819 protein-coding genes, 13 tRNA genes, 3 rRNA genes, 1 other RNA gene, 29 pseudogenes and 1 riboswitch (1 of these 866 only partly in view) are annotated in these 922746 nt (G+C 56.3%); of the genes and pseudogenes, 460 read left to right on the top strand and 405 right to left on the bottom strand.

Going from position 1 to position 922746, the window contains the following annotated elements; all coding sequences use genetic code 11:
- Positions 1 to 37 precede the first annotated feature (37 nt).
- The 5 genes from RHM65_RS08250 to RHM65_RS08270 form a co-directional block, all read right to left on the bottom strand.
- Positions 38 to 499, bottom strand: a complete 462-nt coding sequence (locus RHM65_RS08250; protein WP_322166436.1) for an Lrp/AsnC family transcriptional regulator — start codon at positions 497 to 499, stop codon at positions 38 to 40.
- Positions 500 to 545: 46 nt separating this feature from the next.
- A complete protein-coding gene (locus RHM65_RS08255) occupies positions 546 to 1313 on the bottom strand; it encodes a class II aldolase/adducin family protein (RefSeq protein WP_322166434.1) in 768 nt (255 codons plus the stop codon).
- Positions 1314 to 1664: 351 nt separating this feature from the next.
- On the bottom strand, positions 1665 to 2312 hold the full coding sequence (locus RHM65_RS08260) for a glutathione S-transferase family protein (protein ID WP_322166433.1): 648 nt from the start codon (positions 2310 to 2312) through the stop codon (positions 1665 to 1667).
- Between the two features lie 36 nt (positions 2313 to 2348).
- Positions 2349 to 3104, bottom strand: a complete 756-nt coding sequence (locus RHM65_RS08265) for an anti-sigma factor family protein (protein ID WP_322184690.1) — start codon at positions 3102 to 3104, stop codon at positions 2349 to 2351.
- Positions 3097 to 3609 carry a sigma-70 family RNA polymerase sigma factor gene (locus tag RHM65_RS08270; RefSeq protein ID WP_322166431.1) on the bottom strand — a complete coding sequence of 171 codons (513 nt, stop codon included), beginning with the start codon at positions 3607 to 3609 and terminating at the stop codon, positions 3097 to 3099. The genes RHM65_RS08265 and RHM65_RS08270 overlap by 8 nt, the downstream gene beginning before the upstream one ends.
- A 157-nt stretch (positions 3610 to 3766) precedes the next feature.
- On the opposite strand from RHM65_RS08270, the gene RHM65_RS08275 reads away from it, so the two are divergent.
- Both RHM65_RS08275 and RHM65_RS08280 read left to right on the top strand, forming a co-directional pair.
- On the top strand, positions 3767 to 4732 hold the full coding sequence (locus tag RHM65_RS08275) for a metallophosphoesterase family protein (RefSeq protein WP_322184692.1): 966 nt from the start codon (positions 3767 to 3769) through the stop codon (positions 4730 to 4732).
- 11 nt (positions 4733 to 4743) lie between these two features.
- On the top strand, positions 4744 to 5055 hold the full coding sequence (locus RHM65_RS08280; protein WP_322184694.1) for a cupredoxin family copper-binding protein: 312 nt from the start codon (positions 4744 to 4746) through the stop codon (positions 5053 to 5055).
- Positions 5056 to 5070: 15 nt separating this feature from the next.
- Here the strand turns inward: RHM65_RS08280 and RHM65_RS08285 are convergent, their stop codons facing one another.
- The 5 genes and pseudogenes from RHM65_RS08285 to RHM65_RS08305 form a co-directional block, all read right to left on the bottom strand.
- The gene (locus tag RHM65_RS08285; RefSeq protein WP_322184697.1) at positions 5071 to 6783 is read right to left on the bottom strand and encodes a GGDEF domain-containing phosphodiesterase; all 1713 of its coding nucleotides are present in this window, start codon (positions 6781 to 6783) and stop codon (positions 5071 to 5073) included.
- Positions 6784 to 7848: 1065 nt separating this feature from the next.
- A pseudogene (locus RHM65_RS08290) lies at positions 7849 to 9192 on the bottom strand (outer membrane beta-barrel protein); the annotation flags it as partial.
- Positions 9193 to 9259: 67 nt separating this feature from the next.
- Positions 9260 to 10879 (bottom strand): bifunctional 3-(3-hydroxy-phenyl)propionate/3-hydroxycinnamic acid hydroxylase, encoded by a 1620-nt coding sequence (locus RHM65_RS08295; protein ID WP_322184699.1) that lies wholly within the window; start codon positions 10877 to 10879, stop codon positions 9260 to 9262.
- A gap of 113 nt (positions 10880 to 10992) precedes the next feature.
- Positions 10993 to 11913 carry a VOC family protein gene (locus RHM65_RS08300; protein WP_322184701.1) on the bottom strand — a complete coding sequence of 307 codons (921 nt, stop codon included), beginning with the start codon at positions 11911 to 11913 and terminating at the stop codon, positions 10993 to 10995.
- Between the two features lie 80 nt (positions 11914 to 11993).
- Positions 11994 to 12827, bottom strand: coding sequence for a fumarylacetoacetate hydrolase family protein (locus RHM65_RS08305; protein ID WP_322166418.1), 834 nt, complete (start codon positions 12825 to 12827; stop codon positions 11994 to 11996).
- Between the two features lie 179 nt (positions 12828 to 13006).
- Between RHM65_RS08305 and RHM65_RS08310 the strand changes: the two genes are divergently transcribed.
- Positions 13007 to 13708 (top strand): GntR family transcriptional regulator, encoded by a 702-nt coding sequence (locus RHM65_RS08310; protein WP_322166417.1) that lies wholly within the window; start codon positions 13007 to 13009, stop codon positions 13706 to 13708.
- A gap of 411 nt (positions 13709 to 14119) precedes the next feature.
- Here RHM65_RS08310 and RHM65_RS08315 read toward each other — a convergent pair.
- The 5 genes from RHM65_RS08315 to rpsU form a co-directional block, all read right to left on the bottom strand.
- Positions 14120 to 14196, bottom strand: a tRNA-Ile gene (locus tag RHM65_RS08315).
- Between the two features lie 15 nt (positions 14197 to 14211).
- A complete protein-coding gene (locus RHM65_RS08320; RefSeq protein WP_322166399.1) occupies positions 14212 to 17955 on the bottom strand; it encodes an EAL domain-containing protein in 3744 nt (1247 codons plus the stop codon).
- Between the two features lie 133 nt (positions 17956 to 18088).
- The gene (rpoD, locus tag RHM65_RS08325; RefSeq protein ID WP_322166398.1) at positions 18089 to 19939 is read right to left on the bottom strand and encodes an RNA polymerase sigma factor RpoD; all 1851 of its coding nucleotides are present in this window, start codon (positions 19937 to 19939) and stop codon (positions 18089 to 18091) included.
- Positions 19940 to 20006: 67 nt separating this feature from the next.
- The gene (gene dnaG / locus RHM65_RS08330) at positions 20007 to 21953 is read right to left on the bottom strand and encodes a DNA primase (protein ID WP_322166397.1); all 1947 of its coding nucleotides are present in this window, start codon (positions 21951 to 21953) and stop codon (positions 20007 to 20009) included.
- 375 nt (positions 21954 to 22328) lie between these two features.
- Complete coding sequence (gene rpsU, locus RHM65_RS08335) at positions 22329 to 22544, bottom strand: 30S ribosomal protein S21 (protein WP_002551877.1); 216 nt, start codon at positions 22542 to 22544, stop codon at positions 22329 to 22331.
- A 196-nt stretch (positions 22545 to 22740) separates the two neighbouring features.
- Here rpsU and tsaD point away from each other — a divergent pair, with 196 nt between their 5' ends.
- On the top strand, positions 22741 to 23766 hold the full coding sequence (tsaD, locus tag RHM65_RS08340; protein WP_322166396.1) for a tRNA (adenosine(37)-N6)-threonylcarbamoyltransferase complex transferase subunit TsaD: 1026 nt from the start codon (positions 22741 to 22743) through the stop codon (positions 23764 to 23766).
- 34 nt (positions 23767 to 23800) lie between these two features.
- On the opposite strand, the gene plsY is transcribed toward tsaD, so the two are convergent.
- The gene (gene plsY / locus RHM65_RS08345) at positions 23801 to 24370 is read right to left on the bottom strand and encodes a glycerol-3-phosphate 1-O-acyltransferase PlsY (RefSeq protein WP_322166395.1); all 570 of its coding nucleotides are present in this window, start codon (positions 24368 to 24370) and stop codon (positions 23801 to 23803) included.
- Positions 24371 to 24444: 74 nt separating this feature from the next.
- On the opposite strand from plsY, the gene folB reads away from it, so the two are divergent.
- A complete protein-coding gene (gene folB / locus RHM65_RS08350) occupies positions 24445 to 24798 on the top strand; it encodes a dihydroneopterin aldolase (RefSeq protein ID WP_322166394.1) in 354 nt (117 codons plus the stop codon).
- On the top strand, positions 24789 to 25295 hold the full coding sequence (gene folK, locus RHM65_RS08355; RefSeq protein ID WP_322184703.1) for a 2-amino-4-hydroxy-6-hydroxymethyldihydropteridine diphosphokinase: 507 nt from the start codon (positions 24789 to 24791) through the stop codon (positions 25293 to 25295). The genes folB and folK overlap by 10 nt, the downstream gene beginning before the upstream one ends.
- An 89-nt stretch (positions 25296 to 25384) precedes the next feature.
- Here the strand turns inward: folK and RHM65_RS08360 are convergent, their stop codons facing one another.
- The 12 genes and pseudogenes from RHM65_RS08360 to RHM65_RS25300 form a co-directional block, all read right to left on the bottom strand.
- Positions 25385 to 26614: a multifunctional CCA addition/repair protein gene (locus tag RHM65_RS08360; protein WP_322184705.1), complete on the bottom strand. Its 1230-nt coding sequence runs from the start codon at positions 26612 to 26614 to the stop codon at positions 25385 to 25387.
- Positions 26615 to 26730: 116 nt separating this feature from the next.
- On the bottom strand, positions 26731 to 28293 hold the full coding sequence (locus RHM65_RS08365; protein ID WP_322166391.1) for a SpoVR family protein: 1563 nt from the start codon (positions 28291 to 28293) through the stop codon (positions 26731 to 26733).
- Positions 28290 to 29561, bottom strand: coding sequence for a YeaH/YhbH family protein (locus RHM65_RS08370; RefSeq protein WP_322166390.1), 1272 nt, complete (start codon positions 29559 to 29561; stop codon positions 28290 to 28292). The genes RHM65_RS08365 and RHM65_RS08370 overlap by 4 nt, the downstream gene beginning before the upstream one ends.
- A 139-nt stretch (positions 29562 to 29700) precedes the next feature.
- Positions 29701 to 31623, bottom strand: a complete 1923-nt coding sequence (locus RHM65_RS08375; RefSeq protein ID WP_322171194.1) for a PrkA family serine protein kinase — start codon at positions 31621 to 31623, stop codon at positions 29701 to 29703.
- A 279-nt stretch (positions 31624 to 31902) separates the two neighbouring features.
- Positions 31903 to 32232 (bottom strand): thiosulfate sulfurtransferase GlpE, encoded by a 330-nt coding sequence (glpE, locus tag RHM65_RS08380; RefSeq protein ID WP_322166389.1) that lies wholly within the window; start codon positions 32230 to 32232, stop codon positions 31903 to 31905.
- Positions 32233 to 32268: 36 nt separating this feature from the next.
- Positions 32269 to 33150 (bottom strand): symmetrical bis(5'-nucleosyl)-tetraphosphatase, encoded by an 882-nt coding sequence (locus tag RHM65_RS08385; protein ID WP_322184707.1) that lies wholly within the window; start codon positions 33148 to 33150, stop codon positions 32269 to 32271.
- Complete coding sequence (gene apaG / locus RHM65_RS08390; RefSeq protein ID WP_322166387.1) at positions 33150 to 33530, bottom strand: Co2+/Mg2+ efflux protein ApaG; 381 nt, start codon at positions 33528 to 33530, stop codon at positions 33150 to 33152. Before apaG ends, RHM65_RS08385 begins: the two co-directional genes overlap by 1 nt.
- Positions 33531 to 33675: 145 nt before the next feature.
- Positions 33676 to 34482: a 16S rRNA (adenine(1518)-N(6)/adenine(1519)-N(6))-dimethyltransferase RsmA gene (gene rsmA / locus RHM65_RS08395; protein WP_322166386.1), complete on the bottom strand. Its 807-nt coding sequence runs from the start codon at positions 34480 to 34482 to the stop codon at positions 33676 to 33678.
- Positions 34482 to 35468: a 4-hydroxythreonine-4-phosphate dehydrogenase PdxA gene (gene pdxA / locus RHM65_RS08400; RefSeq protein ID WP_322166385.1), complete on the bottom strand. Its 987-nt coding sequence runs from the start codon at positions 35466 to 35468 to the stop codon at positions 34482 to 34484. Before pdxA ends, rsmA begins: the two co-directional genes overlap by 1 nt.
- Positions 35465 to 36805, bottom strand: coding sequence for a peptidylprolyl isomerase (locus RHM65_RS08405; RefSeq protein ID WP_322166384.1), 1341 nt, complete (start codon positions 36803 to 36805; stop codon positions 35465 to 35467). Before RHM65_RS08405 ends, pdxA begins: the two co-directional genes overlap by 4 nt.
- Positions 36786 to 39332: pseudogene (locus RHM65_RS08410) on the bottom strand (LPS-assembly protein LptD); the annotation flags it as partial. The pseudogene RHM65_RS08410 and the gene RHM65_RS08405, both read right to left, overlap by 20 nt.
- A gap of 71 nt (positions 39333 to 39403) precedes the next feature.
- A pseudogene (locus RHM65_RS25300) lies at positions 39404 to 39599 on the bottom strand (hypothetical protein); the annotation flags it as partial.
- Positions 39600 to 39729: 130 nt separating this feature from the next.
- Between RHM65_RS25300 and RHM65_RS08415 the strand changes: the two are divergent.
- Genes RHM65_RS08415 through RHM65_RS08425 form a run of 3 tightly spaced genes read left to right on the top strand, consistent with a single transcriptional unit; the run spans position 39730 to position 42211 of the window.
- Positions 39730 to 40755 carry an aminoglycoside phosphotransferase family protein gene (locus RHM65_RS08415; protein WP_322166382.1) on the top strand — a complete coding sequence of 342 codons (1026 nt, stop codon included), beginning with the start codon at positions 39730 to 39732 and terminating at the stop codon, positions 40753 to 40755.
- 19 nt (positions 40756 to 40774) lie between these two features.
- Positions 40775 to 41443, top strand: a complete 669-nt coding sequence (gene murU, locus RHM65_RS08420; protein WP_322166381.1) for an N-acetylmuramate alpha-1-phosphate uridylyltransferase MurU — start codon at positions 40775 to 40777, stop codon at positions 41441 to 41443.
- On the top strand, positions 41444 to 42211 hold the full coding sequence (locus RHM65_RS08425) for a TerB family tellurite resistance protein (protein WP_322166380.1): 768 nt from the start codon (positions 41444 to 41446) through the stop codon (positions 42209 to 42211). It abuts the gene before it with no gap.
- Positions 42212 to 42522: 311 nt separating this feature from the next.
- Here the strand turns inward: RHM65_RS08425 and RHM65_RS08430 are convergent, their stop codons facing one another.
- Positions 42523 to 43500: an alpha/beta hydrolase family protein gene (locus tag RHM65_RS08430; protein WP_322166379.1), complete on the bottom strand. Its 978-nt coding sequence runs from the start codon at positions 43498 to 43500 to the stop codon at positions 42523 to 42525.
- 167 nt (positions 43501 to 43667) lie between these two features.
- Between RHM65_RS08430 and RHM65_RS08435 the strand changes: the two genes are divergently transcribed.
- The 9 genes from RHM65_RS08435 (at position 43668) to RHM65_RS08475 (ending at position 55678) form a co-directional block, all read left to right on the top strand.
- On the top strand, positions 43668 to 46076 hold the full coding sequence (locus RHM65_RS08435) for a PAS domain S-box protein (RefSeq protein ID WP_416194824.1): 2409 nt from the start codon (positions 43668 to 43670) through the stop codon (positions 46074 to 46076).
- Positions 46073 to 46702 (top strand): response regulator transcription factor, encoded by a 630-nt coding sequence (locus RHM65_RS08440; RefSeq protein WP_322166377.1) that lies wholly within the window; start codon positions 46073 to 46075, stop codon positions 46700 to 46702. Before RHM65_RS08435 ends, RHM65_RS08440 begins: the two co-directional genes overlap by 4 nt.
- 260 nt (positions 46703 to 46962) lie before the next feature.
- A complete protein-coding gene (locus RHM65_RS08445) occupies positions 46963 to 48087 on the top strand; it encodes an ABC transporter ATP-binding protein (RefSeq protein ID WP_322166376.1) in 1125 nt (374 codons plus the stop codon).
- Positions 48088 to 48151: 64 nt separating this feature from the next.
- Complete coding sequence (locus RHM65_RS08450; protein WP_322166375.1) at positions 48152 to 49198, top strand: ABC transporter substrate-binding protein; 1047 nt, start codon at positions 48152 to 48154, stop codon at positions 49196 to 49198.
- A gap of 89 nt (positions 49199 to 49287) precedes the next feature.
- Entirely contained in the window at positions 49288 to 50535 is a 1248-nt protein-coding gene (locus tag RHM65_RS08455; protein WP_322166374.1) for an ABC transporter permease, read from the top strand.
- An 11-nt stretch (positions 50536 to 50546) separates the two neighbouring features.
- On the top strand, positions 50547 to 51371 hold the full coding sequence (locus RHM65_RS08460) for an ABC transporter permease (protein ID WP_322166373.1): 825 nt from the start codon (positions 50547 to 50549) through the stop codon (positions 51369 to 51371).
- A gap of 99 nt (positions 51372 to 51470) precedes the next feature.
- Complete coding sequence (locus tag RHM65_RS08465) at positions 51471 to 52844, top strand: sigma-54 interaction domain-containing protein (RefSeq protein ID WP_322184709.1); 1374 nt, start codon at positions 51471 to 51473, stop codon at positions 52842 to 52844.
- A gap of 170 nt (positions 52845 to 53014) precedes the next feature.
- Positions 53015 to 54163 carry an iron-containing alcohol dehydrogenase gene (locus tag RHM65_RS08470; RefSeq protein WP_322166370.1) on the top strand — a complete coding sequence of 383 codons (1149 nt, stop codon included), beginning with the start codon at positions 53015 to 53017 and terminating at the stop codon, positions 54161 to 54163.
- A gap of 84 nt (positions 54164 to 54247) precedes the next feature.
- Positions 54248 to 55678, top strand: coding sequence for a hypothetical protein (locus tag RHM65_RS08475; protein ID WP_322166369.1), 1431 nt, complete (start codon positions 54248 to 54250; stop codon positions 55676 to 55678).
- Positions 55679 to 55842: 164 nt separating this feature from the next.
- Here RHM65_RS08475 and RHM65_RS08480 read toward each other — a convergent pair whose 3' ends face one another.
- From RHM65_RS08480 to RHM65_RS08500, 5 genes and pseudogenes are all read right to left on the bottom strand, one after another.
- A complete protein-coding gene (locus RHM65_RS08480; RefSeq protein WP_322165339.1) occupies positions 55843 to 56835 on the bottom strand; it encodes an IS5 family transposase in 993 nt (330 codons plus the stop codon).
- A gap of 226 nt (positions 56836 to 57061) precedes the next feature.
- Entirely contained in the window at positions 57062 to 58045 is a 984-nt protein-coding gene (locus RHM65_RS08485; protein ID WP_322184712.1) for a hypothetical protein, read from the bottom strand.
- A gap of 10 nt (positions 58046 to 58055) precedes the next feature.
- Positions 58056 to 59048 (bottom strand): annotated as a pseudogene (locus RHM65_RS08490) (IS5 family transposase).
- A gap of 142 nt (positions 59049 to 59190) precedes the next feature.
- On the bottom strand, positions 59191 to 61479 hold the full coding sequence (locus RHM65_RS08495) for a hypothetical protein (protein WP_322184714.1): 2289 nt from the start codon (positions 61477 to 61479) through the stop codon (positions 59191 to 59193).
- The gene (locus tag RHM65_RS08500; protein WP_322184716.1) at positions 61404 to 61952 is read right to left on the bottom strand and encodes a hypothetical protein; all 549 of its coding nucleotides are present in this window, start codon (positions 61950 to 61952) and stop codon (positions 61404 to 61406) included. The genes RHM65_RS08495 and RHM65_RS08500 overlap by 76 nt, the downstream gene beginning before the upstream one ends.
- A 313-nt stretch (positions 61953 to 62265) precedes the next feature.
- Between RHM65_RS08500 and rpe the strand changes: the two genes are divergently transcribed.
- The 3 genes from rpe (at position 62266) to trpE (ending at position 65299) form a co-directional block, all read left to right on the top strand.
- Positions 62266 to 62940 (top strand): ribulose-phosphate 3-epimerase, encoded by a 675-nt coding sequence (rpe, locus tag RHM65_RS08505; RefSeq protein WP_322166366.1) that lies wholly within the window; start codon positions 62266 to 62268, stop codon positions 62938 to 62940.
- A complete protein-coding gene (locus tag RHM65_RS08510) occupies positions 62937 to 63755 on the top strand; it encodes a phosphoglycolate phosphatase (protein WP_322166364.1) in 819 nt (272 codons plus the stop codon). The genes rpe and RHM65_RS08510 overlap by 4 nt, the downstream gene beginning before the upstream one ends.
- Positions 63756 to 63823: 68 nt before the next feature.
- Positions 63824 to 65299, top strand: coding sequence for an anthranilate synthase component I (gene trpE, locus RHM65_RS08515; RefSeq protein ID WP_322166363.1), 1476 nt, complete (start codon positions 63824 to 63826; stop codon positions 65297 to 65299).
- 117 nt (positions 65300 to 65416) lie between these two features.
- Here the strand turns inward: trpE and estP are convergent, their stop codons facing one another.
- A complete protein-coding gene (estP, locus tag RHM65_RS08520) occupies positions 65417 to 67357 on the bottom strand; it encodes an esterase EstP (protein WP_322166362.1) in 1941 nt (646 codons plus the stop codon).
- Between the two features lie 407 nt (positions 67358 to 67764).
- Between estP and RHM65_RS08525 the strand changes: the two genes are divergently transcribed.
- The 4 genes from RHM65_RS08525 to RHM65_RS08540 all read left to right on the top strand — a co-directional run bounded on the left by RHM65_RS08525 (position 67765) and on the right by RHM65_RS08540 (position 71073).
- Positions 67765 to 68364: an aminodeoxychorismate/anthranilate synthase component II gene (locus tag RHM65_RS08525; protein ID WP_322166361.1), complete on the top strand. Its 600-nt coding sequence runs from the start codon at positions 67765 to 67767 to the stop codon at positions 68362 to 68364.
- A gap of 32 nt (positions 68365 to 68396) precedes the next feature.
- Positions 68397 to 69446: an anthranilate phosphoribosyltransferase gene (gene trpD, locus RHM65_RS08530; RefSeq protein WP_322185277.1), complete on the top strand. Its 1050-nt coding sequence runs from the start codon at positions 68397 to 68399 to the stop codon at positions 69444 to 69446.
- Positions 69443 to 70267 (top strand): indole-3-glycerol phosphate synthase TrpC, encoded by an 825-nt coding sequence (gene trpC / locus RHM65_RS08535; protein WP_322166360.1) that lies wholly within the window; start codon positions 69443 to 69445, stop codon positions 70265 to 70267. Before trpD ends, trpC begins: the two co-directional genes overlap by 4 nt.
- A 110-nt stretch (positions 70268 to 70377) precedes the next feature.
- On the top strand, positions 70378 to 71073 hold the full coding sequence (locus tag RHM65_RS08540) for a lipoate--protein ligase family protein (RefSeq protein WP_322166359.1): 696 nt from the start codon (positions 70378 to 70380) through the stop codon (positions 71071 to 71073).
- A 15-nt stretch (positions 71074 to 71088) separates the two neighbouring features.
- On the opposite strand, the gene crp is transcribed toward RHM65_RS08540, so the two are convergent.
- Positions 71089 to 71733: a cAMP-activated global transcriptional regulator CRP gene (crp, locus tag RHM65_RS08545; protein ID WP_322166358.1), complete on the bottom strand. Its 645-nt coding sequence runs from the start codon at positions 71731 to 71733 to the stop codon at positions 71089 to 71091.
- Between the two features lie 207 nt (positions 71734 to 71940).
- On the opposite strand from crp, the gene RHM65_RS08550 reads away from it, so the two are divergent.
- Positions 71941 to 72363, top strand: coding sequence for an OsmC family protein (locus RHM65_RS08550; RefSeq protein ID WP_322166357.1), 423 nt, complete (start codon positions 71941 to 71943; stop codon positions 72361 to 72363).
- A 239-nt stretch (positions 72364 to 72602) separates the two neighbouring features.
- Positions 72603 to 73400, top strand: a complete 798-nt coding sequence (speD, locus tag RHM65_RS08555) for an adenosylmethionine decarboxylase (RefSeq protein ID WP_322166356.1) — start codon at positions 72603 to 72605, stop codon at positions 73398 to 73400.
- A gap of 67 nt (positions 73401 to 73467) precedes the next feature.
- On the opposite strand, the gene coq7 is transcribed toward speD, so the two are convergent.
- From coq7 to hemJ, 6 genes are all read right to left on the bottom strand, one after another.
- On the bottom strand, positions 73468 to 74115 hold the full coding sequence (gene coq7, locus RHM65_RS08560) for a 2-polyprenyl-3-methyl-6-methoxy-1,4-benzoquinone monooxygenase (RefSeq protein WP_322166355.1): 648 nt from the start codon (positions 74113 to 74115) through the stop codon (positions 73468 to 73470).
- Between the two features lie 125 nt (positions 74116 to 74240).
- Entirely contained in the window at positions 74241 to 74579 is a 339-nt protein-coding gene (locus RHM65_RS08565; protein ID WP_322166354.1) for a histidine triad nucleotide-binding protein, read from the bottom strand.
- Positions 74580 to 74643: 64 nt separating this feature from the next.
- On the bottom strand, positions 74644 to 75432 hold the full coding sequence (locus RHM65_RS08570; RefSeq protein WP_322166353.1) for an SDR family oxidoreductase: 789 nt from the start codon (positions 75430 to 75432) through the stop codon (positions 74644 to 74646).
- 61 nt (positions 75433 to 75493) lie between these two features.
- On the bottom strand, positions 75494 to 76399 hold the full coding sequence (locus tag RHM65_RS08575) for a DUF805 domain-containing protein (protein WP_322166352.1): 906 nt from the start codon (positions 76397 to 76399) through the stop codon (positions 75494 to 75496).
- Between the two features lie 70 nt (positions 76400 to 76469).
- The gene (locus tag RHM65_RS08580; protein ID WP_322166351.1) at positions 76470 to 77438 is read right to left on the bottom strand and encodes a nitronate monooxygenase family protein; all 969 of its coding nucleotides are present in this window, start codon (positions 77436 to 77438) and stop codon (positions 76470 to 76472) included.
- Positions 77439 to 77465: 27 nt separating this feature from the next.
- The gene (gene hemJ, locus RHM65_RS08585) at positions 77466 to 77894 is read right to left on the bottom strand and encodes a protoporphyrinogen oxidase HemJ (protein WP_322171188.1); all 429 of its coding nucleotides are present in this window, start codon (positions 77892 to 77894) and stop codon (positions 77466 to 77468) included.
- A 137-nt stretch (positions 77895 to 78031) separates the two neighbouring features.
- Between hemJ and argC the strand changes: the two genes are divergently transcribed.
- Positions 78032 to 79066, top strand: coding sequence for an N-acetyl-gamma-glutamyl-phosphate reductase (argC, locus tag RHM65_RS08590; protein ID WP_322166350.1), 1035 nt, complete (start codon positions 78032 to 78034; stop codon positions 79064 to 79066).
- Positions 79067 to 79222: 156 nt separating this feature from the next.
- A complete protein-coding gene (gene erpA, locus RHM65_RS08595; protein WP_322166349.1) occupies positions 79223 to 79573 on the top strand; it encodes an iron-sulfur cluster insertion protein ErpA in 351 nt (116 codons plus the stop codon).
- Positions 79574 to 79643: 70 nt separating this feature from the next.
- Here the strand turns inward: erpA and RHM65_RS08600 are convergent, their stop codons facing one another.
- On the bottom strand, positions 79644 to 80747 hold the full coding sequence (locus RHM65_RS08600; RefSeq protein ID WP_322166348.1) for an anhydro-N-acetylmuramic acid kinase: 1104 nt from the start codon (positions 80745 to 80747) through the stop codon (positions 79644 to 79646).
- A gap of 3 nt (positions 80748 to 80750) precedes the next feature.
- Entirely contained in the window at positions 80751 to 82169 is a 1419-nt protein-coding gene (locus tag RHM65_RS08605) for a peptidoglycan DD-metalloendopeptidase family protein (RefSeq protein WP_322166347.1), read from the bottom strand.
- 211 nt (positions 82170 to 82380) lie between these two features.
- On the opposite strand from RHM65_RS08605, the gene tyrS reads away from it, so the two are divergent.
- From tyrS to bfr (RHM65_RS08880), 55 genes are all read left to right on the top strand, one after another.
- Positions 82381 to 83580, top strand: a complete 1200-nt coding sequence (gene tyrS / locus RHM65_RS08610) for a tyrosine--tRNA ligase (protein WP_322166346.1) — start codon at positions 82381 to 82383, stop codon at positions 83578 to 83580.
- Positions 83581 to 84080: 500 nt separating this feature from the next.
- Positions 84081 to 85619 (top strand): 16S ribosomal RNA (locus RHM65_RS08615).
- A gap of 85 nt (positions 85620 to 85704) precedes the next feature.
- Positions 85705 to 85781: transfer RNA gene (locus RHM65_RS08620), tRNA-Ile, on the top strand.
- A gap of 48 nt (positions 85782 to 85829) precedes the next feature.
- Positions 85830 to 85905, top strand: a tRNA-Ala gene (locus RHM65_RS08625).
- A gap of 267 nt (positions 85906 to 86172) precedes the next feature.
- Positions 86173 to 89063, top strand: a 23S ribosomal RNA gene (locus tag RHM65_RS08630).
- A gap of 141 nt (positions 89064 to 89204) precedes the next feature.
- Positions 89205 to 89320 (top strand): 5S ribosomal RNA (rrf, locus tag RHM65_RS08635).
- Together the 16S, 23S and 5S rRNA genes with 2 tRNA genes alongside form the textbook arrangement of a ribosomal RNA operon.
- A gap of 133 nt (positions 89321 to 89453) precedes the next feature.
- Entirely contained in the window at positions 89454 to 90413 is a 960-nt protein-coding gene (gene birA, locus RHM65_RS08640) for a bifunctional biotin--[acetyl-CoA-carboxylase] ligase/biotin operon repressor BirA (protein ID WP_322166345.1), read from the top strand.
- Complete coding sequence (locus RHM65_RS08645) at positions 90403 to 91152, top strand: pantothenate kinase (RefSeq protein ID WP_322184718.1); 750 nt, start codon at positions 90403 to 90405, stop codon at positions 91150 to 91152. The genes birA and RHM65_RS08645 overlap by 11 nt, the downstream gene beginning before the upstream one ends.
- Positions 91153 to 91159: 7 nt before the next feature.
- The gene (locus RHM65_RS08650) at positions 91160 to 91579 is read left to right on the top strand and encodes a hypothetical protein (RefSeq protein WP_322166343.1); all 420 of its coding nucleotides are present in this window, start codon (positions 91160 to 91162) and stop codon (positions 91577 to 91579) included.
- A gap of 142 nt (positions 91580 to 91721) precedes the next feature.
- Positions 91722 to 91806 (top strand) — tRNA-Tyr (locus tag RHM65_RS08655).
- 25 nt (positions 91807 to 91831) lie between these two features.
- A tRNA-Gly gene (locus RHM65_RS08660) sits at positions 91832 to 91905 on the top strand.
- Positions 91906 to 91929: 24 nt separating this feature from the next.
- Positions 91930 to 92005 (top strand) — tRNA-Thr (locus tag RHM65_RS08665).
- 317 nt (positions 92006 to 92322) lie between these two features.
- Positions 92323 to 92398, top strand: a tRNA-Trp gene (locus RHM65_RS08670).
- A 46-nt stretch (positions 92399 to 92444) separates the two neighbouring features.
- Positions 92445 to 92813: a preprotein translocase subunit SecE gene (secE, locus tag RHM65_RS08675; RefSeq protein WP_322166342.1), complete on the top strand. Its 369-nt coding sequence runs from the start codon at positions 92445 to 92447 to the stop codon at positions 92811 to 92813.
- A 9-nt stretch (positions 92814 to 92822) separates the two neighbouring features.
- The gene (gene nusG, locus RHM65_RS08680) at positions 92823 to 93356 is read left to right on the top strand and encodes a transcription termination/antitermination protein NusG (RefSeq protein WP_219062798.1); all 534 of its coding nucleotides are present in this window, start codon (positions 92823 to 92825) and stop codon (positions 93354 to 93356) included.
- Between the two features lie 118 nt (positions 93357 to 93474).
- Positions 93475 to 93906, top strand: coding sequence for a 50S ribosomal protein L11 (gene rplK, locus RHM65_RS08685; protein ID WP_065833634.1), 432 nt, complete (start codon positions 93475 to 93477; stop codon positions 93904 to 93906).
- The gene (gene rplA / locus RHM65_RS08690; RefSeq protein WP_322166341.1) at positions 93906 to 94601 is read left to right on the top strand and encodes a 50S ribosomal protein L1; all 696 of its coding nucleotides are present in this window, start codon (positions 93906 to 93908) and stop codon (positions 94599 to 94601) included. The genes rplK and rplA overlap by 1 nt, the downstream gene beginning before the upstream one ends.
- A gap of 195 nt (positions 94602 to 94796) precedes the next feature.
- Positions 94797 to 95297: a 50S ribosomal protein L10 gene (gene rplJ, locus RHM65_RS08695; RefSeq protein ID WP_322166340.1), complete on the top strand. Its 501-nt coding sequence runs from the start codon at positions 94797 to 94799 to the stop codon at positions 95295 to 95297.
- Positions 95298 to 95374: 77 nt separating this feature from the next.
- Positions 95375 to 95743: a 50S ribosomal protein L7/L12 gene (gene rplL, locus RHM65_RS08700; RefSeq protein ID WP_322166339.1), complete on the top strand. Its 369-nt coding sequence runs from the start codon at positions 95375 to 95377 to the stop codon at positions 95741 to 95743.
- Positions 95744 to 95962: 219 nt separating this feature from the next.
- Positions 95963 to 100036, top strand: coding sequence for a DNA-directed RNA polymerase subunit beta (rpoB, locus tag RHM65_RS08705; protein WP_322166338.1), 4074 nt, complete (start codon positions 95963 to 95965; stop codon positions 100034 to 100036).
- Positions 100037 to 100100: 64 nt separating this feature from the next.
- Entirely contained in the window at positions 100101 to 104300 is a 4200-nt protein-coding gene (gene rpoC / locus RHM65_RS08710) for a DNA-directed RNA polymerase subunit beta' (RefSeq protein ID WP_322166337.1), read from the top strand.
- Between the two features lie 199 nt (positions 104301 to 104499).
- A complete protein-coding gene (gene rpsL / locus RHM65_RS08715; protein ID WP_213879453.1) occupies positions 104500 to 104874 on the top strand; it encodes a 30S ribosomal protein S12 in 375 nt (124 codons plus the stop codon).
- A 122-nt stretch (positions 104875 to 104996) separates the two neighbouring features.
- Positions 104997 to 105467 (top strand): 30S ribosomal protein S7, encoded by a 471-nt coding sequence (rpsG, locus tag RHM65_RS08720; RefSeq protein ID WP_003400433.1) that lies wholly within the window; start codon positions 104997 to 104999, stop codon positions 105465 to 105467.
- Positions 105468 to 105497: 30 nt separating this feature from the next.
- Positions 105498 to 107600 (top strand): elongation factor G, encoded by a 2103-nt coding sequence (fusA, locus tag RHM65_RS08725; protein WP_322166336.1) that lies wholly within the window; start codon positions 105498 to 105500, stop codon positions 107598 to 107600.
- A 31-nt stretch (positions 107601 to 107631) separates the two neighbouring features.
- Positions 107632 to 108825 carry an elongation factor Tu gene (tuf, locus tag RHM65_RS08730; RefSeq protein ID WP_322166335.1) on the top strand — a complete coding sequence of 398 codons (1194 nt, stop codon included), beginning with the start codon at positions 107632 to 107634 and terminating at the stop codon, positions 108823 to 108825.
- Positions 108826 to 108966: 141 nt separating this feature from the next.
- Positions 108967 to 109278: a 30S ribosomal protein S10 gene (gene rpsJ, locus RHM65_RS08735; RefSeq protein WP_003186070.1), complete on the top strand. Its 312-nt coding sequence runs from the start codon at positions 108967 to 108969 to the stop codon at positions 109276 to 109278.
- Positions 109279 to 109358: 80 nt separating this feature from the next.
- Complete coding sequence (gene rplC / locus RHM65_RS08740; RefSeq protein WP_219062787.1) at positions 109359 to 109994, top strand: 50S ribosomal protein L3; 636 nt, start codon at positions 109359 to 109361, stop codon at positions 109992 to 109994.
- A gap of 12 nt (positions 109995 to 110006) precedes the next feature.
- The gene (gene rplD, locus RHM65_RS08745) at positions 110007 to 110609 is read left to right on the top strand and encodes a 50S ribosomal protein L4 (RefSeq protein ID WP_219062785.1); all 603 of its coding nucleotides are present in this window, start codon (positions 110007 to 110009) and stop codon (positions 110607 to 110609) included.
- Positions 110606 to 110905 (top strand): 50S ribosomal protein L23, encoded by a 300-nt coding sequence (gene rplW, locus RHM65_RS08750; RefSeq protein ID WP_002555488.1) that lies wholly within the window; start codon positions 110606 to 110608, stop codon positions 110903 to 110905. The genes rplD and rplW overlap by 4 nt, the downstream gene beginning before the upstream one ends.
- A 14-nt stretch (positions 110906 to 110919) precedes the next feature.
- The gene (gene rplB / locus RHM65_RS08755; RefSeq protein WP_322166334.1) at positions 110920 to 111744 is read left to right on the top strand and encodes a 50S ribosomal protein L2; all 825 of its coding nucleotides are present in this window, start codon (positions 110920 to 110922) and stop codon (positions 111742 to 111744) included.
- Between the two features lie 16 nt (positions 111745 to 111760).
- A complete protein-coding gene (gene rpsS / locus RHM65_RS08760) occupies positions 111761 to 112036 on the top strand; it encodes a 30S ribosomal protein S19 (RefSeq protein WP_002555486.1) in 276 nt (91 codons plus the stop codon).
- A gap of 13 nt (positions 112037 to 112049) precedes the next feature.
- On the top strand, positions 112050 to 112382 hold the full coding sequence (gene rplV / locus RHM65_RS08765; protein WP_002555485.1) for a 50S ribosomal protein L22: 333 nt from the start codon (positions 112050 to 112052) through the stop codon (positions 112380 to 112382).
- Between the two features lie 13 nt (positions 112383 to 112395).
- The gene (gene rpsC, locus RHM65_RS08770; RefSeq protein ID WP_003176422.1) at positions 112396 to 113082 is read left to right on the top strand and encodes a 30S ribosomal protein S3; all 687 of its coding nucleotides are present in this window, start codon (positions 112396 to 112398) and stop codon (positions 113080 to 113082) included.
- Positions 113083 to 113094: 12 nt separating this feature from the next.
- The gene (gene rplP, locus RHM65_RS08775; protein ID WP_282379294.1) at positions 113095 to 113508 is read left to right on the top strand and encodes a 50S ribosomal protein L16; all 414 of its coding nucleotides are present in this window, start codon (positions 113095 to 113097) and stop codon (positions 113506 to 113508) included.
- Positions 113508 to 113699 (top strand): 50S ribosomal protein L29, encoded by a 192-nt coding sequence (gene rpmC, locus RHM65_RS08780; RefSeq protein ID WP_322166333.1) that lies wholly within the window; start codon positions 113508 to 113510, stop codon positions 113697 to 113699. The genes rplP and rpmC overlap by 1 nt, the downstream gene beginning before the upstream one ends.
- A gap of 2 nt (positions 113700 to 113701) precedes the next feature.
- The gene (rpsQ, locus tag RHM65_RS08785; protein WP_322166331.1) at positions 113702 to 113968 is read left to right on the top strand and encodes a 30S ribosomal protein S17; all 267 of its coding nucleotides are present in this window, start codon (positions 113702 to 113704) and stop codon (positions 113966 to 113968) included.
- Between the two features lie 23 nt (positions 113969 to 113991).
- A complete protein-coding gene (rplN, locus tag RHM65_RS08790) occupies positions 113992 to 114360 on the top strand; it encodes a 50S ribosomal protein L14 (protein WP_002555479.1) in 369 nt (122 codons plus the stop codon).
- 11 nt (positions 114361 to 114371) lie between these two features.
- Positions 114372 to 114686: a 50S ribosomal protein L24 gene (gene rplX / locus RHM65_RS08795; protein ID WP_322166330.1), complete on the top strand. Its 315-nt coding sequence runs from the start codon at positions 114372 to 114374 to the stop codon at positions 114684 to 114686.
- A 20-nt stretch (positions 114687 to 114706) separates the two neighbouring features.
- A complete protein-coding gene (gene rplE, locus RHM65_RS08800) occupies positions 114707 to 115246 on the top strand; it encodes a 50S ribosomal protein L5 (RefSeq protein ID WP_322166329.1) in 540 nt (179 codons plus the stop codon).
- Positions 115247 to 115259: 13 nt separating this feature from the next.
- A complete protein-coding gene (gene rpsN / locus RHM65_RS08805; RefSeq protein WP_322166327.1) occupies positions 115260 to 115565 on the top strand; it encodes a 30S ribosomal protein S14 in 306 nt (101 codons plus the stop codon).
- Positions 115566 to 115778: 213 nt separating this feature from the next.
- A complete protein-coding gene (rpsH, locus tag RHM65_RS08810) occupies positions 115779 to 116171 on the top strand; it encodes a 30S ribosomal protein S8 (RefSeq protein ID WP_065833640.1) in 393 nt (130 codons plus the stop codon).
- A 12-nt stretch (positions 116172 to 116183) separates the two neighbouring features.
- Entirely contained in the window at positions 116184 to 116717 is a 534-nt protein-coding gene (gene rplF / locus RHM65_RS08815) for a 50S ribosomal protein L6 (protein WP_322166326.1), read from the top strand.
- A 10-nt stretch (positions 116718 to 116727) separates the two neighbouring features.
- Positions 116728 to 117078, top strand: a complete 351-nt coding sequence (gene rplR / locus RHM65_RS08820; RefSeq protein WP_322166325.1) for a 50S ribosomal protein L18 — start codon at positions 116728 to 116730, stop codon at positions 117076 to 117078.
- A gap of 3 nt (positions 117079 to 117081) precedes the next feature.
- A complete protein-coding gene (gene rpsE, locus RHM65_RS08825) occupies positions 117082 to 117582 on the top strand; it encodes a 30S ribosomal protein S5 (protein ID WP_003186035.1) in 501 nt (166 codons plus the stop codon).
- Between the two features lie 2 nt (positions 117583 to 117584).
- The gene (rpmD, locus tag RHM65_RS08830) at positions 117585 to 117761 is read left to right on the top strand and encodes a 50S ribosomal protein L30 (RefSeq protein WP_003444363.1); all 177 of its coding nucleotides are present in this window, start codon (positions 117585 to 117587) and stop codon (positions 117759 to 117761) included.
- A gap of 3 nt (positions 117762 to 117764) precedes the next feature.
- Positions 117765 to 118199: a 50S ribosomal protein L15 gene (gene rplO / locus RHM65_RS08835; protein ID WP_150642939.1), complete on the top strand. Its 435-nt coding sequence runs from the start codon at positions 117765 to 117767 to the stop codon at positions 118197 to 118199.
- Entirely contained in the window at positions 118200 to 119528 is a 1329-nt protein-coding gene (secY, locus tag RHM65_RS08840) for a preprotein translocase subunit SecY (protein WP_322166323.1), read from the top strand. It begins immediately after the preceding gene.
- A 27-nt stretch (positions 119529 to 119555) separates the two neighbouring features.
- Positions 119556 to 119672, top strand: a complete 117-nt coding sequence (rpmJ, locus tag RHM65_RS08845) for a 50S ribosomal protein L36 (RefSeq protein WP_002555468.1) — start codon at positions 119556 to 119558, stop codon at positions 119670 to 119672.
- Between the two features lie 131 nt (positions 119673 to 119803).
- Positions 119804 to 120160, top strand: a complete 357-nt coding sequence (rpsM, locus tag RHM65_RS08850) for a 30S ribosomal protein S13 (RefSeq protein ID WP_002555467.1) — start codon at positions 119804 to 119806, stop codon at positions 120158 to 120160.
- Positions 120161 to 120190: 30 nt separating this feature from the next.
- Positions 120191 to 120580, top strand: a complete 390-nt coding sequence (rpsK, locus tag RHM65_RS08855) for a 30S ribosomal protein S11 (RefSeq protein ID WP_002555466.1) — start codon at positions 120191 to 120193, stop codon at positions 120578 to 120580.
- Positions 120581 to 120598: 18 nt separating this feature from the next.
- Positions 120599 to 121219, top strand: coding sequence for a 30S ribosomal protein S4 (gene rpsD / locus RHM65_RS08860; RefSeq protein ID WP_322166322.1), 621 nt, complete (start codon positions 120599 to 120601; stop codon positions 121217 to 121219).
- Positions 121220 to 121241: 22 nt separating this feature from the next.
- Positions 121242 to 122243, top strand: coding sequence for a DNA-directed RNA polymerase subunit alpha (locus RHM65_RS08865; protein WP_322166321.1), 1002 nt, complete (start codon positions 121242 to 121244; stop codon positions 122241 to 122243).
- A 42-nt stretch (positions 122244 to 122285) separates the two neighbouring features.
- Entirely contained in the window at positions 122286 to 122672 is a 387-nt protein-coding gene (rplQ, locus tag RHM65_RS08870; protein WP_299828889.1) for a 50S ribosomal protein L17, read from the top strand.
- Positions 122673 to 122845: 173 nt separating this feature from the next.
- Positions 122846 to 124294 carry a catalase gene (locus RHM65_RS08875; protein ID WP_322166320.1) on the top strand — a complete coding sequence of 483 codons (1449 nt, stop codon included), beginning with the start codon at positions 122846 to 122848 and terminating at the stop codon, positions 124292 to 124294.
- Between the two features lie 156 nt (positions 124295 to 124450).
- Positions 124451 to 124915 carry a bacterioferritin gene (gene bfr / locus RHM65_RS08880; RefSeq protein WP_322166319.1) on the top strand — a complete coding sequence of 155 codons (465 nt, stop codon included), beginning with the start codon at positions 124451 to 124453 and terminating at the stop codon, positions 124913 to 124915.
- A gap of 67 nt (positions 124916 to 124982) precedes the next feature.
- Here bfr (RHM65_RS08880) and uvrA read toward each other — a convergent pair whose 3' ends face one another.
- Positions 124983 to 127826 carry an excinuclease ABC subunit UvrA gene (gene uvrA / locus RHM65_RS08885; RefSeq protein ID WP_322166318.1) on the bottom strand — a complete coding sequence of 948 codons (2844 nt, stop codon included), beginning with the start codon at positions 127824 to 127826 and terminating at the stop codon, positions 124983 to 124985.
- A 129-nt stretch (positions 127827 to 127955) separates the two neighbouring features.
- Here uvrA and RHM65_RS08890 point away from each other — a divergent pair, with 129 nt between their 5' ends.
- The 6 genes and pseudogenes from RHM65_RS08890 to RHM65_RS08920 all read left to right on the top strand — a co-directional run bounded on the left by RHM65_RS08890 (position 127956) and on the right by RHM65_RS08920 (position 135190).
- On the top strand, positions 127956 to 129353 hold the full coding sequence (locus tag RHM65_RS08890; RefSeq protein WP_322166317.1) for an MFS transporter: 1398 nt from the start codon (positions 127956 to 127958) through the stop codon (positions 129351 to 129353).
- 9 nt (positions 129354 to 129362) lie between these two features.
- A complete protein-coding gene (locus RHM65_RS08895) occupies positions 129363 to 129899 on the top strand; it encodes a single-stranded DNA-binding protein (RefSeq protein WP_322166316.1) in 537 nt (178 codons plus the stop codon).
- A 143-nt stretch (positions 129900 to 130042) separates the two neighbouring features.
- A complete protein-coding gene (locus RHM65_RS08900; RefSeq protein WP_322184720.1) occupies positions 130043 to 131263 on the top strand; it encodes a site-specific integrase in 1221 nt (406 codons plus the stop codon).
- Positions 131250 to 132770 (top strand): annotated as a pseudogene (locus RHM65_RS25305) (site-specific integrase). The gene RHM65_RS08900 and the pseudogene RHM65_RS25305 overlap by 14 nt, the downstream one beginning before the upstream one ends.
- A pseudogene (locus RHM65_RS08915) lies at positions 132763 to 134773 on the top strand (integrase). The pseudogenes RHM65_RS25305 and RHM65_RS08915 overlap by 8 nt, the downstream one beginning before the upstream one ends.
- Before the next feature lie 3 nt (positions 134774 to 134776).
- Entirely contained in the window at positions 134777 to 135190 is a 414-nt protein-coding gene (locus RHM65_RS08920; protein WP_322184727.1) for a hypothetical protein, read from the top strand.
- Between the two features lie 449 nt (positions 135191 to 135639).
- On the opposite strand, the gene RHM65_RS08925 is transcribed toward RHM65_RS08920, so the two are convergent.
- On the bottom strand, positions 135640 to 136383 hold the full coding sequence (locus RHM65_RS08925; protein ID WP_322184729.1) for an abortive infection family protein: 744 nt from the start codon (positions 136381 to 136383) through the stop codon (positions 135640 to 135642).
- Positions 136384 to 136630: 247 nt separating this feature from the next.
- Positions 136631 to 138757 carry a CHAT domain-containing protein gene (locus RHM65_RS08930; protein WP_322184731.1) on the bottom strand — a complete coding sequence of 709 codons (2127 nt, stop codon included), beginning with the start codon at positions 138755 to 138757 and terminating at the stop codon, positions 136631 to 136633.
- A 321-nt stretch (positions 138758 to 139078) separates the two neighbouring features.
- Between RHM65_RS08930 and RHM65_RS08935 the strand changes: the two genes are divergently transcribed.
- From RHM65_RS08935 to RHM65_RS08950, 4 genes are all read left to right on the top strand, one after another.
- Positions 139079 to 144037, top strand: coding sequence for an AAA domain-containing protein (locus RHM65_RS08935; protein WP_322184733.1), 4959 nt, complete (start codon positions 139079 to 139081; stop codon positions 144035 to 144037).
- Positions 144030 to 145586, top strand: a complete 1557-nt coding sequence (locus tag RHM65_RS08940) for a hypothetical protein (protein WP_322184735.1) — start codon at positions 144030 to 144032, stop codon at positions 145584 to 145586. The genes RHM65_RS08935 and RHM65_RS08940 overlap by 8 nt, the downstream gene beginning before the upstream one ends.
- Positions 145587 to 146353: 767 nt before the next feature.
- Positions 146354 to 150394 (top strand): Pls/PosA family non-ribosomal peptide synthetase, encoded by a 4041-nt coding sequence (locus RHM65_RS08945; protein WP_322184737.1) that lies wholly within the window; start codon positions 146354 to 146356, stop codon positions 150392 to 150394.
- Positions 150391 to 150996 carry a 4'-phosphopantetheinyl transferase family protein gene (locus tag RHM65_RS08950; RefSeq protein ID WP_322184739.1) on the top strand — a complete coding sequence of 202 codons (606 nt, stop codon included), beginning with the start codon at positions 150391 to 150393 and terminating at the stop codon, positions 150994 to 150996. The genes RHM65_RS08945 and RHM65_RS08950 overlap by 4 nt, the downstream gene beginning before the upstream one ends.
- A gap of 419 nt (positions 150997 to 151415) precedes the next feature.
- Here the strand turns inward: RHM65_RS08950 and RHM65_RS08955 are convergent, their stop codons facing one another.
- From RHM65_RS08955 to RHM65_RS08985, 7 genes are read right to left on the bottom strand one after another with little or no spacing between them, the layout of a single operon-like run.
- Positions 151416 to 152459 (bottom strand): ABC transporter substrate-binding protein, encoded by a 1044-nt coding sequence (locus tag RHM65_RS08955; RefSeq protein WP_322184741.1) that lies wholly within the window; start codon positions 152457 to 152459, stop codon positions 151416 to 151418.
- Positions 152459 to 153625, bottom strand: coding sequence for an FAD-binding oxidoreductase (locus RHM65_RS08960; RefSeq protein ID WP_322184743.1), 1167 nt, complete (start codon positions 153623 to 153625; stop codon positions 152459 to 152461). Before RHM65_RS08960 ends, RHM65_RS08955 begins: the two co-directional genes overlap by 1 nt.
- Positions 153622 to 154974 (bottom strand): FAD/NAD(P)-binding oxidoreductase, encoded by a 1353-nt coding sequence (locus tag RHM65_RS08965; RefSeq protein ID WP_322184745.1) that lies wholly within the window; start codon positions 154972 to 154974, stop codon positions 153622 to 153624. The genes RHM65_RS08960 and RHM65_RS08965 overlap by 4 nt, the downstream gene beginning before the upstream one ends.
- Complete coding sequence (locus RHM65_RS08970) at positions 154971 to 155261, bottom strand: (2Fe-2S)-binding protein (protein WP_322166310.1); 291 nt, start codon at positions 155259 to 155261, stop codon at positions 154971 to 154973. The genes RHM65_RS08965 and RHM65_RS08970 overlap by 4 nt, the downstream gene beginning before the upstream one ends.
- A 15-nt stretch (positions 155262 to 155276) precedes the next feature.
- Positions 155277 to 156071: an ABC transporter permease gene (locus RHM65_RS08975; protein WP_322166309.1), complete on the bottom strand. Its 795-nt coding sequence runs from the start codon at positions 156069 to 156071 to the stop codon at positions 155277 to 155279.
- 3 nt (positions 156072 to 156074) lie between these two features.
- A complete protein-coding gene (locus RHM65_RS08980; protein ID WP_322166308.1) occupies positions 156075 to 156947 on the bottom strand; it encodes an ABC transporter permease in 873 nt (290 codons plus the stop codon).
- Complete coding sequence (locus RHM65_RS08985) at positions 156944 to 157972, bottom strand: ABC transporter ATP-binding protein (protein ID WP_322166307.1); 1029 nt, start codon at positions 157970 to 157972, stop codon at positions 156944 to 156946. The genes RHM65_RS08980 and RHM65_RS08985 overlap by 4 nt, the downstream gene beginning before the upstream one ends.
- A 242-nt stretch (positions 157973 to 158214) precedes the next feature.
- Between RHM65_RS08985 and RHM65_RS08990 the strand changes: the two genes are divergently transcribed.
- Together RHM65_RS08990 and RHM65_RS08995 are read left to right on the top strand one after the other, a co-directional pair.
- Positions 158215 to 159051, top strand: coding sequence for an IclR family transcriptional regulator (locus RHM65_RS08990; RefSeq protein WP_322166306.1), 837 nt, complete (start codon positions 158215 to 158217; stop codon positions 159049 to 159051).
- A 259-nt stretch (positions 159052 to 159310) separates the two neighbouring features.
- On the top strand, positions 159311 to 160561 hold the full coding sequence (locus RHM65_RS08995; protein WP_322184747.1) for an aspartate aminotransferase family protein: 1251 nt from the start codon (positions 159311 to 159313) through the stop codon (positions 160559 to 160561).
- 20 nt (positions 160562 to 160581) lie between these two features.
- On the opposite strand, the gene mobA is transcribed toward RHM65_RS08995, so the two are convergent.
- The 4 genes from mobA to RHM65_RS09015 form a co-directional block, all read right to left on the bottom strand.
- On the bottom strand, positions 160582 to 161163 hold the full coding sequence (gene mobA / locus RHM65_RS09000) for a molybdenum cofactor guanylyltransferase MobA (RefSeq protein ID WP_322184749.1): 582 nt from the start codon (positions 161161 to 161163) through the stop codon (positions 160582 to 160584).
- A gap of 44 nt (positions 161164 to 161207) precedes the next feature.
- On the bottom strand, positions 161208 to 162188 hold the full coding sequence (gene moaA, locus RHM65_RS09005) for a GTP 3',8-cyclase MoaA (RefSeq protein ID WP_416195102.1): 981 nt from the start codon (positions 162186 to 162188) through the stop codon (positions 161208 to 161210).
- A gap of 197 nt (positions 162189 to 162385) precedes the next feature.
- Entirely contained in the window at positions 162386 to 162862 is a 477-nt protein-coding gene (locus RHM65_RS09010) for a nuclear transport factor 2 family protein (RefSeq protein ID WP_322166302.1), read from the bottom strand.
- A 270-nt stretch (positions 162863 to 163132) separates the two neighbouring features.
- On the bottom strand, positions 163133 to 165484 hold the full coding sequence (locus tag RHM65_RS09015; RefSeq protein WP_322166301.1) for an FdhF/YdeP family oxidoreductase: 2352 nt from the start codon (positions 165482 to 165484) through the stop codon (positions 163133 to 163135).
- A gap of 229 nt (positions 165485 to 165713) precedes the next feature.
- Between RHM65_RS09015 and RHM65_RS09020 the strand changes: the two genes are divergently transcribed.
- Positions 165714 to 167990: a mechanosensitive ion channel domain-containing protein gene (locus tag RHM65_RS09020; protein ID WP_416194734.1), complete on the top strand. Its 2277-nt coding sequence runs from the start codon at positions 165714 to 165716 to the stop codon at positions 167988 to 167990.
- Positions 167991 to 168076: 86 nt separating this feature from the next.
- Here the strand turns inward: RHM65_RS09020 and RHM65_RS09025 are convergent, their stop codons facing one another.
- Positions 168077 to 172399, bottom strand: coding sequence for a DEAD/DEAH box helicase (locus tag RHM65_RS09025; RefSeq protein ID WP_322184751.1), 4323 nt, complete (start codon positions 172397 to 172399; stop codon positions 168077 to 168079).
- A 459-nt stretch (positions 172400 to 172858) separates the two neighbouring features.
- Here RHM65_RS09025 and RHM65_RS09030 point away from each other — a divergent pair, with 459 nt between their 5' ends.
- Both RHM65_RS09030 and RHM65_RS09035 read left to right on the top strand, forming a co-directional pair.
- On the top strand, positions 172859 to 173743 hold the full coding sequence (locus tag RHM65_RS09030; RefSeq protein ID WP_322166299.1) for a sugar nucleotide-binding protein: 885 nt from the start codon (positions 172859 to 172861) through the stop codon (positions 173741 to 173743).
- Complete coding sequence (locus RHM65_RS09035; protein WP_322166298.1) at positions 173736 to 174665, top strand: NAD-dependent epimerase/dehydratase family protein; 930 nt, start codon at positions 173736 to 173738, stop codon at positions 174663 to 174665. The genes RHM65_RS09030 and RHM65_RS09035 overlap by 8 nt, the downstream gene beginning before the upstream one ends.
- An 80-nt stretch (positions 174666 to 174745) precedes the next feature.
- Here the strand turns inward: RHM65_RS09035 and RHM65_RS09040 are convergent, their stop codons facing one another.
- The 5 genes from RHM65_RS09040 to RHM65_RS09060 all read right to left on the bottom strand — a co-directional run bounded on the left by RHM65_RS09040 (position 174746) and on the right by RHM65_RS09060 (position 178841).
- Positions 174746 to 175432 (bottom strand): OmpW/AlkL family protein, encoded by a 687-nt coding sequence (locus tag RHM65_RS09040; protein WP_322166297.1) that lies wholly within the window; start codon positions 175430 to 175432, stop codon positions 174746 to 174748.
- Positions 175433 to 175685: 253 nt separating this feature from the next.
- Complete coding sequence (locus tag RHM65_RS09045) at positions 175686 to 176228, bottom strand: DUF3299 domain-containing protein (protein WP_322166296.1); 543 nt, start codon at positions 176226 to 176228, stop codon at positions 175686 to 175688.
- 11 nt (positions 176229 to 176239) lie between these two features.
- Positions 176240 to 177505 (bottom strand): ABC transporter permease, encoded by a 1266-nt coding sequence (locus tag RHM65_RS09050; protein WP_322184753.1) that lies wholly within the window; start codon positions 177503 to 177505, stop codon positions 176240 to 176242.
- A gap of 1 nt (position 177506) precedes the next feature.
- Complete coding sequence (locus tag RHM65_RS09055) at positions 177507 to 178217, bottom strand: ABC transporter ATP-binding protein (protein WP_322166294.1); 711 nt, start codon at positions 178215 to 178217, stop codon at positions 177507 to 177509.
- A 36-nt stretch (positions 178218 to 178253) separates the two neighbouring features.
- Positions 178254 to 178841 (bottom strand): DUF2796 domain-containing protein, encoded by a 588-nt coding sequence (locus tag RHM65_RS09060; RefSeq protein ID WP_322166293.1) that lies wholly within the window; start codon positions 178839 to 178841, stop codon positions 178254 to 178256.
- Positions 178842 to 179046: 205 nt separating this feature from the next.
- Here RHM65_RS09060 and RHM65_RS09065 point away from each other — a divergent pair, with 205 nt between their 5' ends.
- Complete coding sequence (locus RHM65_RS09065) at positions 179047 to 179388, top strand: hypothetical protein (RefSeq protein WP_322166292.1); 342 nt, start codon at positions 179047 to 179049, stop codon at positions 179386 to 179388.
- On the opposite strand, the gene trxA is transcribed toward RHM65_RS09065, so the two are convergent.
- Together trxA and RHM65_RS09075 are read right to left on the bottom strand one after the other, a co-directional pair.
- A complete protein-coding gene (trxA, locus tag RHM65_RS09070; RefSeq protein WP_322166291.1) occupies positions 179385 to 180257 on the bottom strand; it encodes a thioredoxin in 873 nt (290 codons plus the stop codon). The genes RHM65_RS09065 and trxA overlap by 4 nt on opposite strands.
- A gap of 195 nt (positions 180258 to 180452) precedes the next feature.
- Complete coding sequence (locus tag RHM65_RS09075) at positions 180453 to 180911, bottom strand: YbaY family lipoprotein (protein WP_322166290.1); 459 nt, start codon at positions 180909 to 180911, stop codon at positions 180453 to 180455.
- A gap of 221 nt (positions 180912 to 181132) precedes the next feature.
- On the opposite strand from RHM65_RS09075, the gene nrdR reads away from it, so the two are divergent.
- From nrdR to RHM65_RS09125, 10 genes are all read left to right on the top strand, one after another.
- Entirely contained in the window at positions 181133 to 181597 is a 465-nt protein-coding gene (gene nrdR / locus RHM65_RS09080; protein ID WP_322171182.1) for a transcriptional regulator NrdR, read from the top strand.
- The gene (ribD, locus tag RHM65_RS09085) at positions 181594 to 182724 is read left to right on the top strand and encodes a bifunctional diaminohydroxyphosphoribosylaminopyrimidine deaminase/5-amino-6-(5-phosphoribosylamino)uracil reductase RibD (protein ID WP_322166289.1); all 1131 of its coding nucleotides are present in this window, start codon (positions 181594 to 181596) and stop codon (positions 182722 to 182724) included. The genes nrdR and ribD overlap by 4 nt, the downstream gene beginning before the upstream one ends.
- 59 nt (positions 182725 to 182783) lie before the next feature.
- A complete protein-coding gene (locus tag RHM65_RS09090) occupies positions 182784 to 183452 on the top strand; it encodes a riboflavin synthase (RefSeq protein ID WP_322166288.1) in 669 nt (222 codons plus the stop codon).
- A gap of 18 nt (positions 183453 to 183470) precedes the next feature.
- Positions 183471 to 184562 (top strand): bifunctional 3,4-dihydroxy-2-butanone-4-phosphate synthase/GTP cyclohydrolase II, encoded by a 1092-nt coding sequence (gene ribBA / locus RHM65_RS09095; protein WP_322166287.1) that lies wholly within the window; start codon positions 183471 to 183473, stop codon positions 184560 to 184562.
- Positions 184563 to 184693: 131 nt separating this feature from the next.
- Complete coding sequence (gene ribE, locus RHM65_RS09100) at positions 184694 to 185170, top strand: 6,7-dimethyl-8-ribityllumazine synthase (RefSeq protein WP_322166286.1); 477 nt, start codon at positions 184694 to 184696, stop codon at positions 185168 to 185170.
- A complete protein-coding gene (nusB, locus tag RHM65_RS09105; RefSeq protein WP_322166285.1) occupies positions 185167 to 185667 on the top strand; it encodes a transcription antitermination factor NusB in 501 nt (166 codons plus the stop codon). The genes ribE and nusB overlap by 4 nt, the downstream gene beginning before the upstream one ends.
- Before the next feature lie 13 nt (positions 185668 to 185680).
- Positions 185681 to 186646 carry a thiamine-phosphate kinase gene (thiL, locus tag RHM65_RS09110; RefSeq protein ID WP_322166284.1) on the top strand — a complete coding sequence of 322 codons (966 nt, stop codon included), beginning with the start codon at positions 185681 to 185683 and terminating at the stop codon, positions 186644 to 186646.
- Complete coding sequence (locus RHM65_RS09115) at positions 186643 to 187152, top strand: phosphatidylglycerophosphatase A (RefSeq protein ID WP_322184755.1); 510 nt, start codon at positions 186643 to 186645, stop codon at positions 187150 to 187152. Before thiL ends, RHM65_RS09115 begins: the two co-directional genes overlap by 4 nt.
- Before the next feature lie 145 nt (positions 187153 to 187297).
- On the top strand, positions 187298 to 187915 hold the full coding sequence (gene ribA, locus RHM65_RS09120; RefSeq protein ID WP_322166282.1) for a GTP cyclohydrolase II: 618 nt from the start codon (positions 187298 to 187300) through the stop codon (positions 187913 to 187915).
- Positions 187912 to 188331: an MFS transporter gene (locus RHM65_RS09125; RefSeq protein ID WP_322166281.1), complete on the top strand. Its 420-nt coding sequence runs from the start codon at positions 187912 to 187914 to the stop codon at positions 188329 to 188331. The genes ribA and RHM65_RS09125 overlap by 4 nt, the downstream gene beginning before the upstream one ends.
- An 80-nt stretch (positions 188332 to 188411) precedes the next feature.
- On the opposite strand, the gene dxs is transcribed toward RHM65_RS09125, so the two are convergent.
- The 4 genes from dxs to RHM65_RS09145 all read right to left on the bottom strand — a co-directional run bounded on the left by dxs (position 188412) and on the right by RHM65_RS09145 (position 192199).
- On the bottom strand, positions 188412 to 190310 hold the full coding sequence (dxs, locus tag RHM65_RS09130) for a 1-deoxy-D-xylulose-5-phosphate synthase (RefSeq protein ID WP_322166280.1): 1899 nt from the start codon (positions 190308 to 190310) through the stop codon (positions 188412 to 188414).
- Between the two features lie 151 nt (positions 190311 to 190461).
- Complete coding sequence (locus RHM65_RS09135) at positions 190462 to 191349, bottom strand: farnesyl diphosphate synthase (protein ID WP_322184757.1); 888 nt, start codon at positions 191347 to 191349, stop codon at positions 190462 to 190464.
- Positions 191346 to 191588, bottom strand: coding sequence for an exodeoxyribonuclease VII small subunit (locus tag RHM65_RS09140; RefSeq protein ID WP_322166278.1), 243 nt, complete (start codon positions 191586 to 191588; stop codon positions 191346 to 191348). Before RHM65_RS09140 ends, RHM65_RS09135 begins: the two co-directional genes overlap by 4 nt.
- A 173-nt stretch (positions 191589 to 191761) precedes the next feature.
- On the bottom strand, positions 191762 to 192199 hold the full coding sequence (locus RHM65_RS09145) for an Lrp/AsnC family transcriptional regulator (RefSeq protein ID WP_322166277.1): 438 nt from the start codon (positions 192197 to 192199) through the stop codon (positions 191762 to 191764).
- Positions 192200 to 192330: 131 nt separating this feature from the next.
- On the opposite strand from RHM65_RS09145, the gene RHM65_RS09150 reads away from it, so the two are divergent.
- Entirely contained in the window at positions 192331 to 193230 is a 900-nt protein-coding gene (locus tag RHM65_RS09150; protein WP_322184759.1) for a DMT family transporter, read from the top strand.
- 26 nt (positions 193231 to 193256) lie between these two features.
- On the opposite strand, the gene RHM65_RS09155 is transcribed toward RHM65_RS09150, so the two are convergent.
- The 12 genes and pseudogenes from RHM65_RS09155 to RHM65_RS25310 all read right to left on the bottom strand — a co-directional run.
- Positions 193257 to 194003: a GGDEF domain-containing protein gene (locus RHM65_RS09155; RefSeq protein WP_322166275.1), complete on the bottom strand. Its 747-nt coding sequence runs from the start codon at positions 194001 to 194003 to the stop codon at positions 193257 to 193259.
- Positions 194004 to 194010: 7 nt separating this feature from the next.
- Positions 194011 to 194400 carry a DUF1987 domain-containing protein gene (locus RHM65_RS09160; protein WP_322166274.1) on the bottom strand — a complete coding sequence of 130 codons (390 nt, stop codon included), beginning with the start codon at positions 194398 to 194400 and terminating at the stop codon, positions 194011 to 194013.
- 21 nt (positions 194401 to 194421) lie between these two features.
- A complete protein-coding gene (locus tag RHM65_RS09165; RefSeq protein WP_322166273.1) occupies positions 194422 to 194988 on the bottom strand; it encodes a SiaB family protein kinase in 567 nt (188 codons plus the stop codon).
- Positions 194985 to 196151: a SpoIIE family protein phosphatase gene (locus RHM65_RS09170; protein ID WP_322185279.1), complete on the bottom strand. Its 1167-nt coding sequence runs from the start codon at positions 196149 to 196151 to the stop codon at positions 194985 to 194987. The genes RHM65_RS09165 and RHM65_RS09170 overlap by 4 nt, the downstream gene beginning before the upstream one ends.
- 359 nt (positions 196152 to 196510) lie before the next feature.
- On the bottom strand, positions 196511 to 197428 hold the full coding sequence (locus RHM65_RS09175) for a dihydrodipicolinate synthase family protein (protein ID WP_322184761.1): 918 nt from the start codon (positions 197426 to 197428) through the stop codon (positions 196511 to 196513).
- 81 nt (positions 197429 to 197509) lie between these two features.
- Positions 197510 to 198547 carry a trans-3-hydroxy-L-proline dehydratase gene (locus tag RHM65_RS09180; protein WP_322184763.1) on the bottom strand — a complete coding sequence of 346 codons (1038 nt, stop codon included), beginning with the start codon at positions 198545 to 198547 and terminating at the stop codon, positions 197510 to 197512.
- Between the two features lie 120 nt (positions 198548 to 198667).
- Entirely contained in the window at positions 198668 to 199390 is a 723-nt protein-coding gene (locus RHM65_RS09185) for an amino acid ABC transporter ATP-binding protein (RefSeq protein ID WP_322166269.1), read from the bottom strand.
- A complete protein-coding gene (locus tag RHM65_RS09190; protein WP_322166268.1) occupies positions 199383 to 200033 on the bottom strand; it encodes an amino acid ABC transporter permease in 651 nt (216 codons plus the stop codon). The genes RHM65_RS09185 and RHM65_RS09190 overlap by 8 nt, the downstream gene beginning before the upstream one ends.
- 9 nt (positions 200034 to 200042) lie before the next feature.
- A complete protein-coding gene (locus RHM65_RS09195; protein ID WP_322166267.1) occupies positions 200043 to 200708 on the bottom strand; it encodes an amino acid ABC transporter permease in 666 nt (221 codons plus the stop codon).
- Positions 200701 to 202467: an aconitase family protein gene (locus RHM65_RS09200; protein ID WP_322184765.1), complete on the bottom strand. Its 1767-nt coding sequence runs from the start codon at positions 202465 to 202467 to the stop codon at positions 200701 to 200703. The genes RHM65_RS09195 and RHM65_RS09200 overlap by 8 nt, the downstream gene beginning before the upstream one ends.
- A 61-nt stretch (positions 202468 to 202528) precedes the next feature.
- Positions 202529 to 203347: a transporter substrate-binding domain-containing protein gene (locus tag RHM65_RS09205; protein WP_322166265.1), complete on the bottom strand. Its 819-nt coding sequence runs from the start codon at positions 203345 to 203347 to the stop codon at positions 202529 to 202531.
- 364 nt (positions 203348 to 203711) lie between these two features.
- Positions 203712 to 203795, bottom strand: a pseudogene (locus tag RHM65_RS25310) (GntR family transcriptional regulator); the annotation flags it as partial.
- A gap of 221 nt (positions 203796 to 204016) precedes the next feature.
- Here RHM65_RS25310 and RHM65_RS09215 point away from each other — a divergent pair.
- The 3 genes from RHM65_RS09215 to RHM65_RS09225 are packed head-to-tail and all read left to right on the top strand — an operon-like array spanning position 204017 to position 205836.
- Positions 204017 to 204505, top strand: coding sequence for a type VI secretion system tube protein Hcp (locus RHM65_RS09215; protein ID WP_322184769.1), 489 nt, complete (start codon positions 204017 to 204019; stop codon positions 204503 to 204505).
- 9 nt (positions 204506 to 204514) lie between these two features.
- Complete coding sequence (locus RHM65_RS09220; RefSeq protein ID WP_322184771.1) at positions 204515 to 205489, top strand: hypothetical protein; 975 nt, start codon at positions 204515 to 204517, stop codon at positions 205487 to 205489.
- Positions 205489 to 205836: a hypothetical protein gene (locus RHM65_RS09225; RefSeq protein ID WP_322184773.1), complete on the top strand. Its 348-nt coding sequence runs from the start codon at positions 205489 to 205491 to the stop codon at positions 205834 to 205836. The genes RHM65_RS09220 and RHM65_RS09225 overlap by 1 nt, the downstream gene beginning before the upstream one ends.
- 555 nt (positions 205837 to 206391) lie before the next feature.
- Here RHM65_RS09225 and RHM65_RS09230 read toward each other — a convergent pair.
- From RHM65_RS09230 to RHM65_RS09255, 6 genes are all read right to left on the bottom strand, one after another.
- Complete coding sequence (locus RHM65_RS09230; protein ID WP_416194823.1) at positions 206392 to 207066, bottom strand: GntR family transcriptional regulator; 675 nt, start codon at positions 207064 to 207066, stop codon at positions 206392 to 206394.
- A gap of 61 nt (positions 207067 to 207127) precedes the next feature.
- The gene (locus RHM65_RS09235; RefSeq protein ID WP_322184775.1) at positions 207128 to 208396 is read right to left on the bottom strand and encodes an FAD/NAD(P)-binding oxidoreductase; all 1269 of its coding nucleotides are present in this window, start codon (positions 208394 to 208396) and stop codon (positions 207128 to 207130) included.
- The gene (locus tag RHM65_RS09240; protein WP_322166262.1) at positions 208393 to 208629 is read right to left on the bottom strand and encodes a (2Fe-2S)-binding protein; all 237 of its coding nucleotides are present in this window, start codon (positions 208627 to 208629) and stop codon (positions 208393 to 208395) included. The genes RHM65_RS09235 and RHM65_RS09240 overlap by 4 nt, the downstream gene beginning before the upstream one ends.
- Positions 208626 to 209747, bottom strand: coding sequence for an FAD-dependent oxidoreductase (locus RHM65_RS09245; RefSeq protein ID WP_322184777.1), 1122 nt, complete (start codon positions 209745 to 209747; stop codon positions 208626 to 208628). The genes RHM65_RS09240 and RHM65_RS09245 overlap by 4 nt, the downstream gene beginning before the upstream one ends.
- Positions 209744 to 210685, bottom strand: a complete 942-nt coding sequence (locus RHM65_RS09250; protein WP_322184779.1) for a 4-hydroxyproline epimerase — start codon at positions 210683 to 210685, stop codon at positions 209744 to 209746. Before RHM65_RS09250 ends, RHM65_RS09245 begins: the two co-directional genes overlap by 4 nt.
- A gap of 194 nt (positions 210686 to 210879) precedes the next feature.
- A complete protein-coding gene (locus RHM65_RS09255) occupies positions 210880 to 211617 on the bottom strand; it encodes an AraC family transcriptional regulator (protein WP_322166258.1) in 738 nt (245 codons plus the stop codon).
- A gap of 171 nt (positions 211618 to 211788) precedes the next feature.
- Here RHM65_RS09255 and RHM65_RS09260 point away from each other — a divergent pair, with 171 nt between their 5' ends.
- On the top strand, positions 211789 to 212790 hold the full coding sequence (locus tag RHM65_RS09260) for an Ldh family oxidoreductase (protein ID WP_322184781.1): 1002 nt from the start codon (positions 211789 to 211791) through the stop codon (positions 212788 to 212790).
- 79 nt (positions 212791 to 212869) lie between these two features.
- Here RHM65_RS09260 and RHM65_RS09265 read toward each other — a convergent pair.
- Positions 212870 to 213064 (bottom strand): annotated as a pseudogene (locus tag RHM65_RS09265) (LysR family transcriptional regulator); the annotation flags it as partial.
- Positions 213065 to 213079: 15 nt separating this feature from the next.
- Here RHM65_RS09265 and RHM65_RS09270 point away from each other — a divergent pair.
- The 5 genes and pseudogenes from RHM65_RS09270 to RHM65_RS09290 form a co-directional block, all read left to right on the top strand.
- Positions 213080 to 213289 (top strand): annotated as a pseudogene (locus RHM65_RS09270) (OprD family outer membrane porin); the annotation flags it as partial.
- A gap of 283 nt (positions 213290 to 213572) precedes the next feature.
- The gene (locus RHM65_RS09275) at positions 213573 to 214757 is read left to right on the top strand and encodes a sugar transporter (RefSeq protein WP_322184783.1); all 1185 of its coding nucleotides are present in this window, start codon (positions 213573 to 213575) and stop codon (positions 214755 to 214757) included.
- A gap of 139 nt (positions 214758 to 214896) precedes the next feature.
- Positions 214897 to 215163: a helix-turn-helix transcriptional regulator gene (locus tag RHM65_RS09280; protein ID WP_322166255.1), complete on the top strand. Its 267-nt coding sequence runs from the start codon at positions 214897 to 214899 to the stop codon at positions 215161 to 215163.
- A gap of 163 nt (positions 215164 to 215326) precedes the next feature.
- Positions 215327 to 215758, top strand: coding sequence for a DNA methylase (locus tag RHM65_RS09285; RefSeq protein WP_322184785.1), 432 nt, complete (start codon positions 215327 to 215329; stop codon positions 215756 to 215758).
- Complete coding sequence (locus RHM65_RS09290) at positions 215755 to 216522, top strand: DUF72 domain-containing protein (protein ID WP_322166253.1); 768 nt, start codon at positions 215755 to 215757, stop codon at positions 216520 to 216522. The genes RHM65_RS09285 and RHM65_RS09290 overlap by 4 nt, the downstream gene beginning before the upstream one ends.
- A 76-nt stretch (positions 216523 to 216598) precedes the next feature.
- On the opposite strand, the gene RHM65_RS09295 is transcribed toward RHM65_RS09290, so the two are convergent.
- Together RHM65_RS09295 and RHM65_RS09300 are read right to left on the bottom strand one after the other, a co-directional pair.
- Positions 216599 to 217333, bottom strand: a complete 735-nt coding sequence (locus RHM65_RS09295; protein WP_322166252.1) for a response regulator transcription factor — start codon at positions 217331 to 217333, stop codon at positions 216599 to 216601.
- Positions 217333 to 218595 carry a GAF domain-containing sensor histidine kinase gene (locus RHM65_RS09300; protein ID WP_322166251.1) on the bottom strand — a complete coding sequence of 421 codons (1263 nt, stop codon included), beginning with the start codon at positions 218593 to 218595 and terminating at the stop codon, positions 217333 to 217335. Before RHM65_RS09300 ends, RHM65_RS09295 begins: the two co-directional genes overlap by 1 nt.
- Before the next feature lie 278 nt (positions 218596 to 218873).
- Here RHM65_RS09300 and RHM65_RS09305 point away from each other — a divergent pair, with 278 nt between their 5' ends.
- From RHM65_RS09305 to RHM65_RS09325, 5 genes are read left to right on the top strand one after another with little or no spacing between them, the layout of a single operon-like run.
- On the top strand, positions 218874 to 219896 hold the full coding sequence (locus RHM65_RS09305) for a substrate-binding domain-containing protein (RefSeq protein ID WP_322166250.1): 1023 nt from the start codon (positions 218874 to 218876) through the stop codon (positions 219894 to 219896).
- 47 nt (positions 219897 to 219943) lie between these two features.
- Entirely contained in the window at positions 219944 to 221398 is a 1455-nt protein-coding gene (locus RHM65_RS09310; RefSeq protein WP_322184787.1) for a sugar ABC transporter ATP-binding protein, read from the top strand.
- Positions 221395 to 222381, top strand: coding sequence for an ABC transporter permease (locus tag RHM65_RS09315; RefSeq protein WP_322166248.1), 987 nt, complete (start codon positions 221395 to 221397; stop codon positions 222379 to 222381). Before RHM65_RS09310 ends, RHM65_RS09315 begins: the two co-directional genes overlap by 4 nt.
- Positions 222378 to 223340, top strand: a complete 963-nt coding sequence (locus tag RHM65_RS09320; RefSeq protein WP_322184790.1) for an ABC transporter permease — start codon at positions 222378 to 222380, stop codon at positions 223338 to 223340. Before RHM65_RS09315 ends, RHM65_RS09320 begins: the two co-directional genes overlap by 4 nt.
- 14 nt (positions 223341 to 223354) lie before the next feature.
- Positions 223355 to 224266 carry an SMP-30/gluconolactonase/LRE family protein gene (locus RHM65_RS09325; protein WP_322166246.1) on the top strand — a complete coding sequence of 304 codons (912 nt, stop codon included), beginning with the start codon at positions 223355 to 223357 and terminating at the stop codon, positions 224264 to 224266.
- Positions 224267 to 224336: 70 nt separating this feature from the next.
- Here RHM65_RS09325 and RHM65_RS09330 read toward each other — a convergent pair whose 3' ends face one another.
- From RHM65_RS09330 to araD1, 4 genes are all read right to left on the bottom strand, one after another.
- A complete protein-coding gene (locus tag RHM65_RS09330) occupies positions 224337 to 225917 on the bottom strand; it encodes an aldehyde dehydrogenase (NADP(+)) (RefSeq protein ID WP_322166245.1) in 1581 nt (526 codons plus the stop codon).
- Between the two features lie 112 nt (positions 225918 to 226029).
- The gene (locus RHM65_RS09335; protein WP_322184792.1) at positions 226030 to 227586 is read right to left on the bottom strand and encodes an altronate dehydratase family protein; all 1557 of its coding nucleotides are present in this window, start codon (positions 227584 to 227586) and stop codon (positions 226030 to 226032) included.
- 45 nt (positions 227587 to 227631) lie between these two features.
- Positions 227632 to 228951, bottom strand: coding sequence for an MFS transporter (locus RHM65_RS09340; protein ID WP_416195121.1), 1320 nt, complete (start codon positions 228949 to 228951; stop codon positions 227632 to 227634).
- Between the two features lie 66 nt (positions 228952 to 229017).
- Complete coding sequence (gene araD1, locus RHM65_RS09345; RefSeq protein WP_322166242.1) at positions 229018 to 230022, bottom strand: AraD1 family protein; 1005 nt, start codon at positions 230020 to 230022, stop codon at positions 229018 to 229020.
- A 152-nt stretch (positions 230023 to 230174) separates the two neighbouring features.
- Here araD1 and RHM65_RS09350 point away from each other — a divergent pair, with 152 nt between their 5' ends.
- On the top strand, positions 230175 to 231101 hold the full coding sequence (locus tag RHM65_RS09350; protein ID WP_322166241.1) for a LysR substrate-binding domain-containing protein: 927 nt from the start codon (positions 230175 to 230177) through the stop codon (positions 231099 to 231101).
- A 33-nt stretch (positions 231102 to 231134) separates the two neighbouring features.
- Here RHM65_RS09350 and RHM65_RS09355 read toward each other — a convergent pair whose 3' ends face one another.
- The 5 genes from RHM65_RS09355 to RHM65_RS09375 all read right to left on the bottom strand — a co-directional run bounded on the left by RHM65_RS09355 (position 231135) and on the right by RHM65_RS09375 (position 236351).
- The gene (locus tag RHM65_RS09355; protein WP_322184796.1) at positions 231135 to 232232 is read right to left on the bottom strand and encodes a D-alanyl-D-alanine carboxypeptidase family protein; all 1098 of its coding nucleotides are present in this window, start codon (positions 232230 to 232232) and stop codon (positions 231135 to 231137) included.
- Positions 232233 to 232404: 172 nt separating this feature from the next.
- Entirely contained in the window at positions 232405 to 233805 is a 1401-nt protein-coding gene (locus tag RHM65_RS09360) for a HAMP domain-containing sensor histidine kinase (RefSeq protein ID WP_322184798.1), read from the bottom strand.
- Positions 233783 to 234460 (bottom strand): response regulator transcription factor, encoded by a 678-nt coding sequence (locus RHM65_RS09365; RefSeq protein WP_322166237.1) that lies wholly within the window; start codon positions 234458 to 234460, stop codon positions 233783 to 233785. The genes RHM65_RS09360 and RHM65_RS09365 overlap by 23 nt, the downstream gene beginning before the upstream one ends.
- A 486-nt stretch (positions 234461 to 234946) precedes the next feature.
- Positions 234947 to 235546 (bottom strand): NADPH-dependent F420 reductase, encoded by a 600-nt coding sequence (locus RHM65_RS09370; protein WP_322166236.1) that lies wholly within the window; start codon positions 235544 to 235546, stop codon positions 234947 to 234949.
- A 70-nt stretch (positions 235547 to 235616) separates the two neighbouring features.
- A complete protein-coding gene (locus RHM65_RS09375; protein ID WP_322166235.1) occupies positions 235617 to 236351 on the bottom strand; it encodes an SDR family oxidoreductase in 735 nt (244 codons plus the stop codon).
- Positions 236352 to 236464: 113 nt separating this feature from the next.
- On the opposite strand from RHM65_RS09375, the gene RHM65_RS09380 reads away from it, so the two are divergent.
- Both RHM65_RS09380 and RHM65_RS09385 read left to right on the top strand, forming a co-directional pair.
- Positions 236465 to 236827 (top strand): helix-turn-helix domain-containing protein, encoded by a 363-nt coding sequence (locus RHM65_RS09380; RefSeq protein ID WP_322166234.1) that lies wholly within the window; start codon positions 236465 to 236467, stop codon positions 236825 to 236827.
- A gap of 107 nt (positions 236828 to 236934) precedes the next feature.
- Positions 236935 to 237474 (top strand): annotated as a pseudogene (locus tag RHM65_RS09385) (DUF1016 N-terminal domain-containing protein); the annotation flags it as partial.
- 655 nt (positions 237475 to 238129) lie between these two features.
- Here the strand turns inward: RHM65_RS09385 and RHM65_RS09390 are convergent.
- The 4 genes from RHM65_RS09390 to RHM65_RS09405 form a co-directional block, all read right to left on the bottom strand.
- Positions 238130 to 239218, bottom strand: a complete 1089-nt coding sequence (locus tag RHM65_RS09390; protein WP_322166233.1) for a macro domain-containing protein — start codon at positions 239216 to 239218, stop codon at positions 238130 to 238132.
- Positions 239215 to 239859, bottom strand: coding sequence for a DUF4433 domain-containing protein (locus tag RHM65_RS09395; protein WP_322166232.1), 645 nt, complete (start codon positions 239857 to 239859; stop codon positions 239215 to 239217). Before RHM65_RS09395 ends, RHM65_RS09390 begins: the two co-directional genes overlap by 4 nt.
- Positions 239856 to 240437 carry a DarT ssDNA thymidine ADP-ribosyltransferase family protein gene (locus tag RHM65_RS09400; RefSeq protein ID WP_322166231.1) on the bottom strand — a complete coding sequence of 194 codons (582 nt, stop codon included), beginning with the start codon at positions 240435 to 240437 and terminating at the stop codon, positions 239856 to 239858. Before RHM65_RS09400 ends, RHM65_RS09395 begins: the two co-directional genes overlap by 4 nt.
- A gap of 63 nt (positions 240438 to 240500) precedes the next feature.
- A complete protein-coding gene (locus tag RHM65_RS09405; protein WP_322185281.1) occupies positions 240501 to 240812 on the bottom strand; it encodes a restriction endonuclease in 312 nt (103 codons plus the stop codon).
- A gap of 41 nt (positions 240813 to 240853) precedes the next feature.
- Between RHM65_RS09405 and RHM65_RS09410 the strand changes: the two are divergent.
- The 3 genes and pseudogenes from RHM65_RS09410 to RHM65_RS09415 form a co-directional block, all read left to right on the top strand.
- Positions 240854 to 241099, top strand: a pseudogene (locus tag RHM65_RS09410) (nuclease); the annotation flags it as partial.
- Between the two features lie 3 nt (positions 241100 to 241102).
- Positions 241103 to 241309 (top strand): annotated as a pseudogene (locus RHM65_RS25315) (integrase); the annotation flags it as partial.
- Entirely contained in the window at positions 241306 to 241581 is a 276-nt protein-coding gene (locus RHM65_RS09415) for a hypothetical protein (protein ID WP_322166230.1), read from the top strand. The pseudogene RHM65_RS25315 and the gene RHM65_RS09415, both read left to right, overlap by 4 nt.
- Before the next feature lie 9 nt (positions 241582 to 241590).
- Here the strand turns inward: RHM65_RS09415 and RHM65_RS09420 are convergent.
- From RHM65_RS09420 to RHM65_RS09465, 10 genes and pseudogenes are all read right to left on the bottom strand, one after another.
- Positions 241591 to 242833: pseudogene (locus tag RHM65_RS09420) on the bottom strand (tyrosine-type recombinase/integrase).
- A gap of 502 nt (positions 242834 to 243335) precedes the next feature.
- Positions 243336 to 244055 (bottom strand): helix-turn-helix transcriptional regulator, encoded by a 720-nt coding sequence (locus RHM65_RS09425; protein WP_322166229.1) that lies wholly within the window; start codon positions 244053 to 244055, stop codon positions 243336 to 243338.
- Positions 244056 to 244270: 215 nt separating this feature from the next.
- A complete protein-coding gene (gene ppa / locus RHM65_RS09430; protein ID WP_219062705.1) occupies positions 244271 to 244798 on the bottom strand; it encodes an inorganic diphosphatase in 528 nt (175 codons plus the stop codon).
- Between the two features lie 121 nt (positions 244799 to 244919).
- Positions 244920 to 245732 carry a M90 family metallopeptidase gene (locus RHM65_RS09435; protein ID WP_322166228.1) on the bottom strand — a complete coding sequence of 271 codons (813 nt, stop codon included), beginning with the start codon at positions 245730 to 245732 and terminating at the stop codon, positions 244920 to 244922.
- Between the two features lie 6 nt (positions 245733 to 245738).
- Entirely contained in the window at positions 245739 to 246389 is a 651-nt protein-coding gene (locus RHM65_RS09440) for a DedA family protein (protein ID WP_322166227.1), read from the bottom strand.
- 389 nt (positions 246390 to 246778) lie between these two features.
- Positions 246779 to 247237 (bottom strand): GNAT family N-acetyltransferase, encoded by a 459-nt coding sequence (locus tag RHM65_RS09445; protein ID WP_322166226.1) that lies wholly within the window; start codon positions 247235 to 247237, stop codon positions 246779 to 246781.
- A 105-nt stretch (positions 247238 to 247342) separates the two neighbouring features.
- Positions 247343 to 248176, bottom strand: coding sequence for an ethanolamine ammonia-lyase subunit EutC (eutC, locus tag RHM65_RS09450; protein ID WP_322166225.1), 834 nt, complete (start codon positions 248174 to 248176; stop codon positions 247343 to 247345).
- A gap of 12 nt (positions 248177 to 248188) precedes the next feature.
- Positions 248189 to 249583, bottom strand: a complete 1395-nt coding sequence (locus tag RHM65_RS09455) for an ethanolamine ammonia-lyase subunit EutB (protein WP_322166224.1) — start codon at positions 249581 to 249583, stop codon at positions 248189 to 248191.
- Positions 249584 to 249678: 95 nt separating this feature from the next.
- The gene (gene eat / locus RHM65_RS09460) at positions 249679 to 251049 is read right to left on the bottom strand and encodes an ethanolamine permease (RefSeq protein ID WP_322166223.1); all 1371 of its coding nucleotides are present in this window, start codon (positions 251047 to 251049) and stop codon (positions 249679 to 249681) included.
- Between the two features lie 144 nt (positions 251050 to 251193).
- A complete protein-coding gene (locus tag RHM65_RS09465) occupies positions 251194 to 252714 on the bottom strand; it encodes an aldehyde dehydrogenase family protein (RefSeq protein ID WP_322166222.1) in 1521 nt (506 codons plus the stop codon).
- 291 nt (positions 252715 to 253005) lie between these two features.
- Here RHM65_RS09465 and RHM65_RS09470 point away from each other — a divergent pair, with 291 nt between their 5' ends.
- The 4 genes from RHM65_RS09470 to RHM65_RS09485 all read left to right on the top strand — a co-directional run bounded on the left by RHM65_RS09470 (position 253006) and on the right by RHM65_RS09485 (position 257554).
- Positions 253006 to 254910: a sigma-54-dependent Fis family transcriptional regulator gene (locus RHM65_RS09470; protein WP_322166221.1), complete on the top strand. Its 1905-nt coding sequence runs from the start codon at positions 253006 to 253008 to the stop codon at positions 254908 to 254910.
- 388 nt (positions 254911 to 255298) lie between these two features.
- Positions 255299 to 256648 (top strand): UDP-N-acetylmuramate:L-alanyl-gamma-D-glutamyl-meso-diaminopimelate ligase, encoded by a 1350-nt coding sequence (gene mpl / locus RHM65_RS09475; protein ID WP_322184801.1) that lies wholly within the window; start codon positions 255299 to 255301, stop codon positions 256646 to 256648.
- Positions 256645 to 257274, top strand: coding sequence for a flavin prenyltransferase UbiX (gene ubiX, locus RHM65_RS09480; protein WP_322166219.1), 630 nt, complete (start codon positions 256645 to 256647; stop codon positions 257272 to 257274). Before mpl ends, ubiX begins: the two co-directional genes overlap by 4 nt.
- Entirely contained in the window at positions 257267 to 257554 is a 288-nt protein-coding gene (locus RHM65_RS09485; protein ID WP_322166218.1) for a YceK/YidQ family lipoprotein, read from the top strand. Before ubiX ends, RHM65_RS09485 begins: the two co-directional genes overlap by 8 nt.
- A 102-nt stretch (positions 257555 to 257656) precedes the next feature.
- Here RHM65_RS09485 and RHM65_RS09490 read toward each other — a convergent pair whose 3' ends face one another.
- The 3 genes from RHM65_RS09490 to RHM65_RS09500 form a co-directional block, all read right to left on the bottom strand.
- Positions 257657 to 258298, bottom strand: coding sequence for an oxidoreductase (locus RHM65_RS09490; protein ID WP_322184803.1), 642 nt, complete (start codon positions 258296 to 258298; stop codon positions 257657 to 257659).
- Positions 258299 to 258325: 27 nt separating this feature from the next.
- Entirely contained in the window at positions 258326 to 260059 is a 1734-nt protein-coding gene (locus RHM65_RS09495; RefSeq protein ID WP_322166216.1) for a C13 family peptidase, read from the bottom strand.
- Between the two features lie 147 nt (positions 260060 to 260206).
- A complete protein-coding gene (locus RHM65_RS09500) occupies positions 260207 to 260662 on the bottom strand; it encodes a MaoC family dehydratase (RefSeq protein WP_322166215.1) in 456 nt (151 codons plus the stop codon).
- Between the two features lie 207 nt (positions 260663 to 260869).
- Between RHM65_RS09500 and RHM65_RS09505 the strand changes: the two genes are divergently transcribed.
- Genes RHM65_RS09505 through RHM65_RS09515 form a run of 3 tightly spaced genes read left to right on the top strand, consistent with a single transcriptional unit; the run spans position 260870 to position 262544 of the window.
- Complete coding sequence (locus tag RHM65_RS09505; RefSeq protein ID WP_322166214.1) at positions 260870 to 261232, top strand: CidA/LrgA family protein; 363 nt, start codon at positions 260870 to 260872, stop codon at positions 261230 to 261232.
- Positions 261229 to 261945 carry an LrgB family protein gene (locus tag RHM65_RS09510; RefSeq protein WP_416195030.1) on the top strand — a complete coding sequence of 239 codons (717 nt, stop codon included), beginning with the start codon at positions 261229 to 261231 and terminating at the stop codon, positions 261943 to 261945. The genes RHM65_RS09505 and RHM65_RS09510 overlap by 4 nt, the downstream gene beginning before the upstream one ends.
- A gap of 8 nt (positions 261946 to 261953) precedes the next feature.
- A complete protein-coding gene (locus RHM65_RS09515; protein WP_322166212.1) occupies positions 261954 to 262544 on the top strand; it encodes an LON peptidase substrate-binding domain-containing protein in 591 nt (196 codons plus the stop codon).
- 15 nt (positions 262545 to 262559) lie between these two features.
- Here RHM65_RS09515 and RHM65_RS09520 read toward each other — a convergent pair whose 3' ends face one another.
- Positions 262560 to 263876 carry a bifunctional DedA family/phosphatase PAP2 family protein gene (locus tag RHM65_RS09520; protein WP_322166211.1) on the bottom strand — a complete coding sequence of 439 codons (1317 nt, stop codon included), beginning with the start codon at positions 263874 to 263876 and terminating at the stop codon, positions 262560 to 262562.
- A gap of 3 nt (positions 263877 to 263879) precedes the next feature.
- Positions 263880 to 264563: a DNA-3-methyladenine glycosylase gene (locus RHM65_RS09525; RefSeq protein WP_322185286.1), complete on the bottom strand. Its 684-nt coding sequence runs from the start codon at positions 264561 to 264563 to the stop codon at positions 263880 to 263882.
- Positions 264564 to 264918: 355 nt separating this feature from the next.
- On the opposite strand from RHM65_RS09525, the gene RHM65_RS09530 reads away from it, so the two are divergent.
- From RHM65_RS09530 to lipA, 12 genes are all read left to right on the top strand, one after another.
- Positions 264919 to 266193, top strand: coding sequence for a glutamate-5-semialdehyde dehydrogenase (locus RHM65_RS09530; protein ID WP_322166210.1), 1275 nt, complete (start codon positions 264919 to 264921; stop codon positions 266191 to 266193).
- A 46-nt stretch (positions 266194 to 266239) separates the two neighbouring features.
- Positions 266240 to 266899: a nicotinate-nucleotide adenylyltransferase gene (gene nadD, locus RHM65_RS09535; protein ID WP_322171174.1), complete on the top strand. Its 660-nt coding sequence runs from the start codon at positions 266240 to 266242 to the stop codon at positions 266897 to 266899.
- 74 nt (positions 266900 to 266973) lie between these two features.
- The gene (gene rsfS, locus RHM65_RS09540) at positions 266974 to 267384 is read left to right on the top strand and encodes a ribosome silencing factor (protein ID WP_322171172.1); all 411 of its coding nucleotides are present in this window, start codon (positions 266974 to 266976) and stop codon (positions 267382 to 267384) included.
- A 9-nt stretch (positions 267385 to 267393) separates the two neighbouring features.
- Positions 267394 to 267861 carry a 23S rRNA (pseudouridine(1915)-N(3))-methyltransferase RlmH gene (gene rlmH, locus RHM65_RS09545; RefSeq protein ID WP_322166209.1) on the top strand — a complete coding sequence of 156 codons (468 nt, stop codon included), beginning with the start codon at positions 267394 to 267396 and terminating at the stop codon, positions 267859 to 267861.
- 13 nt (positions 267862 to 267874) lie between these two features.
- Positions 267875 to 269770: a penicillin-binding protein 2 gene (gene mrdA / locus RHM65_RS09550; protein WP_322166208.1), complete on the top strand. Its 1896-nt coding sequence runs from the start codon at positions 267875 to 267877 to the stop codon at positions 269768 to 269770.
- 31 nt (positions 269771 to 269801) lie between these two features.
- Positions 269802 to 270905, top strand: coding sequence for a rod shape-determining protein RodA (gene rodA / locus RHM65_RS09555; protein WP_322171169.1), 1104 nt, complete (start codon positions 269802 to 269804; stop codon positions 270903 to 270905).
- A 17-nt stretch (positions 270906 to 270922) separates the two neighbouring features.
- On the top strand, positions 270923 to 271933 hold the full coding sequence (gene mltB, locus RHM65_RS09560; protein WP_322166207.1) for a lytic murein transglycosylase B: 1011 nt from the start codon (positions 270923 to 270925) through the stop codon (positions 271931 to 271933).
- Positions 271933 to 272943: a septal ring lytic transglycosylase RlpA family protein gene (locus tag RHM65_RS09565; protein ID WP_322184805.1), complete on the top strand. Its 1011-nt coding sequence runs from the start codon at positions 271933 to 271935 to the stop codon at positions 272941 to 272943. The genes mltB and RHM65_RS09565 overlap by 1 nt, the downstream gene beginning before the upstream one ends.
- Positions 272944 to 273161: 218 nt before the next feature.
- Positions 273162 to 274322, top strand: a complete 1161-nt coding sequence (locus RHM65_RS09570; protein ID WP_322166206.1) for a D-alanyl-D-alanine carboxypeptidase family protein — start codon at positions 273162 to 273164, stop codon at positions 274320 to 274322.
- A 78-nt stretch (positions 274323 to 274400) separates the two neighbouring features.
- Positions 274401 to 274682 carry a DUF493 domain-containing protein gene (locus RHM65_RS09575; RefSeq protein WP_322166205.1) on the top strand — a complete coding sequence of 94 codons (282 nt, stop codon included), beginning with the start codon at positions 274401 to 274403 and terminating at the stop codon, positions 274680 to 274682.
- A complete protein-coding gene (gene lipB / locus RHM65_RS09580) occupies positions 274682 to 275329 on the top strand; it encodes a lipoyl(octanoyl) transferase LipB (protein ID WP_322166204.1) in 648 nt (215 codons plus the stop codon). Before RHM65_RS09575 ends, lipB begins: the two co-directional genes overlap by 1 nt.
- 1 nt (position 275330) lies before the next feature.
- Positions 275331 to 276362: a lipoyl synthase gene (gene lipA / locus RHM65_RS09585; protein ID WP_322166202.1), complete on the top strand. Its 1032-nt coding sequence runs from the start codon at positions 275331 to 275333 to the stop codon at positions 276360 to 276362.
- A gap of 137 nt (positions 276363 to 276499) precedes the next feature.
- Here lipA and RHM65_RS09590 read toward each other — a convergent pair whose 3' ends face one another.
- The 5 genes from RHM65_RS09590 to leuS all read right to left on the bottom strand — a co-directional run bounded on the left by RHM65_RS09590 (position 276500) and on the right by leuS (position 282789).
- Entirely contained in the window at positions 276500 to 277828 is a 1329-nt protein-coding gene (locus RHM65_RS09590) for a lytic murein transglycosylase (protein ID WP_322166201.1), read from the bottom strand.
- Between the two features lie 83 nt (positions 277829 to 277911).
- Positions 277912 to 278067 (bottom strand): alternative ribosome rescue factor ArfA, encoded by a 156-nt coding sequence (gene arfA, locus RHM65_RS09595; RefSeq protein ID WP_297837457.1) that lies wholly within the window; start codon positions 278065 to 278067, stop codon positions 277912 to 277914.
- Positions 278068 to 278406: 339 nt separating this feature from the next.
- Positions 278407 to 279444 (bottom strand): DNA polymerase III subunit delta, encoded by a 1038-nt coding sequence (gene holA, locus RHM65_RS09600; RefSeq protein WP_322166200.1) that lies wholly within the window; start codon positions 279442 to 279444, stop codon positions 278407 to 278409.
- 42 nt (positions 279445 to 279486) lie between these two features.
- Positions 279487 to 280092: an LPS assembly lipoprotein LptE gene (lptE, locus tag RHM65_RS09605; RefSeq protein ID WP_322166199.1), complete on the bottom strand. Its 606-nt coding sequence runs from the start codon at positions 280090 to 280092 to the stop codon at positions 279487 to 279489.
- Positions 280093 to 280182: 90 nt separating this feature from the next.
- Complete coding sequence (gene leuS, locus RHM65_RS09610) at positions 280183 to 282789, bottom strand: leucine--tRNA ligase (RefSeq protein WP_322166198.1); 2607 nt, start codon at positions 282787 to 282789, stop codon at positions 280183 to 280185.
- 250 nt (positions 282790 to 283039) lie between these two features.
- On the opposite strand from leuS, the gene RHM65_RS09615 reads away from it, so the two are divergent.
- Positions 283040 to 283408, top strand: coding sequence for a hypothetical protein (locus RHM65_RS09615; protein ID WP_322166197.1), 369 nt, complete (start codon positions 283040 to 283042; stop codon positions 283406 to 283408).
- A gap of 113 nt (positions 283409 to 283521) precedes the next feature.
- Positions 283522 to 284289 (top strand): YdcF family protein, encoded by a 768-nt coding sequence (locus RHM65_RS09620; RefSeq protein ID WP_322166196.1) that lies wholly within the window; start codon positions 283522 to 283524, stop codon positions 284287 to 284289.
- A 279-nt stretch (positions 284290 to 284568) separates the two neighbouring features.
- On the opposite strand, the gene lnt is transcribed toward RHM65_RS09620, so the two are convergent.
- The 5 genes from lnt to miaB form a co-directional block, all read right to left on the bottom strand.
- On the bottom strand, positions 284569 to 286083 hold the full coding sequence (gene lnt / locus RHM65_RS09625) for an apolipoprotein N-acyltransferase (protein WP_322166195.1): 1515 nt from the start codon (positions 286081 to 286083) through the stop codon (positions 284569 to 284571).
- Between the two features lie 17 nt (positions 286084 to 286100).
- Positions 286101 to 286943, bottom strand: coding sequence for an HlyC/CorC family transporter (locus RHM65_RS09630; RefSeq protein WP_322166194.1), 843 nt, complete (start codon positions 286941 to 286943; stop codon positions 286101 to 286103).
- Positions 286944 to 286948: 5 nt separating this feature from the next.
- On the bottom strand, positions 286949 to 287449 hold the full coding sequence (gene ybeY / locus RHM65_RS09635; protein WP_322166193.1) for an rRNA maturation RNase YbeY: 501 nt from the start codon (positions 287447 to 287449) through the stop codon (positions 286949 to 286951).
- Entirely contained in the window at positions 287442 to 288461 is a 1020-nt protein-coding gene (locus tag RHM65_RS09640) for a PhoH family protein (RefSeq protein WP_322166192.1), read from the bottom strand. The genes ybeY and RHM65_RS09640 overlap by 8 nt, the downstream gene beginning before the upstream one ends.
- A gap of 263 nt (positions 288462 to 288724) precedes the next feature.
- Positions 288725 to 290053: a tRNA (N6-isopentenyl adenosine(37)-C2)-methylthiotransferase MiaB gene (miaB, locus tag RHM65_RS09645; RefSeq protein WP_322166191.1), complete on the bottom strand. Its 1329-nt coding sequence runs from the start codon at positions 290051 to 290053 to the stop codon at positions 288725 to 288727.
- Between the two features lie 130 nt (positions 290054 to 290183).
- Here miaB and RHM65_RS09650 point away from each other — a divergent pair, with 130 nt between their 5' ends.
- Positions 290184 to 290510: a DUF1820 family protein gene (locus RHM65_RS09650; protein ID WP_322166190.1), complete on the top strand. Its 327-nt coding sequence runs from the start codon at positions 290184 to 290186 to the stop codon at positions 290508 to 290510.
- 25 nt (positions 290511 to 290535) lie between these two features.
- Here the strand turns inward: RHM65_RS09650 and RHM65_RS09655 are convergent, their stop codons facing one another.
- Both RHM65_RS09655 and hemL read right to left on the bottom strand, forming a co-directional pair.
- Positions 290536 to 291084, bottom strand: a complete 549-nt coding sequence (locus RHM65_RS09655) for a tetratricopeptide repeat protein (RefSeq protein WP_322166189.1) — start codon at positions 291082 to 291084, stop codon at positions 290536 to 290538.
- A gap of 250 nt (positions 291085 to 291334) precedes the next feature.
- Positions 291335 to 292618 (bottom strand): glutamate-1-semialdehyde 2,1-aminomutase, encoded by a 1284-nt coding sequence (gene hemL / locus RHM65_RS09660; RefSeq protein WP_322166188.1) that lies wholly within the window; start codon positions 292616 to 292618, stop codon positions 291335 to 291337.
- 181 nt (positions 292619 to 292799) lie between these two features.
- Here hemL and RHM65_RS09665 point away from each other — a divergent pair, with 181 nt between their 5' ends.
- Together RHM65_RS09665 and RHM65_RS09670 are read left to right on the top strand one after the other, a co-directional pair.
- Entirely contained in the window at positions 292800 to 294245 is a 1446-nt protein-coding gene (locus RHM65_RS09665) for an AlkA N-terminal domain-containing protein (protein WP_322184808.1), read from the top strand.
- Positions 294242 to 294769 carry a methylated-DNA--[protein]-cysteine S-methyltransferase gene (locus RHM65_RS09670; protein ID WP_322184810.1) on the top strand — a complete coding sequence of 176 codons (528 nt, stop codon included), beginning with the start codon at positions 294242 to 294244 and terminating at the stop codon, positions 294767 to 294769. The genes RHM65_RS09665 and RHM65_RS09670 overlap by 4 nt, the downstream gene beginning before the upstream one ends.
- A 6-nt stretch (positions 294770 to 294775) precedes the next feature.
- Here RHM65_RS09670 and thiE read toward each other — a convergent pair whose 3' ends face one another.
- Together thiE and RHM65_RS09680 are read right to left on the bottom strand one after the other, a co-directional pair.
- Entirely contained in the window at positions 294776 to 295402 is a 627-nt protein-coding gene (gene thiE, locus RHM65_RS09675) for a thiamine phosphate synthase (RefSeq protein WP_322166185.1), read from the bottom strand.
- Positions 295403 to 295439: 37 nt separating this feature from the next.
- Entirely contained in the window at positions 295440 to 296237 is a 798-nt protein-coding gene (locus RHM65_RS09680) for a hydroxymethylpyrimidine/phosphomethylpyrimidine kinase (protein WP_322166184.1), read from the bottom strand.
- 401 nt (positions 296238 to 296638) lie between these two features.
- Between RHM65_RS09680 and RHM65_RS09685 the strand changes: the two genes are divergently transcribed.
- The 4 genes from RHM65_RS09685 to RHM65_RS09700 all read left to right on the top strand — a co-directional run bounded on the left by RHM65_RS09685 (position 296639) and on the right by RHM65_RS09700 (position 302913).
- Positions 296639 to 298624, top strand: a complete 1986-nt coding sequence (locus RHM65_RS09685; RefSeq protein WP_416195122.1) for a sensor histidine kinase — start codon at positions 296639 to 296641, stop codon at positions 298622 to 298624.
- Positions 298625 to 298942: 318 nt separating this feature from the next.
- Entirely contained in the window at positions 298943 to 300592 is a 1650-nt protein-coding gene (locus RHM65_RS09690; protein ID WP_322184813.1) for an acyl-CoA dehydrogenase family protein, read from the top strand.
- Positions 300593 to 300745: 153 nt separating this feature from the next.
- Positions 300746 to 302209 carry an AMP nucleosidase gene (gene amn / locus RHM65_RS09695; protein WP_416194730.1) on the top strand — a complete coding sequence of 488 codons (1464 nt, stop codon included), beginning with the start codon at positions 300746 to 300748 and terminating at the stop codon, positions 302207 to 302209.
- Between the two features lie 74 nt (positions 302210 to 302283).
- Complete coding sequence (locus RHM65_RS09700) at positions 302284 to 302913, top strand: pseudouridine synthase (protein ID WP_322166181.1); 630 nt, start codon at positions 302284 to 302286, stop codon at positions 302911 to 302913.
- Positions 302914 to 303067: 154 nt separating this feature from the next.
- On the opposite strand, the gene RHM65_RS09705 is transcribed toward RHM65_RS09700, so the two are convergent.
- From RHM65_RS09705 to RHM65_RS09715, 3 genes are all read right to left on the bottom strand, one after another.
- On the bottom strand, positions 303068 to 303268 hold the full coding sequence (locus tag RHM65_RS09705) for a DUF2788 domain-containing protein (protein ID WP_322171165.1): 201 nt from the start codon (positions 303266 to 303268) through the stop codon (positions 303068 to 303070).
- 73 nt (positions 303269 to 303341) lie between these two features.
- A complete protein-coding gene (locus tag RHM65_RS09710; protein WP_322166180.1) occupies positions 303342 to 303821 on the bottom strand; it encodes an Lrp/AsnC family transcriptional regulator in 480 nt (159 codons plus the stop codon).
- A 387-nt stretch (positions 303822 to 304208) separates the two neighbouring features.
- On the bottom strand, positions 304209 to 304904 hold the full coding sequence (locus RHM65_RS09715; protein WP_416195123.1) for a hypothetical protein: 696 nt from the start codon (positions 304902 to 304904) through the stop codon (positions 304209 to 304211).
- Here RHM65_RS09715 and RHM65_RS09720 point away from each other — a divergent pair.
- Positions 304815 to 305552: a DUF6515 family protein gene (locus RHM65_RS09720; RefSeq protein ID WP_416195135.1), complete on the top strand. Its 738-nt coding sequence runs from the start codon at positions 304815 to 304817 to the stop codon at positions 305550 to 305552. The genes RHM65_RS09715 and RHM65_RS09720 overlap by 90 nt on opposite strands.
- Before the next feature lie 22 nt (positions 305553 to 305574).
- Here the strand turns inward: RHM65_RS09720 and RHM65_RS09725 are convergent, their stop codons facing one another.
- On the bottom strand, positions 305575 to 306471 hold the full coding sequence (locus RHM65_RS09725; RefSeq protein WP_322166178.1) for a cation diffusion facilitator family transporter: 897 nt from the start codon (positions 306469 to 306471) through the stop codon (positions 305575 to 305577).
- 15 nt (positions 306472 to 306486) lie between these two features.
- Positions 306487 to 306906: a polyribonucleotide nucleotidyltransferase gene (locus RHM65_RS09730; protein WP_322166177.1), complete on the bottom strand. Its 420-nt coding sequence runs from the start codon at positions 306904 to 306906 to the stop codon at positions 306487 to 306489.
- Between the two features lie 514 nt (positions 306907 to 307420).
- On the opposite strand from RHM65_RS09730, the gene hrpB reads away from it, so the two are divergent.
- Positions 307421 to 309961, top strand: a complete 2541-nt coding sequence (gene hrpB, locus RHM65_RS09735) for an ATP-dependent helicase HrpB (RefSeq protein ID WP_322184815.1) — start codon at positions 307421 to 307423, stop codon at positions 309959 to 309961.
- A 237-nt stretch (positions 309962 to 310198) separates the two neighbouring features.
- On the opposite strand, the gene RHM65_RS09740 is transcribed toward hrpB, so the two are convergent.
- Together RHM65_RS09740 and RHM65_RS09745 are read right to left on the bottom strand one after the other, a co-directional pair.
- Complete coding sequence (locus RHM65_RS09740) at positions 310199 to 311281, bottom strand: endonuclease/exonuclease/phosphatase family protein (RefSeq protein WP_322166175.1); 1083 nt, start codon at positions 311279 to 311281, stop codon at positions 310199 to 310201.
- A 90-nt stretch (positions 311282 to 311371) separates the two neighbouring features.
- Positions 311372 to 312043, bottom strand: coding sequence for a YciC family protein (locus RHM65_RS09745; protein WP_322166174.1), 672 nt, complete (start codon positions 312041 to 312043; stop codon positions 311372 to 311374).
- Positions 312044 to 312240: 197 nt separating this feature from the next.
- On the opposite strand from RHM65_RS09745, the gene RHM65_RS09750 reads away from it, so the two are divergent.
- From RHM65_RS09750 to RHM65_RS09770, 5 genes are all read left to right on the top strand, one after another.
- The gene (locus RHM65_RS09750; protein WP_322166173.1) at positions 312241 to 313071 is read left to right on the top strand and encodes a DUF2076 domain-containing protein; all 831 of its coding nucleotides are present in this window, start codon (positions 312241 to 312243) and stop codon (positions 313069 to 313071) included.
- Between the two features lie 151 nt (positions 313072 to 313222).
- A complete protein-coding gene (locus RHM65_RS09755) occupies positions 313223 to 313717 on the top strand; it encodes an NYN domain-containing protein (RefSeq protein WP_322184817.1) in 495 nt (164 codons plus the stop codon).
- 52 nt (positions 313718 to 313769) lie between these two features.
- On the top strand, positions 313770 to 314381 hold the full coding sequence (locus tag RHM65_RS09760; protein WP_322166171.1) for a 3'-5' exonuclease: 612 nt from the start codon (positions 313770 to 313772) through the stop codon (positions 314379 to 314381).
- Positions 314382 to 314592: 211 nt separating this feature from the next.
- Positions 314593 to 315537 (top strand): drug/metabolite exporter YedA, encoded by a 945-nt coding sequence (gene yedA / locus RHM65_RS09765; protein ID WP_322166170.1) that lies wholly within the window; start codon positions 314593 to 314595, stop codon positions 315535 to 315537.
- Positions 315538 to 315576: 39 nt separating this feature from the next.
- Positions 315577 to 316911: a DEAD/DEAH box helicase gene (locus RHM65_RS09770; RefSeq protein WP_322166169.1), complete on the top strand. Its 1335-nt coding sequence runs from the start codon at positions 315577 to 315579 to the stop codon at positions 316909 to 316911.
- Between the two features lie 97 nt (positions 316912 to 317008).
- On the opposite strand, the gene RHM65_RS09775 is transcribed toward RHM65_RS09770, so the two are convergent.
- Complete coding sequence (locus tag RHM65_RS09775) at positions 317009 to 318247, bottom strand: TIGR03862 family flavoprotein (RefSeq protein WP_322184819.1); 1239 nt, start codon at positions 318245 to 318247, stop codon at positions 317009 to 317011.
- Between the two features lie 361 nt (positions 318248 to 318608).
- Here RHM65_RS09775 and RHM65_RS09780 point away from each other — a divergent pair, with 361 nt between their 5' ends.
- From RHM65_RS09780 to RHM65_RS09790, 3 genes are all read left to right on the top strand, one after another.
- Positions 318609 to 319178 carry a GNAT family N-acetyltransferase gene (locus tag RHM65_RS09780; protein WP_322166167.1) on the top strand — a complete coding sequence of 190 codons (570 nt, stop codon included), beginning with the start codon at positions 318609 to 318611 and terminating at the stop codon, positions 319176 to 319178.
- A gap of 147 nt (positions 319179 to 319325) precedes the next feature.
- Positions 319326 to 320195 carry an acyl-CoA thioesterase II gene (gene tesB, locus RHM65_RS09785; protein ID WP_322166166.1) on the top strand — a complete coding sequence of 290 codons (870 nt, stop codon included), beginning with the start codon at positions 319326 to 319328 and terminating at the stop codon, positions 320193 to 320195.
- On the top strand, positions 320192 to 320785 hold the full coding sequence (locus RHM65_RS09790; RefSeq protein WP_322184821.1) for an HAD family hydrolase: 594 nt from the start codon (positions 320192 to 320194) through the stop codon (positions 320783 to 320785). Before tesB ends, RHM65_RS09790 begins: the two co-directional genes overlap by 4 nt.
- A 99-nt stretch (positions 320786 to 320884) precedes the next feature.
- Here RHM65_RS09790 and RHM65_RS09795 read toward each other — a convergent pair whose 3' ends face one another.
- The 4 genes from RHM65_RS09795 to RHM65_RS09810 all read right to left on the bottom strand — a co-directional run bounded on the left by RHM65_RS09795 (position 320885) and on the right by RHM65_RS09810 (position 325276).
- Positions 320885 to 321868 carry an alpha/beta hydrolase gene (locus tag RHM65_RS09795; protein WP_322184823.1) on the bottom strand — a complete coding sequence of 328 codons (984 nt, stop codon included), beginning with the start codon at positions 321866 to 321868 and terminating at the stop codon, positions 320885 to 320887.
- 4 nt (positions 321869 to 321872) lie between these two features.
- Complete coding sequence (locus tag RHM65_RS09800) at positions 321873 to 322766, bottom strand: neutral zinc metallopeptidase (protein ID WP_322184825.1); 894 nt, start codon at positions 322764 to 322766, stop codon at positions 321873 to 321875.
- A gap of 129 nt (positions 322767 to 322895) precedes the next feature.
- The gene (gene trmA / locus RHM65_RS09805; RefSeq protein ID WP_322166162.1) at positions 322896 to 323984 is read right to left on the bottom strand and encodes a tRNA (uridine(54)-C5)-methyltransferase TrmA; all 1089 of its coding nucleotides are present in this window, start codon (positions 323982 to 323984) and stop codon (positions 322896 to 322898) included.
- Positions 323981 to 325276: an NCS2 family permease gene (locus RHM65_RS09810; protein ID WP_322166161.1), complete on the bottom strand. Its 1296-nt coding sequence runs from the start codon at positions 325274 to 325276 to the stop codon at positions 323981 to 323983. The genes trmA and RHM65_RS09810 overlap by 4 nt, the downstream gene beginning before the upstream one ends.
- A gap of 256 nt (positions 325277 to 325532) precedes the next feature.
- Here RHM65_RS09810 and RHM65_RS09815 point away from each other — a divergent pair, with 256 nt between their 5' ends.
- The 6 genes from RHM65_RS09815 to RHM65_RS09840 all read left to right on the top strand — a co-directional run bounded on the left by RHM65_RS09815 (position 325533) and on the right by RHM65_RS09840 (position 332146).
- Entirely contained in the window at positions 325533 to 326081 is a 549-nt protein-coding gene (locus RHM65_RS09815) for a DJ-1 family glyoxalase III (RefSeq protein WP_322184827.1), read from the top strand.
- 234 nt (positions 326082 to 326315) lie between these two features.
- Positions 326316 to 326849 carry a (2Fe-2S)-binding protein gene (locus RHM65_RS09820; RefSeq protein ID WP_322184829.1) on the top strand — a complete coding sequence of 178 codons (534 nt, stop codon included), beginning with the start codon at positions 326316 to 326318 and terminating at the stop codon, positions 326847 to 326849.
- The gene (locus RHM65_RS09825) at positions 326846 to 327832 is read left to right on the top strand and encodes a xanthine dehydrogenase family protein subunit M (RefSeq protein ID WP_322166159.1); all 987 of its coding nucleotides are present in this window, start codon (positions 326846 to 326848) and stop codon (positions 327830 to 327832) included. Before RHM65_RS09820 ends, RHM65_RS09825 begins: the two co-directional genes overlap by 4 nt.
- Positions 327832 to 330036, top strand: a complete 2205-nt coding sequence (locus tag RHM65_RS09830) for a xanthine dehydrogenase family protein molybdopterin-binding subunit (protein ID WP_322184831.1) — start codon at positions 327832 to 327834, stop codon at positions 330034 to 330036. The genes RHM65_RS09825 and RHM65_RS09830 overlap by 1 nt, the downstream gene beginning before the upstream one ends.
- Before the next feature lie 176 nt (positions 330037 to 330212).
- Complete coding sequence (locus RHM65_RS09835) at positions 330213 to 331154, top strand: choline ABC transporter substrate-binding protein (protein WP_322166157.1); 942 nt, start codon at positions 330213 to 330215, stop codon at positions 331152 to 331154.
- Positions 331155 to 331216: 62 nt separating this feature from the next.
- Positions 331217 to 332146 carry an alpha/beta hydrolase gene (locus RHM65_RS09840; protein WP_322185289.1) on the top strand — a complete coding sequence of 310 codons (930 nt, stop codon included), beginning with the start codon at positions 331217 to 331219 and terminating at the stop codon, positions 332144 to 332146.
- 576 nt (positions 332147 to 332722) lie between these two features.
- On the opposite strand, the gene RHM65_RS09845 is transcribed toward RHM65_RS09840, so the two are convergent.
- Entirely contained in the window at positions 332723 to 333970 is a 1248-nt protein-coding gene (locus RHM65_RS09845) for an MFS transporter (RefSeq protein ID WP_322171160.1), read from the bottom strand.
- 331 nt (positions 333971 to 334301) lie between these two features.
- Between RHM65_RS09845 and RHM65_RS09850 the strand changes: the two genes are divergently transcribed.
- Genes RHM65_RS09850 through RHM65_RS09860 form a run of 3 tightly spaced genes read left to right on the top strand, consistent with a single transcriptional unit; the run spans position 334302 to position 336936 of the window.
- Entirely contained in the window at positions 334302 to 335744 is a 1443-nt protein-coding gene (locus RHM65_RS09850) for a cytochrome ubiquinol oxidase subunit I (RefSeq protein WP_322166156.1), read from the top strand.
- Positions 335745 to 335747: 3 nt separating this feature from the next.
- On the top strand, positions 335748 to 336755 hold the full coding sequence (gene cydB, locus RHM65_RS09855; RefSeq protein ID WP_322166155.1) for a cytochrome d ubiquinol oxidase subunit II: 1008 nt from the start codon (positions 335748 to 335750) through the stop codon (positions 336753 to 336755).
- 13 nt (positions 336756 to 336768) lie between these two features.
- Positions 336769 to 336936, top strand: coding sequence for a DUF2474 domain-containing protein (locus tag RHM65_RS09860; protein ID WP_322166154.1), 168 nt, complete (start codon positions 336769 to 336771; stop codon positions 336934 to 336936).
- Between the two features lie 168 nt (positions 336937 to 337104).
- Here the strand turns inward: RHM65_RS09860 and RHM65_RS09865 are convergent, their stop codons facing one another.
- Positions 337105 to 338229, bottom strand: a complete 1125-nt coding sequence (locus RHM65_RS09865) for a methyltransferase (RefSeq protein ID WP_322184833.1) — start codon at positions 338227 to 338229, stop codon at positions 337105 to 337107.
- Positions 338230 to 338353: 124 nt separating this feature from the next.
- Complete coding sequence (locus RHM65_RS09870; RefSeq protein WP_322184835.1) at positions 338354 to 338821, bottom strand: helix-turn-helix transcriptional regulator; 468 nt, start codon at positions 338819 to 338821, stop codon at positions 338354 to 338356.
- Positions 338822 to 339016: 195 nt separating this feature from the next.
- Between RHM65_RS09870 and RHM65_RS09875 the strand changes: the two genes are divergently transcribed.
- Positions 339017 to 339793 (top strand): ferredoxin--NADP reductase, encoded by a 777-nt coding sequence (locus RHM65_RS09875; RefSeq protein WP_322184837.1) that lies wholly within the window; start codon positions 339017 to 339019, stop codon positions 339791 to 339793.
- 53 nt (positions 339794 to 339846) lie between these two features.
- Here the strand turns inward: RHM65_RS09875 and mscL are convergent, their stop codons facing one another.
- Complete coding sequence (mscL, locus tag RHM65_RS09880; RefSeq protein WP_322166150.1) at positions 339847 to 340296, bottom strand: large-conductance mechanosensitive channel protein MscL; 450 nt, start codon at positions 340294 to 340296, stop codon at positions 339847 to 339849.
- Positions 340297 to 340490: 194 nt separating this feature from the next.
- Between mscL and radA the strand changes: the two genes are divergently transcribed.
- Positions 340491 to 341858 carry a DNA repair protein RadA gene (gene radA, locus RHM65_RS09885; RefSeq protein ID WP_322166149.1) on the top strand — a complete coding sequence of 456 codons (1368 nt, stop codon included), beginning with the start codon at positions 340491 to 340493 and terminating at the stop codon, positions 341856 to 341858.
- Between the two features lie 108 nt (positions 341859 to 341966).
- Here the strand turns inward: radA and RHM65_RS09890 are convergent, their stop codons facing one another.
- Complete coding sequence (locus RHM65_RS09890) at positions 341967 to 342335, bottom strand: PilZ domain-containing protein (protein ID WP_322184839.1); 369 nt, start codon at positions 342333 to 342335, stop codon at positions 341967 to 341969.
- A 206-nt stretch (positions 342336 to 342541) separates the two neighbouring features.
- Here RHM65_RS09890 and RHM65_RS09895 point away from each other — a divergent pair, with 206 nt between their 5' ends.
- The 3 genes from RHM65_RS09895 (at position 342542) to yjiA (ending at position 345892) form a co-directional block, all read left to right on the top strand.
- On the top strand, positions 342542 to 344647 hold the full coding sequence (locus RHM65_RS09895) for a carbon starvation CstA family protein (RefSeq protein ID WP_322184841.1): 2106 nt from the start codon (positions 342542 to 342544) through the stop codon (positions 344645 to 344647).
- Complete coding sequence (locus RHM65_RS09900; protein ID WP_322166146.1) at positions 344640 to 344837, top strand: YbdD/YjiX family protein; 198 nt, start codon at positions 344640 to 344642, stop codon at positions 344835 to 344837. The genes RHM65_RS09895 and RHM65_RS09900 overlap by 8 nt, the downstream gene beginning before the upstream one ends.
- Positions 344838 to 344911: 74 nt before the next feature.
- Positions 344912 to 345892, top strand: coding sequence for a GTPase (yjiA, locus tag RHM65_RS09905; protein ID WP_322166145.1), 981 nt, complete (start codon positions 344912 to 344914; stop codon positions 345890 to 345892).
- Between the two features lie 152 nt (positions 345893 to 346044).
- Here yjiA and glyA read toward each other — a convergent pair whose 3' ends face one another.
- Positions 346045 to 347298: a serine hydroxymethyltransferase gene (glyA, locus tag RHM65_RS09910; RefSeq protein ID WP_322184843.1), complete on the bottom strand. Its 1254-nt coding sequence runs from the start codon at positions 347296 to 347298 to the stop codon at positions 346045 to 346047.
- A gap of 211 nt (positions 347299 to 347509) precedes the next feature.
- Positions 347510 to 351379 (bottom strand): EAL domain-containing protein, encoded by a 3870-nt coding sequence (locus tag RHM65_RS09915; RefSeq protein WP_416195124.1) that lies wholly within the window; start codon positions 351377 to 351379, stop codon positions 347510 to 347512.
- Positions 351380 to 351764: 385 nt separating this feature from the next.
- Here RHM65_RS09915 and ettA point away from each other — a divergent pair, with 385 nt between their 5' ends.
- Positions 351765 to 353429 (top strand): energy-dependent translational throttle protein EttA, encoded by a 1665-nt coding sequence (ettA, locus tag RHM65_RS09920; RefSeq protein ID WP_322166143.1) that lies wholly within the window; start codon positions 351765 to 351767, stop codon positions 353427 to 353429.
- Between the two features lie 80 nt (positions 353430 to 353509).
- Here ettA and RHM65_RS09925 read toward each other — a convergent pair whose 3' ends face one another.
- The 3 genes from RHM65_RS09925 to RHM65_RS09935 form a co-directional block, all read right to left on the bottom strand.
- Positions 353510 to 354007, bottom strand: coding sequence for a GreA/GreB family elongation factor (locus RHM65_RS09925; RefSeq protein WP_322166142.1), 498 nt, complete (start codon positions 354005 to 354007; stop codon positions 353510 to 353512).
- Positions 354008 to 354524: 517 nt separating this feature from the next.
- Entirely contained in the window at positions 354525 to 356390 is a 1866-nt protein-coding gene (locus tag RHM65_RS09930; RefSeq protein ID WP_322184845.1) for a DUF4105 domain-containing protein, read from the bottom strand.
- Between the two features lie 87 nt (positions 356391 to 356477).
- Positions 356478 to 356966, bottom strand: coding sequence for a DUF3015 domain-containing protein (locus RHM65_RS09935; RefSeq protein ID WP_322166140.1), 489 nt, complete (start codon positions 356964 to 356966; stop codon positions 356478 to 356480).
- Positions 356967 to 357246: 280 nt separating this feature from the next.
- On the opposite strand from RHM65_RS09935, the gene RHM65_RS09940 reads away from it, so the two are divergent.
- Together RHM65_RS09940 and RHM65_RS09945 are read left to right on the top strand one after the other, a co-directional pair.
- Positions 357247 to 359700, top strand: a complete 2454-nt coding sequence (locus tag RHM65_RS09940; RefSeq protein ID WP_322184847.1) for a Lon protease family protein — start codon at positions 357247 to 357249, stop codon at positions 359698 to 359700.
- A gap of 168 nt (positions 359701 to 359868) precedes the next feature.
- Positions 359869 to 360198, top strand: a complete 330-nt coding sequence (locus RHM65_RS09945; protein WP_322166138.1) for a hypothetical protein — start codon at positions 359869 to 359871, stop codon at positions 360196 to 360198.
- A 19-nt stretch (positions 360199 to 360217) separates the two neighbouring features.
- Here the strand turns inward: RHM65_RS09945 and RHM65_RS09950 are convergent, their stop codons facing one another.
- Entirely contained in the window at positions 360218 to 362095 is a 1878-nt protein-coding gene (locus RHM65_RS09950; RefSeq protein WP_322184849.1) for a hypothetical protein, read from the bottom strand.
- Between the two features lie 249 nt (positions 362096 to 362344).
- Between RHM65_RS09950 and RHM65_RS09955 the strand changes: the two genes are divergently transcribed.
- Positions 362345 to 362650, top strand: coding sequence for a DUF6482 family protein (locus RHM65_RS09955; protein ID WP_322166136.1), 306 nt, complete (start codon positions 362345 to 362347; stop codon positions 362648 to 362650).
- 93 nt (positions 362651 to 362743) lie between these two features.
- Positions 362744 to 363361, top strand: a complete 618-nt coding sequence (locus tag RHM65_RS09960) for an FKBP-type peptidyl-prolyl cis-trans isomerase (protein ID WP_322166135.1) — start codon at positions 362744 to 362746, stop codon at positions 363359 to 363361.
- An 88-nt stretch (positions 363362 to 363449) separates the two neighbouring features.
- Here the strand turns inward: RHM65_RS09960 and RHM65_RS09965 are convergent, their stop codons facing one another.
- Together RHM65_RS09965 and RHM65_RS09970 are read right to left on the bottom strand one after the other, a co-directional pair.
- Positions 363450 to 363692 carry a hypothetical protein gene (locus tag RHM65_RS09965; protein WP_322166134.1) on the bottom strand — a complete coding sequence of 81 codons (243 nt, stop codon included), beginning with the start codon at positions 363690 to 363692 and terminating at the stop codon, positions 363450 to 363452.
- A 251-nt stretch (positions 363693 to 363943) separates the two neighbouring features.
- A complete protein-coding gene (locus tag RHM65_RS09970) occupies positions 363944 to 364912 on the bottom strand; it encodes a polyprenyl synthetase family protein (RefSeq protein WP_322184851.1) in 969 nt (322 codons plus the stop codon).
- A gap of 238 nt (positions 364913 to 365150) precedes the next feature.
- Between RHM65_RS09970 and rplU the strand changes: the two genes are divergently transcribed.
- From rplU to RHM65_RS09995, 5 genes are all read left to right on the top strand, one after another.
- Positions 365151 to 365462, top strand: coding sequence for a 50S ribosomal protein L21 (gene rplU / locus RHM65_RS09975; protein ID WP_322166132.1), 312 nt, complete (start codon positions 365151 to 365153; stop codon positions 365460 to 365462).
- Between the two features lie 34 nt (positions 365463 to 365496).
- Positions 365497 to 365781 carry a 50S ribosomal protein L27 gene (gene rpmA / locus RHM65_RS09980; protein WP_297836646.1) on the top strand — a complete coding sequence of 95 codons (285 nt, stop codon included), beginning with the start codon at positions 365497 to 365499 and terminating at the stop codon, positions 365779 to 365781.
- A gap of 213 nt (positions 365782 to 365994) precedes the next feature.
- Positions 365995 to 367218: an Obg family GTPase CgtA gene (gene cgtA, locus RHM65_RS09985; RefSeq protein ID WP_322166131.1), complete on the top strand. Its 1224-nt coding sequence runs from the start codon at positions 365995 to 365997 to the stop codon at positions 367216 to 367218.
- Positions 367219 to 367306: 88 nt separating this feature from the next.
- A complete protein-coding gene (gene proB / locus RHM65_RS09990; protein ID WP_322171154.1) occupies positions 367307 to 368425 on the top strand; it encodes a glutamate 5-kinase in 1119 nt (372 codons plus the stop codon).
- 28 nt (positions 368426 to 368453) lie between these two features.
- Complete coding sequence (locus tag RHM65_RS09995) at positions 368454 to 368927, top strand: CreA family protein (RefSeq protein ID WP_322166130.1); 474 nt, start codon at positions 368454 to 368456, stop codon at positions 368925 to 368927.
- Positions 368928 to 369072: 145 nt separating this feature from the next.
- Here the strand turns inward: RHM65_RS09995 and rpsT are convergent, their stop codons facing one another.
- Positions 369073 to 369351, bottom strand: coding sequence for a 30S ribosomal protein S20 (gene rpsT / locus RHM65_RS10000; RefSeq protein ID WP_322166129.1), 279 nt, complete (start codon positions 369349 to 369351; stop codon positions 369073 to 369075).
- Positions 369352 to 369600: 249 nt separating this feature from the next.
- Between rpsT and murJ the strand changes: the two genes are divergently transcribed.
- From murJ to ispH, 6 genes are all read left to right on the top strand, one after another.
- Positions 369601 to 371139 carry a murein biosynthesis integral membrane protein MurJ gene (murJ, locus tag RHM65_RS10005; RefSeq protein WP_322166128.1) on the top strand — a complete coding sequence of 513 codons (1539 nt, stop codon included), beginning with the start codon at positions 369601 to 369603 and terminating at the stop codon, positions 371137 to 371139.
- Positions 371140 to 371259: 120 nt separating this feature from the next.
- Positions 371260 to 372186 (top strand): bifunctional riboflavin kinase/FAD synthetase, encoded by a 927-nt coding sequence (gene ribF / locus RHM65_RS10010; RefSeq protein WP_322166127.1) that lies wholly within the window; start codon positions 371260 to 371262, stop codon positions 372184 to 372186.
- Positions 372187 to 372221: 35 nt separating this feature from the next.
- Positions 372222 to 375053, top strand: coding sequence for an isoleucine--tRNA ligase (ileS, locus tag RHM65_RS10015; protein ID WP_322184853.1), 2832 nt, complete (start codon positions 372222 to 372224; stop codon positions 375051 to 375053).
- Positions 375046 to 375546 (top strand): signal peptidase II, encoded by a 501-nt coding sequence (gene lspA / locus RHM65_RS10020; RefSeq protein ID WP_322166125.1) that lies wholly within the window; start codon positions 375046 to 375048, stop codon positions 375544 to 375546. Before ileS ends, lspA begins: the two co-directional genes overlap by 8 nt.
- Positions 375539 to 376006, top strand: coding sequence for a peptidylprolyl isomerase (locus tag RHM65_RS10025; protein WP_322166124.1), 468 nt, complete (start codon positions 375539 to 375541; stop codon positions 376004 to 376006). The genes lspA and RHM65_RS10025 overlap by 8 nt, the downstream gene beginning before the upstream one ends.
- Positions 376007 to 376103: 97 nt before the next feature.
- Positions 376104 to 377051, top strand: a complete 948-nt coding sequence (ispH, locus tag RHM65_RS10030) for a 4-hydroxy-3-methylbut-2-enyl diphosphate reductase (RefSeq protein ID WP_322166123.1) — start codon at positions 376104 to 376106, stop codon at positions 377049 to 377051.
- Between the two features lie 6 nt (positions 377052 to 377057).
- Here the strand turns inward: ispH and RHM65_RS10035 are convergent, their stop codons facing one another.
- The gene (locus RHM65_RS10035; RefSeq protein ID WP_322184855.1) at positions 377058 to 377552 is read right to left on the bottom strand and encodes a GspH/FimT family pseudopilin; all 495 of its coding nucleotides are present in this window, start codon (positions 377550 to 377552) and stop codon (positions 377058 to 377060) included.
- Positions 377553 to 377758: 206 nt separating this feature from the next.
- Between RHM65_RS10035 and pilV (RHM65_RS10040) the strand changes: the two genes are divergently transcribed.
- The 4 genes from pilV (RHM65_RS10040) (at position 377759) to RHM65_RS10055 (ending at position 379903) form a co-directional block, all read left to right on the top strand.
- Positions 377759 to 378220 (top strand): type IV pilus modification protein PilV, encoded by a 462-nt coding sequence (gene pilV / locus RHM65_RS10040; protein ID WP_322166121.1) that lies wholly within the window; start codon positions 377759 to 377761, stop codon positions 378218 to 378220.
- Positions 378217 to 378897, top strand: coding sequence for a pilus assembly protein PilW (locus RHM65_RS10045; RefSeq protein ID WP_322166120.1), 681 nt, complete (start codon positions 378217 to 378219; stop codon positions 378895 to 378897). The genes pilV (RHM65_RS10040) and RHM65_RS10045 overlap by 4 nt, the downstream gene beginning before the upstream one ends.
- A 65-nt stretch (positions 378898 to 378962) precedes the next feature.
- Entirely contained in the window at positions 378963 to 379487 is a 525-nt protein-coding gene (locus tag RHM65_RS10050; RefSeq protein WP_416195125.1) for a PilX N-terminal domain-containing pilus assembly protein, read from the top strand.
- Complete coding sequence (locus tag RHM65_RS10055) at positions 379484 to 379903, top strand: type IV pilin protein (protein WP_322166118.1); 420 nt, start codon at positions 379484 to 379486, stop codon at positions 379901 to 379903. Before RHM65_RS10050 ends, RHM65_RS10055 begins: the two co-directional genes overlap by 4 nt.
- 46 nt (positions 379904 to 379949) lie before the next feature.
- Here the strand turns inward: RHM65_RS10055 and RHM65_RS10060 are convergent, their stop codons facing one another.
- Genes RHM65_RS10060 through RHM65_RS10085 form a run of 6 tightly spaced genes read right to left on the bottom strand, consistent with a single transcriptional unit; the run spans position 379950 to position 387161 of the window.
- On the bottom strand, positions 379950 to 380357 hold the full coding sequence (locus RHM65_RS10060) for a type IV pilin protein (RefSeq protein WP_322166117.1): 408 nt from the start codon (positions 380355 to 380357) through the stop codon (positions 379950 to 379952).
- 9 nt (positions 380358 to 380366) lie between these two features.
- The gene (locus RHM65_RS10065; protein WP_322184859.1) at positions 380367 to 384692 is read right to left on the bottom strand and encodes a pilus assembly protein; all 4326 of its coding nucleotides are present in this window, start codon (positions 384690 to 384692) and stop codon (positions 380367 to 380369) included.
- Positions 384693 to 384716: 24 nt separating this feature from the next.
- Complete coding sequence (locus tag RHM65_RS10070; protein WP_322166115.1) at positions 384717 to 385283, bottom strand: pilus assembly PilX family protein; 567 nt, start codon at positions 385281 to 385283, stop codon at positions 384717 to 384719.
- A complete protein-coding gene (locus tag RHM65_RS10075; RefSeq protein WP_322184861.1) occupies positions 385280 to 386080 on the bottom strand; it encodes a PilW family protein in 801 nt (266 codons plus the stop codon). The genes RHM65_RS10070 and RHM65_RS10075 overlap by 4 nt, the downstream gene beginning before the upstream one ends.
- Positions 386080 to 386616 (bottom strand): type IV pilus modification protein PilV, encoded by a 537-nt coding sequence (gene pilV / locus RHM65_RS10080; RefSeq protein WP_322184863.1) that lies wholly within the window; start codon positions 386614 to 386616, stop codon positions 386080 to 386082. The genes RHM65_RS10075 and pilV (RHM65_RS10080) overlap by 1 nt, the downstream gene beginning before the upstream one ends.
- Positions 386607 to 387161 (bottom strand): GspH/FimT family pseudopilin, encoded by a 555-nt coding sequence (locus RHM65_RS10085; RefSeq protein WP_322166112.1) that lies wholly within the window; start codon positions 387159 to 387161, stop codon positions 386607 to 386609. Before RHM65_RS10085 ends, pilV (RHM65_RS10080) begins: the two co-directional genes overlap by 10 nt.
- A 258-nt stretch (positions 387162 to 387419) precedes the next feature.
- Here RHM65_RS10085 and thiO point away from each other — a divergent pair, with 258 nt between their 5' ends.
- Positions 387420 to 388526: a glycine oxidase ThiO gene (gene thiO / locus RHM65_RS10090; RefSeq protein WP_322184867.1), complete on the top strand. Its 1107-nt coding sequence runs from the start codon at positions 387420 to 387422 to the stop codon at positions 388524 to 388526.
- A 62-nt stretch (positions 388527 to 388588) separates the two neighbouring features.
- On the opposite strand, the pseudogene RHM65_RS10095 reads toward thiO, so the two are convergent.
- The 6 genes and pseudogenes from RHM65_RS10095 to RHM65_RS10120 form a co-directional block, all read right to left on the bottom strand.
- Positions 388589 to 389018, bottom strand: a pseudogene (locus tag RHM65_RS10095) (hypothetical protein).
- Positions 389011 to 389595: a transcriptional regulator gene (locus RHM65_RS10100; protein WP_416195126.1), complete on the bottom strand. Its 585-nt coding sequence runs from the start codon at positions 389593 to 389595 to the stop codon at positions 389011 to 389013. Before RHM65_RS10100 ends, RHM65_RS10095 begins: the two are co-directional and overlap by 8 nt.
- 142 nt (positions 389596 to 389737) lie before the next feature.
- Positions 389738 to 391081 carry a sigma-54 dependent transcriptional regulator gene (locus RHM65_RS10105; RefSeq protein WP_322166110.1) on the bottom strand — a complete coding sequence of 448 codons (1344 nt, stop codon included), beginning with the start codon at positions 391079 to 391081 and terminating at the stop codon, positions 389738 to 389740.
- Between the two features lie 2 nt (positions 391082 to 391083).
- Positions 391084 to 392676 carry a sensor histidine kinase gene (locus RHM65_RS10110; RefSeq protein ID WP_322166109.1) on the bottom strand — a complete coding sequence of 531 codons (1593 nt, stop codon included), beginning with the start codon at positions 392674 to 392676 and terminating at the stop codon, positions 391084 to 391086.
- Positions 392666 to 392905 (bottom strand): PP0621 family protein, encoded by a 240-nt coding sequence (locus RHM65_RS10115; protein ID WP_322166108.1) that lies wholly within the window; start codon positions 392903 to 392905, stop codon positions 392666 to 392668. The genes RHM65_RS10110 and RHM65_RS10115 overlap by 11 nt, the downstream gene beginning before the upstream one ends.
- A 116-nt stretch (positions 392906 to 393021) precedes the next feature.
- On the bottom strand, positions 393022 to 394038 hold the full coding sequence (locus RHM65_RS10120) for an outer membrane protein assembly factor BamD (protein WP_322166105.1): 1017 nt from the start codon (positions 394036 to 394038) through the stop codon (positions 393022 to 393024).
- Positions 394039 to 394189: 151 nt separating this feature from the next.
- On the opposite strand from RHM65_RS10120, the gene rluD reads away from it, so the two are divergent.
- From rluD to RHM65_RS10155, 7 genes are all read left to right on the top strand, one after another.
- On the top strand, positions 394190 to 395152 hold the full coding sequence (rluD, locus tag RHM65_RS10125) for a 23S rRNA pseudouridine(1911/1915/1917) synthase RluD (protein ID WP_322166104.1): 963 nt from the start codon (positions 394190 to 394192) through the stop codon (positions 395150 to 395152).
- 8 nt (positions 395153 to 395160) lie between these two features.
- Entirely contained in the window at positions 395161 to 395886 is a 726-nt protein-coding gene (gene pgeF, locus RHM65_RS10130; protein ID WP_322166103.1) for a peptidoglycan editing factor PgeF, read from the top strand.
- 259 nt (positions 395887 to 396145) lie between these two features.
- On the top strand, positions 396146 to 398710 hold the full coding sequence (gene clpB, locus RHM65_RS10135; RefSeq protein ID WP_322166102.1) for an ATP-dependent chaperone ClpB: 2565 nt from the start codon (positions 396146 to 396148) through the stop codon (positions 398708 to 398710).
- Positions 398711 to 398999: 289 nt separating this feature from the next.
- Positions 399000 to 399075 (top strand) — tRNA-Asn (locus RHM65_RS10140).
- 23 nt (positions 399076 to 399098) lie between these two features.
- Positions 399099 to 399175: transfer RNA gene (locus tag RHM65_RS10145), tRNA-Pro, on the top strand.
- A gap of 5 nt (positions 399176 to 399180) precedes the next feature.
- Positions 399181 to 399256: transfer RNA gene (locus RHM65_RS10150), tRNA-Lys, on the top strand.
- Positions 399257 to 399353: 97 nt separating this feature from the next.
- Positions 399354 to 399430 (top strand) — tRNA-Pro (locus RHM65_RS10155).
- A gap of 307 nt (positions 399431 to 399737) precedes the next feature.
- On the opposite strand, the gene RHM65_RS10160 is transcribed toward RHM65_RS10155, so the two are convergent.
- Genes RHM65_RS10160 through RHM65_RS10170 form a run of 3 tightly spaced genes read right to left on the bottom strand, consistent with a single transcriptional unit; the run spans position 399738 to position 401083 of the window.
- Positions 399738 to 399911 (bottom strand): DUF3094 family protein, encoded by a 174-nt coding sequence (locus RHM65_RS10160; protein ID WP_322166101.1) that lies wholly within the window; start codon positions 399909 to 399911, stop codon positions 399738 to 399740.
- 36 nt (positions 399912 to 399947) lie between these two features.
- Entirely contained in the window at positions 399948 to 400457 is a 510-nt protein-coding gene (locus RHM65_RS10165) for an MOSC domain-containing protein (protein ID WP_322166100.1), read from the bottom strand.
- Positions 400454 to 401083, bottom strand: a complete 630-nt coding sequence (locus RHM65_RS10170) for a DUF1780 domain-containing protein (protein ID WP_322166099.1) — start codon at positions 401081 to 401083, stop codon at positions 400454 to 400456. The genes RHM65_RS10165 and RHM65_RS10170 overlap by 4 nt, the downstream gene beginning before the upstream one ends.
- A gap of 199 nt (positions 401084 to 401282) precedes the next feature.
- Here RHM65_RS10170 and RHM65_RS10175 point away from each other — a divergent pair, with 199 nt between their 5' ends.
- Positions 401283 to 401981, top strand: coding sequence for an energy-coupling factor ABC transporter permease (locus RHM65_RS10175; RefSeq protein ID WP_322166098.1), 699 nt, complete (start codon positions 401283 to 401285; stop codon positions 401979 to 401981).
- A 27-nt stretch (positions 401982 to 402008) separates the two neighbouring features.
- On the opposite strand, the gene yacG is transcribed toward RHM65_RS10175, so the two are convergent.
- The 5 genes from yacG to pilB are packed head-to-tail and all read right to left on the bottom strand — an operon-like array spanning position 402009 to position 406623.
- On the bottom strand, positions 402009 to 402212 hold the full coding sequence (gene yacG / locus RHM65_RS10180; RefSeq protein WP_322166097.1) for a DNA gyrase inhibitor YacG: 204 nt from the start codon (positions 402210 to 402212) through the stop codon (positions 402009 to 402011).
- A complete protein-coding gene (coaE, locus tag RHM65_RS10185; protein WP_322184869.1) occupies positions 402209 to 402832 on the bottom strand; it encodes a dephospho-CoA kinase in 624 nt (207 codons plus the stop codon). The genes yacG and coaE overlap by 4 nt, the downstream gene beginning before the upstream one ends.
- Positions 402829 to 403701, bottom strand: coding sequence for an A24 family peptidase (locus RHM65_RS10190; RefSeq protein ID WP_322184871.1), 873 nt, complete (start codon positions 403699 to 403701; stop codon positions 402829 to 402831). Before RHM65_RS10190 ends, coaE begins: the two co-directional genes overlap by 4 nt.
- A gap of 1 nt (position 403702) precedes the next feature.
- Positions 403703 to 404920 carry a type II secretion system F family protein gene (locus RHM65_RS10195; RefSeq protein ID WP_322184873.1) on the bottom strand — a complete coding sequence of 406 codons (1218 nt, stop codon included), beginning with the start codon at positions 404918 to 404920 and terminating at the stop codon, positions 403703 to 403705.
- Between the two features lie 2 nt (positions 404921 to 404922).
- Complete coding sequence (gene pilB, locus RHM65_RS10200; protein WP_322184875.1) at positions 404923 to 406623, bottom strand: type IV-A pilus assembly ATPase PilB; 1701 nt, start codon at positions 406621 to 406623, stop codon at positions 404923 to 404925.
- 220 nt (positions 406624 to 406843) lie between these two features.
- Here pilB and RHM65_RS10205 point away from each other — a divergent pair, with 220 nt between their 5' ends.
- The gene (locus tag RHM65_RS10205; RefSeq protein ID WP_322184877.1) at positions 406844 to 407281 is read left to right on the top strand and encodes a pilin; all 438 of its coding nucleotides are present in this window, start codon (positions 406844 to 406846) and stop codon (positions 407279 to 407281) included.
- An 83-nt stretch (positions 407282 to 407364) separates the two neighbouring features.
- Positions 407365 to 407441: transfer RNA gene (locus RHM65_RS10210), tRNA-Thr, on the top strand.
- Positions 407442 to 407498: 57 nt separating this feature from the next.
- Here the strand turns inward: RHM65_RS10210 and nadC are convergent.
- A complete protein-coding gene (nadC, locus tag RHM65_RS10215) occupies positions 407499 to 408347 on the bottom strand; it encodes a carboxylating nicotinate-nucleotide diphosphorylase (RefSeq protein ID WP_322166091.1) in 849 nt (282 codons plus the stop codon).
- 330 nt (positions 408348 to 408677) lie between these two features.
- Here nadC and RHM65_RS10220 point away from each other — a divergent pair, with 330 nt between their 5' ends.
- The 4 genes from RHM65_RS10220 (at position 408678) to RHM65_RS25320 (ending at position 414834) form a co-directional block, all read left to right on the top strand.
- Entirely contained in the window at positions 408678 to 410921 is a 2244-nt protein-coding gene (locus RHM65_RS10220; protein ID WP_322184879.1) for a DUF1631 domain-containing protein, read from the top strand.
- Between the two features lie 130 nt (positions 410922 to 411051).
- Positions 411052 to 411600, top strand: a complete 549-nt coding sequence (ampD, locus tag RHM65_RS10225; RefSeq protein ID WP_322184881.1) for a 1,6-anhydro-N-acetylmuramyl-L-alanine amidase AmpD — start codon at positions 411052 to 411054, stop codon at positions 411598 to 411600.
- 15 nt (positions 411601 to 411615) lie between these two features.
- Positions 411616 to 412452, top strand: a complete 837-nt coding sequence (ampE, locus tag RHM65_RS10230; protein ID WP_322184883.1) for a regulatory signaling modulator protein AmpE — start codon at positions 411616 to 411618, stop codon at positions 412450 to 412452.
- A gap of 1677 nt (positions 412453 to 414129) precedes the next feature.
- Positions 414130 to 414834, top strand: coding sequence for a methyl-accepting chemotaxis protein (locus tag RHM65_RS25320; protein WP_416195105.1), 705 nt, complete (start codon positions 414130 to 414132; stop codon positions 414832 to 414834).
- A gap of 6 nt (positions 414835 to 414840) precedes the next feature.
- On the opposite strand, the gene RHM65_RS10240 is transcribed toward RHM65_RS25320, so the two are convergent.
- Complete coding sequence (locus tag RHM65_RS10240; RefSeq protein WP_322185295.1) at positions 414841 to 415626, bottom strand: TatD family hydrolase; 786 nt, start codon at positions 415624 to 415626, stop codon at positions 414841 to 414843.
- Complete coding sequence (gene cra, locus RHM65_RS10245; RefSeq protein ID WP_322184885.1) at positions 415623 to 416618, bottom strand: catabolite repressor/activator; 996 nt, start codon at positions 416616 to 416618, stop codon at positions 415623 to 415625. The genes RHM65_RS10240 and cra overlap by 4 nt, the downstream gene beginning before the upstream one ends.
- Positions 416619 to 416976: 358 nt before the next feature.
- Between cra and ptsP the strand changes: the two genes are divergently transcribed.
- The 4 genes from ptsP (at position 416977) to RHM65_RS10265 (ending at position 423656) form a co-directional block, all read left to right on the top strand.
- On the top strand, positions 416977 to 419898 hold the full coding sequence (ptsP, locus tag RHM65_RS10250) for a phosphoenolpyruvate--protein phosphotransferase (protein ID WP_322184887.1): 2922 nt from the start codon (positions 416977 to 416979) through the stop codon (positions 419896 to 419898).
- Complete coding sequence (pfkB, locus tag RHM65_RS10255; protein WP_322166084.1) at positions 419898 to 420839, top strand: 1-phosphofructokinase; 942 nt, start codon at positions 419898 to 419900, stop codon at positions 420837 to 420839. The genes ptsP and pfkB overlap by 1 nt, the downstream gene beginning before the upstream one ends.
- Before the next feature lie 15 nt (positions 420840 to 420854).
- Entirely contained in the window at positions 420855 to 422594 is a 1740-nt protein-coding gene (locus RHM65_RS10260) for a PTS fructose-like transporter subunit IIB (protein WP_322184889.1), read from the top strand.
- A gap of 120 nt (positions 422595 to 422714) precedes the next feature.
- A complete protein-coding gene (locus RHM65_RS10265; RefSeq protein WP_322166082.1) occupies positions 422715 to 423656 on the top strand; it encodes an AEC family transporter in 942 nt (313 codons plus the stop codon).
- 9 nt (positions 423657 to 423665) lie between these two features.
- On the opposite strand, the gene RHM65_RS10270 is transcribed toward RHM65_RS10265, so the two are convergent.
- The 5 genes from RHM65_RS10270 to gatC form a co-directional block, all read right to left on the bottom strand.
- Positions 423666 to 424712 carry a calcium/sodium antiporter gene (locus tag RHM65_RS10270; RefSeq protein ID WP_322171143.1) on the bottom strand — a complete coding sequence of 349 codons (1047 nt, stop codon included), beginning with the start codon at positions 424710 to 424712 and terminating at the stop codon, positions 423666 to 423668.
- Positions 424713 to 424757: 45 nt separating this feature from the next.
- Positions 424758 to 425129: a septal ring lytic transglycosylase RlpA family protein gene (locus RHM65_RS10275; RefSeq protein ID WP_322184891.1), complete on the bottom strand. Its 372-nt coding sequence runs from the start codon at positions 425127 to 425129 to the stop codon at positions 424758 to 424760.
- A gap of 163 nt (positions 425130 to 425292) precedes the next feature.
- Complete coding sequence (gatB, locus tag RHM65_RS10280; RefSeq protein ID WP_322184893.1) at positions 425293 to 426738, bottom strand: Asp-tRNA(Asn)/Glu-tRNA(Gln) amidotransferase subunit GatB; 1446 nt, start codon at positions 426736 to 426738, stop codon at positions 425293 to 425295.
- Between the two features lie 11 nt (positions 426739 to 426749).
- Positions 426750 to 428201, bottom strand: coding sequence for an Asp-tRNA(Asn)/Glu-tRNA(Gln) amidotransferase subunit GatA (gene gatA / locus RHM65_RS10285; RefSeq protein WP_322184894.1), 1452 nt, complete (start codon positions 428199 to 428201; stop codon positions 426750 to 426752).
- A gap of 15 nt (positions 428202 to 428216) precedes the next feature.
- Positions 428217 to 428504: an Asp-tRNA(Asn)/Glu-tRNA(Gln) amidotransferase subunit GatC gene (gatC, locus tag RHM65_RS10290; RefSeq protein WP_322166078.1), complete on the bottom strand. Its 288-nt coding sequence runs from the start codon at positions 428502 to 428504 to the stop codon at positions 428217 to 428219.
- 209 nt (positions 428505 to 428713) lie between these two features.
- Between gatC and mreB the strand changes: the two genes are divergently transcribed.
- The 8 genes from mreB (at position 428714) to tldD (ending at position 440118) form a co-directional block, all read left to right on the top strand.
- Positions 428714 to 429751 (top strand): rod shape-determining protein MreB, encoded by a 1038-nt coding sequence (gene mreB / locus RHM65_RS10295; protein WP_322166077.1) that lies wholly within the window; start codon positions 428714 to 428716, stop codon positions 429749 to 429751.
- 226 nt (positions 429752 to 429977) lie between these two features.
- The gene (mreC, locus tag RHM65_RS10300; RefSeq protein ID WP_416195127.1) at positions 429978 to 431156 is read left to right on the top strand and encodes a rod shape-determining protein MreC; all 1179 of its coding nucleotides are present in this window, start codon (positions 429978 to 429980) and stop codon (positions 431154 to 431156) included.
- Positions 431156 to 431647 carry a rod shape-determining protein MreD gene (gene mreD / locus RHM65_RS10305; RefSeq protein WP_322166076.1) on the top strand — a complete coding sequence of 164 codons (492 nt, stop codon included), beginning with the start codon at positions 431156 to 431158 and terminating at the stop codon, positions 431645 to 431647. The genes mreC and mreD overlap by 1 nt, the downstream gene beginning before the upstream one ends.
- Positions 431648 to 431753: 106 nt before the next feature.
- Positions 431754 to 432365 (top strand): Maf family protein, encoded by a 612-nt coding sequence (locus RHM65_RS10310; RefSeq protein WP_322166075.1) that lies wholly within the window; start codon positions 431754 to 431756, stop codon positions 432363 to 432365.
- Complete coding sequence (rng, locus tag RHM65_RS10315) at positions 432362 to 433819, top strand: ribonuclease G (RefSeq protein ID WP_322184896.1); 1458 nt, start codon at positions 432362 to 432364, stop codon at positions 433817 to 433819. Before RHM65_RS10310 ends, rng begins: the two co-directional genes overlap by 4 nt.
- A 144-nt stretch (positions 433820 to 433963) precedes the next feature.
- On the top strand, positions 433964 to 437779 hold the full coding sequence (locus RHM65_RS10320) for a YhdP family protein (protein WP_322184898.1): 3816 nt from the start codon (positions 433964 to 433966) through the stop codon (positions 437777 to 437779).
- A gap of 45 nt (positions 437780 to 437824) precedes the next feature.
- Positions 437825 to 438682, top strand: coding sequence for a carbon-nitrogen hydrolase family protein (locus tag RHM65_RS10325; RefSeq protein ID WP_322166072.1), 858 nt, complete (start codon positions 437825 to 437827; stop codon positions 438680 to 438682).
- Positions 438679 to 440118: a metalloprotease TldD gene (tldD, locus tag RHM65_RS10330; protein ID WP_322184900.1), complete on the top strand. Its 1440-nt coding sequence runs from the start codon at positions 438679 to 438681 to the stop codon at positions 440116 to 440118. The genes RHM65_RS10325 and tldD overlap by 4 nt, the downstream gene beginning before the upstream one ends.
- A gap of 48 nt (positions 440119 to 440166) precedes the next feature.
- On the opposite strand, the gene yjgA is transcribed toward tldD, so the two are convergent.
- A complete protein-coding gene (gene yjgA, locus RHM65_RS10335) occupies positions 440167 to 440688 on the bottom strand; it encodes a ribosome biogenesis factor YjgA (protein ID WP_322166070.1) in 522 nt (173 codons plus the stop codon).
- 107 nt (positions 440689 to 440795) lie between these two features.
- Here yjgA and pmbA point away from each other — a divergent pair, with 107 nt between their 5' ends.
- The gene (gene pmbA, locus RHM65_RS10340; RefSeq protein ID WP_322184902.1) at positions 440796 to 442142 is read left to right on the top strand and encodes a metalloprotease PmbA; all 1347 of its coding nucleotides are present in this window, start codon (positions 440796 to 440798) and stop codon (positions 442140 to 442142) included.
- A gap of 227 nt (positions 442143 to 442369) precedes the next feature.
- Here the strand turns inward: pmbA and RHM65_RS10345 are convergent, their stop codons facing one another.
- From RHM65_RS10345 to RHM65_RS10390, 10 genes are all read right to left on the bottom strand, one after another.
- On the bottom strand, positions 442370 to 442642 hold the full coding sequence (locus RHM65_RS10345; RefSeq protein ID WP_322166068.1) for an HPr family phosphocarrier protein: 273 nt from the start codon (positions 442640 to 442642) through the stop codon (positions 442370 to 442372).
- 16 nt (positions 442643 to 442658) lie between these two features.
- A complete protein-coding gene (rapZ, locus tag RHM65_RS10350; protein WP_322166067.1) occupies positions 442659 to 443516 on the bottom strand; it encodes an RNase adapter RapZ in 858 nt (285 codons plus the stop codon).
- A gap of 2 nt (positions 443517 to 443518) precedes the next feature.
- Positions 443519 to 443983: a PTS IIA-like nitrogen regulatory protein PtsN gene (gene ptsN, locus RHM65_RS10355; protein WP_322166066.1), complete on the bottom strand. Its 465-nt coding sequence runs from the start codon at positions 443981 to 443983 to the stop codon at positions 443519 to 443521.
- Positions 443984 to 443996: 13 nt separating this feature from the next.
- A complete protein-coding gene (gene hpf, locus RHM65_RS10360) occupies positions 443997 to 444305 on the bottom strand; it encodes a ribosome hibernation-promoting factor, HPF/YfiA family (RefSeq protein WP_065832888.1) in 309 nt (102 codons plus the stop codon).
- 79 nt (positions 444306 to 444384) lie between these two features.
- Positions 444385 to 445875: an RNA polymerase factor sigma-54 gene (locus RHM65_RS10365; RefSeq protein WP_322184904.1), complete on the bottom strand. Its 1491-nt coding sequence runs from the start codon at positions 445873 to 445875 to the stop codon at positions 444385 to 444387.
- Between the two features lie 186 nt (positions 445876 to 446061).
- Positions 446062 to 446787, bottom strand: a complete 726-nt coding sequence (gene lptB / locus RHM65_RS10370; RefSeq protein ID WP_322166064.1) for an LPS export ABC transporter ATP-binding protein — start codon at positions 446785 to 446787, stop codon at positions 446062 to 446064.
- Positions 446787 to 447329, bottom strand: a complete 543-nt coding sequence (gene lptA, locus RHM65_RS10375) for a lipopolysaccharide transport periplasmic protein LptA (RefSeq protein WP_322166063.1) — start codon at positions 447327 to 447329, stop codon at positions 446787 to 446789. The genes lptB and lptA overlap by 1 nt, the downstream gene beginning before the upstream one ends.
- Positions 447316 to 447888 (bottom strand): LPS export ABC transporter periplasmic protein LptC, encoded by a 573-nt coding sequence (gene lptC, locus RHM65_RS10380; RefSeq protein ID WP_322184906.1) that lies wholly within the window; start codon positions 447886 to 447888, stop codon positions 447316 to 447318. Before lptC ends, lptA begins: the two co-directional genes overlap by 14 nt.
- Positions 447889 to 447897: 9 nt before the next feature.
- A complete protein-coding gene (locus RHM65_RS10385) occupies positions 447898 to 448434 on the bottom strand; it encodes an HAD family hydrolase (RefSeq protein WP_322184908.1) in 537 nt (178 codons plus the stop codon).
- Positions 448434 to 449408: a KpsF/GutQ family sugar-phosphate isomerase gene (locus RHM65_RS10390; RefSeq protein ID WP_322184910.1), complete on the bottom strand. Its 975-nt coding sequence runs from the start codon at positions 449406 to 449408 to the stop codon at positions 448434 to 448436. Before RHM65_RS10390 ends, RHM65_RS10385 begins: the two co-directional genes overlap by 1 nt.
- Positions 449409 to 449704: 296 nt before the next feature.
- Between RHM65_RS10390 and RHM65_RS10395 the strand changes: the two genes are divergently transcribed.
- From RHM65_RS10395 to hisC, 10 genes are all read left to right on the top strand, one after another.
- Positions 449705 to 450514, top strand: a complete 810-nt coding sequence (locus RHM65_RS10395; RefSeq protein WP_322166059.1) for an ATP-binding cassette domain-containing protein — start codon at positions 449705 to 449707, stop codon at positions 450512 to 450514.
- Positions 450514 to 451311 (top strand): lipid asymmetry maintenance ABC transporter permease subunit MlaE, encoded by a 798-nt coding sequence (mlaE, locus tag RHM65_RS10400; protein ID WP_322166058.1) that lies wholly within the window; start codon positions 450514 to 450516, stop codon positions 451309 to 451311. The genes RHM65_RS10395 and mlaE overlap by 1 nt, the downstream gene beginning before the upstream one ends.
- Positions 451311 to 451778 (top strand): outer membrane lipid asymmetry maintenance protein MlaD, encoded by a 468-nt coding sequence (gene mlaD, locus RHM65_RS10405; RefSeq protein WP_322166057.1) that lies wholly within the window; start codon positions 451311 to 451313, stop codon positions 451776 to 451778. Before mlaE ends, mlaD begins: the two co-directional genes overlap by 1 nt.
- A gap of 11 nt (positions 451779 to 451789) precedes the next feature.
- Complete coding sequence (locus RHM65_RS10410; RefSeq protein ID WP_322166056.1) at positions 451790 to 452443, top strand: ABC transporter substrate-binding protein; 654 nt, start codon at positions 451790 to 451792, stop codon at positions 452441 to 452443.
- The gene (locus RHM65_RS10415) at positions 452440 to 452745 is read left to right on the top strand and encodes an STAS domain-containing protein (protein WP_322166055.1); all 306 of its coding nucleotides are present in this window, start codon (positions 452440 to 452442) and stop codon (positions 452743 to 452745) included. Before RHM65_RS10410 ends, RHM65_RS10415 begins: the two co-directional genes overlap by 4 nt.
- Positions 452746 to 452887: 142 nt before the next feature.
- A complete protein-coding gene (locus RHM65_RS10420; protein ID WP_322166054.1) occupies positions 452888 to 453127 on the top strand; it encodes a BolA family protein in 240 nt (79 codons plus the stop codon).
- 22 nt (positions 453128 to 453149) lie between these two features.
- Positions 453150 to 454415: a UDP-N-acetylglucosamine 1-carboxyvinyltransferase gene (gene murA / locus RHM65_RS10425; protein WP_322166053.1), complete on the top strand. Its 1266-nt coding sequence runs from the start codon at positions 453150 to 453152 to the stop codon at positions 454413 to 454415.
- A 91-nt stretch (positions 454416 to 454506) separates the two neighbouring features.
- Positions 454507 to 455142, top strand: coding sequence for an ATP phosphoribosyltransferase (hisG, locus tag RHM65_RS10430; RefSeq protein ID WP_322166052.1), 636 nt, complete (start codon positions 454507 to 454509; stop codon positions 455140 to 455142).
- A 125-nt stretch (positions 455143 to 455267) separates the two neighbouring features.
- Positions 455268 to 456602: a histidinol dehydrogenase gene (hisD, locus tag RHM65_RS10435; RefSeq protein ID WP_322184912.1), complete on the top strand. Its 1335-nt coding sequence runs from the start codon at positions 455268 to 455270 to the stop codon at positions 456600 to 456602.
- On the top strand, positions 456599 to 457651 hold the full coding sequence (gene hisC / locus RHM65_RS10440; RefSeq protein ID WP_322184914.1) for a histidinol-phosphate transaminase: 1053 nt from the start codon (positions 456599 to 456601) through the stop codon (positions 457649 to 457651). Before hisD ends, hisC begins: the two co-directional genes overlap by 4 nt.
- A gap of 154 nt (positions 457652 to 457805) precedes the next feature.
- Here the strand turns inward: hisC and algW are convergent, their stop codons facing one another.
- The gene (gene algW, locus RHM65_RS10445) at positions 457806 to 458966 is read right to left on the bottom strand and encodes a Do family serine endopeptidase AlgW (RefSeq protein ID WP_322184916.1); all 1161 of its coding nucleotides are present in this window, start codon (positions 458964 to 458966) and stop codon (positions 457806 to 457808) included.
- 113 nt (positions 458967 to 459079) lie between these two features.
- On the opposite strand from algW, the gene RHM65_RS10450 reads away from it, so the two are divergent.
- The 4 genes from RHM65_RS10450 to RHM65_RS10465 all read left to right on the top strand — a co-directional run bounded on the left by RHM65_RS10450 (position 459080) and on the right by RHM65_RS10465 (position 463413).
- Positions 459080 to 459838 carry a Nif3-like dinuclear metal center hexameric protein gene (locus RHM65_RS10450; RefSeq protein ID WP_322166048.1) on the top strand — a complete coding sequence of 253 codons (759 nt, stop codon included), beginning with the start codon at positions 459080 to 459082 and terminating at the stop codon, positions 459836 to 459838.
- A 132-nt stretch (positions 459839 to 459970) separates the two neighbouring features.
- Complete coding sequence (gene cysD / locus RHM65_RS10455; protein ID WP_322166047.1) at positions 459971 to 460888, top strand: sulfate adenylyltransferase subunit CysD; 918 nt, start codon at positions 459971 to 459973, stop codon at positions 460886 to 460888.
- 15 nt (positions 460889 to 460903) lie between these two features.
- Positions 460904 to 462799, top strand: coding sequence for a sulfate adenylyltransferase subunit CysN (gene cysN / locus RHM65_RS10460; protein ID WP_322166046.1), 1896 nt, complete (start codon positions 460904 to 460906; stop codon positions 462797 to 462799).
- 182 nt (positions 462800 to 462981) lie between these two features.
- Positions 462982 to 463413, top strand: a complete 432-nt coding sequence (locus tag RHM65_RS10465) for a hypothetical protein (protein ID WP_322184918.1) — start codon at positions 462982 to 462984, stop codon at positions 463411 to 463413.
- A gap of 248 nt (positions 463414 to 463661) precedes the next feature.
- On the opposite strand, the pseudogene RHM65_RS10470 reads toward RHM65_RS10465, so the two are convergent.
- A pseudogene (locus tag RHM65_RS10470) lies at positions 463662 to 463799 on the bottom strand (DUF1043 domain-containing protein); the annotation flags it as partial.
- 449 nt (positions 463800 to 464248) lie between these two features.
- On the opposite strand from RHM65_RS10470, the gene RHM65_RS10475 reads away from it, so the two are divergent.
- From RHM65_RS10475 to RHM65_RS10490, 4 genes are read left to right on the top strand one after another with little or no spacing between them, the layout of a single operon-like run.
- Complete coding sequence (locus RHM65_RS10475) at positions 464249 to 465862, top strand: phospholipase effector Tle1 domain-containing protein (RefSeq protein ID WP_322184920.1); 1614 nt, start codon at positions 464249 to 464251, stop codon at positions 465860 to 465862.
- A 2-nt stretch (positions 465863 to 465864) separates the two neighbouring features.
- Positions 465865 to 466521 (top strand): DUF2931 family protein, encoded by a 657-nt coding sequence (locus RHM65_RS10480; protein WP_416195136.1) that lies wholly within the window; start codon positions 465865 to 465867, stop codon positions 466519 to 466521.
- Positions 466522 to 466533: 12 nt separating this feature from the next.
- A complete protein-coding gene (locus tag RHM65_RS10485) occupies positions 466534 to 467190 on the top strand; it encodes a DUF2931 family protein (RefSeq protein ID WP_322185301.1) in 657 nt (218 codons plus the stop codon).
- A 50-nt stretch (positions 467191 to 467240) separates the two neighbouring features.
- Complete coding sequence (locus RHM65_RS10490) at positions 467241 to 467618, top strand: hypothetical protein (RefSeq protein ID WP_322184924.1); 378 nt, start codon at positions 467241 to 467243, stop codon at positions 467616 to 467618.
- Positions 467619 to 467723: 105 nt separating this feature from the next.
- On the opposite strand, the gene RHM65_RS10495 is transcribed toward RHM65_RS10490, so the two are convergent.
- Positions 467724 to 468158 (bottom strand): YhcB family protein, encoded by a 435-nt coding sequence (locus RHM65_RS10495; protein WP_322166043.1) that lies wholly within the window; start codon positions 468156 to 468158, stop codon positions 467724 to 467726.
- Positions 468159 to 468303: 145 nt separating this feature from the next.
- On the opposite strand from RHM65_RS10495, the gene RHM65_RS10500 reads away from it, so the two are divergent.
- The 3 genes from RHM65_RS10500 (at position 468304) to zapE (ending at position 471506) form a co-directional block, all read left to right on the top strand.
- Complete coding sequence (locus RHM65_RS10500) at positions 468304 to 468933, top strand: alpha/beta hydrolase (RefSeq protein ID WP_322166042.1); 630 nt, start codon at positions 468304 to 468306, stop codon at positions 468931 to 468933.
- Positions 468934 to 469000: 67 nt separating this feature from the next.
- Positions 469001 to 470344, top strand: a complete 1344-nt coding sequence (locus RHM65_RS10505) for a tryptophan--tRNA ligase (RefSeq protein WP_322184926.1) — start codon at positions 469001 to 469003, stop codon at positions 470342 to 470344.
- Between the two features lie 67 nt (positions 470345 to 470411).
- Positions 470412 to 471506: a cell division protein ZapE gene (zapE, locus tag RHM65_RS10510; protein WP_322166040.1), complete on the top strand. Its 1095-nt coding sequence runs from the start codon at positions 470412 to 470414 to the stop codon at positions 471504 to 471506.
- Between the two features lie 86 nt (positions 471507 to 471592).
- Here the strand turns inward: zapE and RHM65_RS10515 are convergent, their stop codons facing one another.
- The gene (locus RHM65_RS10515) at positions 471593 to 472489 is read right to left on the bottom strand and encodes a GlxA family transcriptional regulator (protein ID WP_322171125.1); all 897 of its coding nucleotides are present in this window, start codon (positions 472487 to 472489) and stop codon (positions 471593 to 471595) included.
- Positions 472490 to 472729: 240 nt separating this feature from the next.
- Between RHM65_RS10515 and RHM65_RS10520 the strand changes: the two genes are divergently transcribed.
- From RHM65_RS10520 to RHM65_RS10555, 8 genes are all read left to right on the top strand, one after another.
- Positions 472730 to 473866: an acyl-CoA dehydrogenase family protein gene (locus tag RHM65_RS10520; protein ID WP_322184928.1), complete on the top strand. Its 1137-nt coding sequence runs from the start codon at positions 472730 to 472732 to the stop codon at positions 473864 to 473866.
- Positions 473867 to 474197: 331 nt separating this feature from the next.
- The gene (gene rplM, locus RHM65_RS10525; RefSeq protein ID WP_297846182.1) at positions 474198 to 474626 is read left to right on the top strand and encodes a 50S ribosomal protein L13; all 429 of its coding nucleotides are present in this window, start codon (positions 474198 to 474200) and stop codon (positions 474624 to 474626) included.
- A 14-nt stretch (positions 474627 to 474640) separates the two neighbouring features.
- The gene (gene rpsI / locus RHM65_RS10530) at positions 474641 to 475033 is read left to right on the top strand and encodes a 30S ribosomal protein S9 (RefSeq protein WP_297846183.1); all 393 of its coding nucleotides are present in this window, start codon (positions 474641 to 474643) and stop codon (positions 475031 to 475033) included.
- A gap of 255 nt (positions 475034 to 475288) precedes the next feature.
- A complete protein-coding gene (gene petA / locus RHM65_RS10535; RefSeq protein WP_322166038.1) occupies positions 475289 to 475885 on the top strand; it encodes a ubiquinol-cytochrome c reductase iron-sulfur subunit in 597 nt (198 codons plus the stop codon).
- Positions 475882 to 477093 (top strand): cytochrome bc complex cytochrome b subunit, encoded by a 1212-nt coding sequence (locus RHM65_RS10540; protein WP_322166037.1) that lies wholly within the window; start codon positions 475882 to 475884, stop codon positions 477091 to 477093. Before petA ends, RHM65_RS10540 begins: the two co-directional genes overlap by 4 nt.
- Positions 477093 to 477872: a cytochrome c1 gene (locus RHM65_RS10545; RefSeq protein WP_322166036.1), complete on the top strand. Its 780-nt coding sequence runs from the start codon at positions 477093 to 477095 to the stop codon at positions 477870 to 477872. Before RHM65_RS10540 ends, RHM65_RS10545 begins: the two co-directional genes overlap by 1 nt.
- 177 nt (positions 477873 to 478049) lie before the next feature.
- Complete coding sequence (locus RHM65_RS10550; RefSeq protein WP_322184930.1) at positions 478050 to 478667, top strand: glutathione S-transferase N-terminal domain-containing protein; 618 nt, start codon at positions 478050 to 478052, stop codon at positions 478665 to 478667.
- Between the two features lie 17 nt (positions 478668 to 478684).
- Positions 478685 to 479098 (top strand): ClpXP protease specificity-enhancing factor, encoded by a 414-nt coding sequence (locus RHM65_RS10555; RefSeq protein ID WP_322166034.1) that lies wholly within the window; start codon positions 478685 to 478687, stop codon positions 479096 to 479098.
- Positions 479099 to 479462: 364 nt separating this feature from the next.
- Here RHM65_RS10555 and RHM65_RS10560 read toward each other — a convergent pair whose 3' ends face one another.
- From RHM65_RS10560 to RHM65_RS10575, 4 genes are all read right to left on the bottom strand, one after another.
- On the bottom strand, positions 479463 to 480041 hold the full coding sequence (locus RHM65_RS10560) for a BON domain-containing protein (protein WP_322184932.1): 579 nt from the start codon (positions 480039 to 480041) through the stop codon (positions 479463 to 479465).
- Positions 480038 to 480631, bottom strand: a complete 594-nt coding sequence (locus tag RHM65_RS10565; RefSeq protein WP_322166032.1) for a phosphoheptose isomerase — start codon at positions 480629 to 480631, stop codon at positions 480038 to 480040. Before RHM65_RS10565 ends, RHM65_RS10560 begins: the two co-directional genes overlap by 4 nt.
- Before the next feature lie 125 nt (positions 480632 to 480756).
- Positions 480757 to 481131: a YraN family protein gene (locus tag RHM65_RS10570; RefSeq protein ID WP_322166031.1), complete on the bottom strand. Its 375-nt coding sequence runs from the start codon at positions 481129 to 481131 to the stop codon at positions 480757 to 480759.
- Positions 481128 to 482939, bottom strand: coding sequence for a penicillin-binding protein activator (locus RHM65_RS10575; protein ID WP_322166030.1), 1812 nt, complete (start codon positions 482937 to 482939; stop codon positions 481128 to 481130). Before RHM65_RS10575 ends, RHM65_RS10570 begins: the two co-directional genes overlap by 4 nt.
- A 269-nt stretch (positions 482940 to 483208) precedes the next feature.
- Here RHM65_RS10575 and rsmI point away from each other — a divergent pair, with 269 nt between their 5' ends.
- The 18 genes from rsmI (at position 483209) to lpxC (ending at position 502620) form a co-directional block, all read left to right on the top strand.
- Entirely contained in the window at positions 483209 to 484081 is an 873-nt protein-coding gene (gene rsmI / locus RHM65_RS10580) for a 16S rRNA (cytidine(1402)-2'-O)-methyltransferase (protein WP_323565490.1), read from the top strand.
- Positions 484082 to 484167: 86 nt separating this feature from the next.
- Positions 484168 to 484526, top strand: an RNA gene (gene rnpB, locus RHM65_RS10585) — RNase P RNA component class A.
- Positions 484527 to 484831: 305 nt separating this feature from the next.
- Complete coding sequence (mraZ, locus tag RHM65_RS10590; RefSeq protein WP_299832072.1) at positions 484832 to 485287, top strand: division/cell wall cluster transcriptional repressor MraZ; 456 nt, start codon at positions 484832 to 484834, stop codon at positions 485285 to 485287.
- Positions 485288 to 485289: 2 nt separating this feature from the next.
- Positions 485290 to 486231, top strand: coding sequence for a 16S rRNA (cytosine(1402)-N(4))-methyltransferase RsmH (gene rsmH / locus RHM65_RS10595; protein WP_322171122.1), 942 nt, complete (start codon positions 485290 to 485292; stop codon positions 486229 to 486231).
- On the top strand, positions 486228 to 486521 hold the full coding sequence (gene ftsL, locus RHM65_RS10600) for a cell division protein FtsL (protein ID WP_322184934.1): 294 nt from the start codon (positions 486228 to 486230) through the stop codon (positions 486519 to 486521). Before rsmH ends, ftsL begins: the two co-directional genes overlap by 4 nt.
- Complete coding sequence (locus RHM65_RS10605; RefSeq protein ID WP_416195034.1) at positions 486518 to 488257, top strand: peptidoglycan D,D-transpeptidase FtsI family protein; 1740 nt, start codon at positions 486518 to 486520, stop codon at positions 488255 to 488257. Before ftsL ends, RHM65_RS10605 begins: the two co-directional genes overlap by 4 nt.
- Entirely contained in the window at positions 488257 to 489720 is a 1464-nt protein-coding gene (locus RHM65_RS10610) for a UDP-N-acetylmuramoyl-L-alanyl-D-glutamate--2,6-diaminopimelate ligase (protein WP_322166026.1), read from the top strand. The genes RHM65_RS10605 and RHM65_RS10610 overlap by 1 nt, the downstream gene beginning before the upstream one ends.
- Positions 489713 to 491080 carry a UDP-N-acetylmuramoyl-tripeptide--D-alanyl-D-alanine ligase gene (locus RHM65_RS10615; protein WP_322184936.1) on the top strand — a complete coding sequence of 456 codons (1368 nt, stop codon included), beginning with the start codon at positions 489713 to 489715 and terminating at the stop codon, positions 491078 to 491080. The genes RHM65_RS10610 and RHM65_RS10615 overlap by 8 nt, the downstream gene beginning before the upstream one ends.
- Entirely contained in the window at positions 491080 to 492162 is a 1083-nt protein-coding gene (gene mraY, locus RHM65_RS10620; protein ID WP_322166024.1) for a phospho-N-acetylmuramoyl-pentapeptide-transferase, read from the top strand. The genes RHM65_RS10615 and mraY overlap by 1 nt, the downstream gene beginning before the upstream one ends.
- A 5-nt stretch (positions 492163 to 492167) precedes the next feature.
- On the top strand, positions 492168 to 493514 hold the full coding sequence (murD, locus tag RHM65_RS10625; protein WP_322166023.1) for a UDP-N-acetylmuramoyl-L-alanine--D-glutamate ligase: 1347 nt from the start codon (positions 492168 to 492170) through the stop codon (positions 493512 to 493514).
- Positions 493514 to 494725: a putative lipid II flippase FtsW gene (gene ftsW, locus RHM65_RS10630; protein WP_322171115.1), complete on the top strand. Its 1212-nt coding sequence runs from the start codon at positions 493514 to 493516 to the stop codon at positions 494723 to 494725. The genes murD and ftsW overlap by 1 nt, the downstream gene beginning before the upstream one ends.
- A complete protein-coding gene (murG, locus tag RHM65_RS10635) occupies positions 494715 to 495785 on the top strand; it encodes an undecaprenyldiphospho-muramoylpentapeptide beta-N-acetylglucosaminyltransferase (RefSeq protein WP_322171112.1) in 1071 nt (356 codons plus the stop codon). Before ftsW ends, murG begins: the two co-directional genes overlap by 11 nt.
- Positions 495778 to 497238, top strand: coding sequence for a UDP-N-acetylmuramate--L-alanine ligase (gene murC / locus RHM65_RS10640; RefSeq protein ID WP_322166022.1), 1461 nt, complete (start codon positions 495778 to 495780; stop codon positions 497236 to 497238). Before murG ends, murC begins: the two co-directional genes overlap by 8 nt.
- Before the next feature lie 11 nt (positions 497239 to 497249).
- Positions 497250 to 498197, top strand: a complete 948-nt coding sequence (locus tag RHM65_RS10645; protein ID WP_416195106.1) for a D-alanine--D-alanine ligase — start codon at positions 497250 to 497252, stop codon at positions 498195 to 498197.
- A 4-nt stretch (positions 498198 to 498201) separates the two neighbouring features.
- Positions 498202 to 499068: a cell division protein FtsQ/DivIB gene (locus RHM65_RS10650; protein WP_322166020.1), complete on the top strand. Its 867-nt coding sequence runs from the start codon at positions 498202 to 498204 to the stop codon at positions 499066 to 499068.
- 14 nt (positions 499069 to 499082) lie between these two features.
- Positions 499083 to 500345, top strand: coding sequence for a cell division protein FtsA (ftsA, locus tag RHM65_RS10655; protein ID WP_322166019.1), 1263 nt, complete (start codon positions 499083 to 499085; stop codon positions 500343 to 500345).
- Positions 500346 to 500408: 63 nt separating this feature from the next.
- Positions 500409 to 501596, top strand: a complete 1188-nt coding sequence (ftsZ, locus tag RHM65_RS10660) for a cell division protein FtsZ (RefSeq protein WP_322166018.1) — start codon at positions 500409 to 500411, stop codon at positions 501594 to 501596.
- A 112-nt stretch (positions 501597 to 501708) separates the two neighbouring features.
- Entirely contained in the window at positions 501709 to 502620 is a 912-nt protein-coding gene (gene lpxC / locus RHM65_RS10665; protein WP_322166017.1) for a UDP-3-O-acyl-N-acetylglucosamine deacetylase, read from the top strand.
- A 168-nt stretch (positions 502621 to 502788) separates the two neighbouring features.
- On the opposite strand, the gene RHM65_RS10670 is transcribed toward lpxC, so the two are convergent.
- Positions 502789 to 503247 carry a DUF721 domain-containing protein gene (locus tag RHM65_RS10670; RefSeq protein ID WP_322166016.1) on the bottom strand — a complete coding sequence of 153 codons (459 nt, stop codon included), beginning with the start codon at positions 503245 to 503247 and terminating at the stop codon, positions 502789 to 502791.
- 308 nt (positions 503248 to 503555) lie between these two features.
- Here RHM65_RS10670 and secA point away from each other — a divergent pair, with 308 nt between their 5' ends.
- The 4 genes from secA (at position 503556) to RHM65_RS10690 (ending at position 509223) form a co-directional block, all read left to right on the top strand.
- Positions 503556 to 506312, top strand: a complete 2757-nt coding sequence (secA, locus tag RHM65_RS10675) for a preprotein translocase subunit SecA (RefSeq protein ID WP_322166015.1) — start codon at positions 503556 to 503558, stop codon at positions 506310 to 506312.
- Between the two features lie 123 nt (positions 506313 to 506435).
- Entirely contained in the window at positions 506436 to 507653 is a 1218-nt protein-coding gene (gene argJ, locus RHM65_RS10680; protein ID WP_322166014.1) for a bifunctional glutamate N-acetyltransferase/amino-acid acetyltransferase ArgJ, read from the top strand.
- Positions 507650 to 508282 (top strand): glutathione S-transferase family protein, encoded by a 633-nt coding sequence (locus RHM65_RS10685; RefSeq protein WP_322166013.1) that lies wholly within the window; start codon positions 507650 to 507652, stop codon positions 508280 to 508282. The genes argJ and RHM65_RS10685 overlap by 4 nt, the downstream gene beginning before the upstream one ends.
- Positions 508279 to 509223: a Nudix family hydrolase gene (locus tag RHM65_RS10690; protein ID WP_322184940.1), complete on the top strand. Its 945-nt coding sequence runs from the start codon at positions 508279 to 508281 to the stop codon at positions 509221 to 509223. The genes RHM65_RS10685 and RHM65_RS10690 overlap by 4 nt, the downstream gene beginning before the upstream one ends.
- Before the next feature lie 71 nt (positions 509224 to 509294).
- On the opposite strand, the gene RHM65_RS10695 is transcribed toward RHM65_RS10690, so the two are convergent.
- The 3 genes from RHM65_RS10695 to RHM65_RS10705 all read right to left on the bottom strand — a co-directional run bounded on the left by RHM65_RS10695 (position 509295) and on the right by RHM65_RS10705 (position 512986).
- A complete protein-coding gene (locus RHM65_RS10695) occupies positions 509295 to 509870 on the bottom strand; it encodes a cob(I)yrinic acid a,c-diamide adenosyltransferase (protein WP_322166011.1) in 576 nt (191 codons plus the stop codon).
- Between the two features lie 2 nt (positions 509871 to 509872).
- Complete coding sequence (locus RHM65_RS10700) at positions 509873 to 511909, bottom strand: ATP-binding protein (protein WP_322166010.1); 2037 nt, start codon at positions 511907 to 511909, stop codon at positions 509873 to 509875.
- Positions 511910 to 512068: 159 nt separating this feature from the next.
- Positions 512069 to 512986 carry a putative 2-dehydropantoate 2-reductase gene (locus RHM65_RS10705; protein ID WP_322171110.1) on the bottom strand — a complete coding sequence of 306 codons (918 nt, stop codon included), beginning with the start codon at positions 512984 to 512986 and terminating at the stop codon, positions 512069 to 512071.
- A 175-nt stretch (positions 512987 to 513161) separates the two neighbouring features.
- Here RHM65_RS10705 and RHM65_RS10710 point away from each other — a divergent pair, with 175 nt between their 5' ends.
- Positions 513162 to 513641 (top strand): YajQ family cyclic di-GMP-binding protein, encoded by a 480-nt coding sequence (locus RHM65_RS10710; protein WP_322166009.1) that lies wholly within the window; start codon positions 513162 to 513164, stop codon positions 513639 to 513641.
- Positions 513642 to 513651: 10 nt separating this feature from the next.
- Entirely contained in the window at positions 513652 to 514494 is an 843-nt protein-coding gene (locus tag RHM65_RS10715) for a mechanosensitive ion channel family protein (protein WP_322166008.1), read from the top strand.
- An 18-nt stretch (positions 514495 to 514512) separates the two neighbouring features.
- On the opposite strand, the gene RHM65_RS10720 is transcribed toward RHM65_RS10715, so the two are convergent.
- Positions 514513 to 516084 carry an AmpG family muropeptide MFS transporter gene (locus RHM65_RS10720; RefSeq protein ID WP_322184942.1) on the bottom strand — a complete coding sequence of 524 codons (1572 nt, stop codon included), beginning with the start codon at positions 516082 to 516084 and terminating at the stop codon, positions 514513 to 514515.
- A gap of 43 nt (positions 516085 to 516127) precedes the next feature.
- The gene (locus RHM65_RS10725; RefSeq protein ID WP_322184944.1) at positions 516128 to 516493 is read right to left on the bottom strand and encodes an MGMT family protein; all 366 of its coding nucleotides are present in this window, start codon (positions 516491 to 516493) and stop codon (positions 516128 to 516130) included.
- Between the two features lie 133 nt (positions 516494 to 516626).
- Between RHM65_RS10725 and RHM65_RS10730 the strand changes: the two genes are divergently transcribed.
- Positions 516627 to 517634 carry a DUF481 domain-containing protein gene (locus tag RHM65_RS10730; RefSeq protein WP_322171108.1) on the top strand — a complete coding sequence of 336 codons (1008 nt, stop codon included), beginning with the start codon at positions 516627 to 516629 and terminating at the stop codon, positions 517632 to 517634.
- Positions 517635 to 517761: 127 nt separating this feature from the next.
- On the opposite strand, the gene RHM65_RS10735 is transcribed toward RHM65_RS10730, so the two are convergent.
- Positions 517762 to 518520 carry an SDR family oxidoreductase gene (locus RHM65_RS10735; RefSeq protein WP_322166005.1) on the bottom strand — a complete coding sequence of 253 codons (759 nt, stop codon included), beginning with the start codon at positions 518518 to 518520 and terminating at the stop codon, positions 517762 to 517764.
- Between the two features lie 87 nt (positions 518521 to 518607).
- Here RHM65_RS10735 and RHM65_RS10740 point away from each other — a divergent pair, with 87 nt between their 5' ends.
- From RHM65_RS10740 to RHM65_RS10775, 8 genes are all read left to right on the top strand, one after another.
- Positions 518608 to 519339, top strand: coding sequence for a HugZ family protein (locus tag RHM65_RS10740; RefSeq protein ID WP_322166004.1), 732 nt, complete (start codon positions 518608 to 518610; stop codon positions 519337 to 519339).
- 65 nt (positions 519340 to 519404) lie between these two features.
- A complete protein-coding gene (locus RHM65_RS10745) occupies positions 519405 to 519887 on the top strand; it encodes an FxsA family protein (protein ID WP_322166003.1) in 483 nt (160 codons plus the stop codon).
- A gap of 268 nt (positions 519888 to 520155) precedes the next feature.
- Positions 520156 to 520449: a co-chaperone GroES gene (locus RHM65_RS10750; RefSeq protein ID WP_322166002.1), complete on the top strand. Its 294-nt coding sequence runs from the start codon at positions 520156 to 520158 to the stop codon at positions 520447 to 520449.
- 51 nt (positions 520450 to 520500) lie between these two features.
- Complete coding sequence (groL, locus tag RHM65_RS10755; protein WP_322166001.1) at positions 520501 to 522144, top strand: chaperonin GroEL; 1644 nt, start codon at positions 520501 to 520503, stop codon at positions 522142 to 522144.
- A gap of 167 nt (positions 522145 to 522311) precedes the next feature.
- Complete coding sequence (gene colR / locus RHM65_RS10760) at positions 522312 to 522995, top strand: two-component system response regulator ColR (RefSeq protein ID WP_299832022.1); 684 nt, start codon at positions 522312 to 522314, stop codon at positions 522993 to 522995.
- Complete coding sequence (locus RHM65_RS10765) at positions 522985 to 524298, top strand: HAMP domain-containing sensor histidine kinase (protein WP_322184946.1); 1314 nt, start codon at positions 522985 to 522987, stop codon at positions 524296 to 524298. Before colR ends, RHM65_RS10765 begins: the two co-directional genes overlap by 11 nt.
- A 207-nt stretch (positions 524299 to 524505) precedes the next feature.
- Positions 524506 to 525222: a lipopolysaccharide kinase InaA family protein gene (locus RHM65_RS10770; RefSeq protein ID WP_322165999.1), complete on the top strand. Its 717-nt coding sequence runs from the start codon at positions 524506 to 524508 to the stop codon at positions 525220 to 525222.
- A complete protein-coding gene (locus tag RHM65_RS10775) occupies positions 525222 to 525431 on the top strand; it encodes a hypothetical protein (RefSeq protein ID WP_322165998.1) in 210 nt (69 codons plus the stop codon). Before RHM65_RS10770 ends, RHM65_RS10775 begins: the two co-directional genes overlap by 1 nt.
- Before the next feature lie 112 nt (positions 525432 to 525543).
- Here RHM65_RS10775 and RHM65_RS10780 read toward each other — a convergent pair whose 3' ends face one another.
- The 6 genes from RHM65_RS10780 to RHM65_RS10805 all read right to left on the bottom strand — a co-directional run bounded on the left by RHM65_RS10780 (position 525544) and on the right by RHM65_RS10805 (position 533893).
- Positions 525544 to 526641: a DUF1513 domain-containing protein gene (locus tag RHM65_RS10780; protein ID WP_322184949.1), complete on the bottom strand. Its 1098-nt coding sequence runs from the start codon at positions 526639 to 526641 to the stop codon at positions 525544 to 525546.
- Position 526642: 1 nt separating this feature from the next.
- Complete coding sequence (locus RHM65_RS10785) at positions 526643 to 527716, bottom strand: imelysin family protein (RefSeq protein ID WP_322184951.1); 1074 nt, start codon at positions 527714 to 527716, stop codon at positions 526643 to 526645.
- Positions 527717 to 527820: 104 nt separating this feature from the next.
- Complete coding sequence (locus tag RHM65_RS10790; protein ID WP_322184953.1) at positions 527821 to 529233, bottom strand: di-heme oxidoredictase family protein; 1413 nt, start codon at positions 529231 to 529233, stop codon at positions 527821 to 527823.
- A gap of 203 nt (positions 529234 to 529436) precedes the next feature.
- Entirely contained in the window at positions 529437 to 530765 is a 1329-nt protein-coding gene (locus RHM65_RS10795; RefSeq protein ID WP_322184955.1) for an imelysin family protein, read from the bottom strand.
- Positions 530766 to 530938: 173 nt separating this feature from the next.
- Positions 530939 to 532990, bottom strand: a complete 2052-nt coding sequence (locus RHM65_RS10800) for a putative bifunctional diguanylate cyclase/phosphodiesterase (protein ID WP_322165994.1) — start codon at positions 532988 to 532990, stop codon at positions 530939 to 530941.
- Between the two features lie 306 nt (positions 532991 to 533296).
- Complete coding sequence (locus tag RHM65_RS10805) at positions 533297 to 533893, bottom strand: superoxide dismutase (RefSeq protein WP_322184957.1); 597 nt, start codon at positions 533891 to 533893, stop codon at positions 533297 to 533299.
- 244 nt (positions 533894 to 534137) lie between these two features.
- On the opposite strand from RHM65_RS10805, the gene RHM65_RS10810 reads away from it, so the two are divergent.
- Positions 534138 to 534302, top strand: a complete 165-nt coding sequence (locus RHM65_RS10810; RefSeq protein ID WP_322165992.1) for a hypothetical protein — start codon at positions 534138 to 534140, stop codon at positions 534300 to 534302.
- Between the two features lie 119 nt (positions 534303 to 534421).
- Here RHM65_RS10810 and RHM65_RS10815 read toward each other — a convergent pair whose 3' ends face one another.
- Positions 534422 to 535024: a LysE/ArgO family amino acid transporter gene (locus RHM65_RS10815; RefSeq protein ID WP_322165991.1), complete on the bottom strand. Its 603-nt coding sequence runs from the start codon at positions 535022 to 535024 to the stop codon at positions 534422 to 534424.
- 25 nt (positions 535025 to 535049) lie between these two features.
- Positions 535050 to 535448: an ACT domain-containing protein gene (locus RHM65_RS10820; RefSeq protein ID WP_322165990.1), complete on the bottom strand. Its 399-nt coding sequence runs from the start codon at positions 535446 to 535448 to the stop codon at positions 535050 to 535052.
- Between the two features lie 103 nt (positions 535449 to 535551).
- On the opposite strand from RHM65_RS10820, the gene RHM65_RS10825 reads away from it, so the two are divergent.
- The 3 genes from RHM65_RS10825 (at position 535552) to RHM65_RS10835 (ending at position 538452) form a co-directional block, all read left to right on the top strand.
- The gene (locus RHM65_RS10825) at positions 535552 to 536451 is read left to right on the top strand and encodes a LysR family transcriptional regulator ArgP (RefSeq protein WP_322184959.1); all 900 of its coding nucleotides are present in this window, start codon (positions 535552 to 535554) and stop codon (positions 536449 to 536451) included.
- 57 nt (positions 536452 to 536508) lie between these two features.
- A complete protein-coding gene (locus tag RHM65_RS10830; RefSeq protein ID WP_322184961.1) occupies positions 536509 to 537501 on the top strand; it encodes an NAD(P)-dependent oxidoreductase in 993 nt (330 codons plus the stop codon).
- 78 nt (positions 537502 to 537579) lie between these two features.
- Entirely contained in the window at positions 537580 to 538452 is an 873-nt protein-coding gene (locus RHM65_RS10835; RefSeq protein WP_322184963.1) for an ATPase, read from the top strand.
- A 61-nt stretch (positions 538453 to 538513) separates the two neighbouring features.
- On the opposite strand, the gene RHM65_RS10840 is transcribed toward RHM65_RS10835, so the two are convergent.
- Genes RHM65_RS10840 through RHM65_RS10850 form a run of 3 tightly spaced genes read right to left on the bottom strand, consistent with a single transcriptional unit; the run spans position 538514 to position 541077 of the window.
- Positions 538514 to 539563, bottom strand: coding sequence for an alkene reductase (locus tag RHM65_RS10840; RefSeq protein WP_322165986.1), 1050 nt, complete (start codon positions 539561 to 539563; stop codon positions 538514 to 538516).
- Positions 539564 to 539579: 16 nt separating this feature from the next.
- Positions 539580 to 540746 (bottom strand): MFS transporter, encoded by a 1167-nt coding sequence (locus tag RHM65_RS10845; RefSeq protein WP_322184965.1) that lies wholly within the window; start codon positions 540744 to 540746, stop codon positions 539580 to 539582.
- A 28-nt stretch (positions 540747 to 540774) separates the two neighbouring features.
- Positions 540775 to 541077: a metalloregulator ArsR/SmtB family transcription factor gene (locus tag RHM65_RS10850; protein ID WP_322165984.1), complete on the bottom strand. Its 303-nt coding sequence runs from the start codon at positions 541075 to 541077 to the stop codon at positions 540775 to 540777.
- A 160-nt stretch (positions 541078 to 541237) separates the two neighbouring features.
- Between RHM65_RS10850 and RHM65_RS10855 the strand changes: the two genes are divergently transcribed.
- The gene (locus RHM65_RS10855) at positions 541238 to 541831 is read left to right on the top strand and encodes an ACP phosphodiesterase (protein ID WP_322165983.1); all 594 of its coding nucleotides are present in this window, start codon (positions 541238 to 541240) and stop codon (positions 541829 to 541831) included.
- Here RHM65_RS10855 and RHM65_RS10860 read toward each other — a convergent pair.
- Positions 541795 to 542589: a lysophospholipid acyltransferase family protein gene (locus RHM65_RS10860; RefSeq protein ID WP_322165982.1), complete on the bottom strand. Its 795-nt coding sequence runs from the start codon at positions 542587 to 542589 to the stop codon at positions 541795 to 541797. The genes RHM65_RS10855 and RHM65_RS10860 overlap by 37 nt on opposite strands.
- A complete protein-coding gene (gene olsB / locus RHM65_RS10865; protein WP_322184967.1) occupies positions 542589 to 543344 on the bottom strand; it encodes an L-ornithine N(alpha)-acyltransferase in 756 nt (251 codons plus the stop codon). Before olsB ends, RHM65_RS10860 begins: the two co-directional genes overlap by 1 nt.
- Positions 543345 to 543595: 251 nt before the next feature.
- Here olsB and RHM65_RS10870 point away from each other — a divergent pair, with 251 nt between their 5' ends.
- The 5 genes from RHM65_RS10870 to RHM65_RS10890 all read left to right on the top strand — a co-directional run bounded on the left by RHM65_RS10870 (position 543596) and on the right by RHM65_RS10890 (position 547299).
- A complete protein-coding gene (locus RHM65_RS10870) occupies positions 543596 to 544705 on the top strand; it encodes a serine hydrolase (RefSeq protein WP_322184969.1) in 1110 nt (369 codons plus the stop codon).
- Positions 544702 to 545031 carry an amidase gene (locus tag RHM65_RS10875; protein WP_322184971.1) on the top strand — a complete coding sequence of 110 codons (330 nt, stop codon included), beginning with the start codon at positions 544702 to 544704 and terminating at the stop codon, positions 545029 to 545031. The genes RHM65_RS10870 and RHM65_RS10875 overlap by 4 nt, the downstream gene beginning before the upstream one ends.
- A gap of 109 nt (positions 545032 to 545140) precedes the next feature.
- Positions 545141 to 546298: a phosphatidylserine/phosphatidylglycerophosphate/cardiolipin synthase family protein gene (locus RHM65_RS10880; RefSeq protein WP_322165977.1), complete on the top strand. Its 1158-nt coding sequence runs from the start codon at positions 545141 to 545143 to the stop codon at positions 546296 to 546298.
- 104 nt (positions 546299 to 546402) lie between these two features.
- Positions 546403 to 546984, top strand: a complete 582-nt coding sequence (locus tag RHM65_RS10885; RefSeq protein WP_322184973.1) for a DJ-1/PfpI family protein — start codon at positions 546403 to 546405, stop codon at positions 546982 to 546984.
- A 9-nt stretch (positions 546985 to 546993) separates the two neighbouring features.
- Positions 546994 to 547299, top strand: coding sequence for a ribbon-helix-helix domain-containing protein (locus RHM65_RS10890; RefSeq protein ID WP_322165975.1), 306 nt, complete (start codon positions 546994 to 546996; stop codon positions 547297 to 547299).
- Positions 547300 to 547437: 138 nt separating this feature from the next.
- On the opposite strand, the gene RHM65_RS10895 is transcribed toward RHM65_RS10890, so the two are convergent.
- From RHM65_RS10895 to RHM65_RS10905, 3 genes are all read right to left on the bottom strand, one after another.
- Entirely contained in the window at positions 547438 to 551718 is a 4281-nt protein-coding gene (locus RHM65_RS10895; protein WP_322184976.1) for a SpvB/TcaC N-terminal domain-containing protein, read from the bottom strand.
- Positions 551715 to 556628 carry a neuraminidase-like domain-containing protein gene (locus RHM65_RS10900; RefSeq protein WP_322184978.1) on the bottom strand — a complete coding sequence of 1638 codons (4914 nt, stop codon included), beginning with the start codon at positions 556626 to 556628 and terminating at the stop codon, positions 551715 to 551717. The genes RHM65_RS10895 and RHM65_RS10900 overlap by 4 nt, the downstream gene beginning before the upstream one ends.
- A gap of 65 nt (positions 556629 to 556693) precedes the next feature.
- Positions 556694 to 560233 (bottom strand): Tc toxin subunit A, encoded by a 3540-nt coding sequence (locus RHM65_RS10905; RefSeq protein ID WP_322184980.1) that lies wholly within the window; start codon positions 560231 to 560233, stop codon positions 556694 to 556696.
- Between the two features lie 442 nt (positions 560234 to 560675).
- Here RHM65_RS10905 and RHM65_RS10910 point away from each other — a divergent pair, with 442 nt between their 5' ends.
- Entirely contained in the window at positions 560676 to 563495 is a 2820-nt protein-coding gene (locus RHM65_RS10910; RefSeq protein WP_322184982.1) for an RHS repeat-associated core domain-containing protein, read from the top strand.
- Between the two features lie 61 nt (positions 563496 to 563556).
- Here RHM65_RS10910 and RHM65_RS10915 read toward each other — a convergent pair whose 3' ends face one another.
- A complete protein-coding gene (locus tag RHM65_RS10915; protein ID WP_322165974.1) occupies positions 563557 to 565077 on the bottom strand; it encodes a fumarate hydratase in 1521 nt (506 codons plus the stop codon).
- 475 nt (positions 565078 to 565552) lie between these two features.
- Between RHM65_RS10915 and RHM65_RS10920 the strand changes: the two genes are divergently transcribed.
- Together RHM65_RS10920 and RHM65_RS10925 are read left to right on the top strand one after the other, a co-directional pair.
- Entirely contained in the window at positions 565553 to 566659 is a 1107-nt protein-coding gene (locus RHM65_RS10920) for a GGDEF domain-containing protein (RefSeq protein ID WP_322185308.1), read from the top strand.
- Complete coding sequence (locus RHM65_RS10925; RefSeq protein ID WP_322184984.1) at positions 566652 to 567590, top strand: iron-sulfur-binding ferredoxin reductase; 939 nt, start codon at positions 566652 to 566654, stop codon at positions 567588 to 567590. Before RHM65_RS10920 ends, RHM65_RS10925 begins: the two co-directional genes overlap by 8 nt.
- A gap of 140 nt (positions 567591 to 567730) precedes the next feature.
- On the opposite strand, the gene pyk is transcribed toward RHM65_RS10925, so the two are convergent.
- A complete protein-coding gene (pyk, locus tag RHM65_RS10930) occupies positions 567731 to 569182 on the bottom strand; it encodes a pyruvate kinase (RefSeq protein WP_322165972.1) in 1452 nt (483 codons plus the stop codon).
- A 157-nt stretch (positions 569183 to 569339) separates the two neighbouring features.
- On the opposite strand from pyk, the gene RHM65_RS10935 reads away from it, so the two are divergent.
- Together RHM65_RS10935 and RHM65_RS10940 are read left to right on the top strand one after the other, a co-directional pair.
- Positions 569340 to 569714 (top strand): tetratricopeptide repeat protein, encoded by a 375-nt coding sequence (locus RHM65_RS10935; RefSeq protein WP_322184986.1) that lies wholly within the window; start codon positions 569340 to 569342, stop codon positions 569712 to 569714.
- A 303-nt stretch (positions 569715 to 570017) separates the two neighbouring features.
- Positions 570018 to 570377 carry a PilZ domain-containing protein gene (locus tag RHM65_RS10940; protein WP_322165970.1) on the top strand — a complete coding sequence of 120 codons (360 nt, stop codon included), beginning with the start codon at positions 570018 to 570020 and terminating at the stop codon, positions 570375 to 570377.
- A gap of 31 nt (positions 570378 to 570408) precedes the next feature.
- Here RHM65_RS10940 and RHM65_RS10945 read toward each other — a convergent pair whose 3' ends face one another.
- Genes RHM65_RS10945 through RHM65_RS10970 form a run of 6 tightly spaced genes read right to left on the bottom strand, consistent with a single transcriptional unit; the run spans position 570409 to position 577257 of the window.
- Complete coding sequence (locus tag RHM65_RS10945) at positions 570409 to 571752, bottom strand: DUF58 domain-containing protein (RefSeq protein ID WP_322184988.1); 1344 nt, start codon at positions 571750 to 571752, stop codon at positions 570409 to 570411.
- Positions 571749 to 572774, bottom strand: coding sequence for a MoxR family ATPase (locus RHM65_RS10950; RefSeq protein WP_322184990.1), 1026 nt, complete (start codon positions 572772 to 572774; stop codon positions 571749 to 571751). Before RHM65_RS10950 ends, RHM65_RS10945 begins: the two co-directional genes overlap by 4 nt.
- Entirely contained in the window at positions 572771 to 573979 is a 1209-nt protein-coding gene (locus RHM65_RS10955) for a DUF4350 domain-containing protein (RefSeq protein ID WP_322184992.1), read from the bottom strand. Before RHM65_RS10955 ends, RHM65_RS10950 begins: the two co-directional genes overlap by 4 nt.
- Positions 573976 to 575568, bottom strand: a complete 1593-nt coding sequence (locus RHM65_RS10960) for a DUF4129 domain-containing protein (protein ID WP_322184994.1) — start codon at positions 575566 to 575568, stop codon at positions 573976 to 573978. The genes RHM65_RS10955 and RHM65_RS10960 overlap by 4 nt, the downstream gene beginning before the upstream one ends.
- The gene (locus tag RHM65_RS10965; protein WP_322165965.1) at positions 575555 to 576535 is read right to left on the bottom strand and encodes a stage II sporulation protein M; all 981 of its coding nucleotides are present in this window, start codon (positions 576533 to 576535) and stop codon (positions 575555 to 575557) included. Before RHM65_RS10965 ends, RHM65_RS10960 begins: the two co-directional genes overlap by 14 nt.
- On the bottom strand, positions 576532 to 577257 hold the full coding sequence (locus tag RHM65_RS10970; RefSeq protein WP_322165964.1) for an RDD family protein: 726 nt from the start codon (positions 577255 to 577257) through the stop codon (positions 576532 to 576534). Before RHM65_RS10970 ends, RHM65_RS10965 begins: the two co-directional genes overlap by 4 nt.
- 200 nt (positions 577258 to 577457) lie before the next feature.
- Here RHM65_RS10970 and sbcB point away from each other — a divergent pair, with 200 nt between their 5' ends.
- A complete protein-coding gene (gene sbcB / locus RHM65_RS10975) occupies positions 577458 to 578888 on the top strand; it encodes an exodeoxyribonuclease I (protein ID WP_322184996.1) in 1431 nt (476 codons plus the stop codon).
- A gap of 116 nt (positions 578889 to 579004) precedes the next feature.
- Here the strand turns inward: sbcB and mvaT are convergent, their stop codons facing one another.
- Positions 579005 to 579385, bottom strand: coding sequence for a histone-like nucleoid-structuring protein MvaT (mvaT, locus tag RHM65_RS10980; protein WP_322165962.1), 381 nt, complete (start codon positions 579383 to 579385; stop codon positions 579005 to 579007).
- Positions 579386 to 579743: 358 nt separating this feature from the next.
- Between mvaT and purU the strand changes: the two genes are divergently transcribed.
- On the top strand, positions 579744 to 580595 hold the full coding sequence (gene purU / locus RHM65_RS10985) for a formyltetrahydrofolate deformylase (protein WP_322184998.1): 852 nt from the start codon (positions 579744 to 579746) through the stop codon (positions 580593 to 580595).
- Between the two features lie 17 nt (positions 580596 to 580612).
- A complete protein-coding gene (locus RHM65_RS10990; RefSeq protein ID WP_322185000.1) occupies positions 580613 to 580792 on the top strand; it encodes a hypothetical protein in 180 nt (59 codons plus the stop codon).
- A 3-nt stretch (positions 580793 to 580795) separates the two neighbouring features.
- Here RHM65_RS10990 and RHM65_RS10995 read toward each other — a convergent pair whose 3' ends face one another.
- The 5 genes from RHM65_RS10995 to RHM65_RS11015 form a co-directional block, all read right to left on the bottom strand.
- The gene (locus RHM65_RS10995; protein ID WP_322185002.1) at positions 580796 to 581791 is read right to left on the bottom strand and encodes a lysylphosphatidylglycerol synthase transmembrane domain-containing protein; all 996 of its coding nucleotides are present in this window, start codon (positions 581789 to 581791) and stop codon (positions 580796 to 580798) included.
- Positions 581788 to 582558 (bottom strand): polysaccharide deacetylase family protein, encoded by a 771-nt coding sequence (locus RHM65_RS11000; RefSeq protein WP_322185004.1) that lies wholly within the window; start codon positions 582556 to 582558, stop codon positions 581788 to 581790. Before RHM65_RS11000 ends, RHM65_RS10995 begins: the two co-directional genes overlap by 4 nt.
- Positions 582551 to 583663 carry a glycosyltransferase family 4 protein gene (locus RHM65_RS11005; RefSeq protein WP_416195035.1) on the bottom strand — a complete coding sequence of 371 codons (1113 nt, stop codon included), beginning with the start codon at positions 583661 to 583663 and terminating at the stop codon, positions 582551 to 582553. The genes RHM65_RS11000 and RHM65_RS11005 overlap by 8 nt, the downstream gene beginning before the upstream one ends.
- Before the next feature lie 262 nt (positions 583664 to 583925).
- Positions 583926 to 585398 carry an inorganic phosphate transporter gene (locus RHM65_RS11010; RefSeq protein ID WP_322165957.1) on the bottom strand — a complete coding sequence of 491 codons (1473 nt, stop codon included), beginning with the start codon at positions 585396 to 585398 and terminating at the stop codon, positions 583926 to 583928.
- A gap of 240 nt (positions 585399 to 585638) precedes the next feature.
- Positions 585639 to 585836 carry a hypothetical protein gene (locus RHM65_RS11015; RefSeq protein ID WP_322165956.1) on the bottom strand — a complete coding sequence of 66 codons (198 nt, stop codon included), beginning with the start codon at positions 585834 to 585836 and terminating at the stop codon, positions 585639 to 585641.
- Between the two features lie 838 nt (positions 585837 to 586674).
- Here RHM65_RS11015 and pcaR point away from each other — a divergent pair.
- The 6 genes from pcaR to pcaD all read left to right on the top strand — a co-directional run bounded on the left by pcaR (position 586675) and on the right by pcaD (position 592836).
- Positions 586675 to 587517 (top strand): pca regulon transcriptional regulator PcaR, encoded by an 843-nt coding sequence (gene pcaR / locus RHM65_RS11020; RefSeq protein WP_322185006.1) that lies wholly within the window; start codon positions 586675 to 586677, stop codon positions 587515 to 587517.
- Positions 587518 to 587681: 164 nt separating this feature from the next.
- The gene (locus tag RHM65_RS11025; protein ID WP_322185008.1) at positions 587682 to 588539 is read left to right on the top strand and encodes a CoA transferase subunit A; all 858 of its coding nucleotides are present in this window, start codon (positions 587682 to 587684) and stop codon (positions 588537 to 588539) included.
- On the top strand, positions 588539 to 589318 hold the full coding sequence (locus RHM65_RS11030) for a CoA-transferase subunit beta (RefSeq protein ID WP_322185010.1): 780 nt from the start codon (positions 588539 to 588541) through the stop codon (positions 589316 to 589318). The genes RHM65_RS11025 and RHM65_RS11030 overlap by 1 nt, the downstream gene beginning before the upstream one ends.
- Entirely contained in the window at positions 589315 to 590520 is a 1206-nt protein-coding gene (gene pcaF / locus RHM65_RS11035; RefSeq protein WP_322185012.1) for a 3-oxoadipyl-CoA thiolase, read from the top strand. Before RHM65_RS11030 ends, pcaF begins: the two co-directional genes overlap by 4 nt.
- A 138-nt stretch (positions 590521 to 590658) precedes the next feature.
- On the top strand, positions 590659 to 591972 hold the full coding sequence (locus RHM65_RS11040) for an MFS family transporter (RefSeq protein ID WP_322165951.1): 1314 nt from the start codon (positions 590659 to 590661) through the stop codon (positions 591970 to 591972).
- A 75-nt stretch (positions 591973 to 592047) separates the two neighbouring features.
- On the top strand, positions 592048 to 592836 hold the full coding sequence (gene pcaD, locus RHM65_RS11045) for a 3-oxoadipate enol-lactonase (protein ID WP_322185014.1): 789 nt from the start codon (positions 592048 to 592050) through the stop codon (positions 592834 to 592836).
- 143 nt (positions 592837 to 592979) lie between these two features.
- On the opposite strand, the gene adeC is transcribed toward pcaD, so the two are convergent.
- Genes adeC through RHM65_RS11060 form a run of 3 tightly spaced genes read right to left on the bottom strand, consistent with a single transcriptional unit; the run spans position 592980 to position 598741 of the window.
- Positions 592980 to 594443, bottom strand: a complete 1464-nt coding sequence (gene adeC / locus RHM65_RS11050) for an AdeC/AdeK/OprM family multidrug efflux complex outer membrane factor (RefSeq protein ID WP_322165949.1) — start codon at positions 594441 to 594443, stop codon at positions 592980 to 592982.
- Positions 594440 to 597577, bottom strand: coding sequence for an efflux RND transporter permease subunit (locus RHM65_RS11055; RefSeq protein ID WP_322185016.1), 3138 nt, complete (start codon positions 597575 to 597577; stop codon positions 594440 to 594442). The genes adeC and RHM65_RS11055 overlap by 4 nt, the downstream gene beginning before the upstream one ends.
- A gap of 3 nt (positions 597578 to 597580) precedes the next feature.
- Entirely contained in the window at positions 597581 to 598741 is a 1161-nt protein-coding gene (locus RHM65_RS11060; protein ID WP_322165947.1) for an efflux RND transporter periplasmic adaptor subunit, read from the bottom strand.
- Positions 598742 to 598987: 246 nt separating this feature from the next.
- On the opposite strand from RHM65_RS11060, the gene RHM65_RS11065 reads away from it, so the two are divergent.
- Both RHM65_RS11065 and RHM65_RS11070 read left to right on the top strand, forming a co-directional pair.
- Positions 598988 to 599620, top strand: coding sequence for a TetR family transcriptional regulator (locus RHM65_RS11065; RefSeq protein WP_322185018.1), 633 nt, complete (start codon positions 598988 to 598990; stop codon positions 599618 to 599620).
- Between the two features lie 329 nt (positions 599621 to 599949).
- Complete coding sequence (locus RHM65_RS11070; RefSeq protein WP_416195036.1) at positions 599950 to 601080, top strand: DUF3396 domain-containing protein; 1131 nt, start codon at positions 599950 to 599952, stop codon at positions 601078 to 601080.
- Here RHM65_RS11070 and RHM65_RS11075 read toward each other — a convergent pair.
- From RHM65_RS11075 to RHM65_RS11085, 3 genes are read right to left on the bottom strand one after another with little or no spacing between them, the layout of a single operon-like run.
- Positions 601016 to 601849 carry a hypothetical protein gene (locus RHM65_RS11075; protein ID WP_322185020.1) on the bottom strand — a complete coding sequence of 278 codons (834 nt, stop codon included), beginning with the start codon at positions 601847 to 601849 and terminating at the stop codon, positions 601016 to 601018. The two genes, RHM65_RS11070 and RHM65_RS11075, sit on opposite strands and share 65 nt — an antisense overlap.
- A gap of 51 nt (positions 601850 to 601900) precedes the next feature.
- Positions 601901 to 602722: a hypothetical protein gene (locus RHM65_RS11080; RefSeq protein WP_322185022.1), complete on the bottom strand. Its 822-nt coding sequence runs from the start codon at positions 602720 to 602722 to the stop codon at positions 601901 to 601903.
- A gap of 58 nt (positions 602723 to 602780) precedes the next feature.
- Positions 602781 to 603221 (bottom strand): hypothetical protein, encoded by a 441-nt coding sequence (locus tag RHM65_RS11085; RefSeq protein ID WP_322185024.1) that lies wholly within the window; start codon positions 603219 to 603221, stop codon positions 602781 to 602783.
- 220 nt (positions 603222 to 603441) lie between these two features.
- Here RHM65_RS11085 and RHM65_RS11090 point away from each other — a divergent pair, with 220 nt between their 5' ends.
- Entirely contained in the window at positions 603442 to 604287 is an 846-nt protein-coding gene (locus RHM65_RS11090; protein WP_322185026.1) for a cache domain-containing protein, read from the top strand.
- 56 nt (positions 604288 to 604343) lie between these two features.
- Here the strand turns inward: RHM65_RS11090 and RHM65_RS11095 are convergent, their stop codons facing one another.
- From RHM65_RS11095 to RHM65_RS11105, 3 genes are all read right to left on the bottom strand, one after another.
- Positions 604344 to 605858 carry an MDR family MFS transporter gene (locus tag RHM65_RS11095; protein ID WP_322185028.1) on the bottom strand — a complete coding sequence of 505 codons (1515 nt, stop codon included), beginning with the start codon at positions 605856 to 605858 and terminating at the stop codon, positions 604344 to 604346.
- Positions 605859 to 605979: 121 nt separating this feature from the next.
- Positions 605980 to 606132: a hypothetical protein gene (locus RHM65_RS11100; RefSeq protein ID WP_322165940.1), complete on the bottom strand. Its 153-nt coding sequence runs from the start codon at positions 606130 to 606132 to the stop codon at positions 605980 to 605982.
- Between the two features lie 303 nt (positions 606133 to 606435).
- Positions 606436 to 607323 (bottom strand): LysR substrate-binding domain-containing protein, encoded by an 888-nt coding sequence (locus RHM65_RS11105; protein WP_322165939.1) that lies wholly within the window; start codon positions 607321 to 607323, stop codon positions 606436 to 606438.
- A 159-nt stretch (positions 607324 to 607482) separates the two neighbouring features.
- On the opposite strand from RHM65_RS11105, the gene RHM65_RS11110 reads away from it, so the two are divergent.
- The 6 genes from RHM65_RS11110 (at position 607483) to RHM65_RS11135 (ending at position 614846) form a co-directional block, all read left to right on the top strand.
- Complete coding sequence (locus tag RHM65_RS11110; RefSeq protein WP_322185030.1) at positions 607483 to 609123, top strand: 5-guanidino-2-oxopentanoate decarboxylase; 1641 nt, start codon at positions 607483 to 607485, stop codon at positions 609121 to 609123.
- Positions 609117 to 610559 carry an aldehyde dehydrogenase family protein gene (locus tag RHM65_RS11115; protein WP_322165936.1) on the top strand — a complete coding sequence of 481 codons (1443 nt, stop codon included), beginning with the start codon at positions 609117 to 609119 and terminating at the stop codon, positions 610557 to 610559. The genes RHM65_RS11110 and RHM65_RS11115 overlap by 7 nt, the downstream gene beginning before the upstream one ends.
- A gap of 220 nt (positions 610560 to 610779) precedes the next feature.
- Positions 610780 to 611883 (top strand): ABC transporter substrate-binding protein, encoded by a 1104-nt coding sequence (locus tag RHM65_RS11120; RefSeq protein WP_322185032.1) that lies wholly within the window; start codon positions 610780 to 610782, stop codon positions 611881 to 611883.
- 124 nt (positions 611884 to 612007) lie between these two features.
- Positions 612008 to 612916, top strand: a complete 909-nt coding sequence (locus tag RHM65_RS11125; protein WP_322165933.1) for an ABC transporter permease — start codon at positions 612008 to 612010, stop codon at positions 612914 to 612916.
- Entirely contained in the window at positions 612913 to 613770 is an 858-nt protein-coding gene (locus tag RHM65_RS11130) for an ABC transporter permease (protein ID WP_322185034.1), read from the top strand. The genes RHM65_RS11125 and RHM65_RS11130 overlap by 4 nt, the downstream gene beginning before the upstream one ends.
- A 20-nt stretch (positions 613771 to 613790) precedes the next feature.
- Complete coding sequence (locus RHM65_RS11135; RefSeq protein ID WP_322185036.1) at positions 613791 to 614846, top strand: ABC transporter ATP-binding protein; 1056 nt, start codon at positions 613791 to 613793, stop codon at positions 614844 to 614846.
- A gap of 12 nt (positions 614847 to 614858) precedes the next feature.
- Here RHM65_RS11135 and RHM65_RS11140 read toward each other — a convergent pair whose 3' ends face one another.
- A complete protein-coding gene (locus tag RHM65_RS11140) occupies positions 614859 to 615788 on the bottom strand; it encodes an AraC family transcriptional regulator (protein ID WP_322185038.1) in 930 nt (309 codons plus the stop codon).
- 340 nt (positions 615789 to 616128) lie between these two features.
- Between RHM65_RS11140 and RHM65_RS11145 the strand changes: the two genes are divergently transcribed.
- A complete protein-coding gene (locus tag RHM65_RS11145) occupies positions 616129 to 616482 on the top strand; it encodes an antibiotic biosynthesis monooxygenase family protein (protein WP_322185040.1) in 354 nt (117 codons plus the stop codon).
- A gap of 72 nt (positions 616483 to 616554) precedes the next feature.
- A complete protein-coding gene (locus RHM65_RS11150) occupies positions 616555 to 616785 on the top strand; it encodes a hypothetical protein (RefSeq protein ID WP_322165928.1) in 231 nt (76 codons plus the stop codon).
- A gap of 6 nt (positions 616786 to 616791) precedes the next feature.
- Here RHM65_RS11150 and RHM65_RS11155 read toward each other — a convergent pair whose 3' ends face one another.
- The 9 genes and pseudogenes from RHM65_RS11155 to bglX (RHM65_RS11195) all read right to left on the bottom strand — a co-directional run bounded on the left by RHM65_RS11155 (position 616792) and on the right by bglX (RHM65_RS11195) (position 626606).
- A complete protein-coding gene (locus RHM65_RS11155; RefSeq protein ID WP_322165927.1) occupies positions 616792 to 617415 on the bottom strand; it encodes a flavin reductase family protein in 624 nt (207 codons plus the stop codon).
- 144 nt (positions 617416 to 617559) lie between these two features.
- A pseudogene (locus RHM65_RS11160) lies at positions 617560 to 617784 on the bottom strand (hypothetical protein); the annotation flags it as partial.
- A 395-nt stretch (positions 617785 to 618179) separates the two neighbouring features.
- A complete protein-coding gene (locus RHM65_RS11165) occupies positions 618180 to 618419 on the bottom strand; it encodes a hypothetical protein (RefSeq protein WP_322165925.1) in 240 nt (79 codons plus the stop codon).
- A gap of 236 nt (positions 618420 to 618655) precedes the next feature.
- Positions 618656 to 618937: a hypothetical protein gene (locus RHM65_RS11170; protein ID WP_322185042.1), complete on the bottom strand. Its 282-nt coding sequence runs from the start codon at positions 618935 to 618937 to the stop codon at positions 618656 to 618658.
- A 322-nt stretch (positions 618938 to 619259) separates the two neighbouring features.
- Positions 619260 to 619382: a hypothetical protein gene (locus RHM65_RS11175; protein ID WP_322165921.1), complete on the bottom strand. Its 123-nt coding sequence runs from the start codon at positions 619380 to 619382 to the stop codon at positions 619260 to 619262.
- Positions 619383 to 619623: 241 nt separating this feature from the next.
- The gene (locus RHM65_RS11180) at positions 619624 to 620943 is read right to left on the bottom strand and encodes an MFS transporter (RefSeq protein WP_322165920.1); all 1320 of its coding nucleotides are present in this window, start codon (positions 620941 to 620943) and stop codon (positions 619624 to 619626) included.
- 178 nt (positions 620944 to 621121) lie between these two features.
- Positions 621122 to 622459, bottom strand: a complete 1338-nt coding sequence (locus RHM65_RS11185) for a sigma-54 dependent transcriptional regulator (protein WP_322185044.1) — start codon at positions 622457 to 622459, stop codon at positions 621122 to 621124.
- A 6-nt stretch (positions 622460 to 622465) separates the two neighbouring features.
- Complete coding sequence (locus RHM65_RS11190) at positions 622466 to 624229, bottom strand: ATP-binding protein (protein ID WP_416194722.1); 1764 nt, start codon at positions 624227 to 624229, stop codon at positions 622466 to 622468.
- A 91-nt stretch (positions 624230 to 624320) separates the two neighbouring features.
- Positions 624321 to 626606 carry a beta-glucosidase BglX gene (bglX, locus tag RHM65_RS11195; protein ID WP_322185046.1) on the bottom strand — a complete coding sequence of 762 codons (2286 nt, stop codon included), beginning with the start codon at positions 626604 to 626606 and terminating at the stop codon, positions 624321 to 624323.
- Positions 626607 to 626877: 271 nt separating this feature from the next.
- Here bglX (RHM65_RS11195) and RHM65_RS11200 point away from each other — a divergent pair, with 271 nt between their 5' ends.
- From RHM65_RS11200 to RHM65_RS11215, 4 genes and pseudogenes are all read left to right on the top strand, one after another.
- The gene (locus RHM65_RS11200) at positions 626878 to 627486 is read left to right on the top strand and encodes a LemA family protein (RefSeq protein ID WP_322185048.1); all 609 of its coding nucleotides are present in this window, start codon (positions 626878 to 626880) and stop codon (positions 627484 to 627486) included.
- A pseudogene (locus RHM65_RS11205) lies at positions 627486 to 628225 on the top strand (TPM domain-containing protein). The gene RHM65_RS11200 and the pseudogene RHM65_RS11205 overlap by 1 nt, the downstream one beginning before the upstream one ends.
- Before the next feature lie 52 nt (positions 628226 to 628277).
- A complete protein-coding gene (locus RHM65_RS11210) occupies positions 628278 to 628892 on the top strand; it encodes a TPM domain-containing protein (protein WP_322165916.1) in 615 nt (204 codons plus the stop codon).
- 481 nt (positions 628893 to 629373) lie between these two features.
- Positions 629374 to 630591, top strand: a complete 1218-nt coding sequence (locus RHM65_RS11215; protein ID WP_322185050.1) for an SAM-dependent methyltransferase — start codon at positions 629374 to 629376, stop codon at positions 630589 to 630591.
- A 1-nt stretch (position 630592) separates the two neighbouring features.
- Here RHM65_RS11215 and RHM65_RS11220 read toward each other — a convergent pair whose 3' ends face one another.
- Entirely contained in the window at positions 630593 to 631483 is an 891-nt protein-coding gene (locus RHM65_RS11220) for a DMT family transporter (protein ID WP_322165914.1), read from the bottom strand.
- A 127-nt stretch (positions 631484 to 631610) separates the two neighbouring features.
- Positions 631611 to 632657 carry a DUF4917 family protein gene (locus RHM65_RS11225; RefSeq protein WP_322185052.1) on the bottom strand — a complete coding sequence of 349 codons (1047 nt, stop codon included), beginning with the start codon at positions 632655 to 632657 and terminating at the stop codon, positions 631611 to 631613.
- Positions 632658 to 632834: 177 nt separating this feature from the next.
- On the opposite strand from RHM65_RS11225, the gene yiaY reads away from it, so the two are divergent.
- From yiaY to RHM65_RS11245, 4 genes are all read left to right on the top strand, one after another.
- On the top strand, positions 632835 to 633983 hold the full coding sequence (yiaY, locus tag RHM65_RS11230) for an L-threonine dehydrogenase (RefSeq protein WP_322185054.1): 1149 nt from the start codon (positions 632835 to 632837) through the stop codon (positions 633981 to 633983).
- A gap of 21 nt (positions 633984 to 634004) precedes the next feature.
- Entirely contained in the window at positions 634005 to 634343 is a 339-nt protein-coding gene (locus RHM65_RS11235; protein ID WP_322165911.1) for a DUF2025 family protein, read from the top strand.
- 392 nt (positions 634344 to 634735) lie between these two features.
- Positions 634736 to 635521 carry an outer membrane protein OmpK gene (locus RHM65_RS11240; protein ID WP_322185056.1) on the top strand — a complete coding sequence of 262 codons (786 nt, stop codon included), beginning with the start codon at positions 634736 to 634738 and terminating at the stop codon, positions 635519 to 635521.
- A gap of 59 nt (positions 635522 to 635580) precedes the next feature.
- A complete protein-coding gene (locus RHM65_RS11245; RefSeq protein WP_322185058.1) occupies positions 635581 to 636876 on the top strand; it encodes an NCS2 family permease in 1296 nt (431 codons plus the stop codon).
- Positions 636877 to 636993: 117 nt separating this feature from the next.
- Here RHM65_RS11245 and copD read toward each other — a convergent pair whose 3' ends face one another.
- From copD to RHM65_RS11275, 6 genes are all read right to left on the bottom strand, one after another.
- Positions 636994 to 637938, bottom strand: coding sequence for a copper homeostasis membrane protein CopD (gene copD / locus RHM65_RS11250; RefSeq protein ID WP_322165908.1), 945 nt, complete (start codon positions 637936 to 637938; stop codon positions 636994 to 636996).
- A gap of 3 nt (positions 637939 to 637941) precedes the next feature.
- Positions 637942 to 638325 carry a copper homeostasis periplasmic binding protein CopC gene (copC, locus tag RHM65_RS11255; RefSeq protein WP_322185060.1) on the bottom strand — a complete coding sequence of 128 codons (384 nt, stop codon included), beginning with the start codon at positions 638323 to 638325 and terminating at the stop codon, positions 637942 to 637944.
- A 451-nt stretch (positions 638326 to 638776) separates the two neighbouring features.
- Positions 638777 to 640261: a multicopper oxidase family protein gene (locus RHM65_RS11260; protein WP_322185062.1), complete on the bottom strand. Its 1485-nt coding sequence runs from the start codon at positions 640259 to 640261 to the stop codon at positions 638777 to 638779.
- An 11-nt stretch (positions 640262 to 640272) separates the two neighbouring features.
- Complete coding sequence (locus RHM65_RS11265; RefSeq protein ID WP_322165905.1) at positions 640273 to 640683, bottom strand: hypothetical protein; 411 nt, start codon at positions 640681 to 640683, stop codon at positions 640273 to 640275.
- Between the two features lie 304 nt (positions 640684 to 640987).
- Positions 640988 to 642376 (bottom strand): heavy metal sensor histidine kinase, encoded by a 1389-nt coding sequence (locus RHM65_RS11270; RefSeq protein WP_322185064.1) that lies wholly within the window; start codon positions 642374 to 642376, stop codon positions 640988 to 640990.
- Positions 642373 to 643062 (bottom strand): heavy metal response regulator transcription factor, encoded by a 690-nt coding sequence (locus RHM65_RS11275; protein WP_322165903.1) that lies wholly within the window; start codon positions 643060 to 643062, stop codon positions 642373 to 642375. The genes RHM65_RS11270 and RHM65_RS11275 overlap by 4 nt, the downstream gene beginning before the upstream one ends.
- 229 nt (positions 643063 to 643291) lie before the next feature.
- On the opposite strand from RHM65_RS11275, the pseudogene RHM65_RS11280 reads away from it, so the two are divergent.
- From RHM65_RS11280 to RHM65_RS11305, 6 genes and pseudogenes are all read left to right on the top strand, one after another.
- A pseudogene (locus RHM65_RS11280) lies at positions 643292 to 643378 on the top strand (DUF2933 domain-containing protein); the annotation flags it as partial.
- 15 nt (positions 643379 to 643393) lie between these two features.
- Positions 643394 to 645748: a heavy metal translocating P-type ATPase gene (locus RHM65_RS11285; protein ID WP_322165902.1), complete on the top strand. Its 2355-nt coding sequence runs from the start codon at positions 643394 to 643396 to the stop codon at positions 645746 to 645748.
- A gap of 466 nt (positions 645749 to 646214) precedes the next feature.
- Positions 646215 to 646418 (top strand): co-regulatory protein PtrA N-terminal domain-containing protein, encoded by a 204-nt coding sequence (locus tag RHM65_RS11290; protein WP_322165901.1) that lies wholly within the window; start codon positions 646215 to 646217, stop codon positions 646416 to 646418.
- 218 nt (positions 646419 to 646636) lie between these two features.
- Positions 646637 to 648412, top strand: coding sequence for a copper resistance system multicopper oxidase (locus tag RHM65_RS11295; RefSeq protein ID WP_322185066.1), 1776 nt, complete (start codon positions 646637 to 646639; stop codon positions 648410 to 648412).
- Positions 648413 to 648498: 86 nt separating this feature from the next.
- Positions 648499 to 649527, top strand: coding sequence for a copper resistance protein B (locus RHM65_RS11300; RefSeq protein ID WP_322185068.1), 1029 nt, complete (start codon positions 648499 to 648501; stop codon positions 649525 to 649527).
- 166 nt (positions 649528 to 649693) lie between these two features.
- Positions 649694 to 650161, top strand: a complete 468-nt coding sequence (locus RHM65_RS11305; RefSeq protein WP_322165899.1) for a DUF411 domain-containing protein — start codon at positions 649694 to 649696, stop codon at positions 650159 to 650161.
- A 322-nt stretch (positions 650162 to 650483) separates the two neighbouring features.
- Here RHM65_RS11305 and RHM65_RS11310 read toward each other — a convergent pair.
- The 13 genes from RHM65_RS11310 to RHM65_RS11370 all read right to left on the bottom strand — a co-directional run bounded on the left by RHM65_RS11310 (position 650484) and on the right by RHM65_RS11370 (position 667695).
- Positions 650484 to 650557 (bottom strand) — tRNA-Gly (locus RHM65_RS11310).
- 194 nt (positions 650558 to 650751) lie between these two features.
- Complete coding sequence (locus tag RHM65_RS11315) at positions 650752 to 651636, bottom strand: alpha/beta hydrolase (protein WP_322165898.1); 885 nt, start codon at positions 651634 to 651636, stop codon at positions 650752 to 650754.
- A 311-nt stretch (positions 651637 to 651947) separates the two neighbouring features.
- Complete coding sequence (locus RHM65_RS11320) at positions 651948 to 652640, bottom strand: pseudouridine synthase (RefSeq protein WP_322165897.1); 693 nt, start codon at positions 652638 to 652640, stop codon at positions 651948 to 651950.
- Between the two features lie 6 nt (positions 652641 to 652646).
- Positions 652647 to 652877 carry a cysteine-rich CWC family protein gene (locus tag RHM65_RS11325; protein ID WP_322185070.1) on the bottom strand — a complete coding sequence of 77 codons (231 nt, stop codon included), beginning with the start codon at positions 652875 to 652877 and terminating at the stop codon, positions 652647 to 652649.
- Positions 652867 to 654354, bottom strand: a complete 1488-nt coding sequence (locus RHM65_RS11330; protein WP_322185072.1) for a sensor domain-containing diguanylate cyclase — start codon at positions 654352 to 654354, stop codon at positions 652867 to 652869. Before RHM65_RS11330 ends, RHM65_RS11325 begins: the two co-directional genes overlap by 11 nt.
- A 76-nt stretch (positions 654355 to 654430) precedes the next feature.
- Entirely contained in the window at positions 654431 to 657781 is a 3351-nt protein-coding gene (locus RHM65_RS11335) for a dermonecrotic toxin domain-containing protein (RefSeq protein WP_322185074.1), read from the bottom strand.
- Between the two features lie 112 nt (positions 657782 to 657893).
- Positions 657894 to 659717, bottom strand: a complete 1824-nt coding sequence (gene atzF, locus RHM65_RS11340; RefSeq protein WP_322185076.1) for an allophanate hydrolase — start codon at positions 659715 to 659717, stop codon at positions 657894 to 657896.
- Positions 659718 to 659747: 30 nt separating this feature from the next.
- Positions 659748 to 663380, bottom strand: coding sequence for an urea carboxylase (gene uca / locus RHM65_RS11345; protein ID WP_322185078.1), 3633 nt, complete (start codon positions 663378 to 663380; stop codon positions 659748 to 659750).
- 254 nt (positions 663381 to 663634) lie between these two features.
- Positions 663635 to 664261 carry an urea amidolyase associated protein UAAP2 gene (locus RHM65_RS11350; RefSeq protein WP_322165891.1) on the bottom strand — a complete coding sequence of 209 codons (627 nt, stop codon included), beginning with the start codon at positions 664259 to 664261 and terminating at the stop codon, positions 663635 to 663637.
- A gap of 11 nt (positions 664262 to 664272) precedes the next feature.
- Positions 664273 to 664998 carry an urea amidolyase associated protein UAAP1 gene (locus RHM65_RS11355; protein ID WP_322165890.1) on the bottom strand — a complete coding sequence of 242 codons (726 nt, stop codon included), beginning with the start codon at positions 664996 to 664998 and terminating at the stop codon, positions 664273 to 664275.
- Between the two features lie 12 nt (positions 664999 to 665010).
- Positions 665011 to 665775 (bottom strand): ABC transporter ATP-binding protein, encoded by a 765-nt coding sequence (locus RHM65_RS11360; protein WP_322165889.1) that lies wholly within the window; start codon positions 665773 to 665775, stop codon positions 665011 to 665013.
- Positions 665772 to 666587, bottom strand: a complete 816-nt coding sequence (locus RHM65_RS11365; RefSeq protein WP_322165888.1) for an ABC transporter permease — start codon at positions 666585 to 666587, stop codon at positions 665772 to 665774. The genes RHM65_RS11360 and RHM65_RS11365 overlap by 4 nt, the downstream gene beginning before the upstream one ends.
- A 28-nt stretch (positions 666588 to 666615) precedes the next feature.
- A complete protein-coding gene (locus RHM65_RS11370) occupies positions 666616 to 667695 on the bottom strand; it encodes a putative urea ABC transporter substrate-binding protein (RefSeq protein ID WP_322165887.1) in 1080 nt (359 codons plus the stop codon).
- Between the two features lie 61 nt (positions 667696 to 667756).
- Positions 667757 to 667858: riboswitch (guanidine-I (ykkC/yxkD leader) on the bottom strand.
- 300 nt (positions 667859 to 668158) lie between these two features.
- On the opposite strand from RHM65_RS11370, the gene RHM65_RS11375 reads away from it, so the two are divergent.
- Positions 668159 to 668581, top strand: a complete 423-nt coding sequence (locus tag RHM65_RS11375; protein ID WP_322165886.1) for a hypothetical protein — start codon at positions 668159 to 668161, stop codon at positions 668579 to 668581.
- Positions 668582 to 668706: 125 nt separating this feature from the next.
- Complete coding sequence (locus tag RHM65_RS11380; protein ID WP_322165885.1) at positions 668707 to 669027, top strand: hypothetical protein; 321 nt, start codon at positions 668707 to 668709, stop codon at positions 669025 to 669027.
- Positions 669028 to 669061: 34 nt separating this feature from the next.
- On the opposite strand, the gene RHM65_RS11385 is transcribed toward RHM65_RS11380, so the two are convergent.
- Positions 669062 to 670174: an enoyl-CoA hydratase/isomerase family protein gene (locus tag RHM65_RS11385; RefSeq protein WP_322165884.1), complete on the bottom strand. Its 1113-nt coding sequence runs from the start codon at positions 670172 to 670174 to the stop codon at positions 669062 to 669064.
- A 175-nt stretch (positions 670175 to 670349) separates the two neighbouring features.
- On the opposite strand from RHM65_RS11385, the gene ung reads away from it, so the two are divergent.
- Entirely contained in the window at positions 670350 to 671039 is a 690-nt protein-coding gene (gene ung, locus RHM65_RS11390) for a uracil-DNA glycosylase (protein WP_322165883.1), read from the top strand.
- Positions 671040 to 671161: 122 nt separating this feature from the next.
- On the opposite strand, the gene RHM65_RS11395 is transcribed toward ung, so the two are convergent.
- Positions 671162 to 672154, bottom strand: a complete 993-nt coding sequence (locus tag RHM65_RS11395; RefSeq protein ID WP_416194720.1) for a Bug family tripartite tricarboxylate transporter substrate binding protein — start codon at positions 672152 to 672154, stop codon at positions 671162 to 671164.
- Positions 672155 to 672369: 215 nt separating this feature from the next.
- On the opposite strand from RHM65_RS11395, the gene RHM65_RS11400 reads away from it, so the two are divergent.
- Both RHM65_RS11400 and RHM65_RS11405 read left to right on the top strand, forming a co-directional pair.
- On the top strand, positions 672370 to 673041 hold the full coding sequence (locus RHM65_RS11400) for a response regulator (RefSeq protein ID WP_322165882.1): 672 nt from the start codon (positions 672370 to 672372) through the stop codon (positions 673039 to 673041).
- Entirely contained in the window at positions 673034 to 674434 is a 1401-nt protein-coding gene (locus RHM65_RS11405) for a sensor histidine kinase (protein WP_416195128.1), read from the top strand. Before RHM65_RS11400 ends, RHM65_RS11405 begins: the two co-directional genes overlap by 8 nt.
- Positions 674435 to 674497: 63 nt before the next feature.
- Here the strand turns inward: RHM65_RS11405 and RHM65_RS11410 are convergent, their stop codons facing one another.
- The gene (locus tag RHM65_RS11410) at positions 674498 to 675319 is read right to left on the bottom strand and encodes an HDOD domain-containing protein (RefSeq protein ID WP_322165881.1); all 822 of its coding nucleotides are present in this window, start codon (positions 675317 to 675319) and stop codon (positions 674498 to 674500) included.
- Positions 675320 to 675421: 102 nt separating this feature from the next.
- Positions 675422 to 676363 (bottom strand): folate-binding protein YgfZ, encoded by a 942-nt coding sequence (locus tag RHM65_RS11415; RefSeq protein WP_322165880.1) that lies wholly within the window; start codon positions 676361 to 676363, stop codon positions 675422 to 675424.
- 161 nt (positions 676364 to 676524) lie between these two features.
- Between RHM65_RS11415 and RHM65_RS11420 the strand changes: the two genes are divergently transcribed.
- Both RHM65_RS11420 and RHM65_RS11425 read left to right on the top strand, forming a co-directional pair.
- Positions 676525 to 676779, top strand: a complete 255-nt coding sequence (locus tag RHM65_RS11420) for a succinate dehydrogenase assembly factor 2 (RefSeq protein ID WP_322165878.1) — start codon at positions 676525 to 676527, stop codon at positions 676777 to 676779.
- A complete protein-coding gene (locus RHM65_RS11425) occupies positions 676763 to 677230 on the top strand; it encodes a protein YgfX (RefSeq protein WP_322165877.1) in 468 nt (155 codons plus the stop codon). The genes RHM65_RS11420 and RHM65_RS11425 overlap by 17 nt, the downstream gene beginning before the upstream one ends.
- Here RHM65_RS11425 and nadB read toward each other — a convergent pair.
- Complete coding sequence (gene nadB, locus RHM65_RS11430) at positions 677199 to 678815, bottom strand: L-aspartate oxidase (protein ID WP_322165876.1); 1617 nt, start codon at positions 678813 to 678815, stop codon at positions 677199 to 677201. The genes RHM65_RS11425 and nadB overlap by 32 nt on opposite strands.
- Before the next feature lie 499 nt (positions 678816 to 679314).
- Here nadB and rpoE point away from each other — a divergent pair, with 499 nt between their 5' ends.
- Positions 679315 to 679896: an RNA polymerase sigma factor RpoE gene (gene rpoE, locus RHM65_RS11435; RefSeq protein ID WP_020288878.1), complete on the top strand. Its 582-nt coding sequence runs from the start codon at positions 679315 to 679317 to the stop codon at positions 679894 to 679896.
- Between the two features lie 31 nt (positions 679897 to 679927).
- The gene (locus RHM65_RS11440; RefSeq protein ID WP_322165875.1) at positions 679928 to 680521 is read left to right on the top strand and encodes an anti sigma-E factor RseA C-terminal domain-containing protein; all 594 of its coding nucleotides are present in this window, start codon (positions 679928 to 679930) and stop codon (positions 680519 to 680521) included.
- Positions 680522 to 680654: 133 nt separating this feature from the next.
- Here the strand turns inward: RHM65_RS11440 and RHM65_RS11445 are convergent, their stop codons facing one another.
- Positions 680655 to 681647, bottom strand: a complete 993-nt coding sequence (locus RHM65_RS11445; RefSeq protein ID WP_322165339.1) for an IS5 family transposase — start codon at positions 681645 to 681647, stop codon at positions 680655 to 680657.
- An 82-nt stretch (positions 681648 to 681729) separates the two neighbouring features.
- Between RHM65_RS11445 and RHM65_RS11450 the strand changes: the two genes are divergently transcribed.
- The 9 genes from RHM65_RS11450 to pdxJ all read left to right on the top strand — a co-directional run bounded on the left by RHM65_RS11450 (position 681730) and on the right by pdxJ (position 690941).
- The gene (locus RHM65_RS11450; protein WP_322185316.1) at positions 681730 to 682698 is read left to right on the top strand and encodes a MucB/RseB C-terminal domain-containing protein; all 969 of its coding nucleotides are present in this window, start codon (positions 681730 to 681732) and stop codon (positions 682696 to 682698) included.
- A 306-nt stretch (positions 682699 to 683004) separates the two neighbouring features.
- A complete protein-coding gene (locus tag RHM65_RS11455; RefSeq protein ID WP_322165873.1) occupies positions 683005 to 684432 on the top strand; it encodes a DegQ family serine endoprotease in 1428 nt (475 codons plus the stop codon).
- 188 nt (positions 684433 to 684620) lie between these two features.
- Positions 684621 to 686420 (top strand): translation elongation factor 4, encoded by a 1800-nt coding sequence (gene lepA / locus RHM65_RS11460; RefSeq protein WP_322165872.1) that lies wholly within the window; start codon positions 684621 to 684623, stop codon positions 686418 to 686420.
- A gap of 5 nt (positions 686421 to 686425) precedes the next feature.
- On the top strand, positions 686426 to 687280 hold the full coding sequence (gene lepB / locus RHM65_RS11465) for a signal peptidase I (protein WP_322165871.1): 855 nt from the start codon (positions 686426 to 686428) through the stop codon (positions 687278 to 687280).
- Positions 687281 to 687394: 114 nt separating this feature from the next.
- Positions 687395 to 687772: a DUF4845 domain-containing protein gene (locus tag RHM65_RS11470; RefSeq protein ID WP_322165870.1), complete on the top strand. Its 378-nt coding sequence runs from the start codon at positions 687395 to 687397 to the stop codon at positions 687770 to 687772.
- Entirely contained in the window at positions 687769 to 688458 is a 690-nt protein-coding gene (gene rnc / locus RHM65_RS11475; protein WP_322165869.1) for a ribonuclease III, read from the top strand. Before RHM65_RS11470 ends, rnc begins: the two co-directional genes overlap by 4 nt.
- The gene (gene era, locus RHM65_RS11480) at positions 688451 to 689353 is read left to right on the top strand and encodes a GTPase Era (protein WP_322185080.1); all 903 of its coding nucleotides are present in this window, start codon (positions 688451 to 688453) and stop codon (positions 689351 to 689353) included. Before rnc ends, era begins: the two co-directional genes overlap by 8 nt.
- A gap of 105 nt (positions 689354 to 689458) precedes the next feature.
- Positions 689459 to 690142 carry a DNA repair protein RecO gene (recO, locus tag RHM65_RS11485; protein ID WP_322185082.1) on the top strand — a complete coding sequence of 228 codons (684 nt, stop codon included), beginning with the start codon at positions 689459 to 689461 and terminating at the stop codon, positions 690140 to 690142.
- A 52-nt stretch (positions 690143 to 690194) separates the two neighbouring features.
- Complete coding sequence (pdxJ, locus tag RHM65_RS11490) at positions 690195 to 690941, top strand: pyridoxine 5'-phosphate synthase (protein WP_322165864.1); 747 nt, start codon at positions 690195 to 690197, stop codon at positions 690939 to 690941.
- A 90-nt stretch (positions 690942 to 691031) separates the two neighbouring features.
- Here pdxJ and cmoB read toward each other — a convergent pair whose 3' ends face one another.
- From cmoB to lon, 4 genes are all read right to left on the bottom strand, one after another.
- Positions 691032 to 691991: a tRNA 5-methoxyuridine(34)/uridine 5-oxyacetic acid(34) synthase CmoB gene (gene cmoB / locus RHM65_RS11495; RefSeq protein ID WP_322165863.1), complete on the bottom strand. Its 960-nt coding sequence runs from the start codon at positions 691989 to 691991 to the stop codon at positions 691032 to 691034.
- A complete protein-coding gene (gene cmoA / locus RHM65_RS11500; protein WP_322165862.1) occupies positions 691988 to 692731 on the bottom strand; it encodes a carboxy-S-adenosyl-L-methionine synthase CmoA in 744 nt (247 codons plus the stop codon). Before cmoA ends, cmoB begins: the two co-directional genes overlap by 4 nt.
- A gap of 160 nt (positions 692732 to 692891) precedes the next feature.
- Entirely contained in the window at positions 692892 to 693284 is a 393-nt protein-coding gene (locus tag RHM65_RS11505; RefSeq protein WP_322165861.1) for a protease inhibitor I42 family protein, read from the bottom strand.
- Between the two features lie 101 nt (positions 693285 to 693385).
- Positions 693386 to 695806, bottom strand: coding sequence for an endopeptidase La (lon, locus tag RHM65_RS11510; RefSeq protein WP_322165860.1), 2421 nt, complete (start codon positions 695804 to 695806; stop codon positions 693386 to 693388).
- Between the two features lie 262 nt (positions 695807 to 696068).
- Here lon and RHM65_RS11515 point away from each other — a divergent pair, with 262 nt between their 5' ends.
- The 4 genes from RHM65_RS11515 to RHM65_RS11530 are packed head-to-tail and all read left to right on the top strand — an operon-like array spanning position 696069 to position 700385.
- On the top strand, positions 696069 to 696743 hold the full coding sequence (locus RHM65_RS11515; protein ID WP_322165859.1) for a methylamine utilization protein: 675 nt from the start codon (positions 696069 to 696071) through the stop codon (positions 696741 to 696743).
- Positions 696740 to 699097: a putative bifunctional diguanylate cyclase/phosphodiesterase gene (locus RHM65_RS11520; protein WP_322165858.1), complete on the top strand. Its 2358-nt coding sequence runs from the start codon at positions 696740 to 696742 to the stop codon at positions 699095 to 699097. Before RHM65_RS11515 ends, RHM65_RS11520 begins: the two co-directional genes overlap by 4 nt.
- A gap of 3 nt (positions 699098 to 699100) precedes the next feature.
- Positions 699101 to 699964, top strand: a complete 864-nt coding sequence (locus tag RHM65_RS11525) for a DUF3034 family protein (protein WP_322165857.1) — start codon at positions 699101 to 699103, stop codon at positions 699962 to 699964.
- 1 nt (position 699965) lies between these two features.
- Positions 699966 to 700385 carry a group 1 truncated hemoglobin gene (locus tag RHM65_RS11530; RefSeq protein ID WP_322165856.1) on the top strand — a complete coding sequence of 140 codons (420 nt, stop codon included), beginning with the start codon at positions 699966 to 699968 and terminating at the stop codon, positions 700383 to 700385.
- 259 nt (positions 700386 to 700644) lie between these two features.
- On the opposite strand, the gene RHM65_RS11535 is transcribed toward RHM65_RS11530, so the two are convergent.
- Positions 700645 to 703086: a glucose/quinate/shikimate family membrane-bound PQQ-dependent dehydrogenase gene (locus RHM65_RS11535; protein WP_322185084.1), complete on the bottom strand. Its 2442-nt coding sequence runs from the start codon at positions 703084 to 703086 to the stop codon at positions 700645 to 700647.
- A gap of 421 nt (positions 703087 to 703507) precedes the next feature.
- Between RHM65_RS11535 and RHM65_RS11540 the strand changes: the two genes are divergently transcribed.
- Both RHM65_RS11540 and RHM65_RS11545 read left to right on the top strand, forming a co-directional pair.
- Positions 703508 to 703732, top strand: coding sequence for a VF530 family protein (locus RHM65_RS11540; RefSeq protein ID WP_322165854.1), 225 nt, complete (start codon positions 703508 to 703510; stop codon positions 703730 to 703732).
- 38 nt (positions 703733 to 703770) lie between these two features.
- Positions 703771 to 704439, top strand: a complete 669-nt coding sequence (locus RHM65_RS11545) for a Pr6Pr family membrane protein (protein ID WP_322185086.1) — start codon at positions 703771 to 703773, stop codon at positions 704437 to 704439.
- 45 nt (positions 704440 to 704484) lie between these two features.
- Here RHM65_RS11545 and RHM65_RS11550 read toward each other — a convergent pair whose 3' ends face one another.
- The 3 genes from RHM65_RS11550 to RHM65_RS11560 form a co-directional block, all read right to left on the bottom strand.
- Positions 704485 to 705282, bottom strand: a complete 798-nt coding sequence (locus RHM65_RS11550) for a siderophore-interacting protein (RefSeq protein ID WP_322185088.1) — start codon at positions 705280 to 705282, stop codon at positions 704485 to 704487.
- Positions 705282 to 705866, bottom strand: coding sequence for a PadR family transcriptional regulator (locus RHM65_RS11555; protein ID WP_322165851.1), 585 nt, complete (start codon positions 705864 to 705866; stop codon positions 705282 to 705284). The genes RHM65_RS11550 and RHM65_RS11555 overlap by 1 nt, the downstream gene beginning before the upstream one ends.
- 80 nt (positions 705867 to 705946) lie before the next feature.
- The gene (locus RHM65_RS11560) at positions 705947 to 709072 is read right to left on the bottom strand and encodes a transglycosylase domain-containing protein (RefSeq protein WP_322165850.1); all 3126 of its coding nucleotides are present in this window, start codon (positions 709070 to 709072) and stop codon (positions 705947 to 705949) included.
- A 431-nt stretch (positions 709073 to 709503) separates the two neighbouring features.
- Between RHM65_RS11560 and RHM65_RS11565 the strand changes: the two genes are divergently transcribed.
- Complete coding sequence (locus tag RHM65_RS11565) at positions 709504 to 710925, top strand: amino acid permease (RefSeq protein ID WP_322165849.1); 1422 nt, start codon at positions 709504 to 709506, stop codon at positions 710923 to 710925.
- A 107-nt stretch (positions 710926 to 711032) separates the two neighbouring features.
- On the opposite strand, the pseudogene opgC reads toward RHM65_RS11565, so the two are convergent.
- Positions 711033 to 711356: pseudogene (opgC, locus tag RHM65_RS11570) on the bottom strand (OpgC domain-containing protein); the annotation flags it as partial.
- Positions 711357 to 711519: 163 nt separating this feature from the next.
- Here opgC and RHM65_RS11575 point away from each other — a divergent pair.
- The 4 genes from RHM65_RS11575 to RHM65_RS11590 are packed head-to-tail and all read left to right on the top strand — an operon-like array spanning position 711520 to position 716023.
- The gene (locus RHM65_RS11575) at positions 711520 to 711894 is read left to right on the top strand and encodes a GtrA family protein (RefSeq protein ID WP_322185090.1); all 375 of its coding nucleotides are present in this window, start codon (positions 711520 to 711522) and stop codon (positions 711892 to 711894) included.
- The gene (locus RHM65_RS11580) at positions 711891 to 712829 is read left to right on the top strand and encodes a glycosyltransferase family 2 protein (protein ID WP_322185092.1); all 939 of its coding nucleotides are present in this window, start codon (positions 711891 to 711893) and stop codon (positions 712827 to 712829) included. The genes RHM65_RS11575 and RHM65_RS11580 overlap by 4 nt, the downstream gene beginning before the upstream one ends.
- Before the next feature lie 30 nt (positions 712830 to 712859).
- Complete coding sequence (locus RHM65_RS11585) at positions 712860 to 714434, top strand: glycosyltransferase family 39 protein (RefSeq protein ID WP_322185094.1); 1575 nt, start codon at positions 712860 to 712862, stop codon at positions 714432 to 714434.
- Entirely contained in the window at positions 714434 to 716023 is a 1590-nt protein-coding gene (locus RHM65_RS11590; protein WP_322185096.1) for a glycosyltransferase family 39 protein, read from the top strand. Before RHM65_RS11585 ends, RHM65_RS11590 begins: the two co-directional genes overlap by 1 nt.
- Here RHM65_RS11590 and RHM65_RS11595 read toward each other — a convergent pair.
- Both RHM65_RS11595 and RHM65_RS11600 read right to left on the bottom strand, forming a co-directional pair.
- A complete protein-coding gene (locus RHM65_RS11595; RefSeq protein ID WP_322185098.1) occupies positions 716020 to 717630 on the bottom strand; it encodes an FMN-binding glutamate synthase family protein in 1611 nt (536 codons plus the stop codon). The two genes, RHM65_RS11590 and RHM65_RS11595, sit on opposite strands and share 4 nt — an antisense overlap.
- Positions 717631 to 717741: 111 nt before the next feature.
- Positions 717742 to 718551 (bottom strand): helix-turn-helix transcriptional regulator, encoded by an 810-nt coding sequence (locus tag RHM65_RS11600; RefSeq protein ID WP_322165843.1) that lies wholly within the window; start codon positions 718549 to 718551, stop codon positions 717742 to 717744.
- A 135-nt stretch (positions 718552 to 718686) separates the two neighbouring features.
- On the opposite strand from RHM65_RS11600, the gene RHM65_RS11605 reads away from it, so the two are divergent.
- Together RHM65_RS11605 and RHM65_RS11610 are read left to right on the top strand one after the other, a co-directional pair.
- The gene (locus RHM65_RS11605; RefSeq protein ID WP_322165842.1) at positions 718687 to 719502 is read left to right on the top strand and encodes a carbon-nitrogen hydrolase family protein; all 816 of its coding nucleotides are present in this window, start codon (positions 718687 to 718689) and stop codon (positions 719500 to 719502) included.
- A 122-nt stretch (positions 719503 to 719624) separates the two neighbouring features.
- A complete protein-coding gene (locus RHM65_RS11610; protein ID WP_322165841.1) occupies positions 719625 to 720947 on the top strand; it encodes an APC family permease in 1323 nt (440 codons plus the stop codon).
- Between the two features lie 168 nt (positions 720948 to 721115).
- Here the strand turns inward: RHM65_RS11610 and metR are convergent, their stop codons facing one another.
- Positions 721116 to 722033 (bottom strand): transcriptional regulator MetR, encoded by a 918-nt coding sequence (gene metR / locus RHM65_RS11615; protein ID WP_322185100.1) that lies wholly within the window; start codon positions 722031 to 722033, stop codon positions 721116 to 721118.
- Positions 722034 to 722138: 105 nt separating this feature from the next.
- Between metR and metE the strand changes: the two genes are divergently transcribed.
- The 3 genes from metE (at position 722139) to RHM65_RS11630 (ending at position 726320) form a co-directional block, all read left to right on the top strand.
- Positions 722139 to 724454, top strand: a complete 2316-nt coding sequence (gene metE / locus RHM65_RS11620; protein ID WP_322185318.1) for a 5-methyltetrahydropteroyltriglutamate--homocysteine S-methyltransferase — start codon at positions 722139 to 722141, stop codon at positions 724452 to 724454.
- Positions 724455 to 724599: 145 nt separating this feature from the next.
- Positions 724600 to 725592: an alpha/beta hydrolase gene (locus tag RHM65_RS11625; protein WP_322185102.1), complete on the top strand. Its 993-nt coding sequence runs from the start codon at positions 724600 to 724602 to the stop codon at positions 725590 to 725592.
- A gap of 71 nt (positions 725593 to 725663) precedes the next feature.
- Entirely contained in the window at positions 725664 to 726320 is a 657-nt protein-coding gene (locus RHM65_RS11630) for a DsbA family oxidoreductase (RefSeq protein ID WP_322165836.1), read from the top strand.
- 146 nt (positions 726321 to 726466) lie between these two features.
- On the opposite strand, the gene RHM65_RS11635 is transcribed toward RHM65_RS11630, so the two are convergent.
- From RHM65_RS11635 to RHM65_RS11655, 5 genes are all read right to left on the bottom strand, one after another.
- Positions 726467 to 727864: a sigma-54 dependent transcriptional regulator gene (locus RHM65_RS11635; RefSeq protein WP_322165835.1), complete on the bottom strand. Its 1398-nt coding sequence runs from the start codon at positions 727862 to 727864 to the stop codon at positions 726467 to 726469.
- Positions 727861 to 729612, bottom strand: a complete 1752-nt coding sequence (locus RHM65_RS11640) for a sensor histidine kinase (RefSeq protein WP_322165834.1) — start codon at positions 729610 to 729612, stop codon at positions 727861 to 727863. The genes RHM65_RS11635 and RHM65_RS11640 overlap by 4 nt, the downstream gene beginning before the upstream one ends.
- Before the next feature lie 173 nt (positions 729613 to 729785).
- Entirely contained in the window at positions 729786 to 730661 is an 876-nt protein-coding gene (locus RHM65_RS11645; RefSeq protein ID WP_322165833.1) for an alpha/beta hydrolase, read from the bottom strand.
- Positions 730658 to 732052 (bottom strand): aspartate aminotransferase family protein, encoded by a 1395-nt coding sequence (locus RHM65_RS11650; protein ID WP_322165832.1) that lies wholly within the window; start codon positions 732050 to 732052, stop codon positions 730658 to 730660. The genes RHM65_RS11645 and RHM65_RS11650 overlap by 4 nt, the downstream gene beginning before the upstream one ends.
- On the bottom strand, positions 732045 to 732743 hold the full coding sequence (locus RHM65_RS11655) for an HAD-IB family phosphatase (RefSeq protein ID WP_322165831.1): 699 nt from the start codon (positions 732741 to 732743) through the stop codon (positions 732045 to 732047). Before RHM65_RS11655 ends, RHM65_RS11650 begins: the two co-directional genes overlap by 8 nt.
- Before the next feature lie 243 nt (positions 732744 to 732986).
- Here RHM65_RS11655 and RHM65_RS11660 point away from each other — a divergent pair, with 243 nt between their 5' ends.
- Complete coding sequence (locus RHM65_RS11660) at positions 732987 to 733787, top strand: MipA/OmpV family protein (protein ID WP_322185104.1); 801 nt, start codon at positions 732987 to 732989, stop codon at positions 733785 to 733787.
- A 49-nt stretch (positions 733788 to 733836) separates the two neighbouring features.
- On the opposite strand, the gene RHM65_RS11665 is transcribed toward RHM65_RS11660, so the two are convergent.
- The 9 genes from RHM65_RS11665 to glpD all read right to left on the bottom strand — a co-directional run bounded on the left by RHM65_RS11665 (position 733837) and on the right by glpD (position 743376).
- A complete protein-coding gene (locus RHM65_RS11665) occupies positions 733837 to 734229 on the bottom strand; it encodes an EamA family transporter (protein WP_322165829.1) in 393 nt (130 codons plus the stop codon).
- Between the two features lie 7 nt (positions 734230 to 734236).
- The gene (locus tag RHM65_RS11670; protein ID WP_322165828.1) at positions 734237 to 734611 is read right to left on the bottom strand and encodes an EamA family transporter; all 375 of its coding nucleotides are present in this window, start codon (positions 734609 to 734611) and stop codon (positions 734237 to 734239) included.
- 459 nt (positions 734612 to 735070) lie between these two features.
- Positions 735071 to 736396, bottom strand: coding sequence for a sigma-54 dependent transcriptional regulator (locus RHM65_RS11675; protein ID WP_322165827.1), 1326 nt, complete (start codon positions 736394 to 736396; stop codon positions 735071 to 735073).
- Positions 736397 to 736410: 14 nt separating this feature from the next.
- Positions 736411 to 738321, bottom strand: a complete 1911-nt coding sequence (locus tag RHM65_RS11680) for a sensor histidine kinase (RefSeq protein WP_322165826.1) — start codon at positions 738319 to 738321, stop codon at positions 736411 to 736413.
- Between the two features lie 66 nt (positions 738322 to 738387).
- Complete coding sequence (locus RHM65_RS11685; RefSeq protein WP_322165825.1) at positions 738388 to 739122, bottom strand: amino acid ABC transporter ATP-binding protein; 735 nt, start codon at positions 739120 to 739122, stop codon at positions 738388 to 738390.
- Entirely contained in the window at positions 739119 to 739787 is a 669-nt protein-coding gene (locus RHM65_RS11690) for an amino acid ABC transporter permease (RefSeq protein ID WP_322185320.1), read from the bottom strand. Before RHM65_RS11690 ends, RHM65_RS11685 begins: the two co-directional genes overlap by 4 nt.
- Positions 739784 to 740530 carry an amino acid ABC transporter permease gene (locus tag RHM65_RS11695; protein WP_322165824.1) on the bottom strand — a complete coding sequence of 249 codons (747 nt, stop codon included), beginning with the start codon at positions 740528 to 740530 and terminating at the stop codon, positions 739784 to 739786. Before RHM65_RS11695 ends, RHM65_RS11690 begins: the two co-directional genes overlap by 4 nt.
- A gap of 76 nt (positions 740531 to 740606) precedes the next feature.
- Complete coding sequence (locus tag RHM65_RS11700) at positions 740607 to 741521, bottom strand: glutamate/aspartate ABC transporter substrate-binding protein (RefSeq protein WP_322165823.1); 915 nt, start codon at positions 741519 to 741521, stop codon at positions 740607 to 740609.
- A 316-nt stretch (positions 741522 to 741837) separates the two neighbouring features.
- Entirely contained in the window at positions 741838 to 743376 is a 1539-nt protein-coding gene (gene glpD / locus RHM65_RS11705) for a glycerol-3-phosphate dehydrogenase (protein WP_322165822.1), read from the bottom strand.
- 473 nt (positions 743377 to 743849) lie between these two features.
- Here glpD and RHM65_RS11710 point away from each other — a divergent pair.
- A protein-coding gene (locus RHM65_RS11710; protein WP_416194713.1) for an IS3 family transposase occupies positions 743850 to 745378 on the top strand; the annotation gives its coding sequence in 2 pieces (ribosomal slippage) (positions 743850 to 744291 and positions 744291 to 745378; 1530 coding nt in all).
- A gap of 504 nt (positions 745379 to 745882) precedes the next feature.
- On the opposite strand, the gene RHM65_RS11715 is transcribed toward RHM65_RS11710, so the two are convergent.
- From RHM65_RS11715 to RHM65_RS11725, 3 genes are all read right to left on the bottom strand, one after another.
- Positions 745883 to 746638, bottom strand: coding sequence for a DeoR/GlpR family transcriptional regulator (locus RHM65_RS11715; RefSeq protein ID WP_322165821.1), 756 nt, complete (start codon positions 746636 to 746638; stop codon positions 745883 to 745885).
- 105 nt (positions 746639 to 746743) lie between these two features.
- Positions 746744 to 748252, bottom strand: coding sequence for a glycerol kinase GlpK (gene glpK / locus RHM65_RS11720; protein WP_322185106.1), 1509 nt, complete (start codon positions 748250 to 748252; stop codon positions 746744 to 746746).
- A gap of 31 nt (positions 748253 to 748283) precedes the next feature.
- The gene (locus RHM65_RS11725; protein ID WP_322165819.1) at positions 748284 to 749153 is read right to left on the bottom strand and encodes an MIP/aquaporin family protein; all 870 of its coding nucleotides are present in this window, start codon (positions 749151 to 749153) and stop codon (positions 748284 to 748286) included.
- A 387-nt stretch (positions 749154 to 749540) separates the two neighbouring features.
- Between RHM65_RS11725 and ybaK the strand changes: the two genes are divergently transcribed.
- Together ybaK and RHM65_RS11735 are read left to right on the top strand one after the other, a co-directional pair.
- Positions 749541 to 750011: a Cys-tRNA(Pro) deacylase gene (ybaK, locus tag RHM65_RS11730; protein ID WP_322165818.1), complete on the top strand. Its 471-nt coding sequence runs from the start codon at positions 749541 to 749543 to the stop codon at positions 750009 to 750011.
- 106 nt (positions 750012 to 750117) lie between these two features.
- The gene (locus RHM65_RS11735) at positions 750118 to 750900 is read left to right on the top strand and encodes a PhzF family phenazine biosynthesis protein (protein ID WP_322165817.1); all 783 of its coding nucleotides are present in this window, start codon (positions 750118 to 750120) and stop codon (positions 750898 to 750900) included.
- A gap of 172 nt (positions 750901 to 751072) precedes the next feature.
- On the opposite strand, the gene RHM65_RS11740 is transcribed toward RHM65_RS11735, so the two are convergent.
- Both RHM65_RS11740 and argF read right to left on the bottom strand, forming a co-directional pair.
- Complete coding sequence (locus tag RHM65_RS11740) at positions 751073 to 752110, bottom strand: ABC transporter ATP-binding protein (RefSeq protein ID WP_322165816.1); 1038 nt, start codon at positions 752108 to 752110, stop codon at positions 751073 to 751075.
- A complete protein-coding gene (argF, locus tag RHM65_RS11745; RefSeq protein ID WP_322165815.1) occupies positions 752107 to 753027 on the bottom strand; it encodes an ornithine carbamoyltransferase in 921 nt (306 codons plus the stop codon). The genes RHM65_RS11740 and argF overlap by 4 nt, the downstream gene beginning before the upstream one ends.
- Positions 753028 to 753358: 331 nt before the next feature.
- Here argF and RHM65_RS11750 point away from each other — a divergent pair, with 331 nt between their 5' ends.
- The 3 genes from RHM65_RS11750 (at position 753359) to grxD (ending at position 756345) form a co-directional block, all read left to right on the top strand.
- Positions 753359 to 753649: a hypothetical protein gene (locus RHM65_RS11750; RefSeq protein ID WP_322165814.1), complete on the top strand. Its 291-nt coding sequence runs from the start codon at positions 753359 to 753361 to the stop codon at positions 753647 to 753649.
- 135 nt (positions 753650 to 753784) lie between these two features.
- Positions 753785 to 755893, top strand: coding sequence for a molybdopterin oxidoreductase family protein (locus RHM65_RS11755; RefSeq protein ID WP_322165813.1), 2109 nt, complete (start codon positions 753785 to 753787; stop codon positions 755891 to 755893).
- Positions 755894 to 756003: 110 nt separating this feature from the next.
- A complete protein-coding gene (grxD, locus tag RHM65_RS11760; RefSeq protein ID WP_322165812.1) occupies positions 756004 to 756345 on the top strand; it encodes a Grx4 family monothiol glutaredoxin in 342 nt (113 codons plus the stop codon).
- Positions 756346 to 756501: 156 nt separating this feature from the next.
- Here grxD and bfr (RHM65_RS11765) read toward each other — a convergent pair whose 3' ends face one another.
- From bfr (RHM65_RS11765) to pyrC, 4 genes are all read right to left on the bottom strand, one after another.
- Positions 756502 to 756972 carry a bacterioferritin gene (bfr, locus tag RHM65_RS11765; RefSeq protein WP_322165810.1) on the bottom strand — a complete coding sequence of 157 codons (471 nt, stop codon included), beginning with the start codon at positions 756970 to 756972 and terminating at the stop codon, positions 756502 to 756504.
- 197 nt (positions 756973 to 757169) lie between these two features.
- Positions 757170 to 757388, bottom strand: coding sequence for a bacterioferritin-associated ferredoxin (locus tag RHM65_RS11770; protein ID WP_322165809.1), 219 nt, complete (start codon positions 757386 to 757388; stop codon positions 757170 to 757172).
- Between the two features lie 183 nt (positions 757389 to 757571).
- Positions 757572 to 758252, bottom strand: a complete 681-nt coding sequence (rnt, locus tag RHM65_RS11775; RefSeq protein ID WP_322165808.1) for a ribonuclease T — start codon at positions 758250 to 758252, stop codon at positions 757572 to 757574.
- Complete coding sequence (gene pyrC, locus RHM65_RS11780; RefSeq protein ID WP_322185108.1) at positions 758249 to 759295, bottom strand: dihydroorotase; 1047 nt, start codon at positions 759293 to 759295, stop codon at positions 758249 to 758251. The genes rnt and pyrC overlap by 4 nt, the downstream gene beginning before the upstream one ends.
- 127 nt (positions 759296 to 759422) lie before the next feature.
- On the opposite strand from pyrC, the gene RHM65_RS11785 reads away from it, so the two are divergent.
- Both RHM65_RS11785 and RHM65_RS11790 read left to right on the top strand, forming a co-directional pair.
- Complete coding sequence (locus RHM65_RS11785; RefSeq protein WP_322185110.1) at positions 759423 to 760328, top strand: flagellar protein MotY; 906 nt, start codon at positions 759423 to 759425, stop codon at positions 760326 to 760328.
- A 129-nt stretch (positions 760329 to 760457) separates the two neighbouring features.
- Positions 760458 to 761675, top strand: a complete 1218-nt coding sequence (locus RHM65_RS11790; protein WP_322165804.1) for an argininosuccinate synthase — start codon at positions 760458 to 760460, stop codon at positions 761673 to 761675.
- 56 nt (positions 761676 to 761731) lie between these two features.
- Here the strand turns inward: RHM65_RS11790 and RHM65_RS11795 are convergent, their stop codons facing one another.
- Complete coding sequence (locus RHM65_RS11795; RefSeq protein WP_322165803.1) at positions 761732 to 762367, bottom strand: hypothetical protein; 636 nt, start codon at positions 762365 to 762367, stop codon at positions 761732 to 761734.
- Positions 762368 to 762469: 102 nt separating this feature from the next.
- Positions 762470 to 763024, bottom strand: coding sequence for a hypothetical protein (locus tag RHM65_RS11800; RefSeq protein ID WP_322165802.1), 555 nt, complete (start codon positions 763022 to 763024; stop codon positions 762470 to 762472).
- A 1267-nt stretch (positions 763025 to 764291) separates the two neighbouring features.
- Between RHM65_RS11800 and RHM65_RS11805 the strand changes: the two genes are divergently transcribed.
- Complete coding sequence (locus tag RHM65_RS11805; RefSeq protein ID WP_322165801.1) at positions 764292 to 764918, top strand: response regulator transcription factor; 627 nt, start codon at positions 764292 to 764294, stop codon at positions 764916 to 764918.
- Positions 764919 to 765041: 123 nt separating this feature from the next.
- Here RHM65_RS11805 and RHM65_RS11810 read toward each other — a convergent pair whose 3' ends face one another.
- From RHM65_RS11810 to metG, 8 genes are all read right to left on the bottom strand, one after another.
- Positions 765042 to 765224: a PA3496 family putative envelope integrity protein gene (locus RHM65_RS11810; protein ID WP_322165800.1), complete on the bottom strand. Its 183-nt coding sequence runs from the start codon at positions 765222 to 765224 to the stop codon at positions 765042 to 765044.
- A gap of 105 nt (positions 765225 to 765329) precedes the next feature.
- Positions 765330 to 765968: an endonuclease III gene (gene nth, locus RHM65_RS11815; protein WP_322165799.1), complete on the bottom strand. Its 639-nt coding sequence runs from the start codon at positions 765966 to 765968 to the stop codon at positions 765330 to 765332.
- Complete coding sequence (locus tag RHM65_RS11820) at positions 765965 to 766633, bottom strand: Rnf-Nqr domain containing protein (protein ID WP_322185113.1); 669 nt, start codon at positions 766631 to 766633, stop codon at positions 765965 to 765967. The genes nth and RHM65_RS11820 overlap by 4 nt, the downstream gene beginning before the upstream one ends.
- Entirely contained in the window at positions 766630 to 767253 is a 624-nt protein-coding gene (locus RHM65_RS11825; RefSeq protein ID WP_322165797.1) for an RnfABCDGE type electron transport complex subunit G, read from the bottom strand. The genes RHM65_RS11820 and RHM65_RS11825 overlap by 4 nt, the downstream gene beginning before the upstream one ends.
- Entirely contained in the window at positions 767250 to 768287 is a 1038-nt protein-coding gene (locus RHM65_RS11830; protein ID WP_322165796.1) for an RnfABCDGE type electron transport complex subunit D, read from the bottom strand. The genes RHM65_RS11825 and RHM65_RS11830 overlap by 4 nt, the downstream gene beginning before the upstream one ends.
- Entirely contained in the window at positions 768274 to 769140 is an 867-nt protein-coding gene (rsxB, locus tag RHM65_RS11835; RefSeq protein ID WP_322185115.1) for an electron transport complex subunit RsxB, read from the bottom strand. The genes RHM65_RS11830 and rsxB overlap by 14 nt, the downstream gene beginning before the upstream one ends.
- Positions 769137 to 769724 (bottom strand): electron transport complex protein RnfA, encoded by a 588-nt coding sequence (locus RHM65_RS11840; protein ID WP_322165794.1) that lies wholly within the window; start codon positions 769722 to 769724, stop codon positions 769137 to 769139. Before RHM65_RS11840 ends, rsxB begins: the two co-directional genes overlap by 4 nt.
- 123 nt (positions 769725 to 769847) lie before the next feature.
- Positions 769848 to 771890 (bottom strand): methionine--tRNA ligase, encoded by a 2043-nt coding sequence (metG, locus tag RHM65_RS11845; protein WP_322185117.1) that lies wholly within the window; start codon positions 771888 to 771890, stop codon positions 769848 to 769850.
- 188 nt (positions 771891 to 772078) lie between these two features.
- Here metG and apbC point away from each other — a divergent pair, with 188 nt between their 5' ends.
- Positions 772079 to 773173 carry an iron-sulfur cluster carrier protein ApbC gene (gene apbC / locus RHM65_RS11850; protein ID WP_322165792.1) on the top strand — a complete coding sequence of 365 codons (1095 nt, stop codon included), beginning with the start codon at positions 772079 to 772081 and terminating at the stop codon, positions 773171 to 773173.
- Positions 773174 to 773358: 185 nt separating this feature from the next.
- On the opposite strand, the gene RHM65_RS11855 is transcribed toward apbC, so the two are convergent.
- The gene (locus RHM65_RS11855; protein WP_014336857.1) at positions 773359 to 773568 is read right to left on the bottom strand and encodes a cold-shock protein; all 210 of its coding nucleotides are present in this window, start codon (positions 773566 to 773568) and stop codon (positions 773359 to 773361) included.
- Positions 773569 to 773889: 321 nt separating this feature from the next.
- On the opposite strand from RHM65_RS11855, the gene dcd reads away from it, so the two are divergent.
- Together dcd and RHM65_RS11865 are read left to right on the top strand one after the other, a co-directional pair.
- Positions 773890 to 774456, top strand: coding sequence for a dCTP deaminase (gene dcd, locus RHM65_RS11860; protein ID WP_322165791.1), 567 nt, complete (start codon positions 773890 to 773892; stop codon positions 774454 to 774456).
- 105 nt (positions 774457 to 774561) lie between these two features.
- Positions 774562 to 774768, top strand: a complete 207-nt coding sequence (locus tag RHM65_RS11865) for a hypothetical protein (protein WP_322165790.1) — start codon at positions 774562 to 774564, stop codon at positions 774766 to 774768.
- 12 nt (positions 774769 to 774780) lie between these two features.
- Here the strand turns inward: RHM65_RS11865 and pdeM are convergent, their stop codons facing one another.
- From pdeM to RHM65_RS11920, 11 genes and pseudogenes are all read right to left on the bottom strand, one after another.
- Positions 774781 to 775437: a ligase-associated DNA damage response endonuclease PdeM gene (pdeM, locus tag RHM65_RS11870; protein WP_322185120.1), complete on the bottom strand. Its 657-nt coding sequence runs from the start codon at positions 775435 to 775437 to the stop codon at positions 774781 to 774783.
- Positions 775434 to 777929, bottom strand: coding sequence for a ligase-associated DNA damage response DEXH box helicase (locus tag RHM65_RS11875; RefSeq protein ID WP_322185123.1), 2496 nt, complete (start codon positions 777927 to 777929; stop codon positions 775434 to 775436). The genes pdeM and RHM65_RS11875 overlap by 4 nt, the downstream gene beginning before the upstream one ends.
- Positions 777930 to 778103: 174 nt before the next feature.
- Complete coding sequence (locus RHM65_RS11880) at positions 778104 to 778868, bottom strand: ABC transporter ATP-binding protein (RefSeq protein ID WP_322185125.1); 765 nt, start codon at positions 778866 to 778868, stop codon at positions 778104 to 778106.
- A gap of 12 nt (positions 778869 to 778880) precedes the next feature.
- On the bottom strand, positions 778881 to 779999 hold the full coding sequence (locus RHM65_RS11885; protein ID WP_322185127.1) for a succinylglutamate desuccinylase/aspartoacylase family protein: 1119 nt from the start codon (positions 779997 to 779999) through the stop codon (positions 778881 to 778883).
- An 8-nt stretch (positions 780000 to 780007) separates the two neighbouring features.
- Positions 780008 to 780718 (bottom strand): ABC transporter permease, encoded by a 711-nt coding sequence (locus tag RHM65_RS11890; RefSeq protein WP_322185129.1) that lies wholly within the window; start codon positions 780716 to 780718, stop codon positions 780008 to 780010.
- Entirely contained in the window at positions 780715 to 781443 is a 729-nt protein-coding gene (locus RHM65_RS11895; protein WP_322165784.1) for an ABC transporter permease, read from the bottom strand. Before RHM65_RS11895 ends, RHM65_RS11890 begins: the two co-directional genes overlap by 4 nt.
- 81 nt (positions 781444 to 781524) lie before the next feature.
- Positions 781525 to 782307, bottom strand: coding sequence for a transporter substrate-binding domain-containing protein (locus RHM65_RS11900; protein WP_322165783.1), 783 nt, complete (start codon positions 782305 to 782307; stop codon positions 781525 to 781527).
- Positions 782308 to 782647: 340 nt separating this feature from the next.
- Positions 782648 to 784369 carry an ATP-dependent DNA ligase gene (locus RHM65_RS11905; RefSeq protein WP_322185131.1) on the bottom strand — a complete coding sequence of 574 codons (1722 nt, stop codon included), beginning with the start codon at positions 784367 to 784369 and terminating at the stop codon, positions 782648 to 782650.
- 37 nt (positions 784370 to 784406) lie between these two features.
- Positions 784407 to 785396, bottom strand: a pseudogene (locus tag RHM65_RS11910) (ligase-associated DNA damage response exonuclease); the annotation flags it as partial.
- Positions 785397 to 785591: 195 nt separating this feature from the next.
- The gene (locus tag RHM65_RS11915) at positions 785592 to 788069 is read right to left on the bottom strand and encodes a penicillin acylase family protein (protein WP_322185133.1); all 2478 of its coding nucleotides are present in this window, start codon (positions 788067 to 788069) and stop codon (positions 785592 to 785594) included.
- 185 nt (positions 788070 to 788254) lie between these two features.
- Positions 788255 to 788461, bottom strand: coding sequence for an SEC-C metal-binding domain-containing protein (locus RHM65_RS11920; RefSeq protein WP_322165778.1), 207 nt, complete (start codon positions 788459 to 788461; stop codon positions 788255 to 788257).
- 114 nt (positions 788462 to 788575) lie between these two features.
- Between RHM65_RS11920 and RHM65_RS11925 the strand changes: the two genes are divergently transcribed.
- Complete coding sequence (locus RHM65_RS11925; protein ID WP_322165777.1) at positions 788576 to 789112, top strand: hypothetical protein; 537 nt, start codon at positions 788576 to 788578, stop codon at positions 789110 to 789112.
- Positions 789113 to 789126: 14 nt separating this feature from the next.
- Here the strand turns inward: RHM65_RS11925 and RHM65_RS11930 are convergent, their stop codons facing one another.
- Both RHM65_RS11930 and RHM65_RS11935 read right to left on the bottom strand, forming a co-directional pair.
- A complete protein-coding gene (locus RHM65_RS11930) occupies positions 789127 to 789600 on the bottom strand; it encodes a YchJ family protein (protein ID WP_322165776.1) in 474 nt (157 codons plus the stop codon).
- A gap of 2 nt (positions 789601 to 789602) precedes the next feature.
- Positions 789603 to 790100: a DUF6231 family protein gene (locus RHM65_RS11935; RefSeq protein ID WP_322165775.1), complete on the bottom strand. Its 498-nt coding sequence runs from the start codon at positions 790098 to 790100 to the stop codon at positions 789603 to 789605.
- 168 nt (positions 790101 to 790268) lie between these two features.
- Here RHM65_RS11935 and RHM65_RS11940 point away from each other — a divergent pair, with 168 nt between their 5' ends.
- The 4 genes from RHM65_RS11940 to RHM65_RS11955 all read left to right on the top strand — a co-directional run bounded on the left by RHM65_RS11940 (position 790269) and on the right by RHM65_RS11955 (position 792998).
- The gene (locus RHM65_RS11940) at positions 790269 to 790979 is read left to right on the top strand and encodes an OmpA family protein (RefSeq protein ID WP_322165774.1); all 711 of its coding nucleotides are present in this window, start codon (positions 790269 to 790271) and stop codon (positions 790977 to 790979) included.
- 89 nt (positions 790980 to 791068) lie between these two features.
- Positions 791069 to 791788, top strand: coding sequence for an OmpA family protein (locus tag RHM65_RS11945; RefSeq protein WP_322185135.1), 720 nt, complete (start codon positions 791069 to 791071; stop codon positions 791786 to 791788).
- A 168-nt stretch (positions 791789 to 791956) separates the two neighbouring features.
- The gene (locus tag RHM65_RS11950) at positions 791957 to 792232 is read left to right on the top strand and encodes a DUF1145 domain-containing protein (RefSeq protein WP_322185137.1); all 276 of its coding nucleotides are present in this window, start codon (positions 791957 to 791959) and stop codon (positions 792230 to 792232) included.
- The gene (locus RHM65_RS11955) at positions 792225 to 792998 is read left to right on the top strand and encodes a collagen-like protein (protein WP_322185139.1); all 774 of its coding nucleotides are present in this window, start codon (positions 792225 to 792227) and stop codon (positions 792996 to 792998) included. The genes RHM65_RS11950 and RHM65_RS11955 overlap by 8 nt, the downstream gene beginning before the upstream one ends.
- A gap of 95 nt (positions 792999 to 793093) precedes the next feature.
- On the opposite strand, the gene RHM65_RS11960 is transcribed toward RHM65_RS11955, so the two are convergent.
- Positions 793094 to 793558: a CopD family protein gene (locus RHM65_RS11960; RefSeq protein WP_322165770.1), complete on the bottom strand. Its 465-nt coding sequence runs from the start codon at positions 793556 to 793558 to the stop codon at positions 793094 to 793096.
- 110 nt (positions 793559 to 793668) lie between these two features.
- Here RHM65_RS11960 and dinG point away from each other — a divergent pair, with 110 nt between their 5' ends.
- From dinG to RHM65_RS11995, 7 genes are all read left to right on the top strand, one after another.
- Complete coding sequence (dinG, locus tag RHM65_RS11965) at positions 793669 to 795813, top strand: ATP-dependent DNA helicase DinG (RefSeq protein ID WP_322185141.1); 2145 nt, start codon at positions 793669 to 793671, stop codon at positions 795811 to 795813.
- Positions 795814 to 795904: 91 nt separating this feature from the next.
- Positions 795905 to 798238, top strand: a complete 2334-nt coding sequence (locus tag RHM65_RS11970) for a beta-galactosidase (protein WP_322185143.1) — start codon at positions 795905 to 795907, stop codon at positions 798236 to 798238.
- Positions 798239 to 798333: 95 nt separating this feature from the next.
- On the top strand, positions 798334 to 799479 hold the full coding sequence (locus tag RHM65_RS11975) for a serine hydrolase domain-containing protein (protein ID WP_322185145.1): 1146 nt from the start codon (positions 798334 to 798336) through the stop codon (positions 799477 to 799479).
- Between the two features lie 118 nt (positions 799480 to 799597).
- Positions 799598 to 800704, top strand: a complete 1107-nt coding sequence (locus RHM65_RS11980) for an OmpA family protein (RefSeq protein WP_322185147.1) — start codon at positions 799598 to 799600, stop codon at positions 800702 to 800704.
- A 54-nt stretch (positions 800705 to 800758) separates the two neighbouring features.
- A complete protein-coding gene (gene pdxH / locus RHM65_RS11985) occupies positions 800759 to 801406 on the top strand; it encodes a pyridoxamine 5'-phosphate oxidase (RefSeq protein ID WP_322165765.1) in 648 nt (215 codons plus the stop codon).
- Positions 801407 to 801586: 180 nt separating this feature from the next.
- Positions 801587 to 802051, top strand: a complete 465-nt coding sequence (locus RHM65_RS11990) for a glycine zipper 2TM domain-containing protein (RefSeq protein WP_322165764.1) — start codon at positions 801587 to 801589, stop codon at positions 802049 to 802051.
- A 166-nt stretch (positions 802052 to 802217) separates the two neighbouring features.
- Positions 802218 to 803315, top strand: coding sequence for a PLP-dependent cysteine synthase family protein (locus RHM65_RS11995; protein ID WP_416195129.1), 1098 nt, complete (start codon positions 802218 to 802220; stop codon positions 803313 to 803315).
- 198 nt (positions 803316 to 803513) lie between these two features.
- Here RHM65_RS11995 and RHM65_RS12000 read toward each other — a convergent pair whose 3' ends face one another.
- The 3 genes from RHM65_RS12000 to RHM65_RS12010 form a co-directional block, all read right to left on the bottom strand.
- Entirely contained in the window at positions 803514 to 805124 is a 1611-nt protein-coding gene (locus RHM65_RS12000) for an NAD(P)/FAD-dependent oxidoreductase (protein ID WP_322165762.1), read from the bottom strand.
- Between the two features lie 114 nt (positions 805125 to 805238).
- Complete coding sequence (locus tag RHM65_RS12005) at positions 805239 to 805910, bottom strand: hypothetical protein (protein ID WP_322165761.1); 672 nt, start codon at positions 805908 to 805910, stop codon at positions 805239 to 805241.
- Positions 805911 to 805972: 62 nt separating this feature from the next.
- Positions 805973 to 806572, bottom strand: coding sequence for a short chain dehydrogenase (locus tag RHM65_RS12010; RefSeq protein ID WP_322165760.1), 600 nt, complete (start codon positions 806570 to 806572; stop codon positions 805973 to 805975).
- A 106-nt stretch (positions 806573 to 806678) separates the two neighbouring features.
- Here RHM65_RS12010 and RHM65_RS12015 point away from each other — a divergent pair, with 106 nt between their 5' ends.
- The gene (locus RHM65_RS12015; RefSeq protein ID WP_322165759.1) at positions 806679 to 807605 is read left to right on the top strand and encodes a LysR family transcriptional regulator; all 927 of its coding nucleotides are present in this window, start codon (positions 806679 to 806681) and stop codon (positions 807603 to 807605) included.
- A 379-nt stretch (positions 807606 to 807984) separates the two neighbouring features.
- Here RHM65_RS12015 and RHM65_RS12020 read toward each other — a convergent pair whose 3' ends face one another.
- The 16 genes and pseudogenes from RHM65_RS12020 to RHM65_RS12090 all read right to left on the bottom strand — a co-directional run bounded on the left by RHM65_RS12020 (position 807985) and on the right by RHM65_RS12090 (position 823619).
- Entirely contained in the window at positions 807985 to 808548 is a 564-nt protein-coding gene (locus RHM65_RS12020) for a hypothetical protein (protein ID WP_322185151.1), read from the bottom strand.
- A gap of 269 nt (positions 808549 to 808817) precedes the next feature.
- Positions 808818 to 809054, bottom strand: coding sequence for a hypothetical protein (locus tag RHM65_RS12025; RefSeq protein WP_322185153.1), 237 nt, complete (start codon positions 809052 to 809054; stop codon positions 808818 to 808820).
- Positions 809051 to 810118, bottom strand: a complete 1068-nt coding sequence (locus RHM65_RS12030; protein ID WP_322185155.1) for a hypothetical protein — start codon at positions 810116 to 810118, stop codon at positions 809051 to 809053. Before RHM65_RS12030 ends, RHM65_RS12025 begins: the two co-directional genes overlap by 4 nt.
- The gene (locus RHM65_RS12035) at positions 810115 to 810783 is read right to left on the bottom strand and encodes a hypothetical protein (RefSeq protein WP_322185157.1); all 669 of its coding nucleotides are present in this window, start codon (positions 810781 to 810783) and stop codon (positions 810115 to 810117) included. Before RHM65_RS12035 ends, RHM65_RS12030 begins: the two co-directional genes overlap by 4 nt.
- Positions 810780 to 811847: a hypothetical protein gene (locus tag RHM65_RS12040; protein WP_322185159.1), complete on the bottom strand. Its 1068-nt coding sequence runs from the start codon at positions 811845 to 811847 to the stop codon at positions 810780 to 810782. The genes RHM65_RS12035 and RHM65_RS12040 overlap by 4 nt, the downstream gene beginning before the upstream one ends.
- Positions 811844 to 812512 carry a hypothetical protein gene (locus RHM65_RS12045; RefSeq protein WP_322185161.1) on the bottom strand — a complete coding sequence of 223 codons (669 nt, stop codon included), beginning with the start codon at positions 812510 to 812512 and terminating at the stop codon, positions 811844 to 811846. Before RHM65_RS12045 ends, RHM65_RS12040 begins: the two co-directional genes overlap by 4 nt.
- Positions 812509 to 813576 carry a hypothetical protein gene (locus RHM65_RS12050; RefSeq protein ID WP_322185163.1) on the bottom strand — a complete coding sequence of 356 codons (1068 nt, stop codon included), beginning with the start codon at positions 813574 to 813576 and terminating at the stop codon, positions 812509 to 812511. Before RHM65_RS12050 ends, RHM65_RS12045 begins: the two co-directional genes overlap by 4 nt.
- Positions 813573 to 817271 (bottom strand): hypothetical protein, encoded by a 3699-nt coding sequence (locus RHM65_RS12055; RefSeq protein ID WP_322185165.1) that lies wholly within the window; start codon positions 817269 to 817271, stop codon positions 813573 to 813575. The genes RHM65_RS12050 and RHM65_RS12055 overlap by 4 nt, the downstream gene beginning before the upstream one ends.
- Position 817272: 1 nt before the next feature.
- Complete coding sequence (locus RHM65_RS12060) at positions 817273 to 817608, bottom strand: DUF4123 domain-containing protein (RefSeq protein ID WP_322185167.1); 336 nt, start codon at positions 817606 to 817608, stop codon at positions 817273 to 817275.
- An 8-nt stretch (positions 817609 to 817616) separates the two neighbouring features.
- Positions 817617 to 818021, bottom strand: a pseudogene (tssI, locus tag RHM65_RS25325) (type VI secretion system tip protein TssI/VgrG); the annotation flags it as partial.
- A pseudogene (locus RHM65_RS25330) lies at positions 818004 to 818423 on the bottom strand (contractile injection system protein, VgrG/Pvc8 family); the annotation flags it as partial. The pseudogenes RHM65_RS25330 and tssI, both read right to left, overlap by 18 nt.
- A 183-nt stretch (positions 818424 to 818606) precedes the next feature.
- Entirely contained in the window at positions 818607 to 819308 is a 702-nt protein-coding gene (locus RHM65_RS12070) for an ABC transporter ATP-binding protein (protein ID WP_322165749.1), read from the bottom strand.
- Positions 819309 to 820076 carry a high-affinity branched-chain amino acid ABC transporter ATP-binding protein LivG gene (livG, locus tag RHM65_RS12075; protein WP_322165748.1) on the bottom strand — a complete coding sequence of 256 codons (768 nt, stop codon included), beginning with the start codon at positions 820074 to 820076 and terminating at the stop codon, positions 819309 to 819311. It abuts the gene before it with no gap.
- Positions 820073 to 821341, bottom strand: coding sequence for a high-affinity branched-chain amino acid ABC transporter permease LivM (locus RHM65_RS12080; protein ID WP_322165747.1), 1269 nt, complete (start codon positions 821339 to 821341; stop codon positions 820073 to 820075). Before RHM65_RS12080 ends, livG begins: the two co-directional genes overlap by 4 nt.
- The gene (gene livH, locus RHM65_RS12085; RefSeq protein WP_322165746.1) at positions 821338 to 822267 is read right to left on the bottom strand and encodes a high-affinity branched-chain amino acid ABC transporter permease LivH; all 930 of its coding nucleotides are present in this window, start codon (positions 822265 to 822267) and stop codon (positions 821338 to 821340) included. The genes RHM65_RS12080 and livH overlap by 4 nt, the downstream gene beginning before the upstream one ends.
- 224 nt (positions 822268 to 822491) lie before the next feature.
- On the bottom strand, positions 822492 to 823619 hold the full coding sequence (locus tag RHM65_RS12090) for a branched-chain amino acid ABC transporter substrate-binding protein (RefSeq protein ID WP_322185169.1): 1128 nt from the start codon (positions 823617 to 823619) through the stop codon (positions 822492 to 822494).
- Between the two features lie 337 nt (positions 823620 to 823956).
- Here RHM65_RS12090 and RHM65_RS12095 point away from each other — a divergent pair, with 337 nt between their 5' ends.
- Positions 823957 to 824262, top strand: a complete 306-nt coding sequence (locus RHM65_RS12095) for a DUF2288 domain-containing protein (RefSeq protein ID WP_322185171.1) — start codon at positions 823957 to 823959, stop codon at positions 824260 to 824262.
- Positions 824263 to 824498: 236 nt separating this feature from the next.
- Here RHM65_RS12095 and RHM65_RS12100 read toward each other — a convergent pair.
- Positions 824499 to 824798: pseudogene (locus RHM65_RS12100) on the bottom strand (hypothetical protein); the annotation flags it as partial.
- A gap of 273 nt (positions 824799 to 825071) precedes the next feature.
- Here RHM65_RS12100 and RHM65_RS12105 point away from each other — a divergent pair.
- Positions 825072 to 826418 (top strand): MFS transporter, encoded by a 1347-nt coding sequence (locus RHM65_RS12105; protein WP_322185173.1) that lies wholly within the window; start codon positions 825072 to 825074, stop codon positions 826416 to 826418.
- Between the two features lie 121 nt (positions 826419 to 826539).
- Here RHM65_RS12105 and rapA read toward each other — a convergent pair whose 3' ends face one another.
- Positions 826540 to 829386, bottom strand: coding sequence for an RNA polymerase-associated protein RapA (rapA, locus tag RHM65_RS12110; protein ID WP_322165743.1), 2847 nt, complete (start codon positions 829384 to 829386; stop codon positions 826540 to 826542).
- A gap of 214 nt (positions 829387 to 829600) precedes the next feature.
- On the opposite strand from rapA, the gene RHM65_RS12115 reads away from it, so the two are divergent.
- The 3 genes from RHM65_RS12115 to ccoM all read left to right on the top strand — a co-directional run bounded on the left by RHM65_RS12115 (position 829601) and on the right by ccoM (position 830493).
- The gene (locus RHM65_RS12115) at positions 829601 to 829936 is read left to right on the top strand and encodes an aspartate-semialdehyde dehydrogenase (RefSeq protein WP_322165742.1); all 336 of its coding nucleotides are present in this window, start codon (positions 829601 to 829603) and stop codon (positions 829934 to 829936) included.
- 130 nt (positions 829937 to 830066) lie between these two features.
- Entirely contained in the window at positions 830067 to 830228 is a 162-nt protein-coding gene (locus tag RHM65_RS12120) for a hypothetical protein (protein ID WP_322165741.1), read from the top strand.
- A gap of 154 nt (positions 830229 to 830382) precedes the next feature.
- Positions 830383 to 830493 (top strand): cytochrome c oxidase subunit CcoM, encoded by a 111-nt coding sequence (ccoM, locus tag RHM65_RS12125; protein WP_322165740.1) that lies wholly within the window; start codon positions 830383 to 830385, stop codon positions 830491 to 830493.
- A 217-nt stretch (positions 830494 to 830710) separates the two neighbouring features.
- On the opposite strand, the gene RHM65_RS12130 is transcribed toward ccoM, so the two are convergent.
- Complete coding sequence (locus tag RHM65_RS12130; RefSeq protein ID WP_299828133.1) at positions 830711 to 831181, bottom strand: MaoC family dehydratase; 471 nt, start codon at positions 831179 to 831181, stop codon at positions 830711 to 830713.
- A 57-nt stretch (positions 831182 to 831238) separates the two neighbouring features.
- Positions 831239 to 832183: an alpha/beta hydrolase gene (locus tag RHM65_RS12135; RefSeq protein WP_322185175.1), complete on the bottom strand. Its 945-nt coding sequence runs from the start codon at positions 832181 to 832183 to the stop codon at positions 831239 to 831241.
- A gap of 201 nt (positions 832184 to 832384) precedes the next feature.
- Here RHM65_RS12135 and fadD2 point away from each other — a divergent pair, with 201 nt between their 5' ends.
- The 6 genes from fadD2 to RHM65_RS12165 all read left to right on the top strand — a co-directional run bounded on the left by fadD2 (position 832385) and on the right by RHM65_RS12165 (position 847971).
- A complete protein-coding gene (fadD2, locus tag RHM65_RS12140) occupies positions 832385 to 834073 on the top strand; it encodes a long-chain-fatty-acid--CoA ligase FadD2 (RefSeq protein WP_322185177.1) in 1689 nt (562 codons plus the stop codon).
- Positions 834074 to 834409: 336 nt separating this feature from the next.
- On the top strand, positions 834410 to 836101 hold the full coding sequence (fadD1, locus tag RHM65_RS12145; RefSeq protein WP_322185179.1) for a long-chain-fatty-acid--CoA ligase FadD1: 1692 nt from the start codon (positions 834410 to 834412) through the stop codon (positions 836099 to 836101).
- A gap of 316 nt (positions 836102 to 836417) precedes the next feature.
- Entirely contained in the window at positions 836418 to 840329 is a 3912-nt protein-coding gene (gene hrpA, locus RHM65_RS12150) for an ATP-dependent RNA helicase HrpA (protein WP_322185181.1), read from the top strand.
- Positions 840330 to 840488: 159 nt separating this feature from the next.
- Positions 840489 to 841610 (top strand): beta-ketoacyl-ACP synthase III, encoded by a 1122-nt coding sequence (locus RHM65_RS12155; protein ID WP_322165735.1) that lies wholly within the window; start codon positions 840489 to 840491, stop codon positions 841608 to 841610.
- Positions 841611 to 841950: 340 nt separating this feature from the next.
- Positions 841951 to 846735: an NEL-type E3 ubiquitin ligase domain-containing protein gene (locus tag RHM65_RS12160; protein ID WP_323565495.1), complete on the top strand. Its 4785-nt coding sequence runs from the start codon at positions 841951 to 841953 to the stop codon at positions 846733 to 846735.
- Positions 846736 to 846846: 111 nt separating this feature from the next.
- Positions 846847 to 847971, top strand: a complete 1125-nt coding sequence (locus RHM65_RS12165; RefSeq protein WP_322165733.1) for a GNAT family N-acetyltransferase — start codon at positions 846847 to 846849, stop codon at positions 847969 to 847971.
- Between the two features lie 327 nt (positions 847972 to 848298).
- Here RHM65_RS12165 and RHM65_RS12170 read toward each other — a convergent pair whose 3' ends face one another.
- From RHM65_RS12170 to RHM65_RS12185, 4 genes are all read right to left on the bottom strand, one after another.
- Complete coding sequence (locus RHM65_RS12170) at positions 848299 to 850131, bottom strand: ABC transporter ATP-binding protein (protein WP_322165732.1); 1833 nt, start codon at positions 850129 to 850131, stop codon at positions 848299 to 848301.
- Positions 850132 to 850241: 110 nt separating this feature from the next.
- Complete coding sequence (locus RHM65_RS12175) at positions 850242 to 850811, bottom strand: peptidylprolyl isomerase (RefSeq protein WP_322165731.1); 570 nt, start codon at positions 850809 to 850811, stop codon at positions 850242 to 850244.
- A 155-nt stretch (positions 850812 to 850966) separates the two neighbouring features.
- Positions 850967 to 851767, bottom strand: coding sequence for an alpha/beta hydrolase (locus RHM65_RS12180; protein ID WP_322165730.1), 801 nt, complete (start codon positions 851765 to 851767; stop codon positions 850967 to 850969).
- 14 nt (positions 851768 to 851781) lie between these two features.
- Positions 851782 to 852705 carry a LysR family transcriptional regulator gene (locus RHM65_RS12185; protein ID WP_322165728.1) on the bottom strand — a complete coding sequence of 308 codons (924 nt, stop codon included), beginning with the start codon at positions 852703 to 852705 and terminating at the stop codon, positions 851782 to 851784.
- Between the two features lie 51 nt (positions 852706 to 852756).
- Here RHM65_RS12185 and RHM65_RS12190 point away from each other — a divergent pair, with 51 nt between their 5' ends.
- The 3 genes from RHM65_RS12190 to RHM65_RS12200 all read left to right on the top strand — a co-directional run bounded on the left by RHM65_RS12190 (position 852757) and on the right by RHM65_RS12200 (position 857111).
- Positions 852757 to 853071, top strand: coding sequence for a 3-phosphoglycerate kinase (locus RHM65_RS12190; protein WP_322165727.1), 315 nt, complete (start codon positions 852757 to 852759; stop codon positions 853069 to 853071).
- 283 nt (positions 853072 to 853354) lie between these two features.
- On the top strand, positions 853355 to 855631 hold the full coding sequence (gene bglX, locus RHM65_RS12195; RefSeq protein WP_322185185.1) for a beta-glucosidase BglX: 2277 nt from the start codon (positions 853355 to 853357) through the stop codon (positions 855629 to 855631).
- A gap of 130 nt (positions 855632 to 855761) precedes the next feature.
- A complete protein-coding gene (locus RHM65_RS12200) occupies positions 855762 to 857111 on the top strand; it encodes a DEAD/DEAH box helicase (protein ID WP_322165725.1) in 1350 nt (449 codons plus the stop codon).
- 65 nt (positions 857112 to 857176) lie between these two features.
- Here RHM65_RS12200 and RHM65_RS12205 read toward each other — a convergent pair whose 3' ends face one another.
- A complete protein-coding gene (locus RHM65_RS12205) occupies positions 857177 to 857452 on the bottom strand; it encodes a hypothetical protein (protein WP_322165724.1) in 276 nt (91 codons plus the stop codon).
- Between the two features lie 179 nt (positions 857453 to 857631).
- Between RHM65_RS12205 and RHM65_RS12210 the strand changes: the two genes are divergently transcribed.
- Positions 857632 to 858024, top strand: coding sequence for a transcriptional regulator (locus tag RHM65_RS12210; protein ID WP_322165723.1), 393 nt, complete (start codon positions 857632 to 857634; stop codon positions 858022 to 858024).
- Positions 858025 to 858109: 85 nt separating this feature from the next.
- Here the strand turns inward: RHM65_RS12210 and RHM65_RS12215 are convergent, their stop codons facing one another.
- From RHM65_RS12215 to RHM65_RS12225, 3 genes are all read right to left on the bottom strand, one after another.
- Complete coding sequence (locus tag RHM65_RS12215; RefSeq protein ID WP_322165722.1) at positions 858110 to 858982, bottom strand: DUF6279 family lipoprotein; 873 nt, start codon at positions 858980 to 858982, stop codon at positions 858110 to 858112.
- A gap of 66 nt (positions 858983 to 859048) precedes the next feature.
- Positions 859049 to 859564, bottom strand: coding sequence for a hypothetical protein (locus RHM65_RS12220; protein WP_322165721.1), 516 nt, complete (start codon positions 859562 to 859564; stop codon positions 859049 to 859051).
- A gap of 113 nt (positions 859565 to 859677) precedes the next feature.
- Positions 859678 to 859857 (bottom strand): hypothetical protein, encoded by a 180-nt coding sequence (locus RHM65_RS12225; RefSeq protein WP_297833192.1) that lies wholly within the window; start codon positions 859855 to 859857, stop codon positions 859678 to 859680.
- A 353-nt stretch (positions 859858 to 860210) separates the two neighbouring features.
- On the opposite strand from RHM65_RS12225, the gene RHM65_RS12230 reads away from it, so the two are divergent.
- Complete coding sequence (locus RHM65_RS12230; RefSeq protein WP_322165720.1) at positions 860211 to 861047, top strand: S1 RNA-binding domain-containing protein; 837 nt, start codon at positions 860211 to 860213, stop codon at positions 861045 to 861047.
- Positions 861048 to 861070: 23 nt separating this feature from the next.
- Here RHM65_RS12230 and RHM65_RS12235 read toward each other — a convergent pair whose 3' ends face one another.
- Positions 861071 to 861697, bottom strand: coding sequence for a DsbA family oxidoreductase (locus tag RHM65_RS12235; RefSeq protein WP_322185187.1), 627 nt, complete (start codon positions 861695 to 861697; stop codon positions 861071 to 861073).
- 149 nt (positions 861698 to 861846) lie between these two features.
- Between RHM65_RS12235 and RHM65_RS12240 the strand changes: the two genes are divergently transcribed.
- Complete coding sequence (locus RHM65_RS12240) at positions 861847 to 862263, top strand: DUF2177 family protein (protein WP_322165717.1); 417 nt, start codon at positions 861847 to 861849, stop codon at positions 862261 to 862263.
- A 60-nt stretch (positions 862264 to 862323) separates the two neighbouring features.
- Here RHM65_RS12240 and RHM65_RS12245 read toward each other — a convergent pair whose 3' ends face one another.
- A complete protein-coding gene (locus RHM65_RS12245; protein WP_322165716.1) occupies positions 862324 to 862704 on the bottom strand; it encodes a hypothetical protein in 381 nt (126 codons plus the stop codon).
- A gap of 257 nt (positions 862705 to 862961) precedes the next feature.
- Here RHM65_RS12245 and RHM65_RS12250 point away from each other — a divergent pair, with 257 nt between their 5' ends.
- The 3 genes from RHM65_RS12250 (at position 862962) to def (ending at position 864947) form a co-directional block, all read left to right on the top strand.
- A complete protein-coding gene (locus tag RHM65_RS12250; RefSeq protein ID WP_322165714.1) occupies positions 862962 to 863153 on the top strand; it encodes a CsbD family protein in 192 nt (63 codons plus the stop codon).
- Between the two features lie 244 nt (positions 863154 to 863397).
- The gene (locus RHM65_RS12255) at positions 863398 to 864366 is read left to right on the top strand and encodes a YihY/virulence factor BrkB family protein (protein ID WP_322165713.1); all 969 of its coding nucleotides are present in this window, start codon (positions 863398 to 863400) and stop codon (positions 864364 to 864366) included.
- Positions 864367 to 864407: 41 nt separating this feature from the next.
- Positions 864408 to 864947 (top strand): peptide deformylase, encoded by a 540-nt coding sequence (def, locus tag RHM65_RS12260; protein WP_322185189.1) that lies wholly within the window; start codon positions 864408 to 864410, stop codon positions 864945 to 864947.
- On the opposite strand, the gene RHM65_RS12265 is transcribed toward def, so the two are convergent.
- Together RHM65_RS12265 and RHM65_RS12270 are read right to left on the bottom strand one after the other, a co-directional pair.
- A complete protein-coding gene (locus RHM65_RS12265) occupies positions 864948 to 865823 on the bottom strand; it encodes a methyltransferase (protein WP_322185191.1) in 876 nt (291 codons plus the stop codon).
- Positions 865824 to 865927: 104 nt separating this feature from the next.
- Positions 865928 to 866347, bottom strand: coding sequence for a GNAT family N-acetyltransferase (locus RHM65_RS12270; RefSeq protein WP_322165710.1), 420 nt, complete (start codon positions 866345 to 866347; stop codon positions 865928 to 865930).
- Positions 866348 to 866771: 424 nt separating this feature from the next.
- Between RHM65_RS12270 and RHM65_RS12275 the strand changes: the two genes are divergently transcribed.
- From RHM65_RS12275 to RHM65_RS12305, 7 genes and pseudogenes are all read left to right on the top strand, one after another.
- Positions 866772 to 866930, top strand: coding sequence for a hypothetical protein (locus tag RHM65_RS12275; RefSeq protein ID WP_322165709.1), 159 nt, complete (start codon positions 866772 to 866774; stop codon positions 866928 to 866930).
- Between the two features lie 40 nt (positions 866931 to 866970).
- Positions 866971 to 867762 (top strand): phosphate/phosphite/phosphonate ABC transporter substrate-binding protein, encoded by a 792-nt coding sequence (locus tag RHM65_RS12280; RefSeq protein WP_322165708.1) that lies wholly within the window; start codon positions 866971 to 866973, stop codon positions 867760 to 867762.
- 59 nt (positions 867763 to 867821) lie between these two features.
- Positions 867822 to 868118, top strand: a pseudogene (locus RHM65_RS12285) (sigma factor-like helix-turn-helix DNA-binding protein); the annotation flags it as partial.
- Positions 868115 to 869128, top strand: a complete 1014-nt coding sequence (locus tag RHM65_RS12290; RefSeq protein WP_322185193.1) for an ABC transporter substrate-binding protein — start codon at positions 868115 to 868117, stop codon at positions 869126 to 869128. The pseudogene RHM65_RS12285 and the gene RHM65_RS12290, both read left to right, overlap by 4 nt.
- 487 nt (positions 869129 to 869615) lie before the next feature.
- The gene (locus tag RHM65_RS12295; RefSeq protein WP_322165706.1) at positions 869616 to 870173 is read left to right on the top strand and encodes a GNAT family N-acetyltransferase; all 558 of its coding nucleotides are present in this window, start codon (positions 869616 to 869618) and stop codon (positions 870171 to 870173) included.
- Entirely contained in the window at positions 870170 to 870673 is a 504-nt protein-coding gene (locus RHM65_RS12300; protein ID WP_322165705.1) for a hypothetical protein, read from the top strand. Before RHM65_RS12295 ends, RHM65_RS12300 begins: the two co-directional genes overlap by 4 nt.
- Before the next feature lie 31 nt (positions 870674 to 870704).
- Positions 870705 to 871142 carry a nucleoside deaminase gene (locus tag RHM65_RS12305; protein WP_322165704.1) on the top strand — a complete coding sequence of 146 codons (438 nt, stop codon included), beginning with the start codon at positions 870705 to 870707 and terminating at the stop codon, positions 871140 to 871142.
- 19 nt (positions 871143 to 871161) lie between these two features.
- Here the strand turns inward: RHM65_RS12305 and RHM65_RS12310 are convergent, their stop codons facing one another.
- Positions 871162 to 871812: a methyl-accepting chemotaxis protein gene (locus RHM65_RS12310; RefSeq protein ID WP_416195130.1), complete on the bottom strand. Its 651-nt coding sequence runs from the start codon at positions 871810 to 871812 to the stop codon at positions 871162 to 871164.
- A gap of 354 nt (positions 871813 to 872166) precedes the next feature.
- Between RHM65_RS12310 and RHM65_RS12315 the strand changes: the two genes are divergently transcribed.
- On the top strand, positions 872167 to 872982 hold the full coding sequence (locus RHM65_RS12315) for an alpha/beta hydrolase (RefSeq protein WP_322185196.1): 816 nt from the start codon (positions 872167 to 872169) through the stop codon (positions 872980 to 872982).
- A complete protein-coding gene (locus tag RHM65_RS12320) occupies positions 872975 to 874150 on the top strand; it encodes a PAS domain-containing sensor histidine kinase (protein ID WP_322185198.1) in 1176 nt (391 codons plus the stop codon). The genes RHM65_RS12315 and RHM65_RS12320 overlap by 8 nt, the downstream gene beginning before the upstream one ends.
- A 7-nt stretch (positions 874151 to 874157) precedes the next feature.
- On the opposite strand, the gene RHM65_RS12325 is transcribed toward RHM65_RS12320, so the two are convergent.
- Complete coding sequence (locus tag RHM65_RS12325; RefSeq protein ID WP_322185200.1) at positions 874158 to 875105, bottom strand: GlxA family transcriptional regulator; 948 nt, start codon at positions 875103 to 875105, stop codon at positions 874158 to 874160.
- Positions 875106 to 875229: 124 nt separating this feature from the next.
- On the opposite strand from RHM65_RS12325, the gene RHM65_RS12330 reads away from it, so the two are divergent.
- Positions 875230 to 876054, top strand: coding sequence for an SDR family oxidoreductase (locus RHM65_RS12330; RefSeq protein ID WP_322185202.1), 825 nt, complete (start codon positions 875230 to 875232; stop codon positions 876052 to 876054).
- A gap of 10 nt (positions 876055 to 876064) precedes the next feature.
- On the opposite strand, the gene RHM65_RS12335 is transcribed toward RHM65_RS12330, so the two are convergent.
- Positions 876065 to 876682: a LysE family translocator gene (locus RHM65_RS12335; RefSeq protein WP_322185204.1), complete on the bottom strand. Its 618-nt coding sequence runs from the start codon at positions 876680 to 876682 to the stop codon at positions 876065 to 876067.
- A gap of 52 nt (positions 876683 to 876734) precedes the next feature.
- Positions 876735 to 877571: an AraC family transcriptional regulator gene (locus RHM65_RS12340; RefSeq protein ID WP_322185206.1), complete on the bottom strand. Its 837-nt coding sequence runs from the start codon at positions 877569 to 877571 to the stop codon at positions 876735 to 876737.
- 433 nt (positions 877572 to 878004) lie between these two features.
- Here RHM65_RS12340 and RHM65_RS12345 point away from each other — a divergent pair, with 433 nt between their 5' ends.
- Positions 878005 to 878268: a hypothetical protein gene (locus RHM65_RS12345; RefSeq protein WP_322185322.1), complete on the top strand. Its 264-nt coding sequence runs from the start codon at positions 878005 to 878007 to the stop codon at positions 878266 to 878268.
- 619 nt (positions 878269 to 878887) lie between these two features.
- Here RHM65_RS12345 and RHM65_RS12350 read toward each other — a convergent pair.
- Positions 878888 to 879523 carry a LysE family translocator gene (locus RHM65_RS12350; protein WP_322165699.1) on the bottom strand — a complete coding sequence of 212 codons (636 nt, stop codon included), beginning with the start codon at positions 879521 to 879523 and terminating at the stop codon, positions 878888 to 878890.
- Positions 879524 to 879657: 134 nt separating this feature from the next.
- On the opposite strand from RHM65_RS12350, the pseudogene RHM65_RS12355 reads away from it, so the two are divergent.
- Positions 879658 to 880542: pseudogene (locus RHM65_RS12355) on the top strand (NAD(P)-dependent oxidoreductase); the annotation flags it as partial.
- Between the two features lie 65 nt (positions 880543 to 880607).
- Here the strand turns inward: RHM65_RS12355 and RHM65_RS25335 are convergent.
- From RHM65_RS25335 to RHM65_RS12365, 3 genes are all read right to left on the bottom strand, one after another.
- Entirely contained in the window at positions 880608 to 881588 is a 981-nt protein-coding gene (locus RHM65_RS25335; RefSeq protein ID WP_416195131.1) for a methyl-accepting chemotaxis protein, read from the bottom strand.
- Positions 881589 to 881593: 5 nt separating this feature from the next.
- On the bottom strand, positions 881594 to 882775 hold the full coding sequence (locus tag RHM65_RS25340; protein ID WP_416195132.1) for a hypothetical protein: 1182 nt from the start codon (positions 882773 to 882775) through the stop codon (positions 881594 to 881596).
- 203 nt (positions 882776 to 882978) lie between these two features.
- Positions 882979 to 884193 (bottom strand): low temperature requirement protein A, encoded by a 1215-nt coding sequence (locus RHM65_RS12365; RefSeq protein ID WP_322185208.1) that lies wholly within the window; start codon positions 884191 to 884193, stop codon positions 882979 to 882981.
- Between the two features lie 197 nt (positions 884194 to 884390).
- Here RHM65_RS12365 and RHM65_RS12370 point away from each other — a divergent pair.
- From RHM65_RS12370 to RHM65_RS12420, 11 genes and pseudogenes are all read left to right on the top strand, one after another.
- Positions 884391 to 885706, top strand: a pseudogene (locus RHM65_RS12370) (MFS transporter).
- Positions 885707 to 885764: 58 nt separating this feature from the next.
- On the top strand, positions 885765 to 887018 hold the full coding sequence (locus RHM65_RS12375) for an RNA polymerase sigma factor (RefSeq protein ID WP_322185210.1): 1254 nt from the start codon (positions 885765 to 885767) through the stop codon (positions 887016 to 887018).
- A 178-nt stretch (positions 887019 to 887196) separates the two neighbouring features.
- Positions 887197 to 887556, top strand: a complete 360-nt coding sequence (locus RHM65_RS12380) for a YciI family protein (protein WP_322165694.1) — start codon at positions 887197 to 887199, stop codon at positions 887554 to 887556.
- Between the two features lie 56 nt (positions 887557 to 887612).
- Positions 887613 to 888083, top strand: coding sequence for a VOC family protein (locus tag RHM65_RS12385; RefSeq protein WP_322185212.1), 471 nt, complete (start codon positions 887613 to 887615; stop codon positions 888081 to 888083).
- A gap of 500 nt (positions 888084 to 888583) precedes the next feature.
- A pseudogene (locus RHM65_RS12390) lies at positions 888584 to 888810 on the top strand (LuxR C-terminal-related transcriptional regulator); the annotation flags it as partial.
- A gap of 156 nt (positions 888811 to 888966) precedes the next feature.
- Entirely contained in the window at positions 888967 to 889686 is a 720-nt protein-coding gene (locus tag RHM65_RS12395; RefSeq protein WP_322171073.1) for an ABC transporter ATP-binding protein, read from the top strand.
- Positions 889673 to 890881: an ABC transporter permease gene (locus tag RHM65_RS12400; RefSeq protein ID WP_322165691.1), complete on the top strand. Its 1209-nt coding sequence runs from the start codon at positions 889673 to 889675 to the stop codon at positions 890879 to 890881. The genes RHM65_RS12395 and RHM65_RS12400 overlap by 14 nt, the downstream gene beginning before the upstream one ends.
- A gap of 51 nt (positions 890882 to 890932) precedes the next feature.
- Entirely contained in the window at positions 890933 to 891640 is a 708-nt protein-coding gene (locus RHM65_RS12405) for a hypothetical protein (protein WP_322165690.1), read from the top strand.
- Positions 891641 to 891650: 10 nt separating this feature from the next.
- Positions 891651 to 893207, top strand: a complete 1557-nt coding sequence (locus RHM65_RS12410; protein WP_322165689.1) for a TolC family protein — start codon at positions 891651 to 891653, stop codon at positions 893205 to 893207.
- Positions 893200 to 894468, top strand: coding sequence for an efflux RND transporter periplasmic adaptor subunit (locus RHM65_RS12415; protein ID WP_322165688.1), 1269 nt, complete (start codon positions 893200 to 893202; stop codon positions 894466 to 894468). The genes RHM65_RS12410 and RHM65_RS12415 overlap by 8 nt, the downstream gene beginning before the upstream one ends.
- A 594-nt stretch (positions 894469 to 895062) precedes the next feature.
- Positions 895063 to 895965, top strand: coding sequence for a hypothetical protein (locus tag RHM65_RS12420; protein WP_322185214.1), 903 nt, complete (start codon positions 895063 to 895065; stop codon positions 895963 to 895965).
- On the opposite strand, the gene RHM65_RS12425 is transcribed toward RHM65_RS12420, so the two are convergent.
- Both RHM65_RS12425 and RHM65_RS12430 read right to left on the bottom strand, forming a co-directional pair.
- Positions 895962 to 897044: a diguanylate cyclase gene (locus tag RHM65_RS12425; protein WP_322185216.1), complete on the bottom strand. Its 1083-nt coding sequence runs from the start codon at positions 897042 to 897044 to the stop codon at positions 895962 to 895964. The genes RHM65_RS12420 and RHM65_RS12425 overlap by 4 nt on opposite strands.
- A gap of 159 nt (positions 897045 to 897203) precedes the next feature.
- Positions 897204 to 898409, bottom strand: a complete 1206-nt coding sequence (locus RHM65_RS12430) for an MFS transporter (protein ID WP_322185218.1) — start codon at positions 898407 to 898409, stop codon at positions 897204 to 897206.
- Between the two features lie 112 nt (positions 898410 to 898521).
- On the opposite strand from RHM65_RS12430, the gene RHM65_RS12435 reads away from it, so the two are divergent.
- From RHM65_RS12435 to RHM65_RS12445, 4 genes and pseudogenes are all read left to right on the top strand, one after another.
- Positions 898522 to 899430 (top strand): LysR family transcriptional regulator, encoded by a 909-nt coding sequence (locus tag RHM65_RS12435; protein WP_322165684.1) that lies wholly within the window; start codon positions 898522 to 898524, stop codon positions 899428 to 899430.
- A gap of 397 nt (positions 899431 to 899827) precedes the next feature.
- Positions 899828 to 900559, top strand: a pseudogene (locus tag RHM65_RS25345) (cache domain-containing protein); the annotation flags it as partial.
- Positions 900560 to 900661: 102 nt separating this feature from the next.
- A complete protein-coding gene (locus RHM65_RS25350; protein ID WP_416195137.1) occupies positions 900662 to 901417 on the top strand; it encodes a methyl-accepting chemotaxis protein in 756 nt (251 codons plus the stop codon).
- Between the two features lie 198 nt (positions 901418 to 901615).
- Complete coding sequence (locus RHM65_RS12445) at positions 901616 to 902707, top strand: hypothetical protein (RefSeq protein WP_322165682.1); 1092 nt, start codon at positions 901616 to 901618, stop codon at positions 902705 to 902707.
- Between the two features lie 229 nt (positions 902708 to 902936).
- Here the strand turns inward: RHM65_RS12445 and RHM65_RS12450 are convergent, their stop codons facing one another.
- Positions 902937 to 903845: a restriction endonuclease gene (locus RHM65_RS12450; RefSeq protein WP_322185220.1), complete on the bottom strand. Its 909-nt coding sequence runs from the start codon at positions 903843 to 903845 to the stop codon at positions 902937 to 902939.
- 325 nt (positions 903846 to 904170) lie between these two features.
- Here RHM65_RS12450 and RHM65_RS12455 point away from each other — a divergent pair, with 325 nt between their 5' ends.
- Genes RHM65_RS12455 through RHM65_RS12475 form a run of 5 tightly spaced genes read left to right on the top strand, consistent with a single transcriptional unit; the run spans position 904171 to position 907508 of the window.
- Positions 904171 to 904764: a TerD family protein gene (locus RHM65_RS12455; RefSeq protein WP_322165680.1), complete on the top strand. Its 594-nt coding sequence runs from the start codon at positions 904171 to 904173 to the stop codon at positions 904762 to 904764.
- 22 nt (positions 904765 to 904786) lie between these two features.
- Positions 904787 to 905236 (top strand): tellurite resistance TerB family protein, encoded by a 450-nt coding sequence (locus tag RHM65_RS12460; protein ID WP_322185222.1) that lies wholly within the window; start codon positions 904787 to 904789, stop codon positions 905234 to 905236.
- A gap of 25 nt (positions 905237 to 905261) precedes the next feature.
- A complete protein-coding gene (locus tag RHM65_RS12465) occupies positions 905262 to 906293 on the top strand; it encodes a TerC/Alx family metal homeostasis membrane protein (protein WP_322185224.1) in 1032 nt (343 codons plus the stop codon).
- Positions 906294 to 906318: 25 nt separating this feature from the next.
- Complete coding sequence (locus tag RHM65_RS12470) at positions 906319 to 906894, top strand: TerD family protein (RefSeq protein WP_322165676.1); 576 nt, start codon at positions 906319 to 906321, stop codon at positions 906892 to 906894.
- 35 nt (positions 906895 to 906929) lie between these two features.
- A complete protein-coding gene (locus tag RHM65_RS12475) occupies positions 906930 to 907508 on the top strand; it encodes a TerD family protein (protein WP_322165675.1) in 579 nt (192 codons plus the stop codon).
- 190 nt (positions 907509 to 907698) lie between these two features.
- Here RHM65_RS12475 and RHM65_RS12480 read toward each other — a convergent pair whose 3' ends face one another.
- Positions 907699 to 908430, bottom strand: coding sequence for an HNH endonuclease signature motif containing protein (locus RHM65_RS12480; RefSeq protein ID WP_322185226.1), 732 nt, complete (start codon positions 908428 to 908430; stop codon positions 907699 to 907701).
- A 159-nt stretch (positions 908431 to 908589) separates the two neighbouring features.
- Between RHM65_RS12480 and RHM65_RS12485 the strand changes: the two genes are divergently transcribed.
- Positions 908590 to 908880: a hypothetical protein gene (locus RHM65_RS12485; protein WP_322185228.1), complete on the top strand. Its 291-nt coding sequence runs from the start codon at positions 908590 to 908592 to the stop codon at positions 908878 to 908880.
- 237 nt (positions 908881 to 909117) lie between these two features.
- Here the strand turns inward: RHM65_RS12485 and RHM65_RS12490 are convergent, their stop codons facing one another.
- From RHM65_RS12490 to RHM65_RS12515, 6 genes and pseudogenes are all read right to left on the bottom strand, one after another.
- Positions 909118 to 910365: a ribonucleotide-diphosphate reductase subunit beta gene (locus RHM65_RS12490; RefSeq protein WP_322165666.1), complete on the bottom strand. Its 1248-nt coding sequence runs from the start codon at positions 910363 to 910365 to the stop codon at positions 909118 to 909120.
- Between the two features lie 686 nt (positions 910366 to 911051).
- A pseudogene (locus tag RHM65_RS12495) lies at positions 911052 to 911645 on the bottom strand (Fic/DOC family protein).
- A complete protein-coding gene (locus RHM65_RS12500) occupies positions 911645 to 911815 on the bottom strand; it encodes a YhfG family protein (RefSeq protein WP_322185230.1) in 171 nt (56 codons plus the stop codon). The pseudogene RHM65_RS12495 and the gene RHM65_RS12500 overlap by 1 nt, the downstream one beginning before the upstream one ends.
- 120 nt (positions 911816 to 911935) lie before the next feature.
- The gene (locus RHM65_RS12505) at positions 911936 to 912205 is read right to left on the bottom strand and encodes a hypothetical protein (RefSeq protein ID WP_322185232.1); all 270 of its coding nucleotides are present in this window, start codon (positions 912203 to 912205) and stop codon (positions 911936 to 911938) included.
- A 13-nt stretch (positions 912206 to 912218) separates the two neighbouring features.
- Positions 912219 to 912467, bottom strand: coding sequence for a hypothetical protein (locus tag RHM65_RS12510; protein WP_322185234.1), 249 nt, complete (start codon positions 912465 to 912467; stop codon positions 912219 to 912221).
- 485 nt (positions 912468 to 912952) lie between these two features.
- Entirely contained in the window at positions 912953 to 915862 is a 2910-nt protein-coding gene (locus RHM65_RS12515; RefSeq protein ID WP_322165663.1) for a ribonucleoside-diphosphate reductase subunit alpha, read from the bottom strand.
- 709 nt (positions 915863 to 916571) lie between these two features.
- Here RHM65_RS12515 and RHM65_RS12520 point away from each other — a divergent pair.
- Both RHM65_RS12520 and RHM65_RS12525 read left to right on the top strand, forming a co-directional pair.
- Positions 916572 to 917324, top strand: a complete 753-nt coding sequence (locus RHM65_RS12520) for a response regulator (RefSeq protein WP_322165662.1) — start codon at positions 916572 to 916574, stop codon at positions 917322 to 917324.
- Positions 917325 to 917328: 4 nt separating this feature from the next.
- Positions 917329 to 918942, top strand: coding sequence for an ATP-binding protein (locus tag RHM65_RS12525; RefSeq protein WP_322185236.1), 1614 nt, complete (start codon positions 917329 to 917331; stop codon positions 918940 to 918942).
- A 1-nt stretch (position 918943) separates the two neighbouring features.
- Here RHM65_RS12525 and RHM65_RS12530 read toward each other — a convergent pair whose 3' ends face one another.
- Both RHM65_RS12530 and RHM65_RS12535 read right to left on the bottom strand, forming a co-directional pair.
- Positions 918944 to 919672, bottom strand: a complete 729-nt coding sequence (locus tag RHM65_RS12530; RefSeq protein ID WP_322185238.1) for a 4'-phosphopantetheinyl transferase family protein — start codon at positions 919670 to 919672, stop codon at positions 918944 to 918946.
- 122 nt (positions 919673 to 919794) lie between these two features.
- Entirely contained in the window at positions 919795 to 920583 is a 789-nt protein-coding gene (locus RHM65_RS12535; protein ID WP_322185240.1) for a dienelactone hydrolase family protein, read from the bottom strand.
- 191 nt (positions 920584 to 920774) lie between these two features.
- Between RHM65_RS12535 and RHM65_RS12540 the strand changes: the two genes are divergently transcribed.
- From RHM65_RS12540 to RHM65_RS12550, 3 genes are all read left to right on the top strand, one after another.
- Positions 920775 to 921038 carry a hypothetical protein gene (locus RHM65_RS12540; protein ID WP_322165658.1) on the top strand — a complete coding sequence of 88 codons (264 nt, stop codon included), beginning with the start codon at positions 920775 to 920777 and terminating at the stop codon, positions 921036 to 921038.
- A gap of 125 nt (positions 921039 to 921163) precedes the next feature.
- Entirely contained in the window at positions 921164 to 921841 is a 678-nt protein-coding gene (locus tag RHM65_RS12545; RefSeq protein WP_322165657.1) for a response regulator, read from the top strand.
- A protein-coding gene (locus tag RHM65_RS12550; RefSeq protein WP_322165656.1) for an ATP-binding protein crosses the window boundary here: on the top strand, positions 921838 to 922746 show its 5' portion. The gene runs 438 nt beyond the window's last position; only the first 909 of its 1347 coding nucleotides appear in the window; its start codon is at positions 921838 to 921840; its stop codon lies off the right edge, out of view. The genes RHM65_RS12545 and RHM65_RS12550 overlap by 4 nt, the downstream gene beginning before the upstream one ends.

Genomic DNA, 922746 nt, shown 5'->3' on the forward strand with positions numbered 1-922746 from the left:
AACACGTTGGCTTCTACTGTGATTTGGCATCACAGGGTCAAACTGGCTGGCCCCGATCAATCTTGCTGCTGAGAATGATCGAGGTCGTGGTTTTTTCCACGCCATCGACGCTACCGATCAAATCCAGTAGTTGATCCAGTTGTTCAGGTGAGTCGGTGCGTAGCCACGCCACATAATCGAACTCGCCGCTCACCGCGCACAGTTGCTGAACCTGAGCGATGGCGCTTAACCGACGCAGCACTTCTTTGCCCGAACGCGGTTGCACCGTAATACCGACATAGGCCTGCAACCCACCATCGATTACTCGCTGACTCAAACGCACCCCGTAACCGGTGATGACTTTGGATTTTTCCAGGCGCGCCAGGCGTGAGGTCACAGTGGTTCGCGCTATTCCCAATTGCCGGGCCAGCATCGCGACACTCTCGCGGGCATTGATCTGTAAGGCCGCGATCAATTGGCGGTCGATTTCGTCAAGAGCGAGTGGGCGGCTATCGGGCAAGGTCATCTCCATTGGTACGGCGGGGCGAGCATGTTACCTGCAACGTTCAATTCTTATAATCAGGTGCGATCCGGTCCAACAATCTCAGTAGTGCGGCCCAGGCCAGTCGATTGGCATCCGGGTCACTTAGCTCACCTTCGGCAACGTCTTTGCCTGGCGCGTTGAACTGCTGCTCTGTGCGGCGGCAAACGTCGTGCGACGGAACGCTCAATGCACCACCGGCCTGGGCAGCGATCTGAATGTCGCAGGCTTTTTCCAAGTAGTACATGCGCAGAAAGGCCTGCGAAACGCTCTCGCCAACCGTCAGCAAACCGTGATTGCGCAGGATCATGACGGCGTTATCGCCCAGATCGGTCACCAGCCGTTGCTGTTCGCTCAGGTTTAGCGCGATGCCTTCGTACTCGTGATAGGCGACGCGACCATAAAACTCCAAGGAGATTTGATTCACAGGCAACAAACCGCACTCCTGCGCGGCCACCGCACAACCGGCTTTGGTATGCGTGTGCAGCACACAGTGAGCGTCTTCACGAGCGCAGTGAATGGCGCTGTGAATCACGAAACCGGCCGGATTCACCGGAAACGGTGAGTCTTCGACTTTAGCGCCCTGCAAATCAATTTTTACTAGGTTCGAGGCAGTGATTTCCTCGAAGAACAGGCCGTAGGGATTAATCAGAAAATGATGCTCCGGCCCTGGAATACGGACGGAAATATGCGTCGAAATCAGGTCGCTCATTCGGTAATGGGCGATCAAGCGGTAACAGGCGGCCAGTTCTTGCCTGAGTCGCCATTCTTCTTCGCGGTAAACGTTTGCCATGATGCCTCCGAAGCGGTGTTTTCGTGCGCCAGCTTGTATCAATGTGATCGGGCTTGTACACCGCTGGGCTGTCACGGAGCAAACACCGGACTTGTAGGCGCTGCCCAAGGCTGCGATATGTGCATACCATTTTGTATCTGCCGAAGACTCTGTGAGAGTTGGCTTGCCAACGAAAGCGTCAATGCAGGCGACCCAGGTTTCAGGTCGACATCAGCGGCGTGATTACGGGCCTCTTCGCAGGCAAGCCTACTCCCACAGTATCTGCGGCTGCTTGCTATCACCGTGTCAATGAAATCGCAGAGCCCTACGGGCTTCGCAGCCTTCGGCAGCGCCAACAAAATTATCGTTTATTCAGGCACTCAAACTCCAGCGAACAGACACCGTTGCGTACCAGGTCCGCAACGCTGGTAGGTCCTCTGGCAGGTCCAATTCAAGGGCCTCCACGGCGAAGTCAATGGCGACCACCGCTGTGATATCTGCTACCGAAAACTGATCCCCCGCCAAGTACGCTACCGTCTCCAGCCGTTTATTCAAATCCCGATAAAAATGGCCGAGCCGCGCCTCGTTGCGCTTAACCAGCGCTGGTATCTGCTCATACGCATGGGGACCTGCCAGCGCTCTCCCGGCCAGACCTGGCGCCCAATTGCGCACGGCCTCCATGACCGTCGCAAAACCTTCGCGCTCGGCCCATCGTTCCCACATGGCGACTAACGCCTTGTCTTTTGGGTCAACGCCCAGCAGCGGTTTATCGGGATAAACCTCTTCGAGATAGCGCCAGATCGCGGGTACTTCGCCCACGCTGGTGCCGTCTTCCAGCATCAGCGTAGGGACGACGTTGAGTGGATTGATGGTGGTGTACTCAGGCGAAAATTGAGCTTTGGCGGCAATGTCCACCGGGATCAATTCGATATCGATGGCTTTTTCGGCAAGGAATATCCGCACACGACGGGAGTTGGGAGAGCTTTGGGATTCATAGAGTTTCAGAAGCGGGTGGGGCATTTTGATTCCTTGGTAACTGCGGTGCGTGTTTGTCGACTACAGACCCGTTCGAGTGAGCTGGCTGAAGGTTTCCAGTTCGCCTTTGTCCAAATCAGACACGATGATGAAGCGCATATGATTCTGCCGCCAGGACACAATGTTATAGCCGCGTCTGGTTTGCGTATGCGGCGGCCTATCAGCTTCCGCCGTTGGTACCACGAAGGTGTTGATGATGTGCTTGTCATGCCGGTAAGTAAGCGCAGCGGCGGTTTGATGCTGGAGGTAATCCAGCCGACCGCCCAGCAGTGGAAAACCTTGGGCTGAGAAGTCGTAAACCGGTGGAGAAAAGTCGAGCTTGCCCGTGAACCACGGCTTCACCGTGTGCTTGTCAGAGGACGCGACGTCCATCAAATGTTCGCCCATCAATGAACGGACATGGCTGGACACGGCTTCATCGGTCCAGCTGTCGTCAATCGACGGCGTTGTGACATAGAGGAACAACGCTGCAGCAAAGAAAGCAGCTGACAACGCCGGAGCGATCCAGAGTCGTAGCCTGTGCCAAAAGTCATCCTGGATCATCGCCGCGGTCTCAAGACGGGACCGCAGGCTATGAGTCAGAGAAGTGGGGGCGGTGAAATAAGGAAGGTGAGTTTTCACCGCAGCGCTCAGGAGACTCAGCGCTTCGAGACGCTGCTGGCAGTCGGCGCACTGCATCAGGTGCTCGGTAAATTGCTGTTGTGTGGAAGCGTCCAGCTCGTTGTCCAGATAGCCAGTCATCCATTGGCGGCAGAGGTCGCAGTTCATTTCACTCATGGCAGCATAACTTCATGTATTCAGTTTTGAGCATCGCCCGCGCCCTTGCCAGCCTCGACATCACCGTGCCGATCGGTACATCTGTGACGTTGGCGATGTCTTTGTAGGGCATGTCTTCAAGCTCCTTCAAAATAATCACCTCCCGAAACACCGGTGACAGCGCTTCGAGTGCCCGCTGAAGAAGGGCGACATCTTGAGTGTGGATGGCGCTGAGTTCCGGGGTCTCAGAGTGGGCGAGGGCGCTGTCGTCTTCCGGGATATCGTCGCCGATGGCGATCCAGCGATGACCTGCCGAGGCTTTAAGCCAGTTAAAGCTCTCGTTGCGGACAATCGTCAGCAGCCATGCCTTGTCGTTTCCATCTTCAAAGCGATGAAGAAATTTAAAGGCTTTCAAGGCGCTTTCCTGCACGACATCGCGGGCGGCGCTTTCATTGCCGGTGAGCCACCGCGCAAGGTTATAGGCCGCATCCATATGCGGCGCTAATAACTCATCAAACCGCGTCATGTCGACTTTTTGACCCCGACTCATCTCTCTTTAAACTCCGATTCGACTCGGTTTATTCCCGCTCAGAGAAATATATTTGATCGTGGAATAAAGAGGCTCCCGCGCCCGTTATAGACCTGACAGCTTCGTCAAGCTAAGCACATCTACGGAGTCTTTTATGAAAACTGGTCCGAACGTTCAGGGTCACGACGAACGCTACACACTGGGGAGAAGAGAGCTCTTGAAATGTTCGGCGTGGGCGGGCGCGGGGGTGCTCTGGGTCATGAGCGGCGGCATCCCCCGTGCCTTTGCGCTGGATGACGCGAGCACCCAACTTAGCGGAACGTCATTGGCCAACGACTTCCATTTCGTGCAAATAAGCGACTCGCATATCGGCTTCAACAAGGAAGCCAATCCGGCGCCCCTCGACACATTGCAGCAGGCCATCGATAAGGTGATCGCGCTGCCGAAAAAACCAGCGCTTATTTTGCACACCGGTGACATCACGCACCTCTCCAAGCCCGTCGAATTCGACACCGCTGACCAAGTGTTAAAAGGCTTGCCGTCCCCGGTGCATTACGTGCCCGGCGAGCACGACACCCTCGACGAAGGTGGAGGGAAAGCCTATCTGGAGCGTTACGGTAAAGGCACTAAAGGCAACGGTTGGTATAGCTTTGATGACCATGGGGTGCACTTCATCGCGCTGATCAATGTATTCAACTTCCAAGCGGGTCATGAAGCGACGCTCGGTGCCGACCAATTGAAATGGCTGGCTGATGACCTCAACGCAGTGTCAGTCAGTACGCCTGTCGTCGTGTTCACCCACATCCCGCTCTGGACGATTTATAAGCCATGGGGTTGGGGCACCGAAGACGGCGATCAGGCCATCGCGATGCTGCGAAAATATGGCTCGGTGACGGTACTCAACGGTCATATCCATCAAGTCATCCAGAAAGTCGAAGGCAATATCACTTTTCATACTGCCCGCTCGACTGCTTACCCTCAACCGGCTCCCGGTAGCGCGCCAGCCCCAGGTCCAATGACCGTCGCTGCTGACCAACTGCGCAACTACTTGGGCGTCACCGAGGTGTCGGCCACACAAGGCGAGCATCCCTTGGCGCTCATCAACTCAACCCTAATCTAACGGTCTGCCCCATGAACCGCTACGCACCTATTCTCGCTTTAACCTGCGTGCTGACGTCAATCCCGACGTCGGCGCAGGACGTACAGATCGATATCAAAACGTTCCTGTACTCACCCAAAGACCTGACCGTGCCAGCCGGCACGACAGTCACCTGGATCAACGACGACCAGGTGCCGCACACCATTGTGGGTGTGGAAAAAGCGTTTCATTCGGCGGCATTGGATACGGGGGACCAGTACTCGTACACGTTCAAGGTAAAGGGAGTGTTTGAGTACTTCTGCACGCTGCATCCGCAGATGATTGGGAGGGTTGTGGTCGATTGATACGTGATGCAGCCGTTAGGCTTCATAAAGATCGGCTGTTAAAGAAGGCGCGACCCACTGCTCAAACCACTTCAATATTTGATCGTCTGGCATAGGGCGAGCGATGAGATAACCTTGGGCGCTGTCGCAACCCAGCCTTTCAAGTAATCGGTATTGATCCTCTGTCTCTACGCCCTCTGCCACTACTTTCATGCCCAAGCTATGAGCCAGGACAATCGCCGCAGAAACAATTTTTCGCAGGCCAGAGTCGTGATTAATGTCCTGAATGAAGGAGCGGTCAATCTTGATTTGGGTGGCGGGCAATTTGTGTAGATAGGCGAGCGAGGAATACCCAGTGCCGAAGTCGTCAATGGAAATGCTGATGGGCATACCGCTCAATTCCTTGAGCACCTCAATGGCTTTCTCAGGATTTCTCATTATTTCCGACTCGGTAATCTCAAACTCCAGGTAACAGCTGTCTACGTTGTATTTATCAAGCAGATGAATAACCTGCTTAGGAAATTCGTCATTGATCAGATTATGGCTCGACAAATTGACGGCGACGACCGTCAGCACCCCCTGCTTTTTAAAACTGTTGAATTTGATCAACGCTGTTTCTATTGCCCAAAGGCTAAACGCATGGATCAATGCTGTTCGTTCGATTAACGGAATAAAACGATCAGGGGGGACGTTACCCAACGTTGGATGTTGCCAGCGTGACAAGGCTTCAAACCCAACCAATTGGCCGGTTTTCAAATTTATTTTTGGTTGGAAGTGCAGCGTTAACTCCGCAGAGTGCAGCGCGTCCAACAGGCCGCCCATAAGAATCAAATTTTGACGCTTGTCCAGCGCCATGGCCGACGTATAGAGCGCTGACCTCATGCCCATTTCTCGGGCATATTCGCTGGCTGACTCTGCTCGATTGACGACCTCGCGTCGGTCATCGCCCGAGAGCCGGGCATAGCCTATATGTGCATCAAAATGGATGGGCAAGCCTTCATATATGATGGATCGCTCAAAGATACATTCCACGGTTCGCGTTTGTTTTGTCAGGTTTTCATCCGAACTAAAAAACAGTACAGCAAGGCAGTCCCGGTTATAGTGGTAGACGGTTGCGTGGGATTCAAACGCGTCAATAAGTTGCTCCCATAACGCCGCAATTAGTGTGTCGGCAGCCTCATAACCGAACGTGTGGCTTATATCATGTATGTTATTAATTGAGATGACCGCCAAGCCATTTTTAGTCTTTAGTTGAAGCGGGCTCTTAAAGACCTGATCAAGTGTTTCAAACAGTGCGCGACGCCCCGGTAATCCGGTGCCTGGGTCATGCCTCATTACGTAGTTTAATTTTCTGCTGTAAAACGCATAGATATGTATAGGGATGGCAACCATCATGCCAATTAGAACGTACAGCAGCGATCTAAAGGGCAGCTCGGTTACCCAAACTGCACCGTCGCTAAATTGCGAGCCAAGGGCGGTTATTAGCAATGCAGCCGGTAGAGCGCTTGGCAAGACGCCCGGCACGCCAAATAACAAGCTGGCGAGTAGCACCGGAACCATCATGAGCGACGGATAACCTAAACGGACTCCGCCTGCTAGGTAGAGATGGGTGGAGGCAGCTAGGTAGGAAAGCAAAATCACTGCCAACCCTAGGCGCCTGATGCGAGGGGATATATCGGGTATCCAGTGATTGAAAATGCTAGGCAGGCCGTATGACCCTCCCAGCGTCCTTTTCTTGATATAACCCATGTCGATAAGCTCCGGAGAGAACTGCTGCTATCGTGTGGCGTTTAAGTCAAAATATTTCAGAGGCGCTGACGATGTTATGTAATTTGTAGCGTACTGCATATGTTGTAACGGCCCCTCCGATCCACTCCTTAGATTTTTTGCTTATCAGGTGATGTTAGTTATTGGTTTTGCACTGCTTAGAAAAAATGTTTCGAACGAAATAACGTTTAGAGATCCAGCGAATTAGTTAATTCGCCATTGATAGCATAATGCCTTAAAAATGCGAGTGCAGGTCGAAGTAAAAAGAAAGCTCGATGTTTTTTTCATATTTCACGTTGTCTATTCAGTCGAATAGCGTGCTATCGGTTTTTTTGTAATAGGATATCGCGCGCTAATAATGACGGCTCCGGTTAGCGGTTTGGGCAGTCCTAATAACGGTTATTCAACATCGCTGCAGGACTCAGCAGTGATGCCTGTAAATACTCCTGGGTGACTGAGGGGTGTGTTGCGAGGCGGGCACAGAGCTTGGCGGCACCGGTTGATGGGGAGACAGACTCTCACGAACGAGTGGATCAGCGTCTTCGCTTCGCCTTTGCGCAGATTTGGGTGCTAAACGAAGTGCATGGGTATGAACGCTTGGCACTGGTTTTTAGCCGTGCCTGGTCTAGAGGTCATTCAGGTAATATCACTGCGACTCGTTCTCTGAATCACTGACGAGGAACTCGTAGTCGATCCAGCCAGAGGTGTGACACACGGGATAAAATTGGTCTTTAGCGCTTTGTCGGCGAACAGGTGAATATTGCCCAGTTCAAAACCTTGGTCGCCGAACCCGGCGACCGGAGTGTTGGTCAGCCCTGACTCGCGGTCTTTATGAGATGAGTGGTTGTTGCGTGAAAAACCAGCATCCAGCAGGCCGGATATCTTGATGCCATCGTCGCGCTCCAATGAGTCGCCGAACAGGCTGCGAAACAAGGTACCTTCTCCGAGCTCCACGGGCTCGCTCGCCAGGCAATGACCCGTTGCAAAGACGAACAGAACGTTGCCAAACGATTTAACCATGATGTTCTTCATGCGTTTTCTTTTGTTTTTAACAAGACCCGTCAGCTGCGTACTGTTGCGACCTGCGCCAAAAGGGTGATCGTTTGTATTGCCATCAAATACGTCGTAACGCACTTCCGGGCGCAACGAGACGTACTTGTTCAGGTCATAGCGCAAGCCCGTGGTGAGGGAGTTGAAATTGCCGCGAGCAGTGGATACCGGCAGCAGGATGAACCCATCAGGATCGGCAAAATGCTCGGCTCGTACCGAGTAGGAGAGATCCGTACGTTGCTGATAGGTGAGTACCGCGTTGGCTCCCCACCAATGGGCGCCATCAAAACCAGGGCCGTTAATGATGTCGATGGCTGTTGCCTTGCCGTCACCCTCCTGATGGCCATAAACGACCTCGGCGCCCATCGACCAGTTTGAGTCGAAGCGATGCCAGCCGTTGAGCGAGTGTTGTTGTTTGAACTGACCTTCTGGCGATATCAGGCGCGACGTTGGAGCCTGTACGTCGTTGGACGTGTCATTCTGTTCATCGCCGAGGATGAACTCATAGTCGAGCCAGGTTTGCATGTCTGATGTGCGCCAACGCAAGGCCCCCATCACCGACTTCTGTTTGTTGTTATCGCTCAGGTTGTTCCACCCTTGGACTACCCCTAGTTCGGCGCCGAGAATTGATGATTTGCCGTTGTACAATCGAGTGCCAAGGAGTGCGCCACTGACAGTTCCCGGCTCGCTAACGAAGGCATAGGTCTTGCTCGCAAACGGATTACGAGCAGCGCGAATGTTGGGCGGGATTTCATAGCCCATGGCCGGTCCGAATATCCCAGCCATGGCCGTGATACCAGGACCATAAGGCAGATAGGCGGTGGCAGCGATGTTGGGAATCGCGAGGAATTTTTGTTTGTCGCGCTGGGCCTTGGCAAGGTTGGTATCACCAGGCGAGTTGACATCCCAGTGCATGTCCCAGCCTGTAGTGCGAGCGAATTGGGCATTACGCCCGTAGTTCAATTCGAATGTAAATCCGAAAGATGCTTCGCTCGGCGATGGCCCTGGCAACGGTGTGATACGTGGCACCACGTTGCCCTTCAGCGGCTTGTCGATGAATAGATGCAAGCTCCCCCATTCCAGGCCCTCGTCCGCGAAACCAACGACCGGAAGATTGCTTAAGCCTTGCTGACGCTCAGCATGGGTCGAGCGATTGTTACGAGAGTAAGCAACGTCAAACAGGCCAGAAACCTCAACCCCATAATCCTTTTCCAAGGTGTCACCAAAAAGGCTTCGAAATACCGTGCCTTCACCTGTCTCAGGGATCTGGGTGGCGTGAGCGTTGAGCGTTGCAAAGGCGGCCAGAACCGCACCAAGCGTTTTCACCTTGATGTTGATCATTATCTGTCTCTTATTTTTGTTGTCAGAGTTTGGGAGGTCGGGGCATCCATGCCCCCGGAAAACGGTGTCAGGCGTGACAGGTCTTTGTGTCGTTGTTGGTACGGGTTTGCTGGCCGCTGCTTTGTAGCTGATCGCGCAGGGTGTCGATTAATTGTGGCAGCGCCGACAACGCTGCCACGCCGCCATAGCAGTAGTAGTCAGGTCGCACGATGAGGGCTTCGAGTCCGGCCTCTGCCATGAATCGCAGGTATTTTCCAGAGACGTCTCGATAGATGCCTTGGCTACTGTCCGCCGTTTGTGCAAGTCGAACGATCTTCAGATCGTAGTCGCTAATAAATCTCGACTGTTCCGAACTGAGCAGCACCAAAGGGTCAAGCTCGCCACTCACCAGCAAGTGAAAACCGCGTCCGATGACGTCGTCATAGCGGCTGACCTTCCCGCCGATCTCGATTGATCCATGCACTCCAAGCGTGCCGCGCAATGGGCCAGCCGTTGGCAGTAGTCCATCGGTCAAACCCGGGAACGGCGGCAGCGGCGCAACATTACCGCTCAGGTAGGCCGCGTCGCGCTCGGCCGCCTCGACCGGGTCTGATACGCAGACAACTTTTCCCATCGCCATGGACGCTTCTATAACGGCGCGGATCTGCGGTTTGCGCTCAAGTGTATAGCCGTCCAACAGCGTTTCATCGGCCAAGCCGCGCATCAGCAAATCGAGCCGCCAGGATAGGTTCCATGCGTCGCGGATTCCCGAGCACATACCTTGGCCCATGAACGGCGGCATCACGTGGGCCGCATCGCCAGCCAACATCACCCGACCGCTGTGCCAATTGGAGGCAATTCGCGAACGAAACTGGTAGACCGCGTGGCGCACCAAGGTTGCAGTGTCCGGCGTGACCCAGCGCGACAGCAACGACCAGACCTTGTCGGTATCTTGAAGGTCTTCAATGGCTTCGTGGGGCAGACGCATAAACTCCCAACGCCGATAACCAGGTCCGCCGGGAACCATTGTGGTGGGGCGTTCGGGGTTGCACCACTGGCCGATATCCGGAACATCCAGTGGCACACCGGGCTTGGGTTGCAGATCGACCACCAGCCAGTCTTCCTGAAAGCCCAGATCCTGCCATTCAATGCCTAGCGACTGGCGCACGAAGCTGTTGGCGCCGTCGGCGCCGATCACATAGCGCGCCCGAACACTTTGCTGTTCTTCACCGAGTAAAAACTTACCGTCTTGGCGAATAACCCGATTAAGAACCATGTCGCAGCCGTGGTTATCTTGTTTCAGCGCTGTCGCTTCCCAACCCTGATGGACTCGCACATTGCCGATGCTTTTGGCTTTGCGGTCCAGGGCAGCTTCCAACAATGGTTGATTGAACAAGTAACCGAACGGCCCGTCACTGATCGATTCGGCGGACCAATCTATCTCTACCAAGACCTTCCAATCAGCGTTGAACCACTGATAGCGTGCTGAAGGTTGAGAGATTTTTGCCAGTTCCTCGCCAAGTCCCATAGAGAGGAAGATTCGCCGAATTTCATGATCGTAAAATACTGCACGCGGGAGCGGATATAGCGCGGGCCAGCGTTCGAATACGGCGACCGTGTAGCCCATTTGGCCTAACAGGATGGCCAGCGTCTGGCCAACTGGGCCGTATCCGGCAATGGCAATATCGACTGTAGTTTGCTGATTCATGATCTGTGCCTCGTGTACTTCGCAATGATTTCCGGGCAGGGCCGGACCCGTCGCGCGAGCGGGGAGGCTAGCGCAATGCAGGAGTGTCAATTTTTTAATAAGAGCCGAGCGACTCAGGCAGGTGCCGGGGTATCCGCTTCAGTATTGAAAATGAAGTTGTCCGGCACGTCTGGCCCCCAGAGGTACAGCGAGTTTTCCGGCGGATAGTCGCCGGCAGGCCATTCAACGCCTTCGCTAATGTAATCCATGTCTGCCGAATACTCGCAGAACGAGCCCCACGGATCCTGCACGTAGTGAAAGTAGTTCGAGCCCAAGCAATGACGACCTGTGCCCCAGCCCTTGGTGTGCCCCGCCTTCGCCATTTGCGACGCGCCTGCGCCGACTTCGTCGATGCTGTCCACTTCCCATGCCGCGTGGTGCCAGCCCTTGGCACTACTCTTGGCGAACGCCACCAGATGGTGGTCACAACCGTGGGGTGCGTGACTGAAGGCGATGATGTCCATCGACTTGTCTGAGAGCTTCAAGCCCAGGGCCTGCTCGTAAAAATGCAGCGCGCCAAGCACATTGGGAGTGAACAACAGAACATGGGACAAGCGGCGAGGCCGGATTTGTACCATGGCGTCGCGGGTCGTTGCGCCGCGGCGGTTGGGCGGGGTGATAGTGTTTTGGTGATCGGACTTTTGATTTGGCATGGTTTTTTCGCCGACCTTGACCTGCAACAGGTTACCGTCAGGGTCATGGAACCAAATTCCTGGTTCGGGACGGTCTGCAAAACGTCCACCAGCGGTTTCGATCTGCTGACGTATGGCGCTGAAATCCTGCTCGTAGCAGTTGAAACTCAGATACGCGAGCGACTTGGACGCGGCGGGGAATATTTTTGCCGAGACATGGCCGTCAATTGCTTTCAATAGGAGTTGATTGGGTTCACGTTGAACATCGAGGCCGAAGCTTTTGAAGAATTGGTAGGCTTCGGCCAGTGACGGAACGTTCAACGCGTAATGATCGATTGAATGCACACCATGGGACACGCTCATGATTGCCTCCATTAAATTTTTCTTATTGTGGGGCGCAGGGCAATATCAGCCCTGAGCTGAGTTCAAATCAGTGTTAGGTATCAGACTTCATCAATGACTGGATTAACTAGTTTGCCGATGCCTTCGATCGATACCTCGACCACATCACCCGCTTTCAGGTAGACCTTCGGATTCATACCAAAACCGACCCCGGCGGGGGTGCCGCTGACAATCACGTCGCCAGCTTCGAGCGTTACTGCTTCGCTCAGCGTCGAGATGATTGTGGCGACGTCGAACAGCATGTCCGTGGTATTGGCCGACTGTACAACCTTGCCGTTGACGCGCGTTTCGAGCAACAAGCCTTTGCCCCCGGCAGGTAGCTCGTCGGCCGTTACTAGTATCGGTCCGAATGCGCCCGTGTTATCGAAATTCTTGCCAACAGTCCACTGGGGCGAAATGAATTGATAATCACGTACCGAGCCTTCGTTGAAAAGCGCATAACCGGCGACGTGATCGAGTGCGTCTTCCTTGCAGATATGACGCCCACCGCTTTTAAGCACCACAGCCATTTCACCTTCGTAGTCGAGGGTGTCGGAGATTCGCGGACGAATCAGCGGCTTGTTGTGGGCCGTAAGGCTGGAATTCCAACGAGGGAATAATGTCGGGTAGGTCGGTTGTGCGTAAGGGGACTCTTTCGTGTGGTCGGCGTAGTTCAGGCCCACGCAAACAATTTTGGTCGGACGCTGCATCAATGGCAGATACGCATCTTCAGCAATGTTGACCAATTCACCGCTGGCGTCGGCACCGTAGGTGCTCAGATCGACGCCGCGCGCTAACAACGATTCTAGAGATTCGGTTCCCAGTACGCGTACGCCGCTTGCAGTGACGACACCTAGGACAGGTTGACCTTGATTGAGGAAGCTAACGTAACGCATGAAAGATTTCTCTTATTGGTTTTAGTAAGCGTCGGTCATGAAGGGCAGCACCGACTGTGTGGTTACAAAGCTAGAGCCAAAAAAATATATCGTCAACAATAAAATATATATTTTATGGAATTTGATAAATTAACAGCCCTGTGTATTATCCGCACAGACATGTGAAGACGGAGTCGACCGTGAATTCCCCTCTAATTACCTGGCAATCGGCTGATCCCCCTGAAAAGCGCACCATGGCTTCGCAGTTGGAAGCCCGGATTCGTCAGGACATCATCAACGGCCAGTTAGCGCCAGGCAGTCGCCTGCGCCTCAAGGAGTTGGCAGAATCTTATGAGGGTGGGGTCATCCCGTTGCGTGAAGCGCTGTCGCGCCTTGCGAGCAGCGGCTTCGTCTCGGCGGCCGATCAAAAAGGTTTCAGTGTCGGCCGTATATCTGCGGCAGAAATTGCCGACATCACCGCCGCTCGACTGCACATTGAGTGCAAGACGCTGGCCGATTCGATTCGTCAGGGCGATGTGGAGTGGGAGAGCCGCGTTCTTGCGGCCCACCATCGACTGGATCGTCTGACGATGGTTGAAGGCCCGGAGCGACTGCTCAAGCCCGAATGGGAAAACGCTCACGAAGTTTTTCATCAGGCGCTGATCTCCAGTTGCAACTCGCCCACGCTGCTGCGCCTGTGCTCGTCCTTGAGAGATCAGACGGCCCGCTATCGTTTTTTGTCGATGCACTACGCCGACAGCAGCGCACGCGATGTGCCCAACGAACACCGTCAGTTGATGGACGCAGTGCTGGCCAAAGACATCGACAAGGCCTGTGAGCTGCTGTCCAGTCACTATCAGACCACAACGGATTCAGTGCTCAAGCATGCGTTACTGGGGTAGCACTGACATCTTCTCGACGCTTGCTGGATTGATGGGAGAAACGAATAAAAAATGGCTTACGTTAATTAGGCGTAAGCCATTTTTTGCGCAGCCATTGCCGTAGCAGACTCTGCATGCGCCCAGGTGCGCCATGGACTGGTGCACTACACCAAAATGAAGTCGAGTAAGAACCGGTCGGTACCGATTGCTAAAGTTCTTGAGGATTTATTGAAGGCAGCTTTGCCTTTTACATGGGGGGTGAAAAAGAAGAACCGAAAAGTGGTGAGCGCCTCGAAAATTTGGAAGTTTTTTCCGCGTGAGAATTTTCAAGTGTGGACGTTTTGTGGACGTTTTGCGTTCTTTACGGTTTTTCCGCTCAGATTCAGCGAACGCCAGAAACGACGAAGGCCACGTAAGACGTGGCCTTGAAGATGGTGGGCCCAGTAGGACTCGAACCTACGACCAAGGGATTATGAGTCCCCTGCTCTAACCAACTGAGCTATAGGCCCTCAGTAGGTCGCGGATTATAGCGATGGTTTCTCGGCTGTGCTATCCGAAAAGTCCGAAACGTTCATAAGAAGAAACCTCGCGCAGAATTCTTCGGCGCGGAGGGGCTGGCTGACGATGAAGCCTTGGATCTGCTCACATCCCTCAAGGGTCAGGAATTGTTGCTGCTCAATCGTTTCAACACCCTCAGCAATCACGGTCAGTTGCATGCTGCGGCCCAGGGCGATGATTGCGCGCACGATGGCAGCGTCGTGGGGGTCGTCGGGTAGGCCTCGGACAAATGACTGGTCGATTTTGAGGATATCCAGCGGCAGGCGTTTGAGGTAGCTGAGCGATGAATAGCCGGTGCCGAAGTCGTCGATGGCAAGTTGCACGCCGATTTTCTTTAGTTTGTGCAGCACGGCCAGGGCTTCTTCGGCTTGGCTCATGATGAAGTTTTCGGTGATTTCCAGCTGCAGGCAGCCGGGGCGTAGGTCGCATTCTTTAAGCAGCTGTTCGATGCGACGCAGGAGATTGGGTTGGCGCAATTGCGCGCCCGCCAGGTTCACCGAGAGAGGGCCAAACGGTTGGTAGGTTTTGTTCCACTCGCACAGCTGGCGGCAGGCTTGTTCAAGTACCCAGTCGCCGATTTGCATGATCGTGCCGTTTTCTTCGGCCAGCGGGATGAAGTGTTCGGGTGGGACGTCGCCGAACGTGGGGTGACGCCAGCGGATGAGCGCTTCGGCGCCGACCAAGCGTTGTGATATCAGGCTGAGTTTCGGCTGGTAGTAAAGGCTCAGTTGGTTGCGCTCAATGGCGCGTCTGAGTTCATGTTCCAGTGCAATCCGCTCGCTGGCCTGAGAGGTCAGATCACGGGTATAGCGTTCTACCCGGTTGCGGCCCTTGGCTTTGGAGCGGTACATGGCGGCGTCGGCATTTTTGATCAGCGTCGCAACGTCGGAGCCGTCCGCAGGGAACAGGCACGTGCCGATGCTTGCGCTGATGAAAAACTCATGTTCGCCCGCTTGAAACGGTGCGTTGAAGCCAGCCAAAAGCTTGTTCGCGACGGTTTCTGCGTCATTGGCATGCAGCAGGCCGGGCAACAGAATGATGAACTCATCGCCACCCAGCCGTGAGACGGTATCAACGTCGCGTAGTTGCTCTTTGAGGCGTAGGGCAATGCCTTTGAGCAACAGATCGCCCACCGGATGACCCAGGCTGTCATTGATGTGTTTGAAGCGGTCCAGATCAAGAAATAGAACGGCGCCTTGGCCAATGGCATCGTGGCTGTGGCCGAGCGCGGTTTGCAAGCGGCTTTCGAACAGGGTGCGATTGGGGAGGCCGGTGAGTGGGTCGTGATGCGCCTGATAGTCGAGGCTCGCTTGGGCGTGTTTAAGGCTGGAGATGTCCGCGAACACGGCGACGAAGTGCGTAATAACCTGCTCCGGGTTACGCACTGCGCTGATGGTCAACCAACTGGGGTAAAGCTCGCCGTCCTTACGACGATTACTGATTTCTCCCTGCCAATGCCCTTCGGCGTTGAGCTGGTACCACATGGCGGCATAAAACGCGCTGTCATGCTGGCCTGAGGCAAGCAGTCGCGGCGTCTGGCCGAGAGCTTCTTGTTCGCTGTAGCCGGTGATTTCCGAAAAGGCGCGATTGACCGCGTTGATGCGTTGCTGGGTGTCGGTGATCAATACCCCTTCAGCGGTGCTTTCAAATACGGTGGCTGCCAGTTGCAGCTTCTCCTGCATTTGCTGGCGCTCGGTGATGTCCCGAGCAATGGTCAGCATGCATTCTTCACCGCCAATCGGTAATGGTCTGGCGGAAACTTCGCACAACCTGATCTGACCATCCCTGCGACGGATATGGCTGATGAAGTCGCGCACGAAGCCATCGCGCTTGAGCAGTTTGATCATCTGATCACGCTCTTTCAAATCCACCCAGATGCCAAGGTCGATGGTCGAGTTGTCGAGGGACATCGCGCTGATATAACCGGTAAGTCGAGTAAAACCGTCGTTGACCTCAATTAATAGGCCGTCGCTCTGACGGGTGATGAGCATTCCGTCCGGGGACGAGTGAAAGGCTTTGGCGAATTTTTCCTCTGAAATTTGCAGCTGTTGCTGGGCTTCTTTAAGCGGACTGATATCGCGCACCACCACCACCAGTGCCGGCGTCGAGTCCAGATCAAAGGTTTCGGCTGAAATCAGGCCGGTGAACATACGGCCATCGACCCGCCGAAAAGGCATTTCCAGGTTGCGAATGCTGCCGCTTTGCAAGCGCGTGAGCAGGCTCGGACCAATACCGGGTATTCCCCAAATGTTCAGGTCGGTAGCGGCTCGACCAATGATCTGGTCTGCATTAAGCCCAATCTGCTCTTCAAATGCCTTGTTCGCTTCGAGCACGCAGCCGTCGGACAGCCGAGCGATTAGCAGAATGTCAGGGCATTGCGTGAATACCGAGGCGAATTTTCCTTCGGACAGGCGAAGGGCATCTTCGGTTTGCTTGGTTTCACTGATGTCGATCATCAAACCGCGCTTTACCATGGTTTGGTCGTGGTGGATCAAACTGACGATATCGCGGACCCAGATGACTTTACCGTCGGCGCGAAACACCCGGTAGTCGAGGCTATGGCCACGGCCGAGGCGGGTTTGCTGGTCGCAGAATCGCTCCGCTTGGAGTATGTCGACGGGGTGAACAATGCTTCGCCAAAAGCCGGGGTTCAGCCATTGAGCCAGTGGGTAGCCAAGCAAGGCTACCGCGTGAGGCGAAACGTAGCTGTACGTGTAATCACTGACATTGGCTTCCCACGCGATGGCTGAAAGACTCTCAATGAGGCCTCGATAATGGTATTCGCTGGTTCGCAGGTCTTGTTCAAGCGTGACCCGCCGGTCGATCTCTGTGCTCAATCGGCGATTGATGCGAATGACCACTGCCAGTACGGTAGAGAGTAACAACAGGCCGGGAAGGCCATAGAACAGAAAATCCTGCCAAAACTGGGGGTGATCAAATGAACTTCCGACCCAGCGCTCTTGGATGGCATCAACTTCCGAAGGGCTTAGCTCAGCGAACACCTTGTTCAAAATGCCGACCAATATTTGCTGGCTTTGCGGAACGGCCATAGCCAGTTGATAACGATAGGGCGTCTCGCCGCTGACATAAATGCCGTCCAGTTTGAGCTGGCGCAGGCTCCAGACGCTGGACGCCAGATCACCCACTATCGCGTCAACCTCGTCTGTGGCCAAGGCCTGCAGGGCAGAGCTGACGTTGGGGAAGGGAATCAGATTAAGTTCGGGGTGTTGTGTGCGAAGCAGTTCATGGGGAGCGCCGTTTTTAACGACGGCAATCTTCAGGTTTTGTAACTCTTTTACGTTGTGCGGGTGCATCCGGTGTTCGTGAGCGAGGATAACAATCGGGAAATCGAGGTAGGGAAGGGTAAATGACAAGTATCGCTGCCGCTCTGGCGTTGACATAACACCGGGCAATAGATCGATGTCGCCCGCTTTGGCTCTATTGAGTACCTGACTCCAATTCTCTGACGTAACGGGCTTAAACGTTATGGAAAGGCGTTTTTCAATGAGCGCTACATATTCCGACGCGAGCCCTCTGTGGTCACCTTGTGCGTCGAGAAACTCGAATGGCGGCCATGTACCGTTGACGCCCAGACGAAGTTCCTTGTGTGAGCCAAGCCAGTTTCGCTCCTCATCTGAAAGCGTCAGCGCGTTAGCCGTTACCGTCGTGCCAATCATGTAGAGAAAAATAACGGCCGACAGTCGTGACATGGCGTTCTCAATCCAGGCAGTCAGGAGTGAGACGAGTGTAGTCGGGCCCAAGCCGGTAAGAAGGCGCACGAAAAGTTAATTCTGCATGACGCAAAACCCCCGGCAAGCCGGGGGTTTGGTGTTGCCTGTCTACTTACTCGTCGAGGAACGAGCGCAGGTGCTCGCTTCGCGTCGGGTGCCGCAGCTTGCGCAGTGCCTTGGCTTCGATTTGACGGATTCGCTCACGCGTTACGTCAAACTGTTTACCAACCTCTTCCAGCGTGTGGTCAGTATTCATGTCGATGCCGAAGCGCATACGCAGTACTTTGGCTTCGCGAGCGGTAAGGCCCGAGAGCACTTCGCGCGTCGCTTCTTTGAGGCTTTCGACCGTGGCAACATCGATTGGCGACTGCATAGTCGAGTCTTCGATGAAGTCACCCAAGTGCGAATCTTCGTCATCACCAATTGGCGTTTCCATGGAGATCGGCTCTTTAGCGATCTTCAATACCTTGCGGATTTTATCCTCAGGCATTTCCATGCGTTCGCCCAGCTCTTCCGGGGTCGGTTCGCGACCCATTTCCTGCAACATCTGCCGGGAAATACGGTTGAGCTTGTTGATCGTCTCGATCATGTGCACCGGAATACGGATGGTGCGGGCCTGGTCGGCGATCGAGCGAGTGATCGCCTGACGGATCCACCAGGTGGCATAAGTCGAGAACTTGTAACCACGACGGTATTCGAACTTGTCCACCGCTTTCATCAAACCGATATTGCCTTCCTGGATCAGATCGAGGAATTGCAGGCCACGGTTTGTGTACTTCTTGGCGATTGAGATCACCAGACGCAAGTTCGCTTCAACCATCTCTTTCTTCGCGCGGCGGGCCTTGGCCTCACCGATCGACATGCGACGGTTGATGTCCTTGATCTCGGAAATCTTCAAACCTGTTTCGGTTTCGAGTGCGGTCAGCTTCTGCTGGCAGCGCTGGATATCGACTTGCAGACGGCCAATGGCTTCAGCATATTTGCTTTTGCCTTTAGCCAGTGCGTCGGTCCAGCTCTCGTCGACTTCGTTGCCCGGGAACATGCGAAGGAAATCGGCGCGAGGCATACGTGCATCACGTACGCACAGCTGCATGATCGCTCGCTCTTGAGCACGCAAGCGCTCTAGTGCACTGCGAACACGCTCGACCAAACCTTCAAACTGTTTAGGAACCAGTTTGATCGGCATGAACAGGATGGCCAACTCGATGAGTTCGGCAGTAGCCTGCTTGCTGCCACGACCATGCTTTTTCAGCGCTTTACGGGCGATTTCCATTTGATCGGAAACCGCACCGAAGCGCGCTGCTGCGATGATCGGGTCAGGGCCGCTTTCGACTTCTTCCTCTTCCTCGGTTGCTCCCTCTTCCTTTTCTTCCTCTTCGTCGTCGCCTTCTGGCTTCGCCGCTTTGGGATCTACAGGAGGTGGGACCTCGGCGGGAGCCGCGATGCCGTCGTCCGGGTCGATATAACCGCTCAGAACGTCAGAAAGGCGTCCACCTTCGGTCGTGACACGTGTGTACTCGGAAAGAATATGGTCAACCGTGCCAGGGAAGTGCGCAATTGCGCCCATCACTTCGCGGATGCCTTCTTCAATACGCTTGGCGATTTCAATTTCGCCTTCACGGGTCAGAAGCTCGACCGTACCCATTTCACGCATATACATGCGCACGGGGTCGGTGGTGCGACCAATGTCGGTCTCAACTGCCGCCAATGCTGCGGCCGCTTCTTCTGCGGCCGCCTCATCGGTGTCAGCTTGAGCCAACAGGAGTGCATCCGCATCCGGGGCACTCTCGAATACGTTGATCCCCATGTCGTTAATCATGCGGATGATGTCTTCCACTTGCTCCGGATCTGAAATATCTTCGGGCAGGTGGTCGTTGACCTCCGCGTAAGTCAGGTAACCCTGCTCACGACCTCGGGTAATCAACTCTTTGAGGCGAGACTGCTGTTGCGCTTTTCCGGACATAACACCCTATCCACTGAAGGTCTTGGCGGGCAAAAAACAAGCCGAGGATTATACCCGAGCTATGACCTCACGCGCCAGTTGAGGTCGGGTTTTGTGCAGGAACATTACGAATTAATAGATCACGTAGCTGAACTTTCTCTTCTGCGCTCAGTTCGGATTGCCGTGCTTTCCTGATCAGATGTTCCAGGCTGCGCTCGCGTTGGCGGGCGGATAAGCTAGTTATAGTGTCGAAAAACTGTTGTTCAAGGTTATCGGCCTCAATCAGCCATTCTTTCTCTGCTAATGCGCGTAACAGTCGGCCTTGTTCTGTGCCATGCCAACGCGCAATCAATTGAAGTGAACGCAGCTTCGGATTTTTCTGCAGTGCTTCCAGCAGAGCGACCAGTAATTGCGCGTAAATATGATCTTCTGCAGCAAAGTGGCTGGCATCTTCGACTTTCTCGGCCAGTTGCGGATGATGCAGAAGTGTTCTCAATGCGGTGAGTGTCGGCGGTTCTACCGTCGCTGGCGTACGAGGGCCTCGGGGTTCGAAGTCGGGTCGTTTACCCTTCTTGTCCCAAGGTTTCTTTTCCCACTTTTTCTGACCGCCGGCTTTCTTGGTCCAGTCAGGTTGAGCGTCATAAGTGCTGGCTGGCTGAAAGTCAGCGTAATCCGGTATAGCGTCGTAATCGATGTTCGGGTCATAACTGGGAGGTGCTTCTTGCGGCGCGCTCTGTACCAGTTGATGCATGGCCTCAGTGTTGAGCCCGGTAATTTCAGTCAGGCGCTGACGCATGAGCGTTTTTAAGTTTGCGCCCGGTACCTTGTCGATCAGCGGCGCGGCCAGGGTTGCCATGTGGGCTTTCCCCTCCAGCGAGCGCGGATCGGCCTCTTTGGTCAGCTGCTCGAAAAAATAGTCAGCCAGCGGTTGTGCATGCTGATTGATTCGCGCCTTGAACGCGTCTGTCCCTTCGGAGCGGACCAGCGTGTCTGGATCTTCACCTTCGGGCAGAAATAAAAAACGCGCCCGGCGTCCATCCTGCAAGCTGGGCAGTGCTGCCTCTAGCGCTCGCCAAGCGGCATTACGGCCTGCCTGGTCGCCATCAAAACAAAACAGTACGTTAGGCACGACCCGGAAAAGCTTTTTCAAGTGGTCTTCGCTGGTCGCGGTGCCAAGCGTAGCAACGGCATTGCGCAAGCCTTGTTGGGCGAGGGCGATGACGTCCATGTAGCCCTCGACGACGATTATTTCATCAAGGTTACGACTGTACTTCCGTGCTTCATAAAGGCCGTACAGCTCCTGTCCTTTATGAAATACAGGTGTTTCCGGTGAGTTCAAGTACTTGGGCTTGTCATCGCCCAATACCCGGCCGCCAAAAGCGATGACGCGTCCGCGACTGTCGCGGATGGGAAACATCACGCGGTCACGAAAGCGGTCGTAGCGTTTGCCGGTCTCGGCATTTTCGATCAGCAGGCCCGCATCAATCATGGTCTTCTGCTGAAGCGTGTCACTGCTCAAGTGTTTGTGCAGGTTGTCCCAGCCGGGTGGAGCAAAGCCAAGGCCGAAATCGCGAGCGATTTCACCGGACAGGCCGCGACCTTTCAAATAATCCACGGCGGCTTTGCGCGTCGGATGGCTTTTCAGGGCCTGACGATAAAATTCGGCGGCCGCCGTCAGCAGAGGGTAAAGCGGTGAGTCGGTCGGCTGACGAGGCTTTTGCCCTTTGACGCTCTGTTCGCGCGGCACTTCCATGCCGGCGGCTTTAGCAAGTTCTTCGACGGCCTGAGGAAAATCCAGGTTGTCGTGGTCCATCATGAAGCCCAATGCATTGCCGCCTGCGCCACAGCCAAAGCAGTAATAAAACTGTTTGTCGGGGCTGACACTGAACGATGGGGTTTTTTCTTTGTGGAACGGGCAGCAGGCGCTGTAGTTCTTCCCGGTTTTCTTCAATTGTAGACGTGAGCTGACAACATCGACAATGTCGGTGCGGTTCAGAAGGTCGTCAATGAAGCTTTGGGGAATTAGCCCTGCCATGGCGTTCTCATCATCAGACTGCCCGCCAGAAAAATCGTGGCGAAACTAAAACGTAACAACAGCGGCCATTGCGGGCCAGTGTGTTCACTAAGCTGACATTGGGAGACGCTGCCTGATTGAACTCCTTACGAAGATCAATTAGGCGTGCTCGTCATGTGCATTGGTCGTCGTCAGTGTAGACGTGATCAATACAACCTGAATCCTTGTCGGAAATCAGAGCTGACGTGTCTTGACGGGATTTGTCTGAGTCGCAGTTGGCATGCACCTGCGGCTTAGACAGCCTCTGTCAGTGAAGCATGAGGCTTGTTATGCAACTGCCGGCAGCCCGGCTTTGAAGGCCGGGCGTGGCAGAAGCTTGCGACGGTTGTCTGTAAATTAATACAGACGAACGGCGCGGCGCTGTTCGCGCTGTACTTTCTTGGCGTGACGCTTAACAGCGGCTGCTGCTTTACGCTTACGCTCAGAAGTCGGCTTCTCGTAAAATTCGCGGCTACGAACTTCAGCCAGAACACCGGCTTTTTCGCAGGAGCGCTTGAAACGACGCAGAGCTACGTCGAAGGGTTCGTTCTCTTTAACTTTGACGGCTGGCATCCAGAGCTACCTTCTTTCATTACCGGGGTCAACGTCTGGTGCAAAACTGCACTTAAGTACGTCGGTTTTTAAGGGTTGCGGATGTTAACCCCTCATTGAGAGGAATGCAAAGCCTCTGATCGAAAAGCGCTGGTCGGCGCTTGGAGCGACGCTTATTATGCGCCCCTTCAATTCAGCCTCTACAAGGCGCAAACCCATGCTAGTACTGGGATTAGAGACATCGTGCGATGAAACGGGTGTCGCACTTTACCACAGTGAAAAAGGTCTGCTGGCTGACGCATTATTTAGCCAGATTGATTTGCATCGCGCCTACGGTGGCGTTGTGCCCGAGCTGGCGTCGAGGGATCACGTCAAGCGAATGCTGCCATTAATCCGTCAGGTATTGGCTGACGCCGACTGTGTGGCGACCGATATCGATGCCATTGCCTATACGGCAGGTCCGGGTCTGGTGGGCGCTCTTTTGGTGGGCGCTTCTTGCGCTCAGGCGCTGGCGTTTGCCTGGGACATTCCCGCCTTGGGCGTGCACCACATGGAAGGACACCTGCTGGCACCCATGCTGGAAGAGCGACCGCCGGAATTTCCGTTCGTCGCGTTGTTGGTGTCGGGCGGTCATACCCAGTTGGTTCGGGTGGACGGCATTGGCCTGTACGAGCTGATGGGCGAGACGCTGGACGATGCTGCGGGTGAGGCGTTCGACAAGACCGCGAAGATGATGGGTCTGCATTACCCAGGCGGTCCGGAAATCGCGCGGCTGGCCAGTCAGGGTGTGCCGGGGCGGTTTGTATTTCCGCGGCCCATGACCGATCGGCCGGGGCTGGATTTCAGTTTCAGTGGTTTGAAAACCTCCGCCCTGAACACTTGGCAGCAACGCCAAAGCGCTGGGGACGACGGTGAGCAAACCCGTTGCGACATCTCCCTGGCCTTCCAGCATGCGGTGGTAGAGACTTTGACCATCAAGTGCAAACGAGCCCTCAAGCAGGCGGGTCTAAAGCGGCTGGTCATCGCTGGCGGCGTGAGTGCCAACAAGGCATTGCGCGTGTCGCTGGAGAAAATGCTGGGCGAGCTTCATGGCGAGGTGTTCTATGCGCGGCCTGAGTTCTGCACCGATAACGGCGCGATGATTGCGTTCGCCGGGTGCCAGCGTTTACAGGCTGGGCAAAAAGAGGATTTGAGCATCAGCGTGCAGGCGCGGTGGCCAATGGAGCAGTTGACGGGTTTGTGAGGGGGTTGGCATGAGCCCGGTTCATCCGACACATTCAGAAATGCCGTTCGCGCCCTGCAAGCAGGTCGCGTAAATTACCGCGATGGCGCCATACGATGAGCACGGTCAGGAAGCTCATTGGGAGCAGCGCTTGCGGCTCCTGCCATGCCAGTACCGGCAAGGTCAGTGGGAGCGCGATCAGCGCGGCGAGTGAGCTGGTACGGGTCAGGAACACTACCAGCAGCCAGGCGCATATCGCGAGGGCTGCGGCGGGTGGATAGAGTCCCAGCAACATGCCGACAGCTGTAGCAACGCCCTTTCCGCCGCGAAAGCGGAAGTACACCGGAAAAAGATGACCGAGTACCGCACACAGTCCTATCCATGCTTGTTCTTGCAGGTCGAGCCCTAGCAGTTTGGCAGCGAGAACCGCCAGCAAGCCTTTGCACAGGTCGCCGATGAGAGTTAAAACCGCAAGTTTTTTCCCCGCCAGGCGCAACATGTTGGTCGCGCCGGCGTTACCCGAACCACTGGCGCGGGGGTCTGGGCTGCCGGTGAGTTGGCTGAGCCAGATGGCGAAGGACAGTGAGCCAAGCAGGTAGGCGAGAATCGCCAGTAACCAAAACATGCAAACCACTCCGGGCGAGTTTGCCCTGATTCTAACGGCGCATCGCGCCCTTGTCGTGCAGCGGAGAACAGTGCTTGGACAGAGTTTTTATCGAGGGTCTGGAAGTCGATACGGTCATCGGCGCCTACGACTGGGAGCGTGGCATTCGCCAATGCCTGCGTCTCGACCTGAGCTTCGCCTGGGACAATCGGCCTGCTGCGGCAGGTGATGACCTCAGCAAGGCGCTCGACTACGCCAGCGTTTCAGCGCGAATACAGGCCTTCGCCGAGCAGGCACAATTTCAGTTGGTGGAGACGTTCGCCGAGCGTCTTACGGAGGTGCTGATGAGTGAGTTTCAAATCCCTTGGATGCACCTCAAGTTGACCAAGCCCGGCGCCGTTTCGGCAGCGTCTGGTGTGGGCGTGGAGATCGAGCGCGGATGCCGCTAACTCAGATATTCCTTGGCCTCGGTAGCAATATCGAGCGCGAAAAAAACCTGCACGCAGGGCTTGAGGCACTCGACAGTTTTTTGCAGGGCATGACCTGTTCCCCGGTGTTTGAAAGCCAGCCGGTGGGGATCAAAAGCGGTCCATTTTTCAATCTGGTGGTTACGGCGTATACCGATCTGCCGCTGATGGAATTGGACCGTCGTTTGAAATTCATCGAGGCGGACAATGGCCGTTATGCCCCTGAGCGCAAGGGCTTGCCACTGGACATCGACGTGCTGCTTTTTGGTGAGCTGGTCGGCAATTTCGATGGTTTGATTCTGCCTCGCGCGGAAATCCTCAAAAATGCATTTGTGCTATGGCCACTGTCGTTGATAGCGCCGGAGCGTTTGCACCCGGGTGTCAACAAGACGCTTGAGGCGTTGTGGCGAGAGGCGAATATCGACCAGGCATTAGCGCCTGTTTCGTTTGAGTGGCGCGGGCAGCAATTGACCCCCTGATTCGTCTGACAACACCCTGTAGGAACCAACTTGTTGGCGAATAGGCGGCGTTTTGTTTCAGATAAACCGTCTCGCCAAAACGTGGGCTTCTACAGATTTTGAGAGCTTTTGTAGGCTTTGACTGCGTTCAGGCGTTCACGCTTTAGTGCTTCACCCAGCTGCGGCCCTTCAAAACCCTGATCACGCAACGGCTGCGCAGTCACCCTTCGCGCTGCGTCAGCGGCACCGCGCAGATAGTCCGCCTGCGGATAGTCGCGCTGCTCGAACCCCAGGCGACCTCGCGCATCCATCTCGCAGGCGGCAATAAACTCCTCAAAGCGCTGTGGCCGACGGTAGATATCGAAGCTTTGCAGCAGCTCAAACAAGGTTGAAGCCTTTAGCTCAAGGGCTCGGTGACCATGGGTGTGGTACTGACCGACCAGCAGCGCCAGTTCCTGGCAATCGCGCGGCACTTTGAAGCGGGTGTTCACGGCTTTTATCAGGCGCAGCCCGGTGTGTTCGTGCGCAATATGCCGTGGCCATTCGCTCTCGGGTGTCAGCCCTTTGCCCACGTCATGCAGGAGACAAGCCCAGCGCACGCTCAACGGCTGTTGGTGAGCAGCCGACTGTTCAAGGACGCTAAGAATATGCTCGCCGGTATCGATTTCGGGGTGATGAGCGGCTGGCTGCGGTACGCCGAATAGCGCATCTACCTCAGGAAATAGCACCTCCAGTGCGCCGCATTCGCGCAATACCCGAATGAACACCTGTGGCTGATTTTCCATCAGCGCGCGGGAGATTTCTTTCCAGCTACGCTCCGCCGTCAATGCCTGCAATTCGCCCGACTCACTGAGCTGTCGCATCAGTAACAAGGTGTCGGGCGCTATGGTGAAACCGTCTGGGGCGTAACGTGCTGCGAAGCGAGCGACACGCAGTACCCGCAATGGATCTTCGGCGAATGCCGGAGAAACGTGGCGTAAAATACGGGCTTTTAGGTCTTCTTGGCCGTGGTAAGGGTCAGTTAAATTCCCTTCGCCATCTTCGGCAATCGCGTTAATGGTCAAGTCGCGACGGACTAAGTCTTCTTCAAGTGTGACCTCGGGGCTCGCATGAAAGGTGAAGCCGCCGTAGCCAACGCCGCTTTTGCGTTCAGTGCGGGCGAGGGCGTATTCCTCCCCGGTCTTGGGATGCAAGAACACTGGAAAGTCCGAGCCAACCGGGCGATACCCGCCAGCAAGCATTTCATCGGCAGTGGCCCCGATGACGACCCAGTCAATGTCGGCGACCGCTTTACCGAGAAGGCGATCCCGCACCGCGCCCCCTACTTTATAAATCTGCATAAAAAACCTCCGTAAGCGCGACAGGATAAACCTTTGAGTCGTTACTTACGGAGGCAAAAGTGAAAAGAGCGAGCTACACGCTTGAGGCTTGGCGCCTGAAGCTCGCAACTCAAGTCTTATAGGTGAACGACCGCCAAATCGAGCCGGGGATATTCACTATCGGCGTGTTCGCCTCTCGGTGGGACGTGATGGGTTTTCATGATCTGATCGCCTTGTAACGTCTCCAGGTGAATATCAAAGCCCCATAAGCGGTGCAGGTGTTTGAGCACCTCGTCAGTGGAGTCGCCCAGCGGTTTACGGTCGTGCTGCTGATGACGTAGCGTCAGCGAGCGGTCACCGCGCCGATCAATGCTGTAAATCTGTATGTTAGGTTCGCGATTTCCCAAGTTGTATTGAGCTGCCAAGGTTTCACGAATCGTCTTGTAGCCGGGTTCGTTATGAATGGCCGGAACCAGCAGGTCATCCTTCTGATCGTCGTCCATGATGCTGAACAGCTTGAGGTCGCGAATCACCTTGGGCGACAGGTACTGCAGGATAAAACTCTCGTCCTTGAAGCTGCTCATGGCGAATTTGATCGTGGCCAGCCAATCGCTGCCAGCGATGTCCGGAAACCAGTGCCGGTCTTCATCTGTGGGATGCTCGCAAATGCGTCGAATATCCCGGTACATTGCGAACCCTAGGGTGTAAGGATTGATACCGCTGTAGTAGGGGCTATCGAAGCCGGGCTGATAAACAACGCTGGTGTGCGACGTCAGGAACTCCATCATGAAACCATCGGTGACGAGGCCTTCATCGTAGAGATCATTCATTAGCGTGTAGTGCCAGAAGGTTGCCCAGCCCTCGTTCATGACCTGAGTCTGACGCTGTGGGTAAAAATACTGCGCAATTTTGCGAACGATCCGCACCACTTCACGCTGCCACGGTTCAAGCAGTGGCGCGTGTTTTTCGATGAAATAGAGGATGTTTTCCTGAGGTTCGACGGGGAAGCGAGCATTATCCTTGTCGCTATTTTTATCTGCGCTTTTCGGAATGGTGCGCCACAGATCGTTGATCTGCTTCTGCAAATGTTCCTCACGGTCTTTCTGCCGACGGCGTTCTTCCTCGGCAGAAATCGGATAGGGACGTTTGTATCGGTCAACTCCGTAGTTCATCAGTGCGTGGCAGGAATCCAGTAAATCTTCCACTGCATCAATGCCATGGCGTTCCTCGCACTGCATGATGTACTGCTTGGCGAACACCAGATAATCAATAATCGAACTGGCGTCCGTCCAGGTGCGGAACAGATAATTGCCCTTGAAGAAGCTGTTATGCCCGTAACAGGCGTGTGCCACCACCAATGCCTGCATGCAGATGGTGTTCTCTTCCATCAAGTAAGCGATGCAGGGATCGGAGTTGATCACGATCTCGTACGCCAGGCCCATTTGGCCTCGGCTGTAGGACTTCTCGGTACTGAGGAAGTGTTTGCCGTAGGACCAATGGTGATAGCCCAGCGGCATGCCGACAGACGCATAAGCGTCCATCATCTGCTCGGCAGTGATCACCTCGATCTGGTTGGGGTAAGTGTCCAGCGCATAACGTTCGGCAATGCGGCTGATTTCCCGGTCGTAGGCCTGGATCAGCTCGAACGTCCATTCTGAACCCGTGGACAGCGGTTGACGCTTCTGCTCTCTAGCGGTCATGTCACTAACCTGCGCTGGAAGAGTTCTCGGAATACCGGATAGATATCACCGGCAGATACCAGCTGTTGCTGGGCAAACGTGTCGGGGAATTCGTCGCTGATACGTTCATATTCGAACCACAGCGCCTGATGTTCGCGTGGGGTAATTTCCACGTAAGTGTAGTACTGCACGAAGGGCATGATCTGCTTGACCAAGATGTCGCGACAGATCGGTGAGTCGTCGTTCCAGTTATCGCCGTCGGAAGCCTGGGCCGCGTAAATGTTCCATTCGTTGGTGGGGTAGCGCTCGGCCATGATTTCCTGCATCAGTTTCAGTGCGCTGGAAACAATGGTGCCGCCGGTTTCTCGTGAGTAAAAAAACTCCTCTTCATCCACTTCGCGGGCGCTGGTGTGGTGGCGAATGAACACGACTTCGATTTTGTCGTAATTACGCTTGAGGAATAGGTACAACAGAATGAAAAAACGTTTAGCGATGTCCTTGGTCGCTTGAGTCATGGAGCCGGAAACATCCATTAGGCAAAACATGACGGCTTTGGAGCTGGGGCTCGGCTGTTTGACCAGCAGGTTGTATTTGAGATCGAAAGTGTCCAGATAAGGGACCCGGTGGATACGGGTTTTCAACCGTTCTATTTCAGCTTCCAAGTCGCGAATATCGCCGAAATTGTCCGGCTCTTCACGCTTCATGCGTTCCAGCTCGGTGATTGATTCACGCAATTTAGCGCGGCTGCTGCCAGAGAGTGCGATGCGCCGTGCATGGGCAGACCGCAGGGTGCGGATGATGTTGATGCGCGACGGGTTACCTTCGTTGCTGATGCCCGCCCGCACGGTTTTAAACGTGTCGGTACCGGTTAGGTTGCGCTTTACCAGGTTGGGAAGCTCAAGGTCTTCGAACATGAACTCGAGAAATTCTTCCTGGCTGATCTGGAACACGAACTCATCGGAGCCTTCGCCGGAATTGCTCGCCTTGCCAGGCCCTTTCCCGCCACCGCCACCTTGAGGCCTGGCAATGTGCTCGCCGGTGGTAAATTCTTTATTGCCGGGGTGGACAACGGTTTGTTTGCCGCCGCGACCATGATGCAGAACCGGTTCATCGATATCCCGACCGGGGATGCTGATTTGTTCGCCGTGTTCCATGTCGGTGATGGAACGGCGGCTGACGGCTTCTTCGACTGCTTTTTTAATGTGATCACGGTAACGCCGCAGGAAGCGCTGGCGGTTCACCGTGCTTTTATTCTTGCCATTGAGACGTCGGTCGATCACATAACTCATACGTGGCCCTCCGGGCAGCATTAAGTTACAAGCTTCAAGCTGCGAGCTGGAAGCTTAAAGACAAGCGGTCAACCGCAATGACCGCAAGCACGCCCGCATGCGCGTGCCTGTGGCTTGCAAGGTGTCGCTTGCCGCTGCCTTACTGCGATTTCCTGACCCGCAAATACCACTCAGACAACAGCCGTACCTGTTTGTCGGTGTAGCCACGCTCGACCATCCGAGTAACGAAATCGTTGTGCTTTTGCTGATCCTCTTTGCTGGCCTTGGCGTTGAAGCTGATGACCGGCAGCAGATCCTCCGTGTTCGAGAACATTTTCTTCTCGATGACGACCCGCAATTTTTCGTAGCTGAGCCAGGTAGGATTTTTGCCGTTGTTATTGGCGCGGGCACGCAGCACGAAGTTAACGATCTCGTTGCGGAAATCCTTCGGATTACTAATGCCAGCCGGTTTCTCGATTTTTTCCAGCTCCTCGTTCAGCGCAACTCGGTTAAGAATTTCACCGGTTTCAGGATCACGATATTCCTGATCCTGAATCCAGAAGTCTGCATAAAGCACGTAGCGGTCAAAAATGTTTTGTCCGTATTCGCTGTAGGACTCCAGGTATGCGGTCTGGATTTCCTTGCCGATGAACTCGATGTACCGCGGCGCCAAATACTCTTTGATAAAGCGCAGGTACCGCTCACGGGTCTCGGCCTGGAACTGTTCCTGCTCAATTTGTTGTTCCAGTACGTACAGCAGATGCACGGGGTTGGCCGCGATTTCGTGCGGATCGAAGTTAAAGACTTTCGACAAAATCTTGAACGCGAAGCGCGTTGACAGGCCATTCATGCCTTCATCCACGCCTGCGTTGTCGCGGTACTCCTGAATCGATTTGGCCTTCGGATCAGTGTCTTTCAGGTTTTCGCCATCGTAAACGCGCATCTTCGAATAGATGTTCGAGTTCTCAGGCTCCTTGAGACGTGACAGCGTGGTGAATTGCGCGAGCATCTTCAGGGTGTCGGGCGCGCAGTGGGCTTTGGCCAGGGAGCTGTTGAAGAGCAGCTTGTCATAAATTTTAATTTCATCACTGACCCGTACGCAGTACGGCACTTTGACGATGTAAATCCGGTCAATGAAGGCTTCGTTGTTCTTGTTATTGCGGAAACTGTGCCATTCCGATTCGTTGGAGTGGGCCAACAGGATGCCGGTGAACGGGATCGACCCGAGCCCTTCGGTGCTGTTGTAGTTACCTTCTTGGGTGGCGGTAAGCAGAGGGTGCAAGACCTTAATCGGCGCCTTGAACATTTCGACGAATTCCATCAGGCCTTGGTTAGCCCGGCAGAGTGCGCCCGAGTAGCTGTAAGCGTCGGCGTCGTTTTGTGGGAATTCTTCCAATTTGCGAATATCGACCTTACCGACCAACGCAGAAATATCCTGGTTGTTTTCATCGCCGGGTTCGGTTTTCGCTACGGCAATTTGATTCAAAATCGATGGGTACAGTTTGACCACTTTGAATTGGCTGATGTCGCCCCCGAACTCAGCCAGACGTTTGGTCGCCCACGGCGACATGATCGTACTGAGGTAGCGTCGGGGAATACCGAAATCCTCTTCGAGGATCTCGCCATCTTCGGTGGCATTGAACAAGCCCAACGGAGATTCAAATACCGGAGAACCCTTGATGGCGTAGAACGGTACTTTTTCGATCAGCTGTTTGAGTTTTTCTGCCAGCGAGGACTTACCGCCGCCCACCGGGCCGAGCAGATAGAGGATTTGTTTCTTCTCCTCCAGGCCCTGAGCAGCGTGGCGGAAGTAAGAGACGATCTGGTCAATGCACTCTTCCATGCCATGGAAGTCTTCGAACGCTGGGTAGCGACGAATCACTTTATTGGAAAAGATGCGCGACAGCCGAGAGTTGGCCGACGTATCGAGCAACTCGGGTTCACCAATGGCCAGCAGAAGACGTTCTGCCGCAGAGGCGTAGGCACTACGATCACTTTTGCAAAGCTCAAGATACTCCTGCAGCGAGAGCTCTTCTTGACGTGTTGATTCGAAGCGTTGTTGGAAGTGGCTAAAAATACTCATGACGTCACCTCGCTCGATACGTTGAGCCGGCGGCGGATCGTCAGTCGATGCTGGCATGCAGCTGAAAACTCCAGCTGCCATTTACCCCCCAGAACACCATAAAGTTACTACCGATGACCCGCGCGCCGGTGTACCGGCTCTCCCCTGATTCGGATGGCCTAGGCTAAGGATAGTTCGGAATCACAGACATCCACGAGTATTGATTGATTAGTCGGGCTAACCGTTCGTCCGTTTGCTCGCGAGCCCGCTCAGGGCGCGGGATCGGCGGGGATAAAAAAATTATTCCAACGTGCCCTGAGCGGTTTCGTCCGGGTAGGTGTTTCGCCACAATTCAAAACCGCCATCCATGCTGTAAACGTCAGAGAAACCTTGACCGACTAGGTAGGCGGCGGCGCTTTGACTAGAGTTGCCGTGATAGCAGACCACAACCAGCGGTTTATCCAGATCTGCCTTGGCGATGAAGTCGGCGATGGAATGGTTGTCCAGATGCTGCGCGCCAGGAATGTGATTGGCCGCGAAGGTTTGTTGATCGCGGACGTCGACCAGCACTGCGCCGTCTTCAAGCAGCGAGTGGGCTTGTGCAGGGGGGATACGTTTGAATTCGGTCATGGCCGGGGCTCCTGAGGACTGCGCAAGAAGTGGATTCTAACCCTTGCTAATAATGTGTAGACCAACACGCTTTGATGACACGGGATTGGCATCGGCCAGCCCTTTCGCGTCGCACTCGCAGCTATGGCGCTCTAGCGTGTCGACGTTAAGCAGCGTCATTGCGCCGCCCCAGACACACCCGGTGTCGAGGGCAAATAGACCGGGCTCGGTGCATTTACCTTCAAGTGCTGCCCAATGGCCAAAAATTATTTTCTGGCCGCGGGTCTTGCGTTCTTGGTGGCTGAACCAAGGGGCATAACCTGGAAGAGCGGTACCGACACCTTCCTTGGTTTTAAGGTCGAGGGTGCCGTCGCTGGTGCAAAAGCGCATGCGGGTGAAATAGTTGGTGATGACCCGTAGGCGAGTTATGCCTTGTAAGCTGGGCTGCCATTTAGCGGGTTCATTGCCGTACATACCATCGAGAAACGGCTCGTACAGGTTGTCATCGCGCAGAGCGGTTTCAACTTCTTGGGCATACGAGAGGGCTTTGCTCAGCGTCCATTGCGGCGCAATACCCGCGTGAACCATCGCAATTTTACGGACCGGGTCGTAATGCATCAGTTTCTGTTGGCGCAGCCATTCAAGTAACGGAGTGCGGTCCGGCGCTTCGAGCACTTCGCGCAACGTGTCATTCTTTTTTAGCCGCTCGATGTTGTGAGCGGCAGCCAGCAAATGCAGATCGTGGTTACCCAAAACGCATACCAGCGAATCGCGCATGCCGTAGAGGAAACGCAAGGTCTCCAGCGACGCCGGGCCACGGTTGACCAAATCCCCTACCAGCCAGAGGCGATCCTTGCTCGGATCAAAGGCAACGTGTTCAAGCAAACACTGCAGCGGTTCCAGACAACCTTGTAGGTCGCCGACGGCATACACCGCCATCAGTGCAGGGCGCCGGGCATGGCGAGGCGGAAGGGTGCAATTACGGCGTCGAAGCGCTTGCCGTCTTCGGCCAGCATTTGATAACTGCCCTGCATATTGCCGACTTTGGTCATCATGACGGTGCCGCTGCTGTAGGTATGGCTGTGCCCGGATTTGATCAGGGGTTGCTGACCGACTACGCCATCGCCACGAACCTCCTCGACATGACCGTCACCGTCGGTGATTACCCAATGCCGTGAAAGCAACTTGGCCGGTAACTCTCCGCTGTTGTGCACGGTGACTGTGTACGCGAACGCGAAACGATTTTGCTCGGGTTGCGACTGCTCTACGAGAAAGCGCGTAATGACGCTGACGTCGACTTGATAGCGAGGATCGGACATGCAATGGGCCCTAAAAGCAAAAGCGGAAAAAGCCGGACAATACCGGAGAAATTCAGTTTAGGGCATTCTCGGCATAAATAGCCGAGATAAAAAACCATCCTTACTAGCAATGTGCCTGTGAATGGTCTCCAAGACGCCTTGGACTCTACTCTGCGATAGGTTGATCGCTCAGTTTGTCCGCCAGGCGGACGAACGCTGCAAGGTCCAGTTGTTCAGGCCGCAGGCTGCCGTCGACGCCGGCAGCAATGATCTCGTCATTGGTAAGCAGCGCTTTGAGGGTGTTGCGCAGGGTTTTGCGGCGCTGATTGAAGGCTTCGCGGACAACGCGTTCAAGGGCACGGTGATCCTTTGCCGGGTGCGGCAAGACTTCATGAGGCACTAGGCGAACAATGGCCGAGTCGACTTTCGGCGGCGGATTGAATGCGCCGGGCCCGACGTTGAACAGGTGTTCAACTCGGCAATGGTACTGAACCATGATCGACAAGCGGCCGTAATCACCACCGCCAGGACCCGCGGCCATGCGCTGGACCACTTCCTTTTGCAACATGAAATGCATGTCGCGGATCAAACCTGCGTTTTGCAGCAGTAGAAAGATGAGAGGTGTCGAGATGTTGTACGGGAGGTTACCCACCACGCGCAGGCTACTGGGTGCTGCATTCAGGCTGGTAAAGTCGAACTTCAACGCATCGCCCTGATGCAAATGAAAGTTGGGCTTGCTGCCGAATTGATGAATCAGGATCGGGATTAAGTCCTTGTCCAGCTCAACCACGTCCAGTTGCGCCCCGCTGCTCAGCAGGCCTTCGGTCAGAGCGCCTTGGCCCGGACCAATCTCCAGTAAACGGTCTTCCGGTTTAGCACGAATGGCTCGCAGGATTTTGTCGATCACGCCAGCGTCATGCAGGAAGTTTTGTCCAAAACGCTTGCGCGCCTTGTGTTGAAATAACTCGGTCATTAATGAGTCTCGGCCATCTGATAGGCGGTTTCCAGGGCGACTTTCAGGCTGCCGGTATCGATCTTGCCACTGCCAGCCAGATCCAATGCGGTGCCATGATCCACCGACGTGCGGATGATCGGCAGGCCGAGGGTCACGTTGACGGCGGCGCCAAAACCTTTGTACTTCAGTACAGGCAAACCTTGGTCGTGGTACATCGCCAGCACTGCATCGCAGTGCTCCAGATATTTGGGGGTAAACAGAGTGTCGGCAGGTAATGGACCCCGTAAATTCAGGCCCTCGCCGCGCAGGCGCTCCAAGGTAGGTTCGATAATGTCGATTTCTTCACGGCCCAGGTGACCGCCTTCCCCTGCATGGGGGTTAAGACCGCAGACCAGAATACGCGGTTGGGCGATGCCGAACTTATTGACCAGATCGGCATGCAGGATTCGTGTGACCCGCTCGAGGCGCTCGGAGGTGATTGCGTCGGCGACATCGCGCAACGGCAGGTGGGTCGTCACCAACGCAACGCGCAAGTCACCGGTGGCGAGCATCATCACGACCTGTTCGGTGTGAGTCAGCTCGGCCAGGAACTCGGTATGGCCTGAAAAAGCGATCCCGGATTCGTTGATCACACCCTTGTGTACCGGAGCAGTAATCATCCCGGCAAAGTCGCCATTGATGCAGCCTTGTCCGGCGCGGGTCAAGGTTTGCAGCACGAACGCTGCGTTGGCCTTGTTCAGCTCTCCGGTGACAACGGTTGCATTCAGCGGGGTGTCCCATACATACAGGCTGCCAGCCGGGGCGGGCAGGTCAGGCCAGGCATCAGGCGTTACCCGCAATAAATTGACAGCCACACCCAGTTGCACGGCCCGCTCGATGAGTAGGTCGTGGCTGGTAATGGCAATCAGGGGGTGCGGCTGAGGTTGCGAGGCGAGCAACAGGCACAGGTCTGGACCTATGCCGGCCGGCTCGCCGGGTGTCAGAGCGAAGCGCTTTGCTTTCACTTTGTGACCTGGTCAGCCTGGTCGGGCTGATCAGCAGCAGGAAGCTTGATTTCAACGTAGGCTTCGTCACGAATCTGACGCAGCCAGGTTTGCAGCTCTTCATCATATTTACGGTTGCGCAGCGCTGTCTTCGCTTGCTCTTCACGCGCTTCTGTACTGCTGTCGGTAGCGCGACGGCCAAGGACTTCCAGGATGTGCCAGCCGTAAGCAGACTTGAACGGTTTGGACAACACGCCTACCGGGCTGTCGGCCATGACGGCGCGGAATTCCGGTACCAATTGGTTCGGGTCGACCCAGTTCAGGTCACCACCGTTGAGTGCCGAGCCCGGATCTTCAGAGAAGCTTTTGGCCAGCTCACCAAAGTCTTCGCCATTTTTGATGCGCTCATACAGACGCTCGGCGAGGCGATGGGTCTCGTCTTCGCTACGAATTTCGCTCGGCTTGATCAGGATGTGGCGAACATGAACTTCGTCTTTCATCTGTGCTTGACCCTGGCCACCGCGTTTTTCCATCAGTTTCAAAATAATAAAACCGCCGGGAGTGCGCGTGGGCTGAGTGATATCGCCAATCGCCATGTTGCTGAGCATGGTGTCGAAGGGTGGTGGCAGTTGAGCGCCTTTGCGCCAGCCCATATCACCGCCGTCCAAGGCGTTATCGCTTTTGGATTTGGCGATGGCCAGTTGGCTGAAGTCAGCGCCTTGTTTGAGCTGCTGGTAAATATCCTGAGCTTGACGGGCCGCAGCCTGGATGGCGTCCGAAGAGGCACTGTCCGGGGTGGCGACCAAGATGTTGGCGAGGTGATATTCCTCGGACATTTGCATCTTGCCCATGTCGGAAGCGAGGAAGTTTTTCACTTCTTGCTCTGACACTTGGATACGTTCAGCCACACGACGTTGACGTACGCGGCTAATGATCATTTCCCTACGAATCTGGTCACGAGCGTTGTTATAAGACAAGCCGTCGTGGGTCAGGGCTGCGCGGAATTGATCCACCGACATGTTGTTACGCTGGGCGATAGTGCCTACTGCCTGATTCAACTCTTCGTCGGTGATCCGAATACCGGAGCGATCGCCGATTTGCAGCTGCAGGTTCTCAACGATCAGGCGTTCCAACACTTGCGAATCCAGCACGTTCGCTGGAGGCACACCGCCGCCACGTTTGGCGATGGTTTGCTGTACTTCCTTGACACGTTCGTCCAGTTGGCTCTGCATGATCACGTCGTTATCGACGATGGCCACGACCTTGTCGAGGGACCGCACCTCGGCGTGCGCCGAGGTGCCCAGGAGTAACGCGCCCAACATCAGTGGGCGCAGACAGTTAGAAAGCTTGGTCTTCACGTTCACGATAACCTTGGATGCCTTTGTCGAGGAAGCTTTCAACTTTTTGGCCAACAACACCGCCAAGTCCTTTCAGCACGACTTGTAAGAAGATGCCGTGGTCGCCTTTTTCGTTCTGAGTGATGTCCTGGCTGAATTCGTTGTAGTCAACCCAGTAGCGGTCGATCAAACGCAGTTTCCAGCAGCAGTTGTCATATTCAAAACCACCAAAGGCTTCAAGCGTACGGCTGCGGTTGTAGTCGAACTGCCAGCGGCTGATTACGTTCCACTGCGGAGCAACCGGCCAGATGACCGAGAAGTCATGCTGCTGAATCTTGTAGTAATCCTTGATGTAACCCGGTTGCCCTGGTGTGCCGAGATCCCCACCGCCCACTTTCCACGTACCGGTGTTCTGGTCGTAGCGAATCTGGTCGTTGCGATAGCGATAGCCGATGTTAACAACCTTGTTTGGGTTGTCTTCAGGTTGGTAGTGCATCATCGCACTGCCAGAACGGGTTTTTTTGCTGTCCGGATCCCAGTTGAAATCGGATGTTGCACGCCAGTCGTGGTTGAAGCGGTAAGCGTACTCAAGGGCGTAAGGTGAACGGCCGGCTGTAGAGTCCGCGCGAGTGGCGTAATCGATGCCCGGCAATTGTACCTTGCGATCCTTGAAGTACACCGCTTCACCGATACTGAAGGTCTGGCGTTCAAAGCCGTTGTCTTCAATCCATCGGTTAGTGATACCCAGGGACAGTTTGTTCTCGTCGCCGATGCGGTCGGTACCCACGAAACGGTTGTCGCGGAACAGTGATCCGTAGTTGAACGTCGTTTCACCCGAGTCGAAAATCGGGATGTCACTCTGATCTTTGTACGGCACGTTCAGGTAGAACAGGCGAGGTTCCAGGGTCTGGCGATAGTTTTTACCAAACCATTGGGTATTTCTGTCGAAGTACAGACCACTGTCAACGCTGAAGACCGGAATGCTACGGTCAATAGAGCTATTGAACTGGCCACTCAAGTACTTAGTGTTCGCTGCTGCAGCGGCCGTTTGGCCATCGATAATCTGTTGCTGGCCTAGACCGCTTAAATTCAGATCATATTTGGTATACACGTACTTGAGCTTCGGCGTGATAAAGCCGTAAGTCCAGCTCATCGGCAGGCTCATGGACGGCGCAAGGTTCAGACGGTCGCCTTCTGCTCGAGCGAGGCCAAAAACGTTGTTATCTAGTCGAGATGTGCCGAAACCATCTTTGTCGAAATAGTCACCGTTTTGCAGGTTTCGTTCAAACCGCACGGCTTCTGTTTCATACGCAAAATCCAATCCGCTTGGGTGATAAGGCAGCGCACCATTAAAGGTAATCTGCGGCAGACGGTTATACGGCGTGATGTCGGAAACACTGGCCAGCTTGTAACCCTGCAGGTTCAAGCGAGCGGTGTAGTTATCACCACGCCAGTTCACTGCACCTTGCTGGTTGATGTAGTCGCGCTTCTCGACACCAATGACATCGCTTTGCAGATCCTGGAAGTAGTACGGATCGCTGATGTCGGTGTAATCGACGTCAGTAGTCAAGCGAGAGTTAAGACCGCTTTTCTCCTGAACATGGACCATCCAACGCGTGTCTTTGGCGTCAGTCTGCAGCTTACGATCATTGTCCTGGTCGTTGAGGAACGCGCCCCCAATCGTGCCTTCGCTCGACTTGGTGAGGTAGCGGAACTCGCCTTCGAGCATTGTGCCGCGCTTGGTCATGAAGCGCGGATACAACGTGGCATCGTAATTCGGCGCCAGGTTGAAGTAGTACGGCGTGACCAACATTGCGCCTGAATTACCACCACTTGAAACGGACGGTGGCAGGAAACCTGACTGGCGACGGCTATCGATCGGGAAGTAGATATACGGGGTGTAGAACACCGGTACGTCGTGGACCCGCAGTGTGGCGTTGGTCGCTGTACCGAAGCCGGTGGCCGGGTTCAGCGTGATGTTATTGCCCTTGATTTCCCAAGCGTTGCTGTTGGGTTCGCAGGTGGTGTAAGTACCGTCCTTGAGGCGGATGATCGCGTTCTCGGCACGCTTGGCGTACAGAGCGCTACCGCGCACGTTGGACTTGTGCATCACGTATTCGGCGTTGTCGATTTGGGCTTCACCCGTATCGAGCTGAATCTGAGCGTGGTCGCCGACTATCAAGGCACCGTTTTGACGCAAACGGACATCGCCGTTCAGTTCGCCACGGTTTTCTGCTTGATACAGGCTGGCTTCTTGGGACTGGACCTGCATGCTGCCCTGACGCAATACAACGTCACCGGCCAGCGTCGCGACCTGAGCTTCCTGCTCATAACGAGAGGCTTTGGCACCGACAAACATCGGCGCGTCGCTCATTTTCGTCTTGTCGTTCATGCCAGGACGGATCGGCTCGACGTACGCACCCGAGCAATAAGGGCCGGTTTCAGCCAATTGCGCAGGGGTCAGTTTTTCTCGAGGAACCCAATCGAGGTGGCTGTAGTCAGCACTGCGCGACTTCAAACCATAGCCTTTGGCTTCGGTAACAAGCGTGATGGGGGCTTTTTCGCCACCCGTTGAGCCGCCGTCCGGAGGGCTTTGGCCGTTCGTACTGATACCGTCCACGCTATGCACGGGGCGCGGTGGCAGCTGAACAGCGTTCACTTTCGGCGCGCAATCCCAGGTGCCCGAAGCAGAGACTGAGCAGTCATACTGTTCCGCGGCAACCACGAATTGGGTGGCTAAAGGTTGCATCGCCAGCAAACTGCCGGTTATGAGCAACGGAAATTTTTTACGAAACGCGTGGGATTTCAATGCCATCTTATTAATCCGGGCTTCCTGCGCGCCATCGGCCTCGCGGGGGGGCCGCACGCCTCTCGATGGGCTGAAAAAGATGTCGGATAATAAAGCATGACCCGCTTGACGGCTAGCGCCGTCGGAGACCCTTGTAATGCCAGATCAAGATGTACGCCTGCAACACCTGAAAGTTTGGCTCGATGAGCAGTTGCCAGCGCTGTTTACAGCTCAAGGTTGGGGCGCCGTACCCCCGGCCACGTTGACTGCGGCCAGTAGTGACGCCAGTTTTCGACGGTATTTCCGTTGGGAGGGTGCCGGACGAACTTTTATTGTCATGGATGCTCCTCCTCCCCAGGAAAACTGCAAACCGTTCGTGGATATCGCCGATTTATTAAGTAAATCAGGAATTAATGTTCCGAAAATTTATGCCGAAGACCTTAGGCGCGGCTTTCTTTTGCTCAACGACCTGGGTCGCAAGACCTATCTCGATGTGATCAATGCGCAAAATGCAGACGAATTGTTCGCCGATGCATTCGACACGTTGTTGGCCTATCAGCAGTTGCCCATGGACGCGCCGCTGCCCAGTTATGACGTTGCATTGCTGCGTCGCGAGCTTGAGTTGTTTCCTCAATGGTACGTAAAGCGTCATCTGGGAATCGAAATGGACGTGGCGCAGTTGGCGTTGTGGCAACGAGCCAGCGACTGCTTGATCGACAGTGCATTAGCGCAGCCCAAGGTATTGGTGCACCGCGACTACATGCCACGCAATTTGATGTTGAGTGAACCTAATCCCGGCGTGCTGGATTTTCAGGACGCGGTCTATGGGCCGGTCACTTACGATGTGACGTGTCTGTTCAAGGATGCATTTCTGAGTTGGCCCGAGGAGCGGGTGCAGGGGTGGCTGCTGAAGTATTGGCAGGACGCGTCGAAGGTGGGTATTCCGGTGCAAGAAACGTTTGAGGAATTTCTGCGGGCCAGCGATTTGATGGGCGTGCAGCGGCATTTGAAGGTGATCGGTATTTTTGCGCGTATTTGCCACCGTGACGGCAAACCCCGCTACCTGGCCGATGTGCCCCGTTTCTTTGCTTATATAGAAGCGGTCCTGGCACGACGACCGGAGTTGGCTGAGCTGGGAGCGCTGTTGGCAAGCCTGCGTCAACCCGTTGGAGCTGTTGTATGAAGATGAAGGTAGTGAACGCATGAAGGCGATGATTCTCGCCGCGGGCAAGGGCGAACGCCTACGCCCGCTGACCCTGCATACGCCCAAGCCGTTGGTGCGTGCCGGGGATGTGCCATTGATTGAATACCACCTGCGGGCCTTGCACGCGGCGGGTTTTACCGAGGTTGTGATAAACCATGCCTGGCTCGGCCAGCAGATCGAGGACTGCCTCGGCGACGGGGAACGGTTTGGACTGAGCATTAGCTATTCGCCAGAAGGCGAGCCGTTGGAAACCGGAGGCGGGATTTTTCGCGCCTTGCCCTTGCTCGGCGACAAGCCGTTTTTGGTCGTCAACGGCGACATCTGGACCGATTACGACTTTGTGAAGTTGCATCGTCCCATTGCCGGGTTGGCGCACTTGGTGCTCGTCGACAATCCCGCACATCACTTGTCCGGGGATTTTGCGCTGGTGGAAGGCCGAGTTGAGCCCAGTCAGACCGCTCCGAGGTTAACCTACAGTGGCATGGCCATTCTGCATCCGCAGCTCTTCGATGGTTGCGAGGCGGGGGCTTTCAAGTTGGCGCCTTTGTTGCGATCGGCCATGGCCCATGACTTGGTCTCGGGTGAGCATTTCCTCGGCCGCTGGGTTGATGTCGGAACCCATGAACGCCTTGCCGAAGTTGAGCGATTGCTTGCGGTGAGTCGCTAGATGCTGTGGCCAAGTACCGTGATCGGTGCGGGTGCCGGGTTTGCCATTGCCAGTATTCCGGGAGCGCTGCTCGGTGCGCTGCTCGGTCAGGCGTTGGACCGACGTTTGGCGCTGCACAGTTGGGCCCATTTGCGTCAGCGCCTAGGGGGCCGCGCTGTACCCCGTGATGACGAGCTGCTGTTCATTCTGCTCGGTCGTTTGGCGAAGAACGATGGTCGGGTTGTCGATGGTCACATTCAGCAGGCGCGCGAAGAAATGCGTCGAATGGACTTGAGTGAACCGGCTCAGCAGCGTGCAATTCTAGCGTTCAATCGCGGCAAAAAAGGACGTGACCGGCTACACAGCTATTTGCGCCGACTGAAAACCCAGCCGCATGCGGCCGAAGGATTATTGCGTGCGTGCTGGCGCATGGCCTGGGCCGACGGCAAGGTTTCGCGGGAGGAGCGCGAGTTGATTGTGCTGTGGGGCAAGTGGCTAGGCTGGACGGCAATAAAAGTTCAAGCACTGGCCAGCGAATACGACCCGCTGAAAAAGCCGCTCGCCGTCAGCGTTGACGCTTATCAAGAAGCGCTGCGTTTGCTGGGCGTGGAGGCGGATGCGGAGCCTGCTCAGATCAAGCATGCTTACAGACGCCTACTCAGTCGCCATCATCCCGACAAAGCTGCAGGCAATGGTGCCGATGTTGTGCAGGTAAGAGAGGCGACCGACAGAACTCAAGAGTTGCACCAGGCCTATACCTTGATTCGTGAGCGGCGGGACTTTCGGTAGGGAACACAAGCCATCGTACATACTGTGGGAGCAGGCTTGCCTGCGAAGAGGCCGGTAATCGCGCCGCTGATGTCGACCTGAAACCTGGGTCGCCCGCATTGACGCTTTCGTTGGCAAGCCTACTTGTATGTTTAGACTCGAAGGGGTGGGTGGGACAAAAGGCCAAACATCCGTTCGCAGCCTTCGGCAGCTCCTAAAAAAATCCGTGCAGCGTCAAAACGGCGGGACCGAATTTATCGGGAAGGCTTCAGTTCTGACACGGGGCAAACAGCGCGGCGTCGAATGCGTGATCCAGGGAACTGGGTGCCCAGTTATTTAGGCTCCAACCATCCCCGAACGCGGCGGAACAGTTGCTCCTGTTGTGCTGCGTTATCTCCCGGCAGTGTGGTCAGGGCTACTTGGGTATAGTTGATGTTTTTCGAGCGTTTGCTCGCCTGTAGGCGTTGCTGCGCGGCATCAAGGTTTTGCGCGAAATCCTTGTAGACGAAATCAGCGGTTTTGACTTTGAGCGTGGTCGCCAACTCGCTCAAGGGTGGCTTGGCGTTCAGAGGCTCTTGCGCTGAGACCAATATCAGTTTTTGTATCAGCGGCGAAGGCCGTTCACCCAAGAAACGGGCAGCCCAATAAGCCCCGCTGCCATGCCCGAGCAACACAATGCTGCGCGCTTTTTGCTGTTGTGCGTACGCGACGCCACTTTCGATGCGGGCGAAAATCCGCTCTGCTTCGGCCTTGGCCTGCTCATCCGCCGCCGCCGCACGGGCCACGCTCGCAGCCGCATCGGCTTCGGCAGTGTTCTCGGGTTCCGCACTTTTTGGCGCTGCGACCACTTTGGCGTCTTTAGCCGGTGCCGTAGCTACGGTCTCCTCAACCCGCGGCAAACTGCCGCTGTTTGGTGCATCTGGGAGTGTGAGGCTTAAGCTACCCCAGCCTTCATCAGGAAATCTGCGTCGCAATGGGCCGACTACTTGGGGCCAATCGGCTGACTCGTCTGCACCGGGGATGATAATCACCGCGCCCTTGGGCTGATCGATGTTGGCCGGTTTCCACAAGGCTAGAAAAGTCTCGTCACCCGCTTGTAATTGCTGCACCTCTGCTGGCGGAAGTTGCCGTTGCAGGGCTGCCGCGTCCTCCTGGCTGCGCTCAAGCAGCAGTTGACGTTCCGGCGGCGGCGCGGTTTTAGTGGCCGAATCTTTGTCGGGTGCTGGACTAGCCGCCATCACGGGCAGAGCGCACGGTAGAATCAGCGCCAAGCACAATGTAGGAAGCGATGCGCGAAAGGTGTAGGACATCGGATATTCCAGGCCAGAAACGTGCTGGCAGCCTAATGGGTTGATCAGCATTTGTCAGGCGTTTGGGCGGTACCGCAGCAAGGCAGTAATTCATGGAGCAATGGAATGACACGTTTATGATTCGATTGATGCGCGCTTGGTGGGTGGGCCGACGCTTTTTTTACGTTATGAGTCTACTCATGACGGGCCTGCCGTTTCTGGTTCATGCCGCGCCCCCGCCGGTTGGGGCCGCTGCGGTATTGAGCCCGGAGCAACGTGCCTGGCTCGATCAGCGAGGTCAGTTGCGCATTGGGCTGGTGTTGCAAGCGCCCTATGCTCAGGTGGATAAGCGACTGCAGTTATTGTCCGGTGCCAACGTCGACCTGATGAAGGCGCTTGAAAAAACCTTGCAGGTAGAATTGCTGTGGCGCAATTACCCCGATCAAGCGGCGCTGGATGCTGCGCTCGAACAAGGTGCTGTCGATCTGGCGCCCGGTTTGACTCAAACGCCTGCTGGTTTGCGGTTGTGGCTGTTTTCCGACCCTTACATGCGCGTGCCGAATCTGATCGTGGGTGAGCGCAGCGGCGGGGGCGGGGTTGATCTGGAAAAACTCGACAACCGTGATCGGGTGGCGGTACGAATGCCCAGCCTGGTAGCCGACTATCTGCGCAGCACCTACACCCATCTCAACCTGCAGGGTGTTCCGCAGGAGCGTCAAGCGTTGCAGTTGCTGCTGAGCCAACAGGCCAAATACGCCGTAGTCGACGAGGCGCAGCTAAGCCGGCTGTCAGTCGAACCGGATTTTATCGGGCTCGCGGTGGTGGGTGACATTGGCTTGCCCCAGTTGTTGCGCGTCGCGTCGCGTAAAGACTGGCCAGAGTTGGCGGGCATTGTTACGGCCGCCCTGCATGCGATCCCAGCCCGTGACCTTGAACAACTTCACTCGCGCTGGATGCAGCCTAAATACCCCCGTTTGAGCGAGTCTCCCGGCTTTTGGCAAAACCTGACGTTGCTGGTAACCGTCCTGTTCCTCGCCTGCTTTGCGATTGTCATCTGGCAGCGTCGTCAGCAACACGCGTTGGAGCACAGCCTTGGCGCCGCACGTGAAGACATCGCACGGCGTCAAGCCAGCGAAAAAGCCCTGCGCTTGACGCAGTTTTCCATCGACCAAAGCACCGTTGGCATTCTTTGGGTCAATTGGGACAGCCATGTGCGCTACGCCAATCATGCCGCCGAGGCGATGCTGGGGTATGCCGTGGGCGGAGTTGTTGATCGGCCGCTGATCGATTTCGAACCCGGTCTACACATGGACCGTTGGCTGAACCTGTGGAAGCGCGCTCGCTCCACCGAAGAAAGCCCGCAGAGCTTTGAAACCAACTGCATCTGCGCCGACGGCAGCTTTTTGCCGGTTGATGTCTCTCTCAGCTTTATGCGCTTCAGGGACGCCGAATATTTGGTCGTATTCCTCACCGATGTCACCGATCGACGACGTGCCGTGGCGGCGCTGCAGGAAAGCGAAGCTCGGTTGCAGGGCATCGCGGCTAACGTGCCGGGGCTGGTATTTCGCCTGGAACGCGCTCAAGTCGGCGGCGAACCGGAATTCGCCTACATTAGCGAGGGCAGTGAAACCCTAGTGGGTTATGCACCCGCTGCATTGCGTCACCCAAGCATGGGATTGCGCAGTTTGGTGCACCCCGATGACCGGGTCGGTTACCACGTGGTGCAAGATCGATCCTTGGACAGCGACAGCGATTGGTCCTGGCAGGGGCGGATTCTGACCCGGGAGGGTGACGAGCGTTGGGCGGAAATCAAGGCCATCGCTCGCCGCCTGGACGATGACCGGATGGTATGGGATGGCATTGTTTGGGACATTACCGACAGCAAGCTTATCGAGTTGCAGTTGGCCAGCTCCCGCGAGCAGTTGCGCGAGTTGTCGGCGCACTTGGAAAGTGTGCGCGAAGAAGAGAAGGCGAGGATTGCCCGTGAAGTGCATGACGAGCTCGGGCAGATGCTGACCGTGCTCAAGCTGGAAACCTCCATGTGCGAATTGGCCTACGCTGACCTTGATCCTGGCCTGCATGACCGACTGAACAGCATGAAGCGGCTGATATCCCAGCTGTTCCAGTTGGTGCGCGACGTGGCCACCGCATTGCGTCCGCCGATTCTCGACGCAGGCATCGCGTCAGCCATTGAGTGGCAAGCGCGACGGTTCGAAGCCCGAACCCAGATTCCTTGCCTGGTAGAGGTCCCGGACAACCTGCCGGCGCTGAGCGATGCCAAGGCCATCGGCTTGTTTCGTATTCTTCAGGAAGCGCTGACGAACGTGATGCGACATGCCGAGGCACACACGGTTGAGCTGAGCCTGACGCTGGAAGATGGCGTGTTGTGCATGACCGTCGCCGACGATGGGCGCGGTTTTGTACCTGGGCAGGGTAGGCCGACCTCGTTTGGCGTGGTGGGTATGCGAGAGCGGGTGCTGATGCTGGGCGGCACATTGCAGCTAGAGAGCGAGTCGGGTGAGGGCACAACCTTGCGCGCCTATATTCCGCTGGCCGTTGAATTATCTAAAACCGTTGGGCAGGAGCGAGAACAGTGATCCGTGTATTAGTAGCCGAAGACCATGCCATCGTCCGCGAAGGGCTCAAACAGCTGATCGGGTTGGCGAAGGACTTGGTGGTCGTGGGCGAGGCCAGCAACGGCGAACAGTTGTTGGAAGCTTTGCGCCATGTGGAATGCGAAGTGGTGCTGCTGGATATTTCAATGCCCGGCGTCAACGGCCTCGAAGCCATCCCACGGATCCGTGCGCTCAACAATCCGCCGGCGATTTTGGTGCTGTCGATGCACGATGAAGCACAGATGGCGGCGCGAGCACTGAAAGTTGGTGCTGCCGGTTATGCCACCAAAGACAGCGACCCCGCGTTGCTGCTGACGGCCATTCGCCGGGTCGCTGCCGGTGGGCGATACATCGATCCAGACCTTGCGGACCGCATGGTCTTCGAAGTCGGCCTGACCGATAACCGACCGTTGCACTCGTTATTGTCGGAGCGCGAGTTCTCAGTGTTCGAACGTCTAGCCCAAGGCGCCAACGTCAATGACATCGCCCAGCAACTGGCCCTGAGCAGCAAAACCATCAGCACCCACAAAGCGCGGTTGATGCAGAAGCTGCACATCACGTCGTTGGCTGATTTGGTGAAATATGCGCTGGAGCATAAGTTGTTGTAACTGGGGGGCATGTCTAAAAACGACCCTTAAAGGTGCTAGCGCTTTTCTGCAGGAGTTAACTTGTTTGCGAGAGGACCTGCCTGAGACAAGGCTAAACACTCGCCAACAAGTTGGCTCCTACAGGTGCCCGCGAGTAGACATGCTTATTTGCGCCATCACTGTAGGGCAATCCCTACAGCAATCTCTCTTGCTCGCCGATTTGCCGGAACTACAGCCTGATCTAGTCTTGACCCACGGCAGACAAAACAAAGGTGTGGGTAATGAGCGACGTCGATTCAAGCGCTGGGTTGAGTGATGTTCTGGTCAGCTTCCGTGGAGTACAGAAAAGCTACGACGGCGAAAACCTGATCGTCAAAGACCTCAATCTGGAAATTCGTAAAGGCGAGTTCCTCACGCTGCTCGGGCCTTCCGGGTCCGGCAAAACCACCAGCCTGATGATGTTGGCTGGTTTTGAAACGCCCACTGCGGGCGAAATCAAACTGGCGGGGCGTGCGATCAACAACGTTCCGCCACACAAACGCGACATCGGCATGGTGTTCCAGAACTACGCGCTGTTTCCACACATGACGGTTTCGGAGAACCTCGCGTTCCCGTTGTCGGTGCGTGGATTTAACAAGTCTGATCTGAGTGATCGGGTCAAGCGCGCCTTGAGCATGGTCCAACTCGACGCCTTCGCCCATCGTTACCCGGCGCAGCTTTCCGGTGGTCAACAACAGCGTGTCGCGTTGGCCCGTGCGTTGGTGTTTGAACCGCAGTTGGTGCTGATGGATGAGCCGTTGGGTGCCTTGGATAAGCAACTGCGTGAACACATGCAGATGGAAATCAAGCACCTTCACCAGCGTCTCGGCGTCACCGTGGTTTACGTGACCCACGACCAAGGCGAAGCGCTGACCATGTCGGACCGGGTGGCGGTATTCCATCAGGGTGAAATCCAGCAAATCGCACCGCCCCGCACGCTCTATGAAGAGCCGAAAAACACTTTTGTTGCTAACTTCATTGGCGAAAACAATCGGCTCAACGGCCACTTGGTCAGCCGTTCCGGTGATCGCTGCGTCGTGACCCTGGCCCGTGGCGAGAAGGTCGAAGCGTTGGCGGTCAATGTCGGCGAAATCGGTGATCCGGTGACCTTGTCGGTGCGCCCTGAGCGTGTCCGCGTGAACGGCCACAGTGAAAACTGCGTAAACCGATTCTCTGGCCGCGTCGCGGAATTCATTTATCTGGGCGACCACGTTCGTGTGCGTTTGGAAGTTGCAGGAAAAACAGACTTCTTCGTTAAGCAGCCAGTCGCGGAACTCGATCCGGGGCTGACTGTGGGCGATGTTGTGCCAATTGGATGGCAGATCGAGCACGTTCGCGCACTCGATCCTTTGCTGGAAGCGCTTTAACTGTCAGAGGCGAATGAATCGCCCCAGGTATAACCAACACTGCACACTGTGGAGAGAACAATAAATGCTTAAATCTTTGAAGTTCACCGCTATTACGCTAGGCATGATGTGCGCGGCCAATGCCATGGCGGCAGGACCGGATCTGACCGTTATTTCCTTTGGTGGTGCCAACAAGGACGCCCAGGTAAAAGCCTTCTACGCTCCGTGGGAAAAGGCCGGTAACGGCAAGATCATTGCGGGTGAATACAACGGCGAGCAGGCCAAGATCAAAACCATGGTCGACACCAAAAGTGTGTCCTGGGACTTGGTAGAAGTCGAATCGCCTGAGCTGTCGCTTGGTTGTGACGAAGGCTTGTACGAAGATATCGATCCGGCCAGCCTTCCAGGCAAGAAATCAGACTACGTGCCAGGCGCTATTCAGACCTGCGGCGTAGGCTTCTTCGTATGGTCTACCGTGTTGGCTTACAACGCTGACAAACTGACCACCGCGCCAACCAGCTGGGCCGATTTCTGGGACACCAAGAAATTCCCAGGCAAGCGTGGCCTGCGTAAGGGCGCCAAGTACACCCTTGAATTCGCTCTGATGGCAGACGGTGTTGCACCGAAAGACGTCTACAAAGTGCTGGCTGGTAAAGACGGTCAGGACCGCGCGTTCAAAAAGCTCGACGAACTCAAGCCTTCCATCCAATGGTGGGAAGCCGGCGCTCAACCGCCACAGTTCCTCAAGTCGGGTGACGTGGTCATGAGCTCGGCCTACAACGGCCGTATCGCTGCAGTGCAAAAAGAAAGCAACCTGAAAGTGGTGTGGAACGGCGGCGTCTACGATTTCGATTCATGGGCGATTCCAAAAGGCCTGGAGAAATCCCGTGCCGATGCGGCAAGAAAGTTCCTCGCTTACTCGCTTAGCCCGGAACAGCAGAAGACCTTTTCCGAAAACATTGCCTACGGCCCGGCCAACACCACCGCCGTACCGCTGTTGGACAAAGGCATTCTGAAAGATATGCCGACCACCCCGGAAAACATCAAGGACCAAGTGCAAATCAACGTCGCCTTCTGGGCTGACAACGGTGAGCAACTGGAGCAGCGTTTCACTGCGTGGGCTGCCAAGTAAGCAGTTTGCGTTGAGTTAGATCTAGGTGCGGTCCCTCCCTCGCAAGGTGGAGGGCCGCATCCATTGTTCAAAGATTTTCGGAGTTCGTTATGGCCATCGCAGTGCCCCTCACCGAAGGCGCCAGCCCCACCCTGAAACAGCGTCTGGCTCGTGCAGAACGGGTTAATCGCTGGAAGGCTCAGGCATTGATCGCGCCATTGGTGCTGTTTCTGTTGCTGGTGTTTCTGGTGCCGATTGTTGCGCTGCTGTACAAGAGCGTCGGTAACCCTGAAGTCGTCAACGCCATGCCGCACACCGTTGCCGCCGTTGCGCAATGGGACGGCAAAAGCCTGCCCTCGGAACCGGTATATAAAGCACTGAGCATCGACCTGGCGGATGCCCGCAAGAATCAAACCCTGGGCGATCTGTCCAAGCGGCTGAACATGGAACTAGCCGGCTATCGCAGCTTGCTGACCAAAACGTCCCGCGCCTTGCCGTTCGCCACCGAACCGGCATCTTATAAAGACGCGATGGAAGCGATCGATGAGCGTTGGGGTGACCCCGCGTATTGGCAAGCGATCCGTCGTAACACCAGTAGTGTTACCCCCTTTTACTTGTTGGCCGCCGTTGACCATCGCATCGATGACCTCGGTGAAGTGGCGCCCGCGACCCCTGATCAAGCGATTTACCTCGACATTTTCGCCCGCACTTTCTGGATGGGTCTGGTGATCACCATTGTCTGCCTGTTGTTGGCCTATCCCCTGGCCTACCTGCTGGCGAACATGCCATCAAGACAAAGCAACCTGCTGATGATCATGGTGCTGTTACCGTTTTGGACGTCAATTCTGGTGCGAGTCGCGGCCTGGATCGTGTTGTTGCAATCAAGCGGATTGATCAACAGCGCGTTGATGTCTATGGGCATTATCGATAAACCGCTGGAGTTGGTGTTCAACCGACTTGGGGTATACATCTCGATGGTGCACATCATGCTGCCGTTCATGATCTTGCCGATTTACAGCGTGATGAAGGGCATTTCACCCACCTACATGCGCGCCGCAATCTCCCTGGGTTGCCACCCAATGATCAGTTTCTGGCGGGTGTATTTCCCGCAGACCTACGCTGGTGTTGGCGCGGGTTGTCTGCTGGTGTTCATTTTGTCGATTGGTTACTACATCACCCCGGCACTGCTCGGTAGCCCCAACGATCAAATGGTCAGCTACTTCGTCGCCTTCTACACCAACACCAGCATTAACTGGGGCATGGCCACGGCGCTGGGCGGTTTGCTGCTAATGGCGACCGTCGTGCTTTATCTGATTTATAGCTGGCTTGTCGGCGCCAGCCGTATGCGCTTGAGCTGAGGAGAGTCAACATGCTGAGCCCTTACACGTCGCCCATCGAGCGGATCTGGTTTTACGTTCTGCGCATTCTTTGCGGGCTGGTGCTGCTGTTTCTGGTGTTGCCGGTGCTGGTGATCATTCCGCTGTCGTTCAACTCTGGAAGTTTTCTGGTCTATCCACTGCAAGGCTTTTCCATGCACTGGTATCAGGATTTCTTTACCTCGGCAGAATGGATGCGTTCGCTGAGGAATAGCATGATCGTCGCCCCGGCTGCCACGGTTCTGGCCATGGGCTTCGGCACCTTGGCCGCCATCGGTTTAACCCGTGGCAACTTCCCCGGCAAAGCGTTGGTCATGGCCCTGGTGATTTCGCCGATGGTCGTGCCGGTGGTGATTGTCGGCGTTGCTAGCTATCTGTTCTTTGCGCCGCTGGGCTTAGGCAACAGCTACATCTCGTTGATCTTGGTCCACGCCGTATTGGGTGTCCCGTTCGTGATCATTACGGTGTCGGCGACCTTGCAGGGGTTTAACCATAATCTGGTACGAGCCGCCGCGAGTCTGGGCGCCTCACCGTTGACGGCGTTCCGTCGCGTGACCTTGCCATTGATCGCGCCGGGGGTGATTTCCGGGGCATTGTTTGCGTTCGCGACCTCGTTCGATGAAGTGGTGGTCACGCTATTTCTCGCCGGTCCCGAACAAGCCACCTTGCCTCGGCAAATGTTCAGCGGCATCCGCGAAAACCTCAGCCCGACGATTGCCGCTGCTGCTACGCTGCTGATTGCGTTCTCGGTGGTGCTGTTGCTGGTGCTGGAATGGCTGCGTGGTCGCAGTGAGAAAATGAGGACGCAGGAGGTTTGAGTCGTCGTTGTATAAACGCTTCGCCTCTGTAGAAGCCAAGTTGTTGGCGAAAGGTTGAGGTAACATCCTCACCTTTCCGTCCGCGCCATGGAGCCTCAGGTGAACGTAAACGACGCCAGTTTCGAAGAGCTGCTCAATGCGTTGCACGATGGTGTCTACATCACGGACGGCGACGGCAAGACGCTGAAGGTCAATAAGGCCTACGAGCGTTTGACAGGTCTCAACAGCGCGGACTTGATTGGTCGACCGATGCAGGAGCTGGTCAAGGAAGGGGTGATTTCCCAGTCGGCCTCACTGCGCGTGTTGCAGGAAGGCAAGCCGATGTCGGTGATGCAAAGCCTGCATCAGGGCAAGAAACTGCTGGTAAGCGCCACGCCGATTCTCGCCGCAGACCAAAGCATTCGCTATGTCGTCAGTACGGTGCGGGACATGACCGAATTGCTGCGTATGAAGCACGAGCGCGAGGAGCTGCAACAGCTCAAGCAACTACGTAACAGCACCGCCAAACTTCACGCCGGTCAACGCGATAACCTGCTGCACTCGCCGCTGATGGCCGATCAAGAAGTGTCCGGCAGAGTCTTCGCCTTGGCCCGGCAAGTCGCCAACAGTTCGGTAAAGGTGTTGCTTCAAGGCGAAACCGGCGTTGGTAAAACCTTGGTCGCACACTTTATCCACAACGCCAGCGACCGCGCCAAAGAGCCGTTCTTGGCGCTGAACTGTGGGGCGTTGCCGGAAAACCTGATCGAAGCCGAACTGTTCGGTTACGCCCCCGGTGCGTTCACCGGCGCTGGTCCCAAGGGCAAGCGCGGTTTGCTGGAATTAGCCCACCACGGCACCTTGTTTCTCGATGAGATTGGCGATTTACCGCTCGCGGTGCAGGTCAAGCTGCTCAAGGTGATCGAAGAGAATCGCTTTATCCCGGTGGGCGGTCTGGAGCTCAAGGAAGTGGACGTTCGCATCATCAGCGCCACCCATCACGACCTCAAACAATTGGTGGCAGAAGGGCGCTTCCGGGCCGATTTGTATTACCGGCTCAACGTAGTGCCCATTGTGATTCCGGCGTTGCGCGAGCGCAGTGAAGAAGTTGCACCGCTGTTGCATTACTACCTGGACAGTTTTAACGCCCGTTATCAGCGGCAGGTACAATTGAGCCTCGAAGCCCTCGATGTGCTATGCGATTACGCATGGCCGGGAAATATTCGGGAGCTGATCAATATCGTCGAACGCCTGGTGGTTACCAGTCATGCCGATATCATCGAAGCACTGGACTTGCCCGAAGAAATCCTCAACCTCAATCCCCTGCACACCGATGACAGCCGCTTTCCACTGCGCAAGGTGCTGGAAAATGCCGAGCGCGCCGCCATTCGTGCCGCGCTGCAAGTACACAAGACCACGCGGCAAGCCGCTAAAGCACTGGGCGTCAGCCAGGCAACCGTGGTGCAGAAGATGAAGCGTTGGGAACGTTCTGATTAGAATTCCAATCAACGGCCCTTTTAGCGATTAGAAAGCTAATCGCTGTCGTCCTTTCTTGTGGTCTGTTATTTGCGCGAACCCCTGCCCTGTGGGGTTCTGCGGGTTTTGGCACAGCTTTCGCAATTCATCCGGCACGCCCTCGCGCAAAACAACTAATAAAGGACGAGCCGATGAGTATCTCTGCGTTCAAAATCGCCAACAAACTGATCACCGGTCCCGCTGCTATTGAGCAACTGGCCGCTGAGCTGACCCGCTTGAATATCAACAACCCACTGATCGTTACCGATGCCATCTTGGTTAAATCGGGTACTGTCGATTTGGCTCTCGCCCACCTTGGCGACCGCCGCTACGGCATTTTCGATCAGGTCAAACCCGAGCCGGAAATCTCCATCGTTGAAGACTGCACTCGCGCTTACCGCGAAGGCGGCCATGACGGCTTGATCGGCCTCGGCGGCGGCAGCGCCATTGATATCGCCAAGGGCGTCGCAGCCTTTGCCAACCACGATGGGCCGTTGACCGAGCTGTTCGGCGTCGATCAAGTCAAGCGCAAAGGCCCGCCGCTGATTGCGATTCCGACCACGGCCGGCACCGGTTCTGAAGTGACCAACGTGGCGATCTTCTCGGACAAACAAGCGCAGTTGAAAAAAGGCATCGTCAGCGATTACTTGCTGCCGGACGTCGCGTTGGTCAGCCCGATCATGACCCTGAGCTGCCCTCGTAGCGTGACGGCGGCCAGCGGTGTTGATGCGTTGGTCCACGCTATCGAATCGTATTTATCGGTCAACAGCTCGGCGATTACCGACGCGCTGGCCATTGGCGCGATCAAGCTGATCGCCAAGGCGCTGCCCAAGGCTTACGCCAACCCGACCAACCTGGCCGCCCGCGAAGACATGGCCACCGCCAGCCTGATGGCCGGCATGGCATTTGGTAATGCCGGTGTCGGCGCGGTGCATGCGCTGGCTTACCCGTTGGGCGGGCGTTTCAACATTGCCCACGGCGTCAGCAATGCCCTGTTGCTGCCGTACGTCATGGCTTGGAACAAGATGGCCTGCGTCGAACGCTTCCGCGATATCGCCGAAGCCATGGGCGTGCGGACGGCGCACCTCAGCGACAAAGACGCCGCCGATCAAGCTGTTCAGGCCATGACCGATTTGTGCATTGCCGTGGACATTCCATCTGGGATGCGCGCCTTCAATGTGCCAGAAGACGCCATTCCAGCCATGGCCGAAGAAGCCAGCAAAATCGACCGGTTGATGCGCAATAACCCTCGCAAACTCACCGCCGCCGACATCGAAAAAATCTACCGCGCCGCTTACTGAGTGATCGCCCGAATGACGCCCGAGCCCTTGGCTTCGGGCGTCTGCCGTACACCGCAACTAAAACCAATAAGACAGGTGCCGTTCATGTCCAACCTTTCCGAACCGGGTCTCGAAAGCCCGTACATTCCGCTAGGCCCGTTCAAAGTGCGTTTGCCGTTCATTCACTACAACTTCGAGATGCCGGACTACCTCCAAGGCTTGTTGATGTGCGCGGTGGACTTGGCAGCCATCCCGCTGATGACCGAACTGCTGGGCATGCCTTTTGAAGTGGCGTTGGCCGTGGTCATGCTCAATGGGCTGCTGTACCTCACTCACCATCTATTGGGTGACCCGACCGTGCCCGGCTGGATCACGCCAGCGGTGCCGTTGTTGATGGCTTATTGCGCGCATTTCCCGATGGGGCCCGAGCGTGTGCACGCATTGATTGCGTTTCAGATGATGCTCGGGGTGTTTTCCATCGCCCTAGGCGCAACAGGGATGGCGAAGAAGGTGGTGGCTTACGTGCCCTCGGCGATCAAATCCGGGATCATCATGGGCGCCGGTTTGAGCGCGGTCAGCGCGGTGTTTCAGGTCGGCGGCAAGTTCGACGTACTGCCGTGGACTATCTCGATCACCATCGGTATCGCGTTCTACCTGATCTTCTCCCAGCACTTCCAAGCGCTGAAACTGCGCAACAAACTCTGGTGGAATTTCGCCAAGCTCGGCATTTTGCCGATCATCTTGCTGGCGGTGGTCATCGCGCCGCTGTTCCATGAAGCGCCATGGCCGACCATTCAGTGGGGCTTCAGCAAACCTGACTTTATGGGGCTGTGGAATAACTACACGATCTTTGGCTTGGGTATGCCGCCGCTGTCGATGTTCATTACCGCGTTCCCGACCATGTTGGCGGTGTACATCATCGTTTTCGGCGACGTGCTCAGCGCCAAGGTGCTGCTCGACGAAGCGCAGCAGATTCGAACCGATGAAAACGTGGACTACAACCCCGACCGTGCGCACCTGATATTCGGAGCGCGTAACGCGTTGATGAGCGTATTCGGTCCAGACGTGGCCATGTGCGGGCCGAAATGGGCGGCCATGTTGGTGGTGGTGATCGAGCGTTTCAAAGGTGGGCCGAAGGCGATGAAGTCGATTTACGGCGGCGTCGGCTCCTTTCGCTGGGGGACCAATACTGGCCTGTTGTTGCTGCCGGTGGTGACACTGGTGCAACCCATTTTGGGCGTGGCGCTGGCGCTGACCTTGTTGATTCAAGGTTATGTCAGCGTGCGTCTGGGCATCCTCGAAGCCCGCAGCCAGCGTGACCTCGGGATAGCCGGGGTAATCGGCGCGGTGTTGGCAGTCAAAGGCGCCAGTTGGGCCTTCGCCATCGGCGTGGTGCTGTGCCTGCTGATTTACGGTAAAAACTTCTTCAAGGGCGAGAACGACAAGACCTTTACCAAGGATGTCGGCGCGGTTGATGCCAAGCCGGTGGTGGTGAAGCCGGTTGTGCGTGCGGTGCCTGAGACAGTGGGTGATTGAACTGCCGCCTCGCCAACAAGTGGGCTCCTACGGAAGGTCTGAAATAAGACCTTCTTTTTCTGGCAAATCGGGCGTCAAGCGCTCCGAAAGAAAGTACTTCACTGAAATTTCGAAAATATCGGCTTTTATTGATGAATAAGCCGGTTTTAAGCACTTATTAACCCTTAATTTCCATACTGCGGACGCACCTGTCCTATAGGCTCCATCAAATGTCGGCGCGCCATCCACAGATTCGACAGTGCAAACAGTGTCACCAACTGCGCCGTGTTCTTTACCAACCCGCGAAACCGCACCTTGGTGTAACCAAACTGGCGCTTGATCACCCGAAACGGGTGCTCAACCTTGGCCCGAGTTTGCGATTTGGCGTATTCAATCTTGCGCAACGCACGGCCAATGACGCTTTTTTCTCCATGTTTGCGGCGGCTGCTGGGCCTGGCGGAGATCGACCAGATCATCTCGCGCCCCTCATGTTCAAGCCGCTTTTCTACGCCGGTGTAGCCCGCGTCGCCACAGAGATGGGTCTCTTCGCCGTGCAGCAACTGATCGACTTGAGTGACGTCCGCGACATTGGCTGCCGTGCCCACCACGCTGTGCGTCAGACCCGTATCAGCGTCTACTCCGATGTGCGCTTTCATCCCGAAAAAATATTGATTACCTTTCTTGGTCTGATGCATTTCGGGGTCGCGTTTACCCTCTTTATTCTTGGTCGACGTCGGCGCATGAATGATCGTGGCATCAACAATTGTGCCCTGACGAAGCATCAAACCTCGGTCTCCCAGGTAGCCATTAATGACCTCCAGGATTCCCCCGGCAAGATGGTTTTTCTCCAGCAGGCGACGGAAGTTGAGAATCGTGGTTTCGTCGGGAATGCGTTCCAGATTCAACCCCGCGAACTGGCGCAGAATCGTGGTCTCATAAAGAGACTCTTCCATTGCTGGATCGCTATAGCCGAACCAGTTCTGCATCAGGTGCACACGCAACATGGCCATCAAGGGATACGCCGGGCGGCCCCCTTCGCCTTTTGGATAATGCGGCTCGATCAAAGCGATCAACCCCTTCCAGGGGACGACCTTGTCCATCTCGCTCAGGAAAATCTCACGGCGGGTTCGCTTACGTTTACCGGCGTACTCGGCATCGGCGAAAGAAATTTGCTTCATGGGGGGGCAACCGCTCGGCTCATGTGATGGGGGACATTTCACCAGATTTGAAAACCTTTTTCAGAGTTTCCCTACAGATAAACTTCGATCCCCTGTAGGAGCCAACTGGATATTCTTTGATGCTGCTTGCATCTTTGAGATTACAGAAGCTCGTTTTGTCGTTTTCCAATGTGGCGCTGAGCGATGTAATTTAATTTTGAATATGAAATTTCGGGACGCGTACTGATTATGGACACGCTATTCTCTGTTCGACATACGCGGGTATACGGTCACGCCTTTTATTAATTATCATTTTTCTTTGATATTTCGCATATAAAGGGCAAGCATCTTTTTTTATGCCGAGCGCCCAGTAAGAATCAGCCAAATTTAAAATTGCAACCATCCTATCGGGGAACTGAATAAGGATTTTTTCCAGTAGCATAATTGCAAGTGTCGATTGGTTGCTTTTGTAAAGGTAGTAAGCGAAGTCGTTAATCGATCCCGCGTTTGCAGTGTTTAGTATTAAAGATAGTTCATGTATTAAGTCGATAGGTATGTTTCTGGAAATGTACTGCCCTTGCACATTAATAGCTTTAAAGAGACTTCCATTTTCCCCTTCAGGCAAAGCGCGCTTAATCTTATCAAAGTCCAGTCCTATCTGTTGGGCCTGCGTGCCATACTCTACGTACTCTATCGTTACTTCGGGAGAGTTGAAGTCTGAAAATTTCACACAGCATTCAACACGCCGAACCTCAAAATTCGTAGGAAAAATATTTTTTGAGGGGTGATGATTGGTAGCATTATTCAAGTCTCTTTCACGGTAAGGCTCAACCCAGTTTGATGCCTTGTAAAGAACCCAGTCATTGAACTCTTGATGCCATCTAAAATCATACTTTGTAATATTTGAGTTATCAGTGTAAAAATCTAATAGAAGAGAAAAATCTGTCGGGAAATAGCCTGGAAAAAGGCCGCCGTTTCCAAGGTTGAACACGCCTTCCACGACTCTATCGGTTCCGCCAATCTTGATCGTGATTTTAGAGCTATCCTCAGGATCCGGCATAGGTTCTATTATATAGGTATCGCACTCACCATCACCATTTAGATCTAGGGAAGGTCTGAAATAAGACCTTCTTTTTCTGGCAAATCGGGCGTCAAGCGCTCCGAAAGAAAGTACTTCACTGAAATTTCGAAAATATCGGCTTTTATTGATGAATAAGCCGGTTTTAAGCACTTATTAACCCTTAATTTCCATACTGCGGACGCACCTGTCCTATAGGCTCCATCAAATGTCGGCGCGCCATCCACAGATTCGACAGTGCAAACAGTGTCACCAACTGCGCCGTGTTCTTTACCAACCCGCGAAACCGCACCTTGGTGTAACCAAACTGGCGCTTGATCACCCGAAACGGGTGCTCAACCTTGGCCCGAGTTTGCGATTTGGCGTATTCAATCTTGCGCAACGCACGGCCAATGACGCTTTTTTCTCCATGTTTGCGGCGGCTGCTGGGCCTGGCGGAGATCGACCAGATCATCTCGCGCCCCTCATGTTCAAGCCGCTTTTCTACGCCGGTGTAGCCCGCGTCGCCACAGAGATGGGTCTCTTCGCCGTGCAGCAACTGATCGACTTGAGTGACGTCCGCGACATTGGCTGCCGTGCCCACCACGCTGTGCGTCAGACCCGTATCAGCGTCTACTCCGATGTGCGCTTTCATCCCGAAAAAATATTGATTACCTTTCTTGGTCTAATGCATTTCGGGGTCGCGTTTACCCTCTTTATTCTTGGTCGACGTCGGCGCATGAATGATCGTGGCATCAACAATTGTGCCCTGACGAAGCATCAAACCTCGGTCTCCCAGGTAGCCATTAATGACCTCCAGGATTCCCCCGGCAAGATGGTTTTTCTCCAGCAGGCGACGGAAGTTGAGAATCGTGGTTTCGTCGGGAATGCGTTCCAGATTCAACCCCGCGAACTGGCGCAGAATCGTGGTCTCATAAAGAGACTCTTCCATTGCTGGATCGCTATAGCCGAACCAGTTCTGCATCAGGTGCACACGCAACATGGCCATCAAGGGATACGCCGGGCGGCCCCCTTCGCCTTTTGGATAATGCGGCTCGATCAAAGCGATCAACCCCTTCCAGGGGACGACCTTGTCCATCTCGCTCAGGAAAATCTCACGGCGGGTTCGCTTACGTTTACCGGCGTACTCGGCATCGGCGAAAGAAATTTGCTTCATGGGGGGCAACCGCTCGGCTCATGTGATGGGGGACATTTCACCAGATTTGAAAACCTTTTTCAGAGTTTCCCTAGTTGCTTGTCTGCACATGAGAAAGCAGGATTAGCAAAAATCAATAGTAGTGTTGCAATGTAGTTATATCTCACAAGGAAGTCTCTAATGAGATTATGCGCGCTTCCGCGTAGAGCTTCGCTTGGGGTGATTTTCTGCCTGCACCGTAGTATGTAGTAGTACTATTGCCGCGGACGGATTCATTTGAATTATATAGTTCCAAGAAACGTGTGTACCCGATAATTGCTTGTATTTTATCCTTGGTCTTGCCGTGCGCTCTGCTTAACGGATCGCTCCAAAATCCCCAAGCGAAAGAAAATTTCGCATTATTAAATGCTTCGCTATCTCTTAAGTCATAAGTTTTTCTTTTGTTAAGTCTTGTGCAGTTGCTAATGTCAAGCACTTCAATCGCTTTATTTAGATAGTTTAATCTATCGTCATAGCCATTGAATCCACCGTTAATTTTAGCGGTACAAAATATAAAATCATCTGAATCTGAAAATTTAGTTAATTTCTTATAGTAAGACCAGAACCAACCGGCAGAAAATACACAATGAGGCAACTCGGACATTTTTGTGAAGTTAGGATTGCCTAAAAAATTCTCTCCTGCATATAGTCCGTATAACCTATAATTCTCCTCCCAAGTGATTTGTAATAATCCTCGACCTATATATGGAGAGTAGGAGGGCTGCGGGGCTCCACTTGGAAGTCCTTCAGTTGTAAATCTAAGTCCGCCGCTTTCGTGGAGTATCTGCGCCAAAATATGAGCACGACTAATGCATTTGTCGAAGTTAAACTTTATAAACATTTCATTGATGGAGTCTATATACGCTTCTATCTTTTGTTTTGATGTTGATGGTGTAATTAACTGTAGCTGAGCGTCAGTGATATTATTCGTACACGAGCATTGTTTAGCGGCTGTTAACGCCCCAACAAACTCCACCGGATGAAAATAAGAAACCCGCCCATCCTCCGGCAGCCCAACTTTCTCCGCCACTTCATCCCAAAACACCAAATTATTAATCCGCTCACTCTCATGCCTTAGCCACTCAGGGTCGTGACTCAGACGGTTCCGAAACGCTTGCCAGTTGGCAGCGTCGGCGGTGGTTTGCCATTCGGTGTGGTGGTGGGTGATGAGTTTTGACCAGCGATTTCTGAACGCGGGGTTTCTCAGTGTTACCCGCAGTTCTTCAGCGCTGACGTTTCCGTCGTGATTGACGTCGGCCAAAGCGTGCAGGTGTTTATAGAAATTACACACCTTCCCCGAAATCAACGGGCTGCAGCTATTGGCACCTTGCTCAACGATCTTGAAGCCAAGCGCCTTGAAGTCGTGTTGACTGACGATCTGGGCCTTGGTTGTGCCGTCCTGTACTCCTTGTTTACTGATCAATGCTTCAAAATTACGGATCGGCGCTTTGGGGGTAGGGACCTTTTCCTGGACGTTAATCTTGTAGGCCAGGGCGCCGTCTTTGTCTTTTACGACCGGCAACTTGTTCAGGTCAAACACATGGTCTTGAAACAGAAATCTCCGGAGCTCGCTTTCGGTGTCTTGGGCCACGATGTCCGGTTGCAGTTTGGGTACGTGGAGGTATTGCTTGCCGTGTTTGAGACCGGCTTCGTTGCTGAGAAAAGCGTCGAGGTTCGGGTCGCAGGTGAAGACTTCCAAATGCACTTGGTGTTTGGATGTCTTGCCGGTTTCGGCGGGTGTTTCGTACAACCCAAGGTAGCCCACCGGGGCGCCGGCTTTGATCGGGATCGGTTTTTCGGGAACGATAATGGTGTCCAGACCGACCGGTTCGATGCGCGGGTCTTCAACCTCAATGTCATCAACGTAGGCCCAAAACGCTTGAATGAGAGGCTCGCCTCTGATGGTTGTCGGGGCAATGGTGCAGCGCGCCATAGGCCGTCTGGTGCCATCTGGTGTGTTGACCAACACGGTGTGTGCGTTATCAAAACGGAAGGGATATCCCGAAGGTAATTGTTCCCGCACGCCGTAGCTGGCGCCTGGTTCGTTATTCTCTGGGGCGCGATGCATGTCCAGCCCGTGGAACTGCCGCACGCGGGCTTCAACCATGCCCTGCCAATACACAGGTCGGGCTCGCGCAGGTGGCAGCACCTTGGCCAACAGCAACCGACAGTTATCTGGGCTGATGGGTTGCCCGTGTTGATGACTGGCAAACCAGAGTTCTGCACCGGGATTGAACGGGCCGTCGGGTGGTGCCCAGACAAGGCGGCCTTTGGCAAAGCGATAGCCTTCGGCGCCTTCTCGCTCTTCAAGAATGTCGAACACGCTGCCAGCGAGGATCACCCCGATCTTTTTACTGCCGGGTTCACCCAAGGGCACATTGCGGGCTGCGCGGTCGCCGAAACCGACTTGCACGCGGTTGGCGTAGGTCGGGCGTCATTCGGGTAGCGTTCGAAGGGCAGCAGGTGCATGTACAGGCTGTAAAAGGTCAGGCTGTTTTGCTTGCCGTGGTCGGGCCCTTCTTCGGGATTGGGCGGTGACTGATAGGTATGCCGGACCAGGCAAAACGAGGTGGAGTACTGCAGTTGCAGGACACTTGAGTTCTGCTCGAACCGGGAGTTGAGGTAGTCGGCATTCAAGCGGTAAGCGACCACTTCACCGTCGGCGATGCAGCGCACCGGTTCGTTGTGGACGCAGTGCGGGGCGCTTTCATTGCTGATATGAATACCGCCGTGCCAGAAGCCGCTTTTGCTCAATAAGTAGAACCCCGACGTTTCTTTCTCCAACAGTTGATGCAGTTGCTCGGCGTCAGCAAAGGGTTTGCCATCTGCTTTGCGGATCGGGAACTGGAAGGAGTTGCTCAGGCTGGATTTCGGGGTATTGGACATGGGCCGGTCTGCATAGTGGAGAGGCCGGGCAAGTTTCAGGTAACAAAAAATAGATATATATAGGCCGTAACCGACCAGTCGCGTAGGGCAATTCCCCCTCGCCTGTGTGTAATTGCCTAAAGACTATCGCTACAGCAAAAAGGACGAGTAAGCGGTTTCTATCGTCCGTATCACCCGCTTGCCTGTGCAGAGATTCCCAAGAGATAAACGTGTGTCGATAACGCATTCATCGGCACTTGCACTACTTCAGGGCGCTGTCGATGTGTCATGAGGTACAATGCGCGCCACCGTGATTATGCTCAAAAGGTGCGTCATGCAGCCCTTCGTTATTGCTCCTTCGATTCTCTCCGCCGACTTCGCCCGCCTGGGCCAGGAAGTGGACACTGTTTTAGCCGCTGGCGCCGATACCGTGCACTTCGATGTGATGGACAATCACTACGTGCCGAACCTGACCATCGGGCCGATGGTATGCACCGCGTTGCGCAAGTACGGCATCACCGCGCCTATCGATGTGCATCTGATGGTTAGCCCGGTTGATCGCATCATTGGCGACTTCATTGAAGCCGGCGCCACGTACATTACCTTTCACCCAGAAGCCACGCTGCACATAGACCGCTCATTGCAGTTGATTCGTGAAGGTGGCTGCAAGGCGGGGCTGGTGTTCAATCCGGCCACGCCGCTTAACCTGCTTGAGTACGTGATGGACAAGGTCGACATGATCTTGCTCATGAGCGTCAACCCAGGTTTTGGCGGGCAGAAGTTCATTCCCGGCACCCTAAATAAACTCCGTGAAGCGCGGGCGTTGATTGAGGCGTCGGGGTATGACATTCGCCTGGAAATCGATGGTGGTGTGAACGTGAATAACATTCGGGAAATCGCCGTTGCCGGTGCTGACACTTTCGTAGCCGGTTCAGCGATTTTCAATGCCCCGGATTACAAGGAAGTCATTCAGAAAATGCGTGCAGAATTGGCGTTGGCTCGTCCATGAGTGGCTTCGAGCAGCTGTTTCCCGGCCGTTTGCCCAAGTTGGTAATGTTCGACCTGGATGGAACGTTGGTCGATTCAGTGCCCGACTTGGCCGCCGCCGTCGATAGCATGCTGCTCACGTTGGGACGTTCCCCGGTCGGTATCGAATCGGTGCGAGTCTGGATCGGTAACGGCGCGCGGGTATTGGTACGCCGGGCGCTGGCCAATGATTTTGACCATTCGGCCGTCAGTGAAGCCGACACCGAGGCTGCGTTGGCGATTTTCATGGAGGTCTATGCCGGCAGTCATGCGCTGACAAGGGTTTACCCCGGCGTACGCGAGACCTTGAAGTGGATGCAGAAGCAGGGTGTTGAGATGGCCCTGATCACCAATAAGCCGGAGCGCTTCGTCGCGCCCCTGTTGGACGAGCTGAAATTGGGGCGTTTTTTCCGCTGGATCATTGGCGGTGACACCATGCCACAACAGAAGCCTGATCCGGCGGCCTTGTTTTTCGTGATGAAGATGGCCGGTGTTCCGGCTTCCCAATCGCTGTTTGTCGGCGACTCGCGCAACGATGTGCTGGCGGCGAAAGCGGCTGGCGTTGCGTGTGTAGCACTAAGTTATGGCTACAACCACGGCCGGCCTATTGAAGAAGAATTGCCGGCGTTGGTCATCGACGACCTGCGCAAGCTGCTCCCCGGTTGCTTAGATCCGGCGGCTGAGCTAACGTTGGCCGACCTCAATTGCCCCCCTAAAAGAGATTCCATCGTGGTGGTTACCTGCAAACTCTGGATGAAAGTCATCAAGGCTCTGGCCCGTTGGCGTTGGCGCGTCTGACTTGATTCTGGCCGGCTCCCCGGCGCGTTTGCACACCTGACCGTTTACCTCAAGCCACGAGGCTGATCATGATCCGCGAAGAATTCCTGCGTTTGGCTGCTGCCGGTTACAACCGTATCCCGCTTGCCTACGAAACCCTTGCCGACTTCGACACCCCGCTGTCGATCTACCTGAAACTGGCCGACCAGCCAAACTCCTACTTACTGGAGTCCGTACAAGGCGGCGAGAAGTGGGGGCGCTATTCCATCATCGGCTTGCCATGCCGTACGGTGATGCGTGTTCACGAAGAACAGATCAGCGTGACCCTGGACGGTGTTGAAATCGAACACTTGGAAAGCGAAGACCCGCTGGCCTTTGTCGAAGAGTTCAAGGCGCGCTACAACGTACCAACTATCCCCGGACTGCCGCGTTTCAACGGCGGGTTAGTGGGATATTTCGGCTACGACTGCGTGCGCTATGTCGAGAAACGCCTGGGCAAATGCCCGAACCCGGACCCATTGGGGGTACCGGATATCTTGCTGATGGTGTCCGACGCCGTGGTGGTGTTCGACAACCTGGCGGGCAAGATGCACGCGATTGTGTTGGTCGATCCGGCTGAGGCCAACGCTTACGAAAACGGTCAGGCGCGCCTTGAAGAGCTGATGGAAAAACTTCGTCAGCCGATCACGCCCCGTCGCGGGCTGGACCTGACCCGCCCGCAAGCGCCAGACCCGATCTTCCGCTCCAGTTTTACCCAAGCGGATTACGAGCGGGCAGTGGATACCATCAAGGAATACATCCTTGCCGGTGACGTGATGCAAGTGGTTCCGTCACAGCGCATGTCGATTGATTTCAAAGCGGCGCCGATTGATTTGTATCGTGCGTTACGCTGCTTCAACCCAACGCCGTACATGTACTTCTTCAACTTCGGTGACTTCCACGTGGTGGGCAGTTCGCCGGAAGTGCTGGTGCGGGTCGAAGATAATCTGATCACCGTTCGCCCGATTGCTGGCACGCGCCCGCGCGGCGCCAACGAAGAAGAAGATCTGGCGCTGGAACTGGACCTGCTGTCTGACCACAAAGAAATCGCCGAGCATCTGATGCTGATCGACTTGGGGCGTAATGACACCGGTCGGGTGTCGGAAGTCGGCTCGGTCAAGCTGACCGAGAAGATGGTCATCGAGCGTTATTCCAACGTTATGCACATCGTCTCCAACGTGACCGGGCAGCTGAAAAGTGGTCTGACGGCAATGGACGCTCTGCGCGCGATTCTGCCTGCGGGAACTTTGTCCGGTGCGTCGAAAATCCGTGCCATGGAGATCATCGACGAACTTGAGCCAGTAAAACGTGGAGTGTACGGCGGCGCCGTAGGTTATCTCGCGTGGAACGGCAATATGGACACCGCTATTGCGATCCGCACGGCAGTGATCAAAAACGGCGAACTGCACGTTCAGGCTGGGGGTGGTATCGTTGCCGACTCAGTGCCAAGGCTTGAATGGGAAGAAACCCTCAACAAACGCCGGGCGATGTTCCGCGCCGTAGCGTTGGCTGAGCAGGAGCCTTAATACCCCAATTCCCTGTGGAACCGAATTCATTCGGGAAAGCAACAACGCGGCGGGTCACACGGACCACGCCGCCTGTTTCCCGAATAAATTCGGTCCCAAAGGCTGAAATCCTCTCTGTTAAAAGTCCACACTCACCGCCAAACCAACCCCTTGCTGGGTCACGTCGTCGGCCTTGCGCCAGTTGTAATTCGCCCTCAATGACACCTCCTGAGTCAGCTTCTGGCTAATGCCAAGACTGGCGCGGTTGATGCTGCTTTCTGGTTTGTAACCGTTCAGCGTGAAGTCGATGTTTGGCAGGCTGTTGAGCGCGATGGTCACGTCCTGCTGATTATTGGCGAACTCGTGTTCATGGGCTGCTTCAGCAAACAATTGTGTCGACGACGTTACCTGAACCTTGCCTTGAAGCCCTGCACCGAGACGCCGGGAATTGCGTCGCTGATCATCGAAGGTCAGCGCTGTAGAGCGGTCGCTGTCTTCCGAATAGCCATTCACGACGACATGGGCATAGTCGGCGCTGATGAACGGCGACAAGTGCCAAGCGCTACTGACGTGGGCGAGGTCGAAACCCAAGCGAGCACTGAACGCCCACAACTTGCCATCGGTATCGCCTTTCTCTTCGCCTTCGGCTACGCCCAGTGCGAACTTACGGTTGGCGTCCTGATAGTCGAGTTTGCCGCCGGTCAGCGCTGCGTCTGCCCACAGGTGGGTGGCGTGGTATTGCAGGAACGCAGTGGCTAAATAGCTGTTGAGCGAATAGTCGGAATCTCGGGGGCCTGCTTCCAGCCGTTGCCGGTAGAAGCCTGCCGCAACCCCCGCACGCCAATCGTCGGCAAATCGATAGCTGCCACCGATGGTCAAGTTATAGCCATGACCGTTTGCACTGGCGGCGCTGTTCTGGTCGTCGAAGTTCATGCGCTCACCGCCAGCGGCAACGATGGCGCGCCATTGCCCAACGGTTTGCCAGTTACCCTCGTCGGCCAACCACTGGCTGCGCAGTTCATCTTGATGGGCATTCAACGTTCCGAGGGCCATCTCCGGCAGCAGGCTTATTTCCCACGGCGCAGACAGTAACGAATAGGCGTAATCGGCGATCAACTGCTGCCCGGCAATCGTCGGGTGCACGCTGTCGTTGAACAACAGCTTGGTGGGATCAGGTGTTGCGCTGTCTAGGCCGTGGGCCAGGTTCTCCGTACAACCATCACCGTTGAAGCAGGTGCCAACCAGGTTCTGGCTGGCATCCAGGCCGAACCGTGCAGGGTTGGCCAAGGTTTCCTGAATCAGCAGCGGAATGTTCAGCGGGATTATTTCAGCGTTGATCTGGGACAGGCGATTAACCAGTTCGGAGTTGAACGCGGCACTCAACTGAGAGCTGGGCGTTTGCGCTGGCGTGCCAAACGACGCGGGTGTCAAGCCAAGGTCAGGTAACAGCCAGACCATGATGTAACGCGCGCCCGCTTGCTGCAGGGCCTGGGCACTGTTCGCCAGTTGGTCTGCCGAAACGCCTGCGGAGGTGGCATCGACGACCAGTCCTTGAAAAAAGTCGTTGCCGCCACCGGACAGGAAATACAGCGCGTTGGGGTCGGCGCGGAAGTTGTTCGCCACCAAGTAACCGTCCTTGCTGCGCAATACCGTGCCGCCGCCGGGCTGGTCATCAGGAATCGCCACTTCAGAGGTGGAAGTGATCGAGTCATAAATCTGGTCCGTTCGATAACCCCCGACGGCATAGTTATTACCGTCCTTTAAACCGAGGAGGGCGTTGACCGGTGAGGTGGATGGCAAGAGGTCGCGGGGCGCAATACCGAGCTTCACACCGAGCAAGGTGGTCGAAACCGGTCCATAGGCCTCGCCACTGCCGTCTTGAAACGTTGGGCCGGTGCGGTTGGTGAAACGCAAACCTGAGAGATTTGGGCCGGTAAGGTCAGGGTATTGCCCTGAATCGCTCAGGCTATCGCCAAATACCAACATGGTGGAGTAGGGAGAAGGGGCTGCCAAAGCGTGAGAGCAAGCCAGGGAAAGAATACATGCGGCGAACGGCAGGGACAGCGCCTGTTTATTCATTGTTATGATCCCCTTTTGTCGTTGTTTTAGTTATACCTCTACGAAAGTAGCAAAGCTTTGGCCGCCTTGCGCCTCACGTCGTTGCTAAATGCTCAATGGCCCGTCACTACGGCGATATTGCACCCGGTGCTTGGGTAAGCTAATGTGCCCGGACGTATGAAAATGAGACCTCCTCCATTGTTAATCGTCAGTAAATTCTTGATGCGCGTTATCAAGGCTCACGCCCGTTGGCGTTGGCGCGCCTGACTGTGTCCTCCCGGCCACGCCGGACTTGTACCTATAGCCCTTCGATTGACTTGCCAAAGCACCTGCGCTGGATGGATTTCAGTGACCAGCGTGCATGCGCCGAGCCAGCGGATAACGTCCAGGGGTTGCTTTAAAAGTCAGTACTTCAAGAGGTTAATCACATGCTGCTGATGATCGATAACTACGATTCGTTTACCTATAACGTCGTGCAATACCTGGGTGAGTTGGGTGCAGAGGTCAAAGTGATCCGCAACGACGAGCTGACTATTGCCGAAATTGAAGCCTTGAACCCCGAACGCATCGTGGTTTCCCCTGGCCCCTGTACCCCAACTGAAGCGGGCGTTTCGCTGGAAGTGATCAAACACTTCGCCGGCAAGTTGCCATTGCTCGGTGTTTGTCTCGGGCATCAGGCCATTGGTCAGGCGTTTGGCGGTGACGTGGTGCGTGCTCGGCAGGTGATGCATGGCAAGACCAGTCCGGTGATCCATGAAGACCTTGGTGTGTTCGAAGGCTTGAATCATCCGTTGACGGTCACCCGTTACCACTCGCTGGTGGTCAAACGCGAGACATTGCCCGCGTGCCTTGAGTTGACGGCATGGACCGAACTCCAAGACGGCTCGGTTGATGAAATCATGGGCTTGCGCCACAAGACGCTGAATGTCGAAGGGGTGCAATTCCACCCCGAATCGATTCTGACCGAGCAGGGCCATGAGCTGTTCGCCAACTTCCTCAAACAAACCGGCGGCACTCGCCAGGTTTAAGAGGCTTCAAGGTTATGAGTAAGGTTATGGCTATGGATATCAAAGGCGCGCTGGATCGTATCGTTAACCAGCTGGATTTGAGCACGGAAGAAATGCGCGACGTCATGCGTGAAATCATGACCGGCCAATGCACTGAGGCGCAGATCGGCGCATTCATGATGGCCATGCGCATGAAGAGCGAAAGCATCGACGAGATCGTCGGCGCGGTCACCGTTATGCGTGAGTTGGCCGACAAGGTTGAACTCAAGACTCTCGACGGTGTGGTCGATGTGGTCGGCACCGGCGGCGATGGCGCCAATATTTTTAACGTCTCCACCGCCTCGGCGTTTGTGGTTGCGGCAGCGGGTTGTACGGTGGCCAAACACGGTAACCGCGCAGTATCCGGCAAAAGCGGCAGCGCTGATTTGCTCGAAGCGGCTGGCATTTATCTGAACTTGACCCCGGTGCAAGTCGCTCGCTGCATTGATAGCGTTGGCATTGGTTTCATGTTCGCTCAGTCCCACCACCGCGCGATGAAGTTCGCTGCTGGCCCACGACGCGACCTCGGTCTGCGCACCCTGTTTAATATGCTCGGCCCGCTTACGAATCCGGCTGGTGTCCGCCATCAGGTGGTTGGGGTGTTCAGCCAAGCGTTATGCCGGCCGTTGGCCGAAGTGTTGTCGCGCATGGGCAGCAAGCATGTCTTGGTCGTGCACTCTCAAGACGGTCTGGATGAATTCAGTTTGGCAGCACCGACTTTTGTCGCCGAGCTGAAGAATGGCGAGATCACCGAATATTGGGTGCAGCCGGAAGACCTGGGCATTAAAAGCCAAAGTCTGTTTGGCCTGACCGTGGAAGGCCCGGCTGCTTCGCTGGAGTTGATTCGCGATGCATTGGGTCGGCGCAAGACTGAAAACGGTCAGAAAGCCGCCGAAATGATCGTCCTCAATGCCGGCGCCGCGCTCTATGCGGCGGATCATGCCTACACGCTGAAACAAGGCGTAGAGCTGGCCCACGATGCGCTGCACACCGGGCTGGCCCGGGAAAAACTGGAAGAGTTGGGTGCCTTTACTGCGGTATTCAGACAGGAGAACGAAGGATGAGTGTGCCGACGGTTCTGGAAAAGATTCTCGCCCGAAAGGTCGAAGAAATCGCCGCGCGCAGCGCTTTGGTCAGTCTCGCTGAGCTAGAGCGCCAAGCGGCGTTGGCCGATGCGCCACGGGGTTTCGCCAATGCGCTGATCAAGCAGGCGAAGAAGAAACAACCTGCGGTCATTGCCGAAATAAAGAAAGCGTCGCCGAGCAAAGGCGTGATCCGCGAAAAGTTCTTTCCAGCGGAAATTGCCAAGAGCTATCAGGCCGGTGGCGCTACGTGCCTGTCGGTGCTGACCGACGTCGATTTCTTTCAGGGCGCCGACGTGTACTTGCAACAAGCCCGCGCGGCGTGCTCCCTGCCGGTGATTCGCAAAGACTTCATGATCGATCCGTACCAGATCATCGAAGCCCGTGCCCTGGGTGCTGACTGCGTATTGCTGATCGTTGCTGCGCTGGAAGACGCGAAGATGGCCGAACTGGCCGCCGTCGCTAAAAGCGTGGGTCTGGACGTTTTGGTCGAAGTGCATGACCTCGACGAGCTGGAGCGGGCGCTCAAGACCTTGGACACGCCGCTGGTGGGCGTTAACAACCGAAATCTGCACACGTTTGAAGTGAACCTGGAAAACACGCTGGACCTGCTGCCGCGTATTCCTCGTGATCGTTTGGTTATCACCGAGAGCGGTATCCTCAACCGTGCGGACGTCGAGCTCATGGAAATCAGCGAGGTGTATTCGTTCCTGGTGGGAGAAACGTTCATGCGTGCAGAACATCCGGGGGCTGAATTGCAGCGACTGTTTTTTCCTGAGCGTGGGCCGTTGATTAGTAATTAATTCAGAGACTGCGTGATGCCATTCGCGAATGAATTCGCTCCCACGGAAAACATGTATCTCTGTGTGCGAGTTACTCGCGAAGACGATGTGACAAGCACTAGGAAATTCGCATGAACAACCCCGTCATTCCAACCACCGTTGCCGAAGGCCTTAAAGCCGAACAAGACTTGCTCGCCTCGGTGTGTGCGGGCGAAGCCGAATTCGGTTTGCTGTTCTGGCGACCGACTGATCGCGCCTTGGTGATGCCGCGTCGAATGAGCCGCCTCGTGGGTTTCGATGCGGCTACCGAAGCCTTGGCAGACCTCGGCTGGCCGATTCTGCTGCGTGAAAGCGGTGGCGAGCCTGTCCCGCAATCCCACGCTACGGTGAACATCGCATTGGTGTACGCCCAGCCGCGCGGCGACAACGATCGAGACCGAATCGAAAACGCCTATGTGCGTTTGTGTCAGCCGATCTGCGACGAGTTGATCGCACTGGGTGGCGCGGCGTCAGTTGGGGAAGTGGAGGGCGCTTTTTGTGATGGGCGTTTTAACGTCAACCTCGACGGCCGCAAAATGGTGGGTACGGCCCAGCGTTGGCGGCAAAGCCAAGGCGGTCAACGTCCTGTCGTGCTGGCGCATGGTGCATTGCTGCTGGATAACGAACGTGAAGACATGGTCGCTGCGGTGAATGTGTTCAACCAGATTTGCGAGCAACCACAGCGCGTAAGGGCTGAAAGTCATATCGCCTTGCATGAAGCTTTCCCAGCAGCCGACGTACTGGAACAACTGGCCGGGCGCTATCAACGAATGCTCGACGAGTTTTAACGTCGATCAGGACGTTCAGCGTGTGCCAAATACCACCATGGTTTTACCTTTGACGTTTACCAGGTTCTGCTCTTGCAGCGCCTTGAGTACGCGGCCAACCATCTCCCTTGAACAGCCCACAATGCGCCCGATTTCCTGACGGGTAATCTTGATCTGCATGCCGTCGGGGTGGGTCATGGCATCTGGCTGCTTGCACAAGTCCAGCAGGCTACGAGCGACACGGCCGGTCACGTCGAGAAATGCCAGATCGCCGACTTTCCGTGTGGTGTTGCGCAGCCGCTCGGCCATTTGGCCGCCGATGGCGTACAGGATGTCGGGATCTTGCTGAGTGACTTCACGGAACTTGCTGTAACTGATTTCCGCCACTTCGCACTCGGTCTTGGTGCGCACGCCCGCACTGCGCTCAATCGCATGTCCGACCTGATCAAACAAGCCAAGCTCGCCCAGGAAGTCTCCCGCATTGAGATAAGCCACGATCATCTCCCGGCCTTCATCATCTTCGATCATGATCATTACTGAACCCTTGATGATGAAGAACAGCGAGTCAGACCGATCACCCGCGCAGATGATGTTGCTTTTGGCGGCGTAGCGACGGCGCTGACAATGGGCAAGGAGCTTGTCGAGATTCTTGATCTTGGGTGTAAGGCTTAAAGCGACCATGCATGTATCCCGAAAAAGTACTGCGCCACGAGTCATCCTTTTGGGTATCGGCCGCGCCAGTGATTTGCCGCAGCTTATCAGGACAGATCGCCGAGAATTAGGAAATTTCCTACGTCGTTATTTGGATTTGGCATTTAGCGCTAGATCCAGCGAAAGGGTGGCCCTGTGCTAAGCTGGCGACCCTTTTTTAACAGTGGAGTCTTGGTGATGAAGGCACGCATCCAATGGGCTGGCGAAGCCATGTTCCTCGGTGAATCCGGCAGCGGTCATGTGGTGGTGATGGACGGCGCGCCTGAGAGCGGCGGTCGTAACCTAGGCGCTCGGCCCATGGAAATGGTGCTGATCGGCCTGGGTGGCTGCAGCAATTTTGACGTGGTCAGCATCCTGAAGAAGTCGCGTCAGGCGATCGAAAGCTGCGAAGCTTTTCTTGAAGCCGAGCGCGCCAGCGAAGACCCAAAGGTGTTTACCAAGATTCATCTGCATTTCGTGGTCAAGGGCCGCGGTTTGAAAGAAGCCCAAGTTAAGCGGGCCATCGAGTTGTCGGCTGAGAAATATTGCTCGGCGTCGATCATGCTTGGTAACGCTGGCGTCGAGATTACTCACGACTACGAAATCATCGAACTGGGCTAAACGGACACCCAAATTTCATAAAATCGGCGCAGACTCTGGCAGACGGCTTGTTACGTCTGCATAATGCGCCCCTTTTTCAGGGTAAGGCCCGTTCCATCAGGGCTGTAGATGCGCCCGAACAGACAACCAAAATCGCCACCGCGAAGAGGTGTTAACCGTCCTACGCAGATGAGACGTTCTTATCTGACGGGCATGCTTGATTACGCGGCTCGACCGCACAAATAAAGAGAGTTTTATCGGTGAAAAGCAAACTCAAGCTCCACGGGTTCAATAACCTGACCAAGACCTTGAGCTTCAACATCTATGACATCTGCTATGCGGAAACCCCGCAGGACCAGCAGGCATACGTCGAGTACATCAATCGTGAGTACGACGCCGAACGCCTGACGCAGATTCTGACTGATGTGGTCGATATCATTGGCGCCAACATCCTCAATATCGCTCGCCAGGATTACGATCCACAAGGCGCTAGCGTGACCATTTTGATCTCCGAGCAGCCGGTGACACCTACCGACAGCCAGATCGAAGAGTCGCCGGGACCGCTGCCAAAAGAAACGATTTTGGCTCACCTCGACAAGAGCCACATCACGGTGCACACCTACCCGGAAATTCACCCGGTTGACGGCATCGCGACGTTCCGTGTCGATATCGACGTGTCGACTTGCGGGGTAATTTCACCGCTCAAAGCGCTGAACTATCTGATTCATCAATTCGACTCAGACATCGTCACCGTTGATTATCGTGTTCGCGGTTTCACCCGTGACATTGAAGGTAAGAAGCACTTCATCGATCACGAGATCAACTCGATTCAGAACTATCTTTCTGACGATACGCGTTCGGCTTATCAGCTGACGGACGTGAACGTGTACCAGGAAAATATGTTCCACACCAAGATGCTGCTCAAGAACTTCGAACTGGATAACTACTTGTTTGGGGATGCGACCAGCAACCTGTCGACTGAGCAGCGTGATCAGGTCACCGAACGGGTGAAACACGAAATGCTGGAAATTTTCTACGCTCGGAACATGCAGCCTTAAGGGCAGTCCTTCGCAGTAGATGTAAAAAGGCGCCTGTTGAGGCGCCTTTTTTATGCAGACAAAACGGTTAGACCCGATAAGTGGTTTTGGTCATGACTTTGGCAAGCACACTCATGCCGAACTTGATCGGTCGTGGGAAGCGGAATCCACCGGCCTCCAGCGCGCTTTGGGCGTGATGTTCTTCATCGTTGCGCATTTGCTCAAGAATGGCTCGGGATTTTTCGTCCTCGGCAGGCAATTGCGTCAAATGGTCATTCAGATGCTTACAGACTTGATCTTCGGTGGCGGCTACAAACCCGAGGCTGACTTTGTCACTGATCAGACCGGCCAATGCACCGATGCCAAACGACAGCCCGTAAAACACCGGGTTGAGAATGCTGGTGTGGCTGCCCAACTGGTGAATGCGTTGTTCGCACCACACCAAGTGGTCAATTTCTTCTTCTGCGGCGTGCTCCATGGCCGCACGCACTTTCGGCAACTTGGCGGTGAGCGCCTGGCCTTGGTACAGCGCCTGCGCACAGACTTCGCCGGTGTGGTTAATGCGCATCAGGCCCGCGACGTGCCGGGTGTCGGTGTCGTTCATCTTCACATCAGGCTGAACGATGGCGGGAGAAGGACGATACGGTTGAGCGCTGAAAGGCAGCAACGTACGCATTGCGGCATCGGCTTGTAACAGAAGACGGTCAACAGGCGAGTAGTGACGTTCGGTAGCCATGGGCACCTCCGGGTAAATCCACGGCAGCCAGTTTACCCGAATCGATCAGGCGCGGCTTGAGCTGGATCAGGCCGCCAGGGTCTGGGATTGTGACGCCGGCGAGCCTAAGTCATTGAAAAGCTGAATTAGCCCGGTGGCCAGTGCATCTGGCGCTGACCCAGTACGTGCATGTGAATGTGATAAACGGTCTGTCCGCCCAGCTCATTGCAATTCATCGTCACCCGGAAGCCGTCTTCGCAACCCAGCTCTTTAGCCAAGCGTTGAGCGGTGAACAAGATATGGCCTAGCAGGCCTTTATCTTCTTCGGTCACGTCGTTCAGCGTACGAATCACTTTTTTCGGAATCACCAGAAAGTGAACCGGTGCTTGTGGGGCAATATCATGAAAGGCCAGCACTTGGTCATCTTCGTAGATGATCTTCGCCGGTATCTCTCTGTTGATGATTTTGGTGAACAGAGTCTCCACAGCTATTTCTCCGTTTGAATAAGTGAGCGAGTGTAATGACGCCGACGGATCACGCACAGTGCTATTAGCGAGGGCAGTGAGCCTTGTTGAGCGCGCCGGCTATTTTTCTCGTCAGCCAGCGTGGCGTCAGGCGTGGGGTAAAGGCCAGCAGCTTGTTGCGCAAACCTGGAATAATCACTGCGCGATTTTTCGCCAGTGCGCGGACGGCATACAACGCGACCTCTTCAGGGCTCATCATCCGACTTCCATCGAAAAGCTTGCCCACCTCCATTTGTGCGGTTTGAAAAAACGCCGTACGTGTCGGACCAGGGCAGAGCACTGATATTTTTACCCCGGTGTTCTTCAGCTCCTCACGCAGTCCTTCGGAAAAGCTCAGCACGTAGGCTTTGCTCGCATGGTAACTGGTCATCCATGGACCGGGGCGAAAGGCTGCTACCGAAGCGACGTTCAGTATTTGCCCGCCGCCCTGCACGGCCATGGCGTTACCGACGCAATGGCACAGCCGGGTGAGAGCCAGAATGTTTACGTCGATCAAGTCCTGATCAACACCCCATTCTTGAGCGAGAAACGGGCCGCAGGTGCCTATCCCAGCGCAATTAACCAGCAAGTCTATCTGTCGCTCGCCGTCTTCCAGCTCCAAAAGAAACCCGGAGAGCCGCAGCGGCTCGCCCAGATCGCACGCGCGAAACAGCACTTCCACCCCGAAGCGTTGTGTCAGTTCGAGGGCGATAGTTTCCAGCTCTTCACGTCGGCGGGCGACCAAGATCAGGCTGCGACCCCGACGTGCCAGGGCTTCGGCAAGCGCCAGGCCGATACCACTGGAGGCGCCAGTAATCAGAGCGTAACGGGTCATGCAGATTCTCCAGGCAGCGCGCTCGATCCAGGCCGGTGACAGTCTTGGGCGAGTCAGCGCGTTATTTGTCTTTGTAGTCTACAGAGGGCGGTGTGCTGTCGGCGGGTTGCGCGGCATCGTTGTCATTGTCGTCGTCATAGGGCAGCGTGTTTTCGTATTCGGTGGCGGTGGTCTGCACTTCATTCTCGAACAGGCCAAGGCCACCAACAAAAAAGCCGGCTGTGCCCAGTGCGAGAATCAGCAACCAGATGCAGGCAAGAATCTTCACTGTCTTGCTGTTCGGCGGTTGTGGTGCACCGTACTCATTCGCTCCAGCGTTACCGGGGACGACCATCATCAGGATTGGAAACAGCGTACCCACGAACGGCACGATGTTGAGTAGCAATAGCCAGGCAGACCAGCCCGCGTCGTGAAGCCGCTGCGCGCCGATTTGCACACTGATGATAATAAACGCCACCACCGCGATGGTGGTTAGCAGTCCGCCGGCGATCAGCGAGCTTGTCATCAGCGCGGCGCATATCGCCGCTGCAACGCCAATCGAGACCATCAGCACAAGGGACCAGGCCAAGTAGCGCAATCGGCCGATCCGCCCTTGAACGCTGAAAACTTTCAGTTCGGAAAATCCCTCCAGGGTCGAAACAACCGGCGCCTGAGGTGGGGCATAAGGTGATGGCTCTATTTGGGGTCGGTACGATGGTGATTGATGAGTATCGTCCGACGTTGCGCTGACGGGGGATTCAACTTCGATGTGCGCTTCCACGCCCGCCTCATGCAGCGCCTCCAAGTAGCGCAGGGCCTGTTCATGGGACAGGCCGTGTTTGAGCGTGGCCGCTCGACCGCTGAATAGCTTTTCCACAATCGACGCATCACTTTTGAACAGCTCCGTCAGGTTTAACGAGGCGGTCTCTCTTTCGACACCGTTGCGTAATTGCCCGTTGAAGATGATCTTGAAGTGCGGGTCGGCCATGCTTGGCTTCCTTGTCTGGTAGTACGCCAGGTCCTTACGGTGGACGGATGGCTATTGATGGGGCAAGTGGCTAGCGCGGCCAATGCTTTGCCAGTTCGATCGACCGAGTTTGTGCGGTGCGATATTCGGCATCCAGGCGCGCAATCAGTTCATTGACGTCGGGCAGGTCGTTGATTTCACCGACCCCTTGACCCGCAGACCATACGGTTTTCCAAGCCTTCGCTTCGTCGGTTAGGGGCTTGAGTTTAGCGCCTGCACCGGTCTCGACGTTCTCTTTTAGGGCGGCAAGGTCGAAGCCGGCTCTTTCCAGGCTCTGCCGCATGAAGCTGGCAGGTACCCCGGAGACTGCGGCGGTGTGCACAATATCGGCGGCTTTTGAGGCCATCAACATTTCTTTGTAGGCATCAGGCGCATGGCTTTCGCGGGTGGCGATAAAGCGTGTGCCGAAGTAGGCAAGGTCGGCGCCGAGTAATTGGGCGGCGAGTATCTCGTGGCCGTGATTAAGGCAGCCCGCCAGCAGTACTGTTCTATCGAAGAATTGGCGAATTTCAGCGATCAATGAAAATGGGCTCCAGGTGCCCGCATGCCCGCCAGCGCCTGCCGCGACGGCGATCAAACCATCAACACCAGCGTCGGCGGCTTTTTCTGCGTGACGCCGCGTTGTTACGTCGTGAAACACCAGTCCACCGTAGCCGTGCACCGCATCGACCAACTCCTTAACGGCGCCAAGACTGGTAATGATGACGGGTACTTTGTGCTCAACGCAAATGTCCAGGTCGGCCTGCAGCCGTGGATTACTGTTGTGCACGATTAGGTTGACGGCGTAGGGCGCGGCGTTATCAAGCCCTGCCAGCTCTGCATCAATTTCCTCCAGCCACGCCTTGAAGCCGCTGCTTTCTCGTTGGTTCAGCGCAGGAAAACTTCCCACGACACCATTGCGGCAGCACGCCAAGACCAGTTGCGGATTGGAAATCAGAAACATCGGTGCGACCACGACGGGTAGGCGCAAACGATGTTCAAGCAGCGTTGGCAGTGACATAAGCAGTACCCCTTATCCAGCTGTTGATTAGAAAGGCCTGACCACCACGAGTATGACGATAGCGAGCAATATCAGGACCGGGATTTCATTGAACCAGCGGTAATACACATGGCTGCGGCCATTCTCGCCCCGGGCGAAACGTTTTACTTGGGCGCCGCACACGTGGTGATAGCCGATCAACAGCACGACCAATGTGAGCTTGGCATGCATCCAGCCTTGGCTGAAGTAACCGCTTGGGTTGAGGCTGATCAACCAGATTCCGAACACCAAGGTTGCAATCATCGCTGGCCCCATGATGCCCCGGTACAGCTTGCGCTCCATGATGCAGAAGCGCTCACGGCTGACAGCGTCTTCGCTCAAGGAGTGGTAGACGAACAATCGTGGCAGGTAAAACAGCCCTGCAAACCAGCAAACGATTGAGACGATGTGGAACGCTTTAAGCCATAGATAGAGCATATTGGGTTTTTTCCAGGATTCACGGTGGCCAAATAGTAGTGGCATGAGCGGCCTTACGTCACCTTCGCGGTTGTCGCACGCGCTCAACGCCCATATCATCGACGGCTTTCCAGTAGGTTCGTTGAAGGGGCAGATTTATGGTCAAGGTCGGAATCGTCGGCGGCACGGGTTACACCGGGGTCGAGCTGCTGCGTCTGTTGGCACAGCATCCACAAGCCGAGGTGGTGGTTATCACTTCTCGCTCTGAGGCGGGGTTGCCTGTAGCCGACCTGTACCCGAACCTGCGAGGCCATTATGACGGTTTGACCTTCAGTGTTCCGGATGTTGAAACGTTGGGCGCCTGCGATGTTGTATTTTTCTCGACACCGCACGGCGTGGCTCATGCACTGGCAGGCGAACTGCTGAAGGCCGGCACTAAGGTCATCGACCTCTCGGCGGATTTCCGTTTGCAGGATGCTGACGAATGGGCCAAGTGGTACGGGCAACCTCACGGCGCTCCTCAATTGCTTGAAGAAGCGGTATATGGGCTCCCAGAGGTCAATCGCGAGCGGATCAAAACCGCGCGTTTGATCGCAGTGCCCGGCTGCTATCCAACGGCGACCCAGTTGGGTTTTTTGCCGTTGCTTGAAGCGGGCCTGGCAGACAATTCCCGGTTGATCGCCGACTGTAAGTCTGGCGTGAGCGGTGCGGGTCGTGGTCTGAGCGTTGGGTCTCTGTACGCTGAGGCCAGTGAAAGCTTCAAGGCCTATGCGGTTAAGGGGCATCGTCATTTGCCAGAAATCACCCAAGGTCTGCGCAGGGCGGCTGGCGGTGATGTCGGTTTGACCTTCGTGCCGCACTTGACGCCAATGATTCGCGGCATTCACTCGACGCTTTATGCGACTGTGGTCGATAAGTCAGTTGATTTGCAGGCGCTGTTCGAAAAACGTTATGCCAACGAACCCTTTGTTGACGTGATGCCTGCGGGTAGCCATCCCGAAACCCGTAGCGTAAGAGGTGCCAATGTCTGCCGCATCGCCGTGCATCGTCCGCAGGGCGGCGACATCGTCGTGGTGTTATCGGTAATCGACAATCTCGTGAAGGGCGCTTCGGGCCAGGCTGTGCAAAACATGAACATCATGTTCGGGCTCGACGAGCGCCTCGGCCTGTCCCATGCGGGGATGTTGCCCTAAGGGCAGCTTCAAGCTTCAAGTGATGATGAAACCTCTTGCAGCTTGAGGCTTACAGTTCGCCGCTGCCCTCTTACAATAGTTGACCGATTTACTAGGGTAAGAGGATAATGCGCGTCATTACGCATTATTGCGGCACAGCGCCGGGAGATAATTAGCATGAGCGTCGAAACCTTCACGCCAACGGCATTAGAGTTCACACCCGGTGCAGCGCACAAGGTGAAGACTTTGGTCGATGAAGAGGGCAATGATCGCCTTAAACTGCGCGTATTCGTAACCGGTGGTGGCTGCTCAGGTTTCCAGTATGGCTTCACGTTCGATGAAGACATCGCTGATGACGACACTATTGTTGAGCGTGACGGCGTGAGCCTGGTTGTTGATCCTATGAGCTTCCAATACTTGGCAGGCGCAGAAGTGGACTATCAGGAAGGCTTGGAAGGATCCCGCTTTGTGATTAAAAACCCGAATGCTTCCACCACTTGCGGTTGCGGCTCGTCATTTTCGGTCTGATTTATCGATGGGTAGCAGGGTTTGTAATTTAAGATGCGCCGCACTGACGTGCGGCGTTTTGCTGTGTGCGTCAGGCTGGGTAAATGGCGCCGAGTACGCGCAAGCCCCGGGCACCCGTCACTGTCGGACGGTTGGCGGGTACGCCTTCTAGGCAGCAATGCGCCAGCCAGGCAAACGCCATGGCCTCGACCCAATCTGGATCCACGCCATACAGCGCGGTGCTGCTGACTTTGGTATTGGGCAACAATGCAGCAAGTCTCGCCATCAGGGTGGCGTTATGCGCGCCACCCCCGCAAATCAACAACTCGTCAGTAACGGCTTGAGCGATCTGTAGCGATTGAGTAATCGTCAATGCGGTCAGTTCGGTCAACGTTGCTTGAATGTTTTCTGGCGGGAAGCTTGGCAGTTGAAACAAGTGGTGTTGCAACCAGCTGAGGTTGAAAACCTCGCGGCCCGTACTTTTTGGACCTTGGGTTAAAAAGAAAGGGTCGCTGAGCAGCGATTGCAGCAATGCAGGTTCAACCTGTCCGCTCGCGGCCCATGCACCGTCCTGATCGTAATTCAGGCCGCGCTGCGTCTGTATCCACGCATCGATCAAGACGTTACCCGGACCACAATCGAAGCCAGCAACTGGTCTGTCAGGTTCGATCAGACTCAGGTTACTAAAGCCGCCGATGTTGAGTACGGCTCTATGGTCTTGCGGCGTGCCGAGGGGTTTATCGAACAGCGCTTCGTGAAACGCAGGGACCAGCGGTGCCCCCTGTCCGCCGGCGGCGACATCCCGGCGACGAAAGTCACTGACCACAGTGATTTCAGTCAGTTCGGCGAGCAGTGCAGGGTTACCAATCTGAATAGTGAAGCCGCGAGCGGGCTCATGTCGGATGGTCTGGCCATGACTTCCAATAGCGCGAATCTCTCCAGGAGAACGCTGCTCTTGTTCGAGTAGGGTCAGAACACCCTGGGCGGCCAAGCGTACCCATTTTTGCTCGGCGATCGCTGCGCGGGCGAGTTCGTCTGTGCTACTGGCGCACAAACTTAGAAGCTCAGCGCGCAGGTCTTCCGGCATGGGGATGTAGTGAGTTGCCAATAACGTTGGGCGGTCACCTTGCTCAATAAGAGCGATATCCAACCCATCGAGGCTGGTTCCAGACATCACACCTATATATAGCGCCATTTTTTATCTCTTGCTGGAGGCCAGCATGGTGGCCTTTTCCTGGTCCATACGCGCCATCAATGGCTGACTTTGCTGCAGGAAACGTTGTTTTTCAGCTTTAGCAATCGGATCGGCCATCGGCAGTTTCTGACCTAGCGGGTCGACGTGAACCCCGTTGACCTGAAACTCGTAATGCAAGTGTGGTCCAGTCGATAAGCCGGTGGTACCAATATAGCCAATTATCTGACCTTGCTTGACGTTAGCACCGGCCTGTATGCCTTTGGCAAATCCCTGCATATGACCGTAAAGCGTTCGGTAAGTCTCGCCATGTTGAAGGATTACCGTATTACCGTAACCGCCCTTTCGTCCGGCCAGCAAAACTTTTCCATCACCGGTCGCCTTGATTGGCGTACCACGGGGAGCGGCGTAGTCGACGCCTTGGTGCGCGCGAATCTTGTTCAAAATAGGGTGCTTGCGACCCATGGAGAACAACGAGCTAATCCGTGCGAAATCCACCGGAGTGCGGATAAATGCTTTCCGCATGCTGTTGCCTTCAGCCGTGTAGTAATTGGTGTTGCCTTGTTTATTGGTGTACCGGATCGCGGTGTAGCTTTTTCCACGGTTGGTGAATCGTGCGGAAACGATATTGCCGTTACCGACGGTCTTGCCATTTACAACTTTCTGTTCATAGATCACATCAAACTCATCACCTTGGCGAATATCTTGGGCGAAGTCGATGTCGTAGCCAAAAACGCTGGCCATGTCCATGGTCATGCTATGGGATAAGCCGGCGCGTTGAGCGGAAAGGGACAGAGAGCTGTTGATGACGCCGTGCGCATAGGCTGTGCGTACAGTGGGTTTGGTAATTTCGCGACTGAATGAATAGCCTTTATCGGTCTTGGCCAGGCTGATGCTTTCTAGGTCACTGACCTTGCTGTGCAGTTGTTCGAGCTGGCCGTCCGGGCTCAATTCAAATTGCAATATTTGGCCGCGCTTCAGTTGGCTGAATTGCTTGGCTTGTTTGTCGCTGGCCAGTACTTCATGCACCGCGCCAGCAGGGAGCCCGACCCTTTCGAAAAGCGTCGATAGAGTGTCGCCCTTGGAGACGATAACTTCTTTGTGACCTGGATTCTTGGCGACGGAGAGGCGAGTGGTTTGCGCCGCTTCAGCATTTTCTTGAGGGTCGTTGGCGCTGTTTTCTATCTGGGCGAATGGTGACGCGCTAGGTTCAGGTGTGGCTTGGAGCGGATCTTGAGCGTCTTGTTGTTCTGTCAGTTGGTCTGCAGACGTTTCGAGGTCGTGGTTTCGTGTGGTTTTTTTGGCTTCAACGTCGCTTGACGGGAAGACCAGAAGCGCCAAGCTAAGCAGTGCGGCGATACCGCTGGCAGCAAGCAGGTGGCTCTTCGGATAAAGCGGGGGCGCTTTAGGCGTTGTATTAATCATAGGTAATTTTGACTTTGAAAAGATGAATTGGAAAAGATGAATGACATGATGAAGATGAAATAACTGTATAAAATATAACCAAATCGTATCCGAAGCAACCCTGCGAATGTATCAATGCCCTATTCGTCAACCTTCGCTGGGCAAAACTTGTAATTGAACACTGATCTTGTATGGTTGGTGCCCATTTGAAATGAGCCATAACGGGGCTGTCATGAAATCGGTTGAAGAGCAGCTAGCGCTGATCAAGCGCGGTGCAGATGAACTCCTGGTCGAGTCAGAACTGGTCGAAAAGCTTAAGCGTGGTCAGCCACTGCGAATCAAGGCAGGGTTCGATCCTACGGCACCTGATCTGCACTTGGGTCATACCGTGCTTATTAATAAGCTGCGCCAGTTTCAGGAGTTGGGTCATCAGGTTATTTTCCTGATTGGTGACTTCACCGGGATGATTGGCGATCCGAGCGGCAAAAGCGCAACGCGTCCTCCGCTGACGCGGGAGCAAGTGTTGTCCAACGCTGAGACCTATAAAACCCAAGTCTTCAAAATTCTTGATCCGGCAAAGACCGAGGTGGCATTTAACTCCACCTGGATGGATCAAATGAGTTCTGCCGATTTCATCCGCCTATCTTCCCAGTACACCGTGGCGCGGATGCTTGAGCGGGATGACTTCCATAAGCGTTATTCGACTAATCAGCCCATTGCTATCCATGAGTTCATGTATCCGCTGGTGCAGGGGTATGACTCCGTAGCGTTGCGTGCCGATGTCGAGCTGGGCGGTACCGATCAGAAATTCAATCTGCTGATGGGGCGCGAGCTGCAGCGCGCCTACGGTCAAGAAGCGCAATGCATTCTGACCATGCCTTTATTGGAAGGGCTGGACGGCGTGAAGAAGATGTCCAAGTCCCTGGGTAACTATGTTGGGATCCAAGAAGCGCCGGGCATCATGTATAGCAAGCTGGTCTCCATTCCTGATGCGCTGATGTGGCGCTACTTTGAATTGTTGAGCTTCCTTTCTATGGAAGAGATCAATGGCTTTAAGGCGGACGTTGAAGCAGGCTCCAATCCTCGCGACATTAAAATCAAGCTGGCCGAAGAGATCGTTGCGCGTTTCCATGGAGAGGAGGCGGCCGCCTCTGCTCATCGCTCCGCGGGTAACCGCATGAAGGACGGAGAGCTTCCTAATGACTTGCCCGCGATCGGCATCGCCGGTTCGGAAGACATGCCCATTGCTGCTGTTCTTAATAAGGCAGGGTTAGTCAAGAACTCGGCAGTCGCGCGGGATCTTCTGGCTTCTGGCGGGGTGCGTATAGATGGTGAGGTTGTGGATCGCGGGTTCGTCTTCAAACTGGGTGCGACCCACGTTTGTCAGGCAGGGAAGAAGTCTTTCGGGCGAATTACGCTTAATTTGGAATAAGCTGCGATTAAGTCTTGACGTAACTTTTCCTGGGCCTATAATTCGCACCTCTTCCGGAGCAGATGAAACGGAAACTCCTTGGTAATCAATGAGTTAGCCAGATTTGTCAGCGAGGAAGAGGCTTCGGTCGCGGTGATCGGAAGCGGTGAAAAAAGGCAGTTGACAGCGAGTTGAAACGCTGTAGAATTCGCCTCCCGCTGACGAGAGACGCGAAGTTGATCGAAGCGCAAGTGGTTGAAGTTGCAAAGGAAACTTTGAAACGTGTTTGAAATAACCGCTTGACAGTAACTGGCGCTGCTGTAGAATGCGCGCCTCGGTTGAGACGAAAGAATCAACCCACCGCTCTTTAACAATTGAATCAAGCAATTCGTGTGGGTGCTTGTGCCGTAAGACTGAAGTCAACTGATTATCAGCAGTCACCAGTTACTCCGCGAGAAATCAAAGAATAACCAACGATTGCTGAGCTAAATTTAGGGTTTTTTAAAAACCCAAAGATGTTTGAACTGAAGAGTTTGATCATGGCTCAGATTGAACGCTGGCGGCAGGCCTAACACATGCAAGTCGAGCGGCAGCACGGGTACTTGTACCTGGTGGCGAGCGGCGGACGGGTGAGTAATACCTAGGAATCTGCCTGGTAGTGGGGGATAACGTTCGGAAACGGACGCTAATACCGCATACGTCCTACGGGAGAAAGCAGGGGACCTTCGGGCCTTGCGCTATCAGATGAGCCTAGGTCGGATTAGCTAGTTGGTGAGGTAATGGCTCACCAAGGCGACGATCCGTAACTGGTCTGAGAGGATGATCAGTCACACTGGAACTGAGACACGGTCCAGACTCCTACGGGAGGCAGCAGTGGGGAATATTGGACAATGGGCGAAAGCCTGATCCAGCCATGCCGCGTGTGTGAAGAAGGTCTTCGGATTGTAAAGCACTTTAAGTTGGGAGGAAGGGCAGTTACTTAATACGTGATTGTCTTGACGTTACCGACAGAATAAGCACCGGCTAACTCTGTGCCAGCAGCCGCGGTAATACAGAGGGTGCAAGCGTTAATCGGAATTACTGGGCGTAAAGCGCGCGTAGGTGGTTCGTTAAGTTGGATGTGAAATCCCCGGGCTCAACCTGGGAACTGCATTCAAAACTGACGGGCTAGAGTATGGTAGAGGGTGGTGGAATTTCCTGTGTAGCGGTGAAATGCGTAGATATAGGAAGGAACACCAGTGGCGAAGGCGACCACCTGGACTGATACTGACACTGAGGTGCGAAAGCGTGGGGAGCAAACAGGATTAGATACCCTGGTAGTCCACGCCGTAAACGATGTCAACTAGCCGTTGGGAGCCTTGAGCTCTTAGTGGCGCAGCTAACGCATTAAGTTGACCGCCTGGGGAGTACGGCCGCAAGGTTAAAACTCAAATGAATTGACGGGGGCCCGCACAAGCGGTGGAGCATGTGGTTTAATTCGAAGCAACGCGAAGAACCTTACCAGGCCTTGACATCCAATGAACCTGCCAGAGATGGCGGGGTGCCTTCGGGAGCATTGAGACAGGTGCTGCATGGCTGTCGTCAGCTCGTGTCGTGAGATGTTGGGTTAAGTCCCGTAACGAGCGCAACCCTTGTCCTTAGTTACCAGCACGTTAAGGTGGGCACTCTAAGGAGACTGCCGGTGACAAACCGGAGGAAGGTGGGGATGACGTCAAGTCATCATGGCCCTTACGGCCTGGGCTACACACGTGCTACAATGGTCGGTACAGAGGGTCGCCAAGCCGCGAGGTGGAGCTAATCCCAGAAAACCGATCGTAGTCCGGATCGCAGTCTGCAACTCGACTGCGTGAAGTCGGAATCGCTAGTAATCGCGAATCAGAATGTCGCGGTGAATACGTTCCCGGGCCTTGTACACACCGCCCGTCACACCATGGGAGTGGGTTGCACCAGAAGTAGCTAGTCTAACCCTCGGGAGGACGGTTACCACGGTGTGATTCATGACTGGGGTGAAGTCGTAACAAGGTAGCCGTAGGGGAACCTGCGGCTGGATCACCTCCTTAATCGAAGACTCAGCTTCTTCACAAGTTCCCACACGAATTGCTTGATTCACTGAAAAAGACGATTAGTCAGTCCGCACCCGAGATTGGGTCTGTAGCTCAGTTGGTTAGAGCGCACCCCTGATAAGGGTGAGGTCGGCAGTTCGAATCTGCCCAGACCCACCAATTTTGTGTGTTTGGTTGAGGTTGTGTAGCAAACGCCTGTAGCAATACGGGGCCATAGCTCAGCTGGGAGAGCGCCTGCCTTGCACGCAGGAGGTCAACGGTTCGATCCCGTTTGGCTCCACCACTTACGGCCGATGACGCAGCAAAGCCTAGAAATGAGCATTCCATCGCAGGGTGGTGAATGTTGATTTCTGATCTTTGATTAGAAAGTTTAATCGTTTTAATCGTTCTTTAAAAATTTGGGTATGTGATAGAAAGTTAGACCGGGCAGCGCTTTCACTGGCGGTGTCACGGGCTAAGGTAAAATTTGTGAGTTGCTCTGTCATGGAGCGAATGCGAATTTTCGGCGAATGTCGTCTTCATAGTATAACCAGATTGCTTGGGGTTATATGGTCAAGTGAAGAAGCGCATACGGTGGATGCCTTGGCAGTCAGAGGCGATGAAAGACGTGGTAGCCTGCGAAAAGCTTCGGGGAGTCGGCAAACAGACTGTGATCCGGAGATGTCTGAATGGGGGAACCCAGCTGTCATAAGACAGTTACCTTACACTGAATACATAGGTGTATGGAGCGAACCAGGGGAACTGAAACATCTAAGTACCCTGAGGAAAAGAAATCAACCGAGATTCCCTTAGTAGTGGCGAGCGAACGGGGACCAGCCCTTAAGTTGCATTGAGATTAGCGGAACACTCTGGAAAGGGTGGCCATAGTGGGTGATAGCCCTGTACGCGAAAATCCCTTTGCAATGAAATCGAGTAGGACGGGGCACGAGAAACCTTGTCTGAATATGGGGGGACCATCCTCCAAGGCTAAATACTACTGACTGACCGATAGTGAACTAGTACCGTGAGGGAAAGGCGAAAAGAACCCCGGAGAGGGGAGTGAAATAGATCCTGAAACCGTATGCGTACAAGCAGTGGGAGCCCACGTTGTTGGGTGACTGCGTACCTTTTGTATAATGGGTCAGCGACTTATTTTCAGTGGCGAGCTTAACCGAATAGGGGAGGCGTAGCGAAAGCGAGTCTTAATAGGGCGTCTAGTCGCTGGGAATAGACCCGAAACCGGGCGATCTATCCATGGGCAGGTTGAAGGTTGGGTAACACTAACTGGAGGACCGAACCGACTACCGTTGAAAAGTTAGCGGATGACCTGTGGATCGGAGTGAAAGGCTAATCAAGCTCGGAGATAGCTGGTTCTCCTCGAAAGCTATTTAGGTAGCGCCTCATGTATCACTGTAGGGGGTAGAGCACTGTTTCGGCTAGGGGATCATCCCGATTTACCAACCCGATGCAAACTCCGAATACCTACAAGTGCCGAGCATGGGAGACACACGGCGGGTGCTAACGTCCGTCGTGAAAAGGGAAACAACCCAGACCGTCAGCTAAGGTCCCAAAGTCATGGTTAAGTGGGAAACGATGTGGGAAGGCTTAGACAGCTAGGAGGTTGGCTTAGAAGCAGCCACCCTTTAAAGAAAGCGTAATAGCTCACTAGTCGAGTCGGCCTGCGCGGAAGATGTAACGGGGCTCAAACCATGCACCGAAGCTACGGGTATCACTTAGGTGATGCGGTAGAGGAGCGTTCTGTAAGCCTGTGAAGGTGAGTTGAGAAGCTTGCTGGAGGTATCAGAAGTGCGAATGCTGACATGAGTAACGATAATGGGTGTGAAAAACACCCACGCCGAAAGACCAAGGTTTCCTGCGCAACGTTAATCGACGCAGGGTTAGTCGGTCCCTAAGGCGAGGCTGAAAAGCGTAGTCGATGGAAAACAGGTTAATATTCCTGTACTTCTGGTTATTGCGATGGAGGGACGGAGAAGGCTAGGCCAGCTTGGCGTTGGTAGTCCAAGTTTAAGGTGGTAGGCTGGAATCTTAGGTAAATCCGGGATTCTAAGGCCGAGAGCTGATGACGAGTGTGCTTCGGCACATGAAGTGGTTGATGCCATGCTTCCAAGAAAAGCTTCTAAGCTTCAGGTAACCAGGAACCGTACCCCAAACCGACACAGGTGGTTGGGTAGAGAATACCAAGGCGCTTGAGAGAACTCGGGTGAAGGAACTAGGCAAAATGGCACCGTAACTTCGGGAGAAGGTGCGCCGGTGAGGGTGAAGCATTTACTGCGTAAGCCCACGCCGGTCGAAGATACCAGGCCGCTGCGACTGTTTATTAAAAACACAGCACTCTGCAAACACGAAAGTGGACGTATAGGGTGTGACGCCTGCCCGGTGCCGGAAGGTTAATTGATGGGGTTAGCTAACGCGAAGCTCTTGATCGAAGCCCCGGTAAACGGCGGCCGTAACTATAACGGTCCTAAGGTAGCGAAATTCCTTGTCGGGTAAGTTCCGACCTGCACGAATGGCGTAACGATGGCGGCGCTGTCTCCACCCGAGACTCAGTGAAATTGAAATCGCTGTGAAGATGCAGTGTATCCGCGGCTAGACGGAAAGACCCCGTGAACCTTTACTATAGCTTTGCACTGGACTTTGAATTTGCTTGTGTAGGATAGGTGGGAGGCTTTGAAGCGTGGACGCCAGTCTGCGTGGAGCCAACCTTGAAATACCACCCTGGCAACTTTGAGGTTCTAACTCAGGTCCGTTATCCGGATCGAGGACAGTGTATGGTGGGTAGTTTGACTGGGGCGGTCTCCTCCTAAAGAGTAACGGAGGAGTACGAAGGTGCGCTCAGACCGGTCGGAAATCGGTCGTAGAGTATAAAGGCAAAAGCGCGCTTGACTGCGAGACAGACACGTCGAGCAGGTACGAAAGTAGGTCTTAGTGATCCGGTGGTTCTGTATGGAAGGGCCATCGCTCAACGGATAAAAGGTACTCCGGGGATAACAGGCTGATACCGCCCAAGAGTTCATATCGACGGCGGTGTTTGGCACCTCGATGTCGGCTCATCACATCCTGGGGCTGAAGCCGGTCCCAAGGGTATGGCTGTTCGCCATTTAAAGTGGTACGCGAGCTGGGTTTAGAACGTCGTGAGACAGTTCGGTCCCTATCTGCCGTGGACGTTTGAGATTTGAGAGGGGCTGCTCCTAGTACGAGAGGACCGGAGTGGACGAACCTCTGGTGTTCCGGTTGTCACGCCAGTGGCATTGCCGGGTAGCTATGTTCGGAATAGATAACCGCTGAAAGCATCTAAGCGGGAAACTAGCCTCAAGATGAGATCTCACTGGGACCTTGAGTCCCCTGAAGGGCCGTCGAAGACTACGACGTTGATAGGTGGGGTGTGTAAGTGCTGTGAGGCATTGAGCTAACCCATACTAATTGCCCGTGAGGCTTGACCATATAACACCCAAGCAATTTGCGATGAAGCAAATTGAGGTGTGTGAAGACGACACAACCGAAAATTCGAAACCCACAGATCTATCACATCCCCATTCGCTGGCACGTGAACTCGCAGGAGGGCACGCACTGGCTACTGAATTTCTTGACGACCATAGAGCATTGGAACCACCTGATCCCATCCCGAACTCAGCAGTGAAACGATGCATCGCCGATGGTAGTGTGGGGTTTCCCCATGTGAGAGTAGGTCATCGTCAAGATTAAATTCCAGAACCCCTGATCGCTTATGCGTTCAGGGGTTTTGTTTATGCGCGAATTAAAGGCATCTTGGTTTCTATGCATTAGCTGTGTGCATAGCTATTATGCGTGCCTCAATTGTTAGGCGTTATTGGCATGCTGACGTTGTTAAAACTTCTCAAGGACGGCACCTTTCATTCGGGACAGGCCTTAGGGCTCGCGTTAGGAATTAGCCGTAGCGCCGTTTGGAAACAACTCCAGCAGCTAGAGGCTGAGCTCGGTATTGAGATTCATAAGGTGCGGGGTCGAGGGTATCGTCTTGCGACTCCAATATCACTATTGAGCCAGGATGAAATTCTAAGCTCGGGTTCTTCTCCTGGGTGGCCTGTGTACGTTTTTGACTCCATTGATTCAACCAACGCCGAGGCGATGCGTTTAATTGGTCGGGGCCAAGAGATGCCCGCTTTGGTGCTTGCCGAGCGACAAACTGCCGGCAGAGGTCGCCGTGGACGAAAATGGATAAGCCCTTTTGCTGAGAATATTTACTACAGTCTCGCTTTGAGGGTTGAGGGTGGCATGCGCCAGCTTGAAGGCTTGAGCCTGGTAGTGGGCCTGGCGGTCTTGCATGTTTTGGGTGAGATTGGAGTAAAGGATGCAGGTCTGAAATGGCCGAACGACATCCTTGTAGGCCAGCGAAAGCTGGCGGGTGTGCTATTGGAGCTAGTGGGAGACCCTGCCGATATTTGCCACGTTGTGGTTGGTGTGGGTATCAATGTAAATATGAAGGCGGCTCCTGAAGTTGACCAACTATGGACTTCCATACGTCTTGAGACCGGCGTGCTAACTGATCGAAATGAGTTAGTGGCGCACCTTAATGCCTCGCTTATGCATTATTTCAATATTCATTTGAAAGGAGGTTTCACGGCGTTGCGGGCCGAATGGGAGCAAAACCATCTTTGGCAGGGCCGTTCGGTGACGCTGTTGGCAGGCACCAACAAAATTGACGGAATAGTTTTAGGTGTTGATGCGCGCGGGGCCTTGCGGCTTCAGGTTGCGGGAGAGGAAGAGGTTTTTAGTGGTGGCGAGCTCAGTCTGAGGCTGCGGGATGATACTTGAACTCGATTGTGGAAACAGCTTCATCAAATGGCGGGTAGTTCTGCTGGATGGTGCTGGAGTAGTTGCTGGCGGGGTAGTCGATTCCGATGCTGCATTGCTGCAAGCTATTCAGGCGGTCAAAGGTTTGAGTCTGTTAGGTTGCCGGCTTGTGAGTGTTCGTACCGATGAAGAAACCGAGTATCTGATTGCGGCTTTGTCTTCCGCTTTTTCGGTAAAGATCATCAGCGCCGTTCCGACTATGCGCATGGCGGGTGTGACCAATGGCTATGAAGAATACGAGCGGTTGGGTTTAGATCGATGGCTTGCCCTGGTGGGTGCCTTTCATCTCGCGGCAGGTGCTTGTCTGGTCGTGGATTTGGGTACGGCGATAACGTCGGACTTCGTTTCACCTGATGGTCAGCACCTCGGCGGGTTTATTTGTCCCGGAGTGCCCCTAATGCGGAGTCAGCTCACAACCCATACGCGCCGCATTCGATACAGCGACGATATAGCGCATGCTGCGCTTGCGAGCTTCACCCCTGGTCGTTCAACAGCAGAGGCAGTGGAACGCGGGTGTTCGCTGATGTTGCAGGGCTTTGTGCTTACGCAATTAGATATGGCCAAAAAATATTGGGGAGAAAGGTTCTCCGTGTTTGTGACCGGTGGCGATGCGATTTTGGTTAAAGACATATTGCCCTTTGCGCGAGTAATGCCTGATTTGGTTTTCGTTGGACTGGCATTGGCTTGCCCCCTGAATTGAGGTGTCTATGCGCTGGTTATTTCTTTTATTGCTGGTGCTAAATATATTTTATTACCTCTGGCATCAGCAAGAAGCGCCTTTGCATGCCAAGGAGATAATCCCGTTTTCGCTATACAAAAGTTCTCAGCAAGACATTAAGCTTTTGAGCGAATCGGACTCTCCTGGTAAGGCAGATGAGAAATGTCTCTATCTGGGAGGCTTCACCCGTCAAGAAGATGCACGCTCAGTTGAGCAGCGTTTAACAAGTCTTGATATACAGTCGCAGCCTGTCTCTCTCGATGAGAGCTCAAGCGCCACTTATTGGCTGAAAATCTTGCCTGGCAGTCGACGTTTAATTGATGACGGTCTAATGAGCGGACTGATTCTGGATTTTAGCCAGCTAAAACAGAAAATAATGTCCTGTGAAGGCATTGCAACCGCCGGCTAGTTTGCATATGATGGCGCCCGCTCCGCAGTGTGGCATTGGTTGCGAAAGCGGTGCAGTAGAGGTCAACGGTTGTAACCTCAGGTTTTTAATGAGAAAAAGGTTGACAGAAGGGTAGTATGAGTTGAAAATGCTGCCTCGTTCAGGAGGGGTTCCCGAGCGGCCAAAGGGATCAGACTGTAAATCTGACGTCTACGACTTCGAAGGTTCGAATCCTTCCCCCTCCACCAAATTTGAGCGTAAGCAATAAGCTCTGCGGGTATAGTTTAGTGGTAGAACCTCAGCCTTCCAAGCTGATGATGCGGGTTCGATTCCCGCTACCCGCTCCAAGTTTTTTGTTTGTGCAAGTGTTTGCTCTTGTAGCTCAGTTGGTAGAGCACACCCTTGGTAAGGGTGAGGTCAGCAGTTCGAATCTGCTCAAGAGCTCCATTACTAAGGCAGATATGAAAATATCTGCCTTTGTTTTGAGCGTGATACGTTCTCTCGCTTTAATTTTTGGTTTTTGCGTTGGTGGCACGGATCTGCTGGTATAGCGTTTTTCCATGCGCGTCGAAGTGCAACCTAAAGATTTCAGAGAGTGGGGCGGTTTTTACGCCGACTCGGCCGGTTACGATAGATTGCAATTTTTGTTCGAGGGTTTGTGGCGGCGGTAATTCGTCGGCGCAAGCGCTAAGCCGGAAATTGTCGAGTAAGTGGTTGAAAAACTCTCGTTGGGTCGGCATAATGGTCGGCCTAATTTTGCTTTTAGGTCAGTAGCTCAATTGGCAGAGCGACGGTCTCCAAAACCGTAGGTTGGGGGTTCGATTCCCTCCTGACCTGCCAGATTCACTCGGTGTAATCTGGCTTTCTTTTCACAGGATCCCCGTAGATGACTCCCAAGGCTGAAGCCCAAGACTCTCGCTTTGATCTGCCTAAGTGGCTGCTTGTTGTCGCGTTGGTGGTGGTTGGCGTTGTCGGCAATCAGTACTACTCAGCGGAACCGATCCTGTACCGCGTGCTCGTATTGCTTGCTATTGCTGCTGCTGCTGCGTTTGTTGGTTTGCAGACAGCCAAAGGTAAAGCTTTCTTCGTGTTGGCAAAGGAAGCTCGTACCGAGATTCGTAAAGTCGTTTGGCCTACTCGCCAAGAAACTACGCAGACCACATTGATTGTTGTGGCTGTTGTGTTGGTTATGGCGCTGCTGTTGTGGGGTTTAGATTCCCTGCTCGGTTGGCTTGTTTCCTTGATCGTCGGCTAAGGGTGTCCCGTGGCTAAGCGTTGGTACGTAGTGCATGCTTACTCGGGTTATGAGAAGCATGTCATGCGCTCTTTGTTAGAGCGTGTGAAACTGGCTGGCATGGAAGAAGGCTTCGGCGAAATTCTGGTTCCCACTGAAGAAGTGGTTGAAATGCGTAACGGCCAGAAACGCAAAAGCGAACGCAAATTCTTTCCAGGTTATGTGCTGGTTCAAATGGACATGAATGAAGGGACTTGGCACTTAGTCAAGGACACTCCTCGTGTTATGGGCTTTATCGGCGGTACTGCTGATAAGCCGGCACCGATTACAGATAAAGAAGCAGAAGCAATTCTGCGTCGTGTCGCTGATGGTAGCGACAAGCCGAAGCCTAAAACGCTGTTCGAGCCAGGTGAAGTCGTTCGAGTCACCGATGGTCCGTTCGCCGATTTTAACGGCACGGTAGAAGAAGTTAACTACGAAAAGAGCCGGATTCAAGTGGCAGTGCTCATTTTCGGTCGCTCTACCCCGGTAGAGCTTGAGTTCAGTCAGGTCGAAAAGGCATAGCTGAACGAAAATCCCATACCCCGCAGCCCTAGGCTGTGGGGTTTTGTCGTCACTGGGATAAACGCGCAAGTAACCGGGGAGCCTTTTTAGGCGTCTGAACCCGTAATTGGAGTGCCTCATGGCCAAGAAAATCACCGCTTACATCAAGCTGCAAGTGAAAGCCGCTCAGGCTAACCCTAGCCCGCCTGTTGGTCCTGCATTGGGTCAGCACGGCGTGAACATCATGGAATTCTGCAAAGCGTTCAACGCCCGTACTCAGGGTATTGAGCCAGGCTTGCCGACTCCCGTGATCATCACTGTTTACAGTGATCGTAGCTTTACTTTCGAAACGAAAAGCACCCCGGCTTCGGTTCTGCTGAAGAAGGCTGCAGGTTTGACTAGCGGTTCCGCTCGTCCAAACACCGTTAAGGTTGGCACTGTTACTCGTGCGCAGCTGGAAGATATCGCAAAAGCAAAAAATGCGGATCTGACTGCAGCTGATATGGATGCAGCCGTGCGTACCATCGCCGGCTCTGCTCGTAGCATGGGCCTCAACGTGGAGGGTGTGTAATGGCTAAGCTAACTAAGCGCCAAAAGGCTATCGCCGGCAAAATCGAAGCGGGCAAAGCCTATAACTTCGTAGATGCTGCTGCGTTGCTGACCGAGCTGTCGACCGTCAAATTCAGCGAATCTGTAGATATCGCTGTGAACCTTGGCGTTGATCCGCGTAAATCTGATCAGGTTGTTCGTAGCGCTACTGTGCTGCCACACGGCACTGGCAAGACCGTTCGCGTTGCAGTGTTCACCCAAGGCCCAGCTGCTGAAGCCGCTTTGGCTGCCGGCGCTGATCGCGTTGGTATGGACGACCTGGCTGCTGAAATGAAAGCAGGCAACCTGAACTTCGACGTTGTTATTGCCTCCCCGGACGCGATGCGTGTTGTTGGTCAGTTGGGTCAGATCCTCGGCCCACGTGGCCTGATGCCTAACCCTAAAGTTGGTACCGTAACCCCCGACGTAGCTACTGCCGTTAAAAACGCAAAAGCTGGTCAGGTTCGTTATCGCACCGACAAAAACGGCATCATCCACACCTCAGTTGGTAAAGTCGGTTTCGACGCTACCAAGCTGAAGGAAAACGTAGAAGCGCTGATCGCTGATTTGAAGCGTATCAAGCCAGCTTCTTCGAAAGGTATTTACGTCAAGCGCGTTACCCTGAGCACCACTATGGGCCCAGGTTTGATCATCGACCAAGGGTCGTTGGACGCGTAAGACAAAATGGATGTGTTCCACTGCATCCATGAAAATTGGGGTCCCTGCCTGGCGGGGGCTATCCAAGACCGTAGGCGGCGCAAGCCTTAAACCTCAAGCCTACGCAGATGGTGCTCCCGGTTCCTTACCGAATCAGACACCAAAACGACATCCGGCTTCGGCTGGATGAAACGGTAACAAGCAGGAGTTAAACCCGTGGCAATTAAACTTGAAGACAAGAAGGCCATCGTCGCTGAAGTCAACAAGGCTGCCAAAGCTGCTCTGTCTGCTGTCGTGGCTGATGCCCGTGGTGTGACAGTTAGCGCTATGACCGGACTCCGTAAAGAGGCTCGTGAAGCAGGCGTTTACGTACGAGTAGTACGTAACACTTTGCTCAAGCGCGCAGTTGCTGACACTGAATACAGTGTTCTCAACGACGTGTTCACCGGCCCGACCTTGATCGCCTTTTCCAATGAACATCCTGGTGCTGCTGCCCGTTTGTTCAAAGAATTCGCGAAAGGTCAGGATAAGTTCGAGATCAAGGCAGCTGCGTTTGAGGGCAAGTACCTCGCGGCTAACCAGATCGACGTACTGGCAACTCTGCCGACCCGTAACGAAGCAATTTCTCAGCTGATGAGCGTGATTCAAGGCGCTACCAGCAAATTGGCTCGTACTCTGGCGGCTATTCGCGAGCAAAAAGAAGCTGCCGCAGCTTAAGGCTGAGCACTTCCTCTCGCGCTTTTTTGTTTATTTTGATGGCCGTGTAGGCCGTCCCCCAATTAGGAATTAGAGTCATGTCTATCTCTCAAGACGATATCCTCAACGCCGTAGCTGAAATGTCTGTTCTGCAGGTTGTTGAGCTGATCAAAGCTTTCGAAGAAAAATTCGGCGTTACTGCTGCTGCCGGTTCTTCTGGTCCAGCTGCTGTTGCTGCTGTTGCTGAAGAGCAAACCGAATTCAACGTGATCCTGACTGAAACTGGCGACAAAAAAGTCAACGTGATCAAGGCTGTACGTGAGTTGACAGGTCTGGGCCTGAAAGAAGCCAAAGCAGTAGTTGACGCTGGTGCTGGTTCGTTGGTTCTGGAAGCAGTATCGAAAGACGCTGCTGACAAAGCCAAAGCTGCACTGGAAGAAGCAGGCGCTAAAGTCGAGCTGAAGTAAGTATCGACTTGTGTCTCCAGCCCAAGCGTAAAGCAAAAGGCTGATGGCTGGTGGCTCTTGCCACCGGCCTTTTTCCGTTATAGATCGCTGACCTAGTTGGCCTCTATAGCGCGCAAGACCCACCCGATGCGGTGGCGCAAACCAAGGGGTTTGCACGATTTTCTGGTTGCTCCCGTCGGGAGGAGCCAAACAAGCAGGTGACCAAGCTGGGGAACGCTGATGGCTTACTCATATACTGAGAAAAAACGTATCCGCAAGGACTTTAGCAAGTTGCCGGACGTAATGGATGTGCCGTATCTATTGGCCATCCAGCTGGATTCGTATCGCGAATTCTTGCAAGCGGGAGCGACCAAAGATCAGTTCCGCGACGTCGGTCTGCATGCAGCCTTCAAATCCGTTTTCCCGATCATCAGCTACTCCGGCAATGCTGCGCTGGAGTATGTGGGTTATCGCTTGGGCGAACCGGCATTTGATGTCAAAGAGTGCGTGCTGCGCGGTGTGACTTACGCTGTGCCTTTGCGGGTCAAGGTTCGTTTGATCATTTTCGACAAAGAATCGTCGAACAAAGCGATCAAGGACATCAAAGAGCAAGAAGTCTACATGGGTGAAATCCCACTGATGACTGAAAACGGTACCTTCGTAATCAACGGTACCGAGCGCGTAATCGTTTCCCAGTTGCACCGTTCCCCGGGCGTGTTCTTCGATCACGACCGCGGCAAAACGCACAGCTCCGGTAAACTGCTCTATTCCGCGCGTATTATTCCATACCGTGGTTCGTGGTTGGACTTCGAGTTCGATCCGAAAGACTGCGTGTTTGTTCGTATCGACCGTCGTCGTAAGCTGCCTGCGTCCGTATTGTTGCGCGCACTCGGCTACACGACTGAGCAAGTGCTCGATGCGTTCTACACCACCAACATCTTCCACGTGCAGGGTGAAAACCTGAATCTGGAGCTGATTCCTCAGCGCCTTCGTGGTGAAATTGCGGTATTGGATATTCTGGATGACAAAGGCAAGGTCATTGTCGAGCAAGGCCGACGGATTACCGCTCGCCATGTTAACCAGATGGAAAAAGCCGGGATCAAAGAGCTGGAAGTGCCTCTGGACTATGTCCTGGGTCGTACTACCGCCAAGGTCATCGTGCACCCTGCGACTGGCGAAATCATCGCTGAATGCAACACTGAACTGAACACTGAGATTATTGCAAAAATCGCCAAATCTCAGGTTGTCCGTATCGAAACGTTGTACACCAACGATATCGACTGCGGACCGTTCGTCTCGGATACGCTGAAAATAGACTCCACTAGCAACCAATTGGAAGCGCTGGTCGAAATCTATCGGATGATGCGTCCTGGCGAGCCACCAACAAAAGATGCAGCCGAAACGCTATTCAACAACCTGTTCTTCAGCCCTGAGCGTTACGACCTGTCTGCGGTCGGCCGGATGAAGTTCAACCGTCGTATCGGTCGTACCGAGATCGAAGGTTCGGGCGTGTTGTGCAAAGAAGATATCGTCGCCGTCCTCAAGACTCTGGTTGATATCCGTAACGGCAAAGGTATTGTCGACGACATCGACCACTTGGGTAACCGTCGTGTTCGTTGCGTTGGCGAAATGGCTGAAAACCAGTTCCGTGTAGGTCTGGTGCGTGTAGAGCGTGCAGTTAAAGAGCGCTTGTCGATGGCGGAAAGCGAAGGCTTGATGCCGCAGGACCTGATCAACGCCAAGCCGGTTGCGGCAGCGGTGAAGGAGTTCTTCGGTTCCAGCCAGCTTTCGCAGTTCATGGACCAGAACAACCCGCTGTCAGAGATCACCCACAAGCGTCGTGTTTCAGCGCTCGGCCCCGGCGGTTTGACTCGTGAGCGTGCTGGTTTTGAAGTTCGTGACGTACACCCTACTCACTACGGTCGTGTATGCCCGATTGAAACGCCAGAAGGTCCGAACATCGGCCTGATCAACTCATTGGCGGCCTATGCGCGTACCAACAAGTATGGCTTCCTCGAAAGCCCATACCGTGTTGTTAAAGACGCGCTGGTAACTGACGAGATCGTTTTCCTGTCGGCAATTGAAGAAGCGGATCACGTTATCGCTCAAGCTTCGGCGACAATGAACGAAACCGGTCATCTGGTTGATGAATTGGTTGCGGTACGTCACCTCAACGAATTCACCGTCAAGGCGCCGGAAGACGTCACGTTGATGGACGTTTCGCCGAAGCAGGTAGTTTCGGTTGCAGCCTCGTTGATCCCGTTCCTTGAACACGATGACGCCAACCGTGCGTTGATGGGTTCGAACATGCAGCGCCAAGCAGTACCGACCCTGCGTTCCGATAAGCCGTTGGTCGGCACCGGGATGGAGCGTAACGTTGCTCGTGACTCAGGCGTTTGTGTTGTTGCTCGTCGCGGCGGCGTGATCGATTCGGTAGATGCTAGCCGTATTGTGGTTCGTGTTGCTGATGATGAAGTTGAAACCGGTGAAGCCGGCGTAGACATCTATAACCTGACCAAATACACCCGCTCCAACCAGAACACCTGCATCAACCAGCGCCCGCTGGTGAGCAAGGGTGATCGAGTTGAGCGCAGCGACATCATGGCTGACGGTCCATCCACCGATATGGGTGAGCTGGCACTTGGTCAGAACATGCGCATCGCGTTCATGGCATGGAACGGTTACAACTTCGAAGACTCCATCCTCCTTTCGGAGCGTGTAGTCCAAGAAGACCGTTTCACCACGATCCACATTCAGGAACTGACCTGTGTGGCCCGTGACACCAAGCTTGGGCCTGAGGAAATCACTGCAGACATCCCTAACGTGGGTGAAGCTGCACTGAACAAGCTTGATGAAGCCGGTATTGTCTATGTAGGTGCTGAAGTAGGCGCAGGCGACATCCTGGTTGGTAAAGTCACTCCGAAAGGCGAGACTCAGCTGACCCCGGAAGAGAAACTGTTGCGTGCAATCTTCGGCGAGAAAGCGAGCGACGTTAAGGACACTTCCCTGCGCGTACCTACCGGTACCAAGGGTACTGTTATCGACGTTCAAGTGTTTACTCGTGATGGTGTTGAGCGTGATGCTCGTGCCCTGTCGATCGAGAAGACCCAACTCGATGAAATTCGCAAAGACTTGAACGAAGAGTTCCGCATCGTTGAAGGCGCAACTTTTGAACGTCTGCGTTCCGCTTTGGTTGGCCGTAAGGCTGAAGGCGGCGCAGGTCTGAAGAAAGGTCAGGACATCACCGACGAAACACTCGACGGTCTTGAGCATGGTCAGTGGTTCAAACTGCGCATGGTTGAGGATGCTCTGAACGATCAACTCGAAAAAGCCCAAGCTTATATCGTTGATCGTCGCCGCCTTCTGGACGACAAGTTCGAAGACAAGAAGCGCAAGCTGCAGCAAGGCGATGACCTGGCACCTGGCGTTCTGAAAATCGTTAAGGTTTACTTGGCAATCCGTCGCCGCATCCAGCCGGGCGACAAGATGGCCGGTCGCCACGGTAACAAAGGTGTGGTTTCCGTAATCATGCCAGTTGAAGACATGCCGCACGATGCCAATGGCACCCCGGTAGATATCGTCCTCAACCCGCTGGGCGTACCTTCGCGTATGAACGTCGGTCAGATCCTTGAGACTCACCTTGGCCTTGCAGCTAAAGGTTTGGGCGAGAAGATCAACCGCATGCTGGAAGAGCAGCGTAAAGTTGTAGACCTGCGTAAGTTCTTGAACGAGATCTACAACGAAATCGGCGGTCGCCAAGAAAGTCTGGAAGATCTGTCCGATAAAGAAATTCTGGATCTCGCGAAGAACCTTCGTGGCGGCGTTCCAATGGCTACGCCGGTCTTCGACGGTGCCAAGGAAAGCGAAATCAAGGCCATGCTGAAACTGGCAGATATGCCAGAAAGCGGCCAGATGCAGCTGTTCGACGGTCGTACCGGTAACAAGTTTGAGCGTCCGGTCACTGTTGGCTACATGTACATGCTGAAGCTGAACCACTTGGTGGACGACAAGATGCACGCGCGTTCCACTGGTTCTTACAGCCTGGTCACCCAGCAGCCGCTGGGTGGTAAGGCTCAGTTCGGTGGTCAGCGTTTCGGGGAGATGGAAGTGTGGGCGCTGGAAGCATACGGCGCGGCTTACACTCTGCAAGAAATGCTCACAGTGAAGTCGGACGATGTGAACGGTCGGACCAAGATGTACAAAAACATCGTGGACGGCGATCACCGTATGGAGCCGGGCATGCCCGAGTCTTTCAACGTACTGATCAAAGAAATTCGTTCGCTCGGTATCGATATCGATCTGGAAACCGAATAACACGTGACGCGAATTGGGGGCAGGGCGGTATTGCCTGCTCCCTGCTCCGCCAGGAGGAAAGGCCTTGAAAGACCTATTGAATTTGCTGAAAAACCAGGGTCAAGTCGAAGAGTTCGACGCCATCCGTATCGGATTGGCATCGCCTGAGATGATCCGTTCGTGGTCGTTCGGTGAAGTTAAAAAGCCGGAAACCATCAACTACCGTACGTTCAAGCCTGAGCGTGACGGCCTGTTCTGCGCCAAGATCTTTGGCCCGGTCAAGGATTACGAGTGCTTGTGCGGTAAGTACAAGCGCTTGAAGCACCGCGGTGTAATCTGCGAGAAGTGCGGCGTTGAAGTCGCACTGGCAAAAGTTCGTCGCGAGCGTATGGCTCACATCGAACTGGCCTCGCCAGTTGCACACATCTGGTTCTTGAAATCGCTGCCGTCCCGTATCGGCTTGCTGATGGACATGACCCTGCGTGATATCGAACGCGTTCTCTATTTCGAGAGCTATGTCGTTATCGATCCAGGCATGACCACCCTTGAAAAAGGGCAGTTGCTCAACGACGAGCAGTATTTTGAAGCGCTCGAAGAGTTCGGCGATGACTTCGATGCCCGTATGGGTGCTGAAGCTGTCCGCGAACTGCTGCACGCTATCGATCTGGAGCACGAGATTGGCCGTCTGCGCGAAGAAATTCCGCAAACCAACTCCGAGACCAAAATCAAAAAGCTGTCCAAGCGCCTGAAGTTGATGGAAGCCTTCCAAGGTTCCGGCAACCTTCCTGAGTGGATGGTTCTGACCGTTCTGCCGGTTCTGCCGCCAGATCTGCGTCCTTTGGTTCCGCTTGATGGCGGTCGTTTCGCTACATCTGACCTTAACGATCTGTATCGTCGAGTAATCAACCGTAACAACCGCTTGAAGCGTCTGCTTGATCTGTCCGCTCCGGACATCATCGTGCGCAACGAAAAGCGTATGTTGCAGGAAGCGGTCGATGCACTGCTCGACAACGGTCGTCGCGGTCGCGCGATTACCGGTTCCAACAAGCGTCCTCTGAAATCCTTGGCTGACATGATCAAGGGTAAGCAGGGTCGTTTCCGTCAGAACTTGCTCGGCAAGCGTGTTGACTACTCGGGTCGTTCGGTAATTACCGTAGGCCCGACCCTGCGTCTGCACCAGTGCGGTCTGCCTAAGAAAATGGCTCTCGAGCTGTTTAAACCGTTCATTTTTGGCAAGTTGGAAATGCGTGGTCTCGCTACCACCATTAAAGCCGCCAAGAAAATGGTTGAGCGTGAATTGCCAGAAGTTTGGGACGTTCTCGCTGAAGTCATCCGCGAACACCCAGTGTTGCTCAACCGTGCACCAACTCTTCACCGTCTGGGTATCCAAGCGTTTGAACCGGTTCTGATCGAGGGTAAAGCTATCCAGCTTCACCCGTTGGTCTGCGCTGCGTACAACGCCGACTTCGACGGCGACCAGATGGCCGTCCACGTACCGTTGACGCTGGAAGCTCAGCTCGAAGCGCGTGCGCTGATGATGTCGACCAACAACATTCTGTCGCCAGCCAACGGTGAGCCAATCATCGTCCCGTCGCAGGACGTTGTATTGGGTCTGTACTACATGACTCGTGAAGCGATCAACGCCAAGGGCGAGGGTCGAGTGTTCGCGGATCTGCAGGAAGTTGACCGTGTATTCCGCGCCGGCGAAGCCGCGCTGCATGCCAAAGTCAAAGTCCGCATCCACGAAACGGTTAACGATCGTGACGGCGGAAGCGTCAAGAACACCCGTATCGTCGACACCACTGTCGGCCGCGCGCTGTTGTTCCAAGTGGTCCCGGCCGGCCTGTCGTATGACGTGGTCAACCAGCCGATGAAGAAAAAAGCGATCTCTAAACTGATCAACCAGTGCTATCGCGTGGTTGGTTTGAAAGAAACCGTAATTTTCGCTGACCAATTGATGTACACCGGTTTTGCTTATTCGACCATTTCGGGTGTCTCCATCGGCGTTAACGACTTCGTTATCCCTGATGAAAAAGCTCGCATCATCGAAGCTGCTACCGACGAAGTTAAAGAAATCGAAGCCCAGTACGCATCAGGCCTGGTAACCCAGGGCGAGAAGTACAACAAGGTAATCGACCTTTGGTCCAAAGCTAACGACGAAGTGTCGAAGGCGATGATGTCGAACCTCTCGAAAGAGCGCGTTATCGACCGTCACGGCGTCGAGGTCGACCAAGAGTCGTTCAACTCGATGTACATGATGGCTGACTCCGGCGCCCGGGGTTCGGCTGCACAGATTCGTCAGCTTGCAGGTATGCGTGGTTTGATGGCCAAGCCAGACGGCTCGATCATTGAAACGCCGATCACCGCGAACTTCCGTGAAGGTTTGAGCGTACTTCAGTACTTCATCTCCACTCACGGTGCTCGTAAGGGTTTGGCGGATACCGCGTTGAAAACCGCGAACTCCGGTTATCTGACTCGTCGTTTGGTAGACGTCGCGCAGGATCTGGTCGTTACCGAGGTTGATTGCGGTACCGAGCATGGCCTGCTGATGACGCCTCACATTGAAGGCGGTGACGTTGTTGAGCCATTGGGCGAACGCGTATTGGGTCGAGTAATCGCCCGCGACGTATTCAAGCCGGGTACCGATGACATCATCGTTCCTGCTGGCACCTTGGTTGACGAGAAATGGGTTGAGTTCATCGAGCTGAATAGCATCGATGAAGTGATCGTGCGTTCGCCGATCAGCTGCGAAACCCGTTTCGGTATCTGCGCCAAATGCTACGGCCGTGATTTGGCTCGCGGACACCAGGTCAACATTGGTGAAGCAGTCGGCGTTATTGCCGCTCAGTCCATCGGTGAGCCAGGTACGCAGCTGACCATGCGTACGTTCCACATCGGTGGTGCGGCAAGCCGGACCTCCGCTGCTGACAGCGTTCAGGTTAAGAATGGCGGTACTGTCCGTCTGCATAACCTGAAGCACGTTGAGCGGGTAGATGGTTGCCTGGTTGCGGTATCTCGTTCGGGTGAGCTTGCGATTGCTGATGACTACGGTCGTGAGCGCGAGCGTTACAAGCTGCCTTACGGTGCCGTGATATCGGTTAAAGAGGGTGATAAGGTCGACGCTGGCGCCATCGTGGCCAAGTGGGATCCGCACACTCACCCAATTGTCACCGAGATGAAAGGTACCGTGACCTACGTGGGCATGGAAGAAGGCATCACGATCAAGCGTCAGACCGACGAATTGACCGGTATGACCAACATCGAAGTTCTCGACGCCAAAGACCGTCCTGCAGCCGGTAAAGATATCCGTCCTGCCGTTAAGATGGTGGGTGTGGATGGCAAGGACCTGCTGCTACCTGGTACAGACGTACCGGCTCAGTACTTCCTGCCAGCCAACGCCTTGGTCGGTGTTGCGGATGGTGTGCAGGTTGCGATCGGTGATGTTATCGCTCGTATACCGCAAGAAACGTCGAAAACTCGCGACATTACGGGTGGTCTGCCACGCGTAGCTGACTTGTTCGAAGCGCGTCGCCCGAAAGAAGCCTCGATCTTGGCAGAAGTCAGCGGCACCATTGCATTCGGTAAGGAAACTAAAGGCAAGCGCCGTTTGGTTATTACCCCGAATGACGGTAGCGATCCGTACGAAGAGCTGATTCCTAAGTGGCGTCACCTGAACGTCTTCGAAGGCGAGCAAGTGAACCGCGGTGAAGTTATCTCCGATGGTCCAAGCGACCCGCACGATATCCTGCGGTTGTTGGGTGTGAGTGCGCTGGCCAAGTACATCGTTAATGAGATCCAGGACGTATATCGTCTGCAAGGCGTGAAAATCAACGATAAGCACATCGAGACGATTCTTCGTCAGATGTTGCGTAAAGTTGAGATCGCTGAGTCTGGCGATTCCACGTTCATCAAAGGTGATCAGATGGAGTTGACGCACGTTCTGGTAGAGAATGAGCGTCTGAGCGCGGACGAGAAATTCGTTTCCAAGTTCACCCGTGTATTGCTGGGTATTACTAAGGCATCGCTGTCCACCGAGTCGTTCATCTCTGCGGCCTCCTTCCAGGAGACAACCCGCGTGTTGACCGAAGCGGCCGTGACTGGCAAGCGCGATTACTTGCGCGGCCTGAAAGAGAACGTGGTCGTGGGTCGTTTGATTCCGGCCGGTACTGGTCTGGCTTACCACAGCGAGCGTAAGCGTCGTCGTGAAGCAGACAAGCCGACGCGTGTTAGCGCGAGTGAAGTGGAAGCAGCACTGACCGAAGCGTTGAACTCCAGCGGTAATTGAGAGTAGAGCCCTGGCATTTTCGGCCTGAAGCGGTAGAGATAATTCTGCTGTCTTTATGGTCGGAGATGTTGGGGCTTTGCCTTGACTGGGGACAGGATCCTCTTTAGACTCTTGTACCCCTAAATTTGGCGGGACTGATGTCCTGCCATCTTGCTTTTTCGTAAAGCAATAGCGTCGAAAGACAACAGTGGAGCTTAAGATGGCAACGATCAACCAGCTGGTACGTCAGCCGCGTAAGCGTATCGTCGAGAAATCCGACGTACCTGCGCTGCAGAACTGCCCGCAACGTCGTGGTGTATGCACTCGCGTGTATACCACTACGCCGAAAAAACCTAACTCGGCATTGCGTAAAGTATGTCGTGTGCGCCTGACCAACGGTTTCGAGGTTTCCTCGTACATCGGTGGCGAAGGTCACAACCTGCAAGAGCACAGTGTTGTATTGATCCGTGGCGGTCGCGTAAAAGACTTGCCAGGTGTTCGTTACCACACCGTTCGTGGCTCCCTGGATACTTCCGGTGTTAAAGGTCGTAACCAAGGTCGCTCGAAATACGGTACCAAGCGTCCGAAGAAGTAATTTGACGCTTCGTAGTAAATTGCAGATTTCTATTTTTCTGAGTCGATAAGAGTAAGGTCGGGCGCGCCTCGCAAGAGTGCAGTGGTCCCGAGCTAACCTGAAGACCGTTTGAGGGCTTATCCATGCCAAGAAGACGCGTAGCAGCCAAGCGCGATGTGCTTGACGATCCAAAATACGGCAGCCAGATTTTGGCTAAGTTCATGAACCACGTTATGGAAAGCGGCAAGAAAGCCGTTGCCGAGCGTATCGTTTATGGCGCGCTGGAAAAAGTTAAAGAGCGCAAGAACAGCGATCCCCTGGAAATCTTCGAGAAAGCTCTCGACGCCATCGCTCCGCTGGTCGAAGTGAAGTCGCGCCGTGTAGGCGGTGCTACTTACCAGGTTCCTGTTGAAGTTCGCCCGTCCCGTCGTAATGCTCTGGCAATGCGCTGGCTTGTAGACTTCGCGCGTAAGCGTGGCGAAAAGTCTATGGCTCTGCGTTTGGCTGGTGAATTGATGGACGCTGCTGAAGGTAAAGGTGCTGCAGTTAAGAAGCGTGAAGACGTGCACCGTATGGCTGAAGCCAACAAGGCTTTCTCGCACTACCGCTTCTAATTTTAGCGTCACTAATTTTGCGAGGGCTTTATGGCTCGTACTACTCCGATTAACCGCTACCGTAACATTGGTATCGTTGCTCACGTGGATGCTGGTAAAACCACCACCACTGAGCGCGTCCTTTTTTACACCGGCGTAAACCATAAAATGGGCGAGGTGCATGACGGCGCCGCGACCATGGACTGGATGGTGCAGGAGCAGGAGCGTGGTATTACTATCACCTCCGCTGCGACCACGGCCTTCTGGGCAGGCTCTGCCAAGCAGTTCGACAAGTATCGTTTTAACATCATCGATACCCCGGGCCACGTTGACTTCACAATTGAAGTTGAGCGTTCGCTTCGCGTACTCGATGGCGCGGTAGTTGTGTTCTGTGGCACCTCAGGTGTTGAGCCTCAGTCGGAAACCGTATGGCGTCAAGCCAACAAGTACGGCGTTCCACGTCTTGTTTATGTAAACAAGATGGACCGTGCTGGTGCGAACTTCCTGCGTGTGGTTGAGCAGATCAAAAAGCGTCTGGGTCACACTCCGGTGCCGATCCAGTTGGCTATCGGTGCAGAAGACAACTTCCAGGGTCAGGTTGATCTGATCAACATGGAAGCGGTTTACTGGGATGATGCTGACAAAGGTGCCGCTCCTCGTCGCGAAGCAATTCCTGCGGACATGCTTGAGCTCGCTGCTGAATGGCGCGACAACATGGTCCAGGCTGCTGCCGAAGCTTCTGAAGAGCTGATGGACAAGTACCTCAATGAGGAACAGCTGACCATCGACGAAATCAAGGCTGCTCTGCGTCAGCGTACTATCGCTGGTGAGATCGTCCTTGCTGTCTGTGGCTCTTCTTTCAAGAACAAAGGTGTTCCTTTGGTTCTTGATGCTGTCATCGACTTCCTGCCGGCTCCAGCCGACATTCCAGCCATCAAGGGTTCCGATCCTGATGATGAAGAAGTCGCGATGGAGCGTCATGCAGACGATGCCGAACCGTTCTCGGCTCTGGCTTTCAAAATTGCTACTGACCCATTCGTGGGTACTCTGACTTTCGTGCGCGTTTACTCGGGCGTGTTGAGCTCCGGTGACGGCGTGATCAACTCGGTCAAGGGCAAGAAAGAGCGTGTTGGTCGTATGGTGCAAATGCATGCGAACACCCGTGAAGAAATCAAGGAAGTGCGCGCTGGTGACATCGCGGCCTTGATTGGTATGAAGGACGTCACCACGGGTGACACCCTTTGTTCGGCTGACAAGCCGATCATTCTTGTTCGTATGGACTTCCCGGAGCCGGTTATTTCGGTCGCCGTTGAGCCGAAGACCAAGGATGACCAGGAAAAAATGGGTATCGCTCTGGGCAAGCTTGCTCAGGAAGATCCATCTTTCCGCGTCAAAACTGATGAAGAGACTGGTCAAACGATCATCTCTGGCATGGGCGAGTTGCACCTGGACATCCTGGTAGACCGGATGCGCCGTGAGTTCAACGTCGAAGCCAACATTGGTAAGCCTCAGGTTTCCTATCGTGAGAAAATCACGAAGGCCTGTGAGATCGAAGGCAAGTTCGTGCGCCAGTCTGGCGGTCGTGGTCAGTTCGGCCACTGCTGGATCCGTTTTGCACCGGCTGACGAAGGTCAGGAAGGTCTGCAATTTGTGAACGAAGTAGTAGGTGGTGTGGTTCCTAAGGAATTCATCCCGGCTATCCAGAAGGGTATCGAAGAGCAGATGAAGAACGGCGTTGTTGCCGGCTATCCGCTCATCGGCCTGAAGGCTACTGTGTTCGATGGTTCTTACCATGACGTCGACTCAAATGAGATGGCGTTCAGGGTGGCTGCTTCCATGGCGACCAAGCAATTGGCTTCCAAGGGCGGTGGCGTTCTGCTTGAGCCAGTGATGGCAGTAGAAGTTGTGACGCCTGAAGACTATATGGGTGACGTGATGGGCGACCTGAATCGTCGTCGCGGCATGATCTTGGGTATGGAAGATACGGTTTCCGGCAAAGTGATTCGCGCCGAGGTTCCGTTGGGTGAGATGTTCGGTTATGCGACCGACGTTCGCTCCATGTCTCAGGGTCGCGCAAGCTACTCTATGGAATTCAAAAAATACGATGTAGCTCCGTCGCATATCGTCGAAGCTGTCACTAAAAAACAAGGCTGATTCAGCCCCTTTAGGCTAGGAGTTAATTGTCGTGGCTAAAGAAAAATTTGTACGTGATTTACCGCACGTAAACGTTGGCACCATCGGTCACGTTGACCATGGCAAAACCACGTTGACTGCTGCTCTGACCCGTGTTTGCTCCGAGATCTTCGGTAGCGCCGTTGTTGCTTTCGATAAAATCGACAGCGCTCCGGAAGAAAAAGCTCGTGGTATCACCATCAACACCGCACACGTTGAGTACAACTCAAAGATCCGTCACTACGCTCACGTTGACTGCCCAGGTCACGCTGACTATGTGAAGAACATGATCACTGGTGCTGCGCAGATGGATGGCGCGATTCTGGTTTGTTCAGCTGCTGATGGTCCGATGCCGCAAACTCGTGAGCACATCCTGCTGTCCCGTCAGGTTGGCGTTCCGTACATCGTTGTCTTCCTGAACAAGGCTGACATGGTTGACGACGCTGAGCTGTTGGAGCTGGTTGAGATGGAAGTGCGCGATCTGCTGAGCACTTACGACTTCCCAGGTGACGACACTCCAATCATCATCGGCTCCGCGCTGATGGCATTGAATGGTCAAGATGACAACGAGATGGGCACCACTGCCGTTCGTAAACTGGTTGAGACTCTGGATACTTACATCCCAGATCCAATCCGTGTTATCGACAAGCCGTTCCTGATGCCGATCGAAGACGTATTCTCGATCTCTGGTCGCGGTACTGTTGTGACTGGTCGTATCGAGCGCGGTATCGTTAAGATTCAAGATTCGCTGGAAATTGTTGGTCTGCGTGACACTGTTGTCACCACCTGCACTGGCGTTGAAATGTTCCGTAAGCTGCTCGACGAAGGCCGTGCAGGCGAAAACTGCGGCGTTCTGTTGCGCGGTACCAAGCGTGACGACGTGGAGCGTGGCCAGGTTCTGGTTAAGCCGGGTTCGGTTAAGCCGCACACTACGTTCGAAGCTGAAGTTTACATTCTGAGCAAAGAAGAAGGCGGTCGTCATACTCCTTTCTTCAAAGGCTACCGTCCGCAGTTCTACTTCCGTACAACTGACGTGACTGGTAACTGCGAATTGCCAGAAGGCGTTGAAATGGTTATGCCTGGCGACAACATCAAAATGGTTGTTACGCTGATCAAGACCATTGCGATGGAAGATGGCCTGCGTTTCGCTATCCGTGAAGGCGGTCGTACCGTCGGCGCTGGCGTCGTAGCCAAGATCATCGCGTAATCGATGATCTGTCGAAAAAGCCCCCGCTTGCGGGGGCTTTTTTATTGGGTTGACACTTTGTGGGAGCGTCTATAGAATTGCGCCTCCTTTTAACGGGCGTATTGCGCTCGGTGGGAACAGCAGCTGGGAGTCTGAAATCCAATGCAAAATCAGCAAATCCGTATCAGGTTGAAGGCTTTTGACCATCGTCTGATCGACCAATCTACCCAGGAAATCGTGGAAACCGCGAAACGTACTGGTGCACAAGTGCGTGGTCCGATTCCACTCCCTACCCGTAAAGAGCGGTTCACTGTTCTGGTTTCTCCGCACGTCAACAAAGACGCGCGCGACCAGTATGAGATCCGTACTCACAAGCGCGTTCTGGACATCGTCCAGCCAACGGATAAAACCGTTGACGCACTTATGAAGCTTGATCTTGCGGCCGGTGTGGAAGTACAGATCAGCCTCGGCTAAGACTCGGTCTTAGTCGTGTAACGCTCTGAAATGGGCGGCCATAGCGGGTGAAAGCCCCGTACACTCATGAGGTTTACAACATGACTATTGGTGTAGTCGGTCGTAAATGCGGTATGACCCGTATTTTCACCGAAGAAGGTGTCTCCATTCCGGTTACGGTCATTGAGATCGAGCCGAATCGCGTCACCCAGTTTAAAACCGAAGAAACCGATGGCTATCGTGCAGTGCAAGTCACTGTCGGTGTGCGTCGTGCTTCGCGCGTGACTGCTGCTCAAGCAGGTCACTTCGCTAAAGCGAACGTTGCTGCTGGTCGCGGTGTTTGGGAGTTCCGTCTTGAAGAAGGCGACTACCAAGCTGGCGACGTAATCAATGCAGAAATCTTCGCCGCTGGGCAGATGGTCGATGTGACCGGTCAGTCCAAGGGTAAAGGTTTCCAGGGTACGATCAAACGCCACAATTTCCGTGGCCAAGATAATACTCACGGCAACTCCGTATCCCACCGCGTCCCAGGCTCTATCGGCCAGTGCCAGACTCCTGGTCGTGTATTCAAGGGCAAAAAGATGTCCGGTCATATGGGCGCTGAGCGCGTGACCGTGCAGTCCTTGGAAGTGGTGCGCGTGGACGCTGAACGCAATCTGTTGTTGGTCAAGGGTGCTGTTCCTGGCGCTACTGGCGGCAACCTGGTTGTACGTCCGGCAGCCAAGGCTCGCGGTTAAGGGGAAGCTGACATGCAATTAAATGTAAATGACGCTCAAGCGATCGAAGTTTCCGAACTGACATTTGGCGGCGAGTTCAACGAAACATTGGTACACCAAGCAGTCGTGGCCTACATGGCCGGCGGCCGTCAGGGTAGCAAGGCACAGAAGACCCGTTCCGACGTTTCTGGTGGCGGTAAGCGCCCTTGGCGTCAGAAAGGTACTGGCCGTGCTCGTGCCGGTACTATCCGTAGCCCAATCTGGCGTGGCGGTGGTACTACTTTCGCAGCTCGTCCACAAGACCACTCTCAGAAGCTTAACAAGAAGATGTATCGCGCAGCATTGCGCTCCATCCTTGCTGAGCTGGTTCGTACTGACCGTCTGGTCGTGGTTCAGGACTTCGTTGTTGAAGCACCGAAAACCAAGGATCTGCTGAACAAGCTGAATGGCATGGGTCTGACTGATGTTCTGATCGTGTCCGATGCTGTCGACCAGAATCTGTACCTGGCTGCTCGCAACCTGCCGCACGTAGATGTACGTGACGTTCAAGGTTCCGACCCAGTTAGTCTGATCGCATACGACAAAGTGTTGATCACTGTGTCGGCCGTGAAGAAATTCGAGGAGCTGCTGGGATGAACCAGGAACGCGTATTTAAAGTTCTACTTGGCCCGCACGTTTCCGAGAAGGCCACGGTTCTGGCTGACAAGAAAGGCCAGTTTGTTTTCAAGGTTGCAACTGACGCAACCAAGCTGGAAATCAAGAAGGCCGTCGAAAGCCTGTTCAGCGTGAAAGTAGAGCGTGTTACTACCCTGAATGTTCTGGGTAAGAGCAAGCGCACTGCTCGCGGTCTGGGCAAGCGTAATGACTGGAAGAAGGCAGTTATCTCCCTTCAACCGGGCCAAGATCTCGATTTCAGCAGCAGTGCTGAGTAAGGAAGGGGTGCATCATGGCAATCGTTAAATGCAAACCGACTTCCCCTGGCCGCCGTTTCGTGGTCAAGGTGGTCAATCAGGAGCTGCATAAAGGCGCTCCTCACGCACCGCTGCTCGAGAAGAAATCGAAGACTGGTGGTCGTAACAACAATGGCCGTATTACCACGCGTCACATCGGTGGTGGTCATAAGCAGCATTATCGTCTGGTCGATTTCCGTCGCAACGACAAAGATGGCATCAGTGCCACCGTTGAGCGAATTGAATACGATCCAAACCGTACTGCTCACATCGCACTGCTGTTGTACGCAGATGGCGAGCGCCGCTACATCATCGCCCCTAAAGGCGTTAGTGCTGGCGACCAGCTGATCGCAGGTGCTTTGGCACCGATCAAGCCGGGCAACGCTCTTCAACTGCGCAACATTCCAGTTGGTAGCACCGTACACGGCATCGAGTTGAAGCCGGGTAAAGGCGCGCAAATCGCACGTTCCGCTGGTGCTTCGGCTCAGTTGGTAGCGCGTGATGGTGTCTACGTGACCCTGCGTCTGCGCTCTGGTGAAATGCGTAAAGTATTGGCTGAATGCCGTGCAACGCTTGGCGAAGTCTCGAACTCCGAGCACAGCCTGCGTTCACTGGGTAAAGCTGGTGCCAAACGCTGGCGTGGCGTTCGCCCAACCGTTCGTGGTGTTGCCATGAACCCGGTTGACCACCCACATGGTGGTGGTGAAGGTCGTACCTCTGGTGGTCGTCATCCGGTATCGCCGTGGGGCTTCCCGACTAAGGGCGCGAAGACTCGTGGTAATAAGCGTACCGACAAAATGATCGTCCGTCGTCGCAAGTAAATAGAGGGATACGACAGTGCCACGTTCTCTGAAAAAAGGTCCTTTTATTGATCTTCACCTACTGAAGAAGATCGAAGTGGCGGCGGAAAAGAACGATCGCAAACCAGTTAAGACCTGGTCGCGCCGTTCTATGATCCTGCCACAAATGGTCGGTTTGACCATTGCTGTGCATAACGGTCGTCAACATGTCCCAGTTCTCGTGAACGAAGACATGGTCGGCCATAAACTAGGCGAGTTTGCCGGTACCCGCACATATCGTGGGCACGTGGCAGACAAGAAAGCCAAGCGTTAAGGGGTAAGGAACGATGGAAGTAGCCGCTAAGTTGTCGGGCGCTCGAATCTCCGCCCAGAAAGCCCGCTTGGTCGCCGACCAGATCCGCGGGAAGAAGGTGGGCGAAGCGCTCAACCTGTTGGCTTTCAGCAGTAAGAAAGCCGCCGAGATCCTGAAGAAAGTGCTGGAGTCGGCTGTAGCCAACGCCGAGCATAACGAAGGCGCAGACGTTGATGACCTTAAGGTCTCCACCGTTTTCGTCAACGAAGGGCGTTCGCTGAAGCGCATCATGCCGCGTGCCAAAGGCCGCGCTGATCGCATCGTCAAGCGGTCTTGCCATATCACTGTCAAGGTTGCTGACAAGTAACGGAGTCGAAGAGATGGGTCAGAAAGTACATCCCATTGGCATTCGCCTGGGAATCGTCAAGGAGCACACCTCCGTCTGGTACGCAGACGGTCGGACTTATGCGGACTATTTGTTCGCTGATCTGAAGGTGCGCGAGTATCTCCAAGACAAATTAAAAAGCGCGTCCGTAAGCCGTATCGATATCCATCGTCCGGCTCAGACAGCACGTATCACCATCCACACCGCTCGTCCTGGCATTGTGATCGGGAAGAAAGGTGAAGATGTTGAGAAACTGCGTCAGGACCTGACCAAGCAAATGGGTGTGCCTGTGCACATCAATATCGAAGAGATCCGCAAGCCGGAACTGGACGGTATGTTGGTTGCGCAGAGCGTAGCTCAGCAGCTGGAGCGCCGTGTAATGTTCCGTCGCGCTATGAAGCGCGCTGTTCAGAACGCCATGCGCATTGGTGCCAAAGGCATCAAAATCCAAGTGAGCGGTCGTCTCGGCGGTGCTGAAATCGCACGTACTGAATGGTATCGCGAGGGTCGTGTTCCATTGCACACCCTGCGTGCCGACATCGACTATGCCAACTACGAAGCTCACACCACTTATGGTGTGATCGGTGTAAAGGTTTGGATCTTTAAAGGCGAAGTAATTGGTGGTCGCCAAGAAGAGCTGAAACCACAAGCACCAGCGCCTCGTAAAAAAGCTGCTAAGTAAGGGGTACGCCAAATGTTGCAACCAAAGCGTACGAAGTTCCGCAAGCAGATGACAGGCCACAACCGTGGCTTGGCACAGCGCGGTAGCAAAGTCAGCTTCGGCGAATATGCGCTGAAGTCTGTTGCTCGTGGTCGTCTTACCGCCCGTCAGATTGAGTCAGCGCGTCGTGCACTGACCCGTCACGTTAAACGTGGCGGCAAAATCTGGATCCGTGTATTCCCGGACAAGCCCGTCACCAAAAAGCCACTCGAAGTTCGAATGGGTAAAGGTAAGGGCAACGTAGAGTACTGGGTTGCCCAGATTCAGCCAGGCAAAGTCCTGTATGAAATCGAGGGTGTTTCTGAAGAGCTGGCGCGTGAGGCTTTCGCCCTGGCTGCTGCAAAGCTGCCACTCGCCACCTCCTTTGTTAAACGGACGGTGATGTGATGAAAGCGAATGAACTTCGTGAAAAATCAGCACAGCAGCTGAACGAGCAACTGCTCGGCCTGCTGCGTGACCAGTTCAATCTGCGTATGCAGAAGGCAACTGGCCAGTTGGGGCAGTCTCATCTGCTCTCGCGAGTTAAGCGTGACATTGCTCGCGTGAAGACTGTGCTTAACCAGCAGGCAGGTAAGTGATCATGGCTGAAGCCGAAAAAACCGTCCGTACGCTGACTGGCCGTGTTGTCAGCGACAAAATGGACAAGACAATCACCGTTCTGATCGAGCGTCGCGTAAAGCACCCGATCTACGGTAAATACGTTAAGCGTTCGACGAAGCTGCACGCGCATGACGAAACTAATCAGAGCCACATCGGTGACAAAGTCACTATTCGTGAAACTCGTCCAGTTGCCAAGACTAAGTCTTGGGCGCTGGTTGAGATTCTCGAACGCGCTGTGGAAGTCTAAGGACTAGGGGTCGGAGAAATTATATGATTCAGACTCAATCCATGCTCGATGTAGCTGATAACAGCGGCGCACGCCGTGTTATGTGCATCAAGGTTCTGGGTGGCTCCCATCGTCGTTATGCTGGCATCGGTGACATCATCAAAGTAACCGTTAAGGAAGCAATTCCTCGCGGTAAAGTGAAAAAAGGCCAAGTGATGACTGCTGTTGTAGTCCGCACTCGCCATGGTGTTCGTCGCGCAGACGGCTCCATTATCCGCTTTGATGGCAACGCTGCTGTTCTGTTGAACAACAAGCAAGAGCCGATCGGCACCCGTATCTTTGGGCCAGTGACGCGCGAACTTCGGACTGAAAAGTTCATGAAGATCGTCTCTCTCGCCCCAGAAGTGCTGTAAGGAGATCCGACATGCAAAAGATTCGTCGTGACGACGAGATCATCGTGATCGCCGGCAAAGACAAAGGTAAGCGCGGTAAGGTGCTCAAGGTTCTCGTTGACGACCGTTTGGTCGTTGGTGGGATCAACCTGGTAAAGCGCCATACCAAGCCAAACCCTGCGTCGGGCGTACAAGGCGGTATCGTCGAAAAAGAAGCGCCATTGCACGCTTCTAACGTCGCCATTTTCAACGGCGCAACCAACAAGGCAGATCGCGTTGGTTTCAAAGTTGAAGAAGGCAAGAAAATTCGTGTCTTCAAGTCGACCCAAAAAGCGGTTGATGCTTGAACACTGCTAGGTAGAAGACCATGGCACGACTAAAAGAGATTTACCGGAAGGAAATCGCTCCGAAGCTCAAGGAAGAACTTGAGCTTTCGAACGTGATGGAAGTTCCGCGCGTTACAAAGATCACCTTGAACATGGGTCTGGGCGAAGCGGTCGGTGACAAAAAAGTCATCGAGCACGCTGTTGCAGACCTGGAAAAGATCACTGGTCAAAAATGCGTTGTTACTTACGCTCGGAAATCCATCGCGGGCTTTAAAGTTCGTGAAGGCTGGCCGATCGGCGTTAAAGTCACTCTGCGTCGCGATCGTATGTACGAATTCCTGGATCGTCTGCTGTCGATCTCCCTGCCTCGGGTTCGCGACTTTCGCGGCCTGAATGCCAAGTCCTTCGATGGTCGTGGTAACTACAGCATGGGCGTAAAAGAGCAGATCATTTTCCCGGAAATCGATTACGACAAGATCGATGCTCTTCGCGGTCTGGACATTACCCTGACCACCACTGCTCGGACGGATGATGAGGGTCGCGCATTGCTGCGTGCTTTCAAGTTCCCGTTCCGCAACTGATTGGAGTAGGACAATGGCCAAGATGAGCATGAAAAACCGCGAGCTGAAACGTCAGCTCACGGTTGCCAAGTACGCCAAGGCGCGTGCAGCGTTGAAAGTTATCATCGTGGATCTGAACGCAAGTCCAGAAGCACGTTGGGAAGCTCAAGTAGCTCTGCAGAAGCAGCCACGTGACGCAAGCGCTTCGCGCATGCGTAACCGCTGCCGCATCACCGGCCGTCCACACGGTGTCTATCGCAAGTTCGGCCTCGGCCGTAACAAGCTGCGTGAAGCAGCTATGCGTGGTGACGTTCCGGGTCTGGTTAAAGCCAGCTGGTAAAGCGTTAATCTCGTTTTGCGTCGGTCGATCTTGCATAAGATCGACCCGCGTGAAGCAAGAATTTGAATCAGGCCCCTTTTGGGGCTTGATTCATTTCCGGGGTGTGTCTAGAATGATCGGCTCGCCTGAGCCCGTGTGTTCATTTGCCCGGAGTTTCTCGGCGACAAGCTATAGCCGCAAGGCTTATTTTTATGTATTAGGAGCGTCTAGCCCATGAGTATGCAGGACCCGTTAGCGGACATGCTAACTCGTATCCGTAATGCCCAGATGGCTGAAAAGCCCGTCGTAAGCATGCCATCTTCCACGTTGAAGGTTGCTGTTGCCAAAGTCCTGAAGGACGAAGGTTACATTGCGGGTTATCAGATCAGCAGCGAAATCAAACCGTTGCTATCCATCGAGCTGAAGTACTTCGAAGGCCGTCCAGTCATCGAAGAAGTGAAGCGCGTTAGCCGTCCAGGCCTGCGTCAGTACAAGTCCGTCGATGATCTGCCTAAAGTTCGTGGCGGTCTCGGTGTGTCTATCGTCTCCACCAATAAAGGTGTGATGACGGATCGTGCTGCGCGCGCTGCCGGTGTCGGCGGCGAAGTTCTTTGCACAGTGTTCTAAGGGGGGATAAGCATGTCACGCGTAGCTAAGAACCCCGTAAAGTTGCCAGCAGGCGTCGAAGTTAAACTCGTCGGCCAGCAGCTTTCGGTGAAGGGTGCCAAGGGCACTCTAGATCTGAACATCCATTCGTCCGTTGAGATTGTTGAAGAAGCTGGTGAGCTGCGTTTCGCTGCTCGCAATGGCGATCAACAAACTCGCGCAATGGCCGGCACCACTCGTGCACTGGTTAACAACATGGTCCAGGGCGTAAGCCAAGGCTTCGAGCGTAAGCTCCAGCTGGTCGGTGTTGGTTATAAAGCGCAAGCAAAAGACAAAGTGCTGTCTCTGGCACTTGGCTTTTCGCACCCGGTGGAATACGACCTGCCGAACGGCATCACCGCTGAGACTCCCAACCAGACCGATATCTTCATCCGAGGTATCGACAAGCAGTTGGTTGGTCAAGTGGCCGCTGAGATCCGCGACTTCCGCCGTCCTGAGCCATACAAAGGCAAAGGTGTGCGTTACGCGGACGAAGTCGTCCGCCGTAAAGAAGCCAAGAAGAAGTAGGGCATAGCAAATGACCGTCAAAAAAGTTACCCGACTGCGTCGCGCTCGCAAAGCACGCTTGAAAATGCACGAATTAGAAGTCGTGCGTCTCTGCGTGTACCGCTCTTCGCAGCACATTTATGCCCAGGTCATTTCGGCCGACGGCAGCAAAGTCTTGGCGAGCGCCTCGACTTTGGACAAAGACCTGCGTGATGGAGCCACTGGCAACATCGACGCGGCCACTAAGGTTGGCCAGCTGGTCGCTGAGCGTGCGAAAGCCGTCGGCGTTTCACAAGTGGCTTTCGACCGTTCTGGCTTCAAGTACCACGGCCGCGTGAAAGCGCTGGCTGATGCTGCTCGTGAAGGCGGACTGGAGTTCTAAGTTATGTCAAATAACGACCAAAAGCGCGACGAAGGCTACATTGAGAAGCTGGTTCAAGTGAACCGCGTTGCTAAAACCGTAAAAGGCGGCCGTATCTTCACCTTCACCGCGTTGACCGTGGTTGGTGATGGTAAAGGGCGTGTTGGTTTCGGTCGCGGCAAGTCACGTGAAGTGCCTGCTGCGATTCAGAAAGCAATGGAAGCTGCTCGCCGTAACATGATCCAAGTAGACCTGAACGGCACTACTCTGCAGTACGCAATGAAGTCTGCCCATGGCGCTTCGAAGGTGTACATGCAGCCTGCTTCTGAAGGTACCGGCATCATCGCTGGCGGCGCTATGCGCGCAGTGTTGGAAGTTGCTGGTGTTCAGAACGTGCTCGCCAAGTGCTATGGCTCGACTAACCCGGTAAACGTGGTTCACGCTACGTTCAAAGGTTTGAAAGCTATGCAATCTCCTGAATCTATTGCTGCCAAGCGCGGCAAAAGTGTCAAGGAGATCTTCTGATCATGGCTACCGTTAAAGTAACGCTGATCAAAAGCATGACCGGACGCATCCCTAACCACAAATTGTGCATTAAGGGTTTGGGTCTGCGTCGCATCGGTCACACTGTAGAAGTGCTGGATACTCCTGAGAATCGCGGGATGATCAACAAGGCTTACTACATGCTGCGAGTCGAGGGTTAATCGATGAAACTCAATGATCTGAGTCCAGCGCCGGGTTCCCGTCGCGAAAAGCATCGTCCGGGCCGTGGTATCGGTAGTGGTTTGGGTAAGACAGGTGGCCGCGGCCACAAAGGTCAATCCTCCCGCTCCGGTGGCACTATTGCTCCGGGCTTTGAAGGCGGCCAACAGCCGTTGCATCGTCGTCTGCCGAAGTTCGGTTTCGTTTCCCTGAAGGCTATGGATCGCGCAGAAGTGCGTTTGTCCGAATTGTCTAAAGTGGAAGGCGACATCGTCACCGTGCAGTCCCTGAAGGATGCCAACGTGATTAACCAAAACGTTCAACGTGTGAAAATCATGTTGTCCGGCGAAGTTACTCGCGCTGTCACCATCAAAGGTATCGCAGCCACCAAAGGTGCGCGTGCGGCTATCGAAGCAGCTGGCGGCAAGTTCGAGGAATAAATGGCTAAGCAAGGTGCTCTCTCAGCGCTCAGCAAAGGCGGGTTATCCGAGCTCTGGGCTCGACTGCGTTTTCTTCTGTTGGCGATTATCGTCTATCGGATAGGCGCACACATCCCAGTTCCTGGTATCAATCCGGACCGGCTGGCGGACCTGTTTCGACAGAATGAGGGGACCATTCTTAGCTTGTTCAACATGTTTTCCGGCGGCGCGCTGGAGCGGATGAGTATCTTCGCGCTGGGGATCATGCCGTACATTTCGGCATCGATCATCATGCAGTTGATGACCGCCGTCAGCCCGCAGTTGGAACAGTTGAAGAAGGAAGGTGAGGCTGGTCGTCGTAAGATCAGTCAATACACCCGCTATGGCACCGTTGTCCTCGCTCTCGTGCAAGCTATCGGCATGTCCGTTGGTTTGGCGGGGCAGGGTATAGCGTTCACTGGTGGCCTCGGCTTCTATTTCGTTGCGGTGTCCACTTTTGTGGCTGGCGCAATGTTTATGATGTGGCTGGGTGAGCAGATTACTGAGCGTGGTGTTGGTAACGGTATCTCGATGTTGATTTTTTCGGGTATCGTCGCCGGTCTTCCGAGAGCGATAGGGCAGTCTTTCGAGTCTGCGCGTCAGGGTGATATCAATATTTTCGCCTTGGTTGCCATCGGTTTGCTGGCAGTAGCGATCATCGGTTTCGTGGTGTTCATTGAGCGTGGCCAGCGTCGTATTGCTGTTCACTACGCCAAGCGTCAGCAGGGTCGTAAGGTTTTTGCTGCGCAGACAAGCCACTTGCCGTTGAAAGTGAACATGGCCGGTGTAATACCGGCTATTTTCGCGAGCAGCATTTTGCTGTTCCCGGCTTCGTTGGGTGCCTGGTTTGGTCAGTCTGAAGGTATGGGCTGGCTGCAGGACATCTCGCAGTCGATCGCTCCTGGTCAGCCGTTGAATATTCTGCTGTTTAGTGCAGGGATTATTTTCTTCTGCTTCTTCTATACGGCGTTGATGTTCAATCCGAAAGACGTAGCGGAAAACCTGAAGAAGTCCGGTGCCTTTATTCCGGGTATTCGTCCAGGTGAGCAGTCGGCGCGCTACATTGATGGCGTTTTGACTCGCTTGACCATGTTCGGTGCTCTTTATATGACGGCCGTGTGTCTGCTTCCCCAGTTTCTGGTGGTGGCAGCAAACGTACCGTTCTACCTTGGCGGGACTTCGTTGCTGATCGTCGTAGTGGTTGTGATGGACTTCATGTCCCAAGTACAATCGCACCTCGTTTCGCACCAGTACGAATCCCTGATGAAGAAAGCCAACCTGAAGGGCTACGGTAGCGGCATGCTGCGCTGAAGCACCCATAAGGTTTAGGAGTTGGTCATGAAAGTTCGTGCATCGGTTAAAAAGCTGTGCCGTAACTGCAAGATTATTCGCCGCGAAGGTGTGGTTCGAGTAATTTGCAGCGCGGAACCACGTCATAAGCAGCGCCAAGGCTGAGTGTGATTTGTGCTAAAAGCCCAGCAGCTAGTGCGCTGCTGGGTTGATTATTTGTTATTACAGCGATATTATCTCGCGCCCTATTTCTTGGCTTCCGGGGCGTAGGTAGCTGTCAATTGGAGTCCCACTGAATGGCCCGTATTGCAGGCGTTAACATTCCAGATAACAAGCATACTGTTATCTCGTTGACCTACATCTATGGTGTTGGTCGCACCACTGCACAGAAGATTTGTGCAACCACTGGGGTTAACCCAGCGGTGAAGATCAAAGATCTGAGCGACGAGCAGATTGAACAGCTGCGTGGCGAAGTGGCGAAGTTCACCACTGAAGGTGACCTGCGTCGCGAAATCAACATGAAAATCAAGCGCTTGATGGATTTGGGCTGCTATCGCGGTCTGCGCCATCGTCGTGGTCTTCCAGTGCGCGGTCAGCGTACCAAGACCAACGCGCGTACTCGCAAAGGTCCGCGTAAGCCGATCCGCAAGTAATCGCACCAGCGAATCGACAGGAAACTAGTCATGGCAAAACCTGCTGCTCGTCCTCGTAAAAAAGTTAAAAAGACAGTGGTTGATGGCATCGCCCACATCCACGCGTCGTTTAACAACACAATCGTCACCATCACCGACCGTCAAGGTAATGCGCTTTCTTGGGCTACCTCCGGTGGCTCGGGTTTCCGCGGTTCACGCAAGTCCACTCCGTTCGCTGCTCAAGTAGCCGCTGAACGTGCTGGTCAAGCTGCGCTGGAATACGGCTTGAAGAACCTCGACGTTAACGTCAAGGGTCCAGGTCCAGGTCGTGAGTCTGCTGTCCGTGCTTTGAACGGCTGTGGCTATAAGATCGCCAGCATCACCGACGTGACGCCAATCCCGCACAACGGGTGCCGTCCGCCGAAGAAGCGCCGCGTGTAATCCAGGAGACTGTAAGAAATGGCTCGTTACATTGGTCCAAAATGCAAGCTTGCACGTCGTGAAGGCACCGATCTCTTCTTGAAGAGCGGCGTCCGCGCTATCGAATCCAAGTGCAACATCGAAGCAGCCCCTGGTATCCACGGCCAACGCCGCGGTCGCCAGTCCGATTACGGCACCCAACTGCGTGAAAAGCAGAAGGTCCGTCGTATTTACGGCGTTCTCGAACGTCAATTCAGTGGTTATTACAAAGAAGCAGCCGGCAAGAAAGGCGCTACTGGTGAGAACCTGCTGCAATTGCTCGAATGCCGTTTGGACAACGTTGTATACCGTATGGGCTTTGGTTCGACTCGCGCCGAATCTCGTCAGTTGGTATCGCACAAGTCGGTCAGCATTAACGGCAAAACCGTTAACGTTCCGTCGTATCAGGTTCGTCCTGGTGACGTGGTCGCTATCCGCGAGAAGGCTAAGAACCAACTGCGCATTGTCCAAGCTCTCGATCTGTGTGCCCAACGTGGCCGCGTAGAATGGGTAGAAGTAGACACTGAGAAAAAATCTGGCGTCTTCAAAAACGTTCCAGCTCGCAGTGATCTTTCCGCCGACATCAACGAAAGCCTGATTGTCGAGCTCTACTCCAAGTAAGGGCTAGAAAATAGGTGCATCCATGCAGATTTCGGTAAATGAGTTCCTGACACCCCGTCACATTGACGTGCAGGTTGTCAGTCCAACCCGCGCTAAAATCACACTCGAGCCTCTCGAGCGTGGTTTCGGCCACACCCTGGGCAATGCGCTGCGTCGCATCTTGTTGTCCTCAATGCCCGGCTGTGCAGTAGTCGAGGCCGAGATTGACGGTGTACTCCATGAGTACAGCGCCATCGAAGGTGTACAGGAAGATGTCATTGAAATCCTGTTGAACCTTAAAGGTCTCGCTATCAAGCTGCACGGTCGTGACGAAGTTACGCTGACCTTGTCGAAGAAGGGTTCGGGGGTGGTTACCGCTGCCGATATTCAGCTGGATCATGATGTCGAGATCGTTAATCCCGATCACGTAATCGCTAACCTGGCGTCTAACGGCGCCTTGAACATGAAGCTCACCGTAGCTCGTGGTCGTGGTTATGAGCCGGCCGATTCGCGTCAGAGCGATGAAGACGAAAGCCGCAGCATTGGTCGCTTGCAGGTTGACTCTTCGTTTAGCCCGGTTCGCCGTATCGCATACGTGGTGGAAAACGCCCGTGTCGAACAGCGTACTAACCTGGACAAGCTGGTTATTGATCTGGAAACCAACGGCACGTTGGATCCTGAAGAGGCTATTCGCCGCGCTGCAACCATTCTGCAACAGCAGTTGGCTGCGTTCGTCGATCTCAAAGGTGATAGCGAGCCAGTGGTTATCGAACAGGAAGACGAGATCGATCCGATCCTGCTCCGTCCGGTTGACGATCTGGAACTGACTGTACGTTCGGCCAACTGCCTTAAGGCGGAGAACATTTACTACATCGGTGACCTGATTCAGCGCACCGAAGTAGAACTGTTGAAGACTCCGAACCTGGGCAAGAAATCCTTGACCGAAATCAAGGACGTTCTGGCCTCCCGTGGTCTGTCCCTCGGCATGCGCCTCGACAACTGGCCGCCTGCAAGTCTTAAGAAGGACGACAAGGCGACTGCCTGATCGTCGTAACCACCGAACGTTGTGTTTGGTAAGGAATGAACCATGCGTCATCGTAAAAGTGGACGTCATCTGAGCCGTACTAGCTCTCACCGTAAGGCCATGTTTCAAAACATGGCGGTGTCGCTGTTCGAGCACGAGCTGATCAAAACTACACTGCCGAAAGCCAAGGAACTGCGTCGCGTTGCTGAGCCGCTGATCACCCTGGCTAAGATCGACAGTCTGGCTAACCGCCGCCTGGCATTCGACCGTACTCGTTCGAAAGCCATCGTTGGTAAGCTGTTCAACGATCTGGGCAAGCGTTATGCAACCCGTGAGGGTGGCTACTTGCGCATCCTCAAGTGCGGTTTCCGCACTGGCGACAATGCGCCTATGGCGTACGTCGAACTGGTTGATCGTCCTATCGGTGGTGTTGTAGAAGCCGCTGAATAAGACGTCAGTCTGATCAAAGAACCGGGCCTAGTGCCCGGTTTTTTGTTATCTGTGAATTATAAAATTCTATCGATCTTCACAATTTAATGAATTTGCTGGTGTAACGTTTTTGACGAATACTCCGTTTCATGCCGATTAGCCGGCAAGATATGTTCGCCAGAGGAAGACTTTGCATGAGCCAGAATAAAACGCTTACAACCGCCAGCGGCGCCCCTGTCGCCGACAACCAGAATTCTCGTTCCGCCGGCCCCCGAGGCCCGTTATTGCTTGATGACTTCCACCTGATCGAAAAGCTCGCGCACTTCAACCGTGAAAACGTCCCTGAACGCCGCGTCCATGCGAAAGGGTCAGGTGCCCACGGTACGTTTACGGTAAACCGCGACATCACTCAGTACACCAGCGCAAAACTGTTCGACACCGTTGGTAAGCAGACCCCGATTTTCATGCGCTTTTCCACAGTCGGTGGCGAACGCGGTTCAGCTGACACTGAGCGCGACCCACGTGGCTTCTCCGTAAAGTTTTATACCGAAGAGGGCAACTGGGACATTGTTGGCAACAACACGCCCGTGTTCTTCATCCGTGACCCGCTTAAATTCCCGGATTTCATCCACACCCAAAAGCGTCAGCCACAAACCAACTTGAAAAGCGGGCAAATGGTGTGGGACTTCTGGTCGCACTCACCAGAAGCGCTGCACCAAGTCACGATCCTGTTCTCGGATCGCGGCATTCCAGACGGCTATCGCTTCATGCACGGCTTCGGCAGCCACACTTACAGCCTGATCAGCGCCAACGGCGAGCGTCACTGGGTCAAATGGCACTACAAGACCAAGCAGGGCATCAAAAACCTTGCCGCGGCAGACGCTGCGCGCTTGGCAGGTACTGACCCGGATTATTCGCAGCGCGACCTGTTTTCTGCGATTGAACGAGGCGACTTCCCGAAATGGCAAGTCTGCATCCAGATCATGACCGAAACCCAGGCGGGCGCTCATCACGAAAATCCGTTTGACGTCACCAAAACCTGGTCGCAGAAAGAATATCCGCTGATTGAAGTGGGCGAGCTTGAGCTGAACCGTAACCCGGCGAACTACTTCGCTGAAGTTGAACAAGTGGCATTCGGTCCAAGCAACATGGTGCCTGGCGTTGGCTTGTCACCAGACCGCATGCTGCAAGGTCGGGTCTTTGCCTACGCCGACGCGCATCGCTATCGCATTGGTACAAACCACCAGCAGTTGCCGATCAACGCACCGAAAAGCCCGGTTCACAGCTACCAGCGTGATGGGTCAATGCGTTTTGGTGACAATGGGGGCGGTACGCCTAACTACGAGCCGAACAGCTACGCCGACGCGCCGAAACAAGCCCCGGCCTACGCTGAGCCCGCGTTGGCATTGAGCGGCGTGGCAACCCGTTACGATCATCGGGAAGACACCGATTACTTCAGCCATGCAGGCGCGCTCTTCAACTTAATGAGTGCCGAACAGAAGGCTCTGCTGATCAACAACATTGCTGGCTCTATGTCCGGCGTCACCAGCGATGTCGTTCAACGTCAGCTGCAGTATTTCTACAAAGCTGATCCAGCTTACGGCGAAGGTGTTGCCAAAGCCTTGGGTGTTCAACTCGGCTGACTCTAAGTGATAAACAGAACCGCCCTCATTTGGGCGGTTTTTCCCATCCAGTTGTCCGACTTTCGCAGAATTTTAACGTTTTAATGCGTTTTCTGAAGTGACCTTCTCCTCGGCTTGGTCCAGACTAGGGCCTTTCAAGTAGGGAGATTTAGGGCGATGCAAGGTCACCCAGTAGTAATCGATTACCTCAAGACGTTGCTGACAGGCGAACTGGCAGCGCGTGATCAATATTTTATCCATTCTCGGATGTACGAAGATTGGGGCTTCAGTAAGCTCTACGAACGTATGAGCCATGAGATGCAGGAAGAGACGGAGCACGCCGACGCGTTGATGCGCCGGATTCTGATGCTCGAAGGCACTCCGCGTATGCGTGCTGATGATGTAGACGTCGGTACCACGGTCCCTGAGATGCTCGCCAGCGATTTGCGCCTGGAATACAAGGTCCGTGCCGCGCTTTGCCAGGGCATCGCCCTGTGTGAGCTGCACAAGGACTACGTTTCCCGCGACATTCTTCGTGTTCAGTTGGCCGATACCGAAGAAGATCACACCTATTGGCTAGAGCAGCAATTGGGTCTGATCAAATCGATTGGCTTGGAAAATTACCTGCAATCGCAGTTCTGATTCCAGCACCGCAATAAAAAGCCCCTGCCGCAGCGATGCGACAGGGGCTTTTTAATGCGCTATCAAGCTAGACCGCAGTGGCTTTATCCCGAATCAGCAACGGCTTGAGGTAGTGACCGGTGTAGGACTGCTCCATCTCGGCGACTTCCTCTGGCGTGCCACAGGCGATGATTTGACCACCTTTGGAGCCGCCTTCTGGCCCAAGGTCGACAAGCCAGTCGGCCGTCTTGATCACGTCCAGGTTGTGCTCGATCACCACCACGGTGTTGCCGTGATCGCGCAAGCGGTGCAGCACATCGAGCAACTGCTGAATATCCGCGAAGTGCAGGCCGGTAGTCGGCTCATCAAGGATATACAGGGTCTTGCCGGTATCGCGCTTGGACAGCTCGCGAGACAGCTTGACCCGCTGCGCTTCACCACCGGACAGCGTGGTCGCGGATTGTCCTAGCTTGATGTAGGACAAACCCACGTCCATCAGCGTCTGAAGCTTGCGAGCCAGCGCTGGCACTGCATCGAAGAATACCCGCGCTTCCTCGATGGTCATTTCCAAGACCTCGTGGATGCTTTTGCTCTTGTATTTGATCTCCAGCGTTTCGCGGTTATAACGCTTGCTCTTGCACACGTCGCACGGCACATAGATGTCCGGCAGAAAGTGCATTTCGACCTTGATCAAGCCATCGCCCTGACACGCTTCACAGCGCCCACCCTTCACGTTGAACGAGAAGCGCCCAGGGCCATAACCCCGTGATCGCGACTCCGGCACCCCGGAAAACAATTCGCGGATAGGCGTGAACAACCCGGTGTACGTCGCCGGGTTGGAGCGCGGCGTCCGCCCGATAGGGCTCTGGTCGATGTCGACCACTTTGTCCAAATGCTGCAGACCGTCGATGCTGTCATGCACCGCCGCTTCAAGCGTGGTGGCACCGTTGAGGGCCGTGGCGCTCAAAGGAAACAGCGTGTTGTTGATCAGCGTCGACTTGCCCGAGCCGGAAACACCCGTCACGCAGGTCAGCAAGCCAATCGGGATTTCCAGATCGACATTGCGCAAGTTATTGCCGCGAGCGCCTTTGAGCGTCAGCGACAGCTTCTTGTTACGCGGCGTGCGCTTGGCCGGCACTTCTATCTTCACGCGTCCCGACAGGTATTTGCCGGTCAGCGAATCCGGGTGTGCCATAACTTCAGCGGGCGTGCCCTCGGCGACAACGTGGCCGCCGTGAATGCCGGCGCCCGGGCCGATGTCCACCACGTAGTCCGCCAGACGAATCGCGTCTTCGTCGTGCTCAACCACAATCACCGTATTACCGATATCGCGCAGGTGTTTCAGCGTGCCCAACAGGCGGTCGTTATCCCGTTGGTGCAGGCCAATGGACGGCTCATCGAGAATGTACAACACCCCCACAAGACCCGCGCCGATCTGGCTCGCTAGACGGATACGCTGCGCCTCGCCACCAGACAAGGTGTCGGCGCTACGGTCCAGAGACAAGTAGTCAAGTCCGACGTTGACCAAAAATTGCAAGCGCTCGCGAATTTCCTTGAGAATCTTGTCGGCAATTTCACCGCGTCGGCCCGTCAGTTTCAGCGTGGCGAAATATTCAGTCGCATCGCCAATTGGCAGGCTGGTCACCGCAGGCAAGGTTTTCTCGCCGACCCACACGTGACGCGCTTCGCGACGCAAACGCGTGCCACGGCAGTCAGGGCACGGCTGAGTGCTGAGAAACTTGGCCAGTTCCTCACGAACCGTTGCCGATTCAGTCTCGCGGTAACGCCGCTCAAGGTTTGGCACGATGCCCTCGAAAGGGTGCGCACGCTTAACGATGTCGCCGCGATCATTGAGATACCGGAAGTCGACGTTTTGCGTACCGCTGCCATTCAGCAAAATCTTCTGCTGGTCAGCCGGTAACTCGTTGAACGGCACTTCCAGGCTGAAGCCGTAGTGACTCGCCAGCGAACCGAGCATCTGGAAGTAATACACGTTGCGCCGGTCCCAGCCGCGAATCGCGCCCTCGGCCAACGTCAGTTCACCGTTGACCAACCGCTTGATGTCGAAAAACTGCTTCACGCCCAAACCGTCGCAAGTCGGGCACGCGCCGGCCGGGTTGTTGAAGGAGAACAGCTTGGGTTCCAGCTCGCTGATTGCATGCCCACAAATCGGACAGGCAAAGCGCGCCGAGAAAATCATTTCTTCGCCGGGCTCGTCGTCCATCGGCGCCACCCAGGCGATACCGTCAGCCAACTTCAGCGCGGTTTCAAACGATTCGGCAAGCCGCTGCTGCATGTCCTCGCGCACCTTGAAGCGGTCAACCACCACATCAATAGAGTGCTTCTTCTGCTTGTCGAGCTTGGGCAGCTCATCTAGCTCGCACAGTCGGCCATTGACTCGGGCGCGGACGAAGCCTTGAGCGCGCAACTCTTCGAAGATCGCCAAGTGCTCGCCCTTGCGTTCACGGATTACGGGCGCGAGCAGCATCAGCTTGCTGCCTTCCGGTTGCGCCAGCACCAAGTCGACCATTTGGCTGACCGTCTGCGCTTCCAGCGCAATATCGTGATCCGGGCAGCGCGGCTGACCGACCCGTGCATAAAGCAGGCGCAGGTAATCGTAAATTTCGGTAATCGTACCCACGGTCGAGCGTGGGTTGTGCGACGTGGACTTCTGTTCGATAGAAATCGCCGGCGATAGTCCTTCAATCGTATCGACGTCCGGTTTTTCCATCATCGACAGAAATTGCCGCGCGTACGCAGAAAGCGATTCGACATAGCGCCGCTGCCCTTCGGCGTACAGCGTGTCAAAGGCCAGCGACGACTTGCCAGAGCCGGAAAGCCCGGTAATAACGATCAATTTGTCGCGTGGCAGGGTTAGGTCAATGTTCTTCAAGTTGTGGGTTCGGGCCCCACGTATCACGATCTTGTCCACTGCGGCCTCGCTTGGCGGGCATAAACACGGGAGTATACGGCTCCATGCCAGTACGCGGCAAAGCGTCGCGTATGTGCTGCTAACCGATGGGACTGGTAGAATCATTGCCGGTTCACATGAGGTTTCTCCATGCACGATCCCCTTAGCGAACGCATGAGTGGCAGCGAGACCCGCGCAGCAAGCGGCCTGGCGCTGGTGTTCGCCTTCCGAATGCTTGGCATGTTTATGGTTTTACCGGTCCTCGCCACCTACGGCATGGACCTCGCGGGCGCTTCTCCAGCGCTCATCGGTTTGGCAATCGGCGCGTATGGCCTGACCCAAGCAGTGCTGCAGATACCGTTCGGGATGATTTCTGACCGAATCGGTCGGCGGCCAGTTATTTATTTAGGCTTGATTATCTTTGCCCTTGGCAGTTTGTTGGCGGCCAACGCGGACTCAATCTGGGGCGTGATCGCCGGGCGGATCCTACAAGGTGCGGGCGCGATATCGGCAGCCGTGATGGCGTTGTTATCGGACCTTACCCGTGAGCAGCATCGCACCAAGGCCATGGCCATGATCGGTATGACCATTGGCCTGTCGTTCGCGGTGGCCATGGTTGTCGGGCCGTTGTTGACGAGGGCGTTCGGCTTGTCCGGGTTATTTCTGGCCACGGGCGGCATGGCATTGTTGGGAATTCTCGTCGTCGCCTTCATGGTGCCGCATTCAACCGGACCGCTGACCCATCGGGAATCGGGCGTTGCACGAGCAGCGTTGGGCGCGACACTGCGTCATCCCGACCTGCTGCGACTGGATTTAGGTATCTTCGTGTTGCACGCGATGCTCATGTCCAGCTTCGTCGCGCTGCCCTTGGCCCTGGTCGAAAAAGCCGGTTTGCCCAAAGAACAGCACTGGTGGGTCTACCTGACCGCTTTGCTGATTTCGTTCTTCGCGATGATTCCGTTCATCATCTACGGTGAGAAAAAACGCCAGATGAAGCGCGTCCTGCTCGGCGCCGTCTGCGTGCTGTTGCTGACTGAGCTATTCTTCTGGGCGTTCGGCGATACGTTGCGGGCGTTGGTGATTGGAACGGTGGTGTTTTTCACCGCATTCAATCTGCTGGAAGCTTCGCTGCCATCGCTGATCAGTAAAGTGTCACCGGCGGGCGCCAAAGGCACGGCCATGGGGATTTATTCCACCAGCCAGTTCCTCGGTTCAGCCGCAGGAGGCATTCTTGGAGGCTGGCTTTTTCAGCACGGAGGACTCAGTATTGTGTTCCTCGGCGGTGCCGCTCTATGCGCCATCTGGCTAGCCTTTGCTGTAACTATGCGCGAGCCACCGTATGTGACGAGCCTACGCGTGCCGTTGACGCCTGAAGCACAACGCGAAGGCGGCCTGATCGCGCGTTTGATGGCCGTCCCGGGGGTAACAGATGCGGTAGTCGTCAGTGACGAAGCTGCAATCTATATCAAATTGGATACCGAATTATTGGATCGCAACTCCCTTGAGCGCTTGGTCAACGACCCGGAGCCAGCGGAATGCGAAGCCTAGGAGAACGTTATGGCCCGTGGGGTTAACAAAGTCATATTGGTCGGTACATGCGGCCAGGATCCCGAAGTTCGCTACTTGCCTAACGGTAACGCCGTGACCAACCTGAGTCTGGCGACCAGCGAACAATGGACCGACAAACAAACCGGTCAGAAAGTCGAAAAGACTGAATGGCACCGTGTTTCGATGTTCGGCAAAGTCGCTGAAATCGCTGGCGAATACCTGCGCAAAGGTTCGCAGGTCTACATCGAGGGCAAGCTGCAAACCCGCGAGTGGGAAAAAGACGGCATCAAGCGCTACACCACTGAAATCGTCGTCGACATGCAAGGCACCATGCAACTGCTGGGCGGTCGCCCACAAGGCGACGGTGCTCCACAGGGTCAAGGCGGCAACAGCAACTCTGCGCCACGCCCTCAACAGCAGCGTCCGCAGCAGTCATCGCAGCCGCAGCAATCCCAGCCACAACGCGAATCGCGTCCTGCTCCCCAGCAGCAAGCGCCGCAACCGGCTCCGGATTTTGATAGTTTTGATGACGATATTCCGTTCTGAGGAACCGTAGAGACTTCTTTGTAAAGTTTCTTCAGGAAGCCCCCGCATTGCGGGGGCTTTCTCGTTTTCGCGTTGTAAAAAATAAGTTGACCTGTTTTAACTAGGTTCATACCTTGAATTTACGTAAGTAATTCGAGGTGCGTATGCAGTTAGCAATCAGACGGTTTCAGGGGGAGTCAGGAGAACGGTTTTCAATCCTCGTCGATAACGCCGGCATGCCGCTTTATTATCCCGCGCTGTACGTGACCGCTGAGATGCGTGGGCGCTCGCTTTCCATTAACACGATCAATAACGCTCTATCAGCGCTCAAGGCCATGTGCGCTTGGCAAAATTACTACGACCTTGATCTAGAGTCGCGTTTTAAGCATAGCGAGCTGCTTTGTCGTCATGAGATCCATTCTTTGCGGGACTTCATGCAAAAGCCTCTGGAAGATATGTGTTCAAAGGACAAGCAGGTCGTGGCCCTCAAAGGCCGTCATAGAAGGGTCGCCAAGGACAATCAGTACAACCGAATCACCGTTATCGCTGGGTACGTCGGATTTCTTGCGGGCAGATTGCACCCAGTAACAGAGACCAGCGCGCAGGAAATTGATGTCATGGTGGCTCAGATCAAAGCTAATCGCCCAAAGATTAGCGATAAAACTGACGAGGACAGATCTGATTTCCATCTGGATGACTCCGTTTTGGATACGCTTGAAGAAGTTCTCAAGCCAGGTAGCGCATCCAACCCGGTTACTGAGGTGGGCCTTCAATTTCGGAACGCATTGATGTTCACAATTCTTCGTCTCACCGGAATGCGGCGTGGAGAATTGCTGAACCTCAAAACGGAAGACTTCGATTTTTCGAAAAACACGGTCAAAATTGTGCGGCGTGCAGACTCTGTTGGAGATCCGAGAACTTATCAGCCGGTCGCTAAAACGCGGGAGCGTACATTTCCTCTAATCCCTGAGCTGATGCAGCGAGTCCATGAATACATCGCCAAGTTCCGCAACAAGATTCCGGGTGCTCGTAAGCATGGATATCTTTTTGTGATTCATCGCTCAGGAAGAACTGTGGGCTGGCCACTTTCTAATTCTGGCTTCGGAAAATTTATTGCATCTCTGTCGACTTTAACCGATGAATTTTCTGGTCTGCATACCCATGCCCTTCGGCACCATTGGAACTATATTTTTTCAAGGAGCTGCGATAAAGACAGCATAACCCCTGAGCGAGAACAAAAGCTCCGCTCTTACTTGATGGGGTGGAGTGAAACGTCTGGCACTGCGTCCATTTATAACAAGCGCCATATCAAAGAAGCAGCTGGAAAGGCTGTGATGGGATTGCAAATAAAACACTTGAGGAGGTCATCTGGTGATAGTGAATAATAGTGCAGTCCTAGCCCGGTATGAGCGCACTTCGTTTTTATCAAAAGATGGCTATGAAGTGGAGGTTTACTCGAGTAAGTGGAGGCTGAGTAAAGATGTTAGAATCCACTTTGGTACTCTTCCTGCATGGCTGGATGGCGATTTAAAACGCACATTTAAGCAGGTTTTGGCCATCTATGGAGAGACCTGCTCAGCGCAGTACACGATATTACTTTACCACCGATTCAAATCTTATTTTGAGGCGACTCATAGTCTCCCACTATTCAGTCCAGAATCGATGATCTCCTACCGCTCACAAATAGCTGATACTGAGTGGGAGCTGAGCCCTATGCGTGCATTCATTCGCACATGGGTAAGTCTTGGATATCCTGGAGCCTCCGCTGATACCTTGAAAATGATGGAGGGCTGGAGGATCAAAGGGAGCGAAAAAGGCTACGCGGTACAGTCGATGTGTCCAGAAAATGGGCCGCTTACAGATATTGAGATGGAGGCTATCGTCTCAGGCGTGCTTGATTGTTATGCAATTGGAAAACTCGATTTGCGAGCAACTTGCTTCGCGATGATTTTGGCCATGACTGGCAGACGCCCAACTCAAATCGCAGCTTTGAAAATTAAAGACCTTATGTCTGTCGGGCAGCGTTATTTCATCAATTTTCCGCGTGGTAAGTAAAAGCACGAGGGGTGGCGCCAGTCGTTCTCTAAGTTTGAGGTTGTTGAAGACTTGTGGACGCTTCTTAATGAGCAGGCAGGCTATGTAAAATCAACTTTTTCTGATCTGTGCAGTTGGTCTAACCAGCAGAATCTTGTGCCCGAGTTGCCACTGTTTCCGGCAATCAAACACTACGACGTGAATAAAGACCTTGAGGCGCAACTGGCAGGAGATTTTTTGCATGCCCGGGGGAGTGAGATCGGTCACTCGATGTCGAGCGTTAAAGAAGTGATCGCCGTTACCAGTCACAGAACTGGCGCTTACACCAACATTAACCCATACCGCTTCCGCTATACCCTCGGGACCAACCTCGCGAGGGAAGGCAGAGGGGAATACATCATCGCGCAAGCGCTTGATCACTCCGACATCCAAAATGCTGGCGTCTATGTGAGGAACATTCCCGAGATCGTTGAACGCATCGATAAAGCTGTGGCGCTGCAATTGGCTCCACTTGCGCAAGCGTTCCAAGGCGTCCTTGTTGTTGATGAAACCAAGGCTCGCCGTGGTGGGGATCGTTCAAGCAGGATTTGCAGTGCAGGTGGCAACGTCGGTAGCTGCGGGAGCTATGGATTTTGTGGCGCTCTGGCCCCGGTCGCCTGTTATACCTGTTCTCATTTTCAGCCTTGGCTGGATGGACCTCATGAGGCTGTCTTAGATCAGCTAATTCTTGAGCGTGACGGCGTTTATGAAGGCACTGGTGACCTGAAGATCGCATCCGTCAATGACCGACTCATTCTTGCAGTTAGTGATGTAGTAACTCGTTGCAATGCCATGAAGAGCGATCTCGCCAATGTCTAACATCTTTCAGTTTATTCCGAAGGCCCAAGCTGCCAGCCTGCAGAACCTTGATGAGTTCATCGTCATGTGTCGGGACAGGCTTACAGTGTTTGGTGCCGATCTAGATTGGTACAGCCATGCTTGGCCAGGTGTAGGCAACGTCACAAAAAAGGGTGCTCCGTCTCGCGGCTATAGCGAAGCGCAACTTCTGGACGCAGGCATCATTCCATTCGCCAAGGCATACGTTCGTTATCAGCAAGGCCATAACCCTAACAAGCTGAAGAGTGAGTTCAAGGCCATTCGCTGCGTTGAAGCTGCTTTGCTTGAAATCAAAGGCTGTGCTGACATCACGCAGACCGATATCAGTGTCTTGGATGAAGCCGCCAAGGTAGCGTTTACTTACGGCGCAAGTTCATATCAAGCGGGCATCAGCTTGGCGAAACTCGTTGAATTCCTGAATCAAAGCCGAATCATCCCAGCACCAATTTCCTGGAAGAACCCGGTTAAAAAACCTAAGGAGATTCATCGTACTGATTCCGTCGGCAAGCAACGGCGCGAGGACAAAATGCCTCCAGAGCGAACACTTGAGGCAATGGCGGAGATGTTCAGCAACGACCTTCAGGGAGCGCGAGATCGCTTCACTACATCAATCTTTGCGCTCTGCATGTGCGCTCCATCCCGCATTAGCGAAGTACAAGACCTTCCCCTTAACTGCCTGCACCGGGAGACCGACAGCAAAGGCGTAGAGCGTCTCGGGCTCAGGTTTTACGCTGGGAAGGGATATGAATCTGATATTAAATGGCTTCCTTCCGTTCTGATGCAAACCGCTGAGGAAGCTGTTCGCCGTCTCACAGAAATGTCCGAGCCTGGGCGCAGGCTCGCGAAGTGGATTGAAAGCCATCCGGACAAGTTCTATCGCCATGAAAACTGCCCTAACATCGGTGAAGATCACCCTTTAAGTGACACCCAAGCCTGCCTTGCTCTGGGGTTAGATCCGAGTGACGTAGCGGCGGTAGCTACCGTTAGGCTGAAAGCGGGAATGAAATCCTACAAACCATTTCCGGCCTTTTATGCAGAGAACGGGTACGTCACATTGCGGTTTTTGAACGGCTTCATGCACAGCAAGCTGCCGAAGGGGTGGCCGTGGCTCAACAAAGAGCGGCACATCAAGTATTCGGAGGCGCTCTGCTGTTTCAGGCAAAACGAACTGAGGATGGACTATCCCGCACGACCGATCATTGTCTGGTCTCCGGGGAAGAGTACGTTCACCACCGACATCAACTACATCGATGGCCAAGAGCGCAGCATCTGGGAACGGAATGGCTATAAAAACCCTGATGGAACCCCTATTTCTATGGGGTCTCATCAAGTTCGGCACTACCTGAATACGCTGGCTCAGCGCGGCAGCTTAGGCCAATTGGACATTGCTAAATGGTCAGGGCGAGCCAACATCCACCAGAACGCTACCTACAACCACATGACAGCCGATGAGCACGTCGAGATGGCCAGGGAAGCGGGTATTGGTGTCGCGTTGACCAAGATCAGGGAGAACGCGCCAGTGACGTTGGCTGACCTTGACGCCACGGGGGAGGGAATTGCCCACATCACAATTTTCGGCTTCTGCGTGCATGACTATTCAATGCTTCCGTGTCAGAAGCACCGTGACTGCCTGAATTGCACTGAGCAAGTCTGCGTCAAGGGGGATGCCAACAAGCTCGAAAGACTCAAAAGTCATCGTGACAGTATCCGCCGTCAGCTTGGCAAGGCTCAGGCGGCGAACGAAGACGGTATCTACGGTGCCGACCGCTGGAGTCAGCATCAGATCAAAACCTTGGAACGGGCTGATCAACTGATCGAGATTTTGGTCGAAGGACACTCCTGACGGCACCATCATCCGTTTAAGCAATAACCAAGAGTTCAGCCCGCTTAAGCGTGCTATTGCCGCCCGGTCAACTGCGCCAAGCCTACCTGCTCCCAAAGAAGAGCCAGATATGGACGAGCTTCGTGCGTTGATGGGGATATAAGCCATGGCAAAGCATTTGAGTCTAAAAGACCTGGATCTGATTGTCAGCCTGATTGACGGCTGGGAGGGAAAGCTTACCTGGGAGGGGCTCTGCGATGCTATTGAACCGTTGATAGGGACGCGGCCGACTCGCCAAACCCTGAATTCGCACGAGAAGATCAAGAGCGCGTTCACTCACCATAAGGCTAGGATGAAGTCAGGTTTCGTTTCCACGAAACGCCCGGCGAGTTTGAGTATTGCCGAGCAGCGGATTCGGCGGCTGGAGGCAGAAAACCATCGACTTGAACGTGAAAATGCTTGCCTGATGGAACGGTTTGTTCGCTGGCAGTACAACGCTTATAAATTTAACGTTTCTGCAGAGAAGCTGGATGCGCCGCTTCCGATTGTGGATCGTGGCTCTTCGGAGGTTGGACCCTGAGCGTAATATTGCATTGAGGCTCTTTAAATCAATGACTCATTGCGGCTTGGCTAGGTAGGTTTGGTGTATGGAGGGTTGTACATGTTTATGAAGATCCCCCCGAAAGGCCCGCTGGGTGTTCTAACTATGAGCGAAACAATTTCGAGACTGACCAATCTTGAATTATCGAGGTCTTCTGGAAAGCGTCCTCGTTGTGGCTCGGTTCTTACTGAGAATGAATTGCAATCGTTACGCGCAGAAATGATCAGAGATGGCGCTTATATTTATATAAAGGAATGGTTAAGCCTTAAGCTGGGAAAGCGCTCATGAATGGGCTAGGGGTAGGTCATCGGTGAACGATAGCGCTCATGGATGAGCTAGGGTCAGCTCACCGATGCTACGTAAAGACGATAATTCGCCTATTCGAGGTCAACCGGTCGGTTGTCCACTTAATGGCCCTTGTGTCTTTTTCAGTCCGTTAGTGGTGCTTTCGCCTCCCATGTGCTCAAAAGGTATAGTGCTAGCGATCCGGCTAAATTAACCGCCAATTCCGCATGTCTTGGAGCTGGTTTGACGCCTGCCTTTCCTGTGCCATGAGAATCGCTGAGTCGATTTCGAAGAGCGCCCAGTCCTTCTACTACTGATGTGCATCCACCAAGAATCTGTTTAAAGACCTTCTCCGTGTGTTGAGAGGGAGCAAGGTTGAGCTGTTCAGCTGTTTGGCGATACAGCTTGTTAAGGTCCGGAGTCTCTTCATATTTGGCACCTGCTTCCTCTAAGATGTGCTTGCAGACAGATTCGAGAAGGGTTCGCGCCATTGTGATTGCACCTTCTGGGTCAGTCGTGCGCCTCTCCAGCGATTTCGTCCAAGCTGTCCTTACATTCTCTGAGTCGAATCTCTCAATTGCACCAGTGACCACATCGTCTGCAGGTGAAAAATTACCTTTTTCAACGTAGTCCAGCAACGGACGGAACTGGTCCCAGAGATAAGCTCTGCGTTCCGCATATGTGCCGTACTTATTCTTTATATATTGCCAAAACTGACTGAGGCTGCGGCATGTGTTGACGAACCGAGGTAGCATCGTTGCAAGCGTAGGGTCATCAAGGAGGGCGCGTCTAAGCATCAGGTACGCCGTATCGTCCTCTTTACCGCCTGTAGCCTGCGAGACCAGAATGTTTTGGAGCGATTCTGCTTCTTCTGATAGTGGATGCATGGCGATGCTCTGTTCGACGGGGCGTGATATATCGCCATACTAATGCCATGACCCCGTGGGATCCAATCACTTCGAGTCCCGGCTGAGGCTTGACGGCTTCAGCTATGGCCGGTCGCCTTAGTGTAATTAGTCGTCGCGTAAATACAATCCATAAAGAAGTTAGATAGCCTTGTGATTAGTCGTCGAAATTTGCTTGGGAAAATATTCTCAATATGAAGAGTCAGGTTTTTCTCGCTTTTTCATTTGGTTATTGAGTGGTATGTGTTTTTTTATCAGTCAATATTATTAAGGTTTCTGGTCGGCCAAGCTGGCAGTAGTTCATCGTCTCCATCATTGGATGGTTATTTTTTATTTGGTCGATAAAGTGGCTAGGGGGTAGTGATGTCAGTTTGGCTAGCTTTTCAAGAATATTTTCGTGCCAGTCCGGGTTTAGTGAGTTTATGTCCTCACTTGCCTGAATATGAATTTCATTATATTGTATATCATTAATCAGCGCTAAGTCGTCTCTGAAGTAATGGAGCATGTCTGTCGTATAGGACATTTTCAAAAACGTACTAATCATGCTTCGCCAGGAAATTGCATTAAAGTCTAGTACCTTTAAGACTGGCAGGAAACTGTCTATCCTAAACAAAATCCTTGCCATAAATATTGCGGACGGCGTCGCTTCTACTGGTAAAAATGTTCCAATAACACTAAGTGCGCCGGATCGAAGTAGCCCATTTGCTACAGATGCATGAGAGCCGCTTATTGGGCTAGTCAGGCATGCACTGAGCATAACTATAGGCGGGATTCTTGCCTTCTCATATAAGTCCCATGTATTCAACTTCTCCTCCCCAATTGCAAGCCAACTAATACCCTCAGGACCGTCATGGTCGCCATGGCAGTCAAAAATCACAATCGCACCATTGTAGCTATTCAATGCAGATATGGTTTCTTCGATTGTTTCGACGTCAATTATTTTTACGGAGAGGCCATGCTTGAAAGGGAAAGTCTCGGTTGCTACTTGAAGATAATTTTTAATTGGGTCGCTTGGTCGGAATGAGCGTATTACTAATACATTTAGTAGGGAGTCTTTGTGGATATATTTTTTCTGCCCTGCGAAGCTGAGTTGCATTAGCATATTGCCCGGTGTCGTTGGTATTTTCGATACTTCATGACTAATCATCAGCGGAAGTTTGTCGAAGTATAGCCATTCTATTGGGACATCGCTTAGTATTTTGCAAGCGCCGCTTTTCGTATTGATGTGATTGATCAGTTTTTCGTCTATGTCGCCGATTAAGCCCTCAGTTATTTTTCTAAAGGCTTGCTGAAATTTTTGGCTTGAATTAGGGTTCTCTTTTTTCGAAAGCTGTTCAATTTCCTTGAGCTGTTTAGATCTCAGATTTACACTATTAGGTAGCCGAGCTGCGGGTAAAAACTCACTGGTGGCTATGAAGGCTGCACAAAGATTCGTTATAAAAAGCTCTTTTTGTCGGGAAGCTATTATTAAACCAGCCATCGGGTCATGATATGGATTGTTTTTGTCAGCCCCTTCAACGGATATTCCAGAATATTGGCGGTTTTTGAATATTCCATTTTTTATTAGTTCTCGGTGCCACTTTAATTTTACCTTTCGTAAGATTTGATTCCAGTAAATGCTGCTCATATCTTGGTATTTTGTAAACACAGATGGTGCGTACAACACGATTTCTTGGCGGCCGTCATATGCTTGGGTATTTATGATACTGAATATTGAGTCCGCATTTTCCAGCATTGCGTCTATATAAGAGTCTGGGTCGGATGCGACCAAGGTTTCTGACTCTGTGAACTCGAAGCCCAGTGCGTGGTGTGTTAGTTCTCCAGCTACTGTGACACCGGAAGAGCGAATAGGAAAAGGAGCTTTGAGGTTGTAAGTGCTTCTAGTTTCTTTGGATGGGTGTTGACCTGTTTTGTGTAAGTGAATCGATATGTATTGATCGAGTACTTGGGATAAAGGTGTGGTTTGGTTTTGAAGGTTTATAACGTCATAGGTATCATGATCGATGAGGCTTACAATGAGTGGAGGATGTTTAAATTTTCTACAGGTTCGTATGACGGAATCTAAATCTACCGGGCGACAAAAGAAAATACAAAAGCACTCGCTATGTGTATCAGGAACGGAATCTATATGCGAGGCGCTTATGGGAGTCGCATTCTTGAAAGAAGATTCGCGCCTTGACTCAAGTAGTTGTTCATATGTATAGAAAATTTCAAATGGAGTATTTGGTGCGCAGCACAGGGCATGAAATAAGAGTATCGATTCTGCTTCTGCTAACCCAGGGTGGAACCCCTGAAAGGTAGTGAATTTTTCTTCCGTGAGGGCAGGGATTACAAAAAAATAGTGAATTTCATCCATGATGGCTCCGCTAAGCGTGTTGATCCAGCCATCAAAGCTTAGCTGGGCTAATGTCTATATGCTATTACTCGCTCATAAGGAGAACCAAACAACCAGTTCAATGTAGCTGCTGTCTATGGGCACAATGCCATCATTCAGATACCATTCGCATCAATCGGGATACAGGGACAAGCCTACGGGACTTATCTGAGTCTGAAGCTAGCACTGACAGCGTTTATTAAAAGCCAGCAGGAGCTGTGGCTGAGACGAGCTGGTTGCCAAGGAGGCACTATTCCCTAGGCGCCGCTCCATGGGCTGCAGGTCGGCAACAGGGAAGCCATTATGCAAATCGTCGTTCGGGGCAATGGGTTGCACAAGAGCGAGACAAACGCTCTGGATCAGATGCAAAAGCACCTGCGTGAGAGCTGGTTCGGTTACGCATCGGTATTGGTTGCGGATAAGCAGGGGTCGATGGAGTTCGACCTCATTGTCGTGACGCATGACCGCGTGCTCGTGGTCGAACTCAAAGAATGGCACGGCAAGCTGACCAACTATGATGGCAACTGGATCATTACCACCCCGCGTGGCGAGCAGAACAGGGGCAAAAGTGCCTATCACCGCAAGCGAGACCAGGGGTATCGTCTGGCGGCCATTCTCAAAAAAGAAATAGGACACAAGCTGTCCTACGACCCCTACGTCGAAGCGCACGTGGTGCTCTGTGGTAGCGCGACGCCTGAGCACCTGCCTGAAGGGGAGCGCAAGTATGTTCACACCCTTGAAGACTTTCTGAAGATCGCGGGCAAAGGCTATGAGAGCCTCGTTCAGCAAGTGCGAATGATCAAGTTCGACGAAATGGGCAGGCTAAGACCCAACAAAGCCCAGCCCATTTTCGACAGCTTCTTTCGGGGTAACCGTGTAGAACTTGCTGAATTCCAATATCTAGAATACACCGCTGCTCATGCCCCAGACCGCGTGCATGATCAGCATCTGTTCAGTGAGTATCCCGCCACCAACGTCGGCCCTCCTATTGGCAAGGCCATGATGCGTCGCTGGGATTTGGCAGCTTTGGGGTTGGCATTTCACGATGACGAGACTTGGCGCCGTGTGGTGACGCGAGAAGACTTTGTCTTTCGTACCGCCAGCGCTGCGAACAGCCCGCTAGAAGATTTTCTTCTCAGGCCTTTGTCCCCGATGGTTGAGGACAACATCACTAGTGACTGCGTCGAACTATTCGAGATTCGCAAGAACACCCTGCGTCTTGAGCAGCACCTGAATCTGCATGGCCACAAATGGTCGGTTGATGATCGTCTTGACCTGACCAAGGCCCTATTGGCGCCCTTTGCCGAAATGCACAGCATGGGTTTTGCACACCGGGACATCGACACGCAGAACCTTTGGTACTCTCAGGATTCGCGCATCGTCTTGGCCTCCAGTTTCCACGCAGCCTTCGTCCCTGACAAAGGCACGGTCAAGGATCTGGCCGAACGTCTAAAAAGCAACACGACTCTCCTTCCAGAAGATGTTTATGCCTCACAGGGTGATGTACTCAGCCCGTTTGCCAAAGACGTCTACCTGCTGGCCCTGGTCGCCCACAAGATTTGTTTTCACTGCGCCAAGTTTGTCCTAGAAGAAGGTATTTGCGTATGGCGCTCGGTGGCCAGTGACCCCTTCGATGGCAAACTGGACGCATTCTTCGCCAAGGCAATGGATCTAGAGCAGAAGAACCGCTTTGCCAATGCTTCTGAAATGCTCGCTGAATTTAACACCCTGGCGATCGGCAAACCGCTGCAATATGACGACACCCAGGAGGTCATGCAGGAGATTGCCAAGGGCGATTTCGTCAAGGCCGATTGGAACCCCTACATGCTGATGAGCTACTTCCCGCCAGCGCCAGGGATCGTTCCTATCGGCACTGCAGAGAAAATGGTTTATCGGTGTGTGTTCGACTCTGAAGAGGCGCTATTCAAGTTCTGGCCGAAGGCCGTGGTCGACCTGAAGAATCCTGGCACCAACCGCCGTATCCTGCGCATGAGAAAGCGCATTGAGCAGTCCCTTGAGGACGAATTGCCACTGCCAGCGCTGCTGACCCATGGCATGTTTGCAGGCGGCAACGGACTGTTTGTCGTCACGCGCTTCGAGCAGGGCACTGGCTGGCCTGAATTTGTTACGACCCTGGACAAGCTTGAGCAAAAGCTGGAGGCCGCTTCGGCACTCTGCAATCTGCTGATCAACGTGCACGGCCTAGATTTTGCGCACGGGGATCTGCACCCAGACAACATTCTGGTTCGTCCAAGCGATGAGGGTGACCCTCTTTCGCTGATGTTCATTGACGCACTCGATTTTGGCGACACCTCTGATCCCTACAATGTCGAATATGGCCCGGCAAACCCGGCCAGCACCGACAGCTTTGGTCGCGACTGCTATGCGCTCTACAAGATCGTAGGCGAGCTCCTAGGAGCTGAAGCCCCTACATCTCTGGTCGCCGAGTTAGCTTTGGCTAAAGAGCAGCCGAACGGGATTCCCGTTGCCATCGATCCACTGAATGAGACCCTCAAGGCAGAGCTCGAAGCTCTTCGAAAGCCTATCGCACCTGAATTACCTGCGCTGAAATTTGTCGCTGACGTCTTCCGGTGGCCCACAGAAGAGACATTACTTCAGGGCAGAGAGTCTGCGTATTACCTGCAGGTCGAGCGCGCTGACCGCAATCCAGAGCAGCTATACATCAGGCTGACCGCGCTGGACAGGCGTCTGGCATTCAATTTTGATCCCGTGCACCAGACGCTGTCTTCGCCTTGGCTCTCCGATGTGTCGTTCAGCGATTACATTTCGGCAGGGCACAAAGCTCAGGCTACCTTCATCCAACCCATCACCGTTCAGAAAGGTATTTCAACCAAGGCTACTGATGAGGCGTTCGTACACTTTCTGCTGAGCCAAGAGCCCGTGCAGAGCTTCCTGAAGAAACCCGAGTCGGTATCAGGTGAAGAGGAGGGCTGTGAAGACAGTGATGAGTTCGCCGATCAGAGCATCAGGCCATCGGCAATCTGGAAGGCAATGCTGGAAACCGAAGGTGACCAGCTGATGCGCGTCGAAATCGAGAATGCCGCCTTTGAAGAGAGCGCTAGTGGAGCACTACTCATTCCCTATGTGCCGCAAAATGGCCAGGATCTAGACTTCAACGAAGATGCCGGTGACATCGGCATCTTCCTGGAGGGCGAGAACCGCCCGTTTGGTGAGGTGGTGGCCGAAGAGTGCAGTTCAACACGAATGGCTGTGCGTATTTTTTCTGCCGGCATTCGCAGCGTCAAACAGAAGCTGACTCCGGGCACGGAGCTTATTTTTGAGTCCAAACTCAACAACGCCTCTCGCGAGCGCCGCAAGAAAGCCATGGAGCGCGTGCTCAACGGAGTGTCCCGAATTGCTCACCTCCCTGTCTACTTCGATCAAGCCGGGGCCCTGCAGTCCAAGGTGACTGGCAAGATCCCGGATGAAGTTGCTATCCGAGAGCGCTATGACTCGGATAAGGGGCAACTCAATCCACGCCAAGTCATAGCTTTCCAGCGGGTAATCTCCGAAGGGCCGATCGGTGTATTGCAGGGGCCGCCTGGCACGGGGAAAACCGCCTTCGTCACCAAGCTGATCCACTACCTGTTTGAAAATGAGCTGGCGGGTAACATCCTGCTGGTGGGGCAATCACATGCCTCGGTGGACACGGTCGCGCTCAAGGCTCGCGAACTGTGCTCAGAGCTCGGCACAGACATCAGCGTCATTCGCCTGGGCCACGAATCGGCCATTGACGATCAGATGCTCCAGTGCCATTCCAGTTCAATTCAGCGCCAGATCCGCTTCAAGTTTCAACGTGAGTACGAAAAGCGGATCAATGCCCTGGCTTCCCGGCTCATGCTCAGCCAAGATCTGGTCGAAGAACTGGCCAAGCTGCACCGCAGCATCAGTCCGCTTCTCGATCGTATGCGCACGTACACCAAGCAGAGGGACGATATCGCTTCCAAGCGCCAAATTAGCGAAGAAATCCGAAGCGAAAGGGTGATCGACTATGACAACAAGATCAAAAGCTGTGTCGAGTCACTGCAGCATCACATGGACAGCCGGGGCTATGAATTCACCCTGCCCTCGCCCACCGCGCCCGAGTTCTGGCGCGAGTTGTCCAACCAGGTGGCGCGCCAGCACGGTGTGACCAATCAGCTGGCCCTGCAGCGCCTGAACAACCTGATCAGCATCAGCCAGGACTGGATCGATGTTTTGGGCTCGGGAGCGGCCAACTACGACAAGTTTCTGGTCAAGACCTCCCAACTGGTGTGCGGCACCCTGGTAGGCATTGGAGCGGGAGCCTTGCACATCGAAGAGATGGAGTTCGACTGGGTCATCGTCGACGAGGCAGGCCGTGCGCAAGCTTCGGAGCTCATGATTGCCATGCAGTGCGGGCGCCGCGTTTTGCTGGTGGGTGACCACAAGCAGTTGGCCCCCATGTACGAGAAAAAACACGTGCGCGCAGTGGCCAGGAACCTGCAGATTGATGAGCGTGAAGTGGTGAAGACCGACTTCGAGCGCGCCTTTACGGTGAACAATGGCATTACCCTCGACACTCAGTACCGAATGATTGAGCCGATTGGAAACATTGTCAGCCACTGCTTCTATAACGACGAGCTGCACAGCTACCGCAAGAAAGCGGATTCGTGGTGCGATGAACTTCCGTATCCGTTCAACAAACCTGTCAGCTGGATCGACAGTGGTTCGGGAGACCGCGCGGTCAATGAGGATGAGCCCCAGAAGGGTAAATTCGTCAACAAGCATGAGGTTGCGATTTGCTTGCACTTGCTGCGTCAGCTCGCAAGACCCGAACACATGGAAAAGCTGAATGCCAAACGTACGCCGATGAACCCTCAACCCATAGGGCTGATCACCATGTACCGAGGTCAAAAGCGCTTGATCGAGGAAGAGTTGAGTCGTGCTGAGTGGGCGGCACCGCTTAGAGATGCAGTCAGAATCGATACGGTTGACTCGTACCAAGGCAGCGAAAACACGTTATTAATTCTTAGCTTGGTGAGGAACAATGACAAAGGCCTCCAAGGCTTTCTTGTTGATCAATCGCGAATCAATGTTGCCTTGTCCCGGGCCAAAGATCGCTTAGTCATCATCGGTTCCAAGAAAATGTGGAGCGGGGTGAATACACCAACTGCACTAGGGAGTGTGGTCAGTTATGTGACCGAGCAACATGCCAAGTCACCTGACGATTACGAAATCGTAGATGGCACCACTGTGATCGAGGGTCAGCGCCATGAGTGAAGAATACCAAGCTGTTGATGCCTCAGGCTTTCGCATTTGCAACACAATCTCCCTGCTTTTGCCTGCATACCAGTATCAAATAAGCTGCTCATGGACGAAGGAAGTCTCCTTGCCTGCGGTAGAGGAGTTCACGTGTCGTCTGCTGTTGGCCTTGCACGAAGTGCTGCCTGGAGAGATTCGTGAGTATTTCGGCTTGTCCAAGCGCGAATGCGAGGTATTGATCGAAACTCTCATCCGAAACAAGCTGGCCGTCTATACGAATGACGGACATTTGACGCCTTCAGCGATGCTCACAGATCGCACCAAGGGAAGCACATCGGCCAGTCCGAGTCTCACCAAGTATGAAGAGCGGATCGAGCGCCCGATTTTTGAGTTGCTGACCAAGACCATAATGCCGGCCAGTCAGAACAATCGCACTCGCTGGGGGCTGCCGCAAATTCCGGTGCCGGCGGAAAATAAAGCTTGGTCCGTTCAGGCTGTGGCAGATGCTTTCGGCGACCAGTATCGCGCTTTTCTGGATTTCTCCAAGCTGCCCGAGTCCGAAGCTCGGAAGACCAGGCTCTATAAGGTCGGTGCATGCGATCAGGCGGCTCCAGTGAACATTCAGGTGGATCTGGAGATCGGTCTGCTGCCAACCCAGGCGGGCAATGTCGAAGTCATCAAGCGCGTTGCCGAGAAAGTTGGCGGCACTCGCCAGCGCCCCTTAAGTATGGAGCTCGAAGCCAAGATTTCCGACTATCTTAATAGCCTACGGATGCCTAAGGGCGGCATGACTCTCCAAGCCTATTGTGAGGAGTTCGGGGATGAAGTGTTGACCCGTTATCTAGATGACCGAGGTCTGGATATCAACACGTGGCTGATCGATCATAAGGAACGTAGGACGGGCTACGGCAGCCAAGCCACTAGGGCTATGATCGGGCCGATTTACGAGAACAACAACCGGATTGCTTTGGGGCGGATGCTCGAAGACCTCTCTCGGGACTGGCCAGAGGGTCAGGTTCACTCGGCATTGTGGCTGTCGAGCTCTGTGCCTCTGTGGGCAGCCAACGGGACATTGATCAGCGACTTCTGCCGCAGGACCGCTGAGAAGCTCAGTGAGGCGCCTCACGTCAAAGGTCGAATTACCGCTATCGTCCCATTCGATGAAAAAAGGGAGTTCGGCCAGCTGCGCAGCACGTATCACAATCGGATTCCTAACGGAATTGCTTTCGAAGGAGCGGATCTTCAGGACCGGTTCGAGATCTTCCTGGTCCCTGGGCAGTTGGCCGTGGTGCAGTACCACTTTCAGCCCAGTGACGAGAGCGCGGCGACGGTCCCGATTGGTTACATCACCTGTGATCCGCAGCGTGTTGCCCACATTGACGGCTTCCTAAATTCCCGACTGGTCGGGAGAGGTGAGGGCCATGTGGTGTGGAGTGAGGATTCTGAGCGAGACATCGCTAATCATATGGAAAAGGATCGCCTGGAGCTAATCCAGTCCAGTGGGTCCGGACTTCCGATGTCTAGCCAAGTTAAGCTCACAATCAAGAAGCCGCCTAGAAAATTCTAGTGGGTTATAACGGGCTGCTTTAGAATTTTTACAGTTCTAGTATGTTCAGCTCAACGGGGCGTTGTGTGCACGCGGCGCCTCGGTCGAGGCGCCATACATATATGCTCCATTCAATTTTAGGCTGGTGGAGGCGGATGCTACAAACGTGACTCCAGGCCTTCAATGGAAATCGTTTGGCACTCTATGTTCTGAGGCTCGTACCGTTGGTCTGAATTTAAGCGAAGTTCAGACAAGCAGCTTGAGAAATACACTTATCGATTTTGTAAAGTTTCCTAAGCCTTGCACGGCATAAATTTACGAAAAACCTTACACTGATAAGGTTCCGGTGTAGTGATGATCCGTCCAATACCCAATAAGATATGAGCTTAAGCCCACTCAGTCGTTCGTCTTGCTGACTGTCTGGTACTCATAACCGTTCTAGAGTACCGCTCCTAAAGAACTAAACAGAGGCTCCCAGCTCAAGCAGCCGGGGGCCTTTTTTGTTAGCCCCATCTAACCCTCGATAACACCTCCATCCTGCGCATCACCCCTCAAACGCATCTAACTCTAAATAACTCCCCCGACAAACGGTCCCACCCAACGCCACCAACCCCAAAACCTTACCCCATCTTCGCAATCCCCCATCCCGCTCCCCACCCACACCAAGCGTTCAACCTCCGTACAGCTTTCCTCTGACAGACTCATTTTTGCCGAGCCCCAGCGCCTAAAGGGACAGCCTGCCGCCGCCCCCCAATACTTCCAAAAACAATAATCCGAAGGCCTCCCCCATGAATACTTCGACTTTGCTGGAGCCTGATCAGAGCGTCTGTTTATCAGACGTGCTGTATGGCGCGATTCGCCCTGAGTTATTGCGTGAGGAGGTACTTGCCGATTTGCTCGAAGCCAGTGCGCTGCGCAGTCCGGGGCAGATTGCTTTGATTTTTGGGGATCGGCAGCTCAGCTATCGCGAGTTGGATCGGCAGGCGGATCAGGTGGCGTCGGGTTTGATCAATGCGGGCGTGTTGCCGGGGCAGATTGTCGGGTTGTGGCTGCCACGCGGTATCGAATTGTTGGTGATGCAAGCGGGTATCGCTAAGGCGGGAGCGGCGTGGTTGCCGCTGGATCAGGACACGCCGGTTGACCGCTTGCACATCTGGATGGACGACGCGGGGGCGGTGGGCGTTGTGTGTTGTGAGGCGTTGGCGTCGAGCTTGTCCGGCATTGGTCTGCCGCTGTGGACTGCCGAGGCGTTGTTGAGTCCAGGGGAGGGTGCGTTGTTGCGTCGGCACGGCGCGTTGCCGGAGCATCCTGCTTATGTGATCTACACCTCGGGTTCTACCGGGAAGCCCAAAGGCATCGTGATTTCCCAGCGCAGCATTTGCCACTTTTTGCGCAGTGAAAACGCGGTGCTTGGCATCCGCGCGGCGGACCGGGTGTATCAAGGTTTCTCTGTAGCGTTTGACATGTCGTTCGAAGAAATCTGGATCGCCTATCTGGTGGGCGCGACGCTGTGGATCGGCCCCAAAGAAACCAGCGGCGACCCGGAAACCTTGCCACGCATGCTGACCGAGCAGCGCATCAGCGTGTTGCACGCCGTCCCGACTTTGCTGGCGTTGTTCAGCGAAGACGTGCCGAGCCTGCGCCTGATCAACCTCGGCGGCGAGATGTGCCCCGAGTCGTTGGTAGAGCGCTGGAGCCGGGCCGGTCGGCAGATGTTCAACACCTATGGACCCACCGAAGCGACAGTCTCGGCCAGCCTTGCGCGGCTGTCGCCTGGGCAGCCGGTCACCATCGGAACGCCATTGCCCAATTATGGTTTGTTGGTGATTGCCCCCGATGTGGTGGCCGGCCTCCCGTTAATCCTGTTGCCTCGTGGTCAGACCGGCGAGCTGTGCATCATCGGCCCCGGCTTGGCCGACGGTTACCTCGGGCGGCCGGACCTGACCGTGGAAAAATTCCTGCCCAATCCATGGGCCACGGGTTACCACGATGAGTGCCTTTACCGCACCGGTGACTTGGCGCGAATAGACGTCGACGGCCAGGTGCAGTGCCTGGGTCGGGCCGATGATCAAGTAAAAATTCGCGGTTTCCGGGTTGAGCTGGGTGAAATCGAATCCCTGCTGGCGCAGCAGCCCGGCGTCGGCACGGTGGCGGTTTTGCTGCGCAACGAAGACGGTATCGACCAACTGATTGCCTATCTGGTCGCGGACACTGTATTGCCGCCCCAAACCTTGGCCGCTCAGTTGCGTAAAACCCTGCAAGCGTCTTTACCGGCCTACATGGTACCGGGGCGGTTCGAGCTGCTGGACAGCATGCCGCGCCTGACCTCTGGGAAGATTGACCGTAAAACGCTCAAGTCCCGACCAATCAGCATTGATACCAGCAGCGCCAGTCTTGAGTCCGACGTGGCTGAGAGCGCGGCCGAGCAGTTTCTGTTTGCAGCTTTGGGAGCACTCTTCCCCAGCCAGCCAATCCGCCGCGATGCTGACTTTTTCACAGATCTGGGCGGCCACTCGTTCTTCGCCGCCCGGCTGGCCTCAGCCTTGCGCGCCGATGCACGGTTTGCCCACATCACCGTGCGCGACATTTATCATCAGCGTCGCGTCGGTGCCATCGCCGCCGTATTGGAGCAAACCCCTGAGCAAGGCCCGGCCCACGTGACGTGGACGCCGCCTTCAGCTTTTCGTCGTTGGCGCTGTGGCGCGGCTCAGGCACTGGCATTACCGGCGCTGGTCTGCCTACGAATGATCCAATGGCTGGCGCCGTTTTTTGCGTACGACTTTCTTACCAGCAATTCGGGCGACTCCGCAGCTTTCGCCACCGTCGCCTCGGTGGCGGTATTCCTAGCGGCTACCGTGTTGCAATTCGGCGTCGCGATCATTGGTAAATGGTTGATTGCGGGCCGGCTGAAACCGGGCAGTTACCCGTTGTGGGGCGTGACCTATTACCGCTGGTGGGCTGCCGACCGTCTGGTCGAGTCGGCGCCGGTGTACCTGTTGAGTGGCTCATCGCTTTACCCCCTCTGGTTGCGTGCGCTCGGTGCCAAAATCGGCAGCGAGGTCATCATTGGTTCGATGAACGTGCGGGCTCCAGAGCTGTTGGTCATCGGTAACGAGGTTAGCGTCGGCAACGGGGTCAGCTTCGAAAACGCCCGTGTTGAACGCGGAGAGTTGCACTTGGGCGCCATCACCGTGGGCGACAACGCCTGCGTCAGTTCTTATGTGGTGATGGAAGGCGGCACTGCCGTCGGCGAACTCGGCCATTTAGAGGCTCAATCAGCCCTGGCTCAGGGTTGCAAGGTACCGGCTGGCCGGGTCTGGAAAGGTTCGCCAGCACGGGATGTCGGCGCGTTCGATGCTCGATCCCAGCGACCAAGGCCTGACGTCACGCAGCAACGTCGTCTCGGGGAGACGCTGTTTTTCGTGTTTGGCATCCTCCTTGTCGCCCTGCTGTTTTTCATCCCGGTGTTTCCGACCTTTGTGCTGATCGACTGGCTTGACGTGCAGAGCGTTATGCCTTGGCTGCAAGGTGACTCCGTTGTCGTGCAACTGGCGCGCTATTTCGTCTTGGCGTTCCCGGCCAGTGCCGTACTGATTGTGCTGACTGCATTGTTATCGGCGGCCCTGCGCTGGATCGCGCTGCCGCGCCTGAAACCTGGCAGCTACCCGGTTCACAGCACGACCTACTGTGCCAAATGGTTGGTCAGTCATATTCAAGAATCGAGCTTGAACGTGTTGTCCGGCATTTACGCCACGGTTTATGCGCCGTTCTGGTTTCGTCTGCTAGGCGCCAAGGTCGGCCGCGACGCCGAGATTTCCACCGCCCAAGGGGTTATCCCGGACATGCTGACGCTGGGCGATGAAACCTTCATTGCCGACGCCGTTATGCTCGGCGACGAGCAGATCGACGGTGGCTGGATGACCATGCGCCCAACGGTGATCTCCCACCGTAGCTTCGTCGGCAATGGCAGCTACATTCCAGACGGCACCGTGTTGCCGGAGAACGTCTTGATCGGCGTTCATTCCCACGCGCCACTCAACTCACAACTGTCGGACGGCGACACGTGGCTCGGTTCGCCGCCAATCAATCTGCCGGCGCGGGAAAAGGTCATCGGCAGCTACCCCGAGTCCCTGACCTTTCGCCCATCGCCCCTGCGGCGGTTAGCACGGGGATCGATTGAAGCGGTGCGCATCGTTGTACCTCACGCGTTGGTGGTCGCGGTCGGTTACACCGTGATGCTCGATTTGATGCCGCTGGCCAAAGACGGTCGCTGGGCGGCAGTGATCGGCTACCTCGCCCTTATTGGACTGGCGTATGGCGTCGGCAATTACCTGTTTGTCGTGGCATTGAAATGGCTGCTGATGGGCCGTTATCGCAAGCGCGCCGAACCAATGTGGACCCCGTTTGTGTGGGTGTCCGAAAGCATCACCAGTGTCTACGAAAGCATGGCGGCGCCGAACTTCATGCGTTACCTGAGGGGCACGCCGTGGTTGCCTTTGGCGTTCAATCTGCTGGGCTGCAAGATTGGCCCAGGGGTGTACATGGACACTACAGACATCACCGAATTCGATTGCGTCTCCATTGGCGATGACAGCGAGTTGAACGCAGGTGTGTGCCCCCAAACCCACCTGTTCGAAGACCGAATAATGAAAATCGATCACGTGGTTATCGGCAAGCGAGTCTACATGGGGCCACGCAGCGCCGTGCTGTACAGCGCGCAAGTGGGTGACGACGCACGCCTTGGTCCGCTGACGTTGGTAATGAAAGGCGAACACATTCCGGCCACCAGCAGTTGGACCGGTTGTCCGGCGGCACCGGCCCGAGCATGATCCCTAACGCGCTCGACGCCTTAACCGTATTTCCATGGCCTGGTCCGCCGTCGCACATACGGACCGGCGTGCTATTGCTGCGCACCGCAACCCCGGTCGGCGCCAGTCGAGTCTACGCCAGGGATCACATTCGGCAGGCGTTAACCGAAACCCTCGCACTGACCCTGAATGTGCCGCAGTCGGCTATCGTGGTTATGTCGACGCCAGGACAACGGCCGCACATTGTCATTTCGGGTATCGGTGAAGTGGGTTTGTCGATCAGCCACGAAAGCACCCTGTCGCTGGCGGCGGTGAATTTACACGGCCAAGTCGGCGTAGACGTGATGCAGGTGCAGCAAACGCCAGATTGGCACGCGGTGGCGCTTGATTATCTCGGTCCGGTCGTCGCGGCGCAGTTAATGGACATTGAACCTGCGCAGCGTGAGAAGGCGTTCGCCCAAGCCTGGTGTGCCCATGAAGCGCGTCTGAAATGCCGAGGTCGGGCGTTGGATGAGTGGTCCCAAGAGAAACAACTCTCGTGCCGTACTTCAGAACTGGCGTTGCCCGAGGGATTCGTTGGCGCATTGGCCCTGTGTTCCACAAAGGCCCCCCTCGCTAAATAACGCTCCGGTTTTTCTGCCGGAGCCATCACCTCATCTATCGCCCGTTTGTCTAGCTCCAGCGCGCCCTCCACTGCGCCCGTTGCTGATTTGCCTGATCTCAACCCATCGAAATCTCCGTTTCCAGATATCTGCTCATGGCTTCGACCCGACTGCGAGTCTTGTCGGCTGTAGGCGGGGTGGTTCATATAAGCCGCGTCGCCAACAAGTTGGCTCTCAGATCCTGTGGGAGCAGGCTTGCCTGCGAAGAGGCCCATCACCCCCCTGCTGATTTCGAGCGGAAAACCTGGGTCGCCGACATTGATGCAGCAAACACAATCTGTAGGGGCCAACGTGTTGGCGGTAGGCTGAATGCGGTTTATCAGGCACACCGCTTCGCGAACACGTTCACTCCTATAGCCGATTGACTCGGCTCTCCAGACCTACCGCTCGATGGTCTTGCTCCAGCGCGCATTCCACTCTGGCCGTTGTTGATTCACCTGATCCCAATCGATCGAAATCGCTGTTTCCAGGTATTTGTTCATGGCCTCGACTCGAGCGCGGGTTTTGTCGGTGGTTGGGGTTTTTGGGTTGGAAGGGATTTGATCGCCTTCTTCCAGTGCCGGGCCTTGGGCTTCTGGGCTCAGCAGAAACGCCGCCAGTTTTTGCGCCAGTTCCGGTTGGTCGTTGTGGGCGATGGCGCATTCGGCGACGTTAAGCACCACGGCGCCTTCTTTCGGTTGCGCGTATTCCACCGGCACGCCCAGCAGTTGCAGGGTGCTGACGCCGGTCGGGGTCAGCGGAAAGATGGCCGCTTCATTGGTCTGGACCATTTCCGAGATCTTCGCCGAGCTGGCGATGTATTCCAAAACGTTAGGGCCGACGGTTTTCGGCCACGCTTTGAAGCCCGGTTCAACGTTGGCTTCGCTGCCGCCCTGAATACGGTTGAACATCAAGAAACCGTGCAGGCCGAACGTCGATGACGCCAGGGACTGGAACACCACCTTGTCCTTGAACTGCGGGTTGGCCAAGTCCATCCACGAAGTCGGCGCGCTCCAGCCTTTTTCTTTAAACATTCGCGTGTTGTAGGCGAGGCCGGTTACGCCGAGGGTCACGGCCACGGCCTGATCCTTGATCTTCGCTTTGGCCGGAATATCCGCCAGCACCGGGCTGTCCTGAAGCGTGTCGCACAAACCCATGGAAATGGCGCGGTACATGATGCCGTCGTCGAGGAATATGACGTGCATCTGTGGGTTGTCTTTGCTCGCTTGAACCTTGGCCAAAATGTCCGACGAGGTGCCAGGCACGATCACGACTTTAACGTGGTTGGCCTTCTCGAATGCGGGCAACACCTTGTCGGCGTAAACCCGTTCCATGGTGCCGCCGTTCATGCCCAGGTACAGCGTCGGATCGGCGTGGGCCGTGCCCGTCATTAGCAAGCTGGCCAAGGGTAGACAAGACAGGGCGATACGATTGATGTTCTTCATTAACGCGATCTTCCTCTAGGCAATTGAACGACGGTCCCCGCTTGCGCGGTTTGAGTGGTTTGAAAACGAGCGATTGAAAACGCTTCAATCGGCTGTGTAGCGGAACCTGAACACACCAGTTCGGCGAGGGCCTCACCCACCGCCGGGGCGATCTGGAAACCGGACCCGGCGAAACCGAAACCGTGCAGCAAACCCGCTTGGGTGGTGCTGACGCCAATCACGGGTTCGCGATCTGGCAGATAACCTTCGGTGCCGCTCCAGGTCCGAATCGCTTGGGCGTGCGCAAGAAACGGATACAGCTCGGCGGCGTTGCGCAGGATCTCAAGCACGGCGGCTTGGCCTGGACGTGCCTGCTCCGGGGTCATTGCAAACCCTTGGCCGCCGCCCAACACGCAATTGCCCCGCGCCACTTGGCGCGCATAAATCCCACCGCCTTCTACCCCGGTGCTGACGTCCATCACCATGGGCAACGGTTCGGTGACCAGCATCGCCGGGTGCCCGGTGCGCATCGGCACCGACTCGCCAAATTGGGCGGCGACGTTCCCGGCCCAGGCGCCAGCGCAATTGAGCAGCCACGGCGCGCGAACCTTGATCCCGTTGGCGCAGTGGACGTTGAATGCTTGCCCGTCATGTTCGATGTCGATGACGTTGGCCTGCTCGAACACCCGGGCGCCAGCACGTTGCGCGGCACGGGCAAAAGCGGGCGAAATCAAACGCGGGTTGGCGTGGCCATCGTCCGGGCACAACGACGCTCCTTGCGCCACGTCCCCCACCCACGGATAACGCTCGCGAAGTTCGGCGCGATCAAGCAACTGCAAGCCCAAGCCAAAACCGCGTGTGGAGTCGGCATACGATTGAAGGGCGGCCATGTCCTCGTGACTGCGGGCCAGTTTCAAATGCCCTGATTTCACGTATTCGCCGTCGGTGCCGATCAGTTCGAGCAGGTTGTCCCACATCGCGTGGGCGCGCTGGGACAAGGGCAACTGACTCAGTGGCCGACCTTGCCGGCGAACACCTCCATAGTTAACCCCGCTGGAATGCGAGCCACAAAAATCACGCTCCAGCAGCACCACCCGTTTGCCTTTGCGCGCGAGCATCAAGGCCGCCGAAGCCCCGACGATGCCGCCGCCGAGCACCACGACATCGGTTTCGATCAGCGTGCTCATGACTCAATCTCCACGCCAAACGGCAAGGGTTTGATCGGCGCCTGACCGCGCAACCGACCGATGCTGTTCAGCGCTCGGCCGCTGCGTTGGGCGACAATCTCTGCCGCCGCCGATCCGCACATCCGGCCCTGACAGCGGCCCATGCCCACCCGGCAATGGGCTTTGACCCGATTAAGTTCCCAGTGGCCGTCATCCACCACCGCACGGACTTCACCGGCTGAAACTTCTTCACAGCGGCAAACGATCAATTCGTCTGGCGCATTGGTCGCCCAGTCGGTCGGGAACGGGAACGCCGTTTCCAGCCCATGCCGGAAGTGCTCGATGGCCGCGAGTTTGTGTTCCAAAAACCGGCTGCGAGCGCTGTCGATGGCGCGTCCATTGTCTTCAAGTACGGCCAGTGCGGCCCGCTCACCGGTCATTTCCGCTCCATCGGCGCCCATGATCCCGGCGCCATCGCCGGCCAAGTACACGCCCTCAACCGAACTGCGACCTGCGCTGTCGCGGGACGGCAACCAGGCGCGGTTCAACTCACTCCAGTAGAAGTCGCAGCTCAACAAGTCGGCCAATTGGGTTTCGCTGCGCAGGGCGTGGGCGAATGCCACCGCGTCACATTCCAGCCGTTGCTGGTGTTTACCTTGGCGCCAAGTGATGGCGCCAACCCGTTGCTCGCCGTCGATACGTTCCAGGGTTGCGCCCTGATGCACCGCAATGCCGTGGGCGGTTAGCCAACTGCGGTAATACAAACCTTTGGCCAAAAGGGCGGGTTGGCAAAGCAATGCCGGTAGCGCCCGGCATTGCGCACTGATTGGGGCGCTGTCGAGTACCGCGACCACCGTGGCCCCGGCTTTGGCGTACTGATAAGCGACCAGATACAGCAGCGGCCCGCTGCCACAAAACGCCACGCGCTCACCGATGGCGCAGCCCTGATACTTCAACGCAATCTGCGCCGCGCCCAAGCTGTAGACCCCGGGCAGCGTCCAGCCCGGCACCGGCAAAATGCGGTCGGTGGCGCCGGTGGCGACGATAATCTGCGAATAATTGACTGCGCGAGCATGACCATCGCTCAAGGTGTCCAGGCGCCCGTCTTCGGCATTCCACACCAGCGTCTCGGGACGGTAGTCGATTTGGGTCGACAGATCGTCGATGGCGCGATGCACCGATTCGGCCTTCGACGCCTCAAAGCCATAAATCTGTTTAGCCGTGCGCCGAAAGTTGGCCGGTTGGCGGCGATAGACCTGACCGCCGCCGCGTGGCGATTCGTCAAGCAAACAGGCTTTAACGCCGTGGGCCAACAAAGTGTGTGCCGCCCGAATTCCGGCCGGACCCGCGCCAACAATCACCACGTTCATAGGCGGCGCCCCGGTTCACGGCTGATGATCTGTCCGGCTTCCAGCAACGTCGAGCAGGCCCGCACGCGGCGTCCATCATCCAAGCGCACCCAGCAATCCTGGCAGGCGCCCATCATGCAAAAGCCCGCGCGCGGTTCGGCGCTGAAATCACTGCCGCGCACGAACTCGCCGCAGGTCAACACGGCCGTCAGCAGGGTGTCGCCTTGCAAACCGGTGGCCGGTTGACCGTCGAGGGTGAACGCCAGCGTCGGTCGATCTTTCTCGACCAATCGTTTAAACAACGCCATGTCAGTGCATCCCTCTCAATGTTTACCGACCAAAACTCGGTCTAGGCCATAGACCCGGTCGAGCACGATCATGGCCGCTGCGGTTAACGCGATGACCAATGCCGACACTGCTGCCATCATCGGGTCAATGGATTCGGTGGCGTACACGTACATGCGCACCGGCAGGGTCTGGGTCGATGGCGAACTGACGAAAATCGACAGCGTGACCTCGTCGAAACTGTTGATGAACGCCAGCAGCCAACCCCCGGCGACACCCGGCAAAATCATCGGTAAGGTGATTTGGCGAAACAGGGTAAAGCGGCTGGCGCCCAATGATTCAGCGGCTTGTTCAGCGCTGCGGTCGATGCCGATGGCGGCGGCGATCACCAACCGCAATACGTACGGCGTGATGATCACCACGTGGGCAAGCATCAGCCAGGCGAAACTGCCGTTGACCCCCATCAGCGCGAACAGCCGCAGCATGGCCACGCCCAAGACCAAGTGCGGCATGATGATCGGCGACAGAAACAGGCTGTTCAGGAAGTCGCGGCCAGGGAATGTATAGCGGGTGATCGCTAGTGCGGCGGGCACGGCAATCAGGGTCGCCAGCGAGGCGGCCACGAACGCCAGAATCAGACTGTTGTAGAACGCATGAATGAAATCGGCGCGTTCAAACACTGCTTTGAACCAGCGCAGGGAAAACCCCGAAGTGGGCAAGCTCAGGGTGTTTTCCGGAGTGAACGCCACCAGGCACACCACCACCAGCGGCGCCATCATGAACACCACCACCAAGGCATGAAAACTTAACGACAAAGGACCGTTTTTGGACATGTCTTATTCCCCCAAGGTCTTTTTATAGCGGCGTTCGACAAACCGGTTCCACGTCAGCATCACCAGCAAATTGATCACCAGCAGCACCACCGCGATGGCCGCGCCCATGGGCCAGTTCAGTTCCGACAGGTATTGGTCGTAGACCACGGTGGCGACCATTTTCAAACGTCGTCCACCTAACAGGCCGGGAATGGCGAAGGAACTGGCAGACAACCCGAAGACGATCAGCGTCCCCGACAGCACACCGGGCATGACTTGCGGCAGCACCACCAAGCGCATGACCTTGGCCTGACTGGCGCCGAGGGACAGCGCGGCTTGTTCAGCCGAGGGGTCGAGCTTTTGCAGCGAGGTCCAGACCGGAATGATCATGAACGGCAGCATCACGTGGACCAGCGCGATGATTATCGCGAACGAGGTATAGAGCAGCTTCACCGGATGTCCGCCAAACGCCTGAATCGCCTGGTTGACCAAGCCATCGGAGCCGAGCAGCAAGCTCCAGCCAAATGCCCGCACCACCACGGAAATCAGCAGCGGGGTCAAAATCAAAATCAGGAAAATTGAGCGCCACGGTGTGCCCATGCGGCTGAGGATGTACGCCTCGGGGACGCCGATCACCACGCACAACAGCGTGACCACGGCGCTGATCCACAGCGTGCGAAAGAAGATTTCGTAATAGTACGAATCACTGAACAGGTCGATGTAATGGGCGAAGGTGAACTCGCCGTTTTTGACCCCAAGCTGGTAGTCGAACACGTTGAACGACAACACCAGCGTCAGCACCAGCGGCAGTATCAACAGGCAACTGAACAGAATAATGGCCGGCAGTGACAGCAGATAACCACGTCCGCCGTTGCGCAAAAAGGCGAGCGCATTCATGCATGCACCTCGTCGGCGGCCAGCACGCGCAATAAATCAGCTTGCCAGTCGAGTCCCACCGCCGTGCCTTCAGTCAGCGGCGCGCTGCCGTCGTTGCGGCGGACCACAGTTAGTTCGCCCAATGCAGTGTCGATGCGGTACAGCCATTGGCTGCCGAGGAAATAGCGGACTGAAATACGCCCCTGCAACCGACCGTTGCCGGCGTCGAGCAGGTCGATTTTTTCCGGGCGCAAACTGAGGGTTAGCGCGCCATGGCCAGGGGTGTGGCGTACCTGCGGGCAACCGGCGGCATCGAGGTCTCCGGCGAGCATGTTGGCTTTGCCGACGAAGCCGGAAATAAACGGCGTGCGCGGATGTTCGTAGAGTTTGTAGGGCTCGTCGATCTGGGTCACGCGGCCGGCCTGCATCACCACCACCCGGTCACTGATCGACAGCGCTTCCGCTTGATCGTGGGTCACCATCAAGGTCGTGATGCCGACTTCGCACTGGATGCGACGAATCTCAAACTGCATCTCTTCGCGCAAATTGGCGTCGAGGTTGGACAGCGGTTCGTCGAGCAACAGCACGGGCGGTTCAATCACCAATGCGCGGGCCAGGGCCACACGCTGGCGCTGGCCGCCGGACAATTCTCGCGGGTAACGCTCGGCATGCGCTGCCAATCGCACCAAGTCCAATACCGTGGTCACGCGCCGGGCCATATCGGCCGATGGCACCTTACGCATCCGCAAGCCAAAAGCGACGTTGTCGCGGACGGTCATGTGGGGAAACAGCGCGTAACTTTGAAACACAACGCCCAGCCCACGGCTGCTGGGTTTGGCGTGAGTAATGTCGCGGCCGTCCAGCACGATGCGCCCGGCCGTGGCGTCGACAAAGCCCGCGATCATTTGCAGGGTGGTGGTTTTGCCGCAGCCGGAGGGGCCGAGCAGAGAAACGAATTCGCCTTTTTCAACCGCCAGATCCGTGGCGACAACGGCGTCGATGGCGCCATAGCGTTTGCTGAGGCCTTCGAGTTGGAGAAATGCCATGTGCGCGTTCCACCTTGTTTATTGGGCGCGTCGAAACACGCTCTTTTGTAATGGGCAGATGCGAAGGGATACAGCGGGGTGCGTTGGCGCTCGTTCTAAGCCGGCTGCCAGTGTTGTTCGATTCGCCCCTGTGGACTCAGATTAGGACGAAGCCTAGGATGTGCGAAAGAGCAAATTTCACTGAAAGGATTACTTTTTTCACTTTTATTCGATGACCAAATTTATAAGAAGGAAATAAAGCCATGTCTTCCACTGAGCGGAATCATGAGCCGAAAGAAGTCGGCGTTGGCAGTGTCTCCCGGTTGTTTGCCGTATTGCGCACCCTTGGCACCGCCCCCGACGGCGGCGAGCGAGTCACCCAGTTGGCGCAGCAGGTCGGTTTGTCGCAACCGACCACCCACCGTTTGCTGCGCAACCTGATGGACGAAGGCATGGTCGAGCAGGACGAGCGCAGCAAGCGCTACCGGCTGAGCCTGGAGTTTTTCGCATTGGCGGCGCGGGCAGGCAACACCGGTAACCTTCGGGATCTGGTTCGGCCAAGCATGTTACGACTGAGTGCCTCGTTGGGGGATTCATTGTTTCTGTTGGCCCGCAGCGGCTTCGATGCCATTTGCCTGGACCGCAGCGAGGGGCCATACCCGATTCGGACCTTCACCGGCGACATCGGCGGGCGCGTGGCGTTGGGCGTGGGGCAGGGCAGCTTGGCGATTCTGGCGTTCTTGCCTGAAGAAGAGCGCGAGACCGTGATCTGCTACAACCTGCCACGGCTCAAGGACTTTCACCTGTATGACGAAGTGTTTCTGCGTTCGGAAGTGGAGAACGTTCGGCGCCTGGGGTATGCGGCGCGCAATACCGGCGCGCTGCCGGGAATGGCCGGCCTTGCCGTGCCCATTCTCAACCGCGACGGGCATGCCGTTGCGGCGCTCAGCGTTGCGACCATCACTGATCGCTTGGGGCCGGATCGACTGCCGACGGTAGTTGAGTTGCTCAAACGCGAAGCGGCGGCCATCGGCCCTAAGATCAACCCTTTCGACCCCACCCTGCGCCGGCCTTCGCAGATTTTTGGGGGAAGAAGTTAAATCGCAGGCTTCGCAATGTGCCTGAAACACCGGGTCGTTCCCTTCCCGAATAAATTCGGTCCCACCGATAAACCTGATCTCTGTAGGACCGAATTCATTCGGGAAGCTTTGCCTCTGAGTCCCCGCATTGATCGAAGTAGGCATGCACGAATTTCAGGAATAACCCCGCGATTTAATTTCGCTTGTGACCGGAGTGCATTCCTCGCTTATATAACCCCACGCATTTTTTTGACGAAGTCTTTTGTATGAGCAGCCAAGCATGAGCGAATCATCGATCAGCGGTTCGATTTCCAGGGTCCACCCCATTACCCTGGACCACGGCAAGAACGCCGAAGTCTGGGATGAAGACGGCAAACGCTACATCGACTTCGTCGGCGGGATCGGCGTTTTGAACCTTGGGCATTGCAACCCGCGTATCGTCGACGCCATTCGCGAACAAGCCACCAAACTGACCCATTACTGCTTCAACGCCGTGCCCCACAGCCCGTATAAACAATTCATGGCCCAGCTCGCAGCGTTCATTCCGGTGAGTTACCCGGTCAGCGGCATGCTTACCAACAGCGGGGCCGAGGCAGCGGAAAATGCGTTGAAAATCGTCCGTGGCTGCACCGGACGTACCGCAGTCATTGCTTTCGACGGCGCCTTTCACGGCCGAACCCTCGCCACCTTGAACCTCAATGGCAAAGTGACGCCGTACAAGCAAAAAGTCGGCGTACTGCCCGGTCCGGTCTTCCACTTGCCTTACCCGAGCAAGGATAACGGCGTCACCGTCGCCGAGGCCATGAAGGCCATGGACCGCTTGTTCAGCGTCGAAATCGACGTGGCCGACATCGCCTGCTTCATCCTCGAACCGATTCAAGGTGAAGCTGGGTTTCTCGCGATGGACATCGAGTTCGCGCAAAACCTGCGCGCGTTCTGCGATGAAAAAGGCATTTTGCTGATCATCGACGAAATCCAGTCCGGGTTCGGCCGCACCGGTGAACGCTTCGCCTTTTCGCGCTTGGGGATCGAACCGGACCTGCTTCTGCTGGGTAAAAGCATCGCGGGCGGCATGCCACTCGGCGCAGTCGTGGGCAAAAAAGCGCTCATGGATGTGCTGCCAAAAGGCGGACTGGGTGGCACCTATTCGGGTAACCCCATCGCCTGCGCCGCCGGCCTGGCCACGCTGGAACAACTGACCGACGCTAACCTGTCGGCATGGGGCGAGGCCCAGAGCCACGCCATCGCCACCCGTTACCAACACTGGATTGACAGCAAGCTCTCACCATTTCTCCGGCGATTGACCGGCGTGGGCGCAATGCGCGGAATCGAGCTGACAACCCCAGAGGGTAAACCCGCCACCGCCCAATTGGCCGCGTTACTTGAAGCCGCCCGGAACAAAGGCCTGCTACTGATGCCCAGTGGCAAAGCGCGACACATCATCCGCTTGCTGCCGCCGCTGACCACCGAACTGCATGTGCTCAACGAAGGGCTGGATATTCTTGAAGGGTGTTTGGCGCAGTTGCGTTGATCCTACAGATGCCCTGGATCTTAGGTTTTTAACAGGTCCGGGGTGTTGAAGTTGGTGAGCCTTGGATCATCGGGCGTGCATTCCATTGCCCTTAAATCCTGCCCCAACAACGCCCGTAACAGGCTGCGCTCGCCAGCCTCCCAGCGCTTGCGCAACACGGGCAACAACGCGGTCGGAATCAAGCTGAACATCGGTTGCCATTGCCCTGCCTGGCGCACCATGAGCGGTGACGCCGCAGAATCGGCGCCCGACAACAGTTGCTCAATCAATGCGCGGTCAATCCTCGGCGCATCACACGCCAGTACCAACATCCATGGGTGACGAGCAATCCCAAGCCCCGCTAAAACCCCCGCCAGCGGCCCCGGAAAATCCTGTTGTTCATCGCCCACTAGCTGGTCGGCAAACGCCGCATAACGCGCCTGATTCCGGTTGCAGGAAATAATCAGATCGGTTGTCAGCGGCCTGACAACCTCGTGCACATACGCAATCAATGGCCGTTCATTCCACAGCATCAGCCCCTTGTCTTGACCGCCCATGCGCTGACCTCGCCCACCGGCCAGTAGCAAGATCGAACACGGGTTGTGACGTGGAGAAGTGGTCATGGTGGCGCCTGGCTGTGCAGCAAAAGCGGCTCAAGACAGCGGCACTAGCCGCCTGTCATGTTCATGAACCGCACGACCTGCACATCATCGTTGATTTCGAAGTTGTGGCGGTAGGGCTTGAGGTGCATGGCGTCGATGATGGCATTTTCCAGCTTCTGCGGCTGACCGGGATGGCTGCGCAAAACGGCTTTCAGGTCCACCGAATGTTCGTTGCCCAGGCACAGCAGCAAGCGGCCTTCCACGGTCAGGCGCACCCGGTTGCAGGTCGCGCAGAAGTTGTGGCTGTGGGGCGAAATAAAGCCGACGCGTATATCCGGCGCCTCGGCCAAACGCCAGTAACGCGACGGGCCTTGGGTCGATTCTGCGGAGTCGATCAGGGTGTAGCGCTCGGCGATTAGCTCGCGTACTTGGGCGCTGGAGAAAAATGAATCGGCACGGCTGTGTTCACTGATGATGCCCAAGGGCATTTCTTCGATAAACGTGATGTCGAGTTTGCGGTCGATGGCGAAACTGACCAGATCAACGATTTCGTGCTCGTTGCGGCCCTTCATCACCACGCAGTTGAGTTTGGTATGGGTAAACCCGGCCGCGCTGGCGGCGTCGATCCCGGCAATCACCTTGCTCAGGTCGCCGGTGCGGGTCAGCTCACGAAAGCGCTCGGGGTTAAGGCTGTCGAGGCTGATGTTCAGGCGCTTGAGGCCCGCATCGAACAACGGGCCAGCCAACCGACTCAGTTGCGAACCATTAGTGGTCATGCACAGCTCACGCAATCCTGGCAGCGCGGCGATTTGCCGACACAGCTCGACCACGCCGGGACGCACCAGCGGTTCGCCCCCGGTCAGGCGAATCTTGCGGGTGCCGAGAGCGACGAAGCGTTCCGCCAACTGGAAAAGCTCTTCCAGGGTCAGGATGCGTTGGCGCGGCAAGAATTCCATGTCTTCGGCCATGCAATAGACACAGCGAAAATCGCAGCGATCAGTCACCGACATGCGCAGGTAATCGACCTTGCGCGAGTAGCTGTCCATCAGGATCCGATCTTGCAATGTCACCTCATTCGCTCTCATGGCTGGCGCGGGAACGTTATTGTGGATTTTGGCGGTTAGACAAGTTTGCCTCGCGAGCCTAAGCGGCTCACAACTATTTATCCAATCGCTATTGGTGAATGAATGATAGATACGATCTATCGGCAGCCTTCCATGCCGTCCCAACGTTGATGCATGCGTTACAGACCGAGGTCGCAAAGACCGGGGTGATCATCTGGACGGCGACCCAGCGGCCAGTGAAATTTGCGTTCGGACTCTTTAATCGGCACGTCGTTGATGCAGGCAAATCGATGGGCCATCAAACCGTTTTCAGCAAACTCCCAGTTTTCGTTGCCGTACGAGCGAAACCAATTGCCCGAGTCGTCATGCCATTCGTAGGCGTACCGCACAGCAATACGATTGTCGGTGAAGGCCCACAGTTCCTTGATCAAGCGGTAATCCAGCTCCTTGGCCCACTTGCGTGTCAGAAAGCCCTTGGCTTCCTCGCGGTTGCTGGCGAACTCCGCTCGATTGCGCCATTTAGTATCGAGGGTATACGCCAGTGAGACTTTTTCCGGGTCGCGGCCGTTCCAGCCATCTTCGGCCAAACGAACTTTCAACGTGGCGGATTCGCGGGTAAACGGAGGTAACGGTGGGCGAGTTTCGGCGTTAGGCATTAAGAAATCTCCTGTTAAAAACGCATGACGGTAAAGCGAGTTCATTCGCGAAGCGGCGTGCCTGAGACTGCGCAAGGTATTTTCGCCCACAAGACGTTCTCTACAGAGAAGCCCATCAGGCACCAACTGGCGAGCAATCAGCCTGCCATACACCGCTCTCACTTTCGATTCTATTCTTCTCGGCAGGCACACGCTGCGAAGGCTGCGAAAAACCGGCATACACAGAACAGTAGGTACTGAACATTCACTTATTGCAGCGCCTACAGAGCCTTACTGAATCTGGTCCTTATCCGGCACCGCACGTTCAAGGTCTTCAGGCCTCGGTTGGGTTTTGCGCAGAGTAATCGGAACTGATTTCGCAGCCGGCACTTTGCTGCGCTCGGCATGGTGCCAGAGCGGGACAAGTGGATTACATTCCGGGTAATAGCCTGCGGTGCAGCCTTCGGGAATGTCATAGGCGACGATCTGCATCGGACCGACTTCTCGAATCACTTCCAGCTCGACAGCGGTGGTGAGCATCACCCAATCCCCAGCGATGAACCCTAAACGCACGACGTCGTTGCGATTCATGAAGACCACATTGCGAGTGCCACTGATTCCACGGAAGCGGTCTTCGTAGCCATAAATCGTGGTGTTGAATTGATCATTGCTGCGCAGCGTCATCAGTTGCAGCACATCACGACGGTCAGGTCCGGGATTGACGTCAGTGTTTTCGTTCAGACTCTTAGGGACAATGAATTGGGCGCGCTCGCTGGGGGTTTTCCACTTCCGTTCGGCTGCCGGGAGCGGCCGGTGAAAACCGCCGGGTTCCCACATCCGGGTTTCCATGTCGTGAAATATTTCCGGGTAGACCTCACCGATGGCAGAGCGAATTTGCGCGTAGTCGCCGCGCCATGCTTCCCAATCAATACGTTCGATGCCAGACAACGTTGCCAGCGCCAACCCGGCGATGATTGCAGTTTCTGATCGAAGGTGTTCGCTGGCAGGTTCGCTATTGCCCCACCAACCGTGAATACAGCCGGTGCTGTCTTCTGTGCTGTAGGCCTGAGCCTTACCGTTTTGCCGATCAATCTCGATTCGGCCCAAACACGGCAACAGCCAGTTCTGTTCGGCCGTCACCAAATGGGTGCGATTGAGCTTGGTCGCGATTTGCACATTCAACTGCAGGTTTTGCCAGGCCGGCTCCATGCGCGAGGTATCAGGAACGGCGCGTAAGAAATTACCGCCCAGCCCGATGAAGGCATGCACGCTACCGTCGAGAATGCCTTCGCAGGCATCCACTGTGCAGAGGCCTTTTTTCTCAGGTACATGGAAACCGAACAGCGCTTCGATTTTATCCACAGGGACTTTTTTCGGATCCTCGGTGATGCCCACTGTGCGCTGGCCCTGAACGTTGGAATGCCCGCGCACCGGACAAATACCAGCGCCGGGTTTGCCAATGTTGCCGCGTAGCAACAGTAAGTTGACCAGCATCTGCACGTTTTCCACGCCGTGGCGATGCTGAGTCAACCCCATTCCATAGACGAACATCGTGCGTTCGCTGCGGGCGTACACGGTGGCTGCCGCTTCCATCGCCGAGCGCGAAAGGCCGGCGCGTGCCTCCAGGACGTTCCATTCGCAGCTACGCGCGGCGGTGGCAAACTCGTTAAACCCTTCGGTGTGCTCGGCGATAAACCCTTGATCGATGACTGCCGGTTCGCCCCTGATCAGCGCTGCCTTGTCCATCTCGAACAGCGCTTTAGCGATGCCCATCACGGCGGCAGAGTCGCCACCAATTGCCACCTGATGGTATTGGGTGCTGATGACGGTGGATTCAGGCCCGAGCATTTCAGCCGGCGATTGTGGATTGACGAAACGCTCCAGTCCACGCTCGCGCAAGGGGTTGAAGGTAATAATCGGCACGTCGCGCTTACGCGCTTCCTGCAACGGGTGAAGCATGCGCGGACTGTTGCTGCCAACGTTTTGACCGAAGAAAAAGATGCAGTCGGTTAACTCGAAATCTGCCAGCGTCACCGTGCCGACCGGCACGCCAATACTTTCCTGCAAGCCCACCGAGGTGCTTTCGTGGCACATGTTCGAACTGTCGGGCAGGTTGTTATTGCCGTAAGCCCGGGCAAACAATTGGTACATGAACGACGTTTCCAGCGAAGCGCGGCCCGAGGCATAAAACACCACGCGTTCAGGTTCCATAGCCCGAAGTTGCGTACCGATGTCGCGATAGGCCTCTTCCCACGTGGTTTCCAGGTATTTATCGCTGGCGCGGTCATAACGCAGCGGATGGGTCAGACGTCCGTGCTGTTCGAGGTCATAATCGGGCCATTGCAGCAATTCACTGACCGTGTGTCGTTGAAAAAACGCCGGGCTGGTCTTGAGTGAGGTCAGTTCCCACGCGGTGGCTTTGGCGCCGTTCTCACAAAACTCAAGGTGATGCGGTTTGCCGGGTTTGGCCCACGCACAACTGACACAGGCAAATCCTCCGGGCTTGTTTTGTTTTAACAATGCTACGGGCGCTTTGATCAGGGCTTGCTCGCGCCAGAGAATTTCCATCACTGACTTCGCTGAGCCCCAGCCCCCGGACGATGATTCGTAGGGCTTATAGCGTGCTTTCGGATGAATGAGCATCGGATGTCACCTCTGGCAGACCGTAATGCTGTTACAACTTCAGCGTTATGAAGCTACGACGAGGCGGCGCGGCAAAAGGTTCGTTGCCGCTTACGGACGGCGATAACGCCTTTTTTTACGCGCACTTGCATGACCGTGCGCAAGGCTAAACGAACTTGCGCAGCTAATATCGATCAGTTCCAAGGTGCTTCATGTTTATGGGCGAATTAACGTTGGAGGGGCCAGAGTTTTGTTGAAGTTCAAGACCATTTCGCTGCTGTGCTTTCTATTCTGCGTGGGAAATTTCAACCTGCAAGCTGCTGAACTCCCCGGGTTTGTGCTTGATGCGGTGGGGATAGCAACGCCTGCCGCCGCCGCTGACCCGGCCGCCGCCAAGGCACCGGCAGCCCCAGCGACACCCGCGTCCGCCGCGACGACTGCACCTGCGGCGCCCGCGACTACGCCCGCGGCTCCGGCGCCAGCCACACCCGCCGCGCCGGCATCGCAACCTGCTAAACCGGAGATTCTGGTTCAAGGCGGTTTGCTGGGGGCTATCAGTTCCAGCATTGATAGCGTCCAAGATAATCTCGACATGAGCAACCATCTGGTTGACGCCTGGCGCTTGCGAGCAGATCGCGCCGCTGATGAAATGGATGTTCTGGTAAATCAGCGTACCTCACGCTCGAAGGTCAGCATCGCTGGCGATTTCCTGATGCTTTCTGCGGTGTGGATCGGCGCGTTCGCGACGCTTTTGCTGTTAGGTCGTTTTATCTCCAGGCGTCTCAGTCAGCATCGCTTCCTCGCCAGGCGTTACCGTCCGCAAGCGCTGCTTCACTACCTGTTGTCGTACACATTACCGGCGGTGGTCAGCTTGCCGTTGACCTTGTACGTCAGCCATTTCCTGCAGACATCCGTCGGGCGCGCGTTGGCGCTGTGTTTCGCTTACGCCACCAGCAGCGGTATTGTTTCGACGTCAGTGATCTTGTGCGTCATCGTGATGTTCAATGCCGGGCACAAGCGCGTTGCGGTGCGCATCATTCGCCAATACAGCCCACGGCCGCTGTTCGTGATTGGCTTTCTTGCGGCGTTGAGCGATGCGCTGACCAGCCCGCAAATCTCCCGTCAGTTGGGCAGCAACATCACCAGCAGCATCGCGGTGTTCACCGGACTGTTTGCATCGGTGGTGTTCTGCATTCTGGTGATCAAATTACGGCGCCCGGTTGCTCACCTGATTCGCGATCGGTCGTTAGCGGGCCGCTTGCGACAACCCGCGTTGCAAGAGTCACTGAATATATTTTCCAGCGTGTGGTACTTGCCGATTTTGTTGATGATTCTTGTCTCGGCGATCCACCTGGTCGGCGCCGGCCAAGACAGCCAAAAGGCCTTGCGCTGCGCATTACTGACCACCGTGCTGTTGATCGCCACGGTATTTTTGAGCACGATCTTTCACCACCTTTTCAAGCCATCGGAGCCCGATGATCATAGCGGTCATGTGTATAAAACACGGCTGCTGAGCTTGCTGCATGCGGTGCTGCGAATCGTGTTGGCCGTGACGTTCATCGAAGTGCTGGCACGGATTTGGGGGTTTTCGCTGTTGGAGTTTGCCCAAGGTAATACCGTTGGCCGTGCAATCAGTGATTCGCTGAGCCGTATTGGCCTGATCTTTCTGGTCACGTGGTTGCTGTGGGTGATTTTGGATACGGCGATTCAGGAAGCCTTGAAGCCGCCGATGAACAAACGCTCATCGCATCAGCCCAGCACCCGGATAAAAACCATTCTGCCGCTGTTGCGCAACGCGATAAAAGTCATCCTGCTGGTGATTTGCGCGATCACCACCATGGCCAATCTCGGGATCAACGTCGCGCCGCTGCTGGCCGGTGCCGGTGTGGTCGGCCTGGCCATCGGTTTTGGTTCGCAGCAGTTGGTGCAAGACGTGATCACCGGGTTGTTCATCATCATCGAAGACACGATTTCCATCGGCGATTGGGTGGTGCTGGATTCCGGGCACTCCGGGACGGTTGAAAGCCTGACCATTCGCACCTTGCGGTTGCGCGACGGCAAAGGGTTTGTGCACTCGGTGCCGTTTGGTCAGATCAAGGCGGTGACCAACCAATCCCGGCAGTTTGCGTACGCGTTCTTTGCCGTTCAGTTTACTTATGACACTGACATTGATTCGGCCATGGCGTTGATTCGCGAGGCGGGCAGCTCCATCAGTGATGACCTGTTGCTCAGCAGCAATCTGCAAGGGCCGTTGGAAGTGTTCGGTTTGGACCGTATGGACCTGAACGGCATTGTGTTGACCGCGCAATTCCGCACCGTTTCGGGCGGGCAATATGGCGTGAGCCGTGCGTTCAACGAGCGGTTGAAAAAGCTTGTGGATAAAACCCCGAATGTGCATTTTGCCCAAACTTATCCACAGATGGTCATGAGCCCCCAACGTGAGCCTGGCGTTGAAGAACAACCGGCGCTCGCCAAACCTACGGTGACCAATGGCGACGGATCGGAGAGCCCGGCGCCGACCGTATAAACCGCCTTCGCAAGAGTCTGTAGGAAAAAGTGGCTCCACCACGGTTTGGTGGGAGCGAATTCATTCGCGAAGGGTGCGGTGCGGCTTCAATGCAGCAACCGATCCCTAAGCAGCGCCGCAGCTTGTGGTTCCAGCTCCAGCCAATACTGCGGTTTCCCGGCGATGATCGCGGCTGCCGGAATACCATCGCGGTACACCAGCCGGTTACCTACCAACGCCGGGACTTTTTGGCCGGGGAGCAGGGTGCCGACCAGATTCAGCGGGTCAGCGCCGCAGAGGCGGATCAAGCTGCCATCCAGCGGCCGCCGCCGAATCTCTCGCAGCAGCGGGATGGCTTCTGGCAACGCAAACTGCTCGCCCGCCAACCCGCTGATAAACCGACCGCCACGAATCTCGCCTCGCGCCTCCAGCCGGTGGAAGGTACGCAGTAATTCACGCCAGCTCGGCAACCAATCTGCCTCTCGCTCCAACACTCGCCAGAACACCACGCCGTAACGTCGCAGCAGGGTCATGGCAACATGCTCCAGGGTCTCGATCTTTGGGGTTTTACTGGCCTTCGAAACCGATGCTCGGCGCAGCAACGCCCAGCGCCCGGCATCGTCCATGCCGCCGATAAACGCGCCACGGTTGCGTCGGCTGGTGTGCGCCGAGCGCTTACTCGCCGGTGTGATCAGCGCCCGCAGCCCGGCGAAACTGTCGGCGTTTACCAGCCCGGCACCGACCAATTCCTGCAGTGCGTTTTCTAATTCGCTGCGCAGTAAATGGGCCTCGTGAACCAGTTCATCGAAAAACAGTGCGCCATGGCTGACCAACGCCGCGTGGACTTTTTGCGCGCGCAATGACAACTCCGAAGGCGATGGCTGTTCAGTCAGCTCGCTCCACAGGTTCACTTGGCGCCGGGGCAGCAACACAATGGGCGTACTGCGCAACGCCGCCGCGACGGTCTTGTTGCGCGGGGCCAAACGTGTCCAGACTGTTTTGCCCGACCGACACAGCTCATCGAGCCATATCAGTGAATAGTCCTTGAGCCGCGCCGGGAGAATATCGCTGTCCCAGGCACCGGCCGCCGCCGAATACCCTTCGAGCTGTTCCACCACCTCTGGCAGCGCGGCTTTGCCCTGACTGCGGGTGGCTGTGGACAAATGCTGCCAATCGAACAGAAACCGCATGTAATCCTGCAACGAGACCGGCTCGATTTCCCGCCGCAGACGTTTCACCGTGTAGCGATGGATGCGCGCCAACAGATGCCGCTCGCACCATTGATCATCCGCCGCTCCTGGGCTGAAGCGACCGCGCAGCACGTAGCCTTCGCTTTCCAGTAGGGCCAGTGCCTGATTCACCCGAGCGGTGGGCAATGCCAGTGGTTCGGCAATCGCTGCCAACGACAGCGGACCAAAACCGGCGAGGCGTGCGCGGAGGATTTCCACGGTGGCCTCGTCGGCGTCCCACGAATCGTCAAACCCCGGCCACGGTTGTAATGGCGGGTGCATCTCTGCCTGTGGATAAACGGCGCGCAAACACGTCAGGCGTTCGAGCGCCAACCACAGCGCGTTATCCGGACTGACTTGCAAGCGGGTAGCGCGTCCGCTGTTGGCCAGAGCTTCGAGCCACGCCAACCACTGCGGATACTCGCGAACTTCAGCGCCGCTGATGCAACACAGGGTCATCAATGCTTCGTGCATTTCATCCAAGGTGTGCGGCTGCGGCCAGGCTTCTGCGCCAACGGCGGTAATCGCGTCAGCGTCTAGTGCGCCGAGATCGTCGGTGGAGGTCGGATCAGTCCAGCGCCGATTGAGCACTGCTTGGGTGCGGCGTTCTTCCAGCGGCGCATCGTCAAGAAACGCAAACGGGCGCGCATTAAGGATTTCTGCTGCCAAGGGTGAGGGCGTGGGCAAGTCCTTACTGATCAAGCGCACATCGCCGTTTTCCATCCGCCGCAGCAGCGTCAGCCAGCCTTCGCAATCCATAGCCTCATGCAGGCAATCGTCGAGGGTTTGTTCAATCAGCGGATGGTCGGGAATGTCACGCTCGCCGACTACGTTTTCCAGGCAGGCGATCTGGTCGGGAAACACCGTGGCAATCAAGTCTTCGCTTTTCATGCGTTGCAGTTGCGGCGCCACTTTTCGCCCGCCGCTGTAACGCGGCAGGGCCAGCGCGGTACCGGCGTTCCAGCGCCAGCGCACACCGAACAGCGGTGCATCGAGCAGCGCTTGAACCAATAGGTGTTCGGCGCTGTTTGAGTTGATATAACGCCAAACGTCGTCCAGCTCGAAACTGTGGCTGGTGGACAGCGACAGCACGATGGCGTCTTCACTGGCCGCCGCTTGCAGCTCGAAATTGAACGTGCGGCAAAAGCGTTTGCGCAACGCCAAGCCCCAGGCACGGTTGATCCGGCTGCCGAACGGGGTGTGGATGATCAGTTGCGTGCCGCCCGATTCATCGAAAAAGCGCTCCATTAGCAAGGTGTCTTGGGACGGCAGCGCCCCCAGCGCCAAACGCGTGCGCGCCAAGTAATCCACCAGTTGATCGGCGCTGGCGAGGTCCAGTCCCAGGGTGCTCATCAACCAATCGATGCACGGCTGCAGATCGCCGGGGCTGGCGCCGAGCAGTGCATCAATGTCGGCTTGCAGGCGCGCCACCGCCGAAGACAATTCTGCGCTGCGCCCCGGCGCCTCCCCGAGCCAGAAGGGGATGGTCGGCGATTGACCGTGGGCATCCTCGACCCGTACGCGTCCGGTTTCCACCCGCAAAATTCGGTAGGACGTATTGCCCAGTTGGAACACGTCGCCGGCAATACTTTCCACGGCAAAATCTTCGTTCACCGTACCGATATTCAATGCCTGCGGTTCAAGGATCACGCTGTAATCGGCGTTATCCGGGATAGTGCCGCCGCTGGTGACGGCCGTCAGTTTGCTGCCACGGCGCCCGCGCAAGGTTCGCGTCAGCGCGTCGCGATGAAGATACGCGCCGCGTACACCCTGGCGGCCGTTGTAGCCCTCGGCGAGCATTCGCAACAGCGCTTGAAAGTGCCCGTCATCCAGTTCGGCGTAGGGCGATGCCTGGCGAATCATGTCCAGCAACGCCTGTTCTTGCCATTCCTCGCAACTGACCTCAGCGATGATCTGTTGCGCCAACACGTCCAGCGGCGCTTTGGGGATCAGCAGCGTGTCCAATTCACCCCGGCGCACGCAATCGAGCAGCGCAGTGCATTCGATCAAGTCGTCCCGGGAAGTGGCGAACAACCGACCTTTTGGGGTGCCGCCGACCTGATGCCCGGAGCGCCCAACTCTCTGCACAAACGCAGCGATGGAGCGCGGCGAGGCGATTTGGCAGACCAGATCGACATCACCAATATCAATCCCCAGTTCCAGCGAGGCTGTGGCAATCAGCACCTGCAACTCGCCGCGTTTGAGCCGTTGTTCAGCGTCAAGTCGTTGCTCCTTCGCCAAGCTGCCGTGGTGCGCGGCGACCACTGTTTTGGTCAGTCGCTCGCTTAAATGCCGGGCCAAGCGCTCAGCCATGCGCCGGGTGTTGACGAAAATCAGCGTGGTTCGGTGTTCTCGGGCCAGTTGCGCGAGACGGTCGTACACCAGCTCCCAGACGTCGTTGGCCATCACCGCGCTCAATGGTACCGGCGGCACTTCAATCGCCAGATCCCGTGGCCGGGCGTGACCGATGTCGACGATGGCGCAGGGGCGCTTTATCGGATCGCTGCCGACGAGAAATCGCGACACCTGTTCGATGGGTTTTTGTGTGGCGGACAGGCCGATGCGCAGCAGTTGCTTGCCATTGAGTTGGTCGCTGCAAAGCGCCTGTAGACGCTCCAGGCTCAGCGCCAGGTGGCTGCCGCGTTTGCTCGAGGCGATGGCATGGATTTCATCGACAATCACCGTTCGGGTGCTGGACAGCATGCGTCGTCCAGAGTCAGAACTCAGCAACACGTAAAGCGATTCTGGGGTGGTCACCAGAACATGCGGCGCAGTCTTGCGCATCGCGGTGCGTTCTTTTTGCGGGGTGTCGCCGGTGCGCACAGCGGTGGTGATGCGCAGCTCAGGCAAGCCCATCCGCGCCAGCTGTTCAGTGATCCCGGCTAGCGGATTTTGCAGGTTGATCTGAATGTCGTTGGACAGCGCTTTAAGCGGCGACACGTAGACCACAAACGTCTGCTCGGGCAGATGACCACCGTTCGCCAAACCTTCATGGACCAAATCGTCGATTACCGCGAGAAACGCGGTCAGGGTTTTGCCGGAGCCGGTGGGCGCCGCGATCAAGGTCGAGCGTCGCGCCTTGATCAGCGGCCATGCGTGGACCTGAGCGGGGGTGACCGCTGGGAAAGTATTGCAAAACCAAGTGCTGACCGCCGGGTGAAACTGGCTCAGAACCGGGTCGGGAAGGGTCAGAAGATTCATCAGTGTTTTATGCGGGCGAGGCCATAAAGATGCAAGCGCCTCCTGTCAAACAGCCTTCACATACCTTTTCGTATGTGCCGAAGTCACCCTGTGGCTTGCCAACGAAAGCGTCAATACAGGCGATTCAAGTTTCAGGTCGGCATCAGCGGCGTGATTATGGGGCTCTTCGCAGGCAAGCCTACTCCCACAGGATTTGCGGCTACTTGCTATCAACCGTGTCAATGAAGTCCCAGAGCCGTGCCGGCTTCGCAGCCTTCGGCAGCTCCTACAGTTCCTGAGTTTGCTGCGCGACAACACGGTGTCGAAGACCTCACTCGAACAGGTGTTATGGCCACCAAAAAAACACGCAAACCCTTATAGACCGGGCGCCTCTTGGGAGAAAGGAGTCAACGTGTTATGTTTGCAGGCGTTTTTATTAATTTTTTTTGAATCGATTCTGATACCGAGCCTGCTGACTCTATGCGAATGCGCCTTATGCTGTTGGGCGGTGGGAATGCCCTTGGGCAGGCGCTGATTCGTCTTGGTGCTGAGGAAGATGTTGGTTTCCTCGCGCCGCGCCCACCGGAAGACGGTTGGGATGCCGCGAGTCTGACGCAACTGCTTGATGACACCCGACCTGATGCCTTGATCAATCTCGCTTATTACTTCGACTGGTTTCAGGCGGAGACGGTGAGCGAAGCCCGTTTGGCTAGCCAGGAACGCTCCGTCGAGCGTCTTGCCGAACTGTGCCAGCACCACAATATTACGTTGCTGCAGCCGTCCAGCTATCGGGTGTTCGATGGTTCGCGGGCAACGGCTTATAGCGAAAAAGACGAGCCAGTGCCGCTGGGCCTGCGAGGCCAGGCGCTGTGGCGTATCGAGCAAAGCGTGCGGGCGATCTGTCCGCAGCATGTGTTGTTACGCTTCGGCTGGCTGCTCGATGACAGCAGCGACGGTGTGCTGGGCCGCTTGCTCAAACGCGCCGAGCTACCCCAAGAGTTGTTGATGGCCGATGACCGTCGCGGCAATCCGACGCCGGTGGACGATGCGGCGCGGGTGATCATTTCTGTGCTTAAACAACTGGATTGTGCAGCGCCGTTGTGGGGTACTTATCACTACGCGGGGCATGAAGCGACTACGCCACTGGCGCTGGGTCAGGCGATCCTGACCGAAGCTCGCTTGTTGCATCCGCTGGCGGTCGAAGCACCTACCGCGCAAGCCCATGCCGCTCGGGCCGACGCCGCTGACGAACCGCAACACGGTGTGCTCGCCTGTAAAAAAATCCTCCATACCTTTGGTATCAAACCCCGCGCCTGGCGTGCGGGTTTGCCAAGCCTACTGGACCGTTATTATCGCCATGCTTGATGCACCTGTTTTAATCACCGGCGGCGCCGGCTTTATTGGTTCGCATTTGGTCGATGCATTGCTTGCCAATGGCTACGCCGTGCGGGTACTGGATGACCTGTCCACCGGCAAGCGCAGCAATCTACCGATGGACAATCCACGTCTGGAATTGATCGAGGGCGATGTCGCGGATGCGGCACTGGTTGCTCGCTCTGCGTTGGGTTGTCAGGCCGTCGCGCACCTTGCTGCGGTCGCTTCGGTTCAAGCGTCGGTGGACGACCCGGTGCGCACCCATCAAAGCAACTTCGTTGGCACCTTGAATGTGTGCGAAGCCATGCGCCAGGCCGGGATCAAGCGGGTGTTGTTCGCGTCGAGCGCGGCGGTGTATGGCAACAACGGCGAAGGCGAGTCCATCGACGAAGACACGCCGAAGTCGCCATTGACCCCATATGCGTCAGACAAGCTGTCGAGCGAGTATTACCTGGACTTCTACCGTCGCCAGCATGGGCTGGAGCCGGTGATGTTTCGCTTCTTCAATATCTTTGGTCCGCGCCAAGACCCGTCATCTCCTTATTCAGGGGTGATCAGCATTTTTTGCGAGCGTGCCGAAAAAAGCCTGCCGATCGCTATCTTTGGCGATGGCGAGCAAACCCGTGATTTCGTTTACGTGGGGGATCTGGCTGCTGTGTTGGTGCAGGCGCTGGAGTTGCCGGAAGTCGAAGCGGGCGCAATCAATGTCGGGCTCAATCAAGCCACCACGCTGAACCAGTTGCTGGAAGCGTTATCCCACGTCGTTGGGACATTGCCAGAGGTGACTTACCTGCCGGCGCGCTCGGGGGATATTCGCCACTCGCGAGCCAATAATCGTCGTTTGCTTGCGCGTTTCAAGTTTCCTGAACCGACACCGTTGAGTGTTGGTCTAGCGCGGTTGTTGGGACGCTAGACAGCACTTCGCGAATGAACTCACCTCTCATAAGATCAGAGGCGACTTCATTCGCGAGGTGTTAAAGCTGGAACGCTTAGTTAGAACTTGTAGCCCAAACCAACCATGTAGACCCAAGGATCGACGTCCAGGCTGACTTTAGTCTGGCCGATGCCCAGTGCGGAAGGACCATTCACGGTGGCTTTGGTACTCATATCGATGTACCAGACCGAGGCGTTAAGCATCACTCGGTCGGTCAACATGTAATCGGCACCCAGCTGACCGGCAATCCCTACCGAATCCTTGACCTTAAGGTTGCTAAAGCCTTCGTTCTTGCGTTCGCTGGTCAAGTCGCCGCCGAAGAACGCGGTGTAGTTCAAGCCAACACCCACGTAAGGTTGAAACTTCGATGCCATATCAAGCGGGTAGTACTGCAATGACAGGGTAGGTGGCAACTGTTTGATATTACCGAGCTTGCCATCCAGCGCCGGGCTGAGGCCCTTGACACCAACGTTGTGATTGAACGGCGTTGCCGCCAACAGCTCAATGCCAAAGTGATTGGTGAGCATGTATGCCACCGCTAGCCCGAGCTGTGTGTCGCTGTCCAGCGTCGCTTTGGTGCCGGAGGCTTTCACCCCGTCAAATTTCAGATTGCCGCTGTCTTCATTTGGGGCTACCACCGCCGCACCAGCACGAACGATGATGTCGCCAGCTTCGTGAGCTTGGGCAACGAGGGAGGCGCTGAGCGCCAGCGCAAAAAGAGACGCGCCGAGCAGTGACTTGTGCATGAAGGCTCCGTTAAACATTAATTGTGGCGATGTCTAATGGTAGGGCGCCAATGCAGTAACCCTTTTGACCCAGCTCAATGAAATTGATGACGAGGGGAACTAACTGGGTGACCTTGCCGTCTCGGTTCAAAATGACGCTGTAGGAGCGAGCTTGTTCGCGAAGCGGCGTGCTTGACTCACCGCGTTAACTATCGCCAACAAGCTCCTACAGAAAATATCGGGTGATGCCATCTGCGGCACAATCGCCTTGGATTCAAGAATCCGGCAGTTCATAGGCGTAGATTTTCTCGGCGGCCATTTTGTAGCCTGCGTCGGCCAGTTCGCTGGTGGACGATTCGACTTTCATCGAGCCTTCAATCCAGTACGGTTGATACAGCTCATCAAGTTTTACCCCGACTTTGCTGGTGACATAGACGATTTGATTCGACGGCGGTGGCGGCACGTGGATGCAGGCGCCGAAGTACGGCACCAGCAGAAACTCGGTCACGCGGCCTTCTTCGGTGACTTCCAGCGGCACGATATAACCCGGCAAACGGATGTGTTGACCGTCGAGGGACTTGACCACTGGAGCAGACGGCGATTGCTGTTTCGCGGCGGGAGCAGACTCGGCTGAAAGCGCATCGGACATGCCCGACAGGTTATGAATCGGTGCGGTTTGCGGCTTGAGCTTCGGCGCGTCGGGCGGGATCATTTGTTCCCAGGTCAAGTCGCGCGGCTGCGCATCGGCGGCCCACGCGGGTGTCGCGGCCAGTAAGGGCGCAATCAGCAGCAACAGCGCGAGCAGCGGGCGCGACATGGTGGGAGTCCTCATAAACGTATCGACAAGCCGTCAGCCAATGATTGGCGATAGGCGCGCCAAGCGGGCACGGTGCCAATCAACAGAGCCGCGGCCAGAATACCGCCGAGCAATGTCCATTCATAGGCGCTGGGCAGTGACAGTGGCAGGAACAAACCGTAATTGGATTGCACAAAGCCCTGCGCCGACGCGATACCGACGTACAGCAACACCACGCCGCTGACCACGCCCGCCAAGGCCAGCGCGAAGGCTTCGAGAATCAACAAACTGGCAATATGCCAAGGCCGGGCGCCCACTGAACGGAGGATTGCCATCTCGCGACGGCGCTCGTTGAGACTGGTCAAAATCGCGGTGAGCATGCCGATCAACCCGGTTACGACCACGAACAACGAAATCATGAACAGCGCTTGTTCGGCGGTGCTCATCAGGCTCCAGAGTTCTTGCAGGGCGACGCCGGGCAGAATCGCCAGCATCGGCTCGCCCCGGAACTCATTGATGTCGCGCTGCACGGCGAAGGTCGCGATTTTGTTGTTCAGACCGAGCATGAAGGCCGTGATCGCAGTGGGCGTCAGGTCCATGTTGCGCGCTTGATCGGCACTGATTCGGCCGGCACCGTGGGCGGGAACGCCGTTATGCCAGTCGATATGAATCGCTTCCATGCCGCCGAGGCTGATGTGCAACGTGCGGTCTACGGGCGTGCCGGTACGTTTCAAAATCCCGACCACGGTGAACGGTTTGTCATCGTGTTTGACCAGGCTAACCACCGCCACGCCATGAGCCAATACCAGTTTGTCGCCCAGCTTATATTTCAGCGCATCGGCCACTTCCGCCCCCAACACCACTTCAAACGGGTCGGTGGCGAACGGTCGGCCGGTGGCCATTTCCAGGCTCTGTTGATGGCCGTACTGGTAGTGCTCGAAATAAGCTTCGTTGGTGCCCATGACCCGATAGCCACGGTGCGAATCGCCCAGGGAAATCGGGATGGCCCACTTCACATGAGGGTCGTTGGCGAAATGCTCAAAGCTGTCCCAGCGAATGTTGTTGGTAGCGTTGCCGATGCGAAACACCGAATACAACAGCAAGTTAATTGAACCGGAACGCGCCCCAACAATCAGGTCGGTGCCGCTGATGGTGCTGGCGAAACTGGCCCGTGCTTCGGTGCGTACGCGTTCGACGGCCAATAACAGGCAGACCGACAAGGCGATGGCAAACGCGGTCAAGAACGCGGTGAAACGGCGGTTAGCCAGACTGGCCATGGCTAGACGAAACAAATACATCTCAAACCTCTGCGGCGACGGCGGCGCGATTGAGTTCGGACAACGACAGATTGCGGTCGAACAGAGGCGCAAGGCTTTGGTCGTGGCTGACAAACAGCAGGCTGGCTCCGGCTTCCTGGCACTCCGCAAACAGCAGGCGAATAAACGCCTCTCGCGCATCGGCGTCCAGCGCGGAGGTCGGTTCGTCAGCAATCACCAGTTCCGGTTGACCGATCAGCGCCCGAGCGGCGGCGACCCGTTGTTGTTGGCCGATGGACAATGAATCCGCCCGCCGACTCAGCAACGCCGGGTCTTTCAGACCCAAATGCGCGAGCAGCGTCGCGGCGGCCTGATCGACACTGCCATGTCGCTGGGTCGCCCGGGCGGCGCGGAGTTTGGAGAAGTGACACGGCAACTCGACGTTTTCGCGCACCGAGAGAAACGGCAGCAGGTTGAACTGCTGAAATATATAACCGGTGTGGTCCACTCGAAAACGGTCTCGGGCACCGGCCGACAGCTGCGTCAGCTCTTGGCCCAGCAGGCGAATGCTGCCCCGATTGGGCTTTTGCACACCGCCCAACAACCCGAGCAGCGTGGTTTTTCCGCTGCCGCTGGGGCCTTTGAGAAACAGGGTTTCACCGGGCTCCAGGCGAAACGCCGGGATATCCAACAACGGCGCGTGGCCTGGCCAGCTAAAACCAAGGTCGGACAGTTCGATCAGTGCTTGGGTCATGAGGGGCGCGTTCACAGGATTATCGGAACAGGGTTATCAGAACTTCAGGGTCGGGTTATCAGGCGTTGCTTCAGTGCCCGACTGGCCACTTGGGGAGATCATTTGTACTTGAATTTTATGGGTGCCGGGGAAGGTCTTGAAGATTTGCGACAGGTCAAAACGTTTCAGCGCGGAAGGGGAGTTGCATAAAAACACGTAATGCGCGTGAATTTCGCTGTGGTGATGCTCTTCTCCCACTTCACCCTTAGCGTGCGTGTCGTTATCGTCGTCATGATCATCGTCCGCGTCAGGCTTGTCGCCAAACAATGGGCTCTGGAGTTTCTGCGTGGTGACGGCGCATTGGGCGGCCAATGGCAGGTTGAACAGCGCCTGAGATTTCAACAACAGCTCGCGAGCGCTAGCAACGGTGGTTTTGTCGGCGTCAGTGCTGGCATCGTGTTCGAAGCCGACGATATTCATCGACGGGCTGTCCAATTCGAACTCCAGCGACTTGCCGTCCAACGCAATGTCCAAGCGCGCAACACCATGCTCGTGAGCGCCGAGGCTCGCGTGCTCGACGTCAGCGGCGTGCACCATGGCCAGTGGAAGCAGAGCAAAAGGCAGGGCGAGCAGCAAGCGACGCATGAGAAACTCCAGACACAGATGGTAATAATTCGTTATGTGATCTTATAACAATTAACGCGAGCCTGACACGCGGCAATTTGTTCGGGCACCCTACATTCCTGTAAGAGCCAACTTGTTGGCGAGGCGATTGATCAAGTACACCCGATAGGGCCTTTCGCTAACAAGTCGGCTTCTACAGGGGGGCATTAACATAAAGGAGACAGACATGTTGCGAATTCGCGGAACCATCGGTGATTGGCCGGTGGACCTGACGCTTGAATTGGATGACGGCGATTGGGCCCAGCTGGGTGCGCAGTTGCAGGCAACAAAGCCGGCAAACACCGCGCCCACGCAAACGCCGGTCAGTCAGGACGACGCCATTTGGCAGATTGCCAAAGACCTGTTGCGCAATGCGCAAGAAATGAGTGGGCCGGAGTTGCTCGGTCAGCTTGAAGCCCTGACCGGCAGCACCGCAGCGGGCAAACGCTTGCTGGTGCGTTTGCGCCACAGTGCCGACGTCAAGGTAGTGAACGGCGCCGATGCGCCACTGTATAGCTGGGTCAGTTAGTAGAGCGCAGCGAATAATTTGCGGCGATAGGTGGTGACCAACGGGTGGTCGTTGCCCAGCAGGTCAAACACTTGCAGCAAGGTTTTGTGCGCAAGACCTTCGGCATAGCTGCGATTGCGGATGAACAGCTTCAATAAGCCTTCCAGAGCGGCCTCATATTGTTGGCGGGACAGCTGCTGAATCGCCAATTGATGAGCGGCCTCATCGTCCTGCGGATTTTTCGCCAGACGGGTTTTCAGGTCGGCAACGTCCGGCAAGCTTGCGGCTTCGCCCAGGAACGTCAATTGCGCTTTGGCGCCGGCCAGCGCAGCTTTGTGTTGATCGTCCTTCACCGCGTCGAGCACGGTGCCGGCTTCGACCAGTTCACCGCGTTCGGCCAGGCAGCGCGCGTACAGAATCAGCGCAGCGGCGTTAGTGTTGTCTTCGCCAAGCAAATGCTTCAACACGGCTTCAGCGTCCGCGATGCTGCCTTCGGCAAACAGCAGTTGTGCTTGCTCCAAAGGATCGGCGGCGGCAGGCGGCGGTAATTGGACGTGGGGTTCGAGAATCGTCCGGATCGCCGACTCAGGTTGCGCGCCGGAGAACCCGTCCACCGGTTGACCGTCCTTAAACAGCACTACGGTCGGCAGGCTGCGAATACCAAAGCGCGCCACGATGTCTTGCTCGGCGTCGCAATCGACCTTCGCCAGCAGCAATTGGCCCTGGTACTCATCGGCGATTTTCTTCAGCAGCGGCATCAGCACTTTGCAGGGCGCACACCATTCAGCCCAGAAATCCACCAGCACAGGCTGATGGAACGAGTTCTCGATGACCAGTTGGTCAAAGGTCGCGGTGGTTGCGTCGAAGATATACGGGGTGTCCTGGCTCATTGCTAGTCTCGAAAAAGGCGTTCAATGGCGTGACTATATCACCGCGTTTGGCCTGATTCAGATCTGCGCGTACCGAGATTCTGTGGGAGCGAATTTATTCGCGAAACGGGCCGCGCGGTCTTCCTGTAGCACCGCGGTGTGGCCTTCGCGAATAAATTGGCTCCCACCGGGTTTTCGATTGATTCGCAGCGGTGTTTACGGCGCCACAAGCAGCTGCAACGCTCCCAGCGCCTGGGTATTACCTTGTTCGATACGCAGCGACGGCAGGTGCAGGATCAATTGACCGGACTGACTCGCCCGGCCGCGTAATTCCACGCGGGCGCCGACCGGGAAGGAGTCCGGGTTGAAACGCAGCTGAAACGGCAGGGGTTGATTGGTGCCCGTCAGCGTGATGTTGGCCAATAAACGCTGTGGACGGCCCCGGTCGTCGATGATCAGCAGCGCCAGTTCAACTTGCGAGCCGGGCGGTGCGCCGAGCAATTGGCCGCTCAATTCGCGCTGGTAGATGGGTAACGGCCCCAACCCCTCCTGAACTTTAACGGGGGCGGGCTGCTGGATTGCTGCTTTGGCCGCGACGGGCTTTTTGGGCACTTCGCTGCTGCAAGCAGCCAACAGGCCGACGAGGCAGAGCAAAGCAAGGGGTCGTAACGACATGAACCACTCCAACAAAACAAAATCCGGGGGAGGCGCGACAGGGTGACGCAGTATTGCCCAGTCGGATGAATTTCACACTGCCCGCGGCGCGTCTATATACCGCAAACCTCTGCTCTTGTCTTGCCAGCAACAGGCCCTAACGCATGCCTCTTATTTTCCACGCTGGAAATAAATGAAAACTCGCCCTACCATGAGCCTCCCTTTTTTTGTTGCCTGCCACCATGCACTGTCCTTTTTGCGGTGCCAATGACACCAAGGTCATTGATTCGCGCCTCGTCGCCGAAGGCGAGCAAGTCCGTCGCCGTCGCGAATGCTTGGCCTGTGGCGAGCGTTTCACGACGTTTGAAACCGCCGAACTGGTACTCCCGCGCCTGATCAAGCAAGACGGCAGCCGTCAACCCTTCGACGACGATAAGCTTCGCGCCGGTATGCAGCGCGCGTTGGAAAAACGCCCAGTCAGTGTTGAGCTTCTTGAGGCATCGCTGGCGCGTATCAAGTACAAGCTGCGGGCAACCGGCGAGCGCGAGGTTAAATCGCTGGTGGTGGGCGAACTGGTGATGGGCGAGCTGCAAAAGCTTGATGAAGTGGCCTACATCCGCTTCGCTTCAGTGTATCGACGTTTTCAGGACCTCAATGAATTCCGGGAAGAGATCGACCGTCTTGCCCGCGAACCGGTGAAAGAATGAACTCACTTTCGACTGAACAGGGCGCTCTAGACCGCCACTACATGGCCCGCGCGTTGGAACTCGCGCGCAACGGCATTTATACCGCGCACCCAAACCCACGGGTCGGCTGCGTCATCGTCCGCGACGGGCAGGTGGTCGGCGAAGGCTGGCACATCCGCGCCGGTGAGCCGCACGCCGAGGTGTATGCGCTGCGTCAAGCGGGCGACAAGGCCAACGGCGCCACGGTTTACGTCACCCTTGAGCCGTGCAGTCACCATGGCCGTACACCGCCGTGTGCCGACGCCTTGGTCAATGCCGGTGTCGCGCGGGTTGTCGCGGCCATGCAAGACCCCAATCCGGACGTGGCCGGCAAAGGCTTGTTGCGCTTGATGACGGCGGGTATCGCCGTACAAAGCGGCGTGCTGGAAAGTGACGCGCGAGCACTGAACAAAGGCTTTTTGAAGCGCATGGAACACGGCCTGCCCTACGTGCGGGTTAAGTTGGCCATGAGCCTGGACGGTCGCACCGCCATGGCCAGCGGCGAAAGCAAATGGATAACCGGCCCCGCCGCGCGTTCTGCGGTGCAGCGCCTTCGTGCGCAATCGAGCGTGGTGTTGACCGGTGCCGACACTGTGCTGGCCGACGGCGCACGCCTGACGGTGCGTCCAGACGAATTGGGGCTTGATCCGGAACTGACCGCGTTGGCCCTCACACGTCCGCCTTTGCGCGTTCTGGTGGATGGCCGACTGCGGGTGCCGCTCGATGCGCCTTTCTTTCAGGCAGGCAATACCTTGGTGGTGACCTGCGCCGCCGCGTCTGCGCGTGAGCGTTATCTTGCCGAAGGTCACGAACTGCTGGCCTTGGCCAACAGCGCCGGGCAAGTGGATTTGCACAAAATGATGGTCGAACTGGCGGCGCGTGGGGTTAATGACGTGCTGATCGAAACTGGCCCAGGCTTGGCGGGTGCGTTTACCCGGCTCGGGCTGGTCGATGAGTTTCAGATTTTTGTCGCAGGTAAATTCCTGGGTTCCTCGGCGCGGCCGCTCCTCGATCTGCCGTTGGCGAAAATGAGCGAAGCGCTGGAACTCAAAATCATTGAAATGCGTGCTGTCGGTGATGATTGGCGAGTCATCGCCGTGCCCGCCTGACCGCCGCCTATTATTTTCGGCCACTGCGTCGCGCTGGCTTTGTTCTCCTGGAGGACCACATGTTTACCGGCATTATTGAATCGATTGGCAGTATCCGCGCGCTGACCCCAAAAGGCGGCGATGTCCGTGTTCATGTGGCCACCGGCAAACTCGACCTCAGCGACGTCAAACTCGGCGACAGCATTGCGGTAAATGGCGTCTGCCTGACTGCTGTTGAGTTACCGGGCGATGGTTTTTGGGCAGACGTGAGTCGCGAAACCCTCGATTGCACGGCCTTCGACGATCTGAAGACCGGCAGCCCGGTGAACCTGGAAAAAGCCCTGACCCCGACCACGCGTCTCGGCGGTCATTTGGTCAGCGGACACGTCGACGGTGTAGGCGAAGTGCTGTCGCGGGAGGAGAATGCCCGCGCTATCCAGTTCCGCATCCGTGCACCCCGTGAGTTGGCCAAATACATCTCGCACAAAGGCTCGATCACCGTCGACGGCACCAGCCTGACTGTGAACGCTGTGAATGGCGCAGAATTCGATCTGACTATCGTCCCGCACACCCTGGCCGAAACCATCATGGCCGAGTACAAAACGGGGCGTCGGGTCAATCTGGAAGTGGACTTGCTGGCACGTTACCTGGAGCGTTTGTTGTTGGGCGATAAGGCCGCAGAGCCGAACGCTGCAACAGGCGGCATTACCGAAAGCTTTCTGGCCGCCAATGGCTACCTAAAATCCTGAACCGATAGGGGGTGCCGTGTGGCGCTCAACAGCATTGAAGAACTGGTTGAAGATATCCGCCTGGGCAAAATGGTCATCCTCATGGATGACGAAGACCGCGAGAACGAAGGCGACCTGATCATGGCCGCCGAGTGCGTCCAGGCTGAACACATCAACTTCATGGCCAAGCACGCCCGTGGCTTGATTTGCATGCCCATGAGCCGCGAGCGCTGCGAAACGCTCAAGCTGCCGTTGATGGCGCCGCGCAACGGCTCCGGTTTCGGTACTAAGTTCACGGTGTCGATCGAAGCGGCTGAAGGCGTCACCACCGGTATCTCTGCTGCCGACCGTGCGCGCACGGTTCAGGCCGCCGCGTCCAAGGACGCCAAGGCTGAAGACATCGTTAGCCCAGGTCATATCTTCCCGTTGATGGCCCAGGCCGGCGGCACCCTAGCACGCGCCGGTCACACCGAAGCCGCCTGCGACCTGGCCCGGATGGCCGGTTTCGAGCCCAGCGGTGTGATTTGCGAAGTGATGAACGACGACGGCACCATGTCTCGTCGTCCTGAACTGGAAACCTTTGCCGCCGAACATGGCATCAAGATCGGTACCATTGCCGACCTGATTCATTACCGGATGATCCACGAGCGTACCGTTCAGCGGATCGCCGAGCAGCCGATGGACAGCGAGTTGGGCCAGTTCAACCTGGTGACCTACCGCGATTCAGTCGAAGGTGATGTGCACCTGGCGCTGACCTTGGGCAAAATTTGCGCTGAAGAGCCGACGTTGGTTCGGGTGCACAACATGGACCCGCTACGTGACCTGTTGATGGTCAAGCAGCCCGGTCGCTGGAGCCTGCGAGCCGCGATGACTGCCGTGGCCGAGGCGGGCAGCGGCGTTGTGTTACTGCTGGGCCATCCTTTGGATGGCGACGTGTTGCTGGCGCATATCCGTGACACCGCAGCGAACACGGCGGTGAAGACACCGACCACTTACAGCATCGTCGGTGCGGGTTCGCAGATCTTGCGCGACTTGGGCGTACGTAAAATGCGCTTGATGAGTTCGCCAATGAAGTTCAATGCGATATCCGGTTTCGATCTGGAAGTTGTAGAATACGTGCCCTCCGAATAACGACCGGTTGGGCAGTGGCTGAAAATCGATGATTTTCACGCGTTCTGCCCGACAGTCTGCAGTTGGTGGCCTAAAATCCCTCAAAGCACGCCGATTGGGCGAGCTTGCTCTTTAAGATGAGACACACCCTAATGACCCTGAAGACCATCGAAGGTACCTTCATCACTCCCCAAGGCCGCTACGCCTTGGTGGTTGGCCGCTTCAACAGCTTTGTCGTCGAAAGCCTGGTGAGCGGCGCTGTTGATGCATTGGTTCGCCATGGTGTGAGCGAAAGCAACATCACCATCATCCGTGCGCCGGGTGCCTTCGAAATTCCACTGGTGGTGCAAAAAGTTGCTCAGCGCAGCGAGTACGCCGCCATCATCGCGTTGGGCGCTGTTATTCGTGGCGGTACTCCGCACTTCGAATATGTCGCTGGCGAATGCGTCAAAGGCCTGTCCCAAGTTTCCATGGAGTTCGGCGTGCCGGTTTCTTTCGGCGTGTTGACAGTCGATTCCATAGAGCAAGCCATCGAACGTTCCGGCACTAAAGCCGGCAATAAAGGCGCTGAAGCCGCCCTTTGCGCTATTGAAATGGTTAGCTTGCTGGCACAGTTGGAGGCCCAATGATTTCCGACGAAAGCGACCAGTTCAACCCACGTGATGCCAAAGACCCAGAAGTCGCAAAAGGCAAAAGCGCCAAGCGTCGTGAAGCGCGTCAGCTCGCGACTCAAGCGCTGTATCAGTGGCACATGGCAGGGCATTCGCTGAACGAAATCGAAGCGCAATTTCGCGTCGATAACGATTTCAGCAACGTCGACGCCACTTACTTCCAGGAATTGCTGCACGGCGTTCCGACCAACAAGACCGAGATCGATACTGCCCTCGTGCCTTGCCTGGACATCACCATTGAAGAACTCGACCCGGTTGAGCTGGCGATTCTGCGTCTGTCGACGTACGAACTGCTCAAGCGCATCGACGTGCCGTACCGCGTTGTGATCAACGAAGGCATCGAGCTGGCGAAAGTCTATGGCTCTACCGACGGCCACAAGTTCGTCAATGGCGTGCTGGATAAACTGGCTCCGCGCGTGCGTGAAGCCGAGGTAAAGGCTCACAAGCGTTCTTGAACGCCTGATCCTCATGGACGAATTCGCCCTGATACGTAACTACTTCGCCGCTGCGCCCTGTGCGCAAGCGGGCGAGGGCGTTGCATTGGGGATCGGCGACGATTGCGCCCTGCTGACGGTGCCGCCCGGCGAACAGTTAGCAATTTCTACTGATACGTTGGTTTGCGGCGTGCATTTTCCCGAGCGCTGCGACCCGTTTCTGCTGGGCCAGCGTGCGCTTGCGGTGTCTGCCAGCGATTTGGCCGCCATGGGTGCAACCCCACTCGCCTTTACCCTTGCCCTGACCTTGCCCGACGTCGATGCCGACTGGCTGCAAGCGTTCGCCCGTGGTTTGAACCTGATGGCGCAGCAATGTTCGCTGCAACTGGTGGGGGGCGACACCACGCGCGGGCCGCTGAGTTTGACGATGACCGTGTTTGGCCGGGTGCCTACCGGTCTAGCCTTGACTCGCCGCGGCGCCCAAGTGGGTGATCTGTTGTGCGTCGGCGGTGCGTTAGGTGATGGCGCCGGTGCATTGCCGTTGGTGCTCAACCAGCGCACGGCCGAAACCTCTACCGCTGAAGCCTTGTTGGCGCGCTATTGGTCGCCACACCCGCAATTGATGTTAGGGCTGGCCCTGCGCGGCAACGCTACCGCCGCGTTGGATATCTCCGATGGGTTATTGGCTGATTGCGGGCACATTGCTGATGCGTCCGCTGTACGGCTGGTGATCGAGCGCGATGCGCTGCCGCTTTCGACGCCGCTAGTGGGGTTTCTTGGGTTGGAGGCGGCACGCGAAGTGGCGCTTAGTGGCGGCGACGATTATGTGTTGGCATTTACCCTGCCCGCGTCGAAGGTGGCCGGATTGCTTGCTGCGGGGTTGCCCGTGCATGTGATTGGCCGGGTCGAGGCAGGGCAGGGTGTTTGCCTGATCGACAGTGACGGAACAGATGTCACGCCATTGGCGCGGGGCTATCAACATTTTCAGGAGCACCCGTGACAAATCATTCTAAAAGAACACCAGGACAACGGGTGCCGCCGACGGTGTGGACCAACCCTTGGCATTTCCTGGCGTTCGGTTTCGGTTCCGGCACACTGCCCAAGGCGCCTGGCACCTGGGGTTCATTGGTCGCGTTACCGTTTATTCCGCTGTGGCAGCTGCTGCCCGATTGGGGCTATTGGTTGATGCTGGGCATCACCATGCTGTTCGGCGTGTGGCTGTGCGGCAAGGTCGCCGATGACCTTGGCGTGCATGACCATGAAGGCATTGTGTGGGACGAATTCGTCGGGATGTGGATTACCCTGTGGCTAGTGCCCGAAGGTTGGTACTGGTTGCTGGCGGGGTTTTTAATGTTCCGCTTCTTCGACATTCTTAAGCCGTGGCCGATTCGCTGGATCGATAAACACGTCCACGGCGGCGTCGGCATCATGCTCGATGACGTGCTGGCGGGGGTGTTTGCCTGGTTGGGAATGCATGCGCTGGTGTGGCTTGTTGCCTGGCTCTAACGAATGTTCTGCAACCTGGCTAACGGGGCGTTATCTATCATCTCGATATTTATAGTTGATAATTCAGCCTAAGCGCCCCTTGGAACCTGCTGTTACAATGCTGTCCTTGCGAAACTTCAGTCCCAATCATGATCAGGAGCACAAGGTGCCCGTCGTCTTCGTCGCTGCTTCCAAGCTGCCAACATCCTTTGCGCAATTCACCATGCACGGCTTTCTTGAGGAAGCCACCGGGCGCGAGCACATCGTTCTCAGTCTCGGTGACGTGGCTGATGGCGCGCCAGTACTGGGCCGTGTGCATTCCGAATGCCTGACTGGCGATGCGTTGTTCAGTCAGCGCTGCGACTGTGGCTCCCAACTCGAAGCGGCGTTGCGCGCCATCGCCTCCGAAGGCCGTGGCGTGTTGTTGTACCTGCGACAGGAAGGTCGGGGTATTGGTCTGCTGAACAAAATTCGCGCTTACGAGCTTCAAGATGGCGGTGCTGACACCGTTGAAGCGAACGAGCGCTTGGGTTTCGCCGCCGATCAGCGCGATTACGCCATCTGCTTGCCGATGCTTGAGCACATGGGTGTCAAATCCTTGCGCTTGATGACGAACAACCCACGTAAGGTCAAGGCACTGACCGACATGGGTATCACCATCGCCGAGCGCGTGCCGCTGCACACAGGGCATAACCCGCACAACAAACAGTACCTGGCGACCAAGGCTGGCAAGCTCGGTCACTTGATGGGCAACGAACATCTGACTGAGGCTGGCCGCGCGTGACTCGAAACAACGTCCGTCGTCGATTGGCCTTGGCATGGTGGTGGCAGCTGTTTTTGACCTTGGCGCCGCTGCTGGTGGTCAACGGGATTTTCGGCACCAGCGATGCGCTCGTGCCGATTCTGGCGATGCCGATGTTTGTCGCAGGGCTGGCGACAATGTTTGTCAGTTTGAAATACTTCGGCCCTTACAAGCATGCGTTGATCGCCACCGAAAAAGCCTTGGACACCCCTGAAGAACCCGCTGCCTGGATTGAATTGGCAGCACGTCGACGCATGGCTTTCTTGGCCGCGGGCCTGCCTGCGTGGATCGGCGCTCTGGCGGTATTTGTCGGGCTTGAGGCTGTGCCGTTATTTCTCTTGGCGTTCTCCAGCGTCGTGCTGTTGTACCTCTACCGCATCCCACGTCAGCTGGGTTAAAGCAGAAATCTCCGCCACTCTGTAGGAGCCAACAAGTTGGCTCTACAGAGTGCGGTTGAGCAGCGGTCCCACAGAAAACCTCAGCGCGCTATCAACTCCAAACGCTGCCTGATCGATGCTTCAATCCCGGCTTCGTCCAACCCGCATTCGGCCAGCATTTGCGCAGGCTTGCCGTGTTCGACGTAGCTGTCGGGCAAGCCCAGGTGCAGCACGGACTTGAGGATGTTTTCTCTAGCCAGGAACTCACTGAGGGCAGCACCGGCACCGCCCATGATGGCGTTCTCTTCCAGGGTCACCAACAGGTCGTGCTCAGCGGCCATTTTCCGAACCAGTGCTTCATCCAACGGCTTGACGAAGCGCATGTCGACCACGGTGGCGTCCAGGGTTTCAGCCACTTTCAGGGCTTCAGCCAATTGCACGCCAAAGACCAAGATGGCGACTTTCTGCCCGGTGCGACGAACCACGCCCTTGCCGATTTCCAATGGTTCAAGACCGCTGTCGATCAGCGCATTCGGCCCCGTGCCGCGTGGATAACGAACAGCCGCAGGACCCGCGTACAAATACCCGGTACTGAGCATTTTGCGTAATTCGTTTTCATCGCTGGGCGTCATCACCAGAATGCCGGGGATGCAGCGTAAGTAAGACAAATCGAAGCTGCCCGCATGGGTCGGGCCGTCTTCACCGACCAGACCGGCGCGGTCGATCGCAAAAAGTACATCGAGATTCTGCACTGCGACGTCGTGGATCAGTTGATCGTAGCCGCGCTGCAAGAAAGTGGAATAGATCGCTACCACCGGCTTGGCGCCTTCGCATGCCATGCCCGCTGCCAGCGTCACTGCATGCTGTTCGGCGATGGCGACGTCGAAATAGCGTTCTGGATAAAGCTCGCTGAATTCAACCAGGTCCGAGCCTTCTTTCATCGCTGGTGTAATGCCGACCAGGCGCGGGTCAGCCTCAGCCATGTCGCAAATCCATTGGCCGAACACGCCGGAATACTTCGGCCCGCTAACTTTTTTCGGCGCGGCAGCGGGGGCGTCCAAGGGTTCGAGTTTGGTAATCGCGTGATAGCCAATCGGGTCTGCTTCCGCCGGGGCGAAACCTTTGCCTTTTTTAGTCACCACGTGCAAGAACTGCGGACCTTTGAGATCACGCATGTTGCGCAAGGTTGCGATCAAGGTTGGCAGGTCGTGGCCGTCGATCGGACCAATGTAGTTCCAGCCCAGCTCTTCGAACAGCGTGCCTGGAACCAACATGCCCTTGGCGTATTCTTCGGTGCGTCGGGCAATTTCCCAGGCCCCAGGCAGGCGTGACAGCACTTTTTTGCTGCCCTCGCGCATGCTGGCGTAGGTGCGGCTGGAAAGAATCTTCGCCAGATAATTCGACAGCCCGCCAACGTTGCGCGAGATCGACATGTCGTTGTCGTTGAGGATAACCAGCATGTCAGCGTTAACCTCGGGCGCGTGGTTCAGCGCTTCGAAAGCCATGCCTGCGGTCAGTGCGCCGTCACCGATCACGGCGATGGCCTTGCGGGAGCTGTTTTGTAGGCGCGCGCCTAGGGCCATGCCCAATGCGGCGCTGATCGAGGTGCTGGAGTGACCGACGCCAAAGGTGTCGTACTCACTCTCACTGCGACGCGGAAAGGCGGCAACACCGTCTTTCTGCCGCAGGCTGCCCATTTGTAGGCGGCGACCGGTGAGAATCTTGTGCGGGTAAGCCTGATGGCCCACGTCCCAGACCAGGCGGTCGTCCGGGGTATCGAAAACATAATGCAGGGCGATGGTCAGCTCGATGACGCCCAGGCCGGCACCAAAGTGCCCGCCCGTCTGGCCTACGGTATAGAGCAACTCCAGGCGCAGTTCGTCCGCCAGGGTTTCCAGCTCGGCCTCACCCAGCCGGCGCAAGCCGTCCGGCGTATTCGCGCGGTCGAGCAGGGGCGTCGTTGGGCGCTCGCGGGGGATCTCTTTGAACGTCGTGGGCATCAGGCGAATCGATATAAGTAAAAGAGGCGGCAGTTTACCTGATGCATCGCGAGCTGCCCACGAAGCAGGGCAGAGGATGATCAGACAATGGTGGTAGACACGTAGGTTCTAGACCTGACTGATGCCAGTCAGTTCGTCGAAAGGGGCATTTTTAGCTGCGGCGATCGACGATATAGCGTGCGAGTTCGCGCAACGGCTCGGCGGCCGCGTCGAAAGGTCGCAGGGCATGCAGCGCCTGATCACGCAGCTCCAGCGCGTAGCTTTTGGCAGCGACCAGGCCCAGCAGCGCGGGGTAGGTGGGTTTGTCGCGAGCAATATCGGCACCTTGGCGCTTGCCGAGGGTGGCGGTATCGCTTTCGACGTCAAGAATGTCGTCCTGCACCTGAAACGCCAGACCGACGGCTTGTGCATAGGTCTGCAGGGCGTTGAGTTCGGAAGCTTCGGCGCGGCCACTGGCCAAAGCGCCAAGCGTAACGCTGGCTTCGATCAGTGCGCCGGTCTTGTGCCGGTGCATGAAAGCCAAGGCGGCCTGATCAAGCTTGAGGCCTACTGAACCCAGATCGATGGCTTGTCCGCCAACCATCCCAGCCGGCCCTGCGGCGTGTGCCAGAACCTGAACCATGTTAAGTCGAGTGTCGGCATCTTGCGGCGTCAGGGTCGAATCGAGCAACACGCTGAAGGCCAGGCTTTGCAGGCCATCTCCGGCAAGAATCGCGCAGGCTTCATCGAAGGCTTTGTGGGTGGTGGGCTGGCCGCGACGCAAATCGTCGTCGTCCATCGCCGGTAAATCGTCATGCACCAGCGAATACGCATGAATCAGCTCCACTGCGCACGCCGCACCATCGGCCAATGCTGAAGGCGAGCCCAGCGCTTCGCAGGCTGCATAGGCAAGCAGCGGGCGAACACGCTTGCCACCGTTCATTACGCTGTAGCGCATGGCTGCATACAGGCGGGTCAATTCTGGGCTAGGTGCCTGAAACAGGCCATCAAGGGCCGCGTTGACGCGGGCCTGAATACGGGCCTGATAGAGGGCAATCATTCCGGCAGGTCCGCATCGAACGGCTCTTCAGCCAGTTCGCCGTCGCGTTCGAGCAAGACTTGCACCTTTTGCTCGGCTTGGGCCAATGCGCCTTGGCAGTCACGGGTCAAGCGAATACCTTGCTCGAAGGCCGTCAATGAGTCTTCCAACGACAGTTCGCCGTTTTCGAGACGTTCGACCAGCGTTTGCAGATCAGCGAGGGACTGTTCGAAATCCAGTGCAGCTTTTTTGCGGGCCATGGGTGGCGATCTCGAAGGACATTAAACCGGCGCGACACTAGCAGAGCGACGGCTTTGGGGCAAATGACAGGCGGCGAAAATCGATTCGCACTGTAGGCGCCAACTGGTTGGCGAGCGGTTAATTGCTATCGGCCTGACAATACGCCTCGCCAACCAGTTGGCCCGTACAAGGGTCACGCCATGGGCGGCAGTCGTCTTTTTACCGGGGTTTTCTTGACGATGGCGGTGTTGGTCTCGGCATAGGCGTTGAGCCCGTCCAGCAGGGTGTCCAGTTGCTCCATCGAACGTACGTGCAGGCGGGCGATGAAGCAGTCGTCGCCAGTGACTTTATCGCATTCGGTAAATTCGGGGATCGCCTGGATCTGCCGTTCAACTTCCTGCAACTGTCCAGGGTGTGGGCGCACGCGGACGATGGCCTGCAATTGGTAGCCGAAGCATTTAGGGTCGATTTCAACGGTGTAGCCCTTGAGCACGCCGCGCTCTTCAAGCCTGCGCAGGCGTTCCGCAACGCTGGGGGAAGATAAGCCGCTGATCTGGGCCAGGGCTTTTAGCGAGCGTCGGGAATCTTCCATCAGTGCGCTGATCAGCAACTGGTCAATGTCGTCAGTCATATTCCCCTCGATAGGTGATTCATTAAATTTGCCTTGATAAGAAAGGCATAAATCAACTCTAGCCTTTTATAGTCGCTGGAGCTTGCGGCCGTGGGTTGGTCATACTTTAGCCCTCTCAACGGAGCCGAACCATGAACACTTCACTACGTCGCGGGTCGCTGGAAATGATCGTCGCCATGCTGATCTCGGGGACCATTGGCTGGTTCGTGCTGGTCTGCGGGCAGCCGGTATTGGATGTGGTGTTCTGGCGCTGCGTGTTCGGTGCCATCACCTTGTTACTGATCTGCGGGGTGTTGGGCTTTTTGCGCCCCGGTTTTTTAACCCGCAAAATTTTTGCCTTGGCCGTGCTCAGTGGTGTCGCCATCGTTGGCAATTGGCTCCTGCTGTTTGCCTCCTATTCCCGTGCGTCGATTGCCATTGGTACGGCGGTCTACAACGTTCAGCCGTTTATGTTGGTGGGGTTGGCGGCGATATTTCTTGGCGAAAAAATCACCGCACAAAAACTGCTATGGCTCGGCGTAGCGTTTCTCGGGATGTTGGCGATTGTGAGCGCACACGGTGACCAGAACGAAGCCAGCGGCGAATACGTGCTGGGGATCGCTTTGGCATTGGGCGCGGCCCTGCTGTATGCCTTCGCTGCACTGATTATCAAACGGTTGACCGGCACGCCACCGCATTTGATCGCGTTGATACAGGTCAGCACCGGGGCGCTGTTGCTGGGGCCATGGGCGCACTTCCACAGCGTGCCGCAGCAGTTCGCGGGTTGGTCCAGCTTGTTGACCCTTGGCGTGGTCCACACCGGTGTGATGTATGTGCTGTTGTACGGCGCGATTCAAAAATTGCCGACTGCTCTGACCGGTGCACTGTCGTTTATCTACCCGATAGCGGCGATTTTCGTCGACTGGTTTGCGTTCGGCCATCGCTTGAACGTTGTGCAGTGGCTGGGCGTTACTGCGATTTTGCTGGCCGCTGCAGGGATGCAGCAGGGTTGGGGTTTGCGCAAGGCTGTTCGGCACCCTCGGCCATCCTAGGCGCGCGCTCCCACGGGTGTCTGCTGCTAAACCGCCACTTCCACCCGATTACGCCCGTTGCGTTTCGCGTCGTAGAGCGCAGCGTCGGCGATGCCGTAGGCGGTGTCGAAGTCGGTACCGCCGGGGCTGATGCTCACGCCAAAGCTGGCGGTGATAGGCCGATTAACCGGAGCCTCGAATACATGGCTGGCGACGGCATCACGCATGGCTTCGGCTAGCCTTACGCCTTCGTCGAGGTTTTGCGTAGAAAGCAGTACGGTAAATTCTTCACCACCGACGCGGCCGATAACCCCGCGGTCAGCCACGATACGTCGCAAGCAGGTGACGATGCCTTGAATCACCGCATCGCCTGTGGGGTGGCCGAAGTCGTCGTTGACGCGTTTGAAGTAGTCGATGTCCAAGACGATCATCACCACACTGCCGTCGCGCAGTGCTTGTCCCGCCAGTTCGATCACGGCGCCACGGTTCAGCACGCCCGTCAGCGCATCATGGGTCGCCCGGTGTTCGAGCTGCTGAGCCAACGTCTTCAGTTGCAGGTTGAGCGCATTCATCTCCCGCTCGGCGCGGTCGCTGCGCCCAATCAGGCGACGGGTCTCGCGCATCAAACGTTCGAAGTGGATGATCAACTCCCCTAACGATTGGCAATACACCTGGGCATGTGCGTCGGGCGCGGCGTAGGTTGCGCGGGCGTTGTCGAGGGCGGTGTTCTCGCTTTTGAACAAGTCCGGCAGGTCATCCATCGGCATGTCCTGGGAGGCAGCTAGAGCGGGCATGATGTCCTCACTGAGTTGAAACCGCATGATCGGTGAAGTCGATGGCCTTGAAGTCGGCTTGCAACTCCTCGCCGAATTCGAGAATCGTTTCGTCTTCTTCGTCGTGATACCAATTCATTTGCACGCGGTTACCCGACTGTGCGGAGCGATCCAGGGCATCAAAGATGCTAAAAAGCATTTTCGTGCTGGAGCTGTTGAAGTAGGCCAACGCCACGTTGGCGGTAATCACCACCCCATCGCAGGTCGCCAGGTAAGCGCGCAGTTGATGGATGATCGGGGCATAAAACGCCGCCGCGTTTTCCGGGTACGACTCGCCCTTGAGCGACAACAGGTGCTGATCGAAACGAAAATCGACTTCGGGTGAAGTAGCCGTTGCAGCGATATGCAGGTTATCCATGGCTCGTGTCGCTCTTGTTATTCAGATGATGGCTTTGAGGCAAAACAAGGTGGTGTCGGGATCGTCTTCACGCGGGTAAAAGTCGAATTCCAACGGCGCGCTGGCGTCCCGTGCCATGGTCAAAAACCCCAGCCCCGCGCCTTTGCTGTCCACCGGGGTCTCGGCGCGCAGTGTTGCCTTGTAGGCTAGCTTGATTTGCTCAAGCGTCATGTCACGCAAAGGTTCCAACTTCGCGCGCAAGGCAACGACGTCGGCTGTGGCGATGGGGTTGGCACACAGCATCAAGTGACCGCCGGTGTTCGCGGTAATGCACACCGCCCCTTGCCGCAGTGCACCGTTGTCTGGGCCAGGGGGCAGCGCATCTGACGAGTAGTGAATAATGTTTTGCGACAGCTCGACGAACGACGAAAACAGCTTGCGCCGTGTCGGACCGCTGACCCCCGACACTTCCAATTGCAGCTTCACCACCTCCGCCATGGCCGCAACGATGCTGTGGGAGAAATAGCCCATGTGATAAAAAATCACGTTGCGCTGCTGGGCGAGGTCGAAAAACGCGCAGTCCAGATCGGACGAAGACAAGTCACTCATAGGTTGTCCTGAATGCGGGCACAAAATAGGGTCAGGTCGTCGCGACGGCTTTGGGTTGCCTGCCAGGTTGCGAGGGTTTGGCGTAACTGTTCGCAGATCACGCTGGCCGGTTCGCTCCGGTGTGCGAGGATCACGTCGCAGGTCTGGCGCTTGCCGAAACCGATCTTGCGCGGCCCGCCGATCTGATCGGTCAGGCCGTCGGTGGCGATAAATAAAATGCTTGCGGGCGGTACGGCGACAGTGTTTTGGGTCCATTCGTAATTGGCGTGGCTGTCAACGTAACCAACGCCCATGCGCTGACCCGCCAGCGTGTCGAACTGGTCGGCGTCGGGCCTGAGGATGTGTAAGGCAATTCGTGCCCCGGCAAACGTCAGCTCTGAACGCTGGGTGTCAAACCAGAAGAACGCAGCATCCAGACCGTCATCGGATTCCGGGGTGTCGTCGATGCCATTGACCTGTCCCAACAGGCCTTTGACGGTGCGGTTCACCGACGCTAACAGCGCGGCGGGGTTGCGTGGGCCGAGGTGTTCGAGGGCTTTGGACAGCGACGATGAAGCGATCAAGGTCATGAACGCCCCCGGCACGCCGTGGCCAGTGCAATCGGCGACCGCGCCGAACCAGCCATCGTCGTGAGTGGCGAAATGATAGAAGTCGCCGCCGACCACGTCCCGAGGCTCCCAGACCAACGCCGCGTCGCGCAGGGTCAATGCCAGGGTTTCGCGAGACGCACGGAGCATGGCGCGCTGAATCACGCTGGCGTATTCGATGCTCTGCATGATCTGGCGGTTTTTTTCCGCCTGCATCGCGGCAACCACGCCCATCAGCTGCAACCCGCTGCCCAGGCCGAGAAAGCGACCTTCGCGGGTGATGATAAAACCATCGGCCAAGGTTTTTTCGCCGAACTCCACAGTCTTGAAGGTCAGCGCTTCAATGCTCATCGCGGCATCGACAATCAGCGGTTCTTTGTCCATGAACGCGATGCAGCTTTTTTTGTCATACAGCTCGCGATGAAACGGCTTACTCATCTGCGACAGAAAAATAGTGCGGTTGATCAATCCTATCGGTTTGTCATCCTCCAGCACCGCCAAACTGGTCAGGTCGCGGTGGGAAGAAAACATCTCCATCACTTGCGAGTTGGCACCGGCTACGTCGATGGTCGGCATGTTCTGACACAAATCGCCAGCGCACCGGTGATCCCCCGGCACTTCAGGACGACGGAACGGCGAAAAAGTAGTGTCCATACCCAACCATCACGCTGAATGAGAGCTGGATAGTGGCCTTATGATGTGTACGTCGTGTGACAGTCGGTGTATGCAGCTCGATTTAACCCGTAAAGTTAACGATATTTAAAACCGTAGGAGCGCGCATGCCCGCGATCGGCTGCGCAGCAGTCGTAAATCCGGCAACTGAGCTCTTCAGTTGGAACCGGTCGCCAATTCGGACCGCTTCGCGCTCCATCGCGGACAAGCGCGCTCCTACAGTTGCCCAGTGTTTGTTTTGCGACAGGTATTGCGCCGACAGTTTACAAACCAACGTCAAGCAGCACAGGACGGTTGGCCAGTGCTTTGCTCATCAGTTTTTCAACGAACTCACGGTCAACGTCCGGGAGCGGTAGGCGCGGCGGACGGGTGAGGGAGGTGCCACGGCCCGCCAGTTCTTCGCAGAGTTTGATGCATTGCACCAGGTCTGGACGTGCATCGAGGTGCAGCAGCGGCATAAACCACTCATAGAGTGGCATGGCCTCTTTGAAGCGACCGTCGCGAGCCAGGCGGAACAAGGTTTCGCCTTCTTTCGGAAAGGCGTTGGACATCCCCGACACCCAACCGACAGCGCCCACTGCGATGCTTTCCAGCACCACGTCATCGAGGCCGGCAAACAGCACGAAGCGGTCGCCGACTTCATTGCGTACATCGATGAAACGGCGCGTGTCGCCCGAGGAGTCTTTGAAGCAGACAATGTTCTCGCAGTCCGCCAAGGAAATTAAAATGTCCGGCGTGACGTCGTTTTTGTAGATCGGCGGATTGTTGTAGACCATCACCGGCAGGTCGATGCTGGTGGCAACGCTGCGGAAGTGGGCGGCAGCTTCGTGGGGTTTGGCTGAGTAAACCAGCGCGGGCATCAGCATGATGCCGTCGGCACCGACCCGCTGAATTTCCTTGGCCAGTTTGGTGGCGTTGGCGCTGGTGAATTCCGCGATGCCAGACAGCACCGGAACGCGACCGGCAGAGGCATCTTTGGCCACTTCCACCAGTTGGATTTTTTCTTCACTGCTCAGCGAGGTGTTTTCACCCACGGTGCCGCAGATGATCAACCCGGAAACGCCGTCGCGCACCAGGTTTTGAATGACCGTATGGGTGGCTTCGAAATCGATGCTGAAGTCGCTGCGAAATTGAGTGGTGACGGCAGGGAAAACGCCGCTCCAGTTGACTGTTCTGCTCATGATGGCCTCCAATTGGCTTTATGTATTTCGTATACGTTTATGTAGGGGCAACGCTATAGGGCGTGTTTCGGTGTTTCTAGGTTAGATATTCAAATGCACGGGCCAGGTGTCCGACAGTTGATAGCCGACGGGGTACGGATCGCTTGGGTCGAGCATGTGTTGATGAGTGCCGGTGATCCAGGCGCGGCCTGACAGGCAAGGGACGATGGCCGGTTTGTCGGCGACGTGAGTGACGGAATCGATGCGGCAGTGAAATTCGGAGCCGATGATCGAGCGCCCGATAAAGCGCTCGCCCACGGCCAATTGACCTTTAGCATGCAGCACCGCCATGCGCGCCGAGCAGCCGGTGCCGCAAGGGGAACGGTCGATCTTGCCGGGACGAATCACCACCGCGTTGGCGGCGCTGGCTACACCTTCGGAGCGGGTCACCGGTGCGGCGATTTGGCAAAACGAAATGTGGTTCCAGTCCGGGTTCAAGGGATGGGTGAAGCCCAATTGCTCATTCGCGGCTTGGGTGATTTTCAAACCCATGGCAACCAGATCGGTGGCTTCATCGGCGGTCAGGGAAAAGCCCAAGCGTGCGGAATCAACGATGACAAAACTGTCGCCGCCGTAAGCAGTATCGACCTGAATTGAACCGAGTCCGGGCACTTCAAGGGTGGCGTTCAATTTGTCGGCGAAAGAAGCAACATTGCGCACCTCCACACGCTCGGCTTTTCCGTTGCGGCATTGGGCGATGACTTCGATCAGGCCGCCGGGGGCTTCCAAAATCAGTCGGGTTTGCGGTTCGGTCATCGGCAAAATGCCGGCGTCTAACAGCACAGTGGCAACGCACATCGAATTGGAGCCGGACATCGGCGGTACGTCGGCGGGCTCCATGATGATGAAGCCCATTTGCGCCAACGGGTTTTTCGCCGGCACCAGCAAATTAACGTGACGGAATACCCCTCCACGGGGTTCGTTGAGCACGAAGTTGCGCAACACGGTGTCGTTGGCGACCCAGCGCGACTGTTCCCACAACGTATCGCCCGGCGGCGGGACCACGCCGCCGACAATCACATCGCCGACTTCGCCTTCAGCGTGGCAACTGATGACATGGATGACTTTTGATGACCGCACGTTCATGTCTCCTGAAAAATGTAGAAAATCCCCCTACAAAACCGCGTCGTCCGCTTCCCGAATAAATTCGGTCAAACAGAAGTCCCTGTGGGGCGAATTCATTCGCGAAGGCGTCGGGCGCTAATGCACCGACTTAAGAAACTCAATGGTTTCGGCCCGTTGTGGATTACCAATCACTTGTTCCGGCGTTCCAATCTCATGCACCAACCCGCTGCGCAGAAACGCCACGCGGTCTGATACGTCCCGGGCGAAGCGGATTTCGTGGGTCACTAAAACCATGGTCATCCCGTCTTCGGCGAGCATGCGCATGGTGTCCAACACTTCACCCACCAACTGCGGGTCAAGCGCCGAGGTGGCTTCGTCGAACAGCATGTAATTCGGTGACATTGCCAGGGCACGGGCGATGGCCATGCGTTGTTGCTGGCCGCCCGAGAGTTTGCCGGGGAACACGTTGAGCTTGTCGGCCAAGCCCACGTGAGTCAGTTGTTTCACGGCCAGCTCTTCGGCTTCGGCAGCGCTTTTGCCCAACACTTTGCGCGGCGCCAGCATCACGTTTTCCAATACCGTCAAGTGCGGGAACGCATTGAACTGCTGGAACACGATGCCGATTTTTTGCCGCAGTTTGTTGAGGTCGGTGCTCTTGTTATGCACCTCGGTGCCGTCAACCCGAATGCTGCCGCTCTTGATCGATTCCAAGCCGTTGATGCACATCAGTAAGGTCGATTTACCGGAGCCGGAGCCACCGATGATCGACACCACTTCGCCTTTGTTCACCGTCAGACTTACGCCTTTGATCACGTCGAGCTCGCCGAAGGATTTGTATACGTTGTCGATCTCAATCATTTTCCTGCCACCTCGTTTCCAGACGGGCACCCAAGCGGGCAACCACCAGGCTCATGACGTAGTAAATAAGCCCCGCGATGCTGAGCACCAGCAGCGGCTCATCGATGCGGGTCACAATGGTTTGCGAGGCGCGAAGCAGTTCGATGATGCCGATCCACATCACCAGCGCCGTGTCTTTCATCACCGACAGCGTCAGATTCAACCAGCCGGGGAAGGACACCCGCAGCGCAATCGGCAAGACGATAAAACGCAAATCCTGCAAGTAGCTCAGACCCAGCGAACGACTGGCGCGGCGCAAGGTAAACGGAACTGCCAGCACCCCGCCGCGAACGATTTCCGTGCAGTAGGCCGTGGCATAAACCCCCAGCACCACGCAGCCCACGGTGAACGCACTCCAGTTCAGGCCAACGATGCTTTTCAGCGCATTGAACAGCACGAACTGGATCAACAACGGCACGCTGCGAAACACGTCCAGCAGCCAAGCCAGTGGCACGGTGGATCTCGGAAACAATGCCCGCAGCACGCCGCATAGCAGACCGGCCAACGTCCCGATCAGCATCGCTGCCAGGGTCAATAGAATCGTGACCCAGGCGCCTTGCATCAGGTACATGAAGTCGCTTGTGGTGAAGCTCGTCGTGAACATGCTCATTCCTTAATACCTGAACAGTCGCCAGCTCAGCAGGCGGGCGACGCCGACGATCAGCTTGGCGATCAGGTAATAAATCACCGCCGCCAGCGCAAAGAACTCGAAGGTACGGAAGGTTTTCACGTTGTAATCCTGGGTCACGCCGGTGAGGTCGTTGTTCAGCCCGACCACTACCCCCAGCGAGGTCATCAGTACCGCCCAGACCATTTGATTGGTCAGCGGGTAGAACACGATGCGCAGCAATTGCGGAACGATGACCAATCGATACGCTTGGGGCGCGCTCATGCCCAGCGAGCGGGCGGCGCGCATTTGCGTGTCGGGCACCGCCTTGAGGCCACCGCGAAAGTTCTCGGCCAGATAGCCCGCGTTGTTGAAGGTGATACCGGCCAGCAGCGCCAGCCAAGAACTGACGTGCAGGCCAAAAGAACCCAGGCCGAAATACAGCATGTAGATCTGAAATAACGAGGGCGTGTTACGGGCAATCGATACCCACAGGTCGCCCAAGCCCCGTAGCCAGCGATTGTCGCCCTGACGAATAAGCGTCAGCAGCAGGGCGATGATCACCCCGAAAATCATCGAAAGTGCGGCGGTCTGAAAGGTGACCACCGCGCCGTCGAGCATGTCCGGCAGCGCCTTGAGCGCCGCCCGCCAATGGAAGGTGTAATCAAACATGGGCAGGCACCTCCACGGTGTCATCCAGCCAGCGCGGCAGGCGACCTTTGGTTTCTCCAGCGCAGGCGGCATCGACGCAGGCCGCGAGGCTGCCGAAATGCACTAAGCGCCCCACCAGCCCCGGTGCGTAATGGGCATATTTTCCTGAGTTGGTCATTAGCGTGCGGGCCTGCACCGGCACCACCGGTTCGCCGAGCATGCACCAGCAGGTGTCGGTGACGAACTGAGCGCCGAAGCTTTCCAGCGCCGTCACGTAACCGGCCTTGATCGCCTGAGCATGAATCGCCCGACCGCAGGTGATCACCATCGCCAGGTCTGGATGCTTGGTGTGGCCGTGGCAGAGCGCGGCTAAGGTTGCGCATTCGCTCAAGGAAAAATGCGGGTTGCCCAGGGAGACCAGATCAACTTTCGCCTCTTCGGCGCTGTTCAGTTCTTTCCAACTGCCTTGCAAGTCTTCGAGGGTGATGTGCAGCGTTCGCGGGGCGGGTTGGTTGCCCAACGCGTGCTCGACGGTGGCCGCTTCCGGGGTGACGCCGACGATATGGAACATCGGCGCGCCGGAGGTGGTGGCGAACGCGGCGCCAAAAGCTTTCAGGTCGTCCAGCGTTGGCTGCCGTGTTTCAAGGCCGCAGATCACCGGAATCTCACTCCCGGCCAATAGCCCGACGTGGTAACCGAGCAGCGGATAAAACGCGTCATCCAGCTCCGCCAGCGGCGGCAGTTCAATGCACAGCGTGGCGTGTCGTTGTTGGTCCACATGGCAGCCGGTCAACGGCGCACGACCAGTGAGCGCGATGCAGATGTCCAGGTAATCGGGGTATTTCAGGGTGCGTGCGCCGAGCACACTGTTGGCGTACACCACGGCGTTGGATTCGGCCCAGACGATTTGTTCGCCAGCCTTGGGCGCGCTGTCCAGCAAGTACGGCGCGCAGGTGAAGCTGACCTTCGCGCCCATGGCCAAATACGCATCGCCCAACTGGCTGGCGGGAACACCCAGCGCCACGTCGATACCCTGTTCACGCCAACGGCGCTTGTCTACGGAGATTGAATTGAGCGTCGTCGGCACGCTGACGTTGGCGCCCCAGGCCACCAGTTGCTGAGCAAAACGCAGGCTCGCCGGGCCGGTATAGATGCAGCCGTCGATGTGCGCCTGAGTGACGTCCAGCAGTTCGGTCGCGCCTTGCAGTTCGGCGATACGCAAGATGATGTGCATCGCCACTTGGGCCGCTTTGCCGTGGGCCCCCTCGAGCAATTCTCGGTCGCGGCAATTGAGCGTGATGGTTGATGGCAAAACCGGCGTATAGACAGCTGCCGCCGGCACCTCGGGCATCAATTGCGGCTGCGAAAATCCGCTTAAAAGGCCGGCCTCGATCTGCACATAACGTACGTCACGCAGCGCGGCAAAACCTTCACGGCCGACGCACATGACCGGGATCGACCGATGAAACATTTGCTCGGCGATTAAGACGCCCAGGGTCAGGATGTCGTCAACGTGCTCAAACACCAGCGCGGCGGGGGCGTGGCCGTTGAGGATCAATTCCAGCAACACGCTGCTGCCGGTACATGAGCCGCGCCCGCTGGGAATGGCCAGCACGCGATGGGCCAGAACTTCACCCCACAGGGGATGATGGCGGTCGATGATTTCACCGCTGAACGGATCGACGCCGCCCCAAAAACTCAGGCCGACATCGGAGTAGAGCAATTCGCCTTGCGCTGATCCCGCTACCAGACTGCGGCCGCTTAAGGAGATATCAGGCATCGTGGGGTTCCTACAGGGAAAAAAAGCCCGGCGCCAAAACGACGCGCGGGCACGGCCTCAATCAGCGATAGACACCTGGAACCGTCAGGTTTACCGGATCGCCACCCACCCATTTGGCGTACAGCTCTTTATAGCGACCGTCACGCACTTGATGCTGGATGAACAGGTTGAGGTAGTTGATCAAGCCGTATTCGTCACGTTTTGCAGCCAGTGCAACATAATCGATGACATACGGCGCCGGGCCAACGATGTCCAAGTCCGGGAATTTGCCGGTTTTGATCACTGCCGCCGACACGGTGTTGGTGATTACCGTGGCATCGATGTGGCCTTGCTCAACTGCCTGGATCGTATCGTTCTGATTTTGGTACGCGCGGAAACTGCCTTTCGGGTCGTTCCAGGCCTTCACGTCTTTTTCCAGGGCAATGGCTTCGAACGTGCCGCTGGTGTTGCCGACCGGGCGGCCCTTGAGGTCCTCGTATTTGGCGATCCCTTTACCTTTGTGCGCCACCACCATCATTTGAAAGGCGAAATACGGAATCGTCATGCCAACGGTTTTCGCTCGTTCCAGGGTGTCTGACGTAGAACCGACAATCACGTCCGCACGGCCTGAAACCAAGGCCGGGATGCGGTCGGGAAACGGTGTATCAACAATCTCGGCTTTAACGCCCAAGGTCTTTGCCAGATCATTGCAATAATCGACGTCGAAACCGATGGGCGTGTTCGTCGCATCGCGAGAGCCCATTGGCGGGAAGTCCAGCGTAACCGCGCAACGTAAAGTGCCACTTTCAATGATGCTATCGAGCTTGTCGGCCTGGGCCGTGCCGATACAGCAGGCGCCAACTAGTGCAGTGAGGGCTACGGCGGTTACGTGCTTCTTCATGTGAGGGCCTCGTTATCGTGGTGTCAGTCAGATGAACTCGTTTGGTATTGAGGATTTCGTATACGTTATTTTATATGCAGAGGATGTGCCAGATTGGTGGTGACCTGAGTGCAGCGCGGGAGGGCGTGGTTCTGGGAGTTTAGCGGGGATTTAGCTGAGGTTTCGAAAGGCGGCGCGATGTTACATAACGGAGCAAAACCGGTAACGGGTGGGCTGTTTTGGGGAGAAATCGGTCAGTACTGAATCGCGTGGGTCTGAGATTCTGTGGCACCGAATTTAGTCGGGAAAGCGGTTGGTCTGGCACACCGCGTCAAACCATTCGCGAATGAATTCGCTCCCACAGAGTTATTGAATGCCACAGGATTCAAGTTTTCACCGGCCGATTCGGCAGGTGTTCATACAAAGTGCGGCAGACGCCGATGATGTGTTGCTCGATCAGCTCGGCGGCCTATTGACTATTGGTGGCGGTGCCCCGACGTGGCTGATGCACCGCATTAGAAATCTGTAGGGTTTGACTGCTAATTCTGACCGCAATGTAGGCATAAATACCTTCGCTTGTAGGCAATTTCCGAAAATCAAAAATAGCCTCAAGATGTCTACTTCGGCCAAGACTTTTTTGAATCTTCTTTTTATATTCCGTCGCCTGTCAACTCGCGAAGGAAAGCAAAAATGGCATTTGACGCATTTATCAAAATCGAAGGTATCCCTGGTGAATCGCTGGACGATAAACACAAAGACTGGATAGAAATTACCGACTACAACTTCGGTGTCCGTCAAAGCACCTCTGCCACTGCCAGCTCCTCAGGTGGCGCGTCGTCGGGGCGTGCCACATTGTCAGACTTCAGCTTTACCAAACTTCTCGATAAAGCCAGCAGCAAGCTGTTTGAAGCCAGTTGCGCGGGCAAACACATTTCCAAACTGACGTTGTCCCTCAATCGAGCAGGCGGCGACAAGCTCAAGTACTTTGAAATCGAACTTGAAGAAGTGATCATTTCAGACTTCGCACACGGCGGAGGCAGTGGTGAACCGGTGGAATACGTCCAAATTAATTACGGCCGGATAAAAACCACCTACACCGAACAAAAACGAGCAAGCGGCGGTGCCGGCGGCAACATCACCGGTGGCTGGGACCGTATTAGCAACAAGGTTCACGGCTGAGGAACGCCCATGTCAAAGCCTTACGCGTTCATCAACGAACAGATGCAGACCTACGCCACCCTCAAAGCCAAACTGGGGCTCAGCGGAAATGCCGGGGCAAAGTTCGACATGCTCAATGCCCACATCCGCAACGCGGTAGTGATGCCGGGGCACGTCATCATTGTTGGAGACGACTCAACCCAGTCTTGTACCGGGGAAGAGGCAGAAATGATGAAACTGGCGGTTCACGTGCGTCAGGGGCTGAGGAATAACGCAGCGGGTGGCGACGGCCATCTGATCAAGAATTATGATTTTCTGCAAAAGCTGCTGGGCTACACCTCCCTTGGAATCGGAGCGTCTACGGGCGCTTGGGGCAACCACCTGAAAGGGGTCGAAAACACCCTTGGCGAAATCGCAACGCTGCACAAACAACTCTTGGGCAGCAATAGTCAACGGGCCAAAAATGCCTTTATCACCCAGCGACGGGTTCTTTTCAGCAAACTTGAAACGCAACTGGAGGGTTTTGCGCGATACGGGACTGGTTTAAAGAACAAAGGCCCTATTAAGAAAATGCTGGGTATCTCCACCAAAAGTTATCTTCACACAGGGGAAATCAAGGGCTATGCGAAAACCTTGAGCGGGGTGGCCAAGGCATCGAAGTTGTTGAATGCCGGTACGCCAGTGGGCATAGCGCTTAATATTGGCTCCACGGCCTTAGAAATAATCGAGGCCTGTTCTGTGGGTCGAGAGGATGAGTGTACTGAGGCTAAGTATGTTGAGGGGGCGAAGTTGGTGGGAGGAGTCGCAACAGGTCTATTTGCAGGTTCGGTTGGAAGTGGTGTTGCCGTGCTTGCGTGCTCGGTGGTTTTTGGAATTCCAACCGGGGGGCTAGGTGCTATCGCCTGCGCCATCGTTGGTGGCGCGGTAGCCGGCTATTATGGCGGACTGGCGGGCGAAGAGCATTTTGCACCGGCGGGTAAGTTTCTATACGAGCATCGACCGTAATGAGTGATCTTTGGTCGGTATTGCCAAATATTATTGTAGTAGTGTGGTCGTTTTTAAATATTGTTTTTATGCTCTATTTAGATGTTAAAAAGCTGGATATTTTAGAAAAATATCTTGAAGGATCAAAATGGGTATTAGATGCGCAGACGGTGTTTGGTGGAGGCATCGTCGGCAGAAATCTTAGGCTGCATGTCGTATTTGGAATAATACTACTGCCTACTCCATGTTATTGGCGCGGTTTAGCGGATAGAGATGCCGGCAACAAAATACCCAAAGCATTAAGGGCAATCGTTCTTGTAGGCTATACATCGTTCCTCATGAATTTTTTGGCTGTTTTTATAGTGTAGGCGTCGGACATCTTATAGTGCTGTCTGGCAGTAAACACGGGACATGCAGGGGCCGACGGCTGCGAGCCGTACGGCTCTGGAGTTTTTGACGCAGTTGATAATAAGCAGCAGCCAATACTGTGGGAGCAGGCTTGCCTGCGAAGAGGCCCTCAATAGCGCCGCTGACGTCAATCCGAAATCTGGGTCGACTGCATCGATGCTTTCGTTGGCAAGCCACAGAGATTTCGGCAGCTCCTGCGAGTTGATAATAAGCAGCAGCCAATACTGTGGGAGCAGGCTTGCCTGCGAAGAGGCCCTCAATAGCGCCGCTGATGTCAATCCGAAATCTGGGTCGGCTGCATTGATGCTTTCGTTGGCAAGCCACAGAGATTTCGGCAGCTCCTGCGAGTTGATAATAAGCAGCAGCCAATACTGTGGGAGCAGGCTTGCCTGCGAAGAGGCCCTCAATAGCGCCGCTGACGTCAATCCGAAATCTGGGTCGGCTGCATTGATGCTTTCGTTGGCAAGCCACAGAGATTTCGGCAGCTCCTGCAGATGGGTGTTAACCGTGGGTTTTCAAGTCTTCACCGGCCGATTCGGCAGGTGTTCATACAAAGTGCGGCAGACGCCGATGATGTGTTGCTCGATCAGCTCGGCGGCCTTATTGGTGTCGCGGTCGCGGCAGGCTTGGATAATCTCGCGGTGTTCGACGTTCGCCCGTTCTTTGCTTTCGCCTAAGGTCATTTGCAAACGCAGGTAGCGTTCAACCTTGTCGTGGATCGAGCGGATCAAGTTAGTCAGAAAAGGCCGCTGCGCCGGTTCATACAAACACGCATGCAGCTCCCAGTTCAGCTCCGCCCAATGGCCGATGTCGTTGTTGTCGAGGAACTCGTCGCAAATCCGGTCGGCGTTGGCAAAGGTGGCTTCGGTCATGTTCGGCACGGCCAGACGGATCGCTTGAACCTCCAGCAGCACCCGAACCTCGAAAATCTGCGCCAATTCCGGTTCGGAGATCTTGGTGACCACCGCGCCTTTGTTGCGATGAAAAATCACCAGCCCTTCGGCCTCCAGACGCTTCAACGCCTCCCGCACCGGGATTTTGCTGACATTGAACAGCCCGGCGATTTCGTCCTGACGGATAGGTTCGCCCTCGGCAAAGTGCCCGACGATGATCGCGTCGCGCAGATGCTTGGCGATTATTTCCGACGCGGTAGGGGTGATCCCCAGATTGGGGGGATTGAAACGAGGCAAGGGCAAGGAAATCGACCACTGGTTTGAAAAGAAAATAGTGTATACGACGTCCGATATGACTTCACAACGGTTGTTCAGCGATCTGCTCATCGGCCATGCGCGCCAAGGTGCCGATTCGTGCGGGACTAAAGGGTGGCCGTGGGGCGGGCGGGGTCCAATCGAACAAATACTCAGCGGCGGCCCCGCACACCCGACCTTGGCAGGCGCCCATCCCACAGCGGCTGTGGAGCTTGGCGTCGGTCCAGTCGGAACTGGCGTGCAAGGTGGCGTAGGGCACGTCTTCGCAACGGCACACTAGGGTGTCCGGCGCCGACAAGGTTTTTAACTGCGGATTCAGCGCGAAGGTTCGGTTCAGCAGGTCAGCAAACGCCTGCCAGTGTTGACGTTGTGGCCACAACGCTTTGGCTTCTGCATGATCACCCACCGCCGCATGGCCGGCGATAGCGCCTTCGACCAAGGCTAACTCGCTGCCACCGAAACCGGTGCATTCACCCGCGGCGAAGTGGTCGGCGAGGCTGCTGGTTTGCCAAGCGTCTACGGAGATTGCCTGATCGACGATCAAGCAGCCCAGCGCCTGACCGAGTTGGATATTGGGAATCAAACCAAAACCACAGGCCAAACGCTCGCAGGCGATTTCCACGGTTTTGTTCCCTTGGTGCACGCGAACGGCCTGCAAGCGATCTTCGCCCAAGGCTTCCACCACATGACCGGAACAACGGTAACGCACATTGATCAGTTGCACGGCTTGCAGCAGTTTGCCTGGCCATTTTGGTAATTGCGCGGCGAAACCCATGACTGCGCTGAGCGGCGCTTGCTCGGCGATCTGCATCACCTTGGCCCCGGCTTTTTTTGCCGAAGCGGCACTGGCCAGCAGTAAAGGACCGCTGCCGGCGATGACCACCGACTGTCCTTGGACCGGCAAACCGCCCTTGATCAGCGCTTGCAAACCGCCCGCACCGGTCACGCCCGGTAGGGTCCAGCCGGGGAAGGGCAGCAGCAACTCACGGGCGCCGGTGCACAGAATCAGCTTGTCGTACGCCAGTTGCCAGCCACGTTCGGCGTCTTCCAGTAACAGGCTTTTGGGGGCGACGCGGGCGACCACCCGGGTGCCGCTGTAAACCGTTATGTTCGGCGCGTTGCTGAAGGCTTCTCGGTAGCGACGGGCATTCAGCGGCAGGTGCGCGTGGTGGCCGTCGCGCCAAATTTGGCCTCCCGGCAAAGGGTTGTCGTCCAGCACGATAATGCGTACGCCACTGGCCGCTGCCGCGAGGGCCGCTGCCATTCCCGCCGGCCCGGCGCCGATGATCAGCAGATCAATGTGTTCAGTCATGGGCGGGTCTCCACCGACATTCCGTTCAGGCACAGGGTTTGGCACGCCAGGCGCCGGCGTCCGTCGATGGTCACCCGGCATTCCTGGCAAATGCCCATCCCGCACAACGGCGCACGGGGTGTCCCGCTGACCGAAACGCGGCTGATGCCATCGGCGGCGATGTAGAGCGCAGCCGCCACTGTGGTGCCGTCCGGAACTCGTACGCTTAGGCGGTCGATGTGTAACTCGATCATGGCGTCGTCCTGACCAGCACCGCCGCAGGGCTGAAGCGCTCCAAGCGGAAAGGGCGCGAATCAAACGCGGGTTTTTCCTTGAACATCTGCGCTGCCAGCACATGAGCGCTGCCCGGCGCAGTGGTCACGCCCAGTCCTTCATGCCCGACCGCCAACCACAGGCCCGGTTGGCGCGGGTGCTGACCCAGTATTGGTAAACCGTCTGGCGTGGCGGCGCGAAAGCCGGTCCAGCTGCGAATAGCATTCAGGTCTTCCAAGCCCGGTAAATATTCCAGCGCGCGCTTGAGCATTCTTGCCAGTACCGGGCCTTCCACTTCGGGGTCCAGGGTGTCGAACTGCCGCGATGAACCGAGGAAAATCTGCCCGGTCGGCCGTGGCTGCGCATTAAACGCCACGGAGGTGCCGGTGTTGGCGTGGGCGCTGCTGATATAGCCCAGCTCAACCAGTTGATGATGGATCTGCACCGGGTAGCGATCGGTGATCAGCAGATGACCTTTCTTCGGCCGAATCGGCAATTCGGGACACAGTTCGGTGGCGTGAATGCCGTTGGCCAAGATCACCGCGTTGGCACTCAGCCAGCGGCGGTCGCTCAGGCGCACGCGATTGCCATCGACTTCGATGACGGTGGCGTCCAGGCGCGTGATCCGTGAGGCATGCCTATTCAGCAGCCAGCGGGCGGCATTGGGCGCGTAAATAATGCTGTCGCCAGTGACCTTGAGGGCACCGACCAAGCCTTTGCGTATCGCCGGTTCGGCGTCCTGCAAGGCGTCGGCACCTAGCAGTTTGCAATCAATGCCATGGGTTTGCAGCGTTGCCATTTTCTGCGCGGCGCCGTGCATTTCTTCCGCGTTCGCCGCCAACCATAAGGTGCCGCAGTTGCGGTACGCGCAGCCGTCATTGAGGTCTTTTGCCCATTCGCGCCATACGCCCACCGAATATTGGCTCAAGGCCAGTTCCGCTGGGTTGTCGTCCATTGTCACCAAATGGCCCATGCCCACCGCTGTTGCACCGCCACGCTGGCTGTCGATGACCAACACGTCCAACCCGCGCCGCGCCAGTTCATCGGCGCAGGCGCTGCCGACGATTCCGGCGCCAATCACAATGACGTCGGCGTTCACGGCCGAATGCCCCAAGCGAATGGATCGTCTTCTTCGAGGATCAGGGTGGCTTCTGCGCTGATGTAAGCCCGGCCACGAATCGTCGGAATAATCTGCGGTTCACCGGCTTTTTCCCACTCATAGCTGCCTTCAAACCGGCTGCCGATCACGCTGGCCTGATGCCAGACTTCCCCCGGTTGCAGCTTGCCGTCAGCGGCAAGGCAAGCCAATTTGGCGCTGGTGCCGGTGCCGCACGGGGAGCGGTCATAGGCCTTGCCAGGGCACAAAACAAAGCTGCGGCTGTCGGCGTGGAGGTCATCGGCGAACAGTTCGATGTGATCGATTACGCCTTCGTCATCGCCGCAAATGCCTTGGTCTTCCAGCGCCTGACGCACGGCCCAGGAATAGGCGGTCAACCCGTCTAAGTTGTCGCTGGCCACGCTTAAGCCGTGGTCAGCGATCAAAAAAAACCAATTGCCGCCCCAGGCAATATCGCCGGTAACCACGCCATGGCCGGGGACTTCAACGTTCACCGATTTGCGATAACGGTATGACGGCACGTTGCGCACGCTCACTGAGCGGTCCTCGTGCAGCGTGGCTTCAACCGTGCCGACTGGTGTTTCGATACGGTGCAGCCCTGATTCGATCCGACCCAAGTGCGCGAGGGAAATGATCAGGCCGATAGTGCCGTGGCCGCACATCCCGAGGTAGCCAGTGTTGTTGAAAAAGATGACGCCCGTGCAGGCCGCGGGATCGACTGGCGGACAGAGTAGGGCGCCCACCAGTACGTCATTGCCGCGCGGTTCGAGCATGGTGCTGGCGCGCCAGTCATCGAATTGCTCAGCCAGAATCGTCCGCCGCTGCGCCATGCTGCCCCGGCCTAACTCCGGGAAGCCATCAATGACCAAGCGGGTCGGCTCGCCGCCGGTGTGTGAGTCAATGACGCTGATGCGTTTCATGGATGCCTACGCCTGCACAGGAAATGTCGCTGCAAGAGTGGCGCGTTAGAGGCCTGACGGCTTGAAGGATTTAGTGGGTCTGGATGACGAAATCAGCACAGTGTGTATTCACGTCCTTCTTTGTAAACGCGACCGTGTTCGCGATGGCGTCCGATCAGCCACCGGGTCGCCTGCTTCGCCAACACGTTGGCTTCTTAAAGAAGTCGGTATTGGCTGGGTGACAGGCCGGTGAGCGCTTTGAACTGACGGCTGAACGCGCTGTGGTCGGTATAACCGCAGCGCAGGGCGATCTCGGTGATGGGTAAGTCGCCGGTCAATAACTGCGAAGCCGCGCCAAGCCGGGCCTTGTGAATCAGCTGCCGTGGAGTCAGTTGGAATACCCGTTTGCATTGGCGTTCCAGTTGCGCCACCGACATCTGGGCAATGGTCGTCAGGTCGGCGAGGCTGATTGGGCGGTCGTAGTGTCCGCGAATGTGCGCGTCCACGGCGGCGATTCTTTCATAGGCCGGATGGCTCGACTGTGCCACTTGCAGGTCATGGGAAATGCCCGCCATGCCGATGATTTCGCCGTGGGCGTCACGCAATGCCAATTTGTGAGTCAGGCACCAGCCCGGATGCCGTCCGGGGTAAAGGTGCAATTCCAACTGGTCGCCCAGCGCCACGCCATCACTCAACACTTGCACGTCTTGTTCGGTGTAGAGCGGTCCCAGATTGGCCGGAAAAACCTCTTCGGCGGTTCGCCCCAACAGCTCGCTTTTTTCCTTCAGGCCGCAACGGTGCACCAACGTTTGATTCGCCAGCACATAGCGCGCCTGCACGTCCTTGATGAAAAACACCACGCCGGGCATCGCATCAAGCAACGGCGCGATGTGTTGCAGGCTGCTAGTCAGGCTGGCGAGGTCAGGCAATGACGGCAATTGATCGAGGCGCATGAGCAGGCCCGCAGCGGAGGGAGCAGGCAACTTATCGAGTTCGGCGCGTTGCTGTCCACTGGGATTGCAGCGCGGGCTGTGCTGAATTCTTCACGGTGGCTGTGCAAACCGCTCAAGCCAGTCTGAGCCAGAACCGCCAACCTGTTGGTTTTGTTAACCGAGGGGTGTGTGGTGATCTCACTGACGCTGGCTCAGGCGAGTGACCTGGCCGAAAACATTATGCGCACCCACGGTTTCAGCGAAGGCCACGTGCGCACCGTCGCCAACGCCGTCGTCACGGCCGAAGGCGATGCCTGCGCGTCCCACGGATTGTGGCGATTGTTGGGCTGCATCAGTTCGTTGAAAGCCGCAAAAGTGATCCCCGATGCGCTGCCTGAGGTAGCCGACTGGGCCGCCGCAGTGGTCAAGGTTGATGGTCGTGGCGGCTTTGCCGGGCTTGCGTTCGAAGCGGGCATGCCGTTGTTGGTGAGCAAAGCGCGCAGCCAAGGCATCGCGATTCTGGCGATCAACCATTGCGTGCATTTTTCGGCGTTGTGGGCAGAAATTGAACCGCTCACGGCGCAAGGTTTGGTGGCGCTGGCTTTTACGCCGAGTCACGCGTGGGTCGCGCCAGCAGGCGGCAGCAAACCGTTGTTCGGCACCAACCCGATAGCCTTCGGCTGGCCAAGGGCGGGGCAACATCCGTTTGTCTTCGACTTCGCCACCAGCGCCGTTGCCCGAGGCGAAATCGAACTGCACCGCCGCGCCGGTAAAGAAATTCCATTGGGCTGGGGCCTCGACGCCCAAGGGAAACCCACCACCGACCCCGCTGCTGCACTCAGCGGCGCCATGCTGACCTTCGGCGGTCACAAAGGCTCAGCACTGGCGGCCATGGTCGAACTCCTCGCCGGCCCCTTGATTGGCGACATGACCAGCAAAGAATCCCAAGCCTTCGACGCCGGCAGTAAATCATCGCCCTACGGCGGCGAATTGGTGATCGCCATCGATCCGCAACGTTTATTGGGCGTTAGCGCTGAAGAGCATTTGTTACGAGCAGAAGCGTTGTTCGACGGCATTGTGGAGCAGGGCGCGAGACTGCCGTCGCAACGCAGGTTTGATGCACGGGCGTTGAGCCGCACGGATGGCGTGCAGATACCGGAGGCGTTGTATCAGGACTTGATGGCGTTGTTGTGAACGGGGTCGTTTTTAGCAAGGCACCCGGTCTGCGGGAGCAGGCTTGCCTGGGAAGAAGCCCGTAATGGCGTTGCGGATGACCCATTTTCAGAGAGTCAAGCAGCGCCGTTTCCGACAGGACCATGATCGCGCCGGTCGATTGAATTAACTGCTGCATGCCGTACACCGAGCTGCATTCGATGATGTCTGCGGGCGTCGGTAGTCCACAGGGTTGCAGCGCCTGATCCAGGCCGAAGCGGGCCGGGCTGGTTTCCGGTTGCAGGATCCACCACCAGCAGCAACGGACACCGGTTATGGCAGTTACTACAACGCTGGCGGCAGTGACGCGAAGCATTGGGAGCGTGATGTCGATATGAAATACCTCTTCCAAGGCGGCACCGCCAAGAACCTAGGGGTTCGGCTACGCTGGGCCACCAACCGAGGTGGCGACGGCTACCAGACGGTGGATCACAATGCCGATGAATACCGGGTCATCGTCGACTATCCCATCAACGTGTTTTCAGCGTGGGCGGACCCGGAGCCTGGGTCCGTTTTTATTTCTATCCCTCGTACACCGCTCGTCACTCGGTCCTTCTAGACCGGGCATATCGTGTTGTGACAACGTTTGCAGCCGCGTAGAATTCGCGGCATCTCGCAGCACCCCCTCATACTCATAATATTTTGCTCACTCTATGCACTGCCCCGGCAACCAGCCTCGGGCGGCATTTTTGTGCGCAAGACTTTTGAGCGTTGAAGGGCGGCCGCTTTAATCAATTTTCGACTTGAGGTTTGTACGGCATCCAATGAACAGCATCCTGGACGCTCGCACCGGCAGTTGGCTTAGCGTGATCGCGCTGGCTCTCGCAGCTTTTATTTTCAATACCACCGAATTCGTTCCGGTCGGGCTGTTGAGCGCAATCGGCCACAGCTTCGACATGACCACGGCCCAGGTCGGCCTGATGTTGACGGTTTACGCGTGGGTGGTGTCCCTGACGTCGCTGCCGACGATGCTGCTCACCCGCAACATCGAACGGCGCAAATTGCTGGTTTTTGTCTTCATGCTGTTTATCGCCAGCCACATCTTCTCCAGCATGGCGACCAGCTTCAGCATGCTGCTGATCAGCCGCATCGGAATCGCCTTCGCCCACGCGGTGTTCTGGTCGATCACCGCGTCCTTGGCCGTGCGCGTAGCCCCACCGGGCAAACACGTACAGGCCTTGGGTCTATTGGCAACCGGCACGTCGTTGGCCATGGTGCTCGGCATACCGCTGGGTCGCGTGCTGGGCGAAGCGTTGGGCTGGCGCACTACGTTTCTGGCGATTGCCGTCGCCGCCGGCGTGACCGTATTGTTCCTGATCAAATCGCTGCCGCTGCTGCCGAGCCAGAACTCCGGCTCGCTAAGAAGCCTGCCAATCCTGTTCAAACGCCCGGCGCTGGTATCGCTGTACGTCCTGACTGCGCTGGTGATCACCGCGCAATTCACCGCCTACAGCTACATCGAACCCTTCGCAGAAGTCGTCGCCCACATGAGCGGCGAGATGACCACCGTCCTGTTATTGCTGTTCGGCGGCGCCGGCATCCTCGGCTCAGTGGTCTTCAGCCGCTACAACAACCGCTTCCCGAAAGGCATGTTAATCACCGCCATCGGCGCCTTGGCCCTGTGCTTGATGCTGCTATTGCCTCTCTCCGGCAAAGCCTCGTGGCTCGCGACCATGAGCGTGGTCTGGGGCATGGCAATCATGTGCTTCGGCCTGGTCATGCAAGCCAAAGTATTGGCCATGGCGCCAGACGCCACTGACGTGGCTATGTCCCTGCACTCCGCCATCTACAACATCGGCATCGGCGGTGGTGCGCTGTTGGGCAGCATGGTGATTAGCCAATTGGGGATTGCGAATATTGGCCTGGTGGGCGGATTGATCGCGGTGAGCGGGTTGTTGGTGTGTTGCTTTGCGACGTATCGGTTTGGGGAGAAGGCGTTGCGGGCTTGAATGGGTAGCCTTCAGGCTACAAAAATTGATATTTTGGTTGTTTTTGATGCTCTAGGGCTACAGTTAAAAATTGCGTGCTTGTGCTCCGTGGGCTACATTAATTACCTAAAGGTAATATTTTGATGCCCAGAGGCTACCGATGAGTACGCTATTCGATGTCGCAGAAATGCTCAAAGAGGCCAGAAGCGAAGCCAAGCTAACCCAAGCGGTTTTAGCCACTCGTGCCGGCGTTGCTCGTTCAACCGTAGCGCGCATGGAGACGCTGGCGAAAGGAGACATGAGCGTCTCTGCACTGGTTCGTTTGCTTGAGGCCGCCGGGTATGACTTGAAAATGGTCAGGTCCGGTCATCAGCGCACGGTCGAAGATATCCTCGCTGAGCAACGCAGTGAGGGCTTTGGCCAATGATTCTAATGACAGCCCCCGCACTCGCTGTCGCAAAAACCAACAAAGCGACGAATTCAACTATTTCAGCCAGAAGCAGTCCATCTCTCGTAGAGGCCCAACGCCCCCCATTCACTGTGTAAACGCTCACAGCTTATGAGGCGTCTGAGCGACAGAGGACAAAGAGATGAACAAAACAATCAGCGCCGCTGACTTAGGCATCGACCTCAAAGAAGGCGGCGAGGGAGCGCTGTTCAAGTGGTTCATCGCCAGTTTTCTGATGGGTAAACGCATTCAGGCTGACATTGCCGCGCAAGCGTATCGAGTGATCATCGAGCAACATGATCGAGATACACCTCTTAAGCTGGGTCACTGTAGCCATCGAGAGCTGGTTGCGATGTTGGGTCAAGCGCATTACGTGCGTTATGACGAGACGACGGCGGACCGTCTGAGCGCGCTGTGCAAGAAACTCAATGATGAATATGCCGGCAAGATCGGGAATATCCAGCGTGCCAGCGACAACCGGATGGAGTTTGAAAAACGCATGGCGGAGTTCGAAGGCGTTGGCCCGAAGACCGTTGAGATTTTCATGCGCGATGCAGGCGAGGTGCTTTATTGAACCCTGCACCGCAGGTCTACATTGGCTGCGCGGGCTGGAGCCTGCCGCGTCAGTCTTGGCCGGCATTTTGTACGCAAGGCACACATTTACAGCGCTATGCCTCTCAACTGAATGCCGTCGAAATAAACAGTTCGTTTTATCGCCCACATGCTCCGAAAACCTATGCGCGCTGGGGACAATCCGTGGCGCCCGCCTTTCGATTCTCGGTCAAGCTGCCCAAACTGATCACCCATGAAAAACGCTTGCGAGAATGCGAGCGCTTGCTAGACGACTTTCTGGCGCAATGCACCGAGTTGGGCGGAACGCTGGGTTGCCTGCTGATTCAGTTACCGGCCTCATTCGTCTTTGATGAGGGCATCGCGCGGGTATTCTTTGGTGCGTTGCGTGAGCGATACACAGGATTCGCCGTACTGGAACCGCGCCACGAAAGTTGGCGAGAGGCCGAAGACGTGTTGGTTGGGTTTAAGATTGGTCGTGTTGCCGCTGATCCATCACCGATCGCTGGCGGCAATCTTCTAAGTGGCTGGACAGGCATTCGCTACTGGCGCATGCACGGGTCGCCGCGCATGTATTACAGCAACTACGACGACGATCGATTAAGCGCGTTGGCGCTGGAACTGCAGCATTCGGCACAAGACAGTGTGCCGAACTGGTGCATCTTCGATAACACCGCTCAAGGCGCTGCGATCGGCAATGCCCTCGCGTTAAAAGCGCTGATGCGATTGACCCTTGTCTCAACCGACAACCCTGATACTCAGCTGTAGCCCACTTGTTGGCGAGGCGGCATGACAGTCCGTCTCAAGCTCTCGCCAACCAGGCTCCTACAGTTCGTTTATAAAATCAGTAGCCGTGCCGGGGGTCGCTGATCCATTGCTGTAACTCCGCTTCGGCCTGTTCCAACGCGTTGCGATTAAGTAATTTCCGCAGCAGTGCGATGCTGACGGCGCGTGCTCTGAGGTTGAACGCATGATTACCCCAAGGGGTGTCAGTTGGCTGGTACACCCCGAGCTTTTCGTACAACTGCTGCAACCGGTTTTGCACGCTGCGCAACGAAAGGCTGCGGCGACTGGCAATCGCGCGGTCTGTCAGCCCCAGTGCGATGTCTTGCAGGACTTCATACTCAGTGTCGGATAAGCCTAATACCTGATCCTGGGATTTTTGCTGCACCCCGCGTATCTCGCGATCAATGACACATTGTTGTTCGATAAACAGACTGCGCAGCGCCAACCGTAGCCGCTCCTCAGAAGCGGTCTTGAGCACATAGCCATAGGCCGCGCCCTCTGGAACGATGCGTGAGATACCGCGCACATACGCTTCATCCGCGTAATTGGACCAGAACAGGATCGAGGTGTCGGGGCGATCTTTCCAGATCGTCTTGGCCGCCTCTACTCCGGTGCGTTTAGGCATCTGCAGATCCATCACCACTGCCGAGACGCCGTGCTCATGGGCCAGGCGCTCGCCTATTTGTCCGTCCTCGGCCTCCAGCAAACGCGTGCATTCAGGTAGCGCCTGTTCAATCACTTCCTTGAAGAACGCGCGGTGCACGGGGTCATCTTCTATCAACAAGACATCCATCAGGCGGCTTGCTCCGGGTCAATGAGTGGGTCAGACAGCGGCAGGCTGAGGCGAACGTGGGTTCCCTTGCCCTGCGGGCCGCTGTTGATCTGCAGCTGGGCGTCGAGCAGTTGGGCGCGTATCTGCATGTTCTTGATACCGCCGGTATCCAGCAGATTGTCGCGATCCAGCCCCAGGCCATCATCGACAATGGACAACTGCAGCCGGTTGTCCACAAGGCTGATGTCAATGTCGATGGAGTCCGGGTAAGCGTGTTTGATCGCGTTGTTAACGGCTTCCTGGACGATACGGAATAGCGCAATTTTCTGCGGTTCCGCCAGTTTGTTGGCCTGCCCGTCGGTGTTGTCGCGCAGGTGTGTGGCGATGCTCAAACCACTGTTGCGCACACTGCGTAACAACAGGTCCTCCAGTCCTTCCTCGAAGCCGAACAGCTGGAGCACGGTGGGTTTAACTGCGTCGATGATCATGCGCAGCTCCTGCATGCTCTCTTGCAAGGCTTCGCTGAGGGGCTGCAAGTCGCGCCCCGACAGCGTATCAACCAACGTCAGCCGAGCGATGCGCCGATGCAGGCGTGTCATGTCGGCCAGTGTCTGATCGTGTAAATCCATGCCAATGCGCTGTCGTTCGTTCTCCAACTCCTCGGTCAAGCGCAGAGCGCCCACGCGAAGACCTTCTTCCCGGGCACGGATCTGGGTTTCGGCAATCGCCAGCTTTTTCGCCTGATCGGTCTGACGCAATGCATAGAGATAGGACGCCAGCAAGTCGGCCACATGCTGGGTATGGTGCACGTCGTCAAGGGTGTAGTAATCGGCTGTGTGTTTCGAGCAACTCAATGCGCCAATGATTTCGCCCCGCGCGCGCAACGGTACGTGGAGTCTGCTGCGAAGCTGGGCGTCGAAAATAGGGGTGTTGTAGGCGTCGGCAAACTGAAAGCGTGGATCAGTCATCGCGTCCTTGCTGAGGATGAACGGTTCCTCCCCCAGCAACAGCGCACGGATAGGGCTTTGCACGATCGGCAGCGGGTGATTGGCGAAATCGCTCCAGGCCGTGTGTAATCCGGTTTCATAGGCGTGCAGGTGATTTTCACCGTCGAGCAGCAGCAAGCTTACGTCCAGATGGTCATGGGGCAGGATGATGCGTATTTCCTCGGAAATCGCATCAATCATCGATTGAAAATCCAGTTGCCCGGCCAAGGCCCTGGAGATGCCGAGAAAGTGATGGAGGACATCCTCGGCCTGAATGTGTGGTCGTTGCACGGTCATGCACCTTTATTCTTGTTAGCCCCACCATACGCGCTATCGATGACGGCTGGCACGCCCTACGCTGTGGTCAGCGGTCTCTGGGCGAAGAGTTACAAGGTCTCGCACGGAAGTTGCGTGATCCCGCATATTAAGTGCGGTGTTTCGCGCCATGTCTGCATTGATGGTCACAGACGCTGGTTGCAGGACGGTGCAGACTGGGCCCGAACGTGCAGTAAGCCGGTGAGCACCGACCAATCGGGGCCGCCTGAAACCCAAAAAATAATAACAAAGGTTAATCCATGAAAACCCACCCGCTGCGGTGCGTGCTTCTGTCGAGTGCGCTGTTACTGTTCCCCTTCATGCAGGCGCAGGCCGATACGGCCGATAAAACCATCGCCTTGTCCAATAACTACGCCGGTAACTCCTGGCGTCAGAACATGCTCAGCAGTTGGAAGCAGACCACCGACGCCGCCGTCAAAAAAGGCATTATTTCCTCGGCAGACTCCTTCACCACCGGTGAAAACCAGGCAACCGAGCAAGCGGCACAAATCCAGAATCTGATCCTGCAGGGCTACAACGCCATCGTCGTCGACGCGGCGTCGCCCACCGCCCTAAATGGCGCCATCAAACAGGCCTGCGACGCGGGCATCATCGTCGTTTCGTTCGACGGCGTGGTCACTGAACCCTGTGCCTATCGCATCTCCATGGACTTCAAGCAAAGCGGTGTCGACCAGATGGACTATCTGGCCAAGCGATTCCCTGGCGGCGCGAATGTGCTCGAGGTTCGTGGTCTGGCGGGCGTCTCCGTGGATGAACAGATTCATTCCGGGATTATCGCCGGTGCGCAAAAACACCCGAACTTGAAAATCGTGGGCTCGGTCAACGGCAACTGGTCACAGACTGCCGCGCAAAAAGCAGTGGCAAGCATCCTGCCAAGCCTGCCCAAGATCGATGCGCTGGTGACTCAAGGTGATGACGGTTATGGCGCGGCCCAAGCTTTCGCTGCGGCGGGAAGGCCGACGCCGACGATTGTCTTCGGCAATCGCGAAGAAGAGTTGTCGTGGTGGAAGAAGCAAAAAGACGCCAACGGTTATCAGTCTTTTTCGATTTCCAGCGCCCCGAGCATTTCCAGCCTTGCGTTCTGGGTTGCCCAGCAATTGCTCGATGGCAAAAAAATGCCCCATGACTTGTTGTCGCCAGCGGTCAGCGTGACTCAGGACACTCTGGAGGCTTCGCTCAAGGGCCTTGAGAAGGGCGGGATTCTCAGCCAAGCGTACAGCGTCGATGACGTCGCCACACTGAAAAGCCCATCCGCTCAATGACCAACGCATGCCGCGCCTAGGTGCGCGGCAATGCCGAGGAGAATGTCATGACTACCCTTAAACACGCGCTGGTGACCTTCAAGGGCGCCGGTAAATCCTTTGGCGCCGTGCGCGCCCTGTGTGACGTCGACCTGAGTGTTCAGCCCGGTGAATGCCTGGGATTGATCGGTCACAACGGCGCGGGTAAATCGACCTTGATGCAGGTCTTGGCCGGGACTCTTGAGGCGGACTGTGGGGCGTTGCTGGTCGGCGACGAGGACGTGCGCTCCAGCTATGGCGTACACGTGGCACGCAAGCACGGTATTCGCTGTGTGTTTCAGGAGCTGTCGCTGTGTCCGAACCTTAGCGTCGCTGAAAATACCCGACTGATGTCACCGGCCATTCGTGGATGGGGGTGGCGACGCAAGGCCAGGGCGCTGATTGAGGCCAGTCTTGATGAGATTTTTCCGGGCCATGATATTCAGGCCGACGACATCGTCGCTGAGTTGCCGATCGGCAAACGCCAGATGGTCGAAATCGCCCGGGCGTTCGTCCGGGTCGATGAGCGCCTTGACTTGGTGATCCTCGACGAGCCCACGTCGTCGCTGGACTCGCGCGTTGCCGAACAACTGCTGCAATTCGTCCGGCGCTTCGTCGGCGTTGGCGGCAGTATCGTCTTGATCAGCCACATTCTTGGAGAAATGCTCGACACCTGTGACCGCATCGCCGTCATGCGTGATGGCCGTGTCGTGGAGATTCGTGCAGCGAGCGATTTTACTCACTCCTCGCTTGTGGAATGCATGGGCAGCGCTGCAAAGGAGACTGCCGATCAGCAGGTGTTTATCTCGCGACGCCTCAACAGCACCCCGGTGGTCGCGCAGCGTCCAGCCCGTCAAGCCAACGCCCAGACCGTCGATGCACATCCGGGGGAAATCGTCGGCTTGGCCGGGCTTGCGGGGCACGGTCAAAGCCAACTGCTGATTCAGGTGCTGCGCCAACGTATTGCCAGCGGGCAAGGGGCCTCGTTAGTCGCGGGGGATCGACAAAGTGACGGCGTGTTTGCGATGTGGTCCATCGCCGAGAACATCACGATCAGCTCAATAGGCCATCTGAAACGCGGGGCCTTGATCGACCCGAATGCAGAGCAGGCCATGGCTGAAGAATGGCAAAAACGCATGGGTATTCGCACCCCCGATATTCGTAATCCGATCATGTCGTTGTCTGGGGGGAACCAGCAAAAAGCCCTGTTCGCCAGAGCACTGGCGTCCCACAGCGAGTTGATCCTGATGGACGATCCCATGCGTGGCGTCGACGTTGGCACCAAGCGCGAGGTGTATTCGATCATCGCCCAAGAGGCTGCTAAAGGCCGCACCTTCATTTGGTACACCACTGAGTTGGAAGAGCTTGATTATTGCGATCACATCTATGTTTTTCGTGATGGCCAGGCAGTGCTTGACCTGCCGCGCAGTCAGTTGAGCGAGGAGCGGATTCTTCGCTGCTCCTTCGAGGAGCAAACGGCATGAATGCATCCACCCCTCTTCCGCTGAAGGGCTCTGCCCTAAAAGCATCTGGATTCAACCGCGCACGCTTGCTGCGAGGCGCATTGCCGGGGGTGTCGCTGGCGGTGCTGCTGATCACCATTTTCATCATGCAGCCCAGGGCGATGAGCTACATGGGCATGAACCTGATGCTCAATCTGGCAGTGCCCATCGCCTTCGCCACCATCGCGCAGATGCTGATCATCACCGTCAACGACCTGGATCTGTCGCTGGGCAGCTTCATCAGTTTTGTGGCCTGCGTCGCAGCGACGTTGCTCAACCAGCACCCGGTGCTTGGCTGTCTGGCGTTGCTGGGGTGTATCGCGGTGTACGCGTTGTTGGGTGCGCTGATCCATGTGCGTAACTTGCCCTCCATCGTCGTGACATTGGGCATGTCTTTTATATGGATGGGTGGCGCCGTGTTGTTGTTGCCGGCGCCGGGCGGAACTGCGCCTCAATGGCTTCAAGGTTTAGTGCGCATCAAGACGCCGGTGCTGCCGTTCGCGATCTTCGTCTGTGTGGCGTTAGCGATTGGGGTGCATCTCTTTTTGATGCGCTCCACCTTGGGCGTCGTGTTGCGAGGTGCGGGCGGCAATCCGTTGGCAATTGCCAAAGCGGGTTGGTCCCTGCTACGGATCAAGCTGACGATGTATGCACTGGCCGGTACGTTTGGGGTGTTCTCCGGTCTTTTTCTGGTGGGCCTGACCACCTCGGCCGACGCCAGCATCGCGCTGCGTTACACCTTGTTGTCCATCGCCGGGGTCATCCTCGGTGGTGGTGAGTTTGTTGGCGGGAGGGTGTCGCCCACAGGCGCAGTGTTAGGCGCACTGACGCTGGTGTTGGCCGGCTCGTTGCTGTCCTTCATGCGCATTTCCCCGGACTGGCAGATCGGCGCCCAAGGCGCGATTTTGATTCTGGTTTTGGCCCTGCGCACGTCCGTCAACCGCCTTGAGGCTCGCCCACTATGAAGACTGCTCTCTTTCTGACTACGGTCATGAGCAAGCCCTGGTTATGGTCGTTTTTGGCGGCGCTGCTGATATGGATCGTCACCATTGCCTTCACCGGAGGCCAAGGCGCGGGTTCGCTGTTGTCGGGCGCACTGAGCTTCTCGGCGTTCTTCGTCATCGTCGGCATTGGTCAGATGTTTGTGATCACGACCGGCCCCGGCAACATTGATTTGTCGATCCCGGCCAACATTGCGCTCAGCGGAGCCATCGGGATGAAGTTGATGGACAGCCAGTCCGGTTTAATCTGGTTGGGTGTGCTGGGCGTCCTCGGGGCAGGGGTGTTGATTGGTTGCGCCAACTACGCGCTGATTCGACTGCTGCGCATCCCACCGATCATTGCCACGTTGTCGGCCAGTTTCCTGTTGCAGTCCATGGCAATTGCCTATGGCCGCAGCGTGCGTATCCAGCCGCCGGACATTTTCTACCAGTTCTGCACCGGTCACATTTTGGGGGTGCCTTATTTGGCGATCAGTGTCGTGCTGCTTGCAGTGGTCATGGGGTACGTTCTGACGCGCAGCGTTTACGGTCGTTGGACCATCGCCATTGGTCAGAATCCCCGTGCTGCGGAACTCGCGGGAGGACGTGTCGACCGTATCCGTTTTGCGACCTACGTCCTCAGTGCGGTTTTCGCCAGCGTGTGTGGCCTGCTCTTGGCCGGCTTCTCCGGTGGGGCTTCGTTGAGCATGGGCGATGAGTATTTGCTGGCCTCGATTGCCGTAGTAGTCATCGGCGGGACATCAGTGGCGGGCGGTTTTTCCAACGTGCCGGGCATCTGGGGCGCAGCCCTGTTTCTCTATCTGCTGGTGAGCATGCTCAACACCTTCGGTGCCAGCGCCGGGGTGCGGCTGATACTCACCGGTCTGATCATCATTGCGGTCATCACCGCTGTCAGTGGCCGCAAATCGGCGCGCGCTGCGTGAATCAAGGTACTTTCATGTGTGAACCTAAGTATGAATTCATCGATGAGCGCTTCCGCGCATTAACGGTGCCTAACACTCAGCTTGAGCAGCTGTACAACCAATGCCGCTGGGCCGAGGGGCCGGTCTGGTTCAACGACGGTGGCTACCTGCTGTGGAGCGACATTCCCAACCAACGTATTTTGCGTTGGACCCCAGAGCAGGGCGTGTCGGTGTTTCGTCCAGACTCCAACTTTGCCAACGGCAATACTCGCGATCTTCAGGGAAGACTGGTCACCTGCGAACACGGTACTCGGCGCGTGACCCGGACTGAGCCGGATGGAACCATCAGCGTGATCGCGGACCGGTTCGAGGGTAAACGTCTGAACTCACCGAACGACGTGGTGGTTCACCGTGACGGCGCCATTTGGTTCACCGACCCGACTTACGGAATCATGAGCGATTACGAAGGCTACAAGGCCGAGCCGGAACAGGCGGGGCGCAACGTCTACCGTGTCGATCCGAATACGGGCGAAATTCACTGCGTGGCCGCTGATTTCGTTCAACCCAACGGGCTGGCGTTTTCGGCCGACGGCAACACCCTGTACGTGGCGGACTCGGCGCGCACCCACGACCCGGCCGCCCCGCATCACATCCGGGCACTGGATGTGCTGGACAATTGCCGGTTAGGACGCTCGCGGGTATTCGCCGAGATCGAACCAGGGATTCCCGACGGCTTGCGCGTCGATGTACAAGGCAACGTCTGGACCAGCGCGGGTGATGGTATTCAATGCTTTGCCGCCGATGGGACGTTGCTGGGCAAGATAGTGTTGCCGGAGAAAGTCGCCAACCTGACCTTCGGCGGCCCACGCCGCAACCGCTTGTTCATCACCGCCAATACCTCGCTGTACATGATTCATGTGGCGGTGGCAGGGGCGCAGATGCCGTAAACCGAATCGCTCCATTTCAATAATAAAAAACCGCCCGAAGGCGGTTTTTTATGGGCTGCGCTAGTTAATCTTAAAGCGCGCTGTCCGTGTGTTGGCCATCGACCAAACGCTGAATGCCCAGCGGATTGGCGTCTTGCAGGGCTTCGGGCAGGAGCGCATCCGGGTAGTTCTGGAAACACACCGGACGCAGGAAACGATCTATCGCCAAGGTTCCCACCGACGTGCCGCGCGAATCGGACGTTGCCGGGTAAGGACCACCATGCACCATGGTGTCGGTGACTTCGACACCGGTCGGATAGCCGTTCAACAGGATCCGGCCGACTTTCTCTTGCAGCAGCTCGGTCAACCAGCGGTATTCCAGCAATTCGTCGGCTTCGCCCAGTACGGTGGCGGTCAACTGGCCGCGCAGCCCGTTGAGCGCTGCGACCAGTTGTGCCTGATCGGCCACTTCAATGAGGATGGTGGTCGGTCCGAACACTTCTTCCTGGAGCAAAGCGTCGCCTTCCAGCAGCAAGCTGACATCGGCTTTGAACAGTTGCGGCTGCGCCTGTTTGCCTTGTTGCGGGCTGCCCGCCAGATGTTCCAGGCCTGGATGGCCATGCAGATGTTCCAAGCCTTTGCCATAGCTGCTCAGCGCCCCAACGTTGAGCATGGTCTGGGCAGGTTGATCGTTCATTTGAGCTGCGAAACGTTGCACAAACGCACTGAACTCAGGCGACCGAATTCCGATGACCAGCCCGGGATTGGTGCAGAACTGTCCGCAACCCAAGGTCACCGAGCCGGTCAGTTCGTTGGCGATGGTTTCGCCACGTACTTTGAGGGCCTGAGGAAGAATGATCACCGGATTGATGCTCGACATCTCAGCGAACACCGGAATGGGCTGAGGCCGCTCTGCAGCCATCTTGCACAGTGCGTTGCCACCTTTGAGCGAACCGGTGAACCCCACGGCCTGAATCGCCGGATGTTTGACCAGCCACTCACCAACGCCGGAGCCATAAATCATGTTGAACACGCCTGCTGGCATGTCGGTGCGTTCTGCTGCCCGCACAATGGCATCGGCGACCCATTCAGCGGTAGCCATGTGTCCGCTATGGGCCTTGAACACCACCGGGCAGCCGGCCGCAAGAGCAGAGGCGGTATCGCCACCGGCGGTGGAAAACGCCAGCGGGAAATTGCTGGCGCCAAATACCGCAACTGGGCCTACGGCGATGCGGAATTGACGCAGGTCCGGGCGCGGCTGGGGTTTGCGATCCGGCAGGGCACGATCAATGCGTGCGCCGTAAAAGTCTCCACGGCGTAACACGTTGGCGAACAGGCGCATCTGGCCGCTGGTACGGCCACGTTCTCCCTGAATACGTCCGGCAGGCAAAGCAGTTTCACGGCATACGGTGCTGACGAAGTCGTCACCCAACGCATCCAGCTCGTCGGCGATGGCATCGAGAAATTCAGCGCGCCGGGCTGCCGGCAAATTGCGATAAATCGGGTAAGCGGCGCTGGCTGCTTTGGCTGCTGCGTCAACCTCGTCCTGAGTAGCCTGGATGAACACGCCTGACAGCGCTTCGCCTGTTGTCGCATCGAAACTTTGCAGCTTTACGGTGCCAGCGGCGACGCGCTGACCGCCGATATAGCTCTGACCGAGAATCTGAGTCATGACAGGGTTCCTGAGGAAGTGATGAATTAGTGAGACTCGACGCTGTTGAAATGAACGGCTCCGCATCGTACTGGACGAGGGAGCCGGGGCGCCGAAGTGGATGAAAAAGGTCTTAAGTGATCGCGCCGATCTGCCACGGCACGAACTCGTTCTGGCCGTAGCCATGTTGCTCGCTTTTGCTTTTATCGCCCGAGGCAATGCGCAGCATCATGCGAAAAATGTACTCACCGCGTTCCTCGATGGTCATGGTGCCATCGGCAATGCCACCGCAGTTTACGTCCATGTCCTCCTCTTGGGTTTCCCACAGGCGGTTATTGGTGGCAAGTTTGATGGACGGTGAGGGCGCGCACCCGTAAGCCGAGCCGCGACCCGTGGTGAACGCGATAAGGTTAGCCCCACCCGCCACCTGGCCGGTTGCAGAAATCGGGTCGTAGCCTGGTGTGTCCATGAACACCAGCCCGTGGGCCCTGACTGTTTCGGCATATTCGTAGACATCGACCAGATCGGTGGAGCCAGCTTTGGCCACCGCACCCAGTGATTTTTCAAGAATAGTGGTCAGTCCACCTGCCTTGTTACCCGCCGACGGATTGTTGTTCAGCTCCGCATCCATGCGCTTGCAATAGGCCTCCCACCAATGAATACGCGCAATCAGCTTTTCACCGATGTGCTGACTGACGGCGCGACGGGTCAACAGGTGTTCGGCACCGTAGATTTCCGGCGTTTCAGACAGAATCGCGGTGCCACCGGCCGCGACCAGACGGTCTACCGCGTTGCCCAGCGCCGGATTGGCGGTGATGCCCGAGTAACCGTCCGAGCCGCCGCATTGCAGACCGATGATCAGGTGTTTGGCGCTGACCGGTTCACGTTTGACCGTGTTGGCTTGTGCCAGCAGTGACTTCACTTGAGCGATGCCACTGGCGATGGTTTTAGACGTGCCGCCCGTTCCCTGAATGGTGAATGCACGCAGTGAGTCGCTGCTTTTCAGGCCCTGAGCCGCCAGCAGGTCTGGAATCTGATTGGTCTCGCAACCCAATCCGATCAACAGGACAGAGGCGAAGTTGGGGTGAACCGCATAGCCGCCGAGCGTTCTGCGCAGCATGGCCAGCGCTTCGCCGTTAGGGTCGACCGCACAGCCGAAGCCATGGGTAAGTGCCACGACGCCGTCGACGTTGGGGTATTGGATCAACGCCTCAGGGTGAATGTCGCGGCGAAAGTAATCTGCAATGGCACGCGCCACGGTGGCCGAGCAATTGACCGAGGTCAGAATGCCGATGTAGTTGCGCGTGGCCACCCGGCCGTCGGCGCGCACGATGCCCATGAACGTTTCCGCTGTGGGCGTGGGGCTGCCTTTGGCATCGACGCCGAACGCGTAATCCCGCGCGAAATCGCCCATCGCCACGTTGTGTACATGCACATGTTGCCCTGCCTCAATCGGCTGACTGGCGAAACCGATGATCTGGCCGTAACGGCGTACCGGTTGGCCCAGGTCAATATGACGCGCAGCGATCTTGTGGCCGGAGGGCACGGGCTCAAGCACCTGGATGCCTTCGGCGCTCAGCTCCAGGCCTTTGACGAGTGGTTGCCGGGCGATCAATACATCGTCTAGCGGGTTGAGTCTGATCACGGCATTGGCCGCTATTTCACTGCCGGTTGTCGCTATGAGTTGCATGACGGTTACCTCGGCTTGTCAGGTAGTGCAATGGAGTCGAGCGGTTTAAGCCAATCCACGTTCGCGATAATCAATCAGGCTGGAGAACAACATCAGTCCAAACGCCATGACGACGAAGAAAATCAGCGCCAGAAAATAGGAACCGGTGAACTGCACAATCAAGCCAATCAGGATCGGGACGATGACACCGACCATGTTGCCGCAGAAGTTCATGCTGCCGCCCAGTACACCGGCTTTCGATTGACCGCCCAAGATCGCCGGCAGGCACCAATACATGCCGCACCAACGGATGAAGAACAGAGCGACGCAGAGCAGCGCAATCACGCGCGCGGCATCAGGGGTGTAGGCCACCAGAAGGATGCATACCGCCGCGACAGCCGCCGAGCCACCAAACATGGTGCGCATGACCTTGTTAGGTTCGCCGCCTGCTGCCTTCCACTTGTCGGCGAGCCAGCCACCGACCATTTCGCCAATGAACCCGCACATGAAGATCAAGAACGTGGCGCCGCCCATGGCCTTGATGTCGAGGTTGTGCGCCTGATGCAGATAACTGGGCATCCAGGTCAGCAAGCCATAAAACACACTGTTGTAGCAGGCATACCCGGCAAACATGGCCAGCACGGAGCGGCTTCGAAGCAGTTCTTTCATGACCGCTTTGCCACTGCCGTTGGCCTTGGCCGCAGCATTATTGGCGTCGGTGATGTAGGCCAGTTCTGCGCTGTTGACCTTCGGATGTTCGGAGGGGTGGTTGCGGATGTACCACCAGGCCCACATGCCGACCAGCATGGTGCCCACGCCTGCAACGACAAACGCGATGCGCCACGAGTCGAACCAGGTGATCAGGCCGGTGATGATAATGGCGCCAAATGCCGTGCCCAGTGGGGCACCGCCGTCTACCAGCGTTGCACCGCGACCCCGTTCGTTAGGTGTGAGCCAAGCGCCGTTGAGCTTGGCCCCAGCCGGCATGATCGGCGACTCTGCGACGCCCAGGCCGACGCGGGTCAGCAGCAGCATCATCCAGTTGGTAGCACCGCCAGCGATGGCCTGAAATGCGCCCCAGCCGATGGTGGCAACACCAATGATGTTGCGCACCTGAAAGCGGTCCAGCAGCATTCCGCTGGGGATCTGCATCAAGGCGTACGACCAGAAAAACGCACTGAGCATCAGGCCTTCAAGAGCCGGTGTCATCTTGAACTCGGTGGATATAAGTGGCAGCGCCACCGAAAGCGATGCGCGGTCAATGTAGTTGATGGCTGACAGCAGCAGCAGAATCAGGAAAATTTTCCAGCGTACGGTCGTCGGGCGTGACGCATCCGTCAGGGGTACGGAGGCAGCGGGTGCCCTCGCAACAGGGTTAGCTTTCATGCTCATCTCTCTTTTTATGTTTGTTATGAGGTGCAGGTTAAACAGGCCTCCGGGAGACCTTTTGCGTCACAGTTCTTTTACGTCGCCAGCGCTGATGCCCGAGTGACTGACCTCAATACCATTGCGCAGGGGGGCGCCGAACTCCGACAAGCTGATTTCGAATACGTCGCCCGGCTGCGCTTTCACGTTGTCGGCGAACGACAGCGTGGCGGTGCCGAAAAAATGCACGTGCACATCACCCGGGCACAAAAACTGCTGATATTTGAAATGGTGATACTCAAGGTTTTCGATGGAGTGGCACATATTGTCTTCGCCACTCAAAAACTCTTTCTCCCACAGCACTTCGCCATTGCGATGGATGCGGCTGGTGCCCGCCAGATGGCGCGGCAGTGGACCCACGCGCAGTTCCGGGCCGTAGGAGCAATTGCGCAGTTTGGAGTGGGCCAGGTAGAGGTAATTACGGCGCTCCATCACGTGATCGGAAAACTCATTACCCAGGGCAAAGCCGATACGGTAGGGCTTGCCGTCGTCGCCGATGACATACAGGCCAGTCAGCTCAGGCTCTTCGCCGGTATCTTGCGCAAACGCAGGCGACTGAAAAGCTTGGCCCGGACGCACAACAATCGAGCCGTTGCCCTTGTAAAACCATTCAGGCTGAACGCCAGGGGTGCCGGGTTCAGGGCGCCCGCCTTCAATGCCCCACTGGAATATCTGTGCGGAATCGGTGATAGGGGTGACGGACTTTTCGTCATCTTGCTTCTGGTGCATCTTGTCGCGAGTGGAGGCGCTGCCCAAGTGCGTCAGACCGGTGCCGCTGACGAGGCAGTGAGCTGAATCTTCGTGATCGAGTGGCGGCAGAACCCGGCCCTGTTCCAGAGCGTCGGCATAACGTTGGTCGCTGGAGTGCGTGCCTCGGGCGAGCACTTCAGCGGCGATGCCGTGACCGGCACGGATGGCCGACAGGGCGAGTTCACGCATACTCACCACGCCGTTGACCACTTGGATTACGTCGCCTTCAACGACACCGACATGGCGAACTGACTGAGCGGATTCAAATTGGATTAGACGCACGGTCTCAACTCCTGATTATTTTTATAAGCGGTACCAGGCATTGCCATGCGCTTATGCGCGCCTGAGGATCCTGTTGCGGATTACTTTAAATTCCCAGGCCAATGCTGCCTAATGACAGCTGTTAACCAAGTGATAACTTTTGGTGATCCCCTATGTTGCCCTCACTGAACATCATCGCCTCGCGATTACGTCTGAAACAGCTGCGCTTGCTGATCAGCATTGATGAGCTGGGTTCAATTCACAGGGCCGCCGATGCCATGGCCATCACTCAGCCGGGTGCGACCAAGGCGCTTCAGGAGATCGAGTCGACATTCGGTACTTCATTATTCGAGCGCACCAGCAAAGGCCTTGATGCCAATGATCTGGGCCGGTGCGTAGTGCGTTATGCGCGATTGATCCACACGGACGTCGCGCACCTGCGCGAAGAAATGCTCGGCATCATGCAGGGTCACGGCGGGCGGCTGTCGGTAGGGGCGATCATGGGCGCGGTGCCGATGCTCGTTGATGGCTTGGCGCGTTTACGGATCAAGCAGCCTGAACTGTCAGTCTCCATTGTTGAAGACACCAGCGCCCGCTTGCTGAGCTTGCTCGATCAGGGCCGTCTCGATGTGGTCATTTGTCGAACCAGCGTAAGCCGCAGACCGTCGGCCTACGACACCCAATCCAAAGAACATGAAGCGCTGGTGCTGGTGGCCAATCCGGCCAATCCGTTTACCCGGCAAAAGCACCTCAAGCTGAGTGACATCGCCAGCTCACGTTGGGTCGTGTTCCCTGTAAACATGCCCATGCGCCTGACCCTCGAACGCGAGTTCAGAGAGGCCGGACTGAGTTTTCCGGTTTATCCGATCGAAACGTCTTCGACCTTCACCACCCTGTCCCTGCTCTTGAAGGACCAGGGACTGATAGCCGTCATGCCGGACGACGTTGCTCGCATGGCGTTGGAATACGGCATGCTGAGCCAACTGCCGCTGGCGTTGAAGTCGTACAGCGAGCCTTACGAGATCGTCACCCGCCAAGGCGTGCCAGTGAGTGTGCCAGGGCAGTTGTTGATAGATGAATTGGTGCGATTGGCTACGTAAGGCCCGCCTCTGCGGTCTATGGAGCGGTTGCACTCATTCTGTCGGAACCACAATACCCAACAGGTCGAGGATGAATAACCGCAACGTGTCCCACGTGCTTGACCACCAAGGCCCGGATGCTTCGGATTGGAGGGCAATCAAGGGCCGAGTTGCTAGCTTTTGATCACCGTCAAAGAGCTCCACACTACCGACGACGGCGCCCATTTCGATTGGTGCTACGAGCCGTTTGTCGATGTGTATATGGGTTTCGATTTTTCGATCTCGGCTCTTCGGCAACGTCAGCGAAATATCGTCCAGTAGTCCCACCGGCAATGTGCGGTGTTCACCTTTCCAGACCAGGGGGCTTTCTAACACTTGAGCGGCCTTCGCGTACGTCTGGGTATCGAAAAATCGAAATCCATAGGTCAGCAGTTTTTCCGCGTCGTTGGCACGGTTGCGCATGGAGGTGGAGCCAAAAACGGCGGTGATCAAGCGGCGACCGTCTCGCACTGCGGAGGTGACCATGCAGTAACCAGCGGCATCGGTGTGGCCGGTCTTCAAGCCATCAACTGAGCTGTCGCGCCATAACAACAGATTTCGATTGGGTTGGCGGATGCCGTTCCAGGTGAAGTACTTGTTTTTGTACAGCGAGTAGTAGGCCGACTCATCGGTGATGATCGCCCGCGCGAGTTTCGCCATGTCTTGGGCTGACGAATAGTGATCTGGCACAGGAAGACCAGTAGGATTCATGAAGTGGGTATCTTCCAGCCCCAGTCGTTTGGCCGTGGCATTCATTAACCCGGCAAAGCTTTCTTCACTTCCAGCGATATGTTCCGACAGGGCAACGCTGGCGTCGTTGCCAGAATCAATCACAATGCCGCGCAGCAGATCATGTACCGGCACTTGGCTGCGCGGATCAAGGAACATGCGTGAGCCACCCGTGCGCCAGGCGTTCTCACTGATGGTCACCACATCATCGGCTTTCAGGCGGTTTGCCTGGATCTCGTTGGTGGCCACGTACACCGTCATCAGCTTGGTCAGGCTGGCAGGCGGCAGGCGCTCTTGCGGGTCGTGGCTGGTAATGATGTTACCGCTGGCGGCATCCATGAGCACCCAGGACTTGGCGTTCAACTGGGGCGGTGAAGGGGTCATTGGTCCTGAGGGAACAGGTGCGGCAAACGCCGGTATCCAATGAGCGCAAACAAGTGTCAGAACGAGCTGCAGTATCGGGCGTTTCACAAACATATAGCCTTGGGTCGACGGAAGGTCCGTCAACCTAGGCGAGCTGTCTAACCCGCTCAAATTAAGCAGGGTTAAGAATTGTTTAAGAACGCTCGTTTTGAGGGTCGCGTAGCGGGCAATCAAGGACAATCCGAGTGCCTCGACCCTGATTGCCTTCTTCGATGCTCAAGCCAAATCCATGCAGCCGCGCGATGGCGGCGACCAGCGACAAGCCAAGTCCGTTGCCCGGTTGCTGTCGCGTTGCGTCGCCGCGATAGAGGCGTCGCGTGACACTGTTGCGTTCGGCGGCCGGGATGCCAGGACCGTTGTCCAGCACTTCGATGCTCAGGCTGTGCTCTCTTCGCTGACAGATCAGGTGTATTTCGCCTCCCGCCTGAGTGAACTTGATCGCGTTATCCATGAGGTTCACCAGCGCCTCGAACAGGAGCGACACATCACCTCGTAGCGTCGGATAGTGCCCGCTTATTTGCAGGATCAATTGCTGACCCTTTCCTTGAGCCAGTGGCTCATAGAACTCATGCGCTTGTTGCAGCAGCGCTTCGGGCTGAAACGAGCCGAAGGCCGAACGCCGTCGGGTGTCCTCCAGCTCCGAGATACGCAGCAGACCCTGAAACCGCAACATGATCGACTCGCTCTCTTCCAATGCCAGATTAAGCGTGTCGGCATGGGCCGGTTGCAATGGTAGTTTTTGCAGTTGGTAGAGTCGCGCGCGAAGGCGGGTCAGCGGGGTTCGCAGGTCATGAGCGATACCGTCGCACACGCTTTTGACCTCCAGCATCAGTTGCTCGATGTGCTCAAGCATGGTGTTCACGGCGTTCGCGAGCATGTCGAGTTCATCGCGGCGAGCAGACAGTGGCAGGCGCTCACGCAGGTTGCCCGAGACGATGCTTTCGGTGCTGCGCTGCAGCCGCTCCACGCGGCGAATGGGTCGCCTGCGCAACAGGCGCCAGCCTACCAAACCGGGGATAAGCGTCAGTGATAGCCCCCAGAACAAAGCTTGTCCGATGATGCCGCCCACCGCAGAAATCGAGCCCCCATCACGGGACAGAATCAGGATTCGGCCATCGGGCCGGTTTAATCTGAACGCATAACTGCTGCGGGTTTCCTCGCTGGGTAAAGCAATGCTTAAACCACGTTCCAGATAATGCACTTGGCCGTCGTCCGGGAGGTTCAAACGCAGCTTGAGCAAGTCCCCTGTGAGGTGTTTGCCATCGGCTTCGAATAGGCCGTAGGCGTCGATTCCGGGTATGGAATACACCTCGCTGCCTGCCAATTCAGTTACCAGCGTGGCGTCGTCCACCTTCTGATAGTAGTGCGCCCGTTGCATCAGGGTGCGCTCGGCCACCGTGCCCAAATAGCGGGAGATTTCCCAATACAGCACACCGGTAAATACCGCGCCCCACGCTACAAAAAACAGCGCATATAGGCCGATCAGACGGCTGTTGCTTGAACGCCAACGGTCAGCTTTTTTCGACCAGAACATAACCTGACCCACGTATCGTCTGAATGGCCGGTGCGGCTGCACCTTCTATTTTTTTGCGCAACCGACCGATGTGGACGTCGATGATGTTGGTGCCGGGATCGAAGTGGTAGCCCCAAACTTCCTGAAACAACATGGTACGAGTGACCAATTGCCCGGCGTTACGCATCAGGTATCTCAGAAGCTTGAACTCGGTGGGGAGGAGGGCGACTGCATCGCCGTTTAGCGTCGCCGTCTGTTCAATCAAATCGACGCGCAAGCAGCCGAAATTCAGACAGCGATCGGCATTGCCGGGGGTAGGATTACGCAACAGAACTTCAAGGCGCGCGATCATTTCTACCATTGAAAACGGTTTGGTGAGGTAGTCATCGCCACCGGAGCGCAGACCGCGCACGCGTTCATCGACGTCCGATAAGGCGCTGATCATCAAGACGGGGGTTTGGATTGCCAACTGGCGCAGCGTACTGACGATGGTCAGACCATCGAAGTCGGGCAGCATGCGGTCCAGCGTGATGACTTCGTAGCCACCGGCAATAGCCATCGCAAGACCTTCGCGGCCGTTGTCGGCCCACTGTGTACTGAAACCGTGAGCCGCCAGCTCAGCAATAATGGCCTGTGCCGTGACTTCGTCATCCTCGATGACCAATGCACGATTCATTCGAATCTCCAGGCGAAAAGCGGTATTTATTCTAAGGCAGGAACACGTCTGGCGGGTAAGTCGACCCGGTAAACTAAATTTTTCTTAACGCGGGTTCACGCTGTGGGAGAAGAGTGCTGAGCTAGCGTGACGGCTTTTCCAACGAGGAAATACCTGCCGTGAGCCGTTTATTCAAACCCTTGTTACTGTCCTGTGCCCTTTTGATTCCTTGCGTGAGTCACGCTGCCGATGCACCAAAAACTGCCCCAGCGCCGCTGAAGCTGCTCAGCTCAAGTGGCTTCATGAATACAATGCACGCCATCGCCCCTGACTACGAAAAAAACAGAGGTGTGAAGTTGACGGTGCAGGGGCCGGTGAAAGGGCAGATGTCGCGGGTGATTCCTGTTGTGTCGGGTGCTAGGGGGCAGGGGGCTTAGTTGGCTTGATGCGGGTGGCTGCCCTCTGTCCCCGAGGCAGGATCGCATTGAAGTGTGCGATCGCGATTCATCAGTCGAACTTGATCAAGTCTTTAAAGATCAGTTGACCCCAGCTATTTCCGCGCGCCTGCACAAGCAGTCCACCGTCCGAAAGCCCGCCAAGTTTGATCGGCGAGAAGCCGAGACTTTCCGCAAGCGCACTAATTTCCGCTGCGGCGCCGTCATCGTCGCTCGCCAGGAATACGACTCTCCTGCCGCCCTGTACGGCCGGGTCTTGGTCAAGGACGGAAGCGCCCAAATGGTTGAAGCCCTTAACCAGTCTTGCACCCGTAAAGGCCTGCGCGACGAACTTGGAAGAAGGTTGTCCTCCCAGTTCCTCAGGGGGCACGCCGTAGGCATTGGTTACATCGATGATGGTCTTGCCCTGCCAACTGGGCAGTACCTTCGCGACATCCGGGTGCGACTCAAAACGGACGGCCAAAAAGACGATGTCCGCCTTGACGGCTTCCGCCAGTGTTTTGGGAATGATCGTGGGTCCGATCGCGGCCGCGGCGGGTGCGAAGCTTTCCGGGTCGCGGGTGGTGGCAACGGATACTTCGATGCTGTTGCGGGCGAACGCTTTGGCCAGGGCTTGGCCTATACTGCCGAAGCCGATAATTGCGTAGCTCATATATTTTCCTTCAGTTTACCGAGCCCTACGGCGCTCCGAATAATCGAATGGAGCGCCGGAGGGCGTAGCGTCAGAGTTGGGCCAGGCCGCCGTCGACGGCGACTTCGCTGGCGGTCATGAAGCTGCTGTCATCCGACGCGAGAAAGGCAGCTGCCGCCCCGACTTCCGCCGGATCGCCCATGTGCTGGAGAGCAGTCATCGAGCCGTAGGCCTTCAGGCCCTCGTCGCCCAGCGCTGCCTTCGCAAGTTCGGTGGCCACCGCGCCAGGCGACAGCACGTTTACCCGGATGCCGGTGCCTTTAAGGTCCTCCGCCCAAGTCCGCGCGAGGTTACGCACGGCTGCCTTGCTCGCGCTGTAGGCGGTGAAAGCTGGGGCGCCCGTGGTGCCGGCGCTTGATCCGGTCAGGATGATCGAACCGCCCCGGCCCATCAGCGGCAGCGCCTTCTGGACCGTGAAGATCGTACCCTTCACATTGGTATCGAAGGTTTCGTCAATGTGCTCGGCGGTGATCTTGCCTAGCGCAAGCTGGCTTCCCACCCCTGCATTGGCGAAAACGATGTCGAGGGTGCCGCGCTCGGCTTTCACCGCTGCGTAGAGTCGGTCGAGGTCGGCCTCATCCGAGACGGAGCCCTTCACTGCGCGGGCATTGGGCCCGAGGTCGGCGACAGCGGCATCGAGCGCTTCCTGCCGGCGGCCGAAGATGAAGACGAACGCTCCCTCCTCAATGAAACGCTTTGCTGCGGCGCGGCCGATGCCGGTAGCGCCACCGGTGATCACGGCGGTCTTTCCATTCAGTCTGGTCATGATGTGCATCCTTCCTAAGAGTTTTACGCAAGCAGAGAACTGATTGCTTGAGGCCAAGGATGCAATCCTGATAACTTAAGGACAAGTATGCACTTTTAGGTAAGTACCAAAAAATGACGAAACTTTCTGAAATCTGCGACACCGGCTGCGGGCTGAACGCCACGCTGCGCATCATCTCGGGCAAGTGGAAACCGCTGGTCCTGTTTTTTCTGCGCGACGGCCCGAAACGCTACGGCGAGCTCAAACGCTTGGTCCAAGGCGTCAGCGACAAAGTGCTGATCCAGCAATTGAAGGATCTGGAGGCCGATCGCGTGCTAACACGGACCGACTACAAAGAGGTGCCGCCCCGGGTGGACTACGCGCTGACCCCGCTCGGTCGCAGCCTGGCCGACGCGATTGTCCCGCTGTGCAGTTGGGGAACCGAAAACGCGACGGAAATGGCAAGCATCTTCGCCAAGCGCGACGCGTTGCCCTAGGATGCTGAAGAACTGCTGAGTCGGATGATCCTGCGTATGCGTATGCTGGGCGGTAGGTCGAACGCTTCCGATAAGACTGTCAGGATGGGTGATTTTGGCGCTTTGGTGCTCAGCAGCGCGCCGCACTGGCTGTGAATCGCGAGCTAGTGCTGCTCTACTGGCAAATTGGTCACGATATATTGATCCGGCAAACACAGCAGGGCTGGGGTGCAAAGGTCATCGACCGCTTGGCGCATGATTTGCGAGTAGCGTTTCCCGCTATGAAAGGGTTCTCGCCACGCAACCTCAAGTACATGCGCGCCTTTGCCGAGGCGTGGCCGGACACGGATTTTGTGCAACAGGCTGCTGCACAATTACCTTGGGGTCACAATCTGGTGCTACTTGATAAACTGCCAGGCCCCGAAACCCGTCGCTGGTATGCCGCTAAGGCAATCGAGCACAACTGGTCGCGCAACATTTTGGTGATGCAGATCGAGGCTCGTCTTCTGGAGCGCAGCGGTAAAGCTATCAGTAACTTCGACAGTCACCTGCCCAAACCGCAGTCCGACTTGGCCCGGGAGTCCCTGAAAGACCCTTATCGCTTCGACTTCCTTGGCCTGACCCTCGATGCGCAGGAGCGTGAAATCGAAAACGCTCTGGTCAAACATAATTGGTGGAGTTCCTTCCGGCAGAGCTGCAAACCAGCCTGCCCAGCATCGAGCAGATCGAGCGCGAGCTGGCAGGTGATGACGCATTCATGGATGACGACTCGCAATGATCCAAAGGGAGACCTATCGATTGCGGAACAGATAGTTGCAGGGTGGTCGCAATCTTGAGCAGCGACTCGATATGTAATGTGTTTGCATCGTCGGCAAATGTAATGCCTAGGTTGCCGGAAATCAGGTTTGATCAAGTTGCTCGATGGGCGCCAGCCAAGTCACTGGTAAAGGGTTTGTCCTACGCCCATCCAGTTTCCAACAGACATTAAAAAGCCGGCTTGTAGTTAGCTTTTTATCGATATAAGTATTTGAAAATAAATAAATTATCGTTTTTGTAAAGCCTTCAGTTCCCCCATTTTTTGCGATTTTTACCTGATTTTTACCTGATTTTTTACCGGCAAAAGACCGGCTTTTTTAGCAGGGTTTGTTCCGTATTTTCTTTCCGTTTTGCATTGAACTGTCATCGGAAAAATATCGGGTACTTTGAGTTGTTCAGTGCCTATCCGTTTCTTAGAATCGTACGAATTTATGCTTGTAGGCTACAGCAGCTGAAACAAGACCCTTGTGCAGACTGTTTCCAGTCTGCACAAAAAGCTGACATCCCCTAGCAGGTAGCCATCTCAGGCCTGAAACTACTGGAGGTAAGGCGTTTCAGCGCAATATCAAGCGCCTGATCGTCAAACAGCTTGCTTTTGCGAGAGGCAGCAGCGGCTCCCCCATCCCAATGCCTCAACGCTTCGCGCACAGCCGAGACAGTCGGGGAAACCCCTCCCTGGCTCAGCAACCAATCAACCGTTGCCAATAACTCCATGCCAAAGGGCGACTCAAAGCCATCGATCAACTCGACGGTGCGCTCCAACGCTCGGGAATATTCCTTGGCTTCTGTTTTGAGATAGGTTTGCAGAAAGGATTTACGCTCTTCGTCAAACCAGATCACATCATTGATTCCTGCATCACTGATGCGTTTGTCGCAATGCAGATAGCTGCCATCAAGATTATTGAGCAGATGCTCCAATCGATTGGCATACGGACCGTATTTATGAGCTTTGAACTTAAGGTTCAAAGGGTTCTCGGTGTCCGGCAGCTTTTCTATGGCGCGCTCCAGGAACCAGGCCAGCTTCTGAATCTCAAGCAGGCTGCATTCCATACCTAAAACCCAATAGCGTCGAACCAATTCGGCAATGAGCGCGCGAGCAGGCGTGAGCTTTTCCACTCCGCTACGTTTGGCGACATTCAGATACTGGCTGGAAGGTTCGAACACTAAGACATCCAAATCCAAATCACTCAACACAGCAATAATCTGCTCGCGGACTTCAGGCCATTTCAAGCCACCGTTACCGGCGCCCAGCGGTGGGACGGCCACAGACTTGACCTGATTTTCAATCAAAAAACGGCGCAGATCATGCAAGCCTTCCGTCACCCAAGCCATCTGCGAAGGTGATCGCCAGTGACGTTTGGTAGGGAAGTTTACGATCCAGCGGGGGCCTTCCAGTTCGTTGACTGCAGTCACGTGAACTTTGCCTGTCTCCACTTCACCAGCCTTGCAGGCAGCTGAGTACAGACGGTAATTCTCCGCGAAGCGCTCTTTGAACATCAGCGCGATACCTTTACCCATCACGCCAACGGTATTCACTGTGTTGACGAGGGCTTCGGTCTTGGCTTCCAGAAGGTTACCTTGGGTAAATCTGATCATTGGAAATACCATCCCGGACGCGCATGAACAGACAACCTCAGACCTCTAGCGGCGACGTCCTGCTCTATGCGTTCTTTCATCGCATCGGTGTAGCACATGATGCCAAGGAGTCCTGTAATCGGTAGGTGATGGTGAATCAGCGCTTCGGCCTGATAACGCTCCATCTTTCGAGGGTCATCAGGATCACGTTTGAAGTCACGCCGCTGAAGGATCGGCCAATCGATCTCGCCAAGATTCGCCAGATCACTGTAATAGTTTGTCCAATCCGGGTAGGCATGTGCGTTTGTGAAGACGAACGGTAGGCCAAGCTGTTCGACGCGGTACAGGCTGGAGACCAGAATTACGATCTCGTCGTTGCTGCGCTGCTGAACACTCCACCCAGAATGAATGTTTTTCATCATCACAGAGAAGGGGGTGAAATAGAAGGGTACGTAGTCGGCCAGTACCCTCCCCGGTGCTATCGGTACGTGTCGGGATCGGCGCTTGTCTATCAAGTCAGTGTTGCCAATGTTCACGTACTGCGGTGCCTGCACGTCCGAATTTGCGCAGTGCAGACCGTTGTCCAGAATCCAAGGCAGGTTATCGCGATGGACGATACGCCAAATCAGAGCCTTCTCTGGATTCAGTCTGCTGTAGATCATTTACGAAACATCCCCGGATTCACGGTGAGACGTACCTTAACACCTGCCTCGCGCATTTTTTCCGTGCAGAGCCTCTCGACCTCAGAATTTGGGACAAAAAGCATAGAAAAGTCTTTCGGCGCGACGATACCAGGCGCGAGGCATTCTGCCATGCAGATGCTTTTGCAATCGGAGTCCTGATAGTCCCGAGTACTCATGACCTCCCATCTGATGGTTTCGAAGCCTTTGTCGTAGTCAAGTAGCTGAATTTCATCGTTTGCCAGTGGGTGGCGAGGAATGACCTTCCAACCGTTTTGTTTTGCAAATGATTGGTACACCGAGATCAGTACAAATTTTGATTTCGGTCTGTTGATCTGCACGCTTCCATCAAAAGGATTTGCAGCAAACCAATGAAAGGGCACATAGCGGTTAAGCTCGAGGGCTTGGCGCTTCTTCAGAATTTCACTGTCTGCTACGTCTGCGAAGACGGTGAGGTCGGCGCGAGGTTTCAAGCCTTCCTGAAAAATGCCATTGAGGTTTTCAACCGAGGTGAGGTGGTAGAGAAGCTTTTGTTCCTTGATGTTTCTGACGTCCGGCATGTTGGTCTCCGTGACCTATGCACCTATCTGAGCAGGCTTCAGCCCTACGTTTTTCCGAGTTAGCTAACGGCAACCTTCATTCAGTAGGGGTTGGTAAAACATTCCCTGTGACTGTATTGTGCCACTATTCGGATCCGCAAATGCGATGTGAGATTCGCCTGTTCGCCAGAAAATGCACGTTTCACTCTTCGTCAAAGTAATCACGATCCAGTGCAAGTAATCGCAACAATTGTGGTGTCGTGACCACCTCATGATTCGCCAGCGCTTGGCCTGAACGTAGAACTTCCCAAGCCCCAGCTTGTCGATCGACATAATACCGTCGATACCGGCGTCACCAGGGCCGCCTTGACCAATCACCAAGGCAGCAATCACCATGTTTTCAATTTCGCCGATGAAAATTCCCAAGGACTCACAACTTGCCTATCAAAACGGACGTCTGGACCGTCGGCCTTGCACCGAACAAGCTGCGCCAAAGTCGATTGGCCAGCGAGCAGCTGCTGGAAGAGATGATCATCAGCTCCCCAAGCATTCTCTCGGATGAGTGGATGCTGATAGGCAGACAAGAAAACACAGGCATGGGCGGCCGCATCGATCTATTGGCGATTGCTCCTGACGGAAATTTGGTGCTGATTGAACTCAAGCGAGATCGCACTCCCCGTGAAGCGAACAACCTCAAAGGCTTCCACGAATTGCGGGCGGCCTATGCGTGCGAACGCTATGAGCAGATTACCCATCATCCCGCCCCCATTAACGGAGGCAAGTGATACCAGCTCGACCAACGCCTCGATCAAGAGGCTCGAGAACAAGTCAGCCACGAACTGGGGCACGGACGTATTGACGTGGTTTCGGCTTACATTGGTGGTCGAGCGTGAGCAAGCCATTCGGTATTGAACTGTTCCTGGTGAGCGGCCTGACCGGGTCGCAAACCACCCGTCAACGTCACCTCCGTCAGGCGAAGGCTATCCAAACAGCGATAGCTGAGCGCTGGCAACGTGACAATTCATGGACTTGGCAGCAAAAGCATCTCGCATGGTTTTTAAAGCACCACGTGAACCTGCACGCGGAATCTACGCGCTATTACGTTCTGCTGACCATCCAATTGCTCACTCTTCGTTTAGGGAAATCCTGGCAGTTCAACCGCTAAACTTGATCATTAGCGCGTCCCTGCGTCGTTCCGGATAATCTCACTATCGCTGCCACCTTTGGATGTAGCGTACTGAGCCCAAACCATCATCAGCTCTCGACGCTTTTCGAAGAAGTCAGATCGTGAGTAAGCGCTTTCGGTTTCACCTCGCTGATCATGAGCCAGTGACAGTTCACAAATCTCTCGAGGGAAACTGGTCTGCTCGCCCGCCCAGTCGCGGAACGTTGAGCGGAATCCGTGGCGAGTGATGCTTTCGTAACCGAGCCCGTGCAATAGGTTACGAATGCCGTTGGCATGCATGACGCCGCTACGACCACTCCCTGGAAATACATAAGGGCTTTCGCGGCCGATCTTGGGAAGATTCTTGAGTAGTGAGACGACCTCTGGCGCCAGAGGGATCGCGAAGCCTGGCGGGTCTTCATTCGTTCGTCGGGCAAAGACCAGCGACCGGACTCAAGGTTGAATTCATCCCAACGCGCGAATCGGACCATGTGTGAGCGAGCGCCAGTTAGGATCAGTAACTGAGCTGCAACAGAACGTGGCTGGTGTCCTTACGCAAGGCTTCCATGAGCTTCGACAGGTCATGCCAATTCAGCGCGGGATGATGCAGGCGTTTGCGTGTTTTCTTCTTCTCATGCCGGCTGAGCAGGTTTTCCAGGTGGCCGCGCCAGCGTGCCGGATTCTCTCCAGTCCTGAGACCTCGGGCTCTGGCGGCATCCAGGATTTGTTCGATTTGCCCACGTACTTCGTCAGCCGTCCGCGTTTTGGTTGCCCAAAGTGGTTGCAGGGCCTTGATCAGGTGTTTGCTCTCGACCTGGTCGGCTGACAACTTCCCTATCGTAGGGAAAGCATAGAGCTCGAGTTTCCTCAGCCAGCCCTTTCGCCATTTCTCCGACCAGCTCGAACCATGGGCATCTCGATAGTCGGTGGCCAGTCTCTCAAAGGTAATCAGCTGCGCCAGTTCTCGGCGTTCAGCTTCCCGTTGAGCGGCTTGTTCAGCCTGTCGTTTTGCTAGGGGATCTGTGCCGTTGAGGATCTGGACTTTATGTTCATACGCGGCTGCGCGGGCTTTTTTCAGGTCGAGTTGAGGATAGCCACCCAACCCCATCTCTCGCCGTTTGCCGTGTAGCTGGAAGCGCAGCACCCAAAATTTTCGACCTGAGTCCTTGATGACCATGCGTAATCCATCGCCGTCTTCATAGGTTCCTGGGTCGGTCAGATTTTCGACTTGTTTCGCGGTCAGCTTGCCCATTTTGCTACCCTCAGTTCCCCCACCGGTTCCCCCACTTTGCCGTGGAAGAGGGTGGTTCAAAACGGAAGTCACAGGAACGAAAATAGGCTGAAACCCTTGACCTAGCAAGTCTCTCGCGGTTTTCAGTAGATGAGAGTGGCTTTCAAAAAGACATTAAAAAGCCGGCTTGTGGCCGGCTTCTCGTGGACGGGTTTGGTTCATTTTTGGTAAACCGCAACCGCCTTCAAATGTGCGCTCCGCAGCGGGGGCGACTGAATAGGTGCGAGGCAAACAGGTCGTTCGCTTCGAGTAAAACGTGGCGCGCATGATACTGGGGATCAGGGTTGATGCCTAGCATTTATGTGCATCGGGTTGGCTGAATTGGCGTTTTCCTCTTTCAACGGGCATTCATCAGCTCCATTGCATAACGGCCTTTCGCCAACAAGTTGGCTCTTACAGAGCCATACAATTTGCGGTGAGTCTCGACTTCCGCACCCATCTTTCAACACACCGTTTAACATCTTCACCGAAACGATACCGGTCGTCGGCGAGTGTTTAATGTGGACCACCAAAAAACCCATCCCAGCACCCGAATATTCTGTTGCTGGATTTGTTCGGCTGCAAATACCTCGTCGGGGTACTCGCCGCTGTTGTGGCTGCGCAGTCTGAGGGACCCTCCAGCGAGTCGATAAAGGTATTTCACACGGAGCATGCCGTCGTGTTCGAGGGCGTACATTTCGCCGTCGATGATTTGGGTCAGGCCGCGGTCGATGCCGATGATGGAGCCGGCCTGGATTTTCTCGGCCATGCTGTTGCCGACCATCTGAGCGCAGACGGCGTTGCCGGGTTCGATGCTCATGGTTTGCAGGGTGCGTAGTGGCAGGCGAATTTTCCGCCCTGGCGCTTCGGCAACGATGGTTTGGCCTAATCCTTGAGCCGCCTCTATTTCCTCAAGGAGCGGCAATTGCACGTCCTCGGCGTTGTGGTGGGCTTCGCCATCAGGGTTGGCGATGCTTGTCTCGTCGAAGGTGTCGCCGGGATGTTTGGGGCCTTCTCCCGAGCGCAGCCATCGCGGGTTGACGGTCAATAGTTCAGCCACTTCTCCCAGACGCGCCATGGGGATGCCGCGCTTGAACCAATTATTCACGTGCTGTGGCGTCACGTTGCGGTTGGCAGCGAAGTCTGTCGCAGAGAGATGGCACTCCCGAAGGAGGGCGCGTAAGCGGTCACCTGATGTATTCATAACGCGAGTTTACGGAGGTCGACAGGCTGTTTAAATAAACGAGGTGTTGAAATGAGAGGTGGATCAAACGAGGTTATGAGTGCTAGGACTACAGTTGCCGCACTGATATGTAAGGGGTTTCCCGGAGTGTTTCCTAATGAGTAAACAATTAAATCCCACGTGTAAAAAAGCCTCGGCTTCCAGGCAGGAGAACCGAGGCTTTTTTATGTCGTTGATCAGCCTTTAAACGCGGCGACCGACTTCATGATTTCAGTGCGGGCAGCTTCAGCATCGCCCCAACCTTCGATCTTCACCCATTTGCCTTTTTCGAGATCCTTGTAGTTCTCGAAGAAGTGCTTGATTTGCTCAAGCAGCAGAGGAGGCAGGTCGGTGTACTCTTTGACGTCAACGTAGAGTTGAGACAGTTTGTCGTGCGGGACTGCGATGACTTTGGCATCGCCGCCGCCGTCGTCGGTCATGTGCAGGATGCCGACCGGGCGGGCGCGGATGACCGAACCCGGGGTGACCGGATAAGGCGTCACGACCAGCACGTCGAGGGGGTCGCCGTCGTCAGCCAGGGTGTTCGGAATAAAACCGTAGTTGGCCGGGTAAAACATCGGGGTGGCCATGAAACGGTCAACGAACAGGCAATCGGTTTCTTTGTCGATTTCGTATTTGATCGGCGCGTGGTTGGCCGGAATTTCGATCGCGACGTAGATGTCGTTCGGCAGGTCTTTGCCAGCCGGAATTTTGCTGTAGCTCATTGGGCGTTGCCCCCGTAGTTAACCAGTCAGGCTTTGATCAGAAGATCAAAAAGTGGCCGCGATTATAGGCATATTCATCGGCCGTTGCCACGCATGGCAATGGGCCTCTGGACCCTAGACTTTAGTCGTGATTGTTGTACGCGTGATGATTGCGCCGAAGTTGGTGCAGGCGGCCAAGGGTGTCCTGACGGTAGAAGGCTTTTAGCTGTTCATAGACAGCCGGGAAGGCTTTGAACAGCATATCCGGGCCGCTGAAAAAGTATTCACTGGTGACCGCAAAAAACTCAGCCGGGTTTTCCGCCGCATACGGATCAATCGCCGGTGGGCTGTGCGGATGATGGTCCAGTTGCTGATTGAGGTGGTCGTAGGCGCTTTGCATAGCGCTGGCCCAGTCGCTGTTGCGCATGTCGCCGTGCAGCGGTGGAAAACCGTCGGCCGATCCGTTGAGCATGTCGAGTTTGTGCGCCAGCTCGTGGATGACCAGGTTGGAGGCGTTCCAACCGCCGCTGGATAAAACGCCCGGCCAGGCCAGAATCACCGGGCCTTGAGACCACGCTTCGCCGCTGTGCTTGCCATCCCACTCATGTTCAACGCCGCTGGCATCGCGATGGCGTTGCGGGCTAACGAAGTCGCCGGGGTACAGCACCAACTCATGAAAACCCCGGTACCAGTTCAGATCGCCAAGGTTAAGCAGCGGCAGTTGTGCCTGAGCGGCGAGAAACAGGCGCTGCTCTTGATTGAGTTCAACGCCGGGCAAAGCCGTCAGGTGTTTGTCTTGCAGGAACAACACGCTGCTTTCAAGCAGCTGCTGATGCTGTTCGTCGGTCAGCCCGTCGAGAATCGCCAGCCGCTGCAGCACGCGATTCCAGACCTCGGGATTGACCGGGTGCTGGTCGATGATCCGGCGTCGGTGCCACGCGCTGAGAGACCACATCGGGAATCAGCGCGCGTTGGCTGAGCGCGCGGCCAGACGGCCACGCACCACGCCAATGATCATGGGCAGCAGGGACACAAGGATGATTGCGACGACCAACAACGACAGGTTCTTTTTGATGAACGGCACGTTGCCGAAGAAGTAGCCCAGCGTCACCAGCCCGCCGACCCAAGCGACGGTGCCCAGTACGCTGAAGAAGAAAAACCGGGGGTAGGGCATTTTGCCGACACCCGCTACGAAAGGCGCGAAGGTGCGGATGATCGGCAGAAAGCGCGCCAGCGTGACGGTTTTGCCACCGTGGCGTTCGTAGAAATCGTGGGTTTGGTTCAGGTAATCGCGACGGAAGATTTTCGAATTCGGATTGCTGAATAACTTTTCGCCCACCGTTCGGCCGACGATGTAGTTGGTGCTGTCGCCAAGTATTGCCGCCAGCATCAATAAGCCCGCCAGCAGAACCGGGTCCATGCCGCCGCCCGCTGCCACTGCGCCGGCGATGAACAGCAACGAATCGCCAGGCAGAAAGGGCATGACCACCAGCCCGGTTTCGCAAAAAATCACCAAAAACAGGATCGCGTAGATCCAGGTGCCGTAGTTGGTCACGAGCATGTCGAGGTAGACATCGAGATGCAAAATAACGTCAATCGGGTTGAATTCCATGTGCGGCACCTGTGTACATGACCCGGTCGGGGTCGCGCGCTTAAAAGGGAAGAGACTGCAAGGGCTGCATTATAGGGGGCGAGCGGGGCTTTGCCGGAACAGTTTGTCGCCGAGCGTGTCGGGATGTTTCGCCCCGCACTTGTCTTTCTAGTAGTTAACGTGTTCGCGAAGCGCCGTAACCGAACCTCCGCATTAACCCCTTTGCTATTCCAGATCTGCCGAGGTCCCTGTGGGGGGTGGCTTGCCAACGAAAGCGTAATTGCAGGCGACCCAGGTTTCAGATCGACATCAGCGGTGCGGTGACGGGCCTCTTCGCAGGCAAGCCTGCTCCCACAGAATGAACTGCGCGTGAGTCTTTCGGCGTCGAAGACGTTGCCCTCCTACAAGGTTCAATCCTCGCTGATAGGCAACACGTAGTTAACAAACTGGGTGTCGACCTTGAACCCGATGGACTCATAGGTTTTCTGCGCCACTTCGTTGTTGCTGCTGGTGAGTACCCGCATGCGCACGGCCTGGGTGTCTTTGGCCATTTTCTTCGCGACTTTCAGCAGGTGATCGGCGACTAACTGACGGCGGGCGTCTTCGGCGACGTAGATGTCGTTGAGGATCCACACGCGCTTGAGCGACAGCGATGAAAAACTCGGATAAAGCTGGCAGAAGCCGAGCACCTTTTTATCGTCGTCATCGTGCAATGCCAGGTAAATCACCGACTCTTTGCGGCGCAGGCGTTTTTCCAAAAAAGCGCGGGACGAATCGGGGTAGGACAGTTCGCCGTAGAACTCACGGTATTTGACGAACAGCGGAGTCAACAGGTCCAGGTGCTCGAGGGTGGCTTGAATAATCCGCATATTGGGCCTCAACTTCACTGCAATGAGAGGGATGGCATGTCAACGGGCTGGGCCAGTCGGTTTCGATGCTGCCTAAAGCTTTTAGAAAGCGCAATCCAATGGTGTTCAGTCGTTAGGTTTCGCCAGCAGGAAGTTGCCTTTTGAGGGTGCCGAAGGGTCTGATTCCAACGTATGAAGCTGCGCCTCGTCCTTCAGGCTGACCCCGGACAGTTGCCGTCGACAGGCTTCACGCATCAAATAAAGCAAACGATGGGCTGCCAAGCCGTAACTCAACCCTTCCAGGCGCACGTTGGAAATGCAATTGCGGGCCGCGTCGGTCAGGCCGACTTTAGGGCCGTAGGTGAAATACAGGCCCAGGCTGTCGGGAGAGCTGAGGCCGGGGCGTTCACCAATCAGGATAACCACCATTTTTGCGCTGAGCAGTTCACCGATTTCATCGGCCACGGCCACTCGGCCTTGCTCCACCAATATCACCGGAGACAGCGACCAGCCTTCGGCGGCAGTTTGTTCTTCCATCCGCTGCAAAAACGGCAGCGTGTGTCGATGCACGGCCAAGGATGACAAACCATCGGCCACCACAATCGCCACATCGACCCCACCGCGATGAGCTGTCGCGTAATCGCGCAGTTGCTGGGCAGACGCATCGTCCAGGCGACGGCCCAAGTCCGGGCGCTGCAAATAACTATTCCGATCAGTCGCGGCGCTGTGCAGCAGCAGTGTTTCGCGGCCACGTTCGGCCAGTTGCGCACTAAGCCCTGACTGATCAAACGGCAAATGCACCGCGTCCCGGGCCTGGGCGTGGGCGTATTGGAAATCCAGCTGCGCGCTGGTGGGTATGCTGGTGCCGGTGCGGCCAAGGGCGATTCGGGCCGGGGTCAGGCGGCGCAACTCCAACCATGGATTCTGGCTGTCGTTGGGCAAAACAGGTTTCTCAGCCATGGGTCAGTTCACTCATCCAAGGTGCGCCAGCGCGTGGCGAAAGGCGGGCGGCAGGCTGTCACCGAAGCGCACGCGGCCATCGGCTTGGGTGAAGATGCCCATTTTCGCCAGCCAGGCCTCGTATTCCGGGGCGGGGCGCAGGCCGAGGGTCTGCCGCGCATACAACGCATCGTGAAACGAGGTGGTTTGGTAGTTGAGCATGATGTCGTCGGAGCCCGGAATGCCCATGATGAAGTTGATCCCGGCCACGCCCAGCAGTGTCAGCAACGTGTCCATGTCGTCTTGATCGGCTTCGGCATGGTTGGTGTAACAAATGTCGCAACCCATGGGCACGCCCAGCAGCTTGCCGCAGAAGTGATCTTCCAGCCCCGCGCGGATGATCTGTTTGCCGTTGTACAAATATTCCGGGCCGATGAAGCCGACCACGGTGTTGACCAAAAACGGGTTGAAATGGCGGGCCACGGCGTAGGCGCGGGTTTCGCAGGTTTGCTGATCAACTCCGTGGTGGGCGTTGGCCGACAGCGCGCTGCCTTGGCCGGTCTCGAAATACATCAGGTTTTGCCCGAGGGTGCCGCGATTCAGGCTCAGCCCGGCTTCGTAGCCCTCTTGCAGGACATTCAGATTGATCCCGAAACTGGCGTTGGCTGCTTCGGTGCCGGTGATGGATTGAAACACCAGGTCCAGAGGGACGCCGCGATTGATCACTTCAATCGCGGTGGTGACGTGGGTTAACACGCAGGCTTGGGTCGGAATTTCATAGCGCTGGATGATCGCGTCGAGCATTTCCAGCAGCGCAATGATCGACGGCGTGCTGTCGGTGGCCGGGTTGATGCCGATCATGGCGTCGCCGTTGCCGTAGAGCAGACCATCAAGAATGCTGGCCGCGATTCCGGCAGGTTCGTCGGTGGGGTGATTGGGTTGCAGCCGGGTCGATAAGCGCCCGCGCAAGCCCATGGTGCCGCGAAAACGGGTGATTACTCGGATCTTCTGTGCCACCAGCACCAAGTCTTGCACGCGCATGATTTTCGACACGGCAGCGGCCATTTCCGGGGTCAGGCCAGGGGCGAGGGCGCGCAGGCTGTCTTCGTTGGCGTGATCGCTGAGCAACCAGTCGCGAAAGCCGCCGACGGTCAGGTGGCTGACGGCGGTAAACGCTAATTTGTCGTGGGTGTCGATGATCAGTCGGGTGACTTCATCGTCTTCGTAAGGAATCAGCGCTTCTTCAAGAAAATGCTTGAGCGGGGTGTCGGCCAGCGCCATCTGCGCGGCCACTCGCTCGCCGTCGTTGAGCGCCGCGATGCCTGCCAGAAAATCCCCCGAACGTGCCGGGCTGGCCTTGGCCATCAGCTCTTTGAGATCTTCAAAACGGTAGGTTTGGGCGCCGACGGTATGGGCAAACGCAGCCATGGACGGAGTCCTCCTGTGGTTCTACCAGCGCGCGAGGCGGCGGGCCTGCACTTGAATGGGGCCTGTGCCGGGCGCGGGCCCGGCACAGGTGCAACTTAGACTCCTGTCAGCATAGCGTCCGCTGGCGCATCGGAGCGTTGTTTTGCCGTCAGTTGGAAGTAGATGAAGCCCACCACCATGAAGCCGAGGAAGATTAAACCGATCACGGCGTTAAACCACGCCATCGCCACCAGGCACACTAACGCCAGGAACAGCGCGATGCCAGGCACAATTGGGTAGCCCGGCGCCCGGAAGGTACGCTCTAGCAAGGGTTCGGTTTTGCGTAGTTTGAACAGGCTGAGCATGCTGATGATGTACATCACGATGGCGCCAAACACCGACATGGTGATCATCGCGGCTGTCAGGGTCATGCCTTGCAAATTAACCAGGCCGTCGCTGTAGATCGCGGCGATGCCGATCACGCCGCCCGCCAGAATGGCCCGGTGCGGCGTCTGGAACCGCGAAAGTTTAGCCAGGCCTTTTGGCAGGTACCCGGCACGTGCCAAGGCGAAGAACTGCCGCGAGTAACCGAGGATGATCCCGTGGAAACTTGCCACCAAGCCGAACAGACCGATCCATACCAGCATGTGCATCCAGCTAGAGTTGGAGCCGACCACGGCTTTCATCGCCTGCGGCAACGGATCGTTGATGTTCGACAGCTGGCGCCAATCCCCCACACCGCCGGCCAAGACCATGACGCCAATTGCCAGGAACACCAAGGTCAAGATGCCGCTGACGTAAGCCTTGGGAATCGTGCGCTTGGGGTCTTTGGCTTCTTCGGCGGCCATGGCGGCGCCTTCGATGGCGAGGAAGAACCAGATGGCGAAGGGGATGGCAGCGAAGATGCCTGGCACTGAGGCAATGCTGAAGGTGTCAGCGCCTGACCAACCGTTGAGGGCAAAGTTACTGAAGCTGAAACCGGGCATGACCACGCCCATGAACACCAGCAGTTCAAGAACGGCCAATACAGTTACCACCAATTCAAAGGTGGCAGCGATGCTGACGCCCAAGATATTGAGGCCCATGAAGATGATGTACGCGCCGACGGCCGCGTGTCTCGGGTCCAGTTCTGGAAACTGCACATTTAAGTAAGCACCAATGGCCATGGCGATGGCCGGAGGCGCAAAGACGAATTCAATCAAGGTAGCAATGCCGGCGATCAATCCGGCCTTTTCACCAAAGGCTCGACGGCTGTAAGCAAACGGGCCGCCAGCATGAGGAATCGCGGTGGTGAGTTCGGTAAAGCTAAAAATGAAACAGGTGTACATCGTCGCGACAATCAACGTGGTGATTAAAAAACCCAGCGTCCCTGCCGCACCCCAACCGTAACTCCAGCCGAAATACTCGCCGGAAATGACCAATCCTACTGCGATGCCCCATAAGTGCAGGGTACCCAGTGTTGGTTTGAGCGTTGTCGTAGTAGTCATAAGTCCTCGCGCGGGCATTGATGGTTTCGTGAACTTTCAATTACGAGTACTGCTGCTCGATGATTAAACGCATGCAACCCCCGCGCCAGTTGCGAACTAGCCGCAACTGACCGGGGGTTATGAGCAAGCGTTTAAAGTGCGGGCTTAGAAAAAGCCCAGCGGATTAGTGTCGTAGCTCACCAACAGGTTTTTAGTCTGTTGATAATGCTCAAGTGCAACTTTGTGGGTTTCCCGGCCTACACCGGACTTCTTGTAACCACCGAACGCAGCGTGTGCTGGGTAAAGGTGATAGCAGTTGGTCCACACACGACCGGCTTTCAGTGCCCGGCCAACGCGATAAGCGCGGTTGATGTCGCGGGTCCACAGGCCAGCGCCGAGGCCGAACTGGGTGTCGTTGGCGATGGCGATGGCTTCGGCTTCATCTTTGAACGTGGTGATGCTGACCACTGGCCCGAAGATCTCTTCCTGGAAGACCCGCATCTTGTTGTTGCCTTTAAGCAGCGTTGGCTGGATGTAGTAACCGCCGGCCATGTCGCCTTCGAGTTTTTCGACGCTGCCGCCGGTCAACAGCTCAGCGCCTTCGCCTTTGGCGATTTCCAGGTACGAGAGAATCTTGTCGAATTGCTGTTCTGAAGCCTGAGCGCCGACCATGCAGTCGGTGTCCAGCGGGTCGCCGCGTTTGATTTGCTCGACCTTTTTCAGTACGGCCTTGATGAACTCAGGGTAGATCGACTCTTGCACCAGCGCTCGCGATGGGCAGGTGCAGACTTCGCCTTGGTTGAAGAACGCCAGCACCATGCCTTCAGCGGCTTTGTCGATGAACTCCGGCTCGGCTTGCATGATGTCTTCGAAGAAGATGTTAGGCGATTTGCCGCCCAGCTCCACGGTGGACGGAATAATGTTTTCCGCTGCCAGTTTCATGATGTGCGAGCCAACCGGCGTCGAACCGGTGAAGGCGATTTTAGCGATGCGCTTACTGCTTGCCAGTGCTTCGCCGGCTTCGCGACCGTAACCCTGAACGATGTTCAGCACGCCTGGTGGCAGCAAGTCGCCGATCAACTCCATCAGTACGCTAATGCCCAGCGGAGTTTGCTCGGCCGGTTTCATCACGATGCAGTTACCGGCAGCCAAGGCCGGTGCGAGCTTCCAGGCGGCCATCAACAATGGGAAGTTCCACGGAATGATTTGGCCAACCACGCCCAGGGGTTCATGGATGTGATAAGCCACGGTGTTGCCGTCGATTTCTGCTGCGCTGCCTTCTTGTGCGCGCAAGCAACCCGCGAAGTAGCGGAAGTGATCGACAGCCAGCGGGATGTCAGCGTTCAGAGTTTCACGAACCGCTTTGCCGTTGTCCCAGGTTTCGGTAACGGCCAGCAGTTCCAGATTTTGCTCGATACGGTCAGCGATTTTCAGCAGCACCAGCGAGCGAGCCTGGACCGAGGTTTTGCCCCATGCATCAGCAGCGGCATGCGCGGCGTCCAGTGCTTTGTCTACGTCTTCGGCAGTGGACCGTGGGAATTCAGCAATCAGTTTGCCGTTGACCGGCGAGATGTTTTCGAAATATTGGCCTTTGACCGGCGGCACGAATTCGCCACCGATGAAGTTGCCGTAACGGCTTTTGAAGGAAACGATAGAACCTTCAGTTCCGGGATGGGCGTAACGCATGATGAATGTCTCCTGGCTTTTGTTTTTTAGGGAGGTTTGCACTATAGCCGCGCTTTGGCGCTTGGATAAAGCGTAGAGCAAAGGTCGGGCCAGCGCCTTGTAGCGCACGGTTTATAAGGGTTTTGCTCGTACAGCTCGTGGTCAAATAGCTTTTTTGTTTCATCGGCGGCACGGACTGCGTGACATTTTGTACCGTTACCGGTACAGCTTTTCGGCGGATGGGCGGGCTACGTTGCAAAGCAGGTTGTCGAGGAGGATGCTGGCAGCAACTCCACTGGAGAATAATAAAAAGTGCAAAGCGACCATTTGACACGCCATGCCCAACAAGTTCTCACGTTCGCCCAAGGCAAAACCCATCTGCGAGGACCCGGTAGCGATCCATCGATCGCCCGCTCCTGGCTGCGTTGCCTTGAGGAACACCATCTCGATCCCGCGCTGACCATCGCGCCGACGGTGCTTGAACATGGGCGACTGCTGGAGCGCCGCGAGCGGATGCAGCAGGTGCTGAGCCTGGCCGGTGGCGAAATGAACAGCCTGCACCAGCAGCTGTCGGGCGCCGGGCACGCGGTGCTGCTCACCGACTCCCGTGGGATCATCCTTAACTGCGTGACCGCGCCCACTGAGCACACTATTTTCGAACGCGCCGGGCTTTGGCTCGGAGCGGACTGGAGCGAAGAGTGCGAAGGCACTAATGGCATCGGCACCTGCCTGGTCGAGCGTCAGTCGTTAACTATTCATCAAGAAGAACATTTTCGTGGTCGTCATACCGGGCTGACCTGCTCGGCGAGCCCGGTGTTCGATCCGCATGGCGATTTGCTCGCGGTGCTAGATGTGTCGTCGGCGCGGCATGACGTGTCTCGGCAGAGCCAATTTCACACCATGGCGCTGGTGAATCTGTCAGCCAAGGTCATCGAGCGCAGCTTCTTCTTGCACCATTGTGATGATCAATGGCTGCTGCGCTTTCATCTTCAAGCAGCGTCGGTCGGTTTGTTTAGCGAAGGGCTAATGGCATTTGACGGCGAAGGCCGTGTCAGCGCGGTTAATCAGAGCGCCCTGAACCTGCTGGGCTATGGTCGCGGCAACTTGCTAGGCCAATCGGTTAACGCCTTGTTTGAGTGTTCGCTGGATGAATTGCTCGTCCGCGCCAGCACCCAGCCCACTGCCACCTGGCCGCTGCGCACCCGCGACGGCCGGCGTTTGTTTGCCTTGTTGCGCGGGCAGCCACGCAGCGTGCCGCAAGCGCTACCGGCCCCAACGCCGGCTTCCCCTGCTCGCTTAAGCGGTATCTGCTTGGGTGATCCCGCCTTACAAAATGATTTTCGTCGGGCGTTGCGGGTCTTTGAGCGTGACGTGCCGTTGCTGGTCAATGGTGAAACCGGCTCGGGTAAAGAAGCCTTTGCCAAGGCCGTGCATCAAGCGAGCTTGCGCAGCGACAAACCGTTCGTGGCCCTCAACTGTGCCGCGATCCCTGAAAGCCTGATTGAAAGTGAACTGTTCGGCTACCGTGGCGGCAGTTTTACCGGTGCGCGCAAAGAAGGCATGCGCGGCAAGCTGCAACAGGCCGACGGCGGTACGTTGTTTCTCGACGAAATCGGCGACATGCCGTTGGCGCTGCAAACCCGTCTATTAAGGGTGCTGGAAGATCGTTTGGTCGTACCGCTCGGCGGCGAACCGCATGCGGTGGATGTCAGGGTTATTAGCGCGACTCACCGTAATCTGCTGGAGCGGGTCGCCGACGGCAGTTTTCGCGAAGATTTGTATTACCGCCTGAATGGTTTGGAAGTCGCCTTGCCGCCGCTGCGTGAGCGAAGTGATAAATCGCAGTTGCTGGATTTTCTACTGGAAGAAGAGGCGGGCGGTCAGGAGGTTGTTCTCGACGAGTCGGCCCGTCGCGCGCTGCTAAATTACGCCTGGCCGGGGAATGTTCGGCAACTGCGCACAGTGCTGCGGACCGTGGTCGCGCTGTGCGATGAGCAACATATTGGCCTGGATGAGCTGCCCATCGCCATCCGACAACAGGTTGTGGCGCCAGCGCTGACATTGGTCAGCGAGCACCCGTTGGATGACGCTGAACGCATCGCGCTGCTGGCCGTGCTGGAAGAGCAGCGCTGGCACATGACCCACAGCGCCGAACAATTAGGCGTCAGCCGCAATACCTTGTATCGCAAACTCCGTAAACACGGGATCGAGCGTTAGTCCAACGCGCTTACCACCCTCTACTCAGCGTCAGAGACGGTTTAGCCCCGAAAGTTGATGAGGGGCGTCGGTCACTGGACAGCTGTGTAGAAAACCAACGCGGCGATTCTTCGCCGAAGGCTTCCCGAGTAAATTCGGTCCCACACATGTCGTTGTCACAACTGGTCGGAGCGCGCTTGCCCGCGATGGGAGCGCGAAGCGGTCCCAGTTGGCGACTCAATTCCACTGAAAAATTTGAATTGCTGGTTTTACGACTGCTGCGCAGCCGATCGCGGGCAAGCGCGCTCCTACAGGGCTTGAAAGGCTGTGGGCGTCGGAGACGGGACGGCAGCCCTCGCCACACACCGCTCGCTACGCTAACCTGCGCCCATGTTTTACGAGGTTGATCATGCATATTCATATTCTTGGTATTTGCGGCACGTTCATGGGTTCGTTGGCGGTGCTGGCTAAAGAACAGGGCCATCGGGTTACCGGCTCGGACGCTAACGTCTACCCGCCCATGAGCACTCAGTTGCAGGCGCAAGGCATCGAACTGACTCAGGGCTACGACGCGGCGCAGTTGGACCCGGCGCCTGATGTGGTGGTGATTGGTAACGCGCTGTCCCGGGGTAATCCGGCGGTGGAGTACGTGCTCAATAAAGGCCTGCCGTATGTGTCGGGCCCGCAATGGCTTGCTGATCATGTGTTGCAAGGTCGTTGGGTCTTGGCCGTCGCCGGCACCCACGGTAAAACCACCACCAGCAGCATGCTCGCCTGGGTGCTGGAACACGCCGGCATGAGCCCCGGTTTTTTGATCGGTGGTGTGCCGCAGAACTTCGCAGTGTCGGCCCGTCTGGGCGATACACCGTTTTTCGTGGTTGAGGCCGACGAATACGACAGCGCGTTTTTCGACAAACGCTCCAAGTTTGTCCACTACCGCCCACGCACCGCGATCTTGAACAACCTTGAATTCGATCACGCCGACATCTTTCCCGATCTGCCGGCGATTGAACGGCAATTTCACCACTTGGTGCGGACCATCCCGAGTGAAGGGTTGGTGATTCATCCCACCACTGAACCCGCATTGTTGCGCGTCATTCAGATGGGTTGCTGGACACCCGTGCAAACCACCGGTGAAGGCGGCCAGTGGCAAGCGCGCCTGTTGAGCGAGGATGGGTCGCGGTTTGAAGTGATCCTTGAAGGCGTTGTGCAGGGTGTGGTCGAGTGGGACATGACCGGCCAACATAACGTGGCCAATGCGTTGGCAACGTTGGCGGCGGCGCGGCATGTGGGCGTCGTGCCGAAACAGGGCGTTGAAGCCCTGAGTGAATTCAAAAGCGTCAAGCGGCGCATGGAGAAGGTTGCCGAAGTCAACGGCGTCACTATTTATGACGACTTCGCCCACCACCCGACGGCCATTGCCACGACCCTTGATGGGATGCGCAAACACATCGGCGATGCGCACTTGATCGCAATCATCGAGCCGCGTTCGAACTCAATGAAGCTCGGTGCTCACCGCGACGGTTTGCCAGACAGCGTGCATCAGGCTGACCAAGTTATTTGGTACGCCCCTGCTAATCTTGGATGGGACCTTGCCGCTACGGCTGCGCTGTGTTCTGTGCCGTCGGTGGTGTGTGATTCCCTCGACGCTATCATTGCCAAGGTCAAAAGCCAGGCTCAGCCGGGCACCCAGGTGGTCATCATGAGCAACGGCGGTTTCGGCGGCTTGCATGGCAAATTGGCGGAGGCGCTGAAATGAGCGGTCCTGAACGTATAACCCTGGCGATGACGGGCGCGTCTGGCGCGCAATACGGTCTGCGCTTGCTTGACTGCCTGGTGCGGGAAGAGCGGGAAGTACACTTTCTGATTTCGAAGGCTGCGCAGTTGGTTCTAGCCACCGAAACCGACGTTTCGTTGCCGCCAAAACCGATGATGATGCAGGCCTTTTTGACCGAATACACCGGCGCCGCCGCCGGGCAAATTCGGGTGTACGGCAAGGAAGACTGGATGTCGTCGGTTGCCTCCGGTTCGGGTTCGCCGGCGGCGATGGTAGTGGTGCCCTGCTCAACGGGCACTTTGTCGGCGATTGCCACCGGCGCCTGTAACAACCTGATTGAACGCGCTGCGGACGTGACCTTGAAAGAAAGACGCCAGTTGATTCTGGTCCCGCGCGAGGCGCCATATTCCAGTATTCACTTGGAAAACATGCTCAAGCTGTCGAACATGGGGGCCGTGATATTGCCCGCGTCGCCGGGTTTTTATCACCAGCCACAGACCATCGATGACCTGATTGATTTCGTTGTCGCGCGTATTTTGAATCTGCTAAACATTCCCCAAGACATGCTCCCACGCTGGGGCGAACACCACTTGAGCGCCGATGAATAAGCCGCTGTTGCTGAGCCTGATGCTGTTAAACCTGACCGGCTGCGCAACGGCCCGAACCCTCGACGCCGCCCAACCGGGTGCGCCGGTGGTTTATTCAGGCATGCGACTGGATTTGTATGCGATAGACGGCGGCTGCTGCGCGAAAGATCGTTTCGGCGCCGAAGCCCCCGACTGGCCCCGCGTCGACCTGCCGGCCAGTGCTTTGCTCGATACCCTGCTTTTGCCGCTGTCGCTATTAAGCGTACTGGGTGTGGGGTATTCGGCGACGGGTGGGCTTTGAGGCGCTGCCCAGTGGCCATTCTGTAGGAGTCAACTTGTTGGCGAGGCGGTTTGCCTGATACACCGCATCAAGCCTTCGCCAACAAGTTGGCTCTTACAGGGTTTACTTACCCAACTTGCTTAACTCTTCCGCCTCGACAATCCGCACGCCGCTCTGTTCTTCCAGTGCCAGGCGCCATAGCGCGCGGGCGACGGTGCATGCGTCGACGCCTCGGTATTTTCCGGGAATCAGTTTCGCGAACGGCGCTGCCAGTTGTTCGGCCAAGCGTTGCTCCGAGCGTTCGCCGATCAGCAGCGAAGGCCTGGCGATGGTCAGCTGTGGCCAAGCCTGAACGGTAAGCGCTTGTTCCATCTCACCTTTGATCTTGCTGTAGAAAATGCTGGACGCCGGATCGGCGTTCACTGCGCTCATGACCACCAGGTGCCGCGCTCCCAACTCACGGGCGCGCTTGGCGAACGCCACCACCAGATCGAAGTCGATGGCGCGAAAGGCTTCTTTCGAGCCGGCCTGTTTGATCGTACTGCCTAAGCAACAAAAAGCGATGTCCACGGGGCCAGTCAGTAGTGGCAATAAAGCAGTCAGTTCCCCTACCGGGTTTTCCAGATGGGGATGATCGGCAAGCGGGCGACGGGTTGGCGCTAGCACACGGCTGACGGTGGGTTCGTTCAGCAGGCGATCAAGCAAGTGTTCGCCGGTCAAGCCAGTTGCACCGCTTAGAAGGATGTTTTGAGGTGTCAAATACATAGTGTTTCTCCCTCGATACACTGCAGTTTAGTGGCTGCCTATAATTTTTGTGGCCTTGCTAGCCAACGAGGCGGATAGCGCCCGCTGTGCCTGGTTTTTTCTCAACTGTTGCCAGTGTGCCAATACCCCTTTTGGCGCCCAGATCTGCGGTTCTGATGCTTCGAAGTTATCGCTGGCTTCCCGCGCCGCGACATACACCTTGGCTTGGTTGAACGCTTGCTGCAGGTCATCTGTTTCGACCAGCGCCTTGGCGAAGAGTGCTTCGCCAAAATAAGTAAAGTCAGACTCTTCCGAACAACCAAACGATACCCGGTCTGAGCGCGAGGCGGTGATGACAAGGGTTTTATCGTCTTTGATGGCAGGAATGAAGCCACCGGAATAACACGCTGAGATCACCACGATCTTGTCGCGTCCTTTTAACGGCGCAAGCACGGCGGCCAGTTCATCGGCGGGCAAATCAGTCAGCTCCAGACGGGGCTGATCGAGGACCAGTTCATGGTCATGTGTACCGTGACTGGTCAGGTAGATGAAAATCAGATCCTCGGGACCACTGCGCTGCGCCAGGGTTTGTACGGCGCGGCTAATGCTTTCGCGGGTCGCCAAAGGTCGATCGCCCATATGATCGCGATGGTTGACCAGGCTAATCTGCCCGTAGGCACCAAAGCGGGTCGCCAGCAAGTTGCTGACGTAATCCGCTTCACGCATGAACACGCTCTGCTTGCCATCGCCAGCCACTACCAAGCTGTAAAGCTCTACCGCAGGGGTTGATGCGGGCACCGCCGCCAGCGCTTTTTCCAGCAAAGCGCCTTGGGCGAGCAAGCCGATTTCCAGTGAGTCCGGCAGCAATTTACCTTGGGCGTCACGCACCCGCTGACCGTTACTCCAGAGCCCGCTTTGTAGGGCGCCGTCCGGGAGGCTCAATACGCCTCGTCCTTCATAGTTGTCGGCGAGGAACCCGCCCTGGTACACGCTGCCATCGGCGAGGCGCAAACGGCCTTCCCCGGAAAAACGCCAGTTGGCGAATTGACCTTCAAAACGGCTGCCATCGGCGCCTATCAACTGGCCTTGGCCGTTGAGTGCACCGTCCTTGAATTGCCCGATCCAGACGTCACCGTCGCTATTTTCATAGCGGCCTCTGCCCTGTAACTGGTTGTCATGGAACCCGCCGACGTACTGGTCGCCGTCGGCACTGTTAAAGCTGCCGTTGCCCTCCAGTTGGCCGTTGACGAATTTGCCGGCGAACTGATTGCCGCTGGCATCGCTGCGCTGCCCTTCGCCATTGGGTTTGCCATGGGCGAACAAGCCTTGATATTGGCTACCGTCATCCAGTTCCAGATGACCAAGCCCGTCGTATTGGTCGGCTTTGAATTCGCCACGGTAGGTCACGCCAGGCTCTTTTAGTGTGCCTTCGCCGTCACGTCGCCCGAGTTTGAAGCCGCCCACGTAACTGCCGGTGCTGGTGGTCAATGTACCGAAGCCGTGAAACAGTCCGTTCTGAAACTGGCCGCGATAGACCTCGCCGTTGCTGGCGTGCCATTCGCCATCGCCGTGCCACTGCCCATTCTGAAACTGCCCCACGTACCAGCTGCCGTTGGGATAATCCACTCGGCCTTGGCCTTGTAGCAGGCCATTAACCACATCACCGCGATAGCGGCCACCGTCGGGCAGGCGTGCATCGGGAGGCGATAACGGTTCGCCGTCACCGCAAGCAGCGAGTAATAGAATGATTGCCAGTGGGGCAAGTGAAGCGAGCGCGCGCATGGTTGATCTCGAAATAGGATTCCAGGCGTGTGAATACGGTCTTCGAGCAGTCGCGCTCACACAGCCACGGTGAGTATGCCGCAGCTATGTGGTTGCTTATAGAGGCAAATACTTCGTCAGCGAGCCCTGTGTCAGGTTTTTAGCGACTCATACGAAGCACAGCGACAGCGGTTCGGCGACGTAGGCAGGTTTTTCCTGACCTTCGATTTCCAGAGTAGCAATCGCTTTAATTAGCCATTGGCCAGGCTTCTTCTCAGTCACCTCGGCGATGGAAACGTTCAGTCGAACCCGCGAATTAACTTTCACGGGTTGGATAAAGCGAACGCTGTCCAGGCCGTAGTTGACGACCATTTTCAGGCCTTCGGGTACCACGAACAAGTCTTCCATCAGTTTCGGGATCAGCGACAACGACAAAAAGCCATGGGCGATGGTGCTGCCAAACGGGGTTTGCGCCGCTTTTTCAGGGTCAACGTGGATGAATTGAAAATCCCCCGTCGCTTCAGCGAACAGGTTGATGCGTTCTTGATCAACGGTGAGCCATTCGGAACATCCCAGCGCCTTGCCTGCATACGTTTTGAGTTCTTCGACGGGTACAACTGGCATAGGTACTCTCCTTGTTTTTCTTATTTAAGTTGTTATTGCGGCCTGTTATTTGCTGCGTATTGAGAGCATCGGCGGTCTACGCGCCAAGGCCTAAGATCAGCACGGGTCAAGGGTATGGTCAAGGATGTATGCGGTTGGCGAATGCCGATTTATCAGCCATAACCACGGCATGCCTATAATGGCGCCGAACATTTGCTGGAGTTATTTATGTTGCTCAGAGGCCTGACATGGCTGGTGTTGTTTCAATTGGTGGGCACCGGGCTTAACCACCTGTTTCTGCCGATTCTGCCGGGGCCGATTATCGGGCTGGTGTTGCTGATGGTGTTTCTCATGGTGCAGGGTGAAGTTGATGAGTCAATCAGCCTTGCGGCCAGCAGTCTGTTGCGTTATTTGCCGCTGTTGCTCGTGCCGCCAGCAGTGGGGGTGATGGTCTACGCCGCCGATATCGCTGCAGATTTTTGGGCCATTGCCGGGTCGTTGGTAATTTCGTTGTTACTGTCACTGGCCTTTGCCGGTTGGCTGATGCAGGTATTGATTCAACGCCAGTCGCAACGTCGGGAGGCTTCATGACTATCGACTGGAGTGGTGCCCTGGGCTCGGTGATTCATCATCCGCTGTTCGGGATCGCTATCACCTTGGGCGCATACCAATTGATGCTGGCGGCTTATGAGAAAACTCGCTGGATATTTTTGCAGCCCGTGCTGATTTCAATGGTGCTCGTGATTGGCATATTGATCAGCTGTGGCCTGACGTACGTTGAATACCGCAAAAGTACCGAGATTCTCAGCATACTGTTAGGTCCCGCGACTGTGGCCTTGGCCGTGCCGCTTTATCTGAATTTACGACGGATCAAACAATTATTTTGGCCGACGTTTACTACGCTGATAATTGGCGGCGTATTGGCGACGTCCCTTGGGGTGACGCTGGGCTGGTTATTCGGTGCCGAGCACATGATCTTGATGACCATGGCGCCTAAGTCAGTGACCTCGCCCATCGCCATGCTGGTGGCCGAGCAGATTGGTGGTGTGGCCCCGCTGGCGGCGGTGTTTGTGTTGATCACTGGCGTTATCGGTGCAATTTTCGGCCCTGGTCTGCTGTCTGTTCTGGGTGTTAAGAATCATGCCGCGCGGGGCATGGCCCTTGGCTTGACCGCCCACGCAGTGGGTACGTCGGTGGCGTTGCAGGAAAGCGAGGAGTGCGGCGCATTTGCAGCGCTGGCAATGAGTTTGATGGGCGTTGCCACGGCGGTGTTTCTACCCTTGGCTGTGTCGTTATTCGTTTAAGGAAAATTATGATGTTGCCGTTATTTCCCCTCAACGCCGTGTTATTCCCCGGCTGCACACTGGACTTGCAGCTGTTCGAAGTGCGTTATCTGGACATGATTGGTCGCTGCATGAAAAAGGGCGAAGGCTTTGGTGTGGTGTGCATTCTCGACGGCGAAGAAGTCGCTCAAGCCCCCGATGGCTATGCGCTGGTAGGGTGCGAGGCGTTGGTGCGTGATTTTCAGCAGCAAGAAAATGGCTTGCTGGGGATTCGTGTTGAGGGCGGCCGACGCTTTCGGGTCGTCAGCACCGAGGTTCAACGCGATCAGTTGATTCTGGCGGAGGTTGAATGGCTCGATGAGCTGCAAGAGCAGCCGTTGCAGGATCAGGACGCGGACTTGATGGCGTTGCTGACTGCGTTGGCCGAGCATCCGATGGTCGCGGCGCTGAACATGGGCGTGACCGCCATCGGCCAACAGTCGCTGGCCAATCAGTTGGCGTATTTATTGCCGTTCACGGAAGAAGATAAGGTCGAGCTGCTGGAACTCAGCGACGCACAGCAGCGGCTGAATGCGATTCAAGACCTACTCGACGAAATGCAGGGCGACCTACAGGTGTAGGTCGCCGGGTCGAAGTCAGTACTGATACCGACTAATGGCGTTGGCCAAGGCGTGTAGCGCGAAGAAGCCATACACCGCGACCAACGACGGCAGAATGACCCACCAGACTTTTGTTGGCATCGCCTGTAACGGTTCTTTGCGCTGAACAAGCGTCAGGCTGGCTGCGCACATACAAAACGCCAGCATGGCACCGGCCAGGACGTCGGTCGGCCAATGCACGCCCAGATAGACCCTCGACATAGCAATCGATAGTGCCGGAATACTGCCCACCAACAGCCACGTCAGGCGAAAGCGCAGCGGTTGGCCGCGCCCGGCCAGCACCGCCAATGCCATAAATATCGCAAACGCGCCGGAGCTGTGACCGCTGGGCATGCTGTAGCTGGTAAGCGGGTCCAGTAGCACCTCGGGACGGGCCCTAGCGGCGGCCCATTTCACGAAGGTGTTGACCAATGCCGAGCCTAGAATCACTCCCAGGGCGAAGGTCGCTTGACGCCATTGTCGAAGAACCAGCAGCAGGCCAAGCAACAGGGCTGCGATCACCGCTTGGGTTCTGAAATCACCAAGCCGGGTAATCATCACCGCAAATGGATCGGCGGCGGCACTGCGGTGCTCCTGCACCAGCGTCATCAGGCCCTGATCAAAATGCGCGAGGTACGGCCAGCCGATGAACAAGCCGATCAGCATCACCAAGCTCAGCGCTGAGATCCACGTCGTGGCGTAGCGTTTGCCGCCGACGCTGGCGTGAATGCTAAAGCCCAACAGCACGGCGAGCCCGGCGCCAACAATTCCGGCCTGGGGCCAAAATCCTTCCGGCAGCGGTAAGCGGATAGCGGCGCCCGTCGCCCAGCCCGGCAACAAGTAAACGACGGACCAGCCGGCGGCCGCTATGAGGCTGACGGCTGCGAAGCGCAAAAAGGGCATGTCGAACATGCCGGCGACCATCGGCAGCATGGGGCGCAGCGGTCCGATGAAGCGCCCAACCAGCAAGCTAGCGATGCCGTAACGCTGAAAATACAGTTCGGCACGGCCGATCCATTCCGGGTGATGCCGCAACCCTGGCAATCGGCGAATATTCTGGTGAAAGCGTCTGCCGAGAAAGTACGACAGGATGTCGCCCGCCAATCCGCCGGCAAATCCTAATAACAGTGTTTCGCCCAGCGACAACGCGCCGCTGCCTGCCAATACCGCAACGGCGAACATGATCACGGTTCCCGGCACGATGAGGCCGGCAATCGCCAGACATTCGAAACACGCTACAAGAAAAATCGCCACACCCAGCCACGAGGGATTAGCTGTTAGCCATCCGGTAATGCTGTCAAGCCATGGGCCCATGTTTTAGCTTCCTTGTTCCAGTAATAAATAGTCACGGCCTTCCAGCTGGCCACGTCGCAAAGGGTTACGGGTGCAGAACTTGGCATGGTTAGCGTCGACGAAACGGTACATCAAGTGCTCGTCTCGGCCTTTCGGGATACCCAAACGAGTGGTTTGAATAATCTGCCGGGGCGCTGGTCCGACATCGTCAACGAACAGTTGTTCGGAATCAAAGCGTTTGGCGTCCCACATCGGGACCTTTAAGCCCAGCGCTTTGCACAGCAGGGTTTGCCCCGCGCACAAACGTTCCGGCGTACGCAACGCGCCTTTGGCGTTTGGATTATTAAGCAGCATGAGCGCAAGGCTGTTGCCATCGGAGAGGGCGTCGACCCACGGGTACGCCGATTTAATCAGCACCGCGTTGCCCGGTCCGCCCGCACTGAAGTTCAGCGAGTCGCCACCGCGGGCGTAGTACATGTAGATGTGGCCGCCGTCGAGAAAAAGCGCTTTGCGCTTCTCGGTGTAGCCCAACGACGAGTGGCTGCCTTTTTCTGCGGCGTAGTACGCTTCTGTTTCGATAATCCTTGCCGACAACCACAAAAAATCAGGGGCGGTTCCAACGCGGTGGCGGATAACCTTGCCCAACAGATCACGGGCAAGCACTTGCGCATCACGGTCGAAAAATGAGTCAGGAAGCAGATTGGGCACGTAGTCGGGCATCGGCATTAACGCGAATGGTCGGCGGATTGGTTTGCGATGATAGCAATAAGTGTCTTAATCGACGCTGAACGGCAATTAACACTACCCCAAGCAAGGAGGCCTACGCCCGGTGGGACCGAATTTATTCGGGAATGGGTTTCACCTCTAACATCGCGCGCCTGGCATGACGCCTTCCCGAATAAATTCGGTCCCACAGAGGGCGGTGAGGCTCACCTGTACCTAAAATTGGGTTTTTCACCCTTATTCCACAGCTGTTATCGACCATCCGCCTGCCACTGCTGTCGTTACTCCTGCTCGACAGCTATAATCGGCCGCTTTCCTCTACGCCAAGACCTCTGAGACCATGACTGAGTCCGTTCTTGACTACATGACCCGCTTGGGTCGCGCTGCCCGTGAAGCTTCTCGCGTGATCGGCCGTGCCAGCACCGCGCAGAAAAATCGCGCCTTGCAAGCTACTGCTGCTGCGCTTGATGACGCCCGCGCCGAGCTTTCTGCCGCCAATGAACTGGACTTGGCTTCAGGCCGGGCCAACGGCTTGTCGGCAGCCATGCTCGAACGTCTGGCGCTGACCCCGGCGCGCATCGACAGCATGATCGTCGGTTTGCGTCAGGTGACCAATCTGCCAGACCCGATCGGCTCGATCCGCGACATGAGCTATCGGCCGTCCGGTATTCAAGTGGGCAAGATGCGCGTTCCACTGGGTGTGGTGGGGATTATTTACGAGTCGCGCCCCAACGTGACCATCGACGCAGCCAGCCTGTGCCTCAAGTCTGGCAATGCCACGATTTTGCGTGGCGGCTCCGAAGCCATTCACTCCAACCGTGCGATTGCTGCCTGCATCCAGCGCGGTTTGGCAGCGGCCGATCTGCCGGCTGCGGTGGTTCAGGTCGTCGAAGTCACCGACCGCGAAGCGGTTGCCGCGTTGATCACCATGCCGGAGTACGTTGACGTTATTGTTCCGCGCGGCGGCAAAGGCTTGATCGAGCGCGTCAGTCGGGACGCCCGGGTGCCGGTTATCAAGCACCTGGACGGTATTTGTCACGTCTACGTGAGTGCTTATGCGGACCTGACCAACGCCCAAAATATCTGCTTCAACGCCAAGACCTACCGTTATGGCATTTGCGGCGCGATGGAAACCTTGCTGGTCGATGCCGCTGTGGCGGCTGATTTTCTTCCGCCAATGGCCGCGCAACTGCGGGAAAAAGGCGTTGAATTGCGCGGTTGCGAGCGCACGCAAGCGTTGATCGACGCAATTCCAGCTACAGAAGAAGACTGGCACACCGAATACCTGGCGCCGATTTTGTCGATTCTGGTCGTGGATGGCCTGGATCAAGCTATCAAACACATCAATCACTATGGGTCGCACCATACTGACGCCATCGTCACCGAAAATCAGGCTCAAGCCCGGCGTTTCCTGGCTGAAGTGGACTCCAGTTCAGTCATGGTCAACGCACCTACCAGCTTCGCCGATGGCTTTGAATACGGATTGGGTGCCGAGATTGGCATTTCTACTGATAAGCTGCACGCCCGTGGCCCGGTTGGCCTTGAAGGCCTGACCTGCGAAAAGTACATCGTGATCGGCGACGGTCACCAGTTACGTGGCCAAGGACCTGCCTGACTTGGCCGAGCCTGAAAAGCTTGCGGCGGCGAAACCACCCCCCCCTATGCCGCGACGCATCGGCGTGTTGGGTGGCACTTTCGATCCGGTGCACATTGGCCATTTGCGAGGTGCACTGGAAGTGGCCGAGCTGCTTGAACTCGATGAGTTACGCCTGACACCCAGTGCCAGGCCACCTCATCGCGATACCCCGAGCGTGAGCGCGCAGGACCGTCTGGCGATGGTTCAATGCGCGGTAGCCGGGGTGTCACCTTTGACGGTGGATGACCGTGAATTAAAGCGGGACAAACCGTCGTACACCATCGACACCCTGGAACTGATGCGGGCCGAGTTGGCCGCAGATGACCAGTTATTCCTATTATTGGGTTGGGATGCCTTTTGCGGGCTGCCGACCTGGCATCGTTGGGAAGAACTGCTGGAGCACTGCCATATCGTGGTGCTGCAACGTCCGGACGCTGACAGCGAGTCGCCTGACGCCATGCGAAATCTGCTGGCAGGGCGTGCAGTCAGTAATCCGAAGGCCCTTAAAGGGCCGGGTGGAAAGATTACATTCGTCTGGCAGACGCCGTTATCGGTGTCTGCCACCCAGATCCGCCACCTGCTGGCCAGCGGGAAGTCGGTACGTTTTCTGGTGCCAGACGCGGTACTGGCCTATATCGACGCGCACGGGCTGTACCATGCGCCGAACACTGAGGGGAGCCTCTGAAACTGCTGTGTTCAACACGCGTTTCGGCATCCCACACATACGAGCTGAATGAGTTTTATATGACAAAGCACACTATGACGAAACAGAAGCTGACTAGCGAAGAAGTCATCAAGCTGGCGACGGCTGCCCTTGAAGACGTCAAGGGTACGGACATCCTCGCCATTGACGTTCGCGACAAGACCAGCATCGCCGATTACATGCTGATTGCCACTGGTACCTCGAACCGTCAATTGAACGCCTTGGTCGACAGCGTTCGCGACAAGTGCAAGGCTGCCGGCGTCAAATCGTTGAGCGAAGAAGGCAAGGGCGACAGCGATTGGGTGCTGTTGGACCTTGGTGATGTGATCGTTCACGTCATGACCGCCGCCGCTCGTCAGTTCTATGATCTGGAGCGTCTGTGGCACGGTGCTGAGCAAAGCCGTGCGCTGCATTCCACCCATGAAGGCAATCCGTTCGACCCGACGACTTTCCTCGACAAAGAATAAGGGATCATCGTGCGTCTGCGTTTGATCGCTGTCGGTTCGCGCATGCCCAAGTGGGTGGAAGAAGGTTGGCAGGAATACGCCAAGCGGATGCCGTCCGAGCTTGCGCTTGAGCTGGTGGAAATTCCGCTCAACACCCGTGGCAAAAACGCTGACGTGGCGCGCTTTATTCGCCAGGAAGGCGAGGCCATGCTGGCGAAAGTCCAGCCGGGCGAGCGAATTGTCACGCTTGAGGTGCACGGAAAACCGTGGAGTACCGAACAGTTGGCGGTCGAACTCGATCGCTGGCGTCTCGACGCCCGCACGGTCAATCTGATGGTTGGCGGCCCTGAAGGGCTGGCGCCGGAAGTCTGTGCGCGTAGCGAGCAGCGCTGGTCGCTGTCGCCGTTAACCTTGCCACATCCTTTGGTGCGCATCCTTATCGGTGAGCAGATGTACCGCGCCTGGACAGTTCTGTCCGGGCATCCTTACCACAAATAGCCTGCGCGCCTAAATGTCCCAGCCGATCCGCCTCAAAGACCACGAGAAAGACGCACGCATGGTGCGCGGCCGGGTCGTGGTCGGGGCTGCGGTGGTGATGGTGGCTGTTTGTGTGCTGATAGCGCGGCTGTATTTCCTGCAGGTCATTCAATACGACTACCACTCCACGCTGTCGGAAAACAACCGGGTGCATGTTCAGCCCATTCCGCCGAACCGTGGACTGATCTTCGACCGCAACGGCGTCGTCGTAGCTGATAATCGGCCTAGCTTCAGCCTCAGCATGACGCGCGAACGTTCTGGCAATGCCGCGCAGGTGCTCGACGCTATCGTTGAAATCCTGGCGCTGACCGCCGACGACCGCGTGTTATTTGAGAAACGCATGAAGCAGGGGCGTCGACCGTTTGAGTCGGTGCCGATTCTCTTCGAGCTGAGCGAAGAGCAAATCGCCCTGATCGCGGTCAATCAATTCCGTTTGCCGGGAGTTGAGGTCGTTGCGCAGTTGGTTCGTCATTATCCCGAGGGCGAACACTTCGCCCATTCTGTGGGGTATGTGGGACGGATCAACGAGAAAGAGCTCAAAGCGCTCGATTCGGTCAACTACAGCGGGACTCACCACATCGGCAAAACCGGGATTGAGCGTTTCTACGAGGCTGACTTGCACGGGCAGGTGGGCTACGAAGAAGTTGAAACCAACGCCCGCGGACGGGTTATGCGGGTGCTCAACCGGACCAATCCGATTCCCGGAAAAGACATTGTCTTGAGTCTCGACATCAAGCTTCAGCAAGCTGCGGAAGCGGCGCTGGGTGGCCGTCGTGGCGCGGTGGTGGCGCTGGACCCGGCAACCGGCGAAGTATTGGCGATGGTCAGTCAGCCGAGCTTCGATCCGAATCCGTTTGTCACCGGTATCAGCTTCAAAGACTACGCTGAGTTGCGAGATTCGATTGACCGTCCGCTGTTTAACCGCATTCTGCGCGGCCTGTACCCGCCCGGTTCGACGATCAAGCCTGCGGTTGCCATTGCCGGCTTGGACAGCGGCGTGGTGACCGCTTCGACGCGCGTGTTCGATCCGGGCTTCTATCAGTTGCCCAATTACGATCACAAGTACCGTAACTGGAACCGTACCGGTGATGGCTGGGTCGATCTGGACACGGCGATCATGCGGTCCAATGACACGTACTTCTACGACCTTGCGCACAAGATCGGAATTGATCGGCTTTCTGCTTATCTGAATAAATTCGGGATCGGAAAAAAAGTCTCGCTGGACATGTTCGAAGAGTCGCCGGGGCTGATGCCGTCACGCGACTGGAAGCGAGCAACGCGGCGCCAAGCGTGGTTTCCGGGTGAAACATTGATTCTCGGCATCGGTCAGGGCTACATGCAGGCCACTCCATTGCAACTGGCACAAGCCACTGCGTTGGTGGCTAACAAAGGCGTGTGGAATCGACCTCATCTGGCGAAAACCGTCGCGGGCGTGCCACCGACTGATGAAAACCCAATGCAGGATATCGTGCTGCGCGATGTGTCGGATTGGGCCAAGGTGAACCACGGTATGCAGCAAGTCATGCATGGCGCACGCGGTACCGCCCGCAAAGCGGCAATTGGTTCGCAATACCGGATTGCCGGTAAAAGCGGAACGGCCCAAGTGGTCGCGATCAAGCAAGGCGAGAAATATGACCGCACCAAGGTTCAGGAACGTCACCGCGATCACGCCTTGTTCGTGGGTTTTGCGCCCGCAGACAATCCAAAAATAGTGGTCGCGGTGATGGTGGAGAACGGCGAGTCCGGTTCTGGGATCGCGGCCCCGGTGGTTCGTCAGGTCATGGATTCGTGGTTGCTCGGTCCAGACGGTTTACTCAAGCCTGAGTACGCCAGCAGCTCAAACGCGGAGGCTGCGGCCAGTGAAGAGTAATTTTGATCGCATCCTCTCAAGTGATGATGTGATGCGCCGTCGCTCTACTTTCTTGCAGCGCATCCACCTCGATGGGCCGTTGCTGATTCTGTTGCTGACCATTGGCGCGGGTGGTTTGTTTGTGCTGTATTCGGCCAGCGGCAAGAATTGGGATCTGCTTATTAAGCAGGCGACGTCGTTTGGCATAGGCTTGGTCTCGATGGTGGCCATCGCTCAGCTCGAACCGCGTTTCATGGCGCGCTGGGTTCCCGTGCTCTATGTGTTGGGAATGCTGCTGTTGGTGGCCGTTGACGTCATGGGCCATAACGCCATGGGCGCGACCCGCTGGATCAACATTCCTGGGGTTATCCGGTTTCAGCCTTCGGAATTCATGAAGATTATTATGCCTGCGACCATTGCCTGGTATTTGGCGAAACGAACCCTGCCGCCACACTTGAAACATGTGGCCCTGAGCTTGGGACTGATTGGTCTTCCGTTCATTCTGATCGTGCGTCAGCCGGACCTCGGTACTTCGTTGCTGATTCTGGCGTCCGGTACGTTTGTATTGTTCATGGCCGGTCTGCGCTGGCGCTGGATCATTGGCGTGTTCGCTGCTGCCGTTCCAGTGGCCGTCGGCATGTGGTTCTTCTTCATGCACGACTATCAAAAGCAACGAATTCTGACCTTCCTCGATCCGGAAAGTGATCCGCTGGGTACCGGCTGGAACATCATTCAGTCCAAGGCCGCGATTGGCTCGGGTGGCGTCTTTGGTAAGGGCTGGTTACTGGGAACCCAGTCACACCTGGATTTTTTGCCGGAGAGCCATACCGATTTCATCATTGCCGTTTTGGGGGAAGAGTTCGGCCTGGTCGGCATTTGCGCCCTCTTGTTGATCTATTTGTTGCTGATCGGGAGAGGGCTGGTGATCACCGCTCAGGCGCAAACACTGTTCGGCAAGTTGTTGGCAGGCAGCCTGACGATGACATTTTTTGTTTACGTTTTCGTCAACATCGGTATGGTCAGTGGCCTGATGCCGGTTGTTGGGGTGCCACTGCCCTTTATTAGTTACGGCGGAACTTCGCTGGTGACGCTGCTGTCGGCGTTTGGGGTTTTGATGTCGATCCATACACATCGCAAGTGGATCGCACAGGTTTGATTAAGGTGAACAATTCAATGCAAGTAATGCGTAACTGGGCGGCTCGATATGCTCCGTTGGTCGGCCTGGTGGGCATCCTTGGCTCGGTATTGAAAGCACAAGCAGGCGATTACGAAGGCTCGCCCCAGGTCGCTGAATTTGTCGGTGAAATGACCCGCGATTATGGCTTTGCAGGCGAGCAACTGATGGCCGTGTTCCGTGAGGCTGAGCGTAAACAGGCCATCCTCGACGCGATTTCTCGCCCAGCCGAGCGGGTCAAACCGTGGAAAGAATACCGGCCAATGTTCATCACCGACGCGCGAATTGCACGCGGTGTGGATTTTTGGCGTCAGCATGAAGCGGCCTTGATGCGTGCCGAGCAAGACTACGGCGTACCGGCGCAAGTAATCGTCGCCATCATCGGTGTCGAAACCTTTTTCGGCCGCAACACCGGTAATTACCGCGTGATAGACGCCTTATCGACCTTGAGTTTCGATTACCCACCGCGTGCCGAATTCTTTCGCAAGGAGCTGCGTGAGTTCCTTTTGCTGGCGCGTGAGGAGCAAGTTGATCCCCTGACACTCAAGGGTTCTTACGCTGGGGCAATGGGTTTGCCGCAGTTCATGCCGAGTAGTTTTCGCGCCTACGCCGTGGATTTCGACGGCGACGGGCACATCAATATCTGGACCGATCCCGATGACGCCATCGGCAGTGTCGCCAGTTATTTCAAACGCCACGGCTGGGTCGCAGGCGAGCCAGTTGTCAGCCTTTCTTCCGTGCGCGGTGATGCGGCTGACAGCGGTTTGAGCCCCGGCCTGGAACCGGTAAAAACCGTTGGGGAGTTGCGAGCCTTGGGGTGGTCGAGTCATGATGCGCTGCGCGATGATATGCCGGTGACCGCTTTTCGCCTGGAGGGTGCAGAGGGGCCGGAATATTGGATGGGTTTGAATAATTTTTACGCAATCACGCGCTACAACCGCAGTGTGATGTACGCAATGGCCGTGCATCAGCTGTCTGAACTGCTGGTCCAAGCACGGGGCGTCAAGTAATGCGGGCAATGCCGATTCGCAAACCACTGAAGTTCATGGCCTTCGCAGCCTTGGCCGTTCTGGTGGCCAGTTGTTCGACCAGTCGATCTCCGCAGAACAATAGTGCTGTGACCTCGGGGCCGGGTCTGGACATCAATCGTGCGCACAAAGACGGCGCGCCATGGTGGGACGTTGACGTTTCCCGCATCCCTGACGCCGTGCCGACCCTGCACAGCGGGCCTTACAAGGCCAACCCCTATACCGTGCTGGGCAAAACTTATTTCCCGTTGACCGACTCCAAGCGCTATGTCGCTACCGGGACGGCGTCCTGGTATGGCACCAAATTCCACGGTCAGAACACCGCCAATGGTGAAAAGTACGACCTGTACGGCATGAGTGCCGCACACAAGACCTTGCCGTTGCCCAGTTACGTTCGGGTGACCAACCTCGACAATAACCGCAGCGTGATCCTGCGGGTCAATGACCGTGGGCCGTTCTATTCCGACCGCATTATCGACCTGTCTTACGCCGCTGCGAAAAAGCTCGGTTACGCTGAAATCGGTACAGCCCGGGTCAAGGTCGAAGGCATCGATCCGCAAGAGTGGTGGGCACAGCGTGGACGTCCAGCGCCGTTGATGTTGGATGAGCCGCAAGTCGTGGCCCAGGCCGCAGCGCCGGCGTTCACCGCTTCAACCGGCACCATCGAGCAGTACACGCCGCCGCCTCAGCAACACGCCGCAGCAGTGTCGCCCGTTCAGATTGATGCAAAAAAAAACGCTTCCGGACCAGTGTCTGGGCTGTATCTCCAGGTGGGCGCCTTCGCCAACCCGGACGCTGCGGAACTCCTGAGGTCGAAACTGAGCGGGATAGTCCGGACGCCAGTCTTCGTCAGCTCGATAGTACGCAGTCAGCAAACGCTGTATCGGGTTCGGATGGGGCCGGTGAACACGCCGGTTGAAGCGCAGCAATTACAAGCCAATGTCAGGTCGGCCAATCTGGGTCAGCCGACGGTGGTCGCACTGGATCAATGATTTAGCCTTGGTTGTTCAAGGTAGCTGCACAGTTGCTTCTGCGACGGGGACTTGCCAATAGAGCAAGCGATACAAGCAACTCAGCCTGGGTATCAGGCCGTTTTGTCAGCCATGGATGAAACCTGGCTTCAAGGCCGGATGAACGCATCGTTCGTTATCCGGTCAGATCAGCTTTGCCCGCAAGGGCATGTTTGCCCATTAGCAATTTCGAGAGACGGATGAACATCACCACCTTTGCAAAACGCCTGTGCCTGCTTGTCCCCCTGATCATCACACCTGCCGCCTGGGCGTCAGAACAGATGACGCCCGCCGCGCCGCAGTTGGCCGCCAAGGCCTATGTGCTGATGGATGCCTCCAGCGGTAACATTTTGGTTGAAAACAATGGCGACCAGCGTTTGGCGCCGGCGAGCCTGACCAAATTGATGACGGCCTACATCGCGACCCTGGAAATTCGTCGTAACCAAATCGGTGAAAACGACCCGGTGACAGTCAGTGAAAACGCCTGGCGCACAGGTGGTTCGCGGATGTTCATCAAGGTGGGCAGCCAAGTCACCGTCAGTGATCTGCTGCACGGCATCATTATTCAGTCAGGCAACGACGCTAGCGTCGCGCTCTCAGAGCACATCGCCGGTAGCGAAGATGCGTTCGCCGACATGATGAACAAAACCGCTGGTGACTTGGGCATGGTCAACAGCCACTTCATGAACCCGACGGGTTTGCCGAACCCGGATCACTACTCGTCGGCCCACGATATGGCGCTGCTGGCACGGGCAATCATTACCGTTGACCCGGCGCACTATGCGATTTATTCGCAGAAAGAATTCTTCTGGAACGGCATCAAGCAGCCGAACCGCAACCTGCTGCTGTGGCGCGACAAGACCGTTGACGGTCTGAAAACCGGCCACACCGAGGAAGCTGGCTATTGCATGGTGTCTTCGGCAGTCCGTGACGGCATGCGTTTGATCGCCGTGGTGTTTGGCACCAGCAGCGAACAGGCACGAGCGGCAGAAACCCAGAAGTTGCTGACGTACGGTTTCCGCTTCTTCGAAACCCAAACCTTCTACCAGAAGGGCGTGGAGTTGGCTCAGGCACCGGTCTGGAAAGGTTCGGAGCATCAGGTCAAAGCCGGCCTGGCTGATGACTTGACCATGACACTGCCTAAAGGCCAATTGAAAAAGCTGGCCGCAAGCATGACGATGAACCCACGTCTGGTCGCGCCAATCGCCAAGGGCGACGTAATCGGTAAAGTGGAAGTGAAGATGGACGACAAAGTGGTGCATACCGCTGACCTGATCGCTCTCGACGGCGTGGACCAAGGTGGAATTTTCCGCCGCGTGTGGGATAGCATCCGTTTGTTCTTCTACGGTTTGTTTAACTGATACTGCCGACCGTCGGGCCCTGGCTCTTTGCAGAGTGGGTGCCCGTCGCTCGTAACAGCTTACGAGGCCGTTACTGCCATGGCTGATACTGAAATTGACGTTAAGTCGCACCTGATTGTATTTCCCTGCGTTGACTACCCGATCAAGGTGATCGGTGACACCGGCGTGGGTTTCACGGCGTTGGTGATCGAGATTCTGGCGAAACACGCCACGCTCGACATGGATACGCTGGCCGAACGTCAAAGCAGCAACGGTAAATACACAACCGTTCAACTGCACATCGTCGCCACTGGCGAAGACCAACTGCGCGATATCAATAGTGCCTTGCGCGCGACCGGTCTCGTGCACATGGTGCTCTGATGCCTGGCAGCCTTGGCTTTCGTGAACTAGGGGAGGTTGCTTACGAACCTACCTGGCACGCCATGCAACGGTTTACCGAAGGCCGTGAGCGCGATGTAGCCGATGAAGTCTGGCTGGTGCAACATCCCCCCATCTTCACTCAAGGTCTGGCGGGCAAAGCCGAGCACCTATTGCTGCCGGGTAATATTCCGGTGGTTCAGGTCGATCGGGGTGGCCAAGTGACCTATCATGGCCCCGGTCAATTAGTGGTTTACCTGATGCTGGACGTGCGGCGCCTAGGTTTCGGCGTGCGCGAACTGGTTTCCCGGATTGAACGCAGTCTGATCGCCCTGCTGTCGAGTTACGACGTCACGGCAGTCGCGAAGAATGACGCGCCAGGGGTCTATGTCGATGGAGCGAAAATAGCCTCCTTGGGTTTACGTATTCGAAACGGTTTCTCATTCCACGGCCTGGCGCTAAATGTGGACATGGACCTTGAGCCGTTTCGACGCATTAATCCCTGTGGTTACGCGGGGCTGGCAATGACCCAGCTGCGCGATCATGCAGGCCCGATTGAATTTGCCGAGGTAAGTGCCCGGCTGCGCGCGCAGCTCGTCAAACACCTCGACTATGCTGAGCAGACGACCCTAGCGGGCGGAATCGATTGATATGACTACTGCGACAGAGACTGCGCAAAGCGCTGTGCTAGAACTGATCCCGACACTAAGCATTGGTGAGCGTACGGCCAAGCCTAAAGTGGAAGCCGGCGTAAAACTTCGTGGTGCGGACAAAGTTGCACGCATCCCGGTCAAAATCATTCCGACCGTCGACCTGCCGAAAAAACCGGACTGGATTCGGGTCCGCATTGCCGTTTCCCCGGAAGTGGACCGCGTCAAACAACTGCTGCGTAAGCACAAACTTCACAGCGTCTGCGAAGAAGCGTCTTGCCCGAACCTTGGCGAGTGTTTCTCCGGGGGCACCGCAACGTTCATGATCATGGGTGACATCTGCACCCGCCGTTGCCCGTTCTGCGACGTGGGCCATGGCCGTCCGAAAGCGCTAGACGCTGACGAACCGAAAAACCTCGCCATTGCCATTGCTGACCTGGGTCTCAAGTACGTTGTGATTACCTCGGTAGACCGCGATGACCTGCGCGACGGCGGCGCCCAGCACTTTGCTGACTGCATCCGCGAAATTCGCCTGCTGTCGCCGAACGTGCAATTGGAAACCCTGGTCCCGGATTACCGGGGCCGCATGGACATCGCGTTGGAACTCACTGCTGCCGAGCCGCCAGACGTGTTCAACCACAACCTGGAAACCGTGCCGCGCTTGTACAAAGCGGCACGTCCGGGCTCGGATTTCCAGTGGTCGCTGACCCTGCTGCAGAAATTCAAGCAGTTGGTGCCTCATGTTCCGACCAAGTCCGGCTTAATGCTGGGGCTGGGTGAGACGGACGAAGAAGTCATTGAAGTCATGAAGCGCATGCGTGAGCACGATATTGACATGCTCACCCTGGGCCAGTACTTGCAGCCTTCACGCAGCCACTTGCCGGTGCAGCGTTTCGTGCACCCGGACGTGTTCGCCTGGTTTGCCGAAGAAGGCTACAAGATGGGCTTCAAGAATGTTGCTTCAGGTCCGCTGGTGCGGTCGTCGTACCATGCCGATAAGCAGGCGAAGACCGCTGTCGAAGCCATGAGCTAAGCGTTGCGAGTCAATAAAAAGGGCCGGATAGCGATATCCTGCCCTTTTTTTTGTTTTAGAAAGTCCCTTCGAATGAATTCGCTCCCGCCGGCGATATGTGTTTTCCCGTGGGAGCGAATTTATTCGCGAAGAGGCCGTTACGGCTTGCGCAAACTGTCTAACAACTGATGCGTCGGGTAGCCGTCGGCCGGCCAGCCGTACGACTGCTGCGCGCTGCGAATGGCTTTGCGTGTATTGGCCCCGATGATGCCGTCTGGAGCGCCAGCGTCGTACTGACGAGACGAGAGCAGGGTTTGCAGTTCAATGCGCTCAGAGCGGCTTAGAGGCTGATCTCCACGCGGCCAGCTGCCGAGGACGTAGCCCCCGCCGCTGAAACGTTGAGACAACAAGCCAATCGCCAGGGCATAGGACGACGAATTGTTGTACTTGAGCGTCGCACGGAAGTTATCCAGTACCAAAAACGCCGGACCTTTATAACCCGCAGGTAACAACAGCGCCGCCTGTTGCTGCGCCAAATTGGCCGGAAGTGCGCCGCCGTTTGGCAGTTTTAATCCCATGTGCTGCCACTCGGCAACGGTTTTACGGGTCGAAGCATCGGCCAGCGCGTAATCGAAGCCTTGAACCAACTGCACTTCGAAACCCCACGGCTGACCAAATTGCCAGCCTGAGCTTTGCAGGTAGCGCGCCGTCGACGCTAATGCATCGGCAGGGGTATTCCAAATGTCACGGCGGCCATCGCCATCGAAATCCACGGCATAGGCGTTATAGGTGGTGGGAATAAACTGCGTCTGACCCATTGCGCCACCCCAGGAACCCAGCATCTGGGTCGGTTGGATGTCGCCATGCTGAAGAATTTGCAGGGCCGCCAGCAATTGATCCTGCGCGAATGCACGGCGGCGACCTTCGTAGGCCAGCGTCGCCAAGGAGCGAATCACGTACTGCGAGCCTTGAAACTGGCCGAAGTTGCTTTCCATGCCCCAAATAGCTACCAGCGACTGGCGGTCGACACCGTAGCGTTGCTCAATGGCTTGCAGCACGTCGGCGTATTGCGCAAGCAAGGCCTGGCCTTTACGGGCGCGGGCTGCGGAGACCGCGCCATCGAGGTATTCCCACACCGGGCGGGTGAACTCGGGCTGGCTTCGATCGGCCTTGACCACGCTCATGTCCGGCAGCACACCCGCGAAGGCTTGATCGAAGAGGTCAGGCTTGATGCCGGCTTTTATTGCATCGACGCGAAACCCGGCTTCCCAGGCGCTGAAGCTGATAGTTGGCTGAAAATCGAAGTCTGTTGCGTCGGTCACGATACCCGGCGGGGTCGTGGGCAACGCAGCCGTAGGTGCGCTGGCAATTTGAAGAGGCCTGGCATCGGCAGCAGTAGGTTTTTCTGCGCAGGCAACTAACAGGATGAAGCTGGATACGGTCATCAGTTGGCGAAAATGCAACCGACGGGAAAAGCTAAAGGGCATGCTCAGGTCCAAGGTGTTTCAACAGACACAAACCTTATCATGCTTGCCCGGCGTACGGGGCCTTGGGAGGTGTTGGGATGTTTTTAAGCCGCCAGAAAGTAAGAAGCCTCCCAGCTTTTAGACTGGAAGGCTTCGCGGCGGTAGCTGCCTTTGCCCTTGCCAGCGGGTTCCTGGCGACTGCGGAATAATGGCTGGGCCACAATGGATTTGGCCTTGTTCGGCCGTTTTGGCTTGCTCATGGCGAGTGCTCTCTTCTGGGGGGGATGAAACGATGTGAATCATCGGGCAGAGCGTGGGGTGTGTCTAATAGAAGTGTCCTATCGGATGTTTCGCGGTATTGCTGTAAGAGCCAACTTGTTGGCGAAGGTCCTTCGGACCTATCGCAGCCTTCGGCAGCTACTACAGAATGTGTGCATCGCCACATCTGTGGGACCGAATTTATTCGGGAAGGCTTCAGTCCTGACACCCTGCAACCTCAAACCATACAAAGTGCCACCCAGTTTGCTGCGCGAGACAGCGCGGAGTCGAAGACGTGGCGGACCCTCCTATAGAAATTGCAAACGAGATAATGTCTCTGGCTATTCTGCCGGCAAGCTCAACCGTTGTCCGGCCATCAACAGTGCCAGCCGAGTCAAGCTGCTCCAGGGCGAACCTGCTGCCTGGCCTTTGATCTGCGCGTCGATGCGCTGCGCATCCATCAGCAGTTGGCTCCAGCGTTGTGCGGAGTGCCGTTGCAATGCTTTGCTCATCAGCGGTTTGCGTTTGTCCCAGATGGGCGGTCGCGCTTGGCTGAACGCTTTGTCCAGTGGGATGCCCTGGCTGAACTGTAAGGCCAGATTAGCCAATACCCGAAGCTCACGAGCCAGCGCCCACAGAATCACAGGCGGCTCAATCCCTTCGCCACGCAGGCCTTCGAGCATGCGCACTGTGTGGGCCGCCTCGCCATTGAGCACCGCGTCGGTCAAACCGAAAACATCGAACCGTGCGCTGTCGGCGACGGCGCCCTGCACGGTTTCGACGGTGATCTGGCCACCCTCGGCCATCAGCTTGAGTTTTTCTATCTCCTGGGCTGCGGCGAGGAGATTGCCTTCGACCCTGGCGGCTATAAGTTCAACGGCGTCGTGGCTGGCAGACAGCCCGGCTTGTGACAAGCGCTGCCGAATCCATTGTGGAAATTGGCTCGTGTCCACGGGCCATATTTGCAGAAACTGAGTGTGTGGTCCTTCAATCAGCGCCTTACCCCATTTGGTTTTCTGCGCGCTGCCGTCGAGTTTCGGCAAGCTGATAAGCAGCAACGTGTTTTCGGGAGGGCGAGAGCAGTATTCGATGAACGCCGCAGCGCCCTTGTCGCCGGGTTTTCCCGACGGCAATCGCAGCTCCAGCAGACGTTTTTCCGCAAACAGCGACATGCTGGCACCGGCCTGTAACAGCGTGCCCCAATCGAAATTGGCGTCCGCGCTGAAGACTTGGCGTTCGTCGAAACCTTGCTGGCGCGCGGTTGCACGGATAGCGTCCGCTGCTTCCTGGCACAGCAGCGGATCGTCGCCGCTGACAACGTACACGGGCGACAAGCTGCTCTGAAGGTGTTTAGCGAGTTGGGCGGGGATCAGTTTCATAGGTCAGGGAATGCAGGGGCCAGCGGGCTGGCCCCTGAGCACTTACTTGGTGGGTATTTCAATCGGTGACTGACGAGGCGTCTCGTTCTCGATCCGCTGTGCAGCTTCCAGAGCGTCTGCTTCGGCCTGGGCCTTGGCTTCTGCGGTCGATTGCAGTTTATCCAGTTGTGCCGGAGTCAGCAGTTGCAGACGCATGACCAGGTTCTGGACCAGTTGAGCACGCATTTCTTTACGAACTTGCGCAGCTTCCTGATCGGAACCCATCAAGTTGTTGCTGTCCTGAACGTAGATTTTCTGAACCTGTACCTTGTCTTCGAGCAACAGCAGACTGCGCGAACCGCGGATTTCGTAGTTGACGGTATCCGTCAGCTCATACTCGGCTGAACGCGACGAACCGTTGTAGCTGGCGGCGCGTGAAACTTCGCCTTCACTGACCAGAACCAGCTTGTACTCAGCGCCCTGATGCACATTGACCCCACTGTTTTTCAGCATTTGGGTCAACTGGACAACCGTTGGACCGTAGGCGTCACGGGCGCTGACATCAAGTTCCTTGATGGTCAGTTCAGTGGTGCCAGTACCACGCAGCTGGAAACCACAGGCGCTCAGCAATACGGCGAGACCCATCACCAGCAAATTGCGTTTGATCATATTGATGCTCCCCTTGAATCCGTTTGGGCCGACGTTGCGTCCCCTGGAAATGCTGTTCGACGCCCGGTCAATACCGGGCGCGTGACCCAATTAGCTTGCGACGATGTTAACCAGCTTGCCGGGGACCACGATCACTTTGCGGATCGTCAGGCCGTCGGTGAAGCGCAGCACGTTTTCATTGACTCTTGCCACGGCTTCAACCTCTTCACGGGTAGCGCTGGCGGGCATTTCAATCTGTCCGCGCAGTTTGCCGTTCACCTGAATCACCAGCACGAGGCTGTCTTGTACCAGCGCGGTCTTGTCCAGCACCGGCCAGCCGGCATCGATGATGGCATCGCTGTGACCCAACCGGCTCCACAGTTCATGGCTGATGTGCGGGGTGATGGGTGCCAGCAGCAGCGCGACAGTTTCCAGACCTTCCTGAAGCAGCGCACGGTCCTGCGGGGTTACCTGGGCAGCTTTTTCCAATACGTTCATCAGCGTCATGACTTGAGCGATGGCGGTGTTGAATTTATGGTGTTGACCGACGTCTTGGCTGGCGTTTTTGATCGCCAGGTGGATCGCACGGCGGACGGCTTTCTGTTCGTCATTCAAGCCCGCGACGTTGAGCTTGGGAGTCAGGCCCAAGGTGACGTGGGCATGGGACAGGCGCCAGACGCGACGCAGAAAGCGGTGTGAACCTTCGACGCCCGAGTCCGACCATTCCAGGCTCATGTCCGGCGGCGACGCAAACATCATGAACAGGCGGCAGGTATCAGCGCCGTATTGGTCGATCATCGATTGCGGGTCAACGCCGTTGTTCTTCGACTTGGCCATTTTCTCGATGCCGCCGATCTCGACCGGCAGACCGTCGCTGATCAATTTAGCGCCGATCACTTTGGCTTTACTGTCGCGTTCAAGCTCGACGTCGGCCGGGTTGTACCACGTCTTGCTGCCATTTGCTTCAAGGCGGTAATACGTGTCGGCGATGACCATGCCTTGAGTCAGAAGGTTCTTGAATGGCTCGTTGGAGGTGACCAGACCTTCGTCGCGCATCAGTTTGTGGAAGAAACGCGCGTAGAGCAGGTGCAGGATCGCGTGTTCGATGCCGCCGATGTATTGATCCACTGGCAGCCAGTGGTTCGCTGCTTTCGGGTCAACCATACCGCCTTCGTAGTGAGGCGAGGCGTAGCGTGCGAAGTACCACGAGGACTCGACGAAGGTGTCCATGGTGTCGGTTTCGCGCTTGGCCGGGGCGCCGCATGTAGGGCAACTGCACTCATAGAACGATGGCATGCGAGCCAGCGGTGAGCCGGCACCATCGGGAACGACGTCTTCGGGCAGCACAACCGGCAATTGGTCTTCCGGGACCGGCACGTCACCGCAGGTGTCGCAATGCACGATCGGGATCGGGCAGCCCCAATAACGCTGACGGCTGATGCCCCAATCGCGCAAGCGGAACTGCGTGCGTGACTGACCCAGTTGCTTTTTCAGCAAATCAGCTTCGATGGCATCGAACGCGGCTTGAAATTCCAGCCCGTCATAGATGCCGGAGTTGATCAGCGTGCCGTGTTCGCCATAAGCGGCCTGCCACTGCGAGAGCGTTTCGTCGCCAGCACTGGTGCGTACAACGGCCTTGATCGGAAGGTTGTACTGGGTAGCAAATTCGAAATCGCGCTCGTCGTGAGCGGGGACTGCCATCACGGCGCCGTCGCCATAATGCATCAACACGTAGTTGGCGACCCACACTGGCAACTTCTCGCCCGTCAATGGGTGCTCCACGAAAAGTGCGGTGGGCAGGCCTTTTTTCGCTTGGGTAGCGATGTCTGCTTCGGCGACGCTGCCGCTTTTGCATTCGTGAATAAAGGCTTGCAGTTCGGGGTTACCCTTTGCGGCCAGGGTCGCCAGCGGGTGTTCCGCTGCGACGGCCACGTAGGTCGCGCCCATCAAGGTGTCTGGACGGGTCGTAAATACTTTCAGCGCGCCCGCTTCACCAATGGAAGCCTGGTCGTACGGAAACTGCACTTCCATGCCACGGGATTTACCAATCCAGTTGCGTTGCATGGTTTTGACTTGCTCAGGCCAGCCTGGCAATTCATCGAGTCCCGACAACAGCTCATCTGCGTAGGCAGTGATCTTGAAGTAATACATCGGGATTTCGCGCTTTTCGATGATGGCGCCGGAACGCCAGCCGCGACCGTCGATGACTTGTTCGTTGGCCAATACGGTCTGATCAACCGGATCCCAGTTCACCGTACCGTTTTTGCGGTAGATCACGCCTTTTTGGAACAGGCGAGTGAACAGCCATTGTTCCCAGCGGTAGTAATCGGGTTTGCAGGTGGTGATTTCACGGGACCAGTCAACACCAAGACCCAAGCTGCGGAGCTGGGTTTTCATGTAGGCGATGTTTTCGTAGGTCCACTTGGCCGGAGCGACGTTGTTTTTCATCGCGGCGTTTTCTGCCGGCATCCCGAACGCATCCCAACCCATGGGTTGCAGGACGCTTTTGCCTTGCATGCGCTGATAGCGGGCGATTACGTCGCCGATGGTGTAGTTGCGCACATGGCCCATGTGCAGCTTGCCGCTGGGGTAAGGGAACATGGATAGGCAATAGAAAGTCTCTTTGCCTGGCTGTTCACTGACTTCAAAGGATTTTTGCTCGTCCCAAAATGTTTGGGCGGCGGCTTCGATTTCGCGGGGCTGATAGAGTTCGTGCATGGCTACTTTTTACTAAAGAAGTGGTGACCTCATCCTCTTCATTGCACCGCTGAGTCAGATTGTGCTCAGTCGAGCGGGAAGTGGAATTTAAGGAAGCGCCGTAGCATACATGAGCGCTCACTATCGAGGGAAACCCTGATTGCTTGTTAAGCGTTGTTGCAGGCCGTTGGTCGCTGCATCCGGCTGATTTGGACAGCAACGCTAAGCTAATCGACAGGGGAGTATGTTTTAACTTCGATGAGGTGAACGGATGGCAGAGTCGCAGCGACCCGCTGTAAAACCTGAGCTTTACGAACGCTTGATCAATCGTATTGGGCTTGCCTTGGATGTGGCGAAAACGGCAGTTCGACTTCGCCATGAAACACCTACAGAACTGGAATTGCGAGGGTTGAGCCCTGCGGAATTTGAATTGATTGAGGCTTATCTGGACAAGGGCACTTTGGATTTAAAAACAGAAGTCTTTGGGTTTAAAACTGAGGGTATGACCAAGGACGCTTGCTTTGCGAAGGCGGTTGACGGACCTGCTTCGGCGCCGAGGCGTTCAGCCAAGGTCATATGGCTCGAAGATCATAAACGCAGCAAAGCGTCAATGCGGGGCAAGTCGTTATATTTCAGATGATGCAAGATGCAAAAAAATCGCTTCACGTTATCTAAGCAGGCTGCGGTCTGCGTCAAAATTATTGTTGCTTAACGTCAATCCTTCTAGGCTTCGGGCATCTTTGGAGATGCTCGATGCCTATCCGCTATTTGATCAAACAATTATTGCTGCCTCCTGGCATCCTTCTGCTGGTGCTTTTGCTTGCCTGGTGGTTACGCCGCTCACGGCCTCGGCTGGCTGGCGCATGCTTTTTCATTGGCTTCGTCGGGTTGTGGGTCATGAGTTTACCGATTGCGGTGGAGTGGGCTGCGCGGGGTATTGAACACGATCCGCCCCTGCAACAAAGCCAATGGTCGACGCTTGCCCGGCAGGCTGATGCGATTGTGGTCTTGGGCTCCGGCCGCGAACGCAAAGATCCGACGTGGGGCACCGACATCCCCACTGGCGTTGCACTGGAGCGCATGCGCTTTGCGGCGCGGTTATCCAAAGATTCAGGTTTGCCGATTTTGACCACGGGCGGGCTGCATTATGGTCAGCCGCCGAGTGAGGCGGCGATCATGGCGGATTCGTTGCAAAGCGATTTTGGCGTGACGGTGCGTTGGCAAGAAGGGCTCAGCCGAACCACTTGGGAAAACGCCACGATGACCGCTGCGATATTGCAGCCCCAAGGCATCAAGCGGGTGGTGTTAGTGACTCAAGCCTGGCACATGCAACGCGCACGATGGAGCTTCGAGAAGGCAGGATTTACCGTGGTTGCAGCGCCTGTAGGGTTCCTGGGCGTCGACAACGCCCGGCCATTCAACGGCTGGTTGCCTGAGAGCAAAGCTGTATGGCAAAGCGGGCAGTTGCTCAATGAAGCGGTGGGGTTGTTGGCGTATCCGATGTTTTATCGGTCGCTGTAGGTAGCTGTGAATTTATGTGGGAGCTGCCGCCACATCTTCGACGCCAAAAGGCTCCTGCCGTAGTACATTCTGTGGGAGCAGGCTTGCCTGCGAAGAGGCCGTCATCGCGCAGATGATGTCGACTTGAAACCTGGGTCGCCTACAATGACGCTTTCGTTGGCAAGCCAACTCCCACAGAGTAACCTCGGCAGTCCTTGCTAATTTTCTCCTGAATTCAAAAGTTATGCGGTATTTTTTGAGAGCGAACTTGTTCGCTCCCACAGAACGCAGAACCCTTGGTTACCGTTTCATCCGTCGTGCCACCAGCGCCCAGCCCACCAGCACAATCGACAGAATCGTCAACGGCCATGAACGCCAGCGCAAGTAAGGGGTGAGGTCTTGCATCGGTACCACGTCGCCGTACAGCACGCCTTTCTGGAATTGAGGAATCGTCACGACCATCTTGCCAAACGGGTTGATCAGGCCACTCACTCCGTTGTTGGTGGCGCGGATCATCCAACGACCGGCTTCAAGTGCGCGCATTTTTGCCATTTGCAAATGCTGCAATGGGCCGATTGACGTGCCGAACCAAGTGTCGTTGCTCACCGTCAGCAGTAGTTCACTTCTCGCGGCGAGGCCGGCGGCAAACTCCGGGTAAACCACTTCGTAGCAGATGAACGGTGCGATTTGATAACCCTTGGCCTGCAGTAACGCCTGGTCGCTCGGTCCACGGGCAAAGTCCGACATGGGCAGGTTGAAGAAGCTGATCAGCCCACGCAGCAGGTCTTGCAGTGGAACGTACTCACCAAACGGCACCAGCTTCTGTTTCAAGTAAGTGCCATCGCCTTCACCGACCACGGTAATGCCGTTGTAGTAACGGTACTCGCCACGGCCGCCTTGTTGGCGAATCGGTACACCGGTAATCAGCGCCGAGTTGCGATCCGCCGCGAACTTGCCGAGCATCGTCAAATAGCCTTCCGCCGACTCTTTGAGGATCGGGATCGCGGTTTCTGGCCAGACGATCAAGTCAGCACGTTTACTGGTAAAGGTCATGTCCCGGTAAAGCGCCAATTGCGCGTTGAGCTGCGCCGGGTCCCATTTCATGCTTTGTTCAACGTTGCCCTGAATCGCGGCAACGCTAAGCGGTGGGCCTGCCGGAGACGTCCATTCGTAGGTTTTAAGCGACAGACTCAGCACCCAAGGTGCGACCAACAGCAAAACGCCAATACTCAGCGCGGACTTATTCGCTCGAAGCTGTGGCAGATTGCACAGCAAAGCGGCGGTCAGGGCCAGGGTAAAGGAGATCAGCCACATGCCACCGATGGGCGCGAGCCCCGACAAAGGGCCGTCGAGTTGGCTGTAGCCGGAGTAAAGCCAAGGGAAGCCGGTCAAAAACCAGCCGCGAAACGCTTCTTGCGCCAGCCACACGCCGGCAAACGCCAAAGCGTCGGTCAGCGGTGCGTTATTGCGTCGAATCCAGCGCGCCCAGATCCAGGTCGGCAGGGCGAAGAACCAGGCAATCGCGGCGATGAAGCCCAGCATTAAAAGGCCTGCGAGCAGCACCGAAGCGCCACCGTAGGTATGAATGCTGACGTAAATCCAACTGGTGCCCGCACCGAACAGACCGAAGCCATAGCACCAGCCACGGCCCAAGGCCTGGCGGGGGCTGAGTTCACGCAAACCCAGATAGAGAACGACCAACGACACAATCGCCAGTGGCCAGACATCAAATGGAGCCAGGGCCAGGGTGGTCAGCGCGCCAGCCACCATGGCCAGCAGGTTGCCGGGCCAGCCGGGTCGGGTGATCCAGTGCATGGTATTTCCTTAGGGGCTTAGGCCCGCGAGATCGGGCTCAGGCGCAGTAAGTGAATACGACGGCTGTCGGCATTGAGAATGCGGAAACGGTACGCGCCAATTTCAGTGGTTTCGTTGCGCTTGGGCAAGTGACCAAACGCACTCATCACCAAGCCACCAACGGTGTCGAACTCGTCGTCCGAAAACTCGCTGTCGAAGAACTCGTTGAAACTGTCGATCGGGGTCAGTGCCTTGACCAGGAAGTCGCCGCTGGGCAGCGGTTTGATGTAGCTGTCTTCCTCGACGTCATGCTCGTCTTCGATATCGCCAACGATCTGCTCCAGCACGTCTTCGATGGTCACCAAACCCGCCACGCCGCCGTATTCGTCGATGACGATGGCCATGTGGTTGTGGTTGGCGCGAAATTCGCGCAGCAGCACGTTCAGACGCTTGGATTCGGGCACGAAGGTGGCCGGGCGCAGCAGGTTCTTGATGCTGTCCTTGTCACCGTCTTCCTTGAGGATCAGCGGCAGCAAATCCTTGGCCAGCAGCACGCCGAGCACATCGTCGTGGCTCTCACCAATCACCGGGTAGCGCGAGTGCGCTGAGTCGATGACGGCGGGCAGGAATTCGCGAGGGGTTTGCGTGGCCCTGATGCTGATCATCTGCGAACGCGGGACCATAATGTCCCGTACTTGCAGGTCAGCCACCTGAATGGCGCCCTCGACGATGGCCAGCGCTTCGCTGTCCAGCAACTTGTTTTGATGGGCCTCGCGCAGCAGCTCAAGCAGCTCCTGGCGGTTTTTCGGCTCGTGGGCAAAGGCCTGGGTGAGTTTCCCCAGCCATGACTTTTGCCCGTTGCTCGATCGGTCTTCGCTCATAGCCCTTACTCGTGGTCCTTGCTGGTGGTCTCTGGAAAGTGATGGTCAGCGGTTTCGTCGTCAGCGTAAGGATCGGGATAGCCCAATTCTTCAAGCAACGTTCGTTCCAGTGCTTCCATTTCTTCGGCTTCTGCATCGTCGATATGGTCATAGCCGAGCAAATGCAGACAGCCGTGAATGACGAGGTGCGCCCAATGCGCATCCAGAATCTTGCCCTGTTCAGTCGCCTCGCGGGCCACAACGGCCACGCAAATCACCAGGTCGCCGAGCAGCGGAATATCGAGAAACTCATCGGGTACGTCGGCGGGGAAGGACAGTACGTTGGTTGCGTAGTCCTTGTGTCGCCAAGTGTTATTGAGTTCACGGGCTTCAGCATCGTCGACCAAGCGGATGGTCAGCTCTGAATCAGCAGTGCGTTGACGCAACGCAAGTTCACACCATTGGCGGAACTGGGCTTCGTTTGGGACTGTCGCTTCGGTCGCGAGTTGTAAGTCCAGCTCAACCATCGCGGCGGTTATCCCTGCTGGAAGAGGAACTTATGGTTTCGTCGTTAGCACGATTCTCGTAGCGCTCGTAAGCTTCGACAATGCGCTGTACCAGCGGGTGACGCACCACATCCTTGGGCTTGAAGTGCGTGAAGGTGATACCCGGTACGTCTTTCAAGACTTCCATCACATGGTTCAGGCCTGACTTTGTGCCTTTGGGCAGGTCAACCTGGGTGATGTCGCCCGTGATGACGGCCGTGGAGCCGAAACCGATGCGGGTCAGAAACATCTTCATTTGTTCGACGGTGGTGTTCTGGCTTTCGTCGAGAATGATGAAGCTGTTATTGAGGGTCCGGCCGCGCATGTACGCCAGCGGTGCAACCTCAATCACTTGACGCTCCATAAGCTTGGCGACGTATTCAAAGCCGAGCATTTCATACAGGGCGTCATACAGCGGGCGCAGGTACGGGTCGATCTTTTGTGCCAGGTCGCCGGGCAGGAAGCCGAGCTTTTCGCCCGCTTCGACCGCCGGACGCACCAGTAAGATATGGCGGATCTGTTCGCGCTCAAGCGCATCCACGGCACAGGCGACAGCAAGGTAGGTCTTGCCGGTACCCGCAGGGCCGATGCCGAAGTTGATGTCGTTGGCGAGAATTTCTTTGACGTATCGCTGCTGATTCAGGCCGCGCGGGCGAATCATGCCCTTTTTGGTGCGCAACGCTACGCCGACTTCGGCAGCAGGGTGGTTGTCCAGTTCTTCGACACCCGATTCCTGAAGGAACAGGTGAACCATGTCGGGTGACAGCTCGGTACCTTTGGTTTCCCGGTACAGGCGTCGCAGCAGGTTTTCAGCCGAAGTGGTGTGCTTGGGTTCGCCAATCAGTTCGAATTGATTGCCGCGGTTGCGGATTTCGATGTCCAGACGTTGCTCGATCAAGCGTAAATGCTCGTCGAGTTGCCCGCAAAGATTTGCGAATCGGTGGGCCTCAAAAGGCTCGAGGATAAAACGATGTGGTTCGATGGGAGCGTTCAAGGTCGTTTTTAGCCGCCCTACGGCAATGAAGATGGGTTGAAGGATAACCCCAGCGCTCGGTGGGCGAAAGCCTTCACTTACTAATGGTCTTGCTTTGAGCTGATATTAAATCTGTGGGAGCAGGCTTGAACCTGCGAAGGGGCAATCTCGGTTAGCATCTTCAGGGCCTGACCCGCTGCCTTCGTCGGCAAGCCGACTCCCACAGGTTTTGAACTGATCCTAAACCTGTGGGAACCAACCTTCTGCGGCGGTCTTTGCGGCGTTTATTGCAATAACGACCCGCGCAACGAATGCGGTTGCGCGTCGTCGATATGGACATCGGCGAACTGGCCAATCAGTTTCGGATTGTCACAGCGGAAGTTGACGATCCGGTTGTTCTCGGTACGTCCCTGCAATTCTCCAGGGTCTTTTTTCGAATAATCAGTGACCAGAATCCGCTGGGTGCTGCCGACCATTTGCCGACTGATCTCGTAACCCTGTTGATTCAGGCGGTGCTGCAAGGCGGCCAGGCGCTGTTTTTTCAGGGTTTCCGGTGTGTCGTCCTTAATGTCTGCCGCAGGCGTGCCGGGGCGCGGGCTGTAGACGAAGGAGAACGAGAAGTCGAAGCCCACGTCTTCGATCAATTTCATGGTCTGTTCGAAGTCTTTTTCGGTCTCGCCAGGGAAGCCGACGATGAAGTCCGAACTGATGCTGATACCCGGAACGGCAGCCCTCAGCTTGCGCAGTTTGGATTTGTATTCGAGCGCGGTGTGGTTGCGCTTCATGGCCGAAAGAATCCGATCGGAGCCCGACTGCACCGGTAAATGCAGATGTTTCACCAGTTGAGGCACTTCGGCATGGGCCAGGATCAGGCTGTCCGAAAACTCCAGTGGGTGCGACGTGGTGTAGCGAATGCGGTCGATGCCGTCGACGGCCGCCACGACGCGGATCAACTCGGCCAGATCTGCCAACCGTCCATCATGGGTCGTACCGCGATAGCCATTCACGTTCTGACCCAGCAGAGTGACTTCACGCACGCCGTTTTCGGCCAGGTGCATGACCTCGCTCACCACGTCATCGAACGGACGGCTGACTTCTTCGCCACGGGTATAAGGCACGACGCAGAACGTGCAGTATTTGCTGCAACCTTCCATCACCGATACAAAAGCACTCGGGCCATCGACGCGAGGTTCGGGCAAATGGTCGAATTTTTCGATTTCCGGGAACGAAACATCAACCTGCGGCAGACCAGTGAGGCGCGCAGCGTTGATCATTTCCGGCAAGCGGTGCAGGGTTTGCGGGCCAAACACAACGTCCACGTAGGGTGCGCGGTCACGAATCGCGGCACCTTCCTGGCTGGCCACACACCCGCCGACAGCGATCACCATCTCCGGATTGGCCAGTTTCAGCTCGCGCCAGCGACCCAGTTGGGAATACACCCGGTCTTGGGCGCGCTCGCGGATTGAACAGGTATTAAGCAGGATAACGTCGGCATCTTCTGCACGAGCAGTGACTTCCAGGGCTTGATGTTCGCCCAGCAGATCGACCATGCGCGAGCTGTCGTACTCGTTCATTTGGCAACCGTGGGTTTCGATATAAAGCTTCTTGGCCATGCGTGATCATCAGTTGATTCGAAGAACCGAGCATTATAGGGGTGCGGGTGTCTGGTTCCTAGCGCTGACTGTCTGACGGACGTGCTATAGTTCGCGCCCTCTTTAAGCCCCCGATTTTTAGCCGCCCGCCATGATCAAACGCGAAGCTCCAATTTATAAGGTGATTTTTCTCAACCAGGGCCAGGTGTTCGAAATGTACGCCAAGCAAATCTATCAGAGTGATCTGTGGGGTTTTCTGGAGGTGGAAGAATTCGTCTTCGGTGAGCGTACGACCGTGGTGGTAGACCCGAGCGAAGAGAAGCTCAAGGCTCAGTTCGAAGGCGTGGTCCGCAGTTTTGTGCCGATGCATTCGATTGTACGCATCGATGAAGTCGAGCGTGTGGGAACGCCGAAGATCAGCGAGGCGCGGGGTACAAGCAACGTGATGCCTTTTCCGATGCCAATGCCGGACAAATAAGCAGTTCGATCAGCGGGTCATTGTGTCAAGGCAGGGGGGCGAATGGTGTGCGGCCTTCAGCCGTTTGCAGTTCCAGCAAATAATTACGGAAAATCTGGCCCAGCACCTGGGTAGCGACTTCCAGCTCATCGCGCTTCATCTTCGCCGACACTTCATCCGCGCTGTCCAGCGCATCTTCCGAGCCGTTGACGGCGGCCATCTTCAGCACGATATACGCCTGAATGTTATTGGCTTGCACGCCTTCGCCATGGAAAAACATTAAACCCAGTCGATATTGCGCCTGGGCATGGCCTTGCAGCGAAGCCTGCTCGAAATAGTTGAGTGCTTGAGTTAAATCACGAGGCGCATTTTTGCCGTCGTAGTAGAACTGTCCCAACTCGAATTGCGCCTGTGCATCCCCGGCTTGTGCTGCTTTTTGGCAAACCGCCAATGCTTCAGGCCGATTATCGGGCTGAGTATTGAGGGTGCAGCGACCCACCGCTGGGATTAACAACGAGTTGCCACCTGCATTTGCCAGCAGGGGATGAAGAAGCAACAGGCAGCCCAAAGCAAGGGTGCGGCCGGTGCGGTTCATGGGAGTCGACTTACCTCTAAAAGGTGCGGGCGTACCCGTCCAGCAGATCGCGCTGGCGGCACATTATGAAAGAAGCGGGGCCAACCTTACAAAGTCTTTACGGAATTTCTGCTGCACGGGCTTGATGTGCCTGATTTTGCGAGAGATTACCGTGCTTTTTAATCTTCTGCAGGAGCCAACTTGTTGGCGAAGCGGCGCTACTGTCTCACCGCATCGAGCCTCTCGCCAACAAGTTAGCGCCTATGAAGGCTTATTTCAGCGCAGCAAATGCTTTCTCGGCGGCATCAAGGGTCAGTTGCAGTTCAGCGTCGCCGTGGACGATTGAGGTGAAGCCTGCTTCGAACGCGCTCGGTGCCAAGTACACGCCGCCATCGAGCATCGCGTGGAAGAAGCGCTTGAAGCGGTCCGCGTCGCTGGTCATGACGTCGTTGAAAGTGACGATTTCCGGGAGGTCACTGAAATACAGACCAAACATGCCGCCGGCCTGGGTAGTCACGAACGCAATACCCGCTGCATCGGCGCGTTGTTTGAGGCCCGCGAGCAGGCGGGTGGTGAATGCGCTGAGTTCGTCATGGAAGCCGGGGCGGCTGATCAGGCGCAATGTTGCCAGGCCCGCCGCCATGGCCAGTGGGTTGCCGGACAACGTACCGGCTTGGTAAACCGGGCCCAAGGGTGCGATGTGGGACATGATTTCGCGTTTGCCGCCGAAGCAGCCAACCGGCATACCGCCACCGATGATTTTGCCAAAGGTGCTCAAGTCCGGCGTGACGCCGTAGTGCGCCTGAGCGCCGCCCAATGCGACACGGAAACCGGTCATCACTTCGTCGAAAATCAACACCACGCCGTGTTTATCACACAGCGTGCGCAAGCCTTCGAGAAAGCCGGGTGCAGGCGGGACGCAATTCATGTTGCCGGCCACCGGCTCAACGATGATGCACGCCACTTCCTGGCCCACTTCATCGAGCATTTTTGCGACGGCATCAATGTCGTTGAACGCGGTGGTCAGGGTGTGTTTGGCGAACGCGGCAGGGACGCCCGCAGAGCTGGGTACCCCTTGAGTCAACGCGCCGGAGCCGGCTTTTACCAACAGGCTGTCTGAGTGGCCGTGGTAGCAGCCTTCGAATTTGATAATGCTGTCGCGGCCGGTGAAACCACGGGCCAAGCGAATTGCACTCATGGTCGCTTCGGTGCCGGAGCTGACCATCCGCACCATCTCCATCGAAGGCACGAGGGCGCACACCAGATCGGCCATTTCGGTTTCCAGCGCTGTCGGCGCGCCGTACGACAAACCGTGTTCCAACTGCTTACGCACGGCGTCTAGAACTTGCGGATGGCTGTGGCCGAGAATCATCGGCCCCCATGAACCGACGTAATCCACGTAACGCTTGTCGTCTTCATCGGTGACGTAAGCACCTGCCGCATGCTTGAAAAACAGCGGCGTGCCACCCACGCTTTTGAACGCGCGAACGGGCGAATTGACGCCGCCAGGGATGTGTTTTTGGGCGTTGGCAAACAGGATTTCAGAACGGGACATGATGGGGTCTCAGCTGTTGAACCAAAAATGTGTCCTGCGCGGATCACAGCGGCGACGCGTGCTGGTCGGCGTAGGCGGTTGTCCAGAATGTGCAGGAGACGGATTATACCTACGTCCGGCAGGGCTATACATGTCCGAATTTGGCCAGACTTTTCCAAACGTCTCTATTACAGTCCTGCTCATGAACACTCTCGATCCGCTGGTTTGCTACGCCGCCTTCGTCGCCCGAGACCGCCGCTTTGATGGTTGGTTTTTCATGGGGGTGTCGTCGACGGGTATCTATTGCCGTCCGATATGCCCGGCGCGGGCGCCCCAGGCCAAGAATTGCAGCTTCTATTCCAGCGCGGCGGCGGCAGAGCATGCGGGCTTTCGGCCTTGCTTACGTTGCCGCCCGGAACTGGCGCCCGGTCATGGGGTGCTCGATCTTTCCAGCGGGCTGGCGCAAGCCGCTGCGCGATTGATTGAAGACGGTTTTCTGAACGGTAAAAACCTGTCAGCGCTGGCCGACCGCGTGGGTATCACGACACGACACCTGAGGCGGATTTTCGAAGCGGAATTTGGTGTGTCGATGACGGCGTACACGCAAACCCAGCGCCTGTTAATCGCCAAGCGGCTGCTGACGGACACTCAACTGCCGGTCACTGAAGTGGCGCTGGCCGCTGGGTTTGGTAGCGTCAGGCGTTTCAATGACGTGTTTCAGTCGAAGTACGGGTTAAATCCCCTACGGCTGAGAAAGACGAGCCGTACGCCGGATTCAGACGTGATGAAATTTGAGCTGTCTTATCGGCCGCCGTTTGCATGGCGCGGCGTGCTCGATTTTCTTGCCCATCGTCAGGTCCGTGGTGTCGAGCATGTGGGTGACGACCGTTACGCGCGGATCATCGCGTTTGAGCACGCGGGGCGTCCATTGCTCGGCTGGATCAGTGTCGAACACGCACCGTTGCGACATACGTTGGTGGTGACTGTTTCGGCGTCGTTGCACTATGGGATTGCGCCGCTTCTGGGGCGTGTGCGCCGACTTTTCGACACGGACTGTCGGCCAGATCTGGTTGATGCGCACCTTGGCGCGCTGGCAGCGGATTTGCCGGGCATGCGCGTGCCGGGTGCTGTCGACGGATTTGAAATTGCGGTTCGCGCGATTGTCGGGCAGCAAATTTCGGTGGCGAACGCCCGAATAGTATTGGGTCGAATCGCCGAACGGTTCGGCACAAAAGTGCCGGATGCGCCCTTTGATTTGCTCAGTGCGTTCCCGACGGCGGGCGACATTGCTCAACTGTCGGCCGAGGAGTTGATCGGCACTGGCCTGATTCGCATCCGCGCCGAGGCCATTATTGCTATCGCGCAAGCAGTAGCCTCCGGTCGAATAACCCTCGAACCGCTGGTCCCGCTGGAAGATACGTTGGCGGCACTGCGCGCTATTCGCGGGGTAGGCGAGTGGACTGTGCAATACATCGCCATGCGCGCGCTCGGTTGGCCCAACGCCTTCCCGGAAGGGGATGCGGTACTGAAAAAATACCTGGGCTATTCAGCGGTGGCGCTCTTGAATGAGCACGCCAGTCAGTGGGCACCGTGGCGCGCTTATGCCACCGTGCATCTGTGGCGACAACACGAGGCAAAGAAATCATGAACCAGGGCTATCTAGCAGCGAGTCCGCTCGGCGACATTGCCCTGCGGGTGGAGGACGACGCATTGACCGGGGTATTTTTCGTCGGTCAAAAATACTACCCCGACCTGATGTTCCTGCCTGACGAGCCTTCAGTCCCCAGGGTCGTAATCCTGGCGCGCGAGCAACTGGCTGAGTTTTTCAGCGGCGAACGACGGGTGTTCACGCTGCCATTGTTGATGCGTGGCACGCCGTTCCAGCGCTTGGTCTGGCAACAGCTGTCGTTAATTCCGTATGGAGAGATTGTGTCCTACGGCACCTTGGCGAAGAACATGGGGTTGGGTAGCGGACATTCGCGAGCGGTGGGCACCGCCAATGGCAGAAACCCGATATCGATTATTGTTCCCTGCCACCGGGTTATCGGCGGCAGTGGTGGCTTGACGGGCTACGCGGGTGGGGTCGATCGCAAACAGGCGCTGCTGTCACTGGAAAATATGAGCGGCAGGCCTGTCGGATCGGAGTTTGAACTGATCACTTCAAACGGGTAGTGGCAATCAGCTGGGTTTGAACAGTGCGTTAAACGCCTTGGCGCGGCGCGTTACTTCTTGAGCGCTGTCAGCACCGAACAAACCGTGAACCACGGCCAATAAATCGGCGCCATGCTCCACCAGCGGCGCGGCATTTTCCAGCGTGATACCGCCAATCACGGCAATCGGTAAGTGAATGCGGGCACGAGCCCGATCCAACAAATCGAGGGTTGCGACCGGCGCACCCGGTTTGGTATTTGAGTTAAAAAAGCGTCCAAACGCGACATAACTCGCCCCATCGGCTTTGGCTTGATCGGCCAGTTCCAGTTGTCCGTGGCAGGTCGCGCCAATGATTGCTTTGTGCCGCAACAGCGCGCGGGCCGTGGATAGCGAGCCATCGGTCTGTCCCAGGTGTACGCCAACGCCGAGACGTGCCGCCAGTTCAGCGTCGTCGTTAATAATCAATTGAGTCTTATAGCGTTCGCACAGCCGCAGAAGGGTGTCCGCTTCGCGCAGGCGGCGAGCTTCATCACTGCTTTTGTCGCGGTACTGCAGCAGGGTCACGCCGCCCTCAAGGGCAGCTTCGACATAAGACAAAAACTTACCAGCCAACAGTTGGCTGTCAGTAACGGCATACAGGCCACGTAATTTCATTGTTGTAGCTTCATCAGTCTGGCCCCAAAGCGTCGCGTTACGAGCAAAAATCCAGTGGCAAGCGGCGCGGAACAAATTGCCCTTTGCCCAACTGTTCAGCGTCGCGCAGCGTACGCCAAGTGTAGTTGAGCGCCGATTGGACAGCGCTGATCAGATTCTCGCCAAGTGCCAAGCGTCCAGCCAAGGCGCTGGCCAGCGTACAGCCAGAACCGTGATAACTGCCGGGCAAACGTTGGCAGGTAAACGTGCGCGTTTCACCGCCACGGATGTATAGGCGGTTATGGATAAGCTCTTCGTCACCGTGGCCGCCGGTGATCAGCAGGTGCTTGCAGAACGGCAGCAGTTTCTCGGCGCATTCGTCTGCCGTGCCTTCAGGCAATTCGGCGAGGATCCGTGCTTCAGGCAGGTTCGGGGTTGCGATGGTTGCCAATGGCAGCAGCCGCTCGCGCATGGCGTAACCGACCTCATCCTTGCCCAGGCGACCACCGCCACCCGCACGCAGGACCGGGTCGCACACCAGTGGCAGATGCGGGTGTGCTTCCAGCAATCCGACGACGGTGTCGACCATTTCCAGCGAACCAAGCATCCCCAACTTGATCGCCGCCACGGTGGAATCATTAAGCACTGCATTGGCCTGCGCCAATACCCACTCACGGTCCAACACCCGGAAATCGGTGACGTTAACGGTGTCTTGTACGGTCAGGGCGGTGATTGCCGGTGCAGCGTGGCAGCCTTGAGCGAGAAGGGCTTCAATATCGGCCTGCATGCCGGCGCCACCACTAGGGTCGTGGCCGGAGAGACAGAGGACAACGGGGCGGGAGCTATAGGTATTCATGGTGCGCGAGCTTACCACCAAACATTTTCCGGGGCCGCTGGCGGGTGCAGGATTTTTTTTCGTTTGCGCAAACGGCATTACCGGGGCTATTAGCTTGGCTACGTCATGTAACAAACAAAAAATCCTTGTAATGCCCGGCCTAGAGCCTTTCGTCCAATTTAAAAAGAGTAGTGTCTGGGCATCATTCGCCGTTATGCTCACAACTTCTGACGAACGGTCTACGCTGAGCCCAGCTTGATGTGCAGGGCATGCGGGTACGTTGATGAAATATACGGACACATTATAAGATCGGTCTCACACCGTGCTGACTGTTTTCCATCAATAACAGGATCTTCCGGCTGACGTCGTCTCTAGGGAAAGGAGGCTTTGCGACCAGTCGGACGGGGCCACGCTGGGACTGTATGCGCTATTTGCTGATTATGCTGGTCGCTTGGCTACCGTTGTTGGCCGGCGCCGTCGAATTCGACGAAACCACCCGGACTTTGCCTTTGGGGCGAGCTGTTCAAGTGTTTGAAGACGTCACGGGGGGCGCGACGATTGAAGAGGTGAGCGACCCGACACTGCAAGGCCGGTTTCGCGATCTAAACGCCGAGGCACTCAACGCGGGTTACTCACGCTCCGCGTATTGGTTGAAAGTTGACCTGCAATTTCGCCCGGAACATTTGGACGCGCGGCCGGACTGGCTATTGGAAATGGCCTATCCGCCGATGGATCACGTCGATCTATACACCGCCGATGCCTCAGGGCGCTTTCGGCTGGCATGGCAGACCGGAGACATGTTGCCGTTCTCCAGCCGGCAGATTAAGCAGAATAACTTTTTATTCGACCTGAACCTTCCGCCCGATGAGGTCAAGACACTGTACGTGCGTGTTGCCGGGCATGGTTCCATCCAGGCGCCCCTTGCACTTTGGTCCAGTCACGCCTACATCGAAGCGCAGCCTGCACGCATCTATGTGCTTGGGCTGATCTACGGCATGTTGGTGGGAATGCTGATCTACAACCTGTTCATTTACATTGGCGTGCGTGACACCAGTTACCTGTATTACATCCTCTATATCGCGTCATTTGGCCTGTATCAAATTTCGGTAAACGGAGCGGGGATCGAATTTTTCTGGCCGAACAACCCGTGGTGGGCCAATGCTTCGACGCCATTTTTGGTGGGTTCAGCCGTGTTTTTTGCCAGTCAGTTTTCTCGGCATTTCCTTCAAACGCCCTCACTGAACCGCTGGCTTGATCGGTCGCTGAAGTTGCTCATGGCCTTTGCCGCAGTGGTCATGGTGCTGTCGGTAACCATGGACTACGGTGTGGCGCTGCGCTTGGCAACCGGTTTGGTCTTGTTGTTCACGCTTGTGATCGTCGCCACCGGGATTACCGCCAAGGTTCGTGGACTGCGCGTGGCACGGTATTACATCGTGGCTTGGTCGGTATTCCTCTCGGGTGGACTGATCAATGCGTTCATGCTTATGGGTTATCTACCTAATAACTTCCTGACCATGTATTCCAGCCAGATCGGATCGGTATTGGAAGTGGCGCTGCTGTCGCTGGCGCTGGCCGACCGCATCAACATGATGCGCGAGCAGCAGGCGCAGATTCTGTTGGAGGCCGGTCAGAAGCTGGAGCGCTTGAACCAGAAACTGGAGACCAGTAACCGATTGAAGGATGAGTTCCTCGCCACCTTGACCCATGAATTGCGCACGCCCATGAACGGTGTGATCGGTTCACTGGAGTTGATGCAGATGATGCCAATGGACAGCGAATTCCAGCTCTACCAACAAACCGCGGCCAACTCTGCCCAAGACATGATGGGCATGGTCAATGGTATTTTGACCCTTACCGAATTGCAGGCGGGCAAGTTGTATGCGGTCAACGAGCCGTTCAGTCTGCGTTGGCTGGTTGCGGAGCTGCGCAGGCAATACGTCAGCGAGGCTCAGGCCAAGCATTTGAGTTTCTTCATCGAACTGGATGAAGCGCTTCCGGACAGCCTGCTGGGCGATGTCAGCAAGCTGCAACAATGCATCGGTTGCTTGTTGGATAACGCGATCAAATTCACCAAGGCCGGCAGCGTCAGCGTCAGAATCACCGGCAAGTCCGACTACCTGCAAACACACACAGTACTGATTGAAGTCATCGACAGCGGTATCGGCTTTGGTCGGTTGGACGAGGCGGCGTTGTATCAGACATTTTTCCAAGTGGACGGCTCAATGACGCGGGAATATGGCGGGTTGGGCATTGGTCTCGCGATTTGTCGACAATTGATCGGGCTCATGGGCGGAACGTTGAGCCATCAGTCCGAGCCTGGAAGAGGCAGTTGCTTCACGTTGCGCGTTGAATTGGGCCATTCCGATGTTGAGCCACAGCGTTGTTCGTTGGTAACTCACACGCTTTAATCGGCTGTGCATGCCGAAGTCTCTGTGTGGCTTGCCAACGAAGGCATTAATGCAGGCGAACCAGGTTTCAGGTCGACATCAGCGGCGCGATTATGGACCTTTTCGCAGGCAAGCCTGCTCCCACAGCATCTAGGGCGATAGCACGGTGTCGAGGACGCTGGGGCGTCTTCCACCGAGGTGGGGGTATTTCATAGGGTTTTGAGGTGAAACTGCCGGTATTTAAGTCCGATATGGCGCTTTGTAAAGCCTCGTCGCGCGTGATTCACTGCACTTCATGGGCGTGTCCTTTGGCGCGTCCGAGCCCGGAGGAGCGCCCTCATGAACCTGCACCAGTTCGCCGAAACCCATGAAGTGACCAATCAGCCCCCGTCGTTGGACGGCGTCAATCTGTACCGTATTGATCTGCCATTGCAGGAATGGTCGCTGCGTTATGGGGCGGGTTGGGCGCAGTCGCGAATTGACACCTACGGCGCGCTGGCTGGTGGGCCGCTGATGACGGCGGGTTTTCTGGCCAATGAAAACAAACCGGTGTTCGTCAGCCATGACCGCTATGGGCATCGGATTGACCTGGTTGAATTCCACCCTGCTTACCACGAACTGATGCGCACCGCCGTCGAGCATGGGTTGCCGTCCTTGCCCTGGACTGACCCACAACCCGGCGCCCATGTTGCCCGTGCGGCCATGAGCTATTTACACAGCCAGGCCGAAGCGGGCAGCGGTTGTCCGTTGACCATGACTTTTGCCAGTGTGCCAGCGATGAGAATCCAGCCCGACCTGGCCGACATTTGGCTGCCGAAAATTCTCGCGACTGAATATGACCCGCGCAACGTAGGCATTGGCCATAAAGCGGGTGCGACCATTGGCATGGCAATGACCGAAAAACAAGGCGGCACCGACGTGCGTGCCAACACCACCAAGGCTTATCCGGTGGGCGCTACGGGGTCGGGTCAAGCGTACGAGCTGGTCGGGCATAAATGGTTTTGCTCCGCGCCGATGTGTGATGCGTTCCTGACATTGGCGCAAACCGAGAAAGGCCTGACCTGTTTTCTTTTGCCGCGTCATCGGCCAGACGACAGCCGCAATGAGTTCTACATCCAGCGCCTGAAAAACAAGCTCGGTAATTGCTCGAATGCCTCCAGTGAGGTTGAGTTTCGCGGCGCGCTGGCCTGGATGATTGGCGAAGAAGGCCGTGGCGTACCGACGATTATCGAGATGGTCGCCATGACCCGTTTTGATTGCATGGTCGGTTCCAGCGCCCTAATGCGCCAAGCCCTCACCCAAGCCGCGCATCATTGCGCGCACCGCAGCGTCGGTGGCCGGGTGCTCAGCGAGCAACCGCTGATGCAAAACGTATTGGCCGATCTGGCGCTGGAAAGCGAAGCAGCACTTGCGCTGACGATGCGCATGGGCCGAGCGCTGGATCATCTGGAAGACTCCCAGGAAGGCCGCTTTGCCCGACTGGTCACGGCGGTGGGCAAGTATTGGATTTGCAAGCGTGCCCCGGCGATGATCAACGAAGCGGCTGAATGCATGGGCGGTGCCGGTTATGTCGAGGACAGTATTTTGCCGCGTCTGTACCGTGAGGCGCCGGTGAACTCGACGTGGGAGGGTTCCGGCAACGTGCAATGCCTCGACGTGTTGCGCGCGCTGTCGAAAGAGCCGGGCGTACTGGATGCGTTGTTCGCGGAATTGGGCGACGGCCATGGCGACCGACGATTGGCTGGCCACATCGATCAGCTGAAAAGCGCGTTCAAGGACACCACTGACATTCAATATCGCGCGCGGCAGCTGACCGAAGACATCGCCATTGGCCTGCAAGCAAAGCTGCTGCTCGAAGCGGGGAATGCCAGTGTCAGTGATGGCTTCATCAGCAGCCGACTGGGCTCGGCAGGCCGGGTCTATGGCGCGCTTCCAAGGGGCGTCGATGTGGCTGCGCTGGTGGCGCGCTCGTCGCCACAGGTCGGTTGAAATTGACACCCTCTGTGGGATCCAGCGTGTTGGCGAAGCTCTCAACGCAGTGTCCGAGACAACCCGCACAGTTTGCAAAATCGCCAACAAGTTGGCTCCTACAGGAAGATGCAGGCAAGATACAAGCCTGCAAGATCAGACAGGATATGTAACGTGACCGAAGCTTTTATTGTCGTTGAAACGGCCGAGCAAGCTGTAGACCGCCTTGCCGTGTTGCATGAGCGGGCCACCAGTGCGTTGAGCCAAGCGCTCAAGCGATACCTCAAAGACCGCGTCGAACCGACGGCGGCAGAGCGTGAACTGTTCCGCTACCCCGAATTGCGTCTGGTTTATCTCTGCCAGGGTGAAGTGCCGCTGACGACTCGCGCCTATGCCAAAGTCCAGCTGCCCGGCACTTACAGCGTCACCGTCACCCACCCGTCATCGTTTCGCGCCTACTTGCTTGAGCAATTGGTGCCCTTGATGAATGACTTTACCGTCACGGTAACCGTGGGCGTCAGCGAGCAAAACATTCCTTACCCGTACGTGGTTGAGCAAGGCGATGAGTTGGCCGGTTCCGGCGTTACCGCCGCTGCGCTGGCCCGGGTCTTCCCGAGCACCGACCTGTCGGCGGCCACTGATGGCATCGCTGATGGCTTGTATGACTGGGCCAACACCGATCCATTGCCATTGGCGCTGTTTGATGCCGCGCGGGTGGATTTCTCCCTGCGCCGTCTGGTGCATTACACCGGCAGCGACTGGCGCCATGTGCAGCCGTGGATTTTGCTGACCAACTATCACCGTTATGTTGACCAATTCATTGCCCATGGCCTGGATCAATTGCGCAACGACCCGCGTTTCCTGCGCATGGTCTTGCCGGGCAACGTGGTGGTCGACAAGAGCATGAGCCATGACGAAGCGCAGACAGTGGTTGCCGGCGTGGTATGGCATCGCTATCAGATGCCGGCGTATCACTTGATCGCCTCCGACGGCCACGGCGTAACGTTGGTGAATATCGGCGTTGGCCCATCCAACGCGAAAAACATCACCGATCACTTGGCAGTATTGCGTCCGCATTGCTGGCTGATGATCGGCCACTGCGGTGGCCTGCGCCAATCCCAGACCATCGGCGACTACGTGTTGGCTCACGCTTACATGCGCCGCGATGGCATTCTCGACCGGGTGGTGCCGCCGAACATTCCGATTCCAGCGTTGGCCGAAGTTCAACTCGCCTTGCAGGAAGCGGCTGCGCAAGTCACCGGCGAGCGCGGCGACGACCTCAAAAAGCGTCTGCGCACCGGCACCGTCTTGACCTACGACGACCGAAACTGGGAATTGCGTTGGGCACAGGAACGTCCGCTGATCAACCTGTCCCGCGCAGTCGCGGTGGACATGGAAAGCGGGACCATCGCCGCCCAGGGTTATCGCTTGCGGGTGCCTTACGGCACGCTGCTTTGTGTGTCGGATAAACCGCTGCACAGCGAAATCAAGTTGCCTGGCTCGGCCAACGCGTTTTACGAGCGTGCGGTCAGTCAGCATTTGAAAATCGGTATCGCGGCGGTTGACCTGTTGCGCACGCAGCTTAACTCGCTGCACTCACGCAAACTGCGCAGCTTCGATGAGCCGCCGTTCCGTTAATTGAGCGGTTCGGTTAGGTATTTACAGAAAGGGCCACTAAAGTGGCCCTTTCTGTTTTCGAATTCTGAACTGTCATGCCCCGCATCCAACGTCCCGCGTCCCGCCATTCCACTCGCCCGCCGAGCACTGCGCGGCGCGTCGCTAAAGCTCCGCCTGCTGAGCCCACGTTGATTTTGTTCAACAAACCGTACGATGTGTTGACGCAATTCAGCGACGCAGAAGGGCGGCCAACGCTGAAGAATTTCATCGATATCCCCGGCATCTACCCGGCAGGGCGTCTGGACCGAGACAGCGAAGGCTTATTGTTGCTGACCAATGACGGTCAGTTGCAGGCGCGAATTGCCGATCCCAAGCACAAATTGGCCAAAACCTACTGGGTGCAGGTTGACGGCGAGCCGACAGAGGAGCAGTTGCAGCGTCTGCGCGATGGCGTGGAGCTCAACGATGGCCCGACATTGCCAGCACAGGTGCGGCAGTTGCCAGAACCGGAACTCTGGCCGCGCACACCGCCGGTACGGTTTCGCCAACACCTGCCGACGAGCTGGTTGGAGCTGATTATCAAAGAAGGCCGCAATCGCCAAGTTCGACGCATGACAGCAGCGGTAGGGCTGCCAACCTTGCGACTGGTGCGGGTTCGGATTGGTGACTGGACGATCGAAGGTCTGGATCAGGGGCAGTGGCGGGAAGTGCCGGCTAAGCTTTAAGACAGGCTTCTATTTGGGATTCAAATTTAACTGAGGGACCGAATTGATTCGGGAATGCTGAGCATCAGACGCTCACGATGTTGAATGTGATGACACTTTCGCGAATAAATTCGCTCCCACAAGGATAGGAAATCCTTCAGCGTCTTTTACACAGTCAGGCCTCAATAAACGCAATCACGACGCTTTTGATCACGAACGCGAGAATGCCCAATCCCAGTACGAAGAACAGGATAATGGTGCCAAATTTGCCGGCCTTGGATTTCTTCGCCAAGTCCCAGACGATAAAGCCCATGAATGCGACAAGGATGGTGACCAGAATCGTCATCATCCACTGTTCAAATACTGCGGGGTCCACGTTCATCAACTTCTCCAGCCGGTCGGCGATGCGCAACGATTATACGCAACGTCCTAGGTGCCGCGCATTGCCCTTAAGGTCGCAGGTGCGTCAACGGTAATTCGGTGCTAGCCAGCACCTGATTCAGTACAAAACTTGAACGGACACTGGTGACGCCTTCAATGCGGGTCAAATGGCCCAGCAGCAGCTTCTGATAATGGTCCATGTCCGGCACCACGACCTTCAACTGATAGTCGGCATCCATCCCCGTGACCAAACTGCATTCCAGCACCTGCGGCAGGTTACGAATCTGCTGTTCAAAGTGCTCGAAGCGCTCGGGCGTGTGGCGGTCCATACCGATCAGCACGTAGGCGGTCAGGCTCAGGCCCAGTTTTTTACGGTCCAACAAGGCAACTAGGCGCGAGATATAGCCATCATCCTCCAGCTGTTTGACCCGCCGTGAGCAGGGGGAGGGTGACAGGCCTATGCGCTCGGCCAACTCTTGATTGGAGATTCGCGCGTCACGTTGCAGCTCCGCCAAAATGCTCAGGTCATATCTGTCGAGTTTGCTCACTGTTTGCACCTTTACAAGATCTATTGCGCAGGATTATGGATATGAAGTTAAAAATTGCGCAAGTGATGTTTCTGTAAGCAATATTCGCAATCGGCTGCTGGGGATTCAGGCCTATTCTTATTAACAGAATCACTGCCCGGACATAGCGTCCAGCGCGGCTCTCCGAATCAGGTTAGCCGCGGCCGCCAACCCCACAAGGTTGTCAGGCCACCGGGCTACACACTGTCCAGAAGACGGCGTGACGTGAGCCAACGTCAAAAGCGTTGAGCAGGGACGAATTCCTAGAGGGAGCCATTAGGCTCCCTTTTTTATTGTGCGTGCATTGCTACTAAAAGCCCCCGCACGCTGTCGAATGGACTGTTAGAGTGCTGCCCCATGAGGCATCCACTAGGCAGTCTTATTAATGGGCATTTGCACCACAGTGAGGGAAGCATGAAATCGTGCATCTGGCGTATCGCAGGTGTTGGTTTGCTGTGTTTGGGTGCCAGTGTTCAGGTGCTGGCAGAGAACCCGAATGATGGGCAAGGTGATAATCACGAGCACCCAGGTGGCCATCCTCAGGGTGGTCAACAGCAGCAACAACATCAGCAGCAAGAGCAACAACAACACCAGCAGCAAGAGCAACAACAACATCAGCAGCAGCAGGTGCAACAACAGCAGCACCAGCAACAAGAGCAGCAGCAACGCCAGCAGCAAGATCAACAGCGTCAGCAGCAGGTGCAGCAGCAACAGCGCCAGCAGCAAGATCAGCAGCGCCAGCAGCAGTTGCAGCAGCAACAGCATCAGCAGCAGGATCAACAACGCCAGCAGCAGGTGCAGCAGCAACAGCATCAGCAGCAGGATCAACAACGCACGCAGCAGGTGCAGCAGCAACAGCATCAGCAGCAGGATCAACAACGCCAGCAGCAGGTGCAGCAACAACAGCATCAGCAAGAGCAGCAGCGCCAAGTACAACAGCAGCAACAACGCCAGCCTGAACCCGCGCGTCTGCCAATCCAGGGTCGTCCCGAAGAAACACGCCAATCCCAAGCGCCTCGCCCCGGTAATTTTCAGGACAATCGTCAGAGCAACGCGAACCAACATTGGCAGGGCGGCGGAACGCCTCCTCGGCTCGGTGGCGGTGACGGTCGTCCCGGCAATGACCATTGGCACGGTCGGCCGGACGGTCATGGCACTGGTTGGGGTCCAGGCCCGCAATTCCGCCCAGGTTATGTGATCAACAGCATGCCCGGGGGCCACTCACGGATTGGCTGGCACGGTCAGGACTACTTCTATTCCGGCGGCTACTGGTATCGCCCGCAAGGCCCACGCTATGTGATCGTTGAGCCACCACGGGGCATTCGCGTTCACGAGTTGCCCTCGTATTCGCAGGAAGTCTGGCTGGGCAGTACGTTGTTCTTCGTTGCGGCAGGTACTTACTACCTGTACCAACCGGACACTCAAGACTACGTAGTTTCCGAGCCGCCACAAGGTGCTGAACCGGTCTACACCCCGGACGCTCAACCGCCACAACAGGCGTCGAGTTACAGCTATGACCCGGTGGCGTACCCTGCCAATGGCCAGAGCCAAGAGCAGCAACAGCAGGATATGTATGATTGCCACATGTATGGCGTCAACCAGAGCGGCTTTGATCCACAAGCCGCGACATACGCGCCATCCCCGCAGGTCATCGATGTCTACCGGCGGGCAATGGGCGGGTGTTTGGCTGGACGTGGTTACGCCGTCAACTAGCTAAGACGGAACAACCTAGCCGTTAAATGACGGCTGGGTTCAGTAGCACTTCCCGAGGGTCGGCGTGCACCAGCACTTCGGCTTTCGGGTACTCATCTTCTATAGCGTCGGCCACGTGATCACATATAGCGTGAGCAACAGCCAACGTCAGATGCCCCGGCAACTCCAAATGCAACTGAACGAACCAATGGTTGCCGGATATCCGTGTGCGCAAATCATGCGCACCGAGTACGCCGTGCACACCGCGCGCCAGGTCCACCATGTGCAGACTGATCTCTGGCGGCAATTCTTCATCCATCAGCACCGACACGGTTTCCCGGGCGATCTGGACCGAACTCCAGAGTATGTACACCGCAATCGCCAAACCGAAATACGCATCCAGTTGCTGGAAGCCGAGCACCGCGAGGATCAGCGCAACTAAAATACTGGCGTTGAGCAACAGATCGGATCGGTAATGCAGCGAGTCCGCGCGAATAGCGGTTGAGCCGGTTTCGCGGATGACTTTGTGTTGCAGCATCAATAACGCCACGGTAAGCGCAATCGACAACACCATCACCGCAATGCCCAGTCCCGGCGCACCCAGCGGACTCGGATGCAAAATGCGCTCAACTGCCTGATACGCAATCAAAATCGCACTCACGCCGATAAACAGCGACTGAGCGATGCCCGACAATGCCTCAGCCTTGCCATGCCCATAACGGTGATCGTCATCGGCCGGACGCAGCGCGTAATGCACCGCTAACAAATTAAGGAATGAGGCGACGCCGTCCAGCGCTGAATCGGTCAAGCCTGCGAGCAGGCTGACCGAACCGCTAAACCACCAGGCAACGCCTTTGGCGACGATCAAAATGGCCGCGACTGCCAGCGACGCGCGTGTTGCCAGACGTAGGAGGCGTTCGTGTTCGGAACTGACGATCATGACGGTTTCCTTGGGTCAGGCAGACGGTTTCAAGCCGAGCATCGCCAATTGTTGCGCATTGCCTCGGTGCTGAATCAGACGGGGATCATCAAGCGGCAAACTGCGGCCCAGTTCGGTTTGGAGAATCGCCTGCAACTTGCTGTTATCGACGGTACCGTCAGCCTTGATCGCCGGGCGCAGCTTTTCCGGATTGATCTGAGCAGTCTTGCCAGCAGGCAGGTAAATCGCGCCCGTGGTGAAGTCCACTGCGAACGCGATTATCCCAGGAATGATGTAGAACAACAGGCCGATGGCGTCGAGACCGATGATCAAGGGATCGACCTTGCCATCAATCTGACCGCGGCGGTCAGGGTAAAAAATACTGCCGCATGCGGTCATTTGAGTCAGCAGTGCGGCGACCAAAACGCCGCCGATGAAACGGGAGGGTATGCGCATAAGGATCTCCTGAAAGAAAGGCGCAACTATACAAGGCAAATGCCTCGTAGCTGAGACTATTGGTGCAGTGCTTCGTGCGATTGGGTGATGGGGGTGTGGCTGTATCAGCGGCAGTCATCGGCCGTCAGAGCAACGATGGCGACGTAGTGTGCCAACTGCTTTCTTTGCCTATTAGATCATTCGACAGGCTACGTGGGCTCGGGTACTGCTTTCCATTTCCCCCAGTCGGACAGCGTGTCAGGCACTCTGTCGTGACTCTTGAGCCAGGCATGCAGGGATGGATCAATCCATTTGATGACTTCCAAGATGTCTCGATGCAGCTCAAAAAGTGGCTGCCACAAAAGAGGTTCGTGATGGAAGCAGCGGTTGCGCAAATCTCGCCCTCTATTCAAGCGAGTTCGAATGGTGTCAGGCTGACGCATGCTCTTGGGGCAAGAATAGAACACCCTCATCAGTGGCTTTGACGGGCCTATAACGTTCACCGCTATACTCCCCGGCCTGCCCCGGAGCCGCCATGATTTCCCTGCCCATTGATGCTGTCCTCCCCGCCCTGCGCGAAGCTTTGTCTATACGCCATGAAGCGGTACTCGAAGCGCCGCCGGGTGCCGGTAAAACCACTCGTGTGCCGTTGGCGCTGCTGAACGAGCCGTGGCTTGCCGGACAAACCATTTTGATGCTCGAACCGCGTCGGCTTGCGGCGCGGGCGGCGGCTGAGCGGTTGGCGAGCGAGTTGGGCGAGAAGGTCGGGGAAACCGTCGGTTATCGCATCCGCTTGGAAAGCCGGGTCGGGCCGACTACTCGGATTGAAGTGGTCACCGAAGGCATTCTCACCCGTCGCTTGCAGGACGACCCGGCGCTGGAAGGCGTGGGTCTGTTGATCTTCGACGAGTTCCACGAGCGCAGTCTCGATGCCGACTTGGCCTTGGCACTGAGCCTCAACGGCCGTGGGCTTTTTCGAGACGAGCAACCGCTGAAAATCTTGCTGATGTCAGCCACGTTGGAAGGCGAACGTTTATCCAGCTTGCTCGACGACGCGCCGGTGATACGCAGCGACGGGCGTATGTTTGCGGTGGCGATGAACTGGGGGCGAGCGTTTCAGCCCGGTGAATACATTGAGCCACGAGTGGTGCAGGCCGTGTTGGATGCCCTCGGCAACGAGTCCGGCAGCGTCTTGGTGTTTCTGCCGGGGCAAGCCGAGATACGTCGAGTTAACCAACAGTTGGCCGAAGCGCTGGGTGAGCGTCACGACATCATGCTCTGCCCCCTGCACGGCGAGTTGGACCTGAATGCCCAGCGTGCGGCCATCGAGCCTGCGCCGAAGGGTCTGCGCAAAGTGGTGCTGGCGACCAATATCGCCGAGACCAGTTTGACCATCGATGGCGTGCGGGTGGTGATCGATGCCGGGTTGGCGCGAGTGCCGCGCTTTGACCCTGGCAGCGGCATGACCCGCCTCGATACTCAACGCATCTCCCGCGCTAGCGCTACGCAGCGTGCCGGGCGGGCCGGGCGTTTGGAGCCGGGCGTGTGTTATCGGCTGTGGTCCGAGGCTCAGCACGATCAATTGGCGGCCTATGGCACGGCGGAAATTCTGCAGGCGGATTTGGCCGGACTCGCGCTGCAACTGTCGCGCTGGGGTGTGACCCCGGCTCAATTGGTGTGGCTTGATCAGCCGCCTGCCGCCGCGTATTCCCAAGCCCAGGATTTGCTCGGTCGGTTAGGTGGCCTGAGCCAGAAACCGGGCGAAAACTGGAAACTAACTAGCCACGGTCAAGCCATGGCCGAACTTCCGGCGCACCCCCGCATTGCGCATTTGTTGTTGCGCGGGCAAGCGCTGGGCCTTGGTGAGCTGGCGTGTGACGTGGCGGCGTTGTTGGGCGAGCGCGATATTTTGCGTGGTGCGGGCGCCGATTTGCACAGCCGTTTGACGTTATTAGCAGGTACCGAGCGCGCAGCCCGAGGCGCGCAAGGCGGCGTGCAGCGAGCGAAACAACTGTCGCGGCAATACCGAGGGCTCCTACAGAAGCAACGTGACGTGACCAATACCTGGGTCAGCGATCCGGATCACCAGCGTTGGCCCGGCGCGTTATTGGCGTTTGCTTATCCTGATCGCGTTGCGCAACAGCGGCGGGCCGGGGGTGCTGAATACCGATTGGCCAATGGCCGCGCGGCGTTGTTTTCTGAGGCCGACGCCTTAATGAAGCAACCGTGGCTGGTGGTCGCTGATTTGGGCAGTCGCCAAGGGCAGCGCGAAGAACGCATCTACATGGCGGCCGAGTTTGACCCGGCGCTGTTTGATTCGGTGTTGGCCGAGCAAGTCACAGCGGTCGATCACCTTGAATGGGACGAGCGTGAAGGCGTGTTTCGTGCTGAGCGTCAACGCAAGGTTGGCGAGTTGATACTCAGTCGTGAACCGCTTACAGGTCTGGATGAGTCTGCACGCAGCCAAGCGTTGTTGGCCTTGGTCCGGCGCAAAGGTTTGGAGCTGTTACCGTGGACGCCCGAGCTGCGCCAGTGGCAGGCGCGGGTCGCGTTGTTGCGTCAGCTTGATTTGGAGAAACAGTCCGACAGCGAATGGCCTGACGTGCGCGATGCGGCATTGCTGGCGAGTCTGGACACCTGGCTGATGCCGTATTTAGGCAAAGTGTCGCGGCTTGCTCATTTTGGCAATCTGGACCTGTCGTCGATTCTGCATAACGTGTTGCCGTGGCCATTGCCGCAACGTTTGGACGAACTGGCGCCACACCATTTGAGCGTGCCGTCAGGGTCGTCAGTGCGCTTGGATTACAGTGAGTATCCGCCGATTTTGGCCGTGCGTTTGCAGGAATTGTTCGGCTTGGCCGACACCCCGCGCATTGCCGGTGGCCGGCAGATCATCAAACTTCACCTGTTGTCACCGGCCCGCCGCCCGGTGCAAGTGACGCAAGACTTAGCCAACTTCTGGCGCAGCACTTATGCCGAGGTTAAGAAGGATTTGAAAGGCCGGTATCCGAAACATTACTGGCCGGACGATCCCTTGGTGGCGGAACCGACCGCGCGGATCAAGCCGCGCAAGTAAACACAATGACACTTATCTGTAGGAGATGGCGCCTTGTCTTCGATGCCGCGAATGGGGCCTTAGATACTGTGGGAGCAGGCTTGCCTGCGAAGGGGCCCGTAATCGCGCCGCTGATGTCGACCTGAAACCTGGGTTGCCTGCAATGACGCTTTCGTTGGCAAGCAACCCCCCAAAGGGACTTCGGCATACACGAAATTGTAGGAACGGAAAATCTTATCGCGTCCGGCAGCAGAGGGATTACGGCAACACCGGCAGCAAGAACCGGGCGATCACGGGCAAATGATTCGAAATCAGCAACGTGTCTTCTTTCCTCACTTGCGCCTCGATTCGTTTGATTCGCGGGCTGTGGAAGAAGTAATCCACAGTCCGGTCCGGTCCATCAATCCGTGGGTCGTTGGGGAAATGGGTTAACCATTGCCGACGATCAACTCCGCCAGATTCCGCATTGGTCGGGATCATCGGGTATTTGTCCCACAGCTCATGCAGCTCGCTGTCTTGCGAATATTCGCCGCGCGTTGCCGGTGCCAACCGTTGGTACTGGCCCAGCGGCAGTAGATTGAAATCGCCGCCGATCAACCACGGCGTGCCGCGACTCTCAAGGGTGTCCAGCCACTTACTGACGGCCTGCACTTGGCGCTCCAGGGTGTCGTCGTTTGCTCGAGGCGCATCAAGGTGCGTATTGATCACCGCGATTTGCCCGCCATCACGTAACGGCAAATAACTCACCAGCAAGGCGCGTTTTGCCTGGAACTGGCGATGAATGAAGTTGCCCGCAGCTCGCGGCAATTGAATGCGTTCGGCGTGTTCGATTTCATAGCGAGACAGCGTGGCGAGTTTCATCCCGACGCTGCCGAAAATATGCCGGTCGGGAACGAAATCAGCCTTCCAGTCAAACGCTTCGGAGCTGCACGGGTATAAATCAGCCACGCGCTCTTGAAGCAACGCCAGTTGGTTGTCGTAGTCAGTGTTCTTGGCGCCGTCGTTCACTTCTTGCAGCAAAACGATGTCCGGCTGTTCATCCCGGACCACCCTCGCAACTTCATCAAGGTTGTAGGCAATGTCTTCCGGCGTTGGTCGCTCATCCGTGCCGCTGCCGTCGGCCATGTCGTACCAAAACACATAGCGTTTCCCCGCCAGGTATTGGATGTTCCAGGTCATGACTTTTAGCGCTTGGCCGGGCGCTAACACCGGGACGTTACCTTTGCAGACAGGCGTCACGGTCTCCTTGGCGGACGGATGCCAAGTCAAGCTATAGACCAGCAAGCACAGCAGGCCAATCGGTATCAGGCCAATCAAGGTGTAGCGCAATAATCGGGTCATCGGCTCGACTTAGAACGCAGAGCGTTCAATGACTGAATCGTTGCAAGATGAGCCCGAGCATAACCGCTCGGCTGCCAAAGGGGCAGGGCGCTAAAGGATCAGGCTTTTTTCTGGTGGCTCGTTGATCAGCATGAACAGGCGAAAAATTACAACGCTGGTAAATAGCTGCAAGAAACTACTGATGCTGTCGATCAGCAACGACACCGGTGCGCTCAGCGGCTCAGGCAGTATGAACAAGCTGACCCCTTCAAGCGCTGACAGTGGAATGTAAACGCACAACACGCAAGCCAGAATCCGCAGAAAGTGCCCTTGAGTCATCTTGATGCTCTCACGCATGGCCGCCAGCGGCGTCATGCCTCGCAGCACTAGCAGGTATTCGGAAAACGCCAGTTTGACCATGACCCAAATGCCGGGTACGACAAACATCGATAACCCGAACATGATCAGCAACGTGCTCAGCGCCGACATTACCGCGAAGGTAGGCCACAGGCGCAGGGCCATCGCCATCAAGTCGCGTTTGCGCGGTTGCTCGCTGCGGCTGCGGGCGTCGAGAAACAGGATCAGCGCGCCGGTGTACAGCGGGTAAAAAAGCAGCCCGATCAACAACTCGTAAACCTGCGAAGCGTTGGACGCCAGCGCATTACTCAAGGCCTGTTTGCTCAGTGCTTCAAGCACCACCAAAGGCAGACACAGCATGAGGATGCTGGTCAGGTTGCGCCGGAAAAAATACAACGAGTCTTGTAGAACAGTCAGCGGATTCATCAATCAGATCGCATGGCAAAAGCAGTGCGACACTTTAGCGTATGGCCACTGAGCGGCCAACAGCCTACGTTCAGCGTGGCGGCTGTAACATTTTGAACGAACTATTGAAACGGCACGGTTCAACCCCATAACCTTGGATACGCCTGTCCCATTTTGGCCAGACGATGTTTTTTTAACGGCAATCTAACGAGGTCGCCATGAACAGCGAAGAGCAAACCCTGATCGATGGTCTTTTCTCGAAATTGAGACAAGCCGAAGCGGACTCAGCCCCCCGTGACACCCAGGCTGAAGCACGGATCAAGGAGCATCTGACTCAGCAGCCGGCTCTGCCGTACTACATGACGCAGACCATTTTGGTGCAAGAAGCCGCGATCAAGCAGCTCGATGCACAAAATAAACAGCTCGCCGAGCAAGTGAGTCAACTGCAAAACCAGCTGCAGCAGACCCAAGCTCAGCTGCAACAAGCTCAATCTGCGCCAGCGCCGAGCAGCGGTGGTTTCCTGTCGAGCATTTTCGGCAGCTCCCGTGATCCTGCACCTCAAGCCCAACAACCGTCGTTCTCGCAACCACGGCCGGCATCACCTCAACAGTCGCCGGGTGGATGGCGTGAATCCGGGCCTTCTCAAAGCCCGCCGCCATATAACAATGCCCCGCAAGGCAACTACAACGGTCCGCCTCAGGGCCAGTACCAGCCACAAGCAGCAGCTGCCGCGCCGATTGGCAGCGGGTTTCTTGGCGGCGCGTTGAAAACCGCCGCCGGTGTAGCGGGCGGTGTGATGCTGGCAGAAGGCATCAGCAGCATGTTCCATCACAACCAGCAGCCGCAGGAAATTGTTGAAGTCATTCAGGAGCCAAACCGCGGCAATGACAACAACTCCAACGGTGGCGACAACGGTTGGGGTAACGATAACCAGCGCGTGAGCGATAACAACTCGTTCGGCAATAACGACCCAAGTGGTGGTTTTGCCGATAACGACTTCGGCGACGACAGCGGTGGTTTTTCGGATGACGACGATTCCTACGTCTGATCCGGCTGCCTGATCCCTATTGATCGGCTGCCCTGACCAAGGCAGTCGATCAGATATTGCCCGCCCCAAGCGCTTAAAACCGTCCTCAAACTGGCATACTGAGCGCCGACTCAATTTCTGAATCGTTGCTGCCAGCTCGCGCGCTTGCGCCATGGAGGGATATCCGGTGAAAAAAATCGCTGTGTTCGCCGATGTACAGAACCTCTACTACACCGTACGTCAGGCCCATGGTTGCCATTTCAACTACGCCGCCCTGTGGGCCGATATCAGCCAGCGCGGGCAGATCGTCGAAGCCTATGCGTACGCCATCGACCGTGGTGACAGCAAGCAGCAACAATTCCAGCAGATTTTGCGCAACCTCGGCTTCACGGTAAAACTCAAACCGTACATTCAGCGCAGCGATGGCTCGGCCAAGGGCGATTGGGATGTAGGCATTACCATCGACATCATGGACGTCGCGCCCCATGTCGATGAAGTGGTACTGGCTTCCGGTGATGGCGACTTTGATTTGCTGCTCGAGCGGATCATCAGCAAGCACGGGGTGGAGGCGATCGCCTACGGCGTGCCGGGTTTGACCGCCAACTCGCTGATCCGCGCTGCCAGTCGTTATGTGCCGATTGAAGGCGCGTTTCTTTTAAGAAGCTAAGCGTCTGAAAGCCGTTTTTTTGTTATTGGATTTCTGAAGGGTTGGGCCAGGTTTGGAACGTATTGCCGTCATCGACTTTGAAACCACCGGTATTTCCCCTAGCCACAGCTGCCGGGCGACTGAAATTGCCGTGGTCATCATGGAGCAGGGACGTATCGTCGAGCGTTACCAAAGCTTGATGAATGCGGGCGTGCGCATCCCGGCCTTTATCGAAGCGCTGACCGGCATCAGCAACAGCATGCTGCGCACCGCACCCCCGGCGACTGAGGTCATGCAGGAAGTGGCTGAGTTCGTCGGCAGCACGCCGTTGGTGGCACACAACGCTTCTTTCGACCAGAAATTCTGGGACTACGAGCTGTCGCGGATTCAGCGTAATCGCGAGCAAAGTTTTGCCTGCTCCATGCTGCTGGCGCGGCGCTTAATGCCAGGCGCGCCGAATCACAAGCTCGGCACCCTGACGACTTGGGCCAAGCTGCCTCACACCGGCAAGGCTCACCGGGCCATGGCCGATGCGGAAATGGCCGCCAACCTGACGGTGCACCTGGCCAACGAATTGCGTCAGACCCACGGTATTTCTGGGGTGTCCCATCAGTTTCTGTGCACGCTGCAAAAAGTGCCGGCAGCAAAAATCAGCGAAGCCCTCAAACGCCAACGCGGTTTTTAAGTGCGGGCTTCTCGCTTTTAGTATTTACCTCTAGCAAAACCTGATCATTCGATCTCGTGTCCTGGCGCACCTATCTGCTTCTCTTCAGCGCGCACGATTAATAAACCATGTTTTGAAAACTGTATGGCTGAGATAAACAGGTTTTGTTCCTTATCTTTGACGTGTTGCTTTCATAAGATAAGTCACCCTAAAAAGGACTTATGAGCACGCCATGCCGACTTCTCGACGTTTTCCCTTGATCTTGATCGGAGCCTTCTTTGCCCTGTACGTGATTTGGGGCTCGACCTATTTGGTGATTCGCATCGGTGTCGCGTCGTGGCCGCCGCTGATGTTGGCCGGTATTCGGTTCACGATTGCGGGCAGCTTGTTATATGCCTTCTTGCGCTTTCGCGGCGCCCCGGCACCAACTTGGAAGCAATGGCGGGCGGCCGGAATGATCGGTTTTCTGCTGCTGGCCTGCGGCAACGGCGGTATTACATTGGCTGAGCACGCGGGCGTGGCCTCTGGGGTTGCGGCGCTGTCGGTGGCGGTGGTGCCGTTGTTCACGCTGTTGTTTGGCTTGCTGTGGGGCCATCGCAACACACGGCTTGAATGGGCTGGGATCTTTCTAGGCTTGATCGGCATCGTCATGCTCAACATGGGCTCTAACCTGCAATCCAGCCCCTATGGCGCCGCGTTGGTGATCTTCGCGGCGGCGTCCTGGGCGTTTGGTTCGGTATGGAGCAAAAGCCTTCCTTTGCCACCGGGTCCCATGGCCAGCGCGGCGGAAATGATCGTGGCCGGAGGCGCGCTGTTGCTGGGCAGTGCGGTGCGCGGCGAGCGCCTGGAGCAGATGCCACCCGCTGCGGGCTGGGGCGCTTTGGCGTATCTGGTGGTGTTCGGCTCCATCGTCGCGTTCAGCGCCTATATGTACCTGCTGAAAAACGTGCGCCCGGCGGCCGCGACCAGCTATTGCTACGTCAATCCTGCGGTGGCGGTGTTGTTGGGCATTCTGTTTGCCGGTGAACATATCGGCTTTGAAGAGTGCGTGGCCATGGCGGTGATCATCAGCGCCGTGGTGTTGATTGGTCTTCCGCAATGGCGCAAGCGACCGCAGCCAAGGCTCGCACCGCTGGAAAAGGAACAGGAGCAGGCTGGATCTGTGCGGACAGGGTAAACTGCGCGCCTTGCGCTGAATTTTCCCTACGGTATCCCCATGACATTCGCCACTCTCGGCCTGATCGAACCCTTGTTGCGTGCCGTTACGGCCCTCGGCTACCAGACTCCGACGCCTGTTCAGGCTGAGGCGATTCCTCCGGTGCTGGCCGGCCGCGACTTGATGGCGGCCGCTCAAACCGGCACCGGCAAGACCGCCGGTTTCGCCTTGCCGTTGCTGCAGCGCTTGACCATGGAGGGCCCGAAAGTGGCGGCCAACTCGGTGCGGGCCCTGGTGTTGGTGCCAACTCGCGAACTGGCCGAGCAGGTTCACGCAAACATTGAGCAGTACAACGAAAACCTGCCGCTGAAAACCTACGCGGTGTATGGCGGCGTCAGCATCAACCCGCAAATGATGAAGCTGCGCAGCGGTGTCGATGTTCTGGTGGCTACCCCCGGTCGTTTGCTCGATCTTTATCGGCAGAAAGCGCTCAAGTTCAACCAACTGCAAATTCTGGTCCTTGACGAAGCCGACCGCATGCTCGACCTCGGTTTCTCCGAAGAACTGCGCGACATCTATGCGGCCTTGCCTAAGCGCCGTCAGACGCTGCTGTTTTCGGCGACCTTCTCCGACGCGATTCGTCAGTTGGCCGGGCAAATGCTCGACGACCCACTGACCATCGAAGTCAGTCCGCGTAACGTCGCCGCCAGCTCAGTCAAGCAATGGGTGGTGCCGGTCGACAAGAAGCGCAAGACTGAACTGTTTATTCATCTGCTGAAAAAGCAGCATTGGGGCCAGGTATTGGTGTTCGCCAAGACTCGTATTGGCGTTGATCAACTGGTCGAGCGCTTGCAAGGTCTTGGTATCAACGCCGACGGTATTCACGGCGACAAACCTCAAGCCACCCGCCAGCGCGCGCTGGATCGTTTCAAGACCAGCGAAGTCAAGATTTTGGTGGCCACCGATGTCGCCGCTCGCGGTCTGGACATCGATGACCTGCCAACCGTGGTTAACTTCGATCTGCCTATCGTGGCCGAGGACTACATCCACCGCATCGGCCGTACCGGTCGGGCGGGGCTGACCGGCGAAGCGATTTCGTTTGTTTGTGCAGATGAAGTTGAATTGCTGTCCGCCATTGAAACCCTGACTCGCCAGACACTGGATCGCCAGGAAGAGCAGGACTTTGAACCGGAACACCGGGTGCCCGCCACCGACGCCAGCGGCCAGATCCTGAAAAAACCGAAGAAGCCGAAAAAACCAAAAGTACCGGGCGGCGCCAAACGCAATCTGGGCAAATGGGTAGACAGCAACGAAAAAGCCGCCGACATCCCCGCAGTCAAAGCCGTGCGCAAAGTGCCCGTTTTCAACACCGGCCCACGTAAGAAAAAGCCTTAATTATTGCAGGGGTCGGTATTTTCTTTAGGAGACAACTTTTTGGCGAGAAGCCTTGATGTGGTGTGTCATGTAGATGGCCTCGCCAACACGTCGGCCCCTACAGGTGCTTCAGCCAGCTGACCATTCCCAGCCCAGCCGCCCGGCCGCTGGAGAAGCACGCGGTCAGCAAGTAGCCGCCAGTGGGTGCTTCCCAATCGAGCATTTCGCCCGCGCAGAACACGCCCGGCAGGTGTCTTAGCATCAACTCCGCCGTCAGCGCTTCAAACGGAACACCGCCTGCGGTACTGATGGCTTCGTCGATGGGGCGCGATTTAATCAACGTCAGCGGCAAGGCTTTCAGTGACTTGCTCAGCAGCAGCGGATCCGCAAACACCTCAGTGGGCGCCAGTTCGCGGAGTAAAGCGGCCTTCACCCCGTCGATCCCCAACTGACTGTGCAAATGTTTGGACATCGAGCGCGAGCCGCGCGGTTTCGCCAGCGCGGACTGGATGTTGCCAATGTTTTTACCTGGCAGCAGATCAATCTCCACGGTGGAAAATCCCTGCTGATTGATTTGCTCCCGAATCTTCGCCGACAGCGCGTAAATCAAGCTGCCCTCGACCCCCGTTTCGGTCACAACGCATTCGCCCATGCGCGGTGTCTGGCTCTGTAATCCGACAGCAATGTTCTTTAACGGGGCGCCAGCGAATTTACTGCGCAGTAACTCGCTCCATCCCGCCACTTCAAACCCGCAGTTACTCGGTTGCAAGGCGGTGATGGTGATGCCTTGTTCTTCCAGCAACGGCAACCACGCACCATCGGAACCCAACCGCGCCCAACTGGCACCGCCTAAGGCCAGCAACACCGCGTCTGGTTTGAGGGTCTGTTCGCCCTCGGCGTTAGCCATACGCAAAGTGCCGTCAGCATTCCAGCCCAGCCAGCGGTGACGAGTGTGGATAACCACGCCCGCGTCGCGTAGGCGCTTGAGCCAAGCGCGCAGTAAGGGGGCGGCCTTCATGTCGGTGGGAAATACCCGACCGGAACTGCCGACAAATGTCTCGATGCCTAACTGTTGAATCCAGTCGCGCAAGGTGTCTGGGCCAAAACTTCGGAGCAGTGGCGCAATAAAAGGCGCCCGCTCAGCGTACCGAGAGAGAAAGGCCGGATAAGGCTCGGAATGGGTGATGTTCATGCCGCCGACGCCCGCCAGCAGGAATTTTCTGCCCACCGATGGCATCGCGTCGTACAAATCGACGTTGATTCCCGCTTGGCTCAAAACCTCGGCCGCCATCAAACCCGCAGGACCACCGCCTACAATTGCGACTGAAGGGGGCGTTGCTGAGTGGGGAGAGGTCATGGCGCACTGTGGATCAGCGAAGTAGCCGGGCATTCTACCCGAGGACGTCCACGCTTTTAAGCACCTTGCATGGAGCGGACCTGTGAATAACTATTGGTTAAAAATTAGCCAAGTGCTGCTAGCCCTATTGTCATAAGGCTCTGCGAGGCTTTCGCTCAGGTTATCCACAGGCAGTTCCACAGCCATTGTGGATAAATTATTGAGCGTATGGGTTATTCCGGCACGGTGGATGAATGGCATGGACATTTTTCAGTTCATAAGAGGTCGAAGACTGATCTTGCCTGTATTGCCGTTGGTGAATGACGGTTGGCCGAGAGAACAATACGGCAGATGTTAAGGGGTGGGCCAGGGGAGTAAGCCGATGGAGCCGATTTTCGAACTCAACAGCCCACGATTGTTAATGCGGCGCTGGCGCGATGATGATTTACCCGAGTTCGCAGCGATGTGCGCCGACCCGCAGGTGATGCGCTATTTCCCGGAGCCCATGAGCCGCCTGGAAAGCGCGGCGTTGATCGGGCGAGTGCGGGGGCATTTCGCTGAATTGGGGTTCGGCCTGTGGGCGTTGGAACGCAAGGATACCGGAGCCTTCATCGGCTTTACCGGGTTGTGCGTTGTGGGCATTGAAGCGCATTTCACGCCAGCGGTGGAAATCGGCTGGCGTCTAGCGCGTGAACATTGGGGTCTCGGCTACGCCAGCGAAGCGGCCTGGACTGCTCTAGGCTGTGGTTTTGACCGCCTGGGGTTGGATGAGATCGTGTCGTTTACCGCCGAACTCAATCTGCCGTCACAGAAAGTCATGCAAGCCATTGGCATGCAGCGAGATCCGGTCGATGACTTCGATCATCCGGCCCTGGCCAATAAAGATCCGTTGAAACCTCACGTGCTCTACCGGATTACCCGCCAACAGTGGCTGAAAACGTTGCAAGGATGAATACGGCTCACACTGACAATTTCTGTATCATTTACGGCTTGACCGCGCAGTTTGGGATGAACGCCGAGTTCACTGCCCGTTGCCGCTGATTGAACCGTTCGCCGCCGCCCTGGAGGCGCAGCATTGTTTTGTGTGAGGAATTTCTAAATGAGCCAAGTGTTAGATGATTTGGTTGAGCTACTGACCCTGGAACCGATTGAAGAAAACCTCTTTCGCGGGCGCAGCCAAGACCTTGGTTTTCGTCAGCTGTTCGGCGGCCAAGTCCTGGGGCAATCGTTGTCGGCGGCCAGTCAGACGGTGGAAGACGAACGCCATGTGCATTCCCTGCACGGTTATTTCTTGCGCCCCGGCGATGTGACGTTGCCGGTGGTGTATCAAGTGGATCGAGTGCGTGATGGTGGCAGTTTCAGTACCCGTCGCGTCACGGCCATTCAGAAGGGCCAACCCATCTTCACCTGCAGCGCCTCGTTCCAGTACGACGAAAAGGGCTTCGAGCATCAAACCCAGATGCCGGACGTCGTCGGGCCTGAAAACTTGCCTTCTGAACTGGAGTTGACCCAGCAGCGCGCGAAACTGATTCCCGAAAAATTGCGCGAAAAGCTGCTGTGCCCCAAACCCATCGAATTTCGACCGGTGACTGACATTGACCCCTACAACCCGGCCCCGTCCGAAGCCGTAAAGTATGTCTGGTTCCGCGCAGATGGCAGCTTGCCCGATGTCGCTGCGCTGCATAAATACCTGATGGCGTATGCCTCGGACTTCAATCTTCTCACCACGGCCCTGCAACCCCACGGCAAGTCTGTGTTCCAGAAGGACATGCAGATTGCCAGCCTTGATCATTCGCTGTGGTTCCACGCTGACCTGCGTGCCGATGACTGGCTGCTGTACGCGATGGACAGTCCTTGGGCGGGCAATTCTCGAGGTTTCAGTCGCGGTAGCGTGTACAACCGCGCCGGGCAGTTGGTGGCATCGGTCTGCCAGGAAGGATTGATTCGCCACCGCAAGGATTGGGCATGAGTCTTCAACAAGTTCGGCATTGGGTCTTCGACATGGACGGCACCCTGACCCTTGCTGTGCATGATTTTCTGGCGATCAAGCGTGCGCTGGACATCCCGCTTCAGGACGACATCCTTAGTCACCTCGCGGCGCTGCCGGCTGATGTGTCTGCGGCCAAGCATGCGTGGCTGTTGGAGCATGAGCGGGAGTTGGCTTTGGCCTCGCAGCCCGCACCCGGCGCAGTGGCACTGGTGCGTGAGTTAGCGGCGCGCGGCTACCGTCTTGGCATCCTCACCCGCAATGCCCGTGAACTGGCCCACGTTACGCTTGAGGCGATTGGCTTGGCCGATTGTTTCGCCGTCGACGACGTGCTTGGGCGCGATGAAGCACCGCCGAAACCCGATCCCGGTGGACTGCTGAAATTGGCACAAGGCTGGAATGTCGAACCGTCGCAGATGGTCATGGTCGGCGATTACCGCTTCGACCTCGACTGCGGCCGCGCGGCGGGCGCACAGACCGTATTGGTCAATCTGCCGGAAAACCCGTGGCCAGAATTGACCGATTGGTACGCCGTTGATTGCATCGCATTGCGTGGGATGTTGGCGGTTTAGGCTGAAAACCGTGGTGCGCCTTTCGCGAATGAATTCGCTCCCACAGAGATTGCATAACCCTGTGGGAGCGAATTCATTCGCGAAGGCGGCGCCTTGTGTTCAGAGCTTTCTGAACAACGCAGCCTGACCTTCGGGCGAGGTGAACATCAGGTCGCCGTCGTGGCCTACGCCTGGGACTTCAATCATTTGCTGCTTCAGTCCTTCGGGATGGCGCTTTTGCAGGTAGCTGAAGAAGTTGTGTCCGCGAATCAGGCGGTACGCGCCCTGAGCTTCGCCCGCGCAGGTTTTATCCAGTGCCGGGTGGTTAACGTCGGTGTCCAGCTGGCCCAATAGGTAGGTGACATCACGGCTGACGTAGGTGGCTTCGAGCTGCTCGGCGGTTTGTTTGCCGGCATACGGCGGGAGCTTGTTCATGCCGTATTTCCAGGTGTCGAACCCAGGGCATGTCGCGGCGCTGACCGCTTCAGGCCGGTCCGGGCTGAAATAGGCGTAGGACGATGGGTTGGCAATGACGTAGCGCAGGTTGATTCCGACCTTTTCCAAGTCCGCGCCGCCTTTACCGACCATGACGTAACGCTGCACCACTTGGGCGCCGCCGGAGTGCCCGGCGATGACAACTTCTTGCAGGTTCGGGAACAGTTTTCTGTCACTGAGTTTGGTCAGAATTTCATCGATAACCGTAAACGAACTCACTGGCGAAGGATTGATAGCGGCGCTGCCGTCCATCCAGTCATCTTTGTGCCAGCGCAGAATGTTTTCCGGCAGATGGTGACTGACGATGTCTTTGTGGTCCAGGAACTGCGGGGCGATCAGCAGCGTCGAGCTGCGCAGCCCGGAGCGGTAGGAGGCTTTCTCGGCGCTGCGCAAGTAGGTTTGAGCATTGCGCAAACGACCATGAATGATGATCACCGCCCGCCGCGTGCCGGGCTGCGGTTGCTTCCATTGTTTGCTCAGCCCGATGGTCGCCAAACTGCCATTGATGGCCAGTCTTTCGGGGCTTAAGGCTTTCACCGCCTGATCCGCTGCATTCGCCGTAAGGCTCAGAAGGGTGCTCAACAACAGGACCAATAACGGTTTTATCATGTGATTAGAGGCTCTTTGCGGAGAAGGTGTCGCACTGATTGAGTTGGCCCTGGGCAAAACCGGTCTTGAACCAGCGCACGCGCTGTGCCGAGGTGCCGTGAGTGAATGAGTCCGGTACGACACGGCCCTGACTCTGTTGCTGCAATCGGTCATCGCCAATGGCGTTAGCGGCATTCAGGGCTTCTTCAATATCACCCGGCTCCAACCAATTCAAACGCTTTTGTGCGTTATAGGCCCAGACACCTGCAAAGCAGTCTGCTTGCAGTTCCTGGCGCACCGATAACCCATTGCTGCCCTCCATGCGTTCACCACGTTGGCGGGCGGTTTGAATCTTCGCTGAAATACCGAGCAATGTCTGCACATGATGTCCAACTTCGTGCGCAATGACGTACGCCTGGGCGAAATCGCCCGCCGCTTTGAAGCGTTGGGACATTTCGCGGAAGAAATCCAGGTCCAGGTAGACTTTTTGGTCTTCGGGGCAATAAAACGGGCCGCTGGCAGACGACGCCAAGCCACAGGCTGAGCTTACTCGGCTGCGGAACAGGACCAGGGTCGGGTCTTTGTATTGGCGGCCTGCTTGTTGAAAAATCATCTGCCAAGTGTCTTCCGTGTCGCCCAGAATAGCTCGAACAAAATCCACCTGCGGGTCGTTGTCAGAGGGTGCCTGGCGCTGCTGCGGTGCGACGGCCGTGGATTGCTGTCCCATCTGACTGGTTAACTGACCGAGAATCTGCATCGGGTCTTGCCCTGTCAGCAGCCCAAATGCGACGACAACAACGATGCCTAACAGCCCAAGGCCCTTGCCGCCGCCAAAGCGCATTCCACCGCCCCCGCTGCCCCCACCGTCGTCGGGCGCTTCCTCGACGTTATCGCTGCGTCTGCCTTTCTTCCATAGCATGGGGAGATCCTCTGTGTGCCCTATTAAGGAGTGTCGTTGCTGCTCGATCACCTCGCCAGACCGGTCGTCTGGCGAGGAAGGGCAGGACAGCAACGCGGTGCTGCGAATAGGTAGAGGGAGGGAAGGCGATTAAGTTCTGCGGACCAACAACACGCCCGATTCCATGTGCGGCGTGTACGGAAACTGATCGAACAGCGCGCAGCGTTCGATGCGGTGGGTGTCGTGCAACTGAGTAATGTTGGCAGCGAGGGTTTCCGGGTTGCAGGAGATGTACAAAATGCGTTCGAAACGGCGTGCCAGTTCGCAGGTATCGGTGTCCATACCGGCGCGAGGCGGGTCGACAAAAATACTGCCGAACGCGTAGCTTTTCAGGTCGATGCCGGCCAAGCGACGGAAAGGACGCACGTCGTTCAAGGCTTGCGTCAGCTCTTCAGCGGACAAACGCACCAACTTGACGTTAGTCACGCCGTTGTCGTCGAGGTTGTTCAATGCGGCAGCAACGGAGGTTTTACTGATCTCGGTCGCCAATACATTACGAACCCGAGTTGCCAGCGGCAGGGTGAAGTTGCCATTGCCGCAATACAGCTCCAGCAAGTCGTCATCGCGCTGCCCAAGGGACTCGTACGCCCAGTTGAGCATTTTCTGGTTAACCGCGCCGTTGGGCTGGGTGAAGGAGCCTTCCGGTTGCTGATAGGTGAAGCTGCGACCGGCCACTTCCAAGGTCTCGATCGCATAATCGCGCCCGATCACAATGCGCTTGCCTTTCGAGCGGCCAATCACGCTGACGTTGAGGTCAGCGGCGAGTTTTTCTGCTGCCACCTGCCAGACATCGTCCAGCGGGCGGTGGTAACACAGCGTAATGATCGCGTCCCCGGCCAGAGTCGTCAGAAAATCCACCTGGAACAGCTTGAAGTTCAGCGTTGCGCTGGCCTCCCAGCGTTCGCGCAGCAAGGGCATCAATTCATTGATGCGCTGGCTGGCGATGGGGAAGTCGTCGATCAGGATCGGCGTGTGGTTGTTTCCCGGCGCGAACATCGCATAAAAGCGCTGCTGGTTTTCGCGCCACAAGCGGAACTCCGCACGCAGCCGATAGTGCTGCTGCGCTGACTCGAACAATTGGGGCTCTGGCGCGTCGAACGGCGCCAGTAGTTCACGCAAGCGCGTGGCTTTATCTGCGAGCTGACTGCTATAGCTCGCGGGGTCGAAGGGAACACTCATGCGCTAAACCAGCCCAACTTGATCACGAACAAAATTGAAAGAATCACCAACGCTGAGTTCAGCTCGCGGCCGCGCCCAGACATTAATTTGATCGCAGTCCAGGAGATAAACCCCAGGGCGATGCCGTTGGCGATGGAGAAGGTGAACGGCATGGCCAGTGCGGTGATCGCTACCGGAGCCGCAATGGTGATGTCGTCCCACTCGACTTCAGCCAGGCCGGACATCATCAGCACGCCAACGAACATCAGCGCCGGGGCGGTGGCGTAGGCCGGAACGCTGCCAGCCAACGGGGCGAAGAACAGCGCCAGCAGAAACAGAATCGCCACGACAATGGCAGTCAGACCGGTACGGCCACCGGCGCTGACGCCCGCTGCGGATTCGATGTAGCTGGTGGTGGTCGAAGTGCCCAGCAGCGAACCGACCATGGCGGCGGTACTGTCAGCGACCAACGCGCGGCCCATTTTCGGCATGTAGCCGTCCTTGCCCATCAACCCGGCGCGTTTGGCGACGCCGATCAAGGTGCCGGAGTTGTCGAACAAATCGACGAACAAGAACGAGAAAATCACGCTGAACAAGCCGATGTCCAACGCGCCCCTGATGTCCAGTTGCAGGAAGGTCGGGGCCAGGGACGGCGGCATCGACATCACGCCACCAAACGGCGAGAAGTGGAAGATGATGGACACAATCGTTACCGCCAGAATCCCGATCAACACCGCGCCTTTCACCCGCAGGGCTTCCAGCGCCACAATCAGGAAAAAGCCGAGGGTGGCGAGAATCGGTCCCGGTTTGGCCAAGTCGCCCAAGCCGACGAAGGTGGCTTGATCCGCCACCACGACGCCGGCGTTTTTCAGGGCGATCAGCGCCAGGAACAAGCCAATGCCTGCCGCAATGGCCGAGCGTAGCGGCAGCGGGATGCTGTTGATGATCCATTCGCGAATCTTGAAAATCGACAGGATGAAAAACATCACCGCCGAGATAAACACCGCGCCCAGCGCTACTTGCCAGGTGTGGCCCATGTGCAGAACCACGGTGTAGGTAAAGAAGGCGTTAAGGCCCATGCCCGGTGCGAGGGCGATCGGGTAGTTGGCGATGAAGCCCATGATGGCTGAGCCGATGGCAGCGGCAAGGCAGGTCGCGACGAAGACCGCGCCTTTGTCCATGCCGGTGTCGCCGAGGATGCTCGGGTTGACGAACAGGATGTAGGCCATGGCCAGGAACGTGGTGACGCCCGCGAGGATTTCGGTACGCACATTCGTATTGTGTGCGTTGAGTTGGAACAGCCTTTCCAGCATGTCTAGCTCCCCATGACGCATCCCGCGCCGTAAATGAATCGACTAAAACAGCAAAGCACAGGCTGTCGAATGCGCCCGTACATTTTCTGCATGTCGGAAAAAGCCGCGCATCATACCAGCCGCCCGAGTGGATGGCTGCTGGCAGATGTTCAATGGAAAACATGCAGGAAATCGGCCATGCCGTTTATCGGCACCTAATAGCGACCGGATCATAAAAGCTGACTACGCTCACAGGATTACTGCAAAGGAATTTTAGATGACTCAACGAGCCCTGATCGTCGTCGCGGACGGCATTGATGACCTGCAAAGCGTGACGCTGATTGATGTACTGCGCCGTGCCGAAGTTGAGGTGGTTGTCGCCAGCATTGAGTCACGGCGGATGCTAACGGCGGCACGCGGAACCCGTATGACTGCCGATGCCATGTTGGTCGATGTCTTAGCGCAACCCTTTGACGTGATCGTCCTGCCCGGTGGAATGCCAGGCGTTGAACATTTGGCTGCGCATCAGCCACTGGCTCAACGGCTGGTCGAACAGATGAAAGCCGGGTTTTTTTTTGCAGCCATCGGCGAGGCGCCTGCCGTTGCGTTGCAAGCCTACGGAGTGCTCAAACAAAGACGCATGACCTGCCATCCCGACGTGAGCAGTCGATTGTCGGGTTGCGTGTTTGTTGATCAACCGGTGGTGGTGGATGGCAATTGCATTACTGCCCAGGGTTCTACGGCGGCACTGGAGTTTGTATTGGTGCTGGTTGAGACCTTGTGCGGAAGGGGCAAGCGGGCGACGGTTTTGAAACTGTTGGGTTAATGCCCCGCTTCGGTCCCACAGGTTTCTCTGGCGATGCACAAATCTGTAAAAGCCAACAAGTTGGCGCTTACAGATGGTCGAGCAACCACATAGGGCCGGATATTCGCGCAAAGCCTGCGACAACACGTTGGCTCAAAGACGCCCATCGCGATGCCTGAACGTTTGCCCACCTCACGAAGTCGTAAAACCAAGACGCAGACAAACTGCGCTGTAACTACCTACCGTGAGGTTTCCATGAGCGTGACACCCCAAACGGATTTCGCTGGCCACGCGATCCGCCTGACTCTCAATGGCCAAATCCAACAGCTCGATGTGCAGCCGTGGACAACGCTGCTTGACCTGTTGCGCGACCAATTGGACCTGATCGGCACCAAAAAGGGTTGCGATCATGGCCAATGTGGCGCGTGTACTGTGCTGCGCGACGGCAAGCGCATCAATGCATGCCTGACGCTGGCAATCATGTGCGATGGCGCGGAGCTGACCACCATTGAGGGTCTGGCCCAAGGCGATACGTTGCACCCGTTGCAACAGGCCTTCATCAAACATGATGCGTTTCAGTGCGGATATTGCACCCCAGGCCAAATCTGCTCTGCGGTGGGGCTGGCGAACGAAGGCCGCGCTCACAGCTCGGCCGAGATTCAGGAAATGATGAGCGGCAATCTGTGCCGCTGTGGTGCGTACAGCAACATTCTTGCAGCTGTCGAAGAGACCTTGCCGCAATTGCGTGGGCAGCAGCCCGTCGTTCAACACGGAGGGGCTGACGAATGAATCCGTTTAACTACAGCAAACCGCTCGACGTGGCTCAGGCAATCAACTTGTCAGGCCCGGCCACGCGCTTTATTGCGGGCGGCACCAACCTGCTGGATTTGATGAAAGAAAACATCGCACGGCCGGAGCATTTGATCGATATCACCGGGCTGCCCCTGGGTGACGTTCATGACATGCCCAGCGGAGGCCTGTTGATTGGCGCACTGGTAAGCAATGCTGATCTGGCGTGGCACCCGCAAATCGAACTGCGCTATCCCTTGCTTTCCCAGGCGCTGCTCGCTGGGGCATCGCCGCAGTTACGCAACATGGCCACTACTGGCGGCAATCTGTTGCAACGCACCCGTTGTTACTACTTTTATGACGCCACTGTGCCTTGCAACAAGCGCGAACCAGGCAGCGGTTGCCCCGCGCGGGAAGGCTTAAATCGGATTCATGCGATCCTCGGCGCCAGCGACGAGTGCGTCGCCACCCACCCGTCCGACATGTGCGTAGCCTTGTCGGCGCTGGAGGCGGTGGTGCATGTACAGGGCCGTGATGGCGAGCGCACCCTGGCGTTTGCCGACTTCCACCGATTGCCAGGCGATGCCCCCGAGTGCGACAACCAGTTGGCCGACCATGAATTGATCACCGCTGTGGAGCTTCCCGCTGAAAGCTTTGCTGCCCACAGTAGTTATTTGAAAATCCGAGACCGAGCCTCCTATGCCTTTGCGCTGGTGTCTGTCGCCGCCGCGCTGGAAATGGACGGCGACGTCATTCTCGACGCACGGGTGGCGTTAGGTGGCGTGGCGCACAAACCTTGGCGCGATCAAGAGGCAGAAGCGTTGTTGATTGGCGAAGCCGCGACGGTCGAGCATTTCGCTGCATTCGCCGACGCAGTGCTTAAGCACGCACAGCCGCTGGAACACAATGGATTCAAAATTGAACTGGCACGCCGCGCAATCATTCGCGCCCTAGGCGATGCCGCTGCGGGAGGGCACGCCTGATGAACATTACTTCTTCCCCCATGGGTCAGTCGCTGGACCGCGTTGACGGTGTATTAAAGGTTACGGGTCAGGCGCGGTACGCCGGTGAGTTTCCAGAAGCCGGCCTGCTGCACGGTAGCGTGGTGTCCAGCACCATCGCTAAAGGTCGGGTAGTGAGCATTGACGCCTCAGCAGCACTGAAGGTGCCAGGTGTGGCGAGGGTTCTCGACCATCGCAATCGACCTATGCTCGCCAGTTACGACAAGGATTACGACGACGCTGACGCCGCCGAGGGCTCGCCGTTTCGCCCGCTGTATAACGACCGTGTCCTTTACAGTGGCCAGCCATTGGCCTTGGTGATCGCCGATACCCTTGAGCTGGCGCGCTATGCCGGTTCGTTGATCCGCATCGAATACGCCTACGAACCGCACGAAACCGATCTGCTGGCCGAGCAAGACGAGGCGCATACCGCGCCCGCCGAAACGCCCAAGCCACGCGGCAATTTCAAGGCAGAGCTGGCCGGTGCAGCACTGAGCATCGATGTTCACTACAGCACGCCGAACGAGTACCACAACCCAATGGAGCCCCACGCCTCGACGGTGCTTTACCGAGCTGATGGCAGCTTGCAGATTCACGACAAAACCCAAGGCCTGCAAAACTGCCAGAGCTACGTGCAAAAAGTCTTTGGGCTGGAAAAGGACCAGGTACGGATCCTGGCGGCGTTTGTCGGGGGCGCTTTTGGCTCTGGTTTGCGCCCGCAATATCAGCTGCCGTTGGCGGTGATGGCGGCGTTGGAGCTCAAGCGTTCCGTGCGCGTGACCCTGACTCGCCAGCAGATGTTTACCTTTGGTTATCGTCCGCGCACGTTGCAGCGCTTACGGTTGGGCGCTGCAGCCAATGGCCGGTTGGTAGCGGTGGGACACGATGCAATCGGCCAGACCTCGCGGTTCGAGGATTTCACCGAGCATGTGGTGGAATGGAGCGGCATGCTCTACGCCTGCGACAACGTTGAGTTGACCTACAAGCTGGCGCCGCTGGACGTCTATACCCCGCTGGATATGCGCGCCCCCGGTGCTGCGTTAGGCGTCAACGGTCTTGAATGCGCCATGGACGAGCTGGCATGTGCGCTGGCCATCGACCCGGTACAGCTGCGCTTGGTCAACTTTGCTGAGCGCAATGGTAACGAAGACAAACCCTATTCCAGTAAAGAGCTGCGAGCGTGTTATGCCCAGGGCGCGGAGCGCTTCGGTTGGGATCAGCGTAATCCCGAACCCCGCAGCATGCGCAACGGTCGGCAACTGATCGGTTGGGGAATGGCGGGCGGTGTCTGGGAGTCAATGCAAATGAAGGCCAGTGCCAAGGCGCAGATTGACGCTGACGGCAGATTGACCGTTAGCAGCGCAACCACTGACATTGGCACTGGCACCTACACCGTCATGACTCAAATCGCGGCGGCCAGCGCCGGGGTGGCGCTGGAAAACGTTACGTTTGTATTGGGTGATTCATCGCTGCCCACGGCGCCTCTGCAAGGTGGCTCATTCACCGTCTCATCAGTAGGCACGGCGGTGCAGCAAGCGTGTGAGGCACTTCGAGAAAAGCTGTTGGAAGCGGCTCGCGGTGTCAATCCGGCGTTGGCGTTGATAGCGGCAGACCAAGTGACGACCGCTGAGGGTTATTTGCACTGGGGTGAGCAGCGGCTTTCACTGGCGGAGGTCGTGCGCAGCCTCCCCGGACAACAGGTGGAGGTTCTGGTCGACGCCAAACCTGACGAAAAAAAGCGTAAGCCTTATGCCACGGCGACGCATTCGGCGGTGTTCGTCGAGGTCCAGGTGGATGAAGACTTGGGTACCGTGAATGTCAGTCGAGTGGTCAGTGCCATTGCGGCCGGGCAAGTGATCAACCTGAAGCTGGCGCGCAGCCAGATTCTCGGAGGCGTGGTCTGGGGCATCGGCATGGCGTTGCATGAAGAGGCGCAGACCGACCACACCCTGGGGCGCACCATGAACCACAGCCTGGCCGAATACCACATCCCGGTGAACGCGGATATCGGTCATATAGAGGTGATATTCGTTGAAGAAAATGACGACATCGTCAATGCGCTGGGTTCCAAAGGAGTCGGTGAAATCGGGATCTGTGGTGTCGCCGCCGCCGTGGCGAACGCCATCTACCACGCCACCGGCAAGCGGATTCGCGACTTCCCGATCACCTTGGATAAGTTGATTTAAAGGATGCCCCACACGCGTTATGCCTTTCGCCAACAAGTTGTTTCATGTCGCTAGGGTGCAAGCGCAGGTCGCATAGAGGCGTTTTGTTTGCGGGGCTGCTGGTTAATTTGGTACGACACGGCAACATTCGATTGCCGCGCTGCACATAAAAGATCAGTCAACCCGAGGGAGCACGCATGAAGAGATTTATCCGTCATATCGGTTGTGGTGTGTTGATGCTGAGCAGTACCGCGTTGATGGCGGCTGAGCCCGCCGCTTGCCAGAATGTGCGCATGGGCGTGGTCAACTGGACGGATGTAATTGCCACGAGTGCTGTGGCTGAAGTGCTGCTCCAGAACATGGGTTATCAGGTCAAACAAACCAGCGCGGCGCAACAAATCGTATTTGGTGGTATGCGGGACGGGCGGCTGGATGTGTTCCTTGGCTACTGGAAACCGGCCATGGATAAAAATATCGCACCGTTTATCGCGGCTAATCAGGTGAAGGTGCTCGAAAAACCGAGCATGAATGATGCTCAGGCGACTCTCGCGGTGCCCGATTATGTGGCTGCGGGTGGTCTCAAAACCTTCGCCGATATCGCCAAGTTCAAAGACAAACTCGGTGGCAAAATTTACGGCATCGAGCCTGGCACCGGTGCCAACTCCACCATCAAAGCCATGATCGACAGCAACCAGTTCGGCCTCGGTGGTTTTCAGCTGGTCGAATCGGGTGAAGCCGGCATGCTGGCGGCCGTGTCGCGGGCGATCAAGCGCAATGAGTGGGTGGTGTTCGTCGGCTGGACGCCGCATCCCATGAACATCAACATGAAAATCGCTTACTTAACGGGCAGTGAAGACGTGTTCGGCCCAAATGAAGGCGCCGCTACCGTGTCGGTCGTCACGGCACCGGATTACGCCCAGCGTTGCCCTAACGTCAGCCGCCTGCTGAGCAATCTGACGTTCAACGCCGCGCAGGAAAGCCAGTTGATGGTGCCGATAATGGACCGCAAAGCGCCAAACGACGTGGCCAAGCAGTGGCTGCGTGATCACCCTGAAGACGTGCAACGCTGGTTGGCCGGTGTCACCACGTTCGACGGTAAAGACGCGGCCAAAAACCTGCAACTTAGCCTCAGCCAATAACGCCAACGCCCTCGCAGTTGCCCGGCCCCGCCGTGTTGTTGGGCGGGGCTGGAGCTTGCATGATTTCACGCTATATTTTGTCTCCCGCGATGGCCGATTTTATCGCGCAGACCCTCAGTTTTACCGCCACAACCCCTGACATCAACGGCATGCGTGAAGCCTATTCGCGCATGTGCCGCGCCTTTACGCCTGAGCGACCAGCGGGTTTGGACGTTACTGACCTTCCCCTCGCCGAAGTGCCCGTGCGCTGTTACCGGCCTTTGGGTACAGCGCCCGCAAATGGCTGGCCGTGCGTGGTGTATTTGCACGGGGGTGGCTGGGTGGTGGGCGATCTGGAGTCTCACGATTTTTTGACCAGCGCGTTAGCGTCAGATTTGGGCGCAGTAGTTATCGCGGTGGATTACCGTTTGGCTCCGGAGTTTCCATTCCCGGCGGCGTTCGATGATTGCCTAGCCGTGTGGCGGGGTATCCAGCAACAGGCGAGCCGCTTGTTTATCGACCCGCAACGGGTGGGGATTGCCGGGGACAGCGCGGGCGGTAACCTGGCAGCGGCGCTCTGTTTAGCGTTGCGTGATAGCGGTGAACCTCAGCCCAAAGGACAAGCATTGCTGTATCCGGGGTTGGGCGGGGCATCGGACTTGCCGTCACGTAGCGAGTGTGCAGACGCGCCGTTGTTGAGCAATAGCGATCTGGAATGTTATCGAGCGCTGTACTTGACCCATCGTCATCAGGAAAAACTGCCCTACACGATGCCGTTGATGGCCAGCGATTTCAGCGGATTGGCCCCGGCATTCATAGCTTCGGCTCAATACGATCCGTTGCGGGATGACGGCGTTTACTACCACCAGGCACTGACTGATGCGCAGGTGCCCAGCGAGTTTTATCTGGGTGCCGGCTTGGTCCACGGTTGCTTACGGGCTAAAGGCAAGGCAGAAGAAGTGGATGCGTTGTATGGAAAGCTGTTAGCGGCTCTGCGTAAATTCTTGGTGTAAAGCCAAAATTCCCTGTAGGAGGGTCCGCCACATCTTCGACGCTGCGCTGTCGCGCAGCAAACTGGTTGGCACTTTGTGTGGTTTGAGGTTGCAGCGTGTCAGGACTGAAGCCTTCCCGAATAAATTCGGTCCCACAGTTTTTGGCGCTGCACAGATTTTTGTAGGAGCTGCCGAAGGCTGCGATTAGTCCGAGGACCTTCGCCAACAAGTTGGCTCCAGATGGTCGCCCGCCTGTAGATCGCCCGTGAATTGAATATCAAATTACGGAAAGAGGCCCCGTGAAACCATGCGGCCGAACGCCGGAGCGAGGGCCCGCATGGTGGGGCAAGCCCTTTTGGCGGGACCTTTTTGCGGTTCGGCGTTCCGACGTTTGAAAAAGGTTCCTCGCTGTAAAAGCGAAACCATAAGCTCAGCAACCACAAAGGCCGGATATACACGCCAAACCCAGCGCCAACCCATTGTTTTCAAAAGATTAAAAAGTAGTTTGATAAGAGCCAACGTGTTGGCGAGGCGGTGTATCAGGCATACCGCGTTATGCCCTTCGCCAACACGTTGGCTCCTTGGTTTTTACCCGTCCTAAACCGCCGCTTTTTCCTGCTCCACAACGATGTCCCGCATCCGGTCACGATTAGCCAATGTAGGGAACAGTTTGACCCAGGTTCCAGTCACCACCAGCGTACCGATACCGCCCAGTACCACAGCGGGCACGGTGCCGAACCAGTGGGCGGTCAGGCCCGATTCGAATTCGCCGAGCTGGTTGGACGCGCCAATGAACAAGCCATTCACCGCGCTGACCCGGCCGCGCATTTCGTCGGGGGTTTCGAGCTGAACGAACGAGGCGCGAATGACCATGCTGATCATGTCTGCCGCGCCGAGCACTGCCAGCACTGCCAGCGAAAACCAGAACGACGTCGACAGGCCAAAGGCGATGGTTGCCACGCCGAACACGCCCACTGAGGTGAACATCACACGACCGACATTACGGTCCACTGAGAATCGTGCCAGCCAGAACGACATCAGCAGCGCGCCCACTGCTGGAGCCGAACGCAGCAGGCCAAGGCCCCACGGCCCGGTGAGCAAAATATCTTTGGCGAACACCGGCAGTAGCGCCGTGGCCCCGCCCAGCAGTACTGCGAACAAATCCAGTGAAATCGCGCCGAGAATGTCCGGACGGCTGCGGATAAAGCGAATGCCTGCCAGCAATGAATTTAGGGTTGCTTTACCTGTGTTCAACGGTGTTTGACGCGCAGGCAGGTTAAACATCAGTACGCAGGCAATGATGTACAGCGCCACGGTCGGTCCGTAGACCCAAGAGCTGCCGAAGGCGTACAAAAAGCCGCCGAGAGCGGGCGCAACAATGGTCGCCGATTGCTGAGCCGACTGTGCAGCGGCCACCGCTCGCGGGAACAGCGTATTGGGCACGATGGAAGGCAGCAGCGCCTGAGTCGTTGGCATTTCGAACGAACGGGCCGCGCCGAGTAAAAACGACAGGATGAAGATTATTTCTGGGGTAATGGTGCGGGTGCTGCTGCTGATGAACAGCGCCAGTGCGATCAACGCTTGAGCCGCCTGACAAATCGATGCGACCTTGCGCCGGTCATAACGGTCTGCCACGTGCCCGGTGTGCAGCATGAAAATGACCCGTGGAATGAACTGAACCAGGCCCACAAGCCCCAGGTCCAGTACGTTGCCGGTCAATTGGTAAATGTTCCAGCCGATGGCGACGCTGAGCATCTGAAAGCCGCTGGCGGTGAAAATTCGTGCAAACCAAAACGCCAAAAACGGACGATGGTGACGCAATAGCGTAGCTTCTTGGTTCGGCATTTCGGGTGCGGCCTCGACGGTGACGGGCGAGGTTACCATGTGCTTTGTAACATTTGTTTGCGTCAGTGATAGTTGTCGTACCTCTTGTCACGAAGTGAGACAACTCGCCACGCGACAATCAACCGCACAGTTCAAGCCCCGAAATAGGTCTACTCTTTGATCCATGGTTGATCTGGATCAAGGTGTCGCACGGCGCTTTATTCCAGGTCTTCTGCAATCCTGCGTCGCGAAATTATTACAGAAAAATTCCAACACCCAGCACTCATATCTGTGGGGGCAGTTGGTGCTGACCTTGGTCAGTCGCCACAATCACCTGATTAGAGGAAGACCTATGTTCGGTTTGGAGGCAATTGATCTCGCCCGAATTCAGTTCGCATTCACCATTTCGTTTCACATCCTGTTCCCTGCCATCACCATTGGTTTGGCAAGTTACCTGGCGGTACTCGAAGGGTTGTGGCTGAAGACCAAGAACGATGTATACCGAGATCTGTACCACTTCTGGTCGAAAGTTTTTGCGGTTAACTTCGGCATGGGCGTGGTCTCTGGGCTGGTGATGGCCTATCAGTTCGGTACCAACTGGAGCCGGTTCTCTGACTTCGCCGGTTCCGTCACTGGTCCGCTGCTGACCTATGAGGTGTTGACTGCGTTCTTCCTGGAAGCTGGTTTCCTTGGGGTCATGCTCTTCGGCTGGAACAAGGTCGGGCGTAATTTACACTTCTTCTCCACCGTCATGGTCGCTATCGGCACCCTGATTTCGACATTCTGGATTTTGGCGTCCAACAGTTGGATGCAAACGCCCCAGGGTTTTGAAATAGTCGACGGCCGAGTGATCCCGGTGGATTGGCTGGCGGTGATTTTCAACCCGTCGTTCCCGTACCGCTTGGCGCACATGGCCACTGCGGCGTTTGTCGCCACCGCCTTCTTTGTCGGATCCTCTGCTGCTTGGCACCTGTTGCGTGGTCGCGATACCCCGCAAATCCGCACGATGTTGTCCATGGCAATGTGGATGGCGCTGGTGGTCGCGCCAATACAAGCGGTGATCGGCGATTTCCACGGCCTTAATACGTTGAAGTATCAACCGGCTAAAATCGCCGCGATTGAAGGCCACTGGGAAAACGATGGCGACAAGCCTACCCCGTTGATCCTGTTCGGTCTGCCGGACATGAAAGCCGAGAAAACCAAATACGCTGTAGAAATCCCCTACTTGGGCAGCTTGATCCTGACGCACACCTTGACCGAGCAAGTGCCAGCGCTCAAGAGCTTCAAGCCTGAAGATCGGCCTAATTCGACCATTGTGTTCTGGTCGTTCAGGGTCATGGTTGGCTTGGGCTTCCTGATGATTTTCACCGGGTTGTGGAGCCTCTGGCTGCGGATGCGCGGCAAGCTCTATCAATCCCGAGCGTTCTTGTACATGGCGTTGTGGATGGGGCCATCGGGGTTGATCGCAATGTTGGCCGGTTGGTTCACCACTGAAATCGGGCGCCAGCCATGGGTGGTTTACGGCCTGCTACGCACCGCAGATGCGTCTTCCGGGCATAGCTTCGGGCAGATGAGCCTGACGCTGGGCTTGTTTGTGGTGGTCTACTTCACGCTGTTCGGTGTGGGTCTGGGTTACATGATGCGTTTGGTGCGCAAAGGTCCGATCAACAACGAAGGCAAGGAACAGAAGCACGGCGGTCCTGGCCAGAAACGTACGCCTGCTCGTCCACTCTCCGCTGCCGTTGAAGGCTCCGAAGACGGCGACCCACACGACAGCCTGAGCAAGGGGAACTGAGTCATGGGTATTGATCTTCCGCTGATTTGGGCCGTAATCATCATCTTCGGCATCATGATGTACGTGGTTATGGATGGCTTCGACTTGGGCATCGGGATTCTTTTCCCGTTCATCAAGGACGATTCTGAGCGTGACGTGATGATGAACACGGTCGCGCCGGTGTGGGACGGTAATGAAACCTGGCTGGTATTGGGCGGCGCGGCGCTGTTTGGCGCGTTCCCGCTGGCCTATGCGGTCGTATTGTCGGCGCTGTACTTGCCGCTGATTCTGATGCTGATTGGTTTGATCTTTCGCGGCGTGGCCTTCGAGTTTCGCTTCAAGGCCAAGGCTGAGAAACGTCATTTGTGGGACATGGCGTTTATCGGTGGCTCGCTGACGGCTACGTTCTTTCAGGGCGTCGCGCTGGGGGCCTTTATTGACGGTATTCCGGTGGTCAATCGACAGTTTTCCGGTGGCTCATTGGATTGGCTGACGCCGTTTACGCTGTTTTGCGGGGTGGCGCTGATCGTTGCGTATGCGCTGCTGGGCTGCACGTGGTTGATCATGAAGACTGAAGGCAAGCTGCAAAAGCAGATGCATGATTTGGCGCGACCGTTGGCGTTGGTGGTGTTGGCCGTGACGGGCGTTGTCAGTATCTGGACACCTCTGGCCCATGCCGAAATCGCCCACCGTTGGTTCAGCCTGCCGAACCTGTTCTGGTTCTTGCCAGTGCCAGTGTTGGTGCTGGTCACGATGTACGGTTTGTTTAAAGCGGTGGCTCGGAACGCTCACTACACGCCTTTTCTGTTGACGCTGGTGTTGATCTTTCTCGGCTATAGCGGTTTGGGGATTAGCCTGTGGCCGCATATCGTGCCGCCGTCGATCACCATTTGGGACGCCGCCGCGCCGCCGCAAAGCCAAGGCTTTATGTTGGTGGGCACGCTGTTCATCATCCCGTTCATTCTGGGTTACACGTTCTGGAGCTACTACGTGTTCCGCGGCAAGGTGACTCACGAAGACGGTTATCACTAGGGGGGATGCGCTGATGGCTAGCAAAGGGTCTGTTCACGAACCAGACCCGGCCCTGAAAAAGCCGATGTGGCAGCGGGTCGGGTGGTTGATTGTGATTTACGTCGGCAGCGTAACAGCGCTGGGCATTGTCGCCTACGGCATGCGCTTGTTCATGAACGCAGCGGGGTTGACCAGTCATTAGGTGGTAACCCCACGACCCTGTAGATACCGTCTTGTTGGCGAAGCGCTCGATGCTGCGGTGTGGCAGAAAAGCTTCCCGAATTAATGCGGTCCCACAGGGTTTTACGATTGTCTGTGAGGCCGAATTCGTTCGGAAGGGCGCAGCAGTGCTTCACACAAACCGCGCGATTCACTTCCGCGCTTTAAGCACCATGAACTTTGGCGTAATCGCAATTTGCTCCACACCGCGAAATAATTTCGCCAGTTTGCTGTGATAGCCCAGATGCCGATTGCCGACGATGTACAGCGCGCCGCCAACCACCAGCGCGTCACGGGCCTGCTGGAACATGCGCCATGCCAAGAAGTCGCCAACAACTTGTTGTTGGTGGAACGGTGGGTTGCACAGCACCACGTCCAATGAGTCAGTCTCTTGGCCCGCCAGTCCATCCGCCGCTCGCACGATGACCTCCCGCTCCCCCAATACGGCCTGCCAATTTTCTTGCGCAGACTGCACCGCCATGAACGATTCATCCACCAATGTGTAATGCGCCTGCGGATTGCTCAGTGCGCTGGCAATCGCCAACACCCCATTGCCGCAGCCTACATCCGCGACACGTGCGCAGCCGAGGTCGGTCGGCAGATAAGGCAGAAATGCCCGTGTGCCAATGTCCAGCCCTTCGCGGCAAAACACGTTGGCGTGGTTGAGCAATTCGATGGCAGGCTCATCGAGGGTGTAGCGGGTAGGGTAGGGCGACGGCTGCACGCTCTTGAGTGCGGGCGTGGCAAATAATAAGCGCGCTTTTTTCACTGCCAGTGAGGCACTTACCGTCCCGACGTATTCCTCCAGCAACTCACCCGCAGCACGGGGTAAATGCTTCACCATGGCGGCGGCCACCACTTGGGCACCTGGCGCCAAGTGGCCTTGCAAGCGAATCAGCTGTTCTTCGAGCAAGGCCAGCGTTTTCGGTACGCGGATCAGCACCCAGTCAAACGACCCGGTAAATGACTCGTTTGCCGGAATCATGGGCACGGCGTTGAAGGGCTGGCCATTGCGTACCAGATTTTTTTCCAAACCTTGCAGCGCTAAAAATGAATCGCTGCTGCTGACCACCGCTGCATGGGTGGCCAAACTGGCGGCCAACGCGCCAAAACTGTCGTTGAGCACCAACACTCGGCTGCCCAATGTCAGCCCTTGTTCCGCAACATAACTGAGCAGGTATTCATCCGCAGCATCGAACGCCTGCAAAGGCTCATTCGGCTGGTCAGGCTGGCGGATGAGGTCGAGCTGAGCAAAGCGGCTGTTAAGCAGGGGCATGGGAAAAAAAACTCTGGTTCGGCGTTATTGCACGAACGCCACTGTTTATGGCGCTCGCAGAAGTTGCCGATTTTACGTGTTTTTCGCTCAATGGCCTCTGGTTTTACTCCTCGCTCTAAAACGCTTAAAGAACGCCGCACATGAACGCTTGCGCCACGGCGCCGGTTTTGTTGGCTGCGCCCAGCTTTTTAATCGCATTGCTGATATGAAAACGCACGGTGCGTTCTTTCAAATTGAGAATCGCGCTGATTTCGACTGCAGTCTTGCCGGCAGCGGACCATCTGAGGACGTCCGTTTCCCTGAGCGACAGCGACAGGTGATTGAGGTCCGTGGTCTGGGGTACATATCGTTTGTGCGTGATGGTGTGGAGCAAGTCGCTCAGCCACACGATCTGCTCGGCCTTGTCGACCTGTTTCGCCGAGGACGTAACGTCGTGGGTGCGGGCTTGAACCAGCATTCGTTCAATACCGTTAAGCGCCTGAATAGACTGTGTCCAGCCTTCGGGTTGTATGTAGGAAGGGGCATATTCACGGACTGTTTCATCAACAGCGGAGATCAAACCCTGTACCTCTTCTGCATTCCAGGTTTGCATTTTGAATGTCCGTACTCGTTGTAGGCATTTCAAGTGTAGAAAAAACCTGTCGGGAAAAGAGGGGATAGTTAGATGATTTACCTATGGCGTCTGAACGCTTTTGATTTAAAAGCCACTACAAACCGACGGTGTTTATCGACCGGACTTTGCGGGACACTGATGCACAACGTCCCGCCACAGGAGCCAGAAGCGCACATGACTGCCAGCGCAGAAAAATTTACCCGTCAGACGCTGCTCAACGTCACGCCATTGACGCCTAGCCTGTTCACATTGCGCACTACGCGCGATCCCGGCTTTCGATTCAGTGCGGGCCAATTCGCCCGCCTGGGGGTCGCCAAAGCCGACGGCAGCGTTGTGTGGCGGGCGTATTCGATGGTGTCGTCGCCCCACGATGAGTTCCTGGAGTTCTTTTCTATCGTCGTACCGGACGGGGAGTTCACCAGCGAGCTCAGCCGGTTGCGCGAAGGCGACACGCTGCTGATTGACCGCCAGGCGTTTGGGTACCTGACCCTTGACCGGTTCGCCGATGGACGGGATCTGTGGCTGTTATCCACCGGCACCGGGGTCGCGCCATTCCTTTCGATTCTTCAAGATTTTGAGGTGTGGGAGAAATTCGAGCGCATCATTCTGGTGTACAGCGTGCGCGAAAGTGGTGAATTGGCTTACCAGTCCTTGATCGCCGGGCTGAATGAGCGGGACTATTTGGCCGACTATGCAGGGAAATTGCTGTTTCTGCCGACGGTGACCCGTGAGCAGCATCCCGGGGCACTAAATGGGCGTATCACGCAATTGATCGAAAACGGTGAGCTGGAGAAAGCCGCTGGCATAGCGCTGACCCCGGAGCACTCGCGCGTCATGTTGTGCGGTAACCCGCAGATGATCGAAGACACCCGAACCCTGCTTAAGCAGCGGGATATGCAACTCAGCCTGAGCCGCCGACCGGGGCAAGTGGCGGTCGAGACCTACTGGTAAATCCGGTGCATCACGGTAGCGCCCGTTCGAGCGCGGTAACCGTGAGGTATCTATCAACCCAGGCGGGTCGGATCGGCAAGGATGCTTTCCAGTGGCCGCTCATTCTGCACTTTCAACAAATCACGAATTTCACCCAGTAGCACTTCTTCCGACGTGGGCGCCGGTGGCAGCGTAGGTGCGACCGCCTCTTGGCGCTTGAGGCGGTTGATGGCCTTGACGCCCATAAAAATTGCAAACGCCACGATCAAGAAGTCGATGATCGACTGGATGAACTTACCGTACGAAAGCATCACGGCGGGCAGCGCACCCTCGGCAGGGCGCAGGGTCACGGCCAAATCGCTGAAGTCCACCCCGCCAATCAACAGCCCAAGGGGCGGCATGACCACATCGCCGACGAACGACGAAACGATTTTGCCAAAGGCTGCGCCAATAATGATCCCGACAGCCATGTCGACCACATTGCCTTTGACGGCGAAGGCCTTGAACTCGCTAAGGACGCTCATGAGTTTGTTCCTTTTACAGATGAGTGATTCGAAAGTGTAAGACAGGTCTGCGTATCGTGCTTTTGCGACCTAGCAGTCGACAGGGTTTTCGCCGGTAAGTTTTATCCGAGCGGTATCGCTGCGCCGGCTGGTCGGCGATCCGCAGCGGTACAAACCTGCGTTATGATTGTTCCCTTTTTACGACTGGGGTGGTTATGGCCAAGGCTAAGCGCATGTATGGCTGCACGGAGTGCGGGGCGACTTTTCCGAAATGGGCTGGCCAGTGCGGCGAATGCGGCGCCTGGAACACCTTGGTCGAAACGATGCTTGAAAATGGTGCCGCCACGCCACCCAGCGGACGTACCGGCTGGACCGGGCAAAAAGCACAGATCAGAACCTTGGCCGAAGTCAGCGTCGAGGAGATGCCGCGATTTACCACTAACTCCACCGAACTCGACCGGGTACTCGGCGGCGGTTTGGTGGACGGCTCGGTGGTGCTGATCGGCGGCGATCCGGGCATCGGTAAATCCACCATTCTGTTGCAAACCCTTTGCGCGCTGGCTGAGCAAATGCCCGCGCTGTACGTCACCGGCGAAGAATCGCAGCAGCAAGTTGCCATGCGCGCTCGTCGTTTGGGGCTGGCGCAAGACAAACTTCGGGTCATGACCGAAACCTGTATTGAAACCATTATCGCCACGGCGCGCATCGAACAGCCCAAGGTCATGGTCATCGACTCGATCCAGACCATTTACACCGAACAATTGCAGTCCGCGCCGGGCGGCGTGTCACAAGTGCGTGAAAGCGCGGCGTTGCTGGTGCGCTACGCCAAACAAAGCGGTACCGCGATTTTCCTCGTGGGTCACGTCACCAAAGAAGGCGCACTGGCCGGGCCGCGTGTTCTGGAACACATGGTCGACACCGTGTTGTATTTCGAAGGCGAGTCAGACGGTCGTCTGCGCCTGCTGCGCGCGGTAAAGAATCGGTTTGGTGCGGTCAATGAGTTGGGCGTGTTTGGCATGACCGACAAAGGCTTGAAAGAAGTCTCCAACCCCTCGGCAATTTTCCTGACGCGTGCCGAAGAAGAAGTGCCCGGCAGCGTGGTGATGGCGACGTGGGAAGGCACTCGGCCGATGCTGGTGGAGGTTCAGGCGTTGGTGGATGACAGCCATTTGGCCAATCCACGTCGGGTCACTCTCGGCCTGGACCAGAATCGTCTGGCCATGTTGCTCGCAGTCTTGCATCGCCACGGCGGTATTCCTACCCATGATCAGGATGTGTTTCTGAACGTGGTCGGCGGCGTGAAAGTATTGGAAACGGCGTCGGATCTGGCGCTGATGGCGGCTGTTATCTCCAGCCTGCGTAACCGGCCGCTGCCCCACGACCTGCTGGTGTTCGGAGAAATCGGCCTGTCAGGCGAAGTCCGCCCGGTGCCGAGCGGTCAAGAGCGTTTGAAAGAAGCGGCCAAGCATGGCTTCAAGCGGGCTATCGTGCCCAAAGGCAATGCACCCAAAGAAGCGCCGGCAGGGCTGCAAGTGATTGCAGTCACCCGACTTGAGCAGGCGTTGGACGCCTTGTTCGAGTGATTGAAAAGACGTTGGCTCACGTCTGTTCGTAAATCAGGTGTGCGCTGCGAATCTTATTCGCCGAAATACGGGGCCGATTGAGGGGCCAGGATAGAGTGATGCCGAACATCACTCTTCCACTAACGCGCGCATTTCGCGCTCCAACTCTGCCATGTCGCCCAGATTCAACTCGATCAGCCGGCGCAAATGGCTGATCGAATCCAGACCGATGTGCAGACAGACAAACCCCAGCTGTTTGTTCGCTTCATGGCTTAACTCAACATCCATGTGGACATCGACGTCTTCGCTCAAGTGAATCGTGACGCCGAAGGGCCGCTCCGGGTCGCCGAGCCAAGGCGTCGGACACTGGATCAGTAAGCCTTTGAGGGACAGGTCGGTGAGCTGCACAAGCCAGCGATTCTGGCCTTGACTGAGTTCGGTTTTTGCATCGAAAGCGAAGCGTTTGAAGCGTCGGCGGTCCGCGTGGGAGTCGGTCATGATGTTGTCCTCTGATGCGCTGACTATAGCTTCATACGCTGCGCAGTACGTGTGAACATTTTCTCCCGGCGACTCGTTGAGGCGTTTAGTTCGCGTTTCGTCGGCGATATACCGCTCAAGACGATTGTGGGGGATGGCCTTTCGCGCTGGTGGGGCTAAACTCCGTGGGCTGTTCTTCTAGTCCACTCAGCTGGAAAATAAAAAAAATGAAAAACAATAATAGCCTGCTGCGTCATGTGCCCTGGCTAATCCTCTCGGTCATCGGTGCTTGTGCTCTGGGAGTCGTGGCCTTACGCCGTGGCGAACCCATCAGTGCGTTGTGGATAGTGGTCGCGTCTATCGCGATTTATCTGGTCGCTTATCGTTATTACAGCCTGTTCATCGCCACTAAAGTGATGCAGCTGGATCCCAATCGCGCCACCCCCGCTGTACTCAATAACGATGGTCTGGACTACGTGCCGACCAACAAACACATCCTCTTTGGTCACCACTTTGCCGCCATCGCTGGCGCCGGCCCACTGGTCGGCCCGGTGCTCGCTGCGCAAATGGGTTACTTGCCCGGTACGCTGTGGCTGATTGCTGGCGTGGTCTTGGCCGGTGCGGTGCAGGATTTCATGATCCTGTTCCTGTCCACGCGCCGTAACGGTCGCTCCTTGGGCGAGATGGTGCGCGAAGAAATGGGCGCCATCCCTGGCTCCATCGCGCTGTTCGGTTGCTTCCTGATCATGATCATCATCCTTGCGGTGCTGGCGTTGATCGTCGTCAAAGCATTGGCGGGCAGTCCGTGGGGCATGTTCACGGTACTCGCGACGATCCCGATTGCGATGTTCATGGGCATTTACATGCGCTACATCCGACCGGGCCGAATCGGTGAGATCTCATTGGTTGGCGTGATCTTGCTGTTGGCTTCCATCTGGATGGGCGGGCAAGTCGCTGCTGATCCGATTTGGGCCAAAGCATTTAGCTTCACTGGGGTTCAGATCACCTGGATGTTGGTCGGCTACGGCTTCGTTGCAGCGGTATTGCCGGTTTGGCTGCTGCTGGCACCGCGGGATTACCTGTCTACGTTCTTGAAAATCGGCACCATTCTCGCGTTGGCGATTGGCATTCTGATCATTTCGCCCGAGCTGAAAATGCCGGCGTTGACTCAGTTTACCGACGGCACCGGTCCGGTGTGGAAGGGTGGCTTGTTCCCATTTCTGTTTATCACCATCGCTTGTGGCGCCGTGTCCGGTTTCCACGCGTTGATTTCTTCGGGCACCACGCCCAAGCTGCTGGACAGCGAAGCCAACTCCCGTTACATCGGCTACGGCGCCATGCTCATGGAATCGTTCGTGGCCATCATGGCCATGGTTGCAGCTTCAGTGATTGATCCGGGCGTGTACTTCGCCATGAACAGCCCGGCAGCGATTGTCGGCGGTGACGTGGTAACCGTGGCACAAACCGTCAGCAGTTGGGGTTTTGCGATTACCCCGGACGCGTTGATGGCTGTGGCGAAAGACATCGGTGAAACCACGGTGCTGGCCCGAGCGGGTGGCGCACCCACGTTAGCCGTTGGCATTGCGCAAATTCTGCATAAGGCATTGCCCGGCAAAGACACCATGGCGTTCTGGTATCACTTCGCGATCCTGTTCGAAGCGTTGTTCATTTTGACGGCGGTCGATGCCGGCACCCGTGCCGGTCGCTTTATGCTCCAGGATTTACTCGGCACCATGGTGCCGTCGCTCAAGCGCACTGACTCTTGGCCCGCCAACCTGATCGCCACCGCCGGTTGTGTCGCGATGTGGGGTTATTTGCTGTACCAGGGCGTGATCGATCCATTGGGTGGGATCAACACCTTGTGGCCGTTGTTCGGCATCTCGAACCAGATGCTCGCCGGCATCGCGCTGATGCTCGCCACCGTGGTCCTGATCAAAATGAAGCGTCAGCGCTACATTTGGGTGCCCTTGTTACCAGCGGTTTGGTTGCTGATTTGCACCACCACAGCCGGCTACATCAAGCTGTTCGATCCAAGCCCAGCACTGGGTTTCCTCGCCTTGGCGAGCAAATACAAAACGGCGCTGGACGCGGGTCAGGTACTGGCCCCGGCCACTAGCGTCGACCAGATGCAGCACGTGATTTTCAACGCCTACACCAACGCCACGTTGACAGCGCTGTTCCTGTTCGTGGTATTCGCCATCCTGTTCTACGCGATCAAGGTCGGTGTAGCGGCATGGGGCAGCAAAGAGCGCACCGATAAGGAAGCGCCTTTCCAGGCCATGCCATTGAACACTGGCAAAGCGGGATTCATAGGAGGTGCAACCCATGTTTAATGACCTGAGTCGACTGGGGAAATACCTCGGTCAAGCCGCACGCTTGATGGTAGGCATGCCCGACTACGATAACTACGTCGCGCACATGCAACTGACGCACCCCGACAAACCGATGATGTCCTACGAGGCGTTCTTTCGGGAGCGTCAGGAAGCGCGTTATGGCGGAAAGGGCGGACCCAAGTGCTGTTGAGGCCTTGATTCGCTGCAGGGTTTGATCCAACGCGCCACGCCAGTCGTGGCGCGTTTTTATGTGTAGGAGTACCGATGACCGTTACCACCCCTATTCCGGTTACCGTTCTGAGTGGTTTTCTCGGAGCGGGCAAGACGACATTACTGCGTCATCTGCTCAAGGCTGAACACGGCCTGAAAATCGCAGTTATCGAAAATGAATTCAGCGATGCAGGGATCGACACCCAATTGCTCGGTACCGAGCCCGTGCAAGTCATGACCCTGTCCAACGGCTGCGTGTGCTGCACCATCCACACGGACCTGACCAAAGCGTTGTTCCTGCTGCTTGAACGTCTCGACAGCGGTGAAATTGCCTTCGATCGCTTGGTCATCGAATGCACCGGGCTCGCCGATCCGGCGCCTGTGGCGCAAACCTTCTTCATCGACGAAGAGCTGCGCGAGCGTTACATCCTTGACGGCATCATCACCTTGGTGGACGCCGCCCACGCCGAGCAGCACTTGACCCAAACTATCGCCCAGGCACAGATCGGTTTTGCGGATCGGTTGTTGGTGAGCAAGCGAGATCTGGTGGACGATGCGGCGTTCGAAGCGTTGAGTCTGCGCCTGACGCGAATCAACCGCCGCGCGCCGATTCGTATCGTCGAGCACGGCAACATTGATCTGGCCGAGTTGCTGGACGTGCGCGGCTTCAACCTCAACGCCGACCTTGGCGGCGGCATGAACCTGCGCCCGGTGATGCCAGCGGGCAACTCAATAGATCGCATCACCAGCCTGGTCTTGCGCAGCGATGTCCCATTGGATATCGAAAAACTCAGCGAATTCATGAACGAATTGCTGGAAGAACACGGCAACCAACTGTTGCGCTACAAGGGCGTACTCAGCATCGCCAACGAACCCCGTCGCATGGTGTTCCAAGGCGTGCTGAAGTTGTACGGCTTTGATTGGGACACTGAATGGGCGCAAGACGAAAAGCGCGAAAGCGTCATCGTGTTTATTGCTGATGACTTGCCGGAAGCGAAGATACGGGAAGGGTTTGAGCGGGTGATCGCAGGTTAATTGTAGGAGCCAACGTGTTGGCGAAGGGTTTCGCTGCGGTGTATCAGGCACGACGCCTCGCCAGCACGTTGACCCACAGGTTAGGTATCACCCAGACATAAAAAAGCCCGGCATAAGAGCCGGGCTTTTTTATGCAGCCAGTAACGGGTGTGTTAAGCGCCGTAGACCGGTAGCTTCGCACAGATGGCTTTTACTTTTTCACGTACGGCGTCGATCACGGCTTCATTATTCAGGTCTGCCAGGATGTCGCAGATCCAGCCAGCCAGTTCGATGCACTCTGCTTGCTTGAAGCCACGAGTGGTCACCGCTGGCGTGCCGAAGCGCAGGCCGGAGGTGACGAACGGGGAGCGTGGGTCGTTCGGCACCGAGTTCTTGTTAACGGTAATGAATGCGCGACCCAGTGCAGCGTCGGCGTCTTTGCCGGAGATGTCTTGCTTGATCAGCGACAGCAAAAACAAGTGGTTTTCAGTACCACCGGACACTACGTCGAAGCCGCGTTCAATGAATACGCCGGCCATGGCCTTGGCGTTCTTCACCACTTGTTCCTGGTAGGTCTTGAACTCAGGCTGCAGCGCTTCTTTGAAGCAGACTGCTTTGGCCGCGATCACGTGTTCCAGTGGGCCGCCTTGGGCGCCAGGGAAAACGGCCGAGTTCAACTTCTTCTCGATGTCGGCGTTGGCTTTGGCCAGAATCAGGCCGCCACGTGGACCGCGCAGGGTCTTGTGGGTAGTGGTGGTCACTACGTCAGCGTAAGGAACCGGGTTCGGATAAACGCCCGCTGCCACCAGACCGGCTACGTGAGCCATGTCGACGAACAGGTACGCGCCTACTTTGTCGGCGATTTCGCGGAAGCGTGGGAAATCCAGAATCTGCGAGTAAGCAGAGAAGCCCGCTACGATCATTTTTGGCTGGTGTTCAACGGCCAGGCGCTCGACTTCGTCGTAATCAATCAGGCCATTGCCGTCGATGCCGTACTGCACGGCGTTGTACAGCTTGCCCGACGAACTGACGCTAGCGCCGTGGGTCAAGTGACCGCCGTGGGCCAGGCTCATGCCCAGAATGGTGTCGCCGGCTTGCAGCAATGCCAGGTAAACCGCGCTGTTTGCCTGCGAACCGGCGTGGGGTTGAACGTTGGCGTAATCGGCGCCGAACAGCTCTTTGGCGCGGTCGATAGCCAGTTGCTCAACCACATCGACGAACTCACAGCCGCCATAGTAGCGCTTGCCTGGATAGCCTTCGGCGTACTTGTTGGTCAGTACCGAGCCTTGGGCTTCCATCACCGCAGGGCTGGTGTAGTTTTCCGAGGCGATCAGCTCGATGTGCTCTTCTTGGCGCTGAGCTTCTTGCTCCATTGCGGCGAAGAGATCGGAGTCGTACTTGGCGAGAGTCAAATCACGGCTGAACATGGCGGTCCTCATGGATCGGGGCAGTAGAAAAGAGGCCGCATTCTAACCCATAGGGTTTTATCTGGCATATGAAAGGGAATCATGTGCAGGACAAGCGGCGTTCACGCAGGACAAGACCTAACTCTCTGGAGCCAACTTGTTGGCGAAGCGACCTCGCTCACACACTGCGCCAGGCATCTCGCCACTACACGTTGGCTCTACAGGGCTGCCTTCAATCCAGCATAAACAACGCGTCGTTGCTGAATTGCGCTTCAAAGCGGGCGGGGGGCATTGGGCGGCCGAACAGGTAACCCTGAACTTCGTCACAGCCGTGCTCGCGCAAGAACTCAAGTTGCTCATGAGTTTCCACACCCTCGGCAATGACCGCCAGGTTCAGGCTGTGGGCCATGGCGATGATCGCTCGGGCGATTTGCGCGTCCTGTTCGCCCGATGGCAAACCGTCAACGAAGGAACGGTCGATTTTCAGCACGTCGATGGGGAACTGCTTAAGGTAGTTCAGCGATGAATAACCAGTGCCGAAGTCATCAATCGCGATGCTCAGGCCCAGTTGTTTCAGGCCATCAAGAATAAGCATGGCCTCGTTGACTTCACGCATCAGAATGCTTTCCGTCAGCTCCAGTTCCAGGCAAGCAGGTGGCAGGCCGCTTTCGCTGAGGATGGCGGCGATGCGGGTGCCTAACTGGCCGTCGCCGAATTGCCGGGCTGAAATGTTGACCGATACCTTGGGTACGCGAACGTTAGCTTGATGCCATTCCTTGAGCTGACGGCAGGCTTCGGTCAGCACCCAATCGCCGACCTCGACCACCAGCCCCAGCTCTTCAAGCACCGGTATGAACTCAACGGGCGGCACCAGGCCGCGACGCGGATGACGCCAGCGCAGCAGGGCTTCAGCCCCGGTCAGACGCTTACCGTCGCCACTGAACTGCGGCTGGTAATAAAGCGTGAATTCTTGCTGTTCGAGGGCATGCCGCAGGTCGCTTTCCAGTTCCAAACGCTCAAGGGCGCTGGCGTTCATGTCCGCCTGATAGAACTGGAAGTTGTTCTTGCCCCGTTCTTTGGCGTGGTACATGGCGGTGTCAGCGTTTTTCATCAACTGACTCAGCTCATTGCCGTCCTGCGGGCTAAGAGCAATGCCGATACTGGCAGTGACGAAAAACTCGCGGCCTTCCAGCACAAACGGCCTGACCAAGCTGGCGAGAATCTGTTCGGCGACATGGATCGCACGATTCAGCGCGATCTGCCGAGTCGCGCCCGGTTGCAGCAGCAACGTGAACTCATCTCCGCCCATGCGCGCCACTGTGTCGTCGTCCGCGACGCAACCCAGCAGGCGTGTCGCCATCTCTTTGAGCATGCGATCGCCGGCCGCATGACCCAATGAGTCGTTTATCGGTTTGAAACGGTCAAGGTCGAGGAACATCAATACAACCCACGCTTGCTGGCGCTCGGCCTGTTGCAGGGCGGTGTGCAGACGGTCCTGAAATAGCGTGCGGTTGGGCAAATGAGTCAGGGCGTCGTAATACGCCAGACGATGGATGCGTTGTTCACTGGCCTTGCGCTCACTGATGTCACTGAAGAAGCACACGTAGCTGGCAAGATCGCCTTCGTCGTCGAACACGGCGGTGATGCCGACCCACGCCGGGTAATGCTCGCCACTGCGGCGCTTGAGCCAGACTTCGCCTTCCCAACTGCCGCGTTGATGCAGTTGTTTGAGAATGTAGCGCAGGTGCGCTTCTTGCTGATCATCGACGGTCAGCATGGTGGGCAGTTGATCGAGCACCTGCGCTACGGCATAACCGCTGACCCGACTGAAAGCGTCGTTGGCCTGAACGATATAACCGGCGGGGTCGGTGATCAGGATGGCCGATGTAGAGTGTTCGAACACCGTGGCGGCCATGCGCAGGTCTTTTTCCGCGCGGCGTTGCTGGCTGATATCCCGGCCTACACCGAGAATGCCTTCGAACAGGCCGTGCTCATCCCACACCAAGATCAAGCGCAGCTCAATCGGCACCTTGCGTCCATCGCCGCGCAAGCAATCAAACAGGAACAGCTGTGTTGGCAGCTCCGCGCGCAGGACCGCGAGTTCATCGAGTTTGCCAAGGGATTTGGCCAGCCGGTCGAGCAGCGTGTACATACCGACCAGTTGTTGGGGGTTGGCAATGATCGACTGCCAGCCGTTATCGAGAATCCATTCGGCGCTGTAGCCCAAGACCGTCTGCACCGATGGACTGACGTAGTTGGGTTTCAAGTTGCTATCGGTGGAGAAAATCACGTCACTGATGCTTTCGGCGAGCATCCGGTAGCGCTGCTCACTGTCGCGCAAGGATTCACTGGCTTCGAGCTGCTCGGTGATGTCCTTGGCCAGGCCAATGATCCGCGTAACGTTATTGTCCTTGTCCCACGCGAGCGCTTGTTCACGTACGTCGAAGCGGCGCCATTGGTTGGTGGTGTCGCGAAAGCGCAGTTGGCAATGCAACAGCTCGACGTTGCCGTTTTGCCGCTGCTGAGTGCGCATGTTGTGGTAATACGCGGCATCGTCCGGGTGCAACAGGATTTCCCAGAAATACTCGCCCATCTGCTGCAGCTCGGTTTTGCTGTACCCCAGCGTCTTTCCGAGATGATGGTTGCTGTAGATCATCCGTTGACTGGGCCGGTCCTGCACGTACAAGTGATCCGGAACCGTGTGCACGACGTCGGACCAAAACCGTTCGCGTTCGATCAACGACAACTCGACGCGTTTGCGGCTGGTGATATCGCTGATGCTAAGGATCACCGACAGGTAGTCTGCCGGTTCCGCTGGTAGGCGCATGGTCAGCCACAGGTGTTGATCGTCGCCTTGGGGGTTGGCAACGCGGATCTCCAATTCCAGCCGGCTCTGTTTGCTCAGCACTGCGCGAATCAGTTGCAGGCCAATTCCCGGCAGGCTGTCGGTTTCATCTTTGAACAGTTGGACCCATGCCTGTGAGCTGGACTCGACATGCAGCAGGTCCAAAGCCACTTCGTTGACTTCAGTGATCCGCAGTTGCTGCAGCAGCTCATGGCAGCTCTGGGGATCGGTGGTCAACAAAAGGTCCAGATCGGCAGCGCTTTTCAATTGCAACTGTTCAATCTGGAGCGAAAGGCCTGACAAATTCAGCACGCAAAGCGCGACGTCGGTGCCGTCGAATATGTCGTGATAACGGCGCTGACTTTCGTAAAGCTGGCGTTGCCGGCGACGCAAGCTGGTCAGTGCCAATAACGGTATCAGCGAGCACAATAATCCGATCAGGCATTTGATCAGTAAGGGGGGAATCAAGGCTTGGCGTACGCTACTGGCATCGAATAGACCACGTAATGCCCAATCACCGTTGGTCAGCGGCGACAGCAAAACGGTCTGAATGTCGCTTTGGCTGGTGGCGTCAGGGCTGGCGCTGGCCGCCGCGGCCGCACTGGCTTCGTCACGGTAGATAACGTGCCGGGTAGACGCCGTTTCCAATTGCCACTTGGGCTGAAAGTCTTGGGCGGCTTGCTGGGTCAACGTGGCTAAAATATCCGGCGACAGGCGCAACGCCCAATAGCCTTTTGTCACGTCGCCCGGCTGACGGACCAGGAGATAAATCTGAGCGCCATCGGTGGCGTTCGAAAAATAATAAGGTCGGTCTTTAATACGCTGGGTCAGTTGTGCAAGCAATGCAGCGTCATCTGATGGCGCAATGCCCCGGCTGTCCTTCAGTACTTCCCCGGTGGCGTTCAACCACGCTGCGCTACGCAAAGAAGGTAAGGTCGAGCGCAGGTTGTCCAGCAATTGCGCCTGTTGTTTAACAGACGAAGTTTGTTGTTTTTGGTCGTCCAGAAGGTTCAGCATGACCTGCGCGGTGAGCGCCATGTTCAGGCTCAAACGATCGGCCAGCAACGTGCTGTAGTCGAGGCTACGCTGTCGCTGTCGGTCTTGGGTTTGCTGGAATTGATCAAGCAGCTGCCATAAAAGCAACACGAGCATCAGCAGCACCAACGCTGCCAGTGCACCTTTCAATGAGCCACGCAAAGCTGCCGTGGGCTCGCCGAGAGGAGGGCGTATCGAAGAAGTAGTTATTGGTGTGGACAAACGTTAATCCTGACGACTGGACTGAAGCAGCGAATGCGAAATGCACTATAAGCTGGACGCCCAAAGGGCGCATAGCATGCTCTGAAGTGTGGCTAAGTGCCAGTCTCATTAGGCTCAGTGGTTTGCCCTGTCGTACGCATTCGCGTAACTTTGCCTGACGTGTGTCTAGCCCAATTCCCACAATAGCGATTCCACTGCAAGCAAATATTGATCCAGATCCAGTAGTAATCAGGTCGGCAATCGGCCGCTTGGGGGGATACTGTTTTGTTTAGGGCTGCATTGTGTCTGGCGGCAACGGCCGTAGATAAATAAACTTCAATCGCTTTTGTCGAGGCTCGCGCTAAGCTCGCACTCTATTCATCGTCACACATCGGGTTTTCTTTCCATGGCTCAATACGTCTTTACCATGCATCGGCTGAGCAAAGTTGTGCCGCCGAAGCGGGAAATTCTAAAAAACATCTCCCTGTCATTTTTCCCAGGCGCCAAAATCGGCGTGCTGGGCCTAAACGGTTCGGGTAAGTCCACACTGTTGAAAATCATGGCCGGCGTCGACACCGAGTTCGACGGTGAAGCGCGTCCGATGCCAGAGCTCAACATTGGTTATCTGCCTCAAGAACCTCAGCTGGACCCCACCAAAACAGTGCGTGAAGTGGTGGAAGAGGCTGTTAGCGTGATCAAAAACGCGCAGGCACGTCTGGATGAGGTCTACGCCGAATACGCCGACCCTGATGCCGACTTCGATAAATTGGCGGCAGAACAGGCCAAGCTCGAAGCTATTTTGCAGGCCAGCGATGGGCACAACCTTGAGCGCCAGCTGGAGGTCGCCGGCGATGCACTGCGTCTACCGGCTTGGGACGCGAAAATCGAGTTTCTGTCCGGCGGTGAGAAACGCCGTGTCGCGCTGTGCCGTTTGCTGCTGTCGGCGCCCGACATGTTACTGCTCGACGAACCGACCAACCACTTGGACGCCGACTCCGTGGCGTGGTTGGAGCATTTTCTGCACGATTTCCCGGGCACTGTGGTTGCGATCACGCACGACCGGTACTTCCTCGACAACGTGGCCGGCTGGATTCTAGAACTCGACCGCGGTGCAGGTATTCCTTACGAGGGTAACTATTCGGGTTGGCTTGAAGCTAAGTCGGACCGTTTGGCCCAGGAATCCAAGCAGCAGTCGGCCCATGAAAAGGCCATGAAAGACGAGCTGGAATGGGTCCGTAAAGGCGCCAAAGCGCGTCAGTCGAAATCCAAGGCTCGTCTGCAGCGCTTCGAAGAAATGCAATCGCAGGAATTCCAGAAGCGCAGCGAGACCAACGAAATCTATATCCCTGCCGGCCCCCGTCTGGGCGACAAGGTCATCGAATTCAAAAACGTCAGCAAAGGCTATGGCGATCGCGTGTTGATCGACAACTTGTCGTTTGCCATGCCCAAAGGCGCCATCGTTGGCGTAATCGGCGGCAATGGCGCGGGTAAATCAACGCTGTTCCGGATGTTGATGGGCAAGGAAACGCCAGACTCGGGCACCATCGAAGTCGGCGATACCGTGCAATTGGCATGCGTCGATCAGAGTCGAGATGATCTGGACGGCAAGAAAACCGTGTGGGAAATGGTCTCCGACGGTTCCGATCAGATCCGCATCGGCAACTATGAAATTCCGTCGCGTACCTACGTGGGCCGTTTCAACTTCAAGGGCGGCGATCAGCAGAAGTTCGTTAAAGACTTGTCCGGTGGTGAGCGCGGTCGTCTGCACTTGGCGTTGACCCTTAAAGAGGGCGCCAATGTCTTGCTGCTCGACGAACCGTCCAACGACCTTGACGTGGAAACCTTGCGTTCACTTGAAGAAGCACTGCTCGACTTCCCAGGCGCTGCCATTGTGATCTCTCACGATCGGTGGTTCCTGGACCGCGTTGCGACTCATATCCTCGCCTACGAAGATGACTCGCAAGCGATCTTCTTTGAAGGTAACTACACCGAGTACGAAGCCGACCGCAAAAAGCGCCTCGGCGATTCAGCTTCCCAGCCGCACCGGGTGCGTCACAAGAAGTTGGCGTGATTTAGGCCATTTCACCAACCGCTGGCTCCTACAGGGATCGCACACGCTGTAGGAGCCAACGGTTGGTGAGCTTTTGGCCTTCAAGCATCCTTCTCAATCCGCAAAACCTCAATCAATTGATCCCCCGCCGGGCGCTTCCACAGGACCTCGTCGCCTACCGCTGCGCCGACTAATGCGCGGCCCAATGGCGACCCCCAATTGATCAACCCACTGCCTGCTTGCGCTTGGTCTTCGCCGACCAGTTGCACGCGCTGTTCGGTGTTGTCTTCATCCGCGAACGTTACCCAACTGCCGATTTGCACCTTGTCAGTCGAGTTCGCCGCAGCGACGACCTGAGCGCTTTGCAGGCGTTGATTGAAGTAACGCAGGTCACGTTCGATATCGGCCTGGCGTTGTTTGTCAGCCTGATCTCCCCGGGAGGATTGCTCAGTGTATTGCGCCTGCAACTGCGCAACTCGCGCGTGTAGTTGCTCAAGGCCGGCAGCGGTCACGTAGTTGGGTTGTTCACTGACTCGCCGCTCCACCGGCTGGTCGGCTTGGGCGGCAGCGTTATCTTCATTGACGAAAGCGCGGCTCATGGCGATTTCTCCCGTGTACTTGAACTGTTAGAGCTAACTTGTTGGCGAGGCGGCTGGGTGTGGTAAATCAGATAAGCCGCCTCGCGAACAAGTTCACTCTTATAAAACTACTTTTAGGCTCGGTCTTCCCTCACTCCGGCGTTGCTCCGGGCGTCGCCGTGAGCGGCCATCCTTGGCCGCGCACGGCTGCGTTCGGCCGCATGGTTTCACGGGGCCTCTTTGCGTAATTTGATATTCAATTCACCGGCGATCTATAGGCGGGCGACTATCTGTAAGAGCCAACGTGTTGGCGAAGGTCCTTCGGACCTATCGCAGCCTTCGGCAGCTACAGAATCTGTGCATCGCCAACATCTGTGGGACCGAATTTATTCGGGAAGGCTTCAGTCCTGACACCCTGCAACCTCAAACCACACAAAGTGCCACACAGTTTGCTGCGCGACAGCGCGGCGTCGAAGACGTGGCAGACTCTCCTACAGACTTTCGGCTCCGCGTGCGATGCATTCAGCTCGAGCACCGCTCAATAGTGATACCACTTCACTTCCAACATCACTTCGTTTACCGGTGACGTCAATTGGCTGAATTCCCGTTGAGCGGACAGGCGTAGGCCGAGGTTGCGTGACAGCTCCCATTGCTGATTCAGGCTCAGGTTGCGGCGCACTTCGCCATTGGTGAAGTAATCACTTTTGGCTTCAAGGCTCAGGTTACCCAGCGGATTGCGCCAGAGCAGGCCGCTGTCAAAGCCGGCTGCCGGGGACACGAGGGCTGAAAAGTCGGTGTTGTGTTCAACCCTTACCGTCCCCAGCGCAAAACCGAGCAGCTCGTCGCCTAATTGCCAGGTGCCGCCCGCGCCGCCATTGACATGGCTAACCAGTCTTTCTGAATCATGCTTGCCCAGTACCCGTTCGAGACCGCCCGTGACTTGCCAGGACCAAGGCTTGAGCAGTTCGGTGCGCGGCGTCAGGGAGCGGATGGTGGCGACGTCGAGCTGTTGCACTTGCCAATGGTTACCTTCGTACTGGCGCAGCTTGAGTTGCAGAATCTCGATCTGTGCCCCCAGTGGAAAACCATACGCGTTGTCGTTGAGGTCGTGATACGCCATGCGCAGGCCATATTCGGCGTAGGCTTTGTCGCCACGGCTCCCCGCTCCCAGTTGCCAGGTGCGGGATTCATGGCCGTCTTCTGGCAGTCCTGGGCGGGCAATGTCCAGCGGTGGTGGTGGGTTCTGGCTGATTGCACGCAGCAGGTCGAAACTGCGTTGCGAGCGCTCGGAGTCGCGTTCCTGTCCATTGGCGCGGTAACGTTCGAGGCGGTAGGCGGCGTCTTGAATCAACGCCCGGCGCTCTTTCGGTAGAAGCCGATAATCGCGGTTCTGTAGCTGTTTCTGGTCGGCGCTGACGTTCAGCACCCATTGCTGCTCCTCGTCATTTAACGGTGCTGCCCGGTTGAGCAACTCACGCTCACGGGATGGGCGGTAGTCGATCTTCTCGACCAGTGCGGCCTGTTTCACCGCGCGCACGGTGTCAGTGGGGATCGCCGTCAGCGGGAACAGTTTGGTCAGCTCAAGGCCCGGGCGTGCGACCTGGAGCAATTCCAGCAAACGGTAGGAACAGTTTTCGTCGAAGAAAAAATAACCGAAGCGAATCTGCTTGAGTTCCCAAACGTGCTCCACCATTCGCCCGGTTTCTTCAGGCGTCAGGTTGAGCCGGTACTCCCATAAATCACGGTTTTCCAGACTGCGGTATTCAGAGAGCTTTTCCTGATACGGCACCAGCGCGAACAGGCCGGGATAACCGCCCATCAAGCCTTTCCAAGCGTAAAGAATGCTGTTGTCCATCCCTTCGATGTAGGCGCCGAAGTTGATGGCGTAACTCAGCAGGGCCGTGTGGTCTTTCTGTACATCGGCCTGATCGATTCGCAGCAGGGTATGGCCGAACATCGACGAGGGACTGTTCAAATACGCCGCCGGGAAAATCAACACGGTGCTGTCCGGGGCTACGCTGCTGTACCACTGTTTGAAATCCGTGCAGTCCACGGCAGGCAAGTCGGTCAGGTGTAATTGATCACGAAGAAAGTGCGTGCGTGCCGGGTAAACGCATTGCGCATGGGCGTTTTGTCTCGCTGGGTCATTGCTCGCGGGCTTGTAGATCGCATCGAGGGTCGCGCGCAATTCCGCCGCAGGGTCATGGGCACCATTGGCCGCAAGAAAGAACGTGGGATCGTCAACGTAGCTGCGCCACCCGCCCAGTTTTGCAGTGACGTAATGACCCAGGGAAATCCAAAGGGGTGTGTTTGCTAGTTGCTGCAAGCGATCATTGTCGATAGGGGGCGCGGCATACAGCGGGGCGCAGACAAAGAGCGCCACAAAAACAATGCGTTTGGGCATAGACGGCAACTAGTCAGGATTAAGGATCACGGGTGTTGCGTTGTATCGAAGGCCTGCCCCTTTAACCGAGGGGCAGGTGAACGAACCTTAAGCCTGAGTCGCATATTTGGCCAGAACAGGATCGTTTTTCAACACTGCCAAGGTGTTGGTGTGAACATCATCGGCGGTGGTGTCAGCCTTGCTGAAAATCTGCTGGAAGTGCTCATGGGTGACTGCGGCGAAATGCGCACGGTCTTGCGGTGCAACGCCCAGCACCACCGCGTAGGTGGTCAATGCCTCGCCCTGGCCGACGGCCATGTCTTTAGAGAGTTCGTCCATCATGCCATTCATGGCAATCCAGGACTTGCCGCCGTAAGTCAGGGCGGCGTTAGTTGCGCACCCGTTAGTGCCAGAGGTCATGCCGAAAGTGGCATTACCCGACGACCCGTTAGTGGTCGACGCAAGGAAGTGCGCCGGCGTACCGCGCTGGCCCTCAAACAGCATGTTGCCCCAGCCACAGTCCGGGCCACCGGGTGCCTGAGCCATTGCGTTGAGAGATACCACGGTGAAAAGAGTACCGAGAAGAATCCGTTTCATAGCTTTATTCTCTTTTATGTTCATACCAAGGGTCGGGTTCCTGGCATATAAGGGCACCAGGGCTAGCCAGTTTTATTATGACCAGCTGCGCAATTTGGAGTTTAGGCACGATCCAAGGGTTCCGTGATTTATTGCAAATTGTTATCTGAAAAGTAGCTTTTGTCTCACGCGGACGGGGTCGCGACCCGGCGAAAAATATTCAGTTTCGGCGCGCCTTGCCAGCCGGGTGCGGCGAGCGCCAGAATGCCCCCATCTGCCCCGCCTGATGTAAGGATGACCGATGCCCGATACTGTTGCTGCTAGCCTGCGTCTTGCGCCCGAAGCGCTGACACGTCCTTTTTCCGCCGAACAGTTCAGCTTCACGACGACCAATGATCTGGAACCCTTTCGCGGTGTGCTCGGCCAGGAGCGAGCAGTCGAAGCCCTGCAGTTTGGCGTGGCCATGCCGCGCCCCGGTTACAACGTATTTGTCATGGGCGAACCTGGCACCGGTCGGTTCTCGTTTGTTAAGCGCTACCTCAAGGCTGAGGGCAAGCGCATGCAAACCCCTCCGGATTGGGTGTACGTCAATAACTTCGACGAGCCCCGCGAGCCGCGTGCGCTGGAATTGCCGTCTGGCAGCGCCGGGGCCTTTATCGCTGACATCAATGGCTTGATTGATAACCTGCTGGCAACCTTTCCGGCAGTGTTCGAACACCCTTCTTATCAGCAGAAAAAAAGCGCCATCGACCGAGCGTTCAACCAGCGTTACGACAAAGCGCTGGACGTAATCGAGCGTTTGGCGCTGGAAAAGGACATTGCCCTTTACCGTGACAGCACCAACATCGCTTTCACGCCGATGAGCGATGGCAAGGCGTTGGACGAGGCAGAATTTTCACAGCTACCGGAAGTTGACCGCGACCGCTTTCACGATGATATTTCCAGCCTCGAAGAGCGTCTCAACGAAGAGTTGGCCAGCTTGCCGCAATGGAAGCGTGAATCCAGCAACCTGATGCGCCACCTGAACGAAGAAACCATCACCTTGGCCTTACAGCCATTGTTGGCGCCGTTGTCGCAGAAATACGCCGAAAATGCCGGGGTCTGCGCGTACTTGCAGGCCGTGCAGGTGTACCTGTTGAGGACAGTGGTCGAGCAATTGGTCGACGACAGCAAAACCGACGCCGAGGCGCGTAAATTGCTCGAAGAGCAATACTGCCCGAGCCTGGTGGTGGGTCATCCGACCAACGCCGGCGCGCCAATTGTCTTTGAGCCACACCCGACGTACGACAACTTGTTTGGCCGCATCGAATACAGCACCGATCAAGGCGCGCTCTACACCACCTACCGTCAACTGCGTCCCGGCGCCTTGCACCGAGCCAACGGCGGTTTTCTGGTGCTTGAAGCGGAAAAAATGCTCAGTGAACCGTTTGTGTGGGACGCCCTGAAACGCGCCCTGCAATCACGCAAGCTGAAAATGGAATCGCCGCTGGGCGAGCTGGGTCGTCTGGCGACCGTGACATTGACTCCGCAGGTTATCCCGCTGCAGGTCAAGGTCATTATCATCGGTGCGCGTTCGCTGTATTACACGCTGCAGGACCTGGATCCAGACTTCCAGGAAATGTTCCGGGTACTGGTGGATTTCGATGAAGACATCCCGATGGTCGACGAAAGCCTGGAGCAGTTCGCCCAGTTGCTGAAAACCCGAACCTCGGAAGAAGGCATGGCGCCGTTGACCGCTGATGCGGTCGCGCGTTTGGCGACTTACAGTGCACGACTGGCCGAGCACCAAGGGCGCTTGTCGGCGCGTATCGGTGACTTGTTCCAGTTGGTCAGTGAAGCGGATTTCATTCGCCAACTGGCCAATGATGACAAAACCGACGCCGGGCATATCGAGCGGGCGCTCAAGGCCAAAGCGACCCGCACCGGTCGGGTGTCGGCGCGGATTCTCGACGACATGCTTGCCGGGATCATCCTCATTGATACCGATGGTGCTGCCGTGGGCAAGTGCAATGGGTTAACCGTGTTGGAAGTTGGCGACTCGGCCTTTGGCGTACCCGCGCGGATTTCAGCCACGGTCTATCCCGGTGGCAGTGGCATTGTCGACATTGAGCGCGAGGTGAATCTTGGTCAGCCGATTCACTCCAAGGGCGTGATGATCCTCACCGGTTACCTGGGCAGCCGTTACGCGCAAGAATTCCCGCTGGCGATCTCCGCGAGCATCGCGCTGGAACAGTCCTACGGGTATGTGGACGGGGACAGCGCGTCGCTCGGCGAAGCGTGCACCTTGATCTCCGCGTTGTCGAAAACGCCGCTCAAGCAGTGTTTCGCGATCACTGGCTCAATCAATCAATTCGGCGAAGTGCAGGCCGTGGGTGGGGTCAACGAGAAAATCGAGGGGTTCTTCCGGCTCTGCGAAGCCAGGGGCCTGACAGGCGACCACGGCGCCATCATTCCTCAAGCCAACGTCACCACCCTGATGCTTGATGAGCGGGTGCTTCAGGCTGTGCGGAACGGACAATTCCACATTTACGCCGTGCGCCAAGCTGACGAAGCATTGAGCTTGTTGGTAGGCGAACCCGCCGGAGCACCGAACGAAAAAGGCCAGTTTCCTGAAGGCAGCGTCAATGCTCGAGTGGTCGAGCGCTTGCGCGATATCGCCGAAATGCTCAGTGATGAAGACTTCAAGGAAGAGTTGGAAAAAGAACCGGCGCAGTTGCAGCCAGAGCTGAAAGCCTTGGCCAAGAAGAAGAAATAAACGGCAGGGCGCCGATGGGCAGAAATGACCATTCGGCGCCCCGTTGTTTTCCAGGCTTTTAGAATTCGACTTTTCTTCTATTCTGGAGAGACACACAGTTGTCAAAAGGATTGACGCGCGCCTCCCTGGTTTTGAGGCGTGAATACTGTAGCCAACAAGGAGCTCGCCATGTCGCGCAGCCTCTGCCTGACCCGCCAATGCCTGGGCTTAACGACCCGTATCGAATGTGTGATTCGCCCGCTCTCCGGGGATAACGGCATGTGGACCTTGCTGTTCGCCGCTGGTATGTCTGGCGAACAACCCTCCGCACTCAAAGCCCAAGGTCCGTTTCATGGCCCGCTGGCCGCCGAATCCGTATTGATGGCCATCGCTGAAAGCCTTGCCTTGCATGGATATCAAGTGGCTGAAGACGTGCCCATTTGGCAATTGCACCTGCAAGGCGAGCTGCGCCGTATTAATGGCGACAGCTCGCGTTGTCAGCGCTCATCACCGTTCTGAGTCGTAACGGCGTCGAGGTCTACTCGTCGTCGTCATCAGGTGTGGTCGGGGTATTCTGATTCAGCTGTTCAAGGCTGGCAGCATTCGGCTTGTCCAATTTTACCTGGAAGTTGTAATCGACACGCTTAAGGTCCGTGCGCTGGTAGGCTTCCAGGCTGGTCGGCTGACCGTAGAAGTAATGCACGTCGAACACATTTTCGCTGTACTGCGACGCTTGATGACTCACCGCGAGGATTTCCTTGAGGTACTTTCCCGAGTTGTCTTTTGCATAAAAACGCCATGTGTCAGTCGGGAATGCCGCCTGATCGATCACCAGTGCATTGCCTTTCAACGACAAACCTTTGGGCAACTCGGCGACGTCCATGAAGCTTTTTTCGATGTTTGCCAAGAACAGCGGCATCATGCCTTTTGCATAAGCTGGCAGTTGGGGGAATTGGGTCAAGTCGTAGCTGATATCGCCCTGTGCCACGTCGAGCTCGTAGGAGTCGAGCGGTAAGTCGATCTTGCTTCCCGGCTTATCATCGGCGCCTTGTGCGTAGAACGCGATCGGGCTGTCGTCGATGCTCAACGAGGACCCTACTAACTCTTCATTGAAGGTCTGCGGATGGCTGAACTCGATTTTCGCATCTTCCAGGTTTTCTACGTCCTGATGGATGACGATCGACTTCTTGAGTTGCTCCTCATTCATGTCGTAGGTTTTGAGGAAATCCGCCGCCTGATTGTCGTGCACCACGACCGGTAACAGCAGCGGCTGAACCTCTAGGCCAAAGGTGTGCTCATCGAATTGGCGTACCGGAACGCTCAGCTCGGTCTTGCTGATCTTGGTTTGCGAGTAATCCAGTACGCTGACATCGACCTTGTCCACCATCCCGTTGAAATACACCTTGGCGTAGTGGGTTTTTTGCTGGCGGTGGAAGGTGTGCATTTCTGCGTTGAGCTGAGCTTGAAACTCAGGGGTCAGTTGTTTCTGTTCCATCAACGCGTCGAGCTTCTTCTCGTAGAACGTAACTTGGCTAGGGTTCTGCGTGATTCCGCCCGCACGGGTGAGGAACTGCCCGGTTTTGTCTTGGGCCTGGACGACCAACGGGTTGAGTTCCTCGTCGACCAGTTCGTCGGGCAGGTCGGCGCTGTTTTCTATTTCAACTTCTGCGTAATTCTTGTCCAGGCTCACCAACGTGACCGTGATGTTGTCGTCAGCCCGTTTGGCGCCGACATCTTTTTTTGTCAGCTCAAAGCTGCTGACTTTGCGCGGCGTCACGACCTGCAGTTCGCCGATCAGCGTCACTGGGTTTGGCTTGTTTTTCTGGATGGGTGGCAGCGCGTCATCTTTGTACGGGTAGATCAATTCCAGGTCATTGGTCGCGGTTTCGCTATCGGTCGCCGGTACCAACTGGAGTTCGGTAGCTTCTTCTTCGCGGTCTTTGGAGAAAGGAACAACCTTTTGGTTGTCCAGCGTGACCGACTTCCAGTCCACATTGTGTGGGAACGGAAACTCATCAGGTGAGCGGAACGAGAACGGGAATATCGGTTCCAGTGTGGTCAAAAAGTCAGAATCGGAGGTTCTGCGTTGTATGAACAGGCCGTTTATATAGGTATCGGTTACCGCTTGGCTGTCAGGGTAATCCTTGAGCAGCGCCATAACGTCCTCGCCGTATTCCGTTTCTACCGGTTTCGTCTGCATTTCGAGCGCGATCCGCTGAATCATCAGCAGCGAAGCGCCTAGCGTGGTGACGGCTTCCTTCAGCTGCGGGTCTTGAATGGCCTCGACCTTCTTCTCGAGCTGATCAGCTTTCACCTTAAGCGCGGCGAGCTGTTGTTCCTCGGTTTTGTCGAAGCAGCCGCTCAATAGCAAAGAAAACGCCAGCGCGAGGCCGGTAAGCGGGAATCTGGATGCCATTCACGGTGTTCCTGTCAGGTGGTCGCAGCTCAGAAGTGTAAGGCACGGCGCAGAAGTACGAGGCGATATTTTCACTTCGCAGACCGATCAAAGTCTTGCGCACGTAGGCTTGTAACAATCGGCCCTGTTGCGATTGCACCCATTGATATCTCACTCAATAGACCGACGGGCCCACCTCAGGGTTGTCATTTCGCTGTGCTGTACGAAACTTACCTCTCGGACCTTGCACCGCGGCGAAAGGATTACCTTATGAATCTTCAAGAGCTGACCGCTTACGCACACGCTGGACATGTTGATGAATTGAATCTGATCTCGATGGAGGGTGGGATCTATCTACTGCAAGCCCGTATGCAAGGGATGGCGCACCCTCTCAACGACATGAGTGGCAAAACGATGCACCTGCGCTCGGTGGAGCATGCGCGAGACGTGCTGCATACGATGCCGGCCGTGCCGTTCAATCTGGTGCATTCAGTGGTTCACGATGAAATGTGTGGCTTGCGCAATGTCGACGAGCAAACCCTGCGTGTCCCGATTTCCTTCCGCTCTGCGTGGTAGTACCTGTGGATGGGGGGTGCTGCCCAATTGTGCTAGGCTGCTCGGCCTTTTAGTTCGGGGCGTCTTTATGGCGCTCCTCAGCGGAGCAGCGTTATGTCCGAAGTTAATCTGTCCACCGACGAAACCCGCGTCAGCTACGGTATCGGCCGCCAGTTGGGCGACCAACTGCGTGATAATCCGCCACCGGGCATCGACCTGGACGCGATCCTGGCTGGCCTGAATGACGCGTTTCATGGCAAAGAAAGCCGTGTTGACCAAGCGCAAATGGCTGCGAGCTTCAAAGTTATTCGCGAAATCATGCAAGCTGAAGCGGCGACCAAGGCTGAGCAAGCCGCCGGCGCTGGCCTGGCTTATCTTGCTGAGAACAGCAAACGCGAAGGCGTGACCACTCTGCCTTCCGGCCTGCAATTCGAAGTGCTGACCGCGGGCGAGGGCGCTTCGCCGTCCATTGACGACCAGGTTCGTACTCACTACCACGGCACGCTGATCGACGGCACCGTCTTCGACAGCTCTTATGATCGTGGCGAGCCTGCTGAATTTCCGGTCAGCGGCGTCATTGCCGGCTGGACTGAAGCGCTGCAACTGATGAAAGCCGGTAGCAAGTGGCGTTTGCACGTTCCGAGTGAACTGGCTTACGGCGCTCAGGGCGCTGGCAGCATTGCACCACACACTGTTTTGGTATTTGACGTCGAGTTGCTGGACGTACTGTAAGTAGCCCTTCCACGCTGATGATTGCTGAGCGGATCGACCAGATTCGTTCAGCAATCGTGGTTGGAGAGGCTGTTGTCAAACCCCATGTTCAGTGCAGCTCACCGGCAGGTCGTAATGCCCGTGCGTAGCAAAACAGAAACAAATTACGCACCGTTTCCTTCAGTACGCCGGGTTCATTCGAACTTAGGTCCGTGACATCCAGATCGCCCTGATCACGTAATTCACCCAGCGCCTCCTCCCCCAGCACTGCACAGACTTCTCCCGTTTCCCGGTGAAGAATTCGCAGGTACGGATGTGGGCGGTCCAGCCATGCATCGATCAAATAAGTCATGTCTCATCTCCTCTGAGGCTTAATGAGAATAATTCTTATTTCGATAATAGCAAGGGACTATTGGATATTTTGTGGGAAAGACAGCTAGCGGCAGAGCAGCGGAATTTTTCTGTAGCCAACTTGCTGGCGAGGGGCAAATCCTGTGGGAGCGAATTCATTCGCGAAAGCCGCGATGCGGTCTTCCAGACAAACAGCGTCGTCCGATTCCCGAATAAATTCGGTCCTACAGAAAATCACACGTACCGGTGGGATTAGTGCGTACGCGCTACCGCGAATTCACTCAGTTCTATCAATGCGTCGCGGTATTCGCTAGCAGGCAGTACGTCGAGACAGGCAATGGCGCGGACTACGTAGTCACGCGCCAACTGCGCGGTGTAATCCAGGGCGCCCGCATTTTCGACGGCTTCTCGGATGCTTTCGAGGTCTTCAAGGCCTCCTTTCTGGATAGCCTGGCGTACCAGGGCGGCCTGTTCCGGGGTGCCTTCGCGCATGGTGTAGATCAGCGGCAAGGTAGGTTTACCTTCGGCCAAGTCATCACCGACGTTTTTACCCAGGGTTTCAGCGTCGCCGCGATAATCCAGTAGGTCATCGACCAACTGAAACGCTACACCCAGATGGTCGCCAAAGGTGCGCAGGGCTTCGCTTTGCTCAAGTGAGGCTTCGCACAGGGCCGCAGCGCTGTGGGTCGAGGCTTCGAACAGCATGGCTGTCTTGCCGCGAATCACTTCCATGTAGGTTTCTTCGGTGGTGCTGGCGTCACGAATCTTCGACAGCTGCAACACTTCGCCTTCGGCAATCACGCGGGTGGCTTTGGACAGGATTTTCATCACTGGCATCGAGCCTAATTCGACCATCATCTCGAAGGAGCGCGAATATAGGAAGTCACCGACCAAAACGCTGGGAGCGTTGCCCCACAAGGCATTGGCGGTGGAACGGCCACGGCGCATGCCGGACATGTCAACGACGTCGTCGTGCAGCAAGGTCGCGGTGTGCAGGAACTCGATGGTCGCCGCCAGCAGGCGCAGATCGTCACCTTCGCGACCCAGCGCCTTGCCACACAGCAAGACCAATAAAGGACGCAGACGCTTACCGCCAGCCGAGGTAATGTAGTCGCCGATTTTGGACACCAGCGGCACACGCGAAGCCAGCTGCTTCTTGATGATGACGTCAACGGCACTAAAGTCGTCCGCCACCGCGCGGTAGAAAGCTTGGGGTTGCATCAGCGACAGGTGCTCCAGAAGGGTTGCGCGGCATGCTAGGTGCGGGGCCGGAACCTGTCAAGGCATGACGTTTAGGCACTTGCATCGCGTTTGCGCCTTGCGTACAATCGCGCACCCTAACTTTCCTGGGCAGCACCTGCCTTACGCAATTGCAACGGGCCCTCCAGCCCAACGCAGCCATGCCAGCCGATACTCTACTTATAAAGAGCTGGGTGAGCAGGATTAACGGAGAAATACCATGTACGCAGTAATTGTTACCGGTGGCAAGCAGTACAAAGTCGCCCCGGGCGAATACCTGAAGATCGAAAAGCTCGAAATCGCTACCGGCGAATCCGTGACTTTTGATCGTGTTTTGTTGATCGGCGACGGCGAAGAAGTCAACATCGGCGCTCCTGTCGTTGTAGGCGCAACCGTTGTTGCTGAGGTGATCTCCCAAGGTCGCCACGATAAAATCCGCATCATCAAGTTCCGTCGTCGTAAGCACCACATGAAGCGTATGGGCCACCGCCAGTGGTACACCGAGATCAAAATCACCGGTATTCAGGCTTAATTCAGCCTAATCCTCTATTTGGAGTATTGAACTCATGGCACACAAAAAAGCTGGTGGTAGTACCCGTAACGGTCGTGACTCAGAGGCCAAACGCCTTGGCGTCAAGATGTATGGCGGCCAGGCAATCATTCCGGGCAACATCATCGTGCGTCAGCGCGGCACCCAATTCCACGCTGGCTACGGCGTTGGCATGGGTAAAGATCACACCCTGTTCGCGAAAGTGGAAGGCGTGATCAAGTTCCAGGTTAAAGGCGCCTTCGGTCGTCGTTACGTAAGCATCGTTCCGAAGACTGCAGCTGCAGTAGTCGTCGCTGCATAATTACGTAGTTGCTGGAAAAGCCCTGTCTCGCGACGGGGCTTTTTTGTTTGTAGGCGTAGGTGAGTCTCTTGCAAAACTGTTTGTGCGGGCTGTTGTGATGTGGACCTCTGAGGTCGCTGGTTTCTGATCGGTATCGCAACGCTCATTTTTGGCAAGAGTCTTATATTTTTGTACTATTCAGCTCGTCCCTGTGGCGAGAGGCGTGCTTTCAAAATGAAGTTTGTTGATGAAGTTTCGATTCGAGTAAAAGCAGGCGATGGTGGCAACGGATGCATGAGCTTCCGTCGCGAAAAATTTATTGAAAACGGCGGCCCTAACGGCGGTGATGGGGGTGATGGCGGCTCGATCTACATGATCGCCGACGAAAACCTCAACACCCTGGTCGACTACCGTTACACCCGTCACTTTGACGCTGAGCGCGGTTCCAACGGCGGCAGCGCAGACTGCACCGGGAAAAAAGGCGAAGAGATGGTTCTGCGCGTACCGGTAGGCACCACGGTGATCGATGCGGCGACCCAGGAAATCATCGGCGACTTGACCAAGGCGGGCCAGCGTCTGCTGGTAGCGAGCGGCGGCTGGCACGGTCTGGGCAACACCCGTTTCAAATCCAGCACTAACCGAGCGCCACGTCAGACCTCGCCAGGCAAATTCGGCGATCAGCGTGACCTTAAGCTGGAATTGAAAGTGCTGGCGGACGTTGGGTTGCTGGGCTTGCCGAACGCGGGTAAAAGCACGTTTATTCGCTCCGTTTCAGCGGCCAAGCCGAAGGTGGCGGACTATCCGTTCACTACCTTGATCCCGAACCTGGGCGTCGTCAGTGTTGACCGCTGGAAAAGCTTCGTGGTCGCTGACATCCCTGGCTTGATCGAAGGCGCTTCCGACGGCGCGGGCCTGGGCATCCGTTTCCTCAAGCACTTGGCGCGTACGCGTTTGCTGCTGCACCTCGTCGACATGGCGCCGCTGGATGAAACCAGCGCACCTGACGCAGCCGAGGTTATCGTTAACGAGTTGGTCAAGTTCAGCCCGTCACTGGCTGATCGTGATCGCTGGTTGGTGCTGAACAAGTGCGATCAGATCCTCGAAGAAGAGCATGAAGAGCGGGTCAAGGAAATCGTTGACCGTTTGGAGTGGACGGGCCCGGTCTATGTGATCTCGGCTATCTCCAAGCAGGGCACCGAGCAGCTTAGCCGCGACATCATGCGTTACCTCGAAGAGCGTAACCTGCGTATCGTTGAAGACCCTGTCTTCGCCCGTGAACTGGCCGAACTGGATCAGAACATCGAAGACGAAGCGCGCGCTCAGTTGCAAGCGCTGGATGATGCGCGCACCTTGCGCCGCACGGGTGTGAAGAGCGTGCACGACGCCGAAGAAGATGTGTGGGGCGATGACGATGAGGACGATGAAGACGGTCCGGAAATCATTTACGTCCGTGACTGATCGGGTGCAGTAAACTGAACGCCGCTATTATTAGCGGCGTTTTTGTATCTCGAATTAATCAAAATTCTCTGGCTAAGGTTGGAAGATGATGCGCAGCAAAGTGACAGGTGCCCAGCGCTGGGTCGTGAAAATCGGCAGCGCGCTGCTGACGGCTGACGGCAAAGGGCTGGATCGGACGGCAATGGCGGTCTGGGTCAAACAGATGGTGGCGCTGCAAGAAGCGGGCGTCGAACTGATTCTGGTGTCTTCCGGTGCTGTCGCCGCTGGCATGAGTCGTTTGGGTTGGACCGTTCGGCCCAGCGCCATGCACGAGCTGCAGGCTGCGGCCGCCATCGGCCAGATGGGGCTAGTACAGGCGTGGGAATCCAGCTTTGCTGAGCACGGCCGCCATACTGCGCAGATTTTGCTGACTCACGACGACCTGTCCGACCGCAAGCGCTACCTGAACGCTCGTAGCACCTTGCGCACGCTGGTCGACCTGGGCGTAGTCCCGGTGATCAACGAAAACGACACCGTGGTCACCGACGAGATTCGTTTCGGCGACAACGACACGCTGGCGGCGCTGGTGGCCAATTTAGTCGAAGCTGATTTGTTGGTAATCCTCACGGACCGCGACGGTATGTTCGATGCGGACCCTCGCAATAACCCCAATGCCAAGCTGATTCACGAGGCGCGTGCCGACGATCCGGCGCTGGACGCTGTCGCTGGCGGCACTGGCGGCGCACTGGGTCGTGGCGGCATGCAGACTAAGTTGCGTGCCGCGCGGCTGGCTGCACGTTCGGGCGCGTATACCGTGATTGTCGGCGGGTTGATTGATCGTGTCTTGGCGCGTCTTAAAGAGGGCGAGCAACTGGGCACATTGCTGTCTCCCGAGCGCGAAATGCTCGCGGCACGCAAGCAATGGCTTGCCGGGCATTTGCAAACCCGTGGCACCCTGGTGCTCGACGCGGGCGCGGTTGTGGCGCTGGCGGAGGGTCATCGAAGCTTGTTGCCAGTGGGTGTAAAGCTGGTCCAAGGCAGCTTTCGACGGGGCGAAATGGTGGTGTGTGTCGCTCCGGACGGTCGTGAAGTAGCTCGGGGCTTGAGTAACTACAGTGCGCTGGAAGCACAAAAAATAATTGGCCAGTCTTCTGATGCCATCGTTCGCGTGTTGGGCTACATGGCCGAGCCGGAGCTGGTGCATCGCGACAATTTGATTCTGGTCTGAGTGGCGACGCCTCATTAAGGAAGATGCTATGCGAATCGTATGTGGGTTGTTGGGTGTTTTGTTGGCTGTTCCGTTGCTGGCTTCGGCGGAAGAGATCGGTTCGGTGTCGACGGTGTTCAAGTTTGTCGGCCCGAACGACCGGATTGTGATCGAGGCGTTTGATGATCCCAAGGTCGAAGGCGTGACCTGTTACCTGTCCCGAGCGAAAACGGGCGGAGTGAAAGGTGGTTTGGGTCTTGCTGAAGACCGTGCCGAGGCATCCCTTGCGTGTCGTCAGGTGGGGCCGATCAAGTTTACGGAGCCGTTGAAGGACGGCGACGAGGTGTTTAAGGAGCGCACGTCGCTGGTGTTCAAAACCATGCAAGTGGTTCGTTTCCTCGACAAAAAGCGCAACACCTTGGTGTACCTGGTCTATAGCGACCGAGTCATCGAAGGCAGCCCGCAAAACGCCGTGACCGCGATTCCGATCCTGCCATGGGTGTCTGCTCCGCCAGCGCAATAATCCCCTCAAGTAGATACCGACTTGTTGGCGAGAGGGCCTGAGGTGGCTTGGATGAAGCGCCGCCTCGCCAACAAGTTGGCTCCTACAGGTTTCTTCTGGGCAATAAAAAACCGACCCTAGGGTCGGTTTTTTAAAAGCTTATCGCTTAAGCAGCAACAGCAAGGTTCAGAGCCTTGACGTGACCGTTCAGGCGGCTCTTATGGCGAGCAGCTTTGTTCTTGTGGATGATGCCTTTATCGGCCATACGGTCGATGATTGGCACAGCCAGAACATAAGCAGCTTGCGCTTTTTCAGCGTCTTTTGCGTCAATGGCCTTAATTACATTCTTGATGTAAGTACGAACCATGGAACGCAGGCTGGCGTTGTGGCTGCGACGCTTCTCAGCCTGTTTTGCACGTTTTTTGGCGGAAGGTGTGTTGGCCACCGTCGAGCTCCTCGAAAGACTTGGGAATTAGCAAACAAAATAGGCCGCGAATCATGCCGACGAGTTGATGTCTTGTCAAGGGCAGATGATGCGTTCCGCTGAGTGGTGCTAATGCAACGCCGGGTTATTTATTTCCAGCGTGCGACCTGTAAACTCGCGGGGTTTGGCTCTGTGCTGCTGCGGCGCGGAGTATCGCATAAATGGACAGCCCAATGGCGGGTCCTTTAGCCAAGGCGCAAAACTCTTTCAATGAACCTACTCAGATCACTAGCTGCCGTCAGCTCTATTACGATGGTTTCCCGCGTTTTGGGCTTCGTGAGGGACACCATCATTGCGCGCACTTTTGGCGCAGGGATGGCGACGGATGCGTTTTTTATTGCGTTTAAACTGCCCAATCTGCTGCGTCGAATATTTGCCGAGGGCGCGTTCTCCCAGGCGTTCGTGCCGATTCTGGCTGAATATAAAAATCAAAAGGGCGAGGAGGCTGCGCGCACGCTGATCGCTTATGTCAGTGGTTTGCTAACGCTGGTATTGGCGGTTGTGACGTTAGTGGGGATCATCGCGGCACCCTGGGTGATTTGGATAACGGCCCCCGGTTTCGCCGATACGCCGGAAAAATTTGCCCTGACCACTGATCTGCTCCGGGTGACCTTTCCTTATATATTGCTCATTTCCTTGTCTTCGCTGGCCGGAGCGATCCTCAATACCTGGAATCGCTTCTCGGTGCCGGCGTTCGTGCCGACCCTGCTTAACCTCAGCATGATTGTGTTTGCGGTGTTCCTGACGCCGTATTTTCATCCGCCGGTCATGGTCCTCGGCTGGTCTGTATTGGTGGGGGGGTTGTTGCAGTTGCTGTATCAACTGCCGCACCTGAAGAAAATAGGCATGCTGGTCTTGCCGCGCCTGAATCTGCGGGACAGCGGCGTCTGGCGTGTCATGAAACAGATGCTACCGGCGATTCTCGGGGTCTCTGTCAGTCAGATTTCCTTGATCATCAACACCATCTTCGCTTCCTTCCTCGCAGCGGGTTCGGTCTCGTGGATGTATTACGCCGACCGCTTGATGGAGCTGCCTTCCGGGGTTCTCGGGGTAGCGCTGGGTACGATTCTGTTGCCTGTGCTGTCGAAAACCTATGCCAGCAAAGACCGCCATGAATATTCGCGGATTCTCGATTGGGGGCTGCGGCTGTGCTTCGTGTTGGTGTTGCCGTGCACCTTGGCGCTTGGCTTGCTGGCTGAGCCGCTGACAGTTTCGTTGTTTCAGTACGGTAAGTTTGATGCATTCGACGCGTCAATGACTCAGCGCGCATTGGTCGCGTATTCGGTGGGATTACTGGGAATCATCGTTATCAAGGTGTTGGCGCCAGGGTTTTATGCGCAACAAAATATCCGTACCCCGGTGAAAATCGCTGTCTTCACCCTCATTGTTACTCAACTGCTCAACCTGGCCTTCATTGGCCCGCTGCACCATGCCGGTCTGGCGTTGGCGATCAGCGTCGGGGCGTGCATCAACGCCGGTCTGCTTTTTTACCAACTGCGTAAGCAGGATTTATTTCAGCCACAGCCCGGTTGGACGGCTTTTTTATCCAAGTTGATCGTCGCGGTGTTGGTCATGTCTGGTGTGTTGCTGGGGCTGATGCACTTGATGCCGGCGTGGGACCAAGGCGGCATGCTGGAGCGACTGCTTCGCTTGGGCGCACTGGTGGCGGCGGGTGTGGTGACGTATTTCGGTGTGCTGCTGCTGTTGGGCTTTCGTTTGAAGGACTTTGCTCGCAAGGCGATTATGTAAGCAAGATTCGTCGATTTTTCGCGTCCCAAGGCCATTGCATATGTTTTGCCTGGGACTGTTGCCTGTCGTACCGGGCCTGGTGTGGTTATAATCGGCCACTTTATGAGCAAGAAGCGCGTTATGCAGCTGGTTCGAGGCCTCCAAAATCTGCACCCCCAGCATCGGGGCTGTGTCGCCACTATTGGCAACTTTGACGGTGTTCACCGTGGTCACCAGGCTATCCTGGCGCGACTGCGTGAACGCGCCGTCGAGTTGGGCCTGCCCAGCTGTGTAGTGATTTTTGAACCGCAGCCGCGCGAGTTCTTCGCCCCCGAAACGGCGCCGGCACGCTTGACTCGCCTGCGTGACAAACTCGAATTGTTGGCGAAGGAGGGCGTTGATCTGGTGCTGTGCCTGGCCTTTAATCAACGCTTGAGAAAACTCAGTGCTGCCGAGTTTGTTAACACCATTCTGGTTGACGGCCTTGGCGTGAAGCATCTGGAAGTGGGTGACGATTTCCGTTTCGGCTGCGACCGGCTGGGTGATTTCGACTTTCTACAACAAGCAGGCGCGACCCAGGGTTTCACTGTGGAAGCGGCGCAGACGGTAGAAATTGATGGCGTTCGGGTCAGCAGCACGAAAGTTCGAGACGCCCTGGCCGCTGCAGATTTTGCATGGGCCGAGCGCTTGTTAGGCCGGCCGTTCCGAATTACCGGGCGCGTCTTGCATGGTCAGAAACTGGCCCGGCAGTTGGGAGCGCCCACCGCCAACGTACAACTCAAGCGTCGTCGCGTGCCGTTTACCGGGGTGTACCTAGTGAGCACGGAGATTGACGGCAAGACCTGGCCGGGGGTCGCCAATATTGGCGTGCGTCCAACCGTTGCCGGTGACGGCAATGCCCACTTGGAAATACATATTCTGGACTTTACCGGCGATCTCTATGACCGGCGTTTGACGGTGGCTTTCCACCAAAAGCTGCGTGATGAGCAGCGATTTGCCTCTCTGGAGGCGCTGAAGACGGCGATCAATGCGGATGTCGCCACCGCACGTGCCCATTGGCGCAAGTAACATCTGTAGCGCTAATCGCTAATTAAGAGCCTTAAATGACCGACTATAAAGCCACGCTAAACCTTCCGGACACCGCCTTCCCAATGAAGGCCGGCCTGCCACAGCGCGAGCCGCAAATTCTGCAGCGCTGGGACAGCATTGGCCTGTACCAGAAGCTGCGTGAGATTGGCAAAGATCGTCCAAAGTTCTTGCTGCACGACGGTCCTCCGTATGCCAACGGCAATATTCACATCGGTCACGCCGTTAACAAGATTCTCAAGGACATGATCATCCGTTCGAAAACCCTTTCGGGTTTCGACGCACCTTATGTTCCTGGCTGGGACTGCCACGGTCTGCCGATCGAACACAAAATCGAAGTCACCCATGGCAAGAACCTGCCTGCGGACAAGACTCGTGAACTGAGCCGTGCCTACGCTGCCGAGCAGATTGAAGGCCAGAAAGCGGAATTCATCCGTTTGGGTGTCTTGGGCGACTGGAACAACCCTTATCGCACCATGGACTTCGCCAATGAAGCCGGAGAAATCCGCGCCTTGGCTGAAATGGTCAAGGGCGGTTTCGTGTTCAAGGGCCTCAAGCCTGTGAACTGGTGCTTCGACTGCGGTTCGGCCCTGGCTGAAGCGGAAGTTGAATATCAGGACAAAAAGTCTTCCACTATCGACGTCGCGTTCCCCATCGCTGATGAAGCCAAGCTTGCCGCTGCGTTCGGTCTGCCAACGCTGGCCAAGCCGACCTCCATCGTGATCTGGACCACCACCCCGTGGACCATTCCGGCTAACCAGGCGCTGAACGTCCATCCAGAGTTCACCTACGCGTTGGTTGATGTGGGTGACAAATACCTGGTGCTGGCTGAAGAGCTGGTCGAGGCCTGCCTTGCCCGTTACAACCTGCAAGGTTCGGTGGTCGCTACCACCACCGGCGCACAGCTGGAACTGATTAATTTCCGCCATCCGTTCTATGACCGCCTGTCGCCGGTGTACCTGGCTGACTACGTCGAATTGAGCGCTGGTACCGGTGTGGTTCACTGCTCGCCGGCGTATGGTGTCGACGACTTTGTAATCAGCAAAAGTTACGGGCTGACCAACGACGACATCCTCAGCCCAGTGCAAAGCAACGGGGTGTATGTCGATTCGCTGGAGTTCTTCGGTGGCCAGTTCATCTTCAAGGCCAACCAGAACATCATCGACAAGTTGGCTGAAGTCGGCGCCCTGTTGGACACCGCAGTCATCACCCACAGCTACATGCACTGCTGGCGCCACAAAACCCCGCTGATCTACCGCGCCACAGCGCAGTGGTTTGTGGGTATGGACAAACAGCCGACCACGGGCGACACCTTGCGCAAACGCGCAATCAAAGCCATCGAAGACACCGCCTTCGTTCCGGCCTGGGGTCAGGCGCGTTTGCACTCGATGATCGTCAACCGTCCAGACTGGTGCATTTCCCGTCAGCGCAACTGGGGCGTGCCGATCCCGTTCTTCCTGCACAAGGAAAGCGGCGAGCTGCACCCACGCACGGTCGAGCTGATGGAAGAAGTCGCGCTGCGTGTTGAGAAAGAAGGCATCGAAGCCTGGTTCAAGATGGACGCGTCCGAGTTGCTGGGCGATGAAGCGCCGAAATACGACAAGATTTCCGACACGCTGGACGTTTGGTTCGACTCAGGTACCACGCACTGGCATGTTCTGCGTGGTTCCCATCCGATGGGCCACGAAAGCGGCCCTCGGGCTGACCTGTACCTGGAAGGCTCGGACCAACACCGGGGCTGGTTCCACTCCTCGTTGCTGACCGGTTGCATGCTCGACAACCACGCGCCGTACCGCGAACTGCTGACCCACGGGTTCGTGGTCGACGAGAACGGTCGTAAGATGTCGAAATCGCTCAACAACGTCGTCGCGCCGCAAAAGGTCAACGACTCTTTGGGCGCCGACATCATGCGTCTTTGGGTTTCGGCCACCGATTACTCGGGCGAAATGGCGGTTTCTGACCAGATTCTGCAGCGTAGCGCGGACGCCTACCGGCGGATTCGCAACACTGCACGCTTCCTGCTTTCGAACCTGACCGGTTTCAACCCGGCCACCGACATCTTGCCTGCCGAAGAAATGTTGGCGCTGGACCGTTGGGCGGTGGATCGCGCCTTGCTGCTGCAACGTGAGCTGCAAGAGCACTACGGCGAATACCGCTTTTGGAACGTGTATTCCAAGGTGCACAATTTCTGCGTGCAGGAGTTGGGCGGTTTTTACCTTGATATCATCAAGGACCGTCAATACACCACGGCCGCCGACAGCACCGCGCGTCGCTCATGCCAGACGGCGCTGTTCCACATTTCCGAAGCGCTGGTGCGTTGGATAGCTCCGATCCTTGCCTTCACCGCTGACGAGCTGTGGCAGTACCTGCCAGGCGAACGCAACGAATCGGTGATGCTCAATACCTGGTACGAAGGTCTCAGCGAATTGCCAGAAGGCTTTGAGCTTGATCGCGCCTACTGGGAGCGGGTCATGGCGGTGAAAGTTGCGGTCAACAAAGAGATGGAAAACCTGCGTGCAGCCAAAGCCATCGGCGGCAACCTGCAAGCAGAAGTAACCTTGTACGCTGAAGATTCGCTGGTCGCTGACCTGTCGAAGCTGAGCAACGAATTGCGTTTCGTGCTGATCACCTCCACCGCTACCGTTGCGCCATTCATCGATGCGCCAGCCGACGCGGTTGTTACCGAAGTCGCTGGGCTGAAACTGAAAGTGGTCAAGTCGGGTCATCCGAAGTGCGCCCGTTGCTGGCACCACCGTGAAGACGTCGGGGTTGATCCTGAGCACCCGGAAATCTGTGGTCGTTGTGTCGATAACATCAGTGGCAAAGGCGAGGTGCGTCACTATGCCTAACGCAGGCCGCTTGAGCTGGCTCTGGTTGAGCGTGTTGGTGTTGGTCATTGACCAGATCAGCAAGTTCTACTTTGAGCACGGGCTGACGCTTTATCAGCAAATCATCGTCATTCCGAACTATTTCAGTTGGACCCTGGCCTATAACACCGGGGCGGCATTCAGCTTCCTCGCCGACAGCTCCGGCTGGCAGCGTTGGTTGTTCGCCTTGATCGCGGTAGTGGTCAGCGCGGTGCTGGTGGTGTGGTTGAAACGTCTTGGCCGGGGTGAAACCTGGCTGGCCGTTGCATTGGCGCTGGTTTTGGGGGGCGCCTTGGGCAACCTTTATGACCGTATCGTGCTGGGTCATGTTATCGACTTTATTCTGGTGCACTGGCAGAACCGCTGGTATTTCCCAGCGTTCAACTTTGCCGATAGCGCGATTACGGTAGGCGCAATTATGTTGGCGCTGGACATGTTCAAAAGTAAAAAATCTGGAGAACCCGTTCATGACTGAACAGTCGTTGGCCCAAGGCTCGTCGAACGAGCAACGCATCGGCCAGAACACGGAAGTCACCTTGCATTTCGCTTTGCGCCTGGAAAATGGCGACACCGTCGACAGCACGTTTGAAAAAGCGCCGGCCACCTTCAAGGTCGGCGACGGCAGCCTGTTACCAGGTTTCGAACTGGCGATATTCGGCTTCAAAGCGGGTGACAAGCGCACTGTTGAAGTGTTGCCGGAAAACGCGTTCGGTCAGCCGAACCCGCAAAACGTCCAGGTCATTGCGCGCTCGCAGTTTGAGGGCATGGATTTGTCTGACGGCTTGTTGGTTATCTTCAACGACGCCGCCAACACTGAACTGCCGGGCATCGTCAAAGCGTTTGATGATGCTCAAGTGACCATCGACTTCAATCACCCGCTGGCCGGCAAGACACTAAGCTTCGAAGTGGAAATCTTCGAGGTCAAGGCGCTCTGAGTGTTCCGGGCCCTAATGATTGGCCTGGCCCTGTTTAACCAGGTTCAGGCCGAGCATGATGTCCTGTCACCCCAGCGTGTAGATAACGAGGCGCCCCATGCAAATCAAACTCGCTAACCCCCGTGGTTTCTGTGCTGGAGTGGACCGGGCGATCGAGATCGTCAATCGTGCCCTGGAAGTCTTTGGCCCGCCGATCTACGTGCGCCATGAAGTGGTACACAACAAATTTGTCGTCGAAGACCTCCGTGCCCGTGGCGCGATCTTCGTCGAAGAGCTTGATCAGGTACCTGACGACGTCATCGTGATTTTCAGCGCCCATGGCGTGTCTCAGGCGGTGCGCACTGAAGCCACCGGCCGTGGCCTGAAAGTGTTCGACGCCACTTGTCCGTTGGTGACCAAGGTTCACATCGAAGTTGCACGCTATAGCCGTGATGGCCGTGAGTGCGTTCTTATTGGCCATGAAGGCCATCCAGAAGTCGAAGGCACCATGGGCCAGTACGATGGCAGCAATGGCGGCGCGATTTATCTGGTGGAAGACGAAGAAGATGTCGCCAATCTTCAAGTGAACAACCCTGAAAGCCTGGCGTTTGTTACCCAGACTACGTTGTCCATGGATGACACGGGTCGGGTGATCGACGCCCTGCGCAAGCGCTTCCCGAGCATCGGCGGCCCGCGTAAAGACGACATCTGTTACGCCACGCAAAACCGCCAGGATGCGGTCAAGCAATTGGCCAGCGAGTGTGATGTGGTGTTGGTCGTTGGTAGTCCGAACAGCTCAAACTCTAACCGTTTGCGCGAATTGGCAGAGCGCTTGTCGACACCAGCCTACTTGATCGACGGCGCCGAAGACCTGCAACGCAGCTGGTTTGACGGGGTGGAGCGGATCGGTATCACCGCAGGCGCCTCGGCCCCCGAAGTACTGGTGCGCGGCGTGATTCAGCAACTGCAAGCCTGGGGCGCGACCGGCGCTGATGAGTTGGCAGGGCGTGCAGAACACATCACCTTTTCGATGCCCAAAGAGTTACGGGTCAAATCGTTGTTGTGAGATCGATTAGCGGCATGGTCGCGGATGGGCTTGGTCGCTCTCCAATCGAACCCTGCCGCTGGCCGCAACCACGATCTGATAATGACTGATGGGCTTCTGTGTGTCGCAGACCAGCAATGTCCCGTTGCTGGTCAGGGCAGAACCTAAGCCATTGAACCGCACATAGGGTTTTCCTCGGAAATTACCGGTAATCGGTACTTTTCCGCCGCTGGCGTGCTCGCGCAATACTTCGCTGTACTCCCCACCCGCAGCTTTGTGCTCGAGCATAATCCGCCAGCCAACGCTCCAGTTGTCATCTATCGCATGAACCAAAACCGGTGTGTTGCGCAGGATCGCCTCGGTGCGCGCAGATCGAAGCGCACTGGTTAGTTGGTTAGCGACCTCCGTGCGCCGCTGAGACTCAACCAATTGCCCAAACCCCGGAACCGCCAGTTGCGCGGCGACGGCGATCAATGCCAAACCGGCCATCAATTGAATAAGACCCACACCTGTTTGCTTCATGCTCGGCGTCCTTGCGTGTCCATCAGGTTCGCTAGAAAACACCTGATTCGCTCTGGTTCCTAGCCCTTGGCTCGCTTGAATTGTCAGCCACTGTGTCGACGGAACGAACAGCTAAAGAGTTACAAATCAGGCCACACATCCGCACCCCGATTGCCGTTTTATCGACTTCACTGGTCGGACGAATTGGTTTTGGAGGGAGCCTACTGATGCGTGAGGGAAACGACTATGTTCAAACCGGAATGACGCTGATCGAGGTGCTGATTGCTCTGCTGATTCTCGCCATCGGTTTGCTGGGCGCGGCGGCGTTACAGCTCAATGCGTTGAAGTACACCGACAGCGCGATGCTCCACAGCCACGCCAGCTTCGTCGCCCACGACATGATGGAACGCATCCGCGCCAACCCGGATGTGGATTACACCCTGGCTTCGCTAGCGTCTGCGCCCCCAGTAGGCAATCTCGCGATGCCGCGCGACCAGGACCTGTTTGACTTCGCCACCAGCATCAATGCTTTCGCTGGCAACGATGCCGATGCCAGCATCGCGGTGATCGGGCGGGCCGTGGAAATCACGATCACCTGGAACGACTCCAGAGCCGCCAATGTACTCAACGAGCTGCAGACATTCAGGCTGAGCAGCCGCGTCGCGGTTGATGTAGGGGCGCGTCCATGAAGCAGGCGTCCGAGGGCTTCGGCCTGATCGAAATTATGCTGGCGATGACCCTAGGACTGGTTATTACCCTTGGCCTGACTCAGTTGTTCATCGGCGCCAAAAATACCTACATCAGCCAAAACGCCTCGGCATTCATGCAAGAAGATGCGCGATTTCTACTGAGCAAAATGCTTCAGGAAATTCGCATGGTGGGCATGTTTGGTTGCCTGCAGACGATAGATGATTCCGGCAGAGGCTTTTCTGCAGCACGGCAAACGCCGATCCGCTGGAACAACGCCAAACACACCTTGACCTTGGTGACCGCTGATGTCGGCACCACCGGCGGTAAAGCCGACTGGGTCGTATTATCCGACTGTGAGTCCTCCGCCACCGCTTATGCCGGAGACCGTGAGCCAGGCCCCGGCCAATTGAAATTCCCGATCCGCCAAATCACCTACGCCTACGACCGTCGCGGCGGTGAAATCAGCGGACTGATCAAAAACGTCAGCGCGTTCTCGGTGTTGTTTGGCGTGGCCAATACGGTTGAAGACACACCGGTTTCACGCTACGCCGCCAACCCTGCCGATCCCAGACTAATTAGAAGCGTTCGTCTGAGTCTTACCCTGAGCGATCCAGCCAAGCGGGTTGAAGACCAGACGTTCACAGTCGTCGCCGCACTGCGAAACAGGCTCGGATAGGTGAGAAGCAACAACACAATCCCTGTAGTAGCCAACATGTGCCGTTGAAATACTCGTATTTATTAATGAGTGAAGTCTTCATGAATATCCACAGCCAACACGGAATGGTGTTGTTAGTCAGCTTGGTGTTTCTGCTGTTGATTAGCCTGATCGGCGTTTCATCCCTGCAAAACGCCGCCCTTCAGGAAAAAATGGCCGGGAGCGTAAAGCTACGTGATCAGTCATTTCAAGCAGCAGAAGCGGCGTTGCGAATCGGCGAATCGGCGGTGCAACAACCGGGTTACTCGCTGGCGCGCTGCATAGCCGTCACCACCTGCGCGCCTCCGCCTGAGGCGTTCGACATTACTGCACCCGGATCGAACCCGACTTCCGGCGTGACTTGGAGAGCTGTAAATGGAGGGTTCTACGCCGTGCAAAACTTCGCCGAAACAACTGAACCGGTAAACGTACCACTGCCAGCAGAAGGGAAGGAGCCGAAAGTATGGACCTTGTATCGAATAACCGGCGTGGGCATCCAAGGCAACTCCAGAACAGTGTTGGAAAGCGTCTACGTGTTCGGGCGCCGCATTATGTGGCGGCAAATACAGTGAGTCGCCAATGCGGCTTAACCCTGATCGAAATGATGATTGTCATCGCAATAGTCGGCATCCTCGCCGCCGTCGCTTATCCCAGCTACACCGAGTACTTGAAACGGGCTCACCGCTCGGAGATCGCTGGGTTGCTGACCGACACGGCGCAACAGCTGGAACGGTTTTATTCACGCAATGGGCAGTATTCGGATGTTACGGGGCCGCCTGCTGTGGGGTTGGAGATTACGCAGGGAAATCGGGTGTATACCGTGGCGGCGGAGCGGGGGATTCAGTCATTTACGCTGACTGCGATGCCTATTGCGACGGGGGTGATGAGTGGGGATAAGTGTGGGGGGTTTTTGATGGATAACGTGGGTAAACGCGACAACTTAAACTTGGCCGGTGGAGCTACGTCCACACTGTGCTGGGGCCGTTAACCCGTTCAAAAGCGCAGCGGAAGGCTGGGCTTTTGAACTGGAAAATCTATTGCCAGCAGCTCGCAGTAACCGGTGATTTGACACCCGTTTGATCAGTGCTCAATGTCCCGCAGCTATCACTTGACTGCGCACCTTGTGGAACGACCTGAAGAGAATAGGTCGTGGCGCCTGGGATACCGTTAAAGCTGATGATATATTTTCCGCTTGGGGATGTGGCATTGGTAATGCCTATGGCGGCCAAATTAGACGCCGAATAATTGCTGTTTTGAGCATAGTAGCGCTCCATCCGAGCGACCCCGTCAGCCAGCTGTGCAATCCCTTCCGAGCGATAACCATGCAGTGCATGCGCGGTATAGCTCGGGTAGGCAATCGCAGCAAGGATGCCAATGATTGCCACGGTGATCATCAATTCTATCAGCGTAAAACCGTGCTGGCCTTTCGTGTCATTGCGCATGCTTAGTTCCTAAGGCGAGGGGATAACGCGCCAAGTTTGGCGGCCATTATAAAATGTTCCGCCGTTATAGTTAGTGCCAATGCCACCGCCACTATTAAAAAGTGTCCCGGTGAGCGATCCATTGTTTGCGCCAGAAGTCACGGTAAAACCACCTGCGCCAGTACTGAAAGCACTGACAACGGTTGAATTGTATTTGTCGGTGCTGGTAATGGTTCCATTTTGGGAAAGGTTGAATACCGTAAAGTTGGTTCGGCCGCCGGTCGTTGGATCCAGGCCATAGGTCCATCCGATTAGACCCGGTGAACAAATATCAGTGCTGGGTGTACGTGTAGAGGCAAGCAGTACACTGCCAGAAATGATCAGCGGATCAACTATCCGCTCGCCCAGTAAGGAGCTGCTGGCGGTCAGATCCAGATACCAGCCAAATTTTGTCGTCCAATCCACGGTGTTATTACTGATAATCCGAATAGCCGTTGTGATGCCGTTAAATGTAGCACTGTTATCCTGCGTCGTAATCGTTTGGGCTTGTAGACTGGCCCGCGCAAGGTTAGGGGTGCTCGCGGTACTCGGTTGTTTATCCCAAATGCCATATAACGTCTGGAGATCTGTATTGGCCTTGTCTGCGGTCGTGAAATAGCGGCCGGTCCCGAAGATCACCAGAGTGCCCACTCCGCTTGGGTGAGCCACGACCACTGGGGGGGCTGTAATGGATTGAACTGCTGAACCCGCTGTGTCGCTCACCGTCGCCTTATAAAGGGGGGTGGTGCCACCAAAGGAAATGGCGAAGCTACTAGAGCTGCTGCCAAGAAAGTCGAATCGCCATAGATTACCGAGCAGATCGCCGGCGTATACATAGTCAGCGATGCCGTCGGAGTTCGAGTCCAATATCACCGGTGACGACAGGCCATTGTTACCGCCGATGGGTGTCTTTATTTCGGTCACGAGGCCGGTGCCAACGTCGATAACGAATAGCGCTGCCACGCCATTGTTGCCGCTGTAACCATTGCCTACGACGACGCCCCAGTTTCCTGAATTCAGCCTGGCAATGACCGGCGTAGAGAAGCTGTAGCCCAAATCGGAATTCGCTTGGGAGGTGAACTCCCAAAGCAGGGTGATGTTGTCCGGATCGGTGACGTCCAAGGCGAATATCTCACGCCCGCCGCCGCCCAGCGTACCGATCAAAACGGTGTGCCACGCTCCGCTGAAGTAGACGTCTGAAGTAACCGGTGTGCCGTTAACAAAATATCGATGCAGCGAGGGGTCTGAATTATAGGTGCTGGCACTTAACTTGCTGAGGTTGGGGATCACGGCGGTTGGGATGAAGGCAAACTTTTCGACACCGGTAGTGGTGTCGAATGCGTGCAACATACCGTCGTTGGCGCCCACATATACTTGACCGCGGCGGGTGGTTTGGGTGGTTTTGAACGTCGAGTAGGCACCCACTGGCCCACTCAAGGTTTCTGCAACCGAGGGAACGAAGTTGGCGGTGCTGACGATCACAGGTGCAGAGTCTACGATGTCGCCTATCAATGAGGCTCGTTTGCGATAGGTCGATATCTCATTGCTGGTGTCGCCACGAATGAAGTCGACTTGTGCTGAGGTCAACGTGCCCATCGGGAGATTAGCAAAGGAGAAGCTCTGCAGGGCTGTACCGGTCGAGTTAGCCATTTTGATCTGTCTCGAGCCCCACGGCGGCACTTGTTGGCTGGCCACCCAGTTGATCGCCGAACTCGTCGTAATACTTGTTCCCACCGTCGTGGTCGTAAAGGTTGTTTTGGTCAGGTCTCCACTCCAGTAGGCGACGTTCATGCTGTTCACGTAAGTGGAATTAGAGCTGCTGGTGCCTAGTGTATGCAATACTGCCGGTGCGCTGACTGAACTATTTGTTTGCAAAATTTGATTAAAGGCTTTGGACAGTTGAGCTTTTAACGTAGAGGCGTTGGTGACCAAAAAGTAGTTGTTAGGTGTCTTAGCCGTGTTCGAGTCCCACTGTCCAGAGACTGGCAAGCTGCTGGACGTATTGGTCGAGTTACCGAATCCGCCCCACTTGGCGGCGTACCAGAGTGGATTTTGCAGGTTGGTGACAGCGCTCGTCGATGACGCGGAGAAGTTGCGTGTATGGCTAGTGCTCGCGATACCGTTGATTGTTACGGGGACGCTGTTAGTCAGCATGCCGGGTAATTGGCTGGTTGTACCCGTGCACGGGCATTGGCCGGGTAAATTCGTTCCAGGCGTGTCCAGCGCGTAGTTGTTTGTAGTGGTTGAGCCCCCTCCACCCCTTACTTCCATGTAGATGCCATCATGCGTAGTACCAGAGATGGTATAACCCATGTGCGATTCGTAGCCCGCAGCCGAGTAAGTTGTCTGCAGCGTAACATCCAGCGTCCCGAGTGCATTGACCGCTACCGTATAAAGCACGATGGCGTCCATATCAAAGTCGCAACCTTGGGTGCAATCGTCGTACACAACCCGGAAAACAGCTTGTGCCCGGCCTCCGTTCACGGTTGTGTCGAAGGGTTGGCCAGGCATGTTATAGAGCGAATCTATGTAGAAACCACTGAAGCGTTCAGTCGCGAAGTTGGGGGCGGTGCTGACAACTTTACCAAAAGGTACTAGCGTAATGATGCCGCTGCCGAGGGGTATTTGAATCCGCGGTAACGTCGAGGAGAGGGCAATAGAAAACGTTTGAACTTTTTGATTGCCAATCGATGTGATGGGATTGGTGTTAGCATAATAAGCAACTGCTGCTGCATCATAAGTCCCCTGTCTCGTAGGTTCATCCGGAAGCCCACGTATGCTACCGAAGCTTGATGCGGTCTTGGCGGTAGGCGCGGAATCGTTAAGAGTCGGCACTTCACCGATATTGATACTTGCGCTACCCCCTATCTCGTTGTTCCATATGGTGCTGCCCAAGGTTGAAACGTTCAGCGACGTTAAGGCAGTGGTCGCCGTCGGAAGACCGGTGGTAGCAAAGCTGCTACCAGGGAGGTCCGAGTCATAACTTGGGTTTACGTCGCTGAATAAGGTCTCAAACGGTTTGGAACAGCTAGGGTAAGTAGGGGGGGTAGCATTCGCGTCCGGTGTACTAGAGTAAGGGTTTGTCCAACTGCTCAACCCGCTAAGACCGAGTGCCGTATCAGCTGCACCGGAAAGATAGCCATTGGTGGGAGTTACAGTGCCACTAAAGTAGCGCATTGTTTCATACATCATTTCTGCCAGTGGATTTCCCGCGTTTGGGCAGGTTGAGTTTAGCGGGATGGTGATAGAGGGGCACGTGAGAGGGCTTAATATTAAGCCGTCGAGTGTCCCGATGATGGCACCTTTAGTATAGGTTGAGCCCGTTTGGGTCCCGAAAATACCAGTGGAGGAATCAATTTCGCTGGCAAAGCTGCCCATAGCCTTGCGCAGGGCTCCGCCTTGTAGATTGTTCGTGTAAGTGCCGGTCATCAGACCAAAGTACATCTGATTGCCCTCACCGTAATCATGAAGGATGCCAGTGGGCTTGTATTGGCCATTCGGATACAGCTTGCAATTTGTTTCCAAAAAGCCGGTTTTACAGGCCTCTACCCTGACGGCAAAGTCAACGGGGGCGACAGTAATATCGACGAGGCTTGTGTTGGTGGCGGTGGTTCCGCCCTCAACAACTTCCCGGGAAACCCAGCCAAATATACGGACGTTGGCAATATTTGGAAGCACCCTTAGCAGTGGAGGGTACTGGGCTTCAACGGTGCCTTGGCTGTTGTTTGCAAAAAGTGTGTAGTTGCCGGAAGAGGGGTTCGAATAAGGTGTGTAGTCGGAGAGATTGTAGCCATCTACTGTCAGGCTATTATATTCCTTGCCCCAGGTTTGGGCGTTCGTGGATATATAGGCCCTGGACAGGATGGTTTGTGTTGCGGTGTCGACATAGCGATAGCCGCCATACAGTACTTTTCGTAACGCGTCGGCCCTGGAAGTGGTCAGGTAATTGAGGTAGTCGCCGCTCCAGTTACCACTGCATTTTTTAGTGACGGTAATCGATGTTGGAGAAAAATAACTACCCCCATAGGTGTAGCATTTTCCCGAATCGAAATAACCCAAGTAGGTGATTGACGGTTTGTAGCGGATGTCGATAGACCCATCACCGTCCAGATCGGAGGCATCGTTATAGGCCGGAAAAAAAAGCTTGTTGTCGCGTTCTACCAGCAGCATGTTTAACGGCGGAACGGCGGCGTTCACGAAGTTTGGCAACTGCGCGGGGACTTGGCTGATGGTGGCCGCTTCTGTCGTTGAGCCGTTAAAAATAAGCAAACCGGTCAGTGCGATGAAAATACTGTGAATTTTTTTTAAGCAAGTCATGGGTTATCCAGTATTGGCATCTACTTAGGGGTAATAACGGGCGATCACTGTACGCAAGATGACGCGTTGAGTCGTGGTATCACTGGTGCACAATACGGTAGACGCGCATGCATTGACTTCGTAGTACCAAGCGCCACACCCTTTGATTGCACAGCTATTCTGGCTTTTGCCGTCCAACATTCCAAGTTGTACGACGTACCATTGAATTTTCGTATTGTATGCCGTCGCGGCGGTGGCCATGTTTGTAGCGTTAGCCGCTACGAATTGGCTAGGTGTATCGACGCTGGAAGTTGCCGTAAGCTCAGACTGCACCCACGGTAGGCAGGTTGTTGTCGTGCAGGTTTTAACCGATGTGGGGGCTACGGTCGTGCCGATACTTAGCTCTCCCATGCGTAGACCCGCTTCCGCTGCGCTCCTCAGGGTCTTTTGCTGTTTTAGATTGGCCGTGATGCGAGACTCAAGCGATACTCCGCGCATGCTGGAAATGGCCAAAACAGTAATGATCAGCAGAAATATAATGGCAACTACCAACGTTATACCCGCCTGTTGGCGCGCCATGGGGAAATGGGTCGAGCGCAAGGACACGTTCATTGCATCTGATTCCTGATCATGATGGTGTCCTGCACGATCTGGTAAATCTTGGTGTTATCGGCAATGGTCCCGCTAAAACGAGTATTCCAGTCTGACAGGGCTTTGGGTACATCAGTGGTGTCCCGAATGCTTGATGAGCCGCTCTGCATAAGGGCGGCATAGCGGACCGCACCTATCGTCTGAGCGTTACTGGGGCTGGGGCCAAAGACGGTCACTGTCTTAGAGCTGTCCTTGCCAATGCCATTGCTGGAACCGTAATCGAAGCGGAGATCGGCCACCCCCGTCACCATTTGTTGAGTGATGCCCCCTGTCGTGCACGTTATCGAGTTTGTTGTGGTATCCAGCGCGATTTGCTCAACAATCACAGGATTGGCTTGCATGTAGGGTGTCACGATGGCGCCTAGGTTTGTGCTCGATAGCGGCGTACCTTGACAGGTCACGTCGGCTTTATTGCTGGCCTCATACTGAATACACAGCGCTGTGGCTGAAATGGCGACCACGGAGACGCCCGCAGGGAAATTGCAGCCTGAAACCGAGGTGTTAGTGATTTGCGCGGTCGGCAGACTTCGATAGCCCGCTTTCGACAGTTCCTGTCCCAGCACAGCAAGTGCGAAGTGACCATTTTCCCCATTGCCAAGCTGGCTCTGCTGAAACAGATAACTTTTCTGATTGGTGATAAAAATTTGGGTAATACCCAGGATTAAGAAACAGCCAATGGTCATGGCAACCATCAGCTCAATCAACGAAACGCCCCGCTGATAAGGGTAAATATTATTTTTTTTAGGATTTAAATTCATCACCGCCGCGTCCTGATTTTGTATGTACAGGTCGTACTGCTGTTTGAGGGGTCCATACAATCACCCGCCGTTTTGACGGTCCATGAGAGTTGTATCTCTATTTCGCTCCCCGTACCGCAACTTGACGCGGTTACATCGCCTGGCGTTGCACTGTTACAGACGTAAAAACCAGTTTTCAATAGCGCGCTAGCGCCCGGTAGGGCATTGCCCGCTTGAACTGCCCAGCAGCCGACTTGATCATTAAAACTGATGGGCGTAGGGATACAGGCAGAGGGGACGGTTGGAAACGAAGCACCTGGTAACTTCTGACAACTACCGATGGTGCCGCAATTCGGGTTGCTCCTGATCAGCTCCAGCAAATCATCTGCGAGCATGATGGCAGTATTTCGCTGCGCGGAATCCTGAGTGTAAGGAATCGCTTTGCTTTGCAGGCCTACCATGCCTAATACACCCACAACGATGACGAGCAGGCTGACCAGCACCTCAATCATGCTGAACCCTGAGGATTTAGTGGGAATGCCTGTTATCAATTGCACTCTCCCGTTGCTGGCAGTGTTGTAGACGGAACACTGATACGGCCGCTCCCGAGCACGCCAACATACTGGGTTTTAATCGACGTGTCCCCGGTATAAGTGAAGGTGAAGCAAGTAGCCGGCGAGGCGCTGCCGGTGGGCGAGAAGACGATACTGCCTATCGGAGTAGTGATTGCCACCCCTGTTTGAAGGCCGCCCGTGCCAATCTCTCTGAGTACAGTGCCCTGATTGGTAAGGATCACTTTGATGTCGCCATTCCAAGCGGAGTTACTAGAGCCCGCCGCCAACATCGTGATCCCCGTACCGCGTGTCGCTGCTTCTGCGCGCGAATACTGCAGCAGGTCGTAAAACTCATTGGCTGTGGTGGTCACGTTGTTTTTGTGGATCAGGCTGCTGAAGCTGGGGATTGCGAGCGCCGCAAATATTCCGACGATGACCACGACAATCACTAACTCAATCAAGGTGAACCCACAGCTACCCTGGTGTAAACATGGACTATGAAGGCCACGATGCGCCTTTGACTGCCTGACGCGAGAGCCGAAATCCATTACGAAAATTCCATTTTTGCCGTTGGAAATATCGTGATACTACTCAACTTTAAAGTCGTTATCTAATAGATGTCCGGGCTTTTCGGCAGACCAGTGGCACTTTGATGCTTTTCGCTGAGTAACGTTGTCGCACCCTACTACGACAGGGTCGAAAAAACCGCCACAGTCTGCGACGATAACTGACTGTGTAAATGACGATCCCGGCGTTTTTAACACCCAGTACTGACGCCGTTTCTCTTTCCTTTTTGCGTTGAGTCCATGATGTCCAAGCAACAGGTAGTCATTGTCGGCGGTGGTGTGATCGGTCTGTTGACCGCATTCAATCTGGCCGCAGACGTAGAAAGCGTGGTCCTGCTGGACCGTTCCGATGTCGGGCAGGAATCGTCTTGGGCGGGGGGCGGAATTGTTTCGCCGCTTTATCCGTGGCGCTACAGTTCGGCGGTGACAGCGCTGGCGCATTGGTCGCAGGATTTTTACCCGCAGTTGGCGGCGCACTTGTTTGAGACCACGGGCGTTGACCCCGAGGTTCACACCACCGGTCTCTACTGGCTCGATCTGGACGACGAAAAAGAAGCGTTGGAATGGGCTGCGAGTGCAAATCGGCCGTTGAGTGCGGTAGATATTTCTACGGTGTATGAAGCGGTTCCGGTCATGGGCCGCGGGTATTCCAGTGCGATTTACATGGCTGACGTTGCCAATGTGCGCAACCCACGCTTGGTGAAATCGCTACGGGCGGCTCTGTTAGCGTTGCCCAATGTCACCCTTCATGAGCACTGTGAAGTCAGCGGTTTTATCCGTGATGGCGACACCGTTCTTGGCGTCAGCACCGCCTCTGGCGACATACTCGGTGACCGAGTGGTGTTGGCGGCCGGCGCGTGGAGCGGAGAATTGTTGAAAACGCTAGGCCTTGCGCTGCCTGTCGAGCCGGTCAAGGGCCAAATGATTTTGTACAAATGCGCGGCGGACTTCCTCCCGAGGATGATTCTCGCCAAAGGCCGCTACGCGATTCCGCGCCGTGATGGCCACATCCTGGTCGGCAGCACCCTGGAGCATGAAGGCTTCGACAAGACTCCAACCAGCACCGCACTTGAAAGCCTCAAAGCGTCCGCCGAGGAACTGATCCCGGCGCTGGCCGGTGCCGAAGTGGTTGGGCATTGGGCAGGGCTGCGGCCGGCGTCGCCCGAAGGCATTCCGTTTATTGGCCCGGTGCCGGGATTTGCTGGCTTGTGGTTGAACTGCGGGCACTACCGAAATGGCTTGGTGCTGGCGCCGGCTTCTTGCCGCTTGTTAACTGATTTGCTGGCGGGCAGGGCGCCCATTATTGATGCGGCGCCGTATGCACCGCAGGGTCGGCTTTTGGGGTGACTGAGTGCCCTCTTCGATTTGTCGCGAGCACCGGTTTTATTGCGAGGTTTTAAGCTGTGGGTCTAGCTGGCTTGACTCACAGCGTGGTCCACCCGCTCCAATAAAGCGTCAGTTGCCCTAAGCAATTCTGCGAGCAAAGGTTCATCAACTGCCATGTACCCTTCGTATTCGGCTAAGTTTCGCCGATCATGGCACAGGGCAAAAAGTCGGGTCTGACCTTTGTCCAGTTCTAACGTGTGCACAAGGCATTGAAAAACCAAATAGCGGCGATCTGATCTGTAACCGCAAAGTCGAAGGGCTGTTAGGGCCTACGCGTGCGCTGCGTTGTAGGCAAGATCAAAGCGGCTCGCGAACGACAGCGTAGAATTATGCGCATCTTTCAATCGGTCTGCGGCGGAGCTGAGCAGCCCCCGCGCATTCTCTTTGGTCCTTCGGTTCTGCTTTTAAGCCGCCGCTACGAACCAAATTTCCCAAACTGTCTTCATTACCCATCCTTAGGCTCCTTTGGATTGCTTCCTATGATATTTATTTTTTCTTGTTGCTCAACGCGCAAAACGAAGCTGTTGGAGGATTCAAGCTTGGTTTGCCAATCAGCAAGGGTGTAAAGCGTGGGGTTGATGGTCCTTCCGGTTTGTTCTTCCAGTGGTATCAACAGCTCCATGACATCGCCGTATTGCAATGATTCGCCAATCAGCATTAGGTCTATGTCACTCGTGGATCTTTCATTGCCTTTCGCGATAGATCCGTAAATGAATGCCCATCTCAGTTGGTCCGCAATGGGTGATAAGGCCAAGCGTATCAATCCAGCAATCCCGAACGTTTTACGAACGATACCCATTAGCTCTGAATAGATCGGGCAATCCGGGTTGGCTTGATAGTGGACCTGATTTCCCTGCCTGCGAATGAAAAGAATTCCCGCGCCGTGCAAGCGAGACAGTTCGCGAACCAAGCTACCCTTGCCAACGCTCGCCCAACGAACAATTTCATTAGTGAAGAAACTTTCGTCAGGCTTGCCATATAGCAACCCCAGCACTTTTTGCTGTGTTGTCGTGAACAGCGCATCACCCAATGAAGTAGAAATAATGAAGGCCTCTTCAGTCCCTAAATAGGGACGATAGGTCCCTTTTAGGGACTTATCAATAGGTGATGTTTAATTTCCATAATTTAAGACAGAGATCTGTGATCAGCTGCGGCCTATGGCGGGACTGGGCCTAATCATCCAACCCCAACTTCTTCAACCGATACCTTAACGAGCGAAACGTAAGGTTCAGGCGTTGCGCGGCGGCAGTGCGGTTCCAGCGGGTTTCTTCCAAGGCTTGCAGGATCAGCGTGCGTTCGATGCTTTCCAGATAGTCTTCCAGGTCGTTGATGTCGGCCAAGTGGTGTTCGCCGGGACCGCTGATGCTGGGAGTGTCTATGAGGCGCAAGTCGCTGGCTTCGATCCGGTCGTTATCGCACAGGGTGTAGGCACGCTCTAGCATGTTCTCAAGTTCGCGCACGTTGCCCGGAAAGCGATAGCTTTTCAGGGTTTCCAGCGCTTGGGCGTTGAGCGTGGCAGCAGGCTGGCCCGACCCTTCAGCCAATCGCCGGAGAATGCTGTCAGTCAGTTGCACGATGTCTTCCCGGCGTTCGCGTAACGAAGGCACGCGCAATTCTATGACGTTCAGTCGGTAGTACAAATCCTGACGGAAACGGCCGGCTGCAACTTCGGCATTCAGGTCTTTATGGGTAGCGCATAGGATGCGCACATCGACGACCAGTTCTTGCTGGCCGCCCACGCTGCGCACGGCTTTTTCCTGGATTGCCCGCAGCAGTTTGACTTGCATTGCCAAAGGTAAATCCGCCACTTCATCAAGGAACAGCGTCCCGCCGTTGGCCGCTTGGAAGAGCCCTGGTTTGTCTTCAGTCGCGCCGGTAAAGCTGCCTTTGCGATGGCCGAAAAACTCGCTTTCCATCAGCTCAGATGGAATTGCCCCGCAGTTGACCGGCACAAATGGATGGTCGATCCTCGGGCCTTGTTCGTGAATCAGGCGCGCCACCAGTTCTTTGCCGCTGCCCGATTCGCCACTGATATAAATGGGCGCCTGACTGCGGGCCAATTTACTGACCTGTTTGCGTAGCGCCCGCATCGGCGGCGAATCGCCCAGCAGGCGGCTGTCGAACGTGTTCTCGGTCCCGCTGGGGGTGTGCATGCGCAACGCGCTAGCCACTAACTCGCGAAGGCGAGTGAGGTCCACCGGTTTGGTCAGGAAGTCGAAGGCCCCGGCTTTCAGCGCATTGATCGCTGTATCAAGGCTGCCGTAGGCGGTGATCATGGCCACTGGCACTTGCGGATAACGCTGCTGGATGTGCTGCACCAGTTCCAGGCCATTGCCATCGGGCAGTCGCATATCGGTCAGGCATAAATCAAAAGGTTCGCGCTGCAACCAGTCCCGGGCTTCTTTAACGTTGCGCGCGCTGCGGGTGTCGAGCTTCATCCGTCCGAGGGTGATTTCCAACAGTTCACGGATGTCCGGTTCATCGTCGACGATCAGGATTTTTTGCTGTGGGCTCATGGTCAGCTCAACTTCAGCGGATGGGCAAAGGTTATGCGAAAACAGCTGCCGCCGCCTTCCCGAGGTCTGTAATCCAGATGCGCCTGATTGCTTTCGCACAACTCACGGGAAATATAAAGGCCCAAGCCGGTGCCTTTGGTTTCCGTGGTAAAGAACGGTTCGAAAATTTTTGGCAGTTGCTCGTCCGCCACGCCAGGGCCGTTATCGAGTATTTCGAGCACCGGTAAGTCGCTGAGCGGATCGTGAAACAAATGAAGCCAGACCTGCGCCAGATCGTGGTTCTGAGCACTGTAGCGCAAGCCGTTCTGCAGCAGATTGACCAACACTTGGGTCAATTGTTCGGGGTCCATCCGTGTACTCAGCGTGCCGGTTCCGATGTCGACGTGCAGCAGTTGATTGGCAAGCGCTGAGGCGCGGACCTCGTCGACAAAGTTTTCCAGCCAGCTCTTGAGATCAAGTAGCTGAGGGTCGGCTTGACGTCGACGAGACAGCTGCAGGACGTTTTCGATGACTTGATCCATGCGCCGCGTTTGGTCATGGATGATCTGGCTCAGTCGACGGTCTGGCGTAGTCAATTCCTCTGATTCTTTTAGCAACTGGGCCGCGTGACTAATTGCGCCCAGCGGGTTACGAATTTCGTGGGCAATACCGGCCGTCAGGCGCCCCAGTGCGGCCAGTTTAAGTTGTTGGGCCTGTTGGGAGATCAACGATAAGTCTTCTAGGAACACCAATGTTTGCCGGTGCTCGCCATGGTTTAAGGCGATAAAACTTGGTTGCAGCAGCGGGCCCGCAACGGACGTCTCGACGCTGTGCGGACGTAACATGGGGTTGATCAACCATTGCCGTAAACGATCCACCAATTGGGGCGAGTAAGCGTCAATGGTTTTGCCGATCAACTGCTCATTACCCATCAGCGTCAATGCCCCTTGGTTGGCCAGGAGCACTAGGCGCCGGGCGTCGAGCACCAGAATGCCGGTACGCATACGTTGCAAGATCAGCGCATTGAGCTCTTCCAGGTTGTCGACATCCGCTGCACGCGCGTTGGCCAAAGTTTCGCTTAGGTCCAGACGTCGAGTAAGCATTTGCACCAATAACGCTGCCGCAAAACTCAACGCACCGAGCATGCTTGCCTGAAAGTAGTGATTGAAGGCTGAAGGTCGGTTGAAGCTGAGGTAGAAGGTCAGGTAGATAATGCCGATGGCGGCAGCGGCGGCAATCAGCAAGCCTATGCGCCCGCGCAACAGCACGTTGCTGATGGCCACCGAGGCGATCAGCAAGTTGCCCATCCCGCTGGGAGCACCGCCGCCGGCATAGAACAGCGCGGACAGCATCACGATATCGGCCATCGCCAGGGCAAAAATCTGTGCGGCGTGTTCCGGTCTGTTCAGGAAGACGCCGGCCAAAATGTTGACGATCAGGTAAACCCAGCAGCCCGATCTGAAGAGGTCTACGTTGACCAACTCCAGCAGGTCGTTGTCGAGGTTGCTGGAGATCAACAGGATTAACGTGATGCCGATGGCCAGGCGATAAAGATGATAAAGCCTTAGGATGCGCTGGCCTTGGGTGCCGTTTAGTGGAAGTACTTCAGCGGGCACGGGAACCTGGGCCCTGTTCGAGATGGGCCTGGCTGCAATACCAATGGTCTTGCTGGTTAAGCGCCCGGTCACGTGGCAAATGAACGCCGCAGTGATCGCATTTAACCATGGGCGCCGCGACGCCCTCGGGTGGAGGGGCGCTTTTGCGTGGCGCCGAGCGTTTGCCCAGGCGTTTGAAATAGTAAACCGCCACCGCGATTAAAATGACCCACAACAGTAAGCGAACCATGACTACCAGCTTTCTGAATAAAGATTCGCAGTGTAGCCAAGGAGATGACGGGCGCACAGCACAGAAATCGCGAATAAAAAAAGAGGCCCGCGGGCCTCTTTTTCACTGCGACGGAATCAGTCGAATACGCCGAAGGTCATGTAGCTGAACCACGAGCGGTCGCTGTTGTTGCCTTGCGCTTGATGCTGTTCTTCTTCTACCTGATCCTGATTGTCTGGGAGCAGGTCTTTGGGAATTGCATCTTTAGCATCTTGGTATTGCTTGATCACGTCTTGGTTGGCGCGAGTTTCACCCGGCGGCAGCGGCGCACTGTTTTCGATCAAGCCCAAAGTCGCCTTGGACAGCCACGAGCGGTTGTCCGCGTCGGAGACTTGCGGCACGAACTGGCCGTCAACCAGACTGGGATGGTTGGGGTAATTCAGCTTGAGGACCTCCAGGCTGGTAGCTGCCAGTTCGTCCAGGTGCATGCGCTGATAAGACTCGACCATCACTGCCAGGCCATCGCCAACAGCCGGCGTCTCCTGGAAGTTTTCCACCACGTAGCGCCCACGGTTGGCAGCTGCGACGTAGGCCTGACGGGTCAGGTAGTAGTCGGCAACGTGAATTTCGTAAGCCGCCAGCAGGTTGCGCAAATAAATCATGCGCTGCTTGGCGTCAGGCGAATAACGGCTGTTGGGGTAGCGAGCGGTCAACTGCGCGAACTCGTTATAAGAGTCGCGAGCAGCGCCAGGGTCACGTTTGGTCATGTCCAACGGCAGGAACCGAGCCAGCAGGCCGACGTCCTGGTCGAATGAAGTCAGACCTTTGAGGTAATAGGCGTAGTCGACGTTGGGGTGTTGCGGGTGCAAACGGATAAAGCGCTCAGCCGCAGACTTCGCAGCCTCGGGCTCACCGTTTTTATAGTTGGCGTAAATCAACTCGAGCTGTGCCTGGTCGGCATAGCGTCCGAACGGATACCGCGACTCCAACGCTTTTAGCTTGTTGGTTGCGCTTGAGTAACTACTGTTGTCCAGGTCGGCCTGCGCCAGCTGGTACAGCTCGACTTCGCTCAGGTTTTCGTCGATGACTTCTTTCGACGAACAGGCGGCGGTGAGTGCGAGGATGGCGATCAGCAGCAGGTGTTTCACTTGCATGGCGGCTAGCGTCCCTATGACGGCCCGCTGTCTTGGGCGTGGCCGTCCTGTTATGATTGGCGCCCCGCGGAAACCCCCGGGGCAAAAGACGCCGTATTTAACCACAAGCGCGCAGCCGAAACCAAAGGCTACGCCGCCTCCTAGTCTGGCCATGTCCGAGAATATAGAACTTAGCGCAGAGGTACCGTCCGAAATGGGTGGTCAACGCCTCGATCAAGTCGCCGCACAATTATTCGCTGAGCACTCGCGCTCGCGCCTTTCCGCCTGGATAAAAGACGGCCGCCTGACTGTGGACGGGGCCGTTATACGTCCGCGTGACATCGTGCATGGCGGTGCTGTTCTGCATCTGACCGCAGAGCAGGAAGCCCAAGGTGAATGGGTGGCGCAGGATATCGAGCTCGATATCGTCTACGAGGACGATCAAATCATGGTGATCAACAAACCTTCAGGTTTGGTGGTTCACCCGGCGGCCGGTCATGCCGATGGCACGCTGCTTAATGCTCTACTGCACCACTTTCCAGACATCGTCAACGTGCCGCGCGCCGGTATCGTGCACCGTCTGGACAAAGACACCACCGGTTTGATGGTGGTTGCCAAGACTATTCAGGCGCAGACCCAGCTTGTCACGCAGCTGCAAAGCCGCACGGTCAGCCGGATTTACGAATGCATCGTCATCGGTGTCGTTACCGCCGGCGGCAAGATCGACGCGCCGATTGGTCGTCACGGTCAGCAGCGTCAACGCATGGCGGTCATGGAAGGTGGCAAGCAGGCGGTAAGTCACTACCGTGTACTTGAGCGTTTCCGCTCCCACACCCATGTGCGGGTCAAGCTGGAAACCGGCCGTACTCACCAGATTCGCGTTCATATGGCACACGTGAACTTCCCGTTGGTCGGAGATCCGGCCTACGGTGGTCGCTTCCGTATTCCACCTGCGGCCAGCGTGACCATGGTCGAATCGTTGAAACATTTTCCGCGTCAGGCGCTTCACGCGCGTTTCCTAGAGCTGGATCATCCGACCACCGGTAAGCGCATGAAGTGGGAATCGCCACTTCCAGACGATTTTGTCTGGCTACTGACGTTGTTGAAGCAGGATCGTGAGGCCTTCATCGGGTGAAAGAGTTCGTGACGGAGTGGTTGATACCTGACTGGCCTGCGCCAGCGAATATCAAATCCTGCGTCACAACCCGTGCGGGCGGTGTCAGTCTGGCGCCGTTCGACAGCTTCAACCTTGGTGATCATGTTGACGACGATCCTGACGCGGTGGCTGCCAATCGTTTTCGTTTGAAGTCTCACTTGGGTATTCAGCCGGCCTGGCTGAGCCAAGTCCACGGTGTCGAGGTCGTTCATGCGGACCCGCGCCGGGTGATCGCCGCTGACGCCAGTTGGACCGACACCCCTCATGTTGCCTGCACCATCATGACGGCCGACTGTTTGCCGGTGCTGTTTTGCGACCGTTCCGGAACCCGTGTGGCTGCTGCGCATGGCGGATGGCGGGGTTTGGCGGCGGGCATTTTGGAAGCGACGGTTGTCCAGATGGCGGTACCTGCCAGCGAAATCATCGTATGGCTGGGCCCGGCAATTGGCCCCCAGGCTTTTGAAGTCGGGCCGGAAGTGCGGGAGGCGTTCATTAGTACGCACCCTGAAACCCTCGACGCTTTTTTACCCAGCGTGAACGACGGTCGCTTCATGGCCGATATTTACGCCTTGGCGCGCCTGCGTTTGGCCGCGTGCGGAGTGATAGCGGTTTACGGCGGTGGTTTCTGTACGGTCAACGACCCACGCTTCTATTCCTTCCGCCGCAGCGCTCGAGCCGGTCGGTTTGCCTCATTGGTGTGGATTGATCTGTAATTGTCGGCACCACCTTCTTTAGGGGCCAACTTGTTGGCGAGGCGCCTGAGCGGAAACAAGCAATAAGACTTTTCGCCAACACGTTGGCTCCTACAGATTAGTAACGCCTGAGCGGCTACGCTCACTCCACTTAATAGCTGACCTGCATCAATCAAACTGCGCTTGAATACTGCAAAATCGACCACATCTTATGGGCTATCTGGCAGGTTTTCTTTATAGGTGTGTCCATCGCTCCGGCCTGCTCAAAGGAAGGTGACTAATGCGTATAGACCGATTAACCAGCAAATTGCAGTTGGCGTTATCTGATTCCCAATCGTTGGCGGTGGGCCTGGACCATCCAGCCATCGAGCCCGCACATTTAATGCAAGCGCTGCTTGAACAGCAAGGCGGCACCCTCAAGCCGCTGCTGATGCAAGTTGGCTTCGACGTTAATAGTTTCCGTAAAGAGTTGAGCAAAGAACTCGACCATCTGCCAAAAATCCAAAACCCAACGGGCGACGTCAATATGTCGCAGGATTTGGCGCGCCTGTTCAATCAGGCTGATCGGTTGGCTCAGCAGAAGGGCGATCAGTTCATTTCCAGTGAGCTGGTGTTGCTGGCAGCGATGGAAGACAACAGCAAGCTCGGCAAACTGTTGCTTGGCCAGGGCGTCAGCAAAAAGGCGCTTGAGAACGCTATCAGCAACCTGCGTGGCGGCGAGGCAGTGAATGACTCCAATGTTGAGGAGTCGCGTCAGGCGTTAGACAAATACACGGTTGACCTGACCAAGCGTGCTGAAGAAGGCAAACTTGACCCGGTGATCGGACGTGACGACGAGATTCGTCGGACCATTCAGGTGCTGCAACGTCGTACCAAGAACAACCCGGTGCTGATTGGTGAGCCAGGGGTGGGTAAGACCGCCATTGTTGAAGGACTGGCTCAGCGCATCATTAACGGCGAAGTGCCGGACGGCCTCAAGGGCAAGCGTGTGTTGTCGTTAGACATGGGCGCGCTGATCGCCGGTGCCAAGTTCCGTGGCGAGTTCGAAGAGCGTTTAAAGGCATTGCTTAACGAGCTGTCGAAACAGGAAGGTCAAATCATCCTGTTCATTGATGAGCTGCACACCATGGTCGGTGCCGGTAAAGGCGAAGGCGCGATGGATGCGGGCAACATGCTCAAGCCTGCCTTGGCGCGCGGTGAACTGCACTGTGTCGGCGCGACCACGCTCAATGAGTACCGCCAATATATAGAGAAGGATGCAGCCCTCGAACGGCGCTTCCAGAAAGTCCTGGTAGAAGAGCCGAGCGAAGAAGACACCATCGCCATTCTGCGTGGCTTGAAAGAACGCTACGAGGTCCACCATAAAGTTGCGATTACCGACGGCGCGATCATTGCGGCGGCCAAACTGAGCCATCGCTATATCACTGACCGGCAGTTGCCGGATAAAGCCATTGACCTCATCGACGAAGCCGCCAGCCGTATTCGCATGGAAATCGATTCCAAGCCGGAAGTGCTCGATCGTCTGGAGCGGCGTCTGATTCAACTGAAGGTTGAATCCCAGGCGCTAAGAAAAGAAGACGATGAGGCGGCGATCAAGCGTCTTGAAAAGCTTCAGGAAGAAATCAATCGGCTTGAGCGTGAGTACGCTGACCTAGAAGAAATCTGGACCGCTGAAAAAGCTGAGGTCCAAGGTTCTGCGCAGATCCAGCAGAAAATCGAACAGTCGCGTCAGGAGTTGGAAGCCGCGCGTCGTCGAGGTGATTTGAATCGCATGGCTGAATTGCAGTACGGGATCATCCCGGACCTGGAGCGCAGCCTGCAAATGGTCGATCAGCACGGCAAAAGCGAAAACCAATTGCTGCGCAGTAAGGTTACCGAAGAAGAGATTGCCGAGGTCGTGTCCAAATGGACCGGTATTCCGGTGTCGAAAATGCTCGAAGGCGAGCGCGACAAGTTGTTGAAGATGGAAAGCTTGCTGCACCAGCGCGTTATCGGTCAGGACGAAGCGGTGATCGCGGTCTCCAACGCGGTACGTCGATCCCGTGCCGGACTTTCCGACCCGGATCGCCCGAGCGGCTCGTTCATGTTCCTCGGCCCAACGGGTGTAGGTAAGACGGAGCTGTGTAAAGCGCTGGCAGAATTCTTGTTCGACACCGAAGAGGCCATGGTGCGCATCGACATGTCCGAGTTTATGGAGAAACACTCCGTTGCTCGACTGATCGGCGCACCTCCAGGGTATGTGGGTTATGAAGAGGGCGGCTACCTGACCGAAGCCGTTCGCCGTAAGCCGTATTCAGTGATCCTGCTGGATGAAGTCGAGAAGGCCCACCCTGATGTGTTCAACGTGTTGCTGCAGGTGCTTGAAGACGGTCGCTTGACTGACAGCCATGGTAGGACTGTGGATTTCCGCAACACCGTGATCGTGATGACCTCGAACTTGGGCTCGGCACAGATCCAAGACTTGGTAGGTGACCGCGAGGCGCAACATGCCGCCGTGATGGATGCCGTCAGTTCGCACTTCCGCCCGGAGTTTGTGAACCGTATCGATGAAGTCGTGGTGTTCGAGCCGTTGGCGCGTGATCAGATTGCCGGAATTGCCAATATTCAGTTGGGTCGCCTGCGTGGGCGCCTGGCTGAGCGCGAACTGAAGCTGGAGTTGAGCGACGAAGCGTTAGATAAGTTGATCGCGGTGGGCTACGACCCGGTGTATGGCGCACGGCCTCTTAAACGTGCGATACAGCGCTGGATCGAAAACCCGTTGGCGCAGCTGATTCTGTCCGGTCGCTTCCTGCCCGGCGCTAGCGTGACCGGCACGGTGGTCAACGACGAGATTGTTTTCGGCTGATCGGATCACGGTTCAGCTCTCTATAAGCTAAGGCCCTCTCGATGAGGGCCTTTTTTCTACGTAAAGCTTTTTAGGGTAAGAAACCGCGATTTTGAGCGATCTCACCGTTGAGTGGAAAAAAACGCAAATCATTGTCTTAAATGCAGTTTTAAGGGTTGACAGTCTTTTTTAAAATTGTAGAATAGCGCGCCTCAGAGATGCTAACGCAGCGATGCGAAAGGGTCAAAAAGGCTGAAATTAGTAGTTAATTCAGCGATGTAGTTGTAAAGTTGCGTCTGAAATCGATAGTTCCGCGATAGCTCAGTTGGTAGAGCAAATGACTGTTAATCATTGGGTCCCTGGTTCGAGTCCAGGTCGTGGAGCCACTTAATTCTAGATGTAGCCATATCGGGGTATAGCGCAGTCCGGTAGCGCGCCTGCTTTGGGAGCAGGATGTCAGGAGTTCGAATCCCCTTACCCCGACCATTTTTGGGTCGTTAGCTCAGTTGGTAGAGCAGTTGGCTTTTAACCAATTGGTCGTAGGTTCGAATCCCACACGACCCACCATTTTCTGCCGGGTGTACCGGGCTGAATCTTAGGGAGTGATGCCAAAAGCATCACCCAATTAAAAGGCGCCTTTTTACGGGGTGCCTTTTTGTATCACCGGGGTATAGCGCAGTCCGGTAGCGCGCCTGCTTTGGGAGCAGGATGTCAGGAGTTCGAATCCCCTTACCCCGACCATTTTCTACTCATGTTGTTATGGGTTTGAAGATACAGGCCAGATGCTCCGCGCATCGAAGCCAAATGAAAAAAGCGTCCTTCGGGACGCTTTTTTTATGCCTGAAATAAACGAATCCGTGGGATCAAACGTGTTCGCGAAGCGGCATGCCTGAGACACCGCTTTGTTTTTTTCCCGAATGAATTCGGTCCCACTGATAACCGCGCTCACAAATCCGTGGGACCGAATTTATTCGGGAAGCTTTGCATCTGTTTCATCACATTGACCGCCTCGCCAACACGTTGGCTCTACAACGGCTCGTGCAAGCCTTCAGAGCGCCATGTAACTCAACAAGCGGCTCAGCAGGCCCAAACCAACCGTGACCGCCACTACCACGATAAGAAGCAGCCACGGCCGGAAAGGCTTGCGCTCGACTCGGTGTTGGGACGTTTGCAGGTATTCTTCGACACGTTGTTGGTCATCAGGGTTTAGGCGGCTGGTCATGTGAGCCTCATTGGATAATGAAACGCGCGGGTAAAGTCAGGTGTGGATGAATTCCAGTGGTTCAACGCTGAGTGTATCGTCCAGGCGGATGATTCCGCTTTGTAGCACCCGCGCCGTAATTCCGCCATGGCCGCGTACAGCTTGAAAGGTGCCGTGGCCAAGTCGATGCTCAAGCCGAGCGCAAGGTTGGCACCATCCCGTGGTTTCCAGAATCGCCTGGCCGACCTTGAAGCGTCGGCCCTTGAGACTGAACAGGTTGATGCCACTGATCACCAAGTTGCGCCGTAGGTCTTGCGGCACGATGGGATTGTCGTCGGCGCGGCTCAGCAACGAACTGACCACGGCCAGGTGCTCCCATTGAATTAACGTCACTTGCCGCGCGTTACGCGGGCCAGGCCGTGAGTGATCACCGGTCAGCCCAGCTTCGCGGCGCGCCTCCACGGCGTCCAGCACGGTCATATCGAGGCGCGACTCAGGTCGCACGCCAATCCAGCGCACACGGCCCTGTTGAGGCACGTCGGCAAGCAGTTCCTGCAAGGGACTCATAGGCTGATGCCCACATCAAAGACCACGCTGCGACCGAGGTTAGTTCGCAAGAAATCCGGTGCGTCGGGATGCGCAAACAACACACGAGCGAACGTCGGCCCGACCAATGACAATGAGCGCCAGCCTTGGCGCAGGTATTCAGTCGGGGGTGGGAAGTGGCTGTTCAAGTCCAGCACTTCACGCTTGAGGCTGGCAAACGCAATGATGTCCAACTCCCCGAGGTCTAGCCCGCGTTCGCGGTAGTTGTGGGCTTTTTTGCGTAACGTCGGCGCCAGACGCTGCAGTAATTCTGGCGCGGAGATGCGTTTAGGTTTCGCTTCACGGCGCACCAGTTGGCTCAACGAAAAGGCGCTGCGCCGCCGTTGTAACTCTTCACGCCATTCATCGTTCAAGCGTCGACCTTCATCAAGCACAAAAAACACCTCAAAACTGGCATCGCGAAACAACACGTCGGGTGGCTCTTGCCCTGCTGGGGTGAAGTCTTCGTTGCGGTGCGCAATGTTCAGGCCTTGCAACAACCGCTGACAAACCCAGCGCTCACGCTCCCACTTGCGCGCATTGGAAAGAAATGCGTTGGCTTGTTCGGCCTGAATCGTGAGCAGGCGTAAGTAGTCTGAGTCATCCATAGGCCAAGCTTAGCGTTCAAAGTGTGATGACTGGAAGGAAGAATGAGGAGGTGTAGACTTTGGAGCATGATTTAGCGCCGACCGGCTAAGTGCGATCTTGGCGCGCGGCGTGGTAACGAATTTCTCCTCGATACAACGAAACTGAAAACATGGAGATCTAAGTGAACATTGACATCGTTTTCCTGCCCGGTATCGCACCATGATCAGTGCTCAAGTGCTCTCCCCAGAAACCATGACCGTTGGTTGGTTGCTCTATGTGCCGGTGGTGCTGTGGGCAATATGGCGCACGCCTTGGGTCGAGTTGTTCACCGATAACCGCCGGCAACATTTGTTTTACGGCACGGTGTTCGCGCTGTTTTTGCTATGGCTAGTGCGTCGGGATTTCGACACCGGCGTGTCGTATCACTTTATCGGCATGACCGCCGTCACCCTGCTGCTGGATTGGCCGCTGGCGGTTGTCGGTGGGCTGCTGGCGCAATTGGGGCTGTTGCTGCTCGGGCGGCAGGACCTTGGCGCATTGGGCGTGAATGGTCTGTTGCTGATCGTCCTGCCGGTGTTAGTGACCGAAGCGTGCGCCCTGCTGGTAGAGCGCGCACGGCCAAAAAATCCCTTCGTGTACATCTACTGCTCAGGTTTTTTAGCCGCAGCGATATCTGCTTTGCTGTGCCTGCTGCTGGGGTTGGTCGTGCTGTGGTTCGACGGGTTGTTTGCGATGCCGTTTTGGCTAGAGGACTTTGTCGGGTACTTGTGGCTGATCATTTTCCCCGAGGCCTTCATCAACGGTATGGTGGTCAGCGCGTTGGTGGTGTTTTGCCCTGAATGGCTTGAGACATTCAACCGTACCCGGTACTTGTCTGCGCCGTGGAACGAGGAGGGGCCGTCCAAGGGCGACCGCTGATCGTTGCAAACCAGCGGTCGTGCCCCATCAATGTTCGCGGGACGGGAAGTCGCCGGAGAACGATTCGTCTTCTGCGTCCGGACTCACTGGAATCGCGTGTTCTTCTGAGGCCCATGCGCCTAAATCAATCAACTTGCAGCGATCAGAGCAAAACGGCCGGAAGGTGCTAGTAGCGCTCCATTCCACAGGAGCGCCACAGGTAGGGCATTCGACGGTCAAGGGCTGGCTCATGGTTGGCCTCCATGTAAAGTTAAATAGAAATGATGCAGGCGCTCGACTTCGCTTTTCAACCACGCGGGATCGCGGTCGTTGACCAGCACATCATCAGCGTGACTCAGGCGTAGTTCGCGGTTGGCCTGAACGTTGAGAATGGCTTTGACCTGCTCCTCGCTGGTACTGTCGCGAAGCATGGTGCGCTGAATTTGCAACCGCTCTGGAGCATCGATCACTAACACGCGCTGGGTCAGCTTGTATTGACCTGATTCCACCAGTAGCGGCGAAACCAGAATCGCATACGGCGATTCTGCCCGAGCCAAGTAGCTCATGATCTCTTGGCCGATCAGCGGATGCAGCAAGGTCTCAAGCCAGCGACGCTGTTCGGGATTTTGAAAGATCAGGCCGCGCAACGCCGCGCGGTCCAGCTGGCCATCGGGCTGCAGCACGCCAGCGCCGAAGTGCTCGGCAATCTGCGCCAGTGCGGGACGACCAGGTTCAACGACCCAGCGTGCGGCGTGGTCGGCGTCGACCAAGTGCACGCCTAGGTCAATAAAGTGCTGCGCCGCTGCACTTTTACCGCTGCCGATGCCGCCAGTGAGGCCGAGAATCCAGGGTTTGAAAGGGTTTTTGGTCATCTGAAACCGGCAAACTGCATGTAAGAGGCGGTTATTTGACCACCCCAGAGCAGCGCGATCCAGCCTGCAATCGCCAAATAAGGACCGAAGGGGATCGGCGTGCTGGTGCTCGCGTTGCGCAACCGCAACATAATCAGGCCCAACACCGCACCCACCAGTGACGCCAGCAAAATCGTCAGCGGAAGTATCTGCCAGCCACCCCACGCACCGAGCATCGCCAGCAACTTAAAGTCGCCATAACCCATGCCTTCCTTGCCGGTCACCAACTTAAACGTCCAAAACACCAACCACAGGCTCATGTAACCGGCCACCGCGCCCCACAAGGCATCGTGCAAGTTAGTGAACAGCCCAAAGGTGTTAACGATCAAGCCCAGCCATAACAGTGGCAGCACCAACGCGTCGGGCAACAGTTGATGGTCCGCATCAATCAAACTCATCGCCAGCAGGCCCCACACCAGCACTAACATCGCCGCCGCCTGCCAGCCGAACCCGAAATGCCAGGCAATAAACGCCGAGAGCAGCCCACAGGCGAGTTCAACGATAGGGTAACGCTTACTGATCGGCGCTTTACAGCCGGAGCACTTGCCGCCGAGGAACAGATAACTGATCACCGGCAAGTTCTCCCACGCCCGAATTTTGTGCGCGCAGTGCGGGCAGCGGGAGTGGGGGAGCATCAGGTTAAAGGTGTCAGGTTCCGGCTCAGCCGGGAGCGAAAGCATTTCGCGGGATTGAGACTTCCAATCGCGGTCGAGCATGATGGGCAGGCGGTAGATGACGACGTTTAGAAAGCTGCCGACCAGCAGGCCCAGCACGAAGGTACAAATGACAAAGGCCAGGGGAGAGCTGGCCAGCAAATTAATGAGTGGCATGTTAAACGACGTTTCCGAGCTGGAAGATGGGAAGGTACATGGCAATGACGAGCCCGCCTACTACTACGCCGAGGACTGCCATGATGAAGGGCTCCATCAGCGCGGTCATGTTATCGACCATGCCGTCAACTTCGTCTTCGTAAAAGGTTGCGACTTTATCGAGCATCGAATCCAGTGCGCCTGACTCTTCACCAATGGCTGTCATTTGAATCGCTAATGTGGGAAACACTCCGGTGGTGCGCATTGAAAAGTTCAGTTGCATGCCCGTTGAGACGTCGAGTTTGATGCGGTTCACGGCATTTCTGAACACCACATTGCCCGTGGCGCTGGCAACAGATTCCAGTGCTTCGACCAGCGGTACGCCAGCAGCAAATGTGGTGGACAAGGTGCGGGCGTAGCGGGCGACGGATGATTTGTATATCAATGGGCCGACAATGGGGACTTTGAGTAGGCCTCGGTCTATCGCGTCCCGGAATTTTTGAGAAGTTTTATAGGCTCGCTTAAAACAATATATTGAAACAACAAGTCCCGCTAAAACGATATACCACCAGCCTCGCAACAGTTCTGAAAGTCCAATGACCATCAGCGTAAACGCGGGGAGTTGGGCTCCAAAGTTTGAAAAAACTGTCTGGAATTGAGGCACAACTTTTATTAGTAGAATCGCCGAAACAATCAAGGCTACGATCACTACCGCGATTGGGTAGGTCATGGCCTTCTTTATTTTGGCCTTTAGCATTTCTGTTTTTTCTTTGTAGGTCGCCACCCGCTCCAGCAAGGCTTCCAATGCACCCGCTTGCTCGCCCGCATCCACCAAGCTGCAATAAAGATCATCGAAGTATTCTGGTTGTTTCCGTAAGGACGAAGCGAAGCTGTTACCTGCCGCCACGTCTTGTTTGATTTCGTTGACTAAGGTTCTCATTCTCGAGTTATCGGAGCTTTCGCCGATGATGTCGAAAGATTGCAGCAGTGGAACCCCCGCTTTCATCATGGTCGCCATTTGCCGTGTAAAAAACGCAATATCGAGCGGTTTTATCTTTTTGCCTTCACCGAAAATCGAGACGGTTTTCTTGTGCACTTTGACAGGGGTGATGCCTTGCTTGCGCAGCTGGGCTTTGATCAGGGCGGGACTGTGCCCATTTAATTCGCCGGTCAGTTTTGCACCCTTTTTATCTTTGCCTTCCCAAGCGTAAACACTCACTTTGACTGCCTTGGTCGCCATGCTTAATCCTTGGTCACACGGTTGATTTCTTCAAGGCTAGTGACGCCCTGCATCGCCTTCACCAGCCCGGAGGTGCGCAGGTCGTTAAAGCCGTCTTTACGCATTTGAACAGCGATATCCATCGAGTTACCTTCCTCCATGATCAGCCGTTGCAACTCGGGGGTACTCTTCACCACCTCATAAATCCCGACACGACCTTTGTAGCCGCTATTGCAATGATCGCAACCGACCGGCGAGTAAATCTTGAACGTACCAATTTTGTCTTCGGGAAAACCTTCTCGGATCAGCGTTTCACGGGGAATATCCGCTTCTTTCTTGCACAAGGGACACAATTTTCGTGCCAACCGTTGAGCGATGATCAGGTTGATAGCCGTAGCGATATTGAATGCGGCTACGCCCATGTGCTGGAGGCGAGTCAAGGTTTCCGCCGCACTGTTGGTGTGCAGCGTGGACAGCACCATGTGGCCTGTTTGCGAGGCCTTGATGGCAATTTCCGCCGTTTCCAAGTCGCGAATTTCCCCGACCATGATTACATCCGGGTCTTGACGCAGGAACGCGCGCAGTGCCTGTGAAAAGTCCATGCCTTGTCGTGGGTTGACGTTAACCTGATTGATACCTTCCAGGTTGATCTCCACCGGGTCTTCAGCGGTGGAAATGTTGATGTCCACGGTGTTGAGAATATTCAGGCCGGTGTAAAGCGAAACGGTTTTGCCTGATCCCGTAGGCCCGGTAACCAGAATCATGCCCTGCGGCTGCTTAAGCGCATTCAAATAGAGTTCTTTTTGATCGGGCTCATAGCCGAGCGCATCAATGCCCATCTGCGCGCTGGACGGGTCGAGAATCCGCATCACGATCTTCTCACCCCACAACGTGGGCAAGGTGTTGACTCGAAAGTCGATGGCTTTGGTTTTGGAAATCCGCAGTTTGATCCGGCCGTCTTGTGGACGGCGGCGCTCTGAGATATCCAGGCTGGCCATGACCTTTAAGCGCGCAGCGATCCTGCTGGCCAACTGAACGGGCGGCTTTGCTACCTCGTGAAGAATACCGTCGGTTCGTAGGCGCACTCGATAGGTTTTTTCATAAGGTTCAAAGTGGAGGTCGGAAGAGCCTGCTTTAATGGCATCCAATAGCATCTTATTAACGAAACGGACCACGGGCGCATCGTCTGCGTCTTGGCCTGCGATGGTGTCCTGTTTCTTATCATCTAAGGTGTCAGAGTCGAGATTCTCTAAATCAACATCTGCCATTTCGCCCAAGCCGGCGTTGGCGCCTTCAAAATACTTTTCGATAGCGTCAGTTAACTTGTCATCTTCTACCAGGATCGCTTCAGTGTTAAGCCCAGTGCTGAACTGAACATCGGTAACTGCTTGGTGGTTGGTAGGGTCTGAAATCCCGACAAATAACTTATTGCCTCGTCGCCACAACGGCAGGACATGGTGCTGGCGAATCAATTTTTCGCTCACCAACCCTTTAGGCTGTCCCTCTTTATCCAGGGTGCTTAAATCTAAAAAAGGTACACCAAATTGTTCTGAAGCGATCTCCGCCAAAACAATGCTTTTAAGCAGTTTATTCTGCACCAGGTAGCTAACCAGCGATATTTTGCTGCGCTGAGCTTTTTGGTAAGCGTCTTGAGCGACTTTTTCATTGAGTAGCTGCGCTACTACCAATTGTTTCGCCAAACCTGTAAGAGCGACATCAGTCATAAGACCACCGGACACAGACAATGCGACGGTTATAGCCTAGTCGGGCTGTGCTGCCAAACCCTCGAAGACAAACTGACCAAATTTGTCAGTTTGTGCGTTTATAGGCGGGGTTTATCCTGCGAAAGTGTGCTGCTTACCTTTAAATGGCAGAGTTGAGCGGCTTGGCACGGGCCGTGCTTTGGTTATTTCAAACGGTACCTATTGGCGTACGGAGAACATTATGAAATTGCAAAAAGGCTTCACACTTATCGAACTGATGATCGTGGTTGCGATTATCGGTATTTTGGCTGCGGTGGCCATTCCTCAGTACAGTGATTACACCTCGCGCGCTAAAGCATCTTCGTCCGTGAATGATATCTCTGCGTACAAATTGGCTGTTGGATTGTGCGCCCAAGAAGCGGGGGCTTTGACTGCCTGTGCTGCTGGCACCGGTGGCGTTCCCGCTGCAGTGGATACACCTAACGTCACAACATTGGCCGTTTCTGCCGCAGGCGCAATTACTGGCACCAGTGCTGCAACTGATACTAGCGGAACGAAATTGACGATTATTTATACCCCTACACTCACTGCGAGCGCCGCAAACATGACTTGGCTCATGACGGGTACTATTTGTAGCGCCACTCGTGGTTTGAAGCCTGGTCAGGGCGGTTGCCCATAAGCTGCGAATTCTCAAATATTCTAAAAGCCCTCAACTACGGGCTTTTTTTCCCCGTTCGTCTTTTCTAGCTAAGTTTCAGATAGGCCGAAATAGCTCAGTCCGGTAGAGCAGCGCACTCGTAACGCGAAGGTCGTAGGTTCGATTCCTATTTTCGGCACCAAAAAAAGCCTCGATTCTCACGATTCGGGGCTTTTTCAGATCTGGCAAACCTAACCCCTCACAAACTCAACCGCATCGACAAATCCACCGCCTTTATATCTTTCGTCAGTGCACCAATCGAAATGTAATCCACCCCGGTCTCAGCAATCGGCACCAGCGTCGTATCATTAATCCCGCCACTGGCTTCCAGTTTCGCTCGTCCGGCGGTAATGCGTACGGCTTCGCGCATGTCGTCCAGGCTCAGTTCGTCGAGCATGATGATGTCGGCACCCGCCAGCAGCGCTTGATTCAGTTCATCAAGGCTTTCAACTTCGATTTCTACCGGTTTGCCGGGGGCGATTTTGCGGGCGGTGGCGATTGCCTGGGCGATGCCGCCGCAGGCAGCGATGTGGTTTTCTTTGATCAGGAACGCGTCGAACAGGCCGATGCGGTGGTTATGGCAACCGCCGCAGGTGACGGCGTATTTCTGCGCCAGGCGCAGACCGGGCAGGGTTTTGCGGGTGTCGAGAATTTTGACGTGGGTGTTGGCCACTTTGTCGGCGTAGTACTGCGCGCGAGTGGCTACGCCGGAAAGCATTTGCAGAAAGTTCAACGCGCTGCGTTCGCCTGTCAGCAATGAGCGTGCGGGCCCTTCGAGGTGGAACAGTGGTTGATTGGGTTTGACCCGCTCCCCATCGGCGACTTGCCAATGCACCGCGACACGGGGGTCCAGTTGCCGAAAAACCGTGTCCACCCAGGCTGTGCCGCTGATTACGGCAGCGTCACGGGTAATGATCGTGGCCTTGGCCAGGCGTTCTGCCGGAATCAGCTGGGCGGTAATGTCGCCACTGCCTACATCCTCTAGCAGCGCGCGGCGCACGTTGGCTTCAATTTCAGCCGTCAGGGGGGCGAGGCGTAGGTTTGGCATTGCGAACTCCACTTCTAGGTGGGCCGAGTATAAGGCACCCCATCGCAGCAACCCACCCCGCGAAGCGCCGCAGGCATGAGCCTGCGCCTGCAGTTCGTCGGTTTTGCCGTAGTCCACGCGATGGAAGTTGAGACCTGCGGTCTATTCAGCGCTAACGGACGTAAATAGCTGTAATCACCACTGGCTTAACTGACATCTTTTGCAAGATACTGTGTCGGTCAATTGACGTCATGACTTTGGCGCAAACTTTTTCGTAGAAACTGACTTTACATATCGACCTATTGCGTCTTGTCTGTAGTGGGGTCGCGGATGTTCTCATTGGAGACGTTGATGCAAAACGACGGGAAAGTGGTTCCGCTGAACAAGGGTGCCCCAGAGCAAGTGCCGGCCTCGTCGCTGGTTCGGATTCCCGTTGTATTGCTGCAAGTTCGCGACAAAGCCGCACAGCAGGTGAAGGACGCGTTGCAGACGCTGTTCGACAACGCTGATGACACGCTGTTTGAAATGGCCGATCGTGCCCACAACAATGCTGAGCAAAACAGTTTTTTTGAGGCGATGCGCGACCTTCGCCTCAAACGTAAAAGCATTGAGCGGGGTTTCATCGATAAGTTTTATGAAGCCTTTTTGCGTCTGGGTCAGTACGAGGTCAGCGAGCCTGAAGTCGCCTCGCCGATGACGTTCGATAAACTGGCGCTGGTACACAACGACGATCTGGAGAAAATCGTTGCTGTCGACGCGATGGTGTCCAAGGTCCTGAGCCGCGACGGGTTTGCTCTCTCGCAGTTGACCACCCGCTTGAATACCTTGATTCCCCAACACCTGACCGACCTGTCCAACCCAATGGGGCCGACGGCGCTGTGCGATTTCTTTTTGCAGTCTTGTCGCACTTTGGGCGTTGAAATAAAGGTCAGATTGATCATTTTCAAATTGTTTGAAAAATATGTGCTGACCGATGCCGACCAACTCTACGACGAAGCCAACCAGTTATTGATTACCAGCGGCGTTCTCCCGGACCTCAAGGGCGCGCCTGCCCGGCGGGTTTCTGATCGAGCAAAGGCCAGTTCGCGAGCTTCGCAAGGGGCCGATGCGGTCGATGCAGCCGCCGCAGCCATTGCCAGTCGGCAACTCGACCAAGATGTCCACGAAGTGTTTGCTGCGCTTCAAGAGTTGCTTTTATACGTGCGCAGTGTCGCGCCATTGCCTGACCCCACCACTGAAGCCAAACCGATTTCCAGCCAGGACCTGCTACGCCTTCTGTCGCACCTGCAGCAGTACGTGCCGGCGCCCGAGGCGCACGACGAATTCAATCTGCGCAACCAGCTCGAAGAGTTGCTGGCCCGCGTCAGCATGAAAAGTGGCAAGTATCGTGTGGTGGGTGTCGTTGACGAAGATGTCATCAACCTGATCGCCATGCTGTTTGAGTTCATCCTCGACGACCGCAATTTGCCGGACTCGCTCAAAGCGTTGATTGGGCGTCTGCAAATTCCGATGTTGAAAGTCGCAGTGATCGACAAAAGTTTTTTCAGTCGTGGCAGCCATCCCGCGCGACGTCTGCTTAATGAAATCGCCTACGCTGCATTGGGCTGGGGCGGTCGCGACGACTATCAACGCGACACGCTCTATGTGCGAATCGAACAGATTGTGCAGCGGTTACTTAATGATTTCGTCGACGACCCGGCGATCTTTTCCGAATTGTTGGTGGATTTCCTCGCGTTTACGGGCGACGAGCGTCGTCGCAGTGAGCTACTTGAGCAACGCACCCGCGATGCGGAAGAAGGCCGTGCCCGGGCTGAGTTGGCACGGGAGCTGGTACAGCATGAGTTGAATCATCGCCTGCTGGGCAAAACCTTGCCTGAAGTGGTGGTGCGTCTCCTTCAGGAAGCTTGGAGCAAGGTGCTGCTGCTGACCTGCTTGAAACACGGGGATCAGTCGGCAGAATGGCATGCGGGTTTGGGCGCCATGGACGATTTGATCTGGAGCGTCGAGCCCCATGAAGAGCCCGAAGCTCGGCAGCGATTGCTGGATCTGGTGCCCGGCTTGCTCAAATCCTTGCGCGATGGCCTGACCAGCGCGGCGTTTGATCCATTCGCCACTGGCGACTTTTTTAATCAGCTGGAAAGCCTGCATGTCCAGGCGTTCCAATACTTGGCCCCTCAACAGGATGATCTTGGCGAGAACCCAATCAAATCGGCGTCAATTGCGGAAATGATCGCGGTTGTCGAGGAGATTGTGCTGATCGCGCCGGGTGAACAACCGCACAGCGATCAAAGCGTGCGCCTGGAAGACGATGACGATGCGGTCCTTGAAGTCCACAAGCTGCGCATCGGTAGCTGGGTCGAAATACAGGAAGACGAGGAGCACAAACTGCGCTGTAAGCTGGCGGCCATCATTGAGCCGGCCGGTCGTTACGTGTTTGTTAACCGCACGGGCATGAAGGTGCTGGAAAAAACCCGCATGGGCCTGGCGGTGGAGTTTCGTCGAGGCGCTGTTCGCCTGCTCGACGACGCCCTGCTATTCGACCGCGCACTGGAGGCCGTGATCGGCAACCTGCGCAGGCTTAAGGGCGGGGCTTGATTGCCGCGCTCGGCCAAGCGCTCATCCCGACAAAACGCCCTGTTTTGTCGGCAACACAAAATATTGCTGCCCCGTGATTCCCCGTCGCGGGCATACTTGCGTTATTGATCCGCCGTTCAAGGAACCCTTCATGCAGCTGGACCCCGTCAGCGGTTGGTGCCATGGCGCGCACCACTGTCCGTCGCCCAACTTCAATGAGCGGCCCGAGGCCGAGATTTCGCTGTTGGTGATCCATAACATCAGTTTGCCCCCCGCTCAGTTCAAGACCGGCTACGTGCAAGCGTTCTTTCAGAACCAGCTGGATGTCACACAACACCCTTATTTTGAAAGCATCGTTGATGTGCGGGTATCGGCGCATTTTTTGATCGAGCGCGACGGCGTGCTGACGCAGTTTGTGTCCTGCCTGGACCGCGCTTGGCACGCGGGAATCTCCCGTTTTGAAGGGCGTGAAACCTGTAACGACTACTCCATTGGAATCGAGCTGGAAGGCACCGATGAATTGCCTTTCACCGACGCTCAATACGACGCCCTGATTGAATTGACTCGCCAGTTGCAGTCGACATTTTCAGCCATTACCACGCAGCGAATTTGCGGCCACAGCGATATTGCTCCGGGACGCAAGACAGACCCGGGCCCATGTTTTGAGTGGGCGCGTTTTCGAGCGGCATTGCAGGATTGAAGTGAGGGACAAGGAATGAGTTTTTTGGTATTGCTGTTCGCCGTCTGGATAGAGAAGTTCTCCGCCTTGCGCCAACGCGTACAGCGTGATGGCCCATGGTTGCGGGAGCTGGCAAAGCTTGAAAACACCCCGCGCCTGAGCACCCGGCCGTGGTTGATTTTGGCATTGCTGATTCTGCTGCCGGTGGTGCTATTGGCCTTGCTACTGGTGGTGGTGCAGTCGGTGGCGTATGGCTGGCTGGGTTTGCCGGTGCACTTGGTGGTATTGATCTACAGTTTGGGTCGCGGCGACCTGTTGGCCACGTTGGGGCCTTTTCGCGATGCCTGGCGCAGAGGCGACGCGCAAGCTGCCAGTCTCGTTGCTGAGCGTGATATGGGCGTCATCGCCGAAGATGGCGAACAACTGCTCGAAGGCGTTCAGCGCTACTTGTTGTGGCAAGCCTATCAGAGCTTTTTTGCGGTAATTTTTTGGTACTTCTTGTTGGGACCGGTGGCGGCCTTGGGTTATCGACTGCTGGCGCTGGCCGTTACCCATGGCAAAAATCCTGCACTGGTCGAGCGCGCAGCTCAGTTGCATCACGCGTTTGATTGGGTGCCGGTGCGGCTGCTCGCCGCCAGTTTTGCCCTGGTCGGAAATTTCGTCGCGGTCAGCCGGTTGATGCTGCATGAGTTGCTGAACTGGAACATCAGCGCGGCGCAGTTAGTGACAAAAACTGGCCAAGTGGCCAGCGAAATCCCGACCCCTGTGGTTGGCGCAGACGGCGTTGCCAACTTGGATGCGCTGTGGGAACTGTTGCTGCGCTCAGCGGTGGTTTGGTACGCCGGGTTTGCGTTGTGGACGTTGCTGGTTTAAGCGGTCCTTTGGCCCGACCGCGTTAGTCCATTCGCGAATGAATTCGCTCCTACAGAAATCTGTGGGACCGAATTCATTCGGGAAGCGTTTTACCTGATGCACGCGTCGTACCTCTCGCCTCTGGTAGCGAACGTGTTCGCGAGGCGGTGTATCAGGCATACCGCTTAAAGGCCTTCGCCAACAAGTTGGCTCTACAGAGGGGGGCGCGTCGGCCGGTTTAGCGCCTTCGTTTACCTTTACTTACAAAACGTCCGGTGGATATCAGGTATACAGACCTAGTCGCGAATGGTGGCTTTGCGCTATTTCGACGAATCGCTGCACCCCTAAAAATAAGAAAAAGGGAGCGTTCTTGTGAAGAGCCTTTTGTATCCAGCCATCGCGCTGATGAACCGGCTGAGCTTCGCGATGAAGTTCACCCTCATTAGTATTCTGTTTTTCCTGCCCATGTTGGTGACCAACTTTTATTTGGTCAGGGATTCCTATCGCGAGTTTGTCGGTACCCGAACCGAGCTGCAAAGCCTCGAACTGGTAGGCGCCAGTCTAAACCTGCGGCGAGATTTGGAGACCCTAGACGGGCTGGTGGGCATGAACGTCGTGCTTGGCCAGGCCAGTCAATTCGAAGCCCTGAGTTCGCGAATTTCCGCTCTGGAAACCACCGTGTTAAGCACCTTGCAGAACCTGAACGCGCCGGCGGAAGATCCAAGCCAGGTTGCTGCCTTCAACGCCAAGCGTGACGAACTTATTTCCGCTTTCAAGGCGCAGCAGGCCGAGTCGTCGCTGCAAAGCAAAAGCGGGATGATGTCGCGATTGTTAAGCAAGGCGCAGACCTTCAGCAAAGTCGTCGTCAGCCAAGCGGGTCTTAGCCAGGACCGCAGCAGCGATGTGCGGCAACTTATCGATTTGATTACCAGCGTCACCCCGTTGATCACCCAGGCCATCGGCGACGGTCGGACCATGGGTTCGTATTCGTTGGGGCAGGGCATGATCAACTCATCGGCCAGCACCCGTTTTGATGAGCTGTTGCAACAACTTGAACGCATCCAGGGTGATTACGCCTTGAAGCTGCAGGACGCCTTCGGTAACAGCGCTGCTGCGCGCAACGCATTACAAGGTCCGGCGCAGGCCAGCCTGGCGACACTCAAACAAAGCAGTGAGATATTCGAGCAGCAGGTGGTGTCGGCCGACAGCTTGAATGCGCCGTGGGAGGCGTTCTATCAACAGGTCACTGGGCTGATCGCCAAGACTTATCAACTGGACGACGCGACCGTGGCCTTCCTTAATCAGGACCTGCAAGGTCGGCTGGTGCAAAACCGTCAGCACACGATTCTATTGGTGGTTGCGCTGGCCGGGGCCTTCTTGCTGATCGTTTATCTCTACAGCGGTTTCTACGCTTCGACGCGCACCACGTTGAGGCGGTTGGGTGACGTCATGGACAAGGTGGCTGCGGGTGACATGACCGCCAGTTTTACCGCTCACAGCCGTGATGAGTTGGGCGAACTCGGCCGGGTGTTCAACGGCACGGTGAAGAAAATTCATGACCTGATCGAATTGGTGGGCAAGACCGTCAGTGAGGTCGAGCGGCAAGCCGGACAGGTTGAATCGGTGTCGGCGGTGAGCAATCAGGCGGTGGCGGGGCAGCGCAACCAAATCGAATTGGTGGCCACAGCGATGAACCAAATGTCCGCCACGGCGCAGGAGGTAGCGCGCAGTGCGGCTGCGGCAGTGAGCAGCGCGCACAGCGTCAACCAAGAAACAGTCAGTGGTCGTGGGCTGGTCGAATCCCAGCAGATCAGCATCTCTCGGCTCGCCAGCGAGATCGATCAATCGGTGTTGGTGATCAATCAATTGGCAACCGACAGCTCGTCCATCAGCCGTGTTTTGGATGTCATCAAAAGTATCGCCGAGCAAACCAATTTACTGGCGCTCAACGCTGCTATCGAAGCGGCGCGGGCCGGGGAGCAGGGCCGGGGCTTTGCGGTAGTGGCAGATGAAGTGCGTACCCTGGCCAAGCGCACTCAGCAATCCACCGAGGAAATCGAACAGATGATCGCCAAGTTACAAGGCGGTGTCGGGGCGGCGGTCAAGGCGATGGGCGTCAGCCATGAAATGGCCAATGGCACCGTGGGGCAGTCAGAAAAGGTCCAGCAAGCGCTGGAAAATATCCTTGGCGCCGTCAGCATGATCGTCGACCAGAATCAGCAGATCGCGGCCGCCGTGGAGCAGCAAACGGCGGTGGCCCATGACATCGACAGAAACATTGTCGAAATCAACCGTGCGGGTGAGCGCACGGCAGAAGGTGCGAATCAAACGGAACACGCCAGCCGTCAATTATCGGCGCAGGTCGTGGAGTTGAAGCAGTTGATTAGCGCGTTTCGCGTATAGCGCTGCTTATTTCCAGTTGAACAGCTCGTAGGCGTTGCGGGTGCTGGCGTTGGCCAACTCCTCAGCTGGCACGCCCATTAACTGGGCCAGGGCCAAGCAGATGTCAGGCAAATGCTCGGGGCTGTTGCGCTGGTTAGGGTACATGGCGGGCGCCATGTCCGGGGCGTCGGTCTCCAGCACGACGCTGTCCAGCGGCAGTTTAGCGATGACCCGGTGCATGCGCAGCGCTTGGGGCCAAGTCGCTGCACCCCCCAAACCGAGCTTGAACCCAAGCTTGATGTATTCATCCGCTTCTTCCCGGCTTCCGGCAAACGCATGGATGATCCCACCGCGCTTGAGCTTGTAGTCTTTGAGTGTGGCGATTACGTTGGCGTGGCTGCGTCTGACATGCAAAAGGGCCGGCAAATTGAAGTCGACGGCCAGTTGCAGTTGCGCCTCGAACATCCCTTGTTGACGGTCTCGGTCCAGGGTCTCAACAAAGTAATCCAGCCCGAATTCACCCACCGCGCACAGCTGTGGATGTCCCTTGAGGCGTGTCAGCCAGTCGCCCAATTCCTCCACGTGGTCAAGCAGATGCTCATCGAGATACAGTGGGTGCAGGCCGAATGCCGCGAACAGGCTGGCGTCGCTTTGCACCAAATCCCACACCCGCGGCCAGTTGCGCTGATGCACACCTAGCACCACCGCCCGTTCGACGCCCACCGCTCGGCAGTTTGCCATCAGCGTCTGGCGGTCAGCGTCGAAGTCTGGAAAATCCAAATGAGTATGGGTGTCGATCAACGTCATATTCAGACCTCGTGAATACGTTGTTTGAACGTCCGCGCAATGGCATGCACGCCGGGCTGGTAATCGTCTTTTTCCACCGCCGCTAACGCCAGCGCCAGTGCTTGATCCGCGATCAGTGGGTGCTGTTGCGCCATGGCATTGACCGGCAGCGGCAGGAAGTCTAGCAATTGAGTGTCACCGAAGGTGCCTAAATGCAGTTGCGCCGGATTCAGCGCCTGACTGTGCAGCAGGTCAAAAACACCCTGCAACAACACGTAGGACGTGGTGATCAGTGCGTCGGGCAACTGGCCCAAACGTTCAAGCAGTTCGCTGGCCAGTCGCTTGCCACACTCACGGCTAAAGGCTTCGCCCTGTTGAACGATGACCTCGCCGCTGAAGCGTGTGAGCGCTTGCTCGAAACCGGCGGTGCGGATCTGGCTGACGATCAGTTCTGGGTGCGCGCTGATCAGCGCGATGTGCCGGGGCATCGGCTTCAACAAGCTGTGGGTCAGTTGCAGGCTGGCTTGATGGTCATCGCTGACCACTGAGCAGAAATGCGCAGGGTCCATCTGGCGGTCTATCGCGATAATCGGCAGACCGACCTTTTGCAGTTCGCGGTAGCTGTCGTCATCGTATGGCAGGCAGCTGGCGACAAACAGCGCATCACAACGCCGGGCGCGAAACAGCTGCAGCAGTTGCAGCTCGCTGGCAGGGGAGTCGTCGGAGCTGGCAATCAGCAGTTGATAGCCGTGGGCGCGGGCGCGTTGTTCCAGCAGTTTGGCGATGCGTGCGTAGCTGGGGTTTTCCAGGTCTGGGAGGATGAATCCCAGGGTTCGCGTATGACGGCTGCGCAAACCGGCGGCTTGTGGGTTGGGGCGGAAGCCATGTTGATCAACCACCTTGCGCACACGCTCGACGGTCGCGCTGCTGATGCGTTGCTGTTCGGCTTTGCCGTTGATGACGTAGCTGGCGGTGGTCACTGAAACACCGGCCAGACGAGCAATATCAGTGAGTTTCAACCCAATATCCTTTTTGTTGTTGGATTGCGGTGTGTCTGAAATACCGCTACAGCGGGTTACCTCCCGCTGACTTCTAATCTCAGGCGCTTATTCTCAGGAGACCTTCGCACAACTTGAAGCTCTCAGTTATTTCGCGCAATTTTTTGAAAAACCGTCCAAGTCATATGACGCTTGGGCTTCAACGGCAGCAGATTATCGAGTAACGTGCCGCACTTGACAGATTAATCGATTCAGCTTGAAAAATAATCCAGTCGCACTGCCCGCCTCATGGGTGTCAGAGGGTTATCGCCACACTCGCCTAAGCTGGTTCAATCGGTAATTGTGTGGATGCAGTCCCTAAAACAAAAAGGAGAAAGGCATGCTCGAACTCACCGTAGGGCAGATATCCATGGGCCAAACGGCCGTGGACAAATCTGCTGCATTGGAATTACTGGCCAGTAAACTGGTCGCCGATGGTTTGGTGGCTGAGGGTTATCTCCAGGGGCTGCAAGGCCGAGAGGCCCAAGGTTCGACCTTCCTGGGCCAAGGCATCGCCATTCCTCACGGCACTCCAGAAACCCGCGACCTGGTGCTCGCCACCGGCGTGCGCCTGTTGCAGTTCCCTAACGGCGTGGATTGGGGTGACGGGCAGATTGTGTACTTGGCCATTGGTATAGCGGCTAAAAGCGACGAACACTTACGTTTACTGCAACTGCTCACCCGTGCGCTGGGCGAAGCTGATCTAGGTGAGGCGTTGCGCCAGGCAACGACCCCTGACGCGTTGATTGGATTGTTGCAAGGTGCTCCGCAAGCCTTGGCCCTGGACGCGCAATTGATCAGCCTCGGTGTATCGGCCGATGATTTCGAAGAATTGGTGTGGCGCGGTGCTCGCCTGCTGCGCAAGGCTGATTGCGTAAGCAACGGCTTCGCTGCGGTACTGCAACAGGTTGAAGCGCTGCCGTTGGGCGATGGCCTTTGGTGGCTGCACAGTGAGCAAACCGTCAAGCGTCCCGGCCTGGCGTTTGTCACGCCAGACAAACCAATTCGTTTTCTAGGCAAACCGCTCACCGGGTTATTTTGCCTTGCCAGCATGGGTGAAGCCCATCAGGTACTGCTTGAGCGCTTGTGTGCGGTGTTGATCGAAGGCCGAGGCCACGAGTTGGGTCTCGCCACCAGCAGTCGCGCGGTATTGGCGGTACTGGGCGGCGAATTGCCCGAAGATTGGCCGAGCCAGCGGGTGACGCTAAGCAACGCCCATGGACTTCATGCCCGGCCGGCGAAGACCCTAGCGCAACTGGCTAAAACCTTCGAAGGCGAGATTCGCGTACGCGTTGTGGAAAGTGGCGAAAGTGCGGTGTCGGTCAAAAGCCTGACCAAGCTGCTGAGCCTGGGCGCGCGTCATGGTCAAACCCTGGAGTTCACCGTTGATCCCTCCGTCGCCATCAATGCGTTGCCCGCGCTGATTGCAGCGGTTCTCGAGGGGCTGGGTGAGGAAGTTGACGTGCTGTCCCGCCCATCCTCAGCGGCACCGGTGGTCGCCGCCGTATCGCCAGTGACGACGGCAATGAATACGGGCACCCAGAGCGTGATGGGGCCCGCCGATGGCGTTGTGATTCAAGCCATTGCTGCTGCCCCCGGTATTGCGGTGGGGCCGGCGCACATTCAGGTGCCGCAGCGGTTCGACTTTCCTTCACAGGGTGAATCAAGCGCGGCCGAGCACCAGCGCCTGCAATTGGCATTGTTTGCGGTGCGTCAGGACCTTGAAAGACTGATCCAGCGCGCCGAGGCCAAGGCGATTCGGGAGATTTTCGTTACTCACCAGGAAATGCTCGACGACCCCGGCTTGACCGACGAAGTCGCCGCCCGCCTGGAACAAGGCGAAAGTGCGCCGGCTGCCTGGATCGGCGTCATCGAAGCCGCCGCCTTGCAGCAGGAGCAATTGCACGACGCACTGCTGGCCGAGCGCGCCGCAGACCTGCGAGACATCGGGCGCCGGGTGCTGGCGCAGTTATGCGGTGTGGAAACGGTCGCCGAGCCCGAGCAACCGTACATTCTGGTCATGGCAGAAGTCGGCCCGTCCGATGTCGCACGCCTCAATCCCGCACGGGTCGCCGGCATACTGACAGCCCGTGGTGGCGCGACTGCACACAGCGCCATTGTCGCCCGCGCCTTGGGCATTCCGGCGGTGGTGGGGGCGGGCGACGCGGTGTTGCTGATCAAACCCGGTACGCCGTTGCTGCTCGATGGCCTGCGCGGACGACTCAGCGTCGCGCCAGATACCGCCACCTTGCTGCGCGCCATCCATGATCGCGACATCCGCACAGAGCGCTTGAATGCGGCTGCCGCATTACGCCTGGAACCCGCGCTGACCCGTTGCGGGCACGCCGTGGAGGTGTTCGCCAATATCGGTGACAGCGCGAGCACAGCGCTGGCAGTGGAACTCGGAGCGGAGGGCGTTGGCCTGCTGCGCACTGAGCTGATTTTCATGGCCCATGCCCAGGCCCCAGACGAAGCCACCCAAGAAGTTGAATACCGACGCGTGCTGGATGCCCTCCAGGGACGACCGCTGGTGGTGCGAACGCTGGACGTGGGCGGCGACAAGCCGTTGCCGTATTGGCCAATGGGCAAGGAAGAAAATCCGTTCTTGGGCGTACGAGGCATTCGTCTGACTTTGCAACGACCGGACATCATGGAAAGCCAACTGCGTGCTCTATTGCGCGCTGCCGACAATCGCCCGTTGCGGATCATGTTTCCTATGGTCGGCACCGTTGAAGAGTGGCGTCAGGCGCGGGACATGACCTTGCGCCTGCGTGAAGAAATTCCCGTGGCGGACCTGCAACTGGGGATCATGATCGAAGTGCCATCGGCGGCATTATTGGCGCCTGTGTTAGCGCGGGAAGTGGATTTCTTCAGCGTGGGCACCAACGATCTGACGCAGTACACCTTGGCCATCGATCGCGGTCATCCGACATTATCGGGTCAGGCAGACGGCCTACACCCCGCCGTATTGCAACTGATCGACATCACCGTGCGCGCTGCCCATGCCCACGGTAAGTGGGTCGGCATCTGCGGTGAGTTAGCGGCTGATCCAGTGGCGGTGGCGCTGTTGGTGGGACTGGGCGTCGATGAGTTGAGTGTCGCGGCGCGCAGCATCGGCGAAGTCAAAGCCTGCGTCCGTGAGTTGAACTTGGGCGACGTGCAACACCTGGCGCAGCGTGCGTTAACGCTTGGGACAGCCACCGAAGTGCGTGCGCTTGTTGAAACCTTGGCAATGGATGCCCGGCTTTTGGAGGCTTTGTAATGGCGAAAATTCTAACCCTGACGCTAAACCCGGCACTGGACCTGACCGTACAGATGGGCCCGTTGCAGGTGGGACAGGTCAATCGCAGCCACGCCATGTTCACTCATGCCGCTGGCAAAGGCCTGAATGTCGCGCAGGTGTTGGCCGACTTGGGGCACGAATTGACGGTGGGTGGATTTCTCGGCATCGACAATCAGCAGCCGTTCGAGACGCTGTTTGCCCATCGGCGGTTCGTCGACGAGTTCGTCCGGGTGCCCGGTGAAACCCGCAGCAACATCAAGTTGGCCGAGAGCAGCGGGCGCATTACCGACCTGAACGGCCCAGGGCCGCAGGTCGGTGAAGATCTGCAACATGAGTTGATGACCCGTCTGGAACAAATCGCCGGGGGGTTCGACGCCGTAGTAGTGGCCGGCAGCTTGCCGCGCGGCGTCAGCCCTCAATGGCTGCAAGCGCTATTGCTGCGTCTCAACGCCATGGGCCTGAAAGTCGCCCTCGACACCAGTGGGATGGCGTTACGCGCCGCGCTGTCGGCGAGCCCATGGTTGATAAAACCCAACACCGAAGAGTTGGCCGAGGCGTTGGATGCACCGATTATTTCCATTGAGGCCCAGGCCGAGGTGGCCGCTCGTTTGCGTGGGCAAGGCATCGAGCACGTGGTGATTTCCCAAGGGTCGCAAGGGGTGCACTGGTTTAGTTCTGTCGTGGCGTTGCAAGCGTTGCCACCCCAGGTGACGGTCGCCAGCACGGTCGGTGCCGGGGATTCATTGCTGGCGGGAATGGTTCACGGCCTGATCAGCGGGCATTCGCCACAACAGACCCTGCGCACCGCCACCGCGATCGCGGCGATGGCAGTGACCCAAATCGGTTTCGGCATCAGTGATTTGGCGCAACTGAAATTGCTTGAAAAGGGCGTCAACGTGCGCGCCCTGACAGAACAATAAGAAGGATTGTCACCCATGAAGTTAGTCATCATTACCGCCTGCCCCAATGGAAAAATCAGCAGCTTTCTCAGTGCCCGTTTGCTGGAAGCCGCCGCGCAACGACAGGGTTGGCACACCAGTGTTGAGGTTCATGACCCTCGTCAGCCGGATAATCAACTGTCGCCCGAAGTGATTGTCGCCGCTGATTGGGTGTTGGTGGTCAACACCGGCGAGTTGGATTTGAGCCGCTTTGTGGGCAAGCCTGTGTTTCAGACCACACCCGCTCACGCGTTGGAGGATATTGCAGGTTTTTTGCGCAGCGCTGCTGAGCAAGCCGTCGTGCTGGCCGCAGCACCCGTTAAAACGTCGCCATCAACCACCGCAAACGCCAGATCCCCACGCTTGGTCGCGGTCACAGCCTGCCCGACCGGGGTCGCCCACACGTTCATGGCAGCGGAAGCTATTCAGCAATCGGCCAAGCGCTTGGGTTATGAGCTGCATGTGGAGACCCAAGGCTCGGTGGGCGCGCGCAACCCATTGGGCGCCCAGGCCATCGCTGAGGCGGACGTGGTGTTGCTGGCGGCAGACATCGAGGTCAATACCGAGCGGTTTGCCGGGAAACGAATTTATCGCTGCGGCACCGGCGTTGCGCTTAAACACCCGGACGCTACCTTGAAAACAGCCTTGGCCGAAGGCTCGGTGGAGTCGGCGGTGGGCGCGAACGTAGCACCGCGCAAAAAAGAGCGAACTGGCGTCTACAAGCACCTGTTGACCGGTGTGTCGTTCATGTTGCCGATGGTGGTGGCGGGGGGGCTGTTGATCGCGTTGTCGTTTGTTTTCGGGATCCACGCCTATGAAGAACCAGGCACGTTGGCCGCTGCATTGATGAAAATCGGTGGCGACACCGCGTTCAAATTGATGGTGCCATTGCTGGCCGGTTACATCGCTTATTCGATTGCCGACCGTCCGGGCCTCGCGCCGGGAATGATTGGTGGTTTGCTCGCGAGTACCTTGGGTGCGGGGTTTATCGGCGGGATCATTGCTGGTTTTCTGGCGGGTTACAGCGCATGGGCGATCAACCGTTACGCGCGGCTGCCGGCAAGTCTGGAGGCGCTTAAGCCGATTCTGATCATTCCACTGTTGGCGAGTTTGTTCACCGGGCTGGTGATGATCTACGTGATAGGCACTCCCGTGGCAGCGATGCTGCTGGGGTTGACGCATTTTCTCGACAGCATGGGCACGACCAATGCGGTGCTGTTGGGCGTGTTGCTTGGTGCCATGATGTGCGTCGACTTGGGTGGGCCGATCAACAAAGCGTCTTATGCGTTTTCGGTGGGGCTGCTGGCATCCCAGAGTTATGCGCCCATGGCCGCCGCGATGGCCGCCGGTATGGTGCCGCCCATTGGCATGGCCATCGCCAGCGTCATCGCGCGGCACAAGTTCGCGCAAAGCGAGCGCGAGGCGGGCAAGGCGGCGTTGGTGTTGGGCCTGTGTTTTATTTCTGAGGGCGCGATTCCATTCGCCGCGAAAGACCCGTTGCGCGTGATCCCGGCCAGCGTCGCCGGCGGCGCGCTGACTGGGGCATTGTCGATGTTCTTTGGCTGCAAACTCATGGCGCCCCACGGCGGCTTGTTCGTAATGTTGATCCCGAACGCGATCAACCACGCGTTGTTGTACCTGCTCGCCATCGTCGCCGGCAGCCTGCTGACCGGTGTGTCGTATGCGCTGCTGAAGCGACCGGAAGTGGTGGAACTGGAAGGCGTGCCGGTGGTGTAACACATTGGCCCCGCCCCCCGTATGCCCGAATAAATTCGGTCTCACACCGCCTGCACAGTGAATCTGGACGCCCGCTGACATATCATTTGCCACCTAACGACAGGTCAGGGTTTTGAACGCATGCTGGGTATACTTTTAGAAACCCTGAATATCACCGCGCCGGTTTTTGCCATGCTCTTTCTCGGCGTGGCGCTCAAGCGGGTGGGCTGGATCAATGACAGCTTCATCCATACCGCTTCGGCCTTGGTATTCAACGTCACCATGCCTGCGTTGCTGTTCCTCGGCATCATTCATGCGGACCTGAGCGCGGCGCTAAAGCCGGCGCTGCTGGGGTATTTCTTCGTCGCAACGCTGGTCAGCTTTGCCTTCGCCTGGGGCTGGGCGATTTGGCGCTGTCCTTACGAAGACCGAGGAATTTTCACCCAAGGCGCGTTTCGTGGGAACAACGGCGTCATTGGCCTCGCGCTGGCGGGTAGTCTGTATGGCGACTATGGGATTTCCTTGGGTGCGATTCTCGCGGCGCTGGTGATTCTGTTCTACAACACGTTGTCGACCATTGTGCTCGCGGTCTACAGTCCGGTAATCAAGTCCGATCCGTGGAGCGTGTTCAAAAGCATCCTGTGCAATCCCCTGATTATCAGCGTGCTGGCGGCGGCGCCGTTTGCGTACTTCAAAATCGGCCTGCCGGGCTGGCTGCAAACTTCGGGTGAATACCTGGCGCAGATGACGCTGCCGCTGGCGTTGATTTGTATTGGCGGCACCTTGTCGCTGGCGGCGTTGCGCAAAAGTGGCGACATAGCGATCAGCGCCAGCATGGTGAAAATGATCTGGCTGCCGGTGCTCAGCACCTTGGGCGCATGGTTGTGTGGTTTTCGCGGGGCAGAGTTGGGGATTTTGTTTCTGTACTTCGGCAGCCCAACCGCGTCAGTCAGCTTTGTGATGGCGCGGGCGGCCAATGGCAATCATGAATTGGCGGCGGCAATTATCGTGATCACCACCCTGGCCGCGGCGGTAACCACCAATATCGGTATTTTCATCTTGCAGTGGGGCGGTTGGATTTAGTCCGCCGTCTTAGTGCTGACGCCGCCACGCTCTCACCGTAGTGAATAAGATGAGCGCCGCCAGCAGCGGCAGAACCCCGTAGCTCATCAGTTTTTCCAAGGTGTTGGCCAGTGGCATTCCGGTGGTGAACGAGACGATGTGCAGTCCATAAGCCAAGTACAGCGACAACAACAGTAAACCCTCGGTGCGCGTGACCCGATAGCCGGAATAGAACACCGGCAAACACACCGCAGAAACCGCCAGCATCACCGGCAAATCGAAATTCAGCGCGTTCGGCGATATGGACAACGGGCTCGGTGCGACCATCGCCGTCAGTCCCAATACGCCGAGCAGGTTGAACAGATTGCTGCCAATCACGTTCCCGACTGCAATATCCCGTTCGCCGCGCATGGCGGCGATCAACGACGTGGTCAGCGCGGGTAACGAGGTGCTGCCCGCGATCACAGTCAAGCCGATCACCCGTTCCGATAGACCGAGATCCTGAGCGATGACTGCGGCGGCCTGTACCAGCAAGCCTGCACCCATCACCAGCAGCGCCAGACCGAAAACCATGGTCATGAGGCTGACGAATTGCTGTGCGCGGGACGCGTGGGGTTGTCCCGGTGGGTTTTTCGGCACCTGCCCCTGCGAGCGTCGCGCCAGCACCAGTAAATAGGCCAGCAATGCAAACAGAAGGATGGCGCCATCAATAGCGCTGAGTTCGCCGTTATACGCCAAGGCGAAGACCAGCGCGCTGGCGCCGATCATTAACGGGATGTCGACGCGTACCAGTTGGCGGGCAACTCGCAGTGGGATGATTAGCGCGCAAAGACCGAGGGTGACCAGCACATTGAAAATGTTGCTGCCCACCACACTGCCCACTGAGATGTCGGGACTGGATGAAAAAGCCGCTTGCAAGCTAACCGCCATTTGCGGAGCGCTGCTGCTCATGGCAACCACCGTCAACCCGATGATCAATGGGCGGACTTTTAGGCTGGCGGCCAGGCGCACAGCGGCACGGACTGATAACTCAGCGCCAATCACCAATAAAAATAAGCCGCCGAACAGTTGAAGCAGATTCGGCAGCGCAAGCGTGGATAGCTCGAGAATTCAATTCACCCGTCAGTTGCCTAAGGTCTGTACGCGTACCTGCGCCACACCAGCGCCCAGCATACCGAGTTGTTCTGCCGCTTTGCGTGACAAATCGATCAGACGCCCGCGGGTGTGAGGGCCGCGATCATTGACCCGAACTTCGACGGTTTTATTGTTATCCAGATTAGTCACCAACAGCCGCGTGCCGAAGGGTAAGTCTCGGTGTGCGGCGGTCAGTGAGTTTTGGTCGAAACGCTCACCGCTGGCAGTGCGTTTACCTTGATGCTTGGCACCGTAAAACGAAGCGCTACCGGTTTCGTTGTAACCACGGGGATTGATGTCATGGCTGGCACAACCGGCCAGCACACTCAGTAATGCGCACGCGCTGAAGAGCCGCCACATGGTTTGGTCCTTCAATGTTTGTCGGCTTGGATTAACCCAACACTTCTGTGGGACCGAGTTCATTCGGGAAGCGGACAACGCGGTGTATTTGAGTGACCGCGGTGCTGCATTCGCGAATGAATTCGGTCCCACACCTGCATAGGATGAGACCCCGAATCCGGGGTTACCCCTCCAGTTTGTTTTTCAGCAGTTCATTCACCTGTTGCGGGTTGGCTTTGCCTTTGGACGCTTTCATGGCCTGGCCGACGAAGAAGCCGAACATCTTGCCGCGTTTGGCTTCGTCTGCTGCACGGTAATCCAGGACTTGTTGGGCGTTGACCGCCAGCATTTCGTCGAGCATGGACTCGATGGCGCCGCTGTCGGTGACTTGTTTCAGGCCGCGTTGCTCAATGACTTCATCAGCGCTGCCTTCGCCATTGGCCATGCCTTCAAACACCATCTTCGCGATCTTGCCGGAGATGGTGTTGTCGGTAATGCGCAGCAGCATGCCGCCCAATTGCTCGGCGCTGACCGGTGATTGGTCAATTTCCACGGCCAGTTTGTTCAGCAAGCTGCCCAGTTCGACCATGACCCAGTTGGCGGCCAGTTTGGCGTCGCCACTGATGCTCACGACTTTTTCGAAGTAATCGGCTTGCTCACGGCTCGAAGCCAACACGCTGGCGTCGTAAGCCGATAAGCCAAACTGCGCCTGGAAGCGTTCGCGTTTTTGCGGCGGCAATTCAGGCAGGGTGGCGCGGACTTCATCGAGGAACGAATTCTCGATCACCACCGGCAGCAGGTCTGGGTCCGGGAAGTAACGGTAGTCGTTGGCTTCCTCTTTGCTACGCATGGCGCGGGTTTCGTCTTTGCTTGGGTCGTACAGACGGGTTTGCTGGATGACGCGCCCACCGTCTTCGATCAGCTCGATCTGGCGCCGAACTTCGGTGTTGATGGCTTTCTCGATGAAGCGGAACGAGTTGACGTTCTTGATCTCGCAGCGGGTGCCAAACTCGACTTGCCCAAACGGACGGATCGACACGTTACAGTCGCAACGCAGAGAGCCTTCAGCCATGTTGCCGTCGCAAATGTCCAGGTAACGAACCAGTGCGTGCATGGCTTTGACGTAAGCCACGGCTTCTTTGGCGGAACGCATGTCGGGTTCGGAAACGATTTCCAGCAGCGGCGTGCCCGCGCGGTTCAGGTCAATCCCGGTCATGCCGTTGAAATCTTCATGCAGGCTTTTGCCGGCATCTTCTTCCAAGTGCGCGCGGGTGACGCCGATACGTTTGACCGTGCCGTCTTCCAAGGTGATGTCCAGATGGCCCTTGCCAACAATTGGCAACTCCATTTGGCTGATCTGATAACCCTTTGGCAGATCCGGGTAGAAATAGTTTTTGCGCGCGAACACGTTGTGTTGGCCAATCTCGGCGTCAATCGCCAAGCCCAGCTTGACCGCCATCCGCACCGCTTCCTGGTTGAGCACCGGCAATACGCCAGGCATGCCGAGGTCGACAAGGCTGGCTTGGGTGTTCGGCTCAGAGCCAAACGTGGTGCTGCTGCCGGAGAAAATCTTCGATTGGGTCGAGAGCTGAGTATGAATCTCCAGCCCGATCACAACTTCCCATTGCATGTGTTTTCTCCTTAGAAGCCTGATGGCGTGCGCGTGTGCCAATCGGTCACTTGTTGATACTGGTGAGCGACGTTTAGCAAGCGGCCTTCCTGGAAATACGGGGCCAGCAATTGCACCCCAACGGGCAAGCCTTCAACGAAACCAGCTGGCATGGACAAGCCTGGCAAGCCCGCGAGGTTGGCGGTGATGGTGTAGAAGTCTTCCAGATAGGCAGAAATCGGATCATCGTTCTTGGCGCCGATTTTCCAGGCCGGGTTCGGCGTGGTTGGACCCAGAATCACGTCAACTTCAGTGAACGCGTTCATGAAGTCGTTCTTGATAAGGCGACGAATTTTCTGCGCTTGCAGGTAGTACGCGTCGTAATAACCGGCGGACAGCGCATAGGCGCCGACCAAAATTCGCCGCTGCACTTCTGGGCCGAAGCCTTCTGCCCGAGAACGCTTGTACAGGTCTTCAAGGTTTTTCGGGTCTTCACAACGATGGCCAAAACGCACGCCATCGAAACGTGACAGGTTCGACGAGGCCTCAGCGGGCGCGATCACGTAGTAAGCCGGGATGGCGTGTTGCAGGTTTGGCAGGCTGACTTCCTTGACGACGGCGCCGAGTTTTTCCAGCTCCTTGACGCTTTCAAGCACCAATTCAGCGATGCGTGGGTCAAGACCTGCACCGAAGTATTCTTTTGGAATGCCGATACGCAGCCCTTGTAGCGAGCCGTTGAGGCTGGCGGCGTAATCCGGCACGGGCTCGTCGATGCTGGTGGAGTCCTGCGGATCGAAGCCGGCCATGCCTTGCAGCAGCAGGGCGCAGTCTTCAGCGGTGCGTGCCAATGGACCGGCCTGATCGAGGCTGGAGGCGTACGCGATCATTCCCCAGCGCGACACACGACCGTATGTCGGTTTCAGGCCGGTGAGGTTGGTCAATGCCGCCGGCTGACGAATGGAACCGCCGGTGTCAGTGCCCGTAGCGGCAGGTAGCAGACGAGCGGCTACGGCGGCTGCCGAACCGCCCGACGAGCCGCCGGGAACATGTTCGAGGTTCCACGGGTTTTTAACAGGGCCGTAGTAGCTCGACTCGTTGGCAGAACCCATGGCGAACTCGTCCATGTTGGTCTTGCCCAGCGTCACTGTGCCCGCCGCCGCCAGCTTGGCAACAATGGTTGCGTCGTAGGGTGCTTTGAAGTTGTCAAGCATCTTCGAGCCGCAACTGGTGCGTACGCCCTGTGTGCAGAACAAATCTTTGTGAGCCAAAGGGACACCCAGCAGGGCGCCACTCTCGCCAGCAGCGCGCCGGGCATCAGCCGCGCGCGCCTGGACAGTTGCCAGGTCTTCGGTGAGCGTGATGAAGCTATTGATCTTGGGGTCAAGTTGGGCGATACGCGCCAGCAAAACCTGAGTCAATTCTTCGGAAGAAAACTTTTTTTCGGCGAGTCCGCGGGCGATCTCGGCCAGAGTCAAATGGTGCATTGCAGGCTCTTTCCCTTACTCGATGACTTTCGGAACCAGATAAAGGCCGTTTTCGACCGCTGGTGCGATGGCTTGGTAAGCGTCGCGCTGATTTCGCTCGGTCACGACGTCCGCACGAAGGCGTTGAGAGGCTTCGAGCGGGTGCGCCAGTGGCTCGATACCGCGGGTATCGACGGCTTGCATCTGATCTACCAGCCCGAGAATATTATTAAGTGCATCGGTAGTACGCGGAATATCAGCTTCATTCAGGCCTAATCGAGCCAAATGAGCGATTTTTTCCACGTCGGAGCGATCAAGCGCCATGGGAATCTCCAGTGGAAAGCAGACGGATGGGATCCGTGTGTTAGATTGTGCGAACACTACCGCATTTCTGCGGTCGTATGGCCGCGAACGTCTTAGGTCGTGCTTGGAAAAACAGCCAATTTAACATATTGGCTCCTTGCCCAAAATCCCTGTCGTTGTTAGAGTTTGCCGCACTTTTTTACTCACGCGTTGCCTAGGGTCCTTTTCCCATGTTCAAGAAACTGCGTGGCATGTTCTCAAGCGATCTCTCGATCGACCTGGGCACTGCCAACACCCTTATTTACGTGCGTGAGCGCGGTATCGTACTGAATGAACCGTCGGTTGTGGCTATCCGCACCCACGGGAATCAGAAAAGCGTCGTTGCGGTCGGGATGGAAGCCAAGCGTATGCTCGGCCGGACTCCAGGCAATATCGCGGCCATTCGTCCGATGAAAGACGGCGTTATTGCCGACTTCAGCGTGTGCGAAAAAATGCTGCAGTACTTTATCAACAAGGTTCATGAAAACAGCTTTCTGCAGCCAAGCCCTCGGGTGCTGATCTGCGTACCGTGCAAATCCACCCAGGTGGAGCGTCGGGCCATCCGTGAATCGGCCCTTGGTGCCGGTGCTCGTGAAGTGTTCCTGATCGAGGAGCCAATGGCTGCCGCGATCGGTGCTGGCTTGCCAGTGGAAGAAGCGCGCGGCTCGATGGTTGTCGATATCGGTGGTGGTACCACTGAAATCGCACTGATCTCACTCAACGGTGTGGTGTATGCCGAGTCCGTGCGAGTGGGCGGCGACCGTTTCGACGAAGCGATCATCACTTACGTGCGTCGCAACTACGGCAGCCTGATTGGTGAATCCACAGCCGAGCGCATCAAGCAGGAAATCGGCACCGCTTACCCAGGCGGAGAAGTGCGGGAAGTTGACGTACGTGGCCGTAACCTGGCTGAAGGCGTTCCACGTGCCTTTACGCTGAACTCCAACGAAGTGCTTGAAGCGCTGCAGGAATCCTTGGCGACCATCGTTCAGGCGGTTAAAAGCGCGCTGGAGCAATCGCCGCCGGAATTGGCTTCGGACATCGCCGAGCGCGGTCTGGTACTGACCGGTGGTGGCGCCTTGTTGCGTGACCTCGACAAGTTGCTGGCCCAGGAAACAGGTTTGCCGGTGATCGTTGCCGAAGACCCGCTGACCTGCGTTGCTCGCGGCGGCGGTCGTGCGCTGGAAATGATGGACAAACACACCATGGATCTGCTCTCTACCGAGTGAGTTCGCTGAGCGCAAAGCCCAGCAGCCGTGGTCTACAGGTAGCAGCAATGCTGCCTGTATTCGTTAGGCTGGCGCCAAATAGGGCGTTATTTTCTGTCCATTGTTGTTAGGCCGGTTGCATGCCGTATGAAGAATAAGTACAACCAGTTGATGCTCAATCCATCGAACGCATGCCCGCGAGGAGCGGCCTATTAAACCGCTTTTCGCAAAAGGCCCCTCACTGGGTGTGCGCCTGTTGGTACTGGTCGTCTTATCCGTTGCGCTGATGGTGGTGGATGCCCGTTTCACGGTTTTGAAGCCCGTCCGCAGCCAGATGTCGCTGGTATTGATGCAGTCCTACTGGATTGCCGATCTACCTCAACGCCTTTATCAAGGTGTCGCCAGCCAATTTGGCAGCCGCACCGAACTTGTCGCCGAGAACGAAAAACTCAAGACTGAAGCCTTGCTGCTGCAAGGGCGCCTGCAAAAGCTGGCGGCCTTGACTGAGCAGAATGTGCGTCTGCGCGAATTGCTCAACTCTTCCGCGCTGGTCAACGAAAAGGTCGAAGTGGCCGAGTTGATCGGCATGGACCCGAATCCGTTTACACAACGCATCATCATCAACAAGGGTGAGCGCGACGGCGTGGTGCTGGGTCAGCCCGTCCTTGATGCGCGGGGTCTGATGGGCCAGGTGGTCGAGCTGATGCCCTATACCTCCCGAGTCCTGCTGCTGACCGATACCACCCACAGCATCCCGGTTCAGGTCAATCGCAACGGCTTGCGTGCCATTGCCAGCGGCACCGGCAATCCGGAACGCCTGGAACTGCGGCATGTGGCCGACACGGCCGACATCAAGGAAGGCGACCTGTTGGTCAGTTCTGGCCTCGGCCAGCGCTTCCCGGCGGGTTACCCGGTGGCGACGGTCAAGGAAGTGATTCACGACCCTGGCCAACCTTTCGCCATTGTGCGAGCCGTTCCCACTGCTGCATTGAATCGCAGCCGTTACCTGTTGTTGGTGTTCAGTGATGGCCGGTCACCCGAGCAACGGGCGGCCGACGCCGCGCAAGCTCAGGAGGCGATTGATCATCCTGGCGCAGAGGCCGCTACGCCTGCCAATCCTTCGGTGCCCGGCGGTGTGATACCTGCGGGTACGCACGCTATATCTACTGTCGGTGCGGTGCATGCCCCAGCGACCCCTGCTGCGGCGCACGCTGTTGCGGCCCCTGCAACGCCGGCTGCTTCGCATGCCCCGACGTCGCCAGCCTCAGCCCATGGCTCGACAGCGCCGGCGCATACGACGGTTCCGGCGCCAGCGGTCCCCGCACCTCATGCGGCGGCGATCCCGGCTGCGAAGCCGCCGGTCAAGACCGCTGTGCCCAAGCCACCGGTTACCGCACCCGCAGCACCTAAGGCAAGGGAAGAATAATGGTCCGTCTGGCGCCCGCAAAAAATGGTTGGGTAGTGTGGTTCAGTTTTGCTATCGGCCTGCTGCTGAGTGTCTCGCCACTGCCGCAGTTCATGGAAATATTTCGCCCGCTCTGGCTAGCGCTGCTGTTGGCGTTCTGGGCGTTGGCACTGCCACATAAAATCGGCATGACCACTGCGTGGATGCTCGGGCTGGCCGAAGACGTGCTTTATGGCACATTGCTCGGACAGAACGCGATGATTCTGACCCTGATCACCTTTTTAGTGATGTCCCTGCAGCAGCGTATGCGCACCTTCCCGATGTGGCAGCAGTGCATGGTCATTCTGGTGATTTTCGGCTTGGCGCAGTTGGCGCAACTTTGGTTGAGTGCCTTGACCGGTAATCGCCAGCCCACGCTGGCGTTGGTATTGCCAGCGCTGGTCAGTGCGCTACTGTGGCCATGGGTCAGTTATGGCTTGAGAGGCTTGAGCAAGCGCTTGGCTATTTATTGAGCTGTTTAACCGGTCATGTACTTGGCTGACGTTTTCCACGGTGGCATTTTTCGCAGAGTCACGAACACAGTGGCGATGCCCTGATCACCGACAAGGAGATGTCCTTATGCCCTTGCTTTATCTGGCTTCTGGTTCACCGCGTCGCCGTGAGTTATTGACGCAGATAGGCGTGCCCTTTACCACGCTCAGCGCTGACATAGACGAAACCCCTTTTCCTGAAGAGTCTCCGGTGGCCTACGTGGAGCGGCTGGCGAGCGCAAAGGCCGAGGCGGGTTTGGCGTTGCTCGCAATCAACGCAACGGGCCCAACAGCGTGCGTCTTGGGCGCCGATACCGCCGTTGTTCTCGACGGTCGAATCCTGGGCAAACCGGTTGATCAAGCCGATGCACTGGCCATGCTGAGTGCACTGTCCGGCCGGGAGCATGAAGTGCTGACCTCCGTTGCGCTCGTCGACCATCAAAGATCTGAAGTTCGCACCGTCCATAGCCTTGTTCGGTTTCGTTCGATCAAGAGCGCGGAGGCTCAGGCCTATTGGGACAGCGGCGAACCACAAGACAAGGCTGGTGGTTATGCAATTCAAGGACTGGCGGCGATATTCGTCGATAGCCTGCAAGGCAGTTATTCAGCCGTCGTCGGTTTGCCATTGTGCGAAACCGCAGAAATGCTTGGCCGTTTCGGCATACCCTGTTGGCAACGCCTGGAAGGTAAGAAGCCATGAGTGAAGAGATACTGATCAACATCACGCCGATGGAGTCGCGCGTGGCCGTGGTTGAGAACGGTGTGCTGCAGGAAGTCCACGTTGAGCGGACCCAGCGGCGCGGTATCGTTGGCAACATTTACAAAGGCAAAGTCGTGCGGGTCTTACCCGGCATGCAAGCGGCGTTTATCGACATTGGTTTGGACCGCGCCGCGTTTATTCACGCCTCGGAAATCTCCATGCGCGAAGGCCCGTCGGTTGAAAGTATCAGCTCGCTGGTTCACGAAGGTCAGGGCCTGGTGGTGCAAGTCACCAAAGACCCGATCGGCAGCAAAGGTGCCCGCCTTACCACTCAATTGTCGATCCCGTCGCGCTACCTGGTGTACATGCCCCGGACCGCTCACGTTGGAATTTCGCTGAGAATCGAAGACGAGGCTGAGCGTGAGCGACTCAAAAAAGTAGTTACCGACTGCGTCGCGCAAGAAGGCATCAAGGAAGCCGGCGGTTTTATTCTGCGAACGGCAGCCGAAGGTGCCGGCGCCGATGAGATCCTAATGGACATCCGCTACCTGCGCCGTCTGTGGGATCAAATTGGCGTGCAAATCCAGACCGTCAGCGCCCCCAGCGTGATTTACGAAGACCTCGGCCTGGCTTTGCGCACGTTGCGTGATCTGGTCAGCCCCCGGATCGAAAAAATTCGTATTGATTCACGGGAAACCTTTCAGAGAACCACTCAATTCGTCTCCGAGCTAATGCCGGAAATTGCCGATCGTCTGGAGCATTACCCTGGCGAGCGGCCTATTTTCGACCTGTATGGCGTCGAAGACGAAATCCAGAAAGCCCTCGAACGTAAGGTGCCGCTCAAGTCGGGCGGCTACCTGGTGATCGACCCGGCCGAAGCGATGAGCACCATCGACGTCAATACCGGTGCGTTTGTTGGTCATCGCAACCTGGAAGAAACTATCTTCAAGACCAATCTCGAAGCCGCCACCGCCATTGCACGCCAACTACGCCTGCGCAATCTGGGCGGGATCATCATCATCGACTTCATTGACATGGAGGATGGTGAACACCAGCGTCAGGTTTTGCGAACGCTGGAAAAACAACTGGAGCGCGATCACGCCAAGACCAACATCATCGGCATTACCGAGTTGGGCCTGGTGCAGATGACCCGCAAGCGCACCCGCGAAAGTCTTGAGCAAGTGCTGTGCGAGCCCTGCAGCAGTTGTCAGGGCCGCGGCAAGTTAAAGACCCCCGAAACAGTTTGCTACGAAATTTTTCGCGAAATCCTCCGTGAAGCCCGCGCGTATCAAGCTGAAGGCTATCGTGTGTTGGCGAATCAGAAAGTCGTGGACCGCCTGCTTGACGAAGAGTCAGGTAATGTCGCTGAGTTGGAAGGTTTTATCGGCCGCACTATTCGTTTTCAGGTCGAGACCATGTACTCCCAGGAACAATATGACGTCGTGTTGCTCTGATCAGCGACCCGTCAGCTTCAGAATAATGGCAGGACGCCTTCTAATGAGAATTATGCGTGGCGAATGAGCAATCCCCGATCCTCCCGATGACTGCGCGGCTGTGCCGTTGGCATGTTCAGACTTTAACTTGGACGGTCCGCTGATATGGGGCGGCTGACACGGGTTCTTGGCGTCTTGATTCGTTTGGGCTTGGGCTCGTGCGCGTTGTTTTTGGTGCTGACGGCGCTCTACGTCAGTGTGGGCAGGCAGCTGGTCCCGCTGGTCGCCGAGTATCGCTCCGAGATTGAGACCAAAGCCCGCGCCGCATTGGATATGCCTCTGAGCATCGGCAGTCTTGAAGGTCGTTGGAGTGGGTTTGCCCCCGTGTTGTTGGCCCATGATGTGATCGTAGGCGATGGCGCCAACGCGTTGCGCCTGGATCATGTCAGGGCAGTGCCGGATCTTTGGGCCAGCTTGGTGGCCCACGAAGTGCGCATCGCTCATCTTGAACTCGATGGCTTGCAACTGAGCCTCAAAGAAGACCATGACGGGCATTGGGCACTTCAGGGACTGCCGGTTAAAGACGATAAACCGCTCGATCCAGAACAGATGTTGACCCAGATAAAAGCGGTGGCACGCCTGTCATTGCTCGACAGCCAGGTCACATTGCAGCCCTATGGGCAGCCACCGCTAACGTTCACCTATCTCAGTTTTACCCTCGAAACTGCGGGCGATAACCAGCGGCTTGACGCGCGTTTGACCTTGCCGGATGGCCAGCCGATGGCGCTCAACCTGCGTTCACGGGTGCAGCCGCAAAATTGGCGCGATGGCGAAGCCCAAGCGTACATGAGCCTGCCGCAAAGTGATTGGGCGCATTGGCTGCCAGCCAGCCTCACCCAGCAGTGGAAGTTGTCTTCGCTTAAGGCGGGCGGTGAGCTATGGCTGACGTGGGGCAAAGGCATGCTGCAAAGTGCGGTGGCCCGGGTGAATGCGCCGCAGTTCATCGGTGCCTACGCTGACCGCAAGCCGGCCAAGATCAGCAATCTGGCAGTCAATGCCTGGTTCCGGCGTGAAGAGACGGGTTTTACCCTGTCCCTCGAATCACTGGCGATGAACATTGGCGACAAACGCTGGGAAAGCCGAATTCAGCTCAAGCAGCAAGCTGCCACTGCCGACAACGACGAACGCTGGCACGTGCAGGCCGACCGTCTGGATCTGACGCCTATTACGCCGATTCTTGACTCGCTGGCGCCGCTGCCCGATCAACTCATGGTGGTGCTGGATAACCTGAAAGTGACCGGCGGTGTGCGCAACGTCCTGCTTGATTACCGACCTCAGGCCACTGACGACACACGGTTCAGTTTTGCCGCCAATCTCGACAAAGTAGGTTTCAACGCCTACCACGGCGCCCCGGCGGCCGGAAATGTCAGTGGCAGCATCAGTGGCGATTTAGGTCAGGGTGAGCTGCGCCTCGATACCGACGACTTCATGCTGTACCTGTATCCGATCTTTGCTAAACCGTGGCAATACCAGAAAGCCAACGCCCGATTGACCTGGAAGCTGGACAAGCAAGGTTTTACCTTGATTGCGCCGTATATCAAGGTGCTCGGCGACGAGGGGCAAATCGCCAGCGATTTTCTGATTAGGCTGCACTTCGATTCTCCGCTGGAAGACTACATGGACCTGCGTGTCGGTCTGGTTGATGGAGATGGTCGTTACACCGGCAAGTATTTACCGGCAGTGCTTAGCCCGGCGCTGGATGAGTGGTTACGCACTTCGATTCTGGGAGGCGTCGTGGATCAGGGTTACTTCCAGTATCAAGGCTCGCTGCAGCACGATGCAGTGGATGCGGCGCGTAACATCAGTCTGTTTTTCAAAGTTCACGACGCTTCGTTGGCGTTTCAACCGGGTTGGCCGCAACTGAGCGGCGTAGACGGCAAAGTATTTGTTGATGGGGCTGGCGTCAGAATCAAGGCCAGTAAGGGCACTCTGCTGAACACCCAAGTCAGCAATGTCCTGGTTAATATTCCCCATGCCGCTGCCGGGAAAAATAGCCATTTATTGGTCGACAGTGACTTCGCGGGGGATTTGGCCGACGGCGTGAAAATCCTCCAGGAAGCGCCCATAGGGACCGCGGATACGTTCGCTGGTTGGCAGGGTGATGGCCCCTTGCAGGGCAAACTCAAACTGGACATACCCTTGGGAAAAGGCGAAGAACCTAAAGTTTTGGTGGATTTCGACACCGACGGTTCGCGTCTGAGGTTGGCGAACCCTTCACTGGACTTGACCCAACTCAAAGGCTCGTTTCGCTTCGACAACACCAAGGGCCTGAGCGGCAACAACATTCGCGCTCAAGCGTTTGAACACTCCGTCACCGCGCAAATTTTTGCCGAAGGCAAACCCGGGGCGATCACTACCCGGATCGCCGCCAGCGGCCAAGTGGGACAGAAACGCCTCGCCGAATGGTTGGGGGATTCCCAGCCGATGCCGGTTTCCGGCGATATGCCGTTCCAATTGCAAGTGACCCTGGGCGGTGCCAACAGCCAGCTTCAGATTGATTCCAACCTTAAAGGACTCGCTGTCGACTTGCCGGCACCGTTCGGCAAGGGCGCTGATGAGTCCCGTGACAGCCAGTTTCGAATGAATTTGCAAGGCCCGGAGCGGCGTTTCTGGGTCACCTACGGCGACCTTGCCAACCTCGCTTTCGCTTCACCCGCTGGAAAGATGGCGCAAGGGCGGGGTGAGCTGTTTCTCGGTAAGGGCGGCGCGGTTGTTCCAGACGCCAAAGGCCTGAGAGTGCGCGGTGAATTGTCCGAGTTGGACGTTGCACCCTGGAAAAGCGTAGTCGACCGCTATGCGGGTAACGATCCCGGCGGCAGCGCCAAGCAGCTGTTGAGCAACGCAGACCTGCAAATCGGCAAGCTGAGCGCTTTGGGTTCGACTCTCGAAAATGTCAGCGTGCAGCTTGATCGCAAAGACGCTGCATGGGCCGTGGCGGTGGACAGTTCATTGCTCAAAGGTAGCGCCAGTTTGCCCGACGCGAAAACGGCGCCGATCGCTATCGACCTGCTGTACGTGAAGTTGCCAGCCGCCGACCCCAATGCCGCCGTGGTAGAGAATGCACCGGACCCGCTGGCGGATGTTGATCCCCGCTCGATTCCGGCCATGGACATCAAGATCACCCAGCTGTTTCAGGGCGATCAATTGATTGGCGGCTGGTCGCTTAAGGCGCGACCGGCCCCGAACGGAACACGACTGTCGGATTTGAGCCTGGGTCTCAAAGGCATGTTGCTGCAGGGTGAAGGGGGGTGGGAAGGGGCGCCCGGATCGACCAGCAGTTGGTACAAGGGTCAAATCGACGGTAAGAACTTGGCAGATGTGTTGAAAGCCTGGGGCTTTGCGCCCTCAGTTACTAGTGAGTCCTTCGAGCTTAACGCCGATGGCCGCTGGCCCGGCTCACCCGCCTGGGTTGCGCTCAAGCGTTACTCGGGCAGCCTCGATGCGACATTGCGCCGAGGCCAGTTCGTTGAAGTCGAAGGCACTGCTCAGGCGCTCAGGGTGTTTGGCCTGCTGAACTTCAACTCCATTGGCCGCCGATTACGCCTGGATTTCTCGGACTTGCTCGGTAAAGGCCTGAGCTACGATCAAGTCAAAGGCCTGCTGGTTGCCAGCGATGGCGTCTATGTAACGCGCAACCCGATCACTTTGACCGGTCCATCGAGCAACCTTGAGCTTGATGGCACGTTGGACATGGTCAAGGACCGAGTCGACGCGAAACTACTCGTGACGCTGCCGGTGACCAATAACCTGCCCATTGCTGCGCTGATCATAGGTGCACCTGCAATTGGCGGTGCCTTGTTCCTGGTCGATAAGCTATTGGGCGATAAGGTCGCCCGGTTTGCCAGCGTGCAATACAGCGTCCAAGGACCTGTCAAAGACCCGAAAATCACGTTCTACAAACCTTTTGAAAAACCTCAATAGCGCGGGTTGGAGTACAGTGGCCGCATGTCTTGTCCGGAGCGCGCCATGTCTTTTGCCGTGATTCAAATGGTCAGCAACAGCGATGTGCTGGCCAATCTTGCTCAGGCCCGTCGCCTTCTGGAGCAGGCGGCAGCGGCTGGCGCACGCCTCGCCGTACTGCCGGAAAACTTCGCTGCAATGGGTCGTCGAGACGTCGCGGAAATCGGTCGTGCCGAAGCGTTAGGCGAAGGTCCAATCCTGCCATGGTTGAAACTGGTCGCCCGCGACCTCAAGTTATGGATAGTTGCCGGCACATTACCGCTGCCACCGAGTGACCGACCGCACGGCAAAGTGACCGCGTGTTCGTTGTTGATCGATGAACACGGCGAGCCAGTAGCGCGTTACGACAAGTTGCACCTGTTTGATGTGGACGTTGCCGATAGCCGTGGCCGATACCGTGAGTCCGATGACTACGCTCACGGAAACAACGTGGTAGTAGCGGACACTCCCGTAGGACGCTTGGGGTTGAGCGTGTGTTACGACCTGCGCTTCCCCGAGTTGTACAGCGCGCTACGTGAGGCGGGGGCGCAGCTAATTACCGCGCCGTCGGCATTCACTGCGGTGACCGGTGCTGCACATTGGGACATCCTGATTCGGGCACGTGCGATAGAAACCCAGTGTTACCTGCTGGCAGCGGCGCAAGGCGGAATTCACCCTGGCCCCCGGGAAACTTACGGGCACGCGGCGATAATCGACCCTTGGGGGCGGGTTTTGGCCGAACAGGCCCAGGGAGAGGCTGTGCTGCTAGCCGAGCGCAACAGTGATGAACAGGCGTCCATACGGGCGCGGATGCCGGTGTCTAATCACCGGCGATTTTTTTCGCAGGACGCCGTGCGGCCTGTGCACACCTCGGAGTCAATATGAGCGATTTGTCCTCTGTCAGCGAACACCTTTTAGCGCCTGGCGGCCTGAGCCTCGACAGCTTGCAGTCGGTTCTTGGCGAGCTGGCCGGACCAGGGATCGATGCGGCTGACCTGTATTTCCAGGGACAGATTTCCGAATCCTGGGCATTGGAAGACGGCATCGTCAAGGAAGGCAGTTTCAACCTCGATCAAGGCGTCGGCGTGCGGGCGCAGTCGGGTGAGAAAACCGGCTTTGCCTACAGCAACACTATTACCCACGAAGCGTTGAGCTTGGCAGCACGTGCCGCGCGTTCGATTTCCCGGGCAGGGCAACAAGGCACGGTTCAGGCGTTTACGACGCAAGACGTGGCGCAGCTGTACGCGCCGGATAACCCGCTTGAAGTCATGAGCCGGGCGGAGAAGGTCGAGTTGCTCAAGCGTATCGATGTCGCCACCCGCGCATTGGATTCACGTATTCAGCAAGTCACCGTCAGCATGGCCGGTGTCTGGGAACGCATTCTGGTAGCGTCTACCGATGGTAGCTTGGCCGCAGATGTGCGTCCGCTGGTGCGATTTAACGTCAGCGTCATTGTCGAGCAAAACGGCCGACGTGAACGCGGCGGTCACGGCGGTGGTGGGCGTACCGATTACCGTTATTTCTTGAGCGATGACCGCGCCATGGGCTACGCCCGTGAAGCGCTGCGTCAGGCACTGGTCAATCTCGAAGCGATTCCGGCACCTGCGGGCACCTTGCCTGTGGTTCTGGGGCCGGGATGGTCGGGTGTGCTGTTGCATGAAGCGGTTGGTCATGGTCTGGAAGGCGATTTCAACCGCAAAGGCAGCTCCGCGTACAGCGGGCGCATGGGTGAAATGGTTGCGTCCAAGCTGTGCACCATCGTCGACGACGGTACGTTGGCCGGTCGCCGGGGTTCGTTGTCTGTGGACGATGAAGGCACGCCGACCCAATGCACCACACTGATTGAAAACGGCGTGCTCAAGGGCTACATGCAAGACAAGCTCAATGCGCGGTTGATGGGCGTGGCCCGGACCGGCAATGGCCGCCGTGAATCCTATGCGCACCTGCCGATGCCGCGCATGACCAATACCTACATGCTGGCTGGACAGAGTGATCCTGCGGAAATCATTGCTTCGGTGAAGCGCGGTATTTACTGCGCGAACCTGGGCGGCGGACAAGTGGACATCACCAGCGGCAAGTTCGTGTTCTCGACCAGCGAAGCGTATTTGATTGAAGACGGAAAGATCACTGCGCCGGTCAAAGGCGCGACCTTGATTGGCAACGGGCCAGAAGCCATGAGTCGAGTGTCGATGGTCGGCACCGACCTGTCGCTGGACAGCGGCGTAGGCACTTGCGGTAAAGACGGTCAGTCATTACCCGTGGGTGTGGGTCAGCCGACCTTGAAGATCGATGCCATCACGGTAGGTGGTACAGGCGGTTGAACGTGAGCCGGGGTTGGGTGATAAAAATCACCTACCCCGGAGCGAAGGCTAGCGCAGACCGCGATGGGTCTCGTCGAGCTCACGGATGTACTTGAACAGTTTACGGCTGGCGGCCGGTGGCTTGTTTTGCGCCAGCTCATGTTGAGCCTGACGAATGAACGAGCGCAGTTGCTGACGGTCCGCTTCCGGGTAATCACCGACAAACTTTTCAATCACGTCGTCGGTGCCGACAAGCAAGCGATCACGCCAGCGTTCGAGGCCGTGAAAGCGTTCGTTGTATTGGCGAGTGGAGGCATCCAGTTGATCGAGCAATACCAGAATGGCGTCAAGGTCTTGATCGCGCATCAATTTGCCGATGAACAGGATATGCCGCTTACGCGCAATGTTTGCCGTGTGCTTAGGCGCTTCAGCCAAGGCCCGGCGCAGGGCGTCGGTCAGGGGCAGCTTCGCCAGCAGGTCAGGCTTGAGTGTGGTCAGGCGCTCGCCCATGTCAACCAGAGCATGTAGCTCGCGTTTGACCTGAGTTTTGCTTTTACCCTCGTCGAGGGAGTCGTCGTAAGAATCAACCATGGGGGCAGTCCGCTAATAATCGCCGCCATGATAACCAGTCGGGGGCCGCTTGTCCGGCCCGGTCGGTATTCGGCCTATGCCGAAAGCAGAATTTGATGGAGAAAGTCATGAGTGAATCTCAAAGCGTCGGCCCACAAGCGTTGCCGGCACTGCAAGATCAGGTAGAGCAGATTCTCGCTGAAGCCAAGCGCCAGGGCGCTAGCGCCTGTGAAGTCGCGGTATCGCTGGAACAGGGTTTGTCGACATCGGTTCGGCAACGCGAAGTGGAAACCGTCGAATTTAATCGCGACCAAGGGTTCGGTATTACCCTGTATGTCGGCCAGCGCAAAGGCTCTGCCAGTACGTCGGCCAGCGGCGCTGACGCCATTCGTGAAACAGTGGCTGCGGCGCTAGCCATCGCCAAGCATACGTCCGAAGACGAAAGCTCGGGCCTTGCCGACGCCGCGTTGATGGCTAAAGAGTTGCAGGATTTCGACCTGTTTCAAGCGTGGGACATAACGCCGGAACAAGCCATTGAGCGCGCTTTGATCTGTGAAGCGGCGGCGTTTGACGCCGACAGCCGGATCAAGAATGCCGACGGCACTACGCTTAATACCCATCAAGGCTGCCGTGTTTATGGCAACAGCCACGGCTTCATCGGTAGCTCTGCTTCGACCCGTCACAGCCTGAGCTGCGTGATGATTGCCGAAGGCGACGGCCAGATGCAGCGCGACTACTGGTATGACGTCAGCCGTCAAGGGGAGCTGTTGGCCGACGCTCAGAGTATCGGTCGACGTGCCGCGCAACGTGCCGCTAGCCGTTTGGGCGCACGGCCGGTCCCGACGTGCGAAGTCCCGGTATTGTTTTCTGCGGAACTGGCGGGCGGCCTGTTCGGACATTTCTTGTCGGCCATCTCCGGCGGCAATCTTTACCGTAAGTCGTCATTTCTCGAAGGCGCGATGGGCCAACGTTTGTTCCCTGAATGGCTAACCCTCGACGAACGTCCTCACCTGATGCGCGCCATGGGCAGCTCTGCGTTCGACGGCGACGGGCTGGCGACCTACGCCAAACCATTCGTGGAGAATGGTGATCTGGTGTCTTACGTGTTGGGCACCTATTCCGGGCGCAAGCTGGGCTTGCCGAGTACCGCAAACTCAGGCGGCGTGCATAACCTGTTCGTCACCCATGGCGTTGAAGATCAGGCGGCCTTATTGCGTCGCATGGGACGCGGCCTGTTGGTTACCGAGTTGATGGGCAGCGGTTTGAACATGGTCACGGGTGATTACTCCCGTGGCGCAGCGGGTTTTTGGGTTGAAAACGGCGAGATTCAATTCCCGGTTCAGGAGGTCACCATCGCTGGCAACCTGCGGGACATGTTCAAACAAATCGTCGCCATCGGCAGCGATCTTGAACTGCGCAGTAACATTCGCACGGGTTCGGTGTTGATCGAGCGGATGACGGTGGCAGGGAGCTAAATGGCCCCTATCTGTAGGAGCAACTTGTTGGCGAGGGGCCTGATGCGTGTAAATCAGGTTGACCGCTTCGCCAACAGGTTGGCTCCTACAGAAGGATGTGAATCATCTGGGGGACCAAATTCAACTGACTGAATTACAAATATTGGAATTGTAGGGGCTGGCGAAGGCTGCGATGGAATGTTCAGCGCCTACTATTCAGGGTCTGCCGGAATCGCTGTGAGAGTAGATCACTCGCCCTCATCAAACCGGTTGTTAATCAACGCAATCAACCCATCCAGTGCCGCTTGTTCTTCATCGCCTTCGGTGTGCAGGTGAATATCAGTGCCTTTGCCGGCGGCCAACATCATAACGGCCATGATGCTCTTGCCGTCGACCATACTTTCAGCGTCGCGACCGACTCGAATCTTGCACGGAAACCTGCCAGCGACGCCGACGAATTTTGCTGCGGCACGCGCATGCAGTCCGAGCTTATTGATAATGGTAATTTGATGAACGGGCATCGCGATGTAAGTCCTATCAGTTGAGGTCGCGGTGGCGAACCTGAACGTTCTTGAGGGATTGCTGCAACACCTGACCCAAACGCTCGGTCAGGTAGACGGAACGGTGATGCCCGCCGGTGCAGCCAATGGCAATAGTGACGTAAGCACGGTTGCTGGCGGCAAAGCGCGGCAACCATTTGTTCAAATAGGTGTAGATATCCTGGAACATCTCTTCAACGTCAGGCTGAGCGGCCAAGTACTCGATAACGGGTTGGTCGAGACCTGATTGTTCACGCAGCTCTGGCTTCCAGTATGGGTTCGGCAGACAGCGCACGTCGAATACCAGATCTGCGTCCGCCGGCATGCCGCGCTTGAAGCCAAACGACTCCACCAAAAATGCGGTTCCTGGCTCCGGCTTGTTCAACAAGCGCAGCTTGATCATGTCGCGCAGCTGATAGAGATTGAGGAGCGTGGTATTGATCTTCAGGTCAGCCAGGTCAATGATCGGGCCGAGCAGGGAGCTTTCGTCTCGTATCGCTTCAGCCAGCGAGCGATTGGCGCTGCTTAGTGGGTGGCGGCGACGGGTTTCCGAGAAGCGTTTGAGCAGCGTCTCTTCGTCTGCGTCCAGGTACAGCACATCGCATTGAATGTGCCGACTGCGGAGTTCTTCGAGCAGCTGTGGAAAGCGGAATAAATGGCTCGGCAGGTTCCGCGCGTCAATTGAGACGGCGACCAGCGGTTCCGCCAATTCGGTATGAACAAGGGCGCGGTCAGCCAGTTCGGGAAGCAGGCCGGCGGGCAAATTATCGATGCAATAAAAGCCGTTATCTTCCAGCACATTGAGCGCGGTGCTTTTGCCGGAGCCAGATCGGCCACTGACGATGATCATTCGCATGATTAATGTCCGTTCTGCACGTCCAGAACCACCTGGTAGAGAGCCTCGCTACTTTTTGCGCCGCGCAGCCGGTCACGCACATCTTTGCGGTCGAGCATGCTGGCGATTTGTCGCAGCAACTCAAGGTGAGCGTCTGTGGCGGCTTCGGGTACAAGCAGAACGAATAACAGATCAACTGGAGCGCCATCAATGGCGTCGTAGTCAATCGGGGCATCCAGATGAATTAAGGCACTGATAGGGTCGCTGCAACCATTCAGGCGGCAGTGTGGGATGGCGATGCCGTTGCCAAAACCGGTCGAACCGAGTTTTTCGCGAGCGGTCAGCTTCTCGAAGATATCGTGCGAATCCAGACCTGGCAGTTCATGGCCGATCAGATTGGCAACTTGCCTGAGTGCTTTTTCTTTGCTGCCGCCCGGCACATTCACGATGGAACGGCCGGGGGTCAGGATATTTTCAAGTCGGATCATGAGTTGGGAGTGTTTAGCGAGCTGTCGCACCTTTAAGGATGTTCTGCTGCTTTTCCTTATGCTTGAGCAATTGTCTGTCGAGCTTGTCAGTAAGTAGATCGATGGCCGCATACATGTCGTCATGTTCTGCGTTAGCGACTACCTCCCCACCGTGGATGTGCAGCGTGGCTTCGATCTTCTGTTTCAGTTTCTCGACCGCCATCGTTACCTGCACATTTGTAATCTTGTCAAAGTGCCCTTCTAGCTTTTTGAGTTTGAGCTCAATGTACTCACGCAGGGGCTTTGTCACTTCTAGCTGGTGTCCACTGATGTTGACTTGCATACAGCGTCTCCTTCGTTGCCAGTGCATAAAGAGGCAGGCTAAATACCTGCCACTGGAACGCTACAGCTTCAAGTCCTCGTCACATCAATCGCTTGCGCTCGCTCGAAGGCGCGATGCCTAGTGATTCGCGGTATTTGGCGACCGTGCGACGGGCTACCTGAATGCCTTGTGCCTCCAGTAAACCAGCGATCTTGCTGTCACTCAACGGCTTTTTCTGATTTTCCGCTGCAACCAGTTTTTTGATGATCGCGCGGATGGCTGTGGACGAACACTCACCGCCCTCTGAGGTGCTTACGTGGCTTGAAAAGAAATATTTCAGTTCGTAAATGCCACGGGGGGTGTGCATGAATTTCTGAGTGGTCACCCGGGAAATTGTCGACTCGTGCATGCCGACAGCTTCTGCGATGTCATGCAAGACCAACGGCTTCATCGCTTCGTCACCGTACTCAAGAAAGCCGCGCTGATGCTCTACAATCTGCGTCGCCACCTTCATTAAGGTTTCATTGCGGCTTTGCAGGCTCTTGATGAACCAGCGGGCTTCTTGCAGTTGATTGCGCATGAACGTGTTGTCGGCGCTGGTATCGGCCCGGCGAACGAAGCCTGCGTACTGAGGGTTGACCCGTAGGCGTGGCACCGACTCTTGATTAAGTTCCACCAACCAGCGTTCGTTGTCTTTGCGCACGATCACGTCGGGCACGACGTATTCGGCTTCAGCGGATTCAATTTGCGAACCTGGACGCGGGTTGAGGCTCTGTACCAGTTCGATCACTTGGCGTAGCTCATCTTCCTTGAGCTTCATGCGTCGCATCAACTGACTGTAATCGCGGCTGCCGAGCAGGTCGATGTAATCGCCTACCAGGCGCTGTGCTTCTGCCAGCCAGCGGGTTTTTGCCGGTAACTGGCGCAATTGCAGTGACAGGCATTCGCTCAGGTTACGAGCGCCGATACCCGCAGGTTCGAATTGCTGGATACGGTGCAGCACCGCTTCTATTTCATCCAGTTCAACGTCCATCTCCGGATCGAAAGCATCGAGAATCTCCTCAAGCGATTCGTCGAGGTAACCCTGATTGTTAATGCAGTCGATCAACGTCACGGCGATCAGGCGGTCGGTATCGGACATTGGTGCCAGGTTCAGCTGCCACAGCAGATGGCTCTGCAGGCTTTCGCCAACGGATGTGCGGGTGGTGAAATCCCACTCGTCATCATCGTTGCTCGGCAGGCTGCTGGTGCTGGTCTGGTAAACGTCGTCCCAAGCCGTATCAACAGGCAACTCGTTGGGTGTGCGCTCACTCCAGTCGCCGTCTTCCAGGTTGTCTACCGTGGGGGCAGCTTCCTGATAGGTCGGTTCCTGAACGTCAGGATTAGGTTTCTCTACGCTGTCGGCAACCGGATCGGCGTTGTCGAAGTCGTCGCCTTCTTCCTGGCGCTCCAGCATAGGATTGGACTCCAACGCTTCCTGGATCTCTTGTTGAAGGTCCAGGGTCGACAGTTGGAGGAGGCGGATGGCCTGTTGCAGCTGAGGTGTCATCGTCAGCTGCTGGCCCATTCTCAGGACTAGCGATGGTTTCATGGCTGGGGCTTAACACCTTATTCGCCGGCGCTCATGCGCCATCTACTACAGGGCGCCGAAGCGCCAACTTAAGCAAATTATATGCCTGAAACCTAAGTGTTTGCCTAGAGTGCGCTGACAATTAAAACGCTTGCCAACGCGAGATTCTAGCGTCCGTCGCCTGTGAAGAGCGAAATACCGCAGACCTTACAGGCGGAATTCATGGCCGAGGTAAACCTCTTTAACCAATTGGTTGGCCAGAATGGTTTCTGAATTACCTTCGGCGATCAGTTGACCATCGTTGACGATATAGGCCGTTTCACAAATATCCAGCGTATCGCGAACGTTGTGATCGGTAATCAAAACGCCAATCCCCTTGGCTTTCAAGTGGTAGATGATCTGCTTGATATCGCCCACTGAAATCGGGTCGACACCTGCAAACGGCTCATCCAGCAAAATGAACTTGGGTGAAGTTGCCAAGGCGCGTGCGATTTCTACGCGACGGCGTTCGCCGCCGGAAAGGCTCATGCCCAGGTTGTCGCGAATGTGACTGATGTGGAATTCCTGCAGCAGGCTTTCCAGTTCTTTGCGACGTGCCGCGCGATCGAGTTCCTTGCGGGTCTCGAGTATCGCCATGATGTTATCGGCAACCGACAGCTTGCGAAAAATAGACGCTTCCTGCGGCAGGTAACCGATCCCGGCCCGCGCACGACCGTGCATTGGCTGGTGGCTGACGTCTAGGTCGTCAATCAATACACGGCCCTGATCGGCTTGTGCCAGGCCTACGATCATGTAGAAACAGGTTGTTTTACCTGCGCCGTTAGGGCCAAGCAGTCCGACGATCTGACCGCTGTCGATAGACAAGCTGACATCGCGTACGACCTGCCGACCCTTGTAGGCTTTAGCCAAGTGCTGGGCTTTCAGCGTCGCCATTAAGGGGCCTTCTGCGCGTCGGGTTTGTTTTTTGGCTGAATGACCATGTCGATCCGGGGTCGCGGCGCGGTCAATTTGGTGCCGTTTGCGCGACCGGCGTTAACGATCTGCTTCACCGTGTCGTAGATGATTTTTTCACCTTCGGAGGTGTTGCCGTCGTTGATCACCTTGGCCTTATCGATCAGGACGATTTTGTTATCAAGGGCGAAATACTGAATGGTCACGCCGTAGGCCTGAACAATAGGCTTGTTCAGTTCGGGGGTCTGTTCGTAGTAAGCAAGATTGCCCACCGAAGTAAAGACGTTGACTTCGCCGGTAGATGTTCGGGTGATGGTCACCGTGTTGCCGGTGATCTTCATGGTGCCTTGGGTGATGATGACGTTGCCTTTATAGGTGGCAATGCCTTGCTTGTCATCGAGTTGCGCATCGTCAGACTGGATATGAATAGGCTGATCGCGGTCCGTCGGGAGAGCCCAAGCGCTCACGCTTCCCAGTACTGTGCCCAGTCCGAGCAAAAAAGGGAGGGTTTTAACGAGCCTCATACTGTCCTCTTACGTGGGAGAGCAGGTTCATCCTGCCGTCGTTCAAATACGCTTTCATACCCGTTCCGGTGGTAACACCGCCGAAGCCGTCGATTCTAACGGCTTGCTCGGTCTGCGCATATTGCTTCTGTGGGAATACCGTCATTCGACTACTGGTAATAATGGTTGTCCGGTTCTTTTCGTCTGTTCGAGCGACACGTACCGAGTCAATCAGCTCGACTTGAGTGCCGCCAGGCGAGACTTCGCCCTTCAAACTTTGTACGTGCCAAGGATACAGGGCGCCGCGAAACAGTTGCAGGTCGGGGTTGGTCAGAAGCGTGATGTCCGAGGCCTTAAGATGCTCGACCTTGTCGGATGTCATGTCGTACTGAAGTTTGCCGTCAGGCAAGAACTGCAGGCTGTGCGTCTTGGTGGCGTAGAAGTCGATAGCGCCCGGATCGACAACTGCCGCTTTCTGCTCCAGAAAACTTTCCGGGCTGATGTTCCAGTAGCCTGCCGCTGCGACCAGCAGTGCAAGCACACCCAGAATCAAGAACCTGCGAATTTTTTTGCTCAGCATAAATAACTTCTATAAGTAGGCGGCGTGGGCCGCTTCAAGGCTGCCTTGGGCGTTCAGGATCAGTTCGCAAAATTCGCGAGCTGCGCCTTCACCGCCGCGAGCCAGGGTAATGCCATGAGCATGTTGCCGGACAAAACTGGCCGCATTCGCAACCGCCATGCCCAGGCCGACGCGTCGAATGACCGGCAAGTCTGGCAGATCATCACCCAGATAGGCGACTTGTTCGTAACTCAGGTTGAGTTGGGCCAGTAATTCGTCGAGTACGACCAGCTTATCTTCACGGCCCTGATACAGATGCTGAATGCCCAGATTCTTTGCTCGGCGTTCGACCACCGGGGTCTTGCGTCCGCTGATAATAGCGGTGATTACGCCTGACGCGATCAGCATCTTGATGCCTTGCCCGTCCAGAGTATTGAATGTCTTGAATTCGCTGCCGTCTTCGAGAAAATACAGGCGGCCATCAGTCAGTACGCCATCAACGTCAAAAATCGCCAACTTGATGTTCTTGCCGCGTTGCAGCAAATCGTTCGTTTTTGCGTCGCTCACTACATCACTCCCGCACGTAGAAGATCTTGCAGGTTAAAGGCGCCGATAGGGTGATCGTTTGCGTCAACCACGATCAGTGCGCCAATTTTGTGATCTTCCATGATCTTCAGTGCTTGGGCCGCGAGCATCTCTGGGCGGGCGGTTTTGCCGTGGACCGTCATGACGTCGTCGATCATTGCCTTGCGAATGTCGATATCGCGATCAAGCGTGCGGCGTAAATCGCCGTCGGTGAATATCCCGGCCAAACGACCATCCGCCTCCAGCACTGCGGTCATGCCGAGGCCCTTACGGGTCATTTCCATCAGCGAATCGCGCAACGGCGTACCGCGTTGGACCTTGGGCAAGTCGTCCCCAATGTGCATGACGTGCTCTACTTTGAGCAGTAACCGTCGACCCAGGGCGCCCCCAGGATGAGAAAAAGCAAAATCTTCGGCGGTGAAATCCCGTGCTTCCAGCAGCGCAACGGCCAGCGCATCACCCATAACCAATGCCGCAGTGGTGGAGGAGGTGGGGGCCAGGTTCAGCGTGCAAGCCTCATGTTCGACGTGAACATTCAGATTGACTTCCGCCGCCTTGGCCAGCGTCGAGTCCGGATTGCCTGTCAGGCTGATCATCTGGATGCCCAAGCGTTTTATCAGGGGCAAAAGTGTAACGATTTCGGTCGTTGTACCCGAGTTTGAAATGGCCAAGATGATGTCGTCACGGGTGATCATGCCCATATCGCCATGGCTGGCTTCGGCCGGGTGAACAAAAAATGCCGTGGTGCCAGTGCTTGCCAGGGTGGCGGCGATCTTTTTGCCAATATGCCCCGACTTGCCCATGCCGACCACGACTACGCGGCCCTTGCCGGCCAGAATCATTTCGCAAGCGCGTACGAAATCAGCGTCGATATGCACCAGTAAACCTTCTACGGCTTCTATTTCGAGGCGGATGGTGCGTTGTGCTGTTTGAATCAGGTCGCTGGATTGGCTCATGTCGGAAACGGTTAGCCTGATGAAAAGGCGGCGATTATAGCGGTAATGGCCGATTCCCTCACCCTTGATCTTATGTCTGAGTGAGGTTCGCGCATTGCGGCTGTCCTAACTTCTTGGAGAGTGGTTCGCAATTGTTCGAACTATCTGTCATGCCCCTGAACGAAAGAGGCTTCTTCCGTGGGACAGGCGCGCGCGCAGTGGTATAGTTCGCGGCCAGTTCGGCCCACCCAGTCGGTGCATGCACAGCGCCAAGGATTTTATTTTCTGAGAGTGAGGCCGCCTCGTGAGGAGTTTAGATGAGCGTCGATAACGCCTACGCGGTCGAGCTGAAGGGAGTGTCCTTCAAGCGCGGCGCGCGCAGCATCTTCAATAATATTGATATACGTGTTCCGCGGGGCAAGGTCACCGGAATCATGGGGCCTTCGGGCAGCGGCAAGACCACGCTACTACGATTGATGGGTGCTCAATTGCGTCCCAGCAGCGGAGAAGTCTGGGTCAATGGCCAGAATTTGCCCGAATTGTCGCGCAGCGATTTGTTTGATGCTCGCAAGCACATGGGTGTTCTGTTTCAAAGCGGGGCCTTGTTCACCGACCTCGACGTGTTCGAAAACGTGGCGTTTCCGCTCCGTATTCACACCCAATTGCCAGAAGACATGATTCGCGACATTGTCCTGCTTAAATTGCAGGCAGTCGGTCTGCGCGGTGCGGTCGACTTGATGCCTGACGAGTTGTCTGGCGGTATGAAACGTCGTGTAGCGTTGGCCAGGGCTATCGCCCTCGATCCGCAAATTCTGATGTATGACGAACCCTTTGTTGGTCAAGACCCGATTGCCATGGGTGTATTGGTCCGGCTGATTCGTCTGCTGAATGATGCGTTGGGGATCACCAGTATTGTGGTTTCTCACGATCTCGCAGAAACCGCGAGCATTGCCGACTATCTATATGTCGTCGGCGATGGTCAGGTGCTGGGTCAGGGAACTCCGGAAGAGTTGCTGGGCTCGGATAATCCGCGCATTCATCAATTTATGACCGGCGAACCGGATGGCCCTGTTCCATTCCACTATCCGGCACCGGATTATCGCGAAGATCTTTTGGGGAAGCGCTGATGCGCAAACAGTCATTAATGGGCCGAATTAATCTGTTCGGCCAATCTGCAATCGACATGGTGACCGTGCTGGGCCGCTCCGGGCTGTTTCTGGTCCATGCATTGTTTGGCCGTGGCGGTATTGGCGGCAGCTTTCAGTTGCTGGTGAGGCAGTTGCATTCAGTGGGTGTGATGTCCCTGCTGATTATCGTCGTGTCGGGCGGTTTCATCGGGATGGTGCTCGCGCTTCAAGGTTTCAGCATTCTGGAAAAATACGGGTCAGAGCAAGCGGTCGGGCAAATGGTCGCGTTGACCTTGCTGCGTGAGCTGGGGCCAGTGGTTGCCGGTCTTCTTTTCGCGGGGCGTGCAGGTTCGGCATTGACCGCCGAAATCGGCAACATGAAGTCCACTGAGCAGCTGTCCAGCCTGGAAATGATTGGTGTTGATCCACTCAAATACATCATTGCGCCACGCTTGTGGGCCGGGTTTATTTCGCTGCCATTGTTGGCGATGATTTTCAGCGTGGTCGGCATCTGGTGCGGCTCCTGGGTCGCTATTGATTGGCTCGGCGTTTACCAGGGCTCTTTCTGGGCGAACATGCAAAACAGCGTGAACTTCCAAAGCGACGTGCTGAACGGTGTAATCAAAAGCATCATCTTTGCTTTTGTAGTGACCTGGATTGCCGTGTTCCAGGGTTATGACTGTGAGCCCACGTCCGAAGGGATCAGCCGTGCTACCACTAAAACCGTGGTGTATGCCTCACTGGCCATATTAGGCCTCGACTTTATTTTGACCGCCTTGATGTTTGGAGATTTCTGATGCAAAACCGCACCCTGGAAACCGGCGTTGGCCTTTTCCTGCTGGCCGGGATCCTGGCTTTGATCTTGTTGGCCTTGCGTGTCAGTGGTCTGAGCGCAAGCGCGAACCACGACAGCTATAAACTTTATGCAAACTTCGACAATATTGCCGGTTTGACTGTCAGAGCCAAGGTGACCATGGCCGGTGTGACCATCGGCAAGGTCACGGCTATCGATCTGGACCACGACACCTTTACGGGGCGCGTGACCATGGAAGTCCAAAAGCAGGTGAATAATCTTCCTTTGGACTCTACGGCTTCGATCCTTACCGCAGGTTTGCTCGGCGAGAAATACGTCGGCATCAGCGTAGGGGGCGATCAAGCGCTGCTTAAAGACGGCGGTGTTATCCATGACACCCAGTCGGCCCTGGTGCTCGAGGACCTGATCGGCAAATTCATGCTCAACACTGTGAGTAAAGACGCCAAATGAGGAATTTCTCCATGTTCTCAACCTTGCGCCGTAGCCTGTTGATTCTGCTGACGGCTCTTCCGTTGTTCGCGAATGCGGCTCCGAGCCAGTCAGCGCATGACCTGGTGGACGGTACGACCAAAGCGTTGCTGGCCGATTTGGCTGCCCACAAAGATCAGTACAAAACCAATCCAAGCGCGTTTTACGATGCGCTGAACCGGATTGTGGGTCCGGTAGTGGATGCCGAGGGCATTTCAAAAAGCGTCATGACCGTGAAGTACTCCGGGAAAGCCACCCCTGAGCAGATGCAGCGGTTCCAGGAAAACTTCAAGCGCAGTCTGTTTCAGTTCTATGGCAACGCACTGCTTGAATACAACAACCAGGGCATTACCGTTTCCCCTGCCAAGGACGAAAGTGGCGACCGTACCAGCGTCGACATGTCCGTCAAAGGCAACGGCGGGGCGGTTTACCCTGTGAGCTACACGCTTGAGAAGGTCAATGGCGAGTGGAAAGTGCGCAACGTCATTGTCAACGGCATCAACATTGGCAAGCTGTTCCGTGATCAGTTCTCTGATGCCATGCGGCAGAACGGCAACAACCTCGACACCACGATCAACGGCTGGGCAGGCGAAGTTGCCAAGGCCAAAACCACCGTTGATGCTGCCGCCGAGAAGCCAGCCCAATGAGTGAGCCAGCTGTTCGTCTGGGCGCAGGTGAGTTGCACCTGAGTGGCGTGCTCGACTATCGCAGCGGCCCGGCCTTGCGTAAGCAGGGCCAAGCGCTGATTAAGGCCAGCAACGCGCCGGCCTTGATTCTGGATTGTTCCGAAGTGGAGAAATCCAGCAGCGTCGGCCTGTCTTTGCTGCTTGCATTCATGCGCGACGCCAAAGCAGCTGGCAAGGTTGTCAGTGTTCGGTCGCTGCCGGAAGACATGCGCGACATTGCGCAGGTTTCCGGTTTGACCGAGTTGTTTGATCAACACCAATAGCCATCAGCGGGTCAAACAAAGCGCTTTTCGGTGACCCGCCAAAGCGCTTTCCGTCCGAGTCTTTTAATCCGGGGTTCGCAGCGGGCAGGCTTTTTTGTATGATGGCCGACCCGCGCGCGTAGGGCGCCGATTGAGGTTAAGCATGCAGGCCGTAGAAGTTAAGAGCTTCCTTGAAGGAAAGCTGCCAGAAACCCAGGTAGAAGTTGAAGGCGAAGGCTGCAATTTTCAGCTGAACATGATCAGTGACGAGCTGGCTAGCCTCAGCCCAGTCAAGCGTCAGCAGCAGGTCTATGCCCATTTAAACCCCTGGATCGCCGATGGCAGCATCCATGCGGTCACCATGAAATTTTTCAGCCGCGCTGCTTGGTCCGAGCGCACCTGAGCCAATTGGCGTCGAGACTCTAATGGATAAATTGATTATTACTGGCGGCTTTCGTCTTGATGGCGAGATTCGTATTTCAGGTGCCAAGAACTCCGCCCTGCCGATTCTTGCTGCAACCTTGCTGGCCGATGGGCCGGTGACGGTGTGCAATCTGCCGCATTTGCATGACATCACTACCATGATCGAGCTGTTCGGCCGCATGGGCATTGAGCCTGTGATCGACGAGAAGCTCAGCGTTGAAATCGACGCCCGCACCATCAAGACCTTGATCGCCCCGTACGAACTGGTGAAAACCATGCGTGCCTCGATTTTGGTGTTGGGTCCGATGGTTGCTCGTTTCGGTTACGCCGAAGTCGCGTTGCCGGGTGGTTGCGCCATTGGTTCGCGTCCTGTTGACTTGCACATCCGTGGTCTCGAAGCCATGGGCGCAACCATTGACGTTGACGGTGGTTACATCAAGGCCAAGGCGCCAGAAGGCGGCTTGCGTGGTGCGAACTTCTTCTTTGATACCGTCAGCGTAACCGGTACTGAGAACATCATGATGGCCGCTAGCCTGGCTAACGGGCGCAGCGTTTTACAAAACGCCGCTCGCGAACCGGAAGTGGTCGATCTGGCTAACTGCCTGATCGCCATGGGCGCGAACATCACCGGTGCGGGCACCGACACCATCACCATCGAAGGTGTGAAGCGCCTCCACAGCGCCACCTATAAAGTGATGCCGGACCGTATCGAGACTGGCACCTATTTGGTGGCTGCTGCGGCCACGGGTGGTCGTGTCAAGCTCAAGGACACCGATCCAACCATTCTCGAAGCAGTATTGCTCAAGCTTCAAGAAGCTGGCGCTGAAATCACCACCGGCAAGGATTGGATCGAGCTGAACATGCACGGCAAGCGGCCAAAAGCCGTCAACGTGCGTACCGCTCCGTACCCAGCGTTCCCCACCGACATGCAAGCGCAGTTCATCTCGCTCAATGCCATCGCTGAAGGCACCGGTGCTGTTATCGAAACCATCTTCGAAAACCGCTTCATGCACGTGTATGAAATGCACCGCATGGGCGCGCAGATCCTGGTTGAAGGTAATACCGCTGTCGTTACCGGTGTTGAGAAGCTCAAAGGCGCGCCAGTGATGGCAACTGACCTGCGTGCCTCGGCCAGCCTGGTCATTTCGGCGTTGGTTGCTCAGGGCGACACCTTGATCGACCGCATTTACCACATCGACCGTGGTTATGAATGCATCGAAGAAAAACTGCAGATGCTCGGCGCCAAGATCCGTCGCGTTCCGGGCTAGGTTTTGATCGTTCAGCACAAGGTCCGGACTCATTGATTCAGGACTCGTGGGGCGCATGGATGCGCCCGATTGCCAAGGACTTACGTTTCTCATGCTAACCATCGCACTGTCCAAGGGCCGCATCCTTGACGACACCCTGCCGCTTCTCGCTGAAGCAGGCATCGTGCCGACCGAGGATCCGGACAAAAGTCGCAAGCTGATCATTACCACGACCCAAGCCGATGTGCGCTTGCTGATCGTGCGCGCTACCGACGTTCCGACTTACGTTGAACACGGTGCCGCCGATTTGGGCGTGGCCGGGAAAGATGTGTTGATGGAATACGGTGGCCAAGGCCTTTATGAGCCGTTGGACCTGCAAATTGCCCAATGCCGTTTGATGACCGCCGGTGCCATTGGTGCGATCGAGCCAAAGGGCCGTCTGCGTGTCGCGACCAAGTTCGTCAACGTAGCCAAACGTTACTACGCCGAACAAGGTCGTCAGGTCGACATCATCAAGCTGTATGGCTCGATGGAACTGGCACCCCTGATTGGTCTGGCGGATAAAATCATCGACGTTGTCGACACCGGCAACACGCTGCGTGCCAACGGTCTCGAGCCCCAGGAGCTGATTGCAACTATCAGTTCGCGTCTGGTGGTTAACAAGGCGTCAATGAAGATGCAGCACGCGCGCATTCAGGCGCTGATCGATACGCTGCGCAAAGCAGTCGAGTCGCGACACCGCGGCTGACTCACCTGCGCGACCTTGAGTCGCGCCCATCTATCCGTGTCATAGCCAAATTTCTCAGGTGCCCACGCGGATGGCTTGGTAGTCTACCGGCGCCTGAGCATCCGCCAATTATTGAGGCCTCCGCTATGACAACGACCACTGCAATTCGCCGACTCAACGCCGCTGACCCAGATTTTGCACGCCATCTGGACCATCTGCTGAGCTGGGAAAGTGTGTCCGATGACTCAGTCAATGAGCGCGTGCTTGAGATCATCAAGGCCGTTCGTGAGCGTGGCGACGCAGCCTTGGTGGAATTCACTCGACGTTTCGATGGGCTTGAAGTGGCGTCCATGGCGGAGCTGATTTTGCCTCGCGAGCGGCTAGAACTGGCGTTGACACGTATCACACCTGAACAGCGTACCGCGCTGGAAAAAGCCGCCGACCGCGTGCGTATTTATCACGAAAAGCAGAAACAGGATTCCTGGACCTACACCGAGGCCGATGGCACGGTGTTGGGCCAGAAGGTCACGCCGTTGGACCGCGCCGGGCTCTATGTGCCGGGCGGCAAAGCATCGTATCCGTCGTCAGTATTGATGAACGCGATTCCAGCAAAAGTCGCTGGCGTGACCGAAGTGGTCATGGTTGTTCCGACCCCGCGTGGCGAAATCAACGAGCTGGTGCTCGCTGCGGCCTGCATCGCCGGTGTTGATCGCGTATTCACCATTGGTGGCGCGCAAGCCGTTGCAGCCTTGGCGTACGGCACTGAAAGCGTGCCTAAAGTCGATAAGGTCGTTGGCCCCGGTAACATTTATGTCGCCACTGCCAAGCGCCACGTGTTTGGCCAGGTGGGGATCGACATGATCGCCGGTCCGTCCGAGATTCTGGTGGTATGCGACGGTTTGACCGACCCGGACTGGATAGCCATGGACTTGTTCTCCCAGGCTGAGCACGACGAAGACGCCCAAGCGATTTTGATCAGCCCGGACGCCGAGTTTCTCGACAAAGTGGCCGCAAGCATCGCCAAGCTGATGCCGACCATGGAGCGTGCGGAGATCATTCGCAGCTCGATCAACGGCCGTGGCGCACTGATTAAAGTGGCTGATATGCAGCAAGCGATTGATGTCGCCAATCGAATCGCGCCAGAGCACCTTGAGCTTTCAGTAGCCGACCCGCAAGCCTGGCTGCCGCAGATTCGCCACGCAGGCGCAATCTTCATGGGCCGTCACACATCCGAAGCTTTGGGCGATTACTGTGCCGGGCCAAATCACGTGTTGCCAACATCGGGTACTGCGCGGTTCTCGTCGCCATTGGGCGTGTACGATTTTCAAAAGCGTTCGTCGATCATTTATTGCTCCGAGCAAGGCGCCTCGGAATTGGGCAAAACGGCATCGGTATTGGCGCGAGGCGAGTCGTTGACCGCCCACGCCCGCAGCGCTGAGTTCCGAATTGTCGACAGCACCGAACAAGGAACAAAAGCATGAGCAAGTTCTGGAGTCCGTTTGTCAGCACCTTGGTGCCTTATGTGCCGGGTGAGCAACCGAAGCTGACCAAGCTGATTAAACTCAATACCAATGAAAACCCTTATGGCCCGTCGCCGAAAGCCCTGGCCGCCATGCGCGCCGGGCTGACCGACGATTTGCGTCTGTACCCGGACCCGAACAGCGATCTGCTCAAGCAAGCGGTTGCCACCTATTACGGCGTGCAACCCAATCAAGTGTTCTTGGGTAATGGTTCGGATGAAGTGCTGGCACACGTGTTCAATGCACTGTTGCGCCATGACAAACCCTTGTTGTTCCCAGACATCAGCTACAGCTTTTATCCGGTGTATTGCGGTTTGTACGGCATCGAGTTTGACGCGATAGCACTGGATGAACAGTTCCAGATTTGCGTCGAAGACTATGCCCGGCCCAACGGCGGGATCATCTTTCCCAACCCTAACGCGCCCACCGGCTGCCTTTTGGCACTGGACGCGGTGGCGCAGATGGTCACGGCCAACCCTGACTCGGTGGTGGTGGTCGACGAGGCTTACATCGACTTCGGTGGCGAAACCGCCATCAGTCTGGTGGACCGTTTTCCGAACCTGCTAGTTACCCAAACAGTGTCCAAGTCGCGTTCGTTGGCAGGATTGAGAGTGGGTCTGGCTGTAGGACATCCAGACCTGATCGAGGCGCTGGAGCGGGTCAAAAACAGCTTTAATTCATACCCGCTGGATCGCTTGGCAATCCTCGGCGCGACCGCTGCGTTCGAAGACCGTCAGTATTTTGAACGCACCTGTAAGGCAGTGATCGATAGCCGTGAGGTCTTGATCAAGCAACTGGAGGCCAAGGGGTTTGAGGTATTGCCGTCTGCGGCCAACTTCATCTTCGCCCGCCATCCGCAGCACGACGCCGCAGGTCTGGCAGCCAGATTGCGCGAGCAGGGCGTTATCGTTCGCCACTTCAAGCAAGAGCGCATCGCGCAATTCCTGCGAATCAGCATCGGTACGCCTGAGCATAACCAGGCGCTGGTCGATGGTTTGGGCGATTTGTAAAGTACCCAGTGGTCCCACAGATTCCGGCGCAGCCCGACTGTAATCCGTGGGACCGAATTTATTCGGGAATGAATTTCACATCCACATCGTCGGCGTCTGACCCGGCGCCTTCCCGAATGAATTCGGTCCCACAGTGGCTCCTACAGCGGTCGATTTATTCCTCTTCCGCCACCGGTGTTGGTGCAGGCGGTGGGCGCAATCCGACCTCGGCGTTTAGCGTCAGTTCTTTGCCATTGCGCATGACCTGGATCGCGATTTTGTCGCTTGGTTTGGTGCGCGCTACCTGGTTCATTGAGCGGCGGCCGTCACCGGCGGGCTCACCGTTGATGCTCAAAATCACATCACCCAGCAGCAAACCGGCTTTCTGCGCAGGCCCATCGCGGAATACGCCAGCGACGACAATGCCTGGACGATCCTTCAACCCGAATGACTCAGCCAGCTCCTGGGTCAGCGGCTGCACTTCAATACCCAGCCAGCCGCGAATCACTTGGCCGTGTTCGATGATCGACTTCATCACCTCCATTGCCAGCTTCACAGGGATCGCGAAACCGATGCCTTGCGAACCGCCGGACTTCGAGAAAATCGCCGTGTTAATGCCTGTCAGATTGCCGCTGGCGTCCACCAGTGCACCGCCGGAATTGCCGGGGTTGATCGCAGCGTCGGTCTGAATGAAGTCTTCGTAGGTGTTGAGGCCCAACTGATTACGCCCGGTGGCACTGATGATGCCCATGGTCACTGTTTGACCAACGCCAAACGGGTTGCCGATGGCCAGCGCGACGTCACCGATGCGGATGTTGTCGGAGCGGCCAATCGTAATGGATGGCAGGTTTTTCAGATCGATTTTCAATACTGCCAAGTCGGTCTCGGGATCGCTGCCGATGACCCTCGCGGTTGTTTCACGACCGTCTTTCAACGCCACAACGATTTGATCGGCACCACTGGTGACGTGGTTATTGGTCAGCAAGTAGCCTTCGGGGCTCATGATCACTGCTGAGCCGAGGCTTGATTCCATGCGCCGCTGTTTAGGCAAGTTATCGCCGAAAAACCGGCGGAATTGTGGGTCTTCGAATAATGGATGGGTAGTTTTGTTGACGACTTTGGTGGTGTACAGATTGGCAACGGCGGGGGCGGCAATTGTCACCGCGTCGGCATACGACACCGGGCCTTGTTGTACCGTTGACGACTGTGGCGCTTGTTGAAGATTAACGTCCAGACTGGGTAAGCCAACCCATTGCGGGTAACGCTGGATAATCAGCATGGCGATTAGCACACCTGCCAGCAGGGGCCAAGCAAAGAAGCGCAGTGCCTTGAACATTGAAAAGGTCCTGAGAAATGCCAAGCGCAGCAGCTTTTTGCCGGGGTTGCGCCATAATGGCGGGCATTATACGAGTACCTAGCAGCGCTGAACTGCCTATTTAGGAGTCTTTTATGGCTGTTGCCCTGAGCACCCTGGTCGAGGAAGCGGACCGTTACCTTAACTGCGCGCGGATCCAGGATTACTGCCCCAACGGTTTGCAGGTCGAAGGCCGTCCGCAAGTGATGCGCATCGTCAGTGGCGTCACTGCCAGTCAGGCGTTGCTGGATGCAGCAGTCGAAGCCCAAGCGGATTTGATCCTGGTTCATCACGGGTATTTTTGGAAAGGCGAGGACCCCTGCGTTGTCGGAATGAAACAGCGTCGCCTAAAGACGTTGCTCAAACATGACATCAGCTTACTCGCCTACCATCTGCCGCTGGATCTGCACCCCGACGTGGGCAATAACGTGCAACTGGCACGGGAGCTAGACATCACGGTAGAAGGACCGCTGGACCCGGAAAACCCGCGCATCGTCGGGCTGGTGGGCTCATTGGCAGAGCCGATGACGCCGCGCGATTTTGCTCGGCGGGTACAGGATGTTCTCGGTCGTGAGCCGCTGCTGATCGAAGGCAGCGAGATGATTCGGCGCGTGGGGTGGTGCACGGGCGGCGGTCAGGGCTATATCGATCAGGCGGTCTTGGCAGGGGTCGATCTTTATCTAAGCGGCGAAGCGTCGGAACAGACGTTCCATAGCGCGCGGGAAAACAACATCAGCTTCATCGCCGCCGGGCACCACGCCACCGAGCGTTACGGAGTCAAGGCGCTGGGCGATTATCTGGCAAAGCGCTTTGCGCTTGAGCATCTGTTTATCGATTGCCCGAACCCGATCTGAGCCCGAACGAAGCGGTCTATGGGTAGATCGTTTCGATCTAACCAGGCCACTAATATAAGCAGACGCTGTGATAAAGTGTGCGGCTCGAACACGGCCCGCTGGCCGTTCATCTGTACGTTTCCGTGAGTAGCCATGGTCGACAAACTGACGCATCTGAAACAGCTGGAGGCGGAAAGCATCCATATCATCCGCGAGGTTGCCGCCGAGTTTGATAACCCGGTGATGCTCTACTCCGTCGGCAAAGACTCAGCCGTAATGCTGCACCTGGCGCGTAAAGCGTTCTTTCCCGGAAAGCTGCCTTTTCCGGTAATGCACGTCGACACCCGGTGGAAGTTCAAGGAAATGTACGCCTTCCGCGACCGGCTGGTTGAAGAGCTGGGCCTTGACTTGATCGTGCACGTCAACCCCGATGGTGTTGCGCAGGATATCAATCCGCTGACCCACGGCAGCGCCAAGCACACCGACATCATGAAGACCGAGGGCCTCAAGCAGGCGCTGGACAAACATGGTTTCGATGCGGCGTTCGGCGGCGCACGTCGTGATGAAGAGAAGTCTCGTGCCAAAGAGCGCGTCTACTCGTTTCGCGATAACAAACACCGTTGGGACCCGAAAAACCAACGTCCTGAGCTGTGGAATGTCTATAACGGCAAGGTCAACAAGGGCGAATCGATCCGCGTATTCCCGTTGTCGAACTGGACTGAGCTCGATATCTGGCAGTACATCTACCTCGAAGGCATCCCGATCGTACCGCTGTATTTCGCGGCCGAACGTGAAGTCATCGAGATGAATGGCACCTGGATCATGATCGACGACGATCGCCTGCGTAATCACCTCAGCGAAGAAGACCGCGCACGCATCGTCAAAAAGAAAGTCCGCTTCCGCACACTGGGCGACTACCCGTTAACGGGCGCGGTCGAGTCCGAGGCGACCAGCCTCACCGACATCATTCAGGAAATGCTCCTGACGCGAACTTCCGAGCGCCAAGGCCGAGTCATCGATCACGATGGCGCAGGGTCGATGGAAGAAAAGAAACGTCAGGGCTATTTCTAAACAGGGTGTCTCACAATGTCGCATCAATCTGAATTGATCAGCGAGGACATCCTCGCCTATCTGGGCCAGCACGAACGCAAGGAACTGCTGCGCTTTCTCACCTGCGGTAACGTCGACGACGGCAAAAGCACGCTGATCGGCCGCTTGCTGCATGACTCCAAAATGATCTACGAAGATCACTTGGAAGCGATTACTCGCGATTCGAAGAAAGTCGGCACCACCGGCGATGACATCGATCTGGCATTGCTGGTCGACGGCCTTCAGGCCGAGCGCGAGCAGGGCATCACCATCGATGTTGCTTACCGCTATTTCTCCACCGCGAAACGCAAATTCATCATCGCCGACACACCTGGCCATGAGCAGTACACCCGCAACATGGCCACAGGCGCCTCGACCTGTGACTTAGCGATCATTCTGGTGGATGCTCGCTACGGCGTGCAGACCCAGACCCGTCGTCACAGCTTTATCGCGTCGTTGCTGGGTATCAAGCACATCGTAGTGGCCATCAACAAGATGGACCTAAAAGGCTTCGATGAAGGCGTGTTCGAGTCGATCAAAGCCGATTACAAAAGCTTTGCCGATGGCATCGCGCTCAAGCCGACCACCATGCATTTCGTTCCGATGTCGGCCCTAAAAGGCGACAACGTGGTGAACCACAGCGAGCGTTCGCCGTGGTACACCGGCCAAACGCTGATGGAAATCCTTGAAACGGTTGAAGTGGCGGCTGATCGCAACCTCACCGACCTGCGATTCCCGGTGCAATACGTCAACCGTCCCAACCTGAATTTCCGTGGTTTCGCCGGCACATTGGCCAGCGGCGTCGTACACAAGGGCGACGAAATCGTCGTACTGCCGTCAGGGAAAACCAGCCGAGTCAAATCCATCGTCACCTTCGATGGTGAGTTGGAACAGGCGGGCCCCGGCCAGGCCGTGACCTTGACCATGGAAGACGAGATCGACATCTCCCGTGGCGACTTGCTGGTACACGCTGACAGCATTCCGCAAATCTCCGACACCTTCGACGCCATGCTGGTGTGGATGGCAGAAGAACCGATGCTGCCGGGCAAGAAATACGACATCAAACGCGCCACCAGCTACATACCGGGCTCGATTGCCAGCATCAGCTACAAAGTCGACGTCAACACCTTGGCTGAAGGCCCTGCCAGCGAGTTGAAGCTGAACGAAATCGGTCGCGTCAAAGTCAGCCTCGACACCGCGATTGCGTTGGACGGTTACGACAGCAACCGCACCACCGGTTCGTTCATCATCATTGATCGGTTGACCAACGGCACGGTCGCCGCGGGCATGATCATCGCCCGGCCAATCGTCGCCGGTGCCAGCCACCACGACCATAAAGCCCACGTAGCCACTGAAGAGCGTGCTCGTCGCTTTGGTCAGCAGCCAGCAACGGTGTTGTTCAGCGGCTTGTCGGGCGCGGGCAAAAGCACCTTGGCTTACGCGCTGGAGCGCAAGCTGTTCGACATGGGCCGAGCGGTGTTCGTCCTTGATGGCCAAAACCTGCGTCACGACCTGAATAAAGGCCTGCCGCAAACCCGTGCCGGTCGTACTGAAAACTGGCGGCGTGCGGCGCACGTTGCGCGTCAGTTCAACGAAGCGGGCTTGCTAACACTGGCGGCATTCGTTGCGCCGGACGCCGAAGGCCGGGAGCAAGCCAAAACGCTGCTGGGTGCTGATCGTCTGATAACGGTCTACGTCCAGGCATCGCCTACCGTTTGCCGCGAGCGAGACCCACAAGGCCTGTATGCCGCCGATGGCGACAACATCCCAGGTGAGTCCTTCCCGTACGACGTGCCATTGAATGCGGATCTGGTGATCGACACGCAATCGCTATCCATTGAAGACAGCGTCAAGCAAGTGCTGGAACTGCTACGGAGCCGCGGCGCGATCTGATCGCAACGCGCCCATAAAAACCCCGCGAAGGAGAGATTCTTCGCGGGGTTTTTTATGGGCCATGCTTGGTTCGCGAGGCGACGCTCGCCACAATTTGGCGCTTATCAAACTACTGTTTCTTAAGACGAACGGCCATCTGTGGGGCCAATTTGTTGGCGAAGGTCCTTTGGAGATTAGCAATCATGCTCTACGATCCATTGACGCAGACGACCGCAAGCAGCCGCAAATCCCGTGGGAGCAGGCTTGCCTGCGAAGAGGCCATCATCACGCCGCCGATTTCAGCCGAAAAACCTGGTTTGCCTGCAATGACGCTTTCGTTGGCAAGCCAACTCCCACAGAGATTCGGGTCTGGTCAGGAACAGCGCGTCGTGGCCTTCGCGAATGAATTCGCTCTCACAGAGATTGCAATCAATCTCTACGATCCATTGACGCAGACGACCGCAAGCAGCCTCAAATCCCGTGGGAGCAGGCTTGCCTGCGAAGAGGCCCATCATCACGCCGCCGATTTCAGCCGAAAAACCTGGTTCGCCTGCAATGACGCTTTCGTTGGCAAGCCAACTCCCACAGAGATTCGGGTCTGGTCAGGAACAGCGCGTCGTGGCCTTCGCGAATGAATTCGCTCCCACAGAGATTGCAATCAATCTCTACGATCCATTGACGCAGACGACCGCAAGCAGCCGCAAATCCCGTGGGAGCAGGCTTGCCTGCGAAGAGGCCCATCATCACGCCGCCGATTTCAGCCGAAAAACCTGGTTCGCCTGCAATGACGCTTTCGTTGGCAAGAATCTCCCACAGCGCCCATACAAAAAAGCCCGCCATTCATTCCGAACGGCGGGCTTTTTGTTGATGCGTGCCGCTCACATCACTTTTTCAAACCGTAATGCTCGTCCAGCATGCCGGGTGCATTTGGGGTCTTGGGCGCGTAATCCTTTGGCGCTTCAGAGTTGCGCGGTGGGGTCAGGCGGTCCCGAGGTGCTTGCGTGGTGTCAGCGTGCAAGCTGATCGAATAACCTATTTTTTATCGTACGTCATACTTGGGCTCTTCGGACTTGGGTGGAATAATAAGAGCGATAATACATCTGCTATGTAGGATTTTTTACCTTTCTATGTCAGGGGCGTCTGATGACGCTTCCGAAACTTATGATAGAGATTACCAATACTTGAAACTCGCTACTATCTGTAGGAAATATCCCACTCAGATAACGGAAATTGGAGCTTTTTAAATGGCATAAATCCGCTTGTTAAATAAACTTAATCGTCGTATTTTTCCGCAACCAAATTATTAGTACATATGTATCTATACACTGACTGCCTGGACTTCAGTGCTGGGACGGTTGCACCTATAGCAGCCTCATTCGTCTTAAGTGCGCCATTTTGAGCAACAAGTGCGCAAATAGTTGCGCAGTCTAAAACGGCTAGTGTTTGAACAGTTATTCAGGAGTACCGCTTGTGGAAAAACACGACCCCAATTCCTGCCGGGTATGTTTGGCGAACCGGCCTAAAGAAATGACCCCTCAGCAACTCGCCGCCCGCGAAGAAATGCAAAAGCCCTTCCTGGCGGCAATTGCCCAAGGAGAGGCACACCGGCAAGAGGTCTATCGCAGGGTGGAGGAACAGAAAAAACGCGAGCGCGCAAGCAAGGTGCCGGTCTTCTTGACCATTGGTGTGTTCTTCGATGGCACCTGCAATAACGCCAGCAACACCGCGCAAGGCATTATGTGTGGCGCGCATCACCCGATTCAGCCGCAAGACCTCGACGCCAGTTGCAAGCCGTACATGGCGGATCCAGACAGCAGTTATGGGAATGATTTAAGCAATGTAGCGAAGTTATATCGCCTTTATCACGCACCCAAAAGGTTCGAGGAAGCGGAGGTAGGGGAACAAAGTTCGTTCGCCTACCGAAAAATCTACGTCGACGGTATAGGGACTGTGGCGGGAGAAGAAGACAGCAAGCTCGGGTCAAGCCTCGGGCGTGGCGAGACTGGCGTGGCCGAACGTGTGCAGTCGGTGTTCGTTGCGATAGGTCGACATATCCGGGATATACATAAGCAAGATCCGAATAATGAAATCACCCATATCATCTTTGACGTCTTCGGTTTCAGTCGAGGCGCCGCGGCGGCCAGGCACTTTGCCACAGAAGTCGCCAAAGTTAGGAGCGGTCCCTTAGGCGTTGTGCTCAATAGCTATAAGATTGCATTCAGCCCCAAATTCATGGGCCAATACAAAAAACACATCCGCATTGGATTTATTGGCCTGTTCGATACCGTGGCGGCTACGGGTGGGTTGAGTAACTTGCTGAATGTCAGCAGTTCAATTACCCCTGGGTTAAACATTGCGTTGCCACCGTCAGACTTCAGACACGTGGTGCAATTAGTAGCCCGCGACGAGTGTCGAGACAATTTCGCCCTTAATAAAATAGGCCCCGATCATCCTGAAATTATCGTGCCCGGAGTCCACTCGGACGTTGGAGGCGGCTATCGCGCCGAGGCGGACGAATGCGTGCTGATCACCCCCATGCAGGCGCTGACGGTCGCGGAAAACTGTGACGTAAAAACCACATCCATTTACTACGACGCGCTGCAGGCCAAAATGCACATGATCGCTAAAGGCTGGCCCGCTGAGATGCTGGAGATTATAACCCCGCCCTCTACGGAGTTAGCGATCGACCCGCAGGATCGACAGGCTCCCCGACAAAAAAGAGTGTTTGCTGGTTTACAACTCAAGCGAACAGTTCGAGGAGAGTTATCGCGAGTTTATTTGCGGGTGATGTACACGCTGGCGAAACAAAAGAAGGTACGGTTTATCGATATCGAGGAGCAGCGTGCTGACTACAAGCTCCCTAAAGAACTCCAATCGCTGTGTGATCAATTTGTCGCAGGTGAGTACAGCACCACTGCGGCTGAAGAGGCGCTTTTAAAACTGCGCTATATCCATACCTCTGCCCATTGGAACAACCCCGTGACTAAGCGAGATGGGACAGGCCTAAAGCTTTTTTACTTTAATGCACCGACTGCAAATGGCATACGCGTCCAACACCCACACGCAATCAAAGGTGAACGATGAAGATCAAGAAGTTGTGGGCACTATTGGGGCTAGTTCTGATCGCTGGATGCCAAGCCGCCGACCCATTGTCTGGCGTAAATGACCCCCATCACCCATGGTGGGATTTACGGTTTTCTGCACCAAGGTATATGACGGGTTGGGTCGAGATGAGCGCGGTGGTGGATATCAATAACCGATTCTTTCCACGCAGAGGCGGCGGCGCTATCGGCACCGGAGCTTTTCGGAACGACGGCATCGAATATGCCCATGGATGGGCGGATACCGGCGGAAACGGAAGTTTTGTCACCGGCGCCGATCTCCCGAAGCGGGTCTTCGTGCGCTGGCAGTCCTCGGTTGAGCCCCAAACCTACCAAGGCTGGATTGAAATCTCGGAAGAAGCCCGACAACTGATGCGCCACTCCATCGCTCGACGGTGCGCCGAGGACCCGGAGGACCCCGCTTCTTGGCACCCGAGCATGACCTTGGGACTTGCCCCCGGCGGTATTGTTCAAGTGTGGGTGTGGGATGAGTGTTTACGCCGAGTCGCCTTTAACCGCGCTCAAGTTGGGATAGAACCTTTAGGTCCGGACCTTGGCAAATCAAACGGGCACTACTTCCAACAAACCAAAGATTCGAAGCAATACGTCGAACGCTTCGGCATTCCTTATGGCAGTTGGTGATCCCGGATGATTATCAGAAAACTCGCTGCATTATTGGGTCTAGCTCTGATCGCAGGATGCCAAGCCGCCGACCCATTGTCTGGCGTAAATGACCCCCATCACCCATGGTGGGATTTACGGTTTTCTGCACCGTACTATATGACGGGTTGGGTCGAAATGGGCGCGGTGGTGGATATCAATAACCGATTCTTCCCACACCTAGGTGCCGGTGGAATTGGCATTGAAGTTTTCCAGAACGACGATATCGAAGATGCTAGAGGATGGTCGGATACCGGCGGAAACGGGAGTTTTGTCACCGGCGCCGATCTCCCGAAACGGGTCTTCGTACGCTGGCAGTCCTCGGTCGAGCCTCAAACCTACCAAGGCTGGATAGAGATCCCGGAAGAAGCCCGACAACTGATGCGCCACTCCATCGCTCGACGGTGCGCCGAGGACCCGGAGGAACCCGCTTCTTGGCACCCCAGCATGACCTTGGGACTTGCCCCCGGCGGTATTGTTCAAGTGTGGGTGTGGGATGAGTGTTTACGCCGAGTCGCCTTCAACCGCGCTCAAGTCGAAGTCGAGCCTTTAGGCCCGTATCTGGGTAAATCAAACGGGCATTACTTTCAACAAACCGAAGATTCGAAGCAATACGTCGAACGTTTCGGCATTCCTTATGGCAGTTGGTAAGCCCCCGTCATCACCCTCAACCCTCAGCATTTACAATCATGGAGAAACAAATGAAAGGAATCGTCCTACTCGTTTCAGCCCTATTCCTAGCCGCCTGCTCCCATGATGATAGCGCGCCATCCAACGATTTAATTGGCAACTATTATTTACAAGGGGTCATGGAAATGGCCTCGCAGCTGTCGCTTCAAGGGGGCAGTAACTTTGAAGCCGTCGTTGAATATGGCTCCGCTGACGGTTATGCAAAGGGTAAATGGTCACAAGACGGACAACGGCTAACGTTGCGCCGGAATTACGAGGGATTGAACGGCGAAAATGACATCAGCCAGTTCTTCGACGAGATGGTTTTAGTTATCGGCGACGATTGCCTGACTATCGAAGAATCGCGTGGCTGTTACGTCAAATTGCCAAAACGCCACGCCTCGGAATAGGGTTGGCCCGTGTGGACTGCGAGAGTACGACCCGACCGCATGTGACTAAAAAAACCCGCCATTCATTCCGAACGGCGGGCTTTTTGTTGATGCGTGCCGCTCACATCACTTTTTCAAACCGTAATGCTCGTCCAGCATGCCGGGTGCATTTGGGGTCTTGGGCGCGTAGTCCTTTGGCGCTTCAGAGTTGCGCGGTGGGGTCAGGCGGTCCCGAGGTGCTTGCGTGGTGTCAGCGTGCAAGCTGGCGAGTAAACGCTGACGCGTTTGCTCATCCAAGGCCAGGCGGTTGGCACCATCGGCAAGGTGTTCCTGTACTTCCTGATAGCTCTGCGAAAGCTTGTTCACCAGATTCGCCGTGCTGTTGAAGTGGGTGACTACCTCGTTCTGATAACTATTGAAGCGCTCCTGAACATCATCCAGCTGACGCTGAGTGCTGCTCGGGGCAGCGTTGGGCAGCAGACGTGCGACCAGGAAACCAATGACCACACCTGCAACCAGGGCGATAGTCGGCAACAACCAAACTAAGAGCGAGTGTTCCACGAGTCCTTCCTCTATAAACGGCTTTGCTTTACGTTAACGGCTCGAACCTGCGCTGTATACCGCGACACGCTCACGGATATGCCAGACACAGACAATCAGCTAGACGAGTCGACCCAATTCGAGGTCACGGAGTTCATTTTTGCTCATGCGCGAAACCCCTGTATTGATTGATGGCCCAGTCGGCCAAATCGAAGCCCTTTACCTCGATACCGAGGGCGCTCGCGGTGTGGCGCTGATCTGCCATCCTAACCCGGTGCAGGGCGGGACCATGCTAAATAAGGTCGTATCGACATTGCAGCGAACCGCACGCGACGCGGGTTTGATCACCTTGCGCTTCAACTATCGCGGAACCGGCGCCAGCGCCGGCACCCATGACATGGCGTCCGGCGAAGTCGATGATGCCCAAGCGGCGGCGCAGTGGTTGCGCAATAAACACCTCGATTTGCCGATGACGCTGCTGGGCTTCTCGTTTGGCGGCTTTGTCGCAGCCAGCCTCGGTGGGCGTCTGGAAGCCAAGGGTGAAAAATTGGCGCATTTGTTCATGGTGGCCGCTGCGGTCACGCGCCTGAGCGCCGATCACTCGTTGCCGCAAAACTGTCCGATCACCTTGATCCAGCCAGAAACCGACGAGGTGATCGATCCGCAGGCCGTCTATGACTGGTCCGATGCCCTCAAGCGCCCCCATGAGCTGCTGAAAGTGGCAGAATGCGGACACTTTTTTCACGGCAAGCTGACTGACCTCAAAGAGTTGGTCCTGCCACGCCTTTCGAATTGATTGCAGCCAGAAGCGCCTGACCCTGTGGGCGCCTAACCTGCCTTACTCTAATAAGCAGCCACTAGCCATGACCACTCGTATCCTGACCGGTATTACCACTTCCGGTACGCCGCACCTCGGCAACTATGCCGGTGCCATTCGCCCGGCGATCATCGCCAGCCGCCAGAGCGATGCGGATTCGTTCTACTTCCTGGCTGATTATCACGCCCTGATCAAATGCGACGACCCGCTGCGCATTCAGCGTTCGCGTCTGGAAATCGCTGCGACTTGGCTGGCTGCCGGCCTTGATGTTGATCGAGTCACGTTTTATCGCCAGTCCGACATCCCGGAAATCCCTGAGCTGACTTGGCTGTTGACCTGTGTAGCGGCCAAGGGCTTGCTCAACCGCGCGCACGCTTATAAAGCCTCGGTGGACAAAAACGTTGAAGCCGGTGAAGACCCGGACGCCGGTATCACGATGGGTTTGTACAGCTACCCGGTGCTGATGGCGGCTGACATCCTGATGTTCAACGCGCACAAAGTGCCGGTCGGCCGTGATCAGATCCAGCACGTGGAAATGGCCCGCGACATTGGTCAGCGTTTCAACCACCTGTTCGGCCAAGGCAAAGAATTTTTTGTCATGCCCGAAGCGTTGATTGAAGAAAGCGTCGCCACGCTGCCGGGCCTGGATGGTCGCAAAATGTCGAAAAGCTACGACAACACCATTCCGTTGTTCAGCAATGCCAAAGAGATGAAAGCCGCGATTTCGCAGATCGTCACCGACTCGCGCGCGCCGGGCGAAGCCAAAGATCCAGACAACTCGCACCTGTTTACCCTCTATCAAGCCTTCGCCACCCCGGAGCAAGGCGCTGAGTTCCGTTCTGAGCTATTACAGGGCTTGGGTTGGGGCGAGGCCAAGCAACGTTTGTTCGCGTTGCTTGACGCTGAGCTGGGGGAGGCCCGCGAGAGTTATCACGGTTTCATGGCGCGTCCCGCCGACCTGGAAGATATTCTGCTCGCCGGTGCGGTAAAAGCCCGCGCCGTCGCGACGCCGTTCCTCGGCCAATTGCGTGAGGCGGTGGGCCTGCGGTCGTTCCGCAGCGTTGTGCAAAACGCCGACAGCGGGAAGAAAAAAGCCGCCAAAGGCGTGCGGTTTGTCAGCTTCCGTGAAGACGACGGCAGCTTCCGTTTTCGCCTGCTCGCCGCCGACGGTGAGCAATTGTTACTGTCGCGCACGTTCGCTGATGGCAAAACGGCGGGTGCGGTCAGCAAGCAATTGCAGCTGGGTGGCGAGCTGGACCTGCGCAGCGAGGATGATCGCTTCACGGTATGGCTCGACGAAGCGTGTGTGGCGGACAGCCCTGAGTTTGCCGACAGTTTCGCGCGGGATGCAGCCATCGAAAACCTCAAGCGCGCGTTAGCCCCGCAATAGGTCTGATTGCCATTTCCAAGGGCCGTCGCTACAGTGGCGGCCCGTTTTTGTCGCCTTGTTAACGAATATGACTCCCCTAGAACGATATCAAGCTGATCTGAAGCGCCCCGACTTCTTCCATGATGCCGCGCAGGAAACTGCTGTGCGCCATCTGCAACGCCTGTACGACGACCTGGTCGCTGCGCAGCACAGCAAGCCGGGTCTGCTCGGCAAGCTGTTCGGCAAGAAGCCCCAGGCGCCCGTCAAAGGTTTGTATTTTTGGGGTGGCGTTGGCCGTGGCAAGACGTACCTGGTCGACACCTTCTTCGAAGCCTTGCCGTTCAAAGAAAAAGTCCGAACTCACTTCCACCGCTTTATGAAGCGTGTGCACGAAGAAATGAGGACGCTCAATGGCGAGAAAAACCCGCTGATCATTATCGCCAAGCGCTTTTCCGATGAGGCGCGGGTGATTTGTTTCGATGAGTTTTTCGTTTCGGACATCACCGACGCCATGATCCTTGGCACCCTGATGGAAGAATTGTTCAAAAACGGCGTGACCCTGGTCGCGACGTCGAACATTGTCCCGGACGGTTTGTATAAAGATGGTCTGCAGCGTGCGCGTTTTCTGCCGGCCATTGCGTTGATCAAAGTCAACACCGACATCGTCAACGTCGACAGTGGCGTGGACTATCGCTTGCGTCACCTTGAGCAGGCTGAGCTGTTTCACTTCCCGCTGAACGACGCCGCCGAAGAAAGTCTGCGCAAAAGCTTCAAGGCCCTGACCCCAGAGTGCACTCAGGCGACTAAAAACGATGTGCTGATGATCGAGAACCGCGAAATCCGGGCGATGCTCACTTGTGATGACGTGGCCTGGTTTGATTTTCGTGAATTGTGCGACGGCCCGCGCAGCCAGAACGACTACATCGAACTCGGCAAGATCTTCCACGCGGTGTTGATCAGCGGTGTTGAGCAGATGAGCGTCAAAACCGACGACATCGCCCGACGCTTCATTAATATGGTCGACGAATTTTACGATCGCAACGTCAAGCTGATCATCTCGGCTGAAGTTGAGCTCAAGGATTTGTACACCGGCGGTCGTCTGAACTTTGAGTTCCAGCGCACGTTGAGCCGACTGCTGGAAATGCAATCCCACGAATTCCTGTCGCGGCCACATAAGCCCTAGGGGCAGTTGCGAGCTGCAAGCTTCAAGCTGCAAGAAGGGTGAAACTGATTCGCTTGTAGCTTGTAGCTCGCAACGTGCAGATGCTCTCAGGCTTCCTGCTGAAACTGCTGGCGGTACTGGTTGGGTGACAATTCCGTGTGCTGGCGAAACAGGCGCGCGAAGAAGCTGGCGTCGTCGTATCCGACCTCATAGCTTATCGTCTTGATGCTTTTGCGCGTTCCGGACAGCAAGCCTTTGGCCGTTTCGATGCGCATTCTTTGCAAATAATGCAGCGGCTTGTCGCCGGTGGCCGTCTGGAAGCGGCGCATGAAGTTACGGATGCTCATGCTGTGCTCGCGCGCTACGTCTTCGAAACGAAACTTGTCGGCAAAATGCTCTTCGAGCCATTGCTGAATTTGCAGGATACTCACGTCTTGGTGCAGTTTCTGCCCACCAAATCCCATCCGCCCCGGCACGTAGCTGCGCTGTACTTCGTAAAGAATGTCACGCGCCACGGCTTGGGCAACGTTGGCCCCGCAGAAACGTTCGATCAGGTAGATGTAGAGATCGCAGGCTGAGGTCGTGCCGCCAGCGCAATACAGGTTGTCGGCGTCGGTCAGGTGTTTTTCTGGATTGAGCAGCACCTTTGGAAAACGCTGCGCAAACTCGGTAAAAGCGCGCCAATAGGTGGTCGCCTCCTTGCCGTCCAGCAAGCCAGCTTGTGCCAGCCAGAACACCCCGCTGGCCTCGCCACACAGCACGGCGCCCTTGGCGTGTTGTTCGCGTAGCCATGGCAAAACCTGGGGGTATCGCTGGCACAGCGCATCGAAATCATCCCAAAACGCCGGCAGGATAATCACATCGCTCTGTTCCAGGCCGCCCTCTACGGGCAGCATGACTTCGCTGAAGCTGCGTACCGAAAGTCCGTCAGGGCTAACGATTCGAGTCTCGAAAGTGGTCTTCAGGCCTTGGCCGAGCTGTTTTCCATAGCGCAGGCTGGCCAGGTGGAAGAAGTCTTTGGCTTGCATCAGGGTCGAGGCGAATACCCCATCAATGGCCAGGATGCTGACGCGCCGCAACGGCGCGGAGTGCTGGGTAGACATAATTCTTTTTCTTATATGGGAAAGTGGTCAAGCGACGGCTGGATCGTCTTATTTTTTGTCGTATGTGTCCAGTGTCCTCGCGCGGGTCATCGGCTTAGGCTCTCAAGACAACCCAGCCCTTCACCCTCTTGCAGGTGCAGCATGATCCCTAGAACCCTGTTCAGCTCCGAACACGAACTCTTTCGCAGCAGCGTGCGTAAATTTCTTGAGCAGGAGGCGCAGCCGTTTCATGCGCAGTGGGAAAAACAGGGTTATATCGATCGCGCCTTATGGAACAAGGCGGGAGAGCAGGGGATGTTGTGTTCGCATTTGCCCGAAGAATACGGCGGCATGGCGGCAGACTTTCTCTATAGCACCGTGGTGATCGAAGAAATCGGTCGGCTGGGCCTGACGGGGATCGGTTTTTCTTTGCATTCAGATATCGTCGCGCCGTACATCCTGCATTACGGCAGCGAAGCCCTGAAGCTCAAGTACCTGCCGAAATTGGTTTCGGGAGAAATGGTGACCGCCATTGCGATGACCGAGCCAGGTGCGGGTTCCGATCTGCAAGGCGTGAAAACCACGGCTGTGTTAGGCGGCGATGAGTACGTGATCAACGGCTCCAAGACGTTTATTACCAACGGCTTTCTGGCTGATTTGGTGATCGTCGTTGCCAAGACGGACCCTAAGGCCGGGGCCAAAGGCACCAGTTTGTTTCTAGTAGAGGCCAGCTCGCAGGGGTTTGCCAAAGGTAAGCGCCTGGAAAAGGTCGGGATGAAAGCCCAGGACACCTCCGAGCTGTTCTTTCAGGACGTGCGTGTGCCCAAGGACAATCTGTTGGGTCAGGCCGGCATGGGTTTCGCCTATCTGATGCAGGAGCTGCCTCAAGAGCGATTGACGGTTGCAGTCGGGGCGTTGGCGTCTGCCGAAGCAGCCTTGCAATGGACGCTGGACTACACCCGGGAACGCAAAGCGTTCGGAAAGGCTATCGCGGAATTCCAAAACACTCGGTTCAAGCTCGCTGAAATCGCGACTGAAGTGCAGATTGGTCGGGTATTTGTTGATCGCTGTCTTGAGCTGCACCTAGAGGGCAAGCTGGACGTGCCCACCGCGGCGATGGCGAAATACTGGTGCACAGACTTGCAATGCAAAGTGCTCGACGAGTGTGTGCAGTTGCATGGCGGCTACGGTTTTATGTGGGAATACCCCATCGCCCGGGCTTGGGCGGATGCTCGGGTGCAGAGGATTTATGCGGGAACCAATGAAATCATGAAGGAAATTATTGCCCGGACCTTGTGAGTGAGCTTAAGCAGGCAGAGAAGGCAAAACGGGATGAGCCTGAAATCGTCGGGTTTTGGCGACGAAAGCTGCATGTCATCCCTTTCTGCCCCTGAATTCAGGGTGAATTGCAAAAGCTGCTTGAGATTTTTTTCGAAATCTGCATAATTCCGCAGCTCTTTGCAGTGGAAGTGATGCGCCGTCTGCCGAAGAATCTTGCCGTATAACGGACGCGCCGACCCGAGCCCCCGACAGCGTCTGTTCCCGGCTGCCTTTGACCTTGTCAAAGTACGCACTATTCAGTAAGATCCGCCGTCTAATTTATCAGGGCGGCCCCTGAGGCTATTAAAGAATGAAAACTTTTACTGCTAAACCGGAAACAGTTACGCGCGACTGGTTCGTCGTCGACGCTGCTGGTCAGACACTGGGTCGTCTGGCGACCGAGATCGCGAGCCGTCTTCGTGGCAAGCACAAACCGGAATACACTCCGCACGTCGATACAGGCGATTACATCGTCGTTATCAACGCTGAGCAAATCCGCGTTACCGGTGCTAAAACCACCGACAAGATCTACTACTCTCACTCTGGTTTTCCGGGCGGGATCAAGTCGATCAACTTTGAAAAGCTGATCGCTAAAGCCCCAGAGCGCGTGATCGAGACCGCGGTTAAAGGCATGCTGCCTAAGAACCCGCTGGGTCGCGACATGTATCGTAAGCTGAAAGTCTATGCGGGCGCTGTACACCCTCATACTGCTCAGCAGCCCCAAGAACTGAAGTTTTAACGGAATAGTTCATTATGTCGGCGACTCAAAATTACGGCACTGGCCGTCGCAAGACCGCAACTGCACGCGTTTTCCTGCGTCCAGGTACCGGCAACATCTCTATCAACAACCGTACTCTTGACGGTTTCTTCGGTCGCGAAACTGCCCGCATGGTAGTTCGTCAGCCGCTGGAATTGACTCAGACTACCGAGAAATTCGACATCTACGTCACTGTTATCGGTGGCGGCACAAGTGGTCAAGCTGGCGCAATCCGCCACGGTATCACTCGCGCTCTGATGCAGTATGACGAAACCCTGCGTGGCGCTCTGCGCAAAGCTGGCTTCGTTACTCGCGATGCTCGTGAAGTAGAGCGTAAGAAAGTCGGTCTGCGTAAAGCGCGTAAGCGTCCGCAGTACTCGAAGCGTTAATTCGCTGCTACTTTCTAAGCGCCCAGTTCCTTTTAGGAGCTGGGCGTTTTTTTATGGGCGAAGGATTTCGGTGTGACAACGTGCCACATGCCTGGGCGCCGCGTGTTATAAGGCTTGAGACCATTGGGCTATGGTAATTACCTTGTCAATTGAGGGGCTTTTCTTTACCATCCGGCAGGATTTTTACACCGTTCCAGATATTTATTAAGTAGACGCCTGATCAAACAGGCCATAGAGCTGATGGGAGAGGACGGAATGAGCAATGACGGCGTGAATGCAGGCCGGCGTCGCTTCCTCGTAGCAGCCACATCCGTGGTTGGTGCTGCAGGAGCGGTGGGGGCGGCGGTCCCGTTCGTGGGGTCATGGTTTCCCAGTGCCAAGGCGAAAGCCGCAGGTGCACCGGTAAAGGTGAATATCAGCAAGGTCGAACCAGGACAGCAAATGATTGCCGAGTGGCGTGGTCAGCCGGTATTCATCGTCCGTCGTACCGCAGAGATTTTAGGGAACCTGAAAAAGATCGAGGGGCAACTTTCCGATCCGACTTCAAAGAACTCCTCGCAACCGACATACGTCGACCCGGAACTACGTTCGATCAAACCAGAGATTCTGCTGCTGGTCGGTATCTGTACGCATTTGGGATGTTCGCCGACGTTCCGTCCCGAAGTAGCCCCCGCAGATCTCGGCAAAGACTGGGTAGGTGGTTATTTCTGCCCTTGCCACGGTTCGCACTACGATCTGGCCGGGCGTGTTTACAAGTCTCAACCGGCACCCTTGAATCTACCTGTGCCGCCGCATTCCTATGAGTCGGACAGCATCATCGTCATCGGCGTCGATCAGGAGAAAGCGTCATGAGTAAGTTCATGGACTGGGTGGATGCGCGCTTCCCTGCCACAAAAATGTGGGAAGACCATCTCAGCAAGTATTACGCACCAAAAAACTTCAACTTCTTCTACTTCTTCGGCTCGCTGGCATTGCTGGTGCTGGTCAATCAGATCGTTACTGGTGTCTGGCTGACCATGAGCTACACGCCGTCGGCTGAAGAAGCGTTTGCTTCCGTCGAATACATCATGCGTGACGTGGAATATGGCTCGATCCTGCGCCTGCTTCACTCAACGGGCGCCTCTGCGTTCTTCATTGTGGTTTATCTGCACATGTTCCGTGGGCTGCTATACGGTTCGTATCAGAAGCCGCGTGAGCTGGTCTGGTTGTTCGGGATGCTGATCTACTTGGCGCTGATGGCTGAAGCATTCATGGGGTATCTGCTGCCTTGGGGCCAGATGTCCTATTGGGGGGCCCAGGTGATCATCTCGCTGTTCGGTGCGATTCCTGTCATCGGTGGTGACCTGACTCAATGGATTCGTGGTGACTACCTGATTTCAGGTATTACCCTGAACCGCTTCTTTGCATTGCACGTCGTGGCGTTGCCGATCGTTATCCTGGGTCTGGTGGTGTTGCACGTTCTGGCGCTGCACGAAGTGGGCTCCAACAACCCCGACGGCGTTGACATCAAGAAACACAAAGACGAAAACGGCATACCGTTGGACGGCATCCCCTTCCATCCGTATTACACCGTGAAAGACATCGTCGGCGTTGTGGTGTTCCTGTTCGTCTTTTGCTCGATCGTATTTTTCTTCCCAGAAATGGGCGGTTATTTCCTCGAGAAGCCTAACTTCGAAGTAGCGAACGCGTTCAAGACCCCTGAGCACATTGCTCCGGTTTGGTACTTCACGCCGTTCTACGCGATCCTGCGTGCGATCCCGGACAAGCTCATGGGTGTTATCGCCATGGGTGCTGCGATTGCCGTCCTGTTCGTGTTGCCGTGGCTTGATCGTAGTCCGGTCAAATCTATGCGTTATAAGGGTTGGCTGAGCAAGATCTGGTTGGTGGTGTTCTGCGTGGCGTTCGTGATTCTGGGTGTGCTGGGCGTTTTGCCGCCAACCCCTGAGCGCACGATTCTGTCGCAGGTCTGTACGTTTCTGTACTTTGCCTACTTCATTCTGATGCCGTTCTATACCCGGCTCGAGAAGACCAAACCGGTTCCAGAAAGGGTGACTGGCTGATGAAAAAGCTATTTGCTGTACTGATTTTTGCTCTCCTGCCCGTTTTGTCTTATGCGGCAGAGCACGGCCCTGAGTTGGAACATGTTGATATCGACGTGTCTGATAAGGCGGCCATGCAAGACGGTGCTCGTACGTTTGCGAACTACTGCATGGGTTGCCATAGCGCCAAGTTTCAACGCTATGAGCGTGTGGCTGACGATCTGGGTATCCCCCACGATCTGATGCTGGACAAGCTGATTTTCACGGGCGCCAAGATTGGCGACCATATGACTATCGGCATGCAGCCTGCTGACGCTAAAGCCTGGTTCGGGGCGGCTCCGCCCGATCTGACCCTGGTAGCTCGTGTTCGCGGTACTGACTGGCTCTACGGTTATCTGCGCTCGTTCTATGAAGATCCTGCACGTCCATGGGGCGTGAACAACAAGGTTTTCCCGAACGTTGGTATGCCTAACGTACTGGCGGGCCTTCAAGGTCGTCAGGTCATTGGCTGCAAGCAGATCCAAATGGTTGAAGATGGCAAGAAGCAATTTGACCCCCTGACCGGCTCTCCATTGACCCACGAAGCATGCGATCAATTGACCGTATTGCCGAAAACCGGGTCGTTAAATGAAGAACAGTTCGATGAGAAGGTCAAAAATCTTGTAACCTTCCTCGCTTACTCGGCGAATCCGGTGAAGCTGCAACATCAGCGCATCGGGACCTATGTATTGCTTTACCTGGCCTTCTTCTTCGTCTTCGCGTATTTACTCAAACGCGAATATTGGAAAGACGTCCACTGATATCATGCTGTAACCCCTGCTGTTAACGAGCCGCGCCCTAGGGTGCCTCTCTAAAAAACGAGCGTGGGGCAGGTGCCGCTTCGGTGGTGCCTGCCCTGCGTAGTCGTTTTCGGAGGCGCCCTCTGGGCGCGCTCGTTTTTCTGCTTTTGAAAACTTTTACAAGCGAGGAGGACCGCCATGGGCGTGACCAACCGGTTGGCCTGTTACTCCGACCCCGCCGACCACTATTCCCACCGCGTGCGCATTGTGCTCGCTGAGAAAGGTGTCAGCGCTGAGATCATTGATGTTGTGGCGGGTCGTCATCCGCCAAGATTGATTGAGGTGAATCCGTACGGCAGCGTACCAACCCTGGTCGATCGCGACCTTGCGTTGTACGAGTCGACGGTGGTGATGGAATACCTGGATGAACGTTATCCGCACCCACCTTTGTTACCGGTTTATCCGGTGGCCCGTGCCAACAGCCGTCTGCTGATTCACCGTATTCAGCGCGATTGGTGTGGCCTGGTGGATTTGATTCTGGATTCACGTAGTAAAGAGCACGCTCGCGTTCAAGCGCGTAAAGAGCTGCGTGAAAGCTTGACCGGCGTTTCTCCACTGTTCGCCGACAAGCCTTTTTTCCTCAGTGAAGATCAAAGTCTGGTCGATTGCTGTCTGTTGCCGATACTCTGGCGTCTCCCGGTCCTGGGTATAGAATTGCCGCGGCAAGCGAAACCGCTGCTTGATTATATGGAGCGCCAATTTGCACGTGAAGCTTTCCAGACAAGCCTGTCTGGTGCCGAACGTGATATGCGCTAAGGCTTAAGGAGCCGTTGATGAACTCCAGTCGCCCTTATCTGATCCGTGCTCTCTATGAGTGGATCGTAGATAACGATTGCACCCCGCATATGCTGGTCAATGCGGAATACCCGTCGGTGCAGGTCCCTCAGGGCTTTGCTAACGATGGTCAGATCGTTTTGAATGTGTCGCCCAGTGCTGTGCGTCATCTGCATATGGATAACGATGCTGTCAGTTTCGAAGGTCGTTTCGGCGGTGTTCCGCACTCGTTGTACGTTCCTATCTCCGCGATCCTGGGTATTTATGCTCGGGAAAACGGTCAGGGTATGGTTTTCGACTTAGAGCCTGCCCTTGATGACGACGATGAAATCGATCCTGATGACGAAGGACCGCCACCGGAAAGCGAACCACCGCGACCGACCGGTAGGCCAAGTCTGAAAGTGGTCAAGTAATCGGATTCGTGTAGGTTGAAACAAAAAAAACGCCGACAGCAATGTCGGCGTTTTTTTTGTATTTCTGTAGGACCGAATTCAGGTGGCGCACACATTCTGACCTGCTGAACACCGTGATCAGATTTTCAGTGCCGACTATTCCGTGTCTGCCAAAAATCTTTGTGGGAGTTGGCTTGCCAACGAAAGCGTCAATGCGGGCGACCCAGGTTTCAGGTCGACATCACGGCGCGATTACGGGCGTCTTCGCAGGCAAGCCCACAGTATCTGCGGCTTCTGCAGTTCCTACAGGCCGTTTGTTACCGCGACGACGCGTTGACGGGCCACCTCAGGGAATGAATGAATTCGGTCCCAGATCAGGGCGTGGTTAATCGATGTACTCAAACAATTTCACAATCTTCTGCACGCCAGATACGCCTTGGACCAAGTTGGTAGCGCGGGTGGCTTCTTGCTGAGTCACCAGGCCTAACAGGTAGACGATGCCGTTCTCGGTCACGACTTTGATGCGTGAGCCCGGAATGGTGTCATCCGTGAGCATTTGCGTTTTGATCTTGGTGGTCAGCCAGGCGTCGTTGTTGCGCGCCAGGATCGAAGACGGGGCCATGACCTGAAGTTCGTTGTTGACCTTTTTAACCCGCTGCACGGAGCCAGCGGCTTGTTCGGCAAGGGTTTTCAAGTCTTGGCGTGGCGTTTGCCCTGCGAGCAGGACGATGCCGTTAAAGCTGGTGACAATGATGTGCGAGCCTTCGTCCAGGTCAGGATTGGCCTTGGCGACGTTGACCGCAACTTTGGTTTCGATCAGTGAATCATCGATTTTGCTGCCGAACGTGCGGGTGCCGCGGTCATCCTGGATCGGCGTGTCACGGGTCGCAGTCAGGACCGAGCTGCATCCGCTGAGACCGAGGCAAAGTGTCAAAGCCAGTAGGCTTAGGCGATTAGGGGTCATTCTTCACTCCCGAACAGTTGGCTGTCGATCAGATCACAGAGGCAATGGATCGCCAGCAGGTGGACTTCTTGAATACGTGCGGTGACTTTGGACGGAACGCGGATCTCCACATCCTCGGGCAATAGCAGCGACGCCATGTCGCCACCGTCGCGACCGGTCAAGGCTACGACAACCATTTCCCGATCATGTGCGGCCTGGATGGCTTGAATAATGTTCGCCGAGTTGCCACTGGTGGAAATGGCCAGCAGTACATCGCCCGGCTGACCCAGCGCGCGGATCTGTTTGGAAAAGATCTCGTTGTAGCTGTAGTCGTTGGCAATCGAGGTGATCGTCGAAGTGTCAGTGGTCAGTGCAATCGCTGGCAGGCTCGGGCGTTCGCGTTCAAAGCGGTTTAGCAATTCCGAGGAGAAGTGCTGGGCGTCACCCGCAGAGCCGCCGTTGCCGCAAGAAAGCATTTTGCCTTCGTTGAGCAGGGCATTGACCATCACTTGGCTGGCTTGCTCGATGTAGGGCGCAAGAACTTCCATCGCCTGCTGCTTGGTGTCGATGCTGGCCTGGAAAAGCTGGCGAATTCGGGATTGCATGTCCATCTATGTGACCTTAAGTAGGGCAACTGCTCCAGGCACAAACAATGTGCAGCCTGCAAAGCAAAATCGGTATAGGTATGTCGTTCAAAAAATCAGGCATTCAGATTCGACAAGTCCTGCCGCCTGATTTAGCTGTCAAATGCATTTTGGAGCCAGTTAAACGAGGGTTCCTTGCCAGGGTTGCCGTTGATGCCAATCACATCGAAACGGCAGGGGGAATCAGCCCAGCGTGACGCGTGTTGCAGAAAATATTGTGCGGCGACGACAAGCTTTTCGCGCTTGCGAATATCGACGCTTTCAAGCGCTCCACCCCAGCCCGCATGGCGGCGATAGCGCACTTCGACGAATACTACTGTATCGCCATCAAGCATGACCAGATCGAGTTCACCACGTTTGCATATCCAATTCTGTGCGATGAGGCTCAAGCCCTGTTGCTGGAGATAATTCAGGGCGAAGGCTTCCGCCTCACGCCCTGCTTGCAGATGCGGTGCGCCTGCGATCAATGTGCGGTGTCCGGCAGGCGTTGAACCTGGCCGCCGACAAATTGAGCCCATGGCAGTTGCCGCTCAATACGTTGCCCTTCACCCAGGCTCAAATTGCCGGACTCGCCGTCGAGACGGGTGTCAGGCAAGGCTTTGAGTTGTGACAGACGCGGTGCCAAGCGATAAGCATCGATCCCCATGGCGTACAACCGACCCAAGCTTCCGGCGGCTTGCGGCCATTGCGCGGTCACTTGCTTGTGCAGCGGGTCGCTGGTGTTCAGTAGCCATGGCGTGTCGCAGAATTGAATGCCTTCCAAGTCCTTGTATTGCGCTTGATCGCCACTGTTGGTGAACAGTTGCGAGGTCGCGTACACAGGTACGTCACCGGCATATTGGAACACCAACGTTGGTTTGATCTGCTGGGCTAGCTGGGGTGTTGCGGCCAGGAATATAAAATCGATGTCCTGACGACGTGTTGGCTGAGGTGCTTGAGCGCCTGCGGTGTTCTGCAAGCTTTTGGCGCGGGCATCGACATTACGCAGTTGGAACATGTCGGCAATTTGCTGGGCGAGGGCGACCGGCTGGTCGACATGCTCAGCGACGATGAACGTACCGCCCAATGCTTGCCAGCTTTGACGGAAAGCATCTAGAACACGGTCACCCCACTCACCTTTGGGCACCATGGCGGCAGCGCTGCGCTTGCCATCGGCCCAAGCGCGACGCGCGACTTCTCGGGCTTCGTCTTCAGCGGCCAGTCCAAACTGGAACAACTCTGGTGGACCCGCTTGACGTGAATCGCTGTAGTTAAGAGCCAGCGTTGTGATCGGCAAATGCGGATGGCTGCTCAGTTGTTTGACCAGTGGCTTTTCCAGCGGGCCGATGACCAATTGCACTCCGGACGCCTTGGCCTGACGGTAAAATTCGTCAAGCGAAGTCAACCGCGAGCTGTCGAACACCTGGATCACAGGTGGTTTTTGTCCGGCTTGCTGAGCTTGATAGTGCGCAGCCATGAAGCCTTCACGCAGTGCTCGGGCTACCGAAACCAGCGGGCCATCTTGTGGCAGCAACAACGCGATTTTAGTCAGCGGCTCACTGGCCAGTGCCTTGAGCGCCACCAGCGGCAGTGGCAATTGCTGGGCCGCCGGATGCTGCGGGTTTTGCGCTTTCCACGTATCAATCGCAGCTTGCTGTTGTTCAAGCGTGCCAGCGGTTTTCACCACCAGGGCCAAACTCAACCAGCCTGCCAGGTCTCCGTTGCCAGTGCCTTGCAGTTGCTCGGGAGGTAATTGGGAAACCAGCGACCAGATCGCTTCGTGGTTAGCCGTGGCATCGCCGTTCTTAAGCAGCGGCGCTATAAATACCCGTTGGCTGGCGGCCGCCAGGATTTGGCCGTCGGCTTCTAGTGCGCGCGCTTGAACGAGGCCCGTGCGCACTTGCTGATCGATAGGCAGTTCACCCAAACGTTGCAGGCTTGGATGGCTTAACGCTGCCAGCGCGACCTTGGGTTGGTTGCGACCCAGTGCCAGTTCAGCAGCAAGAGTGCTGGCGTAGACCTGTTGTGCGGGTTTGAGCTGATCAAGAGGCACTTGCTCTAGAATTTTTGCAGCTCGGCCCACGTTGCCTTGTCGATTGGCTTGGTCGGCCGCGCTCAGTCTGAGCGTCGCAGCTTGATCGGGGGTTTTGGCGGCAGCGGCTTGTTCGAGCAATTGCTCGATGCTGGCGTCAGGTGTGCGAGGCAGCTCGCCAAGGGTTGACGACGGCGAGCTGGCACACGCGGCCAACAGGGCAGCGAGACAAAGGGCGGTGAACAGGCGCAGGCAAGCGATCATGTATGTGATCCTGATACTCGAGCAAATAGGCGGGAATTGTACCCAAGCACCGGCCGGGGCGCGATGTTGGTGGCGTTAAAGCGGTGATATTGGTCCCGGCGCAGGAAAATAAGGGGTGATCCGGCGTTTTTTTTGCTTATTCACGTCGTGCGGTAACGAAAACAAACGTTTTTTTAAGACTGTTTCAGTGTTCACCGGTGGCAGCTATCCGTTCGCTCAGGCCTTAATCTGTACAATGCGTTTTTTGTTTCACACAAGAGGTGTGCGCTTTGACTGCTCCAGGTGCTTTGAATTCCGCTCCAGGCTCGCTTTATGTTGTGGCCACGCCTATCGGTAACCTGGATGACATGAGCGTGCGTGCGCTGAAGGTGTTGCGCGACGTGGCGTTAATTGCCGCCGAAGATACGCGCCACTCGTTACGGTTGATGCAGCACTTTGGTATCCCAACGCCGCTGGCGGCGTGTCACGAACATAACGAGCGGGAAGAGGGCAGTCGTTTTCTGACGCGTTTGTTGGCCGGAGATGATGTTGCACTCATTTCCGACGCGGGTACGCCACTGATCTCGGACCCCGGTTATCACTTGGTGCGTCAAGCGCGTGCTGCGGGTATTCGGGTGGTGCCCGTGCCGGGGGCGTGCGCGTTGATCGCCGCGTTGTCGGCTGCGGGTTTACCTTCCGATCGATTTATCTTCGAAGGCTTTTTACCCGCTAAAGCAGTTGGCCGCAGGGCTCGGCTTGAGTTGCTGAAGGATGAGCCTCGCACGCTGATCTTCTATGAGGCGCCGCACCGCATTCTTGAGTGCTTGCAGGACCTTGAGTCGGTATTCGGTCCAGAGCGCCCGGCGTTGCTGGCGCGAGAGCTGACCAAAACATTTGAAACCCTCAAAGGACTGCCGTTGTCGGAGTTACGTGCTTTTGTCGAAGGTGACAGCAATCAGCAGCGTGGCGAGTGCGTGGTGTTGGTTGCAGGTTGGACGGCGTCGGAAGATGAAGACGTTATTGGTACCGAGGCGCGGCGCATTCTGGATCTCTTGCTGGAAGAAATGCCGCTCAAACGGGCTGCCGCGCTGGCTGCCGAAATCACCGGCGTGCGCAAAAACTTGCTTTATCAGGTAGCGCTGGACAAGCAGAAAGGCGCATAAACAACGGCACTGCTGCCAACTGCCAAAGGGCCCAAAGCGTATTAAAGCTTGTTCTTGACGGTTTGTGCCGCTAACCTTGGCGGCGGAGAGTCGATTGGACAGTCGCTGCCTTCTATTGTTCCGCAATAGAGGGGGGAGGAAAGTCCGGGCTCCATAGGGCAGAGTGCCAGGTAATGCCTGGGAGGCGCGAGCCTACGGAAAGTGCCACAGAAAATAACCGCCTAAGCACTTCGGTGCCGGTAAGGGTGAAAAGGTGCGGTAAGAGCGCACCGCACGTCTGGCAACAGGTCGTGGTCAAGGTAAACCCCACTCGGAGCAAGACCAAATAGGGTTCCAAGGCGTGGCCCGCGCTGGAACCGGGTAGGTTGCTAAAGACGTCCAGTGATGGCCGTCGTAGACGAATGACTGTTCACGACAGAACCCGGCTTACAGATCGACTCTCCACCTTTTTCTTTCCCCCGCTTTTCGTAGCATTAGCCCTTCGTAATATCAAAAAAATCTTACTCTTGATAAATCACATTAACTTCGGGACTCAGACCTCTGAGCTCGTTGGGGTTTATCTGTCCAAGTAATTGAAAAATTGCACCGAAGTCTGATTTTCCTCTCCTAAATCTCCGTTCTGTAAGGGAATTCCTTAGGGCCGCGCCTTGACGGTGTGGTGGGCGCATTCATATAGTGTGCGCAAGTGGCGGAAAGTGGCACGAAGTGGGTTTTTTCAGCGTAAAAAGTTAATATTCGGAGATCGCGCCTGTGTTTCGTGGTGCAAACGCAATCAATCTTGACGCAAAGGGCCGCCTCGCTATGCCGAGTCGGTACCGCGACGAGTTGGATTCGCGTAGTGCCGGGCAGTTGATTGTCACGATTGACGCTGTAGACCCCTGCTTATGCCTGTATCCGTTATCCGAATGGGAACTGATCGAAGCCAAGTTGCGTGACTTGGCAACTTTCCGAGAAGAAAACCGTCGTCTGCAGCGGCTGTTGATCGGGAATGCGGTCGATCTGGAACTTGATGGCAGCGGCCGTTTTCTGGTGCCACCGCGGCTGCGAGACTACGCGAAGTTGGATAAGCGCGTGATGTTAGTTGGCCAGCTAAATAAGTTTCAACTGTGGGACGAGGACGCCTGGAACGCTCTTGCTGAGGCGGATCTGGCGGCCATTCAACAACCGGGCGCTATGCCTGATGAATTGCGTGATTTGATCTTGTGACTATGACTAGCGGCTTTACCCACATCACCGTACTGCTCGAAGAAGCCGTAGAGGCTCTCGCGGTGCGTACCGATGGCTGCTATTTGGATGGCACATTCGGACGCGGCGGCCACAGCCGATTGATCTTGCAGCATCTGGGGCCCGACGGGCGTTTGCTGGGATTCGACAAAGATCCTCAAGCAATTGCCACCGGGCAAGCGCTAGCGGCCGAAGACGGCCGCTTTGTCGTTGTGCAACGTAGCTTTGCTGAGCTGGGCGCCGAAGTTGAAAGTCGCGGCTTGGCTGGCAAGGTCAACGGCATTCTTCTCGACCTCGGTGTCTCATCACCGCAGTTGGACGACCCGGAGCGTGGCTTCAGCTTCATGAACGACGGCCCTCTGGACATGCGTATGGACCCGAGTCGAGGCGTCAGCGCCGCCGAGTTCATTGCTACGGCATCCGCCGAAGAAATTGCTCGCGTGTTCAAGGAATACGGCGAAGAACGTTTTTCCAAGCGCATGGCAAACGCCGTCGTTCAACGGCGTGAGACTCAGCGCTTTGAGCGTACCGGTGACCTTGCAGAAGTGCTGAAGGTCGCGAACCCTGCGTGGGAAAAAGGCAAGAACCCAGCGACCCGTGCCTTTCAGGGCTTACGCATTCACGTCAATAACGAGCTGGGCGACCTCGAGGCCGGGCTTGAAGCGGCGCTTGAAACCCTCGAAATTGGCGGGCGGTTGGTGGTCATCAGCTTTCACTCGCTAGAAGACCGCATCGTCAAATTGTTCATGCGCAAACTGGCTAAAGGCGAAACCGACACCATGCCTCGGGATCTGCCGATCCGTTTTCAGGCATTCGACCCAAAAATCAAAATTCTCGGCAAGGCGCAATTCGCCTCCGAAGCTGAAACCAAAGCTAACCCACGTTCGCGCAGCGCTGTCATGCGTGTTGCGGAGAAGCTTAAGTGAGCCAGCTTGTCCTTAAGCCTTTGCCCGGCGGCAGTTTCTTCATGCTGCTGCTGTTCATCGGTGTATTGGTTTCGGCAATTGGCGTGGCGTATAGCGCGCATTGGAACCGGCAATTACTGAACTCGCTGTATAGCGAGCTGAGCGTGCGCGACAAAGCACAGGCGGAATGGGGCCGTTTGATTCTTGAGCAAAGCACTTGGACCGCGCACAGTCGTATCGAATCGCTGGCCACCGAACAATTGCATATGCGCATTCCAAGCGCCGCTGAAGTTCGAATGGTGGCCCCATGATGAACCTCGAAGGCGCCTTGTATCCGTGGCGTTTTCGCGTGGTGGTGGGGCTGCTTGCGATCATGGTGGGCGCGATTTGTTGGCGGATTATCGACCTCCAAGTGGTCGACCATAAGTTCCTCAAGGAACAAGGCGATGCCCGTAGCGTTCGTCACATCCCAATTCCCGCTCACCGTGGCTTGATCACCGACCGTAACGGCGAGCCGTTGGCCGTCAGTACGCCGGTGACGACGCTGTGGGCCAACCCCAAAGAGATGCAGGGCGCCAAGGATAAATGGCCTGCATTGGCCGCGGCCCTGGGACAAGACGCCAAGTTGCTGAGTGACCGCCTGGAAGCGCAGGCCGATAAAGAATTTATCTATCTGGTCCGCGGCCTTACGCCAGAGCAGGGTCAGGCTGTGCTTGATCTGAAAGTACCGGGCGTTTACGGCATCGAAGAGTTCCGGCGTTTTTATCCAGCGGGAGATGTCACTGCGCACATGGTCGGGTTTACCGACCTCGATGACCACGGTCGCGAAGGCGTCGAGCTGGCTTACGACGACTGGCTGGCGGGAGTTCCTGGTAAGCGACAAGTGATCAAGGACCGACGCGGTCGACTGATCAAAGACGTTCAGGTGACTAAAAATGCCAAGGCCGGGAAGACCTTGGCATTGTCTATTGACCTGCGCCTGCAATACCTGGCCACCCGCGAACTGCGCAACGCCATTCAGGAAAACGACGCCAAGGCTGGCAGTCTGGTGATCATGGACGTGAAAACCGGCGAAGTGCTGGCCATGGTCAACTCGCCAACCTACAACCCAAACAACCGCCGCACCATGATCCCGGCCGCCATGCGCAATCGCGCAATCACCGACGTGTTCGAGCCTGGTTCGACCATGAAGCCAATCTCGATGACGGCTGCGCTGGACAGCGGTCGTTGGAAGCCTAGTGACAAAGTCGAGGTCTACCCCGGCACACTACAGATCGGTAAATACACGATTCGCGATGTGACCAAGACCGAAGGCCCGATCCTTGATTTGACCGGTATTTTGATCAACTCCAGTAACGTCGGCATGAGCAAAGTGGCCTTCGACATTGGGGGTGAAGCGATCTTCCACGCCATGCAGCGCGTTGGCTTGGGGCAATACACTGGCCTTGGTTTTCCCGGCGAGCGTGTGGGTAATCTTCCGAACTACCGCGAATGGCGCAAAGCCGAAACCGCGACCCTGTCGTACGGCTACGGCTTGTCGATTACGGCGCTGCAGTTGGTGCATGCTTATTCAGCCATCGCTAACAACGGCCGCATCGTGCCGTTGACCATCCTCAAAGCTGACTCGCCACCGGTCTCGGTTCAGGCGATCCCAGAAGCGACCGCAAAAACCGTGCAGGGCATGATGCAGCAAGTGATCGAGGACCCGCGTGGTGTTTACCGTGCTCGGGTGCCGTCGTATCACGTGGCAGGCAAGAGCGGTACCGCACGAAAAACAGTCTCGGGCACCAAGGGCTATGAAGAGAACGCCTACCGCTCGCTGTTCGCCGGCTTTGGTCCGATGAGCAATCCGCGTTACGCCATCGTGGTGGTAATTGATGAACCGGGCAAGGCGGGCTACTACGGTGGTCTGGTATCGGCACCGGTGTTCAGCAAGGTGATGTCGGGCACGCTGCGGCTGATGAATATCACCCCGGACAATTTGGCGGCGACGCCAACGCAGGAGCAAGTCAATGCTGTGCCCGCAGTTAAGGGAGGGCGTGGTTAATGTCTTCTAGCCTGAACAAGATTTTCGCCCATGCCGACCGCGATCTATTGATTCGCGAGTTGACCCTCGACAGCCGTAACGTGCGCCCTGGCGATCTGTTTCTGGCAATTCCGGGTGCCAAAATCGACGGTCGGGCGCACATCGGTGACGCCCTTAAACGTGGCGCGGCGGCGGTGGCCTATGAAGTGGACGGCGCAACCGTACTGCCAATTACCGACGTTCCGTTGATCCCGGTTAAAGGTCTGGCTGCGCAATTGTCCGACATCGCCGGGCGTTTTTACGGCGACCCGAGCCGCAACCTGAATTTGATCGGTGTCACCGGCACCAACGGCAAAACCAGTGTCACCCAACTGATCGCGCAAGCGCTGGATCAATTGGGTCAGCACTGCGGGATAGTCGGCACACTGGGAACCGGTTTCCACGGTGCGCTGCAAAGCGGCCGCTTGACCACGCCTGACCCGATCACCGTGCAGGCGACCATCGCTGATTTGAGAAAGGCTGGTGCCCGCGCCGTTGCGATGGAAGTGTCCTCTCATGGCCTTGATCAAGGCCGGGCGAGCGCGTTGGCGTTCGACGTTGCGGTGCTGACGAACCTGTCTCGCGACCATCTGGATTATCACGGCACGATGCAAGCCTACGCAGCCGCCAAGGCCAAGTTGTTTGCCTGGTCCAACCTGCGTTGCCGAGTAATCAATCTGGATGACGATTTTGGTCGCCAGTTGGCTGCCAACAAACACGAATCGCGTTTGATTACCTACAGCGTCAAAGACGCCAGCGCTTCGCTGTATTGCCGCGATGCGCATTTCGACGACGATGGCGTGCGCGCCATCTTGGTCACGGCTCAAGGCGAACATCATTTGCGCAGCAGCTTGCTGGGTCGTTTCAACCTGAGCAACGTGCTGGCAGCTATCGGCGCATTGATGGGGCTGGATTATCCGCTGGACGAAATCATGAACGTGCTGCCGACGCTGGAAGGTCCGGTTGGCCGCATGCAACGATTGGGTGGCGGCAATCAGCCACTGGTGGTGGTTGATTACGCACACACCCCTGACGCGCTGGAAAAGGTGCTCGAAGCGCTGCGTCCGCACGCGAAAGGCCGCTTGATGTGCCTGTTCGGTTGCGGCGGAGACCGTGATCGCGGCAAGCGCCCGTTAATGGCTGAAGTGGTCGAGCGGCTGGCGGACACGGTGTTGGTCACAGATGACAACCCACGCACCGAAGCACCGGCACAGATTTTCGATGACATCCGTAAAGGCTTCGTTGCCGCCGACACCGTGACCTTCGTCGCCGGACGCGGCCAGGCAGTGGCGCAATTGATTGCCAGTGCGTCAGCTGCGGACGTCATCGTGTTAGCGGGCAAGGGCCACGAGGACTATCAGGAAATCAACGGTCAGCGTCAGCCATTTTCTGATCTCGAAGAAGCCAGCAAAGCCTTGGCTGCATGGGAGGTGGCGCATGCTTAAGCCTCTGGCCTTCAGTGAACTGGTTGCGCCACTGAGTGGCCGTTTGGTCGGCGCTGATTGCACCTTTACCGGGGTGAGCATTGATAGTCGACACATTGTGCCGGGTCAGCTGTTTATCGCACTTGCCGGTCCCAATTTTGATGGTCACGACTACCTGAATGACGTCGCAAGTAAAGGCGCGGTCGGCGCGCTGGTCGAGCGTGAAATCCCGGGTTCGGTGTTGCCGCAATTGGTCGTCACCGACACTCGTCAGGCGTTGGCGCAACTCGGTGCGTTGAATCGCAGCCGGTTTGACAAGCCGGTAGCGGCGATCACTGGTTCCAGCGGCAAAACCACCACCAAGGAAATGCTCGCCAGCATCCTGCGTACCCGTGGATCGGTCCTGGCCACCCGTGGCAATTTAAACAACGAGTTGGGGGTTCCACTGACCCTGCTTGAACTGGCGCCGGAGCATTCAGCAGCCGTCATCGAATTGGGTGCGTCCCGCCTCGGTGAAATCAGTTACACCGTCGATTTGGCAAAACCTCAGGTTGCCGTCATCACCAACGCAGGGACCGCCCATGTGGGTGAGTTCGGCGGGCCGGAGAAGATCGTCCAGGCCAAGGGTGAAATCCTTGAGGGTTTGGGCGCCAACGGTACGGCCGTCCTCAATCGAGACGATATCGCCTTTGCTACCTGGCGCGCCCGCGCCAAGGGTCGCCCGGTGCTGAGTTTCGCCTTGAGTGATGACGCAGCAGATTTTTACGCCAGGGACCTGACCCGCGATGCACGCGGCTGCCCTAGCTTCACGCTGCATGGTCCGTCCGGTTCGGCATCGATTCAGCTCAACTTACTGGGCGCCTATAACATTGCCAACGCGTTGGCGGCTGCGGCCGCGGCGCATGCCCTGGGCGTATCGCTGGACGGTATCGTCGCGGGTTTGGCTGCGGTGCAACCGGTCAAGGGCCGTGCGGTGGCGCAGTTAGCCACTAACGGCATTCGTCTGATTGATGACACGTATAACGCTAACCCCACCGCCATGTGCGCAGCCGTTGATATACTCGCCGGCTTTTCTGGGCGCACCGTCTTGGTGCTCGGAGACATTGGCGAGCTAGGCGAGTGGGCCGAGCAGGGTCACCGCGATGTAGGTGCGTATGCCGCTGGTAAGGTCTCGGCGTTGTACGCGGTTGGGCCATTAATGGCTTACGCAGTAAAAGCGTTCGGCGAGCACGGCCGTCACTTCGCAAATCAGCAAGACCTGATCGCAGCGCTTGGCGCCGAGCAGGACACTAACACCACCATTTTGATTAAAGGTTCGCGCAGCGCAGCGATGGAAAACATCGTCGCCGCTTTGTGTGGTTCTAGCCAGGAGAAACATTAATGCTGCTGTTGTTGGCGGAGTATTTACAACAATTCTACAAAGGCTTCGCGGTCTTCCAATACCTGACCCTGCGCGGGATTCTCGGCGTGCTTACCGCATTGACGCTCGCGTTGTGCCTGGGCCCATGGATGATCCGGACTTTGCAGAATCGCCAGATCGGACAGTCAGTCCGCAATGACGGTCCGCAGTCGCACTTGGCCAAATCGGGCACGCCGACCATGGGTGGCGCGCTGATTCTGTCCGCCATCACTGTCAGCACTTTGTTATGGGCTGATTTGAGCAACCGCTACGTGTGGGTGGTGATGATCGTCACCCTGCTGTTTGGTGGCATTGGCTGGGTCGATGATTACCGCAAAGTCATTGAGAAAAATTCAAAAGGTTTGCCGAGCCGCTGGAAGTACTTCTGGCAATCGGTGTTCGGTCTTGGCGCGGCGATCTTCCTGTATTCCACCGCGCCCTCCGCTGTGGAAACCACGCTGATCGTGCCGATGCTCAAGGATGTCGGTATCCCGCTTGGCGTCGGCTTCATAGTGCTGACCTACTTCGTGATCGTCGGCTCAAGCAACGCGGTCAACCTGACCGACGGCCTCGACGGTCTGGCAATTTTGCCAACGGTTATGGTAGGCGGCGCGCTGGGCATCTTCTGCTACCTGTCGGGTAACGTGAAGTTTGCTGAGTACCTGCTGATTCCTTATGTCCCCGGCGCAGGTGAGCTGATCGTGTTCTGCGGCGCATTGATTGGCGCGGGACTGGGCTTTCTTTGGTTCAACACCTACCCGGCACAGGTCTTCATGGGTGACGTCGGTGCGCTGGCCCTCGGCGCAGCGCTGGGCACCATCGCCGTCATCGTTCGTCAGGAAATCGTCTTATTCATCATGGGCGGCGTGTTCGTGGCAGAAACCCTGTCCGTCGTCATCCAGGTAGCGTCATTCAAGTTGACCGGTCGCCGCGTGTTTCGCATGGCACCGATTCACCACCACTTTGAACTCAAAGGCTGGCCCGAGCCGCGTGTGATTGTCCGTTTCTGGATCATTACCGTGATTTTGGTGCTGATTGGCCTTGCCACCCTGAAGCTGAGGTAGAACGAGTGTCTTTGATCGCTTCTGACCACTTCCGCATCGTTGTCGGCCTCGGCAAGAGCGGCATGTCGCTGGTTCGCTTCCTGGCGAGCCGGGGCGTGTCGTTTGCTGTGGCAGACACGCGGGAAAATCCACCTGAACTGGCGACATTGCGCGAGCAATACCCGCAGGTGGAAGTGCGTTGTGGCGAACTGGACGTGGAGTTTCTGTGCCGCGCCGATGAGTTGTACGTGAGCCCAGGTCTGGCACTGGCCACCCCGGCGCTGCAACAAGCGGCGGCCCGTGGCGTGAAGTTGTCGGGTGACATCGAGTTGTTCGCACGTAATGCGAAGGCGCCCATCGTTGCTATTAGCGGTTCGAACGCGAAAAGCACCGTGACCACCATGGTGGGTGACATGGCCTTGGCCGCAGGCAAGCGTGTCGCGGTCGGCGGCAACCTGGGCACTCCAGCGCTGGACCTGTTGGACGATTCTGTCGAGTTGTACGTGCTTGAACTCTCCAGCTTCCAGCTTGAAACCACCGATCAACTCGGCGCTGAAGTGGCGACGGTGCTTAACGTCAGCGAAGACCATATGGACCGCTACAGCGGTTTGCCGGCCTATCACTTGGCCAAACACCGAATTTTCCGGGGCGCGCGGCAAGTGGTGGTCAACAGGCAGGACGCGCTGTCGCGGCCGCTGATCGGCGAGGGTCTGCCGTGCTGGACCTTCGGCTTGAACACTCCTGATTTCCACGGCTTCGGTCTGCGCGAAGAGAGTGGCGAAAAATACCTCGCCTTCCAATTCGACACCCTGATGCCGGTTCGCGAGCTGAAGGTTCGCGGTGCCCACAACCAGTCCAATGCGCTGGCAGCGTTGGCGCTGGGTCACGCGGTCGGTTTGCCATTCGACGCCATGTTGGACAGTCTGCGCGCTTTCACTGGCCTGACGCACCGCTGCCAATGGCTGCGCGAGCGCGACGGTGTCAGCTATTACGATGACTCCAAAGCCACCAACGTCGGTGCTGCGCTGGCGGCTATCGAAGGCTTGGGCGCCGACATCAGCGGCAAGTTGGTGTTGATCGCTGGTGGCGACGGTAAAGGCGCTGACTTCTCAGCCCTGCGCGCGCCGGTCGCCGCTCATTGCCGCGCGGTGGTGTTGCTGGGCCGCGATGCAGAACTCGTCGCGCAAGCGCTGGGCGAAGCGGTTCCATTAATACGCGTCAAAACACTGGAAGAAGCCGTGCTGCGAGCTGCTGAAATCGCTCAGGACGGGGACGCCGTGTTGTTGTCGCCCGCCTGTGCAAGCCTGGATATGTTCAAGAATTACGAAGAACGTGGCCGCCTGTTCGCTCGCTCAGTGGAGGCCTTGTCATGATCCTTGGCATCATTCGGCCTTATCCATCCCCGCTGATCAGCGGCCGTGGCATCGATGTCGACTTTCCGATGCTCGCGGGTTGCCTGGCGCTGTTGGGCTTGGGGTTGGTCATGATCACCTCTGCTTCATCTGAAGTGGCCGCAGTGCAGTCCGGCAACCCGCTTTACATGATGATTCGACACTTGATTTATCTGGTCATCGGCCTGGGTGCCTGCGCCGCGACCATGATGATTCCGGTATCAACCTGGCAACGGCTGGGCTGGCTGATGCTGATCGGCGCGTTCGGTTTGTTGGTGATTGTGTTGGTGCCGGGGTTGGGCCGCGAGGTCAACGGTTCAATGCGTTGGATCGGTTTTGGCATGTTCAACGTTCAACCTTCCGAGATCGCCAAAGTCTTTGTCGTGATCTTCCTTGGCGGGTATCTGGTTCGCCAGCAGCAAGAAGTTCGCGAAAGCTGGATGGGCTTCTTTAAGCCGTTCATTGTTTTGCTGCCCATGGCCGGCCTGCTGCTGATGGAACCGGACTTCGGCGCCACCGTCGTTATGATGGGCGCTGCGGCGGCCATGCTGTTTTTGGGCGGCGTTGGTTTGTTCCGATTCTCCTTGATGGTGGTCTTGGCAGTAGGCGCGGTGTTCGTGCTGGTTCAAGCACAGCCATATCGTATGGCGCGTTTGATTACCTTCACCGACCCCTGGTCCGATCAGTTTGGTTCTGGCTATCAATTGACCCAGGCCCTGATTGCCTTTGGCCGTGGCGAATGGTTTGGCGTCGGTCTGGGCAACAGCGTCCAGAAGCAGTTCTACTTGCCTGAAGCGCACACTGACTTTGTGTTCGCCGTGCTCGCTGAAGAGCTGGGCGTGGTGGGTTCGCTGCTCACCGTGGCGCTGTTCGTCTTCGTCAGCATCCGGGCGATGTACATCGGCTTGTGGGCAGAAAGGGCCAAGCAATATTTTGGCGCGTATGTCGCCTATGGTTTGGCCTTCCTCTGGATTGGCCAGTTCTTGATCAATATCGGGGTTAACGTCGGGCTGCTGCCCACCAAAGGCCTGACATTGCCATTCCTGAGTTACGGCGGCAGTTCGTTGGTGATTTGTTGCGCAAGCCTTGGCTTATTGCTGCGTATCGAGTGGGAATCGCGGACCAATACCGGCAGTGAAGAAACGGAATTCAATGAAAGCGACTTCGCAGAGGAGTCCAATGATGGGCGCTAACGTGCTGATCATGGCGGGCGGTACCGGCGGGCATGTGTTCCCGGCGTTGGCCTGCGCGCAAGAATTCAAAGCCCGCGGTTACAGTGTTCACTGGTTGGGCACGCCACGCGGTATCGAGAATGAGCTGGTGCCACAGGCCGGCTTGCCATTGCACCTGATCAACATGACCGGCTTGCGCGGCAAGGGCGTTCTTGCTCTGTTGAAAGCGCCGTTTGTGTTGTTCAAAGCGTTGATGCAAGCGCGGAAAATTGTTCGTCAGTTGCAGCCAGTTTGCGTGCTGGGACTGGGCGGCTATGTCACCGGCCCCGGTGGACTGGCGGCAAAACTGGCCGGCATTCCATTGATTATCCATGAGCAAAACGCGATTGCAGGTACCGCTAACCGGACTCTGGTGCCGTTTGCCAGCCGCGTGTGCGAAGCCTTCCCGGATACTTTTTCCAAGTCGGCCAAACGCCGCACCACCGGCAACCCAGTGCGCAGCGAGTTGTTTCTCGAAACTCCGCGTCAGGTATTGGCAGGGCGTAAAGCGCGCTTGCTGATTCTGGGTGGCAGCCTCGGCGCCGAACCGCTGAACAAATTGCTGCCTGAAGCGTTGGCGTTGTTACCGGTTGAAGTGCGTCCTGAAGTGTTTCATCAGGCGGGCAAGAATCACGACCAAATTACCGCAGAGCGCTATCGGACTGCCGGTGTCGAGGCGCAGGTGGCGCCGTTCATCAAAGACATGGCCCAAGCCTATGGCTGGGCCGACCTAGTGGTCTGTCGCGCAGGCGCGCTGACCGTCAGTGAACTGGCGGCAGCCGGTCTGCCGTCACTGTTGGTGCCATTGCCTCACGCAATCGACGATCACCAGTCCCGTAACGCTGATTATTTGGCCCGCGAAGGCGCTGCCTTCGTCATGCCTCAAGCGACAACTGGCGTAGCCGAAATGGCCGCACGCCTGAAAGAGGTTTTGATGCAACCCGAACAACTGAACAACATGGCCCGCACCGCACGCTGCCTAGCCAAACCTGACGCAACCCGCACCGTGGTCGACGTGTGCCTGGAGGTGGCCCATGGTTGAAAGTAAACGCGCGATGCCGCAACCGGAAATGCGCCGCATCCGGCGTATCCACTTCGTCGGTATTGGCGGTGTGGGCATGTGCGGGATTGCCGAAGTGTTGCTCAACCTCGGTTATGAAGTCTCGGGCTCTGACCTGAAAGCTTCCCCGGTGACTGAGCGTCTCGAATCGTTCGGGGCGCATATCTTTATCGGCCATCGCGCCGAGAACACCGCGAACGCAGATGTGTTGGTGGTTTCCAGTGCAGTGAACACCTCCAATCCGGAAGTCGCCAGCGCCGTCGAGCGTCGTATTCCAGTGGTGCCGCGTGCGGAAATGCTCGCCGAATTGATGCGTTACCGTCACGGCATTGCAGTGGCCGGCACCCACGGCAAAACCACCACCACCAGCTTGATCGCTTCAGTGTTTGCGGCTGGTGGCCTGGACCCGACGTTCGTGATCGGCGGCCGGTTGAATGCTGCGGGCACTAACGCGCAACTGGGTACCAGCCGTTATCTGATTGCCGAAGCCGATGAAAGCGATGCCAGCTTCTTGCACTTGCAGCCGTTGGTGGCTGTGGTCACCAACATCGACGCTGACCACATGGAAACCTATGAAGGCGACTTCAATAAACTGAAGAAAACCTTCGTTGAGTTTCTGCATAACCTGCCGTTTTACGGCTTGGCCGTGGTCTGCATCGATGACCCTGTGGTGCGTGAAATTCTACCGCTGATCAAGCGCCCGACCATGACCTATGGCTTCAGCGAAGAAGCCGACGTGCGTGCAATCAACGTGCGTCAAGACGGCATGCAAACCTTCTTCACCGTGCTGCGCCGCGACCGTGAACCGCTGGATGTTTCAGTGAATATGCCGGGCAATCACAACGTTCTTAATTCCCTGGCGACCATCGCGATTTCTACCGATGAAGGCGTTTCTGACGAAGCCATCGTGCAGGGGTTGTCCGGCTTCCAGGGCGTCGGTCGACGCTTCCAGATTTACGGTGAACTGCCGGTAGAAGGCGGCAACGTGATGCTGGTCGATGACTATGGTCACCACCCGCGTGAAGTTGCGGCGGTGATCAATGCTGTACGGGGTGGTTGGCCGGATCGTCGGTTGGTGATGGTTTACCAGCCCCACCGGTTCAGTCGCACCCGTGATCTTTACGATGACTTCGTGCAGGTACTGACCGAGGCCAACGTGCTGTTGTTGATGGAAGTCTACCCCGCTGGAGAAGAGCCTATTCCCGGCGCAGACAGTCGCCACTTGGCACACAGCATTCGTCAGCGCGGCTTGTTGGACCCAATCTACATTGAGCGCGGCGTTGAGCTGGCCCCGTTGGTCAAACCACTGCTGCGTGCTGGTGACATCCTGCTGTGCCAAGGCGCCGGTGACATTGGCGGTCTCGCGCCGCAACTGCTGAAAAGCCCGTTGTTCGCCGGCGCAATCGTCGCCCCGACCGAGGGGAAATTGAAATGACGACACTGACCATGAACACCTCGCTGATGTCCACCGTAGATCCGACCGTGTTCGGCCGCGTCGCGGTGCTGTTTGGCGGTAAAAGCGCTGAGCGGGCAGTGTCGCTGAAATCCGGTCAAGCGGTGCTTGAAGCCTTGCAAGCGGGCGGTGTCGACGCGTTCGGCATCGACGTCGGCGACGATTTCTTGCAGCATTTGGTCAACGAAAAAATCGACCGTGCGTTCATCGTTCTGCACGGACGAGGCGGCGAAGACGGCAGCATGCAAGGCCTGCTTGAGTGCCTGGAAATTCCTTACACCGGCAGCGGCGTATTGGCTTCGGCACTGGCCATGGACAAGCTGCGGACTAAACAAGTGTGGCAAAGCCTGGGCTTGCCGACCCCTCGTCATGCGGTGCTGAGTTCTGAGGCTGATTGTATTTCTGCAGCCGGGGAACTGGGCTTCCCTTTGATCGTCAAACCGGCCCATGAAGGTTCCAGTATCGGTATGGCGAAGGTGACCAGCGTCGACGAATTAATCGCCGCATGGAAAGCCGCCAGTACCTACGATTCGCAAGTGTTGGTTGAACAATGGATTCAAGGTCCAGAGTTCACCATCGCCACGCTGCGTGACCAGATATTACCGCCCATCGGTCTCGGCACTCCTCACACGTTCTACGACTACGACGCCAAGTACCTGGCTTCCGATACCCAGTATCGGATTCCTTGCGGGCTTGATGACGCTAAAGAACAAGAGCTTAAAGATCTCACTGCGCGTGCATGCGAGGCCGTTGGCATCGTGGGTTGGGCGCGGGCGGATGTGATGCAAGACGCCGACGGCAAGTTTTGGCTGTTGGAAGTGAACACGGTGCCAGGCATGACCGATCACAGCCTGGTCCCAATGGCCGCGCGTGCTGCTGGCCTGGATTTTAAACAGTTGGTATTGGCGATTCTGGCCGACAGTCTCGAGGCGCGAGGTTAATCCCATGCAAGGCGCGATGCTACGTCATCAGCAACCCGTTCCCGGCCGCAAGCCGGTGCCGCGTGGTGCCAGTCGAATGGTGGCTAAAGAGCCGCTGTCGTCGCGCCTGCCAAAAGCCAATTTCGGATTCATCAAACACCTGTTCTGGCCTGTGATGTTGGTCGTTCTCGGTTTCGGCACGTATGAAGCGGCCACGCGGCTGCTGCCGTACGCCGACCGCCCGATCACTAAGATCAACGTGCAGGGCGACTTGAGCTACATCAGCCAACAAGCTGTGCAGCAGCGTATCGCGCCGTTCGTGGCCGCGAGTTTTTTCACCATCGACTTGGCGGGGATGCGTACCGAGCTGGAGCAAATGCCGTGGATTGCTCACGCCGAAGTTCGGCGCGTCTGGCCGGACCAAGTGGTGATTCGTCTAGAAGAGCAGCTGCCCGTGGCACGCTGGGGTGATGAGGCTCTGCTGAACAACCAAGGCCAGGCATTTGCCCCGCGCGAGCTGGCCAATTATGAGCATTTACCGCAGTTGTTTGGTCCGCAGCGTGCCCAGCAACAGGTCATGCAGCAGTACCAGGTGCTGAGTCAGATGTTGCGGCCTTTGGGCTTCTCCATCGTGCGCCTGGAGTTACGCGAACGCGGCAGCTGGTTTTTGACCACCGGAGCGGGCAGTTCAGGTCCAGGTATCGAGTTGTTGTTGGGCCGCGATCATTTGGTGGAAAAAATGCGCCGCTTCATCGCGATTTACGAAAAAACGCTCAAAGAACAGATCACGAATATCGCGCGCATCGACCTGCGTTATTCCAACGGCCTGGCCGTTGGATGGCGTGAGCAGGCAGCGCCTTCGACGGACAAACCCGCCGTCGCGAAGAATTGATAAGAGGCAGGACAATGGCAAACGTGCAAAGCGGGAAAATGATCGTCGGTTTGGATATCGGCACCTCCAAGGTTGTAGCACTGGTGGGCGAAGTCGGGGCCGATGGGACCCTGGAAATCGTCGGCATCGGCACGCATCCTTCCCGCGGCCTGAAGAAGGGCGTGGTGGTGAATATCGAGTCCACCGTGCAGTCGATCCAGCGCGCGATTGAGGAAGCTCAGTTGATGGCGGGCTGCCGTATCCACTCGGCTTTCGTCGGGGTGGCGGGCAACCATATCCGCAGCCTGAACTCCCACGGCATCGTTGCGATTCGTGATCGCGAAGTCAGCATGGCCGACCTTGAGCGCGTGCTCGATGCCGCGCAGGCCGTTGCTATTCCGGCGGATCAGCGGGTGCTTCACACGTTGCCGCAGGACTACGTCATCGACAATCAGGAAGGCGTGCGTGAGCCTTTGGGTATGTCGGGCGTGCGTCTGGAAGCCAAGGTTCACGTGGTGACCTGCGCTGTCAACGCTGCGCAAAACATTGAAAAGTGTGTGCGCCGTTGTGGTCTGGAAATCGACGACATCATTCTTGAACAGCTGGCATCTGCGTATTCAGTTCTGACCGATGACGAGAAAGAGCTGGGTGTTTGCCTGGTCGATATCGGCGGTGGCACCACTGACATCGCGATCTTCACTGAGGGTGCGATTCGCCACACCGCGGTGATCCCGATAGCGGGCGACCAAGTCACCAACGACATCGCCATGGCGTTGCGTACTCCGACTCAATACGCCGAAGAAATCAAGATTCGCTACGCCTGCGCCTTGGCCAAACTGGCCGGTGCCGGTGAAACCATCAAAGTCCCGAGCGTGGGCGATCGTCCACCGCGCGAGCTGTCGCGTCAGGCGTTGGCCGAAGTGGTCGAGCCACGTTACGACGAACTGTTCACCCTGATTCAGGCTGAGTTGCGCCGCAGCGGTTACGAAGATTTGATCCCGGCCGGCATCGTCCTGACCGGTGGTACCTCGAAGATGGAAGGCGCCATTGAATTGGCCGAAGAAATCTTCCACATGCCGGTGCGCCTCGGCGTGCCGCACAGCGTCAAAGGGCTCGCCGATGTCGTGCGTAACCCGATTTATTCCACAGGTGTGGGGCTATTGCTGTACGGGCTGCAAAAGCAATCCGACGGCATCTCCTTGTCCGGCATCAGTAGCAGTAACAGTGGCTATAACAGCGATGAACCTAAAGCTCCTGTGCTTGAGCGCCTAAAGCGTTGGGTGCAGGGCAATTTCTAAGATTCAAAGCGGTAGTGGTAGGCGTGTAGGCAAAAAACTAGAGAAAATGAAAGGAGAGGGAAAATGTTCGAACTCGTAGACAATGTCCCGCAAAGCCCGGTAATCAAAGTTATCGGTGTTGGTGGTGGTGGTGGTAATGCTGTTAACCATATGGTTAAGAGCAACATCGAAGGCGTGGAATTCATCTGCGCCAACACTGACGCGCAAGCGCTGAAAAGCATCGGCGCACGTACCATCCTGCAATTGGGCACTGGTGTGACCAAAGGCTTGGGTGCGGGTGCCAATCCTGAAGTAGGTCGTCAGGCTGCACTTGAAGACCGTGAGCGTATTGCTGAAGTGCTGCAAGGCACGAACATGGTGTTCATCACCACCGGCATGGGTGGCGGTACCGGTACCGGTGCGGCACCAATCATCGCCGAAGTGGCCAAGGAAATGGGCATTCTGACCGTTGCTGTTGTAACGCGTCCGTTCCCGTTCGAAGGCCGCAAGCGTATGCAGATCGCCGATGAAGGCATTCGTCTGCTCTCGGAAAGCGTCGACTCGTTGATCACCATTCCTAACGAGAAGCTGCTGACCATCCTCGGTAAAGACGCCAGCTTGCTGTCCGCCTTCGCCAAGGCAGACGATGTACTAGCCGGTGCCGTTCGCGGTATCTCCGACATCATCAAGCGTCCGGGCATGATCAACGTCGACTTTGCCGACGTGCGCACCGTGATGAGCGAAATGGGTATGGCGATGATGGGCACTGGCTGCGCCAGCGGTCCTAACCGTGCACGTGAAGCGACTGAAGCAGCTATCCGTAACCCGCTGCTTGAAGACGTCAACCTGCAAGGCGCTCGCGGTATTCTGGTGAACATCACTGCCGGTCCTGACCTGTCTCTGGGTGAGTATTCGGACGTGGGTAGCATCATCGAAGCGTTCGCTTCCGAGCACGCCATGGTCAAGGTCGGTACGGTTATCGATCCGGACATGCGTGACGAGTTGCACGTGACGGTGGTGGCTACAGGTCTGGGTGCAAAAATCGAGAAGCCTGTGAAGGTCATCGACAACACCCTTCAGCCTTCGCAGCACGCTTCGGCACACCCTTCTGCTCGTCAGGAAATGCCGTCCGTGAACTACCGCGATCTGGACCGCCCGACCGTGATGCGCAATCAGGCACATGCCGGTGCCCAAGCGTCCGCCAAGACGAACTCTCACGATGATTTGGATTACCTGGACATCCCGGCTTTCCTGCGTCGTCAGGCTGATTAATGAAATGTATCAGGGGTATTAGGGTGATTGGTGTTCAGCAAAGGTCTGGTCTGCTATTATCGCCAGCCTTTGTTGATACCAGTTCGCAACTTGCGCTGAAGCGGCCAATGCCATGATTAAACAACGCACCCTGAAAAATATTATCCGTGCCACAGGTGTAGGGCTGCACTCCGGGGAGAAGGTTTACCTGACCCTCAAGCCCGCACCCGTGAATACCGGCATCGTGTTCTGCCGTGCCGACCTCACCCCTATGGTGCAGATTGCTGCCCGTGCGGAAAACGTCGGTGACACCACCCTGTCGACCACATTGGTCAGCGGGGACACCAAGGTGGACACAGTAGAGCACTTGCTTTCGGCCATGGCTGGCCTGGGCATCGATAACGCCTACGTTGAACTCTCCGCCTCCGAAGTTCCGATCATGGACGGTAGCGCAGGACCCTTCGTATTCCTGATTCAATCTGCCGGCCTGGAAGAACAGGACGCAGCCAAGAAATTCATCCGAATCCTCAAAGAAGTGACAGTGGAGGAGGGCGGTAAGCGCGCTACTTTCCTGCCTTTCGAAGGCTTTAAGGTGAGTTTCGAGATCGATTTCGATCACCCGGTTTTCCGCAACCGTACTCAAAGTGCAACCGTGGATTTTTCCAGCACTTCTTTCGTCAAAGAAGTCAGTCGCGCACGTACCTTTGGGTTCATGAGTGACATCGAGTACCTGCGCAAGCACAACCTCGCACTCGGCGGTAGCGTTGAAAATGCCATCGTGGTCGATAAGGACGGCGTGCTGAACGAAGATGGCCTGCGGTATGAGGACGAATTCGTCAAACACAAAATTCTGGATGCAATTGGCGATCTTTACCTGCTGGGTAATAGTCTGATAGGCGAGTTCCGAGGCTTCAAGTCCGGGCACGCACTGAACAACGTCCTGCTCCGCGCCTTAATCGCGCAGACAGACGCCTGGGAAGTGGTGACCTTCGATGATGCCAGCGCCGCACCGATCTCTTACATGCGTCCTGTTGCGGCCGTGTAATTTAGTACTCTCTTTTCTAGTTTTAGGGCTGCCTTCGGGTGGCCTTTTTTATGCTTGTGAATTGGCGGACTCAATCCTTTGTAGGCGATAACTTGTTGGCGAGAGGCTTGCCCCGGTCTGCCTGACACGCCGTCTCGCTAACAAGTTAGCTCATACAGCGCTTCAGGTTTACTCGATCTTCGGCTTCCCATGACTCGCCAACCGCTCCAGTGCGGCCCGTAACTTCGGATCGCTTATCCCCTCCGCAGTCGCTTGAATACTTTCAGCGGCTACAACCGACAGACTCATCGTATGACCAACTGCCCCCTGTTGCACGGTAGGCGGCTGTACTTTGAATAAAATACGCGTGAGATTGGCGAACTCTTCAAAAGCGACCAGTTGTCGTTGCAGGCGTTTTTGTTGGTAGCGCAAGCGCGTCGCCCAGTGCCCGTCGGTCACGATCAACAGCAGGCTGCCTTCACGCCAAGACGCCACGTGGCAATGTTCGCGTGCAGCGGGTTGTAACTGACTTTCGAGCAGGCGTTGCAGATGACCCAAGCGCTGAGCGTGGTGGAATATGGCTTTGAGCGGTTTTGCTTCGCGGAGCAAGACAGCGGGTGCCCGGGCTGTAAGGGGGCGAAATGCCATGGTAGACACCTTGAGTTACACAGCCGCCATATTAGCAGAAAGTGCCTCTCCGGCTCAGCGAGATAGGATTTTGCTCGGGCTCCGGTGACGGTTTAATAGCGAGCTTCAACTGCCGTTGGGTTGAAGTTTGATAAAACGACCCTATTGTAAAAACAGCCCCGTTACAGCGCTGTGCCAGCATCGTGGAATAACGCCACTTTCCTCACCACCGTTTCCGGGTAGAATACTCGTTCGCATGCGGCCATGAGGGCTGCACGGGCGACTCACGGGGCCGCCCTCCATCCCTATGTGTGGAAGATCCTGTCGATATGTTTGCGCCTTTGTTAAAGAAACTTTTTGGAAGCAAGAACGAGCGCGAAGTTAAACGCATGCTCAAGACGGTTCAGTTCGTCAATGCCTTCGAAGAGCAAATGGTGGCCCTTTCGGACGAGCAACTGCGAGCCAAGACCGAAGAGTTCAAGGCCCGCTTAGCCAAAGGTGAGACCCTCGACACCCTGCTGCCTGAAGCTTTTGCGGTTGCTCGCGAAGCCGGCAAGCGCGTCATGGGTATGCGTCACTTTGATGTTCAGTTGATTGGCGGCATTACCCTGCATGACGGCATGATCGCCGAAATGCGCACGGGTGAAGGTAAGACTTTAGTCGCGACCTTGGCGGTTTACCTCAACGCGCTGTCCGGCAAAGGTGTGCACGTTGTTACCGTGAACGACTATTTGGCTCGTCGAGATGCCAACTGGATGCGTCCGCTGTACGAGTTTCTCGGTTTGACCGTGGGCGTCGTCACGCCTTTCCAGCCGCCAGAAGAAAAACGCGCAGCCTATGCGTCGGACATCACCTACGGCACGAACAACGAATTCGGTTTCGATTACCTGCGCGACAATATGGCTTTCAGCATGGAAGACAAGTTCCAGCGCGAGCTTAACTTCTCCGTAATCGACGAAGTCGACTCGATCCTGATCGACGAAGCGCGTACGCCGCTGATCATTTCCGGTCAGGCCGAGGACAGCTCCAAGCTGTACACCGAAATCAACAAGCTGATCCCGAGACTGGAACAGCACATCGAAGAAGTGGAAGGCGTCGTCACCAAGGCCGGGCACTTCACCGTTGACGAGAAAACCCGTCAGGTCGAGTTGAACGAAGCCGGTCACCAGTTCATCGAAGAAATGTTGACTGAAGTGGGTCTGCTGGCGGTTGGCGAAAGTCTCTACTCTGCACACAACCTGGGCCTGTTGACCCACGTGTATGCCGGTCTGCGGGCGCACAAGCTGTTCCATCGCAACGTCGAGTACATCGTTCAGGACGGCCAGATCTTGCTGGTCGATGAACACACTGGTCGTACCATGCCGGGTCGTCGATTGTCCGAAGGCCTGCACCAGGCCATCGAAGCGAAGGAAGTGCTGAACATTCAGGCCGAAAGTCAGACTCTGGCGTCGACCACGTTCCAGAACTATTTCCGCCTGTATAACAAGCTGTCCGGCATGACGGGTACGGCCGACACCGAGGCGTTTGAGTTCCATCAGATCTACGGTTTGTCCGTAACGGTTATTCCGCCGAACAAGCCTTTGGCGCGTAAAGACTTCAACGATCTCGTCTACCTGACGGCCGATGAAAAGTACGCCGCTATTGTGACTGACATCAAAGAAAGCATGACCCAAGGCCGTCCTGTCCTCGTGGGCACGGCGACCATCGAAACTTCCGAGCACATGTCCAATCTGCTCATCAAGGAAGGCATCGAACACAAGGTGCTGAACGCCAAGTACCACGAAAAAGAAGCCGAAATTATTGCCCAGGCCGGTCGTCCCGGTGCCCTCACCATCGCCACCAACATGGCAGGTCGTGGTACTGACATCCTGCTGGGCGGCAACTGGGAAGTGGAAGTTGCTGCTCTGGAAGAGCCTACCCCTGAGCAAATCGCGCAGATCAAAGCGGACTGGCAGAAACGCCATCAGCAAGTGATCGAAGCGGGCGGCTTGCACGTTATTGCGTCCGAGCGTCACGAATCACGCCGTATCGATAACCAACTGCGTGGTCGTGCCGGCCGTCAGGGCGATACCGGTTCCAGTCGTTTCTACCTGTCGCTGGAAGATAGCTTGATGCGCATCTTTGCCTCTGATCGGGTAAAGAACTTCATGAAAGCGCTGGGTATGCAATCTGGCGAAGCGATCGAACACCGCATGGTGACTAATGCGATCGAGAAGGCACAGCGCAAGGTTGAAGGCCGTAACTTCGATATTCGCAAGCAACTGCTCGAGTTCGATGACGTCTCCAACGAACAACGTAAAGTGATCTACCACATGCGTAACAGCCTGCTGGCTGCGACCAACATTGGTGACACCATTGCCGACTTCCGTCTGGACGTGCTTAACAGCCTGGTTAGCCAGCACATTCCGCCGCAATCGCTGCCAGAGCAGTGGGACGTAGCGGGCCTGGAAGCTGCGCTGAATACCGATTTTGGTGTGCAGTTGCCGATCCAGCAGTGGCTTGACGAAGACGACCACCTGTACGAAGAAACCCTGCGCGAGAAGCTGCTGCAAGAGCTGCTGGCGGCGTACAACGAAAAAGAAGAGCAAGCCAGCGCCGACGCGCTGCGTACGTTCGAGAAGCAGATTCTGCTGCGTGTCCTCGACGACCTGTGGAAAGACCACCTGTCGACCATGGACCACCTGCGTCACGGTATCCACTTGCGCGGCTATGCGCAGAAGAACCCGAAGCAGGAATACAAGCGCGAATCCTTCACCCTGTTCCAGGAACTGCTCGACTCGATCAAGCGCGACACCATTCGTGTGCTGTCACACGTCCAGGTTCGCCGCGAAGACCCGGTAGAAGAAGAAGCCCGTTTGCGTCAGGACGCCGAGGAGCAGGCTCAGCGCATGCAGTTCGAACATGCTGACGCCCCGGGCCTTGACGCACCACAGGTACTGATGGAAGAAGGCGAAGATGTTGCCGTCGCCGCAGTGCCGGTTCGCAATGATCAGCCGGTTCGCAATGATCAAAAACAGGGCCGCAACGAGCTGTGTTTCTGTGGTTCAGGCAAGAAGTTCAAACACTGCCACGGCAAGATCGACTAAGTTCAGCCCGGCGCTAGTTATGTGAAACATTCGCGCCGCGACCGGCTTAGCCGTCGCGGCGTTTTTCAATCGATTGAGCCGTACCGATGTGGGCGGCGCAGATACTTTCAAAAGGAGCACTTAATGGCTGTTGGTCTTGGTCCTTTGCCGACATTGCACCCGGTTGCTGGTTTTGAGCTGGGTATCGCTTCTGCGGGTATCAAACGCCCCGGACGCAAAGACGTCGTGGTCATGCGTTGCGCTGAGGGTTCCCGTGTCGCTGGCGTGTTTACCCTGAACGCGTTCTGTGCCGCGCCAGTGATCCTGGCCAAACAGCGCTTTGAAGGCCCCGTGCGTTATTTGCTGACCAACACCGGCAACGCCAATGCGGGCACTGGCGAGCCTGGCTATTTGGCGGCGGTGCGGACCTGCGCCAAGCTGGCTGAGCTGGCCGGCGTTGATGCCGACGCTGTGCTGCCTTACTCCACCGGTGTTATTGGAGAGCCGTTGCCGGTAGAGAAAATAGAGAGTGCGCTACAAGCCGCCCTTGATGACCTGTCTGTGGATAACTGGGCGGCTGCCGCCACCGGGATCATGACCACTGACACTCTGCCCAAAGGCGCCAGCCGCCAATTCGAACACGATGGTGTGACCATAACGGTCACCGGCATCAGCAAAGGCGCAGGCATGATTCGTCCGAACATGGCGACCATGCTGGGCTACATCGCCACTGACGCCAACGTTGCACAGAGCGTATTGCAGGACCTGCTGCGTGATGGCGCCAACAAGTCGTTCAACCGCATCACCATTGATGGCGATACGTCAACCAACGACTGCTGCATGCTGATCGCCACTGGTAAAGCTGCGCTGCCGCAAATCACTGAGGCCAAAGGCCCATTGTTTGCCACGCTCAAGCAGGCCGTGTTCGAGGTGTGCATGGAAGTGGCTCAAGCCATCGTGCGCGACGGCGAGGGCGCAACCAAGTTCGTGACGGTCGAAGTCAACGGCGGTGGTAATCATCAAGAATGTCTGGATGTTGGTTACGCCGTGGCCCATTCGCCGCTGATCAAAACGGCGCTGTTCGCTTCCGATCCTAACTGGGGTCGCATTTTGGCTGCTGTCGGCCGCGCCGGCGTACCGGACCTGGACGTCAGCAAAATCGACGTATTTCTCGGTACGGTCTGCATTGCCAGCAAAGGCTGCCGCGCAACGACGTACACTGAAGAGCAAGGTTCGGCGGTTATGGCTGAAGCTGAAATTACTATCCGCATCGAGCTGGGCCGTGGTGATTGCCAGGAAACCATCTGGACCACCGATTTATCCCATGAGTACGTGAAAATCAACGCGGAGTACCGTACATGAGCCTGCACCTGATTATTGGCGATAAACGCTTTTCCTCCTGGTCTTTGCGTCCTTGGTTGGCGCTGGACATGGCGGGGGCTGTGTTCACTGAACAAATGGTGTTGCTGAATCAGCCCGACACGCTGCAAAAGTGCCTGGCGCACGGGCCAACGGGCAAAGTCCCACTGCTGAAGACCGAGCACGGCACCATCTCCGATTCCCTGGCTATCGTTGAGTACCTGGCTGAGCGTTTTCCCGAGGCCCATCTTTGGCCGCAGGAAATTGCGCCACGCGCACAAGCGCGTTCGGCTTGTGCGCAGATGCACAGCGGTTTCACCCACTTGCGTTCGCACATGGGGTTCGACTTGCGTCGCGATCAAGCCCTGGAAGTTACTCCGGCTGAAGTGCAGGCGGACATCGACCGTGTTGTTGCGTTGTGGGCTGAATGCCATGCGGCAGCCGCTGAAAGCGGGCCGTATCTGTTTGGCCGAGTCAGTTTGGCTGATGCATTTTTCGCCCCAGTGGCGGTGCGCTTGCGGACCAACCGTGTGCCCCTGCCTGCCAAGGCTGAGGCGTACGTGGAAACGATTTATCAGTGGCCCGCTTTTCAGCGCTGGCAGAAAGCAGGTTTAGAGGAAGTGGTTCGGTGAAACGAATTCATGTAGCGGCTGCGGTCATCCGTGGTAACGACGGCAAGATCCTGATCGCACGACGTGCCGGTACTCAGCACCAAGGCGGTTTATGGGAGTTTCCGGGCGGTAAAGTTGAAGCCGATGAAACGGTGGAAGCGGCGTTGTCTCGTGAGCTTCAGGAAGAATTGGGCATCGTCGTTGTTGCCGCTCGCCCGTTGATCAAAATCCAGCACGATTACCCGGACAAACAGGTGTTGCTGGACGTTTGGGAAGTGTCCGCATTCAGCGGGGAGCCTCATGGCGTGGAAGGCCAGCCGTTGGCGTGGGTGTCTGCGCGAGAATTGGCTGACTATGATTTTCCCGCCGCCAATCAACCCATCGTCGCCGCCGCGCGTCTACCGGATCGCTACTTGATCACCCCGGAGGGGTTGGACACGCCTGAATTGCTGCGCGGCTTGCAGAAGGCGATCGCCGGGGGCATCAAGCTAGTGCAACTGCGTGCGCCCAATGGCTATAACCCGCAATACCGTGATTTGGCGGTGGATGCCGTGGGTTTGTGTGCGGGTAAGGCGCAATTGATGCTCAAGGGCCCGTTGGAGTGGCTGGGTGACTTTCCAGCAGCCGGCTGGCACCTGACGGCGGCGCAACTGCGAAAGCTGGCAGTTAATGGCCGTCCTTTCCCGAAAGAGCGCTGGTTGGCCGCCTCTTGCCACAACGCTGAGGAGTTGGCACTGGCTGAACAGACGGGTGTGGATTTTGTCACGTTGTCGCCGGTGGAACCGACTCAGACGCATCCAGACGCTTTGCCATTAGGTTGGGAGCCGGCGACGCAGTTGATCGCGGGTTTCAGTAAACCGGTGTTCTTGCTTGGCGGTGTGGGTGGTGATGACCGTCAACGTGCGTGGGAAAGTGGCGCACAAGGCGTAGCGGGGATTCGGGCGTTTTGGCCTGAGTTTTAATCGGTAGGAGCCAACGTGTTGGCGAGGCTATTACGTCTCGCCAACACGTTGGCTCCTACAGATATTGGGCATCAAGGCTTCGGCGCCGCCTGCCACAATATCTCGGCAATCCCCTGACGCTTAGCAATCAACCGCGCCGCGACAAACAACAAGTCCGACAACCGATTGATGTAAGCCAAACCAACGCCAGTGAGCGGTTCAATGGCATTCAGGTGTTGGCAGCGGCGCTCCGCACTGCGCGCGATGCTTCGGCAGACGTGGGCTTGGGCAATCAGTGCCGAACCGCCCGGCAAGATAAAATTCTCCAGCGGGCCCAACTCCTCATTCCACAGATCGATAGTCGTTTCCAACCGCGCTATCTCAGCGTTATTCAGCGCCTGATAAACCGGCATCGCCAGCTCACCACCCAAGTCGAACAGGCGGTGCTGACACGGCGTTAATACCTCAATTACTTCGGCCAAACCGGGGCAGCTCGCCACGGCGTCGGCCAGTCCGGCGAGTAACACGCCCACCTGGCTGTTCAGCGTATCCACTTCACCAATGGCTTCGATTCGCGGGTGGTCTTTGGGCACACGACGTCCGTCACCCAAGCCGGTCTCGCCTGTGTCGCCAGTGCGTGTGTAGATTTTTGAAAGGCGAAAGCCCATGCTTATAACTCCGAAAGGTTCTGTTCCAAGGCGTTGACTGTGCTGCCCGCCAATGGCAGGCGCAGCGTGAAGCAGGTGCCTTGGCCGGGGGTTGAATGCACTTCCATCTGGCCTTTGTGGTTGCTGGTAATAATGAAGTACGACACCGACAACCCGAGCCCCGTGCCTTGGCCGATTTCCTTGGTGGTGAAAAACGGCTCGAAGGTTCGTTTGCGCACGTTTTCCGGCATACCGATGCCGTTGTCTTCGACCTGGATTTCCGCCCACGGCGGGTTGAGCCGAGTGCGCAGAACAATGCGCCCCGGCTCACTGTCGTCTACCCGCTGATGGATCGCCTGAGCCGCGTTTTTCAGCAAATTCAGGAGCACCTGTTCCAGCTCGTTTGCCGTGCCTGGCACAGGACCTAGATTCGGATCGAACTGACGGGTAATCGCCTGGCCCTTGAAATCAAAACCGATGGTCAGATCAAAGTCGTTGCTGGCAATTTCAACGGCCTGATCAATCAGAGCCGGCAAGTCGCAGGGCGCCATTTTCCGATTACTGAGCCGACTGAAGTTAAGCATATGGCTGACGATTTTCGCCGCGCGGGCGCCGGCCTGTTGAATGCCGTCGAGCAACTGCGGCACTTCACGGCTGAGCAGGTAGTGATTGACGGATTCCAGTTTGATTCCGGCCTGCTCTGCTTGTTCGACGTTTTTTGGCAACTCTGGCGACAGGCGCCGGCGAATGTTCTGTACGTTATGCAGGATCGCGCCCAAAGGGTTATTGATCTCATGGGCCATGCCGGCCGCCAATCCGCCGACAGAGAGCATTTTTTCCGACTGCACCATCATGTCTTCGAGTGACAAACGCTGAGTGATGTCGTCTATACGGATCACCACGCCTCGGCCGGCGCCCCCGGTCAAGGGGTAGAAGGTCAGTGCGTAATGGTGCGCAACATCGTCTTTGACCCAGGTGACGCGCTCGATCTTGGTGACGATGTGCCGTTCGACCGTGTGTTTGATCTTCGGCAAAAACGCTTTCATGGGAGGGAACGCAAGAAAGATCGGTTGATTCAGCGCTTCGTCCAGCGGCGTGCCGGAGAGCGCGCTGGCCTCTTGGTTCCATTGGGTGACATACAGCTGCTCATCCAGCGCAATCAACGCGGACGGCATGGAATCGATGATGCTGTTCAGGTAGTTCTGAAAACCGGTGAGTTTTTTCTCGATCTTGCTGCGCACCTGAACTTCGAGTTCAAGTTTGCGATTCGAATGCCGGGTTTCTTCCGCCAGTCCTTGGGCTTGGGCATAGGCATCCTGTGAGTCATCGCGTGCCCGTTTAAGCTGCTGTTCTCGGGCTTCGATGCGCGAGAGCATGGTGTTGAACGCTTCCGCCAGGCTACCAATCTCGTCGTTGTTACCTGGCTGGGCCCGTAGCGCGTAGTCCTCTTCACGGGTGACCTGCCGAGACAGTTCTTCAAGTTGATAAATTGGCTCGGTGATCAGCCGCCGAATCTGCCGTGCAATCACCAGCCAGAGCAATACGCTGAACACCAGAATGCCGGCGCTGGCGGTAAAGGTGCCGGTGTAAAACGCAGTGGGTAATTCGCTGCTGGCCACCAGCAACAAATGCCCGGGTTCTTGGCCGGGTTTGGGAATCGAGATGAGCTGCGTATTGCGAAACTCGGTGAGACGCCAGGCTTCCACGCCTTTGAAGCGCTCGGGCAATTTGAGTTTGTCGCCCTGTTGCAACTGAGCCAGTCGGTCGCCATTGCCGTCGTACAGCGCCGCCGCCCGCAGAGGGCTGTAGTTTTTTAGCTCTTTGAGTAGCGCCAAGCCATTATCGGCCGAGCTTAAGGCTTGGGCGGCGAGGTTGGGGTTATTGATCAGTCGACCGATGGTCTGCAAAGCTTGGGGCGCCATGCTTTCCTGCGAAATGTAATAGGCGGCGCTGATGAAGGTCAGGTTGGCGACCAACAACACAGTCGTCAGCAAGACTAACAGCGCTGCCAGAAGCTTCTGGCCGACTGGTAGATTTTCTAGGCGTTGGCGCAATGGCATCGGGCAAAATCACACGCGATTGAAAGAACCCGCAGGGTAACGCGCAGATCGCTCGCCGGGCAATCTGATCACGCAGACGGCCAGATCCGCGCCCACTGGAGCCAACTGGTTGGCGAAAGGTACACACGGTCTGTCAGGCCGCCCTCGCCAACAAGTTGGCTACAAAATAGGCAAGCCTCGGGATTGCAAAAAGTTGATCAGGCGCGCCTGCAATTGGTTCATGTGCGGCATCGGGCAGTGGTGACGTGCCGCCACAGCACAGGCGTGCCCCAGCAAATAGCTGATTTCCGTGCGCCGGCCGTGGGCGACGTCCTGGTACATCGATGAATAGTTGGCGGCCGTCGCCTGGATCACCCGTTCCACTTCACTGTGCAGGTCGATCGCAGCGGCGGGTTGGCCGCAGCAGTGCAGCAAGTCGGTCAGTTCAGCGCACAAGGTCGCCACTTCGCAGGTGTGCGCCTGTAAGCCGCCGTTCTGGCAGTCGTGAAGAACCGTTAGCGGGTTGATCGCGCAGTTCAACGCCAACTTGCGCCAGAGGCGCGTAAGAATGTCGGGGGTCCACTGATGAGGGATACCGCTGGCCTGTAGTTCATCCAGCCAACGTGGGGGCGTCGGGTCGCTGACATCGCCCAGCCAGGTGTAACCGTGACCCGCGAATACCACGCGCCAATCACCGTCGCGGAATGCGCCTTCGGTACTCGACGCAGAGATGCAGCGCGCTCGGGGCACCTTCAAGGCCACGTCATCCTGACTGCCAAGACCGTTCTGCAACAGGATCAACTCGGCATTCGCAGTCAGTCGTGGTGCCAGACGCGCAACCGCAGCTTCAGCGTCGTACGCTTTGCACGCCACCAATAGACGCTCAATCGGTTCTGTTGCCTCAACGGTTTGCGCCGGGATCGCGAAAAACTGGCTATGGCCTTGCTCCACCAGCGTCAAACCGCCTGCAGTCTGATAGTCAGCCAACCGCGCTGGGTCGCGCAGGATAAGCCGAACCGGCAATCCCGCGCGTGCCAAACGGGTGGCCCACAGGCTGCCAAGACTGCCAGCGCCCAGAACATGCCATTGGCTGGCCATTAGCTGTTTACTGAACATGGCATGGGAGCCGGTGACGCGACAGAATCGAAATTCGACATGGCAGGCTCGCAGCGTGATGAGGAAAAGTCTCGTTATAATGACCGCGCATTCATACCGTCAAGTCAGGCGTGCTCGTTCCACATCCCGAGCCGCGCCATTTATCTGGAGAGATTACATGCCCTCGTTCGACGTAGTGTCCGAACTCGACAAACACGAAGTCACTAATGCCGTCGATAATGCCATTAAAGAGCTGGATCGTCGGTACGATCTCAAAGGCAAAGGTACGTTCGAATTCAAGGAGTTAACGGTCAATCTGACCGCTGAAGCGGACTTTCAGCTGGAAGCGATGATCGAAATTCTCAAGCTGTGCCTGCTCAAACGCAAGATCGATGCGAAGTGCCTTGAGGTGAAGGACGCTTTCGCTTCAGGCAAATTGATGAAGCAAGAAGCAGTGCTCAAAGAAGGCATTGATAAAGAACTCGCGAAAAAAATCGTCGCGCACATCAAAGAGGCAAAATTAAAAGTCCAGGCTGCAATCCAAGGTGAGCAAGTGCGTGTCACGGGCAAGAAACGTGATGACTTGCAAGAAGCCATGGCAGTGCTGCGCGGTCAGGATTTCGGCATGCCCCTGCAATTCAATAATTTCCGCGACTGAGGAGAAATAAATGGATTTGGATAATCAGGTCAATCATCTGGTTAAGGTGTCCGAGGCTTCGCTGCCAATGCTCTTGCAGTATGGCAGTCGCTTTTTGTTGGCGCTGGTGACACTGGGCATCGGCTGGTGGCTGATTAACATGGTGACCCGCAAGGTGGGGAGCCTGCTGGCATTACGTAAAGCTGACCTGGCGTTGCAGGGTTTTATCAGCAGCCTGGCGAATATCATCCTGAAGATTTTACTGATCGTCAGCGTTGCGTCGATGATCGGTATCGAAACCACGTCCTTCGTTGCGGTGATCGGTGCCGCCGGTCTGGCGATTGGTTTGGCATTGCAGGGCAGTCTGGCGAATTTCGCTGGTGGGGTCCTGATCCTGCTGTTCCGTCCGTTCCGCATTGGCGACTGGATCGAAGCCCAAAACATCAGCGGTACGGTCGATAACATCCAAATCTTCCACACGGTATTGCGCACCGGCGACAACAAAACGGTCATCGTGCCCAACGGCATTTTGTCGAACGGGATCATCACCAACACCAATCGTCAGCCTACTCGCAAGGTCGTATTCGAGATTGGCGTGGAGCACGATGCTGACCTCAAGCACGCGCTGCAAGTGCTGTTGGACATGGCGCAAGACCCCCGTGTTCTGCTCGACCCTGCGCCAGAAGCGGTGGTCTCTGCGCTGGGTGAGAACGCGATCACCTTGTCGTTACGGGCGTGGACTAAGACCGGGGATTATGGCGGTGTCGTTTCGTATTTCAACATCGAAGCGCGGGACCTTCTGAAAGCAGCGGATATCTCTATCCCAGCGCCGCAACGTATGGTGCGTGTGATGCAGGAAGTGGCCGCGAAATAACCTGAGCCTGATTCTGGACTAGTCGCTGGCTGGCGTGTCGGTAGCGGGCGTTGCTTGAGCGGCTTTGGTCGCCTCGGCTACGCGGGTGCGGCGCGCTTCCTGGGACCAGTGGATAGCGATCATGATCAGCGTAGGAATGCCCATCAGAGCGGTGATCATGAAGAAGTTGTGATAGCCGAACTTTTCTACCATCACCCCTGAATAGCCACCGATCAAGCGCGGCAGCAAGAGCATGATCGAGCTGAGCAGCGCGTACTGCGTCGCCGAGAATTTGAGGTTGGTCAGGCTCGACAGGTAGGCTACAAAAGCAGACGTCGCGAGCCCTGCGCTGAAGTTGTCCAAGGAAATTGTCACGATCAACATCTGCAGGTTCGCGCCCATGTCGGCGAGCATCAGGAACAGCAGGTTAGTGGCCGCAGAAGCAAAACCGCCAACAAACAGTATCGGCAAGATACCGAAGCGCACGATCAACAGCCCGCCGAAGCCAGCGCCAAGCAGGGTCATGACTAAGCCGAAAAGCTTGCTGACACTGGCGATCTGGTCCTTGGTGAACCCCTGATCGATATAAAACACATTGGCCATCACGCCCATTACCGTGTCCGACATTCGGTAGGTTGCGATTAACCCCAGTAGCAGAAAGGCTTGCCAGCGATAGCGACGAATGAAGTCGTTAACCGGGGTCAGCACCGGCGCAAGCCCACGTCGGCCCGCCGATGACAGGCACAGTGTAGTGAGTACCACATAGAGGATTGCGCGCAGAAAGGCGCGGTCTTCCATGAGCAGGTCGGTCCAGCTTTCGCCGTTAAACAGCACACTGGCGAAGTCGGTGTAGTAGAGCTGAGTAAACATCGCTGGCACAGAGACCAGCAAAATAATCAGGACGAAAACCGACGCCAGTTGGTGGTTGAAACCGTATCGAGCAGCGGATAACTGAGTGCGCAACGGTACCGGGGATTCACGCATGATCAGCGTCGTGACCAGCGCCGGCAGCATTAGCAGGCCGAACAGAATATAGGTGCCGGCCCACGCCGAGTGTCTATAGCTGAAGCCGGTCGAGCCAAAGCCTTCAGCGATGTACAGCGCGCCGGCAGTGGCCAGCAGCGCCGCGATGCGGTAGCCCGACATGTAGCTGGCGGCGAGGGCGGCCTGGCTGCTTTCTTCTGCAATTTCCAAGCGGTAGGCATCGATGGCTATATCTTGGGTCGCCGACGAAAAAGCCACCAGCACCGCGATGGCAATCAACCAAGAGAGGTGTTTCTGCGGGTCGCAAAAGCCCATCCCGATCAAGCCAATCACCACCAGCGACTGCGAAAGTACCAGCCATGAGCGTCGTCGACCGAGACGGCCCAGAAATGGCAGGCGCCATTGATCCAAAAGCGGTGACCAGACCCACTTAAATGCATACGCCAAGCCAATCAGGCTGGCATAACCGATGGTTTCTCGAGCAACACCGGCTTCTCGGAGCCAAACCGACAACGTTGAAAACACCAGCATGTAAGGCAAGCCTGCGGCGAATCCTAGCAATAACATCACAAACGCTGAGGGTGTGGCATAAGCGGCGAGCGCTGCGCGCCAGGTTTTACGGGGCATGAGCTGAAGTCTGGCCTCAGGTTACGAAAACAAAGGGCGCACTCTAACCGCTGTGCTCTATCGGACGCCAGCCATGGCGTTGCATATCTATCCGATTATTCGAGACAGTGACGCCTTCCGCCCGCAAACGGGCACGCTGTTCGTCGCCCGAAACCGTGCCTGCGGGTAGACGGATTATCCCGCCAGCGGCCACCACTCGGTGCCAAGGCAGGGTGGTGCCGTCGGGTAATTGGCTTAACGTGCGCCCGACCCAGCGCGCAGCTCGTCCCAGTCCAGCCATCGCCGCCAGTTGTCCGTAGCTCACCACCTTGCCTTCCGGAACCTGATGCAAGGTCAAATAAAGCGCGGTACGCCGAATCTCGGCGGGCGTCGGGTGTGGAGTGCCTTGCGATGCGATTGGGTCAGTCACGCGTTCGTCCTGTTACATAACGTTGGTCGGATCGTGAGGAACTCCGGCAGATGTTCCGGGTCATTGAACACAGATTGTCGTCCTTGGGGGATGATGCCCGATTTATGCAAGAACTCGAGCCTTGCCGACGCTTATGTTGTCTAGAACCCTGTTGTGCCTCTGTATTACCAGTGTTTCCATGCCGCTTCTCGCCGACACCGTCTGGATGAAGAACGGCGATAAGCTGACCGGCAAGATTTCTGTTTTCGACGGCGGCAAGCTGTTGCTGCAGACCGACTACGGCGGCGCGATTCCGCTGGATTGGAAGCAGGTCAAAACCCTGCAAAGCGATCAGAAGTTGCTGGTTAAACAGGACCAGTACACGGGCGAGATTGCCAAGTCGTTGCAACCTGCCGAAGAGGGTAAGGTGATCTTGGCTAACGGCGAAGCACCCAAGACGGTAGAACTTTCCAGCATCCAACAAATCATGAAACCCAAACCAGTGATCACGGACCTGGTCTGGAAGGGCAACATTGACGCCGCGTTGGATTTTCAACGAGCGGAAAACGATACCGACGATTACAACATCGCTTTCAAAACGTCTGCGCGTCATGGCTTCTGGCGGCATAACGCCAAGGGCGAATACAACCGCGAAACCCAAGATAATTTGGTGAGCACCAACAATTGGAGTGCCGAGTATTCCATCGACCGCTTCCTGACCGATAAATGGTTCTGGGAAGGTCGCTTGACGTACAAACGCGACTTCGTTGAAGACCTCGCTCGTCAGCGTGTGGTGGGTACGGGCCCAGGCTATCAATTCTGGGACGATGAGTTGGGCGCGTTCTCGCTCGGATCATTGATTAACCGGACTGACTATGAATACGCCAGCGGCCAAAAAGACAACTTTTATTCGGCCGCAATCAAGTGGGATTACAACCGTTTCCTGATTGGCAAGAAGGTCGAATTCTTCACCAACGGTGAGCTGGGTAAACCACTAAGTGGTGTGGCGGACTACAGCTTGGATTCCGAGGTGGGCTTGCGCTACAAAGTAACCGAGTGGGCTTCGCTTAATCTGAAAGCAGAGAAAAACGTGATCAGTGGCGCATCAGAGGGCGACCTGAACAAAACCCGTTACACCGCAGGGTTTGGCGTGACTTGGTAACGGGCCCAGTCTTTAAGAAGTTGGCGTCTCTTTTTCGCGAATGAACTCGCTCCCACAGGGGTTACAGCGTCTGTAGGAGCGAATTTAGTCGAGAAGGGGCTGGGTCAGTTAGCCAATAGTCGCGGTGTTAAACCCGTAACCCGCCATCCAATTCCAGAATCCGGCCGCTGAAGTAGTCGTTCTCCAAGATATAAGCCGCCGAGTGAGCGATTTCTTCTGGTTTGCCCATGCGCTTGAGCGGAATGCCCGAGGTCATTTTTTCCAGCGCTTCTGGTTTCATGCCGAGGGTCATTTCGGTTTCGATGAAGCCCGGTGCAATAGCCGCTACACGAATACCATAGCGCGCCAGCTCTTTGGCCCACGTCACAGTTGCTGCTGCAACGCCGGCCTTGGCCGCCGAGTAGTTGGTTTGCCCGACATTGCCTGCGCGGGAAATTGAAGAAATGTTGATGATCGCGCCGGAGTTTTTCAGCTCGATCATTTTCGCCGCCACTTCGCGGGTACACAGGAAGACGCCGGTCAGGTTGACGTCAATCACCGCTTGCCATTGGGCTAGCGACATTTTGGTCATTTCGCCATCCTTGACCTTGATCAACAGCCCATCACGTAGAATCCCGGCATTATTGATAAGGCCGTGGATTGCACCAAAGTCATTAGCGACCTGAGCGACCATGTGGGTCACTTGTTCTTCGTTGGCGACGTTACACAGATAAGACCGTGCTTCTACGCCCAAGGTTTTGCACGCAGCAACCGCTTGTTCGAGCTTTTCCTGGTTCAGGTCGACCAAGGCGAGTTTCATGCCTTTGCCCGCCAGATATTCGGCCATCGAGCGACCCAAGCCCTGGCAACCGCCAGTGATAATTATTATCTTGTCTTTCAATTGCATGTGCGTGGCCCAATAAACAATCGGTGGTGCTGCGAAAAATTCTGAGTGGCCGTCAGTGTTCGACGGACTCTTCATTAGGAGACAAATATGAGCGCGAAAGCCGGTAAGCATGCCCGAGAACTGTTACTCAAGGAATACCGCGGCGCGCTGTCCACGCATTCCAAGTCGATGCCTGGCTTTCCGTTTGGCTCCGTCGTGCCATATTGCATGGACGATCAGGGTCGGCCGTTGATTCTGATCAGCCGTATTGCTCAACACACGCATAACCTGCAGCAAGACCCCAAATGTTCGCTGCTGGTAGGTGAGCGCGGCGCAGAAGATGTGCAGTCAGTGGGGCGGGTGACGGTAATGGCCGAAGCCGAGAAGATAAAGGACGCTGTAGCTATTGAAGCGGCGGCCCGGCGTTATTATCGTTTCTTCCCGGAAGCGCAGAGCTACCATAGCGCCCATGATTTCGATTTTTGGGTATTGGTGCCGGTGCGGTATCGTTTCATTGGCGGTTTCGGCGCAATCCATTGGCTCGACGACGTGGCATTGGCGAACCCCTTTGCGGATGCGGCCGAGACCAGCATGGTCGAGCACATGAATGAAGACCACGCCAAAGCCATCGCCCACTATGTGGACCTGGCCGGTCTGCCGCAGACGCCACCCGCTGTAATGGTGGGCGTTGATAGCGAAGGCATGCACCTGCTTATAGGACAGGGCATTCACTGGCTGCCGTTTGCACAGCCCTGTAATACGCCGACACAAGTGCGCGAAGCCTTGGTTCAACTGGCTCATGCCGAAAAATGGCCGGTCGACGAAGAGCTGGAAGCTTGAATTAACGGTTTTGCGACGTCACATAGGTTTTATTGGAAGTCATCTTCCGTTGAGGAACTCATTTGATGCGTGTTTTTCTGTTGTTGTTTGTGCTGTTTCCGATGTTGGAACTGTTCGTTCTGATCAAAGTCGGCATGGCCATAGGGTTTTTGCCTACCATTTTGCTGGTGGTTGCCAGTTCGATGCTGGGCGTGTTCTTGATTCGCGTGGCGGGTTTCGCGACGGCTCTGCGCGCCCGTGAAAGCCTTTCGCGAGGCGAACTGCCGGCTCAGGAAATGCTTGAAGGGTTGATGATTGCCGTCGGCGGTGGCTTGTTGTTGCTGCCGGGCTTTATCAGCGACGTATTAGGCGTCATATGCCTGTTGCCGATCACGCGTCGGCTGCTGGTCAATAAGCTGCGCACCCGTGCAGAGGCTCAGGCTACGCGCCAACGTGCGTTCGCCGATGACCCCTATGCTGGCGATGGCTCAGGCCGTCCAGGCATGACTCCGCCGGGCAATCGCCAGCCGAACGTCATCGAAGGTGAGTTCGAGCATCGCGACAAGTAATAGGCGTAACGGCTCAAGCGGCGGCTTTTAAGGCTGTCAGGGCCGTTGTGTTCGTTATAATCGTTCTGACGAATCGCAAAAAAATGTCGTCTCAAGCCTTGTAATCACCTTGCTCGCCCTTATGTATGGGTCACCGCAAGGTTTCTGGTGGATTTGCCAGACCGTATTCTGCGTTTCGCTTGTCGAACCGCAACCGGCCACGCCGGATGTTCTAACTCACCGGTGTTTTCACCGGGACGTTCAAAACCATAATTAGGAGAGATCGACAATGAAGCTTCGTCCTCTGCATGACCGCGTCGTAATCCGTCGCAGCGAAGAAGAATCGAAAACCGCTGGCGGTATTGTTTTGCCAGGTTCGGCTGCTGAAAAGCCTAACCGTGGCGAAATCCTTGCTGTAGGTACCGGCCGCGTGCTGGACAACGGCGAAGTACGTGCGCTGGCTGTGAAAGTGGGTGACAAAGTGGTGTTCGGCCCGTATTCCGGCAGCAACACTGTGAAAATAGACGGCGAAGACCTGCTGGTGATGAGCGAGAACGAAATTCTCGCAGTCGTCGAAGCCTGAGTATTTCCCGCGAATTTCCCATTACTACAAAGTATTTAAGGAATCACGATCATGGCTGCAAAAGAAGTTAAGTTCGGCGACTCAGCTCGTAAAAAAATGCTCACCGGTGTAAACGTCCTGGCTGACGCAGTTAAAGCGACCCTCGGGCCTAAAGGCCGTAACGTCATCATCGAAAAAAGCTTTGGCGCTCCACTGATCACCAAAGACGGTGTGTCGGTTGCTAAAGAGATCGAACTGAAAGACCGTTTCGAAAACATGGGCGCGCAGCTGGTCAAAGACGTTGCTTCCCGTGCAAACGATGACGCAGGCGACGGCACCACTACTGCTACCGTTCTGGCTCAGTCGATTGTTAACGAAGGCCTGAAAGCTGTAGCTGCCGGCATGAACCCAATGGACCTCAAGCGCGGCATCGACAAGGCGACCATCGCCATCGTTGCTGAGTTGCGCAAGCTGTCCAAGCCGTGCACCGACACCAAGGCAATCGCTCAGGTGGGTACCATCTCCGCTAACTCCGATAGCTCCATCGGCGACATCATTGCCGAAGCTATGGAAAAAGTGACTAAAGACGGCGTTATCACCGTTGAAGAAGGCACTGGCCTGGAAAACGAATTGTCTGTTGTTGAAGGCATGCAGTTCGACCGTGGTTACCTGTCCCCGTACTTCATCAACAAACCAGACACCATGGTTGCCGAGTTGGACAGCCCGCTGATTCTGCTGGTCGACAAAAAAATCTCGAACATCCGCGAAATGCTGCCAGTTCTGGAAGCAGTGGCCAAAGCTGGCCGTCCGCTGTTGATCGTTGCTGAAGACGTTGAAGGCGAAGCCTTGGCGACTCTGGTTGTGAACAACATGCGCGGTATCGTGAAAGTTGCAGCTGTTAAAGCTCCAGGTTTCGGCGACCGTCGCAAAGCCATGCTGCAGGACATCGCTGTTCTGACTGGCGGTACTGTTATCTCTGAAGAAATCGGCCTGAGCCTGGAAACCGCTACCCTGGAACACCTGGGTAATGCCAAGCGCGTTGTGCTGAACAAAGAAAACACCACCATCATCGACGGTGCTGGCGTTCGTTCCGACATCGACTCGCGTATCGCTCAGATCCGCACGCAAGTAGCAGACACCACGTCTGACTACGACAAAGAAAAACTGCAAGAACGTCTGGCCAAGTTGTCTGGCGGCGTTGCAGTCATCAAAGTCGGCGCCGGTTCCGAAGTTGAAATGAAAGAGAAAAAAGCACGCGTTGAAGACGCCCTGCACGCTACTCGTGCAGCCGTTGAAGAAGGCGTTGTACCTGGCGGCGGCGTAGCACTGGTTCGCTCCCTGCAAGCCATTGCTGACTTGAAAGGCGACAACGCTGATCAAGACGTCGGTATCGCTCTGCTGCGTCGCGCTGTAGAAGCTCCACTGCGCCAGATCGTTGCCAACTCCGGTGACGAGCCAAGCGTTGTTGTCGACAAGGTCAAGCAGGGTTCGGGTAACTTCGGTTACAACGCTGCTACTGGCGAATACGGCGACATGATTGAAATGGGCATCCTTGACCCGGCTAAAGTGACTCGCTCTGCGCTGCAAGCGGCGTCGTCGATTGCCAGCTTGATGATCACTACCGAAGCGATGATCGCTGAAGTGGTTGATGACAAGTCATCTGGCGGCGGTATGCCAGACATGGGCGGCATGGGTGGTATGGGCGGCATGATGTAAGCCAGCTTTACCCCTTCGCTTTACCCCAAGAAAACCTCGCCTCGTGCGGGGTTTTTTTATGTTTGGGGCGGGCCCTGGCCCCACTCGACCGTTAAGACTGGTCGAACGCCTCACGACGCCTTAAGCTGCGCCAGCTTCAAAGGCCATAACTGCATACGGAGACCCTCATGCGAATCCTGCTGGTTGAAGACAATCGCGACATCCTGGCAAACCTGGCTGACTATTTGGGTTTGAAGGGATACACCGTCGATTGCGCGCAAGATGGTCTTTCCGGTCTGCATTTGGCAGCCACCGAACATTACGACCTGATCGTGCTCGACATCATGCTGCCTGGCATCGATGGCTACACCCTGTGCAAGCGCCTGCGCGAAGATGCACGCCGCGACACGCCAGTGATCATGCTGACGGCCCGCGACCAATTGGATGATCGGCTGCAGGGCTTCCGCTCTGGCGCCGACGATTACCTGCTTAAACCCTTCGCCTTATCTGAGCTGGCCGCACGCATCGAAGCGGTATTGCGTCGCGCCCAAGGCGGCGGCCGGCGTACGTTAACGGTGGCTGATCTTGTGTATGACCTCGATACCCTGGAAGTCAGCCGCGATGGGCGTCTGCTCAAACTCAACCCGGTGGGCCTCAAGCTGCTGGCGGTGTTGATGCAGAAAAGCCCACATGTGTTGCGTCGAGAAATTCTCGAAGAGGCCTTGTGGGGTGATGATTGCCCGGACAGCGACAGCCTCCGTAGCCACGTGCACCAGTTGCGTCAGGTGATCGACAAGCCTTTCGCCAAACCCTTGCTGCAAACGGTACACGGCGTGGGTTACCGCTTGGCCGAGGGTCGTGATGGAGTTTAAGCAAAGCCTTGCCCAGCGGATCATCATCGCCTTTGCGTTGATGAGCGCATTGGTGGCGGGGTCCTTCGCACTGGGCATCGTTGCAACAGTTCACCTGGTCGAAGAGAAATTGATTTCCTCGGGTCTGGGTGGGGATCTCAACCGCTTGCTGCTGATGGACAGCGTCGGTGACTGGAGCCATCGCCCCGAACCGGATCAATTGTTTTACTACAGCAATGGCCGCGGTGACTTCGCGCTGCCCAGGGATTTGCGGCATCTGGGTCCGGGCTTCCACGAGGTCTTCCGTGAAGACCTGTCTTATCACGCCATGGTCGAAATCGTCGACGGTCGGCGTTATGTGCTGTTGCAGGATCAAAGCGATTTTGAAGAGCGTGAACGGGTGTTGTTCGCTGTGGTGCTGGTCGGGTTCGTCCTTGCCTTGGCCTTGGCTGTGTTCCTCGGCTGGGTATTGGCCCGTCGGGTGATGGCGCCGGTCGTACGCTTGGCCCGGCAAGTGCGTCACCGCGATCAATTGCTGGGGTTGGCGCCACCCTTGGCGCCGGACTACGCCGCCGATGAAGTGGGTGAGCTGGCAACTGCCTTCGATGCCACCCTGGGACGCCTGCGTCAGGCGTTGACCCGCGAGCGGCTGTTCACCAGCGACGTCAGTCATGAGCTGCGTACACCGCTGATGGTGCTCGCCAGTTCCTGTGAGTTGCTGTTAGAGAACCCTGAGCTCGATCACCGCGCCCGCACTCAGGTTCAGCGCATTGCACGTGCCTGTGAAGAAATGCGCGATTTGGTGCAAACCTTCCTCATGCTGGCGCGCACGCAACGCGACGAAGCTGGGGCATCTAAAATCTCCCTGAACGCGGTGGCTGAACAGTTGATTGCGCTGTGGCGGGAGCCTATCGAACGTAAAGGCCTGATCTTGGAGTTCCATCCGGGGAATCCATCACCCGCCACCTACAACACGACCTTTTTATTGGCTGTGATGGGTAACTTGCTACGCAACGCACTGCATTACACCGACCAAGGCTTTATTCGTCTGACCCTTGAAGCCAATGGCTTTGTGGTCGAAGACAGCGGCGTCGGTATTCCTGAAGAGAAACGCGAGGCGATGTTTCAGCCGTTCGTGCGCGGTAATGAGCAGCGAGGCGAAGGGCTGGGTCTTGGGCTGTCACTGGTTCAGAGGATCTGCGAGAACGAAGGCTGGAGTGTCAGTCTCAGTACCATGGATCCCAATGGCTGCCGTTTTCACGTGGATTTGACGAACATCCAGCTAACAAAAAGGCCCATCAGCGCCTTGTCGCTCTTCGGATAAGTTTCCACGTCTTCCAATGCCCATCTGGCTTGGTTCGAACCTTTTGCTCTCGGCGTTGTCACATAATCGCAATGAGCGGATCTCACTTTGGTCACCGCCGGTTGCGTGCGTTGCGTTACGGCCCTTGCAGAGATCCACAAGCACCCTAGATTTCCCGGATGTCCCTAAACCAGCGGGCGGGTTATTTATTACGCGTGAGGTAAAGGGATGGCTGTTGATGTTGTAGCTACACCGAATGTTGCACCTCCAGAACGTTTCGCTTACTTCTGGAACCAGCCAGGCGAATGGGTTGAAGAACCCAATCATCGTCGTGGCGGAGAAAGTGGCGTACAGCGGGTGATGTCGGCCAGTGGTCGCTTGCTTTACGTCAAACGCCAAACAGGTCACACCTACCGCTCGTGGCTGCATCCGTTTGGCAGGCCAACGGTGCTGCGCGAGCGCGATGCGTTGGAAAGCTTGCGGCAACTCGGCGTCAATGTGCCCAAGTTGGTGTTCTGCGGTGCAGAACACGATGCGGGCAAGCAATGGCGAGCGCTGCTGGTCACGGCAGCCCTGGACGGTTTTGATGAGCTGGACAACTGGTATGCCGCAGGTGGCCGCGAGCGCTATGGCGAAGCGCTGCATGATCGTGTGCTTGAGGCCTTAGCCGTCACTCTGTCACGCATGCATTTGGGGCGATGGCAGCACAGTTGTTTGTATATGAAACATGTTTTCGTACGGGTCACCGGCGAGGGAAATGATGCCGAGGTGGAGATCGCACTGCTCGATCTTGAGAAATGCCGACGCCGCTGGACGGGTCGCAGTGCAGCCCAGCATGACCTACAGCAGTTGCGCCGCCATTCGTCGTTCAACGACACAGATTGGCTGAAATTGGTCTATTTTTACGAGAATGCGTTTGGCAGCGCTATCAAAGGCTTAAGGTAATGAAACTCGAAATCACCCGAGGTTTGTTCTTGGTTGGCGCACTGGGGATTACATCCCTTGCCCTGACAGTGTGGGAGCAGCCTGGTCCGAGAATATTGACCGTCCAGGCTGGCATGGGACATTGCCCGGTACCGCATGTGGCCAAGGTCGAACAGTTAACCAAACCGAACCATGATCTGTTGCTGTTCATGTATGGCATGACTCAGTAAGGCGCAGGTGATCTCCACCCCGTCGCGTTGCAAACACAACTGTAGGGGCTAACGTGTTGGCGAAGGTCCTTCGCTTCTCGCAGCCTGCGGCAGCTCCTACAGATTGTCTACATCACACCACCTGCACATGGTTATCCCAAAGCCCTGCTGGCAGTTCGAGCGGTGTCGTTAAAATGGGTGTCTGGCGGCAGTCGTAAAACCGGCAACGTCCTTGCCCCGATGTAACCACAAAACCATCCGCTACCGCCCCGACGCCAGCACAATCAGCCAAGGGCGCGTCGAGACGTATTTCACTGCTGTCCAAATCCCAGATAAAAAATCGATTACCGCGTGGTGCGCTGAGAGCAACCAAACGCAGTTCGCTGTGAATGGCAACGCTGGCGGTGTAGTGATTCATTGCCCGGCGCTGGTGATCGGCGACCGGGAATGCGACGAAGGGATTGCCGGGGCGTTTGATGGCCAGCAGCGCAGCACAATCCTGTGCGTCGCCCATGAACTGTTGACCAGAGACCACCGTGCCGTCGCTGGCGATGGCCAAATGTCGGATGCTGTTCATCGGTTGGCGCAGCGTCTCTTTGCTCAACAGCGCGCCGTCTCGCTGCATGAGCACCAGGCTGGGTTGCATGGCATTCAGGTTCATCTCGATCCGGCTTTCTGCCTCAGTTCGAATCCCGCCATTGGCAACGACCAAGGTTTCACCGTCTGGCATCCACGACACTTGGTGCGGGCCAATCCCGTGGGTCGACAGCTCACCGCTGTGTACAAGTCGCTCATTGACGAAACGGTAGACGCCCAGCACGCCGCGTCCCGGATCGGTGGTGTCATTTTCCGTGGCGTACAGCCAGTCGCCGTCTTTATGAATCGCGGCGTGGCCGTAAAAGTGCCGGTTCGGTAATGAGTTAATCGTTTGCAGCAGGCGCCCGTCACGCACGTCCAGGAGGTAGCTTTCCGTACCGGGCCTGCGCGCGACAAATAGCGCCAGCGGCAAATGGGGATGCTGGATGATGTCGTGACACCGTTGGCCAACCTGGGTGGCAAATACCTGTGTGCCGTTCAGGTGAAAACCCACGGCAAAGTGCTGGCCGTTGCTGTTGTCTCTTGCCGATAGCAGCAGTGGGGCGGACGCTTTATTCCGAAAGACGCTCCAGCCGCCGAGCGTGCAAACGCCCAGCAGCAAACTGCCCATGGCCAATGCCTGACGCCTCAACATGTCAGTCACCGTCGTTGGCGTTGAAGCCAAGTTGAATGCCCAGCGCTTTGGCCAAGTCACCTTCATGCAGGCGATGCAGTGTATTCAAGCTGTCGTAGAACGCATTGAGTTGCTGACGCCCGGCGTCGGTGGCGAGCAACGCTGTCAGCGGGGGTTGCAAGGCGGAAAGCTGCTTGCGGCTGATGGCATACGCGACGTCTATCCGATCTACGATGGGTTTTTGTCCAGCGGACAGCAAGCCACGCAAACCGTGATTATCCACGCCCTTCCAAACCGATTCAGCGCTGAGCAGACTGACTTCCAGGCTTTTCAAAGAGGACTGGCTGCGCCAAGAGTCGGCTTGGAACGGCTGGGGTATGCCTTTGCTCTGGCGACCCAACGGCGTGCCGAGTTTCTTCTTCAAACTGTCCAGTGCCGTGACCTGCACGCTGAGCAACTCGGCAATGGCTTCGTGAGCGTCGGCGTAGCGTTGATTGGGAAACGTGCTCAGCTGCGCGAGCATGCCGTCTGCGCTGTTCCAACGACTGAGGATGTCTTCGGCGAGGCTTTTTTGTCGCTCTCCGATGGCGATCAGTAACGGGCAATACCGAGCTTTTTGTTCGGCATGGGTCATGTCGACCGTGGCGTCATAGAGAATGTATTCGTAGGCAGAGAGGCCTTGCACCACAACGCTGGCATTCTCTAGTGCCGCGGCGTTGATCTGCGGTTGGGCGGTCAATAACTGTTCAACCTGACGTCCGACCAAATTTTTCTTGTCCGGCCAGAACTGCACTTGCCAAGCCCGGTTGCCTTCAGCCAACGGTCCAATCAACAAGGGTTGTAATTCAGCCCAGGCATTTTGAGCCTGGAGGAAGTCGGCACGCGCAGTCTCAAGTTCAGCGTTGCCCTGGCAGAATGCCAAGGCGCTGATTGCTAACTGTCGGTCGGCGTCGACCCAGCGGCTGTAGGTTGGGAGGATCACGTGTTTAGCGATAGCGGCGGAGGTCACCGCCTGTGGATTTTGCGGCGAGCAACCCGCTGAAGTGAACGCCGTGAGGGTGGCAAGGGCAGTGAGCAACAATGTGGGGCGGAACATGTCCGTCTCCTATTAAAAAAATTTTATGGCTGTAGGAGCGGCCGCCACGTCTTCGATACCGGGCCATCGCGAGCAAGCCCGCTCAGACGACCTCATTCAACGCATCAAAGTGAGTTCAAAAAGGCCAACAACGCATCGCGCTGCGTGCTGTCAAACCCGAGTACATGCTGTTGTGCGGCCTGTGCTTCGCCGCCATGCCAGAGCACCGCTTCAAGCAAGTTGCGAGCGCGACCGTCGTGTAGAAACTGGGTATGGCCGCTGACGGTTTGGGTCAGGCCGATACCCCATAGCGGCGGCGTACGCCAATCTCGTCCCGAGGCCCGAAATTCACTGCGGTGATCCGCCAACCCTTCGCCCATGTCATGCAGCAGTAAATCGCTGTAGGGGCGAATCACTTGGTTGGCCAACTCCGGTTCCGCAGCGTCGGCACGGGTGGTGAATTGAGGTGAATGGCACTGCTGACAGCCGGCCTGATAGAACAGGTTTTTCCCGGCCAGTACCGATGGGTTATCCACGTCTCTTCGCGCAGGAACCCCGAGGTTGCGGCTGTAAAACAACACCAGGCGCTGGATGTTGTCGCTGACCTCGGGTTCGCCGCCATGGGCTGCGTTGCGGCAGTCGGTTTGCGTGACGGTGCAGTCGTCGGCGGCTTTAAGCCCGGTGGTCAGGCCCATGTCGCCAGAGAAGGCATGGGCGTTTTGCTGATCAAGGTTGGGTTGGCCGGCTTTCCAGCCGAAACGTCCGAGGACAAGGTTTTGTTGCGCGTCGTCCCACACCCAATTGGCACGTCCCGCGATGCCGTTTCCGGCAGTGTCATGGGGATCGGCCTGGGCCAAAATCGCTTCCTCGGGAATGGCTTCCAGCAGACCCAGCCCAATCATTGGCGGCGCAATGCGTGCGGAGAATTGTGTCTGCGGGTGCATCGGCCCGTAGCCAAGGTCAGTGATGTGTAGCGTCGGCTTGCGCAACTTGACCTGTGTTCCGTCGGTGAACATGACGGGCAACTCTTCGTAAGTAACCCGAACCTTGCCTTCAGGTATGACGCCGGGGATGGCCATGTCTTGCAGTTGCCCACCGTACACCGGCTCGGGCAGCACGCCGGTTCGTTCGATGGCACTCGCAAACGCGGGGTCATGAGGGATCGATAAACGCACCAGCATCGACACGGCATTGACCGCACCCGGCGCGGGCGGGTGGCCGCGACCGTCTTTAATGTGGCAATTCTGACAGGCGTTGGTATTAAAAAGCGGGCCTAGGCCATCACGCGCCGAAGTGGTCGACGGTGCAATCACCCAAGGACTACGAAAGAAGCTGTTGCCGACACTGAAGTCCAGGCGCCGTAGCGGAGACAGATTGGCGGACGGCATGGAGAAGGCATTTCGGTCGGTTTTTTTTACCGTAGCGCTTCCGCCCGACAACGCTTCGCCCGGTTCCGCGTGGGTGAAACGCGGAGCGTCGTCGCAGGCACTCAACAGAATGGCGAGAGTGGAGGGCAGAAGGGGGCGTAACGAAAACATACATGTCCTGTGAGAGGTAGGGTGCTCATAAGCACCGCATAGCCCTTTGAATTATTGGTCTTTAAATTGTAGGAGCGCGCTTGCCCTCGATGGATCGCGAAGCGGTCCCAAAAGGCTGACTCGGTTCTAGCTCAAAGACTCGAGTCGCTGGTTTTACGACTGCTGGGCAGCCGATCGCGGGCAAGCGCGCTGCCACAGATCTATTAAAACGAATGCTCAGCGTTATCCGGGTTCAGGTCAGTGATGCCCAAGCGGCTAGCCACGTGTTCAATCGCGCCGGTCTGGGTGACCAGCGAAGCAATAGCGTCGCGTACCACCTGATTGCCTTCTGTGTTGCCCGGCGCGATCAGTTGGTCGAAGTGCTCGCCGCGATTGGCCCGATCAACGATCACTTGCAGCTTCGCCTGGGTGCCATTCAGGTCAGACTTGAGCTTTGCGTCAGTGGCGACGTCGATCTTGGCGACCAATGACGACAAGCTTGGTCCGCTGATTTTTTGGCCGTCCACCCGGGTGTACTCACCCAAGTAAACGTTACGAATGCCCAAACCGTTGTAGTAGTGGGAGTGATGAGTGTTGTCACTAAAACAGTCGTGCTCGTCTTCGCTTGAGTGGGCCTCCAGTGCAACTTTCATCCGTTCACCGGCCAGTTCCCCAAGGGACAGGCTGCCCATGCCGAACAGCATTTTGCGCAGGCCGTTTTCGCCCGGTTCAGCTTCCAGCTTGGCACGGTAGTTATCGGCGACGCCGGGCTTCCAGTTGTGGACCATGTCCTCCAGGTCGGTAACCAGCAGATCAGTCACCGCTTTGAGGTATTCACGGCGACGGTCGTTATTGCCTCCGGTAGCGCCGGGACCCTCGATGTAATCGGTAGGCGGGCGTTCGCCAGCGCCGGCGTCGGTGCCGTTCAGGTCTTGGCCCCAGAGCAGGAACTCGATAGCGTGATAACCCGTGGCAACGTTGGCCTCCGAGCCGCCTAGCTCATTCAGGCTGGCGAGTGTTTGAGGGCTTATTTCTTTGACGTCGATGGTGTCTTCGCCGAGCTGAATCTGTGGGTTGGCGATGATGTTGGCGGTCGCGCCCGGATTGCCCAAAGCTGATTGGTAATCGCTGGCCACGTAATCAATCAGCCCCTCATCCAGCGGCCAGGCATTAACTTGGCCTTCCCAGTCGTCGATGACGGTATTGCCAAAGCGAAACACCTCAGTCTGCATATAGGGCACGCGGGCTGCGACCCATGCATCGCGGGCAGCTTTGAGGGTTTTGTCGTTGGGCTTGGCCAGGAAGTGATCGACTGAAGTACGCAGGGTTTTGGCGGTGGATTCGGCATCGCTAAATACCGCAAAGATCATGTTCGTGTAGTTAGCGACGACCGCCTTGGCAGCCGCGTTGTCGAGTGGGCCCGCAGCGGCTGAGCTTGCAGGGGCGTTAACCGGAGAAGATGCTTTTGCAGAAGCAACCTTGCCTTCGCCACAGCCAGCGAGAGAGACAGCGATGGCCAGCAGACTAGCTGTTGCCAGGGGCATACGAATCATGACGAAATCCTGCGTCGGAAGAGAATAGAACGCGTTAGCACTTATAAAAGCTGCGTCATGATGCGAAAGATATGCAGTTAGCGTAAGGGGAAGAGGGGCAAAAATTGGTTACATGTCATTTCACGATGTAACCGCCAGCTGGGATCGCTGGCGGTTAGCGGGGGCGTTTTGCGTTATATCAATGCTTCGTGAATGCGTTGCGCTTGCTTGAGATACGCCAGTAATTCCCGGGCGGGCAGCGGTTTGCTGTAGAGATAGCCCTGACCTTCGTGGCAGCCCTCGGAAATGATGTAAGCCTCTTGTTCTGGGGTCTCCACACCTTCAGCGATCACCTGCATGCCGAGGCTTTTGCCCAGTTGAATGATGGCCCGAACGATGGTCGCATCGTCGTCATCATCGATCAGGTCTTGCACGAAGCTCTTGTCGATTTTGATCTTGTCCAGCGGCAAGCTCTTGAGGTAACTCAGGGAGGAATAACCGGTACCAAAGTCATCGATGGCGATCAGTGCGCCGGAGCGACGCAAGCTCAGCAGGTGTTGAGCGGCGGTGCTGATGTCTTCCATCAGGCCGGTCTCGGTGACTTCCAATTCCAGGCTGCGTGGCGGCAAACGGTAGATTTGCAGCAGGTTATTGACCACCCGTGGCAGCTCGGCGTGGTGCAATTGCACGGTGGACAGGTTGACGGCCATGCGCAGGTCGCTGAAACCTTGGTCATGCCATTCACGCAATTGCCGGCAAGCTTGATCAAGTACCCATTCACCAATCGCGATAATCGTACCGTTTTGCTCAGCCAGCGGGATGAACAGGTCCGGCGGCACCAGACCGTGTTCCGGGTGTTGCCAGCGCAACAGCGCTTCAACGCCCACCACGCGGTTGTCGCGATAGCTGATCTGGGGTTGATACACCAAGTACAACTGGTCGCGTGACAAGGCATCGCGCAGGTCTTTTTCTAGTTCACGGCGGCGACGCATTTCGCTGTCGACGCTGGCGATGTAGAACTGATAGCGGTTGCGCGAACGAGACTTGGCCAAGGTCATGGTCTGCTCGGCTTTCTGCAACAGCTTCTCGGTGCTGTCGCCGTCTTCCGGGAACAGTGTGATGCCGATCGTGGCACGCAGGCGAATTTCCTGCAGGTCCAGGGCAAAGGGTGCTTCGAGGTCGTCGAGAATGTTCTGCGCCAACTCAGCCGCCTCATAGGGCTGCTCAATATCGGCCTGCACCAGCGCGAACTGGTCGCCGCCGAGACGCGCCAAGGCCCCCAGGCGTCCGCTGTGGCCGCGTAAACGGTCGGCCAGGGCCAGCAATAATTGGTCACCGGTTTGGTAGCTGAATTGTTCGTTGATGCCTTTGAAGTCGTCCAGGCCGACACACAATACGGCGACGCGTCGTTGCAAGCGGCCGGCATCAATAAGAATCTTGTCCAGTTGTTGTTGGAATTGCTGGCGGTTGGGCAGTCCAGTAAGGAAGTCGTACTGCGCCATACGCAACAGGCTGTTTTCAGCCTCGTGACGTAGATGGGTGTTGCGCTCAATGGATGCCAAGAGCTGGTTCGCAGTATTGACCCAAACGCCCAGTTCGTTTTTTTCATGGCCTTTGAGCAGCGGCAATTGGTGCTCGCTGGGTCGATCTGGATTGATGTTAGTCAGGTGTTCGATGATTTTCGACAGCGGTTTGGTGAGCAGCCAGTGATAGACCAAGTACAGCACTAAGCCCATGGCCAGGGCGCGCAATACGCCGGAAATAAAGATGATCACCGAGCTGACAATGAAGCTCTCGCCATAGGTCGCGGTGTCGAGGGTGATACGTAGGTCGCCGTAATACTCGCTGTAGGGACCGTGACCCACCAACTGGGTGTTGAAGCTGCGCTCTTGGCCGAGAATTGGATCGGTGAGCCAACGGGTCGGGGTTTTGCGCAAATCTCTGGATTTTTCCGCGAGCATGGTTTCGTTGGGATGGCCGATGGACGCCATGCGCACGGCATCGTCCTGAAATAGGCCTTCGATGACCTGCATGCCCATCTCGCGGTCCAGGCTATAGACCGCCTGGGTCGAGGGGTCGCGGAACATATCGAGAATGCGCTCAGCATCGTGAGCGACGGCTTGCCGTGTCTTATAGGCGTCGAAGACGATTTGCGCACAGCTCAATACCACCCCTACGATCAGCGCCGAAAGCAGTACCACCCGAAGCAATTTCACCGACAGGCTGTTTTTAAGTTCCAGCTTCAAATGGTTATTCCTTAATCCGTGCTGGGAGCGCGACCATCTAGGCGTTGGCAAACAGGACCTGCTCGTCAAAGCGGGCTTCGCAGCCAAATGGCTCAGTAGGCGAATGCCGCTATGACGCCGTTCAGAAAACCGGGATCAGGCTGTATCTACTATGTCGGTCAGGTGTCTAGGGAACTTTAGAGCGGTTGCACGAAATCGTTCAAACTTTGGTATTAGTGCGCTTTTGCAGCCAGACAATAAAGGAAAGAGATAAGTTCAGGCGAAAAAAAACCCGGGGTTAGCCGGGTTTCTTAATGGACGCGTAGCTTAAGCAGTGAAGGCGTGACCTTCGAACTGCTCAGAAACGAACTTCCAGTTGACCAGATTCCAGAACGCTTCCACGTATTTCGGGCGCACGTTGCGGTAGTCGATGTAGTAAGCGTGTTCCCAAACGTCGCAGGTCAGTAGCGGGGTGTCGCCACTGGTCAGCGGGTTGCCGGCGCCGATGGTGCTGGCCAGGGCCAGGGAGCCGTCAGCTTTTTTCACCAGCCAGCCCCAGCCGGAACCGAAGGTGCCGATGGAGGTTTTGCTGAACTCTTCTTTGAACTTGTCAAAGGAACCGAACTTAGCGGTGATGGCATCCGCCAAAGCACCGGTAGGTTCGCCGCCAGCGTTTGGCGCCAGGCAGTTCCAGTAGAAGGTATGGTTCCAGACCTGAGCGGCGTTGTTGAAAATGCCACCCGAAGAACTCTTGACGATTTCTTCCAGGGTTTTGCCTTCGAACTCGGTGCCTGGCACCAGGTTGTTCAGGTTCACGACATAGGTGTTGTGGTGCTTGTCGTGGTGGAATTCCAGGGTTTCACGCGAAATGTGCGGCTGCAGAGCATCGTGTGCGTAGGGCAGCGCTGGCAATTCAAAAGCCATGGTTAATCTCCTAATCAGGTCAGTTGCGGTGAGCGCAAGGCCGATCACGGGCGGCCAGACAAAAACATACGCCGGGGAGTTTGTACTCTTTGCGACGCAGGGCTGGATGATAGCACCGGGGTTGAGCCATAACCACGCAACAACTGTGTGGGATATAGGTTCCAGAGCCTCATTGGGGAATTGATGAGAAATATTGATCAGGGGCACGCGGTCGATAACGGCTTTCTTTTGGAGCGTTCATTCGATGAATATTTTGTTGCCTGTGGAAGATGCCGGCGTTTTCGGCGCCGCGCTGGCGCGCAGCAAACTGGGTGGCCCCTTATGGGGTTTGAAGTTGCAGCGTGTCAGGACTGAAGCCTTCCCGAATAAATTCGGTCCCACGGATTCTGGAGATGCGCACGTTTTGTAGGAACTGCCGAAGGCTGCGATAGGTCCGAAGGGCCTTCGCCAACAAGTGGGCTCAAATAGTCGCCCGCCTATAGATCGCAAGTGTTGATGAGGGTGCTTTGCGACGATAAAGACACCTCTTCACCGCGCCACGACCAATTGCACCGCGACGCTGAACATCATCACTGTCACCAGTAGATCCAGCAGTCGCCAGGTCGCGGGTCTTGCCAACCATGGCGCTAGCCACGCTGCGCCTACGGCCAACAGGCTGAACCACAACAATGAAGCACTGGCGGCACCGACGACATACGCGCCGGGCACGGTCTGTTGTGCGCCTAGGGATCCGATCAGCAGTACGGTGTCCAAATACACGTGCGGGTTAAGCAGCGTTACCGCCAACGCACTAAGCAGCACCGCACGCCGTGAACGCAGACCAGTTCCTTCGTTCTGTTGCAGGCTTTGCGAAGAACAGGCGCGACGCAACGCTTGGCTGCCGTACCACAGCAAAAAGCCAGCTCCACCCCAGCGGGCAACGGCCAACAGTGTCGGGTTTTGCGCTAATAGATTCGCCAGTCCGAACACTCCAGCAGCGACCAACAATGCATCGCACACAACGCACAACGCCGCCACTGGCAAGTGATGTTCACGGCGTAGGCTTTGCGCCAGAACAAAGGCGTTCTGGGTACCGATGGCCATGATTAATCCGCCCGCGACCAACAGACCGTTGAGGTAGCTCTGCCACATGTAATTTGCTCCTGCTCTTGCGGGTTTAGGCATCTGCCGCCAGTTGGCGCAGCACCGACAGGGCCTTTTGCGCATCGTCGATACCGACGAACAGATGGTCGTGGTAGTAACCGGCGATCACGTTGCAACTGATGCCGGCTTGTCCGAGCGCGCTGGCAAAGGCGGCGGTCAGGCCGACGGCTTGCAGCGCCGAATGCACCGTAAGCGTGATCCAGGCCGCGACATATTCGAACTCAAGCCCCAGCGCTTGGGCTTGTTGACGCTCGACGATCACCGTTAACCCTTCTCGCTCGCGGAAGCTGCCGAGGGCTTCAACACCCCTCAATAGGCTCGCGTCGGTGAGCGTGCAGAACACGTACTCGCCGGGATTCAGTTCGGGGCTCATGCTTCTTAACAGCGTGTTGAGCGACGTTTCGCCAGTCATTTGCGGCTCCTTCTCAGCGGGCTATAGCGGTTTATGTGGCAAGTGTGGAGTGCTAGCCTGTATAAGAAAAACCAATATTACTGATCGCTCATTAGAGAAACTGATGTTCGACTACAAATTGCTCTCAGCATTGGCAGCGGTGATTGAACAGGCGGGGTTTGAGCGGGCGGCGCAAGTCCTCGGTCTGTCGCAATCGGCCGTGTCGCAGCGCATCAAGTTGCTTGAGGCGCGGGTCGGGCAGCCGGTGCTGATTCGCGCCACGCCGCCGACCCCGACAGAAATTGGCCGACGGCTGTTGAACCATGTGCAACAGGTCCGGCTCCTCGAACGCGATCTGCAAAGCCAAGTTCCGGCGTTGGACGATGAAGGCATGCCCGAGCGTCTGCGGATTGCGCTCAATGCCGACAGCCTCGCGACTTGGTGGGCGGCGGTCGTGGGGGACTTTTGCGCTGAGCAGCACCTATTGCTGGACTTGGTGGTCGAAGACCAGGATGTCGGGCTCAAACGCATGCGTGCCGGGGAAGTTGCGGCGTGTTTGTGTGGCAGTGAACGGCCGGTCGCGGGTGCTCGCAGCGTATTGCTCGGCGCCATGCGCTATCGTGCGCTGGCCAGTCCCGCTTTCATCACCCGGCACTTTCCCCACGGTGTGACGGCTGAACGCCTGGCACGCTCGCCAGCATTGGTGTTCGGTCCTGACGATTTCCTGCAGCACCGATACTTAGCGTCACTGGGCGTTGAAGGAGGCTTCGAGCATCATTTGTGCCCATCGTCCGAGGGCTTCTTGCGCATGATTGAGGCCGGGCTCGGTTGGGGGTTGGTGCCTGAAGTGCAAGTGCGCGATCAGACGCAACGCGGTGTGCTGGTCGAGTTACTGCCGGGTCAGCCGATTGATGTGCCGCTGTACTGGCATCACTGGCGCAACGGTGGTCAGTTACTCACCCAGTTGACCGAGCTTCTCACACGACGGGCTGGGGAATGGCTGGTGCCGCTCGCCCCGTCATGAGCGTCATTTGTTTGTAACCAGCAACACCTGTCACACACACAGTTAATGGAGCGGTAAATGAAGATTCTGGTCACCGGCGCAAGCGGCTTTATTGGCGGACGCTTTGCGCGTTTCGCGTTAGAGCAGGGTTTGAGTGTGCGGGTCAACGGCCGTCGCGCCGAGGGCGTTGAGCATCTGGTGCGTCGGGGCGCGGAATTCATACAGGGTGATTTGTCCGATCCCGAATTGGTACAGCGGTTGTGCCATGACGTCGAGGCGGTGGTGCATTGTGCGGGAGCAGTCGGGGTGTGGGGCCGGCGTCAGGTCTTTCAGCAGGGCAACGTTGAGGTGACGGAAAACGTGGTCGAAGGCTGCCTGAAACAGCAGGTCCGACGCTTGGTGCATATTTCCTCGCCATCGATTTATTTCGATGGCCGCTCACACCTGGACATCAAAGAAGAGCAGGTGCCTAAGCACTTCAATAATCACTATGCCGCCACCAAGTACTTGGCTGAACAGAAGGTGTTTGGCGCTGAAGAGTTTGGTCTTGAAGTCATCGCGTTGCGTCCGCGATTCGTGACGGGGGCGGGTGATAACAGCATCTTCCCGAGACTGCTGAATATGCAGCGTAAAAATCGTTTGTCGATCATTGGCAACGGCTTGAACAAGGTCGATTTCACCAGCATCCAGAACCTTAATGAGGCCATCCTGAGCAGCTTATTGGCGGCGGGTTCGGCGCTGGGCAAGGCCTACAACATCAGTAATGGTGCGCCGGTACCTGTGTGGGATGCGGTGAATTACGTGATGCGCCAAATGGACATGCCGCAAGTCACGCGTTATCGCTCTTATGGCCTGGCTTACAGCGCCGCCGCCTTGAACGAGGGTGCCTGCCTGCTGTGGCCGGGACGGCCCGAACCGACATTATCGCGTTTGGGCATGCAAGTGATGAGCAAAGATTTCACCTTGGACATCAGCCGCGCCAGGCATTATCTCGACTATGAACCACGTGTCAGCCTATGGGCGGCTCTCGACGAATTTTGTGGCTGGTGGAAAGCGCAACAATCGAATTGACCCCGGTCCGCTTAGTGAGCGGTTCGCGTGGTTATACTGCAGGCCATTTTTGACTCCGCGTCCCATGAAGGTTTAACCATGCGTAACGATCCTCACGACGACTTCGATGATGTGCCGCACCTCAGTGCTAAAGACGACGACGATGATGATGAATTTGTACCCACCACTACTGGCGGAGCCCGGGACCGTAATACCTTGCACGCGCGCAACGCAGCAAAGGTGAAAGTAAAACGCGCCAATACCGGTCCCATCTGGGCCTTGGTCGGTGCGTTGTTCATTGCCTTTATTGGGCTCGCTTGGTGGAGCTTTCAACAGATTTCGTTGATGGAGCAGCAACTGGTGGCGACCCAGGAAAGCTTCGCGCGGATCAGTGAAGACGCCGCTGGGCGCTTGCAAGACATCTCCGGCAAAGTGGTCGCGACTGAATCAGTTGCCTCCAATGGCAGCGAGGCGATGAAGCTGCAATTGCAGAGACTGGAAAGCAAACTGAACGATCAAGGCAAGCAGCAGGAAGGTGTCGCGGGCCAACAAAGCGGCCTCGATAAGCGCCTGCAGCAGATGTCGGCGCAAACCACCCAGTTACAGACGCTCAATGCTCAATTGCAGGATCAGGTGAAGAGTCTGACGGGTGAATTGAACACGTTGAAGGGGTCGCAACCTGATTCAAAAGCCATTCAATCGGCTCAGGGTCAACTGGATGCGCAGTTGAAAAACTTGAATGCCGATGTCGCCGCGCTGAAAAAACAGAGCAACCCTAGCGCCGCCATCGACCGTCTAGAGCAAGAGTTACTGGTGCTGAAAAGCGAGCAGGACAACCGCCCGACGGCCCAGGCTCAAGGTGGCGCAAGCACTGCTGAGTTTGATGCGTTTCGGGGGCAGGTGACACGCAACATCAACACTCTGCAAAGCCAGATTCAGAATTTGCAGCAGCAGATCAATACCAGGCAGTAACCACAGACAGAAAAGCCCCGACTCTCGCGAGCCGGGGCTTTTTTATTTCAGCGCGAATGTGTCACAGGCGTGGGTAGTCGATGTAGCCGACTGGGCCTTTTGCGTAGAAGGTGGCTGGAACCGGCGCGTTCAGTGGTGCGTCTTGTTGCAGGCGCTCGAACAGGTCCGGGTTGGCGATGTACGGCACGCCGAAAGCAACGGCATCAGCCTTGCCGCTGGACAGCCAAGCGTTGGCGCTGTCTTTGGTGAAGCTTTCGTTGGCGATGTAGTTGCCGCCGAAGGCTTTTTTCAGTTGTGGGCCGAGGCTGTCGCCGGCTTCTTTTTCCCGGGAGCAGATAAATGCGATACCGCGTTTACCCAGCTCGTGGGCCACGTAGGTGAAGGTCTCGGACAGGTTTTCATCGCCCATGTCATGGATGTCAGCCCGTGGTGACAAGTGCATGCCCACACGACCTGCGCCCCAGACTTCAACCACCGCATCGGTCACTTCCAGCATCAGACGCGCGCGGTTTTCCAGGGTGCCGCCGTATTCATCAGTGCGCTGATTGGTGCCGGTTTGCAGGAACTGGTCAAGCAGGTAGCCATTGGCGCCATGAATTTCAACGCCATCGAAGCCAGCAGCCTTGGCGTTTTCTGCGCCTTGACGGTAAGCATCGACCACATCGGCGATCTCAGCCGATTCCAATGCACGAGGCATAGGGTAATCAGCCAACGGACGAACCAGGCTGACGTGACCTACTGCAGCGATGGCGCTAGGCGCAACGGGTGCTTCGCCATTGAGATACGAAGTGTGGGAAATACGGCCCACATGCCACAGTTGCAGCACGATACGGCCGCCTGCCGCGTGAACGGCTTTGGTGATGTTGCTCCAGCCGCGAACCTGAGCGTCAGACCAAATGCCTGGGGTGTCCGGGTAACCGACACCCATTGGCGTGACCGAGGTCGCTTCGCTGATGATCAGGCCAGCCGAAGCGCGCTGAACGTAGTATTCAGCCATCAACGCGTTAGGAACACGGCCTTCGTCGGCGCGGCAGCGGGTCAGCGGCGCCATGATGATACGGTTTGGCAGTTGCAGATCACCCAAAGTGATCGGGTCAAAAATGGTCGTCATGATGAATCCTCAGTGATCAGTTGGTAGCAGTTGCCACGTCGGGGTTAACCGGTTGGCGGAAAGTGATAAAGGTCAGTAACAGTGCGATCACGGCCAGCGCTGCGGCGGCCAGCGGTACGCTGTTCAAGCCGAAACCGTGGGCAATCACGCTGCCGCCGATCCAGGCGCCCAGTGCGTTGCCGACGTTGAAGGCGCCGATATTCAAGGTCGAAATCAAGTTGGGTGCGGCTGCGCCGAAGGTCATCACGTTGATTTGCAACGCAGGGACGGCGGCGAAACCGGCGGTAGCCCAGATGAACAGGGTGATTTCAGTCGGGACCAGCGAGGCGCTGGTCCAGGTCAAAATGGTGGAAACTACCGCCATGGTGATGAACACGCCGATCAGCGTGCGGGACATGTTTTGGTCAGCCAGCTTGCCGCCAATGATGTTGCCGAGGGTCAAGCCCAGACCGATCAGCAGCAGGGTCCAAGTCACGCCGCGCGGTGTGACGCCGGTGACTTCGCCCAACAGCGGCGCCATGTAAGTGAACAGTGCAAATACCGACGCGGAAAACATCACCGTCATGCTCAGCGACAACCACACGCCAGCACCGTTTAGGGCGGCCAGCTCGGCACGCATGTCGAGTTTTTCTTCATCGTGCTTGGCCGGCAGAAACCGGATCAGGCCGATCAGCGAAATCACGCCGATCACGGTCACCGCGAAGAAGGTTGAGCGCCAGCCCGCGTACTGACCCAGCGCAGTACCCAGCGGCACGCCCAGCACGTTGGCCAGGGTCAGGCCGGTGAACATCATCGCCACGGCCGAAGCCCGACGATTGGGCGCTACCAAGTTGGCAGCCACCACCGAACCAATACCGAAGAACGCACCGTGGCACAGGGCTGTGACGATTCGAGCAAACATCAGCACGTTGTAGTCACTGGCCAGCGCGCAGAGCAAGTTGCCGATGATGAAGATCACCATCAGCGCAACCAGTGCGGCTTTGCGTGGAAGTTTTGCGGTCACCATGGCCATGAACGGTGCGCCGATGGCGACGCCCAGCGCGTACCCGGTGACCAGCCAGCCAGCGCCGGGAATGGAAACACCCAAATCTGTCGCGACCTCGGGCAACAGCCCCATGATCACAAATTCAGTGGTGCCGATGGCGAAGGCGCTCAGGGCCAGCATAAGTAGTGAAAGAGGCACGGAGCATCTCCTTGGAGAAGTTAGAAAATCAGAGCTGTTTACTTATTTCTTCCAGGAACGCCTGGATGGTTTCGTCGTTGCGTCTGAAAAAATGCCACTGGCCCACCTTCTTGGTGGTGATCAGGCCGGCCCGTTGCAACGTCGCCAAGTGCGCAGAAATCGTGGACTGGGACAGCCCCGCGCGCTGGTCGATTTGCCCGGCACACACACCGTTTTCCAGGGAATGTCCCTGCTCAGGAAAGTAGTGCGCCGAGTCTTTGAGCCACACGAGAATTTCGCGCCGCACAGGGTGGGCCAGGGCTTTTATTATTTCGTCGAGGTCGATAGGCATGTCGTTCTCAAATCGTTGAATAACGCTATATCGCGATGCAACGAACTTTATATTGGTATTTCGCGATATACAAATACACAGATCGACTAAGCCGCTGCTAAAAAGCTATATCGGGTTATATCGATATAGACCGCACGCTGATTAGGCGTAAGCTCCTGCCATGAATTACCTTGCACACCTCCATTTGGGCGGCGACCGCCCTGAGCAATTGCTCGGCAGTCTGTATGGCGATTTCGTCAAAGGACCGCTGCCGGGGCGCTTCACTCCCGAAATGGAAGCTGCCATCCAGTTACACCGCAGCATTGATACTTTCACCGATGCCCACCCTTTGGTGAAAGAGGCGATAGCGCGCTTCCCGGCCGCACGACGACGCTACGCGGGCATCGTGCTCGATGTATTTTTCGATCATTGTCTGGCGCGGGACTGGGCGCTGTACGCAGCGCAACCGCTGGACACCTTCACCGCGCAGGTTTACCGGGTGCTGGCGGCAGAGCCCGCGCTGCCGGAGCGTTTGGCACAGATTGCGCCGCATATGGCGGCGCAGGATTGGCTGGGGTCTTATCGGGAATTCGAGGTGCTGGGGCCGGTGCTGAATGGTATTTCCCGGCGCCTGTCGCGACCTGAAGGGCTGGCTGGCGCCCTGCAAGAGTTGCAAGCGCTGTACCGGCCCTTGAGCACAGATTTCGCTGAGTTTTATCCCTTGCTACAGGATTTTGCTCAGGCGGCCTTGGCCGAGCGCGCTTCCTTCACCTGACCTGGCCCGGCAATTTCGCCGAACAGTGCTCGTTGCACGGCTTGTTGCGCCTGGAACGCCAAGGCGGCGCGTTCTTGCTGCTGGCTGGCGATTGGGGTCAACAATTGAATATGGACCTCGCCCTGCTCGTTGGCGAATAAGCGGCGCAAGTGCGAGAGCAAATCGTCATCGCCAATAAACGGCGCAATGGGGCAGGGCTTTCCATCACGCAGGTAACGAATCGCCACCGGCTGTAAAGGCACGCCCGCGTCAATGGCGCTGGCGAGCATGCGTCCATGGAACGTGCGCAGGCTGCGACCGTCGGTGGTTGTGCCCTCAGGAAAGATCATCAGCGCATCGTTGCCTTGCAAATGTTCGGTCATCTTTCCCAGAACCAAACGGCTATCACCTGATCCGCGACGAATAAACAGCGTGCCGGCTTTTAGCGCCAGCCAACCGGCGACGGGCCAATTGCGGACTTCGGCCTTGGACAGAAACGACAGGGGCGCGAGCATGCCCAGTAGCGGAATATCGGTCCACGACACATGGTTGCTGACCCACAGCATCGGCTCTTTTGGCAACTCGCCGCTGACGGTCACGCGAAACGGCAACGCTGCGCTCAAGCGTGCCATGAACCAGCGTGACCAGCGCTGTCGCCGCGCCATGGAGTCGCCAATAGCCAAGCGTTCGAGAACCCCGAAAGTGCCCGCAATCGTTAGGCCAACCGCGAGCACCCACAACACTCGAATCACGCGGGCGTAACCGCGTACCCGGCTCATCAAACGGCTGCCTTGAAGTGGCGGGCGTAACGCGGACACAGGTCGGCGCGTTTGAGCAGGATGAACACATCGGCGACTTGGAAATCCTCGTCCCAGTACGGTTCGCCGCAAATTTTTGCTCCCAAGCGCATGTAGGCCTTGAGCAGCGGCGGCATTTCGCAGATGACATTCGTAGGCAGGTCCAACGTTGGCAGTGGCTTCTTGGGCTCGGCGCGTAAGTGCTCGTTGCACAGGTAGCGTTCGCGTAGGCGCTGCATGATCGCGTGCGCTTGGATGCCGCCGTCTTGCATCGGAATACTGGCGCAGCCCATCAGGTAGCTATAACCGCCTTCGTTGAGAATCTCCGCCAGCTCGCTCCATAACACCGCAATAGTGCCGCCGTTGCGATACGCCGGATCAACGCAGGTGCGGCCCAGCTCTAGAATGGGTCCTTGCAACCGACCCAGTCCGTGCAGGCTGAACTCTTCTTCGCTGTAGTAATTGCCCAATGAGGTGGCGGCGGTGTGATCAAGTAAACGGGTAGTCGCCACCAAATGCCCAGTGGACAGATCACGAACACCCACGTGCGAGCAATGCTCGTCGTAATCGTCGATATCCAGACCCTGTTCGGCGCCTTTGAGCTTGGCGTTGAACTCCCCACTGAACACGCGATAGCGCAAAGCCTGGGCTTCACGCAGCGCCTGTGCGCCAATCAAACGCTCAGCCTGAAGGCAGCGATCGACGCTGGTGTCATGAGTACGAGAAATCTGATTCATGCGGCGTCTCCGTAAGCCAGCCAGGAATGCGGCCGGTGGTGTTCTAGCGCATTGGGGTACAGGTGAAGGCTAGGGAGGCGCGATGTCATCACCATTAAGCTTTGGTGATGCTTGTATGACAGCGGCTCAAGCCGAAGACGGTAGGAGCGAATTCATTCGCGAAAGGGGCTGCACGGTCATCTGAATAACCGCACGTTTGCTGGAAACAATTTGCTGCTACGGTCATGGGGCCACCAGCCAGAGGTCTTCCGATGAAATCACCGTGCATACTGACCCTCACGTTGTGGCTGTTTACTGCCCAGGCATTCGCCCAAAACTGGCCGGATGAGCACTGGTCAACCGCGCCTGTTTCGCCAAGCCCGGCGTTGCAAGCACTCGAGGATTACGCTTTTCCACCCCGTGATGACGTCACCCGCAAAGGCATCCGCACCGATGCCTTGTTGGTGATCCGCGACGGACAACTGGTCTACGAGCGTTATGCCGGCGTCACCAACGCCGACACGCCGCACCTGACGTGGTCGGTCAGTAAAAGTGTGATGGCCTGTGTGCTGGGCGTGGCGTTTGCTGAGGGGCGTTTTCAATGGACAGACTCGGTGGCGAAATTCTATCCACCGTTCAACGCTCATCCCGACATCCGCCTTGAAGATTTGCTGCACTGGGCATCAGGACTGGATTGGCAGGAAGACTACGAATACGCGCCCCTTAACTCATCCGTGGTCGCCATGCTCTACACCCACGGGCGCGCGGATGCGGCGGCGTTCACTGCGGCACATGGCGTGGCCAGCAAGCCGGGAACGGCTTACCGCTATTCCAGCGGTGATAGCAACATATTGTCCGCAGCGTTGAGAACCATGGTCGGTGAACAAGCCTATCCAGACTACCCCTGGACCGCGTTGTTTGAGCCGTTGGGCATTCGCAGCGCAGTGTGGGAATCCGACCGCAGCGGCACGTTCATTGGTTCGTCCTACGCCTACATGACCGCACGGGATTTGGCGCGCATTGGTTTGCTGATGCAGCGCGGCGGTCGTTGGGGCGATAAACAGTTACTGCCCAAGGCGTGGGTCGAATTCAATCTGACCCCCTTTGCTCACGTGCAAAATGACGCCGTGAATGAAGTGCCTGGTGGCCAATGGTGGTTGAATCGTTTGCCTCCCAGGGAGTCTGATCTCGCCACTCGGCCTTGGCCTGACGCGCCGCAGGATACGTTTGCCGCGCTTGGTCATTGGGGTCAGGCGATGTATGTCGTACCCAGTACCAATCTGGTCATCGTGCGATACGCCGATGATCGCGACAGCAGCTACCGTCATGATCAGTTACTCAAACGAGTGTTGGCGGCCTTTGCGGGGGAGGGTGCCCAATGAACGGTCGTCAGGCGTTAATTCGGCGTCGGCCCTTGGCCAGTGTTCTGTTGTTGATGGCGTTGGTAATGGTTGTTTTTGCGTGGCAAAACCGGGTGGCGTTACAGGCATTCCCGACCATCATCAGCGCCTACACGGCTAAGGAATACTGTTCGTGTCGCTATGTAGTGGGCAACCCAGCTGATTTCTGTGCAGGCTACGTGAAGCAATGGTTGCCCAGCACCCTGATCGATGACCCGACTCAAAAGCGTGTGACTTCCACCGGTTTGGGTCGTAGCAGCAGTGCCGTTTGGAAAGGCTTGCATCAGGGTTGTCAGTTATTGCCGTAGAAATTTGCAACCTCCTATTACCGCCGGTTAAGGTTGGCGCCAACCGCGCTTAGGGAGCCTGCATGCTCAATACAATCTGCTTGTTGCTGACGCCGCTCTGCGTGCTTGCATGAGGGGTGCGATTTTTGCGTGGCGCGCGGATAACCACTTCAATCTGCTGATCGACGGTCCTGCATTTTTTCCGCGCATGATCGCCGCCATTGAGCAGGCGCAGCAGCAGGTCGAGCTGGAGTTGTATTTGGTAGAAGCCGGAAGCTGCGCCGATGCGGTAGTTCAGGCGTTGGTGCTGGCTTCGCAACGCGGCGTGATTGTGCGGTGTCTTTTCGATAGCTTTGGCGCGCAGGCCTTTACCTTAAGCTTGCGCAAACGACTCACCGATGCGGGCGTGATTCTGCGGTTTTATAACCGCATGCATTGGCGCCGGGGCCTGCGCAATCTTTACCGCGACCATCGAAAACTGCTGCTGGTGGATAGACAGTTGGCAGTGGTTGGCGGCACCGGCGTTACCAATGAGTTTTGGCACCCGGAGCGCGATACCAGCGACTGGCATGAGGTCATGGTCGAAATCACCGGGCCGATGGTGGTCGATTGGCAGGCGCTGTTCGACCGGCAATTTCATGCCAATGAGCGCCCCACCGCATGGCGCCCCGCACATATTTTTGGTTTGCCGCGACTGCCTCGGGTGCCCGTAAAAGGTGTGGGTATGGGGCGTGTGGCCTATGCCGATGCCCACCAGCACCGCGACATCCTGCAATCGTTGGTCCGGGCATTGAGCAGCGGCAAACGACGCATCTGGTTGGCGACCCCGTATTTTTTGCCCACCTGGAAAGTGCGTCGTGCGCTACGCAGAGCCGCTGCGCGCGGTGTCGACGTGCGCCTGTTGCTGACTGGGCCGCGCACCGATCATCCGTCTGTGCGTTACGCCGGCCATCGCTATTACCCGCGCCTGCTCAAGTCGGGCGTAAAAATCTTCGAATATCAGCCGTGTTTTCTGCACCTGAAAATGGTGTTGATCGATGATTGGGTCAGCATTGGCTCATGCAACTTCGATCACTGGAACTTGCGCTTCAACCTCGAAGCCAATCTTGAAGCCCTCGACCCCGCGCTCACCTTGGCAGTGGCCTCCAGCTTTCAGAAAGATTTTGCCCTGAGCACTGAGGTCAGCCTCGAAGATTGGCAATCCCGGCCGTTGCTGCGGCGAGTGCAACAGCGGATTTGGGGCTGGATTGACCGCTTGGTGGTCAACGTTTTGGACCGAAGAAACTGATCCGTTAATTCCTGCCCGTAGTAGTTGCCTATTACCTGCGTTGTCCTGATCGGCCGTAGTTTGACTACTCTTGTTTACCCACGCCTTCATCTGAGGAGACAGTCATGGCAGCAAAAAAAATTCTCATGCTGGTCGGCGATTACGTCGAAGACTACGAAGTAATGGTGCCGTTTCAGGCACTGCAAATGGTCGGGCACATTGTCCACGCCGTTTGCCCTGACAAAATCGCCGGTCAATCGGTGCGCACCGCCATTCACGATTTTGAAGGCGATCAGACGTACAGTGAAAAGCCGGGCCACAACTTTGCGCTTAACTTTGACTTTGCCAAGGTCAGCGTCCAAGACTACGACGCGCTGGTCATCCCGGGTGGTCGCGCGCCGGAATACCTGCGCTTGAACGACACCATTCTTGGTTGGGTTCGCGCATTCGACAAAGCCGATAAGCCCATCGCATCGGTCTGCCACGGCGCGCAATTGTTGGCGGCGGCTGGCGTGCTGGAAGGCCGCGAATGCAGCGCCTATCCTGCGTGCGCACCAGACGTACGTTTGGCCGGCGGAACCTTTATCGACATCGCGGTGACTGAAGCGCATACCCACCGCAATCTTGTTACCGCACCCGCCTGGCCTGCGCATTCGGCGTGGCTGAACGGTTTTCTAAAATTGCTTGGAACCGAAATCACCCTGTGAGGAACACTTATGTGCGAGCTCTATGTAAAAGCTGACCCGATTCTGTATGAATCGCGCTCACGCTCATTGCGCATCTGTGGCGTCGTGACGACGCTGCGCCTGGAGAACCAGTTCTGGGACATCCTCGCCGAAATCGCCCGCAACGACGGCATGACCACTAACCAGCTCATCACAAAACTGTATGAGGAAGTCATGGGCTTCAACGGTGAAGTGGTCAATTTTGCTTCGTTCCTGCGGGTCAGCTGCACGCGCTATTTGAGTCAGCGTAGAGCGGCGGCGCCGGAGTTGAGTGTGGTGCGCTCGGCTGCGAAGTAACCCACCGGTTATTAAGCGTAGCGCCCGGAGACTTACGCTCCGGGTTGTCCGCGAGGTTCGATAACCATCGTAAGCCACCTGCCGCACAGGCAAACCCCGGCTGTCGCTGACGCTCAATACCGGGGTGCCGGCTGCCGGTCATTTTCTGCTCTGCGCCTGGATGGCAGACATCTCTTCCTCAGTATCGTTTTCATCTTCGGCAATGGTGTACCACGTTAGATAAGTTTGTCGGCGCATCCAGCCTGCTGCGGTCAAGGTAACGGTCGGTCGGCCCAGAGGGTCGTAGAATTGCCGGTCGCAATAGCCGTGCTCGCGAAACGATTGATCATCAATGTAGGTCGCGCTGTTGGCAAAATAGGGTCTGTAAATGCGGACGGCCAAACCTTTATTGTTGTACTCCACCCGTTCGCTTACACGCCAGCGAGGTGAAGCCGGCACGGTTTTTGGCTTGTTATCTTCAAGTTCCAGCTTACCGTCGATAACAGAATAAGCGTCTCCATCTTCCACCAACTGCCGGGTTTGCAATGTCCGGCCAAACCCGTCTACCGACACAAGGGAAATACGTATCTGCTTTTCAGGATCTCCGGGATAGCGATCCGCTTGCAACACCGCGCTGTGTACGGGTTCTCTGCGTTGGACCCAACTGAACGGATCGTAAAAGCAGGCAGTGGCGTAATCGCCTAATGCTTCTTGCGCCGCAGCAACAGCCTCTCTGGGGCTGGCGCTATGCGGAACGTAATTCTCCAGAGGAGAAAAGCCGACTTCGACGCCCAACTCAGTGCCATAAAAACTGGTGGCTCGCAGCATGCCGAAAGCATCGTAGGCCGCCTCTTGAGTGTTTTGATTCGCGTCGACCACGCGCCACGGTTGCAGGCTGTGATAGGAGTAAGTTGCGCTGGTGGCGCATCCCGCCGGGTCGGTGATACGGGTCATGAAAATATGATAAGGATCGTACTCGACCAAGGTTTCGCCATGGCTGCGCGTGGGCTTGAATGCAGAAACTTCATAAAAGCGTTCGGCGCTGGCGTAGGTGTTAAATCCGCGCTTGACTGACCACAGGGTCAGCCCGTCTTCAGGCAGAAAGCTGGGTATTAGCTGATAGCCGACTTCGCGGAGTTTTTCGATCAAGTCTGCGCGCGACATGACTCGGTCGTAGGCGCTCAGTGCCTGCTCATCCAGCTCGGCGGTTTCCGTATAGTCCGCCAACGCCTCAAAAGTCGCCTCTCCGTCTGCGCAACTGATGTAACGCTGGATTGAAAGCCCGGTCAGCACTCTGGGGAGCATTGCAAATAACCCGTCGGCCTTGATGAAATGTTCGTAACTGATCCCATTGGGCGGCAGGAGGGCGGCGGCAATCAACATGGCATTACTGCGTAGGAGGAAAGGTAATCCCAGCCGCCAGCTTTGCGGTCGATCAAGGTGAATGTACTGCGCGAGCGCTTCGCTGAAATAATAGCTTCGTTGCGCATCGTCGTGGGAGGCTTGCCACCAGCGCTGCTGGTATTCGTCGTAGTTTGTTGGAGGAAGGTCCGAAGGCTTTTTACGGCGCGCACAATTGACTTTCACGCCCTGAGTGAGGCCGCCCAATACATCCCAAGCCAGGTTCACAGTGTGCTCGCGCAAGGGGTCGTCAGCCTGACGTTCGTATTGATAACTCACCGACTCCAGCGCCAGCGGTAACATCTGTGCGTGACGCTGGTAAGCGTTGATCGGTTGCAGTTGCCGCACCAGATAACGTGAACTCTGGACTGCGTAAGGAGTGGCTTGCGCCTGATTGCCATCAAAGCCAAACACCTCTGTGCGCAACACTGAACCGCTCAGGCAGCGCATCATTTCCCGTAGCGTCTCCTCGTCGGCATTCGTGATGAGTGGATCGGTTTGACTGGCACTGTCGAATTGACTCAATAAATGGGCACCCAACGGCACGGCGTCCGGGTCGGCGTTGTTATAACCGGTAGGCGGTGGCTCAGGATAACGGCCAGTGTGAAACCATGTCTTGGTCAGAACCGGTGCGGTGAACGCTTCATCCAGCCGCCCACTTGGCTCTGTGTCGGTTTGCAACAGCAGGCCAAAGCCGCGAAATATTCGGTCCAAACCGTCGTAGTAGCCCTGGCGATACTGGAAGTTCTGGGTGAGCGTATTTCCGGTAATTTCGTCCTGTTGCGTTTGCTGTACGACGACATGCAGCGCGAAAGGTAGCTGTGACACTGCCACTGCACCGGCCGCCTTCAAAACCTGTTTTTCATCCAGCCATTCCTGCGCCGAGCTGCGGTAAGTCACGGTACCGACCGCGCCCATATTGTTGTTTGTTTGCGCAAGCAGATACGGTTTGATCTGTGGGAAATCGAAGCGCCAGTGCCGGGGGCTCATGTGTGGCACGGTCAATATCAGGCTTGAACACCCAAGGCCTTGCAAGTCAGCAGTGCTAACCTGACACAGGCAGTCGTAACGCACACCTTCAGGCCATGCTCGCATTACCGGCTTATGGAAACTGTTTCCGCCCTGATTCATGAATATCTGTAATCGATCTGCTTCGATGTAGATCAGGTCTGGCGCGCCGGATCCGTCCAGGTCCGCCAGTCGCACTCGCCCGGCATCAAAGTCGGCATACGTGAACGGCAACGTGGCGAATAGTTGACCTTTGCCAAATCGTCCTCTTCCCAAGTTGGGCCAGAACTTGAGTTCATTATGGCGGATGCGGATCAGGTGTTGTTGACCGGAGCCCAGAATGTCGCTGAAGGCCACCAACTCATGGGGACTGTCGCTCAACAAGGGCAGATCGTCGTCATCGTGTTCCACATCGATTTCTGACGCAAAGCCGTACGCTCTACGACTGGCATAGAGCCGCACGCTGTGCGGTCCAATCAGGGCCAGATCAGATAATCCGCCGCCAACGAGGTCGGTCATTTGTCCTTGAGGGTTGAAGAATTCCGATGGGAAAGCTGCAAACGCGGTGAATGTCGACCAACTACGGTCGGGATTCAGAGTGAAAAATCCGGCGGTGCCCGGTTGGGCTACGACCCAGTCAAGCCGCCCGTCACCGGTCAGATCGGTCAGTGCTTGGCGCACAGGCGTGCGTGAGTCTGCTACCGGTACCCGGGGCAATTCCTGCCAAGGGCCATAGACAATCCGGTTGCTGTCCGCAGCGGCGTCGGCACGCATGGGTTCACGGTACAGCCAGCTTTTGTCGCTGCGATATAACACCCCAGACAAGCCATCGCCGAACAGGTCTACAAGCTGGTAGTCCTGACCGTCGTTAAGCCCTGGCATTGCCTCAAACTCGGTAAATTTGGCGCAATCAATATCGAATTCGTTGTACGCAAAGTTTACTGGGGGACGTGACTCCATAACCCCGCAGGCATCGTAGGCTTGGCTATGCGCCGCCACTAGCACGTTGTACCTTAAATCGGATTGTGAGTACTCAAGCAGCAAGCGACCAACCAATACGGGGGCTTCATCCAGCTCATCAGGGAAATAGTGAAACATAAGCACTTGCTGACACAGGCGTAAGTTGCCCAACTCAAAGCCGTAGGAAAATGATGAATGTGGGTCGCTCCGCAGCAGCCAGCCTCGCTGTTCGACATAGGTGGGTGCATCCGAGAGCCCTGTGCTGCGCTCGCCGTAATCGAACAGCAAATCAAAATGCCACTGAAGATCGCTGAGTGAATCGACGTCCCACAAATATAGGAGGGGGTGTTGTCGGAAATTACCGTATCGCACCCGCCATAGATAACATTGGGCCACAAAGCTACGGGGATAACTGTCTGGTAATCCCACCTCGTCCTCCGCTTTGTACTCGTAGAGAATATGTTCGCCTCGGGCGTTCATGGTCTCTTCCAGCAGCCATTCGGCGACATGGTTGGCGTCGGCGGGATCAACACTGCACGAGCCAGGATTTTTTCCATATATGGCCAGGCTGCCGTCGGCGCCGTGGACCAACCAGAAGCCTGGGTCGACGGTGTCCAATCGCCAATGCTCGATAAGGTCGAAGGCGCCCTCGACCCGGGCAAAGTGACGGATGACCTGATAGGTCGTGCCTAGATCATGTCCGTTGTAATCGTGAACTTCTGTGTGCTTGATCGCGCCATTGGCGTCGCGCTCTGGCAGCCAGATATTTCCGCCAGGGCCGATGATCACATCGTCGTCGGTATAAGTGGGTACGCCCTTGGTGGCCCGCCGGGCAACGCACCCCAGGTTTATATTCCAACCCAGACCGAACAAGCCGTTGCCAACGGTGCTTTGGTAACTCAACCCAAGCCCGGGTGCATAGCCACGCCCGGCGCTGACCGGCAAGCCGATATCAAACGAAGCCGCGCCACTGGTGCCCACAGGGCCCCAGCCTTTGCCAATACTTTGGATGGCTCCGCCGCCCTTGGGCAAAGATGGCGGGCTGATGGCTGGTTGCGCCTGGTCGCTCATGACAGATTATCCCCGGACGGTCTGGTTACGCTCGCTGATCGTGTCGGACCCGCTCCGCCGCTTTTAGCGGTGTAACGGATATGCACGATGATGTCGGTGATTGAATTGATCATGTCCCGTTGCGAATCGGGATTGGGGAAAGACAATGTCCAGCGTGAAATAACCCCTGTGCCTTCGAATGGCAGGTAGCGTTCATCGTCAAAATTGAACACGAACAGACCGTCGTCATCGACACCGGTGGATACCGCAATCTGCTGGCTGGCGCGCATGTTTTCCTTGAGTGGCGCATCGGTCGCGCTGGTCATCTGCACGGCGTTGTAACTTTGCGTGAGTGTGGCGCGAATGTCTTGATAGGGGCCAACAGTGACCGGCAATGACACGCTTATCCGTTTGATTCGACGCAGGTAGTGGGCAGGATAGTCCGCGTCGAGCATCGCTTGGGTAATCTCAAATTCGGCAATTCCTTCGCCTTCCAAACGCTCAATCACAGCATCCCAACCCTTATTCAGCGTGGCCGCCTCTTCTTCTTTCTCATCGGGAATGGGCAACTGTTTGACCGAAACGGTTTTAACAATCTCAAGCTTGCGCTCGTTGCGCGACAGGTAGGCGGCGTCCATTTTCAACAAGTTGAGTTTCAGAGACTCACCCGCAGTGAGTCCCCGGTAAGCGTCCTTCCATGACCCTGGCTGGATAAAGCTGGTGTCGTAGTCGGCAATCTCGTACTGCCAGCAGGCTTGAGCGGACAGGCACAACGACAATGTGGCGTCGTAGGCCTGGTAATAGAGAGTCGAGAATTGCCCGTTGAGCCACGTATAGAGCTGCTTGTTGGTAAAACGCTCCTTGGTCAGGAACACGTACATCTGATCGACTTGGGTTTTCGCCATTTCGGCCTGTTGTAACTGGATGGCTGTGACTCTGGCTTGAGCGTCGTGCACGGCCAACTGGGCTGTGATTTGATCGGCCTCCAGATAAGCCTGATCGCGGGCGAACTCCCATTCCTGGCGGCGGCGGCGAAATTGTTCAACGCGATCCAGTGTTGCGCTGGCTCCCAAGTGCATTTCGGCGCTTGCCTGCGCTGCAACGGCGACCACCTCTGCAATGCCTTCAAGTCTGAAACCGCCAGCGGCCGCACCAGCGTTCGCGCCCACGGACATGCCTCCTTCTGCGCCTGCCTCGACACCTACATGGTTAGGAAGGACTTTCAGGCCTGATGCGATCATGCTGGAGACAAAGCCGGCACTCTTGGCGAGCTGTCCCATCAGGTTAAGGGCGGTCGCTGCAATTTCTGTGGCGCTTACATTTTCATCGAAGAGTTTTCCGTAGAATCGGGCGCGAGCCTCGACCACGCTCTTGCTCGCTTCCAGCGCTTTTCTGGCTTCGAATTCGACTCTCTGCGCCTCTAATTGCAGGTCGATGGCAAAGTGCGCGAACTCCCAGATTTGTTCTTGTTGTTTTTCCTGAAACTCAGCCTGATCTTTGCGCTCGATTATCGACAATAAGGTGCTGCTAAATTGAATAAGGGTTTCCACGGCAGCACTGGCCCGATTGAGCATGACCGTAAAGCGGTAATGGGGCGTCTCCTGGGATAGCAGGCCGCCAACACTTGCGCCCGTTGCGCCGTTGGCATATGCAGCGAGCATGGCACGTGGGTCCAGAGGGGCCGCAAACAGCGCAAGCGACATCGGCTTGCCATTGAGGGTCAAGTTGTGACGCAGGTTGTACAGCCGAGACTCCAGGGTGTCCCAGTGTTTAACCAGCTCTGAGTTCATGGGGGGCACGAAATGTGGGTTGTCCGCATCGGCGAGGGTCGGGTCGCGACCAAAGGTGCTCAAGCGCAACGGGGCCTGTTTGAAGCCGATCATGTCCTGACCGTTGTCAATCGCCGCGCTCTGTTGACGTTTCTGCTCTTGGTCTTGCATCTGTGCTTCGAAATTGCGCAGCGACTGACTGGTTGAGGCCGCTAAATCGCCCAGTTTGATGGGTGTCCACTGGCTGACAATGAGTGTGTCGGGCCGTGGTCCCAATAAATCCAATACTTTTACATACCAAAGCTTGGCTTCGCCCAAACTGTCCGGGGTGAGTTGCCGATAAGCCATGTCGCCTCGATCTATCAAGTTTTTGATGTACTGGAAGTACACCGCTTTTTGATAACGAATCGGATGGCTGGCGGCGATGCCGTCGGGGTCTATGGGCGAGCGTAAAAAGTGATCGGGGTCCGCGACCTCTTCCGGGATCAACGGCCGCACATTCCAGTAATCGGGTGCTCCGTAGAGGGCTTTGCGGCTGGGGTCGAAAATAAACCCTAACCAGAACTCGGCATCGTTGAACTGCTGCTCCAGATTCAAACGGTGTGAAATCATGAAAGGCAAATGCAGAAACAATTCCCAAAAGTACAAACCATTGGCGCCGTTAAAGTCCATCAACGCGCTGAGCCCTCCGTCGTCAAGCGGGGGCTCTGCCAGTTGTTGGGTGTCCCAGGACAGTAGTGCTTCCAGCGCAATATTCGCTTTATTGACCAGCTCCGGAGCGAATAAGGTGTTCATGCGAATGGGCGCGCGCAACCCTTGTTCGGGATTATCTTTTTTACTGATGGACGACGTGGAGAAGTCGATGTATTCAGCGATACCAAATACAGGGTCAAGGCGGGTACTCATCTTCGGCGCTATTAGGTTTTTGCCGGCACTGGACTCAAGAGAAAGCTCGATTTCTGTTAGCTTCATGGCGTTGCCTGCCGGCGCGTGGGTGTTTTTATCTCGGACGCTGACGCCATGAGCAATATAAAATTTAGGGGAGTCTGAGTAAAAAGTTGCATTGGTGAGGTTCGGCAATAACGTGGCTTTGTCAAATTTTATAACGGTCTCAAACGCCTTTGGAGCAATTAAGTTTGCACTGTCGCTTTCTCCGCTGAGATCTTGAAGGTTGAGGAGAGGTGACTTCATGTCTTTAGAGTAACGGAAAAATTGGCTATAGTTCTGGCTCTCGACGGGTGGGTGGTCGGAATGTATGGTCGCAATCCCTAAGAACGGTGCCTCCGCATATCCGATTTGTTTGTGATAAGCGATGCCACCGTACGTAAGTGATTTATTTTCGTTAAAAAATTTAAATGCTGTATTTTTAATTCGATAGCCAATAAGCGAAGTAATAAGTGCATCTTCCGTTTGGACTGGCCCTCCGTCAGCCGAAGTAATAAAGTTCTCTAGACCGCTTATTATGTCCTGTCCATGCTCAAATATAGTAAATTTGTATGACAGGTCTTTGGCGCCTAGTCCAGGGCCCGTCGCGGTAGCCATTTCGAGGGTAGATGGCGCTATGAGAGCCAATGAACCATTATCACCGTTTTTGGCTGTCAAAATTAACGTATACGAAACCAGGAACGTCGTTATCATAATGGTCACAGTCCGAGTATCTTGGACGAGATTGATAAAATCCTGATTGATAACAGTATTCAACGTGATTGTAGATTTTTCCAAATTAAGTACTGGCGCGCTGTCAATCAGGCTGATATTGCCTATGCGGGCTTGACTATCGCCGTAATTCCAATATTCCGCGGGGGCTGAGGGCGATGTAGTTGTTGCGGTTTTGATGCATATGCTCGTCCCCCACGTAAACTGAAAGTTATTTTTATTCTTAAGTGCAAACGTCCAACAACTTTTTCTCACTCGGGGCTGTTCGGGGCCTGGTTCGCCTGTTGGGGGGACAGTCCCAGAAAGCGGGAACGCCGGTGTGATGTTAAAGTTCTTGTCAATAAATGCCGTCTGCAGAAATCCAAAGGTTGACTTCGTGCCATCGGTATCACCAGTGACGAGTTTTTCACCGGCATACATTGCAATAAATAAAGAATCCGGTGCATGACTGATATCAAATACTGCGATGGTGTTCAGGTCGTGGTCAAGTTTAATGGTGGCGCCTATTGCGTTGGGCGTTGTGATATCTAGATAAATCTGCGGCGCGCTCCATGAGTTATCATATTTTTTATAAGCTATATTAAACAGTAGTTTGACATTGGGCGTTTTTACAAGTTCAGTAGAAGTGTCACTCATGTCCGGAGGCGGATAAGGCGGGTCGCCCAACTGAGTACTGAGATTTAAATGTACTTCTTCAGTGATGTAAATCAGGTCGACCCAAGTCGCAAATAAGCGGTTATTGAAAAATACTGGGCGAATGGTTCTTTCAATCGTGTTGGCGTTGATGCCAATGTCAGCCTTCTCCCAGTCCGACCAAGCACCCGGGGTTGGGTTGTCCTGTTTTGGACCTTCGGTGCTGCCTTCCCCGATATAGGCACGTTCGTTCATGTCGACCTTGCGCCAGTAGTGCATATTTTCAGCGCGGGATTTGCCGATGAAATAATACGTGCCTTGGTCGAATTTATCACTGTCGATATAACCGTTAATAATGGTTAGGTCTGCGACCTCTTCAAAGCTGGCCAAGTACGACTTTACCGCCTCTTGAGTGGTATCAATGCTGATCTTGTTTTGATTGATATCATTTTCCAGCTTAGTGAAATACGTTGATTTTTTGAGCCTCAGGTCCGGCGAAATATAGATTTCCGGGTACAGCGCCAGTTGCTGGTTGGCCGCCCAGATAGGGTATTGGCTACTACGGTCGCGCCACTCAACGAATTGGGCTTCGTTGGGACTGAGTGACGTGTAACCAGGCTCCATACCCATCAAACATCCGTTGATGTATTGTTGAAGGCTGCTGATGGCCGATGCAACCGGACTGGTCATCACGTCATTGGAAACCTGGTTGTCCAGCAAAAAAAACTCATATAAATCATTCGCGGTTTTCAAGCGGTCCTGCAAGCCCAATTCCAGCAAAGGTAGATGGTTGGGCACTACATCGCTTAAATAGTACGCTACCAGCGCATCACGATATGACTCGTTGAGTTGTTTCTCTATGGCATTAGACATGGCCATCTCCTCACATTAAAGCCAGGCTGACTGCTTAGCTTTGGGACGCCCTGACGGTGCGATTTCTAGCGTCGAACAGCCGCCATCACCCCTTCGCTCACCAACTGCCAGTCAGTTGCGGCACTGGTTAATGACAAATGCGTTGCCTTTAACAGCGGACCAACGGCTAAACCGGTTTCCTGGCTGACGCTGTGCACTCGCAGTATCCAGTCCACCTGAGCCATCGATTTGGCCAAATGCTCCGGCAGTTCGCTAAATGCCTGCATTACTTCGCAGGCTGTCCAACCAATCAAAACCGCGAGCTCCACGGCGCAGCGTTGAATGTATTCCTCTGGTTCAACGTCGGGCGTTTCATTGGCCAGTCTGAAATAATCAAGCAACCGGTCTTCCGACATTCCAGCCTGGTTGACCCAGCGGGTGTAGCAATCAATGATATAAATAGTATTCAAACGCAGGTCGGGCACCTGACATTGTTCATCGGAGCTAAGCCAGTCGGGATGTATCAAAAATGTCTGCAACGCCTGTGCACTGACGTTCCACCGCTGAATGATTTCTGAACGGCGAAATACCGGCTTAAGGAGATTCAGCAGAGTTGGGTCAAATGTATTAAATGAATAAGGGACGGCGTTTAGCAGCTTTCCAAGCAATTCTGATGAGCTCGTGCTCCAACGTATCACGCCCTCTGTGCGATCCCTGGGTAACTGTGTGATGGTTTGCAGAAGCTCTTCGATGAGTTGATGCTGCCTATAATAACCGCGTACCACAAAATTGGTCAGTTTACACACCGTGTCTTGGTAGATTTCGCTGCCCATGTCATAGTTGTCGCCAACGTACTGACCTATTTCAAAGCTGAAATAGTCAACAGGTCCATGTAATGATTCGAGTGGTATTGCTTTAACGAACCCGTTGACGTCAATCCATTTATCAAGAATTCCCCACCAACCAGCCGCTGGGGGCAGGCTCAATTCGGCCAATTGGCTTTCATTTAGCTGAACCTGGATCGCGCTTTTTGCGAGTGTCTCAAGTGTATCGAGCAGTAGCGGAGTAACCATTGCTTCGTCCGGCAAGTTACCCGTGTAGCGATCCAGGTCCGAGGCGGTTTGCCCGGTTTTCTTAAGCCAACCACTGGCCCAATCCATCTGCATTAGAATATCGAGAATATCCGCTACCGCATCGGATTCCTCTTGCGCCACACCTGGGTGTGGGCTAAGCCGTCCAGTGACAACTTGCCTGATATAAGTATCGCCGCCCAATAAATAGAGTAGCCGCCTGCTGTCTTCTATTGAGAGGCCAAACATTTCAGCGATTCGCGCCTGACGATAAAAAGACGACACCACGGGTAGGGAGCGCTTCAGTGCCAGCGGTGCTTGAATGCCTGCGTCACCGAGGGGGGGCATGAAATTTGAAACGTCATTTGCAAGCACACCAAAAGAGCTTTCGGTGGGCTGAACTCCAAGACCGGCACACAGTTGTAAAATGGTCTTTTGCGCCGCTGGATCGGGCTCGTTAATCGAAAACTCGGCGCCGTCAATCACTAGCGGAGTATCAAAGAGTTGAGGTGTATTAAATACTTTATCAAACAGCGGCTTACGCGAACCTGCGGCAAAAGGTGTAAGGTGGTGCATAAAAGCGGCAAATTCTTCAGGCGCAAGGCTGTAACGTTTGCTCAAGTAGCGATAAGTGCCTAATGCTCGCAATGTATTAGTATTTAATACTCTGCCCAGATTTTTTTCACGCTCTGAATGGACAGCCGCCATTATAAGCGTATCAAGCTCGGCGAAAGGTATGCCCATCCAGCGTTGCAGCCGGATCATTCGCTGCAGACGATCAAAGCGGTTGAGCGAAGCGTTGGTCAACTGCCAGGAGCTAATGTTCTGTTCATCGGCTACTAAAGCCAAGTCCATCGAATTGTTGTTTTTGTCGAAATTAACCGTGCCAGGGTCGCGACCTCCCACGCCGTTAACATAGCTTGCCCCATAGTGCAAAGCTTGAGGGAATTTAAACTCACCGCTCTTAAACAGTGGGTTCACGGGCAAACAGTTGGCTGAACACGTTGGGGCATAGCTTTTTTGAGCGAGTAATGATTCAAGCTCTGCTGTGTTTAAACCGGTTTTTTCCAGGAACGACTTAATGCGTATGAGGGGGTTTGCTTGGGCGTAGGGCACCGTTGTGCCATAGTTTTTTTTAAAAAAACCCATTTGGACTTCCGTCAGTTGATAGTCATCAGGTAAATAATAGCTCAGCGATAACGTGACCTTCAGATCGAACAGACTGGAGTAAGTTATATCGTCCCCCGGGGTAGGCGCTACAACCTTCACCACAAAACTGTGTAGGCTAGGTTCAGTTATTTCTGGAAAGGGTAGGTTATCATTGTCTGCGCTAAGATATTGTACCCTCAGACTTTTCTCCGACCCGGGTGTGGTCTCTGGATTGTTGGGTTTAAAATATTTTTCTGGGTTGGATTGATATCCATATAGCCTGATTTTGGATCCGGTCGTCGTATCATTTTTACCTAAGTTTAAAATTGCCCATCCAGTTGTATCTCCAGGCTTTACAAGTATTAATGCAGTACATTCCAATTGGCTGCCCGTCTCAGGGAAAATAAGGTATCCAACGTCCGTATTTTCCCATGTCAACAGTGATAACGAACCGCCGGCGTGCCATGCAACGCCCGTTAGTTGACCGTGAGGTATATAATAATCAGCAAATAGCGAGGGTTCTGTTAATAATACTTGCTGTTCCGAACTCAAACCCGATAGCCAGCATTGAGCTACGCTGGGCGCTGTATGCGCTGTGGCACCATAAAGATTATTGCCTGCACCGGAAAATGGCAGCGCTTGGCTGCTGCGGTAATTCATTTCGCCTAGGGTTGTCTTTTTTTCAGATAAGCCCAGCGTAATCTCATGGTGAGAGTAAGTATAAGGAAACAGAAAAGGATGACGCTTTTCTGCAATCAACTCATACGGAGCCTTGCCGTTATCAAGGTTGCTATCGTTATTTACATATTCCCGGATGACGCTTTCCAAAAGGGTATTGATAATACTCAACGTCGAGACGGGAGTGAACGTGCTCTGTTGATCAATCAGTAATTCTCTCAAGTCCGGACGTCGGACATCCAGCGAAATACGGTTGGTTTCAGGGGTGTTACCTTCGAGCTGTTGTGTCGCGAACCTATACAGCGATGCCAGGTAAGCAACCGGAGAGTCCATTGCTTCAATGGCGCCGACTTTACAAAATGTATCCCAGTTTTCCCTGAACAGATTGGGAAAGCTCGGGCCGATGTCCACCAACGAGCGAACTCCGCTGCGTTGGGTTAGGGTTTGCTTTTGTCCGGAAGATATTAACTGTTCGCGGTACGCACGCACAATCTGGATTGCGTAACACATGGCATTGTCGTAAGCCCGACTACCGTCAGCGCTGCTCAGTCTAGCCAAATCCCGCACGAAGGCTGGTTTGGCTCGACGGACAATATCGAATACAGATGTATAACCCAGGGTGTTCATGGCAGTGGCAAACGTGGCCTGACGGTTGTTGCTGTCGCTGGTTTCCTCGGCCGTCTCTTTCTTTGCCAGGTTCGAAATCAACGAAAATTTGGTGACGTCCATGTCGAGCGACCTCATGAAAATGTGAGAGTCCTATTGACGGTTAGATAAGAATTTTTTACTGCCTGTTAGAAATAGCAGGGTCACGATCATTGCTCCAGCAATCAATCACTTGTGATAAAGATAAGTTTGCTATAACTGCTCATTGTTTTTTGACTAACGTCCATCATTCGGTGAGGCCTGGCGAGTATGGGCAGACAGCCTCGTGGCGGGCAGAGTGCTTTTCATATCAATCAACGTTTTCCAATCAAATTCGCTATGGGCATTGCGCTAAATAAATATAAGGGCACTGATTGTTAATTCTAATATTTACCATGACTGAGCCGCTGAAAGACCGTTTAGTTAAACTTGCAATATTCACACTGCGGAGGAGGCACGGGTGTTAATCCATACGAATACCCCCGCGCTGTCGGTGATAGAGCCTCGTGGCCTGATAGCGCGTGCCGTGCATTATTTTCGGGATCAACCTGACGTGGCATTGCAGCCACGTATTTCCGAGCAACGTTACAGTGCGTCGGGTTTTGCTCTGTGCAGTCGTGACCCGCGCTTGTTGGCACTTGCGCAAAATGATAGCGCCGTTCCTTTCAACCTCAACCATGTATTGAGTTTGTCGGGTTCGGTATTGCTTGAGGAGAGTGTTGATGCCGGCTGGCGGGTTTGCTTGAGCGGCGAAGCGGGGCAACTGATGGAGCATTGGTCAGGCGCGAACACTCACGCCTCAGCCACGTACGATGAGTTGCTACGCCCTGTGATCACTCAAGAGCGAGGCCGGGAGGGAGTTGCGCGGGTCAGTGAACGGTTTACGTACGCCGGAAATGATGCCGAAGCCGCCGCTGTCAACCGTTGCGGTCAGATGCTGCGACATGACCATACGGCAGGTTCACTCTGGATTCAGGGGAGCGCCATTACCGGCGCGGTGACTAAGCAAGAGGACCGGTTCCTTGCCGAGCTTGAGCTCCCGGACTGGCCCGAGGTTGAAGCGGACCGCGAGAAATTGCTGGAAACCGCGCCCGGCGCAGTCAGTTGCTCACGATTTAACGCGTTGGGAGAGTTGATAAGCCGCACGGATGCCCAGAGCAACTCACATCGATTGGTGTTCACCGTGGCGGGCCAGTTAAAAAGCACGTGGCTTCAACTGGCGGGGCGACCCGAGCAGGTCGTTCTGAGTGAGGCACGCTACAGCGAGTTCGATCGAATTGAAAGCGAGGTGGCGGGTAACGGCGTAGCCACCCTCCATCGCTACAACCCGGTCGACGGTCGACTGCAGCGCTGTATGGCTCGCAAGGATAGTCACGTGCTGCAGGATCTGACTTACCAATACGATCCAGTAGGCAATATCCTGCGAATTGAAGACGCCGCACAATCGACGAAATACTTTCGTAATCAGGCCATTGCTCCGGTCAGCACCTACGCTTACGACACGCTTTATCAGCTAATCAAGGCCACGGGTCGAGAGGCTATCGATGCTTCACCAGGCCCGGATCTTCCCGGGTTTCAATCGCCAGGGATTGACCCTGGCGGAATGGCCAATTACACCCAGCGATATACCTATGACGCAGCAGGCAATCTGCAAACGTTGGCCCATGTCGGTGGCCGGAGTTACACCCGTCAAATGGTCACCGCTCGCTATTCAAACCGAAGCTTGCCGGTGGTGGATGGTCATATACCTGATGAGGCGGAACTTTTAGCAGGGTTTGATGAAAAAGGTAATCTATGCGCTCTGCAGCCAGGCCAGTCGCTGATGTGGGACCCGCGAAATCAATTGCAGCAAGTCACTCCGGTGGTGCGTGACAGCGGTGACGATGACTATGAGCGTTATATTTATGACGGAGGTGGCCGGCGAGTACGTAAAGCCCATAGGACTCAGGCCGCCAGCGTGACTCACCGTGCTGAAGTACGTTACTTACCCGGACTGGAAATTCGTACTAACACTGCTACGGATGAAATATTTCACGTCATAAGTATTTCGGGCGCTTGCGTTTTACATTGGGTAAAAGGTAAGCCTGAAGATGTCGTCAATGATCAATTCAGATACAGCCTTATTGACCACTTGGGATCGAATTGCATTGAACTGGATGAGCAGGCGAATCTGATCAGCCAGGAAGGGTATTACCCTTTTGGCGGAACAGCGTGGTGGGCCGGCAGAAGCGCAGTAGAAGTAAACTACAAAACGATTCGGTATTGCGGCAAGGAACGCGACGCTACGGGGCTTTGTTACTATGGCTTCCGGTATTACGCGCCTTGGTTGGCCAGGTGGATAAACCCGGATCCTGTCGGGGTTGTGGATGGGTTAAATCTTTATGTGATGGTTGGGAATCAACCAGTCAATCATGTTGATGTGCAGGGGCATAGCAAGAAAGACATGAATGATGTCAACATGAACGCCTTGGCTCGCTCAACCGCGAATAGAGTGTTTGGTAGCGAAAGCGCACTCACCGAAGAGGGAATTGAAAGAAAAAAAGATAACGCGTGGAATGAAATGCAAGCACGGATGGACAAATACGGTTGGAGCCGTGAACAGCATGCACAGACGCAGTGGGACCTTGCTAAAACATTCTTTGCGGAGTCAAAAAAAAATTTATATGCACGGTTGGCTTTTGAAAAAAAAACGATCGAAGCGAGGGCGACTGTACTTCCTGATATGACTGCGGATGAGAAAATGGGCCTCCATCTTTTCTGGAGCACAAATGTGGGTGCCGGTTATTTCAATGAGATAGCCAGAAGCGGGGCGTCAAAACTGACGTTGGCTAAGGCCAGTAACTTAGCCGGATTAGAACTCGGTCGCGGCGGCGGTGAGCAGGGATGCGGGCTTTCCGAATCCCGTCAAAAAACGTTCAAATCTGCAATAAATAAACTGGGCAACTATGAGGCACACCCTAAGCAAGTTGTGAAGATGCTCGGCGCATCGTTGGGTGCTTCTATGAATGGGACCTTGTACAGGGGGGGGCGTATTGCCAAAGAAGCAACGTTAGCGTTGGGGCAACTCTTAACTACCTCGGGTTTTGCCGCGTTCAGCCCAGACAAAAGTACAGCTAAAAATTTTTCAGGTGATACTTATCACGGGCGTGGCTTTGCGGCGTCTACCTATCCGGTTTTGTTTGAGTTACAGGAGGGAGGAGCGAAAGAAATTTTTGGGCGTATGGAGATAGAGGGATTATTTCCTCCCGGCAAAAATTTCGTAGTGCGTTCATTAAAACAAGAATCACACTATCTTCGAGTCGGGCTTGTGAGTGATAACACGCGCCGCCGCGGTACGTTGATCTAGGCTCCAGCCGACCAAATCCGGCCTGTCAGTCCGGATTTGGTCATTGGGTACATTGGCTCGGCTAGATCTCCACCGCCAAGCTCTCACTGATCTTCTTCTGCCAAATCGCAGGACCGGTGTTGTGAACGGACTCGCCTTTGGTGTCCACCGCAACGGTGGCTGGCATGTCTGTCACGTCGAACTCGTAGATCGCTTCCATGCCCATCTCAGGGAAGGCCAGTACGCGAGACTTCTTGATCGCCTGAGCGACCAGGTATGCCGCGCCGCCGACAACCATCAAGTACACCGCTTTGTTGTCTTTGATCGCTTCGATAGCGGCTGGACCGCGTTCGGATTTGCCGATCATGCCCAGCAAGCCAGTCTCTTCGAGGATTTGCCGGGTGAACTTGTCCATCCGCGTGGCAGTGGTTGGACCGGCGGGTCCTACGACTTCATCGCGCACCGGATCAACCGGGCCGACGTAGTAGATGAAGCGACCCTTGAGGTCAACTGGCAGGGGTTCACCACGGTCAAGCATTTCCACCATGCGTTTGTGTGCCGCATCGCGCCCGGTGAGCATCTTGCCGTTAAGCAGCAAGGTTTCGCCCGGCTTCCAGCTTTGTACGTCTTGCGGCGTCAGGGTGTCGAGGTTGACCCGGCGAGCCGAAGGGCCTGCTTCCCAGACGATGTCTGGGTACGCGCTCAGCGGTGGCGCTTCTTGCGAGGCGGGGCCACTGCCGTCAAGCACGAAGTGGGTGTGCCGAGTGGCAGCACAGTTCGGGATCATGCACACCGGCAACGAAGCGGCGTGGGTTGGGTAGTCCATGATCTTCACGTCGAGTACGGTGGTCAGGCCGCCAAGGCCCTGAGCGCCGATGCCGAGTTGGTTGACCTTTTCGAACAGCTCCAGTCGCAGCTCTTCGATGCGGCTCGATGGGCCGCGCTGTTTCAGCTCGTGGATGTCGATAGAGTCCATCAGCACCTGCTTGGCCATAACCGCCGCTTTCTCCGCGGTGCCGCCAATGCCGATGCCGAGCATGCCCGGTGGACACCAGCCAGCGCCCATGGTCGGAACGGTCTTGAGTACCCAGTCGACAATCGAGTCGGACGGATTGAGCATCGCCATCTTCGATTTATTTTCCGAACCGCCACCTTTGGCCGCCACGTCCACTTCCACGGTGTTGCCGGGAACGATGGAGTAGTGGATCACCGCCGGGGTGTTGTCCTTGGTGTTTTTTCGAGCGCCAGCCGGGTCGGCCAGGATCGACGCACGCAGGACGTTTTCCGGAAGATTGTAAGCCTGACGCACGCCTTCGTTGATCATGTCGTCCAAGCCCATGGTGGCGCCGGTCCATTGCACGTCCATGCCCACGCGAACAAAGACGGTGACGATCCCTGTGTCCTGGCAGATTGGACGATGACCTGTCGCGCACATGCGCGAGTTGATCAAAATCTGAGCCATGGCATCGCGCGCGGCAGGTGACTCCTCGCGCAGCCATGCTTCATGCATGGCCTGAATGAAATCTACCGGATGGTAGTAGGAAATGAACTGTAGGGCATCGGCGACGCTCTGAATCAGATCGTCTTGCTTGATCACGGTCATGTGGCACGCTCCTCTGATAGGACGGGAACATTAATAAGCTGCGTTCAACAGTACTGCGGGGGGCTGCTGAAAACATCTTTTAATAAGCGCGCCGGCCCACAACGCCGACGCAAAAAAGGCGCGGCAGTATAACGCGGCTCAGCTCTGCACACATCCGATTGGACACAAACCAAAGTCTGCCCCGGTACCGGCACCCTTTTTGCGTGGAACGAGAAGTTTTGAGTTTTCCAAGTAGAGAATTGAATAGTCATTTATGGGTGGGAATATTAGAGTGGCAAGTGGCCGCCAAGCTGGCTGGTCACTTGTCGAAGCCCAGCCCCCGTACGCTGCAAGGAATCGCAACCCAGCAATGACCCACAAAACGCGCAGTCTTCGAGTGTCATCGCAATGGGCGGCAAGCGGCTTGCGGAAATAGCCACCTAGGCGGTTTATGCCGGAACGGAAAGGAATTCCTTTGAGCACGGTGAGTCAACGAGTGACCGAAAAAGCCACACAGAATTTGTTAATCAAGCGATTTGCCTTGGCGGCTGGCACGTATGTGCTGGTGCTGATACTCGTTTGGGCCGCTATTCTTAGCAATTATTACCAAGCGCCACCGCACGAAGCCTCAGTGAGCACGGGTCTGGTGATTCTCAGCCAAGCGGTGTTGTGGTTGGTGTTCCTGCGCGGTTACAACTTGCGTTTTCGCGACCCCGGCCTGACCGAACTGCAAGTCATGATGGCGTTGGGCTGGCAAACCTTTTTACTGGCCCACTTGCACAGCGCGCGAGGAACCTTCCTTGTCATGTACCTGCTAATCATGCTGTTTGGCTTGTTTCATCTACAGCCAAGGGCATTTCTGCGTTGCGTGGCGTTCGTGTTTTTGAGCTTTGCCGGGCTCAACCTATGGGAAGCGTTCCACCAGCAATTGCCCGATCCCGGACTGGCAGAATTACAGACACTGACGCTGTTTGTTGTGCTGTTTTGGCTATGCTTGTATGCCCGTTACGTTCAAAGCTCCCAGCAGCGCTTGCGGCAGCGTCGTTTCGCACTCCAAGCGCATCAAGACACGCTGCGTGGAATGATGCGCCAGCTTGAAGACTTGGTTGCGACGGATGAATTGACTGGCTTGTTCAATCGTCGTCACTTTTTGCGCATGGCCTCGCGTGAACTCGACTCCATGAACTCGTCATATTCCCATGGCCTGGCGTTGATCGATCTGGATCACTTCAAGCGTATTAACGACGCCCACGGACATGCCGCCGGCGATCAGGTGTTGCAGGCATTCGCCGCTGTCGCCACCGCGTGTCTGCGTGAGGGCGATGTACTGGCTCGCTATGGCGGAGAGGAGTTCGTGCTGTTGATCCCGCAATGCACCTCTGAGCATCTGACCCATTGTTGCGAACGGCTACGTGAAGCGTTCTCTCGCGTTGAGTTGGTCGGGATGGTGATCCCGGGTTTGAGCCTTTCGGTGGGTATGACGTTACTGGACATGGGCGATCATCTCGACGAAGCCTTACAGCGTGCCGATCAGGCGTTGTACCGCGCAAAACGCAGTGGACGTAATCGCTGTGCCGCTGCCTGGGAAAATCAGGATGCCTGAATTGAGTGTTGGCGACCGGACATGGTCGGTCGCGTCCGCCAGTAACCTGCTGGATGCACTGAACAGCTCGGGTATCACTGTCCCCTACAGTTGCCGCGCGGGCAGTTGCCACGCGTGTTTGGTGCGATGTCTAAGCGGTGAGCCGGCTGACGCGATGCCTGAAGCACTTGAAGCGGGTAAAAGGCAGCAGGGTTGGCGGTTGGCGTGCCAGTGCTCGGTCGTCGAAAATCTGACCGTGGAAGTCTTTGACCCATTGCGCGATGGTCTTCCTGCCAAGGTCGACCAATGTGAATGGCTTAGCCCGACGGTTTTGCGTTTACGTTTGATTCCCGAGCGTCCCTTGCGTTATCGCGCCGGACAGCACTTGGTGTTGTGGGCCACCAATGGCGTAGCTCGTCCTTATTCGTTGGCGAGCCTCCCGGAAGAAGACCGATTTCTGGAGTTTCACCTCGACTGCCGTCAACCGGGGGCGTTTAGTGACGCTGCGCGTCAGTTGCAAGCCGGCGATTCGATGCGCTTGGGTGAGCTGCGCGGTGGGGCTCTGCAATATGATCCTGATTGGCAGCCTCGTCCGTTATGGTTGCTGGCGGCAGGCACCGGACTGGGGCCGCTGTGGGGCGTGCTGCGCGAGGCGCTGCGTCAGGAGCATCAAGGTGCCATTCGCGTTATGCATGTTGCTCACGACGCCAGCGAGCATTATATGGCCGGTCCGTTAGCGGAACTGGCGGCGGTACATTCACAGGTGCAGGTCGAGTTAATCACCGCCGCTGAGTTCCCCGCTGCACTGGCCGCGTTGCGAGTCGTGTCGCGCCAGACCATGGCATTGTTGTGTGGCGGGCCTGCCGGCGTCGAACAATTTGCCAAACGTCTCTACATGGCCGGGTTGCCACGCAATCAGCTATTGGCTGATGTGTTTCTCAGTCGTGCTTGAGGCGTTCCCCTCAAACACCATGTAACGTGTTGAATTTGAGACCGTTGCCCGGTGTTTGCTGCGCGCAAGTGTGGCGCGCCGCCCTAATGAAAAAGCCCCGACTCTTTCGAGCCGGGGCTTTTGATACTGCCGGGGCGGTCTTAGACCATTGGATCGCCGACGTGCAGGATTTTCATGCCGTTGGTACCGCCGATGGTGTGATAGCTGTCACCTTTGGTCAGGATGACCCAGTCGCCTTTTTGCACCAGGCCGCGTTTAAGCAACTCGTCCACTGCCGATTGGCTGACTTTGCCGGGTTCCAGCGCTGCTGGGTCAAACGGTACGGTATAGACGCCACGGAACATGGCGGCCCGCGCCTGGGTTTCACGGTGCGGGGAGAATGCGTAGATCGGCACCGAAGAGCGGATCCGAGACATGATCAACGGTGTGTAACCGCTTTCGGTGAGGGCGATGATCGCTTTCACGCCGGGAAAGTGGTTCGCCGTGTACATGGCGGCCAGTGCAATGCTCTCGTCGCAACGCGTAAAGGTTGTGCCAATGCGGTGGCTGGAGGACTTCCCGGTCGGGTGCTTTTCAGCGCCGACACAAATCCGCGCCATGGCCTGGACCGCTTCGATCGGGTATGAGCCCGCCGCACTTTCTGCCGACAGCATGACTGCATCGGTGTAATCCAATACGGCGTTTGCCACGTCGGACACTTCGGCACGAGTCGGCATCGGGTTATTGATCATCGACTCCATCATCTGGGTTGCGACGATCACCGCTTTGTTGTGGCGGCGTGCGTGCAAGATGATGCGTTTCTGAACGCCTACCAGCTCGGCATCGCCGATTTCAACACCCAAGTCACCACGGGCAACCATCACCGCGTCACTGGCTTTAATGAGCGCGTCGAGGGTCTCGTCGTTCGCCACGGCTTCGGCTCGTTCAATCTTCGCGACCAGCCAGGCAGTGCCCCCTGATTCGTCACGCAGTTTGCGTGCGTATTCCATGTCGGCGGCATCGCGTGGGAATGAAACGGCCAGATAGTCCAGTTCCATTTCCGCTGCGAGCTTGATGTCGACCTTGTCTTTTTCAGTCAAGGCTGGCGCGGTAAGACCGCCGCCGCGACGGTTGATGCCTTTATGGTCGGACAGTGGGCCGCCGATCAGCACGGTGCAGTGCAAGGCGTCGACGGTGGCGCTGTCGACACGCATGACCACACGGCCATCGTCGAGCAGCAGCTCATCGCCCACGCCACAGTCTTTGACCAGATCTGGGTAGTCGATACCGACGATGTCTTGGGTGCCTTCATTCAGAGGATGCGTGGTGGAGAAGGTGAACAAGTCACCGACTTTCAGCTCGATCTTCTTGTTGGCGAATTTGGCGATCCGTATTTTAGGACCTTGCAAGTCGCCCAGCAGTGCGACAAAGCGCCCGTGCTTGGCGGCAATCGACCGAACCAGAAGGGCGCGAGCTTTGTGCTCTTCCGGCGTGCCGTGGGAGAAGTTCAGGCGGGCAACGTCCAGGCCTGACAGGATCAATTGTTCGAGGACTTCCGGCGAGTTACTGGCCGGGCCAAGGGTGGCGACGATTTTGGTGCGACGAACGGTCATGCACAGTCTCCTTAGTTGAAGCGCAGCGTGAGGCTACTACTGTCTTGAGCTGTAGTCATTGTTCCTTTGCACTACCTGATAGCCCGTGCGCAGGGCAAAAAACAACCTGAAGAAAATCCGTACGGGGTCGATACACTGCAGAGCACAGGAGAGCCCCATGCGAATTTTGATCGTTTTTGCCCTGATGGCGAGTGTCGTCGGCTGTACCCGTTGGTCCATGGACGAGCACCTCAATAGCGCTTACCGCTCGTATGCTAGCGGGAATTGCGATAGCGTGATGATCGAGTTGTCTCAGGTTGAGCGCGAAAGCCGCGCGCGTCGTTACATTCAGCCTGAAGTTTCGATGTTACGCGGCCAATGCTTGGAGCGTCAGAAGCTGTACGTCGATGCTGCGCAGACTTACCAGTTCATCATTACCGAATACCCGAGCAGTGAGTATGCATTCCGGGCGCGAGCGCGACTGGACACTCTGCAGCAGCTTGGGCATTTCCATCCTGGCGAATCTGCTCAAACGACCCCGTCCCCGCTTTAATTGCATTCAATTGGATCGACGGTCACTCTTTTGAATAGCTGAGTGCCAGCCTTGAGCTACTATTGTGTTCATGGAGTGGAGGCACTGACGTAAAGCGCACAGTTGGCCATGGACCGGCATATTCCCACGCGAACGAGCATTCCAATACGAATTCCGCACACATAACGGCATTGGGGAGTTAGAGGGCGCGCGGGAATAAAAAGGGAGATTTGGCCTGGGTGGCGGCAACGCTACGAGCCCGGCGCGAAATCACATAGCACTAGCGCGACCATGCTTAATGGTTATTCATGGCGACCGTCAGACATGTTAATCGAACGACGAATCGAGCGTCACCAGTTGCCGTGCTATTTGCAGATATTCAATCGGTATACGGATAAACCGATGGGTTATTTAGGCAACGTTTCCGAACACGGCTTGATGTTGATCAGCAATCTGCCAATTCTGGTGGGCGCTGATTTCGAATTGCAATTGAAAATTCCCGGCAGCGCAGGCGTGCCACGGCATATTGATCTCAATGCAGGCTGTCTCTGGTGCCAAGAAGACGAAACCCCCGGTAACTACGATTCGGGGTTTGCGTTGCGGACCATGCCCATCGACTACATGCACCTGGTGCTGGCATTGCAGCAGTATTTTAGCTTCCATTCTGAAAGCGCTTCCGCCTGACAGTGCAATGGGATCGAACGCTGGCACCGACTTAAAGCGTGCCAGCCTTTTTCCAGCTCAGGTATCGGCTTACCAATTGTGTCCCCAGTTCCAAAGGGCGCGCATCCACTACTGGCACGCCATGAGCGATCAACCGTTCGTGCAGATCTGTGCGAGCGTTGAGGACTTCAACGGTGCCGCAATAAGCCAGCGCATCTTGCCACGTTTGGACAGGGGTCTGGCGCACGCTGTCGAGTAATCCTTCGCGCAGGCTGGCGACCAATACCCGGTGATGCTGACCGAGCTGCTTGACCGCGCCAATCAATTGCTCATCGTCTTCGTCACGCAGATTGGTCACAAGAATCACCAGTGCGCGGCGTTTTTGCCGAACGAGCAGTTGGCGCACGGCGACACTGTAGTCGGCTGCCCGCTGAGTGCTTTTCAAGTCGTAGACGCTGTTGAGCAATCGGTTCAATTGGCTGGTGCCTTTGACCGGGGCCAGATAGCGCTGCTGCTCGCCGGCAAAGGTTAATAGGCCTACTGCGTCGCCCTGGCGCAGCGCGATGTAGCTGAGCAGCAGGCAAGCATTCAGCGCATGGTCGAAATGGGCTAGATCACCGTCCTGGCTGCGCATGCGTCGGCCGCAGTCGAGCATGAAAATAATCTGCTGATCGCGGTCGTCCTGATATTCGCGAGCAATGGGTGTGCGTTGGCGCGCCGTAGCTTTCCAGTCGATCTGGCGCAAGCTGTCGCCTTCGCGAAACTCTCGCAGTTGATGGAACTCCAGTCCCAAGCCGCGACGCTGACGCTGGCGAACTCCCAGTTGGCTCAGCCAGTTGTCCACCGCCAGCAACTGGCCGCCGTATAGGCGCGCAAAATCGGGGTATACGCGGCTTGCCCCGGTGAGCGGCACATAGCGGCGGGTGGTCCATAAACGCAGCGCACTGGGCAGGTTTATTTCGCAACGTCCAAAGTCGAAATGCCCACGACTCACGGGGCGCAGTCGATAACTCAACTCGCCGAATTCTCCGGGGCGCAGCGTGATGGACTGAGGCAGGTTTTCGAAGGTCAGCCCTGCGGGCACATGGTCAAATATACCCAGTGTCATCGGGTGCGAGTAGTCGTGTTCGATGCTGATCCTCACATCGCTCCAGCGTCCCAAAGCCAGGCTGCCCGGCAACCGACGTTGCAGGCGTGGCGACGGCACCCGCAAAAGCTTCAAGGCATCAATCAGGCTGAGGATCATCATCGCCAGAAGCAATCCCCAGCAGACTGCCGAAACGCTGCTCGGAAGATTCACGCCCAGCGCCGTCAAGGTGCCGACGATCACCGCCACGCCGGTCAGCCCGCCGAGCCATATAAGCTGCAGGCGAGATGGCTTGAGGATCTGTTTCACAGACGCGGTGCCGGAACCTGATCAAGCAACTGCTTGAGTACCTGATCCACGGACAGCCCTTCTATATCCAGCTCCGGCGAGAGCCGGACCCGATGACGCAACACCGCCAATGCGCAGCTTTTGATGTCGTCCGGGATGACGAATTCGCCGCCACGCAACATTGCTCGGGCGCGGCCGCCACGAACCAGTGCGATGGACGCACGCGGCCCAGCGCCGAGGGTCAGGCCCGGCCACTTGCGGGTGGTGCGAGCCAGGCGTACGGCATAATCCAGCACCTGTTCGTCCAGGGGTAACTCACTGGCAATGCGTTGGAGGATCAAAACATCCTTGGCCTGCAAAAGGGTACGCGGTGGCTGCACGTCAAGCATGTCGGCTTTGGTCGAGCGGGTGACTTGTCGGACCATGCTCAGTTCTTCGGCTGCTTCGGGGTAGTCCATGCGCAGCTTAAGCATGAAACGGTCGAGTTCCGCCTCGGGCAGAGGGTAGGTGCCTTCTTGTTCGATGGGGTTTTGTGTGGCCAGCACCATGAACGGCTGAGCAATCGGCAGGGCGCGACCTTCGAGTGTGACTTGACGTTCTTGCATGGCTTCGAGCAACGCCGCCTGGGTTTTTGCAGGCGCGCGGTTGATCTCGTCGGCCAACAGCAAGTTGGTAAATAGGGGCCCTTTGCGCAGTTTGAACTGTTCTGTTTGGATGTCGTATACGGCGTGGCCGGTCACGTCACTGGGCATTAGATCGGGGGTGAACTGGATACGCGCGAAGTCGCCGCCGAAGCAGCGGGCGAGGGCGCGGACTAGCAAAGTTTTGCCCAGGCCCGGAACGCCTTCGATCAACACATGACCGCCTGCGATCAATGCCGTTAACACGTCGTCGATCACCGCAACCTGGCCAATGACGACCTGCTGTAATTCATGACGAAGCGCCTGAGCCAAGTGGGTGGCACGTTGGCGTTGTTGAGCCTGATTGCTCGCGGCAGGCGGGGTCTCGGCGCTGCTTTGCGGGTCCGTCGAGTGTTCGCTCATAGGGCATTCCTGAGTGTTTGCAGGTGGGCAACCTGGCGGGTGAATTCGGTGGCGGACAGCTTTTTATTGGGCGGTGGGCGCAAGGCTTGACCGATAGCACTGGTCGGTTGTTGCGTCAGGCGTGCAAGCACCTGCCATTGATCGGCGACACCCAGACGTTCGAACCCGGGATGGCGTAGCCGGGCGCGGCGCAAGATGTCTTGTTGCAGCCCACGCAGCAGAGCGGATTGACCGCTGCGCCGGAGTATAAAGTCGGCGCTGGCGCGCAGGTGTTCGATCAACTGTCGACGCGCCCTTGACGCCGTTGCCTGCAGCGGGCCTTGGCGTACTCCGGTATGCCACAGCAGCAACCCGATCAGCAACGCCAAGGCTGCCAGCGCTTGCGGGAACTTACGCAGCAGGAGACTGAATAAATCGCCGTGTTCGGTCTGCAGGAGCATCGTGACAGTGCTGTCCTGCGTCAGGTACCAAAGCAGCCACGCGTTGTCGTCGTGTTCGATGGCGTTATTTTTCCAGAGATCGCTGTCGGTCAATACCGTGATCAATCCGTCGCCATATACCAGTTGCATCATGTGCGTCGACCCTTCGCTGTTGGCCCAGGTCTGCGCGTGATCCTTCGGGTCTTCCAGATGAAAGCGAGTGTCAAAACTGAAATACGCCGGATCGCTCTCGTTCTCCAAATAGAGCTTTGTCAACTGAGGTGATTCAGCGGGCGGGAGCAAGGCAAGCAATAAGTCGCTGGAGGGTTTCAGGGGTGTGCTGTTCGTGCGCTCTGGCGGTTGAAGACTGGCACTGAGGACTTGATGAATTTGCACGCGGTCCAGCAGCAAATCGCCGCTGCGACCTTTCTGCTCGTCCCACAATTGTTCGGCGACGAATAACAGATGCCCGCCAGATTTGGTCCAGTTCAATAACCGGTCAACTTGCCGAGGCGTCATGTTTTCGCGGTCGGCGAGTAACAGCAGCGTGCGCGTGTCAAGGCGGGCGTCAGGCAAATTCGAAAGGACATGGGTCACCTCGACGGGCACCGAGCGCTGCCGCAAAAACTGTTCAGCTGCCAGGTAAGGGTTGGTGCGTGCTATCCGCGATGGGCCGTGATCAATGACCTCGCTGTAGCGCTCAAGGTGCGTATAAAAATAGCGTCCGGCCAGCGCCAGTAAACCAAGCACCAGCAGTCCGATAACCCATGCGTTGCGCTTGCTCATGGGCGCTTTGCGTTGTCGGATGGGCGACCGAACAATTGACGCCAGCCTTCGCATAACTCGCGTTGTAAATGCACATCAGGCAACTGGTGCCCGTAGGCAAGATTCTGCCAATGGGCAGTCAGGGTCAGGCTGAACTCGTTGAGTCGGTTGAGCTTGAGATGCGCGACCTGCCGTAACACCTCGCCTTCGGTGTCGGCATTTTTCAGCGGGAGGTGATAGTCAGTCAACAGCCGATTGAGCAGCGCCCGATACAGCAGCCCCAGTGCTTCGCGAGGCTGGTTTGGCCACAAACGTTCGGCGGCTGTGGCCACGTCGTCGGGCAGGCTTTGTGCACTTACGTGCAAGCCAAAAAGCTGTTGCGCACTGTCGCGATCAATCGGTCGGGTGGTTTGCCGGCTGACAAAGGTGCGTAACCAAGCCCGATAGCGCCAAATTAATACGCTCATTAAGACCACGGCCGCAGTCCAGAGCAGCACTTCAACGACACGGGCAAATAGTTTAGCGGCATGCTCCGCCCAGTTGATCAGGTCCAATAACCACTGGCCGGGCAGCGCAGGGTGCTCGGCAGATGACGGATTTTTGATCGCACGCCAACCGTTGATGGTTTCAGGGTTCTTGAATGGCGGTTGCGCCACCAGCGTCTTGATGCTCTCGCGAGCGGCGCTGCTGGTCAGCTTTTGGTGAGTTAATCGCGGGCTATCGGGTCCGGCATCGGCTCGGTTCGCTGCCGTGGCGTCTGACGGTGGCAACGGGCAGCTGTAGATTTGTTCGTCCGCCCAGGCAGAAGGCGTAGCCGCCGAGAAGACTAACCCGACGCCGATCAACATGACGTAGGCGCTGCCGATCAGGCGTTGGCGTAAACGTCGCAGGACCAATTCAATGTCCCAGGCTTCCAGCTCGGTCCGGCGGTTCAGGTACAGCGTGAAACCACACGCCACGTAGATGGGCTCCCAAAAAACCAGTACCAGTGCATAAAACGAATTGCTCAGGTGCTCAAGCCACGTCCAGTTTTCTTGAAGGTCGAGCACACTGTTCCAGCTCCAATCCAGGCGAATCTGTTGCGGAATCAGAAAATAAAAGACCGCCATCAAGCCCAGCCACAATGTCGACTCCAGGCTGCTTCCGATGGACGTCAACCAGCGGGCGGCGCGAAGACTTCCATGGCTCAGAACCCTGATGCGCTGTTGGCGTGCTGGGCCGGATAAACCCTCAAGTTGCTGCACGGGCATTTTGAAGCTGCGGCTCATGCTCAGCCGTCGCCACGTCAAACTGGCGAACCACTGCGGTTTTATCAGGCGCAGCCATCCTTTCAATGCCTGCTGAAGACTGGGCGTCGAGCCAAATAGCGCTTGAGACAGGATGAGTAACGGCAAGCGCTCGAAGATCGGTTTTAGCCACCAAAACGACAAGATCGCCAGTGCTGGATAATCCCAAAACACCAAACTGAGGAGGGCAAATATAGGCAGCGTAACGATGGCCCAACTGCTCATTAGCAACGCACGATGTTCGCGCGCTAACAGCACGCCCAGATCGATGGCTTCCCAAGGATTGCGCGGACGAATCGTAACGCTGGCGTCAGTGAGGCGCATGGCGACTCCGGCCGGCGAAGATAAGGTAGGTCGCGACCAGCGTCCACAGCGCGGCGCCGACCAGGTATTTAGTCAGGGGCTGAAAGCTGTTCAACGATGACCAGTAGGCTTCGATAAAGGCGGCGATCAGTAAAAACAGCATGACCCCGTACATCAGCCGTACACTGATTTTTGCCGCCAGACGCAACGCTTCGCTGCGGGTTAAGGCGCCCGGTGCCAGCAGCGCCCAGCCCAGTTTCATTCCCGCAGCCCCGGCCAAGGCGATGGCGCTTAACTCGAACGCACCATGGCCGATGGCAAACGACCAAAATGTTTGCCCAAAACCGATGCTGCTGAGATGCCCGGCCACGGCGCCGATCATCAGCCCGTTGAATAGCAAAAAAAACACGCTGCCCAGGCCGAACAGCACACCGGTGGCAAATGTCTGAAACGCGATGCCGATGTTGTTCATGATGTAGTAAGCGAACATCATCCAGTCTTCACTTGAGCCGCGTATGGCTGCTTCGCCAAGGCGGCGGGCGGCGGGGTCGTACATGCTTTCCATTTCCGTCAGTTGTTCGGGGCTGACGACGCTGTAGACCAGGTCCGGGAAAAAATAGACCAACAGGCCCATGCCGATCAGGCTGCCAAAAAACAACACGCTCGCGGCTAGCACGAAGCGCCATTGCTCTCGTACCAGTCGAGGGAAGCCTGCGAGGATAAAACTCAGCATCTGTGGGCCCAGCTGGCTGCGATGCCGATAAAACTGTTGATGGCCGCGCGTCGCCAAGTGTTGCAAGGAATCGATCAGGTAGCTGCTGTAACCGCGCTCATGGGCCAGGGCCAATTGTTGGCAGATGCGTCGATAGTCGCCAGCGAATCCGGCACAGGCGGTGCTGTCGGGTTTGCCACGTTCAAGTGTTTCCAACAGATTGGCAAAGCGCTGCCAGTCGGGTTGGTAGCGAGTTTCGAATTGATTCTGCTTCATGGCGACCCCAGCAAACCGCGAGCGATTCCGTTAAGCCGGGCAACCGCTTGATCAGCAGGAATCTGCAAGGGCAACGCCACAATTTCAGCCAGTTCCTGGGTGCGCTCGGGAGACAGACGGATTTGGCGCTCGGCGAACTCCAGCACGGCTCGCTGTTCATCCAGCGTCAGAACCAAAGGCGCCGCCTGCGATACCGCATCCGGTAAAACGGGGTACGCGGTGAGCGCGTCCCGATAGATCACTAATGAACCGGCAGCCAGATCACCCAAGCGTTTGAACTCGGGATGTTGCAGGCAGCAGACGGCACCAAGGCCGTAGCCGAACGGCAACATGTCGACAAAACGCAGCAGATTGCGCGTCAATGACGCCGCCCAACCAATGGGGGTGCCGTCGTCATGAACAACGCGTAGGCCCATGAGCTGCTTTCCGGGGGTTCGTCCTTGATTCAGGACCTCGAACAGCACCGGGTACCACCAGTTTCCGACAAACAGTACGAGCAAGCCCAAGCCGTTGCCGAAGGTACTGAATACACTGAAAAACAGGAACAGCCCACCGATCACCAACACGCGAATCAGTAGGTCAATGCTGAACGCCAGCGAACGTGGCACCAGCCCCGCAGGGCGCAATATCAAGTCGAATCCTTCCGGGGTTTCAATTCGCGCACGGGTGTCCAGCGGCTCTGTCGACGCTGCAATCCTTGGCGAAGCGGGCGGGGAGGGCATTTTCGGAACGTGCTTGTCTGATAACAAAGTCCGATGCTAGCCAGCGCGGGCCAGTGAAGCAACCAGACTCTTGAATCCGTTACAAACAGTCTCTGAATAAGGCAATTTTTCGGCCCTGAGTTGTGTGTTTGAATTTGACGATTAACCCTTTACGCGTTGCACGCCCTACAATTCGCCAGTCTTTTGCTCAGGAATAGCCCGTGACCTCCAGCATCTTCTGGTACGACTATGAAACCACCGGTATCAACCCGCGTAATGATCGCGCGCTACAGGTTGCCGGTATCCGCACCGACGCTGAGCTCAATGAGATTGCGGCGCCGATCAACCTGTATTGCCAGCCCAGCGAGGACATCCTGCCGCATCCTGCTGCCTGCGTGATTACCGGCATCACCCCGGATCGGCTGGCGGAACAGGGGCTGACCGAGGCCGACTTCATGACCCGGGTCCATGCTCAGTTGTCTGCTCCAGGTACGTGCGGTGCCGGTTACAACACGTTGCGCTTCGACGATGAAGTCACCCGCTACAGCCTGTACCGAAACTTCTTCGATCCGTACGCCCGCGAATGGCAGGGCGGCAATAGCCGCTGGGATTTGATCGATGTGGTGCGAACCGCCTATGCGTTGCGCCCTGACGGAATCGTTTGGCCCGAAGAGGAGGGGCGCGTCACGCTGAAGTTGGAGCGACTGACCGCAGCCAATGGAATCGACCATGGCCAGGCGCATGATGCGCTGTCCGATGTGCGCGCTACCATCGCGCTGGCGCGCTTGGTTCGCGATAAGCAGCCCAAATTGTATGACTACCTGTTTCAGTTGCGCAGCAAGCAACGGGTACAGGATCAAATCCGGCTGATGCAGCCTTTGGTGCACATCTCGGGGCGCTTTTCCGCTGCCCGGCATTATTTGGGCGTGGTGCTGCCATTGGCATGGCACCCGCAAAATCGCAACGCGCTGATTGTTTGCGATTTGCATTTGGACCCTGCACCACTGCTAGAGCATGACGTCGATACATTGCGCGAGCGCTTATATACCCGCCGTGATGATCTGCCGGAAGGAGAGTTGCCGGTACCGCTTAAAGTGCTCCATATAAATCGCTGTCCGGTGATCGCACCGCTCAGCGTGCTACGAGCTGAAGATCAACAACGTTTGCAATTGGACATGACCAACTATAGCCAGCGTGTGCAGCGCTTAATCGATGGTCGGGAACTTTGGCAGGATAAACTGAAGGCGGTGTATGGCCGAGACGACTTTACGCCAAGTGAGGATCCAGAACAGCAGTTATATGATGGGTTTCTGGGCGATCGTGATCGTCGGCTTTGTGATCAAGTGCGCATCGCGGAACCCGAACATCTTGCCCGTGATGAATGGCCTTTCGATGATGAGCGTCTTCCTGAATTGTTATTCAGGTACCGAGCAAGAAACTTTGCGAACACCCTGACGGTCGAGGAGCAACATCGCTGGCACGCCTTTTGTCGGCAACGGTTGTCAAACCCAAGCAGCGGTGCGCCAAATACTTTACAAAGTTTTACTGAGGCGTTGATCACAGCATCCCTTAGTGCGTCGGCTGAGCAGCTTAAAATCTTGGGTAAATGGCAACACTATGCAGAGCAACTTAAGGTTCGGTTCTGCCTCTGACCGCCTACGGGTGAGCTTCCGAGGTACTTTGTTACAAATTAAGGCAAATTAAAGCTATAAAAAAACGCCAGAGAGCTGGCGTTTTTTTTAGACGTCATTGCTGACGACGTTGTTGCTTAGCCCAGCAGAGTTGCCCAGCCTTCAACGACGTCGCCGCCCCACTTGGCTTTCCACTCTTTCAGAGTCTTGTGGTTGCCGCCTTTTGTTTCAATGACTTCGCCGTTATGCGGGTTTTTGTACTGCTTGACCTTACGGGCGCGCTTAGTGCCGGTAGGCTTAACAGCGCCGCCACGTGGAAGCTTGCCGCTTTTTGCTTCTGGATCCAGCAGTGCAATTATGTCACGCAGCGATTTTTGATATTCGCCCATCAAGGTACGCAGTTTGCCTTCAAATTCCAGTTCAGTTTGGAGTTTGTCGTCTTGGGACAGATTTTTCAAACGGGCTTGCAGTTCTTTGATGGCTTCTTCTGTGGCGCGGTATTCGTTGATCAAGGACATGAGAGTTACCTAATGTTGTGGCGTGACAGGGAGACAGTGACGCAATAATAGTCAGACACTTTGATCAAGTAAACATTAAAGAAAAGTTTTAGCGCATTTATTTAAGAATCAGGCTTATGCAATTGGTGGGTTAACACTAGATAATTCCCTGCAGACCCTAAAGAGCAGGCGTTTATTGCCATTTTCTATCGAGTCGTTTTGCTATCGCTATCGAGGTGACCGATCGGGAGGTGTCAGCAGTCTGTACCCGGCGAACGGATAATTGTGGGGTGGCGGCAAACAAGCCAAGAGGATTACTGCAGTTTTGCCGCGTAATCGCTAGAATGGCGGCCTTTGCGAAGTTCTGGAGTTTCCCCACATGCGCACTTTTCGCCTGGTGATTGCTTGCCCGGACCGTGTCGGCATCGTTGCTAAAGTCAGTAACTTTCTGGCGTCCTATAACGGCTGGATAACCGAAGCAAGCCATCACTCGGACAATCTCAGTGGCTGGTTCTTTATGCGTCACGAGATTCGCGCCGATACATTGCCCCTTGAACTCGAGGCCTTTCGTGACGCCTTTGCGCCGATTGCCCAAGAGTTCTCCATGAACTGGCGCATCACCGATTCCGCTCAGAAGAAGCGTGTGGTGTTGATGGCCAGCCGTGAATCCCATTGCCTGGCAGATCTTTTACATCGTTGGCACACGGACGAACTGGACTGTGAGATCGCCTGCGTGATTTCTAACCATGAAGACCTGCGCAGCATGGTCGAGTGGCACAAGATTCCTTATTACCATGTGCCAGTGAACGCTGCCGACAAGGAACCGGCATTCGCCGAGGTCTCGCGTCTGGTCACGCATCATCAAGCTGACGTGGTGGTGCTGGCGCGGTACATGCAGATTTTACCGCCGCAGCTGTGCCGAGACTTCGCGCATAAAGTGATCAATATTCACCACAGCTTCCTGCCCTCGTTCGTGGGCGCCAAGCCGTATCACCAGGCGTCATTGCGTGGGGTAAAGCTGATTGGCGCAACCTGCCATTACGTCACCGAAGAGCTAGATGCCGGCCCAATCATCGAGCAGGACGTGGTGCGCGTGAGCCACCGCGACAGTATCGAAAATATGGTCCGCTTCGGTCGAGACGTTGAAAAGATGGTCCTTGCCCGTGGCCTTCGCTCGCATTTGGAAGGCCGCGTGCTGGTGCACGACAACAAGACCGTGGTGTTTGATTAAGGAAGCCGCAGACGCACATGACCGCCCCACTCGATAAAGCCACGTCCATTGCACCGCCTACGTTAGGTGAGGGCTGTTTGAGCCGTTACGACCCAGAAGCATTGGGGCCGGACGATGGCACTGAGTTTGAGGGCGCGGCGCACCTGTGGCAGCAATTACAGGACGCGCCTTCTCCCGAGAAACCTGAAAATAAATAACCGTCAGGCTTCTCTAAAGCGCATGAGCTTATTAAGCAGCGGTCGGCTGATGAGCAGCAAAAACACCGGGCCGCCGACGACCAAGTAAAAGTAATAGGTCACGGCACGCCAGATCACGATGGCCGCAGCGGCAGTGGAATTTCCGACCATCGGGGCCAAAAGCGCGGCGGAGGTCAACTCTGCCGCGCCCGCACCTCCCGGTAGCAAGCTCAATTGGCCGGCACTCAGTGAAAGCATTTGGATCAGAAAGCTCCATGCCCACTGAACATCCGTCCCTAGCCCACGCAACGCCAGGTACAGCACGCTGTAGCGCAATCCCCAATGCAGGCAGGTCAGTAGAAATACCAACGTCAATCTTGTTCGAGGCATTTTCAGGGTGTCAGCCAACGCATCACGGAAATGCAGCAGCTTTCGCGCCCAGCGTCTTCGCGTGATGGCGTTGGTGTTCAGGCGTTTGAGCAACTGGCCGTTGAGCGTGATGATCTGCCGATGGTACCGGGCCAAACAGAGGCACAGACAAAGCCCGACCAGCATCAGGGTGGCGCTGAGACCCAGCATCCATTCCAGTTTCTGACTCAGGCTGTGAAACAAGGCATAAAACAGGATGCCCAGCAGTGCGCATAAGAAAAACAGCAGATCACTCAGTTGGTCGGTAGCGAACACTGCACTGCTTTTCGCCGGCCTTACGCCGTTACGCGACAGCAGTGCCATTAAGGTCAGCGGCGCACCGGTGCCTCCTGGCGTAGCGCAGTACGCAAATTCCGTGGCCATAACCACGCCGAGGCTTTTCAGTGGACTCATTTCGCGGACATTGTCGCCCAGCAAAAGACGCAATCGCAGCGCGTTTAACCCCCAGCACAGCAAGATCATGCCGAACATGGCGAGTAACAGCCCCAGCGGAAAATCCCGTAGCCGCCGCAAGGTTTCGCTCCCTCCCACTAGCAGCGGTATCAAGACCGCCGCCAACAATGTGGCGAGTAGTAAGGCCAGGCGTTTCACGCGGCAGACCTCAGAACGGGGCGCTGCGTGGCCAGCCAACTGGCTTTGGTCATTGGCGTGCGACCACTGTCCATTAGCCGTTGCAGCAGTTGCAGCCAATAGTTCCGAGAGAATGTGTGGCGCATGTCAACCGGGTGCAAACCCAGCCGAATCGTTTGCGCCGTTTGGAATTTGAATTCAAGCCGGTCGCTGACCAGTTTTGACACGCCTCTGCGCCAGGCGCTGCCGGCACTCCAGACGATTCCTGGTGCTTCGATTTTAGAAAAGTCCGGCAGTTGAAACAGATGTTGTGAATCGCTGGTGTAGGAAAAAGGCAGGGCACGCAGCGCTTCCCGCGTCCCGAGACTCATCAGCCAGGCCGGTGCTACAAATCCGTGAAGCGGCCAGTCAAGACGCTCAAAAAGCTCAACGCCGGCCTGTAATCGGGCGAGGGCGTGATCGTAATCGAGGGCGTAAAACTCGCCTTCCCACGTAAAAATACGGCGCATGAAATACTCACGCGGGGTTTTCGGAGGAGGGCCGTCGTCACTGTGGTGGTAACCGTGCAGCGCGAGTTCATCGCCACGGGCCAAGCGATGTTCCAAGACGCGCTGGAAACGAATGTCAGTAGCTAAAGGGTTGCGTTTGTGGAAATCAGGAACCACCAGCCACGTCATGGGAATGTCGCCCAGAGCGTCGACGGCCTCCACGAATGGCTGATAGTCGGCCCAGGTTTCAGGCGCGACATCGTGCAGCACCAACAGCACTGCGGGATTGGTTTCAGACATGAACGAGTACCGGCGACCGGGTGCCGAGTACGGCTTGATAGTGCTGAAGCAGGCCCGCTACCACCGTGTCCCAGGCAAAGTACTGTTCAACAAATTTGCGCGCTTGAATGCCTATGAGTGTGCTGTCGCGGTTGAACAGCTCCTGCACAGCGCTGGCCATGGCCGCTCCGTTATTAGGTTGGCAAAGCACTCCGCAGGTTTCTGGGACGATTTCTGTGAAAGCACCGGCCGCCACGGCAACCACCGGAATCCCACTGGCCATGGCTTCAAGGATCACCAAGCCAAAGGTTTCTTGATCTCCCGCATGTAATAGCGCGTCTGAGCTGGCCAACAGACGGGCGACTTCGCTGGCTGGGCAAAAATGATCGATCACCGATACGTTCTCCGGGACCACCGCTGGCATATGAGAGCCGACCAGTAGCAAATGATACTCCGGCCCGAGGCGTTTCATGCAGTCCAACAACACAGGCACATTTTTCTCCCGTGAGCCTCGGCCAGCAAAGATCAAAAGACGCGAGTCTTCGGCGAGTCCCAATTGGGCTTTAACACTGGGGTCGCGCAACGTCGGAGTAAAGGTCGCCAGGTCCACACCCAGTTGTTGAACATGGACATTTTGTACACCCAGCCCAATGAGTTTGTTGGCCATGGCACTGCTGGGCGCCAATACCCGATCAAAGTTGCTGTACAGCTTACTGACGTAAGCTTCGACATTGGTTCCAATCCAACTTCCGATGCGGTTACTGACCAGCAGCGGCAAATCAGAATGATAGAAGCCAATGACGGGTACATCCAGTTGACGGCGTGCATCAAGTGCCGCCCATGCCGTTAGATAGGGGTCTCCGACTTCAATCAGATCAGGCTGTAAATCGTGCAGGACGTTTCGCCATGGCGCTAGGCGAAGGGGGAACCGGTAACCGTTCCCGAACGGCACCGCCGGGGCGGGTACCTTAAAAATACCGTCCTTATGACTCAGGCTGGCTCCCGGGATCAACAGGCTATGACGAACTCCCGGATAACGTCCCAAGCGACGGTGTTTGGCATCTAGATACGTGCGCACGCCACCGCTGGCAGGGGCGTAGAACATGGTCATGTCAGCGATATGCACGGTGATTATCCCTCCGTTTTTGTCGTCGTCCATTAGGTTGACCACTGTCAGGAATAGATGTTCGGTCCATAAAGACAAGATGCTAAGGCCCGGTTTTGAGGGCTTTTTGAGCTGTCGTACAGATATGCGATAGGTGCTGACGGAGAGGGGGGCGTGCGGAGTTTTTTATGCGTGGGGGGATGAAACGAAGTCGAGAGGGCGATGCTGTGTGGGCCGTCTGTCCCCGCCAACACGGGGACAGACTTTATTCGGCAGAGGTGAGTTAGGCCAGCACTTTGGACGCGAGCCAGAACAATCCTGCAGAAAGGAGGACCGTCGCAGGGAGTGTCAGGACCCATGCCAACAGAATGTTGCGCACAGTGCCGCTTTGCAGGCCGCTTTTGTTAGCGACCATGGTTCCCGCGACGCCTGACGACAAAATGTGAGTCGTCGAAACCGGGAGCGCCCAGACGTTTGCCAATCCGATGGCCAAGGTCGTGGTGATTTGCGCGGACATGCCTTGGGCATAGGTCATGCCCTGTTTACCGATTTTTTCGCCGATGGTTAGCACCACTCGTTTCCAGCCGATCATCGTGCCCAGGCCCAGCGCCATAGCGACCGCCAAAATCACCCAGAACGGTGCGTACTCAGTCGTAACGGTCAGGTCTTTGCGAAGCTTTTCCAGGTCCGACTTTTCACGCGCTGCCAGTTCCGGCATTTTTCCGACTTTTCTTGCAGTGTCGTCCATGCAAAGCAAGTAGCGACGTACTTCGATGCGGTTTTCAGCCGACAGGGCATGGTAGTCAGTGACACCTTTAAGGGTGTTGAGCAGCGCGTTGATTGTCGGCTCGCTTTGCTCTGGTTTGCAGCTTGAACGCTCCGGCAGGTCGCCTTCCTTCGATTTGCCCAGCGCCAAAAACTCACCCAGCGTTGCGCTGTTGCGCTGATAAAACTGGCTCAGGTGCAAGGTGGCGTCGCGGGTTCGTTCGATCTGGTAGGTAGTGCTACTCAGATCGAGTACGAATTGAGCCGGTACGATGCCGATTAGCACGAGCATGATCAGGCCAATACCTTTCTGCCCATCGTTGGAGCCGTGCACGAAACTGACGGTCATGGCGGAAACGACCAATACCAGGCGATTCCAGAATGGAGGATGCTTTTTGTCGTCGAGTTTACGACGCTGGTCGGGCGTTTTGTGCATCTTCGACAGCGGACGCCACCACTTCAAGCCGAGCAGCAATAAGGCTGAAACGACAAAGCCAGCCACTGGCGAGAAGACCAGTGACGAACCGATATCGATCACTTTCTGCCAATTGATGCCATCGGCTAACGGGATGTGGTTGATCGCCGCATTGGCCAGCCCCACGCCCAGAATCGAACCGATCAGAGTGTGCGAGCTGGAGGCCGGAATCCCGAAATACCAGGTTCCAAGGTTCCAGGTAATTGCCGCTGCCAGCAGTGAGAACACCATTGCCAGGCCATGTCCGGTATTTACGTTGATCAGTAACTCGACCGGAAGCAAGTGGACGATGGCATACGCCACGCCGACCCCGCCAAGCAGTACGCCGAGAAAGTTGAACGCGCCGGACAGGAATACCGCGAGGTGCGGCGCCATGGCTTTGGTATAGATGACTGTCGCGACTGCGTTAGCAGTGTCATGAAAGCCGTTGATGAACTCGAAGGTGAGGACGAAGGCCAAGGCGAGCAGCAAGCTCACAACTACCCAAGCATCCAGTCCGCTGAAAAAATCGATCATGAAGGTTTTATGACCACGCCGTGAGGGGGCGCGATTATGCCAGAAAACCCTACAAATCGATGCATCTGCAGCGCATCGGTTACATTCTTAAATAAAACCGATAAGTGCAGCTACCGCCAGACAGGCTGTCGGGGAGATAGCTGAACGCTTGGTATATGCCTGAACCCATTACACAGGGCGCTACGCCCACAACAGGGGAGTGGCGTAACAAACCACCGAGACTGACTTCAGTCTGGGTGGTTAGGGTTCTTCCTTGAGGTCTTTTTCCATTTTGTGCAGTTCTTGCTGGAAAGCCTGATCGAGAAGGCTGGCTTTTTTGCGCCAAGGCTTACGTTCCGGCTCGGGTTGTGCGGCGTAGGTGGTGACTGCCCCGCCGTATACATCCTTGTAACGTTGTTCCTGGCGCTCAAGTTCCGCGCGCAGTTCATCTTTCGTCACAGTTTTACCTAATAAGTAGAAATTTATTCTGGTGAAGACGCAGAGCCTGGAAAGTCTGTGTACAGGTTATATCCGGTCCACAAGGCTGTTAAACAGCTGATCCTTGCCCGGTAAACGTGTAAGCACTTTCTTTCGCTGCACGCGGCTACGGTCACCAGAAAGAACAGCTGTCGTAGCAACAGTTACGAGTTGCAAGCGCGGAGGCTAACAAAAGTTCGACATCTCATCCGCTTGCTAACTGGGCCTTGCGCTGACATTGGGCAAGGTTCAGGTGATTGGATTCACGCTTAGCGCGGGGAAGCTCAATCACTGCGGGGCATTATAACCAGTCGAATGACGAACACTATCTCCAAGATGTCGGGCGACGTCAACTTTATGTGCGGGTTTGTTACGAGAAGTCTTCTATCTGTGCGGTGTTTCGTTGTATTGGAGTTCCGAGGCTTATGTTTGCAGTACCAATGGAACTTTTATAACTGATCGTCGTATTGTTTTCAGCGCACGGTCGCCTGTTGCTAAGGCGGGCTGATCTAGTAACTCAGCCAGCCTCCGTGGTGCCACTAGAAGCAGCTAACCGTATGGGTTGCGCTTGGAAATCGCAAAAATAAAAACGGCCTTGCTTCGTGGGCAAGGCCGTGCCGAGGGACTTCCCGTGGTACCTGACCAGTATTTCCAGGAAGCCACCTTGATGGCCCGTGAAAGGTATAAGGATCTTGAGGGTGGGTCAATTGCGATTATCGGCCATTGGTTCGATAATCGCCCAGATGCACAATCGGATGCGCCATAAATACGCTTCAAGGCAATCAATCCCGCCTGAAAGCCATGACAAGCGGTGTTTAGGATGAACGACCAACTACGAAAATCTTTTGCTTCGCTGGCCCCGCCCATCATTGCATCACCGGCCAAACGCATTCAGGCCCTCACGGGTGATCCGGATTTCATGACATCGCTGGCCCGTGGGTTGGCAGTGATCCATGCTTTTCAAGAACGTAAGCGACAACTGACCATTGCCCAAATCAGCCACCGCACGGAAATTCCCCGCGCCGCTGTGCGCCGTTGCCTGCTGACATTGATCAAACTCGGCTATGCGACATGCGATGGTCGTGCCTATTCGTTGTTGCCTAAAGTGCTGACGCTGGGGCATGCCTATTTGTCGTCCACACCGTTGGCTATTTCGGCGCAACCGTACCTGGACCAGATGAGTGACCAGCTCCACGAAGCCTGCAACATGGCTACCCTCGAAGGCGACGACATTCTGTATATCGCGCGCTCCGCGACCACCCAGCGTTTGATCTCCGTGGATTTGTCAGTAGGCGGGCGCTTGCCGGCCTATTGCACCTCAATGGGCCGTATTTTGCTGGCCGCGTTAGACGACGTCTCATTGCATGAATACCTTGATCACGTCGATCTGCAGCCGAAAACCAGCCGCACGCTGTCTAACCCGCAGGCTTTATTGGAGTGCTTGCAACAGGTTCGCCAACAGGGTTGGTGTATTGTTGATCAAGAGCTGGAACAAGGACTGCGTTCGATTGCGGTACCCGTGTACGACGCTTCTGGCCAGGTATTGGCCGCGCTTAATGTCAGCACCAGCGCCGGTCGGGTGACACGCAACGATCTGGAGCAACTTTTTTTGCCGATTATGCTCGATGCCAGCCGTGACTTGAGCACGCAGCTGTTTGCCTGACTCCTTTCCTGACCGCTAATCGCTCGTAACAAGTTGGGCGATCAGCGAACACTTAGTCGATTATCGGATTGTTTGACCCACCGCGCCGGCATAACCTGATTCGCAATCCAGCGCCGTTCGTTTGCGCTATTTAATCGATTGTGATGTTGAGTTAGGGAGCACCCATGGCTGAAATACTTTCTTTGCACGATGCCGTGAAGCAATTCGTCAACGATGGCGACACTGTTGCGCTGGAAGGCTTTACCCATCTGATTCCCAGCGCGGCAGGTCATGAAATTATTCGTCAGGGCAAAAAAGACCTGACACTGGTTCGCATGACCCCCGACTTGATTTACGACCAATTGATCGGTGCAGGTTGTGCGAAAAAACTGATCTTCTCGTGGGGTGGCAATCCCGGCGTCGGTTCACTGCACCGGTTGCGCGATGCGGTCGAGAAGCAATGGCCGCAGGCGATGGAGATTGAAGAGCATAGCCACGCCGACTTGGCTAACGCCTATGTTGCAGGTGCCTCCGGGCTGCCGTTTGCGGTCCTGCGCGCTTACGCCGGGTCAGATTTGCCAACAGTAAATCCCTATATCAAAACAGTGACCTGTCCCTTTACCGGTGAAGTATTGGCGGCGGTTCCAGCCGTGCGTCCTGACGTCACGGTAATTCATGCGCAGAAGGCTGATCGCAAAGGCAACGTACTGCTGTGGGGCATTCTAGGCGTGCAGAAAGAAGCGGCGTTGGCGGCCAAGCGCTGCATCGTCACCGTCGAGGAAGTCGTCGACAACTTGAATGCGCCGATGAATGCCTGCGTCTTGCCTACTTGGGCCTTGAGCGCCGTGTGTCTGGTACCCGGCGGCGCGCATCCATCCTACGCGCATGGTTATTACGAGCGCGATAATCAGTTCTATCAGGCGTGGGACGCTATCGCCCGCGACCGTGAACGCTTTACCGCGTGGATCGCTGAATACATTCATGGCACCGCTGATTTCGACGAATTTAAAGCCCGGTTGGCCAATGTATCGGAGGCTAAGTAATGACCTACACGACCAATGAAATGATGACTGTCGCTGCGGCCCGTCGCTTGAAAAACGGCTCGGTATGTTTCGTCGGCATCGGCCTACCGTCCAAGGCGGCAAACCTGGCTCGTCTGACCTCTTCGCCTGACGTCGTGTTGATTTACGAGTCCGGCCCGATTGGTGCCAAACCCAGTGTTCTGCCGTTGTCGATTGGTGACGGTGAGTTGGCGGAAACCGCGGATACCGTCGTTTCCACCAGCGAGATATTTCGCTATTGGCTGCAAGGCGGCCGAGTCGACGTCGGTTTTCTCGGTGCCGCTCAGGTCGACCGCTTCGGCAATATCAACACCACAGTGGTCGGCGACTATCACCACCCGAAAGTACGTTTGCCAGGTGCGGGTGGGGCCCCGGAGATTGCCGGCTCGGCCAAATCGGTCTTGATCATTCTCAAACAGTCGGCACGGGCGTTCGTTAACACGCTCGACTTCATTACCTCGGTCGGTCACGGCGAAGGCGGTGATTCACGTAAGAAGTTGGGCCTTCCGGGTGCTGGCCCCGTCGGGATTATTACCGATCTGTGCATCATGGAACCCGAAGCCGTCACCCATGAGTTTGTGGTCACCACCCTGCACCATGGGGTAACTCGGGAGCAGGTCATTGCAGCCACGGGCTGGGAAGTACGTTTTGCCGACAACGTCGTCTGTTCGGACGTTCCCTCTGAACTCGAATTGACCGCACTGCGTGATCTGGAAGCGCGAACCGCTGCCGCTCACGGTCAGGCACCGGGAGAAGCATGATGCGTGACGTTTATATTTGCGATGCGATTCGTACACCCATCGGCCGATTCGGCGGCGGCCTGTCAACAGTACGTGCGGACGACTTGGCAGCCGTACCGATCAAAGCGCTGATGGAACGCAACCCGTCAGTGGACTGGGCTCAAGTTGACGAAGTGTTTTTCGGCTGTGCTAACCAGGCCGGTGAAGACAACCGCAATGTGGCGCGAATGGCTGCGTTGCTGGCAGGACTGCCGGAAAGTGTTCCGGGCGTCACGCTTAACCGCCTTTGCGCGTCCGGCATGGACGCTGTCGGCAGTGCGTTTCGGGCCATTGCCAGCGGTGAGATGGAGCTGGCGATTGCCGGCGGCGTCGAGTCCATGTCCCGAGCGCCTTTCGTCATGGGCAAAGCGGACGCAGCCTTTTCTCGCGGCATGAAGTTGGAAGACACCACGATTGGTTGGCGCTTTATCAATCCGTTGATGAAGACTCGGTTCGGCGTCGATTCAATGCCACAGACCGGCGATAACGTGGCCGAAGATTTCAATATCTCCCGCGCCGATCAAGACGCCTTCGCTTTGCGCAGTCAGCAAAAGGCCGCTGTCGCGCAGGCGGCGGGGTTTTTCAATGAAGAAATTGTGCCGGTGCGCATCGCCCAAAAAAAAGGCGAGACGATTGTTTCGCAGGACGAGCATCCCCGTGCCGACACCAGCCTTGAAACGCTGAGCAAGCTCAACCCCGTCAACGGCCCAGACAAAACCGTTACGGCGGGCAATGCCTCCGGGGTTAATGACGGCGCGGCAGCGATGATTCTCGCCTCTGCTGACGCGGTAAAAAAACATGGTTTGACCGCACGCGCCCGTGTCTTGGGTATGGCCAGTGCGGCAGTCGCCCCGCGAATTATGGGCATCGGCCCGGTGCCAGCGGTTCGCAAATTGGTCGAGCGTCTGGGGTTGGCAGTGACCGACTTCGACGTCATAGAACTCAACGAAGCCTTCGCCAGCCAAGGGTTGGCGGTGTTGCGTGAGTTGGGTATCGCCGACGATGCACCGCAGGTCAATCCAAACGGCGGGGCGATTGCGCTGGGTCATCCCTTGGGAATGAGCGGCGCGCGCCTGGTGCTGACAGCGCTGCATCAGCTGGAAAAAATCGGCGGCCATAAAGCCCTTGCAACCATGTGTGTAGGGGTCGGCCAAGGACTGGCGTTAGCAATTGAGCGTGTCTGACCACGGCCTCGGCAAACATCCATAACTTGGCTTGCTTCAACTAAGGAGCAACGTGTTCTGCATGATTGCGTTTTGGTGCGTGGATCGGTAACGGAATATGTCTAGAATGGGGCAGTGACCCCTCAGAGTGAGCTACTAATGACAATAACAACTACAGCCATACCCGAGCCTGCGCATTACACCCCGCAAGAACGCAAAAAGCGGATCTTCGCCATCGTCGGGGCCTCATCGGGCAACCTGGTTGAGTGGTTCGACTTCTACGTGTATGCCTTTTGCGCGATCTATTTTGCGCCAGCGTTCTTCCCTTCTGACGATCCGACGGTTCAGTTGCTCAACACGGCGGGTGTGTTCGCAGCCGGCTTCTTGATGCGTCCGATTGGTGGCTGGTTGTTTGGCCGAGTGGCCGACAAACATGGCCGCAAAAACTCGATGATGATTTCAGTGCTGATGATGTGCGCCGGTTCGCTGGTCATTGCCTGCTTGCCGACCTACGCCTCGATTGGCGCTTGGGCCCCTGCGTTGTTGTTGGTGGCGCGCCTGTTTCAAGGCTTGTCGGTCGGCGGTGAATACGGCACAACCGCGACCTACATGAGCGAAATTGCCCTCAGAGGACAACGTGGATTTTTCGGTTCGTTCCAGTACGTCACCCTGATCGGTGGTCAATTGTTAGCCGTGCTGACGGTAGTGATCCTGCAGCAGTTCCTCGACTCTAATGAGTTGAAGGCTTACGGCTGGCGGATTCCGTTCGTGATTGGTGCCATTGCAGCGTTGATTTCGTTGTTCCTGCGCCGCACGCTTAAAGAAACCAGCAGTGCAGAAATGCGTAACGATAAAGATGCTGGCAGTATCTCGGCCTTGTTTCGCGATCATAAAGCGGCGTTCATCACCGTACTGGGCTACACCGCCGGTGGCTCGCTGATTTTCTACACGTTTACTACGTACATGCAGAAATACTTGGTGAACACCGGTGGAATGACCCCGAAAACAGCCAGCTACATCATGACCTGCGTGTTGTTCCTTTACATGTGCATGCAACCGCTGTTCGGCATGTTGGCGGACAAAATCGGGCGTCGTAATTCGATGCTGTGGTTCGGCGCGCTGGGCACGCTTTGCACTGTGCCAATCCTGATGACGCTGAAAACCACCACCAACCCGTTTATAGCGTTCTTGCTGATCACCTTTGCGCTGGCAATTGTCAGCTTCTACACCTCGATCAGCGGACTGGTGAAAGCTGAGATGTTTCCGCCAAAAGTTCGGGCGTTGGGTGTGGGTCTTGCTTACGCGGTGGCCAATGCCATCTTCGGCGGCTCGGCGGAATTCGTTGCGCTGTCGCTTAAAAATCAAGGCATGGAAAGCAACTTTTACTGGTACGTGACGGTCATGATGGCAATCGCGTTTCTGTTCAGCTTGCGCCTGCCGAAACAGCCGGCGTACCTGCATCACGACCATTGATCCATTTGCGCGCGCTCGTCCGAGCGCGCGCCATGCAGACACTGCGCTCCAGCGAAGTGTCTGAAGGAGGCAGCCATGGGATTTTTACAACTCGCCGACGGTGATTTGCATTACCAACTCGACGGTCCGAAGGATGCGCCGGTGTTGGTGTTGTCCAACTCCCTGGGCACTAGCCTAGAGATGTGGGACACCCAGATGCCGACCTTCATAAAGTACTTTCGCGTGCTGCGTTACGATACCCGAGGACAGGGTCTCTCGCTGGTGACGCCTGGCCCTTACAACATCCGGCAAATGGGCCTGGACGTGTTGACGTTGCTCGACGGGCTGGCGATTGCGCAAGCGCACTTCTGCGGCTTGTCCATGGGCGGATTGATCGGCCAGTGGCTGGGGATTTATGCCAACGACCGCTTGCATAAGTTGGTGCTGTGCAACACCGCCGCTAAAATCGGCGGCCCGGACATGTGGGAACCGCGCATTGCAGCGGTGCAGCGTGATGGAGTGGCGGCTATGGCCGACTTGCGCGATGCATCGGTTGCACGCTGGTTCACCCCTGGCTTTGCGGACGCTAACCCGGAAAAGGTCAAACGCATCACTGACATGCTCGCGGCCTCGTCGCCGGAAGGTTATGCCGCCTGCTGCGCTGCCGTGCGTGACGCTGATTTCAGTGATCAGTTGGGTTCGATCAGCGCGCCGACACTGGTGATCTCAGGGATCTTGGACCCAGTAACGCCACCTGCCGGCGGGCGGTATCTCAACGAGCAGATTGCGTATTCATTGATCGAAGAAGTCCACGCGGCGCATCTCTCCAATGTCGAAGCGGGGGATGTATTCACCAGTCATGTGCGGGAGTTTTTGTTGAGTTGAGTCTGTGTAACGCCAAAACCCTGTGGGATCGAATTCGCGTTTTTGCGCTAATAGCCTCGCTCACATTGGTTGAAGAACCGGCTTAATCCAAAGCCGCATAAAAAAACCCACCAATCGGTGGGTTTTTTTATGCGGCGTTGAAACTAGAAAAGTCTGGTTTCAGGCACGTCGCCGGTCGTGGGTTTGTTTTGGTCGGCGGTTTGTTCGTACCAACCGCCGCCCAAGGCTTTGTACAGATTAACTTCACTGGTCAGTTGCGAGAGACGGTCACTGATCAACGATTGCTGCGCGGCGAACAACTGGCGCTGGGCATCAAGGAAGGTCAGGTTGCTGTCGATACCGATGCGATAACGACGTTCAGCCAGGCGGTAGTAGTCCTGGTTGGCGGTAACGAAATCACGTTGCGCCTGAAGTTGTTCGTTGTAGGTCTGGCGTGAAGCCAAGCCGTCAGAAACTTCCTGGAACGCGGTCTGGATCGTTTTCTCGTAGTTTGCAACGCCAATGTCTTTCTGGATTTTCGAGTAATCCAGGCTTGCGCGCAGGCTGCCAGCGTTAAAGATGGGCAGGCTGATGTGCGGCTCGAACAACCACGTACCCGACCCACCCTTGAACAGACCCGACAAGTCCGCACTGCCGGTCCCGGCGCTGGCCGTCAGGCTGATGCTCGGGAAGAACGCAGCGCGCGCCGCGCCGATATTAGCGTTGGCCGCCTTGAGCTGATGTTCTGCTTCAAGGATGTCAGGGCGACGATGCAACAAGTCCGACGGCAATCCCGCTGGCATGTCCGCAAGAATGTCGGTAGCGAGCGGTTGGCTCGCTGGCAGATTGGCCGGTAAACCAGTACCCAATAGCAGCGTCAGGCTGTTCACATCTTGAGCGACCAGACGTTGATATTGCGCAAGCTTGACCCGGGCACTTTCCACCGAGGTGCGCGACTGCGCCAGGTCGAGAGCGGACGACACACCGACTTCGCTGGTGCGCAAGGTGAGCTTGTAGCTCTCCTCGAACGCCTTGAGTGTGTCTTGAGTCAGCTTGAGTTGCTCTTGGTCAGCGACCCAAGTCAGGTAAGCGTTGGCCACGTTGGCCACCAAACTGATCTGCGTGCTACGGCGAGCTTCCTCACTGGAGAAATACGTCTCCAGCGCTTGCTGGCTAAGGCTGCGTATGCGTCCAAACAGATCCAGCTCATAGGCGCTCAGGCCCAATGTTGCTGAGTACTGGCCGCCGACTGTCGCTTTCCCGCCCTGTGACAAATCGGCAGGGGTCCGTCCACGAGAGCCGCTGCCGTCAGCGGAAATCGCCGGGTACAGGTCGGCACGCTGGATGCGGTATTGCGCACGGTAGGCGTCGATGTTCAGCGCCGCAACACGCAGGTCACGGTTGTTGACCAGCGAGGTCTGGATCAGTTGTTGCAACGCCTGATCTTTAAAGAACTGACGCCAGCCTTGTTCAGCCGCAGCAACATTGGCCGATTGGGTCGGCGAATAGGCAGGACCTTGCGGATACTGCGCCGCAACCGGCGCGGCAGGTTGCATGTAATCGGGGATCAACGAGCAGCCGCTGAGAATGAACGCGGTGACTGCCAGAGAGATCAGGGACTTGCTCATTGGCCAGCCTCATCGTGTGGAATTTTTTTCGGTTTACTTTTGAACAGCGAGGATACCGAAACGAAGAACAGGGGCACCCAGAAGATCGCCAGAACAGTTGCGGTGATCATACCGCCGATCACCCCGGTACCGATCGAGTGTTGACTGCCGGAGCCTGCGCCTGTGGAGATCGCCAGCGGGACCACGCCGAGGATGAACGCTGCAGAGGTCATCACAATCGGTCGTAGACGCATCCGGCAGGCTTCGATCGCGGCCTCGGTATAGCCCTTACCTTGTTCGTGCAATTCCTTCGCGAACTCGACGATCAAAATGGCGTTTTTCGCCGATAGACCTACCGTTACCAACAAGCCCACCTGGAAGAATACGTCGTTGGACAACCCTCGCAAGCTGGTGGCCATTAACGCACCGATGACTCCCAATGGCACCACGAGCATGACCGCGATCGGAATCGACCAGCTTTCATACAGCGCCGCTAGACAGAGAAACACGATCAGCAAAGAAAGGGCGTACAGCGCTGGGGCTTGAGATCCAGACAGGCGTTCTTCATACGACAGACCGGTCCAGGAATAGCCGATACCTGCCGGAAGTTGCTTGGCCAGACGTTCAACCTCATCCATGGCTTGGCCGGTGCTGTAACCCGGTGCTGGAGTACCGAGTATCTCTTCAGCCGTTACGCCGTTATAACGCGACAGTTTTGGAGAGCCGTAAACCCAAGTGCCAGAGGCAAAAGAGGCGAAGGGAACCATCGTGCCGGTCGCGCTACGTACATACCACTTCTTCAAGTCTTCAGGCGTCATCCGCGCGCTGGCTTCGCCCATAATGAACACTTTCTTGACGCGACCGCGGTCGATGAAGTCGTTGATGTAACTGCCGCCCAGCGCAACCGACAGCGTGGTGTTGATGTTCGTCATCGTCACGCCCAAGGCGTTAGCGCGTTCGTCATCAATCACCAATTGATACTGCGGTTCATCGTTCAAGCCGTTAGGTCGGACACCGGCCAGAATTTTGCTTTTAGCCGCCAGACCGAGGAACTGTCCGCGTGCTTCCATCAACTTCTCGTGACCGACGCCGCCCTGGTCCTGCAAGTAGAAGTCAAAGCCGGTGGCGTTACCCAGTTCGAGAACCGATGGAGGAACGACGGCGAAGGTCAACGAATCACGGAAGCCGAAGAAGTGCGCCTGAGCACGCTTGGCCAATTCGAAGACACTGTTTGACGAACCTGGACGTTCATCCCACGGTTTCAACAATATAAACGCCAAGCCGGAGCTTTGGCCGCGACCGGCAAAGTTGAAGCCGTTGACGGTGAACACCGATTGCACCGATGACGATTCGGAGTCGAGCAAGTAGGAGCGCATTTTGTCGAGAACGACCTGAGTACGTTCTGCCGTTGAGCCTGCCGGGGTTTGGACCTGGGCGAAAATAACCCCTTGGTCTTCTTCCGGAAGGAACGCGCTCGGGATGCGGGTGAACATCCAGATCATGCCAGCGAAAATCAGCGCATAAACCAGGAACGCTGGGATCTTGTGCTTGATCATGTTGCCGACGCCGCGCTCGTAACTGAGCACGCCACGGTCGAAGGTGCGGTTGAACCAACCGAAGAAGCCGCGTTTAGGCTTGCCGTGTTTCTCTGGGTCGATCGGCTTAAGCATGGTTGCGCACAGTGCCGGGGTGAAGATCAGTGCGACCATTACCGAGAGCGCCATGGCGGACACAATGGTGATCGAGAACTGCCGATAGATCACACCGGTAGAGCCGCCAAAGAATGCCATCGGCAGCAGAACCGCCGACAACACCATCGCGATACCCACCAATGCACCCTGGATTTGGCCCATGGATTTTACGGTGGCGTCTCTGGGCGAGAGATGCTCCTCGGCCATGACCCGCTCGACGTTCTCGACCACCACAATCGCATCGTCCACCAGCAAGCCGATGGCCAACACCACGCCGAACATCGTCAGGGTGTTGATGGTGAAACCGGCGGCCGCAAGGATACCGAATGTACCCAGCAATACGACCGGGATGGTCATGGTAGTGATCAGCGTGGCGCGCAAGTTCTGCAGGAACAGGAACATCACCAGGAACACCAGGACGATCGCCTCGATCAACGTATGAACCACCCCGGTAATCGATTCGGTGATCACTGGGGTGGTGTCATACGGATATACCGCGCGCATGCCTGGCGGGAAGAACGGTTCGAGCTGAGCAACCGTTGCCCGGATCGCTTTAGAAGTATCCAGTGCGTTGGCGCCCGTTGCCAGTTTGATCGCCAGACCAGAAGCAGGTTTGCCGTTGAATTGTGCGCTGACGCTGTAGTTTTCGCCGCCTAGAGCGACATCGGCAACATCGCCTAGCCGAACTTGCGAGCCATCCAGGTTGACTTTGAGCAGGATGTTCTTGAACTGCTCAGCGGTTTGCAGACGGGTTTTGCCGATGATCGTAGCGTTTAGTTGCTGACCAGGGAGTGCTGGAAGGCCGCCTATTTGACCCGACGAAATCTGCACGTTCTGCGCCGCAACGGCCGCTGACACGTCTACCGGCGTTAGCTGGAAGTTGTTCAGTTTGGCGGGGTCAAGCCAGATACGCATGGCGTACTGGGCACCGAACACCTGAAAGTCACCTACCCCGGAAGTCCGCGAAATAGGGTCTTGCATGTTGGAAACAATGTAGTTGGCCAGGTCGTCCCTGTTCATGCTGCCGTCATCAGAGACCAAACCGATGACCAACAGGAAGTTTTTTACCGCCTTAGTTACGCGAATACCCTGTTGCTGTACTTCTTGTGGAAGCAGCGGTGTCGCCAGGTTCAGTTTGTTCTGCACCTGAACTTGGGCGATATCCGGGTTGGTGCCCTGGTTGAACGTCGCGGTGATGGTCATGCTGCCGTCAGAGTTACTTTCCGAGCCGACGTAGCGCAGGTTATCAATACCGTTGAGTTGCTGTTCGATAACCTGGACCACGGTATCCTGCACGGTTTGTGCAGAGGCGCCTGGGTAGGTTACCGAAATCGCGATCGCCGGTGGTGCAATGGCTGGGTATTGGTTGATCGGCAGTTTGGCAATCGCCAATGCCCCGATCAACATGATCATCAGGGCAATTACCCATGCGAAAATTGGTCGGTCGATAAAAAATTTCGACATGAATTACTCCCCTTTACTGCTCGCGGCTTTATCAGTGACCGGTGCAGGTGCCGGGTTAACTGGGTCGACGTTGGTCGCCTCGGTTGCTTTCACTTCCACGCCAGGCTTGACGTACTGCAGCCCTTCAGTAATTACCCGATCGCCTGCTTTGAGGCCGCTGTCGACCAACCATCGGCTGCCCGCAGTCTTAGAGGCGGCGAGCTGACGCAGTTCAACTTTGTTATCCGCGTTCACAACCAGCGCTGTTGGAGAACCTTTTAGATCGCGGGTTATACCTTGTTGTGGCACCAGAATGGCTGCCGAGTTTACGCCCGCCTGCAGCTGTGCATGGACGAACATCCCTGGTAGCAACGTGTGATTGGGGTTAGGGAATTTAGCGCGCAGAGTTACGGAGCCTGTGGTCTGGTCGACCGATACTTCTGAGAACTCCAATTTACCTTCAAGCGGGTAAACGCTGCTGTCTTCCAGGGTCAGTTTGACCTTGGCAGCGTTGTCGCCGGCTTTTTGCAGCTTGCCGCTTTCTAGCTGATGACGCAGGGCCAAAAGGTCTGCCGACGATTGGGTGACGTCGACATAGATCGGATCAAGTTGCTGGATCACGGCCATGGCATCGGTTTGTGCATTATTGACCAATGCACCTTCGGTCACAGCAGAGCGACCAATACGACCCGAAATCGGCGCAAGCACTTTGGTGTAGCGCAGGTTGATTTCAGCGGTCTGCAGGGCTGCCTGGGCTTCGAGGCTGGTGGCCTGCGCCGTATCGAATTCCTGACGGCTTACGGCTTGCTCGTTGACCAACTGCTTGTAGCGATCAGACAACGACTTGGCCGACTGCAAGGTTGCCTTCGCACTATTGGCGGTCGCTTCATAGATCGCTGGATCGATTTGATAAAGCTGATCGCCCGCCTTGACGTCGCCGCCTTCGGTGAACAATCGCTTGAGAATAATACCGTTGACCTGAGGACGAACTTCAGCAATGCGGAACGCGGTGGTGCGTCCGGGCAATTCAGTTACCTGGGTATAGGCCTGGGTTTTCACGGTCACTACGCCGACCTGAGGAGGGGGTGGTGCAGGCGCCGCCTCTTGCTTTTGATTACATCCGCTCAGCAGTGATGCCAAGGCGACGGCAGTAACCAGAACGGAAACAGCTGGCTTGAAATGCATGAAGATCCTCGGGTCAGGAGCGTGAGTTGCTCGAGAAAGTGAAAGTGAAAAAAGGTTTCGGCTAGATAAATAGGATGCTAATGAATATACTTACATTCACGGTTGTTTGTAAATACCCTACCTGCGATGCTCCAGCATCGCGAGGTAAGGAGTGTAGGCCCGGGACAAGGCAATACAAAGGCTGCCCGGCACTGTCTCTGGCTTAGCGCTTTCGGCCAAAGATATTTTGATTGAGGTTTTACTGCCATGGTCCGTCGCACTAAAGAAGAAGCTCAGGAAACACGACGCCATATTCTTGAAGCAGCCGAGAAAGCGTTCTATGCACGTGGCGTCGCTCGCACCACCCTGGCTGACGTCGCGACCCTTGCTGGCGTGACTCGCGGCGCAATCTACTGGCATTTCAGCAATAAGGCGGACCTGGTTCAGGCCATGCTCGACAGCCTGCATGAGCCACTGGAAGACATGGCCAGAGCGAGCGAAAGCGAGGACGAAATCGATCCACTGGGGTGCATGCGAACGCTGCTGATAAAATTGTTTCGCCAAGTTGCATTGGATCCGAAAACCCGTCGCATCAATGAAATTCTGTTTCATAAGTGCGAATTCACCGATGAAATGTGTGATTTACGACGCCAGCGGCAAATCGCCGCACTTGACTGTAATGATCGTATTGGCCTTGCTCTGGCCAACGCCGTGCGTAAAGGCCAAATGCCGGCTACCTTGAACACGGTTCGCGCATCGATCTGTTTGCACGCTTATATCGATGGCATTCTTGGCCAGTGGTTACTGATTCCGGACAGCTACGGCCTGGGTAACGATGCCGAGCTGTTGGTTGACACCGGACTGGACATGCTGCGCCTGAGTCCTGCTCTGCGTGGCTGAGCATAAGGATCAGGCAATCCAAATGAATATAATCGGGCGGCGCTTCGCCTGCACTTATATCTTTGTACAACTAGGTTGAATAGTCAGTTTACTAAGTATTTACCTTCCTTTTTTGCGTGTAGGCCCCGTTGCGTTGCCGCCGCCCACCGCAAGGTTGCCGGGGCCCAAGTCAGCGAATTCGAAAAAATTACGAGTAGTTTTGTACTTCGCAAGTAGGACTCTTCTTTCTCGATGTAGCTGATTTCCCAAATTAATTTCGGTGTATTGCCCCCTTCTGAAAGACCGTTCAGTCTCCGCAGTCAGAAAATTGCGGATTGAGGGGACAGGGGATGTCGGAAAAGACCTTGGCTGACGTGAACCATTTGAATAGGCTTACGGATCAGGCCGAAAATTTGGTATTAAACTCGATTCAAGGTGAGCCCATCATTCGCCTTGGGTTGATCGCCACGCTGTACTTTAAACACGGCGACACTGCGGAGATAAAGTCGCGTGTGGCGGATTGTTTTAGTAAGTTTCGAAAGGAGTTCAGCCCACACTTGAATTGGCAGTTTTACAAAACGCTACGCAAGATGAGCGGCAGTGGCTTTTCGAGTTGCCGCCGAAAAATTCTGGAAAGCTCCCCTGATCAACAGTTTATGTGGTCAATCAGCAGTGCTAGGTTGCAGCAGGTTGCCCAATATCGACTGTTTGTGATGAACATTCCCCGCAGTCAGTCCACAACGGATCGCTCCTGCCTGAAGATGGTACTGCCTTGGTCGATCCTGCTTGAGCCCGGCGGTCCTCAACGTTACGAGGCATGGCTTAACTACTTGTGCAATCAAGTGCACGCAGAGCATGGATACGGTGGCTTGTCTTGTACGCTGCCCTATGACGGTCAGCGCTATTTCCCGCAGGAATACCTACTGGCAAAACAGTACATCGGCTTAATAGTTGATCCCTTGCCCCATGTAGAAAGCTTGAGACTGCTTGATCACATAAAAGGCGTGAATTGGTTCACGGTGCTGGGCCGCCGCTTTGTCAACAAACTGGGTGGGAATGACGCGCTACGCCGTCAACTCAGCAGGCGCAGCGACATCATTTTTCGCGCATACGATGACGGTCTGATTATTCGGGCGGGGGCGCTGCCCAGCCTGGGCGGACCGGGTGAAGAAGCGCCAGCGCCTTATATCGAAGTCAATAGAGCCATCAAACCCATTCGTGTTCGGGCTACCGGTTGTCTTCATGCTTATTCACTCTTGGGTGACACCTTCAGCGAAGCATCATCCGCCGCCTGGCACGCCCGCTTTGATGAGCAACCGCCAGCACCGTTGGACGCAGGCGAACGTTGTACACACACAGGCTACTGGTCTAGCAATGCCACTGTCCGTTCGCGGTGCTTATTTACAGAGGGCGATATCATGCCGACGTATCCACACCTGAAGGGGCGGACTCAGTGGTTTTGGCTGAGAGAGTCTGAATGAGCGTTCGTTCTGCAACGGGTGAGTTAGCGTTAGGCTTTTGGAAGTATTTGCTCATCCACGGGTCCCAGGTTGCTTCTTCGGTATTGGGATACCCATTGTCTTCTGCTTCTTTCAAGAACCTGAGTAACTGCTCTCTATCACCGTCGGGGTACATCGAGCGTTCAACGTCAGATTGCGCATCGCAGAAAGCGATGATCGCTTTATAAGGAATACCATCGCGGTTGCTGTTTCTGGTCATGTATTCGAAGTCTTTTCTCTGCTGCGTGCGTGACGCCAAGTAACGTTCGGCAGGGGTATGGTTGCCGGTCTCATCGTAGAGGATGTCGCATAATTCCTCTCTCGAAAGTGAGTCATAAGGGTTGCCGATTTCAGTACGGGTGGTATGTGAGATAAAAAGAAACGAAGCGACTTGCTCCGCTTGTGCCTGCCTCTCTGGGGAGGTGTCCAACGGTTTTTGCATCAGCAGCGGTGATGTTTGTCCTTGACTGTTTACTTGATTGATAAACCCGACTTTCCAGCTCGACGCTCCGTGGGTGCGATGCCAGATAGCTTGAAGTTCGGCCTTTGATCGCGGTGTCTTTACTGCTGATTGTTCTTGGCGGTACAACCCTTGGGCTTCAGGTGAAAGGGTTACTGACGCAGTGTCATCGCTGCTGGAGTTTTGCCCTGAGGGTATTTGCGTGACTGACTCGTAACTTGGCTGATCCCCCCGGGTAACGGTGGTTGGAATGATGAATGTTGGAATATTTGAACTAACTGGCATCGACATGAAAAAGCTCCCTGCTGGATAACGCTCGCCCGTGAATACGCTCAACTGCATTCATGCCGCAGCAGGGGCGGACTCAGTGGTTTTGGCTGGCAGGGGTTCAATGAGCGTGCACTGCGCAACGAGCGAGTTAGCATCAGACTTGCGGAAATATTTGCTCATCCACGGGTCCCAGGTTGCTTCTTCGATATTGGGATACCCATTGTCCTCTGCTTCTTTCAAGAACCTGAGTAGCTGCTCCCTATGACCTTCGGGGTACATCGAGCGTTCGACGTCTGATTGCGCGTCGCAGAAAGCGATTAGCGCGCGATAAGGAGTACCTTCGCGGTTGGTGTTTCTGGTCATGTATTCGAAGTCTTTTAGCTGCTGGGTGCGTGACGCCAGGTAACGTTCGGCAGGGGTATGGTTGCCGGTCTCGTCATAAAGGATGTCGCATAGTTCGTCTCTCGAAAGAGATTCGTACGGGTTGCCGGTTTCACTGCCGGTGGTATGTGAGAAAAGCATAAATGAGGCGGCTTGTTCCGCTTGAGCCAACCTGGCGGGGGATGTGTCCAACGGCTTTTGCATCATCAGCGGTGATGCTTTGCCTTGACTGTTTACTTGCTCCATAAAACCAATTTTCCAGCTCGAAGCTCCCTGAGTCCGGTGCCAGATAGCTTGAAGTTCGGCTTTTGACCGGGGCGTTGTTTTTACGGATTGTTCTTCTTGGTATAACCCCTGCGCTTCTTTGGAAATGGTTACTGACGACGTGGTTTTACTCTGGGCGGCATGCGCCAGTGCCGTTGATGTTTCTCGTGTATTTCCCGTTTGGTCAAAACGGACAAGAAACTGCGGAGGGTAAGACGTTGCGGCAGTCGCGTTGGCGGAAATCGTCATGAGATAGCTCCCTGCTTTTTAAGGCAGGGCACCTGCAGGCAAGTGCCCTGCAGGCGGGTTATTGAATGGTGAAATTCACGGTGTAGTTAAACGGAATGCCCAGTGTCGGAAGTGAGATCGAGGCAGTACACGTCGCGCGCGATGAGCCGATGGATTCGCCGGCTTTTTTCCAGGTCGGAATATGTCCGCGCATTGATGGCAGCGCCAAGTGGGACGCGGTGAACCGACATTTCTTAGTCCCGGCGGTGTAGGTGAAGCGTATGCCCGACGCCTGATAGCCGAAGCTGGTCAATGTAAAGCTTGTGCTAGTGTTTGCATCGATATATCCGAGAGCTGGACGTACACTTCCAGAGAAATTCCCAGCACCCAACGCTGCCTGTACAGACGTCCGATTGTTCACAACGATGATCGTTTCGGTATTAGCACTGGCAACCACACTGCTAACGCTCGCCACCAACCCCAAAAAACCAGCCAATACTGCTTTCTTCGCACACTTCATAACGGTCAAATCCCTATCTATCAAATTGATCCATAGCGACCACAATCGGTCGTTTCATCACTGTGTAAATCCTTACCCCTCATCAATCGGCAGCGACGAAAAACCCTTAATACGGACGTTTCCGCGTTAGGTGTAGGACGAATCTTTGTAGGGTTGATAGGCATAAGTACGGCTTACGACTAAGCTCTGACGACTTCAATAATAAGAGCGGGGATGCGGTATGAAGCGACTAAGGATGAGTGCGATGTTCGGTTGGTTGTTGTGTCTGTGCCTAAGCGGCCAGGCATTGGCAACTGAAGCAGCCGATGACGGGCAGGCAGCCAAGGATTTGTTGATCAAGGCGCTGGCCGAATACCAGAAGCAGGGTGACAACGCTTTCGCCGAGTTCAGTCGGCAGGGGGATTTTGTCAGCGGCGAGCTTTATGTGTTCGTGGTTGATATCAATGGCGTGATGTTGGCGAGCGGCGGACCTTCGGCGGTATTGATCGGGCGGGACGTGATGCCCACGCTGAGCCCGGATCTACAGAAAGCCTTCAAAGACATTCTCACTACGCAAGCCAACGGAATCCAGGAAGCCGAATACCGCTGGCAAAACCAGAACGACGGCAAGGTGGAACGCAAGCGCGTTTATTACAAGCGTGTAGGTGATCGGGTACTGGCGGTGGGTTATTACCTGCCACGGGCCTCGGCCGAACAAGCCAAAGCGCTATTGGAAAAAGCCTCTGCCGCGTTGGTCAAAGACGAAAACGGTACCATCAACGATATCAACAGCCTGAAAGGCGGCTTCCTCCAGGATGATCTGTACGTATTCGTCGTCGATTTGAATGACCACCGCTATGTCGCCCACGGCACTAACGTGCGGTTGGTTAAAACTGACTTCAGCAAGGTCAAGGATCCGGAAGGCAAACCTGTCGGCGAGCCGATACTGGCGCTCATCAATAAGCAAAACGATGGCGAGTATGATTATCGCTGGCGTAACCCGGTGACCAGCAAAATCGAGAACAAGCACGCTTACGTGCGCAAGGTCGGCCACTTCCTGGTGGCGGTGGGTTATTACAGCCGCTGAATCTGACCTTAGAAAATCATCAGATCGCCCTCGCCAGGCGACCTGATGACTGGGTCTCACGCAGTGCTCTTGTCACCGTGGGCCCGACCACGCAGTAGTTTGTTCGGCATCGCGATAGCGGCGACCAAGCCCAGCAGTGAAATCCCTGCGCTGATCATCAACAGATGGCGAAACGTTAGCGATAGCTCCCCTCGTAAAATCTCCAAGGCCGGGGCACTGGCCGCATTCAAGCTGTCCATCAACAGATTGCCCGAACTGGCTGCTCCCACCGGTCCGGCATTGAGCTGACCAATCCCGGAACTCTGCAACATCGCCAATAACAATGCTGACATCAGCGCGATGCCCACCGCGCCGCCCAGTGAGCGGAACAAGTTGGTAGTACTGGTCGCAACGCCCATGTCGGTGGGATCAACTGAGTTTTGCGTGCCCACCAGTGACGTCGGGAATTGCAAGCCGCAGGCGAATCCGGTCAACACCATTAATACGCTGGTCATGAGGACCGACTGCGGAGGCGTGAACGCCATGCCCAGCACCACGAAGGGCATCATCAGTGCGCCAGCGAGAATCAACGGTTTATAGCGGCCCGTTAACGACGTTGTACGTCCGCCGAAAAAAGCACCCATCGGCATGCCAATCGCCAGCGGTAAAAGGTGCAACGCGGCTGCGTCTGCACCGCCACCGGTCACGGTCTGGAACCGCAACGGCATCAGTACGATTAATGAGATCGATTGAAAACTGGTGAAAAACATGGTGCACCAACACAGCACCGCCGTGCGGTTGGCAAACAGATGCATCGGTAACAAAGGCTCCCGTGCTCGGCGCTCGTACCAGACGAAGGTTGCCAGTGCGAGCAGCGCTACGCCGAGCAGCACCAATACTTCGGGGTCGTGCCAGCCATGACCTTGACCGATCTCGGTGACGCCCAGCAGCAGGGCGCTTAAACCAATGATCATCAAGACCGTGCCTAAGTAGTCGATGATTGGCGTGCGCTGCGGAACGGGCAAACCGATCAATGTCCGTCGGGCGATCCACCAGGCGCTCAGGCCCAGCGGTAAGTTGATCAAAAATACCCAGCGCCAAGACAAATATTGCGTCATCACGCCGCCCAGTACCGGACCGGCAACGCTGGCTACAGCGTACATACCGCTGAAATACCCTTGATAGCGCCCGCGCTCACGCGGCGGCACGATGTCGCCAATGATCGCCTGGCTGACCGAGACCATTCCTCCGGCGCCAATCCCTTGGATGATCCGTGCCAGCACCAATTGCTCCATGCTCTGAGCCATGCCACAGAACAGTGACGCCAAGGTAAATAGCCCGAGGCCAAACAGCATCAGGTTGCGTCGACCGTAAAGATCGCCGAGCTTGCCGTAAATGGGCACGGCAACGGTCATCGCCACCATGTAGGCGGAAATCACCCAGGCGAGGAGATCAAAATCGTGGAACTGGGCGGAGATCGCCGGCATCGAGACCGCGACAATGGTCTGATCGAGCGCGCTAAGAAAGACCGCCATCATGAGCGCGAATAGCACGCTGCGGATAGCAGGTTTGGGTTGGTTCAGACTGGTCAAGATAGAGCCCAACTAGCAGTGAAAACCTGCCACAAAGGCTGGCAGGAAGAAGCTGGTCAGTCTAATCCGATAGCTCGCTATTCGATAGGCTCGTATGCAATGAGGTAGAACGAGAAGGCGCCTATTTGAGGCTCAGTCCAGCAAAGGTCGCGTCTTGAGGCGCGCAGTGGCTGGCGGTGCAAATGGAGAAGCGCGGCGCTTGCCGGGCTTCCTCGATTCTATAAGCACCCGCGGCGTAAATGGCCAAGACGACAGCGACTGAAAGTACGGCCATGGTTCTTCTTTTTGTAATTATCATGTTGCCCACCTCTATCCGACTTTAAAAACGTGTTTTAAAAGGACTAAGGGAATTGTAGGACAGTTCTGATCGGCATGTAGCCTACATTGTGCTATCACCAAATCGACAGGCGGCTGGCTGACCAGCGGTCATGCACGGGGCAGCGTATTTATCTGTCAGCTTCGCGGATTTCGTCATTTAGATGCTCGACGGAATCGAACAATCTGCGCACCCGCGTTTTACTGTCGGTTATGAATGCAGCCTCCTGAACAAACTTGTTGGCGAAGCGTAGGTGCTTGCTTATTCAGTCCGCTCAGCCGCCTGAGTCAGCAGCCAGTCGATCAGTTCGCGCAGCTGCGGCGACGGATCGGAGCGTTCCGGGTAGACCAAATAATACGCGGCGCCGGTTCGTACCTTGAGGTCGAAAGGCGTCACCAGCCGACCCGCGCTGAGGTCTTCACCGATCAATGCCCAGTCGCCGATGGCGACGCCGGTACCTTGGGACGCCACCGACATGGCCAGGTCCAGCGTGTCAAAGTGCTGGCCCTTGCCGATGTTATTCACGGTAGTGCCAGCGGCCTTGAGCCAGGCTTCCCAGTCGCGTTGGTCACGGGTCGGATGCAACAGCATGTGCTGTTCCAAATCGGCCAAGGTATTGAGCGGAACCGGTCCGCTCAATAATTGTTGCGAGCACACCGGCGTCAGTTGCTCGTCGAACAGATGGTGCGCTGCCACCGAATTGGCCGGTGGAGACCCGTACACTACAGCCGCATCGAATTCTTCCCGGCGAAAATCCACCGCGTGCTGGATGGTCGTCGTCAACTCCACCGGCACATCCGGGCGCTCTTTTTGCCACTGCAACAACCGTGGCAACAGCCAGCGCATCATGCAAGTTGGGGCCTTGAGTTTGAGGGTTTCGCGTTTCGCACCGACCTCCTCGACGGCTTCGTCGATCAGCGAAAACACTTTCTGAATCCGTGGAAACAGCTCGCTTCCTTGAGTCGTCAGACTCAAACCTCGCGCCTGCCGCTGAAACAGCGCATAACCCAAATGACTTTCCAGCCCGGAAATCTGCCGACTCACCGCGCCTTGGGTGATGTGCAGCAGTTCGGCGGCCCGCGTGAAATTGCAGCACTGGGCCGTAATCAGGAAGGTATGCAGGGCAGGTAAGGGCGGAAGGCGTTTCATTGGCGCTCAGGCATGAAGTGAGGACATGCCTAGCATGACATTTTTTGCCTTGTCACAGATATGGCTGCACGGTCCAATTGCGGTTCATCTGTAGCCTGTCCCGCAGCCGTAGGCGCCGGGATGTTTTTGCAGTTTCAAACAGAAGGAAGGCGGACAAACATGGCAACGTGCGGCGAAGTATTGGTCAAATTGCTCGAAGGCTACGGCGTCGAGCAGGTCTTCGGCATCCCCGGGGTGCATACCGTCGAGCTGTACCGTGGGCTCGCGGGCTCATCGATCAACCATGTGACGCCGCGTCACGAGCAGGGTGCTGGCTTCATGGCCGACGGTTATGCCCGCACCAGCGGTAAGCCAGGCGTGTGTTTCATCATCACTGGGCCCGGCATGACCAACATCACCACGGCCATGGGCCAAGCCTATGCCGACTCGATTCCAATGCTAGTCATCTCCAGCGTGCAATCGCGCAATCAGTTGGGCGGAGGACGCGGAAAGCTCCATGAGCTGCCGTCTCAAAGCAACCTGGTCGCTGGCGTGGCCGCGTTTTCCCATACGTTAATGTCGGCGGCTGAATTGCCTGCGGTCTTGGCCCGAGCGTTTGCGCTGTTTCAGGCCGGGCGTCCACGGCCGGTGCATATCGAAATACCGCTGGATGTATTGGTGGAAAACGCCGACCACCTGCTTAATACCCCGCCCGTTAACATCAGTCGAGCCGGCGCCGCCCCGGCTGCCGTGGCGCAGATGGTCGACCTTTTAGCTGCCGCAAAACGGCCGCTGATTCTGGCAGGCGGAGGTGCTATCGATGCCGCGTCCGCGCTGACCGAACTTGCCGAGATGCTGGGTGCTCCAGTGGCGCTGACCATCAACGCCAAAGGCCTGTTGCCCTCACGTCATCCCCTGTTGATCGGCTCGACTCAATCATTGGTGGCTGCCCGAGCGCTGGTGGCCGAGGCCGACGTGGTATTGGCCATTGGCACTGAGCTGGCCGAAACCGACTACGACATCACCTTCGCTGGAGGTTTTGAAATTCCTGGTACGTTGTTGCGGATCGATATCGATCCCGACCAAACCGTGCGCAATTATCGGCCGCACGTTGCGCTGGTCTCTGACGCCGATACGGCTGCCCAGGCCTTGCTTAGCGGGTTGGCGGCCAAGGAATTGGCCCCGCGTCTTGCTGATTGGGGCCCGCAGCGCGCCGCTGTATTGCGCGAAACACTGGAACCAACGTGGGACGACGCCACCCGCGGGCAAACCGTTTTCCTGCAAGCGGTGCTCGAGGTGCTGCCGGATGCGGTGTTGGTAGGCGACTCGACTCAGCCGGTGTACACCGGCAACCTGACGCTCAATCTGGAAAAACCGCGACGCTGGTTCAACTCATCGACCGGGTACGGCACCCTCGGTTACGCCTTGCCCGCAGCCATTGGTGCGTGGCTGGGCCGAGTCCCTGACGCGAGCGGTCGTGGTGCGGTGGTGTGCCTGATCGGCGACGGCGGTTTGCAATTCACCCTCGCCGAGCTGGCCAGCGCCGTTGAAGCGCGCACGCCGATTATCGTGCTGCTGTGGAATAATCAGGGCTACGAAGAAATCAAAAAATACATGCTCAATCGTGGCATTGAGCCGGTGGGCGTCGACATCTATACCCCCGACTTTATTGCTGTCGCCAAAGCGTTGGGCTGTGCCGCCGAAGCGGCTTCTGACGTTGAACTACTGAAAGCGGCATTGCGCGCGGCGGGTGATCGTCAAGGTCCGACCCTGATCGAAATCGATCAAACGCTGTGGATGAACGGGTTGAAATCATGCTGAGCGCTCAGCACGGGTTGTACATAAACGGTGAATGGTTGTCTGGCAGTGAACGCCTTTCAGTGATCAACCCGGCCACGGAAGCGCCTTTGGCCATGGTGGCAGGCGGTGATGAGACGTCAGTTGATCTCGCCGTGCAGGCAGCGCAATGGGCATTTCCAGTCTGGTCGCAAACGTCCGGGGCCGCTCGTGGCGCTGTGTTGCGCAAGATTGTCAGCGGCGTGCAAGAACGCCGCGAGCGCCTGATCGAACTGCAATCGCGCAACAACGGCAAACCGGTGTTCGAGGCCGCCATCGATGTCGATGACGTGATCGCGACTTTCGAGTATTACGCCGGACTTGCCGAAGCGCTCGACGCCAATCAGGACAGTGCCGTGCCGTTGCCCAGCGACGACTTCGCCGCGCGTTTGCGCCGCGAATCCTGCGGGGTCGTGGCATTGATCGTGCCGTGGAATTTCCCCATGGTCACCACCGCCTGGAAACTCGCGCCGGCCTTGGCGGCCGGGTGTTGCGTGGTGTTGAAACCCTCGGAAGTCACGCCGCTGCCGGAGCTGGAGCTTGCCGATATCATTGCCCACTGCGGCTTACCTCCGGGGGTGTTCAACCTGGTCTGCGGCACTGGCCTTGGGGTCGGAGCGCCTTTGGCGGCGCATCCGGGCATAGCGAAAATCTCCTTCACCGGCAGCAACGCCGTGGGCGTTCAGGTGATGCAACGCGCCGCCGAAACGGTCAAAGGTGTCAGTCTGGAATTGGGCGGCAAATCCTCGCTGTTGGTGCTGGCCGATGCCGACGTCGACCTGGCTGTAGAACTTGCCAGTGGTGGCGGATTTTTCAACGCCGGGCAAATGTGTTCGGCCACCAGCCGGGTGTTGGTTGCCGAGGAATTGGCCGACGTATTCCTGGAAAAACTCAAGGCGCGTGCGGACGCTATTCGTGTCGGTGACCCCTTCGATCCTGACGTTGAAATGGGTGCGTTGGTCAATCAGGCGCAATACCAGCGGGTGCTTGGCCACATCGCGGCGGGCATCAGTGCCGGTGCGCGACGGGTGTGTGGCGGTGAACGCCCTGTCGATCTGCCGCGCGGATATTTTTTGCGGCCGACTGTGTTCACGGGCGTGCCCCTGGACAGTGCATTGTGGCGTGAAGAGATTTTTGGCCCGGTGCTGTGCGTGCGCAGTTTCAGCTCTGAAGCCGAAGCCGTCGCGTTGGCCAACGACAGCGAATTCGGCTTAGTGGCCAGTGTCGTCAGTCGCTGTCCTGAGACCGCTGACCGGGTCGCAAACGCCCTCCAGGCGGGGCTGGTGTGGATAAACGCACCCCAGGTGATCTTCCCGCAAACGGCGTGGGGCGGTTACAAACACAGCAGCATCGGCCGCGAGTTAGGGCCGTGGGGGCTGCAGGCTTTTCAAGAACTAAAACACGTCATCCGTAGCGTCTAAAAGCCCAAGAAAAGTTCACGCATGCCTCGTTTCGAGGCATGCGTTTGACACATGGCTTCGATGACAAACTTTCGATTGTTGCCTCTTTCTCATCGCCTCAGGATGGCCCCCTCAACTCAGCTAAACCCTCGGTTTACGGGCGCTGTAGCTGAATGGGCGCGCGCACTCAGCCTGGGGCGAAGTCGCGATCACCTCACTTAAGAAAGCAACGGAGTCCGTCATGGGCGAGCATGATCTGAACAGAAGGCAATTCATCAAGACGGTGGGTGTTGCATCGGTTGCCGCCGCAGCGATGTCCATGCCGTTTATCCGGGCGAGCGCCAGTGAAAACCAGTTTCAGGGCAAAACCCTACGCTTGCTGACGTGGTCCGATGACACCGGATTGGCAGCGTTGCGCAACATCGCTGCGACCTTTGAAGCGAAAACCGGCGCCAAGGTCATCGCTGACCGCACCGGCAGTACCTCGGAGATGGTTGCCAAACTCAAGGCCGGTGGTGATCGTCCGCAATACGACATCATTACCTTGGCAGGCGTGGGCGCAGAAGGCTTGGCCGCTGCCGGTTTACTGGAAAAGCCCGACCTTAACCGTATCCCCAACATCGTGGACGTCCCGGAGAAATACCGTACCGGTGCCAACGGTCATGGCGTCGGTTACCTGCTTTGGTGCAACAGCCTGATTTACAGCACCCGCACCGTCAAAGAAGCGCCCAACAGCTACGCTGCCCTATGGGACAAAGACCTGGCACCGAGCATTTTCCTGCCGCCGCCCAACTGGACCGAGGCCATGGACCTGATCATCATCGCCGCCAAATTGGCCGGTGGTGACGAGCACAACGTTGAGCCTGGTTTCAAAAAACTCGCAGAACTCAAAGACCGGGTTGTGACCCTTGGTGAGAACCCTAACCAGATCGCCGAGCTGTTCCGCACCGGCTCGCTGGATATGGGTGGCCTGTACGCCCCTGCGTTCTTTCCGAAACAGCTGCGTGATCCAGCCTACGGTTTGGGCGCCACGTTCGGTATGAAAGAAGGCTTCTACACCGACTTGATGCAGACCGTTATGCCGAAAAACCGCCCCGGCGATACAGATTTGGCCTACGCCTTCATCAACCACTCTCTGGACCCATTGGTGCAGGGCAAGATGGCTGAAGACATCTACAACGGCCCGGTTAACGCCAAAGCCATTATCTCGGCCGAAGCGCGCAAGAGCCCGTACATCCTGACGCCGGAGCAAATCGCCGACAAAGCGATCATGCACGACAACGTCTTTCTGGCGACAGTGCATGACCAGTGGATTCGTCGGTATACCGAGATTTTCTCTTCCTGATCGCGTGAACCGAAGGTCGTTGCGGCCTTATCGCAGCCTTCGGCAGCTCCCACAGGGCTGAAGGCGTGATCGGGCTTACGAACACCGGCCCTGCTGAAATCCATCTCACACGAGATCATTGCTTATGGAAAACCAACCTTTGATCCGCTCGGTCGCTGCGTCTTCGCAACGGCGTGCCCGGCCGATTTCTCCCACGGCACGCGCCTGGCTTTTCCTTGTGCCGTCTATGCTGTTTCTTGCCGTACTGATTGCGGCCAGTTTGTTGGTATTGCGCATGAGCGTCGGCACCAAGGGCGCTGAATGGACCGGCTTCAGCCTTGCCAGTTACGCGCAATTGGCCGAGCCCTATTACTTGAAATCACTGCTGCTGACCTTGCGACTGGCGTTGTTCAGTGCAGCCATCGCGGTGGTGCTGGCGATTCCGGTGGGCTACACCATGTCGCGCCTGCAATCGCCGTTCTTGCGCCGAGTATTTCTGGCGGCTGTCCTGCTGCCGTTACTGGTCAACCTACTGCTGCAAAGTTATGGCTGGTTGGTGATTCTCGGGCCGGGCGGAATGCTCAACAAAGCCTTGATCGGCCTCGGCGTCATTACCCGTCCGGTAATGCTGCTGTATAACCAGAACGGTGTGCTGATGGGCTTGGTGCAAACGGCTTTTCCACTCGCTGTACTGCCCATCGCCAGCGCCATGCGTGGTGTTTCTCGCAGCTATGAAGAGGCTGCCGCAACCTTGGGCGCCAGCCGCTTTCAGGTGTTTCGCCAAGTGGTATTGCCGATGAGTTTGCCGGGTATTATCACGGGTGCGACTTTGGTTTTTGCCTACAACGCCAGTAGCTTTGTCGTACCGTTGTTACTTGGCGGCAGGCGAGTACCGATGTTGGCGGTGATGGTCCACGACCAAATCGCACCGCTGATGAACTGGCCCGCCGCCTCGGCAGCCGGTGTGGTGTTGATCGTTACGACACTGGCGATCATGACCCTTTCCGAATATTTTGCGGGTCGCCGCCGTCGTCTGTTGGAGGCCTCGCAATGAGCCGTTCCTCGAAAGCTCGTTTTCGCTTCCAGCCGGTATTGCCAGGCGACACCGGGCGTTTTGCCGGCGTCCTCTCGGGCTTCATTTTATTGCTGGCAGTGCTGCCGATTCTGACCATGATCGTCATGTCGTTCAGCGGCGCGTCCAACCTGGATTTCCCGCCCAACAGCTACAGCCTGCAATGGTACAAAGCGGCGTGGCAGACCTTCGTTTCGCCCGACGCCAGCGATGTGTTAAGCCTCGGCAAAGCCATGGCCACCAGCTTGTGGGTCGCGTGCTTGACCATGATTCTGGCGACCGTCGTGGCGGTGCCGGCTTCCTACGCGCTGACCCGTTGTGAATTTCGTGGCAAGGGCGTGGCGCTGCAACTGATGTCGCTGCCACTGGTGTTCCCGATGGTGGTGCTGGGTCTGGCGCTGCTGCTGATTTTCGACAGCCTGCCATTCCAGATGAACACCTCGCGGCTGGTGATTGCTCACGTTATTTTGGCACTGCCGTTCGTGGTCAAAAACTGCACGGCGGCAATGATGTCGATTGGAAGCGAAGTCGAAGAGGCCGCGCAAATGCTCGGCGCTTCACCGCTGCGGGCTATTGTCGATGTAGTGGTGCCGTTGATGAAGTCCGGGATTCTCGCCGGAATGCTGTTGGCGTTTATTGTGTCGTTCAACGAATTTACCGTGACCTACTTCCTCTACACCATCGACGTCATGACCGTACCGATATGGATGTACAGCCGCACTGTGTCTTCGCTGGACCCCACCGTGTTCTCGTTTGCCGTGCTGATCGTGCTGATCGACTTCGTCCTGATCTGGGCGCTGGAGAAGCTGGTCGGTGAAGGTGGCGTTTCGTTCTAGTTTTTTTGAGGTTTACGTCAATGACCGGATTAATTCTGGAAAACGTCGAGAAATATTACGGCTCGGCCTGCGCGGTGACCGACGTCAATCTGCACCTGCCCGAAGGCAAGCTGGTGTGTTTTCTCGGCCCGTCAGGTTGCGGAAAAACCACGTTGCTGCGGATGATCGCTGGCCTGGAAACCCTGACTAGTGGCGAAATTCGTCTCGACGGCGAAGACGTCAGCCATACTCCGGCGCATCAGCGTAACTTCGGCATGGTCTTTCAATCTTTGGCGCTGTTCCCGCACATGACGGTCGGCGAAAACATCGCCTATCCGCTGAAATTGCGCGGTGTGAGCAAGGCGGACCAACAGGCCCGGGTCAAGGAACTGCTGGAGCTGATTCAATTGCAGGCGATGATTGACCGCCCGGTGGCCAAGCTCTCCGGTGGTCAACGACAGCGCGTCGCCATTGCGCGGGCGATTGCGTCGCACCCAAAGCTGCTGTTGCTCGATGAGCCGTTGTCTGCCCTCGATGCCAAGCTGCGGGAGTCGATGCAGGTGGAAATTCGTCAACTGCAACAGCGGCTCAATATCACTACGATTCTGGTAACTCATGATCAGCGCGAAGCCATGACCATGGCCGATATCGTTGTCGTGTTGGGGCAAAACAAGGTGCAACAGGTCGGCACGCCGATTGAAATCTACCGCAACCCGGCCAATGAGTTTGTCGCCGACTTTATTGGCTCGGGGAATATATTCCCGGCCACCGCGTTGGGCGAAGGCCGGGTCGGATTGCCTGGTGGTGAAGCGTTGGACGTGCCAATCAGCAGCGGTATCGCCGTCGGTGCCCAGATCAAAATGTTGGTGCGCCCAGAAGATTTGCAACTGTCATCGCCGTTGCCAACGGCGGGGAACCGCTTGCTCGGCACAGTGACTTTTGTCCGCGACATCGGCGCCACCATCGAAACCACGGTTGAGTGCGCGGGTGTTTCGCTGACGGCTTTAAGCACCCCAAGCCAATGCTTTGGGCTGGCGATTGGTCACCCGGTTTCAGTCACTATTCCCGCTGAAGCCTGCCGAGTGCTGGCTGCCTGACGACGATTGCACTCAGACGCTTTGGCGCAGCCGAGCCAAGTCACGCGAGGGCGGTGCGCCGAATTGGCGACTGTATTCTCGACTGAATTGCGAAGGGCTTTCATAGCCGACGCGATACCCAGCCGCCGACGCGTCCAAACCGTCGGCGAGCATAAGTCGCCGAGCCTCTTGCAAGCGCAATTGCTTCTGGTATTGCAGCGGGCTCATCGCGGTCACCGATTTAAAACGATGGTGCAGCGTCGACACGCTCAGGTTCACCTCGCGTGCCAGGTCTTCGATGCGCATGGGCTGTATGTAGTGGCTGTTGAGCCATTTGATCGCTTGCGTCACGCGATGGGTCTGACTGTCGGCAATGGCGATTTCGTACAACCGATGGCCCTGCTGACTGCGTAACAGGCGATAAATGATTTCACGCTGGATCAACGGTGCAAGCATCGCGATGTCTTTTGGCGTCGACAGCAAGCGCGTCAAGCGCAAGACCGCGTCCAACAACTGCGCATCAATGCGCTCGATGTACAGGCCTCGGCCAGTAGGGCGGGTCGGCACGCTCATCGGACCGGCCTCGGCAATTAGCGCATTGATCTGTACCGGGTCGATGTCGATGCGCAACGCCAGGTTCGGGTTCTCCGGCGTAGCGTGTTGAATGCAGCCGCTGATCGGCATCGCGACTGAGATCACCAAATAGTTCAGCGGGTCATAGGTGTAATTTTCCTCACCCAGCCGCACGTCTTTGCTGCCTTGGGCCAGGATGCACAACGCGGGCTGCACCAGCGTCGGTATCGATTGAACCGGACGGTCGTGGCACACCATGTGCAACTGCGCGATGGTCGTCGGGAATATGCCGTCTTCGGGTGCAAAACGTCGAATGATCGTCACCAGCTCGGCGCGCTGCTTCTCCATATCGTCATCTATCTGAGCGTTAATGCTCTCACTGTGCGACATGCCTCGAATCCTCTGATGGTCTACCAATGAGACACAGCTTATTTTTGTGCAACTAAAAGCGGTATCTGAATCCTGCGCGATGCTTGCCTGATTCTGTCGGCGCCGATCAGAACCGCCTTTAAATACCCGTTTCAGCTGCTTGAGGTTGCTCGATACTATCGGGCAGTCATTCACGCTCACGGTGCTCTGCGTTGAGAAAAAAAACACCTTCGCGCAGTAATAGGCAATAAGCTGGCAGAAATCAGCTAACGGAAAAATGCATCAATCCCCTAATCTCTGGCCCTGTAGAACGCCGCTTCACATCCCGTACAAAAGCGTTCTCCCTCAGGAGTGCAGATCCATGCATAAGCCAAATCCCGTCAGCCATCTCGCCTATGCCCGCGCCAGTGCCGGTCGCAGTTCGCACCTGGGTGCGCGCTTAAGCAGCTTGATCGAACCCGCATTAAAGGCCCCGGGCTGCCTTCAGTTCTCTTTACAGCAATCAATGCACGACCCTGATATGTGGGTCGTATCGGGTATGTGGTCAAGTGCAGAAACGATGGACGCCTGGTTTGCGACTCCAGCGCTGAACGTTTTTGCCGAAGTGGTTCAACAGTTAATTGTCAGCAGCTTGGACTTTCAGACCTTCAAGCACGTGTCCTCTGTCCAGGCAAAGGCTGACTGTCTGCCGCCCTTGCAGCAGTTAGCCAGTTGATCGGCGTTTCAATCATTGCCCGAAAAATTGTTTAGACTCGCCGCATTAGATCAATTACGCAGGGTGATTTGCATGGCACGTAAAGTATTTAACGACGTCGAGGCGGTGTCCGCCGTTATGCCGGGCGAAGGTGGTTACAGCGCAGCAATTGCGGTGAAAGCTCACCACGCCGGGGGCGCGCCACGTTTTCATCGTGTACTGGGTGATCAGAAATTCAAGACCGCGCATGACGCCGACCATGCCGCTGCTGAAGAGTTGGCGCGACTGGTCGATGTCGATGCGGATGGCGAACTGGTGTTTTAAACCCAATCAGCTTTTAGGGCGGTACATCTTGAACAGCGATGCAGGGTCTATCTGGAAGTAATCCGCCGGGCCACCTCCGCGCAAAATATGTTCCGCAGACGCCGTGTCGTAGATGCCGTCTTTGAGCATCGACTTAGCGATGTGTACCGCAACCACTTCCCCAAGCACCAGCCACGTGGGTATCAATTCCTTGTCGGCGCGTTGCAGTTGGATGATTTGCGTGACCTTGCACTCGAACGAAACCGGTGTCTCCAGCACACGCGGTGCTTTGACGATGCGCGATGCAACCGGAGTCAGGTTCGCCAACTTGAACTCATCGACCTCCGGCGGCACGGTGGCACAACTTTGGTTCATCGCTTCAGCCAACGACCGGGTGGCTAAATTCCAGACGAACTCACCGGTCTGCTCGATATTATTCAGGCTGTCTTTGCGCCCGACACTGCTGAATCCAATGATCGGCGGCGTGTAATTGAAGCCGTTAAAAAAACTGTATGGGGCGAGATTCAAGCGGCCTTGGTCATCCTGCGAAGAAATCCAACCGATGGGCCGTGGGCCAATGATTGCATTGAACGGGTCGTGGGGCAGGCCATGCCCTTTTGTAGGTTCGTAGAAGTGAATATCATCTGACATAACGGGCTTCCTGATGACGACAGTTGCCAAAGATTAGGCGGCCATAGTGCAAGGCAATCGCCGCAGTTTCCAGACTTTCATACCGCCCAAAATTAAGCCCGGCAAATGCCGGGCTGGGAGGAGTCATTGAAGTGATCAGCTAGTGCGGTTTGCACCCACATGGTCTGCGCCGTCTTGAGCAACACGGTTAGCACCAACGTGGTCTGCGCCATCAGCGGCTACGCGGTTTGCGCCGACGTGATCAGCACCGTCTGCTGCTACTTGAACCGAGTGGGTCGCCGAGATGTTTTCTGCAACCGCTGGAAGAGCGAAGGCGCTACCGGCCAATACCGAAAATGCCACGCCGAAAATCAGTGATGAAGTTTTCATGTTAGTTGCTCCGCAAGTATTTTTAGTTGTTTAACTGGGTATGGGTTTGATTCTACGCCGTGACGTTTTATTAAGAAGTCAATGCGGTTAGTAGTCATAATTGCTGAGATTGATAGTACGAATACTCCTGTGTTTCGTGTAGGAGCCAACGTGTTGGCGAAGCGTTAAATGCGGCGAGTCAGATGCACGGCTTCCCGAATAAATTCGGTCCTACAGGGTGATTTCGGTGCAATCTGTGGGACCGAATTCATTCGGGAAGAATGCAATGCAGGGTGGCAGGCACATCGCCGCGCCCGCATGATCGCAAACAAGTTCACTCCTACAGTTTTTTGGTCCGCCCGGTAAATGCCGGGCTGAGTAGATTGTCGAAGCAATCAGGTGAGCGGTATACGCTATCAGTTATTGGAGTGGTTCTCGCCAACATGATCAGCGCCGTCTGAAGCCAGGCTGTTTGCACCTACGTGGTCAGCACCATCCGAACTTACACGGTTTGCGCCAACGTGATCAGCACCATCGGTTGCTACTTGTGCTGGGTGCGTATCAGCCGAGCTATCCGCTGCGTACGCAGGAAGAATAAAACCGCTGCTGGCTAATACTGAAAAAGCCAAACCGAAGATTAATTTTGAACCGTTCATGTTATTGCTCCGAGAGTAATAGTTATCGTATAAATAGACAGCGAAATTGATTTTACGCCGAGTTGTTTTGTTTGAAAGTTATCGCTGCAGGTAGTTGCCATCGTCGGAAATGATAGTTACAAGACTTGTAAATTCATTTCCCGTATGAACGCAACCGCTCCGGTTAATCTCGATACGTTTCCTTCGCCCAAAATTAAGCCCGGCAAATGCCGGGCTGGGAGGAACAGTTGACGCGATTAGCTAGTGCGGTTTGCACCTACATGGTCTGCACCGTCTTGAGCAAGACGATTTGAGCCAACATGGTCAGAGCCGTCTGAAGCAAGGCGATTTGCACCTACATGGTCAGCACCATCTGAAGCGAGGCGGCTTGCATTGACGTGGTCAGCGCCGTCAGAAGTAACGCGGGCTGCGCTTGCATTCGTGTGAGCTGAGCCGCCTTCTGCGAACGCTGGAAGAGCGAACGTAGTGCTGGCCAGTACCGAGAAAGCGATGCCGAAAATCAGTTTTGAAGTTTTCATTAGGGTTGCTCCGAATCAGTGAGTGGTTCTGCGTTGCGATGGAGTGAATGTTACGCCGCTGGGTTTTGTTAAGAAGTTAATAAGCATGCTATCGATTATCGTTAGAATTAATAGTAGATTATTTCTGATATTAATCAGATGGTTACGCTTATAGTTGGGCAAAAGAAGAATCGTTTCAGCCATCGTTCCGGATTTTCCGGTGAACTTTTACGGTAGGCAGAAATAAACCCAACTAAAGGCAAGGCTTCAGAGGGCGCGCGGGGGATAGGCGGAAGGTTCAGGGGTCAAGCGCAGGAGGGTGCTTCGGAGTGAGGGTCAGACACTAAGCTTTCAAGGCCCATGTAATTAGCGCCGTCAGTAGCAGCCCCGTCAACAGAAAGGTGGTCAGCACCATCAGCAGCAATGTGGTTTGCACCGATGTGATCAAAGCCATTATCAGCAACATGATATGCACCTATCGAATTGGACGTTCCGTGTTGTCTTGAGCGTGTGAGTGAGGATGAAGTGAATGCTACGCCGCTGATGATGTTTGAAAAACTCATTCACGGTGTTACCAACCATTGCCGAAATTGATAGTTATAAGGATTGCCGCCCACCGCCAGCTTTGAGCGTGTCGATGTCGCAACGAAAAAGGGCGACCCCTAAACGGTGGTCGCCCTTTTTTCATGCTGGATACGGGTCAACCATCAGTCGCTTTCAATCCGCGAATGGGTGCGGGTGTCTTTCATGAAGACATACACCAGCAACGAAACGGCGATGCAGGCCGTGACGTACCAGTAGTAACCAGTCTCCATGCCGATGCTTTTAAACCACAGGGCGATGTATTCAGCGGTGCCGCCAAAGATCGAAACGGTCAATGCATACGGCAGGCCGACACCCAGCGCGCGGATTTCGGTCGGGAACAGCTCTGCTTTCACCACCGCGTTGATTGAGGTGTAGCCGCTGACGATGATCAATGCCGCCATGATCAGGAAGAACGCACCCCACCAGCTTTGCACCGTGTGCAGCGTGGTCAGGATCGGCACAGTGAACAGCGTCCCCAGCACCCCGAATGCAATCAGGATCGGACGTCGGCCGATTTTATCCGACAGTCCCCCTACCAACGGTTGCAAGCACATGAACAGAAAGAGCGTGGCGGCCGAAATAGTGGTGGAGTCGGTGATGCTCATGCCGACTGTGTTCACCAGGTACTTCTGCATATAGGTGGTATAGGTATAGAACGCCAGAGTCCCGCCCATGGTCAGGCCGACCACCGTCATCAACTCCTTCGGATGGCGCATTAACGTGCGCATTGCGCTTTCTTTTTGCACTTTCTTCTTGGTGAACGAGTCGGTTTCTTCCATCCCACGACGCAGGTACAACGCGACCACGGCACACAGTGCGCCGATGACGAACGGAATACGCCAGCCCCATGAATACAGCTGCTCGGTGGTGAGGGTTTGCTGCAAGACGATCAACACGCCCAGCGCGATGAGCTGACCAGAAATCAAGGTGACGTACTGGAAGCTGGAGAAGAAGCCGCGACGTTCTTTGGTCGCCATCTCGCTCAGGTAAGTGGCGGAGGTGCCGTACTCGCCACCCACCGACAGACCTTGCAACAGGCGGGCGAACACCAGAAGCACTGGCGCGCCGACGCCGATAACGGCGTAGCTCGGGGTCAACGCGATAATCAGTGAACCGAAGCACATCAATAGCACCGAGGCCATCAGCGCCGCTTTGCGTCCCTTGCGGTCGGCGTACATACCCATCAACCAGCCGCCGATTGGGCGCATTAAAAAGCCCACGGCGAAAATCGCGGCGGTGTTGAGCAACTGCGCGGTGGTGTCGCCTTGCGGGAAGAATGATTTGGCGAAGTACAGCGAGAACGCAGCGTAAACGTACCAGTCGTACCACTCGACCATGTTGCCGACCGAGCCACTGAAAATGGATTTCAGGCGATTGCCGGTGGTTCTTTCTTTGACCGGCGCGGCTGCCGACCCTGGAGACAGAGTATTGGAGGTGTCCATCAACGATCCTTTAAGCCATTGTTTTTAGTGGGGCGCACGGGAGCGCAGCCTGACAGTTCTATAGCAGGAGCTATGCCAGGCCGCTGAGGGCCGATCTAGAAGGGTTTGCAGCAATTCATAGGCAAAAATCCGCTCACTGCGATGAAGTCAGTAAGCGGAAAGTTGCCGATCAGGTGGGCTATTCCACGCTCGGTAGGAACATGTCCCGTTGCAGGCCATGACGCTGCATCTTCTCGTTGAGGGTTCTGCGCGGCAACTGCAACTCGTTAAGCACGGCCTTGATGTCGCCTTTGCGCCGGATCAGGGCCGAGCGCAAGCAATGGGCTTCGAAGGCTTCTTGTTGCGCCGCCAGTGATTGCCTCGATTCGTTACCGATGGGTTGCGCCTGGCTCAACCCCAGCACCTGACGTTCCGCTGCGTTAGCCAGTTCGCGGACGTTGCCCGGCCAGTCGTGGCTCAGCAAGTGACTCAGCTCGGCGCTGCTTAACACCGGGGCCTTGCGTTGCAAGCGATTAGCAGCGGCCTGGGCAAAATGGCCGAACAGCAGCGGAATGTCTTCCCGGCGCTCACGCAGCGGCGGCAAACGCAGTTCGGCGACGTTCAGCCGGTACGCCAAATCTTCGCGAAAACGCCCGGCCCGCGCCTCTTCAAGCAAGTCCGGTTTGGTCGCGGCAATGATTCGAACATCAATGCTGATGCTGTGGTTCGAACCCAGTCGTTCGAGGCGCTGTTCTTGTAGGACGCGCAGCAGCTTGACCTGTTGCGCCAGCGGCATGCTTTCAATCTCATCGAGAAACAAGGTGCCGCCGTCGGCGTATTCCAGCTTGCCGATACGCTTGCCTTGGGCGCCGGTAAAGGCCCCGCTTTCGTGACCGAACAGCTCGGCTTCGAACAGATGTTCGGGGATCGCCGCACAGTTCAGGGCCACAAACGGCTTGCTGGCGCGGGGCCCGAAGTCATGCAGGCAACGCGCGACCAGCTCTTTGCCGCTGCCGGTTTCGCCGCGAATCACCACGTTCACCGGCAGTTGCGACAGCTCCAACACCTGACGGCGCAAGACCTGCAAGCTCGGCGTAACACCGAGCAGGGTTTCGTCGATTTTGGCCTTGGCGTCAGCCTGCTCGTGCAGTCGGCGGTTTTCTAACACCCACTGACGTTTATCCAACGCTCGGCGCAAGATCCTCAGCAGGACCTCCGGGCTGAACGGTTTTTCCAAAAAATCGTAGGCCCCGTCACGCATGGCATCCACCGCCATTGGCACGTCGCCGTGGCCGGTCAGCAAGATGACTGGCAAATCGGGATCAAGACACTGTAGCCGATCAAGAAACGCTAGACCGCCCATGCCTGGCATGCGCACGTCGCTGACGATCACCCCTGGAAAATGCTCCGGTAGCTCGGCGAGGCACTCTTCTGCACGGCTATACAACTGCACGCTAAAACCGCAAAGCGTCAGCCATTGTTGGATGGCCTCGCGGATGCTGGCCTCGTCGTCGACCACCATGACGGAATTCAACATAAAGGGTCAGGCCTCTGGTTCTGCGGGTAAAACAAGCGTGAAGCAAGCGCCGCTGCCGTGGTTTTCCGCTGTTAGCGTGCCGCCGGATTCATGAGCGATGGCGTAAGACACGGCCAGCCCCAACCCTAGGCCCTCGCCCACTGGCTTGGTAGTGAAAAACGGGTCGAAGATGTTTGCCAGATGCTCTTCTGAAATACCCCCGCCCGTATCGCCGACCGCCAAACGCCAGGGGAATGGCGAGTTAGGGTTGCGTTGAAGGCACACTTCAAGCTGCTTGAGCGGTTTGTCACGCATGGCGTCCAGCGCATTACGCAGCAGGTTGATCAGCACCTGTTCCAGGCGGATGGCATCGCCGCGCACGAAAGCCGGGCGGGTCAGGTGCAATGCGCAACTGACACCCTCGTCACGCAAGCGAGGATCGAGCAACAGCAGCGCTTGATCCACCACCGCAGCCAAATCAAGTCGCTCGCGCAAACCGCTGGGACTTTTACGGGCGAAGGTCTTCAGGTGCCCGGTCAGTGCGGCCATGCGTGTCAGTTGCTGATCCAGTGGCCCCAAGGCTTTATACGCATCGTCGATTTGGCCGTGATCCAGCAGCAGGCGCAAGCTGGCCAACTGCATGCGCTGGGTGGTCAACGGTTGATTGATTTCATGGGCCAGCGCCGCCGACATTTGCCCCAGCGCTGCCAATTTGGCCGATTGCACCAGCCCGTCTTGTGCAGTGCGCAGGTCGCGGGTGCGCTCTTCGACGAGTTGCTCGAGTTCTTCACGGCTACGTTGCCGCACCCGCGCCAAGCGCCAGCGCTGGTAAAGAAACAGCCCCAGGAAAACCAGCGTCAGCCAGGTGCCCGCAGCGGCCAAAGCGGCATTGCGTATGTCTTCGGCGAGGACTTGAGGTTTACGCAGCAAATGCAGGGTCCAACCTTCAGCGGCCAATGGCAGCGATTCCCACAGATAATCGGCTGCGCCCTCTGGGCCGTCGATGCGGGTCAGATGGCTGGTGCCGCTGAACTCGCGGATCACGTGGCTCTTTAGCGGGGACAGCGGTTGCTTGTCATATTGCCGAGTGGCGATCAGCTCGGCGCGGTCACTGGCGGATATCGGCAATAACTCGCGGTATCGCCAGCCCGGTTGATTGGCGATGAAGACGATACCTTTGGCGTCGCTGAGCAGCAGCAAATCATCGCCTTGACCCCATTGGCGCTCCAGATCGGGAAACTCCAGCTTCACCACCATCGCGCCCAAAAAATCCCCGGCGTCGTTGGTCACCGCGTTGGACAGAAAGTATCCAGGAATGCCGCTGGTCACGCCTACTGCATAGAAACGTCCAACACCGTGAGCCTTGGTTTGTAGGAAATACGGTCGAAAGCCGTAGTTATGACCAACATAGCTGCTGGGCAGTCGCCAGTTGCTGGCGGCGACCGCCAAGCCATTGCGGTCCAATAATTCCAGGGTCGACGACTGCGCCGCGCTGTTGATTTTTTCCAGCTTCAGATTCAACGCGTCTTGGGTGTCTAGGCTGACAGGCCTAAGCAGCGCCGCGCGTAATTCGGGGTCCAACGCCAACACCGCAGGCAAGGCGCGATACCGTTCGATCAGCGTGTGCAGGGTGTTGCCATACAACATTAGTTGCCCACCCGCGCGGGCGGCGTCGTCGACCAATGCATGCCGCTCGGCCTGACGAATCGCTAACCCAGCCGCCAGCACTGCGCCCGCAAGAATCAGCAGCACATAAATGAATACGCGAATAAGGCGAGGAGAGGAGGGCATGGCAACAACGACAAGATGAACCGGCGCGCACCTTAGCATGCGGCGGCCGCAGCGCAGTTCCAGCGCGGAACTGCGCATTCAGCAGCAATTGTTACAGCAGATTAAAACTCTGCTGTTTCACGTCTGACGAATCAAGACCGATCATCACGTCGAATGCGCCCGGTTCATCGGCGTATTTCAGCGCGGAGTTGTAGAACTTCAGGTCGTCTTCGCTAAGGGTAAAGCTGATGACTTTCTCTTCACCGGCTTTAAGCATGACTTTCTGGAAGTTCTTCAGCTCTTTGACCGGGCGGGCGATGGAGGCGGTGACGTCATGCAGGTATAGCTGCACCACGGTCGCCCCGTCGAGTTTTCCGGTGTTTTTCAGCGTGACGCTGGCGGTCAACGTGCCGCCGCGTTTCATATCCTTAGCAGACAGTGTCACCTCGGACAGGCTGAATTGGGTGTAGCTCAGGCCATAGCCAAACGGGAACAGAGGGCCGTTGATTTCTTCAAAGTATTGCGAAGTGTAGTTGCCTGGCTTACCAGTCTGATAAGGCCGGCCAGTGCCCAAGTGGGCGTAGTAGACCGGCAATTGACCGATGGAGCGTGGAAAGGACATTGCCAGCTTGCCGGACGGGTTGTAGTCGCCGAACAAGACGTCGGCCACGGCATTACCGCCTTCAGTGCCAGGGAACCAGGTTTCCAGCATCGCGTCAGCCTGTTGCTGTTCCTTGACCAATGTCAGCGGTCGGCCATTCATCAACACCAGCACCAAGGGTTTGCCAGTGGCTTTGAGGGCCGCGATCAGATCCCGCTGTCGGCCAGGGATGTTAAGGCTGGTACGGCTCGCCGACTCGTGGGACATGCCACGTGACTCGCCGACCACGGCAACGATGACGTCGGACTGCTCCGCGACCTTAACCGCTTCGGCAATCATTTCTTCGGCAGGGCGTGGATCAACTTCAACTTCGGTGACCATGAAGTTCAGGTATTTGATGATCGAGGGATCATCAGCAACGTTGGCGCCTCGGGCGTAGAGCAGCTTGGCTTTGTCGCCGACTGCGTTGGCCAAACCGTCAAAGACCGTCACTGACTGTTGCGGAACGCCCGCAGCGGACCAACTGCCCAGCATGTCGAGTTGGCTTTTGGCCAACGCGCCGATGACCGCGATGGTGCCTTCTTTCTTCAGCGGCAGGGTTTGGTGGTCGTTTTTCAGCAGTACCAGAGTTTTGCGTGCAACGTCACGGGCTTCGGTGCGGTGCAGGCGACTTTCAGCGTTGGTGTCGACCGGGTCGTGAGCGGCGTCGCCAATACGGCGATACGGGTCAGCAAACAGGCCCATGTCGTACTTGGCACCGAGGACTTCGCGAACGGCGCTGTCGATGTCTTTCTGGGAAATCTCGCCGTCCTTCAACAGGCCGGGTAACTGTTCGCCGTACACCGAGTCGTTCATGCTCATGTCGACACCGGCCTTGATCGCCAGTTTGGCGGCTTCACGGTCATCGCGTGCCACACCGTGGCGGATCAATTCCTTGATCGCGCCGTGGTCGCTGATGGTCACGCCTTTAAACCCCCACTGCTTGCGCAACAGGTCTTTGAGCAGCCAGGTGTTGGAGGTCGCTGGAATACCGTTGATCGAGTTGAGGGCGATCATGACGCCGCCGGCTCCCGCGTCGATAGCCGCGCGATAAGGCGGCAAGTAGTCTTGATACATGCGCGTCGGGCTCATATCGACGGTATTGTAGTCCTTGCCCCCTTCGACAGCGCCATACAACGCGAAGTGTTTAACGCTGGCCATCAAGCTGTCAGCCCCACCCGGATGTTCGCCGCGGTAAGCGTTGACCATGACCTTGGCAATGCGCGACACCAGGTAAGTGTCTTCACCAAAACCTTCGGAGCTACGGCCCCAGCGCGGATCGCGGGAGATATCGACCATCGGTGCGAAGGTCATGTCCACGCCATCAGCCGACGCTTCGATGGCCGATACTCGACCGCTCAGGGCGATGGCGTCCATGTCCCAACTCGCCGCTAGGGCGAGACTGATAGGAAACGCCGTACGATGACCGTGGACAACATCGTAAGCAAAAAACATCGGTATCTTCAGGCGGCTGTTGACCACGGCGGCCTGTTGCAACGGACGGTTTTCTGGACGAGTGATTGAGTTGAATGTGCCGCCGATTCTGCCGGCCGCAATTTCCTTTAGGATTTGTGGCTGAGGCATTTCAGGCCCAATGCTGATCAGTCGCAATTGCCCGATTTTTTCATCGAGGGTCATTTGCTTCATCAGATTGGAAATGAATGTATTTTTGTTAGCCAGCAGGGCGGTACTGGTCTCGGCCATCACCGAGTGACTGGCCAGACCGATAACGAGGCCCAGCAAACACAGCTTATTCATGAATATTTTCTCAAGGCGTTCTTCAGTAACTCACGTTAATTACTGGTCAGCCAAAAATTTGGGAATTGAGTCTAGTGCGCATATTGTCGATCAGGGCGATGGGCCGCCGCTGAACTCTTTGTCGCGCAGAGCATCTTTAGCGCAGCGAGTTTTAGCGTATTGCGCGTCAGCAATCCAGTGTCGGTCGCGGATTATGCCGGGGATCGTTGGTTTTAGCTAAAGTCAGTCTGTAGGCTGCAATTAAAAAGTATTTCACCAGGGAGCAAAAAACATGCAAACGCCACGGGGCTACCGTTTCAGTTGGTCCATGACGCTTTTGATGCTGCTGAGCACAGTGCTCGCGGGCTGCGGCATCAACAACATCCCGACCTATGACGAGCAGGTAAAGGCCGCGTGGGCGCAGGTGCAGAACCAATATCAGCGGCGTGCCGACCTGATTCCTAATCTGGTGGAGACCGTGAAGGGCTATGCCAAACAGGAACAGACGACCTTGACCGCCGTTATTGAGGCACGGGCCAAGGCGACGTCCATTCAGGTAGACGCCAGCACGTTGAATGATCCGGAAAAGCTCAAGCAATTCCAGCAGGCCCAGGGTCAACTCACCGGCGCGCTGAGTCGTCTGATGGTGGTGTCCGAGCGTTATCCAGACCTCAAATCCAACCAGAACTTCCTGGCGTTGCAGTCGCAATTGGAAGGCACCGAAAACAGAATAAGCGTGGCCCGCAAAGACTTTATTGCCTCGGTCGAGCGCTACAACACGGAGATCCGCACCTTCCCTGGTCGTCTATGGCACAGCGTGATGTACAGCGATTTGCCGATCCGACCCAACTTTGACGCCACCACCGAAGGTGCTGACAAATCTCCGGAAGTGAAATTCTGATGCGCGCCTTGCGGCTTATGGCGCTGGGGCTGCTATTGGCATGCGCCACGGTTGCGTTCGCCGCACTGGTGTTCCCGCCGCTAACCGGACGAGTGGTCGACAGCGCGCAACTGATCGACGGCCAAACCAAAGCGCAACTGACGCAGATGCTTGAAGCCCATGAACAAACCACGGGCGAGCAAGTGGTAGTGGCCACGTTGCCCAATCTACAGGGCACTAGCATCGAGGATTACGGCTATCAATTGGGGCGAGCGTGGGGGGTGGGGCAAAAGGACAAGGACAACGGCGCGCTGCTGATTGTGGCTCGGGATGATCACAAGGTTCGGATCGAGGTCGGTTACGGGCTTGAGGACCGTCTGACCGATGCTCAGTGCTCGGTGATCATCAATCAGATCATCACTCCGGCGTTCAAAGCCGGTAATTTTTCTGGCGGGATCAGCCAGGGCACGCAGGCGATGATTCAGGTATTGGGTGGAAATCCGTTAGCGGAACCTGCTGTCGAACCGGAAGGTGAGGGCGACTCCAGCAATTTACCTCAGGACTTTTTGTATGTGGGGCTGTTTCTGGCCTTCATCTTCCTCAACATGCGGTGGGGGGAGGGGGTCGTTTTGGTGGCGGCGGTGGTTTTATCGGCGGCGCGGGCGGTTTCGGATCCGGAGGCTTCCGATCAGGAGGCGGTGGAGGGTTTGGTGGTGGCGGTGGCAGCTTTGGCGGCGGCGGGGCGTCTGGTAGTTGGTAGTCATTAGTAGAAGGGCAATTCGTCATCCATGCATTAGCGAGTGATTCCCACCATGGCTTTACTGAGTAACGACGAACAACGGCAAGTGGCAGAAGCGGTCAGTCGGGTCGAACTGAAGACCGATGCTGAACTGGTTACGGTGCTGGCGGCGAGGTCGGACGATTATGCGTATGTGCCGTTGATCTGGGCAGGACTGGTGGCGTTGCTGGTGCCGGGGTTGTTCAGTTATGTCTCGGGTTGGCTCAGTGCGAATCAATTGCTACTGAGCCAATTCGCGACGTTCATCATTGCTGCGCTGGTCATGCGCTTGCCGCCGATTACCACTCAATTGATCCCTGAGTCAGTGCGTCATTGGCGCGCAAGCAACCTGGCCCGTCGTCAATTCCTTGAGCAAAACCTGCACCGCACAGTCGGCGGAACCGGGGTGTTGATTTTTGTTTCGGAGGCGGAACGCTATGTGGAGATCCTGGTGGACCGTGGCATCAGCAGCCGGCTTGACGATGACGTCTGGAAAGTGCTGATCGACGTGTTCACCCAGCAGGTAAAGGACGGCGAGACGTTAAAAGGTTTTCTGGGCTGCATTGAAGCGTGCGGTGAGTTATTGGCCACCCACGTGCCCGTGACCCAGACACGCAACGAATTACCGAATCGGTTGGTGGTGTTGTAAACAATCCCAATATGTTTGATCTCTGTAGAAGCGAACGTGTTCGCGATCGGCGGCGAAGCAGTCGTAAACCCAACGACTCGATTCTTCCAGCTAAAACCGAATCAGCCCTTTGAGACCGCTTCGCGCTCCCACCGTTTAAATGTCGATGAATCAACGAAGTTTCTGTGGGAGGCTTGCCAACGAACGCGTCACTCGGTCCCACAAATCTGTGGGACCGAATTTATTCGAAGGCTTCAGTCCTGACACCCTGCAACCTCAAACCACACAAAGTACCACCCAGTTTGCTGCGCGACAGCGCGGCGTCGAAGACGTGGCGGACCCTCCTACAGATCGAATTTCGGGAGGAGGCCCCGTGAAACCATGCGGCCGGGGGGGCATCGATACACCGCCAATCGCCGCCGCTTAATTAAATCAACCCATCTTCCCCAACCCGCCTAAAATAGCCGCCTTGTTATTTTTAGCCCGCCCGAGGCGCTTTCCGATGTCAGTTACTGCAACCTCCACCCAGCCTGCGCCTGATCATCGTGCAGAGTTTTTGAGCCTGCTCGACACCAGTCTGTCGCAAAACTCGTTTATCAAGCTGGTGCTGGCCAAGTACGTCGGCGCTGAGGCGGAGTTGCAGCGGATTATCATCAAGCTGACGATGATCAGAGAGCTGCCGCATTTATCGTTCGTCTATCGCTACAAAACCCGCGACATCACCAAAAATTTCTTGCTCGCCGAAGGCGTTGACCTGATCGCCGGGTTGCTGCCCGACACGTTCAAAAACGCGCACTTATTATCGCTCACCGATGAAGTGCAGCTGGAATACAGCAAAAAAGGCAAAAGCACGCTGTTCAAAAGCAAGGCCCAGCAAGAGCGTGAAGCGCCGTCAGTTGAGCATGATCGGGAGAAGAAGCGCTACTTGGAATTAAGCCGGCCGTTTCTGACGGATCTGGGCGTGACCAATAAACAGCATGAGCTGATTCCGGCCATGTCGCGCAAATGGAAGCAGATCAACAAGTTCATCGAGGTGTTTTCCCACGCCTTGAGTTCATCGCCGCTGGCGCTTGATCAGCCAATCAAGGTCGCGGATTTCGGCTCGGGTAAAGGCTATTTGACCTTCGCCATCCACGATTATCTGCGCAATACCTTGCAGGCCGAAGGTCAGGTGACCGGCGTCGAGTTGCGCGAAGACATGGTGACGTTGTGCAACACCGCCGCCGAACGCCTGGAGCATCCGGGACTGGTGTTCCAGCATGGCGATGTACGCAGCGTGGCGCCCAGCGCGCTGGATGTAATGATCGCTTTGCACGCATGTGACACTGCCACCGATTATGCGATCCACATGGGCATTCGCTCCGGGGCGTCGATCATCATGTGTTCGCCGTGCTGCCATAAGCAGATTCGCTTGCAGATCCAGAGCCCGACGTTGCTGCGGCCAATGCTGCAATACGGTTTGCACATGGGGCAGCAGGCGGAAATGGTCACTGACAGCTTGCGCGCCTTGCTCCTTGAAGCCTGTGGCTACGAGACCAAAGTGTTCGAGTTCATTTCGCTGGAGCACACCAACAAGAACAAAATGATCCTCGCGGTCAAGCGCGCCGAGCCGCTAAAGCATCCCGAGTTGTTGGCGAAGATTCAGGAGCTGAAAACGTTCTACGGTATTCAGGAACACTGCCTGGAAACCTTGCTCCAGGCAGACGGCTACATCAGCTGATTCAGATGCGGATCGCTTTGGGCGCAATGACGGTGGTCTTGCGCCCGAGCATCACGGTGCCGATTACCCCGGCCGCGAACAGCCAGGTGATGGGCTCGATGTGTTCACCGAAGAACAGCGCCGAAAAGGCGATGGTGAAGAAGATCTGCAACAGTTGAACCTGACTCACCCGCGAAATACCGCCCTTGGCAAGGCCCGCGTACCACGCGAAAAAACCGATGAATTGCGAGAAGATCGTCACGTAACCGAACGCCCACCAGGTGCCGGTCGATATCGGCCCTTGATGCTGCAGCGCGAGATAAATCACCGGGCCTGCCAGCAGCGGCGCGGACAACACCAGCGCCCAACAAATGACCTGCCAGCCGCCCATGTCCTTGGCCAATCGGCCGCCTTCGGCATAACCCAGCCCGCCGACGGCAATCGCTGCCAACATCCATAGATCGCCTGCCTGGATGGATCCGGCGCCGCTGATCAACGCATAACTCAACACCAACGCACTGCCCAGCGCAGCACAGGCCCAAAAAGCTTTTGAAGGGCGTTCATGGGACAACCACGCCGCGTAAATCGCCACGATTAGGGGTTGTAGGCCATTTACCAATGCGCCGTGGGAAGCGGGCAGCGTTTTCATGGCCCAAGCGGACAACACCGGGAAGCCAATGATGACCCCGAGGCTCACTAGGCACAGGCCTTTGACTTGCGCCCAGGTCGGCCAATGTTCGCGACGGATCAGCAATAGCAATGCCGCAGGAATCGCCGCCAGCAGCGCGCGGCCCAAACCGTTGAGAAGAGGATTAACTTCGTGGACCACGATGCGGGTCATGGGCAGTGTCAGGCTGAAAATAATCACCCCGACCAGGCCCAGGGCCATGCCGGTGTTTTCGCGTGAGGACATGATAAAACGCGCCTTGTTATTGGAGTTATAGACAGAGGCGACCATCTAGCCACAAACCCAAGGCGAACGCCCTCACAGCTATCGAGAGTTTTATCCGTACAGTTTGGCGCAGGGGCGAAACGAAAAATCAGTGCCGTGAAGCGCTGGGTTTCGGCGAGGGCAGGGGCGTGTTCAATCCCTTGATCGACACAGATAACGCAGGATCGCCCAGCGGATGGGTCTTGGCGTCATAGAACTTCAGCGTCACGTCTGGCCCGGTAAACAGGCTGCTGTAGTGGCGCTTCTGTTGCTGAATAAAACCTTGGCTGCGTGGTGCGATGGAGAAGGCGATGGTCTTGGGGGCCGCCAGCTTGATCGCATGAACGATGTGCGCGTCTTGCTGGCCCAGCGCGTGGCCAAAAACGCACAGCGCTTCTTTAGGGGACGCCAGTTGCGCGTGGCAGAAACTCAGGTAATCAGTGTGCCGGATCATTTTCACTTTGTTCGCGCTGCTGTCTTCACTGATGAAAATCGGCACGTCGTCCAGCGCGTTGATGGCAAAACTGCCGAGCAGGGTGCTTTCCGATGACAGCAACTTGCGCACGCTGCCATCCAGGTTCTTCACTAAATGCAGCCCGCCGTGCAGGTAAAGCATGCGGGTGGTGTCCGAGATGGACTGCGTACGGTCGAAGGTCGCGTCATCGCCAAACAGGTCGTTGAATTTTTCGGGCGACTGCATCACCGCCCAAAAGCACAACAAATCGTAGTTGGTGGAAAACACATTCCGGTACTGGCTGAGTTCCTGATTGATTCGCAGCAGCGATTGTTCATTCACCAAACGCCATGGAATGTGGACTGAACGCACGGCGTGGATCAACGCTTCTTTGATGGCGAAGTAGCGGTTGCGCGGCGACGACGAACTGATGGTCAGCGCCGCGTTAACCCGCATGGCGGTTTTCAACGCGCTTAAGACCGGCTCGAAGTTACGAGTGTCTAGGGCGTTAAACACGGCGAGTTCGGTGTGGCTCAGGGGTTTGTTGCGGGTGGTCTCGGACTCTTCGAAGAGCGAGAAGTAAGAAAAATTCTTCCAGACCGCCACGCTCGCACCGTTGCCGACCAGCAGATCGGAAAACAGAGTAGTCGTTCGCAGCTCATTCCAGTCTGCAAGCTCAGCGTCAAAATCCGTGAATTCCATAGTCTCTGTTCGTCGCCATCTAGTCGGGAAAGTTCAGCGGCGCGACTTTATCACGCCAAGCACTCAAGACCGGACCGCTATTGCGCCAGATCAATATCGACGCCCGATAATCGGAAGATGCTGCAAGCATTCGCCCGGCCGGATGCACCGGCTGGGTTTCTGTGCAGAGGATTTTCCATGAGCAGTACGTTCTTCATCCCCGCCGTGAACATCATGGGTATTGGCTGTATGGCGGAAGCGATGACCGCCATCCACAATTTCGGTTTTCGCAAAGCATTGATCGTCACCGATGCGGGTCTCGCCAAGGCTGGCGTGGCAGATACCATCGTCGGGTTGTTGGCCGCGCAAGACATTGACGCCCTAGTGTTTGATGGCGCACAGCCCAATCCCACGGTCGGCAATGTCGAAACAGGCCTGGCGATGCTAAAAGGCAGCGGCTGCGATTTCGTGGTTTCCCTGGGCGGCGGCTCACCCCATGACTGCGCCAAAGGCATCGCCCTTTGCGCAACCAACGGCGGGCACATCAGTGATTACGAAGGCGTTGATCGGTCGACCAAGCCGCAAATGCCGGTGGTCGCTATCAATACCACGGCAGGTACGGCCAGTGAGATGACTCGGTTTTGCATCATCACCGACGAGAAGCGCCACATCAAAATGGCCATCGTCGACCGTAACGTCACGCCGGTGCTATCGGTTAACGACCCAGCGCTGATGGTGGCGATGCCCAAAGGCCTGACGGCGGCGACCGGTATGGACGCCCTGACCCACGCGATTGAAGCCTACGTTTCAACGGCCGCGACCCCGATTACCGACGCTTGTGCCTTGAAAGCCATTTCGCTGATCGCCAATAACCTGCGTAAGGCAGTGGCCGATGGCAGCGACATGAAAGCCCGGGAAAACATGGCCTACGCGCAGTTCCTTGCCGGTATGGCGTTCAACAATGCGTCCCTCGGTTATGTCCATGCCATGGCGCACCAGTTGGGCGGCTTTTACAACCTGCCGCATGGCGTGTGCAACGCGGTGCTGCTGCCCCACGTTGAGAGCTTCAATGCCAGCGTTTGCGCTGCTCGCTTGACCGAAATTGCCCACGTCATGGGTGCAGACACCCGCGGTTTGGCCCCGGAAGACGGCAGCCGTGCCGCCATTGCTGCGATTCGTAAACTGTCCACTGACGTTGATATTCCTGCGGGCCTCAAGGAGTTGGGGGTCAAGGAAAATGATATTCCGACCCTCGCGGCCAATGCCCTGAAAGACGCGTGCGGTTTTACCAACCCGCGTCCGGCGGACCAGTTGCAAATCGAAGCGATCTTTCGCAGCGCCCTTTAATTCTTTTTTCGGAGGCTAACCATGAGCATCACTTCCAGCACCATCTGCGACGCGGCGGACCTGCTTAAAGGCTTCGTTGGCTATCACCATAAGGCGAACCGCTACATCGTCCGTTTCAGTGAAGATTCGTTTGGCATGGACGTCGCTGATGACAGCATTACGCCCACCAACGAGTTCGTGTGGCGCAGCGGCGACGGACAATTGATGACCCTGAAACGTGAGTCGGTGCAGTTGCTGCTGGAGCAGAACATCGACGACCGATTGAACATCACGGAACCCTTGCGCCTATACGTGCGGCGGGTAGACCTGCCGGAGATAACGGCTATGCGGCAACTAAAACGTACTGATTACGCCGCTTAAATGTTCTAGCAAGACGGGGCAGTTATCGCCGCTGCCCCCTCCGATTCGCAAAGCTTCTCAACGCCTTGATATACGAAGAAACCCTGAGTCTCGTTGGTGCGCCGCGCGCTGTTTTAACGCACTAGAAGGCGTGACGCGTTGAACCCCCAACTTCCTTAGAGTGGACTCTGCACTGATATTAGTGTCCGGGGTTTCTTTCGTTCTTGACCAAGTGGTTAAGTAATCTACGGGCTCCAGCGTCATCCAGCGCTTCTTTAGTCCGGCAATTCTTCTCGGATTTTTCATTTTGTGAACAGTCGCGCTCGGTATTGGCGCGGTTCCTGCTTTATTCGAAAAAGCTGACTATTTGGTCGGCTTTTTTCTGGGCATGGCGCCTCATTGGGAAGCAGTTAATGACACGTATTTTCTCTGGTTTATTGCTTGCCGGCGGGCTTATTGCTGGGGGCCAAGCCACTGCTGGCGATCTGCTTCAATGGCAGAACAACAGCCTGACCTATTTGTATGGCGGGAATTTCGCGGTTAATCCGGAGATTCAGCAAACGTTCACGTTCGAGCACGCGGACAGCTGGAAATACGGTGATAACTTCATCTTCGTCGACAAGATTTTCTACAACGGAAAAAAAGACAGCAACGTCGGGCACAGCACGTATTACGGTGAAATAACCCCGCGCTTGTCCTTCGGCAAAATCCTCGACAAAAAACTCGAGTTCGGTCCGATCAAGGACGTTCTGCTCGCCATGACCTACGAGTTCGGTGAAGGGGATGTCGACGCCTACTTGATCGGCCCAGGGTTTGACTTGGCGGTGCCTGGTTTCGATTACTTTCAACTGAACTTCTATCAGCGTCATACCGACGGCGGTCGTCCAGGCAACAACCTCTGGCAGGTCACGCCGGTGTGGGGCTACACCTTGCCGGTCGGTCGGTCGGATATCTTGTTCGATGGCTATATAGACTGGGTGGTCGACAACGCCAAAAACGACCGTGGTGAATACCACGCCAACCTGCACGTCAATCCGCAGATCAAATACGACTTGGGCAAAGCGCTGCACTGGGGTGAGAAACAACTCTACGTCGGTATCGAATACGACTACTGGAAAAACAAATACGGGATCGAAAACACCTCCAATTTTGATACCGACCAAAACACCGCAAGTCTGTTGGTCAAAGTGCATTTCTAATTCTAAAAACGAGTCAGCTGAATCTAACTGACGGTGCTGAATGCGCCACGGGGAGCAACATGCTGGAAAGACTGTTCCAACTAAACATTCATAACACCACCGTGCGTACCGAAATCCTCGCGGGCGTCACCACGTTCCTGGCGATGGCCTACATCCTGTTCGTCAACCCGAGCATCCTCGGCGACACCGGCATGGACAAAGGCGCGGTCTTCGTCGCGACCTGCCTTGCCGCTGCCATCGGCTCGGCCATCATGGGCTTCATCGCCAACTACCCGATCGCCCTCGCACCGGGCATGGGCCTTAACGCCTTCTTTACCTACACCGTGGTTCTGCACATGGGCCACACCTGGCAAGTAGCGCTGGGCGCGGTGTTTATCTCGGCGGTGATGTTTTTCATCCTGTCGATTTTCAAGATTCGCGAATGGATCATCAACAGCATCCCGCTGCCGCTACGCTCGGCCATTGCGGCAGGCATTGGCTTGTTCCTGGCGCTGATCGCCCTGAAAAACGCCGGCGTCGTGGTGGCGGATCAAGCCACCTTCGTCGGCTTGGGCGACTTGGCCAAACCGGGACCGATTCTCGCCACCCTCGGCTTTTTCCTGATTGTGGCGCTGGAAGCCCTGCGGGTGAAAGGCGCGGTGTTGATCGGGATTCTGGCGGTAACGATTGTGTCCATCATCTTCCACTTCTCGCCGTTTGGTGGCGTGATGTCGATGCCGCCGTCCCTGGCCCCGACCTTCTTGCAACTGGACATCAGGGGCGCGTTGGACATCGGCTTGTTCAGCGTGATTTTCTCGTTCTTGTTCGTTGATTTGTTCGACAACTCCGGCACCTTGATCGGCGTCGCCAAACGCGCCGGGTTGATGGGCAAAGACGGCTACATGCCGAAAATGGGCCGCGCGTTGGTGGCTGACAGTACCGCCGCCATGGTCGGTTCGCTGCTGGGCACTTCGACCACCACCAGCTACATCGAATCCGCAGCGGGCGTCAGCGCCGGTGGCCGTACCGGTCTGACTGCCATTGTCGTGGCGATTCTGTTTCTGCTGGCGCTGTTCTTCGCCCCGTTGGCTGGCAGCGTTCCGGCCTACGCCACCGCCCCGGCGCTGATGTTCGTTGGCGTGTTGATGATGTCCGGCCTGGCTGAAGTCGAGTGGGACGACATCACCATTGCGGCTCCGGTAGCGATCACCGCACTGGCCATGCCGTTCACCTTCTCCATCGCCAACGGCATCGCCCTGGGGTTTATCTCTTGGACTGCGATTAAGTTGATGTCTGGAAAAGCGCGGGAATTGAATCCGGCGCTGGTGATCCTTTCAATATTGTTTGTGATCAAGTTGGGTTGGTTTAGCGCTTAATTAATAATCGAACAAGTCGGAGAACAAGAGTGGACCGCCAATGCGGTCCAGAATGTTCGGAGACGATGCATAGGCGGTGGGGTTACACAGCACTTATGCGTCATACTCCGAGTCTGATTACCCAGCCGCAGCTGACATGTCCACCTCGGGGCTTAAGGTTCCTAGCCAAGCCACGAGGGCTACAATGACTACCGCGATGGAGAGCTCCAAGGTCATGCTGCGTCGCAACGCAGTGACGGCAATTGCGCAGTGTCCTTCCTTAATGGATCGCTCTAATAATGGACTCAAATGAAAACGATTAAGGGATGCCAATACAAGCATTCCTGCAAACAGTAGGGTCTTCAAACTTAGAAGTACGCCATAAGTGCTGAACATAACTTGGTCTAAGGTAGGCCCGACTATGAAAAGGTAGTTCACTGTTCCGGACAACCCTATGGTGATTACGATCAGCGCCCCAGCTGACTCGAACCCGGTCAGGGCTCTTGCCAGAATTCGTACCTCCTGTTCGCCTTTAAGCATCCTCGCTCGCAGCAGTAAAGCGAATCCAGCGAGAGCACCTAACCAGCCACCTGCTGCCCAAAGGTGAAAAATATCGCTGGTGAAATGCATATAACGACGACTGCCCTCATCCATAGCGCCGTGTCCAGTCCACGCAAGAGTAGCAAGGGCGACAGCGCTCAATATCGTCACCGACCATAAACTTGGCGTCGGAAAGCGTTTGTTCAGAGTGGCGGCTATGCACGCCAGTACAAGGGCTGTTATTCGGACCATCCACGTAAGCCCAACATCTGTCCCCATCAGTACCATTTGAAAAATGTGATGATGAAGTTCCATAAAATCTGAAACCCCACTCATCATCTTCGCAAGTAATAACATTGCGAAAAATGATAGGGCTAAGGCCGTCAATGCGGCACCAAAAAGCAGCGACTCAAAATTAATAACAGCGCCGGACACCCTCTCTTTGGCCCTCAGGCTATACAGGCCAAACGTTGCCAGGCCGAACAGCAGCATAAGGTCCATATAAAGAGCGAAGCGAAGGGCTATGTTGATTGAGTCGCTCATGGATCATTTCACTTTGAAAGAAAAATTGCCTGTCATGGGGTGAGTGTCTGAAGAGACCGCTCGCCACTCGACTTTATAAGACCCCGAGGAGAGTGGAGAGGCGGGCTTGATGACCATCGTTTTCGGATCATCGCTGCCTGATATAGTCGCCTTAATACCCATGGGTGAATTAGGCATGCCAGGCATGTCTGTCATTATCAGTTTCGCTCCCGAAAACTGAGTAGTGAGATTTTCCGAGAAATGCAGCTCGATCTTGGCAGGCGCCACGGAGTTCGAACCGTCCGCAGGATTTGAAGTGATTAACTTTGGATGCGCTTGGGCGGCAGCGCTCAAGAGTAATCCGGTAGTAAGTGCAGCCGCTAAAGTTGTAGTTTTAAACAATGACATGCAAGACTCCTCGCAGCATATGCTGTCGATTCGAAGTTTGGAGGGCGATCTAGATTTTAATTTATCGATTCAGGTTAAAAACGACATGCGGATAACAAGTGCCTGCTGCGTTACGTAAGTACTGACTCGGGCATAGATTAAATATTCTCGCGTGCTAGAGCTGGGACACGATGCCACATGACAGCAGGTCGGTCGATTACAATTCAGTAAGCTTTGTGCCTGTTCTTGTGTTCAGCTCTGAAGATGGTTTAAGTCATTTTCATTTCCACTTTCACCACCGCTTATCCGTTGGATCAGTGGGAGGTTCCCCGTGCAAATGCTACCTAACCAACAGTCAAGTCCCGTCGGTTCCTCAAATTAATGGGTGAGCGCGCTCACTTCCGACCCAAGCAATTTTTCAGGTTGTTCGAGTTGGCAGTGCATGCGCTTAGGGCTTTAGAGTCGGGCTTGATCAAACCACGTTGAGTTGCCCCATCATGCCCATCTCTTCGTGTTCGAGGATATGGCAGTGAAACATCCGCAGACCAGGCAATCGCTGTATGGTTTTAATGCGTACGATTTCACTTGAACGCAGGTTGACGGTGTCTTGCCATGCACGGAAAGATACCGGTGTGACTACGCCGTTAAACTCCCGCTCAACCACTTGGAACTGAGTGCCGTGCAGGTGGAAGGGATGATCCATGTCAGAGTGATTGACGATTTCCCAAAGCTCGACCTCGTTGATTCGGCTCACCAGATCGATACGTTGCATGTCGTATTCTTGATTGTTGACCAGAAACTGCACGCTATGGCGACCGTTGGCCATAGTCATTTTTTCGCTGAATACCACCTGTTTGCTTGCGGTGGCGGTACCAAGGTCGGGTACTGAGCCGAGCATAAGCGGCAGGGCTGCCTGGTCAGTGGCTGTGACTGTCGTAAAATCAACTGTCAGCAGAGGCATGATGTGATCGGGCGCCACTTCGCCCATTTTGCCGCGCGCATAGATATTAGCGTTCAATTCCACACGGTCGCGACGGCTGCCCGCGTCGATTATCAGTTCGATCCGCTGACTTGGGGCCAGCAGATATTCGGTCAACCCCGACTGTGGCTTTTCGAGCAGACCACCGTCGGTACCGACCAACGTTAGTGTGCTGCCTGGCAGCGCAAGTTGCAGATAGCGAGCACTACAGGCGTTCAAGACGCGCCAGCGCTCACGACCTCCAGCGGCGAATGGTAAAACGGGTTGGTGCTGAGCATTGACCAAGGCGAACTGGCCTTCGCGACCATTCATCCAGTCGTGGGCTTCGTTGGGTGCGATGGTGGCGTAACGGTCGAGTTTGAGATCTGAAACCACCAACAACCTCTCTGGTAAATGGGCCAGAGGGTCATGGCGCGACCTTATCAACAGTGGACCTGCCAAGCCTCGGAACGCTTGTTCCGCCGTATTTTGGTGCGGATGCGGGTGATACCAATAAGTGCCTGCGCTGCCTTCGGGCAAATTGAAACTGTAAATACGGCGTCCGCCGGGTGGTACAGGATCATGCGGATTACCGTCCTGGTCCGACGGTACCTGCAAGCCGTGCCAGTGAATAGTGGATGGCTGTGTAAGATTGTTGACGAAGGTGATGACGACCTTGTCACCCTCAAACAGCTCGATCAGTGGGCCAGGTAGGCCCCCGTTGTAGGCCCAGAATTCGGTTGCGGTTTTTCCGGGAACAAAGGGAACCGAAACAGGTGCAGCGGTCAGAGTTGCCTCAAAGTAGCCGGGTACGCTGCTGGTGTTGGCTAATTTGGGGATTTCTCGTAGTGAGCTGCCAGTCGGTAGCAGCTCCGGTGTCAGCAACGGTAGTCCAAGAGGTGTTGATGATGAGGTCATGGTGTCTGCCGACCACGCCTGTAACCAGGGACCCGCCAGCCCGGTCAACGCTAACCCTCCGAGAAAGGTACGCCGTTGCATCAAGTAAGCCTTCATTTGGACATCTGCATGTTCATCATGCTGGACTGCTGGTCCATCATTTTCATCATCATGTCCATCATTCCTGTACTGCCATCTGCTGAGCCTGGCATGCCCATCTCATTACAACCTTTGCCTGCGTGCATAGTCCGCATCATGGCCATGGAGCTTTTCATGGTCTGCATGCTCTCCTGCATAGCGGCCCGGCGCTCGGTAGGCGTCTTGGCGGCGGAAACCTTGTCGCGGGCGGCTTGCATCTTTTGCATTTGCTGAGTCATGGCATGATCGGCATCAGGCTGGGCCTGAGTGCTGGTCTCGGTGGTGGGTAGCGCGACTTCAGCCGGAGGGTGAACTTCCGTGGCATTGGCGATTATAGCGATGGCTGCGATTAGAGCGGCTAAAACCAATTTCAGTGGCGCTTGCATAATAAATCTCCAGACGAAGGGGGAAGTTCGCACGGTTGGACCGTGCTGAATCAGTATGCAGTCGAGCAGTATGCATAGAGGGATGGCACCCACTCTTGGATCAACCGCAACCGCGTTTGCAAAGACGTGGTTGCTTCCCACTTAACATGCTTTGGTTCATTGACCACCCGTCCACATGTAAACAGTAGCGCTTGTTGAATGGAGATTGTTGACATACGTCAAACATGACAGCGCCCCCGTTCCTACTACTGGTACTTGAGGAATCGGCTCTTGGGCTAGGCGTTGGCTCGAAGAATCGTCATTCTTAGGCACGTTTGATGCCGGCGCTAAAGAGTTCAATATGAAAAACAGTTGTTCCATCGGATGAAGTGCACCAGATCTTGCCCTCATGAGCTTCAATGATCGACCGAGTAATCGACAGGCCCAGTCCTGCGTTACTTGGGCTCCCTTGACGCCTCGCAGGATCTGCGCGGTAAAAACGATCAAAAAGTTTTTCGAGGTGTTCGGGCGCAATAGTCGTTCCAGGGTTTTGTACCGTCAGCACCGTCGACGTGTTTGTCTGGCAGATATCCATGCGGATGGTTTCTCCCTCTGGCGTGTACCGTAGCGCATTCGATAGTAGATTCGAGATAGCCCTGCGCAGCATCAATACGTCACCGCTAACACTTCCAGCACCGAAGACGCAAAGCTCAATGCCTCGCTCGTCAGCCAGCAGACGGTAGTATTCGAGCAGTTTCCCCACCACCTCCCGCAGGTCTATCTGGGTGTTCTCTGGTTTGATCAACTTATTGTCGGACTTGGCCAGAAAAAGCATGTCATCGATCATGCGAGACATGCGCTTCAAATCCTCAAGATTTGAGAACAGATTGTCTTCGTAGTCCTCAATGTTCCTTTTTCGTGAGAGCACTACTTCAGTGTGGGTCATCAGGTTACTGACGGGCGTTCGCAACTCATGAGCAATGTCTGCGGAAAAATTCGAAAGCCGGACAAACGCATCGTCCAGACGGGACAACATTGCGTTGAACGACGACACCATCTGCTGAAGCTCTTTTGGCACGGGCGCCAACGGGATGCGTTCTTTCAGTGAGCCGGCAGACATCGAGGCCGCGACCATCGTCACCTGCCGAATAGGGCGCATGCCGCTGCGTGCAACCATCCACCCCAACCCTGCACTGACTAGCGCGCTGATCACCAATCCTGTCCAAAACCATTGCTGAAGGGTTTCGAAGAAATACATATGCTGCGTCACATCAAAGATCAAGAACACGGTTAGCGGCTTTTTCTGTCCGGAAACCATTGCCGGGGCCGTGACGCCGCGGTAAGTCTGCTCATGGTCTTTCCATTCCCACATTGCATGACTATCGAGCTTGCGCAGTTGCTCTGGGACACTGACGGGCCTGGGGCTGGCGAAAAACAGCTTTCCTTCACTGTTCAGGATGATCGCCGTCAAATCGCGGTGTGCCCCCAGCAAAGCCTCAAGTTGTGGTTTTAAGTCACTGAATTGATCGATGTCGTGCAGCTCTCCCAAAATTCGTTGAGTTGAGCTGAGTTTTTCGTCCAAGGTTTGCTGATCCAGCATCTTGAAATGACGCTGACTAAGGTGATTAAAACTCATGCCGGCAACCGTCAGCACAACGGTTACCGAAAGCATGAACATCAAGCTCAGGCGTGTGGTGAGGGAAAGGCGGTTCATTTCTGATCCGGGTCCGGTGAGTCCAGCATGTAACCCATACCTCGGACGGTCTGGATCAGCTTAACGTCGAAGTCGTCATCAATTTTCGCCCTGAGCCTTCTGACGGCCACTTCAATCACGTTGGTATCGCTGTCGAAGTTCATGTCCCAGACCTGGGAGGCGATGAGTGATTTTGAGAGCACTTCGCCTCTACGGCGCAGCAGCAACTCTAGCAACGCAAACTCCTTAGCTGTCAGGTCTATGCGCGTTCCTCCCCGAATCGCCCTGCGTTTGAGCAGGTCGACCTCAAGGTCAGCCATTTTTATGTGGGTTTGCGCAGGGGTGCTGTTACCGCGACGTAGCAAGGTTCTAACGCGAGCCAGCAATTCAGAAAAGGCGAATGGTTTGATCAGGTAATCGTCTGCCCCAAGCTCAAGTCCCTTGACCCTATCTTCAATGCTGTCTCGCGCCGTCAGAAATAGCACCGGCACTTCTTTTCCTGACCTACGGACCTTTTGAAGGAGTTCCCATCCATCCATTCCAGGCATCATCACATCCAGAATCAGCAAGTCATAGGCCTCGCTTAAGGCGTGTTGAAGGGCGTCAACGCCGTCGGTAAAACGATCAACGGTAAATCCGGCCTCAGTCAAGCCCTGCTGTAGATAAATGCCCAATGTCGGTTCATCTTCAGCGACTAGCAGTTTCATGAGGTGACTCGCAACGGGACCATTGCGATGAGTGTGCATCAAATAAGTCTCGCTGATTTGAAACTTACATAAATGTAATCTCTGCGACAGGTAAATGTTAACCCGGATGAACACTTATCGGTTTTTACTCGATATGTTCATCATCGAACACACTGTTGAGCAGGCAACTGTTACAACAGAGTCGGGGCTTTCATAGGGCGGCCCTACCGAGCCCTTTGGACTTAATGGTTTAGCCTGTCCGTTAATGCATGTTTTCGGACACGGGCACGAGGGACACATGTCAACATGTGGATCCGGCAGAAACAAACAAAAGTGAGAAAGGAAAACAGATATGCCTAACGACATAAGCGACCATGGCCACACTCATGCTGCGAAGGCTGAGGATGAAGGTCTGCGCGATCCGGTGTGTGGCATGGCTGTTACCCCGCCGATCAGATTCAGCGAGGTTTATCAGGGACAGATCTATCAGTTTTGCAGCCTGAAGTGCCAAGAGAAGTTCAGAGCAGAACCGCCGCTCTACGCCAATGCACCACTGAATACCGATCACTCTGGCCACGCCGCTCCAGTAGCTGAAGTACAGGAAGGTACCGAGTTCACCTGCCCTATGCACCCGGAGATACGCCAGCCCGGGCCTGGCAATTGCCCTAAATGTGGCATGACACTAGAACCGGTCATGCCTGCGCTCGATGAAGATGAAAATCCCGAACTCCGGGATTTCACCCTCCGCTTTTGGTGGTCGCTACCATTAACCGTGACAGTGGCCGTGCTCGCCATGGCTGGACATTCGTTACAACTCTTCCATGGCTCGATCCAAAACTGGATCGAGTTCGCTCTTGCGACTCCGGTTACCTTATGGGCAGGCTGGCCCTTTTTTGTAAGGGGTTCAGCATCTGTTAGAAACCGCAGCCCAAACATGTGGACTTTGATTGGTTTGGGTACCGCCGCCGCCTATCTGTACAGCGTCGTGGCAACGCTAATTCCCCAAAGCTTTCCCACCACCTTCATGCAAGATGGGCGCATTGGCGTCTACTTCGAAGCCTCCGCGGTCATCATCTCGCTGACCTTGCTTGGGCAGATTCTTGAGCTTAAAGCCCGATCGCAGACCTCCGCCGCCATTAAGTCCCTTCTCGGTCTGTCTCCCAAGACCGCACGAAAAATCAACGCAGATGGTCAGGAGCAGGACATTCCCCTCACTCATGTTCACTTGGGAGACCATTTGCGGGTCAGACCTGGTGAAAAAGTGCCCGTTGATGGGGCTGTACTTGAGGGAGAAAGTGCGGTGGATGAATCCATGCTCACTGGCGAACCTGTGCCGGTAATGAAAAGAGCAGGGGATAGTTTGATCGGCGCCACGCTAAATACTCATGGGAGCTTGATAATGGAGGCGCAAAAGGTCGGCGCCGACACCATGTTGTCGCAAATCGTAAAGATGGTTGCTCTAGCCCAACGCTCCAAAGCGCCAATGCAACGAATGGCCGACTCGATTGCCGGTTACTTTGTGATGGGTGTTATCACGATTGCGGTGCTGACACTCGTAGGTTGGGGGCTCTTTGGCCCTGAACCCAGCTGGGTCTTTGGTCTGATCAACGCTGTCGCCGTGCTGATCATCGCTTGCCCCTGTGCCCTGGGTCTTGCGACACCCATGTCGATCATGGTTTCGACGGGTAAAGCCGCCAGCATGGGTGTGCTGTTCAGGGATGCCAGTGCCATCGAAAACCTTTGCAAGATCGACACACTGATTGTCGATAAAACGGGGACTCTAACAGAGGGGCGACCGGTGTTTTACAGTGTGGAGGCCACACCAGATTTCAACCCCCACGATGTTCTTCAGCTGGCAGCTAGCCTTGACCAAGGCAGCGAACATCCTTTGGCTCGTGCCATCGTTGATCACGCCCGAACTGAAAACATTGAGCTCACCAAGCCCGAATCGTTTGAGTCCGGTTCAGGTATTGGAGTCAGTGGTCTCGTTGATCGCAAGAAAATACAGTTGGGCAACACTGCGTTGATGGAAGCTGCCGGCGTGAGTACGAAGGCCTTACAAGAGCGTGCAGAGTTGTTACGCCTTGAAGGCATCAGCATCATCTATCTCGCCGTTGATGGGGCCTTGGCAGGGTTGCTAGCGGTGTCAGATCCGATAAAACCGACCTCCAAAGAAGCAGTCGCCAAGCTCAAAGCTGATAACGTAAAAATCATCATGGCCACCGGTGATGGGCTCACCACCGCTAGGGCTGTCGCCAGGGAGATGGGGATTGAAGAGGTCCATGGTGAGGTGAAACCGCAGGATAAGGAACGCCTGGTTGCAGACCTCCAGCAGCACGGGCGGAAGGTTGCCATGGCTGGCGACGGGATCAACGACGCGCCGGCTCTGGCGCGAGCAGATGTCGGCATCGCAATGGGAACAGGGACTGACGTTGCAATGAATAGCGCGCAGCTTACACTGGTAAAAGGTGACCTCATGGGGATTGTACGAGCACGCGCCCTTTCGGTTGCAACAGTAAAAAACATGCGGCAAAACCTTGGCTTTGCCTTTCTTTACAACTCGATGGGTATTCCCCTCGCCGCCGGCCTTCTTTATCCACTGACGGGGCACCTTCTGTCGCCAATGATCGCTGCGCTAGCCATGAGCGTCAGTTCTGCGTCTGTAGTTTTCAATGCATTGCGACTGAGGCATACCCGAATAGTTTGAGTGACACCGATGCTCGGGGCCAAAAATACATAACTCTTGACCTTGCCGTGGTGTCAACGTTGATGCTGCGGTTGCGGTGAAAAGAGACCGCTCCGTACAAGAGAAATAATTATGTTCGTCTTAAATGTATAAAAACTAAAGTACTGTGCATGAGTCGAAATTCGCATAGTTAACCGCCGTGCGAAAAGATTAAAACTTCAGCAATTTTTAAAACGGCCAGAAGATTTTAACGTTAGGCGTCTTAAATTTAATAAATGCTGATATATATCGCAGTGAAGGATCAAAAAATTACAGATTAAATAGCGTATTCCTAACGTGAAATATCGCAAGCTGACACCGCTGTAATGTTTGCCTAAGCTAACTGACAGGTGATGAGTTTTATAGTCTTGGTGAACCTTTGGCTCACTCCTGAAATTCATCATGTAATTTGGGTTTCGGCTTACTAACACTGATCACAGGAATTCAAATGAACCCTATCAAAGCTTTGTTCGTCATTGCAGCATTGACCGTTTCTTCTTTTGCTATGGCTGAAGGCGGTGGTGACCGAGCATTCGCACGCATGGAAGCGGCAAAGAATAAGACAATGGAATCATACGTGTTAGCTCAAAAGCAAAGCCCCCAGCGTCCCATTGCTGAAAGTACTGAAGCGATGGACCACAAGAATTGCTAATAGCCTGCCGCGCTCCCAAGCTGACAGAAATGTAATCACTGCCGTGGTTCAAATGTGGCAATTTCTGAGCTCGCAGTCATACGTGCTCGACTTTAGTGACGGCGGGCGAAACTCATCCGAGCTCATAACAGAGCTCTGAAAGAGTGCCTTTAACCTGCATGAGAAACTCATTGATGGTTTCGTGCAGCTTCCCTTTTGACTGATTGGACATAAACGGCATGCATTCCAAAACCTCTAGGCGGACGTTCGTTAAAGGTCTGACCGCGGGTGGCATTCTTGGCGGATTTGGCCTTTGGCGCACTCCCGTATGGGCAGTGACCAGTCCTGGTCTGCCGAGCGTTCTCACCGGTAACGAATTTGATCTGTTTATTGGTGAAACCCCTGTAAACATAACTGGCTCGCCACGCACAGCAATGACCATCAATGGATCATTGCCAGGACCTTTGCTGCGTTGGCGCGAAGGAGAGACGGTTACCCTGCGTGTAAAAAACCGCTTAGACCATGACACCTCAATCCATTGGCACGGGATCATCCTGCCGGCCAACATGGACGGCGTACCTGGCTTGAGCTTCCATGGCATCGCACCTGATGGAATGTACGAGTACACATTCAAGGTTCATCAAAACGGCACCTACTGGTACCACAGTCACTCTGGCTTTCAGGAGCAGTCCGGCGTTTACGGTCCAATCGTGATCGACTCAAAAGAGCCGGAGCCTTTTCAGTACAACCGCGATTACGTGGTGATGCTGACCGACTGGACCGATGAAGATCCTGCTCGCGTCATGGCCAAGCTCAAGAAACAATCGGATTATTACAACCACCACAAACGTACCGTTGGCGATTTCATCGACGATGTCAGCGAGAAGGGTTGGTCCGCGACAGTGGAGGATCGCAAGATGTGGGCCGAAATGAAAATGAACCCCACCGATCTCGCAGACGTCAGTGGCGATACTTATACCTATCTCATGAATGGCCAGGCGCCTAACAGTAACTGGACCGGCATTTTCAAACCGGGCGAGAAGCTGCGCCTGCGCTTTATCAACGGCTCGGCGATGAGCTATTTCGACGTTCGCATTCCTGGTTTGAAAATGACCGTGGTGGCAGCCGACGGCCAACATGTCAAACCTGTGAGTGTCGACGAATTTCGCATCGCCGTAGCTGAAACGTATGACGTGATCGTAGAGCCTGCCAGGGAAGAGGCATACACCATTTTCGCTCAGTCTATGGACAGAACCGGATATGCACGCGGAACCCTTGCAGTTCGCGAGGGTTTAAAGGCACAAGTGCCAGCGATCGACCCCCGGCCGCTTTTGTCCATGAATGACATGGGAATGGGCGGTATGGCTGGTATGGCTGGTATGGGCAGCGACGACATGTCCAACATGGCCGGGATGGACCACAGCAAGATGGCAGGGATGGGCAGCGGTGATATGTCAGGGATGGCTGGCATGAGCGAAATGGGTGGAGAAATGCAGACTCACCCAGCCTCCGAAACCAACAACCCCTTGGTTGACATGCAAGCCATGAATCCAACGCCAAAGCTAAACGATCCAGGCATAGGCTTGCGCAACAATGGTCGTCGAGTGCTCACCTACTCCGATCTGAAAAGCACTTTCCAAGACCCTGACGGCCGCGAGCCCAACCGCACCGTCGAGCTTCATCTGACCGGTCACATGGAGAAGTTTTCGTGGTCCTTCAACGGTATCAAATTCTCTGACGCCGAGCCACTTCGTCTGAAGTATGGCGAGCGTCTGCGCATCACCTTAGTGAACGACACCATGATGGCCCATCCCATACACCTTCACGGCATGTGGAGTGATCTTGAGGATGAGAACGGCAAGTTCTTGGTGCGCAAGCACACGATCGATATGCCACCAGGTACCAAACGCAGCTATCGAGTCACTGCTGATGCCTTAGGACGTTGGGCTTATCACTGCCACCTGCTTTTCCATATGGAAATGGGCATGTTCCGCGAAGTACGGGTTGATGAGTAAAGGAGACAATCTATGAGCACATACCTAAATCGTAATTCGCTGGTGGGTTGTCTCTTTACCGCTGGGCAAAAAGGCAGATTGAGATCATGACCCGTAAGTTTTTTCGCCCAACGCTGATGGCACTGGCAGTCTCGACCAGTCCTGCATTCTTTTTCATGGCTCAGGCCGCTGAAGGGATGGATCCGTCTATAGCGATGCCATCAAGTGCGGACTCAACGCCTTCGACTGCGCAAAAATCCAAGCCAGCCAAAGCGAAAGATGGCGCGAAGGATCACACCAAGATGGACCACGGCTCAATGGGATCTATGGACCATAGCAAGATGGGGGCTATGGATCACAGCAAGATGAGCATGGACGACGGGCACATGGACGGTATGGACAGCATGGATGGAGGGGCGACCACGAGCCGAACCCCGATCCCCGTACTTACCGACGCTGACCGTGCAGCCGCCTTTCCAGATGTGGCTGGCCACGGTGTTCACGACAAAAAACTTAACTCCTTCATCCTTCTGGATAAGTTTGAGTATCAAGACGCTGACAACGGTAGTGCGCTGGCCTGGGATGCAAAAGGATGGATCGGCGGTGACGTTGATCGCCTGTGGCTGCGCTCGGAAGGTGAACGCACCAATGGCGTAACGCAAAACGCTGAACTCCAGGCGCTTTGGGGGCACGCCGTCGGTCCGTGGTGGGATGTCGTCACTGGCGTTCGGCAAGACTTCAAGCCTGGGTCGCCCCAAACATGGGGAGCGCTCGGCGTTCAGGGCATGGCCCTCTATAACTTTGAAGCTGAAGCGACCGCCTACATTGGTGAGAAGGGTCAAACCGCTGCTCGACTTGAGGGCGATTACGACATCCTGCTGACAAATCGCCTGATCTTGCAGCCGACCGCAGAAGTGAACCTGTACGGAAAAAATGATCCTCAGCGCGGCATAGGATCTGGATTGGCGAACACCGAAGTAGGTTTGCGGTTACGTTACGAGATTGTTCGTGAATTTGCCCCCTACGTCGGTGTTACCTGGAACCACTCCTACGGCAAGACGGCAGACCTGGCCAGCGATGAAGGAGAAAAGACCAACGATGCTCGATTCGTAGTGGGTATTCGGATGTGGTTCTGAGTCGATTTAGCGATGCCATCCAGCGGTTTGAATAACCGAGGAACCACCTCCCCGACGTATGGGTGAGATCATCAACCAAACCTAAACGCAGCGGCATTAAACGCTCCGGATGGCATTAGCGCTACTGGAGCATCCCACCGCAGACAAGGTAAAAGGAAAAATATTCATGATGGCTAGCTTCCGACTTTCTAGTCGATCTCTACGTCTCGCAACGTTTGCAGCGCTGTTCATCGGCTCAACCGCTCAAGCAGCTCAGGCCCTGACAATTGATGTTCATCGAGACGCAAACTGCGGATGCTGCAAGAAATGGATTCAGTATCTTGAAGCAAACGGCTTCACCGTCATTGATCATGTAGAAACCAACATGAGCGCTGTCAAACAAGATCTCGGCGTTGTTCCACGTCTCTCGTCCTGCCACACCGCGATGATCAAGGAAAAGTTTGTCGAGGGCCACGTGCCTGCTGAACAGATAATTGCAATGACTAAGCGTGACGACCTTGTCGGGATCGCTGCTCCTGGCATGCCGGCAGGCTCTCCAGGAATGGAGGTCGAAGGGAACCATGGTGCCTATCAAGTAATTGGCCTTACCAGCGCGGGCATAGATCAGGTTGTAGCGATATATCCTGAAAACTAGCCAGAAAACTCTCGGATGTATAACGAATCAAAGCCACGGGGACTCAAGCAGTCGGAGCTATTGCCGCTGCCGTCGTCTTTGAAAGATTCGGAGCGTCGGTGTTGATCAATCTGGGGAGGTTTCTGACGTTATGCTGTGTTGCGATGGTGATTGCCGGTCGTGAGTAGCGGTGACGTCTGAAGTTATTAAGGGGGGGCGACGCCCCGATAGATCACCTAAAATGGGATAGGTGTACAGCCTAGTAGGAAAGAACCTGACGTCTGCGTTACAGCAGTAACAGGCACCTACATTTCGCGGGGTAGGCCGAAAGCCTTGAAAGCATTGGAGCGGGTGAAGGGAATCGAACCCTCGTTATCAGCTTGGGAAGCTGGAGTAATGCCATTATACGACACCCGCTTTTCGCGGCTGACTTTGTACCAGATGTCGCCTGTGAACAGAAGCGCTAATTTCTTGAATGGTGCATTTCAAGCAAATCCACATCGTCTGACTTGCACCAGTTCCCGCCCATCCGGCTTCTGGCAAAAACATTCCCTGCAGAAATTACCTGCAAACTAGATCAGGCAATTCCCGCAGGGAATGACGCTTTCGTTTCACAGTGCAAACGCATATTGGTTCTGTACGTGGTGGTACCGCGACCGCTTGGGGGCGGCTTCTGGTTTCAGGAAATTCAACAGGGCCTTTTGCGAATCGCTGCAGGCGGTTTTGTGTTCCATGTCGAGGAAGTGCCCGGTGCTTTGCAGGGTGGTGAACTGGCAATTGGCGACGTGCTCGCCGAAGAGCCTGGAGTCTTCTGCCGCAGTGTATTCGTCCCACTCGCCATTAAGGAATAGCACCGGTACGTCGATGTTTTGTGCTGCGTTGAGGTAGCACAGTTGATCAATGCTCAGCACTTCGCTGATGTGAAAATGCATCTGCACGTACTCATGGATATCAAGCGAGCTGACGTGCCGGTAGTTGAAGCGTTTGAACAATGACGGCAGGTGCTTGCCGATGGTGTTGTTCACCAAGTGGCCGACTTCGTGCCGATCAAACGCGCCTAGGTGCATGACGCAGCGTTCGAGATAGTCGCGCATGTGGTCGTTGACCACGGGGGAGAACGAACTGATGACAGCTTTCTCGATCCGCCGTGGCCGATGGGAGAGGGCGACCAAGGTGGCTGCACCGCCCCACGAGAACGACAGCACGTGCTCTGCGGCAAAGTGGTCGATCAGTTCAAGCAAGATCTGACCTTCCAGCTCTTTAGTCAGCGGTTTGCGATGCAGGTTGTGGGCTTTGGATTTGCCCGCGTAGGGTTGGTCGTACAGCACCACGTTGAATTGCGGGTAAAGGTTACGGGCGGTTTGGGCAAAAGACGCAGTGGTGGCCATTGAGCCGTTGACCAGAATAATGGTCTTTTCTGCGGCGTCTGCGCGGTAAAACTCCGTGTAGACCCGGAACTGACCTTGTAGATCAAGCACAGCGATTTCTGGGCTCATGACGACTTACTCCTGGCGTAGAACAGGTATGCGCGCAAACGAGATTGCACGAGCTTCGTGACAGGTAGGCATACGCCTGGAAAATGGGGGCCCATGTCGATCCGACAGGATCTGGTCGACAGGTATTGTTATTGGCGGGCTGTCTGTCGGGGCGGAACCAGAGGTTCTCGTCTCGGCAAAAGTTTCTTAGAAGTTGTTTGTGACTGATCAGTCACATGCGGACTGACGGTTGGATTCAAGCAGGCTCAACGGCACCTCGCAAGTGCCGTTGGTACATTGTTCGACAACTTCTGCTGAACGGTAGGCTGAGTTCAAATCGCCAGAATTTCCGCGTCAAAAAGGGGGCGGTACTCACCGGGTGCCAACTCGGGGTCGAGGTGCAGTGGACCCATGGACTCGCGATGCAGGCGCAGCACTTTGTTATCGAAGTGGCCAAACATGCGTTTGACCTGGTGATAGCGGCCTTCGACGATGCTCAAGCGTGCGCTGTGCGGGGTTAGTAGCGTCAATTCTGCGGGCTGAGTGGTGAGGTTTTCGAAGGCGAAATAAAAGCCTTCAGCGAACTTTTTCACGTAGTGCGCAGTGATCTCGTGTTCGGTTTCGACGTAGTAGATTTTTGCGATTCTGGTGTGCGGTTGGGTGAGGCGTCGGGACCACACGCCATCATTGGTGATCAGCATCAGGCCGGTGGTGTTGAAGTCCAACCGTCCGGCAATGTGCAGCTCGTGTTTGTCGGGCTCATCAAGCAGGTCAAGCACGGTGCGATGCTGTGGATCGATCGTGGCGCTGACACACCCCGGTGGTTTGTGCAGCATGAAGTATCGGGCGGGCGTACCGGCTTGTAGCACCTCGTCATCGCACTCCACACGGCTGAATTCGCGCACCTCGTGAAGAGGATCGCTGACGATTTGCCCGTCGACTTTGATCCGCTTGCCAACCAGTGCAAAGCGCACGTCTTTGCGACTGAAGCGCGGCAGGTTACTGAGGAATCGATCCAGACGCATGGTGACTCAGTGGTCAGATTTCGACGTGACGTCGATTTCGGCGCGTGCGCAGCGGGGGCATAAGCAGGCTTGGTTGCGTGTATTAAGCGGCAGTGCTTCGAATAACGCCGGGTCAATGTCCACTGAAAAACACCAGCACGGCTGCGCGGCCGTGCGCGGGTCGGCCAGGGTGCAACTGTTGCTAAGGCCGCAGACCGGGCAGGTCGAGCTGTCGATTGGGTCGGGTTCATTCAGCATTTGGGAGCGCCGTTTCTATGCATACCTGATTTCGCCCGGCTTGCTTGGCGCGATACAGCGCGCGGTCGGCCCGAGCGATCAGGCTGTGCAGGGTGTCGTTGGATTGCCATTGGGTCAGGCCGAGGCTGACGGTGACTCGCAATGGCGTCCCGAAAAAGGTGTAGCGATGCTGCTCGGCCAGTGTGCGGATCTTTTCCGCGACTGACTGTGCGTGGTCGCTGTCGGTTTCTTTGAGCAGGATGATGAACTCTTCGCCGCCCCAGCGACAAATGATATCGGAACGACGCAGGCAGCTTCTCAAGTCACTCGCGAAGCCGACAAGCACATCATCACCGGCCAAATGTCCGTGGTTGTCATTGAGGCTTTTGAAGTGATCGAGGTCCAGCAGCAAGGCCGCCAGTGGTTTGGTTTCCCGTTGTGCTTCTTGCATTGCCTTGAGCGCCAACAGGTCGAAACCGCGCCGGTTGGGCAGTCCGGTGAGGCTATCGAGGGTGGCTTGAACTTCGATTTTGTGCTGAAAACGCCGGATCACCCGGCGCAGGAGCAGCATCACCACCGCCGTGACCATCAGGCAAATAAACAGGTTCAGGTACAGCGATTGGCGAATATCGCTCATCGCGCCGTCTTCCTGTTTGTCGACGTACAGGTACCAGTTCAGCTCAGGGATGAAACGTACATTGAGAAAGTGGTCTTGGCCCTGAACCTCGTACTCATAACTGCCGCTTTGTGGTTTTGGCAGTTTGCCCTTCAGGTCACTCAAGCCCGGCAAGTTGCTGAGCAGCTGACCGATAGTCGCGCCCTGTGGGCCACCGTCCGCGCCGGTGAGGACGATCCTGCCGAACGTGTCGACGAAGTACACGCTGCGCTGGTATCGCTGCTGATAGCGGTCAATCAGCTTGGTAACGGCGTCGACGGTCAGGCCAACCCCGGTCGCACCAATAAAGTTGTCGTTGTAGTCGAACACTTTGTAATTGATGAAAAACGTCAGGTTGTCCTTATTGGCCATGTCCGGATCAACGTTGATTTCATAGGGCGTGACCATATCGCGCACTCGGTAATACCAGACGTCACGCGGTTCTTTGGCATCGATTTGTTTAAGTACGCCTTTGGCCTGGTAATACTTGAGGCTGGAGTTGGAAATGAAAAAAGCGGTGTAAGCGCCGTAGTGGTCCATGACTTCTTTGAGGTAGCGGGTCATTTGCCCAGGGTCGTGTTCGCCCGCCACCACCCAATCGCGCATAAACGTGTCGCGCGCCATCATCGAGGAAATCAGGACCGGTCTTACCAAGTCTTTCTGGATTTCCGAATACACCGTGTCGGAGGTCAGGGGCAACTCGGTATTGACGATGCCGTCGCGAATCGTCGCCCGCGACGCGTAGTAACTCAGCAACGATGTGGCAAGAAAACCGCCCCCCAATAGGATTACCAACGTCAGAACCAATGAGCGTTGCGAATTGAATGCGGAGTAAAGAGACATGACAAATCCGTTGGTGAGCAAAATCCACTAGGGGACCGCATGCTAGCGTGTCGCCACCCTATGGCGCTACCGGGTTTCACGGGCCAGGACTGGGCGGGGCGCTGTTCATGGGAGCGGTATAAACCGGTGACTGGCGCATCGCCGCGCTGATGGCGGAGCAACGACAGTGCAGCAGCAAAATTCGGTCGTAATGAATGCCGTGCTCCGACAGGTTATTGAACAAGTCCTGCAATGCCGGTGGAGTCATGCCCAAGCGATTTCTAACCGTCAGCACATCCATCGGCACCGCAGGCAAATGCCCGCCACGCCAAGCGGACTGATTGGAATTGCGCACCACATGGCTGATGTCCTGATAACTCTCGCCGTCGCTGCCCTGAAATTTTGCCAGGCTGTAATTCTTGATTCTGCCGGGCAATGAAGTCCCCGCCAGAAGAGTATCGGTGACGGAAAAAGGCGGCAGCGCGTCCGACGCGAGGCGGTTGCCCGCTGCATCCAGCACTGAAAAAGGTCTGACCTGTTGTCCTACCACGCGATGAAGTGTCGGATCGACAAGCACTGCACCGTGGGGTGCGTAGGTTCTGAGTTCGGTGCCGTTGGGAATCAGCGTGGTCTTCGTCCAGGGTAAGTAGTAGCCGTGGGTGCTGACGACCAAGGTTCTGGCTTGCGCTTGGTCTGAGGTCCACAGCAAAAACTTGCGATCAAGTTTCCATACTTGAACCGCTGAGGTACCAAAGACGTTGCTTCCTGGGACGGTCCAGGTTTTCATCAGGCGGGTCGTATTGAAAAATGCCTGGAGCGTGGTTTTTCGCGGATTGATGCAGCCCCTGAGCAATGAACTAAAACCTGGTAAAGACGATGACGTGGGGGCGGCTCCGGCTCTGAGGGACTTTCCCGGCCGCAAGAGCGCGCTCAAGGATCGGAGCAACCCAGGGGCAAACGGCGCCAATTGAAACAGCCCGAGCGACAGCGCGTTCAGCACCGCCTGGCGTTTTTCGGCGTCCCGATGTCCGGGTAAATGGGCTGTCTTGATGTTCAGATAAACCGTGCCAGTATGCGCCAATACCGAAGCCACCCTCGCCGGCACTACCAGTAATGAAAGGGGGGCCAGCAGCAGCTGCAAATGGTTGAGTTGTTGCGTCCAGTAACGAAGCGTGACTTCCTTCGACGTCACGATCCGGTCGTTTGCATCCGCCTGATGATTACGCGCGAGGGTTTTCCGCATAAAAACGAACGGCGACGACGTTAACGTCTGCTCACAAAAGGCTTTGGATTTCGCTTTATGCAGATGGTTGGTGTAGACCACATCGGTCCATGGACGAAGCAAAAAGCCGGGTGATTCAGCGCGTTGTTGGCCAGCCCAGACATCAAGGACACGAATGAGCTTTTGGTGTTGGTTCACTGGGACGTAATTCAATAATGTGCTTCGCCACTGTTCATCCCTGGCTGCCTTTTCGATGTGTTGATCGAGTTCCTGACGGCTGTTGAACTCGACGAATGCTTGAGTCTGACCCGCTTGATACAGCACCTTCAGCGGCCGCTCGGATCTGGAGAACACCAGTAAACCTGCGCACTGCTGGCAATACTCGCCCTCCGTCAGTGCCGGTTGTAGGTAAAAGCCCAAGGCTGTGCAGTTGATGCCTGAAAAGGCGGCACGGGGTGACGGGTATTCTTGCGCCTCCACGAGCAGGTCAAACCCGGCACGGGATACATGGCCCATCTTCAAGCCGAGTACCGCTTGCGCGATAAAGGTCGCGGTGAGTGAGCGTTCAATAGCAGCCGCCTGTTTGTCCCAAAAGCTTTTGAAGCGTTTCGACATTGAAGGCAGAAAATCAATGCCTTTTATAAGGCGTTCGATCGCATCCGGTGAGAGTGCCATTTCAGTATTTTCAGCCTGAATACCTTTCCCGGTTGGGTCCGAATAGACCACGCTGCGCCCACCGTTATCGAGATAACCCACGGGTCGGTCGACTCGATAGTTGCAGAGCAGCGCTGTGGTCAGGCTCATTGGGGTTTCGTTAGGCACATGAACAAAATTCACCGGCGCATGGGCGCTGCCTAACGGCGTGGTTGAGGTGCCACGGACGTAGCGAACGAACACGGTGTCGGGGGAGAGGTCTAGCTGATGACCTTTGAAAAGGGCGTTGCGCACCAGACGCTGGGCAACTTTTTTCGGGCGAGGTATTCGCTTTGACACATCAGGTTGTTGCCACAGATCGATAGCGCTGACTAGCGCCAGGCCGCGCTCGATGGGTTTGAAAAGTGCTACATCGTCCCTGCCGTCTAACCCCAAATACGCTTCCAGGCGTTGAGCAGTAAGGTCCTCCAGCAAGAAGGTTTTTTGGGCTGCCGTGAGTGCTGTAAACACATCGCCGTTCACAAGGGTTGTGCTGAGATGAGTGTCGTCCTGTAGCTGTACGCCATCAAGAAGGGGCGCTAGCCAGGCGCAGGCGTTTAAGGTTTCGAGCTGCTTTGAACTGCCGAGGTTCTGACCGTCGTCGATGTATTCAACGGTCGTGGGCGTGTCGCCCAAGGTGTGAATAAAACAGTGTGACGTGACCTTAGACTTCAGCTGAAAAACCCCCGGGACGATTTGCCCATTCAGTGAAAGCAGGCTGATCGCTGCGCGCTCGCCGCAAATAGGGCGCTCAAGGAGTTCCAGTGTGGTGGGGAACCGGTCCAGACCCAAAGCATCAAGCGCCAAGGTGTAGCCCTCCAGCGTGATTTTCTTTTTGATGTACTGCCGGGACAGGCCATCGACAAACGAGAGCCTGGCGAGGATGCAATACGTCGCTTCATGGTGGGCCCAGAAGCGTTCAACCAGGACGTGGTAATCATGCTCCCACAGTGCTGAACGAATGAGTTTGATCAGAAAGCCACTGGTGAGTGATCCGAAGAGTGGACGATCAGGTTCGGCACATTTGATCAGCGCAAGAAAACGGGCGGGATCGAACGATGCGATAGCCACCTCAGTCAACGAAAGCGTTAGCGCGTACTGCTCGTCGCCATCGACGTGGACGTCAGGAGCAGTTTCAGTGGAAAAGTGGATGTACAACTCATTGGGTGAGGGCGGCTGTTCGATACCGTCGACGGCACCATTAGCCGTTAAAAACCGGACCAGTTGTTGCCTGATGTAAGCCAGAGGCGATGGAGGTGCGTCCAGGTCCATTTTCCAGGTTTTCAAATTGAGCACCGAACCCACCAGCAGTTTGGCGGCGGGAGTTTTTCTCAGCATGGCGAGTCGTTGGTTGTTCAGGGCTTTAGCGGGGCCGGCATCAGGTGCCTGTTCCGAGGGTTGTTTATGAGCGCTGCCGGTATAAACCGGGTCATAAAACGGCGATACCGAAAAAGCACCGGATGATGGGAGAGTGTCTGCGCGCTCATGAAGACGGTCCGCAAGTGCGACGGTTGGGTTCCAAGGTTCATTCATGGTGGGTGTTGATCAGGACGGAAGGAGCCTCACTGTGCCGCGAGAATTTCGTCCTGATCGGTATCTATGTAACGAGCGGCAAAGGAATCACTCCGTCGCCCATCACTTCTGATTAAGCGCTGGCCTTAGCGAGCAGGTAAGCCCTCCACCCGCCTAAAGGGCTGATGTCCGTAGCGCCTTGCAGGCCATAGGGTTCGCAGATGAATCCAGTCTCCCAGCGCCCATCCTCCAACTGCACTTTCCCTAGCCCCAACGGCGCCGGAATGCCGGTAAGGAACGAGCCCAATTCGTCGCTCGGCAATTCCCAGACTTCCACCGCGATGGCCACGCCGCCTTGCTCGACACGGAGCATTCCTGGCCGAAACGGAGGGCCACCCGCCAATGCATACAGTTTATAGTCAGCTGAACTGTGGGTGACTTCAAGTAAGCGGCCTCCCCGCTGCTTAAGCTGCCCATTCAGCGCCAAGCCGTCTAGGTGCGCGCCGCAAACCACCAGCCGTGCCTTGTCGTTTCGTGCGGTTGTCCCAGGCGCGGCAAGGTTTAGCGGGTTATCGCCAATCACGTGCACACCGGTCTGCCGTTGCAACGCGTCGGCGAGGCTCAACAAGTATTGGTCGGTGAAGACTCGGCCAAACAACGTCACGCCCCACGGCAGGCCATTGCTCATGAAGCCGCTGGGCACGGCGACAGCGGCGTAGTCCAGCAGGTTTACGAAGTGGGTGCAGTAGCCCAACTCCGAGTTGCGCAGCACCGGTTCGGCGGCCAATTCGGCGCGGGTGACCGGGCGAGGAATAGAGGGGGTCAGTACGCAGTCGAGTGCTTCAAGGGCTTTGTCGCACAGTGCTTTGAGTGCTTGCAGTCGGTACTGCGCGCGGAATGTTTGGACGCCATCGACGGCCGGCGCCTTGGCCAATACCGCACGGATGACCGGCAATACGGCTTCGGGATTGTTTTCCATCAGCTCCCCCGCGACGCTGTAGCGCTCGGCCACCCAAGGGCCGTCGTAGAGCAAATTGGCGGCTTCGAGGAACGGAGACAGATCAAGGGTCACGGCTTCGCCGCCCAGCGCGATCAGATGGTTGATGGCGTCATGGAACAGCTGCGGACTTTCTGTGCAGCCAAAAAACTCCAGATCCTGCTGACGCGGTACGCCGAACTTGAACGATCTTGGGGCGCCAAACGCTGAGGCATCGTTCCACGCCGGGTTGCTGCGGCTGTAGGCGTCGCGTGGATCAAGGCGTGCAATCAGGCCGAGTAATTGACTGGCTTCACGGGCGGTGGCCGTGAACGTGCTCACGCAATCCAGTGTGCGGCAGGCCGGAACGACACCGGCTGTTGAGATCAAACCTTTGCTGGCTTTCAGGCCCAGCAAGTTGTTCAGCGCAGCGGGCACCCGGCCCGAGCCTGCGGTGTCAGTGCCCAGGGCAAAGCTGGCGATGCCCAATGCCACCGCCAGCGATGACCCCGCGCTAGAACCGCCTGACGGGTAATCCATCAGCACGCTGTTCGGACACGCGCCATAGGGAGAACGGCTGCCGTTCAATCCGGTGGCGAATTGGTCGAGGTTGGTCTTGCCCAAGGGGATCGCGCCGAGGGCAAGCAACTGCTCGACGATGGTCGCCGAAGTTTGGGGCGTGTAGGCAAATGCCGGGCACGCCGCAGTGGTGGGGATACCGGCCAAATCGATATTGTCTTTGATCGCGAACGGCACCCCGTACAGCGGCAGGTCCTTGAGATCGCGACCTTCCAACGCTGTCAGGTAGGGTTCCAGTTCTGCGATGCTCAGTAGGTGGATAAACAGGTGATAAGTCGGGTTCAGCGCTGCCGCTTTTTCCCGTAGGGCGAGGACCAGTTGCCGGGGTGTCAGGGTTGCGGTTTGATACGCTGCGCGGACGTTATCTAGGCGTAAGTCAGTCAATTGCACTGGGTTAGTCATGGCGGCATTCCGTCTAAAAATTTATGAAATTCAATCAGCTTTCAAAACCACGACCCGTTGCCCGGCACGCACAGCCGATCCAGGTTGCACGCGCACTTCGCTGACGGTACCTGCCACGTTGGCCAGCAGCGGGATTTCCATCTTCATCGATTCCAGAATCACCAATACATCGCCGGCCTCGACCCGCTGGCCGACTTCGACCGGTACTTGCCAGAGGTTGCCCGCGATATGGCTATCGATGCTGTGTTGGCCTGCTTCTAGGGCCGCGTCTTCGGTGGCGGGCGCAGCGGCTTCATCGCTCTCGAAATTCGCCTGGCCATTGGCGATCCAGCGTTCGCGTTCGGCGTTGAAGGCGCCTTGTTGTTGCACACGAAACGCCGCGATGCCGTCTGCTTCGCGGGTAAGAAATGCCTGGTAGTCCGCTAGATTCAAGGTGCTGTGTTCGAGGGTTAACGGGTAACGCCCAAGGGGGAAATCCCGGCGAATGCGCAGTAGCTCATCAGCGCTTACCGGGTAAAAGCGGATCTGGTCAAAGAAGCGCAACAGCCACGGTTTGCCATCGAATGCGGACACTTCCCGATAGCGGTTCCACATCTGCAAGGTGCGTCCGACGAATTGATAGCCGCCGGGGCCTTCCATGCCGTAGACGCACATATATGCGCCGCCGATGCCTACCGAGTTTTCGGCGGTCCAGGTGCGTGCCGGGTTGTATTTGGTGGTCACTAGCCGATGGCGCGGATCGAGTGGCGTCGCAACGGGGGCGCCGAGGTACACATCGCCCAGGCCCATGACCAGGTAGCTGGCGTCGAACACGGTGCGTTGCACTTCGTCGAGATTGGGCAGGTCGTTGATGCGGCGGATGAACTCCAGGTTGCTCGGGCACCACGGCGCGTCCTTGCGCACAGTGGTCATGTATTTTTCGATGGCGAGCTGGCACGCCGGGTCATCCCAGGACAGCGGCAAATGAACGATGCGCGAGGGCACTTGCAGGTCTTTACTGGCGCAGACGGTTTTCCATTGGTCGGCGAGGATGTTCAGCAAATCAGCCAGTGGCAGTTGCTCGGGGTGATAGTGAACTTGCAGCGAGCGAATCCCTGGGGTCAGGTCGATGACGCCATGCAGTGCTTTGGCTTCCAGCGCCTGCATCAATGCGTGGCCGCGAAAACGCAACACCAGATCCAGCTCCGGTGCGCCGATCTCGAGTAGTAGATGGGTATCGCCGCAAAGGCGCGCTACTAAACGCGTGTCGCCCTCACCGATGTCCAACACAATGGGTGAAGTCAACATCACCGGTAGCAGCGCGCTTGCTCGCGATGGCGTCAGATCAGGCACCGTATCGCCTGCTTCGCCAACGAGTGGGCACCTACTGAGATCGGTGCAAGCCAGGGAGCGGGCGGTCCGTAGGTTGACCGGATGAAACTGCACTTTATCCCCGGCCTTGAGCTGCCCCAACTGCCAGAGGTCGGCTTCGATAATGGTCACTGGGCAAACGAATCCACCCAAACTTGGGCCGTCCGGGCCGAGGATGACGGGCATGTCGCCGGTGAAATCCACGGCACCGATGGCGTACGGATTGTCATGGATATTCGACGGGTGCAGCCCGGCTTCTCCACCATCGGCCCGAACCCATTCCGGCTTCGGCCCGATCAAGCGCACGCCGGTTCGGCTGGAGTTGAAATGCACTTCCCAATGAGTCGAAAAAAACGTCTGCATGTAACGCTCGGTGAAATACTCCGGCGCCGCATGCGGGCCATAAATCACTCGAATCAGCCGCACATCACGTAACGCCTGAAGCTGTTCAGTCGGCACACACATACCGACATGACGATCACCCAACGGCGCAACGTGCAGCACATCACCCGTGCGTAACGCTCGCCCGCCATGACCGCCAAATTGACCGAGCGTGAAGGTGCTTTTGCTCCCCAGGTAATCCGGCAGCTGCAAGCCTCCGCGCACACAGAGGTAACTGCGTGCCCCGGCACCGGTAATCGTCCCTAGCGCCAAGGTTGAACCCGCCTTCACCAAGATCGCGGTGTTGAACGCTTGAGGCTGCCCGTCGAGTGTCACCGGAATTTGCGCACCAGTAACGGCCACCACCGCATCGGTATTGAAACGCAGCAGCGGACCGCTCATGGTGATTTCCAATGCGGCAGTACCTTCGTCGTTGCCCAACAAACGGTTACCCACACGCAAGGCTCGACTGTCCATCGGCCCGGACGGTGGCACACCCACCGCCCAATACCCCAGACGTCCCGGATAATCCTGGACGCTGGTTTGAGTACCGCCGCTCAGCACTTCAAAGGTGTTGGCGTGGTACATCAATCCTTCCAGGCAGCGGCTCCAGGGCTGGCCGCTGGCGAAAGGCGCGTCCACTAAAATCTGCCGCAGGTAATCGCGGTTGGTTTCCACCCCATACAAATGGCTGTCGTTCAGCGCCTGCGACAGCCCCGCGCTCGCCTGTTCACGGGTCGGCGCCCAGCTAATTAGCTTGGCAATCATTGGGTCGAAATACGGCGGAATCTCACAGCCAGCTTCGACCCAGGTATCAATGCGCAAGGTCTTGCCGTCAGTCGTCGGGAAGTCCACGGCGGTCAGCAAACCAGAACAAGGTTGAAAATCCCGGCCTGGGTCTTCGGCGTACAACCGCGCTTGAATCGCGTGGCCGTTAGCCTGCAACCCCGCGCTTAATTCAAGCAGCGGTGGTAAGTCTCCAGCGGCCAGTTGCACCATCCAACTGACCAGATCGACCCCCCATACCTGCTCAGTAACGCCATGCTCAACCTGCAGCCGCGTGTTCACTTCAAGGAAATAAAAACGTTGATCTTCGCTGTCGAAGACGAATTCAACCGTCCCGGCGCTGCGGTAGTTGACCGCTTTTGCCAGCTTGATCGCCGCCGCGCACAGCTCATCGGCCATGCCCAAGGGCAGGTTCGGCGCAGGGGTTTCTTCGAGGACTTTCTGGTTGCGGCGCTGCACCGAACAATCGCGGACCCCGAGGGCGATGACTTCACCCTGGCCGTCGCCAAATACTTGCACTTCCAGATGCCGGGCGCGCTGGATGTATTTTTCGATGAACACCCCAGCGTCGCTGAAATTGTTTTGCCCCAAGCGCTTCACCGCTTCAAACGACTCACTCAATTCGGCAGCGCTGCGGCACACACGCATGCCGATCCCGCCACCGCCTGCGGTGCTTTTGAGCATCACCGGATAGCCGATGGGTTCGGCGGCGCTGAGGGCGTGTTCCAGGTTGTCGAGCAGTTCCGTGCCTTCGAGCATCGGTACGCCGTGTTGCTTGGCCAGCGCCCGGGCGGTGTGCTTAAGCCCGAACACGCGCAACTGTTCCGGCGTGGGGCCGACGAAGGCGATGCCGTGGTCTTCACAGGCTTGCGCGAAAGCGGCATTTTCGGACAGAAAACCGTAACCGGGATGGATCGCTTTGGCGCCGCTGGCTGTGGCAATCGCGAGGATTTTATCCACCGCCAAGTAGGTCTCGGCCGCGCCGCCTTCGCCGAGGCTATGGGCTTCGTCGGCGTGAAGAATATGCAGACTGGCGGCGTCGGCTTCGCAATAGACCGCCACGCCCTTGACCTTCAGCTCACGCAGGGTGCGCAGGATGCGGCAGGCAATTGCGCCACGGTTGGCAATCAGCAGTGTGTCGAACATGGCATAAACCCCGGAAACCGATGGCAGTCGGTTTCGTAATGGGAAGCGGGCCGTCCCGCTATTGAACGGTGTGCCTCGGAGTCGTCCCCGATGGCAAAAACATTAGCTGTCTGTAAGAGCCAACGTGTTGGCGAGGGTCCTTGCGATACACCGCTTCGCCAACAAGTGGGCTCACAGGGGTTTATTTGATTTCACGCATTGCCCCGAACGGCTTTGGCACAGGTTGAATAACCAGCGGCGAAACGATGAATATTTCAGTTCCATATCAGCACCTGCGCCGGTGTCGGGTTGTAGGCGTTGCACGGGTTGTTCAGTTGCGGGCAGTTGGAAATCAGCACGATCACGTCCATTTCTGCGCGCAGCTCAACGTATTTACCGGGTGCCGAGATGCCGTCTTCAAAGGTCAATCCGCCATCAGCCGTTACAGGCACGTTCATGAAGAAATTGATATTGGGCCCGATGTCGCGTTTGCTCAGGCGGCCGTCGTGGGCGCAGGCGCGCAGGTAGTTATCACGGCAACTGTGCATGTGGCGTTTTTCCAAGGCGTAGCGCACGGTGTTGCTCTCTTGGGCACAGGCACCGCCGAGGGTGTCGTGACGGCCGCAGGTGTCTTCGACGATGGTCAACATCGGCTTGCCAAGATTGGAATACAGGACGCTGCCGATGCCCAGGTACACATTGTTTTGACGGCGCAATGTGCGCTGCACATCGTAACGTTCACGCGGGTTGGCCACGCTGTAAAACAGCGTATCCACTGCTTGATTACCTTCCAGATCGAGGATGCGCACGGTTTGCCCGGCTTTAACTTCTGTCAGCCACGGCTCGCCCGCGGGAATGGTCGCGGCGTAGATCGCTGTTTCGGCATGTTTGGAAGGGGTCATGGTGGCGCTCCTCAAGCGAACAAACGATCAGTATTGTTAAAACCACGCTCGTTTTCCGGGCGCGAGATGCGGCAGTGCTCGGCGACACGGGCGTCGGCCTTCATCCAGCTCAGCTTGATTGGTTTGGGTGCGTACTGCGGGTTGGGGTCCATGGGGTGTTGCAGGGCGGTCAGCACCACCAAGGTGTCCATCGGCGCATACAGCTCAATGGTGTCACCGGCTTTGGAATTGTCGGCGACGAAATGCAGAGCGCCGCTGTCGTCGACGTTCACCCGGCTAAACAGGTTCAGGGTCATCAGCAGGTCAGGCAGACCCAAACCCCATTTGCCCAGTTCGACCAATAGGTTGTCGGTACCGTTACGAAAGAAGCCGTTGCGCAGTTCCTGATAGCGGCCCTGGCCGTATTTCTCCGCGACTTCTTCGGCGCATAAAATCCCGCCGATGCTGTCACTCCAGCCGCAGCTGTCAGCGGTAATCGCCGCCAACACCCGGCCCATGTCCGAGTACAAACAATGGCCGTTGGTGAGCTTGGCTGTGTGTTGGCATTTCAGGCTGTCGGGCAGGTTCAGGCGCTCGGTTTTTTCGTTGGCGTTGAGCAGCGTCAGGCTGACGTTGGCGCCGCCGTGAACGTCAGTCAGACGCAGCAATTGGCCGCGATTGAGCACGAACGAACGGTGGCCGCCGCCGGGGATCAGCTCTTCAGCGAACACCGGGAGCAGCGTGGTGGAGTTAGGCATATGAAAAGTCCTCTAAGCCGTTTGCAGCGAATCAATCGCGGCGCGTGCAGCGCGGCGGTCGCTGTTCAAGGGGATGTCATAGGTGATGCGGGCCCCATAAGCACTGGGTGCCTGAGGGTCGTGGCGAACCTTGTCGAAGACCAGCAGCCGCGTGCCGAGGTTGAAGCCTTCGGACAAATCGTGGGTGACCATGAACACCGTCAATTGGGTTTCCCGCCACAGATCCAGCAGCAAGCTGTGCATGTCTTTGCGAATGCCCGGATCGAGGGCGCCGAATGGCTCGTCCAGCAGCAACACCCGAGGTTGCATGATCAGCGCTTGGGCGATGGCCAGCCGTTGTTGCATGCCGCCCGACAGTTGCGTCGGGTATTTGTCCAGCGAATGGCCGAGGCCAACTTTGTGCAGCAACACAGCGGCCTGTTCTCTGGCCTCGTGCTTGGCCTTGCCGAACAGCCGACCCAGCAGCGCCGAGCGGGGCAGTTCAAGGCCCAGCGCGACGTTGTTTAGCACCGACAGGTGCGGGAAGACTGAGTAGCGTTGGAACACCACGCCCCGGCTGGCATTGGGTTCGCCGATCAAAGGTTTGCCGTCCAGATAAATCTGCCCGCGACTTGGTACTTCCTGGCCCAGCAGCAGGCGCAAAAAAGTCGATTTTCCGCAGCCCGACGCGCCGACCAAGGTGCAAAACTCACCTTCATCGACGCTTAGGTTCAGGCCTTCCAGTACCGGTTGCTTGTCGTATTCCTGCCAGACGTTTTTCACCGAAATGAAGCTCATGCGCGGGCTCCCTCGTACCAAGGGAACGCCCGACGGGTCAGGGCCTTGAGGCCCCAATCCATGAGCCAGGCCAGCAGGGTTATCCAGACCACGTACGGCAGAATCACGTCCATGGCCAAGTAACGTCGCACCAGGAAAATTCGATAACCCAGGCCGTCGGTGGAGGCAATGGCCTCGGCCGCGATCAGGAACAACCACGCCGAGCCTAAAACCAGTCGTAGGGAGATCAGCAAGCGCGGCAGCAGTTGCGGCAGGATCACCCGCAAAATCAAGGTCCAGGTCGAGGCGCCGAGGGTCTGCGCCTTGATCAGCAATTCCACCGGAATCTCCTGCGCGCGTTGCTCCAGATCACGCGCCAGAATCGGCGTGATGCCAATCACGATCAGCATGACTTTCGACAACTCGCCCAGGCCGAACACGATGAACAGGATCGGCAGAATCGCCAGCGGGGGCACCATGGACAACACGGTGAGTACGGGTGATAACGACGCGCCGAACAGTGGCACGATGCCTGACGCGATCCCAAGGCACAGCCCGAGCAACGCACTGATACCCAAGCCGATGGCCAACCGTTGCAGGCTCGAACCCGTGTCCTGCCACAGCAAATAACCGCCGGTACGCGGGTCTGCTACCAAGGCCATGCGCTTGACCGATTCGGTCATTTGCACTGCACTGGGCAGCAGTTTGTCGTTGGGGTTTTCCGTCAGCCGCGTCGCCGAACCCATGAAGTAGGCGATCAGCAACAAGGCGAACGGCAGGATCACCAAAATCAGGCGACTGGCACGATCCGGGCGGCGGTTTATCAAACGCATGGGCAATGACCTTTGGGCGGGGGCGCGGTTACAGCTTGCCGTCTGCAGCCATCTGCACGTAGCTCGGATCAAAGTGCAGCTTGAGGTTAGTTTTGTCGCCGCTGGTCACGCCGTTGGCAAACGACATGCCCACCGCACCGGTGTCTTTGGCGCCTTGGCCGAGTAGCCCGTGCTGAAAGGAGAACTCCGCCACTTTGCGCATGGTCATCGGCAACTGAGCGCTGTTGGCGAACTCAAGGGCTTCCTTGGGCGTTGCGAATAATTTGGTGGTCTCCAGTTGCGACTGGAAGCCGGCCAAGTCAGTCCCCGATGCTTTGGCCATGTGTTCCAGCGCGGCGGTGCTGGCGGCAGATTTAGCGTTCATCAACGCCACCACTTCAAACCAGGCGCCGGTCAGGGCCTTGCCCAGTGCCGGGTTGTCTTTGAGGGTCTGCGAGTTGACGACCATCATGTCCATGATCTCCCCCGGAATCTTGCTGGAGTCGAACACTTCGGTCACCCCGGGCTTGGCTTTGATGTCCGCCAGCATTGGGTTCCAAGTGGTCACGGCTTTCACGTCATCGGTGTTAAACGCGGCAGAAATGTCGGCGTCAGAGGTGTTGACCACAGTCAGGTCTTTTTCGGACAGGTCAACCGTGTCCAGCGCTCGAGCCAGCAGGTAGTGCGAGACGGACAGTTCCACCAGGTTGACTTTCATGCCCTTGAGATCGGCGACTTTCTTGCCGTCGCCCTTGATCACAATGCCGTCGTTACCGTTGGAGAAATCGCTGACGATCAGCGCGGTACTGTCGACGCCGCCCGCCGCTGGAATGGTCAGGGCGTCCATGTTGGTCATGGTGCAACCATCGAACTGGCCGGCGGTGTATTGATTAATCGATTCGACGTAATCGTTGATCTGGGTGACATCGATTTTGATGCCGTACTTCTTCGCCCACTTATCGACGATGCCTTGAGCGCCGGCGTATTCCCATGGCATCCAACCGGCATAAATCGTCCAGCAGACATTGAAGTGTTGTTTCGGGGCGGCCTGGACCGAAAGACTCAATGCCGCGACGAGGCCAGCGGCGAGCAAAGAAAACAGACGGGGCTTGCGGGTGGTGAGCTGCATGGTAGAAATCTCCAGTAGGAAAAAGGGCGAGCAGGAGTCACGTGACACCACTGGTGTCCCTGTCTCCCGGGCTTTTATCCCGCCGTGTAACCTCTACTGGAGGTCGCCAACTCTCGGACCAGCCACTCGCCAGAAGCGAGCCGGAACCCTAGTCAGCTATTGCAAATTGTGGTGCCGCGAACCTTGTTTTGACTCCTGCACACAAAGTGTTAAGCGAGAGCCGTGCCAAGTTACTTCGAAGCCTGTGGCTGGCGGGTTCGAGCAGTATTGATGGCGGGGTGTGCATCTAATTCGCTTTAGGATGGTGCGGGTCTGCACCGGGTGAGTGCGCATCTTGTTACATATATAGTTGCCGGGCGTGGCACTGAAATACCTTTTTACAGTCTTACTTTATGTCCGTCAGAAGTTGACTGACGCCGACCCGCGTCGCTGGTCGAGCTCTATAGCGGTCCGGGAGGCCGCCATGTATCGACAAACTTTGCTCATTGCTTTGCTGGGTTTGACGCTAGCAGGTTGTTACGCGGGACCAGGTTATTACGAATCAGATGTGTATACGGCGCCCGTTTACGGAGGATATTACTACGACGGCGGCGGCTACTATGATCACTACTACCGGCCCGGTTATCCCGGTTACGTGATCGGCCAATCGCACTATTACGGCGTTCGTCCAGGTGGTTACTACCCACACGGCCCAGGTTCTGGTCGACCCGGCTACGGGCCCGGCCCATACCCCGGCCACGGTTATATGCCAAGAGGTGATCACGGCGCAGGCGGCTATCACCCAGGACCTCGACCAGGTTCACCCGGAGGAGGCCAGCACGGTGGTCGATCCGGCGGCGGCAGTAGGGGCGGTGGCCAAGGTGGTCATGGCGGCGGCGGTCGATAACTGATCAGGACCAACGGCGCTTGCGAAGGCGTCGTTTCTACGTTTTGGATTAACCGGTTTTTGGCTAAAGGTCCGTGCGTCGGCCTGACACTGGCTGACCTTTCTGGACTTTTCGGGAGGCTACAGTGTGCCGACATGTATTGATGTTGTTTTCGCTTGGGGCCGCGCTCATCAGCGGCGTGGCAGATGCAGAAGGCTATGGCGCTGAGCACAACTACGGCCAACCCGGCTCTGTGACGACGCCCATTTATGCCGCGCCACGGCCCAGTTATGAAACCGCCCCGCCACGTATGGAATCGTCACCCCCCCGCGTTGATTCACCCCCTGCGGGTCAGGCCTGGGATCCTCGCTACCACGGCAACCCCGGCCACCAACCTGGCCCGCCGCAGCACTATGAACGTCAGTACGACGGTCATAGTGGCGCGGGAGGCGGGCAAAATCCGTAGTCTGTAGATGGGGGTAAGGGATTTGTGTTCGGGCTTAATACTCCGACAAATCCGCCAACGGATGTCGGCCCTCCCATGCCTTGGCAAAGTGTGCATCGATCACTGCGTCTGGAATGTTTGCCACGTCCTGCCAATGCCAATGGGGCTTTTGGTCCTTATCGATCAAGCGCGCACGGACGCCCTCGCTGAATTCCGGATGACGGCAGCAGTTGAGACTCAGGCTGTATTCCATCTGAAAGACTTCAGCCAGCGACATGTTCCGGGCGCGTTTGATTTGCTCCCATACCAGGTGCGCAGTCAGCGGGCAGCCTTCGCTCAGGTTTTTCGCTGCGCGGTCTAGCAGGGCATCGTCATGGGACTGAAGTTGGGTCACGGCGCGCCAAGCGGACGGCAGGTCACCGACGTCCAACAGTCCGTCGATCTGCTGTCGACGCGGCAACCACTGGGCCTCGGGCATTTCGTCCATGGCTTCCTGTTGCAAAGCTTTAAGTAGGCTATTGAGTTGTACCGACGTTTGCTCCTGCCAGTTCAGTTGCAACAAGCCTTCGACTAACTCTTCCTGCTGTTCATCCAACAAAAACCGGTCAGCTAAATCCAGGTCCAGCGCATCACGCGCATTGATGTGCGATCCCGTCAGCCCGAGGAACAGGCCCAATTTGCCGGGCAGTCGGGACAAGAACCAACTGGCGCCGACGTCGGGAAACAGGCCGATGCTGATTTCCGGCATGGCCAAGCGGCTGCTAGGGGTCACGATGCGAATAGACGCGCCTTGCAACAGGCCCATGCCGCCGCCCAGGACATAGCCGTGACCCCAGCAGATTAGCGGTTTGGGATAGGTGTGCAGTTGATAGTCGAGACGGTATTCCGCCGCGAAAAACTGCGCCGCCAAGGGTGGGACTTCGCCCGGATGGGTTCGGCACGCTTCCACCAGACTGCGTACGTCACCCCCGGCACAAAAGGCTTTGCCGCCGTTGCCGCGTAACAATACACAGACGATTTGCGGGTCATTGGCCCACGCGTCTAGTCGTTCAGTCAGGGCTCTGATCATCGGTAGAGACAAGGCGTTCAGGGATTTTTCCGCGTCCAGGCTGGCAATACCAATGCGTACGCCGTCTTGGGCGGGGAGTTCTTCAAATTGCAGATTCATCGTGACCTCTCGGGGGCGGGGCAACTTTCCATTGAGTCTGTGATACCCCCGCGCGACGCGAGTTGCAAACGACGATTTGAAAAGAAGTGTAGGAATTGAGGCTTTTCTGCTCAGCGGAATTGACATCAGAGGCCAGCTTTCCTAGTGTCCGCGCATCGTTTTCTGCAGGTGTGCTATGACAAGCGACGACCGAATAAAGCTTGAGCCCGGCTGGAAGCACGCGTTGCGTGATGAGTTCGAGCAGCCGTACATGAATGAACTGCGCGAGTTTTTGCGCCAGGAGCACGCGGCCGGCAAGGAAATCTATCCTCCGGGTCCGATGATTTTCAACGCGCTGAATTCCACGCCGCTGGATAAGGTCAAGGTGGTGATCCTTGGTCAGGACCCGTATCACGGTCCCGGTCAGGCCCATGGTTTGTGCTTTTCCGTGCAGCCCGGCGTGCCCACGCCGCCGTCGCTGGTGAATATCTATAAAGAGCTAAAGCGCGATCTGAACATCGACATCGCCAACCACGGATACCTGCAATCCTGGGCCGACCAAGGCGTGTTGTTGCTCAACACCACCCTAACCGTCGAACGCGCCAACGCCGCTTCGCACGCGAAAAAGGGCTGGCAGCACTTTACCGATAAGGTCATCGAAACCGTCAGCGCGCACCAACCGCATCTGGTGTTTCTGTTGTGGGGCGCCCATGCGCAAAGCAAACAGAAACTGATCGACGCGACTAAACACCTGGTATTGACCTCGGTTCACCCATCGCCGTTGTCGGCCTATAAAGGCTTCTTGGGCAACGGCCATTTCGGCCGGACCAATAAGTATCTACAACAAAGCGGCTTGACCCCAATTGACTGGAAGTTGCCGATATAGATCATCTGTAGGAGCAACTTGTTGGCGAGAGGCCTTAAAGCGATGCCCTAGGTAGGACGCTTCGCCAGTTCAAGTTGGCTCTACAGAGGGCGTCGAATGTGGAGATCAAGCAGTCAGTCCGGTCATTTTCCCGGATCACTGATCAGGCCAAATTCCTTGGCCAAGACTTTGTAGTCCACCACTTGCTTCTTAACGTACACTTCCAACGCGTCACCGGTCATGGCGAAGGGGAAGAGTTCGCTTCGATCACGCAAGGTGGCGAAATCGTCCGACGCCAGCAGTGTGTCGAATGCCGTTTTCCACCAGGCGTAGTCTTCGTCGCTTACTTTTGGCCCTAGGTAGAAACCGCGAACCACCGGCCAAACAATGTCATAACCCTGCTCCTTGGCGGTTGGGATGTCCTTCATTTCCGGTTCGTTGAGACGCTTTTCGGAGAACACCGCGAGCAGGCGCATTTCGCCGTTGAGAATGTGTGGCATGGAGTCGGAAATGTCGGTGCTGCCCACCTGAATGTGGCCGCCGAGTAACGCCGTCGCAATTTCGCCGCCGCCTTCGAGCGCGACATAGCGCAGGTCGCGCGGGTTAATGCCGGCGGCCCTGGCAACCAATGCCGTTTGCATCCAGTCCTGGCCGCCGATGGTTCCACTCGAGCCAATCGCGATTTTGCTCGGGTCTTTTTTCAGCGCTTTAACCAGATCCTCGAGATTTTTGTAGGGCGAATCGCTTCTCACCGCAATGGCGCCATAGGTAATGCCAATCGCCGCTAGCCAGCGTACGGCACTCTCATCGAAGCGGCCGAATTTACCTTGCGCCAGATTCAACAGTGAGCCGCTGGACCAAGTCACCAAGGTGCCCCCATCGGCTGGGTGCTGAGCAACCACTGCGTTATAGGCCACCGCACCGACACCCCCTGGCATGTAGGTGACGCGCATGGGGGCGCTCAGTAATTTCTCACTCATCAGCGCGCTTTGCGCCAGCTTGCAGGTCAGGTCAAAAGCACCGCCAGCAGAGGCCGGGGCAATGCATTCCGGGCGCTTGGGTTCGGCGGCGAGCAACTGGATGGCCACCAGCATGCAGCCTGCGGCCAAGGCGAAGCGACGCAAAAATAACGTCATGAAGGACTCCATTTTCTTATTTTTATTAGAAAACGCGTCAGGGCGTTGTCTGTTTTGCTTCAGGTGTGACCGAGTGTACCGGGATCCTAGACGGTTAACCTTTCACTAACCTTTCACTGGCTCACCAGCAACGCCGGATTTGTTTTTCGTGCTTCACAGCCGTCGACACGGCTGTAAACTTCACGGCTTATAACGCTAAGAAACCGGAGCAGTCGATGCGCGTTCTTCTCGTTGAAGATCATTTGCAACTGGCCGAGAGTGTGGCGCTGGCCCTGAAAAGCCAAGGCCTGACGGTCGATGTTCTGCACGATGGCGTGGCTGCTGATTTGGCCCTGAGCACTGAGCAATATGCCGTTGTGATTCTGGATGTGGGGTTGCCGCGAATGGACGGCTTTGAGGTGCTGGCTCGTTTGCGAGCCCGGGGCAAGAACCTCCCGGTGCTGATGTTGACTGCCCGCAGCGAGGTCAAAGACCGGGTGCATGGCCTCAACCTCGGCGCCGACGATTACTTGGCAAAACCTTTCGAACTCTCCGAGCTGGAGGCGCGGGTCAAAGCGTTGCTGCGGCGTAGCGTATTAGGCGGCGAACGTCAGCAGCGTTGCGGTGCGTTGGTCTATGACCTCGACACACGACGGTTCGCGTTGGGTGATGAGTTACTGAACTTGACCTCTCGCGAGCAGGCGGTGCTTGAAGCACTGATTGCGCGACCTGGGCGCGTGATGAGCAAGGAACAATTGGCCGCGCAAGTGTTTGGCCTCGAGGAAGAGGCCAGCCCTGATGCCATCGAAATCTACGTCCACCGCTTGCGCAAAAAAATCGATGGGCATCCGATCGCCATCGTCACCTTTCGCGGTCTCGGTTATTTACTGGAAAGCCGCGATGCATGAGGTGGCTGGCGTGGCGCCAAGCAGCTTGCGCTGGCGGCTGCTATGGAACCTTGGGTTGCTGCTTACCGTGCTGATGCTCGCCAGCGGTTTGAGTGCTTACTGGAACGGTCGTGAAGCTGCCGACACGGCGTATGACCGCACCTTACTGGCTTCCGCACGGACCATCGCTGCCGGGGTTTCTCAACGCGATGGTAGCCTGAGCGCCGACGTGCCTTACGTGGCCTTGGACACGTTCGCCTACGACAGCGAGGGGCGCATTTATTACCAGGTTAATGACATCAACAAGCAGCTGATTTCGGGTTACGAAAATCTGCCTGCGCCGCCGCCGGGAACGTTGCGCACTGACGACTATCCTGCGTTGGCGAGCTTTTACAATGGCCGTTATCAAGGTCAGAACGTGCGTGTCGTTAGCTTGCTCAAACCCGTCAGCGATCCGAACATGAACGGCATGGCGGAAATTCGGGTGGCCGAAACCGAAGAGGCTCGGGTGCGCATGGCGCGCAGTTTGATGGCTGACACATTGGTGCGCTTAGGCTTGTTGGGCGCGGGTGCGCTGGTGTTGGTGTGGTTCACCGTCAGCGCGGCGCTGCGTCCGCTGGAGCGCTTGCGCACAGCAGTGGAAGCGCGTCAGCCAGATGATTTGCGCGCACTGCCGCCGGTGGATGTTCAGCGCGAACTTCAACCGTTGGTGGGCGCCTTCAATCATTTCACTGAACGCTTGCGGGTGCAGTTCGAACGTCACGCGCAGTTCATTGCTGACGCTGCGCATGAGTTGCGCACGCCCTTGGCCGCACTCAAGGCTCGGGTCGAACTGGGATTGCGCGACACCACTCCGGCGAATTGGCGCATCACCCTGGAAGCTGCGGCGCAGGGAACTGATCGGCTGATTCATCTGGCCAATCAGTTGCTGTCGCTGGCACGAATTGAAAACGGTGCAAGGGCAATTTCCGAAGGCGGCGCGCAACGACTCGACCTGAGTCAATTGACGCGGGAGCTGGGCATGGCCATGGCGCCCTTGGCCCATGCTCAAGGCGTCGCCTTGGCGTTGGAAGCGGATGAATCGGTGTGGTTGCGTGGCGAACCTATTTTGCTCAATGAACTGTTGAGTAATTTGGTCGACAATGCGTTGGCGCACACCCCGCCGGGCGGCAATGTGATTTTGCGGGTTAGCGCGCCGGGCGTGCTTGAGATCGAAGACGACGGCCCCGGTATTCCCGAGGCGGAACGTGAGCGCGTGTTTGAACGCTTTTATCGGCGTGATCAGCACGGTTCAGGGTCGGGGCTGGGCCTGGCGATTGTCGGCGAAATCTGCCGCGCGCACTTGGCCCAGATCAGCCTTCATGATGGGGCAGAGCGGGGCTTGAAGGTGCGCGTGAGTTTTGTGCCGGCTTGATAGGGTGCAATGGACCGATGTAATCACAGGTTTCGGCAATTCGCGGATGGCAACAAGATCACGCTAAACCAGCATGTTCATCGACTCATTCATTTCAGCGACGAGGGCGCCATTTTCAAGGTCTAGACCGAGGCGGATAAAGGCAGGTAGGTTGCCTAACTCCAAAGCAGCGAAGGGATGGTGCGTGCCGTGGTAACTGTGCACCGTCGCGACTTGCACCAGATCGACATAATCCGCTTGGTCCACTTGGCGCTCAAAGTCCAGAAACTCCCCCGGTACCTTGGCCAGCATCTCTGGGAACTCCCAGGCAGTGAGCAGCTTTTGACCAATGAACGGATGAATCTGCTCGATCACGTGGTTAAGACTGACGGCATCTGAAAGCAGTTCGAAATGGTCCTCGGCGTACGTCAGGATCGGCAATACGCCAATCAGGTGCATCATCCCGGCTAACGTGGCTTTATCGGGTTTGAGCTTGGAATGATTGCGGCACAACGTGTAGCTGATCCCTGCTACCTGCAGGCTTTTTACCCAGATGTCGTGCATTTTTCGCGCAACGACATCCGACTTGGCCTGGAACATTTGCTCCACTACCAGTCCGATTGCCAGGTTGCAGCTGTAGTTGATACCCAAGCGGGTAATCGCCGTGTGCAGGTCGCTCACTTCGATAGTGCCGCGCATCAGCGGGCTGTTTACTACTTTGATCATTCGTGCAGAAAGTGCAGTGTCGCCGGCGATGACTTTGCTCAGTTCACTGACGCTGATGTCTTGGTTTTCGGCGGCCGTGCGAATTTTCAGGGCCACTTCCGGCAGCGTAGGTAGAAATAACGCGTCGCTGTTGATCGCCCGAATCAAATCCCTTTGCACTGTGTCAGCCATCGTGTTCATGTCACATCTCTTAGGCGTGGCGTGGTTACTGCTTCCGAGCACTCGACGAGCGCCCGGGTTTAGCCGTGTTGGACCCGGAAAACGAGAAAACGTGCGTATTGGTTAGCGCTGAGTTTCCAGTTTGGAGTCCAGCGTATACGGAAGGTGTGTCAATTGAAGTGTCAAACCGTCCGCAGCGCCAACATGAATGTGGCCATCCTCGGCAGCATCCGCCTGCAACACCGCCAGTAGCTCAATGCCATCCTCGGCCTGCGCAGCCATCACCACTTCACCCACTGCACTGGCATGAACCGGTGAAAACAGGGCAGTGCCTGGTTCGGGAAGTTCGATGCCCGCAAGGGTCAGGCGATAGAGTCGGCGCTTGAGCTTGCCCAAGTACTGCATGCGGGCGACGATTTCCTGTCCGGTGTAGCAGCCTTTTTTGAAACTTACGCCGCCGACTGCCTGCAAGTTCAGCATCTGCGGGATAAATGTTTCGCGGGTATTGCCCATTACTTGGCCGATGCCCGCACGGATCTGCCCCAGCAACCAATCGTTCAATGAGCCTTGAGCCAGATGTGCAGCAAGGCGAGCTTGCACGTCGTCGGCCTGGTCGGCGGCTGCCCAAAGCTCGGCGCGAGCGGGCGACACCCGGATAGCGATCAGGCCATTGGCACGCACCACTGAATCCGACGCCTGTGGCAAGTCCAGCCCCAGCGAGACCAGTGCGCCGTCGCCGTCATGAAGGCCGAAACGCACCCAGCCAGCGCTTTCGTCCGTCAGCTTGGATTTGGAAAACACGGCGTATTTTTTTAGGTCGGCCAATTGCGGCTCGATCAATTCTGACGCCATCGCCAGTAGGCAGCCATCACCTTCAAGCAAAATCCGAAAGCTCGACTGCATGCGACCTTTTTGCGTGCAGCGTGCGCCGAGGGTGGCTGCGGTGTCGTTTAGATAGTTGAGATTGCAGGTCAGCTGGCCCTGAAGAAACTTGCTGGCGTCAGGGCCGCGGACGGCGAGTATGCCCTCGTGGGACAGCGTGCAGAAAAAAGCGGAGTCGGCCATGGGTCATCGCAGGGTAAAAAGTCTGGACACCATAATAGTGCTGACTTCGCAGAATAGGTACAGGCTTGATCACTCATCCATGGAAAACCCCTGCGACCAAAGCGCAGTGCGTCACGCTGAGCTGCGCCTGTATACTTGCCGCCTAATTTGAGGAGCGCTCCATGGTCGATGACGTTGAACTCAACCGGCTCTACTGGCACAGCCGCCGTGGCATGCTTGAGCTGGATGTACTGCTGGTACCGTTTGTAAAAGAGGTATACGCCACCCTGAACGCCGAAGATCGCGATCTTTATCGTCGATTGCTGACCTCTGAAGATCAGGACATGTTCGGTTGGTTCATGCAGCGCGAAGAGTCGCCAGACCCGGAGCTGCAACGCATGGTCAGAATGATTCTGGATCGTGTCCAGCCGAAGTGATCGCTTCGAATGCCGTTGGCAGGCCTCGCGGCTGTTGCTGACGGCGTATTTGATAGCGCAGGCGCTGGCGCTGATTTCGTTATTTTCTCTAGATGTGTTTTGGTGGGCCCGTGCGTTGGGCGCTTTGGCGTGCCTGGTTCATGGGTGTTGGGCGTTGCCGCGGTTTGTTTTGCTGAGCAGCCCGGCCGCGTTCACCGGTTTGCGCCGCGACGCCGACGGCTGGCAGCTTTGGAGCGATGGCAACGGCTGGCAAGCGGTGCAATTGCGCCGCGACAGCCTGGCGCTGCCTGTGTTGGTGGTGCTGCGGTTTCGCGTCGTCAATGGGCCGCGATTGATCGATCGGCGGCTGCGCGGTCTGTGTATTCCCCGCGATGCGCTGACGCCGGAGGTACACCGGCGTTTGCGCGTGCGCTTGAAGTTCAGCCGACGTAGATGGGCGGCACCAGAATAGTGTCGAGTGCCACGGGCAGCATGTCCGGGTAATCCAGCGTGTAGTGCAGACCCCGAGATTCCTTGCGTTCCATGGCAGACCTGATCATCAGTTCGGCAACTTGAGCCAGGTTCCTCAGTTCAATAAGGTCTCTGCTGACTTTATAGTTGCTGTAGAACTCGTCAATTTCGTCCAGCAGCAGACGTACCCGATGCTGTGCGCGTTGCAAGCGTTTGTTGGTGCGTACAATCCCTACATAGTCCCACATGAATCGACGTAACTCGTCCCAGTTGTGGGCGATGATCACGTCTTCGTCGGAATCGGTCACCTGGCTGGCATCCCAGGTCGGCAGTTCCTCGGGCAGAGGGATTTTCGGCAACTGCTCGAGAATGTCGGCAGCGGCAGATCGGGCGTAAACGAAGCACTCCAGCAGCGAGTTGCTCGCCATCCGGTTGGCGCCATGCAACCCGGTAAAACTGGTTTCGCCAATCGCATATAGGCCCGGAACGTCGGTACGACCTTGCTCGTTGACCATCACGCCACCGCAGGTGTAATGCGCTGCGGGGACCACCGGTATCGGTTGTTTAGTGATGTCGATGGAAAATTCGAGGCAGCGTTCATACACCGTAGGGAAGTGGGTTTTGATGAACGCTTCAGGCTTGTGGCTGATGTCCAGATAAACGCAGTCGATGCCCAAGCGCTTCATTTCATGGTCGATGGCCCGGGCAACGATATCCCGAGGCGCCAGTTCGGCCCGAGGATCGAAGCGCTGCATGAAGCGTTCGCCGTTGGGCAGTTTGAGAAACGCGCCTTCGCCCCGCAGGGCTTCGGTGACCAGAAAGCTTTTAGCTTGCGGGTGATACAGGCAGGTAGGGTGGAACTGGTTGAACTCTAGATTCGCCACCCGGCAACCCGAACGCCAGGCCATGGCTATCCCGTCACCGCACGCGCCATCGGGGTTACTGGTGTACAGGTAAACTTTTGCTGCGCCGCCCGATGCCAGAATCGTGAAGCGAGCGCCATAGGTATCGACTTCGCCGCTGGCGCGATTGAGCACGTAGGCGCCAAGGCAGCGTTGACCCTCCAGACCCATACGACGTTCGGTGATCAAATCCACCGCCACCCGTTGTTCCAGAAGTTCGATGTTAGGCCGAAGCCTGGCTTGAGACAGCAACGTCTTGAAGATCGCGGCGCCAGTAGCATCGGCGGCGTGGATGATGCGGCGATGGCTGTGGCCACCTTCACGCGTCAAATGGAATTCAAATCCGCCATCTTCCGTGGCAGATTGATCGTCACGGGTGAAGGGCACACCTTGGTCAATGAGCCACTGAATGGCTTCTCGGCTGTGCTCGACGGTGAATCGCACCGCGTCTTCATGGCAGAGCCCGCCACCGGCGTTGAGCGTGTCTTCGACATGGGATTGCACGGTATCCGTGTTATCTAGAACCGCAGCGACGCCACCCTGAGCCCAGAATGTCGAGCCATTGGCCAGGTCGCCTTTACTTAGAACGGCAATGCGTAAATGGCTGGGTAGGGTCAGCGCAAGGCTCAGGCCTGCGGCACCGCTTCCAATGACCAAGACGTCGTGTTGAAAATGTTGGCTCATGTCGTAACTCCGCGCGCAGCGGCCACTAGTATATAGAGGGGTGGATCGGCACAATAGCCGAGCTTTTATGGCATTGTGAAACCACAGCGCGGCAGGAGTGTGCCCCAGTCTGATCAGATCTGCATACCGTTTTCCCGATAGGTGGGCGCAGGCGTGACTGTTTCAGGGTTGAAGCATATTCCTCGTCCTAAATGTGGCGATGTCTTACACCTGATAGCGAAATGCCGGGAACTTTCATGCACCCCGGAAGCTCAATAGCAGGTTGCCTATAAAGGGACGCGTCGTTTGTGTGCGGATTTATGTGACTGCGCCGCACACTGATCGGCGACAAGATTATTTACGCAGCCGGCCATGTCCGCGCTGCGTTTTTCGTGCGGCTAATGACTGTCCGTAGGAAACTTGCTTGGAGGGGAGAACTTTTGCGAAAAGCCCGAGTCTATGTTTGCAAGCCTGTTCAACGGCTGATGCAACACTCCTTCAGGTCCACCGAGGAGTGTTCATGCTAACCCAGGAAGAGGATCAGCAGCTGGTCGAGCGTGTACAGCGCGGCGACAAGCGAGCCTTTGATCTGCTCGTGCTGAAATACCAGCACAAAATTCTCGGGTTGATCGTGCGATTCGTGCACGACACCCATGAAGCCCAGGACGTTGCGCAAGAAGCGTTTATTAAAGCCTATCGCGCACTTGGTAATTTTCGCGGCGACAGCGCCTTTTATACTTGGCTGTACCGCATCGCCATTAATACGGCGAAAAACTATTTGGTGTCGAGAGGTCGGCGACCACCAGATAGCGATGTAAGGTCTGAAGACGCGGAGTTCTATGACGGCGATCATGGCCTCAAGGATATCGAGTCGCCAGAGCGTGCATTGTTGAGGGATGAGATCGAGGGCACTGTCCATCGAACTATCCAGTTACTTCCGGAAGATTTACGTACGGCTCTAACTTTACGCGAATTCGACGGTCTGAGTTACGAGGACATTGCCAGTGTCATGCAGTGTCCGGTGGGTACCGTGCGATCTCGGATTTTCCGCGCTCGGGAAGCCATCGATAAAGCCCTGCAGCCGTTGTTGCAGGAGTCCTGAGACAGCGGCGATAGCCAAGAGAGGAACCGCCATGAGTCGTGAAGCCCTGCAGGAATCGCTGTCCGCAGTGATGGACAACGAAGCGGATGAGCTGGAAATACGTCGGGTGCTGAATGCCTTTGACGATGCTGAGACACGTGCTACCTGGTCGCGTTACCAAGTTGCTCGCGCAGCGATGCACAAAGATTTGCTATTGCCTCATCTGGACATTTCGGCTGCTGTTTCTGCCGCGATTGCAGATGAAGTGAGCCCGCTTAAAGCGCCGCGCAGCCCTTGGCGTAGCTTGGGTCGTTTGGCAGTAGCTGCTTCGGTAACTGTGGCTGTATTGGCTGGTGTACGTTTGTACAATCAGGACGATATCGCCGGCGCAGAGCTTGCGCAGCAGGCGCCTCAGCCAGCAAATCTGTCCGTACCGCTAGTAAAAGGCCCGGCAGTTCTGGCCGGTTACAACGAAAGCGCCGAACAAGCTCCGGGTCCTATGGCCAGTGGCGTGATGCAAGGTCAAGCCGGTTGGCATGATCAGCGTCTGCCTGGTTATCTGCGTCAGCATGCTCAGCAAGCTGCGTTGAAAGGCACTGAAAGCGCGCTTCCTTATGCTCGTGCTGCCAGCTTGGAAAACCGCTAAGGAAGGTCTGAAATAAGACCTTCTTTTTCTGGCAAATCGGGCGTCAAGCGCTCCGAAAGAAAGTACTTCACTGAAATTTCGAAAATATCGGCTTTTATTGATGAATAAGCCGGTTTTAAGCACTTATTAACCCTTAATTTCCATACTGCGGACGCACCTGTCCTATAGGCTCCATCAAATGTCGGCGCGCCATCCACAGATTCGACAGTGCAAACAGTGTCACCAACTGCGCCGTGTTCTTTACCAACCCGCGAAACCGCACCTTGGTGTAACCAAACTGGCGCTTGATCACCCGAAACGGGTGCTCAACCTTGGCCCGAGTTTGCGATTTGGCGTATTCAATCTTGCGCAACGCACGGCCAATGACGCTTTTTTCTCCATGTTTGCGGCGGCTGCTGGGCCTGGCGGAGATCGACCAGATCATCTCGCGCCCCTCATGTTCAAGCCGCTTTTCTACGCCGGTGTAGCCCGCGTCGCCACAGAGATGGGTCTCTTCGCCGTGCAGCAACTGATCGACTTGAGTGACGTCCGCGACATTGGCTGCCGTGCCCACCACGCTGTGCGTCAGACCCGTATCAGCGTCTACTCCGATGTGCGCTTTCATCCCGAAAAAATATTGATTACCTTTCTTGGTCTGATGCATTTCGGGGTCGCGTTTACCCTCTTTATTCTTGGTCGACGTCGGCGCATGAATGATCGTGGCATCAACAATTGTGCCCTGACGAAGCATCAAACCTCGGTCTCCCAGGTAGCCATTAATGACCTCCAGGATTCCCCCGGCAAGATGGTTTTTCTCCAGCAGGCGACGGAAGTTGAGAATCGTGGTTTCGTCGGGAATGCGTTCCAGATTCAACCCCGCGAACTGGCGCAGAATCGTGGTCTCATAAAGAGACTCTTCCATTGCTGGATCGCTATAGCCGAACCAGTTCTGCATCAGGTGCACACGCAACATGGCCATCAAGGGATACGCCGGGCGGCCCCCTTCGCCTTTTGGATAATGCGGCTCGATCAAAGCGATCAACCCCTTCCAGGGGACGACCTTGTCCATCTCGCTCAGGAAAATCTCACGGCGGGTTCGCTTACGTTTACCGGCGTACTCGGCATCGGCGAAAGAAATTTGCTTCATGGGGGGCAACCGCTCGGCTCATGTGATGGGGGACATTTCACCAGATTTGAAAACCTTTTTCAGAGTTTCCCTAAGGAGGATCATGCGCGCCATCCCTCTATTGCCGCTTCTGCTCAGTGGATGGCTGGTTCTTCCAGCGCACGCCGACGATGCGCAAGACCTCCTCAAACGTCTTGCGCAGGCTGAGCAACAGCAAAGCTTTCAAGGCACTTTTGTTTACGAGCGTAACGGTAGTTTTTCTACCCATCGAATCTGGCATCGAGTCGTCGATGGCAAAGTTCGCGAGCATATGCTCCAGTTAGATGGTTCTGCGCAAGAAGTGCTACGCGTCGACGGGCTTACCCAGTGCGTGAGCGGCTTACTTGTATCAGGCATAACCAATCAACCGGACTCTCCTGCACGAGCGTTTGATCCAAAGAAGTTGTCTGCTTTCTATGAAATTAATATAGTTGGGAAATCCCGTGTGGCGGGTCGTAATGCAATTATCGTTGCACTAACGCCGCGCGACCAACATCGCTATGGCATTGAACTGCATGTTGATAGTGAGACAGCATTGCCGTTGAAGTCGTTGTTACTCAATGACAAGGGGCAATTACTTGAGCGATTCCAGTTCACCGAACTGGATACACGCGATATCCCAACAGACCAGATGTTGGAAGCAACCGCCGATTGCAAGCCCGTGCAAACCGCCAGTGCCAAAGAAGACTCATCCAGCGTCCCGGCGACTTGGCGGTCAGACTGGGTGCCTGATGGTTTTCAGTTGAGCCGCAGTTCAGCGCGGCAAGATCCAACGTCCAAAGTGACGCTCACCAGCCTGATGTATGACGATGGCTTGGCGCGATTCTCGGTATTCATCGAGCCGGTAAACGCGACGGACACCGCTGATATTCGTACTCAGTTAGGTCCTACCGTTGCGGTTTCGCGTCGGGTTGCCACTGCTTCAGGCGACGCCATGGTAACGGTTGTGGGAGAAATTCCGATTGGCACCGCTGAGCGTATCGCGCTCTCAATGCGCAATGTTGATTCGCAATCAAAGCAGGTTGCCAAATAAATCGCCCCGGTATCAACGGTGTACGCGCAAGCCGTGAACAAGATTTTCTCATTCGCCGCGATATGATCTGCAAAACGAGCTTTAGCGTGTTTCGCAGAGAGATGCTGAAATGTTTTGTGAAGGTTCAGGTTTGCAAAAAAAATCGATTGTTTCTATAGGTCATAGCCTCCCAGCTCTGGCCTTAGTCGTTTCTGGGTCAAGAAAATTGGCTGACAGAATCCGGTCGCAGTCGCTAGTGATGTGCATCCGCTTTTTCGGACCGGTCGGTCCGACAGCTCAACCATGCTCGTTGTGTACGGGAGACGTATGTTGATACCAAGCTTGAAGTCCTATTTGTCACTCGTTGCCGCTGTATTGATGCTCAGTCAAGTGGCCGTTGTTCAGGCAGAGTCTTTGCCTGACTTTACCGGTTTGGTCGAGCAAGCTTCGCCCGCTGTCGTAAACATCAGTACGCGACAAAAAATGCCGGAACGGTCCGTGGCAAGTGGTCAAATGCCCGACCTGGATGGCCTCCCGCCACAGCTTCGAGAGTTTTTCGAACACAGCATGCCCAAGGGGCAACGCACTCCCAAGGGTGATCGTCAGCGTGAAGCTCAGTCCCTGGGCTCTGGCTTCATCATTTCGTCTGACGGGTACGTGCTAACCAATAACCACGTGATCGAAGGAGCGGACGAAATTATCGTGCGTCTGTCCGATCGCAGCGAATTGAAAGCCAAGTTGGTCGGCACCGACCCGCGCACTGACGTTGCCGTGCTGAAAATTGACGGCAAGGACCTGCCCACCGTCAAGATCGGTGATTCCGACAAGCTGAAAGTGGGTGAGTGGGTATTGGCCATCGGCTCGCCGTTCGGCTTCGATCACTCAGTGACCAAAGGCATTGTCAGTGCCAAAGGTCGCAGCCTGCCGAATGACACCTATGTGCCGTTCATCCAGACCGACGTGGCGATCAATCCGGGTAACTCCGGTGGCCCGCTGTTCAACATGGCCGGCGAAGTGGTCGGGATCAACTCGCAGATATTCACCCGCTCTGGTGGTTTCATGGGTCTGTCTTTCGCGATCCCCATCGACGTCGCCATGGACGTAGCCAATCAGTTGAAATCGGGTGGCAAGGTCAATCGCGGCTGGTTGGGCGTGGTGATTCAAGAGGTCAACAAAGACTTGGCTGAGTCCTTCGGTCTCGACAAGCCAGCCGGTGCGCTGGTGGCTCAGGTACTGGATAACGGTCCTGCGGCAAAAGGCGGCATTCAAGTGGGTGACGTGATTCTCAGTGCCAATGGTCAGCCCATTGTCATGTCCGCCGACCTGCCACATATTGTCGGCAACATGAAGGACGGCAGTAAAGCTGACCTGCAAGTGATTCGAGACGGCAAACGCCAAACCGTGAGCGTTACCATCGGTGCGCTGCCGGACGAAGGCCAGGAGATGGGTATTCCTGGAGAGGGCGCGGAGCACAGCAGCAATCGTCTCGGTGTCTCGGTGGTCGAATTGACTGACGAGCAGAAAAAAAACTTCGACCTCAAAGGCGGTGTAGTGATCAAGGAAGTGCAGGAAGGTCCTGCGTCTTTGATCGGTCTGCAGCCGGGCGATGTGATTACCCACCTGAACAATCAGGCAATCACGTCCGCGAAGAACTTCACTGAGGTTGCCAAAGACCTGCCGAAGAACCGGTCAGTCTCCATGCGCGTCTTGCGCCAGGGCCGTGCAAGCTTCATTACGTTCAAACTGGCTGAGTAACCGGGCGGCTTAATAAAAAGGGCGGTGATTACCGCCCTTTTTTGTGTCCGTGTTCAGGTAATGCGGTTACATAACCGTAACTGATCGTTGCCTGGCTTACGAACGTGACGCCCCAGCCTTCGATCAGGTACAATTCCCGGCTATTTTTCGGCGGGCAGTCTGCCTGCAACCTTTTTGAGTGTTGATCCGTGAGTGATTTGAGTCATATCCGCAATTTCTCCATCATCGCCCACATTGACCATGGCAAGTCGACGCTGGCCGACCGCTTCATTCAGATGTGTGGCGGCTTGTCCGAGCGCGAGATGGAAGCTCAAGTCCTCGATTCCATGGACTTGGAGCGCGAACGCGGCATCACCATCAAGGCTCACAGCGTTACCCTGTATTACAAGGCGCTGGACGGTAAAACCTATCAACTGAACTTCATCGACACCCCAGGCCACGTTGACTTCACCTATGAAGTCAGCCGGTCGCTGGCTGCCTGTGAAGGCGCGCTGCTGGTTGTTGACGCGGGGCAAGGGGTTGAAGCCCAGTCCGTCGCCAACTGTTATACCGCTATCGAGCAAGGCCTTGAGGTCATGCCGGTGCTGAACAAGATCGATTTGCCGCAGGCAGACCCTGATCGCGTCAAAGAAGAAATCGAAAAGATCATCGGCATTGACGCTACTGACGCAGTTGCCTGCTCGGCCAAAACCGGCCTCGGCGTTGATGAGGTGCTGGAGCGTCTGGTTCACACCATCCCTGCTCCGACCGGTGATATCGACGCGCCGCTGCAAGCGTTGATCATCGATTCCTGGTTCGACAACTATCTTGGCGTTGTGTCGCTGGTGCGCGTGCGCAACGGCCGCGTACGCAAGGGCGACAAGATTCTGGTCAAATCCACCGGCAAAATGCATTTGGTGGACAGCGTGGGTGTGTTTTCGCCCAAGCACACACAGACCGTTGATCTGAAAGCTGGCGAAGTGGGATTCATCATTGCCGGTATCAAAGACATCCACGGCGCCCCCGTTGGCGATACTTTGACCCTGAGCACCACGCCTGATGTAGCCGTGTTGCCCGGCTTCAAACGTGTTCAGCCGCAGGTGTATGCCGGGCTGTTTCCGGTTAGCTCGGACGATTTCGAAGACTTCCGCGAAGCGCTGCAAAAGCTGACGCTGAATGACTCGTCCTTGCAATACGCGCCGGAAGCCTCCGACGCGCTTGGTTTTGGCTTCCGCTGCGGCTTCCTCGGCATGCTCCACATGGAGATTATCCAGGAACGTCTAGAGCGCGAGTACGATCTGGACCTGATCACCACGGCGCCGACGGTAATTTTTGAATTACTGTTGAAAACCGGTGAAACGATTTTGGTCGATAACCCGTCAAAGCTTCCTGATCAGTCTACGATCGAAGACATGCGTGAGCCGATCGTACGCGCCAATATTCTTGTGCCTCAAGAACACTTGGGTAACGTCATTACGCTGTGCATCGAAAAACGTGGCGTGCAACACGACATGTTGTTCCTGGGCACTCAGGTACAAGTGACCTACGACCTGCCGATGAACGAAGTGGTCTTGGACTTCTTCGACCGTCTCAAGTCGGTGAGCCGTGGTTATGCGTCTCTGGACTACCATTTCAACCGTTACCAATCTGCAAACCTGGTCAAGCTTGATGTGTTGATCAACGGTGAGAAAGTCGACGCGTTGGCGTTGATCGTGCACCGCGACAACGCGAACTTCAAAGGTCGCGCGTTGACCGAAAAGATGAAAGAGCTGATCCCGCGGCAGATGTTCGACGTGGCAATCCAGGCCGCCATTGGCGGGCAGGTTGTGGCACGGACAACCGTCAAGGCGCTCAGAAAGAACGTACTGGCCAAATGTTACGGTGGTGACGTTAGCCGTAAGCGTAAACTGCTCGAGAAGCAGAAGGCCGGTAAAAAACGCATGAAGCAAGTCGGTAACGTGGAAATTCCACAGGAAGCCTTCCTTGCAGTGCTCAGGTTGGATAGTTAGGTCCTATGTCACTAAATTTCCCGCTGTTGTTGGTCATCGCCGTTTTCGTATGCGGTTTGCTTGCATTGCTCGACTTGGCCATTTTGGCGCCACGTCGGCGTACCGCGATATCGACTTATCAGGGCAGCGTCAGCCAGCCGGATGTCGCCATCGTAGAGCGACTGAACAAAGAACCTTTGCTGGTTGAATACGGCAAATCGTTCTTTCCAGTGCTGTTCATCGTGCTGATTTTGCGCTCGTTTCTGGTAGAGCCGTTTCAGATTCCGTCGGGGTCGATGAAGCCAACACTGGACGTGGGTGATTTCATCCTGGTAAACAAATTCTCCTACGGCATTCGTTTGCCCGTACTGGATCAGAAAGTGATCCAGATCGGCGATCCGCAGCGCGGTGACGTCATGGTGTTTCGCTACCCAAGCGACCCAAGCGTCAACTACATCAAGCGTGTAGTAGGTTTGCCCGGTGATCAGATTCGCTATACCAGTGACAAGCGTCTGTTCATCAATGGTGAATTGGTCGCCAAGCAGTTGATCGGTTCTGAACCAGGCACTCTAGGCAGCGCAGAGCTTTATCAAGAGAAACTGGGCGAAGTTGAGCATCAGATTCGTCAGGAAATGAGTCGCTACCGCGCGCCACCTGATCATGAATGGACCGTGCCAGCGGCGCACTATTTCATGATGGGTGACAACCGTGACAACTCTAACGACAGCCGTTTTTGGGACGATCCCAACATTCCCAAGGATGAACTGGGCATGGTCCCCGACAAGAATATTGTCGGTAAAGCCTTCGCTGTCTGGATGAGCTGGCCTGAGCCGAAACTGAGCCACTTCCCGAATATTTCCAGGGTTGGCCTGATCAAGTAGCCAAATACGGCGCTGTTTCGCAACAGCGCCGTATGTCATTTGGGTTGGCTTGAAACGCTGGCAACGGCACAAAAACCTTGCTGGCAAATAGAGCAGCTACGCTTGAGGTCGAACATGACATCCGCCGCGTCGCAAAAAGGTTTGTCCTTATTTGGGTGGTTGCTCACATTGGCGCTGGTCGCTTTTGTGGCGAGCACGGCGTTTAAAATGATTCCGCATTACCTCGACTACATGTCGTTGAAGAAAATTATTAGCTCGGTCGATACCGACAAAGCGCTGGAAATTACAACGGTCAGCGATTTTTACAGCCATGTCAGCAAGGGCATGGAGGTCAACAGCATTCGGGATTTGGATTTGAACAAGGCGTTAAGTGTGACGGTGGAGAACAACCAGTTCCTCGCCCATTTGAAATATGAGAATCGCGAACCACTGATCGAGAATATCGATTTAGTGATGAAATTCGACCACGAATTCAGTGTGGCTAAACCGTGAGCGTTTCCTTAAGTCGCCTGGAGCGTCAGCTCGGCTACACCTTCAAGGATCAGGACCTGATGATCCTGGCCCTGACTCACCGAAGTTTTGCCGGACGCAACAACGAACGTCTGGAGTTCCTCGGTGATGCCATTTTGAACTTCGTCGCTGGAGAGGCTTTGTTCGACCGCTTCCCTCTTGCGCGAGAAGGCCAGTTGTCTCGGCTTCGTGCGCGCTTGGTGAAAGGTGAAACCCTGGCGTTGCTGGCCCGTGGTTTCGACTTGGGCGAGTACCTGCGCCTGGGTTCCGGCGAATTGAAAAGCGGTGGGTTCCGTCGCGAATCGATTTTGGCCGATGCCCTTGAAGCATTGATCGGTGCAATCTATCTGGACGCTGGCATGGACATGGCGCGAGAGTGCGTGTTGGCCTGGCTAACCACCGAGTTCGATAGCCTGACGCTGGTCGATACCAACAAAGATCCGAAAACCCGTCTGCAAGAGTTTCTGCAGTCGCGCGCCTGTGACTTGCCACGTTATGAAGTGGTGGATATCCAGGGCGAACCGCACTGCCGACTATTCTTCGTCGAGTGTGAGATCACCTTATTGAACGAAAAAAGCCGGGGTCAGGGTGTCAGTCGTCGCATTGCCGAACAGGTAGCAGCGGCCGCAGCACTCATTGCCCTTGGCGTGGAGAACGGCCATGACTGATTCAACCGCAACACGCTGTGGCTATGTTGCCATTGTTGGCCGGCCCAACGTGGGCAAGTCCACGCTGCTGAACCACATTCTCGGCCAAAAGCTGGCGATTACTTCGCGCAAGCCACAGACCACCCGTCACAACATGCTCGGCATCAAAACTGAAGGCCCGATTCAAGCGGTCTACGTCGATACCCCTGGCATGCACAAAAACGGTGAGAAAGCGCTCAACCGCTACATGAACAAAACCGCGTCGGCTGCCTTGAAAGACGTCGACGTGGTGATTTTCGTCGTCGACCGCACACGTTGGACCGACGAAGATCAGATGGTCCTTGAGCGCATTCAGTACGTGCAGGGACCGGTGATTCTGGCGATCAACAAAACTGACCGTCTCGAAGACAAAGCGGCATTGATGCCGCATCTGGAGTGGCTGCAGGGGCAATTGCCCAACGCCCAGATCGTGCCGATTTCCGCGCAACAGGGCCACAACCTTGAAGCACTGGAAAGGTTGATTGCTTCCCACTTGCCGGAAAACGATCACTTCTTCCCGGAAGATCAGATTACCGACCGCAGCAGCCGCTTCCTCGCCGCTGAACTGGTTCGCGAAAAGATCATGCGTCAGCTGGGTGCCGAGCTGCCGTATCAAATTACCGTGGAAATCGAACAGTTCAAGCAGCAAGGCAAAACCCTGCACATTCACGCGCTGATTCTGGTGGAGCGTGACGGGCAGAAGAAAATCATCATTGGTGACAAGGGCGAGCGGATCAAGCGTATCGGCACCGACGCGCGCCGGGACATGGAGCTGTTGTTTGACTCCAAAGTCATGCTCAACCTGTGGGTCAAGGTCAAAGGTGGCTGGTCCGATGACGAACGCGCCCTGCGTTCGCTGGGTTACGCCGACCTGTAAGCCAAACAGCCGGTGTCGGGTCGCCTTGTCGGCCCGGCACCGCGCAAATTCATATCGTTATCCGCTACGCTTCCCATTGCTGCGATCTGCGAGCCTGCCTGAACGATGAGCACGCCAACCGGCCAACTTGCTTATGTGCTGCACAGCCGGGCGTACCGCGAAAGCAGCGCATTGGTCGACTTCCTTACGCCTCAAGGTTTGTTTCGTGCGGTGTTACGCAGCGCGCGCGGTAAGGCCGGCACCCTGGCCCGTCCTTTCGTTCCGCTGGAAGTCGAATTTCGCGGTCGAGGCGAACTAAAGAATGTCGGGCGCATGGAAAGTGCTGGCCTGTCGACGTGGCTCATTGGCGAAGCGCTGTTTAGCGGCCTTTACCTGAATGAGCTGCTGATTCGGCTATTGCCCCCTGAAGTCCCCCATCCCGCTGTTTTCGACCACTATGCCGCCACCTTGTTGGCCTTGGCCGAAGGTCGTGCGCTGGAACCGTTGTTACGCTCCTTCGAATGGCGCCTGCTCGACGAGCTGGGTTACGGCTTCGACCTGCACGCTGATATCGACGGTGAGCCGGTGGCGTCAGATGGCATGTACCGTTTGCGGGTGGATGCCGGGCTAGAGCGCGTTTGGTTGTTACAGCCTGGCGTGTTTCAGGGCGTAGAGTTGTTGGCCATGGCAGAGGCGGACTGGAACGCACCAGGCGCGCTGGCTGCAGCCAAACGCTTGATGCGTCAGGCGCTTGCCGTGCACCTGGGCGGGCGGCCGCTGGTTAGTCGTGAATTGTTTCGTAAGCCGTGAGCACACTTTATGCTGCCCAGGTTTGTTGTGATCAAATTGACAGGAGACATCTGTGACTCAAAGCACTCGCATTCTTCTTGGCGTGAACATCGACCACGTGGCCACTTTGCGACAGGCCCGTGGCACTCGTTACCCCGATCCGGTGAAAGCTGCGCTGGATGCCGAAGAGGCAGGGGCTGATGGAATAACCGTACATTTGCGCGAAGACCGCCGTCACATTCAGGAGCGTGACGTGCTGCTGCTCAAGGATGTATTGCAAACACGCATGAACTTCGAGATGGGTGTGACCGAAGAGATGCTCACGTTTGCCGAGCGTCTTCGTCCGGCCAATATCTGTTTGGTTCCGGAAACCCGCCAAGAGCTGACCACCGAAGGCGGTCTGGACGTCGCGGGACAAGAAGCGCGGATCAAGGCCGCGGTGGATCGACTGACGAAGGTCGGTTGCGAAGTGTCGTTATTCATCGACCCTGATGAGCGGCAGATCGCGGCGTCCAAACGTATCGGAGCACCTGCTATCGAATTGCACACCGGCCGTTACGCCGATGCACAGACCCCTAGCGACGTTGCAGAAGAATTGCAGCGAATTGCTGATGGCGTCGCGTTTGGCTTGGCCCAAGGCCTGATCGTCAATGCCGGTCACGGTCTGCATTACCACAACGTCGAAGCGGTCGCGGCGATCAAGGGCATCAACGAATTGAATATTGGCCATGCGTTGGTGGCCCATGCACTGTTCGTGGGTTTCAAATCGGCCGTTGCCGAAATGAAAGCGCTGATAGTGGCGGCGGCAGCCAAGGGTTGATCAAGTAGACCGCGTCAAGTTGCTCGCCAACAAGAGGGTATCTACAGAGTCCTGTTCAATCCCCTGTAGAGCCAATGTGTTGGCGAGCCTTTATGGCTTACGCGCCACAATCACGGCCCGCATCGGCGCTGGCAAGCCTTCCACCGTTCGGCTGTGGTCCGCTGGATCCAGGTAGTCGCTCAACGACTGAAAACGCATCCACTCTGTACCGCGCTGTTCTTCGACAGTGGTCGTGCTGACGTCGACACAGCGCACGTCAACAAATCCGGCACGGCGCAGCCACAATTCAAGCGCGGGCACCGAGGGGAGGAACCAGACGTTGCGCATCTGAGCGTATCGGTCTTCCGGCACCAGCACTTGCTGCACATCGCCCTTCACCACCAAAGTCTCCAGCACCAACTCGCCGCCTTTTACCAAGCAGTCTTTCAGTGCCAGCAAGTGGTCAATCGGTGAGCGCCGGTGATAAAGCACACCCATGGAAAATACGGTATCGAAGCCTTCGAGGTTGGCGGGCAGGTCTTCCAGGGTAAACGGCAGGTGCCAGGCGGGAAGGTCAGGCAAAAAGCGCTGCATCGCCTGGAATTGGCAGAAAAACAGCCAGTTTGGATCAACCCCAATCACGCTGTCGGCCCCGGCGCCCAGCATGCGCCATTGGTAATAGCCGTTGCCGCAACCGACATCCAGCACCCGTTTGCCTTTCAAATCCAGGTGCGGCGACACCCGCGACCATTTCCAATCGGAGCGCCATTCGGTGTCGATGTGTACGCCAAAGACATCGAACGGCCCTTTGCGCCACGGGGACAAACCCATTAGCGCAGTGCGTAATTGCGCACGGGTTTCAACATCACAGTCGCAGTCGAGCGTGAAGCTTTCAGCCAAGTCAATGCGCGTGGGCTTGAGCGGTGGCAAAGCGTCCAGTGCGCCTTGCCAGCGCTCAAGGTCGCCATGGCTTTTAGTCATCTTGGTATCAAGCTGTGCTTGCAGGCCGTTAGCCCACTCAGCCAAGGGCGTGCCCGCCAAACGGTGGACCAGTGGAGCGAGATCAATCATGGCAGGGCAATCAACGAGGCAAAGTTAAGGCATTGGAACCACGGCACTACTTTGGAAAACCCGGCCGCCAGCAGGCGATCCCGATGTTCTTCAAGGCTGTCGGGCTTCATGACGTTTTCGATGGCGCTGCGCTTCTGGGCAATTTCCAGCTCGCTGTAGCCATTGGCGCGTTTGAACGCGATGTGTAAATCGGTGAGCAGGGCGTGTTCCTGATCATCGGTAAACCGCAGTTTTTCCGAGAGGATCAGTGCGCCACCGGGCACCAACGCCTGACGCACCTGGCTGAGTAAATTCAGACGTTGCTCGGGGGCGATGAACTGCAGCGTGAAATTCAACGCCACCACCGAAGCCGGCTGGAATTGCAGCGCGAGAATGTCGCCTTCGATAACCTCGACCGGCAACAACTCTTGAAACATCGAGTCCTGTGCTTTGAGGTATTCACGGCAGCGTTCCACCATCGCCGAAGAGTTATCCACAGCGATCACGCGGCAACCTTCGCTGCGTACGTGCCGGCGCAACGACTGGGTGACTGCGCCTAGAGAGCTACCCAAGTCATACAACACGCTATTGGGCTGAGCGAACTGCGCCGCGAGCACGCCTAGATTTTCGACAATCGTGGGATAGCCCGGCACTGAACGCTTGATCATGTCCGGAAAAACGCGCACCACGTCTTCGTTAAAGGCGAAGTCCGGCACTTGGGCCAATGGCTGGGCGAAAATACGGTCGGGTTCTTTGCTCACAGCGATTCCAGCATGGAGGGCGAAAAGGCCGGCATTTTAGCGAAGTTAGCCCCAGGAAGCGACGTCGCCCTACTATTACCTGTAGAGCCAACTTGTTGGCGAGGCTACGTCAGTCTCGCCAACAAGTTGGTTCCTACAGAAGATTAGTGGGTTTCTGAGATTAATTAACCGTAATAGCGCAATCAAACGTCTTCACCGGCGCCACTTCCGGCGCCCACGGCTGTTGATAGGTCATCATCAAGCGTCCGGTCCCGGCGTTAGCCGCTTGATAACGCCACGCCGACTGCCCAGCAGTACCGACCAGCCCGGCATTTTCCGGGTTGCTGTAAACCTCAGGGCCCAAGCTGCGCAAAACACCGGGTGCGGGGTTTTGCACTGCCCAGCGATAGCCGGTCTCAGGAGTACTGGGTAGGGTCAGGAGTAGGGTTTGCCCGGATTTCAGTTTAAGCGGGCAATCACTTTGCTTATCAAGGCTAACGATTTGCCGGGGTTGTTGCGCGCAAGCAGCAAGCAGGGCGAGGCTCAGCGGGACGAGCAGGCGGGTGGCAGTCATGGAGGCTCCAGTCGTATGCAACGAACCCAGAGCATAGCCTTTCTCGCCAACAAGTTGGACTGCACCTGCTGCAGCCAACGTGTTGGCGAAACAATTAACCCTTAAAACAATATCTTCGCTACGTCAGCAAAGCGCTTGGCAAAGTGGACGGTTATCCCTTCCTTGAGGTACTCCGGCAGCTCTTCAAAGTTGCCTCGGTTGGGCTCTGGCAGGATCAGCTCATGAATTTTCTGTCGCCGCGCCGCGATGACTTTTTCACGAACCCCTCCAATCGGCAGTACATGCCCGGTCAGCGTCAGCTCGCCGGTCATGGCCACACCCTTTTTCGGTGCCTGGTTGCGCGCCAACGACAACAGAGCGCTGGCCATGGTCACCCCAGCACTTGGGCCGTCTTTCGGGGTTGCGCCTTCGGGCACGTGCAAGTGGACAAATGCTTCGTCGAAGAACCTTGGGTCCCCACCGAATTGCGCAAGATTGGCACTGACATAGCTGTAGGCGATTTCCGCAGATTCCTTCATAACATCACCCAACTGCCCGGTGAGTTTGAAGCCGCGATTAAGCGTGTGAATACGGGTTGCTTCAATCGGCAGTGTCGCGCCGCCCATGCTGGTCCAGGCCAAGCCGGTAATGACACCGGTACCAGACAGCACCTGCTCGTTACGGAATACCACTGTTCCCAGCGACGCTTCGAGGTCTTTGGGCCCGAGCTTGATCACCAGGTCTGGGCTGTCGATCAACTTGACCACTGCTTTACGCACCAGTTTGCCCAGCTGTTTTTCCAGTTGCCGAACCCCGGCTTCCCGAGCGTAACCGTCGATGACCTGACGCAACGCGCTGTCGCTGATAGTCAGATTGGTTTTCGACACGCCAGCCTTTTTCAGCTGTTTTGGCCACAAGTGGCGCTTGGCAATGGCGAGCTTTTCTTCAGTGATGTAGCCCGACAGGCGAATCACTTCCATCCGGTCCAACAGCGGGCCGGGAATCGAATCCAGGGTGTTGGCGGTGCAGACGAACAGCACTTTCGACAGGTCCAGACGCAAATCCAGATAGTGATCGAGGAATTCCACGTTCTGTTCCGGGTCAAGGGTTTCCAGCAGCGCCGAGGCAGGGTCGCCCTGGTAGCTTTGGCCCATTTTGTCGATCTCGTCGAGCATGATCACCGGGTTCATCACTTCCATGTCTTTGAGCGCTTGGACCAGTTTGCCCGGCTGCGCGCCGATGTAGGTCCGACGGTGACCTTTGATCTCCGCTTCGTCGCGCATGCCGCCGACGCTGAAGCGGTAGAAAGGTCGCCCCAAGGATTCGGCAATCGAACGGCCAACGCTGGTTTTGCCCACGCCCGGCGGACCGACCAACAACACAATGGAGCCGCTGATCTCGCCTTTGTAAGCACCCACCGCGAGGAATTCGAGGATGCGGCTCTTGATGTCGTCGAGCCCGGCATGGTGTTGATCGAGCACCTTGCGCGCATGCTTGAGGTCGAGTTTATCTTTGCCGTAGACGCCCCACGGCACCGAACTGGCCCAGTCGAGGTAGTTGCGGGTGACAGCGTATTCCGGCGAGCCCGTTTCAAGGATCGACAGTTTGCTCATCTCCTCATCGATGCGCTTGCGGGCCTGCGGCGGTAAGGTCTTGCCTTCCAGCCGCTGCTCAAACTGTTCGATGTCGGCGCTGCGGTCGTCCTTGCTCAAGCCAAGCTCTTGCTGGATGACCTTAAGTTGTTCCTTAAGGAAGAACTCGCGCTGATGTTCGCCGATCTTGCGATTCACCTCGGCGGATATTTCTTTCTGCAGCCGCGCCACTTCAACTTCCTTGCGCAGCATCGGCAAGACCTTCTCCATGCGTTTGAGCATGGGCACGCAATCGAGTACCTGCTGCAATTCAACCCCGGTGGCCGAGGTCAGCGCGGCGGCGAAATCGGTCAGCGGCGATGGATCGTTGGGGCTGAAGCGGTTCAAGTAGTTTTTCAGTTCTTCGCTGTACAGCGGGTTCAGCGGCAGCAGTTCCTTGATCGCGTTGATCAGGGCCATGCCGTATGCCTTGACCTCATCAGTCGCTTCGACGGGTGTCTGCGGGTATTCAACCTCTACCAGATACGGTGGGCGATGGTGTTTGAGCCACGTGCGAATGCGCACACGGCTCAGGCCCTGAGCGACGAATTGCAATTTGCCGTTTTCACGGCTGGCGTGATGTACCTTCACCAGCGTGCCGTATTCAGGCAAAGCGTGGGTGTCGAAATGGCGGGTGTCGTCGGGCGGCGCGTCCATGAAAAACAGCGCCAGGGAGTGGTGGTCCGACTTGCTGACCAGCTCCAGGGTCTCGGCCCAAGGCGCTTCGTTAACGATCACCGGCAGCACTTGGGCCGGGAAGAACGGACGGTTGTGGATCGGAATGATATACACCTTGTCCGGAAGGTTCTGTCCCGGCAGGGCCAAGCTGGTACTGGTGGAATGTTCGGGTACATCGTGTTCGGCATTGATGTCTTCTGACACAGTCGCTGAGTCGGTGTGCTGGTCGCTCATGGGGCACCTGCATAATTGAATATGCTGTTTAGATGGGGCGCGGCGGAGCGGGTTTCAATGGCCTTGCCAAATTGATTCAGCCAGACTTAGGTTGCTGCTTGAAATGCTGATACGGTTAAAGAGGTATTCGACGAGTAGTGGCTAGATGCCTTTTTAAAAGCGTGACCTTCTCAATGCGTACCACTAATCTGCCTAGCTGGTTTTTCATTGCCAAGGCAGGCGTACTGTTTATTGGCGTTGTTGTTACGGAACGGAAACAGCTATGCGCAGCGTATTTTCTTCAGTTGTTTTGGTGATGTTTTCAGTCATTTTCAGTGTGAGTGTATCGGCGGCGAACTTCGAGGCCGATATCGTGGATCAACAGGGCAAGCCTCTGAAATTTGCCGTGCTCACTCTGCAAGGACCGCCAGGCAACGTAGCCATAGCCCTCAAAGCCGATATGGACCAGCGCGATCAGCAATTTGCACCGCACGTGCTGGCTGTCCATTCGGGTACACAAATCGCCTTTCCCAACAGCGATAACGTCCGCCATCAGGTGTATTCGTTTTCTCCGGCCAAGCGTTTTGAACTACGGTTGTACGAAGGAACGCCGTCATTACCGGTGCTGTTCGACAAGCCCGGGGTAGTCGTATTGGGCTGCAATATTCATGACTCTATGCTGGGTTATGTGTATGTCACCGATGATCCCTGGTTTGCAGTCAGCGGGGGTGATGGTGCGATTAAATTCGATCAACTGGCTGCCGGGCATTACAAGGTAACGCTCTGGCATCCTGATTCGGCTGACATGCAGCCAGTATCGGGCGGCGAGATCGACGTCCCGGTCAACGGGTTGCGCCAGCGATTCACGCTGCCAGTGCAACCCAAAGACACGGATATGGACATGACCCCGGCGCCGAGTGCTTTTGGCGACGCCTTCAAGAAGGCCGCGCATGAATGAACCTTCGCAGTAGTTTCCAGGCGCGCATCGCTGGCGTATTGATCTTGTTAATGCTGGTTGTCATTGGCGCTGTGTACTTTGCGGTCAAGGCAGCCACGGATAACGCGGTGCGGATTCAAGCCGAAGAACAGTTAGAAGTCGGTACCCGCGTATTCCAGAATTTGCTGGATATTCGCGGTCGGCAACTGCGTGATGGCGTCCAGTTGGTGGCTGCGGATTTCGGTTTTCGTGACGCAGTGTCCAGCCGCGACTCAGCAACCATTCGCTCGGTCTTGCGCAATCATGGCGCGCGGATCAACGCCAGTGACATGTTCCTGCTGAGCATGGAAGGCAAAGTGTTGGCCAGCACCGTAGAGCAGATACCGGAAGGCAGCCAATTTCGTTTCGACAAGGCTTTGCGCACGGCCCGCCGCACCAACTCCTCGGTGCTGATCGTGCCGCTCGATGGCAAGCCGCATCTCTTGGTGGAAAGTACCGTCTTGGCGCCCCTGCCCATTGGGCGGGTAGTGATGGGCTTTGCGATCGACAGCGATTTTGCCCAAGAACTGCGCTCTCTCAGTGGTCTGGAAGTCTCGTTTCTTGCTGTTGATAATCAACAATCCGGGCAAATGGTCAGTACTCAGCCCGATTCGCTTTATAGCAGCCTCAATAAGGTGATGCTCGACACCTCTCAAGGTCGGCAAATGCACCTGACCGAGCACATGAATCAACGCTTCCTCAGTCAGTCGCTGACCCTGGTCAATTCCGGTAATCCTGAAGACGGTCAGGTCATTGCCTTGCTACAAAGTCCTGTGGATCGAGCGATGCAAGCGTTCGCTTTGCTGGATGAAAAAATCATCTGGATCGCCCTTGGGGCGTTGTTGGCCTCGTTGGTGGGTGCTCTGCTGTTGGCGCGCAATGTGTCACTGCCGGTGCGTGCGCTGGCGAAAGCGGCAGAACGCATCGGTGATGGGGATTACCAAACGCCGCTGGTCCTCAAGCGTAGTGATGAATTGGGTCGGCTGGCCAGCGCCTTTAATTCGATGCAAAGCGGCATTGCTGAGCGCGAGCAACAACTGGCGCACAACGCCCTGCACGATACCCTCACTGGTTTGCCTAACCGGGCGTTGGCGATGGAGCGCCTGAGCAGTGCGATTGCTGCTGAGCGCCCAGTTGCGTTGCTGTACCTGGACATTGTCAACTTCCGGGCTATCAATGAAAGCATCGGCGCCGAAGGTGTCGATCACATGCTGCAAGGAGTCGGTGCCCGGGTGCAGGCGGCGCTTCGGCCTGGCGATACCGTTGCGAGACTTACCGCCAACGAGTTTTTGCTGCTGCTGGAGAATACAAGCAGTGACGGTGCCGTCGCCATGGCCGACAAACTGCAGCAACTTTTACTCATGCCCCAGCGGATCGGCAGTCATGACCTGTCGCTCGATTGCTGCGTGGGCATTGCGGCTTACCCGGCCGACGGTGCGGCGCCCCAGGAGTTGCTCAGCCGAGCGGCCATTGCCCGTCAAGATGCCGCGCACCTTCCGGGTCGTTTGCAAATCTATCAGGAGGGTCGCGACCTGGCCCACCAACGCCAGATCAGCCTGATCCGCGATTTGCGTCATGCCGCGGCGAATAACGAATTGGTGCTGCATTACCAACCCAAACTGGACATCCGCCAAGGCGTGGTGCGCCAGGCCGAAGCGTTATTGCGCTGGCAACATCCGCACTTCGGGTTGGTGTCACCATTGGAGTTCATCGTCCTGGCCGAGCGCACTGGCAGCATCCAGCTGTTGACCCACTGGGTGATCGAAGACGTCATGCGCCAGTGGGCTCAGTGGAACAGTCGCGGCTTGCGGGTGCAGGTTTCGTTGAATATTTCGGCTGACGACTTGCTCGGTGATGAGCTGGTCGGGCGGGTGTCGACCTTGCTCGAGAAATACCAGGTTCCGCCGGATCAACTGATCTTTGAAATCACTGAAAGCGCCGTCATGCGTGAGCCTGAGCATGCGCTGGAAGTGCTGCACCGTTTGCGTGAGTGCGGCATCAGCCTGTCGGTGGATGACTTCGGCACCGGCTATTCATCGCTGGCGCACCTCAAGCGGTTGCCGGTGCAGGAACTCAAAATTGATCAGTCGTTTGTCCGTGACCTAGACGAGACCAGTGAAGACGCGGTTATTGTTCGTTCGACCATTGAGATGAGCCACAACCTGGGCCTCAAGGTGGTGGCCGAAGGGGTTGAGTACGAACGCAGCCTGCGCCTCCTTGAACGTTGGCACTGTGATACTGCTCAGGGTTACTTGATCAGTCGTCCATTGACTGCCGCCGTGTTTGAAGCCTGGATGGCCAAGCCATTGGGTTTACCCAGCCTGATGGTTCACTGATTTATGCGCGCTCGTCTGTGTCTTTGGTTGGGTTGCGTATCGGCATTGCTCAGCGTGTGCGCGCAAGCCGATCAAGGTCGGTTGATTGCCACCGCAGGCGCCAGCAGCATCGAAGGCGCAGCGGGTGGAGGAATCACGCCGTGGGCGGTCTTAGCCGGTTACGGCGAGGCGGGCGAGTGGGGCAGCACGGTGTTCGCGACCCATATCGATTTGCCGGACTACGCCCTGGATGTAAAGGGCTTGGCCGTTGCCTTCGATAACCGGGTCGAGATGTCCTATGCGCGCCAGCGCTTGGACATAGGATCGCTGGCGAGCAAGTTGCACCTTCCCCAAGACAGTTTGAATCAGGACATTTTTGGACTGAAAGTGCGGTTGTTTGGCGACGTTATTTACGACGAGCTGCCCCAGGTTTCGCTGGGCCTGGAATACAAGCATCAGGACGATTTTCTGGTCCCGACGCTTGCTGGCGCCAAACGCGCTTCAGACGTCGAGGGTTACCTGACGGCCAGCCGTTTGTTCATGGGCGCGGCGTTTGGCTACAACCTGCTGATCAATGGTGGCGTACGTTACAGCCGCGCCAACGAACTGGGATTGCTGGGCTTTGGCGGTGATCGCAATGACACCCGCAGCGTGCTCAAGGAGGGTTCCGTCGCCGTGTTATTTAACCCGCGCTGGGCGCTGGGCATGGAATACCGCGAGAAGCCGCACAACCTGTCGTTCTCCAATGAAAGCGACTGGAAAGACCTATTCGTGGGTTACTTTCCCAATAAGCACCTGTCGTTCGTGTTGGCCTATGCGCGGCTGGGTGAGATCGCCACCCTAAGCAATCAGAACGGCACGTATTTGTCCGTGCAGGGAAGTTTTTAACATGCGCCTGTTGCCGTGGATGCTCATTGCCGTGCTGGCTGGCTGCGCGCAAACGCCGGCCCACGATGACAGTCTTTACCTCGCCTTGGGCCAGCGCGCCGGGCTGCAACGCATCGTAGAGGGCATGCTGCTGAACATTGCCAAAGACCCGCGCATCGTCGAGCACTTCAAACGCGTCGACATCGTTCGTCTGCGCGATAAGTTGGTGGAGAAATTCTGCGTCGAAACCGGCGGCCCTTGCCGCTACAGTGGTGACAGCATGGCCGAAGTGCATAAAGGTCAGCACTTGACCCGCAGCGACTTCAACGCCCTGGTGGAAGACCTGATCGACGCCATGGATAGTCAGCACATCCCGGTGCCAACGCAAAATGGCTTGATCGCCAAGCTGGCGCCGTTGCGTGGCGAAGTTATCGAGAAATGAGCCGCCGCCGATTACCGTGGGAGTAGGCTTGCCTGCGAAGAGGCCCGCCATCGCGCCGCTGATGTCGACCTCAAACATAGAATCTCCCACAGAGTGCACGCTAGAAACCGTGGGAACGAATTCCTTCCTATCGGGAAGCTGTGTTTCAGGCGCACCGAATCCTGCTCTATCGCCAATACGTTCGTACAGACGGGTTTCATGAAATCAAAAAAAGGCGGCCACCTCTCGGTAACCGCCTTTTCATTGACCGTCTGAGGGATTAATTTGGCAGTTTGAACGCCAAAATGTAATCGCCTTGTTTAGTCCCCAATGAGCCATGACCACCAGCCATGACCAGCACGTATTGCTTGCCGTCCTTGCCGGTGTAGGTCATCGGTGTGGTCTGACCGCCGGCTGGTAGGCGACCTTCCCACAGTTGCTTGCCGTTACGAACGTCGTAGGCACGCAGGTACTGGTCGAGGGTTGCGCTGAGGAAGGCTACGCCACCTTTGGTGATGAAGGTCCCGCCCAAGCTTGGTACGCCCATGGTCAGTGGAATCGGAATCGGCGAGCTATCACGCACGGTACCGTTCTTGTGTTTCCAGATCGTGGTGTGGTCGGTCAAGTCCACCGCAGCCACATAACCCCATGCCGGCGCTTGGCACGGCAAGCCCAAGGGTGACAGCATCGCTTCGAGGATTACGCCATACGGCGCGCCTTTGTTCGGCTGCACACCTTCGGTTTCACTTTTTCGGCCAGGGCCGCCAGCGATGTCGGCTGCCGGTACCAATCGTGATTTGAAGGCCATGTAGTCCGGGTTAACAAACGCGATCTGACGCACCGGATCGACTGAAATACCGCCCCAGTCGAATACGCCAAAGTTACCCGGATACACAATCGAACCTTGCAGCGATGGCGGGGTGAACGGGCCGTCATAGCGCATCGACTTAAAGTCGATCCGGCACAGCATTTGGTCAAACGGTGTCACGCCCCACATGTCGCGTTCTTTCAGCGGCGGTGGCATGAAGTTCAGGTCCGACTTGGGTTGAGTAGGGGACGTATGATCGCCAGCCACTGCGCCTTGTGGAACCGGAATTTCATTGATAGGCACGACCGGCTGACCGTTTGTCCGGTCCAACACATAGATGCTGCCCTGCTTAGTTGAAGCGAGTACCGCTTGCTTCATACCCCCTGCGGTTTTGATGTCCATCAGCGTTGGCTGGCCGCCAACGTCCATGTCCCACAGGTCGTGGTGGGTGAACTGGAACGTCCAACGCACGTGGCCGGTGTTGATGTCCAAAGCGGTCAAGCCCGCGCTGAATTTCTCCGACTCAGGGGTTCGATTGCCGCCCCATTGGTCAGGCATCTGGTTGCCCATCGGCAGGTACAGCATGCCGAGCTTCTCATCCACCGCGAACATCGACCACATGTTGGGCGAGTTGCGGGTGTAGGTTTTGCCCGGCGCAATAGGCGTGGTGTCGTTCGGGTTGCCGCTGTCCCAGTTCCAGACCAGGCGACCGGTGTGAATGTCAAACGCACGAATGACGCCGGAAGGCTCGTCGGTGGAAACGTTGTCCGTTACGTGGCCGCCAATCACCACCAGGTTCTGCGTCACAGCCGGTGGCGACGTGGAGTAGTAACCGCCTGGGGCGAAGGTGCCAATGTTGGCGCCCAAGTCGATGGAGCCTTTGTCGCCGAAGTCTTCGCACAGTTTGCCGGTGTCGGCGTTCAACGCGATCAGACGGGTGTCAGCAGTTGGCAGAAACAGACGGCGCGGGCACGCGTTGGTGGTTGCGGTGGCAACCGCCGGTGCTGCCGGACTTTGCCCCGGAACTGCGGCAACAGCAGGGGTCGGAGCGGCCGCGTAAGCAGCGTCATCGTGGTACGCAACCCCACGGCATGTCATGTGCGCCCAACCTTTGAAATTGGCCGCTTTTTGCGTGCTGATTTTCGGATCGAAACGCCACAATTCCTTGCCGGTATCCGGGTCGAGCGCGATCACCATGCTGTGCGGCGTGCAGACGTACAGCATGCCGTTGACCTTGAGCGGGGTGTTCTCGGCGGTGGTCTCACCTGGGTCATTCGGCCCAGGAATATCCCCGGTCCGATACGTCCAGGCCGGAACCAGCTTGCCAGCGTTTTCGGGGGTGATTTGTGCCAGCGGTGAATAACGGTCACCGAACGGTGTGCGACCGTAGGACTGCCAGTCACCGTCGGGCATGGCCGGCGCGGCGCTGGTAGTGCCTGCGGTTTCACGGTCCAGCTGACCTTTGATTTCGCCCGGGTTAGTGAATTGGCTGGCCAGCGCGGCCAAGCCAGCGAGGATCACCGCCAGGCTCAGGGCCCGAGTGCCTGTCGCGGTCGGTGGACCGCTCGCCATTAGCGGACGGCGGAACCATGGCAACAACAGCACAATCCCCATGGCGAACCACAGTGCTAGGCGTGGAACCAATTGCCACCAATCCAGGCCCACTTCCCACAATGACCACAATGTACTGGCGAACAGTACCAGTGCGTACAAGCCCAATGCAGCGCGACGCCCCATCATCAACAGCACGCCGGTAATGGCAATGCCGATACCTGCTATCAGGTAATACAGAGAACCGCCCAACTGGGTCAGTTTTATCCCGCCAGCCAACATGGCTAAGCCCATTAGCAGAAACACCAGCCCGAGCAATGTCGGTAACCAGCGGGTTCTGCTTAAAGCACCGTCAGTGCTCATAGTGTGTTTCTCCATGACAATTAAGGATCGCCGCTGCATTCGTTATGCTTGCTTATGAACCTGGTTCAATCAGATTCGCGCTGATAAAAACCATCGGATTGAATCGCTGGGGAGCACGTCACAGTGATCAGGATCCACCGGGGTTTGTTCATAGGCATCGCGGGGTGCGCAGAGTTCAGGACTGTCGTGCATAAAGGCCAGTATTTGAACCGGATTAATCGATTCAGCAGCGATCGGTGAGGGTAGGGAATTGAGTCTGCGAAAAAAGCCAGAAATGTGACAGGGTCCATTGCCAGTTCAGTAACAGTTCGAATCGGTCCCTGGCACATTTGGTCCTTTCCGTGGACTAAGGCCTCAGCTAAGGTGCGCACCCCGAGGGATGCTTCTCTCCCCTGTTTCAAGGAAAGGTCGGAGGTTCAGCATGACGACATCCAACAACAATCCCCTGCATGGCGTAACGCTGGAGCAGGTTCTAACTGCGCTGGTGGCCCACTACGAATGGTCAGGGTTGGCTGAGAAAATCGATATTCGTTGCTTTAAAAGCGACCCCAGCATTAAGTCGAGCCTGACGTTTCTGCGCAAAACCCCATGGGCGCGTGAACGGGTTGAAGGTTTGTACCTGAAATTGCAACGCAGCAAGGGCTAAGCGCTTGCGCTTGGTGTCACTCGAAATCAAGGACAACCATGACACTCAGTCAACACCCCCAGTTGGCGCGAGGGGCCCATCGATTTGCCCTCATCGCCGCCATTCTGGGCTGGTCCGCATTGGCCATTCAGCTCTACTTGATCTTATTTGCCCGCTGGGTTGACCAAGCCAGCCTGTTAGCCGGAGTAGTGCGGTTCTTCAGTTTTTTTACCGTCACGACCAACACCCTGGTGGCAACTGTATTGACTTGCGCGATCGCCGCCAAGGACTCATGCCCCCATCGATTTTTCCGCACGCCTTGGGTGAGCAGCGGCATCGCCGCGAGCATTGTGCTGGTGAGCATCGCGTATAACGTGCTGCTGCGCCCGTTGTGGCAACCCCATGGTGTGCAGCGGGTTGCCGATGAATTACTGCATGACATCTTGCCGGTTCTGTTTCTGTTGTATTGGTGGCTGTACGTTCCAAAAGGGACCCTGCGCATCAAGCATGTGCTGCTTTGGGTCATCTATCCGCTGGCGTATTTTGCCTATGCCTTGCTTCGTGGCTATTTGATCAGCGACTACATGTACCCGTTTATTGATGTCAGCAGCTTGGGTTATCCACAGACGTTCGTTAATGCGCTGGGGGTGTTGGTGGGATTTCTGCTGATTTCGGCTGTGTTGTTGCTGGTCGATCGGCTGAAAGGCCGGACACATACCCACCTGTAGAGCCAACGTGTTGGCTCCTACAGACATGCTTACGAATGATGGGGGTCACTCTGCCTCACCCTCCACCCGCCAGTACCCCGACGTTTTCACCAGCGCTTCACTGAGACCAAACTCGTTCAGCAACACCCGCCGGATTTTGCGGGACAAGGCCGCTTCGGTGGCGACCCAGGCGTATAACTCGCCCTCCGGCATTTCCAGCTTGCGAACGACGTCGACCAGTTTTTGCTCGCTGCGAACCACCCAAATCACGTCGACCTGCGCAGCGCTGTTGAAGGTCTGCTGTTCAGCCGAGTCTTCGATTTCCATGACGACCAACGCTGCACGGTTAGCCGGCAGGCTTTCTACGCGACGGGCAATGGCCGGCATTGCGGTTTCATCACCGATCAACAAGTAGCTGTCGAAGATATCCGGCACGATCATCGAGCCGCGTGGGCCGGCAACGTGTAGAAATTGTCCCGGTGTCGCCTGAGCTGCCCATGTGGCGGCAGGGCCTTCACCGTGAAGCACGAAATCAATCTCCAATTCGCCAGCCTTCGGGTCGTAACGCCGAGGCGTGTAATCACGCATCGCCGGGCGCGGGCCGTCATCGGGCGCACCGGGAACAAAGGTGTCCAGCACGGCCTGCTCTTCCGGGGTTTGGGCGAAGATTAATTTCACATGATCATCAGTGCCCAGGCTGATGAAGCCTTCGAGTTGCGGACCGCTAAAGGTCACGCGGCGCATGCGGGGCGTCAGGTCCACGACCCGGATGACCTCCAATGTGCGGCGTTTGATTTCATGGCTGACACGGTGAATGCCTTGCGGCTGAGCGCCTTGTTGAGTGAGCGATGGCTGTGAATTCATCAAGACTTCTCCGGGATGTCTAGCGGACCATCGACGATGGCTTTGGCGGTGTTGTTCAACAGGTCGCGCACCCGCAGGATTTCTTCTTCGTTCCAGCGCCCATGGTGCAGTTGCAGCGCATGCCGCAGGTTATGCACAGCCTCGTGTATTTCCGGTGGCCGATCATGGCCGCGTAGCGAGCGTTTGCTGACGTCGATGCGCATCCGTACGCCGTCCAGCGCAATGGCCTGATCAGCCAGTGATTGGCGACCGGCGTCGGTCACGGTGTAGTGTTTTTTGCCACCGATTGCATCGCCGAGGATCAATTCGCTTTCCTCAAGAAACGTGAGCGTCGGATAAATCACACCGGGGCTGGGGCTGTAGGCACCGTCGAACATGCCTTCAATTTGACGGATCAGGTCGTAGCCATGGCAGGGCTGTTCCGCGATCAATGCCAGCAATAATAATTTGAGGTCTCCGGGGGCGAAGACGCGTGGGCCACGGCCGCCGCGTTCGCGACCTGGACGTTTTTCGAAACCATCTCGGCCGTCACCGTGCTCGCGGTGCTGGGAATGGTGGCGGGGGTGATCACCTGTCTCTCTCATTTTGCTTTGTCCCTTGCGTAAGTTAGATATACCTTAAGATATATCTTAACTACTGTGCAAGCTCCAAAGACGAGCGGTTCTTATTGAGTGCTGGCTTGCAACGGTGGGGCTGGCACCTGGCATTCGGTGCGGGTGCCCGGTGTGAGGTAGGGATTAAGAATTGGCGCCATGCCCTTAAGCACCTGTACCGGCAGCGCTGAAGTGAATTTGAACGCTTCGGCTGCTCGTCCTGGGACGAACGCAGTCAAGGTGCCGAAATGGTTGTCGCCGATGTAAAACACGAAGGTTGCGGTGCGGTTGATGGACTTGGAACCCAAGATCCTGCCGCCCGCGCCGATGCTTTCTAACCGGTTATCACCGGTGCCGGTCTTGCCGCCCATGGCCAGCGTGCTGCCGTCGGCGAGTTTGAAACTCCCTTGCACACGCTTCGCGGTACCGGCGTCCACCACCTGCGACAGCGCTTCACGCATGGCCGTCGCCACTTCCGATGGGAGCACGCGTTTGCCCAGATCGGGATTGCTGATCAGCTGAGTTTCGTAAGGCGTTCCGGCTGCGAAGTGCAGGCTGTCGATGCGTAATACCGGCAGGCGAATGCCGTCGTTTTGAATGATCCCGATCAGCTCGGCCAACGCGGCCGGGCGGTCGCCAGAGCTGCCAATGGCCGTCGCCAACGAGGGCACCAGGTGGTCGAACGGGTAACCCACACGCTGCCAGCGTTTGTGAATATCAGTGAACGCTTCGATCTCCAGCATGGTCCGAATCCGCGTATCCCGAGCACTCTTGTGACGGCTCTTAAACAGCCAGCTATAGACTTCCTGGCGCTCCATTTCGCTGGCGGCCACCACCTCCTTGAACTGCGCATCCGGGTGCTTTAATAAGTAACCCACCAACCATAGGTCCAGTGGGTGGACCTTGGCGATAAAACCCTGGTCCGGCAGGTTATAAGCGCCCGGTCCGTAGTTTTTATACAGTGCGTCGAGGCGCGTGTCGGTCAACGTGTCGGTGGACACTTTACCCACGGCCAAATGCGCGCGAACGAAGGCGTTGAAGGTGTCCTGATTGGCTTCAGGTAACAGGTAACGATGGACAGCGGCCATCCGAATCGCTGTGGGATGGATGCTGTCGAGGAACGTCGCCAAGCGCTCTTGGGTGGACTTGCCCTTGTAGCGTTTCCAGAAGCGCAACAGGTACACCGTACCTTCGCGGTCTGCGAATTGACTGAGGTATTCCTGGCGATGAGGATCGTCATCGTCTTTGAGTAATTGGGCGCTGCTGCTGGGCGATTGATAGATGCTGTAGCGCACCAGATCACGCATCAGCCGAATGAACGGCAAGTTGATCGACTCGCGTAACGCGTCGCGCAAACTCGGGCTGCGGCCGTTGTCTTCGTTACGGAAGTTATGAAAGTGATGCATGCCGCCGCCGGTAAAAAAGCCTTCGTCGGGATTGGCGGAATATTGCCGATCCAGCGCTGCCGCGAGCATGGTCGACAGGTTCTGGTCCTTGTTCTGGATCAGGTAGTCAATGGACCAGCGGGTCAGTCGATCAGAGTCGTCAACCGGGACTTTTTTCAGCGCCGAAAGACTTTGCCCCGCGTAGCGCTGGTGCAGCTCGGAGATGATTTCCAGGTACGTGGTGAGCACGCGCATTTTAGCGGTGGAACCCAGTTCCAGCTTGCTGCCCTCGTTGATGTCGAACGGCTGGTCAGTGCTGTCGGTCTGCACCCGAACCCGTGAGCCGTCAGGATCGCGCTCGAACAAGGTGAAGCTGTAACGGACCTGCGCGGTGTTGGTCGGGGTTAACAAGTGATCGCCGATCAAACCAAGCTTTCCGGCGAAAGCGGGGTCCGCCAGATTTTGAAGGTATTGGCTGACGCTGGTTTGCAGGCTGTTTTGCAAGGTGCTGGTGGCTGCGAGGTCGAGTCGGTCGAGGTCATACAGCGGCCGATCAAGCAGCGCCGATAACCGGGTGCGGGCGACGCTGATGCCTTTGTCGGTCTCGATGAGCTGGATCGTCGGTTGCTGCGCCCAATCGCGGTACGTCACTGCACTTGCCAGCGCCGCCCCGGCGAGCGCTTGATCAATCACACCATTGTGCGCCAGCAGACGAATATGGCTGTCGGTCAACTGCGCTAATTCCTCGCGGCCTCGGGTCAGATAGTGGGAAGGCCGGCGTTGGGCGATCACCAGCGACAGCACCTCACGCAGCGCGAGACCGCGCTCGGCCAAGCTTTTTCGATCCCCGGTGCTAGCGCGTAGTTGCTGATTGATCACGTCGAAATCAGCCCCGTACCACACCCGCAAACCTTCAGCCAAACCATGCACCTCGCCATGCCCGGGCACCGCAGACAGCGGCACACTGTTGAGGTAGTCCCGGACCACACGTTGCCGGGCGTCCATGGTTTGCGGGCCGGTTTGATAGGCGCGGACACTGGCGGAAATCATCTGCCGCAGTTTCTCGGCTCCCGACTGGGTCAGACCATCAGGGGAATGACGGTATTTTTCGAGCTGCGTGGCCAAGGTACTGCCGCCTGCGGATTGGCCGCCCAAGGCGAACAGCTTGGCCACTTGCGAGATGGCTGCTTTGGCAAATCTTGGCCAATCGACAGCAGGGTTGGCCCGCGGTTGTTTTGGATCAAGCAGGTCCCGGTTCTCGATAAACAACAGGCTGTTCACCACTAGCGGCGGGATGCTCGTGAAATCTGGGTACAGCTGCTGGGGGTAAACAAATTGGTAGAGTAAAGACCCTCGGCAGTCGGTAATCGACAAGCCCGCCTGAATTTTCTCCTGATACGGCACGAAAAATCCGCGTTGGCTATAACCGAGAAGGTCGGGTGAGAAGCGTACTTGCTGAGTGATCAGGTAGTCGCGCTTGAGCAGGCGAGGCAAAAACTCTCCAAGCGCGGAATACCCCAAGCGTTTGTCGAAAGGGCCGTCTCCGGGATAGGCGATTGCGTTACTCGGCCCTTTTTGCATCGAGTAGCCGAGTTCGTTGCTGAAACGGCTGAACTCCCGTGCTTGTAGCATGGAGCTGTGGATCTCCGAAGAGACAGCGAAACCCAACGCAACCAAGCCAATGAACAGCAACAGCCAGAACAGACGCCAGCCGTATCGTTTACGACGTGGACGTTTTGGCAATGAAGCGTCATCAAGACTATCAGCAGCGACTGGAGTCTTCTTCGAATCGGAGTGCCATAAAACGCCCATATCGATTGGCCCGGTTAATCGTGTTAATCGCACCTGTTACAAGCGTAGACGCTGGCCGCCGCCGCTGAAATATTTGTGGCGTGGAGCGTGTACGACTTTTGGATAAAACATCTTCAATATCAAAGCGCTATCAGTGTTTTACGTTAGGCTAATGTCCGAAATAGGAGGAATAAAGCGTCCAAAACCATTGCTTTGATATATCCGCCTGCCAAACCAGCCTATGTCATGACTTATCGCTGAATAGAAATGTTTATACAGTTAAAACAACTGGCTTCAGATTTTTATACTGCGCGCCCAATGCCGCGAGTGTTAACCACACCTGAATCGGCGTTGTTGTTGGTCGAGGCGTTCAGATGCGGTGCAGGGGGGTGCCCCGCCGGGTTTGAACCGTTGACTGACTACATCCAATAACAATACGAGGTTGTAAATTTATGCCAGTCGGCAAGCAGGCTTTGCAGGCAGAGACCGTCCAGGGCGGTCCTCTGAAACGAGAATTGGGCGAGCGGCACATCCGCCTAATGGCTTTAGGCGCTTGTATTGGCGTCGGGCTTTTTCTGGGGTCGGCCAAGGCGATTCAGATGGCAGGACCGGCGATCATGCTGTCCTACATCATCGGTGGCCTAGCCATTTTGGTGATAATGCGCGCCTTGGGTGAAATGGCCGTGCACAACCCAGTTGCTGGTTCGTTCAGCCGTTACGCGCAAGATTACCTGGGTCCGCTGGTGGGTTTTCTCACTGGCTGGAACTACTGGTTCCTGTGGCTGGTAACCTGCATCGCGGAAATCACCGCCGTCGCGGTATACATGGGCGTCTGGTTCCCCGACACCCCCCGCTGGATCTGGGCGCTGGCCGCCTTGGTAAGCATGGGCACCGTCAACCTGATCGCCGTCAAAGCCTTCGGCGAGTTCGAATTCTGGTTTGCCCTGATCAAGATCGTCACCATCATCGCCATGGTCGTCGGCGGCATTGGCGTGATCGCATTTGGCTTCGGCAATAATGGCGTCGCGCTGGGCATCTCTAACCTGTGGAGCCACGGTGGCTTCATGCCCCACGGCGTGCAGGGCATTTTCATGTCATTGCAAATGGTCATGTTCGCCTACCTCGGCGTCGAAATGATCGGCCTGACCGCTGGCGAAGCAAAGAACCCACAGAAAACCATCCCCAGCGCTATCGGTTCGGTGTTCTGGCGAATTCTGCTGTTCTACGTCGGCGCACTGTTCGTGATCTTGTCGATCTATCCCTGGAGTGACATCGGCACCCAAGGCAGCCCGTTCGTGATGACCTTCGAGCGTTTAGGCATCAAGACTGCGGCAGGTATCATCAACTTCGTGGTAGTGACCGCTGCGTTGTCTTCCTGCAACGGCGGGATTTTCAGCACCGGTCGCATGCTCTACAGTCTTGCGCAAAACGGCCAGGCCCCCCGGGGTTTTGCGCAAACCGCTGCCAATGGCGTACCTCGGCGCGCACTGCTGCTGTCGATCTTCGCCTTGCTGATTGGCGTGCTGCTCAACTACCTGGCGCCGGAAAAAGTCTTCGTCTGGGTCACTGCTATCGCCACCTTCGGCGCTATCTGGACCTGGGCCATGATCCTGCTGGCGCAAATTAAATTCCGCCGCAGCCTGAGCAAAACCGAAGTCAGACAACTCAAATTCCGCATGTGGCTATGGCCGTTCAGCTCCTATCTGGCGCTGGCCTTCCTGGCATTCGTCGTCGGCCTGATGGCGTACTTCGAAGAAACCCGCATCGCGCTCTACTTCGGCCCCGCGTTCCTCATCGTGCTGACGGTGTTGTACTACGTGTTCAACCTGGCACCAAAAGATCGAGTGGTGGGTGCGGCAAGGACTGCGGTCTAGGGTTTGGGTGAACTAGGAGGCGACGCGGTACATCAGAAAAACTGCGTCGCCTCCGAATTTCTGTAGGAGATCCGGCCCGTCCCCGCCGTACCCACCTGCATCGGTCATACATCTCCAGCCAGTGCATTAGCGATATCAGCCAGCGGTGCCAACAAAACGCCCAGGCAGAAAACCTCCAGCGATTAGCACCCCATGCGCGATGTTTGTTGGGCGGGCCAGTTGTTAAGCCATGTCGCGCCGATGGGCAGCAGTTTCGCGGTGCAGTAAGCCAAGGCCCGCGAGTGCAGCAGCCGAACAGGGGAGAGGTCGGTTTTGCTAATTCGGTAAAGCGCGTCAGCAATGGTCACGCTGGTGAACTCTTGAGCGTTTTTCAATAAGAATAGGCGCGCGACCAGAGAGGTTCCGGGCCGCGCATCGGCGGCGCGCAGAATGTCTCAAAAGCTGTTGGTCGGAAGAGTGGGAACCTCGACTACAATTTCGATACTACTGTTCAGTCGGTCTAATTATTTTGCGTTAGCGAGAAACCGAAGTAGACAGGGTGTGCAAGCTGGCCGCGTTGGAGCAGGTCCCTTGGGCCTGTACTGGGGGTCGAACATGAAATTACAAGATAAACAGTTAGCCAGTTACGTAGTGATAGGACTGATCAACACGCTGATTCATGGCGTAGTGTTTTTGACATTTCACATTGGCATGGGTATCAACCAGGCATACAGCAACCTGTGCGGCTTTAGTGTGGCCGTATCCTTTTCTTTTTATGCCAACGCCCACTACACCTTCAACGCCAAAAAGACGTGGTCGCGCTATGTGCGGTTTGTTTGCTTCATGGGCCTGTTGAGTTTTGGTGTCGGTTATGCCGGAGACGTTTATCTGCTTCCCCCCTTGATCACCTGGACAGTGTTTTCAGCGATTAGCCTGGTATGCGGTTTTCTATATTCTAAACGCGTGATCTTTCGGGAGAGCAGTCCTTGAAGATTTCATTGATCGTCCCCGTGTTCAATGAAGAACAGGCCATTGCGCTGTTCTATCAAACGGTCCGACAGGAACCCTTATTAGTGGGCTATACCGTCGAGATTGTCTTTGTTAATGACGGGAGTTCAGACCTGACGGGAGAGTTTGCCCACGCGCTGGCGATGGCTGACGACAACGTTCTGTTAGTGGACTTTTCCCGTAATTTTGGCAAAGAAGCTGCACTGTTTGCCGGCCTTGAATACGCCACCGGGGCGGCGGTGATTCCCATGGACGTTGATCTTCAGGATCCGGTCAACGTGCTGCCGGTACTGATTAGAGAATGGGAAAACGGCGCCGATGTGGTCTTGGCCAAACGACACGATCGTTCTTCGGACAGCTACCTTAAACGCCACGCGGCTGCGATGTTTTATCAAGTGCTTAACGTCATCGCCAGCACCAAAATTGAAGAGAACGTCGGTGACTTTCGCCTCATGGATCGCAAGGTGGTTGATGTGGTTAGAACGCTACCTGAGCAACAGCTGTTTATGAAAGGTGTGCTGTCCTGGGCCGGATTCAAGACCGTTATTATTGAATACGACCGCGCCGCGCGAGCGGCAGGCAGCACTAAGTTTAACGGCTGGAAATTATGGAACCTGGCGCTGGATGGCATCACCTCGTTCAGCACCGTGCCTTTGAGAGTCTGGACCTATGTCGGCGGCGCCGTGTCGTTATTCTCGCTGTTGTACGCGGCCTACCGAGTGGTGGACAAGATCTTCTTCGGCAACGACGTTCCGGGCTACACCTCGTTGATGACCGCGATTCTGTTGTTGGGCGGCGTACAACTGATCGGTATCGGCATTTTGGGTGAGTACATCGGCCGGATTTATATGGAAGCCAAACACCGGCCACGGTACGTGGTGAAGAATGTCGTGCGCCATCACGAAGACCTGCATTAGTCGCTCGATAGGCGAGCGCCGGAGGGCGTGATGGAGCTACTTTTTCCACAAAAAAAATTCGGCGCCCGACGCATCATGGTGTTCGTTCGGGAGCATTGGCTGCTGCCCCTATTGACGCTTGCCTTGCTGGCACGTTTCTACAATGTCACCCAGCCGACCGTGTGGTACGACGAAGCATTTAGTGCATTAGTCAGCACTTATTCTCCGGCGCTTATTTGGTATTACAGCGGGCAAGATGTTCATCCGCCCCTGTACTACCTGCTGTTGCACGGTTGGACTGTAGTCTTTGGCAATGGCGTATTTGCCATTCGAGCGATGAGTGTTGTGGCGGGTGTAATGTCGGTTGCGCTAGGGCAATGGCTGGTCAGTTTGATTGCCACCCGACGCGCCACGATATGGGCGTGTTTGCTATTGGCATTACTGCCGATTGCGGTGCGTTACAGTCAAGAAGTGCGGATGTATGCGCTGATGGGTGTTTGGCTGATGGGCGCAACTATTACTCTGGTTTACTGGGTTCAGGACCCATCGCGGCAGCGGTACCCAGTGAGCTACGTCGTACTGATGACGGCGGCGTTTTACACGCATTATTTCGCAGCGCTGTGCGTGTTCTCCCACTGGTTGTATGTGTCTCTACCGTCAAAGCACGGCCGCTTTCTTCTGCGTCCGGCCTGGTGGTTGGCGAATATCGCCATTGTGGTGTGCTACTTGCCGTGGATTCCGCACCTGATGGGCCAGCTCTCGCACACGGGAGCTGTTGATTGGATACCGCCGCCTTCCTTCGATACGTTGCCATCGGTGATCTGGCAGTTTTTGACGTTGGATGATGGCCGAACATTACCGTGGCCCTTGTTCCTGGGGTTACCGCTAATGGTAGCGCTGGCGACATTAGCGGTTATCACAAGGGATAATGGTCCGCACAAGTTCCATACGCTGATTGCACTCTATACCGCCGCACCGTTGTGTACGGTGTTTTTGATTTCGTTCAAGTTGCCGCTGTTTACGACCCGCTATTTCGTGTTTGCGGCGCTGGGCTTGCCGATCATTTTGGCGATTGCGCTGGACCATTTGGCTCTACGTCACCGTCGGCTTGCGGTGGGGTGTTTGATTGCGCTGGTCGCGCTGGAAGTGGCCGGGCTTTATAACGACTATACTCAGAACAACAAACTGAATAATTCCACCAGTGTGCTGAATAACCGCGTCGCGACGATGGTCGATGATCTCAATCAGCATTTTATACCCGGTGATCAAGTCGTCGTGTATGACCTGTACTGGTACCTAAGCGTGCTCTATTACAACAAAACCCATACTCAGCCTTTGCTCTATACGCCGCCATCCTCGGGGGGCCTCGCTGCACGCCCTGGGATTAACGGGGCTGGCACGTTGTTTTATCAACATCCAAACACCTATTACCTGGACAGGCTTTCGGATTTGGATACCAAGGCCAGGCGAGTCTGGCTTTTGTATGGCAGCGAGGTGAAAGACTATGTACCGGTCCCGGCTAGTTGGCATGCCGTCAGCGTATCCACTTTGGGCAATACACAGCTGCGGCTTTATGCCGTTGAGCGAGACAATGATGTGACAGAGAAAAAGCTGACGGAGGAGTAATGGACTTGAAAACCCATCCACTAGAAAGCCGAGAGCAATCCTTATCCGTTGGTAGACTGGGGGCTTGTCTGGTTTTGGTGTTGGCTACCTATACCCGCTTTTACGGGTTGACGACCCCCTACCTCTGGTACGACGAAGCGTTCAGCGTGATCCTGAGTGCGTACCCTCCCGAATTCATTTGGTCTATCACCGGCCGGGACATCCACCCACCGCTGTATTACTTATTGCTGCATGGCTGGATGGCGATGGTCGGCCAAAGCGTGTTTGCCGTTCGTGCATTCAGTGCGGTGGCGGGCGTCGCTACGGTGGCACTGGGTATGTGGCTGATGCGATTGATCGCGTCACCCAAGGCCGCGCTGTTGGCTGGGTTGTTTCTGGCCTTCTTTCCGGTGGCCGTCCGTTTCAGCCAAGAAGCGCGGATGTATGCAGTGCTGGCGGTTTTTTTATTTGGCGCAACTGTCGCCCTGGTGTATTGGGTAAAAGACCCGACACGCTATCGTTATTTAGCGTCGTATGCCGTGTTGATGACGGCCAGTCTGTACACCCATTATTATTCGGTGCTTTGTGTTTTGCCTCATTGGTTATACCTGCTGTTGCTGCGCGTTTATCGTCCCGATGAGGAACGTTACATTGCTCGCCCGGCATGGTGGATCGCGAACCTTTCAATGGCGGTGCTTTATATTCCTTGGTTGTTTAGCCTGCTGGACGTCATTACTCATTTTAAAAACATTCAGGCAGCCGGCAGTATTTCGTGGTTACTGGCGACCACGCCTTATACATTCCCGTCTTCGATATGGGCATTTTTGACATTGAAAAAAGCCCATGCGGTGTTCTGGCCGATCTACTGGGGATTGCCGCTGGTCATTGTGATCGTTGCGGGATGGGTAACGCTGTTTGATCGCAGTCGCTACAAGTTTTATCTGCTGCTCGGGCTTTATACCTTCGTTCCGATCGTCACGTTGCTGTTGATATCGCTTGTGGTGCCTACTTTCATGGAGCGTTATGTGGTGTTTGCGGCGCTTGGGTTACCGATGATTCTGGCGTTGGCGGTGATCAGAGTGGAGTCATTCAGTCCGGCACTGGCGGTGATAGCGGTTATCGCGGTCTTGGCCCTAGAAACACTCGGCCTGAAATACAACTACAGCCAGCAAGAAGATTTGAACTACCCGCGAAACGCGGCCATTGAACCGTTTGAAGAAATGGGTAATTACATCAACCAACGTGCCCAACCGGGCGATCAAATCATTACCAACGGCAAACTGTTGTATTTCAGCGCGGCGTACTACAACGCCACTGGCATCGTCCCTATGTTGTACGACCGTGCCTTGAGTAACAGCTCAAGTTTCGGCGCGAACGCCTACGGTCCGTTGACCTTGCTGCATGAGCATTGGGACACCATCTACCTCAGTGACCTCGCGCATTTACCGGCGGGAATCAAACGGGTCTGGTGGCTGGCCGAACCCTCATTGGTCGGCAAGCCTGGACCCTTCCCCTACGACTGGCGGCCAGACACCGAATTCAAAGCGGGTCTGTTGGAGCTACGGCTGTTTACCCTGGCTCCAACCGTACTCGCTCGCCTGCAGCGTTAGATTTCGTTCGGTTCGAAGCTGTCGGCCCGTGCCATCTGCCACATGTTCGAATAGAAGCTCCCGTCCACTTCGCCAGTGATCAGTTGGCCGGGTTTGAGGAAAACATGGGACTGGGAGAACAGCTTGATTTCGGTGGCGGACATGCGCCGTACCAAGTGTTTGGCTTCCAACTGGGAAGGGTGATCAAGACCGGCCGCCGCGAGCATTTCGGCCAGCGCGTGCAGGGTGCTGCGGTGGAAGTTATAGACGCGTTGCGCCTTGTCTGGAACCACCAGCGCCCGTTGTCGCAGCGGGTCTTGGGTCGCGACGCCGGTAGGGCACCGGTTGGTGTGGCAGCTTTGTGACTGGATGCAACCAATGGCGAACATGAAGCCCCGCGCAGAGTTAGCCCAGTCGGCGCCGATGGCCAAAATGCTGGCGATGTCGAAGGCACTGACGATCTTGCCGCTGGCGCCCAACTTGATTTTGTCCCGCAGGCCGAGGCCGACTAGCGTGTTGTGCACGAACAACAGGCCTTCGCGCAAGGGCACGCCAATGTGGTCGGTGAACTCCACCGGCGCTGCGCCCGTGCCGCCTTCAGTGCCATCGATGACGATGAAGTCCGGGTAAATACCGGTTTCCAACATGGCTTTGGCGATGCCCATGAATTCCCAAGGGTGACCGAGGCAGAACTTGAAGCCCACTGGTTTGCCACCGGACAATTCACGCAGTTGCGCGACAAATTGCATCAATTCAATCGGGGTCGAAAACGCGCTGTGGCGCGACGGCGAGATGCAGTCTTCGCCCATCATGATGCCCCGGGTTTCAGCAATTTCCTGGGTGACTTTGCCTTTGGGCAGAATCCCGCCGTGGCCCGGCTTGGCGCCTTGGCTCAACTTGATTTCGATCATCCGCACTTGCGGGTCCAGCGCCTGCACTTTGAACCGCCGGGGATCGAAACGACCGTCCGAGGTGCGGCAGCCGAAATAACCGCTGCCCAACTCCCACGTCAGGTCGCCGCCATTCTCACGGTGATACGGGCTGATGCTGCCTTCACCGGTGTCATGGGAAAAGTTGCCGAGCTTGGCGCCTTGGTTCAACGCACGAATCGCGTTGGCACTCAACGAGCCGAAGCTCATGGCCGAAATGTTAAACACCGACGCTGAATACGGCTGGCTGCATTGCGGGCCGCCGATAATCACGCGGAACGCCGTAGGGTCGCTCAACGGCGCCGGGCGCATGGAGTGGCTGATGAACTCAAAACCGGTCTGATAGACATCAATCAGGGTACCGAACGGCTTTTCCGCCGACTCGTTCTTGGCTCGGGAATAGACCAACGAACGCTGGGAGCGGGAAAAGGGCAGGGCGTCGCTGTCGGACTCCAGCAGGTATTGGCGAATCTCTGGGCGAATACGCTCAACCAGGTAGCGAATGTTGCCCAGCACCGGATAGTTGCGGCGCACCGCGTGAGGGGTCTGAAGCAGGTCAATGATGCCAATCAAACTGAGCACACCGGCGATCACGGTGAAAGGCCACAGCCATTCATGTTGCAAGAAAGGGAGGCTGATGACGGTGAACAACACGCAAAGTACGAAGAACGCGTAACGGCTGAGTAGGGACAAGCTCATACGGAATCCTGGGGGCTTAATGACGGTTAATGAGGCGAACACTGGCGCTGTTTCGCGCCTATTAATCGGTGGTCGCATGCCCGTGTCGGTAGGCCGCAACCGTCCCTCGGTTCAGGCACTTTGCGCCTGAAGAAAAATCGAAAACAGCTCGGACTGGGACTTGATGCCCAGCTTGCTGTACATGTGTTTCTTGTGCACTCGCACGGTCTCGACGGAGATTTCCAGCTTGCGGGCGATTTCCTTGCCGGAGCAGCCGCTGAGCATCAGTCGACCGACATCCAATTCTCGTGCGGTCAGCTGGGCACCTCGGCTCTGCTGCACCGAGGCTTCAAGTTGACTGCGCCAATCATCGTTTGTCGGCGAAGGTGGGGCTTGCACCTCAACCAGCGGTTCTGGCAATTCGAACGGCATGCGCTGGCGAAGTAGCGCCACCACCCACGGTTGAATCAGCGACAACAACGCAATCTGTTCGGCGCTGAACCGTTGAGTCGACCCCAACGACAGGCACACGGTGTGGTCAGCACCCAGTTGGCAGTTGAACTGAATTTCATCCGCCACCACGTTCAGGCGAAAGTAGCGCTGATAATACTCGGTTAGCTCAAAGTGTTCCGGCGCGACCTCCGCCAAGCGGAACAGGCCGGTCTGAGACTGTTCGCGACTGGCGATGTAAAACGGGTCAAGCAGGTAGAGGCCTTTGAGGTAATCCTGAAACAGCTGATCGGGCGTGCCGTCTTCGGCGGGAGACTCGGCGAACACCAACGGCCGCTGCCGAGAACTGAATTGCAGCGCGACCCAGCTATCGAAACTCACATACTGATTCAGCAGGCGCACCAATTGTGCCCAGAAATTTGGCTTGTCCAACGCTTCGATTAACTGCGCAACCGAGCGATGCCACGCGATGTCTTGCAGTGCGATTGTCATACTCCTACCCCTATTGGGTTACCACAGCTGCGTAATTCCCCGCACTCGTTGCAGATGCGCATACTGCCCGCACAGCCGACGACCATCCAGCATTTATTGTGCCGGGTCGCCCTCGACATCGAACAAGGAGAACCCATGAAGGTCGAACTTGCCCAACTGGCAGGCCAGGATAACGGCACCGCGTACAACCTGCAGCGTGCCTTGGCCGCCATTGCCGCGTGCGCCAGCGACACCCAGTTGATTGTCTTTCCAGAGACCCACTTGATGGGCTTTCCGAGCGCTGAAACAGTGGCCGATGTGGCCGAACCGCTGGACGGCCCAACCGTGCAAGCGGTGCAGCGCGCGGCTAAAGCGCGTGATATCGCCGTCGTCATCGGCGTCGCCGAGAATGACAACGGCCAGTACTACAACACGACGTTGTTGATCACCCCGAACGGCATCGCCCTGCGTTATCGCAAAACTCACCTGTGGGCCTCGGACCGTGGCGTGTTCAACCCCGGCGACCGCTTTGCTACCTGTGTGTGGAACGGCCTACGCGTCGGACTGTTGATTTGCTACGACATCGAATTCCCGGAAACCGCCCGAGCCATAGCCCAGTTGGGCGCGGACCTGATCATCGTCACCAACGGCAATATGGACCCTTATGGGCCGACGCATCGCACCGCGATCATGGCCCGCGCTCAAGAAAACCAGGCGTTTGCGCTGATGGTTAATCGAGTGGGCGAGGGCGATGGCGGCCTGCGATTTGCGGGTGGCAGCGCCTTGGTCGATCCGTTTGGTACGTTGCTGCACGAAGCAGGGCGCGAAGAGTGCCAGTTCGGCGTCGAACTGGATCTGGCCCAACTGGTCGCGGCCCGCAGTGATTATCGCTATCTGAATGACCTACGCCTGCGTTTGCCAGGCGAAGTGATTGAACACGCTGATGGCCTGCGTGAGCTGTTGATTTTCTGACGGGCACCTAAAACGGCGAGGTTTTCTGAGCGCCGGTTACACCGATTTCTATAAGAAAAACGATTGTGTTTCTTCCGAACTTTTCTCCTGCCATAAAACCAATAATCCCGGAGTAGTCGCTCATGGCTCGTTTGCAACGCACCCTTTCACTAGGGTCGGTGGTGCTGTTTGGCATCGCTTATATGACACCGATTATCGTGCTCGGCACGTTTGGCATTCTCGCCCAGTCCACCAACGGCATGGTGCCGGCGGCCTACTTGGCAGCACTGATTGCGATGTTCTTCACCGCATTGAGTTACGGACGCATGGCCGCCGCTTTTCCGGTGGCGGGCTCGGCTTATAGCTACGTGCGCAAGGCCATCAGCCCAAAACTCGGCTTCATCGCCGGTTGGGCAGTGCTGCTTGATTACCTGTTCTTGCCCATGGCCATTTGGTTGATCGGCGCCGCCTACTTAGGCTCGGCTTTCCCTTCCATCCCGCAACCGGTGTGGGTATTGGCGTTCATCGTGATCACCACACTGATCAATATCGTCGGCCTGAAACTGGCCAATACCATCAACGCCGCGTTGATGCTGGTGCAGTTTCTGGTGCTGATCGCCTTCGTTGCGCTAAGCATTCACTACATCGGTGGCGATGCAAGCAAGCCGTTGTGGACCCTCTCGCCGTTCTTTAGTGGTGATATGCAGATACCGTTGATCATGAGCGGCGCGGCAATTGCCTGTTATTCGTTCCTCGGCTTCGATGCAGTCAGCACCTTGACCGAAGAAACCAAGGACCCGGTACGTACCATCCCACGGGCAATCATGTTGATTACGCTGATTGGCGGTGTGATCTTCGTCGGTGTGTCGTACTTCGTGCAGTTGGCGCATCCGTCGTTCGTGTTTGATAACGCCGATTCGGCCGCGTATGAAATTGCCAAAAACATTGGTGGCGACCTGTTTGTCTCAATCTTCTTGATTGGTTTGATCGTGGGCCAGTTCGCCTCGGGTCTGGCGGCACAGGCCAGCGGTTCACGTCTGCTTTACGCCATGGGCCGTGACGGGGTGTTGTCGAACTCGATCTTCGGCCGTTTGAGTGAACGCTTCGGCACACCGGTTAACAGCATTCTGCTCTGCGGCGTCGTAGCGCTGTTGGCATTGAAACTGGACGTCACCACGTCCACCTCGTTCATCAACTTCGGCGCGTTTCTGGCGTTCAGTCTGGTGAACTTGTCGGTAATCTTTCATTACTGGATCGGCGGCAAACAACGCGGGTTACGTGAGCTGGTGCTGTTCTTGGTGTTTCCGTTGATTGGTCTGGTTGCGGACCTGTGGTTGATGATCAGCCTCGACAAGCTGGCGATTATCCTTGGCGTGAGCTGGTTGGCAGTAGGCTTGGTTTACCTGGCATGGCTGACCGGCGGCTTCCGTCGCCAACCGCCTGAGATGGACTTTCAGGAAAGCTGATCGAACTGTAGGTGCCAAGGTGTTAGCGAGGCGTCGTGTTGGGTTGACCGATTAATGCCTGTCGCCAACACGTTGGCTCCTACAGAATTTAGATCTCGGTATCGCGAAGCGCTGTAGACCGTTCGCGAATGTCGCAATCAATTGCAGGTTCTACAGAGCGTCTGCCTTCTACCTAACCGCACTTACCCCATTCAATGTCGAAAACGACGTGTCCTTCGCCGTAAGCAGAAAATCCCGCATGTAGGGCGCGTCGAGCATGTCGGCGCGGATGCCGGCGTACAGCGTTGCAAACAAACCCTTCTCCCCCAATCGCTTGGCCTTCACGTAGCCGCGCGAGCTGTATTCATGCAAGGCCCAATGGGGCATGCCGCACACGCCGCGTCCGCTGGCGACCAGTTGCATCATCATCACGGTCAGTTCCGACGTACGCACGTGCGCCGGCTCAACGTCGGCGGGCTCCAGAAAGCGGGTGAAGATGTCCAGCCGATCGCGTTCCACTGGGTAGGTGATCAAGGTTTCCTTGAGCAAGTCCTCCGGGACCACGTAAGGCTTGTGAGCCAACGGGTGTTGGTTAGCGACGGCGAGCATGGCTTCGTAGGTGAACAGCGGCACGTAAGTGATGCCCACCAACTCCAGCGGGTCTGAGGTCACCACCAAATCCAGATCGCCGCGGGCCAGGGCCGGGAGCGGGGCGAAGGCAAAACCTGAGGCCAGGTCTAGCTCGACCTCTGGCCAGGCATCGCGAAACTGGTCGATGGTCGGCATCAGCCACTGAAAGCAGCTGTGGCATTCGATGGCCATGTGCAGGCGCCCCGCTGTGCCGCCCGCCAGCCGCGCAATATCGCGTTCGGCACTGCGCAGTTGCGGCAGCATCGAATCCGCCAACTGCAGCAGACGCAGCCCCGCGCTGGTAAAGCGCACTGGCTTGGTCTTGCGCGCAAACAACGACAAGCCGACACGCTCTTCCAGTTCCTTGAACTGATGGGACAGGGCCGACTGTGTCAGGTGCAAGCGTTCGGCGGCTTCTACCAAACTGTCGGCCTCGCGCAGGGCCTGAAGGGTTTTCAGGTGTCGAATTTCCAGCACGGGATGCTCCATGAAATAATTTTGTGATCAACGCGAATGCAATGAGTTTGTCTCATGTTGGTCTGGCTGTCGACAATAGCGCTATCTTTTCTGGAGGACGTTGTCATGGCCTTGGCCCACACCCTTGGATTTCCGCGCATTGGCGCAGACCGTGAACTAAAAAAAGCCCTAGAGGCTTACTGGAAGGGCGACCTCGATGCTGAGGGTTTACGCTCGACCGGCCGCACGTTGCGCGCTGCTCACTGGCAGGTGCAGAAAGACGCCGGCATTGATCTGCTGCCGGTAGGAGATTTCGCCTGGTACGACCACGTGCTGACTCACTCGCTAATGTTGGGTGTTGTTGCGCAGCGCTTTAGCGCCACCACCAACGACCAGGGCTTGCCGACCCTCGACACCCTGTTCGCCATGGCTCGAGGCGCTTACGACAGTTGTTGCGGCAGCCACACCCACGGCCAAGCGCAATACGCGCAAGAGCTGACCAAGTGGTTCGATACCAACTACCACTATCTGGTGCCGGAATTTACCGCCGATCAGTGTTTCCAGTTGAGCTGGGAACAGCTGTTCGAAGAAGTCGAGGAGGCCAAAACCCTCGGTCATGACGTCAAACCAGTGCTGATTGGCCCATTGACCTACCTGTGGCTCGGCAAAGCCAAAGGCAACAGCTTCGACAAGCTGGATCTGCTCGAACGCTTGCTGCCGGTGTATGGCGAAATCCTCGGTCGTCTGGCGGCACAAGGCGTGGAATGGGTACAGATTGATGAACCTATTCTGACCCTAGATCTGCCCCAGGAATGGAAAAACGCTTTTGAGCGCGCTTATCACATGCTGCAGTTTTCGCCGTTGAAAAAGCTGGTGGCGACTTACTTTGGCGGCCTGGAAGACAACCTTGGACTGGCCGCGTCGCTGCCGGTTGATGGCCTGCACGTTGATCTGGTTCGCGCGCCGGAACAGCTTTCCAATGTGCTCAGTCGTGTGCCGCCTTACAAAATCCTGTCGCTGGGCGTGGTCAATGGGCGCAACGTCTGGCGCTGTGATCTGGACAAGGCATTGGAACAACTTCAAGAAGCGCAACTACGATTTGGCGACAACCTGTGGGTCGCCAGTTCGTGCTCGTTGCTGCACAGCCCGGTAAATCTTCAGCGCGAAGACCAGTTGGATGCCGAATTGAAAAGTTGGTTGGCGTTTGCGGTACAAAAATGCGAAGAAATCGCCGTGCTCAGCGTCGCGTTAAATCATCCAGACAAGCCCGCCATGCAGGATGTTTTGACTGGAAGTCGCGCCGTTCAGCTCAGGCGTCAGCAGTCACCGCGCATCCATAAGCCGGAGGTCCAAGCCCGATTGGCGGCGATTACCGAAGCTGACAGCCAACGCCAGTCGCCGTTCGTTGAACGCATCGAACGGCAGCGGGCGCGGTTGAATCTGCCGGCATTTGCGACCACCACTATTGGCTCATTCCCGCAAACCGCGTCGATCCGTTTGGCTCGGCAATCGTTCAAGCGCGGGTCGTTGTCGATCAGCGACTATACCGATGCCATGCACAGCGAAATTCGCCATGCGGTGCAGGTCCAAGAGCGTCTGGGGTTGGACGTGCTGGTCCACGGCGAGGCCGAGCGCAACGATATGGTCGAGTACTTCGCCGAGCAATTGGACGGGTACGCGTTCAGCGAGTTTGGTTGGGTACAAAGCTACGGTTCACGGTGTGTGAAACCAGCGGTGATTTTCGGTGACGTGAGCCGCCCACAGCCAATGACCGTTGAATGGACTCGCTACGCGCAAAGCCTGACCAACAAGGTCATGAAGGGCATGCTGACCGGCCCGGTGACCATGCTGATGTGGTCGTTCCCGCGTGAGGATGTGTCACGCAAAGTTCAGGCGCAGCAGTTGGCGTTAGCGATTCGCGACGAAGTGGCAGACCTCGAAAGAGCCGGGATCAAGATTGTGCAAATCGACGAAGCTGCTTTTCGTGAAGGTCTGCCCCTGCGTCGAGCACAGTGGCAGGAATATCTGGACTGGGCCGTTGAAGCTTTCGGCTTGTGCGCCTGCGGTGTGCGCGACGACACCCAGATCCACACCCACATGTGCTACAGCGAATTCAACGACGTGATCGAGGCCATTGCTGCCATGGACGCTGACGTGATTACCATCGAAACCTCGCGTTCGGACATGGAGCTGCTTCAGGCGTTTGAAGCGTTCGACTACCCGAATGATATTGGTCCTGGCGTCTACGACATCCATTCGCCCCAGGTACCGGACACGGCGCAGATGGTTAACCTGATGAGAAAAGCGGTGAAGCATATTCCCGCCGAGCGGCTGTGGGTAAACCCGGATTGCGGCTTGAAAACCCGTGCATGGCCGGAGACCGAAGCGGCGTTAATCAATATGGTCGCAGCGGCGCGGCAATTAAGAAGGGAATTGGCATGATCTAAAACCCTACGGAGAATTGGTATTTTGCTATCAACCTACCGTTCAGCCCCCTTCATCAAATTGTCACGTAACTGTGGCAGCGCGGGTTTGAAAACATCAGCACACTGCGCGGCTATTGGGGATGGCTGGCTTGGTGTTTTTCATGCGGGTGTTTATTTTTTGGGTCGCGCTGCTGTGCGGCCTGCCGACTTTTGCGGCGTCTCGGTGTGACGTAAACGTCCCCACTCAAATGGCTGACCTTAAAGAGGTTCACGTGGCTTACCAAAGCATCGGGCGCGATTCCGATCCGGCGTTGGTATTGGTCATGGGCCTGGGTGGACAACTGATTCACTGGCCTGACGAAGTCGTGGTCGCGCTCTGCCAGCAAGGTTTTCGGGTGATTCGCTACGATAACCGTGATGCCGGTTTGTCAACGTGGGTGCAGGCGCCTGCCAGCCCCAACCTGACCTTTGAAGTGCTGCGCTACAAACTCGGGCTGACGGTTTCTGCGCCGTATTCATTGACGGATATGGCCAACGACACCTTGGGGTTGATGGACGCGCTGCATGTTCGCCAATTCCATGTGCTGGGCGCGAGTATGGGCGGCATGATTGCTCAACACTTGGCCGATATGGCGCCTGATCGGGTCGAAAGCCTGACCCTGATCATGACCAGTTCCGGCGCGCCGGGCCTGCCCATGCCGACCCCGGCGTTGCTGCAATTACTGAGCCGTCGCAGTGCGCCCAACCGCGAAGTGGCCGTCGAACAGCAGGCTGATTTGCTGGCTGCGTTGGGCAGCCCGCAGGTGGTGGATGACCGCAAACTGCTGCTGCAACAGGCAGCAGTGTCCTACGACCGAGCGTTTAATCCGGACGGCGTGAAGCGGCAAATTCTGGCGATTCTGGCCGAGCCAAGCCGGGTTGAGTTGCTGGACCGTCTGCGAGTACCAACGCTGGTGGTGCATGGCACCGCCGATCCTTTACTGCCGGTGATGCATGGCATCCATGTCGCCGCGCATATCCAGGGCAGCCAGTTGCGCTTGATTCCCGGCTTGGCCCATCGTTTTCAAGAGGCGTTCAAGGCCCCGCTGCTAGGGGCAGTTTTGCCGTATTTGAGAGCGCATCGGCAGGACGGTAGCCATATTGCGCAGTTGTAGTCTGATGAAGGGCTAGGTATGAGGGTGTAAAGTGCAGACTTTCCCACTGCTAAAACGTGAGCGAGGGTCCCATGAGTACTGCCCTGAAAATCGATTTCGTCTCCGATGTTTCCTGCCCGTGGTGTGTGGTCGGCCTGCGGGCCCTGAACCAGGCGCTGGCGCAATTGGGTGATGAGGTCAAGGCTGAGATCCATTTCCAGCCGTTCGAACTTAATCCGAAGATGCCAGCCGAAGGCCAAGACCTCAACGAGCACATCTTCGAGAAATACGGCTCGACCCCTGAGCAATCAAAACAGAACCGCGAAATGATTCGTCAGCGAGGCGCCGAGCTAGGCTTCACGTTCTCCCAGGGCGACCGGCGCATCTACAACACCTTCGATGCGCACCGTCTGTTGCATTGGGCTGAGCTGGAAGGCAAGCAGCAGGCACTGAAAGAAGCGTTGTTCAGTGCGTACTTCACCGACCACGCCGATCCTTCAAATCACACTGTATTGGCAAATGTGGCTGAGCAGGTCGGGTTGGATCGTCAGCGGGCAGAGTCGATTTTGACCACCGGCGAATACAGCGCTCAAGTGCGTGAGCTGGAAAAGTTGTGGGTTGCCCGCGGTATCAGCTCGGTGCCAACCATTGTCTTCAACGATCGATATGCGGTGTCGGGAGGGCAGCCGGTGGAAGCTTTTTCCAGCGCTATTCGGCAGATCATCAGCGAGTCAGTAGCGGTCGAATAAACCTGCGCGGATAACGTTGTAGGAGCGCGATGGATCGCGAAGCGGTCCCAATGGGCTAACTCGTTGCAGCTGAAAAAATTGAGTCGCTGCTTTTACGGCGGCTTCGCAGCCGGTCGTGGGACCAGCGCGCTTCTCCAATGCTCAGCTCAACGAACAATCTTGTCCACATGGATCTCAAGCTTTTTCAGCCGATACCAAAAGCTGCGTTCCGAGATGCCGATCAACTGCGCGGCAGCGGCTTGGACGCCGTTGGTTTCTTGCAATGCGGCAAGGATGTAGGCTTTTTCTACGTCGGCCAGCGCCGCTTCCAGGTTCTCGGGAACGGCTACACCCTCTGCGAGCAGCCGACCGCCGCCGCTGACGATAGGCCGCGAGCCGAACAGGTAGGCGGGCAGGTCGTTCTCTTCGATGGTGTTACTCGACGCGACGATGGTGGCGCGTTCCACGCAATTCTGTAGCTCGCGAATATTGCCTGGCCACGGATAGTTGGCCATGGCCTGCAGCGCATCTGCGCTGAAACCGGTAATGCGTTTACCTGCCGTGGCGCCCAGCACATGGGCGAAATGCCGCGCCAGCGGGGCGATGTCTTCAGGCCGTTCGCGCAAAGCGGGCAACGGAATCGGAAAAACATTCAGGCGGTAATAAAGGTCTTCGCGAAATTCTTTGTTCGCCACTGCTTCCAACAGATTCTTGTTGGTCGCGGCAATTACCCGAACATCAACTTTGCGCTCACGGGAGTCGCCCACCGGCTCGATCACCCGTTCTTGCAGGGCGCGCAAAATCTTTGCTTGCAGCGCTAAGGGCATGTCGCCGACTTCATCCAAAAACAACGTGCCTTTGTCAGCCTGCATAAAGCGCCCGACCCTATCCGCCACTGCGCCGGTAAAAGCCCCTTTGCGATGACCGAACATTTCGCTTTCGAGCAAACCTTCCGGGATCGCTGCGCAGTTGACTGCGATAAAGGGTTTGCCGGCACGGTTGCCGTGCTTGTGAATCGCACGAGCAACCATCTCTTTGCCAGTGCCGCTTTCGCCGGTCAGCAGAATCGTCGCGTTGCTGTCACGCACGGAGTCCACCGCTTGCAGTACGAGACGAAAGGCCGGGCTTTCACCTACCAGACTGTCGATTTGCTGGTGTTGATCGAGTTCGGCACGCAGGCGTGTGTTGTCACGCAGGATGTCGCGAAACTGCAGCGCTTTGTTGACGGTGATGTCCAGTTCGTCGATGTCGAACGGTTTGCTGATGTAATCAAAAGCGCCATTGCGCATTGATTGCACGGCGTTTTTTACCGTGCTGTAGGCGGTCATGACGATGACTGGCAAGTCTGGGTAGCGAACTTTTATTTCCGCCAACAACTGCGGTCCGTCCATCCCAGGCATACGCCAATCGCTGATCACCAGATCAATTTCTTCGCGTTCGAGTACGGCCAGGGCATGCAGGCCATTGCCGGCGGTAAACACTTGAATCTCGCCTTGGCTCAGCGCCGACGCCAACAAATCACAGAGTTTGGGTTCATCGTCGACCACCAGTACGTTATGACTCATGCCAGGCCTCCGTCATGGGCGGGCAGGTAAAGATTGAATGTTGCTCCGGCCCCCACTTGACTGACGCACTCTACCCGGCCGTCATGGTTGTCCATAATCGAGTAAACCTTCGCCAAGCCCAATCCAGTACCGGAGGCCTTGGTGGTGACGAAAGGATTGAAAATACGCTCGATCATGTCGGATTCAACACCTTGGCCGCTGTCGGCAATGCTGATGATTGTAGTTTCCTGATCAGAGGAGAGGTCAATCGTCAGTGTCCCGCCGCCAGGCATGGCATCAATCGCATTAAGGACCAAGTTCAGACAGGCTTGAGTCAATTGTCGGGAGTCCGCATAAATCGTGGAGTTGGGGTCGTGTTCGATGATCTCTGCGTCGATATTATGGGTCGACAACTCCGGTGCGCAGAACCCCAGCAGGTCCTCCAGCAGTGGCTTGGCCAATTGTGTCGAGCGCATCGGCGGACTGGGTTTGGCGAAATCCAGAAACTCGGTAATTAGGTCGTTGATCCGAGTGACTTCGGAAATAACGTATTCCAGATGGCGCATGTCGGTTTCGGGCAGCGATGCGCGACGGTGCAGCAACTGGGTGGCCGTTTTGATGATGCCCAGTGGATTTCGGATTTCGTGCGCCAGGCCCATGGCCACTTCGCCCAGTGCATGCAGACGGTCGCGGCGGCGTAGCTGAGCTTCCAGATGCTGAAGCTCTTTCAGGCGTTCGGTCATGTGGTTGAAGGTCGCGCTCAGCTCAGCGATCGCATCGCTGCCAACCACTTCAACCCGCTGCCGATAGTCACCGGCCGTCACTGCTCGCACGCCTTCGGAGAGTTTGCGCAAAGGCCCGGTCAGGCGTCGGGAAATCAACCAGCCGACACTCAATGACAACACCGAGCCCAGCAACAGAATAGCCAGGAACAAGTTGGTCTGGTTGACCAGCCCGACCAGCGTCGTGTGGCGCAACAGGCCACTGAAAATGATGCCTTGTAGCTCGCCGTTGTCATTGAAAATAGGCGTATACAGGCCGGAGTAGGCGCTTGTGGATTGTTCGCTGGGCTCTTTGGTGTCACGTAGGATCTGTTCGATTCGGCGTGGGACGATAGCTGGGTGATTCATGAAGCGCTGGGTCGAGAAAATCTCGCTGAAACCTCCAGCGTCGTTCATGTACAGACGCAGGTCGAGGGAGTGCACGTCGGCCACGCTGGTGAGAAAACTGCTGTCCAGGTAGGTCCCGATCAGCAATTCATAATCGACGCCATCCTGAGTGGACTGATACGTCGAGACCACGACACCGGCGAATACGCTGCCGTTATGGATGGTTTGCAGCACCGCGTTAGGGGCGAGGCTGATCTGATCGATGATATTGTCGGAAACCGTGGAAAACACCACTTTGTGGTCTTTGCTGCGAATCAAGGCGACCACGTCGATGCCCATGGCATTGGCGAGATCGGAGGTTAATTTGTTGTGTCGAGGTGACGAGGGCGCGGAGGGGCGGGTGTTTTGCAGGAACAGTTGCGAAACCCTGGAGTTGTCGCGCTGGATTTCGCTGATTTCGTCCTGGACGATCCGGGTTGATTCTTGCAGCCAGATCCGAACGTTACTTTCAAAAATCTGCGACAGCGTGGTCGCTGCGAGTTCGGCAGCGATCATCGTCGGAATTACGCTGACCAGCCAGAACGCTAGTACCAGTTTGCGCTGCAAGGTCCAGCGCGATAGCGAAAAAGGTTGCTGGGAGGAACGGAATTCTTCGGTCATCGGTTATCGATCATCAACGTTCGCTTATCGGAGCAGCCATGCCAGGTTGTAATCGTTCCGAAGAACGGCGAGCGTTGCCAGCCTCGCCCCACTCATTCAGCGCCCCGTACAAGCAGCCATGGTAATGACTGCTGGGAAAACTGAAAGAAACATGGGCGATGAGCATGGTGGTATCAGGCTATTTGTCGCTGATCGTTTAAAGGGACCGTTGCAGTAGGCAATTGTTCTATCACGTGGTCAATGAAGTCCGCGCTCAATGTAATCACTTTTCGATATTGCAGGTCCACGGTGATCATGTGATAGCAGTTATCCAGCATCACTTTTGTGACAGGACCACCTAAATGTTTCTCGCAATAATCTGCGTTCCAGCGACTGGTGATGTCGTCTTCGATGGAATGCAAGATCAGTGCAGGCGCTTTGACTGAACGCATGCCTTTCTTGACCACGGCTACCAGACGATGCAGTTCGCGCACGTTAATGCCCGACATCGTCAACAACCCGGCATTGCTGCTTTCACCGGCTTTCATCTGACGTTCAACAATGGCGCGCAAGCGAGCGTCTTTGATGCCGTACGGCGAGGTTTCGTTAAAGCGGCACAAGTGCACGCCAAACGGAATGGCCATCAGCAACGGTGTCAATACCGCAGCTTTAGGCATGTTCCAGCCGTCATAGCGCAACGTGGTCGAGTACAGCATCAAACCGGCCACTTGCCCCGGATGTTCGGCCGCCATGTGCATGGACAATACAGCGCCCATGGACAACCCGCCGACAAACACCTGTTCGTGTCGTTGGCGAATGCCGACAAACGTTTTACGCGCGCTTTCGTACCAGTCTTTCCAGCCGGTGGCTTGCAGATCGGCGTTGTCACCGCAATGCCCGGCAAGCGTGGGCACGTAAACCGTGTACCCCCGCTTGGCTAGGCCTTGGGCCACCCGACGGAGTTCCGTCGGGGTGCCGGTCAGGCCGTGGATCAACAACACCGCGACCGGGCCACTGCCGAGAACGAAACTGGCGTTACCTTCGCCCATATCGATCTCTGGCAGGTTCACCGCTTCATTGCCCGATGCAGCAGCCGGTCGAGGAGGGCGATGCCCAAGTCGATTTCTGCGTAGCTGATTTCCAGCGACGGAGCCAGGGTGATAACGTTTTTGTAGTAGCCGCCCACGTCGAGAATCAGGCCAAGTTTCTTGCCGTCGATTTCGATGTCGCCCTTCATGCCTTCATCAACCATGAAGTCGAGGGTGGCTTTGTCTGGCGTGAAGCCGTCTGGACCACAGATTTCTGCACGCAGTGCCAAGCCCAGGCCATCGACGTCGCCGATGATCGGGTAGCGCTTTTGCAGGTCTTGCAGGCCAGCCAGGAAGTACTTGCCCTTTTCCATGACCATCGCGCCGTAATCGACTTCGGAGGTCATTTTGAACATTTCCAGACCTACCGCCGTACCCAGTGGGTTGGAGGCAAAGGTGGAGTGGGTCGATCCAGGTGGGAAGATCGTTGGGTTGATCAACTCTTCACGTGCCCAAATGCCGCCTAGTGGGTTGAGGCCGTTGGTCAATGCTTTACCGAAGACGATAACGTCTGGTTTGACGTCGAAGTGCTCGATGGACCACAGCTTGCCGGTGCGGTAGAAACCCATCTGGATTTCGTCGACAACCATCAAGATGCCGTGCTGATCCAGCACTTGTTTGAGTTCTTTGTAGAAGTTCATTGGCGGAATAACGTAACCGCCGGTGCCTTGAATGGGCTCGACGTAGAACGCTGCGTATTCGCACTGGTTGGTTTTAGGATCCCAGACGCCGTTGTACTCAGTTTCGAACAGGCGGGCGAACTGCTGAACGCAGTAGCTGCCATATTCTTCTTTGGTCATGCCTTTCGGGCCACGGAAGTGGTACGGGAAAGGAACGAACTGAGCGCGCTCGCCGAAATGGCCGTAGCGGCGACGGTAGCGATAGCTCGAGGTGATCGAGGATGCGCCCAGCGTACGGCCGTGGTAGCCGCCTTCGAAAGCAAACATCAGGCTTTTGCCGTTGCTCGCGTTACGCACTACTTTCAAGGAGTCTTCGATGGACTGCGAACCGCCGACGTTGAAGTGAACGCGACCGTCCATGCCGAATTTCTTCTTGGCATCGACCGCGATCATTTCCGACAGCTCGATTTTGCCGCGGTGCAGGTATTGGCTGGCAATCTGCGGCATCGAATCGATCTGTGCCTTGAGGGCATTGTTCAAGCGTGGGTTGGCGTAACCGAAGTTAACGGCCGAGTACCACATTTGTAGATCGAGGTAAGCCTGGTCGCTGGTGTCGTAAACGTACGAACCTTCACAGCGGTTGAAGATCCGTGGTGGATCGATGTAGTGAACGGTGTCGCCGAAAGAGCAATATTTCGCTTCCTTTTCCAGAAGAATCTGGTCTTCGGGGGTAGCGATACGGATATCAGACATGGTGGAAGAGTTCCTGCTGTTCAAGAGGGAGGCTGTGTGCGCGGGCCGGTTCGCTGTGAGGCAAGCGGGCGAGCAGGGCCGGTAAATCGGCGAACGTATCGAAGCGGGCATATGGGATGCCATTGCGTTCGCAATGTTCAGCCAAGCGATCCTTGGCAAATACGAAGTCAGCGGTCCCGGCGACGCACATATCGGATTGACCGTCGCCGATCACCAATATGCGTTTGCCAGAAGGCGCGGATTTGCATTTGCAGTTGCCGGATGCAGCACGGCAGGCGTCGCTGGAATATGGAAATTCTATGCGCCAGCTATCAGGACCGACCTGACGCAAGCGGTTGGCAATGATCGGCAGCAGCGGCGCATTGTTACGCGACAAAATGCGAGCGATGCCCTGTTCAATGCCGTCACTCACGATGTCCAGCGTGGCGCCGAGGCCCGTCACCAGCTCAACGAAATCGGGAAACGCCGGGTCAATGCCGACGGTGTCGAAATAACCCAGAAGCTCGTTCGGCGTGGCTTTAACCATTGCCAATTGACGGCTCAGACATTCTCGCGAACCGATCTTGCCGGACAGCCATTCGTCTTCGATGGCTTCCCAGCTTCGATCAGCGAAACGTTCCAGGATGTTATCTATCGCGTCAGTCTGGGTGACGGTCCCATCGAAATCACACACGATATGCCAATGCATCATCTGCAGGTGCCTACTTAAAAGTGAGAGCGCTCTTTGCGCTTGCACTGAGGTAGAGCATAGACTGTGCCAATACGAATAATAGTCGCCCAAGGCCCAATGTTGAGAGGGGCAGCGACAGAGAGGGTAAATGCATCGGGTGGGCAAGCTACAATTTTTGTAGCTTGCTACAAACAACATAAGTGCTTGCGTGTCAGATCCGTGCAGGGATTGACTCACGTAGGCTCAATTAGTTCGAGAAAGTTCATGCCCTTAGTTCCCTTCAATCGCCGCGTTCGCTCGGTCCTTACCGGCTTTGCAGTGTTCGCCTGCGCTATCAGCTTCAGTGCGCAGGGCTATGCCCAAGCCATTACTGGCGATCTAGGCGCGGGGATCGGCTATAAGCCCAGTGATCCAACTGGCGTCCGTTATGACGTCGATTTTTTTCCTTACATGGATCTGGATTGGGGCGATGTGGGGTTGAGTTCCGATGACGGCCTGAACTGGAAGGCCTTCAAATATAAGGGCTGGAGCGTTGGCCCGTTCGCCAATTACGTACCCGGTCGTACCTCTGAGGGTTCGTTGCGCGGTTTGCGTGATGTATCCGGTATGGGTGAGTTCGGTGGCTTTGTGCAGTACAGCCCTGCTGATTTCTGGCGGGTGTTCGCGCAAATGGGTCGCGCGGTTGGCGGCAGCGATGGCCAGGGTGGCGTGCTCGGTCGGGTCGGTGGCGAGCTAGGTTATCCGTTGGGTCTGGGGGTCATTGGCGACACCGAAGTGGTAGCCCATTACGCAGACGGTCGCCAAGCACAGACATTTTTCGGCGTAAGTGCTCAAGAAGCCCAGGCTTCAGGTATTCAGGCCTACAACGCCAGCGGCGGTCTGCAGAAAGTTGCGCTAACTCAAAGTCTGCAAATTCCGCTGGCTGACGGCTGGTCGTTATTGACCAGCGCTACATGGACTCACTTGACCAACTCAGCGGCCGACAGCTCTATCGTCAGAGAGAAGGGCGATGACAACCAAACTGAAGTCAACGTCGCCGTGGCTTATCACTTTAAAGGGCTTTAGATCCGCGACTACTGAAGGAGCCAACACGTTGGCTCCTTGGATCTAGCGATCACGCCTCTTGTTTTCCGTCCGCCAGCAACACGATGCCGCCGATGATCACGCACACGCCTAGCCAATGCAGAGCGCTGATGCTTTCGCCCAGGCCCAGCCAAGAACCCAGCAGCACCACCACAAACACCAGCGAGCTCAGCGGAAAAGCCAATGACAACTTGCTGCTGCGCAAAATCAGCATCCAGGTCAGAAAAGAGCCGATGTAGCAGAAAATCGCCACCATCACCGCGACGCTGGTCACGGCTGCCAGCAACCAGTTCACGCCAAATGGGATGGAGGCGAGGCCGTCGCCACCCACTTTCAACGACAGCTGTGCGCCGCTTTCGAACGCGATCAGCAGTACCCAAAGCATCACGCTGGCCCCGCGGCCTTCAATCCAATTGTTTGTCATAACGACCTCATGCTCCCGTGCCGCAAACCAGCATGACGCCGGCAGTGATGACCAGTGTGCCCAACCAGCGCCGACGGCTGACGGTCTCACCCAGCACCAGCCGACCGCCGAGTACCACGCCGCAGTAACTCAGGCTGATGGCTGGAAATACCAAGCTGAGCGGCGCCAGTGACAGCACTTCCAACCAGGCAACGAACAGCACCGCATAGCAACTAACACCGCACCACAAGAGCGGGGCCCCGGCGATCTGTCGCCAGAAAGTACTCAGCCGAAAGCCACCGACGTGTTCCGGTAAACGATCGAGGCCGAGCTTGAAAGCAATTTGGCCAATGACATCGAGAGCGATGCACAGCGCGATTAGCAGCATCACGGAAGGGGTCAAGGGTGCGGCTCCAAGAAGTTGGCCCGAGGTAATGCAAGGGGTGGGCCACAGTTGAATTGCAAAACTGGCTGCGCAGCAGTCGTAAAATCAGCAACTCGATTCTTTCAGTTGAAACCGAAGGCAGCCAATTGCGACCGCCACGTGTTCGACACTGCGCCGTAGCGCAGCAAACTGGGTAGCACTTTGTGTGGTTCGAGGTTGCAGGGTGTCAAGAAGGAAGCCTTCCCGAATAAATTCGGTCCCACAGTTTTTGGCGCTGCACAGATCTTTGTAGGAGCTGCCGAAGGCTGCGATTAGTCCGAAGGACTTTCGCCAACAAGAGTATCTACAGAACGCAAGAACGACCAAAAAGTTGGCTGCTATAGATAGTCGCCCCCCCGCAGCAACTTCAGCACCCACAAATACAGTTTAACTACTTAAATTCAATGAGATATGCGGTGTTTGATAACGGCTGGGCAATCAACCCAGCCCGTATTTTTTCACTTTATCGAACAGGGTGGTCTTGGCCATGCCCAGTTCTTGGCTGGCCTGGCTAAGGTTGCCACCGCTGCGTTGCAAGGCGTCGGTCAACAGGTTTTTTTCGAAGGTTTCGACCGCTTCAGCGAAGTCCAGGCTGCTGCTGGCAGTGTTGGTGCCCGACTTTTTGAACGCCGGTAGACCCAGCGCGTAACGCTCGGCGACGTTGCGCAGCTCCCTGACGTTGCCCGGCCATTCATGGGTCATAAGGGTCGACAGCGTCTGGCGGTCCAATTCCGGTGTTTCGCGATCGAAGCGTAACGACGATACCTGCAAGAAGTGCTCGAACAATTGCAGGATGTCTTCTCGTCGCTCACGTAAGGGCGGGAGTTCCAGTGTCACCACATTTAGCCGGTAGTATAGGTCGCTGCGAAACTGACTGGCTTTGCTTAATTCATCCAGGTCGGATTTGGTCGCGGCGATGACCCGGCAATCCACCGCCAGGCTTTGATTCGAGCCCAGCCGCTCCAGAGTTCGTTCCTGCAATACCCGCAGCAGTTTGATTTGCAGGTTCAGCGGCATGCTTTCCACTTCATCGAGAAACAACGTGCCGTTGTGCGCGTGCTCGATCTTGCCGATCCGTCGTTTGCCGGCGCCAGTAAACGCGTTGGCCTCGTGGCCAAAAATTTCGCTTTCGAACAGGCTCTCTGGCAGACCGCCGCAATTGAGTGCGACGAACTGCTGGGTATGGCGACGACTGAAATCATGCAGGCAGCGGGCAACCAATTCCTTACCGGTGCCGGTTTCACCTTCGATCAGCACGTTGGCCGAGGTGTCGGCGACATTGGCGATCAATGCCCGCAAATTCTGCATGGCGGGGGAGCGTCCGATGATCCGCCCCTCCAACAAGCTGCGTCCGGCCAGTTGTCGGCGCAGCGACCACACTTCACGCGCCAGACCACGCTGCTCCAACGCACGTCGCGCCACTTCAACCAAGCGTTCAGGGGAAAAGGGTTTTTCCATGAAATCGTAAGCGCCATCGCGCATCGCATTGACGGCCATTGAAATGTCGCCGTGCCCGGTGATGAGCACCACCGGCAGGCTCGGGTCCCGGGCCTTGAGCCGGGTCAATAACTCCAAGCCGTCGATGCCGGGCAAGCGAATATCGCTAATGACAATACCGGCAAAATTGTCGCCGATTCGGGCCAGCGCTTCCTCGGCACTGCCGACACCTTCGCTGCGGATGTCTTCCAGCGCCAACGCTTGCTGGCAACCCAGCAGCACGTGCGGGTCATCTTCGACAATCAGAACGGTCAGCTCGCTGTTCATGCTTCCAGGCTCATTCATATCAATTGGGCTCCACGAGGCTTGGGAACAGTAAGCAGCGGCAGGCTGAGGACAAAGGTCGTGCCGCCGCTGAGTGGATGCTCCGCGCTGAGAGTGCCACCTGCCGCAGCGGCAAGACTGGCGGAAAGGGTCAATCCAAGCCCTAGACCGTGATCGCCCGGCTTGGTGGTAAAGAACGGTTCGAACAAATGCTTGCGTGCTTCGGAGTCGATGCCGTGGCCGTTGTCCCGCACGAACAGGCGGTAACGGCCGTCGGCCATTTCGCCTTCCAGCCACAACTCAGGCTGCGGTTTGCCGTGCATGGCGTCCAACGCGTTACCCATCAGGTTGACCAGGATTTGTTCTAGACGCGTCTGATCGATCTTCAGCGCCACGTTGTCGTAATGCTCATGCAGCTGCAGATGGAAATTTTCCAACCGGCCACCGAGTATTTGCAGTGCGGCGGCGACTGCCAAGCCCAAAGAGGCTTGGCCCTGATCATCACCGCGTCGAGCGAAGGCGCGCAGGCTGGCGGTTATTCGGCCCATGCGATCTACCAGATCGTTGATGGTCCGCAAATTAGTGCTGGCCGTGTCCAGAGCCCCGCGCTCAATGAACCGAACAGTGTTGCCGGACAAGGTGCGCAGGGCGGCCAACGGTTGGTTGAGTTCATGGGCGATGCTGGTGGACATCTGGCCGATGGCCGCCAGTTTGCCGGCCTGGACCAGTTCATCCTGAGCTCGGCGCAAGGTGTCTTCCGCTTGGCGTCGCTCCCGAATCTGACTTTTCAGACGTTCGTTACTGGCGCGCAAATCCGCCGTGCGTTCGGCGATCTTGCGTTCAAGTTCGTCATTGGCGGCTTGCAGCGCTTCGCGGGCAGCAAGCCGGGTGGCGATGACTTTGCGCCGCTCGTTCCATGCAATCAGCAAAAACGCCACCAGCGCACAGGCCACCGCCACCAACATCCCTTGGCGTGCGGCTTCGCTTTGCAACTCTTCCAGCGGCGTCAGCAAGGTCAAGTGCCAAGGCGTGTCGGCCAGTTGAGTAGTCTGTGCCAGGTAACTGACCTGGGTGTGCTCGTGATCGACGCTGCTGTTGGCAGGGAAGGTCAGTTTCTCCGTCCCTTCGGTCAGCGGCTCCCGGGCCAATGGCACCAGTTCGTTGAGCGGCCACCAGTAATATTGCAGGCTGCGGGCAAGGCGCTCTTTGATTTCAGGCGTCAGCGGGCGAACCGACTTGAGCCTGCGCGCCGGATCGCTCGACAGGATAATGATGCCGTTCTCGTCGGTGACATAGGCCTCCAGGCGCGCGCGCTGCCAGCGTTCTTCCAGTGCTTCGAGGCGAACCTTGATCACTGCCACTCCGATGATTTTGCCTTGCTCTTCCAACCCGTGGGCCAGGTAATAACCTGGCTCGCCAGTGGTAGTGCCGATTCCGTAAAAACGCCCCGGCAGACCGCGCACGGCATCCTGAAAATAAGCACGGAACGACAGGTCTTCCCCCAGATAGCTGTCGGCGTCGCGCCAGTTGCTGGTGGCGAGTACTCGGCCGGTGGTGTCGAGCACGTAAATCGCCCGACTGCGGCTGCGGCGATTTAGCCCTTCGAGGTAGTCATTGACGTTCTGGCGGAGTTCCGGCGTCGGGTCATTGAGCAGGCGTGAAACGCTGGACTCGAGTTCGAGCACGCTCGGCAAGTAGGTGTAGCGGTTGATTTCGCTTTCGACCGTGCGGGCGTGAAGCTCCAGCTGACGCTGGCCATTTTCACTCAGGGCTTTTACGCCATTGCGCTCACTGACCAGATAGCTGACGTAGCCCAGCGCGACCATCAGCAGCATGATCAGCGGGGGAATGAACAGATGGCGTATCAGGCGGGGTTTCACGGCAAGTGATGGCGGGGGCGCGCGATAGGATTCGGGGTCGCATTTCATCACAGTCGTCCGGGACCGACCAGCGTCCGTGCCGCAATCAGTGCGGGCACGGACAGCCGGGATTGCTTAGTGCTGCAGAATCTTGGCGAGGAATTGCTGGGCACGCTCGGAGCGAGCGGTCACATCCCCAAAGAATTCTTCTTTTTCACAATCTTCGACAATTGACCCTTGGTCCATGAAGATTACTCGGTTAGCCACTTTACGGGCGAAGCCCATTTCGTGGGTTACGCACATCATGGTCATCCCTTCTTGGGCCAATTGCACCATGACGTCGAGCACTTCGTTGACCATTTCCGGGTCAAGCGCCGAGGTGGGTTCGTCGAACAGCATCACTACCGGATCCATGGCCAACGCACGGGCAATCGCCACGCGCTGTTGTTGGCCGCCAGACAGTTGTCCCGGATGCTTATTGGCGTGGGCCGACAGACCGACCCGTTCCAACAGTTTCAGGCCTTTATCGGTGGCTTCTTCTTTGCTGCGGCCGAGGACTTTAATCTGGGCGATGGTCAGGTTTTCAACGATGGACAGGTGCGGGAACAGCTCGAAATGCTGGAACACCATGCCGACCCGAGAACGCAGTTTTGGCAGGTTGGTCTTTGGGTCGGCGATGGAGGTGCCGTCGACAATCACGTCACCTTTCTGGAACGGTTCCAGCGCGTTCACGCACTTGATCAGCGTCGATTTGCCAGAGCCCGAAGGACCGCAAACCACCACTACTTCACCTTTTTTGACTTCGGTGCTGCAATTGGTGAGCACCTGAAAGTCGCCATACCACTTGTTGATATTTTTGATGGAAATCATACGGCGAACCTTTTTTGCAGACGCTTCACCAGCTGCGAGGCGGCAAAGCTGATCACGAAATACACCAGACCGGCGAAGATCAGGAACTCATTGGAGCGGCCAATGATGTCGCCACTGGAGCGTGAGGCGTTCAGGAAATCGACCAAGCCAACGGTGTAAACCAGCGAGGTGTCCTGAAACAAGATGATGCTCTGCTGCAACAGCAGCGGGGTCATCTTGCGAAACGCCTGAGGCAGGATGATCAAACGCATCATTTGCCCGTAGTTCATGCCTAGCGCCTGGGCTGCACCCATTTGTCCCTTGGGAATGGCTTGAACCCCGGCCCGAACGATTTCGCAGAAGTACGCGGCCTCGAACATCATGAAAGCGATTAAGCATGAGGTGAACGCGCCGATGGGGGTGTCTTGGCCGGTGATCCAGCGCAGCACGAACGGCACGGCCAGATAAAACCAAGTGATCACCAACAGCAGCGGGATCGAGCGAAAGTAGTTTACGTAAGCGCCGGCGAATCGCGCCGCCAGTTTGCTTGACGATAACCGCATCAGCGCCAGAATCGTGCCCAGCGCAACACCACCAATAACCCCCAGCACCATCAGCTGCAGGGTCATGATCATGCCGTTCCACATGCCAGGCAGCGCGGGAATAATTCCACTGAAATCCATTATTTACCCCCCAAAGAGATCAGTCCGGGCACCGCGACTTTCTTCTCGATCAGGCGCATCAGCAGCATCAGGCTCATGTTCAGGGTGAAGTAGATCAAGGTTGCCAAGGTGAACGCTTCGAACAAGTTGGCCGAGAACTCGGCGGTCTGCTTGGTCTGCGCGAGCAGCTCCATCAGGCCGATCAACGAAGCCACAGACGAGTTTTTGAACACGTTCAGGAATTCAGAGGTCAGCGGCGGAATGATGATGCGGTAAGCCTGGGGCAGCAGCACATTCCAGTAGATCTGTGGCAGCTTGAAACCCATGGCCCTGGCAGCGGACTCCTGGCCACGGGGCAACGCTTGAATGCCGGTGCGCACTTGTTCGCAAACCCGTGCAGCAGTGAACAGACCCAAACACACCACGACGCTCAGAAAAGCCGAGGTCGTTGGGTTCAAGTCCTGCTTGTACCATTCCTGCAGATTGGCAGGCAGCAGATCCGGCACCAGGAAGTACCAGATAAACAGCTGCACCAGCAGCGGAACGTTGCGGAAAATTTCCACGTAAACCGTGGCAATGCCCGATACCCAACGGTTCGGCACAGTTCGCATGACGCCGAGCACAGAGCCCAGCAACAGCGCGATTATCCAGGCGACGACGGCAATTGCGATGGTCCAACCCAGGCCGGTCAGGTACCAGTCCAGGTAGATCTCGTTGCCGATGCCGGTGGACTTGAGGAATACGCCCCAGTCCCAGTTGTAATTCATTCAGGTTTCCCCTCCTTTCGAACGATTCAAAACCCGAGCGCGCGTTGGCGCCCTCGGGTATTGGATGAGCCGGTGCTTAGATTTTTACGTCTGGAGCTGGCTTGTCGGTAGGGGTGGCGATCAGCGCTTTGAGTTGGTCGCTCATCGGGAACATCAGGTTCAAGCCCTTAGGCGGGATCGGCTGAGTGAACCACTTGTTGTAAATGGTGTTGATTTCGCCAGAAGCGAAGGTGGCCTTAATGGCGTCATCCACGGCTTTCTTGAACGGGGCGTCTTCTTTGCGGACCATGCAGCCGTAGATTTCGTATGATTGCGGCACACCGGTCACCGCCCAATCAGCGGGCGTCCGGGCTTTGGCCATTTCACCGGCGAGCAGGGCGTCATCCATCATGAACGCGACAGCACGACCGGATTCCAGCATCTGGAACGATTCGCCGTGGTCTTTAGCGGAGATCACATTCATGCCCATCTGCTTGTCAGCGTTCATTGCTTTGAGGATGCGCTCGGACGTGGTGCCCGCAGTGGTCACGACGTTCTTGCCTTTAAGGTCAGCGAAGTCCTTATAGACGGAGTCTTTTTTCGACAACAGGCGCGTGCCGATTTCGAAAATCCCGACCGAGAAGTCGACCTGTTGCCCGCGTTCAGCGTTGTTGGTAGTGGAACCACATTCAACGTCCACCGTGCCGTTCTGCACCAGCGGGATACGGGTTTGCGACGTGACCAGGTTGTACTTGACCTTCAGGTCCGGCATGTCCAGGTCTTTCTTGATGGCTTCAACGATTTTCAGTTGGATATCGTGGGAGTAGCCAACCGGAACGCCGGAAGCATCCGCCAAATATGAAAAAGGAATCGAGCTATCACGGTGTCCGAGGGTGATGGTGCCGGACTCTTTGATTTTCTTCAGTGTGCCTGTGAGTTCGGCAGCGAAAACTGGAGTGCTAATCAGAGCGGCAGCGATTGCTGCGCCCAAAAGATGGGGAACGATGCGCATCAGTGAATCCTCGACTTTGTTTTTTTTGTGGGACCGACAGGGGCGGTCCGCTTACAGAGCGAATGCTCTAACGGCGGCCCAATCAGGGGCGCGCTGCGATCAATGCATTCAACGAAAGGTGTAGAGCATGACTCGTGCCACATGTAGGTCGTGGGTTATCTATATGATTTATAAGGGTATATTTTGTTTTTGTGCGCGAGAGGGTTGAGCTGGTGTCCGGTAAACCGAACCAACGGTTGTTGGGTGTTCGGAAAACCGAATGGTTTGAGGAGGGGTTAGCCCAGCCTCCCCGTTGCGGGAAGGCTGTCAGGTATATTTACGCCGCTTCAATACTGGTTTTATGGCGCGCGACGGTATTGAGATAGGTTTGCACGCGCTGCTGTTCTTCTGGCGTAGTGAACAGGCCCAACTTGCTGCGGCGCCAAAGGATGTCTTGCGCGCTCAAGGCCCACTCCTCGCTGCATAGGTAGTCAACCTCGCGGGTATACAGCCCACCTCCGAGGTGTTCGCCCATGTTGGCAAGCGTTTGCACACCTTCGACCAAGCGCCAGCTGCGGGTGCCGTAGGTGCGAGCCCAGCGACGGGCGACTTCGGTGGGCAGCCAGTCAAAGCGCGTTCTTAATTCGTTAGTCAGCGCTTGGAGTGAACCCATGTCTTCACCCCCTGGCAGGCTGGCAGTGGCCGTCCATTTGGGTTTCATCTGCGGGAAGAACGGTGCAAGTTCCGCCAGGGCCGACTCGGCCAGCTTGCGGTAGGTGGTCAACTTGCCGCCAAACACCGAGAGAATCGGTGCCTCTTCCTTACTGCCCGACAGCGACAGGGTGTAGTCACGTGTGATCGCTGACGGGTTGTCAGACTCGTCGTTACACAGCGGACGAACACCGGAGTAGGTGCGCAGGATATCGCTGCGGCTCAGCTGCTTTTTGAAGTGCTCATTGACCACATTAAGCAGGTAATCGATCTCCCCCTCGGTGATGGACACCGCGCTTGGATCGCCTTGGTATTCGCGGTCAGTGGTGCCAATGATCGTAAAGCGTTCCAAGTACGGAATCGCGAAAACGATACGCTGATCTTCGTTTTGCAGGATGAACGCGTTTTCGCCGTCGTACAGGCGGGGCACGATCAAATGGCTGCCCTGAATCAGGCGAATGCCGTACGGCGACGTAAGTTTCAAGTCGTCGCGAATGAACTTGGCAACCCAGGGCCCTGCCGCGTTAACCAGCGCTTTGGCTTGAATTGAAAACAGACTGCCATCGGCCCGCTGCATATTCAGGAGCCACAGACCTTTGCTGCGACGGGCATTGATACAACGGGTTTGCGTATGAACATGCGCGCCGTTTTCCCGGGCGGCCATGGCGTTGAGCACCACAAGCCGCGCGTCATCGACCCAGCAGTCAGAGTATTCAAAGCCCCGGGTGATGCTGGCGTTGAGCGGACTGTCGGCGCCAAAACGCAGGCTGCGCGAGGCTGGCAGCTTTTCCCGCTTACCCAAGTGATCATACAGAAACAGCCCGGCACGGATCATCCACGCCGGGCGCAAGTGCGGACGATGTGGCAGCACGAAGCGCATCGGCTTGACGATGTGCGGGGCTTTAGCCAACAACACTTCACGCTCGGCGAGGGATTCGCGCACCAGGCGGAATTCGTAATGCTCAAGGTAGCGCAGGCCCCCGTGGATCAGCTTGCTGCTGGCCGAGGAGGTATGGCTGGCCAAGTCATCTTTTTCGCAAAGGAACACTGACAAACCGCGACCGGCTGCGTCTGCCGCAATCCCGACACCATTGATCCCACCACCAATCACGGCGATGTCGTAAGCCTCGGAAGGCGGTAGCACGGGCAAGGAAGAGTTGGGCATCTGGCGGCCTCTTTGTTCTAGAGTTTAAAACGTGGCTGAACGGCGAATCCGAACACTTATGTTCAATTTCGAAAATCATAGCGCAATAAACACAGGACGGCCAGTCGACATCTATTGAAAATATCGATCAAGGAGTGGGGTAAAGGAACAAAATCGAACATTTTGGAAGCGAGGGATTGGGCGTTGTCACTCCTCTGTAGGAGCCAACGTGTTGGCGAAGGACATTGCGCGGTGTGTCAAGCAAACCACATCAAGCCTTTTCGTCAACACGTTGGCTCTTATCAAACTACTTTTTAATCTTTTAAAAGCAATGGGTTGGCGCTGAGTTTTGTGTGTACATCCGGCATTTGTGGGGGCTGAAATTATGGTTTCGCTTTTACAGCGAGGAACCTTTTTCAAACGCCCTCCGTGTCAGGCTACCTGTCGCCCCTGTTGATTGACTCTTTCATTCAAGGGGGCGAAGGTGAATATCAATGTCCAAGCGTTATGACGAAGACTTCAAAGACTGGGTTGTTCTGCAAATGATGCCACCGCTCAATCGTTCTGTTGCAGAGCTTGCGGGCACGCTCAATCTCCTTCCGAAGTCGCTACGAGCATGGAGACAAATGGCTAGAGATAAAGGTTCGATTGTTCCCGGGAACGGGAAGACCAGCTACCAATGGTCCAGCGCTGATAAGTTTAACGCGGTCATGGAAACTGCACCGTTGAGCGAGGTGGAGATCTCTCAATACTGTCGAATTAAAGGCATCTACCCTGAACAAATCCAGGAATGGAGGGTGATGTGCCAAAACGCCAATACGGTGGTAGACCTGGACCCCAATGGGGTCAAAAGCGCCGAACAACGACGTATCAAGGTACTTGAGCGTAAATTGCTCAAGTCCGATGCCGGACTTGCGGAGGCAGTGGCGTTGCTGGAACTCAGAAAAAAAGCCAATGCGATTTGGGGCGAGGACAAGGAAGAATGATCAACGCCTCTGATCGCATGCACGCGATGAAACTGATAGCAGAAGCGGTAATAGGAGGCTCCCGGCGGTTTAGGGCCTGTAACGAGTTAGGGCTAAGCCTGCGCACCGTTCAACGCTGGAAACACGCTGACTGTGATGGACGATCGTTAACTCAAAGGGCGCCTCCGTCGAACAAGCTTAGTGAGGTCGAGCGTCAGGCGGTACTTGATGCCGCCAATAAGGACGGCTACGCCAGCCTTACCCCGCATCAAATTGTTCCCAAGCTCGCAGACGAGGGTATCTACCTTGCATCGGAGTCGACGTTTTACCGCGTATTGAAAGCCGCTAATCAAAACGTGCGACGTGGCCGTGCCAAAGCCCCCAAACGTCGCGTACTGACGACGCATCGCGCTGACGGACCTAACCAGGTCTGGTGTTGGGATATCACTTGGCTGCCGAGTACGGTTAGAGGTCGTTTCTTCTACTGGTACATGGTCAAAGACGTTTACAGCCGAAAGCTGGTCGCTAATGAAGTGCATGATGTGGAGAGCTCTGAGCACGCGTGTGAATTGCTCAGAAAGGGATGCTTACGTGAGCACACGGCAGGTAATCCGCTGGTTCTGCACTCGGATAACGGCTGCATCATGAGAGGCACGTTATTACGCGAAAGCATGGTTGCACTAGGTGTTGAGCCGTCCTTTAGCAGGCCTCGTGTTAGCAACGATAACGCTTATGCTGAAGCGCTTTTTCGTACTGCGAAGTACTGTCCGCTCTGGCCAGACCAGCAGTTTGATAACCTCAACGAGGCAAGGCTTTGGGTGCAACAGTTCGTCGAGTGGTACAACGAGGATCATCGCCACAGCGCCCTGAAGTACGTGACGCCTAACGAGCGTCACGACGGCAAATCAACAGCATTGCTACAGGCTAGAGAAATACTTTATGAAAATGCCAAAGCAGAGAATCCAAGCCGCTGGAGTACTCGTACACGTAACTGGAAGCTCTCTGACGAGGTGTACTTAAACCCAGAGCGGCCTGATGTTAGAGCGGCAAGGGCCTAACATCAGAGGTACCAAGGCGACAGGTACCTTGACGCGCGCCGAACGCCAAAAAGGTCCCGTCAAAAGGGCTTGCCCCACCATGCGGGCCCTCGCTTAGGCTCGGTCTTCCCTCACTCCGGCGTTGCTCCGGGGGTCGCCGTGAGCGGCCGTCCCTGGCCGCGCACGGCTTACTCGGCATCCTTGCCTCGTCACCCCCTGCGCAACACCTGCGTTCGGCCGCATGGTTTCACGGGGCCTCTTTCCGTAATTTGATATTCAATTCACGGGCGATCTACAGGCGGGCGACCATATGTAGGAGCCAATTGTTGGCGAAGGTCCTTCGGACCTGATCGCAGCCTTCGGCAGCTCCTACAAAAATCTGTGCAGCGACAACATCTGTGGGACCGAATTTATTCGGGAAGGCTTCAGTCCTGACACCCTGCGACCTCAAACCACACAACGTGCCAACCAGTTTGCTGCGCGACAGCGCAGCGTCGAAGACGTGGCAGACCCTCCTACAGAAGCTCAAACCACCTCAAGTCGAATCTTGTACTGGGTCAACAACTGCATCAGGGCGGGCACCGGCGCGTGGTCGGTCACCAAGCAATCGATCAGACTGATCGGACCCAGGCGGACCATGGCGTTTCGTCCGAATTTGCTGGAGTCAGCGGCCAATATCACCTGCCGGGCGTTGGCAATGATCGCTTGGGAAACCCGCACTTCCTGGTAATCGAAGTCCAGCAGGCTGCCGTCTTCATCGATGCCGCTGATGCCGACCAAGGCGAAGTCGACTTTGAACTGGTTGATGAAGTCGACACTGGCCTGGCCGACCACGCCGCCGTCGCGACGTACGTTGCCGCCTGCCAACAGGACTTCGAAGTCGTCCTTGGCGCTGAGGATTGAAGCAACGTGCAAGTTATTGGTGATGATCTTCAGGTTGTTGTGACTCAACAACGCTCGAGCGATGGATTCGGTGGTGGTGCCGATATTGATGAACAGCGAGGCGTGATCCGGTATCTGCGCAGCGATCGCCTCGGCAATGCGCTGTTTCTCGTCGCGCATCTGGTCCGCGCGCATGGCGTAAGCCGTGTTCTCGATGCTTGAGTCATAGGCCGCGCCGCCGTGGTAGCGGCGCAACAGATTCATTTCCGCCAGTTGATTGATATCTCGGCGAATGGTTTGCGGGGTTACGACAAACAGCTGAGCCATTTCTTCGATACTTACGTAGCCGCGTTCCCGAACCAATTCGAGAATTTGCTGCTGACGGGGAGGCAGATTCATTGTTTTGATTTTCCTGTCTGGCTGCCATTCAAATGGCGTCCATGATGCCGCAGGCAACTAGTGCCTGTCAGCCGGAAACTCAACCTGCCCCCGTACGGGCCTTGATCAGTCGGTGTTTTCTTCGTGGGGTTCCCAGTCACGGGTACGGCTTACTGCTTTCTGCCAGCCCGCATACAGTTTCTCTTTATCGGCATCCTCGAGTTGAGGTTCGAATTCGTGCTCAATTACAGCTTTGCTGCGCAGCTCATCCAGGCTGCCCCAAAAACCGATGGCCAGGCCCGCAAGGTACGCTGCACCCAGTGCGGTGGTTTCGCGCATTTGTGGGCGTTCGACCATGGTGCCCAGGATGTCTGCCTGAAACTGCATGAGAAAGTTGTTGGCAACCGCGCCGCCGTCCACGCGCAGCGACTTCAGGCGTTCGCCGGAATCCTGTTGCATGGCGTCCAGTACGTCACGTGTCTGATAGGCAATGGATTCCAATGCCGCGCGAATGATGTGATCGACTTTGACACCACGGGTCAGGCCAAACAGTGCGCCTCGGGCATACGGGTCCCAGTACGGCGCGCCCAGTCCGGTAAAGGCGGGGACGAGATAAACACCATGGCTGTCTTTGACCTTGCCGGCGAAATACTCGGTGTCCAGCGCGTCATTGATCAGTTTCAGTTCGTCACGTAGCCACTGAATGGTCGACCCGCCGTTGAATACAGCGCCTTCCAGCGCGTAGGCAACTTCGCCGCGAGGACCGCACGCGATGGTGGTGAGCATGCCGTGGGCAGACTGCACGGCTTTTTTGCCGGTGTTCATCAGCAAGAAGCAGCCAGTGCCGTAAGTGTTTTTGGCCTGGCCCGGCTCAACGCACATTTGCCCGAACAACGCGGCCTGCTGATCACCGGCGATACCGGCGATAGGAATGCCGCTTTTGCTGTGACCATAGACTTCCGAGGACGAGCGAACTTCAGGCAACATCTCGCGGGGGATATCCAGCACCTGCAACATCTTTTCATCCCATTCCAGGGTATGGATGTTGAACAGCATGGTGCGCGAGGCATTGGTGTAATCGGTGACATGCACCTTGCCGCCGGTGAATTTCCAGATCAGCCAGCTATCAATGGTGCCGAACAACAGCTCGCCTTTGCGGGCGCGTTCGCGGCTGCCTTCAACGTTGTCGAGAATCCACTTCAGCTTGGTGCCGGAGAAGTACGGGTCGGTGACCAAGCCCGTGGTCGCACGAATGTAGTCTTCGTGCCCGTCGCGCTTGAGTTGCTGGCAAATCTCGGTGCTGCGACGGCATTGCCAGACAATGGCGTTATACACAGGGCGCCCGGTATCGCGCTCCCAAACCACAGTGGTTTCACGTTGGTTGGTGATGCCGATGGCGGCGATCTGGTCATGGTGCAGATCCGCTTGGGCCAGCGCCTTGGTCATGCACGCGGTCTGAGTGGCGAAAATTTCCATGGGGTCATGTTCAACCCAGCCCGGTTGCGGGTAATGCTGGGTGAACTCGCTTTGCGCTGTACTGACCACGTTGGCGTCGCGGTCGAAAATCATCGCCCGTGAGCTAGTCGTGCCTTGATCAAGAGCAATGATGTAGTTCTTATTCTTTGAGTCAGTCATGTCGATTGCCTTGCACTAATGAATGGGTTTTTCAAAAACTGGCTGGAGCGTTATCCACAACTGCCTTGGGTGCTCGCGGTTTCTCAGCGACAGGTGCGCTAGGGAGGTAACGAGCAATCAGGCCGCGATAACCCGCAGCGCCTAGGCAGGCACCCAGGATCGGCGCCACGATTGGAATCAGAAAGTACGGAATCTCCCGGCCGCCGGTGAAGGCCATCTCGCCCCAGCCAGCGAAGAATGTCATCAGCTTAGGCCCGAAATCCCGCGCAGGGTTCATCGCGAACCCTGTGAGTGGCCCCATCGAACTGCCGATTACTGCAATCAGTAGCCCAATCAATAGGGGCGCCATTGGGCCTCTTGGCAAGCCGTTGTTGTCGTCGGTCAAGGACATGATTACGCACATCAGGATCGCGGTAATAACGAGTTCGACCAGAAACGCCTGTCCGGTGGAGATGGCAGGGTTAGGGTACGTCGAGAAAATCGAGGCTAATTCGAGGCTGGCTTGACTGCCGCGAATCATGTGATGAGTGTGTTCGAAATCGAAAAACAAGCTGATGTACAGTCCGTAGACAAGCGCTGCGGCGCAGAAGGCCCCTGCTACTTGCGCAATGATGTAAAACGGTAATTTTCTCTTTTCGAAATTACCGAATATACACAGTGCGATGCTGACAGCAGGATTGAGGTGGGCTCCGGAAACGCCGGCGGTCATGTAGATCGCCAAGCTGACGCCTACTCCCCAGATGATGCTGATTTCCCACAGGCCAAAGCTGGCACCAGCGACCTTGAGCGCTGCAACACAACCTGTTCCGAAAAAGATCAACAGCGCGGTGCCCATAAACTCTGCGATGCATTGCCCCGTTAGCGTAGGTGCCTGAGGCAGTGGCTGATTAGCCGTGGTCATGAAAATCCCCTTATTTTTGTTTTTCTCGAACGTTGTCAGATGATCAGCAACATTCACTTTTTGTCTTGGGAGGAGAAACCCCATCTCCTCACAGGTTACGAACTTGGACCAGATTAATTCCGATTTATTCGTTAACGAAAAAATATAGACAATAAAGAACGCTGTCAAAGGTCGAAAGTGAACCATCAACCGCTTTATGACTGGCTGTCATGAAGACGTTGCTGGTTAATGCGTAAGAAAGATCTTTTTGTCTGTGTCAGCCCCTTCAAAGCATTTGAGTGTGAATGCTGACATAGGCTGAAATTCGCCGTTGATGCAGTCTTTTAGCGGCAGATGTCTTAAAGTGTGCGCAACAACTTCACGTCCAACCACCCTATGGAGAGCTGCATGACACCCGCGTTGGATTTATTAAAAAAAGTTCGGGCTGAGCACCATATTCACAGTTACGAGCACGACCCCAAGGCGGCGTCTTATGGGTTGGAGGCGGCGCAAGAGCTTGGATTGGAACCGGCTCGGGTGTTCAAGACCCTCTTGGCAGCCACTGAAAAGGGCGAACTGTTGGTTGCCGTGGTTCCGGTGTCGGGTACGTTGGACCTCAAGGCGCTGGCCCACGCTGCTGGTGCCAAAAAAACCGAAATGGCTGATCCGGCCGCCGCTCAGCGTGCGACGGGCTACTTGTTAGGCGGCATTAGCCCACTGGGGCAGAAAAAGCGTTTGCGTACGTTTATTGATCAATCGGCGCAGCCTTTTGCCACGGTATTTGTCAGCGCCGGTCGTCGCGGTCTTGAGGTAGAGCTTTCGGCTGCAGTGTTGGCCGAACATACCCACGGTGTTTTTGCCGAGATTGGTCGTCCGTAACGCGCTGTATGGTCGATGACCACAGATTCTGTGGCTGGCGGCACACTCAGTTGAAGTGCATGCTTGGTGTCAAATAACGATTCGAATACATCAGGGAAGTGATGGTATGCAGCTTGAATTTCATCAGGTCGACGCGTTTAGCGAGCACCCGTTCAGTGGCAACCCGGCGATGGTTTACCGGCTCGACAGCTGGCTGTCAGATGAGCTGATGCAAAACATTGCTGCCGAACACAATTTGGCAGAAACCGCGTTTTTGGTTCGCGAAGGCCTGGGTTGGCACATCCGCTGGTTCACACCCTCCACCGAGGTTCCGCTGTGCGGCCATGCCACATTGGCCGCCGCCCACGTGCTGTTCGAGGTTTATAGTGATTCAGCGGAGCGCATCGATTTTATCGGCAAGGCCGGGGCGCTGAGCGTTACGCGGGAAGGTGATCGACTTGTATTGGATTTTCCGGCCATGGTTCCGACCAGTGCAGCGGTAACCATTGAGCTTGAGCGGGCGCTGGGGGTGGACATTGTCGATGTCTATGGCTCAGTGGAGTTGATGGTTGTGCTGGAGTCCGAACAGGCGGTTCGAGATTGCGAGCCAGACATGGCTGCACTGATCCGTCTGCCTTGGCCGGGGGTGATTGTGACCGCAAGGGGCGAAACTCATGACTTCGTTTCTCGCTACTTCGCGCCGGCCATTGGTGTTCCTGAAGATCCTGTGACGGGCTCGACGCACTGTTCACTGATTCCGTATTGGTCGAGCCGGCTGGGCAAACTCAGCCTGAGCGCTTACCAATGCTCGACCCGTGGCGGCGAACTGTTTTGCCGTCTGGAAGGCGACCGCGTAAAGATTGGCGGTCATGCGAGATTGGTCGCAAGTGGGAAATTGTTGTTGGGGTGAGGTTTTCAGTCATGAAGGATGTGTGAAGACTCGCATCACCGTGGGAGCGAATTCATTCGCGAATGGCTTGGCGCGGTGTGTCAGATTTACCGCTTCCCGAATGAATTCGGTCCCACATATTCCCGGCATGACTTGATGGACTTCACCAGTTGGCTCCTACAGGGCGCGGTGTTTATACCTGAAACACTACTAGCGTCTGTTCCTTCACTCGAATCCCCACTGCTTCACCCGGACGATAATCGCAGCGGCTTGGTAATAGCGCTTCAAGCGGCGCGCCGGATGGCAAGCGCAGTCGGTAAAGCGCCGACGCGCCCTGAAAGGTCTTGCTAACGACCACTGCCTTTATCGGGCTGTCCGGCGCATCTACGATATCGTCCGGGCGCAGCAGTATGTCGACGGCAGTGCCAATAGCGAAAGTGCCCTGACAGTGCAACACACCCAGTTCCGATTGCACCCATCCTGTATCGATAACCTGACCGCGAACAAAATAGCCCTGCCCAATGAAGCTGGCGACAAAGGGCGTTAGCGGGGCGTTATACAGGGTGTACGGTGTAGCCCACTGCTCTAGGCGACCTTCGTTGAAGACTCCTACTTGATCGCTGACAGCAAACGCTTCTTCTTGGTCGTGGGTCACCAGAACAGCACTGGTGCCCCGAGCTTTGAGGATGTCGCGGACTTCGTGGCTGAGTCGGCGACGCAATTCACCGTCCAGGTTGGAGAAGGGTTCATCGAGTAGCAACAGTTGCGGTTCGGGTGCCAGGGCCCGGGCCAAGGCAACCCGCTGTTGTTGACCGCCGGACAGCTCATGCGCAAAGCGTTTACCCAACGAGCCAAGGTTGACCAGCTCGAGTAATTCATCGGTGACAGCGTTAATTCGCGGGTGGTTGCGAATGCCGAATCCAACGTTGGCCGCGACGCTCAAATGGGGGAACAGTGCGTAATCTTGGAAAACCATGCCGATCCGACGTTTCTCCGGCGCCAGGGTAAAACCGGCTCGGGAAATCACTTCACCATTTAGGGTGATGTCGCCCTCAAGCAGCGGTTCAAAACCGGCAATGGCGCGCAGCGTTGTTGTCTTGCCGCAACCGGAAGAGCCCAGCAAACATCCGATATCACCCGCATTGATGTGCAGACTGAGCGCCTGCACCACGGGTTGACCCTGATAGCCACAGGCCAGGTTTCGCAGGCTCAACAGTGCCGGCTGACTCATTCGCTGCGGTAGGCTGGCTTGACCAGAAACTCAAGCAGCGCTTTTTGCGCGTGCAGGCGGTTTTCAGCTTGGTCCCAAGGGACGGCGCGGGGGTCATCAAGTAGGTCAAGGCTGATCTCCTCACCACGATGTGCCGGTAAACAATGCATGAACAGCACGTCTTTAGCGGCTAGATCGAGTAGTTCACGGGTGACTTGATACGGTGCGAACAAGGCCAGGCGATTGGCGGTCTCTTCTTCTTGGCCCATGGAGGTCCAAACGTCGGTGCTGACCAGGTGCGCGCGGGCAACGGCTTGCCGAGGGTCACGCACAACGCTGACCCGATCACCGGCCAGTGCCAGAAAAGCTGGGCTAGGTTCGTAGCCTTCAGGGCAGGCAACGCGCAACTGGAAGTCGAATTTGATCGCCGCTTCTATATAGCTGTTGCACATGTTGTTGCCGTCGCCGATCCAGGCCACGGTCTTGCCTTGAATCGAGCCTCGATGCTCCAGGAAGGTTTGCATGTCCGCCAGCAATTGGCAGGGGTGCAGGTCGTCGGACAGACCATTGATGACCGGAACGCTGGAGTGGGCGGCGAATTCGATCAGGTTGCTGTGGGCAAAAGTACGAATCATGACCGCATCGACCATACGCGACATGACCCGAGCGCCATCGCCGATAGGCTCGCCGCGACCCAGTTGGGTGTCTCTTGGGGACAAAAAGATCGCCTGTCCGCCGAGTTGGATCATGCCCGCTTCAAAAGAAACACGCGTCCGAGTCGAAGATTTCTCGAAGATCATTCCGAGAACCCGGTTTTTTAGCGGCTCGAAAAGTACGCCGCGATTTCGCAGGTCCTTCAGCTCTACGCCGCGACGAATCACACTGGCCAGCTCTTGCGGCGTGTAATCCATCATGGAGAGAAAGTGCCTTGCGCTCATCATTAACTACCTTTTTGCAACAGACCGCAGATACTCTAAGCCGGGTTTTATCGGGAAAACGGGCGAGACCTGCGGCGAAAGCCGCACGGGGCGACGAATAGGGAAGGCGCGATGGTATAAGCAAATGTCGCGTATTGCCAATAGCGAGCTAACTTCAACATGTTGGGGGCATTTGTACACTGTGGCCCCGCGCTTTGGCAATTCGTGCAGATCTTGTAATAGTGACATTCCGTAACGTGGGTTATGTATCGAGGCTTTGTCCGGTGCGTACCATTTCCTAAACAGCCGCGCTGAGTTATAAAGGTTGCTTGCTCACAGAGGGGCTAGGGGAATGGAATCTAAAGAACAGCAACTAACGGAACTGCTCGGGCACACCGCCCGCACATTGACGCATCTCACAGCATCAATGACGTCGATGTCGTTTGAGTTGTTGCGCAGTAAGGATGAAGTGACCCGAATGGCTGGCAAGCACATGATTGATCGCATGGCGACTATCAGCGCCGGGCTTGATGATCATTGGCGTTTAATCGGCGAACTTACCGGTGTCCACATTGCTCAGGAACAGATCGAAACCGTGCATGAGCTGCAAAACACGCTCAAGGCGGTCGTGCTGCTGACTTAAGCACCAGTGGTGAGCATTGGTCCGCCTGATGCCGCCCGATTCACACGACAAACGTCTCTGGCGTAGTTGTGCTTCAAACGCCATAGTTTTGTTTCCGCGATCGTCTAGGTCGTTCATAACAAAATGAGACTGGCGATGACCAAGACTCTCCACCACCGTGCCTGCCATCTGTGTGAAGCTATCTGTGGCTTGACCATCGAGACCACCACGCAAGAAGGTGCCGACACCCGGATTACTTCCATCAAGGGTGACGCTCTGGACAGTTTCAGTCGCGGCCACATCTGCCCCAAGGCGGTGGCGCTGCAAGACATCCAAAACGACCCTGATCGCCTTCGGCAGCCCATGCTCCGTGTCGGCACGCAATGGCAGCCCATCGAGTGGCAAGCAGCATTCGAGCTGGTGGCTGAGCGTCTGTTTTCAATTCAGCAGCGCGATGGTCAAAACGCAGTGGCGGTTTATCAGGGCAACCCCAGCGTTCACAACTATGGGTTGATGACCCACAGCAATTATTTTCTTGGGTTGTTGAAAACCCGCAATCGGTTTTCTGCTACTTCTGTCGACCAACTGCCGCATCACCTGACCAGCTATTTGATGTATGGCCACGGCCTTTTGCTGCCGATTCCTGATATTGATCACACCGACTTCATGCTGATTCTGGGCGGCAATCCGCTGGCCTCGAACGGCAGCATCATGACCGTCCCGGACGTCGAGAAGCGACTGAAAGCTATTCAGGCGCGGGGTGGCAAGGTGGTGGTGGTCGACCCTCGTCGCAGCGAAACGGCAGCGATTGCCGATCAACACTTGTTCGTGCGCCCCGGCGGCGATGCAGCGTTGTTGTTTGGTTTGCTCAATACGTTATTTGAAGAAAACTTGACCCGCACCAGCCACGTGCCAGTGGATGGGTTGGACGTGGTGCGCCAGTCAATAAGCCATTTGAATGCTGAAGCCATGAGCTCACGCTGCGGTGTGCCCGCCGAGCAGATTCGCCAACTGGCGCGGGACTTCGCTGCGGCAGACAAAGCGGTGTGTTATGGCCGGATGGGTATTTCCACCCAGGCGTTTGGCACGCTGTGTCATTGGTTGGTACAACTGATCAACCTGGTGACGGGCAATCTCGACCGGGTGGGCGGCGCCCTGTGTACGGAACCGGCGGTGGACCTCGTTGCGTCCACATCAGGCGGTCATTTCAATCGCTGGCAAAGTCGCGTGTCGGGGTTGCCTGAGTACGCCGGTGAATTGCCGGTCTCCGCATTGGCGGAAGAAATGCTGAGCGAGGGGGAAGGGCAGGTCCGCGCGCTGATCACTGTGGCCGGCAATCCTGTGCTGTCGACGCCCAACGGTCGAAAGCTGGAACAGGCGTTGGACGGTTTGGAGTTCATGCTCAGCATTGACCTGTACATCAACGAAACCACGCGCTACGCCGACCTGATTCTGCCATCGACATCGGCATTGGAAAACGATCATTACGACACGACCTTTAATATGTTCGCCGTGCGCAATGTCACCCGGTTCAATCGCGCCATTCTGGAAAAGCCGGAAGGAGCGTTGCATGACTGGGAGATTTTTGTCGGTTTGGCCCAAGCGTTCGCCGCCAGAGCCGAGCGTGAGCTGAAACCTACGATACCGCCGTCACAAATGATCGACAGAGGGTTGCGTGCAGGGTTGTATGGCGACACCTCTGAACACAGGCTTTCCTTGGACGCGTTGCGTGATCACCCGCACGGTCTGGACTTGGGGCCACTCAAACCTAATTTGGCGTTGCGCTTGAAAACCGCCAACCAGCGCATTCAGGCAGCGCCGCAGGTCATACTTGCCGATCTGGCGAGATTCGCCGCGGTCGAGGCACCTCAGGCCGGGGAACTCCTGCTCATTGGTCGTCGCCATGTGCGCAGCAACAATTCCTGGATGCACAACTACCACCGGTTGGTGAAAGGTAAGCCACGGCATCAACTGCTTATGCACCCCGACGACTTGATCAGCCGGGGGTTGATCGATGGGCAGTGGGTCCGAGTCAGCTCGAGGGTCGGAGCGGTTGAGGTGCAGGTCCTCGGCAGTGCCGAGATGATGCCGGGCGTGGTCAGTCTGCCCCATGGTTGGGGGCACGCACGCCCAGGGGTGCAGATGGTGATTGCCGGTAATCAGCCAGGTGTGAGCGCCAATGACTTGACCGATGAGCGCCAATTGGACACGCTGTCCGGCAATGCCGCGCTGAATGGCGTACCGGTCCAGGTTGCCGCAGCGTGAGCTTCATCAGTCGATGGTCGACAGGGAGAGGCCGAGCGTAGCGCTCGGGTTTCCGCTACAATGCGCGACCGTGCCGACATCTGAGTCGGAAAGTTCAGCCGAGGTGTTCCATGGATATCATCGAAACGATCAAAGAGCAGATCAACGCCAACACCGTTCTGCTTTACATGAAAGGCTCTCCGAATGCGCCACAGTGTGGTTTTTCGGCAAAGGCTTCGCAGGCATTGATGGCGTGTGGCGAGAAGTTCGCTTACGTCGATATTCTGCAGAACCCGGAAATTCGCGCCAACCTGCCTAAATATGCTAACTGGCCAACCTTTCCACAGCTGTGGGTTGGTGGTGAATTGGTCGGCGGCAGCGACATCATCACCGAGCTGTTTGCCAGCGGTGATCTGCAAACCCAAATCAAGGATGCAACGGTCAAGGCAGCTGCTGAAAAAGCAGACGCTTGATAACCCGTTGTTGGTGGCCTGCCCCGTTTACGGGCAGGTTCGCTTGCCAGTGGCCTGAAACGGTGTAACCGATACGCCGAACTCAACCAGCAAGCATGAAAAAGCCCCGCTCTCGACTGTCGAGATGCGGGGCTTTTTTCGTTAAGCGAAGGTGTATCAGTCGCCCATTTGCGATTGCAGGTAGTTCTCGATGCCGACTTTATCGATCAGGCCCAGTTGGGTTTCCAGCCAGTCGATGTGTTCTTCCTCGGACTCGAGAATGTCTTCGAGCAAATCGCGGCTGCCAAAATCGCCGACGACTTCAAAGTGTGCGATGGCGGCTTTAAGGTCGATCAGCGCTTTCTGCTCGATCTTGAGATCGCACTCGATCATTTCTTTGGTGTGCTCACCGATCAGGATTTTGCCCAGCTCTTGCAAGTTAGGCAGGCCTTCAAGGAACAGAATGCGTTTGATCAATTTATCGGCGTGCTTCATCTCGTCGATAGATTCGTGATATTCGTGCTCGCCGAGCTTTTTCAGCCCCCAGTCTTGGTACATGCGGGCATGCAAGAAATACTGATTGATGGCGACCAGCTCGTTTCCGAGGATCTTATTGAGATGCTGGATGACTGTAATGTCGCCTTTCATATCGAATGCCTGCCGTTCTAAATCTGAATAAGATGCAAGTTTGGGCTGCACTGTAAATGCTGTCAAACCTAAGTTGTTGAATAATAAGTAGTTTAAATACAAATAAGAATGTTTGAGTTCCGCATCTTGATACTAAGCGATTGAAATGCAGGCATAAAAAAACCGGACACACGGTCCGGTTCTTCAAAACTATAGTGTCAAGCGGCTGAATATTCTGCCGGGTAAGCCATCCCGACTTGACTACTTTGCAACGCGGTCAGCGTGTCACGCACGACTTCTTTGGCGAATGAAGCGCATTTTCCACATTTGCTGGCAACGCCCAATGTTTGGCGGACGTCGCGGTAACTGCAGCAACCTTCCAGGATCGCATCCCGGATTTGCCCATCAGTAACACCTTGGCAGAGGCATACATACATAAAGTGAGAACCGTCGTTGGTGGTGACTCAATGCCGGGGATACTAATGTTAATGAGAATGCTTGTCAAAACAACTTTCATTGAGAAGCCGTGTAATTTCTTCCTGCCGACGAACGGACATGGTCGACAACCGCTACAAAAAACCGACCACTGGGGGCCGGTTGATTAACGTGCATGATCGGAATCAGTCGTTGAAGTCTTCCCAGCCACCCATCTGTTTCCAGCGGTTGACGATGCCACAGAACAGATCAGCGGTTTTTTCGGTGTCGTAGCGGGCCGAGTGCGCTTCACGGCCGTCAAAGTCGATGTCAGCGGCCTGACAGGCTTTGGCCAATACGGTTTGACCGTACGCCAAACCTGCAAGGGTCGCGGTGTCGAAACTGGAGAACGGGTGAAACGGGTTGCGCTTCATGTCCATGCGGGTAACGGCCGCATTCAAGAAGCCCAGGTCAAAGCTTGCGTTGTGTCCGACCAGAATGGCGCGCTTGCAGCCATTCGCCTTTAGCGCTTTACGCACGCCACGGAAAATGTCGGTTAAGGCGACTTCTTCGCTGACGGCCATGCGCAACGGGTGATCCAGCTTGATGCCGGTGAACTCCAGTGCTGCGGCTTCGACGTTTGCGCCTTCGAACGGCTCCACCCGGAAGAAGTAAGTGTGTTCAGGGAACACAAAACCTTTTTCGTCCATGCCGATGGTGACAGCGGCAATTTCCAGTAGAGCGTCCGTCGCCGAGTTGAAACCACCCGTTTCTACATCGATAACGACCGGCAGGTAGCCGCGGAAGCGGGCCGCCATAGGGTGCCTGGAACCGCCCCCTCCGCCGCTATGACCTTCCTGTTCGTCGTCGAAATGATCTTCGCTCACGCGTTTTCCTCAAGCAGGCGCCAGCGCAGTTTTTCACCGGCGCGCAGCGGAATTACGGACAGCTCGCCAAATGGCAGGCTGGTGGGTGCGGTCCATTCGTCACGGACCAGCGTTATGGTGTCGCGGTTGCTTGCCAGGCCGTAAAACGCCGGGCCGTGCATGCTGGCGAAGCCTTCCAGCTTGTCCAGTGCGTTACGCAGTTCAAAGGCCTCGGCGTAAAGCTCGATGGCCGCGTAAGCGGTATAGCAACCGGCACAGCCACACGCCGCTTCTTTGGCGTGTTGGGCGTGCGGGGCAGAATCGGTGCCCAGGAAAAACTTCGTGCTGCCACTGGTGGCGGCGTCGAGCAATGCTTGCTGGTGAATATTGCGCTTGAGAACCGGCAGGCAGTAAAGGTGCGGGCGAATGCCACCGACTAGCATGTGATTGCGGTTGTAAAGCAGGTGATGCGCCGTAATCGTTGCACCCACATTGGCTGAGGCTTCGTGGACGAACTGTACGGCCTCGTGGGTGGTGATGTGCTCGAAGACTACTTTCAACGTGGGAAAGCGCTCCACAACGCGACCCAGATGTTCATCGATGAACATCTTTTCGCGGTCGAACACGTCGACTTCACCGCGCGTCACTTCGCCGTGGACCAGAAGTGGCAAGCCGACCTCCGCCATGGCTTCCAGCGCCGGAAAAATCTTGTCGATGCTGGTGACGCCTGAGTCGGAGTTGGTGGTCGCTCCGGCTGGATACAGTTTTGCAGCGTGAACGAAACCACTGGCCTTGGCCGCGTGGATATCCTGCGGCTGTGTCAGGTCGGTCAGATAAAGCACCATTAACGGCTCAAAACGACTGCCGGCCGGGCGCGCAGCGAGGATGCGCTGGCGATAGGCATCAGCTTCCTGAGCATTGCGAACCGGGGGTACCAGGTTGGGCATGATAATGGCGCGGCCAAAAGTGCGCGCTACGTCAGCAACGGTGTGAGGCAAAACAGCTCCATCGCGGAGATGAATGTGCCAGTCGTCGGGACGCAGAAGGGTCAGGCGATCGGACATTGGGGATTCCAGGCGGGTCAAACTCGCTGGGAATGCTACCGGAAAACACTCATACGAGCACTCGCTATCAAGTTTTCCGGGAACTAACCGATAGCCAGACGTATGCAGTTTTCTAGTGGAGCCTCCCGTGCGCCAACGATATTTAGCCTTGCTCAGTGTGTTTGCCAGTTTGCCGGCAGTGGCTATTACGTTCCAGACACGTCTGGAAAGTATCGAATGGAAAGTCGAAGGCGATAAGTTTGAGTGTCGCCTGACCCAACCCATCACCGATTTCGGTGCTGGCGAATTCGTCCGTCGTGCGGGAGAACAAGCCACATTCCGAATTAAGGCCAGCGGTGGAATGCTGGGTTCAGGTTCCGCCACACTGCTCGCTGCGGCCGCCCCTTGGCAGCCCGGTCGTGGTGACGTAAACCTTGGTGCTGTCAGGGTGAATAACAGCACAATTCCGTTCAATTCCTCCCAAGGGCAAGCAGGCGGGTTACTTGCAGGGTTGATGGAAGGTCGCAGCCCAGTGATCCGTCATCATGGGCAGGGCGGCAGCGTGATGGAAATTCGCTTGTTACCCGTGCGGTTTGCCAAAGCGTTCAGCGATTACCAGGCATGTACCGCCAAGCTGCTGCCCAAGAACTACGAACAGGTCAAGCAAGCGCAGATAGGCTTTCCGGGTAAAGATGCCGATCTTGACGCTCACGCGCGGGCCCAGCTACAAGTTATTGCTGATTTCCTGAAGGCCGACCCTACGGTGAATCACATCGAACTCGACGGCCATTCCGACAACAGCGGGAATCGATTGACCAACCGGGACATGTCACGCCGCCGAGCGCTGGCGGTGATGGATTTCTTCACGGCCCAAGGCGTTCCCGAGAAGCAGATCACCATGCGGTTTCATGGCGAACGCTATCCTTTGGCACCTAACACCAACGCGGCCAATCGCTCGCGCAACCGACGAGTCACCGTTCAATTGGATCGGTTGCCACCGGACGATAAAGCCCCGTCAGTGGTTGCAGCGGGATCGGCTGCCGCTACGTCGTAATCGGCTGCGACTGATGCCCCGCTCGACATTAACTGTCGCTTGGTCGTCACAAGCTGTCGCGCCTCTGTAAAGCCATCGGTTTGAGCGGTAGAATCCTTCGCTTTGCGTACAACCCGGTGGAGTGAAGGCATGGCGGACGTAAACAAGGTAGTTCTCGCGTATTCCGGTGGCTTGGATACTTCGGTAATCCTCAAGTGGCTGCAGGACACGTATAACTGCGAAGTAGTGACATTCACGGCTGACCTGGGTCAAGGCGAAGAAGTCGAGCCCGCACGCGCGAAGGCGCAGGCCATGGGCGTTAAAGAAATCTATATCGATGACCTGCGCGAGGAATTCGTGCGTGATTTCGTGTTCCCGATGTTCCGCGCAAACACCGTCTACGAAGGCGAGTACCTGCTGGGTACGTCTATTGCGCGTCCGCTGATTGCCAAGCGTCTGATCGAAATCGCCAACGAAACCGGCGCGGACGCCATTTCCCATGGCGCCACTGGCAAAGGCAACGACCAGGTTCGTTTCGAACTGGGTGCGTATGCGCTTAAGCCCGGCGTTAAAGTCATTGCCCCTTGGCGTGAATGGGACTTGCTGTCACGTGAAAAGCTCATGGATTACGCCGAGAAGCACAACATCCCGATTGAGCGTCACGGGAAGAAAAAGTCGCCGTACTCGATGGATGCGAACCTGCTGCACATCTCCTATGAAGGCGGCGTGCTGGAAGACACCTGGACCGAGCACGAAGACGACATGTGGCGTTGGACCAAGTCTCCCGAGGACGCGCCGAACGTCGCCACTTACCTTGAGCTGACCTATCGCAACGGCGACATCGTCGCGCTCGATGACGTGGAAATGTCACCTGCAACTGTTTTGGCGACCCTGAACCGTATCGGTGGCGAAAACGGTATCGGTCGGTTGGATATCGTCGAAAACCGTTATGTGGGCATGAAGTCCCGTGGTTGCTACGAGACGCCGGGCGGCACCATCATGCTGCGCGCTCACCGCGCCATCGAATCGATCACCTTGGACCGCGAAGTGGCTCACCTCAAGGATGAGCTGATGCCGAAGTACGCCAGCCTGATCTACACCGGCTACTGGTGGAGCCCTGAGCGCCTGATGCTGCAACAAATGATCGATGCGTCGCAGGCTCATGTTAACGGCGTGGTTCGTCTGAAGCTCTATAAAGGCAACGTCATCGTCACCGGCCGTAAGTCTGATGAGTCGCTGTTCGACGCTACCATTGCCACCTTTGAAGAAGATGGCGGTGCCTATAACCAGGCCGACGCAGCCGGCTTCATCAAGCTGAACGCTCTGCGCATGCGGATCGCGGCTAACAAAGGCCGCAAGCTGTTCTGACCCCCTGCGGCCCCCTCTTGCGCGCCGCTCAGGCGCGCAGGGGGGCGTTGTTTATATCAAATAAACAACACCTCACTTGTAGTGATCGATACAAGCGCGAAAGTATGAATGTGTTTGAGGGTCTTTGAAAATTCACTGACCCGTGCGACCAATTCTCCATCGTTGACAACATCACTTCGGCAGCTCAGTAATACAATCAATTGTGTTGATCGAACGTCATTGCGCCGACGCTCGTTGTCAGTGTGCAACAGCGACATCAGGTGGATGACGTCCTCTTTGCACGAGAGGGGACCGCCATACGCTATTTCTATTTCGTCGGTGGGGTGCAGTAGCAGTTTGGAGTGAGACCGCAAGTGTCCCGCTCTTTGGGATGTTGGGCACGTTGATACAGAGCGATGGAGTGGAGGCTTTATTGGTTGAACAGTCGACAGCTCGGATTTTTTGAATACCTTTAGAAAGTTCTTTTCATTGGAGAAGTCTGAAGGCCCGTACAGGACTTTATAGTTAAAATTCAATGTCAGAAAAAACAAAGAAGTTAACACTGACGGAAAGACAATCAGGAACCAAACGTAGATACGCTGATTGCTCTCATCCAAAAAAGGCAGCGCGGTGGCTGCCGATGCCTCGGACAGCGCCGCAAACAGTGCGATGACACTGACCGGGTTCATTCCGTTGACTGAAGCTTTGATCATGGTTATTACTCGATAACGCATAAGTGCAGGGCAATGACTCTTTAAACGTAAGCGGGAGAGGAATGCAATAAACAGTTCGTCATGTGGGTATGTTTATAGGCATCACTCACCCGGTAGTGCGTCGGGCGACGGTGTGTCTTTCATTTGCTTAAATTCGAAGCGATAGTCTCGACCGATCTCCCATACTTGGCGAACGCTCAAATTCAGTTTTTGTGCGATCTCAAGCGCGGTGTAACCTAGGCTGGAATAATGCATGGCGTGGCCGGCGACCCTGTCGTCAACCGCATCAGGGTCGCGCAGCCCTTCTGTTCTAGCGCCGCGAACGGGCCGGCTATAGGAGATTTTCAGTCCTTGTTCTCCTGCCATTCGCCGGACATCTTTTTTTGTCATTCGCAGCGAGTATTGCAAGGAGCTAACCCCAGCACCCTTGGCGACCAGGTTTTTTAAAAGTTCGATTTTTTTAAGGGCATCTTCCTCAGTCTCAATCGGCGGGTTTTTAGGGGGCAATGATTCGGCAGAGAATTCGGCTGTTTCTCCAAGGGGCACTACATTGATAACACCTCCTCGTTGAATGTACTGTTCCACCGCAGTATCAAGGTCGAGTTTAGGTTTAGACTTTGATGGCGACGAGGTGCGTGAGTCTTTGTTATTAGTCACGAGCATGTACCTGTTTAAAAGTGGAAATAAGCGAATTCGCTGGATGAAGCGCACAGCGTATCGACCCGCTGGAAGGCGGTAACAGTGAAGCTCTGGGCTGGCCAGATTAAATGGGCGAGCTCTATCGGCTCGGTTAAATCCAGGCAGAGGGCGATTTTTTGACAAAAAACGGCGGGTCAATAAATCCAGTATTAGGGGTTCTGATAAGCACTTGAATGAAAGTTATTGAAGTGGCTGTCGATAAAAAGTAACGAGTGGTAATAGGATTTGCAAGTAAAAACGGCAGATTAGATAAATTGTATTGTCGATGTCTTTGGCTTCTTACATGGAGGTGGCAAGTCTTCTCCATGTGTCGTAGTCCATTTCCTTTTTGTCTGGTTGAGGCTAGCTAGAATGTAGGGAATAGCATTAACTCATTGGCGGACGAGCCTTAGGTGCAGGTATTCGGTATTTTTTTCGCTGTGCTAACAACAAATTGACTCGACCTGGCTGGTCGCTATTTGAGTTTTTTCTTTTACGTGCTGGCTCTTATTTACTAAAATACGAGGCGGAATTTTCTGGGAATCTTGGCGGGATCGACAGCCGTTTGATTCGGATAATATGTCGAACTGTTCTCATGCTGATTCGTAGGAAAATTCGTATGGGAATGTAGTACATCTCTTGTAACCAAGCGTGGAATTAATAGGCCTTGTTTAAAGGTATAGTTTGCGTTCTGGATCTACAGATGCTCGGATGGAATTAGTAATAATTCTTTGAACGTTATCCTGTGGTATGTCAGACAATTCGACTTATTCTTCGTACAAGAGAGAGCGACGAAATCCTGAGGGTCCAGTCGTACCGATGTAGCGTCGGCCAGTTTTGGTTCGATAGAAGAAATCGAGACTGGAGCCCTTTCAAAAAAAACATCGGCCAGTGGCCATGCGCCTGCGCTTACCTATGTTCCCAATGGGAATTACGGCAAGCGCTGAACAGTCTAAAGGGAGTTGGGGATATGCTTGACGGAACGAAAAAAATTATATTGCTTGAATCAAACTGCATTGAAGCACCAAAAGGAGCTGCAACTATTTCTTACGGTCCTGTAGCAAGTCAGTCGTCAGTAAACCAGAAAAATATCATGCACCTGAGTGTTTTTGTAGGATATATCTGTCGTATTTGTAGGAAAGGTCTCTGTCTGTTAGTCCTCGGAGGGGTGCGCCATGCAAAGCACTAAACGACTAGGCTATTGTGCTGGCTCTGAAAAATCGAACAGCGAAAATTGGACTTGCTCATGAATAAAGTGCTGATCGTGGATGATCACCCCGTCATTAGACTTGCTGTACGCATGTTAATGGAGCGTCATGGCTATGAAGTCGTCGCGGAAACGGATAACGGCGTGGACGCCTTGCAACTTGCTCGCGAGCATTTACCCGATATCGTCATTCTTGACATCGGAATACCAAAATTGGACGGTCTGGAGGTAATCACTCGTCTGTCAGCGATGACGCTTCCTTTCAGAGTGTTAATACTGACGTCTCAAGCCCCAGGTCACTTTTCCATGCGATGCATGCAAGCGGGGGCAGCTGGATATGTGTGCAAGCAACAGGATTTGACCGAATTGCTGAGTGCAATAAAGGCTGTGCTATCGGGGTACAGCTATTTCCCTAACCAGGCATTACACACCGTTCGTTCGAGCCTGGGAAACGCCAGCGAGGCAGATATGGTTGATCGGCTTTCGGGCCGGGAGATGATGGTTCTTCAGCAGTTGGCGTGTGGGAAGACCAATAAGGAAATAGCCGACGGGATGTTTCTCAGTAACAAAACTGTCAGTACGTACAAGACCCGTCTGTTGTTAAAGCTCAACGCCCGCTCGTTGGTGGACTTGATTGAGCTCGCTCAGCGAAACGGATTGGTTTGAGAGGATTTGGAGGGGAACACAAGATGGATGCCAAATCCTGTTCCCCATTACGGTAAAGCCCCTCGAAGACGAGAGGCTTTACCTCGCGTTCGTCAGGTCGCGGCCAATGGGTAAACCATAGGCTTACAGGTCGAAATCGTAATCGGCCAATCGCCGCTGCAAGCGTCGTTCTTCCAACATATTGTCGATGGTGCGACGTTTGCTCAAATTGGTTTTCGCGGTTTCCACGGGTGGCTGTGTGTCATCGTCCGCGTCAACTGCAACGAAATCGTCGTCCTCGTCCAGCTGCTCTTTGCCAGTGCTCATAAAGTGACTCCAGGCTTAGGCTGTCGTTGGCGGACCTTATAGCGGCAATTGTTGGCTGGGTAAAAAAGATTTTTTCAATCGATTACCTCAAAACAAGACTATTACTCAATCGTCAGACGTTTTTGCCTTGAATTCGCACAGATCTTCGATCCTGCAACTGCCACAGCGGGGCTTGCGGGCCTGGCAGACATAGCGTCCGTGAAGGATCAGCCAATGATGGGCGTCGAGCAGGAAATCTTTAGGCACAAATTTCATTAGCTGCCTCTCTACTTCAACGACATTTTTGCCCGGCGCTATGCCGGTGCGATTGCTCACCCGGAAAATATGCGTGTCCACGGCCATGGTCAATTGGCGAAAGGCAGTATTGAGCACTACGTTTGCCGTTTTACGACCTACGCCCGGCAGCGCTTCAAGTTCTTCCCGAGTCTGAGGTACTTGGCTGTGGTGTCGTTCCACCAGAAGGCGGCAGGTCTCGATGACGTTTTTAGCTTTGGCGTTGTAAAGACCAATGGTTTTTATGTAATCGCAAAGCCCGGCAACCCCTAGGTCGTAAATAGCTTGTGGGGTGTTTGCCACCGGGTAAAGACGTGCAGTGGCCTTGTTGACGCTGACATCAGTCGCTTGGGCCGAGAGAATCACGGAAATCAATAATTCAAAAGACGAGCTATAAGCCAGCTCTGTTTTAGGTTCCGGGGTGTCTTCCCGCAGGCGACGGAAAATTTCCAGGCGTTTTGCGGCGTTCATGGGTGCAGCGTTTCCTTGGCGGTGGAGGATTGATTGGTGTTCTCGGCACCGGCCGGTCGGATTTTAATCCGCCTATCAGCCCGGTAATTGTTCGCGGCAAGAAGCAATCCCAAGAGGATTAACCCGCCAGGGGTCAGCAGCGCCAAGTGGGCGCCCTCCGGCAGCATCTGTATCTCCCAGTGCGTTGCGCGAGCACCGAATAGCCACTGAGCGTGGCTGAACAGTGTGCCGTTGCCCAAGAACTCACGGAACAGGGCGAGTACCACCATCAAGGCACTGAATCGAGCGATCAGAGGGCGACCGCGGCGCAGCACGTCCACGGCAGTGCGTGAGTCGTTGCTCAGCACGCAATAAATGCCTAACAAAGGAAGGTAAATCCCCAACCCTTGATAAAGGGCCAATGCATACGCTTGTAGTACCAGCTCAGAACAGCTGACAAGCGAAGCAGCTAGCAACGCGCTGGCGAGGAGTTCGGCGCTGGGCGTCAATAGTTGGCGTATCCGTGCAATCAGCACGGCGTGCACGCCAACAACGACCCACAGCACCATCAGCAACCCCAGTGCCAGGGCAAAAGAGTCGGTAACGCCCAGAAGGGGCGTCAAGCTCAGGGGGCCGAGCAGGGCATGAATACAAGGTCGATTAACCTGTTGCACGGGATGAGTCATGGGGGCGTACCCGACGGGAGCGCCATGAGTAGTGCCCGATAAGCGTCGAAGAAACGCAATGTGCTACGAATGGCGCCGACGGTTGCCCGAGAGGTGATGGTCGCGCCAGCGATTTGGTCGAAGTCGCCGTGATCTTTCGTTAATGCCCATTCTGACTCGGGAGGATCAGTGAGAGAGCGGCCGATAAAACGCTTGAGCCAGGCCGGTTCAGTCACGAGGCGGGCGCCAATGCCGGGGGTCTCGTTGTGCTTGAGGACTTTGACGCCGAGCAACTGGCCGTCTATCGACACGGCGATCAGTAACTCGATGGGGGCAGAATAACCTTGAGCCTGGCTATGAAACAGAACCGCACTGGGCTTGCCCCCTTTCGTCGCAAGATAACCGGCGATCACTGCATGGGTGTCGGCGGTGCGCTCAGGCAGCGACAGCGGGTGTTGTAACGGTTGATTATCGTAACTGTCAGGAGGCATAACCGATAAAAAGGCTTGAGCTTGAGCCGCCTCCTGCGCCGCACTGATTTGCAGTGCTGCCGCTTGCTGCAGCGCGATCGTCAGCCCAATGCCCAAACCCGCAAGCAAGACGATAACTAACGCGCTTAACCATCTCGCCTGCTTGGTCATGGCGTGGCTCCCGTTTTTTTTGTCTCGCTGTCGGGCTTCGAGCGTTCCAGGCGCTCCAAAGTGGGGACGGCCAGATTCATGAGCAGTACTGCAAACGCGACGCCGTCGGGGTAGCTGCCCCATGTGCGAATCAGGTAAGTGATTACCCCCACCCCAATCCCGAACAGCAACCGCGCACGCGGACTTTTGGGGCCGGACACGGGTTCGGTCACGATAAAAAATGCGCCGAGCATGCTCGCACCGGTCAGCAGATGGAACAGCGGCGACCCGTGAGAGTCAGAGCCTGAACCGTTCCAGCACAGCAGGCTGATAATAAACAGGCTGCCCAACATTCCCACGGGTGCGTGCCACGTAAACACGCGTTGCCGAAGCAGGAAGGCGCCGCCGGCTAAGAACCCCAGATTGAGCCACTCGGCACCCCGGCCCCCGAATCGGCCAAACGATGGATTACTGGCAAACAACTCCTCAACAGTGAGGCTTTTATTGATCCGCAATGCATCCAGTGCTGTGGCTTGGGCCCACGCATCGGGCGGTGCTGCCAAACCAAGGTTCACACCGAAGATCTGTTGCAGGCCGCCCAATAGATTCAGGCCGTGTGGGGCTGGCCAGTGGCTCATGTGCTGGGGAAAAGACACCAGCGCCATCGCGTAGCCGAGCATGGCCGGATTAAACGGATTTTTACCGATTCCGCCGAACAGATGCTTGCCGAACAGTAGGGCAAAACCGGTCGCCACCAGCGTCAACCACCACGGTGAATACGGCGGGAGAGCAAGCGCCAGGAGGGTGGCGCTGACCAGCGCACTGCCGTCGCTTAAGCTCGGCTTGAGCGGCAGCTGGCGCAATGTAAGCACCGCGGCTTCCACGGCCAGCGCCATGCTCGCGGCCAGGAGCCAGCTGATCACGATTCCCCAACCGTAAAACCATAGCAACGTCAGCGCCCCGGGTAACGTCGCGAGTAATACCAGCGTCATGGTTTTCTGCAGGCCGTCGCTGACCTTCTCGACGGTGTCGGGCAAGGCTTCAGGCGTTGGCATGCGCGCTGACCTGGGTGTGTGCCTGGGCCGCAGATTCAAGAAAAATCAGGGTTTGCTCGGCGGCTTCGAACTCGCGCTGCAACACCACCAGTTGTTCTTGTTGTTCCCGGGTAGGTGGGTGACCAAAGGCTTTTAACGATTTATTTAATTGTGCGCGGCTCATCGCCAGGGCGATCTTGGCTTTTTTCAGCGCCTGATCAGTGGCCGCTGCTTTTTGCGCACGTATTCGTTCAATGGCGGACTGCACCGGGCTCGGTACTGTTTCCTGGGCTGCACTCACCTGAGCCGTGCGCTGCACACGCGCCAGACGTTCGGCTTGGCGCTGCTCTTCTTCGCGGCGCAATCGATCATTTCGCACTTCGAAGCGGCGGCGGGCGTGGTCGCGTTTTATGCGCCGAGCCTGTTGCTGTTTATCGCTAACGGCCAAGCCGCCCACAACAGGCACTACCCCGGAAAGCGGCAGTGGGTGCATTTCGATGCAGTCCACCGGACACGGAGCTACGCACAAATCGCAACCGGTGCATTCATTAATGATTACGGTGTGCATCAGCTTCGCCGCGCCGAGGATAGCGTCCACCGGACAAGCCTGAATGCATTTGGTACAGCCAATGCATTCCGCTTCCCGGATAAACGCAATCTGCGCCGGTGCCGGGCCGCGCTCAAGGTCCAATTGCACCACTGGAACGTTCAGTAGCCGAGCAAGCGAGGCAATGGTTTCGTCGCCACCGGGTGGACATTTGTTGATGGCTTCACCGCTGGCGATGCCTTCGGCGTAGGGCTTGCAACCGGGATGGCCGCACTTGCCGCATTGCGTTTGTGGCAGCAGCACATCAATAGTTTGGATCAGGTTCATGGCTTGATCAGCCCGCTGAAACCAAGAAAAGCCAGGCCCATCAAACCCGCGCTGATTAACTGGATCGGTAAGGCACGAAAAGGCAACGGGACGTCCTGGGTTTGAATCCGTTGTTGAAGATCATGAAACAGGCTCAAAACCAGCCAAAATCCCAACCCCGAGCCGATGCTCAGCGCCAGCGCGTAGAGCATGCCCTTGTCGGGCTGAGTGCTTAACAACGCAAGCCCGAGGATACCGGCGTTGCTCACTAGCAGCAGTTGAAATCCGTCGAACGACAACCGGGGGAACAGTCGCGATAGCGCTGACACGCAGGGCTTTATCGCCATTACGCTGACTGGCAGGAATACGAACAACCTTAGATACCCCAGTTCCAACGGCACCAGTACCGAGTGGTACAGCAGGTAGTTGAGCAGCGTGCTGCAAAACATCACCCAGACGGTCGCCATCCCCAGCGCATGAAGTTGCACCCGAGTAATACAGGGTTCGCGGCTGGTATTGATTACGGGATCGACGCCCAACGGCCACTGCAATACAACGTTATTGATCAGGGCAGCGCTGATGAGCGTGAGAATGAAATCGGTCATGGGTGTGCCGGGTGAGCGAACAGGCAGAGGGTCCCTAAAGAAGATAGTAGCCAGCAAAAAACACGGCTACTTCTTGCGCGAAAAAGCCCACGAACGGCGATGTTCGTGGGCTTTGCGTCAAGCTTACTTGATTCGTTGCCCCGGCTTGGCGCCGCTGTCCGGGCTGAGCAGGTAGATTTCTTCGCCGCCAAGCCCAGCGGCCATCACCATGCCTTCAGAAATGCCGAAGCGCATTTTGCGTGGCTTGAGGTTGGCAATCATCATCGTCAGGCGCCCTTCCAGTTCAGTCGGATTCGGGTAGGCGCTCTTGATGCCGGAGAAGACATTGCGTTGTTCGTCGCCAATGTCCAAGGTCAAACGCAGCAGCTTGTCAGCGCCTTCAACGTGTTCAGCCTTGAGAATCAGGGCCACTCGAAGGTCCACAGCGGCGAACGCATCAAAGTCGATTTCGGCGGCCAGCGGCTCTTTGACCAACTCACCGTTGCCTTGCGGCGCAACCGAGGTATCGCTGGCAGTCAGGTCTTCTTTCGAGGCGTCGCTCATGGCTTGTACTTTTACCGGATCGATTCGGGTCATCAGCGGCAGGAACGGGTTGAGCTGATGATTACTCAGCAGCGTCAGGTGATCGTCCCAGGTCAGCGGCGCGACGTTGAGGAATTTCTCAGCATCGGCAGCCAACAGCGGTAGTACCGGCTTGAGGAAAATCACCAGTTGGCGGAACAGATTGATGCCCAAGGCGCAAACGGCCTGGACTTCATCTTGTTTGCCTTCTTGCTTGGCCAGTGACCACGGCGCTTTGTCGGCGATATAGGCGTTGGCGCGATCGGCAAGGCCCATGATTTCGCGCATGGCCCTGGCAAAGTCCCGCGCTTCATACGCTTCAGCAATGCAGGGCGCGGCTGCGAGAAACGCTTCGGTCAGTTCCGGCGCGGCGTTGCCTGCAACCAGCACGCCTGCGTTGCCCTTATGAATGAAACCGGCGCAGCGGCTGGCAATGTTGACCACTTTGCCGATCAGGTCCGAGTTGACCTTCTGTACGAAGTCTTCAAGGTTCAGGTCCAGGTCATCGACGCCACGGCTGAGCTTGGCCGCGTAGTAATAGCGCAGGTATTCCGGCGGCAGGTTGTCCAGATACGTGCGGGCTTTGATGAACGTCCCGCGGGATTTCGACATTTTCTGGCCATTAACGGTCAGGTAGCCGTGGACATTGATCCCGGTTGGCTTACGCAAACCCGCGCCTTCAAGCATGGCCGGCCAGAACAGGGCGTGGAAGTTGACGATGTCCTTGCCAATGAAATGGTACAGCTCAGTGGTGGAATCCTTGGCCCAATAGGCGTCGAAGTCCAGATCAGGGCGGCGTGCGCAGAGATTCTTGAAACTGGCCATGTAGCCAATCGGCGCGTCTAGCCACACGTAGAAGTATTTGCCTGGTTCGCCTGGAATTTCGAAACCGAAATACGGTGCATCGCGGGAGATGTCCCACTGTTGAAGTCCTGCATCCAGCCATTCGGAAATTTTGTTCGCAACGGCCTCTTGTAGCGTGCCACTGCGAGTCCAGCTTTTCAGCATGGCGTCGAAGTCGGGCAGATTGAAGAAAAAGTGCTGCGACTCTTTCAGAACCGGCGTGGCCCCGGAAATGGCCGATTTCGGATTTTTCAGGTCAGTTGGCGCGTAGGTCGCACCGCATTTTTCGCAGTTGTCGCCGTATTGATCTTCAGTGCCACACTTTGGGCACGTGCCCTTGATGAAGCGATCGGCCAGGAACATCAGTTTTTCCGGGTCGAAATACTGGGTGATCGAGCGCGTGGCGATGTGCCCGGCATCACGCAGTCGGGTGTAGATCATGCTCGACAGCTCGCGGTTTTCGTCCGAGTGCGTCGAGTGAAAATTATCGAAGTCCACTAGGAAGTCGGCAAAGTCGGCGCTGTGTTCAGCCTTAACGTTGGCGATCAGTTGTTCCGGGGTGATCCCTTCTTTTTCAGCACGCAGCATGATTGCCGAGCCGTGAGCGTCGTCCGCGCAGACATAGATGCACTGATTGCCGCGATGCTTTTGGAAGCGCACCCACATATCGGTCTGGATGTACTCAAGCATATGGCCAAGGTGAATTGAACCATTGGCATAGGGCAGGGCGCTGGTGACGAGAATCTTGCGTGGCTCGGACATGGGGCTCGGCTATTTGAAGTGGAACGGAGATCGGCCACTATAAAGGTCCGGGCGATATTTTTCACCCCGCGGACACATATTGCTCATCCCTATTGGGCGGCTAGGTGCTCGGCGAAAGCATGCCGAGGCGCTGCATAAGGCGTAGGATAGCCGCCTGTTTTACTCAGTCATTATTATCGGGAGTAGCCATGAGCGCCGTTAATCGCGCAGCGGTGGAAGCCGTTCTTCGCCAATATACCGACCCTTATTTGAATCAGGATCCTGTCAGCGCTGGCTGTGTCCGCGGCATCGACATCCAGGGTGATCGCGTCAGCGTGCAGCTGGAACTGGGTTATGCCGCCGGCTTGTTCAAAAATGGCTGGGCGCAAATGCTGCAAATCGCCCTCGAAGGGCTCGACGGTGTGTCGTCGGCCAAGGTCGACGTCCGCTGTGTGATTTCTGCGCACAAGGCCCAGGAACAAATACCGGGCCTGGCCAATGTGAAAAACATTGTGGCCGTGGCGTCGGGTAAAGGTGGGGTGGGCAAATCCACGACGGCGGCGAACCTGGCCCTGGCGTTGTCTCGGGAAGGCGCACGCGTGGGCATGCTTGACGCGGACATCTACGGCCCGAGCCAAGGTGTGATGTTCGGCATTGCCGAGGGCACACGGCCGAAGATTAAGGATCAAAAGTGGTTCGTGCCCATCGAATCCCACGGCATCCAAGTGATGTCCATGGCGTTTCTGACGGACGACAACACGCCGATGGTCTGGCGCGGGCCGATGGTATCCGGTGCCTTGTTGCAGTTGATTACGCAAACGGCCTGGGATGACCTGGATTATTTGGTCATCGATATGCCGCCAGGCACCGGTGATATTCAACTGACGCTAGCGCAGAAAGTCCCGGTGGCGGGCGCTGTGATTGTCACCACGCCGCAGGATCTGGCTTTGCTGGACGCGAAGAAGGGCGTGGAGATGTTCCGTAAGGTCAACATTCCGGTGTTGGGCGTGGTGGAAAACATGGCCGTTCACATCTGCTCCAACTGCGGCCACGCAGAGCACCTCTTCGGTGAGGGTGGCGGCGAGAAGCTGGCGGCCCAATACGATGTGGAGCTGTTGGCGTCGTTGCCATTGTCCATGCTGATTCGCGAGCAGGCGGACGGCGGCAAGCCAACGGTCATCGCTGAGCCTGAAAGTCAGATCGCGATGGTGTATCAAGAGCTGGCGCGGCACGTAGGCGCGCGGATCGTCTTGCAAGAAGCTCAGTCACAAGCCATGCCGAGCATCACCGTTAGCGACGATTGAGTTTTCTACACAAAGCTTCGCGAATGAATTCGCTCCCACAGAGTTATGCGATCCCTGCGGGACTGAATTCATTCGGGAAGGATTGATGCGCTATGTCCGGCACGCCGCGCCTATCTACATAAACGACAGGCGTAAAAAAACCTCGCTTTTAAGGGCGAGGTTCTTTTTAAGCGAATAAGGACAAGTTAGATAACTTGAACTTCTTCAGCTTGCATGCCTTTCTGGCCGCGGGTAGCGACGAAAGAGACCTGTTGGCCTTCTTTCAGGCTTTTGAAGCCGTCAGATTGGATTGCTTTGAAGTGAACGAACAGGTCGTCACCCGATTGTGGAGTGATGAAGCCGAAGCCTTTTTCATCGTTGAACCACTTAACGGTACCAGTTTGGCGATTAGACATGGTGTATCTCCTTGGACAAAGTTAACTGCGACTCAGGAAAAGCCCTGGCCGAGACTGAGTGCAAAGAGCAGGAAAAATTCTTGGAGATGGTTGGATCGAAATTCAACATCGTGTAGAGATTCTCAGTGACACAAGCAACACAGTGGCGCCACCTTAACGCGTTTTTTGGAACGTGCCAATGGTCTGTTCACGATTATTTACTTTCGTGACTAACGGGCTATAGCAGACAGGCGGTTTGGGCCACCAGAGTCTTTGAACCCAAGGGCCTGGCCCGGTAAGATGCCGGACAGATTTTTCTAGCTCGCTATTCAGGACACCGCCATGAGTATCAAATCGGACAAGTGGATTCGCCGCATGGCGCAAGAACACGCAATGATCGAGCCGTTCGTAGAGCGTCAGGTACGGGGCGAAGGCGCTAACCGATTGATTTCCTACGGTGTATCCAGCTATGGCTACGACGTGCGTTGTGCCGCTGAATTCAAGGTGTTTACCAACATCAACTCGGCGACCGTCGACCCAAAAAACTTCGATGAAAAAAGCTTTGTTGATGTGACCAGCGACGTCTGCATCATCCCGCCGAACTCGTTTGCACTGGCCCGCACCGTCGAATATTTCCGTATTCCGCGCAATGTGCTGACCATCTGTCTGGGAAAAAGCACTTACGCTCGCTGCGGAATCATCGTCAACGTGACCCCACTTGAGCCTGAATGGGAAGGTCACGTCACTCTGGAATTCTCGAATACCACGACCTTGCCGGCGAAAATCTACGCGAACGAAGGAGTGGCACAGATGCTTTTCCTGGAATCCGACGAAGAGTGCGAAATCTCCTACAAAGACCGTGGCGGCAAGTATCAAGGTCAGCGTGGCGTGACCCTTCCACGTACCTGATAACCATTGATCAGGCAGCGAGGGAATTAGTCTTCTGATCGGCACTCTATTGACTGAACTGTTCGGGCTCGCCCCCATTGAGTCAGACTATTTTCAGGAGTGCCTATGAAGACGTATACGAAGCCCATCGTTCCTCCGGCGGACTTACACAACAATCATGTGGGGCTGCTGGCGTGGTCGCTGCTCGCGCCGCCACAGATCAATATGGTAGGCGGAATCCCTGGTCAGCCTGGGCCTGATACCCCGATGCAACCTACAGAGCCCGGCGAGCCAACGCTACCGGATCAGCCTCCACCTGCGCCGGTTGCTTGATTGGCAGGCCGTTCATAGCGCCCGCCACACGGCCCCGTCACCGACGATAAAAATCTGGCTGGCGACGTCGGGTTTTATCTCCATGCCTCCCGTAAAGGCTCCGAAGGCCGGCAGCACGGCGATTCGCTCTTTTATGTAAAAACACGCCAGTCGCAGGCTTTGTCGACCGTTTCCCTGGAGCCGATAAACCGGATGGACGTGACCCGCCAGTACCGTGTGCGTTGGATGTGCATCCGGTTCGTGCTGTAGCGCGAACGGCCCGAGCAACAAGGGTTCTGACACAACCTCAAAACCCCAATCGACGGGCGGGTCACCGGCGCGTAGATCGTGATTGCCGCGAATCAATACAATGCGCAACGCTTCGTGGCGCAACCTCCATTCCCGCAACGCCGCCAATGTCGCGGCCGCTCGCGAGCCTGGCGCATGAAAAAAATCGCCCAAAAAAATCAGGTGCTCGGACGGGTAACGCTCAAGCAGCGCGTCTATTCGTTGCAAGTTGCTGTGGGTGGTCCCTCGGGGCACCGGTTGCCCGAGTTTTCGGTAGGCGGCAGCTTTGCCGAAATGCGCATCGGCAATCATCAACACTCGCAAGGCCGGGTAGTAGATCGCCTTGTCTGCCAGCAGCCACAATTGCGCCCCTGCCAGTTCTATTGGGTAATGGGGCGTCATGAGTTGAGCTCAGACCCGGCGGCTTTCTCCAGATCACGGACCATTCGGGCGATGCGGTCAGCGAGTTTTTCCGACGTCAGACTCTCACGAAAACGCTCCACCAGCAGCGGAAAGGCCAGCGGTGTTGGTCGCTTGATCCTGTGTACATCGAGCGTGCGCTGATTAATCCGCTCCAATGAGCGTTCGAGTCGATCGACGTCCAGTTCCTGGCGCAAGACTTCTTCCTGGGCTTGGGTCAGCAATAGATTGCCCGCGTCGTACTGCTTGAAAACCTCAAAAAACAAACCGCTGGACGCCTGCAACTGCCGCGCGCTTTTGGGTGCGCCGGGGTAGCCGGAAAATACCAAGCCGGCGATTCGGGCGATCTCCCGAAAGCGTCGAAGGGCCAACTCACCCGCATTCAGACTGGCGAGAATGTCCGTCAGCAAATGTTCTCGATTGAACACGTCGGCGCCCAGTTCTTCAACCCAATCCACTTCCGTTGCGCTAAGCAGCTCGAACCCATAATCGTTAACGGCGATGGAAAACGTCAGCGGTCGATGGCGGCTCAAGCGCCAAGCCAGAAGGCTCGCCAGTCCCAGATGCACATGGCGTCCGGCGAACGGGTACAGAAAAAGATGCCAGCCCTCTCGGGACTTAAGCACCTCAGCCAATAACGTGTGCTGTCGGGGCAATCCGGACCACTTTTGCTGCACCTCCAACAGTGGGCGTACGGCGTGCATTTCCGGGCTGCCGAACTCGCCCCGAGCCGCCTCGTCAAATTGGTTGACCACGGCATCCGCCAGCTCGCTGGACAACGGCATTCGTCCGCCATTCCAGCGCGGGACGGCGGCTTTTTTGCCGGTGGCACGCCGCACATAAGCGGTCATATTCTCCACGCGCACCAGCTCCAGCAGGCGGCCGCCAAACAGAAAACCGTCCCCGGGTTTCAAACGCGCTATGAAACCTTCCTCAACCGTGCCCAAGGCGCGACCACCGCCGCCCTTGCTCCAATACTTCACGTTGATGCTGGCATCGCTGACGATGGTGCCGATGCTCATGCGATGGCGCCGGGCAAGACGTGCGTCAGGAACGCGCCAGACGCCGTGATCGTCCGGTTCTGCGCGGCGGTAATCGGGGTAAGCGGTGAGGGAGTGGCCGCCATGCCGAACAAAGGCCAGCGCCCATTGCCATTCTTCCTCCGTCAGGTCGCGGTAGGCCCAAGCGCTGCGGACCTCCGTCAGCAAATCATCAGGCCGAAAACCGCCACCGAGGGCCATGCTCACCAAGTGTTGGACCAATACGTCCAGTGGCTTGTGCGGCGAGTCCCGAGGTTCGATTCGCCTCGCGGCCACGGCGTTGCGAGCGGCTGCAGCCTCCACCAACTCCAAACTGTGGGTCGGCACTAAGGTCACTCGCGACGGGCGACCGGGCGCATGCCCTGAACGACCGGCACGCTGCATCAAGCGCGCAACACCTTTAGCCGAGCCGATTTGCAGGACGCGCTCCACCGGCAGAAAATCCACGCCCAGATCAAGACTGGACGTACACACCACCGCTTTCAGATGGCCCTCCTTGAGGCTCATCTCAACCCAATCGCGCACTTCTCGGGCCAGTGAGCCGTGATGCAAAGCGATCAGTCCGGCCCAATCAGGGCGCGCGTCTAGCAACGCGTGATACCAGATCTCTGACTGTGCGCGGGTATTTGTGAACAGCAGGCATCTGGCGCAGCTGTCTACTTCAGCAACCACCTGCGCCAGCATGCTCAATCCCATGTGCCCGGCCCATGGGAAACGTTCGATGGAAGGGGGCAGCAGCGTGTCGACGATCAAGTCTTTGCTAACGTTGCCCTGGACGTTGACCCCCGCGTCGCCGAGCAGAACCTGTTGAGCATAAGCTTGATTGCCCAATGTCGCGGAAACACCCCACACGATCAGTGGTGGATTCCAGCGCCGGAGCCTTGCCAGCGCCAGTTGCAATTGCACGCCGCGCTTGTTGCCAATCAGCTCGTGCCATTCGTCAACCACCACCATGCGCACGGTGGACAGCGTTGCGTGGGCGTCTTCGCGGGTCAGTAGCAGGGTTAGGCTTTCTGGGGTGGTAATCAGCACACTGGGCAGTCGTCGACTTTGCTTGGCGCGTTCGCTGCTGCTGGTGTCACCGGTGCGCAGGCCGACACTCCAGGGAATGTTCAAATCCAGCAGCGGCGCTTGCAGGGCGCGGGCAGTGTCGGCCGCTAGGGCGCGCATCGGTGTGATCCACAGCACACTTAACGGCGCTGGAGGTGGCTTACGTTTACTCGGTTTGTCGGCGGCGAGAGGCAAGGTGGCGTGGGCGAATCTATTCAGTGCCGCGAACCACACCGCGTAGGTTTTACCCGCGCCGGTACTGGCATGCAGCAAACCCGATTCACCGCGTTTAACCGCTGCCCAGACTTCTTTTTGAAACGCAAAAGGTGTCCAGCCGCGAGCAGAGAACCATCGTCGAGCGAAATCGCTAGGAGTTGTGCTCATGCCGCGCTGGATGCTCTGAGTGGCTTAATTCAGAGACAGCGAGGATTGGGGATTAGTTTTGTGCCTGGACGGCCGATAAACCGCTTCCCGAATGAATTCGGTCTCACAGGGGGGCCGAGATTTGCCTGTGGGACCGAATTCATTCGGGAATGTCGCGACGCGTATCAGCTGCTGTTACTTCAAATTCCCACTCAAAAACTGGCGCAGTCGATCACTTTGCGGGTTGCCCAAGACTTCGTCCGGGTGTCCTTGTTCTTCCACCAAGCCCTGGTGCAGGAACATCACCTGATTGGATACTTTGCGCGCGAAGCTCATTTCGTGGGTCACCATGATCATGGTGCGACCTTCTTCAGCCAGGCCCTGAATCACTTTCAGCACTTCACCCACCAGCTCCGGGTCAAGGGCCGAGGTGGGTTCGTCGAACAGCATCACCTCGGGTTCCATCGCCAATGCCCGTGCAATCGCCACGCGCTGTTGTTGGCCGCCAGAAAGGAAAGCGGGGTATTGCTCGGCGACGCGAGCCGGCAGCCCCACTTTGTCGAGGTACTTGCGCGCACGTTCTTCAGCTTCGCGTTTGCTGACGCCAAGTACACGACGCGGGGCCATGGCGACGTTTTCCAGTACGGTCATATGGCTCCACAAATTAAAATGCTGAAACACCATCGCCAGCCGGGTGCGGATGCGCTGCAATTCAGCCGAATCGGCGACGCGCATGCCATGCCGGTCGGAGACCATGCGAATTTGTTGGCCGTCCAGGCTCATGGCGCCATCGTTCGGCGTTTCGAGAAAGTTGATGCAGCGCAAGAACGTGCTTTTACCCGAACCGCTGGCGCCGATAAGGCTGATCACATCGCCGGTATTGGCCTTGAGCGACACGCCTTTGAGCACTTCGTTGTCGCCGTAGCTTTTGTGCAGGCTATCAATGGTCAGTTTGTACATGCCGTGCAGTCCTTAAGGAGAGAGCAGGTAACCGCTACGGTAGGCTTCGGTGCCTGCAACGTGAGCGATGACCATGCCGGCGGTTGCCATGCGTCGCACGGAGCGCGCGTACAACAAACCGGGATTAAGAGTGTGGATCGGCGTTACCAGATCGGTGATCGGATCGATGATTTCAGCAATCAGCTGTCCGGCTTCCAGGTATTCGCCAGGCAAGGCACAAAACACCAGCAAACCACCCACGGGTGTTTCTACCGGCTCAACGGCTGCCAGTGGCGTTGCCGGGTATAGCAGCTCCGGCAGCAGCGTTGGTTCCCCGGCAATAACGCCGAAGTGCATGAGGTAGTTGATGAGTGCCTGACAGTCGCGACTGGCCAACGCGTGGCTAACATCGCACTGGCCGCGAAGCTCAAGGGTCACCGAAAAACTGCCCATTGGAATCTCGAAGCGTCCATCAAAGCGTTGCTGTAACTGCCACCAGAGCAGCGTGAAACATTCATCGAACGACTGGCCGCCAGAATCGGTGGCCAACAGGCTGGCCTGAGCGCCCAGGTAGCGCGACAGCGGTTCGACCAAGGACCAGGCTTCTGGAGTGGTGTAAATATGTTCCACGGCTTCGAAGTCACAATGCAGGTCCAGCACCATGTCAGCGTCACACGCAAGCGTTTGCAGGGTGAGGCGCTGGGACTGCAGTTGAGTGCTGGCGACCTGCGCTTTCAACGCCGAGCGTAAACTGCTGCGGATCAATTCGAGATTGCGTTGTGGATCGTCGCCGAGCTGGGCTTCGACGTCATCCCCGACCTGTTGGCTGAGGTCTAGGAATCGGCGGTTGAAATTGTGCCCACTCTCCAGTTCATAGCGGCCCAGCGGGATGTCCATCAGCACTTGTTCGAGGCCGATGGGATTGGCCACCGGGACCACGACGATTTCGCCCAGCAGTCGCCCGGCGTTTTCCAGTTCAGCCAGCCGTTGTTTGACGTACCAGGCCACCAACATGCCGGGCAATTCGTCCGCATGCAGCGACGCCTGAATATAGACCTTGCGACCCGCATGCTCGGGGCCGTAATGAAAGCTGTGGATCTGCCGCGCGGTTCCCGGCAAAGGGGCGAGCATCTCGTGGGTTTGGTGGCGCATAAAGTGTCCTAGTGAGCCGGGCCGAGAAAGGCCAGCCAGCGGCGCTCGGCCAACCGGAACAGGCCAACCAAGGCAAAAGTGACAGTCAAGTATATGAGTGCGGCTATACCGAAAGACTGGAACGTCAAGAATGTCGCTGAGTTGGCATCCCTTGCGACCTTGAGAATGTCCGGCACGGTAGCGGTGAACGCCACGGTGGTCGAATGCAGCATCAAGATGACTTCGTTGCTGTAGAACGGCAGCGAGCGGCGCAGGGCTGACGGCATGATCACGTAGGCATAAAGTTTCCAGCCGGTGAGGCCGAAGGCTTTGGCCGCTTCGACTTCGCCGTGAGCCATGCTGCGGATCGACCCGGCAAAAATCTCGGTGGTGTAAGCGCAGGTGTTCAACGCGAACGCGAGAATGGTGCAGTTCATGGCGTCGCGGAAAAACACATCGAGCAACGGCTGTGCACGAATCGCCGCGAGGCTGTAAATGCCGGTGTAGCAAATCAGCAGTTGGATATACAGCGGTGTTCCACGAAACAGGTAGGTGTAGAACTGCACCGGCAAGCGGATCCAGAACTTGGGTGAAACCCTGGCGATCGACAGCGGAATCGACACCACAAAACCAATGGCGATAGAGGCGCTCAGCAGCCACATGGTCATTGCCAGACCGGTGATGTGTTGGCCGTCGCTATAGAGGAAGGGCCGCCAATACTCTTGAAGAAGTTCGATCATCGTTGTGCCTCCCGGCTACCAGCGGCATAACGTCGTTCAGCCCAGCGCAGGACAATGTTCGAAGCGCTGGTGATCAGTAGGTAAATCAGCGCAGCCACGACTAGAAAGTAGAACAGCTCGTAGGTGCTTTTGCCCGCGTCTTGAGAGGCCTTGACCAGATCGGCGAGGCCAATGATCGAGACCAGTGCAGTGGCTTTGAGGATCACCATCCAGTTATTACCGATACCTGGCAGTGCGAAACGCATCATTTGCGGGAATACCACCACGCGAAACCGTTGGCTGCGGGTCAAGCCATACGCGGTGGCGGCTTCAACTTGGCCGCGAGGCACGGAAAGAATGGCGCCCCGGAAGGTTTCGGTGAAATAGGCGCCGTAGATAAACCCCAGGGTGATCACCCCGGCGGCGAACGGGTCGATTTCGATGTAATCCCAGTCCATCATTTCAGTGAAGCTGGTGAGCCAGGTTTGCAGGCTGTAGAAAATCAACAGCATCAGCACCAAGTCGGGCACGCCGCGGATCAAGGTGGTGTAGACCTGCGCGGGTATACGCAGCGCACGCAGACTGGACAATTTGCAGCTGGCGCCGATCAAGCCGAGGATCACGGCGACCAGCAGCGACAGAATTCCTAATTGGATGGTCATCCAGGTCCCTTGGAGCAGCAGGGGGCCAAAGCCTCTCAAGCTGAGGGCAGATAAACCAAGGTATTGCAGCCATTCGTCGAGCATGGATCAAGCCTTTTGCGGTCAAAAAAACGCCCATCGAAACGGGTGACGGATTCTCACCTGAAATCGATGGGCGTTGGGATGTTATTTACCGCTATACAGGTTCAGATCACCAAAGTGTTTTTTCTGGATTTCTTCGTATTTACCGTCAGCGTGTAACGCTTTGATACCTTTATCCAACAGTGCTTTGAGGTCTTTGTTACCTTTCGAGATACCAACGGCCGTTTTTGCTGGCAGCAGTGGATCAGTGATTGGCTTGGAAACTTCAAAACCAGCGCCTGCTGGTGACTTCAGAAAGCCCAGTTGGGCTTGCAGCATGTCTTGTACGGAAGCATCAAGACGACCGGAAGTCAGGTCAGCGTAAACCTGATCCTGGTTGGCGTAGGCCTTGGTGGTCACACCAGCTTTGTCCAGAACGGCTTTGGCATAGGCTTCTTGAATCGTGCCTTGCTCATAGCCCACGGTCTTGCCTTTCAGGGTTGCCGGGTCGGAAGTGACGCCAGAACCTTTCTTGAAGACCAACGACGTTGGACCGGAAAACAGTTCGCTTGAGAAGTCGATAACCTTCTCACGGGCCTCTGTAACGGTCATCGACGAGATAACGCCGTCGAATTTGTTGGCTTTCAAGCCTGGGATCATGCCGTCGAAATCGCTTTCAACCCATTTGCATTTCACTTTCAGCTCGGCGCAAATCGCATTGCCCAGATCGATATCGAAGCCTACCAGGCTGCCATCGGCTGCTTTTGATTCGAAAGGTGCATAAGAAGGATCGACGCCGAAGCGTAATTCCTTGTATTCCTTGGCCATTGCACTACCAGCGGCCAGACAAATAGCCAATGCGGAAAGGGTCAGCCATGCTTTTTTCATTGATCAGTCCTTAAAACCAAAATGAGCGTTGGGAACACGCGGATCTCTTGCTACCGGCAAGCGCCAGACGGTAAGAAGATAGCAATATTTGAACCAAAGAGACGAACGTGCGTTTTAAATGTACAGAGTTGTCGCAATCATGACTTTAGTGCTGAAACGCCCTGCTGGGGCGGGGAAACCTCGAACGCCAAGCATGAAACGATACGGTAGGAGCAACGGGTTGGCGAGGCGACCTATCAGGCAAACTGCGTTCGCCCTGTCGTCAACAAGTTAGCCCCTACAGAAATGCGCTCATGCACAGAAATGGCGCGCTCAAAAATAAGCGCACTAAAATAGCGCATCACGCTTGGCTGAGCAAATCTTGTAGCGTCGATAAGCTGTCAGCCTCAGCCACTGATTTATCGTGGCGCCAGCGCAGCATCCTGGGGAAACGCACCGCAATCCCGCTTTTGTGCCGTTTCGACAAGGCGATCCCTTCAAAACCCAGTTCAAACACGAGGCTCGGGGTCACGCTGCGCACCGGGCCGAATTTTTCCACTGTGGTTTTACGGACAATTGCATCGACCTTGCGCATCTCTTCATCGGTCAGCCCGGAATAGGCTTTGGCGAACGGAACCAACATTCGTTCGCTGGCGTCGGGCGGCCCGTCCCAGACAGCGAAGGTGTAATCGCTGTACAGACTGGCGCGTCGACCGTGGCCGCGCTGGGCGTAGATCAACACGGCGTCGACGCTGAATGGATCGACTTTCCATTTCCACCAAACGCCCATGTCTTTGGTGCGACCCACGCCATATAACGCATCGCGCGCCTTGAGCATCATGCCCTCGACGCCGAGGCTGCGGGACGCTTCGCGTTGCCGGCCGAGGTCCATCCAGTCGCAACCCACCAGCACCGGCGACTCCAGCAAGACCGGGCTCTGGCATTCATGGAGCAATGCTTCGAGCTGGGTACGCCGTTCGTGTTGAGGACGGCTGCGCCAATCATGGCCTTGCCACTCCAGCAGGTCGTAGGCGAGAACCACTACCGGCACGTCCTGCAAAATCTTCTTACCTAATGTCTTGCGGCCGATCCGCTGCTGCAGCAAAGCGAAAGGTTGCACGGAGGGCTGAGCGGCGTCCCCGGTTTCGGGTGGTCCCAAGGCAAACGCCTCATCACCTTTTAGTTTTAGTTCGACTGCAGGCGCTTTCCAGACGACGATTTCGCCGTCGATCACTGTCCCGTCCGGCAAGCGCTGGCTGAGGCTGTGCAGTTCCGGGAAGCGATCGGTCACCAGTTCTTCGCCACGGGACCAGATCCATAAACGACCCTCGCGCTTGACCAATTGCGCGCGGATTCCGTCCCACTTCCATTCCACTTGCCAGGCTTCACACGGACCGAGCAGCGTTTCGAATTGATCCACCGGTTGCTGCAGGGAGTGAGCGAGGAAAAATGGATAGGGCTGGCCACCGCGCTGGGCGTGTTCATCGTCGGACTCAGCGGCAATCAGCTTGAGGTAACCCTCGGCGCTGGGCCTGTGGGAAAGGTCGGTGTAACCCACCAGACGTTGGGCCACGCGCTTGCTGTCGATGTTAGCCAATGAAGCAAGCGCGCGGGTTACCAGCAGTTTAGAAACGCCCACTCTGAAACTGCCGGTAATCAATTTGATGCAGACCATCAGGCTAACGCGGTCGAGCTGCGCCCAATACCCTTCAAGCCGCACCGCCAGTTCTTCAGGTGGCAGGCCGCGTAACGGTAACAAATAGTCTTCCATCCACGTCGCCAGGCCCGCATCAGAGCTGTGCCGAACCTCGGGAAGAATCAATGAAAGCGTCTCAGCCAAGTCGCCCACGGCTTGATAACTTTCCTCAAACAACCACTCAGGCAAGCCGGAAAGGGCCATCGCCTGTTCGCGCAGCAACCGAGTCGGCACCAATTGCCGAGGTCGGCCGCCGGACAGAAAGTACACAGCCCACGCGGCATCTTCAGGTGTGGCGGCAAGAAAGTAATCGCATAATGCGGCCAGCTTGGCGTTGCTCGACGTGGTGGCATCCAGGCGAGAATACAGGGCAGCGAAGGCTTTCATGCCGGGACCTCATGGGATTCGGGGGGCCGAGTGCGAGGTCTTCGTCGTCGCCGTATTCAGTGCTGAACCCCTGAGCATCCAAGCCTTTTTCGCGCAGATAGCGTACCAATACGTTGACCGAACCATGGGTCACCATCACCCGCTCGGCGCCAGTTTGTTCAATAGCCCACAGTAACCCTGGCCAGTCGGCATGGTCCGAGAGCACAAAGCCCCGATCCACGCCACGCCGACGTCGAGTGCCGCGCAACATCATCCAGCCACTGGCAAATGCATCGCTGAGATCACCAAAACGCCGCATCCAGGTGCTGCCGCCGGCAGAGGGCGGAGCGAGAATCAATGCTCGGCGCAATAACGGGTCGGTCTTTTTAAAGTCGCCTGCGTAATGGGTTTCGGGAATACGAACACCGGCTTCGCGGTAGACCCGGTTCAGCGGTTCAATGGCGCCGTGGACCAGAATCGGACCGATGTCGGGATCAATGCCGTGCAGAATTCGCTGGGCTTTGCCGAAGGAATAACAGAACAACACACTGGCTTTGCCTAGCTCGATATTGCCGCGCCACCATTGGTTGACGTCAGCAAAGATCTCGGCCTGAGGCTGCCAGCGATAGATCGGCAGGCCGAAGGTGGATTCGGTGATGAAGGTGTGACAACGCACCGGTTCGAATGGCGCGCACGTGCCATCGGGCTCGACTTTGTAATCCCCCGAAGCGACCCATGTTTCGCCTTGATACTCGAGCCGAACCTGCGCCGAGCCGAGCACGTGCCCGGCCGGATGCAGGCTCAGTGTCACGCCGTGGTGGATGATTTTTTCGCCGTAATTCAGGGTTTGCAGGTTGATGTCCTGCCCCAGTCGCGCCCGTAAAATGCCTTCGCCGGGCGCCGCCGCCAGGTAATGGTGGTTGCCGGTACGCGCGTGATCGCCATGACCATGGGTGATGACAGCACGCTCTACCGGGCGCCAAGGGTCGATATAAAAATCTCCCGGCGGGCAATACAAACCTTCGGGGCGCGCGATAACAACGTCCATGGGATGACCAGAGCAATGGGCTTGTTAGTTATGAGGCGGCCGGTGGGAGGAAGTTCGCAACGTTGATATATCGCGTTCGTCGCACGCCATTGTAGGAGATAACTTGTTGGTGAGGCGATTTCACCTGACACACCGTATCAAGCCTCTCGCCAACAAGTTGGGTCATACAGGGGTCTCAAAAAGCTAAAAGGTGCCTTACTTCCCTGGCGTTAGCGTTAACCGTGCCTTGCCGTAGGCCCGTTCCAGGTTCTGCGGTTGCATCGGTATCGTCGTGTATTGCCCTTTGAGCCAGGGATCGATGCCGTCAGCGTAATGCGGGCTGGCCGGGTTGCCGGATTGGCCTGCGCTGTTTTGACTCATCATCGGCTCAGGTTGACCGAAGTCGATGATGATCCGCATGGCCGGTGTCAGCACGGTGTCGAAGTTTTGACCCCACGCATAAGCTGCCGAATTGATCGTGCTGTGATCACCTCCCGCTGGAATCGGACTGCGATTGGCCATTTGGGCGTTTTTCGCGGACCAGGTGTAGCGGTGCAGTTTGCCCCACTGCCAAGCCTTGTGATCAGCACCCAACTGGCTGTCGCCTGCGGTTATTGCGGCGGCCAGGCTGCGGGCGAGGATGGTTGGCTTGTCTTCTTTTTGCGGGGTTTTGATGTCATCCCAATACGGGCTGTCTTCGCGGCCCAGCAGGTGGTCTGCTTGCGCGGAGTAGGTGAAGCGGGCGTTTTCAACCAGCGCTTTCCAGGCCGGGCTGGTTTCCGGGCCCAGTTCGTCAAGGAAGATCTGCTTGGCGCTTTCTTGCAGGAACAGCTCGTACATCGCGGCGTCGGAAGAGGTTGTCGATAACTTGCCGTCGAAGGCGATCAAGCGGGCCAAGGCTTCTTGAGCCTTGCCGCGATCAGCCGCAGGCAGCGCATCGATGGCCTGTTTCAGCGGCTGGGCCATGCCAGGTGCCTGGAACATCTTCTTCAGCTTGGCGGCAAACGTCGTGGATTGGTCGTATTGCATGGCAATCATACTGCGGCTGTCTTGTTTGTCGGCGTTCAACAAATCAGCAACGCGTTCGGCGCGCTCCGGGTAGTTCCAGGAGTTGGACAGCTGCATGCCGTAGCCTTTCTGCATGGTGCGTTGGTTGGCGGTGCCAATCCAGCCTTGCCGTGGGTCCTGATCGTACGGATGCAGCATCGAGTCGGCGTAACCGTCCCAATCATAATGGCTGTCCCAGCCCGGCGATGGCAGCAAGCCTAAACCTTCGCGGCGGTTCGGGAAGCGTCCGGTGACTTGCCAGCCGACATGTTGGGCATCGGCGAACACAATGTTCAGGGCCATGGCACGAATTTCACGGATGGCGTCCGAGGCTTTGTCGACGTTTTGTGCGCGGGACAGGTTAAAGAACGCGTCCATGCTCTTGTCGTCTTTGAAGTCGGGTGTTTGCAGCGCCAGACCCAACCCGTTGCTCAATTGAACCGATTGCTCTGGGCTGCTGCGCTCGCCCAGCGCGCTGTTGAGCAGTGGGCCGTGGCGGGTTTCGTAAATGGTTTCGCGAACCGCCCGCTCGCCTTTGATGAAGAACGTTTCGTTGCGCACCGAGGCCGGTTGCCACTTGCCGTCTACCAGATAGAGCAGCGTGTTGTTTTCGCGTTTGAGTTTCTCCAGAAATACGTCTTGGTTATCACCCATCGCTGTGGTCAAGCCCCAAGCCAGCTTGCCGTTGAAGCCAGACAGGATCAGCGGTAGGCCCGCGATGGACATCCCGGCCGCTTCAAATTTGGGGGCGCGGATCTGCACAAAACTCCACGCCGACGGTAAGGCGGCGGGCAGGTGCATATCGTTAGCCAGCAAACTTTTTCCGCTGCGGCTGCGCTGGGGAGCGACCACCCAGTTGTTCGAGGCCGCAACGCCGAGCATGTTCAGGTCGGACAGCTGCAGGGCGACCTTATTCAAATCACCCAGACCGGGGATTTGGCTCAGGTTCAGGCCTTTGAGTTTGTCGGTTTCGGCGACCGGCAGTTCTTCGTCAGGGTAGGTCGGGATCAGCCAGGCGAGTTTCTCCGCGCCGACCTTTTGCGCCAACACCAGCGACGAGAGCTCCTGTTGCAGGTTTACCGACATGCCGAAGTTCAGCAGGCTGAAAATCAGCGCCGAATCCTCAGGCTTCCAATATTCGGGGCGGTAACCGGCTGCCGTCAAATCGGCGGGCAGCTTGTCGCGATAACGAAACAGGTAGGCGTTGACGCCGCGTGCATAGACTTCGAAGAACCGTTTGAGGCGTGGCGATGAGCTGTTGTAAAGCTCACTGGCACTTTTCTTCAAGTTGACCGAACGCATGAAACGGTCAATTTCCAAGGCGCTGGGGCCTTCCAGTTCGGCCAATCGGCCTTGGGCGAGCAGGCGCATGCTGACCATTTGGCTGATGCGGTCGCTGGCGTGCACATAACCCAGGGTGAACAGCGCGTCATGAAAAGTATTGCTCTCGATCAGCGGCATACCGAGGTTGTTGCGGCGCACTGAGACGTTCTGCGCCAACCCTTTGATCGGAAACACACCACTGGACGGTGGCAGTGTATCGCTGCTGCCGCCGCCGAGCTGGCAACCACTCAAACTCAGGACACTGACCACTGCTGCGGCAACGCCGAACCGGGGAATAAAATTAAAAAGGGCTGGCGAGGCCATGGCAAAGCTCCTGCGAGGGCTGACGTTTTTTGATGGCGCTACGTTAGTGAGCGGGCACGCCACACGCAAGCAGCAATACCTCTGCAGGAGCCAACGTGTTGGCGAGGCGTTTGACGCGGTCCGCGTGAAACAATGCGGCGCGGCTTACATCGCTAACACGTTGGCTTCTACAGGCATTTAGTTGATCAAGCGCCGTGGCACTTTTTGAATTTTTTCTCGCTGCCGCAGGGGCAAGGATCATTGCGGCCGACGTCTTTCAGGGTGTTGCGCACGGGCTCTTGTGGTGCGTGGCCGCAATCTGGGCCGTGGACGTGAGCGTGTTGGTGGTCGTGGTGCTGATGATCGTGGTCGTGGGCGCAGTCAGGGCCGTGAACGTGGGTTTCCTGGTTCATCAAGGTCTCTCCGGAATAATTGGCGCGAATTATCTCGCCAATACGTGTCCGGTGCACGCATTCAAACCAGAATTATCGGCCATACTTGCACCTTGTGCCGTTGGAGCCTGTCCGATGAACCTCTATGAAATCGTCTTTAGTGGTCAGATTGTGCCCGGTGCGCTACGAGAGCGGGTCGAGGCAAACCTGATCACGTTGTTCCACGCCGATGAGCAGCGTATCGCGTTGTTGTTCTCAGGGCGGCGTCTGGTGCTCAAAAACAACCTCGATCAGGCCGCCGCGTTTAAGTACCGCTCGACCCTTGAGCGCGCCGGGGCGATTGTCGAGATAGTCGACATGCACCTCGACATGGAAGAAGTGGAACTGGCGCCACCGCCGGATGCTCCAGGTTTCTTCCGTCCTGCGCAGGTTAACCGTCGACTGCAGGTCGCACCGCGCGACGCCTATATGGCTGCATTTGTGGACGTGGATGCGCCCAATTATTCAGTCGCTGAAGTAGGGAGCGCGCTGCAAGAGCCAAAAGCCCCTGCGCCCGCACCCCGTCTTGACCTTTCGCAAATGAGTCTGGCTCCGGTGGGAAGTGACCTGCATGAGATCAAAAAACCACCCGCCGGCCCGGCGCCCGACACCTCACATCTAAAACTCTGCTGAGTCCATCGGTCGGGCTACGCGAGATAACCCGCACAGCATTTTTTGAATTTTTGCTCACTGCCGCAGGGGCACGCATCGTTGCGTCCTGCCTTGAGCGGCGCCGTGGGATCGATGAAATACCAGCGGCCTTGATTTTGGACGAATGCCGAGCGCTCACGATGGCTGTGTTCCCCTGCACCGTCGTGCCAGCGCGCGACGAAGGTCACGAAGGCATGCTCGGGTTTGCCGCCAAATACCTCGACGTGCTCCACGCCCAACCCTAGCCACGTGCTTCGCGCGCTCCAATCGCTGATGGACTGGCGGTCCAGGCTGGCTTGCTGCGCAGGCAGCGTCGTGCTCACCAAATAATCGATCAGCCCCAGCACGTAAGCGCTGTAACGCGAGCGCATCAACGCTTCTGCGCAGGGGGCGGGCAACCCGCCGTGATAATGCCCACAGCAGGCGTCCAGCAAATTTCCGCTGCCGCAGGGGCAGATCGCATTCGTCATGGCTACCACCAATACTTGCCAAAATTCTCCGGATTGGCCCAAAACTTCGCGTTCAGCCAATCGGGGACTTGTTTATAGTCACGCAGGTCGTAGGTGTACAGCGTCAGGACCTGCTCGTCTCGGGCAAAGCGTTCGCTGGCTTGCAATGCCAAGGAATAGAAGTCGGTATCTTGCCAGCCACACGCGTGCAGATCGGCTAATACGGCGATACGACTTGCGTTCAAATTACGGATCCCGCCCAGCAACTCTAACCCGGTGCGTTTGGGCAGGTGCTCCAGGCAATCCAGCGCCAGCGCCAGGTCAAAGCGTTGTGCGGCTAGCGCTGGCGGCAATGGGCCGGGCGTGGCGTGGGCTAATTCGGTACCTGGATGAGCCGCTAAAAATGCTTCAAGCGCAGGGAAACTGCCGGCGCCGATCAACAACAAGCGTTTAGGGGCGTATCGATCCAGCAATGCGGCCAGCGCTTGCTGCGGCGTGCGCGTAGAAAAGCCATCAGTCATCGAAATTCCTCAATTGAGCTGCAAGACTAGCGTGCCGTGACGTATTGGCCTAGCCCTGACGGCGCTGCTTCATCCGCAGCTTTTATGATGGCTAATTGGCGGACTGTGGAACTGACGTCTTTACTCCCACTGCATCGGTTTGGACCGATCCCATAGGAGATGAAGTCAATGAGTATGATTCGGGTGGCGTTACCTTTGATCCTGGTGACCAGTCTGTTGACTGGATGCGCGGGTTTGCAAAAGACCGATTGGCCTAAATGTGCCGCAGTCGGCGGGGTGGCTGGTGCCGGACTGGGGGCAATTCAGAATGCAACCTATGCCGGTTGGGGTGTGTTGATCGGCGGCGGTGTGGCAGCGGCGTATTGCTGGGTACATGGCGATGGCGACGAAGATGGCGACGGCGTGCCGGACAGCCGCGACAAGTGCCCAGGTACGCCTAAAGGTGTCAGTGTCGACGCCAATGGTTGCCCACCTGTTGTAGCACCAGCAGCGACCGAACCTACAGTGGTTGAAGAAGTCGTTGTGGTCAAAGAAGAGACGATCGTGATCAATGACGTCTACTTCAAGTTCGATTCGGCGCAATTAACGGCGGCAGACAAACAGAAACTTGATCTGATCAGTACCCGTCTGAAACGCGAAGCACCGAGCGCCCAGTTGCGCGTCAGTGGTCATACCGACAGCGTTGGCAGCGACAAGTACAACAAAACCCTCTCGCAAAAACGCGCGAAGTCGGTGACCGACTATCTGGTCAGCACTGGCATCGCGCGCAGCAGTTTTGTGGCAGTTGTCGGTGAAGGCGAAAGCCGACCTGTGGCCGATAACAAAACAGCCGAAGGGCGAGCACTGAATCGTCGCGTAGAGATCAAAATCAACCGATAAACGCCCGTATTCCGTGGCTTGTGTACTTAACGTTGTGCGTCTTTACTCCTGAGTGCCGGCATGGGCCGGTAACTCAGGAGCATTGACTTATGAGCGTATGCGCAAGAGCGGTACTTCCTTTCATTTTGGTCAGCGGTGTCCTTTCTGGTTGTGCGACCCACAGCGATGGTACGGCGCCGCTCAATCAACAAAATTGGCCCATTTGTAGTGTGATTGGTGGCTTGGTCGGAGGAGGGCTGGGTGCCATAGAAAGTGGTGCTTGGGCAGGTGGCGGCGCGGCACTGGGCGTGCTGGCCGGTGGCCTTATCTGTTTCGCCCAGGACGGTGACGAGGACGGGGATGGGGTGTTCGATCGTCGCGATACCTGTCCTCACACGCCTCCCAATACCCCCGTTGATAACAATGGCTGCCCACTCCCGCAATACCCTGCGACTGTCAAACCCCCAGAACCTGCACCGCCGGAGGTCATTACCCTCAGCGATGAGGGGGCCGTGCTGTTTGCGTTCGACAAGTACGAGCTGACGGCCTCAGCACGTGATCAATTAATCGCGATCATGGACACTCTGAAAAGCGCCGATGTAGTGAGCATCAAGGTGGTTGGTCATACCGACAGCAAGGGTTCTGTTGCCTACAACCAGAAGCTCTCCGAGCGTCGGGCCGCTGCCGTGGCAACATTTTTGATCAGCCAGGGACTGCCGTCGGGGAAAATATCCACCCTAGGCATGGGTAAAACTCAACCGGTGGCGGACAACGCGACTGACGAGGGCCGAGCAAAAAACCGCCGCGTGGAGATACGCCTCAACCATTGAAGTTGATACTGCGTTACCTATACCGGGTCATGGTTGAACGCCGGCCCGGTTTTTTTGTGTCGCGGGTAGCGCCTCTAATCGGCGCACCTGAACATTTTTCAATGGTCGCTGGCAAAATTCGCGCGGTTGCCGTTACTGTGCGCAAAAGAATAACCGCCAGGGGCATGTATGAAGTTGTTTTGGGGTTTAGGGAAGATGTTGACGCTGGGTTTCTGGCTGGTAGTGCTGATTAATACGGTCACTGCATTGCCAAATCCGTTTGATTTATTGATCAACATGGCGGGCAGCTTGCTGCTGCTGACCCATTTGCTGGAGTTGGTTTTGTTCAACGGCAGCCTGCGCGGACGGGCGCGGCCTTGGTTGGATCGTGGGCAGATTCTGCTGTTTGGCATTTTTCACATGCAGACCTTTTCCCGAGCGCCGGCGGAGGTTGCTCATGCGTAAACTTCGCTTGCTGGCGGTTGCATGCAGCGCCGCGATATTCACCCCGGTGGTCATGGCAGAGGCGGTGGTAGTTGAAGCGCATTCTCTGTTGCGTCTGCCCGTTAAAACCAGCGTCTTGCAACTCGACCGCCTTGAAGTCGCTGATTATGGGACTTTGCTGATCCCTGCAGGCGTCGACGAAGTCAGAGTCGGTGAATTGGTGTTGGGCCATGAAGCGCGCATCGCAATTATCCCCAGTGGACAAGGGTTCAACATGGTCGTCGGCCGTGGCGAACTGGCGTCTGGCAGCCAAATCACGGCTCGCGGTGCGCCCGGTACCTTTCTCAAACCCGCGTTGCCGGGTCGTAATTTGACCCTGCGCCTGGAAAACCTGAACGCTGATGAATTGTCGATCGATGCCCGTGGCGGTTCAGGCGCCCCTGGGTATTTCGGTCTGGATGGCGCCAACGGCGAAGACCCTGGTTGTTTATGGGGTGAAGCCAGTCGTGGTTTCAACGGCGACAACGGCAGCAACGGTCACGATGGCGCGCCGGGTGCACTGGTACGTCTCGAGTTGCCCGCCGCATTTCCCGCCGAACACATCAAAGTGCTGGTCAACGGTGGAGTGGGAGGGCTAGCCGGTGCTGCGGGGTTGGCAGGCAAGGGTGGGGCCTCAAAGGGTTGCCTGGTTTACCGCGCAGATGGTGGCAAATCTGGCAGGCCAGGCCAACCAGGTCAGCCCGGTGCGCCGGGTCGCGATGGTTCGTTAACGGTACAGCGGTTGTAAGTCACAGACCTGTAGGAGCCAACAACGTGTTGGCGAAGGATCTTTGGCGAGGATGTGTCAGGTTGACCGCCTCGCCAACAAGCTGGCTGACGCCATCAAAACCCTGGCCGGCTCGCTGCTACGCCCACCAGCACCAACCCGACAATCAAATTAATCCCCACCAACCGGCGTATGCGCCCCAGCACTGCGGCGCCTTCTTGCCATTGTTCAGCCTCCACCGCACGGCGCAGTTCGGGTAGTTGCAGCGAGTAGATACGGATGAACAACGCCACCATCACCACATACAAACCCATCATGATTTGCACGTAACGCGGCGCGGTCTCAAAGCCTGAAAAGCGCTGGTTGATCATGCCAACCCCAGTGATAGGCAGCACCAATACCGCCACCCAAACCCAGAAAAAGAACCGAGGAAACACCTGGACCCACAATTTAAGCCGATTGGGACCCTCCAATGCCGCACCCACCGCCGGGCGCAGGACCATCCAAGCGAAAAACATGCCGCCGACCCAGACCAGGGCCGCCAGCACATGCAGCGTGTAAACAAGGGCAAAAGCTGTCATTCGGTACTCCGATCTGCGCGGGATGATTTAGCGCGGTATGATAGCCGCCTCTTAGAAACACTGAAAATTTATCCAGCACTTTTAACCCGATTCGTAGCGCCCCGAAGCCCATGATCAGTAACGAACTCAAATCCCAGATTCAGGGCGCTTATTCGCGTTTCCTCGAAGCCAAGAGCCTGAAGCCGCGTTATGGCCAGCGTTTGATGATCGCCGAGATCGCCAAAGTGCTCGGCGATATCGACACCGATGAAGAAGGTCGACGCTCGGGCGATCCGGCTGTGGTCGCGGTCGAAGCGGGCACTGGTACCGGTAAAACGGTTGCCTACGCCATCGCCGCGATCCCCACGGCGAAGGCGGCCGGCAAACGTTTGGTAATTGCCACAGCGACCGTCGCCCTGCAAGAGCAGATCGTCTACAAGGATCTGCCGGACCTGATGCGCAACAGCGGGCTTAACTTCACGTTTGCCTTGGCCAAAGGGCGCGGCCGTTACATGTGCCTGTCCAAACTCGACATGCTGTTGCAAGAAGGCAACGCGCAAACCGCCACTGCCCAGCTGTTTGAAGAGGAAGGCTTCAAGATCGAAGTCGACGAGGCCAGTCAGAAGCTGTTCACCAGCATGATCGAAAAGCTTGCTGGCAATAAGTGGGACGGCGACCGCGACAGCTGGCCGCAAGCCCTGGAAGATCAAGACTGGGCGCGGGTCACCACTGACCACAGTCAATGCACCAACCGCCATTGCCCAAACTTTCAGCAGTGCGCCTTTTACAAGGCCCGCGAGGGGATGGGCAAGGTCGATGTCATCGTCACCAACCACGACATGGTCCTTGCTGATCTGGCACTGGGAGGCGGGGCGGTATTGCCTGATCCGCGTGAAACGCTTTACGTGTTCGACGAAGGGCATCACCTGCCTGACAAGGCCATCGGCCATTTCGCTCACTACACCCGCCTGCGCTCTACCTCGGATTGGCTGGAACAAACCGCGAAAAACCTGACCAAACTGTTGGCCCAACACCCGTTGCCGGGCGATCTGGGCAAATTGATCGAACAGGTTCCGGAGCTGGCGCGGGAGATCAAAACCCAGCAGCAATTCATGTTCGCCGCTTGCGAACAACTGGCCGACTTCAAACCCGGTGAAGACATGCAGGGCCGTGAGCGGCCGCGTCATCGCTTTATCGGAGGGTTGGTGCCTGAGCACATGCGTGAGATGGGCGCAGAGCTGAAAAAAGGCTTCGCCCGACTCGATGATCTGTTCACCCGCCTGACCGAATTGCTCAAGACCGGCATGGACGGCGAGGTGAACATCGGCATCGCCAGTCACCAGGCTGAGGAATGGTATCCGTTGTTCGGCAGCTTGTTGGCCCGGGCTCACGGTAACTGGGAACTGTGGACGGCGTTCACGGTTGGAGACCCCGAAGACAGTCCGCCCATGGCGCGCTGGCTGACCTTGGCCGACAGCGGCTCGTTGTTCGACATCGAGGTCAACGCCAGCCCGATTCTGGCGGCGGAAATGCTTCGCCGTAACCTTTGGAACGTCGCCTATGGCGCCTTGGTCACCTCGGCGACCTTGACCGCGTTGGGCAAGTTCGACCGCTACCGCATGCGCGCCGGGTTACCCAAAGGCGCCGTCACGGCGGTTGTCCCAAGCCCGTTTCACCATGCCGACGCCGGCGTGTTGCGGGTGCCGGACCTCAAGGCCGACCCTCGCGACGCGGTAGCGCATACCGCCGCGATCATTCGTGAGCTGCCGAGGTTGGTCGAGGGTTCACGAGGTACGCTGGTCTTGTTTTCCTCGCGCAAACAGATGCAAGACGTCTTCGACGGCCTTGAGCGCGACTGGCGTAAACAAGTGTTCATTCAGGGCAATCTGTCCAAGCAGGAAACCCTGAACAAGCACAAGGCCCGGGTCGACAGCGGTGAGTCCAGCGTACTGTTCGGACTGGCCAGTTTCGCCGAAGGGGTCGATTTACCCGGTGCTTATTGCGAACACGTGGTAATTGCAAAAATCCCGTTCGCTGTCCCGGATGATCCTGTTGAGGCGGCGTTGGCGGAGTGGATCGAAGCCCGTGGAGGCAATCCGTTCATGGAAATCGCTGTGCCGGATGCTTCATTGCGTTTGGTCCAAGCGTGCGGCCGGTTGCTGCGCACAGAAGAAGATCGCGGCACCATCACGCTGCTCGACCGGCGGGTAGTCACTCAGCGTTACGGCAAGGCAATCCTTAACGCGCTACCGCCGTTCCGTCGCGAAATTTCCTGAGTCACCGTGGGCCTCATTCGCACCGGACCGGGTCTTACCTCGGTCCGGCGTGTGACCGTTCTTATAACGGGTCGTTAAAGGAACCAAACACATGATTCGCCGTTCGCTGTCCTCGGTATTAGCGCTTGTTTTTTCCGGTCCGCTGTTGGCTGCGACCGAAGGGCAGCAGACGTTGTTCAACTTCGTTCGCCCTGCCGATGTGGTTCAAATCACCACACAAGACGCCAGCCTGCCGCAATCCAACGCTGAGCAAACCGCCGAGGGCGAAGTGTTGCGCCGCGTCACCTTCAATCCTGTGGCACGTCCGAGCTTGCGCTTGGCGCCTGAATCCGGTTCGTGGAATTGGTCTGACGACAGCAGCATGACGTTGCGCGTTCAAAGCGCCATGGACTGGGCCCTCACCCTTGATGTTCAGATCCAGAGCGCTGACGGCAGCGTGATCAACAGTCGGGTCGATTTGCCCGCTGGTCCTGCCCAAACTGTGTTCATCCCGTTAAACGCCAGTTCGCCGCTAAGTCAGGGCATGTTCGCTGGACCGCCGATGCCGTGGACCTACGACGGTCAGCGTGTATTACTGGCCGATGCCCAGGGCAAACTGGATCGCAGCAAGGTGGTTTCGGTGACCTTATCGATGAACCAGCCGGACGTTGCCCAGAGCATCCTGCTGGAGCGTTTCGGCGTGCAAGAAGGTGACGTTATTCAGAAGGCCGCTTACGCCAATATCGTCGATGGTTATGGCCAGTTCACGCGCAGCAAGTGGCCTGAGAAAGTCGTCAGCGATGAACAGCTCAAAGCGGCGTCGGTCAAGGAGCACCAGCAGCTTAAAACTTGGCTCGCCGATCGGCCTAAGCAAGACAAATACGGCGGCTGGCTCGGCGGTCCAAGTTTCGAAGCCAAGGGTTTTTTCCGTACTGAAAAACTCAATGGACGCTGGTACCTGATCACCCCCGAAGGCCATCCGTTTTATTCGTTGGGTGTGAACGCGGTCACCGCAGCCGACAGTCGTACTTATGTCGAAGGCCGAGAATCGATGTTTTCGGCATTACCCATCGACGTTGATCCGTTGGCCATCTTTTACGGCAAGGATGACAACCGCCGCAACGCTGGGGCCAACGGTGCGCGTGCTTTTGCTCATGGTAAATGGTTCGATTTTTATGGCGCAAACCTGCAGCGCACCAACGGCCAGGAAAAGTGCGTCAGCGCCGTTGCGGCTGATCAAACGGTAGCCGCCAAGGTCAGCGCTCAGTGTGCGTCACCGGCATTCGACGCCAAACGTTGGACCGCTCACACCCTTGATCGCTTGCAGGCCTGGGGCTTCAACACCATTGGCAATTGGAGTGACCCAGAGTTGGGGGTCAATGAGCGCGTGCCGTATACCTTGCCGCTGTCTATCGTCGGCGACTACAACAGCATCAGCACCGGGGTCGACCGTTGGGGTGGCATGCCCGACCCGTTCGACCCGCGCTTCGCCATGGCCACCGAGCGCGCGGTCGCCATTGCTGCCCGAGATCATCGTGATGACCCATGGCTGGTGGGTTATTTCGCGGACAACGAACTGGCGTGGGCCGGTGATGGTAATGACCCCAAATCCCGCTATGCGCTGGCGTACGGCACGCTGAAAATGAGCACGGATGCGCCGGCCAAACGTGCGTTCCTCAAACAGCTGCGTGACAAGTATCGCAATCGGCAGGGGTTGTCGAAAGCCTGGGGTATCGACTTGCCCGCGTGGGAATTGCTGGAGGACCCAGGCTTCCAGCCGCCATTGCCAAGCGCCGATCACCCGGAGATCGAAGCTGATTTCAAAAACTTCCAAAAGGCGTTCGCCGACACCTACTTCAAAACCATCTCCGACTCCTTGAAGTGGCACGCGCCCAATCATCTGTTATTGGGAGGCCGCTTCTCGGTCAGTACCCCCGAGGCCGTGGCGTCGTGCGCCCAGTATTGCGATGTGCTGAGCTTCAATTTTTATACGCTCAAACCTCAAGACGGTTACGACTTCGCTAAGCTGCGTGAGTTGGACAAGCCGGTGCTGATCGGCGAATTCCACTTCGGTTCACGCGATCGCGGCCCATTTTGGGCTGGCGCGATAGAAGTGCCCAGGGAAGAAGACCGTGGCCCGGCTTACGCCAACTTCCTGAAACAGGCGCTGGCTGAGCCTTCAATTGTGGGTGTGCATTGGTTCGAGTACGTCGATCAGCCGGTCACGGGTCGTTTGCTCGACGGAGAAAATGGTCACGTGGGCCTCGTTGGCATCACCGACGTACCGTTTCAGGGCTTCGTTGAAGCCGTGCGCAAAGCCAATGTTCAAGTTCCCGTCACGCTAAACAAAGAAACGCGAGCGAACGGCGCGGATAAAACCCAGGCGCATACAACCCCCTTAGAACCGGAAAACGGGGCCGAAGATGATGCCGATGGCACACGTTAATCGTCGCCATCACGCTTGAGTCTGTTCCCAAAGCGCTCAATCGCTGGAACAATGCGCGTCAACAGTTGAAACAGTCATTTCGGGGGAGCGGGCGCGTGCAGATTCAGGGTCATTTCGAGCTTAAATTTGAAGCGGTGCGGGAAGCTTTCGCCGCTCTCTTCGATGACCCTCAAGAGCGCGGCGGCGCGTTGTGTATTCAGATTGGCGGCGAAACCGTTGTCGATCTCTGGGCCGGCACGGCTGACAAGGACGGTGCTGAGGCTTGGCACAGCGACACCATTGCCAATGTCTTTTCCTGCACTAAACCCTTTACCGCTGTTACCGCGCTGCAATTGGTGGGTGAAGGCAAGTTGCACTTGGACGACCCGGTCGCCCACCTTTGGCCTGAGTTCGCAGCTGCCGGTAAAGATAAAATTACGCTGCGTCAGTTGCTTTGCCATCAGGCGGGTTTACCGGCGTTGCGTGAAATGTTGCCTGCCGAAGCGCTTTATGACTGGCACACCATGACCCACGCGCTGGCCGCTGAAGAACCGTGGTGGACGCCGGGTCATGGCCACGGTTATGCCGCCATGACCTATGGCTGGTTGGTCGGCGAGATGCTGCGCCGTGCCGACGGGCGAGGGCCTGGAGAGTCCATCGCGGCCCGTATCGCCGAACCCTTGGGGCTCGATTTTCATGTCGGGCTGGCGGATGAAGAGTTTTACCGTGTTGCGCACATTGCGCGTGGCAAGGGTAATCCGGGGGACGCTGCCGCGCAGCGTCTGTTGCAAACCACTATGCGCGAACCCTCTTCCATGACCGCGCGGGCGTTTACCAACCCGCCGTCGATCATGACCAGCACCAACAAACCGGAGTGGCGGCGCATGCAACAACCTGCGGCCAATGGTCACGGCAATGCTCGCAGTCTTGCAGGCTTTTACACCGGATTGCTTGACGGTCGGTTACTCGAAGCCGAGTTGCTAGGCGAGCTGACTCGCGAACACAGTGCGGGCCTGGATAAAACCCTGCTGACGCCCACCCGCTTTGGCCTTGGCTGCATGCTCGACCAACCGCAGGTGCCAAATGCGACCTACGGTCTTGGGCCTAAAGCCTTCGGTCATCCCGGCGCTGGCGGGTCGATAGGATTTGCGGACCCTGAGCGCGAGGTGGCGTTTGGTTTTGTCACCAACACGCTTGGGCCTTACGTATTGATGGACCCGCGCGCACAATCGCTGGCGCGCGTATTGGCGAGCTGTTTTTAGCCGATGGTCAGTTAACTTGGCGTTCAAGGAACTGGGTGGAGTATTTTGTTTTCAAATTGTCTGTTTATACGAGCTTATTCAAAGCTTTATTTCTGCTTTTTCACGGTATGGATTAACAATGTCCTCTAACAAAACTATCGCGTTTGCCTTATGTCTGGCTGTCACGGGTTGTGCTCAAACGCCTCAGAATGGCTCCGCCGATGGTGGTATTAACTGGTGGCCTTTTGGTGCTCATCAGTCTGCGGATAAGGCGCCGGATCAAGCAACGGCGGGCAAGCCTGATGCGAAGGTCGCTGCTGTTGCTCCAGCTGCGCCTGTCGCGGTGAAAACAGAGGTCGCCGCCGCTAAAGTCGACGTCAAGGCTGCTCCTGCTCCTGCCGCCGCGCCGGTGGTTGCCGCGGCCGCGCCTTCTACCGAGACTCATTGGTGGTGGCCGTTCGAAACCAAACAACAAAAGGACGCGGCTAAGCCGCTCCTCGCGCTACGCGCTCAACCGGTGCCAATGCCTGATCCAAAAGTCACCCAAGCTTGGCTTGATAATTACGAGCCACGTTTGCGTGTAGCGATCAAAGACAGCCCGTTTGAGCTGGAGCGCCGCGAGAACATATTGGTCATCACCGCCCCAGCGGACAGCTCGTTCAACCATGATCGTCCAACCATGTTGCTGCCGGTTACACTTGGCCCGATTACCCGCCTGGCAAAAATTGTTGAAGCCGACCCGACAACCGCTGTGCTCGTTCTTGGCCATGCCGACACCACTGGCTTGAGCGCTGACAATCAAAAACTGACTCAAGACCGAGCGTCTTCGGTTGCTGCCATTTTCCGCCTGAGTGGTCTGGAACGTAACCGCTTGGGCATGCGTGGGATGGGTTCGATCATGCCGCGTGCAGCCAACGACAGTGTCGAAGGTCGCAAGCTGAACCGTCGGATCGAGATCGTGATGACGCCGCAAGTCACCATGGTGGCCCTGCTGAGCAAATACAACATGCCAGCGCCAGGCCCGACTCTGGCCGCCGCTCAGACAACACCGCCCGTAGCCGCTACCCCCGCACCAGGGGCTAAAACCGTAGCCAGCACTAAAAAGGCACCGGTGAAAAAAGCCGCCGCCAAAAAGCCCGTTGTCAAAAAAGCTTCGTCAGTGAAAAAGACGACGCCCGCTGTGCCCGCCAAAACTGACGCGCCAGCGAAGAAAGACATACCGGACGATCAGGCGAAAGCCAACTAAGCCTGACCGTAGCCAAGGACCTTTTCCCAGGAATTGCAGCGAAGGAAGCACGTGATGACCCAAGTTTTGGCCGATATGCGTCGTGATTACGCCCGAGATGGTTTGAACGAAGCTCAGGCACCGGACGAACCTTTCTCCTTGTTCCATCAGTGGTTCGCCCAGGCGGTGAAAACCGAGCAAGCACCGGTCGAGGCCAATGCCATGACCGTGGCGACCGTCGATGAACAGGGCCGTCCTCATTGTCGGATTTTGCTGCTCAAAGGACTCGACGACCAAGGCTTCACGTTTTTCACCAACTACGAAAGTGATAAAGGTCAGCAACTGGCGTCGCGTCCTTTTGCGGCCATGACCTTCTTCTGGCCTTCGCTGGAGCGTCAGGTGCGGATTGAAGGGCGCGTGGTTAAGGTGAGCCCGGAAGAGTCGGACGCTTACTTTCAGGTTCGGCCTCTGGGCAGCCGTCTCGGGGCATGGGCTTCACCGCAAAGTCGGGTGATCGCTGATCGTACCGAACTTGAAGCGCTGCTCAAGGACACCGAGCAGCGGTTCAGCGACAGCCAACCGCACTGCCCGGAGCACTGGGGCGGGTATCGCTTGTTGCCAGAAAGGATCGAGTTTTGGCAAGGCCGTCCGAGCCGGTTGCATGATCGTTTGAACTATCGTCTGCAAAACGAGGCATGGATTCGGGAGCGGCTCGCGCCCTGATGTATCGCCATTCTCTGCACTAGAAATCCTTTGAATCTTTTTCACGCCCGAACGTCTATGACGTGAGGGTAAAGCGGCACAGTATGTCCGCTGAATGGAAACAAGTTTTTCGGTGCAGAACCGTGACAGGTTTCTTGTCACGGAGTTTAATGGCTGCTTGTTCTTTTTGGAGATGATCTTATGCGTAAGTCTGTTCTGCTGGTTGCTTCGTTCACTGCTATGGCATTGACACTGGGCGGCTGTACCTCAAGTCTGACCGGGGACTCATATTCCCGCGATGAGGCTCGGACAGTACAGACCGTACGCATGGGCACCATCGACTCGTTGCGCCCCGTTAAAATCGAAGGCACCAAGACTCCAATCGGCGCTGGCGCTGGTGCGGTAGTGGGTGGTGTGGCCGGTAGCGCTATTGGTGGCGGTCGCGGCAGCATCATCACTGCGGTGATCGGTGCGGTAGCGGGTGGTCTGCTGGGTTCGGCCACGGAAGAAGGTTTGACCCGTGCGCAGGGCGTAGAAATTACCGTGCGTGAAGACGACGGCACGATGCGCGCCTATGTTCAGGAAGTGCAGGAAAATGAAATTTTCCGCGTCGGTGAACGCGTGCGCATCATGACGGTGAATGGTACAAGTCGAGTTGCTCACTAAGTTTTACGTCGTTATTGAGTGACACTTGAGTAACTGCAACAAGTTGTAATAAAAAAGCCCGGGCCAAAAGTCCGGGCTTTTTATTGGCACCAATGCTTAAGACGATTGGCTTCTTGATGGGGGCGATTTGAGCGGTGGAACGATTCCTAAATTTGAATGAGAAGTCATGATGAGCGATAGCAGACCATGGGCCCGTGAAGCGATCCGAATCATCGAAGCGGACTTTCAGCGCAGCGCCGACACCCATTTGATCCCCTTGGAATTACCGGGACTGCCAGGCGTCGAGTTGTACTTCAAAGATGAGTCCAGCCACCCGACGGGCAGCCTTAAACATCGTTTGGCGCGGTCGTTGTTTCTCTATGCGTTGTGCAATGGCTGGCTCAAGCCCGGCGCTCCAGTGATCGAAGCCTCCAGTGGCTCGACAGCGATTTCCGAAGCGTACTTCGCCCGTTTGTTGGGTTTGCAGTTTGTTGCGGTGATGCCTGCCACCACCTCTCAGGAAAAGATCGCACAAATCGCGTTCTATGGCGGCAAGAGCCATCTGGTTCAGGACCCGACTCAGATTTACGCTGAGTCCGAACGCCTCGCCCAAGAAAGCGGTGGTCATTTCATGGACCAATTCACCTACGCCGAGCGTGCCACCGATTGGCGAGCCAATAACAACATCGCCGAGTCGATCTTCCAACAGCTGCGCTTTGAGCGTTATCCGGAACCTAGCTGGTTGATTTCAAGCCCCGGCACGGGCGGCACCACCGCAACGCTGGGTCGCTACGTGCGTTATCGCCAGCACAGCACGCGGGTGTTATGCGCTGATGCCGAGCGTTCGGTGTTTTTTGACTATTACCAAACCGGCGATGCGAGCTTGCGTCTGGACTGCGGTTCACGCATCGAGGGTATCGGACGGCCTCGGGTCGAGGCCTCGTTTTTGCCAAGAGTGATTGACGCTATGGTCAAAGTGCCCGATGCACTGTCCCTGGCCGCCATGCATTACTTGGCACAGCGCTTGGGCCGGCGTGTAGGGGGGTCCAGCGGAACCAACCTCATCGGCGCGCTTTTGGCTGCCAAGGGAATGGTTGCTGCTGGTGAGTCAGGCTCCATCGTGGCGATTTTGTGCGACGGCGGCGAGCGTTATGCGACTACCTATTACGATCAGGCGTGGTTAACAGCACAAGGGTATGAACTAACCGGGTTGATCGACAGCATCGCGGCCTGTGCCGAACGGGGTGAAGCCCTGCCCGAAGGCGTGTTGCGCGCCGGGATTTAAGACAGTGAAAACCCTGTAGGAGACAACTTGTTGGCGAAGGTCCTTCGGCCCTTGTCGCAGCCTTCGGCACTCCTACAGAAATCTGTGCAACGCCAGAAATCTGTGGGACCGAATTCATTCGGGAAGGCTTCAGTCCTGCCACTGCGCGACAATACGGTGTCGAAGACGTGGCGGACCCTCCTACAGATCATCCTCGGATCAACCCTCAATCCCCAACATATCCCGAGCCAGCGCCTCGGCGACTCGAATACCGTCGACCCCAGCGGACAAAATACCGCCCGCATACCCAGCACCTTCACCGGCCGGAAACAGGCCTTTGACGTTCAAGCTTTGCAGGGTGTCATCGCGGGTGATGCGCAGCGGTGACGAGGTGCGGGTTTCAATACCGGTCAGAATCGCGTCGTGCTGGGCGAAACCTTTGATCTGTTTATCGAACGCCGGCAACGCTTCACGAATCGCCTCAATCGCATACCCGGGCAGGGCGTCTGCCAAGTCCACCAGTTTCACCCCAGGCTTGTAAGACGGCTCTACGCTGCCCAAGACGCTCGACGCCTTTCCAGCAATGAAGTCACCCACCAACTGCGCGGGCGCCTCGTAGTTGCTGCCGCCCAACACGTAGGCCAGCGATTCCAGCCGCTCTTGCAACTCGATACCGGCCAACGGGCCGCCTGGATAATCCTCGGGCGTGATGCCGACCACGATGCCCGAGTTGGCATTGCGCTCGTTGCGCGAGTATTGGCTCATGCCGTTGGTGACCACCCGGTGCAGCTCGGAGGTCGCGGCCACCACCGTGCCGCCAGGGCACATACAAAAGCTGTACACAGAACGACCGTTTTTCGCGTGGTGCACCAGTTTGTAATCCGCCGCACCCAATTTCGGGTGGCCGGCGTATTTGCCCAAGCGTGCGCGGTCGATCAGCGATTGCGGGTGTTCGATACGGAAGCCCACGGAAAACGGCTTGGCTTCCATGTACACGCCACGTCCATGGAGCATGCGAAAGGTGTCGCGGGCGCTGTGGCCCAACGCAAGGATCACGTGCTTGGATTCGATCTGTTCGCCGCTGTTCAAAACCACGCCCTGCAACTGGCCGTTGTCGATCAGCACGTCAGTAACGCGCTGTTGAAAGCGGACTTCGCCACCCAGCGCCTCGATCTGATGACGCATGTTTTCCACCACACCGGTCAGTCGAAACGTACCGATGTGCGGCTTGCTGACATACAGGATTTCTTGCGGCGCACCCGCTTTGACGAACTCATGCAGTACTTTACGGCCGTGGAATTTCGGGTCTTTGATCTGGCTGTACAGTTTGCCGTCGGAGAAGGTCCCGGCGCCGCCTTCGCCAAACTGCACGTTGGACTCCGGGTTGAGCACGTTCTTGCGCCACAACGCGAAGGTGTCCTTGGTGCGCTGACGCACCTCAGTACCGCGTTCGAGGATGATCGGTTTGAAGCCCATTTGCGCTAAAAGCAAACCGGCGAAAATCCCGCAGGGGCCGAAGCCGACGACAATCGGACGCTCGCTCAAACCTTCGGGGGCATGCCCGATAACGTGGTAACTGATGTCGGGTGCCACGCCGAGATGGCGGTCATCGGCAAACGTGCGCAACAGCGCCGCTTCATCGCGCACTTCGAAATCGATGGTGTAGATGAAACACAGTTCCGACGATTTTTTCCGCGCATCGTAGCTGCGTTTGAACAGTGTGAAGTTGAGCAGCTCATCGCTGTCGATCCCCAGGCGCCGCAGCAGGGCAGGGCGCAGGTCTTCTTCCGGGTGATCGATTGGCAGCTTGAGTTCGGTGATTCGTAACATGACAGGGTCCAGTATCCGGGCCAGCTTTACGCGAACCGGCAATTATAGGCCCCTTCGGTCCCATGCGCTGCAGGCATTTGAAATCCATTAGCCGTAACCAGGCTCCGGGTGAACTCAGTCGTTGCGTGCGCCGCCGTAATAGCCACAGCCACGCTGGACCTGATCGTTAACGCGCAATTCAGCGGTCAAGTGCAGTACGGAACCGCTAACCGGATCGACGCAGCGTTGCGGTGCGACCCACAACTCGATGCGCTGACCATTGGCTTCGGTGCTCAGGTTGAGACGACCATCAGGCAGTTCTTCTTCAACATACGGCAGGGCGACGGGGTCTTTGCCCTCACGGTTGAGGATCAAGCCTTTGCCGTTGACGTTGATGTCCCAGGCCGGGCTGTTGCCGCTGGCGTGCACGATCAACTGCTTGAAGTTGGTGTCCTTGCAGGCGGTGGCGGAACGTTCAACCCGGTAGAGTTGCTGCAGGTTGACCACCCCATCGGTGCCCGAGGTTTTGCTGGCGTTGAAGCTGCCGCGTAAATCGGCGAACAGCGTGCCTTTTTTGGCCGCGAGCGCCGTAGCCTCTTGCAGCACGCTGGTGTTGCCGCTGTCCTGGATCAAAAACCGGCGTTGTTCGTTGCAAGGCTGAAACCACAGCTGACCACCTTCACCGGTGAGGTCGCCTTGCATGCGAGTCAAGCCCTGCGTGGACGACGCAGGTTTGGCGCTGAACATCTGACAGCCGGCAAACACGGGCAGCAGGGCAATCATCAACAGGGTACGGGCAGCGAACATGGTGGGTCGGTCTCCAAACAAGTGGCGCCACGTTACTCAGGCTGCTGCCCGATCACAAGGGCTCAGCCGACGTGATAAGTCTGACCGGTCTGCAAACCTTCGACGCTTTTCGCGTAAGCCAGTGCAGCATCCGCCGCCAGCAAGGGCTTGAAGCCCCGGAAATAGGACGCGTAGGCGCCCATTGACTCCACTAAAACATTTGGGCTCACCGAATTTACGCGCAAGCCGCGAGGCAATTCGATGGCAGCCGCCCGAACAAAACCGTCGATAGCGGCATTGACTAGGCTGGCGGAGGTCCCAGTGCGGATCGGGTCATGGCTGGTGACGCCGGTGGTGAAGGTGAACGAAGCGCCATCGTTGGCGAATTCGCGTCCGATCAACAGCAAATTGACCTGGCCCATGAGTTTGTCCTGAAGGCCCAGCGCAAAGTCCTGTTCAGTCATGTCGGCCAAGGGCAAAAAATTCACGTTCCCGGCTGCACACACCAACGCGTCGAATCTACCTACCCGTTCGAACAGTTTTCTGATGGACGCGCTGTCACTAATATCCACCTGGAAATCACCGCTCGTGCGGCCAATGCTGACGATCTCGTGGCGCGGGGCCAATTCCTTCGCAATGGCCGAGCCTAAGGTTCCCGTGGCGCCAATCAGAAGAATTTTCATCGCGTTTCCTTGAAATGGTTTAACAAGGACTCAGTGTAGAGTGCGAGATTGCGGTCGATAAACATGCTAATTGGCAACTTCACGTTTTCAGCAGGAAACAATCGAAATGAGCGAGATGGATGACTTGGTTGCCTTTGCGATCCTGGTCGAAGCCGGGAGCTTTACGTTGGCCTCCCAGCGGCTGGGGTGCAGCAAGGGCCAATTGTCCAAGCGCATCAAGTTTCTGGAAACCCGTTATTCCGTGACGCTACTGCATCGTACGACTCGTCGCTTAAGCCTGACGGCCGCGGGTGCAGCCGTATTGCCTCAAGCGAGGGCGCTAATTAATCAAACCGTGCGCGCCCAGCAAGCGTTAGCCCGGTTACACGATGAGGTCGCCGGCTCGGTGCGGATCACCGTACCGGTGTCCATGGGCGAAACATTCTTCGACGGTTTGCTGATGGAGTTTTCGAAAGAATATCCATTGGTTCAGATAGAGCTGGACCTGAACAATGGGTTTCGGGACCTGTACCGGGACGGATATGATCTGGCGATCCGCACTCACGTTGACAGCGATGAACGATTGGTCTCCAAACCATTGCTCGACATGCAAGAACTCACCTGCGCGAGCCCGGCCTACCTCGAACGCCACGGCGAGCCCACGCGCCCGGTGTCGTTGAGCGAGCATTTTTGCTTGCTTAACAGCCACTACAGCGGCCGTGACGAATGGCTTTACCACCAGAATCACCAACTGACACGGGTACGCGTTGCGGGTCCATTCGCGAGCAACCATTACAGCCTGTTGAAAAAAGCCGCGCTGGTCGGTGCCGGCATCGCCCGACTACCGTCCTACATGGTTCACGCCGAAATCACCGACGGACGTCTGCGCTGGCTGCTGCGCGATTATCAAACCCCCAGCTTGCCGCTGTTCCTGGTCCACCCCTACGAAGCCGGCTTGCCGCGTCGTACCCAGGTCATGGCTGATTACTTGTTGAGTTGGTTTGCTCGCAGTAGTAGCGCGTTTGATAGGCTTAACAGAACACACCGGCGATAGAGAGAATTGCAGACGAGCCTCGGCTCCAGAACAACATCAACGCCGGACTGGATTCCCGCCCTCAAACAACGCATAACTCATTGATTTCAGATATCGAATTGTAGGAGCGCGCTGGCCCGCGATGGATCGCGAAGCGGTCCCAAAAGGCCTATACGGTCCCAACTGAAAAAGTGGAGTCGATGGTTTTACGACTGCTGCGCAGCCGATCGCGGGCAAGCGCGCTCCTACAGGTCCTGTTTTTACTGCGCGAGGGGGACGGAGTCGCCTGCAGAAATGGGCGCGGCGAAGGTTCAACCGAACAAAATCAACTTTGTGGGTGTTGGCTTGCCAACGAAAGCGCCAAAGCAGCCAACACAAACTCTGCGGCTGAAACGGACGATCAATCGACATACTCCACATACCGCGCCATCAGGTTCGCGCGTTGAAAGGTGTCGATTTGATCGATCTTGCCGCGCATGGCGTAGAGCTCTTGCTCGAAGGTAGCATCGTCCATATCGATCCAGAACCTTGGATTGCGGCGGGTTTTGCGGTCGTATTCAGCCGTTGTTGGATCGAGGTGTCGGTATTGTTCGTATCGCGGTAAGTCTGGCAGCGGGCGGCTGGTGTCCATGTAGTTCTGCAGGAAATCCCACAGGGCACAGCACAGCTGGCCTTCACCGGGAGCGAATAAGGGCCGGAAGTTGATGACGATATCGCGGTAGCGGTGGGCGATGTACAGCACGTTCGTCACTAAACCCTGACGATCCGGGATGGTGGCGATGTAGGCATCGAACTCGTAAAACGGGGCGGTGAGTTCACCGATGGTGCCGTTCTTTTTGTACTCGCCGTTGTTGTCGTAATCGAAGAGAGTGACGAGACCGGTACGGCGGTTGATTTCCCAGATGGGGCCTCGGGAGGGTTTGACCCAGAGGTGGGGGAGGTAGCGGATGACTAATGAGCCCAAAAGCCAACAAAGAAGAGGAACACTCACCCATACGGAAAATATTGGAGTGCCATCTTTCGTTATTTGCTGCCATGTATCACTGCTTGCATATAGCGCCATGAAATAAGTCATAACAGATACTACTAATGCTAGATAAAATAGCGCCCGACCTCCTCCGGTTAAATATATCCAAAAGTGTGATCGTTTAGACCATAACGAAAACCTGAAGCGTTCTTGATCGTGCCTATCATGGAAGTCCACGTGCTCGTATGGCGCTGGTACATAAGTACCTAAAGCCAACTCTCCTTTCTTTCCTGCAGGCCTTTTTCTACCCTTCGAAGCTCTTCAGGTGACGCTTCTATCAAAAAGTCATCCAGAGCAACTTCCTGGGTAAATCCCCACGGCAAGCGCACCTTGGAAAAGCGCCGTATCCATGAGCGCTCAGCAGAGGGTTTTTGCTTGGAAATACGGTCTGATCGGTATGCAGTAGCCGCGTAATAAGGTGTTATCAAATTTGGGGTATTCAATCCACATACTCCACATACCGCGCCATCAGGTTCGGGCGCTGGAAGGTGTCGATTTGATCGATCTTGCCGCGCATGGCGTAGAGTTCTTGCTCGAAGGTAGCATCGTCCATATCGATCCAGAACCTTGGATTGCGGCGGGTTTTTCGGTCGTATTCAGCCGTTGTTGGGTCGAGATGTCGGTACTGCTCATAGCGCGGCAGGTCTGGAAGTGGACGGCTGGTGTCCATGTAGTTCTGCAGGAAATCCCACAGGGCGCAGCACAGCTGGCCTTCACCGGGAGCGAATAAGGGCCGGAAGTTGATGACGATATCGCGGTAGCGGTGGGCGATGTACAGCACATTCATCGACAAACCTTGGCGGTCAGGGATGGTCGCGATGTAAGCGTCGAACTCGTAAAACGGCGCGGTGAGTTCACCGATGGTGCCGTTCTTTTTGTATTCGCCGTTGTTGTCGTAATCGAAGAGGGTGACGAGACCGGTGCGGCGGTTGATTTCCCAGATGGGGCCTCGGGAGGGTTTGACCCAGAGTTTAGGGAGATAGCGCATGACTATTGAAGCGAGTGCCCAGCAGAAAAGAGGGACGCCTAGAAGCCAAGAGTAAAGTCCTGAGATTAATTCATCAGCAAAATCGATCCAAGATACGTCCAATGAAAGTCCAAGTGCGATGAATGTTATTACGCTTAACGGGAAAAGAAACAAAAAGAAGCCTTTTCCAAAAATTAGTAGGTATGCCCAAAACTGTGATCGTGTTGACCATAGCGAAAACCTGAAACTTACATGATCGTGTCGGTCATGAAAGTCCACATGCTCGTAAGGAGCCGGCACGTAAGTACCTAAGGCTAATTTTTCCTTCTTTACTTGCTCGGCTTTTTCCACTCGACGTAACTTTACCGGTGCTGCTTCGCTCAAAAAGTCGTCCAGCGCAACCTCTTGGGTTAGCCCCCAAGGGAGGCGAAATTTAGCAAAGCGCCGTATCCACGAGCGTTCTGCTGAAGGTGGTTGTTTGGGCATCCGATCAGAGCGGTATGCGGTGGCGGCGTAATAGGACGAATTATTTGCAGTCATTGGTCGTCCTGCGCTTTATGGGTGGTTTCATCTGCCCAGAACGGTTGTTCGATTTCTTTGAAGTTGGGTGCGGCGTGGGCTGCGCCGAAAGGGGTTGGGTCTTTGGGCTTTGGTGCGGGAAATACCCAGGATGAAGTGCCATCGCTTAGTGTCAGTTGGGCACGGACTTGCCATTGTGTGTGAACCGACACGGTGTCGTTTGAGCGTGAAACTTCAACCAGCGTTTCCCAAGGTGTTTGCAAGAATATTTCCATTCCATCGGGCTTCGGCCGGTACGCCTTAGGCTTGGCCTCGGGAAATAGGTGGGTTTCTTCGCGAGGCGGCCCATCTAAGCGAACGCGGGATCGACGAACTTTCAGCAGCGCACACGAGGCTTTGGTGCTGAGGTCGCCCAGTCCGGTCAATAGGCCGGGCAGGTTGCTCTCGATTCGGATGCGCGTATCGGATGCGCGTATATCCATGGGCACCGGATTAAAGCTCTCGATGCAGGCCGGCAGGCTGTATTCCGGGTTGGCTTCAACAGTGATTCGGATGTTGGCAAACAGGCTGACCAAGTAGTAGAAGGCATTTTCCGGGGCTTGCAGATGGGGCGCTCGGTCACTGTTAGGGCCGAAGGGCCCCGCACTAAGCCAAGCACTAATCCACATGGCATTCGAAGGACTCAATCCACATACTCCACATACCGCGCCATCAAGTTCGGGCGCTGGAAGGTGTCGATCTGATCGATCTTGCCGCGCATTTCGTAGAGTGCTTGCTTGAATGCGGCATCGTCCATATCGATCCAAAACCTTGGGTTGCGGCCTATTTTGCGGTCGTATTCAGCTGTTGTTGGGTCGAGATGGCGGTATTGTTCATAGCGCGGCAAGTCCGGTAGCGGGCGGCTGGTGTCCATGTAGTTTTGTAAAAAGTCCCATAACGCGCAGCAGAACTGACCTTCACCGGGTGCCAGCAAAGGGCGAAAGTTAATCACGATGTTGCGGTAGCGATGGGCGATGTACAGCACGTTCGTCACTAAACCCTGACGATCCGGGATGGTCGCGATGTAGGCATCGAACTCGTAAAACGGCGCGGTGAGTTCACCGATGGTGCCGTTCTTTTTGTATTCGCCGTTGTTGTCGTAATCGAAAAGGGTGACAAGGCCGGTGCGACGGTTGATTTCCCAGATGGGGCCTCGGGAGGGTTTGACCCAGAGGTGGGGGAGGTAGCGGATGACTAGGGCGGCGATTGCCCAGCAGAAAATGGGGATCCCTGAGAACCAAATGAAGAAGCTATAAAAACTATCTATAGCTATTTCTATCCATGTTCCTTTGAGCTTTTTGATAGCCACCAAAAGAGTGAATAAGCCTGGAATCAGACCGATAAGGAAAAGCCACTTTCCAAATGAGTGTAAGTAGATCCAAAACTGTGACCGCGCAGACCACAAAGAGAACCTAAAGCGCTCCTGATCGTGACGATCATGAAAGTCGACATCCTCATATAGAGCGGGTACATAAGTACCTAAAACCAACTTTTCTTTTTTCTCCTGCAAACCTTTTTCTACCCGCCGGAGATCCTCAGGTGACGCCTCTGTCAAAAAGTCATCGGGCGCGACTTGTTGAGTTAATCCCCACGGCAAGCGCACCTTGGAAAAGCGCCGTATCCACGAACGCTCAGATGATGGTTGTTGCTTGGGGATGCAATCTACTCGATACGCTGTGGCCGCGTAGTAAGGCGAGTTGAGCGACTTCATTTGTCGCCCCTTGCCTTATGGGTGGTTTCATCAGCCCAGTAGAGTTGTCCAACTTCCTTGAAGTTAGGTGCTGCGTGGGTGGAATTGAACGGCGTCGGGTCTTTAGGCTTTGGCGCCGGAAAAACCCACGACGAATCGCCATCGCTTAATGTCAATTGTGCACGGACTTGCCATTCGATATGCGCCGAGACTGCATCGTTAGAGCGAGCTGTTTCGGCGTACCTCTCCCACGGTGTCACGATGAAGATTTCTAAGCCGTTAATTGTCCGCCGATACGTAATAGGTTTGGTCTCGGGATATAGCTGGGTTTCTACGCGAGGGGAGCCATCAAAGCGAGTCTGGAATCGACGGACCATCATCAGCGCACACGATGCTTTGGTGCTGAGGTCGCCCAGTCCGGTCAATAGGCCGGGCAGGTTGCTCTCGATTCGGATGCGCGTATCGGATGCGCGTATATCCATGGGCACCGGATTAAAGCTCTCGATGCAGGCCGGCAGGCTGTATTCCGGGTTGGCTTCAACAGTGATTCGGATGTTGGCAAACAGGCTGACCAAGTAGTAGAAGGCATTTTCCGGGGCTTGCAGATGGGGCGCTCGGTCACTGTTAGGGCCGAAGGGCCCCGCACTAAGCCAAGCACTAATCCACATGGCATTCGAGGGACTCAATCCACATACTCCACATACCGCGCCATCAAGTTCGGGCGCTGGAAGGTGTCGATCTGATCGATCTTGCCGCGCATTTCGTAGAGTGCTTGCTTGAATGCGGCATCGTCCATATCGATCCAAAACCTTGGGTTGCGGCCTATTTTGCGGTCGTATTCAGCTGTTGTTGGGTCGAGATGGCGGTATTGTTCATAGCGCGGCAAGTCCGGTAGCGGGCGGCTGGTGTCCATGTAGTTTTGTAAAAAGTCCCATAACGCGCAGCAGAACTGACCTTCACCGGGTGCCAGCAAAGGGCGAAAGTTAATCACGATGTTGCGGTAGCGATGGGCGATGTACAGCACGTTCGTCACTAAACCCTGACGATCCGGGATGGTCGCGATGTAGGCATCGAACTCGTAAAACGGCGCGGTGAGTTCACCGATGGTGCCGTTCTTTTTGTACTCGCCGTTGTTGTCGTAATCGAAAAGGGTGACAAGGCCAGTGCGGCGGTTGATTTCCCAGATGGGGCCTCGGGAGGGTTTGACCCAGAGTTTAGGGAAATAGCGCATGACTATTGAAGCGAGTGCCCAACAGAACAGAGGGACGCCTAGAAGCCAAGAGTAAAGTCCTGAGATTAATTCATCAGCAAAATCGATCCAAGATACGTCCAATGAAAGTCCAAGTGCGATGAATGTTATTACGCTTAACGGGAAAAGAAACAAAAAGAAGCCTTTCCCAAAGATTAGTAGGTATGCCCAAAACTGTGATCGTTTTGACCATAAAGAAAACCTGAAACGTTCGTGATCATGCCTGTCATGAAAGTCCACATGTTCATATGGAGCCGGAATGTAGGTGCCCAACTTTTGCTTTTCTTCACGCTCTTTGTTCATTTCCTCCTGAAATCGCAAGCTGCTGGGTTTGCGCCGAATTAGAAAGTCATCCAGCGCAACTTCTTGGGTTAGCCCCCAGGGGAGGCGAAATTTAGCAAAGCGCCGTATCCACGAGCGCTCTGCTGAAGGTGGTTGGTTGGGAATACGATCAGAGCGGTATGCGGTGGCGGCGTAATAGGACGAATTATTTGTAGTCATTGGTCGTCCTGCGCTTTGTGGGTGGTTTCATCTGCCCAGAACGGTTGTTCGATTTCTTTGAAGTTGGGTGTGGTGTGGGCTAAGCCAAAAGGGGTTGGGTCTTTAGGCCTTGGTGCGGGAAATACCCAGGATGAACTGCCATCGCTTAGTGTCAGTTGGGCACGGACTTGCCATTCTGTGTGGACCGATACGGTGTCGTTTGAGCGTGAAACTTCAACCAGCGTTTCCCAAGGTGTTTGCAAGAATATTTCCATTCCATCGGGCTTCGGCCGGTACGCCTTAGGCTTGGCCTCGGGAAATAGGTGGGTTTCTTCGCGAGGCGGCCCATCAAAGCGAACGCGGGATCGGCGAACTTTCAGCAGCACGCACGAGGCTTTGGTGCTGAGGTCGCCCAGTCCGGTCAATAGGCCGGGCAGGTTGCTCTCGATTCGGATGCGCGTATCGGATGCGCGTATATCCATGGGCACCGGATTAAAGCTCTCGATGCAGGCCGGGAGGCTGTATTCCGGGTTGGCTTCAACAGTGATTCGGATGTTGGCAAACAGGCTGACCAAGTAGTAGAACGCATTTTCCGGGGCTTGCAGATGGGGCGCTTGGTCACTGTTAGGGCCGAAGGGCCCTGCGCTAAGCCAGTCTTCAATGGGTGTAGAACTGAGCCAGTAAACGACGCCCAAACCGATACTGATTAAAATCAGGCTGATCCAGCCCAGAGGACCCAAGCCCAAGAGCGTGGACCCCCCGACCAATAGCGTGCCTGCGATACCGGTTAGGCCGCCGGCGGCCATCAGCAGATGGCCCCACAGTGCATCGTCTCCCCATTGATAGGCATGCCAAGCGTCGTACAGGTTGAGGCCGACAAAGATTGATCCGGCAATTACTTGACCAATCAGGCGGGCTGAAAACTCTTTTATGAAGTGTTCACTTAACGAACCTAATACATTTTTTGCAGCCGCATCCGAGATAGAGAAAAGGGTCTTGCGGGTTGCTGCGGCCAGGATTGACTGGCTTCCGGCCAGTTTTACGGTTAATGCTTCCATCGCTATCGTTAAATCAACTCCGGCGCCGAGAAGACCTAATCCCGCTCTGACTCCTCCCTTCTCTTTAAAGGTCTGTTCCCGACTGCTCCACTCATTCCTCAAATTCCAAACTTCCAACATCCCCACCATCGCGGCAAACGGTGTGGAGTTCAGCGCCTTGTACATCCACTCGCTCTTCAATGCCTGTTGGTGTTTAACCGCCTGCTGAATCGCATTGCCCCTGACCTTTTCTTGTTCGGCCATATTCTCCTGCCACGCCGCATTTACTCGTTGGTTCACGCTACTAACTAGCTGGGCAACCCGATGCTCGCGGGGCATGGCAATGACGATCGTGTTGGGGCGTAGGTCGCCGCCGTTGCGATAGTGCTGAGGTTCAACCATCGATATGTCGGACGCGGATCGATAGTCAAGGCTCGGCCTGCGCAGGCGCTCCGGGATTTCCGGCAGGTCGGTCAAGCCAAAGATGTACAGATTCTTGTTTCTGGCCTCTTGATGGGTGAGGAAGTGCAGGGCACCGAAACCACCCGGCAGCATGCTGCGCAGTTGCGCCACGGCTCGCTTTTGCTGCGTCAGGTTTACTACTGGGGCTGGGGATGTGGTCGATATTGGAATATTTCGTGCTGCCTGCACCGCGCGCTCTGCGGTATCCACCGAGCCTTGCAGGTTTTCAAAAAGATTTCCCAGCGCGGCGGCCGCTGCTTTTAGGGTGCCGGTGAGGGTGTTGTTGAGGCTGCCGCTTTCCACCAAACCGGCCAGTAAATAAGCGTCGAGCGTATTGAGTTGCTTCGGGTCAATGACCTCACAACTGACAGCGGCCAGCAGTGCATTGGGCCGAAACAGCCCATCGCCACTGTTGATGTCTGGGACGGCGGATTGAACATAGGGTGCGTCCGTATCCTGGGACTCAAGCGCTGGCCATAACATCCGATGCAGCGGATGGGTCTCATCATTGGCAATGTGTTGGATTAGCCGTTGTCCGTCGCTGGGGTCTGAGCCGCTTTTGCTCAGACCCGTTACGGCGTCGCCGACCTCACCATTGACTGCCAGGGGGTCGGTCTGAGAGGGCCGGGTCGCCAAGCTGGCAAACAGTTGACTGACAAAATGCAGCGCGGCTACATAATCGAAGCCTTCCAAGCTCAGGTGATCGGCAAGGGTCTGTTGGGTTCGTCGGGTTGTCAGGCATTCGCTCAGCAGTGCCTGGCTCATCTCCAGCGACCGCCAGAGCTGCTGGCGTTCACCGCTGGCGGTGAACCGATTGACGTCGATCCGACCTTGAAGCTTCAGTGCATTGAGTTGTTTATGCAGCGGATTGATACCGCCGCCCAGGGTGGTTGGTACGACCAGTTGTTGCACCAGCAAGGCACTGGCGTGATGCGCGTGGCGGCTGGCGCGGGCGGCGCAAAGTTGCAGCAGGTTCTGTTGATCATTGACCCGGGTGTGCAGGTGGCGCAGCCGATAATGTGGGTCTTGCAGCATCACGCCGTACAGATTGCGTTGGCGTGCGCGGTGCAGCACGTCCGGGACTTCTGGCTGTTCGTGCCAGAGCTCGTCGCCAAGCTGCGGCGTACACAGTTCTCCTATCCAATGCGCCCACGCGCCGGTTTCGAGGGGCGTCGCTTGGTAGGCCGTCTCGCCGCGCTCAGAGCGGGTGACGTGGGCATGCGCTTCGCTCAGCGCCCGAACCGGAAACTGTCCACTCAAGTCACACAGATAACGGGCCGGTTGGTCCAGCAGCCACTCATAACCTGGCTGGCGTGCTCGTTGTGGCGCGACCCTGCTGACTGGAAATGCGTGAGTGTCGTAATTTAGCCAACTGACGTGAGCATCGGCGGCGGCTTGAGGGCGCACTTTATCGTGAGCGTCAAGTGCACCAAATGCCTCAAGCATTGCAGTGCCATCAGGTTTGTTGTGAAAAAGCCGCTCGAACGTGGCAAGAGAACTTCGCAGGTTCGGGCTTTGGCAGCGTTGTCTGCGCAGCGCCGAGTCGTTCTCCAGACAGCGCAATCGCGGACCGGACAATTGGATTTCGCTGAAGCACAGTTGAGGCGCTACCGGCAGGTTATTCCAGCTAGACGGCAGCCAGATATCTTCCAGTGCTTGCCCAGTCGCGAGCCGTGAACGGGGTTCGATTTCGTCTCCCATGCGGTATTCATTGAAATCGACGTCGTGGTAGGTGGTCCGTTCATCGTCGACCCGCACTTCCAGCTCGCGCCACACTCGACCGTTGAGGAACACGTAGATGAAACCCGCGCGGCACAACACCGGGGTGCCGCTATCCTGGGTGCTGTTGACACCGGGCAGCGCGACGAAGGGCACGACCGGGACGATCTGATTCCATTGACCGTCGAACTGACGCGGGGTGATCGAGACTTCAGGGAGCGGCACCCGAATCGGTGCGCCGTCGACGCTGGCGATATCTAACCACAAGCGGTGTTTGACGGTGTTGGACCAGGCCCAGACATGCAAGGCGCTGTTCAGTAAGTACCCGCCGGTTAAGGTTTCAGGGCGGTCCGAATCAGTCAGGGCATCCAGTCGTTTCAAACTGTCGTGCTCATAAAACGCCAACCGCTGGGTATCTGAATGGCCGTTGCCGATGACCTGCACGATCAGCTTGTTGACTTCGCAGCAAGGGCCGCTGCTCAGTGTGCTCTGCGTCATGTCAGGACTCCTGTCCGTTGGAAATCGTTGATTGAAGTGGCTGATTGAGTGATCGGCTTTGCTCAAAGCGGACGATGAGGATGTGTCGCAAGTGTGCAAGCAACGCTTCGCAGGAATGTTCGCTTTCGATAATCAGCCCGGGCCAGTCACCAGGCGCCGGTCGTACTGAGCGCGAGAGCGCCTGTCTACTCTCGTCCGCGACTAACAACGGACTAAATTCCACGTATGCAGCCATCTCTGTCGATGCAAATAGCGGCGTAAATTCCGGATGGTCGACGTGCTGAAAAAGCTCGGCCAGCAGCGATTTTCTAGGTTCCAACAGCATCCAGATATTCATGCACGGTCCCGGCTGCGGAACACGCTTTTGGTTTTGTTCGCCGGTAACTCGTAAGGAACGGGGTTCAGGCTGTTGGGCAAACAGCCCATGACAATCGGCCGATCCGCGTCACCTTCCGAATAAGAAATCAGCACTTCCATGCCGACCCGAGGCAAGGTCACCGCGCCATGACTGTTTCCCGCCCAACTGGACGCCACCCGCACCCAGCAACTGGTGGTGTCGTCATTGAGTTCGCGGCGGTCCCAGTGAAACTTGACCTTCCCCCGGCCGAATTTATCGCAGTGGATTTCTTCGCCTTCCGGGCCGGTGACTTTGGCGGTTTGGGTGCTGTGGATCAGCGGTTTGGGATGGCGCAAGACGGGGCGAAACGGGATGGTTTCCGGGGTGCGGGTCACGTCACCGTTGAACTGCACATCCAGGCCGTCAAACAGGCCGTGTGCTTCGAGCACTTCAAGAATGATCGCCGGCACGCTCATCTGCTGGAACGAGCGGCGGTGGCTGCTGTGTTCCAGGTACGCGAGAGAGGGTTTGAGCACCGCGATGTAGTGCGTCAGCCGGGCGTTGGAATCGCTTTTGTGGATGGAGTGAATCTGCCCATGAATACCTTCGCCGTTCGGGCCAAAACCGAGAAAAGCCGCCTTGTGCAGCAGATCCGAAAGCTCAATACCAGACGACTGACTCACCAGTTCGACGGTGATGGCGTAAGGCGTGCTGACGGCTTCGGTGCCATCAAATGCGAATACTTGAAAATGGCGGGGTTCAACACCTTTCACATTCAGCGTGAAGGTTGGGACGGCGGCGTGTGGCATGCGCATTTCTTCGTGTCGAAAAGATGCGGCAACTTTGCGAGGCGATGTCGGCGATGTATATCGGGCGGGTTAGACAGGTTATGTAGGATTTTTCTCGTAGCTCTAAGGAGGCGTCCTACGGATTTTCCCTGTGATTAAAAAAGCCACAAAAAAACGGCCCTCAGGCCGTTTTTTTAACACCCCACCGATTCAACCACCCAAGTACGCATCCCGCACTTTCGGGTCGTGCAGCAACTCTTCTCCGGTTCCCTGCATCACCACCCGGCCGTTTTCCAGCACGTAGGCACGGTCAGCGATTTTCAGGGCCTGGTTGGCGTTTTGCTCCACCAAGAACACGGTTACACCGTCACGGCGCAGTTGTTCGACGATCTCGAAAATCTGCTGAATGATGATGGGTGCCAAGCCCAGCGACGGCTCATCGAGCAGCAGCAGCTTGGGTTTGCTCATCAATGCGCGGCCGATGGCGAGCATCTGCTGTTCTCCGCCCGACATGGTGCCGCCACGTTGATGGAAGCGCTCCTTGAGACGCGGGAACAGGTGCAAGACCTTGTCCATTTGCTCGTGGTATTCGTGCTTTTCAGTAAAAAAGCCACCCATGGCCAGGTTCTCTTCCACGGTCAGGCGAGCAAACACGCGACGGCCTTCGGGCACCACCGCGATGCTTTTACGCATGATCTGTGCCGACTCCAGTCCGACCAGCTCTTCGCCCATGTAGCGAATGCTGCCGGCATGGGCGCGCGGTGAACCGCACAGGGTCATCAGCAGGGTAGATTTTCCTGCACCGTTGGCGCCGATCAGGGTGACGATTTCGCCCTGACGGATGTCGACGTTGACCGAGTGCAGCGCCTGGATCTTGCCGTAGAAGGTGGAAACGTTTTCGAATTGCAGCATTTACGCTTCCCCCAGGTAGGCTTTGATCACTTCAGGATTGTCGCGAATTTGCGCAGGCGTGCCATCGGCCAGCGGTGTGCCTTGGTTGATCACGACGATGTGGTCGGAAATGCTCATGACCAGTTTCATGTCGTGCTCGATCAGCAGCACGGTGGCGTTGTGTTCGTTGCGCAAAACACCGATCAAGGCTTTGAGGTCTTCGGTTTCGCGCGGGTTCAGACCGGCTGCCGGCTCGTCGAGCATCAGGATGCGCGGGCGCGTCATCATGCAACGAGCGATCTCCAGTCGGCGTTGCTGGCCGTAGGCCAGAGTCCCTGCCGGACGGTTGGCGAACTCTTTAAGATTGACCTGTTCCAGCCAATGCTCGGCATATTCCATCGCCTCGCGCTCGCTCTTGCGAAACGACGGCGTCTTGAACAGGCCAGCCAGAAAGTTGGTGTTGAGGTGACGATGTTGGGCAACCAACAGGTTCTCCACCGCCGTCATGTCCTTGAACAGCCGTACGTTCTGAAAGGTGCGCACCACGCCTTTGCGGGCAATTTGGTGGCCGGCGAGGCCTTGAATGGGTTCGCCGTCCAGCAAAATGGTGCCTGCGGTCGGTTTGTAGAAACCGGTCAGGCAGTTGAAGACGGTGGTTTTACCCGCACCGTTGGGGCCGATCATCGACACCACTTGTTTTTCGTTAACGGTCAGGCCTACGCCATTGACCGCCAACAAGCCGCCAAAGCGCATGCTCAGGCCGCTGACTTGCAGAAGCGGACGGCTCATGAATGCGGCTCCGCTTTCAGTTTCATTTCGGGACGTTGCATTGGCAGCAAACCTTGTGGTCGCCAGATCATCATCAGCACCATCAAGGCGCCGAACATCAACATGCGGTACTCGCTGAATTCACGCATCAGTTCAGGCATCAGAATCAGCACCACCGCAGCGAGGATGACCCCCAGTTGCGAGCCCATGCCACCCAACACAACGATGGCCAGGATGATGGCCGACTCGATGAACGTGAACGACTCCGGCGTCACCAATCCTTGGCGAGCGGCGAAGAAGCTGCCAGCGAAGCCGGCGAACGCAGCCCCCAAAGTGAATGCCGAAAGCTTGATGATGGTCGGGTTCAGCCCTAGTGCGCGGCAGGCAATTTCGTCTTCGCGCAACGCTTCCCACGCCCGCCCGATGGGCATGCGCAGTAAACGGTTGATGACGAACAGGGCCAACAGCGCCAACAGCAACGCAATCAGGTACAGGAAGATGACCTTGTTCACCGAGTTGTAGGCAATGCCGAAATACTCGTGAAACGTCTGTGACCCTTCAGCCGCCACACGTTCGAACGACAGGCCGAACAGGGTCGGTTTCGGGATGTTGCTGATGCCGTTCGGGCCGCCCGTGAGGTCGGTCATGTTGCGCAGCAGCAAGCGGATGATTTCACCGAATCCCAACGTCACGATTGCGAGGTAATCACCGCGCAAACGCAACACCGGGAAGCCGAGCAGGAAGCCGAACAGCGCCGACATCAAGCCCGCGATCGGCAGACAGATCCAGAAACCCAATCCGTAGTAATGCGACAACAGCGCGTAGCTGTAAGCACCGACGGCGTAGAACCCGACATAGCCCAGGTCGAGCAACCCGGCCAGGCCAACCACGATGTTCAGCCCCAGACCGAGCATGATGTAGATCAGGATCAGCGTGGCGATGTCCACTGCGCCGCGTGAGCCGAAGAACGGCCACACCAGCGCCACTAGCACCAGGCCGAGCACGATCCAGCGTTGCGTGGAGGGCAGAGTCAGAAAACGGGTGGTCTTGGCGGGAACCCTTGGAAAGTCCGGGGTGGCTCGCCATGCAGTGTTTATGTGGTCCTGAAACAGCACCCGAAAAAACATCGCGATGGAACAACCAAAGATCGCCGCCAACATCGCATGGCTTGCACCAATGACGGTCAGGTTGACACCGACAATTTCCAGCTTCAGGCCGAGGATCGGGTAGGCAACGGCCAATACCAGCAAGGCGCTGAACAGTGCTGATTTGAGATTCTTGCTCATACTTTTTCAACCTCCGGACGGCCAAGCAGGCCGGTTGGCCGGAACAGCAACACGAGAACCAACAGCGCGAATGACACCACGTCTTTGTATTGATCGCCGAACACGTCGGCACCAAAGGCTTCGGCCACACCTAACACCAACCCGCCCAGCATGGCGCCGGGAATACTGCCGATGCCGCCGAGTACCGCCGCGGTGAACGCCTTGATGCCCACGAGGAAGCCGGCGTTGGGGTTGATCACGCCGTATTGCATGCTCAGCAACACCGCAGCGACCGCAGCCAATGCGGCGCCGATCACGAAGGTCAGGGCGATGATGTTGTTGGTGTTGATGCCGAGCAGGTTGGCCATCTTGATGTCTTCAGCGCAGGCGCGGCAGGCGCGGCCCAGGCGAGAGCGGGAGATGAACCAGGTCAGCGCGAGCATGGCAACCAGGGTGACGAGGAAAATCAGAATCTGCATGTACGAAATCACCACCTCATGACTGCTGGAGGTGCCGAACACGAAGTTTCCTGGAATCAGGTTGGGGATCGATTTGTCTTTTGAATCCTGGGCGAGCAACACCGTGTTCTGTAGAAAGATCGACATACCAATGGCCGAGATCAACGGAATCAGCCGGTTGCTGCCGCGCAAAGGGCGGTAAGCAACGCGCTCAATGGCGTAACCATAGGCGCTGGTGACAACGATGCTTGCGACGAAAGCGGCAGTAATAAGCAGCGGCAAGCTGTCCAGGCCCATGGCGCTCAAACCGGCCAGGGCAATGAACGCGACATACGAACCGATCATGTACACCTCGCCGTGGGCGAAGTTGATCATGCCGATGATGCCGTAAACCATGGTGTAGCCAATGGCAATCAAGGCGTACGTGCTGCCAACGGTCAGACCGTTAATCAGCTGTTGAAAAAAGTGATAGAAATCTATCTCAGGCATTACAACGCTCCTAAAAACCTACGAGTGTCCACTGGTGAAGTCGTTTGCCGCTCGCGCGTCATGGTATTCGTCCACGTTTGACGTGAGCTCAGTGGGGCACTGGTGACGGTTTCAAGATTTTCAGAGGGGACGAGTTGCTGTAGCGCAGGTCTCGACCCGTTTACCTCGTAAAACAAAGCCCACTGTGGATGCAGTGGGCTTTGGGTGAGTCACAAACTCGAAGCTTATTTCATTGGAGCTTCGGTTTTGGTGCCGTCTTTGTGCCAGGTGTAGACCACAAATTTAAAGTCTTTCAGGTCGCCTTTGGCGTCGTAGCTCAGGTCGCCAGTCGGGGTCTTGAACGTGCCCGCGTGGATAGCGGCGGCTACTTTCACAGGGTCTTCGCTTTTAGCGGCAGTGATGGCATCAGCGATCACTTCAACTGCAGCGTAAGCCGGGAACACGAACGGGCCACTTGGGTCTTCTTTCTTCGCTGCAAACGCGGCGACCAGAGCTTTGTTCGAAGGATCTTGGTCGAACGATTTCGGCAGTGTTACCAGCAGACCTTCGGAAGCATCTTGAGCGATCTGCGAGATCGACGCGTTGCCCACGCCTTCTGGACCCATGAAACCAGCGATCAGGCCTTTCTCTTTAGCCTGACGCAGGATCAGACCCAGTTCCGGGTGGTAGCCGCCGTAGTAAACGAAGTCGACGTTGGCTTGTTTCAGTTTCGCGATCAGCGAAGAGAAGTCTTTGTCGCCAGCGTTGATGCCTTCGAACACGGCAACTTTCACGCCTTTGCCTTCGAGGGTTTTCTTCACTGCGGTAGCGATGCCTTCACCGTACTGCTGCTTGTCATGGATGACAGCAACCACTTTCGGTTTAACCACGTCAGCGATGTAGTTGGCAGCGGTTGGACCTTGAGCGCTGTCCAGACCGATGGTGCGGAAAATCATTTTGTAACCGCGAGCGGTGATCTCAGGGCTGGTGGCCGCTGGAGTGACCATCACGATGCCTTCGTCTTCGTAGATATCAGACGCCGGTTGAGTCGAGCTGGAGCACAGGTGACCGACCACGAACTTCACGCCGTCGTTGACGACTTTGTTAGCGACCGCTACGGCTTGTTTTGGATCGCAGGCATCGTCGTACTCAACGGCTTCGAGTTTCTTGCCGTCTACGCCGCCTTTGGCATTGATTTGCTCAATGGCCATTTTTGCGCCGCTGAACTGCATGTCGCCGTATTGAGCGACTGCGCCAGTTTTAGGACCGGCAATACCGATTTTGATGGTGTCAGCTGCGAACGAATGGCTGGCTACCCCGGCCAAAACCAGTGCGGCAAACAGCTTGGAAACCTGCTTAATACCCTTAGTCATGATGCTCCACTCTTCTGTTTTAATTTTTATAATCCTGGCGGCCAAGGCTGCAGGACCAGATAAAAAACGCCCGGTCATCCCCCCGGCAACTGTACCGGTACAGTGTAGAGCGCCGGTTTGTCGCTTGAAAAGCGGGCTACTGGGGGCAAAACCGGGTGATGTCGCTTAATCGACAGAAAGATACAGAATCGCACCAACTTCTTGCGCTCAGCGTTCGCACAATTGAGTTCGCACCCCCGCAATTCTGAACTTCCCATGCAATCAATCACTTAAATCTGGGTTTGTCCGAAGAAACAGCGGCGCTATGATTGCGCCAATTTTCTCTTTGGTGAAACCCATGACGAAAGAACCTAGCACCCTCTATGCCAAACTGCTCGTCGAGACGGCTTCTATTACGTGGAATGAATTGCAACCATTCTTTGCCAGGGGTGCCCTGTTGTGGGTCGAGGCGCCTCTGGATTTGATCGAGGTCGCAGAAGCCGTGGCTGTTAACCAAGCAGACAAAGTCGCCGCGTGGCTTTTAACGGGACAGGTCAGCAAGGTAGACGAATCAAGGGCGTTGGATCTTTTAGAGCGCGATCCGCCGCTTTGGACGGTGGTGGTGGCACCTTGGGTGTTGATTCAGGACAGGGCGCACGTCTGAATTATCGCCCTGAAAAAGTGCGGCGAGCCGGGCGGGTGGGTAGCCCGGTAACCGCCATCACGACGATGGCGAAGTGCAGTAGCGAAAAAACCCACCTGTTTCAAACCGTTCCTGCGCCTCAGTATGCGGTTTTCCCGGTGTGCTGATTGAGCGAGATGACTTTGGTCTTACCAATCCGGTGACGGTAAATTTCTCTCAGGTATTTGACTGCCTTTTTAACGCTGTCGCGGGGAATCAACGTCCAACGCAATGTTCGAGCCACAGCGACCCAAACCTATCAGGCACACTGATGGAAACTGTTGGTCGCGACCTAGTTCTTCTGGGTCTTCGACATGAGCCGAAAGCGCGAACACGATGTCACGCAGGCCGTCGAGATTGTCGAGGATGCGATCGGTGTCGGTGTCGGTCTCGGTAAAGTACAGATCCTGGTGCGCGGGCATCGGCTGGGGGCTGTAAGCGCTGCGGATGGCCGGAGCGCTAGGAGCGGTTAACAGTAACCCTGAGGCCGCGCTGGCCATATCGTTTTTATGAGTCATCGTTAGCCATATGCTGGAGTGGATGGCCGCACGACTGAGGTTGCCGCGCCATCGCGGAGTAAGAAATGACGACTTTTACAGCGCGTCACGAGCTTGCGGACACAGCCCATGTAACCAACGTCGATCACCTGTTATCAGCGTAACGAATGTTTAAAGACAGATTTCCTGGCGAGTTCTAGATTGAGCATCCAGGCTCGACGAAATCCGGCGTTTGCGCGAGGGTTCTCATTCGAGTGCACAGGACACCGAATAACAATAAAAGAGACGGACCCCATGCAGAACTCGACCCAAGCGGAGAATGCCTGGCGCATTCTGTTCCTGTTGTTCCTGGCAAATTTGTTCAACTTCTACGACCGTGCGATCCCCGCCATTATCATCGAGCCGATTCGGTTGGAATGGAGCCTCAGCGACTTTCAGATCGGAATCATTGGCACTGCGTTCACCATCGTTTATGCCATTGCCGGACTGCCACTAGGTCGCATGGCCGATACCGGCTCGCGTCGTAAATTGATGGGCTGGGGCCTGGCGGTTTGGAGTGGTCTGACGGCGGCCAATGGCTTGGTCGGCAGCTTTTGGGGGTTCCTGGCGGTGCGCATGGGGATCGGCATCGGCGAAGCCAGTTATGCACCGGCGGCTAACTCACTGATCGGCGATTTATTCCCGGCCCATCGCCGTGCTCGGGCCATGGGGATTTTCATGCTCGGCCTGCCGTTGGGGTTGTTGTTGGCGTTTTTTACCACGGGGGCGATGGTCAAGGCGTTCGACTCGTGGCGCGCGCCGTTCTTCATTGCGGCAGTACCGGGTTTGCTGCTGGCAATTTTCATGTTTTTTATCCGAGAACCCCAGCGTGGCGCCGCCGAAAGCGTGCGCATCTCTCAGGAAAAAATCGACAAGCCGATCCGTCGGGTGTTGGCGATTCCAACCTTTGGTTGGCTGGTCTTGGCGGGGCTTAGCTTCAACTTCGCCACCTACGCCTGCAATTCGTTCATGGTGCCGATGCTGCAACGCTACTTTTTGTTGCCGTTGCAGCAAGCGGCTGTGGCGACGGGATTGATTGTCGGTGTGACCGGCTTGATAGGCCTGACCCTCGGCGGCTGGATCGCGGACAAGGTTCACCAGCGTTATGCCAGTGGGCGTTTGATATTCGCGGCGCTCAGTTTGATTGTGTCGACGGCAACCACCGGTTACGCATTGCATGCCGGGCGAATTGAAATCGGCCTGTTCATTGGCGTCTTCAGTGTGGGCTGGCTGTTTTCCTACAACTTTTATACCTGCGTCTATACCGCGATCCAGGATGTGGTGGAGCCGCGTTTGCGCGCGACCGCCATGGCGGTATTCTTCGCTGGGCTGTATCTACTGGGCGGGGGGCTGGGGCCGGTGGTCGTCGGGTTGTTGTCCGACTACTTCTCCCATGCAGCGATGGCCGCAGCGGGTGTTGGGCAAATGACCGAAGTGTTCAAGGCCGACGGCCTGCACGACGCAATGCTGCTGATTCCGGTGGCGTTGTTCCTGACCCTGTTGTTCTTGCTTCAAGCGTCCCGCAGCTTCGCCAAGGATGCCGAGCGGATGAAGGCGGGAATGGCTGCGAATGAGCCGCTGATGCCTGCGGTGACGGCCTGATCCACCGCGTCAGGCCATTCGCGAATGAATTCGCTCCCACAGAATTTCAGCATGACGCTGAATTCCCTGTGGGACCGAATTCATTCGGGAAAGCGGTGTGTCGGGCACACCGCTTCGTCCATTACCCCGCGACCAACACCCGAATCGCTTCCAGTCGCAGAGCGGCTTTGTCGAGCATCGCCAAGCCTTGTTCGCGCTGTTTACGCAGGGCGATCAACTCGCTGTCGCGCACGGTCGGGTTGACCGCTTGCAATGCGGTTAAGCGCGCCAGCTCTTCGTCGGTATCTGCCGCCAGACGACGTTGCGCTTCGGCTACGCGTTCAGCGTGTTTCGGCGCGATTCTGGCTTCGCCGGCGTTGATCTGTGGATTAAGCACATCCCGTTGCGACTGGATGAACTTGTTGGCGCTGGCACGGGGCACGCTTTCCAGTTGTTCGTTCAGGGTCACGAACGAGACGCGGCCCGACAGGTCGTTGCCGTTTGCGTCCAACAGGCAGCGCAGCGCTGCCGGCGGAAGATAACGACCCAACTGCAATGAACGCGGCGCGACCACTTCACTGACGTACAACAGCTCAAGTAACACGGTGCCGGGTTTCAGCGCTTTGTTCTTGATCAAGGCCACGGCGGTGTTGCCCATGGAGCCGGACAGCACCAGGTCCATGCCACCCTGAACCATCGGGTGTTCCCACGTGATGAACTGCATGTCTTCACGGGCGAGCGCTTGGTTGCGGTCGTAGGTGATGGTCACGCCTTCGTCGTCGCCCAACGGGAAGCTGGCATCGAGCATCTTTTCGCTAGGGCGCAGGATCAGTGCGTTTTCCGAATGGTCTTCGCTGTCGATGCCGAACGCATCGAACAGGGTTTCCATGTAGATCGGCAACGCGAATTGGTCGTCTTGCTCAAGAATGTCTTCGACCAGCGCTTCGCCTTCGCCCGCACCGCCGGAGTTCAACTCCAGCAAGCGGTCGCGGCCGCTGTGCAGTTCGCTTTCGAGACGAACACGTTCTTCCCGGGCTTCGTCGACCAGTGCTTGCCACTCAGTGTCGTCGCCACTTTCCAGCAGCGGCAGCAGACGCGGACCGAAGCGGTGTTGCAGGGCGTTGCCGGTGGGACAGGTATTAAGGAACGCGTTAAGCGCCTCGTGATACCACTGGAACAGGCGCTGTTGTGGACTGGTTTCCAGATAAGGAACGTGCAGCTCGATGATATGTTTCTGGCCGATTCGGTCCAGACGCCCAATGCGTTGTTCCAGCAAATCCGGGTGTGCCGGCAGATCGAACAGTACCAAGTGGTGAGCGAACTGGAAGTTGCGGCCTTCACTGCCGATTTCTGAGCAGATCAGCACTTGCGCGCCGAACTCTTCATCCGCGAAATAGGCGGCGGCGCGGTCACGCTCCAGAATGTTCATGCCTTCGTGGAACACGGTCGCCGGGATGCCTGAGCGCACGCGCAAGGCGTCTTCCAGGTCCATCGCGGTTTCGGCGTGGGCACAGATCACCAGCACTTTGACGCGCTTGAGCATCTTCAACGTGTCAATCAGCCAATCAACACGGGGGTCGAAGCGCCACCAGCGTTGTTCTTCGGCGAGGTCGGGCTGCGATTGGAAGCTGACTTCCGGGTACAGGTCGGGATGTTCGCCAACCGGCAACTCCAGGTATTCAACCGGGCAGGGCAGGGCATACGGGTGCAGTTTGCGCTCGGGGAAACCTTGTACTGCGGCACGCGTATTACGGAACAACACGCGGCCTGTGCCGTGACGATCGAGCAGTTCGCGAATCAGTCGTGCGCTGGCATCGGTGTCGCCATCGTTGACGGCAGCCAACAACGCTTCGCCGGCATCACCAAGGAAACCGTGAATGGTCTTGTGCGCTTGGGGTGAAAGGCGGCCCTTATCCAGCAACTCCTGAACAGCTTCAGCCACCGGGCGATAGTTTTCGCTCTCGGCACGGAACGCGTGCAAGTCATGGAAACGGTTTGGGTCCAGCAGGCGCAGACGGGCGAAGTGGCTGTCTTGACCGAGTTGTTCCGGGGTCGCGGTCAACAGCAACACGCCCGGAATGACTTCAGCAAGCTGTTCGACCAACGAGTATTCCGGGCTGGCTTGTTCTTCGTGCCACACCAAGTGATGCGCTTCGTCGACCACGAGCAAATCCCAGCCCGCCGCAAACAGCGCGTCCTGGGCTTTTTCGTCTTCGACCAGCCATTCCAGTGCAACCAGCGCCAGCTGGGTGTCTTCAAACGGGTTGCTGGCATCGCTTTCGATAAAACGCTCGGCGTCGAACAGCGCCACTTGCAGGTTGAAACGGCGGCGCATCTCCACCAGCCATTGGTGCTGGAGGTTTTCCGGCACCAGAATCAATACCCGATTGGCCCGGCCCGACAGCAACTGACGGTGGATCACCAAGCCGGCTTCGATGGTTTTACCCAAGCCTACTTCGTCGGCCAGCAGTACCCGAGGGGCGATGCGGTCAGCGACTTCGCGGGCGATGTGCAGTTGGTGCGCGATGGGTTGCGCACGAACGCCGCCCAAGCCCCACAGTGACGACTGTAATTGACGGCTGGTGTGTTCCAGCGTGTGGTAACGCAGGGAGAACCACGGCAGCGGATCGATTTGCCCGGCAAACAGGCGATCAGTGGCCAGGCGGAACTGAATGAAGTTCGACAGCTGGGTTTCCGGCAGCGTAACGGCTTCGTTCTGGGCGTTGAGACCGTGATAGACCAGCAGGCCATCGACATCGTCGACTTCGCGTACGGTCATTTTCCAGTTTTCGAAGTGGGTGATCGTATCGCCTGGCGAAAAGCGTACGCGAGTGAGCGGTGCGTTACGCAGCGCGTACTGGCGAGTATCGCCAGTGGCCGGATAGAGCACGGTTAACAAGCGGCCGTCCTGCGCCAGAACGGTGCCTAAACCCAGCTCAGCTTCGCTGTCACTAATCCAGCGTTGCCCCGGTTGATACTGCTGCGCCATGCTGCCTGACTCCCGCCGTGAAAAAGCCGACTATATTAACGGATCATGCCACTCAAACCAAAGGGCACTGTCAAAACGGCTGTATTCATTGGCTAAGTGCCGTTGAGCAGGCGGTGCCGGGCACTTGCTGGCAAGACCATAGTCGAAACTTTCGTGCCCGGTGGCTCAAGTCGACGAACCGGCAGCCGACAGCCTGCCACAGGAGATCAAATTCATGCTGCCACCCATGCTTCCGCTGAGCGTCGTCCCCGTGACCTCGCAGCTCGACCCGGTCAAGCAACGGCCTGATATTCCGCCTGTGGTGCCGGTGCAGCCGCCCTCCAACGAAAGCACCATTGATCTACGCAATCGCGACCCCGAACAAAGCGCGATGATGCTGCGAGAAGAGCAGCGGCGTCGTCAGGAAAAACGCCGCCACGGCGAGCCTGATGATCCAGAAGACCATTTCGCAGAACCCGGCAATTTGTTGAATGCTGACAACACCGTGCCGGTCGTGCCGTTGATTGATGATGAGCCGAGGCAGGGGTTGTGGGTGGACGTGGAGGTCTGATCCATTCAGCAAAATGGCGCTGTCCAGCCGCCCTCAACATTTTGTCTCGCAACAACGCTGTTCATTGCTAGTCACAGCCGCCGTCTGCACGCATTATTGTCAGCACTCCCGTGTTCACGACGTATAGGCCATGAGCGAAGACGATAAATTGATCGACCTGGGCGCCGAGCGCGCCAAGCGTACCCACGACCTGAACGACAAACGTTTAAATGAAGTCCGTCAGGCTTTTGAACAAGCGTTGCCGATGGGCAAAGGCAAGAAAAAGCCCAAAGGCAAACCAAAAAAGCCTTGATTGCTCCTGTCCCCACCCCCCGTTTTTTGATGCAGATCAGTTATTCGCTGGGCGCCTTAGCCTGTCGTGGTCGCCATTGATCTGCGTCAACTTCACCCCCAGACACCTTGGTTAACCTAGCTCTATCGAACAGAGTTCATCAGGGAGGGCGGTTATGTTTCTCGATAATGTGGTTGTAGCGGGGGTGTGTACCGTCAGCCTGATGGTGCTGTTCTTCGTAGGGTTTGGACTATTTATCTGGAATGATTCAAAAAAGCGTAAATAACGCTGGGGTCGGTCTGGTACACGAGCACGCAAGGCACTTTGGGCGACTTCGGTCGCCTTTTTTTCGTTTGCTGAAAAGTGAAAGTGTTTTGTGGGAGCGAATTCATTCGCGAACGCCGTGACGCTATTGGCCTGACAAACCGCGTCGTATTCTTCCCGAATAAATTCGGTCCCACGCAGGCTGCACAGCCTGCACAGGTGTCAGTACATAGCGCTAATCAACCAATGGTAATGGCTGGCAGCGTCGGTAATGTGACCGTCTGCTGTTTGCGGGGCGCGAGGATCTCGGCTTCGCCGTCTACCACCAACTCATCACGCTGGTTGAACACGCGAGTCGCAATGCGTACGCGAAATTTTGGCAGTTTTTCCAGGATCTCCAGGCGCACCGTCAGTGTGTCGCCAATCTTCACCGGCTTTTGAAAACTCATTTGCTGGCCAATATAAATAGTGCCGGGGCCAGGCAGTTCGCAAGCTACAGCGGCACTGATCAACGCGCCACTGAACATCCCGTGGGCGATACGCTCTTTGAACATGGTTTGCGCGGCAAACTCAGGGTCGAGGTGCACCGGGTTGTGATCGCCTGACATAGCAGCAAACAGTTGGATGTCGCGCTCCTCGACGGTTTTGCTGTAGCTGGCGGTCTGGCCGACCTCAAGCGCTTCGTACGGGGTGTTGGTAACTTGAGTCATAAACTGATCCTGTGGCGTGTTAGTGGTGATCAACGTATCAACAGCATGAGGCTCGATTTACTCAACGTGCGGTGGTCGAGGGCTGGTCAAAGCTTCATTGAGCCACGCGAGTAGATCACGAGTGACTTCGTCTCGGTTGGTTTCATTGAGCAGTTCGTGGCGCGCCTGAGGGTAAACCTTCAGCTGCAACCCTTGATTGCCCGATTGCCTCATAGCATTGGCAAGGTCTTTGAGACGCTTACCCTCGCTCACCGGATCACATTCGCCACCGATTATTAGCAACGGCAGGTTCGGGTCGATTTGCGCGAGGTTCGCCGGCTTGCTGATTTGTTGCAGGCCCGCCAGCATGTCGATCCAGAGCTGGTTGGTGCAGCGAAAGCCACACAACGGATCGTTCATGTAGAGATCAACTTCAACCGGGTCGCGGCTCAACCAATCAAAGGCTGTACGTGCAGGCTTGAATTTCTTGTTGAATGCGCCAAATGACAACCATTCGATCAGGGCACTGCGCCCTGTGCCGCCTTGGCGCCAGCGCTCCATGCGGGCAATCATGCTGGCGCTGCGATAAAGCGTAACCGGCTGAAAATTCGACCCACTGAGAATCGCGCCCTGCAGGCTGGCGCTATGGTGCAGCAAATAGGCCTGGGCAATGTAACTGCCCATGCTGTGGCCCATCAGGAAGATCGGCACCGACGGGTGTTTTTGCCGAATGTATTGGCTCAGGCTAGCCAAATCGCCGACCACTTTGCTCCAGCCCTGCTCATCGGCGTAGTGGCCCAGCGTGCCGTGGGCGGCTGTTTCACCGTGGCCGCGCTGATCCGGCGCGTAGAGCGCGAATCCCTCGGCGCTTAATGCCTCACCGAAACGCGCGTAACGGCCGCTGTGCTCAGCCATGCCGTGGGACAGCATCACCACCGCCTTGGGGGTGATCGTCGGTTGCCAGTGATTGATATAGAGTCGGCTGTGGTCACTGGCGTCAAGCCAGAAAGCAGTGCGGTTCATGGCGATTCCTTGTGCCCCGAGTGACAGGTGTTGATCAGTGTAGGCTTATGGACAAATCGCAGTCCGATCACCTGCAAGATTCACGCGGTTGATGACGCGCCGCCTACTATTTGCCTTGTTGGCTTTAGCTGCTAACGTCCGGCAAGCCCCGCGCTTGAATACGGCGGGCCAGACATACTCAGGTAAGAGGACATAAAAACAATGCATCCTGATTTCTGGAACGATAAACGCCCCGCCGGCGTGCTGCCTGAGATAGACCTCAACGCCTACAGATCGGTCGTCGAGGTTTTCGAGCGGTGCTGCAAAAAGTTTGCAGACCGGCCGGCCTTCAGCAATATGGGGGTCACTCTGACGTACGCCGAGTTGGAGCGCCACTCGGCCGCCTTCACCGCTTACCTGCAACAGCAGACTGATTTGCAGCCTGGGGATCGCATCGCCGTGCAAATGCCCAACCTGCTGCAATACCCCATCGCCGTATTCGGGGCGCTGCGTGCTGGGCTGATTGTGGTTAACACCAATCCGCTCTATACCGCCCGTGAAATGCGCCTTCAGTTCAAAGACTCGGGCGCCCGGGCGCTGGTTTACCTGAATATCTTTGGCAAGTTGGTGCAGGAAGTGCTGCCCGATACCGACATTCAGTACCTGATCGAAGTGAAGATGGGCGATATGCAATCGGCGGCTAAAGGCTGGTTGGTCAATACCGTCGTCGATAAGGTCAAGAAGATGGTCCCGGCGTTTGATCTGCCCCAGGCTATCCCCTTCAAAAGTGTATTGAAGCTAGGGCGTGGTCACCCGTTGCAAGGGGTCAAACTCAGCCTCGACGACATCGCTGTGTTGCAGTACACCGGCGGCACTACCGGTCTGCCAAAAGGCGCAATGCTCAGCCACGGCAATTTGGTCGCCAACATGCAGCAGGTGCATGCCTGCTTCTTGCAGCACGGGCCAGACGGCGCACCGATGTTCAAGGAAGGTCAAGAGGTGATGATTGCGCCGCTGCCGCTTTATCACATCTATGCCTTCACCGCGAACTGCATGTGCATGATGGTCACCGGCAATCACAACGTGCTGATCACCAATCCGCGAGACATCGGCGGTTTTATCAAAGAGCTGAAGAAGTGGCGTTTCTCGGCATTGATCGGGCTCAATACGCTGTTCGTGGCGTTGATGGATCACCCAGACTTCAAAAGCCTGGACTTCTCCAGCCTGAAGCTGACCAACTCTGGGGGAACGGCGCTGGTCAAGGCCACCGCCGAACGCTGGCAGCAATTGACCGGGTGCGGGATCGTCGAAGGTTACGGTCTGACCGAAACCTCCCCGGTTGCTTCCACCAACCCCTATGGTGACCAAGCGCGGTTGGGAACGGTCGGGATTCCCGTACCTGGCACTGCGTTTAAAGTTATCGATGACATCGGTAATGAATTGGACTTGGGCGAGCGCGGCGAACTGTGCATCAAAGGCCCGCAGGTGATGATGGGCTATTGGCACCGTGCCGACGCCACCGCCGAAGTGCTGGACGCCCAAGGTTGGTTAAAAACCGGTGACATCGCCGTCATCGACCCGGACGGGTTTGTGCGCATCGTTGATCGCAAAAAAGACATGATCATTGTTTCGGGCTTCAACGTTTACCCTAACGAAATCGAAGACGTGGTGATGGCCCACCCGAAAGTGGCGAGCTGCGCAGTCATCGGTGTCCCGGATGACCGCACGGGCGAAGCGGTGAAGTTGTTCGTGGTGGCGCGGGAGATGGGCGTCAGTCTTGAAGAGCTAAAAGCCTACTGCAAAGAAAATTTCACCGGTTATAAAGTACCGAAGCAAATAGTGCTGCGTGAATCATTGCCGATGACGCCAGTAGGAAAGATCCTGCGCCGCGAACTGCGGGACATCGCCTGATTCAACCGTCCGCGCCAAAGCATTCGCTTGCGCGCCTGCTGCTGCCACAGGATGAGGATGTTCTTGGGAGCAGCGTGTTGCACGATGATCTATTTTTAAGCTCTGCAATCCTTTGTCTTACCATGGTGTATGGTTGCTCTAAAAATGACCGGACTAACTTATTCGGTCATTTTTATGACCGTGCGGGCCTCTTTTGGCTCTAGGCGGCCTCTGGCAAAGCTGGTACTCTCGGCCCGCTTTTTGACCAATCGGTAAGCGAAAAAAGCCTGTAAACCAAACAAAAAATCACCGCATTAAAGCGGTGTGTAGAATTCGCTCGCTGAGGAGTCGGCTTCCATGATCGAAAATTTTTGGAAGGATAAATACCCGTCTGGCATTGCTGCCGAGATCAATCCTGATGAGTACCCAAATATCCAGGCGGTGTTGAAACAGTCCTGCCAGCGTTTCGCCAACAAACCCGCTTTCAGCAATTTGGGCAAGACGATCACGTACGGTGAGCTGTACGAATTGTCCGGTGCGTTTGCCGCTTATTTGCAGCAGCACACCACGCTACAGCCCGGTGATCGTATCGCGTTGCAACTGCCCAATTTGTTGCAATACCCGATCGCTGTGTTCGGAGCCATCCGCGCCGGCTTGATCGTGGTTAACACCAACCCGCTTTACACCGCGCGGGAGATGGAGCACCAGTTCAATGACTCTGGCGCCAAGGCTTTGGTGTGTCTGGCGAACATGGCTCATTTGGCCGAGACCGTACTGCCCAAGACCAAAATCGAACACGTCATCATCACCGAAGTGGCCGACCTGTTGCCGCCAATCAAACGTCTGCTGATCAATTGCGTGATCAAGTACGTCAGGAAAATGGTCCCGGCGTACCACTTGCCCAAGGCGATCAAGTTCAACGATGTGCTGAGCAAAGGTCGTGGCCTGCCGGTTAAAGACGCCTCACCTTCCAGTAACGATGTTGCGGTGCTGCAATACACCGGCGGCACTACTGGTGTGGCCAAGGGCGCGATGCTGACGCACCGCAACCTTATTGCGAACATGCTGCAATGCAAGGCACTGATGGGCTCGAACCTCAACGAAGGTTGCGAGATTCTGATCACGCCACTTCCGCTGTATCACATCTATGCGTTCACCTTCCATTGCATGGCGATGATGCTGATTGGCAATCACAACATCCTGATCAGCAACCCGCGGGATCTGTCGGCGATGGTCAAGGAGCTGTCGAAGTGGAAGTTCAGCGGCTTTGTCGGCCTGAACACCTTATTCGTGGCCCTGTGTCAGAACGAAGAGTTTCGCAAACTGGATTTCTCCGCGTTGAAAGTCACGTTGTCCGGGGGCATGGCCCTGCAATCCGCGGCGGCTGAACGTTGGAAGGAAGTGACCGGTTGCGAGATTTGCGAAGGTTACGGCATGACTGAAACCAGCCCGGTGGCGACGGTCAATCCGATTCAAAAAATCCAGATCGGCACCATTGGCATCCCTGTGCCATCGACCCTGTGTAAGGTGATCGACGACGCTGGTAACGAGCTGGCACTGGGCGCCACCGGTGAGCTTTGCGTTAAAGGCCCGCAAGTGATGAAGGGCTACTGGCAGCGCAAAGAAGCCACGGAAGAAATGCTCGACGCTGACGGCTGGTTGAAAACCGGCGACATCGCGATCATCCAACCGGATGGCTACCTGCGCATTGTCGATCGCAAAAAAGACATGATTCTGATCTCCGGTTTCAACGTCTACCCCAACGAATTGGAAGACGTACTGGCGGTACTGCCCGGCGTCCTGCAGTGCGCCGCCATCGGTATCCCTGACGAAAAATCGGGTGAGGCGATCAAGATTTTCATTGTCGTCAAACCGGGCATGAACCTGACCAAAGAACAGGTCACGGAGCATATGCGCGCCAACGTCACGGCTTACAAAGTGCCGAGAATGCTGGAGTTTCGTGATGCGTTACCGACCACCAACGTCGGCAAGATCCTGCGACGCGAGTTGCGTGCTGAAGAACTGAAAAAGTTGGGTCTGGCCAAGTAAAGTCTAAACGCTATACACCAAGCCCCGCCAATGCGGGGCTTGGTTGTTTTAGAATGGGCGACGCCACGAATCTGTAGGAGCGAACTTGTTCGCGATGGAGCGCGAAGCGGTCCCACTGGGCTGTGTCGGTTTCGCCTGAAAGAACCCATTCGCTGATTTTACGACTGCTGCGCAGCCGATCGCGGGCAAGCGCGCTCCTGCAAGTAGTCCGGTGTTTGCTGCGCGACAGCGCGGCAACACGGCGGCGTGCTGCATTGCCCCCCTCAAATCTGCGACAATCCCCGCCTTTGCACCCTCAAAAGACTTTGCGTACCCGATGACCGACGAATCGCCCTCCATCGACCAACTGTATAAAAACCTCGACCACGCGATGATTTCTGATCGTCATCGCTTGCGCCGGCAGTTGCACGACCTGCGTAAAAAGCCCGACGAGGCCAAGTTGGCGCAATGGGCGGGGCGTGCGCAAGCGTCTATCGCCCAGGTCACGGCGCGGGGTGAAAGTCTGCCGGTGATTCGGTATGACGACAGCCTACCGATTGCCGCCAAGCGCGATGAAATCAAGGCGGCGCTGCTCAAGCATCAAGTGTTGATCATTGCTGGCGAAACCGGTTCGGGTAAGACCACCCAGTTGCCGAAGATTTGCCTGGAAATCGGTCGCGGCCAGCATGGCTTGATTGGGCATACACAGCCGCGTCGGATTGCCGCCCGTAGCGTCGCCAGCCGGGTGGCCGAAGAACTCGGTACGCCCTTGGGCGCGTTGGTGGGTTATCAGGTCCGTTTCGAAGACCAAAGCGACAGCAACACCCTGATCAAGTTGATGACCGACGGCATCCTGCTGGCCGAAACCCAGCACGATCGCTACCTGGAACGTTACGACACTATCATCGTCGACGAAGCCCACGAACGTAGCCTGAACATCGATTTTTTGCTGGGCTACTTGAAAACCCTATTGCCGCGCCGCCCGGACCTGAAGCTGATCATTACCTCGGCGACCATCGACTTGCAGCGCTTCTCCGAGCATTTCGACAATGCACCGATTGTCGAAGTCTCTGGCCGTACGTTCCCAGTGGACACCTGGTATCGCCCCCTGACCTCGCAACAGGATGAGGAGGGCAACGCGATTGAAGACGACTTGACTGTCGATCAGGCGATTCTGGCGACTCTGGAAGAGCTGGCAGACTTCGAACGCAGCGAGCGCAAAAGTCCCGGCGACGTACTGGTATTTTTGCCCGGAGAGCGAGAAATCCGCGACGCGGCAGAAATGCTGCGCAAGGCGCAACTGCGCCACACCGAGATTTTGCCGTTGTACGCACGCCTGTCGCCGGCCGAGCAACAGCGGATATTTCAGTCCCATCCGGGGCGTCGTGTGGTGTTGGCGACCAACGTGGCCGAAACCTCGCTGACCGTGCCAGGCATTCGTTACGTGATTGACAGCGGTACAGCGCGGATCAGTCGCTACAGCTATCGCTCCAAAGTTCAGCGCTTGCCGATCGAGGCCGTTTCCCAGGCCAGCGCCAACCAGCGCAAAGGCCGTTGCGGCCGGGTCGAGCCGGGTTTGTGCGTACGCTTGTACAGCGAAGAAGATTTCAACGGTCGGCCGCAATTCACCGATCCGGAAATCTTGCGGACCAACCTCGCCGCCGTGATCCTGCAAATGCTGCATTTGCGTCTGGGCGAGATCACCGACTTCCCGTTTATCGAGCCCCCTGACGGCAAAGCCATTACCGATGGCTTTAACCTGTTGCAAGAGCTGTCGGCGGTCAACCGGGATAACCAGCTGACGCCGCTGGGTCGCCAATTGGCGCGGCTGCCGGTTGACCCGCGCATGGGCCGCATGTTGCTCGAAGCCGCTCACCAAGGCAGCTTGCAAGAGATATTGATCGTCGCCAGCGCCATGTCCGTGCAGGACGTCCGCGAGCGTCCGCCCGAGCGGCAACAAGCTGCCGATCAGGCCCATGCGCAATGGAAGGACATCGATTCCGACTTTGCCGGGCTGGTCAACTTATGGCGTGGTTTTGAAGAACAACGTCTGGCCTTGACCGCCAGCCCGCTGCGCAACTGGTGTCGGAAAAATTTCCTGAACTACCTGCGCTTGCGCGAGTGGCGCGATTCCCATCGGCAACTGAGCCTGATCTGCCGGGACTTGCAGCTCACCATCAACAAAGAACCCGCCGATTACGCCAAGCTGCACAAGGCCGTGCTCTCAGGGTTGCTCAGCCAGATCGGGCAGAAAGCCGAAGAGGGTGATTACCTCGGCGCCCGTCAGCGGCGTTTTTGGATTCACCCGTCGTCCGGGTTGGGCAAGAAACGTCCGCAATGGCTGATGGCTGCCGAGCTGGTGGAAACCACCAAGCTGTACGCGCGCATGGTGGCCAAGATCGACGCCGACTGGATCGAGCCGTTGGCCGGGCATTTGATCAAGAAAAACCACTTCGAACCGCATTGGGAAAAGAAGCGCGGGCAGGTGGTCGCGTTCGAGCAAATCACTTTGTTCGGACTGATCGTGGTCGCTCGGCGGCCGGTGCATTACGGCCCTATCGACCCGGCGGTTTCACGGGAATTGTTTATTCGCGAAGGCCTGGTACGGGGTGAGATTCTGTCCCGCGCCAAGTGCCTGACCGCCAATACCAAACTGTTGGAAACCCTCGACGAGCTGGAAGCCAAGGCCCGTCGCCGTGACATTCTGGCCGACGAAGACACGCTGTTTAGCTTCTATGAAGCGCGAGTTCCGGCAGAGATTCATCAAACCGCGACCTTCGACAGTTGGTACAAGGTCGAAAGCCAGAAAAACCCGCAGCTGTTGATCATGCGCGAGGAAGATGTGCTGGCCCGCGAAGCCAGCGAAATCACCGCTGCGTATTACCCGGACACGCTGAGTTTGGGTGAATTGACTCTGGCGTTGAGTTACCACTTCGAGCCCAACCATCCCCGAGACGGCGTAACGTTGCGCGTGCCTGCACCATTACTGCCAATGCTGCCCGCCGAGCGACTGGCGTGGTTGGTGCCGGGGCTGCTGGAAACCAAGTGCATTGCCCTGGTGCGTAACCTGCCCAAAGCCACCCGCAAAAACTTCGTGCCGGTGCCGGACTTTATCAAGGCTGCGCTGGAGCGCATTACCTTCGGCGAAGGTTCGCTGCCTCAGGCGCTAGGTCGCGAATTGCTGCGCATGACCGGCGCACGGGTGGCGGACGAAGCGTGGGTCGAAGCGGCTCAGCAGCTCGAAAATCATTTGAAAATGAATTTGGAAATCCTTGACGGCAACGGTAAATTCCTCGGTGAAGGGCGTGAGCTAGATGCCCTGACGGCACGCTTCGCCGAGGCCAGCCAAGCGGCGTTGGCGGTGCCGCAAACCGCAAAAAGCCAGTTGCCGGTGGAAGCCAAAGTCTTCGCCCCAGTGGCGCAAAAAACTCAACAGAGCATCGCCGGGCTGTCGATGACGGTCTATCCGGCGTTGGTGGAGGAATCGGGCACGGTCAAAGAAGGCCGGTTTTCAACCCCCGCCGAAGCCGAATTCCAACACCGACGCGCCCTGCAGCGCTTGTTGCTACAACAGCTCGCCGAGCCCGCCAAGTTCTTGCGCGGCAAGTTGCCGGGGCAAACCGAGTTGGCGTTGCTGCATCGCGAGCTGGGCCGGGTCGATGGCTTGATCGAAGACATCCTGCTCGCCAGCCTCGACAGCTGCATTCTCGACGGCGAAGCCAGCCTGCCGCGCGATGGCGCCGGGCTGGCGGGCTTGGCTGAGCGTAAGCGTGGCGGCTGGACTGAGCACGCCGAGCGTTTGGCGAAGCTGGCGCTGGAAATCCTGACGCTGTGGCACGGTTTGCAGAAGCGCTTCAAGGGCAAGATTGACCTGGCCCAAGCCGTGGCGCTGAACGACATCAAATCCCAACTGAGTCATCTGGTGTACCCGGGCTTCGTCCGCGAAACCCCGATGCCTTGGCTCAAGGAATTGCCGCGTTATTTGAAATCCGTCGAACTGCGTCTGGAAAAACTCTCGGCTCAAGCGCAGAAAGACCGCGTCTGGAGTGGCGAGCTGGCAGGGCTGTGGGATCAGTATCAAACCCGCGCCAAGAAACATGCGCAGGAAGGTAAACGCGACGATGAACTGGTGATCTATCGCTGGTGGATGGAGGAATATCGGGTGTCACTGTTTGCGCAGCAGTTGGGTACCAAAGTGCCGATTTCCGATAAGCGACTGAGCAAACAGTGGGGTCAGGTCGACGGTTGATGGGGGCTGACGGCTTTAGGCCATTAACGCGCCGTAATAGCGCCAAAAGCGGCCCGTTATGGCACACTTCGCGCCTAATTTTATGCATTGGTACGTTGGTACCAATGCTCATGCCCCGCAGGTCGTTGTTCGCGACGATCAAATAAGAGAGGAACGACCGTGTATAACGTCGTCATCAGTGGCACTGGCCTGTTTACCCCAGCCAACAGCATTTCCAACGATGAGCTGGTGCAGTCCTTTAATGCCTATGTCGCACTGTTTAATGCCGAGAACGCGGCCGCCATCGAAAGCGGCGACGTGCAGGCCCTGACTGAATCCAATGCGGCGTTCATTGAAAAAGCGTCCGGCATCAAAAGCCGTTTCGTCATGGACAAAGAAGGCATCCTTGATCCGCACCGCATGGCGCCGCGATTGCCAGAGCGCTCCAATGATGAGTGGTCGATCCTCTGTCAGATGGGCGTCGCCGCCGCCGAGCAAGCGTTGCTTCGCGCCGGCAAGACCGCAGCTGATATCGACGGCGTGATCGTTGCCTGCTCTAACCTGCAACGTGCTTACCCGGCGATCTCCATCGAAATCCAGGAAGCGCTGGGCGTCCAGGGTTTTGGTTTTGACATGAACGTGGCCTGCTCGTCCGCCACGTTTGGTATCCAGCAAGCCTGCAACACCGTGCAATTGGGCCAGGCCCGCGCGGTATTGGTCATCAGCCCGGAAATCTGCACGGGTCATTTGAATTTTCGCGACCGTGACAGCCACTTCATTTTTGGCGATGGCGCGACGGCCGTGGTGGTTGAACGAGCCGATTTGGCGACATCGGGCCATCAGTTCGATATTGTCAGCACCAAACTGCTGACCAAGTTTTCCAACACCATCCGTAATAACTTTGGCTTCCTCAACCGCGCAGCGGAAGAGGGCATCGGTGCTCCAGACAAACTGTTCGTCCAGGAAGGCCGCAAGGTATTCCGCGACGTGTGCCCCATGGTCGCCGAGCTGATCGCCACCCACCTTCAGGAAAACAACCTCAACATCGCTGATATCAAGCGGTTTTGGCTGCACCAGGCCAACCTCAGCATGAATCACCTGATCGTGAAGAGGCTGCTGGGCCGCGAAGCCACGGTGGAAGAAGCGCCGGTGATTCTCGACACCTACGCCAACACCAGTTCGGCGGGTTCGGTCATCGCGTTTCACACGTACCAAGACGATTTGCCGACGGGCGCACTGGCGGTACTCAGTTCTTTCGGCGCCGGGTACTCCATAGGCAGTGTGATTCTGCGTAAACGCTGATCAACGTTTGCTGACTGGCATCCGGGCATAAAAGTCCGGGTGCTATTTTTTTATGTCTGAGTCGCCGGTTCGAAAACATAGCCTGAACAACTTTCCGAGTTGTAATAAGGCCTTTTCGATGACCGACCAATCAAGCAGTTCTTCAGCGTCCCCCTCAACGTCCCCTGACGATGATGTTTTTACAGTGTGGAAGGACGATCAAGCCAACCATGCATTCATAAAGAGTCATCTGCCAGTCTGGTACAGCGCTGCGTCCAAGGAACTTAGGGCGGCGCTGCGCAAAAGTCAGTTGTTTAGTCTGTTTTCTCGACGCGAACTTAAACCGCTGCATCGAAAGTTAATGTCTGTAACCGCGTTTGCCGAGCCTTTGCTGGAAAAGGCGTTGATTAAAACCTTCGATCTTCGTCTCGACCTGCACAAAAACGATTTGGTGACCGTACACAGTCAAACGTTCTTGGGCATGGACCAACGTCGCCCGTTCAGGCAAAGCCTGCTTCATGCCGCCCTGCAAAACTTTGAAGCGTTCGAAGCGCAAGAGGGCGGATTTGAACGCGGCGCTGCGTTATTACCGGATGACGGCCTGCAACTGCAACTGGTCGCCGGAACAGGCGTCAATGGCCGCTATCCGCGGTTTCGTTATCGCTATTCCGGGATTATCGGTATCAAGCCTGCGCAATTCGCCGCGATGTGCCGCAGTCTTGATTTAGGCGCCCTTTATCAAAACCATCTAAACAGCATTTTCAAGCCGACCGCTTTGCCAGGTCAGTCAGCTGAGGAATTGGCGTCTGAGGTTGCAGGTAAGTTTCAGCGCGGCGAGCAAGACAGCGTGCAAGTGCTGGCTCACATCGCACTCATGAAAAACCAAATTTCCCAGTCTGCCTACGAAATGTTGCTGGCGTTAACCTCGCCGGGAAGCACCCCCTTGTGGGGCGCTGAAGCAGTTCGCCATTGTTGGTTGCGACTACTGGACTCGGTCGGCGAGCACGGGGACATGTTATTTGGCGCGATGTTGATCGAGCCTGACAGAGAGGACGATGGCGCCTTGCCGTGCGTGGTGTACATGCCGGGGGAGCCTGAGCACCCGCTCAAAGAATATGAATCGTTCAAGGCCTTTGCCGACACGCTACGCCGCAAGCTCTCGGTCCAGGCCTACCAACAGTATTTTCGGCGCTTTATTGGTTTGCGCGAACATCAGCGGTTTTTTGAAAGGCTTAACGAGCGGCTTACCCCATTGCGTGCGTTGGACGGCAATCCCCTCAGTCGCGGCCTGCACGGGCGGGTATTCGATCCGCAGGCTGAGCTTTCGCTGGAGAAGTTTGCGTACACCCCGGCGCCGTTCCAGATGTTGTATGAGCACCTGTTGCTTAAAACCTATGGCGACTCACAGGTGCTGGCGGTTTCCACGGATGAGGAGGATCAAAAAAGCCGTATGCGACGGCTGCACGCCTATGAATCGTCTGGTCTGGATTTGCTCAATATCGCGTCGTTTTTTATTCCGATCTTGGGCGCCGCGATGGCCGTGGTGGCGGTAGAGCAGGTGTTGTCCGATATTTTCGTTGGGGTTATCGAGTGGCGAGACGGCGAAATCGACGAAGCCCTGACGCATCTATTCGAGGCCGCTGAAAATATTGCGCTAGCAGGTGCGATGGGGGTTGCTGCGGCGAGCGCTTCCTCCGTTGCCAGCGGCTCTTCTGCGTTTATCGAAAACCTGGTGTCAATCAAGCTGAAAAACGGCCAGAGCCGACTCTGGAAGCCGGACCTGGCCCCGTTCCAGCAAAACCTGGCGTTACCTAACTGGGTCATGGCGAGTGCCGAGGGACGGGTTGAGGTCGATGGCAAAACCTATTTGCCGATAGCGGGCAAGCTTTACCAAGTCAATTTCGATAGCGCTTTAAAAAAATGGCGCCTGCTTCACCCTGCCGATGCCGGCGCCTATTCGCCCATCCTTAGTCATAACGATGCTGGAGCGTGGCGCCATGAGGGCGAGAACCCCATGGCCTGGGATCTGCACACGTTATTCAAGCGTTTGCATCCGGGGTTTGATGCCATCCCCGAACGAACCATCGACCGCATCATCGCCGTCACCCGCGCAGACGAAACACTGCTGCGCCAGGTCCATGTGGAAAACGTCAAACCGCCGGCCTTGTTGATTGACTCGATTCTCAGGTTTCAGATTGAGGATGGACTTGAGCAGTTTATGACCGCGATGCACAGCGGTAACCTGCAGGACATCAGGAGGCCGCACATTGACCTGTATCTTGAACTGCTGACGGTTTTGCCCGGTTGGCCGCAACGCCGACTGGTACGTTTGCTCGATGCGAAGGGCACTGTGTTCAAGGTATTTGGCAAGGCTGAGGCGACGTTGCCTGCAGTCGATCTGAAGTATTTGCCAGGGCAAATGGATGATGTCATCACGTCAGTTCTGGACGCACTCACGCCAGCTGAAAAAGACACCTTGTTGGGCGACTACAACCCCAGGCGGCAAAGCCAGAGCGATCGTCTGGCTTGGCAGATAGCCGAGGTCGCAAGCGAGCGAAGAGGCTTTTTGCGTGCATTGATTAATCCGGTCGATACCGTGTCGGATGGCGCTCCAGTCACACTCATCAAGCGCTATTTTCCGGCAATTCCCACCGTAGTGGCTCGAGAGATCGTCGAGTCAGCCAGCGTCCAAGAAGTCACGCAGATGAGCGTCTCGTCGCGTTTGCCGCTGCGCATTGCCGAACAGGCGCGGGAGCATCAGCAGCAATTGCGCTTGAATCGTGTCAATGAGGGCTTCTTCTTCAAGGGTTCCGATCACCCGGACATCGCCACCGCCGGTTTTCGATTACTCCCACGCTTGCCCGGTTGGCCTGAGCACCTGGCGCTTGATATTCGCGAGGGTAATTTTTCCGGCGAGCTGCTCGACAGCGTGGGGAATCGCCAGACCGCGACCTTACGGTGGGTGCTAGTGAAATCCGGCGAGCGTTACCAAGCGTTCGACAGCATGGGCAACATGATCGATGCTGGCAATCATTCGTTCTTCGAGGCGTTGTTGCAGGCCTTGCCGGCCGATACGCGCGTGGCAATAGGCTTGTCGCGCAAGGCGTCTGAGCAAGAGCTGCGTGAGGCGCTGGGCGCTATCGCAGTCGTCCAGCGTGATGAGGTCGCGACGGCGCTCGGCATGCAAGCGATCAAGCCCGGATTCAAAGCACCGCAACGCCTGGCAGACGGCCGTATCGGCTATCCCCTGAGCGGAAGGATTAGGCGGTTATTTGCCAGATTCGGACTCGGCGCCAGTAGTCACTCTGCTGAGTTGGCGGTGAAAACCCTGTTTCCTGGAATGGATGAGGCTGAAGTCAGGACGTTCATTGACGATTTACGCGCAGAGTTCACGGGACGCTCCAGCGAAGTGAGGGCCTACGTTCGGGGGCGGATCCGTGCGCTTGAACTCGAATGTCAACAGTTGGAATCAACCCTTGAACGATGGCTCGAGATGCGCAGCGAGGCTCGAATCAGGGGTGACGTTATTCAATTTGTGATGGCTGAGGATAAGCGTGCAGCTGCAGCTCGCATTAGAAATTGCTGGCGAAGACTGACCGATATGCATTATTCCGAGCGTGGGCGATTTCTCGGTTACACGTTGGATCTAAGTCATCTGACGGTGGGTGAACTCCCTGCGTTGACGGCTCGCTTTGACCATGTAACTTCACTGTTGCTCAATGACATTGGCCTCACTACCGAAGAGGTTAATAGCTTCCTCGGTCAATTCAGTAACCTGCGTGAGGTATACCTGAAGGGCAATGAACTCACCTCGGTTCCAGAGGCGCTAACGGCACATCTCGAACTTGCACAATTGTCATTGCGCGGTAACCCGTTGTATCTGGATCAAGCATCAGTCGTTCGTTTACAACGTTTTTCGCACTTAAGAGCGCTCAACTTAAATTACTGCCCGATTGGGCCACGCTTGGACCTTAGCGGCATGCGCCGGTTGGTCAGGCTTAATATCCGGGCGACCGGCATCGTGGCGTTGCCTGCTGGTCTCGTCGATTGCGTCCACTTGGTCAGTCTGGATGCGCGTAACAACCAGATTGTCGATATTCCTGAGGCCACATTTATTGACGCGCGAGCGATCTTCAGGCGCATTCAATTGCATGACAATCCGCTCAGCGAACAGACCCGCCAAAGGGCTCAGCGGATATTCAGCGATGAAGCGAGACAGACAATGGGACTTACCCATTATCGAGCCCATGGGCAGGTGTCGCTGTCGCCGTTCTCGTCTTGGTTGCCAGGTTTACCGGCTGAGAACCGAAGCGCTAGATTTGCGGTTTGGAACGATCTTTTGGCGGAGCAGGGAAGCGCTGATTTTTTTCGCGTATTAGGTGACCTGACAACGTCCGCCGATTACCGCGATAGCCCGCAGAGGCTCGCTCAACGTGTCTGGACCGTAATAGACGCTGCCACCGCTCATAGCGCCTTGCGCGATGAGTTATTCATCTTGGCGGCCCATCCGCAGACGTGCAGCGATGGGGTCATGCTGGTGTTCAATAACGTGGAAGTTCGCGTGCTGGTGTTTAAGGCCACGGCGTTAGCCCGCGTGGGGGCACAAGAAAACGAGCTGTTTGAGCTGGCCCGAGGGCTGGAGCGGCTTGATGAGATCGAAAAAATTGCCCGCGACGATATCGCTTTCAGGTCCATAGGCGACCCGTTGCTTGACCATGCCGAGGTTCGGTTGGCTTATCGCATTGGGCTCGCGCAACGGCTGAAACTGCCGCTACAACCTTCCGGCATGTTATTCAGCCGTTTAGCGGGAGTGACCGAAGAGGCGATCAATACCGCTGAGCAACACGTCTTGCACCGGGAAAAGACACCAGCCTTCTTTGAAGCGATGATCGCCCGAGATTTTTGGATGGAATATCTAGAGAAGCACTACGCAACGCGCTTTGAACCGGTTCAGGCACCGTTCCACGAACGCTTGAATGATCTTGATGACCGCGCCTATGCGACCTTGCGCACGGATGAGTACATGGCGCAGATAGAGCTGATTCAAAAGGAGCGAGCCGACGCGACTAACCAACTGGGTTTGCAATTGACCCGCCAGATTGCGTCGAGTATTGCGGTTGGAAAGGTCTCTTCCGTGCGCAGATAACCCACCACGCGGCAGTCCCGAACAGCGGCTGCACCGGGTTTTTATTTCGGCTTATTCAGCGAATGCGCGATACTCGCCAGGCGTACAGCAATAACGATTGGGGGAATGCTGATGCCGCTACAACGTTTGGACAGTCTATCGGCGCTGGCTCCGCAGTTATGGGATGCCTTGGTGCCCAACGCCCAGCCGTTTGTGCGGCACGCGTTTCTCAGCGCGCTGGAAGACAGCGGCAGCCTTGGGCCACGTTCCGGTTGGAGTGCGGAGCACCTGCTGCATTACGAAGACGGGCAGTTGATTGCGGCATTACCCGGCTATCGAAAGAGGCATTCGTACGGTGAGTACGTGTTCGATCACGCTTGGGCTCAGGCCTGTGAGCGTGCGGGCATCGCGTATTACCCCAAGTTGTTGGTGGCGGTGCCGTTCAGTCCGGTGAGCGGGCCGCGTTTATTGTCCGCTACGCCCGAAGCGGCGATAGACCTGCTGCAGAGCCTGCCCGGCTACATCGACATCGAAGAACTTTCTAGCGTTCACATCAACTTCACCGATCCGGCCGCCGATGCGTTGTTGGCTCAGGAGCCAGGTTGGTTGCAGCGTTTGGGCTGCCAGTTTCATTGGCAGAACCGTGGGTATCGTGACTTTCAGGATTTTCTCGATGCCTTGAGTTCGCGCAAGCGCAAGCAAATGCGCAAAGAGCGCGAACAGGTGGCGGGGCAGGGGATTGAGTTTGAATGGCTCGAAGGCCATCAACTAAGCGAGGTGCAGTGGGATTTTGTCTACGCCTGCTATGCCAATACCTATGCGGTTCGTCGGCAGACACCGTACCTGACCCGAGCATTTTTCAGCCTCTTGGCGCAACGTATGCCTGAGGCGATTCGAGTCGTGCTTGCCAAACAAGGTACACGCCCAGTGGCAATGGCCTTCAGCCTAGTGGGCGGTGACAGCTTTTATGGTCGCTATTGGGGCTGCTTGGCGGAGTTCGACCGGCTGCATTTCGAGACCTGTTTCTACCAGGGCATGGAGTACGCCATCGACAAGGGCTTTCAACGCTTTGACGCCGGAGCGCAGGGTGAGCACAAGCTGATTCGCGGGTTTGAACCGGTTATTACTCACTCCTGGCATTACTTGGCGCATCCGGGATTAAAGGCGGCAGTCAGCGACTTCTTGAAGCAAGAAAGAGTGGGGATTTTGGCCTACGCAGAAGAAGCCCGGGCTGCATTGCCGTATCGCCAGGTTTGATGGGAACAGCGGCTGAAGAATGCGCAGCTCAACCCTCTGTAGCCAACTTGTTGGCGAAGGTCCTTCGGGCAGCGAAGCCGGCACGGCTCTGGGGTTTCATTGGCACGGTTGATAGCAACCAGCTGTAGATACTGTGGGAGTAGGCTTGCCTGCGAAGAGGCCCAAAATCACGCCGCTAATGTCGACCTGAAACCTGGGTCGCCTGCATTGACGCTTTCGTTGGCAAGCCAACTCTCCCACAGAGTTTTTTGGCACACACGGAAGAGTAGGCACTGGAAATCTTATCGCAGCTTTCGGCAGCATCCTTCAGATGCCGGTCTTCCGCGATCAATCAATCCCGACAAACCCGCCCGTCTGGTGCTGCCATAGCCTTGCGTACAGGCCACCGTGGGCCAGCAGTTCAGCGTGGGTGCCGCTTTCGGCAATTTGTCCCATCTCCAACACCACCAGGCGGTCCATTCGGGCAATGGTCGACAGGCGGTGGGCAATGGCGATGACGGTCTTGCCTTGCATCAAGGTTTCCAGGCTCTCCTGAATCGCCGCTTCGACTTCCGAATCCAGCGCGGAGGTTGCTTCGTCCATGATCAGAATCGGCGCGTCTTTGAGTAGCACGCGGGCGATGGCGATGCGTTGACGTTGTCCGCCCGAAAGCTTCACCCCGCGTTCACCCACATGGGCGTCGAAACCGGTGCGGCCCTCAGCGTCGGACAACAACGGAATAAATTCATCAGCCCGGGCTTTGCGCGCGGCTTCCCACAGTTCGGCGTCGGTGGCATCCGGCTTGCCGTACAGCAAGTTGTCGCGAATTGATCGGTGCAGCAACGAGGTGTCTTGAGTAATCATCCCGACCCGTTCACGCAGGCTTTCTTGCGCGACGTGCGAGATATCCTGCCCATCAATCAGGATCCGCCCACCTTGCAAGTCATACAGACGCAACAGCAGGTTGACCAGTGTCGATTTCCCCGCTCCAGAGGGACCAATCAGGCCGATTTTTTCTCCCGGTTTGATGTCCAGGTTCAAGCCGCCAATGATTCCGCTGCTTTTACCGTAGTGGAAATCGACGTTTTCAAACTTCACGCCACCCCGGTCTACTTTCAGTTTTGGCGCTCGATCGCGGTCGGTGACGCTGACGGGTTGAGCGATGGTTTGCAGACCGTCTTGCACCATGCCGATGTTTTCGAATATGCCGTTGACCACCCACATGATCCAGCCCGACATGTTAACGATGCGGATCGCCAAGCCTGTAGCCAACGCGATGGCGCCCACGGTGATCGAGGATTGCGTCCACAGCCATAACGCCAAGCCGGTGGTGCTGACGATCAAAATGCCGTTCAGGCTGGTGATCACAGTGTCCATTTCGGTGACCACACGGCCAGCGAGTTGGGTTTTCTCAGTCTGTTCGCTGATGGCTTCGCGGGCGTACTGCTGCTCGAAATTAGTGTGCGCAAACAGCTTGAGGGTCGCGATGTTGGTGTAGCCGTCGACAATCCGCCCCATCAGTTTGGAGCGCGCTTCTGAAGAAACTACCGAGCGTTCTTTGACCCGAGGCACGAAATACCACAGCGCCAAAATGTACAAAAAGATCCACGTCAGCAGCGGAATCATCAGCCGCCAATCGGCTTCAGCGAAGAGCACCAGCGAGCCGATGGCGTAGATCAACACATGCCACAACGCATCCACGGCTTGCACCGCCGAATCGCGCAGTGAATTGCCGGTCTGCATGATCCGCTGGGCAATGCGCCCGGCAAAATCGTTCTGGAAAAAGTTAATGCTCTGCTTGAGCACGTAACTGTGATTTTGCCAGCGAATCATGCTGGTCATGCCGGGGCTGATGGTTTGATGGACCAGCAGGTCGTGCAAGCCGACAAAAATCGGGCGCAACAATAGCGTCACGACCACCATCCAAATCAGTTCGTTGCGGTGCACGCTGAAGAAATTCGGGTCGGGCACGCCTTGAGCCAGGTCGATAATGCGGCTCAAGTAACTGAACAACGCGACTTCGATGAGCGCACCAATGAGGCCGACGATCAGCAACGCAGCAAAGCTGGGCCAGACCTGACGCAGGTAGTAAACGTAAAACGAGAGGACTTTACTCGGAGGAGCTTCCGTAGGGGCATCACGGAAGATATCGATCAGTTGCTCGAAACGACGATAAAACATTAGCGCTGACGCCCACCGCAGCGGGCTCTCCTTGCAGGTGAAAAACGTCCCTCATCCGACTGCATGAACCCGCGTTAGCCACGCGGATCACACAGTCGATGTGGATTGACTCAGTCGATACGTTTTGCTGACTTGATCAGAATCGGCACGCCGGGCACGTTCTGCATGCCTTGTTTGGTGGTCGTTGGGGTCTGCGCGATCATGTCGACCACGTCCATACCTTTGACCACCTTGCCGAACACGGCGTAACCAACATGGCCTGGCGTGCTGTCCAGCGATTCGTTGTCGCGGTGGTTAATGAAGAACTGGCTGGTGGCCGAATTCACATCCGAGGTGCGTGCCATGGCAATCGTGCCGCGAACGTTATGCAGGCCGTTGCTCGCTTCGTTCTGGATCGGGTCCTTGGTCGGCTTCTGCATCATTGACGAAGTGAAGCCGCCGCCCTGAATCATAAACCCAGGGATGACCCGGTGAAAAATGGTGTTGCTGTAGAAACCGCTGTCGACGTAGCCGAGGAAATTTTGAGTGCTGATCGGTGCTTTGGTGTCTTCAAGCTCAATCTCGATCTGCCCCATGTCGGTGGTCAGCAGCACATGAGTAGGTTTGCCGGCCGGTTGTGCCGCCATCAGGTTGGCGGCAAACAGCAGAGAGCAGGCGGCAAAGGCGATTTTCTTCAACATGAGTCAGTAATCCCGTGGAGTGGTTTCGACTGCGCAACAGCGATGCGCAGGGGCGTAATCAGGCGCACAAGGTAAGCACGTTTGGGTTTTTTTGGACAGTGCCGGGCGGCTAGTCCTTGCGCATAGGCTCATGACGATCATTATCCAGAGCATGATTATTGTGGCGACGAAGCTTCAGTCGCGTCGAGAAATTCGAGGACCGTCCGATTAAAAACCTCGGGTTGATCGAGCGGTGTCGCATGACGTGAATCGTCGATCACAACCAACCTCGCCCCCCGAATTAAACGAACGTAGAGTTTTTTTATAGCGACCGGCGTGTAGTCGTGATCGGCACTGATGATCAACGTCGGGCAGGTAATGCGCGATAACTTGCCCATGACCCCCCAGCCGACGATCGCGTCAAAACTCGCCAGATACGCGCGTTTGTCATTGCGTCCCCAGCGCTCGGCGATTTTGCGTCGCAGGTCGGCTTGTTCGGGTTTGGGAAACAGGTTACGACCCAAACCAATGCCGATGGCGCGCATGCTCAGCAAGCGGCCCAAGCCCCAGCGCTTGGCCCATTGCACTACGTCTGAAACGTATTTGATTTTGACTTGCGGCCCGCTGTTGACGATGCACAGGCTCTTGAGCATTTGCGGCTGATCGACGGCCAGTTGAAAACCGATCATCCCACCCATGGACAGCCCGACCAGGTGCACCGGTCCCAACTGTAAGTGCTCAATCAATGCTTCTAGGTCAGCGGTGAAGCCGGGGATGCTGTAGCGCTCGTTGGGCTTGTCCGAGCGTCCGTGGCCGCGTACGTCCATAACAATGACCCGGTAATGCGCCGACAGCGCCGGGATCTGGTATTCCCAGTCCTGGCAGCTGGAACCCAGCCCATGCACCAACAGCAGCGGCGAGCCCTGGCCATATTCTTCGTAGTGCAGCGAACAGCCGTCATGCTCAAAAAAGGCCATGGTTGATCTCCGTGTCAGCCCAGTTGCGGTGCGGCGAATATCGCTGTCAGCGGCGCCGTGTCGAAGCTGCGAATCAGGTCGATAAGTATCTGCGTCGCTGGCCCCAAGGGTTTGTCCTTGTTGGCGTAAAGATAGAACAGGGGGTGGCGGCTGCCACCTTGGTCGAGTGGCAGGGCTTTGAGCAAACCCTCTTTAAGCTCGCGTTCGATCAGGTGGCGTGGCAACCAGGCAAACCCCAAGCCGCTGCTGACGAAGGTAGCTGCGGTGGCCAGGCTGCCGACGGTCCAGCGTTGTTCAGCCCCGAGCCAGCCCACATCCCGGGGTTGAGAGCGGCCGGAGTCGCGAATCACCACTTGCAGTTGGCTTTCCAGGTCCTGAAAGGTCAGTTCGCGTTGCATTTGGTGCAACGGATGTTCCGGGTGAGCCACTGCGACAAATTCGACGGCGCTCAATTCGCTGCCCAGATTGCCGGGGATACTGAAGCCGCTGATGGCCAGGTCGGCAACACCTTCGAGCAGCACTTCTTCCACGCCAGACAGCACTTCCTCGCGTAAACGCACGCGGCAGCCTCGGCTTTGAGGCATGAACGCCGTCAGCGCTCGCACCAGACGGGCGTTAGGGTAAGCGGCGTCGACCACCAGTCGCACCTCGGCTTCCCAGCCTTGTTCCATATGATGGGCCAGGTCTTCCAACTGACTGGCCTGTTTCACCAGTTGTCGCGAGCGGCGAAGTAACACCCCGCCAGCGTCCGTCAGCACCGCTTTACGCCCGTCGATGCGCAGCAATGGCACGCCCAGTTGATCCTGCATGCGCGCTACGGTGTAGCTCACCGACGACTGCGAACGGTGCAACGCCTCGGCGGCTTGCGCGAAGCCGCCATGGTCGACCACGGCTTGCAAGGTGCGCCATTGATCAAGGGTCACGCGGGGCGCTTTCATGATTCGATCCTCTTGCCCTAAAGTGGCACCTCAAAAATGGAGATTGCCCGTATGAAGAAGTTCTGTTGTGTGGTGTTGGCAATGTTGCCGGTCACTGCTTTCGCGTACCCGATTGACGTCGAGAAGCACCTCACCGGCGTCAGCATCGATTACACCAGCTACGATACGGATTACGACTTGGGCTCCATTAAGCTGAATAACTACGGCGACAACGCCGCCGAGTGCACCGTGGTGTTCATCAACGGCCCGGAATCGCCGCGCACCCGCCGCGTGCAAATCCCCGCAAAAGCCAGCGTAGACGCCTCGGCGAAGTTCACTCGGAACATTATTAAGCTCCGTATCACTCTGACGTGCGTGGCTAAATAACCGCAATCGGGGTCAGCTTTCTCGTTAACGAGAGTAGTGCCCCCTTTTTGATAAAACAATTTATTAGATGGTTTTAAGCGAATATTTATGCTTTTCAATCGATATCGTTCTGTCTGATCTCGCCTTCATCGACTTCTCACGAGCCCATGCGGGCGGCTGGATGAAGCCTTCGGAACAGTGCCCGGCCATCGCGTTGATGAGTCGGGTTTTTTATTTCCGACAACGATCAGCTAGAGTCATTCGTAGGACTGCGTAATGTCTGTCGTTCCCCAAGGACGGGATTATGAAAATCATTTACGTACTCGCTTTGCTCATCAGCCTGCAGATGTCGTCTGTGGGCGCCGAAACGCTGCCCGCCAATCAACCTGACAAAGAAATGTTCATCGCTCATTTATTGGGGGAAATGACGCTGGAAGAAAAAGTCGGGCAGCTCACAATGAGTTACGACACTGAGCACGCAAAGAAGCCTGAGTTGTTTCGCCTAATCAGCGCCGGGCAGACCGGTGCAATCATTGGCACACTGTCGCGTGCCGCGGGCCGCGAGCTGCAAGACGTCGCCGTCCAGCACACTCGATTAAAAATCCCACTGTTCTTTGGTTTTGATGTAATTCATGGCTATCGAACGATTTTTCCCATCGACCTTGGCTTGGCTGCCAGCTGGGACATGGATGCAATTGCCACCAGCGCCCGCATTGCGGCACAGGAAGCCAGCGCCGATGGGGTCGACATGACCTTTGCGCCCATGGTCGATATCAGCCGTGATCCCCGGTGGGGACGGGTGGCGGAAAGTTTCGGCGAAGACACCTATCTGGTTTCACGCATCGCCGAAGTAGTGGTGAACGCTTTTCAGGGGCCGTTGCCGATTGCCTCGGACAGAATCATGGCCTGTGTGAAACATTTCGCACTGTACGGCGCGGTTGAGGGCGGACGGGATTACAACAGCGTGGACATGAGTCCGGTGCAGATGTATCAAAATTACCTTCCACCGTTTCAAGCCGCGTTTGGCGCTGGGGCCGATTCGGTAATGATTGCGTTGAACTCGATCAATGGCGTGCCCGCGACGTCGAATGTCTGGCTGCTACAAGAGGTTCTCCGTCGGGAGTGGCGATTCAATGGGATGACGCTGGGTGATTTCGGAGGAATAAGCCAGCTCGTCGATCATGGCGTCGCGGCCAATCGGCGCGAGGCGTCCGGTGAGGCCATCAGAGCGGGCCTCGACATGAGCTTGGGGGATCCGTTTTACGGCGTAGAACTGGAAGGGTTAGTCAAGTCTGGAGAAACCTCACAAACGCAAATCGATAACGCGGTACGCAATGTATTAGCGACTAAATACGACATGGGTCTGTTCGACGACCCTTACCGGCGCTTAGGCCGCGCCAGCGAAGATCCATCGGAGATGGACGCAGAAAGCCGGCTGCACCGCTCACAAGCCCGCGATGTGGCTCGGAAAACCTTGGTGCTGCTGAAAAATAAAGACAAACTCTTGCCGTTGAAAAAACACGGAACCATCGCTCTGATAGGTCCATTGGCAAAAAATCCGGTGGACATGCTGGGTTCCTGGTCCGCCCGTGGCGTGGCCTCACAGGTGGTCACCGTTTATGACGGCTTGGCAACCGCGTTAGGGAACCAAGGCTCGCTGCTCTACGCCCAAGGCGCGAACGTGACCGACAGCACAGAAGTTATCGATTATCTGGGCGACGCGCTGGTCATTGATCCTCGTCCTGAAACCGCAATGATCGACGAGGCCGTGAAAGCGGCGGCACAGGCCGATGTGGTAGTCGCCGTACTGGGGGAATCCAAGGGCATGTCCGGCGAGGCGGCCAGTCGGACCAGCCTTGATCTTCCGGGCCGACAAAGCCAATTGCTGACGGCGTTGAAGGCCACCGGGAAACCGCTGGTACTGGTGCTCATGAATGGTCGCCCGTTGTCGGTGGGCGCCGAGCAGGACCAAGCCGATGCCGTGCTGGAAACCTGGTTCAGCGGCACAGAAGGCGGCAACGCCATTGCCGACGTGCTGTTCGGCGATTACAACCCTTCGGGCAAATTACCGATTACGTTCCCGCGTTCAGTGGGGCAGATTCCTAGCTACTACAATCATCTGAACACCGGTCGCCCATTTGTCCCCGGTCATTCGCGAACCTTCTCCTCGCTGTACTACGACCAGCTCGACGGTCCGCTCTATCCCTTTGGCTACGGCCTCAGCTACACCGATTTCAGCCTGTCTGACGTGACTCTTTCAACGACCGCCTTGAGCCGCGACGGCGCGCTCGATGCCAGCGTCCGGGTGAAAAACACCGGCCAACGGGACGGCGCAACGGTGGTGCAGTTGTATATCCAGCAAGTGTTGGGCTCTATCAGTCGCCCCGTTAAAGAGCTCAAGGGCTTTCAAAAAATCAGGCTTAAGGCGGGGGAGGAGAAGACCGTCCATTTTACGGTGGATGAAGACAGCCTCAAGTTCTATAACGCCGAGTTGAAATACGTCGCGGAGCCGGGGGCCTTTAACCTGCAAATTGGCCTTGACTCCCAATACGTGAAACAGCGAAGTTTTCAGCTGTTATGACCTGATCTTTGCGGCCGGAACGGTTCACTGCGCAACAAAGAAGCGTTCTTTCAGTAAAGAAACTCGGCCTCGGCGCTCGAAACCGTTAATCTATGCGACTGTTTTTTTGTTTTTCGTCGAGGTAACACCCGTGTTTTCCCAATTCGCCCTGCACGAACGCCTGCTTAAAGCCGTGGCCGAGCTTAATTTTGTCGAGCCCACGCCTGTGCAAGCAGCGGCCATTCCGCTGGCACTGGAAGGGCGTGACCTGCGGGTGACTGCGCAAACCGGCAGCGGCAAAACCGCGGCTTTCGTATTGCCAATGCTTAACCGCCTGATGGGCCCGGCCAAGGTTCGCGTCGATATCCGCGCTGTGATCCTGTTGCCAACCCGCGAGCTGGCGCAGCAAACCCTCAAGGAAGTTGAGCGTTTCTCTCAGTTCACCTTCATCAAGTCCGGTCTGATCACCGGTGGCGAAGACTTTAAAGTCCAGGCCGCCATGCTGCGCAAAGTACCGGACATTTTGATTGGTACCCCGGGTCGTCTGTTGGAGCAACTCAATGCCGGCAACCTGGACCTGTCACAGGTCGAACTGCTGATCCTCGACGAAGCTGACCGCATGCTGGACATGGGTTTTGCCGAAGACGTCGAACGTCTGGCGGGCGAATGCAAAAACCGTCAGCAAACCCTGTTGTTCTCGGCGACCACCGGTGGCGCCGGTCTGCGTGAAATGATCGGCAAGGTGCTGACAGATCCGCAGCATTTGCAGGTCAACAGCATCAGTGAATTGGCCCCAGGCACTCGTCAGCAAATCATCACCGCTGACCACAACAGCCATAAAGAAAAAATCGTCCACTGGCTGCTGGCCAATGAGAAGTACCAGAAAGCGATTATTTTCACCAACACCCGTGCCATGGCTGATCGCCTGTATGGTCGTCTGGTGGCGCTGGAATATAAAGCGTTCGTGCTGCACGGCGACAAGGACCAGAAAGACCGCAAGCTGGCCATTGACCGTTTGAAGCAAGGCGGCGTGAAGATCCTCGTTGCAACTGACGTTGCAGCCCGTGGTTTGGACGTTGAAGGACTGGACATGGTCATCAACTTCGACATGCCTCGCAGCGGCGACGACTACGTACACCGTATCGGTCGTACCGGTCGTGCCGGTGGCGAAGGCCTGGCGATTTCCCTGATCTGCCATGGCGACTGGAACTTGATGTCCAGCGTTGAGCGTTACTTGAAGCAGAGCTTCGAGCGTCGCACGATCAAGGAAGTCAAAGGCACCTACGGCGGACCGAAGAAGGTCAAAGCATCGGGCAAGGCTGTTGGCGTGAAGAAGAAAGTGAAGGCTGGCGACAAGAAGGCTGATAAAAAAGGCAGCGCCAAGGCGCCGACTAAACGCAAGATTACTAACCGGCCAAAGACCGATGCGTTGTCGTTGGTCAGTGCAGACGGCAAAGCGCCGTTGAAGAAACGCAAGCCAGAAGCGCCGGTTGCTGAATAAGTACAACCCGCGATAAAAAAACCGGCGCATTGAATGCGCCGGTTTTTTTATGGCTGAACGATAGGTCAGCCGTCGATTTTCTTCGCTGCGGTGTCCAGGTCTTTGAGCCGCTGATCGATCAATTGGCATTTGTCTGGCAGGTCTTTGCTGGCGGTGTCCAGATTCATGTCCTGCAGCTGTTGATTCATTTCCTTGGCCTTCTCGGGACTTTGCTCCGTCAGCTTATGAATCTCTTGCGCCAGTTGCGCACGCTTGGCTGTGGCCTCTTCAGGCGTGCATGCCCAAGCCGGAATCGCCGAGAGCAGTGCAAGGGCTGTGGTGATGCTCAGCAGTGTCTTCATGGTCTGCCTCTTTTCTGTGGATGCTTATCAGATGGAGGGTTTTGATTCGGCAAAAGTTCAGCGCAGGGCGTACGTCGTCGCTGCTGAACGGCTGCGGTGGGAAGAGGTCCAGCCCTAAGTACCCAACCCGATGGCGAAGGTCACGGGTCATTACCCATTTTGGCTGGAGGTAGAGAATCATGACGGACTATAACTGGGACCTAATCGAACGCCTGCTTCACGAAGTACAAAACTGCTCGGGCAAAAGTTTTGCCCCTCGTGCTTATGCGGAGCAACACGCCGCCGCGTTGGACGCTGAAGGGTCGTCGATTGGCAATCTGGATGAACTCAAGGCGTTGGCGGCTGATTATGAAGCGCTGTTATTCAAGCGCGGCTTTATCGAAACCCGGCCAGAAGAGGAGGGTGGCAACGGTGAGAATTTCATCCTGACCCCGCGTGGCGCCAGTCTGTTGGCCCTGCTGGACAGCAGCATCCCTGGCAACGACCACCCGCGCCAGGTTCTGGACCAACAGGCCGACGCGCTGGATCCGGACACCTTCGATACCGTGGCGTCTAAGGCGCAGATCGCCTGAAACGGTAGGCGCCAATGTGTTGGCGAGGTACACCTATTAAATTGTAGGAGCGCGGTGTTTGCTGCGGGCCTGTCCAACGGGTCGGTTAACCCTGTGGTGTTGCCTTGAGACAGCTCAAGTTGGCAAAGTCTTCCCGCACGTCGGCGATTTTTTCAATGAGGCGCTGGCGTTGATCGGGGGTGCTTTGGGCCATTAGGTCGACTAACAGACGGATCGCTGCTTGCTCAGTTTGCTCATACGCTTGGCGATATTGCGGGGTCCAGAAGCTCTCTCGAGCCTGCAGCAAGGGCGTGATTCGCTGTGAGAAAGCGGGTGATTTGCGTTGCTGAACGGCGGCGATGAACAGCCCCTGCCAATGCGTGCGGTTATCGACCCACAGTTGATTCTGCTCGCCAAGCGCCACGGACCAATCGGTGACGCGTTGATGCTGGGCGGCGGTCAATGTACCGATCCAAGGGCTGAGGCGTTTTTCCATGCGCTTCGTCCGATCGCTTATCTGCGTGTCCAGCGGTGGGTCCACAAACTCCTCTTTGTGCTCACGCAGGTCCTTGGCAAACGCCTCTTGCAAGGTCTGCACCTGTTTATCGTCTAGCTGACTCAACAGTTCAACCGCCGATGGCGTGACTTGTCTGGAGATCTGCTCTATCGCCAAGCGGCCTTCCGCCTCGCGCGCTTTAAGTTCAGGCTCGGTCACCTGGTTGGTTTCGACCATGTGTTGCAAACGGTCCAGCCAAGTAAGGTAGCCGGGCACTTGCGTGGTGCAATGCCAGCTCAGGTGCTCTTTGAGGCGATCATCCAACCAGCGTTTCTGAGTGGAATTCATCCCCAGATAATCGTTGACCGACCACGGAATAATGATGTCCAGGTGACGATAGGCCAACCCGACACGGGTACATCCAGACACCATCAGGAAACCCGTTATCAAGAGCGTAACGACGACATGGAGTGGCGTGCGCATGGGTAGAGCTTCCTCAGTGCCAGACTTCCTCGCAGGACGCATCTGGCGTTTTACGGTTGGGGCCTCTTACGGTGCAGGCTTCGCGGTCGCCGCGATCAAGCCGTCGGCGACGTACTGGGCTTGCTCAAACGACGGATAACCGCTGGTGGCAACATCCAGTTCGGCATATTGCGCACGGTATCGTTCCGCTTGCTTTGGATCGGAGATGATCAGCCGTTGTGAGAGCAACGCAATCGCCAAAGGGTGTTTGCGCTTGGCGGCGTGCTCTAGCAAGTCGCTGGACTCGGAAGGATTACCTTCTGCGCGAATCAACAAGACGGCCTGATAGAACTCCGCTTCGCCGCTTTGATCCTGGCGGGCGGCGCGTTGCAGCAATGCCTTGGCCAGCTCGGTATTTTCATCTCCCCTCGCGCCAACCAGCAATTTTGCCTGGATCATGTCGTTCTGATACAGCAAGTATTGAGCCCGGCACGGACTGCCGCTTAAGGACTTTTCGCTGTTTGAATTGAAATTGTCGGAGTTACCGCAGTGTGCACAACCACCCAGGAAAAGCAGCGCGCAGAACATCATCCATTTATTCATTTTGGATTCCACTGAGGGGCAACATTCAAGGGCGGGGCGGGTGAAGACGGATCGATAGCCCTAGCGCCTTGAAATCAAAGCGCATAGAGATCGACAGCTGAAGCGGGGAAAGATTACTTTTTGCCGAGGGTGATTTGCTTGGACGGGCCGAAGGTTTGGCCGCTGACGCCTTTGGCAATCTGCTGAATTTCACCACCGGTTTTCAAGAAAGCTGCAATTTGTGCGTTGATCGACTCGCTGGTCTCAACGGCTGGAGCTGCCTTTGGTTTTGAATTGGATGCTTTTACGCGCATGGCTGCCAGGGACCTATATAAATTTAATACGGCCAGCAATTGTATATGAATTGCTTGACAATTGCTTGGGAAATATAGCCCTAAAAAAGTGTCGACTCTGCCGTCTATTCTTAAACCGTTCAGGATGGGGTTTGACCGCTAACCCTCTGTTTTAACTGTGAAGTTATTAGGTCTGCCGGGTCTTTGTGGTCGTCCAGACTGCTGGAACAGGCTCCGTTCACCTGACGAGCGGAATACTATTTCCAATATTCATTTGCCGCTGGCGCCGTTGTTAAACCTTGAATTTCCTGGCGCCCCCAACACTGCCAGCAAAGTCGGGTAGAATGCCGCCCACGTAATGAGGGTATTTGGAAATGGCTTTAGTCGGGCGCTACAACACTCTGCAAGTGGTAAAACACACTAATTTCGGCCTTTATCTGGACGGCGCTCAGGACGGCGAAATTCTGCTGCCCAACCGCTATATCCCTAAAGATATCCCCAGCGAAGATGAAGACTGGCTCAATGTTTTCGTTTATCTGGACAGTGACGACAAGCTGATTGCCACCACTGAAAAACCGAAAGTTCAGGTCGGTGAGTTTGCCAGCTTGAAAGTGCTCGAAGTGAACAGCATCGGTATCTTCCTCGATTGGGGCCTGTCGAAGGATCTGCTGCTGCCGTATTCCGAAGAAAAACGCACGATGCAGGCGGGCGAGTATTGCGTGGTCCACGTCTATCTGGACAAACACACTCGCCGCATCACTGCAACCGCTCGGCTAGACCGTTACCTGGACAAGACGCCGGGTGATTACAAGGTCGGTCAGGAAGTTAATTTGCTGGTGGCTGAAGCGACTGATATGGGCTTCAAGGCCATTATCAATAACAAGCACTGGGGCCTGATCCACAAAAACGAAGTGTTCAAGTTTTTGCGTCCCGGCAAAGAAGAAAAAGGCTTCATCAAAGAAATTCGCGCCGATGGCAACATCAGCCTGAGCCTGCAACCGGTCGGTGAAGAGGCGGCCGGTAGCTTGAATTCGAAGATCCTGTCCAAGTTGCGCGACAACAATGGCGTGTTGCCCGTCAGCGATAAAAGCGATCCGCAGGTCATCAGCGGTTTGTTCGGCGTGAGCAAAGGCAACTTCAAGAAAGCGATTGGCGCGCTGTACAAACAGGGCCTTATCGTTATTCACGCGGACCGTATCGAACTGATTTAAGGCGGTTATAAAACGGGTGTCGATTACGCGCAAAGCCGATCGATTTCCCGTTTGAACGGACCAATGCCCATAGTCCCATTCATTACCGTGGCCTCGCTTAAGGGCTGATCCGCCCGGCGAATCAAAAAGGCCGGCACCGCGCGTAACCCCAATTCATCGGCGAGTCCTTCGTCAGCGACTATCTGGTCGGTGTAATGATGATTGGATAAAGCGCTGTTTAACGCTTGTCGGTCCAGCCCCGCGCGGCTGCCCACCTCCAGCAACACCAGAATGTCGCCGATGTCGCGGCCAAACTCAAAGAACGCACGAAACGCTTCTTTGTGGAACGCCTCAAACTTGCCGTGGACTTTGGCGAAAGCGGCCGCTTCCAAAACGTTGCGGCTGCGCGGTTGGACAGGCGGTAACTTCATCAGGACTTTGCGTTTTTGAGCCATCGGGTAGATCGCTTGTCGCCAGGTCGCGCGGAGGTAGTCGGCGCTTGGGTCTAAGGTTGCGAGCGGTTCTGGTCGCAGCTCAAATGCATGCCATTGCACGGTAATGCGTGACCCATATTCCTGTTGAAGTTGGTCAATTATCGCCAATTGCAGATAACAGAACGGACAAACGTAGTCGCTCCAGATGTCGACTTTCAATGGGCCGTCGCTGTTCATATCCAATTCTCCATGCCTGCTACCTAACATTGACTCCGGCAATGGCGTAAAAGTCCTCCCATTGAGGATCAATCGAAGACAGAACAGGTCTACTTACTTCTGCCGGCATAATCCCCGCGCTCAATTGCTCCAAACGCCCAGGTGCCCCCATGAAAAAATACCTCACCGCCTACGTCAGCACGTTATTGGTGTTTCTTGTGTGCGATGGCATCTGGCTTGGCTTGCTGATGGGGCCTAAATACCGAGCCTGGCTAGGACCTTTGATGCTGGACACCCCGGTTGTTGGACCTGCGCTGGCGTTTTATCTGCTATACGCAGCGGGCATCGTGGTATTTGGCGTCATCCCAGCGTTGCAACGCGAACGCGCAGGCCGGGCTGCAGCCGGCAGTGCATTTCTTGGGCTGATGGCGTACGCAACTTACGACCTGACCAATTGGGCGACGCTGCAAGGCTGGCCCGCACCATTGGCAGTGGTTGATCTGGCGTGGGGCGTGGTTGCATCGGGGCTGGCGGGGACGGGCGGCTACCTGATAACCCGCAACTTGCAAACGCGCGGGTTTATCTGAGCCGTGGGGCGCGGATACAAGGATGGGAGTTCCCCGCGCCGCGCCTGACGAATAAGCTGATTACCTTTGAACGAAGGACGCGAACTGCACATTGGCACCGTCTGGACGCACGTCTTTCAAAAACGAGTCTTTGTCGGCGCTGAGTTCCAGGCTGACGGTGCAGTTGCGCTTGTCCTTGTTGCGAATCACCAGACCTTCCATATGGTCACGCAAAAACGCTGTTGGCACTTTCAAGTGCAGCAGCTGATCGGTACTCGGTGTGTGCAACAACAAATGCACCCACTCGTACTGACCGATTTGCAGACGGCTCATCCGCAGGTCGAACCACCAGATGTTCTTGTTGGCATTAAGCGCGGTGAAATGACTGTTGTTAGTACCGAGCACGGCACCGCCGAGCTCCTGGTTTCTGCGGGCGATGGCCAGCTTTTTATCGAGTTTCATAACGTTCCTGTGGATCTGTGTGTTCAGCGCAATGGCCTTTGCGACCACAGCCTGACTGCGTTGCGCATTCTCAGGGGTTGTCGCGAAAACTTAAAGTTAAACCTTCAGTTGGAGCGGAAAAGAGGCTGTTTTTACCGGTTTAATTCGGCGACGAACGGAACGTCCAGCGGAGAATTTTTTTGAAACTCTGTCAGAAGGAGGGCGTCAATCGTTATGTCGAGCGTACGACACCTACTTTTCGATTCAGGAGAATTACCATGAGCAGCACGGGCGATAAAGTCAAAGGTATGGCCAATGAAGCAGTTGGTAACGTCAAGCAAGGCGTAGGCAAAGCCACTGACAATTCGAAACTCAAAGCTGAAGGGAAAGCCCAGGAAATCAAGGGTGATACCCAACAAGCCGTGGGCAAAGCTAAAGATGCCGTGAAGAAAGGTGTCGATAAGGCGTGAGCCAATCACATTGGCTTAATGTCTTACTGTTAAGCGCGACGGCCATCTTGTATGGCCGTTGTTTTATGTGCTTGATATGCCCGTCAGTTGTCCTCAAGGGAATTCTGACAAATATTGATACGTCTTTACGGTCGCCAATCAGGCTACGTTAAAGTAGAACGCCAGCCCTCGAACGCGGGCTTGAAGTTGAAGCGCTTGCCCACTAATAGCGAAGTCAGCTTGATTTGAGTCGTAAGGAGACACCATGATTTTTCCGAAGCTAGGCGACCTTTCCATGAAGAAGGTGTTAATGCGGACCGTCAATGAGTTCATGGATGACGAAATGTCGACGTATGCGTCGGCATTGGCTTATCAGATGCTGTTCTCGCTGTTCCCTTTTTTGCTGTTTTTGATTGCCCTGATCGGCTTCTTGCACTTGCCGGATTTCTTCTCCTGGCTGCGGCTGCAATCAGAATTGGTCTTGCCACCGCAAGCCCTCGATCAGGTCAACCCGGTGATCGATCAGCTTCAGCAATCCAAGGGCGGGCTGTTGTCGATTGGTATCGTGATCGCGTTATGGACCGCGTCGGCGGGCGTGCGCTTAATGATGAGCGCCATGAACGCGGCCTACGACGTAGCCGAAGGGCGCCCAATCTGGAAACGTTTTCCGCTGTCGATTCTGTACACCATCGGTATTGCCGGGATGTTGCTTGCCGCTGCCGGGCTCATGGTCACCGGGCCGCAAGTCATGAGTTGGCTGGCCGGACAAATCGGCATGCAAGACTTCATTGTTACCCTGTGGACCCTCCTTCGCTGGCCGGTAATCATCGTGTTGCTGATGGTGGCGGTGGCTCTGATGTATTTCGTCATGCCAGACGTTAAGCAAGAGTTTCGCTTCATTACTGCCGGTTCGGTATTGGCGGTGGTGGTCTGGATTGTGGCGTCGTTGGGCTTCGGCTATTACGTCAAAACCTTTTCCGATTACAACGCCATGTACGGCAGCATCGGCGCGATCATCGTGTTGTTGTTGTATTTTTACATTTCGGCAGCGGTGCTGTTATTGGGCGCGGAGATGAACGCGGTCATTGAACATATGCACGCGGAAGGCAAAAACCCAGGCGAGAAAGAAGCCGGCGCTGGTGTGGCACGTGAACCGATGACCAAACACATCTCGGGCCTCGGGCGTCATAATTCGGTCCCAGCGGGTGCGAAGACTGACGAATCGTCGGCCTGATGTGGCACGATCACGTCCTTGGCCGAGAGATAAGGTTTTTTATGATTCATGAGATTCTGAAAATGGGCGACGAGCGCTTGTTGCGTATCGCCCCGCTGGTGCCTGAGTCAATGTTCGGCACCCCCGAACTTCACGCACTGATCGCCGACATGTTCGAGACTATGGACAGCGTCGGCGGCGTTGGTTTGGCAGCGCCGCAGATCGGCATTGATTTGCAGTTGGTGATCTTTGGTTTTGAACACAGCGAACGCTATCCAGAAGCTGATGCCGTCCCCCAGACGGTGTTGCTCAATCCGCTGATCACCCCCCTCCACCCAGCGGTAGAGGAGGGTTGGGAAGGGTGCCTGTCGGTGCCGGGGTTGCGCGGTATGGTGGATCGTTACGAGTATATTCGTTACGAGGGCGTTGACCCGGATGGTCGGCCCATCCAGCGCACCGCCCACGGTTTTCACGCGCGCGTGGTGCAGCATGAGTGCGATCACCTGATTGGCCGTCTGTATCCGTCCCGGATCACCGACTTCAGCAAATTCGGCTATCTGGAGGTGCTATTCCCCGACATGGACCCCAACGCTGACGAATGACTACGGCTTGGTCTTGCTTATTTGTGTGCTCCGGTGAGCGGGCTTTATGAAACGCAGGGTCAGCCGGTCGGATTCGCCAATGGCTAAATATTTGTCCCGGTCCTGATTACCCATGGTCAGCGTCGGCGGCAAGGTCCAGACACCCTGCGGATAGTCCTTAGTGTCCTTGGGGTTGGCGTTGATTTCGCTGCTGCCCGCCAATACGAACCCCGCATCGGTGGCCAGTTTCACGACGTACGCCGTAGGCAGGTAACCACTGTCCTTCATCGACTCCTCCGAGGCACCGACTTTGGCCCGGTGGTCGACCACGCCTAAGGTGCCGCCCGGTTTCAACACGTTATAAAACCCTTTGAACATCGCTGGCGCATCGTCCGCCATGACCCAGTTGTGCACGTTACGGAACGTCAGCAGGGTATCGACCGAGGCCGACTTGCCGAACACCGGGGCCTGCGGATCGAACTCGACGATCTGCGCTTTGCTGTAGTGGGTGGGGTCGGCGGCGAATTTCTGTTTCAGGCGGTCGGCGGCCTTACGCGCATTGTCGCCGGTGGCCGTTGACTGCACCGCCGCGATGTAGCGACCTTTGTTCTTGAGCAGCGGCGCCAGCAGCTCGCTGTACCAGCCGTTGCCTGGGGTGATTTCAATCAGCGTCTGGTTGGCGCGCAGGCCGAAAAACTGCAAGGTTTGCTGGGGGTGTCGGTACTGATCCCGTGCGCTGTTTTCCGGCGCGCGCCAAGGGCCCGAGAGCACTTTAGCGAACTGCGCGGCGCTGACCGTGGAGGCCGGGGCATGAGCGTCGGCGGCCTGAGCCTGAACCTGGGTAAGCCCAAGACCAAGCAGGGCGGCGACGGAGCAAGCGATAAGAGGAAGTTTCATACCAATCCTTGTCGTTGGCCCGATTCAGGCCCAGTGGCCGAAAGGCTACCACGCAGATTTAGCCACGCGACCACACTTTTTTATCAGCGAACATACCCTTGGTTCTATAGCGGGCCGCTGGGCTTGCTCATGGCGATCAGTGATTTGGTTCTGCTGTAGCGTTGGAAGCGGTCGGCCAAAGCCTCGGGCAGTGTGGACACGACGTGAAATCCGCCACGCTGATAGAAACTGAGCAGGTCAGGATGACAAAACAACCAGACCGGTCCCACGGCTTGCGCCACCGCTTCTTGAATCAAGTCACTGGCAATGTTCTGCCCGCGCAGCAGCGGCGCGACGAACAGTCCGGTTAGCCAATGCCCGTTAGCGACGGCGGTCAGGCACAGCGCACCGACGATCTCGGACTGTTTCGCCACCCACAGCTGTGCGTCGCTGGTCGGGCGCATCGGTGATTTATGTTCCCGATAGAATTTGCTCAGCAAGGGTCTGGACGGTTCGGGTAACACGCAAAAGTGGGTGACAGGCATAGGACTCAATAGCGCGACGGCGGCAAATTGAAAGAAAGCGCAGCCGCAATGGCCGCTTGGCGTGCGCTGCATCATAACGCGCGGTATTGGGTGTCGGTGCGCTGTGCGATTAGGTGTATAACTGAGCGCAGATCCCCCAACATCGGAGTAAACATCATGGCCAAAGGTATGGATTCAAAGAAAGCCGACAAGAAAAAACCGGCGAAAACCCTCGTAGAAAAGCGCGCTGACAAGAAGGCCAAGAAAGACAGCTGACATCAATGTTCAGCCATTGATTTAGCAGTGCGGAGCCTCTCAGGCTCCGCTTCTGTTTGTGCCGTCCTAAGTTCATAACCCATCGGTCTACATGATTTCGTTGCGCCATTGCACAACAGGATTGAAGTCAGCCCTTTGACTGATCCGGCCATGACGCAGGAAGCACTTAATGCCCCACTTGGTTATTGCCAGTGGGGACCGGCGTTGGCTGGATAAAAACCTGCCCGGACGCTTACTGCTGGGCGCGCCGCTGGCCTTGATCGCGCTCGACCGTGTAGCGTTTCAGACTTGCGTCGGGGCGATGCTCAAGCATGACGGATGTGGCTGACCCATCCCCAGGCCTGACATTCCTTCATACGGACCTGAGCATGACCCACGGCTTTGCAGCGTTATTGATGTACACCGCGCCGGACCGACTGCGCGAGGCCAACGAAGCCTGGCTGACGCGCACCTTGCAACGGCTCGGCATCACTCGGGACGAGGCTGACCATCCGACGTTGATGCCGTTGTGGTTGTCGTCAAACTTGTTGTTGACCCAGACCTGCGGCTACCCGCTGATGACCTCGTTGCGCGGCAAAGTGCGATTGATTGGGCGCCCGGATTACCGGCTTGCGCACAGTGCGAATGGCGGTCATTGCAGCCTGTTGCTAGTCCGTGACGACGACTCGCGTACCGAACTCGAACAGTTTCGCGGCAGTCATGGGTTGATCAATAACGAGGATTCCAATTCAGGCATGAACCTGCTGCGCCATCGCCTGGCGCCGCTCCAACGTGATGGACGTTTCTTTTCGGCAGTTTCGCTGACCGGCGGCCACCGGGAAAGCCTGCGCTGGCTGCGTGAAAAGCGCGGAGACTTGGCGGCCATCGACAGCGTGACGTATGACTACTTGGCCCGGGATGCCAGTGCCGAACTGAACGGCCTGCGGATTCTTGCCCGCAGCGCAATCAGCCCGACGTTGCCTTACATCGGTGCCGTTTCGCTGAGTGCGGCCGACGCCGAACGGATTCGTGATGCAATGAACCTTGCCCTGCAAGACCTGCCTGAGGTTGCCGCAACATTGGCAATTCACTCAGTGTTGCCCACCACCGAAGAGGATTATCAGGTGCTGCTTGGGTATCAGCGTGAAGCGCAAGTGTTGGGGTTTGCGGTGTTGAACTGACTATGCTTCGCCAACACGCTGGCTCCTTCAGAGGATGCGCATTCTGTAGAAGCCAGCGATACCAACTTTGGCGATGGCGGGACCTGGAACGCGATTATTTCAATGCATTACCGGACCTTGAACCTCACAGTCATTCCCCTGAAAATCGCGCGCAAACGATTGAAGCCCTGCAAGCCGTCGACGTCGTGCTCGACCGTCTACCAAGCAAGGTCAAAGCGACTTTTCTGTTGTCACAGATCAATGGCCTGACCTACCCGCAGATCGCTGTTGAATTAGGCATTTGCCAACGTTCTGTCAGCGACTATATGAGCAAAGCGCTTACCCGCTGCCTTCCAATGACCAAGAGACGACCATGACTTCGATAAAGCACCTACTGGGCAGCACGGTATTGGCGTTGGGAATCCTTTCGCAACCAGTGCTCGCCGCTGAAAAAACCGCCCCTATTCACTTCGGTGACATCACCTGGGAAAGCGGCAGCCTGATCACTGAAATTCTGCGCACCATCGTCGAGACGGGTTACGGCTATCCCACCGACACCTTGCCGGGCAGCACGGTCAGCCTTGAAGCGGCGTTGGCCAAGGATGACGTTCAGGTCATCGGGGAAGAATGGGCCGGGCGCAGTCCGGCGTGGATCAAGGCGCAATCCGAAGGGAAGGTCTTTGGCCTCGGCGATACCGTCAAAGGCGCAACGGAAGGCTGGTGGGTGCCGGAGTACGTGATCAAGGGCGACCCTGAACGCGGGATCAAAGCGGTCGCGCCTGACCTGAAATCCGTGGCCGACCTGCCGAAGTACAAGGACGTCTTCCGCGACCCGGAATCACCCAAGCAAGGCCGTTTTCTCAACAGCCCCACCGGCTGGACCTCGGAGATCGTCAATACCCAGAAGCTGAAGGCCTATGGGCTGACTGACAGCTACGTTAACTTCCGTACCGGCTCTGGCGCGGCGTTGGACGCCGAAGTCAGCTCGTCGATCCGTCGTGGCAAACCGGTGCTGTTCTACTACTGGTCGCCGACGCCACTGCTCGGTCGTTTCAAACTGGTAAAACTCGAAGAACCGCCGTTTGATGCTGAGGCCTGGAAAACCCTGTCCGATGCCAATAACCCCAATCCCAAAGGCTCACGCTCCCTGGACGCGCATTTGGCCATCGGCGTTTCTGCACCGTTCCACGCCAAGTACCCAGACCTCGTCGCGTTCTTTGAAAAAGTCGATCTGCCGATCGATCTGCTCAACAAAACCCTGGGCCAGATGAGCGAAAAACGCTTGGAACCGCATGCCGTTGCACAGTCATTCCTGCGCGACCACCCGGAAGTCTGGACCGCATGGGTCCCGGCTGACGTTGCGACGAAGGTGAAAAGCAGTTTGTAAAACCGAAAAACTACTTTTCTATGGGCGACCAATCCTCCGTAGGAGCCAACTTGTTGGCGAAGGTCCTTCGAACTGATCGCAGCCTTCAGCAGTTTCTACAGAAACCTGTGGGACCGAATTCATTCATGCCCTGAGGTGGTCCGTCAACGCGGCTGTCGGAGCCGCAGATACTGTGGGAGTAGGCTTGCCTGCGAAGAGGCCCGCCATCGCGCCGCTGATGTGGACCTGAACCTGGGTCGCTTGCAATGACGCTTTCGTTGGCAAGCCAACTCCCACAGAGACTTTTGGCAGACACTGAATAGTAGGCACTGAACATCTGATCGCAGCCTTCGGCAGCTCCTACAGAATTTGTGCACCACCTGAATCTGTGGGACCGAATTCATTCGGAAGGCTCCAGTTCTAACACTCCGCCGCGTTTAGCCATCGAAGCTCGCATGTGTCCAGCTGTTATGCGTAAATCCCCCCATGCTTGTGGAGCGAGGCGCAGATGGGCAGGACAGGGTTTCAACTACACACCGAGAGACTGCTAATCCGCGAATTGAAAATCGAGGACGTGCCGGCGCTTGCGGCGATTTTGGGTGATGCGCAGGTCATGCGGCATTCAGTCGGTGGTGTGATGACCGAAAAGGAAACCCGGGAATTCGTCGCCGGTTGCGTGTTTTCCTACCAAGCCAATGACTTCGGGCCATGGGCCGTTATCGATAAAGCGACCACGACCTTTATCGGATTTTGCGGACTGAACGCCGAGCCAGTAGAGGGCGCCGAAGAAGTGGAAATAGGTTATCGCCTGAGCCGCGAATTTTGGGGCAAAGGTTTGGCCACCGAGGCCGCAATGGCCACCCGAGATTATGCCTTCGCAACCTTGGGCATCGATTCGTTGATCGCCATTGTCGAACCTGAAAATATCGCTTCGGTGAATGTCATCGAGAAGCTAGGCTTTAACACGTTCATCCACAGCCAATACCATCGACGCGGCGTGAAGATCTACCGCATGACCCGGCACCGCTGGGCTGAACGAGTTGCCAAGGTCGGGGAGGCAAAATGACAGGGGCGCGTAAAGTCGCGATAGTGGGCGTCTTTAATCTGATGCTCATGCTGTTGGCGGTGTTGCTGCTGGACATGCCGCGTAGCGCGCTGGCTGCTGAAAGCAATGACAACGCCCTGGCGTTCGTTCAGCAGCGTCATTTGGGTGACAGCCTAGCCTGGCTAGGTTTTCAAGTTGCTTCACGCACGAACACCTTCGCCGATATCGTGCAGAAAGTAGGCAAGGTCCGAGGGCAAAGCCTGATTCAAAACGAGCTGCAACGTTTGCAGCCCACCTACCAAGAGCAATGGAACCGTAACTTGGCAGCGGCCTATGCCGAATCGTTTAGCGCCAGTGAGATGCGTACCTTGAACGAGGGCGACGTGCCTAAAGAATTGGCGACCAAGTTTCAGGCGAAACAGAAAGATGTCGGGATGAGCATGAAAGCAAAATCGGCAGAGTTGCTCAAAACCTTCGTCGCCCAAGTACTGCTAAACGCACAGACCCAACTGACCCAATAACCCCTTCATCTTCCAGCGTCAGGAGATTTCTATGGACCCATTCATGCAGGCGGCCCTCGAGGAGGCTCAATTAGGGCTGGCCGAAGGCGGTATTCCCATTGGTTCGGTCATTGTGCACAACGGCCAGATTATTGGCCGGGGGCATAACCGGCGGGTGCAAGAGGGCAGCGCGATCAAACACGGCGAAATGGATGCGTTGGAAAACGCGGGTCGTCAGTCGGCGCAAACCTACAAAGAGTCGGTGCTGTACACCACGCTGTCGCCTTGTGCGATGTGCAGCGGTGCCATCCTTCTGTACGGGATTCCGAAGATCGTGGTGGGTGAAAATCAAACGTTCATGGGCGAAGAGGAACTGCTGCGCTCAAGGGGGGTGCACGTCGACGTGGTGCAGAATCACACCTGCGTCGAGCTGATGCGCGAGTTTATCGCCAACAAACCGCAGCTATGGAACGAAGACATCGGCGAATAGGCCACTGTCTTCTTGTTCGTCAGTTCAGCTGCAAGGTTGAGTTGAACTGGCTGATGGCGTCCACGACGTGGCGCGAGCCTTGTTGAATCTCCAGAATCACCTGGCCAGCCTCGTTGGCCAGCCCAACGCCTACCTCGGTTCTGCTCAGGCTGGATTGCATGCTGGCTACAGCGCTGCGGGCCAGCTCATTGTTCTGTCGCACGACGTCGACAATCTCCAGTGTGGCCTTACTGGTCCGTGCGGCGAGGCTGCGAACTTCGTCGGCCACCACGGCGAAGCCTCGGCCATGTTCCCCGGCGCAGGCCGCCTCGATGGCCGCATTCAGCGCCAGCAAGTTGGTCTGATCGGCGATTCCACGAATGGTTTGCACGATGCTGCCGATGATCTCAGATTGCTTGTTCACCGCGTCCAGGCTGCGCGCGGCTTCATTAAGATCGTTTGATATTTCCTCAATGACCTGCACCGTCTGCTGCACCACCGCCGAGCCTTTCTGTGCGCTGGCATCAGTTTGCACCGAGGTGTCGTGAGCAGTTTTTGCGGCAGACTGTTGCACGGTGACTTGCTGGGTAATATCACTGGCAAACTTGATGACTTTATATAGCCGACCCTTGGCACCGAACAACGGGTTATATGAAGCTTCCAGAAATACCGTCCGGCGCAGGTGGATCACATCACAGACAAACAAAACCCGGATGCAAGGGCTTGCATGACCACTCGTACGAATAGTTAAAAACAATCTAAGATGTCATTTGAATGCTGTCGGCCAAAGGCTGTAAAACGTCTGTTGCGCGGCCGCAATAGCATCACTTTTCGGTGCTTCGGACCAATCGCGCGCTTCTATAAAAGCGTCATTCATGTCCGCCATCGCCGGGCTCATTCTGTCGGTTTGGTGCAGCGTTGGATTGCACGATCAAAGGCGCTTATCACCCGCCAAAGGGCCCAAAAACAATGCTAACCTCGCTCGCTAAATGGCACTTCCCCAGTACAGAGGAGTCAAGTGCAGGACGATTTTTTGGAGGCGAGCATGTCCGTACTGCAACGCAATAATGTGCAGGTCATCGGGGAAGGCTCTATGACCCTGGTTTTTGCCCATGGTTTTGGCTGTGACCAGCATATGTGGCGTTTTATGGCACCGATTTTTGCGGCCCGGTTCAAGGTCGTGCTGTTCGATCTGGTGGGCAGCGGCTCGTCAGAGATAGCGGCGTATTCCCATGACAAATACAACTCGTTGGAGGGTTACGCGAGTGACCTGCTGGAAATCATTGATGAAGTGAGCGTCGGCCCGGTTATTTATGTCGGGCATTCGGTCAGCGCGATGATTGGCGTTTTGGCCGACCTGCGGTCGCCGGGACGCTTCATCGGACACGTGATGATCGGCCCGTCGCCGTGCTACATCAATGATGGCGATTACAACGGCGGTTTTACTCGCGCTGACATCGACTCCCTGCTCGACACTCTGGAAAGCAATTACCTCGGCTGGTCCAGCACCATGGCCCCGGCCATCATGGGCGCGCCCGAGCAACCTGAACTGGGTGTGGAACTGGCTAACAGCTTTTGCCGCACCGACCCGGACATCGCCAAACAATTCGCCCGCGTCACCTTCACCACCGACAACCGTAAAGAGGTTGCTCAATTGACCACCTCAACGCTGATTCTTCAGTGCAGCGATGATTTTATTGCGCCGCTACTGGTCGGTGAGTACCTGCAACACACTCTGCCCAATAGCACGTTGCGACTGATTGAGAACGTCGGCCATTGCCCCCATTTGAGTGCGCCCAGCGCGTGCATTGATGCGATGAACGAATTCCTGTTGCCTTTCGAAGCTCGTGGCCATGTCTGACAAGTTCGGGCCGCTGCCTGACAGCGATTCGTTGTGGGATACAGCGGCCTGCGGGTTGCTGCTGACGACGACGGCGGGTTCGATCGTCCGAGTGAATACGACGTTTTGCGGCTGGGTAGGTTTTAGCCAGGACGAATTGCTCGGGCGACGGTTTCAAGAGCTGTTGAGCATGGGCGGGCGGATTTTTCACCAAACCCATTGGGCGCCGCTGTTGCAAATGCAGGGCTCGGTGGCCGAGGTCAAACTGGACCTGGTTCATAAAAGCGGCCACTCGATTCCCATGATGCTCAATGCGCTGCGCCGGCAACATCTCGAAGGGATCTTTCACGAGCTGGCGATATTTGTGGCAGAAGACCGCAACCGGTACGAGCGCGAATTGCTCGCTGCGCGCAAGCTGGCCGAAGAGCGCTTGCTGCAACAGCTTGAGGCGCAGCAGGCGCTTTCGGTGGCGCAAAAACGCCTGCGGCTGGCGCATGCCGACGCGGAGATTCGCGCGACCTTTGCCGAGCAGATGGTGGGGATTGTCAGTCACGACCTGCGCAATCCGCTGACCGCGATAAAAATGGCCGCCGGCTTACTGGAGTGCAATGAAGGCGACGAAAAACGCATACGCCTTCTCGGCCATATCAACCAATCTGCCGACCGTGCACAACGCTTGATTGCTGACCTGTTGGACTTCACCCAAGCACGGGTTGGGCGCGGGATTGTGGTCAAACCGCAGGTGATCGACCTGCACGCCGTGGTTGCCAGTTGCGTAGAGGAACTAGCGATCGCCTTTCCTCAGCGCGTGTTGAGCCATCAGCACGACGGCCAAGGGCCCTGTGTCGCTGACGGTGATCGCTTGTATCAAGCCATTGGCAATCTGGTGGCCAATGCCATGACCTATGGCGACGCTGATGGGATTGTTGCGATTACCTCTACCGTAGAAACCGATCGATTGCTTATTACCGTGCATAACCGGGGGGCGCCGATCCCGCCGCGCCTGCTCGGCAATTTGTTTGAACCGATGATTCGCGGCACTAATGGCGGCGACGACGTGCGCAGCGTGGGTCTCGGATTGTTCATCGTTCGTGAGATTGCCCGTGCCCACCAGGGCGATGTCCGCGTGGTCTCAACCCTGGAAGCGGGCACGACCTTTACGATCAACCTCCCGCAAGCGCCCGCTTGAGTGGGTGTTACAGACCCTGAATACGCTGGACTGTTCTGGGTGGATGGCCGAATGCACGAATGAAGGCCCGGCGCATGCGTTCCGGGTCGCCGAATCCGCTGTCTTGAGCGACCACATCAATGGCATGCCGACCGCCTTCGATCATCAGTCGCGCCGACTCAACCCGCAGGCGCTCAATGGCCTTGGCCGGCGATTGCCCAGTCTCGGCTTGAAACACCCGGCTGAAATGCCGCGGACTCAGGTGCGCGGCGCCGGCCAATTCCTCCACCGATAATTCTGATTTCAAGTTCTGCTTGGCATAAACCAATGCCGTCTGAATGCGATCGGACTTGGGTTCCAGATCGAGCATGACCGAGAACTGTGATTGCCCGCCCGCCCGGCGATGGTAAACCACCAGGTTTCTCGCGATGGCGCGGGCCGTCTGGGCACCCAAATCGCTCTCCACCATGGCCAAGGCCAGATCAACCCCGGCGCTCGCGCCCGCCGAGGTCCAGATCGGACCGTCAACGATGAAAATACGGTCCTCTTCCATTTTTACGTTCGGGTAGGCCTGTTGCAGCGCCCGCGCATGAAACCAATGCGTGGTGGCGCGGCGTCCGTCGAGCAAACCGGCTTCGGCTAAAACGAATGCCCCGGTACACACCGCGCTCATGCGGCGGGTGTGCGGGCCCGCCTCGCGCAGGTAGTCGATCACCCGTGCTGAAACCGGTGCGGCAACGTTGTCGCCCAGTACGATCAGCGTGTCGAAGCGCTTTTCGTCGAAGGCTTGGGAATCCACGCCATACCCGGACGACGTGGGCACGGGGCCGCCGTTTTCCGACAGCAGCGTGACCTCGTAGGTCGGCTCGCCCGTCGCGATGTTGGCGAACTCGAACACAGTGGCGACCGATAATCCCAGCGCCTGAAAGCCGGGATAAAGAATGATGCCGATGCGTTGGCCGTGTGACGTTTCCATGGGTGTTCCTCGCGTAGCGCTATGGCCTAATTAGAGGGTTATACGACATTGAGGCCGCTATGTTACACGCCTATTCTCTGCCCCATAGCGCCGGCAACCAGCGGGTGGCAAAAAAGGAACAGGCATGACGACTCAACCGAATCATTCGAAAAAAGGCACCGCTCTGATTACCGGCGCATCCACCGGGATTGGGGCGATTTACGCTGATCGCTTGGCGAAACGCGGCTACGACCTGATTTTGGTTGCTCGCCAACAAGCGCGTCTGGACGCCGTCGCCACCGGTATTCGCAGTGAAAGCGGGCGTGAAGTGGCGGTGGTCGTCGCGGATTTGAACGTGGCCGCTGACGTGCGTCGGGTTGAAGCGATTTTGAGCAGCGACGCGAGCATCACGCTGCTGGTAAACAACGCCGGGGTTGGCGCAACGTCCAGCGTGCTGGAGTCAGACGCCGACAAGATGGATGCGATGATCGGCCTAAACATTACCAGCCTCGCGCGTCTTGCCGGTGCTGCGGCCCGTGGGTTTGCGGCGCGTGGCACGGGAGCGTTGATCAACATTGCCTCAATCGTAGCGGTCGCTCCCGAAATTCTGAACGGCGTGTACGGCGGCTCCAAAGCGTTCGTGTTGGCCTTCAGCCAATCGCTGCACCACGAACTCAAAGACAAGGGCGTTCAGGTTCAAGTGGTGTTGCCTGGCGCGACGCGTACCGAATTCTGGGACGTTGCCGGTTTGCCGGCCGAGCATCTGCCGCAGAACATCGTCATGGACGCCCAAGACATGGTCGATGCTGCTCTGGCCGGGTTTGATCAAGGTGAACTGGTGACGATTCCTTCGCTGCCGAATGCCGCTGATTGGCAGGCTTACGAGGAAGCCCGCCAACACTTGGTGCCAAACCTGTCACTGAGCGAACCCGCGCCACGCTTCAATGTGGACCGTGCTGGCCGCAACTGATTCCGACCCTTCACACCCACAGCGTCAACCAGGTCGAGGCCAGCAACAGCAGGGCCATGGCCTGGTTGAAACGCTGCATGCTGCGGGCGGATGTGCAGAGTTTCGCGGCGCTGGCGCCTAGATAGGCCCACGCGCTCATGCAGGGCATGGAAATCAGGAAAAACGCCAGCGACAGGTCGATCACTCGTGTCGTTCGATCCGCGTCGGTGCTGGCGAATACGCTGACCACCGCCAGCGCCATCATCCAGGTTTTGGGGTTGATCAACTGTAAGCTGGCGCCGCCGAACATGCCCAAGCTCGGGCCTTTTGGCTGGCTGGAGTGGGCCGCGCCTTGAGATTCAACGGCGGCTGCCGGGCTGCTGAAAATCTGCCATGCCAGGTACGTCAACCACCCGATACCTGTCCAGGACAGAGCGGTTTGCACGCCATGATAGCGTCCCAACACGTCACCCAGTCCCATGCCCACGAGCAGCACGATCATGGCCGCGCCGGCGCAAGCGCCAAACACAATGGGCAAAACGGCGAGCATGCCGTATCGCGAGCTGGTGGTCAGTACCAGAATGTTGGTAGGGCCGGGGGTGATGGACGCGACGAAGGCAAACAGCATAAAAGGCAAAAAGGGGTTCATGGGGCGCTCGGTAATGATTGATCGTGGTGCGATCATTACCGTCCTTGACGCCTCAGTCTGGAAGATTTGAGCAGCGTTTTCGGTAGTCGGCCGGGGTCATGCGGTAGGCCCGCTGAAACCAGCGGCCAAGGTGGCTTTGATCCGCAAACCCGAGGGCGGCGGCGACCTCCACCGGTGATTGACCGGCTGCCAGCAACCGCCGAGCCTTGGCTAGACGTAGCTGGACCAGGTACGCGTGAGGCGCCAATCCGAACGCCGCTTTAAACGCTCGGGTCAGGCGAAAGCGGTCTACGCCGGACACCCGAGCCAAGTCGTCCAGACCGATGTCTTGATCCATGTGGCTGTGCAGGTATTCCCGCGTTTTGTGGGCGACCAGCGGCATACGCGGGTCGGGGGACAGTTGCGAGCGCCAGCGCAAATGGCTGGTCAGGCTGGCGATCAAGGTATCGAGTGCGGTCTGGCGCACGATGCGCATTTCATGGCTGTGCAGGCTTTGGAACGCATTGGCGGTGGCGATGGCCAGGCGCGGATCGTCCGCCAACGTGGCGGCAAAGCTCACTTGGCTGTGTTCAGGCGTGTCTTCGAACAGCGAGCGCAACTCGCGGTCCAGCCATTGTGGGTCCAGGTACAAGGTTCGGTAGGTGAAACCTTCCGGTGCGGGGGCATCGCCGTCGTGTACTTCCCCAGGCTCCAGCAAAAACACCCGGCCCGGCGTACTCAAATGCCGCTGCCGTCGGCAGTTGAATTGCTGAACGCCTTGTTCTGTGACGCCTACCAGATAACTGTCATGCCAATGAGGATCGTAGGCATGCCCCTCAAAATGAGCGCGAATAGTCTCGATCCCTGACTCTGCGTCCTGCTTCAAATCGATCCAGTTACGCGGCGTCATGGCGCTAACTCCTTCTTCGAAATGCCCCGTTCTTGTAGGAGCCAACGGTCTACTCGTTTGGGGGTGCCTGCACCACCGTAGCGCGTAGCCGGATAGCGTGTCTGGAACATTTGTGCACTTACCGACAAAGAGTGCCTCAACAACGACGCAGGTGTTTCAAATAAATAAAAGTCGCGGCTAGAATTCATCACGGGTGGCGCACCACTTGAGCAGGGGGCGCGCCGCATTGAAAATCTCTTTCAGCGCCGGCGCTGCCTGCTCGGTTTGATCACTCATGGAATCGGTCATTCTCGACGTTGATGGTGTGGGTGCCGCAACTTCGCGCGGCAATTGTTATCAAACCCCTGTCGTTACGCTTTCGAACAGCAGGTAGGTGATGAAGATTAAGCGATGTACCGCAAAGTTGATGCTGAGCGCGCTATTAGGAATCGGCATGGTGGCTTTGGCTCATGCCGGTGCCAATGCCCCGACCGTCACGGACAACCGCAACAACAATCCGTATAACAGCCCGATTCGCCGCGCCAACCCTAATAGCCGACAGGGCACCGAGTCGAGTATTCCGTCGAGCCGTGTCAGTCCGCAGACCAATCCTCGACCGCCGACTCTTGAAAATGGAGGCATCGGCAACGGCGCTCAACCGCGTCAGCCACCTTCCGAGGCGCCTTCGAGCCCCCCAAGCAGAGCCCTGAATAGATAGACGGCTGCGAAGCCGGGACAGCTCTGGGGTTTCATTAACACGGTTGATAGCCAGCAGCCGCAGACACTGTGGGAGTAGGCTTGCCTGCGAAGACGCCGATGATCAGCGCCGCTGATGTCGACCTGAAACCTGGGGGGCGCTTGCACTGACGCTTTCGTTGGCAAGCCAACTCCCACAGAAATCTGAAATCTGTGCCTTGCCCTATACGGCTCTGGGGTTTCATTAGCACGGTTGATAGCCAGCAGCCGCAGACACTGTGGGAGTAGGCTTGCCTGCGAAGACGCCCATGATCGCGCCGCTGATGTCGACCTGAAACCTGGGGCGCTTGCACTGACGCTTTCGTTGGCAAGCCTCCCACAGAGACTTTTGGCAGACACAGAATAGTAGGCACTGAAATCTGATCGTAGCTTTCGGCAGCGCCAAAATCCGTGGGACCGAATTCATTCGGGAAGGCTTCGGTCCTGACACGCTGCAATCTCAAAATCTCTTATCGAGAAAACCATAACCCATTGAAATATAGATATTTAAACGGTAGGAGCGCGCTTGCCCGCGATGGATCGCGAAGCGGTCCCGGAGTCGCTGATTTACGACTGCTGCGCAGCCGATCGCGAGCCCGCTCCTACAGTTTTTTCAGTAAACCGGGCACTGAATGCACCAGCGCGTTAATCGCGAAGCCGATGAACATTATCCCGCAGACACGAGTAATGGCTACTTCATGACGTACGTACACCGCTCGCACATGCCGGGCACCGACGATGGCGACGACGATGGCGTACGCTGCAATGCCGCCGATGAAACTGAGCAGAATCATCGCCGGCAGCATTGACCAATTCAGCAGCTCGGCGCGGCTGGAAATCAACGCGGTAAAAGTTGCCACTGCAACTGGATAGGCCTTTGGGTTGGTTAGGCCAAATGTCACGCCATGCCAAAAGGGCTGACGCGCAACGCTCTGGGGTTGATCGTTATGACTGCGTTTGGCACTCAAGGCGCGCAGGCCTAGCCAGAACAGGTAAAGTCCACTGAGCACCCCAAGTACATCGAACGCGGTACTGCCGATGACCCTGGCACCGACAATTGCGACCAGAGCGGTGCTGCACCAGACCACGTCGCCCAGCAAGTGCCCGCTAAGAAAGGCCGCCCCGGCGCGTCGTCCTTGCGCGGCGCCAATACCGAACACCGCTAATACGCCGGGACCTGGGGTGATGCCATAAATAAAGCCGGAGGCCAGTACCGCTAACAGCAGGGAAGGGGTCATGCCGATATTCCTTGAAAGGTCGCCGGGGAGTCTAATCCACACGGCACGGTCATACCCCTGTAGTCGCGGATTAATCGCGATTTACCGGATGCAGTGGATACACCCTTCTAGAACCATCATTTTTTCAACCGGAGAGCAGACGCATGAAAATCGGATTTGTCGGACTCGGCAACATGGGCCAGGCCATGGCCAGCAACCTGTTGAAAGGCGGTCACGAATTGTGGGTGTGGAACCGTTCGCCCGCACCGGTACAAAAGCTGGTTGAGCTAGGCGCCCATGCGGCAGCCGACGCGCAAAAGGCGTTTGAGGCGGACATCGTGTTCAGCATGCTCGCAGACGACCAAGCCTTGCGCGCGGTGCTGCTGGATTCAGGCCTGCTGAAAAACCTCAAGGCGCCGTTGATTCACGTCAACATGGCCACCATCGCCGTGGCGTTTGCCGAAGAGCTGGCCACTTTGCACCAGGCCCAAGGCGTGGCCTACATCGCCGCGCCGGTGATGGGTCGTCCCGATGTGGCCGCCAGCGCCAACCTGAATATTCTGGCGGCGGGTCCCGCGTCGGCCATCGAGCAGGTCCAACCGCTGTTCGATCTTATCGGGCGCAAAACCTGGCCCCTCGGTGAAAAAGCCGCCAGCGCCAACGTGATGAAACTCGCGGTCAATTTCATGCTGGCCTCGGCCATCGAGTCCATGGGGGAAGCGGCGGTGTTGGTGGGGGCGTACGGCATCGAGTCGGCAAAAATGATCGAGCTGATCTCCAGCAGCATTTTTCCCGGCCCGGTCTATCAGGGCTACGGCGCATTGATCGCTGAACGTCGTTACGAACCTGCTGCGTTCAAAGCGTCGTTGGGCCTTAAAGATGTCGGTCTGGCGTTGGCGGCGGCAGAGCGGGTTTCGGTTGCACTGCCCATGGCCGAGTTGGTCCACGAAAGCCTGCTGGATGCCCAGGCGCACGACGAAGGCCACATGGACCTTGCCGTGTTGGGGCAGGTTGCCGAGCGTCGTGCTAAACGCAATTGATCAGGTGTCCAAAGGCGCGCCGGCTTTTAGGCGCGCCTTGCAAACCACTAACGATTAACCACGAACTACAACGAGGCCGCAGACTTTCCTCGGCCATTGCTGACCTCGAACTGTCCCACCAGTTTTTGCAGTTTGTTTGCGTTGAGGCGCACGATTTCCGCGCTGTTCTGTAGTACCACGACGGTTTCGCGCATTTCCCCCGAGGCCAAGTCGACCCGTTTTATCGTCTTGCCATAATCCAGGCTGCGGTCGCTGAGCTGCTGGATGATATTAATCATGCTCTCTACTTCTTGATGCAATTGAGCATCTTGCGAAGAGGCTTCCTGGGTGGCGCGTAAGTGGTTGTCGACGTCCTGTACGCCGCTTTCCATAAACGCTACCGCTTGCTGGGTTTCGCTTTGCAGGCCCTCGACCATGTGTTTGATGTCGTCGGCAGCGCTGGCGGTACGGATTGCCAAGCTGCGCACTTCGTCGGCCACCACCGCAAAACCACGGCCATGCTCACCGGCTCGTGCGGCTTCAATGGCGGCGTTGAGCGCCAGCAAGTTGGTTTGATTGGTGATGTTGGTGATCAACCCGATGATGTTGCCGATTTGCGCCATCCGATTGTCAAGCGACTGCACGCTGGACGCTGAGCGCTCCACCACGTCGCGGATCGATTGGGTGCCGACACGGACTGCCTCGAACTGCTCGCGGGCGTGTCGAACAACCTCGTCCATGGCCCTTTTCATTTGCTCGGCGGTCAACGACGCTTGGTTGATTTCGCCCAGCTGACCCTCAACGATCAGCATCATGCGGTTCACTGCATCGGCCACTTCGCTGGAGGTGAAACCGGCCTCCTGGCTGCTGCCGAGCATCAGTTCGTTGGTTTTACCCATGCTCTGAGAGGCGTGGATCACTTGGCCCACTACCGCGTCCAAGTGATCAATAAAACTGTTGATCCAACGGCCCATGTCACCGGTTTCGTCATTGGCCATTTTGCCCGTATCCAACCGCTGGCGCAGGTTGCCTTCGCCTTCGGCAATGGTCCGAATCACGTCGGTCATTTCGCTCAACCGGACCGCCAGCCGTTTAGGCCCAAGCGATGAGAACAGCAGGCCGTCAGCGCCATGCTCAGGACTTGAATAATATCGATCGGTAATTGGTTCAGGCCGCTGTAATGCTGGACCAGGTAATTACAGGCGAACAAACCGCCCATGGTTGCCAGATAAGGCTTCATCAAGCCGTAGCTCAATGACCGGCGCCGGTAGACTTCCTCCAGGTCGGCCTCACACATCATGCCCCACTGGTCCAGTGAGCCGGGCATCTGAAAGGTCACGCCTTTGCCAATCACTGGAATGTGCCGGTAATCGGCATATCCGGGATAGGTGACAAACAGGTTGGAACCGGCGCGAATCGTCTCACGCACCCCAGGGTGCAGTTGTTGAGTTGCCGGATCGATGAAACGCAGTTCAAGTTCAGTATGACGCTGGATCTTCACCGACCCCCAGGCGGTGTTCACGCCGGACTTGAGGTTTTCGCCGTGGGTGAAGGCGTTGTCCTCGAAGCGCGAGCGGGACAGCGCGATACCCGGTTGCACACTGCGATCAAAGGTGGCTTTGACCATAAACAGGTAATTGTCGCCTGACTCCGGGTAAATATGCCCTGCTTCGCGCTGGATCAAATCCCCCAATACATCGTTCGGCACGCGTGCGCACAAACAGCCTACGGCCTTGCCGTTGAGCAGCAGCGGTTGATAGAACATCAAGGTGACTTCGTCATGGAACCGCGACGACGAGGCACCGATTTTCAACGTCAGCGGATCGATGTAGGGGCCATGCAGGAACGGTTTTTTTAGCCCTTCAGCCAATGCGAGTCCGTTTAAATCTTTGCTTTTGCAGTGCGCCGGGTACGTCGAGGCAATGACTTCGCCATGGATATCGACGACGAACAGCTCGGACAAGTCAGACGCCTGATTAAGCTTCTCCTTGAGCATCGCGCTGTCTATTCGGCTCAGATCACCCCCAATGTTGTTGCTCAACTCACCCAGGTGGTCCCAGTACTCCTGCGCCCAGTGCTGGAGCAATTTCATCCGGGTTTGAGCAATGGACTCGAACGTGCTTTCTATCACCGGATAGAGCGCTCTGTTCAAGCGGCACGAACGAAGCATGGCCAGTTTTCCGGTGTTACCAAACCAGGGTAACCATCGCTTTTCGGTGGAAGAAAGCTGCATAGATTCACTGCGTAATGTCATGCCGTACTCCTTAAAACAGCGGCATTGGGGATTCCCCACCTATGCAAGAAATGCGCCAGATTGTGGCATTCATACTCAGAAGGCTTCTGCGATATGGCTTACAAGTGATAAATCTGTCGCATATGAGGAAATAGATGTCGCCATTGATGCCCCGTAAACGCGCGCTTCCTGATATCCGCGTACCTGATATCGGGCGCTGTGGATTATTTAGGGAGTTCCTGACCCAATGCATGGGTGGTGTTTTCCTGCGCCACTTTTCGCAATGCCACGCTTTCCCACGTCGCCACGATGAGCAAAATACCGGTGGTCAGCGAGCCCAGTGCCAGCGCTGATAACCACTGGGCGAATGCAAACGGCGCAAGGACTACCAGCAGCAATAAGCCGATCAAATGCGACAGCGGAAGGATGATTCGCGAGGCGGTGACCATCTTGAACAGCGCCGTACCCAGCAGGTAAAGCGCCGGCCCGGCAAGGATGGCGCTGATGCCGGGGCCGGTGGCGTGGTCGGTGTGCATCAGCACCAATTCATCGGCCACCGCGCTGGCGATGATTCCGGCAATGATTAACGCGTGCAGGTAGGTGTACGCCACACGCGCTTCGCGGCCGGGGTCCTCGGAGTTAGCGATGCGATGGAGGGCGCGCTCAGCGCCGCTGTCGAAATACACCCACCACATGGCGACACTGCCGAGCACCGCGACCAGAAACGCGATCACCGTACTCAGTGTCAGCTCCAGTTGACCAAAGGTAGCACCCGTGACCAGCAGCGACTCACCCAACGCAATGATCACGAACAATGCGCAGCGTTCGGCCATGTGATTGCCTTCGATGTTCCAGTCATCCAGGCTCGAACGCCCCAGCCCAGGCACCCAGAAATAGACCGAGGGTGAAATCAGCTCGATCACCAACGCCACCCCCCAGAGTCCGATGCGCAGGCCATCGTCGAGCAGGCCTCCGCCAATCCAGAACACCCCGGCGCACAGCAGCCACACCAATATCCGTTGAAAATTGCGGGTCATGTTCAGCGGTTCATGACGCACTGCCCAGATCGCGAAGGAGGTTCGCCCCACCTGCATAGCGACGTAGGCGAAGGCAAACATCGGTCCGCGATCAGTAAATGCATTGGGTATCGACACCGACAACAGCAACCCGGCCAACATCAAGGCGAACAGCGCCAGGCGCACGGGGATGCGTTCCGGGTCGAGCCAGTTGGTGATCCACGAGGTAAAAATCCACACCCACCACACCGCCAGAAGCAGCATCGTCACCTGCAGCGCGCCTTGCACTGTGAGGTTGGCGAGCAGCGAGTGGGACAGTTGGGTGACGGCAAAAACAAATACCAGATCGAAAAACAATTCAATCATGCCGACCTTGCCACTGTCGTGACTGCCACGGCTACGCAGTAGAGATGAAGGACTCATGTAGGGCGGCTCGGAGGTCGGTGGGCTGATGTGCAACTTCAAGCAGTCAGCTTAGGGTGTAACCAGCAGACTCGCCTGCGCAGCTGTTGGTTCAGCCGTTGCTTGCTCGGCGCCGGGTGCGCTTTGCTATGCTTGGCGTCTGCGTCCGGGCGATCACTGCCCCGTGACAGGTTCAAGCACCTCGTTTCGGATTTTTCATGACTGCCATTCAGCAACCTCGCACCCAGTCGCTGTCCAGGGCTGACTACAAAACCCTGGGCCTGGCGGCGCTGGGCGGCGCGTTGGAAATCTATGACTTCATCATTTTTGTGTTCTTCGCACTCACCCTGAGCCAGCTGTTTTTTCCCCCAGAAATGCCACAGTGGCTGCGCCTGCTGCAAAGTTTCGGAATCTTCGTCACCGGTTATCTGGCGCGACCATTGGGCGGCATCCTGATGGCGCACTTCGCTGATCGGTTGGGCCGTAAGCGGGTATTCAGCTTGAGCATTCTGTTGATGGCGTTGCCATGCCTGCTGATTGGGCTCATGCCGACCTACGCCCAAATCGGCTACTGGGCGCCGCTGATTTTGCTGGCGTTTCGCATCCTGCAAGGGGCTGCAGTGGGTGGCGAAGTGCCGAGCGCCTGGGTATTCGTGGCTGAACACGCACCGGCCGGCCATCGCGGGTATGCGCTGGGGGTGCTGCAAGCGGGCTTGACCTTCGGGTACCTATTGGGCGCGTTGGTGGCGACCTGGCTGGCGCGGGTTTACAGCCCGGCGGACATCCTCGATTTTGCGTGGCGGATTCCGTTCTTGTTGGGCGGCGTATTTGGGGTGGTTGGCGTCTGGTTGCGCCGTTGGTTGAGCGAGACCCCGGTGTTCATGGCGTTGCAGGCCCAGCGTGAAGCGTTGGGAGAATTCCCCTTGCGCGCGGTGCTGCGCGACCACCGACAAGCGCTGTTGCCGGCGGTTTTGCTGACCTGCGTGCTCACCTCGGCGGTGGTGGTGTTGGTGGTAATTACTCCCACTGTGATGCAACAACGTTTTGGCATGACGGCCAGCCACACCTTTGCGTTAAGTGCCGTGGGCATCGTGTTCCTCAACATCGGTTGTGTGCTGGCCGGTTGGGTGGTGGACCGGCTGGGCGCCTGGCGCGGCGTTATCGTCTACAGCCTGTTGCTGCCGTTGGGCGTTGGCGTGTTGTATGCCAGCCTGATAGGTGACTGGCTTTCCCCAGGCCTGGCCTATGCCATCGCGGGTTTGGCTTGCGGCATCGTCGGCGTAGTGCCCTCCGTGATGGTCGGGCTGTTCCCGGCGCAAATCCGGGTCTCGGGTATTTCATTCACTTACAACATCGCCTATGCGTTGTGGGCCAGCACCACACCGTTGATGTTGATTGCACTGATGCCGTGGAGCCCTTGGGTGTGTGTCGGCTACTGCGCGGTCATGGGCGCTGTCGGTTTAGCCACCGCTGCTTTTTTGGCCTGCGTCGCGCCATGGAGGTTGATGGCGTGGTCGCCCGGTCGGCTCGCTAAACGAAGGGCTGGGTTACGGCGCTATGCTTGTTGCTCGAACAAGGTACGAGGTGACGGCATGAGTAATAAAAACGGCCTGTCAGTTCATCATGAAGTCGAAACGATTTATCGGCTGGAATCACGCCGGGTATTCGCTACGCTGATCCGCTTGTTGGGCGATTTCGAACTGGCCGAAGAGGCGTTGCAGGACGCGTTTATTGCCGCCGTCGAAAAATGGCCGCAGGCCGGAATACCTGAACGCCCTCGGGCCTGGTTGATTTCAGTCGGGCGCTTCAAAGCCATCGACAGCCTGCGACGTCGAGCGCGCTTCAATGCCTCGCTGACAGAATTGGCCATTCTGCTGGAGGACCGGATGCAGAACGATCTGGCTGATCAGGAGAGTATCAGCGACGACCGGCTGCGTTTGATCTTCATCTGTTGTCACCCGGCGTTGACCGCCGATGCCCAAGTGGCCTTGACTTTGCGCGAGGTCTGCGGCCTCTCCACGGAAGACATTGCCCGGGCGTTTTTGATCACGCCGTCCACCGTGGCGCAGCGCATCGTGCGCGCCAAGGGCAAGATTCGCGACGCCCATATTCCCTACGAAGTGCCGTCTCTCGCCCAATTGCCTGAGCGCCTGGATACGGTCTTGCGCGTGGTGTATCTGGTGTTCAACGAAGGCTATTTCGCAACCTCCGGAGAGGCATTAACGCGCAGTGACTTGTCCAGCGAAGCCCTGCGTCTGGGGCGTTTATTGGCCGATTTGCTACCCGAAGCCGAAGTCGTGGGGTTATTGGCGTTAATGTTGTTGATCGAGTCGCGGCGCCCGGCACGTTTATCCAGCAGCGGTGAACCGGTGTTGCTCGATCAACAGGATCGCAGCCTGTGGGACCGTCAGATGATCAGCGAAGGCGAAGCGTTGGTCGAACATGCGCTGCGCTCGGGCCGCTTTGGCGCCTACAGCGTGCAAGCCGCCATTGCCGCCGTCCATGCCCAAGCGGTTAGCGCCGCCGAGACGGATTGGCTACAAATTGTCGGCCTTTATGACGTGCTGGCTCGTCTGGCAGGCTCTCCCGTGGTGGCGCTTAATCGAGCGGTAGCAATGGCGATGCTTCACGGGCCTGGTGTCGGGTTGAAACTGGTCGAAGAGCTGTTAGGCGCCGCAGATCTGCAGAATTACCCCTTGGCGTGGTCGGCGAAGGCGGATTTATGTCGACGCCTGGGCCGCGTCCAAGAAGCCCGTGCGGCCTACCTCAAAGCCCTCGAACTGTCGCAACAGCGCGTGGACCGGCAATTCCTCGAACGCTGCCTGCGTGAATTGGATGCTGAGTAAGACAGACGACATCCAAAAGCCGATCAAAACCTCTGTAAGAGCGCGCTTGCCCGCGATGCTCTTACACGCTCACCACCGGTCAGAATCTTAAATACCGCCTCAAGTGCAGTCGATTTCTGGCAGTTTGAAACGACTATTCCCGTAGGCAAAACATTGAACACCTTCGATGGAGGTCGTCATGAAGTACCTGTGCTTGATCTACGGCACCGAACACACCCTGCACGCCCATCCGGACAGTCCTCGGGACGACGAGTGCTTGGCGTATGCGCAGTCAGTGGAAAAAAGCGGGCGGATGTTGGCCGCTGAACCTTTGGAGTCGGTGGAAACCGCTACCACGGTGCGGATGCGCAACGGCAAGGTGTCAATCACCGACGGCCCGTTCGCAGAGACCAAAGAGCAACTGGCGGGTTTCTACCTGGTTGAGGCCCGTGATTTGAACGATGCCTTGCAGATCGCGGCGAATATCCCGGCTGCAAGGGTCGGCAGCGTTGAAGTCAGGCCTGTGCGCACGCTGAACCTGCAACAACAGGCGGGCTAGCACGGCGAGGCGTTCAGCGGGTCGCCCGTCATTAGCGTCACACAAGGAGAATACTTATGAGCGTCAAGGCAATACCGGAAGGTTTTCATAGCCTGACCGTGTACATGGGCGTTAAAGACGCCGCCAAGGCCATCGAGTTCTACAAAGAAGCGTTTGGCGCCGTCGAGAGTTTTCGTCTCAGCGGCCCGGACGGCAGGGTGGGCCACGCCGAACTACAGATTGGCGACTCCAGACTCATGCTCTGCGATCCCTGCGACCAAGGCGGGTTCAGCAGCGCCGACCCGAACGGTGTCACTTCGTTTGGCATGCACTTATATGTAACGGACGTGGATGCGCAATTCAAACGGGCCATCGACGCGGGGGCAAAGGTGTCGAGGGAAGTTCAGGACCAATTCTACGGTGACCGCTCCGGCACCCTGAGAGATCCGTTCGGGCATTTGTGGTTCATCGCGACCCACAAGGAAGATCTAACGCCCGAAGAAATAGGCAAGCGCGCTGAAGTCGCCTTCAAGCAAGCGCAGCCCTGACACACCCCAAAGCAGTTCGCAGGTTTGTCGACCCAATAGTCTCGACAGCCTGCGGGTCTGCTCCTGACGCTATACGTGTTTTTTATTGTCGTATTATTTGTAACGGATGATTGTAATTCTCATTCGCCAAAGTTATTGTGCCGCCTGTCTATACAACTAGTGGTGAAAGGCCGTTTCCCTGTGTTGTGCAATAGGTTGTCCATAAAAGACGGGGTAGGGTGGGTTGTTCCGTGGGCTTCTTCGCTAATGCCTACAAAGTTAAGCTGTTTTCATTGTAGGAAGTTTCTTTAGCGAAAGGCGTGTTCGTCTGACATAAATCTCCTGTCGCAGCGGTGTGCGCTCACGTATTCAACCGCGTTGACGACCCATGAATATTTTCTTAATAAATTCGCCTAAATAAAATGAGGTGGTTGCCGACTTACTGTTTGAGCGCTGAATAGACAGCATGTAAGAAAATTCCTACACGGAAGTAGGCCGTCGATAATAATAAGGTTAAATCTATGCGGGTAACACGGAGAGAACGCGATGTTCTGGCACTTTTGTTGTGCGGAAAAACAAACAAGCAGATCGCTGAAGCCCTCAGTATCAGCGACTATACGGCCCGCGACCATGTGTCGTCGCTGCTAAAGAAGAATGGCGTTAAAACCCGCGCCGCACTCATGGCGCAACACATGCTCAAAAAGAAATCGCGTTGAGGTTAATACCCCCTACATCTGTAGGATTGTGCCAGAAGTCGCGTTGGTCATATTATCGATATGTCATGTTATCCAGTGCCTTGAAAGGCTCGGTTTTGATGGGTGTCCCTCGATTATAAGTTCAGTTGTTTATCGTTAACTTTTAGCAAGCGGGCAGGCGTGTGTTGATGAGTTCGCAGGGTGCGGCAATGCAGAATTTCGCTCGAAAAGAGGCGCCTGAGTTACTGTCGCTACTTGGCGTAAGTCACTGTTATCGGCGGGGGAAGAACGTTATTCCTATATTAATTGACGTGAATCTTGTTATAAGGCGCGGGCACACGTGTGCCCTTGTGGGTGCGTCTGGATCCGGTAAAAGTACACTGCTTAATATGCTGGGACTGCTCGAAAAACCAACGGGCGGCGTGTTGACCTTCAAAGGGCACAGCGTCCAGAACGCCGATGCCGATCAATTGGCCCATCTGCGAAATCGCGAGATCGGCTTTGTGTTCCAGTCTTTCAATTTGCTGCCCCGGCTCAGCGTCGTCGATAACGTCGCGTTGCCGTTGAGCTATCGCGGTGTGTCACGTCGTCAAGCCCGACGATTGGCGCTGGAGCAATTGGCCTTGGTCGGTCTTGCTGATCGAGCGCACTGCAAACCCGCAGACCTGTCGGGGGGGCAGCGTCAGCGAGTTGCAATTGCCCGCGCGTTGGTGGGGTGTCCAGCGTTGGTGCTGGCCGATGAGCCCACTGGCAACCTGGACAGCCAAACCGCGAAAGACATCATGGCCTTGCTGCTGGGGCTCAATCGCGAGCACGGGGTGACGCTGGTGATGGTGACCCACGATGTCGAGCTGGCCAAACAGTTCGACCGAAGGATTCAAGTGATCGACGGCGAGCTGCACGAGGAGGGTGCCCATGGTCAACCTTGAAGCGCGGCCCTCGGCCTGCCGGTTACAGGCATTCGCCGAGTCGATCGACAGTTTGCGCGCCCTCGGGCGTCGGTCGTTGTTAGCTTTGCTGGGGATTGTTGTGGGCAGCGCTTCGGTTATCGCGTTGCTTAACATCGGCCGCAATGCCGCCGAAGACGCCCTGCGCACCTTCAAGGACATGGGCACCGACACGCTGGTCGTCAGCTTCCCTTTCTCTGCGCAAAAGAAGCCCCCACTGCCGCTGACCCTCGATACCCAGCGGATTCGTCGAGAGCTGGCCGGCATTTCCCAAGTAGCACCGATCACCCAGTACTCGGTGAGCATCAAGCGCGACGGGGCGCATTCCGATGCGAGCCTGGTCGGGACCAGCGCTGGGTTGGCTGAAATTCTGGGGTTGGAGTTGCAGGTTGGGCGTTTCATTTCAGCCTTCGATCAACGCGGCACGTTTGTCGTGGTGGGGGCTCGGATTGCCGAAGATTTGCGTGTCCATGGCAAACCCTTACAGCTCGGAGACGCGCTGCAAATTGATCATTACCTGTATCAAGTCATCGGCATTGCGCGCAGCCAAACCGCCAATCCACTGATGCCCGTCATGCCCGACGAATCGATTTTCATCCCCATCGAAGGCATGCCGCGCATCAGGCCCTCTGCCGAGATAGGTAACGTCGCGGCCAAGATCAAGCCGGACATCGATTTAGACACAACGGCCCAGTCGCTAAAAATCCTGTTGAGCGCGCAGCTCGATGGCCGTGAGGTGGACGTGCAGGTTGCGCAACAACTGTTGGAAGGGCTTCGGCGCCAGGCCGACACTTTCGCCTGGTTGCTGGCGGGGCTGGGGAGTATCTCGTTGTTGGTGGGCGGGGTCGGGGTCATGAATGTGATGCTGATGAACGTTACCGAGCGGCGGCGCGAGATCGGCGTGCGCATGGCGTTGGGGGCCCGACCACGGGATATCCGCACGCTGTTCCTGCTTGAAGCAACCACGCTTTCAGTTGTCGGTGCAGTGCTCGGTGCTGTGCTGGGCGTGATGGCGGCCTACGTTTTTACCCTGTTTTCAGGCTGGCAATTCAGCCTTTCGCTGTTGTCGTTGCCACTTGGCATCGGCAGCTCTCTTTGTACTGGTTTGTTTTTTGGTCTGTACCCGGCGATTTCAGCGTCCCGGTTGTCGCCGGTCGTAGCGCTGCGGGATGAATAATCGAAACACAAGACCAGGACGTCTTTGTTAATAAAAAGTGGAGTAAATCACGTGACTGTTTCCATGTTCGCTACCGATGCATCCGTTGCCGCTCACCCGCAGGCTAATCCCTGCACGACCGAAGTAGGGGAGGCGCTGAGCTATTCGCAATTGGCCGCAGAGCAAGCACTGCTGTCAAAAAAAGAACGGCTCAAATTGAACACTTATCTGGTCGGCCCTGCTGGGTTGTTTGCAGCGTTCTCGACCCAAGTGGCCGAGCAAGGACGGCAAGCCCCCTACCTACAGGGTCTGCCCGAAACGGACCCCGCAACGCCCCGGACGCAGACCGAACAAGCGGTTGAGTTTGCGCTGGCCCGACACCACCGTCGGGCGTTCGCTGAGAACCCTTTCGTGGGCTTGTCGAGGCAGGCGTTGTGCTGCGTGGTCTATGACGACTCCGGTCGCTCCAACCTGGCAGAACGTTACGCGGCCAATGAAGCGCTTCGGTCGCTGGACAGTCTGTATTTCATCAAGCTGATTGCCACCACCTACCACACAGTTGAAAGACGGTTGGTGTTTCGAGGCCTGCTCGAACACTTCGACGCGTTGATGCCCATAGAACAGAGCATTTATCAGGACGGTTACCGCGATGTTCAACAGGGCTATCTGGACCGAGAGGAAAAGCTCTACGGTCCGTTGAAACTGAGCAAGCCGCTGAGTGTGATCTTTACCGAGCAAACGCCGGAAAGCCTGTTGGCGAGCCTCGGAACGCGTGGATGAAAATCTGCAGATGACTGGCGTAACGTTCCATGGGGCTGCGCTGCGAGAGCCGTTCAAGGCCTGCGTCGTTACACGGCGCAAACGCCAGTGGATTCCCGCTGCGTTAGCGCATGCTGTACCGCTGGCGGCGTTGCTGGGCGTCGACAGCGTGGGCGGGTCGACGCAGGCGCGACCTGCCCAGCCGAGCATAGCGTTCGTGAGCGCGGCATCCGTATCGGCATCGACGGTGGAGCTGACGCTGGCGGATGCGGTTTATCTGGGCTTGCGCGATAACCGCAGCATCCGCAGTGCTTACTTGCAGCGCATTGTTCAAAAATTCGAGCTGCGGGTGGCGCAAGACGTTTTTTCGCCAAAGGTGATCATCACCAGCAAGCACCAAGGCAATCGTGGCCATGCTGATCGCCAGCGTGATCACAGCCTGAAACCCGAGGCGACCCTGCTCAATGAGTGGGGAACGCGGTTCACTCTGTCGTGGGTTCAGCAGCTTAACCAGGCCGATCAAGGCGGCCGCAAACGCAATAACGGCCTGGACTTTGAAGTGGTTCAACCGCTGCTAAAAGGCGCGGGCCGCGAGATAGTCAACGCCCCTACGCGCTTGGCGAGCTTGAGCGAGCGGCAGAATCAACTAGCGCTTAGGTCGACGGTATCGAAAACCGTCACCGAGATCGTCTCGGCTTATCGTGAATTGCTCAAGGCGCAGGAACAGCAGCGAATTGCCCAAACCGCCTTGGCCCGTTCTCGACAATTACTCGACATGAACATGGCGCTGATTGCGGCCGGGCAAATGGCCGAATTTGAAAGCGTGCAAACCGAGGCGGACGTGGCCAGCCAAGAGTTGAGTGTCGAAGAAACCGCGAATCAACTGGATCAGAGCCGGGTGGCCTTATTGCACTTATTGGCACTGGACCCGGGCACTCGGCTCAACGCCAGTGAAGTGCTCAAGGTCGAGGCTGTGGAGATAGACCGACAGCAGGCGCTGCGTGTGGCACTGGCCCAACAACCGGCGTATTTGCAGCTGCTGATTGCGGGGGAGAAAGCCGAGATCCACTTGCGTGTCGCCCAGAACGCCCGGCTCTGGGACGTTTCGCTGGTCGCTGGCGCGAGCCAGTCGCACAGTCGCCCGGGTGCTGAGCAACACCACGCGGGCCGGGCGTGGGACAGCTACGCCGGGATTCAATTGAGCGTGCCAATCGGAGACATGAGTGCCCGAAAAAACGCGCTCAGTGCGCAAGTCGCGGCCCAGGTTCACGTTATCCAACAGACCGAGGCGCGGCTGTCGCTGGAGCAGAACGTCAGCAATCGGTTACGCGACATGAGCACCCGCTGGCGGCAATACGAAATTGCCCAGCGGGTTCGAGACCTCTCGCAACGCAAGCTGGACATCGAGCGCGACAAACTGAAAATCGGCCGCTCCAGCAACTTTCAAGTCCTCAGTTTCGAGCAGGATTTGCGCCACGCCGAGAACGCCACCCTTAACGCGCAAATTGCTTACCTCAACGCCCAAACCCAGCTCGACGAGAGTATGGGCATGACGTTGCACAGCTGGGAGATAGCCCTCAATGATTGATCGACCCCTTAACCGCTATCGGTCGCTGAAAATCGCAGGGCTGGTCGGCAGTGTGCTCATCAGTGCCGTCGGCCTGTTTGTGTACATCAGTGCGCAACCCGCGACGGCTAACACCGGGCAGTGGCTGCCCGTTGCAAACGCGCCCTTGGTGCACAGAATTGGCGTGGTCGGGCGCATAGAACCCGGATCGCTGGTGACACTCACCGCCCCGTTCGACGGCACCGTGGCAGAGAAAAATGTCGTCGAGGGGCAGCGTGTCGAGCGGGGTCAGGTGCTGCTGCGCCTCGACACCACGCTGTTGCAAATCCAATTGCGAGACGCACTGTCAGAGCAGCTCAAAGCCCGGCGAGCCGTACAGGATTTGCAGGAGTGGACTCACGGTCAAGACATGGCCCGAGCCCGACGGGCGGTGAGTACCAGTCAACTGAGCCTGAATGACACCGAACGCAAACTCAAAGAAACCCACGTGTTGCTGGATCGCGGAATAGTGCCGCGCATGGAAGTCGACGCCCTGGACCAGCAAGCGCAGACGCAACGCCTGGACTTGCAAGCCGCACAGGGTGAACTCAAGGGCGTCAGCACAAAAGCACTGGGTGAGAATCGACAGATCGCCGACATGCAACTGGCCAATGCAACGGCCAAATACCAGGCATTGCTGGCGATGGAAGCCCTGCGGGATGTCAGCGCCCCGTTTGCCGGGATCATCGTCCGCGTGCCAGGCAGCGGCGCTGAAACCAACGCGCGCCCCGTGCAACAAGGCGCCCGCATAAGTCCAGGCCAACCGCTGTTAGCACTGGCCAACCTGGAACAGTTGAACGTGGTGGCCAAGGTCGATGAGGGCGACATCAATCAACTGCGCGAAGGCCTTGCGGTGGACATCGTCGGAGACGGCTTCGGCGGCATCCTGCTCAACGGCACGATTACGTCGGTCGGGTCACAAGTGTTGCAGTCCGAGATGCAAGGCAGCGGCGCCTCCTACGAACTCGCCGTCGCCTTGCCCACCCTGACCGCACCCCAGCAACAGCGTATCCGCTTGGGCATGAGTGCCCGATTGTCGATCATCACCTACCAAAACCCCGCTGCCATCGTCGTCCCGCCAGACGCCCTCGGTGAAGACAACGGCCAACACTTCGTCAACTACCGACGCACCCCCGACAAACAAGCCCGGCGGGTTGATGTCTCTATCGGAAAGGCAACTTCAGACGGCGTGGAAGTCTTCGGATTATTCCCCGGTTTTATCCGAACGGATAGTCACTATTGAGTTTATTAAAGTGAGGACGATATAGTGGGAATGGACGGTAACAACAGCGGTTGTGTATAGCATCATAGAATATTGAATCTAAAAATAATTTCAAAAGTGAGTATTCGCTATGAGGAAACTATTGCCTGCAGTTTTGTTGTTTGTGTCGGTGGCGGGGGTGGCTGCTGAGTTCTCAGTGACCAAATCAATGGCGCCTGCCCGGATACTTCGGGATGGACATGTGGGAACTTCTGCTCACTCGTTTATTGGTATCTCGTATCCGAGGGGAGCGCTGATGAGCGCTGCGCTTACAAATGTTGATTGGAACACCACGTGGTATCCGAACAGTACGGGTGAATCGGTGGAGATTTGCCTGCGGAGTCCTGGGTATCCAGAAAATTGCAAGCCGGCTGCTCCAAACTCAAATGGTACGGCTAGTTTCAGCATTCCATTTCGGTTTGCTTCAGTGGTGGTCATAAAACACAGAACTGCGGGTGGTGCCCGCTTTAGCGTGCCTGCGGGTCAAAATACCGTTAGGTTTAACTTAACGTATTAATAGATGAGGACTCCCGGGTGACTTAAGTCATTCGGGGGTTAACCTTGGGAGGAAGAATCATGAGAGTTACGGAAGCCAATGTATCCCCTTTAACTTACGCATCCTATGGCCGTGTCAAAACTTCAGATCTAAAGCACGATCCGGATTCAATTCCAAACAGCTTTCAGAAATCTACCGTCACAATTAGTGGCGAAGCTCACATGAGACAGCGATTATTTCACAGTGACAATCCAAGTTACCGGCTTCCTTCAAAAATTCTACACCCGAGTGCGCTCCAATCAAGCTCGGAGCCTGCCGTTAATTTTCTAACACAAGGAGATAGAGTTGTTCTAAGTAAAATTTATAAGTTTGCTGAAGAACAAGGCGCCGATTTAGCTTATGTCGATGTATTAGGTTATGGGCTGGCGAACTACCGGGCAAGTGCTAGGTTTTTAAGTCCACTTAATAACGGTCAAGACCTCGATAGCAAAGGCCACATGTTGTCCTACAGGTTTACCGACAAAGACACGGCGACGATCAAGCGCGTGTTAGCCAGTGACGCTATAAAAACGACGGAGTTGGATCAAGGATTTATAAAGTTCGCGATGAATAAAGATTACAGCGTGATGAATCACCACGATTTTGAGTTTATGGAAAAAGTCATCAACAAGTTTTCAGCCAAGGGCGATGAGTCGCCTTTGGGTGCTAGATTTGCGACGCATACTTATGTGGATAAAAACTATAGTGTGCACGCTTCCAAGGAAACGTATAAATTCAAGAACGGTAAGGCTCAGGTCGTAGACGCGCTTTTAGATCTAGGCAGAAAAGCTAAAGGCAAAACGGGCGCCTCCAAACAGTCGGCTTCGGCTCCCCCTGAAACCCTAAAAGACATCCTTCGCCGAATTATCTTCAAAGCCATGGGCTCGAACTTTCGAAACGGCCTTCCCAGCTTGGCCGATTTCTTGACGAGGGGGCGGCATTAACCTATTTCAGCGCCAAGGGTGCAAGCAAACACTGTCGATTCAACCGGCGCAGAGTTGATCTTGTTACGCCCTGTGCTTTTCGCGGCGTACAGGGCTTTATCGGCTTCGTTAAGCCACATGCCGGCGCCGTTGAAATGGGGTTTGTAAGCGGCGATTCCGATACTCAGGCTCATGGTCAGGCTGGGTATCGCGGGGTCGCGCTGGTGGTTGACGGTCTGGCGCAAGCGTTCGAGGATTTCCGCGGCTTGGCTAAGGGACGTGTTGGGCAGAATGACGCAGAACTCGTCGCCGCCATAACGCCCGGCAAGGTCAGTGTCGCGCAGGTTTTTAATCAGTTCGCTACCCAGCTGTTTCAGCACGTTGTCGCCAACGATATGGCCGTGGGTGTCATTGATGGCTTTGAAGTGATCGATATCTATCAGCGCGATGGTGGTCGAACGGTTTAACGCTTGGCAGGTGCCGTACTCGATCTGCAACAGGTCTTTCCAGGCGCCATGATTGAACAGCCCGGTCAGGCTGTCGGTGCGGCTGAGTATTCCAAGCCGGTTTTTATGCTCGGATAACTTAATCGCTAATTCATAACACGCCAGTCCAACGGACAGGGGGTAGATCAGCAGCAGCGGCAGTGAGGCATAGAGTTGCAGCGGGGTACTGGTCGTGACGAGCGTGGGCGAAAAGATAGCCACCGCAATCAAAACACCGACCAACTGTGCAAGGCATCCGCGCCAGAAAAACCTTGGACCGCCTGACGAGATATTATTCATGGACATCATGCCGAGTACGGCGAAAGCGGGTAGCGGATTGAGACCGACAGCACCCGCCCAGAAGCCGCCCATGATCGAATCGAACATGAGGTTGCGGCGTTCGGCCCAGTAGGGGTATGACGACAAGCGTGCCAGCTGAAACTGCACGTGCGCGCCGCCGAAGGCATGAAACAGCAACAGCGCCCACACCCACGTTGCAGGCTGCAAGGGATCCAGCGCAGCGGCCACACTCAAAAAGCCCAGACCCAGCCCTAAGCCGCGCGGCAAGTACATGCGCTTAACGAAGGAAAGTCCTTTTCCTGTTTGTTTTTTCATCGCTCTCTTTCACCGAGTTTTCTGCCCTTGCGGTCTGAAAGCCTCGGCCTCCCCTCAGAACACCGCCAAGTGTGGCCTGCCCGTCACTGGGTGGGAAGAGCCATTTGCCATTATTGAAAAAAATACGTGCGTCGTAGATCGCTGGGCAATCGTCGCGGATTAACGGCTAGTGGACTTACTCAGCCGCGACGTGACCAAAACCATAACAAGTGCCAGCACAGCAACGACCGTTGCCACATAACCGATGGTCCCCAGCCCCCACTGCTCGATGGTGAACCCGCCGATGATCGAACCAAGGCCGATACCCGCGTTGGCGGCTGAAACGTTCAGTGTGCCCGCCAATGCCTGGGCCTGCGGCGCCGCTTTCATCACCCGAATCTGACAAATGGGAAACAGCGCCGTATGGGCAATGCCCCACACCAGCAACACCACGCCGAGCAAGGGTAGAGAGCCCGCCGCCGGAACGGTTGCGCTCATGCCCAAGCCCAACAACAGCGCAAACACCAAGGTCGAACCCAGTGGGCTGCGATCAACGAAACGCCCACCCAGCCAATTGCCAATCAATCCCACCGCGCCGAAACCCATCAGCCACCAGCCGACCTGCGCCGACGCGACGCCAGCAACGCGTTCCAAGGTGTCGGCCAAGTACGTGTAGGCGGTGAACATCGAGGTAAACAACAGGATCGACAGCAGCAGATGGGCGATGAAGGTCGGGTCGGCCAGAATCTCGGCCTGTTCCGCAAGCCGAACTTTTTGCGTCGGTGCCGTTTTCGGCATGTACGCCCACAACAACACCGCCATCACCAGTGAAAGCACGGCCACGCCCCAGAACGCCCCCCGCCAGCCGACTGCTTCGGAAAACAGCGTGCCCAGTGGAATGCCGAATAACATTGCGGCGGAAATACCCAAGTAGATGCGTGATACCGCGCGCCCGGCGTGCTCTGGGCCCGCCATCATGCTAGCGGTTTCACTGGCCGTACCCCAAAACACCGGAAGCGCCAAGGCCGGGATAAACCGCGCCAAGGCCAGTACCCAAATGTTGCTGGAAAGCGCAGCCAATGCACTGGAAGCGGCGAATATCAGCAGAATCGCCACAAACATGCGCTTGCGGTCCAAGTGCGACAGCATGGCCGTCAGGGGTGGTCCGCAGAGCATCACGGTGAATGCGAACAGCGTCACTAGCAACCCCGCATTGGAAATTGAAATGTGCAGGTCGCGGGCCAGTGCCGGCAGCAAACCGATAATCAAAAATTCGGTGGTCACAATGACGAACCCGGCCAGCGCCAGGATGAGAATTGCCAAACCACTGCCTGTGCGCGTGGTGTCCAAGGCGGTGGGAGATACGGTCGAATCCAAGGAAGACATGCCACACACTCAGCTTATTAAGAGCTGACAGCCTATTGAAGAATCAAATTCTTATCGCTGGTCATTTTTCCGTACACTGTGGAATCTATTTCACTAATGATTCCCGACCGTTATGTCCACAACTGAACGCCTAAAAGGCATTGCCATGTTCGTCGGGGTCGCCAACGCGGGCAGTTTTACTGCCGCCGCCGAACGTCTGAACCTCAGTAACTCCGCCGTCAGCAAAGGCATAGCCCGCTTAGAGGGGCGGCTTGGCACGCGATTGTTTGAGCGCACCACGCGCCGTTTGGCGCTGACGGAGGCCGGAGCAAGTTACTACAGCGTGTGCACCCGGGTTCTTGCCGATCTGGAAGAGGCCGAAACGGAATTGGATGCCCAGCGTGCGGAGCCTTCCGGCAACTTAAGAATTGACCTGCCCACTTCTTACGGACGGCTGCACGTGATGCCGCTGATATTGGCATTCGTCGAGGACTACCCAAACTTGCGAGCGCATCTCTCGTTTACAGACCGCTTTGTCGATTTGCTCGAGGAGCGTATTGATCTCTCGGTACGCATCGGGGGGGCCGACGCTTGGCCCGCAGCGCTGAATCATTGTTGCTTGGGGACGGAGCGGGTCACCCGTTGCGCCTCACCGGCCTACCTCGAGAAACGAGGTCGGCCTCAGACTATTGAGGATTTGGCCGAGCACGCGTGCGTTCTGTACGGCAAAGCGGACGGCAGCAGCAGCCCCTGGTTTTTTGCCGACGGTGCCGGAAAAACCCAATCCCGGCCTATCCCCGGCCGTATTGTCGTGGGGAATGCGGAAGCATTGGTCTCGGCGGTGATGGCGGGCAGCGGCATCGCGCAATTCGCGACCTGGCTGGTAAAAGAACAATTGCGTAACGGCGAGTTGGTTGAAGTGCTTCCCGAATTGGCGACCCATGGATTGCCGCTGTATCTGGCGTGGCCGCGCAGCCGCGAGACCTTACCCAAAGTCCACAGGCTGATCGAGCGGCTTTCGGCGGCGTTAACCATCGACTAGCGACTCGGCCTCCGAATCCGGGACGCGCACATCTGTAGCCAACGTGTTGGCGAAGCGGTGTACCGGGTAGACCGCATCAAGCCTGCTCGCCAACAAGTTGGCTAAGAGTGGGTGTTTAGGCCCGATTAATCGTTCTTTATATGATGACGTATTGACTTATCTGTCGGGTCTTTTATGATTGAGCCGTTGTTCATTTCCCACCTAATACCCTACTTATTAGAACCGCATTGAGCGTTGTCGCGTTTATTACAACGCGGGGACAATTCATCATTTAAAACACTATCTCCTGACTGAGGCGAATCCCCTCGTGGCGCTTAATCTACGCAGTAAAGTCATTCTTCTTGCGATCATCCCGAGCCTGCTGCTGGCGGCGGTGATCAGCTGTATCACATACGTGGTGCTGCAAAAGCTGGCGTCCGAGGAGGTTGAGCAGACGCGCTCGCTGCTGATCGAGGAGCGAAAGGTTTCACTCAAGCACTACTTGGAAATCGCCATGGCGGCGATTCAACCGATCTATGACGCGTCGAACCCTGGCGACCTAGAAGCCCGTGATAAAGCGGTAAAAGTTCTTCGAACATTGATATATGACAAGCAGAGTTACTTCTATGGTTATAACTCGGCAAGTGTTCGAGTGTTTTGGGCCGATAAAGACCTCGATATAGGCAAAAGCTTTGTCGACAGTCAGGACGCCAATGGCGTTTATGTTATCCGTGGGTTAGTTGAGGCAGGCAAGTCCGGCACCCATTACTTTCGGTATGACTGGCAGACGCCGGGCAGCGACAAGCCGGTGCCCAAGCTGGGCTACACCGTATACCTGGACAAATGGGACCTGGTGTTTGGTACGCAAGTGAACCTCGATGACATTGCCGTTCAGGTGCAAGCGATCGCCAGCGACCGCCATGGTCGGATCGGTTCATACACCGCATTTATTCTGGCCATTGCCGCAGGCTTGTTGCTGCTGGTTGCCGTCATCGGTGTGTGGATAGGCAACGGCATCGTCAAACCGGTCCTTGCGATCAAGAAGAACCTTGATGACATCGCTGCAGGTGATGGTGACCTGACGCGTCGGCTGCCGGTCACTGGCAGCGATGAACTGGGCGCCTTGGCGAACTCGTTCAATATGTTTGTTGAAAAGGTTCATGGCCTCGTCCGCCAGATCGCCGAAATGACCGGGCAATTGACGTCGCTGGTGGGCGATATGTCCGCCCAATCGCAGCGATCAGAGAAGGCCATGGACCAACAGCGTCAGGAAACTGATCAGGTTGCCACGGCGATTCATGAAATGTCGGCGGCCGCACAACAGGTCGCCGTCAGCGCACAGGGCGCTTCGCTGGCCGCCAGAAAAACCAGCGATGTGGGCGCCGAAGCGAAAGACGTGGTGAGCAAAAGCATCGATAGCATTCACTCGTTGATCAGCGACATCGGGCAAAGCAGCTCCTCGCTGGATAACCTGCGCAACGACGTGCAGTCGATTGCCAGCGTGGTGGACGTGATTCGATCCATTGCCGAACAGACCAACTTGCTGGCGCTGAACGCGGCCATCGAAGCCGCCCGCGCTGGCGACGCCGGTCGCGGGTTCGCTGTCGTCGCCGACGAAGTTCGCGCGCTGGCCAGCCGTACGCAAAAAAGCACTCAAGAAATTAACGAGATGATCGGCCTGTTGCAAAAAGGCACGCTGGACGCTGTGGTTGCCATGGGCCGCTCCAGTGAAACCGGCAAAACCACCGGCGAGCTGGCAAACCAGGCCGGAGTGTCTCTGGACGCCATCGGCACATTGATCGAGACGATCAACGACATGAACGCGCAGATCGCCAGCGCGTCGGAAGAACAGACCGCCGTGGCCGAAGAAGTCAGTCGCAGCATGACCCACATTGCCCAAGCAGCGGACGTTGTGGCAGGCGATGCGCAAAGTGGCGCTCAGACCTCAAGAAGCTTGACCGAACTGGGTAATCGCCTCGGCGGGTTGGTTCGTCAATTCAGGATTTGAGGTTGCGGGGGAGGGGGCGTCGGTAGCAACATCGGTCTACTTTCCCTCTCATCTCCAAAGGCCCGCCTCATGCGCGAAGGATTGTTTCGCTTAGCCAGTCCAACTCTGACCCGAGCCGTATTCGTCCTTTGCAGTCTCTTACCTTTTGCTGGTCATGCTGGCGAACCGCTGCATCTCTATACCGGCGCAGTGGGCGACATGCCTATTGTGTTAGAGCTGGACCTTAGCGATCCGGCGGAAATCAGCGGTCGGTATTTCTACGAGAAATACCACGCAGACCTGGCCCTCAGTGGCGTACAGGAAGGTAAAGAGCTGACACTGGCCGAGGGCATGGACGACGACAGCGGAAAAATTCTGCCCGAAATAGACCTGCATCAAATTGCTCAAGACGGTTGGCAAGGCCAGTGGACTGTTCCCGGCACTGAGGGCAAAACCCTTAAGGTCGTCCTGACAGAGAAACAGTTTGCGCCGCCGCCAGCCGATGCCGAAGCCGGGTGGCAGGCTATTTTTAAAAAGTCGCCCTACGATTATTTGCGTTTGCGGGACATGTCTCTTCAACCGGGCAAGGTGCAGACGTTCATGGGTTATACCCTGCAGTGGTGGACAGAGCCTGAGTCAAAGGTCTCGATGTTCGAGGTCACCTCAGGCTATCCGCCGCAACAGGGCAAGCTCATTAACCAACAACTGCGCGCTCGCCTGTGGGACGAGGTGGTCAGCTATCATGCCTGTCTGCTTCAGGGCAGCCGGTTTGGCGCCGATTTCCAACAGACCGTTACCCCGGAATTACTCTCGCCTGCCGTCGTCAGCGTCAGTGTTTTCACCCGCTACGACTGCGGCGGCGCCCACCCAGACTTTGGCGACACCCCCCTCAACCTTGACGCCACCACCGGTAAGCCGCTGTCATTGGAAGATGTGCTCTGGGTGGGCGATGGCAACCCCTTCCACTACGAAGACCATCAAAGCAGCAACGAGCAAGACGCGTCGTCCGTCAGCTTCGATACCTTTGCCGAGTATCGCAGCAAACAGTTTGCCCCTTGGCTGGTCGGCCAACTGCAAGCCGCCGCGCCCGTCGGCATGAAAACGCCCAACGCCGAATACGAAGATAACTGCGACTTCAATGACCCGGATATTTGGGATTTCCCCGCCTGGTACTTTAAACCCAAAGGGCTCTACTTCGGCCCCTCGTTCGCCCGCGTGATGCGCGCGTGCGAAGGCCCTGATTGGTCAGTGCTGCCCTACAGCGCAGTGGCGCCGCATCCAGGCTCGGTGGCGCTGGAATTGCCGAAATAAATGACGTGAGGGCGTTACAAGTTTCTCTGCAGCCAATGTGAACTGGCGAAGGTCCTTCGGACGTACAGAAATCTGTGCAACGCCAAAATCTGTGGGACCGAATTCATTCGGGAAGGCTTCAGTCCTGACACGCTGCAATCTCAAACAAATACAAAATGCCACTCAGTTCGCTACACGACAGCGCGGCGTCGAAGACGTGGCGGCCTCTCCTACAGGTCGAGATCTGGCATCACAACAGCTTAAATATCGTCCGAATACCCCGGCACTTTGGATAAGCGGAACACCCCCAGAAATCGCCCCCGGCATTGGCCCCGCTTCGGGCAACCCGTATTACCATCTGTTTTTTGCAGTGAGGGCACGCGGGCGCCGCCGGTTTAATCAACTCTTCGACCACCGTAACAGCGGTTGCCACTGCTGGTGCCTCAACCGCTGGCTCCTTGCGCGTCTCAACCACTTCCGACGTTGGTTTCGGTCCAGCTCGTTTGCTCGCCGCGATCCATTTATTGAGCAGTTCCCCGTCCACCAGCCGCAGGTTCCGTCCCGAGGCGAATTGCTTGGCAGGTCCGGTAAATCGACCGCTGGTGATCACCATTCCGCCGGTCGCACCTTCGGCCGCCATTGCCCCGTATAGCTCCCGCACCACCGGGACGCCGACCTGCAATGAACGCCACTGTTTGCATTGCACCAGGTACGTTTCGCCGTCCTTACGCGCAATCAAATCAACACCCCCATCCGGCCCGTTCCCGCCGGTTTCCAGCACGCTAAATCCTTGATGCCGCAACGCCTCACCCACTAACAGTTCGAACTGCTGCCAACTGATAGTGGCCGCAGTCTCACCTCCTGCCATGGTCATCGCCGCGAGCAGATTACGTCGTTTACGGCGGCCCAGAACCGAGGCTGCGGCGCCGCTGAGGAAAACCAGCGGCAGCAAATATTGGCCGAACGTAGCAACGGGTTTCAACAGCGTGCTGAAAACCACCGGTTGCAAATGGTTTAAATCTGAATAAATCGGAATGGGTGCTAAAGAAAGCGAGTGGAGGTACCCATAGGCGCCCACCCCAATAGCCACGCTGAGCCACCACGGAAGCTTGGTCGCGATAAAAAGTAGATCGTCGAGGAACGAGGATTTTCTGGACATAGTGCTCTGATATAGAAAGGCCGTCGCGACAATACGGGTGCGGGGAAAAGGTGTCCATGACCCGCATCATCTACACCTCGAATACCCCCTTCTAAGACTGCCCACAGCCGCCGATCCTTTTGCCTACATAAGTAGCGGACCGATCTTACAGCCGAAAGGGTGCTTGTCCGGCATCGCAATTCCTCGTTCGCTGAGAGAGTTGCTTCCTTGATTTTCGGAGCAGATTTTCCTGTCTGAAAAGCATAAATAGTTGGGCAGTTGCTAATCGGATACCCGCAGCCTGCCAACGATTCTCATGGGCAGTGATCACAACAAGGAACGTCGCATGGCAATTACGTTGACCAAGAACCAAACCATCTCTCTTGAGAAAACCGCAGGCAGCGGCCTTAAGCAGGTCACCCTCGGACTCGGTTGGGATCCGGTGAAGCCAACCGGCTTCTTTTCAAAATTGTTAGGTGCAGGCAGCCAGGAAATCGACTTGGACGCGTCCTGCATCGTGCTCGACGGAGACAAGAAACCCATCGATCTGGTGTGGTTTCGCGCGCTTCAATCCAACGACGGCTCCATCAAACACTCAGGCGACAATCGCACCGGCGAAGGTGATGGCGACGATGAGTCCATCGCTGTGGACCTGGAGAAGTTGCCAGCCACTGTGAAGTACCTGGTGTTCACCGTGAATTCATTCACCGGCCAGAATTTTGAACGCATCGAAAACGCCACCTGCCGGATTGTGAACGCCGACAACGGCAATGAGCTGGCTCGCTTCAATCTTTCTGACAAGGGTCAGCACACCGGTGTCGTGATGGCCTGTCTGACCCGATCCGCTTCCGGTTGGGACTTCACCACCATCGGTGAGGCCACCAACGGCCGTACCGCCGATGACTTGGTGGGACTGGCTGCCCGAGCGCTTCGCGCCTGACTTCACCTACTGGGAGTTCAACATGCTTGATTGGCTAAAAACAAATGCAACGGCGGCTCGGGAAAAATTGGCATCCGAAGTGAGCCAGTTTAAAAACCGGGAGTTCATGGACGCCGTCGTCGCGGGTTGTGCCTTGGTTGCGGCGGCGGATGGCGATATTAGTGGCGCCGAAAAACTGAAGATGACCGGCTTTATTCAGAACTCTCGGGAGCTTAAGGCATTTGATCTGAAAGTTGTGATCAACGCCTTTCAAGACATTTGCGCCAAGTTTGAATTCGATTTTCAGATCGGCCGGGCGGAGGCGCTGAAAACAGTGGCCAAGATCAAGAAAAAAGAAGACGCCGCACGCCTGCTAATTCGCGTCTGCTGCGCGATTGGTGGAGCGGATGGGCACTTCGATGAAGCCGAGCGCGCCATGTGCCGGACCCTTTGCAACGAGCTTGGTTTGAACCCGGCCGATTTCGATCTGTAGATAGTGAATTAAGGGATTTCATTCAATGGAAAGCGTGTCACTTGGATTTCCACCTCTTACGACAGCTGTTTTTGTGAGTTTGGCGGTCGGGGCAATGCTCATCGATATGCTCTCCCACCGAGGCAACAAACCGGTTTCGCTTACCCAGGCTGCAGTTTGGTCGGTGTTTTGGGTCGTCATTTCGCTTGGGTTCGCCGGTTTTCTGTATGTCGAACACGGTCCAACCATTGCCAGCCTATTCGTCACCGGTTATGCCCTGGAAAAAGTGCTGAGCGTCGACAATCTGTTCGTGTTCATGGCGATTTTTGCGTGGTTCAAAGTACCTGACGGCCTGCGTCACCGGGTGCTCTATTGGGGCATTATCGGTGCGATTCTGTTCCGCCTGGTCTTCGTTGCCATCGGCACCGGACTCCTCGCCTTTGGCCCTTGGGTCGAAGTTGCCTTCGCCGTCATCGTCGGTTGGACAGCGGTCATGATGCTCAGAAGTGGTGGCGATGACGAGGAAGAGCCGGACTATTCGGAACACATGGCTTACCGATTTGCGAAAAAACTGTTCCCGGTATGGCCCAAGCTTCACGGCAACAACTTCTTCGTTCGCCGCCATGAGCTCGAACGTGAATTAGAAAAGCCAGAAAACAAAGGCATGACGCTGGCAGCGAAGGGCACCTTGTTCGCTACGCCGTTATTCCTCTGCCTGGTAGTCGCTGAAATTTCAGACGTCTTGTTTGCTTTCGACTCAGTACCGGCGGTGATCGCAGTCAGTCGCGAACCGCTGATTGTGTATTCCGCAATGCTGTTCGCCATCCTCGGTTTGCGCACCTTGTACTTCGTGCTCGAAGCACTGAAACGGTACTTGGTTCATCTAGAAAAAGCGGTCATCGCCCTGCTGTTTTTCATTGCAGCCAAGCTCGCCCTGAACGCAACCAATCACCTGTTCGACCACGGCTATAACATCGGTGCAAACACTAGTTTGCTGATTGTGATGGTGGTATTGGCCATCGGGATTCTTGCCAGTGTGCTGTTTCCCGGGAAAGTCGAGCAGGTTGAAAAAGCCTAAACATCAAACAAAGGAGTAAATGGAAATGGCTCTGACTCTTCAGAAAGGCGGCAACCTTTCATTATCGAAAACTGACCCGACGCTGACTAAAATTCTGGTCGGTCTGGGCTGGGACCCCCGGGCTACCAACGGTCAAGAGTTTGACCTGGACGCCAGTGCTTTACTGGTGGGCGCTAACGGCAAAGTCCGTGGCGAGAAAGACTTCATTTTTTACAACCAACTGAAAAGTGTCGACGGTTCGGTCGAACACACCGGTGATAACCGCACAGGTGAAGGCGCGGGTGACGACGAGTCTCTAACAGTCGATCTCAGTCGCCTTTCAGTGGATATCGACAAGGTGGTGTTCATTGTCACGATCCACGACGCTGAAGGCCGCAAGCAAAACTTTGGACAAGTAAGCGGCTCGTTTATCCGCGTAGTCAATGACCTTTCCAGCACCGAGATCGTTCGTTATGACCTGGCTGAAGATGCCTCGGTCGAGACGGCCATGGTCTTCGCCGAGCTTTATCGTAACGGCTCGGAATGGAAGTTTCGTGCGGTCGGCCAAGGATTCGCCGGAGGCCTTAAAGCCTTGGCAAATTCTTACGGTATGAATTTCTAACCTTCACATTTCAATCAGCGAAAAAGGATTTAGCGATGGCTGTAAGTCTGAACAAAGGCGGTAACGTTTCCTTGTCCAAAGAAGCCCCAGGGCTTGCCGAGGTTATCGTAGGTTTGGGCTGGGATCCGCGGGTTACCGACGGCGCCGAGTTCGACCTGGACGCGTCTGTCTTCATCGTCGGTGAAAGTGGAAAAGTACTCGACGACGCCAGCTTCATTTTCTACAACAACAAAAAAAGCACAGACGGTTCCGTCGAACACATGGGCGACAACCGCTCTGGTGCGGGGGAAGGCGATGACGAGCAAGTCACCGTCAAACTCAATGGCCTGGCCGCTTCGGTGAAAAAACTGGTGTTCGCCGTCACCATCCACTCAGCGGATGAACGCAAACAAAACTTCGGTCAAGTTGCTAACGCGTTCATCCGTGTGGTGAACAAAGCCGACGGCAAAGAACTCGCCCGCTACGACCTGTCAGAAGACGCCTCCACCGAAACGGCCATGATCTTTGGCGAGCTGTACCGCTCTGGCGACGAGTTCAAATTCAAAGCCATTGGACAGGGTTTTGCTGGCGGCTTGAAACCGTTGGCAGAGGCGCATGGGGTGGCTATCGGTTAAGTTCATAGGGGCAGATGGTGTCACGCACACCGCCTAACCCCCGTAGGAGCTGCCGAAGGCTGCGATAGACATCAAATCGCAGCCTTCGGCAAACACCCAAACCCGTATGAGCGCGCTTGCCCGCGATCAGTTGCGAAGCAGTCGTAATCCCGCAAACTCGAAAAGTCGTTTAACAGCACCGAACGAATGTTCAGTCCACCACGAGGTCTAGGCATTCTTCTTTGAGGCGCTTGACCCGCACATAGAGCGACTCGGTAAAGGCCTTTTTATCCGCTGCCAAATGACAGCGACGATGACAATTCGGGCAAAGCGCCGCTACGTTCTCGATTCTGTCGCTACCCGCCATCGCGAGCGGATGAACATGATGTACTTCCAGAAATGGCCTCCCGTCCACACCTAAAAACGGCCCAACTTTTCCGCAACCTTCGCACGTACCATTCGCGTGCATAAGCACCCATTCTCTAACCTTGTCGTCACGAAAAAATGTGATGACTGTCGAGTTAGAGTGCTTTGGATGTTTGATACCCAGTGGGGCGGCTAGGTTGTCGGCTGTGGACGCTTCGAGTTCTTGGCCAATGGACGTATTACTAGCAGTCGCACCCTCGCCAGGTACTTTAAAAATACCTTTATCGTTAAGCATTTCCTGAATCTTCTTGCTGACGTTCGCGCCCACGTTCTTCGCAGGCACATAACCTTTTATGCGATTCTGCCCCAGCTCCACCAGCACACTGGAAATATTCTGCATCCGCAGCTCGATGGCTGATTTGCTACGAGCGGACAAAGCGCCTTCTCGCAGCTTTAGGCCCATTTCAGTCTTTTTGAATGGGCGGCCGTTGTTCTCCATTTCACGCATGCTGAGATAGGCGTCGACAGCCGCCTCAAGCTCTACGTCAGTCCATCGGGCAGAAATCTTCTTCGTCATAACGCCGCCAATATCGAATGCAGGCGTGACGATACGTGTAGGAATATTCGGTGTCTACTGGAGGTCGTGGCCTACATAATAATGTGACTTTGAACAGTGGCCTTGAGGCATCATGGTAGAGGATTTTAATGTTTCTTCCGTGAACGCTAAGGAAAGGCCGTGAGAAAAGTAGGGGTAGGTTTCATAACAATGCTGGCGCTGCTTTGCGCTTTCTCTGCGTCAGGCAAAGAGGCAAGACTGACTGATTCAGCCATCGTCCAAATTCTCATTAATGGCTCTATCGCGTCATACCCCAGCAATTGCCCATGCCCTTACAATGCGGCGAAAAATGGTAGCCGTTGCGGTAAGCGAAGCGCTTACAACCGACCGGGTGGGTACGCCCCGCTTTGCTTTAAAGGGGATATTTCGAAGGAGATGATTGAGGGGTATCGGGGGAGGGTAGTTCAATAAACTTGTCTGTTAACGAGGCCCGGGGTGAAGTGCGTCGGAGAGCTAAATAAAATAGTTGAAGTTGAAGTGCCCTGAAGACTGCTGCCGTTTAGGCTTCAATTGCTGCCTTATTGGCAGCAGTTTGGGAGCTACCCCATAACAAAGCCACCTGATCAGCTAACCCCAACAAAAAAGCCAGGAAGCATCACTGCCCCTGGCTTTTCAATGTCAAACATCCGCTAAGCAATCAGCCGAGACTCAATCCCAGCTCAATGCCCCACCCGTCTGATACTCAATAACCCTAGTCTCAAAGAAATTCTTCTCTTTCTTCAAATCCATAATCTCGCTCATCCAAGGGAACGGGTTAGTCGTCCCTGGATACTCTTCCTTCAACCCAATCTGGCTCAAACGACGGTTAGCAATAAACTTGAGGTAGTCCTCCATCATCGCCGCGTTCATGCCCAGCACGCCGCGGGGCATGGTATCCCGTGCGTATTCGATTTCTAGCTGAGTACCCTGCAGAATCATCTGCGAGGCCTCTTCCTTCATCTCAGCGTCCCACAAATGTGGGTTTTCGATTTTGATCTGGTTGATCACGTCGATGCCGAAGTTCAGGTGCATGGATTCGTCGCGCAGGATGTATTGGAACTGCTCGGCGACGCCGGTCATTTTGTTGCGGCGGCCCATGGAGAGGATTTGGGTGAAGCCGCAGTAGAAGAAGATGCCTTCCAGTACGCAGTAGTAGGCGATCAGGTTGCGCAGCAGTTCTTTGTCGGTGTCGACGGTGCCGGTTTCGAACTTCGGATCGGAGATCGAGCGGGTGTACTTGAGGCCCCAGGCTGCCTTTTTGGCGACCGATGGAATCTCGTGGTACATGTTGAAGATCTCGCCTTCGTCCATGCCCAGTGACTCGATGCAGTACTGGTAAGCGTGGGTGTGGATCGCTTCTTCGAAGGCTTGGCGCAGGATGTACTGGCGGCATTCCGGGTTGGTGATCAGGCGATAAACGGCCAGCACCAGGTTGTTGGCAACCAGGGAGTCGGCGGTGGAGAAGAAGCCAAGGTTGCGCATCACAATGCGGCGTTCGTCGTCGGTCAAGCCTTCCGGATCGCGCCATACAGCGATGTCGGCGGTCATGTTGACCTCTTGCGGCATCCAGTGGTTGGCGCAGCCGTCGAGGTATTTCTGCCAGGCCCAGTCGTACTTGAACGGCACGAGTTGGTTCAGGTCGGCGCGGCAGTTGATCATCATTTTTTCGTCAACGGCAACGCGGGCGCTGGTGCCTTCGAGTTCAGCCAGACCTTCGGCGACGTCGAGGCTGTCTAGAGCGGCCTTGGCGCGAATGATCGCGGCCGAGTCGTTGGAAGTGACGGCACGGGCTTCGAGTGCGGCGGCGCCACCGGCGCTGTCGAGGCGGTCCATGTTGGCTTCGTTGGCGTGACCGGCGTTGGTCGCGCGTGCGGCGGTTTCGCCGTCTTCTTTATGGAATTCATCCCAGTTCAGCATGGTAGTCAGGCTCCTGCTCGAGGGTCGCGCTCGGCGACCGGTTGGATTAATAGTATTTGCCGCAGTTGAAACACGCAGGCAGTACAAAAGTTGAGAGGGTACTCTCGGAATTTCTAGATTGTTCGGGATAGGTGTGAGCCGCTATTTGGAGCTAGGGCCGCTGCACGTGAGGGCAGTAAAACGCTGACGGAACGTGCGTACTGGCGCCGAGTAAATCACGTCGGCTTGGTGATCGCAGGTGGTCATGTTTTTGTCCTTGGTTGAGGGACCCGATTATACGGAAATTTGCATCGTACGTGTGTCTTGCGACCAATCTGTCCTTCGTATCGGCTAACGTTTTGATTTATGAGCGCTATTCATTTAGTTCTTGACGCATAGACGGTGGTGCAGGGTATTAAATCGCCTATGTAGTGTTTCTTGCCGTTTCGAGACACACGATATAGGTTTTTTGGCTGGTCTTGCAACAACGTATTTCTGTCGCCACGCGCTATGTGTGACGTGGATCAGGTTTTCAGAACGGCATTAGCAGGCGCATTTTCGGTGAAAGCCCCCGTATCACTTGGGGGGCGCTAAGACGGAATGACTGACGGTTTTTGAGGTTCGAACGACGGCATCTGACCGATGGTAATGGCGCCTATAAAGCGCTCATAAATTGTTAGCAACGCATACATTTCTGCGCTTGCAGATCAGCCGCTAATCGGTTGCCCAACACACCGCCCAAACACCCTCGTCAGCGCCGTGTAATCGCATATTACTGCATCCATATTCGCTTGGGCCCATTCACCGCGTCCACGGGCCGCCAACTGATTTCGTAGCCCGCATTCACGATGATGTGCTCGAACAAAATCCGTTGCGCCTGACCGTTGCCCTCGCGGAGCGGGTGAACAACGTTGAGATCATCGAAAAGTTCGGCGGCGGCGCGGATCAAATTTGAGCGATCCAGGTCCTGAAACTAATTGGCTTTGGCTAACCTATCGAACAGTTTTCGTGCTTCGGGTTCGATGCGGCTGGTCGTGCAGAAATGGGTTTCGTCTTTCGAGATGTCGACCGTGCGCAGTTCTCCAGCCCATTCGTAGAGATCGGCGAACAGGCGTTGGTGGATACTCTGGAGGTAGGCGAGATCGTAAGGTGGCGAGGCAAACTCAATGGCCTCGGCGGCAACTTCAGAAAGGGCACGTTCTGCTTCTGACAGGACGTAGTCGTCGCAAACGTCGAGACGAATACGAACCGCCGTACCCGGATACAGTAAGGGTCTGGCCAGCACCGTATTTGTCGAGCATCAGGCCGATTTGTTGCGGTAGGTTTTCAGCAGTTCTTCACGGGATTGAAGCGTGCGATCGGCGTCCAGCGGGGTGCTGTCGAAACCTTCGAGGCGCAGGCTGGCTGCGTAGTTGGATTTGCGCGTTTTAGCGCAGTAGGCTTTTTTTGCATCAAGGGAGGGGGTAGGCATGGCTGCGGCGTTCGTGGTCGAAAGTCGCTTATTTTAGCGGAAAGGATAGGCGCACAGCGACGCGTGGGAACGATTGCAAAAGGGCCCCGACTTAGTCGAGGCCCAAGGACGTACAGTCATCTACCAATCAATTTTATGTGTCCAGTGTGGCAACCCGATTCTTGCGAGATGGTCCACAAGGTGCTTGGAGCCGTAGAAACGAGTTCGGCCTCCTGAGTCAAACGCTAGAGCGGATTGATCTACTTTAAGACCCGCAAGCCTTGCAGCTTGGGTCAATTGCGCCAAAAGGCCGTCATCATTTCCGTTGGTGGATTTTGCGTCGAATACTGCGAAGTCAATCCACCCGCCGGTAGTAGAACGTTCTCTGATGTGAGCCACATTAATTTCCATGGTTTATCCCACCTCAGCGATCTTTGTTGGATTGAGATAGCAGTGAGCCAGCAAGAGTTTTGCTGGTGTCGCTATATTTCTCGCTCTGCAGCACCTTGCTAGCAATGTGCTCCATATTAGCGCCGGTCTGCTTTCCAGTGTGGGCTTGCGCTAACGCAGAAGCGGCCAATGTTTTCGAAATGGCCGATGCTTTGGGGTCGCGCAACGTCTCCGAAGCGAGCTGCGCAACTTTTTGGGATGTAGCTTTGGTGTTGGTTACCATGTAGCGATTCTCCGTTCATGAATTATTCATGCCTTCGGGGACCGCTGAGCAGAGAGCCATTGACGATGACGTCAGTATTTGGCTCAATGCACACCCCTAGGGCCTTTCGCATCTGTTTGGTTTTAGTGGCGCGGGTAATTGCGATAGGTCTCCACAACTTTTGCGCAATCGCCCGCGAGCTTTTACCTTTCTAAAACGACACAATTTTTGCCTAACCACTCACCACTCTAGAAAGTTAGTGCGTAGGCCTACTGTAAATTGCTGTCGATCGCCTCTTTCCCTTTCCGGCCTTCCTTTCTCCCTAAAACTTTCTGATTATTTTCTTCTCTCCGTTACTCAGGGATATAGCTCTGTGCTTTTGCTGATCGCTTCCACGCTTTGGGTGTTAATGCATTTCTTGACGGTCCGCGTTAGCTTTTAGTAACGCGGAACGTCAAAAGGGCTGCATACCTACGCCGCAGCGTGGGTTGCTCTCCAGCAATCACTTACTGGCAAGCCTCGCAATCCGGCTCATCAATCGAGCAGGCTTTAGGCACTGGCGCTGGGCCGGCGGAGGTGAATTCTGATGGCTTTGGTGCCGCCAGAATCGAGTCATCGCCGTGGTTGCCGCTCGACACTGCGTTGAGCTTGCTGGTGCTGATGGTCGACTTCTCGGTGCTGGTCGCGGCCAGGGCACGGAGGTAGTAGGTGGTTTTCAGGCCACGGTACCAAGCCATGCGGTAGGTCACGTCGAGTTTCTTACCCGATGCGCCAGCGATGTACAGGTTCAGTGATTGAGCCTGGTCGATCCACTTTTGACGGCGGCTGGCCGCGTCGACGATCCACTTGGTTTCAACTTCGAACGCAGTGGCGTACAGCTCTTTAAGCTCCTGCGGGATGCGCTCGATTTGCTGTACGGAACCGTCGTAGTACTTCAGGTCGTTGATCATGACCGAGTCCCACAAGTTGCGAGCTTTGAGGTCGCGAACCAGGTACGGGTTGATCACGGTGAACTCGCCAGAAAGGTTCGATTTCACGTACAGGTTTTGATAGGTCGGTTCGATGGACTGCGATACGCCAGTGATGTTGGCGATGGTCGCGGTCGGTGCGATGGCCATGATGTTGGAGTTACGAATACCTTTCTGGACGCGGGCACGTACTGGCGCCCAATCCAGGGTTTCGTTCAGGTCAACGTCGATGTACTTCTGGCCACGCTGTTCGATCAGGATCTGTTGCGAATCCAGCGGCAGAATACCTTTGGACCACAACGAGCCTGGGAACGTCTCGTAAGCGCCGCGCTCGTCGGCCAAGTCGCAAGAAGCCTGGATCGCGTAATAGCTGACAGCTTCCATCGAACGGTCGGCAAACTCGACGGCAGCGTCGGAACCGTACGGCAGGTGCTGCAGGTACAGCGCGTCCTGGAAGCCCATGATGCCCAAGCCAACTGGACGGTGTTTGAGGTTCGAGTTACGGGCTTGCGGCACCGAGTAGTAGTTGATGTCGATCACGTTGTCGAGCATGCGAACGGCGGTGTCGATGGTGCGCTTGAGCTTGGTGGTGTCCAGCTTGCCGTCCACGATGTGGTTCGGCAGGTTGATCGAGCCCAGGTTACAAACAGCGATTTCGTCCTTGTTGGTGTTCAAGGTGATTTCAGTGCACAGGTTCGAGCTGTGAACCACGCCGACGTGCTGCTGCGGGCTGCGCAGGTTGCACGGGTCTTTGAAGGTCAACCAAGGGTGGCCGGTTTCGAACAGCATCGAGAGCATCTTGCGCCACAGGTCTTTGGCCTGGATGGTCTTGAACAGCTTGATGTTGTTGCCGTACTGGGTCAGCGCTTCGTAATACTCGTAACGTTCCTGGAAGGCTTTACCGGTCAGGTCGTGCAAATCCGGTACTTCGGACGGCGAGAACAGGGTCCACGGGCCGTCATCGAAGACGCGCTTCATGAACAGGTCAGGGATCCAGTTGGCAGTGTTCATGTCGTGGGTACGACGACGATCATCACCGGTATTCTTGCGCAGCTCGATGAACTCTTCGATGTCCATGTGCCAGGTTTCCAGGTAGGCACAGACCGCGCCTTTGCGTTTGCCGCCCTGGTTAACTGCAACAGCGGTGTCGTTCACGACTTTGAGGAACGGCACAACGCCTTGGGATTTGCCGTTGGTGCCCTTGATGTAAGAGCCCAGCGCGCGAACCGGCGTCCAGTCGTTACCCAGACCGCCCGCGAATTTGGAGAGCATGGCGTTGTCGTGGATGGCGTGGTAAATGCCCGACAGGTCATCTGGAACGGTGGTCAGGTAGCAGCTGGAAAGCTGTGGACGCTGAGTGCCGGCGTTGAACAAGGTTGGGGTCGACGACATGTAGTCGAACGACGACAACAAGTTGTAGAACTCGATGGCACGGTCTTCTTTGTTCTTTTCTTCAATTGCCAGGCCCATGGCCACGCGCATGAAGAAAATCTGCGGCAATTCGAAACGCACGCCATCCTTGTGGATGAAGTAACGGTCGTACAGGGTTTGCAGGCCCAGGTAGGTGAACTGCTGATCGCGCTCGTGGTTGATCGCCTTGCCCAGTTTTTCCAGGTCGAAGGATGCGAGGATCGGGTTCAGCAAATCGAACTGAATGCCTTTCGCGATGTAGGACGGCAGGGCTTTGGCGTACAGGTCGACCATTTCGTGGTGAGTGGCGCTGTCGGCCACTTCCAGGAAGCTCAAGCCTTCGGCACGCAAGGTGTCCATCAGCAGGCGAGCGGTCACGAACGAGTAGTTGGGCTCACGTTCTACCAAGGTCCGCGCGGTCATCACCAAGGCGGTGTTGACGTCTTTCAGCGCGACGCCGTCGTACAGGTTTTTCAGGGTTTCGCTTTGAATCAGGTTCGCGTCCACTTCCGCCAGACCTTCGCAGGCCTCGGTGACGATCGTGTTCAAGCGGCCCATGTCCAGCGGAGCAAGGCTGCCGTCGGCGCGGGTGATGCGAATCGAAGGGTGCGCCTGTACTGACTCATCCGTGGAGCGAACGGCACGTTCTTTGGCGCGGGAATCACGGTAGATCACATAGTCACGGGCGACTTTCTGTTCGCCGGCGCGCATCAGGGCCAATTCGACCTGATCCTGGATTTCTTCAATGTGGATAGTGCCGCCCGAAGGCATACGGCGTTTGAACGTGGTGCTGACCTGTTCAGTCAGGCGTGCAACGGTGTCATGTATACGCGACGAGGCAGCAGCGGTGCCGCCTTCAACTGCGAGGAACGCTTTGGTGATGGCGACGGTGATTTTGTCATCGGTATAAGGAACGACAGTGCCGTTGCGCTTGATCACGCGCAGCTGACCCGGGGCCGTGGCGGACAAATCCTGATGGGACTGGTCGGCAAGCGGCGCATTGGTCGGCGAATTCTCGCGAGTTGTGTCTGTTTGCATGGGTGTCTCCACGTTCTCTATGTTTGTTTGGGCACTGAATACGTGCCCACCGTTCCGTGTTGAGGCAGTCAACCGACAAGCGTCGGCTGGAAAGACTTCAAAACGGATAAGGAAGGCTTTTGCCGCCATTCCCTGGCTTTGAAGTCGTAGGTTTCGGGTCAATGCCCGCTACCAGAAATCGAATGTAGGATGCTCGTCATTTGTTGCAACACGTGTGCCGAATTGCCCCGAGTGTTGAGGTAGAGCGGCCGCCATTCACTTGAGTGGTTTGGCGTACTGGAAAATGATGAATCTCAACCAAACCAACACAAGAAAACTGCTTGAAATTCTCGATTGAGTTGTGTCTGGTTTTAGGCGGTAAACGCTACATGTAGGGTTTTTTTCGCGCCGAGCTACAAGATAAAGCGTTTTGGGGCTCAATTGCAACGAGCCCCTGTGGATAAATCTGTGGGTAAATCATGTATGAAATCGGGAAAACCCGTGTAGGCCGCGAAACTGCTGGACTCAACCGTCTGTCACTGTTTTTTACGTCCTGAACAGCTTTTTGCGGGCGCGAACTCGATCACGAAAAACACCGATTTTGAGTGCAAATTGGCATGTCGTGTGCTTAGTGCGAGCTGTTGCTAAACTCGCCGTCGATCACCGGCGCTCTGACGCCCGATTCGCACGCTGTCTCTATTAATAAGAACAATGGCACAAGAGGTTACCCGTGGAACAAGAAGCCTGGCAGGTGCTGATTGTCGAGGACGATCAACGTCTGGCTGAACTGACCCGTGATTACCTGCAGGGCAATGGCCTGCAGGTTACGATTGAAGGTGATGGCGCCTTGGCGGTGGCGCGAATTATCGCCGAGCAGCCGGACCTGGTCATTCTCGACCTGATGTTGCCTGGGGAAGACGGCCTGAGCATTTGCCGTCGGGTCCGCCATCAATACGACGGGCCGATCCTGATGCTCACCGCGCGCACCGATGACACCGATCAAATCCAGGGCCTGGACATGGGCGCCGACGATTTCGTCTGCAAACCGGTGCACCCGCGTGTGCTGTTGGCGCGGATTCATGCGTTGTTGCGGCGCAGCGAAGCGGTTGAGCCAGAGTCCCTCCTCAAACCCGAAGAAAAACCACGGCGCCTGGTGTTTGGGCCTTTGGTCGTTGATAACGCCTTACGCGAAGCCTGGCTGGGCGACAGCAGCATCGAATTGACCAGCGCCGAGTTCGATTTGCTCTGGCTGCTGGTGGCCAACGCCGGGCGCATTTTGTCCCGGGAAGAAATTTTTACCGCACTGCGCGGGATCGGCTACGACGGCCAAGATCGGTCTATCGATGTACGTATTTCGCGGATTCGCCCGAAGATCGGCGACGACCCGATTCATCCACGCCTGATCAAGACTATCCGCAGCAAAGGCTATCTGTTTGTCCCAGAAGCCGCGCAAGACCCGACGTGCTACGTGATGAACCTCTGACGCCATGAACTCCATTTTCCTGCGTATTTATGGCGGCATGCTGGGCGTGTTGGTGCTGGTGGCCTTGCTGGGTGTCCTGACCCTGCATTTGGTCAACCAGGTGCGCGGCTCACAATACCGTGAGCAACTTGCCCACGGCACGTTCACGTTGATGGCCGATAACTTGAAGCCGATGATCGCCATTGATCGCCAGCGGGCATTGATTGCGTGGGAGCGGTTGATGGGGATTCCGTTAGAGCTGCGAGCCGTTAATGACACCCCCCTAGACAGCGGCGACCGAAGCCGCCTGTTGCGCGGCCAAGTGGTGGTCGAGCAGACCGGACCCCACGCGGCCAAGGTGTATAGCTTGGTCGGCAGCGATACCGAGCCGCTGGTGTTAAGCGGCGAAGTGCAGCAAATCAGCGAGCAGTTAGCTCGAGCAACGATTTACCTGTTGATCGACGAATTAGTGCGGGTTCCCGTTGAAGAGCAACCGCGACGTTTGGATGCCCTGAAGCTGGAAAAAGGTTTCGGCTTTGACCTGCGTTTGATCCGTCTCGATAAGGCCGATGTCGACGACGATCAGCGTCGACGGGTCAACGAAGGCGACACGGTGATGGCGCTGGGCAAGGGCGGCGATTCTATTCGTGTATTCGCCGGCATGGTCAACACGCCGTGGGTGCTGGAAATCGGCCCGCTGTACCAGATGAATCCTTATCCCCCTGAGTTGTTGGTGTTGATCGGCTTTCTGGGCCTGTGTTTGATCGGTCTGGTGGTGTACTTGCTGGTGCGTCGCCTCGAGCGGCGTTTACTTGGGTTGGAAGCCGCCGTCACGCGTATTGCCAAAGGCAGCCTGGAAACCCGTGTGCCGCCGTCGGGTGCGGATTCAGTCGGGCGATTGGCATCGGCGTTCAATGGCATGGCTGAGCATTTACAGCGGTCATTGACCATGCAGCGAGAGTTGGTGCGCGCGGTCTCCCACGAGTTGCGTACGCCAGTGGCCCGCTTGCGCTTTGGTTTGGAGATGATCGGCGAAGCCACCACCGATGAGGCGCGGGATAAGTACCGGGTCGGTATGGACAGCGATATTCAGGACCTCGACAAGCTGGTGGACGAGATGCTGACCTATGCGCGGTTAGAGCAGGGTTCGCCGACCTTGAACTTTCAGCGCATCGATCTGGACGCGTTGGTCGATCAGGTGATCGCCGAACTGGCGCCCTTGCGCGCCAACGTCACCGTGAGTCGCGGCCAATGCCTCACGTCGGCCGATAACGACGGCGCCTGGGTCGAGGCCGAGCCGCGTTATCTGCACCGTGCCCTACAAAATCTGGTGAGCAACGCCATGCGCCACGCGGAAACTCAGGTCAGTGTCAGTTACCACGTGGGGCCGGTGCGCTGCCGCATCGATATTGAGGACGACGGTCCCGGGGTCCCGGAGAGCGCTTGGGAACGAATTTTCACCCCGTTCATGCGGTTGGATGACAGCCGTACCCGAGCCTCAGGTGGCCATGGGCTTGGGTTGTCGATTGTGCGGCGGATTATCCACTGGCACGGCGGCCGGGCGCTGATTGGTAACAGCGCGAACCTGGGCGGCGCCTGTTTCAGTCTCGCGTGGCCACGTCAGCAGGGCAAAACTTGATTCAACTCGCTGCGATGCTGACCAGGCTCAGCAGTTGGCCGTCCTGAAGGCTGAATTGGGCGTCCAATTCGCAGCCGCTGCGCCATTGGCTGGACAAATCCACCAGCAAACGCAGGCGAGCGTTGCCGTCGGTTGACCACTCCAGCAATTGAGCGTCTTCGAAGTAAAAGCGTTTTTGCACCAGAGGGTAGAGCGCTTTGAACAGGCTTTCTTTCACCGAAAACGTCAGGGTCACCAGCAACGCAATCTGCTCGGCTGGGCCCGCAGCCATGCGCTGCAGTTCTTCGGCGGTAAGGATCTCCCCGGCCAGACGCTGGGCGCGTTCGCGGTCGAGAAGATTTTCCATGTCCATGCCAAGACCACGCCACTGTGCTCGCTGCCCGACGATGGCCGCTGCCCAGCCATGGCTGTGGGTGATCGAACCACAGATATCCACAGGCCAGACGGGGGCGCGGTCTTCGCCAATGCTCGGCACATAATAACGGCCATCCAGCCGCCGCAACGCTTCCCGGGCGCAGAGCCGGCCGGCGAGAAACTCGGCCTGACGCTTAGCAACGGAGCGCTGGATGCTGGCGGGGGAATCAATAGTGCAGCGCTGGAAGTCGCCCTCCAACAGGCGCTGCGGATCAAACCCGCCACTGACCATCACCACGCCGGGCACGGCACGAGGCAATAGCCAATGGGCGTTTAATACGGGGCAACAGGCGGGGAGGGTCGTTGGCTGGTTCATGCCCGGCATTTTGCCTCAGATAAGTAGAGACACCCAACCTCTGTAGGAGCCAACGTGTTGGCGAGGCGGTGTGTCAGACAGACCGCGCCAAGCTTCTCGCCAACACGTTGTCTCCTACAGAATTAACCAAACACCTTTTTCAAGAACGCCTGCATATCTGCCCAAGAACTCTGATCGGCGGCTTTGTCGTAGGCGATGTTCGGGGCGTCTTTGCCCTTGCCCAGCCGGTCCGCATCGGGGTTGCTGAAGCCATGTTTGGCGCCATCGATACCGACAAACTTATAATCGACCCCGGCGTTGTCCATTTCCGACTTGAAGGCCACGACGCTGTCCGGTGTGACCATGGTGTCGTCGTTGCCATGCTCAACCAGAATCTTGGTTTTGATGCTGCCCGGTGTGGCCGGTATCTTGGTGGCCAGCATGCCGTGGAAACTCACCACGCCCACCAACGGTTCGCCACGACGGGCCGCATCCAGCACTACGCCACCGCCGAAGCAGTAACCGATCGCGGCAATTTTTGCCGGGTCGGTTTGGGGTTGTTTTTTCAACTGCGCAAGCCCGGCGTCAAAACGCTGGGCGGCGGCGGTGCTATTTTTCATCGCGGCCATCATGAACGTCATGGCGTCTTTAGGGTGCTCGGTGTTCTTGCCTTTGCCGTACATATCGACGGCCATGGCGCTGTAACCCAAGGCGGCAAGCGCGCGAGCGCGGCCCTTGGCGTAATCGTTCAAGCCCCACCACTCATGCACCACCAGCACGCCAGGGCGCTGACCCTTGATCGCATCGTCGTAAGCGTAATAACCAACGAGCTGGGTGCCGTCGCCGCTTTGATAGTTGATGGTTTGGGTTTTTACTTCGGCCTGGGCCACGCTGGCAAGGCCCATCATTGCTAATGCTGTCCATAAACGCATGGTTCATACCCCTGTGATTTTTATGAAAGGCGTGTAAGACGTCGCTCCGTCAAACAGCCTAGACGATTGTGCTGCACTGTCTTGGGCTGAATCCGTTCAGGATAAGTTCAGGGCACGTTCAGGGTGGGTTCAGGGCGCAGTGATTAGTCTGACCGCGTACCCAAATGCGCCCGGCGCGAGAGGACCTACTGATGCTCACCTTGAACAAACTGTTTTTCGCATTAGCTTTTCTCGGCGGCAGCGCTGCTGTGCAAGCTGAAAACCTTCCCGGTGCGCTGGTGCGCGCCAACGCTGGTGAGCGAATCAACAAAGGCAACGCGGGTTTGCAAACCGCTGAATATCACTATTACTCAGCCACTCGGAACATTTCGGGCACTCACAACGGCATTAAGGTGAGCCCGTCCGCGTTGCTTGGCAGCTTCGATCCGAAGCATCGCCCGACGTATATCTTTTAACTGTTAACAGACTGTCGCTGGACATTTTTTGCCCAGACCGCACACTTGGCGCTCCGGGCGCAGTGCAATAGGTCTGTTGAATTAGCCTTAGCCTTGAGAGGAATGATTTTGCCTGGGAGAGCCGCATGAAACTGCTGGTGGTAGAAGATGAAGCGTTACTACGCCATCACCTGCAGACACGCCTGACCGAAAGTGGTCACGTGGTCGAAGCCGTGGCCAATGCCGAAGAAGCGTTGTACCAGGCAGCGCAGTTCAACCATGACTTGGCGGTAATCGACCTGGGTTTACCCGGTATGGGTGGACTGGACCTGATTCGTGAGTTCCGTGCCCAGGGTAAGGCGTTTCCTATTTTGATTCTGACGGCCCGTGGCAACTGGCAAGACAAAGTGGAAGGATTGGCGGCCGGTGCAGATGATTACGTGGTCAAGCCGTTCCAGTTTGAAGAGTTGGAGGCGCGCCTCAATGCATTGTTGCGCCGCTCCAGTGGCTTCACGCAATCGACTATTATTGCTGGGCCTTTGCTGCTGGATTTGAATCGCAAGCAAGCGTCCCTTGATGAGCAGCCTTTGGCGCTGACGGCTTACGAATACCGGATTCTCGAATACCTGATGCGCCACCATCAGCAGGTGGTGGCCAAGGAGCGGTTGATGGAGCAACTCTATCCTGACGACGACGAGCGCGATCCGAACGTGATCGAAGTGCTGGTCGGCCGTTTGCGCCGCAAGCTGGAGGGTGAGTCAGGCTTCAAACCCATCGATACCGTGCGTGGCTTGGGTTACTTGTTCACTGAGCGCTGTAAATGATTCGATCGCTACGAGTGCGATTGATGCTGGCGGCAGCGATGCTGGCAGTGATCTTCATGCTCGCGACGTTACCGGCGCTGCAAGGCGCCTACAGCCTCGCGCTGGAAGGCGCCATCGAGCAGCGCTTGGCGTCTGATGTCACCACCTTGATCTCCGCCGCGAGGGTCGAAGACGGTCACTTGATGATGCCGTTGATGTTGCCGGGCGAGCAGTTCAACCTGCCGGACAGCCGCCTGCTGGGCTACATCTACGACCGCAATGGTCAGTTGGTCTGGCGTTCTCGGGCCACCGAAGACGAAAACATCAACTACCACCCTCGGTATGACGGCACGGGTAATGAGTTCGCCAAGATCAAAGAACCCAATGGCGAAGAGTTTTTCGTCTACGACGTTGAAATCAAACTGTTGGGCGGGCGCAATGCAGCGTTCAGCATCGTCGCACTACAACCGGTGCGCGAATACCAAGTGATCATTGCCGGGCTGCGGGAGAAGCTTTACCTGGGCTTCGGCGCGGCGTTGCTGGTTTTGCTGATCCTGCTCTGGGCCGGGTTGACCTGGGGCTTGCGTGCCTTGAAGGGTTTGAGTCAAGAGTTGGACCAAGTGGAGGCCGGCTCTCGCGAAAGCCTGAGCGAGGAGCACCCCCGCGAACTGCTGCGTCTGACCGGCTCACTGAACCGATTACTGCTCAGCGAACGCGAGCAACGCATCCGTTATCGCGACTCATTGGGTGATTTGGCCCACAGCCTGAAGACCCCGTTGGCGGTACTCCAAGGCGTCAGCGAAACCATCGCCAAACGCCCGGAAGACCTGGAGCAGGCGCGTATTCTGCAATCGCAGATCGAGCGCATGAGCCAGCAGATCGACTATCAATTGCAACGGGCCAGTTTGCGTAAAAGTGGTCTGGTC

Origin of the sequence: Pseudomonas sp. CCI4.2, assembly GCF_034350045.1 — a bacterium.
GTDB lineage: Bacteria > Pseudomonadota > Gammaproteobacteria > Pseudomonadales > Pseudomonadaceae > Aquipseudomonas.

What these genes read in the sequence shown, in the direction of transcription:
- RHM65_RS08255 (WP_322166434.1), bottom strand. Translation starts at nt 1,313, where the DNA reads ATGGCAAACGTTTACCGCGAAGAAGAATGGCGACTCAGGCAAGAACTG.
- RHM65_RS08260 (WP_322166433.1), bottom strand. Translation starts at nt 2,312, where the DNA reads ATGCCCCACCCGCTTCTGAAACTCTATGAATCCCAAAGCTCTCCCAAC.
- RHM65_RS08265 (WP_322184690.1), bottom strand. Translation starts at nt 3,104, where the DNA reads ATGAGTGAAATGAACTGCGACCTCTGCCGCCAATGGATGACTGGCTAT.
- RHM65_RS08270 (WP_322166431.1), bottom strand. Translation starts at nt 3,609, where the DNA reads ATGACGCGGTTTGATGAGTTATTAGCGCCGCATATGGATGCGGCCTAT.
- RHM65_RS08275 (WP_322184692.1), top strand. Translation starts at nt 3,767, where the DNA reads ATGAAAACTGGTCCGAACGTTCAGGGTCACGACGAACGCTACACACTG.
- RHM65_RS08280 (WP_322184694.1), top strand. Translation starts at nt 4,744, where the DNA reads ATGAACCGCTACGCACCTATTCTCGCTTTAACCTGCGTGCTGACGTCA.
- RHM65_RS08285 (WP_322184697.1), bottom strand. Translation starts at nt 6,783, where the DNA reads ATGGGTTATATCAAGAAAAGGACGCTGGGAGGGTCATACGGCCTGCCT.
- RHM65_RS08295 (WP_322184699.1), bottom strand. Translation starts at nt 10,879, where the DNA reads ATGAATCAGCAAACTACAGTCGATATTGCCATTGCCGGATACGGCCCA.
- RHM65_RS08300 (WP_322184701.1), bottom strand. Translation starts at nt 11,913, where the DNA reads ATGAGCGTGTCCCATGGTGTGCATTCAATCGATCATTACGCGTTGAAC.
- RHM65_RS08305 (WP_322166418.1), bottom strand. Translation starts at nt 12,827, where the DNA reads ATGCGTTACGTTAGCTTCCTCAATCAAGGTCAACCTGTCCTAGGTGTC.
- RHM65_RS08320 (WP_322166399.1), bottom strand. Translation starts at nt 17,955, where the DNA reads ATGTCACGACTGTCGGCCGTTATTTTTCTCTACATGATTGGCACGACG.
- rpoD (WP_322166398.1), bottom strand. Translation starts at nt 19,939, where the DNA reads ATGTCCGGAAAAGCGCAACAGCAGTCTCGCCTCAAAGAGTTGATTACC.
- dnaG (WP_322166397.1), bottom strand. Translation starts at nt 21,953, where the DNA reads ATGGCAGGGCTAATTCCCCAAAGCTTCATTGACGACCTTCTGAACCGC.
- rpsU (WP_002551877.1), bottom strand. Translation starts at nt 22,544, where the DNA reads ATGCCAGCCGTCAAAGTTAAAGAGAACGAACCCTTCGACGTAGCTCTG.
- tsaD (WP_322166396.1), top strand. Translation starts at nt 22,741, where the DNA reads ATGCTAGTACTGGGATTAGAGACATCGTGCGATGAAACGGGTGTCGCA.
- plsY (WP_322166395.1), bottom strand. Translation starts at nt 24,370, where the DNA reads ATGTTTTGGTTACTGGCGATTCTCGCCTACCTGCTTGGCTCACTGTCC.
- folK (WP_322184703.1), top strand. Translation starts at nt 24,789, where the DNA reads ATGCCGCTAACTCAGATATTCCTTGGCCTCGGTAGCAATATCGAGCGC.
- RHM65_RS08360 (WP_322184705.1), bottom strand. Translation starts at nt 26,614, where the DNA reads ATGCAGATTTATAAAGTAGGGGGCGCGGTGCGGGATCGCCTTCTCGGT.
- RHM65_RS08365 (WP_322166391.1), bottom strand. Translation starts at nt 28,293, where the DNA reads ATGACCGCTAGAGAGCAGAAGCGTCAACCGCTGTCCACGGGTTCAGAA.
- RHM65_RS08370 (WP_322166390.1), bottom strand. Translation starts at nt 29,561, where the DNA reads ATGAGTTATGTGATCGACCGACGTCTCAATGGCAAGAATAAAAGCACG.
- RHM65_RS08375 (WP_322171194.1), bottom strand. Translation starts at nt 31,623, where the DNA reads ATGAGTATTTTTAGCCACTTCCAACAACGCTTCGAATCAACACGTCAA.
- glpE (WP_322166389.1), bottom strand. Translation starts at nt 32,232, where the DNA reads ATGACCGAATTCAAACGTATCCCCCCTGCACAAGCCCACTCGCTGCTT.
- RHM65_RS08385 (WP_322184707.1), bottom strand. Translation starts at nt 33,150, where the DNA reads ATGGCGGTGTATGCCGTCGGCGACCTACAAGGTTGTCTGGAACCGCTG.
- apaG (WP_322166387.1), bottom strand. Translation starts at nt 33,530, where the DNA reads ATGTCCGATCCTCGCTATCAAGTCGACGTCAGCGTCATTACGCGCTTT.
- rsmA (WP_322166386.1), bottom strand. Translation starts at nt 34,482, where the DNA reads ATGACCGAGTTATTTCAACACAAGGCGCGCAAGCGTTTTGGACAAAAC.
- RHM65_RS08415 (WP_322166382.1), top strand. Translation starts at nt 39,730, where the DNA reads ATGCCAGATCAAGATGTACGCCTGCAACACCTGAAAGTTTGGCTCGAT.
- murU (WP_322166381.1), top strand. Translation starts at nt 40,775, where the DNA reads ATGAAGGCGATGATTCTCGCCGCGGGCAAGGGCGAACGCCTACGCCCG.
- RHM65_RS08425 (WP_322166380.1), top strand. Translation starts at nt 41,444, where the DNA reads ATGCTGTGGCCAAGTACCGTGATCGGTGCGGGTGCCGGGTTTGCCATT.
- RHM65_RS08430 (WP_322166379.1), bottom strand. Translation starts at nt 43,500, where the DNA reads ATGTCCTACACCTTTCGCGCATCGCTTCCTACATTGTGCTTGGCGCTG.
- RHM65_RS08435 (WP_416194824.1), top strand. Translation starts at nt 43,668, where the DNA reads ATGAGTCTACTCATGACGGGCCTGCCGTTTCTGGTTCATGCCGCGCCC.
- RHM65_RS08445 (WP_322166376.1), top strand. Translation starts at nt 46,963, where the DNA reads ATGAGCGACGTCGATTCAAGCGCTGGGTTGAGTGATGTTCTGGTCAGC.
- RHM65_RS08450 (WP_322166375.1), top strand. Translation starts at nt 48,152, where the DNA reads ATGCTTAAATCTTTGAAGTTCACCGCTATTACGCTAGGCATGATGTGC.
- RHM65_RS08455 (WP_322166374.1), top strand. Translation starts at nt 49,288, where the DNA reads ATGGCCATCGCAGTGCCCCTCACCGAAGGCGCCAGCCCCACCCTGAAA.
- RHM65_RS08460 (WP_322166373.1), top strand. Translation starts at nt 50,547, where the DNA reads ATGCTGAGCCCTTACACGTCGCCCATCGAGCGGATCTGGTTTTACGTT.
- RHM65_RS08470 (WP_322166370.1), top strand. Translation starts at nt 53,015, where the DNA reads ATGAGTATCTCTGCGTTCAAAATCGCCAACAAACTGATCACCGGTCCC.
- RHM65_RS08475 (WP_322166369.1), top strand. Translation starts at nt 54,248, where the DNA reads ATGTCCAACCTTTCCGAACCGGGTCTCGAAAGCCCGTACATTCCGCTA.
- RHM65_RS08480 (WP_322165339.1), bottom strand. Translation starts at nt 56,835, where the DNA reads ATGAAGCAAATTTCTTTCGCCGATGCCGAGTACGCCGGTAAACGTAAG.
- RHM65_RS08500 (WP_322184716.1), bottom strand. Translation starts at nt 61,952, where the DNA reads ATGTCCAATACCCCGAAATCCAGCCTGAGCAACTCCTTCCAGTTCCCG.
- rpe (WP_322166366.1), top strand. Translation starts at nt 62,266, where the DNA reads ATGCAGCCCTTCGTTATTGCTCCTTCGATTCTCTCCGCCGACTTCGCC.
- RHM65_RS08510 (WP_322166364.1), top strand. Translation starts at nt 62,937, where the DNA reads ATGAGTGGCTTCGAGCAGCTGTTTCCCGGCCGTTTGCCCAAGTTGGTA.
- trpE (WP_322166363.1), top strand. Translation starts at nt 63,824, where the DNA reads ATGATCCGCGAAGAATTCCTGCGTTTGGCTGCTGCCGGTTACAACCGT.
- estP (WP_322166362.1), bottom strand. Translation starts at nt 67,357, where the DNA reads ATGAATAAACAGGCGCTGTCCCTGCCGTTCGCCGCATGTATTCTTTCC.
- RHM65_RS08525 (WP_322166361.1), top strand. Translation starts at nt 67,765, where the DNA reads ATGCTGCTGATGATCGATAACTACGATTCGTTTACCTATAACGTCGTG.
- trpD (WP_322185277.1), top strand. Translation starts at nt 68,397, where the DNA reads ATGGATATCAAAGGCGCGCTGGATCGTATCGTTAACCAGCTGGATTTG.
- trpC (WP_322166360.1), top strand. Translation starts at nt 69,443, where the DNA reads ATGAGTGTGCCGACGGTTCTGGAAAAGATTCTCGCCCGAAAGGTCGAA.
- RHM65_RS08540 (WP_322166359.1), top strand. Translation starts at nt 70,378, where the DNA reads ATGAACAACCCCGTCATTCCAACCACCGTTGCCGAAGGCCTTAAAGCC.
- crp (WP_322166358.1), bottom strand. Translation starts at nt 71,733, where the DNA reads ATGGTCGCTTTAAGCCTTACACCCAAGATCAAGAATCTCGACAAGCTC.
- RHM65_RS08550 (WP_322166357.1), top strand. Translation starts at nt 71,941, where the DNA reads ATGAAGGCACGCATCCAATGGGCTGGCGAAGCCATGTTCCTCGGTGAA.
- coq7 (WP_322166355.1), bottom strand. Translation starts at nt 74,115, where the DNA reads ATGGCTACCGAACGTCACTACTCGCCTGTTGACCGTCTTCTGTTACAA.
- RHM65_RS08570 (WP_322166353.1), bottom strand. Translation starts at nt 75,432, where the DNA reads ATGACCCGTTACGCTCTGATTACTGGCGCCTCCAGTGGTATCGGCCTG.
- RHM65_RS08575 (WP_322166352.1), bottom strand. Translation starts at nt 76,399, where the DNA reads ATGGCCGACCCGCACTTCAAGATCATCTTCAACGGGCAATTACGCAAC.
- RHM65_RS08580 (WP_322166351.1), bottom strand. Translation starts at nt 77,438, where the DNA reads ATGTCACTGCCAACGCTGCTTGAACATCGTTTGCGCCTACCCGTCGTG.
- hemJ (WP_322171188.1), bottom strand. Translation starts at nt 77,894, where the DNA reads ATGCTCTATCTATGGCTTAAAGCGTTCCACATCGTCTCAATCGTTTGC.
- argC (WP_322166350.1), top strand. Translation starts at nt 78,032, where the DNA reads ATGGTCAAGGTCGGAATCGTCGGCGGCACGGGTTACACCGGGGTCGAG.
- erpA (WP_322166349.1), top strand. Translation starts at nt 79,223, where the DNA reads ATGAGCGTCGAAACCTTCACGCCAACGGCATTAGAGTTCACACCCGGT.
- RHM65_RS08600 (WP_322166348.1), bottom strand. Translation starts at nt 80,747, where the DNA reads ATGGCGCTATATATAGGTGTGATGTCTGGAACCAGCCTCGATGGGTTG.
- RHM65_RS08605 (WP_322166347.1), bottom strand. Translation starts at nt 82,169, where the DNA reads ATGATTAATACAACGCCTAAAGCGCCCCCGCTTTATCCGAAGAGCCAC.
- tyrS (WP_322166346.1), top strand. Translation starts at nt 82,381, where the DNA reads ATGAAATCGGTTGAAGAGCAGCTAGCGCTGATCAAGCGCGGTGCAGAT.
- birA (WP_322166345.1), top strand. Translation starts at nt 89,454, where the DNA reads ATGCTGACGTTGTTAAAACTTCTCAAGGACGGCACCTTTCATTCGGGA.
- RHM65_RS08645 (WP_322184718.1), top strand. Translation starts at nt 90,403, where the DNA reads ATGATACTTGAACTCGATTGTGGAAACAGCTTCATCAAATGGCGGGTA.
- RHM65_RS08650 (WP_322166343.1), top strand. Translation starts at nt 91,160, where the DNA reads ATGCGCTGGTTATTTCTTTTATTGCTGGTGCTAAATATATTTTATTAC.
- secE (WP_322166342.1), top strand. Translation starts at nt 92,445, where the DNA reads ATGACTCCCAAGGCTGAAGCCCAAGACTCTCGCTTTGATCTGCCTAAG.
- rplK (WP_065833634.1), top strand. Translation starts at nt 93,475, where the DNA reads ATGGCCAAGAAAATCACCGCTTACATCAAGCTGCAAGTGAAAGCCGCT.
- rplA (WP_322166341.1), top strand. Translation starts at nt 93,906, where the DNA reads ATGGCTAAGCTAACTAAGCGCCAAAAGGCTATCGCCGGCAAAATCGAA.
- rplL (WP_322166339.1), top strand. Translation starts at nt 95,375, where the DNA reads ATGTCTATCTCTCAAGACGATATCCTCAACGCCGTAGCTGAAATGTCT.
- rpoB (WP_322166338.1), top strand. Translation starts at nt 95,963, where the DNA reads ATGGCTTACTCATATACTGAGAAAAAACGTATCCGCAAGGACTTTAGC.
- rpsL (WP_213879453.1), top strand. Translation starts at nt 104,500, where the DNA reads ATGGCAACGATCAACCAGCTGGTACGTCAGCCGCGTAAGCGTATCGTC.
- rpsG (WP_003400433.1), top strand. Translation starts at nt 104,997, where the DNA reads ATGCCAAGAAGACGCGTAGCAGCCAAGCGCGATGTGCTTGACGATCCA.
- fusA (WP_322166336.1), top strand. Translation starts at nt 105,498, where the DNA reads ATGGCTCGTACTACTCCGATTAACCGCTACCGTAACATTGGTATCGTT.
- rpsJ (WP_003186070.1), top strand. Translation starts at nt 108,967, where the DNA reads ATGCAAAATCAGCAAATCCGTATCAGGTTGAAGGCTTTTGACCATCGT.
- rplC (WP_219062787.1), top strand. Translation starts at nt 109,359, where the DNA reads ATGACTATTGGTGTAGTCGGTCGTAAATGCGGTATGACCCGTATTTTC.
- rplD (WP_219062785.1), top strand. Translation starts at nt 110,007, where the DNA reads ATGCAATTAAATGTAAATGACGCTCAAGCGATCGAAGTTTCCGAACTG.
- rplW (WP_002555488.1), top strand. Translation starts at nt 110,606, where the DNA reads ATGAACCAGGAACGCGTATTTAAAGTTCTACTTGGCCCGCACGTTTCC.
- rplB (WP_322166334.1), top strand. Translation starts at nt 110,920, where the DNA reads ATGGCAATCGTTAAATGCAAACCGACTTCCCCTGGCCGCCGTTTCGTG.
- rplV (WP_002555485.1), top strand. Translation starts at nt 112,050, where the DNA reads ATGGAAGTAGCCGCTAAGTTGTCGGGCGCTCGAATCTCCGCCCAGAAA.
- rpsC (WP_003176422.1), top strand. Translation starts at nt 112,396, where the DNA reads ATGGGTCAGAAAGTACATCCCATTGGCATTCGCCTGGGAATCGTCAAG.
- rplP (WP_282379294.1), top strand. Translation starts at nt 113,095, where the DNA reads ATGTTGCAACCAAAGCGTACGAAGTTCCGCAAGCAGATGACAGGCCAC.
- rpmC (WP_322166333.1), top strand. Translation starts at nt 113,508, where the DNA reads ATGAAAGCGAATGAACTTCGTGAAAAATCAGCACAGCAGCTGAACGAG.
- rpsQ (WP_322166331.1), top strand. Translation starts at nt 113,702, where the DNA reads ATGGCTGAAGCCGAAAAAACCGTCCGTACGCTGACTGGCCGTGTTGTC.
- rplN (WP_002555479.1), top strand. Translation starts at nt 113,992, where the DNA reads ATGATTCAGACTCAATCCATGCTCGATGTAGCTGATAACAGCGGCGCA.
- rplX (WP_322166330.1), top strand. Translation starts at nt 114,372, where the DNA reads ATGCAAAAGATTCGTCGTGACGACGAGATCATCGTGATCGCCGGCAAA.
- rplE (WP_322166329.1), top strand. Translation starts at nt 114,707, where the DNA reads ATGGCACGACTAAAAGAGATTTACCGGAAGGAAATCGCTCCGAAGCTC.
- rpsN (WP_322166327.1), top strand. Translation starts at nt 115,260, where the DNA reads ATGGCCAAGATGAGCATGAAAAACCGCGAGCTGAAACGTCAGCTCACG.
- rpsH (WP_065833640.1), top strand. Translation starts at nt 115,779, where the DNA reads ATGAGTATGCAGGACCCGTTAGCGGACATGCTAACTCGTATCCGTAAT.
- rplF (WP_322166326.1), top strand. Translation starts at nt 116,184, where the DNA reads ATGTCACGCGTAGCTAAGAACCCCGTAAAGTTGCCAGCAGGCGTCGAA.
- rplR (WP_322166325.1), top strand. Translation starts at nt 116,728, where the DNA reads ATGACCGTCAAAAAAGTTACCCGACTGCGTCGCGCTCGCAAAGCACGC.
- rpsE (WP_003186035.1), top strand. Translation starts at nt 117,082, where the DNA reads ATGTCAAATAACGACCAAAAGCGCGACGAAGGCTACATTGAGAAGCTG.
- rpmD (WP_003444363.1), top strand. Translation starts at nt 117,585, where the DNA reads ATGGCTACCGTTAAAGTAACGCTGATCAAAAGCATGACCGGACGCATC.
- rplO (WP_150642939.1), top strand. Translation starts at nt 117,765, where the DNA reads ATGAAACTCAATGATCTGAGTCCAGCGCCGGGTTCCCGTCGCGAAAAG.
- secY (WP_322166323.1), top strand. Translation starts at nt 118,200, where the DNA reads ATGGCTAAGCAAGGTGCTCTCTCAGCGCTCAGCAAAGGCGGGTTATCC.
- rpmJ (WP_002555468.1), top strand. Translation starts at nt 119,556, where the DNA reads ATGAAAGTTCGTGCATCGGTTAAAAAGCTGTGCCGTAACTGCAAGATT.
- rpsM (WP_002555467.1), top strand. Translation starts at nt 119,804, where the DNA reads ATGGCCCGTATTGCAGGCGTTAACATTCCAGATAACAAGCATACTGTT.
- rpsK (WP_002555466.1), top strand. Translation starts at nt 120,191, where the DNA reads ATGGCAAAACCTGCTGCTCGTCCTCGTAAAAAAGTTAAAAAGACAGTG.
- rpsD (WP_322166322.1), top strand. Translation starts at nt 120,599, where the DNA reads ATGGCTCGTTACATTGGTCCAAAATGCAAGCTTGCACGTCGTGAAGGC.
- RHM65_RS08865 (WP_322166321.1), top strand. Translation starts at nt 121,242, where the DNA reads ATGCAGATTTCGGTAAATGAGTTCCTGACACCCCGTCACATTGACGTG.
- rplQ (WP_299828889.1), top strand. Translation starts at nt 122,286, where the DNA reads ATGCGTCATCGTAAAAGTGGACGTCATCTGAGCCGTACTAGCTCTCAC.
- RHM65_RS08875 (WP_322166320.1), top strand. Translation starts at nt 122,846, where the DNA reads ATGAGCCAGAATAAAACGCTTACAACCGCCAGCGGCGCCCCTGTCGCC.
- bfr (WP_322166319.1), top strand. Translation starts at nt 124,451, where the DNA reads ATGCAAGGTCACCCAGTAGTAATCGATTACCTCAAGACGTTGCTGACA.
- RHM65_RS08890 (WP_322166317.1), top strand. Translation starts at nt 127,956, where the DNA reads ATGCACGATCCCCTTAGCGAACGCATGAGTGGCAGCGAGACCCGCGCA.
- RHM65_RS08895 (WP_322166316.1), top strand. Translation starts at nt 129,363, where the DNA reads ATGGCCCGTGGGGTTAACAAAGTCATATTGGTCGGTACATGCGGCCAG.
- RHM65_RS08900 (WP_322184720.1), top strand. Translation starts at nt 130,043, where the DNA reads ATGCAGTTAGCAATCAGACGGTTTCAGGGGGAGTCAGGAGAACGGTTT.
- RHM65_RS08920 (WP_322184727.1), top strand. Translation starts at nt 134,777, where the DNA reads ATGGCAAAGCATTTGAGTCTAAAAGACCTGGATCTGATTGTCAGCCTG.
- RHM65_RS08925 (WP_322184729.1), bottom strand. Translation starts at nt 136,383, where the DNA reads ATGCATCCACTATCAGAAGAAGCAGAATCGCTCCAAAACATTCTGGTC.
- RHM65_RS08930 (WP_322184731.1), bottom strand. Translation starts at nt 138,757, where the DNA reads ATGGATGAAATTCACTATTTTTTTGTAATCCCTGCCCTCACGGAAGAA.
- RHM65_RS08935 (WP_322184733.1), top strand. Translation starts at nt 139,079, where the DNA reads ATGCAAATCGTCGTTCGGGGCAATGGGTTGCACAAGAGCGAGACAAAC.
- RHM65_RS08940 (WP_322184735.1), top strand. Translation starts at nt 144,030, where the DNA reads ATGAGTGAAGAATACCAAGCTGTTGATGCCTCAGGCTTTCGCATTTGC.
- RHM65_RS08945 (WP_322184737.1), top strand. Translation starts at nt 146,354, where the DNA reads ATGAATACTTCGACTTTGCTGGAGCCTGATCAGAGCGTCTGTTTATCA.
- RHM65_RS08950 (WP_322184739.1), top strand. Translation starts at nt 150,391, where the DNA reads ATGATCCCTAACGCGCTCGACGCCTTAACCGTATTTCCATGGCCTGGT.
- RHM65_RS08955 (WP_322184741.1), bottom strand. Translation starts at nt 152,459, where the DNA reads ATGAAGAACATCAATCGTATCGCCCTGTCTTGTCTACCCTTGGCCAGC.
- RHM65_RS08960 (WP_322184743.1), bottom strand. Translation starts at nt 153,625, where the DNA reads ATGAGCACGCTGATCGAAACCGATGTCGTGGTGCTCGGCGGCGGCATC.
- RHM65_RS08965 (WP_322184745.1), bottom strand. Translation starts at nt 154,974, where the DNA reads ATGAACGTGGTGATTGTTGGCGCGGGTCCGGCCGGAATTCGGGCGGCA.
- RHM65_RS08970 (WP_322166310.1), bottom strand. Translation starts at nt 155,261, where the DNA reads ATGGCGTTGTTTAAACGATTGGTCGAGAAAGATCGACCGACGCTGGCG.
- RHM65_RS08975 (WP_322166309.1), bottom strand. Translation starts at nt 156,071, where the DNA reads ATGTCCAAAAACGGTCCTTTGTCGTTAAGTTTTCATGCCTTGGTGGTG.
- RHM65_RS08980 (WP_322166308.1), bottom strand. Translation starts at nt 156,947, where the DNA reads ATGAATGCGCTCGCCTTTTTGCGCAACGGCGGACGTGGTTATCTGCTG.
- RHM65_RS08985 (WP_322166307.1), bottom strand. Translation starts at nt 157,972, where the DNA reads ATGGCATTTCTCCAACTCGAAGGCCTCAGCAAACGCTATGGCGCCATC.
- RHM65_RS08990 (WP_322166306.1), top strand. Translation starts at nt 158,215, where the DNA reads ATGTCTTCCACTGAGCGGAATCATGAGCCGAAAGAAGTCGGCGTTGGC.
- RHM65_RS08995 (WP_322184747.1), top strand. Translation starts at nt 159,311, where the DNA reads ATGAGCGAATCATCGATCAGCGGTTCGATTTCCAGGGTCCACCCCATT.
- mobA (WP_322184749.1), bottom strand. Translation starts at nt 161,163, where the DNA reads ATGACCACTTCTCCACGTCACAACCCGTGTTCGATCTTGCTACTGGCC.
- moaA (WP_416195102.1), bottom strand. Translation starts at nt 162,188, where the DNA reads ATGGACAGCTACTCGCGCAAGGTCGATTACCTGCGCATGTCGGTGACT.
- RHM65_RS09010 (WP_322166302.1), bottom strand. Translation starts at nt 162,862, where the DNA reads ATGCCTAACGCCGAAACTCGCCCACCGTTACCTCCGTTTACCCGCGAA.
- RHM65_RS09015 (WP_322166301.1), bottom strand. Translation starts at nt 165,484, where the DNA reads ATGCTCATTCATCCGAAAGCACGCTATAAGCCCTACGAATCATCGTCC.
- RHM65_RS09025 (WP_322184751.1), bottom strand. Translation starts at nt 172,399, where the DNA reads ATGAATCTTCTGACCCTTCCCGACCCGGTTCTGAGCCAGTTTCACCCG.
- RHM65_RS09030 (WP_322166299.1), top strand. Translation starts at nt 172,859, where the DNA reads ATGCGAATGCGCCTTATGCTGTTGGGCGGTGGGAATGCCCTTGGGCAG.
- RHM65_RS09035 (WP_322166298.1), top strand. Translation starts at nt 173,736, where the DNA reads ATGCTTGATGCACCTGTTTTAATCACCGGCGGCGCCGGCTTTATTGGT.
- RHM65_RS09040 (WP_322166297.1), bottom strand. Translation starts at nt 175,432, where the DNA reads ATGCACAAGTCACTGCTCGGCGCGTCTCTTTTTGCGCTGGCGCTCAGC.
- RHM65_RS09045 (WP_322166296.1), bottom strand. Translation starts at nt 176,228, where the DNA reads ATGTCGCGCCCGCTGCTCGCGCTGTTGCTGCTGATTGCGCCCTTACTG.
- RHM65_RS09050 (WP_322184753.1), bottom strand. Translation starts at nt 177,505, where the DNA reads ATGTATTTGTTTCGTCTAGCCATGGCCAGTCTGGCTAACCGCCGTTTC.
- RHM65_RS09055 (WP_322166294.1), bottom strand. Translation starts at nt 178,217, where the DNA reads ATGACCCAAGCACTGATCGAACTGTCCGACCTTGGTTTTAGCTGGCCA.
- RHM65_RS09060 (WP_322166293.1), bottom strand. Translation starts at nt 178,841, where the DNA reads ATGCGTCGCTTGCTGCTCGCCCTGCCTTTTGCTCTGCTTCCACTGGCC.
- RHM65_RS09065 (WP_322166292.1), top strand. Translation starts at nt 179,047, where the DNA reads ATGTTGCGAATTCGCGGAACCATCGGTGATTGGCCGGTGGACCTGACG.
- trxA (WP_322166291.1), bottom strand. Translation starts at nt 180,257, where the DNA reads ATGAGCCAGGACACCCCGTATATCTTCGACGCAACCACCGCGACCTTT.
- RHM65_RS09075 (WP_322166290.1), bottom strand. Translation starts at nt 180,911, where the DNA reads ATGTCGTTACGACCCCTTGCTTTGCTCTGCCTCGTCGGCCTGTTGGCT.
- nrdR (WP_322171182.1), top strand. Translation starts at nt 181,133, where the DNA reads ATGCACTGTCCTTTTTGCGGTGCCAATGACACCAAGGTCATTGATTCG.
- ribD (WP_322166289.1), top strand. Translation starts at nt 181,594, where the DNA reads ATGAACTCACTTTCGACTGAACAGGGCGCTCTAGACCGCCACTACATG.
- RHM65_RS09090 (WP_322166288.1), top strand. Translation starts at nt 182,784, where the DNA reads ATGTTTACCGGCATTATTGAATCGATTGGCAGTATCCGCGCGCTGACC.
- ribE (WP_322166286.1), top strand. Translation starts at nt 184,694, where the DNA reads ATGACCCTGAAGACCATCGAAGGTACCTTCATCACTCCCCAAGGCCGC.
- nusB (WP_322166285.1), top strand. Translation starts at nt 185,167, where the DNA reads ATGATTTCCGACGAAAGCGACCAGTTCAACCCACGTGATGCCAAAGAC.
- thiL (WP_322166284.1), top strand. Translation starts at nt 185,681, where the DNA reads ATGGACGAATTCGCCCTGATACGTAACTACTTCGCCGCTGCGCCCTGT.
- dxs (WP_322166280.1), bottom strand. Translation starts at nt 190,310, where the DNA reads ATGCCCACGACGTTCAAAGAGATCCCCCGCGAGCGCCCAACGACGCCC.
- RHM65_RS09135 (WP_322184757.1), bottom strand. Translation starts at nt 191,349, where the DNA reads ATGATTGCCCTCTATCAGGCCCGTATTCAGGCCCGCGTCAACGCGGCC.
- RHM65_RS09140 (WP_322166278.1), bottom strand. Translation starts at nt 191,588, where the DNA reads ATGGCCCGCAAAAAAGCTGCACTGGATTTCGAACAGTCCCTCGCTGAT.
- RHM65_RS09145 (WP_322166277.1), bottom strand. Translation starts at nt 192,199, where the DNA reads ATGACTGACGACATTGACCAGTTGCTGATCAGCGCACTGATGGAAGAT.
- RHM65_RS09150 (WP_322184759.1), top strand. Translation starts at nt 192,331, where the DNA reads ATGAACACTTCACTACGTCGCGGGTCGCTGGAAATGATCGTCGCCATG.
- RHM65_RS09155 (WP_322166275.1), bottom strand. Translation starts at nt 194,003, where the DNA reads ATGCCCGCTCTAGCTGCCTCCCAGGACATGCCGATGGATGACCTGCCG.
- RHM65_RS09160 (WP_322166274.1), bottom strand. Translation starts at nt 194,400, where the DNA reads ATGGATAACCTGCATATCGCTGCAACGGCTACTTCACCCGAAGTCGAT.
- RHM65_RS09165 (WP_322166273.1), bottom strand. Translation starts at nt 194,988, where the DNA reads ATGAGTGACTTGTCTTCGTCCGATCTGGACTGCGCGTTTTTCGACCTC.
- RHM65_RS09170 (WP_322185279.1), bottom strand. Translation starts at nt 196,151, where the DNA reads ATGCCGACCATCGACGTAGCCGGTGCCAACTCGCAAGTGATGGAGATG.
- RHM65_RS09175 (WP_322184761.1), bottom strand. Translation starts at nt 197,428, where the DNA reads ATGAGCAGAACAGTCAACTGGAGCGGCGTTTTCCCTGCCGTCACCACT.
- RHM65_RS09185 (WP_322166269.1), bottom strand. Translation starts at nt 199,390, where the DNA reads ATGATTGAGATCGACAACGTATACAAATCCTTCGGCGAGCTCGACGTG.
- RHM65_RS09190 (WP_322166268.1), bottom strand. Translation starts at nt 200,033, where the DNA reads ATGTTCACGACGAGCTTCACCACAAGCGACTTCATGTACCTGATGCAA.
- RHM65_RS09195 (WP_322166267.1), bottom strand. Translation starts at nt 200,708, where the DNA reads ATGTTTGATTACACCTTCCATTGGCGGGCGGCGCTCAAGGCGCTGCCG.
- RHM65_RS09200 (WP_322184765.1), bottom strand. Translation starts at nt 202,467, where the DNA reads ATGCCTGATATCTCCTTAAGCGGCCGCAGTCTGGTAGCGGGATCAGCG.
- RHM65_RS09205 (WP_322166265.1), bottom strand. Translation starts at nt 203,347, where the DNA reads ATGAAGAAGCACGTAACCGCCGTAGCCCTCACTGCACTAGTTGGCGCC.
- RHM65_RS09215 (WP_322184769.1), top strand. Translation starts at nt 204,017, where the DNA reads ATGGCATTTGACGCATTTATCAAAATCGAAGGTATCCCTGGTGAATCG.
- RHM65_RS09220 (WP_322184771.1), top strand. Translation starts at nt 204,515, where the DNA reads ATGTCAAAGCCTTACGCGTTCATCAACGAACAGATGCAGACCTACGCC.
- RHM65_RS09225 (WP_322184773.1), top strand. Translation starts at nt 205,489, where the DNA reads ATGAGTGATCTTTGGTCGGTATTGCCAAATATTATTGTAGTAGTGTGG.
- RHM65_RS09235 (WP_322184775.1), bottom strand. Translation starts at nt 208,396, where the DNA reads ATGACTGAACACATTGATCTGCTGATCATCGGCGCCGGGCCGGCGGGA.
- RHM65_RS09240 (WP_322166262.1), bottom strand. Translation starts at nt 208,629, where the DNA reads ATGATCGAGTTACACATCGACCGCCTAAGCGTACGAGTTCCGGACGGC.
- RHM65_RS09250 (WP_322184779.1), bottom strand. Translation starts at nt 210,685, where the DNA reads ATGAAACGCATCAGCGTCATTGACTCACACACCGGCGGCGAGCCGACC.
- RHM65_RS09255 (WP_322166258.1), bottom strand. Translation starts at nt 211,617, where the DNA reads ATGCGCCTCGATCAATTGCCGTCATTGCCTGACCTCGCCAGCCTGACT.
- RHM65_RS09275 (WP_322184783.1), top strand. Translation starts at nt 213,573, where the DNA reads ATGAACAGCATCCTGGACGCTCGCACCGGCAGTTGGCTTAGCGTGATC.
- RHM65_RS09280 (WP_322166255.1), top strand. Translation starts at nt 214,897, where the DNA reads ATGAGTACGCTATTCGATGTCGCAGAAATGCTCAAAGAGGCCAGAAGC.
- RHM65_RS09285 (WP_322184785.1), top strand. Translation starts at nt 215,327, where the DNA reads ATGAACAAAACAATCAGCGCCGCTGACTTAGGCATCGACCTCAAAGAA.
- RHM65_RS09295 (WP_322166252.1), bottom strand. Translation starts at nt 217,333, where the DNA reads ATGGATGTCTTGTTGATAGAAGATGACCCCGTGCACCGCGCGTTCTTC.
- RHM65_RS09300 (WP_322166251.1), bottom strand. Translation starts at nt 218,595, where the DNA reads ATGACCGTGCAACGACCACACATTCAGGCCGAGGATGTCCTCCATCAC.
- RHM65_RS09305 (WP_322166250.1), top strand. Translation starts at nt 218,874, where the DNA reads ATGAAAACCCACCCGCTGCGGTGCGTGCTTCTGTCGAGTGCGCTGTTA.
- RHM65_RS09310 (WP_322184787.1), top strand. Translation starts at nt 219,944, where the DNA reads ATGACTACCCTTAAACACGCGCTGGTGACCTTCAAGGGCGCCGGTAAA.
- RHM65_RS09315 (WP_322166248.1), top strand. Translation starts at nt 221,395, where the DNA reads ATGAATGCATCCACCCCTCTTCCGCTGAAGGGCTCTGCCCTAAAAGCA.
- RHM65_RS09320 (WP_322184790.1), top strand. Translation starts at nt 222,378, where the DNA reads ATGAAGACTGCTCTCTTTCTGACTACGGTCATGAGCAAGCCCTGGTTA.
- RHM65_RS09325 (WP_322166246.1), top strand. Translation starts at nt 223,355, where the DNA reads ATGTGTGAACCTAAGTATGAATTCATCGATGAGCGCTTCCGCGCATTA.
- RHM65_RS09330 (WP_322166245.1), bottom strand. Translation starts at nt 225,917, where the DNA reads ATGACTCAGATTCTCGGTCAGAGCTATATCGGCGGTCAGCGCGTCGCC.
- RHM65_RS09335 (WP_322184792.1), bottom strand. Translation starts at nt 227,586, where the DNA reads ATGCAACTCATAGCGACAACCGGCAGTGAAATAGCGGCCAATGCCGTG.
- RHM65_RS09340 (WP_416195121.1), bottom strand. Translation starts at nt 228,951, where the DNA reads ATGAAAGCTAACCCTGTTGCGAGGGCACCCGCTGCCTCCGTACCCCTG.
- RHM65_RS09350 (WP_322166241.1), top strand. Translation starts at nt 230,175, where the DNA reads ATGTTGCCCTCACTGAACATCATCGCCTCGCGATTACGTCTGAAACAG.
- RHM65_RS09355 (WP_322184796.1), bottom strand. Translation starts at nt 232,232, where the DNA reads ATGACCCCTTCACCGCCCCAGTTGAACGCCAAGTCCTGGGTGCTCATG.
- RHM65_RS09360 (WP_322184798.1), bottom strand. Translation starts at nt 233,805, where the DNA reads ATGTTCTGGTCGAAAAAAGCTGACCGTTGGCGTTCAAGCAACAGCCGT.
- RHM65_RS09365 (WP_322166237.1), bottom strand. Translation starts at nt 234,460, where the DNA reads ATGAATCGTGCATTGGTCATCGAGGATGACGAAGTCACGGCACAGGCC.
- RHM65_RS09370 (WP_322166236.1), bottom strand. Translation starts at nt 235,546, where the DNA reads ATGAGCTACGCAATTATCGGCTTCGGCAGTATAGGCCAAGCCCTGGCC.
- RHM65_RS09375 (WP_322166235.1), bottom strand. Translation starts at nt 236,351, where the DNA reads ATGACCAGACTGAATGGAAAGACCGCCGTGATCACCGGTGGCGCTACC.
- RHM65_RS09380 (WP_322166234.1), top strand. Translation starts at nt 236,465, where the DNA reads ATGACGAAACTTTCTGAAATCTGCGACACCGGCTGCGGGCTGAACGCC.
- RHM65_RS09390 (WP_322166233.1), bottom strand. Translation starts at nt 239,218, where the DNA reads ATGATCAGATTTACCCAAGGTAACCTTCTGGAAGCCAAGACCGAAGCC.
- RHM65_RS09395 (WP_322166232.1), bottom strand. Translation starts at nt 239,859, where the DNA reads ATGATCTACAGCAGACTGAATCCAGAGAAGGCTCTGATTTGGCGTATC.
- RHM65_RS09400 (WP_322166231.1), bottom strand. Translation starts at nt 240,437, where the DNA reads ATGCCGGACGTCAGAAACATCAAGGAACAAAAGCTTCTCTACCACCTC.
- RHM65_RS09405 (WP_322185281.1), bottom strand. Translation starts at nt 240,812, where the DNA reads ATGGTGATTGCTGCCTTGGTGATTGGTCAAGGCGGCCCTGGTGACGCC.
- RHM65_RS09425 (WP_322166229.1), bottom strand. Translation starts at nt 244,055, where the DNA reads ATGAATACATCAGGTGACCGCTTACGCGCCCTCCTTCGGGAGTGCCAT.
- ppa (WP_219062705.1), bottom strand. Translation starts at nt 244,798, where the DNA reads ATGAGCTACAGCAAAATTCCGGCTGGCAAAGACCTGCCGAACGACATC.
- RHM65_RS09435 (WP_322166228.1), bottom strand. Translation starts at nt 245,732, where the DNA reads ATGTGGTCTCTCAGCGCGTGGCACCGACGCCGGATCATCGACCAGCAC.
- RHM65_RS09440 (WP_322166227.1), bottom strand. Translation starts at nt 246,389, where the DNA reads ATGGAATTCAACCCGATTGACGTTATTTTGCATCTCGATGTCTACCTC.
- RHM65_RS09445 (WP_322166226.1), bottom strand. Translation starts at nt 247,237, where the DNA reads ATGCGGATTATTCAAGCCACCCTCGAGCACCTGGACCTGTTGACTCCG.
- eutC (WP_322166225.1), bottom strand. Translation starts at nt 248,176, where the DNA reads ATGGCTGAGAAACCTGTTTTGCCCAACGACAGCCAGAATCCATGGTTG.
- RHM65_RS09455 (WP_322166224.1), bottom strand. Translation starts at nt 249,583, where the DNA reads ATGGCTGCGTTTGCCCATACCGTCGGCGCCCAAACCTACCGTTTTGAA.
- eat (WP_322166223.1), bottom strand. Translation starts at nt 251,049, where the DNA reads ATGACTACTACGACAACGCTCAAACCAACACTGGGTACCCTGCACTTA.
- RHM65_RS09465 (WP_322166222.1), bottom strand. Translation starts at nt 252,714, where the DNA reads ATGCGTTACGCCCATCCCGGAACTGAAGGTTCTATCGTTTCCTTCAAA.
- mpl (WP_322184801.1), top strand. Translation starts at nt 255,299, where the DNA reads ATGCATATTCATATTCTTGGTATTTGCGGCACGTTCATGGGTTCGTTG.
- ubiX (WP_322166219.1), top strand. Translation starts at nt 256,645, where the DNA reads ATGAGCGGTCCTGAACGTATAACCCTGGCGATGACGGGCGCGTCTGGC.
- RHM65_RS09485 (WP_322166218.1), top strand. Translation starts at nt 257,267, where the DNA reads ATGAATAAGCCGCTGTTGCTGAGCCTGATGCTGTTAAACCTGACCGGC.
- RHM65_RS09490 (WP_322184803.1), bottom strand. Translation starts at nt 258,298, where the DNA reads ATGTATTTGACACCTCAAAACATCCTTCTAAGCGGTGCAACTGGCTTG.
- RHM65_RS09495 (WP_322166216.1), bottom strand. Translation starts at nt 260,059, where the DNA reads ATGCGCGCGCTCGCTTCACTTGCCCCACTGGCAATCATTCTATTACTC.
- RHM65_RS09500 (WP_322166215.1), bottom strand. Translation starts at nt 260,662, where the DNA reads ATGCCAGTTGTACCCGTCGAAGAACTCAAAACGTATGCAGGCAAGGCG.
- RHM65_RS09505 (WP_322166214.1), top strand. Translation starts at nt 260,870, where the DNA reads ATGTTGCTCAGAGGCCTGACATGGCTGGTGTTGTTTCAATTGGTGGGC.
- RHM65_RS09510 (WP_416195030.1), top strand. Translation starts at nt 261,229, where the DNA reads ATGACTATCGACTGGAGTGGTGCCCTGGGCTCGGTGATTCATCATCCG.
- RHM65_RS09515 (WP_322166212.1), top strand. Translation starts at nt 261,954, where the DNA reads ATGATGTTGCCGTTATTTCCCCTCAACGCCGTGTTATTCCCCGGCTGC.
- RHM65_RS09520 (WP_322166211.1), bottom strand. Translation starts at nt 263,876, where the DNA reads ATGGGCCCATGGCTTGACAGCATTACCGGATGGCTAACAGCTAATCCC.
- RHM65_RS09530 (WP_322166210.1), top strand. Translation starts at nt 264,919, where the DNA reads ATGACTGAGTCCGTTCTTGACTACATGACCCGCTTGGGTCGCGCTGCC.
- nadD (WP_322171174.1), top strand. Translation starts at nt 266,240, where the DNA reads ATGCCGCGACGCATCGGCGTGTTGGGTGGCACTTTCGATCCGGTGCAC.
- rsfS (WP_322171172.1), top strand. Translation starts at nt 266,974, where the DNA reads ATGACGAAACAGAAGCTGACTAGCGAAGAAGTCATCAAGCTGGCGACG.
- mrdA (WP_322166208.1), top strand. Translation starts at nt 267,875, where the DNA reads ATGTCCCAGCCGATCCGCCTCAAAGACCACGAGAAAGACGCACGCATG.
- rodA (WP_322171169.1), top strand. Translation starts at nt 269,802, where the DNA reads ATGCGCCGTCGCTCTACTTTCTTGCAGCGCATCCACCTCGATGGGCCG.
- mltB (WP_322166207.1), top strand. Translation starts at nt 270,923, where the DNA reads ATGCAAGTAATGCGTAACTGGGCGGCTCGATATGCTCCGTTGGTCGGC.
- RHM65_RS09565 (WP_322184805.1), top strand. Translation starts at nt 271,933, where the DNA reads ATGCGGGCAATGCCGATTCGCAAACCACTGAAGTTCATGGCCTTCGCA.
- RHM65_RS09570 (WP_322166206.1), top strand. Translation starts at nt 273,162, where the DNA reads ATGAACATCACCACCTTTGCAAAACGCCTGTGCCTGCTTGTCCCCCTG.
- RHM65_RS09575 (WP_322166205.1), top strand. Translation starts at nt 274,401, where the DNA reads ATGGCTGATACTGAAATTGACGTTAAGTCGCACCTGATTGTATTTCCC.
- lipB (WP_322166204.1), top strand. Translation starts at nt 274,682, where the DNA reads ATGCCTGGCAGCCTTGGCTTTCGTGAACTAGGGGAGGTTGCTTACGAA.
- lipA (WP_322166202.1), top strand. Translation starts at nt 275,331, where the DNA reads ATGACTACTGCGACAGAGACTGCGCAAAGCGCTGTGCTAGAACTGATC.
- RHM65_RS09590 (WP_322166201.1), bottom strand. Translation starts at nt 277,828, where the DNA reads ATGCCCTTTAGCTTTTCCCGTCGGTTGCATTTTCGCCAACTGATGACC.
- arfA (WP_297837457.1), bottom strand. Translation starts at nt 278,067, where the DNA reads ATGAGCAAGCCAAAACGGCCGAACAAGGCCAAATCCATTGTGGCCCAG.
- holA (WP_322166200.1), bottom strand. Translation starts at nt 279,444, where the DNA reads ATGAAACTGATCCCCGCCCAACTCGCTAAACACCTTCAGAGCAGCTTG.
- lptE (WP_322166199.1), bottom strand. Translation starts at nt 280,092, where the DNA reads ATGATCAAACGCAATTTGCTGGTGATGGGTCTCGCCGTATTGCTGAGC.
- leuS (WP_322166198.1), bottom strand. Translation starts at nt 282,789, where the DNA reads ATGCACGAACTCTATCAGCCCCGCGAAATCGAAGCCGCCGCCCAAACA.
- RHM65_RS09615 (WP_322166197.1), top strand. Translation starts at nt 283,040, where the DNA reads ATGGCAGAGTCGCAGCGACCCGCTGTAAAACCTGAGCTTTACGAACGC.
- RHM65_RS09620 (WP_322166196.1), top strand. Translation starts at nt 283,522, where the DNA reads ATGCCTATCCGCTATTTGATCAAACAATTATTGCTGCCTCCTGGCATC.
- lnt (WP_322166195.1), bottom strand. Translation starts at nt 286,083, where the DNA reads ATGCACTGGATCACCCGACCCGGCTGGCCCGGCAACCTGCTGGCCATG.
- RHM65_RS09630 (WP_322166194.1), bottom strand. Translation starts at nt 286,943, where the DNA reads ATGAGCGAAGACCGATCGAGCAACGGGCAAAAGTCATGGCTGGGGAAA.
- ybeY (WP_322166193.1), bottom strand. Translation starts at nt 287,449, where the DNA reads ATGGTTGAGCTGGACTTACAACTCGCGACCGAAGCGACAGTCCCAAAC.
- miaB (WP_322166191.1), bottom strand. Translation starts at nt 290,053, where the DNA reads ATGGCCAAGAAGCTTTATATCGAAACCCACGGTTGCCAAATGAACGAG.
- RHM65_RS09650 (WP_322166190.1), top strand. Translation starts at nt 290,184, where the DNA reads ATGATCAAACGCGAAGCTCCAATTTATAAGGTGATTTTTCTCAACCAG.
- RHM65_RS09655 (WP_322166189.1), bottom strand. Translation starts at nt 291,084, where the DNA reads ATGAACCGCACCGGCCGCACCCTTGCTTTGGGCTGCCTGTTGCTTCTT.
- hemL (WP_322166188.1), bottom strand. Translation starts at nt 292,618, where the DNA reads ATGTCCCGTTCTGAAATCCTGTTTGCCAACGCCCAAAAACACATCCCT.
- RHM65_RS09665 (WP_322184808.1), top strand. Translation starts at nt 292,800, where the DNA reads ATGAACACTCTCGATCCGCTGGTTTGCTACGCCGCCTTCGTCGCCCGA.
- RHM65_RS09670 (WP_322184810.1), top strand. Translation starts at nt 294,242, where the DNA reads ATGAACCAGGGCTATCTAGCAGCGAGTCCGCTCGGCGACATTGCCCTG.
- thiE (WP_322166185.1), bottom strand. Translation starts at nt 295,402, where the DNA reads ATGAAATTACGTGGCCTGTATGCCGTTACTGACAGCCAACTGTTGGCT.
- RHM65_RS09680 (WP_322166184.1), bottom strand. Translation starts at nt 296,237, where the DNA reads ATGAATACCTATAGCTCCCGCCCCGTTGTCCTCTGTCTCTCCGGCCAC.
- RHM65_RS09685 (WP_416195122.1), top strand. Translation starts at nt 296,639, where the DNA reads ATGCGCTATTTGCTGATTATGCTGGTCGCTTGGCTACCGTTGTTGGCC.
- RHM65_RS09690 (WP_322184813.1), top strand. Translation starts at nt 298,943, where the DNA reads ATGAACCTGCACCAGTTCGCCGAAACCCATGAAGTGACCAATCAGCCC.
- RHM65_RS09700 (WP_322166181.1), top strand. Translation starts at nt 302,284, where the DNA reads ATGCCCCGCATCCAACGTCCCGCGTCCCGCCATTCCACTCGCCCGCCG.
- RHM65_RS09715 (WP_416195123.1), bottom strand. Translation starts at nt 304,904, where the DNA reads ATGTTGGTTCGCGTTGCTCTGACGATTGTCCTGAAAATTACCGGGGCG.
- RHM65_RS09725 (WP_322166178.1), bottom strand. Translation starts at nt 306,471, where the DNA reads ATGATCGTCAGTTCCGAACACGAACGCCTCCTACGTCTGGCAACACGC.
- RHM65_RS09730 (WP_322166177.1), bottom strand. Translation starts at nt 306,906, where the DNA reads ATGCGCATACCCTCCCGTTTCATCGGCGGCGTTTTGGTCGCCGCACTG.
- hrpB (WP_322184815.1), top strand. Translation starts at nt 307,421, where the DNA reads ATGATTTCCCTGCCCATTGATGCTGTCCTCCCCGCCCTGCGCGAAGCT.
- RHM65_RS09740 (WP_322166175.1), bottom strand. Translation starts at nt 311,281, where the DNA reads ATGACCCGATTATTGCGCTACACCTTGATTGGCCTGATACCGATTGGC.
- RHM65_RS09745 (WP_322166174.1), bottom strand. Translation starts at nt 312,043, where the DNA reads ATGAATCCGCTGACTGTTCTACAAGACTCGTTGTATTTTTTCCGGCGC.
- RHM65_RS09750 (WP_322166173.1), top strand. Translation starts at nt 312,241, where the DNA reads ATGAACAGCGAAGAGCAAACCCTGATCGATGGTCTTTTCTCGAAATTG.
- RHM65_RS09755 (WP_322184817.1), top strand. Translation starts at nt 313,223, where the DNA reads ATGGAGGGATATCCGGTGAAAAAAATCGCTGTGTTCGCCGATGTACAG.
- yedA (WP_322166170.1), top strand. Translation starts at nt 314,593, where the DNA reads ATGCCGACTTCTCGACGTTTTCCCTTGATCTTGATCGGAGCCTTCTTT.
- RHM65_RS09770 (WP_322166169.1), top strand. Translation starts at nt 315,577, where the DNA reads ATGACATTCGCCACTCTCGGCCTGATCGAACCCTTGTTGCGTGCCGTT.
- RHM65_RS09775 (WP_322184819.1), bottom strand. Translation starts at nt 318,247, where the DNA reads ATGACCTCTCCCCACTCAGCAACGCCCCCTTCAGTCGCAATTGTAGGC.
- RHM65_RS09780 (WP_322166167.1), top strand. Translation starts at nt 318,609, where the DNA reads ATGGAGCCGATTTTCGAACTCAACAGCCCACGATTGTTAATGCGGCGC.
- tesB (WP_322166166.1), top strand. Translation starts at nt 319,326, where the DNA reads ATGAGCCAAGTGTTAGATGATTTGGTTGAGCTACTGACCCTGGAACCG.
- RHM65_RS09790 (WP_322184821.1), top strand. Translation starts at nt 320,192, where the DNA reads ATGAGTCTTCAACAAGTTCGGCATTGGGTCTTCGACATGGACGGCACC.
- RHM65_RS09795 (WP_322184823.1), bottom strand. Translation starts at nt 321,868, where the DNA reads ATGATAAAACCGTTATTGGTCCTGTTGTTGAGCACCCTTCTGAGCCTT.
- RHM65_RS09800 (WP_322184825.1), bottom strand. Translation starts at nt 322,766, where the DNA reads ATGCTATGGAAGAAAGGCAGACGCAGCGATAACGTCGAGGAAGCGCCC.
- trmA (WP_322166162.1), bottom strand. Translation starts at nt 323,984, where the DNA reads ATGAGTGTTCCCTTCGACCCCGCGAGCTATAGCAGTCAGCTCGCAGAT.
- RHM65_RS09810 (WP_322166161.1), bottom strand. Translation starts at nt 325,276, where the DNA reads ATGCTGGAAAGGCTGTTCCAACTCAACGCACACAATACGAATGTGCGT.
- RHM65_RS09815 (WP_322184827.1), top strand. Translation starts at nt 325,533, where the DNA reads ATGACTCAACGAGCCCTGATCGTCGTCGCGGACGGCATTGATGACCTG.
- RHM65_RS09820 (WP_322184829.1), top strand. Translation starts at nt 326,316, where the DNA reads ATGAGCGTGACACCCCAAACGGATTTCGCTGGCCACGCGATCCGCCTG.
- RHM65_RS09825 (WP_322166159.1), top strand. Translation starts at nt 326,846, where the DNA reads ATGAATCCGTTTAACTACAGCAAACCGCTCGACGTGGCTCAGGCAATC.
- RHM65_RS09830 (WP_322184831.1), top strand. Translation starts at nt 327,832, where the DNA reads ATGAACATTACTTCTTCCCCCATGGGTCAGTCGCTGGACCGCGTTGAC.
- RHM65_RS09835 (WP_322166157.1), top strand. Translation starts at nt 330,213, where the DNA reads ATGAAGAGATTTATCCGTCATATCGGTTGTGGTGTGTTGATGCTGAGC.
- RHM65_RS09845 (WP_322171160.1), bottom strand. Translation starts at nt 333,970, where the DNA reads ATGCCGAACCAAGAAGCTACGCTATTGCGTCACCATCGTCCGTTTTTG.
- RHM65_RS09850 (WP_322166156.1), top strand. Translation starts at nt 334,302, where the DNA reads ATGTTCGGTTTGGAGGCAATTGATCTCGCCCGAATTCAGTTCGCATTC.
- cydB (WP_322166155.1), top strand. Translation starts at nt 335,748, where the DNA reads ATGGGTATTGATCTTCCGCTGATTTGGGCCGTAATCATCATCTTCGGC.
- RHM65_RS09860 (WP_322166154.1), top strand. Translation starts at nt 336,769, where the DNA reads ATGGCTAGCAAAGGGTCTGTTCACGAACCAGACCCGGCCCTGAAAAAG.
- RHM65_RS09865 (WP_322184833.1), bottom strand. Translation starts at nt 338,229, where the DNA reads ATGCCCCTGCTTAACAGCCGCTTTGCTCAGCTCGACCTCATCCGCCAG.
- RHM65_RS09870 (WP_322184835.1), bottom strand. Translation starts at nt 338,821, where the DNA reads ATGCAAACCTGGAATGCAGAAGAGGTACAGGGTTTGATCTCCGCTGTT.
- RHM65_RS09875 (WP_322184837.1), top strand. Translation starts at nt 339,017, where the DNA reads ATGACTGCCAGCGCAGAAAAATTTACCCGTCAGACGCTGCTCAACGTC.
- mscL (WP_322166150.1), bottom strand. Translation starts at nt 340,296, where the DNA reads ATGAGCGTCCTTAGCGAGTTCAAGGCCTTCGCCGTCAAAGGCAATGTG.
- radA (WP_322166149.1), top strand. Translation starts at nt 340,491, where the DNA reads ATGGCCAAGGCTAAGCGCATGTATGGCTGCACGGAGTGCGGGGCGACT.
- RHM65_RS09890 (WP_322184839.1), bottom strand. Translation starts at nt 342,335, where the DNA reads ATGACCGACTCCCACGCGGACCGCCGACGCTTCAAACGCTTCGCTTTC.
- RHM65_RS09895 (WP_322184841.1), top strand. Translation starts at nt 342,542, where the DNA reads ATGAAAAACAATAATAGCCTGCTGCGTCATGTGCCCTGGCTAATCCTC.
- RHM65_RS09900 (WP_322166146.1), top strand. Translation starts at nt 344,640, where the DNA reads ATGTTTAATGACCTGAGTCGACTGGGGAAATACCTCGGTCAAGCCGCA.
- yjiA (WP_322166145.1), top strand. Translation starts at nt 344,912, where the DNA reads ATGACCGTTACCACCCCTATTCCGGTTACCGTTCTGAGTGGTTTTCTC.
- glyA (WP_322184843.1), bottom strand. Translation starts at nt 347,298, where the DNA reads ATGTTCAGCCGTGATTTGACTCTCGCCAAGTACGACTCCGATCTCTTC.
- ettA (WP_322166143.1), top strand. Translation starts at nt 351,765, where the DNA reads ATGGCTCAATACGTCTTTACCATGCATCGGCTGAGCAAAGTTGTGCCG.
- RHM65_RS09925 (WP_322166142.1), bottom strand. Translation starts at nt 354,007, where the DNA reads ATGAGCCGCGCTTTCGTCAATGAAGATAACGCTGCCGCCCAAGCCGAC.
- RHM65_RS09930 (WP_322184845.1), bottom strand. Translation starts at nt 356,390, where the DNA reads ATGCCCAAACGCATTGTTTTTGTGGCGCTCTTTGTCTGCGCCCCGCTG.
- RHM65_RS09935 (WP_322166140.1), bottom strand. Translation starts at nt 356,966, where the DNA reads ATGAAACGGATTCTTCTCGGTACTCTTTTCACCGTGGTATCTCTCAAC.
- RHM65_RS09940 (WP_322184847.1), top strand. Translation starts at nt 357,247, where the DNA reads ATGCCCGATACTGTTGCTGCTAGCCTGCGTCTTGCGCCCGAAGCGCTG.
- RHM65_RS09945 (WP_322166138.1), top strand. Translation starts at nt 359,869, where the DNA reads ATGTCGCGCAGCCTCTGCCTGACCCGCCAATGCCTGGGCTTAACGACC.
- RHM65_RS09950 (WP_322184849.1), bottom strand. Translation starts at nt 362,095, where the DNA reads ATGGCATCCAGATTCCCGCTTACCGGCCTCGCGCTGGCGTTTTCTTTG.
- RHM65_RS09955 (WP_322166136.1), top strand. Translation starts at nt 362,345, where the DNA reads ATGAATCTTCAAGAGCTGACCGCTTACGCACACGCTGGACATGTTGAT.
- RHM65_RS09960 (WP_322166135.1), top strand. Translation starts at nt 362,744, where the DNA reads ATGTCCGAAGTTAATCTGTCCACCGACGAAACCCGCGTCAGCTACGGT.
- RHM65_RS09965 (WP_322166134.1), bottom strand. Translation starts at nt 363,692, where the DNA reads ATGACTTATTTGATCGATGCATGGCTGGACCGCCCACATCCGTACCTG.
- RHM65_RS09970 (WP_322184851.1), bottom strand. Translation starts at nt 364,912, where the DNA reads ATGCAACCCCAAGCTTTCTACCGCGCGGTGGCGGACGACTTTAGTGCC.
- rplU (WP_322166132.1), top strand. Translation starts at nt 365,151, where the DNA reads ATGTACGCAGTAATTGTTACCGGTGGCAAGCAGTACAAAGTCGCCCCG.
- rpmA (WP_297836646.1), top strand. Translation starts at nt 365,497, where the DNA reads ATGGCACACAAAAAAGCTGGTGGTAGTACCCGTAACGGTCGTGACTCA.
- cgtA (WP_322166131.1), top strand. Translation starts at nt 365,995, where the DNA reads ATGAAGTTTGTTGATGAAGTTTCGATTCGAGTAAAAGCAGGCGATGGT.
- proB (WP_322171154.1), top strand. Translation starts at nt 367,307, where the DNA reads ATGCGCAGCAAAGTGACAGGTGCCCAGCGCTGGGTCGTGAAAATCGGC.
- RHM65_RS09995 (WP_322166130.1), top strand. Translation starts at nt 368,454, where the DNA reads ATGCGAATCGTATGTGGGTTGTTGGGTGTTTTGTTGGCTGTTCCGTTG.
- murJ (WP_322166128.1), top strand. Translation starts at nt 369,601, where the DNA reads ATGAACCTACTCAGATCACTAGCTGCCGTCAGCTCTATTACGATGGTT.
- ribF (WP_322166127.1), top strand. Translation starts at nt 371,260, where the DNA reads ATGCAGCTGGTTCGAGGCCTCCAAAATCTGCACCCCCAGCATCGGGGC.
- ileS (WP_322184853.1), top strand. Translation starts at nt 372,222, where the DNA reads ATGACCGACTATAAAGCCACGCTAAACCTTCCGGACACCGCCTTCCCA.
- lspA (WP_322166125.1), top strand. Translation starts at nt 375,046, where the DNA reads ATGCCTAACGCAGGCCGCTTGAGCTGGCTCTGGTTGAGCGTGTTGGTG.
- RHM65_RS10025 (WP_322166124.1), top strand. Translation starts at nt 375,539, where the DNA reads ATGACTGAACAGTCGTTGGCCCAAGGCTCGTCGAACGAGCAACGCATC.
- ispH (WP_322166123.1), top strand. Translation starts at nt 376,104, where the DNA reads ATGCAAATCAAACTCGCTAACCCCCGTGGTTTCTGTGCTGGAGTGGAC.
- RHM65_RS10035 (WP_322184855.1), bottom strand. Translation starts at nt 377,552, where the DNA reads ATGAAGCAAACAGGTGTGGGTCTTATTCAATTGATGGCCGGTTTGGCA.
- pilV (WP_322166121.1), top strand. Translation starts at nt 377,759, where the DNA reads ATGCGTGAGGGAAACGACTATGTTCAAACCGGAATGACGCTGATCGAG.
- RHM65_RS10045 (WP_322166120.1), top strand. Translation starts at nt 378,217, where the DNA reads ATGAAGCAGGCGTCCGAGGGCTTCGGCCTGATCGAAATTATGCTGGCG.
- RHM65_RS10050 (WP_416195125.1), top strand. Translation starts at nt 378,963, where the DNA reads ATGAGTGAAGTCTTCATGAATATCCACAGCCAACACGGAATGGTGTTG.
- RHM65_RS10060 (WP_322166117.1), bottom strand. Translation starts at nt 380,357, where the DNA reads ATGCGCAATGACACGAAAGGCCAGCACGGTTTTACGCTGATAGAATTG.
- RHM65_RS10065 (WP_322184859.1), bottom strand. Translation starts at nt 384,692, where the DNA reads ATGACTTGCTTAAAAAAAATTCACAGTATTTTCATCGCACTGACCGGT.
- RHM65_RS10070 (WP_322166115.1), bottom strand. Translation starts at nt 385,283, where the DNA reads ATGAACGTGTCCTTGCGCTCGACCCATTTCCCCATGGCGCGCCAACAG.
- RHM65_RS10075 (WP_322184861.1), bottom strand. Translation starts at nt 386,080, where the DNA reads ATGAATTTAAATCCTAAAAAAAATAATATTTACCCTTATCAGCGGGGC.
- RHM65_RS10085 (WP_322166112.1), bottom strand. Translation starts at nt 387,161, where the DNA reads ATGGATTTCGGCTCTCGCGTCAGGCAGTCAAAGGCGCATCGTGGCCTT.
- thiO (WP_322184867.1), top strand. Translation starts at nt 387,420, where the DNA reads ATGATGTCCAAGCAACAGGTAGTCATTGTCGGCGGTGGTGTGATCGGT.
- RHM65_RS10105 (WP_322166110.1), bottom strand. Translation starts at nt 391,081, where the DNA reads ATGAGCCCACAGCAAAAAATCCTGATCGTCGACGATGAACCGGACATC.
- RHM65_RS10115 (WP_322166108.1), bottom strand. Translation starts at nt 392,905, where the DNA reads ATGGTTCGCTTACTGTTGTGGGTCATTTTAATCGCGGTGGCGGTTTAC.
- RHM65_RS10120 (WP_322166105.1), bottom strand. Translation starts at nt 394,038, where the DNA reads ATGCAAGTGAAACACCTGCTGCTGATCGCCATCCTCGCACTCACCGCC.
- rluD (WP_322166104.1), top strand. Translation starts at nt 394,190, where the DNA reads ATGTCCGAGAATATAGAACTTAGCGCAGAGGTACCGTCCGAAATGGGT.
- clpB (WP_322166102.1), top strand. Translation starts at nt 396,146, where the DNA reads ATGCGTATAGACCGATTAACCAGCAAATTGCAGTTGGCGTTATCTGAT.
- RHM65_RS10160 (WP_322166101.1), bottom strand. Translation starts at nt 399,911, where the DNA reads ATGACCAGCCGCCTAAACCCTGATGACCAACAACGTGTCGAAGAATAC.
- RHM65_RS10165 (WP_322166100.1), bottom strand. Translation starts at nt 400,457, where the DNA reads ATGAGTCCCTTGCAGGAACTGCTTGCCGACGTGCCTCAACAGGGCCGT.
- RHM65_RS10170 (WP_322166099.1), bottom strand. Translation starts at nt 401,083, where the DNA reads ATGGATGACTCAGACTACTTACGCCTGCTCACGATTCAGGCCGAACAA.
- RHM65_RS10175 (WP_322166098.1), top strand. Translation starts at nt 401,283, where the DNA reads ATGATCAGTGCTCAAGTGCTCTCCCCAGAAACCATGACCGTTGGTTGG.
- yacG (WP_322166097.1), bottom strand. Translation starts at nt 402,212, where the DNA reads ATGAGCCAGCCCTTGACCGTCGAATGCCCTACCTGTGGCGCTCCTGTG.
- coaE (WP_322184869.1), bottom strand. Translation starts at nt 402,832, where the DNA reads ATGACCAAAAACCCTTTCAAACCCTGGATTCTCGGCCTCACTGGCGGC.
- RHM65_RS10190 (WP_322184871.1), bottom strand. Translation starts at nt 403,701, where the DNA reads ATGCCACTCATTAATTTGCTGGCCAGCTCTCCCCTGGCCTTTGTCATT.
- RHM65_RS10195 (WP_322184873.1), bottom strand. Translation starts at nt 404,920, where the DNA reads ATGGCGACCAAGGCAGTCAAAGTGAGTGTTTACGCTTGGGAAGGCAAA.
- pilB (WP_322184875.1), bottom strand. Translation starts at nt 406,623, where the DNA reads ATGACTGATGTCGCTCTTACAGGTTTGGCGAAACAATTGGTAGTAGCG.
- RHM65_RS10205 (WP_322184877.1), top strand. Translation starts at nt 406,844, where the DNA reads ATGAAATTGCAAAAAGGCTTCACACTTATCGAACTGATGATCGTGGTT.
- nadC (WP_322166091.1), bottom strand. Translation starts at nt 408,347, where the DNA reads ATGCCAAACCTACGCCTCGCCCCCCTGACGGCTGAAATTGAAGCCAAC.
- RHM65_RS10220 (WP_322184879.1), top strand. Translation starts at nt 408,678, where the DNA reads ATGCAAAACGACGGGAAAGTGGTTCCGCTGAACAAGGGTGCCCCAGAG.
- ampD (WP_322184881.1), top strand. Translation starts at nt 411,052, where the DNA reads ATGCAGCTGGACCCCGTCAGCGGTTGGTGCCATGGCGCGCACCACTGT.
- ampE (WP_322184883.1), top strand. Translation starts at nt 411,616, where the DNA reads ATGAGTTTTTTGGTATTGCTGTTCGCCGTCTGGATAGAGAAGTTCTCC.
- RHM65_RS25320 (WP_416195105.1), top strand. Translation starts at nt 414,130, where the DNA reads ATGTCCGCCACGGCGCAGGAGGTAGCGCGCAGTGCGGCTGCGGCAGTG.
- ptsP (WP_322184887.1), top strand. Translation starts at nt 416,977, where the DNA reads ATGCTCGAACTCACCGTAGGGCAGATATCCATGGGCCAAACGGCCGTG.
- pfkB (WP_322166084.1), top strand. Translation starts at nt 419,898, where the DNA reads ATGGCGAAAATTCTAACCCTGACGCTAAACCCGGCACTGGACCTGACC.
- RHM65_RS10260 (WP_322184889.1), top strand. Translation starts at nt 420,855, where the DNA reads ATGAAGTTAGTCATCATTACCGCCTGCCCCAATGGAAAAATCAGCAGC.
- RHM65_RS10265 (WP_322166082.1), top strand. Translation starts at nt 422,715, where the DNA reads ATGCTGGGTATACTTTTAGAAACCCTGAATATCACCGCGCCGGTTTTT.
- RHM65_RS10275 (WP_322184891.1), bottom strand. Translation starts at nt 425,129, where the DNA reads ATGTGGCGGCTCTTCAGCGCGTGCGCATTACTGAGTGTGCTGGCCGGT.
- gatB (WP_322184893.1), bottom strand. Translation starts at nt 426,738, where the DNA reads ATGCAATGGGAAGTTGTGATCGGGCTGGAGATTCATACTCAGCTCTCG.
- gatA (WP_322184894.1), bottom strand. Translation starts at nt 428,201, where the DNA reads ATGCACCATTTGACTCTGGCCGAGATCGCCCGCGGACTCGCCGAAAAA.
- gatC (WP_322166078.1), bottom strand. Translation starts at nt 428,504, where the DNA reads ATGGCGCTTGATCGCTCCGACGTGGAAAAAATCGCTCATTTGGCTCGA.
- mreB (WP_322166077.1), top strand. Translation starts at nt 428,714, where the DNA reads ATGTTCAAGAAACTGCGTGGCATGTTCTCAAGCGATCTCTCGATCGAC.
- mreD (WP_322166076.1), top strand. Translation starts at nt 431,156, where the DNA reads ATGGTCCGTCTGGCGCCCGCAAAAAATGGTTGGGTAGTGTGGTTCAGT.
- RHM65_RS10310 (WP_322166075.1), top strand. Translation starts at nt 431,754, where the DNA reads ATGCCCTTGCTTTATCTGGCTTCTGGTTCACCGCGTCGCCGTGAGTTA.
- rng (WP_322184896.1), top strand. Translation starts at nt 432,362, where the DNA reads ATGAGTGAAGAGATACTGATCAACATCACGCCGATGGAGTCGCGCGTG.
- RHM65_RS10320 (WP_322184898.1), top strand. Translation starts at nt 433,964, where the DNA reads ATGGGGCGGCTGACACGGGTTCTTGGCGTCTTGATTCGTTTGGGCTTG.
- RHM65_RS10325 (WP_322166072.1), top strand. Translation starts at nt 437,825, where the DNA reads ATGTCTTTTGCCGTGATTCAAATGGTCAGCAACAGCGATGTGCTGGCC.
- tldD (WP_322184900.1), top strand. Translation starts at nt 438,679, where the DNA reads ATGAGCGATTTGTCCTCTGTCAGCGAACACCTTTTAGCGCCTGGCGGC.
- yjgA (WP_322166070.1), bottom strand. Translation starts at nt 440,688, where the DNA reads ATGGTTGATTCTTACGACGACTCCCTCGACGAGGGTAAAAGCAAAACT.
- pmbA (WP_322184902.1), top strand. Translation starts at nt 440,796, where the DNA reads ATGAGTGAATCTCAAAGCGTCGGCCCACAAGCGTTGCCGGCACTGCAA.
- RHM65_RS10345 (WP_322166068.1), bottom strand. Translation starts at nt 442,642, where the DNA reads ATGCCCGTTCATCAAATTACCATTATCAATAAGCTCGGACTGCATGCG.
- rapZ (WP_322166067.1), bottom strand. Translation starts at nt 443,516, where the DNA reads ATGCGAATGATCATCGTCAGTGGCCGATCTGGCTCCGGCAAAAGCACC.
- ptsN (WP_322166066.1), bottom strand. Translation starts at nt 443,983, where the DNA reads ATGATCCGACTTGAAAATATCCTGACCCCCGGCCGTTCCATCGTGAAT.
- hpf (WP_065832888.1), bottom strand. Translation starts at nt 444,305, where the DNA reads ATGCAAGTCAACATCAGTGGACACCAGCTAGAAGTGACAAAGCCCCTG.
- RHM65_RS10365 (WP_322184904.1), bottom strand. Translation starts at nt 445,875, where the DNA reads ATGAAACCATCGCTAGTCCTGAGAATGGGCCAGCAGCTGACGATGACA.
- lptB (WP_322166064.1), bottom strand. Translation starts at nt 446,787, where the DNA reads ATGGCGACGCTGAAAGCCCAGCACTTGGCTAAAGCCTACAAGGGTCGG.
- lptA (WP_322166063.1), bottom strand. Translation starts at nt 447,329, where the DNA reads ATGAGGCTCGTTAAAACCCTCCCTTTTTTGCTCGGACTGGGCACAGTA.
- lptC (WP_322184906.1), bottom strand. Translation starts at nt 447,888, where the DNA reads ATGCTGAGCAAAAAAATTCGCAGGTTCTTGATTCTGGGTGTGCTTGCA.
- RHM65_RS10390 (WP_322184910.1), bottom strand. Translation starts at nt 449,408, where the DNA reads ATGAGCCAATCCAGCGACCTGATTCAAACAGCACAACGCACCATCCGC.
- RHM65_RS10395 (WP_322166059.1), top strand. Translation starts at nt 449,705, where the DNA reads ATGAGCGTCGATAACGCCTACGCGGTCGAGCTGAAGGGAGTGTCCTTC.
- mlaE (WP_322166058.1), top strand. Translation starts at nt 450,514, where the DNA reads ATGCGCAAACAGTCATTAATGGGCCGAATTAATCTGTTCGGCCAATCT.
- mlaD (WP_322166057.1), top strand. Translation starts at nt 451,311, where the DNA reads ATGCAAAACCGCACCCTGGAAACCGGCGTTGGCCTTTTCCTGCTGGCC.
- RHM65_RS10410 (WP_322166056.1), top strand. Translation starts at nt 451,790, where the DNA reads ATGTTCTCAACCTTGCGCCGTAGCCTGTTGATTCTGCTGACGGCTCTT.
- RHM65_RS10415 (WP_322166055.1), top strand. Translation starts at nt 452,440, where the DNA reads ATGAGTGAGCCAGCTGTTCGTCTGGGCGCAGGTGAGTTGCACCTGAGT.
- RHM65_RS10420 (WP_322166054.1), top strand. Translation starts at nt 452,888, where the DNA reads ATGCAGGCCGTAGAAGTTAAGAGCTTCCTTGAAGGAAAGCTGCCAGAA.
- murA (WP_322166053.1), top strand. Translation starts at nt 453,150, where the DNA reads ATGGATAAATTGATTATTACTGGCGGCTTTCGTCTTGATGGCGAGATT.
- hisG (WP_322166052.1), top strand. Translation starts at nt 454,507, where the DNA reads ATGCTAACCATCGCACTGTCCAAGGGCCGCATCCTTGACGACACCCTG.
- hisD (WP_322184912.1), top strand. Translation starts at nt 455,268, where the DNA reads ATGACAACGACCACTGCAATTCGCCGACTCAACGCCGCTGACCCAGAT.
- hisC (WP_322184914.1), top strand. Translation starts at nt 456,599, where the DNA reads ATGAGCAAGTTCTGGAGTCCGTTTGTCAGCACCTTGGTGCCTTATGTG.
- algW (WP_322184916.1), bottom strand. Translation starts at nt 458,966, where the DNA reads ATGTTCAAGGCACTGCGCTTCTTTGCTTGGCCCCTGCTGGCAGGTGTG.
- RHM65_RS10450 (WP_322166048.1), top strand. Translation starts at nt 459,080, where the DNA reads ATGGCTGTTGCCCTGAGCACCCTGGTCGAGGAAGCGGACCGTTACCTT.
- cysD (WP_322166047.1), top strand. Translation starts at nt 459,971, where the DNA reads ATGGTCGACAAACTGACGCATCTGAAACAGCTGGAGGCGGAAAGCATC.
- cysN (WP_322166046.1), top strand. Translation starts at nt 460,904, where the DNA reads ATGTCGCATCAATCTGAATTGATCAGCGAGGACATCCTCGCCTATCTG.
- RHM65_RS10465 (WP_322184918.1), top strand. Translation starts at nt 462,982, where the DNA reads ATGCTCTACGATCCATTGACGCAGACGACCGCAAGCAGCCGCAAATCC.
- RHM65_RS10490 (WP_322184924.1), top strand. Translation starts at nt 467,241, where the DNA reads ATGAAAGGAATCGTCCTACTCGTTTCAGCCCTATTCCTAGCCGCCTGC.
- RHM65_RS10500 (WP_322166042.1), top strand. Translation starts at nt 468,304, where the DNA reads ATGCGCGAAACCCCTGTATTGATTGATGGCCCAGTCGGCCAAATCGAA.
- RHM65_RS10505 (WP_322184926.1), top strand. Translation starts at nt 469,001, where the DNA reads ATGACCACTCGTATCCTGACCGGTATTACCACTTCCGGTACGCCGCAC.
- zapE (WP_322166040.1), top strand. Translation starts at nt 470,412, where the DNA reads ATGACTCCCCTAGAACGATATCAAGCTGATCTGAAGCGCCCCGACTTC.
- RHM65_RS10520 (WP_322184928.1), top strand. Translation starts at nt 472,730, where the DNA reads ATGATCCCTAGAACCCTGTTCAGCTCCGAACACGAACTCTTTCGCAGC.
- rplM (WP_297846182.1), top strand. Translation starts at nt 474,198, where the DNA reads ATGAAAACTTTTACTGCTAAACCGGAAACAGTTACGCGCGACTGGTTC.
- rpsI (WP_297846183.1), top strand. Translation starts at nt 474,641, where the DNA reads ATGTCGGCGACTCAAAATTACGGCACTGGCCGTCGCAAGACCGCAACT.
- petA (WP_322166038.1), top strand. Translation starts at nt 475,289, where the DNA reads ATGAGCAATGACGGCGTGAATGCAGGCCGGCGTCGCTTCCTCGTAGCA.
- RHM65_RS10540 (WP_322166037.1), top strand. Translation starts at nt 475,882, where the DNA reads ATGAGTAAGTTCATGGACTGGGTGGATGCGCGCTTCCCTGCCACAAAA.
- RHM65_RS10545 (WP_322166036.1), top strand. Translation starts at nt 477,093, where the DNA reads ATGAAAAAGCTATTTGCTGTACTGATTTTTGCTCTCCTGCCCGTTTTG.
- RHM65_RS10550 (WP_322184930.1), top strand. Translation starts at nt 478,050, where the DNA reads ATGGGCGTGACCAACCGGTTGGCCTGTTACTCCGACCCCGCCGACCAC.
- RHM65_RS10555 (WP_322166034.1), top strand. Translation starts at nt 478,685, where the DNA reads ATGAACTCCAGTCGCCCTTATCTGATCCGTGCTCTCTATGAGTGGATC.
- RHM65_RS10560 (WP_322184932.1), bottom strand. Translation starts at nt 480,041, where the DNA reads ATGACCCCTAATCGCCTAAGCCTACTGGCTTTGACACTTTGCCTCGGT.
- RHM65_RS10565 (WP_322166032.1), bottom strand. Translation starts at nt 480,631, where the DNA reads ATGGACATGCAATCCCGAATTCGCCAGCTTTTCCAGGCCAGCATCGAC.
- RHM65_RS10575 (WP_322166030.1), bottom strand. Translation starts at nt 482,939, where the DNA reads ATGATCGCTTGCCTGCGCCTGTTCACCGCCCTTTGTCTCGCTGCCCTG.
- rsmH (WP_322171122.1), top strand. Translation starts at nt 485,290, where the DNA reads ATGACTAGCGGCTTTACCCACATCACCGTACTGCTCGAAGAAGCCGTA.
- RHM65_RS10605 (WP_416195034.1), top strand. Translation starts at nt 486,518, where the DNA reads ATGATGAACCTCGAAGGCGCCTTGTATCCGTGGCGTTTTCGCGTGGTG.
- RHM65_RS10610 (WP_322166026.1), top strand. Translation starts at nt 488,257, where the DNA reads ATGTCTTCTAGCCTGAACAAGATTTTCGCCCATGCCGACCGCGATCTA.
- RHM65_RS10615 (WP_322184936.1), top strand. Translation starts at nt 489,713, where the DNA reads ATGCTTAAGCCTCTGGCCTTCAGTGAACTGGTTGCGCCACTGAGTGGC.
- mraY (WP_322166024.1), top strand. Translation starts at nt 491,080, where the DNA reads ATGCTGCTGTTGTTGGCGGAGTATTTACAACAATTCTACAAAGGCTTC.
- murG (WP_322171112.1), top strand. Translation starts at nt 494,715, where the DNA reads ATGGGCGCTAACGTGCTGATCATGGCGGGCGGTACCGGCGGGCATGTG.
- murC (WP_322166022.1), top strand. Translation starts at nt 495,778, where the DNA reads ATGGTTGAAAGTAAACGCGCGATGCCGCAACCGGAAATGCGCCGCATC.
- RHM65_RS10645 (WP_416195106.1), top strand. Translation starts at nt 497,250, where the DNA reads ATGAACACCTCGCTGATGTCCACCGTAGATCCGACCGTGTTCGGCCGC.
- RHM65_RS10650 (WP_322166020.1), top strand. Translation starts at nt 498,202, where the DNA reads ATGCAAGGCGCGATGCTACGTCATCAGCAACCCGTTCCCGGCCGCAAG.
- ftsA (WP_322166019.1), top strand. Translation starts at nt 499,083, where the DNA reads ATGGCAAACGTGCAAAGCGGGAAAATGATCGTCGGTTTGGATATCGGC.
- ftsZ (WP_322166018.1), top strand. Translation starts at nt 500,409, where the DNA reads ATGTTCGAACTCGTAGACAATGTCCCGCAAAGCCCGGTAATCAAAGTT.
- lpxC (WP_322166017.1), top strand. Translation starts at nt 501,709, where the DNA reads ATGATTAAACAACGCACCCTGAAAAATATTATCCGTGCCACAGGTGTA.
- RHM65_RS10670 (WP_322166016.1), bottom strand. Translation starts at nt 503,247, where the DNA reads ATGGCATTTCGCCCCCTTACAGCCCGGGCACCCGCTGTCTTGCTCCGC.
- secA (WP_322166015.1), top strand. Translation starts at nt 503,556, where the DNA reads ATGTTTGCGCCTTTGTTAAAGAAACTTTTTGGAAGCAAGAACGAGCGC.
- argJ (WP_322166014.1), top strand. Translation starts at nt 506,436, where the DNA reads ATGGCTGTTGGTCTTGGTCCTTTGCCGACATTGCACCCGGTTGCTGGT.
- RHM65_RS10685 (WP_322166013.1), top strand. Translation starts at nt 507,650, where the DNA reads ATGAGCCTGCACCTGATTATTGGCGATAAACGCTTTTCCTCCTGGTCT.
- RHM65_RS10695 (WP_322166011.1), bottom strand. Translation starts at nt 509,870, where the DNA reads ATGGGCTTTCGCCTTTCAAAAATCTACACACGCACTGGCGACACAGGC.
- RHM65_RS10700 (WP_322166010.1), bottom strand. Translation starts at nt 511,909, where the DNA reads ATGCCATTGCGCCAACGCCTAGAAAATCTACCAGTCGGCCAGAAGCTT.
- RHM65_RS10705 (WP_322171110.1), bottom strand. Translation starts at nt 512,986, where the DNA reads ATGGCCAGCCAATGGCATGTTCTGGGCGCTGGCAGTCTTGGCAGCCTG.
- RHM65_RS10710 (WP_322166009.1), top strand. Translation starts at nt 513,162, where the DNA reads ATGCCCTCGTTCGACGTAGTGTCCGAACTCGACAAACACGAAGTCACT.
- RHM65_RS10715 (WP_322166008.1), top strand. Translation starts at nt 513,652, where the DNA reads ATGGATTTGGATAATCAGGTCAATCATCTGGTTAAGGTGTCCGAGGCT.
- RHM65_RS10720 (WP_322184942.1), bottom strand. Translation starts at nt 516,084, where the DNA reads ATGCCCCGTAAAACCTGGCGCGCAGCGCTCGCCGCTTATGCCACACCC.
- RHM65_RS10730 (WP_322171108.1), top strand. Translation starts at nt 516,627, where the DNA reads ATGTTGTCTAGAACCCTGTTGTGCCTCTGTATTACCAGTGTTTCCATG.
- RHM65_RS10735 (WP_322166005.1), bottom strand. Translation starts at nt 518,520, where the DNA reads ATGCAATTGAAAGACAAGATAATAATTATCACTGGCGGTTGCCAGGGC.
- RHM65_RS10740 (WP_322166004.1), top strand. Translation starts at nt 518,608, where the DNA reads ATGAGCGCGAAAGCCGGTAAGCATGCCCGAGAACTGTTACTCAAGGAA.
- RHM65_RS10745 (WP_322166003.1), top strand. Translation starts at nt 519,405, where the DNA reads ATGCGTGTTTTTCTGTTGTTGTTTGTGCTGTTTCCGATGTTGGAACTG.
- RHM65_RS10750 (WP_322166002.1), top strand. Translation starts at nt 520,156, where the DNA reads ATGAAGCTTCGTCCTCTGCATGACCGCGTCGTAATCCGTCGCAGCGAA.
- groL (WP_322166001.1), top strand. Translation starts at nt 520,501, where the DNA reads ATGGCTGCAAAAGAAGTTAAGTTCGGCGACTCAGCTCGTAAAAAAATG.
- colR (WP_299832022.1), top strand. Translation starts at nt 522,312, where the DNA reads ATGCGAATCCTGCTGGTTGAAGACAATCGCGACATCCTGGCAAACCTG.
- RHM65_RS10765 (WP_322184946.1), top strand. Translation starts at nt 522,985, where the DNA reads ATGGAGTTTAAGCAAAGCCTTGCCCAGCGGATCATCATCGCCTTTGCG.
- RHM65_RS10770 (WP_322165999.1), top strand. Translation starts at nt 524,506, where the DNA reads ATGGCTGTTGATGTTGTAGCTACACCGAATGTTGCACCTCCAGAACGT.
- RHM65_RS10775 (WP_322165998.1), top strand. Translation starts at nt 525,222, where the DNA reads ATGAAACTCGAAATCACCCGAGGTTTGTTCTTGGTTGGCGCACTGGGG.
- RHM65_RS10780 (WP_322184949.1), bottom strand. Translation starts at nt 526,641, where the DNA reads ATGTTGAGGCGTCAGGCATTGGCCATGGGCAGTTTGCTGCTGGGCGTT.
- RHM65_RS10785 (WP_322184951.1), bottom strand. Translation starts at nt 527,716, where the DNA reads ATGTTCCGCCCCACATTGTTGCTCACTGCCCTTGCCACCCTCACGGCG.
- RHM65_RS10790 (WP_322184953.1), bottom strand. Translation starts at nt 529,233, where the DNA reads ATGTTTTCGTTACGCCCCCTTCTGCCCTCCACTCTCGCCATTCTGTTG.
- RHM65_RS10795 (WP_322184955.1), bottom strand. Translation starts at nt 530,765, where the DNA reads ATGATTCGTATGCCCCTGGCAACAGCTAGTCTGCTGGCCATCGCTGTC.
- RHM65_RS10805 (WP_322184957.1), bottom strand. Translation starts at nt 533,893, where the DNA reads ATGGCTTTTGAATTGCCAGCGCTGCCCTACGCACACGATGCTCTGCAG.
- RHM65_RS10810 (WP_322165992.1), top strand. Translation starts at nt 534,138, where the DNA reads ATGAATATTTTGTTGCCTGTGGAAGATGCCGGCGTTTTCGGCGCCGCG.
- RHM65_RS10815 (WP_322165991.1), bottom strand. Translation starts at nt 535,024, where the DNA reads ATGTGGCAGAGCTACCTCAACGGTCTGTTGGTCGCGGGCGGATTAATC.
- RHM65_RS10820 (WP_322165990.1), bottom strand. Translation starts at nt 535,448, where the DNA reads ATGACTGGCGAAACGTCGCTCAACACGCTGTTAAGAAGCATGAGCCCC.
- RHM65_RS10825 (WP_322184959.1), top strand. Translation starts at nt 535,552, where the DNA reads ATGTTCGACTACAAATTGCTCTCAGCATTGGCAGCGGTGATTGAACAG.
- RHM65_RS10830 (WP_322184961.1), top strand. Translation starts at nt 536,509, where the DNA reads ATGAAGATTCTGGTCACCGGCGCAAGCGGCTTTATTGGCGGACGCTTT.
- RHM65_RS10835 (WP_322184963.1), top strand. Translation starts at nt 537,580, where the DNA reads ATGCGTAACGATCCTCACGACGACTTCGATGATGTGCCGCACCTCAGT.
- RHM65_RS10840 (WP_322165986.1), bottom strand. Translation starts at nt 539,563, where the DNA reads ATGACGACCATTTTTGACCCGATCACTTTGGGTGATCTGCAACTGCCA.
- RHM65_RS10850 (WP_322165984.1), bottom strand. Translation starts at nt 541,077, where the DNA reads ATGCCTATCGACCTCGACGAAATAATAAAAGCCCTGGCCCACCCTGTG.
- RHM65_RS10855 (WP_322165983.1), top strand. Translation starts at nt 541,238, where the DNA reads ATGAATTACCTTGCACACCTCCATTTGGGCGGCGACCGCCCTGAGCAA.
- RHM65_RS10860 (WP_322165982.1), bottom strand. Translation starts at nt 542,589, where the DNA reads ATGAGCCGGGTACGCGGTTACGCCCGCGTGATTCGAGTGTTGTGGGTG.
- olsB (WP_322184967.1), bottom strand. Translation starts at nt 543,344, where the DNA reads ATGAATCAGATTTCTCGTACTCATGACACCAGCGTCGATCGCTGCCTT.
- RHM65_RS10870 (WP_322184969.1), top strand. Translation starts at nt 543,596, where the DNA reads ATGAAATCACCGTGCATACTGACCCTCACGTTGTGGCTGTTTACTGCC.
- RHM65_RS10875 (WP_322184971.1), top strand. Translation starts at nt 544,702, where the DNA reads ATGAACGGTCGTCAGGCGTTAATTCGGCGTCGGCCCTTGGCCAGTGTT.
- RHM65_RS10880 (WP_322165977.1), top strand. Translation starts at nt 545,141, where the DNA reads ATGAGGGGTGCGATTTTTGCGTGGCGCGCGGATAACCACTTCAATCTG.
- RHM65_RS10885 (WP_322184973.1), top strand. Translation starts at nt 546,403, where the DNA reads ATGGCAGCAAAAAAAATTCTCATGCTGGTCGGCGATTACGTCGAAGAC.
- RHM65_RS10890 (WP_322165975.1), top strand. Translation starts at nt 546,994, where the DNA reads ATGTGCGAGCTCTATGTAAAAGCTGACCCGATTCTGTATGAATCGCGC.
- RHM65_RS10895 (WP_322184976.1), bottom strand. Translation starts at nt 551,718, where the DNA reads ATGAGCGACCAGGCGCAACCAGCCATCAGCCCGCCATCTTTGCCCAAG.
- RHM65_RS10900 (WP_322184978.1), bottom strand. Translation starts at nt 556,628, where the DNA reads ATGTCTAATGCCATAGAGAAACAACTCAACGAGTCATATCGTGATGCG.
- RHM65_RS10905 (WP_322184980.1), bottom strand. Translation starts at nt 560,233, where the DNA reads ATGGACGTCACCAAATTTTCGTTGATTTCGAACCTGGCAAAGAAAGAG.
- RHM65_RS10915 (WP_322165974.1), bottom strand. Translation starts at nt 565,077, where the DNA reads ATGACCGTGATCAAGCAAGACGATCTGATTCAGAGCGTCGCCGATGCC.
- RHM65_RS10925 (WP_322184984.1), top strand. Translation starts at nt 566,652, where the DNA reads ATGCCTGAATTGAGTGTTGGCGACCGGACATGGTCGGTCGCGTCCGCC.
- pyk (WP_322165972.1), bottom strand. Translation starts at nt 569,182, where the DNA reads ATGACCGTTCGTCGCACCAAAATCGTCGCCACCCTTGGCCCGGCCAGT.
- RHM65_RS10935 (WP_322184986.1), top strand. Translation starts at nt 569,340, where the DNA reads ATGCGAATTTTGATCGTTTTTGCCCTGATGGCGAGTGTCGTCGGCTGT.
- RHM65_RS10940 (WP_322165970.1), top strand. Translation starts at nt 570,018, where the DNA reads ATGTTAATCGAACGACGAATCGAGCGTCACCAGTTGCCGTGCTATTTG.
- RHM65_RS10950 (WP_322184990.1), bottom strand. Translation starts at nt 572,774, where the DNA reads ATGAGCGAACACTCGACGGACCCGCAAAGCAGCGCCGAGACCCCGCCT.
- RHM65_RS10955 (WP_322184992.1), bottom strand. Translation starts at nt 573,979, where the DNA reads ATGAGCAAGCGCAACGCATGGGTTATCGGACTGCTGGTGCTTGGTTTA.
- RHM65_RS10960 (WP_322184994.1), bottom strand. Translation starts at nt 575,568, where the DNA reads ATGCGCCTCACTGACGCCAGCGTTACGATTCGTCCGCGCAATCCTTGG.
- RHM65_RS10965 (WP_322165965.1), bottom strand. Translation starts at nt 576,535, where the DNA reads ATGAAGCAGAATCAATTCGAAACTCGCTACCAACCCGACTGGCAGCGC.
- RHM65_RS10970 (WP_322165964.1), bottom strand. Translation starts at nt 577,257, where the DNA reads ATGCCCTCCCCGCCCGCTTCGCCAAGGATTGCAGCGTCGACAGAGCCG.
- mvaT (WP_322165962.1), bottom strand. Translation starts at nt 579,385, where the DNA reads ATGTCCTTGATCAACGAATACCGCGCCACAGAAGAAGCCATCAAAGAA.
- purU (WP_322184998.1), top strand. Translation starts at nt 579,744, where the DNA reads ATGCGCACTTTTCGCCTGGTGATTGCTTGCCCGGACCGTGTCGGCATC.
- RHM65_RS10990 (WP_322185000.1), top strand. Translation starts at nt 580,613, where the DNA reads ATGACCGCCCCACTCGATAAAGCCACGTCCATTGCACCGCCTACGTTA.
- RHM65_RS11000 (WP_322185004.1), bottom strand. Translation starts at nt 582,558, where the DNA reads ATGTCTGAAACCAATCCCGCAGTGCTGTTGGTGCTGCACGATGTCGCG.
- RHM65_RS11010 (WP_322165957.1), bottom strand. Translation starts at nt 585,398, where the DNA reads ATGATCGATTTTTTCAGCGGACTGGATGCTTGGGTAGTTGTGAGCTTG.
- pcaR (WP_322185006.1), top strand. Translation starts at nt 586,675, where the DNA reads ATGAACGACCAACTACGAAAATCTTTTGCTTCGCTGGCCCCGCCCATC.
- RHM65_RS11025 (WP_322185008.1), top strand. Translation starts at nt 587,682, where the DNA reads ATGGCTGAAATACTTTCTTTGCACGATGCCGTGAAGCAATTCGTCAAC.
- RHM65_RS11030 (WP_322185010.1), top strand. Translation starts at nt 588,539, where the DNA reads ATGACCTACACGACCAATGAAATGATGACTGTCGCTGCGGCCCGTCGC.
- pcaF (WP_322185012.1), top strand. Translation starts at nt 589,315, where the DNA reads ATGATGCGTGACGTTTATATTTGCGATGCGATTCGTACACCCATCGGC.
- RHM65_RS11040 (WP_322165951.1), top strand. Translation starts at nt 590,659, where the DNA reads ATGACAATAACAACTACAGCCATACCCGAGCCTGCGCATTACACCCCG.
- pcaD (WP_322185014.1), top strand. Translation starts at nt 592,048, where the DNA reads ATGGGATTTTTACAACTCGCCGACGGTGATTTGCATTACCAACTCGAC.
- adeC (WP_322165949.1), bottom strand. Translation starts at nt 594,443, where the DNA reads ATGAGCAAGTCCCTGATCTCTCTGGCAGTCACCGCGTTCATTCTCAGC.
- RHM65_RS11055 (WP_322185016.1), bottom strand. Translation starts at nt 597,577, where the DNA reads ATGTCGAAATTTTTTATCGACCGACCAATTTTCGCATGGGTAATTGCC.
- RHM65_RS11060 (WP_322165947.1), bottom strand. Translation starts at nt 598,741, where the DNA reads ATGCATTTCAAGCCAGCTGTTTCCGTTCTGGTTACTGCCGTCGCCTTG.
- RHM65_RS11065 (WP_322185018.1), top strand. Translation starts at nt 598,988, where the DNA reads ATGGTCCGTCGCACTAAAGAAGAAGCTCAGGAAACACGACGCCATATT.
- RHM65_RS11070 (WP_416195036.1), top strand. Translation starts at nt 599,950, where the DNA reads ATGTCGGAAAAGACCTTGGCTGACGTGAACCATTTGAATAGGCTTACG.
- RHM65_RS11075 (WP_322185020.1), bottom strand. Translation starts at nt 601,849, where the DNA reads ATGTCGATGCCAGTTAGTTCAAATATTCCAACATTCATCATTCCAACC.
- RHM65_RS11080 (WP_322185022.1), bottom strand. Translation starts at nt 602,722, where the DNA reads ATGACGATTTCCGCCAACGCGACTGCCGCAACGTCTTACCCTCCGCAG.
- RHM65_RS11085 (WP_322185024.1), bottom strand. Translation starts at nt 603,221, where the DNA reads ATGAAGTGTGCGAAGAAAGCAGTATTGGCTGGTTTTTTGGGGTTGGTG.
- RHM65_RS11090 (WP_322185026.1), top strand. Translation starts at nt 603,442, where the DNA reads ATGAAGCGACTAAGGATGAGTGCGATGTTCGGTTGGTTGTTGTGTCTG.
- RHM65_RS11100 (WP_322165940.1), bottom strand. Translation starts at nt 606,132, where the DNA reads ATGGCCGTACTTTCAGTCGCTGTCGTCTTGGCCATTTACGCCGCGGGT.
- RHM65_RS11105 (WP_322165939.1), bottom strand. Translation starts at nt 607,323, where the DNA reads ATGAAACGCCTTCCGCCCTTACCTGCCCTGCATACCTTCCTGATTACG.
- RHM65_RS11110 (WP_322185030.1), top strand. Translation starts at nt 607,483, where the DNA reads ATGGCAACGTGCGGCGAAGTATTGGTCAAATTGCTCGAAGGCTACGGC.
- RHM65_RS11115 (WP_322165936.1), top strand. Translation starts at nt 609,117, where the DNA reads ATGCTGAGCGCTCAGCACGGGTTGTACATAAACGGTGAATGGTTGTCT.
- RHM65_RS11120 (WP_322185032.1), top strand. Translation starts at nt 610,780, where the DNA reads ATGGGCGAGCATGATCTGAACAGAAGGCAATTCATCAAGACGGTGGGT.
- RHM65_RS11125 (WP_322165933.1), top strand. Translation starts at nt 612,008, where the DNA reads ATGGAAAACCAACCTTTGATCCGCTCGGTCGCTGCGTCTTCGCAACGG.
- RHM65_RS11130 (WP_322185034.1), top strand. Translation starts at nt 612,913, where the DNA reads ATGAGCCGTTCCTCGAAAGCTCGTTTTCGCTTCCAGCCGGTATTGCCA.
- RHM65_RS11135 (WP_322185036.1), top strand. Translation starts at nt 613,791, where the DNA reads ATGACCGGATTAATTCTGGAAAACGTCGAGAAATATTACGGCTCGGCC.
- RHM65_RS11140 (WP_322185038.1), bottom strand. Translation starts at nt 615,788, where the DNA reads ATGTCGCACAGTGAGAGCATTAACGCTCAGATAGATGACGATATGGAG.
- RHM65_RS11145 (WP_322185040.1), top strand. Translation starts at nt 616,129, where the DNA reads ATGCATAAGCCAAATCCCGTCAGCCATCTCGCCTATGCCCGCGCCAGT.
- RHM65_RS11150 (WP_322165928.1), top strand. Translation starts at nt 616,555, where the DNA reads ATGGCACGTAAAGTATTTAACGACGTCGAGGCGGTGTCCGCCGTTATG.
- RHM65_RS11155 (WP_322165927.1), bottom strand. Translation starts at nt 617,415, where the DNA reads ATGTCAGATGATATTCACTTCTACGAACCTACAAAAGGGCATGGCCTG.
- RHM65_RS11165 (WP_322165925.1), bottom strand. Translation starts at nt 618,419, where the DNA reads ATGAACGGTTCAAAATTAATCTTCGGTTTGGCTTTTTCAGTATTAGCC.
- RHM65_RS11170 (WP_322185042.1), bottom strand. Translation starts at nt 618,937, where the DNA reads ATGAAAACTTCAAAACTGATTTTCGGCATCGCTTTCTCGGTACTGGCC.
- RHM65_RS11175 (WP_322165921.1), bottom strand. Translation starts at nt 619,382, where the DNA reads ATGTTGCTGATAATGGCTTTGATCACATCGGTGCAAACCACATTGCTG.
- RHM65_RS11180 (WP_322165920.1), bottom strand. Translation starts at nt 620,943, where the DNA reads ATGGACACCTCCAATACTCTGTCTCCAGGGTCGGCAGCCGCGCCGGTC.
- RHM65_RS11185 (WP_322185044.1), bottom strand. Translation starts at nt 622,459, where the DNA reads ATGTTGAATTCCGTCATGGTGGTCGACGACGAGGCCAGCATCCGCGAG.
- RHM65_RS11190 (WP_416194722.1), bottom strand. Translation starts at nt 624,229, where the DNA reads ATGCCCTCCTCTCCTCGCCTTATTCGCGTATTCATTTATGTGCTGCTG.
- bglX (WP_322185046.1), bottom strand. Translation starts at nt 626,606, where the DNA reads ATGAATAAGCTGTGTTTGCTGGGCCTCGTTATCGGTCTGGCCAGTCAC.
- RHM65_RS11200 (WP_322185048.1), top strand. Translation starts at nt 626,878, where the DNA reads ATGCAAACGCCACGGGGCTACCGTTTCAGTTGGTCCATGACGCTTTTG.
- RHM65_RS11210 (WP_322165916.1), top strand. Translation starts at nt 628,278, where the DNA reads ATGGCTTTACTGAGTAACGACGAACAACGGCAAGTGGCAGAAGCGGTC.
- RHM65_RS11215 (WP_322185050.1), top strand. Translation starts at nt 629,374, where the DNA reads ATGTCAGTTACTGCAACCTCCACCCAGCCTGCGCCTGATCATCGTGCA.
- RHM65_RS11220 (WP_322165914.1), bottom strand. Translation starts at nt 631,483, where the DNA reads ATGTCCTCACGCGAAAACACCGGCATGGCCCTGGGCCTGGTCGGGGTG.
- RHM65_RS11225 (WP_322185052.1), bottom strand. Translation starts at nt 632,657, where the DNA reads ATGGAATTCACGGATTTTGACGCTGAGCTTGCAGACTGGAATGAGCTG.
- yiaY (WP_322185054.1), top strand. Translation starts at nt 632,835, where the DNA reads ATGAGCAGTACGTTCTTCATCCCCGCCGTGAACATCATGGGTATTGGC.
- RHM65_RS11235 (WP_322165911.1), top strand. Translation starts at nt 634,005, where the DNA reads ATGAGCATCACTTCCAGCACCATCTGCGACGCGGCGGACCTGCTTAAA.
- RHM65_RS11240 (WP_322185056.1), top strand. Translation starts at nt 634,736, where the DNA reads ATGACACGTATTTTCTCTGGTTTATTGCTTGCCGGCGGGCTTATTGCT.
- RHM65_RS11245 (WP_322185058.1), top strand. Translation starts at nt 635,581, where the DNA reads ATGCTGGAAAGACTGTTCCAACTAAACATTCATAACACCACCGTGCGT.
- copD (WP_322165908.1), bottom strand. Translation starts at nt 637,938, where the DNA reads ATGAGCGACTCAATCAACATAGCCCTTCGCTTCGCTCTTTATATGGAC.
- copC (WP_322185060.1), bottom strand. Translation starts at nt 638,325, where the DNA reads ATGTCATTGTTTAAAACTACAACTTTAGCGGCTGCACTTACTACCGGA.
- RHM65_RS11260 (WP_322185062.1), bottom strand. Translation starts at nt 640,261, where the DNA reads ATGCAACGGCGTACCTTTCTCGGAGGGTTAGCGTTGACCGGGCTGGCG.
- RHM65_RS11265 (WP_322165905.1), bottom strand. Translation starts at nt 640,683, where the DNA reads ATGCAAGCGCCACTGAAATTGGTTTTAGCCGCTCTAATCGCAGCCATC.
- RHM65_RS11270 (WP_322185064.1), bottom strand. Translation starts at nt 642,376, where the DNA reads ATGAACCGCCTTTCCCTCACCACACGCCTGAGCTTGATGTTCATGCTT.
- RHM65_RS11275 (WP_322165903.1), bottom strand. Translation starts at nt 643,062, where the DNA reads ATGAAACTGCTAGTCGCTGAAGATGAACCGACATTGGGCATTTATCTA.
- RHM65_RS11285 (WP_322165902.1), top strand. Translation starts at nt 643,394, where the DNA reads ATGCCTAACGACATAAGCGACCATGGCCACACTCATGCTGCGAAGGCT.
- RHM65_RS11290 (WP_322165901.1), top strand. Translation starts at nt 646,215, where the DNA reads ATGAACCCTATCAAAGCTTTGTTCGTCATTGCAGCATTGACCGTTTCT.
- RHM65_RS11295 (WP_322185066.1), top strand. Translation starts at nt 646,637, where the DNA reads ATGCATTCCAAAACCTCTAGGCGGACGTTCGTTAAAGGTCTGACCGCG.
- RHM65_RS11300 (WP_322185068.1), top strand. Translation starts at nt 648,499, where the DNA reads ATGACCCGTAAGTTTTTTCGCCCAACGCTGATGGCACTGGCAGTCTCG.
- RHM65_RS11305 (WP_322165899.1), top strand. Translation starts at nt 649,694, where the DNA reads ATGATGGCTAGCTTCCGACTTTCTAGTCGATCTCTACGTCTCGCAACG.
- RHM65_RS11315 (WP_322165898.1), bottom strand. Translation starts at nt 651,636, where the DNA reads ATGAGCCCAGAAATCGCTGTGCTTGATCTACAAGGTCAGTTCCGGGTC.
- RHM65_RS11320 (WP_322165897.1), bottom strand. Translation starts at nt 652,640, where the DNA reads ATGCGTCTGGATCGATTCCTCAGTAACCTGCCGCGCTTCAGTCGCAAA.
- RHM65_RS11325 (WP_322185070.1), bottom strand. Translation starts at nt 652,877, where the DNA reads ATGCTGAATGAACCCGACCCAATCGACAGCTCGACCTGCCCGGTCTGC.
- RHM65_RS11330 (WP_322185072.1), bottom strand. Translation starts at nt 654,354, where the DNA reads ATGTCTCTTTACTCCGCATTCAATTCGCAACGCTCATTGGTTCTGACG.
- RHM65_RS11335 (WP_322185074.1), bottom strand. Translation starts at nt 657,781, where the DNA reads ATGAATGAACCTTGGAACCCAACCGTCGCACTTGCGGACCGTCTTCAT.
- atzF (WP_322185076.1), bottom strand. Translation starts at nt 659,717, where the DNA reads ATGACTAACCCAGTGCAATTGACTGACTTACGCCTAGATAACGTCCGC.
- uca (WP_322185078.1), bottom strand. Translation starts at nt 663,380, where the DNA reads ATGTTCGACACACTGCTGATTGCCAACCGTGGCGCAATTGCCTGCCGC.
- RHM65_RS11350 (WP_322165891.1), bottom strand. Translation starts at nt 664,261, where the DNA reads ATGACCCCTTCCAAACATGCCGAAACAGCGATCTACGCCGCGACCATT.
- RHM65_RS11355 (WP_322165890.1), bottom strand. Translation starts at nt 664,998, where the DNA reads ATGCCTAACTCCACCACGCTGCTCCCGGTGTTCGCTGAAGAGCTGATC.
- RHM65_RS11360 (WP_322165889.1), bottom strand. Translation starts at nt 665,775, where the DNA reads ATGAGCTTCATTTCGGTGAAAAACGTCTGGCAGGAATACGACAAGCAA.
- RHM65_RS11365 (WP_322165888.1), bottom strand. Translation starts at nt 666,587, where the DNA reads ATGCGTTTGATAAACCGCCGCCCGGATCGTGCCAGTCGCCTGATTTTG.
- RHM65_RS11370 (WP_322165887.1), bottom strand. Translation starts at nt 667,695, where the DNA reads ATGCAGCTCACCACCCGCAAGCCCCGTCTGTTTTCTTTGCTCGCCGCT.
- RHM65_RS11375 (WP_322165886.1), top strand. Translation starts at nt 668,159, where the DNA reads ATGTATCGACAAACTTTGCTCATTGCTTTGCTGGGTTTGACGCTAGCA.
- RHM65_RS11385 (WP_322165884.1), bottom strand. Translation starts at nt 670,174, where the DNA reads ATGAATCTGCAATTTGAAGAACTCCCCGCCCAAGACGGCGTACGCATT.
- ung (WP_322165883.1), top strand. Translation starts at nt 670,350, where the DNA reads ATGACAAGCGACGACCGAATAAAGCTTGAGCCCGGCTGGAAGCACGCG.
- RHM65_RS11395 (WP_416194720.1), bottom strand. Translation starts at nt 672,154, where the DNA reads ATGACGTTATTTTTGCGTCGCTTCGCCTTGGCCGCAGGCTGCATGCTG.
- RHM65_RS11400 (WP_322165882.1), top strand. Translation starts at nt 672,370, where the DNA reads ATGCGCGTTCTTCTCGTTGAAGATCATTTGCAACTGGCCGAGAGTGTG.
- RHM65_RS11405 (WP_416195128.1), top strand. Translation starts at nt 673,034, where the DNA reads ATGCATGAGGTGGCTGGCGTGGCGCCAAGCAGCTTGCGCTGGCGGCTG.
- RHM65_RS11410 (WP_322165881.1), bottom strand. Translation starts at nt 675,319, where the DNA reads ATGAACACGATGGCTGACACAGTGCAAAGGGATTTGATTCGGGCGATC.
- RHM65_RS11415 (WP_322165880.1), bottom strand. Translation starts at nt 676,363, where the DNA reads ATGGCCGACTCCGCTTTTTTCTGCACGCTGTCCCACGAGGGCATACTC.
- RHM65_RS11420 (WP_322165878.1), top strand. Translation starts at nt 676,525, where the DNA reads ATGGTCGATGACGTTGAACTCAACCGGCTCTACTGGCACAGCCGCCGT.
- nadB (WP_322165876.1), bottom strand. Translation starts at nt 678,815, where the DNA reads ATGAGCCAACATTTTCAACACGACGTCTTGGTCATTGGAAGCGGTGCC.
- rpoE (WP_020288878.1), top strand. Translation starts at nt 679,315, where the DNA reads ATGCTAACCCAGGAAGAGGATCAGCAGCTGGTCGAGCGTGTACAGCGC.
- RHM65_RS11440 (WP_322165875.1), top strand. Translation starts at nt 679,928, where the DNA reads ATGAGTCGTGAAGCCCTGCAGGAATCGCTGTCCGCAGTGATGGACAAC.
- RHM65_RS11445 (WP_322165339.1), bottom strand. Translation starts at nt 681,647, where the DNA reads ATGAAGCAAATTTCTTTCGCCGATGCCGAGTACGCCGGTAAACGTAAG.
- RHM65_RS11450 (WP_322185316.1), top strand. Translation starts at nt 681,730, where the DNA reads ATGCGCGCCATCCCTCTATTGCCGCTTCTGCTCAGTGGATGGCTGGTT.
- RHM65_RS11455 (WP_322165873.1), top strand. Translation starts at nt 683,005, where the DNA reads ATGTTGATACCAAGCTTGAAGTCCTATTTGTCACTCGTTGCCGCTGTA.
- lepB (WP_322165871.1), top strand. Translation starts at nt 686,426, where the DNA reads ATGTCACTAAATTTCCCGCTGTTGTTGGTCATCGCCGTTTTCGTATGC.
- RHM65_RS11470 (WP_322165870.1), top strand. Translation starts at nt 687,395, where the DNA reads ATGACATCCGCCGCGTCGCAAAAAGGTTTGTCCTTATTTGGGTGGTTG.
- era (WP_322185080.1), top strand. Translation starts at nt 688,451, where the DNA reads ATGACTGATTCAACCGCAACACGCTGTGGCTATGTTGCCATTGTTGGC.
- recO (WP_322185082.1), top strand. Translation starts at nt 689,459, where the DNA reads ATGAGCACGCCAACCGGCCAACTTGCTTATGTGCTGCACAGCCGGGCG.
- cmoB (WP_322165863.1), bottom strand. Translation starts at nt 691,991, where the DNA reads ATGATTGATCTCGCTCCACTGGTCCACCGTTTGGCGGGCACGCCCTTG.
- RHM65_RS11505 (WP_322165861.1), bottom strand. Translation starts at nt 693,284, where the DNA reads ATGACTGCCACCCGCCTGCTCGTCCCGCTGAGCCTCGCCCTGCTTGCT.
- lon (WP_322165860.1), bottom strand. Translation starts at nt 695,806, where the DNA reads ATGAGCGACCAGCACACCGACTCAGCGACTGTGTCAGAAGACATCAAT.
- RHM65_RS11515 (WP_322165859.1), top strand. Translation starts at nt 696,069, where the DNA reads ATGCGCAGCGTATTTTCTTCAGTTGTTTTGGTGATGTTTTCAGTCATT.
- RHM65_RS11520 (WP_322165858.1), top strand. Translation starts at nt 696,740, where the DNA reads ATGAACCTTCGCAGTAGTTTCCAGGCGCGCATCGCTGGCGTATTGATC.
- RHM65_RS11525 (WP_322165857.1), top strand. Translation starts at nt 699,101, where the DNA reads ATGCGCGCTCGTCTGTGTCTTTGGTTGGGTTGCGTATCGGCATTGCTC.
- RHM65_RS11530 (WP_322165856.1), top strand. Translation starts at nt 699,966, where the DNA reads ATGCGCCTGTTGCCGTGGATGCTCATTGCCGTGCTGGCTGGCTGCGCG.
- RHM65_RS11535 (WP_322185084.1), bottom strand. Translation starts at nt 703,086, where the DNA reads ATGAGCACTGACGGTGCTTTAAGCAGAACCCGCTGGTTACCGACATTG.
- RHM65_RS11540 (WP_322165854.1), top strand. Translation starts at nt 703,508, where the DNA reads ATGACGACATCCAACAACAATCCCCTGCATGGCGTAACGCTGGAGCAG.
- RHM65_RS11545 (WP_322185086.1), top strand. Translation starts at nt 703,771, where the DNA reads ATGACACTCAGTCAACACCCCCAGTTGGCGCGAGGGGCCCATCGATTT.
- RHM65_RS11550 (WP_322185088.1), bottom strand. Translation starts at nt 705,282, where the DNA reads ATGAATTCACAGCCATCGCTCACTCAACAAGGCGCTCAGCCGCAAGGC.
- RHM65_RS11555 (WP_322165851.1), bottom strand. Translation starts at nt 705,866, where the DNA reads ATGAGAGAGACAGGTGATCACCCCCGCCACCATTCCCAGCACCGCGAG.
- RHM65_RS11560 (WP_322165850.1), bottom strand. Translation starts at nt 709,072, where the DNA reads ATGGGCGTTTTATGGCACTCCGATTCGAAGAAGACTCCAGTCGCTGCT.
- RHM65_RS11565 (WP_322165849.1), top strand. Translation starts at nt 709,504, where the DNA reads ATGCCAGTCGGCAAGCAGGCTTTGCAGGCAGAGACCGTCCAGGGCGGT.
- RHM65_RS11575 (WP_322185090.1), top strand. Translation starts at nt 711,520, where the DNA reads ATGAAATTACAAGATAAACAGTTAGCCAGTTACGTAGTGATAGGACTG.
- RHM65_RS11585 (WP_322185094.1), top strand. Translation starts at nt 712,860, where the DNA reads ATGGAGCTACTTTTTCCACAAAAAAAATTCGGCGCCCGACGCATCATG.
- RHM65_RS11590 (WP_322185096.1), top strand. Translation starts at nt 714,434, where the DNA reads ATGGACTTGAAAACCCATCCACTAGAAAGCCGAGAGCAATCCTTATCC.
- RHM65_RS11595 (WP_322185098.1), bottom strand. Translation starts at nt 717,630, where the DNA reads ATGAGCTTGTCCCTACTCAGCCGTTACGCGTTCTTCGTACTTTGCGTG.
- RHM65_RS11600 (WP_322165843.1), bottom strand. Translation starts at nt 718,551, where the DNA reads ATGACAATCGCACTGCAAGACATCGCGTGGCATCGCTCGGTTGCGCAG.
- RHM65_RS11605 (WP_322165842.1), top strand. Translation starts at nt 718,687, where the DNA reads ATGAAGGTCGAACTTGCCCAACTGGCAGGCCAGGATAACGGCACCGCG.
- RHM65_RS11610 (WP_322165841.1), top strand. Translation starts at nt 719,625, where the DNA reads ATGGCTCGTTTGCAACGCACCCTTTCACTAGGGTCGGTGGTGCTGTTT.
- metE (WP_322185318.1), top strand. Translation starts at nt 722,139, where the DNA reads ATGGCCTTGGCCCACACCCTTGGATTTCCGCGCATTGGCGCAGACCGT.
- RHM65_RS11625 (WP_322185102.1), top strand. Translation starts at nt 724,600, where the DNA reads ATGCGGGTGTTTATTTTTTGGGTCGCGCTGCTGTGCGGCCTGCCGACT.
- RHM65_RS11630 (WP_322165836.1), top strand. Translation starts at nt 725,664, where the DNA reads ATGAGTACTGCCCTGAAAATCGATTTCGTCTCCGATGTTTCCTGCCCG.
- RHM65_RS11635 (WP_322165835.1), bottom strand. Translation starts at nt 727,864, where the DNA reads ATGAGTCATAACGTACTGGTGGTCGACGATGAACCCAAACTCTGTGAT.
- RHM65_RS11640 (WP_322165834.1), bottom strand. Translation starts at nt 729,612, where the DNA reads ATGACCGAAGAATTCCGTTCCTCCCAGCAACCTTTTTCGCTATCGCGC.
- RHM65_RS11650 (WP_322165832.1), bottom strand. Translation starts at nt 732,052, where the DNA reads ATGTCTGATATCCGTATCGCTACCCCCGAAGACCAGATTCTTCTGGAA.
- RHM65_RS11655 (WP_322165831.1), bottom strand. Translation starts at nt 732,743, where the DNA reads ATGATGCATTGGCATATCGTGTGTGATTTCGATGGGACCGTCACCCAG.
- RHM65_RS11660 (WP_322185104.1), top strand. Translation starts at nt 732,987, where the DNA reads ATGCCCTTAGTTCCCTTCAATCGCCGCGTTCGCTCGGTCCTTACCGGC.
- RHM65_RS11665 (WP_322165829.1), bottom strand. Translation starts at nt 734,229, where the DNA reads ATGACAAACAATTGGATTGAAGGCCGCGGGGCCAGCGTGATGCTTTGG.
- RHM65_RS11675 (WP_322165827.1), bottom strand. Translation starts at nt 736,396, where the DNA reads ATGAACAGCGAGCTGACCGTTCTGATTGTCGAAGATGACCCGCACGTG.
- RHM65_RS11680 (WP_322165826.1), bottom strand. Translation starts at nt 738,321, where the DNA reads ATGAAATGCGACCCCGAATCCTATCGCGCGCCCCCGCCATCACTTGCC.
- RHM65_RS11685 (WP_322165825.1), bottom strand. Translation starts at nt 739,122, where the DNA reads ATGATTTCCATCAAAAATATCAACAAGTGGTATGGCGACTTTCAGGTG.
- RHM65_RS11695 (WP_322165824.1), bottom strand. Translation starts at nt 740,530, where the DNA reads ATGAATTACAACTGGGACTGGGGCGTATTCCTCAAGTCCACCGGCATC.
- RHM65_RS11700 (WP_322165823.1), bottom strand. Translation starts at nt 741,521, where the DNA reads ATGCGCATCGTTCCCCATCTTTTGGGCGCAGCAATCGCTGCCGCTCTG.
- glpD (WP_322165822.1), bottom strand. Translation starts at nt 743,376, where the DNA reads ATGCCCAACTCTTCCTTGCCCGTGCTACCGCCTTCCGAGGCTTACGAC.
- RHM65_RS11715 (WP_322165821.1), bottom strand. Translation starts at nt 746,638, where the DNA reads ATGAATCTGCCTCCCCGTCAGCAGCAAATTCTCGAATTGGTTCGGGAA.
- glpK (WP_322185106.1), bottom strand. Translation starts at nt 748,252, where the DNA reads ATGACTGACTCAAAGAATAAGAACTACATCATTGCTCTTGATCAAGGC.
- RHM65_RS11725 (WP_322165819.1), bottom strand. Translation starts at nt 749,153, where the DNA reads ATGACCACGGCTAATCAGCCACTGCCTCAGGCACCTACGCTAACGGGG.
- ybaK (WP_322165818.1), top strand. Translation starts at nt 749,541, where the DNA reads ATGACACCCGCGTTGGATTTATTAAAAAAAGTTCGGGCTGAGCACCAT.
- RHM65_RS11735 (WP_322165817.1), top strand. Translation starts at nt 750,118, where the DNA reads ATGCAGCTTGAATTTCATCAGGTCGACGCGTTTAGCGAGCACCCGTTC.
- RHM65_RS11740 (WP_322165816.1), bottom strand. Translation starts at nt 752,110, where the DNA reads ATGAGTCAGCCGGCACTGTTGAGCCTGCGAAACCTGGCCTGTGGCTAT.
- argF (WP_322165815.1), bottom strand. Translation starts at nt 753,027, where the DNA reads ATGAGCGCAAGGCACTTTCTCTCCATGATGGATTACACGCCGCAAGAG.
- RHM65_RS11750 (WP_322165814.1), top strand. Translation starts at nt 753,359, where the DNA reads ATGGAATCTAAAGAACAGCAACTAACGGAACTGCTCGGGCACACCGCC.
- RHM65_RS11755 (WP_322165813.1), top strand. Translation starts at nt 753,785, where the DNA reads ATGACCAAGACTCTCCACCACCGTGCCTGCCATCTGTGTGAAGCTATC.
- grxD (WP_322165812.1), top strand. Translation starts at nt 756,004, where the DNA reads ATGGATATCATCGAAACGATCAAAGAGCAGATCAACGCCAACACCGTT.
- bfr (WP_322165810.1), bottom strand. Translation starts at nt 756,972, where the DNA reads ATGAAAGGCGACATTACAGTCATCCAGCATCTCAATAAGATCCTCGGA.
- RHM65_RS11770 (WP_322165809.1), bottom strand. Translation starts at nt 757,388, where the DNA reads ATGTATGTATGCCTCTGCCAAGGTGTTACTGATGGGCAAATCCGGGAT.
- pyrC (WP_322185108.1), bottom strand. Translation starts at nt 759,295, where the DNA reads ATGTCCGATCGCCTGACCCTTCTGCGTCCCGACGACTGGCACATTCAT.
- RHM65_RS11790 (WP_322165804.1), top strand. Translation starts at nt 760,458, where the DNA reads ATGGCGGACGTAAACAAGGTAGTTCTCGCGTATTCCGGTGGCTTGGAT.
- RHM65_RS11795 (WP_322165803.1), bottom strand. Translation starts at nt 762,367, where the DNA reads ATGATCAAAGCTTCAGTCAACGGAATGAACCCGGTCAGTGTCATCGCA.
- RHM65_RS11805 (WP_322165801.1), top strand. Translation starts at nt 764,292, where the DNA reads ATGAATAAAGTGCTGATCGTGGATGATCACCCCGTCATTAGACTTGCT.
- RHM65_RS11810 (WP_322165800.1), bottom strand. Translation starts at nt 765,224, where the DNA reads ATGAGCACTGGCAAAGAGCAGCTGGACGAGGACGACGATTTCGTTGCA.
- nth (WP_322165799.1), bottom strand. Translation starts at nt 765,968, where the DNA reads ATGAACGCCGCAAAACGCCTGGAAATTTTCCGTCGCCTGCGGGAAGAC.
- RHM65_RS11820 (WP_322185113.1), bottom strand. Translation starts at nt 766,633, where the DNA reads ATGACTCATCCCGTGCAACAGGTTAATCGACCTTGTATTCATGCCCTG.
- RHM65_RS11825 (WP_322165797.1), bottom strand. Translation starts at nt 767,253, where the DNA reads ATGACCAAGCAGGCGAGATGGTTAAGCGCGTTAGTTATCGTCTTGCTT.
- RHM65_RS11830 (WP_322165796.1), bottom strand. Translation starts at nt 768,287, where the DNA reads ATGCCAACGCCTGAAGCCTTGCCCGACACCGTCGAGAAGGTCAGCGAC.
- rsxB (WP_322185115.1), bottom strand. Translation starts at nt 769,140, where the DNA reads ATGAACCTGATCCAAACTATTGATGTGCTGCTGCCACAAACGCAATGC.
- RHM65_RS11840 (WP_322165794.1), bottom strand. Translation starts at nt 769,724, where the DNA reads ATGACCGATTTCATTCTCACGCTCATCAGCGCTGCCCTGATCAATAAC.
- metG (WP_322185117.1), bottom strand. Translation starts at nt 771,890, where the DNA reads ATGTCCGAGCCACGCAAGATTCTCGTCACCAGCGCCCTGCCCTATGCC.
- apbC (WP_322165792.1), top strand. Translation starts at nt 772,079, where the DNA reads ATGAGCGCCGTTAATCGCGCAGCGGTGGAAGCCGTTCTTCGCCAATAT.
- RHM65_RS11855 (WP_014336857.1), bottom strand. Translation starts at nt 773,568, where the DNA reads ATGTCTAATCGCCAAACTGGTACCGTTAAGTGGTTCAACGATGAAAAA.
- dcd (WP_322165791.1), top strand. Translation starts at nt 773,890, where the DNA reads ATGAGTATCAAATCGGACAAGTGGATTCGCCGCATGGCGCAAGAACAC.
- RHM65_RS11865 (WP_322165790.1), top strand. Translation starts at nt 774,562, where the DNA reads ATGAAGACGTATACGAAGCCCATCGTTCCTCCGGCGGACTTACACAAC.
- pdeM (WP_322185120.1), bottom strand. Translation starts at nt 775,437, where the DNA reads ATGACGCCCCATTACCCAATAGAACTGGCAGGGGCGCAATTGTGGCTG.
- RHM65_RS11875 (WP_322185123.1), bottom strand. Translation starts at nt 777,929, where the DNA reads ATGAGCACAACTCCTAGCGATTTCGCTCGACGATGGTTCTCTGCTCGC.
- RHM65_RS11880 (WP_322185125.1), bottom strand. Translation starts at nt 778,868, where the DNA reads ATGTACAAACTGACCATTGATAGCCTGCACAAAAGCTACGGCGACAAC.
- RHM65_RS11885 (WP_322185127.1), bottom strand. Translation starts at nt 779,999, where the DNA reads ATGCGCCACCAAACCCACGAGATGCTCGCCCCTTTGCCGGGAACCGCG.
- RHM65_RS11890 (WP_322185129.1), bottom strand. Translation starts at nt 780,718, where the DNA reads ATGATCGAACTTCTTCAAGAGTATTGGCGGCCCTTCCTCTATAGCGAC.
- RHM65_RS11895 (WP_322165784.1), bottom strand. Translation starts at nt 781,443, where the DNA reads ATGCTCGACGAATGGCTGCAATACCTTGGTTTATCTGCCCTCAGCTTG.
- RHM65_RS11900 (WP_322165783.1), bottom strand. Translation starts at nt 782,307, where the DNA reads ATGAAAAAAGCATGGCTGACCCTTTCCGCATTGGCTATTTGTCTGGCC.
- RHM65_RS11905 (WP_322185131.1), bottom strand. Translation starts at nt 784,369, where the DNA reads ATGAAAGCCTTCGCTGCCCTGTATTCTCGCCTGGATGCCACCACGTCG.
- RHM65_RS11915 (WP_322185133.1), bottom strand. Translation starts at nt 788,069, where the DNA reads ATGGCCTCGCCAGCCCTTTTTAATTTTATTCCCCGGTTCGGCGTTGCC.
- RHM65_RS11920 (WP_322165778.1), bottom strand. Translation starts at nt 788,461, where the DNA reads ATGAACCAGGAAACCCACGTTCACGGCCCTGACTGCGCCCACGACCAC.
- RHM65_RS11925 (WP_322165777.1), top strand. Translation starts at nt 788,576, where the DNA reads ATGAACCTCTATGAAATCGTCTTTAGTGGTCAGATTGTGCCCGGTGCG.
- RHM65_RS11930 (WP_322165776.1), bottom strand. Translation starts at nt 789,600, where the DNA reads ATGACGAATGCGATCTGCCCCTGCGGCAGCGGAAATTTGCTGGACGCC.
- RHM65_RS11935 (WP_322165775.1), bottom strand. Translation starts at nt 790,100, where the DNA reads ATGACTGATGGCTTTTCTACGCGCACGCCGCAGCAAGCGCTGGCCGCA.
- RHM65_RS11940 (WP_322165774.1), top strand. Translation starts at nt 790,269, where the DNA reads ATGAGTATGATTCGGGTGGCGTTACCTTTGATCCTGGTGACCAGTCTG.
- RHM65_RS11945 (WP_322185135.1), top strand. Translation starts at nt 791,069, where the DNA reads ATGAGCGTATGCGCAAGAGCGGTACTTCCTTTCATTTTGGTCAGCGGT.
- RHM65_RS11950 (WP_322185137.1), top strand. Translation starts at nt 791,957, where the DNA reads ATGAAGTTGTTTTGGGGTTTAGGGAAGATGTTGACGCTGGGTTTCTGG.
- RHM65_RS11955 (WP_322185139.1), top strand. Translation starts at nt 792,225, where the DNA reads ATGCGTAAACTTCGCTTGCTGGCGGTTGCATGCAGCGCCGCGATATTC.
- RHM65_RS11960 (WP_322165770.1), bottom strand. Translation starts at nt 793,558, where the DNA reads ATGACAGCTTTTGCCCTTGTTTACACGCTGCATGTGCTGGCGGCCCTG.
- dinG (WP_322185141.1), top strand. Translation starts at nt 793,669, where the DNA reads ATGATCAGTAACGAACTCAAATCCCAGATTCAGGGCGCTTATTCGCGT.
- RHM65_RS11970 (WP_322185143.1), top strand. Translation starts at nt 795,905, where the DNA reads ATGATTCGCCGTTCGCTGTCCTCGGTATTAGCGCTTGTTTTTTCCGGT.
- RHM65_RS11980 (WP_322185147.1), top strand. Translation starts at nt 799,598, where the DNA reads ATGTCCTCTAACAAAACTATCGCGTTTGCCTTATGTCTGGCTGTCACG.
- pdxH (WP_322165765.1), top strand. Translation starts at nt 800,759, where the DNA reads ATGACCCAAGTTTTGGCCGATATGCGTCGTGATTACGCCCGAGATGGT.
- RHM65_RS11990 (WP_322165764.1), top strand. Translation starts at nt 801,587, where the DNA reads ATGCGTAAGTCTGTTCTGCTGGTTGCTTCGTTCACTGCTATGGCATTG.
- RHM65_RS11995 (WP_416195129.1), top strand. Translation starts at nt 802,218, where the DNA reads ATGATGAGCGATAGCAGACCATGGGCCCGTGAAGCGATCCGAATCATC.
- RHM65_RS12000 (WP_322165762.1), bottom strand. Translation starts at nt 805,124, where the DNA reads ATGTTACGAATCACCGAACTCAAGCTGCCAATCGATCACCCGGAAGAA.
- RHM65_RS12005 (WP_322165761.1), bottom strand. Translation starts at nt 805,910, where the DNA reads ATGTTCGCTGCCCGTACCCTGTTGATGATTGCCCTGCTGCCCGTGTTT.
- RHM65_RS12010 (WP_322165760.1), bottom strand. Translation starts at nt 806,572, where the DNA reads ATGAAAATTCTTCTGATTGGCGCCACGGGAACCTTAGGCTCGGCCATT.
- RHM65_RS12015 (WP_322165759.1), top strand. Translation starts at nt 806,679, where the DNA reads ATGAGCGAGATGGATGACTTGGTTGCCTTTGCGATCCTGGTCGAAGCC.
- RHM65_RS12030 (WP_322185155.1), bottom strand. Translation starts at nt 810,118, where the DNA reads ATGACTGCAAATAATTCGTCCTATTACGCCGCCACCGCATACCGCTCT.
- RHM65_RS12040 (WP_322185159.1), bottom strand. Translation starts at nt 811,847, where the DNA reads ATGAAGTCGCTCAACTCGCCTTACTACGCGGCCACAGCGTATCGAGTA.
- RHM65_RS12050 (WP_322185163.1), bottom strand. Translation starts at nt 813,576, where the DNA reads ATGACTACAAATAATTCGTCCTATTACGCCGCCACCGCATACCGCTCT.
- RHM65_RS12055 (WP_322185165.1), bottom strand. Translation starts at nt 817,271, where the DNA reads ATGACGCAGAGCACACTGAGCAGCGGCCCTTGCTGCGAAGTCAACAAG.
- RHM65_RS12060 (WP_322185167.1), bottom strand. Translation starts at nt 817,608, where the DNA reads ATGAATATCTGGATGCTGTTGGAACCTAGAAAATCGCTGCTGGCCGAG.
- RHM65_RS12070 (WP_322165749.1), bottom strand. Translation starts at nt 819,308, where the DNA reads ATGCTGCAATTCGAAAACGTTTCCACCTTCTACGGCAAGATCCAGGCG.
- livG (WP_322165748.1), bottom strand. Translation starts at nt 820,076, where the DNA reads ATGAGCCGTCCGCTTCTGCAAGTCAGCGGCCTGAGCATGCGCTTTGGC.
- RHM65_RS12080 (WP_322165747.1), bottom strand. Translation starts at nt 821,341, where the DNA reads ATGAGCAAGAATCTCAAATCAGCACTGTTCAGCGCCTTGCTGGTATTG.
- livH (WP_322165746.1), bottom strand. Translation starts at nt 822,267, where the DNA reads ATGCCTGAGATAGATTTCTATCACTTTTTTCAACAGCTGATTAACGGT.
- RHM65_RS12090 (WP_322185169.1), bottom strand. Translation starts at nt 823,619, where the DNA reads ATGACTAAGGGTATTAAGCAGGTTTCCAAGCTGTTTGCCGCACTGGTT.
- RHM65_RS12095 (WP_322185171.1), top strand. Translation starts at nt 823,957, where the DNA reads ATGACGAAAGAACCTAGCACCCTCTATGCCAAACTGCTCGTCGAGACG.
- RHM65_RS12105 (WP_322185173.1), top strand. Translation starts at nt 825,072, where the DNA reads ATGCAGAACTCGACCCAAGCGGAGAATGCCTGGCGCATTCTGTTCCTG.
- rapA (WP_322165743.1), bottom strand. Translation starts at nt 829,386, where the DNA reads ATGGCGCAGCAGTATCAACCGGGGCAACGCTGGATTAGTGACAGCGAA.
- RHM65_RS12115 (WP_322165742.1), top strand. Translation starts at nt 829,601, where the DNA reads ATGCTGCCACCCATGCTTCCGCTGAGCGTCGTCCCCGTGACCTCGCAG.
- RHM65_RS12120 (WP_322165741.1), top strand. Translation starts at nt 830,067, where the DNA reads ATGAGCGAAGACGATAAATTGATCGACCTGGGCGCCGAGCGCGCCAAG.
- ccoM (WP_322165740.1), top strand. Translation starts at nt 830,383, where the DNA reads ATGTTTCTCGATAATGTGGTTGTAGCGGGGGTGTGTACCGTCAGCCTG.
- RHM65_RS12130 (WP_299828133.1), bottom strand. Translation starts at nt 831,181, where the DNA reads ATGACTCAAGTTACCAACACCCCGTACGAAGCGCTTGAGGTCGGCCAG.
- RHM65_RS12135 (WP_322185175.1), bottom strand. Translation starts at nt 832,183, where the DNA reads ATGAACCGCACTGCTTTCTGGCTTGACGCCAGTGACCACAGCCGACTC.
- fadD2 (WP_322185177.1), top strand. Translation starts at nt 832,385, where the DNA reads ATGCATCCTGATTTCTGGAACGATAAACGCCCCGCCGGCGTGCTGCCT.
- fadD1 (WP_322185179.1), top strand. Translation starts at nt 834,410, where the DNA reads ATGATCGAAAATTTTTGGAAGGATAAATACCCGTCTGGCATTGCTGCC.
- hrpA (WP_322185181.1), top strand. Translation starts at nt 836,418, where the DNA reads ATGACCGACGAATCGCCCTCCATCGACCAACTGTATAAAAACCTCGAC.
- RHM65_RS12160 (WP_323565495.1), top strand. Translation starts at nt 841,951, where the DNA reads ATGTCTGTAACCGCGTTTGCCGAGCCTTTGCTGGAAAAGGCGTTGATT.
- RHM65_RS12165 (WP_322165733.1), top strand. Translation starts at nt 846,847, where the DNA reads ATGCCGCTACAACGTTTGGACAGTCTATCGGCGCTGGCTCCGCAGTTA.
- RHM65_RS12170 (WP_322165732.1), bottom strand. Translation starts at nt 850,131, where the DNA reads ATGTTTTATCGTCGTTTCGAGCAACTGATCGATATCTTCCGTGATGCC.
- RHM65_RS12175 (WP_322165731.1), bottom strand. Translation starts at nt 850,811, where the DNA reads ATGTTGAAGAAAATCGCCTTTGCCGCCTGCTCTCTGCTGTTTGCCGCC.
- RHM65_RS12180 (WP_322165730.1), bottom strand. Translation starts at nt 851,767, where the DNA reads ATGGCCTTTTTTGAGCATGACGGCTGTTCGCTGCACTACGAAGAATAT.
- RHM65_RS12185 (WP_322165728.1), bottom strand. Translation starts at nt 852,705, where the DNA reads ATGAAAGCGCCCCGCGTGACCCTTGATCAATGGCGCACCTTGCAAGCC.
- RHM65_RS12190 (WP_322165727.1), top strand. Translation starts at nt 852,757, where the DNA reads ATGAAGAAGTTCTGTTGTGTGGTGTTGGCAATGTTGCCGGTCACTGCT.
- bglX (WP_322185185.1), top strand. Translation starts at nt 853,355, where the DNA reads ATGAAAATCATTTACGTACTCGCTTTGCTCATCAGCCTGCAGATGTCG.
- RHM65_RS12205 (WP_322165724.1), bottom strand. Translation starts at nt 857,452, where the DNA reads ATGAAGACACTGCTGAGCATCACCACAGCCCTTGCACTGCTCTCGGCG.
- RHM65_RS12210 (WP_322165723.1), top strand. Translation starts at nt 857,632, where the DNA reads ATGACGGACTATAACTGGGACCTAATCGAACGCCTGCTTCACGAAGTA.
- RHM65_RS12215 (WP_322165722.1), bottom strand. Translation starts at nt 858,982, where the DNA reads ATGCGCACGCCACTCCATGTCGTCGTTACGCTCTTGATAACGGGTTTC.
- RHM65_RS12220 (WP_322165721.1), bottom strand. Translation starts at nt 859,564, where the DNA reads ATGAATAAATGGATGATGTTCTGCGCGCTGCTTTTCCTGGGTGGTTGT.
- RHM65_RS12225 (WP_297833192.1), bottom strand. Translation starts at nt 859,857, where the DNA reads ATGCGCGTAAAAGCATCCAATTCAAAACCAAAGGCAGCTCCAGCCGTT.
- RHM65_RS12230 (WP_322165720.1), top strand. Translation starts at nt 860,211, where the DNA reads ATGGCTTTAGTCGGGCGCTACAACACTCTGCAAGTGGTAAAACACACT.
- RHM65_RS12235 (WP_322185187.1), bottom strand. Translation starts at nt 861,697, where the DNA reads ATGAACAGCGACGGCCCATTGAAAGTCGACATCTGGAGCGACTACGTT.
- RHM65_RS12240 (WP_322165717.1), top strand. Translation starts at nt 861,847, where the DNA reads ATGAAAAAATACCTCACCGCCTACGTCAGCACGTTATTGGTGTTTCTT.
- RHM65_RS12245 (WP_322165716.1), bottom strand. Translation starts at nt 862,704, where the DNA reads ATGAAACTCGATAAAAAGCTGGCCATCGCCCGCAGAAACCAGGAGCTC.
- RHM65_RS12250 (WP_322165714.1), top strand. Translation starts at nt 862,962, where the DNA reads ATGAGCAGCACGGGCGATAAAGTCAAAGGTATGGCCAATGAAGCAGTT.
- RHM65_RS12255 (WP_322165713.1), top strand. Translation starts at nt 863,398, where the DNA reads ATGATTTTTCCGAAGCTAGGCGACCTTTCCATGAAGAAGGTGTTAATG.
- def (WP_322185189.1), top strand. Translation starts at nt 864,408, where the DNA reads ATGATTCATGAGATTCTGAAAATGGGCGACGAGCGCTTGTTGCGTATC.
- RHM65_RS12265 (WP_322185191.1), bottom strand. Translation starts at nt 865,823, where the DNA reads ATGAAACTTCCTCTTATCGCTTGCTCCGTCGCCGCCCTGCTTGGTCTT.
- RHM65_RS12270 (WP_322165710.1), bottom strand. Translation starts at nt 866,347, where the DNA reads ATGCCTGTCACCCACTTTTGCGTGTTACCCGAACCGTCCAGACCCTTG.
- RHM65_RS12275 (WP_322165709.1), top strand. Translation starts at nt 866,772, where the DNA reads ATGCCCCACTTGGTTATTGCCAGTGGGGACCGGCGTTGGCTGGATAAA.
- RHM65_RS12280 (WP_322165708.1), top strand. Translation starts at nt 866,971, where the DNA reads ATGACCCACGGCTTTGCAGCGTTATTGATGTACACCGCGCCGGACCGA.
- RHM65_RS12290 (WP_322185193.1), top strand. Translation starts at nt 868,115, where the DNA reads ATGACTTCGATAAAGCACCTACTGGGCAGCACGGTATTGGCGTTGGGA.
- RHM65_RS12295 (WP_322165706.1), top strand. Translation starts at nt 869,616, where the DNA reads ATGGGCAGGACAGGGTTTCAACTACACACCGAGAGACTGCTAATCCGC.
- RHM65_RS12300 (WP_322165705.1), top strand. Translation starts at nt 870,170, where the DNA reads ATGACAGGGGCGCGTAAAGTCGCGATAGTGGGCGTCTTTAATCTGATG.
- RHM65_RS12305 (WP_322165704.1), top strand. Translation starts at nt 870,705, where the DNA reads ATGGACCCATTCATGCAGGCGGCCCTCGAGGAGGCTCAATTAGGGCTG.
- RHM65_RS12315 (WP_322185196.1), top strand. Translation starts at nt 872,167, where the DNA reads ATGTCCGTACTGCAACGCAATAATGTGCAGGTCATCGGGGAAGGCTCT.
- RHM65_RS12320 (WP_322185198.1), top strand. Translation starts at nt 872,975, where the DNA reads ATGTCTGACAAGTTCGGGCCGCTGCCTGACAGCGATTCGTTGTGGGAT.
- RHM65_RS12325 (WP_322185200.1), bottom strand. Translation starts at nt 875,105, where the DNA reads ATGGAAACGTCACACGGCCAACGCATCGGCATCATTCTTTATCCCGGC.
- RHM65_RS12330 (WP_322185202.1), top strand. Translation starts at nt 875,230, where the DNA reads ATGACGACTCAACCGAATCATTCGAAAAAAGGCACCGCTCTGATTACC.
- RHM65_RS12335 (WP_322185204.1), bottom strand. Translation starts at nt 876,682, where the DNA reads ATGAACCCCTTTTTGCCTTTTATGCTGTTTGCCTTCGTCGCGTCCATC.
- RHM65_RS12340 (WP_322185206.1), bottom strand. Translation starts at nt 877,571, where the DNA reads ATGACGCCGCGTAACTGGATCGATTTGAAGCAGGACGCAGAGTCAGGG.
- RHM65_RS12345 (WP_322185322.1), top strand. Translation starts at nt 878,005, where the DNA reads ATGGTGGCTTTGGCTCATGCCGGTGCCAATGCCCCGACCGTCACGGAC.
- RHM65_RS12350 (WP_322165699.1), bottom strand. Translation starts at nt 879,523, where the DNA reads ATGACCCCTTCCCTGCTGTTAGCGGTACTGGCCTCCGGCTTTATTTAT.
- RHM65_RS25335 (WP_416195131.1), bottom strand. Translation starts at nt 881,588, where the DNA reads ATGACCGACGTGATTCGGACCATTGCCGAAGGCGAAGGCAACCTGCGC.
- RHM65_RS25340 (WP_416195132.1), bottom strand. Translation starts at nt 882,775, where the DNA reads ATGACATTACGCAGTGAATCTATGCAGCTTTCTTCCACCGAAAAGCGA.
- RHM65_RS12365 (WP_322185208.1), bottom strand. Translation starts at nt 884,193, where the DNA reads ATGAGTCCTTCATCTCTACTGCGTAGCCGTGGCAGTCACGACAGTGGC.
- RHM65_RS12375 (WP_322185210.1), top strand. Translation starts at nt 885,765, where the DNA reads ATGAGTAATAAAAACGGCCTGTCAGTTCATCATGAAGTCGAAACGATT.
- RHM65_RS12380 (WP_322165694.1), top strand. Translation starts at nt 887,197, where the DNA reads ATGAAGTACCTGTGCTTGATCTACGGCACCGAACACACCCTGCACGCC.
- RHM65_RS12385 (WP_322185212.1), top strand. Translation starts at nt 887,613, where the DNA reads ATGAGCGTCAAGGCAATACCGGAAGGTTTTCATAGCCTGACCGTGTAC.
- RHM65_RS12395 (WP_322171073.1), top strand. Translation starts at nt 888,967, where the DNA reads ATGCAGAATTTCGCTCGAAAAGAGGCGCCTGAGTTACTGTCGCTACTT.
- RHM65_RS12400 (WP_322165691.1), top strand. Translation starts at nt 889,673, where the DNA reads ATGGTCAACCTTGAAGCGCGGCCCTCGGCCTGCCGGTTACAGGCATTC.
- RHM65_RS12410 (WP_322165689.1), top strand. Translation starts at nt 891,651, where the DNA reads ATGACTGGCGTAACGTTCCATGGGGCTGCGCTGCGAGAGCCGTTCAAG.
- RHM65_RS12415 (WP_322165688.1), top strand. Translation starts at nt 893,200, where the DNA reads ATGATTGATCGACCCCTTAACCGCTATCGGTCGCTGAAAATCGCAGGG.
- RHM65_RS12420 (WP_322185214.1), top strand. Translation starts at nt 895,063, where the DNA reads ATGAGAGTTACGGAAGCCAATGTATCCCCTTTAACTTACGCATCCTAT.
- RHM65_RS12425 (WP_322185216.1), bottom strand. Translation starts at nt 897,044, where the DNA reads ATGAAAAAACAAACAGGAAAAGGACTTTCCTTCGTTAAGCGCATGTAC.
- RHM65_RS12430 (WP_322185218.1), bottom strand. Translation starts at nt 898,409, where the DNA reads ATGTCTTCCTTGGATTCGACCGTATCTCCCACCGCCTTGGACACCACG.
- RHM65_RS12435 (WP_322165684.1), top strand. Translation starts at nt 898,522, where the DNA reads ATGTCCACAACTGAACGCCTAAAAGGCATTGCCATGTTCGTCGGGGTC.
- RHM65_RS25350 (WP_416195137.1), top strand. Translation starts at nt 900,662, where the DNA reads ATGGACCAACAGCGTCAGGAAACTGATCAGGTTGCCACGGCGATTCAT.
- RHM65_RS12445 (WP_322165682.1), top strand. Translation starts at nt 901,616, where the DNA reads ATGCCTATTGTGTTAGAGCTGGACCTTAGCGATCCGGCGGAAATCAGC.
- RHM65_RS12450 (WP_322185220.1), bottom strand. Translation starts at nt 903,845, where the DNA reads ATGTCCAGAAAATCCTCGTTCCTCGACGATCTACTTTTTATCGCGACC.
- RHM65_RS12455 (WP_322165680.1), top strand. Translation starts at nt 904,171, where the DNA reads ATGGCAATTACGTTGACCAAGAACCAAACCATCTCTCTTGAGAAAACC.
- RHM65_RS12460 (WP_322185222.1), top strand. Translation starts at nt 904,787, where the DNA reads ATGCTTGATTGGCTAAAAACAAATGCAACGGCGGCTCGGGAAAAATTG.
- RHM65_RS12465 (WP_322185224.1), top strand. Translation starts at nt 905,262, where the DNA reads ATGGAAAGCGTGTCACTTGGATTTCCACCTCTTACGACAGCTGTTTTT.
- RHM65_RS12470 (WP_322165676.1), top strand. Translation starts at nt 906,319, where the DNA reads ATGGCTCTGACTCTTCAGAAAGGCGGCAACCTTTCATTATCGAAAACT.
- RHM65_RS12475 (WP_322165675.1), top strand. Translation starts at nt 906,930, where the DNA reads ATGGCTGTAAGTCTGAACAAAGGCGGTAACGTTTCCTTGTCCAAAGAA.
- RHM65_RS12480 (WP_322185226.1), bottom strand. Translation starts at nt 908,430, where the DNA reads ATGACGAAGAAGATTTCTGCCCGATGGACTGACGTAGAGCTTGAGGCG.
- RHM65_RS12490 (WP_322165666.1), bottom strand. Translation starts at nt 910,365, where the DNA reads ATGCTGAACTGGGATGAATTCCATAAAGAAGACGGCGAAACCGCCGCA.
- RHM65_RS12500 (WP_322185230.1), bottom strand. Translation starts at nt 911,815, where the DNA reads ATGCCTACCCCCTCCCTTGATGCAAAAAAAGCCTACTGCGCTAAAACG.
- RHM65_RS12505 (WP_322185232.1), bottom strand. Translation starts at nt 912,205, where the DNA reads ATGGAAATTAATGTGGCTCACATCAGAGAACGTTCTACTACCGGCGGG.
- RHM65_RS12510 (WP_322185234.1), bottom strand. Translation starts at nt 912,467, where the DNA reads ATGGTAACCAACACCAAAGCTACATCCCAAAAAGTTGCGCAGCTCGCT.
- RHM65_RS12515 (WP_322165663.1), bottom strand. Translation starts at nt 915,862, where the DNA reads ATGCAAACAGACACAACTCGCGAGAATTCGCCGACCAATGCGCCGCTT.
- RHM65_RS12525 (WP_322185236.1), top strand. Translation starts at nt 917,329, where the DNA reads ATGAACTCCATTTTCCTGCGTATTTATGGCGGCATGCTGGGCGTGTTG.
- RHM65_RS12530 (WP_322185238.1), bottom strand. Translation starts at nt 919,672, where the DNA reads ATGAACCAGCCAACGACCCTCCCCGCCTGTTGCCCCGTATTAAACGCC.
- RHM65_RS12535 (WP_322185240.1), bottom strand. Translation starts at nt 920,583, where the DNA reads ATGCGTTTATGGACAGCATTAGCAATGATGGGCCTTGCCAGCGTGGCC.
- RHM65_RS12540 (WP_322165658.1), top strand. Translation starts at nt 920,775, where the DNA reads ATGCTCACCTTGAACAAACTGTTTTTCGCATTAGCTTTTCTCGGCGGC.
- RHM65_RS12545 (WP_322165657.1), top strand. Translation starts at nt 921,164, where the DNA reads ATGAAACTGCTGGTGGTAGAAGATGAAGCGTTACTACGCCATCACCTG.